Annotated in this window: 882 protein-coding genes, 9 tRNA genes, 18 pseudogenes and 3 riboswitches (2 of these 912 only partly in view); of the genes and pseudogenes, 359 read left to right on the forward strand and 550 right to left on the reverse strand. The window is 69.8% G+C overall.

The window, feature by feature from the left end:
- The 4 genes from M3Q35_RS27605 to M3Q35_RS27620 all read right to left on the reverse strand — a co-directional run.
- Positions 1–762: the 5' portion of a hypothetical protein gene (locus M3Q35_RS27605; protein ID WP_273935443.1), read on the reverse strand. It extends 198 nt beyond the left edge of the window; only the first 762 of its 960 coding nucleotides appear in the window; its start codon is at positions 760–762; its stop codon lies beyond the left edge, outside the window.
- Between the two features lie 278 nt (positions 763–1040).
- Positions 1041–1316 carry a hypothetical protein gene (locus M3Q35_RS27610; RefSeq protein WP_273935444.1) on the reverse strand — a complete coding sequence of 92 codons (276 nt, stop codon included), beginning with the start codon at positions 1314–1316 and terminating at the stop codon, positions 1041–1043.
- Between the two features lie 16 nt (positions 1317–1332).
- Positions 1333–3030, reverse strand: a complete 1698-nt coding sequence (locus M3Q35_RS27615) for a sodium:solute symporter family protein (RefSeq protein WP_273935445.1) — start codon at positions 3028–3030, stop codon at positions 1333–1335.
- A gap of 179 nt (positions 3031–3209) precedes the next feature.
- Positions 3210–3626 carry an HIT family protein gene (locus M3Q35_RS27620; RefSeq protein WP_379794178.1) on the reverse strand — a complete coding sequence of 139 codons (417 nt, stop codon included), beginning with the start codon at positions 3624–3626 and terminating at the stop codon, positions 3210–3212.
- Between the two features lie 36 nt (positions 3627–3662).
- Between M3Q35_RS27620 and M3Q35_RS27625 the strand changes: the two genes are divergently transcribed.
- The gene (locus M3Q35_RS27625; RefSeq protein ID WP_273935447.1) at positions 3663–4577 is read left to right on the forward strand and encodes a cytochrome c oxidase assembly protein; all 915 of its coding nucleotides are present in this window, start codon (positions 3663–3665) and stop codon (positions 4575–4577) included.
- Positions 4578–4675: 98 nt separating this feature from the next.
- On the opposite strand, the gene M3Q35_RS27630 is transcribed toward M3Q35_RS27625, so the two are convergent.
- The 3 genes from M3Q35_RS27630 to nucS form a co-directional block, all read right to left on the reverse strand.
- The gene (locus M3Q35_RS27630; RefSeq protein ID WP_273935448.1) at positions 4676–5155 is read right to left on the reverse strand and encodes a transglycosylase SLT domain-containing protein; all 480 of its coding nucleotides are present in this window, start codon (positions 5153–5155) and stop codon (positions 4676–4678) included.
- Positions 5156–5390: 235 nt separating this feature from the next.
- Positions 5391–6260 (reverse strand): SDR family NAD(P)-dependent oxidoreductase, encoded by an 870-nt coding sequence (locus M3Q35_RS27635; protein WP_273935449.1) that lies wholly within the window; start codon positions 6258–6260, stop codon positions 5391–5393.
- Between the two features lie 138 nt (positions 6261–6398).
- Complete coding sequence (gene nucS, locus M3Q35_RS27640) at positions 6399–7058, reverse strand: endonuclease NucS (protein ID WP_273935450.1); 660 nt, start codon at positions 7056–7058, stop codon at positions 6399–6401.
- Positions 7059–7183: 125 nt separating this feature from the next.
- Here nucS and M3Q35_RS27645 point away from each other — a divergent pair, with 125 nt between their 5' ends.
- Both M3Q35_RS27645 and M3Q35_RS27650 read left to right on the forward strand, forming a co-directional pair.
- Positions 7184–7678 carry an NUDIX domain-containing protein gene (locus tag M3Q35_RS27645; RefSeq protein ID WP_446685273.1) on the forward strand — a complete coding sequence of 165 codons (495 nt, stop codon included), beginning with the start codon at positions 7184–7186 and terminating at the stop codon, positions 7676–7678.
- A 40-nt stretch (positions 7679–7718) separates the two neighbouring features.
- A complete protein-coding gene (locus tag M3Q35_RS27650; RefSeq protein WP_273935452.1) occupies positions 7719–8597 on the forward strand; it encodes a LysR family transcriptional regulator in 879 nt (292 codons plus the stop codon).
- 41 nt (positions 8598–8638) lie between these two features.
- On the opposite strand, the gene M3Q35_RS27655 is transcribed toward M3Q35_RS27650, so the two are convergent.
- Together M3Q35_RS27655 and M3Q35_RS27660 are read right to left on the reverse strand one after the other, a co-directional pair.
- Positions 8639–10942: a discoidin domain-containing protein gene (locus tag M3Q35_RS27655; RefSeq protein ID WP_273935453.1), complete on the reverse strand. Its 2304-nt coding sequence runs from the start codon at positions 10940–10942 to the stop codon at positions 8639–8641.
- A gap of 305 nt (positions 10943–11247) precedes the next feature.
- On the reverse strand, positions 11248–12021 hold the full coding sequence (locus M3Q35_RS27660; RefSeq protein WP_273935454.1) for an enoyl-CoA hydratase-related protein: 774 nt from the start codon (positions 12019–12021) through the stop codon (positions 11248–11250).
- A gap of 403 nt (positions 12022–12424) precedes the next feature.
- Between M3Q35_RS27660 and M3Q35_RS27665 the strand changes: the two genes are divergently transcribed.
- The 6 genes from M3Q35_RS27665 to M3Q35_RS27690 all read left to right on the forward strand — a co-directional run bounded on the left by M3Q35_RS27665 (position 12425) and on the right by M3Q35_RS27690 (position 19566).
- Positions 12425–13423 (forward strand): ABC transporter permease, encoded by a 999-nt coding sequence (locus M3Q35_RS27665; RefSeq protein ID WP_273935455.1) that lies wholly within the window; start codon positions 12425–12427, stop codon positions 13421–13423.
- Positions 13424–13485: 62 nt separating this feature from the next.
- On the forward strand, positions 13486–15243 hold the full coding sequence (locus M3Q35_RS27670) for an ABC transporter substrate-binding protein (protein WP_273935456.1): 1758 nt from the start codon (positions 13486–13488) through the stop codon (positions 15241–15243).
- An 84-nt stretch (positions 15244–15327) separates the two neighbouring features.
- Positions 15328–16338 carry an ABC transporter permease gene (locus tag M3Q35_RS27675; RefSeq protein WP_273935457.1) on the forward strand — a complete coding sequence of 337 codons (1011 nt, stop codon included), beginning with the start codon at positions 15328–15330 and terminating at the stop codon, positions 16336–16338.
- Complete coding sequence (locus tag M3Q35_RS27680) at positions 16338–17384, forward strand: ABC transporter ATP-binding protein (protein WP_273935458.1); 1047 nt, start codon at positions 16338–16340, stop codon at positions 17382–17384. The genes M3Q35_RS27675 and M3Q35_RS27680 overlap by 1 nt, the downstream gene beginning before the upstream one ends.
- A gap of 4 nt (positions 17385–17388) precedes the next feature.
- Entirely contained in the window at positions 17389–18414 is a 1026-nt protein-coding gene (locus tag M3Q35_RS27685) for an ABC transporter ATP-binding protein (protein ID WP_273935459.1), read from the forward strand.
- 324 nt (positions 18415–18738) lie between these two features.
- A complete protein-coding gene (locus M3Q35_RS27690; protein WP_273935460.1) occupies positions 18739–19566 on the forward strand; it encodes an alpha/beta fold hydrolase in 828 nt (275 codons plus the stop codon).
- 85 nt (positions 19567–19651) lie between these two features.
- Here the strand turns inward: M3Q35_RS27690 and M3Q35_RS27695 are convergent, their stop codons facing one another.
- On the reverse strand, positions 19652–21643 hold the full coding sequence (locus M3Q35_RS27695) for a protein meaA (protein WP_273935461.1): 1992 nt from the start codon (positions 21641–21643) through the stop codon (positions 19652–19654).
- A 200-nt stretch (positions 21644–21843) separates the two neighbouring features.
- Between M3Q35_RS27695 and M3Q35_RS27700 the strand changes: the two genes are divergently transcribed.
- The gene (locus M3Q35_RS27700; protein WP_273935462.1) at positions 21844–22455 is read left to right on the forward strand and encodes a hypothetical protein; all 612 of its coding nucleotides are present in this window, start codon (positions 21844–21846) and stop codon (positions 22453–22455) included.
- Between the two features lie 24 nt (positions 22456–22479).
- Here the strand turns inward: M3Q35_RS27700 and murA are convergent, their stop codons facing one another.
- The gene (gene murA / locus M3Q35_RS27705; RefSeq protein ID WP_273935463.1) at positions 22480–23748 is read right to left on the reverse strand and encodes a UDP-N-acetylglucosamine 1-carboxyvinyltransferase; all 1269 of its coding nucleotides are present in this window, start codon (positions 23746–23748) and stop codon (positions 22480–22482) included.
- Positions 23749–23826: 78 nt separating this feature from the next.
- Between murA and M3Q35_RS27710 the strand changes: the two genes are divergently transcribed.
- Positions 23827–24399, forward strand: a complete 573-nt coding sequence (locus M3Q35_RS27710) for a cob(I)yrinic acid a,c-diamide adenosyltransferase (protein ID WP_273935464.1) — start codon at positions 23827–23829, stop codon at positions 24397–24399.
- A gap of 92 nt (positions 24400–24491) precedes the next feature.
- Here M3Q35_RS27710 and M3Q35_RS27715 read toward each other — a convergent pair whose 3' ends face one another.
- From M3Q35_RS27715 to M3Q35_RS27785, 15 genes are all read right to left on the reverse strand, one after another.
- Entirely contained in the window at positions 24492–24917 is a 426-nt protein-coding gene (locus M3Q35_RS27715; RefSeq protein WP_273935465.1) for a DUF2550 domain-containing protein, read from the reverse strand.
- Positions 24918–24944: 27 nt separating this feature from the next.
- Positions 24945–25301 (reverse strand): F0F1 ATP synthase subunit epsilon, encoded by a 357-nt coding sequence (locus M3Q35_RS27720; RefSeq protein ID WP_273944491.1) that lies wholly within the window; start codon positions 25299–25301, stop codon positions 24945–24947.
- A 140-nt stretch (positions 25302–25441) separates the two neighbouring features.
- A complete protein-coding gene (atpD, locus tag M3Q35_RS27725; RefSeq protein WP_273935466.1) occupies positions 25442–26866 on the reverse strand; it encodes a F0F1 ATP synthase subunit beta in 1425 nt (474 codons plus the stop codon).
- Between the two features lies 1 nt (position 26867).
- Positions 26868–27758, reverse strand: a complete 891-nt coding sequence (locus M3Q35_RS27730) for a F0F1 ATP synthase subunit gamma (RefSeq protein ID WP_273935467.1) — start codon at positions 27756–27758, stop codon at positions 26868–26870.
- A gap of 6 nt (positions 27759–27764) precedes the next feature.
- The gene (gene atpA, locus M3Q35_RS27735) at positions 27765–29405 is read right to left on the reverse strand and encodes a F0F1 ATP synthase subunit alpha (RefSeq protein ID WP_273935468.1); all 1641 of its coding nucleotides are present in this window, start codon (positions 29403–29405) and stop codon (positions 27765–27767) included.
- 51 nt (positions 29406–29456) lie between these two features.
- A complete protein-coding gene (locus M3Q35_RS27740) occupies positions 29457–30275 on the reverse strand; it encodes a F0F1 ATP synthase subunit delta (RefSeq protein WP_273935469.1) in 819 nt (272 codons plus the stop codon).
- Positions 30275–30811, reverse strand: a complete 537-nt coding sequence (atpF, locus tag M3Q35_RS27745; protein ID WP_273935470.1) for a F0F1 ATP synthase subunit B — start codon at positions 30809–30811, stop codon at positions 30275–30277. The genes M3Q35_RS27740 and atpF overlap by 1 nt, the downstream gene beginning before the upstream one ends.
- Complete coding sequence (locus M3Q35_RS27750; protein WP_273935471.1) at positions 30811–31332, reverse strand: F0F1 ATP synthase subunit B; 522 nt, start codon at positions 31330–31332, stop codon at positions 30811–30813. The genes atpF and M3Q35_RS27750 overlap by 1 nt, the downstream gene beginning before the upstream one ends.
- A gap of 5 nt (positions 31333–31337) precedes the next feature.
- Complete coding sequence (locus tag M3Q35_RS27755; protein WP_043722349.1) at positions 31338–31595, reverse strand: F0F1 ATP synthase subunit C; 258 nt, start codon at positions 31593–31595, stop codon at positions 31338–31340.
- 76 nt (positions 31596–31671) lie between these two features.
- A complete protein-coding gene (gene atpB / locus M3Q35_RS27760) occupies positions 31672–32418 on the reverse strand; it encodes a F0F1 ATP synthase subunit A (protein WP_273935472.1) in 747 nt (248 codons plus the stop codon).
- Positions 32415–32828: an ATP synthase subunit I gene (locus M3Q35_RS27765; RefSeq protein ID WP_273935473.1), complete on the reverse strand. Its 414-nt coding sequence runs from the start codon at positions 32826–32828 to the stop codon at positions 32415–32417. The genes atpB and M3Q35_RS27765 overlap by 4 nt, the downstream gene beginning before the upstream one ends.
- 17 nt (positions 32829–32845) lie before the next feature.
- The gene (locus tag M3Q35_RS27770) at positions 32846–33082 is read right to left on the reverse strand and encodes an AtpZ/AtpI family protein (protein ID WP_273935474.1); all 237 of its coding nucleotides are present in this window, start codon (positions 33080–33082) and stop codon (positions 32846–32848) included.
- Between the two features lie 319 nt (positions 33083–33401).
- Positions 33402–34580, reverse strand: coding sequence for a glycosyltransferase family 4 protein (locus M3Q35_RS27775; protein WP_273935475.1), 1179 nt, complete (start codon positions 34578–34580; stop codon positions 33402–33404).
- A gap of 156 nt (positions 34581–34736) precedes the next feature.
- Positions 34737–35384, reverse strand: coding sequence for an L-threonylcarbamoyladenylate synthase (locus tag M3Q35_RS27780; RefSeq protein ID WP_273935476.1), 648 nt, complete (start codon positions 35382–35384; stop codon positions 34737–34739).
- Positions 35385–35518: 134 nt separating this feature from the next.
- Positions 35519–36322 (reverse strand): tetratricopeptide repeat protein, encoded by an 804-nt coding sequence (locus M3Q35_RS27785; RefSeq protein WP_273935477.1) that lies wholly within the window; start codon positions 36320–36322, stop codon positions 35519–35521.
- Between the two features lie 58 nt (positions 36323–36380).
- Between M3Q35_RS27785 and M3Q35_RS27790 the strand changes: the two genes are divergently transcribed.
- Entirely contained in the window at positions 36381–36977 is a 597-nt protein-coding gene (locus M3Q35_RS27790) for a hypothetical protein (protein WP_273935478.1), read from the forward strand.
- On the opposite strand, the gene prmC is transcribed toward M3Q35_RS27790, so the two are convergent.
- The 5 genes from prmC to rpmE form a co-directional block, all read right to left on the reverse strand.
- Entirely contained in the window at positions 36958–37833 is an 876-nt protein-coding gene (gene prmC / locus M3Q35_RS27795; RefSeq protein WP_273935479.1) for a peptide chain release factor N(5)-glutamine methyltransferase, read from the reverse strand. The two genes, M3Q35_RS27790 and prmC, sit on opposite strands and share 20 nt — an antisense overlap.
- Positions 37826–38914, reverse strand: a complete 1089-nt coding sequence (gene prfA, locus M3Q35_RS27800) for a peptide chain release factor 1 (protein ID WP_273935480.1) — start codon at positions 38912–38914, stop codon at positions 37826–37828. The genes prmC and prfA overlap by 8 nt, the downstream gene beginning before the upstream one ends.
- A gap of 14 nt (positions 38915–38928) precedes the next feature.
- A complete protein-coding gene (locus M3Q35_RS27805) occupies positions 38929–39573 on the reverse strand; it encodes a LuxR family transcriptional regulator (RefSeq protein WP_273935481.1) in 645 nt (214 codons plus the stop codon).
- Positions 39573–40901, reverse strand: a complete 1329-nt coding sequence (locus tag M3Q35_RS27810; RefSeq protein WP_273935482.1) for a sensor histidine kinase — start codon at positions 40899–40901, stop codon at positions 39573–39575. Before M3Q35_RS27810 ends, M3Q35_RS27805 begins: the two co-directional genes overlap by 1 nt.
- A 478-nt stretch (positions 40902–41379) precedes the next feature.
- The gene (rpmE, locus tag M3Q35_RS27815) at positions 41380–41592 is read right to left on the reverse strand and encodes a 50S ribosomal protein L31 (protein ID WP_273935483.1); all 213 of its coding nucleotides are present in this window, start codon (positions 41590–41592) and stop codon (positions 41380–41382) included.
- 234 nt (positions 41593–41826) lie between these two features.
- On the opposite strand from rpmE, the gene M3Q35_RS27820 reads away from it, so the two are divergent.
- The gene (locus tag M3Q35_RS27820; RefSeq protein WP_273935484.1) at positions 41827–42234 is read left to right on the forward strand and encodes a hypothetical protein; all 408 of its coding nucleotides are present in this window, start codon (positions 41827–41829) and stop codon (positions 42232–42234) included.
- Positions 42235–42342: 108 nt separating this feature from the next.
- Entirely contained in the window at positions 42343–42834 is a 492-nt protein-coding gene (locus tag M3Q35_RS27825; protein WP_273935485.1) for a CHAP domain-containing protein, read from the forward strand.
- A gap of 101 nt (positions 42835–42935) precedes the next feature.
- Here M3Q35_RS27825 and rho read toward each other — a convergent pair whose 3' ends face one another.
- The 6 genes from rho to argS form a co-directional block, all read right to left on the reverse strand.
- Positions 42936–45011 (reverse strand): transcription termination factor Rho, encoded by a 2076-nt coding sequence (gene rho / locus M3Q35_RS27830; protein WP_273935486.1) that lies wholly within the window; start codon positions 45009–45011, stop codon positions 42936–42938.
- 332 nt (positions 45012–45343) lie between these two features.
- A complete protein-coding gene (gene thrB, locus M3Q35_RS27835; RefSeq protein ID WP_273935487.1) occupies positions 45344–46210 on the reverse strand; it encodes a homoserine kinase in 867 nt (288 codons plus the stop codon).
- Positions 46207–47277 carry a threonine synthase gene (thrC, locus tag M3Q35_RS27840; protein ID WP_273935488.1) on the reverse strand — a complete coding sequence of 357 codons (1071 nt, stop codon included), beginning with the start codon at positions 47275–47277 and terminating at the stop codon, positions 46207–46209. The genes thrB and thrC overlap by 4 nt, the downstream gene beginning before the upstream one ends.
- On the reverse strand, positions 47274–48566 hold the full coding sequence (locus M3Q35_RS27845; RefSeq protein WP_273935489.1) for a homoserine dehydrogenase: 1293 nt from the start codon (positions 48564–48566) through the stop codon (positions 47274–47276). The genes thrC and M3Q35_RS27845 overlap by 4 nt, the downstream gene beginning before the upstream one ends.
- A 2-nt stretch (positions 48567–48568) precedes the next feature.
- Positions 48569–49993 carry a diaminopimelate decarboxylase gene (gene lysA / locus M3Q35_RS27850; protein ID WP_273935490.1) on the reverse strand — a complete coding sequence of 475 codons (1425 nt, stop codon included), beginning with the start codon at positions 49991–49993 and terminating at the stop codon, positions 48569–48571.
- A gap of 7 nt (positions 49994–50000) precedes the next feature.
- Positions 50001–51668 carry an arginine--tRNA ligase gene (gene argS / locus M3Q35_RS27855; protein ID WP_273935491.1) on the reverse strand — a complete coding sequence of 556 codons (1668 nt, stop codon included), beginning with the start codon at positions 51666–51668 and terminating at the stop codon, positions 50001–50003.
- 185 nt (positions 51669–51853) lie between these two features.
- Between argS and M3Q35_RS27860 the strand changes: the two genes are divergently transcribed.
- Together M3Q35_RS27860 and M3Q35_RS27865 are read left to right on the forward strand one after the other, a co-directional pair.
- Complete coding sequence (locus M3Q35_RS27860; RefSeq protein WP_273935492.1) at positions 51854–52696, forward strand: DUF3105 domain-containing protein; 843 nt, start codon at positions 51854–51856, stop codon at positions 52694–52696.
- Complete coding sequence (locus M3Q35_RS27865; protein ID WP_273935493.1) at positions 52696–53427, forward strand: DUF305 domain-containing protein; 732 nt, start codon at positions 52696–52698, stop codon at positions 53425–53427. Before M3Q35_RS27860 ends, M3Q35_RS27865 begins: the two co-directional genes overlap by 1 nt.
- Before the next feature lie 316 nt (positions 53428–53743).
- On the opposite strand, the gene M3Q35_RS27870 is transcribed toward M3Q35_RS27865, so the two are convergent.
- Positions 53744–54928 (reverse strand): ROK family transcriptional regulator, encoded by a 1185-nt coding sequence (locus tag M3Q35_RS27870; protein ID WP_273944492.1) that lies wholly within the window; start codon positions 54926–54928, stop codon positions 53744–53746.
- 97 nt (positions 54929–55025) lie between these two features.
- Entirely contained in the window at positions 55026–55322 is a 297-nt protein-coding gene (locus tag M3Q35_RS27875; protein WP_273935494.1) for a hypothetical protein, read from the reverse strand.
- A gap of 117 nt (positions 55323–55439) precedes the next feature.
- Here M3Q35_RS27875 and M3Q35_RS27880 point away from each other — a divergent pair, with 117 nt between their 5' ends.
- Positions 55440–56858, forward strand: a complete 1419-nt coding sequence (locus tag M3Q35_RS27880) for an APC family permease (RefSeq protein ID WP_273935495.1) — start codon at positions 55440–55442, stop codon at positions 56856–56858.
- On the opposite strand, the gene M3Q35_RS27885 is transcribed toward M3Q35_RS27880, so the two are convergent.
- From M3Q35_RS27885 to M3Q35_RS27895, 3 genes are all read right to left on the reverse strand, one after another.
- Positions 56833–57255 (reverse strand): SsgA family sporulation/cell division regulator, encoded by a 423-nt coding sequence (locus M3Q35_RS27885; protein ID WP_273935496.1) that lies wholly within the window; start codon positions 57253–57255, stop codon positions 56833–56835. The two genes, M3Q35_RS27880 and M3Q35_RS27885, sit on opposite strands and share 26 nt — an antisense overlap.
- 106 nt (positions 57256–57361) lie before the next feature.
- Positions 57362–58264, reverse strand: a complete 903-nt coding sequence (locus tag M3Q35_RS27890; RefSeq protein ID WP_273935497.1) for a cation diffusion facilitator family transporter — start codon at positions 58262–58264, stop codon at positions 57362–57364.
- A 71-nt stretch (positions 58265–58335) separates the two neighbouring features.
- Positions 58336–59064 carry an alpha/beta fold hydrolase gene (locus tag M3Q35_RS27895; protein WP_273935498.1) on the reverse strand — a complete coding sequence of 243 codons (729 nt, stop codon included), beginning with the start codon at positions 59062–59064 and terminating at the stop codon, positions 58336–58338.
- Between the two features lie 69 nt (positions 59065–59133).
- Between M3Q35_RS27895 and M3Q35_RS27900 the strand changes: the two genes are divergently transcribed.
- The 3 genes from M3Q35_RS27900 (at position 59134) to M3Q35_RS27910 (ending at position 62265) form a co-directional block, all read left to right on the forward strand.
- A tRNA-Arg gene (locus tag M3Q35_RS27900) sits at positions 59134–59205 on the forward strand.
- Positions 59206–60206: 1001 nt separating this feature from the next.
- Entirely contained in the window at positions 60207–61256 is a 1050-nt protein-coding gene (locus M3Q35_RS27905; protein WP_273935499.1) for a DUF262 domain-containing protein, read from the forward strand.
- Positions 61240–62265, forward strand: a complete 1026-nt coding sequence (locus M3Q35_RS27910; RefSeq protein WP_273935500.1) for a nucleotidyltransferase family protein — start codon at positions 61240–61242, stop codon at positions 62263–62265. The genes M3Q35_RS27905 and M3Q35_RS27910 overlap by 17 nt, the downstream gene beginning before the upstream one ends.
- A 120-nt stretch (positions 62266–62385) precedes the next feature.
- Here the strand turns inward: M3Q35_RS27910 and M3Q35_RS27915 are convergent, their stop codons facing one another.
- Complete coding sequence (locus M3Q35_RS27915; RefSeq protein ID WP_273935501.1) at positions 62386–63138, reverse strand: PaeR7I family type II restriction endonuclease; 753 nt, start codon at positions 63136–63138, stop codon at positions 62386–62388.
- A gap of 12 nt (positions 63139–63150) precedes the next feature.
- The gene (locus tag M3Q35_RS27920) at positions 63151–64833 is read right to left on the reverse strand and encodes an Eco57I restriction-modification methylase domain-containing protein (protein WP_273935502.1); all 1683 of its coding nucleotides are present in this window, start codon (positions 64831–64833) and stop codon (positions 63151–63153) included.
- A 232-nt stretch (positions 64834–65065) separates the two neighbouring features.
- Here M3Q35_RS27920 and M3Q35_RS27925 point away from each other — a divergent pair, with 232 nt between their 5' ends.
- The 6 genes from M3Q35_RS27925 to M3Q35_RS27945 all read left to right on the forward strand — a co-directional run bounded on the left by M3Q35_RS27925 (position 65066) and on the right by M3Q35_RS27945 (position 75794).
- On the forward strand, positions 65066–66283 hold the full coding sequence (locus M3Q35_RS27925) for a TIGR02679 family protein (protein ID WP_273935503.1): 1218 nt from the start codon (positions 65066–65068) through the stop codon (positions 66281–66283).
- 60 nt (positions 66284–66343) lie between these two features.
- The gene (locus M3Q35_RS27930; RefSeq protein ID WP_273935504.1) at positions 66344–67876 is read left to right on the forward strand and encodes a TIGR02677 family protein; all 1533 of its coding nucleotides are present in this window, start codon (positions 66344–66346) and stop codon (positions 67874–67876) included.
- On the forward strand, positions 67873–69108 hold the full coding sequence (locus M3Q35_RS27935; RefSeq protein WP_273935505.1) for a TIGR02678 family protein: 1236 nt from the start codon (positions 67873–67875) through the stop codon (positions 69106–69108). Before M3Q35_RS27930 ends, M3Q35_RS27935 begins: the two co-directional genes overlap by 4 nt.
- Positions 69105–72239, forward strand: a complete 3135-nt coding sequence (locus M3Q35_RS27940; protein WP_337960479.1) for a TIGR02680 family protein — start codon at positions 69105–69107, stop codon at positions 72237–72239. Before M3Q35_RS27935 ends, M3Q35_RS27940 begins: the two co-directional genes overlap by 4 nt.
- Positions 72161–73129, forward strand: coding sequence for an SbcC/MukB-like Walker B domain-containing protein (locus tag M3Q35_RS48560; protein ID WP_337960480.1), 969 nt, complete (start codon positions 72161–72163; stop codon positions 73127–73129). Before M3Q35_RS27940 ends, M3Q35_RS48560 begins: the two co-directional genes overlap by 79 nt.
- A 184-nt stretch (positions 73130–73313) precedes the next feature.
- Complete coding sequence (locus tag M3Q35_RS27945) at positions 73314–75794, forward strand: M14 family zinc carboxypeptidase (RefSeq protein ID WP_273935506.1); 2481 nt, start codon at positions 73314–73316, stop codon at positions 75792–75794.
- 56 nt (positions 75795–75850) lie between these two features.
- Here the strand turns inward: M3Q35_RS27945 and M3Q35_RS27950 are convergent, their stop codons facing one another.
- The 6 genes from M3Q35_RS27950 to M3Q35_RS27975 all read right to left on the reverse strand — a co-directional run bounded on the left by M3Q35_RS27950 (position 75851) and on the right by M3Q35_RS27975 (position 82986).
- A complete protein-coding gene (locus M3Q35_RS27950; RefSeq protein ID WP_273935507.1) occupies positions 75851–76231 on the reverse strand; it encodes an RICIN domain-containing protein in 381 nt (126 codons plus the stop codon).
- Positions 76228–77364, reverse strand: a complete 1137-nt coding sequence (locus tag M3Q35_RS27955; RefSeq protein WP_273935508.1) for a trypsin-like serine protease — start codon at positions 77362–77364, stop codon at positions 76228–76230. Before M3Q35_RS27955 ends, M3Q35_RS27950 begins: the two co-directional genes overlap by 4 nt.
- A 42-nt stretch (positions 77365–77406) precedes the next feature.
- Entirely contained in the window at positions 77407–80892 is a 3486-nt protein-coding gene (locus M3Q35_RS27960) for a polymorphic toxin type 44 domain-containing protein (RefSeq protein WP_273935510.1), read from the reverse strand.
- Between the two features lie 194 nt (positions 80893–81086).
- A complete protein-coding gene (locus M3Q35_RS27965) occupies positions 81087–81479 on the reverse strand; it encodes a hypothetical protein (RefSeq protein ID WP_273935511.1) in 393 nt (130 codons plus the stop codon).
- 87 nt (positions 81480–81566) lie between these two features.
- Positions 81567–82154: a TetR/AcrR family transcriptional regulator gene (locus M3Q35_RS27970; RefSeq protein ID WP_273935512.1), complete on the reverse strand. Its 588-nt coding sequence runs from the start codon at positions 82152–82154 to the stop codon at positions 81567–81569.
- Positions 82138–82986: an alpha/beta fold hydrolase gene (locus M3Q35_RS27975; RefSeq protein ID WP_273935513.1), complete on the reverse strand. Its 849-nt coding sequence runs from the start codon at positions 82984–82986 to the stop codon at positions 82138–82140. Before M3Q35_RS27975 ends, M3Q35_RS27970 begins: the two co-directional genes overlap by 17 nt.
- Positions 82987–83128: 142 nt before the next feature.
- On the opposite strand from M3Q35_RS27975, the gene M3Q35_RS27980 reads away from it, so the two are divergent.
- On the forward strand, positions 83129–84274 hold the full coding sequence (locus M3Q35_RS27980) for a hypothetical protein (RefSeq protein ID WP_273935514.1): 1146 nt from the start codon (positions 83129–83131) through the stop codon (positions 84272–84274).
- Here the strand turns inward: M3Q35_RS27980 and M3Q35_RS27985 are convergent.
- Together M3Q35_RS27985 and M3Q35_RS27990 are read right to left on the reverse strand one after the other, a co-directional pair.
- A complete protein-coding gene (locus tag M3Q35_RS27985; protein ID WP_273944493.1) occupies positions 84271–85212 on the reverse strand; it encodes a D-2-hydroxyacid dehydrogenase family protein in 942 nt (313 codons plus the stop codon). The two genes, M3Q35_RS27980 and M3Q35_RS27985, sit on opposite strands and share 4 nt — an antisense overlap.
- A gap of 2 nt (positions 85213–85214) precedes the next feature.
- Positions 85215–86039, reverse strand: coding sequence for an AraC family transcriptional regulator (locus M3Q35_RS27990; RefSeq protein WP_273935515.1), 825 nt, complete (start codon positions 86037–86039; stop codon positions 85215–85217).
- 76 nt (positions 86040–86115) lie between these two features.
- Between M3Q35_RS27990 and M3Q35_RS27995 the strand changes: the two genes are divergently transcribed.
- The gene (locus M3Q35_RS27995; protein WP_273935516.1) at positions 86116–86964 is read left to right on the forward strand and encodes an MBL fold metallo-hydrolase; all 849 of its coding nucleotides are present in this window, start codon (positions 86116–86118) and stop codon (positions 86962–86964) included.
- Positions 86965–87011: 47 nt separating this feature from the next.
- On the opposite strand, the gene M3Q35_RS28000 is transcribed toward M3Q35_RS27995, so the two are convergent.
- From M3Q35_RS28000 to M3Q35_RS48570, 3 genes and pseudogenes are all read right to left on the reverse strand, one after another.
- Complete coding sequence (locus M3Q35_RS28000; protein WP_273935517.1) at positions 87012–88583, reverse strand: phytoene desaturase family protein; 1572 nt, start codon at positions 88581–88583, stop codon at positions 87012–87014.
- 213 nt (positions 88584–88796) lie between these two features.
- On the reverse strand, positions 88797–90113 hold the full coding sequence (locus tag M3Q35_RS48565; RefSeq protein WP_337960639.1) for a putative Ig domain-containing protein: 1317 nt from the start codon (positions 90111–90113) through the stop codon (positions 88797–88799).
- A 345-nt stretch (positions 90114–90458) separates the two neighbouring features.
- Positions 90459–90943, reverse strand: a pseudogene (locus M3Q35_RS48570) (protease pro-enzyme activation domain-containing protein); the annotation flags it as partial.
- A 143-nt stretch (positions 90944–91086) separates the two neighbouring features.
- Between M3Q35_RS48570 and M3Q35_RS28020 the strand changes: the two are divergent.
- From M3Q35_RS28020 to M3Q35_RS28030, 3 genes are all read left to right on the forward strand, one after another.
- Positions 91087–91977, forward strand: a complete 891-nt coding sequence (locus tag M3Q35_RS28020; RefSeq protein ID WP_273935518.1) for a hypothetical protein — start codon at positions 91087–91089, stop codon at positions 91975–91977.
- A gap of 69 nt (positions 91978–92046) precedes the next feature.
- Complete coding sequence (locus M3Q35_RS28025; protein ID WP_273935519.1) at positions 92047–92934, forward strand: sigma-70 family RNA polymerase sigma factor; 888 nt, start codon at positions 92047–92049, stop codon at positions 92932–92934.
- Complete coding sequence (locus M3Q35_RS28030; protein ID WP_273935520.1) at positions 92927–93355, forward strand: PPOX class F420-dependent oxidoreductase; 429 nt, start codon at positions 92927–92929, stop codon at positions 93353–93355. Before M3Q35_RS28025 ends, M3Q35_RS28030 begins: the two co-directional genes overlap by 8 nt.
- 34 nt (positions 93356–93389) lie before the next feature.
- Here the strand turns inward: M3Q35_RS28030 and M3Q35_RS28035 are convergent, their stop codons facing one another.
- Together M3Q35_RS28035 and M3Q35_RS28040 are read right to left on the reverse strand one after the other, a co-directional pair.
- Positions 93390–94601 (reverse strand): RNA polymerase sigma factor, encoded by a 1212-nt coding sequence (locus M3Q35_RS28035; RefSeq protein ID WP_273935522.1) that lies wholly within the window; start codon positions 94599–94601, stop codon positions 93390–93392.
- 87 nt (positions 94602–94688) lie between these two features.
- On the reverse strand, positions 94689–95123 hold the full coding sequence (locus M3Q35_RS28040) for a YciI family protein (RefSeq protein WP_273935523.1): 435 nt from the start codon (positions 95121–95123) through the stop codon (positions 94689–94691).
- A gap of 128 nt (positions 95124–95251) precedes the next feature.
- Between M3Q35_RS28040 and M3Q35_RS28045 the strand changes: the two genes are divergently transcribed.
- Genes M3Q35_RS28045 through M3Q35_RS28055 form a run of 3 tightly spaced genes read left to right on the forward strand, consistent with a single transcriptional unit; the run spans position 95252 to position 97370 of the window.
- Complete coding sequence (locus tag M3Q35_RS28045) at positions 95252–95803, forward strand: dihydrofolate reductase family protein (protein WP_273935524.1); 552 nt, start codon at positions 95252–95254, stop codon at positions 95801–95803.
- 23 nt (positions 95804–95826) lie between these two features.
- The gene (locus tag M3Q35_RS28050; RefSeq protein ID WP_273935525.1) at positions 95827–96156 is read left to right on the forward strand and encodes a YciI family protein; all 330 of its coding nucleotides are present in this window, start codon (positions 95827–95829) and stop codon (positions 96154–96156) included.
- On the forward strand, positions 96153–97370 hold the full coding sequence (locus M3Q35_RS28055) for an RNA polymerase sigma factor (RefSeq protein WP_273935526.1): 1218 nt from the start codon (positions 96153–96155) through the stop codon (positions 97368–97370). The genes M3Q35_RS28050 and M3Q35_RS28055 overlap by 4 nt, the downstream gene beginning before the upstream one ends.
- Here M3Q35_RS28055 and pip read toward each other — a convergent pair.
- Complete coding sequence (pip, locus tag M3Q35_RS28060) at positions 97358–98311, reverse strand: prolyl aminopeptidase (protein WP_273935527.1); 954 nt, start codon at positions 98309–98311, stop codon at positions 97358–97360. The genes M3Q35_RS28055 and pip overlap by 13 nt on opposite strands.
- 58 nt (positions 98312–98369) lie before the next feature.
- Here pip and M3Q35_RS28065 point away from each other — a divergent pair, with 58 nt between their 5' ends.
- The gene (locus tag M3Q35_RS28065) at positions 98370–98825 is read left to right on the forward strand and encodes a MarR family winged helix-turn-helix transcriptional regulator (RefSeq protein ID WP_273935529.1); all 456 of its coding nucleotides are present in this window, start codon (positions 98370–98372) and stop codon (positions 98823–98825) included.
- Here the strand turns inward: M3Q35_RS28065 and M3Q35_RS28070 are convergent.
- On the reverse strand, positions 98816–99187 hold the full coding sequence (locus M3Q35_RS28070; protein WP_273935530.1) for a winged helix-turn-helix transcriptional regulator: 372 nt from the start codon (positions 99185–99187) through the stop codon (positions 98816–98818). The two genes, M3Q35_RS28065 and M3Q35_RS28070, sit on opposite strands and share 10 nt — an antisense overlap.
- Positions 99188–99293: 106 nt before the next feature.
- Between M3Q35_RS28070 and M3Q35_RS28075 the strand changes: the two genes are divergently transcribed.
- The 7 genes from M3Q35_RS28075 to M3Q35_RS28105 all read left to right on the forward strand — a co-directional run bounded on the left by M3Q35_RS28075 (position 99294) and on the right by M3Q35_RS28105 (position 106337).
- The gene (locus tag M3Q35_RS28075; RefSeq protein WP_273935531.1) at positions 99294–99662 is read left to right on the forward strand and encodes a DoxX family protein; all 369 of its coding nucleotides are present in this window, start codon (positions 99294–99296) and stop codon (positions 99660–99662) included.
- A gap of 388 nt (positions 99663–100050) precedes the next feature.
- Positions 100051–101841, forward strand: coding sequence for a hypothetical protein (locus M3Q35_RS28080; protein ID WP_273944496.1), 1791 nt, complete (start codon positions 100051–100053; stop codon positions 101839–101841).
- Between the two features lie 78 nt (positions 101842–101919).
- A complete protein-coding gene (locus tag M3Q35_RS28085) occupies positions 101920–103551 on the forward strand; it encodes a DUF6239 family natural product biosynthesis protein (RefSeq protein WP_273935532.1) in 1632 nt (543 codons plus the stop codon).
- Between the two features lie 28 nt (positions 103552–103579).
- Positions 103580–104812 (forward strand): YeeE/YedE family protein, encoded by a 1233-nt coding sequence (locus M3Q35_RS28090; RefSeq protein ID WP_273935533.1) that lies wholly within the window; start codon positions 103580–103582, stop codon positions 104810–104812.
- 12 nt (positions 104813–104824) lie between these two features.
- Positions 104825–105022, forward strand: a complete 198-nt coding sequence (locus M3Q35_RS28095; protein WP_273935534.1) for a hypothetical protein — start codon at positions 104825–104827, stop codon at positions 105020–105022.
- A 30-nt stretch (positions 105023–105052) separates the two neighbouring features.
- Positions 105053–105253: a hypothetical protein gene (locus M3Q35_RS28100; protein WP_273935535.1), complete on the forward strand. Its 201-nt coding sequence runs from the start codon at positions 105053–105055 to the stop codon at positions 105251–105253.
- A gap of 373 nt (positions 105254–105626) precedes the next feature.
- Complete coding sequence (locus M3Q35_RS28105; RefSeq protein WP_273935536.1) at positions 105627–106337, forward strand: lytic transglycosylase domain-containing protein; 711 nt, start codon at positions 105627–105629, stop codon at positions 106335–106337.
- A 52-nt stretch (positions 106338–106389) separates the two neighbouring features.
- Here the strand turns inward: M3Q35_RS28105 and M3Q35_RS28110 are convergent, their stop codons facing one another.
- The 3 genes from M3Q35_RS28110 to M3Q35_RS28120 all read right to left on the reverse strand — a co-directional run bounded on the left by M3Q35_RS28110 (position 106390) and on the right by M3Q35_RS28120 (position 108553).
- A complete protein-coding gene (locus tag M3Q35_RS28110; protein ID WP_273935537.1) occupies positions 106390–106974 on the reverse strand; it encodes a hypothetical protein in 585 nt (194 codons plus the stop codon).
- A gap of 10 nt (positions 106975–106984) precedes the next feature.
- Positions 106985–107992: a hypothetical protein gene (locus M3Q35_RS28115; RefSeq protein ID WP_273935538.1), complete on the reverse strand. Its 1008-nt coding sequence runs from the start codon at positions 107990–107992 to the stop codon at positions 106985–106987.
- Between the two features lie 72 nt (positions 107993–108064).
- Entirely contained in the window at positions 108065–108553 is a 489-nt protein-coding gene (locus M3Q35_RS28120) for a GNAT family N-acetyltransferase (protein WP_273935539.1), read from the reverse strand.
- A 43-nt stretch (positions 108554–108596) separates the two neighbouring features.
- On the opposite strand from M3Q35_RS28120, the gene M3Q35_RS28125 reads away from it, so the two are divergent.
- Entirely contained in the window at positions 108597–109784 is a 1188-nt protein-coding gene (locus M3Q35_RS28125; RefSeq protein ID WP_273935540.1) for a multidrug effflux MFS transporter, read from the forward strand.
- Here M3Q35_RS28125 and M3Q35_RS28130 read toward each other — a convergent pair.
- From M3Q35_RS28130 to M3Q35_RS28175, 10 genes are read right to left on the reverse strand one after another with little or no spacing between them, the layout of a single operon-like run.
- On the reverse strand, positions 109729–110202 hold the full coding sequence (locus M3Q35_RS28130; protein WP_273935542.1) for a hypothetical protein: 474 nt from the start codon (positions 110200–110202) through the stop codon (positions 109729–109731). The genes M3Q35_RS28125 and M3Q35_RS28130 overlap by 56 nt on opposite strands.
- Positions 110199–110708 (reverse strand): hypothetical protein, encoded by a 510-nt coding sequence (locus M3Q35_RS28135; RefSeq protein WP_273935543.1) that lies wholly within the window; start codon positions 110706–110708, stop codon positions 110199–110201. Before M3Q35_RS28135 ends, M3Q35_RS28130 begins: the two co-directional genes overlap by 4 nt.
- Positions 110684–111853: an MCE family protein gene (locus M3Q35_RS28140; RefSeq protein WP_273935544.1), complete on the reverse strand. Its 1170-nt coding sequence runs from the start codon at positions 111851–111853 to the stop codon at positions 110684–110686. The genes M3Q35_RS28135 and M3Q35_RS28140 overlap by 25 nt, the downstream gene beginning before the upstream one ends.
- On the reverse strand, positions 111853–112797 hold the full coding sequence (locus tag M3Q35_RS28145) for an MCE family protein (RefSeq protein WP_273935545.1): 945 nt from the start codon (positions 112795–112797) through the stop codon (positions 111853–111855). The genes M3Q35_RS28140 and M3Q35_RS28145 overlap by 1 nt, the downstream gene beginning before the upstream one ends.
- On the reverse strand, positions 112794–113882 hold the full coding sequence (locus M3Q35_RS28150) for an MCE family protein (RefSeq protein WP_273935546.1): 1089 nt from the start codon (positions 113880–113882) through the stop codon (positions 112794–112796). Before M3Q35_RS28150 ends, M3Q35_RS28145 begins: the two co-directional genes overlap by 4 nt.
- A complete protein-coding gene (locus M3Q35_RS28155) occupies positions 113879–114862 on the reverse strand; it encodes an MCE family protein (protein WP_273935547.1) in 984 nt (327 codons plus the stop codon). The genes M3Q35_RS28150 and M3Q35_RS28155 overlap by 4 nt, the downstream gene beginning before the upstream one ends.
- A gap of 7 nt (positions 114863–114869) precedes the next feature.
- Positions 114870–115844 carry an MCE family protein gene (locus M3Q35_RS28160; RefSeq protein WP_273935548.1) on the reverse strand — a complete coding sequence of 325 codons (975 nt, stop codon included), beginning with the start codon at positions 115842–115844 and terminating at the stop codon, positions 114870–114872.
- Positions 115841–116851, reverse strand: a complete 1011-nt coding sequence (locus M3Q35_RS28165; protein WP_273935549.1) for an MCE family protein — start codon at positions 116849–116851, stop codon at positions 115841–115843. The genes M3Q35_RS28160 and M3Q35_RS28165 overlap by 4 nt, the downstream gene beginning before the upstream one ends.
- Positions 116848–117636 carry an ABC transporter permease gene (locus tag M3Q35_RS28170; RefSeq protein WP_273935550.1) on the reverse strand — a complete coding sequence of 263 codons (789 nt, stop codon included), beginning with the start codon at positions 117634–117636 and terminating at the stop codon, positions 116848–116850. The genes M3Q35_RS28165 and M3Q35_RS28170 overlap by 4 nt, the downstream gene beginning before the upstream one ends.
- 2 nt (positions 117637–117638) lie before the next feature.
- Positions 117639–118385 (reverse strand): MlaE family ABC transporter permease, encoded by a 747-nt coding sequence (locus M3Q35_RS28175; RefSeq protein WP_273935551.1) that lies wholly within the window; start codon positions 118383–118385, stop codon positions 117639–117641.
- A gap of 204 nt (positions 118386–118589) precedes the next feature.
- Here M3Q35_RS28175 and pabB point away from each other — a divergent pair, with 204 nt between their 5' ends.
- Positions 118590–120521: an aminodeoxychorismate synthase component I gene (gene pabB, locus M3Q35_RS28180; RefSeq protein WP_273935552.1), complete on the forward strand. Its 1932-nt coding sequence runs from the start codon at positions 118590–118592 to the stop codon at positions 120519–120521.
- A 70-nt stretch (positions 120522–120591) separates the two neighbouring features.
- Entirely contained in the window at positions 120592–121053 is a 462-nt protein-coding gene (locus M3Q35_RS28185) for a hypothetical protein (RefSeq protein ID WP_273935553.1), read from the forward strand.
- Between the two features lie 70 nt (positions 121054–121123).
- Here the strand turns inward: M3Q35_RS28185 and M3Q35_RS28190 are convergent, their stop codons facing one another.
- Positions 121124–121870, reverse strand: coding sequence for a VOC family protein (locus M3Q35_RS28190; protein WP_273935554.1), 747 nt, complete (start codon positions 121868–121870; stop codon positions 121124–121126).
- Between the two features lie 168 nt (positions 121871–122038).
- Between M3Q35_RS28190 and M3Q35_RS28195 the strand changes: the two genes are divergently transcribed.
- Together M3Q35_RS28195 and M3Q35_RS28200 are read left to right on the forward strand one after the other, a co-directional pair.
- Positions 122039–123373, forward strand: a complete 1335-nt coding sequence (locus M3Q35_RS28195; RefSeq protein WP_273935555.1) for a carotenoid oxygenase family protein — start codon at positions 122039–122041, stop codon at positions 123371–123373.
- Positions 123370–124014, forward strand: a complete 645-nt coding sequence (locus M3Q35_RS28200; protein ID WP_273935556.1) for a VC0807 family protein — start codon at positions 123370–123372, stop codon at positions 124012–124014. Before M3Q35_RS28195 ends, M3Q35_RS28200 begins: the two co-directional genes overlap by 4 nt.
- Here the strand turns inward: M3Q35_RS28200 and M3Q35_RS28205 are convergent.
- The gene (locus M3Q35_RS28205) at positions 124011–124616 is read right to left on the reverse strand and encodes a TetR/AcrR family transcriptional regulator (RefSeq protein ID WP_273935558.1); all 606 of its coding nucleotides are present in this window, start codon (positions 124614–124616) and stop codon (positions 124011–124013) included. The genes M3Q35_RS28200 and M3Q35_RS28205 overlap by 4 nt on opposite strands.
- 85 nt (positions 124617–124701) lie before the next feature.
- Between M3Q35_RS28205 and M3Q35_RS28210 the strand changes: the two genes are divergently transcribed.
- The 3 genes from M3Q35_RS28210 to M3Q35_RS28220 all read left to right on the forward strand — a co-directional run bounded on the left by M3Q35_RS28210 (position 124702) and on the right by M3Q35_RS28220 (position 128526).
- Entirely contained in the window at positions 124702–125880 is a 1179-nt protein-coding gene (locus M3Q35_RS28210; protein ID WP_273935559.1) for a cytochrome P450, read from the forward strand.
- A gap of 130 nt (positions 125881–126010) precedes the next feature.
- Positions 126011–126862, forward strand: a complete 852-nt coding sequence (locus M3Q35_RS28215) for a DUF3800 domain-containing protein (RefSeq protein ID WP_273935560.1) — start codon at positions 126011–126013, stop codon at positions 126860–126862.
- A gap of 89 nt (positions 126863–126951) precedes the next feature.
- The gene (locus M3Q35_RS28220; protein ID WP_273935561.1) at positions 126952–128526 is read left to right on the forward strand and encodes a beta-N-acetylhexosaminidase; all 1575 of its coding nucleotides are present in this window, start codon (positions 126952–126954) and stop codon (positions 128524–128526) included.
- Here the strand turns inward: M3Q35_RS28220 and M3Q35_RS28225 are convergent.
- From M3Q35_RS28225 to M3Q35_RS28235, 3 genes are all read right to left on the reverse strand, one after another.
- Positions 128519–129268 (reverse strand): GNAT family N-acetyltransferase, encoded by a 750-nt coding sequence (locus M3Q35_RS28225; protein WP_273935562.1) that lies wholly within the window; start codon positions 129266–129268, stop codon positions 128519–128521. The two genes, M3Q35_RS28220 and M3Q35_RS28225, sit on opposite strands and share 8 nt — an antisense overlap.
- A 64-nt stretch (positions 129269–129332) precedes the next feature.
- Positions 129333–129590, reverse strand: coding sequence for a hypothetical protein (locus tag M3Q35_RS28230; protein WP_273935563.1), 258 nt, complete (start codon positions 129588–129590; stop codon positions 129333–129335).
- Positions 129591–129602: 12 nt separating this feature from the next.
- A complete protein-coding gene (locus M3Q35_RS28235) occupies positions 129603–129986 on the reverse strand; it encodes a DUF6247 family protein (protein WP_273935564.1) in 384 nt (127 codons plus the stop codon).
- Between the two features lie 186 nt (positions 129987–130172).
- On the opposite strand from M3Q35_RS28235, the gene M3Q35_RS28240 reads away from it, so the two are divergent.
- The 3 genes from M3Q35_RS28240 to M3Q35_RS28250 all read left to right on the forward strand — a co-directional run bounded on the left by M3Q35_RS28240 (position 130173) and on the right by M3Q35_RS28250 (position 135478).
- A complete protein-coding gene (locus M3Q35_RS28240) occupies positions 130173–131387 on the forward strand; it encodes an acetyl-CoA C-acetyltransferase (protein ID WP_273935565.1) in 1215 nt (404 codons plus the stop codon).
- Positions 131388–131398: 11 nt separating this feature from the next.
- Positions 131399–133573, forward strand: coding sequence for a 3-hydroxyacyl-CoA dehydrogenase NAD-binding domain-containing protein (locus M3Q35_RS28245; RefSeq protein ID WP_273935566.1), 2175 nt, complete (start codon positions 131399–131401; stop codon positions 133571–133573).
- Positions 133574–133771: 198 nt separating this feature from the next.
- A complete protein-coding gene (locus M3Q35_RS28250) occupies positions 133772–135478 on the forward strand; it encodes an alkaline phosphatase family protein (protein ID WP_273935567.1) in 1707 nt (568 codons plus the stop codon).
- Between the two features lie 91 nt (positions 135479–135569).
- Here M3Q35_RS28250 and mtnC read toward each other — a convergent pair whose 3' ends face one another.
- The 6 genes and pseudogenes from mtnC to rarD all read right to left on the reverse strand — a co-directional run bounded on the left by mtnC (position 135570) and on the right by rarD (position 140471).
- Positions 135570–136205 (reverse strand): acireductone synthase, encoded by a 636-nt coding sequence (gene mtnC / locus M3Q35_RS28255; protein ID WP_273935568.1) that lies wholly within the window; start codon positions 136203–136205, stop codon positions 135570–135572.
- Positions 136202–136765: a 1,2-dihydroxy-3-keto-5-methylthiopentene dioxygenase gene (locus M3Q35_RS28260; protein WP_273935569.1), complete on the reverse strand. Its 564-nt coding sequence runs from the start codon at positions 136763–136765 to the stop codon at positions 136202–136204. The genes mtnC and M3Q35_RS28260 overlap by 4 nt, the downstream gene beginning before the upstream one ends.
- A 10-nt stretch (positions 136766–136775) precedes the next feature.
- Positions 136776–137342 (reverse strand): methylthioribulose 1-phosphate dehydratase, encoded by a 567-nt coding sequence (gene mtnB / locus M3Q35_RS28265; protein ID WP_273944497.1) that lies wholly within the window; start codon positions 137340–137342, stop codon positions 136776–136778.
- Between the two features lie 3 nt (positions 137343–137345).
- Positions 137346–138332 (reverse strand): annotated as a pseudogene (gene mtnA, locus M3Q35_RS28270) (S-methyl-5-thioribose-1-phosphate isomerase); the annotation flags it as partial.
- A gap of 356 nt (positions 138333–138688) precedes the next feature.
- Complete coding sequence (locus tag M3Q35_RS28275; protein ID WP_273935571.1) at positions 138689–139522, reverse strand: TIGR03620 family F420-dependent LLM class oxidoreductase; 834 nt, start codon at positions 139520–139522, stop codon at positions 138689–138691.
- Positions 139458–140471, reverse strand: a complete 1014-nt coding sequence (gene rarD, locus M3Q35_RS28280; RefSeq protein ID WP_273935572.1) for an EamA family transporter RarD — start codon at positions 140469–140471, stop codon at positions 139458–139460. The genes M3Q35_RS28275 and rarD overlap by 65 nt, the downstream gene beginning before the upstream one ends.
- A gap of 151 nt (positions 140472–140622) precedes the next feature.
- Between rarD and M3Q35_RS28285 the strand changes: the two genes are divergently transcribed.
- Positions 140623–140958 carry a hypothetical protein gene (locus M3Q35_RS28285; RefSeq protein WP_273935573.1) on the forward strand — a complete coding sequence of 112 codons (336 nt, stop codon included), beginning with the start codon at positions 140623–140625 and terminating at the stop codon, positions 140956–140958.
- On the opposite strand, the gene M3Q35_RS28290 is transcribed toward M3Q35_RS28285, so the two are convergent.
- Positions 140943–141398 carry a helix-turn-helix transcriptional regulator gene (locus M3Q35_RS28290; RefSeq protein WP_273935574.1) on the reverse strand — a complete coding sequence of 152 codons (456 nt, stop codon included), beginning with the start codon at positions 141396–141398 and terminating at the stop codon, positions 140943–140945. The genes M3Q35_RS28285 and M3Q35_RS28290 overlap by 16 nt on opposite strands.
- Entirely contained in the window at positions 141392–141850 is a 459-nt protein-coding gene (locus tag M3Q35_RS28295) for a cupin domain-containing protein (protein ID WP_273935575.1), read from the reverse strand. Before M3Q35_RS28295 ends, M3Q35_RS28290 begins: the two co-directional genes overlap by 7 nt.
- 92 nt (positions 141851–141942) lie before the next feature.
- On the opposite strand from M3Q35_RS28295, the gene M3Q35_RS28300 reads away from it, so the two are divergent.
- Positions 141943–142167 carry a hypothetical protein gene (locus M3Q35_RS28300; RefSeq protein WP_273935576.1) on the forward strand — a complete coding sequence of 75 codons (225 nt, stop codon included), beginning with the start codon at positions 141943–141945 and terminating at the stop codon, positions 142165–142167.
- An 83-nt stretch (positions 142168–142250) separates the two neighbouring features.
- Here M3Q35_RS28300 and M3Q35_RS28305 read toward each other — a convergent pair whose 3' ends face one another.
- Positions 142251–143771, reverse strand: a complete 1521-nt coding sequence (locus tag M3Q35_RS28305) for an alpha/beta hydrolase (protein ID WP_273935577.1) — start codon at positions 143769–143771, stop codon at positions 142251–142253.
- A gap of 134 nt (positions 143772–143905) precedes the next feature.
- On the opposite strand from M3Q35_RS28305, the gene M3Q35_RS28310 reads away from it, so the two are divergent.
- Together M3Q35_RS28310 and M3Q35_RS28315 are read left to right on the forward strand one after the other, a co-directional pair.
- Positions 143906–144325, forward strand: coding sequence for a hypothetical protein (locus M3Q35_RS28310; protein ID WP_273935578.1), 420 nt, complete (start codon positions 143906–143908; stop codon positions 144323–144325).
- Between the two features lie 52 nt (positions 144326–144377).
- Entirely contained in the window at positions 144378–144668 is a 291-nt protein-coding gene (locus M3Q35_RS28315; protein ID WP_273935579.1) for a hypothetical protein, read from the forward strand.
- On the opposite strand, the gene M3Q35_RS28320 is transcribed toward M3Q35_RS28315, so the two are convergent.
- Positions 144665–146446 carry an LCP family protein gene (locus M3Q35_RS28320; RefSeq protein ID WP_273935580.1) on the reverse strand — a complete coding sequence of 594 codons (1782 nt, stop codon included), beginning with the start codon at positions 146444–146446 and terminating at the stop codon, positions 144665–144667. The genes M3Q35_RS28315 and M3Q35_RS28320 overlap by 4 nt on opposite strands.
- A 411-nt stretch (positions 146447–146857) precedes the next feature.
- Between M3Q35_RS28320 and M3Q35_RS28325 the strand changes: the two genes are divergently transcribed.
- The 5 genes from M3Q35_RS28325 to M3Q35_RS28345 all read left to right on the forward strand — a co-directional run bounded on the left by M3Q35_RS28325 (position 146858) and on the right by M3Q35_RS28345 (position 153863).
- Positions 146858–149308 (forward strand): LamG-like jellyroll fold domain-containing protein, encoded by a 2451-nt coding sequence (locus M3Q35_RS28325; protein WP_273935581.1) that lies wholly within the window; start codon positions 146858–146860, stop codon positions 149306–149308.
- 84 nt (positions 149309–149392) lie between these two features.
- Entirely contained in the window at positions 149393–150451 is a 1059-nt protein-coding gene (locus M3Q35_RS28330) for an ABC transporter substrate-binding protein (protein WP_273935582.1), read from the forward strand.
- A 70-nt stretch (positions 150452–150521) separates the two neighbouring features.
- Positions 150522–152009, forward strand: a complete 1488-nt coding sequence (locus M3Q35_RS28335; protein WP_273935583.1) for a sugar ABC transporter ATP-binding protein — start codon at positions 150522–150524, stop codon at positions 152007–152009.
- Positions 152010–152013: 4 nt separating this feature from the next.
- Positions 152014–152943 carry an ABC transporter permease gene (locus tag M3Q35_RS28340; RefSeq protein WP_273935584.1) on the forward strand — a complete coding sequence of 310 codons (930 nt, stop codon included), beginning with the start codon at positions 152014–152016 and terminating at the stop codon, positions 152941–152943.
- A complete protein-coding gene (locus M3Q35_RS28345) occupies positions 152940–153863 on the forward strand; it encodes an ABC transporter permease (protein ID WP_273935585.1) in 924 nt (307 codons plus the stop codon). Before M3Q35_RS28340 ends, M3Q35_RS28345 begins: the two co-directional genes overlap by 4 nt.
- A gap of 24 nt (positions 153864–153887) precedes the next feature.
- Here M3Q35_RS28345 and M3Q35_RS28350 read toward each other — a convergent pair whose 3' ends face one another.
- Positions 153888–154139: a hypothetical protein gene (locus M3Q35_RS28350; RefSeq protein ID WP_273935586.1), complete on the reverse strand. Its 252-nt coding sequence runs from the start codon at positions 154137–154139 to the stop codon at positions 153888–153890.
- Positions 154140–154415: 276 nt separating this feature from the next.
- Between M3Q35_RS28350 and M3Q35_RS28355 the strand changes: the two genes are divergently transcribed.
- The 5 genes from M3Q35_RS28355 to M3Q35_RS28375 are packed head-to-tail and all read left to right on the forward strand — an operon-like array spanning position 154416 to position 160073.
- The gene (locus M3Q35_RS28355) at positions 154416–155669 is read left to right on the forward strand and encodes an ABC transporter substrate-binding protein (protein ID WP_273935587.1); all 1254 of its coding nucleotides are present in this window, start codon (positions 154416–154418) and stop codon (positions 155667–155669) included.
- Positions 155666–156556, forward strand: coding sequence for a carbohydrate ABC transporter permease (locus M3Q35_RS28360; RefSeq protein ID WP_273935588.1), 891 nt, complete (start codon positions 155666–155668; stop codon positions 156554–156556). Before M3Q35_RS28355 ends, M3Q35_RS28360 begins: the two co-directional genes overlap by 4 nt.
- Positions 156556–157407, forward strand: a complete 852-nt coding sequence (locus tag M3Q35_RS28365; RefSeq protein ID WP_273935589.1) for a carbohydrate ABC transporter permease — start codon at positions 156556–156558, stop codon at positions 157405–157407. The genes M3Q35_RS28360 and M3Q35_RS28365 overlap by 1 nt, the downstream gene beginning before the upstream one ends.
- Before the next feature lie 51 nt (positions 157408–157458).
- Entirely contained in the window at positions 157459–159231 is a 1773-nt protein-coding gene (locus tag M3Q35_RS28370) for a fatty acyl-AMP ligase (protein WP_273935590.1), read from the forward strand.
- A 35-nt stretch (positions 159232–159266) separates the two neighbouring features.
- Positions 159267–160073 (forward strand): SAM-dependent methyltransferase, encoded by an 807-nt coding sequence (locus M3Q35_RS28375; protein WP_273935591.1) that lies wholly within the window; start codon positions 159267–159269, stop codon positions 160071–160073.
- Positions 160074–160197: 124 nt separating this feature from the next.
- Here the strand turns inward: M3Q35_RS28375 and M3Q35_RS28380 are convergent, their stop codons facing one another.
- Together M3Q35_RS28380 and M3Q35_RS28385 are read right to left on the reverse strand one after the other, a co-directional pair.
- A complete protein-coding gene (locus tag M3Q35_RS28380; protein ID WP_273935592.1) occupies positions 160198–160746 on the reverse strand; it encodes a SigE family RNA polymerase sigma factor in 549 nt (182 codons plus the stop codon).
- A gap of 136 nt (positions 160747–160882) precedes the next feature.
- The gene (locus tag M3Q35_RS28385; protein WP_273935593.1) at positions 160883–161455 is read right to left on the reverse strand and encodes a M15 family metallopeptidase; all 573 of its coding nucleotides are present in this window, start codon (positions 161453–161455) and stop codon (positions 160883–160885) included.
- Positions 161456–161560: 105 nt separating this feature from the next.
- Here M3Q35_RS28385 and M3Q35_RS28390 point away from each other — a divergent pair, with 105 nt between their 5' ends.
- Genes M3Q35_RS28390 through M3Q35_RS28410 form a run of 5 tightly spaced genes read left to right on the forward strand, consistent with a single transcriptional unit; the run spans position 161561 to position 165548 of the window.
- Entirely contained in the window at positions 161561–162235 is a 675-nt protein-coding gene (locus M3Q35_RS28390) for a response regulator transcription factor (protein ID WP_273935594.1), read from the forward strand.
- The gene (locus M3Q35_RS28395; protein ID WP_273935595.1) at positions 162232–163677 is read left to right on the forward strand and encodes a sensor histidine kinase; all 1446 of its coding nucleotides are present in this window, start codon (positions 162232–162234) and stop codon (positions 163675–163677) included. The genes M3Q35_RS28390 and M3Q35_RS28395 overlap by 4 nt, the downstream gene beginning before the upstream one ends.
- On the forward strand, positions 163674–164237 hold the full coding sequence (locus M3Q35_RS28400; protein WP_273935596.1) for a hypothetical protein: 564 nt from the start codon (positions 163674–163676) through the stop codon (positions 164235–164237). Before M3Q35_RS28395 ends, M3Q35_RS28400 begins: the two co-directional genes overlap by 4 nt.
- 10 nt (positions 164238–164247) lie before the next feature.
- A complete protein-coding gene (locus tag M3Q35_RS28405; RefSeq protein ID WP_273935597.1) occupies positions 164248–164865 on the forward strand; it encodes a TetR/AcrR family transcriptional regulator in 618 nt (205 codons plus the stop codon).
- Between the two features lie 32 nt (positions 164866–164897).
- Positions 164898–165548, forward strand: a complete 651-nt coding sequence (locus M3Q35_RS28410; protein WP_273935598.1) for a biliverdin-producing heme oxygenase — start codon at positions 164898–164900, stop codon at positions 165546–165548.
- Between the two features lie 76 nt (positions 165549–165624).
- Here M3Q35_RS28410 and M3Q35_RS28415 read toward each other — a convergent pair whose 3' ends face one another.
- A complete protein-coding gene (locus M3Q35_RS28415; protein ID WP_273935599.1) occupies positions 165625–166293 on the reverse strand; it encodes a lysophospholipid acyltransferase family protein in 669 nt (222 codons plus the stop codon).
- A gap of 211 nt (positions 166294–166504) precedes the next feature.
- Here M3Q35_RS28415 and M3Q35_RS28420 point away from each other — a divergent pair, with 211 nt between their 5' ends.
- Entirely contained in the window at positions 166505–167311 is an 807-nt protein-coding gene (locus tag M3Q35_RS28420) for a hypothetical protein (RefSeq protein ID WP_273935600.1), read from the forward strand.
- Positions 167312–167500: 189 nt separating this feature from the next.
- Here M3Q35_RS28420 and M3Q35_RS28425 read toward each other — a convergent pair whose 3' ends face one another.
- The 4 genes from M3Q35_RS28425 to M3Q35_RS28440 form a co-directional block, all read right to left on the reverse strand.
- A complete protein-coding gene (locus M3Q35_RS28425) occupies positions 167501–168649 on the reverse strand; it encodes an acyl-CoA dehydrogenase family protein (RefSeq protein ID WP_273935601.1) in 1149 nt (382 codons plus the stop codon).
- 4 nt (positions 168650–168653) lie between these two features.
- Positions 168654–170603 (reverse strand): acetyl-CoA carboxylase biotin carboxylase subunit, encoded by a 1950-nt coding sequence (locus M3Q35_RS28430; RefSeq protein WP_273935602.1) that lies wholly within the window; start codon positions 170601–170603, stop codon positions 168654–168656.
- Positions 170604–170605: 2 nt separating this feature from the next.
- On the reverse strand, positions 170606–172210 hold the full coding sequence (locus M3Q35_RS28435; protein ID WP_273935603.1) for a carboxyl transferase domain-containing protein: 1605 nt from the start codon (positions 172208–172210) through the stop codon (positions 170606–170608).
- Positions 172211–172285: 75 nt separating this feature from the next.
- Entirely contained in the window at positions 172286–173074 is a 789-nt protein-coding gene (locus M3Q35_RS28440) for an SGNH/GDSL hydrolase family protein (RefSeq protein WP_273935604.1), read from the reverse strand.
- 186 nt (positions 173075–173260) lie between these two features.
- Here M3Q35_RS28440 and M3Q35_RS28445 point away from each other — a divergent pair, with 186 nt between their 5' ends.
- Positions 173261–173839, forward strand: coding sequence for an SACE_7040 family transcriptional regulator (locus M3Q35_RS28445; protein WP_273935605.1), 579 nt, complete (start codon positions 173261–173263; stop codon positions 173837–173839).
- Here the strand turns inward: M3Q35_RS28445 and M3Q35_RS28450 are convergent, their stop codons facing one another.
- The 6 genes from M3Q35_RS28450 to M3Q35_RS28475 all read right to left on the reverse strand — a co-directional run bounded on the left by M3Q35_RS28450 (position 173840) and on the right by M3Q35_RS28475 (position 178753).
- A complete protein-coding gene (locus M3Q35_RS28450) occupies positions 173840–174544 on the reverse strand; it encodes a hypothetical protein (protein WP_273935606.1) in 705 nt (234 codons plus the stop codon).
- Positions 174541–175875 (reverse strand): nucleotidyl cyclase domain-containing protein, encoded by a 1335-nt coding sequence (locus M3Q35_RS28455; RefSeq protein WP_273935607.1) that lies wholly within the window; start codon positions 175873–175875, stop codon positions 174541–174543. Before M3Q35_RS28455 ends, M3Q35_RS28450 begins: the two co-directional genes overlap by 4 nt.
- A gap of 30 nt (positions 175876–175905) precedes the next feature.
- Positions 175906–176547, reverse strand: a complete 642-nt coding sequence (locus M3Q35_RS28460; RefSeq protein WP_273935608.1) for a hypothetical protein — start codon at positions 176545–176547, stop codon at positions 175906–175908.
- A complete protein-coding gene (locus M3Q35_RS28465) occupies positions 176510–177070 on the reverse strand; it encodes a hypothetical protein (RefSeq protein ID WP_273935609.1) in 561 nt (186 codons plus the stop codon). The genes M3Q35_RS28460 and M3Q35_RS28465 overlap by 38 nt, the downstream gene beginning before the upstream one ends.
- Entirely contained in the window at positions 177067–177864 is a 798-nt protein-coding gene (locus M3Q35_RS28470; RefSeq protein ID WP_273935610.1) for a nucleotidyltransferase domain-containing protein, read from the reverse strand. Before M3Q35_RS28470 ends, M3Q35_RS28465 begins: the two co-directional genes overlap by 4 nt.
- 133 nt (positions 177865–177997) lie before the next feature.
- On the reverse strand, positions 177998–178753 hold the full coding sequence (locus tag M3Q35_RS28475; RefSeq protein WP_273935611.1) for a MerR family transcriptional regulator: 756 nt from the start codon (positions 178751–178753) through the stop codon (positions 177998–178000).
- A 58-nt stretch (positions 178754–178811) separates the two neighbouring features.
- Here M3Q35_RS28475 and M3Q35_RS28480 point away from each other — a divergent pair, with 58 nt between their 5' ends.
- Both M3Q35_RS28480 and M3Q35_RS28485 read left to right on the forward strand, forming a co-directional pair.
- Positions 178812–179675 carry an RNA polymerase sigma-70 factor gene (locus tag M3Q35_RS28480; protein WP_273935612.1) on the forward strand — a complete coding sequence of 288 codons (864 nt, stop codon included), beginning with the start codon at positions 178812–178814 and terminating at the stop codon, positions 179673–179675.
- Positions 179676–179742: 67 nt separating this feature from the next.
- Entirely contained in the window at positions 179743–180822 is a 1080-nt protein-coding gene (locus tag M3Q35_RS28485; protein WP_273935614.1) for an NAD(P)/FAD-dependent oxidoreductase, read from the forward strand.
- On the opposite strand, the gene nicT is transcribed toward M3Q35_RS28485, so the two are convergent.
- Together nicT and M3Q35_RS28495 are read right to left on the reverse strand one after the other, a co-directional pair.
- Positions 180819–181901, reverse strand: a complete 1083-nt coding sequence (gene nicT, locus M3Q35_RS28490; RefSeq protein WP_273935615.1) for a Nickel transporter NicT — start codon at positions 181899–181901, stop codon at positions 180819–180821. The genes M3Q35_RS28485 and nicT overlap by 4 nt on opposite strands.
- Before the next feature lie 142 nt (positions 181902–182043).
- Complete coding sequence (locus M3Q35_RS28495; RefSeq protein WP_273935616.1) at positions 182044–182550, reverse strand: hypothetical protein; 507 nt, start codon at positions 182548–182550, stop codon at positions 182044–182046.
- A 196-nt stretch (positions 182551–182746) separates the two neighbouring features.
- On the opposite strand from M3Q35_RS28495, the gene M3Q35_RS28500 reads away from it, so the two are divergent.
- Together M3Q35_RS28500 and M3Q35_RS28505 are read left to right on the forward strand one after the other, a co-directional pair.
- Positions 182747–183589 carry a hypothetical protein gene (locus M3Q35_RS28500; protein WP_273935617.1) on the forward strand — a complete coding sequence of 281 codons (843 nt, stop codon included), beginning with the start codon at positions 182747–182749 and terminating at the stop codon, positions 183587–183589.
- 47 nt (positions 183590–183636) lie between these two features.
- Entirely contained in the window at positions 183637–184161 is a 525-nt protein-coding gene (locus tag M3Q35_RS28505; protein ID WP_273935618.1) for a hypothetical protein, read from the forward strand.
- 90 nt (positions 184162–184251) lie between these two features.
- On the opposite strand, the gene M3Q35_RS28510 is transcribed toward M3Q35_RS28505, so the two are convergent.
- Positions 184252–184605 carry a hypothetical protein gene (locus tag M3Q35_RS28510; RefSeq protein WP_273935619.1) on the reverse strand — a complete coding sequence of 118 codons (354 nt, stop codon included), beginning with the start codon at positions 184603–184605 and terminating at the stop codon, positions 184252–184254.
- Positions 184606–184730: 125 nt separating this feature from the next.
- On the reverse strand, positions 184731–185339 hold the full coding sequence (locus M3Q35_RS28515) for a hypothetical protein (protein WP_273935620.1): 609 nt from the start codon (positions 185337–185339) through the stop codon (positions 184731–184733).
- Positions 185340–185721: 382 nt separating this feature from the next.
- Between M3Q35_RS28515 and M3Q35_RS28520 the strand changes: the two genes are divergently transcribed.
- Positions 185722–187563: a TIR domain-containing protein gene (locus M3Q35_RS28520; RefSeq protein WP_273935621.1), complete on the forward strand. Its 1842-nt coding sequence runs from the start codon at positions 185722–185724 to the stop codon at positions 187561–187563.
- On the opposite strand, the gene metX is transcribed toward M3Q35_RS28520, so the two are convergent.
- Both metX and M3Q35_RS28530 read right to left on the reverse strand, forming a co-directional pair.
- Positions 187529–188590 (reverse strand): homoserine O-acetyltransferase MetX, encoded by a 1062-nt coding sequence (gene metX, locus M3Q35_RS28525; RefSeq protein ID WP_273935622.1) that lies wholly within the window; start codon positions 188588–188590, stop codon positions 187529–187531. The genes M3Q35_RS28520 and metX overlap by 35 nt on opposite strands.
- Positions 188591–188643: 53 nt before the next feature.
- On the reverse strand, positions 188644–189942 hold the full coding sequence (locus M3Q35_RS28530) for a bifunctional o-acetylhomoserine/o-acetylserine sulfhydrylase (protein ID WP_273935623.1): 1299 nt from the start codon (positions 189940–189942) through the stop codon (positions 188644–188646).
- 193 nt (positions 189943–190135) lie between these two features.
- On the opposite strand from M3Q35_RS28530, the gene M3Q35_RS28535 reads away from it, so the two are divergent.
- A complete protein-coding gene (locus tag M3Q35_RS28535) occupies positions 190136–190990 on the forward strand; it encodes a coiled-coil domain-containing protein (RefSeq protein WP_273935624.1) in 855 nt (284 codons plus the stop codon).
- A 75-nt stretch (positions 190991–191065) separates the two neighbouring features.
- Here M3Q35_RS28535 and M3Q35_RS28540 read toward each other — a convergent pair whose 3' ends face one another.
- Positions 191066–191332, reverse strand: coding sequence for an Imm32 family immunity protein (locus tag M3Q35_RS28540; protein ID WP_273935625.1), 267 nt, complete (start codon positions 191330–191332; stop codon positions 191066–191068).
- A 140-nt stretch (positions 191333–191472) separates the two neighbouring features.
- Between M3Q35_RS28540 and M3Q35_RS28545 the strand changes: the two genes are divergently transcribed.
- Complete coding sequence (locus M3Q35_RS28545) at positions 191473–192483, forward strand: FAD-dependent monooxygenase (protein ID WP_273935626.1); 1011 nt, start codon at positions 191473–191475, stop codon at positions 192481–192483.
- Here M3Q35_RS28545 and M3Q35_RS28550 read toward each other — a convergent pair.
- Together M3Q35_RS28550 and M3Q35_RS28555 are read right to left on the reverse strand one after the other, a co-directional pair.
- Entirely contained in the window at positions 192425–193423 is a 999-nt protein-coding gene (locus M3Q35_RS28550; RefSeq protein WP_273935627.1) for an MFS transporter, read from the reverse strand. The genes M3Q35_RS28545 and M3Q35_RS28550 overlap by 59 nt on opposite strands.
- Positions 193342–193719: pseudogene (locus M3Q35_RS28555) on the reverse strand (MFS transporter); the annotation flags it as partial. The gene M3Q35_RS28550 and the pseudogene M3Q35_RS28555, both read right to left, overlap by 82 nt.
- 117 nt (positions 193720–193836) lie before the next feature.
- Between M3Q35_RS28555 and M3Q35_RS28560 the strand changes: the two are divergent.
- On the forward strand, positions 193837–194226 hold the full coding sequence (locus M3Q35_RS28560; protein ID WP_273935629.1) for an SSI family serine proteinase inhibitor: 390 nt from the start codon (positions 193837–193839) through the stop codon (positions 194224–194226).
- 103 nt (positions 194227–194329) lie between these two features.
- Here the strand turns inward: M3Q35_RS28560 and M3Q35_RS28565 are convergent, their stop codons facing one another.
- Positions 194330–196597 (reverse strand): glycosyl hydrolase family 95 catalytic domain-containing protein, encoded by a 2268-nt coding sequence (locus M3Q35_RS28565; RefSeq protein WP_273935630.1) that lies wholly within the window; start codon positions 196595–196597, stop codon positions 194330–194332.
- Positions 196598–196741: 144 nt separating this feature from the next.
- Here M3Q35_RS28565 and M3Q35_RS28570 point away from each other — a divergent pair, with 144 nt between their 5' ends.
- The 4 genes from M3Q35_RS28570 (at position 196742) to M3Q35_RS28585 (ending at position 199473) form a co-directional block, all read left to right on the forward strand.
- On the forward strand, positions 196742–196954 hold the full coding sequence (locus tag M3Q35_RS28570; RefSeq protein WP_273935631.1) for a hypothetical protein: 213 nt from the start codon (positions 196742–196744) through the stop codon (positions 196952–196954).
- Positions 196955–197014: 60 nt separating this feature from the next.
- Positions 197015–197476, forward strand: a complete 462-nt coding sequence (locus tag M3Q35_RS28575; RefSeq protein ID WP_273935632.1) for a phage tail protein — start codon at positions 197015–197017, stop codon at positions 197474–197476.
- Positions 197476–198303, forward strand: a complete 828-nt coding sequence (locus M3Q35_RS28580; RefSeq protein ID WP_273935633.1) for a class I SAM-dependent methyltransferase — start codon at positions 197476–197478, stop codon at positions 198301–198303. The genes M3Q35_RS28575 and M3Q35_RS28580 overlap by 1 nt, the downstream gene beginning before the upstream one ends.
- An 84-nt stretch (positions 198304–198387) precedes the next feature.
- Positions 198388–199473, forward strand: a complete 1086-nt coding sequence (locus tag M3Q35_RS28585; RefSeq protein ID WP_273935634.1) for a glycoside hydrolase family 88 protein — start codon at positions 198388–198390, stop codon at positions 199471–199473.
- 40 nt (positions 199474–199513) lie between these two features.
- Here the strand turns inward: M3Q35_RS28585 and M3Q35_RS28590 are convergent, their stop codons facing one another.
- The 6 genes from M3Q35_RS28590 to M3Q35_RS28615 form a co-directional block, all read right to left on the reverse strand.
- Positions 199514–200200: an SIR2 family NAD-dependent protein deacylase gene (locus tag M3Q35_RS28590; RefSeq protein WP_273935635.1), complete on the reverse strand. Its 687-nt coding sequence runs from the start codon at positions 200198–200200 to the stop codon at positions 199514–199516.
- A 9-nt stretch (positions 200201–200209) separates the two neighbouring features.
- On the reverse strand, positions 200210–200689 hold the full coding sequence (locus M3Q35_RS28595) for a deaminase (RefSeq protein WP_273935636.1): 480 nt from the start codon (positions 200687–200689) through the stop codon (positions 200210–200212).
- The gene (locus M3Q35_RS28600) at positions 200686–201273 is read right to left on the reverse strand and encodes a hypothetical protein (protein ID WP_273935637.1); all 588 of its coding nucleotides are present in this window, start codon (positions 201271–201273) and stop codon (positions 200686–200688) included. The genes M3Q35_RS28595 and M3Q35_RS28600 overlap by 4 nt, the downstream gene beginning before the upstream one ends.
- A 53-nt stretch (positions 201274–201326) precedes the next feature.
- Positions 201327–201764, reverse strand: coding sequence for a DUF6228 family protein (locus M3Q35_RS28605; protein ID WP_273935638.1), 438 nt, complete (start codon positions 201762–201764; stop codon positions 201327–201329).
- Positions 201765–201810: 46 nt separating this feature from the next.
- Entirely contained in the window at positions 201811–201984 is a 174-nt protein-coding gene (locus M3Q35_RS28610) for a hypothetical protein (protein ID WP_273935639.1), read from the reverse strand.
- A gap of 124 nt (positions 201985–202108) precedes the next feature.
- On the reverse strand, positions 202109–203482 hold the full coding sequence (locus tag M3Q35_RS28615; protein WP_273935640.1) for an L-serine ammonia-lyase: 1374 nt from the start codon (positions 203480–203482) through the stop codon (positions 202109–202111).
- Positions 203483–203619: 137 nt separating this feature from the next.
- Positions 203620–203711, reverse strand: a riboswitch (glycine riboswitch).
- Between the two features lie 66 nt (positions 203712–203777).
- On the opposite strand from M3Q35_RS28615, the gene M3Q35_RS28620 reads away from it, so the two are divergent.
- Together M3Q35_RS28620 and M3Q35_RS28625 are read left to right on the forward strand one after the other, a co-directional pair.
- Entirely contained in the window at positions 203778–204950 is a 1173-nt protein-coding gene (locus tag M3Q35_RS28620) for a glycoside hydrolase 5 family protein (protein ID WP_273935641.1), read from the forward strand.
- 40 nt (positions 204951–204990) lie between these two features.
- A pseudogene (locus tag M3Q35_RS28625) lies at positions 204991–206483 on the forward strand (PucR family transcriptional regulator).
- Here the strand turns inward: M3Q35_RS28625 and M3Q35_RS28630 are convergent.
- The gene (locus tag M3Q35_RS28630; protein ID WP_273935642.1) at positions 206464–207390 is read right to left on the reverse strand and encodes a GlxA family transcriptional regulator; all 927 of its coding nucleotides are present in this window, start codon (positions 207388–207390) and stop codon (positions 206464–206466) included. The pseudogene M3Q35_RS28625 and the gene M3Q35_RS28630 overlap by 20 nt on opposite strands.
- Before the next feature lie 115 nt (positions 207391–207505).
- Between M3Q35_RS28630 and M3Q35_RS28635 the strand changes: the two genes are divergently transcribed.
- The 3 genes from M3Q35_RS28635 (at position 207506) to M3Q35_RS28645 (ending at position 210985) form a co-directional block, all read left to right on the forward strand.
- Positions 207506–207946, forward strand: coding sequence for a hypothetical protein (locus M3Q35_RS28635; RefSeq protein WP_273935643.1), 441 nt, complete (start codon positions 207506–207508; stop codon positions 207944–207946).
- A gap of 150 nt (positions 207947–208096) precedes the next feature.
- A complete protein-coding gene (gene ald, locus M3Q35_RS28640) occupies positions 208097–209215 on the forward strand; it encodes an alanine dehydrogenase (protein WP_273935644.1) in 1119 nt (372 codons plus the stop codon).
- 174 nt (positions 209216–209389) lie between these two features.
- Entirely contained in the window at positions 209390–210985 is a 1596-nt protein-coding gene (locus M3Q35_RS28645; protein ID WP_273935645.1) for a S53 family peptidase, read from the forward strand.
- Positions 210986–211049: 64 nt separating this feature from the next.
- Here M3Q35_RS28645 and M3Q35_RS28650 read toward each other — a convergent pair whose 3' ends face one another.
- The 4 genes from M3Q35_RS28650 to M3Q35_RS28665 are packed head-to-tail and all read right to left on the reverse strand — an operon-like array spanning position 211050 to position 216082.
- Positions 211050–212540, reverse strand: a complete 1491-nt coding sequence (locus tag M3Q35_RS28650; protein WP_273935646.1) for an MFS transporter — start codon at positions 212538–212540, stop codon at positions 211050–211052.
- A 60-nt stretch (positions 212541–212600) separates the two neighbouring features.
- Entirely contained in the window at positions 212601–213731 is a 1131-nt protein-coding gene (locus M3Q35_RS28655) for a nucleotide disphospho-sugar-binding domain-containing protein (RefSeq protein ID WP_273935647.1), read from the reverse strand.
- Positions 213732–213772: 41 nt separating this feature from the next.
- Complete coding sequence (locus M3Q35_RS28660; RefSeq protein ID WP_273935648.1) at positions 213773–214915, reverse strand: nucleotide disphospho-sugar-binding domain-containing protein; 1143 nt, start codon at positions 214913–214915, stop codon at positions 213773–213775.
- A 3-nt stretch (positions 214916–214918) separates the two neighbouring features.
- A complete protein-coding gene (locus M3Q35_RS28665) occupies positions 214919–216082 on the reverse strand; it encodes a nucleotide disphospho-sugar-binding domain-containing protein (protein WP_273935649.1) in 1164 nt (387 codons plus the stop codon).
- A 407-nt stretch (positions 216083–216489) separates the two neighbouring features.
- On the opposite strand from M3Q35_RS28665, the gene M3Q35_RS28670 reads away from it, so the two are divergent.
- The 9 genes from M3Q35_RS28670 to surE all read left to right on the forward strand — a co-directional run bounded on the left by M3Q35_RS28670 (position 216490) and on the right by surE (position 229723).
- On the forward strand, positions 216490–216684 hold the full coding sequence (locus M3Q35_RS28670) for a hypothetical protein (protein ID WP_273935650.1): 195 nt from the start codon (positions 216490–216492) through the stop codon (positions 216682–216684).
- Positions 216681–217508: a hypothetical protein gene (locus tag M3Q35_RS28675; RefSeq protein WP_273935651.1), complete on the forward strand. Its 828-nt coding sequence runs from the start codon at positions 216681–216683 to the stop codon at positions 217506–217508. Before M3Q35_RS28670 ends, M3Q35_RS28675 begins: the two co-directional genes overlap by 4 nt.
- A 21-nt stretch (positions 217509–217529) precedes the next feature.
- Positions 217530–218396 (forward strand): HAD hydrolase family protein, encoded by an 867-nt coding sequence (locus tag M3Q35_RS28680; RefSeq protein WP_273935652.1) that lies wholly within the window; start codon positions 217530–217532, stop codon positions 218394–218396.
- Between the two features lie 38 nt (positions 218397–218434).
- A complete protein-coding gene (locus M3Q35_RS48970) occupies positions 218435–219877 on the forward strand; it encodes an ABC transporter ATP-binding protein (protein ID WP_273935653.1) in 1443 nt (480 codons plus the stop codon).
- On the forward strand, positions 219877–220752 hold the full coding sequence (locus M3Q35_RS28690; RefSeq protein WP_273935654.1) for a hypothetical protein: 876 nt from the start codon (positions 219877–219879) through the stop codon (positions 220750–220752). Before M3Q35_RS48970 ends, M3Q35_RS28690 begins: the two co-directional genes overlap by 1 nt.
- A 103-nt stretch (positions 220753–220855) precedes the next feature.
- Entirely contained in the window at positions 220856–224458 is a 3603-nt protein-coding gene (locus M3Q35_RS28695; RefSeq protein WP_273935655.1) for an ABC transporter ATP-binding protein, read from the forward strand.
- A gap of 461 nt (positions 224459–224919) precedes the next feature.
- Positions 224920–228612, forward strand: a complete 3693-nt coding sequence (locus M3Q35_RS28700) for a multifunctional oxoglutarate decarboxylase/oxoglutarate dehydrogenase thiamine pyrophosphate-binding subunit/dihydrolipoyllysine-residue succinyltransferase subunit (RefSeq protein WP_273935656.1) — start codon at positions 224920–224922, stop codon at positions 228610–228612.
- Between the two features lie 65 nt (positions 228613–228677).
- Entirely contained in the window at positions 228678–228860 is a 183-nt protein-coding gene (locus M3Q35_RS28705; RefSeq protein WP_273935657.1) for a DUF6104 family protein, read from the forward strand.
- Positions 228861–228967: 107 nt separating this feature from the next.
- The gene (gene surE / locus M3Q35_RS28710) at positions 228968–229723 is read left to right on the forward strand and encodes a 5'/3'-nucleotidase SurE (protein WP_273935658.1); all 756 of its coding nucleotides are present in this window, start codon (positions 228968–228970) and stop codon (positions 229721–229723) included.
- On the opposite strand, the gene hutI is transcribed toward surE, so the two are convergent.
- From hutI to hutH, 5 genes and pseudogenes are all read right to left on the reverse strand, one after another.
- The gene (gene hutI, locus M3Q35_RS28715; protein ID WP_273935659.1) at positions 229683–230828 is read right to left on the reverse strand and encodes an imidazolonepropionase; all 1146 of its coding nucleotides are present in this window, start codon (positions 230826–230828) and stop codon (positions 229683–229685) included. The two genes, surE and hutI, sit on opposite strands and share 41 nt — an antisense overlap.
- Positions 230816–232123 (reverse strand): formimidoylglutamate deiminase, encoded by a 1308-nt coding sequence (locus M3Q35_RS28720; RefSeq protein WP_273935660.1) that lies wholly within the window; start codon positions 232121–232123, stop codon positions 230816–230818. The genes hutI and M3Q35_RS28720 overlap by 13 nt, the downstream gene beginning before the upstream one ends.
- Positions 232120–233303, reverse strand: a pseudogene (locus tag M3Q35_RS28725) (allantoate amidohydrolase). Before M3Q35_RS28725 ends, M3Q35_RS28720 begins: the two are co-directional and overlap by 4 nt.
- Positions 233303–234948 (reverse strand): annotated as a pseudogene (gene hutU, locus M3Q35_RS28730) (urocanate hydratase). The pseudogenes M3Q35_RS28725 and hutU overlap by 1 nt, the downstream one beginning before the upstream one ends.
- A complete protein-coding gene (gene hutH / locus M3Q35_RS28735; RefSeq protein ID WP_273935661.1) occupies positions 234948–236483 on the reverse strand; it encodes a histidine ammonia-lyase in 1536 nt (511 codons plus the stop codon). Before hutH ends, hutU begins: the two are co-directional and overlap by 1 nt.
- Positions 236484–236570: 87 nt before the next feature.
- Here hutH and M3Q35_RS28740 point away from each other — a divergent pair, with 87 nt between their 5' ends.
- Entirely contained in the window at positions 236571–237353 is a 783-nt protein-coding gene (locus tag M3Q35_RS28740) for an IclR family transcriptional regulator (RefSeq protein ID WP_273935662.1), read from the forward strand.
- A 99-nt stretch (positions 237354–237452) separates the two neighbouring features.
- Here the strand turns inward: M3Q35_RS28740 and M3Q35_RS28745 are convergent, their stop codons facing one another.
- Genes M3Q35_RS28745 through M3Q35_RS28760 form a run of 4 tightly spaced genes read right to left on the reverse strand, consistent with a single transcriptional unit; the run spans position 237453 to position 240816 of the window.
- Positions 237453–238376: an ABC transporter substrate-binding protein gene (locus tag M3Q35_RS28745; protein WP_273935663.1), complete on the reverse strand. Its 924-nt coding sequence runs from the start codon at positions 238374–238376 to the stop codon at positions 237453–237455.
- Positions 238373–239053 (reverse strand): ABC transporter permease, encoded by a 681-nt coding sequence (locus tag M3Q35_RS28750; protein ID WP_273935664.1) that lies wholly within the window; start codon positions 239051–239053, stop codon positions 238373–238375. The genes M3Q35_RS28745 and M3Q35_RS28750 overlap by 4 nt, the downstream gene beginning before the upstream one ends.
- 3 nt (positions 239054–239056) lie before the next feature.
- Positions 239057–239695, reverse strand: a complete 639-nt coding sequence (locus M3Q35_RS28755) for an ABC transporter permease (protein ID WP_273935666.1) — start codon at positions 239693–239695, stop codon at positions 239057–239059.
- Positions 239692–240816, reverse strand: a complete 1125-nt coding sequence (locus M3Q35_RS28760; RefSeq protein ID WP_273935667.1) for an ATP-binding cassette domain-containing protein — start codon at positions 240814–240816, stop codon at positions 239692–239694. Before M3Q35_RS28760 ends, M3Q35_RS28755 begins: the two co-directional genes overlap by 4 nt.
- Positions 240817–240998: 182 nt before the next feature.
- Here M3Q35_RS28760 and M3Q35_RS28765 point away from each other — a divergent pair, with 182 nt between their 5' ends.
- Positions 240999–242366: a bis-aminopropyl spermidine synthase family protein gene (locus M3Q35_RS28765; RefSeq protein WP_273944498.1), complete on the forward strand. Its 1368-nt coding sequence runs from the start codon at positions 240999–241001 to the stop codon at positions 242364–242366.
- 40 nt (positions 242367–242406) lie between these two features.
- On the opposite strand, the gene M3Q35_RS28770 is transcribed toward M3Q35_RS28765, so the two are convergent.
- Together M3Q35_RS28770 and M3Q35_RS28775 are read right to left on the reverse strand one after the other, a co-directional pair.
- Positions 242407–245598 carry a sensor domain-containing protein gene (locus M3Q35_RS28770; RefSeq protein ID WP_273935668.1) on the reverse strand — a complete coding sequence of 1064 codons (3192 nt, stop codon included), beginning with the start codon at positions 245596–245598 and terminating at the stop codon, positions 242407–242409.
- Between the two features lie 221 nt (positions 245599–245819).
- Entirely contained in the window at positions 245820–246968 is a 1149-nt protein-coding gene (locus M3Q35_RS28775; protein ID WP_379794231.1) for an NAD(P)-dependent malic enzyme, read from the reverse strand.
- 337 nt (positions 246969–247305) lie between these two features.
- Between M3Q35_RS28775 and M3Q35_RS28780 the strand changes: the two genes are divergently transcribed.
- The gene (locus M3Q35_RS28780; protein ID WP_273935671.1) at positions 247306–247902 is read left to right on the forward strand and encodes a dTDP-4-dehydrorhamnose 3,5-epimerase family protein; all 597 of its coding nucleotides are present in this window, start codon (positions 247306–247308) and stop codon (positions 247900–247902) included.
- Here M3Q35_RS28780 and M3Q35_RS28785 read toward each other — a convergent pair.
- On the reverse strand, positions 247895–248185 hold the full coding sequence (locus tag M3Q35_RS28785) for a S26 family signal peptidase (RefSeq protein ID WP_273935673.1): 291 nt from the start codon (positions 248183–248185) through the stop codon (positions 247895–247897). The genes M3Q35_RS28780 and M3Q35_RS28785 overlap by 8 nt on opposite strands.
- A 108-nt stretch (positions 248186–248293) precedes the next feature.
- Between M3Q35_RS28785 and sodN the strand changes: the two genes are divergently transcribed.
- Together sodN and M3Q35_RS28795 are read left to right on the forward strand one after the other, a co-directional pair.
- Entirely contained in the window at positions 248294–248701 is a 408-nt protein-coding gene (gene sodN, locus M3Q35_RS28790; protein ID WP_273935675.1) for a superoxide dismutase, Ni, read from the forward strand.
- 109 nt (positions 248702–248810) lie between these two features.
- Positions 248811–249278, forward strand: coding sequence for a hypothetical protein (locus M3Q35_RS28795; protein WP_273935676.1), 468 nt, complete (start codon positions 248811–248813; stop codon positions 249276–249278).
- Here M3Q35_RS28795 and M3Q35_RS28800 read toward each other — a convergent pair.
- The gene (locus M3Q35_RS28800) at positions 249266–250432 is read right to left on the reverse strand and encodes a DUF4241 domain-containing protein (protein WP_273935677.1); all 1167 of its coding nucleotides are present in this window, start codon (positions 250430–250432) and stop codon (positions 249266–249268) included. The two genes, M3Q35_RS28795 and M3Q35_RS28800, sit on opposite strands and share 13 nt — an antisense overlap.
- An 80-nt stretch (positions 250433–250512) precedes the next feature.
- Here M3Q35_RS28800 and M3Q35_RS28805 point away from each other — a divergent pair, with 80 nt between their 5' ends.
- The 3 genes and pseudogenes from M3Q35_RS28805 (at position 250513) to M3Q35_RS28815 (ending at position 253341) form a co-directional block, all read left to right on the forward strand.
- The gene (locus M3Q35_RS28805; RefSeq protein ID WP_273935678.1) at positions 250513–251520 is read left to right on the forward strand and encodes an ornithine cyclodeaminase family protein; all 1008 of its coding nucleotides are present in this window, start codon (positions 250513–250515) and stop codon (positions 251518–251520) included.
- A 20-nt stretch (positions 251521–251540) separates the two neighbouring features.
- Positions 251541–252755: pseudogene (locus tag M3Q35_RS28810) on the forward strand (aromatic amino acid lyase); the annotation flags it as partial.
- 232 nt (positions 252756–252987) lie between these two features.
- A complete protein-coding gene (locus M3Q35_RS28815) occupies positions 252988–253341 on the forward strand; it encodes a hypothetical protein (protein WP_273935679.1) in 354 nt (117 codons plus the stop codon).
- Here the strand turns inward: M3Q35_RS28815 and M3Q35_RS28820 are convergent, their stop codons facing one another.
- On the reverse strand, positions 253342–253965 hold the full coding sequence (locus tag M3Q35_RS28820; protein ID WP_273935680.1) for a hypothetical protein: 624 nt from the start codon (positions 253963–253965) through the stop codon (positions 253342–253344). It lies immediately after the preceding gene.
- Positions 253966–254091: 126 nt separating this feature from the next.
- Between M3Q35_RS28820 and M3Q35_RS28825 the strand changes: the two genes are divergently transcribed.
- Together M3Q35_RS28825 and M3Q35_RS28830 are read left to right on the forward strand one after the other, a co-directional pair.
- On the forward strand, positions 254092–254688 hold the full coding sequence (locus M3Q35_RS28825) for an acid phosphatase (protein WP_379794193.1): 597 nt from the start codon (positions 254092–254094) through the stop codon (positions 254686–254688).
- Entirely contained in the window at positions 254688–255161 is a 474-nt protein-coding gene (locus M3Q35_RS28830; RefSeq protein ID WP_273935681.1) for a GNAT family N-acetyltransferase, read from the forward strand. The genes M3Q35_RS28825 and M3Q35_RS28830 overlap by 1 nt, the downstream gene beginning before the upstream one ends.
- On the opposite strand, the gene M3Q35_RS28835 is transcribed toward M3Q35_RS28830, so the two are convergent.
- Both M3Q35_RS28835 and M3Q35_RS28840 read right to left on the reverse strand, forming a co-directional pair.
- A complete protein-coding gene (locus M3Q35_RS28835; RefSeq protein ID WP_273935682.1) occupies positions 255158–255976 on the reverse strand; it encodes a DUF6159 family protein in 819 nt (272 codons plus the stop codon). The genes M3Q35_RS28830 and M3Q35_RS28835 overlap by 4 nt on opposite strands.
- A 30-nt stretch (positions 255977–256006) precedes the next feature.
- A complete protein-coding gene (locus tag M3Q35_RS28840; RefSeq protein WP_273935683.1) occupies positions 256007–256414 on the reverse strand; it encodes a hypothetical protein in 408 nt (135 codons plus the stop codon).
- 278 nt (positions 256415–256692) lie between these two features.
- Here M3Q35_RS28840 and M3Q35_RS28845 point away from each other — a divergent pair, with 278 nt between their 5' ends.
- Both M3Q35_RS28845 and M3Q35_RS28850 read left to right on the forward strand, forming a co-directional pair.
- Entirely contained in the window at positions 256693–257622 is a 930-nt protein-coding gene (locus M3Q35_RS28845; protein ID WP_273935685.1) for a diacylglycerol/lipid kinase family protein, read from the forward strand.
- A gap of 252 nt (positions 257623–257874) precedes the next feature.
- Positions 257875–258129, forward strand: a complete 255-nt coding sequence (locus M3Q35_RS28850; RefSeq protein WP_273935687.1) for a WhiB family transcriptional regulator — start codon at positions 257875–257877, stop codon at positions 258127–258129.
- A gap of 132 nt (positions 258130–258261) precedes the next feature.
- Here M3Q35_RS28850 and M3Q35_RS28855 read toward each other — a convergent pair whose 3' ends face one another.
- Both M3Q35_RS28855 and M3Q35_RS28860 read right to left on the reverse strand, forming a co-directional pair.
- Positions 258262–259755: a sensor histidine kinase gene (locus M3Q35_RS28855; protein ID WP_273935688.1), complete on the reverse strand. Its 1494-nt coding sequence runs from the start codon at positions 259753–259755 to the stop codon at positions 258262–258264.
- Positions 259756–259779: 24 nt separating this feature from the next.
- Complete coding sequence (locus tag M3Q35_RS28860) at positions 259780–259995, reverse strand: biotin/lipoyl-binding carrier protein (protein WP_273935689.1); 216 nt, start codon at positions 259993–259995, stop codon at positions 259780–259782.
- Between the two features lie 89 nt (positions 259996–260084).
- Here M3Q35_RS28860 and M3Q35_RS48975 point away from each other — a divergent pair, with 89 nt between their 5' ends.
- A complete protein-coding gene (locus tag M3Q35_RS48975) occupies positions 260085–260159 on the forward strand; it encodes a 50S ribosomal protein bL37 (protein WP_096498094.1) in 75 nt (24 codons plus the stop codon).
- A 67-nt stretch (positions 260160–260226) separates the two neighbouring features.
- On the opposite strand, the gene rsrA is transcribed toward M3Q35_RS48975, so the two are convergent.
- Positions 260227–260520, reverse strand: a complete 294-nt coding sequence (rsrA, locus tag M3Q35_RS28865) for a mycothiol system anti-sigma-R factor (protein ID WP_273935690.1) — start codon at positions 260518–260520, stop codon at positions 260227–260229.
- Complete coding sequence (locus M3Q35_RS28870; protein ID WP_379794194.1) at positions 260517–261158, reverse strand: sigma-70 family RNA polymerase sigma factor; 642 nt, start codon at positions 261156–261158, stop codon at positions 260517–260519. Before M3Q35_RS28870 ends, rsrA begins: the two co-directional genes overlap by 4 nt.
- Positions 261159–261356: 198 nt before the next feature.
- Here M3Q35_RS28870 and ybaK point away from each other — a divergent pair, with 198 nt between their 5' ends.
- Entirely contained in the window at positions 261357–261833 is a 477-nt protein-coding gene (ybaK, locus tag M3Q35_RS28875) for a Cys-tRNA(Pro) deacylase (protein WP_273935691.1), read from the forward strand.
- Positions 261834–261852: 19 nt separating this feature from the next.
- Here the strand turns inward: ybaK and M3Q35_RS28880 are convergent, their stop codons facing one another.
- Together M3Q35_RS28880 and M3Q35_RS28885 are read right to left on the reverse strand one after the other, a co-directional pair.
- Complete coding sequence (locus M3Q35_RS28880; RefSeq protein WP_273935693.1) at positions 261853–262467, reverse strand: alpha/beta hydrolase family protein; 615 nt, start codon at positions 262465–262467, stop codon at positions 261853–261855.
- Positions 262464–263216, reverse strand: coding sequence for an SOS response-associated peptidase (locus M3Q35_RS28885; protein ID WP_273935694.1), 753 nt, complete (start codon positions 263214–263216; stop codon positions 262464–262466). Before M3Q35_RS28885 ends, M3Q35_RS28880 begins: the two co-directional genes overlap by 4 nt.
- Positions 263217–263298: 82 nt before the next feature.
- On the opposite strand from M3Q35_RS28885, the gene aroA reads away from it, so the two are divergent.
- Genes aroA through M3Q35_RS28905 form a run of 4 tightly spaced genes read left to right on the forward strand, consistent with a single transcriptional unit; the run spans position 263299 to position 267214 of the window.
- A complete protein-coding gene (gene aroA / locus M3Q35_RS28890) occupies positions 263299–264573 on the forward strand; it encodes a 3-phosphoshikimate 1-carboxyvinyltransferase (RefSeq protein ID WP_273935695.1) in 1275 nt (424 codons plus the stop codon).
- Positions 264570–265577, forward strand: coding sequence for a ribosome small subunit-dependent GTPase A (rsgA, locus tag M3Q35_RS28895; protein WP_273935697.1), 1008 nt, complete (start codon positions 264570–264572; stop codon positions 265575–265577). The genes aroA and rsgA overlap by 4 nt, the downstream gene beginning before the upstream one ends.
- 6 nt (positions 265578–265583) lie before the next feature.
- The gene (locus M3Q35_RS28900; RefSeq protein ID WP_273935698.1) at positions 265584–266387 is read left to right on the forward strand and encodes a class I SAM-dependent methyltransferase; all 804 of its coding nucleotides are present in this window, start codon (positions 265584–265586) and stop codon (positions 266385–266387) included.
- Positions 266384–267214, forward strand: a complete 831-nt coding sequence (locus M3Q35_RS28905; RefSeq protein WP_273935699.1) for an SCO4651 family lipoprotein — start codon at positions 266384–266386, stop codon at positions 267212–267214. Before M3Q35_RS28900 ends, M3Q35_RS28905 begins: the two co-directional genes overlap by 4 nt.
- Positions 267215–267280: 66 nt before the next feature.
- Here M3Q35_RS28905 and pruA read toward each other — a convergent pair whose 3' ends face one another.
- Genes pruA through M3Q35_RS28920 form a run of 3 tightly spaced genes read right to left on the reverse strand, consistent with a single transcriptional unit; the run spans position 267281 to position 270814 of the window.
- On the reverse strand, positions 267281–268909 hold the full coding sequence (pruA, locus tag M3Q35_RS28910; protein WP_273935700.1) for an L-glutamate gamma-semialdehyde dehydrogenase: 1629 nt from the start codon (positions 268907–268909) through the stop codon (positions 267281–267283).
- 7 nt (positions 268910–268916) lie between these two features.
- Entirely contained in the window at positions 268917–269420 is a 504-nt protein-coding gene (locus M3Q35_RS28915; protein WP_273935701.1) for a DUF6912 family protein, read from the reverse strand.
- Positions 269417–270814: a WS/DGAT/MGAT family O-acyltransferase gene (locus tag M3Q35_RS28920; RefSeq protein ID WP_273935703.1), complete on the reverse strand. Its 1398-nt coding sequence runs from the start codon at positions 270812–270814 to the stop codon at positions 269417–269419. Before M3Q35_RS28920 ends, M3Q35_RS28915 begins: the two co-directional genes overlap by 4 nt.
- A gap of 46 nt (positions 270815–270860) precedes the next feature.
- On the opposite strand from M3Q35_RS28920, the gene M3Q35_RS28925 reads away from it, so the two are divergent.
- Positions 270861–271634, forward strand: coding sequence for a TrmH family RNA methyltransferase (locus tag M3Q35_RS28925; protein ID WP_273935705.1), 774 nt, complete (start codon positions 270861–270863; stop codon positions 271632–271634).
- Positions 271631–271786 carry a hypothetical protein gene (locus M3Q35_RS28930; RefSeq protein ID WP_273935706.1) on the forward strand — a complete coding sequence of 52 codons (156 nt, stop codon included), beginning with the start codon at positions 271631–271633 and terminating at the stop codon, positions 271784–271786. The genes M3Q35_RS28925 and M3Q35_RS28930 overlap by 4 nt, the downstream gene beginning before the upstream one ends.
- A 218-nt stretch (positions 271787–272004) precedes the next feature.
- Here M3Q35_RS28930 and M3Q35_RS28935 read toward each other — a convergent pair whose 3' ends face one another.
- The gene (locus tag M3Q35_RS28935) at positions 272005–272598 is read right to left on the reverse strand and encodes a dihydrofolate reductase family protein (protein WP_273935708.1); all 594 of its coding nucleotides are present in this window, start codon (positions 272596–272598) and stop codon (positions 272005–272007) included.
- A gap of 48 nt (positions 272599–272646) precedes the next feature.
- Positions 272647–273054 (reverse strand): HAD-IA family hydrolase, encoded by a 408-nt coding sequence (locus M3Q35_RS28940; RefSeq protein WP_273935710.1) that lies wholly within the window; start codon positions 273052–273054, stop codon positions 272647–272649.
- A gap of 98 nt (positions 273055–273152) precedes the next feature.
- Here M3Q35_RS28940 and M3Q35_RS28945 point away from each other — a divergent pair, with 98 nt between their 5' ends.
- Positions 273153–273608: an Rv3235 family protein gene (locus tag M3Q35_RS28945; protein ID WP_273935712.1), complete on the forward strand. Its 456-nt coding sequence runs from the start codon at positions 273153–273155 to the stop codon at positions 273606–273608.
- Positions 273609–273657: 49 nt separating this feature from the next.
- On the opposite strand, the gene secA is transcribed toward M3Q35_RS28945, so the two are convergent.
- Entirely contained in the window at positions 273658–276465 is a 2808-nt protein-coding gene (secA, locus tag M3Q35_RS28950; RefSeq protein ID WP_273935714.1) for a preprotein translocase subunit SecA, read from the reverse strand.
- 145 nt (positions 276466–276610) lie between these two features.
- On the reverse strand, positions 276611–277279 hold the full coding sequence (gene hpf / locus M3Q35_RS28955; protein ID WP_273935715.1) for a ribosome hibernation-promoting factor, HPF/YfiA family: 669 nt from the start codon (positions 277277–277279) through the stop codon (positions 276611–276613).
- 748 nt (positions 277280–278027) lie between these two features.
- Here hpf and M3Q35_RS28960 point away from each other — a divergent pair.
- Positions 278028–278690: a ComF family protein gene (locus M3Q35_RS28960; RefSeq protein ID WP_273935716.1), complete on the forward strand. Its 663-nt coding sequence runs from the start codon at positions 278028–278030 to the stop codon at positions 278688–278690.
- 39 nt (positions 278691–278729) lie between these two features.
- On the opposite strand, the gene M3Q35_RS28965 is transcribed toward M3Q35_RS28960, so the two are convergent.
- From M3Q35_RS28965 to mtrA, 4 genes are read right to left on the reverse strand one after another with little or no spacing between them, the layout of a single operon-like run.
- Positions 278730–280484 (reverse strand): LpqB family beta-propeller domain-containing protein, encoded by a 1755-nt coding sequence (locus M3Q35_RS28965; protein ID WP_273935717.1) that lies wholly within the window; start codon positions 280482–280484, stop codon positions 278730–278732.
- Positions 280481–281176, reverse strand: a complete 696-nt coding sequence (locus M3Q35_RS28970; protein WP_273935718.1) for a hypothetical protein — start codon at positions 281174–281176, stop codon at positions 280481–280483. The genes M3Q35_RS28965 and M3Q35_RS28970 overlap by 4 nt, the downstream gene beginning before the upstream one ends.
- A complete protein-coding gene (mtrB, locus tag M3Q35_RS28975) occupies positions 281173–282957 on the reverse strand; it encodes an MtrAB system histidine kinase MtrB (protein ID WP_273935720.1) in 1785 nt (594 codons plus the stop codon). Before mtrB ends, M3Q35_RS28970 begins: the two co-directional genes overlap by 4 nt.
- Positions 282958–282971: 14 nt before the next feature.
- Positions 282972–283649 carry an MtrAB system response regulator MtrA gene (gene mtrA / locus M3Q35_RS28980; RefSeq protein WP_116172900.1) on the reverse strand — a complete coding sequence of 226 codons (678 nt, stop codon included), beginning with the start codon at positions 283647–283649 and terminating at the stop codon, positions 282972–282974.
- Between the two features lie 220 nt (positions 283650–283869).
- Here mtrA and M3Q35_RS28985 point away from each other — a divergent pair, with 220 nt between their 5' ends.
- Complete coding sequence (locus M3Q35_RS28985; RefSeq protein ID WP_273935723.1) at positions 283870–284358, forward strand: VOC family protein; 489 nt, start codon at positions 283870–283872, stop codon at positions 284356–284358.
- Between the two features lie 130 nt (positions 284359–284488).
- Here the strand turns inward: M3Q35_RS28985 and M3Q35_RS28990 are convergent, their stop codons facing one another.
- Positions 284489–285124 (reverse strand): dTMP kinase, encoded by a 636-nt coding sequence (locus M3Q35_RS28990; RefSeq protein WP_273935724.1) that lies wholly within the window; start codon positions 285122–285124, stop codon positions 284489–284491.
- A gap of 125 nt (positions 285125–285249) precedes the next feature.
- Here M3Q35_RS28990 and M3Q35_RS28995 point away from each other — a divergent pair, with 125 nt between their 5' ends.
- On the forward strand, positions 285250–286578 hold the full coding sequence (locus M3Q35_RS28995; RefSeq protein ID WP_273935726.1) for a J domain-containing protein: 1329 nt from the start codon (positions 285250–285252) through the stop codon (positions 286576–286578).
- 39 nt (positions 286579–286617) lie between these two features.
- On the opposite strand, the gene M3Q35_RS29000 is transcribed toward M3Q35_RS28995, so the two are convergent.
- Positions 286618–289695 carry a GH92 family glycosyl hydrolase gene (locus M3Q35_RS29000; protein WP_273935728.1) on the reverse strand — a complete coding sequence of 1026 codons (3078 nt, stop codon included), beginning with the start codon at positions 289693–289695 and terminating at the stop codon, positions 286618–286620.
- Positions 289696–290012: 317 nt separating this feature from the next.
- On the opposite strand from M3Q35_RS29000, the gene M3Q35_RS29005 reads away from it, so the two are divergent.
- Entirely contained in the window at positions 290013–290825 is an 813-nt protein-coding gene (locus M3Q35_RS29005) for a hypothetical protein (protein ID WP_273935729.1), read from the forward strand.
- 55 nt (positions 290826–290880) lie between these two features.
- Here the strand turns inward: M3Q35_RS29005 and ahcY are convergent, their stop codons facing one another.
- Positions 290881–292353 carry an adenosylhomocysteinase gene (ahcY, locus tag M3Q35_RS29010; protein ID WP_273935731.1) on the reverse strand — a complete coding sequence of 491 codons (1473 nt, stop codon included), beginning with the start codon at positions 292351–292353 and terminating at the stop codon, positions 290881–290883.
- A 164-nt stretch (positions 292354–292517) separates the two neighbouring features.
- Here ahcY and M3Q35_RS29015 point away from each other — a divergent pair, with 164 nt between their 5' ends.
- Positions 292518–294677 (forward strand): hypothetical protein, encoded by a 2160-nt coding sequence (locus M3Q35_RS29015; RefSeq protein ID WP_273935732.1) that lies wholly within the window; start codon positions 292518–292520, stop codon positions 294675–294677.
- Here M3Q35_RS29015 and M3Q35_RS29020 read toward each other — a convergent pair.
- Entirely contained in the window at positions 294667–295968 is a 1302-nt protein-coding gene (locus M3Q35_RS29020; protein ID WP_273935733.1) for a glutamate mutase L, read from the reverse strand. The two genes, M3Q35_RS29015 and M3Q35_RS29020, sit on opposite strands and share 11 nt — an antisense overlap.
- Before the next feature lie 99 nt (positions 295969–296067).
- On the opposite strand from M3Q35_RS29020, the gene M3Q35_RS29025 reads away from it, so the two are divergent.
- Positions 296068–296634, forward strand: coding sequence for a hypothetical protein (locus M3Q35_RS29025; protein ID WP_273935734.1), 567 nt, complete (start codon positions 296068–296070; stop codon positions 296632–296634).
- Here the strand turns inward: M3Q35_RS29025 and M3Q35_RS29030 are convergent.
- The 12 genes and pseudogenes from M3Q35_RS29030 to M3Q35_RS29085 form a co-directional block, all read right to left on the reverse strand.
- Positions 296631–297413: an ESX secretion-associated protein EspG gene (locus tag M3Q35_RS29030; RefSeq protein WP_273935735.1), complete on the reverse strand. Its 783-nt coding sequence runs from the start codon at positions 297411–297413 to the stop codon at positions 296631–296633. The two genes, M3Q35_RS29025 and M3Q35_RS29030, sit on opposite strands and share 4 nt — an antisense overlap.
- Positions 297414–297429: 16 nt before the next feature.
- The gene (locus M3Q35_RS29035) at positions 297430–298059 is read right to left on the reverse strand and encodes a hypothetical protein (protein ID WP_273935736.1); all 630 of its coding nucleotides are present in this window, start codon (positions 298057–298059) and stop codon (positions 297430–297432) included.
- Positions 298011–298895 carry a PPE domain-containing protein gene (locus tag M3Q35_RS29040; RefSeq protein ID WP_273935738.1) on the reverse strand — a complete coding sequence of 295 codons (885 nt, stop codon included), beginning with the start codon at positions 298893–298895 and terminating at the stop codon, positions 298011–298013. The genes M3Q35_RS29035 and M3Q35_RS29040 overlap by 49 nt, the downstream gene beginning before the upstream one ends.
- A 15-nt stretch (positions 298896–298910) precedes the next feature.
- Positions 298911–299447 carry a DUF3558 domain-containing protein gene (locus M3Q35_RS29045; protein WP_273935740.1) on the reverse strand — a complete coding sequence of 179 codons (537 nt, stop codon included), beginning with the start codon at positions 299445–299447 and terminating at the stop codon, positions 298911–298913.
- On the reverse strand, positions 299444–299875 hold the full coding sequence (locus M3Q35_RS29050; protein ID WP_273935741.1) for a hypothetical protein: 432 nt from the start codon (positions 299873–299875) through the stop codon (positions 299444–299446). The genes M3Q35_RS29045 and M3Q35_RS29050 overlap by 4 nt, the downstream gene beginning before the upstream one ends.
- A 140-nt stretch (positions 299876–300015) precedes the next feature.
- Positions 300016–301496, reverse strand: a pseudogene (locus M3Q35_RS29055) (amino acid permease).
- Positions 301497–301531: 35 nt separating this feature from the next.
- On the reverse strand, positions 301532–302446 hold the full coding sequence (locus M3Q35_RS29060) for a cation diffusion facilitator family transporter (RefSeq protein ID WP_273935743.1): 915 nt from the start codon (positions 302444–302446) through the stop codon (positions 301532–301534).
- A gap of 11 nt (positions 302447–302457) precedes the next feature.
- Positions 302458–303690, reverse strand: a complete 1233-nt coding sequence (gene manA, locus M3Q35_RS29065; protein WP_273935744.1) for a mannose-6-phosphate isomerase, class I — start codon at positions 303688–303690, stop codon at positions 302458–302460.
- 14 nt (positions 303691–303704) lie between these two features.
- Complete coding sequence (locus M3Q35_RS29070) at positions 303705–304781, reverse strand: SIS domain-containing protein (protein WP_273935745.1); 1077 nt, start codon at positions 304779–304781, stop codon at positions 303705–303707.
- 1 nt (position 304782) lies between these two features.
- The gene (locus M3Q35_RS29075) at positions 304783–304989 is read right to left on the reverse strand and encodes a Trm112 family protein (RefSeq protein WP_273935746.1); all 207 of its coding nucleotides are present in this window, start codon (positions 304987–304989) and stop codon (positions 304783–304785) included.
- A gap of 27 nt (positions 304990–305016) precedes the next feature.
- A complete protein-coding gene (locus tag M3Q35_RS29080; RefSeq protein WP_273935747.1) occupies positions 305017–306366 on the reverse strand; it encodes a phosphomannomutase/phosphoglucomutase in 1350 nt (449 codons plus the stop codon).
- A gap of 49 nt (positions 306367–306415) precedes the next feature.
- Positions 306416–306787, reverse strand: coding sequence for a DUF3499 domain-containing protein (locus M3Q35_RS29085; RefSeq protein ID WP_273935748.1), 372 nt, complete (start codon positions 306785–306787; stop codon positions 306416–306418).
- Positions 306788–306872: 85 nt separating this feature from the next.
- Here M3Q35_RS29085 and M3Q35_RS29090 point away from each other — a divergent pair, with 85 nt between their 5' ends.
- Complete coding sequence (locus M3Q35_RS29090) at positions 306873–307340, forward strand: metallopeptidase family protein (protein WP_184868889.1); 468 nt, start codon at positions 306873–306875, stop codon at positions 307338–307340.
- Here the strand turns inward: M3Q35_RS29090 and M3Q35_RS48580 are convergent.
- The 3 genes from M3Q35_RS48580 to M3Q35_RS29100 form a co-directional block, all read right to left on the reverse strand.
- Positions 307337–308425 (reverse strand): hypothetical protein, encoded by a 1089-nt coding sequence (locus M3Q35_RS48580; protein WP_337960482.1) that lies wholly within the window; start codon positions 308423–308425, stop codon positions 307337–307339. The two genes, M3Q35_RS29090 and M3Q35_RS48580, sit on opposite strands and share 4 nt — an antisense overlap.
- Entirely contained in the window at positions 308422–310635 is a 2214-nt protein-coding gene (locus tag M3Q35_RS29095; RefSeq protein WP_337960483.1) for a glycosyltransferase family 2 protein, read from the reverse strand. The genes M3Q35_RS48580 and M3Q35_RS29095 overlap by 4 nt, the downstream gene beginning before the upstream one ends.
- Before the next feature lie 78 nt (positions 310636–310713).
- Positions 310714–310965, reverse strand: a complete 252-nt coding sequence (locus M3Q35_RS29100) for a WhiB family transcriptional regulator (RefSeq protein ID WP_184868888.1) — start codon at positions 310963–310965, stop codon at positions 310714–310716.
- A 389-nt stretch (positions 310966–311354) separates the two neighbouring features.
- Between M3Q35_RS29100 and M3Q35_RS29105 the strand changes: the two genes are divergently transcribed.
- Both M3Q35_RS29105 and cofD read left to right on the forward strand, forming a co-directional pair.
- Entirely contained in the window at positions 311355–312059 is a 705-nt protein-coding gene (locus M3Q35_RS29105; protein ID WP_273935749.1) for a site-2 protease family protein, read from the forward strand.
- Between the two features lie 34 nt (positions 312060–312093).
- Positions 312094–313059: a 2-phospho-L-lactate transferase gene (gene cofD / locus M3Q35_RS29110; protein ID WP_273935750.1), complete on the forward strand. Its 966-nt coding sequence runs from the start codon at positions 312094–312096 to the stop codon at positions 313057–313059.
- Positions 313060–313097: 38 nt separating this feature from the next.
- On the opposite strand, the gene M3Q35_RS29115 is transcribed toward cofD, so the two are convergent.
- Both M3Q35_RS29115 and M3Q35_RS29120 read right to left on the reverse strand, forming a co-directional pair.
- Positions 313098–313955, reverse strand: coding sequence for a heme-binding protein (locus tag M3Q35_RS29115; RefSeq protein WP_273935751.1), 858 nt, complete (start codon positions 313953–313955; stop codon positions 313098–313100).
- Positions 313956–313957: 2 nt separating this feature from the next.
- Positions 313958–314440: a hypothetical protein gene (locus tag M3Q35_RS29120; RefSeq protein ID WP_273935753.1), complete on the reverse strand. Its 483-nt coding sequence runs from the start codon at positions 314438–314440 to the stop codon at positions 313958–313960.
- Positions 314441–314694: 254 nt separating this feature from the next.
- Between M3Q35_RS29120 and M3Q35_RS29125 the strand changes: the two genes are divergently transcribed.
- Positions 314695–316035, forward strand: coding sequence for a coenzyme F420-0:L-glutamate ligase (locus tag M3Q35_RS29125; protein WP_273935754.1), 1341 nt, complete (start codon positions 314695–314697; stop codon positions 316033–316035).
- Positions 316032–316571 (forward strand): NUDIX hydrolase, encoded by a 540-nt coding sequence (locus M3Q35_RS29130; protein ID WP_273935755.1) that lies wholly within the window; start codon positions 316032–316034, stop codon positions 316569–316571. Before M3Q35_RS29125 ends, M3Q35_RS29130 begins: the two co-directional genes overlap by 4 nt.
- Here the strand turns inward: M3Q35_RS29130 and M3Q35_RS29135 are convergent.
- Genes M3Q35_RS29135 through manB form a run of 4 tightly spaced genes read right to left on the reverse strand, consistent with a single transcriptional unit; the run spans position 316568 to position 320200 of the window.
- Positions 316568–317449 carry a DNA-3-methyladenine glycosylase family protein gene (locus tag M3Q35_RS29135; protein ID WP_273935756.1) on the reverse strand — a complete coding sequence of 294 codons (882 nt, stop codon included), beginning with the start codon at positions 317447–317449 and terminating at the stop codon, positions 316568–316570. The two genes, M3Q35_RS29130 and M3Q35_RS29135, sit on opposite strands and share 4 nt — an antisense overlap.
- Positions 317437–318033 (reverse strand): DUF4276 family protein, encoded by a 597-nt coding sequence (locus M3Q35_RS29140; RefSeq protein ID WP_273935757.1) that lies wholly within the window; start codon positions 318031–318033, stop codon positions 317437–317439. Before M3Q35_RS29140 ends, M3Q35_RS29135 begins: the two co-directional genes overlap by 13 nt.
- Positions 318030–319103: an AAA family ATPase gene (locus M3Q35_RS29145; RefSeq protein ID WP_273935758.1), complete on the reverse strand. Its 1074-nt coding sequence runs from the start codon at positions 319101–319103 to the stop codon at positions 318030–318032. The genes M3Q35_RS29140 and M3Q35_RS29145 overlap by 4 nt, the downstream gene beginning before the upstream one ends.
- A 2-nt stretch (positions 319104–319105) precedes the next feature.
- A complete protein-coding gene (gene manB, locus M3Q35_RS29150) occupies positions 319106–320200 on the reverse strand; it encodes a mannose-1-phosphate guanylyltransferase (protein ID WP_273935759.1) in 1095 nt (364 codons plus the stop codon).
- Positions 320201–320316: 116 nt separating this feature from the next.
- Between manB and M3Q35_RS29155 the strand changes: the two genes are divergently transcribed.
- Positions 320317–320901: a hypothetical protein gene (locus M3Q35_RS29155; RefSeq protein ID WP_273935760.1), complete on the forward strand. Its 585-nt coding sequence runs from the start codon at positions 320317–320319 to the stop codon at positions 320899–320901.
- On the opposite strand, the gene M3Q35_RS29160 is transcribed toward M3Q35_RS29155, so the two are convergent.
- The 3 genes from M3Q35_RS29160 to M3Q35_RS29170 form a co-directional block, all read right to left on the reverse strand.
- Positions 320867–321760: a glycosyltransferase family 2 protein gene (locus M3Q35_RS29160; RefSeq protein WP_273935761.1), complete on the reverse strand. Its 894-nt coding sequence runs from the start codon at positions 321758–321760 to the stop codon at positions 320867–320869. The genes M3Q35_RS29155 and M3Q35_RS29160 overlap by 35 nt on opposite strands.
- An 11-nt stretch (positions 321761–321771) precedes the next feature.
- Positions 321772–322905 (reverse strand): glycosyltransferase family 4 protein, encoded by a 1134-nt coding sequence (locus M3Q35_RS29165; RefSeq protein ID WP_273944501.1) that lies wholly within the window; start codon positions 322903–322905, stop codon positions 321772–321774.
- 66 nt (positions 322906–322971) lie between these two features.
- Positions 322972–324060, reverse strand: coding sequence for a glycosyltransferase family 4 protein (locus M3Q35_RS29170; protein ID WP_273935763.1), 1089 nt, complete (start codon positions 324058–324060; stop codon positions 322972–322974).
- Positions 324061–324090: 30 nt separating this feature from the next.
- Between M3Q35_RS29170 and M3Q35_RS29175 the strand changes: the two genes are divergently transcribed.
- A complete protein-coding gene (locus tag M3Q35_RS29175) occupies positions 324091–324996 on the forward strand; it encodes a glycosyltransferase (protein WP_273935764.1) in 906 nt (301 codons plus the stop codon).
- Between the two features lie 70 nt (positions 324997–325066).
- On the opposite strand, the gene M3Q35_RS29180 is transcribed toward M3Q35_RS29175, so the two are convergent.
- Positions 325067–325978 (reverse strand): alpha/beta fold hydrolase, encoded by a 912-nt coding sequence (locus M3Q35_RS29180; protein ID WP_273935765.1) that lies wholly within the window; start codon positions 325976–325978, stop codon positions 325067–325069.
- Positions 325975–326388, reverse strand: coding sequence for a hypothetical protein (locus tag M3Q35_RS29185; protein WP_273935766.1), 414 nt, complete (start codon positions 326386–326388; stop codon positions 325975–325977). The genes M3Q35_RS29180 and M3Q35_RS29185 overlap by 4 nt, the downstream gene beginning before the upstream one ends.
- Positions 326389–326550: 162 nt before the next feature.
- On the opposite strand from M3Q35_RS29185, the gene M3Q35_RS29190 reads away from it, so the two are divergent.
- Positions 326551–329040, forward strand: a complete 2490-nt coding sequence (locus M3Q35_RS29190) for a glycosyltransferase (protein WP_273935767.1) — start codon at positions 326551–326553, stop codon at positions 329038–329040.
- Positions 329033–330115 carry a glycosyltransferase family 4 protein gene (locus M3Q35_RS29195; RefSeq protein ID WP_273935768.1) on the forward strand — a complete coding sequence of 361 codons (1083 nt, stop codon included), beginning with the start codon at positions 329033–329035 and terminating at the stop codon, positions 330113–330115. The genes M3Q35_RS29190 and M3Q35_RS29195 overlap by 8 nt, the downstream gene beginning before the upstream one ends.
- A 62-nt stretch (positions 330116–330177) precedes the next feature.
- Here the strand turns inward: M3Q35_RS29195 and rfbD are convergent, their stop codons facing one another.
- A complete protein-coding gene (gene rfbD / locus M3Q35_RS29200) occupies positions 330178–331086 on the reverse strand; it encodes a dTDP-4-dehydrorhamnose reductase (RefSeq protein ID WP_273935769.1) in 909 nt (302 codons plus the stop codon).
- Between the two features lie 3 nt (positions 331087–331089).
- Positions 331090–332082: a dTDP-glucose 4,6-dehydratase gene (gene rfbB, locus M3Q35_RS29205; protein WP_273935770.1), complete on the reverse strand. Its 993-nt coding sequence runs from the start codon at positions 332080–332082 to the stop codon at positions 331090–331092.
- 159 nt (positions 332083–332241) lie between these two features.
- Here rfbB and M3Q35_RS29210 point away from each other — a divergent pair, with 159 nt between their 5' ends.
- Genes M3Q35_RS29210 through M3Q35_RS29220 form a run of 3 tightly spaced genes read left to right on the forward strand, consistent with a single transcriptional unit; the run spans position 332242 to position 335654 of the window.
- The gene (locus M3Q35_RS29210; protein WP_273935771.1) at positions 332242–333774 is read left to right on the forward strand and encodes an LCP family protein; all 1533 of its coding nucleotides are present in this window, start codon (positions 332242–332244) and stop codon (positions 333772–333774) included.
- Between the two features lie 40 nt (positions 333775–333814).
- A complete protein-coding gene (locus M3Q35_RS29215; RefSeq protein WP_273935772.1) occupies positions 333815–334933 on the forward strand; it encodes an LCP family protein in 1119 nt (372 codons plus the stop codon).
- A 10-nt stretch (positions 334934–334943) separates the two neighbouring features.
- The gene (locus tag M3Q35_RS29220; protein WP_273935773.1) at positions 334944–335654 is read left to right on the forward strand and encodes a TIGR03089 family protein; all 711 of its coding nucleotides are present in this window, start codon (positions 334944–334946) and stop codon (positions 335652–335654) included.
- Here the strand turns inward: M3Q35_RS29220 and M3Q35_RS29225 are convergent.
- Positions 335651–336145, reverse strand: a complete 495-nt coding sequence (locus M3Q35_RS29225) for a DoxX family protein (protein ID WP_273935774.1) — start codon at positions 336143–336145, stop codon at positions 335651–335653. The genes M3Q35_RS29220 and M3Q35_RS29225 overlap by 4 nt on opposite strands.
- A 134-nt stretch (positions 336146–336279) precedes the next feature.
- On the opposite strand from M3Q35_RS29225, the gene M3Q35_RS29230 reads away from it, so the two are divergent.
- Positions 336280–336495, forward strand: a complete 216-nt coding sequence (locus tag M3Q35_RS29230; protein ID WP_273935775.1) for a hypothetical protein — start codon at positions 336280–336282, stop codon at positions 336493–336495.
- Positions 336496–336549: 54 nt separating this feature from the next.
- On the opposite strand, the gene M3Q35_RS29235 is transcribed toward M3Q35_RS29230, so the two are convergent.
- The 8 genes from M3Q35_RS29235 to M3Q35_RS29270 all read right to left on the reverse strand — a co-directional run bounded on the left by M3Q35_RS29235 (position 336550) and on the right by M3Q35_RS29270 (position 343433).
- Positions 336550–337713: an acyl-CoA dehydrogenase gene (locus tag M3Q35_RS29235; protein WP_273935776.1), complete on the reverse strand. Its 1164-nt coding sequence runs from the start codon at positions 337711–337713 to the stop codon at positions 336550–336552.
- Between the two features lie 54 nt (positions 337714–337767).
- Complete coding sequence (gene purE / locus M3Q35_RS29240; RefSeq protein ID WP_273944502.1) at positions 337768–338253, reverse strand: 5-(carboxyamino)imidazole ribonucleotide mutase; 486 nt, start codon at positions 338251–338253, stop codon at positions 337768–337770.
- A gap of 23 nt (positions 338254–338276) precedes the next feature.
- Positions 338277–339470: a 5-(carboxyamino)imidazole ribonucleotide synthase gene (locus M3Q35_RS29245; RefSeq protein ID WP_273935777.1), complete on the reverse strand. Its 1194-nt coding sequence runs from the start codon at positions 339468–339470 to the stop codon at positions 338277–338279.
- A 7-nt stretch (positions 339471–339477) separates the two neighbouring features.
- A complete protein-coding gene (locus tag M3Q35_RS29250) occupies positions 339478–340386 on the reverse strand; it encodes an ABC-2 transporter permease (RefSeq protein ID WP_273935778.1) in 909 nt (302 codons plus the stop codon).
- Positions 340383–341240, reverse strand: a complete 858-nt coding sequence (locus M3Q35_RS29255; RefSeq protein ID WP_273935779.1) for an ABC-2 transporter permease — start codon at positions 341238–341240, stop codon at positions 340383–340385. Before M3Q35_RS29255 ends, M3Q35_RS29250 begins: the two co-directional genes overlap by 4 nt.
- Positions 341237–342073 (reverse strand): ABC transporter ATP-binding protein, encoded by an 837-nt coding sequence (locus tag M3Q35_RS29260; protein ID WP_273935780.1) that lies wholly within the window; start codon positions 342071–342073, stop codon positions 341237–341239. Before M3Q35_RS29260 ends, M3Q35_RS29255 begins: the two co-directional genes overlap by 4 nt.
- Positions 342070–342450, reverse strand: coding sequence for a GntR family transcriptional regulator (locus tag M3Q35_RS29265; protein WP_273935781.1), 381 nt, complete (start codon positions 342448–342450; stop codon positions 342070–342072). Before M3Q35_RS29265 ends, M3Q35_RS29260 begins: the two co-directional genes overlap by 4 nt.
- Positions 342451–342632: 182 nt before the next feature.
- Positions 342633–343433, reverse strand: a complete 801-nt coding sequence (locus M3Q35_RS29270) for a GGDEF domain-containing protein (protein ID WP_273935782.1) — start codon at positions 343431–343433, stop codon at positions 342633–342635.
- 170 nt (positions 343434–343603) lie between these two features.
- On the opposite strand from M3Q35_RS29270, the gene M3Q35_RS29275 reads away from it, so the two are divergent.
- The 3 genes from M3Q35_RS29275 to M3Q35_RS29285 all read left to right on the forward strand — a co-directional run bounded on the left by M3Q35_RS29275 (position 343604) and on the right by M3Q35_RS29285 (position 347012).
- Positions 343604–345796 (forward strand): sigma-70 family RNA polymerase sigma factor, encoded by a 2193-nt coding sequence (locus tag M3Q35_RS29275; RefSeq protein ID WP_273935783.1) that lies wholly within the window; start codon positions 343604–343606, stop codon positions 345794–345796.
- Positions 345797–345908: 112 nt separating this feature from the next.
- Positions 345909–346457, forward strand: coding sequence for a GtrA family protein (locus tag M3Q35_RS29280; protein ID WP_273944503.1), 549 nt, complete (start codon positions 345909–345911; stop codon positions 346455–346457).
- Positions 346458–346502: 45 nt separating this feature from the next.
- Entirely contained in the window at positions 346503–347012 is a 510-nt protein-coding gene (locus M3Q35_RS29285; protein ID WP_273935784.1) for a GtrA family protein, read from the forward strand.
- Here the strand turns inward: M3Q35_RS29285 and M3Q35_RS29290 are convergent.
- From M3Q35_RS29290 to M3Q35_RS29300, 3 genes are all read right to left on the reverse strand, one after another.
- Positions 347002–347145, reverse strand: a complete 144-nt coding sequence (locus M3Q35_RS29290; protein ID WP_273935785.1) for a hypothetical protein — start codon at positions 347143–347145, stop codon at positions 347002–347004. The genes M3Q35_RS29285 and M3Q35_RS29290 overlap by 11 nt on opposite strands.
- A 269-nt stretch (positions 347146–347414) precedes the next feature.
- On the reverse strand, positions 347415–348695 hold the full coding sequence (locus M3Q35_RS29295) for an ATP-binding protein (protein ID WP_273935786.1): 1281 nt from the start codon (positions 348693–348695) through the stop codon (positions 347415–347417).
- A 4-nt stretch (positions 348696–348699) separates the two neighbouring features.
- Positions 348700–349374 (reverse strand): response regulator transcription factor, encoded by a 675-nt coding sequence (locus M3Q35_RS29300; protein ID WP_273935787.1) that lies wholly within the window; start codon positions 349372–349374, stop codon positions 348700–348702.
- Between the two features lie 33 nt (positions 349375–349407).
- Here M3Q35_RS29300 and hisN point away from each other — a divergent pair, with 33 nt between their 5' ends.
- Complete coding sequence (hisN, locus tag M3Q35_RS29305) at positions 349408–350190, forward strand: histidinol-phosphatase (protein WP_273935788.1); 783 nt, start codon at positions 349408–349410, stop codon at positions 350188–350190.
- A gap of 176 nt (positions 350191–350366) precedes the next feature.
- On the opposite strand, the pseudogene M3Q35_RS29310 reads toward hisN, so the two are convergent.
- The 4 genes and pseudogenes from M3Q35_RS29310 to M3Q35_RS29325 all read right to left on the reverse strand — a co-directional run.
- Positions 350367–350636, reverse strand: a pseudogene (locus M3Q35_RS29310) (hypothetical protein); the annotation flags it as partial.
- Positions 350633–352777: a glycohydrolase toxin TNT-related protein gene (locus M3Q35_RS29315; protein ID WP_273935789.1), complete on the reverse strand. Its 2145-nt coding sequence runs from the start codon at positions 352775–352777 to the stop codon at positions 350633–350635. The pseudogene M3Q35_RS29310 and the gene M3Q35_RS29315, both read right to left, overlap by 4 nt.
- 8 nt (positions 352778–352785) lie before the next feature.
- The gene (locus M3Q35_RS29320; RefSeq protein ID WP_273935790.1) at positions 352786–353097 is read right to left on the reverse strand and encodes a WXG100 family type VII secretion target; all 312 of its coding nucleotides are present in this window, start codon (positions 353095–353097) and stop codon (positions 352786–352788) included.
- Positions 353094–353549: a YbaB/EbfC family nucleoid-associated protein gene (locus tag M3Q35_RS29325; protein ID WP_273935791.1), complete on the reverse strand. Its 456-nt coding sequence runs from the start codon at positions 353547–353549 to the stop codon at positions 353094–353096. The genes M3Q35_RS29320 and M3Q35_RS29325 overlap by 4 nt, the downstream gene beginning before the upstream one ends.
- A gap of 85 nt (positions 353550–353634) precedes the next feature.
- On the opposite strand from M3Q35_RS29325, the gene M3Q35_RS29330 reads away from it, so the two are divergent.
- Together M3Q35_RS29330 and M3Q35_RS29335 are read left to right on the forward strand one after the other, a co-directional pair.
- Complete coding sequence (locus tag M3Q35_RS29330; protein ID WP_273935792.1) at positions 353635–354072, forward strand: MaoC family dehydratase; 438 nt, start codon at positions 353635–353637, stop codon at positions 354070–354072.
- A gap of 93 nt (positions 354073–354165) precedes the next feature.
- Positions 354166–355350: a serine hydrolase domain-containing protein gene (locus M3Q35_RS29335; protein WP_273935793.1), complete on the forward strand. Its 1185-nt coding sequence runs from the start codon at positions 354166–354168 to the stop codon at positions 355348–355350.
- Here the strand turns inward: M3Q35_RS29335 and M3Q35_RS29340 are convergent.
- Genes M3Q35_RS29340 through M3Q35_RS29360 form a run of 5 tightly spaced genes read right to left on the reverse strand, consistent with a single transcriptional unit; the run spans position 355331 to position 358809 of the window.
- Positions 355331–355927 carry an adenosylcobinamide amidohydrolase gene (locus M3Q35_RS29340; protein ID WP_273935794.1) on the reverse strand — a complete coding sequence of 199 codons (597 nt, stop codon included), beginning with the start codon at positions 355925–355927 and terminating at the stop codon, positions 355331–355333. The two genes, M3Q35_RS29335 and M3Q35_RS29340, sit on opposite strands and share 20 nt — an antisense overlap.
- A complete protein-coding gene (locus M3Q35_RS29345; RefSeq protein WP_273935795.1) occupies positions 355924–356520 on the reverse strand; it encodes a GNAT family N-acetyltransferase in 597 nt (198 codons plus the stop codon). The genes M3Q35_RS29340 and M3Q35_RS29345 overlap by 4 nt, the downstream gene beginning before the upstream one ends.
- Positions 356517–357446 carry a hydroxymethylglutaryl-CoA lyase gene (locus tag M3Q35_RS29350; protein WP_273935796.1) on the reverse strand — a complete coding sequence of 310 codons (930 nt, stop codon included), beginning with the start codon at positions 357444–357446 and terminating at the stop codon, positions 356517–356519. The genes M3Q35_RS29345 and M3Q35_RS29350 overlap by 4 nt, the downstream gene beginning before the upstream one ends.
- Complete coding sequence (locus tag M3Q35_RS29355; protein ID WP_273935797.1) at positions 357443–357967, reverse strand: PH domain-containing protein; 525 nt, start codon at positions 357965–357967, stop codon at positions 357443–357445. The genes M3Q35_RS29350 and M3Q35_RS29355 overlap by 4 nt, the downstream gene beginning before the upstream one ends.
- A 44-nt stretch (positions 357968–358011) precedes the next feature.
- On the reverse strand, positions 358012–358809 hold the full coding sequence (locus tag M3Q35_RS29360; RefSeq protein ID WP_273935798.1) for a biotin--[acetyl-CoA-carboxylase] ligase: 798 nt from the start codon (positions 358807–358809) through the stop codon (positions 358012–358014).
- 120 nt (positions 358810–358929) lie between these two features.
- Here M3Q35_RS29360 and M3Q35_RS29365 point away from each other — a divergent pair, with 120 nt between their 5' ends.
- From M3Q35_RS29365 to M3Q35_RS29380, 4 genes are read left to right on the forward strand one after another with little or no spacing between them, the layout of a single operon-like run.
- Positions 358930–360567 (forward strand): acyl-CoA carboxylase subunit beta, encoded by a 1638-nt coding sequence (locus M3Q35_RS29365; RefSeq protein WP_273935799.1) that lies wholly within the window; start codon positions 358930–358932, stop codon positions 360565–360567.
- On the forward strand, positions 360564–360767 hold the full coding sequence (locus M3Q35_RS29370; protein WP_273935800.1) for an acyl-CoA carboxylase subunit epsilon: 204 nt from the start codon (positions 360564–360566) through the stop codon (positions 360765–360767). The genes M3Q35_RS29365 and M3Q35_RS29370 overlap by 4 nt, the downstream gene beginning before the upstream one ends.
- A gap of 59 nt (positions 360768–360826) precedes the next feature.
- Entirely contained in the window at positions 360827–362671 is a 1845-nt protein-coding gene (locus M3Q35_RS29375) for a Xaa-Pro dipeptidyl-peptidase (RefSeq protein ID WP_273935801.1), read from the forward strand.
- A 51-nt stretch (positions 362672–362722) separates the two neighbouring features.
- Positions 362723–363340: a Maf family protein gene (locus M3Q35_RS29380; RefSeq protein ID WP_273935802.1), complete on the forward strand. Its 618-nt coding sequence runs from the start codon at positions 362723–362725 to the stop codon at positions 363338–363340.
- Here the strand turns inward: M3Q35_RS29380 and M3Q35_RS29385 are convergent.
- Complete coding sequence (locus tag M3Q35_RS29385; protein ID WP_273935803.1) at positions 363335–364033, reverse strand: hypothetical protein; 699 nt, start codon at positions 364031–364033, stop codon at positions 363335–363337. The genes M3Q35_RS29380 and M3Q35_RS29385 overlap by 6 nt on opposite strands.
- A gap of 167 nt (positions 364034–364200) precedes the next feature.
- Between M3Q35_RS29385 and M3Q35_RS29390 the strand changes: the two genes are divergently transcribed.
- From M3Q35_RS29390 to M3Q35_RS29435, 10 genes are all read left to right on the forward strand, one after another.
- Positions 364201–365988, forward strand: coding sequence for an acetyl/propionyl/methylcrotonyl-CoA carboxylase subunit alpha (locus tag M3Q35_RS29390; RefSeq protein WP_273935804.1), 1788 nt, complete (start codon positions 364201–364203; stop codon positions 365986–365988).
- Between the two features lie 50 nt (positions 365989–366038).
- Entirely contained in the window at positions 366039–366569 is a 531-nt protein-coding gene (locus M3Q35_RS29395; protein WP_337960484.1) for a DUF1707 SHOCT-like domain-containing protein, read from the forward strand.
- A complete protein-coding gene (locus tag M3Q35_RS29400) occupies positions 366556–366825 on the forward strand; it encodes a hypothetical protein (RefSeq protein WP_273935805.1) in 270 nt (89 codons plus the stop codon). The genes M3Q35_RS29395 and M3Q35_RS29400 overlap by 14 nt, the downstream gene beginning before the upstream one ends.
- A 10-nt stretch (positions 366826–366835) precedes the next feature.
- Complete coding sequence (locus M3Q35_RS29405; protein ID WP_273935806.1) at positions 366836–367357, forward strand: GNAT family N-acetyltransferase; 522 nt, start codon at positions 366836–366838, stop codon at positions 367355–367357.
- A gap of 6 nt (positions 367358–367363) precedes the next feature.
- A complete protein-coding gene (locus M3Q35_RS29410) occupies positions 367364–367951 on the forward strand; it encodes a DUF3558 domain-containing protein (RefSeq protein ID WP_273935807.1) in 588 nt (195 codons plus the stop codon).
- 103 nt (positions 367952–368054) lie between these two features.
- Complete coding sequence (locus tag M3Q35_RS29415) at positions 368055–368414, forward strand: transcriptional regulator (protein WP_273935808.1); 360 nt, start codon at positions 368055–368057, stop codon at positions 368412–368414.
- Positions 368414–368977, forward strand: coding sequence for a PPE domain-containing protein (locus M3Q35_RS29420; protein WP_273935809.1), 564 nt, complete (start codon positions 368414–368416; stop codon positions 368975–368977). The genes M3Q35_RS29415 and M3Q35_RS29420 overlap by 1 nt, the downstream gene beginning before the upstream one ends.
- A 2-nt stretch (positions 368978–368979) precedes the next feature.
- The gene (locus M3Q35_RS29425) at positions 368980–369753 is read left to right on the forward strand and encodes an ESX secretion-associated protein EspG (RefSeq protein WP_273935810.1); all 774 of its coding nucleotides are present in this window, start codon (positions 368980–368982) and stop codon (positions 369751–369753) included.
- A gap of 103 nt (positions 369754–369856) precedes the next feature.
- Complete coding sequence (locus M3Q35_RS29430; RefSeq protein WP_273935811.1) at positions 369857–370099, forward strand: type II toxin-antitoxin system Phd/YefM family antitoxin; 243 nt, start codon at positions 369857–369859, stop codon at positions 370097–370099.
- A complete protein-coding gene (locus M3Q35_RS29435; RefSeq protein ID WP_273935812.1) occupies positions 370096–370359 on the forward strand; it encodes a Txe/YoeB family addiction module toxin in 264 nt (87 codons plus the stop codon). The genes M3Q35_RS29430 and M3Q35_RS29435 overlap by 4 nt, the downstream gene beginning before the upstream one ends.
- Before the next feature lie 73 nt (positions 370360–370432).
- Here M3Q35_RS29435 and M3Q35_RS29440 read toward each other — a convergent pair whose 3' ends face one another.
- Positions 370433–372121, reverse strand: a complete 1689-nt coding sequence (locus M3Q35_RS29440) for a glycerol-3-phosphate dehydrogenase/oxidase (protein WP_273944505.1) — start codon at positions 372119–372121, stop codon at positions 370433–370435.
- Positions 372122–372359: 238 nt separating this feature from the next.
- Between M3Q35_RS29440 and M3Q35_RS29445 the strand changes: the two genes are divergently transcribed.
- Together M3Q35_RS29445 and glpK are read left to right on the forward strand one after the other, a co-directional pair.
- Entirely contained in the window at positions 372360–373106 is a 747-nt protein-coding gene (locus M3Q35_RS29445; protein WP_273935813.1) for an MIP/aquaporin family protein, read from the forward strand.
- Between the two features lie 20 nt (positions 373107–373126).
- Positions 373127–374629, forward strand: a complete 1503-nt coding sequence (gene glpK / locus M3Q35_RS29450; protein WP_273935814.1) for a glycerol kinase GlpK — start codon at positions 373127–373129, stop codon at positions 374627–374629.
- A gap of 99 nt (positions 374630–374728) precedes the next feature.
- Here glpK and M3Q35_RS29455 read toward each other — a convergent pair whose 3' ends face one another.
- Entirely contained in the window at positions 374729–375331 is a 603-nt protein-coding gene (locus M3Q35_RS29455) for a class F sortase (RefSeq protein ID WP_273935815.1), read from the reverse strand.
- Between the two features lie 755 nt (positions 375332–376086).
- The gene (locus M3Q35_RS29460) at positions 376087–377490 is read right to left on the reverse strand and encodes an NAD(P)H-quinone dehydrogenase (RefSeq protein ID WP_273935816.1); all 1404 of its coding nucleotides are present in this window, start codon (positions 377488–377490) and stop codon (positions 376087–376089) included.
- Between the two features lie 108 nt (positions 377491–377598).
- On the opposite strand from M3Q35_RS29460, the gene M3Q35_RS29465 reads away from it, so the two are divergent.
- Positions 377599–378048 carry a gamma-glutamylcyclotransferase family protein gene (locus M3Q35_RS29465; RefSeq protein ID WP_273935817.1) on the forward strand — a complete coding sequence of 150 codons (450 nt, stop codon included), beginning with the start codon at positions 377599–377601 and terminating at the stop codon, positions 378046–378048.
- Between the two features lie 45 nt (positions 378049–378093).
- Here M3Q35_RS29465 and M3Q35_RS29470 read toward each other — a convergent pair whose 3' ends face one another.
- From M3Q35_RS29470 to M3Q35_RS29495, 6 genes are all read right to left on the reverse strand, one after another.
- Positions 378094–378993, reverse strand: coding sequence for a DUF559 domain-containing protein (locus M3Q35_RS29470; RefSeq protein WP_273935818.1), 900 nt, complete (start codon positions 378991–378993; stop codon positions 378094–378096).
- A 128-nt stretch (positions 378994–379121) separates the two neighbouring features.
- On the reverse strand, positions 379122–380414 hold the full coding sequence (locus M3Q35_RS29475) for a M20 family metallopeptidase (protein WP_273935819.1): 1293 nt from the start codon (positions 380412–380414) through the stop codon (positions 379122–379124).
- Positions 380411–381613, reverse strand: a complete 1203-nt coding sequence (locus M3Q35_RS29480; RefSeq protein WP_273935820.1) for a M20 family metallopeptidase — start codon at positions 381611–381613, stop codon at positions 380411–380413. Before M3Q35_RS29480 ends, M3Q35_RS29475 begins: the two co-directional genes overlap by 4 nt.
- Before the next feature lie 181 nt (positions 381614–381794).
- The gene (locus tag M3Q35_RS29485) at positions 381795–382028 is read right to left on the reverse strand and encodes a hypothetical protein (RefSeq protein ID WP_273935821.1); all 234 of its coding nucleotides are present in this window, start codon (positions 382026–382028) and stop codon (positions 381795–381797) included.
- A gap of 23 nt (positions 382029–382051) precedes the next feature.
- Positions 382052–383452, reverse strand: a complete 1401-nt coding sequence (gene xylB / locus M3Q35_RS29490; protein WP_273935822.1) for a xylulokinase — start codon at positions 383450–383452, stop codon at positions 382052–382054.
- 70 nt (positions 383453–383522) lie between these two features.
- A complete protein-coding gene (locus M3Q35_RS29495; RefSeq protein ID WP_273935823.1) occupies positions 383523–384167 on the reverse strand; it encodes a GOLPH3/VPS74 family protein in 645 nt (214 codons plus the stop codon).
- Between the two features lie 97 nt (positions 384168–384264).
- Between M3Q35_RS29495 and M3Q35_RS29500 the strand changes: the two genes are divergently transcribed.
- Both M3Q35_RS29500 and M3Q35_RS29505 read left to right on the forward strand, forming a co-directional pair.
- Positions 384265–385707 carry an APC family permease gene (locus tag M3Q35_RS29500; RefSeq protein WP_273935824.1) on the forward strand — a complete coding sequence of 481 codons (1443 nt, stop codon included), beginning with the start codon at positions 384265–384267 and terminating at the stop codon, positions 385705–385707.
- Complete coding sequence (locus M3Q35_RS29505; protein ID WP_273935825.1) at positions 385707–386291, forward strand: GNAT family N-acetyltransferase; 585 nt, start codon at positions 385707–385709, stop codon at positions 386289–386291. The genes M3Q35_RS29500 and M3Q35_RS29505 overlap by 1 nt, the downstream gene beginning before the upstream one ends.
- A gap of 9 nt (positions 386292–386300) precedes the next feature.
- Here the strand turns inward: M3Q35_RS29505 and M3Q35_RS29510 are convergent, their stop codons facing one another.
- On the reverse strand, positions 386301–387101 hold the full coding sequence (locus M3Q35_RS29510; protein WP_273935826.1) for an LLM class flavin-dependent oxidoreductase: 801 nt from the start codon (positions 387099–387101) through the stop codon (positions 386301–386303).
- A gap of 88 nt (positions 387102–387189) precedes the next feature.
- Here M3Q35_RS29510 and M3Q35_RS29515 point away from each other — a divergent pair, with 88 nt between their 5' ends.
- The 4 genes from M3Q35_RS29515 (at position 387190) to M3Q35_RS29530 (ending at position 392019) form a co-directional block, all read left to right on the forward strand.
- Positions 387190–387705: a TetR/AcrR family transcriptional regulator gene (locus M3Q35_RS29515; RefSeq protein ID WP_273935827.1), complete on the forward strand. Its 516-nt coding sequence runs from the start codon at positions 387190–387192 to the stop codon at positions 387703–387705.
- A 56-nt stretch (positions 387706–387761) separates the two neighbouring features.
- Positions 387762–389459 (forward strand): serine/threonine-protein kinase, encoded by a 1698-nt coding sequence (locus M3Q35_RS29520; protein ID WP_273935828.1) that lies wholly within the window; start codon positions 387762–387764, stop codon positions 389457–389459.
- A gap of 21 nt (positions 389460–389480) precedes the next feature.
- Positions 389481–390296 (forward strand): purine-nucleoside phosphorylase, encoded by an 816-nt coding sequence (locus M3Q35_RS29525; RefSeq protein ID WP_273935829.1) that lies wholly within the window; start codon positions 389481–389483, stop codon positions 390294–390296.
- Between the two features lie 73 nt (positions 390297–390369).
- Positions 390370–392019, forward strand: a complete 1650-nt coding sequence (locus M3Q35_RS29530; RefSeq protein ID WP_273935830.1) for a phospho-sugar mutase — start codon at positions 390370–390372, stop codon at positions 392017–392019.
- 6 nt (positions 392020–392025) lie between these two features.
- Here the strand turns inward: M3Q35_RS29530 and M3Q35_RS29535 are convergent, their stop codons facing one another.
- Positions 392026–392358 (reverse strand): hypothetical protein, encoded by a 333-nt coding sequence (locus M3Q35_RS29535; protein ID WP_273935831.1) that lies wholly within the window; start codon positions 392356–392358, stop codon positions 392026–392028.
- Positions 392359–392594: 236 nt separating this feature from the next.
- On the opposite strand from M3Q35_RS29535, the gene M3Q35_RS29540 reads away from it, so the two are divergent.
- Positions 392595–393047, forward strand: a complete 453-nt coding sequence (locus M3Q35_RS29540) for a flavodoxin family protein (protein ID WP_273944506.1) — start codon at positions 392595–392597, stop codon at positions 393045–393047.
- A gap of 41 nt (positions 393048–393088) precedes the next feature.
- Here M3Q35_RS29540 and M3Q35_RS29545 read toward each other — a convergent pair whose 3' ends face one another.
- From M3Q35_RS29545 to M3Q35_RS29555, 3 genes and pseudogenes are all read right to left on the reverse strand, one after another.
- Positions 393089–394075: an aldo/keto reductase gene (locus tag M3Q35_RS29545; protein ID WP_273935832.1), complete on the reverse strand. Its 987-nt coding sequence runs from the start codon at positions 394073–394075 to the stop codon at positions 393089–393091.
- A gap of 11 nt (positions 394076–394086) precedes the next feature.
- Positions 394087–395004, reverse strand: a complete 918-nt coding sequence (locus tag M3Q35_RS29550; protein WP_273944507.1) for an aldo/keto reductase — start codon at positions 395002–395004, stop codon at positions 394087–394089.
- Between the two features lie 50 nt (positions 395005–395054).
- Positions 395055–395452, reverse strand: a pseudogene (locus M3Q35_RS29555) (MerR family transcriptional regulator).
- A gap of 318 nt (positions 395453–395770) precedes the next feature.
- Here M3Q35_RS29555 and M3Q35_RS29560 point away from each other — a divergent pair.
- The 4 genes from M3Q35_RS29560 to M3Q35_RS29575 all read left to right on the forward strand — a co-directional run bounded on the left by M3Q35_RS29560 (position 395771) and on the right by M3Q35_RS29575 (position 398117).
- The gene (locus M3Q35_RS29560; protein ID WP_273935833.1) at positions 395771–396067 is read left to right on the forward strand and encodes a helix-turn-helix domain-containing protein; all 297 of its coding nucleotides are present in this window, start codon (positions 395771–395773) and stop codon (positions 396065–396067) included.
- Positions 396068–396143: 76 nt separating this feature from the next.
- On the forward strand, positions 396144–396731 hold the full coding sequence (locus tag M3Q35_RS29565) for a DinB family protein (protein ID WP_273935834.1): 588 nt from the start codon (positions 396144–396146) through the stop codon (positions 396729–396731).
- Between the two features lie 9 nt (positions 396732–396740).
- Positions 396741–397349: a TetR/AcrR family transcriptional regulator gene (locus M3Q35_RS29570; protein WP_273935835.1), complete on the forward strand. Its 609-nt coding sequence runs from the start codon at positions 396741–396743 to the stop codon at positions 397347–397349.
- A 66-nt stretch (positions 397350–397415) separates the two neighbouring features.
- Complete coding sequence (locus M3Q35_RS29575; protein ID WP_273935836.1) at positions 397416–398117, forward strand: peroxiredoxin-like family protein; 702 nt, start codon at positions 397416–397418, stop codon at positions 398115–398117.
- On the opposite strand, the gene M3Q35_RS29580 is transcribed toward M3Q35_RS29575, so the two are convergent.
- From M3Q35_RS29580 to M3Q35_RS29590, 3 genes are read right to left on the reverse strand one after another with little or no spacing between them, the layout of a single operon-like run.
- On the reverse strand, positions 398068–398448 hold the full coding sequence (locus tag M3Q35_RS29580) for a type II toxin-antitoxin system death-on-curing family toxin (protein WP_273935837.1): 381 nt from the start codon (positions 398446–398448) through the stop codon (positions 398068–398070). The genes M3Q35_RS29575 and M3Q35_RS29580 overlap by 50 nt on opposite strands.
- A 1-nt stretch (position 398449) precedes the next feature.
- Positions 398450–398650, reverse strand: coding sequence for a ribbon-helix-helix domain-containing protein (locus tag M3Q35_RS29585; RefSeq protein WP_273944508.1), 201 nt, complete (start codon positions 398648–398650; stop codon positions 398450–398452).
- A gap of 29 nt (positions 398651–398679) precedes the next feature.
- Positions 398680–399183 carry a DUF4188 domain-containing protein gene (locus M3Q35_RS29590; RefSeq protein ID WP_273935838.1) on the reverse strand — a complete coding sequence of 168 codons (504 nt, stop codon included), beginning with the start codon at positions 399181–399183 and terminating at the stop codon, positions 398680–398682.
- A 39-nt stretch (positions 399184–399222) separates the two neighbouring features.
- Here M3Q35_RS29590 and M3Q35_RS29595 point away from each other — a divergent pair, with 39 nt between their 5' ends.
- Complete coding sequence (locus M3Q35_RS29595) at positions 399223–399861, forward strand: TetR/AcrR family transcriptional regulator (RefSeq protein ID WP_273935839.1); 639 nt, start codon at positions 399223–399225, stop codon at positions 399859–399861.
- Between the two features lie 174 nt (positions 399862–400035).
- On the opposite strand, the gene upp is transcribed toward M3Q35_RS29595, so the two are convergent.
- Positions 400036–400659 carry a uracil phosphoribosyltransferase gene (upp, locus tag M3Q35_RS29600; RefSeq protein ID WP_273935840.1) on the reverse strand — a complete coding sequence of 208 codons (624 nt, stop codon included), beginning with the start codon at positions 400657–400659 and terminating at the stop codon, positions 400036–400038.
- 132 nt (positions 400660–400791) lie between these two features.
- On the opposite strand from upp, the gene efeU reads away from it, so the two are divergent.
- From efeU to M3Q35_RS29625, 5 genes are all read left to right on the forward strand, one after another.
- Positions 400792–401628 (forward strand): iron uptake transporter permease EfeU, encoded by an 837-nt coding sequence (gene efeU / locus M3Q35_RS29605; RefSeq protein WP_273935841.1) that lies wholly within the window; start codon positions 400792–400794, stop codon positions 401626–401628.
- Positions 401625–402779, forward strand: a complete 1155-nt coding sequence (gene efeO, locus M3Q35_RS29610) for an iron uptake system protein EfeO (protein ID WP_273935842.1) — start codon at positions 401625–401627, stop codon at positions 402777–402779. The genes efeU and efeO overlap by 4 nt, the downstream gene beginning before the upstream one ends.
- Positions 402776–403975, forward strand: a complete 1200-nt coding sequence (gene efeB / locus M3Q35_RS29615) for an iron uptake transporter deferrochelatase/peroxidase subunit (RefSeq protein WP_273935843.1) — start codon at positions 402776–402778, stop codon at positions 403973–403975. Before efeO ends, efeB begins: the two co-directional genes overlap by 4 nt.
- Before the next feature lie 194 nt (positions 403976–404169).
- Positions 404170–404868 (forward strand): DUF1707 SHOCT-like domain-containing protein, encoded by a 699-nt coding sequence (locus tag M3Q35_RS29620; RefSeq protein WP_273935844.1) that lies wholly within the window; start codon positions 404170–404172, stop codon positions 404866–404868.
- Between the two features lie 36 nt (positions 404869–404904).
- Complete coding sequence (locus M3Q35_RS29625) at positions 404905–405180, forward strand: CU044_2847 family protein (RefSeq protein WP_273935845.1); 276 nt, start codon at positions 404905–404907, stop codon at positions 405178–405180.
- A gap of 54 nt (positions 405181–405234) precedes the next feature.
- Here M3Q35_RS29625 and M3Q35_RS29630 read toward each other — a convergent pair whose 3' ends face one another.
- The gene (locus M3Q35_RS29630) at positions 405235–405957 is read right to left on the reverse strand and encodes a DivIVA domain-containing protein (protein ID WP_273935846.1); all 723 of its coding nucleotides are present in this window, start codon (positions 405955–405957) and stop codon (positions 405235–405237) included.
- A 59-nt stretch (positions 405958–406016) separates the two neighbouring features.
- Between M3Q35_RS29630 and deoC the strand changes: the two genes are divergently transcribed.
- Genes deoC through M3Q35_RS29650 form a run of 4 tightly spaced genes read left to right on the forward strand, consistent with a single transcriptional unit; the run spans position 406017 to position 409899 of the window.
- A complete protein-coding gene (deoC, locus tag M3Q35_RS29635; RefSeq protein ID WP_273935847.1) occupies positions 406017–406967 on the forward strand; it encodes a deoxyribose-phosphate aldolase in 951 nt (316 codons plus the stop codon).
- A gap of 1 nt (position 406968) precedes the next feature.
- Positions 406969–408402: an aldehyde dehydrogenase family protein gene (locus M3Q35_RS29640; RefSeq protein ID WP_273935848.1), complete on the forward strand. Its 1434-nt coding sequence runs from the start codon at positions 406969–406971 to the stop codon at positions 408400–408402.
- Positions 408395–409255 carry an aldehyde dehydrogenase family protein gene (locus M3Q35_RS29645; RefSeq protein ID WP_273935849.1) on the forward strand — a complete coding sequence of 287 codons (861 nt, stop codon included), beginning with the start codon at positions 408395–408397 and terminating at the stop codon, positions 409253–409255. Before M3Q35_RS29640 ends, M3Q35_RS29645 begins: the two co-directional genes overlap by 8 nt.
- Positions 409256–409305: 50 nt before the next feature.
- Positions 409306–409899, forward strand: a complete 594-nt coding sequence (locus M3Q35_RS29650) for a Uma2 family endonuclease (protein ID WP_273935850.1) — start codon at positions 409306–409308, stop codon at positions 409897–409899.
- A 1-nt stretch (position 409900) separates the two neighbouring features.
- Here M3Q35_RS29650 and M3Q35_RS29655 read toward each other — a convergent pair whose 3' ends face one another.
- Together M3Q35_RS29655 and M3Q35_RS29660 are read right to left on the reverse strand one after the other, a co-directional pair.
- Positions 409901–411079 carry a thiolase family protein gene (locus M3Q35_RS29655; protein WP_273935851.1) on the reverse strand — a complete coding sequence of 393 codons (1179 nt, stop codon included), beginning with the start codon at positions 411077–411079 and terminating at the stop codon, positions 409901–409903.
- A 258-nt stretch (positions 411080–411337) separates the two neighbouring features.
- A complete protein-coding gene (locus M3Q35_RS29660; RefSeq protein ID WP_379794233.1) occupies positions 411338–412573 on the reverse strand; it encodes a hypothetical protein in 1236 nt (411 codons plus the stop codon).
- 386 nt (positions 412574–412959) lie between these two features.
- Between M3Q35_RS29660 and M3Q35_RS29665 the strand changes: the two genes are divergently transcribed.
- On the forward strand, positions 412960–414039 hold the full coding sequence (locus M3Q35_RS29665) for an adenosine deaminase (protein ID WP_273935853.1): 1080 nt from the start codon (positions 412960–412962) through the stop codon (positions 414037–414039).
- 92 nt (positions 414040–414131) lie between these two features.
- Entirely contained in the window at positions 414132–415331 is a 1200-nt protein-coding gene (locus M3Q35_RS29670; RefSeq protein ID WP_273935854.1) for an MFS transporter, read from the forward strand.
- Positions 415332–415516: 185 nt separating this feature from the next.
- Here M3Q35_RS29670 and M3Q35_RS29675 read toward each other — a convergent pair whose 3' ends face one another.
- Both M3Q35_RS29675 and M3Q35_RS29680 read right to left on the reverse strand, forming a co-directional pair.
- Positions 415517–416746 carry a primosomal protein gene (locus tag M3Q35_RS29675; RefSeq protein ID WP_273935855.1) on the reverse strand — a complete coding sequence of 410 codons (1230 nt, stop codon included), beginning with the start codon at positions 416744–416746 and terminating at the stop codon, positions 415517–415519.
- 80 nt (positions 416747–416826) lie between these two features.
- Positions 416827–417492, reverse strand: a complete 666-nt coding sequence (locus tag M3Q35_RS29680; protein ID WP_273935856.1) for a hypothetical protein — start codon at positions 417490–417492, stop codon at positions 416827–416829.
- A 131-nt stretch (positions 417493–417623) separates the two neighbouring features.
- Here M3Q35_RS29680 and M3Q35_RS29685 point away from each other — a divergent pair, with 131 nt between their 5' ends.
- Positions 417624–418205, forward strand: a complete 582-nt coding sequence (locus tag M3Q35_RS29685) for an SMI1/KNR4 family protein (protein WP_273935857.1) — start codon at positions 417624–417626, stop codon at positions 418203–418205.
- Positions 418206–418265: 60 nt separating this feature from the next.
- On the opposite strand, the gene M3Q35_RS29690 is transcribed toward M3Q35_RS29685, so the two are convergent.
- From M3Q35_RS29690 to M3Q35_RS29715, 6 genes are all read right to left on the reverse strand, one after another.
- Positions 418266–419543 carry a thymidine phosphorylase gene (locus tag M3Q35_RS29690; protein ID WP_273935858.1) on the reverse strand — a complete coding sequence of 426 codons (1278 nt, stop codon included), beginning with the start codon at positions 419541–419543 and terminating at the stop codon, positions 418266–418268.
- Positions 419540–419929 carry a cytidine deaminase gene (locus tag M3Q35_RS29695; RefSeq protein ID WP_273935859.1) on the reverse strand — a complete coding sequence of 130 codons (390 nt, stop codon included), beginning with the start codon at positions 419927–419929 and terminating at the stop codon, positions 419540–419542. Before M3Q35_RS29695 ends, M3Q35_RS29690 begins: the two co-directional genes overlap by 4 nt.
- Positions 419930–421186, reverse strand: a complete 1257-nt coding sequence (locus tag M3Q35_RS29700; RefSeq protein ID WP_273944509.1) for an ABC transporter permease — start codon at positions 421184–421186, stop codon at positions 419930–419932. It abuts the gene before it with no gap.
- Between the two features lie 5 nt (positions 421187–421191).
- Positions 421192–422271, reverse strand: a complete 1080-nt coding sequence (locus M3Q35_RS29705) for an ABC transporter permease (protein WP_273935860.1) — start codon at positions 422269–422271, stop codon at positions 421192–421194.
- The gene (locus M3Q35_RS29710) at positions 422271–423824 is read right to left on the reverse strand and encodes an ABC transporter ATP-binding protein (RefSeq protein WP_273935861.1); all 1554 of its coding nucleotides are present in this window, start codon (positions 423822–423824) and stop codon (positions 422271–422273) included. The genes M3Q35_RS29705 and M3Q35_RS29710 overlap by 1 nt, the downstream gene beginning before the upstream one ends.
- Positions 423825–423900: 76 nt before the next feature.
- Positions 423901–425046, reverse strand: coding sequence for a BMP family lipoprotein (locus tag M3Q35_RS29715; protein ID WP_273935862.1), 1146 nt, complete (start codon positions 425044–425046; stop codon positions 423901–423903).
- A 253-nt stretch (positions 425047–425299) separates the two neighbouring features.
- Here M3Q35_RS29715 and M3Q35_RS29720 point away from each other — a divergent pair, with 253 nt between their 5' ends.
- From M3Q35_RS29720 to M3Q35_RS29780, 13 genes are all read left to right on the forward strand, one after another.
- Positions 425300–426697, forward strand: a complete 1398-nt coding sequence (locus M3Q35_RS29720; protein ID WP_273935863.1) for a YwqJ-related putative deaminase — start codon at positions 425300–425302, stop codon at positions 426695–426697.
- Positions 426694–427056 carry a toxin-antitoxin system YwqK family antitoxin gene (locus M3Q35_RS29725; RefSeq protein ID WP_273935864.1) on the forward strand — a complete coding sequence of 121 codons (363 nt, stop codon included), beginning with the start codon at positions 426694–426696 and terminating at the stop codon, positions 427054–427056. Before M3Q35_RS29720 ends, M3Q35_RS29725 begins: the two co-directional genes overlap by 4 nt.
- A complete protein-coding gene (locus M3Q35_RS29730) occupies positions 427053–427316 on the forward strand; it encodes a toxin-antitoxin system YwqK family antitoxin (RefSeq protein WP_273935865.1) in 264 nt (87 codons plus the stop codon). Before M3Q35_RS29725 ends, M3Q35_RS29730 begins: the two co-directional genes overlap by 4 nt.
- Entirely contained in the window at positions 427310–427687 is a 378-nt protein-coding gene (locus M3Q35_RS29735) for a toxin-antitoxin system YwqK family antitoxin (RefSeq protein ID WP_273935866.1), read from the forward strand. Before M3Q35_RS29730 ends, M3Q35_RS29735 begins: the two co-directional genes overlap by 7 nt.
- A complete protein-coding gene (locus tag M3Q35_RS29740) occupies positions 427671–428066 on the forward strand; it encodes a toxin-antitoxin system YwqK family antitoxin (RefSeq protein ID WP_273935867.1) in 396 nt (131 codons plus the stop codon). The genes M3Q35_RS29735 and M3Q35_RS29740 overlap by 17 nt, the downstream gene beginning before the upstream one ends.
- A 37-nt stretch (positions 428067–428103) precedes the next feature.
- Positions 428104–428478 carry a toxin-antitoxin system YwqK family antitoxin gene (locus M3Q35_RS29745; protein ID WP_273935868.1) on the forward strand — a complete coding sequence of 125 codons (375 nt, stop codon included), beginning with the start codon at positions 428104–428106 and terminating at the stop codon, positions 428476–428478.
- Positions 428475–429089 carry a toxin-antitoxin system YwqK family antitoxin gene (locus tag M3Q35_RS29750; RefSeq protein ID WP_273935869.1) on the forward strand — a complete coding sequence of 205 codons (615 nt, stop codon included), beginning with the start codon at positions 428475–428477 and terminating at the stop codon, positions 429087–429089. The genes M3Q35_RS29745 and M3Q35_RS29750 overlap by 4 nt, the downstream gene beginning before the upstream one ends.
- A gap of 28 nt (positions 429090–429117) precedes the next feature.
- Positions 429118–430488 carry a pentapeptide repeat-containing protein gene (locus M3Q35_RS29755; RefSeq protein WP_273935870.1) on the forward strand — a complete coding sequence of 457 codons (1371 nt, stop codon included), beginning with the start codon at positions 429118–429120 and terminating at the stop codon, positions 430486–430488.
- Positions 430485–431138, forward strand: a complete 654-nt coding sequence (locus M3Q35_RS29760) for an endonuclease V (protein WP_273935871.1) — start codon at positions 430485–430487, stop codon at positions 431136–431138. Before M3Q35_RS29755 ends, M3Q35_RS29760 begins: the two co-directional genes overlap by 4 nt.
- A gap of 161 nt (positions 431139–431299) precedes the next feature.
- Entirely contained in the window at positions 431300–431743 is a 444-nt protein-coding gene (gene sdhC / locus M3Q35_RS29765) for a succinate dehydrogenase, cytochrome b556 subunit (protein WP_273935872.1), read from the forward strand.
- A 1-nt stretch (position 431744) separates the two neighbouring features.
- A complete protein-coding gene (locus M3Q35_RS29770; protein WP_043721767.1) occupies positions 431745–432155 on the forward strand; it encodes a succinate dehydrogenase hydrophobic membrane anchor subunit in 411 nt (136 codons plus the stop codon).
- A 19-nt stretch (positions 432156–432174) separates the two neighbouring features.
- A complete protein-coding gene (sdhA, locus tag M3Q35_RS29775; protein ID WP_273935873.1) occupies positions 432175–433929 on the forward strand; it encodes a succinate dehydrogenase flavoprotein subunit in 1755 nt (584 codons plus the stop codon).
- A complete protein-coding gene (locus tag M3Q35_RS29780; protein WP_273935874.1) occupies positions 433929–434714 on the forward strand; it encodes a succinate dehydrogenase iron-sulfur subunit in 786 nt (261 codons plus the stop codon). Before sdhA ends, M3Q35_RS29780 begins: the two co-directional genes overlap by 1 nt.
- A 53-nt stretch (positions 434715–434767) precedes the next feature.
- Here the strand turns inward: M3Q35_RS29780 and M3Q35_RS29785 are convergent, their stop codons facing one another.
- Both M3Q35_RS29785 and M3Q35_RS29790 read right to left on the reverse strand, forming a co-directional pair.
- The gene (locus tag M3Q35_RS29785) at positions 434768–435184 is read right to left on the reverse strand and encodes a pyridoxamine 5'-phosphate oxidase family protein (protein WP_273935875.1); all 417 of its coding nucleotides are present in this window, start codon (positions 435182–435184) and stop codon (positions 434768–434770) included.
- Positions 435185–435209: 25 nt separating this feature from the next.
- Positions 435210–435689 (reverse strand): Lrp/AsnC family transcriptional regulator, encoded by a 480-nt coding sequence (locus M3Q35_RS29790; protein ID WP_273935876.1) that lies wholly within the window; start codon positions 435687–435689, stop codon positions 435210–435212.
- Positions 435690–435748: 59 nt separating this feature from the next.
- Here M3Q35_RS29790 and M3Q35_RS29795 point away from each other — a divergent pair, with 59 nt between their 5' ends.
- A complete protein-coding gene (locus M3Q35_RS29795; RefSeq protein WP_273935877.1) occupies positions 435749–436846 on the forward strand; it encodes a trans-sulfuration enzyme family protein in 1098 nt (365 codons plus the stop codon).
- Here M3Q35_RS29795 and M3Q35_RS29800 read toward each other — a convergent pair.
- Complete coding sequence (locus tag M3Q35_RS29800; RefSeq protein WP_273935878.1) at positions 436843–437535, reverse strand: hypothetical protein; 693 nt, start codon at positions 437533–437535, stop codon at positions 436843–436845. The two genes, M3Q35_RS29795 and M3Q35_RS29800, sit on opposite strands and share 4 nt — an antisense overlap.
- Positions 437536–438005: 470 nt before the next feature.
- On the opposite strand from M3Q35_RS29800, the gene M3Q35_RS29805 reads away from it, so the two are divergent.
- From M3Q35_RS29805 to M3Q35_RS29820, 4 genes are all read left to right on the forward strand, one after another.
- The gene (locus M3Q35_RS29805) at positions 438006–438326 is read left to right on the forward strand and encodes a Scr1 family TA system antitoxin-like transcriptional regulator (protein WP_273935879.1); all 321 of its coding nucleotides are present in this window, start codon (positions 438006–438008) and stop codon (positions 438324–438326) included.
- Between the two features lie 17 nt (positions 438327–438343).
- Complete coding sequence (locus tag M3Q35_RS29810; RefSeq protein ID WP_273935880.1) at positions 438344–438538, forward strand: DUF397 domain-containing protein; 195 nt, start codon at positions 438344–438346, stop codon at positions 438536–438538.
- Positions 438539–439071: 533 nt separating this feature from the next.
- Complete coding sequence (locus M3Q35_RS29815; protein ID WP_273935881.1) at positions 439072–439938, forward strand: helix-turn-helix domain-containing protein; 867 nt, start codon at positions 439072–439074, stop codon at positions 439936–439938.
- Between the two features lie 15 nt (positions 439939–439953).
- Positions 439954–440139: a DUF397 domain-containing protein gene (locus M3Q35_RS29820; protein WP_273935882.1), complete on the forward strand. Its 186-nt coding sequence runs from the start codon at positions 439954–439956 to the stop codon at positions 440137–440139.
- 50 nt (positions 440140–440189) lie between these two features.
- Here M3Q35_RS29820 and M3Q35_RS29825 read toward each other — a convergent pair whose 3' ends face one another.
- Together M3Q35_RS29825 and M3Q35_RS29830 are read right to left on the reverse strand one after the other, a co-directional pair.
- Positions 440190–441551 (reverse strand): S8 family peptidase, encoded by a 1362-nt coding sequence (locus tag M3Q35_RS29825; protein WP_273935883.1) that lies wholly within the window; start codon positions 441549–441551, stop codon positions 440190–440192.
- Between the two features lie 87 nt (positions 441552–441638).
- A complete protein-coding gene (locus M3Q35_RS29830) occupies positions 441639–441890 on the reverse strand; it encodes an SCO4848 family membrane protein (protein WP_273935884.1) in 252 nt (83 codons plus the stop codon).
- Between the two features lie 81 nt (positions 441891–441971).
- On the opposite strand from M3Q35_RS29830, the gene M3Q35_RS29835 reads away from it, so the two are divergent.
- The 3 genes from M3Q35_RS29835 to M3Q35_RS29845 are packed head-to-tail and all read left to right on the forward strand — an operon-like array spanning position 441972 to position 446288.
- On the forward strand, positions 441972–443282 hold the full coding sequence (locus M3Q35_RS29835; RefSeq protein WP_273935885.1) for a D-alanyl-D-alanine carboxypeptidase family protein: 1311 nt from the start codon (positions 441972–441974) through the stop codon (positions 443280–443282).
- A gap of 56 nt (positions 443283–443338) precedes the next feature.
- Complete coding sequence (locus M3Q35_RS29840) at positions 443339–445165, forward strand: hypothetical protein (protein WP_273935886.1); 1827 nt, start codon at positions 443339–443341, stop codon at positions 445163–445165.
- 13 nt (positions 445166–445178) lie between these two features.
- Positions 445179–446288: a S53 family peptidase gene (locus tag M3Q35_RS29845; RefSeq protein WP_273935887.1), complete on the forward strand. Its 1110-nt coding sequence runs from the start codon at positions 445179–445181 to the stop codon at positions 446286–446288.
- 5 nt (positions 446289–446293) lie between these two features.
- Here M3Q35_RS29845 and yhjD read toward each other — a convergent pair whose 3' ends face one another.
- The 3 genes from yhjD to M3Q35_RS29860 form a co-directional block, all read right to left on the reverse strand.
- Positions 446294–447313 carry an inner membrane protein YhjD gene (gene yhjD / locus M3Q35_RS29850; RefSeq protein ID WP_273935888.1) on the reverse strand — a complete coding sequence of 340 codons (1020 nt, stop codon included), beginning with the start codon at positions 447311–447313 and terminating at the stop codon, positions 446294–446296.
- 115 nt (positions 447314–447428) lie between these two features.
- The gene (locus M3Q35_RS29855; RefSeq protein WP_273935889.1) at positions 447429–447764 is read right to left on the reverse strand and encodes a hypothetical protein; all 336 of its coding nucleotides are present in this window, start codon (positions 447762–447764) and stop codon (positions 447429–447431) included.
- Between the two features lie 291 nt (positions 447765–448055).
- Positions 448056–448202 carry an LPXTG cell wall anchor domain-containing protein gene (locus M3Q35_RS29860; RefSeq protein WP_273935890.1) on the reverse strand — a complete coding sequence of 49 codons (147 nt, stop codon included), beginning with the start codon at positions 448200–448202 and terminating at the stop codon, positions 448056–448058.
- On the opposite strand from M3Q35_RS29860, the gene M3Q35_RS29865 reads away from it, so the two are divergent.
- Positions 448189–448740, forward strand: a complete 552-nt coding sequence (locus M3Q35_RS29865) for a hypothetical protein (RefSeq protein ID WP_273935891.1) — start codon at positions 448189–448191, stop codon at positions 448738–448740. The genes M3Q35_RS29860 and M3Q35_RS29865 overlap by 14 nt on opposite strands.
- Positions 448741–448799: 59 nt before the next feature.
- Here the strand turns inward: M3Q35_RS29865 and M3Q35_RS29870 are convergent, their stop codons facing one another.
- The gene (locus M3Q35_RS29870; protein ID WP_273935892.1) at positions 448800–451346 is read right to left on the reverse strand and encodes a bifunctional FO biosynthesis protein CofGH; all 2547 of its coding nucleotides are present in this window, start codon (positions 451344–451346) and stop codon (positions 448800–448802) included.
- A gap of 169 nt (positions 451347–451515) precedes the next feature.
- A complete protein-coding gene (locus M3Q35_RS29875; protein WP_273935893.1) occupies positions 451516–452310 on the reverse strand; it encodes an exodeoxyribonuclease III in 795 nt (264 codons plus the stop codon).
- Between the two features lie 130 nt (positions 452311–452440).
- Here M3Q35_RS29875 and M3Q35_RS29880 point away from each other — a divergent pair, with 130 nt between their 5' ends.
- Positions 452441–454342, forward strand: a complete 1902-nt coding sequence (locus tag M3Q35_RS29880; RefSeq protein WP_273935894.1) for an APC family permease — start codon at positions 452441–452443, stop codon at positions 454340–454342.
- Here M3Q35_RS29880 and M3Q35_RS29885 read toward each other — a convergent pair.
- The 3 genes from M3Q35_RS29885 to M3Q35_RS29895 form a co-directional block, all read right to left on the reverse strand.
- On the reverse strand, positions 454309–454611 hold the full coding sequence (locus M3Q35_RS29885) for an SH3 domain-containing protein (RefSeq protein ID WP_273935895.1): 303 nt from the start codon (positions 454609–454611) through the stop codon (positions 454309–454311). The genes M3Q35_RS29880 and M3Q35_RS29885 overlap by 34 nt on opposite strands.
- Positions 454612–454743: 132 nt before the next feature.
- Complete coding sequence (locus M3Q35_RS29890; RefSeq protein ID WP_273935896.1) at positions 454744–455514, reverse strand: SGNH/GDSL hydrolase family protein; 771 nt, start codon at positions 455512–455514, stop codon at positions 454744–454746.
- A gap of 78 nt (positions 455515–455592) precedes the next feature.
- On the reverse strand, positions 455593–456816 hold the full coding sequence (locus tag M3Q35_RS29895) for an NADP-dependent isocitrate dehydrogenase (protein WP_273935897.1): 1224 nt from the start codon (positions 456814–456816) through the stop codon (positions 455593–455595).
- A 190-nt stretch (positions 456817–457006) separates the two neighbouring features.
- Between M3Q35_RS29895 and M3Q35_RS29900 the strand changes: the two genes are divergently transcribed.
- Together M3Q35_RS29900 and M3Q35_RS29905 are read left to right on the forward strand one after the other, a co-directional pair.
- Positions 457007–457840: a metal-dependent hydrolase gene (locus M3Q35_RS29900; RefSeq protein WP_273935898.1), complete on the forward strand. Its 834-nt coding sequence runs from the start codon at positions 457007–457009 to the stop codon at positions 457838–457840.
- Between the two features lie 39 nt (positions 457841–457879).
- On the forward strand, positions 457880–458197 hold the full coding sequence (locus M3Q35_RS29905; protein WP_273935899.1) for an ArsR/SmtB family transcription factor: 318 nt from the start codon (positions 457880–457882) through the stop codon (positions 458195–458197).
- Positions 458198–458439: 242 nt separating this feature from the next.
- Here the strand turns inward: M3Q35_RS29905 and M3Q35_RS29910 are convergent, their stop codons facing one another.
- Positions 458440–459045 carry a DUF1707 SHOCT-like domain-containing protein gene (locus M3Q35_RS29910; RefSeq protein WP_273935900.1) on the reverse strand — a complete coding sequence of 202 codons (606 nt, stop codon included), beginning with the start codon at positions 459043–459045 and terminating at the stop codon, positions 458440–458442.
- 100 nt (positions 459046–459145) lie between these two features.
- On the opposite strand from M3Q35_RS29910, the gene M3Q35_RS29915 reads away from it, so the two are divergent.
- Genes M3Q35_RS29915 through M3Q35_RS29930 form a run of 4 tightly spaced genes read left to right on the forward strand, consistent with a single transcriptional unit; the run spans position 459146 to position 462064 of the window.
- On the forward strand, positions 459146–459946 hold the full coding sequence (locus M3Q35_RS29915) for an ABC transporter permease (RefSeq protein ID WP_273935901.1): 801 nt from the start codon (positions 459146–459148) through the stop codon (positions 459944–459946).
- Entirely contained in the window at positions 459939–460739 is an 801-nt protein-coding gene (locus M3Q35_RS29920; RefSeq protein WP_273935902.1) for an ABC transporter permease, read from the forward strand. Before M3Q35_RS29915 ends, M3Q35_RS29920 begins: the two co-directional genes overlap by 8 nt.
- Positions 460736–461689 (forward strand): ABC transporter ATP-binding protein, encoded by a 954-nt coding sequence (locus tag M3Q35_RS29925; protein ID WP_273935903.1) that lies wholly within the window; start codon positions 460736–460738, stop codon positions 461687–461689. Before M3Q35_RS29920 ends, M3Q35_RS29925 begins: the two co-directional genes overlap by 4 nt.
- Positions 461690–461698: 9 nt before the next feature.
- On the forward strand, positions 461699–462064 hold the full coding sequence (locus M3Q35_RS29930; protein WP_273935904.1) for a hypothetical protein: 366 nt from the start codon (positions 461699–461701) through the stop codon (positions 462062–462064).
- A 63-nt stretch (positions 462065–462127) separates the two neighbouring features.
- Here M3Q35_RS29930 and M3Q35_RS29935 read toward each other — a convergent pair whose 3' ends face one another.
- Positions 462128–462658, reverse strand: coding sequence for a DUF3455 domain-containing protein (locus M3Q35_RS29935; protein ID WP_273935905.1), 531 nt, complete (start codon positions 462656–462658; stop codon positions 462128–462130).
- Between the two features lie 135 nt (positions 462659–462793).
- Here M3Q35_RS29935 and M3Q35_RS29940 point away from each other — a divergent pair, with 135 nt between their 5' ends.
- Genes M3Q35_RS29940 through M3Q35_RS29950 form a run of 3 tightly spaced genes read left to right on the forward strand, consistent with a single transcriptional unit; the run spans position 462794 to position 466151 of the window.
- Positions 462794–463489, forward strand: a complete 696-nt coding sequence (locus M3Q35_RS29940) for a response regulator transcription factor (protein WP_273935906.1) — start codon at positions 462794–462796, stop codon at positions 463487–463489.
- A 1-nt stretch (position 463490) separates the two neighbouring features.
- A complete protein-coding gene (locus M3Q35_RS29945) occupies positions 463491–464900 on the forward strand; it encodes a sensor histidine kinase (RefSeq protein ID WP_273935907.1) in 1410 nt (469 codons plus the stop codon).
- A 60-nt stretch (positions 464901–464960) separates the two neighbouring features.
- Positions 464961–466151, forward strand: a complete 1191-nt coding sequence (locus M3Q35_RS29950; RefSeq protein WP_273935908.1) for a cytochrome P450 — start codon at positions 464961–464963, stop codon at positions 466149–466151.
- A 67-nt stretch (positions 466152–466218) separates the two neighbouring features.
- On the opposite strand, the gene M3Q35_RS29955 is transcribed toward M3Q35_RS29950, so the two are convergent.
- The 3 genes from M3Q35_RS29955 to M3Q35_RS29965 form a co-directional block, all read right to left on the reverse strand.
- Positions 466219–467205 carry a malate dehydrogenase gene (locus M3Q35_RS29955; protein WP_273935909.1) on the reverse strand — a complete coding sequence of 329 codons (987 nt, stop codon included), beginning with the start codon at positions 467203–467205 and terminating at the stop codon, positions 466219–466221.
- 273 nt (positions 467206–467478) lie between these two features.
- Complete coding sequence (locus M3Q35_RS29960; protein WP_337960485.1) at positions 467479–467784, reverse strand: DUF3017 domain-containing protein; 306 nt, start codon at positions 467782–467784, stop codon at positions 467479–467481.
- Positions 467781–468641 (reverse strand): bifunctional methylenetetrahydrofolate dehydrogenase/methenyltetrahydrofolate cyclohydrolase, encoded by an 861-nt coding sequence (locus tag M3Q35_RS29965; RefSeq protein ID WP_273935910.1) that lies wholly within the window; start codon positions 468639–468641, stop codon positions 467781–467783. The genes M3Q35_RS29960 and M3Q35_RS29965 overlap by 4 nt, the downstream gene beginning before the upstream one ends.
- 255 nt (positions 468642–468896) lie before the next feature.
- Between M3Q35_RS29965 and M3Q35_RS29970 the strand changes: the two genes are divergently transcribed.
- On the forward strand, positions 468897–471188 hold the full coding sequence (locus M3Q35_RS29970) for a TNT domain-containing protein (RefSeq protein ID WP_273935911.1): 2292 nt from the start codon (positions 468897–468899) through the stop codon (positions 471186–471188).
- Positions 471189–471266: 78 nt separating this feature from the next.
- Here M3Q35_RS29970 and M3Q35_RS29975 read toward each other — a convergent pair whose 3' ends face one another.
- Genes M3Q35_RS29975 through M3Q35_RS29990 form a run of 4 tightly spaced genes read right to left on the reverse strand, consistent with a single transcriptional unit; the run spans position 471267 to position 473321 of the window.
- On the reverse strand, positions 471267–471860 hold the full coding sequence (locus M3Q35_RS29975; protein ID WP_273935912.1) for a pentapeptide repeat-containing protein: 594 nt from the start codon (positions 471858–471860) through the stop codon (positions 471267–471269).
- Positions 471857–472315 carry a universal stress protein gene (locus tag M3Q35_RS29980; protein ID WP_273935913.1) on the reverse strand — a complete coding sequence of 153 codons (459 nt, stop codon included), beginning with the start codon at positions 472313–472315 and terminating at the stop codon, positions 471857–471859. Before M3Q35_RS29980 ends, M3Q35_RS29975 begins: the two co-directional genes overlap by 4 nt.
- A gap of 14 nt (positions 472316–472329) precedes the next feature.
- On the reverse strand, positions 472330–472689 hold the full coding sequence (locus tag M3Q35_RS29985; RefSeq protein WP_273935914.1) for a hypothetical protein: 360 nt from the start codon (positions 472687–472689) through the stop codon (positions 472330–472332).
- Complete coding sequence (locus M3Q35_RS29990; protein ID WP_273935915.1) at positions 472686–473321, reverse strand: TetR/AcrR family transcriptional regulator; 636 nt, start codon at positions 473319–473321, stop codon at positions 472686–472688. The genes M3Q35_RS29985 and M3Q35_RS29990 overlap by 4 nt, the downstream gene beginning before the upstream one ends.
- Positions 473322–473428: 107 nt before the next feature.
- Here M3Q35_RS29990 and M3Q35_RS29995 point away from each other — a divergent pair, with 107 nt between their 5' ends.
- The 3 genes from M3Q35_RS29995 to M3Q35_RS30005 all read left to right on the forward strand — a co-directional run bounded on the left by M3Q35_RS29995 (position 473429) and on the right by M3Q35_RS30005 (position 477878).
- Positions 473429–474262: an esterase/lipase family protein gene (locus tag M3Q35_RS29995; protein WP_273935916.1), complete on the forward strand. Its 834-nt coding sequence runs from the start codon at positions 473429–473431 to the stop codon at positions 474260–474262.
- 118 nt (positions 474263–474380) lie between these two features.
- Entirely contained in the window at positions 474381–476672 is a 2292-nt protein-coding gene (locus tag M3Q35_RS30000; RefSeq protein WP_273935917.1) for a chitobiase/beta-hexosaminidase C-terminal domain-containing protein, read from the forward strand.
- 96 nt (positions 476673–476768) lie between these two features.
- Positions 476769–477878, forward strand: a complete 1110-nt coding sequence (locus M3Q35_RS30005) for an outer membrane protein assembly factor BamB family protein (protein ID WP_273935918.1) — start codon at positions 476769–476771, stop codon at positions 477876–477878.
- Here M3Q35_RS30005 and M3Q35_RS30010 read toward each other — a convergent pair whose 3' ends face one another.
- Entirely contained in the window at positions 477879–478826 is a 948-nt protein-coding gene (locus M3Q35_RS30010) for a helix-turn-helix transcriptional regulator (RefSeq protein ID WP_273935919.1), read from the reverse strand.
- A gap of 81 nt (positions 478827–478907) precedes the next feature.
- Here M3Q35_RS30010 and M3Q35_RS30015 point away from each other — a divergent pair, with 81 nt between their 5' ends.
- A complete protein-coding gene (locus M3Q35_RS30015; RefSeq protein ID WP_273935920.1) occupies positions 478908–479315 on the forward strand; it encodes a VOC family protein in 408 nt (135 codons plus the stop codon).
- On the opposite strand, the gene M3Q35_RS30020 is transcribed toward M3Q35_RS30015, so the two are convergent.
- The 3 genes from M3Q35_RS30020 to M3Q35_RS30030 form a co-directional block, all read right to left on the reverse strand.
- Positions 479302–479976: a hypothetical protein gene (locus M3Q35_RS30020; RefSeq protein WP_273935921.1), complete on the reverse strand. Its 675-nt coding sequence runs from the start codon at positions 479974–479976 to the stop codon at positions 479302–479304. The two genes, M3Q35_RS30015 and M3Q35_RS30020, sit on opposite strands and share 14 nt — an antisense overlap.
- 348 nt (positions 479977–480324) lie before the next feature.
- A complete protein-coding gene (locus M3Q35_RS30025) occupies positions 480325–481059 on the reverse strand; it encodes a hypothetical protein (protein ID WP_273935922.1) in 735 nt (244 codons plus the stop codon).
- Positions 481060–481176: 117 nt separating this feature from the next.
- On the reverse strand, positions 481177–484485 hold the full coding sequence (locus M3Q35_RS30030) for an error-prone DNA polymerase (RefSeq protein ID WP_273935923.1): 3309 nt from the start codon (positions 484483–484485) through the stop codon (positions 481177–481179).
- Positions 484486–484707: 222 nt separating this feature from the next.
- Between M3Q35_RS30030 and M3Q35_RS30035 the strand changes: the two genes are divergently transcribed.
- Positions 484708–485049, forward strand: coding sequence for a hypothetical protein (locus M3Q35_RS30035; RefSeq protein ID WP_273935924.1), 342 nt, complete (start codon positions 484708–484710; stop codon positions 485047–485049).
- 38 nt (positions 485050–485087) lie between these two features.
- On the opposite strand, the gene M3Q35_RS30040 is transcribed toward M3Q35_RS30035, so the two are convergent.
- The gene (locus M3Q35_RS30040; protein ID WP_273935925.1) at positions 485088–485630 is read right to left on the reverse strand and encodes an EF-hand domain-containing protein; all 543 of its coding nucleotides are present in this window, start codon (positions 485628–485630) and stop codon (positions 485088–485090) included.
- Positions 485631–485705: 75 nt separating this feature from the next.
- Between M3Q35_RS30040 and M3Q35_RS30045 the strand changes: the two genes are divergently transcribed.
- Positions 485706–486251, forward strand: coding sequence for an HD domain-containing protein (locus M3Q35_RS30045; RefSeq protein WP_273935926.1), 546 nt, complete (start codon positions 485706–485708; stop codon positions 486249–486251).
- Here M3Q35_RS30045 and M3Q35_RS30050 read toward each other — a convergent pair.
- Genes M3Q35_RS30050 through M3Q35_RS30060 form a run of 3 tightly spaced genes read right to left on the reverse strand, consistent with a single transcriptional unit; the run spans position 486248 to position 488679 of the window.
- Entirely contained in the window at positions 486248–486412 is a 165-nt protein-coding gene (locus tag M3Q35_RS30050) for a hypothetical protein (RefSeq protein ID WP_273935927.1), read from the reverse strand. The two genes, M3Q35_RS30045 and M3Q35_RS30050, sit on opposite strands and share 4 nt — an antisense overlap.
- Entirely contained in the window at positions 486413–487987 is a 1575-nt protein-coding gene (locus M3Q35_RS30055; RefSeq protein WP_273935928.1) for a DNA polymerase Y family protein, read from the reverse strand.
- Positions 487984–488679 (reverse strand): hypothetical protein, encoded by a 696-nt coding sequence (locus tag M3Q35_RS30060; protein ID WP_273935929.1) that lies wholly within the window; start codon positions 488677–488679, stop codon positions 487984–487986. The genes M3Q35_RS30055 and M3Q35_RS30060 overlap by 4 nt, the downstream gene beginning before the upstream one ends.
- 264 nt (positions 488680–488943) lie before the next feature.
- Between M3Q35_RS30060 and M3Q35_RS30065 the strand changes: the two genes are divergently transcribed.
- The gene (locus M3Q35_RS30065; RefSeq protein ID WP_273935930.1) at positions 488944–489135 is read left to right on the forward strand and encodes a hypothetical protein; all 192 of its coding nucleotides are present in this window, start codon (positions 488944–488946) and stop codon (positions 489133–489135) included.
- A 54-nt stretch (positions 489136–489189) separates the two neighbouring features.
- Here M3Q35_RS30065 and purH read toward each other — a convergent pair whose 3' ends face one another.
- The 7 genes from purH to M3Q35_RS30100 form a co-directional block, all read right to left on the reverse strand.
- On the reverse strand, positions 489190–490764 hold the full coding sequence (gene purH / locus M3Q35_RS30070) for a bifunctional phosphoribosylaminoimidazolecarboxamide formyltransferase/IMP cyclohydrolase (RefSeq protein ID WP_273935931.1): 1575 nt from the start codon (positions 490762–490764) through the stop codon (positions 489190–489192).
- The gene (gene purN / locus M3Q35_RS30075; protein WP_273935932.1) at positions 490761–491348 is read right to left on the reverse strand and encodes a phosphoribosylglycinamide formyltransferase; all 588 of its coding nucleotides are present in this window, start codon (positions 491346–491348) and stop codon (positions 490761–490763) included. Before purN ends, purH begins: the two co-directional genes overlap by 4 nt.
- Positions 491349–491455: 107 nt before the next feature.
- The gene (locus M3Q35_RS30080) at positions 491456–493090 is read right to left on the reverse strand and encodes a cell division protein PerM (protein ID WP_273935933.1); all 1635 of its coding nucleotides are present in this window, start codon (positions 493088–493090) and stop codon (positions 491456–491458) included.
- Between the two features lie 228 nt (positions 493091–493318).
- A complete protein-coding gene (locus M3Q35_RS30085) occupies positions 493319–494080 on the reverse strand; it encodes a DUF5336 domain-containing protein (RefSeq protein ID WP_273935934.1) in 762 nt (253 codons plus the stop codon).
- A 269-nt stretch (positions 494081–494349) separates the two neighbouring features.
- The gene (gene sucD / locus M3Q35_RS30090) at positions 494350–495237 is read right to left on the reverse strand and encodes a succinate--CoA ligase subunit alpha (protein WP_273935935.1); all 888 of its coding nucleotides are present in this window, start codon (positions 495235–495237) and stop codon (positions 494350–494352) included.
- A gap of 3 nt (positions 495238–495240) precedes the next feature.
- Positions 495241–496410, reverse strand: coding sequence for an ADP-forming succinate--CoA ligase subunit beta (sucC, locus tag M3Q35_RS30095; protein ID WP_273935936.1), 1170 nt, complete (start codon positions 496408–496410; stop codon positions 495241–495243).
- Positions 496411–496748: 338 nt separating this feature from the next.
- Positions 496749–498470: a hypothetical protein gene (locus M3Q35_RS30100; protein WP_273935937.1), complete on the reverse strand. Its 1722-nt coding sequence runs from the start codon at positions 498468–498470 to the stop codon at positions 496749–496751.
- Positions 498471–498580: 110 nt separating this feature from the next.
- On the opposite strand from M3Q35_RS30100, the gene M3Q35_RS30105 reads away from it, so the two are divergent.
- Positions 498581–499480, forward strand: a complete 900-nt coding sequence (locus M3Q35_RS30105; RefSeq protein WP_273935938.1) for an esterase/lipase family protein — start codon at positions 498581–498583, stop codon at positions 499478–499480.
- A gap of 150 nt (positions 499481–499630) precedes the next feature.
- Positions 499631–500485, forward strand: a complete 855-nt coding sequence (locus M3Q35_RS30110; RefSeq protein WP_337960486.1) for a M23 family metallopeptidase — start codon at positions 499631–499633, stop codon at positions 500483–500485.
- Here the strand turns inward: M3Q35_RS30110 and M3Q35_RS30115 are convergent.
- Entirely contained in the window at positions 500475–501080 is a 606-nt protein-coding gene (locus M3Q35_RS30115) for a LysE family transporter (RefSeq protein WP_273935939.1), read from the reverse strand. The two genes, M3Q35_RS30110 and M3Q35_RS30115, sit on opposite strands and share 11 nt — an antisense overlap.
- Before the next feature lie 166 nt (positions 501081–501246).
- Here M3Q35_RS30115 and M3Q35_RS30120 point away from each other — a divergent pair, with 166 nt between their 5' ends.
- Positions 501247–502008 carry a MerR family transcriptional regulator gene (locus M3Q35_RS30120; RefSeq protein WP_273935940.1) on the forward strand — a complete coding sequence of 254 codons (762 nt, stop codon included), beginning with the start codon at positions 501247–501249 and terminating at the stop codon, positions 502006–502008.
- On the opposite strand, the gene M3Q35_RS30125 is transcribed toward M3Q35_RS30120, so the two are convergent.
- The 3 genes and pseudogenes from M3Q35_RS30125 to M3Q35_RS30135 form a co-directional block, all read right to left on the reverse strand.
- A complete protein-coding gene (locus M3Q35_RS30125) occupies positions 502005–503663 on the reverse strand; it encodes a tetratricopeptide repeat protein (protein WP_420704779.1) in 1659 nt (552 codons plus the stop codon). The genes M3Q35_RS30120 and M3Q35_RS30125 overlap by 4 nt on opposite strands.
- A gap of 366 nt (positions 503664–504029) precedes the next feature.
- Positions 504030–504736: pseudogene (locus M3Q35_RS30130) on the reverse strand (AfsR/SARP family transcriptional regulator); the annotation flags it as partial.
- Between the two features lie 101 nt (positions 504737–504837).
- Complete coding sequence (locus M3Q35_RS30135; protein ID WP_273935943.1) at positions 504838–505506, reverse strand: hypothetical protein; 669 nt, start codon at positions 505504–505506, stop codon at positions 504838–504840.
- A gap of 272 nt (positions 505507–505778) precedes the next feature.
- Here M3Q35_RS30135 and M3Q35_RS30140 point away from each other — a divergent pair, with 272 nt between their 5' ends.
- The 8 genes from M3Q35_RS30140 to M3Q35_RS30175 all read left to right on the forward strand — a co-directional run bounded on the left by M3Q35_RS30140 (position 505779) and on the right by M3Q35_RS30175 (position 516349).
- The gene (locus M3Q35_RS30140) at positions 505779–506402 is read left to right on the forward strand and encodes a helix-turn-helix transcriptional regulator (RefSeq protein WP_043721691.1); all 624 of its coding nucleotides are present in this window, start codon (positions 505779–505781) and stop codon (positions 506400–506402) included.
- Between the two features lie 77 nt (positions 506403–506479).
- A riboswitch (glycine riboswitch) is annotated at positions 506480–506574 on the forward strand.
- Between the two features lies 1 nt (position 506575).
- A riboswitch (glycine riboswitch) is annotated at positions 506576–506665 on the forward strand.
- 30 nt (positions 506666–506695) lie between these two features.
- The gene (gene gcvT / locus M3Q35_RS30145; protein WP_273935944.1) at positions 506696–507796 is read left to right on the forward strand and encodes a glycine cleavage system aminomethyltransferase GcvT; all 1101 of its coding nucleotides are present in this window, start codon (positions 506696–506698) and stop codon (positions 507794–507796) included.
- 10 nt (positions 507797–507806) lie between these two features.
- Positions 507807–508190, forward strand: a complete 384-nt coding sequence (gcvH, locus tag M3Q35_RS30150) for a glycine cleavage system protein GcvH (RefSeq protein ID WP_273935945.1) — start codon at positions 507807–507809, stop codon at positions 508188–508190.
- Positions 508187–509458 carry a serine hydroxymethyltransferase gene (glyA, locus tag M3Q35_RS30155; RefSeq protein ID WP_273935946.1) on the forward strand — a complete coding sequence of 424 codons (1272 nt, stop codon included), beginning with the start codon at positions 508187–508189 and terminating at the stop codon, positions 509456–509458. The genes gcvH and glyA overlap by 4 nt, the downstream gene beginning before the upstream one ends.
- A gap of 296 nt (positions 509459–509754) precedes the next feature.
- Complete coding sequence (locus M3Q35_RS30160) at positions 509755–512583, forward strand: AfsR/SARP family transcriptional regulator (RefSeq protein ID WP_273935948.1); 2829 nt, start codon at positions 509755–509757, stop codon at positions 512581–512583.
- 225 nt (positions 512584–512808) lie between these two features.
- Positions 512809–514683: a S8 family serine peptidase gene (locus tag M3Q35_RS30165; protein ID WP_273935949.1), complete on the forward strand. Its 1875-nt coding sequence runs from the start codon at positions 512809–512811 to the stop codon at positions 514681–514683.
- A gap of 10 nt (positions 514684–514693) precedes the next feature.
- Entirely contained in the window at positions 514694–515761 is a 1068-nt protein-coding gene (locus M3Q35_RS30170) for a hypothetical protein (protein WP_273935950.1), read from the forward strand.
- Between the two features lie 198 nt (positions 515762–515959).
- Positions 515960–516349 (forward strand): hypothetical protein, encoded by a 390-nt coding sequence (locus tag M3Q35_RS30175; protein WP_273935951.1) that lies wholly within the window; start codon positions 515960–515962, stop codon positions 516347–516349.
- On the opposite strand, the gene M3Q35_RS30180 is transcribed toward M3Q35_RS30175, so the two are convergent.
- Positions 516330–516881, reverse strand: a complete 552-nt coding sequence (locus M3Q35_RS30180) for a TetR family transcriptional regulator (protein WP_273935952.1) — start codon at positions 516879–516881, stop codon at positions 516330–516332. The genes M3Q35_RS30175 and M3Q35_RS30180 overlap by 20 nt on opposite strands.
- 76 nt (positions 516882–516957) lie before the next feature.
- Here M3Q35_RS30180 and M3Q35_RS30185 point away from each other — a divergent pair, with 76 nt between their 5' ends.
- Positions 516958–518076, forward strand: a complete 1119-nt coding sequence (locus M3Q35_RS30185) for an FAD-dependent oxidoreductase (RefSeq protein WP_273935953.1) — start codon at positions 516958–516960, stop codon at positions 518074–518076.
- Here M3Q35_RS30185 and M3Q35_RS30190 read toward each other — a convergent pair.
- From M3Q35_RS30190 to M3Q35_RS30200, 3 genes are all read right to left on the reverse strand, one after another.
- Positions 518059–520362: a hypothetical protein gene (locus M3Q35_RS30190; protein WP_273935954.1), complete on the reverse strand. Its 2304-nt coding sequence runs from the start codon at positions 520360–520362 to the stop codon at positions 518059–518061. The genes M3Q35_RS30185 and M3Q35_RS30190 overlap by 18 nt on opposite strands.
- Before the next feature lie 40 nt (positions 520363–520402).
- A complete protein-coding gene (locus M3Q35_RS30195) occupies positions 520403–523387 on the reverse strand; it encodes an AfsR/SARP family transcriptional regulator (protein ID WP_273935955.1) in 2985 nt (994 codons plus the stop codon).
- A gap of 78 nt (positions 523388–523465) precedes the next feature.
- Positions 523466–524035 carry a helix-turn-helix transcriptional regulator gene (locus tag M3Q35_RS30200; RefSeq protein WP_273935956.1) on the reverse strand — a complete coding sequence of 190 codons (570 nt, stop codon included), beginning with the start codon at positions 524033–524035 and terminating at the stop codon, positions 523466–523468.
- Between the two features lie 379 nt (positions 524036–524414).
- Between M3Q35_RS30200 and M3Q35_RS30205 the strand changes: the two genes are divergently transcribed.
- From M3Q35_RS30205 to M3Q35_RS30230, 6 genes are read left to right on the forward strand one after another with little or no spacing between them, the layout of a single operon-like run.
- Entirely contained in the window at positions 524415–525140 is a 726-nt protein-coding gene (locus M3Q35_RS30205) for a GntR family transcriptional regulator (protein WP_273935957.1), read from the forward strand.
- Between the two features lie 49 nt (positions 525141–525189).
- Positions 525190–525381, forward strand: coding sequence for a 4Fe-4S dicluster domain-containing protein (locus tag M3Q35_RS30210; RefSeq protein WP_476408940.1), 192 nt, complete (start codon positions 525190–525192; stop codon positions 525379–525381).
- Positions 525378–526691, forward strand: coding sequence for an ABC transporter substrate-binding protein (locus M3Q35_RS30215; RefSeq protein ID WP_273935959.1), 1314 nt, complete (start codon positions 525378–525380; stop codon positions 526689–526691). The genes M3Q35_RS30210 and M3Q35_RS30215 overlap by 4 nt, the downstream gene beginning before the upstream one ends.
- The gene (locus M3Q35_RS30220) at positions 526688–527461 is read left to right on the forward strand and encodes an ABC transporter permease (protein WP_273935960.1); all 774 of its coding nucleotides are present in this window, start codon (positions 526688–526690) and stop codon (positions 527459–527461) included. The genes M3Q35_RS30215 and M3Q35_RS30220 overlap by 4 nt, the downstream gene beginning before the upstream one ends.
- Positions 527458–528177, forward strand: a complete 720-nt coding sequence (locus M3Q35_RS30225; RefSeq protein ID WP_273935961.1) for an ABC transporter ATP-binding protein — start codon at positions 527458–527460, stop codon at positions 528175–528177. Before M3Q35_RS30220 ends, M3Q35_RS30225 begins: the two co-directional genes overlap by 4 nt.
- Entirely contained in the window at positions 528174–530792 is a 2619-nt protein-coding gene (locus M3Q35_RS30230; protein WP_273935962.1) for a fumarate reductase/succinate dehydrogenase flavoprotein subunit, read from the forward strand. Before M3Q35_RS30225 ends, M3Q35_RS30230 begins: the two co-directional genes overlap by 4 nt.
- A 90-nt stretch (positions 530793–530882) precedes the next feature.
- Here M3Q35_RS30230 and M3Q35_RS30235 read toward each other — a convergent pair whose 3' ends face one another.
- The 3 genes from M3Q35_RS30235 to pcrA all read right to left on the reverse strand — a co-directional run bounded on the left by M3Q35_RS30235 (position 530883) and on the right by pcrA (position 535193).
- Positions 530883–531494, reverse strand: coding sequence for an RloB family protein (locus M3Q35_RS30235; RefSeq protein ID WP_337960487.1), 612 nt, complete (start codon positions 531492–531494; stop codon positions 530883–530885).
- On the reverse strand, positions 531494–532744 hold the full coding sequence (locus M3Q35_RS30240) for an AAA family ATPase (protein ID WP_273935963.1): 1251 nt from the start codon (positions 532742–532744) through the stop codon (positions 531494–531496). The genes M3Q35_RS30235 and M3Q35_RS30240 overlap by 1 nt, the downstream gene beginning before the upstream one ends.
- A 127-nt stretch (positions 532745–532871) precedes the next feature.
- Positions 532872–535193: a DNA helicase PcrA gene (gene pcrA / locus M3Q35_RS30245; protein WP_273935964.1), complete on the reverse strand. Its 2322-nt coding sequence runs from the start codon at positions 535191–535193 to the stop codon at positions 532872–532874.
- A gap of 260 nt (positions 535194–535453) precedes the next feature.
- Between pcrA and M3Q35_RS30250 the strand changes: the two genes are divergently transcribed.
- From M3Q35_RS30250 to M3Q35_RS30275, 6 genes are all read left to right on the forward strand, one after another.
- Entirely contained in the window at positions 535454–535726 is a 273-nt protein-coding gene (locus M3Q35_RS30250) for a chorismate mutase (RefSeq protein ID WP_273935965.1), read from the forward strand.
- A gap of 72 nt (positions 535727–535798) precedes the next feature.
- The gene (locus tag M3Q35_RS30255; protein WP_273935966.1) at positions 535799–536107 is read left to right on the forward strand and encodes a hypothetical protein; all 309 of its coding nucleotides are present in this window, start codon (positions 535799–535801) and stop codon (positions 536105–536107) included.
- Between the two features lie 168 nt (positions 536108–536275).
- The gene (locus tag M3Q35_RS30260) at positions 536276–537172 is read left to right on the forward strand and encodes a hypothetical protein (protein ID WP_273935967.1); all 897 of its coding nucleotides are present in this window, start codon (positions 536276–536278) and stop codon (positions 537170–537172) included.
- Between the two features lie 166 nt (positions 537173–537338).
- Positions 537339–538127, forward strand: a complete 789-nt coding sequence (locus M3Q35_RS30265; protein WP_273935968.1) for a hypothetical protein — start codon at positions 537339–537341, stop codon at positions 538125–538127.
- Between the two features lie 397 nt (positions 538128–538524).
- A complete protein-coding gene (locus M3Q35_RS30270) occupies positions 538525–539469 on the forward strand; it encodes a hypothetical protein (RefSeq protein ID WP_273935969.1) in 945 nt (314 codons plus the stop codon).
- Between the two features lie 206 nt (positions 539470–539675).
- Entirely contained in the window at positions 539676–541355 is a 1680-nt protein-coding gene (locus M3Q35_RS30275; protein WP_273935970.1) for a serine/threonine-protein kinase, read from the forward strand.
- A gap of 62 nt (positions 541356–541417) precedes the next feature.
- Here the strand turns inward: M3Q35_RS30275 and M3Q35_RS30280 are convergent, their stop codons facing one another.
- On the reverse strand, positions 541418–542329 hold the full coding sequence (locus M3Q35_RS30280; RefSeq protein ID WP_273935971.1) for a LysR family transcriptional regulator: 912 nt from the start codon (positions 542327–542329) through the stop codon (positions 541418–541420).
- Positions 542330–542411: 82 nt separating this feature from the next.
- Between M3Q35_RS30280 and M3Q35_RS30285 the strand changes: the two genes are divergently transcribed.
- Together M3Q35_RS30285 and M3Q35_RS30290 are read left to right on the forward strand one after the other, a co-directional pair.
- On the forward strand, positions 542412–543329 hold the full coding sequence (locus M3Q35_RS30285) for a DMT family transporter (protein ID WP_273935972.1): 918 nt from the start codon (positions 542412–542414) through the stop codon (positions 543327–543329).
- A 57-nt stretch (positions 543330–543386) separates the two neighbouring features.
- Complete coding sequence (locus M3Q35_RS30290; protein WP_273935973.1) at positions 543387–543602, forward strand: hypothetical protein; 216 nt, start codon at positions 543387–543389, stop codon at positions 543600–543602.
- Here M3Q35_RS30290 and M3Q35_RS30295 read toward each other — a convergent pair.
- Complete coding sequence (locus tag M3Q35_RS30295; protein WP_273935974.1) at positions 543545–544219, reverse strand: response regulator; 675 nt, start codon at positions 544217–544219, stop codon at positions 543545–543547. The genes M3Q35_RS30290 and M3Q35_RS30295 overlap by 58 nt on opposite strands.
- Positions 544216–545555: pseudogene (locus M3Q35_RS30300) on the reverse strand (PspC domain-containing protein). Before M3Q35_RS30300 ends, M3Q35_RS30295 begins: the two are co-directional and overlap by 4 nt.
- Positions 545556–545631: 76 nt before the next feature.
- Here M3Q35_RS30300 and M3Q35_RS30305 point away from each other — a divergent pair.
- A complete protein-coding gene (locus M3Q35_RS30305; RefSeq protein ID WP_273935975.1) occupies positions 545632–546870 on the forward strand; it encodes a PspC domain-containing protein in 1239 nt (412 codons plus the stop codon).
- On the forward strand, positions 546863–547066 hold the full coding sequence (locus tag M3Q35_RS30310; RefSeq protein ID WP_273935976.1) for a hypothetical protein: 204 nt from the start codon (positions 546863–546865) through the stop codon (positions 547064–547066). Before M3Q35_RS30305 ends, M3Q35_RS30310 begins: the two co-directional genes overlap by 8 nt.
- Positions 547067–547168: 102 nt before the next feature.
- Here M3Q35_RS30310 and guaA read toward each other — a convergent pair whose 3' ends face one another.
- On the reverse strand, positions 547169–548716 hold the full coding sequence (gene guaA / locus M3Q35_RS30315) for a glutamine-hydrolyzing GMP synthase (protein ID WP_273944513.1): 1548 nt from the start codon (positions 548714–548716) through the stop codon (positions 547169–547171).
- Between the two features lie 47 nt (positions 548717–548763).
- Here guaA and M3Q35_RS30320 point away from each other — a divergent pair, with 47 nt between their 5' ends.
- Together M3Q35_RS30320 and M3Q35_RS30325 are read left to right on the forward strand one after the other, a co-directional pair.
- The gene (locus tag M3Q35_RS30320) at positions 548764–549486 is read left to right on the forward strand and encodes a phosphotransferase (protein ID WP_273935977.1); all 723 of its coding nucleotides are present in this window, start codon (positions 548764–548766) and stop codon (positions 549484–549486) included.
- 62 nt (positions 549487–549548) lie between these two features.
- Positions 549549–551006: an aldehyde dehydrogenase family protein gene (locus M3Q35_RS30325; RefSeq protein ID WP_273935978.1), complete on the forward strand. Its 1458-nt coding sequence runs from the start codon at positions 549549–549551 to the stop codon at positions 551004–551006.
- Positions 551007–551043: 37 nt separating this feature from the next.
- Here the strand turns inward: M3Q35_RS30325 and M3Q35_RS30330 are convergent, their stop codons facing one another.
- The 5 genes from M3Q35_RS30330 to guaB form a co-directional block, all read right to left on the reverse strand.
- On the reverse strand, positions 551044–552564 hold the full coding sequence (locus M3Q35_RS30330; protein ID WP_273935979.1) for an FAD-binding oxidoreductase: 1521 nt from the start codon (positions 552562–552564) through the stop codon (positions 551044–551046).
- A 164-nt stretch (positions 552565–552728) separates the two neighbouring features.
- Positions 552729–554420 (reverse strand): GMC family oxidoreductase, encoded by a 1692-nt coding sequence (locus M3Q35_RS30335; protein WP_273935980.1) that lies wholly within the window; start codon positions 554418–554420, stop codon positions 552729–552731.
- 25 nt (positions 554421–554445) lie between these two features.
- Positions 554446–554946 carry a GNAT family N-acetyltransferase gene (locus M3Q35_RS30340; RefSeq protein ID WP_273935981.1) on the reverse strand — a complete coding sequence of 167 codons (501 nt, stop codon included), beginning with the start codon at positions 554944–554946 and terminating at the stop codon, positions 554446–554448.
- Positions 554943–556073: a GuaB3 family IMP dehydrogenase-related protein gene (locus tag M3Q35_RS30345; RefSeq protein WP_273935982.1), complete on the reverse strand. Its 1131-nt coding sequence runs from the start codon at positions 556071–556073 to the stop codon at positions 554943–554945. The genes M3Q35_RS30340 and M3Q35_RS30345 overlap by 4 nt, the downstream gene beginning before the upstream one ends.
- A 210-nt stretch (positions 556074–556283) precedes the next feature.
- Entirely contained in the window at positions 556284–557792 is a 1509-nt protein-coding gene (guaB, locus tag M3Q35_RS30350) for an IMP dehydrogenase (protein WP_273935983.1), read from the reverse strand.
- A 116-nt stretch (positions 557793–557908) separates the two neighbouring features.
- Between guaB and M3Q35_RS30355 the strand changes: the two genes are divergently transcribed.
- Positions 557909–558301: a DUF5319 domain-containing protein gene (locus M3Q35_RS30355; protein WP_273935984.1), complete on the forward strand. Its 393-nt coding sequence runs from the start codon at positions 557909–557911 to the stop codon at positions 558299–558301.
- A 70-nt stretch (positions 558302–558371) separates the two neighbouring features.
- On the opposite strand, the gene M3Q35_RS30360 is transcribed toward M3Q35_RS30355, so the two are convergent.
- The 5 genes from M3Q35_RS30360 to M3Q35_RS30380 form a co-directional block, all read right to left on the reverse strand.
- Complete coding sequence (locus M3Q35_RS30360; protein ID WP_273935985.1) at positions 558372–559295, reverse strand: anti-sigma-D factor RsdA; 924 nt, start codon at positions 559293–559295, stop codon at positions 558372–558374.
- 54 nt (positions 559296–559349) lie between these two features.
- Positions 559350–559922 carry a sigma-70 family RNA polymerase sigma factor gene (locus M3Q35_RS30365; protein ID WP_184864544.1) on the reverse strand — a complete coding sequence of 191 codons (573 nt, stop codon included), beginning with the start codon at positions 559920–559922 and terminating at the stop codon, positions 559350–559352.
- Positions 559923–560237: 315 nt separating this feature from the next.
- Positions 560238–560834 carry a response regulator transcription factor gene (locus tag M3Q35_RS30370; RefSeq protein WP_015805222.1) on the reverse strand — a complete coding sequence of 199 codons (597 nt, stop codon included), beginning with the start codon at positions 560832–560834 and terminating at the stop codon, positions 560238–560240.
- A gap of 146 nt (positions 560835–560980) precedes the next feature.
- A complete protein-coding gene (locus M3Q35_RS30375) occupies positions 560981–561829 on the reverse strand; it encodes a hypothetical protein (RefSeq protein ID WP_273935986.1) in 849 nt (282 codons plus the stop codon).
- Positions 561822–562841 (reverse strand): MerR family transcriptional regulator, encoded by a 1020-nt coding sequence (locus M3Q35_RS30380; protein WP_273935987.1) that lies wholly within the window; start codon positions 562839–562841, stop codon positions 561822–561824. Before M3Q35_RS30380 ends, M3Q35_RS30375 begins: the two co-directional genes overlap by 8 nt.
- A 210-nt stretch (positions 562842–563051) precedes the next feature.
- On the opposite strand from M3Q35_RS30380, the gene M3Q35_RS30385 reads away from it, so the two are divergent.
- Positions 563052–563351 carry a WhiB family transcriptional regulator gene (locus M3Q35_RS30385; RefSeq protein ID WP_273935988.1) on the forward strand — a complete coding sequence of 100 codons (300 nt, stop codon included), beginning with the start codon at positions 563052–563054 and terminating at the stop codon, positions 563349–563351.
- Between the two features lie 102 nt (positions 563352–563453).
- Positions 563454–563726 (forward strand): PLD nuclease N-terminal domain-containing protein, encoded by a 273-nt coding sequence (locus tag M3Q35_RS30390; RefSeq protein WP_273935989.1) that lies wholly within the window; start codon positions 563454–563456, stop codon positions 563724–563726.
- A 63-nt stretch (positions 563727–563789) separates the two neighbouring features.
- Here M3Q35_RS30390 and groL read toward each other — a convergent pair whose 3' ends face one another.
- The 5 genes from groL to tsaB form a co-directional block, all read right to left on the reverse strand.
- Complete coding sequence (gene groL, locus M3Q35_RS30395; RefSeq protein WP_273935990.1) at positions 563790–565412, reverse strand: chaperonin GroEL; 1623 nt, start codon at positions 565410–565412, stop codon at positions 563790–563792.
- An 85-nt stretch (positions 565413–565497) separates the two neighbouring features.
- The gene (groES, locus tag M3Q35_RS30400; RefSeq protein ID WP_025361320.1) at positions 565498–565791 is read right to left on the reverse strand and encodes a co-chaperone GroES; all 294 of its coding nucleotides are present in this window, start codon (positions 565789–565791) and stop codon (positions 565498–565500) included.
- A gap of 153 nt (positions 565792–565944) precedes the next feature.
- The gene (gene tsaD, locus M3Q35_RS30405; protein WP_273935991.1) at positions 565945–567000 is read right to left on the reverse strand and encodes a tRNA (adenosine(37)-N6)-threonylcarbamoyltransferase complex transferase subunit TsaD; all 1056 of its coding nucleotides are present in this window, start codon (positions 566998–567000) and stop codon (positions 565945–565947) included.
- Positions 566997–567479, reverse strand: coding sequence for a ribosomal protein S18-alanine N-acetyltransferase (rimI, locus tag M3Q35_RS30410; RefSeq protein ID WP_273935992.1), 483 nt, complete (start codon positions 567477–567479; stop codon positions 566997–566999). The genes tsaD and rimI overlap by 4 nt, the downstream gene beginning before the upstream one ends.
- Positions 567476–568156, reverse strand: a complete 681-nt coding sequence (tsaB, locus tag M3Q35_RS30415; protein WP_273935993.1) for a tRNA (adenosine(37)-N6)-threonylcarbamoyltransferase complex dimerization subunit type 1 TsaB — start codon at positions 568154–568156, stop codon at positions 567476–567478. Before tsaB ends, rimI begins: the two co-directional genes overlap by 4 nt.
- Positions 568157–568212: 56 nt before the next feature.
- Here tsaB and M3Q35_RS30420 point away from each other — a divergent pair.
- A pseudogene (locus M3Q35_RS30420) lies at positions 568213–569630 on the forward strand (acyl-CoA synthetase).
- Between the two features lie 69 nt (positions 569631–569699).
- On the opposite strand, the gene tsaE reads toward M3Q35_RS30420, so the two are convergent.
- Genes tsaE through glmS (M3Q35_RS30445) form a run of 5 tightly spaced genes read right to left on the reverse strand, consistent with a single transcriptional unit; the run spans position 569700 to position 575737 of the window.
- A complete protein-coding gene (tsaE, locus tag M3Q35_RS30425) occupies positions 569700–570167 on the reverse strand; it encodes a tRNA (adenosine(37)-N6)-threonylcarbamoyltransferase complex ATPase subunit type 1 TsaE (RefSeq protein WP_273935994.1) in 468 nt (155 codons plus the stop codon).
- Positions 570149–571252 carry an alpha/beta fold hydrolase gene (locus tag M3Q35_RS30430; RefSeq protein WP_273935995.1) on the reverse strand — a complete coding sequence of 368 codons (1104 nt, stop codon included), beginning with the start codon at positions 571250–571252 and terminating at the stop codon, positions 570149–570151. Before M3Q35_RS30430 ends, tsaE begins: the two co-directional genes overlap by 19 nt.
- Entirely contained in the window at positions 571249–572391 is a 1143-nt protein-coding gene (alr, locus tag M3Q35_RS30435) for an alanine racemase (protein ID WP_273935996.1), read from the reverse strand. The genes M3Q35_RS30430 and alr overlap by 4 nt, the downstream gene beginning before the upstream one ends.
- A 60-nt stretch (positions 572392–572451) precedes the next feature.
- Entirely contained in the window at positions 572452–573876 is a 1425-nt protein-coding gene (locus M3Q35_RS30440; protein WP_273935997.1) for an NAD(P)H-hydrate dehydratase, read from the reverse strand.
- Between the two features lie 13 nt (positions 573877–573889).
- Positions 573890–575737, reverse strand: a complete 1848-nt coding sequence (gene glmS, locus M3Q35_RS30445; protein WP_273935998.1) for a glutamine--fructose-6-phosphate transaminase (isomerizing) — start codon at positions 575735–575737, stop codon at positions 573890–573892.
- A gap of 147 nt (positions 575738–575884) precedes the next feature.
- On the opposite strand from glmS (M3Q35_RS30445), the gene M3Q35_RS30450 reads away from it, so the two are divergent.
- Positions 575885–576724 (forward strand): alpha/beta hydrolase, encoded by an 840-nt coding sequence (locus M3Q35_RS30450; protein WP_273935999.1) that lies wholly within the window; start codon positions 575885–575887, stop codon positions 576722–576724.
- Here the strand turns inward: M3Q35_RS30450 and M3Q35_RS30455 are convergent, their stop codons facing one another.
- The 11 genes from M3Q35_RS30455 to eccCa form a co-directional block, all read right to left on the reverse strand.
- Positions 576725–577111 (reverse strand): hypothetical protein, encoded by a 387-nt coding sequence (locus M3Q35_RS30455; RefSeq protein ID WP_273936000.1) that lies wholly within the window; start codon positions 577109–577111, stop codon positions 576725–576727. It abuts the gene before it with no gap.
- Entirely contained in the window at positions 577108–579882 is a 2775-nt protein-coding gene (locus tag M3Q35_RS30460; protein WP_273936001.1) for a WXG100 family type VII secretion target, read from the reverse strand. The genes M3Q35_RS30455 and M3Q35_RS30460 overlap by 4 nt, the downstream gene beginning before the upstream one ends.
- Positions 579785–580198 carry a type VII secretion target gene (locus M3Q35_RS30465; RefSeq protein WP_273936002.1) on the reverse strand — a complete coding sequence of 138 codons (414 nt, stop codon included), beginning with the start codon at positions 580196–580198 and terminating at the stop codon, positions 579785–579787. Before M3Q35_RS30465 ends, M3Q35_RS30460 begins: the two co-directional genes overlap by 98 nt.
- A gap of 152 nt (positions 580199–580350) precedes the next feature.
- Positions 580351–581685: a phosphoglucosamine mutase gene (gene glmM, locus M3Q35_RS30470; protein ID WP_273936003.1), complete on the reverse strand. Its 1335-nt coding sequence runs from the start codon at positions 581683–581685 to the stop codon at positions 580351–580353.
- Between the two features lie 157 nt (positions 581686–581842).
- A complete protein-coding gene (gene rpsI, locus M3Q35_RS30475) occupies positions 581843–582403 on the reverse strand; it encodes a 30S ribosomal protein S9 (protein WP_273936005.1) in 561 nt (186 codons plus the stop codon).
- Positions 582404–582417: 14 nt separating this feature from the next.
- Positions 582418–582861, reverse strand: a complete 444-nt coding sequence (gene rplM / locus M3Q35_RS30480; RefSeq protein WP_211765042.1) for a 50S ribosomal protein L13 — start codon at positions 582859–582861, stop codon at positions 582418–582420.
- Positions 582862–583134: 273 nt separating this feature from the next.
- Entirely contained in the window at positions 583135–583428 is a 294-nt protein-coding gene (locus M3Q35_RS30485) for a WXG100 family type VII secretion target (protein ID WP_273936006.1), read from the reverse strand.
- An 84-nt stretch (positions 583429–583512) separates the two neighbouring features.
- The gene (locus tag M3Q35_RS30490) at positions 583513–583815 is read right to left on the reverse strand and encodes a WXG100 family type VII secretion target (RefSeq protein ID WP_273936007.1); all 303 of its coding nucleotides are present in this window, start codon (positions 583813–583815) and stop codon (positions 583513–583515) included.
- Positions 583816–583964: 149 nt separating this feature from the next.
- On the reverse strand, positions 583965–584348 hold the full coding sequence (locus tag M3Q35_RS30495) for a hypothetical protein (RefSeq protein ID WP_273936008.1): 384 nt from the start codon (positions 584346–584348) through the stop codon (positions 583965–583967).
- Between the two features lie 13 nt (positions 584349–584361).
- On the reverse strand, positions 584362–586140 hold the full coding sequence (locus M3Q35_RS30500; protein ID WP_273936009.1) for a type VII secretion-associated protein: 1779 nt from the start codon (positions 586138–586140) through the stop codon (positions 584362–584364).
- Positions 586141–586370: 230 nt separating this feature from the next.
- Positions 586371–590366 (reverse strand): type VII secretion protein EccCa, encoded by a 3996-nt coding sequence (gene eccCa, locus M3Q35_RS30505; RefSeq protein WP_273936010.1) that lies wholly within the window; start codon positions 590364–590366, stop codon positions 586371–586373.
- 200 nt (positions 590367–590566) lie between these two features.
- Here eccCa and eccD point away from each other — a divergent pair, with 200 nt between their 5' ends.
- Together eccD and mycP are read left to right on the forward strand one after the other, a co-directional pair.
- The gene (gene eccD, locus M3Q35_RS30510; protein ID WP_273936011.1) at positions 590567–591967 is read left to right on the forward strand and encodes a type VII secretion integral membrane protein EccD; all 1401 of its coding nucleotides are present in this window, start codon (positions 590567–590569) and stop codon (positions 591965–591967) included.
- Positions 591968–591974: 7 nt separating this feature from the next.
- Positions 591975–593453 (forward strand): type VII secretion-associated serine protease mycosin, encoded by a 1479-nt coding sequence (mycP, locus tag M3Q35_RS30515; protein ID WP_273936012.1) that lies wholly within the window; start codon positions 591975–591977, stop codon positions 593451–593453.
- 66 nt (positions 593454–593519) lie between these two features.
- Here the strand turns inward: mycP and M3Q35_RS30520 are convergent, their stop codons facing one another.
- The 3 genes from M3Q35_RS30520 to eccB are packed head-to-tail and all read right to left on the reverse strand — an operon-like array spanning position 593520 to position 597107.
- Entirely contained in the window at positions 593520–594731 is a 1212-nt protein-coding gene (locus M3Q35_RS30520) for a WXG100 family type VII secretion target (protein WP_273936013.1), read from the reverse strand.
- Positions 594728–595042, reverse strand: a complete 315-nt coding sequence (locus M3Q35_RS30525) for a hypothetical protein (protein WP_273936014.1) — start codon at positions 595040–595042, stop codon at positions 594728–594730. The genes M3Q35_RS30520 and M3Q35_RS30525 overlap by 4 nt, the downstream gene beginning before the upstream one ends.
- Before the next feature lie 46 nt (positions 595043–595088).
- Positions 595089–597107 (reverse strand): type VII secretion protein EccB, encoded by a 2019-nt coding sequence (gene eccB / locus M3Q35_RS30530; protein ID WP_337960488.1) that lies wholly within the window; start codon positions 597105–597107, stop codon positions 595089–595091.
- Here eccB and eccE point away from each other — a divergent pair.
- The 3 genes from eccE to M3Q35_RS30545 are packed head-to-tail and all read left to right on the forward strand — an operon-like array spanning position 596998 to position 600033.
- Positions 596998–598173, forward strand: a complete 1176-nt coding sequence (gene eccE, locus M3Q35_RS30535; RefSeq protein ID WP_337960489.1) for a type VII secretion protein EccE — start codon at positions 596998–597000, stop codon at positions 598171–598173. The genes eccB and eccE overlap by 110 nt on opposite strands.
- The gene (locus M3Q35_RS30540) at positions 598170–598904 is read left to right on the forward strand and encodes a hypothetical protein (protein WP_273936018.1); all 735 of its coding nucleotides are present in this window, start codon (positions 598170–598172) and stop codon (positions 598902–598904) included. Before eccE ends, M3Q35_RS30540 begins: the two co-directional genes overlap by 4 nt.
- Positions 598905–598944: 40 nt before the next feature.
- Positions 598945–600033, forward strand: a complete 1089-nt coding sequence (locus M3Q35_RS30545) for a WD40/YVTN/BNR-like repeat-containing protein (protein ID WP_273936019.1) — start codon at positions 598945–598947, stop codon at positions 600031–600033.
- Here M3Q35_RS30545 and truA read toward each other — a convergent pair.
- The 9 genes and pseudogenes from truA to M3Q35_RS30590 form a co-directional block, all read right to left on the reverse strand.
- Entirely contained in the window at positions 600026–600874 is an 849-nt protein-coding gene (gene truA, locus M3Q35_RS30550; RefSeq protein ID WP_273936020.1) for a tRNA pseudouridine(38-40) synthase TruA, read from the reverse strand. The two genes, M3Q35_RS30545 and truA, sit on opposite strands and share 8 nt — an antisense overlap.
- Positions 600871–601413: a 50S ribosomal protein L17 gene (gene rplQ / locus M3Q35_RS30555; protein WP_273936021.1), complete on the reverse strand. Its 543-nt coding sequence runs from the start codon at positions 601411–601413 to the stop codon at positions 600871–600873. The genes truA and rplQ overlap by 4 nt, the downstream gene beginning before the upstream one ends.
- A gap of 32 nt (positions 601414–601445) precedes the next feature.
- A complete protein-coding gene (locus M3Q35_RS30560; RefSeq protein WP_273936022.1) occupies positions 601446–602501 on the reverse strand; it encodes a DNA-directed RNA polymerase subunit alpha in 1056 nt (351 codons plus the stop codon).
- Between the two features lie 86 nt (positions 602502–602587).
- Positions 602588–603193, reverse strand: a complete 606-nt coding sequence (gene rpsD / locus M3Q35_RS30565; RefSeq protein ID WP_273936023.1) for a 30S ribosomal protein S4 — start codon at positions 603191–603193, stop codon at positions 602588–602590.
- A 21-nt stretch (positions 603194–603214) separates the two neighbouring features.
- Entirely contained in the window at positions 603215–603622 is a 408-nt protein-coding gene (rpsK, locus tag M3Q35_RS30570; protein ID WP_116172425.1) for a 30S ribosomal protein S11, read from the reverse strand.
- A 28-nt stretch (positions 603623–603650) separates the two neighbouring features.
- A pseudogene (rpsM, locus tag M3Q35_RS30575) lies at positions 603651–604030 on the reverse strand (30S ribosomal protein S13).
- A gap of 224 nt (positions 604031–604254) precedes the next feature.
- Positions 604255–604368, reverse strand: coding sequence for a 50S ribosomal protein L36 (gene rpmJ, locus M3Q35_RS30580; RefSeq protein ID WP_022925314.1), 114 nt, complete (start codon positions 604366–604368; stop codon positions 604255–604257).
- A gap of 97 nt (positions 604369–604465) precedes the next feature.
- Positions 604466–604687 (reverse strand): translation initiation factor IF-1, encoded by a 222-nt coding sequence (infA, locus tag M3Q35_RS30585; protein ID WP_005166804.1) that lies wholly within the window; start codon positions 604685–604687, stop codon positions 604466–604468.
- Between the two features lie 188 nt (positions 604688–604875).
- A complete protein-coding gene (locus M3Q35_RS30590; protein WP_273936024.1) occupies positions 604876–605352 on the reverse strand; it encodes a DUF1707 domain-containing protein in 477 nt (158 codons plus the stop codon).
- A 78-nt stretch (positions 605353–605430) separates the two neighbouring features.
- On the opposite strand from M3Q35_RS30590, the gene M3Q35_RS30595 reads away from it, so the two are divergent.
- Positions 605431–606171 (forward strand): AfsR/SARP family transcriptional regulator, encoded by a 741-nt coding sequence (locus M3Q35_RS30595; RefSeq protein ID WP_273936025.1) that lies wholly within the window; start codon positions 605431–605433, stop codon positions 606169–606171.
- A 37-nt stretch (positions 606172–606208) separates the two neighbouring features.
- Entirely contained in the window at positions 606209–608521 is a 2313-nt protein-coding gene (locus M3Q35_RS30600; protein WP_337960641.1) for an ATP-binding protein, read from the forward strand.
- Here M3Q35_RS30600 and map read toward each other — a convergent pair.
- The 46 genes from map to rplJ all read right to left on the reverse strand — a co-directional run bounded on the left by map (position 608502) and on the right by rplJ (position 650110).
- Complete coding sequence (gene map, locus M3Q35_RS30605) at positions 608502–609293, reverse strand: type I methionyl aminopeptidase (protein ID WP_273936027.1); 792 nt, start codon at positions 609291–609293, stop codon at positions 608502–608504. The two genes, M3Q35_RS30600 and map, sit on opposite strands and share 20 nt — an antisense overlap.
- Position 609294: 1 nt before the next feature.
- Positions 609295–609846 carry an adenylate kinase gene (locus M3Q35_RS30610; protein WP_273936028.1) on the reverse strand — a complete coding sequence of 184 codons (552 nt, stop codon included), beginning with the start codon at positions 609844–609846 and terminating at the stop codon, positions 609295–609297.
- Complete coding sequence (gene secY, locus M3Q35_RS30615; RefSeq protein ID WP_273936029.1) at positions 609846–611156, reverse strand: preprotein translocase subunit SecY; 1311 nt, start codon at positions 611154–611156, stop codon at positions 609846–609848. Before secY ends, M3Q35_RS30610 begins: the two co-directional genes overlap by 1 nt.
- Positions 611157–611426: 270 nt before the next feature.
- Positions 611427–612881: a hypothetical protein gene (locus M3Q35_RS30620; protein ID WP_273936030.1), complete on the reverse strand. Its 1455-nt coding sequence runs from the start codon at positions 612879–612881 to the stop codon at positions 611427–611429.
- Positions 612882–613006: 125 nt separating this feature from the next.
- Positions 613007–613450: a 50S ribosomal protein L15 gene (rplO, locus tag M3Q35_RS30625; protein WP_273936031.1), complete on the reverse strand. Its 444-nt coding sequence runs from the start codon at positions 613448–613450 to the stop codon at positions 613007–613009.
- Positions 613447–613632 (reverse strand): 50S ribosomal protein L30, encoded by a 186-nt coding sequence (gene rpmD / locus M3Q35_RS30630; protein WP_273936032.1) that lies wholly within the window; start codon positions 613630–613632, stop codon positions 613447–613449. The genes rplO and rpmD overlap by 4 nt, the downstream gene beginning before the upstream one ends.
- Before the next feature lies 1 nt (position 613633).
- On the reverse strand, positions 613634–614239 hold the full coding sequence (gene rpsE, locus M3Q35_RS30635) for a 30S ribosomal protein S5 (RefSeq protein WP_116172416.1): 606 nt from the start codon (positions 614237–614239) through the stop codon (positions 613634–613636).
- 34 nt (positions 614240–614273) lie between these two features.
- On the reverse strand, positions 614274–614675 hold the full coding sequence (rplR, locus tag M3Q35_RS30640) for a 50S ribosomal protein L18 (protein WP_379794212.1): 402 nt from the start codon (positions 614673–614675) through the stop codon (positions 614274–614276).
- Positions 614676–614677: 2 nt separating this feature from the next.
- Positions 614678–615217, reverse strand: a complete 540-nt coding sequence (rplF, locus tag M3Q35_RS30645) for a 50S ribosomal protein L6 (protein ID WP_273936034.1) — start codon at positions 615215–615217, stop codon at positions 614678–614680.
- Between the two features lie 16 nt (positions 615218–615233).
- On the reverse strand, positions 615234–615632 hold the full coding sequence (gene rpsH / locus M3Q35_RS30650) for a 30S ribosomal protein S8 (protein WP_043721538.1): 399 nt from the start codon (positions 615630–615632) through the stop codon (positions 615234–615236).
- Positions 615633–615706: 74 nt separating this feature from the next.
- Positions 615707–615892 (reverse strand): type Z 30S ribosomal protein S14, encoded by a 186-nt coding sequence (locus M3Q35_RS30655; RefSeq protein ID WP_043721535.1) that lies wholly within the window; start codon positions 615890–615892, stop codon positions 615707–615709.
- Between the two features lie 4 nt (positions 615893–615896).
- The gene (gene rplE, locus M3Q35_RS30660; protein WP_273936035.1) at positions 615897–616460 is read right to left on the reverse strand and encodes a 50S ribosomal protein L5; all 564 of its coding nucleotides are present in this window, start codon (positions 616458–616460) and stop codon (positions 615897–615899) included.
- Positions 616461–616462: 2 nt separating this feature from the next.
- Positions 616463–616777 (reverse strand): 50S ribosomal protein L24, encoded by a 315-nt coding sequence (rplX, locus tag M3Q35_RS30665; RefSeq protein ID WP_273936036.1) that lies wholly within the window; start codon positions 616775–616777, stop codon positions 616463–616465.
- Positions 616777–617145 (reverse strand): 50S ribosomal protein L14, encoded by a 369-nt coding sequence (gene rplN, locus M3Q35_RS30670; RefSeq protein WP_116172410.1) that lies wholly within the window; start codon positions 617143–617145, stop codon positions 616777–616779. Before rplN ends, rplX begins: the two co-directional genes overlap by 1 nt.
- A gap of 61 nt (positions 617146–617206) precedes the next feature.
- A complete protein-coding gene (rpsQ, locus tag M3Q35_RS30675) occupies positions 617207–617482 on the reverse strand; it encodes a 30S ribosomal protein S17 (protein ID WP_116172409.1) in 276 nt (91 codons plus the stop codon).
- A complete protein-coding gene (rpmC, locus tag M3Q35_RS30680) occupies positions 617479–617727 on the reverse strand; it encodes a 50S ribosomal protein L29 (protein ID WP_116172408.1) in 249 nt (82 codons plus the stop codon). Before rpmC ends, rpsQ begins: the two co-directional genes overlap by 4 nt.
- A complete protein-coding gene (gene rplP / locus M3Q35_RS30685; protein ID WP_043721520.1) occupies positions 617727–618146 on the reverse strand; it encodes a 50S ribosomal protein L16 in 420 nt (139 codons plus the stop codon). Before rplP ends, rpmC begins: the two co-directional genes overlap by 1 nt.
- Positions 618147–618149: 3 nt before the next feature.
- The gene (rpsC, locus tag M3Q35_RS30690; protein ID WP_273936037.1) at positions 618150–618983 is read right to left on the reverse strand and encodes a 30S ribosomal protein S3; all 834 of its coding nucleotides are present in this window, start codon (positions 618981–618983) and stop codon (positions 618150–618152) included.
- Positions 618983–619396, reverse strand: coding sequence for a 50S ribosomal protein L22 (gene rplV / locus M3Q35_RS30695; protein ID WP_052395573.1), 414 nt, complete (start codon positions 619394–619396; stop codon positions 618983–618985). Before rplV ends, rpsC begins: the two co-directional genes overlap by 1 nt.
- A gap of 32 nt (positions 619397–619428) precedes the next feature.
- The gene (rpsS, locus tag M3Q35_RS30700; protein ID WP_033436717.1) at positions 619429–619710 is read right to left on the reverse strand and encodes a 30S ribosomal protein S19; all 282 of its coding nucleotides are present in this window, start codon (positions 619708–619710) and stop codon (positions 619429–619431) included.
- Between the two features lie 19 nt (positions 619711–619729).
- Positions 619730–620563, reverse strand: coding sequence for a 50S ribosomal protein L2 (gene rplB, locus M3Q35_RS30705; protein ID WP_043721517.1), 834 nt, complete (start codon positions 620561–620563; stop codon positions 619730–619732).
- Positions 620564–620586: 23 nt separating this feature from the next.
- Entirely contained in the window at positions 620587–620886 is a 300-nt protein-coding gene (gene rplW / locus M3Q35_RS30710) for a 50S ribosomal protein L23 (protein ID WP_273936038.1), read from the reverse strand.
- Between the two features lie 2 nt (positions 620887–620888).
- Positions 620889–621572 (reverse strand): 50S ribosomal protein L4, encoded by a 684-nt coding sequence (rplD, locus tag M3Q35_RS30715; RefSeq protein ID WP_273944514.1) that lies wholly within the window; start codon positions 621570–621572, stop codon positions 620889–620891.
- Positions 621569–622219, reverse strand: a complete 651-nt coding sequence (rplC, locus tag M3Q35_RS30720) for a 50S ribosomal protein L3 (RefSeq protein WP_273936039.1) — start codon at positions 622217–622219, stop codon at positions 621569–621571. The genes rplD and rplC overlap by 4 nt, the downstream gene beginning before the upstream one ends.
- 28 nt (positions 622220–622247) lie before the next feature.
- Positions 622248–622553: a 30S ribosomal protein S10 gene (gene rpsJ / locus M3Q35_RS30725; RefSeq protein WP_003938093.1), complete on the reverse strand. Its 306-nt coding sequence runs from the start codon at positions 622551–622553 to the stop codon at positions 622248–622250.
- A 415-nt stretch (positions 622554–622968) separates the two neighbouring features.
- Positions 622969–624162 carry an elongation factor Tu gene (gene tuf, locus M3Q35_RS30730; RefSeq protein WP_273936043.1) on the reverse strand — a complete coding sequence of 398 codons (1194 nt, stop codon included), beginning with the start codon at positions 624160–624162 and terminating at the stop codon, positions 622969–622971.
- A gap of 134 nt (positions 624163–624296) precedes the next feature.
- The gene (fusA, locus tag M3Q35_RS30735) at positions 624297–626396 is read right to left on the reverse strand and encodes an elongation factor G (protein ID WP_273936044.1); all 2100 of its coding nucleotides are present in this window, start codon (positions 626394–626396) and stop codon (positions 624297–624299) included.
- Between the two features lie 87 nt (positions 626397–626483).
- Positions 626484–626954, reverse strand: a complete 471-nt coding sequence (gene rpsG, locus M3Q35_RS30740) for a 30S ribosomal protein S7 (RefSeq protein ID WP_273936045.1) — start codon at positions 626952–626954, stop codon at positions 626484–626486.
- The gene (gene rpsL / locus M3Q35_RS30745) at positions 626954–627328 is read right to left on the reverse strand and encodes a 30S ribosomal protein S12 (protein ID WP_025361387.1); all 375 of its coding nucleotides are present in this window, start codon (positions 627326–627328) and stop codon (positions 626954–626956) included. Before rpsL ends, rpsG begins: the two co-directional genes overlap by 1 nt.
- Before the next feature lie 551 nt (positions 627329–627879).
- Positions 627880–631779 (reverse strand): DNA-directed RNA polymerase subunit beta', encoded by a 3900-nt coding sequence (locus M3Q35_RS30750; protein ID WP_273936046.1) that lies wholly within the window; start codon positions 631777–631779, stop codon positions 627880–627882.
- A gap of 96 nt (positions 631780–631875) precedes the next feature.
- On the reverse strand, positions 631876–635355 hold the full coding sequence (rpoB, locus tag M3Q35_RS30755) for a DNA-directed RNA polymerase subunit beta (protein ID WP_273936047.1): 3480 nt from the start codon (positions 635353–635355) through the stop codon (positions 631876–631878).
- Positions 635356–635787: 432 nt separating this feature from the next.
- Positions 635788–636303: a hypothetical protein gene (locus M3Q35_RS30760; protein WP_273936048.1), complete on the reverse strand. Its 516-nt coding sequence runs from the start codon at positions 636301–636303 to the stop codon at positions 635788–635790.
- A 639-nt stretch (positions 636304–636942) separates the two neighbouring features.
- Complete coding sequence (locus tag M3Q35_RS30765) at positions 636943–637494, reverse strand: DUF2017 family protein (RefSeq protein WP_273936049.1); 552 nt, start codon at positions 637492–637494, stop codon at positions 636943–636945.
- 134 nt (positions 637495–637628) lie between these two features.
- The gene (locus tag M3Q35_RS30770; RefSeq protein ID WP_273936050.1) at positions 637629–638477 is read right to left on the reverse strand and encodes a hypothetical protein; all 849 of its coding nucleotides are present in this window, start codon (positions 638475–638477) and stop codon (positions 637629–637631) included.
- An 18-nt stretch (positions 638478–638495) separates the two neighbouring features.
- Positions 638496–639032 (reverse strand): hypothetical protein, encoded by a 537-nt coding sequence (locus M3Q35_RS30775; protein WP_273936051.1) that lies wholly within the window; start codon positions 639030–639032, stop codon positions 638496–638498.
- Positions 639033–639084: 52 nt separating this feature from the next.
- The gene (locus tag M3Q35_RS30780; protein ID WP_273936052.1) at positions 639085–640350 is read right to left on the reverse strand and encodes an MCE family protein; all 1266 of its coding nucleotides are present in this window, start codon (positions 640348–640350) and stop codon (positions 639085–639087) included.
- Complete coding sequence (locus M3Q35_RS30785; RefSeq protein ID WP_273936053.1) at positions 640350–641522, reverse strand: MCE family protein; 1173 nt, start codon at positions 641520–641522, stop codon at positions 640350–640352. The genes M3Q35_RS30780 and M3Q35_RS30785 overlap by 1 nt, the downstream gene beginning before the upstream one ends.
- The gene (locus M3Q35_RS30790; protein WP_273936054.1) at positions 641519–642706 is read right to left on the reverse strand and encodes an MCE family protein; all 1188 of its coding nucleotides are present in this window, start codon (positions 642704–642706) and stop codon (positions 641519–641521) included. Before M3Q35_RS30790 ends, M3Q35_RS30785 begins: the two co-directional genes overlap by 4 nt.
- On the reverse strand, positions 642703–643686 hold the full coding sequence (locus M3Q35_RS30795) for an MlaD family protein (protein WP_273936055.1): 984 nt from the start codon (positions 643684–643686) through the stop codon (positions 642703–642705). The genes M3Q35_RS30790 and M3Q35_RS30795 overlap by 4 nt, the downstream gene beginning before the upstream one ends.
- The gene (locus M3Q35_RS30800) at positions 643683–644708 is read right to left on the reverse strand and encodes an MCE family protein (protein WP_273936056.1); all 1026 of its coding nucleotides are present in this window, start codon (positions 644706–644708) and stop codon (positions 643683–643685) included. The genes M3Q35_RS30795 and M3Q35_RS30800 overlap by 4 nt, the downstream gene beginning before the upstream one ends.
- Positions 644705–646027, reverse strand: coding sequence for an MCE family protein (locus tag M3Q35_RS30805; RefSeq protein WP_273936057.1), 1323 nt, complete (start codon positions 646025–646027; stop codon positions 644705–644707). The genes M3Q35_RS30800 and M3Q35_RS30805 overlap by 4 nt, the downstream gene beginning before the upstream one ends.
- Positions 646024–646842: an MlaE family ABC transporter permease gene (locus M3Q35_RS30810; RefSeq protein ID WP_273944515.1), complete on the reverse strand. Its 819-nt coding sequence runs from the start codon at positions 646840–646842 to the stop codon at positions 646024–646026. Before M3Q35_RS30810 ends, M3Q35_RS30805 begins: the two co-directional genes overlap by 4 nt.
- A 10-nt stretch (positions 646843–646852) precedes the next feature.
- The gene (locus M3Q35_RS30815; RefSeq protein ID WP_273936058.1) at positions 646853–647641 is read right to left on the reverse strand and encodes an MlaE family ABC transporter permease; all 789 of its coding nucleotides are present in this window, start codon (positions 647639–647641) and stop codon (positions 646853–646855) included.
- Positions 647638–648876, reverse strand: a complete 1239-nt coding sequence (locus M3Q35_RS30820) for an ABC transporter ATP-binding protein (protein ID WP_273936059.1) — start codon at positions 648874–648876, stop codon at positions 647638–647640. The genes M3Q35_RS30815 and M3Q35_RS30820 overlap by 4 nt, the downstream gene beginning before the upstream one ends.
- Positions 648877–649105: 229 nt before the next feature.
- Positions 649106–649492 (reverse strand): 50S ribosomal protein L7/L12, encoded by a 387-nt coding sequence (gene rplL / locus M3Q35_RS30825; RefSeq protein WP_116172381.1) that lies wholly within the window; start codon positions 649490–649492, stop codon positions 649106–649108.
- A gap of 60 nt (positions 649493–649552) precedes the next feature.
- Complete coding sequence (gene rplJ / locus M3Q35_RS30830) at positions 649553–650110, reverse strand: 50S ribosomal protein L10 (protein WP_273936060.1); 558 nt, start codon at positions 650108–650110, stop codon at positions 649553–649555.
- A 271-nt stretch (positions 650111–650381) separates the two neighbouring features.
- Here rplJ and M3Q35_RS30835 point away from each other — a divergent pair, with 271 nt between their 5' ends.
- Positions 650382–650930, forward strand: coding sequence for a hypothetical protein (locus M3Q35_RS30835; RefSeq protein WP_273936061.1), 549 nt, complete (start codon positions 650382–650384; stop codon positions 650928–650930).
- 52 nt (positions 650931–650982) lie between these two features.
- On the opposite strand, the gene rplA is transcribed toward M3Q35_RS30835, so the two are convergent.
- The 5 genes from rplA to M3Q35_RS30860 form a co-directional block, all read right to left on the reverse strand.
- Positions 650983–651702 (reverse strand): 50S ribosomal protein L1, encoded by a 720-nt coding sequence (rplA, locus tag M3Q35_RS30840; protein ID WP_273944516.1) that lies wholly within the window; start codon positions 651700–651702, stop codon positions 650983–650985.
- A gap of 72 nt (positions 651703–651774) precedes the next feature.
- The gene (gene rplK, locus M3Q35_RS30845) at positions 651775–652209 is read right to left on the reverse strand and encodes a 50S ribosomal protein L11 (RefSeq protein ID WP_273936062.1); all 435 of its coding nucleotides are present in this window, start codon (positions 652207–652209) and stop codon (positions 651775–651777) included.
- Positions 652210–652294: 85 nt separating this feature from the next.
- The gene (nusG, locus tag M3Q35_RS30850; RefSeq protein ID WP_273936063.1) at positions 652295–653113 is read right to left on the reverse strand and encodes a transcription termination/antitermination protein NusG; all 819 of its coding nucleotides are present in this window, start codon (positions 653111–653113) and stop codon (positions 652295–652297) included.
- Positions 653114–653189: 76 nt separating this feature from the next.
- The gene (secE, locus tag M3Q35_RS30855) at positions 653190–653627 is read right to left on the reverse strand and encodes a preprotein translocase subunit SecE (RefSeq protein ID WP_273936064.1); all 438 of its coding nucleotides are present in this window, start codon (positions 653625–653627) and stop codon (positions 653190–653192) included.
- A 30-nt stretch (positions 653628–653657) separates the two neighbouring features.
- A tRNA-Trp gene (locus tag M3Q35_RS30860) sits at positions 653658–653730 on the reverse strand.
- A 171-nt stretch (positions 653731–653901) separates the two neighbouring features.
- On the opposite strand from M3Q35_RS30860, the gene M3Q35_RS30865 reads away from it, so the two are divergent.
- A complete protein-coding gene (locus M3Q35_RS30865) occupies positions 653902–655143 on the forward strand; it encodes a pyridoxal phosphate-dependent aminotransferase (protein ID WP_273936065.1) in 1242 nt (413 codons plus the stop codon).
- A gap of 54 nt (positions 655144–655197) precedes the next feature.
- Here M3Q35_RS30865 and M3Q35_RS30870 read toward each other — a convergent pair whose 3' ends face one another.
- From M3Q35_RS30870 to M3Q35_RS30895, 6 genes are all read right to left on the reverse strand, one after another.
- Positions 655198–655623, reverse strand: coding sequence for a MaoC family dehydratase (locus M3Q35_RS30870; protein WP_273936066.1), 426 nt, complete (start codon positions 655621–655623; stop codon positions 655198–655200).
- Positions 655623–656072: a MaoC family dehydratase N-terminal domain-containing protein gene (locus tag M3Q35_RS30875; protein WP_273936067.1), complete on the reverse strand. Its 450-nt coding sequence runs from the start codon at positions 656070–656072 to the stop codon at positions 655623–655625. The genes M3Q35_RS30870 and M3Q35_RS30875 overlap by 1 nt, the downstream gene beginning before the upstream one ends.
- Before the next feature lie 90 nt (positions 656073–656162).
- Positions 656163–656327, reverse strand: coding sequence for a 50S ribosomal protein L33 (gene rpmG / locus M3Q35_RS30880; RefSeq protein ID WP_015105301.1), 165 nt, complete (start codon positions 656325–656327; stop codon positions 656163–656165).
- A 63-nt stretch (positions 656328–656390) separates the two neighbouring features.
- Positions 656391–656463, reverse strand: a tRNA-Met gene (locus M3Q35_RS30885).
- A 57-nt stretch (positions 656464–656520) separates the two neighbouring features.
- Positions 656521–656593: transfer RNA gene (locus M3Q35_RS30890), tRNA-Thr, on the reverse strand.
- A gap of 77 nt (positions 656594–656670) precedes the next feature.
- Positions 656671–659280: a putative bifunctional diguanylate cyclase/phosphodiesterase gene (locus M3Q35_RS30895; protein WP_273936068.1), complete on the reverse strand. Its 2610-nt coding sequence runs from the start codon at positions 659278–659280 to the stop codon at positions 656671–656673.
- 350 nt (positions 659281–659630) lie between these two features.
- Here M3Q35_RS30895 and M3Q35_RS30900 point away from each other — a divergent pair, with 350 nt between their 5' ends.
- Positions 659631–660530, forward strand: a complete 900-nt coding sequence (locus tag M3Q35_RS30900; RefSeq protein WP_273936069.1) for a GNAT family N-acetyltransferase — start codon at positions 659631–659633, stop codon at positions 660528–660530.
- Positions 660531–660610: 80 nt separating this feature from the next.
- Here the strand turns inward: M3Q35_RS30900 and M3Q35_RS30905 are convergent, their stop codons facing one another.
- Positions 660611–661543 (reverse strand): TIGR03621 family F420-dependent LLM class oxidoreductase, encoded by a 933-nt coding sequence (locus M3Q35_RS30905; protein ID WP_273936070.1) that lies wholly within the window; start codon positions 661541–661543, stop codon positions 660611–660613.
- Between the two features lie 172 nt (positions 661544–661715).
- On the opposite strand from M3Q35_RS30905, the gene M3Q35_RS30910 reads away from it, so the two are divergent.
- Positions 661716–662171 (forward strand): hypothetical protein, encoded by a 456-nt coding sequence (locus M3Q35_RS30910; protein ID WP_273936071.1) that lies wholly within the window; start codon positions 661716–661718, stop codon positions 662169–662171.
- Positions 662172–662771: 600 nt separating this feature from the next.
- Here M3Q35_RS30910 and M3Q35_RS30915 read toward each other — a convergent pair.
- Positions 662772–662852 (reverse strand) — tRNA-Tyr (locus M3Q35_RS30915).
- A 130-nt stretch (positions 662853–662982) separates the two neighbouring features.
- On the opposite strand from M3Q35_RS30915, the gene M3Q35_RS30920 reads away from it, so the two are divergent.
- Together M3Q35_RS30920 and rfbA are read left to right on the forward strand one after the other, a co-directional pair.
- Complete coding sequence (locus M3Q35_RS30920; RefSeq protein WP_273936072.1) at positions 662983–663474, forward strand: YajQ family cyclic di-GMP-binding protein; 492 nt, start codon at positions 662983–662985, stop codon at positions 663472–663474.
- 16 nt (positions 663475–663490) lie between these two features.
- A complete protein-coding gene (gene rfbA / locus M3Q35_RS30925; RefSeq protein WP_273936073.1) occupies positions 663491–664375 on the forward strand; it encodes a glucose-1-phosphate thymidylyltransferase RfbA in 885 nt (294 codons plus the stop codon).
- A gap of 72 nt (positions 664376–664447) precedes the next feature.
- Here rfbA and htpX read toward each other — a convergent pair whose 3' ends face one another.
- From htpX to M3Q35_RS30945, 4 genes are read right to left on the reverse strand one after another with little or no spacing between them, the layout of a single operon-like run.
- A complete protein-coding gene (gene htpX, locus M3Q35_RS30930; protein ID WP_273936074.1) occupies positions 664448–665314 on the reverse strand; it encodes a zinc metalloprotease HtpX in 867 nt (288 codons plus the stop codon).
- Positions 665315–665319: 5 nt separating this feature from the next.
- Positions 665320–665880 carry a 4Fe-4S binding protein gene (locus M3Q35_RS30935; protein ID WP_273936075.1) on the reverse strand — a complete coding sequence of 187 codons (561 nt, stop codon included), beginning with the start codon at positions 665878–665880 and terminating at the stop codon, positions 665320–665322.
- A complete protein-coding gene (locus M3Q35_RS30940; RefSeq protein WP_273936076.1) occupies positions 665877–666458 on the reverse strand; it encodes an NADH-quinone oxidoreductase subunit C in 582 nt (193 codons plus the stop codon). The genes M3Q35_RS30935 and M3Q35_RS30940 overlap by 4 nt, the downstream gene beginning before the upstream one ends.
- Positions 666455–666880: an NADH-quinone oxidoreductase subunit B gene (locus M3Q35_RS30945; protein ID WP_273936077.1), complete on the reverse strand. Its 426-nt coding sequence runs from the start codon at positions 666878–666880 to the stop codon at positions 666455–666457. The genes M3Q35_RS30940 and M3Q35_RS30945 overlap by 4 nt, the downstream gene beginning before the upstream one ends.
- A gap of 100 nt (positions 666881–666980) precedes the next feature.
- Between M3Q35_RS30945 and M3Q35_RS30950 the strand changes: the two genes are divergently transcribed.
- Entirely contained in the window at positions 666981–667322 is a 342-nt protein-coding gene (locus tag M3Q35_RS30950) for a hypothetical protein (RefSeq protein WP_273936078.1), read from the forward strand.
- A gap of 108 nt (positions 667323–667430) precedes the next feature.
- Positions 667431–668879 (forward strand): ATP-grasp domain-containing protein, encoded by a 1449-nt coding sequence (locus M3Q35_RS30955; protein ID WP_273936079.1) that lies wholly within the window; start codon positions 667431–667433, stop codon positions 668877–668879.
- A gap of 67 nt (positions 668880–668946) precedes the next feature.
- On the opposite strand, the gene M3Q35_RS30960 is transcribed toward M3Q35_RS30955, so the two are convergent.
- On the reverse strand, positions 668947–669711 hold the full coding sequence (locus M3Q35_RS30960; RefSeq protein WP_273936080.1) for a polysaccharide deacetylase family protein: 765 nt from the start codon (positions 669709–669711) through the stop codon (positions 668947–668949).
- On the opposite strand from M3Q35_RS30960, the gene M3Q35_RS30965 reads away from it, so the two are divergent.
- Positions 669710–670003, forward strand: a complete 294-nt coding sequence (locus M3Q35_RS30965) for a HEAT repeat domain-containing protein (RefSeq protein ID WP_273936081.1) — start codon at positions 669710–669712, stop codon at positions 670001–670003. The two genes, M3Q35_RS30960 and M3Q35_RS30965, sit on opposite strands and share 2 nt — an antisense overlap.
- 21 nt (positions 670004–670024) lie before the next feature.
- Here M3Q35_RS30965 and ddaH read toward each other — a convergent pair whose 3' ends face one another.
- Complete coding sequence (ddaH, locus tag M3Q35_RS30970) at positions 670025–670894, reverse strand: dimethylargininase (RefSeq protein WP_337960490.1); 870 nt, start codon at positions 670892–670894, stop codon at positions 670025–670027.
- A 75-nt stretch (positions 670895–670969) separates the two neighbouring features.
- Between ddaH and M3Q35_RS30975 the strand changes: the two genes are divergently transcribed.
- From M3Q35_RS30975 to M3Q35_RS30990, 4 genes are all read left to right on the forward strand, one after another.
- The gene (locus M3Q35_RS30975; RefSeq protein WP_273936082.1) at positions 670970–671416 is read left to right on the forward strand and encodes an Lrp/AsnC family transcriptional regulator; all 447 of its coding nucleotides are present in this window, start codon (positions 670970–670972) and stop codon (positions 671414–671416) included.
- Between the two features lie 10 nt (positions 671417–671426).
- Positions 671427–672179, forward strand: coding sequence for an enoyl-CoA hydratase (locus tag M3Q35_RS30980; RefSeq protein ID WP_273936083.1), 753 nt, complete (start codon positions 671427–671429; stop codon positions 672177–672179).
- Positions 672180–672425: 246 nt separating this feature from the next.
- Entirely contained in the window at positions 672426–674309 is a 1884-nt protein-coding gene (locus tag M3Q35_RS30985; protein ID WP_273936084.1) for a 2-oxoacid:acceptor oxidoreductase subunit alpha, read from the forward strand.
- Positions 674306–675379, forward strand: a complete 1074-nt coding sequence (locus tag M3Q35_RS30990) for a 2-oxoacid:ferredoxin oxidoreductase subunit beta (protein ID WP_273936085.1) — start codon at positions 674306–674308, stop codon at positions 675377–675379. Before M3Q35_RS30985 ends, M3Q35_RS30990 begins: the two co-directional genes overlap by 4 nt.
- Positions 675380–675432: 53 nt before the next feature.
- On the opposite strand, the gene M3Q35_RS30995 is transcribed toward M3Q35_RS30990, so the two are convergent.
- Positions 675433–677520: a sunset domain-containing protein gene (locus M3Q35_RS30995; protein ID WP_446685274.1), complete on the reverse strand. Its 2088-nt coding sequence runs from the start codon at positions 677518–677520 to the stop codon at positions 675433–675435.
- 112 nt (positions 677521–677632) lie between these two features.
- Entirely contained in the window at positions 677633–678655 is a 1023-nt protein-coding gene (locus M3Q35_RS31000) for a polyprenyl synthetase family protein (protein ID WP_379794216.1), read from the reverse strand.
- Positions 678656–678858: 203 nt separating this feature from the next.
- Between M3Q35_RS31000 and M3Q35_RS31005 the strand changes: the two genes are divergently transcribed.
- The 3 genes from M3Q35_RS31005 (at position 678859) to M3Q35_RS31015 (ending at position 680193) form a co-directional block, all read left to right on the forward strand.
- Entirely contained in the window at positions 678859–679629 is a 771-nt protein-coding gene (locus M3Q35_RS31005) for a PIN domain-containing protein (protein ID WP_273936087.1), read from the forward strand.
- Positions 679630–679694: 65 nt separating this feature from the next.
- Positions 679695–679916, forward strand: coding sequence for a type II toxin-antitoxin system RelE/ParE family toxin (locus M3Q35_RS31010; RefSeq protein WP_273936088.1), 222 nt, complete (start codon positions 679695–679697; stop codon positions 679914–679916).
- Positions 679909–680193 carry a helix-turn-helix domain-containing protein gene (locus tag M3Q35_RS31015; RefSeq protein WP_273936089.1) on the forward strand — a complete coding sequence of 95 codons (285 nt, stop codon included), beginning with the start codon at positions 679909–679911 and terminating at the stop codon, positions 680191–680193. The genes M3Q35_RS31010 and M3Q35_RS31015 overlap by 8 nt, the downstream gene beginning before the upstream one ends.
- A 60-nt stretch (positions 680194–680253) precedes the next feature.
- Here the strand turns inward: M3Q35_RS31015 and nuoN are convergent, their stop codons facing one another.
- From nuoN to M3Q35_RS31090, 15 genes are all read right to left on the reverse strand, one after another.
- The gene (gene nuoN, locus M3Q35_RS31020; RefSeq protein ID WP_273936090.1) at positions 680254–681774 is read right to left on the reverse strand and encodes an NADH-quinone oxidoreductase subunit NuoN; all 1521 of its coding nucleotides are present in this window, start codon (positions 681772–681774) and stop codon (positions 680254–680256) included.
- Between the two features lies 1 nt (position 681775).
- Positions 681776–683344: an NADH-quinone oxidoreductase subunit M gene (locus M3Q35_RS31025; protein WP_273936091.1), complete on the reverse strand. Its 1569-nt coding sequence runs from the start codon at positions 683342–683344 to the stop codon at positions 681776–681778.
- Positions 683344–685272: an NADH-quinone oxidoreductase subunit L gene (nuoL, locus tag M3Q35_RS31030; RefSeq protein WP_273936092.1), complete on the reverse strand. Its 1929-nt coding sequence runs from the start codon at positions 685270–685272 to the stop codon at positions 683344–683346. Before nuoL ends, M3Q35_RS31025 begins: the two co-directional genes overlap by 1 nt.
- Before the next feature lie 15 nt (positions 685273–685287).
- Positions 685288–685587 carry an NADH-quinone oxidoreductase subunit NuoK gene (gene nuoK / locus M3Q35_RS31035; RefSeq protein ID WP_273936093.1) on the reverse strand — a complete coding sequence of 100 codons (300 nt, stop codon included), beginning with the start codon at positions 685585–685587 and terminating at the stop codon, positions 685288–685290.
- A complete protein-coding gene (locus M3Q35_RS31040; RefSeq protein WP_273944519.1) occupies positions 685584–686411 on the reverse strand; it encodes an NADH-quinone oxidoreductase subunit J in 828 nt (275 codons plus the stop codon). The genes nuoK and M3Q35_RS31040 overlap by 4 nt, the downstream gene beginning before the upstream one ends.
- Before the next feature lie 20 nt (positions 686412–686431).
- Positions 686432–686956, reverse strand: coding sequence for an NADH-quinone oxidoreductase subunit NuoI (nuoI, locus tag M3Q35_RS31045; RefSeq protein ID WP_043721408.1), 525 nt, complete (start codon positions 686954–686956; stop codon positions 686432–686434).
- Positions 686943–688289 carry an NADH-quinone oxidoreductase subunit NuoH gene (nuoH, locus tag M3Q35_RS31050; protein ID WP_273936094.1) on the reverse strand — a complete coding sequence of 449 codons (1347 nt, stop codon included), beginning with the start codon at positions 688287–688289 and terminating at the stop codon, positions 686943–686945. The genes nuoI and nuoH overlap by 14 nt, the downstream gene beginning before the upstream one ends.
- A complete protein-coding gene (locus M3Q35_RS31055) occupies positions 688286–690751 on the reverse strand; it encodes an NADH-quinone oxidoreductase subunit G (RefSeq protein WP_273936095.1) in 2466 nt (821 codons plus the stop codon). Before M3Q35_RS31055 ends, nuoH begins: the two co-directional genes overlap by 4 nt.
- Before the next feature lie 3 nt (positions 690752–690754).
- Positions 690755–692056, reverse strand: coding sequence for an NADH-quinone oxidoreductase subunit NuoF (gene nuoF / locus M3Q35_RS31060; protein ID WP_273936096.1), 1302 nt, complete (start codon positions 692054–692056; stop codon positions 690755–690757).
- Positions 692057–692066: 10 nt separating this feature from the next.
- The gene (nuoE, locus tag M3Q35_RS31065) at positions 692067–692801 is read right to left on the reverse strand and encodes an NADH-quinone oxidoreductase subunit NuoE (protein WP_273936097.1); all 735 of its coding nucleotides are present in this window, start codon (positions 692799–692801) and stop codon (positions 692067–692069) included.
- Positions 692798–694120 (reverse strand): NADH-quinone oxidoreductase subunit D, encoded by a 1323-nt coding sequence (locus M3Q35_RS31070; protein WP_273936098.1) that lies wholly within the window; start codon positions 694118–694120, stop codon positions 692798–692800. The genes nuoE and M3Q35_RS31070 overlap by 4 nt, the downstream gene beginning before the upstream one ends.
- Complete coding sequence (locus tag M3Q35_RS31075; protein WP_273936099.1) at positions 694117–694878, reverse strand: NADH-quinone oxidoreductase subunit C; 762 nt, start codon at positions 694876–694878, stop codon at positions 694117–694119. Before M3Q35_RS31075 ends, M3Q35_RS31070 begins: the two co-directional genes overlap by 4 nt.
- Before the next feature lie 9 nt (positions 694879–694887).
- A complete protein-coding gene (locus tag M3Q35_RS31080) occupies positions 694888–695499 on the reverse strand; it encodes a NuoB/complex I 20 kDa subunit family protein (protein WP_273936100.1) in 612 nt (203 codons plus the stop codon).
- Positions 695500–695511: 12 nt separating this feature from the next.
- Entirely contained in the window at positions 695512–695913 is a 402-nt protein-coding gene (locus M3Q35_RS31085; RefSeq protein ID WP_043721392.1) for an NADH-quinone oxidoreductase subunit A, read from the reverse strand.
- A 428-nt stretch (positions 695914–696341) separates the two neighbouring features.
- Complete coding sequence (locus M3Q35_RS31090; RefSeq protein WP_273936101.1) at positions 696342–697622, reverse strand: geranylgeranyl reductase family protein; 1281 nt, start codon at positions 697620–697622, stop codon at positions 696342–696344.
- A gap of 138 nt (positions 697623–697760) precedes the next feature.
- On the opposite strand from M3Q35_RS31090, the gene M3Q35_RS31095 reads away from it, so the two are divergent.
- Positions 697761–698714 carry a hypothetical protein gene (locus M3Q35_RS31095; protein WP_273936102.1) on the forward strand — a complete coding sequence of 318 codons (954 nt, stop codon included), beginning with the start codon at positions 697761–697763 and terminating at the stop codon, positions 698712–698714.
- A 298-nt stretch (positions 698715–699012) separates the two neighbouring features.
- Here the strand turns inward: M3Q35_RS31095 and M3Q35_RS31100 are convergent.
- The 3 genes and pseudogenes from M3Q35_RS31100 to M3Q35_RS31110 form a co-directional block, all read right to left on the reverse strand.
- Positions 699013–699701 (reverse strand): annotated as a pseudogene (locus M3Q35_RS31100) (demethylmenaquinone methyltransferase).
- 14 nt (positions 699702–699715) lie between these two features.
- Positions 699716–700825 carry a glycosyltransferase gene (locus M3Q35_RS31105; protein ID WP_273936103.1) on the reverse strand — a complete coding sequence of 370 codons (1110 nt, stop codon included), beginning with the start codon at positions 700823–700825 and terminating at the stop codon, positions 699716–699718.
- Positions 700816–701940 carry a glycosyltransferase family 4 protein gene (locus tag M3Q35_RS31110; protein WP_273936104.1) on the reverse strand — a complete coding sequence of 375 codons (1125 nt, stop codon included), beginning with the start codon at positions 701938–701940 and terminating at the stop codon, positions 700816–700818. The genes M3Q35_RS31105 and M3Q35_RS31110 overlap by 10 nt, the downstream gene beginning before the upstream one ends.
- 177 nt (positions 701941–702117) lie before the next feature.
- Here M3Q35_RS31110 and M3Q35_RS31115 point away from each other — a divergent pair, with 177 nt between their 5' ends.
- Positions 702118–702987, forward strand: a complete 870-nt coding sequence (locus tag M3Q35_RS31115; protein WP_273936105.1) for an inositol monophosphatase family protein — start codon at positions 702118–702120, stop codon at positions 702985–702987.
- Here the strand turns inward: M3Q35_RS31115 and M3Q35_RS31120 are convergent.
- Complete coding sequence (locus M3Q35_RS31120) at positions 702920–703426, reverse strand: DUF3592 domain-containing protein (RefSeq protein ID WP_273936106.1); 507 nt, start codon at positions 703424–703426, stop codon at positions 702920–702922. The two genes, M3Q35_RS31115 and M3Q35_RS31120, sit on opposite strands and share 68 nt — an antisense overlap.
- 564 nt (positions 703427–703990) lie before the next feature.
- On the opposite strand from M3Q35_RS31120, the pseudogene M3Q35_RS31125 reads away from it, so the two are divergent.
- Positions 703991–704733: pseudogene (locus tag M3Q35_RS31125) on the forward strand (isochorismate synthase).
- Here M3Q35_RS31125 and M3Q35_RS31130 read toward each other — a convergent pair.
- The 3 genes from M3Q35_RS31130 to menD all read right to left on the reverse strand — a co-directional run bounded on the left by M3Q35_RS31130 (position 704730) and on the right by menD (position 709614).
- A complete protein-coding gene (locus tag M3Q35_RS31130; RefSeq protein ID WP_273944520.1) occupies positions 704730–706136 on the reverse strand; it encodes an alpha/beta hydrolase in 1407 nt (468 codons plus the stop codon). The pseudogene M3Q35_RS31125 and the gene M3Q35_RS31130 sit on opposite strands and share 4 nt — an antisense overlap.
- Positions 706137–706388: 252 nt before the next feature.
- Positions 706389–707888, reverse strand: coding sequence for a M1 family metallopeptidase (locus tag M3Q35_RS31135; protein WP_273936107.1), 1500 nt, complete (start codon positions 707886–707888; stop codon positions 706389–706391).
- 88 nt (positions 707889–707976) lie between these two features.
- On the reverse strand, positions 707977–709614 hold the full coding sequence (menD, locus tag M3Q35_RS31140; RefSeq protein WP_273936108.1) for a 2-succinyl-5-enolpyruvyl-6-hydroxy-3-cyclohexene-1-carboxylic-acid synthase: 1638 nt from the start codon (positions 709612–709614) through the stop codon (positions 707977–707979).
- An 18-nt stretch (positions 709615–709632) separates the two neighbouring features.
- Between menD and M3Q35_RS31145 the strand changes: the two genes are divergently transcribed.
- The 4 genes from M3Q35_RS31145 to M3Q35_RS31160 all read left to right on the forward strand — a co-directional run bounded on the left by M3Q35_RS31145 (position 709633) and on the right by M3Q35_RS31160 (position 713645).
- Positions 709633–710544 (forward strand): 1,4-dihydroxy-2-naphthoyl-CoA synthase, encoded by a 912-nt coding sequence (locus M3Q35_RS31145; protein ID WP_273936109.1) that lies wholly within the window; start codon positions 709633–709635, stop codon positions 710542–710544.
- Positions 710544–711680 carry an o-succinylbenzoate--CoA ligase gene (gene menE / locus M3Q35_RS31150; RefSeq protein WP_273936110.1) on the forward strand — a complete coding sequence of 379 codons (1137 nt, stop codon included), beginning with the start codon at positions 710544–710546 and terminating at the stop codon, positions 711678–711680. Before M3Q35_RS31145 ends, menE begins: the two co-directional genes overlap by 1 nt.
- Positions 711681–711768: 88 nt before the next feature.
- Positions 711769–712722 carry a hypothetical protein gene (locus M3Q35_RS31155; protein WP_273936111.1) on the forward strand — a complete coding sequence of 318 codons (954 nt, stop codon included), beginning with the start codon at positions 711769–711771 and terminating at the stop codon, positions 712720–712722.
- Between the two features lie 44 nt (positions 712723–712766).
- Positions 712767–713645 carry a 1,4-dihydroxy-2-naphthoate polyprenyltransferase gene (locus M3Q35_RS31160; RefSeq protein ID WP_273936112.1) on the forward strand — a complete coding sequence of 293 codons (879 nt, stop codon included), beginning with the start codon at positions 712767–712769 and terminating at the stop codon, positions 713643–713645.
- A 65-nt stretch (positions 713646–713710) separates the two neighbouring features.
- On the opposite strand, the gene M3Q35_RS31165 is transcribed toward M3Q35_RS31160, so the two are convergent.
- Genes M3Q35_RS31165 through M3Q35_RS31175 form a run of 3 tightly spaced genes read right to left on the reverse strand, consistent with a single transcriptional unit; the run spans position 713711 to position 716305 of the window.
- Complete coding sequence (locus M3Q35_RS31165; protein ID WP_273936113.1) at positions 713711–714667, reverse strand: Gfo/Idh/MocA family protein; 957 nt, start codon at positions 714665–714667, stop codon at positions 713711–713713.
- Between the two features lie 16 nt (positions 714668–714683).
- Positions 714684–715346, reverse strand: a complete 663-nt coding sequence (locus M3Q35_RS31170; RefSeq protein WP_273936114.1) for a DUF899 family protein — start codon at positions 715344–715346, stop codon at positions 714684–714686.
- A complete protein-coding gene (locus M3Q35_RS31175) occupies positions 715346–716305 on the reverse strand; it encodes a TIGR03086 family metal-binding protein (RefSeq protein ID WP_273936115.1) in 960 nt (319 codons plus the stop codon). The genes M3Q35_RS31170 and M3Q35_RS31175 overlap by 1 nt, the downstream gene beginning before the upstream one ends.
- A gap of 86 nt (positions 716306–716391) precedes the next feature.
- On the opposite strand from M3Q35_RS31175, the gene M3Q35_RS31180 reads away from it, so the two are divergent.
- A complete protein-coding gene (locus M3Q35_RS31180) occupies positions 716392–716718 on the forward strand; it encodes an ArsR/SmtB family transcription factor (RefSeq protein WP_273936116.1) in 327 nt (108 codons plus the stop codon).
- A complete protein-coding gene (locus tag M3Q35_RS31185) occupies positions 716715–717170 on the forward strand; it encodes an SRPBCC family protein (RefSeq protein WP_273936117.1) in 456 nt (151 codons plus the stop codon). The genes M3Q35_RS31180 and M3Q35_RS31185 overlap by 4 nt, the downstream gene beginning before the upstream one ends.
- 8 nt (positions 717171–717178) lie before the next feature.
- Here the strand turns inward: M3Q35_RS31185 and M3Q35_RS31190 are convergent, their stop codons facing one another.
- From M3Q35_RS31190 to M3Q35_RS31205, 4 genes are all read right to left on the reverse strand, one after another.
- Positions 717179–717310 carry a type II toxin-antitoxin system PemK/MazF family toxin gene (locus M3Q35_RS31190; protein WP_337960491.1) on the reverse strand — a complete coding sequence of 44 codons (132 nt, stop codon included), beginning with the start codon at positions 717308–717310 and terminating at the stop codon, positions 717179–717181.
- 316 nt (positions 717311–717626) lie between these two features.
- The gene (gene cds1, locus M3Q35_RS31195; RefSeq protein WP_273936119.1) at positions 717627–718703 is read right to left on the reverse strand and encodes an L-cysteine desulfhydrase Cds1; all 1077 of its coding nucleotides are present in this window, start codon (positions 718701–718703) and stop codon (positions 717627–717629) included.
- Positions 718700–718957: a DUF4229 domain-containing protein gene (locus tag M3Q35_RS31200; RefSeq protein WP_273936120.1), complete on the reverse strand. Its 258-nt coding sequence runs from the start codon at positions 718955–718957 to the stop codon at positions 718700–718702. The genes cds1 and M3Q35_RS31200 overlap by 4 nt, the downstream gene beginning before the upstream one ends.
- A gap of 11 nt (positions 718958–718968) precedes the next feature.
- Complete coding sequence (locus M3Q35_RS31205) at positions 718969–719436, reverse strand: Lrp/AsnC family transcriptional regulator (RefSeq protein WP_273936121.1); 468 nt, start codon at positions 719434–719436, stop codon at positions 718969–718971.
- A 239-nt stretch (positions 719437–719675) separates the two neighbouring features.
- Between M3Q35_RS31205 and M3Q35_RS31210 the strand changes: the two genes are divergently transcribed.
- The gene (locus M3Q35_RS31210; protein ID WP_043721356.1) at positions 719676–719909 is read left to right on the forward strand and encodes a BldC family transcriptional regulator; all 234 of its coding nucleotides are present in this window, start codon (positions 719676–719678) and stop codon (positions 719907–719909) included.
- Positions 719910–719971: 62 nt separating this feature from the next.
- On the forward strand, positions 719972–720163 hold the full coding sequence (locus M3Q35_RS31215) for a hypothetical protein (protein WP_043721353.1): 192 nt from the start codon (positions 719972–719974) through the stop codon (positions 720161–720163).
- Between the two features lie 90 nt (positions 720164–720253).
- Here the strand turns inward: M3Q35_RS31215 and M3Q35_RS31220 are convergent, their stop codons facing one another.
- From M3Q35_RS31220 to M3Q35_RS31235, 4 genes are all read right to left on the reverse strand, one after another.
- Positions 720254–721561, reverse strand: coding sequence for a MinD/ParA family ATP-binding protein (locus tag M3Q35_RS31220; protein ID WP_273936122.1), 1308 nt, complete (start codon positions 721559–721561; stop codon positions 720254–720256).
- An 87-nt stretch (positions 721562–721648) separates the two neighbouring features.
- On the reverse strand, positions 721649–722605 hold the full coding sequence (gene ccsB, locus M3Q35_RS31225; protein WP_273936123.1) for a c-type cytochrome biogenesis protein CcsB: 957 nt from the start codon (positions 722603–722605) through the stop codon (positions 721649–721651).
- On the reverse strand, positions 722605–724137 hold the full coding sequence (gene resB, locus M3Q35_RS31230) for a cytochrome c biogenesis protein ResB (RefSeq protein WP_273944521.1): 1533 nt from the start codon (positions 724135–724137) through the stop codon (positions 722605–722607). The genes ccsB and resB overlap by 1 nt, the downstream gene beginning before the upstream one ends.
- A 5-nt stretch (positions 724138–724142) precedes the next feature.
- Positions 724143–724922, reverse strand: coding sequence for a cytochrome c biogenesis CcdA family protein (locus M3Q35_RS31235; protein WP_273936124.1), 780 nt, complete (start codon positions 724920–724922; stop codon positions 724143–724145).
- 108 nt (positions 724923–725030) lie between these two features.
- Here M3Q35_RS31235 and M3Q35_RS31240 point away from each other — a divergent pair, with 108 nt between their 5' ends.
- Positions 725031–725543 carry a DUF1990 family protein gene (locus M3Q35_RS31240; protein WP_273936125.1) on the forward strand — a complete coding sequence of 171 codons (513 nt, stop codon included), beginning with the start codon at positions 725031–725033 and terminating at the stop codon, positions 725541–725543.
- 18 nt (positions 725544–725561) lie between these two features.
- On the opposite strand, the gene M3Q35_RS31245 is transcribed toward M3Q35_RS31240, so the two are convergent.
- The 13 genes from M3Q35_RS31245 to M3Q35_RS31305 all read right to left on the reverse strand — a co-directional run bounded on the left by M3Q35_RS31245 (position 725562) and on the right by M3Q35_RS31305 (position 740205).
- Positions 725562–727601, reverse strand: a complete 2040-nt coding sequence (locus tag M3Q35_RS31245) for a phosphocholine-specific phospholipase C (protein WP_273936126.1) — start codon at positions 727599–727601, stop codon at positions 725562–725564.
- A 103-nt stretch (positions 727602–727704) separates the two neighbouring features.
- Positions 727705–728280, reverse strand: a complete 576-nt coding sequence (locus M3Q35_RS31250; RefSeq protein WP_273944522.1) for a TlpA family protein disulfide reductase — start codon at positions 728278–728280, stop codon at positions 727705–727707.
- Entirely contained in the window at positions 728280–728885 is a 606-nt protein-coding gene (locus M3Q35_RS31255) for a histidine phosphatase family protein (RefSeq protein WP_273944524.1), read from the reverse strand. The genes M3Q35_RS31250 and M3Q35_RS31255 overlap by 1 nt, the downstream gene beginning before the upstream one ends.
- 20 nt (positions 728886–728905) lie before the next feature.
- Entirely contained in the window at positions 728906–730228 is a 1323-nt protein-coding gene (hemL, locus tag M3Q35_RS31260; RefSeq protein WP_273936128.1) for a glutamate-1-semialdehyde 2,1-aminomutase, read from the reverse strand.
- 45 nt (positions 730229–730273) lie between these two features.
- Entirely contained in the window at positions 730274–730759 is a 486-nt protein-coding gene (locus M3Q35_RS31265; RefSeq protein WP_273936129.1) for a DUF4232 domain-containing protein, read from the reverse strand.
- Positions 730760–730844: 85 nt separating this feature from the next.
- Entirely contained in the window at positions 730845–732347 is a 1503-nt protein-coding gene (locus M3Q35_RS31270) for a sensor histidine kinase (RefSeq protein WP_273936130.1), read from the reverse strand.
- Positions 732344–733048 (reverse strand): response regulator transcription factor, encoded by a 705-nt coding sequence (locus M3Q35_RS31275; protein ID WP_273936131.1) that lies wholly within the window; start codon positions 733046–733048, stop codon positions 732344–732346. Before M3Q35_RS31275 ends, M3Q35_RS31270 begins: the two co-directional genes overlap by 4 nt.
- Before the next feature lie 41 nt (positions 733049–733089).
- On the reverse strand, positions 733090–734763 hold the full coding sequence (locus M3Q35_RS31280; RefSeq protein WP_273936132.1) for an efflux RND transporter periplasmic adaptor subunit: 1674 nt from the start codon (positions 734761–734763) through the stop codon (positions 733090–733092).
- Complete coding sequence (locus tag M3Q35_RS31285; RefSeq protein WP_273936133.1) at positions 734750–735607, reverse strand: DUF5666 domain-containing protein; 858 nt, start codon at positions 735605–735607, stop codon at positions 734750–734752. Before M3Q35_RS31285 ends, M3Q35_RS31280 begins: the two co-directional genes overlap by 14 nt.
- Before the next feature lie 14 nt (positions 735608–735621).
- On the reverse strand, positions 735622–736779 hold the full coding sequence (locus M3Q35_RS31290; RefSeq protein WP_273936134.1) for an ABC transporter permease: 1158 nt from the start codon (positions 736777–736779) through the stop codon (positions 735622–735624).
- 71 nt (positions 736780–736850) lie between these two features.
- On the reverse strand, positions 736851–737582 hold the full coding sequence (locus tag M3Q35_RS31295) for an ABC transporter ATP-binding protein (protein ID WP_273936135.1): 732 nt from the start codon (positions 737580–737582) through the stop codon (positions 736851–736853).
- 15 nt (positions 737583–737597) lie between these two features.
- Entirely contained in the window at positions 737598–738902 is a 1305-nt protein-coding gene (locus tag M3Q35_RS31300; RefSeq protein ID WP_273936136.1) for an efflux RND transporter periplasmic adaptor subunit, read from the reverse strand.
- A gap of 142 nt (positions 738903–739044) precedes the next feature.
- Complete coding sequence (locus M3Q35_RS31305) at positions 739045–740205, reverse strand: substrate-binding domain-containing protein (RefSeq protein WP_273936137.1); 1161 nt, start codon at positions 740203–740205, stop codon at positions 739045–739047.
- Positions 740206–740299: 94 nt separating this feature from the next.
- Between M3Q35_RS31305 and M3Q35_RS31310 the strand changes: the two genes are divergently transcribed.
- Together M3Q35_RS31310 and M3Q35_RS31315 are read left to right on the forward strand one after the other, a co-directional pair.
- A complete protein-coding gene (locus M3Q35_RS31310; protein ID WP_273936138.1) occupies positions 740300–740947 on the forward strand; it encodes a TetR/AcrR family transcriptional regulator in 648 nt (215 codons plus the stop codon).
- Between the two features lie 38 nt (positions 740948–740985).
- On the forward strand, positions 740986–741552 hold the full coding sequence (locus M3Q35_RS31315; RefSeq protein ID WP_273936139.1) for a hypothetical protein: 567 nt from the start codon (positions 740986–740988) through the stop codon (positions 741550–741552).
- On the opposite strand, the gene M3Q35_RS31320 is transcribed toward M3Q35_RS31315, so the two are convergent.
- The 14 genes from M3Q35_RS31320 to M3Q35_RS31385 form a co-directional block, all read right to left on the reverse strand.
- Positions 741549–741869: a hypothetical protein gene (locus M3Q35_RS31320; protein WP_273936140.1), complete on the reverse strand. Its 321-nt coding sequence runs from the start codon at positions 741867–741869 to the stop codon at positions 741549–741551. The two genes, M3Q35_RS31315 and M3Q35_RS31320, sit on opposite strands and share 4 nt — an antisense overlap.
- Positions 741870–741882: 13 nt before the next feature.
- Positions 741883–742305, reverse strand: coding sequence for a DUF3093 family protein (locus tag M3Q35_RS31325; RefSeq protein ID WP_273936141.1), 423 nt, complete (start codon positions 742303–742305; stop codon positions 741883–741885).
- Positions 742302–742739 carry a hypothetical protein gene (locus M3Q35_RS31330; protein ID WP_273936142.1) on the reverse strand — a complete coding sequence of 146 codons (438 nt, stop codon included), beginning with the start codon at positions 742737–742739 and terminating at the stop codon, positions 742302–742304. The genes M3Q35_RS31325 and M3Q35_RS31330 overlap by 4 nt, the downstream gene beginning before the upstream one ends.
- 18 nt (positions 742740–742757) lie before the next feature.
- Positions 742758–743282, reverse strand: coding sequence for a hypothetical protein (locus tag M3Q35_RS31335; protein WP_273936143.1), 525 nt, complete (start codon positions 743280–743282; stop codon positions 742758–742760).
- Complete coding sequence (hemB, locus tag M3Q35_RS31340; RefSeq protein WP_273936144.1) at positions 743279–744247, reverse strand: porphobilinogen synthase; 969 nt, start codon at positions 744245–744247, stop codon at positions 743279–743281. Before hemB ends, M3Q35_RS31335 begins: the two co-directional genes overlap by 4 nt.
- A gap of 90 nt (positions 744248–744337) precedes the next feature.
- On the reverse strand, positions 744338–745870 hold the full coding sequence (locus M3Q35_RS31345) for a bifunctional uroporphyrinogen-III C-methyltransferase/uroporphyrinogen-III synthase (protein ID WP_273936145.1): 1533 nt from the start codon (positions 745868–745870) through the stop codon (positions 744338–744340).
- A 14-nt stretch (positions 745871–745884) separates the two neighbouring features.
- Entirely contained in the window at positions 745885–746823 is a 939-nt protein-coding gene (hemC, locus tag M3Q35_RS31350) for a hydroxymethylbilane synthase (RefSeq protein ID WP_273936146.1), read from the reverse strand.
- On the reverse strand, positions 746820–748148 hold the full coding sequence (locus tag M3Q35_RS31355) for a glutamyl-tRNA reductase (RefSeq protein ID WP_273936147.1): 1329 nt from the start codon (positions 748146–748148) through the stop codon (positions 746820–746822). Before M3Q35_RS31355 ends, hemC begins: the two co-directional genes overlap by 4 nt.
- A gap of 43 nt (positions 748149–748191) precedes the next feature.
- Positions 748192–748908: a redox-sensing transcriptional repressor Rex gene (locus M3Q35_RS31360; protein ID WP_273944525.1), complete on the reverse strand. Its 717-nt coding sequence runs from the start codon at positions 748906–748908 to the stop codon at positions 748192–748194.
- A 151-nt stretch (positions 748909–749059) separates the two neighbouring features.
- Positions 749060–750559, reverse strand: coding sequence for a molybdopterin-dependent oxidoreductase (locus M3Q35_RS31365; protein WP_273944527.1), 1500 nt, complete (start codon positions 750557–750559; stop codon positions 749060–749062).
- Between the two features lie 115 nt (positions 750560–750674).
- Entirely contained in the window at positions 750675–751886 is a 1212-nt protein-coding gene (locus M3Q35_RS31370; RefSeq protein ID WP_273936148.1) for a cytochrome P450 family protein, read from the reverse strand.
- A 67-nt stretch (positions 751887–751953) separates the two neighbouring features.
- Complete coding sequence (locus M3Q35_RS31375; protein WP_273936149.1) at positions 751954–752427, reverse strand: hypothetical protein; 474 nt, start codon at positions 752425–752427, stop codon at positions 751954–751956.
- Positions 752424–752663, reverse strand: coding sequence for a glutaredoxin family protein (locus M3Q35_RS31380; RefSeq protein WP_273936150.1), 240 nt, complete (start codon positions 752661–752663; stop codon positions 752424–752426). Before M3Q35_RS31380 ends, M3Q35_RS31375 begins: the two co-directional genes overlap by 4 nt.
- A 10-nt stretch (positions 752664–752673) precedes the next feature.
- Complete coding sequence (locus M3Q35_RS31385) at positions 752674–754158, reverse strand: AMP-binding protein (RefSeq protein ID WP_273936151.1); 1485 nt, start codon at positions 754156–754158, stop codon at positions 752674–752676.
- Positions 754159–754325: 167 nt separating this feature from the next.
- Between M3Q35_RS31385 and M3Q35_RS31390 the strand changes: the two genes are divergently transcribed.
- The 3 genes from M3Q35_RS31390 (at position 754326) to M3Q35_RS31400 (ending at position 756989) form a co-directional block, all read left to right on the forward strand.
- Complete coding sequence (locus M3Q35_RS31390; RefSeq protein ID WP_273936152.1) at positions 754326–754928, forward strand: sigma-70 family RNA polymerase sigma factor; 603 nt, start codon at positions 754326–754328, stop codon at positions 754926–754928.
- Between the two features lie 100 nt (positions 754929–755028).
- Complete coding sequence (locus M3Q35_RS31395; protein ID WP_273936153.1) at positions 755029–756042, forward strand: DUF5667 domain-containing protein; 1014 nt, start codon at positions 755029–755031, stop codon at positions 756040–756042.
- 92 nt (positions 756043–756134) lie between these two features.
- Positions 756135–756989 (forward strand): HAD family hydrolase, encoded by an 855-nt coding sequence (locus tag M3Q35_RS31400; protein ID WP_273944529.1) that lies wholly within the window; start codon positions 756135–756137, stop codon positions 756987–756989.
- Positions 756990–757061: 72 nt separating this feature from the next.
- On the opposite strand, the gene M3Q35_RS31405 is transcribed toward M3Q35_RS31400, so the two are convergent.
- Entirely contained in the window at positions 757062–757532 is a 471-nt protein-coding gene (locus M3Q35_RS31405) for a YbjQ family protein (protein WP_273936154.1), read from the reverse strand.
- A 73-nt stretch (positions 757533–757605) separates the two neighbouring features.
- Between M3Q35_RS31405 and M3Q35_RS31410 the strand changes: the two genes are divergently transcribed.
- Positions 757606–758571 carry an FAD-dependent oxidoreductase gene (locus M3Q35_RS31410; RefSeq protein ID WP_273936155.1) on the forward strand — a complete coding sequence of 322 codons (966 nt, stop codon included), beginning with the start codon at positions 757606–757608 and terminating at the stop codon, positions 758569–758571.
- Here M3Q35_RS31410 and M3Q35_RS31415 read toward each other — a convergent pair.
- Positions 758568–759584, reverse strand: a complete 1017-nt coding sequence (locus tag M3Q35_RS31415; RefSeq protein WP_273936156.1) for a LacI family DNA-binding transcriptional regulator — start codon at positions 759582–759584, stop codon at positions 758568–758570. The genes M3Q35_RS31410 and M3Q35_RS31415 overlap by 4 nt on opposite strands.
- Positions 759585–759784: 200 nt before the next feature.
- Here M3Q35_RS31415 and M3Q35_RS31420 point away from each other — a divergent pair, with 200 nt between their 5' ends.
- From M3Q35_RS31420 to M3Q35_RS31440, 5 genes are all read left to right on the forward strand, one after another.
- Positions 759785–759997 carry a helix-turn-helix domain-containing protein gene (locus tag M3Q35_RS31420; RefSeq protein ID WP_273936157.1) on the forward strand — a complete coding sequence of 71 codons (213 nt, stop codon included), beginning with the start codon at positions 759785–759787 and terminating at the stop codon, positions 759995–759997.
- 31 nt (positions 759998–760028) lie between these two features.
- Positions 760029–761420 carry a hypothetical protein gene (locus M3Q35_RS31425; protein WP_273936158.1) on the forward strand — a complete coding sequence of 464 codons (1392 nt, stop codon included), beginning with the start codon at positions 760029–760031 and terminating at the stop codon, positions 761418–761420.
- A gap of 14 nt (positions 761421–761434) precedes the next feature.
- Complete coding sequence (locus M3Q35_RS31430) at positions 761435–762490, forward strand: PLL family lectin (RefSeq protein WP_273936159.1); 1056 nt, start codon at positions 761435–761437, stop codon at positions 762488–762490.
- Between the two features lie 212 nt (positions 762491–762702).
- Positions 762703–764190 carry a PLL family lectin gene (locus tag M3Q35_RS31435; RefSeq protein WP_273936160.1) on the forward strand — a complete coding sequence of 496 codons (1488 nt, stop codon included), beginning with the start codon at positions 762703–762705 and terminating at the stop codon, positions 764188–764190.
- Between the two features lie 13 nt (positions 764191–764203).
- The gene (locus tag M3Q35_RS31440; protein WP_273936161.1) at positions 764204–765766 is read left to right on the forward strand and encodes a PLL family lectin; all 1563 of its coding nucleotides are present in this window, start codon (positions 764204–764206) and stop codon (positions 765764–765766) included.
- Between the two features lie 130 nt (positions 765767–765896).
- Here the strand turns inward: M3Q35_RS31440 and M3Q35_RS31445 are convergent, their stop codons facing one another.
- The 6 genes from M3Q35_RS31445 to proC form a co-directional block, all read right to left on the reverse strand.
- A complete protein-coding gene (locus M3Q35_RS31445) occupies positions 765897–766385 on the reverse strand; it encodes a hypothetical protein (RefSeq protein WP_273936162.1) in 489 nt (162 codons plus the stop codon).
- Between the two features lie 70 nt (positions 766386–766455).
- A complete protein-coding gene (locus M3Q35_RS31450; RefSeq protein ID WP_273936163.1) occupies positions 766456–767433 on the reverse strand; it encodes a lysophospholipid acyltransferase family protein in 978 nt (325 codons plus the stop codon).
- A gap of 17 nt (positions 767434–767450) precedes the next feature.
- Positions 767451–768494, reverse strand: a complete 1044-nt coding sequence (locus tag M3Q35_RS31455; RefSeq protein ID WP_273936164.1) for an NAD-dependent epimerase/dehydratase family protein — start codon at positions 768492–768494, stop codon at positions 767451–767453.
- Positions 768495–768695: 201 nt separating this feature from the next.
- Entirely contained in the window at positions 768696–768797 is a 102-nt protein-coding gene (locus M3Q35_RS31460) for a 30S ribosomal protein bS22 (protein WP_015105422.1), read from the reverse strand.
- Between the two features lie 177 nt (positions 768798–768974).
- On the reverse strand, positions 768975–769193 hold the full coding sequence (locus M3Q35_RS31465; RefSeq protein WP_273936165.1) for a helix-turn-helix domain-containing protein: 219 nt from the start codon (positions 769191–769193) through the stop codon (positions 768975–768977).
- Positions 769194–769495: 302 nt separating this feature from the next.
- Positions 769496–770305: a pyrroline-5-carboxylate reductase gene (gene proC, locus M3Q35_RS31470; RefSeq protein WP_273936166.1), complete on the reverse strand. Its 810-nt coding sequence runs from the start codon at positions 770303–770305 to the stop codon at positions 769496–769498.
- A 152-nt stretch (positions 770306–770457) separates the two neighbouring features.
- On the opposite strand from proC, the gene M3Q35_RS31475 reads away from it, so the two are divergent.
- Both M3Q35_RS31475 and M3Q35_RS31480 read left to right on the forward strand, forming a co-directional pair.
- Positions 770458–770862 carry a YciI family protein gene (locus tag M3Q35_RS31475; RefSeq protein ID WP_273936167.1) on the forward strand — a complete coding sequence of 135 codons (405 nt, stop codon included), beginning with the start codon at positions 770458–770460 and terminating at the stop codon, positions 770860–770862.
- Entirely contained in the window at positions 770859–772001 is a 1143-nt protein-coding gene (locus M3Q35_RS31480) for an RNA polymerase sigma factor (RefSeq protein ID WP_273936168.1), read from the forward strand. Before M3Q35_RS31475 ends, M3Q35_RS31480 begins: the two co-directional genes overlap by 4 nt.
- Before the next feature lie 268 nt (positions 772002–772269).
- On the opposite strand, the gene M3Q35_RS31485 is transcribed toward M3Q35_RS31480, so the two are convergent.
- The 4 genes from M3Q35_RS31485 to M3Q35_RS31500 are packed head-to-tail and all read right to left on the reverse strand — an operon-like array spanning position 772270 to position 775728.
- A complete protein-coding gene (locus M3Q35_RS31485) occupies positions 772270–773115 on the reverse strand; it encodes a thioesterase family protein (protein ID WP_273936169.1) in 846 nt (281 codons plus the stop codon).
- Positions 773112–774038 carry a proline dehydrogenase family protein gene (locus M3Q35_RS31490; protein WP_273936170.1) on the reverse strand — a complete coding sequence of 309 codons (927 nt, stop codon included), beginning with the start codon at positions 774036–774038 and terminating at the stop codon, positions 773112–773114. The genes M3Q35_RS31485 and M3Q35_RS31490 overlap by 4 nt, the downstream gene beginning before the upstream one ends.
- A 49-nt stretch (positions 774039–774087) precedes the next feature.
- Positions 774088–774879: a sugar phosphate isomerase/epimerase family protein gene (locus M3Q35_RS31495; protein WP_273936171.1), complete on the reverse strand. Its 792-nt coding sequence runs from the start codon at positions 774877–774879 to the stop codon at positions 774088–774090.
- A complete protein-coding gene (locus M3Q35_RS31500) occupies positions 774880–775728 on the reverse strand; it encodes a hypothetical protein (RefSeq protein ID WP_273936172.1) in 849 nt (282 codons plus the stop codon). It lies immediately after the preceding gene.
- 54 nt (positions 775729–775782) lie between these two features.
- Between M3Q35_RS31500 and M3Q35_RS31505 the strand changes: the two genes are divergently transcribed.
- Entirely contained in the window at positions 775783–776109 is a 327-nt protein-coding gene (locus M3Q35_RS31505; RefSeq protein WP_273936173.1) for a hypothetical protein, read from the forward strand.
- 25 nt (positions 776110–776134) lie between these two features.
- Here the strand turns inward: M3Q35_RS31505 and M3Q35_RS31510 are convergent, their stop codons facing one another.
- The 4 genes from M3Q35_RS31510 to M3Q35_RS31525 all read right to left on the reverse strand — a co-directional run bounded on the left by M3Q35_RS31510 (position 776135) and on the right by M3Q35_RS31525 (position 780233).
- Positions 776135–777121 carry a Ppx/GppA family phosphatase gene (locus tag M3Q35_RS31510; protein ID WP_273936174.1) on the reverse strand — a complete coding sequence of 329 codons (987 nt, stop codon included), beginning with the start codon at positions 777119–777121 and terminating at the stop codon, positions 776135–776137.
- Between the two features lie 85 nt (positions 777122–777206).
- On the reverse strand, positions 777207–777887 hold the full coding sequence (locus M3Q35_RS31515) for a response regulator transcription factor (RefSeq protein WP_043721293.1): 681 nt from the start codon (positions 777885–777887) through the stop codon (positions 777207–777209).
- Entirely contained in the window at positions 777884–779152 is a 1269-nt protein-coding gene (locus M3Q35_RS31520; protein ID WP_379794223.1) for a sensor histidine kinase, read from the reverse strand. The genes M3Q35_RS31515 and M3Q35_RS31520 overlap by 4 nt, the downstream gene beginning before the upstream one ends.
- 211 nt (positions 779153–779363) lie before the next feature.
- A complete protein-coding gene (locus M3Q35_RS31525; RefSeq protein WP_273936176.1) occupies positions 779364–780233 on the reverse strand; it encodes an oxidoreductase in 870 nt (289 codons plus the stop codon).
- A 58-nt stretch (positions 780234–780291) separates the two neighbouring features.
- Between M3Q35_RS31525 and M3Q35_RS31530 the strand changes: the two genes are divergently transcribed.
- Entirely contained in the window at positions 780292–780945 is a 654-nt protein-coding gene (locus M3Q35_RS31530; protein WP_273936177.1) for a helix-turn-helix transcriptional regulator, read from the forward strand.
- 42 nt (positions 780946–780987) lie between these two features.
- Here M3Q35_RS31530 and M3Q35_RS31535 read toward each other — a convergent pair whose 3' ends face one another.
- A complete protein-coding gene (locus tag M3Q35_RS31535; RefSeq protein WP_273936178.1) occupies positions 780988–781725 on the reverse strand; it encodes a phosphoglyceromutase in 738 nt (245 codons plus the stop codon).
- Between the two features lie 50 nt (positions 781726–781775).
- On the opposite strand from M3Q35_RS31535, the gene M3Q35_RS31540 reads away from it, so the two are divergent.
- Positions 781776–782927, forward strand: a complete 1152-nt coding sequence (locus M3Q35_RS31540; RefSeq protein ID WP_273936179.1) for a hypothetical protein — start codon at positions 781776–781778, stop codon at positions 782925–782927.
- On the opposite strand, the gene M3Q35_RS31545 is transcribed toward M3Q35_RS31540, so the two are convergent.
- The gene (locus M3Q35_RS31545) at positions 782924–783145 is read right to left on the reverse strand and encodes a hypothetical protein (protein ID WP_273936180.1); all 222 of its coding nucleotides are present in this window, start codon (positions 783143–783145) and stop codon (positions 782924–782926) included. The genes M3Q35_RS31540 and M3Q35_RS31545 overlap by 4 nt on opposite strands.
- A 195-nt stretch (positions 783146–783340) precedes the next feature.
- Between M3Q35_RS31545 and M3Q35_RS31550 the strand changes: the two genes are divergently transcribed.
- Together M3Q35_RS31550 and M3Q35_RS31555 are read left to right on the forward strand one after the other, a co-directional pair.
- Positions 783341–783766: a hypothetical protein gene (locus M3Q35_RS31550; protein WP_273936181.1), complete on the forward strand. Its 426-nt coding sequence runs from the start codon at positions 783341–783343 to the stop codon at positions 783764–783766.
- A 52-nt stretch (positions 783767–783818) separates the two neighbouring features.
- Complete coding sequence (locus M3Q35_RS31555; protein ID WP_273936182.1) at positions 783819–784337, forward strand: GNAT family N-acetyltransferase; 519 nt, start codon at positions 783819–783821, stop codon at positions 784335–784337.
- A 29-nt stretch (positions 784338–784366) separates the two neighbouring features.
- Here the strand turns inward: M3Q35_RS31555 and M3Q35_RS31560 are convergent, their stop codons facing one another.
- From M3Q35_RS31560 to M3Q35_RS31600, 9 genes are all read right to left on the reverse strand, one after another.
- Positions 784367–785029, reverse strand: coding sequence for a YdcF family protein (locus tag M3Q35_RS31560; RefSeq protein ID WP_273936183.1), 663 nt, complete (start codon positions 785027–785029; stop codon positions 784367–784369).
- Positions 785023–787338: an NB-ARC domain-containing protein gene (locus tag M3Q35_RS31565; RefSeq protein WP_273936184.1), complete on the reverse strand. Its 2316-nt coding sequence runs from the start codon at positions 787336–787338 to the stop codon at positions 785023–785025. Before M3Q35_RS31565 ends, M3Q35_RS31560 begins: the two co-directional genes overlap by 7 nt.
- 212 nt (positions 787339–787550) lie before the next feature.
- Positions 787551–790388 (reverse strand): glycosyl hydrolase family 28-related protein, encoded by a 2838-nt coding sequence (locus M3Q35_RS31570; protein ID WP_273936185.1) that lies wholly within the window; start codon positions 790386–790388, stop codon positions 787551–787553.
- Positions 790389–790518: 130 nt separating this feature from the next.
- A complete protein-coding gene (locus tag M3Q35_RS31575; RefSeq protein WP_273944531.1) occupies positions 790519–790995 on the reverse strand; it encodes an aldolase/citrate lyase family protein in 477 nt (158 codons plus the stop codon).
- Positions 790913–792094 carry a putative PEP-binding protein gene (locus tag M3Q35_RS31580; protein ID WP_273936186.1) on the reverse strand — a complete coding sequence of 394 codons (1182 nt, stop codon included), beginning with the start codon at positions 792092–792094 and terminating at the stop codon, positions 790913–790915. Before M3Q35_RS31580 ends, M3Q35_RS31575 begins: the two co-directional genes overlap by 83 nt.
- A complete protein-coding gene (gene dhaL / locus M3Q35_RS31585) occupies positions 792091–792714 on the reverse strand; it encodes a dihydroxyacetone kinase subunit DhaL (RefSeq protein WP_273936187.1) in 624 nt (207 codons plus the stop codon). The genes M3Q35_RS31580 and dhaL overlap by 4 nt, the downstream gene beginning before the upstream one ends.
- Positions 792715–792809: 95 nt before the next feature.
- Entirely contained in the window at positions 792810–793808 is a 999-nt protein-coding gene (gene dhaK, locus M3Q35_RS31590; protein ID WP_273936188.1) for a dihydroxyacetone kinase subunit DhaK, read from the reverse strand.
- Positions 793805–794566, reverse strand: coding sequence for an MIP/aquaporin family protein (locus M3Q35_RS31595; RefSeq protein WP_273936189.1), 762 nt, complete (start codon positions 794564–794566; stop codon positions 793805–793807). The genes dhaK and M3Q35_RS31595 overlap by 4 nt, the downstream gene beginning before the upstream one ends.
- Before the next feature lie 151 nt (positions 794567–794717).
- Positions 794718–795494 carry an IclR family transcriptional regulator gene (locus M3Q35_RS31600; protein WP_273936190.1) on the reverse strand — a complete coding sequence of 259 codons (777 nt, stop codon included), beginning with the start codon at positions 795492–795494 and terminating at the stop codon, positions 794718–794720.
- 56 nt (positions 795495–795550) lie between these two features.
- Here M3Q35_RS31600 and dhaM point away from each other — a divergent pair, with 56 nt between their 5' ends.
- Together dhaM and M3Q35_RS31610 are read left to right on the forward strand one after the other, a co-directional pair.
- On the forward strand, positions 795551–795943 hold the full coding sequence (gene dhaM / locus M3Q35_RS31605; RefSeq protein WP_273936191.1) for a dihydroxyacetone kinase phosphoryl donor subunit DhaM: 393 nt from the start codon (positions 795551–795553) through the stop codon (positions 795941–795943).
- The gene (locus M3Q35_RS31610; RefSeq protein WP_273936192.1) at positions 795927–796199 is read left to right on the forward strand and encodes an HPr family phosphocarrier protein; all 273 of its coding nucleotides are present in this window, start codon (positions 795927–795929) and stop codon (positions 796197–796199) included. Before dhaM ends, M3Q35_RS31610 begins: the two co-directional genes overlap by 17 nt.
- Before the next feature lie 14 nt (positions 796200–796213).
- On the opposite strand, the gene M3Q35_RS31615 is transcribed toward M3Q35_RS31610, so the two are convergent.
- Positions 796214–796453, reverse strand: coding sequence for a DUF3885 domain-containing protein (locus tag M3Q35_RS31615; RefSeq protein ID WP_273936193.1), 240 nt, complete (start codon positions 796451–796453; stop codon positions 796214–796216).
- 10 nt (positions 796454–796463) lie between these two features.
- Complete coding sequence (locus M3Q35_RS31620; RefSeq protein WP_420704704.1) at positions 796464–797288, reverse strand: SCO6745 family protein; 825 nt, start codon at positions 797286–797288, stop codon at positions 796464–796466.
- A gap of 218 nt (positions 797289–797506) precedes the next feature.
- Here M3Q35_RS31620 and M3Q35_RS31625 point away from each other — a divergent pair, with 218 nt between their 5' ends.
- From M3Q35_RS31625 to M3Q35_RS31635, 3 genes are all read left to right on the forward strand, one after another.
- Positions 797507–798085, forward strand: a complete 579-nt coding sequence (locus M3Q35_RS31625) for an RNA polymerase sigma factor (RefSeq protein WP_273936195.1) — start codon at positions 797507–797509, stop codon at positions 798083–798085.
- A gap of 1 nt (position 798086) precedes the next feature.
- Positions 798087–799043 carry a CU044_5270 family protein gene (locus tag M3Q35_RS31630; RefSeq protein ID WP_273936196.1) on the forward strand — a complete coding sequence of 319 codons (957 nt, stop codon included), beginning with the start codon at positions 798087–798089 and terminating at the stop codon, positions 799041–799043.
- Between the two features lie 184 nt (positions 799044–799227).
- On the forward strand, positions 799228–799809 hold the full coding sequence (locus M3Q35_RS31635; RefSeq protein WP_273936197.1) for a DUF4265 domain-containing protein: 582 nt from the start codon (positions 799228–799230) through the stop codon (positions 799807–799809).
- Between the two features lie 403 nt (positions 799810–800212).
- On the opposite strand, the gene M3Q35_RS31640 is transcribed toward M3Q35_RS31635, so the two are convergent.
- The 8 genes and pseudogenes from M3Q35_RS31640 to M3Q35_RS31675 form a co-directional block, all read right to left on the reverse strand.
- Positions 800213–800647, reverse strand: a complete 435-nt coding sequence (locus tag M3Q35_RS31640) for an AMP-binding enzyme (protein WP_420704780.1) — start codon at positions 800645–800647, stop codon at positions 800213–800215.
- A 45-nt stretch (positions 800648–800692) separates the two neighbouring features.
- Positions 800693–801909 (reverse strand): annotated as a pseudogene (locus tag M3Q35_RS31645) (AMP-binding protein); the annotation flags it as partial.
- Between the two features lie 263 nt (positions 801910–802172).
- On the reverse strand, positions 802173–803060 hold the full coding sequence (locus M3Q35_RS31650) for a DUF4349 domain-containing protein (RefSeq protein WP_273936200.1): 888 nt from the start codon (positions 803058–803060) through the stop codon (positions 802173–802175).
- 75 nt (positions 803061–803135) lie between these two features.
- The gene (locus tag M3Q35_RS31655; RefSeq protein WP_273936201.1) at positions 803136–803591 is read right to left on the reverse strand and encodes a nitroreductase family deazaflavin-dependent oxidoreductase; all 456 of its coding nucleotides are present in this window, start codon (positions 803589–803591) and stop codon (positions 803136–803138) included.
- A gap of 83 nt (positions 803592–803674) precedes the next feature.
- On the reverse strand, positions 803675–804202 hold the full coding sequence (locus tag M3Q35_RS31660) for a type III secretion system chaperone family protein (protein ID WP_273936202.1): 528 nt from the start codon (positions 804200–804202) through the stop codon (positions 803675–803677).
- Positions 804199–805485, reverse strand: coding sequence for a D-inositol-3-phosphate glycosyltransferase (gene mshA, locus M3Q35_RS31665; protein ID WP_273936203.1), 1287 nt, complete (start codon positions 805483–805485; stop codon positions 804199–804201). Before mshA ends, M3Q35_RS31660 begins: the two co-directional genes overlap by 4 nt.
- Positions 805482–806288, reverse strand: a complete 807-nt coding sequence (locus M3Q35_RS31670) for an alpha/beta fold hydrolase (RefSeq protein WP_273936204.1) — start codon at positions 806286–806288, stop codon at positions 805482–805484. The genes mshA and M3Q35_RS31670 overlap by 4 nt, the downstream gene beginning before the upstream one ends.
- A gap of 49 nt (positions 806289–806337) precedes the next feature.
- The gene (locus M3Q35_RS31675; RefSeq protein WP_273936205.1) at positions 806338–807501 is read right to left on the reverse strand and encodes a L,D-transpeptidase; all 1164 of its coding nucleotides are present in this window, start codon (positions 807499–807501) and stop codon (positions 806338–806340) included.
- A gap of 126 nt (positions 807502–807627) precedes the next feature.
- On the opposite strand from M3Q35_RS31675, the gene M3Q35_RS31680 reads away from it, so the two are divergent.
- On the forward strand, positions 807628–808365 hold the full coding sequence (locus M3Q35_RS31680; RefSeq protein WP_273936206.1) for an SDR family NAD(P)-dependent oxidoreductase: 738 nt from the start codon (positions 807628–807630) through the stop codon (positions 808363–808365).
- On the opposite strand, the gene M3Q35_RS31685 is transcribed toward M3Q35_RS31680, so the two are convergent.
- Both M3Q35_RS31685 and M3Q35_RS31690 read right to left on the reverse strand, forming a co-directional pair.
- A complete protein-coding gene (locus tag M3Q35_RS31685) occupies positions 808362–809417 on the reverse strand; it encodes a chymotrypsin family serine protease (protein WP_273936207.1) in 1056 nt (351 codons plus the stop codon). The genes M3Q35_RS31680 and M3Q35_RS31685 overlap by 4 nt on opposite strands.
- A 108-nt stretch (positions 809418–809525) precedes the next feature.
- Positions 809526–810590 carry a UDP-N-acetylmuramate dehydrogenase gene (locus M3Q35_RS31690; protein WP_273936208.1) on the reverse strand — a complete coding sequence of 355 codons (1065 nt, stop codon included), beginning with the start codon at positions 810588–810590 and terminating at the stop codon, positions 809526–809528.
- Positions 810591–810641: 51 nt separating this feature from the next.
- On the opposite strand from M3Q35_RS31690, the gene M3Q35_RS31695 reads away from it, so the two are divergent.
- From M3Q35_RS31695 to purU, 4 genes are all read left to right on the forward strand, one after another.
- Entirely contained in the window at positions 810642–811148 is a 507-nt protein-coding gene (locus M3Q35_RS31695; RefSeq protein ID WP_273936209.1) for a DUF2505 domain-containing protein, read from the forward strand.
- A complete protein-coding gene (locus M3Q35_RS31700) occupies positions 811148–811954 on the forward strand; it encodes a class I SAM-dependent methyltransferase (RefSeq protein WP_273936210.1) in 807 nt (268 codons plus the stop codon). Before M3Q35_RS31695 ends, M3Q35_RS31700 begins: the two co-directional genes overlap by 1 nt.
- 153 nt (positions 811955–812107) lie before the next feature.
- Positions 812108–813262, forward strand: coding sequence for an IS30 family transposase (locus M3Q35_RS31705; RefSeq protein ID WP_420704705.1), 1155 nt, complete (start codon positions 812108–812110; stop codon positions 813260–813262).
- A gap of 169 nt (positions 813263–813431) precedes the next feature.
- Positions 813432–814307, forward strand: a complete 876-nt coding sequence (gene purU, locus M3Q35_RS31710; RefSeq protein WP_273936211.1) for a formyltetrahydrofolate deformylase — start codon at positions 813432–813434, stop codon at positions 814305–814307.
- Here purU and M3Q35_RS31715 read toward each other — a convergent pair.
- From M3Q35_RS31715 to M3Q35_RS31735, 5 genes are all read right to left on the reverse strand, one after another.
- Entirely contained in the window at positions 814304–814852 is a 549-nt protein-coding gene (locus M3Q35_RS31715) for a YbaK/EbsC family protein (RefSeq protein ID WP_273936212.1), read from the reverse strand. The genes purU and M3Q35_RS31715 overlap by 4 nt on opposite strands.
- Before the next feature lie 10 nt (positions 814853–814862).
- Positions 814863–815621 carry an alpha/beta fold hydrolase gene (locus tag M3Q35_RS31720; protein ID WP_273936213.1) on the reverse strand — a complete coding sequence of 253 codons (759 nt, stop codon included), beginning with the start codon at positions 815619–815621 and terminating at the stop codon, positions 814863–814865.
- Positions 815618–815914 carry a DUF2516 family protein gene (locus M3Q35_RS31725; RefSeq protein ID WP_273944532.1) on the reverse strand — a complete coding sequence of 99 codons (297 nt, stop codon included), beginning with the start codon at positions 815912–815914 and terminating at the stop codon, positions 815618–815620. The genes M3Q35_RS31720 and M3Q35_RS31725 overlap by 4 nt, the downstream gene beginning before the upstream one ends.
- A 91-nt stretch (positions 815915–816005) precedes the next feature.
- A complete protein-coding gene (locus tag M3Q35_RS31730; RefSeq protein ID WP_273936214.1) occupies positions 816006–816593 on the reverse strand; it encodes a hypothetical protein in 588 nt (195 codons plus the stop codon).
- Positions 816594–816598: 5 nt separating this feature from the next.
- Entirely contained in the window at positions 816599–817012 is a 414-nt protein-coding gene (locus M3Q35_RS31735) for a helix-turn-helix domain-containing protein (RefSeq protein WP_273936215.1), read from the reverse strand.
- Positions 817013–817107: 95 nt separating this feature from the next.
- On the opposite strand from M3Q35_RS31735, the gene tgmC reads away from it, so the two are divergent.
- The 3 genes from tgmC (at position 817108) to M3Q35_RS31750 (ending at position 820804) form a co-directional block, all read left to right on the forward strand.
- The gene (gene tgmC, locus M3Q35_RS31740; RefSeq protein WP_273936216.1) at positions 817108–818259 is read left to right on the forward strand and encodes an ATP-grasp peptide maturase system methyltransferase; all 1152 of its coding nucleotides are present in this window, start codon (positions 817108–817110) and stop codon (positions 818257–818259) included.
- 46 nt (positions 818260–818305) lie between these two features.
- Entirely contained in the window at positions 818306–818743 is a 438-nt protein-coding gene (locus M3Q35_RS31745) for an RpiB/LacA/LacB family sugar-phosphate isomerase (RefSeq protein WP_273936217.1), read from the forward strand.
- 75 nt (positions 818744–818818) lie between these two features.
- A complete protein-coding gene (locus tag M3Q35_RS31750; RefSeq protein WP_273936218.1) occupies positions 818819–820804 on the forward strand; it encodes an NACHT domain-containing protein in 1986 nt (661 codons plus the stop codon).
- 30 nt (positions 820805–820834) lie between these two features.
- On the opposite strand, the gene M3Q35_RS31755 is transcribed toward M3Q35_RS31750, so the two are convergent.
- From M3Q35_RS31755 to M3Q35_RS31765, 3 genes are read right to left on the reverse strand one after another with little or no spacing between them, the layout of a single operon-like run.
- Positions 820835–823150 (reverse strand): FtsX-like permease family protein, encoded by a 2316-nt coding sequence (locus M3Q35_RS31755; RefSeq protein ID WP_273936219.1) that lies wholly within the window; start codon positions 823148–823150, stop codon positions 820835–820837.
- Positions 823147–823827 carry an ABC transporter ATP-binding protein gene (locus M3Q35_RS31760; RefSeq protein WP_273936220.1) on the reverse strand — a complete coding sequence of 227 codons (681 nt, stop codon included), beginning with the start codon at positions 823825–823827 and terminating at the stop codon, positions 823147–823149. Before M3Q35_RS31760 ends, M3Q35_RS31755 begins: the two co-directional genes overlap by 4 nt.
- Positions 823824–824348: a PadR family transcriptional regulator gene (locus tag M3Q35_RS31765; protein ID WP_273936221.1), complete on the reverse strand. Its 525-nt coding sequence runs from the start codon at positions 824346–824348 to the stop codon at positions 823824–823826. Before M3Q35_RS31765 ends, M3Q35_RS31760 begins: the two co-directional genes overlap by 4 nt.
- 105 nt (positions 824349–824453) lie before the next feature.
- Between M3Q35_RS31765 and M3Q35_RS31770 the strand changes: the two genes are divergently transcribed.
- Complete coding sequence (locus M3Q35_RS31770; protein ID WP_273936222.1) at positions 824454–824978, forward strand: CGNR zinc finger domain-containing protein; 525 nt, start codon at positions 824454–824456, stop codon at positions 824976–824978.
- A gap of 450 nt (positions 824979–825428) precedes the next feature.
- On the opposite strand, the gene M3Q35_RS31775 is transcribed toward M3Q35_RS31770, so the two are convergent.
- A complete protein-coding gene (locus M3Q35_RS31775) occupies positions 825429–826247 on the reverse strand; it encodes a hypothetical protein (protein ID WP_273936223.1) in 819 nt (272 codons plus the stop codon).
- Positions 826248–826522: 275 nt separating this feature from the next.
- On the opposite strand from M3Q35_RS31775, the gene M3Q35_RS31780 reads away from it, so the two are divergent.
- A complete protein-coding gene (locus M3Q35_RS31780) occupies positions 826523–827095 on the forward strand; it encodes an RNA polymerase sigma factor (RefSeq protein WP_273936224.1) in 573 nt (190 codons plus the stop codon).
- A 223-nt stretch (positions 827096–827318) separates the two neighbouring features.
- Here M3Q35_RS31780 and M3Q35_RS31785 read toward each other — a convergent pair whose 3' ends face one another.
- Positions 827319–828482 (reverse strand): pyridoxal phosphate-dependent aminotransferase, encoded by a 1164-nt coding sequence (locus M3Q35_RS31785; RefSeq protein WP_273936225.1) that lies wholly within the window; start codon positions 828480–828482, stop codon positions 827319–827321.
- 95 nt (positions 828483–828577) lie between these two features.
- On the opposite strand from M3Q35_RS31785, the gene M3Q35_RS31790 reads away from it, so the two are divergent.
- The gene (locus tag M3Q35_RS31790) at positions 828578–829837 is read left to right on the forward strand and encodes a DUF445 domain-containing protein (RefSeq protein ID WP_379794769.1); all 1260 of its coding nucleotides are present in this window, start codon (positions 828578–828580) and stop codon (positions 829835–829837) included.
- A 76-nt stretch (positions 829838–829913) separates the two neighbouring features.
- On the opposite strand, the gene M3Q35_RS31795 is transcribed toward M3Q35_RS31790, so the two are convergent.
- The 14 genes and pseudogenes from M3Q35_RS31795 to M3Q35_RS31855 all read right to left on the reverse strand — a co-directional run bounded on the left by M3Q35_RS31795 (position 829914) and on the right by M3Q35_RS31855 (position 843900).
- Complete coding sequence (locus M3Q35_RS31795) at positions 829914–831260, reverse strand: glutamate-1-semialdehyde 2,1-aminomutase (protein WP_379794785.1); 1347 nt, start codon at positions 831258–831260, stop codon at positions 829914–829916.
- Positions 831261–831356: 96 nt separating this feature from the next.
- Positions 831357–831899: pseudogene (locus tag M3Q35_RS48980) on the reverse strand (GNAT family N-acetyltransferase); the annotation flags it as partial.
- Between the two features lie 62 nt (positions 831900–831961).
- The gene (locus M3Q35_RS31800; RefSeq protein ID WP_273936227.1) at positions 831962–833071 is read right to left on the reverse strand and encodes a glycosyltransferase family 4 protein; all 1110 of its coding nucleotides are present in this window, start codon (positions 833069–833071) and stop codon (positions 831962–831964) included.
- An 8-nt stretch (positions 833072–833079) separates the two neighbouring features.
- Positions 833080–833829, reverse strand: coding sequence for a WecB/TagA/CpsF family glycosyltransferase (locus M3Q35_RS31805; RefSeq protein ID WP_273936228.1), 750 nt, complete (start codon positions 833827–833829; stop codon positions 833080–833082).
- Positions 833830–833913: 84 nt separating this feature from the next.
- Positions 833914–835368: a lipopolysaccharide biosynthesis protein gene (locus tag M3Q35_RS31810; RefSeq protein WP_273936229.1), complete on the reverse strand. Its 1455-nt coding sequence runs from the start codon at positions 835366–835368 to the stop codon at positions 833914–833916.
- Positions 835365–836183 carry a glycosyltransferase family 2 protein gene (locus M3Q35_RS31815; RefSeq protein ID WP_273936230.1) on the reverse strand — a complete coding sequence of 273 codons (819 nt, stop codon included), beginning with the start codon at positions 836181–836183 and terminating at the stop codon, positions 835365–835367. Before M3Q35_RS31815 ends, M3Q35_RS31810 begins: the two co-directional genes overlap by 4 nt.
- Positions 836180–837133, reverse strand: a complete 954-nt coding sequence (locus M3Q35_RS31820) for a glycosyltransferase family 2 protein (protein WP_273936231.1) — start codon at positions 837131–837133, stop codon at positions 836180–836182. Before M3Q35_RS31820 ends, M3Q35_RS31815 begins: the two co-directional genes overlap by 4 nt.
- Complete coding sequence (locus tag M3Q35_RS31825) at positions 837130–838455, reverse strand: O-antigen ligase family protein (RefSeq protein WP_273936232.1); 1326 nt, start codon at positions 838453–838455, stop codon at positions 837130–837132. Before M3Q35_RS31825 ends, M3Q35_RS31820 begins: the two co-directional genes overlap by 4 nt.
- Positions 838452–840227 (reverse strand): glycosyltransferase family 2 protein, encoded by a 1776-nt coding sequence (locus M3Q35_RS31830; protein ID WP_273936233.1) that lies wholly within the window; start codon positions 840225–840227, stop codon positions 838452–838454. Before M3Q35_RS31830 ends, M3Q35_RS31825 begins: the two co-directional genes overlap by 4 nt.
- 102 nt (positions 840228–840329) lie before the next feature.
- Positions 840330–841772: a sugar transferase gene (locus tag M3Q35_RS31835; RefSeq protein WP_379794787.1), complete on the reverse strand. Its 1443-nt coding sequence runs from the start codon at positions 841770–841772 to the stop codon at positions 840330–840332.
- A 1009-nt stretch (positions 841773–842781) separates the two neighbouring features.
- Positions 842782–842855: transfer RNA gene (locus M3Q35_RS31840), tRNA-Phe, on the reverse strand.
- A gap of 31 nt (positions 842856–842886) precedes the next feature.
- Positions 842887–842960 (reverse strand) — tRNA-Asp (locus M3Q35_RS31845).
- Between the two features lie 49 nt (positions 842961–843009).
- A tRNA-Glu gene (locus M3Q35_RS31850) sits at positions 843010–843082 on the reverse strand.
- Between the two features lie 575 nt (positions 843083–843657).
- Positions 843658–843900 carry a hypothetical protein gene (locus M3Q35_RS31855; protein ID WP_273936234.1) on the reverse strand — a complete coding sequence of 81 codons (243 nt, stop codon included), beginning with the start codon at positions 843898–843900 and terminating at the stop codon, positions 843658–843660.
- Between the two features lie 1297 nt (positions 843901–845197).
- Between M3Q35_RS31855 and M3Q35_RS31860 the strand changes: the two genes are divergently transcribed.
- The 5 genes from M3Q35_RS31860 (at position 845198) to M3Q35_RS31880 (ending at position 851351) form a co-directional block, all read left to right on the forward strand.
- Complete coding sequence (locus M3Q35_RS31860) at positions 845198–845515, forward strand: hypothetical protein (RefSeq protein ID WP_273936235.1); 318 nt, start codon at positions 845198–845200, stop codon at positions 845513–845515.
- A 276-nt stretch (positions 845516–845791) separates the two neighbouring features.
- A complete protein-coding gene (locus M3Q35_RS31865; protein WP_273936236.1) occupies positions 845792–847465 on the forward strand; it encodes an NAD-binding protein in 1674 nt (557 codons plus the stop codon).
- A gap of 254 nt (positions 847466–847719) precedes the next feature.
- Complete coding sequence (locus M3Q35_RS31870) at positions 847720–848874, forward strand: L,D-transpeptidase (RefSeq protein ID WP_273936237.1); 1155 nt, start codon at positions 847720–847722, stop codon at positions 848872–848874.
- Between the two features lie 292 nt (positions 848875–849166).
- Positions 849167–850075 carry a YbaB/EbfC family nucleoid-associated protein gene (locus M3Q35_RS31875; protein ID WP_273936238.1) on the forward strand — a complete coding sequence of 303 codons (909 nt, stop codon included), beginning with the start codon at positions 849167–849169 and terminating at the stop codon, positions 850073–850075.
- A gap of 1 nt (position 850076) precedes the next feature.
- Complete coding sequence (locus M3Q35_RS31880; protein ID WP_273936239.1) at positions 850077–851351, forward strand: ADP-ribosylglycohydrolase family protein; 1275 nt, start codon at positions 850077–850079, stop codon at positions 851349–851351.
- A 96-nt stretch (positions 851352–851447) separates the two neighbouring features.
- Here M3Q35_RS31880 and mihF read toward each other — a convergent pair whose 3' ends face one another.
- Entirely contained in the window at positions 851448–851759 is a 312-nt protein-coding gene (mihF, locus tag M3Q35_RS31885; RefSeq protein ID WP_184868828.1) for an integration host factor, actinobacterial type, read from the reverse strand.
- A gap of 940 nt (positions 851760–852699) precedes the next feature.
- On the opposite strand from mihF, the gene M3Q35_RS31890 reads away from it, so the two are divergent.
- The 11 genes from M3Q35_RS31890 (at position 852700) to M3Q35_RS31940 (ending at position 870869) form a co-directional block, all read left to right on the forward strand.
- Positions 852700–853752 (forward strand): L,D-transpeptidase, encoded by a 1053-nt coding sequence (locus M3Q35_RS31890; RefSeq protein WP_337960494.1) that lies wholly within the window; start codon positions 852700–852702, stop codon positions 853750–853752.
- A 134-nt stretch (positions 853753–853886) separates the two neighbouring features.
- Complete coding sequence (locus M3Q35_RS31895; protein WP_379794781.1) at positions 853887–854162, forward strand: hypothetical protein; 276 nt, start codon at positions 853887–853889, stop codon at positions 854160–854162.
- A 10-nt stretch (positions 854163–854172) separates the two neighbouring features.
- The gene (glmS, locus tag M3Q35_RS31900) at positions 854173–855990 is read left to right on the forward strand and encodes a glutamine--fructose-6-phosphate transaminase (isomerizing) (RefSeq protein WP_273936240.1); all 1818 of its coding nucleotides are present in this window, start codon (positions 854173–854175) and stop codon (positions 855988–855990) included.
- A gap of 33 nt (positions 855991–856023) precedes the next feature.
- Complete coding sequence (locus M3Q35_RS31905) at positions 856024–857313, forward strand: DUF2786 domain-containing protein (RefSeq protein ID WP_273936241.1); 1290 nt, start codon at positions 856024–856026, stop codon at positions 857311–857313.
- A 25-nt stretch (positions 857314–857338) separates the two neighbouring features.
- Positions 857339–857692: a nucleotide pyrophosphohydrolase gene (locus M3Q35_RS31910; RefSeq protein ID WP_273936242.1), complete on the forward strand. Its 354-nt coding sequence runs from the start codon at positions 857339–857341 to the stop codon at positions 857690–857692.
- A gap of 318 nt (positions 857693–858010) precedes the next feature.
- A complete protein-coding gene (locus tag M3Q35_RS31915) occupies positions 858011–864562 on the forward strand; it encodes a type I polyketide synthase (RefSeq protein WP_273936243.1) in 6552 nt (2183 codons plus the stop codon).
- 6 nt (positions 864563–864568) lie between these two features.
- Entirely contained in the window at positions 864569–867676 is a 3108-nt protein-coding gene (locus M3Q35_RS31920; protein ID WP_273936244.1) for a beta-ketoacyl synthase N-terminal-like domain-containing protein, read from the forward strand.
- Positions 867673–868599: a hotdog family protein gene (locus tag M3Q35_RS31925; protein WP_273936245.1), complete on the forward strand. Its 927-nt coding sequence runs from the start codon at positions 867673–867675 to the stop codon at positions 868597–868599. Before M3Q35_RS31920 ends, M3Q35_RS31925 begins: the two co-directional genes overlap by 4 nt.
- On the forward strand, positions 868596–868898 hold the full coding sequence (locus tag M3Q35_RS31930) for an acyl carrier protein (RefSeq protein ID WP_273936246.1): 303 nt from the start codon (positions 868596–868598) through the stop codon (positions 868896–868898). The genes M3Q35_RS31925 and M3Q35_RS31930 overlap by 4 nt, the downstream gene beginning before the upstream one ends.
- A gap of 1 nt (position 868899) precedes the next feature.
- On the forward strand, positions 868900–869739 hold the full coding sequence (locus M3Q35_RS31935) for an alpha/beta fold hydrolase (RefSeq protein ID WP_273936247.1): 840 nt from the start codon (positions 868900–868902) through the stop codon (positions 869737–869739).
- The gene (locus M3Q35_RS31940) at positions 869736–870869 is read left to right on the forward strand and encodes a glycosyltransferase (protein ID WP_273936248.1); all 1134 of its coding nucleotides are present in this window, start codon (positions 869736–869738) and stop codon (positions 870867–870869) included. The genes M3Q35_RS31935 and M3Q35_RS31940 overlap by 4 nt, the downstream gene beginning before the upstream one ends.
- Here M3Q35_RS31940 and M3Q35_RS31945 read toward each other — a convergent pair.
- Complete coding sequence (locus tag M3Q35_RS31945) at positions 870752–872590, reverse strand: AfsR/SARP family transcriptional regulator (RefSeq protein ID WP_273936249.1); 1839 nt, start codon at positions 872588–872590, stop codon at positions 870752–870754. The genes M3Q35_RS31940 and M3Q35_RS31945 overlap by 118 nt on opposite strands.
- Positions 872591–872742: 152 nt before the next feature.
- Here M3Q35_RS31945 and M3Q35_RS31950 point away from each other — a divergent pair, with 152 nt between their 5' ends.
- Together M3Q35_RS31950 and M3Q35_RS31960 are read left to right on the forward strand one after the other, a co-directional pair.
- On the forward strand, positions 872743–873186 hold the full coding sequence (locus tag M3Q35_RS31950; RefSeq protein WP_273936250.1) for an SRPBCC family protein: 444 nt from the start codon (positions 872743–872745) through the stop codon (positions 873184–873186).
- Between the two features lie 767 nt (positions 873187–873953).
- Positions 873954–875435: an EAL domain-containing protein gene (locus M3Q35_RS31960; protein ID WP_337960643.1), complete on the forward strand. Its 1482-nt coding sequence runs from the start codon at positions 873954–873956 to the stop codon at positions 875433–875435.
- Here M3Q35_RS31960 and M3Q35_RS31965 read toward each other — a convergent pair.
- The 8 genes from M3Q35_RS31965 to M3Q35_RS32000 all read right to left on the reverse strand — a co-directional run bounded on the left by M3Q35_RS31965 (position 875432) and on the right by M3Q35_RS32000 (position 886391).
- Positions 875432–876394, reverse strand: coding sequence for an alpha/beta hydrolase (locus M3Q35_RS31965; protein WP_273936252.1), 963 nt, complete (start codon positions 876392–876394; stop codon positions 875432–875434). The genes M3Q35_RS31960 and M3Q35_RS31965 overlap by 4 nt on opposite strands.
- Positions 876395–876444: 50 nt before the next feature.
- Entirely contained in the window at positions 876445–877665 is a 1221-nt protein-coding gene (locus tag M3Q35_RS31970) for an MFS transporter (RefSeq protein ID WP_273936253.1), read from the reverse strand.
- Positions 877666–877707: 42 nt separating this feature from the next.
- Positions 877708–879207 (reverse strand): LCP family protein, encoded by a 1500-nt coding sequence (locus M3Q35_RS31975; RefSeq protein ID WP_273936254.1) that lies wholly within the window; start codon positions 879205–879207, stop codon positions 877708–877710.
- Between the two features lie 153 nt (positions 879208–879360).
- A complete protein-coding gene (locus M3Q35_RS31980; RefSeq protein WP_273936255.1) occupies positions 879361–880275 on the reverse strand; it encodes an ornithine cyclodeaminase family protein in 915 nt (304 codons plus the stop codon).
- Between the two features lie 31 nt (positions 880276–880306).
- Positions 880307–881017, reverse strand: a complete 711-nt coding sequence (locus M3Q35_RS31985; protein ID WP_273936256.1) for a polysaccharide deacetylase family protein — start codon at positions 881015–881017, stop codon at positions 880307–880309.
- A complete protein-coding gene (locus M3Q35_RS31990; RefSeq protein WP_273936257.1) occupies positions 881014–882696 on the reverse strand; it encodes an MGDG synthase family glycosyltransferase in 1683 nt (560 codons plus the stop codon). Before M3Q35_RS31990 ends, M3Q35_RS31985 begins: the two co-directional genes overlap by 4 nt.
- 90 nt (positions 882697–882786) lie before the next feature.
- Positions 882787–883641 carry an alpha/beta fold hydrolase gene (locus tag M3Q35_RS31995; protein WP_273936258.1) on the reverse strand — a complete coding sequence of 285 codons (855 nt, stop codon included), beginning with the start codon at positions 883639–883641 and terminating at the stop codon, positions 882787–882789.
- Between the two features lie 59 nt (positions 883642–883700).
- Positions 883701–886391, reverse strand: a complete 2691-nt coding sequence (locus tag M3Q35_RS32000) for an ATP-binding protein (RefSeq protein WP_273936259.1) — start codon at positions 886389–886391, stop codon at positions 883701–883703.
- 287 nt (positions 886392–886678) lie between these two features.
- Here M3Q35_RS32000 and M3Q35_RS32005 point away from each other — a divergent pair.
- Both M3Q35_RS32005 and M3Q35_RS32010 read left to right on the forward strand, forming a co-directional pair.
- A tRNA-Lys gene (locus M3Q35_RS32005) sits at positions 886679–886751 on the forward strand.
- Between the two features lie 361 nt (positions 886752–887112).
- Entirely contained in the window at positions 887113–888105 is a 993-nt protein-coding gene (locus M3Q35_RS32010; RefSeq protein WP_273936260.1) for an IS481 family transposase, read from the forward strand.
- 171 nt (positions 888106–888276) lie between these two features.
- Here M3Q35_RS32010 and M3Q35_RS32015 read toward each other — a convergent pair whose 3' ends face one another.
- Together M3Q35_RS32015 and M3Q35_RS32020 are read right to left on the reverse strand one after the other, a co-directional pair.
- Positions 888277–888516, reverse strand: a complete 240-nt coding sequence (locus M3Q35_RS32015) for a hypothetical protein (RefSeq protein ID WP_273936261.1) — start codon at positions 888514–888516, stop codon at positions 888277–888279.
- Positions 888500–888736: a hypothetical protein gene (locus M3Q35_RS32020; RefSeq protein ID WP_273936262.1), complete on the reverse strand. Its 237-nt coding sequence runs from the start codon at positions 888734–888736 to the stop codon at positions 888500–888502. Before M3Q35_RS32020 ends, M3Q35_RS32015 begins: the two co-directional genes overlap by 17 nt.
- A 199-nt stretch (positions 888737–888935) precedes the next feature.
- On the opposite strand from M3Q35_RS32020, the gene M3Q35_RS32025 reads away from it, so the two are divergent.
- The gene (locus M3Q35_RS32025; protein ID WP_273936263.1) at positions 888936–889760 is read left to right on the forward strand and encodes a DUF5919 domain-containing protein; all 825 of its coding nucleotides are present in this window, start codon (positions 888936–888938) and stop codon (positions 889758–889760) included.
- On the forward strand, positions 889694–890164 hold the full coding sequence (locus M3Q35_RS32030) for an NUDIX hydrolase (protein WP_273936264.1): 471 nt from the start codon (positions 889694–889696) through the stop codon (positions 890162–890164). Before M3Q35_RS32025 ends, M3Q35_RS32030 begins: the two co-directional genes overlap by 67 nt.
- On the opposite strand, the gene M3Q35_RS32035 is transcribed toward M3Q35_RS32030, so the two are convergent.
- Entirely contained in the window at positions 890152–890700 is a 549-nt protein-coding gene (locus tag M3Q35_RS32035; protein WP_273936265.1) for an HD domain-containing protein, read from the reverse strand. The two genes, M3Q35_RS32030 and M3Q35_RS32035, sit on opposite strands and share 13 nt — an antisense overlap.
- 481 nt (positions 890701–891181) lie before the next feature.
- Between M3Q35_RS32035 and M3Q35_RS32040 the strand changes: the two genes are divergently transcribed.
- The 3 genes from M3Q35_RS32040 (at position 891182) to M3Q35_RS32050 (ending at position 893978) form a co-directional block, all read left to right on the forward strand.
- Positions 891182–892489, forward strand: coding sequence for a hypothetical protein (locus M3Q35_RS32040; RefSeq protein ID WP_273936266.1), 1308 nt, complete (start codon positions 891182–891184; stop codon positions 892487–892489).
- Between the two features lie 414 nt (positions 892490–892903).
- A complete protein-coding gene (locus M3Q35_RS32045; RefSeq protein WP_273936267.1) occupies positions 892904–893572 on the forward strand; it encodes a DUF433 domain-containing protein in 669 nt (222 codons plus the stop codon).
- A gap of 49 nt (positions 893573–893621) precedes the next feature.
- Positions 893622–893978 carry a PIN-like domain-containing protein gene (locus M3Q35_RS32050; protein WP_273944537.1) on the forward strand — a complete coding sequence of 119 codons (357 nt, stop codon included), beginning with the start codon at positions 893622–893624 and terminating at the stop codon, positions 893976–893978.
- Between the two features lie 371 nt (positions 893979–894349).
- Here M3Q35_RS32050 and M3Q35_RS32055 read toward each other — a convergent pair whose 3' ends face one another.
- From M3Q35_RS32055 to M3Q35_RS32110, 12 genes are all read right to left on the reverse strand, one after another.
- Positions 894350–894868: a GNAT family N-acetyltransferase gene (locus tag M3Q35_RS32055; protein WP_273936268.1), complete on the reverse strand. Its 519-nt coding sequence runs from the start codon at positions 894866–894868 to the stop codon at positions 894350–894352.
- 24 nt (positions 894869–894892) lie between these two features.
- A complete protein-coding gene (locus M3Q35_RS32060; protein WP_273936269.1) occupies positions 894893–895279 on the reverse strand; it encodes a hypothetical protein in 387 nt (128 codons plus the stop codon).
- Positions 895280–895351: 72 nt separating this feature from the next.
- Complete coding sequence (locus M3Q35_RS32065) at positions 895352–896425, reverse strand: hypothetical protein (RefSeq protein WP_273936270.1); 1074 nt, start codon at positions 896423–896425, stop codon at positions 895352–895354.
- Positions 896426–896444: 19 nt separating this feature from the next.
- Positions 896445–899111: a putative alpha/beta hydrolase gene (locus M3Q35_RS32070; RefSeq protein ID WP_273936271.1), complete on the reverse strand. Its 2667-nt coding sequence runs from the start codon at positions 899109–899111 to the stop codon at positions 896445–896447.
- A 5-nt stretch (positions 899112–899116) separates the two neighbouring features.
- Positions 899117–899452, reverse strand: a complete 336-nt coding sequence (locus M3Q35_RS32075; RefSeq protein WP_273936272.1) for a DUF2563 family protein — start codon at positions 899450–899452, stop codon at positions 899117–899119.
- A 32-nt stretch (positions 899453–899484) separates the two neighbouring features.
- Entirely contained in the window at positions 899485–899820 is a 336-nt protein-coding gene (locus M3Q35_RS32080; protein ID WP_273936273.1) for a hypothetical protein, read from the reverse strand.
- Complete coding sequence (locus M3Q35_RS32085; protein ID WP_273936274.1) at positions 899820–900068, reverse strand: hypothetical protein; 249 nt, start codon at positions 900066–900068, stop codon at positions 899820–899822. Before M3Q35_RS32085 ends, M3Q35_RS32080 begins: the two co-directional genes overlap by 1 nt.
- The gene (locus tag M3Q35_RS32090) at positions 900065–901240 is read right to left on the reverse strand and encodes a hypothetical protein (RefSeq protein WP_273936275.1); all 1176 of its coding nucleotides are present in this window, start codon (positions 901238–901240) and stop codon (positions 900065–900067) included. The genes M3Q35_RS32085 and M3Q35_RS32090 overlap by 4 nt, the downstream gene beginning before the upstream one ends.
- On the reverse strand, positions 901240–901590 hold the full coding sequence (locus tag M3Q35_RS32095) for a hypothetical protein (RefSeq protein WP_273936276.1): 351 nt from the start codon (positions 901588–901590) through the stop codon (positions 901240–901242). Before M3Q35_RS32095 ends, M3Q35_RS32090 begins: the two co-directional genes overlap by 1 nt.
- A 71-nt stretch (positions 901591–901661) precedes the next feature.
- On the reverse strand, positions 901662–901958 hold the full coding sequence (locus M3Q35_RS32100; protein WP_273936277.1) for a hypothetical protein: 297 nt from the start codon (positions 901956–901958) through the stop codon (positions 901662–901664).
- Between the two features lie 13 nt (positions 901959–901971).
- Positions 901972–902304, reverse strand: a complete 333-nt coding sequence (locus tag M3Q35_RS32105) for a hypothetical protein (RefSeq protein ID WP_273936278.1) — start codon at positions 902302–902304, stop codon at positions 901972–901974.
- A gap of 196 nt (positions 902305–902500) precedes the next feature.
- Positions 902501–903055 (reverse strand): hypothetical protein, encoded by a 555-nt coding sequence (locus M3Q35_RS32110; RefSeq protein ID WP_273936279.1) that lies wholly within the window; start codon positions 903053–903055, stop codon positions 902501–902503.
- 9 nt (positions 903056–903064) lie between these two features.
- Here M3Q35_RS32110 and M3Q35_RS32115 point away from each other — a divergent pair, with 9 nt between their 5' ends.
- The 3 genes from M3Q35_RS32115 to M3Q35_RS32125 all read left to right on the forward strand — a co-directional run bounded on the left by M3Q35_RS32115 (position 903065) and on the right by M3Q35_RS32125 (position 906359).
- Positions 903065–905491, forward strand: coding sequence for a putative alpha/beta hydrolase (locus tag M3Q35_RS32115; protein WP_273936280.1), 2427 nt, complete (start codon positions 903065–903067; stop codon positions 905489–905491).
- 89 nt (positions 905492–905580) lie between these two features.
- On the forward strand, positions 905581–905925 hold the full coding sequence (locus tag M3Q35_RS32120; RefSeq protein ID WP_273936281.1) for a hypothetical protein: 345 nt from the start codon (positions 905581–905583) through the stop codon (positions 905923–905925).
- Between the two features lie 86 nt (positions 905926–906011).
- A complete protein-coding gene (locus M3Q35_RS32125) occupies positions 906012–906359 on the forward strand; it encodes a hypothetical protein (protein WP_273936282.1) in 348 nt (115 codons plus the stop codon).
- On the opposite strand, the gene M3Q35_RS32130 is transcribed toward M3Q35_RS32125, so the two are convergent.
- Both M3Q35_RS32130 and M3Q35_RS32135 read right to left on the reverse strand, forming a co-directional pair.
- On the reverse strand, positions 906356–907285 hold the full coding sequence (locus M3Q35_RS32130; protein WP_273936283.1) for a hypothetical protein: 930 nt from the start codon (positions 907283–907285) through the stop codon (positions 906356–906358). The two genes, M3Q35_RS32125 and M3Q35_RS32130, sit on opposite strands and share 4 nt — an antisense overlap.
- A 44-nt stretch (positions 907286–907329) precedes the next feature.
- A protein-coding gene (locus M3Q35_RS32135; protein ID WP_273936285.1) for a putative alpha/beta hydrolase crosses the window boundary here: on the reverse strand, positions 907330–908799 show its 3' portion. It continues 264 nt past the right edge of the window; the window shows 1470 of its 1734 coding nt (coding positions 265–1734); its start codon lies beyond the right edge, outside the window — the gene reads right to left on this strand; the stop codon is at positions 907330–907332.

Genomic DNA, 908799 nt, shown 5'->3' on the forward strand with positions numbered 1-908799 from the left:
ACCGCCGCCAAGGTCGACCGGCGTGGGCGCGGCGTCGAAGCCGGCGACCGACGGGTCACTGCCGATCTTGCCGTAGACCTCGAGCGTGACGCCCTTCTGCCGCCAGGCGCAGTCGTAGAGCGACTCGGAGTCCCGTTTGGGATCGCCGCCGGGCACGATCGCAAAGATGGTGGCGCGGTCGACCAGCAAGCACGGGTCTTGGCCGGCCATGACGCTGCTGCCCATCGGGACCCGCGGCGGCGCGGTGCGGATGCGCGCGATGACGCCGGTGAGCACCTGTCGGGCGACCGCGCACGGCTCGCCGCCCTTGACCTCAGCGCGGACGACCACCGCCCGCGTCGGCGACGCCTGCGTGACCGCCTTGTCCGTGCAGCTGCCGGTCTGCCGTGCTTCCAGCACTCGCATGCCGGCCAGCGACAGCGCGTCGCGGTCCCACTCCGGCACGGCATCGCCGAGCGTGACGGTGACGGTGTTCTGGACGTCGTCCACCGTGACCTGGGCCTTGCAGCCCTGGAAGGGGTCGCCGTGCGGCTTGCCGTCGGGCGTGCCGACGGCGGCGAGCAGCTTGTCGTCGAGCAGTGCGCAGGGGTCGACCAGGCGCAGCTTGGTCTCGGTGAACGCCGGATCCATCGCCGCGGTGTTGCCTTCGGGCTGGCCGGTGACGGTGTTGCGCCCGGCCACCGACCGGGTCGTGTCGACGTTGGGCGAGCAGGCCGTGAGCAGGGCGACGGCCGCGAGCACGGCGCAGGCGAGGCGGAGCACGGGGTGCACGGTAGCGACCTGCGCCGATCCGTGTGACGTGAATCCCGTGATCGGTCTCACCGAGAGTTTCGGGAACGATTCAGAAGGCCAGAACGTCCTAGAGAGTGCAAGGAAGAAACAGACCCGGAAGGGGAAGCAGTGATCAAGGTTCTGCGCAAGCAGGCCCGCAAGGCCGCCCGTCGCTTCGACGCCTGGACGGTCGAGGCGTTCAACCCGGTGTACCCGCACCGCAGCGGCCGGCGCTGACTCACATCAGCACCGACCGCCGCTGGTACGGATCAGCTCTCGCCGGCGCCAGTGGCGTCGTCGGCGGGCTCGGTCACCGGCACCGTGATCGGCCGCAGCCGCGCCCAGAGCGCGAACACGATGCCCACCACGAGCATCACGATCCCGCCCCACAGATTGATGTTGATGCCGGCCGCCTTGTCCAGGCCGGCCTGGCTGGTGAACGCGATGCCCATCACGGTCAGCACCACGCCGTACACCACGAACAGCAGCGCCAGCACGTAGCGGAGGTCGAACAGCCCCGCGCGCTTCTTCACAGGCTCGCTCATCGCAGTCTGTCCTCCCTCACCAGAAGATGATGTTCAGCACGGCCGCCAGCACCAGCACGCCGGCGCCGAGCACGACCGGCTTGCGGTACCAGCCGGCGTTCTCGCCGGTGTCGGAGTGCTTGAGGCTGTCCCGCGGGGTCAGCGACCACACCAGCCCGACCAGCTCCGAGTCCGGCTTGGGCGCGGTCACCAGGGTGACCAGCACGCTGATCACGATGTCCATGATGAACGCGACGCTGGCCGCCACGAAGGCGCCGCCCTGGCCGGACAGCGTGAACACGCCCGACCGGTTGAGCACGTCCACCGTGACCGCCGACGCGGTGCCGACGATCAGGCCGATACCGCCGGCCATCGGCGTCATCCGCTTCCAGAACATGCCCAGCAGGAACGTCGCGAACAGCGGCGCGTTGAAGAAGCCGAACAGCGTCTGCAGGTAGTCCATGATGTTGCTGAACTGGCCGGCGATGAACGCGGTGCCGATCGCGATGAGGCAGCCGACGATCGTGATCAGCCGGCCGACCCGCAGGTAGTACTCGTCCGGCTTGTTCTTGACGACGTAGGTCTGCCACAGGTCGTAGGTGAACACCGTGTTGAACGAGCTCACGCTGGCCGCCATGCCGGCCATGAACGCCGCCACCAGACCGGTGATCGCCACGCCCAGCATGCCGTTGGGCAGCAGGTCGCGGATCAGCAGCTCGATGGTGTCGTTGTAGGTCACGCCGTTGGCCGCCTTGCCGCCGCTGGCCTTGAACGCGGCCAGCTCGGGCGAGATCACCGCGGCGATCATGCCCGGGATGAAGATCAGCAGCACGATCACGGTCTTGGGGTACGCGCCGATCAGCGGCGTGCGCCGGGCGGCCGACATGCTCTTGGCCGACAGCGCCCGCTGCACCTCGGCGAAGTTCGTCGTCCAGTAGCCGAAGGACAGCACGAAGCCGAGGCCGAAGACCAGGCCGATGACCGAGAGCACCGGGTTGTCGATGCCGGTCAGGTTGGAGCCGGGCCAGGAGTGCAGCTGCGCGGCGGCGGTGTCGGGACTGGCCGCGGTCAGCTTGGCCACCAGGCCGTTCCAGCCGCCCACCTTGTACAGGCCGACGATGGTCAGCGGCAGCAGCATCGCCACGATCACGAAGAACTGCATGACCTCGTTGTAGATCGCCGCGGACAGGCCGCCCAGCGTGGTGTAGGCCAACACGATCGCGGCCGAGGCAATGATCGACACCCACAGCGGCCAGCCGAGCAGCAGGTTGATCGTGAGCGCCAGGGCGTAGAGGTTGACGCCGGCGATCAGCACCTGGGCGATGGCGAAGCTGAGGCTGTTGACCAGGTGCGCGAAGCGGCCGAACCGGCGGAGCAGGAACTCCGGCACGCTGCGGACCTTCGAGCCGTAGTAGAAGGGCATCATGACCAGGCCGAGGAAGACCATGGCCGGGATGGCGCCGATCCAGTAGTAGTGCACCGTCGGCACGCCGTACTGCGCGCCGTTGGCGGTCATGCCGAAGATCTCGACGGCGCCCAGGTTGGCCGAGATGAAGGCCAGGCCCGTCACCCAGGCCGGCATCGACCGGCCGGACAGGAAGAAGTCCAGGCTGGAGGACACCGAGCGGCGGGCCAGCGCGCCGATGCCCAGCACCAGGACGAAGTAGAAGCCGAGTAGGACGTAGTCCACGGGCCCGGCGTCCAGCCGGAGGTTCGCGTCCGCCAGGACGTGCACCAGCCCCACCTCCACACATCGAACAGCACCGAACAGCATTCACCACGAGGTGGCGGAAGTGAACGTTACCGCACAGTCAAGACGCGGTGAACAGGTCGGAGCCCAGCCGTCGTTTTGTTGGAAGGTCACACTAATTGACCATGATGGGGCCCGCTCGGTGACGGGCGGTCACAAGACGATCACGGCTTGGTGATCAAGAGCCGCGCGACCTGGTCAAGATCGCTCCGCGTAGCCGCCCGGCCACCGCCGTGCACGCCGAAGCCGTCCTTGATCATGCGCGGGATCACATGCAGGTGGACGTGGAAGACGCTCTGCCCGGCCGCTGCGCCGTCCGCCAGCATCAGGTTGATGCCGTCGGCCGGGATCGGGCTGCGCCGGATGCGCGCGGCCAGCCGCTGCGCGAGCGGGAACATCAGGGCGCCGGTCGTCTCGGGCAGCTCGGCGAGGTTCGTCGCGTGCCGTTTGGGCGCGATGAGCAGGTGGCCGCGGTTGATCGGGTTCAGGTCGCAGAAGGCGATGAGGTGCTCGTCCTCGTGCACAACGCTGGCGTCGGCGGCACCGGACACAATGACACAGAATATGCATTTCGGGTCCAAAATCGACGCCCTTTCGGCAGTGTCAGACTGGAGGCCGTGCCGGAGCCTCTCACGCTGGTCACCGCCGTCACGGCGTGGACGGCCGATCCCGTGTCCCTGCTGGTCATCCTGGTTGTCGGCGGGTGGTACTGGCGGGCCGTCCGCCGGGTCGGCGGCTGGCCGCGGGCCCGGATGATCGCGTTCTACGGCGCCGGTCTCGGCACGTACGCCATCGCGACCCTGTCCAGCATCGGCGTCTACGCCGACACCCTGTTCTTCATGCGGGCGGCCCAGATCATCCTGCTGCTGATGGTCGTCCCGCTCGGGTTGGCGCTGGGCGCGCCGTTCACGCTGCTGCGCGACACCGGTCCGGCTGCGGTGGTCGTGCGGCTGCGTTCCTTGCTGCACAGTCCTTTCGGCAAGGTCATCGCGTTCCCGGCGACCGCGTCCGTGCTGCTCATCGCCACACCGTGGCTGCTCTACTTCACCGCCTGGTACCCCACCGTGCTGCGCTCGCCGGTCGTCGACGAGCTCACCCGGCTGCTGTTGGTCCTGATCGGTCTTGTTTACTTTTGGAGCCGTTTGCAGCTCGACCCGGTGCCGCGGCGCTTCCACCACCTGGTGTCGGTGTGGATCACCCTCGTCGAGGTCGTCGGCGACGCCACCCTCGGTCTCACCCTGTGGTTCTCCGGCCACCTCGTCGCCGCCGACTACTACCAGGCCCTCGGCCGCACCTGGGGTCCCGACCTCCACACGGACCAGATCTTCGGCGCCGGCGTGCTGTGGATCGTCGGCGATCTGGCCGGCCTGCCCTTCCTCGGCGCGCTGCTCAACCGTATGACCAAGGAAGACGCCAAGCAGGCCAAGGAGATCGACCGTGTGCTGGACGAGCAGGAGGCCGCCGGCGAGGACTCCGACCGCCCGTGGTGGGAGAACGACCCCAACCTGTCCGAGCGCTTCAAGCGAGGCTGACCCAAGCCCCCGCGAGTCCCGCCCACAGTCACACCGAATGCGTGAAACGGATTCGTCATTTCGGTGTGACGCTGAGCGGGACTCGCGGGGGTGGCTGGTCAGGCGGGGGTGTTCACCGCCTGCTCGGCCTCGGACAGATAGTCCTTGTAGGCGCCGTTCTCCCACGTCGACCACTGGTCCCAGGTCGCGCCCTGGGACGAGATGTCGAAGGCCGCCTTGGCGTTCTGGACCGGATCGAAGGCCTGCTGCTCGCTGATCTCGGGGTGCCAGTAGTCGTTGATCTGCCACAGGCCGCGGTCGCGGGTGCAGTTCTCGTTGACCAGCAGCGCGTGGGTGAAGCCGCTGCTCTCGGCCAGCGCGACCGCGACCGCGTTGATCAGGCCCTGGCCGGTGAAACCGGCGTCCTTGGCCAACTTGGCCAACTGGGCGGCCGAATACTGGTCGCCTTCCGACTTGCTCACCGACGCACACTTCTCGTGCTCGACCGGGGCGGAGGCCGGCACGTGGGCGGGCGGCACCGAGCCGGCCAGCAATGCCGACGCCGCGACCGCGACGAGCCGGGACAGCGCTTGAATCACCTCGGGGCTCCGAACTGCCGGGAACGTGAACACGTCCAGCTAATGCGGAAATTCGGGGCTGCGGCGAGGAACCTGTCCCGATCAGGACGAAAATCGCCTGTCGCGCAACCAAAAGCGGTGGACCACCTAGTGAAAACGTTGTGGTTGCGCCGTCGCACAATTGTTGCACAACCAGGACGTCGAAGTCACGCGTCAAGCAGAACCGTCATCCACCAACGAATAGCACGGGCCGACGTCATTCAGCGCGGCCCATCGGGTCGAGCGATGCGGCCGTCGCATCGTCATGGTCGGTGGAAACGCTGATATACCGCCACTTCTCATCCTCAGCCACCCTCGCCTGCGCGACCACCGCCGCGTACTGCACGGCATCGCTGCCCAGCAGCAACCGCACCGGCGGCTCGTCGAGATCGGCCACGGTCAGCACTGCTCGCGCCACCTTCGCCGGATCGCCCGCCGGCGCGACTTCCGTGCTGTCGAACATCGCCGCCAGCGCCCCGACCGTCGGCCGATACGGCTCGCTGATCGGCGGCACCGTCATCGACGATCCCGCCCAGTCCGTACGCATTCCGCCCGGCTCCAGCACCGTCACCTTGATCCCCAGCGGCGCCACTTCCTGCGCCAGCACTTCGGAAAACCCGCCCACCGCCCACTTCGCCGCCTGATACGCCGCCAGTCCCGGCGTCGCCACCCGGCCGCCCAGCGAGGACACCTGGATGATCCGCCCGCTGCCCTGTTTCCTCAGCACCGGCAGCGCCGCCTTGCTCACGTTCACCACGCCCAGCAGATTCGTCTCCAGCTGCGCCCGGAAGTCCGCCGGTTCACTGTCTTCGACCGACACCAGATTCGCGTACCCGGCGTTGTTCACCACCACGTCCAGCCGCTCGAAGGCGTCCACCGCCGCCTTCACCGCCTCTTCCGCCGCCTCTGCGTCAGTCACGTCCAGCCCCACCGCCCGTACCCGGTCGCCGTACTCCGCCACCAGATCCGCCAGCTGCTCCGGCTTCCTCGCCGTCGCCACCACCCGATCCCCCGCCTCGAGCGCCGCCACCACAATCTCCCGCCCCAGCCCGCGCGAGCTCCCCGTCACCAGCCACACCCGATCCATCCCGGCTCCTTATTGAGTGAACGTTCATTACTGACATCAGAAGGCTAGGCCGGGCCCCGAGCGGCTGTCAAGTGAACGTTCACTCAATAATGGCGACAAAAACAACGGCGGCGGGGTCGCCCGCCGCCGCTCACGTGCTCAGAACAGGCGGAACTCGTCGGAGTCGGTGCCCTTGAGGGCGTCGTAGTCCAGGGTCACGCAGCGGATCCCGCGGTCCTCGGCCAGGGTGCGGGCCTGGGGCTTGATCTGCTGGGCGGCGAAGACGCCCTTGACCGGGGCCAGCAGCGGATCCCGGTTGAGCAGCTCGAGGTAGCGGGTCAGCTGCTCGACGCCGTCGATCTCGCCACGGCGCTTGATCTCGACCGCGACAGAGACGCCGTCGTTGTCGCGGCACATGAGGTCGACGGGGCCGATGGCGGTGGGGAACTCCCGCCGCACCAGGGACCAGCCGTCGCCGAGGGTGGTGACGTGCTCGGCCAGCAGCACCTGGAGGTGGGCCTCGACCCCGTCCTTGACCAGGCCGGGCTCGATGCCGAGCTCGTGCTTGGAGTCGTGCATGACCTCCTCGACGGAGATCACCAGCTTCTCGCCGGCCTTGTTCTGCACGGTCCACACGCCCGGGTCCTCGATCAGCCAGCACGGCGGGCTCATCCAGTTCAACGGCTTGTAGGCCCGGTCGTCGGAGTGCACCGACACCGACCCGTCGGCCTTGATGAGCAGCAGCCGGTTGGCCATCGGCAGATGGGCGGTCAACCTGCCGACGTAGTCGACCTGGCACCGCGCGATCACAAGACGCACGGCGAACGAAGGTACCGGGACGATCGCCACCCTGCGCGCCCGGGGCTGCCGCGCCGAAAAACCAGCCTGAAAGGATCGGGCCCGTGGAGACGACCCAATCGCGCGAGGTGTATCGCAACGCCTGGATGACGGTCCGCGAGGACGACATCCGCCGCCCGGACGGCTCGCCCGGCATCTACGGCGTGGTGGACAAGCCGAACTACGCGCTGGTCATCCCGCTGGACGGGGACCGGCTGCGCCTGGTCGAGCAGTTCCGGTACCCGCTGGGCGAACGACGCTGGGAGTTCTGCCAGGGCACGGCGCCGGATCTGGCCAGCGTGGAGGCGAAGGAGCTGGCGGCACGGGAGCTGCGCGAGGAGACGGGGCTGCGGGCGGAGGAGCTGATCGAGCTGGGCGTCCTGGACGTGGCGCCGGGCATGTCGAGCCAGCGGGGCACGGTGTTCCTGGCGACGGGCCTGACCGAAGGCGAGCCGGAGCGTGAGCTGGAAGAGCAGGACATGCGCTCGGCCTGGATCCACCGGGCCGAGTTCGAGGCGATGATCGCCCGCGGCGAGATCACCGACGCCCAGAGCGTGGCGGCGTACATGCTGCTGCTCCTGCACGAGTCGCGGCAGCCGTAGATCGGCTACGTGTTCGGCGAAAAGCCTTAAGCTCGTCTACATGATGGATGTGCGACGGCTCGTGCTGCTGCGCGACCTGGCCGAGTACCAGACGGTGACGGCGGTGGCCGACGTGCACCACGTGACGGCCTCGGCCGTGTCCCAGCAGCTCAGGGCGCTGGAGGCCGAGGTCGGCAAGCCGCTGCTGCTGCGCGAAGGCCGGACGGTGCGGCTGACCAGCGCCGGCCGCGCGCTGGCCCGGCGCTGCGAAGACGTGCTGGCGGCGCTGGAACGGGCGTCGGCTGAGGTCAACGAGCTGGCCGGGACGATCGACGGCGAGCTGGCGGTGGGCTGCTTCACCAGCGGCTTCCCGTCGGTCGTGCTGCCCATGACCGAGACCCTGCAGGCCCGCCACCCGCAACTGCGGTTCCGGTTTCACGAGGCCGAGCCCGAGGAGACCATCGCGATGCTGCGGCAGCGGCGGCTCGATCTCGTGGTGGCCTACCGCTACCGGCACCTGGGCACCGAACTCCAGCCAGGGGTGGTGGCGCTGCCGGTGTGCGACGACCCGTTCCTCATCTGCGTACCGGAAAGGCTGCGCGAGGCCGTCGAAACCGAGGGCCTGTCGGCGCTGAGCGAGCAGGCGTGGGTGTCCTATCCGGAAGGCAGTTGCCGCGAGGCCAACGTGCACGCGGCTCGCACCGCCGGCTTCACGCCCAAGCTGATCCACAGCTGCGCGAGCATCCCGGTGGCGCTGGACATGGTCGCGGCCGGCCTGTGCGTGACGATGATGCCGGGCATGGCCGCCCGCAACGCCCCGGCCGGGCTGGCCCTGATCCCGGCCCCTGGGCTGCACCGGAAGATCGAGGTCGTGGTGCGGGCCGGCACCGAACGCCAGCCGGTGATCGCCGCGGCACTGGCCGCGCTGGCCCAGCCGTAGGCCGGATCCCCTGCCGCCACAGGGGATCCGGCCCCGCCGGTTCAGGATCCGTAGACCTGGAACTCGGATACCTGGCCCGCGGGCCAGCCGTCGTTGCCGGTGAAGTTGAGCCGCAGGAAACGCTGGCTCGTGGCCGGCACGGTGATGGTCACGGTGTTGCCGGTTGCCGGATCGAACCGGTAGCCGGCCGAGCCGACCACGGTGGCGAACGAACCGCCGTCGGCGGAACCCTGTACGGACAAGGTTTCCGTGCGAGCGCCCCACGCGCTGGACGGCGGCAGGGTGAGCACGATGCGCCGCACCGAGGTCGACGAACCGAGGTCGACCTGCAACCACTGCGGGAAGGCGTTGTTGGCGCTTTCCCAGTAGCTGCTGGGGTTGTTGTCGTTGGCGTTGCCGGGACCGTAGACCTGGGTGTAGCTGCTGGCCGACATCGCCTTGCCCAGAGCCAGGTTTCCGCTCGGCGGGGTGGTGGTCGTGGTCGTCGTCGTGGTGGTCGTGGTGGTGGTCGTCGTGGTGGGCGGCTCGCCGCCACCGGGGTAGGTGTAGACCGGCGCTGGCCACGGTCCGCAGTACGGAGTCGCGGTGTACCAACCGGAATTGCCGCTGCCCTGGGTGATGGTGAAACTGTTGCCGAGGCAGCTGTAGATCGGGTTGGACGCGCCGACATGCGCGGCGGTGACGTTGGTGAAGCTGGCCGAACCGCCGGCCTGCAGTTGCAGCACGAAGGTTCCGGTGCCGTCGATGGTGATGTTGCTGAAGTGCACGTTGCTCACCGTCGAGCCCTCGACGGTCTGGATCGCCTCGTACGAGCTGTCCAGCAGGTTCGAGTCGGTGACGTTGACCGTGCCGTCCAGCGCGCCCTGCTGGGCGTCGAACCAGATCGCGCCGACGCCGAACTGCCAGTTGGGATCGAGCACGCCGGCCCGCAGGGTTGTGTTGCGTGCCAACGTGGTCGTGCCGGCGACATGCACGGAGTTGAAGCGGTTGGCCACGTGGATGCCGCCGCCCTGGGTCTGGGTATCGGTCACCACGTTGTCGGTCACGCTGTTGTCGTGACCGCCGTAGATGGCGATGTTGTTGGCCAGCATGGGCAGTTCGACGGTGTTGAACGAGAACGTGTTGTCGTGGTCGGCGTTGATCTCCGACCACATGGCCAGGCCGTCATCACCGGTGTTGCGCAGGAAGTTGTTGGTCACGGTGACATGGCTGATGCCGTCGTGCAGGTTGAGGCCGTCGGCGGTGACGTCCAGGATCCGGTTGTTGGACACGGTCAGGCCGTCGAACGGCCCGTCCAGCCACAGCCCGACCTTGACGTGCTGGAGGAACAGACCCGAGACCACGGAACCGCCGCCGAGCGCGCCGCCGATGGCGTTGACCTGGTCGCAGTCGTTGCGCTCGGTGACCTCGCCGATGATCGCGAAGTCGTACAGCTTGACGTTACTGCTGACACCGGAGTTGCCGCCCTGGCCGCAGCTGTTGGGCTCGCCGAGGCCGAAGACGCCGACCCGGTTGCCGTGCAACACCGAGTACCACTGGCCGGCGCCCTGGATCGTCACGTTGTTGACGGTCAGGTGCTGGTTGACCGTGTACGTGCCCTGCGGCACGTACAGCACCTTGCCCTGGGACGACGCCGCCGCGATGGCGGTGACGAAGGCGCTGCCGGAGTCGGCCGCGCCGCTCGGGTCGGCGCCGTACGAGGTGACCGACAGCGAGCCCGCCGGCTGGCCGGTCGGCCCGGCCACGTTCTCGAAGTCGGCGGTGTCCAGCGTGACGGCGACCGAGGCCGCGTCGAGCTGGAACTTGACCTTGGTGCCGGCGGCCAGCGTGCTGCCGAACAGGGTCCGCACGTCGTCGTAGAGGTGGTGCTGGTTGCCGGCGCCCGGGTCGTTGGTGAACGGGTAGCCGCCGTAGTACCAGCTGTACTTGTTGGTCAGGGTCAGGTCGCGGTTCTTGGCCCCGTTGACGTAGACCGCGATCGGTGTCGTGTACGCCGCGCCGCCGCCGGCGTCGGGCACGGAGTAGTGCAGGGTCACGGCGTTGGCCGGTGCGGTGAGGGTGAACTCCACGTACCGGCCGTTGCCGGACAGCGTGACCGCCTTGCGGCCGGAGGCTTCGCCGGCCAGCGTGCCGGCGGCCCGGTTGGGGCCGATCACGGTGCCGTTGGTGCCGGCCGTCTCGGCCTCGTACTCGGTGAACGGCACGGTCGCGCCGCGGCCGCCGGTCGCCGCCGACGCCGATGGCGCCGCGTCGGGTGCCGCGAGGGCCAGGCCGACCAGCGTCGCCAGGGCCACGCCGGCGGAACCCAGTCGCAGGGATAAGGAACGCAGGGATCGCTTCGACATCGTCGTCTCCACTTCGGCGGGCAGGGTGCCTTGGTGTGACCGCCACGTTAAGAAGACAAGACGACTGACTGCAATATCTGGATCGAAAAGTCGCAAACTTTCTCGCGATCAACGCAAGTATGCGACGGCTGCGCAAGCGTGCAGCGGCGAGCGGCCGTCTGGTCGCCTACAGCAACGGTCCACCCCAGCAAGAACCAGCGCAACCCCCGCAAACCCGGCGAGTCCCGCCTAGCGTCACACCGAACGCGTGAAACGGATTCACACATTCGGCGTGACGCTGAGCGGGACTCGCGGGGGTTCAGGGGTCAGCTGGACCAGGTGGGGTGGCGCTTCTCTAGGAAGGCGGCCATGCCCTCGCGGGCGTCGTCCAACTGCGAAGCGGCGGCCATGACTTCCAAGGCCAGGGTGTACGCATCGGCTTCGGGGCGGTCGAGCTGGGCGTACAGGGTCCGCTTGCCCAAGGCCTTGGAGGCACGGCTCCCCCGCGTCGCCCGGGCCAGCAGCTCGTCGACGGCGGAATCCAGCTCCGAGTCGGGCACGACGCGGTTGACCAGACCCCACTCCAGCGCCGTGGCGGCGTCGATGGGGTCTCCGGTAAGGGCCATTTCCATTAGCCGCTTACGGCCGATGGCGCGGGCGACCGGCACGGACGGCGTGTGGCAGAACCAGCCGCCGTGCCCACCGGGCAGGGCGAAGCCGGCCGACGAAGCGGCCACGGCCAGGTCGCACGAGGCGACGAGCTGGCAACCGGCAGCGGTGGCCAAGCCCTGCACGCGAGCGATCACGACCTGCGGGGCGGCCTGGAGGGCCTGCATCAACGACGTGCACACCGCCAACAGGTCCCGCACGCCGAGCAGGTCACGGGCGGCCACGTCGCCGAAGTCGTGGCCGGCGGAGAACACGGGCCCGGCGGCGGCCAGCACGAGCCCGGTGGCGTCGGAGGCGGCCACCGAGCGGACGGCGTCCAACAGCTCACGGAGGTGGTCTTCGGACAGTGAATTGCGCCGCGATGGGCGGTTCATGGTGATCCGTGCCGTCGCGCCGGCACGGTCGAGCAGGATGTGCTGGTAGGAGGCCATGTCCATCACGCTCCCACACCCGGGAAGCATTCACAGCCAGTCACCCGACGCGTGCGCAGCGCATTCCGGCAAAATCGTTCGAGTACCATTGGTAAGCAATTTCTCGAGTTCGATCCGGCCAATGCGCGCCAGCCAGGGCGTCTCGGCGACGGTCGTCACCCTGTGTCGACAAGTTGGACCGAGCACCAACCTAGTTTCACCCGAATGGCCTAGCATAGCTTAGGCCGAACAGGGTACGTCGGCGGCCTCCTGTCCGCCATTTCAATCACAATCCCGCCACGGACGGGCGATGAATCTGGCGCTGTTCAGCCATAGGTAAGAGAGTCTGCTGAACTCATGGGAACTGGTGAGTTCCCAACGGGTGCAAATTGACGCACGGTCGCCGAAGGCAGGGGATGAGACGATGACGGCGCCCTTGGACGTTCCGGGCGACGCGGTCCAGGCAGAGCCTGAGGCCGTGCTGGCCGGGATGGGCAAGGCGATCGAGGGCCGCTCGCTGCGGCAGATCGCCTGGATGCGACTGCGGCGGGACCGCGTCGCGATGGCCGGCGGTGTGGTCGTCGCGATCCTGGTCGTCGCCGCCGCGGTGGCGTTCGTCCTGGACCGGGTGTTCGGCCTCATCCCGACAACGCAGTTCAACCAGTCGCTGGTCGACCCCGATCTCCAGATCCCCAAGGGCTTCTTCGGCGGCCTGAGCGCGGACCACCCGCTGGGCGTCGAGCCGGTCAACGGCCGCGACCTGCTGGCCCGCATCTTCGCCGGGTCCTGGGTCTCGCTGCTGATCGCCTTCCTGTCCACCGTGGTCTCGGTGGTCATCGGCACCGTGCTCGGTGTGGTCGCCGGCTTCTTCGGCGGCTGGGTCGACACGCTGATCAGCCGGCTGATGGACGTCTTCCTGGCGTTCCCGCTGCTGCTGTTCTCGCTGGCGCTGGCCGGTGTGGTGCCGGACAACGCGTTCGGCCTTTCGGGCGACGCGCTGCGCATCGTCCTGCTGATCTTCATCATCGGCTTCTTCAACTGGTCGTACATCGGCCGGATCATCCGCGGCCAGACGCTGTCCCTGCGCGAGCGCGAGTTCGTCGACGCCGCGCGCAGCCTCGGCGCCCGGGCCCCGCACATCCTGTTCCGGGAGCTGCTGCCCAACCTGGCCGCGCCGATCCTGGTGTACTCCACGCTGCTGATCCCGACCAACGTGCTGTTCGAGTCGGCCCTGTCCTACCTCGGCGTCGGCGTTCGCCCGCCCACGCCGACCTGGGGCGGCATGCTGTCCGACGCGACGCAGTACTACCAGATCGACCCGGAGTTCATGCTCGTGCCGGGCATCGCCATCTTCATCACCGTGTTGGCGTTCAACCTGTTCGGTGACGGTCTGCGCGACGCGCTCGACCCACGTGCCCGCTAGCGGGCCCCAATCTCTGCAACCAGTCTGGAAGCAGTTCGAGAAGATGAGGGGTTGACCAGATCATGAAGAGAAAGCGGGTCATGGCGGCGGTCGCCGTCGCCTCCGCGCTCGCCGTGGGCCTGACCGCGTGTGGCGGCGGCGGGGGTTCGAGTTCGAACAACACCGCGGGCGGGGCCTCCGGGTTCAACGCCGGGGCCGACAAGGTGGTCAACCCCTCGGACACCAAGGGTGGCGTCATCAGGATGGCGAACTCGGGTGACTGGGACTCCCTGGACCCGGGCGACACGTACTACGCCTACTCCTGGAACTTCGTCCGCCTCTACGGCCGCTCCCTGGTGACGTTCCAGTCGGCGCCGGGCGCCGAGGGCGCGAAGCTCGTGCCGGACCTGGCCGAGTCGCTCGGCAAGCCCAGCGACGACGGCAAGACCTGGACGTACAAGATCCGCAGCGGCGTCAAGTTCGAGGACGGCAAGACCGTCACGTCCAAGGACGTCAAGTACGCGGTCGAGCGCTCGCTCGACAAGACCGTCTTTCCCAACGGTCCCACGTACTTCAACGACTACCTGGACCTGGGCGACTACAAGACGCCCTACAGCGACCCGACGCCGGACAAGCTCGGCCTGAAGGCCATCGAGACGCCGGACGACTCGACCATCGTGTTCCACCTGAAGACGGCCTTCTCCGGCTTCGACTACTTCGCGATGCTGCCCTCGACCATCCCGGTCGAGCAGGCCAAGGACACCGGCTCCAAGTACAAGGAGCACGTGGTCTCCACCGGCCCGTACATGTTCAAGGAAAACAACCTCGGCAAGAACTTCACGCTGGTCCGCAACCCGCAGTGGGACCAGAAGACGGACCCGGTGCGCAAGGCGCTGCCGGACGAGTACGACGTCGCGCTGAACGTGAATGCCGATGACATCGACAACCGCCTGCTCGCGGGCAGCCTCGACATCGACATCGCGGGCTCCGGCGTGCAGGCGGCGGCCCAGGGCAAGATCCTGAGCGACCAGACCAAGAAGGCCAACGCGGACGACCCGACGGTGGCCCGGCTCTGGTACACCTCGATCAACGGTGACGTGGCCCCGCTGGACAACATCCACTGCCGCAAGGCGGTCGAGTACGCCGCGGACAAGACCGGCTACCTGGCCGCGTACGGCGGCCAGACCGGCGGCCAGATCGCGTCCAACATGATGCCGCCGATCATCCCGGGCGCCGAGTCGTTCGACACCTACGCGACGCCGGGCAACGCCGGTGACGTGGCCAAGGCCAAGTCGGAACTGCAGGCCTGTGGCAAGGCCGACGGCTTCGAGACCAACATCTCCTACCGGGCCGAGCGTCCGAAGGAGAAGGCGGCCGCCGAGGCGCTGCAGCAGTCGCTGGGCAAGGCCGGCATCAAGCTGACCATCAAGCCGTTCCCGACCGGCGACTACTACAAGCTGTACGCCGGCAAGCCGGACTACGCCAAGAACAACAACCTCGGCCTGATGATCACCGGGTGGGGCGCCGACTGGCCGGACGGCTTCGGCTTCCTCAGCCAGATCGTCGACAGCCGGGTCATCCGGGCCTCGGGCGGCAACACCAACCTGTCGGTCAAGGACCCCGCCGTTGACGCGCTCGTCGACAAGGCGCTGACCACGACCGACACCTCGGCCCGTGAGAAGGTCTGGGTCGACGTGGACAAGAAGGTCATGGACGACGCCTACACCCTGCCCGGCCTCTGGTCCAAGGGCCTGCTCTACCGGCCGCCGAACCTGACCAACGTGTTCGTCAGCAACGGCTACCAGATGTACGACTACCTCGCCCTCGGCGCCAAGAAGTAAGCGGGAAGGTAGGTGAAGGCGTAAGGCATCCGGCCGCCGCCGTCCGTCTCGACGGCGGCGGCCGGGCTGCTGTCAGCCGTCCCGGTGTTCGCATATCTGATTCGTCGCCTGCTCGGGGCGATCGTGATGCTGTTCATCGTCAGCATCGCGGTCTTCCTGATCTTCTTCCTGCTGCCCCGCATCGGTGGCGCGACCGCGGACGACCTGGCCTCGCGCTACGTCGGCAAGACCGCGGACGCGGCGCAGATCCACCTGATGGCGCAGAAACTCGGTTTCACCGACCCGCTGTACGTGCAGTACGGGCGGTTCCTGGCCGGCATCTTCGCCGGGGCCGACTACAGCACCGGTCCGACCACCGTGCACTGCCCGGCGCCGTGCCTCGGCTACTCGTTCATCACGCAGAACCCGGTGCTGCCGGACCTGCTCGACCGCTTCCCGGTGACGCTGTCGCTGGCCATCGGCGGCGCGATCGTGTGGCTGTCCTTCGGCGTCTCGGCCGGCGTGGTCTCCGCGCTGCGCAAGGGATCGCTGTTCGACCGGACGGCGATGGGCATCGCGCTGGCCGGCGTGTCGCTGCCGATCTTCTTCACCGGTCTGCTGGCGCTGAACATCTTCAGCTACAACCTCGGCTGGTTCCCGGCCGGCGGCAGCTACACCAACTTCACCGACAACCCGGCGTTGTGGGCGTACGACCTGGTGCTGCCGTGGGTGACGCTGGCCTTCCTCAACGCCGCCGCGTACGCCCGACTGACCAGGGCCGGCATGCTGGAGACGATGGGCGAGGACTTCATCCGCACCGCGCGGGCCAAGGGCCTGCCGGAGCGGACGGTGGTGGTCCGGCACGGCCTGCGGGCCGCGCTGACCCCGATCACCACCATCTTCGGCCTCGACATCGGCATCCTGCTGGGCAGCTCGATCCTGACCGAGCACACGTACTCGCTCAACGGCCTCGGCGCGTACGCGTTGCAGGCGATCACCAGCAACGACCTGCCGAAGGTGCTGGGCGTGACCATCCTGGCCGCCACCTTCGTCATCGTGGCCAACCTGGTGGTGGACATTCTGTACGTGGTCATCGACCCGAGGGTGCGTATCTAGTGACCGAACTGTACGAGCCGCCCGCGCAGCGCAGCTTCCTCGAGGTCGACGACCTGCGGGTGCACTTCAACACCGACGACGGCGTGGTCAAGTCGGTCGACGGCCTGTCGTTCAAGCTGGAGCGCGGCAAGACGCTGGGCATCGTCGGCGAGTCCGGCTCCGGCAAGAGCGTGAGCAGCATGGCCCTGATGGGCCTGCAGCGCTACGCCAGGGCCAAGATGACCGGCGAGATCTGGCTGGACGGCGAGGAGCTGCTGTCGGCCGACGACGAGCACGTGCGCTCGTTGCGGGGCAAGAAGATGGCGATGATCTTCCAGGACCCGCTGTCGGCCATGCACCCGTTCTACACGGTCGGCGCGCAGATCATCGAGGCCTACCGGATCCACCACAAGGTGACCAAGGCGGTGGCCCGCAAGCACGCCATCGAGATGCTGGACCGGGTCGGCATCCCGCAGCCGAACTCGCGGGTCGACGACTACCCCCACCAGTTCTCCGGCGGCATGCGGCAGCGCGCGATGATCGCCATGGCGCTGTGCTGCGACCCGGAGCTGCTGATCGCCGACGAGCCGACGACCGCGCTGGACGTCACCGTGCAGGCCCAGATCCTGGACCTGATCAAGGACCTCCAGCAGGAGTTCGGCTCGGCCGTCATCATCATCACGCACGACCTCGGCGTGGTGGCCGAGCTGGCCGACGACATCATGGTGATGTACGCCGGGCGCTCGGTCGAGCAGGGCAGCGCGCGCGAGGTGTTCCACTCGCCGCAGCACCCCTACACCTGGGGCCTGCTCGGCTCGATGCCGCGGCTGGACCGGGACCGCTCCGAACGGCTGCTGCCGATCAAGGGCACGCCGCCCAGCCTGATCAACGTGCCCAGCGGCTGCGCCTTCCACCCGCGCTGCGCGTACAAGGACATCCCCGGCGAGGTCACCACGTCACAGGTGCCCGAACTGGTCGACATCGGCAACGGCCACAAGGTGGCCTGCCACATGACCGTCGACCAGCGGCTGCGGATCTGGACCAACGAGATCCAGCCGAAACTCTAGGAATATGGAGACCACTGTGGACAGTCTGTTGGCGGTTTCGGGGCTGCGCAAGCACTTCCCGATCCGGCGTGGACTGCTGCGCCGGCAGGTCGGCGCGGTCAAGGCCGTCGACGGGCTCGACTTCTCGGTGCGCACCGGCGAGACGCTGTCCCTGGTCGGCGAGTCCGGCTGCGGAAAGACCACCACCGGCCGGCTGCTGACCCGGCTGCTGGAGCCGACCGACGGCAAGATCGTCTTCGAGGGACGGGACATCACCCACCTGTCCAACTCGGCGATGCGGCCGCTGCGCCGCGACGTGCAGATGATCTTCCAGGACCCGTACTCGTCGCTCAACCCGCGGCACAACGTCGGCACCATCATCGGCGCGCCGTTCCGGCTGCAGAAGGTGTCGACGCCGCAGGGCGTGAAGAAGGCCGTGCAGGAGCTGCTGGAGCTGGTCGGGCTCAATCCCGAGCACTACAACCGCTACCCGCACGAGTTCTCCGGCGGCCAGCGCCAGCGCATCGGCATCGCGCGGACGCTGGCCCTCAAGCCCAAGCTGATCGTGGCCGACGAGCCGGTGTCCGCGCTGGACGTGTCCATCCAGGCCCAGGTGATCAACCTGCTCGAGGACCTGCAGAGCGAGCTGGACCTGACCTACGTGATGATCGCGCACGACCTGTCGGTGGTGCGGCACGTGTCCGACCGGGTCGCCGTGATGTACCTGGGCAAGATCATGGAGATCGCCGACCGGAACGCGCTGTACGAGCGGCCGATGCACCCGTACACGGTGGCGCTGCTGTCGGCGGTGCCGGTGCCGGACCCGGAGAACAAGGGCAAGCGGGAGCGCATCCGCCTGGTCGGCGACGTGCCCAGCCCGATCAACCCGCCGCCGGCCTGCCGCTTCCACACCCGGTGCTGGAAGGCCCAGGACAAGTGCAAGACGGTGGAGCCGCCGCTGGTCGAGCTGGCCCCGGGCCAGCAGGTCGCCTGCCACTTCCCGGAGAACGTGCCGTCCTCCTCGGACAAGGCCACCGCCGCCGCGGAGTAAACCACACCCCCAACCCCCGCGAGTCCCGCTCAGCGGCACACCGAACGTGTGAATCCGTTTCACGCTTTCGCTGTGACGCTAGGCGGGACTCGCGGGGGTTTTGCTGTGGGTGGGCGGCGGCGGTTGCCCGTTCGAACAGGGGACGGGCATTGGCGGCACGTTCTGCCCCGCTCGCATATACCCCACCTGACCTGCGCTTATGGTGACGCCAACCGCGAGAACCGACCCCATTGTGACCGCAGTCACATCGTCCACAACTTGATTGTGCACGATGTAATCGCATACGGTTCTGCCATCGAGATCGACCACGAAGGAGTCACCGAGATGAGCATCAAGGCCACCATCACCCGCACCCTGGCCATCGGCGCCGCCCTGGCCGTCACCGCCGGTCTGGCCCTGGCGCCGTCCTCCTCGGCCACCTCGGACGTCGCCGACAACCACGGCGGCCCGAAGCCCACGGTGATCCTGGTGCACGGCGCCTTCGCCGACGCGTCCAGCTGGAACGGGGAGATCACCGAGCTGGAGCGCCGCGGCTACCCGGTCATCGCGGCGGCCAACCCGCTGCGCAGCGTCGCCACCGACGCCGCGGCCATCCGCGGTCTCATCGAGAGCGTCAAGGGCGACGTCATCCTGGTCGGCCACTCCTACGGCGGCCAGGTCATCACCAACGCCGCGCTGGGCGAGAAGAACGTCAAGGCCCTGGTCTACGTGGCCGCGTTCCTGCCGGAGAAGGGCGAGTCCGCGCTCGGCCTGACCAACAAGTTCCCCGGCAGCACGCTGGCCGCCACCATCCAGACGGTCGCGCTGCCCGACGGCAACACCGACTTCTACGTCAAGCAGGACCTGTTCCCCAAGCAGTTCGCCGCCGACGTGCCGCTGCCGCAGGCCAAGCTGATGGCCGCCACCCAGCGCCCGGTCACCCAGGCCGCGCTGACCGAGGCCTCGGGCGACGCCGCCTGGCACAGCATCCCGTCGTGGTCGATCATCCCGACCGGTGACAAGAACATCCCGGTGCAGGCCCAGGAGTGGATGGCGCAGCGGGCCCACGCCCACACCGTCGAGATCAAGGGCGCCTCGCACGCCGTCCTCGTCTCGCAGCCCCACGCCGTCACGGCCCAGATCATCGCCGCCGCCACCGCCACCACCCGCTGACTTCGTCCACGACCTGAAGTTTGGAACGGACCATTCCTCTACTCGGAGTAGAGGAATGGTCCGTTCCAAACGTTCGGGGTGGGGGTTACAGCTGGTTGGCGGTGCGGATGACGGTGACGATCTCGTCCATGATCTGGGTGAGCTCGTAGTCCTTGGGCGTGAAGACGCGGGCCACACCGCGTTCGGCGAGCACGGCGGCGTCGTCGGGCGGGATGATGCCGCCGACGATCACCGGCACCTCGCCGGCACCGGCGGCGCGCAGGCCATCCACGACCGCCGGCACGACCTCCAGGTGCGAGCCGGACAGCACGGACAGGCCGACGATGTGCACGTCCTCCTGCACCGCGGCGGCCACGATCTGCGCCGGGGTCAGCCGGATCCCCTGGTAGATCACCTCGAAGCCGACGTCACGGGCCCGCACGGCGATCTGCTCGGCCCCGTTGGAATGGCCGTCCAGCCCGGGCTTGCCGACCAGGATCCGCAGCCGCTCGCCGAGCTGCTTTCCGGTCTCCTGCACGCGTTCCCGCACAGCGGCGATGGCCGACCCGGCCTCGCCGACCGCCGCGGCGGCGGAAACCCCGGTCGGGGCACGGTATTCGCCGAACGCCTCGCGTAGCGCGGCCGCCCACTCGCCGGTCGTCACGCCGGCCCGGGCGCAGGCCAGGCTGGCCTCCATCAGGTTCTCGTCGGTCTTGGCGGCGTCCCGCAGGGCCGCCAGCGACGCCTCGACGGCCGCGTTGTCCCGCTCAGAACGCCAACGCTGCAACGCCTCCACGGCGTGCTTCTCCACCGCCGGATCGATGGTCTCGATGGCCTTCGCGCCCTCGGCCTGCAACGGCGACGGCTCGCTGGTGTCGAACTTGTTCACGCCGACGATCACGTCCTCGCCGGCCTCCAGCCGACGACGGCGCTCGGCCAGCGAGCTCACCAGCGAGGACTTCATGTAGCCACTCTCGACGGCGGCGACCGCGCCGCCCATGGCCTGCACGCGGTCGATCTCCTCGCGGGCCCCGGCCAGCAGCTCGTCCACCTTGGCCTGCACCACGTGCGAGCCGTCGAAGATGTCCTCGTACTCCAGCAGATCCGTCTCGTAGGCCAGCACCTGCTGCATGCGCAGCGCCCACTGCTGGTCCCACGGCCGCGGCAGCCCGAGCGCCTCGTTCCACGCCGGCAGCTGGATCGCACGGGCCCTTGCGTTGCGGGACAAGGAAACCGCCAGCATCTCCAGCACGATCCGCTGCACGTTGTTCTCCGGCTGGGCCTCGGTCAGCCCCAGCGAGTTGACCTGCACGCCGTAGCGGAAGCGGCGCTGCTTGGGGTCGGCGATGCCGTAGCGGTCGCGGGTGACCTCGTCCCACAGCTGCGCGAACGCCCGCATCTTGCACATCTCCTCGACGAACCGCACGCCGGCGTTGACGAAGAAGGAGATGCGGGCGACCACGTCGCCCATGCGCTCGGCCGGCACCTGCCCGGAGTCGCGGACCGCGTCCAGCACGGCGATGGCCGTGCACATCGCGTACGCGATCTCCTGAACCGGCGTCGCACCGGCCTCCTGGAGGTGGTACGAGCAGACGTTGATCGGGTTCCACTTCGGCACATTCGCCACGGTCCACGCGACCATGTCGGTGATCAGCCGCAGGCTCGGCCCGGGCGGGAACACGTACGTGCCGCGGGACAGGTACTCCTTGATGATGTCGTTCTGCGTGGTGCCGGCCAGCTTCGTCACGTCGGCGCCGTCTTCCTCGGCGACGCTGACGTAGAGCGCCAGCAGCCACATGGCCGTGGCGTTGATCGTCATCGACGTGTTGGCCTCGGCCATGGGGATCTGGTCGAACAGCTGGCGCATGTCGCCGATGTGCGCGACGGGCACGCCGACCTTGCCGACCTCGCCCTTGGCCAGCTCGTGGTCGGAGTCGTAGCCGGTCTGCGTCGGCAGGTCGAACGCCACCGACAGGCCGGTCTGGCCCTTGGCCAGGTTGCGGCGGTAGAGCGCGTTGGACGCGGCCGCCGACGAGTGTCCGGCGTAGGTGCGCATCACCCACGGTCGGTCGCGGTCGCGATCGGTCGGGTACGGCACGGCCCACCTCCGGTCACGGCGTCGTGTCGACCCAGCGTACTGGCGGGTAACAACGGTTGCCCGGTGGAGTTCCTCACACGATCGATCGAGAAGGTCCCGCTCGCGGTGAAACCGAAACCGGTCACACCCGGCCCGGCAACCGGTGGGAAACGGCCGGCGTCATCCCCCACGTAATGATCATCAATCCAAGGGGGACCACCATGGTTGTCCGCACCGCCGCCGCCATCGCCGCCGCGTTGACCCTGCTCACCGTGCCGGCCGCGGCCATCGCCACCGCCGCGCCGGCCCCGCACGGCCAGCCGACCTGGGACCAGCTCTACGCCCAGCAGACGGCCAACCGTGAGCACACCGCGGCGGTGTTCCCGAAGCTGGTGCCCGGCGCCCGTGACATCGACCTGTCCGACTTCGGCAACGACCGGGTCAGCCAGTTCAACGGGCAGAGCTACCTCGGCGGCCAGGTCTGGTTCACCGACGCCGACGGCGGCGAGAACCTGTACATCCAGGTCTCCGGCCCGACCACGCTCGACGCGCTCCAGCAGGGCTGCGCCAAGGTCACGCGGTGCACCACGCGGCGCGAGACCAACGGCTCGCACACCTACGTGCTGGAGAACGACGAGCAGACCCCGGCCGGCACCGCCACCACCCGGTTCGCCGAGAACCTGCGCAGCGACGGCACCCTGGTCCTGGTGCAGGAGCACAACTACCTGCCGGAGCGGGACGGCGGCGAGCCCAGCGGCGCGATCCACAAGACGTTCCCGCTGAGCACCGACCAGCTGCTCACCCTGGCCCGCGACCGCGCGTACCAGATCTGAGCCGGCCAAGCCGTGGCGTCAGGCCTACTGCTCCGGCGCCGCGGCGACCCGCTCGACGTTGCCGCCGAGCCGCTGCATGTTCTCCACGAACTGCGGGTAGCCGCGGTCGATGTGGAAGACGTCCCACACGTCGGTGACGCCGTCGGCGCACAGCGCGCCCAGCACCAGGCCGACGCCGGCCCGGATGTCCGAGGCCCACACCGGGGCCGCCGACAGCCGGTCGAGGCCGCGCACGACCGCGTGGTGGCCGTCGGTGCGGGCGTCCGCGCCCATCCGGACCATCTCCTCGATGAACCGGAACCGGGACTCGAACAGGTTCTCCGTGATCATCGACGTGCCGTCGGCCACCGCGGCCATGGCGATGGCGAACGGCTGGAGGTCGGTGGCGAAGCCCGGGTAGGGCAGCGTCACGAAGTCGACCGCCTTGGGCCGCTGGCTCATCACCACGCGGAAGCCGTCCTCGTTCGGCGTGACGTCCGCGCCGGCCATCCGCAGCTTCTCCAGCACGAGGTCGAGGTGGTGCGGGTCGACGCCGCGCACCGTGATGTCGCCCCGCGTGACGGCGGCGGCGAAGCCCCAGGTCGCGCCGACGATCCGGTCGCCGATCACCCGGTGGTTCGTCGGCTCCAGCTTCTCGACGCCGTGCACGGTCAGCGTGGACGTGCCGGCGCCCTCGATCTTGGCCCCCATCTGCACCAGCATCGTGCAGAGGTCGCTCATCTCCGGCTCGCGGGCGGCGTTGTCGATCACCGTCGTGCCGTTGGCCAGCACCGCGGCCATCAGGATGTTCTCGGTCGCCCCCACGCTGGGGAAGTCCAGCCAGATCTGCGCGCCGCGCAGATCCTCGGCCTGGGCCACCACGCAGCCGTGCTCGATCGTGCTGGTCGCACCGAGCTGGCGCAGGCCGCTCTGGTGCATGTCCAGCGGACGCTGGCCGATCGCGTCGCCTCCGGGCAGCGCCACCACGGCGCGCTTGCAGCGGCCCACCAGCGGCCCCAACACGCACACCGAGGCCCGCAGCTTGCCCACCGACGGGGACGTGGCCTCGTGGTTGAGCTGGGCCGGCGTGGTGATGGTGACGGTGCCGCCGTCCACGACGACGTCACAGCCCAGGTCGCGCAGCACGTCCGCCATCAGCGGCACGTCCAGGATCTCCGGGCAGTTGGTGAGCGTGGTCGTGCCCTCGGCCAGCAGGGCCGCGGCCATCAGCTTGAGCACGCTGTTCTTGGCGCCGACCACGTCGACCGTGCCGACCAGCCGTGCCCCGCCCTCGACCCTGAAATGCTCGCTCAACCTGTATCTCCTAGCGTTTTCGCCCGGCGGGAGCCGCCGACCATCGTACGGAAACGGGAAAAGGCCTAGGGTCCGGGTATGTCCGTGCACCTGACCCGCATCTACACCCGTGTCGGCGACGACGGCACCACCGCCCTCGGCGACTTCAGCCGCGTCCCCAAGACCTCGCCCCGGCTGGCCGCCTACGCCGACGTCGACGAGACCAACGCGGCCATCGGGGTGGCCATCGCACTCGGTCAGTTGCCCGAGGAGCTCTCCGGGTTGCTCCGCAAGATCCAGAACGACCTCTTCGACGTCGGAGCCGACCTCTGCACGCCGATCGTCCCCGATCCGAAGTATCCGCCGCTGCGGGTCACCCAGGCCTACGTCGACCGCCTGGAAGGCTGGTGCGACGAGCACAACGCCGACCTGCCGGCGCTCAAGTCGTTCATCCTCAACGGCGGCACGCCCGGGGCGGCGCTGCTGCACCAGGCCCGCACCATCACCCGCCGGGCCGAGCGGGCCACCTGGGCCCTGCTGGAGGCCGAGGCGGAGCAGACCAACGTGCTGGCCGCCAAGTACCTCAACCGGCTGTCCGACCTGCTGTTCATCCTGGCCCGCGTGGCCAACCCCGACGGCGACGTCCTCTGGCAGCCCGGCGGCAACGCCTAAGAACCCCCGCGAGTCCCGCCCACAGTCATACCGAATGCGTGAAACGGATTCATGCATTTCGGTGTGACGCTAAGCGGGACTCGCGGGGGTTGTCAGCTGGCCCAGGGGATGGCGCTGCCGGGAGGGCTGGATTCGAGCCAGGACAGGAAGCCGGTCATGGCGTCGACGCCCATGGCGATCTCGACGGTGCCGTCCGGGCCGTGGCAGCTGATCACCATGGAGCCCAGGGGCATCGAGTAGGTCTCCGGGCCGGTGGGCTCGCGCCGGGCGTCGATCTCCAGGCCGTCACGGCGGATCACCTTGTCCGGGCCCGAACGCACGGACAGCACCCGGTACCAGACGAACTCGTCACCGCGATAGCGGCCGACACCCAGCTGCCAGCCGCGGCCGCTGTCGTCCTTACGGCCCCGCAGGGCCACGTGCACGCCGCCGGCGCGCAACAGCCGTAGCCGGCGCCAGGCCAGCAGGCCCAGCCCCCCGGCCGTGACGACCAGGACCACTCCCACGATCCAAGTCATGTCCACGGCCCCGCCCGTCAGCCCGGCTCAGACCGTCTGGCCCGCGGCGCGCAGCTGGGCGGCTGCTCTGGTCCGCGCTGCCTCGTCGTCGCTGTCCAGACCGGCTCGGGCGGCGTTGACGTCGATCTCGTCGGCCAGCTCCGCGGACTCGGCCAGAATGCTCACGCCGCGGTCGCTGATCGAGATGAAGCCGCCGTGCACCGCGGCCCTGACTACGCCGCCGTCGGTGGTGCGGATCTCGACCGCGTGGCCGTCGACCAGCTGGCCGAGCAGCGGGATGTGGCGAGGCAGGATGCCGATCTCGCCCTCGATCGTCCGCGCGAGAACCATCGTGGCCTGGCCCGACCACAGACGACGCTCGACGGCGACCAACTCGACGGACATCTCGGCCACGTTCATCTCCTTCGTCGACCTCGAGGACCGATTCTATCGGTTACGGAATGCATTCGGGCGACAGCTTCGCTGTAGCCCGGAGTGCGCGGTGGGGGTGCCGGTCTCGCGACCGGCACCCCCACCGCGGAAACTCACTTACCGGTGAGCTCCTTGTACTTCTTCTCCAGGTCCTCGAGGCCGCCGCACATGAAGAACGCCTGCTCGGGGTAGTGGTCGAACTCGCCCTTGGCGATCTTGTCGAACGCCTCGACGCTCTCCTTGAGCGGCACGGTCGAGCCGGGCTGACCGGTGAACTGCTCGGCGGAGTACATGTTCTGCGACAGGAAGCGCTCGATGCGGCGGGCCCGCTGCACCGTCACCTTGTCCTCTTCCGACAGCTCGTCGATGCCGAGGATGGCGATGATGTCCTGCAGGTCCTTGTACTTCTGCAGCAGCCGGACGACCTCGCGGGCGACGCGGTAGTGCTCCTCGCCGACGATCGCCGGGTTGAGGATGGTGGACGTGGACACCAGCGGGTCCACGGCCGGGAAGATGCCCTTGGAGAACACCACACGGGAAAGCTCGGTGGTGGCGTCCAGGTGGGCGAAGGTGGTGGCCGGCGCCGGGTCGGTGTAGTCGTCGGCGGGCACGTAGATCGCCTGCATCGAGGTGATCGACCGGCCACGGGTCGAGGTGATGCGCTCCTGGAGCTCACCCATCTCGTCGGCCAGGGTCGGCTGGTAACCCACGGCGGACGGCATACGGCCGAGCAGCGTGGACACCTCGGAACCGGCCTGGGTGAACCGGAAGATGTTGTCGATGAACAGCAGCACGTCCTGGTTCTGCACATCGCGGAAGTACTCCGCCATGGTCAGCGCGGACAGGGCGACGCGAAGACGCGTGCCCGGCGGCTCGTCCATCTGGCCGAAGACCAGGGCGGTGTCGTTGATGACGCCGTCCTCGGTCATCTCCAGGATGAGGTCGTTGCCCTCACGGGTGCGCTCGCCGACGCCGGCGAACACCGAGGTGCCACCGAAGTTACGGGCAACACGGATGATCATCTCCTTGATGAGCACCGTCTTGCCGACACCGGCACCGCCGAACAGGCCGATCTTGCCACCCTGCACGTACGGGGTGAGCAGGTCGATCACCTTGAGGCCGGTCTCCAGCATCTCGGTGCGGCCCTCGAGGGCGTCGAACGCCGGCGCCTTGCGGTGGATGCCCCAGTGCTCGGCGTCCTTGGCGTAGCCCGGCTCGTCGAGGCACTCGCCGAGCGCGTTGAAGATGTGGCCCTTGACGATGTCGCCGACCGGCACCGAGATCGGCTTGCCGGTGTCGGTGACCGCGTGGCCACGGACCAGGCCGTCGGTGGGCTGCATCGAGATGGTGCGGACCAGGTTGTCGCCGAGGTGCTGGGCGACCTCCAGGGTCAGCAGCCGGTTGATGCCGGCCGTGTCGACCTGAACGTTGAGGGCGTTGAACAGCTCGGGCACCGCGCCACGCGGGAACTCGACGTCGACGACGGCGCCGAGGACGCGAGCGATGCGGCCGGTGGAGCTGGCGGTTGCGGTAGTCATCTCACTCATCACTTCCTGCGGCTGCGAGGGCGTTGGCGCCACCGACGATCTCGCTGATCTCCTGGGTGATCTGGGCCTGGCGCGCGGCGTTGGCCTGGCGGCTGTAGTCGCGGAGCAGGTCGTTCGCGTTGTCCGTCGCCGCCTTCATGGCGCGCTGGCGGGAAGCCAGCTCGGACGCCGCCGCCTCCAACAGCGCCGAGAACAGGCGCGTGTTGATGTACTTGGGCAGCAGCGCGCCGAGCAGCTGCTCGGCCTCCGGCTCGAACTCGTACGAGGTGCGCGACGTGGTCGGCTCCTCGGCGTACTCGACCTCGAGCGGCGCGACCTGCTTGGCCACCGGGCTCTGCGTCAGCATGGACTTGAACTCGGTGTACACCACGTGCACCTCGTCCACGCCCTCCTCGGACATGAACGACTCGACCAGGGCCGAGCCGGCCTCCGCCGCGGTGGCGTAGTTCGGCTGGTCCGACGTGCCGAACCAGGACCCGGCCAGCTCCCGGTTGCGGAAGCTGTAGTACGTCATGCCCTTGCGGCCGATGACGTACAGCACCGGGGTCTTGCCCTGCTCACGCAGCAGCGACTGGAGCTCCTCGGCCCGCTTGAGGACCGCGGAGTTGTAGGCGCCGCACATGCCCTTGTCGCTGGTCACCACCAGCACCGCGGCCCGCTTGGGCTCCGGCCGGGCCACCAGCAGCGGGTGGTCCAGCGTGGAGACCGTGGCGAGCTCGGTCAGCGCGCGGGTGATCTCGTCGGCGTACGGCCGGGACGCGGCCATCCGCTGCTGCGCCTTGGGCAGGCGCGAGGTGGCGATCAGCTCGTAGGCACGAGTGATCTTCTGGGTGGACTTGACCGCCCTGATCTTCTGGCGAAGAACTCGAAGCTCAGCTGCCATGTCGCGTCACTTCTTCGGCGCGGGCCGGTTGACCTGCACGGACTCGTGGCCGACCTCGTCCTCGTCCATGGCGTCCGCCGGATGCTCCACGACCGACGAGCCGTCGGAGGCGGTGAAGCCCTTCTTGAACGTCGCGATGGCCTTGACCAGGCGCTCCTCGGTCTCGTCCGAGAGGTCGCGGCTGTCGCGGATGTCGGCGAGGATGCCGGCCTCGTTGTGCCGCAGGTGCTCAAGGAAGTCGGCCTCGAAGCGGCGGATGTCCTCGATCGGCACCGAGTCCAGGTGGCCACGGGTGCCGAGGTAGATCGAGGCGACCTGCTCGTCGACCGGGAACGGGTTGTAGGCGGGCTGCTTGAGCAGCTCGTACAGCCGCGCACCGCGGGCCAGCTGGGCCTTGGACACGTCGTCGAGGTCGGAGGCGAAGGCGGCGAACGCCTCCAGCTCCCGGTACTGCGACAGGTCGAGACGCAGCGAGCCGGCCACCTTGCGCATGGCCTTGATCTGCGCCGAGCCACCGACCCGGGAGACCGACACACCGACGTTGACCGCCGGGCGCTGGCCCTGGTTGAACAGGTCGGACTCGAGGAAGCACTGGCCGTCGGTGATGGAGATGACGTTGGTCGGGATGTAGGCCGAGATGTCGTTGGCCTTCGTCTCGATGATCGGCAGACCGGTCATCGAGCCCGCGCCCAGGTCGTCGGACAGCTTCGCGCAGCGCTCCAGCAGACGGGAGTGCAAGTAGAAGACGTCGCCCGGGTAGGCCTCGCGGCCCGGCGGACGGCGCAGCAGCAGGGAGATGGCCCGGTAGGCCTCGGCCTGCTTGGTCAGGTCGTCGAACACGATCAGGACGTGCTTGCCCTGGTACATCCAGTGCTGGCCGATGGCCGAGCCGGTGTACGGGGCCAGCCACTTGAAGCCGGCCGGGTCGGACGCCGGGGCGGCGACGATGGTGGTGTACTCCAGCGCGCCCGCGTCCTCCAGCGCCGTCTTCACGGCGGCGATGGTGGAGCCCTTCTGACCGATGGCGACGTACACGCAGCGCACCTGCTGCTTGGGGTCGCCGGTCTCCCAGGCCTGCTTCTGGTTGATGATCGTGTCGATGCAGACCGTGGTCTTGCCGGTCTTGCGGTCGCCGATGATCAGCTGGCGCTGGCCGCGGCCGATCGGCGTCTGCGAGTCGATCGCCTTGATGCCGGTCTGCAGCGGCTCCTTCACCGGCTGGCGCTGCATCACGGTCGCGGCCTGAAGCTCGAGGACGCGCTCGTCGTCGTTCACGATGTCGCCGAGGCCGTCGATGGGCTGGCCCAGCGGGTTCACCACGCGGCCGAGGAAGCCGTCGCCGACCGGCACGGACAGCACCTTGCCGGTCCGCTTGACCTCCTGGCCCTCCTCGATCGACTCGTAGCCGCCGAGGATGACCGCGCCGATCTCACGCACGTCCAGGTTGAGCGCCACACCGAGGATGCCGCCCGGGAACTCCAGCAGCTCGTTGGTCACAGCGGAAGGCAGGCCCTCGACAAAGGCGATGCCATCACCCGTCGCGGTGACGGTGCCGACCTCTTCCCGGTTGACGTCCGGGGAGTAGCTGGAGACGTAGTTCTCGATCGCACTGCGGATCTCGTCCGACGAGATCGTCAGCTCCGCCATGTCGTTCCTGCTCTCACTTCGCTCTGGGCAAATCTACGTTCGGGAGCCGACTCAGCCGGCCAGATTGCGTCGCAGCTGGTCGAGCTGACCGGCGACGCTGCCGTCGATGACCTCGTCACCGACCTTGACCACCAGACCGCCGCGCACCGCCGGGTCGATCTCGACATGCGGCACGACCTGACGGCCGTAGATCCGCTGCAATGCCGAGGCCAGCCGGTCCACCTGCGCCGCGGTCAGCTCGACGGCCGACCGCACGTAGGCGACGGAGCGCTCGCGGCGCCGGGCGGCGACCGCGGTGAGCTCCTCGAGGCCGGCGACGATGTCGCGGCCCCGCGGCGTGGTCACCAGCTGGCGGACCAGGATCTCGGTCACCGGCTCGACCTTGCCGGCGACCAGCGAGTCGACCAGCGCGGCCTTGCCGGCGGCGTTGCCGCCGCTGCCGCCGAGGACCTGGGCCAGCTCGGCCTGGCCGGCGATGATGCGGCCGAGCCGGAACAGCTCGTCCTCGACCGCGTCGAGCCGGTTGCCGCGCTCGGCGCGGACCAGCAGCGCGGTGCGGGCCAGCGATTCCAGGCCGTCCAGCAGCTCGCGGGCGCTGGACCAGCGGGCCGTGACGGCCGCCGACAGCACCTTGAGCGTGCCCTCGCCGACCTTGCTGGCCAGCAGGTTGCGCACCAGGCCCTCACGGGCCTGCGGCTCGGACGCCGGGTCCGAGACGGCGCGGCGCAGCGCGTGCTCGTCGATCAGCAGCCGGACGACGGCGAACAGCTCCTCGCCCAGCGTCACCAGGCCCTGGTCGTCGGCGCCGTCGATGACGTCGAGCAGCCGGAGTTCGGCCGCGGCGAGCGCCTCACGACTTGCGGCGTGCATCAGCTCTCTCCCTTGCTCGCGACCAGCGACGGCTGGGCCGCCGCGTCACGGGCGGACATCGCGTCCAGCTCTTCCAGGAACCGGTCGACGGTGGCGCTGCGGGCGCCCGCGTCGGCCAGGTGCTCCTCGACCAGGCGATCGGCCACTTCGACCGAACGCTGACCGAGGTAGGCGTGCAGCTCGCGGAGCAGGTGCTGGCGGCGGTTGGCGAGCTCTTCCTCGCCCCGCAGCCGGATGCGCTCGACCTCGCGGTCGGCCTGCGCCCGCAGCTCCTCGACGATGCGCTGGGCGTCGGCCCGCGCGTTGTCGCGGATCTTCGCCGCCTCCTGGCGGGCCTCGACCTGCGCGTCGGCGAACTTCGCCTCGGCGACGGCCAGCCGCTTCTCGGTCTCCGCGGCCCGCTCGATCTGGATGCGGATCTTCTCCTGCTGAGCCTGCATCGCCTTGCGCACCGGCGGCACGACGTACCGCACGATGAAGAAGACGATGATCGCGAAGGCGACGAGCTCAGCGACGTACGCGAGAACCTCGTCCATCAGCCGTTCCCCTCCAGCTCGCCGAGAATCCGGTCGACGTTGGCGTTGCCGCGCGCCGCGGGGGCGAGCTCGCCGCCGACGACCCGACCGGCCAGCGACGTCGACAGCTCACCGACGTGGGTGCGCAACTCGGCGAGGACCTGAGCGCGCTGCGCGGCCAACTGCTCGTCGCCCCGCTGCACGATCTGGTCGGCCTCGGCCTGGGCCCGCTGCCGCAGGTCGTCCAGGACGCGCTGGCCCTCGGCCCGCGCCTCGTCCCGGATCGCCGCGGACTCGGCCCGGGCCTCGGCCAACGCCTCGTTGTACTTCACCTGGGCCTGCTCGAAGGTCTCCGCCGCCTTGCGCGACTGCTCGGCCTCCTTGCTGACCATGTCCTCGCGGTCCTTCAGCGCCTTCTGCACCGGCGGCAGCACGAAGCGCCAAATGACCACCAGGACGATGGCGAAGATGATCAGCTCGCCCCAGAAGGTGCCGTTGGGCAGCAGGAAGTTTTCCTGCGCCGCGAGAACCTGCTGATCCATGGAGATCAGGCCCCCGGCTGGGAGAAGACGATCAGGGCCATGAACGCCAGGTTGATGAAGTACGCGGCCTCGACCAGACCGACGGTGATGAAGAACGGGAGGAACAGGCGGCCCTGGGCCTCCGGCTGGCGGGCAACACCGGCGATGAACTGGCTACCAGCGATACCGTCACCGATACCGGCGCCGATCGCGCCACCACCGAGGATGAGACCGCCACCGATGTAGGCGCCAGCGGTGATGATGGCGCTGTTGAGGTCAGCCATGACTCTCCTAATCGAATATTTCTTTGATGCCTGTGGTGAATGTCGTACTAAGCCAAGCAGAGAGCTGTCGGGGGGATCAGTGGTGCTCCTCCTCGTGCAGCTCCATGGACTGACTGAAGTAGAGAATCGTCAGCAGAGCGAAGATGAATGCCTGGATCAGTCCGACGAACAGGTCGAAGAGCTTCCAGATCACGTTCGGCGCCCACAGGATGTACGCCGGGAACATGCCCATGATCAGCGACACCATGATGGTGCCACCGAAGACGTTGCCGAAAAGCCGCAGCGAGAGCGAGATCGGCTTGGCCAGCTCCTCGATGATGTTCAGCGGCGCCATCCCGGCGACGTGGCCCTTGGCCAGCTGCACCAGGTGCTTGCCCGCGCCGCGGCGGCGGGCGCCGGCGACCTGGTACCAGATGAACACCAGCAGGGCCAGGGCCCAGGTGAAGTTGGCGTCCGCCGCGGGCGGCGGGATGAAGTCGTGGCCGCCGATCTGCACCGGCAGCACGGCCAGCCAGTTCGCGACCAGGATGAACAGGAACAGCGTCATGGCCAGCGGCACCACGAAGGGCGCGATCCGCAGCCCGATCAGGTTCTCCACCTGGGACCGCACCGCGCCGGTGATGGTCTCGAAGAAGAGCTGGACGCCACCGGGCACGCCGGCAGTGATCTTCGCGCGCAGCGCGAACGCCAGCGCGATCAGCACCGCGGCGGCCACCGCGCTGGCCAGCAACGTGTCCCCGTTGAACGTCAAGCCGAACAGCTCGAAGCGGAACAGGTGCGTTCCGACCTCGATCTGCGACGCGGCCACATTCTGCGTCGTCATTGCTGGCGAAGCCCCTTCACTGCCGATGCCGAGGTACTGGCGATCATGATGAGCTGGAAGACCGCGAGGCCGAGGAAGATGCCGATGCCGTCCGGCCGCACCAGGAAGTAGACCCCGATGGCGATCGCGGTGATGATGGCGAGCCGCCCGAGCGCGGAGAAGGCGAGCGCCTTCTTGTTCGGGTTCTCGGTGACCGTCACCTTGCCGACCGAGCGCTGGACGAGGCGGGTGTTGAGCAGGCCGAGCCCGAGGCCGACGACGCCGAAGACGCCCATCAGGATGTGGCCCAGCAGGCCCGACGCGACGAGCGCGAGAACCCCCATCGCGGCCGCCATCAGCAGCGGACGCTTCAGATCGATGATCCGCTGGACGTGGATGGGAGTGGGCGACGCAGCTTCCCCGGCTGACATGCTTTTCCCCTCGAACCTCATTGTTTCAGGAACTTGCGCAGCTTGGCATAGGCGAATACCCAGGCACTGACCATCCCCAGTGCCAAGCCGATGAATACGAAGACCGGAACGGTGTGCAGGACGGAGTCCAACCACCATCCGAGTCCTACTCCGCCGACGACAAGACCCACGGCTCCGGAGCCCAATCCGATCAGGCTCCACATGCTCGGCCGACCTACTTCGGGGCGGCCGTCGTTGGGCTCGGTGGCGGACATGACAGGACGGCTGTCGCTATCCCGCAGCGCGCACGGAGAGATGACGATCAGTCAAGGGCAGCTCCTCGTCGTAGCGGCGCCGTCCGAGCTTTGTGTCGGCCGTGACCTCGGTTATCCGAACGGTCACTGGGTCGGCAGGTCCCCGTCGTTCGGAGACACGGCGAACGCTACCACAGCGTACGGACGCCACTGCCACGGGCCCTCAGAGACGGGCTCGTGGTGCGTCCAGCGAGTCTGCAACCCCAAGGACTATACGCGCGGACGCAAGCTCCGGTTCGTTAATTCCCTCTACAGCCTTGACAATTCGCCCGATATGGACCTAGTTGCCGCGTGCGGCGGCCCGCGCCGCCTTGAGCCGCGGCACCGCGGAAACCCCCAGCGCGAGCAGCAGACCAGCGGCGACACCGAAGATCACCACCTCCACCGGGGCGAAGGCCAGCGCCACCGCGCCGAACGCGAGCAGCCCGGCCCACAGGTAGATCAGCAGCACCGCCCGGCGCTGCGAGTGGCCGATCTCCAGGAACCGGTGGTGCAGGTGCATCTTGTCGGCGCTGCCGATGCTCAGGCCCTTACGCGTGCGCCGGATGATGGCCATGATCAGGTCCAGCAGCGGGATGAACAGCACCGCCGCCACCACGATCAGCGGGGTCAGCAGCGCGATCAGGTCACGCGGGTCGGCCACCGAGTAGTTCAGGTCGCCGGCCTGCGAGGTGCTGGCCGCGGCCAGCATCAGGCCGATCAGCATGGACCCCGAGTCGCCCATGAATATCTTGGCCGGATTGAAGTTGTGCGGCAGGAAGCCCAGACAGGCGCCGGCCAGCGCGGCCGAGATCAGGGCCGGCGGGTACAGGTGCGCGTCGCCACCGCGCTGGTCCAGCAGCCCGAGGGAGAACGCGCAGGTGGCCGCGGCGGCGATGAAGCCGATCCCGGCGGCGAGGCCGTCGAGGCCGTCCACGAAGTTCATCGCGTTGACCATGGTGACGGTCAGCAGCATGGTCAGCAGCGTGCCCTGGCTCGGGCCCAGCACCAGGACCGAGCCGTAGCTGCCGTTCAGTCCGTCCCACGGCACCCAGAAGGCCAGCCACTGCACGCCGAACACGACCAGGATGCCGGCCGCGGTGACCTGGCCGGCCAGCTTGGTCAGCGAGTCCAGCTCGAACCGGTCGTCGATCGCGCCGACCAGCGTGATCAGCAGGCCGGCCAGCACGACGCCCCACGGCGCCAGCGAGTACGTGTAGGCCACGCGCAACACCGGCAGCTGGTGGGCCAGCAGCATCGCCGCCAGCACGCCGGCGTACATGGCCAGCCCGCCCATCCGCGGGATCGGCGTGACGTGCACGTCGCGGGTGCGCGGGTTGGCCACCGCGCCCAGCCGGATCGCCAGCACCCGGACCAGCCCGGTGAGCAGGAACGTCACCGCGGCGGCGGTCAGTCCGACCAGGAGGTACTCCCGGACGGGCAACAGGCCGGCCGCCTGGGTTGGCAACTGGGTACCCACGGCGTGCTGACGCTCCTTGTGCTGGCGGCGGTGGGAATGATGCAGGGAAGGACGCCTTCACTGCATCCAATGCAGTGAAGGCGTCCTTCCCTGCATCGGCGAGGTGCCCACCACGCTACCGCCATCCGTGTGGTGACCGGCCCGGGGGCTAGTTGATCACTTGCTGACGACGTCCTCGCCCAGCACGTCGTTGAGCTCGGCGATCGTGATCGCGCCTTCCCGCAGCACCAACGGCTTCGCGCCGGTCAGGTCCAGGATCGTGGACGCGACGCCCTTGTCGGCCGGGCCGCCGTCCAGGTACACCGCCACCGAGTCGGCCAGCTGCGCCTGCGCGTCGGCCGCCGTCGTCGCCGGGGCGTTACCGCTGCGGTTGGCGCTGGACACCGCCATCGGGCCCACTTCGCGCAGCAGCTCGATCGCCACCGGGTGCAGCGGCATGCGCAGCATCACCGTGCCGCGGGTCTCGCCAAGGTCCCAGTTCAGCGACGGGGCGTGGTTCAGCACGAGCGACAGGCCGCCCGGCCAGAACGCCTCGATCAGCTGGCGGGCCTGCGTCGGCACGGAGAAGACCAGGCCGTCGATCGTCTGCCAGGAGCCGACCAGCACCGGGATCGGCATGTCTGGCCCGCGCCCCTTGGCCTCCAACAGCGACCGCACCGCCGCCGCGTCGAACGCATCGCAGCCGATGCCGTACAGCGTGTCCGTGGGCAGCACCACCAGACGGCCCGAGCGGACCGCGCCGGCCGCCGCGGCCAGCCCCGCCTCACGGCTGTCCTGCCGGGAACAGTCATAAACAGTGCTCACGGCCGACGATCCTGACAGAGCCCCCACCACCCCCACCGCCCACCCCCAGAAGTCACATGCGGCGCGTATTTGCCTCCCAGCGTCAAATACGCGCCGCACGTGACAGTCGTGGGGACGCCCCATCAATGCGGTGGTCAGCGGGAGAGGGCGCGGAGCTGCCAACGCTGGCGGCGGTAGGTGTAGACCGCGTAGAAGATGGCGGCGGCGCCGATCACCAGTCCGGCAAGGACAAGCGGCCAGCTGCCGAGCAGTCCACCGAGGATGATCGGCACCACGCCGAACAGGGCGGCGACGCCGCCGAGGAAGGCGGCGTTGCGCGGGGCGGTCCAGATCCACTCGCGACCGGACTGGGTCTCGGCGAGCAGCGACCGCGCGGCGGCGAGCAGCTCGGCGTCGTCGGTGCCGGACAGGGCCACTCGCCGGGACAGGTCCTCGCACTGCTCCAACTGCTTGACGTCGCCGATGAGCAGGCGACCGTCACCGGTCTCGGTCCTCACCTCGACGGTACGGGCCAGCAGGGCCACGGCCAGGTAGTAGCCGATGACCGGATCGCCCTTGCGGGTCCGGGCCAACACGTCCAATTCGGCCACGGCGGTGTCGGCGTGACCGGTGGCGGCCCGCACGAGGGACAGGCCGAGCACAGCCAAGATGGACAGCGGGGCCACGACGAGGGCCCGCCGGAACTGCGACTCGGCAGCGGCCCAGTCCCGATGGGCCACATGCACGTCGCCGAGGGCCACGTAGTCGTTGCCGTCGCCGCGGATCCGGCACGCCTCCTCGAACAGCCGCTGGGCCTGCTCGAGGTCGCCGTCCTCCATCCGCAGCCAGCCCTGCGCGAACGGGTCCTCCGGACGTGACGACCGCAGCCCCGTCGGCACCAGCCGCCACTTGGTGGAGATGTCCACCCACTCCCGGCTGGCCTGCCAGTCGTTGCCCATCCGCGGCCCTCGCTCAGTAGGCTTGGTTCGGCTCGCATTCTTCCGGATGGGGAGGGCCGTGCGCACTCCACTACAGCTGGCGCTGGTCGCGGCGGTGGGCTACCTGGTCGCGGGCAGCCTGGTCGGCGTGACACTGCTGGCCGCGCACGGCAGCACCGCGGTGGCCGGCTCCCCGGTGGCCGCCCAGCTCGCGCCGACGACTGCGGTTGCCGGTCCGGCGGCGGGGTTTCAGCAGGTCAACGGCCCGGCCGGGCTGGTGACGGCGGTGCCCGACGGCTGGCAGATCAGCCCCATCCGCAACGGCTTCCAGGCCGACGACCCGCAGCACGGCGGGGCCGGCGGCCGCTTCGTGCGTTACCAGGGCGTGGCCGGCGAAGCCGATCTCTACACCTGGCTGACCGCCTACGAGAAGCAGTCCTGGTCCACCCAACCGGGTTACCAGCGCGTCCAGATGAACCAACAGAAGTTCCACGACAATCCGGCCGTGCTGTGGGAGTTCACCTACAGCCTCAACGGCCAGCCGCGGCACGTGAAGATCCTCTACTGGAACGCCAAGGGCACCCAGTACGACGTCTACGCCTCGGCCCCGACCGCCGACTGGGCGCAGACGTCGCCACTGTTCGACTCGATGGTCGCTAGCTCCTCCGTGCAGTAGCGAATCGGGGGCTGCCGGGCAGATCCAGGTGGTCCTGTACGTCGGTCAGCACTCGTCGCGAAGCCAGCAGCGCCGGTACGGACTCGCCCTGCGTGTCGTCGTGCTCGATGGCCACGCCACCACCGGACACGAGCAGGCGCGCGGCCAGCCCGACGACGTGCCGGATGACGTCGAGGCCGTCGCCGCCGGAGAACACGGCCTGCACGGGATCGTGGTCGGCCACCTCCGGCGGCACCACGGTTCCCATTGGCACGTAAGGAGGATTGCACAGCACGAGGTCGACGGAACCGTCCAGTTCGGACAGTACGCCGGGCGTCGTGACGTCGGCGGCGTGCAGCCGGATCGGGGTGTCGCCGGCGGCGGCCTGCTTGTCGGCGTTGCGCCGGGCCCAGGCCAGCGCCGAGCGGTCCATCTCCACGGCGTGCACGATCGCGTCGGGCCGGGAATGCGCTACCGCCAAGGCCAACGCGGCCGATCCGGTGCAGAGATCAACCACAACCGGGTGCGATTTCCCTTGCAGGGCAGCCAAACCCCATTCCCACAGCAGCTCGGTCTCCGGCCGCGGGATGAAAACGCCGGGCCCGACGTCCACTGTGATCGGTCCCAGCGGGGCCCAACCCAGCAGGTGCTGCAAGGGAATCCGCTTGGCCCGCTGGTGCACGAGCTTGCCGATGCCGTCGATCACCTGCGGGTCGACCAGCGGCACCAGCGGCAGCTTCATCCGCTCCACGCCGACCACGTGCGCGGCGATCTCCTCGGCGTCGAACCGGGCGCTGTCGATGCCGGCGGCGGACAGGATCCGCTCGGCGTCGAGGATGGCCAGCCGCAACGGCTGCCGGTGCCGCACGTCAGCCATTGCTGCCCACCGAGGCCAGCCGTTCGGCCCGGTCGGCCTCGGCCAGCGCGTCCAGCAGCGGGTCGAGCTCGCCGGCCAGCACCAGGTCCAGGTTGTGCGCCTTGAAGTTGATCCGGTGGTCGGAGATCCGGTTCTCCGGGAAGTTGTACGTGCGGATGCGCTCGGAGCGGTCCACCGTGCGGACCTGGCTCCGCCGGTTCTGCGAGGCCTCGGCCTGCGCCTTCTCCTCGGCCAGAGCCTGCAGCCGGGACTTCAGCACGTCCATGGCGCGGGCCTTGTTCTGCAGCTGCGAGCGCTCGTTCTGGCAGGACACCACGATGCCGGTCGGGATGTGCGTGATCCGGACCGCCGAGTCGGTGGTGTTGACGCTCTGGCCGCCGTGCCCGGACGAGCGGAACACGTCCACCCGCAGGTCCTTCTCGTCGATCTCGACGTCCTCGACGTCATCGACCTCCGGGTAGACCAGCACGCCGGCGGCCGAGGTGTGGATGCGGCCCTGCGACTCGGTCACCGGCACCCGCTGCACGCGGTGCACGCCGCCCTCGAACTTCAGCCGCGCCCAGACGCCGTCGAGGTCGTTGCCCTTCGACTTGATCACGAGCGTGGCGTCCTTGTAGCCGCCGAGATCGGAGTCGGTGGCGTCGAGCATCTCGGCCTTCCAGCCGTGCTTCTCGGCGTAGCGCAGGTACATCCGCACCAGGTCGGAGGCGAACAGCGCGGACTCCTCGCCGCCCTCGCCCGACTTGACCTCCATCACGATGTCGGAGGCGTCGTGCGGGTCGCGCGGCAGCAGCAGCTCGGTCAGCCTGGTCTCCAGGCCCGGCACCCGCTCGCGCAGCTCCTCGGCCTCGGCGGCGAACGCCGGGTCCTCCCCCGCCAGCTCCTCGGCCGCGTCGATGTCGCTGCGCACCTGCTCCAGCTCGCGGATGGTGCGCACCACCGGCGTCAGCTCGGAGTAGCGGCGGCCGAGCTTGCGTGCCGTCGCCTGATCGGCGTGCACCGAGGGGTCGGCGAGCCGCTCCTCCAGCTCGACGTACTCGGTCAGCAGCGCCTCGAGGGCCTCAGGGACGGGTCTGGTCACACTGCCTAGTTTGCCTAACGGGTCGAGGTGCCACCCGATCGGGCCAGCGCCACGGCCTCCAGCTGCGAGCCGACCTCCAGCTTGGCCAGGATGGAGCGGATCTGGCTGCGTACGGTGGCCACCGACACGACGAACTCCTCAGCCACCTTCGCGGCCCGCTGACCTGCGGCAAGCCGCTCCAGGACCTCCCGCTCACGGGTGGTCAGCCGGTCCAGCAGGCGGGTCCGGTCCTGGTCGCCGCGGTTGAGTTCGTACAGCTCGCGGCGCTCCTGCTCGGACAGCATCGACTTGCCGTGCACCGCCGCGGCGGCGGCCTGCACGAGCTGCTCGAACGGCGCGGTCTTGGACACCCAGCCGATCGCGCCGGCGACGATCGCGGCAGCGATCCGGTTGCGGCTGGACGACCCGGTCACCACCAGCACCCGCCAGCCGGCGGCCTTGAGCGGCAGCACCAGGTCGGCCCCGTCGACGTCGAGGCCGAGGTCCATGTCCAGCAGCACCAGGCCTCGCTGGTCGCCCGACTCGGCCTCGGCGATGATCTCCGCCTCGGACGTCACCGGGCAGCGGCGGGCCGGAATGCCCTGCCCCCGCAGCGCCAGCACCAGTGAGGTGGCCACGATCGCGTGATCGTCGATCACCAGAACGGGTGGCTTTGCCATCACGGGCGGCCCGCAGGCACGGCCAGGGCCGCGACGGTGCCGTGGCCGTCGGCGGCCGGGCGCAGCGACAGCGAGCCGCCGGACGCGCCGACCAGCTGCTGGCTCAGGTGCAGCCCCAGGCCGCTGCCGCCGCGCGACTCGTCGTGCACGCCGCGCCGGAACAGCTTGCCGCGCACCTCGGGGGCCAGGCCGGGGCCGTCGTCACGCACCTCGACGTGCACGCTCCGCCCGTTGGCCCTGGCCTTGACCTGCACCTTCGCCCCGGGCGCGTGGCGCTCGCAGTTGGCCAGCAGATTGGTCACGACCTGGGCGAACGCGTCGGCCGGCATGGTCGTGCGCAGGCCCGGCTCCACGTCCAGCTCCACGTCGAGGCCGTTGGTCCGGCGCAGCGTGACGATCCGCGTGAGCACCGGGTCGACCGCGCACCCGGCCGGCTCGGCTCGCTGGTCCAGCAGGTTGCGCAGGCGGCCGATCTCCTCGCGGACGGCCTCGCTGAGCAGTTCCCGGTCGTCCTTGCCGGCGGCGCTGAGCACGTGGGTCATGCCGTCAAGGCCGGCCAGCACGTTGTGCAGCTCGTGGTCCAGCTCGGCGATGCGGTCCACCCGCAGCTGCGAGGTCATGAACCGCTCGCGCAGCCGCCGGGCCAGCGCCGCGCACATGATGATCGCCCCGCACAGCCGCAGGCAGGCGCCGCCGAGGCCGGTGTTGCCGGTGTCGCGCAGCACCAGCGCGATGGCCACGACCAGCATGCCGGCGCCGAGGCCGTAGGCCATCGGGATCCGGTTGCGGATGCCGTACACGATGTAGGTGACGGTGACGGCGATCCAGGCCGCCACCACGAAGCGGTCCAGCACGCCGGCCAGCGCCAGCGCGTTCAGCGCGGGCGTGGTGTAGATCAGCATGGCCAGCGCGACGCTGACCACGATGCCGAGCAGGCCGCCCGGGACGCCCATGGTCAAGCGCGGTTGGCTGGGCACCAGGGCGAAGGCCATCAGCACCAGGAAGATCAGGCAGCCGGCGAACCGCAGCAGCGCCATCAGGTGCTGGGTGTCCGGGCTGGTGAAGGCGATGACCGTGGCCGGCAGCACAACCAGCGCGTAGACCGTTACGGCGGCGGCCAGTCCGCCGATACCTCTGCTGTCGTCCAGCCTGGCCAGGAAGAAGGCGAGTACCACACCGCACGCGGTGATACCGGCGACCGCGATGACCAGCACGAGCTGGCCGGCCTGGTCCGGCATCAGCGTGCGGGCCGGGGAGAGGTTCACCGCGATGGTGGCCAGCACCGCGACCACCACCGGCACCCGGACGGCCGGTACTCGCGACAGCATCCAATCCCGCCCTGTCATGCGCAGCCCCCTGCCCACAACGTCGGCGCGGTCGTGGGAGAACGACCGCTTGGTGATGATTCAACCAACCGGCCTATCGACCGGACCCCCGGACGCGTTATCCGGATCGCGGGCACGAATATCGGTCACCGGGTGATCGGCGATCTGGTTGCTCGTTTTCCGTGGCCCAGGGGCGAATACCCAATTTTGACGATGAGCGGCCGGCGGCGCCAGGGCAGTCTTGGTGGTGTCGAACTTCGCCGGGGTCCGGGAGAGCCCCGACGGGGCGATGCAAGACCGTGGCGGCGTCGGTAGCCCCCAGCCGGCGCCGCCACGGCGCACGAAGTCATTCCCAGCCAGAACGCGCCCGCGTCCGCGGGCAGGGTCCGGCCGGCACCCCCAGACGGCCGGGCCAGGTAGGACGCGAGAGGGCCCCGCAGCCAGTGGCTACGGGGCCCTCTCGACGTCTTTAGTTACGCACTCACTTCTGGCGCTTGCCGTAGCGGGCCTCGAAGCGGGCGACGCGGCCACCGGTGTCCAGGATCTTCTGCTTGCCCGTGTAGAACGGGTGGCAGTTGGAGCAGACCTCGACGTGGATGGCGCCGTCGCGCTTGGTGCTGTGGGTCGTGAAGGTGTTGCCGCAACCACAGGTCACGGACGTCTCCACGTACTCCGGGTGAATGCCGGCCTTCATCGCTCGTTCCTCTCATCGGCGGCCGCCGGGTCCCCGTGGCTGGTGCTGGGGTGAACCGGAGCCTTTCTCGACCATCCATTCTGCCAGATGGCCCGACACCTGCTAGAACAGGCCTGGTCGGGCGTTTGTTCCCGGTCGACCACTCGCCGTGCGAGAAGGCCCGCTGACCGCCGGAAGCGGCCTTATACCGACCTCACCCGCCCGCCGAATGGGCCGTTCGCCACACTGTGGGCCGTGTCGTGCGCGCTCGAAGCCTGCTCGCCGGCGCGGCCGCTGCCGGTCGCGCTGTGGCTGACCGTGCCGGTGCTGTTCACGGCCACGGTGCTGGGCCTGCTCGCGGCCGCGTGCCTGGTGCTGGGCGTGGGTGACGGCTCGGTGCCGCTGTCGACGCCGGTGTTCGGCGCGGCCGCCGCGGTGACGGCGGCGCTGCACCCCGGGGTGTCGTGGGGCCGCCGGGAGCGGCTGCGCCGGGCCGCCCGCGGCTACCCCGCTGTGGTGCTGGCCGCGGGGATCGCGGTGTGCTGGCTGTCCGTGCCCGACCTGCTGGCCGTGACCATCGGCGCGCCGGCGGCGGTCGCGTCGGTGGCGTTGTGCGTGTGGGAGCGCAGCGACTACCAACTTTCGTCTGACCACCGGGCGTGACCGACCGCTCACGTTTCCACTCCCGGCAATCGCCGATGACGTGACCGCGGTCACGCTCCTAGCGTCGCCCTCAGCTCGTCAGGAACTCACCTGCTGAGGGGACATGACGTGAACCGTTTTCTGCACACCGTGGCCAAGGCCGCGTTAGCCGTCACCCTGTCCGTCACCGCACTCTCCGCCATCCCGCTGGCCACGGCCTCGGCCGCGCCCGCCGTGGTCGCCGCGCCCATGTCGGCCGGCGACGGCACCGCCGCCGGGGCCGTCGCCTGGTACCAGGCGCACAACGGCAGCACCGCCTACCAGGGCTACTGCGAGAAGGCGGCGGAGAACGCCTATGGCACCACCGGTGTCTGGGCCTCGGCCAACGCGCACTGGAACGGCGCATCGCCCAAGCACCCCGGCGACAAGAACCCGCCGCTGGGGGCGTTCGTCTACTGGAACATCAGCGCCTACGGCCACGTCGGCATCTCCGACGGCGCCGGCGGTTTCTGGGCCTCCAGCGTCAACGGCCGCATCGGCCACGTCACCCGGTCCATGGGCGGCGTCGACTACTTCAACGCCTACCGCGGCTGGACCCCGGCGGCCCGCCCCCACCAGTAAGCCACCTGTCCGGGGACCGCGAGCCCCCGCCGGGGTCCCCACCGATAGGAAGGGGCCCTTCCTGACGTTGAACGTCAGGAAGGGCCCCTTCACTGCATCGATCAGTCGTTGTCGCCGTTGCTGCCCGGTGTGGTCTTCGCCACCTGCATCAGGAACTCGATGTTGGTGCGGGACTTGCGCAGCCGGTCCAGCAGCAGGTCGATGGCCTGCTGGCTGTCCAGGGCGTGCAGCACGCGGCGCAGCTTGTGCATCACGGCCAGCTCGTCCGGCGGGAGCAGCAGCTCCTCCTTGCGGGTGCCGGACGGGTCGACGTCGACGGCCGGGAAGACCCGCTTGTCGGCGATGCGCCGGTCCAGCTTGAGCTCGGCGTTGCCGGTGCCCTTGAACTCCTCGAAGATGACCGTGTCCATGGTCGACCCGGTCTCCACCAGCGCGGTCGCGAAGATGGTCAGCGAGCCGCCACCCTCGATGTTGCGCGCGGCGCCGAGGAAGCGCTTCGGCGGGTACAGCGCGGTCGAGTCGACACCACCGGACAGGATGCGGCCCGAGGCCGGCGCGGCCAGGTTGTACGCGCGGCCGAGACGGGTGATCGAGTCGAGCAGCACGACCACGTCATGGCCCATCTCGACCAGGCGCTTGGCCCGCTCGATGGACAGCTCGGCCACCGAGGTGTGGTCGCCCGGCGGGCGGTCGAAGGTGGAGGCGATGACCTCGCCCTTCACCGACCGCTGCATGTCGGTGACCTCTTCCGGACGCTCGTCCACCAGCACCACCATCAGGTGGCACTCGGGGTTGTTCGTCGTGATCGCGTTGGCGATCGACTGGAGCACCGAGGTCTTGCCGGCCTTGGGCGGCGACACGATGAGCGCGCGCTGGCCCTTGCCGACCGGCATCACCAGGTCGATGACGCGGGTGGTGAGGATGTGCGGCTCGGTCTCCAGGCGCAGGCGCTCGTTGGGGTAGAGCGGCGTGAGCTTGGTGAACTCGGGCCGGTTGCGCACCTGGTCGGGCTCGAGGCCGTTGATGGTGTCCACGCGCACCAGCGGGTTGAACTTCTGCCGCTGCTGCTCGCCCTCACGGGGCTGGCGCACCGCGCCGGTGATGTTGTCGCCGCGGCGCAGGCCGTGCTTGCGCACCAGCGACAGCGAGACGTAGACGTCGTTCGGGCCGGCCAGGTAGCCGGAGGTGCGCACGAAGGCGTAGTTCTCCAGCACGTCGAGGATGCCGGCGACGGGCAGCAGCACGTCGTCGTCGCGGACCTCGGTGTCGCCACCGCCGCCGCCCTGGCCGCGCTCGACGCCGTCACGCCCGCGCCGGTTGCGGTCGCGGAACCGACGGCCGCGGCGACCGCCGCGCTCGTCGTCATCGTCCTGCTGCCGGTTGTCCGGGCGGTTGTTCTGCTGGCGGTCGCCACGGTCACCACGGTCGCCGCGCTGGTCGTTGCGGTCGCCACGGTCACGCTGGCGGTCGCCACGGTCACCCTGCTGACGGTCGCCCTGCTGGCGCTCGCCACGGTCGCCGCGGTCGCCCCGCTGCTCGTTGCGGTCGCCACGGTCACGCTGCGGACGGTCGCCGTCCTGCTGGCGCTCCTGGCGCTCGGCCCGCGGCTCACCGCCCTGCTGCGGCTGCTCCGTGCGCTGCTCGGCGCCGCCCTCGGGCGAACCCGCGGGACGGCTGGCGGCGCGGCGGCGGCGGTTGTTGCGACGGCCGCCCTCCTCGTCGCTCTGCCGCGGCGCGGGGGCCGTCTCGGTGGGAGCCTCGACTACGGGCGCGGGAGCGGCGGCAACCTCGACGGGCGCAGCCTCGGCCTTGGCGGCCTTCTCCTTCTTGCCGTCGGTGGCGCGGGCGGGCTTCTCGCTGGTGCGGCGGGCCGGCTTGGACGCGGTGACACCGGTCAGCGGCAGCTCGGCCGTCTCGGCGCGACCGCCGGCGGACCCCTGGCGCTCCTTGATCGCGGCGATCAGGTCACCCTTGCGCATGCCCGCGGTGCCGCTGATGTTGAGTTGACCGGCGAGCTCGCGCAGTTCCGCGAGCACCATGCCGGACAGTCCTGCGCGGCGCTTCGTGGTGGTCAGCGGGGTCTCCTTGGATTCGGTACGGGGGGCAGGAGCCGAGTCCTGCTGGGAACCCGGCGCGGCGGACACCGCGTCGCTGCCCAAGAGATCGGTGTTGCTCACACATGTCCTTCCTGACCGGTCCGAGCCTCCTACTTGGACCAGCTGCGCCGTCCCGAACGACTGAACGGCGCGGGCGCCCGTGAGCGGGCGGAAAGCCGCGAACACGGGACTTGTCGGTCACCACAGCGGCCGGGTATCCCGCCAGACGTCGAGGACCGACATTCCGATCGGGAGATGCGTACCGGGACGAGTGCCCGGGCACGACACCGGCGCCCGTGCGCTCGGTGACTGATCTACCCTGAGGGTAGACGGCAGGCCCGCATGGTGCAACAACCGGCCCCCGGCGTGGCGCTGATGGCGTCAACACCCCCCACCTGCGTTTTGTTCCAGAATCAACCGATCGGCCGAACCTGTACGCCGTCCCGGTCGATTTCCAGCCGATGCGCCGCGAACCCGGTCAGGTCCACCGTCGGCGGCACCTCTCGATCGCCGCTGACCAGCGTGAACACCGTCGGGCCGGCGCCGGAGACGGTAGCCGGGAAACCGGCCGCGCGCAGCGCTTCGACACCACGGATCGTGTCCGGCCAGGCCGGTTCGCGATACCCCTGGTGCAGTCGATCCTCCGTAGCGGGCATCAGCAGATCCGGCGCGGTTGTCACGGCGTGCACGGCCAAGGCTGCCCGTCCGGCCGCGAACGCGGCGTCGACGTGCGGCACCTGCGCCGGCAGCAGGCCGCGCGTGGTCTTGGTCGAGGACTCCGTGGCCGGGATGAACACCATGGCGTGCAGGTCGGCGTGCGGTTCGAGGCGAACGGCCCGGTAACTCTTGTCCTCGCTCCAGGCCAGCACGAGACCGCCATACAGGCTGGCCGCCGCGTTGTCGGCGTGCCCCTCGAACTCCGCGGCCAGCTGCAACGCCCGGTCATCCAACGTCCGGCCGGCCAGCGCGTAGCCGGCGGCGACGCCGGCCACCACCGCGGCGGCCGAAGAGCCGAGCCCGCGGGAATGCGGGATGACGTTGCGGCAGCGGACAATCAGCCCATCGGGCGTGCCCTCGACGGACCGGATCGCCCGTACCAGCAGATGGTCCTCGTCCAGCGGCACCTGTCCCGCACCTTCGCCCTGCACCTTTATGTCCAGACCGGCGTCCGCGGCTTCCACCGTGACCTCGTCGTACAGGCCGAGCGCGATGCCCAGGGCGTCGAAGCCGGAGCCCAGATTGGCCGTGGAGGCCGGCACCCGGACGTGAACCGCCCTCACACCAGCTCCAGGGCGTGCGCCACCGCCGAAGGCTCCACCGGCAGCACCTCGAACTCCGGCATGCCCTTCAGCGCCGTGTCCGGGTCCTTGAGGCCGTGACCGGTCACGGTGCAGACGACCGTGGAACCCTTGGGCAGCCGCCCATCCGCGGCCGTCAGCAGCAGACCGGCGATGCTGGCCGCGGAGGCGGGCTCCACGAACACGCCCTCGCGTGCGGCCAGCAACCGGTATGCGGCAAGGATCTGATCGTCGGTGACAGCGTCGATCAGGCCGTTCGACTCGTTACGCGCGTTGATCGCGCCGTCCCAGGAAGCGGGATCGCCGATGCGGATGGCCGTGGCGATCGTCTCCGGGTGCTTCACCGGCTCGCCGGTCACCAGCGGGGCCGCGCCGGCCGCCTGGAAGCCGAACATCCTTGGCGTGGCGGCAATCACGCCGTCCTTCGCGTACTCCGTGTAACCCTTCCAGTACGCCGTGATGTTGCCGGCGTTGCCCACCGGCAGCAGGTGGAAGTCCGGCGCGTGGCCGAGCACGTCGCAGACCTCGAAGGCGGCGGTCTTCTGGCCGTCGATACGGATCGGGTTCACCGAGTTCACCAGGTTGATCGGGAACTCGGCGGCGGTCTTGCGGGCCAGTTCGAGGCAGTCGTCGAAGTTGCCGTCCACCTGGAGGATGCGACAGCCGTGCATGACCGCCTGAGCCAGCTTGCCCAGCGCGATCTTGCCGCTGGGCACGAGCACCGCGCAGGTGAGCCCGGCCTTGGCCGCGTAGGCGGCCGCGGAGGCGGAAGTGTTGCCCGTGGAGGCACAGATGACGGCCTTCGCCCCTTGCGCCACGGCCAGGGTGACCGCGGCGGTCATGCCGCGGTCCTTGAACGAGCCGGTCGGGTTCGCGCCCTCCACCTTCAGGAAGACGCGGCTGCCGGTCAGCCCGGACAGGTGCTTGGCCTCGACCAGCGGCGTGCCGCCCTCGTGCAGCGTGACGATCTCGGCGTCGGCCGGCAGCGGGATGCGGTCCCGGTACGCGGCGATGATGCCCGGCCAGCCCGCCCTGATCGCGGTGGTCATGACTCTTCCCCTTCGACCCTCATCACGCTGACGACCTCCCGGACCACCGGCAGGCCGGCGATCTTCTCCACGGTTCCGCGCAGCGCTGCGTCGGAGGCGGCATGGGTGACCACGACCAGGCTGGCGTCCACCGGACGGCCCTCCTGGCGGACCACGGCGATGCTCACGTCGTGCTCGGCGAACACGGCGGCGACCTGGGACAGCACGCCCGGCCGGTCGGCCACGTCCAGACTGATGTGATAGCGGGTGCTGGCCTGGCCCATCGGCCGCACCGGCAGGTCGGCGTAGGCCGACTCGCGCGGCCCGCGCCCACCGGCGACGATGTTGCGCGCCACCGCGACCAGGTCGCCGAGCACCGCGCTGGCCGTCGGCGCGCCGCCCGCGCCCTGGCCGTAGAACATCAACTGGCCGGCCGCGTCCGCTTCCACGAACACGGCATTGAACGCGCCGCCGACCGAGGCCAGCGGATGGCTGTTCGGGATCATCGCCGGGTGCACGCGCACGGCCACCGACTCCACGCCGTCGGCGTCGGTGACCCGCTCGCAGATGGCCAGCAGCTTCACCGTGCGGCCGAGACCGCGGGCCGCCGCGATGTCGGCCGAGGTGACCGCGGAGATGCCCTCGCGGTGCACGTCGCCGGCGGTGACCCGGGTGTGGAAGGCCAGCGAGGCCAGGATGGCCGCCTTGGACGCGGCGTCGAAGCCGTCGACGTCCGCGGTCGGATCCGCCTCGGCGTAGCCGAGGCGGCTGGCCTCGTCGAGCGTCTCGCCGTAGCCGGCGCCGGTGGCCGACATCGCCGACAGGATGTAGTTCGTGGTCCCGTTGACGATGCCCATCACGCGGGTGATCCGGTCCCCGGCAAGGGATTCCCGCAGCGGACGCAGCAGCGGGATGGCCCCGGCCACGGCCGCCTCGAAGTAGATGTCCGCACCCGAGGCGTCGGCCGCGGCGTACAGCTCCGGGCCGTGTTCGGCCAGCAGCGCCTTGTTCGCCGTGACCACGGACTTGCCGGCCCGCAAGGCTTTCAGCAGCAGCGAGCGCACCGGCTCGATGCCGCCGATGACCTCCACGACAACGTCCACATCGGACTCGACCAGCGAGTCGGCGTCGGTGGTCAGCAGCTCGGCCGGCACCTCGCGGTGCTTGTTGGGCCGGCGCACCGCGATGCCGGTCAGCTCGACCGGCGTGCCGATCCGGGCCGCGAAGTCCTCCGCCTGGTCGGTGAGCAGCCGCGCCACCTCGGTGCCGACGGTGCCGCAGCCGAGCATCGCGACCTTGATGGGTTTCACGACTAAGCCTCCAGGCGGAACAGGTCGTCCTCGGTCTCCCTGCGCAGCAGCAACCGGCTCGTGCCGTCCTTGACGGCGACGACCGCCGGGCGGGGCAGCCGGTTGTAGCCGTTGGCCATCGCGTAGCAGTAGGCGCCGGTCGCGGCCAGGGCGAGCAGGTCGCCCGGGGCCGTGTCGGCCGGCAGCCAGCAGTCGCGCACCACGACGTCGCCGGACTCGCAGTGCTTGCCGACCACGCGAGACAGGGTCGCCGGCACGTCCTCGTCGACGCGGCGGGACACCAGCCGGCAGTCGTAGACGGCGTCGTACAGCGCGGTCCGGATGTTGTCGCTCATGCCGCCGTCGATGCTGACGTAGCGACGACCGGCGCCGCCGCCGAGCACCACGTCCTTGGTCGTGCCGACCTCGTACACCGTGACCGTGCCGGGGCCGGCGATGGCGCGGCCGGGCTCGACCGCCACCCGCGGCACCGGCAGGCCCTCGTTGGCGCACTCCTTGGCCACGATCTGCTGGAGCTGCTCGGCCAGCTGGGCCGGCGGCGGCGGGTCGTCGTCAGGCATGTAGGCGATGCCGAGGCCGCCACCGAGGTCCACAGTGGACAGATCGGCCAGTGCGTCGTCGCCGTGTTCCTTGTGCAGCGCGGAAAGCAAGCCGATCACCCGGTGCGCGGCGATCTCGAAGCCGTCGGCGTCGTAGATCTGGGAGCCGATGTGGCTGTGCAGCCCGACGAGCGTGAGCCCCTCGGCCTTGAGCACCCGGCGGGCCGCCTCCGCGGCGTCGCCGCCGGCCAGCGAGAAGCCGAACTTCTGGTCCTCGTGCGCGGTGGCGATGAACTCGTGGGTGTGCGCCTCGACGCCGACCGTCACGCGGATCATCACCGGCTGGCGGACGCCGCGGACGCGGGCGATCTCGTCCAGCCGGGCGATCTCCAGGAACGAGTCCAGCACCACGACGCCGACCCCGGAGTCGACCGCGAACTCCAGCTCGGCGAAGGACTTGTTGTTGCCGTGCAAGGCAATGCGCTCGGGCGGGAACTCGGCGCGCAGCGCGATGGCCAGCTCGCCGCCGCTGCACACGTCCAGCCCGAGGCCCTCCTGCGCGACCCAGCGGGCGATCTCCACGGACAGGAATGCCTTGGACGCGTAGTGCACCAGCGCCGGGTCGCCGAACGCCTCGGCCTGGGTGCGGCAGCGCGTGCGGAAGTCGTCCTCGTCGACCACGAACAGCGGCGTGCCGTACTGCTCGGCCAGCTCGCGGACGTCGACACCGGCCAGCGTGACGATGCCGTCCTCGCGGCGACGCGCGTTGAGCGGCCACACGTTGGCCGGCAGCGAATCCAGGTCGTCCGAAGTGGACGGTCGGGGTCCTGCGGTGTTCGCCGGCACCAACACGTCGGCGTGACGTGGGCCGGCGGGATGTGCGCGCATCGCTGATCTACATCCGTTCCGGGGCGGAGACACCCAGCAGGGCCAGCCCGTTGCGCAGCACCTGCTGCGTGGCGCGGTAGAGGTGCAGCCGCGGCACGGCCAGCGGCGATACCTCCTCGTCGCCCTTGGGCAGCACCTTGGCGCCGGGGGTGTCGTAGTACTTGTGGAAGGCGCCGGCCAACTCCTCCAGATACCGCGCCACCCGGTGGGGCTCGCGCAGTTCGGCGGCGGTGGCGACGACCTTGGGGAACTCGCCGAGGGTGCGGATCAGCGCGCCCTCACGGTCCATGGTCAGCAGGCTCAGGTCGGCGTCGGCCACGTCGCCGAGGTCGATCTTCAGGTCGGCCGCGTTGTCCAACAGCCGGGTGATCCGGGCGTGCGCGTACTGCACGTAGTGCACCGGGTTCTCGTTGTTGGTCTTGCGCAGCAGATCCAGGTCGATGTCCACGGCGGAGTCGACCGAGGACCGGATCAGCGAGTACCGGGCCGCGTCCACGCCGACCGCGTCGACCAGGTCCTCCAGCGTGATCACCGTGCCGGCCCGCTTGCTCATCCGCACCGGCTTGCCGTCCGAGACCAGGTTGACCATCTGGCCGATCAGCACCTCGACCGAGTCGGGGTCGTCGCCCAGTGCCGCGGCGGCCGCCTTGAGCCGGCCGATGTAGCCGTGGTGGTCCGCGCCCAGCATGTAGATGCACAGGTCGAAGCCGCGGGACCGCTTGTCCTCGAAGTAGGCGATGTCACCGGCGATGTAGGCCGGCGCGCCGTCGCTCTTGATGACGACCCGGTCCTTGTCGTCGCCGAAGTCCTTGGACCGGATCCACCAGGCGCCGTCCTGCTCGTACAGGTCGCCGGAGGCCTTGAGCCGCTCGACGGCCCGCTGCACCGCGCCCGACTCGTGCAGCGAGTTCTCGTGGAAGTACACGTCGAAGTCGGTGCCGAAGTCGTGCAGGGTCTGCTTGATCTCGTCGAACATCAGGTTCACGCCGACCTGGCGGAACGTCTCGTCCCGCTCGGCCTCGGGCAGCGAGAGCACGCTGGGCTCGCGCTTGATCACCTCGGCCGCGATGTCGTTGATGTAGCCGCCGGCGTAGCCGTCCTCGGGGGCCGGCTCGCCCTTCGCCGCGGCGACCAGGGACCGGACGAACCGGTCGATCTGCGCGCCGGCGTCGTTGAAGTAGTACTCCCGGGTGACCTCGGCTCCCTCGGCCTCGAGCACCCGGCCCAGGGCGTCGCCGACCGCGGCCCACCGGGTGCCGCCCAGGTGCACCGGGCCGGTCGGGTTGGCCGAGACGAACTCGAGGTTGATCTTCTTGCCGGTCAGCAGCGTGTTGTGGCCGTAGCCCGCGCCGGCGGTCAGCGCCTCGCGCACGATCGCGCCCTGCGCGTCGGCGTCCAGCCGCAGGTTGAGGAAGCCGGGGCCGGCCACGTCCACCGCGGCCACGCCTGCCTGCTTGGTCAGGGCCTCGGCCAGCCAGCCGGCGAACTCACGCGGGTTGGCGCCGACCTTCTTGGCCAGCTGCAGGGCCAGGTTGGTGGCGTAGTCGCCGTGCTCCGGGTTGCGGGGTCGCTCGATCGTCACCTCGGCCGGAATGACGCCGGTGTCCAGTCCTCGGGACGTGAGGACATCGACGGCGGTGGCACGGACGAGGTCGGCAAGAGCGGCTGGAGTCACCCGAGCAGTCTAGGAGAGCGTATCCGCACGTCGCGATGGGGTTACTCACGTCCCGACCGGTGGAACGGCGCTGGTCTGGGATGTTCCTCCTTCCGGGTCTGACGGAATTCTCATCCCCGGTCCCTAGACTGGCCGCCGAAGGTCTGGACCGGTGTGGTCCAGCTCACGATGCCAAGGGCGGGGAGATGGCCGGCGGTAAGAAGAAAGGCGGCGCGAAGAGCGCCGTCGCGGCGGCGCGGGGCGCGGTGCCGGGCAAGGGCAAGCCTTGGGGCATGATCATCGCGGTTCTCGTCGTGTTGGTGCTGGCCGTCAGCGTGTTCGGGTACGCGTTCATCCAGATCAGCGACAAGAACGCCGCGCAGGCCGCACTGGCCCAGTGGCAGCCGAGCGACACCAACAAGGATCCGTCGACCAAGATCCAGGGTGTCGTGGTCAAGGACTACAAGTCCGGCCAGCACGTGCAGCCGACGCAGCGGGTCGCCTACGACCAGTCGCCGCCGTTCGGCGGGCCGCACGACGGCTTCTGGGCCGACTGCGACGGCATCGTCTACCCCAACGCGGTGCGCAGCGAGAACATGGTGCACGCGCTGGAGCACGGCACCGTGTGGATCGCCTACAACCCGGACAAGGTCAAGGGCGCCGATCTCGACAAGCTCAAGCTCAAGGTGCAGGGCAAGCAGTTCATGATGCTGTCCCCGTACCCGGGCCTGGACAAGCCGATCTCCCTGCAGTCGTGGGGCCACCAGCTCAAGGTCGACAACGCCGGCGACGAGCGCATCGACGAGTTCATCTCGGCGCTGCGCACCAACCAGTACGAGTACCCCGAGGTCGGCGCCAGCTGTGACGCGCTCGGCCCGGGCCAGTTCGACCCGAACAACCCGCCGCCGTTCGACCCGTCCAAGCCGGGCCCCGACGCCGTGCCGATGGCCGGCACCGGCGCGCAGGACGCGACCAACGAGCAGCAGCCGGGCGGCACGCCGCCGTCGACCGGGACGTCGGCCACGACCAGTCCGTCGAACCCGAAGTGATGACCGACGAGCTCGACGAGGTCGCGGAGGAGGGCCTGCCAACGGGGCCCGTCTCCGCGACCACGCGGGTGCTGGTGCTGACCGCGGCCGCGGTGGCGATCCTGCTGCTCGGGGCCGCGGTCGGGCTGCTGATCAAGCTGCCCGGTAGCAGCGCGTCGGCCGGCAACCCCGGCCCCGGCTCCATCGAGGTCGGCTTCGCCCAGGACATGGGTGTGCACCACCAGCAGGCCGTGACCATGGCCAACTGGGCCCGTGACCACACCCAGAATCCCGAGATCCGGCAGCTGGCCTTCGACATCCAGTCGACCCAGCTGGACCAGCAGGGCCGAATGCGAGGCTGGCTCATGTTGTGGGGCCAGCCGGAGCAGTCGCCGACCGGGCGCTACATGGCGTGGATGGCCGGGCCCAGCGACGGCATGGCCGGCATGAACGGCATGAACGGGAACCAGATGCCGGCCAACGGCGTGGACCACATGCCGGGCTACGCCACCAACGCCGAGATCTCCAAGCTGCAGTCCATGACCGGGCCGGACATGGACACCTACTTCCTCCAGCTGATGCTCCGCCACCACCTCGGCGGCGCGCCGATGGCCCAGTTCGCCGCCGACCACTCGAACGTCCCGGCCGTGCGGGTGCTGGCCGAGAACATCCTGAAGTCACAGGGCGCCGAGGTCGACCTGATCAAGCAGATGCTGACCGCCCGCAACGCCCAGCCGCTACCCATGAACTGACCCCGATGTCAGGAAGGGCCCCTTACTGACGTTGAACGCCAGTAAGGGGCCCTTCCTCACGTTCAACGCCAGTATCGGTCCCTTGATCTTGGCGCACACAAAGGGGCTGTCCCTTGCGGGACAGCCCCTTTGCGTCGTTCGGGCGGCGGCGAAAGCGGCGCGGCGACCGCTGCCCGAACTGAGGTGACCCGACCCCCGTCTTGGCCTGCCTCGTTTTTCATCCCCTGTGCGACCCTTTGCCCCTCCGAGGAGGTGACGCTCACGCTATGCCACCAAAGCCGGAGTTGGGTTCCGCCAAACGAGTGATGCGCCTCAGTTAAACGTTCACACCACTGCGCTGAGTCACCAAATTCTCGCCGCGGCGCTCGAAGACAATGTCCTGGGCCGCCCGCAGCGCGGTGGCGATGGCCCCGGTCAGCACCGCGTCCTCGCCCAGCTCGCCGGGGGCGATCCGGGGCGAGAGCGGGCTGATCTCGTGCATCGCCTTCTCCAGCGGCTCGATCAGCAGGTCGGTGTTCGAGCCGATGCCGCCGACCAGCAGCACCAGCTCCGGGTCGATCACCGCCGACACCGAGGCGACCAGGAAGGCCAGCTTGGTCGCCTCCTGCTCGACCACGGCCAGCGCGCCGGCGTCGCCCTGCCGGGCCAGCTGGAACACCTCGCGGGCCGTGCCGGCGTTGCGCACGCCCCGCTCCTTGGCCAGCTGCACCACCGAGTTCGCCGCCGCCGCCTGCTCGAGAATGCCTGGCGTGGACGGGGTCCAGCCCTCGGAGTCGGTGTCCACCCAGCCGTACGGCAGGTAGCCCACCTCGCCCGCGGCCCCGTGCGCGCCGCGGAACAGCTGGCCGTCGACCACGATGCCCATGCCGATACCGGTGCCCACGTTCACGCAGACGAACACGTCGACACCTCGGGCCGCGCCCTGGTCCCGCTCGCCCACCGCGGCCAGGTTGGCGTCGTTCTCCACCAGCAGGCCCGGGCCCAGCACCGCCTCCAGCTCGTCCAGCAGGCCGCGACGGCCCCAGCCAGGCAGGTTCGGGGCCAGGTGCAGCATGCGGCCGCTGCGATCGGGCACGCCGGGGCTGCCGACCACGGTCAGGACCACATCGGACAGTCCCATCCCGGCCTGGCCGACCACGCCGGTCGCCATGTCGTGCACCGTGCGGACCAGCGCGCTGGCCGACCGGCAGCGGTTGGGTTCGTCCACTTTGGCCACGACGTTGCCGGACAGGTCGGCCACCGCCAGCCGCAGCCGGCCGCGGCCGATGTCGATGCCCAGCACGTGCCCGGCCGCCGGATCGGCCTCGTACAGCACGGCCGACCGGCCGGGGCCCGCACTCGTGCGACCCGCTTCGCGGACCAGACCGTCCTGTTCGAGGTCGAGCAGTGCCTGCCCGACCGTCGGTTTGGACAGCCCGGTGTCCCGGGCCAGGCTCGGCCGGGTCGCGGCACCACCTCGTCGCAGCCGGTCCAGCACGATCCGCTGGTTGAGCTCCCGCATGCTCGCGGGCGTGCCGACCTGTGGCGCCCTCACACCCACTGCCTCCGTGTCCAGGGGCCAAGGCCCCGCCGATCTCCCATAGTAGGAGGTCACGGGATCAATGGGCGTGAGCCGTCATGGCGCGGCGCAGACCGGCGAACGAGGGATACACCGCCACCCCCGGATCGACGTGGGCCGACTGGGCGAACGACACCATGGTCCAGACCAACTCGCGACCTTGTCCCGCGGTGTAGACCACGGTGTCGCAACCGGCGCAACGGGCCACCGCGGCGATCACCGTGACCGCGAGCGGATGGTCGTCGCCGAGCGTCCCGGCCAGCAGTTTCTCCAGCGCCGCGCGCTGGTCGGCCGACACGAGCAGCCACGACTCCGGGAAGAGTCCGGACGGCGTCACCGGACCAGTCTCCCGCAAGATCAGGTCACGACTTCGGCGGCAGTCACCGTCGGCGTGTTCCCCGCCACGCCGTCTTTATGTTAAGAACCTTTCCTAATTCGAGCCAGGGAGGTGGGCGTGGCTTCGGGCACGTACAACGGGCAGGCGGCGGGCCTCGAACGGCGGATCGGGCCGTGGCAGGCGACCGCCATCAACATGACGCAGATGTGTGGCATCGGGCCGTTCCTCACGATCCCGCTCATGGTGGCGGCGATGAACGGTCCGCAGGCCATGCTCGGCTGGGTCATCGGCGCGATCATCGTGCTGGCCGACGGCCTGATCTGGGCCGAGCTCGGCGCGGCCATGCCGGGCGCCGGCGGCACGTACATCTACCTGCGGGAGGCGTTCCAGTACCGGACCGGGCGGCTGATGCCGTTCCTGTTCGTGTGGACCGCGGTGCTGTTCATCCCGCTGATCATGTCCACCGGCGTGATCGGACTCGTGCAGTACCTCGGCGTGCTGTGGCCGGCGGTGGTGGACGACACCGGCGCCGTCAACACGCTCGGGCACGTGGTCGGCGTGGTCATCACCGGCCTGGTTGTCGTCCTGCTGTACCGCAAGATCGGCGACATCACCAAGGTCACCACGGCCTTCTTCGGGGTGATGCTGGTCAGCATCCTGGCCGTGATCATCGCCGCGTACAGCCACTTCAGCGCGGCGCTGGCCTTCGACTTCACGCCCGGCGCGTTCGCCGGCGGCGGCGCGTTCTGGACCGGCCTCGGCGCGGGCCTGATCATCGCCGTGTACGACTACCTGGGCTACAACACCAGCGCCTACCTCGGCGGCGAGGTCCGCGAGCCGGGCAAGACGCTGCCGCGGTCGATCATCCTGTCCATCGTCGGCATCATGTGCCTGTACCTGCTGTTGCAGATCGGCATCCTCGGCGCCGTGCCGTGGCAGGACGTGGCCAAGTCCTCGTCGGTGGCCACCCTGGCGGTCAACACGTCGTGGGGCCCGGTGGCCGGCGACATCGTGACCGTGCTCATCGTGGTGACGGCGTTCGCGTCGGTGTTCGCGGGACTGCTCGGCGGCTCCCGGGTGCCTTACGAGGCCGCCCGCGACAAGCTGTTCCTGCCGGTGTTCGCCAAGCTGCACCCGAAGGGGCACTTCCCCACCGCGGGCCTGCTGGTGATGGGCGTGATCACCGCCGTCGCCTCGCTGTTCCCGCTCGGCGTCGTGATCAACGCGCTCACCGCCGTCATCGTGCTGGTGCAGTCGGTGGCGCAGATCGCCGCGCTCGTCGTGCTGCGTCGTCGCCAGCCCGGGTTGGTCCGCCCGTACAAGATGTGGCTGTTCCCGGTGCCGCTGGTCGTCGCGCTGGCCGGTTGGGTCTTCCTGTACTACTCGGTCGACACGCTGTCCCAGATCCTGTCGGTCGCCTGGGTGATCGTCGGTGTCGCCGCGTTCCTGATCTGGGCCCGGGCCGAGCAGGTCTGGCCGTTCGGGCCGAAGGAGATCAAGGAGGAGTACCTCACGACATCGACGTCAGCCGCGTGAGCTCCGCGTCGATGTCCACCCACAGGTGCTCGTTGCCGGGCATGACGATCTCGTAGGTCTCGTCAAGGAATTCGGCGAGGTCCTCCGCCGGGGCCTCGAACACCGCCTGGCCCGACGGCGAGCGCAGCTCCACCACGACCATCTCCACGTCGCTGTCCGACGGCCTGATCCGGATGTCGCCCTCACCGGCGTCGCCGATCAGGCCGTCGGCCAGCAGGTCCCGGCTGAAGGCCCATTCCACGCAGTCCTCGCGGCCGGGGCGGAAGGCCGCCACCACCGCGTACGGATCCAGCGTGTCGTAGCGCAGCTCGACCTCAAGCGGCACCAGGAAGTCGTGCGCGGCCAGGAAGCCGAAGTCGACCCGCTCCGTGATCACCTTGCGGTCGTTGTTGCCCATCGTCCGTCCCCTTCGCTCTCTCACGTCATCACCCGTGACAGAGGTGGGACGCAGCACCGGTGGGATACCCACGCGGTTTTCCCAGAAGACACCCGAACGGGTGCCGTCACCAAGTCAGGTCACGGCACTTCGAGGTCGCGTCCCGGGGTTCCACCTGCACCGTGGCGTGCTCCAGCCGGTAGTCCTCGGCCAGCAGTTTCTGGGCCCTGACCAGCACATCCGCCGGTTCCGCCCCCGGGGCCACCGCGAGGTGCGCCGAGGCCACTTCCATGCCCGATGTGAGGGTCCACACATGCACGTCATGGGCCTCGGTCACGCCGTCAAGTGCCGTGAGATCAACACATAGCTGCTTGACGTCCACCCGTTCGGGCGCGTGCTGGAAGAGGATGCGCAGTGCCTTCTTGGCCAGGCCCCAGGTGCGGGGCAGGACGAACAGCCCGATGGCGACGGCGATGACCGGGTCCGCGTAGCGCCAGCCGGTGGTGAGCGTGATCAGACCGCTGATCAGGACGCCCATCGAGCCGATGAGGTCCGACAGCACTTCCAGGTAGGCGCCGCGGAGGTTCAGGCTCTCCTTCGCACCGTCCTTCAGCAGCATGAAGGCCGTCGCGTTGATCGCGATCCCGATCACCGCCGTGATCGTCACCGGCAGTCCCGGCACCGCCGGCGGCGCCGCGAAGCGTTCGATCGCCTCGTACAGCACGTAGCCCGCCACCGCGAACAGCAGCACCGCGTTCGCCAGGGCCGCCAGCACTTCCGCCCGGTACATGCCGAACGTGCGTTCCTGCTTCTGGTTCTTCCTCGCCGCCAGGATCACCGCCGCCAGCGCCAGGCCGATCCCCACCACGTCCGTGAGCATGTGCGCCGCATCCGAGATCAGCGCCAGCGAGCCCGTAGTGATCCCGATCGCCGTCTCGATGGTCAGGAACCCCGCCCCCAGGCCGAGCGCCGCCCACAGCCGGCCCACGTGTTGCCCCGAGGCGCTGCCGTGCCCGTGTCCGTGCCCCATCGCCCGTTCCTTCCGTGTCCCCAGTCCCCCTCAACATATAGCGACATGCGCATAAGCTCAATGAGTGCAGCCTAACTTTTTCTCGTCAGCTCCTTGATCCAGCTGGCCAGGATGTGTGGCTGCTCCTTGATCACCCAGTGCCCCGCCGGCAGCGTCTTGACCGTCAGATCGTCACACCACGGCTCCGCTGCCTTAGCCATCGCCGGCGTCACGAACCGATCTTTCGTCGGCACGACCAGCAGCGTCTTCGTGGTGATCCGTTGGGCTTGGTGGCTTCTGCCAATGTTCGCCCGGTACAGCTCAAGCCCCGCTCGCGGGAAGATCAGATCCGGCAGCTTCGGGATCTTGAACGCCGCCATGTACCAGGACCGGGCCAGCTGGTTCACCGTCTCCTTGCTGGGGAAGTTCTTCTCGTACCAGTAGCTCGCGTGCCCCAGATCCGGCCCCGAGATCGCCGTGAACGTGTCGAAGGGGTGGTCGACCACCGCCCTCCATCCCTGCACCGCGCCCCAGTCATGCCCCACCAGATGCTTCGCCCTCGTGGCCTCCGCCACACGTCTCAGATCATCCTTCAGCCGCTCGATCCCGTACCCCTCCGTGGTCGTCGGCCCCTCCGACCCACCCATCCCCCGGACGTCGTACCTCACCACCCTGAAGCTGTCTTTGAGCTCCTTGACCAGCGGCTCCCACACCTCCGCCGTATCCGGAAACCCGTGCACCAGCAGCACCCTCGGCCCTTTGGGGTCCCCGTCCTCGTACACCCTCAGCCGCAGCCCGTCCTCCGTGATCACGTCCGCCATGCCCCCAGACGGTAGGCCCTGCAAAACCCCTCCACCCCGTGTTGTAAGCTTCTCCTCGTTGAGCAACGGGCCCCCGTAGCTCAGGGGATAGAGCACCGCCCTCCGGAGGCGGGTGCGCAGGTTCGAATCCTGCCGGGGGCACGCGATCGTACGAGAGCCCTGTCTGGCTTCGCCAGACAGGGCTCTCGCGTTTGTGTTTTCTGGGGCTCTCGCCCCAGACCCCAAGCCAGGAGGGCTCCGCCCCTGGACCCCCGATTCGGGGGTAGCGTCCGGGTTTGTGTCGGCGGAGGTCGCTGGTCCTGGCAAAGTTTCTGTCACCGGATTGGTGGTTCTGGTTGACGGCGAGCGCTGGATGTACATCGATGGGGTCACAGCGTGGAGAGGCTGGGGGCTTGGGGTGAGCAAGATCCATGTTCGGCCAGAGCTTCTGCGGCAGACGGGCGGAAAGGTCAGCGGGTTTGGCGGGAAGCCAGCTGAAGGCGGGCAGAAGCTGGAGTCGGCGGGACAGAGCCTGGTCTCAAATACCGGGCGGCAACCGGTCCGGCATCGGCGCGATGGTGGCCAAGCTGTTCGGGCGCGGCGTACAGATCACGGGCAAGGCGTTCAGCAAGGGCGGGCTGGTCGGCGAAGGCTCCGGCAAGCAGCTGCACACGTCAGCCGATCTCTACGAGGATGCGGACGGCAAGAGTGCCGGACTGCTGAAGAAGCTGCACCCAGACATCAAGGGCAAGGCAGATCCACCGGGCGGTGGAGCGCAGACGGGCACACGGGTTGGGATAGGTGGCAGACGACAGCCCCGTACAGCACGGCGACATGTAGGTGGGAACGCCAGATCGCACACGGTTCCGCCCACGAGGCGCACGACGACCAAAGACCCGGTAGATCTGGCTACTGGGGAGGTGCTGCTGACCCAGACCAACCTCACGCTATCCGCGTTCGTCCTCTTGTGCCGGCGAGGACCCACGTGCCGTCGTATCGGGTGGGCCGGCCGTTCTGACGTTCATGGGCGTCCCTCCAGGCAGCGATCGTCAGCACTGTCCATCTGCTGCCGCGATAGCCACCTGCACCTCGCGAGTCTACTAACCGATTTGCCGCACGTGTACGCATGCGACACTAACTGGACCGTAAGGAGGTCTACATTGATGAACCAACGTCGCCATACTACACAGACCGTCGCCTGGTTCCTCGATCTCTATCGACGAGAACTTCTCATCCTCGATCCGCCCTACCAGCGCAGGAGTGTCTGGAACCAATCCTACGCAGATTACTTCATAGACACAATGCTGCTAAACTACCCCGCTCCGGCGATCTTCTTGTATGAAGACATAAGCGACAGCGGAAAAGCAACCTATTCCGTAGTGGACGGCAGACAACGCCTAACCACCGTTCTCAGGTTTGTAGAGGATGAATTCCCGGTCGGCGATTCGGCCTCCACGCACGGTTTTCGTGGGAAATTCTTCAAAGACCTCCCCTCTGACATCAGGAAAGATTTCTACAGATATCAATTCTCGATCGAATATCTTCCGTCAACCGACGAAGGAACACTCAGCAATATATTCGATCGAATAAACAGAAACGTGGCGAAACTAACGCCCCAGGAACTTCGACACGCTAGATTCTCCGGCGAGTTTGCCACTTCAGCCGAGCGCCTTAGCGAATTCATGACGAGGCAGCTTGACGAAAACTTTCCTAGAGTTAACCAAGCGGCTCGCCGACAGATGAAAGACGTGGAGCTTGCCGTCAACCTAATGCTACTGGTTGAGAGCGGAATAGCCTCATACTCCCAGGCGGAGCTCGACAAGGCTTACAGCGATCGCGAGGACAACTGGGAAGAAGCCTCGCGCGTAGATACGGAATTTCGGCAGACTATCGCAACCCTCCGCGACTGGCAGAATGAACTACTAGTTGGCGACGCTGCCCGATTCCGCAATCAGGCAGATTTCTATTCCCTTTTCGCAATCATCCTTGAGCTGCATCGTGAACAACAGGTCCCCCAGAAGGATGACTCGGTAAAACGTCTACGGGAATTTATGGCGATCGTACTAGACGACAAACGCAGGTCATCCGACGAAAACGCGGCAAAGTACTACGAAGCCACCAGGTCTGCATCAAGCGACCAAGCACCTCGCCGCGATCGGGTAAGGATCCTCCGCCAAGTGCTCCTCAGGGAATCCAATGTCAGCAAGTCCTGAGTCTGTCCGTAAGGCATTCGAGGATTCCCGCCCGCTGGTCGGCAGTGTAAGATCCTACGTCGGATCTACGCTACGATCATTTTGCGATGGCGAATTCCTTTTTGCCGACAGGGTAAAGACCCTTGGATCGGTCAGCGAGAAGCTAGAAAGCGGTCGATTTGGCCACTGGAGCGACTTGGACGATCTATACGCGTGCACCATCGTTGTACCAGTCGCCACATTTGAGTCAAAGGTACTCAACTTCCTTCGCTCAGCTTTTTCAGAGGTACGCTCCCGCGGCCGCACAGACACGCGCAAAGCGCCCGATACTTTTCGCTTCGACGGACTTCGATGGTACGGGAAAGTTACCCCTGAGGCCGCAGAAAAGATGCCAATCGGCGCTTCACTTCTAGTATTTGAGGTTCAAATTCTCACAGCGTTCGAATACGCCTGGTCGCGAGTCACCCATTCCCTTGTCTACAAGTCAGATGATGTAGACTGGAAACGGCAGCGACTTGCAGCACAGCTGAAAGCTGCCGTCGAACAGATTGAAATGATTATCGCCAGCTTCGACGCATCATCATCAGCTGTCCAAGAGTCCCCCTGGCCCGAAAACGAGTTAAAGCAGAAAATAATATCCAAATTCCAGCAGTGGGTCCTCGACAAAAAGATTCCAGATTCGATCGCGCCCGACAGCTGGAGCCGATTTGCAGATAATGTACATGGCCTGCTGCGCCAGGTCGAGCGAGAAGAAGGTCGCCGAGCAGACGCACTGAGTTCTCTGCTGGAGTGCATCGAAGGTGAGCTTCAGAATGAGTCTGAAATCCACGTCCCAGTTTCCGGAACTTTGTTTCAGTACGTCCTAGGCGTACTATCCAGGACCGGATCGCTCAAGAAGATAAAGAAAGGATACTTCGTCCCATCGGTAGAACTTCGCGATCTACATGGCATACTCGACCTTCCGCGCGAATTTCAGTTCGACACCATCTCAGCAAATGAAGAGGCCCTGAAGGAATCGATGCCGGAATAGGAGCGCAACACAATAGGAAGGTCAAGCAACGAGGACGCAGTGCCTGCAGCAGACCCACTGGCCGACCGCAAGAATGCCAGATGACAATCTTGAGCAGGTTGTCATCTGGCAGTATGTCGCTCAGAAGGGCAGCATTCCCGCACCTGCACCGGGAATTCCCAAGTCCTTAAGATAGGTCAGCCGCCCATTGATCGCTGCGGAAAAATGCCTCCAATCGAGGCTTTCAACCGGCTCGATGGGTCGAGGATCAGCCGGGGATGAAGTGATGTAGCAGACCGCATCATAGAGGCCTTCCGCAACCAGCCGTTCGCAGAATGTGCCGAATCGCTGCTGATAGGACTTACCCTCCCAAATTCTGTCAGCCGAAATAGCAGCCTTTTTCGCCGTCCCCACAGGGGACGTCGACCCCTTGGCGTCCTCCATAATAAAGAAGTAGCCCAACCACGGCCGTTCGCCCGGAAATAGGTCTTCCAGCGCAGCGCGACGAATATCAATGGCGCTACCCAGCGCCTCCTCAACCCGATTATTGTAGTTGTTACCGAACGAGGGACCTCCCAAGGCTTTGAGCTCAAACGCGGCAACAAGTGTCCCATCGTGGACGACCACCACGTCCCATTGTTTCTGCGGGCGATAGTAGCCGGGCAACTCCAGCCCTTGGATTCGAGCGACTCTGATCGAGCTGGACGGATAGCCCGCATCCAAAAAGAATTTAGCGATCAACGCAGTGATCTTATCGAAGTGCTTACCGGCACGAACAGAGCCGGCAGTGCCGGAACCGACCTTATTCTTGATCTCAGACAACTCACTTTGAGTCTTTTTGGCGCCCCAGTATGCAGCGACAGCTTCTTCGAAGTCTTGGCGGCTAACCGTCAAAGGTCCCCCATGTCAGTCCGGAAGTTCAACAAGCCCGTAAGCCTTCAGCGCGGCCGTCGTAGCCGCTTGCACATCACGCCGATCGAATGCCTCCGCCAACGCAATACGAACGTCGTCCCTGATCGCCGCCGGGTCGGGCACACGAATCTTGCGCAAGTACTGAGCTTGAAATCGGAGTGTGCCACCTCGCATCTTCACAGCATACGCTGATACAAAAGCCTCAGCGACCTTCGACAAGAGAAGGCCACCAAGCACCCGCATATCCCATTTATCCGAAGTGATGTAATATAGATTGTGGTGCGGATAAAACCCGCCGGGGTCGAGGACCGGATGGATGGCAAGCTTCATGTCTGGGAACAAAAGTTTCGGGCGTGCAGTGAGCCGATGATCGACTTTGTCGATAGTCTTGTACCAATTATCGGGTTGTTTAGTAGCCACGTAACGCTTACGCAGCGCCGCAGCATGGCGATTGAAGTACTGCGCCAGTCGCGGGTAGACATCAAGGTCAACCAATTTTCCTTGCGCGTCCCACGGGTTTACCAGGTGGGTCCCGTTCCAGTCGAGCTCGCCACTAGTAGTGTCGCGAACCATCGCTAGCGGCAGGAGCCGGTCTTCCTCTACATCCGCAGCATCACTGCGATGAGTAATGAAGACGCTGTCCGCGCCGGTTGCAACCCCGATGCCAACCCGCGTGCCGGTGGACACATCCTCTAGTAGTTGGCAACGGTCACTGAGGTCTTCAAGCACCGCCAACCGCGCTGGTGACGCCGCCGGCCACGAGTCGTCGCCGGGGAACCAATGCGGCAGCCGAGCCGCATGATATGCCGGTTTGTCGACGCGAGCTTGGCCCACCTTCGACGTCCAGGCGACGAACTCCTTGGCCTGTTGAGCATCGAACCGCCCTGTGGCGTCAGCAGCAATGGCCGAACCTTGTACAGCATTACTTATAACGGTAATGGCCGGGTATGCAGATACCTGCTCCTGGAACGCGTCGACGTCATGCATCGTCAACACAAGGTCCACACTAAAACGCCGAGTCACCATGCCACGAAGATTACGACCGTATTGGTTACGCATCCACCGATCGGCACAGATGAACCCGAGCCGGCCGCCAGGCTTAAGGCTACGCAGGGCTACTTCGTAGAAGCCGACGTAGATGTCGGCCCGTCCACCCATAGTCGAACAGGAAGATCGATAAGCATTCATGCGAATATCCGGCACGTCCTCCAGCCGGATATAGGGCGGGTTGCCAACTACGAAGTCTGCGAGATGAACGCTCGACTCTTGCAGCAGATAGTCGCCTTGTCCGATCCAGGAATTAACGACCTTTTCGACGTCGGTTGACTCGAACCCATCGGCGAGCAACTGTTGCCCGACCAGGTCTCGGCTTGCCTGGACATTGCGATCCAGCAAGTCGTAGGCCTCGATTGCTTGGACGGCATCCAACAAAGATCGTCCGTGCTTACGACACGACGCGCTCAAGCGTTCGACTACCGGACCCAGAAAAGCCCCGCCACCACATGCCGGCTCCACGATGACCGCGTCAGCAAGGTCCTGATCGGCCGTGTAGCCGACCAGGTCGAGGATCGTCTCCACAACCCAACGCCTGGTAAACACCTCGCCGTGCTGGACGGCCTGTTGCAACGACTCCGGCAAGACCAGTGCGTCCAGGCCGAACAGCTCACGAGTTGCCACGGTCAGACTCTAGCGCCACGTGCCCGTGTAACCGCCGACTCCCGGTACGACGCAACATCCTGTCGGGCCGTCATGTCTTCAGACTTGCAGGTCGCTTCCAGATTGCCAGCGACGACATCGTTGGTGCACACGACGGTGACGGTTGGTTGTCGACCAACCCGGCAGGCTACAAGTGTTGTAACCACCGGTGGCCAGCCCTGTTCCGCGGCACGTCACGAACTACTGTCGGAGCGTGGCTACCGGTCAGCGAGGTCGTGCGGAGAAGCTCTCCCCTGTGCTGCGGCCGGTGTGGCGGGCGGCGCACGAGAGGCTGTCCTCGGGGCAGCCGGTGAGCAGGATCCGGCTGGGGCCGCTGATGGAGGAGCAGCGGGCGGCGCTGGCGGATCTGCTGGGGCTGGATCGGCTGCCGCCGGAGACGGTGACGGTGAGCGTGGCCAGGCTGGACGAGGTGCTGATCGAGGCGGTTGGTCTGCCGCTGAGAGACGTCGTGGCCGAGCTGGTGGGACCGATCGGCAATCGGGCGCAGGAGCGGGAAGCCCAGGGGAAAGAGCGGGCTGACCTGTGGGTATGGCTCAAGCGCAGTGACGTGGTAGTGGGTCAGCCGGCGCTGAACGACTGGGTGGAAGCGGTGCGGCGGGGCGGTCTCGTGGAGGGGTCGACGGAGCGCACGAAGAAGCTGCTGGAAGGAACGCTGGACGTCCTGGCGGAGTTGCCGGCGGCGGGGGTGCCGCTGCCGGTGCTGGCGCAGAAGACGCTGCACGACCCGCACGGGCTGGATGAGGGGACGCGGCAAGGGGCGCTGGTACTGAAAGCGCTGGCGGCGATCTACGACGTGCCGGTGCCGACGGATGTGCAGCAGAAGAGGGGGCTGTGGGAGCGGGCGGGGGTGGCGGACGACGAGTTGTCGTCGGTGGTGCTCGTGGCGGGGATGAGGCCCGAAGGTGAGGGCGTTGCGAGCAAGGTGCTGAGGGCCTGTACGGGCCACGCGGCGGCGCTGACGCTGGGGCAGCTGAGGGCGACAAACTGGGGAAATGGCCTGCCGGAAACGGTGTGGGTGGTGGAGAACCCGAGCATCCTGGCGCTGGCGCTCGAGAGGTTCAAGGAGAGCTGCCCGCCGCTGGTGTGCACGTCGGGATGGCCGAACAGCGCGGGGATCCTGCTGCTGAGCGGGCTGGCGGAAGCAGGCTGTGAGCTGCGGTATCACGGGGACTTCGACGGCGAAGGGATCCGGATCGCGGCGAATGTGATGGCCAGGACGGGCGCGGTGCCGTGGCGGATGGGGGCGGCGGACTACCTGAAAGCGGTGGGCACGGTCGGGCCTAGTGTGGGCAGGGTGACGGAAGCGCCCTGGGATGGGCAGCTGGCCGAGGTGATGCGGGAGCACGGCATCACGGTGAGCGAGGAGCGGGTGGCGGACGAACTGCTGGCAGAGCTGCACTCGAACGAGTGAAGCTGGCTAGCGGCAGGACGTCGGCGGACGATGTACGGGCAAACGCAGTGGGGAGGCTGGGTGGAACCGATCCGCGTCCCGGCGGAGATGTTCCGGTTCACCAGCGGGGACCGCGCCGGGCTCTACATCTCGGTGCTGCACGCCTTCACGGAAGCCAATGAGCGCCTGGAAACGGCGCTGAGCCTGGACGATCTGCGGGCCAGACTGCGGGCGGTGGGCCGGCTGGAGGCGCTGGAGGACGAAGACCTCACCAGGGCGCTGGGACAGCTGCGCGAGTGGGATCTGGTGGACGTGAACCAGAACCACGCGGAGAACTACCTGACCGCCGCGGACTACGAGCGGAACAACCTCCAGTACTCGCTGACCAGGCGCGGAGAAGCGGCGTTCGCGGGCGTGCTGCACGCGTTGTCGGTGCTCGCCTCGACCGGGGCACTGCAGACGGCGGTGCTGGACGCGATCGCGGACCGGCTGGGTGACCTGCTCACGCTGCTGGCGGACGACGGCGCGGACCGGCGGATCTTCACGACGGTGATGGAGCTCGAGGGCCATCTCGAAGCCCTCAGCACGAACACGAAGCAGTTCAACGGCGAGCTGCAAAGGCTGCTCCGGGCTGACGGCGCGGACCTGTCGACCTTCCACGAGGTCAAAGCGGCGACTGTGGCGTACCTACAGGAATTCGTCACGAATCTGGACCAGCGGGCCCGGACGATCGAAGCCCGGATCGGGCAGCTCGAAGAGCACGGCGCGAGCCGGCTGCATCTCCGTGCGCTCCGCGGCGCCGACCTGCCGAAGATCTCCGGCACGGACCCCGGACCCGAGTGGCTGGCGCACCGCCAGGCACGCTGGGAGGGGCTGTGTGCCTGGTTCTTGCCGCCGGACGGCGCCCGCCCACGGGTGGAACAGCTGCGTCTGGTGGCGCGTCGCGCGATCATCACCCTGCTCCAGGTCCTGGACCGGATCACGGAGTCGCGACGTCGAGCAAGTAGCGCGGTGGCTGATTTCCGTGAGCTGGCAAGGTGGTTCACGGTGTTGCCGGCACAGGACGATCTCCACCGGCTGTGGGCGACGGCGTTCGGCCTCAGCTCGGCCCGGCATGCCCATCTCGGTCACCCGGATCCGGAGCTGGTGAGCTCGTCGGCCACCTGGGCCGAGGCCGACCCGGTCGCAGTGTCAGTCCTGCTGCGGTCGTCCGGACGGACGGAACGCTTCAGCCGGACCGGCCGGGTCCGCGAAGTCGCGGCGATCAAGGCAGCCCGCGCCGAGCAGGCTCTGGCGGAGCGAGCCCAACTGGAAGCCGCATGGGACATGCTCGACACCGACGGCCGAGTGCGGTTGTCCCACTTCGGAAAGCTCGACCACAGCGTGTTCGAGCGGCTGCTGGACCTGCTCGGCAAGGCGCTCGCGAGCAGTCCGTCAGCGGCCGGCACGCGGCGAAGCACGACCAGCGACGGCAAGATCGAGATCGTGCTGCGGGATCCGGCCGACGGGGCGGTGGCGCAGCTGATCACGCCGCGTGGGCGGTTCAGCGGACCGGACTACGAGATCGAGATCCGGGCGTTCGGCGGCCGCCAAGTCAAAGAAGCAGCGCGATGAGCAACCTGTCCAACCAGCTGGTGATCGCCGAACGCGACGAGGTGGCGCGGGGCATCCGACTTCTGCTCGCGACGCCGCTGATCCACGAACGTGGTGCGCCCGAGTCGTTCGATCTGGTGCGCCGTCGGCGCGACCCGATCAAGAAGTGGTTCGAGTACTACTGCGGCTGGTCCCTGGTCGTCGAACCGCGCCTTGGCTACGCCCGGCTGGCGAAAGTCAGGGCGATGGCGGACGCCAGCCGGCCGCCGCGCAGGCATCGATCCGGACGCGCGCCGTTCGACCGGCGGCGCTACGTTCTGCTCTGCGTGGCGGGGGCCGAGTTGCTGGCCGCACCGGTGACGACCATCGGCCTGCTGGCCGACCGGGTCACCAGGGCCACCGCCACCGACGAGGTGCTGACGACGTTCGACGCGTCGGCTCGCGGGGAGCGGATGGCTTTCGTCGACGTGCTCAGGATGTTCGAGTCGCTTGGCGTCGTCGAGGTGGTGGACGGCGCAACGGAGTCCTATGTGGACTCCGCTGAGGCGAAGGTGTTGTATCGGGTCGATGCGGCGCTGCTCATGCGGCTGCTGGCCACCACGACCGGCGTCTCGCAGCTGGCCGTGCCGATCGACGAGGTGCCGACGCGGCTGGACGAGCTGTTGGCGGCTGTGTCACGAGAACGGCGTTATGGCGTCGTCGGCACGACGCCGGTCTCTGACGTGCAGCGGAATCTGTGGCTGCGGCATTCCGTCTTCCGGCGGCTGGTCGACGACCCCGTTGTCTACCTTGATGATCTGACCGACGACGAACGCGCGTACCTCAACTCGCCGACCGGGCGGCAGTTGGTGCGGCGGGCAGCCGGCGAAAGCGGCTTCCTCCTCGAAGAACGGGCCGAGGGCATGCTGCTCGTCGATCCGGACGGGATCGCCACCGACAGCCGCTTTCCCGACGACAGCAGCAATGCCAAGGTGGCGGCGCTGCTGCTGTTGGACAGCATGGACATGGCCGTCACCATCGAACAACTCCGGCTGACGGCCAGCGCGTTGCTGACAAGATTTCCCTCCTGGGCCAAGGCGTATCGCGGCGACAACGGCCCCGCCGAACTCGTCACCGATGCGCTGGCTGTGCTGCGCGGATTCGGCCTGGTCCGAATTGGCGACGGCGTGGTGCATCCGCTGCCGGCGGCGGCGCGATACGCCGTGAGCGGGGCACGCAGTGCTGATCAGGACAACGCGGAGGCGCAGCGATGACGATCACCGAGCTGCCGTGGCGCGCGGCTGAGCCCCTTGAACGTGAGGCGCATCGCTGGGTCCCGACGCGAGCGGGCATTCTCAACGTCTGGCGTTATTACGACGAGGTTTTCGAGTTCCAGCGGGGCCGGCTGTTGTTGCGCGGGGAGAACGGCAGCGGCAAGTCGAAGGCGCTGGAGCTGTTGCTGCCGTACCTTTTCGACGCGAACCTGCGCGCCAACCGTTTGTCGACGTTCGGCACCAGCGAACGGACGATGCACTGGAACCTCATGGGTGACGGCGCATCGGGAACCACCCGGGTCGGCTACGTGTGGGTCGAGTTCCGCCAGGGCGACACGTGGTTCAGCTGCGGGGCACGACTCCAGGCAAGCAACCACACGACGGCCGTACATGCCGACTACTTCACCACGACCCTGCGCGTCGGCGACGGGCTGGAGTTGGTGACCGACTCGGGCACACCGCTGACCAGAAACGCGCTCGAACAGGCACTCGGTGACCACGGCTTGTTGCACGGCAACGCGACCGAATACCGGTCGGCGATCCGCACGACGCTGTTTCCCGGGTTGAGCGAGCAGCGTTACGACGCGCTGATCACCGCGCTGTTGCAGCTGCGGACGCCGAAGTTGTCCCAGCGGCTCGACCCGTCACTGCTGTCCACACTGCTGTCACGGGCCCTGCCTCCGTTGGACCAGCAGGAGATCGCCGATCTCGCCGAGGGTTTCGAGCGACTGGACCGGCAGCGGGAACGTCTCACAGCCCTGGACGCGGAGGTCACGGCGGCCCGCACGCTCGGCGGCCGGCAGCGGACCTACGCGCAACGGGTGCTGCGGGCCGCGGCCGCCACGCTCATCTCGGCCACCACCGAGCTGGACAATCTCACCAAGTCCGCCCGGCGGTCGGCCGAGCAGCACGACCAGGTGGCCGAGCAGAAAGCCGAGACCGAAGCGCGGATCGAAACGCTTGTTGTCGACGAGGAGGAAACCCAGGCGCGGATCGCCGGGCTCGTCGAGAGCGACGCGTACCAGCACGGCCACGAACTCGACCAGCTACGGCAGCACACATCCGCGGCAGAATCCCGTGCTGTTGCCGCACGGTCGGACGCGGAAGCGAAGCGCCGGCAAGCTGTCAAGGATGCCGAGACTGCGGCGAACGCCGAGCGCGATGCCGAGCTGCGCGCTGGCACCGAGGCGGTCCGGGCGGCCGACGCCCGCCAGGCCGCGGCTCGGGCGGGGTTGATCGGCGTGCATGCTGAAGTCACCGAAACCCTGACCACAGCAGCCAAGCAGTCGCGGGTGCTGCTCCGCGCAGCCGTGCAAGGCCGGGCAAGGCAGATCGCCCTTGTCCGCGACGCGTTGGCCGAGCACGCAACGGCCGTGGACCGTCGGCAACAAGCGGAGACCGACCTCGAAGACGCGCGCTCCGATCTTTCCGCGGCTGAGGAAAGTCGCGCCGAGGCGGCCGAGAGGTGCGAACAGGCGCTGACCCGCCTCGTCGACGATCTTCGAGCCTGGGCGCGCGACTGCCGGGAACTCGCGTTTCCCGATCTCGACATGTTCGACGAGTTGGTCGAGAACGAGGCGGCCCTGCTCGAGCATGTCGATGCCGTGGCCGGCTCGGCGACCGACGTGCTGGTGCGGGCCGAATCGTCGACCGAGGCCGAGCAGGATGCCAAAAAGTCCGAACGGGACGGTCTCGCCGACGAGCTCGATGCCCTTGGGAAAAAGCAGGATCTGCCGCCGGAGGCACCGCCGACGCGGACCGCGGACCGCTCGACCATGGCCGGGGCGCCGCTGTGGCGGTTGGTGCGTTTCGCCGACTCGGTGCCGGAGTCGACGCAGGCGTCGATCGAGGCCGCGTTGCAGTCGGCTGGCGTGCTCGATGCGTGGGTCGGCGCAGATGGCGCGGTGACCGGCCACGACGTCTTCGCGGTGGCCGAAGCCGTGCCACCGGCGGCCGGGCAGTCGTTGTCCGACGTGTTGATCCCAGAGAGGGATGCGGTCGTGCCGGCCAGCGTCGTGGCTCGGCTCCTCGCCGGCGTCGCATACGGTGACCGTGCGCCGGCCGGGCATCCGGCGGCGGTCGGGGCCGATGGCAGCTGGCGACTGGGCAATCTGGTCGGCAGCTGGCAAAAGCCGCATGCCGCGTACATCGGCGCGGTCGCGCGGGAACGGGCCAGGCAGCGGCGAATGGGCGAACTGCGGGCCCAGATCGATCAGCTCGACACCGAGCTCGGCGCACTGGCGTCACGGTTGCAGGCCATCCAGGCGCGGCGATCGGCTCTCGCCCGGGAGCGCGCGGCCCGCCCTCCGTACGGCGATGTGCGGGCGGCAAGGGATTCGCTGACCCGTAAGGAATCTGACGTCGAGTCGGCGAACCGCCACGTGCGCAAGCAGCTCGACACGCTGTCGAAACGCGAATCCGCGGTAAGCGCGTCACTACATGAGTTGACCGTCCTCGCGGCCGAGCACGGCATGCCGACCGATCGGGCCGCGCTAGACAACGTCGAACGTGCGGTGGAAGCGTTTCGGGATCAGGCGGAGATCTGGCTCGACAGCCACGACGAGCTCATGGCCGCCCGCCGTCAACGGGACACGGCGGCCGACTGGGCGGCCCGATCAGGCGCCGTCGCAGGCGAACGGGAGCACGACGCCGCCGAGGCCGAGGAGAACACCGCCGGCTCGCCGCGAAGCTGGAGACCGTCGAACGCACCGTCGGCGTCGAGTACCGGGAGGTTCTCGCCGAGCTGCGCGACCTGCGCATTCGGCGATCCGACCTGGCCAAGGGATTGGTGGCCGCGCGGGCAAAGGCATCCGACCTCGCCATCCGACTCGGCGAGCTGGGCGAGCGGCGCAAGTCCGACATCCAGGCCCGCGATGGGGCGCTGGTGGTGCGGGACAACGCTGCGCGTCGCTTCCGTCACCTCGCCGGCGGGACCCTGTCGGCCGACAGCGGTTTCCCGGATCTCAGTGGACTCGCCGCGACGCTCACAGCGTCCGACGGTGTCCGAGCGGCGCTCGACGCCGCCCGCTCGGTGGCGTCCACGTGGCCGAACGTGCCACACGAGCCGAACAATCTCGGCGACGCGCTGCACCGCCTCTCCGAGTCCGTGCACGAGTGCCGTACGGCGCTGAGCGCGCGGGCCGACCTCGACCTGGAGGCGGACGAGGACGTGCAGATGTTCACCGCGCTCGTGGACGGCGTCCGGGTCGGCGCCGCCGAGCTGCTCGCCATCCTGCGGGCCGACGCCGAGCAGAGCCGGCAGGAGATCACCGAGCGGGAACGACAGCTGTTCGACCAGACCTTGACCGGCGATACCCGCCGGCACCTGGCCGCGCGCATCCGGCAGGCCGGTGAGCTGGTGGATGCGATGAACGACCGGTTGGAACGCGTTCGGACGGCGTCCAAGGTCGCCGTGCGGCTCGTCTGGCAGGTCGCGCCGAACCTGCCAACCGGCACCAGGGCGGCACGGGACCTGCTGCTGAAGGACCCGGTCCGGCTGACGGAGTCGGACCGTGAATCTCTGCACCAGTTCTTCCGGGACCGCATCGAGCAGGCGAAGTCGAACGACACAGCCACGAGCTGGGAGCAGCAGCTGGCGGAGGTGTTCGACTACACCGCGTGGCACCAGTTCGTGGTGAAGGTGGACCGCGCGAACGGCGAGGGCTGGCAGCTGCTCACCCGGAAGCTGCACGGCGCGTTGTCCGGCGGCGAGAAGGCCATCGCGCTGCACCTGCCCCTGTTCGCAGCCGTCGCAGCCCACTATCAGGCCGTGCCCACCGCGCCGCGCGTCATCCTGCTCGACGAGGTCTTCGTCGGGGTGGACAGCAGCAACCGAGGGCAGGTCTTCGCCCTGCTGTCCGCGCTGGACCTCGACCTCATGCTGACCTCGGACCACGAGTGGTGCACCTACGCGGAACTCGACGGCATCGCGATCCACCAGCTGCTCACCGGTGACGGCGACAACGCGGTCACCACGGCTCGCTTCGTGTGGAACGGCCGGGACCTGGTCCCGGATTCCTGAGCGCCTCACCGCTGCTGAGGTGCTGAGCTCGGCGCGGGACTGAAAGGCGCAGGTGACGGGCTGCGCCGAGCGGCCGATAGCTGCAAGGGTCTCGGCGTTGTCCCGACTTCCGGCGGTTACGGGTGCCCGGTTGCTCCTCTTACGGTCGAAAGCTTCCGGTGCGCTCGGTCGAGGAGGGGTGGCTGTGGGGCAATTGCCGAGAAAGCGGCTGGTGGTGGGCACGGTCGGCGTGGTGCTGGCCGGGGTGTTCGTGGCGCTGCCGGGGACGGCGGAGGCGGCGCCGAATGTGCTGAAGGCGGATAGGGCGGTGACGAGGTCGTGCTTCGCGGCGGAGCTGCCGCAAGGGGCGCAAGGGACCGACCGCCGGGAATTCACGTCCACAGTGGACGGATTGGTGCAGGCGAGGCTGAAGCCGACCAAGGGGGTGGAAGGCGACTGGGATATCGCGGTGTTCGACAAGGCCACCGGCAGTGTGGTGGCGGCGTCGGCAGCGCTGCGTAGCCGCGAGGTGGCGGAAAGCTTTGTGAAGAAGGGGCAACAGCTCGTCGTGCAGGCCTGTCGGTATGCGGGCCAGGCCAAGACGGTGGAGCTGGGGGTGGACTTCCTGGCGCTGACGCCGCAAGGGACGTCGACGGCAACGCCGCCGGAGCTGGTGAGGGTGGAAACGCCTACCAGGGCGGACAAGAACCGGCTGAACACGCTGGGGCTGGACGTCACGGAGAAGGGCGACGCGACGGGCGTTGAAGTGGTGCTGGCGGATGCCAAGGACCGCAAGACGCTGCAGGACGCGGGGTTCAAGTCGACGGTCGTGGAGCCGAATCTGGCGCAGAAGTCCATAACCGACGCGGCGACGGATCGGGCGTACGCGGCGAAGACGGAGAGCTCGGCGCTGCCGTCGGGGCGGACGACGTACCGGCATCTGTACGACTACGAGTTCGAGATCAAGGAGCTGGCCCGCAAGTACCCGAACCTGGTGTCGGCCTTCACCATGCCGGAATCCACCTGGGAAGGCCGCGACGTGGTGGGCATGGAGATCGCCACGGACGTCAAGAACATCAGTGACGGCAAGCCGGTGGACTTCACGATGGGTGTGCATCACGCCCGGGAATGGCCGGCCGGCGAGCACGCGATGGAGTTCGCCTACGAGCTGATCAACGGCTACAACCACGACAACGCGATCCGGGCCCTGGTCGGGAAGACGCGCAACATCGTGGTGCCGATCATCAACCCGGACGGCTTCGACATTTCACGCGAGGCGGAGCCGAAGGGTGACTTCAGCACGTTCGACTACGAGATGAAGCGCAAGAACTGCAACGTCAACGACTCGCCGCCGAAGTACGCGACGGGCGTGTGCAAGGCGAACCCGGGCGGCCGGGTGCGCGGCACGGATCCGAACCGCAACTACGCCGGCTTCTGGGGCGGCCCGGGCGCCAGCGTGTCCTGGAGCAGCGACACCTTCCGCGGCTCGGCCCCGTTCTCCGAGCCGGAGACGCGCAACGTCCGCTGGCTGGTGTCGTCACGCCAGGTGACGAACCTGATGACGCTGCACACGGTGGCGGCGCTGGTGCTGCGCGCGCCGGGCATCGCCGACACGCGGCCGCCGCTGGACGAGCCGGCGTACAAGGCGCTGGGCGACAAAATGGCCTCCCGCAACGGATACACGAGTGAGCCGAGCTGGCAGCTGTACGACACGACCGGCACCACGGAGGACTGGTCGTACTGGACGACCGGCGGCTGGGGCTTCACGATCGAGGTGGGCGGCAACGGCTTCCACGGCCCGTACGCGGACAGCGTGGTCGCCGAGTACGAAGGCCTGGCCCCGGCGGCGGGCGCGGGCAAGGGCGGCAACCGTCAGGCGTTCCTGGACTTCCTGAGCAACGCGGCCGACCCGGCGCAGCACTCCACGCTGATCGGCTCGGCGCCGAAGGGCTACCAGCTCAAGCTGCACAAGACGTTCCAGACGCCGACCTCGCCGGTGATCCAGCCGGACGGCACGACCGCGCCGCCGATCTACTACACCGACGACCTGAACTCGACGTTCACCACGACCGGCGGCCGCTTCGCCTGGTCGGTCAACCCGTCGACCCGGCCCTACGTGGCCGGCCGCTACGGGCGTGACCCCCGCGGCCCGGTCCAGCCGGGCTTCGCCGTGACGAACCCGCCGGGCGTGCCGCCGATCAACCAGGACTACCCGAACAACGCGACGGCGGAGAGCTTCACCTTCCACGTCGACGGGCTGCCCAAGGCGGACAACGGAAAGCTCAGCGTCAACATCAACTGGGCGCACCCGACCACGGACTGGGACCTCTACGTCTACGACGCCGCCGGCAACCTGGTGACGTCGTCGGCCAACGGCGGCACGACCTCCGAGCACGCGGTCCTGTTCGACCCGCCAGCCGGCGACTACAAGGCGGTCGCGGTGAACTTCGACCAGACCGACCCGAACGCGGTCGACGACTGGACCGGCGACGTCTCGTTCGCCGCGCCGATCCCGGCCACCTACGGCCCGAAGGAGGCCTACCAACTGACCTGCACCTCGCCCAAGGGCAAGCTGGTCGGCGTGGCCGACGTCTTCGCCGACCGCGGCCAGACCGTGGACGTCGGCGAGGTCTGCACCCGCTCGGCGCACGCGCAGAAGCAGCGTCTGTCCGGCGGGGCCAGGTAACAGAAGTTCGCGGTGCCACGCCAACGGCGTGGCACCGCGAACGGGTCAACGCAAAACTAGAACCACTGCTGCTGCGGCCCGCCGTTGCAGGACCACACCTGCATCGAACCGGTCAACGTCTTGCCGTCCAGGGTCTGCGCGTCCAGGCACTTGGTGTTGTCCATGCCGTTGTGCAGGGTGTGGTTGGACGGGTCGAGGATCCACTGCTGCTGCGGGCCGCCGTTGCAGTCCCACACCTGGATCGAACCGGTCAGCGTCCGACCGTCGAGGGTCTGCGCGTCCAGGCACTTGGTGGTCACCATGCCGTTGTGCAGCTGGGTGTCGGCCGCGCCGCTCCAGGACTGCTGCGGGCCGCCGTTGCAGTCCCAGACCTGCACGGTGCCGGTGACGGTGCCGGCCTGGAAGGTCTGCGCGTCCAGGCACTTGGTGAGGTTCATGCCGTTCTGCAGCGGGCCGTTGTGCGCGCCGGTGGTCTGCTTGATCCACGACGCGAGGTCGTCGGTGCGGACCTCGGTGGAACCCGAAGTGCCTGCGGCGGAACCGAAGCAGCCGTGCTGGGCGGAAACGCTGCTGATGGCCACGATCTGGCCGTTACGCAGCGCCGGCCCCCGGCGTCGCCCTTGCAGGTGTCGACGGAAGCCGAGACGGCGACGGTGGTGGCGTCGACCGAGCCGACGCTGTAGGCGCCGGCGTGCGGCTGGAGCGGGGCCCACGTCGAGGCGGTACGGCCGTAGCCGACGACGGTCAGGTTGTCGCCGACGGCCGGGACGGCGGAGCCCAGCAGCGCGGGGGCGATGTCGGTCACGGGCTTGGACAGCTGAGCCAGCACGAAGTCACGTTCGGTCCGCGGCGTGAGCGAGGTGATCGTGGCGACCTCGCCGTTCGGGAAGGTCGCGGTGCTGGCCTGGCTCGGCGCACCGGCCTGGACGGTGCCGGGCGAGGCCGGGTCGTCGGCGAAGCAGCTGGTCGCGGTGGCCAGCCAGCGCGGGGCCACGAGGAAACCGGTGCAGCCACGGCCGTTGGCCGAGGTGGGCGCGCCGACGGCAACCTTGGCCAGGTACGGGTAGTCGGTGGCCGGCGGGGTCGACGAGCCGCCGGTTGCCTTGATCTCCAGCAGAGTGGCCGGGTCCGGACCGGCGCCGACGCCAACGCCGGTCCAGCCGTTCTTGTCCACCGCAACGGTGCTGGTCTTGTCGTTGACCGTCACCGTGGCCTGCACGTCGTGGTTGTCGCCCTTGACCTGATAGGCGTTGGGAATGTTCAGGGTCAGGTCGCCGACCGGCCCGTCGATCTTGAAGCAGTAGTGGTACAGGTCGGAGCCGTGGTCACCGGGCACGTTGGTGCTGCGGACCTCGATCAAGCCGGTCCCACTGCACGTGACGAAGGTGATGTGCCCATCGCCCTTGAGCAGGGTGATCCCCCGGTCGGCGAGAACCTGTGCGGCGCCGGGATATCCGTAGTCCTCGACGGCCGGCGACCGGCCGGTGTCGGCGGCCGCCGTCGGCACGGCCGCGGCGCCGCACAGCGCCATCGCGCCGAACACCGTGAGCAGACGGGGAATTCTTCGCATGACAGATCGCTTTCTCTGTGGAGCTCAATGGTTTACGGATGGTCATTGCTCGTGCGGCCGCAGGTAGACGGACTCGCCCGGGATCGAATGCCGGAACGTGTTCCGGTTGTCCTTGATGACCTGGAGGATGATGTTCGGGTCGTTCAGGTCGGCCGGATCGGGGTGCTGGGCGAACATCCGGGCGCCGGCCCGGATGGCGGCTTCCTTGTCCGGGCCCCAGTGGTTGCCGGGCGAGATGTCGTGGTACAGCTTGCCCGCGCCGACGAGGACCTCCTCGCTGAGCCCGCAGGACGCGCCCACGTAGCCGTAGTGCAGGTTGGACCAGAAGTCGAAGTTGATTTCCTCGTCGGTGCCGGGGATCGGGAAGTACGGCTCGTCGGTGTCGATGCCGTTGCCCTCAAGGATTTTCAGCAACCGTCCCTTGTGGTCCCACGGGCCGTCGGTCCTGACCTGCTGCGCGAACAACGCGAGCCCCCCGGCCAGGTCGGCCGGGTTGCACGTGCTCAACGACTGGCACTGGGAGATCCCGAGGCGGATGGCCTTGCCCATGGGGCTGTTGGGGTTGTTGACCATCTCACCCTGCATGAACTGCATGGCCATGTCCCACGCCTGGTTGTCCGGGATGCGCTTGTCCGGCGGCACACACGTGGGCGGGCAGTCGAGTCCGCCGTTGACGCCGGGTGCTGGCGGGGCGTCCTCGCGGCCGGTCACCTCCCGCCGGGCGGCCTTGGCCACGGCCTGGAACGCAGCCTGCGCCGCCTGCGCGGCTTCATCGGCCGATTTCTGTGCGGCGTCGGCATCCTGACGCGCCTGCGCGGCGGCGGCCGCTGCCTCGGCGGCGTAACCGGCGGCCTGCGCGGCCGAAACCTTGGCCGCGGCAGCGGATTTGTCGGCGTCGGCGGCTGCGGCCTGCGCGGTCTGAGCCGCCGTGGCGGCCTGCCGGGCCGATGCCGAGGCCTGGTCGGCCGAGTTCTGCGCGGCCGTGGCGGACTGGGCCGCCGCGGTCGCGGCGTCGTGCGCGGCGGATGCGGCGTTGGCGGCGTCCGTACGGGCCTGGTCGGCGGCCGCCGCGTCCCCACGGGCGTTGGCGGCGTAGACAGCCGCCTGGGCCGCCTGGCTCTTGGCGTTGGCCGCGGTCTCGGCGGCGTCGGCCAGGTAGCCGTCGATCTGCGCGTTGTGCACGGCCGCGTCGGCGTCCCGCTGGGCCGCCTTGTACTGGTCGACCTGGAGGAATTGCTTCACGTACGACCACGGGCCGGAAAGCGCGGCGTTGGCCGCGGCCTTGACCTCGGGGCCGCCGTTGGTGACCAACACCTGGGTGGCCACACGGTCGTCGTCCTCGGCGGCCCGGTACCGGCCGGTGGCCAGGAACGCCTGGATGTCATCCGCAGTACCGTTGAGCGCCTTGTTCGCGGCGGCCTTGGTCGCCGGTCCACCGGTGTTGAGGATCTTCTGCACTGCGATCCGGTCGTCGTCGACCTTGCCCGGATACGCCCGCGTGCGCAGGAATTCCTTGACCTGGTTGTAGGTTCCGGCCAGCGCGGCCAGTGCAGCGGTGCGCTGGGCGGGAATCGTGGTGGTGTCGGCAATCGTCGTGACGCTGGCCCGGTCGTCCTCCTCGACGGCGGCCGAGAGTCCAGTGTGGACGAACGCGGCGACGCCGGCATCGGTGTCGGACAACGCGGTCAACGCGGTTGACTTCACCCACGGGCCACCGGTGTGCCAGAGGCGGGCGGCCACCTTGCGGCCGTCGGCAATGACGGTCGCGACAGGGGTTCCGGTGGCCTGCGCCTCGGCCAGCAGCCGCTGCTCTTCGGCGTCGAGCTGGGCGGCCTGACCGGCCTGCCACACGATGGCGGCCTGCTTGTCCCGTTCGGCCTGCGCGGCGTCGGCGGCGTCCTGCATGCCCTTGTTCTGTTGCGCGGTAAGGCGTTCCGCGTCGGCCGCCCGGGCGGTCGCGGCGGTGGACTTGGCCTGGTCGGCTGCGGCCTGCGCCTCCTCGGCAGCGGTCTTGGCCGCATCGGCGTCGGCCTTGGCCTCGTCGGCCGCGTGATCGGCGTCGTAGGCGGCGTCGGCCGCGGCCTGGGCAGCTTGCGCGGCAGCGTCGGCGTGCGCCGCGGCCGCATTCGCAGCGTCCTTGGCCTGGTTCGCGGCGGCCTGGGCCTGAGCGGCGATGGACCGGGCGGCATTCGCGGCGCGAGTGGCCTCCCCGGCGTAGGAACGGGCCCGGTCGGCGGCCCGCTTGGCTTCCTGGGCACTGGCGTTGGAGCTGTCCGACCACCGGGCGGCGGAGTCGGAATACCCGCCGGCCAACGCCGCGTCGTTCGCCGTGGCGGCGGCCTCGGACGCGGCCTGGATCGCGAAGTCGAGCGCGTTCAGCGCATCGCCGAGGGCGGAAACCGCGCCACGGGCACCGTTCGCGGCGGCGGTGGCGTTCGCCGCCGCCTGTCGTGCGGCGTCCCGGATGCCCGCGGTGTTCCCGGCGTCGAGGTGGGCCGCCGCGGCGGCATTGCGGGCCTTGGCGGCGGCCTGGCCGGCCATCGACGCCGCCCATGCGGCCTGCTGCGCCGCGGCGGACGCGGTCCGTGCGGCGGAAACGGCTGCTGTGGCGGCACTGATCGCGGTCTGGGCGGCGGACGCCGCGGCGTTCGCCGCACTGGCCGCACGGCTGGCCGCATCGGCGGCCTGGCCGGCGGACGCCTTGGCGGCTTCGGCTTCCTCGGACGCGCGCTTGGCCGCATCCTTCGCCGCCTGTGCGGCGGCCGCGGCACGGTCGGCCGCATCCTTGGCGGCGGCGGTCTGCTCGGTCGCCCGCTGCCCGGCCGCGTGGGCCAAGTTGACCAGCTGCGAGATGCTGAGCGTCTCCTGGTCCCGCTGCGACGCGACCTGCCAGCCGGTCTCGAGGAAGTAGCGGACGTCGTCCGGCGTGCCGTTCAACGCGGCGTTGGCCGCCTTGCGAACCTCAGGGCCGCCGTTGTTGAGCAAGATCTGCGCGGCAATCCGGTCATCGGTGACCTGGGCCTGCTGCACGCCGACCCCGTTGAAGACCTCGATGTCCTGGATGGTGCCGCTGAGCGCCTTGTTGGCGGCGGCCTTCACCGCCGGCCCGGTGGCCGCGGCCAGCAGCTGGCTCGCCTTGACGCGCTGGTCGGTCTGCCACGGCTGGGTCCAGCCGGTGTCGAGGAACGTGCTCAGGTCCGCCGGCGTGCCGGACAGCGCCTGGTTGGCGGCGTTGCGGGTGGCCGGGCCGCCGCCGTTGAGCAGCCGCTGCACCGCGATCCGGTCGTCGGCGGTCCGGCATTGGGCCAGAATCGTCGTCAGGAACGCGTGGACGTCGTCGTCGGTGCCGGCCAGCGCGGTCTCCGCGGCGGCGGCCACCGCCGGGCCGCCGGACGTGAGCAGCGCGGCGACCTGCGCCCGTTCGCTCGGCGGCGGGGCCGTGTCGGCATTGGCCGGCGCGGTCATCGCGCCGGCGGTGATCGCGGCCACGCTCAACATGGCCGTGGTCTTTACCCACAGCAGTCTCAACGCACTGTCCCCCCTGGTCGGCCAGCACACGTCAACCGCACCATAGGGACGATCACGTTGCGCCGCACCATGTTTCGACCAGGTTCGAAGAATGCGGCGAGCTATTCGATCCAGGTTGGACCACCGGTTACCGAGTGACCGTCAAAAAAAAACGCCGCGCGGTATCGCGCGGCGTCCGGAGGGTCTACGGTCGGTCAGAACTCGTCGGACTGGGTGAGCTCCTGCTCAAGGGTGTCGGCGCGGGCAACGAGCAGCTCCAGCGGCCGGGCGAATTCGTCGAGCACGCTCAAATCCTCGAGCGGGGCGGCGTACTTGAGCAGGGCGACGCCGTCCACCACGGCCGCGCCGCCGACGGTCGCCTCCCCCGCCAGCTCCAGCAGCCGGCGCAGGTCGATCGCGTCGGCCCGGCCGACCGGGGAGGAGATCTCCAGCCACTCGGCCCCGTCCAGGTCGGCCACGTGGTGCACGGCCACCTGCTGCGTGCGGTCGCCCTCGCACTCCAGCCGGAACCGCAGCCACGAGCCCGTGTCCTCCAGCACCTCGTGCCGGGTCCGGACATAGTTGATCACGTCGGTCCAGGTGGTCACTCGTCTCGCCTCTCACTGCCGGTCCGAAAGCCGTCCACAGCATCCCATGCCGGCCGCCGGGGCCAGCACGGAATCGCCGCCGTCAACCTACTTCGTGACCGGCCCGAGCAGCAGGGTCATCAGGGCCTGCTGGACGGGCTCGCGGCCGGCGCCGTTGGCGATCATGAGGGCGGACTCGATGACGGCGCTGAGCACGAGCTGGGACAGGGCCGGCACGGAGGTGCCGGCCGGGATCATGCCCTCGTCAGCGGCGGCGGAGAGCATGGACGTGATGATGCCGAGGCCGTGGCGGCCCTCGATCTCCCGCCAGGCGGCCCAGCCGAGCACGGCCGGCGCGTCGGTCAGCCCGATACGCAGCACCTCGGGCCGCTGGCAGATGTCGAGGAAGCACTGGACGCCGACGGCCATGGCCGCGAGCTGGTCGGTCGAGCCGGCGACGGCGGCCGTGATCTCGGCGGTGATCTCGGCTTCCAGCTGCTCGAACACGTCGCGGAACAGGGCCTGCTTGTCGGCGTAGTGGTGGTACAGCGCCCCCCGGGTCACGCCGGCGGCCCGCACGATCTCGTCGGTGGACACGCCGGCATAACCCCGCTCGGTGAACAGCTCACGGGCGGCGGTGGTGAGGGCGGACCGGGTGGAACGGGTGCGTTCCTCCTGGCTACGGCGTGGTGGCACCGAGAAAGTTCACCACGAGGCGGCCGAGCGCCTGCGGCTGGTCCTCGGGCAGGAACGTGTAGCTGTCGTCGATCAACTCCAGCCGGGCGTCGGGCAGCACGGCGGCCAGCCGCTCGGCCAGCGAGACCGGGAACAGCCGGTCCTCACGGGCCCAGGCCAGCAGCACCGGCCGGTCGAAGGAGCCGAGTCGCTCGGCGGCGGCCAGCGTGTACCGGTTGTGCACCCCCGTCGCGAACCGCCGCAGATCGGCGCGGATCGCCGGGTCGCGGCGGGTCGGCAGCAGGTAGGAATCGACGATCTCGGCCGGCGGCTGGCGCTTGGCCACCCAACCCAGGGCGATCGGCAACCGATGCAGGGCCTTCAACCGCATGGACTGCACGAGCATCCATGCCGCGCCGGGAAAGCGCATCAGCGCCGGTAGTGGCGCGAACACCGACGGGAAGAACGCCTCGAAGCAGTCGCACGACGTCAGCACGACCCGCCCGACCCGCGCCGGATGATCGGCCATCACCAGCTGGGTCAGCGCCCCACCGGTGTCGTTGGCGATCAACGTGACGTCCTCGAGGTCAAGGGCCGCCATGAACTCGGCGATCAGCGCCGCCAGGCCGGGCGGCGTGAGGTCGGCCTCCGGCACCGGCACCGAATGCGCACCCAACGGCCAATCCGGGACCAGGCACCGATAGCCGGCGCCGGCGACGATCGGCACGACCTTGCGCCACAGGTCCCCGTTGACCAGCAGGCCGTGCACGAAAACGACGGGCGGCCCGGTGCCGACGTCCCGATAGCGGATCCGGCCACCACTGAGCTCGATCTCTCTGCTGTCACTCCCCATGCCCGTCAACATACAGACAGACGGTATGTAAGTCGAGAGCCGACCGGCCGGGTGTGAGCAGGACCCCTGACAACATCGGGCCTATCCCCACGCCGCATTGCGTAGGTTTGACTCAGCACGCCGATCATCCCGAGGGGGCACCGTGGAGACCGGGACCGAACATCCGCAGCCGAGGTTGGCCCGCCACCTCGCAATGGCCGAGGTATACGCCGATCAAACGCTGTCGCAGCGCTTCGCCAGCGACCTGAACCACCTGTTGGCCGAGGCCGGCGACACGCCCCGAAACCCCTCCGCCACCTGGGACGACTGGCACGCCGCGGTCACGCGAACGCTCGGCCCGTCGCTCACGGACATGGTCCTGCCGGACGCGCCGCCCACCGCGCCGGTCATCCCGCCCAACCAGCGGCACCTGTGGCGCAATCGCTTGCGGGCGATGCACGACACCGTCACGAGCGAGCCGCTGCCCTGGCCCGAACTGCGCATGACGGTCGCGCGCCTGTACCTGGACCTGCTCGCGGCCGGCGTCTGGGAATCCGGTGAGGAGTGGCGGCCGGAGCTGCGGGACGTCGTGTCGACGCTCCCCCTGCGCGACGGCGAGAGCGCCCCGGGCCAGCTGGAGTCGTTTCTCAGCTCGCTGATCGCGGTGTGCCTGGCGCTGCTGTGCCAGGAGGCGGACATCTTCGGCAGCGCGCCGAACGACGCGATCGCCAAGTCGGCGTGGGACAAGGCGGCGGAGATCGCCGCGTTCGCCGACGCCGAGCAGGCCGAGCGCTACCTGTACCACCCGGACCAGCCCTACGCCCGGGTCGTGACCCGCACGGACGTGGACTGGGTGATCGAACTGGCGGTGGACTCGGCCGACGATCCGCACGCCGAGCTGCGGGCGGCGTTCGAGAGCGCGGGTCTTGACGTCGAGCTGATCGACGGCGTCTGGGTCTCCAAGGGCACGTTCCGCAACCCGCGCCGGGCCGCCGCCCGGATCGCGACACTGGTCGGCGACCAGTGCGTGACCATGGCCTACAACGACAAGCGGGCCAGCGTGATCATCCGCAACGGCCGTGAGGTCGTGGTGGCCGACTCCACCGCCCCGCGCTGGCGCTACTACCGGCTGACCACGCTGGCCACCCCGGAATCGCTGCTCGGCGACGCCGAGGGCCTGCCGCCGACCAGGGAGAACGACCCGTTCCGGCCGGTGCCGGCCCGGGTCGCCGCCCTGTTCGAGGCCGCCGGCGTGAACTCGCAGCACATCCTGATGCTGTTCGACAGCTTCCGGCCACGCCTTCGCTAACCCAGAACCCTGACCGGTTCGCCGGCTGCGAACGCGTCGATGTCCTCGACGGCTTCCGTGAAGTAGCGGAAGTAATTGCCGCGGGTCACGTAGCCGAGGTGGGGCGTGGCCAGCACGGTCGGCAGTGTCCGAAGTGGATGGTCGAGCGGCAGTGGCTCGAGGTCGAAGACGTCGAGCCCGGCCCCGGCCAGCCGTCCGGCGGACAACGCGGCGATCATGGCTTCGGTGTCCACGATCGCCGCGCGCGAGGTGTTGACCAGCAGCGCGGACGGTTTCATGGCGGCCAGCGCGGCCGCGTCGACCAGGCCACGCGTGCGGTCGCTCAGGGCCAGGTGGATCGAGACGATGTCGCTGCCGGCCAACAGTTCTTCCTTGGACGAGGCCAGCACGGCCCCGACCGCCTCGGCCCGTTCGACGGTGAGGTTCTGGCTCCAGGCCAGCACTTCCATGCCGAACGCCTTGGCGATCGCGGCCACCCGAGTGCCGATCTTGCCCAGTCCGAGCAGGCCGAGCGTGGCCCCGGCCAGGTCGGTGCCGATGGTGCTCTGCCACGCCCCGGCGGTGCGGAACGCCGCGTTCTCCGGCACGACGTGACGGCACAGGCCGAGGATCAACGCCCAGGTCAGCTCGACCGGCGGCGTCGACGAACTGGCCGTGCCGCACACCGTGATCCCCTTGGCCGCAGCGGCTTTCAGATCAATGGACGCGTTGCGCATACCTGACGTGATCAGCAGTTTGAGCCGGGGCAGCCGGGCAATGAGCGAGGCCGGGAACGGCGTGCGCTCACGCATGATCACCACGACGTCGAACTCGGCCAACGCCTCGGCCACCTCGTCCTCGGTGTCCAGGTGCTCCCGGAAAACGGTGAGGTCGACCCGGCTCCAGTCGGCGAGCCCCGCCGCCGCGTCCTGGTAGTCGTCGAGCACAGCACAACGCAACATCAACAAACCTCCGCGAGCCGGTACTGGTTGGGCGACTGGCCGAACAGCCGCTTGAACGCGTGCGAGAAGGCGAACGGGGACTCGTAGCCGACCTGGTGGGCGATGGCCGACAGCGGCGCGTCGGATTCGCGCAGCAGCCGGGCCGCGCGAGTCATCCGCCACCAGGTCAGGTAGGCCATCGGCGGCTGGCCGACCAGCGCGGTGAACCGCCGGGCCAGCGTGGCCCGGGACTGCCCGACCAGGGCGGCGAGTTCGGGCACGGTCCACGGCCGCGCCGGATCGTCGTGGATCGCGTGCAGTGCGCCGGCCACCGCGGGATCTTTGAGCGCGGCGGACCATCCGGTGCCGGGATTGTCCTCGAGCCAGGCGCGAAGCATGTACACGAGCAGCAGGTCGAGCAGGCCCGACACCACGGCGTCACGGCCGGAACGGTCGGCCTCCACCTCGCCGCCGAGCAGGTCGATGGCCGCGCGCAACTCGGGATGACGGCCGACGGTCGCCGGCAGATGAATGATCTCCGGCAGGTCGCCCAGCAACGGGTGGGACCGTGACCGGTCGAGCCGGTATTTGCCGCACAGCAGCTCGGTTCCGTCGCCGGCCAGCCGATGGGCACTGCCGTGCGGCAGCAGCACGACATCGCCGACGCCGAGGCGTACCGGCTCGGCGAAATCGCCGAGCAGCGAACAGTTTCCGCGCAGCAGGATGTGGAACCCGGCACCGTCGTAGGCGTCGAACGGCATCTGCCAGCGCACGTCCACCGAGGTGCGGTTGGAGGACGGCCGCCCGGTGCGCAGCACCGTGATGACATCGCTCACCACGTCCATGGCGTGAGCGTATCAAGCATGGAATCGACTTGCATAAGCATTCAAACGCTCAGCCGTGAGCCGCAGACTACTAGTCATGAACACCATCACCTTGGGCGATGTCGAGATCACACGAGTGGTTGAGCGGCACCGGGAGTTCGGTCCGCTGCGCACGTTCGTGCCGGGCGTGCCGGACCCGGCACCGGCTTGGCTGACACCCGATCACCACGACCCGTCGACCGGCGGCATGATCGCCGCGGCCCAGACGTGGGTGCTGCGCAGCGGTGGACGGACCATCCTGGTCGACACCGGCGTCGGCAACGACCGTGTGCGCACCAACCCGGTTTTCGCCGGCTGGCAAACAGATTTCCTGGAGCGGTTGAGTTCGGTGGTTGATCCGTCCTCTGTGGACGTCGTCGTGAACACCCACGTGCACGCCGATCACGTCGGCTGGAACACCCACGATGTCGACGGCCGCTGGGCACCCACGTTCCCGAACGCCACCTATCTCATCCATCGCGCCGACCACGAGCACTTCAAGGGCACCGAGGTGCATGACGACAGCGTCGCCCCGGTTCTCGGCCAGACCACCTTGTGGGAGAACAGTTTCCGTATCGACGAGAACCTCGAACTGGAGTCCGCGCCCGGGCACACCCCGGGATCGGCCGTGCTGCGCCTACGCTCCGGTACCGACCGGGCGGTGTTCGTCGGCGACCTGATGCACAGCCCGTACCAGGTCACGGATCCGTTGTGCAACAGCACTTTCTGCCTCGACCCGGCGCAGGCGCAGGCCACCCGGCTCCGCGTCCTCGGCCGGGCCGCCGACACCCACGAGCTCGTCGTGCCGGCCCACTTCGGCGGTCACGGCGCCGTCGAGGTGGCCCACTCCGGCCCCAGTTTCGCCATTACCACCTGGGCCGCCTTCCCGCCACTCGCGACGCCATGAAAGCGCCGTTCCTAAACCCCGAGTTGTGGAATGGTCCGTTCCGAACTTCAATCCAGCAGTTCTTGGGCGACTATGTAGCCGGAGCCGCCGTTGATGCCGTGGCCGGGCCAGGTGGCGGCGCCGAGCATGTAGAGGTTCGGGACGACGGTGCGGTGGCTGGGCTGGCCGGGCAGTGGGCTGAAGACGTAGCTCTGGGCCAGGTCGTGGCTGCCGCCGAAGGGATCGCCGGGCCCGCAGTTGGGGTTGAACGCGGCCAGCTCACGTGGGCTGATCACGTGCCGGTCCAGGATGATGTCCTTGAGTCCCGGCACATGCCGGGCGGCCTCGTCGATCACCCGGTCGGCGAAGGCGTTCTTCACGTCCTCGGTCCAACCGTGCTCGCCGACCGGGATCGTGCCGGCGGCGTCGCCACGCACGACCGTCGGCACCTCCAGCATTTGCAGGCGAGCCACGGCCCGGCCGGGCGGGCAACGGGACGGGTCCAAAGTGGACGGAGTGTCCCACGAGATCGTCGGCTCGACCGGCAGCAGGCCGCGCAGGGCTTCGTTGGTGGCACGGGAGATCGCGTTCAGCCCGCCGGTCAGGTGCGGCTGGCCCACGTGCATCAGGCGCTCGTCGTGGAACCGCGCCGGCTCGGACAGCGCGAGGTGGACCTGCACCGCGCCGAGGCCGTAGCGATAATCCCTGGCCTGCTTGCGAAGCGTGGGCGGGGCGACGCCGTGCTCGTGGTCGAGCAGCCGGAGGTAGAGCTGGTCGGGATTGACCGAGGCGATCACCGCGCGCCGCGCGTGGATCACGTCGCCGTCGGCGGTGCGCACGCCGACGGCATGTCCGCCTTCGACCAGAACGTGTTTCACCCACTGTCCACAACGGACCTCGCCGCCATTGCGTTCGACGATGCGAACCAGTCCCTTGACCAGTTCCTCGCTGCCGCCCTTGGGAATGGGCATGCCGACCATGGTCAGCGCGGCCAGCACGAGAATGGTCCAGGTACCGCTGTTGGCGTCGTCAACGGCCCGGCCCAGGTGCGTCGCCCACGGCGCGAGCATGGCCCGCAGCACCGGCGAGCGGAACCGCTGCTCCAGCAGGTTCCGGGCGCTGAGCGTGAACATGTGGGCGAAGTCGGAGAAACCGCCGTCGGGCGTGTGCATCAGGCCCTGGATCGCCGCCGCCGAGGCCGGCGTGGTCAGATCGGCCGAGCACAGCGCGAACACGGTCTCGATGGCCGGCCCGAACTCCTTGAAGATCTCGGCCAGCGCGTCGCCGTCGCCCGGGGACAGCCGGTTGGCCTCGACCACGTTCTCGTCAAGGTCGGTCGAGACCACCGAGCTGGCGCCGTCCGGCAGCGACACCCCGGTGGGGTATCGGCTGTTGAGGTACTCGATGTCCAATTCGGACTTGAGGTCGGCGTAGGCCGGGCCGGCCACGAACAGCGGGTGCGCCGCCGAGAAGTTGTCGTGCACGAAGCCGGGCAGTGTCAGCGCATCGGTACGGACCAGCCCGCCCGGCCGGTCGTTGCCCTCCAGCACCAGCACGCCCCAGCCGGCCCGGGCCAGGTACGCCGCCGCCACCAGCGCGTTGTGGCCACTGCCGACGACCACCGCGTCGTATCCCGCCATGTCCGAATCATGACCGCGGCGAGGGCCGTGGACAACAGGTGATGTGGTGCTTTTTCCGTGACTCGGCGGTGACGGCGACCTTGCCTGGAACCGATCCAAAACGGAGGTCAGCGCGGATAAGGCGGTCGCATTGCCACTCCTACCGGGGCGAGGGAAGTGGAGGGCGGCCGCGCCGGACCATGCAGGGAAGGCCCGGCGCGGCCGGTCGGCGGGTCAGAATCCGTACACGGTGAACGTGAACGTTGTGCTGCCCGAAGTGCCATTGGCCTCGGTGGCCGTGGCCTTGACGGTGAAGGTGCCGGCCGCGGTCGGCGTGCCGGTCACGGCGCCGGACGCGCTGATCTTCAGGCCGGGCGGCAGGCCGGTGGCCGAGAACGTCACCGAGCCGCCGTCACTGGCGGTGGCCTTGAGCTGCAAGGTCTGGAACAGCGGATAGCCCTTGAACGCCCACTGGTTGCCGGGGTTGGTGACCGTGACGGTGCCGGTCGGCGGGTTGCCCACGGTCCACTTGAAGCTGGTGTTGCCGGAAGCCTGCGTGTCATCGGTGACGGTGACCGTCACGGACGACACGCCCTGGGTGGTGGCGGTGCCGGAGATGACGCCGGTGCCGGAGTCGATCGACAGGCCGGCCGGCAGGCCGCTGGCCGAGTAGGTCAGCTTGGCCGTGGACGACGAGTCGGTGGCCTTGACGGCCAGGTTCACCGAGCCGTTCACCGCCGTCGTCTGGTCGCCCGGGTTCGTGACGGTAACCGTGTTGCCGCTGGTGGAACCGTTGAGGGCGTTGAACAACTTGGTGCCGTCGTACGAACCCCAGCCGGTGGTCTCGTCGTAGCCCGGGCCGGCCTTGAAGTCACCGTTGTTGCCGGACGTGACGTCGTGGAAGGTGTTGCCCTTCAGCCCGTAGATGGCGGCGTTGCCGGCGCCGAGCTTGGCCTTGGCCTTCTGGTTGTACAAGGCGGCCCAGCCGGCCCACATCGGGGCGGCGCAGCTGGTGCCGCCGTAGACCTGCCACTGCCCGCCGGTGTACACGGAGTAGCCGGTGTTGGGATCGCCGTCCGAGGCCACATCGGGCACGGTCCGCTTGCCGTTCACGCCGGTCTGCCAGCTCGGGGCACTGAACACAGTGGACACACCGCCGCCGGTGGCGCCGATGGAGTTGTTCCACACGGTCTCGGAGCCGTAGGAGTTGTTGCTACCGACGGTGAGCGTGGTGCCGCCGACGCCGGTCACGTTGGGCGAGGAAGCCGGGAAGTCGACGGCCACCACCGACCCGCCGGAGTCGCTGTGCTTGCAGTCCTTGGAGCCGTTGTCGCCGGAGGCGGCGAAGAAGCTCTGCCCCTGGGCCGCGCCCTGCTTGAAAGCGCTGTCCACGCTGGACATCGTGGACGGCGTCGAGTCCTGCTCGCACAGGCCCCACGAGATCGACACGACCTGGGCCCGGTTGTCCTTGACGATCTGGTTGGCCATGTCGAGCTCGCCGGCGTCGGTGTTGGGCGCCTCGTAGACCAGGGTCGTGGCCTTGGGCGCCATCGCCTGCACGATCTCGATGTCCAGGCTCACCTCGGCCTGTCCCCCGCCGGGGCTGGAGTCGTAGTTCGCGCCGTCGACCGACACGGTGGTCGGGGCCGAGGAGGCGAGCCCGAACTGCTGGTCGTACGTGCTGATGTCGGACTTCTTGTAGCCGTCGAACTCCCACAGCGCCACGGTCTGCCCGCTGCCGTCGGCGCCGATGCCGTCGGTGTCGTAGATCGACCGCAACGCCGCCGGGCCGAGGCCGCTCGGGGCGGCAGGCTGTGCGTCATGCTGGCGGACGGCGAAGTTGTTCAGGCCGGAGACGCCCTGCACCAGACCGGCGATCCCGGCCGGCAGCACGGGGTTGCGGTCGTTGGCGTAGAAGCGCTTTCCACCCCGGTCGTACACGCCCATCGGCATGGCGAACGCGGCGGTGACCTGGGCCGTCGTGCCGGTGGCGTCCACGGCCTGGCCGTTGATGCCCGTGACCTTCAGGCCCTTGGCTCGCAGATAGGCGCTGACCTGGTCAAAGGACTGCCGCGTAGGCCCGAACCGGTCGGCGAACTGAGCAGGGTCAGGTAGTGACCGTACTCGGGCGAATGCCGGTCGGCGACGGCGGCCAGGAACCGGTCAAGGCCGGCGGTGTCCCGGAGCTTGAGCGGCACGGCGACGTGCAGCTCCTGGCCGGCGGGTAGGTCGCCGACGCGGTGGCTGACGCCGACGGCCGGGCTGATGTCGCCGGTCAGGGCGATCTGCGGCTCGGCGGCGGCCGCCGGGGCGGCCAGCGCCGGCAGGGACAGCGCCAGCGGCGCGGCGAGCAGGAGCGCCACGCGTGAATATGGTTTCACGTCATCTCCACAAGGCAGGGGAATTAAGTGTTAATGGACGTGGTGAATTTGCTGCGGACGCAGTACAGGTCAACGAACGCCGTGATGTCAAGAGCCCCAAGAAGGGTGGTATCGGTGCTATTGATCCGCGATAATGGGACGCGATGACGCAACGCCGCGACTTCGCATCCGCCCTGCACGGTGCGATCACCGCCAGCGGACTGACCCTGGACCGTATCGTCCATCGGCTCGCCGAGCGGGGTTTCGCGCTGAGCACCGCCACGCTCAGCTACTGGTCACGGGGGCGGAGCAGACCCGAGCGCCCGGAGTCGCTGGCCGCGCTGTCGGCGCTGGAGGAGATACTCCGGGTGCCGTCGGGATCGCTGCGCGAGCTGCTGCCGGACCGGGTCCGCCGCGGCCGGGCGGCGGCGAGATCGGTGCCGTTCGGCGAGCTCTGGGGGTCTTTCGGCGAGGCCGTCGACCACGTGATCGCGCAGGTCAAGTCCCCGGCCGATCAACGCCGCGTGCTCAGCTACCACGAGCGGTACCACCTCGACGAGACCGGCGCCGAGCGCTACTGCCGGGTCATCGCGGTGCTGGAGGCGGTCACCGAGAAGGCCAAGCACATGGTCACCGTGTATCGCGACGACACCAGCGGCACCCACCTGCCGACCGTGATCCCGGTGGCCGGGGTGCGGCTGGGCCGGGTCGGGATCGACCGGGAGTCGCACGTGATGGCGGCCGAACTGTGGTTCGACCAGACCCTGCGCAAGGGTGAGCGAACCGTTGTTGAATACGACCTCGAATTTGTCCGCGGCGGCAACCGTTCGTTGATGTGTGAACGAAGATTCGCCAGCCCGATCCGCCAGTACGTCCTGGAGGTCACCTTTCATCCGGAAGCGGTTCCGCGCTACTTCCAGGCCATTTCTGAACCGAACAAGGGCACCGGCGGGGCCACCGTCCAGCTCTCCGTGGACGACCGCCGCACGGTCCGCGCGGTCTGGCTGGACCAGCCGGCCGGGGCCTATCGCATCTCGTGGGAGTGGGACCGATGAGTTCTGCGCCTGGCCGTCGTTACAGTTCGCATGACAGCGCTACACGACCCGTGCCATGCTGCGGAACCAGTGGACCAGAACGACTTCACCGAGCTCAGCGCGCGGCACCGCCGCGAGCTCCACGTGCACTGCTACCGGCTGCTCGGCTCCTTCGAGGACGCCGACGATCTGGTGCAGGAGACCTTCCTGCGGGCCTGGCGGTCTCGTGGCGACGTGCGCGACGACGGCGTGCGGGCCTGGCTGTACAAGATCGCCACCAACGCCTGCCTCGACGCCATCCGCAGCCGCAAGCGCCGCGCCCCGTTCCTCCAGCCCTATCCGGACACGCTGCTGGATGAGCTGTCGCCGGACCAGATCGTGGTCGAGCGCGAGACGATCGAGCTGGCCTTCCTGGCCGCAATCCAGCTGCTGCCGCCGCGACAGCGAGCGGTGCTCATCCTGCGTGACGTGCTCGACTGGTCGGCCGCCGAGACCGCGAATCTGCTCGACCTGACCGTGCCGGCGGCCAACAGCGCCTTGCAACGGGCGCGGGCGACTCTGCGCAGCACCCAGTGGACGCCGTCCACGCCGAGCAGCGACGAGCAAGCCCTGCTCACGGGCATGATCGAGGCGCACGAGCACGCCGACGTCGACCATTTCGTGCGGCTCGTGCGGGACGACATCCGCATCTCCATGCCGCCCGAGCCGATGACGTACCTCGGCGTCGCGTCCATGCAGCCGCTGTTCGACATCGCCTTCGGCCCCGACGGCATGGGCGACTGGCGGTTGCTGCCGACCTCGGTCAACCGCTCGCCGGCCGCCGCCAGCTACCTGCGCCGTCCCGGCGAGGTCGGCTTCCGCCCGTTCAAGCTGGACGTCTTCCGCATGGTCGACGGCCTGGTGGCGCAGATCCACACGTTCGACGCCCGGATGTTCGACGACCTTGGCCTGCCGAAGGAGCTTGGTGACCATGCCTGAGCCGATGAGCGTTGCGCGGCAACGGGAATTCCTGAACGAAGGCACCAGGACCGCGGTGCTGGTGACCATGCGGGCCTCGGGCCGGCCGCACGCCGTGCCGGTCTGGTACGCCCTCGACGGCGACGACGTGGTGATGTTCACCGGCGCTCACTCGGTGAAGGGCAAGGCCATGCGGGCCAATCCCCAGGTGTCGGTCGTGGTCGACGACGACCAGCCGCCGTACGCCTTCGTGACGATCGAGGGCACCGCTTCGTTGTCCGACGACCAGGCCGAGCTGCGCCGCTGCGCGACGATCATCGCCGAGCGCTACCTGCCGGCCGAGCAGGCCGCCCAGTTCGTCGAGTACAGCGCCGCCACCGGCAACGTCCTCGTCCGCGTCAAGCCCACCCACGTCATCGCCCACGACCGCATCGCCGGCTGATTCAGCAATGCAGGGAAGGACGCCTTCCCTGCATTCAGCCGCAGGCGGCGGCGCGGGCCAGCAGCAACGTCCGCTCGCGTTCGTTGCGGGTGAGGGAGGCCGCCCGCTCGAATTCGGCGCGGGCCTCGGGCAGGCGGCCGAGCTTGGCCAGGAAATCGCCGCGCACGCTGGGCAGCAGGTGGTAGTTCTGCATCGCCGGAATCTCCATCAGCTGGTCCAGCAGCGCGAGCCCCATCTCCGGCCCGAAGGCCATGGACACCGCCACCGCCCGGTTCAGCTCCACCACGGGCGAGGGCATGGTCTCGGCCAGATGCTCGTACAGCCAGGCGATACGGGCCCAGTCGGTGTCGTCGAAGTGCCGGGCCCGGGCGTGGCAGGCGGCGATCGCCGCCTGGAGCACGTACGGACCGGGCTTGTCGTCGATCAGCGCCTCGGCCTGCTCCAACGCCGCCAGCCCGCGGCGGATCAGCAGCTGGTCCCAGCGGGAGCGGTTCTGGTCGGCCAGCAGGATCGGCTCGCCGTCCGGTCCGGTGCGGGCGGCCGCCCGGGAGGCCTGGATCTCCATCAGCGCAACCAGGCCGTGCACCTCGGGCTCACGTGCGGCCAGCCGGGCCAGGATCCGGCCCAGCCGCAAGGCGTCCGCGCACAGCTGGGGGCGCATCCAGTCGTCGCCGGCGGTGGCCGAATAACCCTCGTTGAAAATCAGATAGACGACTTCGAGCACCGAGGACAGCCGCGCCGCCAGCTCGTCGCCCTGCGGCACCTCGAACGGCACCTGGGCCTTGGCCAGGGTCTTCTTGGCCCGCACGATCCGTTGTGCCATGGTCGGTTCCGGCACCAGGAAGGCACGGGCGATCTCGTCGGTGGCCAGGCCGCCGAGCAGCCGCAGCGTCAGGGCCGCGCGGGCCTCCGTGGACAGCACCGGGTGGCAGGCCACGAACACCAGACGCAGCAGGTCGTCGCCGATGCCGTCGTCCTCGGCGACCACGTCGCCGATGTCCGGCGTGGCCTCCTCGAGGTCGCGGCCGACCTCCTCGACCTTGCGCCGGTACGTCTCGTTGCGCCGGATCTGGTCGATCGCCCGGCGCTTGGCCGTGGTCATCAGCCACGCGCCCGGATTCTTCGGCACGCCCTCGTTCGGCCACTGCTCCAGGGCCGCGACCAGCGCGTCCTGGGCCATCTCCTCGGCCGTGCCGACATCGCGGACCAGCCTGGTCAGGCCGGCGATGAGGCGCGGAGCCTCCATTCGCCAGACAGCGTCGATCGCGCGGTGGGTGTCCGTGGGCACTGCCCCCGTCTACCCCACCGCGCGTACCGACCGCAACCGATTCGCTCAGTTGTTGTGCTGCGCGGCGGCCCGCTCCCGCAGGGCCTCGACCGCCGCCTGCCGCTCCGGCGTGAAGTTCTCGCCGAAGTCCTCGGCCTGGAAGACCCGCCGGATCTCGATGTTGGTCTGCACGCCCGGCGCCGGGTTCGGGCAGCGCTTGAACCGCTCGACGCACTCCTCCAGCGAGGAGACCTCGACCAGCCAGTAGCCGGCGATCAGCTCCTTGGACTCGGTGAACGGCCCGTCCACCACGGTCTTCTTGTCGCCGTCGAAGTAGATCCGGGCACCCTTGGAGCTGGCCTGCAGGCCGTCGGCGGCCAGCAGCACACCGGCGTCCACCAGCTCCTCGTTGAACTTGCCCATGGCCTCGAACTCCTCCGGGGTGGGCAGCACGCCGGCTTCGCTCGCCTCGCTGGCCTTGACGATCACCATGAAACGCATCGCGGTCTCCTCAGGTCGTTGGTGCCTTCTTACCTACGCGTCGAGCGGCCGTCAGCCCGATCGACACCCGGCCCAAAACTTTTTCGGGGACGTTGTCGGATCGGGTCGGCGGCGTTCGTAGCACCACCATGAAGCTGACGACGATGACCCAGATCGCCCTCGACGGCGTGGTGCAGGACAACGGCCGCTGGGCGCGGGGCGCGGGTGACGACTCGACCCGGGCGTTCATCAACGAGACCTACCAGCGGGCCGACGCCTTCCTGTTCGGTCGGCGCACGTACGAGTTGTTCACCGAGGCGTGGGGAACGTCCACCCACCCCGTCGGCCTGGCGCTGCGGCAGGCTCCCAAGTACGTCGCCTCGACCACGCTCACCGATGCGTCCTGGTCGGGCAGCACCGTCCTGCCCGACGTGGCCGCGATCGCCGACCTGAAGGCCAAGCCCGGCGGCGAGCTCCAGGTGCACGGCAGTGGCACGCTGATCCGGTCGCTGCTGGCGCACGGCCTGGTCGACGAGATGACGCTGATCGTCGTTCCGGTGATCGTCGGCCACGGCACGCGGCTGTTCCCGGAGAACGGCCCCGATCTGGCGCTCGACCTGGTCGAATCGCGGGTGGACAGCAAAGGCGTGACCATCCAGGTCTTGCGGCCGGCCGGACGCCCGAAGTACTTCGGCGCCTGAAGCGCACAGGAGAGGATCTTCCGATGCAGTATCTGCTTTCCGTGATCCACGACGGGCCCAGCCTGGCCGACGCCGAGGAGGACGCCGCGATCGACGTGTTCAACGAGGCGCTCCGGACCGGCGGCTACTGGGTCTTCGCCGGCGGGCTGGGCATGCCCGACACCGCCACCGTCATCGACAACCGGCAGGACGCCGGGCTGGTCACCGACGGGCCGTTTCTGGAGTCCAAGGAGTACCTCGCCGGCTTCTGGATCATCGAGGCGGCCGACCTCGATGTGGCGCTCAAGCTGGCCACCGCCGGCTCGAAGGCGTGCAACCGCAAGGTCGAGGTGCGACCGTTCCTGGTCCCGTGAACCCGGCGGACGCCGTCGCCCGGGCCCACCGCGAGGAGTGGGCCCGGGTGGTCGCCACCCTGACCAAACGCTTCGGTGACCTCGACATCGCCGAGGAAGCCGCCGCCGAAGCGGTCGCGACCGCCGTCGAGCGGTGGCCGGCCGACGGCGTGCCGCCCAATCCCGGCGCCTGGCTGACCACCACCGCCACCCGCAAGGCCATCGACCGGATCCGGCGCGAGAACAAGCGTGACGACAAGTACAAGGAGGCTCTGGTGTTCGACAACGACCCGCCCGAGCCTCTCGGCGTCATCGACGACGACCGGCTCCGGCTGATCTTCACCTGCTGCCACCCGGCACTGGCGTTGGAATCCCGGCTGGCGTTGACGTTGCGCATGGTCGGCGGACTGACCATGCCCGAGATCGCCCGGGCCTTCCTGGTCGCCGAGAGCGCCATGGGGCAGCGGATCACCCGGGCCAAGGCCAAGATCAAGGCGGCCCGGATCCCGTATCGCGTGCCGGCCGCCGAGGACCTGCCGGCCCGGGTGGCCGGCGTGCTGACCGTGCTGTTCCTCGTGTTCAACGAGGGCTACCTGGCCACCGGCCCGGACAGCGATCCGCTCCGGCCCGACCTGACCGGCGAGGCGATCCGGCTCACCCGGCTGATCCGCGCGCTACTGCCGGACGACGGCGAGGTGACCGGGCTGCTGGCGTTGATGCTGCTCACCGAGGCCCGCCGGCCGGCCCGGGTTTCCGGCGGCGAGCTGGTTTCCCTGGCCGAGCAGGACCGCGGGGCCTGGGACACGGCGCTGATCACCGAGGGGCATCGGCTGGTACGCGAGCGTCTCGCCGCTGGGGTGGTTCCGGGGCGGTACCAGATCCTGGCGGCGATCAACGCCGTGCACACGTCGGTCCGCGATTCGCGCGACACCGACTGGTCGCAGGTCCTTGCCCTGTACGACCAGCTCGTCCGTGTCGACACGTCCCCGGTGATCGCGTTGAACCGGGCCATCGCGCTGGCCGAGCTGGACGGGCCGACGGTGGCGCTGTCCGTGGTCGACCGTCTCGAGGCGCGGTTGGCCGGCTATCACGCCTTTCACGCCACGCGGGCGGATCTGTTGCGCCGACTGGGCCGTGGCCGGGAATCCCGGGCGGCCTATGACAAAGCCATTGAGCTGGCCGGAAATACCGCCGAGATCGCCAACCTGACCCGACGGCGTGATCAGTTGGGGTAGGCGAACCTGTCGGTGGCCGTGATCAGGGCGTGGCGCATGCCTTCCGACCGCACGCTGTGGCCCTCGTCCGGCACCATCACCAGCTCGGCGTGCGGCAATGCCTTGGCCAGCAGCCACGGTGAGCCGACCAGGTTGCCCAGGTCGAGCACTCCCTGCACGAGGACGGTGGGGATGTCCTTGAGCTTGCCGGCGTTGGCCAGCACCTCGTCGGGGTCGATGAAGTGGTCCTGGCTCCAGTAGTGGGTGACCAGCCGCGTGAAGGCGTACGCGAACTTCTCGTCCTCCTCGTACATGGCGCGGGCCGGGGCGTACGGGAGCATCGCGTCCTCCCAGTCGCACCAGGCGCGCATGGCGCGGTCGCGGACCGTCGGATCGGGGTCGTTGAGCAGTTTCGAGTAGCCGGCGGCAGCGTTGTCGCGCTCGTTCTCCGGCAGCAGGGACACGAATTTCTCGTACGCCTGCGGGAAAATGCCGCCGAGGCCACGGGTCAGCAGCTCGACGTCCTCGCGGCGGCCGGTGGCCAGGCCCATCTGCACGAGCTCGGTCACGCGGTCGGGGTGCCGCTCGGCGTAGACGAGGCTGAGCACGCAACCCCAGGAGCCGCCGAACAGCATCCAGCGGTCGATGCCGAGGTGCTCGCGCAGCAGCTCCATGTCGGCGATCAGGTGGTCGGTGGTGTTGGCGCTCAGGTCGACGGCCGGGTCGGCCGCGTTGGGCAAGCTGCGGCCGCAGTTGCGCTGGTCGAACAGCACGATCCGGTAGCGCTCGGGGTCGAAGTAGCGGCGCGAGTTCGGGTTGCAGCCGCTGCCCGGGCCGCCGTGCACGGACAGCACCGGCTTGCCGTCCGGGTTTCCGCAGGTCTCCCAGTACATGAGGTTGCCGTCGCCGACATCGAGCAGGCCGTGGTCGTAGGGCTCGATGGCCGGGTAGCGGTCACGCATGGATCCCCCTTCATCGGATACAACAGCACTGTTACATTAGCACTGTTATATTGCTTCCGTGACGGGACCGGGACTGGGCACACGACTGCGCCACCTGATCGAGCTGTTGGACGGCGACGTGGCCGCGGTCGAGGAAGAGTTGGGGCTCACCGGTTTCCGGCCCCGCTACGCGCCGTTCCTGCGCACCCTGGCCGCGCTCGGGCCGAGCTCCATCCGCCGGCTGGCCGAGGTCGTCGAGGTCACCCACTCCGCCGCCAGCCAGACCGTCGCCGCCATGGAACGCCAAGGGCTGGTGTCGCTGTCGCCGGGAACCGATGCGCGCCAACGGATCGTCGACCTGACGCCGCACGCCCGCGCACTGTTGCCCAAGCTGGAGCAGGCATGGCAGGCCACCGAAGCCGCCGGCCGTGAACTGGACGCCGAGCTGCCGCACCCACTGTCCGAAGTGGTCATTGCTGCCCTGGAAGCGTTGCAGCGCAAGCCCCTCCGGGAGCGGATCCAGGACTACCTGTAGGACTTGCGGTTGGCGTTGATCTGCTCGCGGTTGGCCATCGCCCACTCGGCCAGCGCGATCACCAGCGGCACCAACGTTTTCCCCAACTCCGTCACCTCGTACTCGACGCGGGGCGGCACCTCGGCATAGGCGGTGCGGGAGACCACGCCGTCCTCGACCAGATGCTTCAACGTCAGCGTGAGCATGCGCTGCGAGATGCCGGCGATCTTCTTCTCCAGCTCGCCGAACCGCAGCGGGCCGTCGCGCAGCGCGCCGACGACCAGCAGGCTCCACTTGTCGCCGATGCGGTCCAGCACCTCGCGGACCGCACCACCGTCCTTGATCGGCGGCGGACAGTTGCCCTCGCCTGTGAGCTGCGTCATAGCCGACCCGCCTTTCCTGGACACTTACATCGCTGTGCCTTTTGTAGCGACGCCCGTACGGACAGACCATGAGGCTACGCACAAGAGGTAAGGATTGGGGAATCCCGTGAACATCGCCCTGTGGGTCGTGCAGGTTCTGCTGGCATTGGTCTACCTCGCGGCCGGCGGCATGAAGGTCGTGCGCCCGCGCGCCGACCTGGTGGCGTCCGGCCGGTTCGACTGGATGAAGGACACCTCCGACGCCGGCGTCAAGGCCGTCGGGGCGGTCGAGGTGCTCGGCGCGCTCGGCCTGATCCTGCCGCAGCTCACCGGAATCGCCCCGATCCTGACGCCGATCGCCGCGATTGGACTGGTCATCGTGCAGATCGGCGCGATCCGAGTCCACCTCACCCGGGGCGAGCGGCAACCGTTGCCGGCCAACGGAATTCTCCTGCTACTGGCCACTTTCGTGGCGGTCGGTCGTTTCCTCGGCTGACCAGACCAATTAACAAAAGGCCGCCGGCATGCCGGCGGCCTTTTTGTCGGTCACCGACACGTCAATATGTTTCACCCAATCGGTGGCATTTCCCGCCCTTGGGGAACTGATTGACAAGTTACTCCGAACGCAGCATCATCTTGCGCATGATGCGCGGGGTCTATCTGACCATTCGCCGGCATGTCGACCTGCAGAGGCAGGCCAGCGACCTCTGTCTCGGCCGCTGAGGCCATCTCACATTCATCGGTGACCGACATGTTCGGGAGCCGGTGAAAGCGCTTGCCCGAACATCGAAATCGGTGTCCGGTCGGTCAGTCGCGCGCATTTTCTACTTTGCGAATCGGGAGCACACATGTCTGTAAATCCGCCTGGCCGGCGCAGGGCCGGGATGGTGGGCGCGGCCGTGCTGGTCGCGGCCGGCGCCACCTTCTTCCCGGCCGCCGGCACGTCCGCGTACGCGGACGTGCAGGTCAGCACCGAGCACGTGACCGGCTCGGACGGCAAGGACTACTCCGTCACCAACCACCTGGTGCCGCAGTACGCCGCGAAGTCCACCAGCCGCAAGGAATGGCTGCTGGTCTGGGCCGGCGACGAGAACATCGCCGACACGATCGTGCCGGACATCAAGAACCTGCCGGGCACGCTCGGCGGCGGGCTGACCAAGGTGCGCAATGCCTTGCCAGGCCCGGACTTCCTCGCCGTCATCGACGCCACCAAGGGCTCGCCGGACTACGGCAAGGTGGTCAACACCGCCACCGTCGGCCCGCTGGTGGAGAACGAGCCGCACCACATGCAGTACGTGTGGCACAAGGGCGACACCATCTACGCCGGCGCGCTGTTCGCCGCGGCCACCTACGCGTTCGACGTGTCGTCGTTGCCGCAGCTCAAGCTCAAGGGCATCAGCCTGCCCAGCCAGACCCTCGGCGGCTCCGTGCCCGACGCGTACTGGACGCTCAAGGACGGCACCGCGTACGGCACCTACATGGGCGGCCCGGTCGTGCCCGGCCCGTACGTGTACGGCGACGGCTCTTCGGTGATCGGCAACGGTTTCGCCGGCAGCCCGGGCGAGGTCATCCACTTCGACCAGAACGCCAAGGTGCTGTCCCAGTCCCCGGCGGCGACCCCGCAGGGCGACGATTCGAAGCTGTGCGACAACCTGCCGCAGCTGGGCAGCGCCACCTGCGCCAACCCGCACGGCATCCAGGCCCGTGAGGACCTGAACACGCTGATCACCAGCGACTACGCCGAGCCGCGCAACATCATCCTGGACCCGGTCAAGCAGCCGTCGCCGTACCTGCGCCGGCCGACCATCCGGACCTGGGACATCTCCGACCGCAACAACCCGAGGCTGCGTGCGGTCAGCTATCTGCCGGACGGTCCGCGGGCCAACCCGGCCGACCCGCTGCACGCGGAAAGCCGTGCGGTCATGGAGAACACCGTGACCAACCAGCCCGGGCACAAGGGCGCGTTCGCCCAGACCATGCAGGGCGGGGCGATCTTCTACACGCCGGACATCACCGCGGCGGAGCCGCACTGGCGTGAGGTGTTCGACGACGGGACGGCCACGAAGGCGTTCAATCCCAACGCCACCGAGGCCAACGGCGGCGGCACCAACGGCGGCTGGGTGCAGGTCAGCCCGGACGACCACTACCTGTACCACGCGGTGATCGGCCGGCCCAAGGGCGTGCTGTCGGCCGACGACCCGGGCACCATCGGCGGCGTGTACACATTGGACATTCGCAAGCTGCTGTCCAGTGGCTCCTCGTACACCTGCAACATCGACACGATTGCCAAGGCACAGAACGGCGGCGGCGCGGACTGCCCGACGCTGGTCGGTGCGGCGGCGATCAACCCGAGCACGCCGGGGCAGGGTCCGCACTGGGGGACCTACGACAACTTCACCATCGGCTCGGACGGCTACTACCACGAGACCGACAACCCGGCCCGGGTCGCGGTGTCGGACTACTTCGTGGCGCGGTCCGGCATCGACGGCGACCACAAGGTCAACATGGTGAACATCGGCCCGGACGGCAAGCTGACCGTCGACACCGCGTTCCGTGACGAGTACACGGGGCAGGTCGGCATCAACTTCAACCGGAAGTCCTGGCCGCACGGCGACTTCGGCAACGCGAAGCCGCACTCGGAACTGTTCGTCGTCGCTGACGCGGACGTGAAGTAACGGCGAGCGGGTGGCGCCGCCCCGACCGCGGCGCCACCCGCTCCTAGGCGAAGCGGGATTGCCTTGAACATGACCGACATGGGCATGGACACCTCCGTCACCGGAGTGCCCCCTGCCGTGCTGCTGCTCAGGATCGTGCTGCTGTTGGCGACGGCCACGGTCGCCGGTATCGGCCTGCTGCGTCCGACCGTGGTCTCGGTGCGCCGCAACACCTTCGTCATCGCGTGGGTCGCCGCCGCCGTTACGGCCGCGGCCGACCTGATCTCCTTGCTGTGGCTCGAGAGCAATGTGGTTTTCGCTGTCGGGCAGCTGGTGCTGGCCGTCGCCGTGCCGGCCGCACTGCGCTGGCGCACGCCGTCGGCCTACCTCGGCTTCGGCCTGCTGGTGGTACTGATCTCGGAGATCTCCTTGAGCCACATGGGGATCGAGTTCCTGGCCGACACCGGCTTCACCGTCGGCGTGGTGGCCTGGCTGGGATTGACGCTGATCAGGCCGACCTCCAGCCGTCTTCGCCCGTTGGCCCTGACCTTGGCCGTCGTGCTGGCGCTGGCCGGCGTGTTGCAGATCGCCGTGTCCGGCGTCGGCTTCGACCGCCGCCTCTACGACACCGGCTTCGGTATCGCCCTGGTGGTCGTCGCCCTGCTCCCGATCGTTGTCACCGCATTGACGATCACCTTGCCGGTCAACCGTCTCTACCCCGTCGGTGCCCTGCTGGTCGTCGTCTCCTACCTGGCGTGGGCCGCCCTCGGCGCCATTCCCCGTCCCGCCGACCTGCCCACACCGGGCGTTCCGTTGCTCGGCTCAGCCGCCGGCACCCCGGTTCTCGTTGTCCCGCAACGCCCCGGCCGCAACCTCGTCCACCTGCCGGCCGAAGCCGTGGTCAACGGCGTGCATGCTGTTCCAAGACCCGGCACGAACGGGGCTTGGGCTTCCGTCGACCTACCACCCGGCCGCAGCACCTTGCAGATCACGATAGCCGGCAAGGAATCCACGGTTCCGGTCGACACCGGCTCCGGCCCCGCCGGTCGCACTGTCGACCCCGAGTGCGCCAACGCCGCCCTCGGCGGTCTCATCGGCGGCAGCCGCGTCCCGGTAACCTCCTGCCCCAGCGATGGGTTGTCCACAGGTGACGCCGAGGCTGTCCACAAGCTTGTGGATTTCCTGGCCAGCCGGAAGATCTCCGCCATCACCGTCGTCGGCGACGACTCGGCTCGCGCCAGGGCCGCCGCCGACGTCGTGCGCCGGGCCGGCCTTCCCGTGTTCGACACCGAGCAGCCCAACAGCGCCCTCGTCGTCGTCTCGGGCTGGTCCACCGCCGCCGACACGCTGTCTCGCGTCGCCGTCGAGCAGACCCGGAAACCCACCTACATCAACGGCATCTACCTCGCCCCGTGGCTGCTCACCGCTCCCCTGCTCAAATCCGTGGTCAGCTCGGCCGTCCCGCTCCGCTTCGATCCCCGGGACCCGAAGACCCTGGCCTACACCGTCGCGCTGGCCAACGCCTTCCCCGGTGAGACCGGAGCCATCGGCGGGCTCGACGAGTGGCTCGCCGCCCAGGGCCAGCAGTCGGATCCGTCGGTCCGGCTGTACGCCTCGGCGCAGGTCGACGCCATGCCCATGGACAACACCATGGACGGCATGGAAATGGCCTACCCCGGCCAATGGGTCCCCAACGGCACCATCGTCCCGATCTCGGGACCGCTGTCATGACGTTCGGCTTACGTCCCCAGGAGGGAAGATGACTGTCGCCAACGAAAGGCTGCCCGTGCTGGCGGTCGAAGCGCCGTCGGCCAGATCGGGTGTGATCGTCGTCGGCACGGCCGTGGCCGCGGTCCTCGGCTTCGCCGTCTACCACGCGGCGGGCTGGAAGCTGGCCCTGCTGTACGTGGTCGGCCTGGCGCTGGGTCTGGTGTTGTTCCACTCCCGCTTCGGGTTCACCTCGGCGTGGCGGCAGATCGTCTCCGTCGGCCAGGGCGCGGCGATCCGAGCCCACATGCTCATGCTCGCGGTCGCGGTCGCGCTGTTCGCGGTAATCCTGCAATCCGGCATCGGACTTTCCGGCGCGCCCAAGGGAATCATCCTTCCGGCGAGCATCGGGGTGGCGCTGGGCGCGTTCATCTTCGGCATCGGCATGCAGATCGGCGGATCCTGCGCGTCGGGCACACTGTTCGCGGTCGGCAGTGGGCAGACGGCGATCCTCTACACGCTGGGCGGCTTCATCCTCGGCTCGATCGGCAGCGCGTTCGCGGCCAACTGGATCGCCTACCTCCAGTCGCTGGGCCCGACGGTGTCGCTGGCCGACACCCCCTGGGGGTACGGGGGCGGTGTGCTGTTCTCGTTCCTGATCATCACGGCCATCGCGGGCGGATCGCTGCTGCTGCAACGACGTCGCAACCCGCCGCCCATCGAGCCGGCTCCCGTGGCCCGGGGCTGGACGCGGGTGCTGCGCGGCGCGTGGCCGCTGTGGGTTGGCGCGATCCTGCTGGCCGTGCTCAACGCGGTGACGCTGCTCATCTCCGGCAGCCCGTGGGGAATCACCGCGGCGTTCGCCTTGTGGGGAGCGAAGTTCCTTGGTTGGATAGGGATCGACATCTCCCACGCTCCCTATTGGACGGTGCCGAAGAACGCCGCCGCCCTGCACGCCTCCGTGCTGGCCGACCGCGTGTCGGTGATGGACTTCGGCATCATGCTCGGGGCCCTGATCGCCTCGGCCCTGGCCGGCGCCTTTGTGCTGCACCGCGCCGTGCCGTGGAAGATGGCCGTCGGCGCGGTGATCGGCGGCGTGCTGATGGGCTTCGGCGCCCGCATGGCCGGCGGCTGCAACATCGGCGCCTACTTCTCCGGCGTCGCCTCCTTCAGCCTGCACGGCTGGCTCTGGGGCGCCGCCGCCATCGTCGGCACCTACGTCGGCGTCCCGCTGCGCCCGCTGTTCGGGCTCGGCAATCCCAAACCCACCGATTCCGTCTGCTGAAAGGTAAGACCCATGACGCCCAAAGCTCTTACAGTCGGCCTGCTGACCGCCACGCTCCTCGCCCTCGGCGCCGGTTCGGCCAGCGCCGACACTCTGCCCATCTGGGCCCTGCCCGGCGTTGACGTCGGCTCGCTGCTCGGCCCGACCGTGCCGCTGCCGACCACCGCCCTGGCTCCCGTCGACGGCCTGCTGAAGCTCATCAGCGGCTGAACAACAAGGCTGTACAGGAAGGAAACCCTTATGCGCAAGGCACTTGTGACCACCACCCTGGTCGCCGCCGCCCTGGTCGGCGCGGCGTCGCCGGCCCTGGCCGACGGCGTCACCGTCGTGGACCAGCCCGACACCAGCTCGCTCAACAACATCTGGACGTTCACCGTGCTCGGCGTCCCGCCGCTCGGCACCCTGCAGTCGGTCTCGCAGGCCGTCGGCCGCTTGTTCTGAGCTGCTGACCCACCGTGCTCGGCATCCGGCCGCTCGGCGGCCTGCGATCCGTCTCGCAGGCCGTCGGCCGGATGTTCCGAGCCGTTGACCCACCGTGGCCCGGCCCGTCGTCCCGCCGGGCCACGGTCCTTTCCTTTCCCCTGATCGGAGTCGCCTTGTCCAGCCGCGCCTGCACCGGCTTGCTCGCACTCGCCGGCGTTCTGGCCGTCACCTGCGTGGCCAGCACCACCCCGCCCGCCGTGGTCTCCCCCGGCCCGTCGCCGCGCCCGATCACGTTGTCCCGCCGGCAGTCACTCCCGTTGCGCCGCACCAGCGGTCCGATGTCCAGGTCGTCCGCCCGGAGCACGTCGTCGCGTACCGGCCCGTCGCCACCGTGACCGACAACCGCATTCCCGCCGTGCTGCTCGCCGCCTACCAGCACGCCGCCGAGCGCTCGCCTTCGTGCCATCTGCGGTGGCCGGTGTTGGCCGGCATCGGCAAGGTCGAGTCCAATCACGCCCGTGGCGGCCAGGTCGATTCGCGGGGCACCGTCACCGAACCCATCGTCGGTCCCGAGGTCCTCGACGGCACGCATGCCGTCGGACCCATGCAGTTCTTGCCGTCCACCTGGGCCCGTTGGGGCGTCGATGACAACCATGACGGCGTCGCCGATCCCCAGAACGTCTGGGACGCAACGGCTTCTGCCGCCGACTACCTCTGCGCCGACGGCCGCGACCTGTCGCTCAACGGCGACCTCGTCAACGCCGTGCTCAGCTACAACCACTCCGGCGCCTACCTGGCCGAGGTGTTCCAGTGGATCACCACCTACTCCGGCGGCGTCAGCGCGATCCCGGCCGTGCCTGCCCCGCCCGCGCCCGCCACCCCACTGCCCACTACCGGGACTTCCACGCCGCCCACCTGCACCGGGCCGGCGACCGGTGCCGCCGCGAATTCCACCCCGGTGACGGCCGCGAAGCCGCCCGCCACCTGCACCTCCCCCACCACACCGCCGCCCACGACAACCACGACCACGCCGCCGAATGTGCTGGACGCCGTGGTGGGCGGGTTGTTGGGCGGGGTTGGCGGGTTGTTGGGGAAGAAGTAGCGGCCCGACCACGCCGGTGGCGACATCGCGAGGGCTGCTGGGCAAGAAGTGATCAGGGTCGCGACAGGATGCCCTCGGCCAGGGCGATGGCGTGGGCCTGGCCGGGGCATTCGTGGGTGCCGGCGCCGAAAGGCCGGTCGTCGAGGCTGACCAGGACTACCTGGCCGTCACGAACGCGACGGGTCTCGCGTAGGGGCGGGTCGTCGCGGAGGGTGTCCGCGATGCTGGCGTGGTTGCGGGCATTGGCGACGAGGGCGGTGGTGGCGTCGCAGCTCTGGATAAGCAGGCTGATCCGTGCGGCGGTGAGCTCGTCGGGGACGCCGCCGAAGAGCTGCACGAGGTGGGTGACGGCCTGGTCGGCCTCGGGGGTGGTGGCGGTGTGAGGGTGGTACGACCGGGCGGCGACGGAGACGGCGTCGCCGACCTCGATGCCCAAGGCCTGGCCCAAGACCTCGGCCGGGCTGCACGTGGTTGAAGCGGCCAATTGCCGCAATGCGGCGGGATCGATCCTGGCCAGCTCGGCCACGGCCAGAGCCCGTCGGCGCTGGTGGTCGGGGCCGGAGCTGAACCGGGCGACCATTGCCCGAAGCCAAGCGACGGACGGGGTGGGCGACGGGACGGGCAGGTCCAAGTCCATACCGAAAACGCTAGTGCGGCAAAGGTTCGGTGGCGGCCGAACCGTAGGCCGAGGCCAGGGCGGCGAAGACGGCCTTGGGGACGAAGCCCTGGTCGGTCAGCTTGACCACGCTGTAGCCGGCCATGTCGAGGTCGGTACGGGGATCGGCGGTGTGCGGGGTGTCGTAAGAGGCGAACGTGAACCAGAAGGCGGCATCAACGCCGACCTCCTCGAAGATCGGCAGCAGCTCCTCGAGATAGCGGACCTGCTCCTGCTCGTCCCGCACGTGGTCGCCGGCGATCACCGGCGGGTCGGACTTGTCGTCGACGATCATCCACCCCATGCCGCCGCGCTCGCCGGCGCCGGTGTAGGTGCTGGAGCCGAACTCGGTGATGGCGACGGGCTTGCCGTGCTTGGTGCGAGCGACCAGCTGGTCGACGAAGGTCGGGGCGTTCTCCTTGTCCCGGTAGGCATCCACGGACACGAAGTCGAACGGGGACCAGTCGATGTCCTCCCACAGCCCGGATGCGTAGGTGATCGGCCCGCCGAACCGCTCACGAGCGGCGGCAACGGCGGTCCGGAGGAACCCGGCGACGGCGGCGGGCGCGGTGGCGAAGGCGGCGTAGGTCTCGGGCGAGGCAGTCATGATGCCCTCGATACGGGAGTAGACGTTGTCGCCGGGCAGGAAACCCTGGGCGAACAGGCTCATCTCACAGCCCAGCACGAGCACGACGGACGCCCCGCCAACGCGCAATGCCTCGGCCCGCGAAGCGCAGTCGACGAACAGCGGCAGCATCTCGTCGGCGGTCAGGTCACACGGGAACGGCGCGAACCACACCTCCAGCCCCAGCTCGGCGGCGATGCCGGCGGCCACACCGATCCGCTCGGGATCGAAGCCGGTGATCCGCACGGCCGTGCAGTGCAGGTCCTCGACGATCATCCGCATTTCACGGCGGACCTCGTCGGGCTCGAACCCGATCCGGCTGAGCTTGCCACCGGGCGTGAAACCGGTGTCGTAGTTGATTCCCCTGGCTCGCATGATCTCGAGTCTTGCACCGCAATCGGTGATCCACCCACGACAGATGTCATGCCGCCGGCACGACAATCCACATCAGACGGTCGAGCTACGCCGCTCCAGCAGCACGACGTCACGCCACCGGCCGTCGTGGAACTGCCCGACCCGCTCGGTGACGCCGATCACCCGGAAGCCCAGCTTCTCGTGCAGGGCAAGGCTGGCGGTGTTCTCGGGGAAGATCCCGGCCCGCAGCGTCCATACGCCGGCGGCCTCGGAGCTGGCGATCACGGCGTTGAGCAGCGCCCGCCCGACCCCACGCCCATGGGCGTCCGGGTGCACGTACACGCTCTCCTCGACGACCCCGGCATACACCGCCCGCTTGGACGTCGGCGAACACGCGACCCACCCCAGCACCTGGTCCCCGTCCAGCGCGACGAACCGGTGGTCGGACAGATGCCCCGAGTCGAACTCGGCCCAGGACGGGGCCGACGTGGCGAAGGTGGCCTGACCGGTGTCGATGCCCAGCTGGTAGATCGCCAGCACGGCGGCCGAGTGGACGGGCAGCATCGACGTGACGGCCATCATGGATCGGACCTTACGCCATTCGGGGGACGTATCCTGGCCAATTGTGACGAAGGCGAGAACGGCCTGGTTGGCGGTCGTGCTGGGCAGCCTGTCGGCGTTCGCGCCGCTGTCCATCGACATGTACCTGCCGGCTTTCCCGGCGATGGCGCGCGAGCTGACAGCGACGCCGTCGGACATCCAGCTGACGCTGACGGCGTGCACCATCGGCCTCGCGATCGGCCAGCTGATCGCCGGCCCGCTGTCCGACCGGCTCGGCCGGCGCGGTCCGCTGCTGGTCGGGCTGGTGATCTACCTGCTCGCCTCGGCGGCCTGCATCTTCGCCCCGTCGGCCATCACGCTGACCGTCCTGCGGCTGGTCCAGGGCACGGGCGGCGCGGCCGGCATCGTGATCTCCCGCGCGGTCGCGCGGGACCTGTTCGACGGCCGTGAGCTGGCCAAGTTCTTCTCACTGCTGATGCTGGTCAACAGCCTCGGCCCGGTGGTAGCGCCGGCGCTGGGCGCGGTGGTGCTGCACTGGACCACCTGGCGCGGCGTTTTCGTGGTCCTGTCGGTGATCGGGCTGCTCCTGTTGGTCATGTGCACGCTCACGATGAAGGAGACGCTGCCCCGCGAACGCCGACACCGGGGCAGCCTGTCCATCGGTTCCCTGCTGGTGGACCGGGTTTTCCTTGGTTACGCCCTGTCCTGCGCGCTGGCCTTCGCCGCGCTGTTCGCGTACATCTCCGGCTCCTCGTTCGTGCTCCAGGACACCTACGGCCTGTCGGCGCCGCTGTTCAGCCTGGTGTTCGGCGTGAATTCGCTGGCCATCATGGGCGCGAGCCAGCTCAACCGGTGGCTGCTCGGCCGGTTCACGCCGCGCCTGCTGCTGGCCGCCGGCCTGGTCGGCACGGTGGTGAGTGCGGTGGCCCTGCTGCTGTCCGTGCTCACCGGCCTCGGCCTGGCCGGCGTGCTGCCGGCGCTGTTCGTGCTGGCGGCGAGCATCGGCGTGGTGTTTCCGAACGGCGTCGCGCTGGCCATGAACGATCACCCGGACAAGGCCGGCAATGCCTCGGCGGTGCTCGGCACGGCCCAGTTCCTGATGGGCGGCGCGGCCGCGCCGCTGGCCAGCTCGGCGGTGTCGATGGGCGTGGTGATGACCGCGGTGGCGGTCGCCGCCTTGCTGGCCTTCCTGCTGCTCACACGGGCGTCAGCGCGGAAACCAGCCACTGGCCGTCCTGTCGTTGCAGGGTAGCCCGCACCCGAGCGCCGTCGATCCGGGACGACGGGTCGGCCTTGGTCTGCGTGACCTGGTCCAGGAACACCAGCAGCACAACGCGATCCACCTCGGCGCTGACCACTGACGTGCCGGCGACGGTGGTCTTGGTGACGATCTCCTGCTGCTGCGCGGCCGGCGCAACGACCTTCGTGGTCAGCTCGACGAACTGGTCACGGAAGGCTCCGGTGGTGCCGGCACGGGCGCCGGCCAGGTCGCGGTCCAGCGTGTGAAAGTCGTACGACAGCAGCTGCGGCAACCGCGTCCGCGCCGCCTCGACCGCCGACTGTCGAGCGGAGTCCACTTCGGACGAATGCTCGACCCGTTGGTACAGCAGGAATACGGCCGCACCCAGGCCCACGACCGCCGCGGCGGCAACCAATCGCACGAATCTCACGGCACGAACTCCAGATCCGAGACCAGCCAGCGGTCTCCCTCGTGGTGCAGCTGCATCTTCATCCGGTACTGACGCTGTTCCCCGTTCGGCGCGTCGGCGTTCTGCACGGTCGCGGACACCGCGGCCAGCACGGTGACCGTGTCGCCGTCGACGCTGCTCACGCCGGCCTCGGCCACCGTGCCCTTGGACGTCACGGAAGCCTGCTGCACGACCTTGCGGAACACGTCGGCCTGCTGCGCGAACTGGTCCTTGAACGAGCCGGTGGCCACGCCCATCAGCCGGGTCACGTCCTGCTGCGCGGTGTCCTTGCTGACCGTGGTCAGGTCGACGGCGACCTGCCGGGCCACCTGCAACGCCGACTGCCGGCTGTCCTCGTCGGCGTTGGCGTCGTTCAGCTTGAGCAGCAACAGGGTTGCGACGGCGACCAGCGCGGCCGCCAGCACCATCGCCGCGGCGGTGAGCATCCGCCGCCGCCACGGCACTACTTCACCAGCAACTTCTGCCATGTGGGCTCCTGTTCTCGGCATTGCTCGGGGCTCGGACCGCGCTGGCCGGGCACGTTCAGGCACGGCGTGTTCCGCGCGCCCCGCACCACCCGCGGATCGGCCGGCGCGACCTTGCAGTACAGGTCGCTCGGCGCGGCGATGTCCTTGGTGTCGCTGGGATCCCGCCGCTGCGGGTTGGGCAGGAAGCCGGTCGTGCACGGCGGCGGGTCGTTGATGTTCAGGCGCAGCGTGGCGGCGATGTCGCCGTGGTGGGCCAGCAGCATGTTCTGGATGAGCGCCACGGTGGCCGGGTAGTCGGACAGGAACTGCTCGACGCCCGGCAGGTACGTGCGGACGACCTGCCCGGTGGCGATCATGTTGCCCAGCAGCATGGGCAGCGTCGGCCGCAGCCGGTCCTGAAGGCCGAGCACCTGGTCGTCGAAGGTCGGCACGGTGGTGATCAGCCCGAGCAGGTCGCTGTCGCTGTACCGGAGCTGGTCGGTGAACGAGGCCAGATCCCTGGTGTACGACCGGATCTGGCCGTCCAGGTCGTGCTGGGTGTCGAGGAACGGCCCGAGCCCGTTGATCAGATTCGTGGTCGGACCGACGTTCACGGTCGCGTCGTGCACCAGCAGCGAAGCCTGGTCGAGCAGCTGGCGGAGATCGTCGTGCGAGCCCTGGAAGGCCGTCGTCACCTCGGTCAGCACGGTCCGCAGCCGGTCGGTCGGTACGGCTTTGGCCAGCTCGTCCACGCTCGTCAGCAGCGTGTCGGTCGGGGTCATCGGCTTGGTGTGGTCGACGGTAATACGTGTACCGTCGTGAGCTCTTACGTCGGTGTCACCTAGCGGCGACAGGTCGACGTACTGCTCGCCGATGGCCGAGGTGCTGTGGATCTCGGCCCGCAGCGCGGCCGGCACCGGCTGGTCCAGTTCCAGCGCGACGGTGACGCCGTCGGTGCCGAGATCCATCGAGGCGACCTTGCCGACGGCCACGCCGAGGTAGGTCACCTCCGCGCCCGGATACAGGCCGGAGGCATCGGTGAAGTCCGCGGTGACGGTGTACCTGCCGCCGCTCACCCCGAGGTAGTCGACGGCAATCACCGACAGGGCGAAGATCGTCAGCGCCGAGAACGCGGCGAGCTGGATGCGGACCAGCCGGCTGAACATCAGCGGCCGCCCAGCGGGGCCAGCAGCGGATTGACCGCCTGCAAGGACAAGTCGACGCTCGCGTACACGTTGACGAAGTCGCCGCGGAAGCTGTTCCGGAACGTGGACAACGGGAACAGCAGCGTGCCGGCGACGTCGAACGACCGGGGCAGCGCGTCGCCGGAGGCGACGAGATCGGCCAGGATCGGCTTCAAACTGTCGAGATCGGCGTGCAGATCGTCCTGGGTGTGGTCGATGACCTTGGTCGCGACGGTGGCGAAGGACGTCAACGCCGTCAGGGCAGCGGTGAGGTTGGTGCGCTGCTGGTTGAGCAGGGTCACGCCCGGTGTGACGTGATCGAGGGCGTCGGACAGCTGATCCCGTTGCGCGGCGAGAGGTTTGCCCAGGTTGTCCAGGGCGTCGATGGTCCTGAGGATGGCGTCCTTCTGGCCGTCGATGCTGGTGGTGAAGGTGCGGAGCTGGTCAAGCAGGACGCGGGTGGTCCGCTCGCGACCGCCGAGCGCCTTGTCCACCTCGTTGTAGATGCCGCGCAGGTTCTGAAGGCCGCCGCCGTTGAGCCACAACGACAATCCGGCCAGCAGCTCCTCCGTCTCCGGGTAGCGGTCGGTCCGGGTCAACGGGATCAGGTCGCCTTGGCGGAGCTGCCCGTGTGCGTCGGACGGGCGGTTCAGCTCGACGTATTCGGCCCCCAGCAGGCTCTTCTGGCCGATCTTGGCCGTCGCGTCGGCCGGCAGCCGGACGCCGTCGTCCAGCTCCAGCGTGAGCCGGGCGTGCCAGCCGTCGAGGCGGACCTCGCTGACCCGGCCGACCGTGACGTCATCGACCTTCACCTCGGCATCCGGCACCAGGTTGGCCACGTTGGCGAACTCGGCTTCGACAGTGAAGGAATCGCGGGCGCACGCCGTCAGGCCGAGCACAAGGGCGACCGCCAGGAAGATCCTCATCGGCCACCGCCCAGCAGCAGGGTCGGCAGGCTCGGCGGGTTGAGGGCGACCGGGACCGTGTTCATGTCCAGCATGTGCAGCAACGGATCGAGGGTCTTGCGGCACTCGTCGGGCGTGCCGCCGAGGGAGAACAGCGTGATGCAGGTGAAGCCGGCGAGGTCCTGGGTGTTGTTGATGGCCAGCCGCGCCTGCAAGGTGTTGGTGCTCGGGTCGAACAGGGCCAGCGTGTCGGCCAGCGTGGTCGGCGCCTGGTGCAGGATCTCGGCCAGCTTGGCCCGGTCGTCGGCGAGGATCTTGGTCACGTCGGCCAGCTGGCCGACCGTGACGCCGAGCCGATCCGCATGGTGGGCAGCGAAGTCCGCGACCTCGGCCGTCGCCCTGTCCAGGGCCTTGAGCGCGGCGGAAAGCTCGTTCTTGTTGTCGTCCACCAGCTTCGCGACGGCGGTCAGCTGCGCGCTGAACGTCCGGACCTGCTGGTCGGCCCCGTTCAGCGCGGTGATCAACACTTGCAGGTTGTTGATCGTGCCGAAGAGGTCCTTGCTGCCGGCGGTCAGCGTGCTCGCGGCCTTGGCCAGGTCGGTGATCGTCTGCCGGATCGAGCCACCGTTGCCCTGGAGGTTGGCCGCGGCGGTGTCGATGGCCTTGGGTAGGGATCCGTTCTGCGCCAACGCCTTGGACAGCCTGGTGAGCTGGTCCTTCAGGTCGTCCCACTCCACCGGCACGGCCGTGCGGTCCTTGGCGATCACCGCGCCGTCGGCCAGCTGCGGGCCGTGCGTGTAGGCCGGCGTGAGCTGCACGAACCGGCCGCTGATCACGCTGGGCGTGACGATGACCGCCTTGGCGTCGGCCGGCACCGGCCGGTCGTAGCCGATGCCGACGGTGACGTGGTCGCCGGCCGGCCGCACCGACGTGACCTCGCCGATCCGCACGCCCAGCACCCGCACGTCGTCGCCTTCGTGCAGGTTGACCGCGCGCGTGAACTCCAGGGTCGCGGTCCGCCGGCCGCCCGGGTTCAGCACGACGTACGTGGTCGAGGCCAGCAGGCCGGCGATCACGGCGGCGACGGTCAGCCGGTGCAGGTTCACTTTCCGCCCCTGGAAAGGAGTTCCGGCAGCAGCGGAATCAGGTTGGTCGGCACCAGGTTGCCGACCTGGGTGTCGACGAACGGCCCCGAGCCGATGGCCTCGCCGACCTCCCGCACCAGCGGCCCGGTCCGGTCCAGCAGCTGCTCGATCTGGCCCCGGTTCTGCCGCAAGACGGTCAGCAGGTCGTCCAGCTGCTCGAGCGTCGGGTCGAGCTGGTTCTTGTTGTCCGCCACCAGGCCGCTGAGCTGGTCGGACACCGCGACCGAGTTGGCCAGCAGGGAACGGATGTCCGCGCCACGCTGGTTCAGCGACGCCAGCAGCGTTGAGCCCTGCGTGAGGATCTGGACCAACTGGTCGTCGCGCTTGGCCAGCACGCCGCTGACGTTGTTGGCGTGCAGCAACAGGTCCCGCAACGCCGCGTCACGGGAGCTGACCGTCTGAGAGATCCGGCTCAGGCCGTCCAGTACGGCTTTGACCTGCGGCGGCGTGTCCTTGAACGTGTCCGACAGCGTGTCCAGCGCGTTCGACACCTTTCCGGTGTCCACTTGGGACACCTCGGAGGTGACGTCCGACAGCGCATCCGTGACGTCGTACGGCACCGTCGTCCGGTTGAGCGGGATCCGGTGCAGCTCGCCCGATCCGGCCGGGGCCAGCGCGAGTTCCTTGCGCCCCAGTGCCGTCTCGGCCTTGATCGCCGCGCTGGTGTCCTGGCCGAGACGGACGTTGTCGTCCGTCAAGGAAAACGTGACATCGACCCGGTCGCCGTCCAGGTCCACGCCGTCGACCTGGCCGACCTTCAGCCCGGAAACCACCACCGGGTCCCCGCTGCCCAGGCCGCCTACCTCGGCGAACTCGGCCACGAACGGCCGTCCGCCGATCGCTGTCGGCACCACGAAAGCGCCGACCACCACCGCCACCAGCACGACCGTGCCGATCACGCCCAGCTTGACCGGATCTCGTTCGGCGAAGGTCCTTGTCATGCGCGCCTCACTTCGTCGGCCGGCAGCGGGCGATGCCGCTGCGTAGTGCGATCGGGTCCGCGAGCTTGATGCCGAGACCACACAGGTAGATGTTGAAGTAGCCGCCCCAGGCGGCACCGCGGGTCAGCCGCTGATAGGCGTCCGGCAACGTGGCCAGCGCCGCGGTGAGGCTGTCCCTGTTGGCGTTCAAGGTGTTCGACAGCCGCCCGAGGTTGCCGATGTCGTCCCGCAGCGACGGCCGGACGACGCCGAGCAGCTGGGCCGTGCGGCCGGTCAGGGCATCGATGTGGGTGACGGCGTCGCCGATCTGGTCCCGGTCGTCGTTGAGGCCGCTGACGAGCTGCTGCAACTCGATGATCAACTGTCCGAGCTCGGCCGTGTTGACGCGGGCCAGCGCGGCGTCGAGATTGGTGATCACGTCGCCGATCACCTGGTCACGATCGGCCAATGTGGACGTCACCGAGGCCAGGGCGGCCAACAGCTCGTCGATCGTGCCGCCCTCGCCCTGCAACACCGTGACCAGCTCGCCGGACACGGCGTTGACCTGGTCCGGCGACAACGCGGCCAGCAAAGGCTTGAAGCCGTTGAACAACGCGTCCAGATCCAGCGCCGGCGCGGTCTGCCCCACCGGGATCGTGCCGTCCGGCGCGAGTTCCGGGCCGTCGCCGGCGGTCAGCTCCAGGTAACGGTCGCCGACCAGGTTCTTGTACTTCACCGCCGCGTGGGTGCCGGTGGTCAGGTCCACGGTTCGCTGCGCCGAGAAGGTCACGCGAACCTGATTGGAGTCCGCTATGGACAGATCACCAACAGTGCCGACCCGGATGCCGGCGACCCGAACCTCGTCACCGGCAACGAGATTGGAGGCGTCGGCGAAGATCGCGTGGAAGTCGTCGGCCGGGCCGTCGGGGGCGCGGCCGGACAGCGTCACGGCGACCAGTGTCGCGGCGACGACGCTGACGAGTAAGAAGACGAGGAACTTCATCGGCCCGCCGCCATTCCGTGGCAGCTGGGCCCGGTGCCGGGCCGAATCTGGGGCAGATCCTGGGGATACTGGTACGGCTGCGCGCCGGGGCCGACCGTGACATCGACGTGCAGGCCACTGTCCTTGTTGCGGCTCAACAGTTCCCGGTTCAGGTCGAGACCCTGGAACAGACAGGGAAACATGCTGGCGTAGTCGGCCAGCAGCCCGACGGTCGGCCGGCTGATCTTGAGCGCGTCGGTCAGCGGCTGGTCGATACCGGTGAGGAACTCGCTGCCCTGGTGGCCGAACTTGGTCAGGGACAACAGGAACGTGGTCAGCGGCGAGGACAGCAGCGTGTCACTGGTCGCGCCGAGGTTGTCGCCGACACGGATCGCGTCCGGTACGACCGCCGCGTACGTGTCTAGCACGGCCGGGGCCTTGGCCAGGTCGTCGTGCAGCGCCGGCAGGCTGGGGTTGAGCCGGCGGAGATAGCCGTCCAGGTTCGTGGCCAGCTCGCCGAGCTTGTCCCCGTTGCCCTGCAACGCATCCGCTACCGCGGTGAGCGCCAGGTCGAACCGGCTGGGCTCGATGGCGTTGAGCTGGTCCAGCACGTGCTCGAAGGTCTCGTTGATCTCCACGGCCACCCGGCTGCCGCCGATCACCGTGCCGGCCTTGATCGGCGGCGACGGGTCGTGCGGCCTGATCAGCTCGATGTACTTGGCCCCGAAGATGGTCAGCGGCACCACATTCGCCGTGACCTCCGCCGGCACCTTGTCGATCAGCGCCGGGTAGAGGCCGACGCCGAGCTCCGCCCCGTCGGACGTGGGCGTGACGCTGCGGACCGTGCCGACGGTGACGCCGAGGATCTTCACCTCGGCCCCGCGATCCATCAACAACCCGGCCCGGCCGGCCAGCACGGTCACCGGCACGACCCGATCCAACGCGCCCTGGAACTGCGCGGCGACCAGCGCCGACGCCGCCAGCACAGCGACGACGAACGCGGCCCCGAGCACAGTGTGCCGGTTCATCCGGCGATGTGCACGGTCGAGGCGTTGCCGAACACGCAGAAGTCCACGGCCATGTCCACCAGCAGCACCGTGACCAGCGACGTCCGCACCGCCCGGCCGACCGCGATGCCGACGCCGGCCGGGCCGCCGCGGGCGGTGAAGCCGTGATAGCAGTGCACGGACATGACCACGATCGACATCAGCAGCGCTTTGGCGAAGGCCCAGAACAGGTCGGCCGGGTTGAGGAAGATGTCGAAATAGTGCTGGTAGGTGCCGGACGGCTGGCCGAAACCGACCGTGACGACGAACTTGGTCGCGGCGAACGAGGTCAGCACGGCCAGCGCGAACAGCGGCACGATGGCCAGCAGGCCGGCGATGATCCGGGTACTGACCAGGAACGGCAACGACGGGATGGCCATCACCTCGAGCGCGTCGATCTCCTCGCTGACCCGCATCGCGCCGAGCTGCGCGGTGAAACCGGCGCCGACCGTGGCCGTCAGGGCGATGCCGGCGATCAGCGGCGCGGCCTCACGCGTGTTGGCGTACGAGGAGAGGAACCCGGCCAGCGCGCCCGCGCCGATGTCGTTCAACGCCGCGTAGCCCTGGAGGCCGACCTCGACGCCGACCGCGGCCGTCATGAACGCCACCACCGCCGCGGTTCCGCCGATGACCGCCAGTCCGCCGGTGCCCATGCTCGTCTCCGCCAGCAGGCGGAACACTTCCCGCCGGTACTTGCGCAGCGCGGTCGGCAGTTTCGTGTAGACGCGGCCGTGGAATTCCAGTTGGCGGCCGATCGATCCCAGCATCGTCAGCTCCTCAGGAACAGCGCGGTGATCAGGCTGTTGGCCAGGAACAGCAGCAGAAAACTGCACACCACCGTCTGGTTGACCGCGTCGCCGACGCCTTTCGGGCCGCCTTTGGCCGTCAATCCGAGATGGCATGCCACCAGGCCGGCGAGCAGGCCGAAGACCGCGCTCTTGAATTCGCTGATGGCAAAGTCGCGCGGACCGGCCAGCAGGGTCAGATTGGCCATGAACAGGCCCGGACTGGCGTGTTGCACGTACACCGAGAACACGTAGCCGGCCAGCAGGCCGACCAATGTCACCATGCCGTTGAGGCACAGCGCGACGACCGTCGCCGCCAGCACCCTGGGCACGACCAGGCGGTGCACCGGGTGCAGGCCGAGCGCCCGCACCGCGTCGATCTCCTCGCGGATCCGGCGCGCGCCCAGGTCGGCGCAGATCGCCGTGGCCCCCGAGCCGGCCACGACCAGGGCGCTGACCAGCGGCGCGATCTCCCGCACCACGCCGAGACCGGCCCCCGCGCCCGACAGGTCGGCCCCGCCCAGCTCGATCAGCAGCTGGTTGAGCTGGAAAACCGTGATGACGCAGAACGGGATCGACATCAGCAGCGTCGGGGCCAGGCAGACGCCGGCGATGAACCAGGCCTGGCGGAGGAATTCGCGGGTCTGGAACGGGCGGCGGAACGCGAACCGGAACGAGTCGAGGGAAGTGGCGTAGAACCCGCCGACGGCGGCGGCCGGTTTGCGCAGCACGACGCCCCCTTCCCGAGACCGTCGACTTGTATACTCCAGCCACGAAATGGTGAGGCGAGCTCAGTCCTTGGTGCGGCAATTGCTGACAGCGCGTTTCCGATCTGTCGCTCGAAGTGGTGAACGGTTGTTCGCCGATCGAGTTGCCGCCGTTCGGTGGCGCACAATGAGTACCCGGGGCGGGGTCGGGCGGGTTACCGTCGCCGCGTGCGGACGCTGCTGGTCGACAACTACGACTCGTTCACCCACAACCTGGCCCACTACCTGGCCGAGGTCACCGGGTGCGCGCCGACCGTGCTGCGCAACGACGACCCGGCGCTGACCCCGGGACTGCTGGCCGAGTTCGACAACGTGGTGGTGTCGCCGGGGCCGGGCACGCCGGAGCACCAGGCCGACCTGGGGCTGGGCCGCGAACTGCTCGCCCGGTGCGAGCTGCCGCTGCTGGGCGTGTGCCTCGGGCACCAGGCGATCGCCCATCTGTACGGGGCCAAGGTCGCCCGGGCCGACGAGCCCCGGCACGGACGGACCTCGCCGGTCGAGCACACGGGCCAGGGCCTGTTCGCCGGGCTGCCGTCGCCGCTGCGGGCGGTGCGCTACCACTCGCTGGCCGTGACGGACCTGCCGGAGTCGTTGGAGGCCACGGCCTGGACGCCGGACGGCGTGCTGATGGGCCTGCACCATCGGACGAAACCGTTGTGGGGCGTGCAGTTCCATCCCGAGTCGATCCGCACCGAGCACGGCCACCGGCTGCTGCGCAACTTCGCCGACCTGACGCCGGTGCGGCCGCGACCGGTGATCACGACCAGCTTTGGCCGGCCCGCCGGCGAGCCGGTAAGCGTGCACGTGCGCCGAATGCCGACGACCGTCGAGCCCGAAGCCGTGTTCGCTCAGCTGTTCCGTCACGCCGAGCACGCGTTCTGGCTGGACAGCAACGGAATCGGCCGGTTCTCGATCATGGGGGCCGGCACGCGCTGCGTCACCTCGGCCGACGTCGAGGGCTCGTTCTTCGAGTGGCTGGACGGCGAACTCGGTGCGGTCAAGGCGATCGCGGACGTGCCGTTCGACTTTGCGCTGGGATGGATCGGCTATCTCGGCTACGAGCTGAAGTCCGAGTGCGGCGGCGAGGCCGCACACCGGTCGCCGCACCCCGACGCCGCCATGATGTTCGCCGACCACGCCGTGGTGTTCGACCACGCCGAGCACACAACCTACGTGCTGGCCTTGGATCCCTCGAAGCTGTCACTGCTGGATGACGTGTCCGATGTGGACCTCGAACCGGCGGAAGCACTCGAACCGGCGGCGATCTCCTTGCGGCACAACCGGGAGCAGTACCTCGATGCCATCACGGCGTGCCAGCAGGCGATCGCCGAGGGCGAGACGTACGAGGTCAACCTGACCAACCGGATCACCGTCGAGGCCGACGTGGATCCCTGGGCGGCGTACCGGTTCCTGCGGCGCACCAGCCCGGCCCCGTTCGGCGCGTTGCTGAAGTTCGGCGACCTGCACGTGCTCAGCACATCGCCGGAACGCTTCCTGCGCATCGACGCCGACGGAGTCGTGGAATCCAAGCCCATCAAGGGAACCCGGCCGCGCGGCAGCACCCCCGAACACGATGCCGCGTTGCGGGAAGAGCTCCGGACCAGCGAGAAGGACCGGTCCGAGAGCCTCATGATCGTCGATCTCGTGCGCAACGACCTGGCCCGGGTGGCCGAGGTGGGCAGCGTTCGCGTGCCGACGCTGTTCGACGTGGAGAGCTACGCGACCGTGCACCAGCTGGTCTCGACGATCACCGCCCGCCTGCGGCCGGACGCCTCGCCCGTCGACTGCGTACGGGCGGCTTTCCCGCCCGGCTCCATGACCGGCGCGCCCAAGATCCGCACGATGAAGATCATCGACCGCCTTGAGGGCGACGCCCGCGGCGTGTACTCGGGGGCCGTCGGCTACTTCTCGCTCAACGGCGCCGTCGACCTGAGCGTGGTCATCCGCACCGCCGTGGTCACGCCCGGCCGGGTCGGCTACGGCGTCGGCGGGGCGGTGGTCGCACTGTCCAATCCGGACGGTGAGTACGAGGAAACGGCCGTCAAGGCAACGCCTTTGCTGGCCCTGTTCCAGGCCGAGTTCCCCGATCGGGTGATCTAGACGGGCGGAAAGTGCTTCACGGGTCAACTATGAGCGCGTCCAGTTCCGACACCCCACCCAGAGGTCAACGATGCCCAAGACCGTTGTCGGGATCATCGCCGCCACGCTGGTAGCCGCCGTGCTCGGCGTTTCCGGCGTCGCGCAGGCCAGCACCCCGACGCTGGCCCAGCAGGTTCAGCAGGGCCGCGACCGCGTCGCCGCCGCCTGGCAGGCCAAGGACGTCGCCGCCGTGCGCGTCGCCGTCGCCGACCTCGCCCCGGCGTTGGCCCAGGTCCGCACGGACGTCGACCGCCAGGCCATGAGCCCGGCCATCGCCATGTACCTCGGCCGCGCCGAACAGCAGCGCACCCAGCTGGCCACCGCGCTCGGCCCGCAGCCCCGCGACGGCATCCTCGACTCGGTCACCGGCTTGGTCAGCGGCCTGCTCGACTCGCTGTCCGGCCTGCTCAGCGGCCTACTCGGCGGCGGCGGTGGCCACGACGCCGGCAGCGCCCCGGCCGCGCCGGCCGACCACGCCCCGGCTGCGGCCTGAGCGCTTGGAAGGGGCCTTCCTGCACTCCGAGTGCAGGAAGGCCCCCTTCCAAGCTTTATCCGAGATTTGCTCAGTTCTGCGATACCGACATCAGGGCGAAGACGGCGCCCTGGGGATCCTGGATCACCGCCATGCGGCCGAACGGCGTGTCCTTGGGCTGGGTGAGCACGGTCGCCCCGTTGCTGTCGGCGATGGCCGTGGTGGCATCCGTGTCGGCCACGGCGAAGTACACCCGCCACTCCGGCTGCGCGTCCGGCACGGTGAAGATCCCGCCGACGTCCCGGCCGTCGGCCTTGATCGTCGTGTAGTCGAAGTCCGGCATGGGATCGCCGATCTCCAGGCCGAACACGGACCCGTAGAACTCCCGCGCCCGCGCGGCATTGGGTGTCGACAGCTCGTTCCACACCACCGCGCCGGGCTCGTTGACCACCCGCGAGCCGATGTGCCGGCCGGGCTCCCACACGCCGAACACGCCGCCGGTCGGGTCGGCCGCGATGATCATCCGGCCCTCGCCCATCACGTCGATGACCTCGGTCATCGGCTGCCCGCCGTGCTCGACGATGGCCTTGTGGGTCAGGTCGGCATCGTCGGCCTTGAGGTACGTCGTCCAGGCCACCGGCTGGTCGGGCTGCGACATCAGCCCGGCGACCGACTTCCCGTCCAGCAGCGCCTGGGTGTAGTAACCGGACTCGGCCGGACCGGTGAAGTACTCCCAGCCGAACAGCGCCGCGTAGAACTCCTTGCCGGCATTGATGTCCGTGCAGGAAATGTCGATCCAGCACGGCACTCCGCGCGCATAGGCGCTCGCCTCGGGCATGACTGCCTCCCTTTCCGACCGGACCACTCTGCCAGCGGCCCGGCCGGCCGGTGTCAGCGAACCTGACGACGTGACCGCCCGCGTCCACCTGATCAACGCGGCGTGCCCACATGCCACCTCTGTCATGTCACTGTTGACATGTCATAGGGCACGTGTCACCGTTGGGACATGACTCCGAACTACCTGACCGGCGAGCTGGCCCCGGTCGACGACGAGATCGAGGCGTACGACCTCCAGGTCGAAGGCACCCTGCCGACCGAGCTGACCGGCCGCTACTTCCGCAACGGGTCCAACCCGGTGCCCGGCGAGGACCCCGGCCACTGGTTCACCGGCCAGGGCATGCTGCACGGCATCCGCCTCAACCAGGGCCGCGCCGAGTGGTACCGCAACCGCTGGGTGCACACCAAGCGCATGGACGGCGGCGCCCTGTACGGCCCCGACGGCAGCCGCGACCTCGCCGCCGGCGCGGCCAACACGTCCGTCATCGAGCACGGCGGCAAGATCTTCGCGCTGATGGAGACCAGCTACCCGTGGGAGATCAGCCCCGAGCTGGAGACGGTCGCGCCGTGCGACTTCGGCGGCCGCCTCACCACCGGCATGACCGCGCACCCCAAGGAAGACCCCGAGACCGGCGAGCTGCACTTCTTCGACTACGGCATGCGACCGCCGTTCCTGACCTACCACCGGCTCTCCGCCGACGGCGAGCTCGTCACGAGCTTCCCGGTGCAGGTGGCCGGGCCGACGATGATGCACGACTTCGCCGTCACCCGGAACCACGTGGTGTGGCTGGACCTGCCGGTCGTGTTCGACTTCCAGCTGATCGGCCGCGGCATGCCGTACCAGTGGAGCGACAAGTACACCTCGCGCATCGGCGTGATGGGCAAGGACGACCCGACCGTCACCTGGTTCGAAGTCGACCCGTGCTACGTCTTCCACGTCGGCAACGCCCGTGAGGACGGGCAGGGCCGCGTCATCCTGGACGCCGTCCGCTACGACCGCGACGCCTGGTTCGAGAGCTGGACCAAGATCGGCGGCGCGCCGCGGGCCGAGCAGGCCGCCTCGCTGGCCGTCAGCAAGCTGCACCGCTGGATCCTCGACCCGAGCACCGGCAAGGTCACCGAGCAGGAGCTGGACGACGGCAGCATCGAGTTCCCGACCGTCGACGACCGCCGCGTCGGCCTGGCCAACCGCTACCTGTACGGGGTCGACGAACACGCCATCGTCAAGTTCGACACCGACCGCGGCGTGATCGGCCGGCACGAGCTCGGGGCAGAGTGGCGCGCCGGAGAGGCAGTCTTTGTGCCGGCGGCGGACTCCAGCGGGGAAGATGAGGGCTGGCTGCTGTCGATCGCCACCAACACCGATCCGGCCGTTGCCTCCCAACTGCTCGTGCACGATGCCACCGACGTGGCCGCCAAGCCGGTCGCGTCGGTGGTGCTACCCCGTCGGGTGCCGGCCGGCTTCCACGGGTCCTGGATTCCGGACGGAGAACTGTCGCGATGACCGAGCCCACGAAGTCGCCCGGTGTGGCCACGATCCTGAAGTCGCTGGTTTTCGACGTCGGCGTGCCGACGGCGGCCTACTTCGTGGCCCACTGGCTGGGGGCGAGCGACTTCGTCGCGCTGCTGGCCGGCTCGCTGATCGCGCTGCTGCGCACGCTGGTCGTCGCGGCCCGGGACCGCAAGTTCCAGCTGTTCTCGGCCGTGATGGTCGGCGTGTTCACCGTCGGCATCGTGCTCTCGTTCCTGACCGGCGACGTGAAGTTCTTGCTGGTCAAGGAATCCGCCGGCACCTTCGTGGCCGGCGTCGCCTTCCTGGTCAGCTGCCTGATCGGCAAGCCGCTGATCTACTTCGCGGCGCTGCGCATGCAGCCGGCCCGGGAAGCCGAGTTCGCCCAGCTGTGGACGACCCGGCCGGAGTTCCGCCACACCTTCGTGGTGCTGTCGGCGGTATGGGGCTTCGGGTTGCTGTTCGAGGCGCTGCTGCGGATCCCGCTGGTGTTCGTGCTGCCGACCGAGGTCATGGTCACCGTGTCGACCGTGATGATCATCGTCGCGTTCGTGCTGCTGGCCGTGTGGACCAAGTGGTATGCCGGCCGCCGGCAGGCCAAGTTCGCCCAACTCCAGCCGGCCACCGAGGCCTAGTCCGCGGCGAAGATCGCGCGGTGCCAGATCGCGGTCAGCGTGTCCACCAGCTCGGCCTGGCCCAGCGCGCCCACGTTGTGCGAGATGGTGTGCTCGGTCATGCCCACCAGCATGGTGGCCATCGAGTGCGCGGAGGGCGGTCCCGCCGGGGCCGCCCCCGTCGCGCGATTGCGCTCGATCATCTCCTCGGACGCCGCGACCAGCCGGCCGTTCAGGTCGGCCATGAACTCCTGGGCCTCCGCCGGGGCGTCCGGGTTCTGCGCGGCCAGCAGCACCGCGCCGTGCTCGTCCCACATCCGGACGGCCAGCTCGATGCTCTGCCGGACCGTGTGCCGCATGTCGGCCTGGGGTTGCAGCCAGCACTCGACGACCTGCGTGACGAGCTCGTCCGACACCCGTGACAGCAGGGCCAGCAGCATGGCCTGCCGGGACTCGAAGTAGAAGTAGAAGCTGGAGCGGGAGATGCCGGCACCCCTGGCCAGCTCCTCGATGCCGATCTCGGCCAGCGGCCTGGTCGCCAGCAGCCGCTCCGCCGTCTCCAGCAACGCCTCCTGTTTGAGGTCGCCCTTGCTGGGGCCTCTGCGGCGGACGGGTGCGGACACCCACGGATCATACCCTTTTCAACCCGCTGGCGACTTTTTTCGACACCGTGTTGACTCTGCGTCGGGCCGGGGCCACAGTGGAGCCATGACGCTGACCGTGGACGACACGCCGTTCGGCTTCGATCCGATGAAGCCCGGCTTCCGCGACGACCCGTACTCCGTCTACCGACGGCAGCGCGAGAGCGATCCGGTGCACCACAGCGCGATGGGCATCTGGACGTTGACCAGGCACGCCGACATCGAGGCGGCGCTGAGGGACCAGAAGCTCGGGCACGGGGTCGGCATCAACCGTGCGGCGGATCACCTGTCGTTCCTGACGTTGAACCCGCCGGACCACACGCGGCTGCGAGGACTGGTCAGCCGGGCCTTCACGCCCAAGGTGATCCGCGAGCTGCGACCTCGTATCCAGCAGCGGGTGGACGATTTGCTGGCTCCGTTGCGTGGCGCCGGCGAATTCGACCTGATGAGCGCCTTCGCCTATCCGCTGCCGGTGATCGTGATCAGCGAACTCATCGGCGTGCCGGTCGAGGACCAGGCACGGTTCAGCGGCTGGTCGGAGGAGATGGCCCGTGGCATCGACCCCGACTTCATGCAGACGCCCGAGCAGCTGGTCCGCCGGGACGAGGCCAAGCTGGAGTTCGACAACTACTTCCGTGAACTCATCGCCGCCCGCCGCGGGCATCCGGCCGACGACCTGCTCACCGGGCTGATCGCCGCCGAGCAGGACGGCGACAAGCTGGACGAGCAGGAGCTGCTCGACATCCTCGCGCTGCTGCTGGTCGCCGGACACGAGACCACCGTCAACCTCATCGGCAACGGCACCCTGGCCCTGCTGCGCAATCCCGCGCAGCTGGCCTTCCTGCGGGACAACCCCGACCAGGCGCCGGCCGCCACCGAGGAGCTGCTCCGCTACGACTCGCCGGTGCAGTTCGTGTCCCGGGTCGCGTTGGCCGACACCGAGGTCGCCGGCGCTTCCGTGCTGGCCGGCGAGATCGTGTCCATGATCCTCGGCGCCGCCAACCGCGACCCCGACGCCTTCCCCGACCCCGACCGTCTTGACCTGACCCGGCAGCCCGGCCGCCTCGTCTCGTTCGGACAGGGCATCCACTTCTGCCTCGGCGCCCCCTTGGCCCGCTTGGAGGGTCAGCTGGCACTGGCCGGCCTCGCCACCGCGCTGCCCGAGCTGACGCTCGTCGACGACCGTCCGGTCTACCGTGACCACTTCATCCTGCGGGGAGTGTCGGCGCTGACGGTCAGCGCCTGAGCTTCGCGGTTTGCGTCCGGATGGCGTAGTGGGGTATGCTTCGAGCTAGAAACGGCTGTATCGGTGCATAGGTCAGAACGACCGAACACCACATCCTAAGGCCGCCCCCCGGGGCGGCCTTAGTGCTTTTATGCGCTATGTTGCCCGGGTGCATTTCTGCTATATCGACGAGTCCGGCGGCTCAGAATCACCCGATCGGGGAATTAACTCGACTCCGGTGATGGTGATTCTGGGGCTTATCGTCGAGGCCGGCGCCGTTCCCGGCCTCACCCGTGATTTCCTGGCCCTCAAGCGGCGGTACTTCCCGCGCCGCTTCAACACCGGCCTCGCCCTGGACGAGGTGCTGCACGAGCTCAAGGGCAACGAGGTGCTGCAGATGGTCCGCAGCGACTCCCGCAACCGGCGCCGCCAGGCCTCGCTGATCCAACAGGCCCTGATCGAACTGGTCAACCGGCACGGCGGCAAGGTCGTCGGGCGAATCTGGGTCAAGCGCCCCGGCAAGGGGCTCAAGCCGGACGCCACCTACTGCTACGCCGCGCAGGACATCGCGAAGCATTTCTCCCAGTATCTGATCGAGCGGAGCTCGACCGGGCTGCTCATCGCCGACGGCCGGGACCCGGAGGCCAACTCGCGGGTCGCGCACTCGATATTCACGCAGAAGTACCGGGTCGCCGGCGACCCGTATCCGCCCGTGTTGGAAGTGCCGCTGTTCTCCGACAGCCGAAACCATGTCGGTATCCAGATCGCCGACCTGCTGGCCTCCACTCTCGTGTTCCCGATGGCCGCCGTCGCGTACGGCACGAAATGCGTTTCCGTTCACTCCTCCGGGCGATACCACCGGGTGCGGGACGACCATGGCGAGGCGCTGCGGGAATTGCAGTTCCGCTACCTCGACGAGACCGGCCGCTGGCGCGGCGGACTGGTCGTGAGTGACATCGGGTGCAAGCGAACCGGGTCGCTGCTGTTCAGCGCGGCCCCCTGAGTGGTCCAGACCTTGACAGCCGCACGGGGGCTGTATCCAATGGGTTTCCGCCGCCACGCCCAGGTTCCCGCGCGGGAGGACATCCAGACATGTCAACGATCCCCCGGCAGCTGGTCCTCGCGGCCGCCGCCATCACGTTGCTCGGGACGGCGGGTGCCGCGCAGGCGGCACCGGTGAAACCGAAGGCGGTGCCGTACGCCAGCGTGGTGCCGGCCCCGGCCACCGTGGCCCAGGCCAGCTCGGTCTTCACGCTGGGCAGCGGGGCCAGGATCGCCGCCAGTGGCCAGGCCGCACCGGTCGGCGACTACCTGGCCGGCGCGCTGCGCCCGGCGACCGGCTTCGCCTTACCGGTGGACAAGGCGTTCGTCGCGCACGCGTTCGACCCGATCCAGCTGCTCGTCGCGCCCGACCCGTCCCTCGGCGACGAGGGCTACCAGCTGACGGTCAACACGAACTCGGTGGTGCTGACCGCGAACAAGCCGGCCGGCCTGTTCGAGGGCGTGCAGACGCTGCGCCAGCTGCTGCCGGCCAGCATCGACGCCAGCACCAAGCAGGCCGGCCCGTGGACGATCCAGGGCGGCCGGATCACCGACCACCCGCGCTTCGGCTACCGCGGCGCGATGCTGGACGTGTCCCGCCACTTCTTCGGCGTGGACACGGTCAAGAGCTACATCGACGAGATCGCCCGGTACAAGGTCAACACGCTGCACCTGCACCTGAGCGACGACCAGGGCTGGCGCATCCAGATCAACAGCTGGCCGCGGCTGGCCACCTATGGCGGCAGCACCCAGGTCGGCGGCGGCGCCGGCGGCTACTACACGCAGGCCCAGTACAAGGACATCGTGGCCTACGCGGCCAGCCGGTTCATCACGATCATCCCCGAGATCGACATGCCCGGGCACACCAACGCCGCACTGGCCTCCTACGCCGAGCTGAACTGCAACGGCGTGGCCCCGCCGCTCTACACCGGCACCGACGTCGGCTTCAGCACGCTGTGCGTGAACAAAGACATCACCTACAAGTTCCTCGACGACGTGATCGGCGAGCTGGCGGCGATCACCCCCGGCCCGTACATCCACATCGGCGGCGACGAGTCGCAGTCCACCACCGACGCCGACTACAAGGCGTTCATCCCCAAGGTCCAGGCGATCGTGGCCAAGCACGGCAAGATCGCCATCGGCTGGCACGACATCAGCAAGGCCGATCTGCTGCCGTCGACCATCGGGCAGTACTGGGACACCACGCCGACCAACGCCGCCGTGCAGGCCGCGGCCAAGAAGGGCACGCATTTCGTGCTGTCCCCGGCCAACCTGGCCTACCTGGACATGAAGTACACCGCCAGCACGCCGCTGGGCCAGGACTGGGCCGGCCTGATCGAGGCCAAGGACGCCTACAGCTGGGACCCGGGCAAGTACCTGACCGGGGTCAGCGCGGCCAACGTCAACGGCGTCGAGGGTCCACTGTGGACGGAGACCATCACCAAGCTGGCCGACATCCAGTACATGGCCTTCCCACGGCTGGCCGAGCTGGCCGAGCTGGGCTGGTCGCAGGCGGCGACGCACAACTGGACCACGTTCAAGACGCGGCTGGCCGCGCAGGGGCCGCGGTGGAAGGCGCAGGGCGTGAACTTCTACGCCTCGCCGCAGGTGCCGTGGGCTAAGTAGTCCTGACGTACTCGTGGAAGCGGCCGACTGGGGTGAACCCCAGTCGGCCGTACCAGTGTTGGGGCCAGTCGACGCCGTCGGCGAACAGGAACACCGTCTCGCAGTCCCGGGCCCGGCGCAGCGCCTCGTGCATGATCGCCGTCGAGTAGCCGCGGCCTTGGTACCCGGGCGGCGTCAGCACGTACTCGATCTGCGCGATCCCTTGGTGCAGATACAGATCCGCCCAGGCGACCGGTTGACCGTCGGCCAGCACCCCGAGGAAGTGCACCTCGTCCGCACCCCGCTGCCGCGCCGCGATGCGGGTGGCCAGCTGCTCCACCTCGTCCTCCGGCAGCTCCGGCTCCTCGGCCCGCCAGTTCCGCCGCAGCGCCTCGATCATCACCGGCAGTTTCAGCGACTCCACCCGTACCGCCGGCTCCGGCGGCACCTTGGCCCCGAACCTCATCGGCACCAGCTCGTGCGCCTGATACCCCGCCGCCTCCGCCGCCGGCCCGAACTCCCGCCCCGGTTCGTCGTCGAGGAACACGATCACGCGGTAGTCCAGGTCCGCCATCACCTCGTCCACCGCCGCCAGCAGCTCCCCCGCCTCGACCGGCTCCCGCACCAGCACCCGGTTGTTGTTGTACGAGGCCGGAAAGTCCCGATGTCGGACCGCCACCCCGCCCGGCACCTCGATCACGTCCGTGGCCTGTCGGCAGGAAAACCCGACCAGGAAGTCGACGATGTCGTCGGGGGTGCTCATCCGGCCACGGTAGCGCCGCCCGCCCCGAAGCCCGCTGCCATTTCGCCGACCCCGCGCGTTCGGGCTACAGCCGGACCCAGTTGACAATGAGCACGTCGACCCGACGCTGGTCGGCCAGCAACAGGTAGGTGATCAGGCCGGGACCGCCGCCGAACACCAGCTGATAGAGACCGCCGTCGGGATTACCGGCGTGCAGCGGCTCACCACGCTCCGGCACGAGCGCGAGCACGTCGAACGCCTCGGACAGCGCGCCGTGTGCGGCCGACGGCAGAGCGCGGATCTGCGCACGCGCGAGCGGATCGATGTCGAGCTGGTAGGACACGAAGAGCGACCGTCAGATGCCCAGCTCGGCCTTGAGCTCCTGCCAGGAAACACTGCCGTCGCGAGGCGTACCCGTGCGACGCACCTCGGCGGTGGCGTCCGCCATCTCGCGCAGGGCATTGGCGTCGGTCTCGGTCTGCCATGCCACCCGCCGCCAGACCCGCAACACCTGGTGCAACTGGTCCAGGCTGAGCGTCTGCCGGGCGGCGGTGAGCGCCGCGTCGTAGGCGGCGTCGAACTCGGCCACCTGCTCGGACAGCAACGCCGCCCGGATCGAGGCCGGCGAGCCGAACCTGGCCGCGGCTTCCTCGTCGCCGGCCCACTCCGTGTGCCCCTGGGCCATCGACTCGGCGGACTGATGCGGATCCGAGTTCGAGTAGTGCGCCGGCGAGGCCATACAGCCACGATAACGCTGACGTGCAGCAACCGGTAGCGACCCGCAAGGACCGGTAGTGATCGGTACCGGTCCGAGGGAGACCCAACTCACATTCCAGGCGGTATGTGATACATGCAGGCTGGATTGATTGTTACTTGGGGCACCGCTACCGTCGAGGTGATGCCCGAGCCAGGAGGCGCCACAGCCATGAGCACCGAAGCTTTTGTGTTCGACGCGGTCCGGACCCCGCGGGGGAAGGGCAAGCAGACCGGGTCGCTGCACGAGGTCAAGCCCGTATCCCTGCTCGTCGGCCTGATCGACGAGCTGCGCACCCGCAACCCGAACCTCGATCCGGCCCGCATCGACGACGTGGTGCTGGGCTGCGTGACCCCGGTCGGCGACCAGGGCGCCGACATCGCCAAGACGGCCGCACTGGCCGCGGGCCTGCCGAACACGGTGGCCGGCGTGCAGCTGAACCGGTTCTGCGCCTCGGGCCTGGAGGCGGTGAACATCGCGGCGCAGAAGGTGCGCTCGGGCTGGGACGACCTGATCCTGGCCGGCGGCGTCGAGTCGATGTCCCGGGTCCCGATGGGCTCGGACGGCGGCGCCTGGGCGATGGACCCGGAGACGGCCTACGACACGAGCTTCGTGCCGCAGGGCATCGGCGCGGACCTGATCGCCTCGATCGAAGGCTTCTCCCGCGAGGACGTGGACGCCTACGCGGTGGAGTCGCAGGCCCGCGCGGCCAAGGCGCAGAGCAACGGCTTCTTCGACCGCTCGGTGGTCCCGGTCCGCGACCGCAACGGCCTCGCGGTGCTGGAGCGTGACGAGTTCATCCGCCCGCAGACCACGCTGGAGGGCCTCGGCGAGCTGAAGCCGTCCTTCGCGATGATCGGCGAGATGGGCGGCTTCGACTCGGTGGCGCTGCAGAAGTACCACTGGGTCGAGCGCATCAACCACGTGCACACGGCCGGCAACTCGTCGGGCATCGTGGACGGCGCCGCGCTGGTGGCGATCGGCAGCGAGCAGATCGGCAAGGAGTTCGGCCTGACGCCGCGGGCCCGCATCGTGGCGACGGCGGTCAGCGGCGCGGACCCGACGATCATGCTGACCGGCCCGGCCCCGGCCTGCCGCAAGGCGCTGGCCAAGGCCGGCCTGACGGTGGACGACATCGACCTGGTCGAGATGAACGAGGCGTTCGCCGCGGTCGTGCTGCGCTTCATGCGCGACATGGACATCCCGTGGGACAAGGTCAACGTCAACGGCGGCGCGATCGCGCTGGGCCACCCGCTGGGCGCCACCGGCGCGATGATCCTCGGCACCATCGTGGACGAGCTGGAGCGTCGCGAGCTGCGGTACGGAATGGTCACCCTGTGCATCGGCGGCGGCATGGGCCTCGCCACCATCGTCGAGCGCGTCTGAGGGACGAGGTCATGAGCGAGTACTTCCAGTGGGACTCCGACTCCGACGGCATCGTCACGCTGACGATGGACGCGCCGGGCCAGTCCGCCAACACGATGAACCCGGTGTTCACCGCGGCGGTGACCGAGGTCGTGGAGCGGCTGCGCCGCGAGCGTGACGACATCACGGGCGTGGTGCTGACCTCGGCCAAGAAGACCTTCTTCGCCGGTGGCGACCTCAACGACCTGCGCCGCGTGACGCCGGCCGACGGCGAGACCTTCATGGCCACGCTGACCAGCACGAAGGCGGCGCTGCGCGGCCTGGAGACGCTGGGCCGACCGGTCGTGGCGGCGCTGAACGGCTCGGCGCTGGGCGGCGGCCTGGAGATCGCGCTGTCCTGTCACCACCGGGTCGCGCTGGACAACCCCAAGTCCCGCTTCGGTTTTCCCGAGGTGACGCTGGGCCTGCTGCCCGGCGCCGGCGGCGTGGTCCGCACGGTGCGCATGCTCGGCATCGCCGACGCCCTGCTGAAGCTGCTGTTGCAGGGCCAGCAGCTGGCCCCGGCCGCGGCCAGGGACACCGGCATCGTCGACGAGGTCGTGGCGACGCCGGAGGAGATGATCGGCCGGGCCAAGCAGTGGATCAAGGACAACCCGGCGGCCGTGCAGCCCTGGGACGTCAAGGGCTACAAGATCCCCGGCGGCACGCCGTCGGTGCCCAAGTTCGCGGCCAACCTGCCGGCCTTCCCGGCCAACCTGCGCAAGCAGCTCAAGGGCGCGCCGATGCCGGCGCCCAAGGCGATCCTGTCGGCCGCGGTCGAGGGCAGCCAGGTCGACTTCGAGTCGGCGCTGCGCATCGAGTCCCGCTACATGCTCCAGCTGTCGGCCGGCCAGGTCTCGAAGAACATGATCAAGGCGTTCTTCTTCGACCTGCAGACGATCAACAAGGGCGGCAGCCGTCCGCAGGGCGTTCCGCAGTACACGACCAAGAAGGTCGCCGTGCTCGGCGCCGGCATGATGGGCGCGGGCATCGCCTACTCGGCCGCCCGCGCCGGCATGCAGGTCGTGCTCAAGGACGTCTCGATCGAGGCAGCCGAGAAGGGCAAGAACTACTCGGTCGGCCTGCTGGACAAGGCGCTCAGCCGCGGCAAGACGACGCCGGAGAAGCGGGACGAGATCCTGGCCCGCATCACCCCCACCGCCGACCCGGCCGACCTGGCCGGCTGCGACCTGGTGATCGAGGCCGTCTTCGAGAACACCGAGCTCAAGCACCAGGTGTTCGCCGAGATCGAGAACGTGGTCGAGCCGGACGCGCTGCTGTGCTCCAACACCTCGACGCTGCCGATCACCGGCCTGGCCGAGGGCGTCAAGCGCCAGGCCGACTTCGTCGGCCTGCACTTCTTCTCGCCGGTGGACAAGATGCCGCTGGTGGAGATCATCCGCGGCGCCAACACCGGCGACGAGGCGCTGGCCAAGGCGTTCGACGTGGTGCTCCAGCTGAAGAAGACGCCGATCGTGGTCAACGACAGCCGCGGCTTCTTCACCAGCCGGGTCATCGGCACGTTCATCAACGAGGGCGTGGCCATGCTGGGCGAGGGCCTGCCGGCCCCGTCCATCGAGCAGGCCAGCACCCAGGCCGGCTACCCGGCCCCGGTGCTGTCGCTGATGGACGAGCTCACGCTGACCCTGCCGCGCAAGATCCGCGACGAGTCCCGCAAGGCGATCGAGGCGGCCGGCGGCACCTGGGTCTCACACCCGGCCGAGCAGGTCATCGACCGCATGGTGGTCGACTTCGACCGCGGCGGCCGCGCCTACGGCAAGGGCTTCTACGACTACGCCGACGGCAAGCGCGCCGGCCTCTGGCCGGGCCTGGTCGAGCACTTCGGCAAGCCGGGCATCATCCGCGAGGGCGACGAGATTCCCTTCAAGGACATGCAGGAGCGCATGCTGTTCGCCGAAGCCATCGAGACGGTGAAGTGCGTGGAGGAAGGCGTGATCACCGCCGTCGCCGACGCCAACATCGGCTCCATCTTCGGCATCGGCTTCCCGGCCTGGACCGGCGGCGTGCTCCAGTACATCAACGGCTACGAGGGTGGCCTCAACGGCTTCATCGCCCGGGCCGAGGAGCTGGCCCAGCGCTACGGCGACCGCTTCGCCCCGCCGGAGCTGCTGCGCAAGAAGGCCGCCGCCGGCGAGACCTTCGAATAACTGTCCACGTTGCACACTTGTGCGGTTCAGACTTGGCCCCGCTGGCCAAGTCTGAACCGCCGGTGAAGGGTTGGCGACAAGCTGGTCTGCCGGTAGCCTGCTCGTCGCCGGGGGTTCAACGGCACTCCCGACACTGCACTGCACCACGACGCGGTGAAGGGCAGGACCAGAATGCGACTGGGGATTCTCGTAGGCTGCTTGGCGATCACGCTGGCCGGTGCGCCGGCGTTCGCGGCCACCAGCAGCGGCAACCTGATCGTCGGCGGCGACGCCGAGGCGGGCTACTGCACGAACGACTGGCACGCGGCCACGACCGTGCCCGGCTGGACGGTCACGGCCGGCAGCCCGGACGTGATCTGCTACTCGGCCGGCAGCTTCGGCCATCCGGCCAATCCCTTGCCGGGAAAGGCTTTTCTCGCCCCCGGCGATCAGGGTGACGGCACGATCTCGCAGACCGTCGACGTTTCCTCGGCGGCAGCGGCGATCGACGGCGGCGGTGTCACGTACGACCTGTCCGGCTGGCTCGGCGGCTGGACCACTTATGCCGGCTATGCCGGCGTTTCCGCGCAGTTCCTCGACGGCTCGGCGCACCAGCTCGGGACGACCGCGCAGCTGCCGACCGTCAGCGAGTCCGATCGCGGTGGCACAACGGAGTTCCTGGCCCGCGACGTCACCGGCGCGGTGCCCGCCGGCACGCGTTCGGTGCTCGTCCAGGTGCGATTCGTCAACAGCAGCGGGGAATCCGGCTACGCGGACAACCTGTCGCTGACGCTGTCCACGCCGGTGCGCCAGCCGGTGCTGACCCCGCCGCCGTCGCAGGTCCCCGGCTACGACCACGTCTTCACAGTGATGATGGAGAACACCAACTACTCCGCCATCATGAACGACACCACTGACACGCCGTACCTGCACAGCCTGATGGCGCAGGGCACGTTGATGGCCAACTACCACGCCGTCTACCACCCCAGCGACGAGAACTATCTCGCTATCGCCGGCGGCGACACCTACGCCACCGGGGCGACGTACTTCCCGAACATCAACGACCCCAACGCGCATCTCGGTGACAAGCTCGAGGCCGCCGGCAAGTCGTGGAAGGCGTACGAGCAGGGCATGGGCACGCCCTGCAACACCACCACGCAGTACGACAAGTACTACGAGCCGGACGACGCCCCGTTCATCAACTACACCAACGTGAGCGGGAATTCCGCGCGGTGCCAGGCCCATCTGTTCGACACCAACCAGCTCACGACCGACCTCGCCAGCGCGTCGACCACGCCGGCGTTCTCGTGGTTGGCCGCCGACGACTACTACGACGGTGAGGCGTCCGGCAACGGCAGCGCCGCCAGCCTGAAGGTCCAGGACGGCTGGCTGAAGCAGACCCTCGACCCGATCGTGCACTCGCCGGCGTGGACCACGCAGCGCTCGCTGCTGATCGTCACCTGGGACGAGAACGCCTCCGGCGTCGGCAACCAGGTCGCCACGATCGTCGTCGGCTCGCAGGGCACGGTCCCGGCCGGGCGGGTCAGCACCAGTCGCTACGACCACTACGGCACCGGCCGGACGATCGAGGCCGCGCTCGGGCTGCCGGCGATCACCGCCAACGACCGCTACGCCACGCCGCTCGACGACGCCTTCACCACGACCACCGCCGGCAGCACGCTGACCGGCGGCCCGAGCACGTTTCAGTACTCAACGCCGGCCGCGACCGTTAGCGACAAGAACTGGATCGGCATCTACCCGGTCGGCGTGCAGCCCGGTTCGCAGCCGTCCACGACCTGGCAGTACGCGCCCGGGGCCGGCGGCAGTCTCACGTTCTCGCTGTCGGCGGGCACCTATGCCGCCTGGTACCTCTACAACGACGGCTACACCGCACTGGCCGGCCCGGTCACCTTCACCGTCAGCTGACGCCAAGCGGGACTCGCCCTGACGCCAAGCGGGACTCGCGGGGGTTGATGAACCCCCGCGAGTCCCGCTCAGCGTCATATCGAAATCCGGTTTACAGCTGGGCGAAGCTGGTGATCCGCCGGTGGTTGCCGGTGTCCGGGGAGCCGTCCTCGGGACGACTCACGCCGATCGTCTGCCAGCCGGCCTCGGCGGCCGCGTCGAGCTCGGCGGCGACGTCGGACAGGAACGTCAGCTCCGACGGCTCGGCCCCGATCGACTTCGCGATCGCCTGGTACGAGCCGACGTCACGCTTCGGCCCGGCCGACACGGTGTCGAAGTGCCCGGCAAAATGGTGCAACAGGTCGCCGTGCTGGGTGTGCTTGAACCACAACCGTTGCGCCAGTTCGGATCCCGACGAGTAGACGTACACCGGCACACCGTCGGCCGACCACCGCCGGAGCACCGGTGGCACGTCGTCGTAGACGTGCGCGGTGAGCTCGCCGGAGGCGTAGCCCTCGGCCCAGATCAAGCCCTGCAACGTCTTCAGCGGCGTGGCCTTGACGTCGGCGTCGATCCAGCCGACCAGGATCGACGCCGCCTCATCGGGATCGTCGGCCACCTCGCGCACCACGGAGGCCGCCTCGGGCCGGCGCACCCAGTCACCGATGCGCGCCCGCGAGTACGGGAAGAGCACCTGGTGCACATGGGAAATCGCGCTGGTGGTGCCCTCGATATCGGTGACGATCACACCAGTTCGTCCAGCGTCGGCATCCGGGACGAGATGCCGTCACCGGTGAAGCCGGCAACCCAGCCGTCCTCCTCCTGGAAGAACCGGATCGCGCAGAACTCCGGCTCCGAGCCCATGTCGAACCAGTGCGTGGTGCCGGCCGGCACCGACATCAGGTCGCCGCGCTCGCACACGACGGCGTACACCTTGCCGTCAAGGTGCAGGTAGAAGCAGCCCTTGCCCTCGACGAAGAAGCGGACCTCGTCCTCGTCGTGGGTGTGCTCGTTGAGGAACCTCTCCCGGGCCCCCTTGGCCAGGGCCGGCCACTCGGGGTCGTCGGACGGCTTCATCCGCACCACGTCGACCAGCCGGAAGTCGCCCTCCTTGGACACCTTCTCGACGTCGGCCCGGTACGCCTCGAGGATCTCCTCCTGCCCGGCGGTGTCGGACAGCTCGACGGTGTCCCACTGCTCGAGGGTGATGTTGAACGGCGCCAGCTCGGCGGCGATCGTCGCGAGGTCGGTGGTGCGCAGCAACACCTCGTCACGGTCGCCGTCGGCCATGACCTGCAACAGCGTCATCGGTGGTCTCCTAATTCGTGAGCAGATGCAGCCGGCAGAGGGCCTCGATGCACTCCACCCGGTTGCGAGCGATCTCCAGGGTAGGTCCCCACGCCGTCACGCCGTGGTGGCCGATCAGCAGCACGGGCACTGAGCCGTCGACGCGTTCGCCCACCTCGGCGGCGATACGCGGCACGTCCGACCAGTTGGTGAACACCAGCACGTCCACCGCGTGCGGGTCGGCGACGCCGAGCCCCTTGATGATTTCGAAGTCGGTGAAGCGCACGGACTCCTGGCCGGCGGCCATGGCCCGCGCCGCGACGGCGGTCGCGTAGGGCGGATGGGCGTGCACGACTGCGCCGCAGTCCGGGAACGCCTTGTAGATGGCGGCGTGGATGCACGTCTCGGCCGACGGCTTGGGCCCCGAGATGTGGGCCCCGGTCTCGGCCTCGACCAGCACCACGTCGGCGTCGGTCAGCTCGCCCTTGCTACGTCCACTGGCGGTGATCAGGGCCTGGTCGCCGATCCGCACGGACAGGTTGCCGGCGGTGCCGTCCAGCCAGCCGCGCTGGTAGAGGCCGCGCGCGACCTCGGCCAGCTGCCCGGCCGGCCGCTGCGGCCAGACCCGCTCCTCGGTCACGATCGCCGTCACGAGGTCGTTCGGCGTGACGTCGAAGGCCGGGTTGAACACCGGCGTCTCCGGCAGCGCGACACGATGCCCATGGAAGGCGATGACTTCGTCGGCGTGCCGCTGCTCGATGACGATCTGCGAGCCGTCCGCGATGGACTCGTCGACGGTCGACTCGGGGGCGACGACCACGAACGGAATCCCGCTGCGCTTGGCCGCGACGGCCAGCGAGTAGGTGCCGACCTTGTTGGCGACGTCGCCGTTCGCGGTGATGCGGTCGGCACCAACCATGACCACGTCGACAAGCCCAGCCGCGATGGCTGCCGGGCCGGCGGAGTCGACGCACAACCGGAACGGAATCCCGGCCTGCGTCAGCTCCCATGCCGTCAGACGCGCGCCCTGGAGCAGCGGCCGAGTCTCGCCGGCCAACACCTCTTCGACCAGGCCCCGCTCGGCCAGCTCCTTGATGCCGCCCAGCGCCGTGCCCACAGCAACGGTGGCCAGCGCACCGGTGTTGCAGTGGGTCAGGATCCGCAGCGGACGGCGGCTGGTCAGTCCGAGCACCGCGTCGGCGGCGCGAGCCGCCATGGCGCGATTGGTCCGCTCGTCCTCTTCCAGCATGGCCAGCGCCTCGTCCAGCACTGCCCGCGCGCCGCCCGGCAGTTTCGTCAGGACCCGGCGCACCGCCCAGCTGAGGTTGACCGCGGTCGGCCTCGCGTTGGCGATGCGTTCGGCGTCCTCACGCACCGCCTGGTCGTCGCCGTCACTGAGCTGCGCCGACAACGCCACCCCCAGCGCACCCGCCACCCCGATCGCCGGCGCGCCCCGGATGGCCAGCCGCTTGATCGCGTCGATGACCTCATCCGGTGTCGTCAGGCGCAGCACGGTCCGCTCGTGCGGCAGCGCGCACTGGTCGACAGCCACGACGGCGGCCCCGTCCCAGGCCAGTGTCCGCTCCAATGGTCCTCCAGCCGACGGTGTGCAAACGCCCCTCAGTGTGCACGTTTGCAGTTACGCGCGTTAGCCGTCTTCCAGTGGACGAGAACACTTGACTGTGACATGGCGCCGCCTCCGGCGTCGCGGCTCGGCCCCTCGTGACCCCTGCCTCGCCCTTGCCAGATTTTTCGAGGCCCGCATCGGGCCAGGTGGGGGCGCGTCGGGTGGCGGACCTCGAAAAATCCGGCAACCGGACGAAGCAGGGGCGGGGCCTCGCGCACTCGGAGTGCAGGTCAACCGCGTGCAGCGCATCCCCAAACCGGGTTCGGAAGGCGTCCCGGTGACCGGCCTACCGGCCGCTGACGGGGGTCGGTACCGGGTCAGGAACGGTGCTGGGTCAACCCGGACAGGGCACGCCACTGGTCCCGCGGGAGCGGACTGTTGAGGACCTGGATGGCGACGTGGTCAGCGCCGGCGTCGAGGTGGCGCTGCACCCACTCGTCGACGACGGACTCGTCGCCGACGGCGACGGTGCCGGTCACGAGCTTGTCGCTGCCGCCGTCGGCGAAGTCGGCGTCGTCGAAGCCGAGGGTGCGGAGGCTGTTCAGGTAGTTCGGCAGGGTGAGGTAGATCTGAAGGTGCTCGCGGCCGATGTCGAGGCCCTCGGCGCGGTCGTTGGTCAGGACGACCTTCAACTCCGGCACGAGCAGCCGGTCGGGCCCGAGGATGTCGCGAGCGCGGGCGGTGTGCTCGGCAGTGGTGAGGTACGGGACCGCGCCGCCGGCCTCGCGCGCGGACAGCTCCAGCATCTTGGGCCCGAGGGCGGCCAGCAGGCGCTGCTCCCGAGGGTGGCCGGCGGCGTCGAGGCCGGCCAGGAACGCCTTCATGGTGGCCAGCGGCTTCGAATAGTTGGCCACCATCGGCCCATGGCTGGCGCCGAGACCCAGTACGAAGCGGTTGTCGAACTTCGCGTTGGCCGCGGCGGCCTGCGTGGCGACGTCAGCCGGCTCGTGCTGCCAGATGTTGAGGATGGAGGTGGCGACGATGATGCGGGAGGTCGCCGCGAGCACGTTCTCGGCCATCGACACCGGCGGGCTGCCGCCGATCCACACCGCCCCGAAGCCGAGCTCCTCCAGCTCGGCGGCGGCCTCAGCGGACTCCGGCCGCCCCTCGGCGACCGTCCGGTTCCAGATCCCTACCCGCCCCAACGCCACGACGTGCCCCTCCCGATCGGTTTGTACGACCAGAATCGTACAACCGTCGGCCGGCGTCCGCCACCAGCACGGCCAGGGCCACCCAGACCAGGCCGAAGCCGAGCCAGCGGGTGGCGTTCATCTGCTCGTGGTCGATCAGGATGCCGACCAGGAACTGGAACACCGGCGCCAGGTACTGCACCAGCCCCAGCGTCGACAGCGGCAGCCGGATCGCCGACGCGCCGAAGCACACCAGCGGCACCACGGTGATCAGACCGGCGCCGACCAGCATCAACGGATGCCCGACGCCATGACCGAGAAACGTGCCGAACCCGACGACCTCGGCCACGACCAGGAACACCACGGCCGGCACGAACAGCACCGCGGTCTCGGCCGACAGGGCCTCGACGGCCGGCAGGTTGACCCGCTTCTTGATGAAGCCGTAGACCGCGAAGGCGACGGCCAGGATCAGGGCGATCCACGGTGGCCGGCCGTAGCCGACGGTGAGCACCACGACGGCCAGCACGCCGATGCCGACCGCGACCCACTGCGCCGCACCGAGCCGCTCCCGCAGCACGACCACGCCCAACGCGATCGTCAGCAGCGGGTTGATGAAGTAGCCGAGTGAGGTCTCCACCACGTCGCCGGCGTTCACGCCGTAGATGTACGTGCCCCAGTTGATCCCGATCATCACCGCGGCCAGCGCCAGCAGGCCCAGCCGCTTGGGCTGGCGTAACAGCTGGCCGACCCAGGCCCAGCGGCGACGGATCAGCAGCACCGCGCCCAGCACGACCAGTGACCAGACGATGCGATGGGCCAGGATCTCCACCGCGCCGGCCGGTTCGAGCAGCGGGAAGTACAGCGGGAACAAGCCCCACATGCCGTACGCGGCGATCGCGAGCCACAGGCCCTCGCGGGCTCGACCCGATGGGGCAGGGATTTCGGTCAGGGTTGACGGGGAGGCGACCACCGACTCAGCTAACCTCGGTCGACACCGAACTTCTATTAATAATTTCTGCATGGGTCGTGAAGTTCTTCTTCACGGTCTCACGCCGCGTGACCGGCGTGCTCACTCCGACGGGCTAGTGACGATGCCGGCCCGCCGCCAGGATCCTGAGGCGATGGCCGACACCATTGAGCTTTCCGCCGAGTTCACCGACCGGCTCGGTCCGACCGAGTCGGTGCGTGCCGTGCTGTCCGGCCCCGGCATCACGCTGGTGGCCACCGAGTTCCGGGTGCTGACCGAGGACTCGCACATCCCGCTGAACGAGGTCGTGTCGGTCGCCACCGCCGGCAACTCGCTGTCCGGCGGCGCGCTGTCCATCCGCGCCGAGCACCTGGAGCTGCGCTGCACCGGCGTGCCGTTCGAGCAGGCCCAGCGCTTCGCCGCCGCCGTGCGCAGCGGACTGGCCCGGGTGCAGGCCGCCGCCTGGATGCCGATTCAGCGCAGCAACTGACGCCGGTAGCCCACCGGAGACGTGCCGTAGGCCGCGCGGAACAGCCGGCTGACGTGCGTCGGGTCCAACACGCCCCAGCGGGCCGCGATGACCGCCACCGGTACCGTGGCCTGGCCGGGATCGGCCAGGTCGTCGCGGATCCGTTGCAGACGGCGGGTTCTGATCAGGGCGGCAATGGTCGTACCGGTGCCGGCGAACACCTTGTGCAGGTACCGCACGGAAATCCCGTGCGCCTGGGCGAGCGACTCCACGGACAGGTCGGGGTCGCGCAGATTGGCCTCGCAGTAGGCCAGGATCCGTTCCCGCATCGACGTTCGCGGGTCGGTCAGCGCGGTGTCGCCGGTGAAAACCTTTCCCAGCAGCGCAAGCAGGGCGTCGGCCAGCTGGGTGCCGCCCTCGGTGACCGTGCCGTCCAGGTCCTCGGCCAGGCCGTTCAGCATGCCGGCGACCACCCGGCGCAGACCGCCGTCGGTACGGGTCGGCTTGGCGATCGCCTGCTGTAGCGCCGATGCCTGGCCGGCCAGGCGTTCCTCGGCACGCCGACCACCACCGTGCGGTAGGTCGTGCCGTACACCAGGCCGTACGGGCGGGTGGTGTCGTAGACGACAAGGTCGCCCGGACGCACGGTGGCGTGCCGGCCGTCCTGGCCCAGCGCGCAGGTTCCGCTCAGGTGCAGGGAAAACTTGTACAGCTCGTTGTCCGTCGAGGTGATCAGCCGCTGCGGCCGCCACACGCCGCCCGGGTTGCCGGTGATGTCGGCCACCAGCAAGCCGCCCGCGTTGGCGTACCGGATGCCGCCGTCGAAGTCATAGTCCTCTGTGGTCAGTCGCAGGGGTGCGAAGGCCGCCGATGCGGCTTCCTGCATGGCTTCGAGGCGCTCGTTGCGCTCCACCTCGGTGACGCTAGCGACCCGTGCGTGCGATGGCGAGGTGACGTGCGCCCGATGGCGAACCCGGTCCGCGGCGTGCTTCTAGCGTTTCCGCCATGACCGGCCCGTTCATCTGGTGGCACAGCCAGTACGACGACCAGGTGCATGCCTTTCCCCTGGCACAGATCACCCAGGTCGGACGGGGCATGCTGGCCGCCCGCTGCACCCACTCCGCCCACCGCGACCTGATCGTCGACACCGCCGACGGCATGCGCTGTTTCCGCTGCGTGCTGCTGGTCAACTGCCCCGAATCCCCCGCGCGGGCTACCCCCATCTGGTGAACCCGGCTTTCTTCACATGCGCTTCCCATGTGGCGCTGAGTGCCACATAGGAAGCGCATGTGACAAAAGAGGCGGAAGGGCGGCTACGGGTGGGGTAGCGTCCGTGACGCGGGCGCGGCGGTGGGATCGGGCAGCGGATGGGCGGCGCAGTTGACGTCGGCCGGCGGCACCGCCCCGGTCAGCAGGTACGCCGTCGCACGGTCGTCGATGCACTTGTTGCCCACCCACGGCGAGTTGTACAGCCCGTGCGACCCGCCGCCCTGCTCGATGATCATCCGCGAGCTGGGCAGCAACTGGTGGGTGCGCAGCGCGCCTTCGTACGGAGTGGCGGCGTCGTTGGTGCCCTGGAGCATCAGGATCGGCGGCAGGCCGGCCCCGGTGATACGCAGCGGCTCCGCCTGGGGCACTCGCCAGAAGGCGCACGGGAGGTTCAGCCAGGCGTTGGACCATGTCAGCAATGGAGCCTTGCGCGCAACGGCGGTGTTGTCGTTGTTCCACACCGTCCAGCTCCGCGGCCACCGGGCGTCGTTGCACTCGACGGCGTTGTACACCGCCTGGCTGTTCTCGGCATCCGCGGTGGCCGGGTTGTTCTGCTGCATGTACTTCGTCAGCCCGGTGGCGTCGCCCTTGACCACGTAGTCGCTGATGGCCTTGGCGTTGCTGACCCAGTTGATGTCGTAGTACGCCGAGTTGACGACGATCGTGTCCAGCTCGGCCGGGCCGACCATCGGGGCCGGCTTGGCCGCGAGTTGGGACCGGGCCTTGAAGTAGCTGTTGTACACGGCTTCCGTGCCGCTGCCGAGATGGAAGACGTTGTCGTAGCGGCCGATCCAGTCGAACCAGATGTCGGCACGCTTCTGGAAGGCCACGTCCTGGTCCAGGTTGGCCTGGTACCACACGGCCGAGGTGTCGGCGTTGATGTTGCTGTCCAACAGCATCCGCCGCACCTTGTCCGGGAACAGCTGCCCGTACACCGGGCCGAGGTAGGTGCCGTAGGAGACGCCGTAGTACGAGATCTGGGGCTCACCGAGGGCCTTGCGGATCTCGTCCATGTCCCGGGCGGTGTTGACCGAGTTGATGTACGGCAGTTCCGCGCCGGATTTGGCCGCGCAACCGTCCGCAATGGACCGTGCCCGCTTCACGAACGGCACCTTGGCCGCGTCGTCGGCCGGGTTGGGGTCGGCCGCCGGCGTCGCGTAGAAGGACGGGTCGACGCAGCTGATGGGGCTGCTGCGGCCGACGCCGCGCGGATCGAAGCCGATGAAGTCGTACGCGGCGCGCACGCTCTTGGGCACCGCGCCGGCGGCGAACAGGCCGCTGCCGCCGGGACCACCGGGGTTGAACAGGATCACGCCCTGGCGCGCACTGCCAGTGGCCTTGTACCTGGACACCGCGATGGTCAGCTTGGGGCCGTCGGGCCGCGCGTAGTCCAGCGGCACCGAGACGGTGCCGCACTCGTAGAACGTGTAGGGCTGGCAGGGCTGCGTGAACACCTTGTCCGCGACCGGCGGCCGCGGCTCGGTCGTCGGTGTGCCGGCCGATGCCGGCGCCGCGCCGACCGTCGAGGCCAGCAGAACGGCGGCCAGTGCCAAGGTCCATTTCACGGTGAGGTCCCCTCGCTTTCCCGCAGACCGACGCCGCAGTTGACCGCGAACCCGGTCCGCCGTCCCAGCGCGACGGGCCGCGCGTTATGAAAGCGTTATCCCCGATCGGGTCGTTTTCGTGCTGGGGTGCAGTCATGCCCGATCCGCTGGTGATCCACTGCTCGCCGACCAATCCGCGTGTGCTGTCCGTGATCGTCCTGATGGGACTGTTGTCCCTGACGACCCTGATCGCCGGTTTCACCACGATCGGCACGCTCGGGCCGTTGCAGATCGTGCTCTGGCTGCTGATCGTCGCGGTGTTCGCGCTGATCCCGGTGGCCTACCTGCGGCGGACCCGGCTGGTGCTGGACGACCGGCAGTTGCGGGTGCACGTGCTGATCGGGCCGGCCAGCAAGGTCGACCGGGAGCGGATCGGCGCGATCACCATGGCCCGCCGCGGCACGCACTTCGTGCTCGACACCGACGGCCGCCGCATCACGGCGTTTCGCGACCTGTGGTCGTACCGGCAGCTCGAGGCGCTACGCGAGGAACTTCGCGCCGACCTGATCGAATAACGGGGATAATCGACGGTGTGACCGACGACGGGCTCTGCTGGTACGGGGTGCGGTGCGTGTTCCGCTGGAGCTGGACCGACCGCGGCAGCCGGCCGTACGAGGAGCGGATCACCTTGTGGCGCGCGGCTTCCCCGCGCAGGCGATCGAGCTCGCCAGCCGCGAGGCCCGTGACTACGCCCGTGACAACCGCTTCGAGCACCTCGATTTCGCCCAGGCGTTCGCACTGGCCGAGGACCGGATCACCCAGGGCACCGAGGTCTTCTCGCTGTTACGGGACAGCGAGCTCAAACCGGAGGCCTACCTCGACGCCTTCTTCGACACAGGTGGGGAACACCAGAGCTAGTTGACGCAGGTCACGCCGTCAGCGGTGATCGTGTCGGTGGAGCTCGGCGTCGCGGCGGAGGTCGTCGGGGCCAACGCGTAGGCCCGAGTGCCGGCGAAGCCCTGGGTGGCGCCGGGGCCGTCGTACTGCGTGGACACGAACAGCCGAACGTGGCCGGCCGGGATGCCGTCGGCGTCGTCCTGCTCGGTGTCGTAGCCGCCGCCCAAGGCCTCGGAGACCTTCTCGGCGGCGGCGGCGCCACCGGCCGGGTAGCGGATGACCGACTTGGACCGCTTGGTCGAGTTGCCGGTGCCGCCGTCGGCGAAACCCTTGGCCACCAGGGCGGACATCACGGCGTCGGCCAGGCCGGGGGTGCCGTTGGCGTTGCGCACCTCGACGGTGATGCTGTTGCCGGTGGACGAAGAGCCGCTGGTCGGGGCGCTGGAGCCGGTGGGCTTGGTGCCGGTCAGCTGCTGCACGAACGACTTGACCTGGTCCGGATCCACCTCGACGGCCTGGCCGTCGTTGGGCGTCGGCAGGTCGGGACGGCCGGTCGGAATGGTCTGGAAGTGCAGCCCGCCGCCGGTCATGCCCTTGAGCTGGGTGGCGAAGCTGAGCAGGTCCCAGCCCTGGTCGAGCACGACGGCGTTCTTGATGGCATCGATCAGTCCGGCCAGCTTGCCGGGGTTGGTCAGCGTGCCGCCGGACAGCACGGTGCTGGCCAGGCCGGCCATGAACACCTGCTGGCGCTTGATCCGGTCCAGGTCGCCGTTGGGCAGCTCGTGCCGCTGCCGCACGAACTTGAGCGCGTTCACCCCGGAGATGGTCTGCACGCCGGCCGGGAAGTCGGCGCCGGAGAAGCTGTCCTTGGTCGCCGCCTTGAGGCACACCTTGACGCCGCCGATGGCCTGGGTGATCTCGCTGAAGCCGAACAGGTTGATCTCGGCGTAGTGGTCGATGCTGGCCCCGGTGAGCTGCTCGATGGTGGCGATCAGCTCCTTGCGCCCGGCCGACTGGGACTGCTGGGCGATCTGCTTGTTGTCGGTCACGCCCTTGTTGCGCAGGTCGGAGGCCTCGTCGTTCATGGCCCGGGCGTAAGCCGAGTTGATCTTGTGGGTGCCGTAGCCGCCGGGGATGTCGACGTAGGAGTCGCGCGGGATGGACAGCAGCGCGGCCGGCTTGCTGGTGTCGTTGGGGATGTGCACCAGGATCAGCGTGTCGGTGTTCAGCTCTCCGTCGTCGCCACCGGCGTTGAGCTGGGCCAACAGCTTCGGGTCGAGCGGGTTGCCGTGCGCGTCGGTCCGGCTGTCCAGGCCGACCAGCAGCACGTCGATCGCGCCGTCGGCCGGCTTCTCGGCCTTGATCACGTTGTCGGTGGCCAGGCCGGAGGTGAGGCTGTCCAGGGTCGCGTAGCCGTAGCCGGTGACGACTAACACCACGGTCGACACCACGGCCAGCGCGACGAGGCCGGCTCGCTTGGCCACGGTGGCGCCGCCGAGCGCCGGCCGCGCCGGGGCCGGCTTGCGGGCCGGCGGCTCCGACTTCGACGCGGACGTCTTGGCCTGCGGCTTCGGCTTGACCGACGCCTGAGGCGCGGCGGGTTTGGCGGCGCCCGGCGTGGCCGAGGGCTGGGCGGCATTCGGTGGCTTGGACGCGGCCGGCTTCGCCGCGGGCTGAGCGGCACTCGGCTGCGCGGGCTTGGGCGCGGCCGGCTTGGCCGGGGGCTGAGCGCCATTGCCCGGCGCAGGGTTGCGCGGCGGGGGCTGCTGGCCGGCGGGACGCGGCCCGTTCGGCGGCACGGCGCCGCGCTGCGGCGGTTGCGGCCGACCGGGTCCGGGCTGGCGCGGCGGCTGTGCCGCTGATGGGGCCGATGACTGGCCCGGTGACGGGGGCCGTCCACCGCCCGCCGGGGGTCCGGGGCGTCGGGGCGGCTGATTGCCGAAGTTGCTGTCCACAGGCGTCCACCTCCCGGCGATCGTCAGTGCCTGACCACGTGCCCCCGGCAACTCGTTGCCGAGGATGTGTCGGTGCCGGAACTCCCCCACCCAGCGATGTCCGGGCCGTACGGTAGCCGAGTTCGCCGCACCGGCCGGACACCAGGGGGCACGAACGGCGGTTGATGACCTAGCGTATCGGTCCTAGCATCCTGCGTGACGACGGCTGGTCCCGCCAGGGAACGCGCACCCAGCACCCGCGTCTAAGGAGTGCCGATGCGCAGATTCGCAAGTGTGTTCGTCGTCGGGCTGGCCGCTTTGTCGGTCTTCGCCCAGCCAGCGGCCGCCGCGCCGGACAGCGGCTGGCACCGCCAGCAACCGCCGCTGTCGACACCGTGGACCGACCAGGTCGGTCCGGACAACGCGCTGCCGGAGTACCCGCGGCCGCAGCTCGTGCGCCAGGACTGGCGCAGCCTCAACGGGGTCTGGCAGTTCGGCACCACACCGCCGGCCGGACATTCCCTGCCGGAACGGATTCTGGTGCCCTACCCGGTGGAATCCGCCCTGTCCGGGATCATGCGGCACGAAAGCACCATGTGGTACCGCCGCACCTTCACCGTGCCGGAGTCCTGGCACGGACAGCGTGTGGTGCTCAACTTCGGCGCCGTCGACTACCAGGCCACGGTGTCGGTCAACGGACATGAGCTGGCCACGCACAAGGGCGGCTACGACGCGTTCAGCGTTGACGTGACCGACGCCCTGACCCGGCACGGCGACCAGGAGCTGGTGGTCGGCGTGGTCGACCCGACCGAGGACGGCGGCCAGCCGATCGGCAAGCAGCGCGCGCACCCGGTCAACAGCATCCTGTACACGCCGAGCTCGGGCATCTGGCAGTCGGTGTGGCTGGAACCCGTGCCGAAAACGCACGTCACGGCCCTGGATGCGGTGCCGGACCTGGCCACCAACTCGCTCCAGCTGACCGTGCACACCGCCGGCATGATGGGTTCACGGGTCGAGGTGACCGCCGGTGATCACGGCCGTGTCGTGGCCCGCACCACCGGCCGGGCCGACACGCAGCTCAGCATCCCGATCAAGCAGCCGCACCTGTGGAGCCCGGACGACCCGTTCCTCTACGACCTGACGGTCCGGGTCGGCGACGACCGCGTGACCAGCTACTTCGGCATGCGGTCCATCTCGATCGGCAAGGGCGCGGACGGCAAGCTGCGCACGCTGCTCAACGGCCGGTTCGTGTTCAGCCTGGGCACCCTGGACCAGGGCTTCTGGCCGGACGGGATCTACACCGCGCCAACGGATTCGGCGCTGCGCTTCGACCTGGCCGAGCAGAAGTCGTTGGGCTTCAACACGGTCCGCAAGCACATCAAGGTGGAGCCGGACCGCTGGTACTACTGGGCCGACAAACTGGGCCTGATGGTGTGGCAGGACATGCCGGCGATGAACGTGGACTTCGGCCCGTCCGTGCCCAGCACGCCGCGGCCGACGCCGGCGGCCGAGCAGCAGTTCATGGTCGAGCTGCACAGCATGGTCGACCAGCACGTCAGCCACCCGTCGATCGTGGAGTGGGTGCCGTTCAACGAGGGCTGGGGCGAGTTCTCGCCGGCCGCGGTGACCGACCAGGTCAAGGCCTGGGACCCGAGCCGGCTCGTGAACAACAACAGCGGCCTGAACTGCTGTTACTCCTTCGACGGCGGCAACGGCGACGTCTACGACAACCACGCCTACGTCGGCCCCGGCAACCCGATCCCGAGCGACACGCGGGCCGCGGTCGACGGCGAGTTCGGCGGCCTCGGACTGATCGCGCCGGGCCACGAGTGGCAGCCCGGCCATGGCGGCAGCTACGAGATGGAGCCGGACAAGGCCACGCTGACCAGCCGATACGTCGAGCTGCTGAACAAGGTCAAGGACTGCGAGGTCAAGTGCGGGCTGTCGGCGGCCATCTACACCCAGGCCACCGACGTGGAGAACGAGGTCAACGGCCTGTTCACCTACGACCGCAAGGTGCTCAAGCCGGATCAGGCCCAGGTCCGGGCGGTGAACAAGGCGGTCATCGCCGCGTCCGGGCAGGCCACGCAGCCGACACCGCCGCCGCCTGGCACGCCCGGCCTGACCGGCGTCGGCTCCTGGCCGCTGGACGGTGTCGGCGACGACTCCTCGGGTCACGGCCACGCGCTGGCGTTGCAGAACGGTCCGGTGTGGACGGACGGCCACAGCGGGCAGGCGCTGGAACTCAACGGTGCCAACCAGTGGGCCGACACCAATTCGTCCATTCTGGACACGACGACCGACTATTCGGTGGCGGCCTGGGTGCGGCTGGACAAGACCGGGCGGTTCGCCACGGCGGTCAGCCAGGACCGCGGTGACGGCATCAGCGAGTTCTTCCTCCAGTACTCGGCCCAGGACAACCGGTTGGCCTTCAGCACGCCGACCATCCGGGCGCTGGGACCGACTCCGCAGGTCGGGGTCTGGTACCACCTGGTCGGTGAGTACGACTCGGTGCACTCGCAGCTCCGCCTGTACGTGAACGGCCAGCTCGCCGGCACCGCGCCGTACTGCCCGGGCGAGGCCGCCGTCGGCCACACGGTGCTCGGGCGGGCGCTCTACAACAAGGCCCAGGTCGACTTCTGGCCCGGCGCGCTGGACGGCGTGCACGTCTACGACCGGGCGCTGTCGGCGGCCGAGATCGATCAGCTGTACCGGTCGGACACCTGATCGGACAAACATTGCGTGACCGCTTGACAGCAAAACGCAGTTCTCCGTTAGTTTGATGCGAAGCGGGTAGAAGGGATGTTGACGATGAAGTCTTCCCTTGGGGCGGTAGCCGCGGTCGCCGCACTACTGGTGCTCTCCGGATGCGCCAACCCGGAGAACAACGGCGGCGGCGGCTCCGGCGCGACCGGCGGCGGGCAGCAGACCGCGTCCAACTCGTCCGGACCCACCTGCACGCTGGACGCCTACGGCGCCACGAAGGTGGACTTCAGCAAGGCCGTCATCGGCTTCTCGCAGTCCGAGGCCGAGGCCAACCCGTTCCGGATCACCGAGACCCAGTCGATCACCGACGAGGCCCAGAAGCAGGGCGTGCAGCTGCTCAAGCGCAACGCCAACTCCAACCTGAGCCAGCAGATCTCCGACATCCAGGGTCTGCTGGCCCAGGGCGCGAACCTGCTGGTGGTGGCCCCGCTGAACTCGGAGGGCCTCGAGCCGGCGCTGAAGGCGGCCCGGGACAAGAAGGTCCCGGTGGTCACCATCGACCGCAAGCTGTCCTCGGCCACCCCGTGCAAGGACTACCTCACGTTCATCGGCTCGGACTTCGTGGCCCAGGGCAAGCGGGCGGCGACCCAGCTGGTGAAGGCGACCAACGGCACGGCCAAGGTGGCGATCCTGCTCGGCGCCACCGGCAACAACGTGACCACCGACCGCACCAGCGGCTTCACCGACTACCTGAAGGCCAACGCCGCAGGCGTGCAGGTCGTCGCCCAGCAGACCGGCGACTTCACCCGGGAGAAGGGCCAGTCGGTGACCGAGCAGCTGCTCCAGGCCCACCCGGACATCACCGCGATCTACGCCGAGAACGACGAGATGGCGCTGGGCGCGGTGACCGCGATCAACGGCGCCGGCAAGAAACCCGGCACCGACATCAAGGTGTTCTCGGTGGACGGCACCCGCAACGTGGTGCAGGGCATCGTCAACGGGCAGATCAACGGGGACGTCGAGTCCAACCCCCGGTTCGGCCCACTGGCCCTGTCCACGCTGAAGGACTTCCTCGACGGCAAGGCGATCCCGCAGACGATCACCATCCAGGACAAGGAGTACGACAGCGCCAACGCCGCCGCCCAGGTAGGCAGCGCCTACTGAGCGGTCCCGACTGTCCGGCCGGCAGTGCGCGCCGGCCGGACAGTCGTATTTCTCGCACGAGGAGGCTCGATTGCTCAGAGCGGTCGGGGTGAGCAAGCACTTCGCCGGTGTGCAGGCGCTGCGGGAGGTGGATTTCGAGCTGCGCCCCGGCCAGGTGCACACCCTGGTCGGCGAGAACGGGGCCGGCAAGTCCACCCTGATCAAGGTGCTGACCGGCGTGTACCAACCGGATGCCGGACGGCTGGAGCTGGACGGCGAGCCGGTGTCGTTCTCGCGGCCGCTGGACGCGCAGGCCGCCGGGATCAGCACGGTGTACCAGGAGGTCAACCTGGTGCCGTCGATGTCGGTGGCGCAGAACCTGTTCCTGGGCCACGAGCCTCGCAATCGCTTGCGGCTCATCGACTTCCCGGGCATGCAGGCACAGGCCCGGGAGCTGTTGTCGGAGCTGGGCATCAGCGTGGATCCGCGGCGGCAGCTGCGCACTCTGGGGCTTGGCGTGCAGCAGATGATCGCGGTGGCGCGGGCGGTGCGGGCCCGGGCCAAAGTCGTGATCATGGACGAGCCGAGCTCGTCGCTGGAACCCCGTGAGGTGGAAACGCTGTTCGCGGTGATCCGGCGGCTGCACGAGCGGGACGTGGCCGTGCTCTACGTCAGCCATCGGCTCGAGGAGCTGTACCAGATCTGCGACACCGTCACGGTTCTGCGCGACGGCCGTGTCGTCCACAGTGGACCGCTGGCCGATATCGGGCGGCTGGAGCTGGTGGCGACCATGCTCGGCCGGGAGCTGTCCGGCGACCGTACGGTGTTCGCCGGCGAGCACCACAGCACCGACGCAACCGTGTTGCGCGGCAAGGGCTTGCGCCGCCGGACCGTGCTCGACGGGGTGGACCTGACCGTGCATCCCGGCGAGATCGTCGGGCTCGGTGGGCTGCTGGGCTCCGGCCGTACCGAGACGATGAAGGCCCTGGTCGGCTTGCAGCCCTTGGACTCCGGCGAGATCGAGGTCGCCGGCCAGCGCGTCCGCGCCGGCTCCACGCCCGCCGCCATCCGGGCCGGTCTCGTGCTCGTGCCGGAGGACCGCAAGGCCGAGGGCATCATCCCCAATCTCTCCGTACGGGAGAACATCGTGCTGGCCGCGCTGCCCCGATTGTCGGTCGCCGGCATTGTCTCCAAACGGAAACAGCGCGAGATCGTGGACACCTTCATGCGCCGCCTGCGCATCAAGGCGGCCAGCCCGGAGCAGAAGGTCGGCGAGCTGTCCGGCGGCAACCAGCAGAAGGTGATGCTGGCCCGGTGGTTGGCCATGAGCCCCAAGGTGCTGCTGCTCGACGAGCCAACCCGCGGCATCGACGTCGGGGCCAAGGCCGAGGTGCAGGCCCTGGTCGACGAGCTCGCCGGGCAGGGCCTCGGCATCGTGCTGGTGTCCAGCGACCTGGAGGAGTTGGTGGAGGGCGCGGACCGGGTGGTCGTGTTGCGGGAAGGGGCGTCGGTGGCCGAGCTGACCGGCGACCAGGTCACGGTCGACGGCGTGATGGCGGTGATCGCCGATGACCATTAGTCCGTTGCTGAAACGCACGGCCATTCGGGACTACGGCGTCTATCTGGCGCTGGTGGTGCTGGTCGTCATCAACGTGGTCATCACGCCGAGCTTCCTGACCGGCGACAACCTCCGCACGCAGCTGGTGCAGGTGGTGCCGGTGCTCGTGGTGGCGCTGGGCATGGCGCTGGTGATCGGCACCGAGGGCATCGATCTCTCGGTGGGCTCGGTGATGGCCATCGCGGCGGCGTTGTTGCCGCTCTACCTCGGTTATGGCGTGGTGGCGTCGATCCTGGTCTGCCTCATCGCCGGTGCGGCAGCCGGGTTGTTGAACGGCTCCCTGGTGACCTTCGCCGGCGTGCAACCCATCGTGGCGACGTTGGCGTTGCTGGTGGGCGGGCGAGGGCTGGCGCTGGTGATCGCCAACGGCCAGCTCAAGCAGCTGTACAACCCGGACCTGTTGGCCTTGGGCACGTCCTCGGTCATCGGCATCCCGTTGACGGTGTTGGTCGCGCTGGTGCTGGTGATCATCGTGGCGCTGCTGGTGGAGCGCACGACGTTCGGCCGGCAGTTGGTGGCCGTCGGCGGCAACCGCCGGGCGGCGGAGTTCGCCGGCCTGCCGGTGAAAAGGACGCTGCTCACGGTCTACATGCTGTCCGGCGTGTTCGCGGCGATCGCCGGCGTGCTGGCCAGCGCCCGACTGACCGCCAGCGACCCGTCCAGCCTCGGCCTGCTGATCGAGCTGTCGGCGATCACCGCGGTCGTGGTCGGCGGCACACCGCTGACCGGCGGCCGGGTCCGGGTGATCGGCACGGTGGCCGGCGCGCTGCTGATGCAGCTGATCTCGGCCACGTTGATCAAGCATGACGTGCCGGCCTCGGTCACGCAGATGCTGGAGGCGGCCCTGATCGCCGCAGCCGTGCTGGTGCAGCGGGAAAGGCGGAACGGTAAATGATCGTCCGTCTGCAACGCCAGGGCGCGCTGGTGGTGCTGGTCATCCTGCTCGCGCTGGGCGGACTGCTGTTCCGCACCTTCCTCACCACCTACACGCTGGGCAATCTGGCCGTGCAGGCCAGTTTCCTGGCGATGATCGCGCTGGGCATGACACTGGTGATCATCAGCGGTGGCATCGACCTGTCGGTCGGCTCGGTGTACGCACTGTCGGGCGTGCTCGCGGCGTACGGCTCGACGCGCTGGGGCCTTGCCGGCGCGCTGATCCTTCCGCTGCTGGTCAGCGGGGTGATCGGGCTGATCCAAGGCACGTTGATCGCGCGCCTGCGGATGGCGCCGTTCATCGTGACGCTGTGCGGGCTGCTGTTTGCCCGCGGCCTGCTCCAGCTGATCACCAGCGAGGGCTCGACCACCTACCTGGTGCCGCCCGGTTCCGCGTTCCGGTGGCTGGGTGACGGGACCGTGCTGGTGGTGATCGCGGTCATCGCCTATCTGGTCGGAGGCGTTGTGCTGCAACGCACACCGTTCGGCATGCGGCTGTTCGCGGTGGGCGGCAACGAGGACGCGGCCTCGCTGATGGGATTGCCGGTGGCCCGCACCAAGATCAGCGTGTACGTGGTCTCCGGGCTGCTGGCCGGCTGCGCCGGGGTGATGTCGGCCGCGCAGCTGGGTTCCGGCGTGACGGTGATCGGGGTGGGCCTCGAGCTGAACGCCATCGCCGCGGTGGTGATCGGCGGCACCATGCTCACCGGCGGCAGTGGCGCGGTCAGCGGCACGCTGGCCGGAGTGGCCCTGCTGTTCGTGATCCAGGAGCTGATCAACCAGCTCGGGCGGTTCAACTCGAACATGCAGAACGTGGTCAGCGGCGCGGTGCTGGTGGTGGTCGTGGTGCTGCAGACCCTGCTGTCGCGAGCCCGGCGGTAGGACTTGTTTCGACTTCGGCCGGAATCAGCCGCGCAGCAGCATCAGCTCGATCGGGTCGACCCGGTCGAAGTTGGCGCTGGCCGAGCGGCCGAGCTCGTCGGCCATGGCCTGGTCGCCACGGCCGGCCGCGCGCAGCGCCTCGGCCGCCAGGGCCAGGCCGTTCAGCAGCTCGATGCGGCTCTCCGCGGTGCCTTCGTCCTCCGGTACAACCGCGTTGAGCAGCACGTCGACCACGAGGTCGGCGGCATCGGCAGCCTCATGGAACGTGGTCGCCATCACAGGACTCCCTCAGAAATGACCGGAGCCCCGCACGGGGGTGAGCGGGGCTCCGGCACTGGACCCGCCGCTCAGGGGGAGGGAGCGGCGGGGGTCTCGGTGTGCCTTCAACGATACGACCGTCCGGCCGTCATGGGCCAAAACATGGAGTAAATCACTGTGACCGTGACCGAATCCGTGTCCACATCGAGGGAACGGGTGCGGACTCGCGGTCCGCGTGATGGGCTTGTCACGCAGAGTGGGCCCAAGGGAATTCCAACTGAAGGGGTGGACGTGATGCGCGGGTACAGCCGGCGTGGGTTCCTCGGGATGGCGGGCGGCGTCACAGCGGCCGGGCTGCTGGCGGCGTGCGGCTCGAACACCGGCCGCGGCAACGGCAACAGCGGCGAAACGATCGAGCAGTGGTACCACGCCTACGGCGAGGCCGGCGTGCAGCAGGCGGTCGAGCGCTACGCCAAGGCGTACGACAAGGCCACGGTCCACGTGCAGTGGAATCCCGGCGACTACGACTCGAAGATCGCCAGCGCGTTGGCGGCCAGCAACGGGCCGGATGTGTTCGAGTCCACGCTGCGGGTGGACATGGTCCGCAGCAAGCAGATCGTGTCCCTGGACGACCTGCTGGGCGACGCCCGCAGCGACTTCACGGAGTCGGTGTTGGCCAGCCACACCGTTGACGGGCAGGTCTACGGCATCCCGCAGTCGGTCGACATGCAGATGCTGTTCTACCGCAAGAGCCTGCTGCAGAAGGCCGGCGTGCAGCCGCCGCGCAGCGTCGACGAGCTGATCGACGCGGCCCACAAGCTGACCACCACCAAGGTGAAGGGCCTGTTCCTGGGCAATGACGGCGGCGTCGGCGTGCTGGGCGGCCCGCTGCTGTGGTCGGCCGGCCTGGACTACCTGACGCCGGACAACAAGGTCGGTTTCGACGACCCGCTGGCCGCCGAGTCCGTCGGCAAGCTGCGGACCCTGTTCACCAGCAACAGCTTGCTGCTCGGCGCGCCGGCCGACTGGTCCGACCCGTCGGCCTTCGTGCAGGGCCTGACGGCCATGCAGTGGACCGGGTTGTGGACCGTGCCGGCCGTGCAGAAGGCCCTGGGCGACGACTTCGGTGTGCTGCCGTGGCCGGCGCTGAACGCCGCCGGCAAGGCTTCGGTGCCCTTCGGCGCGTACGGGTCGATGGTCAGCGCCAAGAGCAAGAAGATCGACGCGGCCAAGAAGTACGTGCAGTGGCTGTGGGTGGAGCGCGGCGACTTCCAGCAGGACTTCGACCTCAGCTACGGCTTCCACATCCCGGCCCGCAAGAGCCTGGCCGCCAAGGCCGACAAGCTGAAGTCGGGGGTGGCGGCCGATGCCGTGCGCTTCGTGCAGGACCTGGGCAAGCCGTCCAACCCGCCGGCCTGGACGGCCAAGATGCAGCTGGCCCTGAGCGACTCGCTGAACAAGATCGTCCGCAGCGGGGCCAACGCCACGACCGAGCTGAAGAACACGGTCGCCGCCGTGCAGGACGAGCTGAGGCGAATCAACGGATGACCAGGCGCGCTGGCGCATTCTGGCTGTTCGTGGGCCCTTTCCTCATCGGGTTGCTGATCTTCAACTACATCCCGATCGGCTGGAGCGCCTACCTCAGCTTCTTCGACGCGCAGGGCACCGTCACCCCGGACACCTTCGTCGGCCTGCGCAACTACGCCGACATGCTGACCGGGCCGTTCGCCCAGAGCCTGCTGACGTTCAGCGTGTTCGCGCTGTTCATCGTGCCGCTGACGTTCGCGCTGGCGCTGGGCCTGGCCGTTGCGGTCAACCGGATCCGGTTCGCGCGGGCCTTCTTCCGCTCGGTGTTCTTCCTGCCGACCGCCTGCTCGTACGTGGTGGCGGCGATGGTGTGGAAGCTGTCGCTGTTCAGCGGCGTGCGGTTCGGGCTGGCCAACACCGTGCTGGACTGGTTCGGCCAGGACCCGGTGGCGTGGCTGTCCAACCCCGATCCGCCCTGGTACTGGGTGGTACTGGTGACCGCCCGCCTGTGGCTCCAGGTCGGCTTCTACATGATCCTGTTCATCGCCGGCCTCCAGCGCATCCCCGACTCGCTGTACGAGGCGGCGTACGTGGACGGGGCCAAACCGGGCTGGCAGGTGTTCCGGCACATCACCTTCCCGCAGCTGCGGCCGACCTCGATCGCCGTGCTGCTGCTCAGCCTGATCGCCGCGTACCAGGCGTTCGACGAGTTCTACAACCTGCTCGGCACCGCCCGCGGCTATCCCGACTTCGGCCGGCCGCCGCTGGTCTACCTGTACTACCTGGCCCTCGGGCAGACCCAGGACTACGGGCACGGCAGCGCCGGCGCGCTGCTGCTGGCCCTGCTGATCGCCCTGGTCACGCTGTTGCAGGGCCGGCTGCTCGGCCTCGGCCGGCGGGAGGCGTGATGGACAACCGACCGGTCGGCCTTCGTCCCGGCATCGCCGGCACCGCGCTGCGCTACGCGGCGCTGGCCGTCGCGGCGCTGCTGTTCCTGCTGCCGTTCTACCTGATCGTCCGCAATGGACTGTCCACAGAGGCCGACATCACCTCGCCGGAATGGTCGCTGTTCCCGAGTTCCCTGCACTGGGAGAACATCGGCGAGCTGTTCACCGACCCGAGCGTGCCGATGGCCCACGCCCTGTGGAACTCGCTGGTGATCGCCGTGCTCCAGACCGGAGGTCAGCTGCTGCTGGGCTCGCTGTGCGGGTACGGGCTGGCCCGTATCCCGTACCAGCATGCGAACAAGATCTTCTACCTGGTCGTGGCCACGCTGATGGTGCCGGCGGCGGTGACCTTCGTGCCCAGCTTCGTGCTGGTGTCATCCCTCGGCTGGGTGAGCTCGCTGCGAGGTCTGGTGATCCCAGGTCTGTTCGTCGGCTTCACCGCGTTCATGTTCCGGCAGTACTTCCTGTCCTTCCCACGCGAGTTGGAGGAGGCGGCCCGCATCGACGGCCTCGGTTACTGGGGCACGTACTGGCGGATCGTGGTGCCGAACTCCGGCGGCTTCTTCGCCGCGGTCGCGGTGATCCAGTTCATCGGCAGCTGGAACTCCTTCCTCTGGCCGCTGGTGATAGGCCAGGACGAGGATTCCTGGACCGTCCAGGTGGCCATGTCCACGTTCCTCACCGCACAGAACGTGAACATCCATGAGCTTTTCGTGGCCGCCGCGGTCGGCATCCTGCCGCTGGTGCTGGTTTTCGTGATCTTGCAGCGGTTCCTCGTTCGTGGCGTAGCCGAGACCGGCATCAAGGGCTGAGCATGGCACAGTAGAACCCGGCGGCGGCACCACGAAGGCCGGTGGGACAGCATGACGATTCGGGTCGACTCTCCCGAGACGGTGGCGGCCGCCTTCGACCGGATCCGCCGCGAGCGCCCGGAGCAGCCGATCCTGACCTACGTCAAGGACGACGGCAGCGACGACGTGACGCTGACCGCGGGCCTGCTCGGCGACCAGGCCGACCGGGTGGTGGCCGAGCTGCGCACCCGCGGCGTCGAGCCCGGCGACCGGGCGCTGCTGGTGCACCTGCCGTCGCCGGACTTCGCGATCACCCTGCTGGGCTGCCTGGCCGCCGGCGTGGTGCCGGTGCCGGCGGCGCCGCCCAACCCGTTCACCATGCGGCACGACCTGGAGGCGTTCGCCGCCATCGCGGCCAGCTCCGGGGCGCGTGCCGTGCTCACGCACGGCGCGTACGACCGGATCCGCACCACGGTCGGTGCGGGTCAGCTGTGGCCGGCGCTGCCGTGGTACCGAACGGACCGGGACAGACCCGAGGCCGATCGGGCCGACGACTGGCACCAGCCGTCCACACTGGACGAACCGGCGCTGCTGACCTACACCTCCGGCTCGACCGGCTCTCCGCGCGGAGTCGTTGTCTCGCACCGGAATCTGCACTGCGAACTGGCCCAGAACCTGGTCGACACCGACCTGCGCGGCCCGGAAACCCGGGCGGTGTCCTGGCTGCCGCACTTCCACGACCAGGGCCTGATCTCCATGACGCTGGGCGCGCTGGCCGGCAGCGGGCACGTGTACCTGATGTCCCCCTTGGCTTTCCTGCACCGGCCGACGGTGTGGATGGACGTGGTGTCCCGGGTCGGGGCCACGCACACCGCCGCGCCGAACTTCGCCTACGACCTGATCGTGCGCAAGACCACCGAGCACCAGCGCGCGTCCTGGGATCTGTCCGCGCTGCGGGTGGCGATGTGCGCCGCCGAGCCGATCCGGGCCTCCACTGTGGACTCATTCGTCAAGGCGTTCGCGGTGTCCGGCCTTGCGCCCCATGCCTTCTACCCCGCGTACGGGCTGGCCGAGCACGCCGGCAGCATCACCATGGGCGGCGGCAGCGTGCTCCGCGTCGACCGGGACGCCCTTGACGGCAACTGGGTCGTGCCGGTGGCCGAGGGCTCGGTTGCCCGCAGCGCCCGCTACGTCGGCTGCGGTCCGGTGACCAAACCGGACACCACCATGCTGATCGTCAACCCGGAGACCCGGCTGCCGTGCGCGCCCAACCGGGTCGGCGAGGTGTGGGTGGACGGGCCGAGCAAGGCGCTGGGCTACCACGAGCTGCCGGACGAGACCGCCGAGAAGTTCCGCGCCCGGCTGGCCGACGATCTCGGGGCCGGCGAGTTCCTGCGCACCGGCGACCTCGGCTTCGTGCACGACGGCGAGCTGTTCGTGACCGGGCGGCTCAAGGACCTGATCATCGTGCACGGTCTGAACCACTACCCGCAGGACATCGAGGACAGCGTGCGCGGCTGCCACGCCTCGGTACGGGCCGGCGGTGTCGCCGCGTTCGCCGTGACGACCGGCGAGGACGAGCCCACCGGCGAGCGGCTGGTGCTGTTCGTCGAGCTGCGGCAGCGGCGGCCGAGCGAGGCCGTGATCGACGAGGTGGTGCGGGCCGTGCGGCGGGCCGTGTACGGCGATCACCGGCTGGCCTGCCACACCGTGGTGCTCGGGCGGGGCGGGCTGGTCCGCAAGACCACCAGCGGCAAGGTTCGGCGGCAGGCCTGCCGGGAAGCCTTCGAATCGGGGCTCGTGCACGGCGAGCCGACCACCGTGACCGTCTCCACCCTGCACTAGGGTCGCTCGGTCGGGTGATTTTGGGAGGCGGGCAGATGGAGCGGCCTACGTGGGCCCCTGGTGAGGTCGACCTGGAGCGGCCGAGCGCGGCCCGGGTGTACGACTACTACCTCGGCGGATACCACAATCTCGCCGTCGACCGGGAGTTCGCCGAGCAGGCCATGCTCGCCATGCCTGAGCTGCCGCTGATCATGCGCACCAACCGGGCCTTCCTGCGGCGCTCGGTGCGCCACCTGGTGTCCCAGGGCATCCGGCAGTTCCTCGACCTCGGCTCCGGCATTCCGACCGTCGGCAACGTGCACGAGATCGCGCAGGGGGCCGCCCCCGAGTCACGGGTCGTCTACGTGGACAAGGACCCGGTCGCCGTGGCGCACAGCCAGGTCATGCTGGAGGGCAACGCCAACGCCGGCGTGCTGCTGGCCGACATGCGTGACGTCGAGTCGGTGCTCGCCTCCGACGCCGTCACCCAGCTGATCAATCCCGCTGAGCCCGTCGGCGTGCTGATGTTCGCGGTGCTGCACTTCGTCGACAGTGACCGGCTGGCCCGGGAGACCGTGCAGGCGTATCTGGCCGCGGTGCCGTCCGGCAGCTACCTGGTCGTCTCCCACGGCACGCACGAGAAGGTCGGCGAGCGGGGCAAGGAGGTGGAGCGGCTCTACACCAAGACCGACAACCCGTTCTTCCCGCGCAACCAGGCGCAGGTCCGCTCCCTGGCCGAGGGCCTTGAGCTGGTCGAACCGGGCGTCGTCTACCTGCCGTCGTGGCATCCGGACTCGCCGGAAGAGGTGGAGGACCACCCCGAGAAGTCGAGCACGTACGCAATGGTCGCGCTCAAGCCGTAACCCACCCCAGTTTTGTCACATGCGGTCCGGATGTGCCTCTGGGAGGCAAGTATGACGCGCATGTGACATTCGGGATGTGCCTGGGAGCGTGTTTCGGTGTGTCGGAGAGCGGGACTCGCGGGGGTCAGGCGGTGCGGCGCAGGTGCATCGGGCGGTGCTCGGCCATCAGGCGCTCCATCTTGTCCAGGGCGCGGCTCGCGGTGGACTTCACGGCGCCCTGCGAGATGCTGGTGGCGCGGGCGATCTCGGCCTCGGTCATGCCGCCGTAGTAGCGGAGCACCAGCACCTCACGCTGCCGCGGCGCGAGCTGGGCCAACGCGTCCATCACGGCCTGCTGGTCGGTGGTCAGCATGGCCAGCGACTCGGCCGAACGGGCCGGCACCTCGTGCGGCGGCACGTAGTCACGGGCGCGCTTGCGGCGGCGGAGCATCGACCGGCTGCCGTTCACGACCGCGGCCGACAGGTAGGCGGCGGCCGACGACTCGTCGCGCAGGCCGCCCCAGTTGCGGTGCAGTGCCGCGAAGGCGTCCTGGACCACGTCCTCGGCGCTGGCCATGTCGTCGACCAGCTTGCGGGCCAGGCCGAGCAGGCGGACGCGGTGCTGGCGGTACAGGTCTTCCAGCGTCAGCGGCTGTCGGATGGTGGGCACGGACCTGAGCTGCGTTTGCTGCATGGCCGAAACGATCGCCGAGCAATTTCCGCATCCCATGGTGACTGTGTCACAGACGTGTCACAGAGGCTGCGGACAAGATCACATGGCCACGATGGAACCTCGACCGAAGATGCTTGTCTGCGCTGGTGAGCGGCCCTCAGCCGCCCGGAGTCGGCCGCATCGGCGGCTGCCTGCCCGTGCCACGGAACTCCGGCCAGTACTCGAAATGCCACCACTCGTTGGCATATGTGCGGTACAGCCCGTACCGGTCGCCGTTGCGCTCCAGCCAGCGGGCTCCCTCGGTCGGCCGCACGTCCAGCGCCCGGCCCCGCACATGCGAGGACTCCTCGGGTGGCAGCACCCACTGCCGTGCCGCACGCTCGGACCCGTAGCTGCGCACCGCTTCCTCGAACAGTTCGCGCTGCTCGGCGTACATACGGTGACCGGAGGTGAGGCCGATGAGCTCGGCGTCGTGCCACAGCGCGTCACAGCGTGCGGCGATGAACGCCGCCCTGGTACCGGGCGTAAGTCCGGTCAGGTCCTCCGATGGATACCGCACTCGAAAGGCCCATTCGCATGCCCGTTCGCGCACTCTTCCGCCGACCGTGACCAGCACCGCCAGCGGTAACAGCACCGTCGCCACCACCACCGTAAGGTGGCGGTAGGCGTGGTCCCGGCGGCGCACGGGCATCTGCCCGACCAGCTGCTCACCCCCACGTCGGCGGCGCACGAACGTCACTCCCCGGTTCTCGGCACGTCATGGTTTCGCTACAAGAGCCCGCGCTCGGGGCTTACGACCAGCGTCGCCGCGACCATAACCGAATAATCTTCGACCGTGTCCAGGGTTCTGTTGATAGAGGACGACCGTGCAGTGCGCGAGGGCTTGCAGCTGGCCCTGCGGCGGCAGGGCCATACGATCCATGCCGCCGAGTCCGGTGAGGAAGGTCTCACCCGGCTGCGCGCGGAGGCGCCGGACATCGTCGTGCTCGATCTGATGCTGCCGGGCATCGACGGGTTCGAGGTGTGCCGCCGGATCCGCTCCATCGGCGACATCCCGATCATCATGCTGACGGCGCGCAGCGACGACTTCGACATCGTCGGCGGCCTCGAGGCCGGCGCGGACGACTACGTGGTCAAGCCGGTGCAGCCGCGGGTGCTGGACGCCCGTATCCGCGCGGTGCTGCGCCGCACCGGTTTCGAGCGCTCCGAGCAGGAGGCGCACGGAAAACTGGTCATCGACCGGGCGGCGCTCGTGGTCAGCAAGGACGGCGTGCAGATCAGCCTCACGCCGACCGAGCTGCGGCTGCTGCTGGAGCTGTCCGGCACGCCGGGCCGCGTGCTCAGCCGCCAGCAGCTGCTGGAGGCGGTCTGGGAGCACGACTACCTCGGCGACTCCCGCCTGGTCGACGCGTGCGTGCAGCGGCTGCGGTCCAAGATCGAGGACAACGCCGCCGAGCCGCTCTACGTGCAGACCGTGCGCGGCTTCGGCTACCGGTTCGGCCCGGTATGAGCCGGCTGCGGCGGTTCCTCGGGGTGGCGTGGGGCCTGCGCCCGCGCCTGGTCGTCGCGTTCGTGCTGATCGCCGCGATCAGTGCGGCGGCGGCATCGGGCGCGATCTACGTGGCAGCGCGGCGCACCATCGAGACCGACGCCACCAACTCCGTGGTGCTGCCGCTGATCGACCGGGTGAAGAGCTACGCGCACCAGAAGCTGCCGCCGAACCAGGACACCCTCAACAACATCGCCTCCTACGCCGGTGCCACGTCCATCGCCCTCTACCAGGACATGAAGTCCAAGGGCAGCCTGTTCGACCTGGCCACGATCACGCCCGAGATGCACGAAGCCATGCGCACCAGCGGCAACGTCGTCTGGCAGCGCATCAACTACAAGGGCACGCCGGCGATGGTCATCGGCATCCCGATCCTGGCGTACCAGACCGACGAGACCTGGAAGCCCTCCGGGCTCGAGGTCTACACCATCACCTACATGGGGGAACAGGAGACGGCGGTACAGGAGCTGGCCCAGAACGCCTGGCAGTTCGGCTCGCTGGCCGCGCTGTTCGCGGTGATCGTCGCGTTGGTCGCGGCCCGCGGCGTGCTCAGGCCGGTGCGCCAGCTCGGGCTGACCGCCCGTCAGCTCGGCGAGGGCGACCTGTCGGCCCGGCTGACCGTGCGCGGCAACGACGAGATGGCCGAACTGGCTCGCACGTTCAACAACACCGCCGCCGCGCTGGAGCAGCACGTCGGCCAGCTGCGGCGGATGGAGGCCGACGCGCGGCGGTTCGTCGCCGACGTGTCGCACGAGCTGCGCACCCCGCTGGCCGCGATGACCGCCGTCACCGACGTGCTCGACGAGGAGGCCCCGCAGCTCGGTGACGACGCCGGGCAGGCGGCCCGGCTGGTCAGCCAGGAGACCCGCAAGCTGACCCGGCTGGTCGAGGACCTGATGGAGGTCTCCCGGTTCGACGCCGGCGCGGCCAAGCTGGCGTTGGACGACGTCGACGTGGCCAACGCGATCGGCGCCACGCTGCGGGTGCGGGGCTGGCTGGGCCGCGTCGAGGCCGAGCTGCCCGGCGGCATCATCGCCCGGCTCGACCCACGGCGACTGGACGTGATCGTGGCCAACCTGGTCGGCAACGCGCTCAAGCACGGCGCGCCGCCGGTGCGGCTGCGGCTGTGGGCCGACCACAACTGGGTCGAGCTGTGGGTCATGGACAACGGCCCTGGTCTGGCCCCCGAGGTGCTGCCGCACGTGTTCGACCGGTTCTACAAGGCCGACTTCGCCCGGGCCCGGTCCGAGGGCAGCGGCCTCGGCCTGGCCATCGCCTGGGAGAACGCGCGACTGCACAGCACCGGCCACCTCCATGGCAGCCTGGAGGCAGCCAATCGTCCGGAAGGAGGCGCGGTGTTCACCCTCCGTCTGCCCCGAGTGATGGATGAGGGACCGGCGTGACCCGCAGGAACGGCCTGCTCAGCACGGTCTCACTGATACTGACGGGTGCGATCGTCGGTCTGGTCGTGGTCGGCTGCGGCATCCGGCCGACCGCGGTGATCTACGGCCAGAGCGCGCCGAGGGGCGCGGTGACGAGCATGATCCTGTACCTGCTCGACCACGGAAAACTGCACGCCGTGGCCCGGCCGCTGCCGGCACCGGTGACGATCGACGGACCCTCCGGGAAGATCATGCCCTTCGTCCCCGCCGAATCCCAGGCGCTCGACGCGCTGCTGAAGGGGCCGAGCGCCACCGAGGTCGCGGGTGGCCTGACCAGCGACATTCCGTCCGGCGCGTTCGGCAGCGTGGAACGCGGCTTCGACGGGCTCACCATCCCGGTGTTCATCAAGACGGACCGGGGCGTGTCGTTGAGCCAGCACGCCGTCGACCAGATCGCCTGCACGGTCATCACCGCGCAGCTCACCGACGGCGCCCTCGAGACGACCAACCTGAAGGTCATGGTGTACGACAGCGGCGACCAGCAGCGGACGCCCCAGAACTGCCCGGTGAGCACCCCGTAGCCTGGGGGCCGTGCCGAAAATCACCGGCAGGTCGTTGGGCGAGCACCGGGAGCGGACCCGGGAACGGATCTTCGCGGCCCTGTCGACACTGATGTACCAGCGCGGCTTCGACGCGATCTCGCTCGCCGACATCGCGGCCGCGGCCGGTGTCGGGCGCACGGCGATGTACAACTACTTCGCCGACAAGGAATCGCTGCTGCTGGCGTACGCCGAACACGTCACCGAGCAGTACATGGCCGAGCTGATCGCGGCGCTGGCCGAGGTCCGCGATCCCGTCGACGGCCTGGCCACCTATGTGCGCAGCCAGCTGCGGCACGTGGCCCGCAACCACCTGCCGCCCGGCACCGCGCTGCGGTCGCTGATGTCCGAGCAGACCTACCGGCACATGGTCGAGCACGTCAGCGCGTTGGAACTGGTCCTGCGCGGCATCCTGGCCGCCGGCATCCGCGAGGGGCTGCTGCCCGCGGACGACGTCGACACCCTGGTCGGGCTGGTCACCGCGTGCATCAGCGGCCGGACCGTCGCCGAGCTGTCCGGGGCCGAGCTGGACCACGCCGTCGAGTCCACCGTGCGCTTCGTGCTACGCGGAGTGGGCGCTTTTTATGACGACCTGTCGTCACAATCTTGACGACGCCGCGTCGGTAACACCACACTCGGAGCGTGACCTTCTCCGCGACGCTCCGGACCGAGACCATGGCCGACCACCAGGTGGCCAACGGCGCCGAATTCGTGCGCGTGTTGTTCGACCAGCGGCTCAGCCTCGCCGGCTTCGCCGCGCTCGTGGCCCAGCACTACTTCATCTACCGGGTGTTGGAAGAGGCCTCCGACGCCATGGCCGACGACCCCGTCGCGGGTCCGTTCGCCAGTCCCGAGCTGCGTCGGGTCCCCGCACTCGAGCAGGACCTGGCCCACCTCTACGGGCCCGAGTGGGCGTCGATCATCGAGCCCGGCCCCGCCACCACCGCCTACACCGACCGACTGCGCGAGGTCGCTTTCACCTGGCCCGGCGGCTTCGTCGCCCACCACTACACCCGCTACCTCGGCGACATCTCCGGCGGCCAGGCCGTCGGCGCCATCACCGAGCGCCAGCACGGTCTTGAGGACCACGCCGGCACCCGGTTCTACGTCTTCGACCGCATCCCCGACCGCAAGGCCTTCAAGGCCCGCTACCACGAGCTGCTCAACACCGCGCCGTGGGACGAGGCCGAGCGGGCCCGGATCATCGAGGAGTCCCGCATCGCCTACCGCCACAACTCGGCCGTCTTCACCGACCTGGAGCGGCACCTGCCGCAGTACCTGATCGCGTCCTGACGCTTGGAAGGGGCCTTCCTGCACTCGGAGTGCAGGAAGGCCCCTTCCTAACGTTCAGGTAATGGGCCGTGTTACCTCAGGCGGCTTTTGGGTGGGGGCGGTAGCTGTCCACGTATTCCTGGCCGGTCAGCTCCAGGATGGCGTACATGATCTCGTCGGTGACGGCGCGGTGGATCATGGTGGACTCGGCCATGCCCTCGTAGCGGGAGAAGTCGAGCGGCTTGCCGAAGCGGACGGTCATCGGGCGGATGCGCGGCATGCCCTTGCCATTCTTCTGCACCTTGTCGGTGCCGATGAGGCCGACGGGGACCACGGGGGCGCCGGTGGCCAGGGCGATGCGGGCGACGCCGGCGTGACCACGGTAGAGGCGGCCGTCGAGGGAGCGGGTGCCCTCGGGGTAGATGGCGAAGGCGCCGCCGTTGTTGAGCACCTCCTCGGCGGTGTCGAGGGCGGCCCGAGCGGCGCGGCCGCTGCCGCGCTGCACGGGGATGTGGCCGAGGCCGCCGAAGAAGCCGCGCATCAGCGCGCCCTTCACGCCCTTGCCCTCGAAGTACTCGGCCTTGGCGAGGAAGTTCACCCGACGGGGTACCACCATCGGGATGACGATGCTGTCCACGAAGGCCAGGTGGTTGCTCGCAAGCATCACCGGACCGGTGGTCGGGATGTTCTCCAGACCCTCGACCGTCGGCCGGTACACGGCCTGACCCAGCCGACCCGCAACCCGTTTCATGAACCAGTACAGCAAAACACGACCTCCGCGCCGCCCACGATGCCGCATGGATTTTGTCATGTTCAACGCTTGTGCAGGCACGACAGTGCCAGTGCTGTCCGTCACGGGGTACCCCAGTACCGGTTTCGGAACCCTCCGCGGGCCCAGACTTCGCGAACCGGCAACCGATCAGGCCTGTCCGGCGTAACCTTCGGCAACTACCACTTGGCGAAGGGTGGTCGGCACCATGGGCCACTGGGGCAGCTGGGATCCGGGGCACGAGCGGCTGCTGTGGTTCTTCCTCGGCCTGGTCACCGCGTTCGTGCTGATCAGGATCAGCGTGCGGATGATCAGGGCGAAGGTGCGCTGGTGGCCGGGGAACCTGACATCCGGTGGCACGCACATCCACCACGTGGTGTTCGGCGTGGTGGCGATGGTGATCGGCGGCGTGATCGGCCTGGCCGCCCCGGACGACGCCGTCGACTGGCGGCTGTGCTCGGCGGGCCTTTTCGGCGTGGGCACGGCCCTCGTGCTCGACGAGTTCGCGCTCATCCTGCACCTGCGTGACGTGTACTGGACGCAGGCCGGCCGGCTGTCGGTGGACGCCGTGTTCCTGGCCGTCGGGCTGACCGGGTTGTTACTGCTCGGGGCCAAGCCGCTGGACTACGGCCTGCTGCCCGACTTCAACCTGCCGCCGCACCTGGCCAGCGGACTGATCGCGCTGATCGATCTCGGGTTCGCGGTGGTCGCCCTGCTCAAGGGCAAGATCTGGACCGGCCTGCTCGGCCTGCTGCTGCCGCCGCTGGCCGAGATCGGCGCGCTGCGGCTGGCCCGCCCGAACTCGCCGTGGGCCCGGTGGCGCTACCGGGCCGGGTCGCGCAAGCTCAGCGTGGCCATCCGGCGGGAGGCCCGCTACCGGCAGCCGCTGATCCTGCTCAAGATCCGCTTCCAGGAGTTCATCTCGGGCCGGCACGACCTGCCCGAGGAGCCGCTGGAGAACGTCGCCGAGCAGCGGGAAGAGGCTGAAAAGGCCGGCGCCCCCGCACGGGGGTGAGCGGGTGGCCCAAAAGATCGAGAAAGGCCGGCGCCCCCGCACGGGGGTGAGCGGGGGCGCCGGGGTAACCCGCCATGTCGAGGGGGAGGAACACGGCGGGAGCTTGCTGGCCTCACTGTAGTACCCGGGTTCGGCCGGCCGTAACCCTTGAACTGTTGCCAATTGTAGTCGACCGACTACCGGTGTGATCTACAGGCCCAGGTCACGGGCGATCAGCATGCGCTGGACCTCGCTGGTGCCCTCGCCGATCTCCAGGATCTTGGCGTCCCGGTAGAAGCGGCCGACCGCGTACTCGTTCATGAAGCCGTAGCCGCCGAAGATCTGGGTGGCGTCGCGCGAGTTGTCCATGGCCGCGTTGGAGGAGACCAGCTTGGCGATGGACGCCTCCCGCTTGAACGGCTCGCCGCGCAGCATCTTGTCGGCGGCGTGGTGGTAGGCCAGCCGGGCGGTGTGGGCCCGTGCCTCCATGTCGGCGATCTTGAACTGGATGGCCTGGTACGTGCCGATCTTGTGGCCGAACGCCTCGCGCTCCTTGACGTAGCGCAGGCACTCGTCGACGCAGCCCTGGGCCAGTCCGACGCCGATGGCGGCGATGGCGATCCGGCCCTCGTCGAGGATGCGCAGGAACTGGGCGTAGCCGCGGCCACGCTCGCCGAGCAGGTTGGCCGCCGGCACGCGCACGTCGCTGAACGACAGCTCGCGGGTGTCGGAGGCGTTCCAGCCGACCTTGGAGTACTTCTTCGACACGGTGAAGCCGGGTGTGCCGGACGGCACGATGATCGTGGAGATCTCCTTGCCGCCGTCGGCCTTCTGCCCGGTGACGGCGGTCACCGTGACCGCGCGGGTGATGTCGGTGCCGGAGTTGGTGATGAAGCACTTCGACCCGTTGATCACCCAGGTGTCGCCGTCGAGCTTGGCGGTGGTGCGGGTGGCGCCGGCGTCGGAACCGCCGCCGGCCTCGGTCAGGCCGAAGCCGGCCAGCGCCTCGCCCGAGGTGAGCAGGGGCAGCCACTGCGCCTTCTGCTCGTCGGTGCCGAAGCGGTGGATCGGCATGGCGCCGAGGGACACGCCGGCCTCCAGCGTGACCGCGACCGACGAGTCGACCCGGGCCAGCTCCTCGAGGGCGAGGCAGAGCGCGAAGTAGTCGCCGCCCATGCCGCCGTGCTCCTCGGGGAACGGCAGGCCGAACAGGCCCATGCGGCCCATCTTGGCCACGATCTCGTACGGGAACTCCTCGCGCTCGTAGAAGCCGCCGATGACCGGCGCGACCTCCTCGCGGGCGAACTCCTCGACGGTCTTGCGCAGCGCCTCGTGCTCGGGGCTGATTCTGGTGTCCATCTCGTCACTCCTGTAGGGGTGCAACCACCGCGAGCTGCTGACCGAGCCGAACCTGTTGGCCCGCGTGCACCGCCAGCTCCGCGACCGCGCCATCGATGGGCGCGACGACCGTGTGTTCCATCTTCATGGCCTCGACCACCAGCAGCGGCTGGCCGGCGCTGACCTGCTCGCCGGCGGCCACCCGCAACAGCAGCACCGTGCCGGGCATCGGACTGGTGACCGTGCCGCCGGCCGCGCCGGCCCCGCCCTTGCGGGACAGCTGCTCCGGCTCCTGGAGCGGCCAGTTGCCGATCCAGGTGAGCTCGCCGTCGGTGGCGTGCCGGTAGGACCGGGTCACGCCCTGACTGCGGACGTACAGGCGGTCGCCGTCGCGCCAGGCGCCGGCCTTGACCGGCTCGCCTTCCCCGACAACGACTTCCGCGTCGGCCGCCCGGCCGCGCAGCCGGACCTTGGCCGGCTCGTCGCCCGGCGCGCCGATCAGCCACGTGGTCCAGGCCGGCTGGCCGATCCGCCAGCCGCCGGGAATGTCCCACGGGTCGACGATGTCCGCCCGCGGCTCCAGCTCCAGCGCCCGTTCCAGGGCCGCCGCGAAGAGCACGTCCTCGGGCATGGGGTTGGCCACCAGGGCGTCGAGCTTGCGTTCCACCAGCCCGGTGTCGAGCCGGCCGGCGATCACGTCCTCGTCGCCCAGCAGGGCCCGCAGGAACGGGATGTTCGTTGTCACGCCTTGGATCGTGACGTCGCCCAGCGCCGACCGGAGCTTGCGCAGGGCTTCGTCGCGTGTGGACGCATAGGCAATGTGCTTGGCCAGCATGGGGTCGTAGTCGCTGCCGACGACCGAGCCTTCGGAAACCCCGGAATCGACACGGATCCGGTCGGCGGGCTCGTCCAGGGTCAGCAGCGTGCCGCCGGTGGGCAGGAAGCCGTGGGCCGGGTCCTCGGCGTAGATGCGGGCCTCGACGGCGTGGCCGGTGAGCCGGATGTCGTCCTGGGTAAGGGAAAGCTTCTCCCCCGCGGCCACCCGCAGCTGCTGCTCGACCAGGTCGACGCCGGTCACGAGCTCGGTCACCGGGTGCTCGACCTGGAGCCGGGTGTTCATCTCCATGAAGAAGAACTCGTCGGGCCGGTCGGCCGAGACGATGAACTCCACGGTGCCGGCGCCGGTGTAGCCGACCGAGGCAGCGGCGTCGGCGGCCGACTTTCCCATGCGGGCACGGGTTTCTTCGTCGAGCAGCGGCGACGGGGCCTCTTCGATGATCTTCTGGTGCCGGCGCTGGAGACTGCACTCGCGCTCGCCCAGGTGCAGCACCGTGCCGTGGGCGTCGGCCAGCACCTGGATCTCGATGTGCCTGGGGTTCAGCACAAAGCGCTCGGCGAGCAGCGTGTCGTCGCCGAAGGAGTTGCGGGCCTCGCGCTTGGCCGACTCGATCGCCGCCGGCAGCTCGTCGACCGAGTGCACCAGCCGCATGCCCTTGCCGCCACCGCCGGCCGACGGCTTGAGCAGCACCGGAAAGCCGATCTCGGCGACCGCGTGCTCGATGTCGTCGCCGAAGGCGCCCGGCACCACCGGCACACCGGCCGCGGTCACGGTCTGCTTGGCCCGGATCTTGTCGCCCATGGCGTCGATCGCGGCCGGCGGCGGGCCGACGAACACCAGCCCGGCTTCGGCGCAGGCCCGGGCAAAGGCCGCATTCTCGGCCAGGAAGCCATATCCCGGGTGCACGGCCTGCGCCCCGGTCTTCAGCGCGGCGTCGATGATGCGCTCGATCGACAGGTAGCTCTCCCGCGCGGCGGCCGGCCCGATGCGCACGGCCACGTCGGCCTCGCGCACGTGCCTCGCCCCGGCGTCCGCGTCGCTGTGCACGGCCACGCTGCGAATCCCCATGCGCCGCAACGTCTGTATGACGCGGACGGCGATCTCGCCGCGGTTGGCGATCAACACGGTGTCGAACATGATCACATCCTGAAGACGCCGTAGGAGACGGGAGGCAGCGGCTCGTTGGCCGCGGCGGACAGCGCCAGTCCCAGCACGGTCCTGGTGTCCCTGGGGTCGATCACGCCGTCGTCCCACAGCCGGGCGGTCGAGTAGTACGGGTTGCCCTGGTTCTCGTACTGGTCCCGGATCGGCTGCTTGAACGCCTCTTCGTCCTCCTTGGACCAGGCGTCGCCCAGCTGGTCGCGGCGGACCGTGGCCAGCACCGACGCGGCCTGCTCGCCGCCCATCACCGAGATCCGGGCGTTGGGCCACATCCACAGGAAGCGCGGCGAGTAGGCCCGGCCGCACATTGAGTAGTTGCCGGCGCCGAACGAGCCGCCGATGACGACCGTGAACTTGGGCACCCGGACGCAGGCCACCGCGGTGACCATCTTCGCGCCGTGCTTGGCGATGCCGCCGGCCTCGTACTCGCGGCCGACCATGAAGCCGGAGATGTTCTGCAGGAACACCAGCGGGATGCCGCGCTGGTCGCACAGCTCGATGAAGTGCGCGCCCTTGACCGCCGACTCGCCGAACAGGATGCCGTTGTTGGCGATGATGCCGACCGGGTGGCCGTGGATCCGGGCGAAGCCGGTGACCAGCGTGGTGCCGTACTCGGACTTGAACTCGGCGAACCGGCTGCCGTCGACGATGCGGGCGATGACCTCGCGCACGTCGTACGGGGTGCGGGTGTCGATGGGGACCACGCCGTAGAGCTGCTCGGGGTCGACGGCCGGTGCCTCGGTCGGCGTGACATCCCAGGGCTGCTGCGTCTTGGGCCCGAAGGTGGCGACGATCTGGCGCATGATGCGCAGCGCGTGGGCGTCGTCCTCGGCCAGGTGGTCGGTCACGCCGGAGGTGCGGGAATGCAGCTCGCCGCCGCCCAGCTCCTCGGCCGTGACGATCTCGCCGGTGGCCGCCTTCACCAGCGGCGGGCCGCCGAGGAAGATCGTGCCCTGGCCACGGACGATGATCGCCTCGTCGCTCATCGCCGGCACGTAGGCGCCGCCGGCCGTGCAGGACCCCAGCACGGCGGCGATCTGCGGGATGCCTCGCGCCGACATGGTGGCCTGGTTGAAGAAGATCCGGCCGAAGTGCTCGCGGTCCGGGAAGACGTCGTCCTGCTTGGGCAGGAACGCGCCGCCCGAGTCGACCAGGTACAGGCACGGCAGGTTGTTGTGCAGCGCCACTTCCTGGGCGCGCAGGTGCTTCTTGACCGTGATCGGGTAGTACGTGCCGCCCTTGACCGTGGCGTCGTTGGCCACGATGACGCACTCGCGGCCCTCGACCCGGCCGACACCGGTGATGATGCCGGCGGCCGGGGCCTGGTCGTCGTACATGCCGTTGGCGGCCAGCGGCGACAGCTCAAGGAACGGCGAGCCGGGGTCGAGCAGCGTGTCCACCCGGTCCCGCGGCAGCAGCTTGCCCCGTTCCACATGGCGGATGCGCGACTTCTCGGGCCCACCCAGCGCGGTGTCGGCCAGCCGACCGCGCAGCTGGGCGACCAGCTCGGCGTGTTCCTTGGTGTTGCGCTGGTAGCCCGGATCCGTCGGATCCGCGGCGCTGGCCAGTGCCGGCGCGACCATGACGCTCCTCAGCTGTTAGCGACCGTTAACCCCAGGCTCCAGGTTAACGGTCGCTAACAGCTTCGTCCAGTCAGGTCACCCGGTCACGGCGGTCAGCGCCGGCAGGTAGCCGGAGGAGTAGCCGGACGAGTTCGGGTGGTAGCTGTTCACCACCGGCCAGGTCACGCTGTTCAACCAGGCCGACGACGAGCAGATGCCGTGGTTGCCGAACGCCGTGCGCACGTCGACGAAGCGGAAACCGTGCCGACTCGCCGCGGCCGAGATCGCCGAGTCCAGCGTGTCCGCGCCACCGTTGATGTAGCCGCGGGAGGTGTCGCTCAGGCCGACGCTGCACGAGCCGCCGATCTGATAGAAGCGCGGGTAGCCGACCACGTAGACCGTCGCGTTGGGGGCGTGGCCGCGGATCGCGTTGTAGGTGTTGTCCAGCAGGCCGGGCAGGGTGGTGTTGACGAAGTTCGTGGCCTTGTCGACGGCCGACTTGCAGCCCGAGTCGCCGCCGACGATGCAGGACTCCATCGTGCTGGAGAAGCCGGCGTCGTTGCCGCCGACGGTGACCGTGACGACGGTGTTGGCCGAGCTCAGCGAGCCCACCTGGCCGTTGATCACGTCACTGGTCTTCGCGCCCGAACAGGCGACGTTGGTGAAAGCGGACGCCGAGTGCGCGGCCGCCCAGAGGCTCGGATAGCCCTTGCTGCTGCGGTCGCAGCTGTTGTCGTAGGAGCTTTGCGTGCCGACGCCGGCCGCATAGGAGTCGCCGACCGCCGCGTAGTTCACGGCAGCCGGGGCCGCGTCGGCGATGGCCGTTGTGGACAGTGCCGCGGCGGCCGCGGCCGCAAGGCATAGGAGGGCACGAGAAAGGCGCATGGCAGGGAAACCTCTCCGCTGAGGGTGCCTAGACCGGATAACTGTTGCAGTGACCGGGTTTGCGCCGGAAGACATGCGTCAAGAGTTGATGACTTATTCGCCATTTGGGTGCGAAACACCCTCGGTCACTCGCCCGATCGATACCGCGGTTAGCGATCGTTAACCAACTCGACTACCATCGGTGTCGTGCCGTTCGCCGAGCAGACCGCGCCGCCGAGCCGGCGGGAGCAGATCCTGGCCGCCGCCGCCGAGTTGTTCGCCCGACACGGCTTCCACGGCGTCGGCATCAACGACATCGGCGCCGCCGTCGGCATCTCCGGGCCCGCCCTCTACCGGCATTTCCGCAGCAAGGACGCCGTGCTGGGCGAGATGCTCACCTCCATCAGCGAGCTACTCCTCGACGGTGCCCAGTCCCGGGTCCGCGAGGCCACCGACCCCGAGAACTCGATCAGCTCCCTGATCCGCTGGCAGGTCGACTTCGCCCTGGACAACCCCGCTTTGATCACCGTGCAGGAGCGGGACCTGGGCAATCTGGCGGACACCGACCGCCAGCGCGTACGGGCCTTGCAGCGCCGTTACGTCGAGGTCTGGGTCACCACCATCCGCCGCGCCCGCCCCGAGGTAGGCGAGCCCGCCGCCCGCGCCGCCGCCCACGCCCTCTTCGGCCTGATCAACTCCACTCCGCACTCGGCGCACCTCGACCGGGCCCAGATGTCCGACCTGCTGGCCGCCATGGCCTACGCCGCCGTGCACTCCCTGACCTGATCAGACCGCAGCCGCCAGCCGTCGCAGGCACCCCGCCAGCTCCGTCGACGCCGGGCGGCGCAGGCTCCTGGTCGCGGTCGACGCCGGCCGCCAGGACTCCACGAAGACCCGGGTCCACGTGCGCTCCACCGGGAACTGGAGGAACAGCGTGGCCGAGAGGGTGTCGACGACGGGCTCGACGCGGTGGATCTGGCTGACGGTCATCATCGACCGCGCGCCGACGCCGGCCAACGCGACGAACTGGCGGGCGAGGGTGACGGGACCGCGCGGCCGGAGGCGGTAGCCGGTGTCGCGGCCGGGACTGCGGTACTCGTACTCGAGGCACGGAATGGGCTCGTCGACGCCGTCGTACTCGTGGAAGTGCTCCCACTTGAGCGCGCCGCACAGCAGCACGCTGGCGAAGCGCCAACGGTGGTTGTGGATCTCCTCGACGCTGTGCGGGGCGACGGCCGGGTCCCAGACGTGGAGCACGAGGCGGAAACCTTGCAGGGAAAGGGAATCCCACTCGTCGGTGTCGACGACCACCAGCTTCACGAACCCGTTGTGGTGCACGGCCGCCCGCATGGCCAGGCGGCTGCGCACGGTCCGGTCGGCGGTCGCGGCGGCGAGATCCGACACCAAGGCGCAGGCAATGGCGTGCACCTCGTCGGAATTGTCGCGCAGCGCCCGGCCGATGTCCGCGGCCTCGATCACCGTGCCGATCATGACGGCCTCACCTCCCACACCTCGGCCCGGTCCCGGAACTCCTTGGCCTCCAGGTCCAGGACGCCAACCCGGTCGGCCGGCCCGGCCGACCAGCCGTCGCCCAGCTCGTGGCGCAGGGCCCGGCTGACGATCACGTAGTGCCGCTTGGCCTGTAGCTCGACGCCGGGCTCGATACGCTGCCCGGCCCGCATGGCGCTGGCCAACCCCTGCTCGAGCCGGGCGACCTCGACGATGGACGCGCCGTCGAACGCCGGCAGGTAGCTGGCGATACCGCCGATGCGGCCGTACTCGTAGTCGCCGAAATGCAGTGCCATCCGAGAGCCGACCCGCAGCCCCTCCTCACGGATCTCCTTGTTCAACACGGCGATCTCGCCGACCAGCCGACGCCACTGGGTCAGCAGGTCGGCCACCAGCTGCGCGGGATCGCCGAACACCCGGGCCGGGAACGCGGCGACGAAGCCGTCGCCGGCGGTCTGCACCTGCATCGCGCCGAGCTGCCCCAGCATGCGGTCGAAGTAGGTGCCGATGGACTTGCGGAACGCGGCCTGGATGGAGTTGGTGTCCGACCCGAAGCTGTGCATGCGCTCACGGGCGTACTTCAGCGCGGTGCCGTAACCGGCCAGGTCGACGGCCACCAGCAGACCACTCTCACCACGGGCGAACAGGTCGCGGGACAGCGCGATGCTGGACGAGGCCAGCGTGGCCCGCAGACCGGGCGTGGCCATCACGTGCTGGATGTTGCTCATCAACGGCTTGCCCAGGAACCACTGCTCCTGACGCAGATGGGCGGCGCTGAACCGCTCGTGCAGATAGTCGCCGTGATCGAGCGGCAGGAACACGTAGCCCCGGCGCAGGTCGGGATCGGCGATGTTGCGCAGGCACGCCTCGTCCACACTGGACAGTCCATAGCGGATCATGTGGAACGCCTTGACCAGCTCCGGGGTGCGCGGCGACACCTTGATCTCCAGGAACTCGCCGAGCCGGGTCAGCGTGGTGTCGCGTAAGCCGAGCAGGTAGGCCAGCTGGCTGATGTCGGCCTCGGTGTCCTCGGCGGCCATGGTCGCGGCGATCAGCCGGCGCAGCGAGGCCACGGTGGTCGGCGGGCCGTACCCGGTGTTCACCGGGTAGGCCACGAACGGCGTCGACCAATAGCCCTCGTCGTGCGCGGTGCCCGGGCCGAGCGGATAGCTGGGAAAGGTCAGCAGCAGGTGCGGGCGGCCCTGCTCCTGGTGCACGGTGATCTCCAGGGTGGCGATCACCCACACCTGGGCCGGCGGCACCAGCAGCCGCCGGTCGGGCGTCCCGCCGTCGATGATCTCGTACGTCACCACGGGCTCACATCAGCTAGTCACGGACATCGGTCATCGGGGAAAGGCGCCGGTCATCCGGTCCAGCACCTCCGGCACGTTCGACGAGACCTTGCGGCCCTGGAAGCGGAAGCCGCCGTCGACCCGACGGCCGGCGAACTCGTCGATCCGCACCCACACGTGTGGCACCGGCAGGTACTGCCCGGCCGGCCACACGGTCCGGTGGTAGTCGAAGACGTAGGCGGTGTAGCTGTTCGACGTGTTCGAGAACTTCAGCGAGAAGTTGCGGTACACCGGCTCGCCGCCCCACGAATCCCGCAAATGCGGGAGAACGTTGTTGTAGCCCGTGGCCAACGCGTCCCGGTACTCGGGCCACAGCCGTTCACGGAGGCGGACCACCGAATCGGCCACAGTGGCCAGTGTGTCCCCCACCGCCAACCGCAGGAATTCCACCTCGTCCCCGCACCACTGACGGATGTCCGCCCCGGAAAGCACCATCGAGGCATAGGGGAACATCCAGGTCTCCCATGTGCCCGGCGGGTGCGGATCCACCAACAGGATTTGCGCCGAGTCGTCCGGATGCGTCACCAGGAGCGGTGCGGTCAACGCGGCGCGTCCCGGTATCTCGTCGCGGTGCAGCCGGGTCGAATGTGCCCAGTCATCGTGCTCGTCCCACGTGTAGTCGGTCAGTGCCATCTCTTTCCTCCTTGATGAGTGTGGCCAGCACGTCGTGCTCGGCCCGGGCGAGAATGTCCGGCATCGGCCGGAACAACTGCTCGTCCAACGCGCGGAACAATTCCTTTCTGGGCCCGTCCTCGGCCCAGATACCCACGTCGGTCAGTGGAATGGTGTCGGCGGCCGGTGGTTTCGGCGTGCACGGCGACACGACCGTGACGACGATCGCCTCGCAGCCGTGCCGCAGCGCGGCCACGGCGCGGTTCGTGCCGTCGAGCACCACGGCGGTCTCGCCGTACGACTCCACGACCACGCCCAGGGCCACGCCGCGAGCCGAGTACCGAACTGGCTCATAGAGCCGCAAACCTGAGCCAGTTTGTGAGGCCAGCACCGCGTGCGCGTTCCGCAGCCGGTCCCGGCGCACGGTTCGGATCGTCGACCGGAGGTCGGCCAGCGCAACGACCTCGCGGCGCACCGCCACGGCACCCCAGTACTCGACGAACGCCCTGGCCAGGGCGTCGTTCACCAGCGGCGCCGGGATCACGTGAGGTCCCGTGCGGTATTGGCCAGCGTCTCCGCGGCGTGCCGCTGCACGGCCTCCGAACACAGCGGATCGGCGGTGATGAGGTCACGGCCCAGGCGTCCGAGCACGAGCAGGGCCCAGCGCGCGGACGCGGGATCGGCGGTCGGCACCGTGTCCAGGAACGTGGTCCACAGACCGACCGCGGCAAGTGTCTCCTGGGTCGGCACGCCGTGCGTCGGCCACCACTGGTCCCCGGACACCAGCGCGTTGAAGACGAGGTTGCGGGCCCGGTCGAGGCGGGTCAGGCACGCCCCGTAATGGCCACGGCGGAGGCTTTTCACCGCGGACGTGTACCCGATCAGGAAATCCACCGCGGCGGCATTGCGATGCCGACGGACGACGGCCGGATCGCGGGCCGCCCGCAATGACGAAGCGAGTAGCGCCGCGAACCGGCCGCACGGATCCCACAACAGTCGATTCTTCGCGCGCAGCGGTGTCGGCACCACGGTCGCCTCGGTCAGGAAGAAGAATTCGACCAAACCAAAACACGCGCTGAGCACGGCAATACGCACGCCGAATTCGGGCAGATAGCGGACCTGATCAGTGCCTATCATCTCCGGGACAAGGTCGATTTCGCCCCGTAGGGCCTCGGCCAGCCGATCCGCGTCCACCAGCACGAACAGATCCAGGTCGGAATGCTCGTCGGCCTCTCCCGTGCCATGCGAGCCGCCGATGGCGAGCCCCTGAAATCCGGGACGGCGGGCCAGTTCCGCGGGCAGCTCACGGCACAGCCAATGATCGAGTCCAACGTTCATCGCGGCACCCCCGGCCGGAATTGGTCCGACTTCGGAGGGTAGCCGCAGTGCGGCGTGATTCGATAGCGGCAGGCGTCGCTCGTTCGAGTAATTCGGCCAGGCTATCGCCGCCTGAATAACCCGATCGGGGGCTTCAGCTCAGCCGGGCGGCGGCATACGCGAGCATGGCGTCGCGCATGTACTCGGCGAGGTGCGGATGCCGGGCGTCGAGGTGAGCCCGGAGCTCGGGCGTGGCCGCGAACGCCTGCGCGAGCGCGCAGTACTCCTCCTTGTTCAGCACCAGCAGCGTCTGCTCCGCGGCATGGGATTCGGCCATCAGGTCGAGCACTCGCGGGTCGTCCACCGGCGCGTCGTCCAGCATCAGCGCCAGCAGTCGGCGCTCGCCGTCGGCCGTCTGCTCGTTGGCGGCAGCGAAGTCCTGCTCGGTCCAGTTCGCGGTGTTGGCTCGCATCTCGTCGAAGTAGTGCTTGGACGAGGCCGGGGACTTGGCCTCGAGCTCGTCCAGGGTGGCCGGGCTGAGGTCGAAACCGTCGAACAGCTCGTTGTCGGGCATGGTTGTGCTCCCTTCCAGGTCGGCGATGGTGCTGGTGATCGTCCGCACCAGTCGGTCCATGCGGTCGCGCTCGGCCAGCAGGCGCTCGCGGTGGTCGCGCAGCGCGGCGAGCCGGTCGTGTTCCCCGTCCAGGATCCGGCCGATGGTCGGCAGGTCCAGGTCCAGCTGCCGCAGCAGCAGGATCTCCTGGAGGCGCAGCAGCTGCTCGCGCTCGTACCAGCGGTAGCCGTTGTCGCCGACGCGAGCCGGCCGCAGCAGTCCGATCTCGTCGTAGTGCCGCAGCGCCCGCGCGGTGACCCCGGACATCCGGGCCAGTTGGGTGATCGACCAGCTCATGGGGCCACGCTAGGAGTTCTCGCTACGAGAGGGTCAAGCCTTGCCTAGACTCGGTCCCGTGGCGGACTTCGAGCAGCATCGGCAGCGCCTGTTCGCGGTGGCCTACCGGCTGCTCGGCTCGGCCGCCGAGGCCGAGGACGCGGTGCAGGACACCTACCTGCGCTGGCACGCCGCCGATCAGGCGGAGATTCGCGAGCCGGCGGCCTGGCTGACCAAGGTGCTGACCAACCTGTGCCTGACCCGGCTGACCTCGGCCCGGGCCCGCCGCGAGAGCTACATCGGGCCGTGGCTGCCGGAGCCGCTGCTGACCTCGTACACGCCGCTGGACCCGCTCGAGCTGCGCGAGTCCGTGTCGATGGCGTTCCTGCTGCTGATGGAACGGCTCTCGCCGGCCGAGCGGGCGGTTTTCGTGCTGCGCGAGGCGTTCGAGTACAGCCACCGCGAGATCGCCGACGTTCTCGACCTGACCGAGGCCAACTGCCAGCAGCTCTACCACCGGGCCAAGCAGCGGGTGGCCCAGGACCGGCACCGGTACGAGGCCGACGGCACGGAGAAACTCCGTATCACCAAGAACTTCCTGGTCGCCGCGCGCAGCGGCAACATGTCGGCGCTCGAGGGCATGCTGGCCGAGGACGTCGTCGCCTGGGCCGACGGCGGCGGCAGGACGCAGGCCGCGCGCAAGCCGATCCGCGGTCGCCAACGCGCCGCCGTGTACCTCAACTGGCTGGCGGGCAACGTGGACGGCCTGGAGATCCGCATCGACGAGGTCAACGGCGAGCCGGCCATCCTGGCCTTCATCCACGGCGAGCTGTCGGTCGTGATCAACCTCCAGATCGTGGACGGCCTGATCACCGACTTCCGGGCGATCGTCAACCCGGACAAGCTGACCCACCTGACCCGGCAGGTGACGCAGCCCACATAGCCGCCCTGTCAGGAATCGCGCGGCTGTCCGGTTCAAGTCCCGTCACCACAAGTGAAGGGACCTGGACATGACGAACATCGTCGTCATCGGCGCCGGCTACTCGGGCCTCATCGCCGCGCACCGCCTGGCCAAGCGGACCACCGCGCACGTCACGCTGGTCAACGCCGCGGCCGACTTCGTCGAGCGCATCCGGCTGCACCAGCACGCGGCCGGCGAGAACCTGCGTGTGCGGCCACTGGCCGATTCGGTGCGGGGCACGGGGATCGAGCTGGTCATCGGCCGGGTGCGGGCGATCGACGCGGCCGGCAAGAAGATCGACGTCGACGGCCGCACGATCGGCTACGACACGCTGGTGTACGCCCTCGGCAGCGCCGCCGACGACCGCGGGATCCCAGGCGTCGCCGAGAACGCGCACACGGTGGCCGGGCACGCCGACGCCACCGCACTGCGGGAAGTGTTGCCGGCCAGCGGAATCGTCACTGTGGTCGGTGGCGGTCTCACCGCGATCGAGGCGGCGACCGAGCTGGCCGAGCAACACCCGAACCTGCACGTCCGGATGGTTGCCGGCCACGCGCCGGGCAACCGCCTCTCCGCCAAGGCGCGCCAACACCTCGGCCGGGTGTTCGGCCGGCTGGGCATCGAGGTCCGCGCCGGCGCACGGGTGGCCAAGGTGCTGCCGGACGCCCTGGTGCTGACCGACGGCGAAGAGCTGCCGACCGACATCACCGTGTGGACGACGGGTTTCCGCGTGCCAGAACTGGCACGGCAGGCCGGCGTCCAGACCGACCACAATGGACGGATCGTGGTCGACGGGACGCAACGGTCGTTCTCGCACCCCGACATCTACGCGATCGGCGACAGCGCGGTCGTGCGAGTCGACGGCCAGGAACTGCGGATGGCCTGTGCCACCGCCGAACCGATGGCGGAGTACACCGCCAAGGCGATCGCCGCCCGGCTGGCCGGCACGGAGCCCGAGCCGTTCGGCTACCGCTACTTCATCCAGTGCATCAGCCTCGGCCGCAAGGACGGCCTGGTGCAACGGGTCGACGCCTTCGACCGTCCCAAGGAGAAGGTCATCACCGGACGATTCGGCGCACTGATCAAGGAGGGCATCGTGCGCGGCGCCGGCTGGGCCGCGCTCCGCTAGGAGGTCTTGACTTCCCAGCGCTCCTCGATGCGCCCGAAGCGCCACACCGCCAGGGCGACCAGCCAGGTCACCACGAACAGGCCGACGATCACGTAGCCGACCACGTTCAGGTCGAGCTCGCTGATCCAGCCGAGCACACCGGTGGTGACGTCGAGCTTTTCGGCCAGCAGCTGGAAAAGCTCGATGAGACCGATGACCAGCGCGACCACCACGGACAGGCCGGTGACGGTGATGTTGTAGAAGACCTTGCGCACCGGCTTGGCGAAGGCCCAGCCGTAGGCGAAGTTCATGAAGCAGCCGTCGATCGAGTCGAACAGGCTCATGCCGGCGGCGAAGAGCACGGGCAGCGTCAGAATCGCGTACCAGGGCAGGGAGAACGCCGCCGCGCCGCCGGCAAGGACGAGCAGTGAGACCTCGGTGGCGGTGTCGAAGCCGAGGCCGAACAGCAGGCCGGTGGGGTACATCTGCCACGGTCGGCTGATGGCCTTGGTCAGGCCGCGCAGGATGCGGTTCATGAAGCCGCGCTCGTCAAGGCGGCGCTCCAGCTCGGCCTCGTCGAACTCGCCGGAGCGCATCTTCCGGAACACCTTGATGATGTGCACCATCACGACCAGGTTGATGATGCCGATGATCACCAGGAAGGTGCCGGAGACCAGGGTGCCGACCAGGCCGGTCCAGCTGTGCAGCGGCGAGCCGTCGTCGGCGACCTCGCCGGCCAGGGCCCGCACGCCCAACGCGAGCAGCACGCACAGGCCGAAGACGACGGAGGAATGGCCGAGGGAGAACCAGAAGCCGACCGACAGCGGGCGCTTGCCCTCGGACATCAGCTTCCGGGTGGTGTTGTCGATGGCGGCGATGTGGTCGGCGTCGAAGGCGTGCCGCAGGCCCAGTGTGTACGCGGTCAGACCGAGGCCGATGCCGAACACCTGGCCGTTGCCGACCTGGTAGTTGGCCGGCGAGACCAGGAAGATCAACGAACCCCAGCCGATCACGTGCAGTGCCAGCACGAAGCCGGCCATGCCGCCGATGCTGGCCCACTCCGACCGGGCCAGCGGTCGGGTGCGCAGGGTGTCCGCCATGGGTCGCCGCCTCTTCCGAGCTCGGGGATGCAACAGGCAGATTGTGGTACCTGCAACCCTTTGGCGACAGTGTTCACCGGCGGAGAATTGTCACATCGGGCGGTCCGGCGCGGCGTTACCGGACCGCTGCGTCACCGTGCGATCACGGCGAGTAGCACTTGTGGGTGCTGGTGTTGAAGATCGGCGTCGTGTCCACGGTCAGGTTGGACGCCGGGTTGACGATCACCGAGCCACTGCGGGTCAGCTTGTCCTCACAGGCCAGGATGCCCGAGTTGGTGGAGTTGCCGGCCCACATGTCGATGTGGCGCTTCTTGCCGCTGTTCCAGTCGGAGATACAGGCGGCGCAGCTGTCCTCCATGATGAAGTACTTCTTCAGGTACGCGTAGTACACCCGCGTGCCCGGGGCCAGTTCGGAGCTGCTGGTCGCGAACGTGACCGGGTTGCTGTACGTGCCGGTGCCGCCGGCCTTGGAGTGGATCTGCGGGTAGGCGATGTCGGCACTGCCGGGCGGGTCGTTGTCCAGTGCCCCGTACAGCGTCACGTACATGGTGTACGTGGTGCTGTGCGGTGCAGCGGCGGCTTGGGCAGGGACGGCTCCCGCGATGAGCAAGCCGATGCCGAGCAGGGCAGCGAGCAGCTTGCTGGTCATGAACACCTCCACTATTCCTCTATATGATTAGGAAAGTTCCCTAACTCAGCCGAGGGTAGGAGCGGGCCCGCCGCCGCGAGAAGCCCCGATCGTTCACAGTTATCCGTCCCGTCACGGACAGGATTGCGAAAATTCTTCAGATTCGGCCCCTGGACTGCTATCCCTTGGCGCAGACGCGACGAAGGGGTTGGGGCTCATGGGCAGGAAGACGCTGGCCGCCGCGCTCGCGGTGGCGATCGCCGTGATCGTGCCGGGCATCGCGCACGCCGACACCGGGGCCTGGGTGATCCAGGGCTCCGACCACGCCCGCGCGCTGGACGAGAGCCAGGGCCTGGCCACGGTGGTGCGCCCCAACTCCAGCTTCATCCAGTACACCGGCATCGGCACGGTGCCGATCGCCGACTCGGTCAAGGGCTGGAACCACGTTGGCGACCCGGGTTCGCGTCTCGGCTACTACATCGAGCCGTACCAGAGCGACAACAACGGGGCCAAGATGTTCCGGGTGCAGGCGCCGGACGGCAGCTGGTCGGAGTACACGCACAAGCTCGAGTCCTGGGAGGCGCTGAACAACTCGTTCGCCGCCGTCTCACCCGACGGGCAGTGGCTGGTGTCCGGCGAGTGGGGCACCATGGACCGCCTTCTGGTCTACCCGATGCCCGGCGTCCGGTTCACCACGCCGGGCCAGAACCTGCCGTACGCCTTCGCGATTCGCCCCGATCACCCCGTCCGTGACGTGCAGGGCTGTGACTTCACCTCGCCGACGCGGCTGCTGTGCGCGTCGGACGATCCGGACGGATCGCTCTACGGCATGACGAAGCCGTTGCTGCAACTGGATCTGAGCGGTCCGCTGGGCGGCGCGGACGTGTCGGCCCATGTGAGCGCTCTCGGTCAGCTGCCGCTGCAGAGCTCGTGCAGCGGCACGTTCGAGGTCGAGGGCATGGACTACGACCTGCGGGACGGCACGCTGCGCGTGATCGTGATGTCGCCCGGCTTCTGCGTGCTCACCGACTCGAAGACCTGGCGTTTCAAGCACTCCTGAACCCGGACGGCCGATTGGATCACCGCCGGTCCCGGTTGTGTTGCAAGATGGGCCCCGTGGACCCACAGGATCCGGACCGACGGCAGCGCATGGTCAGCACCGCGGGCGAGGCGCTCGCCGCCGCCCAGGCGGGCGACGACGGCGCCGCGATCAGCCTGCTGACCACCTTCGTCGACACCTCGCCGGCCGGCGACGTCGACGGCAAGGAACTCGTGCTGATGCTGTTCCGCGAGTGCAGCGAGATGGTCGCCGCGCTCGGTTCCGGCGGGGCCACCCCGGTCAAGATGCAGGTCTACGACGCCGACGGGCAGGAAGTCTCCATCGACGACGCCGACCCGCCGGTGCGCACCGCGGTCCGAACCCTGCTCGCCGAGGTCCACGGCGACCAGGACGCGGCCCGCGAGCAGATCGACATCGCGCTGAGCACCGCCGCGCCGAGCGAGGTGGCGGCGGTGGTCATGCAGGCCCTGCGCTGGACCATCCGGCTGGCCACCGAGTGCACCAACCGCGACCTCCCGGTGGCCGGCTGGATCGCCGAAGCCCTGGAAGTCGAGGAACCCGACAGCGACTGAACCGCTTGGAAGGGGGCCTTCCTACACTCGGAGTGGAGGAAGGGCGCGTTGATCATGGGCGGGGGATGCGTCAAGCCATGTCGCGTGTCATCATGCCGTGCCGATCAGCGGCTCGATGCGCATGGCGTCGTGCAGGACGGCGGCCAGCTCCAGCAGAACCCGCCGGGTGTCGGCGACCTCGGCCCGCAGGGCGTCGATCTGGTCCCAGCCGCGCTCGTGCACGACCACGCTGTCGCCGGGCAGGCGGATGGCCTCCCACTCGGCCAGCGCGGGATGCCACTTGGTCAGCAGCGGCCGCAGCACGGTGTTGACCATCTCCACGGCGATGCCGGCGAAGGTGACCCCGCCGGCCCGGCCCCGTGGCGCCAGTTCGGGACCGTACTTGCGCAGGATGTCGCGGGTGCAGGCGAACAGGGAGTAAATGCTGTTGAGTTCCTCTCTCACGATTCCGGCGCCCGGTTTTTGTTCCACGGTCGTAATCCTCGTGGCGAGCTCGACATACAGCTCCCACGCGGCCTCTCGTTCTATCGGTGACGGCGTCCACACGCCGCTCACCCGGCTTCGCTGACTCACGGAGAAGCTCCTCCACGCAATGGCCCCGCGGCGGCCGATCGATAACCGTCGTCCCGTTGCTCGGGAATGGGCGTGACCGGGCCGACACGGGGCGGAGAGGATGGACTGGGCAGATTGTTGATCTCGTCGTTGCGGGCGCGCTCCCGGATCCGCTCGATCTCCGCGAGGTAGCGGCGACGGCGCTCGGCGTCGGTGCCGCCGAGCTGGTCGGGGTCGTCGACGAGCTTGCGGACCAGGGAGTACACGCTGGACTCGTGCAGGCGGTACTTGCCGTAGTTCTCCTCGGCCTTGAACGTCCTGTGCAGGCCGAACACCACCGCGCCGAACACGGACAGCGCCTGCACCAGCAGCCGGGAGCCGTTGCCGTCGGTCACGTACGGGATCAGGAACGGCAGCGACAGCGAGATCAGCACGGTCCAGCCGACGGCGTAGTAGTGGGCCGCCCCGTACAGCCAGGCCCGGTGCTGCCAGACCCGCAGCACCGGAACCGTGCGCCGGTAGTGCGACGCGGCCCAGTCGCGCAGTTCCGGGCCGATCAGGTCGGCATCCGCGAACGGTCCGTCCGCCTGGCCGCCGGCGTTGGCGACCGAAAATTTCGGTCTCATGTAGGCCGCAATCGCGACCGCACTGGATATCGCCAGAACGGTCACGACACAAAGCCCGACAACCCACGGGTCTATCACCACACACCCATCCCTGACGGTGTCAAGTGCGGGAGCGTAGCCCCTGTGCAAGTGCATGGACCATAGTCACGGAACGCAGCTGAATCCCGTATATGCGGGAAAGTAGACATACAGTGATCCGGCTTCGGCGAACGGTGGAGGACTGCCGTCCGCAGGTCGACGACCCACCGTGACGGCTCGCCATGATCCGTGACGCCGAGTAGCGCTACCTCGTGAATTATGGCAAGTAGGTGGCTTGCGATTCACCCGTCCGTCAGGCTCGACACTGTCCCCCAACGGAGTTAACCGGAGGAGGTAGGGGCCGATGGCCTGGGACGTGTTCCTCAGCTACTGCCGGTCGGACACCACACCGGCCGAGGCGCTGGCGGCCGAGCTGCGGGCGCGGGGGCTGCGGGTCTTCCAGGACGAGGTCGGTGTGCACCGGTTCGACTCGGTGTCCCGGACGATCATGGCCGAGCTGGGCCGGTCCCGACTGCTGCTCGCCTACTACTCGCACGCCTACCCGACGCGCCGCGCCTGCCAGCAGGAGCTCATCACGGCTTTCCTTGCCGGGCAACGGGAAGGCGACCCGCTGCGACGGGTGCTCGTGGTCAATCCGGAGCGCGGCACCGCTCACATCGAGCCGATCGAGCTGCGTGACGCGCGGTTCTGGAGCCCGTCGGCCGAGCTGCGCCACCTCACCGAGGCCGTCACGCGCAAGGTCGACGAGCTGCCGACGACCATCAACGCCGTGGTCCACGGCCGCGCCCCGCTCTGGCTGCCGGCCCCGGGTCACCGGCCGCCGCCGCGTTTCGTCGGGCGTACAGCAGAACTGTGGCGGCTGCACTCGGCGCTGCACCCGCAGTCGGCCACGTTGACCGAGGGCGGCGGCGAGCCGGTCGCGGTGGTGCACGGCGTCGGCGGCATCGGCACGACCTCGCTGGTCGCCGAGTACGCGCGGCAGTTCGGGGCGACCTTCCCCGGCGGCGTTTTCTGGCTGTCCGCCGCCGATCCGTGGACGGAGCAGCTGACCGCGATCGCGGAAGCTTTAGGGGCCAAGGGCAATGGTCACGCCGCCGATCGGGTGGCGTTGGCTCTGGATGCCGAGCGCGCCCCGAGCCTGTGGGTGGTCGACGGCGTGCCGGCCGGGCTCGACCTGGACCACGTACGACGGCTGCTCTCCCCGCACCCCACCGCGGCCAGCGTGCTCACCAGCACCGACGCCAGCTACGCCGAACTCGGCACCGGTGTTGAAGTCCCCGAACTCCCTGCGGCGCAAGCGATCCGACTCGTGCTCAACCAGGTCGAGGCGCCGGGCGACCGCGAGTCCGCGCACAAGCTGGTGGACGCCGTCGGCGGACACACGGGCGCCCTGCTGGACCTGGCCGGCTCGGCCCGGTCGGCCGGTCTGGACTCGGTGCGGCGGCGGCTGTTCTCGCGGGACTGGCCGGTGCTGGAGGCGACCGCGAAGCGGCTGCTGGCCGAGGTCGACGCCGCCGGCGACGCCGGTCTGGATGTGTTGCGCGCGGTGACGGCGTTCGCGCCGGAACCGATGCCGTTACCCGTTCTGGATGGTCTTGGCCCGGTCGGGCTGGCCGTCGACCGGTTGTCGAGGCAGTCTGTGGTGCGGCTGGTCGACGGAGGAGCGTTGGAGGTGCCGGCGGTGGTCGCACACGTGATCCGGCACAGCGATCCCGATCCGGCGCGGCACGAGCGGATCAGCACCGCCGCGCTGGCCGCCCGCCGCGAGCGGGACGACTTCGCGGCGGACGAACGTGAGCGGGCGGCGGCGTTCCGCGTACAGGTCGAGCTGGCGCACCGGGTTCCCGTACGCCCCTTGGGCGGTGGCGGTTTGCGGGAGGCAATTTCCTCCCTGCACAGCATCTTCGCGTTCACCCGGGAACAGCTTCGGGAATGCGGCCCGGATTCCTCGCAGCGTTTCGGCGAAGTGGCGGAGCGGCTGATGGAGGAGGTGCTGCGGCCGTTCCTGTCGGAGTGGCACCCGGCGCTGCGCCGCTACGAGGACCGTACGCAGTTCGACGACACGGCATGGGATCCGACCGCCGAACTGCGCCACGCCCTCGACGCACTGCGGGAACCGCTGCTGGCCGTGATCCGGGACCTGAGCCGAATCAGCGGCAACCCGCACGGGACTCGCTACCTGTGAACAACTCCTTCACCAGAGCGGCGATCTGCTCGGTCTCGATGAGGAACGCGTCGTGCCCGTACGGCGAGTCGATCACGCGCAGACCATCCGCTGTAGGTATCCCGTCGGCGATTTCTCGCTGCTGCGCCAACGGATAGAGCCGGTCCGTGGTCACGCCGCCGACAACCGTCCTGGCCGTCACGCGTCTCAAAGCGGCCCGCACGCCACCACGCCCACGGCCGACATCGTGCGAGTTCATCGCCTCGGCCAACACGCCGTAGCTGCCGGCGTCGAAGCGCCGCACCAGTTTCTCGGCATGATGGTCCAAATAGGACTCTACGGCGTAACGCCCGTCGCCCTGCGGATCACGCCCGAACCGGGCCGACAACTCACCCGAGCTCCGATACGTGACGTGGGCAATCCGCCGCGCCACGGCCAATCCCCGCCACGGCCCGTCCTCGGCGTCGTAGTAGTCGCCGCCCCGCCACCACGGATCGGACCGGATGGCCTGGAGCTGCGGATACGTCCAGGCGATCTGATCGGCCGACGACTGCGCGGGGGAAGCCAACAGCAGCAACGACTTCACGCGATCCGGCACACTCACCGCCCACTCCAACGCCCGCATCCCGCCCATCGAACCGCCGACCACGGCGGCCCACCGGTCGATGCCCAACGCGTCGGCCAGCGCGACCTCGGCGGCGACCTGATCCCGTACGGTCAAGGCCGGAAACCGGCTGCCCCAAGGCTTCCCGTCCGCGGCAAGAGACGACGGCCCGGTGCTCCCCTGACACCCGCCCAACACGTTGGGCGCCACCACGAACCACCGGCCCGGGTCGATGACTCCGGGCTGCACCAGGGCATCCCACCAGCCGGCGGTGGGATGCCCCGGCCCGGCGGGACCGGCGACATGGCTGTCGCCGGTCAGCGCGTGCAGGACGAGGACGGCGTTGGACCGGTCCGGGGCAGGGGTCCCCCACGTCTCGTAAGCGAGCTGGACGGCGGTCAGCTCGCCGCCGCGCTCCAGCGGCAGTGGGCGATCAAGGCGCACCCACTGCCGCCGGCCGGGCGGGTCGGATTCCCGCCACGCACCCGTGACGGAGCTCAGAGCGCGGCCTTCGCGGCCCGGAAACCGGCCTCGAGGTCGGCCTTCAGGTCCTCGACGCCCTCCAGCCCGACCGACAGCCGCACCAGACCCGGTGTCACGCCGGTGACGGCCTGCTCCTCCGGCGTCAGCTGCGAATGCGTGGTGCTGGCCGGGTGCACGATCAGGCTGCGCACGTCGCCGATGTTGGCCAGCTGGCTGAACAGCTCCGTGCCGTCCACGAACGCCCGCCCGGCCTCGGCGCCGCCGCGCAGCTCCAGGGACACGATGGCCCCCGCGCCGCCCGGCAGGTACTTCTGCGCCGCCTGGTGCCACGGACTCGACGGCAGGCCGGCGTAGTGCACGGTCTCGACCTCGTCCCGCTGCTCCAGCCACTCGGCCAGCGCCTTGGCGTTGGCCACGTGCCGCTCGATCCGCAGCGACAGTGTCTCGATGCCCTGCAACACGAGAAAGCTGGTCTGCGGGGCGATCGCCGCACCGGTGTCACGCAGCAGTTGCACGCGCAGTTTGGCCGCGAATGCCCCATGACCGAGCGCCGGCCAGTACTGCAGGCCGTGATAACTCGGATCGGGCTCGTTGTAATCCGGGAAACGATCCGCGTGCGCACCGAAATCGAATGTGCCGCCGTCCACGACCACGCCGGCAATGGCCGTGCCGTGGCCGCCGAGAAACTTGGTCGCCGAATGCACGACGATGTCCGCGCCGTGCTCCAGCGGCCGCAGCAGGTACGGCGTCGGCACCGTGTTGTCGACGACCAGCGGCACCCCGACCTCGTGCGCAACGCCGGCGACGGCCTCGATGTCGAGCACGTTGCTGCGCGGGTTGCCCAGCGTCTCTGCGAAGAAGAGCTTGGTGTTGGGCCGGACCGCGGCGCGCCACTCGTCCAGGTTGTCGGGGTCGTTCACGAAGCTGACCTCGATACCCAGCTTGGGCAGCGTGTAGTGGAACAGGTTGTACGTGCCGCCGTAGAGCGAAGCGCTGGACACGAAGTGGTCGCCCGCGCCGGCCAGGTTGAGGATCGTGGCCGTCTCGGCCGCCTGCCCGGACGCGAAGGCCACCGCCGCGACGCCGCCTTCGAGCGCGGCGATCCGCTGCTCCAGCACGTCCTGGGTGGGGTTGTTGATCCGCGTGTAGATATTGCCGGCCTCGGCCAGGCTGAACAGGGCGGCCGCGTGGGCCGTATCCCTGAAGACGTAGGAAGTGGTCTGGTAGATCGGCGTCGCACGAGCCCCGGTGGCGGGGTCGGGTGCGGCGCCGGCGTGGATCTGACGGGTCTCGAACGACCAGGAAGAAGGCATGGCTGTGCTCCGAGCCGAGGAAGGTGAGGGTGAGGTGAGGTCAGCCGTGAGCGCGACACGCCATGCTGGTCACGCGCACGTAGTCCACGTGCCGGCGGGACACCAGGAGGGCCATGGGCCCGACGGTAGCCGCGGCACATTCACCCGAGAAGGCCCGTTCACCCAGTGGGAAGAAAGGGAGTAGGTTTGCGTCATGGCGCCGGCCGAGAACCGAGACATCACCCAGTCGATTCCCAGCTTCACGGTCGCCATGCGTGGCTATGACCGTATGGAGGTCGAGACCCACCTCAAGCGCATCACCTCGGAGGTGCGGCTGTTCGCCGCCGACCGGGATGCCGCGCTGCGTCAGGCCGACGAGCTGGCCAAGCAGCTCGACCAGGCCCGGGCGCGGATCGAGGAGCTCAAGGGGCAGGTCGAGCAGGCCCGGCAGACGCCGCCGCCGGCGCCGGCCCCCGAGCCCGTCGTGCAGGAGACGCCCGACCAGGCCAAGCGCGCGCTCCAGCTGGCCGAGGCCACCGCCGCCGAGACCGCCCAGCGGGCCGAGGCCGCCGCCGAGACCACCTGGTCGCACGCCGAGGCCGCCGCGACCAAGCTGCGCGAGCGGTACCAGACCCTGCTGTCCGATCTGGACAAGCAGCAGTCGGAGATCATCGCCGAGCACCAGTCGCTGATGGAGAAGGCCCGTACCGAGGCGGCCGAGCTGACCACCGTTGCCGGTCAGCGCCGCAAGGTGCTCGACGAGCAGGCCGAGCAGCGGCGCCGGCAGATCGAGGCCGAGTTCCAGCAGGAGATCGCCGACAAGCGCAAGGCCGCGCTGGCCGCCATCGCCGAGCTCGAGGCGTCCCAGATGACCGAGCTGGACCAGCGGGTCACCGCCGCCACCGCGGACGCCGACGCCCGGATCAACCGCAGCAACCAGGAAGCGTCCCGGCTGCGCGACTACCGCGAGCGCATCGCCGACCAGCTCCGCTCGGCCACCAGCCTGCTCAACGACGCCGGCTCCCTGTTGGAGCCGCTGCCGGACGAGTTCCCCCAGCAGGAAAGCTGAGCTGCCCGCCGCCGAAGTTGTGAACGGACCATTCCCAAACTCCGAGTTGTGGAATGGTCCGTTCCGAACTGTCGTTCAGGAGCGTTCGAGGCGTAGCGGCGCGGATCCTTCGTCCAGCACAAGAAGAAAGTCGTCGAGGTCCTCGCACGCGCCCGTGGGCACGCCCGGCTGGGCCAGGGCCAGCAGCTGCACGGCCAGCCCGGTCAGCCCGGCGGGATCGCCGACCACGCTCACTTTGCCGTCGCCGCCGACCGTCACCATCAACCGGTAGTTCTCCGGCCAGGCCTTGACCAGGCCGATGCCGCGGTCGTAGGACGGAATATCCAGCTGCACCTTTGCCACATCGACCTCCGGTCGGTGAACCTCGCACACCAGCCGCCGACTGTCCAGGCAGAACGCTGGCCCTAGATCGTCTCGTAATCCCCTTGTCACCCACATCTCTCGTCAACTAAGATACTTTTGGGTTGAGATTTAGGGGGCGGATGGACAGCACGCGAACACAGGTCCTGGTCGCGGGGGCCGGACTTGCCGGCACGGCAACGTCGATGTTCCTGGCCGACCGGGGGATCGAGCCGCTCGTGGTGGAGCGGAATCCGGAAACTTCCTTACGCCCCAAGGCTCTGGAACCGATCGGGCTCGACCGAGCACGGGAACTGGGCGCACACGTCCGGTTCGACACCGAGCTCGTCTCGTTCGAACAGGACACGCTCGGCGTCACCGCGCGGCTGGTGCACCGGCCGACCGGCACGCTCAGCCAGGTCCGCGCCGACTACATGATCGCCGCCGACGGCCACCGCAGCCCGATCCGCGAACGCCTGGGCGTAGACACCTTCCGCAGCGGCCGGGTTTTCCTGGCCGGCGACGCGGCCAGGGTGACGCCGCCGACCGGTGAGCTGGGCGACAGCACCGCCATCGCCGACGGTTTCGATCTGGCCTGGAAGCTCGCGGCCGTGCTGCGCAATCAGGCCGGCCCCGGGCTCCTCGACAGCTACGACGCCGAGCGGCGGCCGGTGGCACCGGAATTACGCAACCTCCGGCTGCGCTCGGCGGCCGTGCTGATCGACGACGAGGACCCGGCGCTGACCGAGGACCCGCACCGGCCGAGCGGCCGCCCCGGGTTCCGCGCCCCGCACGTGCCACTGCGCCAGGGCGGCAAGCCGGTGTCCACTGTGGACTTCTTCGGCCGCGACTGGGTGCTGCTGACCGGAACCGAGGGCGGCGTCTGGCACGAGGCGGCCAAGCACGTCGCCGACCGGCTGGGCATCGTCGTGCGCACGGTCGGTCTCGGCCCCGGGCTCACCGACCCCGACGACCGCCTGGTCTCCGCGTACGGCATCGGCCACGGCGGGGCCAGCCTGGTGCGGCCGGACGGCGTCGTGGCCTGGCGTACCGACTTCGAGGTCGCCGACGCCGCCGGCACGCTTCAGACGGTGCTCACTCGGCTACTGGCCCGGGTGCCGAGCGTCGCAGTCCCAGCAGGCACAGCGCGCTGATCACGCCGCCCAGCACCAGATACAGCGAGATCGGCCACGGCTTGGCGTGATCGACACCGAGCAGGGCGACGGCGATCAGCGGGGACAGGCCGCCGCCCAGCGTCGCGCCGAGCTGGTAGCTGAAGGCCGCGCCGGAGTAGCGCAGCCGCGGCTCGAACAGCACCGCGTAGTACGCGGCCATCGGACCGAACAGCACGCCGGAGCCGGCGTAGGCCAGGGCCAGCGCCAGGATCAGCAGGCCGGCCGAGCCGGTGTCGATCAGCCAGAACAGCGGGAACGCGAACACGATGATGAACGCCGCGCCGAACAGCATCACCGGCGTGCGGCCGACCCGGTCGGCGATCCGGCAGGCGATCAGGATCGACACCACCTGCGCCGCCCCGCCGACCAGGCTCGCGGTCAGCACCTGCTGCTGCGGCAGGTGGTGCACGGCCGTCCAGTAGTTCAGCACGAAGGCCACGAGCACGAAGATGAAGGCGTTGAAGCCCAGGTTCACGCCGACCCCGAGCAGGACCTTGGACCACGAGGTGCGCAGCACCTCGACCAGCGGCACCTTGGTCACCTGGTGGGCGTTGCGCAGCTCCTTGAATTCCGGGCTCTCCTCGATGCCGACCCGCATGTAGATGCCGACCGCGACCAGCACCAGGCTGGCCAGGAACGGGATCCGCCAGCCCCAGTCCAGGAACGCGCCGCCGGACGCGGCCGTGGACAGCGAGAACATGGCCGTGCCGAGGAAGAGCCCGAGCGGCGAGCCGAGGAAGGTCCAGCCGCCGTACCAGGTGCGGTGCCGTTCAGGGAGTGCTCGACGACCATCAGCGCCGCCCCGCTCTGCTCGCCGCCGAGGAAGAAGCCTTGCAGCAGACGGAGAATGAGCAACAGCACCGGCGCGATCAGGCCGGCCGACGCGTAGCTGGGCAGGACGCCGATCAGCGCCGTGCACAGGCCGGTCATGGTCAGCGTGAGCACCAGCATCGGGCGGCGGCCGACACGATCACCGAAATGGCCGATGACCGCCGCACCGAGGGGTCTGACCAGAAAGCCGACTCCGAATGTGGCGAATGCCAGCAGGGTGCTCACGGTCTGGTTGCCGGCCGGGAAGAACAGTTTCGGCAGCACCACCGCCGAAGCGGTGCCGTAGATCAGGAAGTCGTACAGCTCAATGGTGGTGCCGGCCGCGCTGGCCAGTGCGACCTTGCGGACCGACGAGCTTCGCACCTGTTCAATCGATCGAGTCACGGCAGCCTCCCTCAGTCACGACATGGGACCACAAAAGGGTGAAGGCGGCCACACGTTCTGGTGGAGCACTCGGTTTTACATCGATTGGCTGCACGATTGGCGCGAAAGTTGGCAACCATGGTCCCCACCCGAGTCCTTGCCGGCGCGGCCGCGCTGTTGGCCGCCGCCTGCGTCACCGCCGCCCCCGCCGCGGCCGCTCCCCTGCCGTCGTCGCTGACCCTGACCGCCACCACCGACGGCCACGCCCCGCACGTCGTCGAGCTGACCTGCGACCCGGTCGCCGGCAACCACCCCGACGCCGAGCTGGCCTGCTACCAGCTGGCCCAGGTGGACGGCGACATCGCCACCATGCCCGGCACCGAGGCGCACATCTTCTGCCCGATGATCTTCCAGCCGATCACCGTGACGGCCGACGGCCTGTGGCGCGGCCGGCCCGTCACGTTCCAGGACAAGTACACCAACAGCTGCGAGCGGGACAACAAGACCGGGAACCTGTTCCGGTTCTGACGTTGGTCGGGGCTCCCGATTTCCATCGGGAGCCCCGCGACACAGATCACACCAGGCGTTCCTGAGGATCGGTTACGGCTTTCCTTACAGGATGCTGTGAAACTCAGGCGGGCAGGCCCCATGGCGCGGAAGGCCCGTTCGGCGTGACCGGCGCTACGGTGAAGTCCGGCCGATCGCCGGACCGGTAGAGCACGGCCTCTCCGCCCCGTGGCAGATCGATCTGGATCGTGGTGGCGTCGAGTTCCTTGGTGCGCAGTGGCCGGCCGTGCCCGTCAAGGACCTTGATCTGTCCCGGAATGCCGTGCCGGACGACGCAGGGCGCGCCGGCCTCGCTGCGGACCCGAACCCATCGCGTCACATTGTGCTGACGCGACGCGCTGATCAGGAACGCGCCCTCGGTGCGGAAGTTGTCGATCGTGACGTCGGCCCAGGCGTCCGGGATCGCCGGGAACACCCGGATGACGCCGTGCCAACTCTGGCAGATCATGTCGTGCATCGACTGCGCCGCCGACAGCGGCGTCTCGATCACCGGGCCGGACTCCTTGTACAGCGTGTTGGGCTGGACGTACAGGCGCAGCAGGTCGCTGAGGTATTGGGCGGAGTCGTTGCCGCGCAGCATCTGTGCCGCCATCGAGGCCGCGCCGGTGTAGCTGTAGCCCTGTAGCGCGCCCTTGAAGCTGATCCAGTGGTTGAGCGAGGTCTGGATCAGGTTCCGGTTCTCCGACTGTTCCCAGTTGACCAGGTAGAGCGGGTACACCGACAGCATGTGCGAGTAGTGCCGGTGGGACATGGCGAACGGCTGGCCCGCGCCGATCATGAAACCGTTGGCGTCGGTGGGATACGGCGTGAGATTCGCCAGGACGTCCTGCCACTTCGGCAGGAGCGGGTCGCTGATCTTGAGGGTGGCGCCGGCTTCGATCAGCGTCTGGCAGCCCCAGCGGATCAGCGCCAGGTCGAAGTTGGTGTCCGGCGTGTCGACGCCGTACTCCGGGGAGAACGTCTTCGGCAGGTGCAGCCGGCCGTCGTCGCCCTTGGCCAGGAAGTGCAGGTAGTAGTTGATCGCCTTGCGCAGCAGGGGAAAGACGACGGTACGGAGCGTATCGGTGTCCATGGTGTGGCGGTAGGTCAGCCACACGTTGTGCAGGGCCCAGGTGAGGTTGCCGGTCTCCGGCGTCGGCGGGTCCTGGCCGGGGACGCCGGCCGTGCCGCCGTTGAGCAGCGTGATGTCCGTGGTGCGGGGAATGGCCGCCGAGTCCTGGTTGTACGGGGCGACCACCTGGCTGCTCAGGCGGTCCCGATACTGGCTGATCGCGCGGGTCAGGGAGTCCAGCTCCAGGTGGTTGGAGCCGTTGATCAGCCAGTACTCCAGCTGCACGTTGAGGTTCCACCATGTCGCGGGCCAGGGCGTCGGCTCCAGCCAGGGGCCGGTGGTGGCCATGACCGGGGCGGTTTTCCTGGTCGCCGAGGCCACTTTGTAGAGCTGGATCCAGTAGAAGCTCTGCAGGCGGCCGTCCGGGACCGACAGGAAGCTCTTGCGGTAGAAGGCGTTCCACCAGACACGATGGTCTTTGGCCAGGGTGTCGAGCGGTTTGACAGCCTGGTGCAGGGTATTGAGCGCCTTGGCGCCGGCGGTCTTGTCGGGGTTCGACCAGGCCACCGTGGCGTACAGGGTTCTGGTGGTGCCCCTTTGGGTTTCCTGGTAGGCCGTGACGTGCTCGCCGCCGGACAGCAGCGGCTGGGTGATCACCGTGGCGTCGCCGCTGGTGTCGGTGGTTGGCTTCGGATTGGGCAGGTAGCCGGCCGGGGCCGGCTTGTTGAACTTCGGGTCCGTCCGGGGGCTGACCGCGGGCGCCGGGTGGAACACCCAGCCGAACTTCGCTTCCCCGGCAGTGGGTTTGGCCTGGACCGCGAGCGTCGACAGTCCGTTGTGGACGATCGCCCGGATGGCGATGCTGCCGGCGGTGGTGGTGATCGTGCCGGCCAGCTCGGCGTCGTACAGGCTCAGCCGCCAGTCGACCTTGGTGATCGTGCCCTGCGGCTCCAGCGTGAACCAGCCGATCGGCAGCCGGGCCAGGCCGTACAGCGAGCCGAACTCCGGGCGGTGGTCCTGGACCTCGCTGTGCTGCACGTTGAACCGGATGGCGTTGGCGCCCGGCTCGGCGTAGATGCCGGAGCCCAGGAAACCGTTGCCCAGAAAGGGGCCGTCGTACCAGTTCTTCGGCAGCTGCTGCCAGACCAGGTCGCTGCCGCCGATGAAGTTCCGCCAGTTCAGGCCGTTGGTGTCGAGATCGAAATCGGGGATCCCCAGCGCCGGCGTGGCCAGCAACGCTCCGCCCGCGGCCAGCACACTCCGTCGCGACAGCTCAACCATGTCGGCCCCTCACATCGCCGTGAAAACCTATACATCGGAGCTCTGCCGCCCGACCGTAGGGAGCTTCTTGGGCTGGGTCAAGACTCTTGTCCGGGACCGCGCCTGCTGTCATCGGATGAATCGATCGTGACAACAATGATCATCATGCGTCTGCTCGTCCTGGTCACCGCCTTCCTCGTCGTGTCGGCGACGCCCGCCCTCGCTTCCGACGTCCGGCCCGGCTTCGGCGGCTCCTTCAACGGCGCCAGCGGTGTGCTCACCGGCAACAGCACGCTGGCCCCGGCCAACGTGCCGGTCCAGCTGCCGGGCCCCGGCATCGCCGTGCTCGGCACCGGCGTTGGCGGATCCGCCGACTGAGGTCGCCCCGGCCGTCACCAGCGCATACGCTGCCTTCGGCCGACCGGGAGGATTTTCGCCATGACCTATGCCGTCGATTTCACCACCGTCTCGACCGTCGGCCTGGAGTCGTCGCCGGTCGCGGAGGCGCTGGCCGGCCTGCGGGCGAACGAGGCCCGCTACTTCAAGAACAAGTACGACCACGTCTTCACCACCCTGCCCGCCGCGGAGGCCGGGGCGGTCATCGACTACGTGCACGGGATCCTGGCCGACGAACGCGACATCGTCATCGCCTCGCCCGCGCTGGAGGCCACCGAGTTCCAGGTCGAGAACATCCGGATGTCGTACGTGTTCTACGAGAGCGGCCTGTCGATCAACGTGATGTACACGCTCGATGACGGCGGGAAGCGGGCCGTCGGCTTCAAGCTCTCCGACGGCATGGAGATCCCGGCGGAGCTGTCCGCGTTCAAGTTCGCCCGGCAGAAGTCCAAGCTGGCCGGCACCATCCGCGGTTCGTACTTCGTGCTCAAGAAGGAGCACTGATGGACGTCCTGGACGGTCAGCGCGCCGCGTGGGCCGGGCTCGCCGCCAGCTGGGAGAAGTGGGACGCGCTGATCATGGATCAGCTGGCCCCGGTCGGCGCCGCCATCATCGACGGCCTCGACATCGCCGCTGACCAGCACCATCTCGACATCGCTGCCGGCACCGGCGAGCCCGGCTTGAGCATCGCCAAGCTGGCTCCTGAGGGCCGCGTCGTGCTCACCGACCTCTCGCCCGAGATGCTCTCCGTCGCCTCTCGCCGTGCCCAGGCTGCCGGCGTCAGCGTCGAGACCGTCGTGTGCAGCGCCGACGACCTCCCTTTCCCCGACGCGTCCTTCGACAGCGTCTCCGTGCGCTTCGGCTACATGTTCTTCCCCGACTTGGCCAAGGCCACCGCCGAGTTCGTCCGCGTGCTCCGCCCCGGCGGCCGCCTCTGCGCTTCGGTCTGGGTCGACCCGTCGGCCAACCCGTGGACCTCCGTCGCCATGGAGGCCATCGCCACCTCGGTCGCCTTGCCCACTCCGGCCCCCGACGCCCCCAGCATGTACCGCTGCGCCGCCCCCGGTTCCGTCAGCCGCCTCTACGACGCCGCCGGCCTCCGCGCCATCTCCGAGTGGGACGTCCCCGTCGCCCTCGTGACCACGTCAGCCGACCAGTACTGGACCATGATCAGCGAGCACGTCTCGCTGGCCGCCGCCGCCCTCCAACAGGCCTCCCCGTCGGCGCGGGACCACATCCGTTCCCACGTGCTCGCCGCCATCAGCGCCTTCGAACACGAGGGCACCATTCGCGTCCCCGGCCTGGCCCGCTGCATCCTCGGCACGAAGTAAGTGCCCGCGCCCCCGGATTGACGCCACCCCTACTATGTAAACGTTTCCAGCCCTGCCGCCGCGCCGACACTCCTGGAGGTTGTGGTGGCATCACGTGCCCGGTGGTCGCTGGCGATCGCCTGTTCCCTGGCGGCCGGAGCCTTGCTCCCGTCCGCGGCCGCGGCCGCGCCGACCGCCTGTTCCGAGGAGGCGCCCATCCGGGCGGCCGCCGACCACTGGATCGCCGGCAACGCCAAGCCCGCCGACGCCACGTGGTTCAACTCCCTGTTCATCAAGGGCGACATCGAGGCGTACAAGCTGACCGGCGACGCCAAGTACCTCAACTACGCCACCGCGTGGGCCGCGCACAACAAGTGGAAGCTGCCCACCGGCACCCCCAATCTCGACGGCCCCGAGGCCTCGCAGGAGTACATCGACCTCTACCAGCTCGACGCCAAGCACCCGGCTTCGGACATCGCCGACGCCAAGGCCTATGTCGACCGGGAGACCAAGAAGGTCGAGGGCGGCAGCTCCTCCGACATGAGCTACGTCGACGCGGTCCGCCTCGGCGCCCTCTCGGCGTTCGCCTACTTCGGCGGCACCGCCAACATCGACGCCATGGCCAAGCTGTTCGCCTATCCCGAAAGCCACATCTACGACAAGAAGAACGCCCTGTGGTGGCGGGATTCCCGGTGGGTCGGCACCACGCAGCACTGGTCCCGCGGCAACGGCTGGATCGTCCTGTCCCTCACCGACACCATCGCCAACCTGCCCGCCGGCGACACGCACCGGGCCCACTACATCAGCCTGCTGCAGGACATGTTCGCCAAGCTGAAGGCAACGCAGCAGTCCGGCGGCTACTGGACCGCCGACGTCGACCATCCGTCCGCCTACCCGGCACCGGAATCCAGCGGCACGTCGCTGTACACCTACGGCCTGGCCAAGGGCATCCAGGCCGGCTACCTCGACTCGGCCACCTATCTGCCGGTCGTGCAGAAGGCTTGGGGTTGGCTGAAGTCCACCGCCCTGCGTTCCAACGGCGTCGTCGGTTACGTGCAGGGGCCGTCTTCGCACCCGTCGCAGTACCAGCCGATCAGCCCCACCGCCACGAGCAACTACGGCACCGGCATGTTCATCATGGCCGGCGTCGAGGCCGCCAAGCTCACTCCCGGCTGCACGGCCAAGTTCTGAGTCGACGGTCCGGCCAGGGCACCCCTGGCCGGACCGTTCGCTAGGCCAATTCCGCGCAGAGCCGGGGCACCGCGGTGCCGATCGGCTCCGTGATCTTCTCCGCCGCCTGGTCGTCGTACGGCGTCGGGTCGCGGTTCACGATCACCAGCCGGGCCCCCGCCCGCACCGCCACCGCGCATAACGCCGCCGCCGGCTCGACCTGGAGCGAGCTGCCGATCGCCAGGAACACCTCGCTCACCGCCGCGATGTTCCTGGCCTGCGCCAGCACATCCGCGTCCAGGTGCTCACCGAACAGCGTCACGCCCAGCTTCAGGACACCTCGACACTGCTGGCACGTCTTGTCCCCGCCGAGGATTTCCTTTGTGGCGTACGTGGTTCCGCACCCCATGCACACCGTCTTGTGCATGCTTCCGTGCAGCTCCAGCACCTTCCGCTCCGGCGTGCCGGCCTTCTGGTGCAGTCCGTCCACGTTCTGCGTCAGCACCCGGACGTTCGGCAGCTTCGCCAGCGCCCGGTGCGCCCCGTTCGGCTCCGCCGTCCAGGCCGGATGCCGCTCGTACCGCCGCCAGAACTTCTCGCGCGTCTCCTCGTCGCGTGCGAAGGTCTCGTACGTGAACAGCTCCTGCGCCTTCGGGTCTTTCGTCCATTCCCCTTGCGGGCCACGGTAATCCGGAATCCCCGAGTCCGTCGAGATCCCCGCTCCCGTCAACACCGCGATCCTGGTCATGCCTCGAGTCTATGGTTGGGCCACAAGCGTTTTTGCCCACGTGCGCAGCGGGGTGTCGGGCGCCAGCCCGCAGTACCTCCCGAACTGCGCTCGGACTTCGTCCGCCCGGATGCCCCCGTGCATCTCCGGCGCCCGATACCACCCCATGCCCGGCCCCGGCTGCCACACCCTCGCAATGCCCGCCGCCCCGTCCCCCGGCGAGTTCAGGCCGTAGTAGATCTCCTTGACCCCCAACGACATCGCCGCCCCCAGGCACATCAGGCACGGCTCCAGGTTCACCGCCAGCCTCAGCCGTTGGTACCCCTTGCCGTCCACTTCCAGCATCGCCAGCAGATCCGCGTGCTTCAGCCGGCCCCCACTGTCCTTCGTGTACGCCTTGGCCACGATCTCGTCGCCCGACGCCACCACCGCCCCGATCGGCAGTCCCCCTTGCGTCATCCCCTCTTCCGCGGCTTCCATCGCCGCTGCGACCAGTTCGTCCGGCGTCATGCCGTTGCCAGCTCCGTTTCTCGCACCATCTTCCAGGCCAGGAACGCGAAGGGCACCAGCAGCAGCAGATCTACCCCGCTCGCCAGCCACTCCACCCTCGTGATCAGCGCCGCTGGGAAGGCCAGTCCTCCCAGGCACACCAGCGTTCCCACCCACTTCGGCACCCCTCTTGCCAGCAGCAGGCCCACCCCCGTCAGCACCAGCGCCGCCGGAAACATCGGTCCCGCTCCCCAGAACGCCACGTCCGCCGCGAACGGATGCTCCCCCAGCACCTCGATCGCCTTCCCGTGCGACATTCCCAGCGCTTCTTCGTATATCGCCTGCACCCCGAACGCCGTGCCGCCCACCACTCCCAGCACCGTCACCAGCGTCGCCACCGCCCCGTACACCGGCAGCTTCCTCGATATCCCCGCCAGCACCTTCACCAGGCCGTACGCCCACACCCCCGTCGCCAGCACCACCAGCGCCCCGCCCGTCGCCCCTTGACCGCTCCCCTCCCAGAACGCCGTCGACGCCCCCATCAGCGCCGGTCCCGCCACCAGGCATGCCCCCGCCATCACCCGGCCGATCCCGTTCCCCTCCATGGCTTTCAGCCTTCACTCAGCGGCCGCGCCCCACATCAGGGTTCCCCCTGACCTCACCCCAGGAGCGCCCCCATGTCCTCCGCCAGCCTCCGCATCTCTTCCCCTGCTTGGATCCCCCGCACCGTCACCTCAGCCCGCCAGTCGATGAACATCGACCGCGGCGACAGCGCCCAGGTCATGTCCACGTACCCCCAGGTCTTGAACACCGCCTTGATCGTCAGGTCCCGGCTGAGGCTCTGCCACGTCTTCTCCCCACTCCACCCTTCGTAGCTCTCCGCCACCTCAGCCACGAACTTGTCCGGGCCCTCGTTGTGCAGCACCACCTTGTGCAGCCTCGCCGTCATCTCCCCCGCCCCCATCTCGATGCAGAAGGCCGACAACGGATACAGCGACTCATCCACCACCCGGTTCCACACCCTCACCCACCCCTCCGGCCCTCCCACCCGCACCGCCGCCTCGTCGTCCTCCACCGCCACACACTCGTGTTCCACGCGCGCAGGGTAGGCAGCACGAGGTCGCCGCCGCGTCTGATTTCCCCTACCCGTCGTCCGACCACCAGATGCCCCAGACCGACTGACCATCCTTGCCCGGCTGATGCTCCGTGACCCCTGACGACCGCCCCGTCTCACGGCGCAGCGCCTCGCCCGTCTCCCGGAGCCACTGAACCCGTTCGTCGTCGCTAAGACCATCGGGCATGTTCAGATCGACCACGGAGCCGACGGTAGCGACTACCCCTGACAAATTCGGTCCGCCGCGGGCCGGGGCGACCATCAGGTCGACTGCGGTCTGTCACATGCTCCGCTCGCCCGCGGCCCTGCCCCGGCATCCCCGTTGCTCAGCACTCGATGACGTTGACCGCGAGGCCGCCGCGGGCCGTCTCCTTGTACTTGTCCTTCATGTCACGGCCGGTGTCGCGCATGGTCTTGATGACCTTGTCGAGGGAGACGAAGTGGGCGCCGTCGCCGCGCAAGGCCATGCGGGCGGCGGTGATGGCCTTGATGGAGGCGAGGGCGTTGCGCTCGATGCACGGGATCTGCACGAGGCCGCCGATGGGGTCGCAGGTGAGCCCGAGGTTGTGCTCCATGGCGATCTCGGCGGCGTTCTCGACCTGCTCGGGAGTGCCGCCGAGCACCTCGGCGAGACCGGCGGCGGCCATGGAGCAGGCGGAGCCGACCTCGCCCTGGCAACCGACCTCGGCGCCGGAGATGGAGGCGTTCTCCTTGAACAAGACGCCGATGGCGCCGGCGGTGAGGAGGAAACGCACGACGCCGTCGTCGGAAGCGCCGGGGACGAAGCGGGAGTAGTAGTGCAGCACGGCGGGGACGATGCCGGCGGCGCCGTTGGTGGGGGCGGTGACGACGCGACCGCCGGCGGCGTTCTCCTCGTTGACGGCGAGGGCGAAGAGGGTGACCCAATCCATGACCCGAAGGGGATCGGTGGCGAAGTGCTCGGCGGCGAGGGTCCGGCGAAGGTCAGCGGCCCGGCGACGGACCTTGAGACCGCCGGGCAGGGTGCCCTCGACGGTGCAGCCCCGCTCGACGCACTCCTGCATGACGTGCCAGATGTGCAGCAGACCCGAGCGAACCTCGGCCTCGGAACGCCAGGACTGCTCGTTCGACAGCATGACATCGCTGATGGAGAGCCCGGATTCCCTTGTACGGGCGAGGAGTTCGTCGCCCGAAAGGAAAGGATGGGGCAACGGGGTGGAGTCCTGCTTGATCCGGTCGGTCCCGGTGGCGGTCTCGTCGACGATGAAGCCGCCGCCCACCGAGTAGTAGACGGCGGAGTCGAGCGAAGCACCGTCGGCATCAACAGCGGCGAAGCTCATGCCGTTGGGGTGCAAGGGAAGCTGCTTGCGACGGTGCATGACGAGGTCGGTGTCCTCGACGAACTCGATCTCCCGGGAACCACCCAACACCAGCCGGGACGACGCGCGGATGCCGGCCACGCGGTCGTCGGCGTCGGTGGGGTCGCAGAGCTCGGGCTGGGAACCCTCAAGACCGAGCATGACGGCCTTGGGGCTGCCGTGACCATGACCCGTCGCGCCGAGGGAGCCGAAGAGCTCGACGTGCACCCGGGCGACCGAGTCGAACACCCCACCGGCCCGGAGGCGGGAGACGAACATCGAGGCGGCGCGCATCGGCCCGACGGTGTGCGAGCTCGAGGGACCGATCCCCACCGAGAAGAGATCGAAAACGCTGATGGCCATCACGGACTCCAGGGCATGGGAGAAGCAGGCGGAAGGCTCCCCCTCTGTCATGGGACCTGAGAGCTTCGCCGTCACGACCGCGACGGCTTGCACCGTGGGTGGCATGCACGACCGCGCACGCTGCTTTCCAGAGTTGCCTCGCCCGGCCGGTCTGGTTGCCTGAGAGTGTGCGGGGAGGCTTGCTCCTTCGGCGCCCCGAGAAATCCGAGGGCTCTCCCGACCGGGCTGTGTGCCGAAGGCACGCGGCCTGTGTGGAATTGTTGGCTCTCACTGTAAACGAACCGGGGAGCGGCTGATGAGGTTCGGGGCGAACTACACGCCGAGCAAGCACTGGTGGCACACCTGGCTGGACTTCGAGCCGGACTCGATCCGCCGCGACCTGGACCAGCTGGCCGGCCTCGGCCTCGACCACGTGCGGATCTTCCCGATCTGGTCGGTCTTCCAGCCCAACCGCGGCGTGGTCCGGGAGAAGGCGGTGGAGCAGCTGCTGGACATGGTCCGGCTCGCCGCCGACGCGGGCCTGGACGTCACGGTGGACGGCATCCAGGGCCACCTGTCGAGCTTCGACTTCTACCCCTCCTGGACCCAGACCTGGCACCACCGCAACGTCTTCACCGATCCCGACGTACTCGAGGGCCAGGCGCTGCTGCTGCGCACGCTGGCGACGGCGCTGCGCCCGGAGCCGAACTTCCTGGGCATGACGCTGGGCAACGAGATGAACAATCTCGTGGCCCACAACCCGTGCACGCCGGCCGAGGTGGATTTCTGGCTGGACCAGCTGCTGGCCACGGTCGACGAGGCCGACCCGGACCATCCGCACTGCCATTCGGCCTTCGACGACGCCTGGTACGTCGATGATCACCCGTTCACCCCGCTGGCCAGCGCGACCAAGGGCGCCATGACCACGGTCCACCCCTGGGTGTTCACGCTGAACGCGGCCCGTCGTTACGGTCCGCAGTCGACGGAGATCCATCACCTGGCCGAGTACGGCACCGAGCTGGCCCGTGCCTACGGCACGCCCGACCGGGTGATCTGGGTGCAGGAGGTGGGCGCGCCGGCCCCGCACATCCCGGTGGAGCACGCCGTGGAGTACGCGGAGCAAACGATTGGCAACGTCGCTACCTGCAAGAACGTCTGGGGCCTCACCTGGTGGTGCTCGCACGACGTGAACCGCAGGTTCATCGACTACCCGGAGCTGGAGTACGGCCTGGGCCTGTTCGACGCGGACGGCAACGCGAAGCCGCTGGCCAAGGCCGTGGCCAACGCCGTGCACGCAGAGTTGCCGAAGCCGGTGGAGCGCACGACGGCGCTGTTCTTCGACGGCAAGCGGAGCTCCTCGGGCCCGGGCGGGGCGTTCTTCGAGGCCTGGATGCGGCACGCCAAGGAGGGCCGACGGCTGGCGGTGGTGATGGAGACGACACCGGAGTATCTGAGCGCCCGGGGCATCACCGAGGTCCTGACGGTCTGAGCGCGGTTGCCGATGGCGGCCCCGGTGAGACGATGGCGCGATGGTGACCGTGCAGGGTGTCGTCGACCGGGTGGGGCCGACGATGCTGCGCGCCGTGCACGCGGCGGCGGCGCCGCAGAGCGTGACGGACGTGGTGATCGCGGAGCCGGGGCGGCGGAACGTGATCGCGGCGGGGGATCTCGTGCTGGGGGTGGCGGTCGGCGGCCGCAAAGACGCGGTGGACCTGATCAAGCACTCGAAGGGCGCGGCGGGGGTGCTGCTGAAGCAGCCGCAAGCCGGTGACAAAGAGGTGCTCGACGCGGCCGGCCAAGCAGAGATAGCGATCGTCGAAGTACGGCAGGAAGCGGCCTGGGCGCAGCTGGTCTGGCTGCTCAGGGCGGTGCTGGACGCGGCGGCGGACGACGAGTCGGACGGCGAGGTCGAACAGTTCGGCGACCTGTTCCGGCTGGCCGACGCGGTGGCGGCGGTGATCGACGCGCCGGTGACGATCGAGGACGCGAACTCCCGCGTGCTGGCCTACTCGACCCGGCAGGACCGCACGGACCCGGCCCGGGTCTCGACGATCATGGGCCGCCGGGTGCCGGACGACGTGCTGGCCCGGTTCCGCAGCCGGGGGTGTTCCGGCAGCTCAGCAAGGGCCGCTCGGTGATCTTCGTGCCGGCCCAGCGGGACGGCACGCTGCCCCGGCTGATCGTGCCGATCCGAATGGGCGGCGAACTGCTGGGCTCGATGTGGGCGGTGGTCGACGGCGAGGTCAGCGACGAGCGCTCGGCGGCGTTCGCCGACACGGGACCGGTCGTGGCGCTGCACCTGCTGCGCCGCCGGGCCCGGGTCGACGCGGAGCGGATGCGGTCGGCGGAGCTGGTACGGGCGGTGCTGTCCGGCACGACCGGCAGCCGGGCCGCGGCGGCCGAGCTGGGCCTGGAGGAGCAGCCGCACCGGGTGGTGGCGATCGACGCGGCCAGTGAGGACGCGGCCGACGCCGAAGGCGTACGGCTGGCGCTGTGGGAGCGGATGACCCGGGGCGTGGGTCGCCGGCCGGCGGTCGCGGATCTGCACGGAGTGCTCTACGCCGTGGTGCCGGACAAGGGCTGGACCCAGTTGCGAGCGGTCCTCGCGACCGGCGGGCCGCTGGTCGCCGCGGGTAGCGCGGTGGACCTCAACGACCTGTCGCTGTCCCGGTCCCAGGCTGACGAAACGTTGGCACTGCTGCGAACCGGACTCACCGACCAACGGCTGGCCGGCTATGAGGAGGTGTGGTCCTCGCTCGTGCTGCACCGCGTCGCCGCGGCGTCGAAGGCCTCCGGCGTGGCCGAACTGGGCCCGCTCAACGACCTCAAGGACATGGACCTGGACACGCTGTACCAGTGGCTGCGCCATCCCGGCGACCCACGCGAGGCCAGCCGCGCGCTGCGGATCCACCCGAACACCTTCCGGTACCGGATGAAGAAGATCGGCGAAGTGGTCGACCTGGACGACCCCGATGTCCGGCTGGCCCTGCTGACGCAGCTGGTCACGTTGAAGTGGGCGTGAAAGCCGCTCGGTAGGACTGTGGGCTGGTGCCGACGATGCGCTTGAAGTGCTCACGAAACGCTGTCGGAGAACCGAATCCGCACCGAACGGCGATGCGTTCCACCGGTTCGTCGGTGGCCTCCAACAGGTGCTGCGCCCGCCGGACGCGAGCGCGGTGCAGCCAGCGCAGCGGCGAAGTCCCGGTCTGCTCCCGAAAACGCCGGTTCAACGTGCGAGTGCTCATGCCGGCCTGGGCGGCGATCTCGTCCAGCGTCAGCTCCCGGACGGAGTTCTCCTCCAGCCACACCAACAACTTCTCCAGTTCGGCGCCCCGCGGCACCGGCGGCAGGTCGTGCACGATGAACTGCGCCTGCCCACCCTCGCGTTCCAGTGGCATCACGGCGATCCGCGCGGCGTCGGCGGCCACCGCGGAGCCGTGGTCGCGGCGGATGATGTGCAGGCAGAGATCGAGACCGGCGGCCGCGCCGGCCGAGGTCAGGAACTGGCCGTTGTCGACGTACAGCACATCCGGATCGACGTCGATCAACGGATAGCGCGCGGCCAGCTCGGCGGCCGCGGCCCAATGAGTGGTGGCGCGCAACCCGTCCAGCAAGCCGGTGGCGGCCAGGATGAAGGCACCGGTGCAGATCGACGCCAGCCGAGCGCCGCGAGAAGCCGCTGCCACCAAGGCATCGACAACCGAACTCGGCACGTCGAACTCCGTGCAGCCCGGCAGCACGATGGTGTCGGCAGTCGCCAGCGCTTCCAGGCCGTGCGGGGCGGTCAGCGTGAACAGGCCGGCGGAGATCTCCGGCGACGGCGCGCAGACCAGAACCCGGTAGCCGGGCGTGCGCCGGAACGCCTCGATCGGCGTGGCCAGGTCGAACGGTATGACGTCCGGCAGGGCCAGCACGGCGACGGTGTGCATGCCGCCCACGGTAGCTGGCCGGAATCCGTTGGTACCTGGCGATCCAGCCACTGTCTCAGCAGGCGAATGATGGGGCTGAATGAGTGAAGTAGCTCAGAGGGAGGACCCACCCGCCGTGACGAAGATCCTGCTGACCATCCACATCCTCGCCGTGATCATCGCCATCGGGCCGGTCGCGGTGGCCGCCAGCATGTTCCCTCCCACCGCCCGCAAGGCCCTGGCCAGCGGAAACGACGCGGACATGGCCACGCTGCGGCTGCTCAACCGGATCTGCAAGGTCTACGCCCTTGTCGCCATCGCGGTGCCGGTGTTCGGCTTCGCCGTCGCCGGCATCCTGCACGTCACCGGCGATCTGTGGATCATCGTCTCGATCGTGCTGACCGGCCTCGCCGCCCTGGTGCTGGGCCTGCTGGTGCTGCCGTACCAACAGCGCGTGCTGGACGGCAAGCCGACGCCGACCGCCCAGCTGGCCATGTACACCGGCCTGTTCAACCTGCTGTGGGCCGTGGTCACGGTCGTGATGATCTTCCGCCCGGGGTCCTCGCTGGCCGGCTGACAAAGGTCTAGACCTTGACGCCTATTGTGCTCCCAGCACAACGAGAAGACCGTTTGATACTTCCGGGCGCACGATGACACCCCGGTTGGCGTAGCCCACCGTGGTAAGCGACACACCAACAAGCCGTGCGCCCGGAAAGGACCGAACATCGTGCGGATCGCCGTCCCCCGCGAGATCAAGAACCACGAGTACCGCGTCGCGCTGACCCCGGCCGGGGCGCACGAGCTGGTCACCCGTGGCCACGACGTGTTCGTGCAGGCCGGCGCGGGCGCCGGCTCGTCCATCCCGGACGAGGACTACCTGGCCGCCGGGGCCAAGGTGCTGGCGACGGCCGACGACGTGTGGGCCGAGGGCGAGCTGGTGCTCAAGGTCAAGGAGCCGATCGCCGCGGAGTACCCCAAGCTGCGCGCCGGCCAGACCCTGTTCACCTACCTGCACCTGGCGGCCGACCGCCCGCTGACCGACGCGCTGATCGCGTCCGGCAACACCGCGATCGCGTACGAGACCGTGCAGACCGCGAACGGCGCGCTGCCGCTGCTGGCCCCGATGTCCGAGGTCGCCGGCCGGCTGTCCGCGCAGGTCGGCGCCTACTCCCTGATGCGTCCCTCCGGCGGCCGCGGCGTGCTGCCCGGCGGCGTGCCCGGCGTCCGGCCGGCCCGCGTCGTCGTGCTCGGCGGCGGTGTCGCCGGCGTGAACGCGGCGACGATCGCCGCCGGCATGGGCTCCGACGTGGAGATCCTGGACACCAATGTGGACCGGCTGCGCCAGATCGACCACGAGTTCCACGGCCGGATCCGCACCGTCACCTCCAACCGCTACGCGCTGGAGCAGGCCGTGCTCGAGGCCGACCTGGTGATCGGCGCGGTGCTGGTGGCCGGCGCGAAGGCGCCCAAGCTGGTCAGCAACGAGCTGGTGTCGCGGATGAAGCCGGGCTCGGTGCTGGTCGACATCTCCATCGACCAGGGTGGCTGCTTCGAGGACTCGCGGCCGACCACGCACGACGACCCGACCTACACCGTGCACAACTCGGTGTTCTACTGCGTGGCCAACATGCCGGGCGCGGTGCCGAACACCTCCACCTACGCGCTGACCAACGTGACCCTGCCGTACGCGGTCGCGCTGGCCGACAAGGGCTGGGAGCAGGCGCTGCGCGACGACAAGGCGCTGGCGCTCGGCCTGAACGTGCACGACGGCAAGCTGGTCAACGAGCCCGTCGCGGTGGCGCACGGGCTCTCGCACACCCCGCTGAGCGACGTGGTCACCATCTGAGCCAAGCTCGGCATTCCGGGAACAGGCCGGTCGCGCGAACAGCGCGGCCGGCCTGTCGTCTGTTGATGGACTGTTGAAAGACCCCTCACATCGTCTGTTCCCATCTGAGCGTTACACGTCTAGCGTCGGTGACCACTTGGGCGCGAACCCTGCCTCGAACCAAGGAGTCACCACATGTCACGACGCTTGCGCGCACTCGCACTGGCCGCGGCGCCCCTGCCGCTACTGGCCGCGGCGGCCATGGCCGGCACCGCCGCCGCGCAGACCGCGCCGCTCGTCTCCGTTCCCGGCAACGTTTCCCCGGCGCTGGCCCACAGCCAGCGGGACGGCGCGGTCGACGCCGCCAGCAAGATGTCGGTTTCGGTCGCCCTGAAACTGCGCAACAGCAGCGAACTGGACAAATTCATCGCTGACGTGAGCAATCCTCGCTCGCCGCAGCACGGCAAGTTCCTCACGCCGCAACAGTTCAACGACCGGTTCGCGCCGACGCAGTCCACCGTGGACAGCGTGGCCGACTTCCTGCGCGGGCAGGGACTGACCGTGAGCAAGGTCAGCGCCAACCGCCAGATCGTGACCGCCGACGGCACCGCCGCCCAGCTCCAGCAGGCGTTCGGCACCTCGCTGAGCCGCTACACCGACACCACGCAGCACCGCGACTTCTTCGCCAACGACTCCGCGCCCAAGCTGCCGGCCGCCGTCGCCGCCGCCGTGCAGGGCGTCGTCGGCTTGGACAACCACGCCGTCAAGCACACCAACAACACCAATGGCCGCAAGCCGCACGCGCCGTCCGGCTACAACCCGACGCAGCTGCGCGGGGCGTACGACACCGGCTCGCTCGGCACCGGCTCCGGCCAGTCGGTCGCGCTGTGGGAGTTCGACGGCTACCAGGCGTCGAACATCGCCCAGTACAGCAAGCAGTTCAGCCTGAACTCGTCGGCGCCGAAGACGGTGTCGGTGGACGGCGCCAGCTACGACTCGCAGCCGGGCGAGGGCCAGGGCGAGGTCGAGCTGGACATCGAGATCGTCAACGCGATGGCCCCGGCCGCGTCGACCTACGTGTACGAGGCGCCCAACAGCGACCAGGGCGAGGTCGACATGGCCAGCCAGATCGCCAGCGACAACAAGGTCTCGGTGGTGTCGATCTCGTGGGGCTCGTGCGAGCCGGACACCACCGACGCGGCCATCACCGGCACCAGCAACGGCATCAAGCAGGCCACCGCCGAGGGCATCAGCTTCTTCGCCGCCTCCGGTGACGACGGCTCCAAGGACTGCACCCGCAGCCAGACCGGCAGCGGCGTTGACGCCGTCGACTACCCGGCCTCCGACCCGAACGTGACCGGCGTCGGCGGCACGCACCTGACCGTCAGCGGCAGCAGCTACGGCTCCGAGTCGGCGTGGAACGGTTCCGGCGGCGGCACCTCGACCAAGTTCGACGCCCCGAGCTGGCAGACCGGCGTCAACGGCAAGCGCACCGTGCCGGACGTGTCGTCGGACGCCGACCCGAACAGCGGCTACGCCATCTACTCCGGCGGCAGCTGGCAGGTCTACGGGGGCACCAGCTGCGCCGCCCCGATGTGGGCCGGCTTCGCCGCGCTGTACGGCACCAAGCTCGGCGCGGCCAACCAGGCGCTGTACGGCCTGAAGGGCACCGGCTTCCACGACGTGACGTCCGGCAGCAACGGCACCTTCAAGGCCGGCCAGGGCTACGACCAGGTCACCGGCTGGGGCTCCTACGACGGCGCCAAGCTCGCCGCCGCCCTCAAGGGCTGACCGCTTTAACGCTTGGAAGGGGGCCTTCCTCCACTCGGAGTGGAGGAAGGCCCCCTTCCAAGCTTCACCGGCTTGACGGGGCTTCGGCCCTGGTGGTGGCGGCCCGCCAGAGGAGGAAGCCGGAGACGGCGCCGCCGCCGAGCACGGCGACGGCGCCGAACAGCTGACTCACTGACAACGCCGAAGCGAAGGCGTTCTCCACCGCGCCGGCCAACTCCGGATGTGTCTGCACGGCGGCCAACGCTGACGGCAGCGAACGGGCGGCGTCGGGACCGAGCCCGGTGGGCAGCCCGGCCGCGAACCAGCCGGCCAGCGCCGAACCCAGAACGGCGATGCCCATGCCGTCACCGATCTCGGTCAGCATGCCGGAGACGCCCGACGCCGTACCGGCCCGCTCCACGGGAATGGCCCCGAGCAACGCGCCCGCGGCGGCCGGACCGGCCAGCCCGAAACCGGCCCCGAGCAGCACGATGCCCACCAACAACGGCAGGTAGCCGACGCCGGAGGCCAGCGCCACGACCGCCAACCCGACGGAGCCCACGCCCATGCCAAGGGCCAAGGCGCGAGGCGTGCCAAGGCGTTTGATCAGCGGGGCGTTGAACCACGTGCTGACGATCAGCATCGACGCCGGCAGCGGCGCAACGCGCAGCCCGGCCTCCATCGGCCCGTAGTGCATGACGAACTGCAAGTGCTGGGTGAGCAGGAACATCGAGCCGGCGATGCCGAACTGCCCGAGGATCATGCCGCCGACCGCGCCGCTGAACATGCGGTTGCGGAACAGGGCCATGTCCAACATCGGCGACGACGTCCGCAGCTCCCACCACACGAACGCGCCCAGCGCCGCGACGCCGAAGCCGACGGCCCCGAGCACGACGCCGGAAACCCAGCCGTACGCAGGAATGGAGATCACGCCGTAGACGACCGCGACCACGCCGACGGTCGACAGCACCGCGCCCAGCACGTCGACCCGACCGGCGTTGGGATCACGGGATTCCGGCACCGACAGCAGCACGGCCACGAAGGCCAGCACCGCGACCGGCACGTTGACCAGGAACACCGAGCCCCACCAGAAGTGCTGGAGCAGGAAGCCGCCGATGACCGGCCCGATGGCCACGCCGACGGACAGCACCGCGGTCCAGATACCGATGGCCCGCGGGCGCTCGTCCTCGTCGAACACCTGCATCACCACGGCCAGCGTGCCGGGCATCATGCACGCCGCGCCGACGCCCATGAACGCCCGCGCGCCGATCAACATGCCCGACGACGTGGAGTAGGCCGCGGCCAGCGAGCCCAGCCCGAACACCGCGATGCCGAACAGCACGGACCGCTTGCGCCCGAACCGGTCGGCCAGACTGCCGGCGGCCACCAGCAGGCCGGCCAGCGTCAGCACGTAGGCGTTGATCATCCACTGGATGTCGGACGTGCTGGCCGACAGCTTGGTCGCCAGCGTCGGCACGGCCACGTTGAGGATCGTGTTGTCCAGCACCACGACCAGCAGCGCGAGGCACAGCACACCCATGATCAGCCACCGCTGCGGATGGCGTCCGTCAGCCACAGTCATCCCCCCGGAAAGTCGGTCGGCCCCCACGGTACGGGGGCCGACCACCCCTTTTCCTCAGCCGACGAAGCCGGCCAGCCGGTCGACCACGTCGACCGGCGACGGCATGGCGTGCATCTCGGCCCGCATGCGCCGCGCGTTGGCCTGCCAGTCCGCGTCGCCGAGCAGCCGCTCGATCAGCGCGACGTCGACCTCGTCGGCCGATGCCCGTTGGCCAAGGCCGTTGGCCTGCACGGTGTCGGCGTTGAGGAACTGGTCCGCGCCCTGCGGCACCACGATCTGCGGGATGCCGGCGTCCACAGTGGTCATGGTGGTGCCGGCGCCGCCGTGGTGGATCGCGGCGTCGCAAGTGGACAGCAGCGCGCCGAGCGGCAGGTAGCCGACGGCACGGACGTTGCCCGGAAGCTCGCCCAATGAGGTCAGGTCCACGTCCCCGAGCGCCAGCACGAACTGCGCGTCCACCTTGCTGACGGCTTCGACGATCGGCTCGAGTGCGCCGAGACCGAAGTTCGGCAACACGGTGCCGAGCGTGATGAGGACGCGGTGCTGGCTCGGGCGATCCAACAGCCACTCCGGCAGCACCGAGCCGCCGTTGTACGGCACGTACCGCATCGGCCACGCGTCCTCGGCCGGCCCGACGCTCGGCGGCGTGACACTGAGCCGAACCGCCGACTTCGGCGCCTCGGCCACACCGTGCTGCTCGAAGTGTTCGCGCAGCTCGCGGTAGGTGACCTCCCGCATGTCGTCGAAGCCGCGGTCGCGGCCCATGCCGAGGTCCAGCGTCACCAGCGGGACGCCGAGCTTGCCGGCGGCGAGCTGCCCCGCGGCCTGCAACGGCGTGCGCAGCACGACGTCCGGCTGCCACTTGTCGGCCACCCGCACCACGGTCTCCAGCGTCGGCTCGGAGACCTTGGCGAACATCTGGAGCGCGAGCTCCATGGTCCGCCGCAGGTCGCCCTGCGCCTGCTGCATCTTCGCGAAGTGCTCGGCGCCGAAGCTCTGGAACACCTGGGCGTAGTCGGTGCCCGGCGACGCGTCGACGACCTGGAGCCCGGCGTCGGACACCGCGGACACGTAGCCGCCCATGGCGTAGAGCACGTCGTGGCCGGCGGCGCGGGCCGCGTGGGCGAACGAGATGGTGGGCAGGACGTGGCCGAGGCCCGGGGACGTGGTGATCAGAATGCGCATGACGATGTTCTCCTCCCTGTGCCGCCCATTTAACTCTCCTACTAAGAGATCTGTCCACCGAAATTCTTAGTGAGCCGCTCGGCCACCGAGGCCGGCGACGGCATGGCGTGCATCTCGGCCCGCACCCGCGCGGCCTCGACCCGCAGCGACTCCTCGGACAGCAGCCGCTCGATCACCGTCCCGTCCAGCTCCTCGGTCGCCACGTTGAATCCGCAGCCGGCGGCGGCCACCGCAGCCGCGTTGATCGGGCCGTCCGCACCCTGCGGCACCACGATCTGCGGCACGCCCGCGTCCAGCGCGGTCAGCGTGGTGCCGGCCCCGCCGTGGTGGATCACTGCGGTGCTGGTGGCCAGCAGCGGACCGAGCGGCACGTAGCCCACCGACCGCACGTTGTCCGGCAGGTCCAGCCCGGACGCGTCGGCGTTGCCCAGGGCCAGCACGAACTCGGCGTCGATCTTCTCCGCCGCCGCGGCGATCCGCTCCACCGGCCCGAGCCCGGTCATCATCGGGGCCACCGTGCCCAGCGTGACGGCGATCCGCGGCCGCTCCGGGCGGGCGGTCAGCCAGCCCGGCAGCTGGCCGCCGCCGTTGTACGGCACGTACCGCATCGACCAGCCCTCCGGCTGCTTGAAGCTCGGCGGCGCGACGTCGATGTGCGCGTCCGGCTTCGGGATGGCGTCAAGGCCGTAGCGCTGGAAGATGTCGACCTGCATGCTGCCGAACAGGTCCAGCATGCGCTGGTTCTGCGCGACGCCGATCGCGTGCGACACCGCCTTGGCCCCGGCCGCTTCGGCCGCGAGCAGGGCGATGACGTGCATCGACTCGTAGACGACGAGGTCCGGCTGCCATTCCTTGGCCAGCCCGACCAGGCCGTCGACCATGGCCTCGGCCAGGCCGTTGAACATCCGGAACGCCGGGTGCTCCCGCACCGCCTCGGGGGTCGTGGGGAACGCCTGGCCGGTCGTCGAGCTGCGGAAGGCGTTGGGACCGTTGGCGCCGACCACCGAGCGCATGTCGAGGCCGGGGGCCACGTCGTAGGAGTGCAGGCCGGTGGTGGCGACCGCGCCCATGTCGCCGCCGGTGGCGAACAGCACCTCGTGGCCGGCGGCGCGCAGCGCCCACGCGGTCGTGACGAGCGGGAAGAGGTGGCCGGCTCCGGCCAGGGCAGTGACGAGCACGCGCATGGTTCAGCCCACCAGTTCTTCGAGTCGGGAGACGAGTTCGGCCGGCGCCGGCAGGGCGGCGATCTCGGCGCGGACCTCGGCGGCCGCGGTGGCCAGCGAGGCGTCGGTCAGCAGTCGGGTCAGGTCGTCCGCGTCGACCTGGCGCACATCGGTGTCGACCTCGAAGCCGACGCCACGCTTGGCCACCTCGTGCGCGTTGTGGAACTGGTCCGCGCCCTGCGGCACGACCAACTGGGGCACGCCCAGCGCCAGCGAGGTCATGGTGGAGCCGGAGCCGCCGTGGTGGATCACCGCGGTGCTGGTGGCCAGCAGTGCGTTGAGCGGCGTGTACGACACCGGCCGCACGTTGGCCGGCAGCGCGCCCAGCTGCTCCGCGTCGGCGTCGCCGAGCGTGACCACGAACTCGGCGTCGATGCCACCAGCCACGTCGGCCAGCCACTGGAGCGGCCCGAGACCGGCGAAGCCGGGCAGCACGGTGCCGAGCGTCACGACCACCCGCGGCCGGTCGGGCCGGCGCAGCAGCCAGTCCGGCAGCTGACCGCCGCCGTTGTACGGCACGTACCGCATCGACCAGCCGGTCTCGGGCGTGCCCATGCTCGGCGGGGCGACATTGAGCAGGCCGCGACGCGGCGGCGGGCCGTCCACGCCGTGCTGCTGATAGGTGTCGGCCAGCACCTCGGCGATCCGCGTGCTGCGGTCGGCCGGGCTGAACAGGCCGAACGCCTGTTCCACCGCGGGCACGCCGAGCTTGGCCGCGGCCAGCGCGCCGGCGCCCTCCAGCGGCGAGTGCAGCACGAGATCGGGCCGCCAGCTGTCGGCCAGCTCGACCACGGCGTCCGCGACGGCCACGGACAGCGGCGCGAACAGCTGCATCGCGACCCCGGTGAGCCGGTCGAAGTCGCCGCTGCGCGAGGCCTCCTTGATCCGCTGCTGGATGGCCTTGACGTCGACCTGGTCGCGCGTGGCCTGCATCAGCCGTTCGAACCGCGCGTGGTCGGCGGTCTCGACGACGTGCAGACCGGATGCGGCCAGCATCGGCACGTGCTCGGGGCTGCGGCCGGACATGGCCAGCAGCACCTCGTGGCCGGCGGCGCGCAGCGCCCAGGAGATCGGCACCATCGGCAGCATGTGGCCGAGGCCGGGTGACGCGGTGACCAGAACTCTCATCAGGAACCCCCGTGACGAAAGAGATGGGATACACCCACAATTTAGCGGCCAAGCGAAGGTCACGTCGAGGAGGGTGCGCCAGAGGATGTGACGGGGGCGCCGGTCATGCGCCTTAGACAACACTGGAGAAAAGAAGAGCGGCCCGCTCAACCAGCCTGGGGGTCACTGGGAGCGGGCCGCCGAGAACAGCTTAGGGTCTCGACCGCCGATTTGCCTCATGTTTGCGCGAGATCCGTCGAAAAAATCTTCGCCGCCGCCACTCGAACGGGTGAACGAGCGTGCAAACGGGTGAAACCCTGCCTCGCAGACTGTGTGAACTGCCCCGATCGGCCGATGTGAGACGGGTGTGTGCCGCCAGCCTGACAGTCACTCGCGTGGCACCCCGTGGAGCCTGACGGAGATGCCTGATGAGTGAACCCCGTTGGTGGGTGGACTGCCTGGACCCGTTCGGCCGGGACCGGTCGATGACGGTGCTGGTGGAGCACGACAGCGTGGTGCTGGTGGCCCCGCCCGGCGCGACAGCGGTGCTGTCGCCGCAGCAGACGCGGCGGCTGCACAGCGCACTCGACCGGGCGGCTGGGGATCTGGGGTTGAGCGAATGAGCACTGTGGACGACGGGATGCGGCGCGCCGTACTGCGCCGCCTGGCCGCGCTGGACCAGGCCGCGGAGCAGACCAACGCCGGTGGCGCGCTGGCCCCGCTGGCCCGCGCCGAGCTACAGCGGCTGGCCGACGGCTGGCGGCTGCTGCTCGAGGTGCACACCGCCGACGAGGAGGGCCGCTGTCGGGCCTGCCCCGGCCGGCTGCGCAAGCGGCGTTGGCCGTGCAAGGTGTGGCTGCTCGCACACCAGCACCTGATCGGCGCCGGCACGCCGCCGCCCCCGCCGCAGCGCGGCGGGTTGTTCGGCCTGTTCCGCCGCGGCGGCCGACACGGCAAGCACTCCAACGCAGCGCCCGTGCAGGGCGTGCGCACGCCACCGCTGCCGGCGACCGCGCGGCGCAGCATGGAGCTGCCGCCCGATATCCCGCCGGAGGTGCCGGCGGAGATGACCGTGCGGCTGCCGGTGATCCGCGCGGCGCTGCCGCCCGCGCCCAGCTACACGCCGGTCATGCCGGCCAGCACGCCGCCGGCCATCGCCAGCTCCGGGCCGTTCGCCATCGTCGACGACCCGACGTGGCCCGCGCCCAGCGAGTACCTGGACCGGCCGGACGCCCCGGCGCTGGCCACCCTGGACCCGATCGGCGCGTTCGGTGGTGTGCTGCCCGCGCCGGCCGAGCCGGCCATGCCGCCGATCGAGCCGCTGGAGGACACCATGGTGGTGGCCGAGGCGCCGCGGTTCGAGCTGCTGGGCGAGCCCGACGCGGAGACCGAGGAGATGCGCCGGGTGCTCGAGGACTACTGGCAGGGCTCACCCGCCGCCAAGTAACCCGCGGGCAGGATGGGACCGGTGAACTGGCTGATGTCACCGGGGCAGCTGCTCGTCTGCGACCTGGACGGGACGCTGCTGCGTTCCGACACGTCGCTGTCCGACGTCGCCCGCGACGGGCTCAACCGGCTCGTCGCGGCCGGCGTCGCGCTGACCATCGCCAGCGCGCGCAGCACTGCCGCCATGCGCCCGATGCTGCCCGGCGTGGACGTGGCGCTGCCGGTGATCGAGCACAACGGGGCGTACATCTCCGATCTGCGCAGCGGGCAGCACCTGGTCACCAACGCGCTGGACGCGGCCACCGCCGGCACGGTCGTGGAGCTGCTCGGTGCCCCCATCGTGACCAGCTGGGACGGGGCCCGCGATCGGGTGCACTTCGGCGCCGACCTCAACGGCGGCGCGGGCTGGTTCATCGCCGAGAAGCGCCGGTACCACGACCCGCGGCTGACCGAGACCGCCGACCTGCGGGCCGTCGCCGCCGCCGAACAGGTCGTGATGCTGTGCTCGTACGTGCCGGACGAGGACGCGCCGGCGGTGGCGGCCCGCGTGCAGGAGGCGGTGGGCGAGGCCGCCCGGGTGTGGGCCGCGCTGAACTCGTACAGCCCGGGCTGGTCCGAGGTCGTCGTGCAGAGCCCGCTGGCCAGCAAGGGCGCAGCCATCCTGGAGCTGCGGCAGCGCCTCGACCTGCACGGCGAGATCACCGTGTGCGGCGACCACGTCAACGACCTGCCCATGTTCGCCGTCGCCGACCGCCGCATCGCGCCGGCCAACGCCCAGCCCGCGGTGCGCGCCGCCGCCACGGTCGTCACGGGAACCAACGACGATGACGGCGTCGTCACATATCTGACGGATCAGCTCGCGATCTCACGGCGCGCAGCCGCTGAATAGGGTATGACCAGGGCACGCACCGGCACCGGGAGGAACACGTGCACGACGGCAGTGGCCGCATCGTGGTGCAGGGCCTGAGCAAGCAGTTCGGCCCGATCACCGCGGTCAACAACCTCAGCTTCACCGTCGAGCCCGGGTCGGTCACCGGCTTCCTCGGGCCGAACGGCGCCGGCAAGACCACCACGCTGCGCATGCTGCTCGGCCTGGTGCGGCCGAACGCGGGCACCTCGACCATCAACGGCCTCCCGTTCGACCAGCTCGGCAACCCTGCTCGCGTGGTCGGGGCCGTGCTGGAGGCCCAGGGGTTCCACCCGGGCCGCACGGCCCGCAACCACCTGCGGGTGTACGCGGCCGCCATGGGCGTGCCGGACCAGCGGGTCGACCAGGTGCTGGAGCTCGTCGGGCTGACCGAGGCCGGGCGACGGGCCGCCGGCGGCTTCTCGCTGGGCATGAAGCAGCGGCTGGCGCTGGCCACCGCGCTGCTCGGCGACCCGCAGGTGCTGGTGCTCGACGAGCCGGCCAACGGGCTCGACCCCGAGGGCATCGCCTGGCTGCGGGCCTTCCTCCAGTCGTTCGCGCGCACCGGCCGGACCGTGCTGATCTCCAGCCACCTGCTGGCCGAGATCGAGCAGACGGTGGACCAGGTCGTGATCATCAGCCGCGGGCAGACCGTGTACTACGGCTCGCTGGACTACCTGCGGCAGTCGCAGCAGAGCCGGGTGCTCGTGCAGGCCGCCGACCCGCAGGCGCTGGTGGCCAAGCTGAACGAGGCCGGCGTGAACATGGTCGAGCAGACGCCGGACGGCCGGCTGGCCATCACCGGCGTCGACCGCAAGACCGTGGCGGATTTGGCCATGGCGGCCAGCATCGCGCTGTACGACATCCAGCAGGAGATCGTCGACCTCGAGCAGCTGTTCTTCCGGCTGACCCAGGGGCAGTACACCGGCCAGCAGGCCGCCTACGGGGCGCCGCCCGGATACGGACCGCCGCCGGGCGGCGGCTACGGGCCGCCGTCGCAGGGCTACGCCGCCCCGCCGCCCGGGTACGACCCCAGCCAGCCCTACTCGGGTCCGGCGCAGCAGCCGTCCGGCGGCTACGCCGCACCGCCCCAGGCCACGCCGCCCCAGGGCTACACCGCACCGGGATACGACCCCAACCAGCCTTACGCGGGTCCGCCGCAGCAGCCGTCCGGCGGTTATGCCGCACCGCCGCCCGGCTACGACCCGAACCAGCCGCCGAGCTACGCCCCGACGCAGCAGCCCGGCACGCCGCCGCAGGGGTACGCGCAGCAGCAGTACCCGGGTTTCGCGCCGCCGCCGGGCACACCGCCCCAGGGCTACGCGCCGCCCGTCGATCCCCAGCAGCAGAACCAGCAGCAGTACCAGCAACAACAGCCCGGCCAGCAGTACGGCGGCCAGCCCTCCGCGCCGCCGCAGGACCAGCAGCAGCCGCCCGCCGGCGGTTGGGGAGGTAACGCCTGATGGGCCGGCTCATCTCCGCCGAGTTCCGCAAGATCCTCACCACCAAGATGTGGTGGGCGCTGCTCATTCCCACGGTGGCCCTGGCCGCGCTGTGGAGCATCGCCGGCAACTACCTGATCGGCGCCGTCGTCGACCAGATCGACAACTCGGTCGTGGCCGCCCAGCTGCGGCTGAACTTCAACAACCTGCCGTGGTCGACGCTGATGTTCGCCCGCACGGTGAACATCAGCGCCATCTTCCCCATCGTGTTCGGGGCGCTGGCGATGTCCAGCGAGATCAACCGCCGGACCATCACCACCAGCTACCTGACCGCGCCCAACCGCGGCAGCCTGCTGTCGGCCAAGGCCGTCACGTACGCCGCGTGGGGCCTGCTGTTCGGCGTGGTCATCACCGGCGTGGCCAGCATCGGCATGGCCATCGCCTCGCGGCCGGAGCAGCTGCCGGACGCGGTGAGCTGGCTGGAGATCGCCGCCTCCGGCATCGTCTCGTGCATGCTGTGGACGCTGCTCGGCATGGGCGTCGGCGCCCTGTTCGGCAACCCGATCGCGTCGATCATCTCGCTGCTGCTCTACACCCTGCTGGTGGAGAACCTGATCGGCCTCGCGCTGCCCGACCACTGGCCGGGCATCCTGATCAACGGCTCGGCCAACGGCCTCACCGGCTCGGTCGCCTCCCAGCTCGTGGTGGACAAGGTGCCCAACATCGGCGCGCTGATGACCGGCGAGGCCCAGGAGCTGTTCAGCAACGCCATCCGCACCGCGGCCGGCGCCGGCGGCGCCTACGACTGGTGGATCAGCGGCCTGATCTTCGCCGCCTGGACCGCCGCCTTCGCAGTCGCCGGCTGGCTCATGAGCAAGACCCGCGACATCACCTGACCCTCAAATGTCACATGCGCGTCGGACTTGCCTCCATTCGGCACCTCCGGTCCGCATGTGACATCGGGGGCATGATCAAGGGCGGACACCGTAAGTTACTTCTGTGTCCGAACAAACGGGATGGGTGCGGCGGCTGGCCGCGGCGTGCTGGCGGCATCCGGTCGTGGTGGTGCTGTCGCTGGGCGCGGCGGTGCTCGGCGTCGGCCAGCAGGCGGTCGCGCCGCTGGTGGTGCGGCTCGCGGTGGACGACGCGGTGGCCGGCACGACCACCCGGCTGGGCTGGCTGATCGGCGCGCTGGCCGGCATCGAGGTGTTGACCTTCGTCACCGCGTTCCTGCGGCGCTACCTGGGCGGACGGCTGGCCCTGGACGTGCAGCACGACCTGCGTGGGCAGGTGTTCGCGGCGGTGCAGCGGCTGGATGGCGGCAAGCAGGACGAGCTGCGCACCGGCCAGGTCGTGTCCCGCTCGATCAGCGACCTGAACCAGGTCCAGGGCCTGGTCATGATGGTGCCGTACGCGCTGGGCAACATCGCCTTCGTACTCGTGGCGGTCGGCGCGATGCTGTGGTTGTCGCCGTTGCTGACGGTAATCGCGCTGATCGTGGTGCCGGCCGTGGTGTACGTGGCGCTGCGCAGCCGCAAGACGTTGTTCTCCGCGACCTGGCACGCGCAGCAGCAGGCGGCCGACGTCGCGCAGCACGTCGAGGAGACGGTCACCGGCGTTCGCGTGGTGAAGGGCTTCGGCCAGGAGGGCCGTGAGATCCGCGGCTTGGAGGCCCGGGCCCGTCGACTGTTCTCGTTACGGATGCGCGCGGCGCGGCTGACCGCGCCGCCGACGGCGACGCTGGGCGCGATGCCGCTGTTCGGACAGATCGCGGTGCTCGGTCTCGGCGGCTGGCTGGCGTTGCACGGCCAGGTCACGCTCGGCACGTTCCTCGCCTTCGCCAGCTACGTGACCGGGCTGCTGGGCCCGGCCCGGTTCCTGGCTTCGGCGATGGTCACGGCGCAGGTCACCAAGGCCAGCGTGAACCGCGTCAACGAGCTCATCGATTCGCAGCCCGATGTGCGCGACGGCGATGCGGACGTGCCGACCGGCCCACTGTCCGTGCAGCTGGACGGCATCACGTTCGGGTACTCGCGCCGGGAACCGGTTTTGGCTCACGTGAGCCTGAACGTTGAGCCAGGCGAGACGCTCGCACTGGTGGGCACCGCCGGTTCCGGCAAATCAACCGTGTCGCTGTTGCTGCCCCGCTTCTATGACGTGCACGCCGGCGCGATCCGCGTCGGCGGTGTCGACGTGCGGGATCTGAAGCTGCACTCGCTGCGGAACGCGGTCGGGGTGGTGTTCGAGGAGGCGTTCCTGTTCTCCGACACCATCCGCGGCAACATCGCGTACGGACGGCCTGAGGCCACCGAAGCGGAAGTCGAGGAGGCTGCACGGGCGGCCGAGGCGCACGAGTTCATTCACGCGCTGCCCGAGGGCTACGACACGAAGGTCGGCGAGCGCGGCCTGACGCTGTCCGGAGGACAGCGTCAACGCATCGCGTTGGCCCGCGCGCTGCTGTCGGCGCCGCGCGTGCTCGTGCTGGACGACGCGACGTCCGCGGTCGACGCCGTGACCGAGGCGGCGATCCACGACACGCTCAAGGCCGTCACCGCGCAGCGCACCACGCTGCTGATCGCCCACCGACGTTCGACGCTCGCACTAGCCGACCGCATCGCAGTGCTGGACCAGGGCCGCGTGGTCGACGTCGGCACCGAGCAGGAGCTCAACGAGCGCTGCGCGCTGTTCCGTGAACTGCTGGCCGGTCCCGGCGAGGCGATCGAGGACGCGACCACGAGCGCGGACGTGGAATCGACCGAGCTGTGGCCAGAGGTCGCGCCCGAGGAACCCGACGTGCCGGACCTGGTGCCGCTGCCCGAGGCCACGGAGCAGCCGTTGCTCAGCCCCGAGACCGGTGCCACGGACCGCAAGTTCGGACTGCTGTCGTTGCTGCGCCCAGTGCGCTGGGCGCTGGTGCTCGTCGGTGCGCTCGTCGCGGTCGACGCCCTCAGCTCCATGGCGCTGCCGGCGCTCGTGCGCTACGGCGTGGACGACGGCGTCACGCGCGGCGCACTGAGCGCGCTGTGGATCGCCACGGGTCTCGGCGCGGGGATCGTCGTCGTCAACTGGCTGAACGCGCGCGTGGAGACGCTGCTGACCGCGCGCGTCGGCGAGCGCCTGCTGTACGTGCTGCGCGTGCGGAGCTTCACGCACCTGCAACGGCTTGGCCTCGACTACTACGAGCGCGAGCTCGCCGGTCGGATCATGACCCGGATGACCACGGACGTCGACGCGCTGTCGACGTTCCTCCAGACCGGCCTCGTGACGGCGGCGGTGAGCGGTCTGACCATCGTCGGCATCGCGGTGGCGCTGCTGGTCACCGACGTCGGCCTGGCCCTGGTGTCGATGGCGGCGATCCCGATCTTGGCCGTCGCCACCTACTTCTTCCGCAAGGCGTCGTCCGAGGCGTACGCCCAGGCGCGTGAGCGGGTCAGCGTGGTCAACGCCGACCTCCAGGAGAATGTGTCCGGGCTGCGCGTCACGCAGGCGTTCACACGGGAGCAGTACTCGGCGCGCGAGTTCGGAGAGCGCAGTCTGGCCTACCGGACCTCGCGGCTGCGGGCGCAGCGCTACATCGCCGTGTACTTCCCGTTCGTGGCGCTGCTGTCCGGCTTCGCGCAGGCGGCGGTGCTGGCCGTCGGCGCGTACCGCGTGGCCAACGGGGACCTGTCGGCCGGCGCGCTGCTGGCGTTCCAGCTGTACCTGGGGCTGTTCTTCGCGCCGGTGCAGCAGCTGTCCGGCGTGTTCGACGGCTACCAGCAGGCGATGGTCGGGTTGAAGCGCATCGGCGAGCTGCTGAGCACGCGGTCGTCGATCGTGCTGCCGGCCGAGCCCGTGGCCGTGCCGGCGACGCTGCGCGGCGACATCGAGCTCCGTGACGTGACCTTCCGCTACGAGGGCGCCGCGTCGCCGGCACTCGATCGCGTGAACCTGCATGTCCGCGCCGGCGAGACCGTGGCGCTGGTCGGCCGTACCGGCGCCGGCAAATCGACGCTGGTCAAGCTGGTCGCGCGGTTCTACGACGTGACCGGCGGGGCCGTGCTGGTGGACGGCGTCGATGTGCGTGACTACGACCTGGACGGCTATCGCGGCCGGCTCGGCGTCGTGCCGCAGGAGGCGCACCTGTTCGTCGGCGACGTGGCCGACAACGTGCGGTATGGGCGGCCGTCGGCTTCACGCGATGAGGTGACGTCGGCTGTGCGGGCCGTCGGGGCGCTGCGGCAGGTCGCCGGTTTGCCACAGGCGATGCACCAGCAGGTCGGCGAACGGGGTCAGGCCCTGTCAGCCGGGCAGCGGCAGCTGATCGCGTTGGCCCGGGCCGAACTCGTCGATCCGGCGGTGTTGTTGCTGGACGAGGCCACCGCGGCACTGGACCCGGCCACCGAGGCGGTCGTGTTGGCGGCCAGCGAGCACCTCGCCAGGCGCCGCACCACGTTCGTCGTCGCGCACCGGCTCGCCACCGCGGCCCGCGCGGACCGCATCGTGGTCCTGGACCAGGGACGCATCGTCGAGCAGGGCACCCACGCGGAACTCCTGGAGGCCGGCGGCCGCTACGCCACCATGTGGCGCACCAGCGCCCACCTGGCCGACGACGCCGCCTGAGGACCATGTGGAGGTTGCCGCCAGACCGGGAGAGCGCGAGGCCCCGCCGATGCTTCGCCCGGTTGGCGGATTTTGCCCGCCGCCACCCGACGCGCCCACTCCCTTCGCCGACGCGGCGGGCAAAATCCGGCAAGGGCGAGGCATCGGCTACCCGGGGGCCGAGCCCCGCGCGGGACGCGCGGCATGAAACTGCACGTGCTCGCAGGTGCGGCAAGACCAAACGTGGTTCCGGCCACAATTGTTCCCGGTGCAAGTGCATGACTTGAACGATCAAGTACCCTAAGCCATCCTCAACACCCCCGGTCAGACGGCCACACCGGTGGGATGATCTGGATTGATCATGTGATCCACCTGACGTTGTGCCCGCTCGGCTGTGTGTGAAGCGACCTGCGTGGAGTACTAGCCTTGCTGGCGGAGTGAGTCAGTACAAATAGCGAGATAGATAGAGGCGAGCGCCAGCCGTGTCCAGCTCCAGCTCTGCGTCGCAGTTCGGCCCGAACGAGTGGCTGGTCGAGGAGATGTACGACCAGTTCCTCGCCGACCCGTCATCCGTCGACCCGGCGTGGCATGACTTCTTCGCCGACTACAAGGCGACGCAGCGCACGGCCGCCGGCACCACCGCGGTCAACGGCACCACCGCCGCCACCGCGACGGCGACGGCCACCGCGCCCCCGGCCAACGGCCGCGTCACCGCCCCGCCGGCCGCGCCGGCAGCCCCGGCCCCGACGTCGACGCCGGCCCAGACCACGCTGCCGAGCACCAAGCCGACGCCGGCCGCCTCGGCCACCGCCGCCCCCGTGAAGCCGGCCGCCGGCTCCGAGGTGAAGGTGCTGCGCGGCGCGGCCGCGGCGATCGCCCGCAACATGGACGCCTCGCTCACCGTGCCGACCGCGACCTCCGTGCGCGCGGTCCCGGCGAAGCTGCTGGCCGACAACCGCATCGTCATCAACAACCACCTGAAGCGGACCCGCGGCGGCAAGGTCTCCTTCACCCACATCATCGGGTACGCGCTGGTCAAGGCGCTCGACTCGTACCCGAACATGAACAACTCCTACGGCGTGGTCGACGGCAAGCCCTCGATCATCACCCCGGAGCACGTGAACCTGGGCCTGGCCATCGACCTGCCCGGCAAGAACGGCCAGCGCACGCTGGTCGTGGCGGCCATCAAGAACTGCGAGACGATGACGTTCACGCAGTTCTGGCAGGCCTACGAGGACCTGATCCGCAAGGCCCGCAGCGGCGGCCTGGCCGCGGACGACTTCGCCGGCAGCACGATCCAGCTGACCAACCCGGGCACCATCGGCACCAACCACTCGGTGCCGCGGCTGACCACCGGCCAGGGCGCGATCCTCGGCGTCGGCGCGATGGAGTACCCGGCGCACTTCCAGGGCACCAGCGAGCGGGCGCTGGTCGAGATGGGCGTCAGCAAGATCATGACGCTGACCTCGACCTACGACCACCGCATCATCCAGGGCGCCGAGTCGGGCGAGTTCCTGCGCCGCATCCACCAGCTGCTGCTGGGCGAGAACGGCTTCTACGACGACATCTTCACCTCGCTGCGGCTGCCCTACGAGCCGATCCGCTGGGTCGAGGACCTGCCGGAGGGCTCGGTCGACAAGACCGCCCGGGTGATCGAGCTGATCGACGCGTTCCGCTCGCGCGGCCACCTGATGGCCGACACCGACCCGCTGAACTACCGGCAGCGCCGGCACGAGGACCTCGACGTCCTCTCGCACGGCCTGACCCTGTGGGACCTGGACCGCGAGTTCGCCGTCGGTGGCTTCGCCGGCCAGGAGAAGATGAAGCTGCGCGACATCCTCGGGGTGCTGCGCAACTCCTACTGCCGCACCGTCGGCGTCGAGTACACGCACATCCTGGAGCCGGCCGAGCGCCGCTGGCTCCAGGAGCGGGTCGAGGTCGTGCACGACAAGCCGCCGGCCACCGTGCAGAAGTACATCCTGTCCAAGCTGAACGCGGCCGAGGCCTTCGAGACCTTCCTACAGACCAAGTACGTCGGTCAGCGGCGGTTCTCGCTCGAGGGCGGCGAGACGCTGATCCCGCTGCTGGACGCGGTGCTGGACAAGGCGGCCGAGCACGAGCTGGACGAGGTCGTCATCGGCATGCCGCACCGCGGCCGGCTCAACGTGCTGGCCAACATCGTGGGCAAGCCGATCTCGCAGATCTTCCGCGAGTTCGAGGGCAACCTCGACCCGGGCCAGGCCCACGGCTCCGGCGACGTCAAGTACCACCTCGGCGCCGAGGGCAAGTACTTCCGGATGTTCGGCGACGGCGAGACCAAGGTGTCGCTGGCCTCCAACCCGTCCCACCTCGAGGCCGTCGACCCGGTGCTGGAGGGCGTCGTCCGGGCCAAGCAGGACCTGCTGGACAAGGGCGGCGAGGGCTACACCGTGCTGCCGGTGGCGATGCACGGCGACGCCGCGTTCGCCGGCCAGGGCGTGGTGGCCGAGACGCTGAACCTGGCGCTGCTGCGCGGCTACCGCACCGGCGGCACCGTGCACGTGGTGGTGAACAACCAGGTCGGCTTCACCACCAACCCGGAGCACTCGCGCTCGTCCAAGTACTGCACCGACGTGGCCAAGATGATCGGCGCGCCGGTCTTCCACGTGAACGGCGACGACCCCGAGGCCTGCTACTGGGTGGCCAAGCTGGCCGTCGACTACCGCGAGACGTTCCACAAGGACGTCGTCATCGACATGATCTGCTACCGCCGCCGCGGCCACAACGAGGGCGACGACCCCTCGATGACCCAGCCGGCGATGTACGACATCATCGACACCAAGCGCTCGGTGCGGAAGACCTACACCGAGTCGCTGATCGGCCGCGGCGACATCTCCGTCGACGAGGCCGAGAAGGCGCTGCGGGACTACGCCAGCCAGCTCGAGCACGTCTTCAACGAGGTGCGCGAGCTGGAGAAGCACCCGGTCAAGCCGACCAACTCGGTCGAGTCCGAGCAGCAGGTGCCGGCCAAGGTGCCGACCGCGGTCAGCGCCGAGACGGTGGCCCACATCGGCCAGGCCCAGATCTCGCTGCCGGAGGGCTTCAACGCCCACCCGCGGGTCAAGCCGGTGCTGGAGCGCCGGGCCCAGATGGCCCGCGAGGGCGGCATCGACTGGGGCTTCGGCGAGCTGCTGGCCTTCGGCTCGCTGGTGATGGAGGGCAAGACGGTCCGGCTGTCCGGCCAGGACTCCCAGCGCGGCACCTTCGGCCAGCGGCACTCGGTGGTCATCGACCGCAAGACCAGCGCCGAGTACACGCCGCTGCAGAACCTGGCCGAGGGCCAGGGCAAGTTCATGGTCTACGACTCGGCGCTGTCCGAGTTCGCCGCCGTGGGCTTCGAGTACGGCTACTCGGTGGCCAACCCGGACGCGCTGGTGCTGTGGGAGGCGCAGTTCGGCGACTTCGTCAACGGCGCGCAGTCGATCATCGACGAGTTCATCTCCTCGGGCGAGGCCAAGTGGGGCCAGCGCGGCAACGTCGTGCTGCTGCTGCCGCACGGCCTCGAGGGCCAGGGCCCCGACCACAGCTCCGGCCGTATCGAGCGGTTCCTCCAGCTGTGCGCCGAGGGCTCAATGACCGTCGCCGTGCCGTCGACGCCGGCCAACTACTTCCACCTGCTGCGCCGGCACGCGCTGGACGGGGTGAAGCGGCCGATGGTCGTGTTCACGCCGAAGTCCATGCTGCGGCTCAAGGCCGCCGCCAGCTCGGTGGAGGACTTCACCACCGGCCGGTTCCAGTCGGTCATCGACGACCCGACGCAGCCCGCGCCGGAGCAGGTCGACCGGCTGCTGCTGTGCACCGGCAAGATCTACTACGAGCTGGCCGCCGAGAAGGAGAAGCTGGGCGCGACCAACGTGGCCGTCGCCCGTATCGAGCAGCTCTACCCGCTGCCCGAGCGCAAGCTGAACGAGCTGCTCGACCGGTACCCCAACGTCAAGGACATCCGCTGGGTGCAGGAAGAGCCGGCCAACCAGGGTGCGTGGCCGCACCTGGGCCTGGTGATCCCGGAGTCGCTGCCGCGCGTGCAGGGCAAGCTCACCCGGGTGTCCCGTCGTCCGATGGCCGCCCCGGCCTCGGGCTTCAGCAAGGTGCACGAGGTCGAGCAGCGGGCCGTCGTGACCAAGGCGTTCGAGTAAGCCTGTAACTTGCGATGGCCGGGCCCCGTGGGGTCCGGCCATCGTTCGTTTTCGAGGAGTTGGCTGTGTACTTCACCGACCGTGGCATCGAAGAGCTGGAGCAGCGCCGGGGCGAGGAGGAGGTCACCCTGGCCTGGGTGGCCGACCGGCTGCGGGCCTTCGTCGACCTCAACCCCGAGTTCGAGAACGCCGTCGAGCGGCTGGCCACCTTCCTGGCCCGGGACGACTCCGACGACATCGACGACTGACTCCACCCCCGCTTGAATGTCACATGCGCGTCGTACTTGCCTCCCAGAGGCACATCCGGACCGCATGTGACGTTCAAGCGGGGGTGGTTGTCGGGTAGGACTGGAGCGTGAACTCTCTCCGCGTCCTGGTCACCAATGACGACGGCATCGACTCCCCCGGCTTGATCGCGCTGGCCCGCTGCGCGGTGGAGCTGGGCCACGACACCATCATCGCGGCGCCCAGCGTCGAAGCGAGCGGCACCGGCGCCGGGCTGACGGCGTCGGGCGGGCACCGCAGCGTGACGATGTCGCGGCGGGTCATCGACGACCTGCCGGACACGCCGGCCTACGCGATCGACGCGCATCCCGGGCTCATCGCGCTGCTGGCGTGCCGTGGGGCCTTCGGCGGCCAGCCGCCGGACCTGCTGCTGTCGGGCATCAACTTCGGCGCGAACATCGGCCGCGCGCTGATCCATTCGGGCACGGTCGGCGCGGCGCTGACCGCCCACGTCAACGGCGTCACGGCGCTGGCCGTGTCGCTGGACGTGCCCTGGGATCCGCCGGGCACGCCGCTGTGGGACGTCGTCGACCCGTACGTGAAGGATGTGCTGGGTCTGATCGAGCCGGGCAGCGTGCTCAACCTGAACGTGCCCAACCGCCCCGACCCGGGTCCGCTGCGCTGGGCCGCGCTCACCCGCTACGGCCGGGTGCAGAGCCGGATCGTGGACCAGTACGAGGACCGGATCGAGCTGGCCACCGTGATCCTGGAGGACGAGGTGGAGCCAGGCTCGGACGCGGCGCTGCTGGAGGCGGGCTACGCGACGGTGACCGAGCTGCGCTCGGTCAGCGCTGTCGAACGCCCGCGCGCCACACCGCCCACGTGAGCGGCACACCAGGCCGGTAAGCCAGGTGCGTGGTGGACGGCGCGTTCAGCACGTGAATGTCGGCCCTCGACCCGGGCCGCAGCACGCCGATGTCGTCCCGGCGCAGGGCCTGCGCGCCGCCGAGCGTGGCGGCGCGCACGGCCTCCTCGACGGTCATGCGCATCTGGAGCACGGCCGTGGCCACGCAGAAGGCCATGGAAGACGTGTACGAGGAGCCGGGATTGCAGTTGGACGCCAGCGCGACCGTGACGCCGGCGTCGAGCAGCGCCCGCACCTCGGGCAGCGGCTGCCTGGTGGACAGGTCGCACGCCGGCAGCAGCGTGGCGACGGTGTCGGAGTCGGCCAGCGCGGCGACATCGGCCGGCGTGAGGTACGTGCAGTGGTCGACGCTGGCGGCGTCCATCTCCACGGCCAGCCGCACGCCGGGGCCGGGGCCGAGCTGGTTGCCGTGCACGCGCAGCCCGAGGCCCTTCTTGCCGGCGGCGGTGAGCACGGCCCGCGACTGGTCCTCATCGAAGGCGCCGGTCTCGCAGAACACATCGGCCCAGGTCACGTGGGGCGCGACGGCCTCGAGCATGGGACCGCACACCAGGTCCACGTAATCGTCGGCCTTGGTGCCCGGCGGCACGAGATGTGCGCCGAGGAAGGTCACCTCGTCGGCGTAGCCCCCGGCGAGGATGGCCGAGCGGAGCTCGTCGGCCACCGTGAGTCCGTAGCCGGTCTTGGTCTCGATGTACGTGGTGCCTTGGGAAACGGCCTCTTCGACGTGCTTGCGCAGGCCGGCGGTGAGCTGCTCGTCGGTGGCCGCGCGGGTGGCGTCCACAGTGACGGCGATGCCGCCGGCGGCGTAGGGCTGGCCGGACATGCGGGCCCCGAACTCGGCGGTCCGGTCGCCGGCGAAGACCAGGTGGGTGTGGCTGTCGACCCAGCCCGGCAACACCGCGCGGCCGTCCACGTCGACGCGCTCGTCGGCATCGGGCGCGTCGGCCGAGGGTCCGACCCAGGCCACCCGGTCGCCGTCCACCACCATCGCCGCGTCGCGCAGCTTGCCCAGCTCGGCATCGTTGGTGGTCAGTTCGGCGATGCCGGTGACTAGGACTGCCACAGTTCCCCCATCACGTCCGCGAGAAGAGGTCCTACCTCCCCTAGCGTCGCATGACGGCCCCCCGTCGCCACAACCCGCCCATCGACTATTACCGCGTCCACATCGGACGAATTCGCGGTCAGCAGAACCTGCTCCGGTCGGCTACCCGCCGTTCGTATCGAATCCAGGCCGACCGCGACCAGGTCGGCCGGCGCGCCGACGGCGATCCGCCCGGCGCCGGGCCAACCGAGGCAGGCATGGCCGGCCGCGGTCGCGGCGGCCAGCAGCTCGTCGGGGCTGAACCGGCCGCGCTGCCCGGTGCGCAGCCGCTCGCCGTGCTCCAGCGCCCGCGTCTCCACCAGCGGGTCGATCACGACATGTTGGTCGCTGCCAAGGGAAAGCGGGCTGCCGGCGTCGACGAGCTCGCGGGCCGGCCCGATGCCGTCGGCCAGGTCGGCCTCCGTGGTCGGGCAGAAGCACGCGGTAGTGGTGGACCCACCGAGCAGCGCGCGGTCGTGCTCGGTGAGATGGGTGGCGTGCACGGCCGTGGTCCGCGGCGACAGCACGCCGGCCTCGGCCAGCAGGGCGGTCGGCGTCATGCCGTACGCGGCAAGGCAAGCCTCGTTCTCGGCCGGCTGCTCGGACAGGTGGACGTGCAGCGGCCCGCCGACCGCGGCCACGTCGGCCAGCTGCTCGCGGGGAACGCCGCGCACGGAGTGGATCGCCGCGCCGACGCGCATCACGGCGTCCGACTTCAGCTCGGAAACCCTTGCCGCCCAGCGGGTCGCGTCGCCGTCGCTGAAGCGGAGCTGGGTCCCTTCGAGCTCGGTGCCGATACCCCCGGCCACGTAACAGGTGTCGAGCAGCGTGATGCGGATTCCTGCCGTAGCGGCAGCTTCCCGCAGCACGTGACCCATCTCGTTCGGGTCGGCGTACGGAGTGCCGCCGGGACCGTGGTGCAGGTAGTGGAACTCGCCGACGCAGGAGATACCGGCGACGGCCATCTCCGCGAAAACGGCGGTGGCCAGCTTGAGGTAGCTGTCCGGTGTGAGCCGCGCGGCCAGCTGGTACATCGCCTGCCGCCACGTCCAGAAGGTGCCGCCGTCGGCGTGGGTACGACCGCGCAGCGCACGGTGGAAGGCGTGCGAGTGCGCGTTGGCGAAGCCCGGCAACACAATGCCGTTCAACCGGTACGCACCGAGCGGCGGCTGGTCCGAAGTGGACACTTCGGCGATCCGGCCGTCGTCGCCGACGCGCACCAGCACGCCGGCGACCACACCCTCGGGCAGCCAAGCCTTTTCACACCAGTACGTCACGAGGCCAGGTGCTCCAGTGTCGCGGCCAGCGCGGCCACCCCGGCCTCGCAGTCGTCCGGCTCGGCGTACTCCTGCGGCGCATGGCTGACGCCGGTCGGGTTGCGTACGAACAACATCGCCGTCGGCACGCGGCTGGCCAGGATGCCGGCGTCGTGCCCGGCCCCGGTCGGCAGGGCCGGCACGCCACCGAGCACAGTGGACAGATCATCGCGCAGCACCGGGTCGAACACCACGGTGTCGCCGTAGGACTCCTGCGTGACGCGAATCCCGCAGCCCTCCTCGGCCGCCGCCTGCCGGGCCATGGCCTGGATCTCCGCGACCACCGACTTCGTGGTGGCGTCGTCACCGGCGCGCGCGTCCAGCCACACGTTGACCTCGGACGCGATCACGTTGGTACCACCGGGAACCGGCACGATCCGGCCCACGGTCGCCCGCGCGTCGCCGACGGCCGCCTTGCGTGCGGCCAACACCAGCGACGCCGCCGGCACCATCGGGTCCCGCCGGTCCGACATCCGCGTTGCCCCAGCATGGTTTCCTCGCCGGTGAAGGTGAACCGCCAGCGGCCGTGGGCCAGGATCGATGACGCCACACCGACCGGAACGGTGAGCCCACGGCCCTGTTCCACGTGCAGCTCGACGAAACAACCGATGCGCGCCAACGCTTCCTCGTCCGGCCCCAGGGTTGACGGGTCGGCACCGGCGGCCGTGATGGCGTCGGCCAAGGAGATGCCGTCCGGGTCACGCAGCGACCGGGCCTGGTCGGGGTCGATCGCACCGGTGATCAGCCGCGAGCCGAGGCAGGGCACGCCGAACCGGCCGCCTTCCTCCTCGACGAACACCACCACGGCCAACGGCTTGCGGGGCGTGAACCCCTTGGCCCGCAACACATCGACCGCCGCCAGCGAGGACACCACACCCAGCGGCCCGTCGAACGCGCCGCCACCGGGCACGGAGTCCAGGTGGCTGCCGGTGATCACGGCGTCCGGGCCGGGATTTCCCCACCACGCCCAGATGTTGCCGTTGCGGTCGGTCTCCACCGACAGCCCGCGCTTGGCCGCCTCGGCGACGAACCACTCGCGCAGCTCCAGCTCGACCCGGTCGAACCCGTGGCGGGAATACCCGCCACGGACCCGGTCCGCGCCGACGTCGGCGATCGCGGCCAGCAGGCCGGTAGCCGTCATCAGTTGGCCTTCATCGGGATCTTGACGCCCTTGTCCCGCGCTACCTGGTCGGCCAGCTCGTAGCCGGCGTCGACGTGCCGCAGCACGCCCATGCCCGGGTCGTTGGTCAGCACCCGCTCGATCTTCTGCCCGGCCAGCGCGGTGCCGTCGGCCACGGTGACCTGGCCGGCGTGGATGGAGCGGCCGATGCCGACGCCGCCGCCGTGGTGGATGGACACCCACGTGGCGCCGGAGGCGGTGTTGACCAGGGCGTTGAGCAGCGGCCAGTCAGCGATCGCGTCCGAGCCGTCGGCCATGCCCTCGGTCTCCCGGTACGGGGAGGCGACCGAGCCGCAGTCGAGGTGGTCGCGGCCGATGACCACCGGCGCGGACAGCTCGCCGCTGGCCACCATCTCGTTGAAGCGCAGGCCGGCCAGGTGCCGCTCGCCGTAGCCCAGCCAGCAGATGCGGGCCGGAAGTCCTTGAAGGCAACGCGTTCGCCGGCCATCTTGATCCAGCGCTTGAGCGGCTCGTTGTCCGGGAACAGCTCGAGGATGGCCTTGTCGGTGGCCGCGATGTCGGCCGGGTCGCCGGACAGCGCCGCCCAGCGGAACGGGCCCTTGCCCTCGCAGAACAGCGGCCGGATGTAGGCCGGCACGAAACCGGGGAAGGAGAAGGCCCGGTCGTAGCCGCCGAGCTGCGCTTCGCCGCGCAGCGAGTTGCCGTAGTCGAAGACCTCGGCGCCGCCGTCCTGGAAGCCGACCATGGCCTCCACATGCGCGGCCATCGAGGCCCGCGCGCGGTCGGTGAACTCCTCGGGCTTGCGGGCCGCGTAGTCGTGCCAGTCGCTCAGGTCCACGCCGACCGGCAGGTACGACAGCGGGTCGTGGGCCGAGGTCTGGTCGGTGACGATGTCGACCTCGACGCCGCGGCGAAGCAGCTCCGGCAGCACCACGGCGGCGTTGCCGACCAGGCCGACCGACAGCGCCTTGCGCTCGCGCTTGGCGGTCTCGCAACGGCGGATGGCGTCGTCCAGGTCGGTGGCGATCTCGTCCAGGTAGCGGTGCTCGACGCGGCGCTGCGCGCGCACCGGGTCGACGTCGATGCACAGCGCCACACCGTCGTTCATGGTGACGGCCAGCGGCTGCGCGCCGCCCATGCCGCCGAGGCCGGCGGTGACGGTCAGGGTGCCGGCGAGCGTGCCGCCGAAGCGCTTCTCGGCCACCGCGGCGAAGGTCTCGTAGGTGCCCTGGAGGATGCCCTGGGTGCCGATGTAGATCCACGAGCCGGCGGTCATCTGGCCGTACATGGTCAGGCCGGCGGCCTCGAGTCGGCGGAACTCGGGCCAGTTGGCCCAGTCCGGCACCAGGTTCGAGTTGGCGATCAGCACCCGCGGCGCCCACTCGTGGGTACGCAGCACACCGACCGGGCGGCCGGACTGCACCAGCAGCGTCTCGTCGTCGGACAGCGTGGTCAGCTCACGGGAGATGGCGTGGAAGCTCGGCCAGTCGCGGGCGGCCTTGCCGGTGCCGCCGTAGACCACCAGGTCCTCGGGGCGCTCGGCGACCTCCGGGTCCAGGTTGTTGTGCAGCATGCGCAGCGGGGCCTCGGTCTGCCAGCTGCGCGCGGTGAGCTGGGTGCCACGGGCGGCCCGGATCTCGGTCATCAGAGGTTCTCCTCGACGGTGCGCGCGATCAGTCCACTGCGGACGAGCGCTTCGGTGGCCGCGATCTCCGGGGCCAGGTGGCGGTCGGGTCCGGGGCCGGCGACGTGCTCCCGGAGCAGCGCGACGACGGCCGCGGTGGCCGGCGCCGGCTTGAGCGGGGCGCGCAGGTCGAGCGCGCGGGCCGCGGTGAGCAGTTCGATGGACAGCACGGTGGTCAGGCCGTCGACGGCCTTGCGCAGCTTGCGCGCCGCCGACCAGCCCATCGAGACGTGGTCCTCCTGCATGGCGCTGGACGGGATCGAGTCGACGCTGGCCGGCACGGCCAGGCGCTTGAGCTCGGACACCACCGCGGCCTGCGTGTAGTGCGCGATCATGTGGCCGGAGTCGACGCCCGGGTCGTCAGCCAGGAACGGCGGCAGACCGTGCGATCGGGCCACGTCCAGCATCCGGTCGGTGCGGCGCTCAGCCATGCTGGCCACGTCGGCCACCGGGATGGCGAGGAAGTCCAGCACGTAGGCCACGGGCGCGCCGTGGAAGTTGCCGTTGGACTCCACGCGGCCGTCGGCCAGCACGGCCGGGTTGTCGATCGCCGAGTCCAGCTCACGGTCGGCGACGAGCTCGGCGTGGGCCAGGGTGTCGCGGGCCGCGCCGTGCACCTGCGGGGAGCAGCGCAGCGAGTACGCGTCCTGGACGCGGGTGCAGTCCGGACCGCGGTGGCTTTCCATGATTTCCGAGCCGGCCAGAATTTGGCTCATGCGAGCCGCCGACCGGGCCTGTCCCGGGTGCGGACGCAGTGCCTGGAGATCGGCGGCGAACACCCGGTCGGTGCCCAGCAGGGCCTCCACGCTCATCGCCGCGGTGAGGTCGGCGATGTCCAGCAGCTTGGCCAGGTCGGTGATCGCCAGCACCAGCATGCCGAGCATGCCGTCGGTGCCGTTGATCATGGCCAGGCCCTCCTTCTCGGCCAGCGCCACCGGCTCGATGCCGGCCTCGGCCAGCGCATCGGCGGCGTCGCGCAGCGTGCCGTCGGCGTCGCGGACCTGGCCCTCGCCGATCAGCGCCAGGGCAACCGAGGACAGCGGGGCCAGGTCGCCGGAGCAGCCCAGGGAGCCGTACTCGTGCACGATCGGCGTGATGCCGGCGTTGAGCATCCGCGCCATCGCGTCCACAGTGGACGGGCGGACGCCGGTGTGGCCGGTGGCCAGCGTGCGCAGCCGCAGCAGGGCCAGCGCACGGATCACCTCGCGCTCGACCTCCGGGCCCGCACCGGCGGCGTGCGAGCGGATCAGCGAGCGTTGCAGCTGCGCGCGCCGGTCCGGCGGGATGTGCCGGACGGCGAGCGCCCCGAAGCCGGTCGAGACGCCGTAGGTGGGCGTCGTCGCGTTGGCCAGCTCCTCGATGTGCGCCCGGGCCGTGGTGACGGCCTCGACCGCGGCCGGTTCCAGCTCGACCGCCACGCCGTCGCGGGCGACCGCGACGACCTCGTCACGCCGCAGCGGCTTCGCGCCGAGCTGCACTGCCTCCGGGTGTGCCATGTGCACCATCACAGCTGGTGGCGACCGCTTGCACGAGTGGGGAGCGGGTGACAGTGTCTGGAATGCCAGACAACGGGAGGTCTACCCATGGGTAGCAGCAGTGACGTGCCGGCGCTGCGCCGTGGACTGGCCGTGCTGCGCCTGCTGTCCACCCGGCCGGGCCCGATGTCCGCCGCCACCATCGCCCGTGAGCTCGAACTGCCTCGGTCGACGGCGTACCACCTGCTGGCCGAGCTGGCCGATGCCGGCTTCGTGACGCACCTGCCGGAGGAGCGCCGGTACGGGCTCGGCGTCGCGGCTTTCGAACTTGGCTCGGCGTACCTGCGCCACGATCCACTCGAGCGACTGGCTCGCCCGCTCCTGCGCCGGCTCGTCGACCGGGCCGGCGCCACGGCCCACCTCGGCGTCCTGCACGGGGCCGAGGCGCTCTACCTGCTCCGGGAGCAGCCCCGGCAGCCCAACACCCTGGTCTCCGACGTCGGCGTGCGGCTGCCGGCCCACCTGCCGGCGTCCGGCCGGGCCATGCTGGCGTTCCTGCTGCCGGCCCAGGTCAGGGCCCTGTTTCCGGGAGTCGGCAGCTTCGTCGACCGCACCGGCCGTGGGCCGCGCGACCTGCCGTCCCTACGCCGGCTGCTGTCGTTCGAACGGCAACGCGGCTGGTTCGTCGAGGACGGCTTCGTCACCGCCGACTTCGCTTCCGTCGCCGCCCCGGTCTTCGACCACGGCGGCCGCCCCATCGCCGCCATCAGCACCACGTTCCGGCACGTCTGCGAGGACGTGAACGCGTGCGGCGCCGACTGGCCGGAGATCGCCGCCGAAGTGCGCAGAACCGCCGAGGAACTGACGCTGCGCATCGGCGGCCACAAATAAACCCCCGCGAGTCCCGCTTAGCGTCACACCGAAATGCTGAATCCGTTTCAGCATCTCGGTGTGACTGTGGGCGGGACTCGCGGGGGTTCTAGGGGCGGGTCAGAGGCCGACGCTGGCCAGCCAGTCGCTGGCCACCTTGGAGGCGTCCGGCTTGTCCGGCGCGGCGAGCTTGGTGTTGATGTCGGTCAGCGTCTTGGTGTCGAGCTTGGCCGAGACGGCGTTGAGCGCCTTCTTGACCGCGTCGCTGGCCTTCTTGGTGTTGATCAGCGGCAGCACGTTCTGCGCGGCGAAGTTGAACTTCGGGTCCTCCAGCACGACCCAGCCGTTCTTCTCGATGGTGCTGTCGGTGGTGAACATGTCCGCGGCCTGGATGGAGCCCTGGGACAGCGCGGCCACGGTCAGCGGGCCGTCGGCGTCGAGCGAGGTGAAGCTCTTGAACGTGCAGTTGTAGTTCTTCTGCAGGCCGGGCAGGCCGTCAGGGCGCTTCTGGAACTCCGGCGCCGAGCCGACGACCAGCTCGCCGCAGTGCGGGGCCAGGTCGGCCAGCGACTTCGCGTTGTACTTCTGCGCCGTCTCCTTGGTGACGACGATGGCGTCCTTGTCCTCGGCCGCCGACTTGTCCAGCACCGACAGGCCGTCCGGCACGGCCTTCTGCAGCGCCGCGTACACGTCGTCGGCGCTGGTCGCGGTGGCGTCCTTCTTGAAGTACTGGAGCAGCACGCCGCTGTACTCCGGGATCAGGTCGATGGAGCCGTCCTTGAGCGCCGGCAGGTAGGTCTCCCGGCTGCCGATGTTCAGCTTCTTGGTGACCTTCACCCCCGCCTTGGTCAGCGCGGCCGCGTAGATCTCGGCCAGCAGCTGGCTCTCGGCGAAGTTGGCCGACCCGACGGTGATGGTGTCGGACGGGGACTGGCTGCCGGTGTTGTTGTTGGCCAGCGGGTCGCCACCGCCGCCGCCACCACAGGCGGTCAGGCCCAGCGCCGCCACCAGGACGGTGACCAGGCCGGCTACGGTTCGCTTCATCTCTGGATTCCTCCACTCGTCCTCACCGGGCGCAACCCGGGTGAGACAACCAGCCGTTGCACGCCGGTGAGCACCAGCTCGACCAGCACCGCGAGCACGGCGACCAGGATCGCGCCGCCCGCCATCTGGGGATAGTCGTGCAGCGCCAGCCCGTCGAACACGTACCGGCCGAGGCCGCCGAGCCCGACGTAGGCGGCGATGGTCGCGGTGGCCACCACCTGCAGCGCGGCGCTGCGCACGCCGCCGAAGATCAGCGGCATCGCGTTGGGGATCTCCACCTGGAACAGGACCTCGCGTTCCCGCATGCCCACGCCCCGAGCCGCGTCCACCACCACCGGCTCGACCGCGCCGATGCCGGCGTACGCGCCGGCCATGATCGGCGGGATGGCCAGCAGGGTGAGCGCGGCGATCGGCGGCACCAGGCCGATGCCGGCCAGCAGCACGACCAGCGTCAACACGCCGACGGTGGGCAGCGCCCGCAGCACGTTGGCCGCGCCGACCAGCACGAAGCCGCCGCGCTTGGTGTGCCCGACCAGCGCGCCGAGCGGGAAGCCGATCACGATGGCGATGGCCAGGGCCAGCGCGGTGTACCAGAGGTGTTCGAGCAGCCTGGCCGGCACGCCGGTCGGGCCGCTCCAGTTGGTGGGGTCGAACAACCAGCTCGTCAACAGGTTCACGGCCTACCTCCCCACCCTGGTCCACGGCGTCACGAGCCGCCCGATCAGCTGCAGCACCAGGTCCGCGACCAGGGCCAGCAGCAGCGTGGCCACGATGCCGGTGACGATCTCGGTGACGAACTGGAGCTGGAAGCCGTTGGTGAACAGCTGGCCGTAGCCGGCGATGCCGATCAGCGCGCCCACGCTGACCAGGCTGATGTTGGACACCATGGCGACCCGCAGCCCGGCCACCACGACCGGGATGGCCAGCGGGAACTCGACACCGAGGAAGCGCTTGAACGGGCGGTAGCCGATGGCCGTGGCCGCCGCGACGATGGTCGGCGGCACCGACGACAGCGCGTCGGCGATGGACCGGACCAGCAGGGCGATGGTGTAGACGGTCAGCGTGATGATCACGTTGAGCGGGTCGAGCGTCTTGGTGCTGATCAGCGCGGGCAGGATGACGATCAGGGCCAGCGACGGGATCGTGTAGAGCAGACCGCTGACCGTCAGCAGGACGGCCCGCGCCGGCCGCCAGCGGCTGGCCGCCCAGCCCAGCGGGATGGCGATGATCAGCCCGAGCACGACCGGCAGCACCGACAGGTAGACGTGCGTCACCGTGAGGTCGCCGAGCAACCCCAGGTGGTCGAACACCCACGTCATTGCGGGACCTCGCCGGCGGTGCGCGCGGCGGCCAGCGCCGCCAGCACGTCCTCGGCGGTCAGCGACCCGACCAGCTCGTTGTCGCCGTTGATGGCCAGGCCCAGTGCGGCCGGGGAGCTCAGCGCCGCGTCAAGCGCGCTGCGCAGCGAGCCGTGCTCGGTGTCGTACAGCGAGCCGCCGGCGATCACCAGGTCCGTGTCGATCACCGTCTGGTCGTCCACACCGGACAGACGGTCGGCCGACAGCCAGCCGGCCGGGTGCTTGCGCTCGTCAAGCACGACGACCCAGCCGTTGACCAGCTTGCGCCGCGCATCGCCCGCGGTGTCGCCGAGCCGCACGCTGGCGATGTCTCCGATGGCCAGGCCGGACGCGGTGAGGAAGCCCAGCGCCCGGTAACCGCGGTCGCGACCGACGAAGTTGGCCACGAAGTAGTCGGCCGGGCGGGCCAGCAGCTCCGAGGGCTTGTCGTACTGGGCCAAGATGCCCCCGGTGCGGAACACCGCCACCTTGTCGCCCAGCTTGATCGCCTCGTCGATGTCGTGCGTGACGAACACGATGGTCTTGTCCAGCTCGCCCTGCAACCGCAGCAACTCGTTCTGCAGATCCTCGCGGACCACCGGGTCGACCGCGCTGAACGGCTCGTCCATCAGCAGCACCGGCGGGTCCGCCGCCAGCGCCCTGGCCACGCCGACGCGCTGCTGCTGGCCGCCGGACAGCTGGGCCGGGTAGCGGCCGGCCATGGCGGCCGGCAGACCCACGGTCTCCAGCAGCTCCTCGGCCCGCTTGCGGGCCTTGGCCCGGCTCCAGCCGGCCAGCACCGGCACGGTCGCGATGTTGTCCAGCACGGTCCGGTGCGGGAACAGTCCGGCCTGCTGGATCACGTAGCCGATACCTCGCCGCAGCAGCGGCGGGTCCGACTGGCGCACGTCTTTGCCGTCGACCAGGATGGCGCCCGAGGTGGCGTCGATCATCCGGTTGATCATGCGCAGGGAGGTCGTCTTCCCGCAGCCCGATGGTCCGACGAACACCGTGATCCGGCCGGGATCCACGGTCAGGTTCAGTTCGTCGACGGCGACGGTGCCATCATCGAACCGCTTGGTCACGGCCTGGAACTCGATCACCCCGAGGTCCCTCCGGTCGTTGCGGTAATGCGGGAGACAGTAGCCGCAACACCTGACGGCGGCATTCCGTTCCAGCATGTGCGAAGCAGTAGGCTTACCCGATTGTGACCCCCCTGGACCAGGCCCGAGCCGTTATTTCCGGCCACGGAGCGCGCACCGAGCCGGCACGGCGCGTGATCGGCATGCTGTGCGCGGGGCCGCATTCGCTGGCCGAGCTGGTGCGGGAGTCGGCCATGCCACGGCGTGGGGTCGAGGAGTTGCTGTCCGCGCTGGACGGTGACCTGGTGCGCAACCGTGACACGTACGAGATCCAGCCGTCGGCCAGAACCTCGTACACCGAGGCTTTCACGGTTCCGCCGCGCCGCGAGCCGGATCTCGCCGTGATCCGATCCGATGTGGACTCAGTGCCGGCGCCACTGGCCGCCCTCGACCACGTGCAGGCCACGCCGGACACCGTGGCGCGGCGGGCGAAATGGCTGAACGAGCAGTATGAACTGTCCGGACGTACCCTGCTCTGCCTCGGCGACCACGACCTCACCTCGCTCGCGGTGGCCGCGGTCAACCCGGACGTGGCGGTGCTCGTGGTCGATCTGGACGACCGCGTGCTGGCCCACATCGACACCCGCGCACGCGAGCGCGGGCTCAACATCCGGTGCCTGCACACGGATCTGCGCTTCGGGCTGCCGCCGGCCGTCATCGAATCGTCAGATCTGGTCTTCAGCGACCCGCCTTACACGCCCGAGGGCATGGCGCTGTTCGCCGGCCGCGGTATCGAGGCGCTGCGCGACACCGCGTCCGGACGGCTGTTGCTGGCCTACGGTTTCAGCGACCGGACGCCCGCGCTGGGCCAGAAGGTGCAGCAGGAGCTGCTTGGCATCGGGTTGGCGTTCGAGGCGATCCTGCCGGGCTTCCACCGCTTCGACGGCGCACAGGCCATCGGCAGCGCCGCCGACCTGTACGTGTGCCAGGCGACTTCACGCGGCCGCAAAGCCGCGCAGCGCACCGGCATCTACACCCACGGGCCACAGTCCATCGAAGCCGCGTCCACTGTGGACAAGTCGGCACTGCTGGCATTCACCGGGGATTCCGTTGTGCAGCAACCCGATTGGACTCAACCGATCACCGGACGTTCGCTCACTGTCGACGCCTCGGCCGATCCCGGCCCGTGGCTGCTGCGGATTCTGTTGGCGTGCAACGCGGAGAAGCTCTCGGTGTTGGTGCCCAACAACCATCCCGACCTCCGTGACGAGCGCGGACAGAAGTCACTGTCCACTGTGGTCTCATCGAAGTACCGGCTTCGCTTCCACCGCAGCACTCCCGACGGCAAGCACGCCGTCGTGGTGGCCACGCGCAGCGGGACCGGGCTGCTGGACCGTGTGCACGGCAAGCTCGGCAACATGCTGCGGGAAGCCATGATCGCCGAGTCCGGCGGCACGTTGACCAAGCGTGAGGCCAAGGAGCTCGTGGCGGCGAAGATCCCCGGCGAGACCGACCTGCGGCTGATCGACCTGCCGCGACACCGAATCGAGGCGCTCGTCAGTTCTGCCTGAGCGCGTATTTCGGTGTGCCGCTGAGCGGGACTCGCGGGGGTCAGCCGGCGCGGGGAACGTGTAGCGGGCCGAGCGCCAGCACGGCCCGGAACTCGCGTGGCGGCACCGGGCGGGAGAACAGCCAGCCCTGGTAGGCGTCGACACCGACTCCGTGCAGCACATGGAACTGCGTCGCGGTCTCCACGCCCTCGGCGACGCAGCTGCGGCCCATCGCCCGGGCCATGTCCACCACGGCGCGGGCCACCGCGAAGTCGGACGGGTCGTTGCCGACACCGGACACGAACCGCCGGTCCACCTTGATGATCTGCGCCGGCAGGTCCTTGAGCCGGGCCAGCGAGGAGTAGCCGGTGCCGAAGTCGTCGACCGCGAACCGGACGCCCTTCTCCACCAGGATGTCCATCTGCTGCATGGTCTTGCAGGGCAGGTCGACCAGCGCCGTCTCGACCAGCTCCAGCACCACCCGGTCCCACGCGATGCCCGACTCGGCCACGGCGTTGGACACCGCGTCGACGAAGTCCGGGTCGCCTGGAACAAGTCCGGAAAGGTTTACAGCGACGGCGACGGGCTTGCCGTTCGGCACCGGCCAGGTCGACGCTTCGCGCAGCGCCGTCCGGAGCACCCAGCGGTCCAGCTCACGCATCATGTCGCCCTGCTCGGCCACCGGCAGGAAGGCGTCGGGCGCAAGCAAACCACGGTCCGGGTGCGGCCAGCGGACCAGCGCCTCGGCCGTCTGCACGGTGCCGTCCACGCCGACCACCGGCTGGAAGTGCAGCGTCAGGCCGTCCTTGGCCAGCGCCTCGCGCAGCTGACCCTCCAGGTGCACCTGCCGGTCGGCCGACGCGATCAACGCCGCCGAGGCCAGCGAGACCCGCCCGGCACCCCGCCGCTTGGCCTCGAACATCGCCGCGTCGGCGAACCGCAGCAGGTCGGCGCCGTTGGAGCGGGAGCCGTTGGGGATGGCCGCGCCGATCGACGCCGACACCCGGACCAGCTGCCCGTGCACCGGAACCGCCGCCCGCAGCAGGCTGGCCACCCGCGTGCCCAGCGCCTCAACACCGCCGGCCGCATCGATGTCCTCGCAGATGATCACGTACTCGTCGCCGGACATCCGGGCCGCCGTGCAGCCGTTGGGCAGCCCGCCCTCCAGCCGCCGGGCCAGCGCCACCAGCAGCTCGTCGCCGGCGTCGTGGCCGAGGGAGTCGTTGACCCGCTTGAAGTTGTCGATGTCGCAGAACAGCACCGCGATCTTCTCGGCGAGCTCGCCGGCCAGCAGCCGGGTCAGCGTCTCCTTCACCGCGGCGCGGTTGGGCAGTCCGGTCAGCTCGTCGTGATTGGCCTGGTGCCGCAAGGCTTCCGCGACGCGGCGGCGCTCGGTGATGTCCTGGAACACCACCAGCCAGAACCGGCGGCCGTCGTCCTGCACGGAGATCGCGATGTGCAGCTCGCAGTAGACCAGCTCGCCGTCCGGGCGGAGCAGGATGCGTTGCGGCACCTTGAATCCGCCCTCACGCTCGGCCGTCAACCGAGCCGCGGCGGACAGCCAGCCCACCGGCTCGTCCGGGTGCGTGAGACTGCTCGCGGTCATGCCGCGCAGCTGCTCCAGGTCGATGCCGAGCAGGTCGCACAGCGCGTCGTTGGCGTCGACCAGCCGCTCGGCCTCATCGAACAGGCCGATGCCGACCGGCGTCACGGCGACCAGATCGGTGAACCGCTGGCTGGACAGCTTCATCCGCGCCTCGGCCGTGCGCTGCGCGGTGACGTCCTGCGCGGTGCCGACCAGCACCGGGCCGGTGCCCTGCACCGAAGCGCCGTGGCAGCGCAGCACCCGGACCAGCCCGTCCGGCCGGACGATGCGGTGCTCGCACTCCACCGGCTCGCGGTTGATCGCCAGCTGCTGCCACAGCTCGTCGACCCAGCCGCGGTCGTCCGGGTGCACCAGGCTCATATAACGCTGGTAGGTGGCGCGTTCCTGCTCGTCCACGCCGAGCAGCTCGCGCATCATGCCCGACCAGTTGCAGTCGTCGGTGCCGGTGTTCCACTCCCAGGTGCCGAGGCTGGCCACGCGCTGCGCGTCGGACAGCCGGCGGCGCTCGTCGCGCAGGTCCCGCTCAAGGGCCCGCTGCTCGGTGACGTCCTGGATGGTGCCGAGCAGCTGCTCGACCTTGCCGGTCGAGGACAGCTGGGCCCGAGCCCGGCAGATGTACACCCGCTCGTTGACGTCGCGGATCTCGACCTCGAGCGGCTCGTCGGTCTGCGCGGTCAGCAGCTTGTCCCGCATCTCGGTGATCAGCTGCTGGTCGTCGGGGTGCACGCCGGGCATGAAGGTCTCGTCCGACGACGAGCCGCCGACCAGCTCGTACATCTCCCGCAGCACCTCGCTGCGATAGGTGGAGCCGGTGTTCACGTCCAGCGTCCAGCTGCCGATGCGGGCCATCCGCTGGGCCTCGACCAGCCGGGCCCGCTCGTGGGCCAGTTCGTCGTTGGTGCGGTTCCGTTCGGTGATGTCCCTGATGTAGCCGGTGACCAGGCCGATCCGGCCGTCCGCGCCGACCGTGGACTTGGCCTCGCCGCGCAGCCAGCGCACGTCGCCGTCCGGCCGCACGATCCGGTACTCGATGTCGATCGGCTCGCCGGAGAACTGGTGGTTGCTCCAGTACTCGCGGACCATCTCGACGTCGTCGGGATGCACGATGTCCAGCACGGCCTGCGCGCCCGGCTCCACCGAGCCGCGCTCGATGCCGAGGATCTCGTAGTGGCTGTCCGACCACACCGTCTTGTTGGTGGCCGGGTCGAACTCCCAGGACGCGATGCCGGCGACGTGCTGCACGTCGGTCAGGCGGCGGCGCTCCTCGCGCAGCTCGGCCGCGGCCGAGGCGAGGTCGGAGACGTCGACCAGAACGATGGAATGCAACCCCGTGTTGGGGATGGGCGTCTGCACCACACGGACGGGCAGCTCGCTGCCGTCCAGGCGACGCAGCCGAAGATCGGGCTCCTGGCCGGCGAACAGGTCGCGCAGGGCGGTGCCGCCGAGCCGGTCCGGATCGGTCGCGCCGATCATCGCCGCCGCGGCCGCGTTGGCGTGCATGACCACGCCCTTCGGGTCCACCCGCAGGGTCGGCGGCTCGGACAGCGTCACGCCGCCCAGCTCGACCGGGCCGCGCCGGACGTTCGGCAGCCGGGCACCACCGAGCGTGACAGGTGCGCTCCCCGCCTGCCCGCTGCGCTCAGCCACGGCTCCGCCCTTCCGCGTCGGCCACCGGGGCGGCATGGGTGGGCCAAGCCGGCGACTGCATCACAGTGCGCCGGGGGTGCGTCGGTCGCGACGCACCCCCGGGGAGCACCTGACGCCAGCGACGGTATCGCGTCCACCGCCGAACTCACAGCCGTCCCCGCCAATATCCTGGCGACGTATGAAAAAGCGGATCGGCCGGCCGAGCGGGTCCGCGTCGGCGCCTACGCTACTCCATCCGCCGCAGCGGCCGCCGCGACGGCCCGTGCGACCTCGACGGACACCCGCGGGTCGAGCGCGCTGGGCACGATGTGGTTGACCGACAGCTCGTCCGTGGCGACCTGGAAGATCGCCTCGGCCGCGGCCAGCTTCATGTTCTCGGTGATCCGCCGGGCCCCCGCGTCCAGCGCGCCGCGGAACACGCCCGGGAACGCCAGCACGTTGTTGATCTGGTTGGGGAAGTCGCTGCGGCCGGTGGCCACCACCGCGGCGTGGCGCGCGGCGACCGCCGGGTGGATCTCCGGGTCCGGGTTGGACAGCGCGAACACGATGGCCTCCGGGGCCATGGTCGCGATCAGCTCCTCCGGCACCGTCGAACCGGACAGTCCGAGGAACACGTCCGCGCCCTTGAGCGCCTCGGCGACGCCGCCGCGCAGGCCCGAGCCGTTGGTACGGCCGGCCAGCTCGCGCTTGACCGGGTTCAGGTCGGCCCGGTCGACGTGCACGATGCCTCGCGAGTCCAGCACCGTCACCTCGCCGACGCCGCCGGCCAGCAGGATGTTCGCGCAGGCCACACCGGACGCGCCGGCGCCGGCCACGACCACGCGCAGGTCCGACGGCTTGCGGCCGAGCGCCGTGGTGGCGCCGCGCAGCGCGGCCAGCACCACGATCGCGGTGCCGTGCTGGTCGTCATGCATGACCGGGCAGTCCAGCGCCTCGATCAGCTTGGCCTCCAGCTCGAAGCAGCGCGGGGCAGAGATGTCCTCCAGGTTCACCGCGCCGAACGAGGGGCGCAGGCGGACCAGGGTCTCGACGATCTCGTCGACGTTGGTGGTGCTCAGCACCAGCGGGATGGAGTCGAGCCCGCCGAACTTCTTGAACAGCGCGGACTTGCCCTCCATCACGGGCAGCGACGCGCTCGGACCGATGTCACCGAGGCCCAGTACCGCGGTCCCGTCGCTGACCACCGCGACCAGGCGGTGCGCCCAGGTGTACTTCGCGGCCAGCGCGTGGTCCTCGGCGATGGCGCGGCTCACACGGGCCACGCCGGGGGTGTAGGCGATCGAGAGCGCCTTGGGGTCGGCCAGCGGGGCCGTCACGGCGGTCCCCAGCTTGCCTCCCTCATGGGCGGCGAATATCTCGGTGTCGGTCAGTTCGGTGGCGGATTCGTTCACAGCGGTCACGGCGTCCCTCATCAGACACGGCGGCGTGGCGGGCGCGCGTGGGGGCGATCGACGCTGTCGCGTCGGTCACTGCGCGTCGTGCGGGTCGGTCCGAACATCGCGTTCCGGGTGTCGAAACTGTGGTCGGACGACGCTGGGGTTGGCACAGTGTGACAGCCGATCACCGGTCTGTCTGCGGCGGGGATCACATTCTTTGCCCAGCTCAGAGGCGGTGTAGCAAGACGACCGTACGAATTGCTTGCACCGACCGGTCAGTTTCCGCAGGCAGTTCGGTTCACGATCGGTCAAGCGGCTAGCCTGGCCCGCCGTGCAGGTTCGCGAGCTCGACATCGAAGGTTCCTGGGAATTCACTCCACCGGCCTTTCCCGACAACCGGGGTCGGTTCGCCGCACCCTTTCAGGGTGAGGCGTTCGTCACCGCGGTCGGCCATTCGCTGCGGCTGGCCCAGACCAACCACAGCGTGTCCCGCCGCGGCGTCATCCGCGGCGTGCACTTCGCCGACGTGCCGCCCAGCCAGGCCAAGTACGTCTACTGCCCGGCCGGCGCGCTGCTGGACGTGATCATCGACGTGCGGGTCGGCTCGCCCACCTTCGGGCAGTGGACCTCGGTGCGGCTGGACGCCGAGAAGCTCAACTCGGTGTACATCTCCGAGGGCCTGGGCCACGCGTTCGTCGCGCTGGAGGACGACACCGCCATCGCCTACATCTGTAGCGAGGGCTACAACCCCGGCGCCGAGCGCGGCATCTCGCCGGTGGACCCGGCGCTGGGGCTGCCGTGGCCGTCGGACATCGAGCCGATCCTGTCCGACAAGGACCGCGACGCCCCCACCCTGGCCGAGGCGCAGGCCGCCGGGCTGCTGCCGGTGTACGCCGACTGCCTGGCTTATCGGGCAAAGCTCAGCTGAGCCTTTTCGGGCGTGGCCACAGTCGCCACGTGGCCACGCCCAGCACGTCCGCCGGTCCGAGGTCCCTCGAATCCGTCGAACCGAACTGGTTGTCGCCCACCACGAACCACTGATCGTCCCTCGGTTCCACCGCGCGCTTCACCGACAGCTGTTCCGGCCGCTCACGCCACTTCACCAGCACGATCGCGCCGGGCTCGGGTTGCCGGCGCAAGCTCACCAGCAGCACGTCCCCGTCCTTGAGCGTCGGCGCCATCGACGGTCCGCGCACCCGCAGCCGCCGCACTGGCCAACGATCTATTCCTTCCGGTGCCAACGATCACCTCCGCCTGCCCGCTCCGGCCGTCCGGAGTAGGGTTCCGCACGTCGGAGCATTCACTGTCAGGGAGGACCCATGCGACTGCTGTCGCGCATCCTCGGCCCGCGCCTCGAGGCGACGGCGCACTGCGACCTTCCGTGCGGCGTCTACGACCCGGCCCAGGCCCGCATCGAGGCCGAGTCGGTCAAGGCGATCCAGGAGAAGTACCAGGGCAACGAGGACCCCGAGTTCCGCGCCCGCGCCATCCAGATCAAGGAGCAGCGCGCCGAGCTGGTCAAGCACCACCTGTGGGTGCTGTGGACCGACTACTTCAAGGCCCCGCACTTCGAGAAGTACCCCGAGCTGCACACCCTGTTCAACAAGGCCACCAAGGCGGCCGGCGCTTCCGGCGCCAAGGGCTCCATGGACCCGGCCAAGGGCCAGGAGCTGCTCGACCTGATCGCCGAGATCGACAAGATCTTCTGGGAGACCAAGGCGGCCTGAGCTCCATCGCCTTCTGACGGCGCCGACCAGCGGAGACGCGTTCCGCCGGTCGGCGCCGTTTTGTCGGTTCCGGTGAAATGCCGGCCGGTTCTTCGCCATCCTGGTGTGCGTGGCGGACGACATCCTGGCCGAGTTCCCGAAGAAGCGCACCGACCGGCAGATACTCCGCGGAATCCGGATCTTCCTGGCCGCGTGCGGCGCGCTCGCCGCGTTGGTCATGATCGGCGGCGGGCTGGTCGAGTGGGACCACGCCAGCCAGCCGCGGGAATTCGGCGTCGTGACCTCGCTGCTGCCCGGCTACAAGGGATGCAACGGCCGCTCCGTCGTCACCTTCGACACGCCCTCCCGGAAGGCGATTCAGGCCACTCTGTGCACGCGTTCCGAACTGGTGCTCGGCTCGGCCTTCGAGGTTCGCTATCCCACCGACCATCCCGACCAGGCCGTGGCGGCCGACGAGGACCAGGCGGCCCTGCTCGTCATCGCCCCGATGCCGTTCATCGGCTTCGGCCTGGCCCTTCTGCTCCTCACCTGGCGACGCCCCGACTTCTTCCTCAGCCGTCGGCGCTACCGGGGCTGAGCCTTCGCCAGCACCATGAGGTCAGCCACGAAGCAGCCGATCTCGCCGTCCTCGGTGCGGCCGATCCAGGACGGATACGCCCCGTCGCCGTAGCCGCTGGAGAAGGCGATCAGCGTCGCGGTGGATTCCTTGTTCGTCAGCACGAGGGCCTCGTCCCGCTCGACCTCGAGCTCGCCCACCTCCTGGAACGACTCCAGGGCCGCGTGGTCGACGAAGCAAGCCATGCCCGCGTCCACGCCGAAGGCGTAGAACTGGCGATCGCCGAGCAGCGCCGCGTTCTTGCCGACCGGCACCGCCATCTCCCAACTCGTCACCGGCTGGTCGCGGAGCAGGATTCGCGCCCCCACCGTCATGCCGCCGCCCTCGTCCGGCACGCGCAGCACCGACAGCTGCACCGGGTAGGTGCCGGGGCTCAGCTCGAACGTCACGGCGTGGTCGGTGAACTCCAGCCAGGCCGGGTCATGCACGACCAGCGCACCCGTGGGCAGGACCAGGTCTCCCGCCTCCTCCACCGTGATCACCACGTCGTCGAAGTCGGGGTGCGTCAGCGTCGCCCCGTCCTCGAACATGACATCCACGTTCCGCGGCTGGAGCGGCCTCGGCGGCTGCCACGGCGCGTCTCGTTCCTCGTCCTCGGTTTCCTGTACCTCCAGCACGCCTTCGAGCTGCGCCAACCCCGCCCAGTCGCCGAATTCCGGCTTGCTCCGGAACAGCTGCGCAACGTCGGTCTTGATCCCGCGCCGGCTCAGCCCACCGGCCCGCTCGCCCAGCCGCCAGAACGAATCCGACCCGCTGCCGTCCGGGTCGTGCCGCAGCTCCCGATACGCCGCCCGCTCGTCGAACTCCGACGGCGCCTCCTCGTCGTACGTCCACTCCGCGCTGGTCAGCAGGAACAGCTCGTCGTCCGCCAGCTGCCGCCACTCGACCTTCTTGTGCCGGCGGCCGTCGTCGTCGAAGCGCCATGCCGCCGCGTAGAGCGCCTCCCAGCACACCTCGATCAGCACCTCCGGCCAGTCCTGATCCGGCGTGCACAATGCCACCGCGTACTGCTGCCCCGCCGCGTCCCTGCGCCGCGCGGTCGCTTCCGACAGCCGCCCGACCAACGCCCCCGAATCCCAGCCCTCGCAGTAGACAACCCGCCAAACCGGACTCATCGGTGCCCCTCCCCTGGTGTACCGGCCCACCGTAACCAGCGGCCCCGACAGTTTCAGCCGGGTCGATCTAGGCTGGTGCTGTGACGACCGTCTGGATGCGCTACCTGTCCGGCGCCGACATCGAGGCGCTGGGCATCACGGATGCCGAGATCGTGGCGGCGGTTGAGGACGTGCTGGCCGATCACGGCAACGATCGGGTGGTGTTCGAGCCGCGCACGCACCTGGTGCCGGACAACGGCGGCCGGGGTCATTTCAACGTGCTCCGCGGCAGCCTGACCGACAAGGGCGTCAGCGGGGTGAAGGTGGTGGGCGACTTCGTCGCCAACTACGAGCGGGGCCTGCCCAGCGAGATGGCGCTGATCAGCCTGTTCGACCCGGAGACGGGCATGCCGAGGGCGATCGTGGACGGCACGATGATCACGGAGGCGCGCACCGGGGCGATGACGGCGGTCGGGGCCAAGTACCTGGCCCGCCGGGACGCCAAGGTGCTCGGCCACGTGGGAGCCCGCGGCACGGCCTGGTGGAACGTGGTGCTGCTGGACTCGGTGTTCGACTTCGACGAGATCAGGGTGACCAGCCGCCGCCCGGAGTCCAGGGAGCCGTTCGCGCAGCGCCTGAGCGAGCATCTCGGCAAGCCGGTGCACGTCGCGACGAGCTGGGAGCAGACCCTCGACGGGGCGGACGTGCTGGTCGAGGCTTCCCGGTTGACGGAGCCGGAACCGTTGCTGCGCAAGGAGTTCCTCCGGCCGGGAAGTTTCCTCGTGCCGTACGGGACGATCAGCGCACTGGCCCTCGACCTGCTCGACGACGTGGACAAGATCGTCGTGGACAACTGGCGCGAGTCGCAGTCGGGCAACCCGAGGTTCGGGGCGCTGCGGCCGCACCTGAACGCGGGGCTGCTCACGGAGAACCGGATCCACGCCGAGATCGGCCAGATCGTCGCCGGCCACCGGCCCGGCCGCGAGAACGACAAGGAGCGCACCCTGTTCTGGCATCGTGGACTGTCCACAACGGACCTCGCGGTGGCCGACATGATCCTGCACCGGGCCGAGGCGAACGATGTCGGCACGATGCTGCCGTACCGGTGAGGGACCTGGACATCCTGGCCGTGGCCAGGGGACAGCGGGTCGAACTCGGCCCGCTGGACGACATCGCGGCCAACCGGCGGGCGATGCTGGCTGCTCTGGAGGCAGCCGACAAGCCGGTGTACGGCGTCAACACGGGCATGGGCCGACTGGCCGGCGTCGCCCTCGATGCCGAGCAACAGGCCGCGCACCAACGGAACCTGCTCATCGGCCGGGCCGTCGGCGGGCCGCCGTGGCTGCCGGCTCAGGACGTACGGGCCCTGCTCGCGGTGAAGCTGCACGGCCTGCTCGCGCCGACCACCGCCGCCAGCCCCGAGCTCGTGAAGTTCCTCATCGACCGGATCAACGACGGCTTCGTGCCGGCCGTGCCACGGTCGGCGTTGGGCAGCGCCGGCGAGATCATCCCGTTGTCACACGCTTTTCAGACCTTCGTCGGCGTCGGCACCATCGTGGAGGACGGCGTCGAGAAGCCGGCCAGCGATGGCCTCAAGCGGCGCAAGGCCAAGCCGTTTCCCTTGGGCCCCAAGGAAGGTGCCAGCCTGATCCAGGGTTCGCCGTTGGCCTTGGCGCACGCCTTCATGCGCGGGGCCGAAGCCGCGCAGGCCATCGAGCTCCAGACCCTCGCCGCCGCGGCGGCGGTTGACGTCCTCGGCGCACCCCGCTCGATCTACCACCCCTCGCTGGCCGGCCCCGACACCGTGCTGGCCGCCGTGCTCGACGACATCCGTTCCCGCACAACGGATTCCGCCACGCGCTCCGACCTTGTGCAGGCCCCGGTGTCGTTCCGTGTCGCCCCTCAGGCCATCGCCCACGCGCAGCGCACCCTCGACGACCTCGCCGCCGCGCGGGACCTTCTCCTGGCCGCCCCAACGGATTCCCCGTCTTTCTTGGACGGCCGTTTCACCTCCACCGCCGGCTACCACGCTGTCACCGTCGGCCTGCGCATGGACGCCGTCACCGCCGCCCTGACCCACCTCGCCGAGATCTCCGTGCAGCGGCTGCACCGCTTCATGGACAGCCAGTTCACCGGCCTCAATGCCCAGCTCGCCGTCGATCCCGGTCCACAGGCCGGGCTTTCCCCCATCCACAAGCGCGCCGCCGGCGAGCTCCACGAGATCCGCCGCTCGGCTTCCCCCGCCACCCTCGGCTCCCTCGACACCTCCGCCGGCCAGGAGGACGTGCAGGCGCACGCCTGGGCTGCCGGTGAGCAGCTCCGGCAGGTGACCGACCACTTGTTGTCGATCACCGCCTGCGAGCTCATCGGCATCGCCCAGGCGCACCACCTCCGCGGCCTCCCCGGCGCCCCCGCCTCCGCGGGGCCTACGCCTGGATCGCCGAGACCGTTCCCCCCGTCCTCGTCGACCGTCCCCTCGGCCCCGACATCTCCCGCCTTCGCGCCAAATTCGCCGACGGGTGAACCCCGCCTCCCCGCGCGCGTCCTTCGAGCAGGTTCACTCGGACGGAGGAACAATGGGGCGTTGGCTGCCCGCCGTGCTCATGCTCGCGCTGCTCACCGCCTGCGGCGCCGGCCCCACCCACGCCCAGCCTCCCGACCCCAGCTACGTCCCTCCCGTCGACTGCGGCTCCGTCACCGGTCCTGCCGGCAAGCGGATCCTCATCTCCCCCGCCCTCCCCTCCGGCACCGCCCCGTGCCCCGAGGCTCTCGACGTCCTCCGCGCCTACTACCGCGACGCCCCGCACAAGGCCCAGGGCACCGCCCGCCGCCTCGTCGTCAACGGCTGGACCTGCGAGTCCGACACCGACTCCCGCAACGCCCCCCAGGTCGGCTGCGACAAGAACGGCATCGGCTTCATGACCCACTGATCAGGCGATGGCCCGCCAGATGGCCGACCAGTGGGCGACGACGCCGGCCACGTCGGCGTCGAGGCGCCGGTCGCTGCGTCGGCGGGACGGCAGCAGGAGTTTTCCGCGCCGTACATCGAGAATCGCCGGGACGCCGTCCGGGAGGACCTGGTCCATCACGGACCGCATCATGTGCAGCGGGACGGCGGCGGCCTCGGGCCGCAGCTCGGGTTCCTTCATGTAGAGCTGAACGGCCAGCTTGGGGCCCCTCGCCGGCCGAAGGCCGAGCTGTGGGGCGACGTCGAACACGGCGTCGGAGCCGACCCACGTGCCGGTGCCGACGGGCACCAGGGTGCCCCGAAAACCCTCCTGCCAGCGCTGGAATCCCTTCTGCAGCTCGACGAAGTGCCCGTGCTTGGCGGAGTCCTCGACCTTGGCCACGGCCAGCTCCAACGCGAGCTGAGGCGACGGATCGGCCAGCGCGCGACGGATGGCGGCGACCATCGGCCCGTAGTAGGCCCACGGCTGCCGCCCCTCGTCGAGGTACATGCGCCGCTGGTCGGACACGATCCTGGTCTGCGCGCCGGGCACGCAGTTGGCGAAGTCCACCACAACCCCGAGTTTTGGATGACGCACCGACGACACCGTCCTCTCCCCTGGACTACCTCCAAATTTTACCTCATCCAGTGTCATTGTTCGATCGCCTGTTCGATGCAGTGCGATGGGTCACAGGACCGGCCGGGGCGTCATCGCCGGGCTACGATCCGCTGGGTGGCAGACGTGTACGTCATCAGGCACGGGGAAACCGAGTGGTCGCTGTCCGGCAAGCACACCGGCAGCACGGACGTCCCGCTCACAGCGCACGGCGAGCAGCAGGCCCGCAAGGCCGGCGCGGTTCTCGCCGAGCTGCGCGGCACGACCGTCCCACCAAGACTCGTGCTCGCCAGTCCCCGCGCCCGCGCCGGGCGCACGGCGGAGCTGGCCGGACTGACCGTGGACGATGTGACCGAGGACCTCGCCGAGTGGGACTACGGCGACTACGAGGGCCTTACCACGGAACAGATCCGCGAGTCGGCGCCGGACTGGACGGTGTGGACGCACGAGATCCCCGGCGGCGAGACGGCCAAGGAGGTCGGCGACCGCGCCGACGCCGTGCTGGCCCGGGCCCGCAAGGAGCTGGAGCGCGGCGACGTGGTGCTGATCGGCCACGGCCACTTCAGCCGCGTGCTGGTGGTGCGCTGGCTCGGCCTCGACCCGGCCGCCGGCGTGCGAATCGGGTTGGACCCGGCCGGCATCTCGGTGTTGGGTGACGAGCGAGGTCAGGCGCAGATCCGTCGCCTGAACGTGCCACCCCTTGGAGAGATCTGATGATCCGCGGCGTCCGTGAGTCCGATGTCGACGCGGTCGTGCAACTGGTGCACGACCTGGCCGAGTACGAGCGGGCGCCGCAGGAATGCCACCTGACCGCCGCGCAGCTGGGCGCGGCGCTGTTCGGCCCGTCACCGGCCCTGTTCGGCCACGTGGCCGAACAGGACGGCGAGGTGGTGGGAATGTCCTTGTGGTTCCTCAGCTTCTCCACCTGGACCGGCACGCACGGCATCTACCTCGAGGACCTGTACGTGCGCCCGGAGCACCGTGGCGGCGGGCACGGCCGGGCGCTGTTCCTGGCCCTGGCCAAGGAAGCCGCCGACCGCGGCCTCGGCCGCTTCGAGTGGTCGGTGCTGGACTGGAACCAGTCCGCGATCGACTTCTACGAGGCGATGGGCGCGGCCCGGGTCAACGACTGGTACCGCTACCGACTGGCCGACGAGGCCCTGTTGAAGGCCGCCGCCCGGGTCTAGAACGCCGAGGAGAGGTCCAGCTGGGAGAAGGCCGCCGGCACCGGTCGGCCCGTGGCGAAGCGGTGCAGCACAACGCGGTAGATCACGCTGACCGTCGACGCCACGGTGCCGACCAGGACGAGCCAGACCACGATCGCCACGAGCGCGACGATCAGGGCCGTCACGCCGAACGCGGCGGTGGTGATCAGACCGGTCAGCAGCAAGGCGATTCCGAGCACGACTGCGCCCCACAATGCGACCGAGATCCCGAGCCCGCCGCCCACCTCGGCACCCCAGGTCTTGCGCAGCAGCTCCCGCGAGCGCGTGACCGAGTCGCGGACGGACCGCCCGTCGACGATCATCACCGGCACCACGAAGTACGTGACCAGCGCCCAGGCGATGCCGGCCAGGCTCTCCACGATCTTGCCGACGATGCCGAACTGGCGGCCGATCACCCGCAGCACCAGCGACACCGTGCAGCTGAGCAGTGACCACAGCAGGATCGGCACGATCCGTGCCCACGCCCCGCGCAGGCCCACCCCGACGGTCGCCGGCCGGCCCTCGAGCGCCTCGTTGACGGCGTGCACGAGCGCGGAGTTGCAGAAGATCGTCACGAACGACAGCACGAAGTACACCGGCACCGCGATCGGCCAACCGGCCCGCACGAGCTCATCGGTGTCGATGTGCTCCAGCGTCAGCGGCACATGCGCGCCGGCCAGCACGGCGACCAGCAGCGCCAAGGTGGCCAGTCCCGACATGATCGGGAACAGCACCAGCGACTTGTGGGCGCGCAGCACCCGCAGCGATGCCCTGGCAATGTCGAAAGCCCAACGCACGACGTCCCTCCCCGGCCGTCACAGTGCGCCTCAGCCGTGCTGGTCTTCCGTGATGCCCATCGCCCACGCCCGTGAGGACGCGAGGAAGAGCAGCAGCACCAGGATGGCGAGGCAGTAGACGGTCAGGAGGATATCCACAACGAGCGCGTCGACGGGGTTGAATCCCCACCAGATGCCGCCGATCACCAGCAGCTGGAGGAACACCGCGCCGTTGCGGGCGCCGCGGGTGCCGCGGTACAGCAGGATGCCGGGCACCAGGAACGCGGCGGCGATCACGACGTAGATGCCGGCCTCACCGAACGCGACGAGTGCGGGGGCGCCGCCGGACAGGCCGAGCACCACGGTGACGACGGCCACCACCAATGCGGCAATTCCCTGCACGGTCACCAGGGTGCCGGCGACGCGAACGGGTCCGGGAGCGGCGATTTCGCGTGACAACGGGCACCTTCCTCGACCTGCTACCTGCGCACATCACGATCCGTGCGCACGGCCGATCGTAGGCCACCCGGACGGCCGGTCGATCGGCGCCGACGGACGCGGGAGGATTCCCTTGTTGTCGAGGAGCAGACGGTCGTCTGGGTGCACTCACCGACAACGCGAACGGACCGGAGCGTCGTCGGCACGGAAGGAGACCTCTCTCACTTTCGATGAGCCACCACCACCCGTACGGGGACGGCCGGCCGGTCGCCGGTCACGGTCTGTCCTACGCTCCTGGTGTGCGTGCCCTTCTCGTGGTCAACCCGCAGGCGACGGCTACCTCCGCCGCCGGACGCGACGTGCTGGCCCACGCGCTGGCCAGCGACGTGCAGCTGGAGACCGTGGAGACCAGCTACCGGGGGCACGCGGCCGACGCCGCCGCGCGCGCCGTGGCGGAGGGGTTCGACCTGGTGGTCGCCCATGGGGGTGACGGCACCGTCAACGAGGTGGTCAACGGCCTGCTGACGGCCTGCCAGGACCCGCTGGACGCGCCCGCCCTCGGCGTCGTGCCCGGAGGCTCGGCCAACGTCTTCGCGCGGGCTCTTGGCCTGCCGAGGGACCCGGTCGAGGCGACGCACCGGCTGCTGATGGCCATCGAGTCGGGCAGCCGCCGCCAGGTCGGGCTGGGCCTGGCCGAGCCGGCCGGCGCCGACAGCCGCTGGTTCACGTTCAACGCCGGCCTCGGCTGGGACGCCGACGTGGTGGCCGAGGTGGAGCGCCGCCGGGACAAGACCGCCAGCCCGCTGCTGTACGCGTCGATCGCGCTGGCCAACTACGTGAAGCAGATGCTCACCGCCACGGATCTGCTGGTCGAGCTGCCGGACGGCACCAAGGAGCAGACCCGGCTGGCCTTCGTCTCCAACACCGACCCGTGGACCTATCTGGGCGCCAAGCCGATCCACATGAACCCGGACTGCTCGTTCGACGGCGGCCTCGGCCTGTTCGCGCTGCGCAGCCTGGCCCCGCCGACCATCGCGCGCACGCTGTCGCAGATCCTGCTGCCGCTGGGCCCGCCCTCCGGCGGAAACCTGCTCCGGCTCGACGATGTCGCCGAGGTCAGGGTGACCGCGCAGCGTCCGGTGCGGCTTCAGGTGGACGGCGACGACCTGGGCGAACACCGTCAGGTAAAGTTCACGTCAGTGCCGAAGGCGCTGCGGGTGGCCGTCTGAAGAACCCGAGGCGTCGTGCTGCGTTCGTGACCGGAGCGTAATACACTGGTCACGAGGGTGGCTGCGCCGGCATCATGGCTGGTCACGGACCGAAGCCAGTGGTCAAACGCGCCGATCTTTCGGGTGAGTTCTCTCACCGAGTCGGAGCCGACCTCTTGACATCCCCGAAGTTCGTGAAAGCATTCACAAGCACCCCGACGACCGCTGACGACAACAGTGCGCTCGTAGCGCGCTTAGCGAGGAGCTAGAGAAATGGACTGGCGCCACCGCGCGGCCTGCCGTGACGAGGACCCCGAGCTGTTCTTCCCCGTTGGGAACAGCGGTCCGGCGTTGCTGCAGATCGCCGAGGCGAAGACCGTCTGCCGCCGCTGCCCGGTGATGTCCGGTTGCCTGTCGTGGGCACTGGAGTCCGGGCAGGACGCCGGCGTGTGGGGCGGGATGAGCGAGGACGAGAGGCGTGCGCTGAAGCGTCGCAACGCTCGTACCCGCGCTCGCAGCAACGCCTGACGAACGCATTTCTTTAATTCGATTTCTCATCGCGCAAGGGCCCTGGAACCTTCCCCCGAGGTTCCAGGGCCCTTGTACGTTTTTGACGAATTAACTCATCAACGTGATCAGCGCCTCCGTCGCGGTGCCGGATCAGCGGCTCCGCCGCAGGGGAACCCGCAGCACGGCCTCGGTGCCCTTCGGGTCACGCCGCCGCAGCGACAGCGAGCCGCGCAGCTCCGACTCGACCAGGGTGCGCACGATCTGCAGGCCGAGGCGCTCGGTGCGCTCCAGCGAGAAGCCCGGCGGCAGGCCCTGGCCCTCGTCGGCCACCACCACGTCCAGGTACTTGGCCGACCGTTCCGAGCGCACCACGACCTCGCCCGACGCCCCGGCCGGATAGGCATGTTCCAGCGCGTTCTGCACGAGCTCGGTGAGCACCATGACCAGCGGCGTGGCCAATTCGGCCGACACAACGCCGAGCTTGCCCTCCTTGCGCACGTTGATTCCGGTCTCGGCCGTTGCGACGTCGGAGAGCATCGGAAACACCTGGTCCAGCACGTCGTCCAGATTGGCCCGCTCGTCGACCGACATGGACAGCGTCTCGTGCACCAGCGCGATCGAGGTCACCCGGCGCACCGACTCCTGGAGCACGTCGCGGGCCTCGGCATTGTTGGTGCGTCGGGCCTGTAGCCGCAGCAGCGCCGCTACGGTCTGCAGGTTGTTCTTCACCCGATGGTGGATTTCACGGATCGTGGCGTCCTTGGACAGCAGCGCCCGGTCCCGGCGCTTCACCTCGGTCACGTCGCGAACCAGGACCAGGGCGCCCGCCGCCTTGCCCAGCGGCCGCAGCGGCAGCGCCCGGAACAGCACCGCCGCGCCGCGCCGCGACTCCGCCTCGATGCGCATGCTCGGGTTGCCGTCCAGCGCGGTCCTGATGCGCTGCGCCACCTCGGTCGCGTCGAACGGGTCGGCCACCAGCGACCGGGTCAGCGGGGCCAGGTGCACGCCGATCAGGTCGGCCGCGTGCCCCATGCGGTGATAGGCCGACAGCGCGTTGGGACTGGCGAACACCACCGCGCCCGAGCTGTCGATGCGGATCAGGCCGTCGCCGACGCGGGGGCTGGTGTGCACGTCGGCCGAGGGCTCCATGGCCGGGAAGGTGCCGTCCGAGATCATCTGGCACAGGTCGGCGGCGCTGCCGAGGTAGGCGATCTCCAGCGGGCTCGGCACCCGCGGCACGGCCAGGTTGGTGTCGCGGGACAGCACCGCGATCGTGTCGCCGTTGAAGCGGACCGGGATGGTCTCACGGCGCACCGGCACGCCCAGGTGCCAGCGCGGGTCCTCCTCGCGGCAGATCCGGCCCTCGACCAGGGCGCGGCGCACCTGCGGGTGGTCGTCCGCGGTGACCGTGCTGCCCACCATGTCGTCGGGATGGGCCGTCGGGCCGGTCGTCGGCCTGGCCTGCGCGACGCACAGGAAGGTGCCGGTCGGGTGCTCGGCGTCCGGCAGCGGCACCCAGAGCACGAAGTCGGCGAAGGCCAGGTCCGACAGCAGCTGCCACTCGGCCGCCACCATCTGCAGGTGGTCGACGGCGGCGCCGGGCAGGCCCGTGTGCTCGGCGAGCAGGTCGGTGAGTGTTGACACGGCCCCGACGCTAGTCGGTCGGAGTTACTCGACGACGGCGATGAGGTCGCCTTCCTGCACGACATCACCCACCGCCACCGCGACCTTGGTCACGCGGCCGGCGTGGTGGGCCACCGCCGGGATCTCCATCTTCATCGACTCCAGGATGACGACCTCCGACCCGTCGGTCACGGAGTCGCCCTCGTGGGCCACGACCTTGCTCACGTTGGCCACCATCTCGGCCCGGATCTCCTCGGTCATGACCGTCATGGAACCACGGATTCGGGCGTCCGCCAGTGGCGTGAGACAATCGGGGGACAGCAATACCGCTTTCCGATAGGGAGACACTCATGTCGAAGCGTGCTCGCAAGCGCCGCGACCGCAAGAAGGGCGGCGCCAACCACGGGAAGCGGCCCAACGCCTGAGACCCGTGCGTTCGACGCACGAAGGCCCCGGTGACCTGGTCACCGGGGCCTTCAAACGTCTCCGTGCCTACTGCTGCTGCTCGGCCTTGGCCTGCGTGCGCTCCAGCACCTTCTCCTTGATGCACGCCCGCAGCCGGTCCTTGAACTCGGCCGAGGCATGGTCGCCGCCGCACTTGCGGGCCAGCAGGATCTTCAGGTGCTCCTCGATGCCGTACTGCTCGAGGCACGGGCTGCACTCGTCCAGGTGCTGGCGCAGGATGTCGCGCTGGTTCTGGTCGCACTCGTTGTCCAGGAAGGCCCACACCTCGGCCAGCACCTCACGGCAGCCGGCCTTTGCCTCGCCGATCTCGTCCGCGCTCACGACCCGGTCACCTCCGGCTCGCGGGAGGAGCGCAGGAAGCCCCGGTCCCGGGCGACGTCGGTGAGCAGGTCCTTGAGCTGGCGGCGGCCGCGATGCAGACGGGACATCACGGTCCCGATCGGGGTGCCCATGATCTCGGCGATCTCCTTGTACGCGAAGCCCTCGACGTCGGCGAGGTAGACCGCGATGCGGAACTCCTCGGGCAGCTGCTGCAACGCCTGCTTGACGTCGTCGTCGGGGAGCCGGTCCATCGCCTCCACCTCGGCCGAGCGCAGGCCCGAGGAGGTGTGGCTCTCGGCGGCGGCGATCTGCCAGTCGGTGATCTCGTCCGCCGAGGTCTGGATCGGCTGCCGCTGCTTGCGCCGGTAGCCGTTGATGTAGGTGTTCGTCAGGATGCGGTACAGCCAGGCCTTGAGGTTCGTCCCGCTGGTGAAGGACTCGAAGGCGCTGTAGGCCTTCAAGTAGGTCTCCTGGACCAGGTCCTCGGCGTCCGCGGGGTTGCGCGTCATGCGCAGCGCGGCCGAGTACAGCTGGTCGAGCAGCGGCATGGCGTCGCGTTCGAAGCGCGCCGCTCGCTGCTCAGCAGTCTCCTGCTCGACGATGTTGTTCTCGTTGACCTGGGCGGAACTACCCGGCACCTGGCTCCCTCCCCGCCGGCGCGCGAGCCGGGCGGACGCTGTCGACGCTCCCCGTGCGGGAAGCGTGTCGTTCGCCCCTGAGGATACGCGTCGGGCCGTGGAGCGGCCGAGCACAGCGCTTGATGTAGCCACGTGGGGTTCAACACGACTGCCCCCGTGGGCATTCCGTGGTGAGAGCTCCGTCATAGGCTCTCCACCATGGCGGGACAGGGCACCCCGGCGACCGCGCTGCTGGCCAAGCGCAAGGTCCCGTACACGCTGCACAGCTACGACCACGACCCGCGAGCCGAGTCCTTCGGCCTCGAGGCCGCGGAGCTGCTCGGCCTCGATCCCGCCCGGGTCTTCAAGACCCTCGTCGCCGAGGTCGACGGCCGTCTCGCCGTTGGGGTCGTCCCCGTCACCGGCCAGCTCGACCTCAAGGCCCTCGCCGCCGCCCTCCGGGGCAAGAAGGCCCGCATGGCCGAGGTCTCCGCCGCCGAGCGCGCCACCGGCTACGTCGCCGGCGGCATCTCCCCCTTGGGCCAGAAGAAGCGCCTCCCCGTCGTCATCGACGCCTCAGCCGCCACCTTCGACACCGTCTTCGTCTCCGCCGGCCGCCGCGGTCTCGACGTCGAGCTCACCCCCACCGACCTGGCCGACCTCACCGCCGCCGTCGTCGCCCCCATCGCCGGCTGACCCGTACCGACGCCACAAGTCAGGCGTCGAGGGTGTGCAGGACCCGGTTGAGCCATTCGCCGACGGACTTGGTGACGCCGTTGACGTCGGCCTTGAGCGAATGGTCGCCGGACAGCACGACGACCTCGCGGTGGTGCGCCGACGAGGGCATGCCGAATGGGTCGCGGGAGCCCTGGACGACCAGAGTCGGCACCTCGACGCCGTCGAGCTCGGGCAGGCGGGTCTTGTCGGGCTTGCCGGGCGGATGGACGGGGAAGGCGAGGCACAAGACGGCCACGGCGGACCCGTCGAGGCTGGTGCGGCAGGCGACGCGAGCGCCGGAGGAGCGGCCGCCGAACAGCAGGGGCAACCCCTCGAACCACCGAACGCCGAGGTCCTCGACGACGGCGAGCCAACAGGCGTCGAGCTGCTTGGCGGGGGCCGGGGCGCGACGGCCGGCGACGCGGTAGGGCTGCTCGACCAATGCCACGTGCACGCCGGCGGCGGTGGCAGCGCGGGTGGCGGCGACGAGGTCAGGAGCCTCGATACCGCCGCCGGCGCCATGCCCGAGCAGCAGGGCCGCACGACTCTCGGCGGCGCAGTGGAGCTCGGCCCGCGCAGGGCCGAAAGGCGTGTCGACAACGGTTCGCGTCATGAGAACAGGTCCAGCTCGACGGGCTCGGGCACCGGCGGCTCAAGCAACGCGGGCCCGTTGTTGCGAATGCTGTTCACGGCGGTGGACACCGGCCGCAGCTCCAACTGGGACACGATCTCGGCGGACGGCTTCAGCAGTTCGGCGACGTCGTCGCTGCCCTGATCGGGGGCCAGCCACTGCGAGAAGGACTCCCGAGGCAGCACGAGCGGCATGCGCTCATGGACCGAAGCCAACGGCCCGAAGGCGTCGGTGGTCAGCACGGCGCACGTGACCAGCCAGGGCGACTGCGGCTCGTTCGGATCCCGCCAAGCGGTCCACAGCCCGGCCATGGCCAAACTCGACGAATCGGGACCAGTCACGTAGAAGGGCTCCTTGGCCCCGGTCTCCCGCCGCCACTCGAACCAGCCGTCAGCCGGCAGGATGCAGCGCCGCCGGGCCATGGAGTCCCGGTACGCCGGCTTGACGGCGGCGGTCTCGGACCGGGCGTTGATCATCTTCACGCCCACGTTCTTGTCCTGCGACCAGGTCGGGATCAGCCCCCAACGCATCACCCGGATGGTGCGCTCCACCCGCGCCACGTCGGGCTGGCCCTCGGCGTCACGGGGATGCCGGGCCACGATGGCCAACACGGGCTTGGTCGGCGCCACGTTGTAGTCGGCCCCGGGCGCGTCGGAGCCGCTCGCGTCCAGCGCGTCGAACTCGACGGCCAGCTGCGCCGGGTCCTTCGTGGAGGCATACCTGCCGCACACCCCTGACCACCTCCGAATTCATCGTCGCACGTCACGGCCCCGAGCAGTAACCGAAGCGGCCGAGTAGGGAATCATCACCCCCATGACGCAGCCGTGGCCCACCCCGTCCGTCACCAAGCCCGTGCGCGCGACCGTGCCCGTGCCCGGTTCCAAGTCGATCACCAATCGTGCCCTGTTGCTGGCGGCCCTCGCCGACGGCCCCTCCACCGTGCACCTGCCGCTGCGCAGCCGCGACACCCAGCTGATGGCGGCGGCGCTGCGCTCGCTGGGCGTGCGCATCGCCGACGGGCGCCAGGGGTCGTGGGAGGTCACGCCGGGTGCGCTGCGCGGCGACGCCGACCTGGACTGCGGCCTGGCCGGCACGGTGATGCGCTTCGTGCCGCCGGCCGCGGCGCTGGCCGACGGCGACGTCCGCTTCGACGGCGACGAGCAGGCGCGGGTACGCCCCATGAACACGGTCCTCGACGCACTGCGCTCGCTGGGCGTGGCGGTCGACGGCGACTCGCTGCCGTTCACGCTGCACGGCCACGGCGCGGTGCGCGGCGGCGAGGTCACGATCGACGCCTCCGGCTCCTCGCAGTTCGTCTCGGCGCTGCTGCTGTCCGGCGCGCGCTACGAGCAGGGCGTCACGGTGCTGCACGACGGCAAGCCGGTGCCGTCGCTGCCGCACATCGAGATGACCATCGAGATGCTGCGGGCGGTCGGCGTCGCGGTGGACGACAGCGAGCCCAACCGCTGGCGCGTCGAGCCGGGCCCCATCCACGCTCGCGACTGGCACATCGAGCCGGACCTGTCCAACGCGGCGGCCTTCCTGGCCGCGGCCGCGGTCACCGGCGGCACGCTCACCGTGCCGGACTGGCCGCTGGTCACCACCCAGCCCGGCGACGAGATGCGGGACGTGTTGGAGCGCATGGGCTGCCAGGTGTCGCTGTCGGACAACGGCCTGACCGTCGTCGGCCCGGAGCGCCTCAACGGCATCGACATCGACCTGCACGAAGCGTCCGAGCTGACACCGACCGTGGTGGCGATGGCGGTACTGGCCGACAGCCCGACCCAGATCCGCGGCGTCGCGCACATCCGCGGCCACGAGACGGATCGGCTGGCCGCGCTGACCGCGGAGATCCGCGGCATCGGCGGCGACGCCGACGAGACCGAGGACGGCCTGGTCATCCGGCCGGCCGAGCTGACCGGCGGCCTCTGGCACGCCTACCACGACCACCGGATGGCCACCGCCGGCGCGATCATCGGCCTCCAGGTGCCCGGCATCTCCGTCGACGACATCAAGACCACCACCAAGACCATCCCGGACTTCCCCGGCATGTGGGCGGCCATGCTGCAGCTGGCGGAGCGGGTGTGACGCGCGGCGACTGGCGTCGGCTCGACGAGTCCGACGTCAAGGTCCGGCCGGGCAAGGGCTCCCGGCCCCGCAGCAAGAAGCGGCCGGACCACGCCGACGCCGAGACCGGCATGGTGGTCGGCGTCGACCGCGGCCGCTGGACGATCGCGCTGGACGGCGACCCGGACAGCAAGGTGATCGCCATGCGGGCCCGCGAGATGGGCCGCACCTCGGTGGTCATCGGCGACGAGGTCGACCTGGTCGGCGACACCTCGGGCGCCCAGGACACGCTGGCCCGGATCGTGCGCCGGCAGGCCCGCAGCAGCGTGCTGCGGCGCACCGCCGACGACACCGACCCGTACGAGCGCGTGGTGGTGGCCAACGCCGAGCAGCTGGTCATCGTCTCGGCGCTGGCCGACCCGCCGCCGCGCACCGGCTTCATCGACCGCTGCCTGGTCGCGGCCTACGCCGGCGGTCTGACCCCGGTGCTGTGCCTGACCAAGTCCGACCTGGCCGCGCCGGACGAGATCCTGTCCGTCTACGCCGAGCTCGACCTGCCGGTCGTGGTAACCCGGTCGGATCGGGAACCCAACACCCTGGCCGAACGTCTTGACGGCCGGGTGTCCGCGTTGATCGGCCACTCCGGCGTCGGCAAGTCCACGCTGGTGAACAAGCTCGTGCCGGCGGCCGAGCGGGCCACCGGCGAGGTCAGCGGGGTCGGGAAGGGCCGGCACACCTCGACGTCGGCGGTGGCGTTCCCGCTGCCGGCCGGCGGCTGGGTGGTGGACACCCCCGGCATCCGCTCGTTCGGCCTGGCCCACATCACGCCGGACGACATCGTGGCGGCGTTCCCCGGCATGGCCGAGGCCGCCGAGGAGTGCCCGTCGGGCTGCGGGCACCTGGGACCGCCCGAGGATCCGGACTGCATGTTGGACACGGTCGTCGCCGAGGGGCTGGCTACCGAGGGCAGGCTGCGCTCACTGCGTAGGCTGCTGGCCTCGCGGGCGGGGCTGGCCGAGGAGTAGGTAGTGGTGGAAGACGAGAAGCTGGCCAAGGTGCTGGTCGCGGTGCGGGACAGCTCGCGCTACGCCAGCGTCGCCGACGACACCGTGCGCCGTATCGCGACGGCCTCGCTGACCGCGGCGCGCGGCGACGTCAACGACGCGGTGAAGCGCACCAAGCGCGGGCTGCACGAGATATTCGGCGCGTACCTGCCGAGCACGCCGCGGTACGAGAAGATGCTCGGCCTGCTGCGCGAGGCCAAGGACCGCGACGAGCGCCGCGATGTGCTGTCGCGCACCATGTCGTCGCACGCGTCCACCAAGGAGCGCCTGCCGATACTGGCCGAGTTCTACGCGGCGATCTTCGAGCGGCTGCCCGAGCCGCCGAAGGTGGTGGCCGACCTGGCCTGTGGCATGAACCCGCTGACCGTGGAGTGGATGCCGGTCGGCGAGGACGTGCTGTACCGGGCCTCGGACATCGACAGCCGGCTGATGGCGTTCCTGGACGAGGCGCTGACCGTGCTCGAGGTGCCGCACGAGGTCGCCGTGCACGACCTGCTGACCGGTCCGGACCCGGCGCCGGCCGACGTGACACTGCTGCTCAAGGCCGTGCCGTGCATCGAGACGCAGCAGAAGCAGCTGGGCTGGGGTCTGATCGACGCCATCAACTCGCCGGTCGTGGTGGTGAGCTTCCCGACGAAGTCGCTCGGGCAGCGTTCCAAGGGCATGTACCGGACGTACTCCAGCGGCTTCGCCGCGCACGCCGAGGGACGGCCGTGGCAGGTCGAGGAACTCGAGTTCGGCAACGAGCTGGTCTACGTGGTTCAGAAGTGAGGCGTGTCGCCGGGCTCGCCGTGGCCGCGGTCGCGGTGACGGCACTGACGGCCTGCACAACGAGCGTTTCCGGAATTGGCTCAAGTGAGCCAGCAGTTGCACCGCCCGCGCAGACCGAGCTCCCGAACCTGTCCTCGGGCCTGAACGCGAAGCTGGCCGGGAAGACGTCCGCGAAGTTCACCGTGGACACGACCACCGAGCTGCTCGCCGCGCACAGCGTCACGTCGGTCACCGGGGCGTTCCGCCGTGACGACCAGGGGCTGTGGATGACGGCGACGATGACCGTGAAGTCGCCGGACACGACCACGCTGTCGTTCGTGCTCACGCCCACCGCCGTGTACGTGCGGCCGCCGGCCGACCAGAAGCTGCCGGCGGACAAGCCGTGGGTACGGGCCACCGCGGACGGCACGGACGACTTCTCGAAGGAGTTCGCGCCACTGTTCGCGTCGCTGAAGCAGACCACGCTCTCGCCGCTGGCCGTGCCCCTCGACCCGGCCACGACGACCATCACCGGTTCCGACCTCCAACCCGTCGGTCTCGTGCCGGCCCGGCACTACGCGTTGAAGACCGACCTCACGGCCGTGTCCAAGACCCTGCCCGACGGCCCGCTGAAGGACACGGTTCAGCTGGAGGCCAAGCTCGGCGGCATGCTGGAGGAGCTGTGGGTCGGCAACGGCAACGTGCCGCTGCGCTCGGAGTCGAAACTCGACATCCCGGCCACGAAGGGCACGCTGACCGTCAGCCGGACCTACTCGGGCTGGGGGCAGCCGGTCGACGTGCCGGTGCCCCCGGACAGCCAGCTGTCCCCGCCACCGAGCGGCGGCTGACCCGCCACTTGACGCTGGGAAGGGGGCTTTCCCGCACTCGGAGTGCGGGAAAGCCCCTTCCCAGCGTCAGCCCATGTGCGGGTAGGTGTGGGTGGTCGGCGGGACGAGGGTCTCCTTGACCGAGCGCGGACTCGTCCAGCGTGTCAGGTTGAGGATCGAGCCGGCTTTGTCGTTGGTGCCGGAGGACCGGCTCCCGCCGAACGGCTGCTGCCCGACCACGGCGCCGGTCGGCTTGTCGTTGACGTAGAAGTTGCCGGCGGAGAACCGCAGCGCCCGGTGCGCCTGCTCGATCGCGGCGCGGTCGGTGGCGAACACGGCGCCGGTCAGCGCATACGGCGTCGAGGTGTCGACAATGTCCAGGATCGCGGCGAAGTCGTTGTCCTCGTACACGTGCACGGACAGGATCGGGCCGAAGAACTCGGTCGTGAACACGTCGTGCCGCGGGTCCTCGCCGACCAGCACCGTGGGCTGCACGAAATAGCCGACCCGGTCGTCGGCCACGCCACCGACCAGAACGTCGACCAGCCGCTCGTTACGCACGCGCTCGAACAGGTCGCTGTGCTTGGCGAACGCCCGAGCGTCGATCACGGCCCCGCCGAAGTGCGCGAAGTCGGTGACGTCGCCGAAGCTCAGGCTCCGCGTCACGTCGGCCAGCCGGTCACGCACTCCCCCGTCCCACAGCGAACGGGCGATGTAGGCGCGGGACGCCGCCGAGCACTTCTGACCCTGGTACTCGAACGCGCCCCGGACCAGGCCCGTGACCAGTGCGTCGGGGTCGGCCGAGGGGTGGGCGACCACGAAGTCCTTGCCGCCGGTCTCGCCGACGATCCGCGGGTACGACCAGTAGTGGTCGAGGTTGTCGGCCATGCTCCGCCACAGCCGCTTGAACGTGGCCGTGGAGCCGGTGAAATGCAGCCCGGCGAACTCCCGGTCGGCCAGCGCGACCTCGCTGACCGCGACGCCGTCGCCGGTGACCATGTTGACCACGCCCGGTGGCAGGCCGGCCGCCTCCAGCAGCTGCATGGTGAAATGCGCGGCCAACTGCTGCGTCGGCGACGGCTTCCACACCACCGTGTTGCCCATCAGCGCCGGCGACAGCGGCAGGTTGCCGGCGATGGCGGTGAAGTTGAACGGCGTGATCGCGACGACGAAGCCGTCCAGCGGCCGGTGGTCGAACCGATTCCACACACCGGGGCTGGACTGCGGCTGCTCGGCGATGAGCTCCCGTGCGAAGGAAACGTTGAATCGCAGGAAGTCGATCAACTCGCAGGCCGCGTCGATCTCCGCCTGCTGCACCGACTTGGACTGGCCCAGAATCGTCGCGGCGTTGAGCGTGTCCCGCCACGGCCCGGCCAGGAGGTCGGCGGCGCGCAACAACACCGCCGCGCGTTCGTCGAAGGGCAGCTCGCGCCAGGCCGGCGCGGCATCTTTGGCCGCCTGCACGGCATCGGCGACGTCGTCCTTGGTGGCCTGCGCCGACACACCCAGCACGTGGGCGTGATCGTGCGGCTGGACCACGTCGATCGGTTCGCCGCCGGCCATGCGCCGGCGGCCGCCGATCGTCATGGTCAGGTCGTGCTTGGCGCCTTCCAGTTCGGCGATGCGCCGTCGCAGCGACTCACGTTCGGCGCTGCCGGGGGCGTAGGAGCGAACCGGCTCGTTGTACGGCTGGGGTACCGAGGTGACCGCGTCCATGCGCCCATCACATCAGCTCCAGCAGGAATGGCAACTCCTGTGGGGCGTACCAGGCCAGGGCATGATCCTCGGCGCTGCCGACGGTGAACTCCGCGTCCGGGTCGCCGAGGTCGGCCGCGTCGACCACCGCCGACGCCGCCCGCACCGCCGGCTCGGCCTCGGCCGTGTCCACGTGCACGGAAGCGATCATCTTCATGGTCACCGGGCCCGGCACCTTGACCACCGAGTAGTCGAGATCCGGCCGGAGCTTCACGTCGTCGACGTCCGCGGCGATCACCGCGCGCCTCGGCAGCGCCTCCGTGTTCTCCGACAGCTCAGCGGCCAGCAGCCGCAGCGAGGCGCGGGCCGCGTCCAGCATCGCGATGTACTCCATGTCCTCGGCGTCACCCGAGGCGTAGGACTCGCGCAGCGCCGGCGTGAGCGCGAACGCCGTGCCGCCGACCGGACGGAACTCCTCGTCGGCCACCAGCTGGTGCAGCATGCCGAGCGTGGCGGGCAGGAACACCCTCATGACGCAGCCACCGTTCCCACGAGTTCTTCCAACGACTCCTCGACCATCCCGGCCACGACGTCCACATCGGACATCGCGTCCCGGTCCGCGTTCAGTCCGAAGTAGACACCCCCGTCGTAGGAGGTGACCCCGATGGACAGCGCCTGGTTCTTGGCCAGCGGGACGATCGGGAACATCTCGATCATCTTCGCACCGGCCGCGTACAGCGGGACCTGCGGGCCCGGCACGTTCGTCACCACCACGTTGAAGATGCGGCGGGAGAACGAGCTCGCCGCCCGCGCGCCTAACGCGTGCAGCGTCGGCGGCGTGATGCCGCCCACCCGGACCAGCGTGTCCGCCGCCACCGACTGGCCGGACTCCTTGTGCGCGCGCATGGCGTGACTGATGTGATGCAGGCGGACCACCGGGTTCGGCTCACCCACCGGCAGGTCGACCAGGTACGCCTGCACCTTGCTGCCGACGCCGTTCTCCGACTCGGTGTCGCGCACCGACAGCGGCACCAGCGCGCGGATCGTGTGGTACGAGTTGACCGCTTCACCGCGGGACAGCAGCCAGTTCCGCAGCGCACCCGAGACCGTCGCCAGCACCACGTCGTTGACCGTGCCGCCGTGCACCTTGCGGACCGCGCGGAAGTCGTCCAGCTTCGTGCGCGTCGTCGCGAAGCGGCGCTGGTGCGTGATCCGGACGTTCAGCGGGCTGCCCGGCGCCGGTCGCGCCGCCGCCTTCACCGCCGACACCACGCCGGTGACCGCCTCCGCCACCTTCTGCACCGTCGCCGCCGCGTCCATCGCCGCCGAGCGCGCGTTCTCCACCAGCTCGCCCGGGCGCTGCACCATCTCCGCCACCGCGTCGAACACCAGCTGCGTCACGCCCGGTTCCGGCTGCGGCATCCACAGGTTCTCGGCCGGCGGCCGCGGCGTGGCCGACACGTCCAGGATCACCTGGCCCAGCTCGACCGCCCCGATGCCGTCGACCATGGCGTGGTGCGTCTTGGTGATCACCGCGATGCGATTGCGCTCCAGCCCCTCGACCAGGTACGTCTCCCACAGCGGCCGGGTGTGGTCCAGCGGCCGGGACATCAGCCGGGCGGCCAGGTCGTTGAGCTGCTCGTCGCTGCCCGGCTTGGGCAGGGCCGACCGGCGCACGTGGTACGTGATGTCGAAGTCGGGGTCGTCGGCCCAGACCGGGCGGGCCAGCCGGCCCGGCACCTGGACCACCTTCTGCCGGTAGCGGGGCACCAGCGACAGGCGCTGCTCGATCAGCGCGACCAGGCCGTCGTAGTCGAAGCCGGTCCGAGGCTTGCGGAAGACCGCGATCCCGCCGACGTGCATCGGGGTCGTCTGGTCTTCCAGGTACAGGAACGACGCGTCCAGCGCCGAGAGGCGGTCCGGCATGGTGCCGATCCTGGCACATCCGTACCGCTGTGCCATCCTGCTTGGCGTGCGTGAGGCTCCTGATGTGTCCCCCAAGGATCGTTTCGTCACCGTGTACGGGCGCAAACCGGTGCTGGAGGCCCTCGCCGACGACGGGCTGAGCGTCGACAAGGTCGTGCTGGCCGACACCGCCCGCGGTCCGGCCGCCCGGGAGATCCTCGACGCCGCACGGTCCCGTGGTGTGCAGGTCCAGCGCGCGTCCGCGCAGCGGGTCAAGGTGCTCGCCGGCAACGGCAAACAGGATCAGGGCGTGTTGGCCGACGTCGTCGCCCCGCGCATGCGGACCCTGACCGCGGCCCTCGACGACCGCCGTCCGCCGTCTTCCGTGCTCCTTCTCGACGGCATCACCACCCCGGCCAACGTCGGCATGATCTTGCGCACGGCCACCGCCGCCGGGCTCGGGGGCATCGTCGTGCCGCGCAAGGGCGTCGCCACCATCGACCCCCTCGTCGTCAAGGCGTCGGCCGGTGTCGCCTTCACCGCCCCCGTGCTGCGCTGCTTCACCGCTGCCGAGGCCGCCGAGCAGCTCCGCGGCGCCGGCTACACCCTCATCGCCATGGACGCCGGCGCCCGCAACACCGTGTTCACCGCCGAGTTTCCCGAGCGGGTCGCGTTCGTCATGGGCAGCGAGACCTCCGGCATCACCGACGGCGTCCGGCCGTTGATCAACCGCTGGGTCTCCATCCCCATGTCCGGCGGCGTCGAGTCGCTCAACGTCGCCAGCGCCGCCGCCGTCCTCTGCTTCGAACTCGTCAGGCGGTCTGCACCACGTAGTCGATGATCCGGCTCTCCCGGCACGTCGCCGTCGACCCGTGCGGCCCGGCCAGCGGCCCGCGCACCGCCCAGCCGCCCTCCGGTCTCTCCAGGTCGCCGCATCTAGCGATCACCCGGTACACCGGCATCGGGCACACCGCCGTCACCGAGTCGCTGTGAGCAGTCGTCACAAACGTGAAAGCGCAGGCCAGCGCCACTACATCCATGCCTTCGGACGCTAGCCGCGCCCTTCTCGCCTGTCCCCGGCTCCGGCCCCGTTCCCCCGACCTAGCGACCCGAGTTATCCACAGCTCCCCTCGTTCCAAGATCGACAACGGCCGTGCGGCGGTAGGATGGCTTCGGGGCGGCCACCCCGGGAGTGGTGGGGGATGTTTTCTTCACCTCCTGGCCTGGCGCGTGTAGTGAGCGATGATCACGCCCTTGGTCGTGGTGACGCTGTCGGTGAGCTCGAACTCGGTGAGCGGGGCCGAACCCTCGAACAGGCGCATGCCGGAGCCCAAGGTCAATGGGTGGATGAGCAGCGTGAGGCGGTCGACGAGGCCGGCGGCGTGCAGGCTCTGCACGAGCGACGGGCTGCCGTTGACGGAGAGGTCGCTGCCGGGCTGGGCCTTGAGGGCGGCGACGGTCTCGACGGCCTCGCCCCGCAGCAGGATGGAGTTGGACCACGCGGAAGCGTCGGCGAGGGTGCGGGAGACGACGTACTTGGTGGCGGCGTTCATGTGGGCGGTGAAGGGATTGCCGTCGGTGGCGCCGCTCCAGACTCCGGTGAAGTCCTCCCACGTCCGGCGGCCGAAGAGCATGTCGCCGGCGCGGGCCATGCGCTGGCCGAGTTCACGGCCCATGACCTCGTCGTTGTACTGCGGCCCCCACCCGCCATGGGTGAAGCCGCGGCGGGTGTCCTCCTCGGCCCGGCCGAGGCCCTGCACAACGCCGTCGAGGCTGACGAACAAGGTGGCGGTGATCGAACGCATCGGGGTGTCCTTCCACGACTGTGCTGGTCACCCCCTACACGAACGACGTCAGGCGAAATCGACACCGAGCAGGACGGTGAGCTCGGCCAGGGTGGTCACCACCGAGGTGTGGTGCACGCCGACGAGGCCGGCGGCGACCGCCCCACGGATGTTCACGGCGAGGTCGTCGACGAAGACGCACTCGGTGGGCGACAGGGCGAGACGGGAGACGGCCAGCCGGTAGATGGCCGGGTCGGGCTTGGCCATGCCGACGTCGCCGGAGAACACGAGGACGTCGAAAAGGGCTTCCAGCCAGGGAATCGGCTCGCCGGGACTGTCGGCATTGGACAGCAGGGCGGTACGGATGCCGGCCTGCCGGGCCTTGAGCACGGCGCCGATGAGCGGCGGCTCGCCGACGCCGTCGGGGCCGCGGTCGGTCAGCACGCCGCCGAAGTCGACGATGAGTCCCTTTGTCACCCGATCAGGCTAACTATGTCCGAAACCGGCGGGCTCGCTGCTCTGTACCGCGTGGGGGAATCGAGCAGACAGGGGCAACAGTGGGTCAGCCATGGCGCATGACCACCATCGACGAGCCGATCGTCGTGCGGGCACTACCCGGCTACGAGCCGACACCGAGCCAGCGGCGAAAACCCGGCCTGGCCCGGCGACGGCTGCGGCTGGTCGACGAGCCGAAGCCGCAGCCGGCGATGCCGGCGGAGGAGCTGCCGGCGGAGCTGCGCGACCGGATCTGGCAGCTGCTCGGCCAAGTGCTGGAGGCGATCGACGGCCGCCGGCCGGTGGGCCAGCTGCGGCCGCACTTCACGCGGCAGGCCTTCGCGGCGGTCGAGACAAGGGCACGCGGTCGGGCGGCGCCGAATCGCAGCCGGCCGCTGCGCCTGCACTTCCGTCAGCCGGCTGACGGTGTGGTCGAGGCCTGCGGCCTGGTGGAGATCGACGCCCGGCCACGGGCCGTCGCGGCCCGCTTCGAGCTACGGGAAAGGATGCGCTGCACGGTGTTCCGCGTGCTGTGAACGCGAAAACGGGGCGCGCCCGAAGGCGCGCCCCGTTTCATCGAGCTCGTCAGCGCCGCGGGCCCTTGCGGCCCTGCTTGCTCTGGTTACGGGCGGCGGCCCGGCGCTCGCGCCGGGTGCCGCTGTCGCCATTGGCGGCGGCCGCGTCGTCACGGGAGTCGACGCCGCCCTCCTCGTCCGGCCCGCTGTAGGACAGCCGCTGCTGCTCGTGCTGGCCGAGGCCCTTGCCGCGCAGCGCCGGCGGCACCTGGGTGCCGGGCGCGGGCTGCGGCGGGGCCGGCGGGGCGGCGACGGCACTCTGCTGCTGGTTCACGGCGATCGGCGGCACGGCAACCGCGGGGGTCTGCACCGGCTCCGGCTCGGCCGCCTCGACCTGCAGGTTGAACAGGAAGCCGACGGTCTCCTCCTTGAGGCCCTCCAGCATCCCGTTGAACATGTCGAAGCCCTCGCGCTGGTACTCGACCAGCGGGTCGCGCTGCGCCATGGCCCGCAGGCCGATGCCCTCCTTGAGGTAGTCCATCTCGTAGAGGTGCTCGCGCCACTTGCGGTCCAGCACGGACATCACGACCCGGCGCTCCAGCTCGCGCATGGCGCCCTCGCCGACCTTGCCGTCGATGTCGGCCTCACGCGCGGCGTAGGCGTCGTGGGCGTCCTTGAGCACGGCCTCGAGCAGGGAGTCGGCGGTGAGGTCCTCGGACTCGTCCGCGGTCAGCTCGTCCCAGCTCAGCGACACCGGGTAGAGCGTCTTGAGCGCGGTCCACAGCTTCTCGTGGTCCCAGTCCTCGGCGTAGCCGCCCTCGGTGGCGCCGTTGACGTAGGCGGTGACCACGTCGGTGATCATGCCCTGCACGTTCTCGCTGAGGTCCGCGCCCTCGAGCACGAGCCGGCGCTCGGCGTAGATCACCTTGCGCTGCTCGTTCATCACCTCGTCGTACTTGAGGACGTTCTTGCGGATCTCGAAGTTCTGCTGCTCGACCTGGGTCTGTGCGCTGCGGATGGCCCGGGTGACCATCTTGTGCTCGATCGGCACGTCGTCCGGCACGCGCAGCCGGGTCATGACCGCCTCGACCATGGTGGCGTTGAACCGCCGCATCAGCTCGTCGCCCAGCGACAGGTAGAAGCGGGACTCACCCGGGTCGCCCTGACGGCCGGAGCGGCCGCGCAGCTGGTTGTCGATACGCCGCGACTCGTGCCGCTCGGTGCCGAGCACGTACAGGCCGCCGAGCTCGCGCACCTCGTCGGCCTCAGCCTTGACCTGCGCCTTGGCCTCCTCCAACGCGATCGCGTAGGCGGCACGCCACTCGTCCGGGGTCTCGTCCGGGTCGAGGCCCCGCTCGCGCAGCTCCTCCTCGGCGATCGACTCGGGGTTGCCGCCGAGCATGATGTCGGTGCCTCGGCCGGCCATGTTGGTGGCCACCGTGACCGCGCCCTTGTGCCCGGCCTGCGCGACGAACAGCGCCTCCTTGGCGTGGTTCTTCGCGTTCAGCACGTTGTGCGGGATGCCCCGCTTGACCAGCAGCTTCGACAGGTACTCGGACCGCTCGACGCTGGTCGTGCCGATCAGGACCGGCTGGCCCTTCTCGTTGCGCTCGGCGATGTCGTCGGCGACCGCCTCGAACTTGGCCTCCTCGGTCTTGTAGACCAGGTCGGGCATGTCGCGGCGGATCATCGGCTTGTTGGTGGGGATCGGCGTCACGCCGATCTTGTAGGTCTGGTGGAACTCGGCCGCCTCGGTCTCCGCGGTGCCGGTCATGCCGCCGAGCTTGTCGTAGAGGCGGAAGAAGTTCTGCAGCGTGATCGTGGCCAGGGTCTGGTTCTCGGCCTTGATCTCGACGCCTTCCTTGGCCTCGATCGCCTGGTGCATGCCCTCGTTGTAGCGCCGGCCGGACAGCACGCGGCCGGTGAACTCGTCGACGATCAGCACCTCGCCGTCGCGGACCAGGTAGTCCTTGTCCCGCTTGTACAGCTCCTTAGCTTTGAGCGCGTTGTTCAGGTAGCCGACCAGCGGGCTGTTCGCCGCCTCGTACAGGTTGTCGATGCCCAGCTGGTCCTCGATGAACGTCACGCCGGCCTCGGTCACGCCGACGGTGCGCTTGCGCTCGTCCACCTCGTAGTGGGTCTCGTTGCGCATGAGCGGCGCCATCCGGGCGAACTCCTGGTACCAGCGCGAGGACTGGTCGGCCGGGCCCGAGATGATCAGCGGCGTGCGGGCCTCGTCGATCAGGATCGAGTCGACCTCGTCGACGATGGCGTAGTTGTGGCCGCGCTGGACGCACTCGTCGATGCTCCACGCCATGTTGTCGCGCAGGTAGTCGAAGCCGAACTCGTTGTTCGTCCCGTAGGTGATGTCCGAGCCGTAGGAGGCCCGGCGCTGCTCGGGCGTCATGTCGGAGACGATCACACCGACGGTCAGGCCGAGGAAGCGGTGGATCCGGCCCATCCAGTCGGCGTCGCGCTTGGCCAGGTAGTCGTTGGTGGTGATGACGTGCACGCCGTCGCCGGAGATGGCGTTGAGGTAGGCCGGCAGCACACAGGTCAGGGTCTTGCCCTCACCGGTGCGCATCTCGGCGATCTGCCCGAAGTGCAGCGCGGCCCCGCCCATCAGCTGGACCTGGTAGTGCCGCTGGCCGAGCACCCGCTTGGCGCCCTCGCGGACCACCGCGAACGCCTCCACCAGCAGCTCGTCGAGGGTCTCGCCGTCGGCGTAGCGCTTGCGGAACTCCTCGGTCTTGGCCCGGAGCTCGTCGTCGGTCAGGTCGACGACGTCGTCCTCGATCGCGTTGATGGCGTTCGCGATCCGGTGCAGGCGATTGACCATCTTGCGTTCGCCGGCGCGGAGCAATCGGGACAGGACCATCCGGGTGACCTCGCTCGTCGGGTTTCGCGTCGCGCGCCCTGGGTGCGGACGCCCTTTTCCGTCATCGTAGGCGGCTCGACCGACAAGAGGTAACGGCCGGCCCCCACTACAACGTGGAAGCCGGCCGTCGAGGTTCCCGTGCGCGTCAGCCCAGCCTGATCACGCCGTAGTCGAAGCCCTTCCTGCGGTAGACGACGCTCGCGCACTGCTTGTCGGCGTCGTGGAAGAGGTAGAAGTCGTGTCCGACCAGTTCCATCTCGTAGAGGGCCTGGTCGACGGTCATCGGTTTGGCGGGGTGCTCCTTCTCGCGGACGACCTGTCCGGGGAGCGATTCGTCGACGGCGTCGGTGTCCCAGCGCTGGGCCGGCACCTCGGCCAGACCCGGGTCGTAGGCGGGGGCCATCTCCAGCACGGCCGTGGTGGCCATCTGGGCGCCGTCATCCATGGGGGAAGCCAGGGCGCCGACAGCGCCAGTGGCCTCGGCGACCGACGCGGGACTGCGACGGCCGTAGTGCACGCGGCGACGATCATGCATCTTGCGCAGCCGGTTCTCCAGCTTGGTCACCGCGCAGTCGAGCGCTCCGTAGAAGTCGCCGGCGCATGCCTCGGCACGCACCACGGGGCCCCGCCCCTTGGCTGTGATCTCGACCCGCTGGCAGTTCTTGGACTGTCGGCGGTTGGGCTCGTGGAACAGTTCCACGTCGAATCGGATGACCTTCTTGTCGTAGCGCTCAAGACGGGCCAGCTTGTCGGCCACGTGCACCCGGTAGTGATCGGGCACCTCGACGTTGCGGCCCTTCACGACGATGTCCATACACGACCTCCCTCGCTGCTGCGAGAACATCAATGCTGGGGTTTGGCGTTCGGCGCCGGGTGGTGACCGAGGCGGTTCAGATGCCGCTGCTCGCCGGCGCCAGGGTCATGGGCGGTTCGCCTCCTCCCCGCGGGCCGGGATTGCTGATAGCGGAGCACGTTAGCCCCGGATTCGCCGTTGCGACAGACCCCGTTGCAGGGGAATTCCCGCAACCACGTTCCGTGACCGAACATGTCCTGGGCGTGCGCCGATAGCGCGCCCGCTCCACGGGGCGCACCGAACGGGTGGAGCCCGCTTCACTCCGACGGCGCAGGACCCCGGTCGGCCGCGCTCGCCGTGGCACTGCGGCGAACGGGCTGAGCAAGGGCCTCATATCGGGGCAACGTGCCAGTCCAGCCGAGGGTTCCCGGTCACGTGAGCGATCGGCCGCCACCGCATCGGGTCGCCCCGATGGTGGTAGTCGCCGTGGGCGACGGCCGGACCAGGCCGATCTTGGCCCCACCGGCCGAAACCGGGACCAGTGATCGAGACCCTGGGGCCAAGTTCACCCGACTGGGTGGTATCTCCCGGTCGTCCGGACCGAAGGTCTTGGCCAAAAACCCGACATTCGCTTCACGTCCACCCCCAGGTGCCGGTGTGAGGTTCTCTCACTCATGCGAAACCTGTTCAGGTTTCCCTCCTTACCCGAACTCACGGGTAATAAACGCGGCGGCCCGGCACTGCCAGGTTCGAGGTGCATGCTCGGCCCATGACGACGAAACTGCTCGATCTTGTGCTGCCGGTCCGCTGTGTCGGTTGCCGAACGAATGGTCGGTTGTGGTGCGAGACCTGCGCGACCGAATTCGGAGCGCCGATTCCGGTGCACCGGCCCGCGCTCGACGGCGGTCCGCAGGCCTGCGCACTGGCGCCTTATCGCGGGCCGGCCCGGGATGCGGTCCTGGCCTACAAGGAGCGAGGTCGCCGAGAACTGGCCGAGCCGCTGGGGGCTGCGATGGCCAGAGCCCTGCCGTGGGCGCCCGGCGCACGGCCGGACCGGGACGGCGTGTGGTGGCTGGTGCCGGCCCCGTCCCGTCGTCGGACATCCCGGCAGCGCGGTGGCGAGCACATGACCGTGCTGGCCCGCAGCTGCGCCGCCGAGCTGGCCCGGGCCGGTCCCGGTGTCGTGGTCGCGCCGGTGCTGGAGCTGGTTCGCTCGGCCGCCGACTCGGTCGGGCTCGATGCGGCGGCCCGTGCCGCCAACCTGGCCGGCCGAGTGCGGCTCCGACCACGGGCATCGCCGCCGCGCGGCAGTCCGGTCGTGCTGCTCGACGACGTCATCACCACCGGGGCCACGGCCGCCGCCTGCCACTCCGTGCTGACCGAGGCCGGGTTGGAGGTGACCGCCGTCGTAGCGCTGACCAGCGCCGGTTAGCCAGTCCTGCGAGGCCGCAGGCGGCGCCAACAAGCACCGCTAACCGGGGTAGAACGGCACCGCCGTGGAGCCGCGGGGAACGTTGACGCCCTGAACCCGCCACACCGAACCCGAGTCAGAGGAGGTCCACATACCGCCTGCGTCCACCACGATCACCGGACGGCTGGGCGCTGCCGTGACGGCTGCGACCGGCGCGGTCAGGTTGGCCGCGTTGTAGCGCGTGAACACCGGGTTGCCGTCGGCCGCGACCTGCACGATCGGCGACTCCGATGACGAGGTTGCGACCACCAGCTGGTCCTGGAGCAGCCAGTCGACGCCGACGACGCCGGACAGCACGTCCTGCAGCAGCACCCGGGGCGAGCGCAGAGCCACGGTGTCCGAGTTGGGCGTGCGGACCACCGCGCAGACGATGAGCACCGAGTTCGCGATCACCGCTGCCCGCGTGCCGTCCCGGGACAGCCGCAGGTCGGTGATGGTGCCGAACTGGGCAAGGTCGTTGCTGTTGACCGGACGCGCCACCCACGTGCCATCGGCCGACTTGACCACGCGGGCGACCCTGGTGCCGTCGGCGACCGTCCACACCTCGTTGCTCGGGTCGGAGGTCGAGTCGGCCGAGACCCAGGTGGGCCTGGTCAGCGTGTTCGCGGTCAGGTCGACCACGGACCCGCCCTGGGTGAGGCCGCCGACGCGCAACTCGGCGCTGGTGCCGGGTTTGCTGACAATGGCCAGTTCGGTGCCGTCGATCGACTGGGCCGCGGTCTGCACCACGTAGCTGCCGTTGCCGGCCGGCCCGTTGATCGGCTTGCCGTCGACCAGCTGCTTGATCCGGCCGTCCTGCACGAGCAGGCCGGTCTGGTCGGGGCCGGGGCTGGTGCCGATGTCGTAGGCCGGCAGGTCGTTGACCCGCCAGTCCGAGCGCTCCGGCAACAGCGACGCGCCCTCGACCTCGACGCGGATCCGGTTGTTGGTGACGCTGGCCAGCGACTGCACGATCTGGGCGATCATCAGCTTCACATTGCCCGGCGAGTTCGTGTCGCCCGGGTGGCTGAGGTTGACCAGCACCGCGCCATCACCGGTCTCGTTGCCGCCGGTCTCCAGCACCGCGTCCGGGCTGAGCGCACTGGTCACCGCGCCCTGCATGGCGTCCGACGGCCCGGACAGCAGCCGGTCGATCACGCGGCCGGGCAGCGTGCTGGCCGGTTGGGCGACGATGTAGCGCAGGTCGGGCACGAGCACGCGCTTCTGCGGGTCCAGGAAGTACACCCGGGTCTGCCGGTACACCTCGTTGAACCGGTCGAGCGTCATGAACACGCCCGGCGGCGGTGAGCTGATGCGCCATTGGCCGTCCTGCTTCTCCAGGTCGACCGTCAGCGCGTTCGGGGCCGAGCCCGGCACGAATGCGAAGTCGGCGCCGAGGCGGCCGATGATCTGCGTGGTCAGCAGCACCTTGGCCTGGTCCGGCTTGGTCTGGTCGGGCAGCGTGTTGAAGGTGTTCTGGATGATCGTGATCGAGGACGCCGGCTGCCACTTGCCCTGTGCCGCCTTGGTCAGATAGGGCCGGCCCGCGGCGTAGTTGCTGGTCGGGTCCGCATTGGCATCCAGGAACGCCCGCACCAGCACATCCGGTGCCAGGCCCGGCGCCGGTTCAGGCACCGGCGCGTTCTTGCCGACCCCGTCCGCCGCCGCGATGCCCTGCGCCGGCGTCTCATCCGGAATCGCCGCACAGCCCGCGAGCGTGGCCATAACCGTGAGCAGCGCCATCACCAGCACCACCGGCCGCGACCGCCGGATCACCGGGCCTCCCCCACGGACTTCGAAGCCAACTCGCCCGCGCCGCTCTTGGTCGGCGCCCCGTTCTGGGTCGGCGCACCGCTTGGCCTGGCTCGGTCGACCGGCTCCGCCACCTGATCCGGCACGCCATCCAGCTCCGGATCGTGACCAATCAACGCCGGATCAACCTCGGCCGGCACCACATCCGAGGCGGCAGCTCGACCAGGCACCCCGTCCAAGTCCGGATCATGGCCGATCAACGCCGCATCGACCTCGGCCAGCGCCGCATCGGAGGCGGCAGCTCGACCAGGCACCCCGTCCAAGTCCGGATCATGGCCGATCAAGGCCGCATCGACCTCGGCCAGCGCCGCATCGGAGGCGGCAGCTCGACCAGGCACCCCATCGAATTCCGGATCATGGCCGATCAAGCCCGGATCGACCTCGCCCGGCACCTGGCCCGGGGCAGGGACGGCTGACCGGCCAGGCACCCCATCCAACTCCGGGTCATGGCCAATCAAGCCCGGATCGACCTCGTCCGGCACCTGGCCCGCGGCGGGGACGGCTGACCGACCGGGCACACCGTCCAGCTCCGGGTCATGGCCAATCAACGCCGGATCGACGTCGGCTGGGGCATCGTCGGAGCCGACTGCCTGCGGGGAAGCGGCGGGGGGCTGGTGGCCGGGCACATCGTCGAGCTCGGGGTCGGGGCCGATCACACCGTGGTCGGGCGCGGGGCCGATGCCGGCTGCCAGGCGATGGCGGGCTCGGGGGTGGCCTCGTCGAGCTCCACGGACTCGGCGGGCTGCCAGGCGATTTCCTCAACCTCGGCCTCCCCGTCGACCTCGGCGACGACGAGGGGGCTGACCTCGGTCTCCTCGATGTCGCGGACGGGGCGCTCCTCGTCGGGGGGTAGGCCGAGCGGACTGTCGGTGAGCTCATCGCCCTGGCGGCGGGGCAAGGTGAGGCGGAAGCAGGCGCCCTCGCCGAGTTCGCCCCAGGCCTCGAGCCAACCGCCGTGCAACCGGGCGTCCTCGACGCTGATCGCGAGGCCCAGGCCGGTGCCGCCGGTGCGGCGGTTACGGGAGGGATCGGCCCGCCAGAAGCGGTTGAACACGAGCTCGGCCTCGCCCTCGCGCAGGCCGACGCCGAAATCGCGGACGACGATGGCGACGGCGTTCTCGTCGGCGGCGACGCGGACCCGCACGGGCAGGCCCTCACCGTGGTCGACGGCGTTGTTGAGCAGGTTGCGCAGCACGCGCTCGACCCGGCGGGCGTCGATCTCGGCCGGCACCTCGACGTCGGGCAGGTAGGTCTCGACGGTGATGCCGGAGCTGTCGGCGACGGGCCCAACGGCGGCGACAGCCCGTTCGACGACGCCGCGAACATCGACGAGGTCGGCGGTGAGCTCGTCGACGCCGGCGTCCAGACGGCTGATCTCCAGCAGGTCGCCGAGCAGCGCCTCGAACCGGTCGAGCTCGTCGACCAGCAGTTCGGTGGAGCGGGCCAGTCCGGCGGGGAACTGCTCACGCGAGGCGTGCAGCACGTCAGCGGCCATCCGCACGGTGGTGAGCGGGGTGCGCAGCTCATGTGACACGTCGGAGGTGAACCGACGCTGCAACAGCCCGAACTCCTCCAGCTGCCGGATCTGGGCCTGGATGCTCTCGGCCATCTCGTTGTACGACTCGGCCAGCCGGGCCACGTCGTCCTCGCCGACCACGGGCATCCGGTCGTCGAGCTTGCCGTCGGCGAACCGCTCGGCCACCTCGGCGGCCTGCCGCACCGGGCGGACGACCTGCCGGGTGACCAGGTTGGTGATGCCGGCCAGCAACAGCAGCAGCGCGATGCCGCCGACGATCAGCGTGTTCTGCACGACCTCGGTGGTGTGCTGCTCGGGGGTGAGCGGGAACAGCAGGTACAGCTGCACGGGATGGCTGGCGCTGGGCACCTGGGCACCGACCATGAGCATCGTGGTCGGCACACCGTCACGGGTGACGGTGTGGATCCGGCTGGCGATCTCGTCGTTGAGCACGAACCGCTTGAGATCGTCGGGGATGTCCCCGTAGTGCGTGGTCGAGGTGACGTTGGTGGTGTCGGTGGTGCGGGCGTCGGCCAGGATCGGCTCGAAGGCGCCGGCCGACGAGCCGTCGACGTTGCCGGAGCCGCCGCTGGTCAGCGAGTTGAGCGCGGCGTTGAACCGGGTGCTCAGGCTGTCGGGGCCGGCGCTGACACCGACCAGCTGGTGCTGCACGGCCTTGACGCTGGCCTTGATCTGCGCGGTCGCGGCCTGGGTCTTGCTGCTCAGCATCTGGTCGGTGATCTGCGACTGGAGCACCATGCCCAGCACGAAGACGACGGCCGAGGACAGCGCGAGCGTGCTGACCACGACTCGCAGCTGCAACGACCGCCGCCACAGCTCACTGGCTCGCTGCCAGCGCTCCCGCACCAGGGCCGGCGCCTCCTGCACCCACCGGGCGACCGGCCTGGTGTCGACCCGCATCCGTCAAGCCCCGATCACGGAGGACCGGCCTTGTACCCGACGCCACGGACGGTGAGCACGACCTCGGGGTGCTCGGGATCCTTCTCGACCTTGGAGCGCAGCCGCTGCACGTGCACGTTGACCAGCCGGGTGTCGGCGGCGTGCCGGTAGCCCCACACCTGCTCGAGCAGGACCTCGCGGGTGAACACCTGGCGCGGCTTGCGGGCCAGGGCCACCAGCAGGTCGAACTCCAGCGGCGTGAGCTGGATGGCCTGCCCGTCCCGGGTGACCTCGTGACCCGGCACGTCGATGGCCAGGTCGCCGATGGCCAGCACCTCGGCCGGCTCGGACTCGGTGCGCCGCAACCGGGTGCGGATGCGCGCGACCAGCTCCTTGGGCTTGAACGGCTTGACCACGTAGTCGTCGGCGCCCGACTCGAGGCCGAGCACGATGTCCACGGTGTCGCTCTTGGCCGTGAGCATCACGATCGGCACGCCGGACTCGGCGCGGATCGCCTTGCACACGTCGATGCCGTTCATCCCGGGCAGCATCAGGTCGAGCAGCACCAGGTCGGGTTTGAGCTCACGGAGCGCGGGCAGTGCCCGCGCGCCGTCGGCCACGACGGCGGTGTCGAAGCCCTCACCGCGCAGCACGATGGTGAGCATCTCCGCCAGGGCCGGGTCGTCATCGACCACCAGGACGCGTGCCTTCATGCCTACCATCGTCGCACTGCTGGCCGGGCGGCCGCGCGCACCCCAGCGATCACCACCGGCAGCGATCGGTCCGTTGCGCTCCGCCGTTGAGCTCCAGCGGTCGGTCATGAGCCATCACCCACCCTCGTCCCCGTCGGGTTCACGAGCTACAGCGTGTAACGCTCACGGTTCGTTACCGACGTTATAGTTGAAGCTTAAACAAGGTCCTCGGGAGGTAACGATGGCGATCCGCCGGCTCAACCACGCGGTGCTGTACGTGCGCGACACCGAGCGCAGCGTCGCCTTCTACACCGAGGTGCTCGGCTTCCGCGTGGTGCACCAGTTCCCGGGCGCGGCGTTCCTCCAGGCCCCGGACTCGGACAACGACCACGACCTCGGTCTGTTCCAGGTCGGCCCGGACGCCAAGCCGTCGGGCGCCGGCAAGGACACCGTCGGCCTGTATCACCTGGCCTGGTCGGTGACGACGCTGTCGGACCTCGCCGAGCACGCCGTCCGACTGCGCGAGGCGGGCGCCCTGGTCGGCGCGTCCGACCACGTGACCACGAAGGCCCTCTACGCGAAGGACCCGGACGGCATCGAGTTCGAGGTGTCCTGGCTGGTGCCGCTGGACCGCGTCACCGACGCGATGCGGACGGCGTCGGGCACCGGCCCGCTGGACATCGACGCCGAGATCGAGCGCTGGGGCGCGGACCTGGTCGGGGCGCTCTGACCGGTCACCAGACCGGGTAATCGGAACGGTCGCCGAGCCGGGTCGCGGGCCTGGTCGCGGGGGCGGTCACGGTGCTGGCTCAGTTTGTGGCTCACGTGAGCCACAAACTCGAACCGGCTCCTGAGGCCGGTCAGTTGAGCAGTTCGTCGGCCAAGGCCGCGAAGTCGGCACCGGCGACGCCGTCCACCACGGTCCACGGGGCGAGCCAGCCGGCCTCGACGAACTGGTCGTAGACGACGGCGCAGCGGGCCTGGAGACCGTCATCGGTCTCGTAGCTGTCCCGTTCGCGCTCGGTCTGCTCACGCCCGGCGGCGCGCGCAGCGGCGACCTCGACCGGCACTCGGAGGAGCAGCTGACGGTCGGGCAGCGGGAGCCCGAAGCGATCGACCTCGAGGTCGTGAACCCAGCGCACGAAATCGCCGTTTACATCCTCATGCAGCCGCGCCGCCCCGTACGCCGCGTTCGACGCGATGTACCGGTCCAGCAGCACGACGTCGTGCGCGGCGAGCGCGTCGGCGATCACCGGCGCGGCGGCCTGGCGGTCCAGCGCGAACAGCACGGCCATGCCGTGCACGGACTTCACCAGATCGCCGAGCCGCAGGTACATGGCGTCGCGCACCAGGTCGGCGTGCACGTCCTCGCCGTAGCGGGGGAAGGCGATCCTGGTCGCCGTCGCACCCCGCTTGTCCAGCTCCGCGGTCAGCGCATCGGACAGCGTTCGCTTGCCCGCGCCGTCCAGTCCCTCGATCACGACCAGCCTCGCCACGGGCGTCCACCCTACGGACTTAACCGATCGGGTGATGAAACGGCCCTGGTTGGACGGGACTCTGACGGCTGGGCAACCTATCGTGTTCGTACCCGCGCCAGACGTAGCCGCAGATGGGAAGGGCCGTGGGCGGAGTCGACTACTACGAGTTGCTGGAGATCAAGCCTGGCGCTTCCCAGGCGGAGATCAAGTCTGCCCACCGGTCCCTGGTGAAGGTGCTGCATCCGGACGCCGGTGGCAGCCAGATCATGTTCCGGCTGGTCCAGGAGGCGTACGAGACGCTCTCCGATCCGACCCGGCGCGCTGCCTACGACCAGCGCCGGGCCCGCGGCGTGCCCGAGCAGCGGCGGCCGCGGCCGCCGACGCCGGAGTGGGAGACGTGGGAGGAGTACCAGGAGGAGACCGCCCACGCCGAGCGCGAGGAGCGGCCGCCGGAACCGCCGCCGCGACCGGCCGGCTTCCCGTCCGGGCTGCGGACCATCCCGACCGACACGATCCCGTGGTGGCAGCGGGTCAACCCGGACGCCAAGGTGCACTGGCGGCCCGGCTTCGGCTGGGCCCAGCGCTGGTTCTTCACCGTCGCCGCGGTGTGGACCGCGCTGCTGGTCGCCACCGTGGTGCCCATGCTGACCAGCGGGTTCTCCTATGTCGCGGTGATCGTGATCGTGCCCATCGCCTACGTGGCCGTGACGATCGCGGGCAAGGCGACGCCCAAGTTCCTGTCGGTGATCACCTACATCTGGGCTGCCGGCATGGCCGCGCTGGGCTTCTACGCCGTCACCACGGGGGCGCTGTCGGGCATCGCCGTGGTGCTGCTGGCCGCCGGCGTGTTCGCGCTGCCGCCGCTGGGCCGCTGGTACCTGTCCTCGCGGGTGACCGAGCGGATCTTCACGCACGACTTCCGCACGTTCAACCTGTTCGGCGCACCCGGCACGCGACTGCTGCCGTCCGAGGACGAGCCGGTCAAGGACTGCACCCGCAGCGAGTGGATGACGCTGGACCTGCTGTCCGGCTACCTCGGCCAGATACCGGCCGCGCGCATCTTCCACGGCCTGGCCTGGCCCGGCTCCTCGCGGGCCGAGGTCGACCACGCCGTGCTGTGCGGACGGAAGCTGCTGCTGATCGAGTCCCGGGCCTGGCCGGCCGGGCACTACACCAGCGACGGCAACGGCGGCCTGCTGCGCGACGGCGAGAGCTTCGACGGCGCGTCGCTGCGGCTGGGCCGGACCGTCGCCGCGTACCAGATGCTGCTGCCCAAGGTCCAGGTCGAGGGCATCGTGCTGGTGCACACCGACGAGCCTGGTCTGGTGACCTGCCGGATGCCGGACAGCGTGCCGCTGGAGGTGCTCAGCCCCGAGACGTTCGTCCGACACGTCGGCGCCCGGCTCGCCGACGAGCCCGCCGTGGTGGAGCGCGACGTGTTCCTGACCCTGTTGGACCAGGTCAAGGCCTAGTCCGTTCGGGTGAGCCGGAAACCGTGTTTCGGTGTGCCGCTAGGCGGGACTCGCGGGGCATTGGCGGACGGCCAGCACGTCCGGTCCGGCGACCGTCACGCTGGCCGAGGCGATGGTTTCGGCGTTGGCGTCGCCGGAGCCGTCGGAGGAGATGCGGAAGTCGGAGCCGCCGTTCTCGCGGTGCCCGAACTTGGCGTCCTTGACCGTGATGGTGACGTCCTTCCAGGTGTTGGTGCCGGTCTTCTGGATCCGCTTGGCATCGACGTAGGCGGCGTTCACGGCGTCGTACTGGACGACGAAGGTGTCGGTGCCGCTGTCCAGGTACCGCACGGTGATGGTCGCGTCGTAGGGACCGGTACCGGGGATGGCGCGCTGGTCGGCCTGGAAGTACAGGTAGCGGTAGTCGCCCCAGTCGTGGGCGTGCACCATCTTGCGTCCGGAGACGCCATCGACCTCGACCGGCGCGGTGGCGCCGTCGTTGGCGTATTCGACCTGGGTGAGCCCGCAGTCGGTGTTGGTCGCGCCGAGCGTGCTGCACCCGGTGGTCGTGTGATCGGTCCCGGCGACGGCGAAGTAGGCCGTGGCCCGCTGCTTGTCACCGAAGTCGACGGTCACCGGATAGATGCCGTTCGCGGTGGCGGTCACCGTGACCGGCATGGTTGCTGTCCCGTTGGCCGGGACCACGAGTTGTCCTCGCGTCAAGGACGCCGTCGCGCCCGCGGGCACGGTCAGCGTCCATGGCACCGAAACTGGCTCGCCTGTCTGGTTCCGTGCGCCAATGTGGAACGTGCCCGCGGTCGAGGTTCCGAGCGGCGTCACAAAACCGATCGCCGGCGCCTCACCGTCGCGATAGGACTTGGGCGGCGCCGCGGTCCAGTTCGTGCCGTCACCCAGCCGGTACGTCACGCGACCGCCCCACGAGAGCAGGTCCGACGGCAGCCAGGTGCGGTTCCAGTTGACGCCGTTCACCGCCATGCCCTGGATGTGCGGTCCCGTGCCCTGAGCGTCGATCACAATTCGGCGGCCGGTGCCGGTCCTGATCTCCGCGTGCGGGAACACCGGCGTGTTCACGGCCAGGTCGGTGGTGCCGGGCGTGACCGGGTACAGCCCGAGCGCCGACCAGACGTACCAGGCCGACTGCGCGCCGAGGTCGTCGTTGCCGGGCTCGCCGTCGGGCGTCGCCGCGAACAGTTCCGTCTGCACGCGGTGCACGACGTCCTGCGTCTTCCACGGCTGCCCGAGATAGTTGTACGTCCACGGCACGCTGAACATCGGCTCGTTGCCGGCCCAGTAATACGGCTCGACCGGACCCACGTTGAGTTTGGTGAACAGGTCGTCCAGGCGTTTGATCGCGGCATCCCGGCCGCCGATCGCGCCGATCAGGCCGGCCAGGTTCTGCGGAACCATCCATGTGTACTGGGCGGCGTTGCCTTCGGAGTAGCCCGTCGGCGCAAACTGGCCGGGCGGCGGCGGGACGAGCACCGGGCCGGGTGAGTAGGCGCCGTCGGTGGCGTGCTGGCGGACGTAGCCGGTGGTCGGGTCCAAGGCGTGCTGCCAGTTCTGGCCCCGTTTGGCAAAGACCGCCGCGGTGTCGTCGTCGCCGAGCGCGTCGGCGAACCGGCCGATCGCGAAGTCGTCGATGGCGTACTCCTCGGTCATCGACACGTTCTCGTCGTTGCCCATGGGTACGTAGCCGAGCTGCTGGTAGGCCACGACATTGGGGCGTTCCTCGTAGCCCCAGCCGACCTTGCCGTCCTTGGTCGCACCCTTGATCAGCTGCGCCAACGCCTTGTCCGTGTCGAAGTCGCGGGCCCCGTACGCGTAGGCCCCGGCGATGATCGGCGCGATCGAGTCGCCGTTCATCACGCCGGACTCGTCGTTGTAGACCGGCCACTTGGGCAGCCAGCCGTACTGGTCGGCGTCCTCGACCAGGGACTGCATCATGTCCGAGGTCTCGTCCGGGGCCAGCGTGGCCAGCAGCGGGATCTGGCAGCGGTAGATGTCCCAGCCGGAGAAGTTGGCGTACTGGACCCGGCGACCGGCGTTGTGGAGCTGCCCGTCGAAGCCGGGATAGCCGCCGTCGACGTCGCTGAACGTCACCGGGTACTGGAGCGAGTGGTACAGCGCCGCGTAGAACGTCTTCTGCTGCGCCGGCTCGCCGCCGGCGATGCCGATGCGGCTCAGGTACGACGCCCAGCGCTGCTTCGTCGCCGCCCGCATGCCGTCGAAGTCCCAGCCGGACGCATCGGCGGCCACGTTCTTTGCCGCGCCGTCAACCGAGACGAAGGAGATCGCCACCTTCGCCCGAACTGTCGTGTCCTTGCTGGTGTCGAAGTCGAGGGTCGCTCCGACCTGTGGGCCGGCGATCTGCGGACCGGCCAGGCCGCGGGCCTTCTGCCCGGGTGTGACGACGTTCGGGGCCACCCGCGCGCTGCCCGACCACGAGGCCTTCGCGGTGAACGGGCGGTCGAAGGTGATCAGGTAGTGCACGGTGTACTTGTTGCCCTGGCCGCAGAATCCGCCGGACGTGGCCGAGCCGGTGACGGTGTGGTCGTCGGGGAACGCCACGCTGGCGGCGGTGTCGCCGTTGAGGCTGCCGCCGGCCTTGACCAGCACGTGCGCCGGGGCGTTGGACGGGAAGGTGAAGCGCCCCTGGCCGGCTCGCAGAGCGGTGGTCAGCTCGGTTTTCACGCCGCCCGCGGTCACCGTGTAGTAGCCGGGCGAGGCTTGCTCACCTGCGTGGGTGAACGGCTCCTGCAACGACCAGGGGGTGGCGCCGACGTCGCCGCTGACCGGCAGGATCGGGACGTCGCCGAACTGGCGGCAGCCGACCGAGGCGTGCGTGAGGCTGAAGCCCTTGATGGTCTTGTCCTCGTAGGAGTAGCCCGCGTAGTGGTCGGCGGTGTCCGGACTCCACTGGAGCATGCCGAACGGCGTGCTCGGTCCGGGGAAGTTGTTGATCTCGCCGACGGCCGCGCCTGCGGAACCGGTTCCAAGCATGGGATCGGTCAGCGCGACCGGATCGACCAGCGCCGGTTGGCCGGCGATGGCCCGTGACGCGAGAGGAACTGGCGTCAGCAGCGCCAGCGCGAGCACGGAGACGATCAGCGGGCGCATCGGACCCCCAGACGGTGACAACGTTGACAGCGTCCTCAGCAGTGTCGAGCCGTTGTCGCCGGCCCGACAAGTGATCGTCAAAAACTCGCACGGATGGTCGCAAGAGGCGCACCGCGAAGGTCACTCGGAGGGGTCGCTATCAATCACCAAAACGAGTGACTACTCTAACGTCCACTTCAGACACGGCAGGCCGGGAGATGGGTGGTGCCGCGTTGGCCGGCGAGAGCCTGGACGCACCGAGTGAAAAAGTGCACCCGACTGGCGGACTGCCGCCCCTGCTAGCCACTGCGCTGCGTGATGGGCCGTTCCATCAGGCCTTGCACCAGGCCATCACCCACCGCGGACTGCCGCTGGCCCGGCTGCGCGCGGCGTTGGACGAGGCCGGCACACATATCGGGCAGTCCACGCTCAGCTACTGGCAGCGCGGGCTGCGACGCCCCGAGATGCCGCGCGCCACCGAGGCCGTGCTGGCCCTGGAACAGGTGCTGGACCTGCCGTCCAACTCGCTGCTCGGGCTGATCGAGCCGATGGGCGAGCACTCCGGCCGGTCGACCAGCCTGGCCGCCGAGGAGTTCGAGGCCGACCTGCGCAACGCGTGCCTGGAGGTGCTCGCGCTGCATGAGGTCGTCACGGTCAACGCCGCGCGAACCCGGCGGTCGGTGCTGAGCCGGCTCGTCGTGCGCGGCCGCGCCGACGGCGCCGACCGATATCTCGCGCTGCATCCGGCCGACGAGCAGGGGCATGTCGAGCACTCGGCCGTGCACACCGGGGAGGGCTGCCGGGCCGGGCGGATGCGCAAGCGCGGGCCCGACGGCTCGGTGGCGTTCGAGCTGCTCTTCGACCGGCGGCTGTCCCCCGGCGAGATCCACGTGTTCAGCTACACCGTGATCGACACCGCCACCGGGCAGACCGGTGGGCACCTGCGCCGCTTCCCGTCCAAGGCCGGCAACTACCTGTTGCAGCTGCGCTTCCACCGCGGCGTGCTGCCGGCACGCTGTTTCCGTGAGCAGCACGGCGACGACATCCGGCACGACGAGCTCAGCTACGGCCTGGACGGCGTGGTAAGCGCATACTTCGAGCCCGTCGACTGCGACCGCGCCGGCATCACGGTGCACTGGGGCCCGGCATGATCAAGGGGCCCTTCCTGACGTTGAACGTCAGGAAGGGCCCCTTGCAAGCACTAACTCAGTAGCGGTACGCGTTGGGCTTGAACGGGCCCTCGACGTCGACGCCGATGTACTCGGCCTGCTCCTTGGTGAGCTTGGTCAGCTCGCCGCCCAGCGCCGCCAGGTGGATCTTGGCGACCTTCTCGTCCAGGTGCTTGGGCAGCACGTAGACCTCGTTGTCGTACTCCTTGTACTTGGTGAACAGCTCGACCTGGGCGATCGTCTGGTTGGAGAAGGAGTTCGACATCACGAAGCTCGGGTGGCCGGTGGCGTTGCCCAGGTTGAGCAGGCGCCCCTCGGACAGCACGATGATCGACTTGCCGCTGGGGAAGACCCACTCGTCGACCTGCGGCTTGATGGTGATCCGGCGGACGCCGGGCACCTTGGCCAGGCCGGCCATGTCCAGCTCGTTGTCGAAGTGGCCGATGTTGCCCAGGATCGCCAGGTGCTTCATCTCGGCCATGTGGTGGGCCATCACCACGTCCTTGTTGCCGGTGGTGGTGATCACGATGTCCGCGATCGGCAGCACCGACTCCAGGGTGGCCACCTGGTAGCCGTCCATCGCCGCCTGGAGGCCGCAGATCGGGTCGATCTCGGTGACGATGACCCGCGCGCCCTGGCCGGCCAGCGACTCGGCCGCGCCCTTGCCGACGTCGCCGTAGCCGCAGACCACCGCGACCTTGCCGCCGATCAGCACGTCGGTGCCGCGGTTGATGCCGTCGATCAGCGAGTGGCGGATGCCGTACTTGTTGTCGAACTTCGACTTGGTCACCGAGTCGTTGACGTTGATCGCCGGGAACAGCAGCTCACCGGCGGCGGCCATCTGGGTCAGCCGCAGCACGCCGGTGGTGGTCTCCTCGGTCACGCCGCGGATGCTCTTGCCGATCTTCGTCCACTTCTCGGCGTCGGCGTCGAGGCTGTTGCGCAGGACCTCGAGGATGACCTTCCACTCCTCGGCGTCGTCCTCCTCGGGCTGCGGCACCACGCCGGCCGCCTCGTACTGGGTGCCCTTGTGCACCAGCAGCGTGGCGTCGCCGCCGTCGTCGAGCAGCATGTTCGGGCCCTGGCCGTCCGGCCAGGTCAGCATCTGCTCGGTGCACCACCAGTACTCGGGCAGGGTCTCGCCCTTCCAGGCGAACACCGGCACGCCCTTGGGCTCCTCCTCGGTCCCGTGCGGGCCGACCACGATGGCCGAGGCCGCGTGGTCCTGCGTGGAGAAGATGTTGCACGAGGCCCAGCGGACCTCGGCGCCCAGCGAGACCAGGGTCTCGATCAGGACCGCGGTCTGCACGGTCATGTGCAGCGAGCCGGAGATCCGCGCGCCCTTGAGCGGGTAGACCTCGGCGTACTCCCGGCGCAGCGCCATCAGGCCGGGCATCTCGTGCTCGGCCAGGCGGATCTCCTTGCGGCCGAACTCGGCCAGCGACAGGTCCGCGACGGCGAAGTCGACACCATTGCGGTTTTGCAGCTTCGGCGGGGCGATCGCCGTCATCGTGGAGTCCTCCATAGCCAGTTGGTCGTCGGCAATGCACACTAGCCGGTCCGCCACGCCGGGGGCTCGGACGCGGGTCCAAGACCGCTGGATGCCTCAGGATGGCCCCCGTGCTGATAGCAGGACCCGACACCCGTGTCATCGAACTTCGGGTGCACGGTGTTATGGGGACCACACCCGAGTCACTGGTCGACGCGGTCGTCGCGGTGGACGTAGCTGGTGACGGCGTCGGCCGGCTCGTGCGCCCGGCCGACCGGCTGCGCAGACCGGCCCCCGGGCCCGTGCTCCAGGCGGGTGGCCGGCCGGTGCCGCGCACCGTCGAGGGCTACCTGTGGAGCGCCATGACCTCCGGCGGCGTGGCCAAGGCCGCGTGGGCGCTGCTGCTGCCGTTCTCACTGGCCAACATGACGCACTGGATGCTGCCGCCGACCGGGCGCTTGCTCGGTGGCACGCTGCGGTCGCTGGTGCGGCTGGCGGCGCTGGCGTTGACGATGCTGCTGGTGACGCAGTTGACGGTGGTCAGCCTCGACCTGGTCGCCGGGCAGTGGCTGGACCAGTTCTCGCAGCTCCGGCCATGGCGGGCGCCGATCGGGCTGGCGCCGGTGCTGATCGTGGTGGTGCTGCTGCACCAGCTGTCGGCGATCGACTGGAAGGTGCACAAGCCGTCACCGGCGCCGCAGCGGGACCTGCTGCCCGGGGCGAGGATCGCCGCCGATCCGGACGCCCCGGCGCTGCATGTGCTGCACGCCACGGCCGGATTGGCGTCGGCTGCGCTGCTGGCCACCGGTGGTCCGTTCGCGCCGTCGTCGGACCGGGTGTTCGCGGCGTGGGTGGGCGCGTGGGTGCTGATCGGGTTGAGCGTGCTGATCACATTGGCGTTGGACGCGCCAACCGAGGGCCGGTGGTTCAGGCCATGGGCCCGTCGAACACTGGTTGTGGTGACGGTGCTCGAATTCTGCGCGGCGGCGCTGACGCCGATGCCCAGTCATGGGCAGCACCTGCCCGGCACTGATCCGACCGTGGAGTCGATCGCGGCGGTGCTCGGCGTGGTGTGCATTGCTTTCGGGCTGGTGTTGATTCCGGCTGCCCTGTTGGCTCGGGGAGGGTGGTCGGAGCTGCCGGCGTCGCTGCGGCCGTGGGCCGGGGGATGGATGGCGGCACCGGTGTTGGTGATCGCTGCGCTGCTCGGCGGCGGGTTCGGGGCCGGTGTCGCGATCACCGTGCAGAAGGCGCTGGGTGACGACGCGTTGCAGCTGCCGCCGGGATATCGTTACGTGACAACGCTGTGGGGCGTCGCGGCGGTGCTGGCCGTGATCGTCGGGCTGGTCGGGGCGGCGATTTTTGTGCTGCCGCGTGGGCGCAAGCCCGTCGAGATCGACCTGCTGCACGGAGGAAAGCCGGAGGACGCCGCACATGCGGCGAAGGCGTGGCGAGCAGCGCGGTTGAAGCGAAACCATGCCCACCACGCGCTTCTGGGCACGGCCGGCGTGTTGTCCGCCGGCACCCTGGTGTCGTTTCTGATGCAGGTACGTGGGGTTGACCTGCCATGGTGGGCGCAACCCATGCCGGGCATCGGGATCACCGCCCTGGGCGCGTTCGCGATCGGCGCGCTGCGTCAGGTCTACGTGGCGACGAAGTCGCCGGGGGCGGCGCGACAGTTGGGGCTGCTCAACGACATTGCCGGTTTCTGGCCGCGCGAGGCGCATCCGCTCGTGCCGCCGTGTTATGCGTTGAAGGCCGTGCCGGAACTCGTTGCCCGGGCGCGAGAACACCTGGCCGATCCGGGAACTCGGGTGGTGCTGGCCGGATACAGCCAGGGCAGCCTGCTCGCAACCGTTGCCGCGGCACGGTTGTTGGACACCTTGCCGGCACACGAGCGTGAACGCGTCGGGTTGGTGACCGCTGGGTCGCCGTTGCAATGGGCTTATCCGCGGGCGTTTCCGGCGGTCGTGTCACACGATTCGTTGGCCGAGTTGGCCAAGGCCATGAACGGCCGGTGGCGGGCGGTGTGCCGCGGCACGGATGCCATCGGTGGCGGTGTGACGACGTGGGAGCGGCAGGCGTTCGACGGGCAGCTGCTCGGGGTCGGCTTCGAGGGCGCCCTGGCCGCCGCCGAGCGCAGCCCCAGCGGGGCGCTGGTGCTCGGCGGCGACCATTGGCTGCCCGATCCGCAGCACGGCCCGGTCGCCGGACGTCGTTGGAGCCCAGGCGTGCTACGGCACCGCGACTACACGTCCGATCCGGAGTGGGACCACGCGATCGCCGCGGCGGCCGGGCTCGACGTGGCCGAGCCGCCGCTGACGCTGTGGAACTTCAAGCACTGAAGTGGTTGGCCAGCAACGCATCGGCGGTGTCCACGCGACCGGCGTCGGCCAGCAGGCCGGCCGGCGCCAGCACATAACGCTGGTCGACGATGACGGCCGCGTTGCGCAACACCGGGCGTAGCACCGGATCCGCGCGAAGGCGGTCCTCGATGTGTTGCAGGCGCTCAGGTGTTGCGTGTCGGAAGACGCCGCCGGACAGCACCAACAGGCCGGCGCCCTTGGGGCCGAGCTGGCCGTCGACGAGCCGCAGGTGCCGGCGCACCGCCAGCACCGCGGCGAGTCCGGCCAGTGTCGCGTCCACGTCCCGGCCGTGATCGTCGTCCGGAATCCAGTCCACAGTGGTCGATCGTTTTTCCGCTTCGCTCTCCAGGTCGTATGGCGTGTCAAGGCGTTCCGCCTTCGCCTCGGACACGATGCCCGGGGCGGACCAGCGCATGCCGAGATCACCTTCGACCGTGCGACGGTCGGACGGCAACGCCACTGTGCGCTGCATGGCGTTCTCATCCACAGTGGACACCGCCGAGTAGACGTCCGTCGTCGCACCACCGACGTCGACCACCAGTACCGCGCCGGCCTCGCGGGCGGCCAGGATCGCCGCCAGGCGCGACACGCCGCCGAGCACCGCGTCCGGCGTCACCGCCTTGACCAGGTTGCGAAAAGTGTTGCCTTTGGACAGTCCCTTGCCACCGATCACGTGACGCAGGAACAGTTCCCGGATCGCCGCGCGCGCCGGGCCTGGCGCCAGCTCGCCCACGTCCGGCAGCACGTTGTCGGTCGCCACCACCGTGCGGCCCGTGTCACGCAGCAGCGCCTCCGCCTCCGCCCGGGCCTCCGCGTTGCCCGCCAACACGATCGGCGGCTTCAGCCGGTTGGCCGCGATCCGCTTCGCGTTGTGCAGCAGCACGCTGCGGTCGCCGCCGTCGGTGCCGCCGGCCAGCAGCACCAGATCCGGCCGGGTGGCACGAAGTTCACGGATCGCCGCGCCATTCAGTTGCCCCGCAACAATATGAACGATCTTGGCGCCGGCCGACAGCGCCACCCGGTAGCCGGCTTCCGCGCTCACCAACCGTTCCTGGCCGACAACGGCCAACCGCAGACCGCCGCCGGCACTCGAGCAGGCCAGCACCGGCCGACCTTGAGCGCCCAAACGAGTGGTGACGGATGCAATCCCATCAAGCACTTCCGGCGGAGTGGTGGGATGTTGTGCCGTCCCCACAAGAGACCCGTCCTCGGCGACCAGGGCGCCCTTCGTCCACGTCGACCCGATGTCCAGGCACAGCAGCGTGCTCATAACAGACAAGCTACGTTGTGCCCGCGCACTGGCGTGAACGCGGGCGCTGCCTCATTCTGTGTGTGGAAGATCACCTTCCCCGCCCGAGGGAGGTCAGCCATGCTCGCCGAACGCCAACCCACCTGGACGTTGCAGATCGGGGTCCGACCGGACGTCCGCACCGCCCTCTTCCTCCGGGACGTGCTCGCGTTGAGCGTGCCCCATGACCCCTACCCGCCGACCGACCCGTGGGTGCCCGTGCTGCCCGCGCCCGGGGTGGACCGTGCCGCCGTCTCCGAGGAGTGGCTGCACTGGTTCGACGGCATCCTCGACGGCATGTCGCTAGGCGACGACCGCTGGATGGCCCGGTGGCCGGCCGTGTGCCGGGCGCTCGGGGCGCTCATCGAGCCCATCCGGCAGTGGGACGCCCAGCTCACGCGGCACGAGCTGCGGCACGGCCGGCACCGGGACAGCTCCCGGATGTGGATCACCGACCTGGTCGGCGACGTCGGCTCCGAGCTGGCCCGGGCCGTGCGTCCGTTCCACCTGATGATCACTGAGCTGCCGGTGCGCGGGCAGTTCTGGATGCGGCGCGGGTTCAACCAGGTGCTGGCCTCCCCCGCGCTCATCGACAACACCGCCGCGTTCAGCTGGGCGCTGCGGCCCGTACTGCTCGAGATCGCCTAACGCAGGTTGTGCAGCCGCTGGCCGATCGCGTTCGCGTCGGCCGGCTGCACGATCACGCGCTGGCCGCCGTAGTCCTGCTCGTGCAGCATCAGGTAGCGCCCGTCGTCCACGTTGTCGAACCAGCGCAGCACGCCCGAGCGGACCTTGCGGCCCTGCAGGTCGCGGAACGTCGCGCCCAGCTCGCCCGCGCGCAGGTGCCGGGCCTGGGTCAGCTGCTCCACCGCCTGCCGCTCACGGCTGGCTCGGTCGTAACCCTGTTGCGAGGCCACCATCACCCCGCCGTCGTAGTCGTCCTGGCGAGGTTGGTTGCGCTGCGCCACCGGCACCGACAACGCCGGATGGTGGCCCGGCGGCGCCGGCGGGAGCTCCGCCACCACCGCCGGCACCATCGCCTCCGACGGGATGTCGGCCAGCAGCACGTCACCGCCCGTGTGCTCGGTCTCGCCCGGCAGCTGCACCGCCAGCGTCGCCCGATGGCCCGTGCGGGCCGCGATCGTGCGCACCGGCGACATGCCCTCCGGTTCCAGCGGCAGCCACACCGAGTCCAGCACGTAGTCGTTGCGCACCAGGGCCGTCAGCGCGTCCTTGAGCTCAGGGTCCAGGTCGTCGCCCCTGGTCATGCCCATCTGGCGCAGCTCGAACGCCGCCTGGCGGCGCAGGTGTGAGCGCTCCACGTCGTCCTCGCCGTGCGAGCGGACCTGGAACGGGAAGGGCAGTTCGCCCGCCGCCAGGCCCTCCCACACGAAGTCGAACTGCAGCGGCGTCAGCCGCCAACGCACCGTCTGCATCGTGCCGTCAGCCGCCGATCACCGGCGGGACCGTCGGCGGCAGATCGCCCACGATGTCGTTCGCGTTGTCGTCGTTGACCAGGTAGGCGGCGGACTTGTGTTCCTTGTCCTCTTCCTTCTTGCCGCCCCGGCCGCCGGCGCCCATGCCGCCCTGTCCCGCTGCACCCGCCGCGCCCGGCCTCCCGGCCATGCCGCCGCCGCGCATACCGCCTTCTTCTTCCGCGCCAAAGCCCGCCGCCGCGCCGGCACCCGCCCGCGCGCCCGAGGTCGCCCCCGAGCCGAAGCCCTTCGCCCCGCCCGCGCCGAAGCCGCCCGCGCCACCGCCCGATCCGTAGCCGCCGCCTCCGCCGCCACCGAAGCCACCGGCGCCCGTCGGCGGCATGAAGCCTCCGCCGCCGCCACCCTGACCGCCGCCCCGGCCGCCGCTGCCCGGATATCCCGGCGGGTTCGGCACGTACTGCCCGTTCCCGTCCTGGCCGATGCCCGGGTAGTTCGTGCTCTGCGTCGTCGTGCCCGTCGGCGGCACCGGCGGCAGCGAGCCGTTCTGATCCGTCAGGATCGGCTGCTGCTGGTAGCCCGGCGGTTGGTTCAGATGCTGGCCCTGCTGGTTGCTACCCGGGTTGTTCGTGCCGCCCACCTGGTTCGGGTTGTACTTCGTGTGCCCAACCGGCGGGTGTCCCCCGGCGGCGGCTGCGGCGGCCACTCCGAGATGGGCGGCGGCGGGGGAGGCGGCGGAGGCTGCGTCGGATCCGTCGGCCCGGTGAACGCCGGCATCGTGTTCGCCGCGTTCATGTAGTTCGGCGAGTACACGCTGCTCATGACCCGAACAGCCTGCTCCTTCGCCTCCTGCTGCTCCTGGTGCTGCGCATAGGCGCTCGCCCCCGCCCCGAACGGCCCGAACGCGATCCCGCTCACCGCCGCTTTCCCCCAGCTGAAGTCCTTCGGCGGCGGCACGGTGGACTTGACCTGCTCGGCGGTCGCCGACACCGACTGCGCTTGCGCGCCAGCCGACTGCATCTGGGCGCTGAGATCCTGCCCCCAGCTCACGATTCCCTGCGGGGCCTGCAATGCCGCGTCACCGGCGGCACCGGTCCAATTGCCGTTCAGCGCGCTGTTGATAGCGCTGTTGAACTTGGTCGTACTCTGCGTCAGAGCCGTGCCGAGGTCGGCCCACTCCTTGCCGTGGTCGCCGATCGGTCCCGGTTGGAGGCCGTCCGAAATCTGCTTGATCTGGCCGTGGTCCATCGACGCCCAGTTGGTCTGCTTGGTGATGCCGGCCGGGTCGTATCCGCCGCCGCCCTGCTGCTCGTACTGCTTGGCCTGGTTATTGTACTGGCCGCGCTGCTGGTTCCCCCGCTGGTTCGCCTGGTTGTACTGCTGCTGGTTGGCGTTGCTCTGCGACGGACCGTCGATTCCCAGCACTGAAGCGCCAGCATCGACTACCGTGTCAAAGGCATCCCCGAGCCAACTCATGTCCCCTCCCCCTACCTACTTCGACAGCCGCGGCTCGACAACCTTCGCGATCTGCAGCGCGTCCCCGCACGGATCCCCCGACTTGTCACTGGTGACTGCGACACTTACGGTGCCGGAGCCGACCGCGATGATCTGCGAGCATTCCGTGTTCGACTTGGAAATCTGCACCTGGGCGGCGTCGCGACCGTTCACGGTGTTCGTCGCGAACTTGACATAGCCGTCCTTGCGACTCACATAGTCCGCGACGGAGTCCTTCGACTTGGTCAGATTGATTCCCCGCGACAGGCTGTCCGGCGAGCCGAGGAAGCCGCAGCCTTGCTCGTCCGAGGAGTTCAGCGGCTCACCCTTGGTCCGCACCTGGTACTGCTGAAGCTCCTGCGTGGTGAGCAAGGTGCACGGGTCGAGTTTGTTCAGCGACGCGTCGGCACCGGCATTCGCAGAAGTGCTCGACCCGGTCGGGCTGGGGTCTCCGGACACACCATTATTGCAGGCGACGAGAAAAAAGCCGGCGACCACAATCAAACCGACCGCGACACGACAAGACTTGGTCACATCTTCCCCTTGAACGCCTGCGCATTAGCCTGATCGGTCTCATGATACATCTTGCCGGCGGCCTCATACGTTTTGGCCATATTCTCCATGATCTCCGCCGCTTGCCCGAAGAGGTCGTACGCCGAATTCTGGCCACCCTGCGCCTTTTGCTGAAAAGTGCTACGCAATGACCCTCCTTCGGCGCAATCGCCCATCTTCAGGGTCTGCGCGTGCCGCGCCACCTGCTGGGCCCTCTGCTGCAGCAGAACGAAGTCGTCCTTCTGGTCGCGGCAAGCCTTGGCGGCGTTGGTGGCGGCGTCCGGGGTGATCGTGACTTGGCCGGAGTCGACGGCGCCCTTGAGGTTGACGTAGTTCTGCTGCATCGCGGTGATCCCGAGGGCCGCTCCCGCGAAGCCCTCGGCCCCTCCGCCACCGTCCGGCGCCAGCATGGCCTGCCCTCCCGCTCGTGTTACTCAACCCAGCACGGTACCTGAGACGGTAGGGCCGAGCGACCGGTTCCGATCAGTCCGTCGGGCCTGTCGGGGATCACCCGAACGGCCCGACGGAACGGTGCGCGGGAAAGGCGGAATCAGACCTTTGTCGACGTGGCCAAGGTGGATTTCCTGATGCCGTAGGCGAAGTAGACGACAACGCCGATGGCCATCCAGATGACGAAACGCACCCAGGTGAAGACGGCCAGGTTGAGCATGAGCCAGAGGCAGGCCAACACGGCGAGGACGGGCACGAGGGGGACGAGGGGCGTGCGGAAGCCTCGGGGAGGTCGGGGCGGGTGCGGCGGAGGACGATGACACCGAGGGACACCAAGACGAAGGCGAAGAGGGTCCCTACGTTGACCATCTCCTCCAAGTCGCCGGAGGGGAAGAAGCCGCCGGCGATGACCACGGCGACGACGACGAGGATGGTGGAACGCACGGGGGTGCCATGGCGGCCGGTCTTGGCCAGGCCGCGAGGGATGAGGCCGTCACGGGACATGGCGAACAGGACCCGGGTCTGACCGAGCAGTAGGACCATGACGACGGTGGTGAGACCAGCTAGGGCGCCGATGGCGATGACAGTGGCGGCCCAGTGCACGCCGTTGTCGGCGAAAGCGGTGGCGAGGGTCTTCTTGGTGCCATCGGCCCCGGTGGCGAGCTTGGTGTACGGCTCCATGCCGGTGACGACCAGGGAAACGGCCACGTACAACACCGTGACGATGCCCAACGAGCCGAGGATGCCTCGGGGGACGTTGCGCTGGGGGTTGCGGGTCTCCTCCGCTGTGGTGGCGACGATGTCGAAGCCGATGAAGGCGAAGAACAGCACGGACGCGGCGGCCAGCAGGCCGAAGATGCCGAAGGAGCTGGACTGCCCGCCGGCGATCAACGAGAACAGCGACTGGTTCAGGGAGCCGGAGGACGAAGGCTGCGCGGGCGGCACGAAAGGCGTGTAGTTGGCGGCCTTGACGTAGCCGATGCCGACGACGATCACCAGCAGCACGACGGCGACCTTGATGGCGGTGATGACCTGGCTGAACCGGGACGACAGCTTGGTGCCGACGGCCAACAGGGTGCCCAGCACGAGCACGATGAGCACGGTGCCCCAGTCGAAGTCGACGGGGCCGAGGGCCACGATGGTCGGCACGTCAAGACCGAACAGCCCGAGCACCTGGGACAGGTAGGCGGACCAGCCCTTGGCCACGACGGCGGCGGCCAGGGCGAACTCGAGCACGAGGTCCCAGCCGATGATCCACGCCACGAACTCGCCGAAGGTGGCGTACGAGAACGTGTACGCGGACCCGGCCACCGGCACGGTCGAGGCGAACTCGGCGTAGCACAGGGCGGCCAGCCCGCACGCGATGGCGGCGATGATGAACGAGATCACCACGGACGGCCCGGCGACGTTGCCGGCGGTGCTGGCGGTCACGGTGAAGATGCCGGCACCGATCACCACGGCCACACCGAACACGGTCAGGTCCCACGCGGTGAGATCCTTGCGGAGCTTGGTGTCCGGCTCGTCGGTGTCGGCGATCGACTGCTCGATCGACTTGGTGCGAAACAGCCCGCTGCCAGCCATGCACTCTCCCCAGACGCCGATGTCGGGAACCGACCTTACCGAGCAGTCCTATCGAGATCGGGCTCCAGGTAGATCAGACGGGCCGCCGGGACCGCGGATCGCACCCGAACCTCCGCATCGTCGATGGACCGGGCGACCTCGGCGACGGTCGCGGTGCCGGAGAAGGCGATCTTGGCGGCGACCAGGATCTCCTCCGGACCGAGGTACTGGGTGCGGATGTGGATCACCCGCTCCACGTTGCCGCCCTCCAGCTCCCGCACGATCGTGCGCAGCAGCTCCGGCGAGGCCCCCTCGCCGATCAGCAGGCTCTTCATCTCGATGATCAACACGACGGCGATGAGCCCGAGCAGCGCGCCGATGGCGACGGTGGCGATGCCGTCCCACACCGGGTTGCCGGTCACCAGCGACAGCACCACGCCGGACAGGGCGAACACCAGGCCGAACAGGGCGCCGGTGTCCTCGAGCAGCACGATGGGCAGCTCGGGCACCTTGGCCTGCCGGATGAACTGCCACCAGCTGGCACTGCCGCGCAGCTCCCGCGACTCGGCCATGGCGGTGCGGAAGCTGTAGCCCTCCAGCAGCACCGCGAGCCCCAGAATGATCACCGCCACGAACGGCGCTTCGAGCGGCTCGGGCGCCTCGACCTTGTGGACGCCTTCGTAGATGGCGAACAGGGCGCCGAGCGTGAACAGCAGCAGCGCCACGACGAACGAGTAGAAGTACCGGTCACGGCCGTAGCCGAACGGGTGCTCGGCGTCGGCCTTGCGCTGGGAAGTGCGCTTGCCGAGCAGCAGCAGCCCCTGGTTGGCGGTGTCGGCGACCGAGTGCACGCCCTCGGCGAGCATCGACGACGACCCCGTCACGGCGAATCCGACGAACTTCGCGACCGCGATGCCGGCGTTGGCGCTCAGCGCGGCGACAATGGCTTTGGTACCGCCCCCTGCTGACATGGGACAAAACCCTAGTTGTTGGGCAAATCAACCCCGGCAGTGGCCCGGAACACCGCGGCCGGCGCGCTCGTCGGCACGACCTCGACGGCCGGGTCGGCGGCGGCCAGCCAGGCCGACTCGCCGCGCGTCAGCGGCAGCTCGACGCCGTCGTCACGGCGCAGCGTGACCGCCCCGTCGATGCAGATCAGCACCTGCGGCCCGGCGTGGTCGATCCGGACCGGGCGGCCGGCCGAGTCCCACGCCAACCGGGACAGCTCGAACTCGGCCGCCGGCGTCGGGTAGACGAAGTTGTGCGGGGCGACCTCGTCGCCACGCTGCACCGGCATCTGTCCGTACGAGAAGTCCAGCACCCGCAGCAGTTCCGGCACGTCCACGTGCTTGGGGGTGAGCCCACAGCGCAGCACGTTGTCGGAGTTGGCCAGGATCTCGATGCCGGTCCCGCGCAGGTAGGCGTGCGGGTTGCCGGCCGGCAGGAAGATCGCCTCGCCGGGCTTGAGCACGATCCGGTTGAGCAGCACGGCGGCCAGCACACCGGCGTCGCCCGGGTAGGCCTCGCCCAGCTCGAGCACGGTCCGGCACTCCAGGTCGAACTCGCCGCGGTCCTTGACCTGCCGCACGCACGAGTCCAGCAGCTGCGGCAGCAGCTGGCTCAGGGCCTGCTGGGGCAGCGTGATCCACGTGGTGAACAGCGCGCGCAGGCCGTCGGCGTCGGGCTGGCCGGCCAACAGTTCGGTGTAGTGGGCCAGCCCCGGTGCGTCCAGGCCGCGCAGCAGCCGGACGGTGCGTTCCGGCGAGGCGAAGCCGGCCAGCGCGTGGAACTCGGTCAGCGCGCAGATCAGCTCGGGCTTGGCCGTCGGGTCCGGGTAGTTGCGGTTCTTGGCGTCCCGCGGGATGCCGGCCGCCTCTTCACGGGCGTAGCCAGCGGCGGCCTGCTCGGCCGACGGGTGGGCCTGCAGGCTCAGCGGCTCGTCGGCGGCCAGCACCTTGAGCAGGAACGGCAGCCGACCGCCCCAGCGCGCGGCCAGCGCCGGCCCGAGCTGGCCGTCCGGGTCGGCGGCGAGCACGTCGAGCAGGGAGCGCTCGTCACCGTCGGGCTCGACCAGGTGTGACGGGCCGCCGGGATGCGCCCCCATCCACAGCTCGGCCTCGGGGTGCGGCGCCGGCACGGGCTTGCCGAGCAGCTCGGCGATCGCGGTGCGCGAGCCCCATGCGTAGGGACGCACCGCGTTGTGCAGCAACTCCACTCGTCGTCACTCCCTCACACGGCGGCCGGGGCGAAGTAGCCGGGACCGCCGATGGTGCCGGCCGCGAGCCCCAGGTAGAGGGCGGCCAGCTCGAAACGCAGGGCAAGCACAGCGGCGCAGGTGGCGTCGCCACCGGTGACCTCGTCGAGCCGGATCACGTCGGCGCCGGCGAGGGTCGCCTCGGCCGCGCGGCGGGTCGCCTCGGCGGCGTCGCCACGCGACACGGACAGCAGCAGCACCCGGGGCTGGGTGAGCTGCTCGTCATCGGGGTCGGCGAACAGGTCGCCGCCGGAACTGGACTGCACGGCGGCGCGGTGCAGCGCCGCGCGGCCGATGGCCTGCTGGTAGCCGGCCACGTCGCTGACCACGCCGGCGTGGCTGGCCAGCACGAACGCGGCGTGCCACGCGACGGCGGTGGCGGCCTGGTCCAGGCCCCACAGCAGCGGCGTGCGGTCGGCCACGCGCAGCGCGAGGCTCTTGGCCGGGTTGACGAACGACTCGTGCATCGGGTGGTCGCGCTCGGCCTCGCGGTCGAGCTCGTCGGCCAGCTCGGCGATGTCGGTACGCAGCAGCCCCAGCGCCCCCACGACGACCAGACCCGCGGTCAGCGCCCGCGCGAAGCCGAAGCCGGTCGGCACCGGGATCCGTGGCGGCAGCAGCAGACCGCGACCGGCGGCCGCGGCGGCCACCGGGCCGTCCGGCGGCGCCGTCACGATCACGCGCGCGCCGCGCCGGGTGGCCCGGTCCAGGGACTCGGCCAGCACGACGTCACCCGGGTCGTCGGTGTGCGCGATGACCAGGTCGAGGGCGCCGATCCAGCTCGGCACCGCCTCGGCCAGCACCACCGGCACCGGGCACGCCGTGGTCAGCAGCGCGGCCAGCAGCTGCGACGCGGCCACGCCGATGCCGGGCCGGGTGACCAGCACCAGGGCTCGCGGCCGGTCCTCGGCGAGCCGCTCGACGCCCGCCTCCTCGGCGGACTCGGCCACCGCGCGCACCTGCGCACCGGCCATCGCCGCCGCGCGCAGCAGCCCGGCGGTGTCGGTGTCGGCCAGCCGGGACGGGTCGTCGAGCAGGGTGTCGTCGAGCACGTCAGCCCACCTGGCCGCCCGCCGGCGGCACCGCCTCGTCCAGCAACAGCACCGGGATGCCGTCCTGGACGGGGTAGCCGCGGCCGCACTCGGTGCAGGTCAGCATGTCCGCGTCGGCGTCGTCCGGGGTGCCGGGGCGCAGCGGCGCGTGGTCGGGCGACGGGCAGCGCAGGATCTCCAGCAGCTGCGGGTCGAGCTGGACGGCCATCGGGGTTCCTCCCTAGCGAAGCAAGTCTCAGCGCCGGACGATGGCCAGCACCTCGTCGCGCAGCGCGGCGACCGCGCCCGCGTCGGGTGCCTCCACGTTCAACCGCAGCAGCGGCTCCGTGTTGGAGGCGCGCAGGTTGAACCAGCGGCCGTCGCCGAGGTCGACGGTCATTCCGTCGAGCTCGTCGAAGGTCACGCCGTCCCGGCCGGCGTAGGCGGCGCGCACGGCCTCGGTGGACGCGGCCTGGTCGGCGACGGTGGAGTTGACCTCGCCGGACGCCTCGTAGCGGTTGTACTCGGCGGTCAGCTCGGCCAGCGGATTGTCCTGCTCGCCCAGCGCGGCCAGCACGTGCATGGCGGCCAGCATGCCGGTGTCGGCCCGCCAGAAGTCGCGGAAGTAGTAGTGGGCGGAGTGCTCGCCGCCGAAGATGGCGCCGGTCTCGGCCATGCGCTGCTTGATGAACGAGTGCCCGACGCGGGTGCGCACCGGCTTGCCGCCGTGCTCCTCGACGATCTCCGGCACGCAGCGCGAGGTGATCAGGTTGTGGATGATCGTGCCGCCCGGGTCCTTGGCCAGCTCGCGCACGGCGACCAGGGCGGTCACGGCGCTGGGCGAGACCGGGTTGCCGTCGGCGTCCACCACGAAGCAGCGGTCGGCGTCGCCGTCGAAGGCCAGTCCGGCGTCCGCGCCGACCTCGACGACCTTGCGCTGCAGGTCGACCAGGTTGGCCGGGTCCAGCGGGTTGGCCTCGTGGTTGGGGAAGTTGCCGTCCAGCTCGAAGTACATCGGGACGACCTCGATCGGCAGCCCGGCGAACACCTCGGGGACCGTGTACCCGCCCATGCCGTTGCCGGCGTCGACGGCGATCTTCAGCGGCCGGATGCCGCTCAGGTCGACCAGTTGGCGCAGGTAGGCCGCGTACTCGGCGAGCATGTTGCGCTCGCTCACGCTGCCGTGACGGCCTTCGACCGCCGGCACGCCCTGCTCGGCCCACTCGCGGATCTCGGCCAGGCCGCTGTCCTGCCCGACCGGCGCCGCACCGGCCCGGCACAGCTTGATGCCGTTGTACTTGGCCGGGTTGTGGCTGGCGGTGAACATGGCGCCGGGCAGCTGGAGCTTGCCGGAGGCGAAGTAGAGCATGTCGGTGCTGGCCAGGCCGATGGTCACGACGTCGACGCCCTGGCTGGTCACCCCCTCGGCGAACGCGGCCGACAGCTCCGGCGAGGAGTCGCGCATGTCGTACCCGATGACCACGGACGGTCCGCCGACGAGCTTGGCGAAGGCCGCGCCGAGCTCCCGGGTCACGGCGGCGTCCAGCTGCTCGCCGACCACCCCACGGATGTCGTAGGCCTTGACGATCGCAGACAGGTCGGGCACGCCTTCTCCCCGGTAGCTCGGATGGGTCTGTGCCAGCCTACCGGCGCGTTCAGTCCTCGATCGGGTCGGGCAACACCCGCAGGTGGCCCCGTCGCTGGGCCCCCATCGGGTCGATCCGGGTCGGGTCGACCCGGTCCACCGGTCGGTCGGCCCGGCCGGCCTCCCGCACCGCCTCCGCCAGGGCCGTCAGGTCGTCGACCGACGGCTCGGGAGCGGCGAACTCACCCTCATGCCTGACGACCTCCCAGCCGCGGGGCACCGTGAGCCGCATGGCGTGCTCCTCGCACAGGTCGTAACTGTGCGGTTCGGAGTAGGTGGCCAGGGGTCCGACGACCGCGGTGGAGTCCGCATAGGCGTAGGTGAGCGTGGCGACTGCCGGGTTCGTACACCCGGTTCGCGAGCACCGCCTCACGCTCCGCACGATCGCTGACGATAGCGCTTCCCACTCTTGGCGGCGTGCAGGCACGCGGGTGACACGCCTCCGCGTACGCTGACTGGCCGTGGTGATGGCTCGAGGATCCAGGCGTCGGGGACGCCGCAGTCGCGACCGGCACGGCCGTGGCCTGCGCGGACCGCTCTATCCGGCGACGCTGCCGGCGGCCCGCAGCCGGGCCGAGCGGTTCGACGCGCTCGTGATCGAGGCGTTGGAGCCGATCGAGGCGCGCTGGCGGACCGAGCTGACCCAGCTGGACGTCGCGGTCGACGACGTGCCGGAGGTGCATGTCGGCCCGGACGACGAGCTGAGCTGGGAGGACGGTGTCGTCGACGACGGCAACGTGCCGCTGGCCAGACTGGTGCCGGCCGGGGTGGACCGACGCGGCGTGCCGACCCGGGCACGCATCGTGCTGTACCGCCGGCCGCTGGAGGCACGGGCCAAGGACGGGGCGGATCTCGCCGATCTTGTGCACGATGTGCTGGTCGAGCAGATCGCCAGCTACCTCGGCCTCGATCCGGACGTCATCGACGGCGATTAAGAAGTTCGTGAAACCACGGGTTTGCGACTGGGAATGGCCGTCAGGACCGTGAACAACAGGAACGCGGCCTGCACGAGGAGCAGGAAGCTCCGCAGGGTGCCGGACTGGTCCACGGTCACGTCGGCGGCGGTCGTCGGCACGGGGACGGCGATGAGGTGCCCCCAGGCCCGCACGGTCGCCACCGGACGGCCGTCGACGGTCGCGCGCCAGCCGGGCTCGTCCTCGGCGGCCAGCACCAGCAGCCGGCCGCTCGGGCCGTCCGACACGCGCACGGCGACGTCGGGCGGTAGGGCGTCCACGGGCGCGATGCCGGGCGCCCCGAGCTCGGTGGGCGGCGTGCCGCCGGTGACGGCCTTCTGCGCCTGCTGCGGGGCCAACAGCACCACGTGGCTGTTGGCCAGCTGCACGCGCACCACGGGCCGGCCGTCGGACATCGGCGGCGACGCCGAGGCGAGGTCGCCGACGGCGTCGTGCAGCCGCCCGGCGGCGTCGGCGTCCGGCAGCACGACGTAGCTGACCCCGTCGACCGCGAGCTGCGCGACGGCGGTCTTGGCGGCGTCACGGTCCGTGCCGATCAGGTCCGTGCCGAGCTTGGCCAGCCGCTCGGCCGCCCCCGGCACCGGCACGAGGTCGTCGTCGCCGAAGCCGGCCAGGCCGCCGGCCGACAGCCGGGTGGGACGGCCGTGGTTGGCCAGCTCCAGCACCGTCTCCCCGGTCTTGGCGAGCTCGTTGGCGATGGCCGGCACGAAGCGAGGATCGCCGCCGTCCCGCAGCGGCCCCTGCCGGCCGGCGATCAGGGCGCTGGCGGCCAGGAACCCGACCACCACCACGGCGGCGCTGATCGCCGCGAACCGCAGGTGCGGGATTTCCCACACGACCGGAGCCGGCACGCACGCGCCGAGCACGATCAGCAGCAGACCGGCGCCGAGCACCAGCATCGGCGCGCCGGTCCAGATCTGGTTCTGCCACAGGAACCCCACTACGACCGCGCCGCCGATCGCGACGGTCAGCCCGGGCAGCACGTTCCGGTTGGCCCGCAGCACCGCCGCGCTCACCCCGGCCACCACGACGAAGGCGCCGATCACCGGCAGGGCCCTGGCCCACCCGGATCAAGGGTGACGATCCGGGTCCACGGCTCGGCCGGGTCGGACAGTCGCGCGCCGATGCCGTGCAGCAGAACATCGGGATGCTGCAACACAACCGCCGGCCATGGCAACAGCAAAGCCAAGGGCAGCAACACGATTCCGAACAGCGCCAGCACGCGGCGGTGCCCCGGCACGGCCACGAAGCCGATCAGAATGCCCACCAGCACCAGCAGATGCGTCAGCGGCGAGAAGGCCCCGATCACGGCAAGGCCGATGGACGTGCTGGCCACAGTGGCCACCCAGGTGCCAGGAGCGTTGCCCCGCAACAAGGTTGCCGCGCCGGCGAGCACGAGCGGCAGCAGCAGGTGCACCATCACGACGTCCAGACGGCCTTGCGACACCGCGGTCCCGGCGGCCGGCAGCAGGGCGTACGTGGCGGCGATGAGCGCGCGAATCGGCCTGGCCACACGCATTCGCCGCGTGGCCACGTACGCCGAGACGCCGGCCAGCGGCAGGTCGCCGAACAGCAACACGGCCACGGCGGCCTTGGGACCGCCGAGCACCGCGCCGAGACTTCCCAGTACTGCCAACGCCGCCGGGGCCGGCGCGGCTGTGCCGCCGGACACCGGATGCCACGTCGCGAGGTACGAGGACCAGGTCGCGGCGAGGTCTTGCACGGGCAGCAGCCGGCCGCCGACCAGATCCGTGCCCAGCCGGCCGGCGTTGACGAGTACGCCGAGCACCGACAACGCGACGAACGTCCACAGTGCCGGCGACAGCAGCAGCTGCCGGATCACCGCGCCCCGATCGACCTCGACGATCATGAGATCGGCCAGCGGATTGGGTGCTTCCTCGTCCCGTCGTCGCGGCGACGGCCGTGGCCGCGGACTCGGGCGCAGTCCCGGCGGGGCCTGGGCCGCGACCGGCACGACCACGGCGGCGGGCTGCCGCAGACCGGCGGGGCCACGCCGCGCACCACGCAGCGCGCCGGCCGGCAGGGCCTGTGGTCCGACCGGAAGCTTGGAACTTCCTGTGTCGTCAGGGTTCAGCCACGGCGACGGGGCCGCGTCCGACGCCGGCAGCCGACCCAACTCGGCGTCGGCCTGCACCCGACGCCGAACCAGCACGGCCAGTCCACTACGGAACGTGTTACGCAACCGGGTCAGGCGGCTGGTGAACAACCCGCGCACACTTTTTTGCCCGGCGACCGAAATCCGCCGCCGGTCTGCCCGAGCGGACAGCAGCCGGCCCCGCCCGGACAGCAGGTAGCGGATCGCGCCGATCTCCGCGCGCGCGTCCGAGCCCCGGCGCAGCAGCAGGAAGCCCAGCGCCCGCAACAAGCACAGCAGGACCAGCCGGGGCAGGCCGATCAGGAAGGAGAAAACCCCGCAGTTGACCAGGAAAGTACGCACGCCGTGGGCCCGTGCCACCCCGCGCAGGAATGGCCCGGGCGGCGCGGCCAGCGCGTCCAGGCGGCGTTCGCCGACCGTGGCCGCGCGCGCATGCCGCAGCCGGGCCGTCGGCACGGACAACACGAGGCTACCCGCTTTGTTTGCCCGCCAACCGAAGTCGAGGTCGTCGCCGAGCATGGGCAGCGCCGGGTCGTAGCCGCCGAGCCGGTCCCACAGCTCGCGGCCGATCAGCGAGCCGGCCGAGCTGACGGCCAGGGATTCGGTGCTCTGCTCGAAATACCGGGCCTGCGCGCTCTCCAGCGCGGAGATGCCGGTCTGCCGATGACCGGATGAATCCGTGGACAATCCGGCCGACACCACGATGTTCGGGTCGTTCCAGTCGAGACCCAACGGCCCGAGCACGCCGGCGGCCGGCGACATCTCGGTCGCGGCCAGCAGCGCGGCCAGGCAGTCCGGCTCCGGCGCGCTGTCGTCGTGCAGCAGCCACAGCCAGCGTCCGGGATCGCCCCAGCGCTGCACGGCATGGTCGACGGCGGCCCGCACGGCGTCCCCGAAACCGGTTCCACGCGGCAGGGTGAGCACGCCGTCCAGCACCGGCTTGTCGCCGGATGCCGCTTCCGCCAACAACTTCGGCGTCCGGTCACGGGATCCGGTGTCCACCGCGATCACGTGCCGAGGGCGCGGCATCGAGCGCCGCAGCGCGGACAGCGCCAGCCGCAACCACGGCTCGCCGTCGTGGCACACGAGCACCGCGAGCACCGGTGCCGTGCGCAGGACCGGCTGGGCCTTACCGGGCAACTGGCCACTCCCATCGTCGGTGCGTCGAGCACACCGTACGACTGATCATCGGGCCAGCTGCCCGGTGGGTTGAGCCTGCTAGGCGGGCCTCTTCTTCAACTTCCGGCGTTCCCGTTCGGACAGCCCGCCCCAGATGCCGAAGCGCTCGTCATGGGCCAGTGCGTACTCGAGGCACTCCGAGCGCACCTCGCAGCCCTGACAGATCCGCTTGGCCTCCCGGGTGGAACCGCCCTTCTCCGGGAAGAACGCCTCGGGGTCGGTCTGCGCGCACAGGGCGCGCTCCTGCCACTCCTGCTCTTCGTCGTCACCGTCGAACACCCCGTCCAGCACCGTGAAATCCCTCTCACCGGATTCCAGCAGGCCGAACTCGCGCGCGGGCGCGCCGATGCCGACGATCTCGGCCGCTTCCACGACGCGGCCTCCTTCTATTTCCATGTCCGTCCGCCTCCTCGCCTTCCGCACTCCCCGGTTGGCGGACACCACCCACCGCCCCCTCGACGGTGAATGACACCAATGTGATTACACCCGTGTCGTTGCAAGGGGTCAAGCGAAGTACTTACGTCGGGGGACACCGTCACGCAGGGCGAACAGGCGCTGCCACCTGGTCATACCGGACGTGGTCACCCACCGCCACCGGGCACACTGGTGGATGTGAACCGATCATCGGTGCGACCGAGCCCCTCTTCCTCGGCCTGCTGGGCGTCACAGTCATCGGTGCGGTGCTGTGCGCGCTGCCGGCGGCCGACCCCTACGTCGGCAACCGCTGGCTGCTCACCGCGGGCGTCGTGCTCTTCGTCGTCGGCGGCTGGGTCGTTTCCCTGTGCCTGCACGAGTTCGGCCACGCCCTGGTGGCCTTCCGCGGCGGCGACCACGAGGTCGCGGTGCGTGGCTACCTGACCCTGGACCCGCGCCGCTACACCGACCCGGTGTTGAGCATCGTGCTGCCCTTGGTGTTCCTGCTCATCGGAGGTATTCCCCTTCCGGGCGGCGCCGTGCTCATCAATCACTGGGCGTTGCGATCGAAACCTGTCGAATCTCTGGTCTCGCTGGCCGGCCCGCTGTTCAACCTGGCGATCGGGCTGGTGCTCAACGTCGTCGTGCTGTTCGCCCCGCTGCCCGAGGGCCTGCAGATGGCCTTCGCCTACCTGGCGTTCCTGCAGGTGCTCACCTTCCTGCTGAACATCCTGCCGGTGCCGGGATTCGACGGCTTCGGCGTGATCGCGCCGTGGCTGTCGCGCGAGGCGCAGGCGGTCGCGGTGCGGGTGCGGCCGTGGGCCCCGCTGGTGCTGTTCGTGTTGCTGTTCGCCGTGCCGGCGGTCAGCAGTGTGTTCTTCACCATCGGCCGCGGGCTGTTCGACGTGCTCGGCGGCGACATCGGCCACGCCGGTGACGGCAGCTACCTGTTCCGGTTCTGGACCCGCTGAGAATTCACCCGCAAGCGTGAAAGGATTGCGCCCTGTGAAGGTCGTGGTATTGGTCGGCGGCGTCGGCGGAGCGCGGTTCCTGACCGGCGTGAAGGCGGCGCTGCCCGAAGGGGCAGAAATCACCGCGTTGGTGAACACCGGCGACGACGTGTGGCTGCACGGCCTGCGTATCTGCCCGGACCTGGACACCTGCATGTACACCCTGGGCGGCGGTATCGACACCGAGCGCGGGTGGGGGCTGTCCGGCGAGACCTGGCGGGTCAAGGAGGAACTGGCCGCCTACGGCGCCGAGGCGCCGTGGTTCGGGCTGGGCGACCGCGACATCGCCACCCACCTGGTACGGACCCGCATGCTGCGCGCGGGATATCCGCTGTCCGCGGTCACGGAGGCGCTGTGCGCCCGCTGGCAGCCCGGCGTGCGGCTGCTGCCGATGACCGACGACCAGGTGGAGACGCACGTCGTGGTGGACGTGCCGGGCTCGGAGGACGAGCGGCGCGCGATCCACTTCCAGGAGTGGTGGATCCGGTACCACGCCGAGCTGCCGGCGCACTCGATCGTGCCGATCGGCGCCGACGAGGCCAAGCCCGCGCCCGGCGTGCTGGACGCGATCGCCGGCGCGGACGCGGTGTTGTTCGCGCCGTCCAATCCGGTCGTCAGTGTGGGCACCGTGCTGTCCATCCCGGGCGTGCGTGAGGCCGTGCGTGCGACCTCAGCGGGCGTGGTCGGCATCTCCCCGATCATCGGCAACGCGCCGGTGCGGGGCATGGCGGATGCCTGCCTGACCGCGATCGGCGTCGAGACCAGCGCCGAGGCCGTCGGCCGGCACTACGGCTCGCGCAAGGCCGACGGCGTGCTGGACGGCTGGCTGATCGCGCCCGAGGACAAGGCGGTCGTGGACGGCGTCGCGGTGCGCAACGTGCCGCTGCTGATGTCCGATGTGGACGCCACCGCGGCCATGGTCCGCGCGGCGCTGGACCTGGCCGGGGTGTCGCTCGCTTGATGGGGTGTGCGCGGCGGCCTTGGGCCGCCGCGCACTGTCTACTGCTTCACCAGCGTGGCCACCTGGATGTGCGGCCAGTTGATGCCCAGGAAGTCCAGCGTGACCTGCTGGGTGTACTGGAGCTGCATGAAGGTGCTGCCGTCGTCGTTCTGCACCTTCTCGATCCAGAAGATCGCGCTCAACGCCGTCGCGTTGGCGTTCTTGACGACGAACGGGATGTTCTGGATGCCGCCGGTGGTGCCGCCGACGTCCGTGGTGGTGCTGATGATCAGCACCGTGGTCTCGACGATCTTCTGCTGGCTGATCGCCTCGGTCAGCACCACGTTGGGGTCGGCGATCGCGCCGGCCGGGATGCCGGGCGGCAGCGGCGTGGTGGTGAACGGGTCCAGGTAGGCCCCGGTCAGCTTCTGCCCCACGTTGGGGCCGGTGGAGAAGGTCGGCGTGGAGTCGGCCGGCGCGATCACCGGCGGCCCGTCGACGACCAGCGAGGAGCCCTGGGCCAGCAGCGCGTCGCCGTGCGGAATGGTCGCCATCCGGACCACGCTGGCCGGCGCGACCGGATCCGTGGTCGCCGGCACGTTCAGCCACATGCCCGGTTCCAGGTGCAGCGCCCCGCTGGTGACGCCATCGCTGATCTGCTGGAGATAGTGCACGCCGAGGAAGAAGATGTCGTCCTGACCGCTGCCCCGGTTCGGAATCGGCGCCCCGATCGGCGTGAACGACAGCGTTTCCCGGGTGGTGTTGAGCTCCAGGAAGAACGGCTTGTTGTTGTGCTGGTCCGGCCGTGAGATCAGATTGAATCCGTTGCCGACCCAGGTGCCCGGCAGTTCCAGCAGCGGGCCGAGATCCGGCCCGGCATCGGCAACCGGCGCGCTGGCCCGAAATACTGTTTCCATTGTCACAACCCCCGTGCGTTGTTGCGTACCCGCGCCATGACAACCAGGCAGGCGGCGAGCAGAATGATGTCCTTCAGCACGTACTGGCCGGCCAGCGTCGGCGCGTGGTCCGGCCCGCTGAACAATTCCGCCGGGAACAGGACCAGCGGAGACAGGATCGCGACCGCCCACAGCGTGAGCGGATACACGACGTAGCGCAGTCCCCTGCCGGTGATCAGCGACAGTCCGAGCAGGCTCTCGACCGTCGCGAACACCGGCAGCGCCACCTGGTCCGGCACCAGTCCCAGCGACAGGATCCGGTTGACGTGCAGCACCAGGTCCTGGGCCGGGCTCACGCCGGAGAAGTACTTGAGAAAACCGAATCCGAAAATCACCAGACCCAGCGTGACGCGAAGCAGCGGAAAGCTGTATCGCGCCAGCAAGGCGTCCACCCTCTCACGACGATCCGGCGGCGCCGGTTTCGTCGCGCTGTGCAATGCCCCCATTGCATCCCCCTTGTCCCCCGACACCTACAAGACGGCCGAGGATGCCTCGGAGATGCCTGTCGGGACGCTTTTCACACTTTCGGATTAGTTGACGGCAAGGCCTGTATCTGACGCGTACAATGCTTTCGAAGCGTTCCGAATATTCCCGCCGCCCTTGTGGGCTGTGCCGCAGGGGTGCGGGGCCGGGGGCGTGGCAGGATACGGCTCGTGAGCATCGCTGGCGCTTTAGACGATCACCGAGCCGGGAGCCGACGTTGACCGACCACGCCAAGGGTTCCGTCGAGCTGCTGCCGGTGCCCGGGCTGCCCGAGTTCCGCCCCGGCGACGACCTGACCGCCGCGATCGCCGCCGCCGCGCCGTGGCTGCGCGACGGCGACGTGCTCGTCGTGACGAGCAAGATCGTGTCCAAAGTGGAGGGTCAGCTGGTTGCCGCGCCGGACGACCCGGACGAGCGCGAGGCCCGGCGGCGCGAGCTGGTGGTGTCCGAGTCGGTGCGGGTGCTGGCCCGCGTGAAGAACACGTTGATCACTCAGAATCGGCTGGGCATCGTGCAGGCCGCGTCGGGCGTGGACAACTCCAACGTGTCGCAGGCCGAGATCGCCCTGCTGCCGCTGGACCCCGACGCCTCGGCCCGCAAGCTGCGGTCGGAGCTGCGCGCGCGACTGGGCGTCGACGTGGCCGTGGTGATCACCGACACCATGGGCCGGGCCTGGCGGGTGGGGCAGACCGACGCCGCCATCGGCGCGGCCGGGCTGCCGGTGATCCGCAGCTACGCCGGCGAGGTCGACAACCAGGGCAACGAACTCGTGGTGACCGAGGTCGCGCTGGCCGACGAGATCGCCGCCGCGGGAGACCTGGTCAAGGGCAAGCTCGGCGCGACGCCGGTCGCCGTCGTGCGCGGCTTGTCGTTGGTGGACAACGGATCCAGCGCGCGTGACCTGAACCGTCCGGTCGAGGAGGACCTGTTTCGCCTTGGCACCAACGAGGCCATTGCCCAGGGGCGTCAGGAAGCCGTGCTGCGGCGGCGATCCGTGCGTAGCTTCTCCGGCGAGCCCGTGGACGAGGACGTGCTGCGGCGGGCCATCGGCGTCGGCCTGACCGCGCCGGCGCCGCATCACACGCATCCCGTGCGGTTCGTGTGGGTGCGGGACCGGGCCCGGCGGACCAAGCTGCTGGAGGCCATGCGGGACCAGTGGCGCGCCGATCTCCGTGACGACGGCTGGGACGAGGCCCGGATCGAGCGCCGTGTCGCTCGTGGCGATCTGCTGTGGGGCGCGACCGAGCTGGTGCTGCCGTTCATGGTCATGGACGGCGCTCACGACTACCCCGACGTCAAGCGCCAGGGTGCCGAGCGCACCATGTTCACCGTGGCCGGTGGTGCTGCCGTGCAAGGTCTTCTGGTCGCGTTGGCGGCCGAGGACCTGGCTTCGTGCTGGGTTTCGTCGACCATCTTCTGCCCCGATATCGTGCGGGCCGTGCTGGACCTGCCGGCCGACTGGTCGCCGCTGGGTGCGGTGGCCGTCGGACACCCGGCCGACGGCGTCGCCGGGCCTCGGCCGCCGGCGCCGACCGAATTGGGATTGGTGGAGCTGTGAGTTTGCATGCCGACGCCGTGTCGACGTTGACCGGCTGGAAGCCCGAGTCCGAGCCGCAGGAGGCGCTGCGGCAGGCGTTCCTGGGCTTCCTGGCCGCTCGGGAGGACGCCTGCCAGCGGTCGTGCGAGCCCGGGCACGTCACCGCCTCCGCGCTGGTGCTCGATGCCACCGCCGAGAACGTGCTGCTGACCCTGCACCCCCGGGTCGGGCGGTGGCTTCAGCTCGGCGGCCACTGCGAGCCTTCGGATCTCTCGTTGGTCGACGCCGCCCTTCGCGAGGCCACCGAGGAGTCCGGGATTCGGGGGCTGCGGATCGAGCCCACGCCGCTGCACGTCGACGTGCACGGCATCACCTGCTCGCTGGGCTTGCCCACGCGGCACTTCGACGTCCGGTTCCTCGTGCGGGCCCCGGTCGGCGCCAAGCCCGTGCGCAGCGCCGAGTCCGTCGACCTCCAGTGGTGGCCCGTCGACGCGCTGCCGTCCAACGTCGACACCGTGCCCGAACTCGTGGAGCTGGCACTGTCCCGCTACCGCTAGATGGCCCGGTAGTCCCTCGCCGCGAACCTCGGGGCGAATCGCGGTTTCCGGAACCCTGACGCCTCGATGTAGCGGACCGCGCGCTGGCGGTGCGGCCGGTAGGGCTCGAGCACCTCGAGCATGCCGTCATCGTCCAGCGCGTGGCCGACCAGGGCCCAGCCCACCACGCTCGGGATGTGGAAGTCGCCCACGCTGACCTCGTCCGGGTCGCCCCAGGCCCGTTGGGCCACCTCCGCCGTCGTCCAGACCCCGATGCCCGGGATCAGCCGCAGCTTCTCCTTGCTCGTCAGGGCATGCGCGGCCGCCGCCGCGTTCAGCAGCGTACGGCGGCGTTGGCCGTCCACGCCCGCCTTGTGCCACTCCCAGTCCTTGACACCCAGGATCGCCCTCGGCGTCGGCGGCACCCTCATCCCCAGCGGCGCCGGGCCCGGGGCCTTCTCCCCGTGCCGCCGGCACAGATCCCGCCAGGACCGCCGGGCTTCGTGGCCCGTCACCTTCTGCTCCAGGATCGCCGGCACCAGGCTGTCCCACACCCGGTTCGTCTTCCCCAGCCGCAGCCCCGGATTCCGGCGTTGCGTCTCCTTGATCAGCTCGTGGTGCGCCTCGAAACCCTGCGGCTCGTCCTCGGCCCCCAGCAGCTGCGGCACCCCGTCCAGCAGCTCCTCAGCGCCGTCGCCCCAGGCCTGCGCCACCACCTCGCCGTCCTGCCTCGCCAACCGCAGCGACCCCGGCCCCGACGCCGTGTTCCCGGTCAGCCACAGCGCCCCGTCCGGCCCCGCCTGGAACGCCGGATCCCCCGCCCCACGCCGCAACGGCCCGACCACCGCGCTGATGTCCAGCGGGTAGTCGGGCTTCCAGCTCCGGGTCACAGCGTCCACGGCAGCGCTTCCACCTCCAGCAACCGTTGCAGCGCACTCAGCAGCCGCCGGAACGACCGACTTTTCCGCCAAGTCGTCTCCAGGTCGATCAGGCTGGCGAACGCAGGCTGATGCCTGACCTCCCGATACGGCGTCACCATCAGTTGGCTCAATTGCTCCTTCGCCCCGCGCCGCTGCTCCGGGTCGGTGGCGTATATCGCATCGGACTTCACCGCAGCGTGCAGCCGCAATGATGCGACAGATGCGAGGAACCAAGCCTCGAACTCCCGGTTCGCAGCCACGATCTCCACTCCGCATCGGGCGTTGCCAGCAGCGTCCTGGAGTTTGGCGTTCAGCTCGACCGGGCAGTCGTCGTCAGCGTCGAACAGGACAAGAACCCCGCCGGCACCAGGAACGTTGCGTGACGCCACGGCAACCGCAGCGCTCAACTTCACCGGATCGGCAAGATCCGTCCGTGGCACTCGGAAGGGTTGAGCCACGCTGTGAGGCCAGCCCAGCTCCCAGCCGATCCGGTCCAGCAGCACTCGAACCGCGGTGGTTTCACCATGGCCTTCGACGACCGGTACCACGATCGGCAGGCTCATTCGTCGCTCTCCGGCTGGAGATAGTTGGTTCGCAACAACGCGCCCGGGCTGTAGAGGGACTCCTTGAGCGCATAGCTACCGGCCTCGTTGAGCCGGCCGATGACCGTCCGGCCGCGAACGGAACGCACAGCAAGGACTTCGGACGCGTCCAGCCCGGGAACGTCAAGCAGGTCCGGGCTGTGCGTGGTCACGAGCACTTGGCGGCGATGGGCGCCGTCCCGCAGCGCGTCCATCAACACAGCCGCTGCGGCCGGATGCAGTCCACTCTCGGGCTCTTCGATGCCGACCGTCTCGGTGCCCTCGAACAGCGCGATGAGCACACCGAGGGCGTGCAACGTGCCATCGGACATCGACAGCGCATCGAATTCCCGAGCCTGACCGTCCTCGGTCTCCTGCTTGAAAAACAGCGCTCGCCACGAACTGATCTGACGAGATTCGACACCAACCATCCCGTCGACGACCAACGTCAGGTACTCCTCGATCAACTGCTTCGTAGCCGGATCATCGGCCGTCAGCCTGGCGATCACGTTCGGCGCGTTGGACGCGTCCCGAAGGAGCCTGTCACCCAGGTCCGGTCGGCTGATGTCCCGCATCTGCTCCGGAATCGGGCTGACGGACCGGAAACCCGAGAGGGCCTCCAGCAGAAGATCAGACGCATCGCGGTCAGCATTCGGCAGCCAGAGCCGACTGTGCAGGTCACTGTCCAGCCGCACGCCTTCCCCGTCGGGAAAGTGCCATGTCTCACTCGCGACCCGATACCCGCCATCGCGCAGAGGCGAAAGGCCGAGGCCGTAGTCCCAGCTGGCGTCACCGGAGCCGACTGTGATCTCGATTTCGAACTCGCGGTCCCCGAAACGACTCACCGACCCGAAGCCACCGCGTTCGCGGAAGGCGTTCTCCAGGTTGGTGGTCAGGGCGTCGGCCACGAATTGCAGGGCGTCGAGGAAGTTGCTCTTGCCGGAGCCGTTGGGGCCGACGAGCAGGGTGAGCGGCCCGAGTTCGACATCACACGACTCGATGCTCTTGTAGTTGCGCAGGCGAACCCGCGTGATGTCGAACCTGGGGGCCATGACTACGCGTCCGTGGAGAAGCGGACGGCGGTGTCGGGGATGTGGATGCCGGGCCAGACGCGGGCGCCGTGCAGGAGCTCGTTGTGCGAGCCGATGACGGCGTCGTCACCGACGACGACGTCACGGAGCACGGTCCGGGAGCCGACCTCAGCGCGGGCGCCGACGAGGGACTGGGTGACGGAGGCGCCGGCGCGGATGACGGAGCCGTCGAAGAGCACGGAGCCGTCGACGACAGCACCGGCCTCGACGACGCAACCGGCGCCGATGGTGGAGCCGCCGGTGATGACGGCGGACGGGTCGACCGTGGCGCCGGGCAACACGATGGCCTCGCCGGGCGAACCGGGAAGGGCGGCTGAGGGGGCGATGCCGCGGACGAGGTCGGCGGAGCCCTGGACGAAGGCGCCGGGCGTGCCGAGGTCGAGCCAGTACGACGTGTCGACGTGGCCCTGGAGGCGGTGCCCGGAGGCCAGCAGACCGGGGAAGGTCTCCCGCTCGACGGAGACCCGGCGACCGGTCGGGATGGTCATCAGAGCCTCGCGCCGGAACACGTAGCAACCGGCGTTGATCTGGTCGGTCGGCGGGTTGTCGGTCTTCTCGAGGAAGGCCGTGACCCGCCCCTCGGCGTCGGTCGGCACGCAACCGAAGGCCCGCGGGTCGGGCACCTTGACCAGGTGCAGGGTGACGTCGGCCTTGTTGTCACGGTGCGTCCCGACCACACCGGCCAGGTCGACCCCGGACAGGATGTCGCCGTTGAAGACCATCACGTCGTCTTCACGCAGCCGGTCGCCGACGTTGCGGATGCCGCCGCCGGTGTCGAGCGGCTCCTCCTCGACGACGTACTCCAGCTCCAGCCCGAGCCGGGAGCCGTCGCCGAAGTACTCGGCGAACACCTCGGCCTTGTAGGAGGTGCCGAGCACGACGTGGGTGATGCCGACGGCCCGGATCCGGGACAGCAGGTGCGTGAGGAACGGCACCCCCGCGGTGGGCAGCATGGGCTTGGGCGCGGAGAGCGTGAGCGGGCGGAGTCTGGTGCCCTTCCCGCCGACGAGCACAACGGCGTCGACCCCACTGAGCTGCTGTCCGACGCTGGACGACATGCCGGGTTTCCTCCTCCACTGACGCGGGTGCGATCGAGGGAATACTCTTGCACGTGGCGGATCGACCGGGCACTGGACCCGGTGGCCGGCACGCCGGATGAGGAAGAGGTCGGGAGATGGACCCCCGCGACCGGGCCGACGCAGCACTGGCCCGAGCCAGCGCCCGAAACCGGTGGGCGGTGACGCCGAACAACGCGACCTCGCCGATGGACGCCAAGCCCACGGTGCAGATCCCCCGAGTGGTGGTGAACGCGAACGACCCGCGCGAGCAGGACCCGGACACCACGGTCGTGCTCCCCGGCTCGGTGGCGGCCGGCCAGGTCCCGGTGCCGCCGCAGCAGGGTCACCAGATCCCCACCACCCAGCAGCTCCCGATGACCCAGCAGTCGCAGCCGCTCCCGCACGTTCAGCAGTCCCAGCCGCTGCCGCATGTCCAGCCCCAGCAGATCCCGGCCAACCAGCAGTCCCAGCCGCTGCCCCACGTCCAGCCCCAGCAGCCGCGCGCCCAGCAGTCGCAGCCGCTGCCGCACGTGCCGCCCAACCAGCAGCAGCACCCGCAGCAGCAGGGTCAGCGGCCGGACTCGGAGCAGCCGACCAAGCAGCTGCCGGGCATCATCCCGACGACCCAGCAGACCCCGGGCCGCCGCATCTCGCTGACCGACCGCCTCAGTGGGGCGCTGCCGGAGACCGACCAGCCCTGAGCTCCAGCTTGAGCCGCAACGCCAACCCGACCCGGATGGCCAGCCGCAGCGGCGCGTGCCACGGCCCGCGGTTGCGCTCGGACAGGTACTTGTACGCGCTGGTGTGGTGCGCGGCCAGCATGCGCTCGGAGGCCCGCGCGGTGGCGTGCCCACCGAGGTGCACGACCTCGGCCGACGGCACGTACACGTTGAGCCAGCCGGCGCGGCCGAGCCGGTCGCCGAGGTCGACGTCCTCGAAGTACATGAAGTAGCTGGAGTCGAAACCGTCGACGGAGTCGAACGCGGCGCGGCGCAGCAGCAGGCACGAGCCGGACAGCCAACCGGCCGGGCGCTCGACGACCGAGGTGTCCTGCTGCCGGTACTCCCGCGTCCACGGATTGCCGGGCCACAGCTTGCCGAACACGGCGTGTCCGAGGCCCTTGCCCAGCGACGGCAGCAGCCGCGCGGACGGGTAGACGGCGCCGTCGGGCTCGCGGATCAGCGGCCCGAACGAGCCCCCGCGCGGCCACCGCTCGGCGGCGTCGATGAGGGTGTCGATGGAGCCGGCGCCCCACTCGATGTCCGGGTTGACGACGGCGACCCAGCCGACGTCGTCGGGCAGCTCGGCCACGCCCCGGTTGGCGGCGCCGCCGTAGCCGAGGTTGCCGCCGGTGCGCACCAGGCGGACCTCGTCCCGCTCGGCGGCGGCCTTCTCGGGCGCGCCGTCGGTGGAGCCGTTGTCCGCGAGGATCACGGTGACCGTGCGCGCGGTGGCTTTGCCCAGCGTGTCGAGGAACCGGTCGAGCACCTCACCGGGCGAATAGGTGATGGTCACGACGGCGAGTTCGTCGCCGTAGGTCTTCGGCTCGGGCTGCGTCACGCCGGATGAGACTAGTGCCGGGCGCGGCGGGCCAGGACAGCCGCCCGCCCATAGGCCTCACGGTGCAGCGCGGCCGACGCCGCCCAGGAGAACTCCTTGGCCCGCAACTGCGCGGCGGCGGCCAGCGCGGACCGCCGCGCGGGGTCGTCGAGCAGCTCGGTCAGTCCCGCGGCGATGTCGCCCGCGCCGACGCCGCAGTACGCCACGGTGTCGCCGCCGACTTCCGGCAGACTGAGCCGCCGTGTCGTGAGCACGCACGCGCCGCTGGCCATGGCCTCCAGCACGGGCAGCCCAAAACCTTCACCAAGGCTGGGATAGGCCACGAGCGTGGCGCCGCCGAGGAATCCCGACAACTGCTCGAACGGCAGGTAGCCGGCACGGATCACGCGGATCCGGTGCGGCACGGCGTCCAGGGCGCTCTCCACCTGCGTGTCCCAGCCGGGCTGCCCGGCCAGCACGAGCGCGGGCGGATCGGTGCGGCCCTGGCAGGCCCGGGCGAAGCCGCGGATGAGCGCGGGCAGGTTCTTGCGCGGTTCGAGCGCGCCGAGGAACGCCACGTACGGCATGTCCTGGAGGTTGAGCGCCTTGCGCACGGCCGCGATCTCGTCCGGCGACGGCGGGTGGAAGCGTTCGCCTTCCACGCCGTGGTGCGCGACCTGCAACAGGCGGCGGTCAGCGTTGGCCACGCGCGTGAGCTCGTTGGCCGTGGCGCGGCTGGGCACGACGCACACGGTCGCGCGGGCCAGCGACGCACGCGTCCACGCGCGGAAGAAGCGCGCCTTCACCGAGGAGTGCAGCGACGGGTCGGTGAAGAAGGTGGCGTCGTGCAGCGTGACGACGGAGCCGACCGGGTTGGCCATCGGCATCGTGTAGTGCGGCGAGTGGATGACGTCGGTACCGAGCGCCCGCGCCAACCGCGGCAGGCCGCTCTGCTCCCACACCAGGCGCGCGGTGCGCGCGGCGACGGACTCCGGCGCGGGCACGATCCGCGCGCCCGGCGCGAGCTGCCCGTACAGCGCGGCGTCACGCGGCTGGCAGACCACGCTGAGCCGGGTCCCGTCGGCGTCCAGCGCGGCCGCCAGCGAGTCGACGTACCGTCCGACGCCGCCACGGTCGGCGGGCACGGCAGTCGCGTCGATCAACACGCTGGGGTCGAGATGGTGCACCGGAGCAGGGTACGGCGGCCTCGATGATCATTGCCGACGAATGGACTAACCCAGCGTGCCCAGTCCCAGATGCACGTTCCAGACCGTCTCGGCGGCCCTGCGCCAGCTGAAATCCGCGGCCCGGGTCAGGCCGCGGGTGATCGCCGCCCGGGCCGCCGCCGGGTCGTCGACTACCGTGCGCAACGCCGCGACCAGCGACTTCGGGTCGCCACGGCGTGCGACGAAGCCGGCACCGTCGGCCACCTCGACCAGCGCCGGGGCGTCCGAGTGGACCACCGGCACCCCCACCGCCATGGCCTCCAGCAGGGGCATGCCGAACCCCTCGGCCAGGCTCGGCACGGCCAGCACGCTGGCCCGACGCAGCACCACGCCCAGCTCCGCATCGGGCAACGGACCCAGCGATCTCACCCGTTCGGAGGAAACGTCGACGTCGCCCCAGCCGGTCGCGCCGACCAGCAGCACCGGCAAGTCGGGAGCTTCGGGCAACGTCATGGCGTCGATAAGGACATCGATGCCCTTGCGCGGCTCAAGGGTGCCGACCGCGAGCACATACCGCGGCGGCAATGCGAGCCGTCGCGCGACGGCATCGGCGTCCGCCGACTCGACCGCGAGCGCGTCAGGGACGCCGTGCCCGATCACATGCACGTTCGCCGAACCGGCGGCGTGCACGGCGAGCTCCTTGGCCACGGCCTCGGTGGGCACGACGATCGCACCGGCCTTGCGCGTGAGCCGCGACACCATCGTGCGGTGCCACTGCGCGCCGTGCGGCGTGAGCGTCTCGGGGTGCGTCCACGGCACGGCGTCGTGGACCGTGGCGACGAGTGTGCGCCCGCGCTTGACGACTGTCGGCGACAGCAGCGTCGGCGCGTGCACGGCGTCGCCGCCGGGCCACAGCGGCACACCGCGCTGCCACAAGCGGGCCAGTACCGGGCGTGGCACCGGCAACATGCGCGGCCCGTCGACTCCCTCAACGCGTGCCGCTGACGGATCCGCGCAGCGCGCCACGACACCGGTGACGGTCCAGCCATCGGGGGCCGTCACGGCCAGCGCGGCGGCGAGTTCCCTGGTGTAGCGGCCGGTGCCACCGGGCACGGGCGCGAGCAGCTGATCGGTCAGCACCACGAGTTCGGGCACGCCCAAGGGTGACATGTACCGTCAGCGCCCGTGCCTGAAGCCCGTTCGACCGTCGTGGTGGTGACCTGGCGCGGCCGAGCGCATATCCGCGAGTGCCTGGACGCCCTGGCTGCGCAGGATCGTGCGGCAAACGTGCTGGTCGTGGACAACGCCTCCGACGACGGCACGGCTGAGCTGCTCTCGGGTCAGAACGTTTTGCGGTTGCCGCGCAATCGTGGTTATGCCGGTGCGTTGGCGGCGGCGTTGCCGCGCATCGAGACGGAGTTCGTGGCCTGGCTCAACGACGACGCCGTGCCGGTGCCGTCGTGGATCGCCACGCTGGAAGACGCGTTGGACCGCCACGGCGATGCCGCGGCGGTCACGTCGTCGTTGGAGCTGCCGGACGGTTCCGTGCAGTCGGTCGGTGTGCGACTCACGGCCGATGGCCATGGCGCCGACACCGCGTTGGCCGGGCGCGAAGTGTTCGGGTTCTGCGGCGGCGCCGCGCTGATGCGCACGGCCGCGCTGCGGTCCGTCGGCGGCGTGCCGGCCGGATTCTTCTGCTACTACGAGGACACCGACACGTCCTGGCGGTTGCGGCTGCGGGGCTGGCGAGTGATCTCCGTGCCGGCCCGGGTCGTGCACCGGCACGGGGCCAGCAGCCGCCTCGGGTCGTCGAAGTTCCACCACTGGAACGAGCGCAATCGCCTGCTGATGCTCGTGCGCTGCGCCCCGCTCCTGGTGGCGCTCGAGCAGCTCGCCCGTTTCGTCGCCGTCACAGCCGTGCTGCCGTTCCGCCCGCCGGACAACGCGAAGAACTTCCGGGTTTCGCTGCGTCTGGGCGTGCTGGCGGACGTGGTCTGGCGACTGCCCTCAGCACTCGTGTTCAGAGCCCGGACAGCGGCGACGGCTCGGGTGAGCCGTCGCGAGTTGTGGCGCATCTGGGCCGGTCGCTGAGCCTGTTTCAAGTTTTGGCTCACATGAGCCGGAACTGAAGAGCCAGTTCCTGAGCTCGTCCCCGAGCTCGTCACCGGAGCCCGTCCAGGAGCCCGGCCAGTTCCGCTGCTCTGGTCATGACCCCGAAGTGCGACGCGTGCACGTCGTGCACGTCGAACCGGCCGGCATCGCTGATCATCCGGTTCTGCAGTGCCAACGGCATCGCCCGGTCCTGGGTGAACCGCACGTACGTGCGCGGGACCCGGCCACCGGTCGTCGGCTGGAGCGAGCAGTCGGACAGGCTCACCCCGTACGGCTCGTCCGGCTGCAATCCGCCGATCGCCGCTCGCAGCTGCGCGTCCGTGCCGTCGGCCATGTACGCCTCGCGCAGCAGCGACAACACCTCGGGGTCGTTGGTCCGCCAGTTGAACCGGTTGGCCAGCACGACGGCACCGTCCGCGGTGGGCGGGAACTTCAGCATGAGACTGTCGGCGTTCTCCTTGCTCTGGAACGCCTCCACGACCGTCTTCAACACCGTGCAGCAGTAGGCCGACACGTACACCGCCCGCTGCACCAGCTGCGGGGCCGCGTTGCACACCGCGCTGACCGTCGCGCCGCCGAGGCTGTGCCCGACCAGGATCGCCGGCCCGATCCGCCGCAACACCGACACAACTCGATCGACGTTGTCCTGGAGCGAGACCCCGGCGATCGGCGACACCTCCGTGGTCATGGCATGCAGGTCCTGCGGGGCCTGGAACCAGACCGGGTAGTAGCCCTCCGCGCCGTGCCCGGGTAAGTCCACCGCCAGCGCGACCCGGCCACGTTGTACGAGCTCGTTCACCAGAGGGAGGTAGGCGCCGCCGCTGCCGTGCGAACCGTGCACGATCAGCAGCGGCGGCTTCCGGTGACTCGTCGCGGCCGAGGCCGGGGGCCCGGTCACGACGCCGGCGCCGGCCGCGGCGGTCACGCCCGCGGCCAGGCCGAGCAACTGCCGGCGGTTCACGCCGCCACCTTCTTGGCGAACTGCGAGCGCACCGACGGCTGCATCGCGGCGACGAACAGGCCGACCAGCACCAGGGCCTGCGCGCCCATCAGCACCTCCATCCAGACCGGGAACTGGCCGAGGCTGATGCCCCAGGCCAGGCCCAGGGAGCCGAGCACCGAGATGACCACCACGCGGATGTACATGGCGCGGCTGCCGGAGCGCAGCTTGCGGGCGATGCCGATGTAGATCAGCGAGACCAGGGACACCGCCACCGGTCGGATCCAGGTTGTGTTCTCGAACACGCCGTACGCCTCTGCGTTGCCGTGGGCCTGGAAGGCGACCAGCCGTCCGTAGCACACGAAGGTCAGCACCGCCTGCAGCAGCGCGAGTCCGAGATTGACGTAGAGCAGGTTGATCACCCTGGTCATGACCCCTCCTTGTGGATTCCCTTGCTTGTCCGAGCCGCTTCTTGCTCGACTGAGCAAAACATAGCTCGGGCGAGCATGAGGGGCAATCGGGGTTTACCCTGATCTGGGCGCGCACAGGTCCGTAGGGCAGGCTTGTGTCCTTCACGTACGGAGGGAGACAGCGTGTCGGAGGGGGTAACCCAGCCGTCGGTGTCGGTTGTCGTCGTCAACTACCGCGGCGTCGAGGACACCCTGACCTGCCTGCGCGCGCTGCGCACGGAGCTGGACTACCCGGCCGAACGGCTGCAACTGGTCTGCGTGGACAACAACTCCGGCGACGGGAGCGCCGAGCGGCTGTCCGCCGAGCCCGGCGTGACCTTCGTGCAGGCCCCCGACAACCTCGGCTTCGCCGGCGGCTGCAACCTCGGCGTGCAGCACGCGACCGGCGAGGTGCTGGCCTTCCTCAACAACGACGCCCGACCGCACGCCGACTGGGTCGCCGCCGCGGTCGAGACGCTGCGCGCGCAGCCGACCGTGGGCGCGGTCGCCAGCAAGGTGCTGGACTGGGACGGCAAGCTGATCGACTTCGTGGACGGCGGCCTGACCTGGTTCGGCATGGGCTACAAGCGGTTTGCCGGCCAGCCCGACGACGGCAGCCACGACGTCGCCCGTGACGTGCTGTTCGGCACCGGCTCGGCGCTGTTCGTGCGGGCAAAGCTGTTCCGCGAGCTGGACGGCTTCGACGAGCGCTTCTTCATGTTCTACGAGGACGTCGACCTGGGCTGGCGGCTCAACCTGCGCGGCTGGCGGGTGCGCTACGAGCCCAAGTCGGTGGCCTACCACCGGCACCACGCCTCGATGTCCGATGTGGACTCCTCGCGTGAGTACTTCCTGTTGGAGCGCAACGCCCTCGCCGCGATGTACAAGAACCTCTCGGACGAGACGCTGGCCAAGGCGATGCCGGCGGCGATGGCACTGGCCGTGCGCCGGGCCACCGCGCGGGGCAACGTCGACGCCACCCAGCTGGAGATCACCAAGCGGCCGGCCGATCGCGCCCAGGATGCGGAACCCGTTGCCGTGCCACGGGAAACGCTGGCCGGGCTGCTGGCCATCGACCAGTTCGTGGAGCTGCTGCCGTCGCTGGCCGAGTCCCGCAAGGCCGAGCAGGCGGCCCGCGTACGCACCGACGCCGACCTGATCCCGTTGATGCGCAAGGCAATGGAGCCGGCCTACCCGCTGGAGCGCTACCTGGCCGCGCACGAGGCGCTGGTCGACGCGTTCGGCCTGGACGAGCCGTTCGGCCGGCCGCGGCGGGTGCTGGTGATCACCGGCGACGCGTTGTCCGAGCAGATGGCCGGCCCGGCCATCCGGGCCTGGCACATGGCCGAGACGCTGGCCGGCGAGCACGACGTGCGGCTGGTCTCCACCAACAAGCGCTGCGACCCGCCGGCCGCCACCTTCCCGGTCACCCAGTCCACGGTCCGCGGCCTGCTCGATCACGTGGACTGGGCCGACGTGATCGTGTTGCAGGGCCACGTGCTGGAGATGGTGCAGAGCCTCAAGCACCCGCGCTCCCCCAAGATCGTGGTCTGCGACGTCTACGACCCGATGCACCTGGAGCTGCTGGAGCAGGCCAAGGGCGGCAACGACGAGAAACGGGCCAAGGACGTCGTCGGCGTCACCAACGTGCTGAACAACCAGCTCAAGCGGGGCGACTTCTTCCTCTGCGCCTCCGACCGGCAGCGGCACTTCTGGCTCGGCCACCTGGCCGCCATCGGGCGGCTCACCCCGCAGGTCTACGACGCCGACCCGACCACACGCTCGCTGATCGCCGAGGTCCCGTTCGGGCTGCCGGCCAAGCCGGCCCAGCGCACCGCGCCGGCGATCAAGGGCGTGGTCGGCGGGATCTCCCCGCAGGACAAGGTGATCGTCTGGGGCGGTGGGGTCTACAACTGGTTCGACCCGCTGACCCTGGTGCACGCCGTCGACCGGCTCCGGGCCCGGCACGACGACGTGCGGCTGTTCTTCATGGGCATGCGCCACCCCAACCCGGAGGTGCCCGACATGGGCATCGCCGGCCGCACCCGCAGCCTGGCCGCCCGGCTCGGGCTGGCCGGCACGCACGTGTTCTTCAACGAGCAGTGGGTGCCCTATGCCGACCGGCAGAACTGGCTGCTGGACGGCGACTGCGGCGTGACCACGCACTTCGAGCACGTGGAGACCACTTTCGCGTTCCGCACGCGGGTCCTGGACTACCTGTGGGCCGGGCTGCCGATCGTGACCACGGACGGTGACTCGTTCGCCGATCTCATCCGTCGGGAAGAACTTGGCGTGGTGGTGCCGCCGGAGGATCCGCATGAACTGTCCGCCGCGTTGGAGCGTGTGCTCTACGACGAGGAGTTCGCGGACGGGTGTCGGGAGCGGATAGCGGTGGTGCGGGAGCGGTTCACGTGGGATGTGGTGCTGGCGCCGCTGGTCGAGTTCTGCCGGTCGCCGCGCCCGGCCGCCGATCGGCTGGTGGCGGCCGGTCCGCTGGTGCGGGAGGAGCCGCTGGGCGCGGTGGGCACGCTGCGTAGGGACATCGGGCTGGTGCGGGAGTACCTGACCGCGGGCGGGCCGGCCGAGCTGGCGCGTCGCGCGGCCGGGCGAGTGATCCGGTTGACCCGTGGCTGATCGACTCAAGGTGCTGCTGGACGGCACGCCGCTGCTCGGGCAGCGCACGGGAATCGGCCGCTACACCGCCGCGCTGGCCGAGGAGCTCGCCTCCATGCCGGACGAGGTTGACGTACGGGCCGTGGCCTACACCTTCCGCGGCTGGCGTGGGCTGCGATCCGTGCTGCCGCACGGGGTTCGTGCCCGGGGCATGCCGGTGCCGGCGCGGCTGCTGCGCAAGTGCTGGGTCAACTCCTCGTTCCCGCCGGTGGAGATCTACGCCGGGTTGGCCGATGTGGTGCACGGCACCAACTTCGTGCTGCCGCCCGCGTTGTTCGCCGGTGGCGTGATGACCGTGCACGACCTGGATTTCCTCGACGCCGTCGACGAGCTGCCGCCCAGCGACCGTGAACTTCCCGAGCTGGTACGGAAATGCGCGCGACGGGCCGACGTGGTGTGCACGCCCACCCAGGCCGTGGCCAACGTCGTGACCGAGCGGCTGGGCGTGCCGGCGGACCGGATCGTCGTGACGCCGCTGGGCGTCGACCCCGCCTGGTTCGCCGCCCGACCGGCCAGCGATTCCCTGCGGGCGCGGCTGAATCTGCCGTCCGAGTACCTGCTCTTCGTCGGTTCCGACGGCCCGCGCAAGGGTTTGCCGACGCTGCTGGCGGCCCACGCCGCAACGCCGTCGCTGCCCCCGCTGCTACTCGTCGGTCCCGGGCACCACGCCGATGGTGACCGGGTGCGGACCGCCGGCTATCTGTCCGATGTGGACCTTCGCAGCGTCGTCGCCGGCGCGGCCGCCCTGGTTCTGCCGTCCCGGGACGAAGGCTTCGGACTGCCGGTGCTGGAAGCGTTGGCCTGCAACGTGCCCGTGGTGTGCTCGGACGTGCCGGCGCTGCGCGAGGTCGCCGGCGACCAGGCCCACCTCGTGCCGGTCGGTAACGCGGAAGCGCTCTCCGCTGCCATGGTCTCCGCCCTGGAGGACCCGCCGACCGCCGACGTGCTGGCGGCACGGCGCACCCACGCCTCGGTGTTCACCTGGCGCAACTGCGCCGAGCGAACCCTCGACGCCTACCGCCAGGCCAAGCACTAGGAACGCTTGGAAGGGGGCCTTCCTCCACTCTGAGTGCAGGAAGGCCCCTTCCAAGCATCAAATCAGGGACGGAGGTGGTTGCCGACGGTGGCGAAGGCGGCGGCCAGGGCCTCGCGCCAGGGGCGTAGCGGCGTGAGGCCGGCGGCGGCCCAAGCCGCGCCCGACAACACCGAGTACGCCGGCCGCGGCGCGGGGCGCGGGAAGTCGGCCGTGGTGCACGGCGTCACCCGGTCCGGGTCCGCACCCAGCTCCTCGAAGATCGCCCGGGTGAAGCCGTACCAGGTGGTCTCGCCGGAATTGGTGCCGTGCAACACCCGCTGCGCCGGCACCTGGTCGCCGACCACACGGCCGGCCAGCTCCAGCAGACCGGCCGCGAGGTCGGCCGACCAGGTCGGCGAGCCGCGCTGATCGTCCACAACGGACAGCGTCTCACGCTGCCCCTCCAGCTTGGCCATGGTCTTGACGAAATTGCCGCCGGTCGCGCCGTACACCCAGGCCGTGCGGATCACCCAGGTGCGCTCCCCGGCCCCGAGCACTTCCTCCTCGCCGGCCAGCTTGCTCTTGCCGTACACCGATTTCGGACCGGTCGGGTCACCCGGCTCGTACGGCCGCGTGCCGTCGCCCGGGAACACGTAGTCGGTGGACACGTGCAGCATCGGCACGCCGTTGACCACCGCGGCCTTGGCCAACCGCCCGGCCCCGGCGGCGTTGATCGCGTACGCCCGCTCCGGCTCGCTCTCGGCGGCGTCCACGGCCGTGTGCGCGGAAGCGTTGACCAGCACGGGTTTCAGGCCGGCATCCCGCGCCGCGCGGGCGAAGGAAGACACGGCGTCGTCCACCGCGCCGACATCGGTGACGTCCAGCTCGGCCGAGCCGGGGGCGTGCAGCAGCCCGACCTGGCCGGCCAGCGCGGCGAGATCACTGCCCAGCTGGCCACGGCCGCCGGGCACCAGCAGTGCGAGACGGGTCACCGGTCAGCCCGTCGGCAGCGCGGCGCGGACCTTGAGCGGCTCCCACCACGCGCGGTTCTCGCGGTACCAGGCCACCACATCGGCCAGCCCCTGCTCGAACGGCACCTGCGGGCGGTAGCCCAGCTCGGTGGAGATCTTGGTGATGTCCACCGAGTAGCGCCGGTCGTGGCCCAAGCGGTCGGCCACGTGCTCCACGTAGCTCCAGTCGCGGCCGGTCGCCTCGATCAGCTTCTCGGTGAGCTCCCGGTTGGTCAGCTCGGTGCCGCCGCCGATGTTGTAGACCTCGCCGGGCCGGCCGCTCTCGGCCACCAGCTGGATGCCGCGGCAGTGGTCGTCCACGTGCAGCCAGTCCCGCACGTTGAGGCCGTCGCCGTAGAGCGGCACCTTCTTGCCGTCGATCAGGTTGGTCACGAACAGCGGGATGACCTTCTCCGGGAAGTGATACGGCCCGTAGTTGTTGGAGCACCGCGTGATGCACACCGGCAGGCCGTGCGTGCGGTGGTAGGAGCGGGCGATCAGGTCGGAACCGGCCTTGGCCGCCGAGTACGGCGAGTTCGGCTCCAGCGGGTGCGTCTCCGGCCAGGAGCCCTCGTCGATGGTGCCGTACACCTCGTCGGTCGAGATGTGCACGAACTTGCCGACGCCGGCCTCCAGCGCGCCCTGCAACAGGGTCTGCGTGCCGAGCACGTTGGTCAGCACGAAGTCGGCCGAGCCGAGGATGGAGCGGTCGACGTGCGACTCGGCGGCGAAGTGGACCACGGTGTCGGTGCCGGCCATCAGCTTGCCGACCAGCTCGGCGTCGCAGATGTCGCCGCGGACGAACCGCAGTCGCGGGCTGTCGGCGACCGGGGCGAGGTTCGCCTCGTTGCCGGCGTAGGTCAGCTTGTCCAGCACGACGACCTCGGCGTCGGCGTAGGCCGGGTAGTGGCCGCCGAGCACCTTGCGCACGTAGTTGGACCCGATGAAGCCGGCCCCGCCTGTGACCAGGATTCGCATGTGGCTCACAGTACAGAGGACGGTCGGCGGCCTTCTGGCGTTACGTCTTAGTCACTGAGATTCTTTGCGAATGAAACGCATCCACTCGGAAGTGGGCGGTTCACGGCGAGCCGACGCAGGTCCGGCTAATGTCGATCACCGGCATTGGGGAGGATCACGATGCGGGAGCAGGCGGACAGATCGCGGGCGGCAGTGGCCGGCAAGGTCACCGGCCGGACGCTGGTCGCCCTGCTGTCCACGGTGGTGCTCGCGGCCAGCGGCTACGGCTGGGTCGAGGTCAACAAGGTCCGCAACGGCATCACCACCACCGACGTGATCGAGTCGCACCAGCCGCTGCCCGGCGCCACCGCCACCACGACGCCGGTGCCCGGGCTGACCGGCCCGCAGGACATCCTCGTCGTCGGCCTGGACAGCCGCACCGACGCCCAGGGCAACCCGTTGCCGCAGGCCGTGCTGGACGAGCTGCACGCCGGCGGCAACGACGGCGAGCTCAACACCGACACCATGATCCTGCTGCACATCCCGGCCGACGGGCGCAGCGCGGTGGCCATCTCCTTCCCACGCGACTCGTACGTGCAGATCGCCGGCGACTACGGCAAGCACAAGCTCAATTCGGCCTACGCCTACGCGCACAACGACGCGTATTCCACGCTGTCGGCGCAAGGGGTCAAGGGCGCGGACCTCGAGCAGCAGGCCGCGGTGGCCGGCCGGAAGAATCTGATCAAGACCATCGAGAACCTGACCGGCAACGCGGTGTCCATCAACCGCTACGCCGAGGTCAACCTGGCCAGCTTCTACGAGATCAGCCAGGCCATCGGCGGCGTCACGGTGTGTCTGAACCAGCCGGCCAAGGAGTTCCACTCCGGCATCGACCTGCCGGCCGGGCAGCAGGTGATCAGCGGCGCCCAGGCGCTGGCCTTCGTCCGCCAGCGCTACGACCTGCCGCGCGGCGACCTCGACCGGATCGTGCGGCAGCAGGCGTTCCTGTCCGGCATGGTGCAGAAGGTGCTGTCGGCCGACACGCTGGTCAACCCGAGCAAGCTGAACGCGCTGATCGACGCGATCAAGAAGTCGGTGGTGATCAGCTCCGGCTGGGACCTGCTGACGTTCATGCAGCAGCTGCAGGGCATCGTCGGCGGCAGCGTGCGGTTCCAGACCATCCCCACCGGCCAGAACGTCATGTCGTCCGAGGGCCAGTCGGTCACCCTGGTCGACCCGGACTCGGTGCACGACTTCGTGACCGAGCTGATCGGGAGCAGCACCGGCGCGACCACCGGGACCAGCACCACCACCGGCGCCACCACCCCGGGCAACAGCCGGATCATCGTGGACATGCGCGACGGCGCCGGCGCGCCCAACCTCGGCGCTTCCGTCATGGACGAGCTGGTGCGCGACGGCTTCATCCGCGGCGAGAGCCTGACCATCGCCACCCGGCCGACCTCGGCCGTGCACTACGGCGCGGGCGCGTCGGCCGACGCCGACCGGGTCGCCACGGCACTGGGCGGAAAGGTCGTCACCGAGCCGGATTCCGCGGTGCCGGCCGGACACGTCCGGGTGTATCTGGGCAAGGACTACGCCGGGCCCGGGGCGCAGGGTTTCGCGATGGCGCCCAGGTACGTGATCCCGACCACGCCCGTTACCACCCCGACGAGTCCGTCCATAACCGCCGGTGGCGTGCCCTGCGTCAACTAGTCTGGGGCGCATGGGCAGCCGTGGACGCAGAATCGCACTCGTGTGCGGTCGCACGTCTGTCGCGCTCGTCTCGGCCCTGGTGATCGCCGCGACGGCGTTCGCCCGCAACGCGCATGACCAGGTGCAGCAAGGGATGACGACCACGCCCGTGCTGTCCCAGGTCGCCACCGGCACGAACGCGCCGCCCAAGGACGACGGGGCCACCGACATCCTGCTCGTCGGCGACGACCGGCGCACCGATCTCCAGGGAAACCCGCTGCCGGCCTACATCCTGCGGCAGCTGCGCACCGAGGCCAACGACGGCTTCAGCACCGACACCCTGATCCTGCTGCGGATTCCCAAGGACGGCAGCAAGAGCTACGCGGTGTCCATCCCGCGGGACACCGAGGTGCCGATCGACGGCTACCGCACCGACAAGATCAATGCCGCCTACGGCGCGGTGAAATACCTTACCGCGCAACGGATGCGAGCCGCCGGCGAGCACGACAACGCCAAGATCGAGCGTGATTCCGACGCCGCCGGCCGGCAGGCGCTGGTGTCCAGCGTGCAGCAGCTGACCGGGCTCACCGTCGACCACTACGCCGAGGTCAGCCTGTACGGCTTCTACCTGCTCAGCCAGGCCATCGGCGGCGTGCCCGTGTGCCTGCTGCACGCGACCAGCGATCCCAATTCCGGGGCCAACTTCGGGGCCGGGCCGCAGAGCGTGTCCGGCGGCAACGCGCTGTCCTTCGTGCGGCAGCGGGAGAACCTCCCGAACGGCGACCTGGACCGGATCGTGCGGCAGCAGGTTTTCCTGGCGTCGGCGGCCAAGAAGGTGCTGTCGGCCGGCACGCTGCTCGACCCCGATCGGCTCGGCGCGCTGACCGCCGCCGTGCAGAAGTCGGTGGTCATCGACCAGGGCTGGGACGTGCTGGGTTTCGTGCAGCAGGCGCAGAGCCTGACCGGCGGCAACGTCGCGTTCGTGACGATTCCGGTGGTCAACTCCAATGGCCGCAACGAGCGTGGGCAGAGCATCGTGGTCGTGGACCGGGACGCCGTGAAGAAGTTCGTCGCCGGGCTGGCCTCTGGCGCGCCGTCCGGTTTCACCGCGCGCGGGCCGCTGCGGTTGAACGCCGCGGTCGATCCGATCACCGTCAACGGGACCCGCTGCGTGAACTAGGCTGGCCGGCATGAGCGTCACGGATCGGCTGTTCGCCCCGCTGCTGTCGGCTCCGGCCAAGCCCTTGGTCACCCATTACGACGATGCCGTCGGCAGCCGGATCGAGCTGTCCCGGGCCACCGTGGCCAACTGGGCCGCCAAGACCGCCAACTGGTTGCGTGACGAGTTGGACGTGACCGTCGGCAGTCCCGTTTCCGTTGCCCTGCCCGCACACTGGCAGACCGTCGGGGTGCTCCTCGGCGCTTGGTGGTGCGGCGCGCACGTCGTCGACTCGTCCGAGGGCGCCACCGTCGCCTTCATCGGCCCCGACGGCTCCGCCCCCGGCGCCGAATCCGTCGCCGTCGTCGCCCTGGATCCCTTGGGCCGTGGCCTTTCCGGCGATGCACCGGCTGGCCAGTTGGACTACCTCGTCGAGTCCCGCATCTTCGGCGACGACTTCATCGCCTACGACAAGGTTCCCGGCGACGCCCCGGCCTTCCATGGCTCCACTGTGGACTCGCTCGTCGCAGCCGCCGCTGATCGCGCTGCCGCCCTTGGCATCGGCCCCGCCGATCGCGTTCTGTCCACTCTGGACTGGTCCACCCCGGACGGTCTGCTCGACGGCTTGCTTGCCGTACTCGCCGCCGGCGCTTCGCTCGTGCAGTGCAGCAACACCGATGTCGCCGCCCTGCCCAAGCGTCGCGAGTCCGAGCGCACCACCATCGACCTCTTGCAGCCCTAGGCCGCCGCCGTCTCCAGCGAGGCGGCGCCCTTTTCCTTACCGCGGAACAGGAACCGGTCGATGCTGTAGGCCCCGCCCGCGAACCCCGCCAGCAGACCACCCACCAGCAGCGTCACCTCCAGCTGCCCACCCGACGGCGCGATCAGCGGCTCGCCCATCTTGGCGAACACGAACGCACCGGCCATGTCGACCGCGATCAGCAGGCCCACCACCGGCAGCCCGATGCCCAGAATCAGCGCCGCGCCACCAAACAACTCCACCGTCGCCGCGAACACCGCCGACACACCCGGCAGCGGCACGCCCATCTGCGAGAAGCTCGCCGTAGTGCCGCCGATGCCGTACTCGAAGAACTTCTGCCAGCCGTGCATCATCAGGACAACCCCGACCGCAATGCGCGCCAACAGTCCGGCGATGTTGCGCCCGTGTTCCACAGTGGACTCCTCACGAATCGGTGACATCCCCCGCAGCCATGCCACCAGCGCCGCCACCACCCTTGCAACGTTCAGCCGATGACTCTGATGAACCTTCAAGGACGCGCTGAGTCAACACCGAGCCGCCCGAATCCTCCGAAACGCCCGGCCGGGCGCGCATCTTCTGACCGAGGGTTTGGCGCTACGGTGGGGAAATGGCCCGAGGAACGACGGCCCGGCAGACGCTGTGGAGCTATCGCCGACAGGTGTCGGTGCCGTGGCGGTTGCTGGCGCTGGGGGTGTTCATCGGGACCGCGACTCACACGCTCTCCAGGCCGCTGGGCGTCACGTCAGTGGTGCTGACAGCGGTAGGCCTGGCAGTGACGGCCGGGCTGCTGGTCGGGTGCGCGATGGACCGACAGCGGCAGTGAAAGCGGCGCCCGCCTGGTCGTCCGGGACCGGGCGGGCGCCACGTCTGGGGCGGGTCAGCCGCGCAGGAGAGCGCGGGACATGACGACGCGCTGGATCTGGTTGGTGCCCTCGTAGATCTGGGTGATCTTGGCGTCGCGCATCATGCGCTCGACGGGGAAGTCGCGGGTGTAGCCGGCGCCGCCGAAGAGCTGGACGGCGTCGGTGGTGACCTCCATGGCGACATCGGAGGCGTAGCACTTGGCGGCGGCGGTGATGAAGCCGATGTTGGGCTCACCCCGCTCGGCCTTGGCGGCGGCGACGTAGACCATGTGCCGTGCGGCCTCGATCTTCATGGCCATGTCGGCCAGCATGAACTGCACGCCCTGGAAGTCGGCGATGGCCTTGCCGAACTGCTTGCGCTCCTTGACGTAACCGATCGCGGCCTCGAGAGCGCCCTGCGCGATACCGACGGCCTGGGCACCGATGGTGGGACGCGTGTGGTCGAGAGTCCGCAGGGCGGTCTTCAGACCCGTGCCGGGCTCACCGATGATCCGGTCGGCCGGAATGGCGCAGTCCTCGAAGTAGATCTCCCGGGTGGGCGAGCCCTTGATGCCGAGCTTGCGCTCCTTGGTGCCGACCGAGAAGCCGGGGTCGTCCTTGTGCACGACGAAGGCCGAGATGCCGTTGGACGGCTTGGCGGCATCGGGGTCGGTCACGGCCATGACGGTGTACCAGGTGGACTCGCCGGCATTGGTGATCCAGCACTTGGTGCCGTTGAGCACCCACTGCTCGCCGTCGAGTCGCGCCCGGGTCTTCATGGACGCGGTGTCGCTGCCCGCCTCCCGCTCGCTGAGCGCGTACGAGGCCATGGCCTCGCCGCTGGCGATCGAGGGCAGCACCTGCCGCTTCAGCTCGTCGGACGCGGCCAGGATGATCGGCATGGTGCCGAGCTTGTTCACGGCCGGGATCAGCGAGGACGAAGCGCAGACCCGCGCGACCTCCTCGATGACGATGCAGGTGGCCACGGAGTCCGCGCCCTGCCCGTCGTACTCCTCGGGCACGTGGACGGCCGCGAAGCCCGACTTGACCAGCGCGTCCAGCGCCTCGCGCGGGAACCGCTCCTGGTCGTCGACCTCGGCCGCGAACGGAGCGATCTCCTTGTCGGCCAGAGCCCGAATCGCCTGCCGCAGCTCCTCGTGCTCCTCGGCCAACTGGTAGGTGCCGAAGTCCGGGTTCACCGCACGCCTCCTGTTACCAACGAGTAGCAACGTTGCTGACAGGCATGTTAGCGGTCATTCACCTAGCTGCGCCTGTGCCTTGCGTCGCAGCGCGTCGTCCTTCTCCAGCACGAGCTGCTCCAGGTCGGCCTGGAAGCGGGCCATCCGGGCCTGGAGCGCGGGGTCGGTCGCGGCCAGGATCCGCACCGCGAGCAGCCCGGCGTTGCGCGCGCCGGCCACCGAGACGGTGGCCACCGGCACGCCGGCCGGCATCTGCACGATGGACAGCAGCGAATCCATCCCATCGAGGTACTTCAGCGGCACCGGCACACCGATCACCGGCAGCACGGTCGCGGAGGCGACCATACCGGGCAGGTGGGCGGCCCCGCCGGCACCGGCGATGATCACCCGCAGGCCCCGGCCCGCGGCGTCGCGGGCGTAGTCGAGCATGCGCTGTGGCGTCCGGTGCGCGGACACGACGCTGACCTCGTAGGGCACGTCGAACTCGGCCAGCGCCTGCCCGGCCGCCTCCATGACGGGCCAGTCCGAGTCGCTGCCCATGATCACGCCAACCAGCGCCACCGCTACTTACCTCCGTGGATGTCGTACCCGTCGGCCCACTCGGCGTCGGCGAGCCAGCCCGCGGCCAGCGTCGCCCGCCGCCGGGCCTCGGTCATGTCGTCGCCGAGCACGGTCACGTGCCCGACCTTGCGGCCCGGCCGCTCGGCCTTGCCGTACAGGTGGACGTGCACGTCCCGGAACCGCGCGAACAAGTGGTGCAGCCGCTCGTCCACGCCCATCTTCGGCACGTCCGCGGCGCCGAGCACGTTGGCCATCACCACGGCCGGCGCGACGTTGTCGGTCGCGCCGAGCGGGTAGTCCAGCACGGCCCGCAGGTGCTGCTCGAACTGCGAGGTCCGAGCGCCCTCGATGGTCCAGTGCCCGGAGTTGTGCGGGCGCATCGCCAGCTCGTTGACCACCACACCGTTGCGGGTGTCGAACAGCTCGACGGCCATCACGCCGACCACGCCGAGCGCGTCGGCCACGCGCAGCGCCAGCTCCTGGGCGGCCTCGGACTCCTCGACCGGCACGTCCGGCGCAGGCGCCAACACCTCGACGCAGATGCCGTCCGACTGCACGGTCTGCACCAGCGGCCAGCTCGCGCCCTGTCCGAACGGGGAGCGGGCGACCAGCGCCGCGAACTCCCGGCGCATCGGCACGCACTGCTCGACCAGCAGCGGCGTGCCGGCCTCGAGCAGCTCGGGCACCACGTTGTGGGCGCTCTGCGGCTGGTTGAGCATCCACACGCCCCGGCCGTCGTAACCGCCGCGCGCCGCCTTGAGCACGCAGGGCCAGCCGTGTGCCGCCCCGAAGGCCAGCACCTCACTGACCGACTTGACCTCGGCGAACGGCGGGATCGGCAGCTCCAGCTCGGCCAGCTTGCGGCGCATCACCAGCTTGTCCTGGGCGTGCACCAGCGCGTCGGGCCCCGGGAACACCTTCACGCCCTCGGCGACCAGGGTGCGCAGGTGCTCGGTAGGCACGTGCTCGTGGTCGAAGGTGAGCACATCACAGCCCTTGGCGAACTCGCGGAGCGCCTGGAGGTCGGTGTGATGGCCGAGCATGACGTCCGGGGTGACCAGCGGCGCCGGCTCGTCCGCGGTGACCGAGAGCACACGCAGGGCCTGGCCGAGCGGGATCGCGGCTTGGTGCGTCATCCTGGCGAGCTGGCCGCCGCCCACCATGCCGACGACGGGAAGACCGGTGCGAGAGTCCACGGGGAGGTCAGCCTACCCGTGTGGTGCGGCGCACTCGTGCCCAGGCCAGCCAGGCCAGTCCGAGGGCCATCAACCCATAGGCGATCACCTCCATCCACGTGAGCAGCTCGAGCCGGTCCAGCGGCTGGACATCGAGATAGCCGTGCCGGATTCCGCGCTCGGCGAAGCACTGCTGGTCACAGCCCACCGCAGGGACGACCGGGTTGCCGGCGTCGTCAAGGAGCCCGGTCCTCACCATGGCCGCGTCCGCCGGCAGTGGTGACGGCTGGCCGATCGGATAGACCTGACGCTGCGGCGGCAGCCACCACAGCACCGTGCTGGAGATGGTCAGCCGGACCACGGCGTACACCGCCAGCGTGGCGCCCATGGCGACCAACGTCCGGCGCAGCAGCGCGCCGATGGCCACGCCCAGCGCCAGCCCGAACAGCGCCTGCACCACCGGAATCGCCGGCCACAGGTCGAGCGTCTGGTACGGACCGGTACTGCCACGCGCGCCGCTGATCCGTACCGCTTCGACCAGCAGCCAGCTGATGATCGCGAGCGGCACGGAGAGCAGCAGCACTGCCCCGGTGAGCAGCGCGGCCCGGCCGCCGAGCCAGCGTGCGGGCGACACGTCCTGGCCCCAGGCGACAAGGTAGGTGCGCTGTTCGTATTCACGGGACAACAGCGGTGCGCCCCAGAACACCGCGACCAGTCCGGCCAACACCGGCGAGAAGAAGAGGAGCACGATGTCGATCTGCCACACCTGGTCGCCGAGTACGGCGACCGTTCCACCCCAGCACTCGTGCTGGCCACACGCGGTGTTGACCTCTTGCACGGAGCCCAGGTACGACGCCAGCCACGACGCCAACCCGACCGCGAAGGCCGCGACGCCGATCAGCGCGACCCGGTGTTGTCGCCAGGTGAGCCAGATCATCGCCGGATCTCCCGTCGGCGCAGCACCAGCCAGGCCACCGCGAACAGGACGACGGCCAGTGCGGCGTAGCCGCCGAACTCGACCAGTCGCAGGTCCGGGAGCCGGTCGACCGGCTGGATGTCGAGGAACGAGTGCGTGATGCCGTGTGCGACCAGGCACGGGTCCTGCGCGGCGATCGCCGGATGCTGGCCGATGCACATCAGTTGCCCGGCCGACGCCGTCAGCTCGTTGCCGTCACGGTCAAGGTAGCCACCGGCAACGAACATCGAGCCGACCGGCTGGACCTTGTCCAGCAATCGCACCGGCGGCAACAGATACGGCCGGGCCACCAAGCCGACGAGGAACCGCAGCGCGGTGTAGGCGATGAGCGTGATTCCCATCGACAGCACCACGTTTCGGGCCAGCACGCCGACGAGCACCCCGAGCGCGAACCCGGCGACCACGGTGGCCAGCTCCAGCGGCAGCCACAGGTCGTAGGCGGGGCCACGGGTGGCGCTGCCCAGCATCCGGTCGAGAGTCAGGTTCGCCACGATGTTCACGACGAATGTGAGCACCACCAGCGGCAGCAGCAGATGCGCCACCCGCAGCGCCAGCCACCGCGTCACCGGACGATCCCCCGACCACAGGAACAGATATGTGCGCTGCTCGTATTCACGCGCGACCAGCGGCGCGCCCCAGAACATCGCGACCACCGCCGCGAAGGCCGGCGGGCCGAGGGTGAGGGCGATGCGGCCACCCATCACGAGGACCGGACCGTCCATCTTCAACGACAGCAGAACGGCCGCGGCGATCAGCACCAACGCCGCAGCGGCAAGCACCTTGGCGCGCTCGATGCGCCAGGACAACCAGGTCATGCGGCCACCGCCCGATCGCCGGACAGCTTGGCCAGCACCAGTTCCTCCAGCGTCGCCGGCCGGCTCGTCCACGGCTCGTCGACCGGATCGTCGCCGTGCAGCAGGAAGGTGGACTGGCCGCCGGCGTGGCTGGTCAGCACGACCTCGCCCGGCACCGGCGGCCCGTCCGACCTCGGTCCGGTGTAGACCCGGTGCCCGGCCAACAGATCGTCGACGTCGCCGGACATCACCAGCCTGCCGTCCGCGAGCAGCAGCAGGTGATCGGCGACGCCGCTGAGCTCGGCCACCACGTGCGTGGACATCAACATCGTCATGCCGGTGTCGGCGACCTCGGTCAGCAGCTCGCTGATCACGGCGCGGCGGGCCAACGGGTCCAGATCGGACAGTGGCTCGTCCAGCACCAGCAACGAGGGCCGTGAGCCGATCGCCACCGCGAACGCCACCTGCGCCTGTTGTCCGCCGGACAGCCGTCCGCACGGCTGACGCGGCGGCACGTCGAACCGGCTCAGCCAGTCCAGCGCGCGCTGCTGGTCCCACTGGCGATTCAGCTCGGCCCCGAGGCGAAGCATCTCCAGCGGCGTGAACGCCCGGTAGAGCGGCTTGTCCTGCGCCACGAAGGCCACCCGGCCACCGTCGGCCAGCCGAAGCTCGCCCTCGGTCGGCTGGAGCAGGCCGGCGATCATGGTGAGCAGCGTGGTCTTGCCGGCCCCGTTGGTGCCGACCAGCGCCGCCACCCGGCCTGTCGGCAGCTCGAACGAGCAGTCCCGCAGCGCCCAGGTGGCGCGGTAGCGCTTGCCCAGCCCGTGGGCGGCCAGCGCGAGGCCGTCGGTCATTCCTTCTCCCCGTCCAGGGCCGTGTTCAGCAACGCGAACACGTCCTCGTCCTCCAGCCCGGCCTGTCTTGCCCGGGCCAGCCACTCGACCAACTCCTGGTAGAGCCGGCCCAGCGCGGCACGGTCGCCGGTGCCGAGGACGGCCTTGACGAACGTGCCCGCGCCCTGCCGGGCCTCCACCAGCCCGGCGAACTCCAGCTCGCGATACGCCTTGAGGACCGTGTTCGGGTTGACCCCGCTGGTGGCCACCACCTCGCGGACCGTCGGCAGCCGGTCCCCCGGCGCCAGCCAGCCCAGCCGCAGTGCCTCACGCACCTGCTGCGCGATCTGGAGGTACGCCGGCAGGCCACTGCCCCGGTCCACCCGGAACTCGACCACGTCGGCTCCCCTCGTGCCCGAAATTGTGTCACTCGACTAGAACACTAGCACACCGCCGACCCGGCCCGGAGCAGACGAAAGCCCGGCCCGTGGAACGGGCCGGGCTTTCGTGCGAACAGGGACCACGCGACCGGACGTGACAGGGACCTGACGCCCGGTCGCGCGGGGGTCTTCCAGCCGGGTCAGCCGCCGAGGTGGGCGAGCAGCTCACACGCCTCGAGATGGCACTCCGGCAGCATCTCGGGCCACACGCTGGGCGTGCCGACCTCGTGCAGGTGTGGATCCACGGACAGCCGGCGGGCGAGTAACCAGCGGACTCTGGCCAGGCGGGAGGCGACACGGCCGTCACGGCGGGCCAGCACCCCGGCGACCGACGGGCCGATGAGGGACACGGTCTCGCCGCCCGGGAAGACCTCCCGGAGAACCTGGGCGACCAGGACCATCGCCACGGACCGGGTCCAGCCCTCGACGGTGGAGAGGTCGAGGCCGACGAGCAGCAGCACGTGATCATCGGCGGCGTCGTCGCGGTAGACCTCGCCGAGGCGGGTGCGCAGGTAGCAGGTGGTGGTCATGCCGGTCATGGCATCGACGGCCTCGCGCGTGCCGAGCTGGTCGGCAGCGGCGTCGGCCCAGCCGACGGCGGTGGCTCGGAGCAGCTTGGACGGCGTGGCGTCGGGGTCGGCGGAGACGAGCGCCTCGCCGGACGTGATCACGGCGTGCAACGCGGCCAGGTCCAGCAGCGTCTCGTCGAGACCGGCCCCGGCTCTGGCCCGGGCGCGACCGAGCGCGGGCACCACCTCGATCAGGTCGGCCCCGGTCACCACCGCCGCGCACACCTCGTCGACCTCGGCCAACGCCCAGTCGCTGGGGAACGGCCACCCGGACGCCAGGCTCGCGGAGCGCCACCGGGCCCGCAGTGTGCACAGCGCGTCACGGTGATCGTCTCGGCCGATCAGTGACGAGGCAGCATTGCGCGCAACCACTCGCCGCGCTCCTCTCTACTCCGGACGGGTCGAGCGTCGACCCGATGTTGTGACGGTCCGCGAACCGGGGCATGACGCGGTTCCCCTCACCCGAATTGGTTCCCGGCGTGACGTCGGGCACGGGATTCCGTCACACTGTGTCCCCTCAGCAGGGATGGAGAGGGGGACCGGTGGCGACAGCTCCTCTGGATGTGCCTGGTCCCAGCGACGCGGAGCTGATCGACTCGGTCCGTGGCGGGGACACCGCGGCCTACGGCTCGCTGTACGAGCGGCACGTCGGCGCGGCCTACAACCTGGCCCGCCAGCTGACCAGGTCCACCGCGGAGGCGGACGACCTGGTGGCCGAGGCGTTCGCCAAGGTCCTGGACACGCTGCGGGACGGCCGCGGCCCCGACTCGGCGTTCCGCGCCTACCTGCTGACCGCGCTGCGTCACACGGCGTACGACAAGACGCGCCGCGACCGCAAGCTGGAGCTGGCCGAGGACGTCACCGAGGTGGCCAAGCCCGAGGCCATCAGCGTGCAGTTCAGCGACACCGCCGTGTCCGGGCTGGAGCGCTCGCTCGCCGCGAAGGCGTTCGCCCGACTGCCCGAACGCTGGCAGGCGGTGCTGTGGCACACCGAGATCGAGGGCCTGTCGCCCGCGGACGTCGCGCCGATACTGGGGCTGACCGCGAACGGCGTGTCGGCGCTGGCGTACCGGGCGCGTGAGGGCCTGCGACAGGCCTACCTCCAGGTGCACCTCGCGGAGAGCACCGCCGATCGGTGCCGCGCGACGGTCGACCGCCTCGGCGCGTGGACGCGTGGTGGCCTGTCGAAGCGTGAGACGGCTCAGGTGGAGACGCACCTGGACGAGTGCGAGCGGTGCCGTGCGCTGGCGGCCGAGCTGGCCGACGTGAACGGTGCGCTGCGCGCAGTCGTCGCGCCGCTGGTGCTGGGCATCGGCGCCGCCGGCTACCTCGCGACCATCGGCGCTTCCACGGCGAAGGCCGCCACTGTGGTCGCCGCGGGCGCTGCTGCCGGTACGGCCGGCGGCGCTGCCGGCGCCGCGAGCTCCGTGCCGCGCCAGATGATCGGCGTCGGAGCGTCCGCCGCCGCGCTGGCCGCGGTCGTCGCCCTGGCGCTGACGTCCGGGCAGAGCCAGCCGATCGTTGCCAACGCCGCGCCGCCGCCCCCGGCGACCGTGGCCCCGTCGACGCCGACGCAGCCGCCACCCACGACGCAGCAGCCGCCCGCGGCGACGCCTGCATCGCCGCCGCCTACGAGCAGCAACAGCCCCGCGCCGCCGCCTCCGGCTGTGCCGCCGCCACCCCCGACCACGACGACTCCCCCACCGAAGGCGGACCTGGTCCCCTCCGTGCCCGGGCAGCCGATCAGCCTCGTGCCCGGCGGACCGGCCCAGGAGTTGCCGGTGACGGTCACCAACAACGGCAACGGGCCGTCCGATCCCGTGACCGCGACGCTGAACCTGCCGCCCGGCGTCACCGCCGCGCCCGGCGGCACGCAGTCGTTCGCCGCGAGAGACCTGCTTGCCGCCGACGGCAAGCAGTCCATCAGCTGCACCGGCGGCACCGGCACGATCACCTGCACCACCGGCGCCGGGCTGGCTCCGGGCGAGACCGTGACCTTCCGATTCGAGCTGAGCGCCGGGTTCGACGCCGCCGGCGGGCAGATCACCGGCTCGATCATGGCCGGCGGTGGCATGGCCATCCAGCTGGACAACATCGACGTGCAGGTCCGCCAGATCGACGACCTGGACCTGACCGCGCAGGTGTGGCGGCACGACTTCTGGTCGCCACGGGTCGACGTGTCCGTGACGAACCGCAGCACGCACGCCGGCACCGCGACCGTGACCGTGAACGCGCCGCGCGACGGCTGGATCTTCACGCTCGCGCCGTGCAAGCAGGACGGCGAGCAGATCAACTGCAAGTTCGACCTGGCGCGCGGGCAGACCACCCGGTTCGGTATCTGGGTGTTCCGCTGGCACCACCGCGACGACGCGCTGGAGATCGCCGGCTCGCTGGGCAGCGCGCACAAGGTGATCACCGTGCCGCTGGACTGCGACCCCGGCGGCGACCTGCCGCCGGTGACGCTGCCGGGCGAACCGGTGACGCCGCCGTCGGCCACCACGGTGCCGGCCATCCCGTCGACAACGACGTCAAAGACGCCCACGACGACGTCCGAGCCGCCGAAGCAGACGACCAAGCCGTCCGCGCCTCAGACCACCACGAAGCCGCCCGTGACGACGACCACCACGCCGTCCCCCACGACGACGAGCCCGTCACCCAGCAGCACGCCGCCGCCCCCGCGCAGCGAACCCGGACTGTGCCTGCCGCTGCTCGACCCGCGCTGGCCCTTGTGCTGACAGCGTGTCGACAGCCAGCCCAAACGGCCTCAATCGGGCACTGAGGGTGACCGGATGAACCCGCTCAGGCGGCTGTTCGTACACTGCCGTCGTGTCGTCTGCCGTGCGTGTCATGTTCAAGCTGTTCCCGGCGCCGTTGCGCGCGTTGATCATCAAGCACCGCGAGATGGTGCGATTCGCAATTGTCGGCGGCACCACCTTCGTCATCACGAACGTGGTCTGGTACGGCCTCAAGCTGACCGTGCTGGACACCAAGCCGATCACCGCCCAGGCCATCGGCATCGTGGTCGCGACCATCGTCTCCTACGTGCTCAGCCGCGAGTGGTCGTTCCAGACCCGCGGCGGCCGTGAGGGCGCGCACGAGGCAGCCCTGTTCTTCCTGGTCAGCGCCATCTGCGTGGGTATCAACCTGCTGCCGACCCTGGTGTCCCGGTACGTGTTCGGGCTTCAGGTGCCGTCGGTCAGCATGCCCGTGCAGGAGCTGTCCGACTTCTTCTTCGGCTCCATCATCGGCACCCTGCTGGCCATGGTGTTCCGCTGGTGGGCGCTGAAGAAGTTCGTGTTCCCCAACGCCGACGTGCGCCCCGAGCGGGCCGGCAGCCTGGCTCACCTGCGGGTCGTCAGCGACGACGAGGACGGCAAGTCGGAGCAGGTCGCCTAACCCCGCCCGGGCGGACCTGCACCGTTCGTCCCTACACTCGGCTGCGTGTCCCTAGGCGAAACCATCCTCAGGCGCGTGCCGGAGCCGTTCCGGTCGTTCGCGTTCAAGCACCGCGAGCTGGTGAAGTTCGCCGTGGTCGGCGGTACGTGCTTTGTCATAGACACGGCGATCTTCCTGGGACTCAAGTCCACCATCCTGGCGACCCACCCGGTCACCGCGAAGATCATCGCGACGCTGATCGCGACCATCGTGTCGTACATCCTCAACCGCGAGTGGTCCTTCCGCACCCGCGGCGGTCGCGAGCGTCCGCACGAGGCCGCGCTGTTCTTCCTGGTCAGCGGCGTCGGCGTGGCCCTGAACTCGGTGCCGCTGTGGGTCTCCCGCTACGTGCTGCTGCTGGACCACAACCACCTCAGCCCGTTCGGCGTCCAGGTCGCCGACTTCGTCAGCGCCCAGATCGTCGGCACCCTGCTGGCCATGGCCTTCCGCTGGTGGGCGTTCAAGAAGTTCGTCTTCCCCGACGCCAACGCCCGGCCCCGCCTGGTCAAGGACTGAGTCGTCCGCAGCCGGTGTCGATGGTGATCTCGTACAGGCAGTCGTCGAGCAGCTCCCGCGGCGCGGATCGGCCTAACCGGTGCGCCCTGACCGCGCCGGCCACCATGTCCGCGGCCCACAGCAGCGGGTCCACCGCGCCGAAGCGATGGCCAGCTCGGTCACGCCAAGGCTGTGCAGCTCGCCGCCGACGAGCCGGGTCAGACAGACCGCGCGAGCGCGTTCCTGGCGGCGTTGCGGCACCGGCGCGCCGATCGCGACCACATGAAAGCCCTCGATAACGGCGACCTGCTTGGCCGCGGCCTCCTGCTGGCAGGGATCAAGGTGGTTCCAGTGCTACGCATGTCCGGGGGCGTTCTGCTCGAAACTGGATTTCGGTGTGTCCGAGAGCGTGACTCGCGGGGGTCAGCGGGGACCCGGCTCGGCCCGCCAGCCGACGCCGGCGAGGACGTCGTCCGGTTTGGGCACGGGTAGGAAGATCACGAACGTGGCCGGGCGGGCGGTGGCCAGCTGCATGCGGCCGCCGTCGGCGTCGACGAGGGCGCGAGCCAGGGCCAGGCCGACGCCGGTGGAGCCATGGCCGGAGACACCGCGCTCGAAGATGTGGCTGGCGAGTTCGTCGGGCACGCCGGAGCCGTTGTCGGTGACCTCGATGACGGCAGTGCCTTCGCCGGTGCGAGCGGTGAGCGTGACCGTACCGCCGCCGTGTTGGAGGGCGTTGTCGAGCAGGACGCCGATGGCCTCGCGAAGACGAGCGGGCGTGGCCCGGACGATCAGGGAGTCGGGCACCTTCATACGAAGCACCCGACCGTCGGCCCGAAGGCGCTGACGCCACTCCTCCACGACGGTCGGCAGCTCGGTGGCGAGGTCCAGGGGCTCGGCGGACAGTGCCCGGGCGGCCCGCGCCGCGGCGAGGAGCTCGTCGAGGACCTCGGCCAGCCGGTCGGCCTGCTCGAGGGCGGCGCCGGCCTCGGCGGCGGTCTCCTGTTCGGGATGCATGGCCAACGCCTCGAGCCGGAGCTGGAGGGCGGTGAGCCGGCTGCGCAGCTGGTGGGAGACGTCGCCGACGAGTTCACGCTCCCGTGTGACGAGCTGGGCCAGCGCGGCGGCGGAGGTGTCGAGGGCCTCGGCCAGAGCATCGAGTTCCTGCACGCCATGACGCCGCGCGTCGGGCCGGAAGTCGCCGGAGCCGAGACGGGTGGCGCGCTCGGCGACGTGCTGGAGGGGTTCGGCCAGCCGCCGGGCGGTGAGGGTGGCGACGACGGTGCCGATGCTGACCGACAGCACGAGCAGCAGCAGCACCAGCCCGCCTTCGCTGAGCTGGGTGCTGCGCATGCTGCTGTCGGAGATGTCCAGCTCGACGGTGCCCTGCGGCACGATGCTGGAGGTCGCCGTGATTTTGCCGCCCTCGATCTGGTTGCGCAGGGTGCTGATCTTGCCGTCGGGGCCGGTCAGCTTGACGTAGGCGTCCTTGGCCACGGCGGGCGCGATGGCGTTGAGGTCGAACGACTGCGTCTTGGCGTACTGCTCGTCGAGCAGGTCGCCGACCCGGGCGGCGTTCTCCTGGAGCTGGGCGCGCGCGTTGCCCTCGACGAGCAGCACGGTCGTGTAGACCAGCGGCCCACCGAGTGCGAGCCCGGTGACGGCGACCGCGAGCAGGATCGCCTGCAGGATCTTCTTGCGCATCCGGTCACTCGGAGTTGAAGCGGAACCCGACCCCGCGCACGGTGGCGATGCGGCGCTCGGCGGCCTTGGGCGAGCCGTCGCCGAGCTTGCGGCGCAGCCACGACATGTGCATGTCGAGGGTCTTGCTGCTCTTCAGCTCGGGTCCGCTCCACACGTCGGACAGGATGTCCTCCCTGGTCACGACCTGGCCGGCGTGCTGCATGAGCACCCGCAGCAGCTCGAACTCCTTGTTGGCCAGCTGTAGCTCGCGCCCGTCGACGGTGACGCGGCGGGCGGCGAGGTCCATCCGCACGCCGTTCACCTCGACGGTGCCGGGGGCACGGCGGCGCAGCAGGGCCCGGATCCGGGCCAGCAGCTCGGCCAGCCGGAACGGCTTGGCCACGTAGTCGTCGGCGCCGGCGTCCAGCCCGACGACGAAGTCGACCTCGTCGGCCCGGGCGGTCAGCATCAGCACGGGCACGCTGCGCCCGCCCTGACGCAGCCGCCGGCACACTTCCAGCCCGTCCATGCCCGGCAGTCCCAGGTCCAGCACGAGCAGGTCGACGCCGCCGGCGGTGGCCGCGTCCAGCGCGGCCGGACCGTCCCCGACGACGTGCACGGCGTAGCCCTCGCGGTGCAGGGCACGCGACAGCGGATCGGCGATCGCCGGGTCGTCCTCGGCCAGCAGTACCACGCTCACGTCAGTCAGGGTAGGCGTGACAACATCCAACCCGTGTCAACCTTTGGTGCTGACTTGGCGCTGGCGTTGCGGCTGGCGGACGCGGCCGATGCGATAACACTGTCCCGGTTCCGGGCCCGAGACCTGCGGGTGGAGCGCAAACCGGACCGAACGCCGGTGACCGACGCCGATGTCGCGGTCGAGGACGCGGTGCGCGACCTGCTCGCCGCGCAGCGCCCGGACGACGCGATTCTCGGCGAGGAACGCGGCGGGAGCGCTGGACCTGGGCGGACGTGGGTGCTGGACCCGATCGACGGCACCAAGAACTTCCTGCGCGGGGTGCCGGTCTGGGGCACGCTCGTCGCGCTGGTCGTCGACGGCCAGCCGCAGGTCGGTCTGTGCAGCGCGCCGGCGCTGGGCCGCCGCTGGTGGGCGGCGGCGGGCGAGGGAGCGTGGACCTCCGACCCGCTCGCCGAGCCGCGAAAGATTTCCGTCTCGGGCGTGTCGGATCTGGCCGACGCCTATCTGACGACCACCGACCTCGGCGCGTGGACGGAATACCACTCTCGGGAGGCGTACCTGCGACTGGCCGACGCCTGCTGGGAGAGCCGCGCGTTCGGCGACTTCTGGTCGCACTGCCTGGTCGCCGAGGGCGTGATGGACGTCGCCGCCGAGGCCATCGTCAACCCGTGGGACGTGGCGTTCGCGCAGATCCTGGTCACCGAGGCCGGCGGCCGCTTCACCGACCTGACCGGGACGCCGGACTACGCCGCGGGCTCGGCCCTGAGCACGAACGGCGTGCTGCACGAGGAGGCGCTGCGGTTGCTGGCTCGCTGAGCCACGAACGTGAGCCAAAACCGGTAGCCGGCACCCCCGCGCCAGCTCACGAGCGCGGCGCGGGGGCCGGTCGCGGTGTCGGTTTACGACTGCGGTGCGGGGGCCGGTTGCGGTGCCGGTTCGGGAACGGACGGCGCGGCGGTGGGAGTAGGCGCGGCCGGTGACTCGGCCGGGACGGGTAGCACGCCGACGGCGCCGCGGACGACCTGTGCCCAGGTCAGGCGGCCGAACAGGTAGTGGCAGGCCACCTGCTCGTTGCTGAACCGGGCCCAGTCGTAGCGGTTGCCCTGCTCGCGCCAGAAGACCTCCCAGGTCACGACGCCGTCCTCGCCGACGGGTTCCTCACGCAGCAGGCACCAGGCGTTGTCCGCCTCGGTGCCGACGGAGACGACCTCGGTCGGCACACCGACGGTCTCCAGCCAGGTCGTGATGGACTCGGCGTTCATGAAACTTCCTCCAGAAAGCCCAGCGCGACGAGGTCGGCGGCGGGATAGACGGACCGGTAGCGCACACCGCCACCGGTCTGGCCGAACCAGGCGGCGCTGATGGTCTGCCACATGGGCAGTGGCGCGAGCACGCGGTACCGGCGGTAACCGGAGTCGAGGTGCTCGGGCGGCAGCGAGCGCTGGGTGAACGGGATGCCGTCGGCGCCGAACACCCGGCCCTCGGGTGTGCCGAAACGGTCGATTACCACGTCGGGTTCAAGTACAACGGCCTCGCCGGCGTCGCAACCACCCTCTGGGAAGAGCTCGCCGGGCGGCCAGGCGTACTCGGCGCGGCGGTTCTCGTCACCAGGGCGAACCAGGAATCGACGGTCCCAGTCGCGCTCGTTCTCGCCACCGAGCGGGTCATAGCCCTCGGCGAGCTCCATGCCGTCACGAGGTTCGGGCACCTCAGCCGACTTCGTGCCGAGGTTCTGGATGAGCCCGGACTCCGGGTGGTCGTGCGGCGGGAACCGTAGGCCGGCGGCGTAGTCGACCTCGGCGGCCGGCGGCGGCAGCTGGCGCGCGGGCCGTGAGCTGGGCTTCGGCATGTGGCCGATGGGGAACATGTAGACCAGGAACAGCCCCGGCGTGGTGGTCGGCTTCTTTACCACGGGCTTGACCATGGGCGCGACGGCGCGATGGTCGTCCATATAGACGCCGGCGACGTCGCCGGGCCGGCGCGTCGTGTTCACGACGGCGGCCGCGCCGGCGGCGCTCCCGGGCTGCTGCGTGAACTGCTGCCCCGCAGCGGGCTGTCCGGTGCCGGGCTGAGCAGCGGCAACACCGCCGGCGACGCCCCCGGGAGCACCGGCCACCGGACCAGCCGCACCAGGCCCGCCGGCAGCAGGACCACCCGGCACAGCACCAGCGGGAGTTCCAACTCCAGGCTGGATCACCGCCGGCTGTCCCGGAGCCCCGGGCACTCCAGGCTGGCCGAAGACCGGCGGCATCGATCCGCGCGTCACGGGAGGCAGCCCGGACGGCGCGCCCGGTGCCGGCCCCGATCCGATGCTCGGCGAGTTGTCCACGGCCGGAGGCGTCCAGTAGCCGCCACCCCCAGTAGCAGGCGGCTGGTAGACGGGTGCCTCCGGCACTGGCGGCGGCGTGTAGACGGGCGCGGCCGACTGCACGGTTGTCGACTGCGGCACATGCGGTGTGACGTGAACGGGCCCGGTCGGCGTCGGATCCGAGTAGATCGGCGGCGGCGAATAGCCGCCGCCATGGTTCGACGGCGACGAGTAGTTCGGCGGCGCGGCGGAGTCGATGACCTGCCGCGGCACCGGCCCGGTCGGCGCGGCGGAGTTGTCCATGGGCGGAGTCCCGGCGGGCCCGGTCGTTACTGGGAACTTCCCGGTCGGGCCGTCGTCGGAGGTCCCGGGCAGCGTCGGCAGCCCGGTCTTCGGGTCGATCACCGCATCCGTGGTTTTGTCGACATATTGACCTGTCGCCGGGTCGAACCGCAGCTGCGACGGGTCGGTCGGCCCGGCCGGCGGCAACGAGTCGACGTCGGGCAACCCGGCGGACAGGCCCAGCAGCCCGCCGTCCTTGCCCACCATCTTGTCGGTGCGGCCGAAGCCCGACGGCGCGTCGGCCGTCACCGTTGGCGTGGCCAGCGCGGCTGGGTTCACGTCCGAGGTCAGCGTGCCGAGAAGGCCGTTGATATCGGCGCCGGCGCCGGACAGCAGCGTGTTCAGGCCGGCCTTGGACACGTCGCCGGGCGCGGCGTTGGCCGCCCCGGCGTGCTGCGACACCGCCGTCAGCTTGCGGACGATCTCCACCTTGGCCGCGCCGATCTTCTGCGCGGCCTGCTCCAGCCGGTCGGCCGCGGCCAGGCAGCCCTGCACGGCCTGCGTGAACTTGGCGTTCTCGCCGTGCACGAACTTGCCCCAATAGTCGCCGGCGGCGTCCGCGGCTTGGCCACTCATCGCCCCCAGCGCGTCGACCGCCGAGCGGTCGGCGTCCTTGGCCAGCGTCGTCAGCTTGGTCGCCGCGGTCCGCCAGGCCTGGGCGGCGTTGTGCATCGCCGTCTCATCGGCCTGCGGCCACTGCACGCCGACCTGGCCGGCGATCTGGGCCAACTCGGCCGGCAGGGTGATCCCCATGCGTCCCCTCAGTCCGAACGTCCGGTGGCGATGACCTGGTCCACCGAGCGGTGGATGCGCGCGTGCTCGGCCAGCCGGCCGCCCACGTCGGTCAGCTGTCCAGGCAGGGCCTTGACCAGCTCGAACGTAGCCTCGGCGGCGTCGGTGTAGCCGCTGGCGAAGCTCTGCCCGATCGAGTCCGATCCCCAGCACGGTCCGGCGTCGGCCAACGCGTCGGACAGCTCGGTGAAGATCGACTGTGCGGTGCCGGACAGGCCGTCGAGCTGCCCGGCCCGGTCCAGTACCCGGTCGACGTCGGTGCTGAAACCGCCCGTGTTCACGCGTGCCTCCCGTCGGCCAGCCAGTCGCGGTGCTCGAAGCTGTCGTCCTCGGTGGACTTTCGCACGGGATGCACGGCCGTCTGCTCCGGGTCGAGCTCCGACTCGCTCACATCGGCCCGTCCCGACAACACGGTTTCCGGATCGGTCCCGGCCGGCAGCACCGGCGCCAACTGCTCGTGCATGCGCTTGGTCGCCCCCGCGACCGCGACGTCCGTGGTGCGCACGATGAGCTCGGCCAGCTCCGACGGCCGCAGCCGCCGGTAGGCCAACTCGTCGATGACCAGGTCGACAAGCGTTCCTCTGGGCCCGACCGTGACCGTGACCATCTCGTCGTGACTGGTCGCGGTCTGCCGGATCGCGGCCATGCCGCGCTGCACCGCGACCAATTGCTCCCGACTACGCCGGTAGTCGGCCATCAGCTGGTCGACCTCGGCCTGGTGGTCAACTGGCACGCCGATACCTCCACGCTGGTGGGCCCGTCAGAGCTTCGGACGCCCGGTCGGCCCGTTCGGTTCCCCCATCGGGTAGGAATGAGCGGTGATCGCCTTCGAAGACCTTCCCACCGGCCGTGTCATCGAGCTCGGCAGCACTGTCGTCGACAAGGACGAGATGCTCGCGTTCGCCGCCCGGTTCGACCCGCAGCCGTTCCACCTCGACGAGGAAGCCGGCAGGAACTCGGTGCTGGGCGGCCTGTGCGCGTCCGGCTGGTTCACCATGGGCCTGTGGATGCGCGCGTACGTGGACAACGTGCTGGCCGACTCCACCTCGCAGGGTTCGCCCGGCGGCAAGGACCTGCTGTGGCCGGCCCCGGTTTTCCCCGGCGACAAGCTGGACTTCTCGCTGGAGGTGTTGTCGGCGCGGCTGTCGAAGAGCCGGCCGAACCTGGGCCTGGTGGAGATCCGCGCGCAGGGCGACCGCGACGGGCAGCCGGTGCTGCGTTCGACGTTCACCGGCATGTTCGGCACGCGGCCGTGATGTGCCGCGGTGCCCGATAGTGCTTGAACCCGGCAGTGGTCACGTGGTTGCTTCGACAGGGTTGCTGGCCGAACAACTGCTCTGGGGGGACTCATGCGTTGGCTGCACCTGGTCACGGCGGCGGCCGTCACGGCCGGCACTGTCCTGTGCCCGCCGGCCGAGTCGGATCTCCAGCGGCTGACCCGGGACTTGTTGACGGCCGGGGCGCCGGGCGTCATTGTGCGCGTTGACGACGGTCACGGCCGCCCGGTGGAGATTGCGCAGCAGGCGGACTGGACGAAGCGCGACCACCGGCTCGACCCTGACGACGAATACCGCGTCGGTTCCAACACCAAGACCATGATGGCCACCCTGGTGCTGCAACTCGTGGCGGCCGACAAGCTGGCCCTGACCGACCCGGTGGAGAAGTGGCTGCCGGGCCAGGTGCCCAACGGCAACGCGATCACGCTGAAGATGCTGCTCCAGCACACCAGCGGCCTGTTCGACTACACGAACGACGACCGGCTGCTGCCGTCGGTGCTGGGCAAGGACCCGCACCCGTGGACGTCGCAGGAACTGCTCGCCATCGGTGTGTCGAATCCGCCGAAGTTCCCGCCGGGCACGAAGTGGGAGTACAGCAACACGAACTACGTGGCGATCGGCGCGGTGCTGGAACACGTCACCGGGCACACGATCGCCGACCTGGTCCGGGACCGGATAGCACGGCCGCTCGGCCTTCGGCACACCTACTTCGCCACCGACGGCACGTGGTTCGGCCCGCATGTCCGCGGCTACGAGCCGGACGCCGCGCACATGCCGGCGGAGGTGCCGGCCGAGGTGCGGGATTTGGCCGGCCCGCAGCATGACGGCCACGTCGACGTGTCGAACAACAGCCCGCGTTGGGGCGGCGCGGCCGGTGCGGTCGTGTCGAATGCCGAAGACTGGTCACGTTTCTACGAAGCGCTGATGGGTGGGAAGTTGCTGCCGGCCGCGCAGCTGGCGCAGCTGCGGGACACCGTCCCGGTCGCCGGGCACGGAAACGGAGCGGGCTACGGCCTCGGCATCGACACCGTGCAACTACAGTGCGGCACGGTCTGGGGTCACGACGGCGGAATTCCCGGCTACCTCAGCGAGCACTTCACCGACGGCACGGGCCGGCGAACGGGATCGGTACTGATCTCGACGGAGTTCTTCAGCGAGTTCGGCGCCGAGCCGAAGCTCGGGGCGGCGTTCAACACCCTGGTCAACGCGGCGGTCTGCGCGATGTTCGACAAACCGGTCAGCGCAGACCCGAGCTGACGGCCTCGTGCACGGCGCGAGCTAACGCGGAACCGATTCGCGATCGGGGACCGCCGTACGGTTCGGCGGGCCCGAAGTTGGGACACAGCAGCACGATCGCGTCGGTGGCCGTGCCACTACCGTCGACACCGGCCTCGAACAGGGCCTGGGCCTTGGCTTCCGCAACGGTGGCCACGGCGTTGACCAGCGCCGCCGGGCTCAACCGAACCGGCAGTCGACACACGGCGTTGATGGTGCCGATGCGTTCTCCGGCTGCGTCCGGCGCCGCAGCCCAGGTCGGCACGCCGACCCCGGTGGTGACCTCGGCGGTCACGCCGCGTTCGGTCACGGAGACGACCTTGCGCACGTCGACCGCGGTCAGCAACCCGGTCCCGGGCCCGGTCAGCCGCAGTTCGTCGGCGAGCTCGGCGACGTGCCGGTCCGGGTCGAGGCGGTCGTAGCCGTGCGGCACGGTCGCGTTGAGCACCCAGCCGCGTTCCCCGATGCCGCCGCCGTACGGCGCGGAGGAGATGGTCTGCCGGGGAGGGTCGAACCGCCACACGAGCACCGGTAACGAGTCGACGTAGGTGAGGTTCACCGGAGGTCTCGACGCACCAGGGCCCGTTTGATGCCGCGCCGGCCGATGAGCTCGAAGCCGGCGTCGAGGAACATCGACAGTGTCCCGTGGTACAGCGTGCTGACCTGCTTGCGTTCGCCTTCGGTATCCGTGGGATAGCCCTCGATGCAGCGGGCTCCGTGCTCGGCCGCGTACGTCACCGCGGCGTCGAGCAGCGAACGCGTGATGCCCGTGCCGCGGGCCGCGCGGTCGACGAAGAAGCACGTCACCGACCACACATCCGAAAGATCCTCACGTGGATCGGGCGGTGCCGCGACCGCGGACCGGTCAAGGCGGATGTGCGCGAGGCGGGGCGCGACGGCGGCCCAGCCGACGGCTTTGCCACCGGCATCGAGAGCCAACAGCCCAACTGGCTCACCCGAGCCGACAAGTGAGCCAAGTGCTTCGCGATTGGGCTCGCCCTTGTTGCGTTTGAAGTCGTTGGCCGTCCGCCGGAACCACATGCACCAGCAGCCGCTGGCCCCACCCTGCGGACCGAGCAGCTCCTGAAGGGCGGGCCAGTTCTGCTCGGTCAGGGCGACGACCGTGACGCCCACCCCCGTGCCGGCACTCATCCGGCCAGTGCCCGCACGACCCGGGACGGGCTCGGCCGCCCCAACCGCTCGGCCATCCACGCGCTGGTGGCGACCAGCTTGTCCAGGTCGGCCCCGTGCTCGATGCCCAGGCCGTCCAGCATCCACACCAGGTCCTCGGTGGCGAGGTTGCCGGTCGCCGACTCGGCGTACGGGCAGCCGCCGAGACCGCCGGCCGAGGAGTCCACTGTGGTCACGCCGCAGCGCAGCGCCGCCAGCGTGTTGGACAGCGCCTGGCCGTAGGTGTCGTGGAAGTGCACGGCCAGGTTGTCGACCGTCGGGAACCCGCCGATGACCGCCTCGACCTGCCCCGGCGTCGCGACGCCGATGGTGTCGCCGAGGGACAGCTGCGAGCAGCCCATGTCCAGCAGCCGGGTCCCGACCGACACCACCTGGGCCGGCTCGACGTGCCCCTCCCAGGGGTCGCCGAAGCACATCGACACGTACGCCCGCACGTCGAGGCCCTCGTTGCGGGCCCGGGTCACCACCGGGTCGAACATGGCGAACTGCTCGTCCAGCGTGCGGTTGAGGTTCTTGCCGGCGAAGGTCTCGGTGGCGCTGCCGAAGATCGCGATGTGCCGGACACCGGCGGCCAGGGCGCGGTCCAGACCGCGCTCGTTGGGCACCAGCACCGGATACGAAACACCCTCACGTTGCTTCAGTCCGGCCAGCAGCTGCTCGGCGTCGGCCAGCTGCGGCACCCACTTGGGGTGCACGAAGCTGGTCGCCTCCAGCACGGAAAGGCCGGCGTCGGCCAGCCGGTCCAGGAACTCCAGCTTCACCGCCACGTCCACGACCGACGACTCGTTCTGCAGGCCGTCGCGCGCGCCGACCTCCCAGATCGTCACGCGCTCCGGCAGGCCGTCGGCGCGGACCGTGCTGGGCAGGCCGACCGACCGGGCGGTCATCGCTCGCCCCGGCTATGACCCGGGTGGAAGTCGTCGCTGGGATCGTCGTTGATCTCCCGGTAGAGCAGCGAGTGCACGTACTCCACGTTCGGGATGTCGTCGAACTCCAGCGGCTCGTCCGAGGCCGACTCGATGATCAGCGTGCCCGCGCCGACCAGCCGGTCCAGCAGGCCGTGCCGGAACTGCACGCTGTTGATCCGGGACATCGGGATGTCGATGCCGGAGCGGGTGAGCACGCCCTCGCGCACCATCACCCGGTGGGTGGTGAGCACGAAGTGCGTGGTCCGCCAGCGGATCAGCGGGCCGAGCACGATCCAGCAGATCACGATGACGGCGATGGCGCCGATCGCGATCCAGGCGTAGAGATGCCAGCTCTGGTTGCTGACCAGCGCCGCGAGATAGGCGCCGGCGGCCACCGTGATCAGGAAGACCACGATCGGCCAGAACAGCATCTTCCAGTGCGGGTGCTTGTGGATCACGACGTGCTCGTCCTCGCCGAGCAGGTCGTCTGGATAGGCCACGGCGATTCCTCCCGAAGCTGGTGACGTCGCCACGGTACCGGTGGTCAGCCGGCGGCCGAGCGCAGGTGCACCACGTCACCTGCGTGGACGCTGTGTCGGGACCCGTCGTCGGCCCGGACCACGAGCTGGCCGTCGGTGTCGATCTCCACCGCCGTGCCGACCAGCTCGCGGTCGGCCGGCAGTTCGACGCGGACCCGCTGGCCCAGGGTCGAGCAGTGCCGCCGGTACTCGGCGTGCAGGCCGGCGGCGATCGGGTCGCCGTGCTCCCGCCGCCAGGCGTCGTCCAGCTCGGCCAGGTTCTTCAGCAGGTCGATGGCTATTTTCGTACGGTCGGTCGTGGTCGCGCCCTGCTGCTCCAGCGATGTCGCCGGCAGGCCGCCCGCACCCGGCGGGACGTCGCCCGGCAGGGCCGCCACGTTCAGGCCCATGCCCAGCACCACGCCGCCGTCGGCTTCGGCCAGCACGCCGGCGCACTTCGAGCCGTTGGCCAGCAGGTCGTTCGGCCACTTCAGTACCGCGTCGACGCCGATGCCGCGGGCCGTGCGGACCAGGGCGACGCCGGCCAGCAGGGTGATCCACGGGATCCGCTGCGCCGGGACGTCCGGGCGGAGCAGGACGCTCACGTACAGACCGGTGTGCGGCGGCGACACCCAGTGCCGGGCGCGGCGGCCAAGGCCGGCGGTCTGCTCCTCGGCGAACAACACCGTCCGGTCCGCGCCGCCGGCCTGGCCGACCGCGCGCAGGTCGGCATTGGTGGAGCCGGTGCTCTCGACGACGTCGACCTGGGCGTAAGTGCCGGTCAGCGCGGCTTTGAGACGGGCGGCGTCGAGCGGAGCGGTCATGGTTGCTGAGCGTAGTGTGCGCGAAACCGTATTTCGGTGTGCCGGAGAGCGGGACTCGCTGGGGTGATGTGGGCTACGTGTCAGTAACAAGCTGGTGGGCCCTGGTTAGAGTGCGGACGCATGAGCAGTGCGACCGAGCCAGTGGGTGTCGCTCCAACGGCGGAGCCGGACATCCACACCACCGCCGGCAAGCTGGCCGACCTCTACCGCCGCAACGACGAGGCGGTGCACGCGGGTTCCGCGCGGGCGATCGAGAAGCAGCACGCCAAGGGCAAGCTCACCGCCCGGGAGCGGATCGACCTGCTGCTCGACCCCGGCTCCTTCATCGAGCTGGACGAGCACGCCCGCCACCGGTCGACCAACTTCGGCCAGGAGCGCAACCGGCCGTACGGCGACGGCGTGGTCACCGGCTACGGCACCGTCGACGGCCGCCGGGTGTGCGTGTTCAGCCAGGACGTGACCATCTTCGGCGGCTCGCTCGGCGAGGTCTACGGCGAGAAGATCGTCAAGATCATGGACCTGGCCATGAAGACCGGCAGCCCGGTCGTGGGCATCAACGAGGGTGGCGGCGCGCGCATCCAGGAGGGCGTGGTCTCGCTCGGCCTGTACGGCGAGATCTTCCGCCGCAACACCCACGCCTCCGGCGTGATCCCGCAGATTTCGCTGATCATGGGCTCGGCCGCCGGCGGCCACGTGTACTCGCCGGCGCTGACCGACTTCACCGTGATGGTCGACAAGACCTCGCACATGTTCATCACCGGCCCTGACGTGATCAAGACCGTCACCGGCGAGGACGTCGGCTTCGAGGAGCTGGGCGGCGGCCGCACGCACAACACCAAGTCCGGCAACGCGCACTACCTCGGCAGCGACGAGGAGGACGCCATCGCCTACGTGAAGGAGCTCCTCTCCTACCTGCCGTCCAACAACCTCGCCGAGCCGCCGGTGTTCCCCGGCCTTGAGGAGGACGGCTCGGTCGCCGACGGGCTGACCGACACCGACCGCGAGCTGGACACGCTGATCCCGGACTCGGCCAACCAGCCCTACGACATCCACGAGGTGATCTCCCGCGTCGTCGACGACGGCGAGTTCCTCGAGGTGCACCAGCTGTTCGCGCCGAACATCGTGGTCGGCTTCGGCCGGGTCGAGGGCCACGCGGTCGGCGTGGTGGCCAACCAGCCGACCCAGTTCGCCGGCTGCCTGGACATCGACGCCAGCGAGAAGGCCGCGCGTTTCGTGCGCACCTGCGACGCCTTCAACATCCCGGTGCTGACCTTCGTGGACGTGCCGGGCTTCCTGCCGGGCACCGACCAGGAGTGGAACGGCATCATCCGCCGCGGCGCCAAGCTGATCTACGCCTACGCCGAGGCAACCGTCCCGCTGGTCACGGTGATCACGCGCAAGGCCTACGGCGGCGCGTACGACGTGATGGGCTCCAAGCACCTGGGCGCCGACCTGAACCTGGCCTGGCCGACCGCGCAGATCGCGGTGATGGGCGCGCAGGGCGCGGCCAACATCGTGCACCGGCGCACGCTGGCCGAGGCCAAGGAGCGCGGCGAGGACGTGGAAGCGTTGCGGGCCAAGCTGATCCAGGAGTACGAGGACACGCTCTGCAACCCGTACGTGGCCGCCGAGCGCGGCTACGTCGACTCGGTGATCCCGCCCTCCTACACCCGCGGCTACGTCGCCCGCGCGCTGCGCACGCTGCGCGAGAAGCGGGAAGCCCTGCCGCCCAAGAAGCATGGGAACATCCCGCTGTGAGTGACGAGCAGCCTTTGTTGCGGGTCGTCCGGGGCAACCCGGACGACACCGAGCTGGCCGTGCTGACCGCGGTGGTCTCGGCCATCGCGGCGGCGCCGGTCCGTTCGGACGAGCCTGCTGCGCCGTCCCGCTGGGGCGCGCCGCAGGTCCGGTCGGCGCTGCGCCCCGGTCCCGGCGCGTGGCAGTACTCCTTCCGCTGACGTAGGACCCGTCTTCCGGCTCTACTGCACGGGAACGGCCGGTTCGTAACGTCGGTCCGGTGAAGGTGACACGGTTATCCACCCTGCTGACCGTTCTCGTCGCCGGACTGGCAATGGTGCTCGTCCCGGCCTCGGCAGGCGCCGCTCCCCATGGCAACAACAGCCTGGACAGCGGCAGCCAGCCGACGTACTCCTACGCCAACGCGATCCGCGAGACCGCGTGGGTCGACACCGGGTTGAAGGACCCGGCCGGCAAGGCGGTCCGGGTCGCCGCGGACATCATCCGGCCGTCGGAGCTGACCGCGAACGTGCCGGTGATCATGGATGCGAGCCCGTACTACGCCTGCTGCGGGCGTGGCAACGAGAGCCAGCTCAAAACCTATGACTCGGCCGGCAAGCCGGTGCAGTTCCCGCTGTACTACGACAACTACTTCGTGCCGCGCGGCTACGCCATCGTGCTGGTCGACCTGGCCGGCACGAACCGGTCCAACGGGTGCGTGGACATCGGCGGGCCGTCGGACATCGGCTCGGCCAAGGCGGTCATCGACTGGCTCAACGGCCGCAGGACCGGGTACACCTCGGCGACCGGCTCCACCACCGTGAAGGCCACCTGGACCAGCGGCAACGTCGGCATGATCGGCAAGTCCTGGGACGGCACCATCGCCAACGGCGTGGCCGCGACCGGCGTGGCCGGACTGAAGACGATCGTGCCGATCTCGGCCATCTCCTCCTGGTACGACTACTACCGGGCCAACGGGGCCGACCTGACCGCCGGCCAGCCGTCCGGGCTGTCCACGCTGGTCGAGACCTCGGCCGCGCAGAGCGGGTGCGGCAGCGTGCAGTCGGCGATCAACGCCGGCTCGCCGACCAACGGCAACTACACGTCCTGGTGGGACCAGCGCAATTACTACGCGCAGGCGGCCAACGTGCACGCCAGTGTGTTCGTCGCGCACGGCGTGCAGGACGACAACGTCAAGCCGATCAACTTCGGGCAGTGGTGGGACGCGCTGGCCGCGCACGGCGTGGAACGCAAGATCTGGCTGTCGCAGACGAGCCATGTCGACCCGTTCGACTACCGGCGCGGCGCCTGGGTCGACACCCTGCACCAGTGGTTCGACCACTACCTGATGGGCATCGACAACGGCATCCAGAACGGCCCGCAGCTGTCGGTGGAACGCACCCCGGACAACTGGGTCGACGCCGCTTCGTTCCCTGAGGCGTCCACCGCGACGGGCCTGAAGTTGAGCGCCACCAACACGAACGGCCTCGGCAAGCTCGGCAGCACCGCGCCGACGGCCGGTTCCGTCGAGTCGTTCACCGACAACCCGAGCCTGAGCGAGACCAACTGGGCCAGCAGCCCGGACTCGGCCAACAGCGCGCGGGTCGTGTTCAGCAGCGGCACATTGGCCAACCCGGTCACGGTGTCCGGCACGAGCACGATCACCGTGACGGCGTCGTCGTCGGCCAGCAGCGGGCAGGTGTCGGCGGTGCTCGTCGACCTCGGCCCGGAGACCATCCGCAACTGGTCGGGCAGCGGCGAGGGCATCACCACGCTGACCACCAAGTCCTGCTTCGGCTCCGGCACGACCGGCGACACCGGCTGCTTCCTCGACACCAAGGCCGACACCGTCAGCACCAACGCCTCGGTGATCTCCCGCGGCTGGGCCGATCTCGGCCACTACGCGTCGCTGAACAGCAAGGCGACGCTGACGCCGGGCAAGGCGTACACGATGACGTTCAAGCTGGCCCCGACCGACCACCAGGTGGCGGCCGGGCACCGGCTGGCGCTGATCGTGGGCGGCACCGACAACGGCTGGATCACCGCGGGCGCGGCCAAGCCGAAGATCACGCTGGACCTGACCAGGACGTCCCTCCAGGTTCCGCTGGTCGGCTCGCTGCCGTAAAAGCCTGGGCCACGGGCGGTGTCGGCCGCCCGTGGCCTAGGGTTCGCAGCCGTGCGACTCGTGCTCGGCTCCCAGTCCTCCGCCCGTCTCAACGTGCTGCGCGCCGCCGGCATCGAACCCGTGGTCCGGGTCTCCGGCGTCGACGAGGACGCGGTGGCGGCCGCGCTGACCGATCCCCGACCGGCCGAGCTCGTCACGGCGCTGGCCGAGGCCAAGGCCCACGCGGTCGTGGCGGCGCTGGCCGGCGAGCTGCCGGACGCCCTGGTCATCGGCTGCGACTCGATGCTGTCGATCAACGGCGCGATGGTCGGCAAGCCCGGCACACCCGAGGTGGCGCGGGCCCGCTGGCAGGAGATGGCCGGCAAGACCGGCGAACTGCTGACCGGGCACGTGATCCTGCGACTGTCCGACGGCGTCGTCGACCGCACGGCGTCCGGCGCGGAGACGACCACCGTCCGCTTCGGCACGCCCAGCGACGCCGAGCTCGACGCCTACATCGCGACCGGCGAGCCGCTGCACGTGGCCGGCGGGTTCACCCTGGACGGCATGGGCGGCTGGTTCATCGACGGTATCGACGGCGACCACTCCAGCGTGATCGGCATCAGCCTGCCGCTGACCCGGCGGCTGCTGGCCGAGGTCGGCGTCAGCGTCACCGACCTGTGGTCATGACTGGCACTCGACCAACCGCGACGGGTCGGGCCTGACAGTCGGCCAGCCGGGCAGCTGCTGCGGACTGTTGTACGTCGCCGAGCAGCCGATTTCCTCGCCGGTGGCCTGGAAAACCGCGACGGCGACCTTCGTGCAGGACGCGACGGCGTTGTCGCCGCAGCGGCCCTGTGTCGTGACCACATCGGGCACGCCGTCGCCGTTCACGTCACGCAGCGCCAGGTAGCCGGCATCGGAGCTGAACGGCGGCTGCGTCTGCCGCCAGGTGCCGTTGTCGTCGGTGAACACCTCGCCGATCAGGCCCGCGCTGTCCTTGCCCTGGAGCAGGCAGACCGACGGCTTGCCCTCTTCACACGTGATCGACTTCGCGTCGACAATGGCAATCTGCGAGCTGAACAGGACCGCGCCGCGGTCGGACGTGATGCGCAGCCGGGCGTCGTGGCCCTTGCCGTCAGCCAGCAGGTCGACGGTCTCCCCGAACTGCGGCAGCGAGATGCTCGTCAGCTTCACGCACGGGGCCTGGCCGCACAGCTGCACCGGGCCGGTCGACGCGGTCGGCGCGGGCTGAGGGGTCGTCGACGGGGCCGCCGCGGCCTCCCGCAGCTGCCGCATCACCACCGTCGTGCCGATGGCGGCGATGAGCACCAGCACCGCGACCACGACCGCGACGTACACCGGTCTCGACGCTCGGCTCACGCGCTGACTCCTCCTCCCGGCTCAACCGCTCCAGCACGAGTTTGCACGTCAACCCCGGTTCGGCGCTCGTCGTGTCGTGAGCATGGTCTCCCCCGCGCGGGGTTACTCGTCCGTAGACTGCTGCGAAACGCGCGCGTTCCGCTGGAAGTCGTACGAGGAGGTATGGCGTGCCAGAGTCGGCCGCAGACCTGGACCCCATCACGCTGCACAAGGTCCTGGTCGCCAACCGTGGTGAGATCGCGGTGCGGGTGATCCGTGCCTGTCGTGACGCCGGCCTGGCCAGCGTCGCCGTGTACGCGGACCCCGACCGGGACGCGCCGTTCGCGCGGATGGCCGACGAGGCCTTCGCCCTCGGCGGCTCCACCCCGGGCGAGAGCTACCTCGTCATCGACAAGCTGCTGGACGTGGCCAAGCGGTCCGGCGCCGACGCCGTGCACCCGGGCTACGGCTTCCTGTCGGAGAACGCCGACTTCGCGCAGGCCGTGCTGGACGCCGGCCTGACCTGGATCGGCCCGTCCCCGCAGTCCATCCGGGACCTGGGCGACAAGGTCACCGCGCGGCACATCGCCATGCGTGCCGGCGCGCCGCTGGTGCCCGGCACCAAGGACCCGGTCGCCGGCCCCGACGAGATCGTCGCGTTCGCCCAGGAGCACGGGCTGCCGGTGGCGATCAAGGCGGCGTTCGGCGGCGGCGGGCGTGGCCTGAAGGTCGCCCGCACGCTGGAGGAGATCCCCGAGCTGTTCGACTCGGCGGTTCGCGAGGCCGTGTCGGCCTTCGGCCGCGGCGAGTGCTTCGTCGAGCGCTACCTGGACAAGCCCCGGCACGTCGAGGCCCAGGTCGTCGCGGACAAGCACGGCAACGTGATCGTCGTCGGCACGCGCGACTGCTCGTTGCAGCGACGGCACCAGAAGCTGGTCGAGGAGGCCCCGGCCCCGTTCCTCACCCAGGAGCAGCGGGCGCGGATCCACTCGTCGGCCAAGGCGATCTGCGCCGAGGCCGGCTACTACGGCGCCGGCACCGTCGAGTACCTGGTCGGCCTGGACGGGTCGATCTCCTTCCTGGAGGTCAACACCCGGCTCCAGGTTGAACACCCGGTCAGCGAGGAGACCTCCGGCATCGACCTGGTGCTGGAGCAGTTCCGCATCGCCGCCAACGAGAAGCTGCGCTTCACCGAGGACCCGACGCCGCGCGGCCACTCCATCGAGTTCCGCATCAACGGCGAGGACGCCGGCCGCAACTTCCTGCCCGCGCCGGGCGTGGTCGCCACGTTCATCGAGCCGTCGGGGCCCGGTGTCCGGGTCGACGCCGGTGTGCGGTCGGGCGACGTGATCGGTGGGCAGTTCGACTCGCTGCTGGCCAAGCTGATCGTCACCGGCGAGACCCGTGAGCAGGCGCTGGCGCGGGCCCGGCGGGCACTGGACGAGATGGTCGTCGAGGGCATGGCCACCGTGCTGCCGTTCCACCGCGCGGTCGTGAGGGACCCGGCGTTCACCGCCGAGAGCGGGTTCACCGTGCACACGCGGTGGATCGAGACCGAGTTCGACAACACCATCCCGCCCTTCTCCAACCCGGCCGAGGCCGAGGAGGAGGACTCGCGCCAGACCGTGGTGGTCGAGGTCGGCGGGCGTCGGCTGGAGGTGTCGCTGCCGTCCACGCTGTCCGTCGGCACCGCCGCGCCGACGGCCGCTGCGAAGGCCAAGCCGCGCAAGCGGGCCGGCAAGTCCTCGGCCGCCGTTTCCGGTGACGCCGTGGCCGCGCCGATGCAGGGCACCATCGTCAAGGTCGCGGTGACCGACGGGCAGACCGTCGAGGCCGGCGAGCTGCTGCTCGTGCTGGAGGCCATGAAGATGGAGAACCCGGTGACCGCGCACAAGGCCGGCACCGTGACCGGGCTCGCCGCCACTCCGGGCGAAACGGTCACGCAGGGCACCGTGCTGCTCGAACTCAAGGACTAACTGACGGATGTCATGCCGGGGGACCGTTCGCTCGCCGTACGATTGGCGACGTGAACGAGTCCCCCGAGATGCGGATCGGTGACGCCGAACGCGAGCAGGCGCTCGCCGCGCTCGGCGAGCACATGAGCGCCGGGCGGCTGACCATCGACGAGTACGGCGAGCGGTCGGCCAAGGTGACCGCCGCCCGCACCCGTGGCGAGCTGGTGGAGCTGTTCACCGACCTGCCCGACCCGAAGCCCGGGGCCGCGCCGACGCCCCAGCCGGCGGCCGCCCCGCAGCCGCCGGCCACCGTGCCCGAGGCCAAGGTGGAGAAGCGCAGCAACGCGCCGCGCATCTCCATGGCCGCCATCGCCGCGGCCAGCTGGCCGGCGGCCATCGCCATCGGCCTGGTCACCGAGAAGTGGCAGGTCATGATCATCCCGGTGCTGCTGAGCTGGTTCATCGGCTCGCTGTTCGGCGGTCGCCACCACGGCGACGACCGGGACCGCGGCCGTCGCGAGCGTGACCGTTTCCGCGACGAGCGCCACGCCCTGCGGGACGAGATGCACCGCCGCCGCAGGGAACTGCGTGGCCGCGACTGAGTCCACAGTGGACGGAATGCTGATCGTGCTGCCCGACCGCGAGGACGCCGAGCAGCTGGCCGCTTCGCTGGCCGATCAGGGCTGGCTGCCCTGTGCCGTGCACAAGGAGCTGCTGGCCGGCGAGGACGACGCCGAGGACGCGGACTGGCTGGTCGAGCTGGCCACTGCCCCGGACGGCACACCCGCCGCCGCCCACGAGGAGTATCTGGCGGGACTGGCCGAGACCGCCGACGGGTTCGTGACCAGCATCAACTAGCTTGACCTCCATGGAGCCGGTGGAGATCAACGCGGGCAGGTTCTACCTGCGGCAGCTGCGCGCCGACGACCGGATCGACGACCGCCCGTCGATCCTGGACGCGTTCACCGATCCCGTCAGCCGGCGCTGGATCAGCCACCGGATCACCGATCTGGCCGCGGCCGGCGACTACGTGGCGCTGCGCACCCGGCAATGGGTTGATGACGAGCGCTGCTCATGGGCCGTGGCCGACCAGAACAGCGGGGAACTGCTGGGCGAGGTCGGGCTGAAGGACCTGGACCTCGACGCCGGCACGGCCGCCGCCGCGTGCTGGGCCGCGCCCCGGCACCGCAACCGCGGCGTGGTCAGCGAAGGATTGGCCGCCGCGCTGCGTTTCGGCGCGGGCGCACTGGGGCTGAGCCTGGTCGAGTACCTGTTCCAGGACGGCAACGAGCCGTCCCGGCGAGTCGCCGAGAAATGCGGCTTCGCCTACCACCGGACCGTCGACCAGTGCGGGGCCAAGGTCCACGTCTGGACCCGGTCGCTAGTCTGACCGGCCATGCGACTCGCGCTGCTCCTGCTGTGTGCGGCGGCGGCCCTCGGGGGCTGCTCCGTGTACCCGCTCTCCGAGGCCAGCCAGACGCAGTCCTCCTCGACGCCGGCCCCGACGACCACCACGACGACGAGCCTCACGCTGCCGCCGCGGCCGCGTGAGATCCCGTTGGACAAGGTCAACCCGTGCACGATCCTGACCAAGGACCAGCGGGCGCAGCTGAGCCTGGACACCACGCCGTCCCCGTACACCGACACGACGCTGAAGGCCCGGGCCTGCACCATGCGGGGCACCTACAGCGGTCAGGTCGCGCGGCTCGCGCTCGTCACGAATGAGGGCGCCGAGCTGTGGATCTCCGACGAGGCGCAGAACACCGCCAAGGTGATCGCGGTGATCGGCTTCCCCGCGCTGGAGGTGCGCACCCCCGGCTTGGACACGCTCTGTAACGTCGAGGTCGATCTCGCCCAGGGCCAGTTCCTCGACGTCCTCTTCCGTGACGGCGGCACGGCCAAGCCGCTCGCCCAAGATGATCTTTGTCTTGGCGCGCAACGGGTCGCCGAGGCCGCGGTGACCAGCCTGTCAGCCGGCCACTGATGGTGGATTGACAAACCCCGCGGGGTGGATGTCACCCTGGCCACTGCCGACCGTCACCCTGTGTCGCTAGAGTGTGTTGGCACCCGACACCCGGAGGTCACTCGTGCCGCAGCGGACCACGACCCCCGACCCGGCCGCGGTCGCCGCCGGCGGGTTCAAGGTCGACCCGGCGGCCATCCCCAGCCTGCGGCGGGTGTTCACGGCCGCGCTGGTCAAGCTGGACAAACAGATCGAGATGGCCGTCTCCGACGTGCGGATCCGGCCGTGGGCCGGCGACCCGGTCAGCGAGCAGGCCGCGACCGACATCAACGACCACACCCTCGGCGTGGACTCCGCGCTGGACGCCTTGCAGCGCTACCAACGCCAGCTCAAGGGCGCGCTGGACGCGTTGACCGAGGTCGAGCAGGGGTACCACACCGTCGAGCAGGACAACACGACCCTGATCCAGCAAGGCGGCTGCTGATGGCCGGCGACGTCCGCTGGCGCGGATACACCCACCAGGAGCTGTTCGACGCCATCAACTCCGGCCCCGGCGCCGCCGCGTCGGCCGACCCGGCCGCGCGCTGGGGCTCGATCGCCGGCGCGCTGCACGAGATCAGCGGCGACCTGAGCGGCGCCATCACCGCCACCGCCGAACACTGGAACGGGGCCGCCTCCGACTCCGCGCTGCACAGCATCGCGCAGCTGGCCCGCTGGGCCGACAACGCGCAGGCCAGCGCCGAGACCGTGCGCAACAGCACCGAGACCCAGGCCGACTACGTCACGCAGGCCCGGGCCGACATGCCCGTGCCGGTCAAGGCCCCCGAGCCCGGGCCGTCCGGGTGGCTCGGCGACCTGGTGTCGCTGTTCACCGGGCAGATCGACGCCGAGATCATCGAGTCGGCCCAGGACGCCGCCGCGACCAGGGCGTTCGAGGTGATGAGCACCTACGAGCACAACACCGCGGCCAACACCGCCTCGCTGCGGGCCTTCGACCCGGTGCCAGTCGTGACCGGCCCGGTCGTCCCCAGCCAGCGCGGGTACTGACTTTGCTCACCCTGTCCGAGCTGGAGTTCGACGTGCTCTGGGAGCACCTCCGGCTGGCCGAGATGCCGTTGGCGATCAAGGTCGCATCTCCTGGGAAGACCCACGTCGAGCGCGACGACGTCACCAAGACCGTGTGGGACTCGCTGGCCGAGCGGGGGTTGGTCGGAGGCGCTCGTGGCATCGACCAGAGCCTCGTCGACCTGCTCGGCCTGCTCGACGGCGCCGACTATGAGCTGGACGCCCGGCTCTGGCTCGACGGCGGCGTGCGGGCGTTGATCGCCGCCAAGGGTTCCGACGCCGTGCTGGCCCGCCTGGCCGACGGGCAGCTGACTTTGAGCCTGGTCGACATCGCCGCCCTACCCCGCGCTGCCCTGTCTCTGCTGCCCGAGCTGCCCGCCGGTCCCGGCTACTCGATCACCGTGCCCAGCGCCGAGCTCGACGCCGCCGCGGCTGAGGCGGAGACCGCCGACGAGCTCGGCTGGATCCTCCGTGACCACGGCGTGTCCCCTTCCGAGGCCGACGAGCTCGCCGCCATGGTCGGCAACGTCCGCCGTCGCGGTCAGTTCGGCGCCGCGGCTCGTGACCGCTTCGGTCGCCGGCACCGCGCCGACCGTGTCGTCGGCTTCTTCGACACCCCGCGCGGCCGCTACGTGCAGATCCGCCGGGCCAAGGGCAGCGGCGTCGCGTGGAGCACCGTCGCCCCGGCCGACGAACGCCGACTCGGCCAGCACATCACCGACCTGCTCAACGACGCCGTCCGACTCACCTTCGCCTGACCCACTTCCTTGTCACATGCGGTCCGCATGTGACGCCCAGCGTCAACAACGACGCTTATGTGACAAACAGCCGTCAGCTGCGGGGAGGTGCCGTATGAGGACGATGAGCTATTCCGAGTCTCGCGCAAACTACGCCGAGACTCTCGACGCGGTGGTGAACGACCGCGAGGAGGTCGTGATCACCCGGGCGGGGCACGAGCCGGTCGTGATCGTCTCGTTGGATGACTACCAGTCACTCAAGGAGACGGCTTATCTGCTGCGCAGCCCAGAGAACGCGCGACGACTGATCACCGCGATCGAGCGTCTCGAATCCGGCGGCGGCGAACACCACGAGTTGGCCGAATGAAGCTGGTTTGGGACGAGCTGGCGTGGGCGGACTACGCCTGGTGGCAGTCCGAGGACCGCAAGGTCCTCAAGCGGATCGATGCTTTGATCAAGGACACCGAGCGGAACGGCAACGAGGGCGTCGGCAAGCCCGAGGCACTCAAGCACGGCTTCCAGGGCTACTGGTCGCGCCGTATCACTGACGAGCACCGCCTCGTCTACAAACGCGCGGGTCATGAGATCCGCATCGCTGCCTGCCACTACCACTACGAACGCTCGTAACCGCCCACCCGAACACCACATGCGCTTCCCATGCGGCATTCGGCGCCAAGTAGGAAGCGCATGTGGCACGAAGTCAGCTGACCGGGTCGCGGAGGTCGCGCGCCTCGGGGGCGCTGATCCGCTTGGCGTCGGCGGCCTGGTCGTTGGGCTCGGACTGGGAGTCCCGCTCGGCCTGCACCCGGGAGGTGTAGACCTCGACCTCCCGGGCGACACGCGCTTCGTCCCAACCCAGCACGCGGCCCATCAACCGGGCGACCTGCTCGGCGCAGTCCACGCCACGGTGCGGGTACTCGATGGAGATCCGGGTCCGCCGGGTGAGCGCGTCTTCGAGGTGCAGCGCACCCTCGTGCGATGCGGCGTAGACGATCTCCACCTGGAGGTAGTCGGGCGCGGCCGGCAGCGGGCGAAGCAGGTCGGGGTCGCCGTCGGCGACAGCCAGCACCTCGTGCACCAGTGAGCCGTACCGGTCGAGCAGATGCCGCACGCGGTACGGGTGCAGCCCATGCCGAGTGGCCAGCTGGTCGGCCTGGTTGACGAGGGCGTAGTAGCCATCGGCGCCGAGCAGCGGCACCTTGTCGGTGATCGACGGCTGAAGCCGGCCGGTCAGATCGGCACCGGCGGCGTCCACGGCGTCGGCCGCCATCACCCGGTACGTCGTGTACTTGCCGCCCGCGATCGCCACCAGGCCCGGGGAGACGCGCGCGACGGCGTGCTCGCGGGACAGCTTGGACGTGGACTCGCTTTCCCCGGCCAACAACGGCCGCAGCCCGGCATACACGCCCTCGATGTCGTCGTGCGTGAGCGGCGTGGCCAGCACGGTGTTGACGTGGTCGAGGATGTAGTCGATGTCGCCCGTGGTAGCAGCGGGATGCGCGAGGTCGAGGTTCCAGTCGGTGTCGGTGGTGCCGACGATCCAGTGGTTGCGCCACGGGATCACGAACAGCACGGACTTCTCGGTGCGCAGGATCAGCCCGGACTCGGCGACGATCCGGTCCCGCGGCACGACGATGTGCACGCCCTTGCTGGCCCGCACCCGGAACCGGCCACGGCTGCCGGACAGGCGCTGGAGCTCGTCGGTCCACACACCGGTGCAGTTGATCACGGCGTTGGCCTTGACGTCGGTCTCGCGACCGTCCTCGGCGTCGCGCACCCGCACGCCGGAGATCCGGTCGGCCTCCCGCATGAATCCGATGACCTGGGTGGACGTCCGCACCACGGCGCCGTAGTGGGCGGCGGTGCGGCCAACGGTCATGGTGTGGCGAGCGTCGTCGGCCTGCGCGTCGTAGTAGCGGATGCCGCCAATCAGTGCGGACCGCTTGAGCGCCGGGAACATGCGCAGCGCACCGGCCCGCGTGAGGTGCTTCTGCCCGGGCACCGAGCTGGCGCCGCCCATCGTGTCGTACATCAGCAGGCCGGCCGCGGTGTACGGGCGCTCCCACAGCCGGTGGCTGAGCGGGTAGAGGAAGCTCACCGGCTTGACCAGGTGCGGGGCGATCCGCGTGAGCATCAGCTCCCGCTCACGCAGCGCCTCACGCACCAGCCCGAACTCCAACTGCTCCAGGTAGCGCAGGCCGCCGTGGAAGAGCTTGCTCGACCGGCTGGACGTGCCCGAGGCCAGGTCCCGGGCCTCGACCAGCGCCACCCGCAGGCCACGGGTGGCGGCGTCCAGCGCCGTGCCGACACCGACCACGCCGCCGCCGATCACCACCACGTCGAAGGTCTCCGAGCCGAGGCGCTGCCAGTCACGCTCCCGTTCCGGCACGCCGAGGCGGCCGGTCTCGGCCGAGCCGCGAGTCGGGGTCTCCGGTGCTGCTGCTGGTTTCCGGGTGGCCACGCCACTCGCCTCCCGCCTGTTGGCTGCCTGGCTTCCGACGGATCATCACGCTACCGGCTGCGGGGCCGCGACGGGCAGTGGAGCACTTCGGCCATGGACAGGTCCGGTACCGCTCAGTAACGTCCGATCTCCCGTTCCAACGGCGTAGACGGGCGTGGAGGTGTGTATGGGCTATGGCGCGATCTTCGTCTGGGAGACGATCGGCACCGCGCTGCTGATCCTGTTGGGCACCGGTGTGGTGGCCAACGCGGTGCTGAAGAACACCAACGGCAACAACGGCGGCACACTGTTCATCAACGTCGGCTGGGGCTTCGCGGTCTTCACCGGAGCCAGTGTCGCCAATCCGAGTGGAGCTCACCTCAATCCGGCGGTCACCCTCGGTCTGGCCATCGCCAAGAAGGTCAGCTGGGACAAGGTTCCCTTCTACTTCGCCGGCGAGATGGCCGGCGCGATCATCGGCGCCATGCTGTGCTGGGCCACCTACAAACTCCAGTTCGACAAGCACGACGAACCGCAGAACACGCTGGGCATCTTCTCCACCGCGCCGCGCATCCCCGGGACGGCGTGGAACCTGGTCACCGAGATCATCGGCACCTTCGTGCTGCTGATCTGGATCCTGGAGAGCCCGACCGTCAAGACCGGCACCGACGGCATCCCGCAGTTCGGCAACTCGGCGCTGGGCTACGCCGGCGTCGCGTTCGTGGTGCTGGTCATCGGCACCTCGCTCGGCGGCCCCACCGGGTACGCCATCAACCCCGCCCGCGACCTCGGCCCGCGCCTCGCGTACGCCTTCCTGATGCCGATCAAGGGCAAGGGCGACGGCAACTGGGGCTACTCCTGGGTGCCGGTCGTCGGCCCGCTGGTCGGCGGCGCGCTCGCGGCGCTGCTCTCGCTGGCCCTGCCCGCTTCCTGACGTCTGCGAAAGGCGAATTCATGTCCTCCTATGTGGCCGCCATCGACCAGGGCACGACGTCCACCCGCTGCATGATCTTCGACCACTCCGGCCGGGTGGTCGCGGTCGACCAGAAGGAGCACCGGCAGATCTTCCCCAAGGCCGGTTGGGTCGAGCACGACCCCGAGGAGGTGTGGTCCAACACCAGAGAGGTCGCCGCCGGGGCGGTGGCCAAGGCCGACCTGCACGTCAGCGACATCGCCGCGGTCGGCATCACCAACCAGCGCGAAACCGCCGTGGTGTGGGACCGCACCACCGGCAAGCCGGTGTACAACGCCATCGTCTGGCAGGACACCCGCACCCAGGCCATCGTCGACGAGCTGTCCGGCGACATCGGCGCCGACCGCTACAAGACCCGCACCGGACTGCCGCTGGCCACCTACTTCTCCGGGCCCAAGATCCGTTGGATCCTCGACAACGTCGAGGGCGCACGGGCCAAGGCCGAGTCAGGTGACCTGATCTTCGGCAACATGGACACCTGGGTGCTGTGGAACATGACCGGCGGTGTCGACGGCGGCGTGCACGTCACCGACCCCACCAACGCCTCCCGGACCCTGCTGATGGATCTGGAGACGCTGGCCTGGGACGCCGAGATCGCCGCCGACATGGGCATTCCGCTGTCCATGCTGCCCGAGATCCGGTCGTCCTCCGAGGAGTACGGCCACGTCCGGGAGCGCGGCGCGCTGGCCGGCGTGCCCATCGCCGGCATCCTCGGCGACCAGCAGGCGGCGACGTTCGGCCAGGCCTGCCTGTCGCCCGGCGAGGCCAAGAACACCTACGGCACCGGCAACTTCGTGCTGCTCAACACCGGCACCGAGAAGGTGCTCAGCGAGAACGGCCTGCTCACCACCGTCTGCTACAAGATCGGCTCCGCCGACACCGTGTACGCGCTGGAGGGCTCCATCGCCGTCACGGGTTCGCTGGTGCAGTGGATCCGCGACAACCTCGGCATGATCAGCTCCGCCGCCGAGATCGAGGAGCACGCACGTTCGGTCGAGGACAACGGCGGCTGCTACTTCGTGCCCGCCTTCTCCGGCCTGTTCGCCCCGTACTGGCGGTCCGACGCCCGCGGCGCCATCGTCGGCCTCACCCGCTTCGTCAACCGCGGCCACCTCGCCCGGGCCGTGCTGGAGGCGACCGCCTTCCAGACCCGCGAGGTCATCGACGCCATGAACGCCGACTCCGGCGTGCCCCTGACGTCGCTGAAGGTCGACGGCGGCATGGTCGTCAACGAGCTGCTCATGCAGTTCCAGTCCGACATCCTCGGCGTGCCGGTCATCCGGCCCGTGGTCGCCGAGACCACCGCGCTCGGCGCCGCCTACGCGGCCGGCCTGGCCGTCGGCTTCTGGAAGAGCGAGGACGACATCCGCCAGAACTGGGCCAAGGACAAGGAATGGACCCCGGCCATGGACGACGACCGGCGGGCGTCCGAGTACGCCAACTGGAAGAAGGCCGTCACCAAGACCTTCGACTGGGTGGAGTGATCGATTGACGTCGGGAGGGGCTGGTTCGCAAGGCCGGCCCCTCTCCTTGTCCTCGGCTCCGCGCCCGCTGTCCGCGCCATCGCCACCACTGCTCGGACTTCAGGCGCGGTCCAGCGTCGCGAACACGATGATGTTGTCCACGTAGCTGTGCGCCTTGGTGTCGAACGCCCCGCCACAGGTGATCACGCGGAGGTCCGCGGTCGAGGTGTCGCCGTAGACGGCGTCGGTCGGGAAGGCGTCCTTGGCGTCGCGCTCCACCTTCTGCACGGTGAACGTGGCCGTGCTGCCGTCCTGCCGGCCGACCGAGATCTTGTCGCCGGCGGCCAGCTCGTGCAGGCGGTAGAAGATGCCGGCCTGCTTGTTGCCGTCGACGTGGCCGAGGATGACGGCCGGCCCGATCTCGCCGGGCGTCGGCCCGAGTTTGTACCAGCCGGCCTGCATCGGCGTGCTCACCGGCGGCACCTCGATCGTCTGGTCGGCGTTGAGCCCCAACGGCACCAGCGACGAGTGCGCACTGATCTTGGGGATGTCCACCGACACCGGCGTCGAGGCGGCCAGGGACGGCGCCGCGGGACTGGTGGTGGTCGTCGTGGCCGCGGCTGTGCTGGTGGTTACCGCCGGCGCGGACTGCGGCGACGTCGTGCCGCACGCACCGACCAGCAGGCCGGCCGCCAGCAGCACGCCGATCAGGATCTTCTTCATCGCAAACTCCATGTTTGGTCGCGCCGCCGTGGATTTCGTGCACCCCTGCAAAACGAAAGCCGCGACGGCGCGACCGGTGATGGGCTAGCCATCACCGACCAGACGTAAACCGCCGCCCGGCAGGTTGCCCGGTCCGCGAAAATTTGTGCGGCGCTGGCAGCGGCATCGTCGTGAACTACCGTTCTGGCATCGTCAGCGTGCTGGCCACGGACTAGTTTCCGCAGGCCAGCATCAACTTCTTGGCGAGGCACCACCCGCGCCGCCGACGACGACCGTTCTGACCACCATGCTGAACCCCCACGTCGTCGTCCGGCTGGTCATCAGAAGACGTCGCCCGTGCGTCGCTCGTTGCCCTGACCGGACCTATCACGCGAAGACGGTCGCGGTGCCGCCGCCACCAGTCTGCGGCGCGCCCACCGGCGTCTTCGTGACCTGCTTGGCCGGCACCGTGAAATCGGCGCCGATGGAGGAATTGCCACAGGTCATGGTCACCCGGTAGGTGCCGGGCCCGACGCCGGGCTTCAGCGTGACGGTTCGTGGTCGCGCCGCTGTTGAGCTGGACCGTCTCGTGGTAGCCAGCGAACGCGGCCGGCGCGAGGCCGACCAGTCCGACGACGACCGCCGCACCGGCCCGGACAGACTTGAGAAACATTGCAGGACCCCCCGTTTGTTTGATCCGACGCCACCAGGACGTCAGCGGATCAACGGGAGTTCCCCCTGGTCAGAGGCAACCTTTCGGGGGTTTCGCGCGTTTGTCAGTCCAGGTCGTCGTGTCGCATCAGCTGGCGGCCGGCGTCGGTGATCGAGCCGGACAGCGACGGGTACACCGAGAACGTGTGGGCCAGGTGCTCGACCGTGAGCTGGTTCTGCACGGCCAGCGCGATCGGCAGAATCAGCTCGCTGGCCGACGGAGCCACCACCACGCCGCCGATGACCACGCCGGTGGCCGGGCGACAGAACAGCTTCACGAAACCGCGGCGCAGGCCCTCCATCTTGGCCCGCGGGTTGGTGGCCAGCGGCAACATGATCGTGCGGGCCGGCACCTCGCCGGAGTCGATGGCCTGCTGGCTGATGCCGACCGTGGCGATCTCCGGGTTGGTGAACACGTTCGCGGCCACGGTCTTGAGGCGGATGGGCTGCACGCCCTCGCCCAGCGCGTGCCACATGGCGATGCGGCCCTGCATGGCGGCCACGGAGGCCAGCATCAGCACGCCGGTGCAGTCGCCGGCCGCGTACACGCCGCTGACCGAGGTACGGGACACCCGGTCCACCGGGATGAACCCGCCGCCGCCCGGCTCGATGCCGATCTTGTCCAGGCCGATGTCGGCGGTGTTGGGCACCGAGCCGACGGTCATCAGGGCGTGGCTTCCCTCGACCGTGCGACCGTCCTCCAGGTAGACCTTGACGCCCTTCTCGGTGCGCTCGACCCGGGAGGCACGGCCGTGCTTGGCCATCTCGCTGCCCCGCTCGGTGAACACGTCCTCCAGCACGGCGGCCGCGTCGGCGTCCTCGTGCGGCAGCACGCGGTCCCGGCTGGACACCAGCGTGACCTTGACGCCGATCTCGGTGTAGGCCGAGGCGAACTCGGCGCCGGTGACGCCGGAGCCGATGACGATCAGGTGCTCGGGCAGCTCGGTCAGGTCGTAGATCTGCCGCCAGTCCAGGATGCGCTCACCGTCCGGCACGGCGCCGGGCAGCACGCGCGGCGTCGCGCCCGTGGCGATCAACACAACATCGGCCGGCAGCACCTCGGTGCCGCCGTCGGTGGTGTGGGCGACGACACGGTGCTGGGCCAGGCCCGGCGCGTCGTCGCAGAAGCGGGCAGTGCCGGTGAGGATGCGCACGCCCTCGCGCTGGAGCTTGGCCCGCACGTCCGCGGACTGGGCCAGGGCCAGGCCCTTCACCCGTCCGTGCACGACCGGCACATCCACCGCCGCCACCGAGTTCTCGGTGCTGATGCCCAGCTCACCGGCGTTGCGGAAGGCCGAACGGGCCCCGGCCGACGCGATGTAGGTCTTGGACGGCACGCAGTCGTAGAGCACGCAGGCGCCACCCAGGCCGTCCCGCTCGACCACGGTCACGTCGGCCCCGTGCGGCGCGGCGACCAGCGCCGCCTCGTAGCCGGCCGGGCCACCGCCCATGATCACGATCCGGGTCACCGGGTTCCTCCAAGCACAGCTTTACTCGGGCGTCTAGAACTTACATCCTCACGCGCCGAGCGCTCGGCGTCCCGACCCCTGATCAGATCGGTCGCTAGGCTGTCGGGCGTGCCGCTCTACGCCGCGTACGGCTCCAACATGGACCCGAACCAGATGATGGAGCGAGCCCCGCACTCCCCGATGGCGGGGACCGGGTGGCTCGCCGGTTGGCGCCTGTCGTTCGGCGGCGAGGACCTCGGCTGGGAGGGCTCGCTGGCGACCATCGTCGAGGAGCCCGACTCGCAGGTCTTCGTCGTCCTCTACGACGTCAGCCCCCGGGACGAGGCCCGCCTGGACCGCTGGGAGGGCTCGCTCGGCCTCTACAAGAAGATCAGGCTCCGGGCCCAGACCCTGGAGGGCACCGTCGTCGCCTGGCTCTACGTCCTCGACGCCTACGAGGGCGGCCTCCCCTCGGCCCGCTACCTCGGTGTCGTCGCCGACGCCGCCGAGGCCGCCGGCGCCCCCGACGACTACGTCAACGACCTCCGCACCCGCCCCTGCCGAGGTATCACCGGCTGACCCAACCCCCGCGAGTCCCGCTCAGCGTCACACCGAAGTCCGGTTTCAGGCAGATAGCCGACGGTCTGCCAGCGCTTGCCGAACCTCACTGACCAGACGAAACGGTGCCATGAGGTCATCGATCGTGGCGTGAATGACGATCCAGCCTCGGCCGGCAAGATCCTCGTCGCGCCGGCGGTCCCGGTCGTGCCGCTCGGCGTGCGCCGCATAACCGTCGTACTCGACGGCAATCCGGAACTCAGGCCAGGCGAAGTCGAGGCGGTAGATCTCGCGCCCGTCGATTGTGGTTATCGAGTGCTGCGGAATCGGCATCGGCAACTCACGGTCATAAAACGTCAGCAGCAGCTGGCTCTCGAACGGCGATTCAGGCAACCCTGTGGCGAGATCGAGCAACACTCGCGCCTGCCTGGTGCCCCGAACGTCCGCGCGGGCACTGATCGCCCGGAGCACTGAGCCCCGAAAGCCCGGGCGTTGAGCCTCAGGAAGACCCCTGAACATCTGATCAGCGCAGGCCAGCGACGTCGGGCGGCGAGCACGGCAGAGCAGGTCAGCCAGCACGATCTCGGGTGCCAGCAGCGGCAGACCGTCGATTTCCGTGACATCGTCCTCACTGAACACTCCATGGTGAACGACGATTCCAGGCAGTCGGTCGATTCGGCGTTCATAGGGCACGAGAATGTCAATCGGCGCGAAGTCGGCGGCGGTGCAGCCGTACATTCGGGCGGCGGTGTGCCTGGTCAATACCGCGCGTTCACCGGCAAGTAGCAATGCGGCGGCCGCGCGGGTTCGCAGTTGGGTCACCAGTTCCCGGCTCACCAGCACGCGCTTGTGGAAACTGACCAGTTCGCCCCGTGCGAGGGCGGTGAGCAGGCCGTAGCGGCCGATGGCAGCTACGACGTCGCGCCGCCGGAAGGCACCGTGGAATCCATTGGGAAGTTCGAGCATGGCTCCACGGTGCCCCGACGGCACATCGACCGAAAGCCCTTCTCCACAGACTGTGGATAACTCCCAGGGGCTGTGGACAGCTGCGTAAAGCCGGAGTTCGGGGTGACGCTAAGCGGGACTCGCGGGGGTTAGGCCAGTGCGCTTAGGGCGGCGTGTACCATCACGCGAACTCCGACCAGGAGGGCACGTTCGTCCAGGACGAAAGTCGGCTGGTGGAGGTCGTATTGACGGCCATCTCCGGACCACACGCCGAGGCGCCCGAAGGACCCGGACACGTGCTCCAGGTACCAGCCGAAGTCCTCGCCGCCGGATGATTGCTCGGTGCCGGCCAGGGCGTCCTCACCCAGCGCCGCCTCGATGCCGGCCCGCAGCACCGCGGTGCTCTCGGCGTCGTTGACCACCGGCGGCACGCCACGGCGGTGCTCCAGCTCGAAACCGACGCCGGTGGGCCACAGCAGGGACTGCACGAGGTCCTTGACCAGCGGCTCGAGCTCGTTCCACACATGGTGGTCGCCGGTGCGGAGGGTGCCGCGCAGCAAACCGTCCTGCGGCACCGCGTTGGCGGCCTGGCCGGCGTGCACCGCGCCCCAGGTCAGCACGGTCCCGGACCGCGGGTCGACCCGCCGGTTGAGCAGCGCGGGCAGCCCGGTGATCACGGTCCCCAGCGCGTGCACGAGGTCGGCGGTCAGGTGCGGCCGGGAGGTGTGCCCGCCGGGCGAGGTGAGCTTGAGCTCCAGCAGGTCGGCGGCCGACGTGATGGCGCCGACGCGGGTGCCGACACGGCCGACCTCCAGCCGCGGGTCACAGTGCAGACCGAAGATCCGGTCCACGCCGTCGAGACTACCGGCGGCGATGACGTCCAACGCCCCACCGGGCATGGACTCCTCGGCCGGCTGGAAGATCAACCGAACGCGACCGGGCAGCTCAGGCGCCGAGGCCAGCGCCATGGCCGCACCCAGGAGCACCGCGGTGTGGGCGTCATGCCCGCACGCGTGGCAGGCGCCGTCGTTGGTGGATGCGAACGGCAGCCCGGTGTTCTCCTGCAACGGCAACGCATCGATGTCGGCCCGAAGCGCCACGCAGCGCTCACCGGTGCCGATGTCGCAGATCAGGCCGGTGCCACCAGGCAGCACCTTGGGGTGCAGGCCGATGGACCGGAGCACCTCGGACACCAGCTCCGTGGTGTCGTGCTCCTGCCGGGAAAGCTCCGGGTGGGCGTGGATGTGCCGCCGCCACGCCACGACGTCGGCCGCACCCGATGTCAGCCATTCGTCGAGCCAGGCCGGGCCGCGCCCGGCGCCCAAGTCCGCCACGTCGGACATGCTGACCCCGGAATCGGTGATCAGCACGTCGGACTGTCCGTCGTGCCGGCGGCCGTCGCCCTCCCTGGGCAGTTCCGGCCGCGAGTCCAGCACGGTCACGCCGCACCTCCAGCGCGGGCCACGCGGTGTCCGACACCGGCCAGCAACCGTTCCCGCTGTGTGGGATCGGTCGCCGCGGCCACCGCCGTCCACGCCAGAGCGAGCGCGCCGTCCAACACGGCACGGTCCCCGCTCGGGGTGGCGCAGGCGGCGGCGAACTCCGGCTGGTGGTTCACCGCGTCTCCGCAGTCGATCGCAATTGATGGGTGGATACCGGGCAGCGCTCGGGTGACGTTGCCCATGTCGGTGCTGCCGGTCAGGCGGAGCAGCTCGTCTTCGTGACTTATCGGCACGCGGCCGAGTTCCGTCACGGCCTCGCGGTACGCGGAGGCCAGCCAGGGGTCCGGCGCCAGCTCGGTGTACTCCGCCGAGATCTGCCTGACCTCGTGCGTGCACCCGGTGCCGACGGCGCCGGCGGTGAAGCAGCCCTCGATCCGGTCGACCAGGCGCTGCAGCGACTCGTGGTCGACCGCACGCAGGTAGAACTGGCCGGCGGCCGTCGCCGGAACGATGTTCGGGGCGGCGCCGCCGTGGGTCACGATGCCGTGCACCATCTGCTTCGGCTCCAAATGCTGCCTGGCCAGGCCGATCGCGACCTGCGCGATGGTCAGCGCGTCGGCCGCGTTCACGCCCAGCTGCGGGGCGGCGGCCGCGTGCGAGGCCCGGCCGGTGTACTCGACCTCCAGGTCGACGATGGCCAGCGAGGGCGAGGCGACCGCCTCGTACGGCGCGGGGTGCACCATCATGGCCAGCCCGACGCCGTCGAACACGCCGTGTTCCAGCAGCTGGACCTTCCCGCCGCCGGACTCCTCAGCCGGGGTGCCCACCAGTTTGACCGTCACACCTAGATCGTCGGCCACATCACGCAGCGCGAGGGCCGCACCGGCCGACGCGGCCGCGATGATGTTATGTCCACAGGCGTGGCCGACCTCGGGCAGCGCGTCGTACTCGGCGCACAGGCCGACGACCAGATCGCCGGAGCCGAAGGTGGCGGTGAAGGCGGTGTCGAGACCGGCTACTCCCCGTTCGACCTGGAAGCCCTCGCGCTCGGCCAGATCGGCGACCTTGGCCGCGCTGCGGTGCTCGCGATAGGCCAGTTCGGGCTCGGCGTGGATGCTCCGGGAGAGGCTCACCAGGGCGTCCGCGTACCGCTCAACGGATGAACGGCAGGTCGCCTTGGGATGGCTCACCTTGTTCATCCTGCACCAAGCGTGCTGGTGGCTCGCTCGAGTTTCGCCCCTTCAGGGCCAGCCGGCAGGCTTATTGCGACGAACGGCGCAACCCGTGACGGAAAATTATGCCTGGGTGTAGCCGGTCCCCGGCTGATGATCATGAATCCGTCTGTGGGCGGTTCGTGCTCTCACATCGTGAGAAAGACGATCAGCCGGCCTTCTGCCGCTTCTTCCGGATCCGGCGGCCCCACCAGACGATGCCGAGCAGCACGACCACGATCACGAAGAGGATCACGCGCTGCCGGGCGTCGTCGCCGAGGCTCTGGTTCTGCGGCGGGTTCAGCGACGGCCCGGGCTGCGGTGTGCCGGTCTGCGCCCAGGCCGGGCCGGCGAACAGCACGCTGAACACCAGCATGGTGACGAACGCAGTCACCCGGGCCATGGACCGCCTCCTCCTGTTGATCACTAGCCTACGTGGCCGTGGATCTGGGCGACAGCCGCCGTGTAGGCGGCGCGCACCGCCTTGCCGCCTTCCGTCCGCCCGATCCCCTCCGCACGCACCGGCCAGTCCGGCGCTTCCGGCGCGCCGGACAACGCCCAGGCGGCCTGACGCGCCGCTCCCAGGGCCACGTATTCGGCCGGCTCCGGCACTTCGACCGGTGCGTCGAACAGCCCGGACGCAACTGCCTGCACCGCGGCCGACCGCGCCGCGCCGCCGATCAACAACACCCGCCGAGCCTGCACTCCGACCCGACGCAGCTCGGCAAACCCGTCGGCCAGCCCGCACAGCATGCCCTCGACCGCTGACCGGGCCACGTTCTCCGGCGTGAGATTGCCACGCCGGATCCCGGTCAAGGTGCCCGACGCGTCCGGCAGGTTGGGCGTCCGCTCACCGTCCAGATAGGGCACGAAGACCAGGCCGCCCGAACCCGGTTCGGCCCGGAGCGCCAGCTCGTCGAGGCCGGCGAGGTCGGTGCCCAGCAGCGCGGCTGTCGTGGTCAGGACCCGAGCGGCGTTGAGCGTGCAGACCAGCGGCAGGTAGTGACCGGTCGCGTCGCAGAACCCGGCCACGAAGCCGGTCGGGTCGGCGGTGCCCTCGGCCGTGACGGCGAAGACCGTGCCAGAAGTACCGAGCGAGACGACGACGTCACCAGGCCCCGCTTTCAGGGCCAGGGCCGCCCCCATGTTGTCGCCCGTGCCGGCGGCAACCAGGGTGCCCTTCGCAGTGCGGCCGCCGACCTCAGCCGGGCCGAGCAGTCTCGGCAGCCGCGGTGCCCGGCCGCCGAACGCGTCGGCCAGCAGGTCCGGCAGCCATTCGCCGGTCCGCGGCGAGAAATAGCCCGTGCCGGACGCGTCCCCACGGTCGGTCGCCGGTTCGGTGCCTGGCTCGGACAGCGTCCAGCTCACCCAGTCGTGCGGCAGCATCACGCGGTCGACCCGGTCCGCGGCCGCCGGCTCGTGCTCGGCCAGCCAGGCCAGCTTGGTCACGGTGAAGCTCGGAACCGGCACCGAGCCGGTCAGCTCGGCCAGCCGTTCGGGGCCGTGTTTGGCGACGAATTGCTCGGTTTCGGCCGCCGACCTGGTGTCGTTCCACAGCAACGCCGGCCGCACCGGCTCGCCTTCAGCATCCACGGCGACCAAGCCGTGCTGCTGCCCGGCTACCGCGATCGCGGCAATCGGCCCCGGCGCGTTCTCCCGGGCCTGCGCCACGGCACGAGTACAGGACACCTGCCAGGCTCGCGGGTTGACCTCCGTGCCCTCGGGATGCGGCGATCGCCCCTCGCCCAGCACCCGGCCGGTCTCGGCCTCGACCACGAGCGCTTTTGTCGACTGCGTCGAGGAGTCGACACCGATCACCAAGGTCACGGTGTCGATCCAACCGGAGCCACGGCCGACGCGAAAGACTCCACGGCGGAGCGGACCAGTGCAAGAAACGTCAGCGCCGCTCGCCGCCGTACACCGAGGCCGCGATCGCCGACTCGACCGCCGCGAGCACCTCGGTCGCCGCCGGCGGCATCGGCTTGGCCGCTCGGTCCAGCCACGCTCGCAGCATGCGGCGGTCGAGCTGCGGTTCGCACAGGTCGTCCAGGCCGAGGTGCCAGGCCAGCAGGGCCAGGCTGACGTTGTAGACGTCCGGTCGGCCCGGCCCGAGGACCGCGGCCCTGATCTCGGCCCGGCCGCCGGCCGCGACCAGCAGGTCCACCGGCGGGTAGCGGAGGGTGCGGCGGAGCAGGCCACGGTCGGCAACCTTGGTGATCAGGCCGCCGTCGGCGAGCTGGCCCACCACCCTGTCCACCGCTGTCGGCCGCAGGTGGTCGATCCACTCCCGGACCGGATATCCGGTCGGCTCGGCGGCGATCTCGGCCAGCACCTCGGCGGACGCACGGTCACCGCGCCCGTGTTTTCCGGTGGCCGCAGGGCATCCGTCGTTGACCGATATACGTCCGGTGAACAATAGGTCGCACATAATTGCGCCGCACAAACATATCTCCAGCGGCGCCCGCGCCACCTGCGGTTTTCCCGTGAACTCGTCGTGCGCGAGGAAGAACAGCGCCTCCACCAGGGGCAGCCGGGAGTTCATGTGGACCACGTGCCGGAAACGTAGCCGGTGCGGGAACCGGTGTCGAATGACTAGGGTTGCCCAGAAATGGTGGGATGACTCCTGGGGGAGCAAAAAGGTGGCCACTCGTACGCCGCTGCGTGAACGCGGCCTCGCCCGACCTCGTCTCGGTGTCGCACAAATTCTCTTCTTCGTCGTGGCCGCGTCCGGCCCGCTGTACGCGATCGCCGGCGGCGTCACCGCGACCTATGCGGTCACCGGTGTCGTCGGCGTGCCACTGTCCTTCGTGCTGCTGGCGCCGGTGCTCGCACTGTTCGCCGTCGGGTATGCCGCAATGAGCCGGTACATCACCGGCGCCGGAGCGTTCTATCCGTACGTGGTGAACGGGCTCGGCCGGCCGGCGGGCGTGGCGATCTCGTTCGTGGCTCTCGTCGCCTACAACGGGATCCAGATCAGTGTGTACGGCCTGTTCGGCTGGTCGCTGTCGAGCTGGATCAACCCGCTGCTCGGGCTGGACACGCCGTGGTGGCTGTGGGGGCTCGCGATCGCCGTGGTCATCGGCACGCTGGGCGTGCTGCGGGTGGACATCAACGCCAAGGTGCTCGGCGTCGTGCTGCTCCTGGAGTGCGCGGTCATCGTCGTGACCGACCTCGCGCTGCTGGGTTCGCCCGACGGCGGCGGCGCCCCGTCACTGGTGCCGCTCGCGCCGAGCAGTCTGTTCACCACGGGCGTCGGCGCCGTGTTCGCTTTCTCCGTCGCCGTCTTCACCGGCTTCGAGGGCGCGGCGTCGTACAGCGAGGAGGTGCGGGATCCGCGGCGGACCGTCGCCCGCGCGACGTACCTAGCGGTGGCGCTGACCGCCGTCCTGTACACGCTTTCGGCGCTGGCCATGGCCGACGCCGCCGGGCCGGCCAACGTCGTCGGCGCTGCGCAGGCCCAGGGGCCCGGTCTGTTGTTCGGGCTGAATGCGCAGCGGCTCGGCAGCGCGTTCTCCGACGTCTCCTATGTCCTTTTCCTCACCAGTCAATTCGCTTCACTGCTGAGCTTCCACAACGCGATCGCCCGCTACTTCTTCGCGTTGGGACGGGAAGGCGTGCTGCCGGAGGCGTTGGCCCGTACCAATCGCCGCACCGGCGCGCCCGCCGCCGGTTCTCTGCTGCAAACCGCCCTCGGCCTGATCGTGGTGGCCGTGTTCGCGATCCTCGGCCGGGACCCGTTCACCGAATTGTTCAGCTGGCTCGGCACCATGGCCTCGACCGGCGTGGTCTTTGTGCTGGCGGCGGTTTCCGTGTCGGTCATCGGCTTCTTCCGCAAGCGTGAGCACGACGAGCCCGCGTGGCGGCACACCATCGCGCCGGCACTGGCCGCCGTGGCGCTGCTCGTGATTCTCGTGCTCATTCTGTGGAACTACGACGTGCTGCTCGGCACCGCCGGCGATTCGCCGCTGCGCTGGATCCTGCCCGGGATCCTGTTGCTGGCCGCGGTGATCGGCCTCGTGCGCGGTTCCGTGCTGCGCAGCCGCAAGCCCGAGGTGTACGCCGGTATCGGAAAGGCCCAGTGATGTACGACGTCGTCCGCCCCGCTTCGCGGTCCGAAGTGGACACCGTGGCCCGCATCCTCGGCGAGGCGTTCCAGAACGATCCCGTGAACACGTGGGTGTTTCCCGGCGATGAGCACCGGCGATCCGTGCACCCGGTGTTCTTCCGCGCCTTCACCGAAGCCGCCTTTGCCGACGGCGAGGTGTACCTCGCCCACGACCACTCCGCTGCTTCGCTGTGGTTCCGCACCGATGGTGGCGAGAGTCCCGAGGAGTTCCTGAAGCGGTTCGCGGTCCTGGACGAAGAGGACTTCGAACGCCTCGCGCTGATCACCGAGCTGCTGGGCACGCACATGAACCCCGCGCCGCACCTGCACTGGCAGTTCTGCGGCATTCTGCCGGCGGCCCAACGGAAAGGTCTTGGCAGCGCGATCGCCCAGCAGCACTTCCGCCGTCTCGACGCCGAGGGCATCCCCTGCGCCGGCGAAGCCAGCACCGCCGACAGCGCGCGGCTGTGGCGGCGGCACGGCTTCGTCGACGCCGGGGAGCCGTTCGGGCCGCCCGGTGGGCCGCAGTTCTACCCGATCTGGCGGGAACCCCAGGGTTAACGCCCGGGATCAGCTCAGCGTGGCGAGGGTTCGTTCGCGGTCACCGACCACACTGGCCACCAGTTCGGTCACACCGACGTCCGCGAACCGTCGAAGTTCTTGCGCCACCGCCTTTTCGTCGCCGAGGATCGCCGTCTCCGCCACGCTGGACAGGCCCTGGCGAGCCAGGTGCCGCTGGTAGTTCGGCAGGTTGCCGGCCTGGAACTGGGCCGCGAGCTGGGCCCGCACGGCGTCCGGGTCGTCGGTGACGCCGACCAGCGCCGTGAGGGCGATTTCCTTGTCGTGCAAGCGCGGCGCGACCAGCTCGGCGACGCCCTCGGCCGATGTCCAGACCAGGAGCGTGCCGTCGGCCAGGTCGTCGGCGATGCCCAGCATGACCGGTCCCAGCGCCGACAGGAGCAGTTTCGGCCTGGTCACGCCGGGGAGCCCGGTCGTGTCGTCCAGCATCGGCCGCAGCTGGGTCAGGTAATCGCGGACGTGAGCCGCCGGCTTGTCGTAGCTGATGCCGAACCGGGGTTCGATCCCCACCTTGTGTCCCGGCCCGACCCCGAGGACGAAGCGGTTGTCCGTGGCCGCCTGCACGCTCAGCGCCGCCGAGGCCAGCGCCTGCGGGTGGCGCGGGTAGGTGAGTGTCACCGCCGTGCCGACCTGGACGTTCGGCACCCTCGCCCCGATCAGGCCGGCCAGCAGAACCGGGTCCCAGCCCACTGTCTCGTTCACGTAGACCGCGTCGACCTTCGCTGCCGCCGCCTCGGCCACCAGCTCGTCCAACGTCCGGCCCGCGCTGTTCACGTGCAGTCCGATGCGCATGTCGCCCCCTCACGAAAGGTGAATCAGAGATTCCGGTTACGACCCTAGCGTAAGGTGAATCCAGGATTCCACTTCTTGGGAGGACCTTGTGCGGGCCGACGCGCGGCGCAACCGCGAGCTGATCGTGCGCGCCGCCACGCAGGCGTTCATGGACGCCGGGCAGTGCGTGGCCATGGAGGACATCGCCCGGGCCGCCGGGCTCGGCGTCGGAACGCTCTACCGGCACTTCCCCGACCGCGCCGCGCTGCTCGCGCTGATCAGTTGCGACGTGGTCAGCCGACTCGCCGCCCGCACCGCCGAGGCCGCTGCCACCGACCTCTCCCGGTGGGACGTCCTGCTCGGTTACGTACGCGACGCCGTCCTGGAACCCTTCGCCGTACTCAAGTCCGTGCCCACCGACGACCCTGCCGTCGCCGAACCGATCGGCCGGCTGCACGCCGTGGTCCTCGACGTCATCGCCGGCGCGCAGGCCGAGGGCACCGTGCGCGACGACATCGAGCCGCTGGAAGTGCTGGAGCTGCTGTCGCTCGTCGTCTGCCGCCCGGGCGCGCGAGCCGACGATGCGCTGGCGCTGGTGGTGTTGTCAGGACTCCGGCGCACCTGACGCGGGCGCCGGGGTCTGCGAAAACCGATCCGACGCGACTCGTGGAGAATGGCCCCATGTCCACGCCGGAAACTCCGCCGCCTGCCCGGTCCCGCGTGATCGCGGGCCGCTACCGGCTCGAACACGTGCTGGGCAACGGGTCGATGGGCACGGTGTGGGCGGCCTACGACGAGTTCCTGCAACGCAAGGTCGCGGTCAAAGAGGTGCTGCTCCCACCGGGCATCCCGCCGGGAGAGGCGGACGCGCTGCGTGAGCGGACATTGCGGGAGGCCCGGGCGATTGCCGTGCTGTCCCACCCGAACGTGGTGACGCTGCACGACATCGCCCGGCAGGACGGCGAGCCGTTCGTGGTGATGGAACTGGTGCCCTCCCGAAGCCTGGCGGAGGTGGTCCGCCAGCAGGGTCCGCTGAGCACGCAGCAGACGGCGGCGGTCGCGGACGCCGTGGCGGCGGGCCTGGAGGCGGCGCACCGCGCCGGTATCACGCACCGCGACGTGAAGCCGGGCAACGTGCTGGTCGGGGACAGCGGCCAGATCAAGCTGACGGACTTCGGCATCGCCCGCAACGTCGCCGAGAACACGATGACCAGTACGGGCATCATGCTGGGCTCGCCGGCCTACATCGCGCCGGAAGTGGCCTCGGGCCAGGAGGTGACGCCGGCGGCGGACCTGTGGAGCCTGGGCGCGACGCTGTACGCGGTGGTGGAGGGCGTGCCGCCGTACGACGCGGACGACGACCCGCTGGCCACCGTGACCGAGGTGGTGCACGGTGACGTGCCGAGGCCGACGACGGCGGGCCCGCTGGAGCCGGTGATCACGGGCCTGATGGTGAAGGACCCGGACGCCCGGATGAGCCTGGCGGAGGTGCGCAGACGGCTGCGACCGCTGCTGCCGGAGCCGGGCACGGTGTTGTTCCCACTGCCCAGCCCGGACGCCCCGCCGGTGGCGCCCCCGCAGCAGAAGCAGCGCCGGTCGCTGTCCCAGCAGTTCGCGCCGCCGAAGACGCCGGCGCCGCCCACGGACACGCCGCTGGCCAACGACCCCGGACCGCTGCCGTTCATGGTGACGAGCTCGCAGCCGGTCCGGGCGGCCACGCCGCGTCGGCGGCGGGGCAAGGTCGGAACGGCGGTGTTGGCGCTGACCGCGGCGGTGATCGTGGTGGTGTCGATGGCCGGCGGCTTCGTCCTGACCCGCTACCTCGGCGGACAGGCCCTGCTGCCGTCGGCGGTCGCGTTCGCCAGCACGCCGAGCACGCAGCCGACGTCGACCACGGTCACCAAGCTGCCGACGACCCGCGTGCACGCCAAGGCCATAGTGACCAACAACGGCTCCGTCGCCGACTTCGCCCTGGACGTGCCGACCGGCTGGCCGCAGTTCAACCAGAACCGCACGGCGACCGACTCGCTGCCGGCTCGGGCCCAGTTCTTCTTCCTGCGTCCGGACGGCTCGGAAGAGCTGTCGGTGCAGCGGTTCCAGAACTTCCCCAAGGTCGCCGCCTACATCGACGCGGTGAAGGCGGTGCCGGGCGTGGTCATGCAGTCGCCGACGTCGGCCCAGGTGCCTGGCTTCACCGAGGGGCAGCAGATCGAATACGCGCAGAACAGCGCCAAGCCGCAGTCCACCATCGCGATGGTGCTGGTCAAGGGGAACGACCTGTGGGTGGTCGGTGCCAAGGCGCCGGTCGCGAGCCCCGCGTCCAGCGAGGCCCGGGCCCTGCTCCTGCAGATCGTGCCGCAATTCCAGGTCACCGGCTGAGGGTGATTTAGGCTCGCCGGTGTGACCGGTATCAGCGAAGACTCCATTTCCCCCGAGGCACTGGCCACGGCGGCCGCGGCCGCCCTGGTCGAACGCACCGGCGTCGAGCAGCACGACGTGGCCGTGGTCCTCGGCTCCGGCTGGCGGCCGGCGGCCGACGTGATCGGCGAGGCCGAGCACGAGGTGCCGATGCCGGAGCTGCCCGGATTCCGCGCGCCGACCGCGGTCGGCCACGGCGGCACGATCCGCTCGCTGAAGCTGGGCGACAACCGCGTCCTGGTGATGCTCGGCCGGACGCACCTGTACGAGGGCTTCGGCATCGACCCGGTGGTGCACAACGTGCGCACCGCGACGGCGGCCGGCGCCCGCACGGTGATCCTGACGAACGCGGCCGGCGGCCTGCGCCAGGGCATGACCGTCGGCCAGCCGGTGCTGATCAGCGACCACCTCAACCTGACGGCTCGGTCGCCGCTGGTCGGGGCCCGGTTCGTGGACCTGACCGACCTGTACTCGTCGCGGCTGCGTGAAGTGGCTCGCACGATCCGCCCCGACCTCGAGGACGGCGTGTACGCGGCGCTGCCGGGCCCGCACTTCGAGACGCCGGCCGAGATCCGGATGCTGCGCACCATGGGCGCGGACCTGGTCGGCATGTCGACCGCGCTGGAGGCGATCGCCGCGCGCGCGGCCGGTGCGGAGGTGTTCGGACTGTCGCTGGTGACGAACCTGGCCGCCGGCATCACGGGCGAGCCGCTGAACCACGAGGAGGTCCTGGAGGCCGGCCGGCTGGCCGCGACCGACATGGGCACCCTGCTGCGTGACCTGGTGGCGAAAGCGTGAGCGAGCTCGCGAGCGAACCATTCAACGCAGACATCCGTGAACGCGGACACCGAGCGCTGGCGAGGTGCCCGCAGTGAGTCTCGCGCCGTCGGCCCGCGACGCCGCGTACCGGTGGATCGCCGACGACCCCGACCTGGACGCCCGGGTCGAGTTGCAGGGCGTCCTGGCCAAGGCGATGGCCGGTGATCCGGGTGCGATCGACGACTTGGCCGACCGCATGTCCGGGCCGCTGACGTTCGGCACGGCCGGGCTGCGTGGGCCGGTGCGCGCCGGTGCGAACGGCATGAACGAGGCCGTGGTCGTGCGGACGACCGCGGGTCTGGCCGACTGGTTGCAGCGCAATGGCCACGGTGGCGGCGTTGTGGTCGTGGGCCGGGACGCACGGCACGGCTCGGAGCAGTTCCACCGTGCCGTCGCCGGGGTGCTCGCGGCCGCCGGGTTCGACGTGCGGGTGCTGGACCGGCCGCTGCCAACGCCGGTGACGGCGTTCCTGGTGCGGCAGCTGAACGCGGTCGCCGGTGTGCAGATCACGGCCTCGCACAACCCGCCGGCCGACAACGGCTACAAGCTGTACATCGAGCACGGCGCGCAGATCGTGCCGCCGACCGACCGACAGATCGAGGCCGCGATCGCGCAGGTGCCGCCGGCGGTGTCGGTGCCGCGGACCGAGACCTGGACCAGCGTGACGGAGGCCGAGGTCGGCCAGTACGTGACACGCGCGGCGAGCCTGCCGACCGGCGGGGTGCGGACGTTGCGTGTCGCCGTGACGCCGATGCACGGCGTCGGTGCCGCGACGCTGGCCGAGGTGCTGACCGCCGCCGGGTTCACCGACGTGCACTTCGTCACGCAGCAGCAGGATCCGGACGCCGACTTCCCGACGGTGTCGTTCCCGAACCCGGAGGAACCGGGCGCGACCGACCTGCTGCTGGCGCTGGCCGCCAAGGTCGACGCCGACCTGGCGATCGCGCTGGATCCGGACGCTGACCGGTGCGCGCTGGGTGTCCGCGATCGGGACGGCTCGTGGCGCATGCTGCGGGGCGATGAGACGGGCGTGCTGCTCGGCGAGCACGTCCTGTCCACGATGGACGCCACTGGCGCGCTGGTCGCGACCACGATCGTGTCCTCGTCGCTGCTGTCCAAGGTGGCGGCGGCGCACGGTGCCCGCTACGACGAAACGCTGACCGGTTTCAAGTGGCTCGTGCGAGCCGGCGACGGTGCCGGAACCGGTCTCGTCTACGCGTACGAGGAAGCGCTCGGGCATTGTGTCGACCCGGACTACGTCCGGGACAAGGACGGCATCTCGGCCGCGGTGCTGGCCTGCGACCTGGCCGCGGGGCTGAAGGCCGAGGGTCGTTCGGTGCTGGATGTGCTCGACGACCTGGCCGTCACACACGGCCTGCATCTGACCGACCAGGTCTCGCTGCGGGTGACCGACCTGAGCCGGATCGGCCGGCTGATGGCCGAGTTGCGCACCGATCCGCCGACGGCGCTGGCGGGCGTTTCGGTGACGGCCGAGGACCTCAGGCCGCGGGCCGACGTGCTGGCCCTGCGCGGCGAGGGTGTCCGGGTGTTGATCCGGCCCTCGGGCACAGAGCCGAAGCTCAAGGCGTACCTGGAGATCGTGGAACCGGTGTCGGATCGGGACGGACTGGCCGCCGCGCGGCAGCGGGCCGTGGCCCGGCTGGCCGCGCTGCGCGGCGAGGTGGCGGCGTTGTTCGACTGAGCGGTTTCAGGCCGCCGCGACGATCAGTGAGATCACCGCGACCGCCAGGAAACCGCCGGCGAGCAGGTACGGGATGTTGCCCGGTCCCGACACCGGTCGGGGCCGGTCTTCCGTCATGCCCGCGACGGCCGCGCGGCCGAACGCGTAGGCGATGGAGCTCAGGCACAGTCCGAAGGCGAGCAGGACGGTGTTGGCCGAGTAGGGGGTGTGGTCGATGCCGGGCCACAGCGACAGGACCACCAGCGGTGCACCGATCAGGCCGATGCCTACGGCCAGCCAGCCCGCGTAGATCACACGCTTGCGCCGGCTGCCGGACAGGAGAGTAGTTGTGACGTCCACAGTTCTTCCATCTATACCAGCGTTTCCTCTCAGTCAGACGGCCGGGGTGGCGCAGCGGTTGCCTACTTCTCGTGGCGTTTTTCCTTGACGCGTCGGCACATCCGCGCGCCACACTCCGTCACCCGCCCAAATCGGACGCGCCGGAATCGTGCTGGCAGCACGGTTTTCGCCCGATCTGGCGACTACGCACCGTTGATCGGTTGCGGTCACGGCGACCGGTCGGCATCGTCGTGCGGGTGCCCCGACTGCTGATCGTCCACCACACTCCGTCGCCGAACCTGCAGGCGATGTTCGAGTCGACTGTGGCCGGAGCCACAACACCGGAGATCGAGGGCGTGGAGGTCGTCCGCAAACCGGCGTTGGCCGCCACCGCCGTCGACGTGCTCGAGGCGGACGGGCTGATCCTGGGCACGCCCGCCGCTTTGGGTTATATGTCCGGCGCGTTGAAGGTCTTCTTCGACCTCGTCTACTACCCGTGCCTCGACGCAACCCAGGGTCGTCCGTTCGGGCTGTATGTGCACGGCAACAGCGACATGTCCGGCGCCGTGCGCGCCATCGACGGCATCACCAAGGGCCTGGGCTGGGCCCGGGTCACCGAGCACGTGCTGGTCACCGCGACGCCGTCGAAGGACGACCTCCAGGCGTGCTGGGAACTCGGCGCCACCGTCGCCGCCGGCCTCATGGCATGACAAAGCCGCCGGCCCCCGACGGCCGGCGGCTTCGCGGTGAACTAGCGGCCGAGCGAATTCATGCTGGCCGCCGAGTAACGCGTGCCGGCGACCGCGTCAGCCGGGACGGCGGCCGCGATGGCGGCGAGGTCGTCATCGGACAGCTCCAGGCCGGCCGCGGCGACGTTCTCCTCCAGGTACTTGATCCGCTTGGTGCCCGGGATCGGCACCACGTCCTGCCCCTGGTGCTGCACCCAGGCCAGCGCCAGCTGACCGGGCGTGACGCCGCGCTCGGCGGCGACGGCCTTCAGCGCCTCGACGATGGCCAGGTTCTTGGCCAGGTTTTCCTCGCTGAACCGAGGCTGGCCGGCAGCGCGGAAGTCACCTTCGCCGAACGCGTCGGTCGACGTGAAGCGGCCGGTGAGGAAGCCTCGGCCGAGCGGCGAGTAGGCCACAATGCCGACGCCCAGCTCACGGCAGACCGGGACGATCTCGTCCTCGATGTCCCGCGACCACAGCGACCATTCCGTCTGCAACGCCGAGATCGGGTGCACGGCAACCGCGCGGCGGATCGTCTCCGGGCCGGCCTCGGACAGGCCGATATGGCGGATCTTGCCCGCCTGCACCAGCTCCGCCATCGCGCCGACGGTCTCCTCGATCGGCACGGTCGGGTCGACGCGGTGCTGGTAGTAGAGGTCGATGTGGTCCACACCGAGCCGGGCCAGTGACTTGTCCACGGCCTCGTGCACGTATGCGGCGTCGCCGCGCACGCCCCGCGCGGTGGGGTTGTCCGGGTCGCGCACGAACCCGAACTTGGTGGCCAGCACGACCTGGTCGCGGCGGTCCTTCAGGGCCCGCCCGACCAGCTCTTCGTTCGCGCCGCTGCCGTACATGTCAGCCGTGTCGAACAGGGTCACGCCGAGATCGATCGCGCGGTGGATGGTGGCGATCGACTCCGTGTCGTCGCCCGGTCCGTAGAACTCGCTCATCCCCATGCATCCGAGGCCCTGCGCGGACACCTCGAGGTCGCCGAGCTTGCGCGATTCCATGATTCTCCTTGTCAGCGTCCTACGAGTTTCTGCATTTCGGGGCGGTACCGGTCGCCGGCGACCGCGTCGACCGTGCCGGCGATCGCCGCCAGGTCCTCGGCCGTGAGGGCCAGCTCGGCCGCCGCGACGTTCTCCTCCAGGTACTTGCGGCGTTTCGTGCCCGGGATCGGCACCACGTCGTCACCCTGGTGCTGCACCCAGGCCAGCGCCAGCTGGCCGGCCGTGACGCCGCGCTCCGCGGCGAGCGTGGTCAGCCGCTGCACGATCGCGAGGTTGCGGTCGAAGTTCTCCCCCTCGAAACGGGGCAGGTTGCGCCGCATGTCGTCCGCCGCGAGCTTGTCGACCGAGGTCACGTTGCCGGTCAGGAAGCCACGGCCCAGCGGCGAGAACGGCACGATGCCGATACCCAGCTCCCGGCAGGTGGGCCGCACCTCGGCTTCGATGTCCCTCGTCCACAGCGACCACTCGCTCTGCAGCGCCGCGATCGGGTGCACCGCGTGGGCCCGGCGGAGCGTCTCCGCGCCGGCCTCCGACATCCCCAGATAGCGGACCTTGCCCGCCTGCACCAGCTCCGCCATCGCGCCGATCGTCTCCTCGATCGGCACGGTGTCGTCCACCCGGTGCTGGTAGTAGAGGTCGATGTGGTCGACGCCGAGCCGGGCCAGCGAGCGGTTCGCCGCCTCGTGCACGTACGCCTTGTCGCCGCGGATCCCGAGCCCACCGCCGTCACCGGGCACGAACCCGAACTTCGTCGCGATCGCCACCTGGTCACGGCGTCCCTTGAGGGCCCGGCCGACCAGCTCCTCGTTCGCACCGAGGCCGTATTGGTCGGCCGTGTCGAACAGGGTCACGCCCAGGTCGATGGCCCGGTGGATGGTCGCCACCGACTCCGTCTCGTCGCCCTGGCCGTAGGACTGGCTCATACCCATGCAGCCAAGGCCCTGTGCGCCGACCTCCAGGCCGCCCAGCCGCCTCGTCTTCACGCCGACACCTCCTGGATCAGCGACTGGTCGGCCATCTTGGCCTCGATCTCGGCGTAGTTGGTGATCTTGTAGTCGAGAATGGCCAGGCACGCCTGAAGCTCGGCGATGCGCTGCCGGACGTCCGTCCGGTGGTCGTGCAGCAGCTGTTTGCGGCGACCGGCCGTGGCCAGTCCCTTGTGCCGGAGCTGGGCGTACTCCCGCATCATCCGGATCGGCATGCCGGTGGTGCGCAGTTTGGTGAGGAACTCCAGCCATGCGAGGTCGTCGTCCGAGTACGAGCGACGGCCCCCGAGTCCCGGGCCGGCGGATCGACCAGCCCGATTCGTTCGTAGTAGCGGAGGGTGTCGATGGACAACCCGCTGCGTTCCGCTGCCTGGGCGATCGAGTAAGTCACGACACCGACCGTAGAAGCTGGAGTGCACTCCAGGTCAAGCGCAAAGGCCCGACCGAGTGCCGCAAACGTTTGTCCACAACCCCCGAGTTATCCACAGGAAGATCGCCAACCAGGGGTTACGCCCCCGGGGCCGATTAGGATGGCTTCGGGGCGGCCACCCCGGGAGGGTGGTTTCTAGGGGTCGTTGCAACACCTGAGTGATCAGGAGTCGCAACGATGGCCAGACGAGACAGCGACCGCAACCCCACAGCACGACCGCGGGACCCGTCCCGGCGTGGCAAACCCCTCACCGCCGAGAAGGCTGCCTACTTTGCGCTGATGACCCAGGGTGTAGGCAGCCGGGAAGCCGCGCGGCAGGTCGGGATCAACTACCGCACCGCCAAGCGGTGGCAGGCCGCGGCGAAAGCCGCCGCCGCTGCGGTGCCGGCGCAGCCGGTGACGATCTCCAGCCGCTACCTCAGTCTGGACGAGCGGATCCTGATCGCTGATCGGGTCCGCCAGCCCGGCCTGTCCCTGCGCGCCATCGCCGCCGAGCTCAACGACCGGCCCCGCATGACGTTGGGGTGGGACAGTCCGGCCGAGCGCATGACAGGCTTGCTCACGACCACCGGCTAGCAGCAGTGTTGCAACGACCGCTAGAACCGACCGAGTGGAGGGGGCTGCTCGGGTTGATGTGCCAGGCTGCCGAGCCATGATCGATGAGTTCGCGAAGGCGTATCTGCACGACGAGCTGCGCGAAGTGCGCGAGGTGCTGGTCGGCAAGCTGGACGGGCTGGGCGAGTATGACATCCGAAGGCCGCTGACGGGGACGGGGACGAACCTGCTCGGCCTGGTGAAGCACCTCACGCTGTCGGAGTCGAGGTACTTCGGGGAGGTGTTCGGGCGGCCGTTCGCGGAGCCGATGCAGCGGTGGGACGACCTCGACCGGCGTGGCGAAGACATGTGGGCGACGGAGCACGAGACGCGTGAAGAGATCGTGGCGCGCTACCGGCGGGTGTGGGCGCACGCGGACGAGACGATCGAGGCGCTGAAGGTGGACGCGCCGGGGCATGTGCCGTGGTGGCCGAGGCCGGACGTGATGCTGTTCAACATCCTGGTTCACATGCTCACGGAGACGAGCCGCCACGCGGGACACGCGGACATCCTGCGTGAACAGCTGGACGGGGCGACGGCGACGGCCGGACAGCGGGATGCGGGGTTCTGGGCGAAGCGGCGTGCCGAGGTGGAGCGGGCGGCCGAGGCGGCGCGAGGAATGGAACGTCAGGGCCAGAGCTCGTAGGCTGGGGGCATGCCGATCAAACCTGGGACGCTGACCGCGAAGGGCCGCGAGACGAAAGGGCGGATCGTCGCGGCGGCGGCCCGGCTGATGTTCGAGAACGGGGTGGCGGACACGACGGTGGAGGACGTGCGGGCGGCGGCCGGCGTGAGTAATTCTCAGATCTACCACTACTTCAAGGACAAGACGGCGCTGGTGCGGGCGGTGATCGAGTACCAGTCGGACGCGGTGATCGAGCCGCACGAAGAGTGGTTCGCCGAACTGGACACGATGGCCGGCCTGCGGCAGTGGCGGGACCTCGTGGTGCGGAAGCAGCGCGAGCTGAACTGCCGAGGCGGCTGCCCGATCGCGGTGCTGGCGGGCCAACTGGCGGAGTACGACGAAGCGGCGCGGCTACAACTGGCCCACAGCTTCGCGCGCTGGTCCCAAGGACTGCGAACGGGCCTGCTGGCGATGCACGCCAACGGCACGCTGCGCGCGGAAGCGGATCCAGAAGCACTCGCATTGGCCCTGCTGGCCTCCTTGCAGGGAGGCCTGCTGATCACGCAACTCAACCGCGACACGAAGCCGCTGGAAACGGCGCTGGACGCGGCGCTCGCGCACATCGAGGCGCACACCTGAGAACTGGCATTGCGATGCCAATCCTCGATGGGAAATCTGGTCGGTACACCGACCAGAGAGGTGCCCATGACCACCAACCCGATCGCCGACGGGGCCGCCGCGTTGGCCAAGAACCTGGCCGAGCAGCTGCCGGCCGAGATCCTGACGCCGTTCGCGGCGGAGCGGCAACAGCTGGCCGAAGCGGGAATTCCGGCCGGAGTGAGCAGTGCCGGCGAACAGCTGTCGGATGCGCAGCTGCTGGACGCTCATGGCAAGTCGACGACGCTGTACGAGGCGCTGGGCGAACGCCCAGCGGTAGTGGTGTTCTACCGCGGCGCATGGTGCCCGTACTGCAACCTCGCACTGCGCACGTACCAAGCGGAGCTGGTGGAACCGCTGACGCAACGAGGTGCCACGTTGGTGGCGATCAGCCCGCAGAAGCCGGACGGCTCGCTGACGATGCAGGAGACGAACGACCTGACGTTCACGGTGTTGTCCGATCCCGGCAACACGATCGCCGGCCGGCTGGGCATCCTGACCGAGCCGACCGACGACGCGAAGGCGTCGCAAGCCGCGTTGGGCTTCGAGGTGGCGGCGACCAACGCCGACGGCACGGCAGTGATCCCGATGCCCACCACGGTGATCGTGGACGCCGACCGGACGATCCGTTGGATCGACGTCCACCCGGACTTCGGCACGCGCAGCGAACCGGCCGAGATCCTCACAGCGTTCGACGAGCTCAGTTCTTCGGCACCGACCAGTTCTCGAAGCGGGACGCCAGGTCGGTGACCTCAAGACGGCCGTGAGCGACGGCGCGGACGACGCCGAGGGCTTCGTCCTCGTCGGCGTCGATCCACCAGCCGTTGATGTCGCACAGCGCGACGGCGGCGACCCAGCCGAGTCGCCAGTTGCCCTCGGCCAGCGGCCGGGTGCGGACGACGGAGTGGAGGACGGCGGCGGCCTTGAGCCAGAGGGTGCCGTAGGCCTCCACTCCCAGCACGGTGGCGCGCGGCCGGTAGGCGGCGGAGTCGAGCAGCCCGAGGTCACGCACCACGAGATCGCCGCCGGTGACGGCGGTGGCCAGCACGAGGAGATCGCCGGCGTCCAGGTACTCGGTCAACTCAGGCGGTGCCCAGCCGGTCGAGCAGGCCCTGGTATCGCGGCAGCACCCGGCCGAGCACCTCGCCGAGCTGCTCCTCCTTCTGCAGCCGGGCCCAGCGGTCGGCCAGCGCGAGCCGCACGATCTCCTGCTTGGAGCGCCCCTCGGCGGCCGCCAGCGCGTCGAGCTGGCGGTTCTCCTCTTCGCTCAGACGCAGAGTCATCGCCACGCGGCCACGGTACCAATCTGGTATCAGGCCGGTCCAGACGTGACCAGCCGCTTGCGGGAGCTGTTGCTGTCCTTGGTGATCTTCTCGTGTGTGAAGGCGGCACCGAGGCCGAACGAGGGCATGTTCGCGTACACGACCTCGGCCTGCCCGGGCTTCACGAGATAGGTCTCGTGCCAGACGCCGACGGTGCCGTCCGCGCCGACGGCCCGGTTGTAGGCCTTCCACGCCTCCAGGTGCGGCGCCTCCTTGGCCGAGGCGAAGTTGATCAGATCGTCGGCGCTGCGCCAGTACGACATCAGGATCGTGGTGCGGCCGAACCACGAGTGCCCGCCGAGAAAGCCCAGCTCGGGGTGCTTGCCGAGGTGCGCGAGCATGCGCGGCATGGCGCTGGCCACGGGCAGCCACTTGTCCACCCGCCACAGCCTGTTGAAGCGCATGCCGATCAGGAACACCGCGCCGCCCTCGGCCGGCAGCCGGCCGGTCCATCGTCCGTCGAAGACCATCTCGAACCCTCCCCTACGTTTCATGACGCCGTTATAAAACACTGTTTCGGATACACTCGTCAAGTGCCACGACCGAAGACCCATGACGATGCGCTGCGCGCACGGCTGTTGACCTGCGCGGCGGAACTGATCTCGCTGGACGGGGTGGACGCGCTCAGCCTGCGCAAGCTGGCCGCGGACGTGAACACGTCGACGACGGCGGTGTACTCGCTGTTCGGCGGCAAGCCCGGACTGATCAGCACCGTCTACCTGGAGGCGTTCGAAGGCTTCGCGCGGGAGCTGCGCGAGACACCGCTCACCGACGACCCGGCCGAGGACCTCGTACAGCTCGGCCTGGCCTATCGCCGGTATGCGCTGGCGCAGCCGCACCTCTACGCGCTGCTGTTCACCGACGCCGCGCGGGCCCACATCAACCAGGACGAACTGCTGGCCGAGGTGTCCGGCACCGCGTTCCACGTGCTGTACGACACGGTTCAGCGCGGCGTCGAGCAGGGCGTTTTCCGCGACGAGCGGCCCGATCTCATCGCGGTCGCGGCCTGGGGCCTCGTGCACGGGCTGTCGTCGTTGGAGCTACAGGGAAATCTGCCGCCACGGGAGCAGATGGACCCGGCCTTCGAACGCGCCGTGCGCGCCCATGTCGACGGCTGGCGCCGGATCGGGCCGGAGAACGACACGAGACCCGGGGAAGTGGCCGCCACGTGACCTCCCCGGGCCTCGCAGGGAAATAATGTGGTCCAGACCACCTTTCGTCAAGGTCTAGACCAGTGCGGACACTCGAAAGACGCAGCCGGAAAACTGGCAACCGTTAGTTGTAAAGCTTTTCGCGACGGTGGGGCGAGCGGCCCGGCCGGAAACCGGCCGGGCCGCCGACATTCCTTACACCGAGCCGTACTGGCGGTCGCCGGCGTCGCCGAGGCCGGGCACGATGAAGCCGGACTCGTTGAGCCGCTCGTCGATGCTGGCGGTCACCACGCGCACCGGCAGCTGGGACTCCTCCAACCGCCGGATGCCCTCGGGCGCGGCCAGGGCACAGACGGCCGTGACGTCCGTCGCACCACGCTCGGTGAGCAGGTTGATGGTGTGCACCATCGATCCACCAGTGGCGAGCATGGGGTCGAGCACCAGCACGGGCCGTCCGGCCAGGCTTTCGGGCAGGGACTCCATGTACGGAGTGGGCTGAAGGGTGTGCTCGTCGCGGGCCAGGCCGACGAAGCCCATCTGCGCGTCGGGAATGAGCTTGTGGGCCTGGTCGGCCATGCCGAGCCCGGCCCGCAGCACCGGCACGAGCAGCGGCGGGTTGCTCAGGCGGTAGCCGTCGGTGCGCGCCACCGGGGTGTGGATCCGCTCGGTGGCCACGGGGGCCTCACGCGTCGCCTCGTAGACGAGCATCACAGTGAGCTCGTGCAGGGCGGCCCGGAACGCGGCGCTGTCGGTGCGCGCGTCCCGCATGGTGGTCAGGCGGGCCCTGGCCAGCGGGTGATCGACGACGAGGACGTCCATGGGGCGTCACGTTAGCCGCCGGATGACCGGCTTCCACGTGACAGGTCCCCCATCTGGTTGACAGTGCGCGATCGGGTGTTTTAGATAGCCTCGCCTTACCTACAGGTTAGGCACGCCTGATTGGGAGACCTGATGCTGCCCACGTTCGTGATCGGCCTGCGCGAGGGCCTCGAGGCCGCGCTGATCGTCGGGATCATCGCCGCGTTCCTGGCCCAGCAGGGCCGCAGGGACGCGCTGCGCCAGGTCTGGATCGGCGTGAGCATCGCGGTCGCCCTGTGCATCGTCATTGGCGTGGCGCTCCGGTTGATCTCCCAGGAGCTGCCGCAGCAGGGCCAGGAGGGCCTGGAGACGGTGGTGGGCGCCCTCGCCGTGGTGATGGTCACGTACATGGTGCTGTGGATGGCCAAGCACTCGCGCGGCCTGAAGAAGGAGCTCGAGGGCGCCGCCGCCGGCGCGCTGGCCCAGGGCTCGACGATGGCGCTGGTCGGCATGGCGTTCCTGGCGGTCCTGCGCGAGGGCTTCGAGACGGCCGTCTTCCTGCTGGCGCTGACCCAGGCCAGCGGCAACGCCACGCTGTCGTTCCTCGGCGCGGTGCTGGGCATCGTGGTCGCGGCGGCCATCGGCTACGGCATCTACAAGGGTGGCGTGCGGCTCAACCTGAGCCGGTTCTTCCGCATCACCGGCATCGTGCTGGTGATCGTCGCCGCCGGTCTGGTCATGTCCACGCTGCACACGGCGCACGAGGCGCACTGGATCGCCTTCGGTCAGCAGCCCGCGCTGGACCTGTCCTGGCTGGTGGTGCAGGGCACGCCGCTGTACTCGCTGTTCAGCGGGGTGCTGGGCGTGCAGCCCCACCCGACGGTGATCGAGGTGACGGGCTGGCTCGTCTACGCGGTCCCGATGCTCGCCTACGTGCTGTGGCCGCGTACCGCCACGAAGAAGAAGCTGATTGGAGCGACCAACCCGTGAGAACCACCATCGGCCTGACCGCGATCGCGGCGGCGGCGACCCTGGCCCTGACCGCGTGTGGGGGCAGCAGCACCAGCGGGAGCGCGCCGCAGAACGCGCCCGCCGGCGAAGGTGGCGACGTCACGGTGACGCTGACGGCCGACGGCTGCCAGCCGCAGCCGTCGTCGATCTCCAGCGGCGCGGTCAACTTCAAGGTGTCGAACAAGGACGCGGGCGCGGTCACCGAGGCCGAGCTGATGTCCGGCGGCCAGATGCTGGGCGAGCAGGAGAACCTCACGCCCGGCCTGGACGGCGGCTTCTCGCTGGAGCTGGCCAAGGGCGACTACCAGATCTACTGCCCCGGGGCCAAGAAGGATCACTGGGACTTCCACGTGACCGGCGACGCCACCAAGTCGTGGAAGGACAACCCGGCGCTGGTCACCGCGACCACCGACTACGGCAAGTGGGTCGTCGACCAGGTCAACCAGCTGGTCACCGGCACGAAGGCGTTCGCGGACGCGGTGAAGGCCGGCGACACGGCCAAGGCGAGCGTGGCCTACGGCCAGGCCCGCGTGTTCTACGAGAAGGTCGAGCCGGTCGCGGAGATCTGGGGCGACCTCGACAAGAACATCGACGGCCGGGCCGACGACTTCGACAACCCCGCCGACTTCAAGGGCTTCCACAAGATCGAGCAGTCGCTGTTCGAGGCCAGGAAGCTGGACGGCATGGGCCCGGTGGCCGACGAGCTGGTCACCAACGTGACCAAGCTGCAGCAGCTGGTGGCCAAGGCGACCTACCAGCCGGCCGAGATCGCCAACGGCGCCACCGAGCTGATCGACGAGATCCAGAAGTCGAAGGTCACCGGCGAGGAAGAGCGGTACTCCCACATCGACCTGCTGGACTTCAAGGGCAACCTGGACGGCTCCATGGAGGCGTTCACCGTGCTGCTGCCGGCGCTGCAGAAGAACGCGCCGGACGTGGCCAAGGCCGTGCAGGACCGCGCCGCCGCCGTGACCGCCGCGCTCAAGCAGTACGAGCAGAGCCCGGGTTACCTCAACACCGGTTACGTGGACTACTCGACGGTGTCCAAGGACCAGCAGAAGACGTTGTCCCAGGCCGTGAACGCGCTGGGCGAGGCGATGTCCAAGGTGGCCGCGAAGGTGTCGCAATGACGCCGGCACTGTCCCGCCGCCGGATGCTGTCCGGACTGGGCGCGCTCGGTGTCGGCGGCCTTGTCGCCGCCGACACCACGCTGACGGCGGCCAACGCCGCCAGCACCAGCCAGGTCGTGCCGTTCTGGGCCGACCACCAGGCCGGCATCACCACGCCGCAGCAGGATCGGCTCACGTTCGCGGCGTTCGACGTGATCACCAAGGACCGCAACGAACTGGTCGGCCTGCTCAAGACGTGGACGGCCGCGGCGGACGCGATGACCAAGGGGCACCAGGTGCCCGGCGGCGCGTCCGACCTGCAGGCGCCGCCCTCCGACACCGGCGAGGCCGACGGGCTCACGCCCGGCAACCTGACCGTGACGATCGGCTTCGGGACGTCGCTGTTCGACGACCGGTTCGGGTTGGCGGCCAAGAAGCCGAAGGCGTTGACGCCGCTGCCCAAGCTCGCGCCGGAGAACCTGGATCCCGCCTACACCAACGGGGATCTGTGCATCCAGGCCTGCGCCGACGACCCGCAGGTGACCTTCCACGCGGTGCGCAACCTGGCCCGGCTCGGGGCGGGAATCGTTGTGCTGCGGTGGATGCAGCTCGGTTTCGGCCGCACGGCGTCGACCTCGAGCGCCCAGGCGACGCCGCGGAACCTGATGGGGTTCAAGGACGGCACCCGCAACCTGCGGGCCGAGCAGACCGACCTGATCGACCAGAACGTGTGGGTGGGCGAGGAAACCGACCAGGCGTGGCTGCGCGGCGGCAGCTATCTGGTGGCGCGGCGGATCCGGATGTACATCGAGACCTGGGACCGCGACTACCTGGCCGACCAGCAGAACGTGTTCGGGCGCTACAAGAACAGCGGCGCGCCGCTGGGCGGGTCGGACGAGTTCGACACGCCGAACCTGGGCAGCTCCGACATCCCCGACGACGCCCACATCCGGTTGGCCTCTCCCGAGCACAACGGCGGGATCCACCTGCTGCGCCGGGGCTACTCGTTCACCGACGGCACCGACTCCACCGGAAACCTGTTGGGGGGCTTGTTCTTCATCGCGTTCATGAAGGACCCCAAGCAGTTCGTGACGGTGCAGAAGGCGTTGGCCGCGGACGCGCTCAACGAGTACATCCAGCACATCGGCAGCGGGCTGTTCGCCTGCCCGCCGGGTGTCGCGCCCGGGCAGTTCTGGGGACAGGGTCTGTTCACGTAGCGTTCACGGGGCGGTCGGCGATGTTCTCCGTGACGAGAACGGTCACGGAGGCGGTGTGCCATGGCGGATTCGGGATGCGTCGCGGTGGCGTGCCGGTGTTGGGCCTGCGTGTTGCGCCGGCTGCGGCGCACCGGGCCGCGCCGACCGCCCAATGGGCCTGCGCGCCGGTAGGCCGGGGTTCTAGGCTTTCCGTCGTGAGCGAGCAGCCTGACCCCATGTCCATGCGGGCCTCGGACGCCGACCGTGAGCGGGTCGCCCAGGTGCTGCACAAGGCGATGGCCGAGGGCCGGCTGACCGTGAGCGAGCTGGACGAGCGGCTGGCCGGGCTCTATCAGGCGAAGACGTTCGGCGAGCTGGTGCCGTTCACGCAGGACCTGCCGGACGTCCCCACGCCGATGCCGATGCTGCCGGCGGTGGCCCCGGGCAATCAGGTGATGCCGCTGGCCGGCGGCGCCTCGACGGTCTCCGTGGCGATCATGAGCCAGACCACGCGCCGCGGCGACTGGGTGGTGCCGGTCCAGTACACCGCGACCGCGGTGATGGGCGAGGTCAAGCTGGACCTGCGCGAGGCCGACTTCGAGGCCGGCGAGTGCACCATCACGGCGACCGCGATCATGGGTGCGGTCAAGATCATCGTGCCGCCGGAGCTGACCGTGCGCATCGACGGCTTCGGCTTCATGGGCGAGTTCCAGCGCGGCGCCGAAGGCCCGGGCGCGCCGGGCTCGCCGGTGCTGCGCATCAACGGTCTGGCGCTGATGGGCGCGGTCGAGGTCCGCCGCAAGGCCCGCCGCCAACTCCCCGCTGACCCGGCGAATCACGGTTTCGACACAGCTGTACCTCGTTGGCGGGACACCACCAGGTTTCACCCGCCTGGCTCGCCGACGTGGCTCTAACCTGTGGCGAACACTGGGTCAACTCCAGGAGTCGTCATGGTGAACGTGGTGGCTTTGACGCTGGACGACGGCGACAACGTGCTGGTCGAGGTGGACGGGGCGCTCGGCCGCTCCGGAAACCTCGTCACCGAGGCCGGCGGGGCGCTGCGCGAGGCGGTGGAGAAGGTCCGGCCGACACTGCAGGCGGCATTGGCCAACCTGCGCAACAGCGCCGAGCCACCCAGTGACGTGACCATCCAGTTCGGATTCACGGTCTCCGGCGGCACGGCCTCGGAGGCCCGCTGCACCATAACGGCCAACTGGCTCACGTGAGCCAGTTCCTGTGCCGCGCGTTCGCGCGGCACAGGGTCGCGTACGGTTCGCCGGTCAGACGGCCGACCGGTAGGTGGCGGCTTCGAGCTGGGCCTCGATGAGATCCAGGAAGGCGTCGACCTCGTCCTGGTCGTAGCCCTCGCCCTCGATCAGGGCCTCGCCGAAGTGCACCTCGCGGACCTGGGCCGCGGTCAGCCGGCCGCGGCCGCGCAGCGTCGCCTCCACCCGGTCCAGGAAGTGGTCGACCTCGTCCTCGTTGTAGCCGCGGGTGCCCTTCTCGGCGGTGTGGAAGCCGACGGCCACGACGTCGTCGGCGGTCAGCGCGCGCGGCCGGCCGCCCAGCCGCTCCAGCACCTTGGCGATGATGAGCAGGAAGGCGTCGACGCCGTCCTCGTTGTAGCCGTCGGCATCGGCGCCGGCTCGTCTGAACCGCACCGCGCGCACCTCGTCGACGGTGAGCCGGTCGGTGCCGTGCAGCGCGTTGACCACGCGGTCCAGGAAGGCGTCCACGTCGACCATGTCGTAGCCGGAGCCCAGCGACTCGGCGGCCAGCGCCAGGAACTGGTCGACCTCGTAGTCGAAGTAGCCCTCCTCCCCGGCCGGCGGCTTGTGGAACTTGACCCGGTTCACGTCCTGGCCGGTCAGGTTGTCCTCGCCACGCAGCGTCGCCTCGATGCGGTCGACGAAGTCGTCCACCTCGCCGGGGTGATAGGCCCTGCGCCCCGGCGGGGGCGGGTTGAAAACGACTGCGTGCACCTCATCCGGGGTCAACGTCACGGCGCCCTCCTCAGCTCTAGAGGGACATACGCACGCAAGTGCCACTTAGACTCGATCCCATGTCAGCCCCTTCTACGACAGAGTTGTCGGAGGTCACGCGCGATGACGCGTCCTTGCGACGCTTCCTGCACGGACTGCCCGGGGTCGACCAGGTCGGCGTCGAACAGCGCGCGGCCGGTCTCGGCACGCGGAGCATCAAGAAGGCCTCGAAACTGTGGGCCATCGACACCGCGATCTCCATGGTCGACCTGACCACGCTGGAGGGCGCCGACACGCCCGGCAAGGTCCGCACCCTGGCCGCCAAGGCCCGCAGGCCCGACCCCGAGTACGCCGAGGTGCCGCACGTCGGCGCGGTCTGCGTCTACCCGGACATGGTGGCCACCGCGGTGGCCGGCGTCGGCGACAGCGGGGTCGGCGTGGCCAGCGTGGCCACGGCCTTCCCGTCCGGGCGGTCCAACCGCGCGGTCAAGCTGGCCGACACGCAGCTGGCCGTCGACGCCGGCGCCGCCGAGATCGACATGGTGATCGACCGGGGCGCCTTCCTGTCCGGCCGGTACGGCCAGGTGTACGACGAGATCGTGGCGATCAAGGCCGCCTGCGGCAGCGCCCACCTCAAGGTGATCCTGGAGACCGGCGAGCTCGCCACGTACGACAACGTGCGGCGGGCGTCCTGGCTGGCCCTGCTGGCCGGCGGCGACTTCATCAAGACCTCCACCGGCAAGGTCTCCCCCGCGGCCACGCTGCCCGTGACCCACGTGATGCTCCAGGCGGTGCGCGACTGGCGGGACCGCACCGGCCAGCTGCGTGGCGTGAAGCCGGCCGGCGGCATCCGCAACACCAAGGACGCGATCCGCTACCTGGTCGCGGTGCACGAGGTGGCGGGCGAGGAGTGGCTGACGCCGACGCTGTTCCGTTTCGGCGCGTCCAGCCTGCTCAACGACCTGTTGATGCAGCGGCGCACCCAGCTGGAGGGCCACTACAGCGGCCCCGACTACGTGACGGTGGACTGAGATGAGCAACTGGGAGTACGCGCCCGCGCCCGAGTCGCGGGACATCGCGAATCTGAAGCCGGCCTACCGCATGTTCGTCGACGGCAAGTTCGTCGAGGGCTCGGGCGAGCCGCTCAAGACCGTCAACCCGGCGACCGAGGAGGTGCTGGCCGAGGTCAGCACCGCGTCCAAGGCCGACGTGGACACCGCGGTCAAGGCCGCGCGCCGGGCCTACGACCGGGTCTGGGGCCGGATGCCCGGGGCCGAGCGGGCCAAGTACATCTTCCGCATCGCCCGGCTGGTCCAGGAGCGATCGCGCGAGCTGGCCGTGCTGGAGAGCCTGGACAACGGCAAGCCGATCAAGGAGTCGCGCGACGTCGACGTGCCGACGGCCGCGGCGCACTTCTTCTACCACGCGGGCTGGGCCGACAAGCTCGGCTACGCCGGCTTCGGGCCCGACCCGCGGCCGCTCGGCGTTGCCGGCCAGGTCATCCCGTGGAACTTCCCGCTGCTGATGGCGTCGTGGAAGATCGCGCCCGCGCTGGCCTGCGGCAACACCGTCGTGCTCAAGCCGGCCGAGACCACGCCGCTGACCGCGCTGGTGCTGGCCGAGATCTGCCAGCAGGCCGAGCTGCCGCCGGGTGTGGTCAACATCCTGCCCGGGGCCGGCGACGTCGGCTCGGAGCTGGTCAACCACGCCGGCGTGGACAAGGTCGCGTTCACCGGCTCGACCGAGGTCGGCAAGCTGATCCAGCGTTCGCTGGCCGGCTCCGGCAAGAAGATGACCATGGAGCTTGGCGGCAAGGCGGCCAACATCGTCTTCGACGACGCGCCGCTGGACCAGGCGGTCGAGGGCATCGTCAACGGCATCTTCTTCAACCAGGGGCACGTCTGCTGCGCCGGCTCCCGGCTGCTCGTGCAGGAGTCGATCGCCGACGAGCTGCTGGAGAAGCTGCGCACCCGGGTCGCGACGCTGCGCGTCGGCGACTCGCTGGACAAGAACACCGACGTCGGCGCGATCAACTCGCGGGCCCAGCTGGAGAAGATCCAGGAGCTGGCCGCGGCCGGCGAAGCCGAGGGCGCGCAGCGCTGGACCAGCCCCGTTCCGGTGCCCGACAAGGGCTTCTTCTTCGCCCCGACGGTGTTCTCCGACGTGCAGCAGTCCATGCGGATCGCCCGTGAGGAGATCTTCGGGCCGGTGCTGTCGGTGCTCACCTTCCGCACTCCCGACGAGGCCGTGGCCAAGGCCAACAACACCCCGTACGGGCTGTCCGCCGGCATCTGGACCGAGAAGGGTTCCCGGATCCTGTGGGCCGCGCAGCGGATGCGGGCCGGCGTGGTGTGGGCCAACACGTTCAACCGTTTCGACCCGACCGCGCCGTTCGGCGGCTACCAGGAGTCGGGTTTCGGCCGCGAGGGCGGCCGCGCCGGGCTGGAGGCGTACCTCGATGTCTGACCGAATTTCCGTCGCCAAGACGTACAAGCTGTACATCGGCGGCGCCTTCCCCCGCTCCGAGTCCGGCCGGTCGTATCCGGTGACCGACTCACGCGGTGGCTTCCTGGCCAACGCCGCCCAGGGTTCCCGCAAGGACGCCCGGGACGCCGTCGGCGCTGCACGCAAGGCGTTCCCCGGCTGGTCCGGCGCCACTGCCTACAACCGGGGCCAGGTGTTGTACCGGGTCGCCGAGCTGCTGGAGGGGCGGCGCGAGCAGTTCGTCGCCGAGGTCGCGGCCAGCGAGGGCACCAAGCGGGGCGAGGCCCTCGTCGACGCCGCCATCGACCGCTGGGTCTGGTACGCCGGCTGGACCGACAAGATCGCCAGCGTGTTCGGCGCGTCCAACCCAGTAGCCGGGCCGTACTTCTCGTTCAGCGTGCCCGAGCCCACCGGCGTCGTCGCCGTGCTCGCGCCGCAGACGTCGTCGCTGCTCGGGTTGGTCAGCGTGGTCGCCCCGGTGATCGCCGCCGGCAACACCTGCGTCGTGGTCGCGAGCCAGGACCGGCCGCTGCCCGCCATCACCCTGTCCGAGGTGCTGGCCACCTCCGACGTTCCCGGTGGTGTCGTCAACGTGCTCACCGGCCGTACCGCCGAGATCGCCCCGTGGCTGGCCGCGCACGCCGACGTCAACGCCCTCGACCTGACCGGCGCGCCCGACGCCATCAAGGCCGACCTCGAACGCGCCGCCGCCGGCACCGTCAAGCGGCTCGTTCGTGGCGGCCGCGGCGAGCCCGACTGGTCACGCGAGCCCGACGTCAGCCGCATGCGCGCGGTGCTGGAAACGAAGACCGTCTGGCACCCGATGGGCGTCTGAATGATCGGCTGTGCGAGTCCCATCCCCCTCGCACAGCCGATACTGCCCTTGTGACGGTCGAACTCCAGTGGCCATACGTGCCGCCAGATGGCTGGACAGCCGCTGATCTTGATCAGCTCAACCTGGACGGCCCGTACGGCGAGCTCGATGCGCTCAAGCACATCGAGCTGGTCGACGGAGAACTCATCGTCAAGAGCCCCCAGACCGAGTTCCATCGGCGAGTGATCCTGCGTCTGGGGCTGGAGCTGGAACGCCAGATTCCCGATGAGTTCGCCGCGACCACGGAGATGGACATCGTCCTCGGGGAGCGGCAGCGCCCATGCCCGGACGTCTCGGTGGTGACTGCGATCGCCGCGAGCGACCTCGACCGCACCTACTACGCCCCCGAGGACGTGCTGTTGGTCGTCGAGGTGGTCTCCAAGTCCTCGGAGATCCGGGACCGGGAGACCAAGCCTCGGCGATACGCGGAGGCCGGGCTTCGCCACTTCTGGCGCGTCGAGAACGACGGTGGCCGGCCGGTCGTCTACGTCTACGAGCTCGACCCCGCCACTCGCAGCTACTCGTTGACCGGGATCTTCCACGATCGCCTGAAGACGACGGTGCCGTTCCCGATCGACATCTCGCTGACCGACCTGTCTCGTTGACTCAGAGCCGTTCGATGACCGTCGCGTTGGCCAGGCCGCCAGCCTCGCACATGGTCTGCAAGCCGTAGCGGCCGCCGGTCTGCTCCAGGACGCCGAGCAGTGTCGTCATCAGGCGGGCGCCGCTGGCGCCGAGCGGGTGGCCGATCGCGGTGGCGCCGCCGTTGACGTTGACCCGGGTCAGGTCGGCGCCGGTCTCCGCCTGCCAGGCCAGCACGACGCTGGCGAACGCCTCGTTGACCTCGAACGCATCGATGTCGGCCAGTGAGAGGCCCGCGCGGTCGAGAACCTTGCGGGTCGCCGGGATGATGCCGGTGAGCATGTACAGCGGGTCGTCGCCGACGACGGCAAACGAGTGTAGTCGGGCGCGCGGCCGCAGGCCCAGTTTGGCGGCGGTGTCGCTGCTCGTGATCAGGACGGCGGCCGAGCCGTCGTTGATCGGGCTGGAGTTGCCGGCGGTGACCCGCCAGTCCAGGTCGGGGAAGCGCTGTTGCCAGAAGTCCGACTTGAACGCGGGCTTCAACCCGGCGAGCACCTCCGGGGTGGTGTTCGGACGGATGGTCTCGTCACCGGTCACCTCGACCGCATCCAGCTTGAGCGGCGACACCTCGGCGGCGAATCGGCCGTCGGACCATGCGCTGGCCGCCCGCCGGTGGCTCTCGGCGGCGAACGCGTCCAGCTGCTCGCGTGACAGATTCCAGCGCTGGGCGATGAGCTCCGCACTGATGCCCTGCGGCACGAGGCCCTCCGGATAGCGGCCGGCGACACCCGGGCCGAGGAAGTCCTTGCCCGCCGCCTGGCTGCCGATCGGGATCCGGCTCATCGACTCGATGCCCGAGGCGATCACCACGTCGTACGCGCCGGCGATCACCCCTTGGGCCGCGAAATGGATGGCCTGTTGGCTGCTGCCGCACTGCCGGTCCACGGTCACCGCCGGCACCGACTCCGGCAGCCCCGCCGCCAGCGCCGCCCAGCGTGCCGTGTTGCCGCTCTGCTCCCCGATCTGCCCCACCGCGCCACTGATCACGTCGTCCACCAGCGCCGGGTCGATCCCCGTCCGCTCGATCAGCGACCGAATCGCGTGCGCGTGCAGGTCCACCGGATGCACCCCCGACAGCGCCCCACCCGGCTTGCCCTTGCCGATCGGTGTCCGTACCGCGTCGACGATGACAGCGTCCCTCATGACTCCTCCTCAGCAACGACACTCACCTGCTGAGTTGGATTTTACGACTCACGAACGATGCAGAAGGGCACCGAGGTGAGCGGTGTCACCCCACTCCCCCGTCTACCCCGAACACCCCCCACCGCGCCACTTTTTCGCCACATGCGCTTCCCATGTGGCGCCAGATGCCACATGGGAAGCGCATGTGGCGATCAGGCCAGGTTCAGGATGCGCAACGGCCGCCCCGGGAATCCCGGGGCGGCCGTCAGGAATGCTGGGTCAGGCGCCTTCGGCGGCCAGGTCGATGCCGTCGATGTCGACCTTCTCGCCCTTGGCGGCGATGGCGTTCTTCGGGGCACGGGCCCGGCGCTGCGGACGGGGCAGCGCGGTGGGCGGCGGGGGCGGGGTGGGCGCGCCGCCGCCGAGGATGAGCTCGGCGAAGGTGGCCATGGCCTCGTCCAACTGGCTGGCGTTGCGGCGCTCGGACTCCTCGTTGGCCCCGCGGACCAAAGACACCAGGCGGTCGGCGTCGGGGCGGGCGGAGAGGGTGCCGTGAACGTCCTGCAGACCGGAAGACACGGTGCCGGCCAGGTCGCCGATGCGCTCACCGGTCGCAGTGCCGACGGCGTCGACGCGGGTGTCGATCTCGTCCAAGCGGCTGGAGACCTGCTCCAGGCGACGGGCGAGGGCGTCGAGGCGGTCGGTGGGGTCGACGGCCGGCCGGGACATGAGGTCGTCCAGCTTGGCGTGGACCGAGTCGTGGGTGGCGCTGATCCGGTCGTTGACGGTGCCGTGCACCTCGGCCAGCTTGCTCTCCAGCACGGCGCGCGAGTCGGCGAGGCTGCCCTCGAGCGAAACCCGGGCGTCGCCGAGGCTGCTCTGCAGCGCGGCGCGAGAGTCGCCGATGCTGGTGGCGGTGGCGGCGCCGGACTCGGTGACGGCGCGGGCCAGAGCCTCCTTGGTGCCGTCGAGGTGCTCGTGCACGCCCTCGTCGACCTCGTCGATCCGGCTGCGCAGCGCGGTCTCCAACGCCTCGAGGCGCTCACGGATCGGCGCGTGCAGCACGCCGGGCAACGCGTCGGCCTTGCTGTCCTGCTTGTCCAGGTGGCCGTCGACGTCGTCGAGGCGCTTGTGGATGTGGGTCAGCTTGTCCTCGAGGCCGTCCATCCGGCCGGCGACGCCCTCGAAGCGGCCGCCGACGCCGTCGAGGCGGCCGTCGAGCTGGGCGAAGGGCTTGGCGAGCTTGTCGACGACACCCTCGAGGGCCCGACCCAGCTCGGAGATGGCGCCGTCCTGCGCCTCCAACTTGGCCAGCGCCTCGTCGAGGCGCTCGGCCAGCACGCTGACCTCGGTGCGGTCCGGCAGCTCCGACAGGCGCTTGCGAACGGAACCCAGCGACTCGAGCGGGGACATCCGCGCGTGGATCTCGTCGAGCGCGTCGAAGATCTGCTGCTGTTCGCTCTCACGAATCTCCGCGGCGCGCGTGAGCATGTTGCGCATCCGATCGAAGGACATCGTGGAGTTGTTGTTCTCGTTCACGGCTGGCGCCTTCGTCCATGGGGATGGGGAGACTCAGCGACTCTAGCCAGCTACTCACGGCGACACGAACCGGCCCCACGGATCTTGACGCAGCCGTGCCCAATTTTGCGTCGTTCGGAGCACGCCGAGAGCCGCGTGGGACCTAGTCGATCTTCATTCGGTTGCTGACTGAAACCAAAGATCCCCTATATGAGTGATCCATACCCCGACGTGATGGCACACCGTGGCCGAGATACCACTCGTATGCGGTGGCCGCCATACGAGAGGGTGGATTTCACCGGCACGGATAACACCGTCCATGATCATACCGCCCCAAGATCGCCACGGCGAGGAACGCGGCCACACGGAGGTACCGTGTCGCAATGCCTACGCCGATGACCCCCGAGGCGATCCGCCGCGCCCCCAAGGTGCTCCTGCACGACCACCTGGACGGCGGGTTGCGGCCGAACACCGTGATCGAACTGGCCGACACGATCGGCTACACCGATCTGCCCACCACCGACCCCGCCGCGCTCGGCACCTGGTTCCGCGACGCGGCCGACTCCGGCTCGCTCGTCCGCTACCTGGAGACCTTCGCCCACACCTGTGGCGTGATGCAGTCCGAGCAGGCACTGGTCCGGGTGGCCGCCGAGGCGGCCGAGGACCTGGCCGCCGACGGCGTCGTCTACGCCGAGGTCCGCTACGCCCCCGAGCTCTTCGAGCCCAGCGGCCTGTCCCTCGAGCAGGTCGTCGAGGCCGTGCAGGAGGGCTTCCGGCTGGGCGAGCGCAACACCGGCAACAAGATCCGGATCGGCACGCTGCTGTGCGCGATGCGGCAGAACGAGGGCTGGCTGCGCATCGCCGAGCTGGCCGTGCGCTACCGCGACGCCGGCGTGGTCGGCTTCGACATCGCCGGACCCGAGGCCGGCTTCCCGCCCACCCGCGGCCTCGACGCGTTCGAGTACCTGCGCCAGCAGAACGCCCACTTCACCATTCACGCCGGCGAGGCGTTCGGGCTGCCGTCCATCTGGGAGGCCATCCAGCACTGCGGCACCGACCGGCTCGGCCACGGCGTGCGCATCGTGGACGACGTGACCAGGGACGCCGACGGCTCCGTCCACATCGGACGGCTGGCCGGCTTCGTCCGGGACAAGCGCATCCCGCTGGAGATGTGCCCGTCGTCCAACGTGCAGACCGGCGCGGCCAAGTCGATCGCCGAGCACCCCATCGGGCTGCTGACCGACCTGCGTTTCCGAGTGACTGTCAACACCGACAACCGTCTGATGAGCGGCTGCACCATGTCCAGCGAGTTCGGCGCGCTGGTCGACGCGTTCGGCTACGGCTGGAGCGACCTGCAGTGGTTCACGGTGAACGCGATGAAGTCGGCGTTCATCGGCTTCGACGAGCGGCTGGCCCTGATCAACGAGGTGATCAAGCCCGGCTACGCCGAGCTGATGGCCTGATTCCAGGATCCGGGAATTTGTTGCCCTACCGGAAGTATCGGCACTAGCGTCCAACATGTAGGCAGTGGTGTCCACATGTTGGGAGACGCTCGGTGGTCGAGAACCCGCGCCGGTGGCTGATCCTCGGCCTGGGGCTGTCCGCCCAGGCCGCCGCGTGCACGTTCCTGTACGGCCTGCCGTTCCTCGTGCCGGACATCCGGGCGGCCGAGGGACTGTCGCTGGCCGAGGTCGGCCTGCTGGTGTCGGCGCCGACCGTGGGTCTGCTGCTGACGCTCATCGCCTGGGGCGCGGCGGCCGACCGCTACGGCGAGCGGGTCGTGATGGCGCTCGGGCTGGGCGCTGCCGGTGTCCTGGTGGCCGCTGGCAGCCTCGGCACGCACGGCGTCACGCTGCTGGCGGTCCTGCTACTGCTCGCCGGCGCGGCCAGCGCGTCAGTCAACGCCGCCAGCGGACGCGTCGTGATGGGCTGGTTCGGGCCGCGTGAACGGGGCCTGGCCATGGGCATCCGTCAGACCGCGCAGCCGGTCGGGGTCGGCATCGCCGCGCTGACACTGCCGTTCCTGGGGCAGGCCTTCGGTTATCGGGCGGCGCTGCTGTTCCCGGCCGGGTTGTGCGTGCTGCTGGCGGTGCTGGTCGCCGTGCTCGTGCAGGATCCGCCGCGGCCGCCGCGCAAGGAGACGGAGCGGACGCGGTCGCCGTACCTCGGGTCGTCCGCGCTATGGCGGCTGCACGGGGCGAGCGCGTTGCTGGTGGTGCCGCAGTTCGTGATCTCGGCGTTCAGCCTGGAGTACCTGGTCAGCGCGCAGCACTGGACTCCCGGCGGGGCCGGCGTGTTCCTCGGCGTCGTGCAGGCCGCCGGCGCGGCCGGGCGGATCGTCACCGGGCGGTGGGCCGACCTGGTCGGCAGTCGGCTGCGGCCGATGCGGCAGTTGGCCGTGGCCAGCACGCTGGTGATGCTGCTGTTGGGCCTCGGCGACCGGGTGGCGCCGTGGCTGGCCGTGGCGGTGATCGCGGTCGGGGCGGTGATCACAGTGGCGGACAACGGTTTGGGCTTCACCGCGACCGCCGAGCTGGCCGGCACCGCCTGGTCGGGTCGGGCCCTGGGGGCGCAGAACACCGCCCAGAACATCGCCGCCGCGCTGACCCCGCCGCTGCTCGGCGCCCTGGTCGGCGGCTTCGGCTACGCCACGGCGTTCGCTGTCGGCGCGATCTTCCCACTGCTGGCGATCGTCGCCACGCCCGTGAAAGCAGAGGATGCCCGCCGCGAAGCGACGGGCATCCTGGGACGGTAGATGGGAGGGCCGCTGGCACGAGAGTCGGCTCGGCCCCGCCGATGCTTCGCCCGGTTGGCGGATTTCGCCCGCCGCGACCGACGCGCGTCACCACCCGAGCCGGATGCGGCGGGCTAAATCCGGCAAGGGCGAGGCATCGGCCCCAAAGGGGCCGAGCCCGCGACGCCGGAGGCGGCGCCAAAAACTCAGTGGCTGCGGAAGCGGTCCTCGAGGCCCTGGACCAAGGTCTTCCACGCCTCGACCTCGGCGTCGAACGGGGCGCTCGGCGCCAGGCGGGTCGGGTCCGGCCGCACGACGAAGGAGACCAGCCAGCCCAGGCTCTCGGACTGGGCCAGGGCCTCGCTCACGGAGTCGTCGCCGGCCCACGCGGCGGCGTCCTCGATCAGTTCGACGGCCAGGTCCAGCTGGACCGGGTCCATCGAGTCGGGGCCCTCGGCGATGTCCTCGGCGATGCCGTTGAGCACGTAGACGTTGTCGTCGTGCACCTCGACCTCGAGCTCGCCGGCGGTGGCCTTGGTCGCGACCTCGTCCCAGGTGGCGACCTCGGTGATGTCGTTGCCGGCCAGCTCGTTGCCGGTGTTGACCAGGAACCGGCCGAGCGCCTTGGCCGAGGTGAAGATGTCGATCTCGCCGGAGTGGCCGAGGAAGACCGGCTCGTCCTCGACGTAGCAGCGCAGCGTGTAGTACTCGTTGTCGCCCAGGATGATCTTGATCGGGTCGATGCCGACCTCGCCCCAGAAGCCGAGGTCCTCGGGCTCGTCGTCGGGCTGGCGCTCGGCATCCGCGTCGGCGTCGGCCTCCTCGGCCAGCTGGGCCTCGGCGTCGGCCAGCTCCTGCTCGGCCACGGCCAGCGCCTTCTCGTCGACCTCGGGCACGGTCACGATCGCGTCGATCGCGTCCAGCACCTCGTCCCAGCGCTCGACCACGACCTTGGCCAGCTCGGTCCAGCGGCGCTCGCCGTCCCGGCCGGTGAACGGGAAGGTGCCCTGCGGCAGCAGCGCGAAGCCGTCCACCGAGTCCAGCACCTCGTTGACCTTGTCCAGCTCGCAGACGTCGGCCAGCGAACGCAGGATCGACACCACGTCGGCCAGCTCGCCGATGGTCCAGGTGTCCGGGTCCTCCGAGACCAGCTCGGGCACGCCGACCAGGTCGAACTGGTGGTTCTCGTCGGGCACGAGCTCGACCGCCGACAGCGCCGGCAGCACGTGCCAGGCCGGGTGGTCGGTCAGGTCGTGCTCGGTGGCGGTGCGCACGAAGGCGGCAAGGCGGGCGGCGTCCGGGAAGGCGTAGAGGTCCTCCTCGTGCCCGAGGAACGCCTCCCACTCCTCACCCTCCTCGCGCCAGCGCGGCGCCCACAGGGTGATCAGGTCGCCCTGCGGCAGCCCGAGCTCGATCGGGACGATGTCCTGAGCCATCTGGAGACCTCCCGGTCACGGCCAGCGCTGTCTGCGGGAACGGGGCAGAGCCTACGTGGTCGCTCGATCATCACAGTTGACTAGGGGGTCTTCTCCCACACGGTGAGGTCGAAGGTGAGCTGCCCGCCGACCGCCGGATGGAACGCGACCAGCGCGAACCGGCCCTGGGCGCTGGTCGTGCAGTAGGCCCCGCCGGCCAGAATCTGATTCACGTTCAGCTCCGGCGTGTAGGCGGTGGCGGCCACGCAGTCGGCATAGCCGGCGTTGGCCGGGGCCGGCGCGAAGCCCCGGCCGGAGCTCAGCACGGTGTCCTCGGTGTCGAACCGGAAGTCGGTGAAGTAGACCGGGTCGCTGCTCTGCACCACGTCCCAGTTGGGCTGGGTGCTGTCCAGATTCACGCCGTAGCCGACGTTGAGCACGATCGGCGAGCCGGCCGGGGTGGAGTTGCGGATGGTGCCGCTGCCGATGGCCGTCGTGGTCGTGGTGGTGACGGTCGTCGTCGTGTCGGTGGTCGTGGTCGCCGTGGTGGTGGTCGTCGGCGCGGCGGAGGTCGTGGTCGGGGCCGGGCTCGACGGCGTGACCGATGACTGCGCGGTGTGCACGCCCAGCAGGTAGCCGCCCATCAACGCCGCGGCCAGCAGGGCGATGACCAGTACGACGAGGAAGGCGATCAGCGGCTTGCGATCCGGCCGCGGCGGCGGACGGTCGTCGTCGGACGGAGCCCACATCGTCTCGGTGTCCGACACGACCGCCTCCCTCGCACGCGTCCGGGCAGGTTAACCCGTTGCGCCCGATGCCGTCAGGCGGAGACCGGATTCACCCGATCGTCCACCGATGAGCGGTACCGGCGCGTCAGTTCTTACTCGATCATGAACGGATGGCAGTGGCCGACGCGTGGGGTCGGATCGTGCGCTGGCTGTCCTTCTACGCACCGTCGACCGGGTCGGTGCTGCGCACGATGGCGGACCGGGAAGATGTCGTGATCCTCGAGCAGGAGATCGGTGTCGAGCTGCCCGACGACCTGCACGACTGGTGGTCGGTGTGCGGTGGCACCGGGAATTCGGCGTTCGCCGAGATCATCCCACCCTTCTACACGCCGCACGGCCCGCAGGGCGCGCTGGACGCGTTCCGGGTGCAGCGGAAATTGTGGGCGGACGCCTGGGACACCCCGGAATGCGGCCCCGACGCGGGTTCGGCCGGCAACAGCTACCACCCGCTCTGGGTGCCGTTCGCCTTCGACGGCCTCGGCGACGCGCTCGTCGTCGACCTGCGGCCGGGCCCGCTGCGCGGCTGCGTGCTGGAGTGGGACCACGAGCGGGCCGAGGCGAACGGGCCGGAATGGCGCAGCATCACCGAGATGCTGGAGCAGATCGCCACCGCACTGGAGGAGCGGACGAAGGTACGGCACTGCCGTCCCGAGACCACCACCGACGGCCGCATCGACTGGCGGACGAGCTAGCCCATGATCAAGGGGGCTTCCTCCACTCCGAGTGCAGGAAGGCCCCCTTCCAAGCGGAAATCAGCCGCGAATTGTGTCGATGACCAGGGCGGTCGGCTTGGCGGTGTCGCCGATGGCGATGCCGTTGGTGAGCGCGTCACGGCCGGCGTCGAACAGTTCCGGTGTGTCGGTGCGCAGTTCGAGCAGCGGCTGTCCCTTTTGGACGGTGTCGCCGGGCTTGGCCAGGCAGAGCACGCCGGCGCCGTGCTGCACCGGGTCCTCCTTGCGGGCCCGGCCGGCGCCGAGACGCCAAGCGGCGACGCCGATGGCGTAGGCGTCCAGGCCCGTCAGCACGCCGTCCTCGGCGGCCTCGACGACCTCGACGTGCTTGGCGGAAGGCAGCGGGGCCTCGGGGTCGCCGCCCTGCGCGGCGATCATCCGGCACCACGTCTCGTACGCGTCGCCGGACGCCAGCACGGCGGCCGGGTCCACATCGGACAGTCCGGCCAGCGACAGCATCTCCCGAGCCAGCGCGACGGTCAGCTCGACGACGTCGGCCGGGCCGCCGCCCTTGAGCACCTCGACCGACTCGGCCACCTCGACGGCGTTGCCGACGGCCCGGCCCAGCGGCACCGACATGTCGGTCAGGACAGCGCTGATACGAAGCCCGTGGTCGACGCCGATGGACACCAGCGCCCGGGCCAACTCGGTGGCGTCGGCCAGGTTCTTCATGAACGCGCCCGAGCCGACCTTGACGTCCAGCACCAGCGCGCCGGCGCCCTCGGCGATCTTCTTGCTCATGATCGAGCTGGCGATCAGCGGCACCGACTCGACGGTCCCGGTGACGTCACGCAGCGCGTACAGCTTGCGGTCGGCCGGGGCCAGGCCTTCGGTGGCGGCGCAGACGACCGCGCCGACCGAGCGCAGCTGAGCCCGAATGTCCTCAGTGGACAGCTGAGCCCGCCAACCCGGGATGGACTCCAGCTTGTCCAGCGTGCCGCCGGTGTGGCCGAGTCCACGGCCGGAAAGCTGCGGCACGGCCGCGCCGCAGGCCGCGACCAGGGGCGCCAGCGGCAGCGTGATCTTGTCGCCGACGCCGCCGGTGGAGTGCTTGTCCACGGTCGGCCGGTCCACGTGCAGGGTCAGCCGCTCGCCCGACTCGACCATGGCCCGGGTCCACCGGGCGGTCTCGTCGGACGTCATGCCGTTCAACAGGATCGCCATGGCCAGCGCCGACATCTGCTCGTCGGCCACCACGCCGTGGGTGTAAGCGTCGACCACCCAGTCGATCTGCTCGCCGGACAGGACGTGTCGGTCCCGCTTGGCCCGGATGATGTCGACGGCATTGAAGTGACTCACGGCAGGTCCTCTGGTCCGAACGCGTCTGGCAGAACTTCCCGCATCGTAAGCACACCGCGCGGCGTGTCCACCAGACAGTCCGGGCCGCCGAGCTCGTAGACGATCTGACGGCAGCGGCCGCACGGCATGAGCAACTCGCCCTCGCCGCTGCGACAGGCCACCGCCACGAACCGGCCGCCGCCGGTCAGCCGCAGCTGCCCGGCCATCGTGCACTCGGCGCACAACGCCACACCGTAGGCGGCGTTCTCGATGTTGCAGCCGGTCACGACACGGCCGTCGTCACACAGGGCGGCGGCCCCGACCTGCAACCCCGAGTAGGGGCAGTAGGCCGACGCCGCCGCGACCACGGCCAGTCGCCGCAGTTCATCCCAGTCCACAGTGGACAACTAACTTCCCTGTCCTCGTCGATATATCAGCCCGTCGGCCGCCGGCATTCGCAGTCGTTGCGACGACATCGCCAGCACCACGATCGTCACGATGTGCGGCAGGTACGTGGTCAGTTCCTGCGGCAGCGAGTCGATCGACAGGTACAGCAGGTAGAGCGCGCCACCGACCACAATGGACACCAGGCCGACGATCCACTTGCGACGGATCAGCTGCACCAGGGCGATCACCCAGACCAGCAGCGAGACGCCGTAGAACAGGCCGAGCACCGTCTTGCCGTCGGTCAGCGTCTGCAAACCGTCGGCGTAGCCGAACAGCGCCGCGCCGCCGAGCAGGCCGCCGGGCCGCCAGTTGCCGAAGATCATGGCGGCCAGACCGATGTAGCCGCGGCCGTTGGTCTGGTTCTCCAGGTAGCCGTTCTGGCCGGGGGCCAGCACCAGCGCCGCGCCGCCGAGCCCGGCGAAGCCGCCGGAGATCACCACGGCGATGTACTTCTGCAGGTACACGTTGACGCCGAGCGACTCGGCCGCCACCGGGTTCTCGCCGCATGACCGCAGCCGCAGGCCGAACCGGGTGTGCCAGAGCACGACGAAGCTGATCGGCACCAGCAGGATGGTGATCATCGTCAGCGGGGACACGCCACTCAGCAGGCCGTGGAAGATGCCGGCGATGTCGGAGACCACGTACCGCTGCTGCTTCTCCAGATCCGCCAACCAGTCCGCGACCGGCTGCGCCGAGTACGTGTCGAAGGACGGCACCTTCGGCGACTGCCGCGGGTTGTGCGACACCGGCGCGAACAACAACGTGGACAGGTACTTGGCGACGCCCGCGCCCAGCAGGTTGATCGCCACACCGGACACGATGTGGTTGACACCGAAGGTGACCGTGGCCAGCGCGTGCAGCAGACCGCCCAGCGCACCGAACACGATGCCGCCCAGCACGGCCGCCCACGGGCCCCACTGGTAGCCGGCCCAGGCCGCGCCCCAGGTGCCGAGGATCATCATGCCCTCGAGGCCGATGTTGACCACGCCGGCCCGTTCCGCCCACAGGCCGCCGAGGCCGGCCAGCAGCAGCGGCACGGCCAGCTGCAACCCGGCCTGGATGGTCGAGGTGGCGGTGATGTTGGGCAGGCCGGTCAGGTCGGCGGTCGCCGTGAGCAGCACGATGGCGGCCAGCGTCCAGAGAACTCCGTTGGCCCAGCCGGGAATCCGGCGCTTGACCGGGGCGGCGGCGCGGGTGACCGACGCCGGAGGGTTCATGTCGATCACGACGCGCTCCCGGTGGTCGCGGCGGCCAGCTGGCTGCCGACCCTGCGTTGCTCGGCGGCCAGTTCGAGCCGGCGGATCACCTCGTAGGACACGACGACCGACAGCACGATCGCGCCCTGCATGATGGTGACGATCTCCCGTGGCACCTGGATCACGTCGAGCGAGACCGCGGCCTGGTCGAGGAACGCCCACAGCAGCGCGCCGAAGGCGATACCGCCGGGGTTGTTCCGGCCGAGCAGCGCCACCGCGATACCGGTGAAACCGTAGCCCTGCGGGGAGATCAGCGTGTACGTGTGGTCGCGGCCGAGCAGCTCCGGCAGCGCGGTGAGGCCGGCGATCGCGCCGGACAGCAGCATCGCGATGGCGATCATGCGCTTGGCGTCCACACCGCCCGCGGTGGCCGCGGTCGGCGACTCGCCGGAAGCCTGGAGCTCGAAGCCGAACCGGGTGCGGTTGAGCATCACCCAGTAGCCGACGCCGACCAGGATCGCGATCACCACGAAGCCGAACACCGTGCCGGCCGAGCCGAACGAGATGCCGGGAATCCAGTTGGACGACGGGATCGGCCGGGTGCCGATGTTGTTGTTGCTCAGCACGCCGAACGCGCCCTGCTTGATCAGCAGCGCGATGATGCCGCCGGCGATGGCGTTCAGCATGATCGTGGTGATCACCTCGCTGACGCCCCGGGTGACCTTGAGGATCGCCGGCAGCGCGGCGAACAGCGCGCCGCCGACCATGGCCACCAGGATGATCACGATCTGGCCGATGACCGGCGGCAGGTTCAGCTCGCCGCCGACGATCGCGGCCAGCACGGCGCCGATCCGGTACTGGCCTTCGACGCCGATGTTGAACAGGTTCATCTTGAACCCGATCGCCACCGCGATGCCGACCAGGTAGTACACGCTGGCGCTGTTGACGATGTCCACGGCCGTCGTGTTGTGGCCGACCTGGACCACCATGGCGGCCAACGCCTGCGCCGGGTTGCGGCCCGAGATGATCAGCGCCACCGAGCACAGCAGCGCCGAGAACACGATGGCCACCACCGGCGGCAGCAACTTGCCACGCAGTGAGCGCATCAGGCTTCTTCCTCTCCACCGGTCGTCGCGCCGGTCATGGCGCTGCCCAGTTCCTCGGGCGTGACCGTCGCCGGATCGGCGTCCGCCACCAGCCGTCCGCGCAGCATCACCTTGATCGTGTCGGACAGGCCGATCAGCTCGTCCAGGTCGGCCGACACCAGCAGCACGGCCAGGCCGGCCGCACGGGCCTGCTTGATCTGCTCCCAGATCAGCGCCTGGGCGCCGACGTCGACGCCGCGGGTCGGGTGCGAGGCGATCAGCAGCACCGGGTCGCCCGACAGCTCGCGGCCGACGATCAGCTTCTGCTGGTTGCCGCCCGACAGCGCCGCCGCCGGCACCTCGATGCCGGGCGTGCGGACGTCGAACTGCTCGACGATGCGCCGGGTGTCGGCGCGCGCCCCCTCCACGTCCAGCCAGCGGCCGTTGACCGCCGGCTTGCGGGTCTGGAAGCCCAGGATTCGGTTGAACCACAACGACTGTGTGAGCAGCAGGCCGTGGCGGTGCCGGTCCTCGGGGATGTAGCCGATGCCGGCCTCGCGGCGGTGCAGGGTGCTCAGCTTGGTCAGGTCGGTGATCGTGCCGTCCGAGTCGACCAGCAGCACCGAGCCGCCGTCGGCCTTGCGCATGCCCATGACCGCCTCGACCAGCTCGGTCTGGCCGTTGCCCTCGACACCGGCGATGCCGACGATCTCGCCCGCGTGCACGGCCAGGTCGATCTCGTCCAGGATGGACCGCCCGCCGGCGTCGCGCAGCTGAAGGCCGGCGACCGTGAGCACCGCCCGGTCGGTCACCGTGGACTCGCGGGTCTCCGGACTGGGCAGCTCGGAGCCGACCATCATCTCGGCCAGCTGGCGCGAGGTGACCGACTTCGGGTCGACCGTGCCGACCGTGGTGCCGCGGCGGATCACCGTGATGCTGTCGGCGATCGCGCGCACCTCGTCCAGCTTGTGCGAGATGAACAGGAAGGTGAAGCCCTGCTCGCGCATGCCGCGCAGGGTGTCGAACAGCTCGTCGACCTCCTGCGGCACCAGCACGGCCGTCGGCTCGTCCAGGATGATGATCCGGGCGCCGCGGTAGAGGACCTTGAGGATCTCCACCCGCTGCCGGTCGGCCACGCCCAGCTGCTCGACCAGCTCGCCCGGGTCGACGCGCAGCCCGGTCTGGCCGGCCAGCTCCTGGATGCGGGCCCGTGCCTTGCCGCCGATGCCGTGCAGCGCTTCCGCGCCCAGCACCACGTTCTCCTGCACGGTGAGGTTGTCGGCCAGCATGAAGTGCTGGTGCACCATGCCGATGCCGGCCTTGATCGCGTCGGCCGGGGTGCGGAAGCGGACCTCGTCGCCGGCCACCTCGATGGTTCCCTCGTCCGGCTGCTGCATGCCGTAGAGGATCTTCATCAGGGTGGACTTGCCGGCGCCGTTCTCGCCGCACAGCGCGTGCACCTCGCCGGCGCGGACGGTCAGCCTGATGTCGTCGTTGGCCACGACGCCGGGAAAGCGCTTGGTGATCCCGGTGAGCACGACCGCGGGTTCGCCGAGGTCGGTGGCGGTGGTCATGGGGCAACTCCTTACAGCACTACCGCGGGCCCGGCCAATCCTGGCGGGCCCGCGGTAGGGGTGCTTGCCGCTGGTGTCAGCTGCCGGACAGCGTCGAGGGGACCTTGATCGCGCCGGAGATGATCTGCGCCTTGTAGGCGTCGACGGTGCTCTTGATGTCGTCGATCTTGCCGCCGGAGGTGGCGTAGTCGACGCCGCCGACCGAGAGGTCGAAGACCTTCGGGATGGCGGTCAGGTCGTTGGACGCCACGCCGCGCAGGAAGTCGTACACCGCGGTGTCGACCCGCTTCATCATCGAGGAGATGATGATGTCCTTGTCGTCGGCCACGCCGGCCTGCTTGTACTGGTCGGAGTCGACGCCGATGGCGTAGCTGCCGCCCTTGGCCTTGACCGCGTCGAAGATGCCCTTGCCGGAGTTGCCGGCGGCCTGGTAGATCACGTCGGCGCCGGCGGCCAGCTCACCCTGGGCGACGAGGCGGCCCTTGTCCGGGGCCTGGAAGCCGGTGAAGTCGCCGGCCGGGGTGATGTACTTGTCCTCGATCTTGATGTCCGGCGCGGCCGCCTTGGCGCCCGCGTCGAAGCCGGCCTGGAACTTCTGGATCAGCGGCACGTTCACGCCGCCGACGAAGCCGACGTGGCAGGACTTGGACTTGTAGGCCGCGATCACGCCGACCAGGAAGGAGCCCTGCTCCTCGGTGAAGGTCAGCGGGGTGACGTTGGGCGAGTTCTCCACCGTGGAGTCGACGATGGCGAACTTGGTGTTCGGGAAGTCCTTGGCCACGTTCTGCAGGGCCGGGCCGTAGGCGAAGCCGACCGTGACGATCGGGTTGTAGCCCTCCTGGGCCAGCTGGCGCAGCCGGGTCTCCTTGGCCGCGTCCGACTCGTTCGGCGCGGCGGTGGTCTCCTTGATGTTGTCGGCCTTGATGCCCAGCTGCGACTTGGCCAGGTCAAGGCCGGCCGCCGCCGCGTCGTTGAACGACGCGTCGCCGCGGCCGCCGATGTCGTAGGCCAGGCCGACCTTGAGCGCGCTGCCGTCGACCTTGGTCGAGGCGGAGGTGGTGGTCGTGCCGGCCGCCGCTGCGGTGGGCGGCGTGGCCAGCTTGCAGCCGCTGCTGCCCGACGAGCTGCTGCCGCCGCTCGGGCTGGACGCACTGTCCTTGGCACACGCGGCCAGCGACACGACGCTGGTCAGCGCGATCGCCGCTACCGCTACTCCACGCATTCGACGCACGGTTTGTCGTCCTCTCCCTGCTTCAGCGAGCTGCGATGCCCCGACCCCGTTGTCGGTGTCGGTCCCGCCGAGGGCGAAACGGTACCTCCCGGTCGCGGGGGCACGACACCGGTCACGGTCCGTGTAACCGAATCGTTGACCCTCTCGGACGAATTGTCGGCACATGGTGACTGTCCGTGACCGGGAACCGGGGTCCGTCCGCTAGCGTCGTAGCCGGCAGACCAGGACAGGGGGAGGCCATGCCGTGAGCGGATTCGAGACCGACCCGGACCATCTGCGCCGGTCCGGCGGCATGCTGTCGAAGTTCGGCCAGACCGTCGGCAAGGCCGGCGAGAAGCTCGAGGACACCGGCCAGCACCTCGTCGAGCACGCGTCCGGCGACCGCTCCGGCGTCGGCTCCGTGGTCGCCAAGTTCTCCGGCCGGGCCATGTCCATCCTCGGCAAGGTCTTCCAGCAGGGCGGCCGAGTCGCCGACAAGGCCGGCCAGAACCTGCACAAGACCGGCGACCTGCACGAGGGCGCCGACCGCGAGGCCAAGGATTTGATCTCCCGGCAACACCCGGACAACAAGTCCAAGCATCTGCCCGGCGGGAGCACCCGGACCGCCTCCGCGGTGACCAGCGGCGGCAAGGAGTCGGCTCCCAAGAAGCTGCCGGGTGGCGAGGAGCACAAGCCGGAGCACGTCGGCGAGGGCAGCGGCGGCAAGCGGGACAAGGACCCGCACTTCTCCGGTGACCTCAACGAGCCGGCCGGCGCCACCCGGATCAGCTCGGCCGACATGCCGCCGCCCTCGCGAGACACGACGCCGCGCAAGCTCGCCAATCTGAAGGGCGCACCCGGTGTCGTCACGGACGACACCGGCCTGATCACCCATGTCGGCGACAAAACCGCCGACGGGCATCTCACCGACATCGCACGGCACCGCGCCAATCAGTACCGAGAAGCACAGCAGCAGGCGAAGAACGACAAGCTCGAATACGAGAGCAAGCTCAAAGAGCACGAAAAGAAGATGGAGACGTACCGTCAGGACAAGGCGGACTGGGTCAACCACCGTCGGCAAGAGGCCGCCGCAGCCAAAGAAGAGGGTCGCGAGCCGAACTTCCGCCCTGAGCCCAAGATGCCTGAGAAGCCAAACCTCCCCGCCAGCGCGGCTAACCGGATCAATGACGACAACGTCGGCCTCACGTCCGCCGCGATGGACCGGCGCACAGGTCTGGTCTACGAAGGCATCAACGGAAAGACCGGCGACGTCATCAAACCCGCCGACCTTCACCCGACACTGCGCAAGCAGTACGAGGACATGATCAACAAACCGGGCGGCTACCCGGTGGAGGACACCGACAGCGGGGCCACCCGAAGCCACCCACATCCCGACGTGCCACTCAGCCACGCCGAGGTGAAGGCGGTGAACGCCCTGCTGTGGGAACGCGAGCGAATGGGCGGCGCCGCCGCCGGATACCCCACCGGGCCCAGCGCCCTTGAAGAAATCAGCGTGGACAACTACAAGCCGTTCCGTAACGACGGCATCGAGCAGACCGGGTGCTGCGCCAACTGCCACTTCACGCTGCACGGCGTGCACAGCAACGCCGGCAGTTACGATCGGTTCCCGCCAGGCAGGTTGATCCCGGGGAAGAGGTCATGAAGCGAATCGACGTCTACAGCGACAGTGTGGAACGTGACGACACACTGGGCCTTGTGCACGACGGCGAACCTTTCACGGGCGAGCTGGTCGATGCCTGGGGCGACACGCTGCTCTCGTTGGTGACCTACCACAACGGGCGGCGGCACGGTCCTGTCAAGGAATGGTACGAGGACGGGACCCTCAAGTCGGAAGGCACGAACCAGAACGGTATCGCCGTCGGTACGTTGCGCGAATGGCACAACAACGGAGCGTTGGCCGTGGAAAAGCTGTTCAACGACCGCGGCGAGCTGGTGAGCGAGAAGCACTGGGACGAGGACGGTGCTCCGGAGCCGTACCGACCGACCGGCATGCCCGAATGATCACTCGCATCGACGTCCAGGACGGCGAGGAGGACGGCCCGGAGATCGAGTACTTCCCGGACGGAACCAAGGAATCCGAGGGAACCTATTCGAAGGGCACGGTCGTGGGCGAGTGGCGAACGTGGTACCCGAATGGCCAGCTCAAGCAGTTCAGCCACTTCGATCGCTGGGGTGCTCTGCGCAAGCGGCAGCGGTGGGACGAGCAGGGCAACCTCATCGACGAGCTGGAGAGCCCGGGCTTCCACGGGGACCAATGGTGAGACGGGTCACCCGAGAGCTCACGACTTCGGACACCGACGACGGGTGGATGGTCCGGGTCGACGGCGTGCCGTTCACGGGCGAGGTCGTGGACACCAAGGACGGCCAGCTGGAAGGGATCACGACGTACCGGGACGGGGAACTGGACGGGCCGGAGTGCTGGTACTACCCGGACGGCACGAAGGAATCCGAGGGGCAGCACTCGATGGGCACCGTCGTCGGCGAGTGGCGGATGTGGTACCCGGACGGGAAACTCAAGGAGTTCAACGTCTTCGACCGGTGGGGCAGCATTCGCAAGATCCAGCGCTGGGACGAGCGCGGCAATCTCGTCCAGGACACGGAGCATCAGGGCGCTCATGGCGGCGAGTGGTGACGATATGCGTCGTATCGACATCGACGGACCCGAGGGTGCGCGGGATGGCTTCGACCGGCTCGTCCACAACGGTGAGCTCTTCACCGGCGAGGCCGTCACGGTCGAAGGCGGCAAGGTCCTCGCGCTGACCACCTACCAGGACGGCCGGGAACACGGTCCATGGTGGGAGATATACCCCGACGGGACCAAACGCCATGAAGGAACGTTCGACCACGGGAACACGGCGGGCGAATGGCGCACCTGGTTTCCGGATGGCAGGCTTCAGTCCTACCAGGTGTTCGACCGCTGGGGTGACCTGCGCAAGACGCAGCAGTGGGACGAACACGGCGGTGTCATCGAGGACAAGATATACGACGGGACCCACTGCGGTGAATGGTGAACACACGTCACCCGAGGGAGATTCACGCCTGAGCCCGGTGAGACGAATCGCCCGGGAGCTCACGACTTCCGACACCGACGACGGGTGGATGGTCCGGGTCGACGATATGCCGTTCACGGGTGAAGTCGTCGATACGGAGAACGGCCAGATGGTTGGGGTGACCGGCTACCGGGACGGCCTCGAGCACGGCTCGTCGGTGGAATACTTCCCGGACGGCAGCAAGCACGTCGAGGGGCAGTCCGCCGAGGGTTACCCGGTCGGTGAGTGGCGGGAGTGGTACCCGGGCGGCAAGCTCAAGTCGTACAAGGTGCTTGATCGCTGGGGTGACCTGCGCAAGTCGCAGGTCCGGGACGCGGACGGCGTGTTGATCGAGGACAGCGAATCCCAAGGTCTGCACGGGGGCCAGTGGTGAAGCGGATCGACCTTCAGGCAACACAGGTTGATTGGGATGACGACCAGCGGCTGGTCGTCGATGGCGAGCTGTTCACGGGCGAGGCAGTCACGTACAACTGGCTGGACGAAGTCACGTCGCTGGCGACCTACGTCGAAGGTTTCCGTGAGGGCGTGCAGCGGGACTGGTACGACGGCGGACAGCTGAAGTCGGAGATGACCGTCCGCAATGGACGGATGACGGGCGGGTCCCGGTGGTGGGATCGGAACGGAAACCTCGTCCGGGAAGAGCGACACGACCGGACGGCACTGGTGAAGCTGGCCCCGGAGTGGGGAACCGGGCCGCTGTGGGTGGACGGCGAATACCGGGATCTGGACGACTTCGGCCTGTCGGATGAGCTGGTGGCACTGATCGAGCAGTGGAACGAGGAGTTCCAGGCGGTCTACGACGCGGACGATCCGCCGGCGTCGAGCTTTCCGGACGAGGAGACCGAGCGACGGTGGCTGGACCGCGGGCGGGAGCTGGCCGGGCGAATCGGGCCGGAGGTGGTGTTCTCGGTCTGGGGCGGGCGGGAGACGACCCAAGGACGAAACGTTTCGACTCCCACGCTCCCGGCGAACGGGGATGCCTGAGAACCATCGGGAACAGTACGGTCAAAGGGTGAGTGACTGGCTGCCGGTCCGCTGGCCGGACGATGACGAAGCGGCGGTCGCGCTGGAGGACTGGCTCGACGACGGGGTCGGCGACTTCACGGGACTGGACCTGCGAGGGGCGGACCTGACGGGGGCGCCGCTGAGCGGGGCGGTGCTGCTGGGGGCGGACCTGCGGAACGTGGTGCTCAAGAAGGCGGAGCTGGACGGGGCGCAGCTGACCAGCGCGGATCTGCGGGGAGCGGATCTGGCGGAGGCGCAGTTGCAGGACGCGAACCTGGATGACGCGAACCTGGCCGACGCGACGCTGGAAGCAGCGAACCTGACCCGGGTGTCGGCGATCGGCGCGGTGTTCAAGGACGCGAACCTGCGCGGGGCGAACCTGACGGCGGCGATGCTGGACGACGTGGACCTGTCGGCGGCGAACCTGGCGGAAGCGGTGCTGGACGGGGCTTTCCTCCCCCGCCGGACCAAGCGGATCGAGCTGTACGCGGACGCCCCGACCAGGGACGACGAAGGCCGCCTGTGTCATCAGAACGAGCTGTTCACGGGCGAACTGGTCCGCGAGAACGGGGATCGTCTGCTGTCGCTGGAGACGTACCGGGACGGCATCAGGCAAACGGCCAAAACCTGGTACGACAGCGGGATCCTGCGCAGTGACGGGGAGAAACGCTGGCACCCCAACGGAATGCCGGCGCAGGACGGCAGCACGCACTGGGACGAGCGGGGCGAGCCGACGACCAGGGTCGAACGAGCCCAAACGATCGGCACAAGCCACCTGGTACACAACGGAAACACCCCGTTCACCGGCCAGCTCCGAGACGGCGACAAGATCACGTCGTACCGGGATGGCCAACCGGACGGCCCGTGGTGGTCACCGAACGCGGAAGGCCGGTACGAACAGGGCGTCCGCGTGGGCGAATGGCGGCGCTGGCACGCCAACGGCCGCCTCCGCGAGCTCACCGTCCACGACCTCAAAGGCGTCGTCACCAAGATCCAACGCTGGGACGCCAACGGTTTCCTCGAAGACGAGCGCGAGGTCCCGGCGGACGAGCCGCCGCTGCCCCGCATCGACCTCCAGGTCAGCACGGTCGAGTGGGACGACGGGGCACGGCTCAGACACGACGGCCACGCCTTCACCGGCGAGGCGGTGACCCACGGCTACAGCGGCGAGGTGACCTCGCTGGTCACCTACCGGTACGGCGTGGAGGACGGCCCGCAGCGCGAGTGGTTCGAGGACGGCACGCCCAAGTCGGAGCGGACGGTCCGCCGGGGCCTCCTGACCGGCGTCGCCAGGGACTGGCACCCGGACGGCCGCCTGGCCCGTGAGCGAGTCTTCGACGAACATGGCGACCTGGCCGCGGAGAGGCACTTCACATGAACTGGCCGTCGACCCCGGACGAGGCGGTAGCCCTCCAACTCGAGATGGCCCCGCTGGTCGACCCGAACCCGCCGGCCGGCTGGCAGCCACGGACCGCGGCCGGCCTCGACGTGGCCTACGACGGCGACAAGCTGTGCGCGGCGGTGGTCGTGGTCGACCTCACGTCACTCGAAACGGTGGATCAGGCCGTGGTGCCGGGCGTCACCGATTTCCCTTACGTGCCAGGCCTGTTTGCGTTCCGTGAGCTACCGGCGCTGATGAGCGCTCTCGAACGGCTGACGACGTCGCCCGATGTGCTGATCTGCGACGGCCAGGGCGTGGCCCATCCGCGCCGGTTCGGGCTGGCCAGCCACCTGGGCGTGGTCACCGGGCTGCCGTCGATCGGCGTGGCCAAGACCCCGATGGGCCGCTACGACCCGCCCGGACCGGACCGCGGCGACTGGACCGAGCTCAGGGACGGCGACGACGTGGTCGGCCGGGCGCTGCGCACACAGAAGGACGTGAAGCCCCTGTTCGTCTCGATCGGCCACCGGATCGATCTGGACACCGCGTGCGCGCGGGTGCTCGATCTCGCCCCGAAGTACCGCCAGCCGGAGACCACCCGCCGGGCCGACCAACTGTGCCGGCAGGCACTGGTACTTGATCGTTAAAGCGGCCTGGACCACACCGTTGTGTGTCTCATCGATCACAGACGGCCGGTCGCCGTTGGGCCAGCCGCAGGGCCCCGGTCTAGCATCCGGAGGGTCAAGGCCCCGTACGCACCAGCCACCTGGGGCCGCGCCCACCACTGACGCTGGAGGCCACGCGCACCATGGCCAGTACCACCGCCCCGCCAACGGGCGCAGCACCGGAAACAGGGGGCAGCAGCCGACGCGGTAGCACCGTCTACCGCGGCGATCTGGGCATGTGGTCCTGGGTGGCCCACCGGATCACCGGGGTGCTGACCTTCTTCTTCCTGTTCGCGCACGTGCTGGACACCGCGGTCGTTCGGGTCTCGCCGAACGCCTACGACAAGGTGATCGAGCTCTACAAGAACCCGCTGGTCAACCTGTTGGAGCTGGGCCTGGTCGCGGCGGTGCTCTACCACGCGCTCAACGGCGTCCGGATCATGCTGGTCGACTTCTGGGCCAAGGGCCCGCGGTTCCAGCGCCCGATGCTGTGGGCGATCATCGTGATCTGGGTGCTGGTGATGATCCCCGGCGCCTACTTCATGCTGCAGCGGACCGTCACTCAGCTTCTTGGTGGTGGCAACTGACATGAGCACCCTGAACATCTCGGCGCCGCGTAGCCCGCGCCGCCCGGCCGCCCGCCGCAGCAACTTCGAGCTCTACAGCTGGCTGTTCATGCGGCTGTCGGGCCTGCTGCTGATCGTGCTGGTGCTCGGGCACCTGTTCATCATGAACATCCTCGACGGCGGCGTGCACCGGATCAACTTCGCCTTCGTCGCCGGCCGCTGGTCCTCGCCGTTCTGGCAGTTCTGGGACCTGTCCATGCTGTGGCTGGCCGAGCTGCACGGCGGCAACGGCCTGCGCACCGTGATCAACGACTACGCGCGCAAGGACGCCACCCGGTTCTGGCTGAAGATCCTGCTGTACGTGTCCATGGCGCTGATCCTCGCGCTGGGCAGCTTCGTGATCTTCACCTTCGACCCGAACATCAGCGGCTGACCGCGGGAGAACGCCGGACATGCAGGTACACAAGTACGACGTGGTCATCGTCGGCGCCGGCGGCGCCGGGATGCGCGCGGCCATCGAGGCCGGCCAGCGCGTCCGCACCGCGGTGCTGACCAAGCTCTACCCCACCCGGTCCCACACCGGCGCGGCGCAGGGCGGCATGTGCGCCGCCCTCGCGAACGTCGAGGAGGACAACTGGGAGTGGCACACCTTCGACACGATCAAGGGCGGTGACTACCTCACCGACCAGGACGCCGCCGAGATCATGTGCAAGGAAGCCATCGACGCGGTCCTCGACCTGGAGAAGATGGGCCTGCCGTTCAACCGGACCCCCGAGGGCCGGATCGACCAGCGGCGCTTCGGCGGGCACACCCGCGACCACGGCAAGGCGGCCGTGCGGCGCGCGTGCTACGCGGCCGACCGCACCGGGCACATGATCCTGCAGACGCTGTACCAGAACTGCGTCAAGCACGGCATCGAGTTCTTCAACGAGTTCTACGTGCTCGACGTGTGCATGACCGAGACGGCCAACGGCCCGGTCTGCACCGGCGCGGTCGCACTGGAGCTGGCCACCGGCGAGATCCACGTGTTCCAGGCCAAGGCGGTCGTGTTCGCCACCGGCGGTTTCGGCAAGGTCTTCAAGACCACGTCCAACGCGCACACCCTGACCGGCGACGGCATGGGCATCATCTTCCGCAAGGGCCTGCCGCTGGAGGACATGGAGTTCTACCAGTTCCACCCGACGGGCCTGGCCGGCCTGGGCATCCTGCTCACCGAGGGGGCCCGCGGCGAGGGCGCGATCCTGCGCAACGCCGACGGCGAGCGGTTCATGGAGCGCTACGCCCCCACCATCAAGGACCTGGCGCCGCGCGACATCGTCGCCCGGTCCATGGTGCTGGAGGTGCTGGAGGGTCGCGGCGCCGGTCCGCACAAGGACTACGTGCTGCTGGACTGCACGCACCTCGGGGCCGAGGTGCTGGAGACCAAGCTGCCCGACATCACCGAGTTCGCCCGTACGTACCTGGGTGTGGACCCGGTGACCGAGCCGGTGCCGGTGTACCCGACCGCGCACTACGCGATGGGCGGCATCCCCACCAACATCCACGCCGAGGTGCTGCGGGACAACGACACCGTCGTCCCCGGCCTGTACGCCGCCGGCGAGTGCGCCTGCGTGTCCGTGCACGGCGCGAACCGGCTGGGCACCAACTCGCTGCTGGACATCAACGTGTTCGGCCGGCGGGCCGGTCTCGCCGCCGCCGAGTACGTCGCCACTGTGCACGACCACGTGGACCTGCCGGAGAACCCGGCCGCGCTGGTCGAGACGATGGTCGAGGGGCTGCGCACCTCCACCGGCGCCGAGCGCGTCGCCGACCTGCGGATCGCGTTGCAGAACACCATGGACGCCAACGCCGCCGTGTACCGCACCGAGGACACGCTCAAGCAGGCGCTGCACGACGTGCAGCAGCTCAAGGAGCGCTACGCCGACGTTGCCGTGCAGGACAAGGGCAAGCGGTTCAACACCGACCTGCTGGAGGCCGTCGAGCTCGGCTTCCTGTTGGAGCTGGCCGAGATCCTGGTGGTCGGCGCGCTGGCCCGCAAGGAGTCCCGTGGCGGGCACGCGCGGGAGGACTACCCGACGCGCGACGACACGAACTTCATGCGGCACACCATGGCGTACAAGCAGGGCGATGCCCTCTCCGCCGACATCCGTCTCGACTACAAGCCGGTGACCTTCACCCGGTACAAGCCGATGGAGCGCAAGTACTGATGACCGCGACCACCGAAACCGCGCCCTCGGGTTCCCGCGGCTCGCAGCCGCCGGTGCCGCCCGGCGCGGTCACCCTCACCGTGAAGATCCGGCGGTTCAACCCCGAGTTCGACGACGAGCCGCGTTGGCAGTCGTTCGAGGTGCCGGCGCTGCCCACCGACCGGGTGCTCAACGTCCTGCACTACATCAAGTGGTACGTCGACGGCTCGCTCACCTTCCGGCGCTCCTGCGCCCACGGTGTCTGCGGCTCCGATGCCATGCGCATCAACGGCGTCAACCGCCTGGCGTGCAAGGTGCTGGTGAAGGATCTGTTGGCCGGCAACGGAAAGCCGACCACCATCACCATGGAGCCGATCAAGGGTCTGCCGGTGCAGAAGGACCTGATCGTCGACATGGAGCCGTTCTTCGAGGCGTTCCGCGCGGTCAAGCCGTACCTGATGACCACCGGGCACGAGCCCACCCGTGAGCGCATCCAGTCGGCGGCCGACCGGGCCCGGTTCGACGACACCACCAAGTGCATCCTGTGCGCCTGCTGCACCACGTCGTGCCCGGTGTACTGGACCGAGGGCTCCTACTTCGGGCCCGCCGCCATCGTCAACGCACACCGGTTCATCTTCGACAGCCGGGACGAGGGCGCCGAGGAGCGGCTCGACATCCTCAACGACGTCGACGGGGTGTGGCGCTGCCGCACCACCTTCAACTGCACCGACGCCTGCCCCCGTGGCATCCAGGTGACCAAGGCCATCCAGGAGGTCAAGCGCGCCTTGCTGTTCAAGCGCGTCTGACCGGCAGACACGTCGGGGCCCCACTGCCACAAGCGGTGGGGCCCCGACGCGTTTCAGACCTGGTAGCTCAGATCCTCGGCCCGCAACGAATCCGGGACCACGCGGATCCACACCGTGCCGACGTCGTCGTGCAGGTACCGGCGGAATCTGTTGTCCCAGCGCGATTCCTCCGGCCCGAGGTACCGGCTCAGCTTCCGTCGCCCCCGGTCGACGTCGAACGGCACCACCTCGGCCCGGCCTCGGGCGATGACCTGGCGGACCAGGCCGGTCGGCGGATCGCACACATCCACCGTCAGAGCCAGCCGCGGGTTCGTCCGCACCCGGTCCAGCAGCCGCGCCCATGGCCCGGACAGGATCCAGAACACCCCGTCTTCCCAGAGGTACCAGGTCGGACGCACCGTCGGCCCGTCAGTGGCCACCCGTGCCGTCAGCGGCTGCGCCAGGAACTCGTCGACGTCGAAGTCGGTCATGCTGGCCAGTCTGCCCGGGGCTGCCTCAGCTGGAAGTGGTCGGTGGCAGCAGCGGCCCGCCCTCCCATTGCTGGAAGATCAAGGTGGTGTGCACGAGGGCGACCTCGGGCCGGGCGGTGAACTGGTCGAGCACGAGGCGCTGAAGGTCGGAAGCGCCGGCGGCGGCGACGTGGACCATGAAGTCGTCGGCCCCGGTGAGGTGGAAGACGGCGCGGGTCTCGGGCTGCTCGAGGGCGTGCTTGACGAAGGGCTCCAACACACCGCGATGGGGCTGCACGCGGATGAAGAGCAAGGCCTGGAGAGGCCGACCGAGGGCGGAGGCGTCGACGCGAAGGGCGGTGCCGAGGATGACGCCGGTGGAGCGCAGCCGAGCGACCCGATCGAGGCAGGTGGACGGGGCGATGCCGACCGCGGCGGCGAGCTCCTTGTTGGTGGTCCGGGCGTCGTTCTGCAACTCCCGCAGAATGGCGAGATCAACCGGATCCAGACGCACGTCAGAAGCCATGAGCCGAATTTAGTACGGAATTGGAAGCAAAGCACCGTGACCTGCCCAGGATGAACGGCATGGAGCTGAACACCAGGGCAGTGCACGCCGGCCGCGAGGACCTGACGGAGCTGGGGCTGCACGCGGTCCCGATCGACCTCTCCACGACCTACCCCTCCCGCGACAGCCACGAGGAGGCCTCACGCCTCGAACGGGCGGCGAGCGGCGAGGACCTGGGCGGCAGCCCGATCTACGGCCGCGTCGGCAACCCGACGGTGGCCCGCTTCGAACGGGCGCTGGCCGACCTGGAAGGCGCGGAGTCGGCGGTGGCCTTCGCGACCGGCATGGCGGCCCTGAGCGCGTGCCTGCTGGCCGTTGCGGCGCAAGGGAAACGGCACATCGTCGCGGTCCGCCCGCTCTACGGCACCAGCGACCATCTGCTCGGCTCGGGCCTGCTCGGCACCGACGTCACCTGGTCGACGGCCGAGGACGTCAAACTCCACCTCAGGGACGAAACCGGCCTGGTGATCGTCGAGTCGCCGGCCAACCCGACACTGTCCGAAGTGGACATCCGGGCCATCGACGTCGACGTGCCGGTGCTGGTGGACAACACCTTCGCCACGCCGGTGCTGCAACGGCCAATCGAGCTGGGCGCGAACATCGTGCTGCACAGCGCGACCAAGTACCTCGGCGGCCACGGCGACGTGCTGGGCGGAGTCGTGGCCTGCGACGAGGAGTTCGCCCGCCGCCTGCGCACGATCCGCATGGCCACCGGCGGCATCCTGCACCCGCTGGCCGGATACCTGTTGCTACGCGGCCTGTCCACGCTCCCGATCCGCATCACCCGCGCCGCCGAGACCGCCGCCGAACTGGCCCGACGGCTGGAGAGCCACCCCGGCGTCAGCAAGGTCTACCGGCCGGAGATCGGCGGCCCGATGGTGTCGTTCGACGTCGTCGGCGACCCGCACGCGGTGATCGCCGCGGTCCGGCTGGTCACGCCGGCGGTCAGCCTGGGCAGTGTCGACACGCTGATCCAGCACCCCGGCTCGCTGAGCCACCACATCGTCGCCGAGGACGACCGGCGCGGCGCCGGCATCAGCGACCGGCTGCTGCGCATGTCGGTCGGCCTTGAAGACGTCGAGGACCTCTGGGCCGACCTGGACCAGGCACTGAGCTAGTTGCGCACGGCCACCGCGGGGTCGAGGCGCTGTTCCGGCACGAACGGGAACAGCGCCCTCGTGCCGTGGGCCTCCTCGCGGCAGGCCGACGCCTCGTGCGTGACGACCTCCAGCCGGCTGATGGCCAGCACCAGGAAGGTCAGGTCGGGCAGCGCCCGCACCACCGGCAGCCGGTCGGCCTGCGGGTCGCGGGCCAGCGACCGGGCCAGCAGGATGTCCTGCTGCGGACCGAGATAGCAGCGCTCGATGAGGTGTTGCAACCGCTCGCTGTCGCGCTCGAGGCGGGCGGCCAGCCGGCCGAGTTCGGCGATCTTGCGGTCGACCGAGCGCAGCAGACGACGGCGTTCGGCGTCAGCGGCCAATACGACCCGGCCGAGCTCGGCGGTGCCGACGGACGGGGAGCGGTCGAGCTGTCGACGAGCCTGGGCCGCGGTCAGCAGCTGTGAGCCGATCTTGCGCGGCCGGGACTCGGTCTCGACGGCCCGCCGGCACAGCCGCTCGATGGCGTAGCCAAGGCGCATGCCGTGATCCACGGTCCGGGCGACGCGGCGATGCCAGCGCCCGACGACCCGGGTGGCCTTGCGCAGCCCGCGGAACTCCAGCGCCAGCTCACTCTCGATGGTGATCTTCGCGGCCCGCACGGGGTGGATCAGGCGGAAGATCAGAGGTGACCGCTCGACAGTGCTCATCTCAGCTCATCCTCTCGGGAGTAGGCCGGGACTCAGGGGTAGAGTGCGGCAGGAAAGCGCACAGCGCAATGCCACCGTGCAATTGCATGCCTGGATTGCTTGCCACGGTCACCCCGATGGCCTAGCGTGGCGCCACGCGCCTCCAGCGGCTACGCGGGCAAGGTGGTTCAGGAGGCGGAGTGACCATTTCCGGCAGATTTCGAGACGACAAGCCGCCGCCTCGACCACGAACCGCCTCAGGCTGGACGTCGAGCGGTGACTCACCGGCACGACACGACGGCCGGAGTGCTCCCCGTCCAAGGTCGCCCGGCTGGAGAACGGCCAAGGCTCGGCCACGCTGCTCACCCTGTGCAAGGCGCGAGCCTTGCAGCCATCGACAGTCGTATTTCACCGTAAGCCGACAACAACCGCACCCGGCGCGGCCAGTTGGCCCATATGCCGATCGGCATTGCGATGATCGCAGTACTCGCATGTCACCGCCCCGGAAACACAATGCGGAAGCAACCGGAGACCCGACCGACTTCGCCGAACACGATGGGGTAGATCTAAGGATCTTCCCATACTCGACCGGCTACAGTCTTGACATCCAGTGCAACTACGCGATCTTCACCTTGGACAACGACATCGACCAGGACACCGTCTACCAGGACCTGAGCGGTGGAGACCGGTTCTCAGCACAGGAGGCCGAGGTGAAGAAGTACCAGAGCATCTTCACGAATCTGTTGTCGCGGTGCCCGGACCACAAGTCCTCACCCGACCTGATCGGGAAGGTGATGAGAACCAACTATTAGTGAAAGCCATAAAACATATGGAAATCGCGTTCGTCAAGAGCAGCTTCTGCCATGACGGCGGGTGCGTCGAAGCGGCTGCTCTACCGTTGGGCTACGTCGTGTTGCGGGACAGCAAGGACCCCGAGGGGCCGGCGCTGGTTTTCAGCCATGAGGAGTGGGCGGCCTTCGTGGCCGGCGTCCGCAACGGTGAGTTCAACTTTTCACCGCGATGAGTTCGACGCCTGAAAGGTGAATACCGAGGCACGGGAAGCGGGGACTTCCCGTGCCTCGTTTTACCTGGCGCGGACCCACGTTCAGAGTCGAGCGGCGATGAGCCGCGAGCAGGGGCGGTCAGCCCCGAGCAATCCATCGACATTCACCGGGCAGCGATTGTTCCGCACCGGCCGTCGCGCGCGTAACCGGTCGACGGACCGGCCCCCGTCACCGCCACCCGACGCGGTGGGCCACCCCCGATCCACGTACGGCGACCGGACGGCTGGACGGGCGGCGGGCCGGCCTCACTCTCGATGGTGATTTTGCCGGCCCACCGGCCGATGGGCCGAACGGAAGATCGGCGGAGTTCGCCGTGGGGCCACCGGCCCACCGACACCGGGGTCGGGGGTACAGTTCGTCACGAACGCGCACAGTGCAAAGCCACCGTGCAATTGCACGGGTGGATTGCTTGCCACGGTCACCCCGATGGCCTAGCGTGGCGCCACGCGCCTCCAGTGGCTACGCGGGCATGGTGGTTTCAGGAGGTGTATGGATGCCCCCTTCTCAGGGACCGTTGATCCCGCGCCGCCGCCTCGGCCACGAGTTGCGCAAGCTCCGCGAGGCCGCCGGGCTGCAACTCGTCGACGCCGCGCGTCGCCTGGAGTGCTCCCCCTCGAAGGTCAGCCGGCTGGAGAACGGCCAGGGCCTGCCCAAGCTGCGTGACGTCCGCGACCTGCTCGACCTGTACGAGGTCCGCGACCACCGGCTGCGCACCCGGCTGCAGGGCCTGGCCACGGCCAGCCAGGACGAGGGTTGGTGGTCGGACCACCCCGAGGCCTGGCCGCCCAATCTGGGCAGCTACATCTCGCTCGAATCGGCCGCCAGCGAGATGCTCTCGTTCAGCGGCTTCGGAATCTACGGTCTCGCCCAGATACCGAAATACTGCTGGGAAGTGTTCAGAAACAACTTCCCGGACGCCCCGGACAGCGAGATCGACCAACTGGTCGAAATCCGCGGCCGACGGCAGCGCTACGTCCTCAACCGGCTGGGCGAGCTGAAGATCACTGCGGTGATCGACGAATGCGCTCTGCATCGGGTGGTTGACTCTGCGGACACGATGCGCAAGCAACTGGACAATCTGATCGACTTCGCCGAACACGATGGGGTGGATCTGAGAATCTTCCCATACTCGACCGGCTACAGTCTTGGCATCCAGTGCAACTATGTGATCTTCACCTTTGACAACGACACCGACCAGGACACCGTCTACCAGGAACTGAGCGGTGGAGACCGGTTCTCAGCACAGGAGACCGAGGTGAAGAAATACCGAAACATCTTCACGAATCTGTTGTCGCGGTGCCCGGACCACAAGTCCTCACTCGACCTGATTGAGAAGGTGAAAAGAACCAACTATGAGTGAGAGATAACACGATCCATGGACATCATCTTCAAGAAGAGCAGCTTCTGCCAGGACGGCTCGTGCGTCGAGGTTGCTGCTCTGCCGTCGGGCGACATCGCACTGCGTGACGCCAAGGACCCGAGCCTGCCGGCTCACGTTTTCAACAAGGCCGAATGGGCGGCTTTTGTCGCCGGCGTCCGCAACGGTGAGTTCGACTTCTGAGACTTTGCCGCGGGCACGGGAAGCGGGGACTTCCCGTGCCCATCTGCCACTCAGTGCTGCACGGCGGCCAGGGCATTGACCAGCCCGTGCCCGTAATACGTGTTGTTCCCGGCCGGCCCGGTGCAGGTCGGCGTGGCGGCCGGGCAGGCGACGGGCGTCGCCTCGGCCCGGAGCAGGCCCCGCAGCTGCGCGGGCGAGGCCCACGGATGCGTGCTGGCCAGCAGCGCCGTCACCCCGACCGCGTGCGGTGACGCCATCGACGTGCCGCACATGCTGCCGTAGCCACCGCCGGGCAGCGTGGACAGCGGGCACGCGGGCCCGGCGCCGGCCGGCGGAACCTGCTTCCCGTCACCGCCCGGAGCGGTCACATCGACCTTGCCCCAGTCGCTGTAGCTCGACTTGGTGCCGTTGTAGCCAACGGCCGTCACGGAAACGACGTCCGGCAGCCCGGCCGGCAGCACGGCGCAGTTGCGGTCCACCGGGTTCTGCTTGCGCACGGTGTCGTGATCCGGATTGGCGATGTCCATCGCCTCGTTGCCGGCGGCGGCCACGTTGAGCACGCCACGGCCGGTGGAGTACGCCACCGCGCGCCGGATCGCCTCGTAGGCCGCGGCGTCGCCGGGCTTGTTGCGGCAGAAGTAGAAGCCCGGGTCAACGAAGTAGCTGTTGTTGGTCACGGTGAAGTGGTGCCGGCCGGCCCACATGAAGCCGCACACCGCCGACTCCGGGAAGATGAAGCCGTCGTCGCTGACCACCTTCACCGAGGCCAGCCGCACGCCGGGCGCGATGCCGGTGACGCCGTTGCCGTCGTCGGCCGCGGCGATCGTGCCGGCCACGTGCGTGCCGTGCGGGATGGTCGTCGGCGACCAGGCCGCCACCGACGGGTCGGCCTTGCCGGTCACGCAGCCGGCGGAGTCAGCCGGGTCGATGGACTTGGCGAACTCCGGGTGGGTCGGGTCGACGCCGGAGTCGAGCACGCCGACCAGCACCCGCCGGCTGCCCTCGTTGACCTTGTTGGCCTGCTTGGCCTTGATCAGGTCCATGTCCCACTGCTCACCGCTGCGGTCGACGGCCGGCAGCGCCGCCTCCAGCGAACGGGAACTCAGGGTGGCCGCCGGCACGTCCTTGCGGCCGCTGTAGGCCCGGAACTGGCCGAGCTTGTCGGCGAAGTCGGGGGCGGCCGAGGTGGCCACCGCGACGCCGATCTCCGGGTAGTACTCGACGAGGGCGCCGCAGTCGAGCCGCAGCTCGGCCTCGGCGGCGAACCGGGGCACGCCCGGCGTGTAGAGCACCACGTAGGTGTAGGTGGTGCCGGTGGCGGTGCAGTGATGGTCCGGGGCGGCGGACGCGATCGGCGCCAGCCCGACCAGGGCTGCTCCGGCGGCGATCAGCAGCGTCAGCAGACGTCTCATTCGCCGGAACGTAGCAATACGGACACGAGTCGGCCCGACAGTGCGAACGTTCACAATTGCCAGCGCGCGGGCAACCCTTGAGCCGCCTCACCCAGGGTGAGCGACCTCGGCCGGCCGCCGGGACGCGACAAGGCCGCGCACGCCGAACAGGCCGATGATCGTCCCGAACGCGAGGGAGATGATCGCCAGTGTGAGGTGGACGTAGAAGAAAGCCGTGGCCGAACCGGCCACGAAGGCTCGAGGGTCCTGCGCCACGTTGATCACCAGCGTCACCCAGATGAACCAGCTCCACACCCCGAACAGGAGCAGGAACACCGACTTGCCACGGGTCAGCTTCACGTCCGCAGTATCCGCCCTGGCCGGGATCGGGTAACCCACGGGTCCAACCGGTCACACCGCGTAAGGCACTAGCCTGCGAGGGTGCCTCTCCCAGCTCGACGGCCCGCAGCCGCCCTGGTCATGGCCCTGGCCTCCGTGGTCACCGCCATGTTCGTAGCGACGGGCGCTGCTGCGGCCACCACCACCAGCACGACGGCGTCGTCCACCACCAGCGCCGTGCCGAGCGAGTGCACGAACAAGCAGTCGCCACCGGCCGCCGAGGACGACGCGGAACAGCCCGCACCCGGCTCGGCCGCGCCGACGCCGCTGCCGGTGCCGGCCGACCCGGTTGGCGGTGACCAGCTCGGCAAGTGCGGCTTCGTGCTGCCGCCGGACGCCGCCACCGCGCCCCCGTCCGAGGTCAACGCCGCCTCCTGGGTGCTGGCCGACCTGGACACCGGCGCCGTGCTCGCGGCCAAGGACCCGCACGCCCGGCAGCGCCCGGCTGCCCTGATCAAGGTGCTGCTGGCCATGGTGGCGTTGCAGGACCTCAAGCCCAGCACGCCGGTGCTGATCACGCAGGAGGACGTGGACGCGGCCAACGGCTACTCGGCCATCGGCGTGCAGGCCGGGGCCAAGTTCACCGCGGCCCAGCTGGTCGAGGCCATGCTGCTCAAGCCGGGCAACGACGTGCCGCACGCGCTGGCCCGTGCCCTCGGCGGCATCCCGAAGACGCTGGACCTGATGAACGCCGCAGCCAAGCAGATGGGCGCGCTCGACACCCGGGTGGCCACGCCCGGCGGCCTTGACGGCCCCGGCATGAGCACCTCCGCGTACGACATGGCGGTGATCTACCGGCACGCCATGCAGCAGCAGTCGTTCGCCGACGCCGCCGGCGTCAAGTCGGTGAACCTGAGCGGCCTGGTCGTGAAGAACGCCGACCAGCTGCTGACCACGTACACCGGCGCGATCACCGGCATCACCAGCAACACCACCGACGCGCACTTCACGAACCTGTCCTCGGCGGCCAAGAACGGGCACCGGCTGGTGGCCGTGCTGCTGCGCGGCGAGCAGCAGCAGTACGCCATGTACCGGCAGAGCTCGAAGCTGCTGGACTGGGGCTTCGGGCTGACCGCGGCCAACGCGCACGCCGTCGGCCAGCTGGTCGACCAGGCCCCGCCGGTGAAGCCGTCGGCCTCGGCCACGTCGTCGACGACCGACACCACGGACTCCACCGGGGTGCAGACCGCGGCCGACAAGAGCCCGATGTACCAGGCGTTCGGCAATGTCGGCATGCCGCTGACCATCGTGGCCGGCGTGGTCGTGCTGGGCTTCGCCGTGATGGTGCTGCGCAAGCGCCGGGCCAAGGCGGCCCGGGCCCGCCGGCTCGCGGCCCAGGCCAACAACGGTTAGGTAACGAGCTTCGCTCGGGTTGCAACGCGGCAGGGTGGCTCCGACCAACCAGCTGTGTGAAAACCCCGTATCTGCTCGGCGCGGTGACCACCGCCGCGGCCGTGGCCCTCGGGTCACCGGCCGTGGCGCACGCCGCCGGCCCACAGCACGCCATTCCACAGGACGTCCTACTGCCGACCGGCGACCACGTGCTGGTCACCGGGGACACCGTCGTGGTGGTTCCCCGGCCGGGGATCGGCTACCTCCGCGAGAAGATCAACGGCGACACGTACGTGGTGCCGACCGATGCCCTCGGCCACGGCGATCCGGCCCGGTTCGACGTGACGGCGCTGGCTCACGGCGTCGCCCCGACGACGGCCGCTCACCCGAACTTCCCGATGCACACGGTCACGCTGGATGTGCTCGGCGCCGACGGCCGGCCTGCCGCTGCCGCGCTGAACGTGGTCAACCTCGACAACATGCGGCTCTATCAGGGCTTTCCGTTCGCCGAGGACGGTCAGGCGCGGATCAGCGTGCCCAGCGGGCACTACGGCTTGACCACCTACGTGCCCAGCCGGGACGGCGACAAGGTGACCGAGCTGCGGGTGCTCAGTGGGGTCATCACCGTCGACGGTGACCAGACGGTCACGCTGGACGCCCGCGCCGCCACCGCGCCGGTCTCGGTGCAGACCCCACGGCCGGCTCAGCTGACCGACCTGGCTGTGCACAGCGCCTGGCGCGACGCCACCAAGCTGGGCTGGCTGGAGAGCGAGTTCGACACGCCGAACGTGCCGGTGCTGCTGACTCCCGATGCCGCGCCGCCGGTCGGCGAGCGGCTGATCCACATCACCGCGCACCTGGAAGCCACCGACTACACGTACGACCTGGCGTTCCGGGAATCCGGGGCCATACCGGCGGACCAGCGGCACCGTGTGACCGCCGACCAGCTACAGACCTTGCACGCCAACTACTTCGGCCACCTCAATGCCGGTATCGCCCGTGCGATCTGGGCGGTGGGCATGGATCTGCCCAACCAGACACTGCATCCGGTCGCCGCTCCCTTGCACCGCACCGAATACGTCGGCGGGGCGTCGGATCTCATCGCCGTCGATGTGGTGGTGGCCGACGCCGTCAAGCTCACCGGGATCGACTTCGACGGGCCGCGCGCGGTCCAGCCCGGCCACACGCGTACCGCCGACTGGCTGCGGGAACCGCTGACTCCGGGCCTGCTCCAGCCGACCCCGGTGATCACCAACCCGACCACGCCGGCGGCGTCCATCTGGGGCTGGGGCTGCGCCGACTGCCGCACCGGGGACACGCTCGGCATCAGCGTGCAGACGGCCAACGACAGCGATCCCGGGCACGCAATTGCCTTGGAGGACAAGGACATCACGTCCTCGCACCTCGTGCTCAGCTCAAACGGCAAGGTGTACGCCGACACACAGTCGTCCACCACCGGCCCGGTGACGGTGCCGGCCGCCGAGGCCGTGTACCACCTGGTCTACGACACCACGGTGAACCCGGAGTGGTTGGGGCACAGCACAACCAGCCACACCGAGTGGACGTTCAAGTCGGGGCATTCCGGCACTCGAACCGTGCCGGCCAACTGGAGCTGCGACAACATCGGCAGCGTGGACCAGTGCTCGGCACTGCCGCTGCTCGACGTCCGCTACAACCTGGACGACAAGACGGTCATCTTCGCCCACGCCCCGGCCGCCGCCGCGAGCCCGATCACCAAGGCCACCGCCGCGATCTCGTACGACGGCAAGGCCTGGCATTCCGTCCCGCTGATCTCGTTGGGCGACGGCAAGTTCCGGGCGCTGCGGCTGGGACAGCCCAAGGCGCTCAAGGTGAGCGCGACCGACGCCGCCGGAAATTCCTTGCAGCAGACCGTTTCGTACTGACAGGAGCCGTCCCATGCTTCGAGCACTGGCCATGGCCGCGGTCCTGTTGACCGCGGTCGCGACCCCGGCGATCGCCAAGCCCGCCCTGCCGTCCTGCGCGTCGAATCCCGGGCCGAACACCGCCCGCTGCCTCAGCGTCGCCCAAACCGCCGCCGACACCGGACACGGCGCCGACGACCTACGCGCCGCGTACAACCTGCCGGCGACCGGCGGCGGCGGGCAGACCATCGCCATCGTTGACGCGTATGACAATCCCAACGCTGAAAGCGATCTGGCCGTCTACCGCAGCCGTTACGGCTTACCGCCGTGCACGACGGCCAACGGCTGCTTCCGCAAGGTCAACCAGCGCGGCCAGACCACTCCCCTGCCGGCCGGAAATCCGGGCTGGGGCCTGGAAATCGCGCTGGACCTGGACATGGCGTCGACGGCCTGCCCGGCGTGCCACATCCTGCTGGTGGAGGGCGACGATCCGCTGGACGCCAATCTCGCCGCCTCGGTCAACACGGCCGTCGCGCAGGGGGCGACCGTGGTGTCCAACAGCTATGGCCTGGACGAACACGGCAGCATGAGCAAAGTGGCCGCCGCGTACGACCAGCCGGGCGTGCCGATCGTGGCCAGCAGCGGCGACTCCGGTTTCAGGACGGCCGAGTTCCCGGCCGTGCTGTCGTCGGTGATCGCCGTCGGCGGGACCACGCTGACCCGCGCCGACAACGCCCGCGGCTGGACCGAGACGGCGTGGAGTTCGGCCGGCAGCGGCTGCTCGGCGTGGGTGGCCAAGCCGGCGTGGCAGCACGACACCAACTGCGGCATGCGGACCATCGCGGACGTCTCGGCGGTGGCCGACAAACTGGCCGTCCACGACACCTACCAGGTGCCGGGCTGGGTGACGATCGGCGGCACCAGCGCCTCGGCCCCGTTCATCGCCGGCATCATCGCGCTGGCCGGCAACGCGTCGCAGGTGCATGACGCGTCGTACCTCTACGCGCACGCCGATGCGCTGTACGACGTGGTCGACGGACACACCGAGGGCATGGACTGCGGCGGTGACTACCTGTGCAACGGCCGGCCGGGCTACGACGCCCCGACCGGCCTCGGCACGCCGAACGGCATCGGCGCCTTCTGACGGACTCAGCGCCGGCGCAGCAGCCTGGTCAGCGTCACGCCGATCAGCGCGCCGGCGCTGATCAGGCCGGCCGTCAGGACACCGTCCGGGCGGCCGGCCACGTGCACCGTCGGCCGGATCAGCACCGGCTGCGGCGGCAGCACCGGGTCGGCCGAGCGAGCCATGTTCTCCCGGGCGGTGGCCGTCCACGCGGTGATGAAGACCAGGAACCGCGACACCAGGTTGATGAACACCAGCAGACCGAGCAGCGTGCCGAAGACCGAGCCGGACGGCGAGTCCTTGATCGTCTGAAGGTAGATGTTGCCAACCTGCTTGAGCACCTCGAAGCCGATCGCGCCGGTGATCGCGCCGCGGATCGCGCTGCGCCAGCCGACGTGGAAACGCGGCAGGCTGGTCAGCACCCACAGGAACACCAGCCAGTTGGCCACCAGGCCCAGCACGATGGCGGCCAGCGACAGCAGGAGCTCGGCCCAGCCGGTCTGTCGCAGGCCCAGCCACTCCAGCACGAGACCGCCCAGCGCCGAGCCGGCCGCGGTGATGCCGAACGAGATGACCAGGGCCAGGCCGAGGCCGATCAGCGTGAGCAGGTCCTTGACCGCGGTGATCAGGAACGGCAGTTCCGGGCGCTCACGGGTCCACTGGGCGGTGAGGGCGTCACGGAGGCTGGTCATCCAGCCCAGGCCCGAGTAGAGGGCGGCCAGCAGACCGAAGATGCCGACCGTGCTGCGTGAGTCGATCAGCTTGCCGACGATGGTGTTGACCTGCTCGCCGAGCGCGCCCGGCACCGCCGCGGCGATGCCGCCGCGGATCTGGTTCAGCAGGTCCATGTTGCCGGCCAGGACAAATCCGGCCACCGAGAACCCCAGCATGAGCAGGGGGATCAGGGACAGGACGCTGTAGTAGGTGATCGCCGCGGCGTAGTGGTCGCCGTACCGCTCGGTGTACCGCGACCCGGCCCGCACCAGGTGGTCGAGCCACGCATGCCGCTTGCGCAGCCGGGTCAGCAGGGATTCCTTCTCCGCCACCCGCTTACGGTAACGGTGCGTGCAGGCGGTCGCAGAGCGTCGAACTACTCAAGTTCGAGGCTGTGAACGCGCCGTTCCAAAACTCCGAGTAGAGGAATGGTCCGTTCCGAACGGATCAGAGCTGGCTCGGGGTGGGCAGCGGGGCCGGCGGCACGCTCTTGGCGGCAGCGGCGGCGCTCTCCTCGACGACCGCCTTGGCCGCCGCGGCGGCGGCCTTGGCCTCACGGGCCAGGCGGTGGCGGTGGCGCAGCAGGCCGGCGATCAGGCCGCCGAAGCCCAGCAGGATGGCGATCAGGGCGACGCCGTCCAGGGTGACCGGCACCCGGCTCTCGACCGGGGCGTCGGTCTCGGTGGCGGCCGCGGCCAGCCCGGCGGTCAGCAGCATGGTGGCCGGCAGCAGGCAGGCGGCAGTCAGGGTGGAACGCGTGAGGTGCCGAACCTGGTTACGCAAGGCAGCGTCTCCCGACAGTGAGGTCGCCCCGAAAGAGTGAACACGAGGGTATCCGTCGTTCGGAAAACTACCGAACGTGTCAACCCCACCCGTTCCGGGGACTGTGCGGTCCATCACGAGGAGCGAGAATAACCGCGCAGGTCGGCCCGCCCGGCGGCGGGTCCCACAAGATCAGGACCTGCGCTTACGGGCTCACCGGCCCCCGTCGGGGCCGTCGATCATGCGCCTTCGGGCAAGTGTGACGTGCCGTACGTCGCAGGGCGCCCCGGGCGGGCGAGGCGCCCCTACGACTCAGCTACGGGCCTTCGGAGTCCGACGGACCAACAGCATCAGGCCGCCACCGACGATGAGCAGCATGCCGATGCCGATCAACATGCCGGTGTCCGCGTTCGTGCCCGTGTAGGCCAGCTGCGGGGTGCCCGGCGTGGTGGTCGTCACCGGCGGCGTGGTCGACGACGACCGCGAGGGGCTGGTCGTGGTCGTCGTCCCCGTCGTGGACGTGGTCGTCGACGGCGTCGTCGTGGTGGTCGTCGTCGATGTCGTGGTCGACGGCGTCGTGGTGGTGGTCGTCGTGGTGGTGGACGACGTGGTGGTCGTCGTGTACGTCGTCGTCGTGGTGGACGGCGTCGTCGTTGTCGTGCACGGCGTGGTCGTCGTCGACCGGGTGGTCGTCGGCGGCGTGGTCGACGTGCACGGCGGCAGGCCGCGGCCGTTGTCCTTCGGCACACACGTGGCCGGCGGCGTGGTGGTCTGGCAGGACGGCGGGTTGCCCCGGCCGGTCCGCTCACACGGCGGGTTGCCGCGATCGGCGTCGCCACCCTGGGGGTGGCCGCGCTGGTGGTCGACGGCCGCGTGGATGGCCGGGCCGATATCGCTCGGTGTCGCGGCCAACGCGGCCCCGGCACCAGCGATGATCGTCCCGGCCACCATCACGGCCAGCGGGAACGCGAGCGCTCTTCTGTTGCGCACGGGATAGTCCTTCCGAGGCCGACGTTGCTGGGAGGCAACCTCAGAAGCTACCCATTCGACGTAACGTCAGTGCTCCGAAAGGCTCACCCGAACGGGTCCATTTAGCGCAACATGGCCATAGACCGTGGTTCGCTGACGCGCGTGCCGGCCGGCCAGTGCCGCCATCGCGTCCAGTTCGGCGATGGTGCGGGCCGAGCCGTGCTCGGAACCGGCCATCCGGCTGATCGTCTCCTCCATCAGCGTGCCGCCCAGGTCGTTGGCGCCGCCGCGGAGCACCTCGGCCGTGCCGCGGTCGCCCAGCTTCACCCAGGAGCACTGGATGTTGTCGATCCGGCCGTGCAGGGCCAAGCGGGCCATGGCATGCACGGCGCGATTGTCCCTTCGGGACGGTCCCGGGCGGGCCACGCCGGCCAGGTAGATCGGCGCGTTGTTGTGCACGAACGGCAGGCCGACGAACTCGGTGAAACCGCCGGTCTCGTCCTGTAGGCGGGCCAGCGTGCGCAGGTGCCCGAGCCAGTGGCCGGGGTGGTCGACGTGGCCGTACATCATGGTCGACGAGGAGCGGATGCCCAGCTTGTGCGCGGTGCCGACGACCTCGAGCCAGGTCTTGGTCGGCAGCTTGCCCTTGGTCAGCACCCAGCGCACGTCGTCGTCGAGGATCTCCGCCGCGGTGCCGGGGATCGTGTCCAGGCCGGCGTCACGCAGCTCGGTCAGCCACTCCTCGACGCTCACGCCGGCCTTGGTCGCGCCGCTGACAATCTCCATGGGGCTGAAGGCATGCACGTGCATGCCCGGCACCCGGGTCTTGATCGCCCGCACCATGTCGGCGTAGAAGCTGGTCGGCAGCTTGGGGTCGATGCCACCCTGGATGCAGACCTCGGTCGCGCCCACGTCCCACGCCTCCTGGGCGCGGTCGGCGACGTCGTCCACGGTCAGCCGGTACGCGTCGGCGTCGCGTTCCCGTTGTGCGAAGGCGCAGAACCGGCAGCCGACGTAGCAGACGTTGGAGAAGTTGATGTTCCGGTTGACCACGTAGGTCACGTCGTCGCCGTTGACCTCGGCCCGCAGCTGGTCGGCCAGCCGGGTCATCGTCTCCAGCGCTTCGCCGTCCGCGGTCAGCAGGGCCAGCGCCGCGTCGGCGTTGGCCTCGTCCAGCAGCGCGGCCGGGTTCTCGGCGGCGATCGTCAGTCCATTGAGGACGTCACCGGGCAGCTTGCTGAACGTCGGGCTGGTGTGCAGCTGGTGGCGCAGCGACTCCCAGTCGCCGTAGACGCTGTCGAAGTCGCCACGCCGGTCGTCCGTGCGGCCGGTGGTGTCGATCGTCTCGTGCAGATCGGTGCGACCCTGCGACTCCAGGGCGTAGTCCGGCTCCTGCCACGTCCGTCCACTCAGGACGGCCGACTCGTCGGCCAGGCCGGTTTCCTTGTCGGCCAGGGCATCCACGTGCGCGCTGATGCGGGTGTCGATCCACGGCTGGCCGGCCTTGACGAAGCGCGGGTAGGCGGTCAGCCGCTCGCGCAGCTGGAAACCCGACTCCGCGGTGACCGCGGTCAGCTCGTCGATCGCCGGCCACGGCCGCTCCGGGTTGACGTGGTCCGGGGTCACCGGTGAGACGCCGCCCCAGTCGTCGATGCCGGCCCGCAGCATCAGCTCGAACTCGTTGCCCACCAGGTTCGGCGGGGCCTGCACGCTCACGTTGGACGGCATCAGCAGCCGGCCGACCGCGATGGTCGCCGCCAGCTCGTGCAGGTCGGCGTCCGGCATGCCGCGCATGGCCGTGTCCGGCTTGGCCCGGAAGTTCTGGACGATGATCTCCTGGATGTTGCCGTACTGGCGGGCCACGCCCCGCAGCGCCAGCAGCGACTCCGCCCGCTCGTCGAGGTTCTCGCCGATGCCGATCAGGATGCCGGAGGTGAACGGCACGCCGACCCGGCCGGCGTCGGTCAGCACGCGCAGGCGCACCGCCGGGTCCTTGTCCGGGCTGCCGTAGTGCGGGCCGCCCGGCTCGCTCCACAGGCGGGTCGCCGTGGTCTCCAGCATCATGCCCATGCTGGCCGCCACCGGCTTGAGCCGCTGGAACTCCTCCCAGCTCAGCACGCCCGGGTTGAGGTGGGGCAGCATGCCCGTCTCCTCGAGGACGGCAATGGCCACCGACCGCAGGTAGTCCAGGGTCGAGCCGTAGCCGCGGGCCTCCAGCCACTCCTTCGCCGCCGGCCAGCGGTCCTCCGGCCGGTCACCCAGCGTGAACAGGGCCTCCTTGCAGCCCTGGGCCGCCGCCTGGCGGGCGATGTCCAGCACCTCGTCGCGCTCCAGGTACGCCGCCGGCACGCGGTGCGGCACCGTCGCGAAGGTGCAGTAGTGGCAGCGGTCCCGGCACAGCCGGGTCAGCGGGATGAAGGCGTTCTTGCTGTACGTGATGACGCCTTCGCGGCCCTCGGCCCGCAGGTGCGCGTCCCGGACCCGGCCGGCGATGGCCAGCAGCTCATCCAGGTGATCGCCGCGGGCGTGCAGCAGCACCGCCGCCTCGGTGGCATCCAGCGTGGAACCGTCGGCGGCGCGGCGAAGTGCCCTGCGGAGGGCCGAATCGCTCGGGCGCGGGGTGTCTGTGACCACCGAGCGAGCGTAAGTCGGCTTTCGCGAAGCACCGTCGCTCAGCGTAGGGAGACCACTCTCACAGGAAGGGCGGGAATAAAACCACCCCCGCGAGTCCCGCCCAGCGTCACACCGAAAGTACGAAACCGTTTCACGCATTCGGTGTGACGCTCAACGGGACTCGCGGGGTTCAGAGGTCGTAGGCCACGGTCACGGGGGCGTGGTCGGACCAGCGCTCGGCGTAGGTCGCGGCCCGTTCGGTGACCGCGGAGACGGCCTTGGTCGCCAGCCCCTCGGTGGCCACGTGCAGGTCGATGCGCCAGCCGGAGTCGTTGTCGAACGCCTTGCCGCGGTAGGACCACCAGCTGTACGGGCCGGCGACGTCCGGGTTCAGCGAGCGCACGACGTCGACGTAGCCGGCGGCGTAGAGGCGGTCCAGCCAGGCCCGCTCCTCGGGCAGGAAGCCGGCCGACTTCTGGTTGGTCTTCCAGGACTTCAGGTCCTCGGGCCGGTGCGCGATGTTCCAGTCGCCGCAGACCAGCACCTCACGGCCGTCGGCCTCGGCCTTGGCCTTCAGCTCGACGAGATGGGCGAAGAAGGCGTCGAGGAAGCGGTACTTCTCGTCCTGTTTGGGCGTGCCGGCGTCGCCGGACGGCAGGTAGAGGCTGGCCACCACCACGTCGGCCAGCTCGAACTCGACGTAGCGGCCGCTGCGGTCGAACTCGGCCGAGCCGAAGCCGACCCGGACGGCCTCCGGCGCGGTCCGGGACAGCAGGGCCACGCCGGCCCGGCCCTTGAGCTCGGACTCGGCCAGCACGGTGTGCCAGCCGGCCGGCTCACGCAGCTCGTCGGACAGCTGGTCCAGCTCGGCCCGCGTCTCCTGGAGGCACACCACGTCCGCCTCGGTGGCCGCGAGCCACTCGACGAAGCCCTTCTTGGCGGCGGCGCGCAGGCCATTGACGTTGATCGTGGAGACGGTCAGCACGCCCCGAGCCTAGCGGCATCAAGAACGCGTAAACGCGGGCCGTCTCGGCGTCAAGACGGCATCAGGGGCGGCGGGCCGGCCATTTACGCCGCACACGCTGGCACTGAGTGGTCCGTTGGAGAGGAAAACCGTGTTCGACGTCGTGAAGCGGCTGCTCGTCGGCCGTCCCCTGCGCAGTGAGCGATTAGGCGACACGCTGCTGCCCAAGTGGCTGGCGCTGCCGGTCTTCTGCAGCGACCCCATCTCGTCGGTCGCCTACGCGACCGAGCAGATCCTGCTCACGCTGGCCGTCGGCGGCGCGGGCGCGCTGTCGCTGTCGACGCCGGTCGCGGCGGCGGTGGCGATCGTGCTGATCGTGGTCGTCGCCTCCTACCGCCAGACCTGCTACGCCTACCCCAGCGGCGGCGGCGCTTTTGTGGTGTCCAAGGAGAACCTGGGCGAGTCGGCGGCGCTGACCGCGGCGGCGGCGCTGCTGGTCGACTACGTGATGACCGTGGCGGTGTCGGTGGTCTCCGGCGTGGTGGCGATCATCTCGGCCTTGCCGGAGCTGGCGCCGCACGCCGTGCTCATCTCGGTCGGCTTCGTGGTGCTCATCGCGTTGGCCAACCTCCGTGGCGTCAAAGAATCAGGCAAGACCTTCGCCATTCCGACCTACGCCTTCATCGTGCTGACGTTCCTCATGTTCGGCGTGGCCGCGGTCCGTGGCATCGTCGGCGACCTGCCCGACGCATCGACTGCGAACATTCCCCTGCACCAGACCGAGAACGCCACCGGCTGGGGCGCGATCTTCCTGTCGCTACGGGCTTTCGCCTCCGGCTGCACGGCGCTGACCGGCGTGGAGGCGATCAGCAACGGCGTTCCCGCCTTCCGGAAACCCAAGCCGCACAACGCCGCCCTCACGCTGGTGATGATGGGCGTGATCGCGGTGACGATGTTCGGCGGCATCACCACGCTGGCCGTGCACCTGAACGCGCGCGCCATGGCCGACGGCAACCCGTCGGTGATCTCGCAGGTCGCGGCGAGCGTGTTCGGCGGCCACTCGCCGCTGTTCTACCTGTTCCAGGCAGCCACCGCCGGCATCCTGATCCTGGCCGCCAACACGGCGTTCAACGGCTTCCCCGGTCTGGCCTCGATCCTGGCCCGCGAGCGCTACCTGCCACGGCAGCTGCACAACCGCGGCGACCGGCTGGTGTTCAGCAACGGCATCCTGCTGCTGGCGGCGTTCGCGGTACTGCTGATCATCGGCTTCGACGCCAACATCGACAGCCTCATCCAGCTCTACATCATCGGCGTGTTCACCAGCTTCACGCTCAGCCAGGCCGGCATGATCGTGCACTGGAAACGTCTGCTGGCCGAGGAAACCGATCCGGCGCGGCGCCGGCAGATGCGTGGCTCGCAGGCGATCAACGCCTTCGGCGCCGGGCTGACCGCGGTGGTGCTGGTGGTCGTGTTCGCCACCAAGGTGGTGCACGGTGCATGGCTGGCGGTGCTGGCCATGGTGGTGCTGTTCATCGTGATGCGGGCGATCAGCCGCTACTACCGGCGGTTCGAGAACCAGGTCGCAACGGTCAAGGAGACCACGACGCTGCCGCCGACGGTGCACGCGCTGGTGCTGGTCTCCCGGCTGCACCAGCCGGCGCTGCAAGCACTGGCCTTCGCCAAGGCGACCCGGCCGGACCGGCTGGAGGCCGTCACCGTCGCCACCGACGACGAGGAAACCCGCCGCCTGCAACGGGAATGGGAGCGCCGAGGGATCACGGTGCCGCTGATCGTGCTGTCCTCGCCATACCGGGACGTGGGCCGACCGATCGTGGACCACGTGAGCCGGCTGCACGCCCGGGACCGGCGTGGCGTGGTCAGCGTGTTCATCCCGGAGTACGTGGTGCAGCGCTGGTGGCAGCACCTGCTGCACAACCAGAGTGCCTTGCGGCTCAAGGCAAGGCTGCTGTTCACGCCCGGTGTCGTTGTGGTCAACGTGCCGTACCACATCGGTCTGGCTCAGCAGGTGTTGCCGGCCGCCGCGACCAAGTAGTCGGCCGAGGCCCAGCGTGCCCCGTCGAGCTGGCGGAAACCGTTCTGCACCACCGGTTGCGCGGTGGTCGACTGGCTCTGCACCAGCCGGCCGACGACCCGCTCTGTGGTGGCCGGGCCAGCCCGCACGTTGAGCACGTCGGCGTTGACCGTGAAGGCGCACTGGGCATTGCTCTGCGACGCGTCGGCGTTGCGGTGCGCGATCATGGCGAACGCCACCACACCGACCCCGCCGATCACGGCCAGCTTCAGCACCGGAATGCCGAGCACCCCGCCCTCCCGTCACCGAAACGCCTGAACAACCGGACATCCCAGCAATACCGGAGGACGGGGTGCGGCAGAACCACCCGGCCCGGTTTCCACCCGGCCGGGGCCCCTACCGGGCTAGGCCGTTACGAAACGTCACAGCAGGGGCTGAAGAAGATTCGCGAAGCCCACGTGGCCGTCGCGGTTGGGGTGGTAGGACTCGGACACCGGGTTGGACAGGCCGTTGAGCCACTCCACCTTGTCGCACACGGCGTGACCGGTGAAGGCCGACCGCGGGTCGAGGAAGGTGAAGCCGTGCGCGCTGGCCCGGCCGCCGATGGCGGTGTCGAGCTTGTCGGCGGCCGCGTTGATCTGCCCCTCCTCGGTCGGGCTGATCCGGGCCAGCGCGTTGCAGGCGACGCCGTTGAACAGCCGCGGATACCCGACCACCACGACCTTGGCGTTCGGCGCCCGGTTGTGGATCTGCGTGTAGACGTTGTCCAGGGCGCCGGTCAGCGTGCTGGAGATCAGCCCGACGGCCTTGTTGATGTCGCCGGTGCAGTCGTAGAACGGCAGCGCGCACTTCTCGATCACGCTCGAGAAGCCGATGTCGTTGCCGCCGACCGAAACCGTGACGAAGTTGGTCGACGCGGACAGCGCGCCGACCTGCTTGCTCAGCACGTCACTGGTCTTGGCCCCGCTGCACGCCTGGAAGTTCAGCGCCAGCCCGAGCCGGCCGGCCAGCAGTTCGGCGTAGGCGTAGGAGGAACGCTTGCAGGCGTCGTCGATGTAGGCCCGAGTGCCGACGCCGGAGGCGTAGGAGTCGCCGAGGGCGACGTAGCCGGGTTGAGCCGCCGCGGAGGCGGTGCCGGCGAGAGTGAGACCGAGCATCGCGGTCAGAGCCGCGAGCAGGAGCTTCTTCCCCATGTGCCGGAAGGTAAACCGTGACCGGCGGACAAAAGGGCCCCGTCACCCGACGGGGCCCTTTTGGTCACGCTACGCGGTTCAGGCGGACGCCATCCGCTTCTGCAGGTTCTCGTCGAGGGTGTTGAGGAAGTCCTCGGTGGTCTGCCAGGCCTGGTCCTTGCTGATCAGCAGGGCCAGGTCCTTGGTCATCGCGCCGGCCTCGACCGACGAGATCACGACCTCCTCCAGCGTCTGGGCGAACTGGGTGACGGCCGGGGTGCCGTCCAGCTTGCCGCGGTGCTGAAGGCCACGGGTCCACGCGAAGATCGAGGCGATCGGGTTGGTCGAGGTGGGCTTGCCCTGCTGGTGCTGGCGGTAGTGCCGGGTCACGGTGCCGTGCGCGGCCTCGGCCTCGACGGTGCGGCCGTCCGGCGTCATCAGCACGGAGGTCATCAGGCCCAGCGAGCCGAAGCCCTGCGCCACGGTGTCCGACTGGACGTCGCCGTCGTAGTTCTTGCAGGCCCAGACGTAGCCGCCCTCCCACTTCATGGCCGCGGCGACCATGTCGTCGATCAGGCGGTGCTCGTAGGTCAGGCCCTTGGCGTCGAAGTCGGCCTTGAACTCGGCCTCGAAGATCTCCTGGAACACGTCCTTGAACATGCCGTCGTAGGCCTTGAGGATGGTGTTCTTGGTCGACATGTAGACCGGGTACTCGCGCTGCAGGCCGTAGGACAGCGAGGCGCGCGCGAAGTCCTCGATGGACTTGCGGAAGTTGTACATGCCCATGGCCACGCCGCCGTCGGGGCCGTAGTTGGCCACCACGTGCTGGATCGGCTCGGAGCCGTCGGCCGGGGTGAAGGTCATGGTCAGCTCGCCGGCGCCGGCCACCTTGAAGTTGGTGGCCTTGTACTGGTCGCCGTGGGCGTGACGGCCGATGATGATCGGCTTGGTCCAGCCCGGCACCAGCCGCGGCACGTTGGAGATGACGATCGGCTCGCGGAAGATCACGCCGCCGAGGATGTTGCGGATCGTGCCGTTGGGCGAGAGCCACATCTTCTTCAGGCCGAACTCCTCGACCCGCGCCTCGTCCGGCGTGATGGTGGCGCACTTCACACCGACGCCGTGCTTCTTGATGGCGTTGGCCGAGTCGATGGTGACCTGGTCGTCGGTCGCGTCCCGGTGCTCGATGCCCAGGTCGTAGTAGTCCAGGTTGACGTCCAGGTACGGGTGGATCAGCTTGTCCTTGATGAACTGCCAGATGATGCGGGTCATCTCGTCGCCGTCGAGCTCGACGACGGTGCCTTCGACCTTGATCTTGCCCATGCGCCGGGCTCTCCTCTCGCGACAATGCAAGCAGTACGAGTGTACTGCTAACCGTGGGTGACCGTCCTCGGGGCGTGGTGCAGCCCACCGTCAGCTGTGCCCTTCCGCCCCGCCGTGTCCTGGCGTCCGCGAGGCCGATCGCCGGTTACCCTGCCTGGCCGGCACAACTGATCATGAAGCAGGGGGCGCTGTGTCGACCGGACCCACGCACGCGATGAGCGGCCTGATGGCCTGGGGCGGCGTGTCCATCGTGGCCATCGCCAACCACATGCCGATGACCCCGCAGACCTGGGTCGTCGGGGCGGCACTGTGCAGCGGCGCCGCGCTGCTGCCCGACCTCGACCACCCCGAGGCGACCGTCGCCAACACGTTCGGCAAGGTCACGTGGGTGCTGTCCAAGGGCGTGCACTGGGTCAGCCACGTGGTCTACCGCACCACCCGCTTACGCAGTGACGCAAATCGGCACGGCGGCCACCGCGGCGTCACCCACACGCTGGTGTTCGCGGCGCTGGCCGGGCTCGGCACGTACGGCGTGGTGCAGTGGGCGCACAAGGTGGCGCTGCTGCCGCTGCTGTTCCTGTTCTGTGCCCTGGCCGTGCGCGGCCTGCTGCACGAGTGGACGCCCAAGGGCCATGTACTCGGCGTGACCGTGCTGTCCCTCGGGCTCACCGTGCTGTGCTGGCACTGGATCGACGTCGGTCCGCCCGAGCAGGCCATGTGGTGCGCCGTCGCGGTCGCCGCCGGCTGCCTCGCGCACTGCGTCGGGGATGCCATCACCGAGCAGGGCTGCCCGATCTTCTGGCCCATCCCGTTCTCCGGCAAGACCTGGTACCCGGTGGCGCTGCCCAAGCCGATGCGGATGCGCACCGGCGGCAAGGTCGAGCTGGGCATGCTGCTGCCGGTGCTGACCGTGCTCGGGGTGTGGCTGTCGCTGGCCTCGCTGCAACGCACCGGCGTCGCCACCTGGGTCCCGTTCGATCTGCTGACCCTGCACCACGTCCCAGCCGTGGTGGCCGGGCGCTGACGGCCCCCTGATTGTCGGCACGCTTCGTACACTGGAGGTATGAGCAGCACCGCGACCGCGCTCGAGCACCCCGTCCGGGAGGACATCCGGATCGAGGGGGTGCTCCAGGCGCTGGCCGACCCGGTGCGGCTGCGCATCGTGCGGGCCATCGCCGACCATGGCGAGATCCCGTGCGGCGTGCTCGACCTGCCGGTCAGCAAGTCCACGCTGACCCATCACTACCGGGTGCTGCGCGAGTCCGGCGTCATCCACCAGCGCCCGGTCGGCACGTCCAAGGTCAACACCCTGCGCCGCGAGGACCTCGACGCCCTGTTCCCCGGCCTGCTCGACGGCGTGCTGGCCGCCCGCCGCGACTGAGCGTTTCACCGGCCGTAACCGGAGCGTCAAAACGGGCCGAGACGATAGCCGCGTGCCCGCCGCTACCTGGTGGCCCTCGGTCGTTCAGGGCCATGTGATGCATCTGCCGGAGACGGTCGCCGGGCGACCGCGCACCGTACAACACGCGGGCGGCGAGGCGATCGTCGCCGTCTGCCGGTCCTGGGTACGCCCGCCGGGGAGCGAATCGCCCGGCGAGCACTGCCCCGACTGCGTGGAGATCGCTAGCGCCTAGGCCCCTTGATGTTCAGCGCGGCCATGTGCAGGTCGCCGCTGATCAGGAAGTGCGGCGTGCCCATCCGGCCCTGGTAGCCGACCTTGTCGTTGATCGAGGCGCCCATCCGCTGGTTCAGGTCGCCGATGCTGACGCTCGCCGCCGCCGGCAGCCGCAGCGTGACGGCCCCGCCGGTGACCTCGAGCCGCATGTCGAGCTGGTCGTGCTCGAAGACGGCCTCGGTGAAGTCCAGGTTCACGCCCGACCCCCACTTGGACCGGATCACCATGGACCGCGGCACCGGCCAGTAACCGTTGCGGGTGATGCTGGACCCGCAGCCGCTGGACAGCACCATCGGATCGCCGGGCAGCGGTGCGTAGCCGGGCCGGCCCGGCCGGTTCCACTGCCCGCCCCGGACCCGCATCTCCGGATGCATCATGCCGGGCAGGTCGGCCAGCACCACGTTCAGCTCGGCCCGGGTCCGCGAGGCCAGGGCCACGTCGGTGCGCTCGGTGAACTCCTCGAGCGTCAGCAGGCCCAATCCGATCGCCTTCTGCAGCAACTCGACCACGTGCTCCCGCTCCGCGTCCGAGACGCGGAGCTCCCTGCTGCTCACCCCGTTCACCATGGCCCCAAGGCTAGGCGCGGCCGACCCCGGTCCGGATCCGGGAAATCCCCGGATAAATGAGTTGCGCCCGTCCCTAGCGTGGACAGACGTGTGCGCAGTGATCGGCTGTTATCTCCGCATCACGCTCGCCGGATTCCACAGGTACTCCACCTACCGCCAAGCCGTGCTCGCCGGGACCGCGACCAACATCGTCTTCGGACTGATCAAGGTCGGCATCCTGTCGGGGGTCTTTCTGGCGCGTGATGGGGCCTCGATCGGCGGCTACGACCTGAAAACCACCATTACCTACGTCTGGCTCGGCCAGGGCCTGCTCGGTGTCGTCGACTTCTGGAGCGAGGACTACCTGGCCGAGCGGATCAGGACCGGCGACGTCGTCGTCGACCTGTCCCGCCCCTGGAACCTCCAGGCCGCGCTGCTGGCCACCGACCTCGGCCGGGCCGGCTACAGCGCGATCGCCCGCTTCGTCCCCCAACTACTGCTGGGGGCGCTGTTCTTCCCGTTCCGCTGGCCGGACGACCCGATGGTCGCGCCGGCCTTCGTGCTCAGCACCGTGCTGGCCGTGCTGGTCAGTTTCCACATCCGGTTCCTGCTCGGCCTGACCGCGTTCTGGCTGCTCGACTCCCGAGGAGTGCGCGGTTTCTACGGGGTGACCTCCGGGCTGCTGGCCGGGCTGGAGATCCCGCTGACCTTCTACCCGCAGTGGGCCCAGACCGCGCTCTCCTTCACCCCGTTCCCGTCCCTGCTGCAAGTCCCGATCAACGTGTTCGTGCAGGTCGGGGACCCGGTGCTGCTGCTGACCCAGCAGCTGGCCTGGGTCGCCGTGATGGTGGCGGCTGGCCGGCTGGTGCTCCAGCGGGCCATGCACAAGGTGGTGGTGCAGGGTGGCTGAGGCATCCGTCTACGTCCGGTTGACCCGAGCCCAGATCCGCGGCCAGCTGGCCTACCGGGGCTCGTTCGTCATGAACTGCCTCGCCCAGGCCATCGCCCAGGCCGCCGACCTGGTGGTGATCGCGGTCGTGTTCAGCCGGGTGGCCGCGCTCGGCGGCTTCGACATCCACTCGGTGCTGCTGTTCTACGCCTTCTCCGGGCTTTCGTTCGGGTTGGCCGACATGTTCGTGGGCAGCATCGAGCGGCTGCCGACCTACATCCGCACCGGGACGTTCGACGTGGTGCTGGTCCGTCCACTCGGGACACTGATGCAGCTGTTCGCCAGCGACTTCCAGCTGCGCCGCATCGGTCGGGCCCTGACGGCGTTCGGCACGCTGGTCTACGTGCTGTCCACTGCGGACGTTCACTGGTCGCCGGCCAAGATCCTGCTGCTGGTGCTGACCCCGCTGGCCGGTGCGGCGATCTTCGGCTCGATCTTCGTCGCGGCCAACTCGGTGTCGTTCTGGTTCATCGACGCCCGGGAGCTGGCCAACAGCGTGACCTACGGCGGCAGCTATCTCACGTCGTACCCGATCACCGTGTTCAACGAGTGGCTGCGGGCCCTGCTGGCCTATGTCGTGCCGGGCGCGTTCGTGGCCTACTACCCGGCGCTCACCCTGCTCGACCACGCCGACCCACTGGGCGCGCCGCTCTGGCTGGGCTGGCTCGACACCCCGGTGGCCCTGCTCGCCGCCACCGCCGCGGCACTCATCTGGCGCACCGCCGTCCGCCACTACCGAGGAACGGGATCATGATCGAGGTCAGCGAGCTGGGCCGCACCTTCACCGTGACGCGCAAGGCCGGCCGGTTCCGCCGCACCCGGGAACAGGTGGTGGCGGTCGGCGGCGTGTCGTTCTCCGTCGAGGCCGGCGAGACCGTCGGCTACATCGGGCCGAACGGGGCCGGCAAGTCCACCACGATCAAGATGCTCACCGGCATCCTCGTGCCGACCACCGGCCGGGTCCGGGTCTGCGGGCTCGATCCGTCCCGACAACGGGCCGAGCTGGCCCGACGGATCGGCGTGGTCTTCGGGCAGCGCAGCCAGCTGTGGTGGGACCTGCCGCTGCGGGAGAGCTTCGAGCTGCTGCGGCACATCTTCCGGGTGCCGGCCGGCGACCACGCCAAACGTCTCCAGGAATGCACGGAACTGCTTGGCCTTGACGGATTTCTGGACACGCCGGTGCGGCAGTTGTCGCTGGGCCAACGGATGCGGGGCGAGGTCACGGCCGCCCTGTTGCACGGCCCGGAGTTGCTGGTGCTCGACGAGCCGACGATCGGGCTGGACCTGGACTCCAAGGAGCGGCTGCGCGAGTTCCTGGCCGAGCTGAACACCAGCCGCGGCACCACGTTGCTGCTGACCACGCACGATCTGGACGACATCGAGCGGCTGTGCCGGCGGATGATGGTCATCGACCACGGCCGGGTGCTGGCCGACGGGCCGCTGGCCGAGCTGCGGGACGAGGTCACGCCGGAACGGGTGCTGGTGGTCGACTTCGAGCGGCCGTGCGACGAGCTGACCGGGCTGCCCGGCGTGCAGACGGTGAAGGTGGAGGCCAACGGCCTGCGCCAGCAGCTGTCGTTCCGCCGGGACACGGTGACCGCGGCGACCCTGATCAACCTGATCGCGCAGCGGTCGCCGGTGCACGACGTCGCGGTGATCGAACCCGACATCGACGACGTGGTACGCCAGTTGTATCACCGGTAATGTCGTGTGATGCGGGCAAAACTGGTCGTGACGGTCGCACTGTCGTCGCTGTTCACGCTGACGGCGTGCGACGCCTCGGCATCGGGCACGCCGCCGACGAAGTCGGAGATCTGCGCCCAGGCGCTCGGCTCGGCGGTGCTCGGCGAGATCGGCGACGCCGCACAGCGGGACGCCAACCACGCCAAGGAACTGGCCGACCTGTTCCAGAAGCTGTCCACCGAGACCCAGGACCAGGCGCTGGCCAAGGCCCTGAGCGACGCCGCCTCGACCGCCGGTGAAGCCGCGTTGAAGCACCTCACCGACGGTGAGCTGACGAAGTGGGCCCAGCAGGAGGCCGACCGCATCAACGCCCTCCGCAAGGTCTGCACGAACTGATTTCACGCTTGGAAGGGGGCCTTCCTGCACTCGGAGTGGAGGAAGGCCCCTTCCAAGTCGTCGTCAGCCCTTGATCCAGAAGGTGTAGGTGGCCGAGTAGGGGACGGAGACCTCGCCGCCGTCGGTGCACTTTCCGGCGGGGGCGAGACCGCCCTTGGTGGCCAGCCGCTGCACGTACGTGACGTCGGCGAACTGTCCCTTGCCGCGGTTGGCCGTCGCCTTGAGCAGCAGCTCGGGGATGGCGTCGCCGTGCTTGACCGACGCGCCGGGCACGGCGGTGGCGTCGACCTCGCTGCCGTCCTTGGTCGACACCCAGATCGGGCCCTTGTAGTGCAGTGCGACGGGTTTGCCGTGGTCGGTGATGCTGGCCGCGGGTTCCAGCAGTGTCCAGGCGGCGTTCGAGCACTGGTAGATCTGGACGCCGTCGCCCTGGTAGCTGGCCGACAACGTGTTGCCGGCCGGCACCTTGACCGCGTCCGGCGCGGAAACCTCTTGCTGGGCAAGGGGTTTGATCGCGGTCTGCGACGGCGCGGAGCAGGCGGCCAGGCCGGCAGTGGCCGTCACGAGGGCGAGCGCCAGCGTCACACGGTTCATGGTCTTGGTCTCCCGGGGCGAAAGTGGCCGGTGAAGGAAAGCGACACCGCGAACACGAGTGATCCACAGACCCGGTTCGATCGGGTGACCCAGTTCACAGCGGAACGCGAATCCTGTTCGGTTCGTTCAAGCGGCGTGGAACGGCCGCCCCTGGTGTACGGACAGGGCCAGCAGCTGCTGGTCGTCGACGACGAGCCGGGCATCACCGAGATGCTGGCCACCACCCTCGACCTGGCCGGCTACCAGGTCCGCACCGCGGCGACCGGCCGCGAGGCACTGCGGCTGGTCACGGCCGAGCGGCCCGACCTGGTCATCCTCGACGTGATGCTGCCGGACATCGACGGCTTCGAGGTGTGCCGGCGGGTGGCCGAGCAACCCGACGCGCCGCCGGTGCTGCTGCTGACCGCCCGGGACTCGGTGCTGGACAAGGTCACCGGCCTGACCACCGGCGCCGACGACTACCTGACCAAGCCGTTCAGCATTCCCGAGGTGCTGGCCCGGGTGCAGGTGCTGCTGCGCCGGGCCCGCCGCCGGCCCGACCCGGTGCTCAGCGTCGGCGGGGTGGTGATGGACGAGGCAACCCGACAGGTGACCAGGGACGGCCGGCTGGTCGAGCTATCCCCCACCGAGTACCGGCTGCTGCGCTACCTGATGGTCAACGCCGGCCGGGTGGTGTCGAAAAGTCAGGTCCTCGAGCACGTGTGGCGGCACGACTTCGGCGACGGCGTGGTGGAGAAGGTGGTGTCGCGGCTGCGGCAGAAGCTGGACGCGGCCGGCGCGCCGCTCATCCACACCGTTCGCGGCTTCGGCTACAGCCTGCGGGAAGGCTGAGGTGCGCCGGGCCAACTCGCTGCGCGGGCGGCTGGTCTGCGCGGTGATCGTGCTGGCCGCGCTGGGCATGGTCATCGTCGACACGGCCTCGATCGTCGCGTTGCAGGTCTACTTCCGGGACCGTGCCGACGTGTGGCTGGCCAACACCACGAAACGCGTGACGACGCAGATCGACACCACTCCACTCGTGCTGACCAAGGACTACATGGCCGCGCTGCTACAGCCGGGCTACGTCGTGGCGCTGGTCGGCGCCGACGGTCGAATCCTCGACCAGACGCCGGCCCAGAACTCGATGGGCCAGGACGCGCCGCCGCCGATCCTGCCGACCGTGCTCGGTCACGACTTCGCGGCCACGCCCACGACCCTGCAATCGGCCGGCGGCCCGGAGTACCGCGCGCAGCTGATCGGCGTCGGGACGCACGTCCGCTACCTCGGCCCGGACGGCCGGTCGACGCCGGTGACCGGAGCCCTGATCGCCGAGAGTCTCGATCCCACGGCCGACGCGCTGAACCGGCTGATCCTGTTCGAGGTGATCGCCACGGTCGTCGCGCTGGCCGGCATCGGGCTGCTGAGCTTCGGCGTGCTGCGGGTGGGCCTGCTGCCGCTGCGGGACATGGCCCGGGCCGCGCGCCGGATCGCGGCCGGCGAACTGCACCAACGTGTGGACGTGCCGAACGAGGCCTCGGAGGTCGGCCAGGTCGCGACCGCGCTGAACGAGGCGTTCGACGCGCGCCAGCAGTCCGAGGAAAGACTGCGTCGTTTCGTCGCCGACGCGTCGCACGAGCTGCGCACGCCGCTGACCACCATTCGCGGCTGGGCCGAGATGCACCAGCACGGACTGGCCGACGAGAACATGACCGCGTTGTCGATGTCGCGCATCCAGCAGGAAGCGGCCCGGATGCAGGCTCTCGTGGGCGACCTGCTGTTACTGGCTCAACTGGACCAGCAACTCGAGCCAAAAACCGAACCGGTCGACGTGGCCGTGCTCGCGACCGACGCCGTGGCCGACGCCCGGGCCACGGCGCCGGACCGGCACATCGAACTCGTCACCGAAGGCGACACCGAGGTGGCCGGAGACGCGAATCGTCTTCGCGAGGTGTTGCAGAACCTCATCGGCAATGCCCTCGTGCACACCCCTTCGGGCACGGAAATCGACGTCCGCGTGACCGGTTCGTCTGGCAGGGTGGAATTGGTTGTGGCCGACAACGGACCGGGGCTGGACGAGGCGGCCGCGGGCCGGGTGTTCGAGCGGTTCTTCCGCGCCGACCAGGCACGGAGCCCGGGCACCGGCGGCACCGGACTGGGGTTGAGCATCGTGCGCTCGATCGTGGCCGCGCACGGCGGCTCGGTCGACCTGGTCACCGGTCCGGGTCAAGGCTGCGCCTTCACTGTCAGCCTTTCGTCAGCTTGATGGGAGTCGGCGGTCAGGCGCAGCCGGTTGGCTGGGGATGACTTCTGAGGGGAGAGCACAGTGACCATCGAGGCGACACCGTTGCCCACCACGCGGCCGACGCCGTTCGACCCACCGGAGGACTACCGCAAGCTGCGGGAGGACCAGCCGGTGAGCCGGCTGGCCATGCCGGACGGGTCACTCGGCTGGCTGGTGACCAGCTACGAGCTGGTCCGCGCGGTGATGTCCGGACCGCAGTTCAGCTCGACGCCGGAGAGCCTGACCAACCCGCTGCGGGTGGTGGCCCCGGAGGAGAAGTTCAGCGCCCAGCCGGGCATGTTCATCTCCATGGACCCACCGGACCACGGCCGCTACCGCAAGCTGCTGACCGGCCAGTTCACCGTGCGTCGGATGCGCTCGCTGGAACCGCGCATCCACCAAATGGTGGTGGAGCACCTGGACGCCATGCAGGCGGCCGGCGACTCGGCCGACCTCGTGGACAAGTTCGCGTTGCCGATCCCGTCACTGGTCATCTGCGAGCTGCTCGGCGTGCCCTACGACGAGCGCGACGAGTTCCAGCACCGCTCGAGCAAGATGCTGGACACCTCGCTGCCGATCGCGGAGACCTCGGCGGCCGCCCAGGGCATCCGCGAGTACGTCGGCGGCCTGGTCGCGCGCAAGCGGGCCGAGCCGGGCGACGACATGATCAGCGGCCTGTTCGAGTCGGACCCGACGCTGACCGACGACGAGGTCGCCGAGATGGGCCTGCTGCTGCTCATCGCCGGCCACGAGACCACCGCCAACATGCTCGGGCTGGGCACGTTCCTGCTGCTCCAGCGCCCGGACCAGCTGGCGAAGCTGCGTGCCGACCCGAGCCTGGTCAACAACGCCGTCGAGGAGCTGCTGCGCTACCTGTCGGTGGTGCAGTTCGGCACCATGCGCGGCGTGATCGAGGACGTCGAGATCGGCGGCCAGCAGTTCCGCAAGGGCGAGACCGTGATCTGCTCGCTGGCCGCGGCCAACCGCGACCCGGCGCGCTTCGACAACCCGGAGATCCTGGACATCACCCGCTCGCACAGCACGCACATCGCGTTCGGGCACGGCATCCACCAGTGCCTCGGCCAGCAGCTGTCCCGGATCGAGATGCAGATCGCGTTCCGCGAGCTGTTCGACCGGTTCCCGAACCTGCGGCTGGCGGTGGCGCCGGAAGAGGTGAAGCTGCGCACGACGTCCGTGGTGTACGGGGCGGCGTCACTGCCCGTCGCCTGGTGACGGACGCATGAGGAAGGCCCCCGCCGCGGCGGGGGCCTTCCTTTTCCGAAGTTTTTTCAGATGGCGATCAGATCAGGCCGAGGCTGCGCACGGCCTCGCGCTCTTCCGCCAGCTCGGCCACCGAGGCGGCGATCTTGCCCCGGGAGAACTCGGAGATGGTCAGGCCCTGGACGATCTCGTACTTGCCGTCCTTGCAGGTGACCGGGAACGAGGAGATCAGGCCCTCCGGCACGCCGTAGGAGCCGTCCGACGGCACGGCCATGGAGGCCCACTGGCCCTCGGCGGTGCCGTTCACCCAGTCGTGGATGTGGTCGATGGCGGCGTTGGCGGCCGACGCGGCCGAGGAGGCGCCACGGGCCTCGATGATCGCCGCGCCGCGCTTGGCCACGGTCGGGATGAAGGTGTTCTCCACCCAGTCCTGGTCGTCGACCAGCTCGAGGGCGTTGCGGTCGCCGACGACGGTGTGGCTCAGATCCGGGTACTGGGTGGCCGAGTGGTTGCCCCAGATCACGAGCCGCTTGATCTCGGTGACCGGCACACGGAGCTTGCTGGCCAGCTGCGAGTACGCGCGGTTCTCGTCGAGGCGGGTCATCGCGGTGAAGCGCTCGGCCGGCACGTCCGGCGCGTGCTGCTGGGCGATCAGGGCGTTGGTGTTGGCCGGGTTGCCGACCACCAGCACGCGCACGTCGTCGGCCGCGCCGGCGTTGATGGCCTCACCCTGCGGCTTGAAGATGCCGCCGTTGGCCTCGAGCAGGTCGCCGCGCTCCATGCCCTTGGTGCGGGGCCGGGCGCCGACCAGCAGGGCCACGTTCACGCCGTCGAACGCCGTCTTGGCGTCGTCGGTGATGTCGATGCCCTCGAGCAGCGGGAACGCGCAGTCGTCCAGCTCCATGGCGGTGCCCTCGGCCGCCTTGACCGCCTGGGGGATCTCCAGCAGGCGCAGCCGGACCTTGGTGTCCTGGCCGAGCAGCTGGCCCGAGGCGATCCGGAACAGCAGTGCGTAGCCGATCTGGCCAGCCGCACCGGTGACGGTCACGTTGACGGAGCGTGCCACAGGGAAGATCCTCCCGAATCGCAGTCTGCATCACGTCCACGGGTGCGACCACCATGGCAGGAGTCCTGTCCGGCGGTCTCAGCACCGGGACCGCGCACCGGGCGCGTCGCCCGGTGGCCGCAGATTACCAACGAGCGCCGGACCCCCGCCGTCCGCCGTGAGCAGCGTCTCCACGTGGCCACCACCACCCCCGCGAGTCCCGCTCAGCGTCACACCGAAATGCATGAATCTGTTTCACGCATTCGGTGTGACTGTGGGCGGGACTCGCGGGGTTTACTGGTCGAAGGGGCCGCCGGTGATGGTGGCGGCGACGAGGATGATCAGGAGGCCGAGGCCGCCGTAGAGGACGATGTCGGTGAGCTTGCGGCGCAGGGCGATCAGGCCCAGCTGCTGCTCCGGCAGCAGCACCCGCAGCCCGGCGGCGACCAGCAGCGAGCCGCCGATCAGGCCGGAGCCGATCCGCCAGTGGTACAGGAAGATCAGCACGACGCCGGCCGCGGCGACCGCCATGACCAGCGCGAACGGCGCGTAGCGGCCGATCTCCCCGGTCCACCGGCGCCGGCCGGTCACGGTGATCACGACTGCGCCGCGAGCGAGCGCTCGGCGGCCTCCACCACGTTGGCGAGCAGCATGGCCCGGGTCATCGGCCCGACGCCGCCCGGCATCGGCGCCAGGTAGCCGGCGACCTCGCGCACATCGGGGTGCACGTCGCCGCGCAACCCTTCGTCCGTCCGAGTGATACCGACGTCCAGCACGGCCGCGCCCGGCTTGACCATGTCGGCGGTGATCAGGCCGGCCACGCCGGCCGCGGCCACCACGATGTCGGCCCGGCCCACCTCGGCGGCCAGGTCCTTGGTGCCGGTGTGGCACAGCGTCACGGTGGCGTTCTCGCTGCGGCGGGTCAGCAGAAGGCCCAGCGGCCGGCCGACCGTCACACCACGGCCGACCACGCACACCTGCGCGCCGGCGATCGGCACCTCGTAGCGGCGCAGCAGCGCCACGATGCCGCTCGGCGTGCACGGCAGCGGGCCGGGCTCGCCCAGCACCAGTTTGCCCAGGCTGACCGGGTGCAAGCCGTCCGCGTCCTTGGTCGGCGCGATCCGCTCCAGCAGCGCGCCCGTGTCCAGGTGCTTGGGCACCGGCAGCTGCACGATGTAGCCGGTGCAGGCCGGGTCGGCGTTCAGCTCGTCCAGCACGGCCTCGAGGTCGGCCTGGGAGATGTCGGCCGGCAGGTCGCGGCGGATCGAGGTGATGCCGACCTTCGCGCAGTCCGCGTGCTTGCCCCGCACGTAGGCGTGCGAGCCGGGGTCGTCGCCGACCAGCACGGTGGCCAGGCCCGGCGTCACCCCCTCGGCGGTGAGCGCGGCGACCCTGACCCGCAGGTCGTCGAAGATCGCGTCGCGGGTGGCCTTGCCGTCGAGGATCGTGGCGGTCACGGTGACCATCATGCCCTGTTCACGGTGACTGCTCCGCATGGGGCGAGATCGGCCCGAAACCACCCCTTCGGCCAGGTAACACCCGTTACACCCACCGACCCCATAACTCACTGTCGCCCGATTGCGCCATTCGCCCCCGTTGGCCTTCGTCAGGGACAATCATCGATGCTGGTCGTGACGAGGAGCAGGGAGGTCTGGGCCACACCCGGTGTGAGGCGGGTGTCAGATCGCAACGGAACGCGAGAGGATGGGCGTGTGTCACAGCCGACCCCGCTGAACCCAGTCGAACAGGACGCGTTGGTCAAGCAGATCGGGCTGGCCCTGATGAAGGCCGCTCCGCAGGACTGGGAGCAGGTCAGGGCCTACTACCGGGCTGCCGGGCGCTACTTCGAGCTGTCCGCCGAGGTCACCGACCAGGACGGACAGAGCCGGGCCTGGACCGCGCCCGCGGACATCGCGTCGCTGTTCGCGCGCCTACGGGCCGGCATGTACCGCGAGGGCCGCGGCACCTGGTTCAACGCCCGCTACCAGCTCGACAAGCCGTCCAGCTACAACCTGGACTTCGACCGCGACGAGCCGCAGTGGCAGAACCCGCCGCCCCTGATGGCCTACACCGACGAGATGCGGTTCTTCCCCCGCACCGACGACAACGTGCCGGAATGGCTGGCCGGGCGGCTGCAGGCGCCGGCGCCGCCCCGGCCGCCGATGCCGCCCCAGAACGGCATGGCCGCGCCGAACGGCCCGGGCCCGCAGCCCGGACGGCTGCGCACCGCGCGGATCTTCGACGGTCCCGGCCCGGACGGCCGGCCGACGGTCAACCGGCCGCCGCTGGACCCGGCCGAGGTCGGCAAGGTGCTGGACTACCTGGAGGCGGCCCCGGTCGTCATGACCGCCCAGGGCATGGACAGCGACCGGCTGGCCCACGAGAACCCGGAGTCCATCCCGTTCGCCTTCCACACCGACGGCACCTGGATCTGGCCGGCCGCGGTGATCTTCTACCTGGCCCGCTACGGCGTGCCGCCCGAGCCCGACCTGGTGCAGCACATCCGCGGCGTCAACTTCCTGGCGCCCGAGGTGGACGAGCCGACCCGCGGCCAGGCCGTGGCCCTGCTCAGCACCATGGTGCCCAACGGCCGGCCGGTGCCGGCCCAGCAGCCGCCGGCCACCCAGATGATGTCCGTGCCCGAGCCGCCGGCCCCCGAGCCGGAGCCCGAGCCGCTGGTCGTCGAGCAGCACGTGGAGCCGGAGCCGGAACCGCTGGTCGTCGAGCAGCACATCGAGCCGGAGCCGGAGCCCGAGCAGCTCGGCGGGGCCAGCATCGACCTGCTGCGCAACCTGCTGGACGAGCTGAACGTGCCCTCGTCGGTGTACCGGATCGGCGAGCCGTCGCCGAACACCTGGTACCTGGAGCGGGTCGAGGACGGCTGGCAGGTCGGCTGGTACGAGCACGGCTTCAGCACGCCGATGCTGTTCGACGACGACAACGACGCGGCCGCGTTCCTGCTGGGCAAGCTGCTGCTCAACCGGCCGGTGCCGGTCGACGAGCCGCAGCACGCCGAGCCGGAGCCGGAGCCCGAGCCGGTGGACGTCGCGCCGATCCACGTGCAGCAGCTGTCGGACCTCGACCTGCCGCCGCTGGACCTGCCGTCCCGGCCGGACCCGCTGGACCTGCCGCCGCGCAGCCAGCCCGAGCCGGAGCTGGATCTGCCGGTGCGGGCCCAGCACGAGCAGCCGCTGGACCTGCCGGTGCGGCCGGAGCCCGTCGACCTGCCGTCCCGCAACCAGCACGAGCCGCTCGACCTGCCGGTTCGGGCCCAGCACGAGCAGGCCATGGAACCGCCGGCCGGGCCGCCGATGGATCTCCCGTCACGGCCGGAGCCGATGGACGTGCCGGCCCGTGCGTTGCAGGAGCCGCAGGCGGACGCCCCGCCGCTCGACCTTCCGCCACGGGACCTGCCGCCGCGCGGCGACCAGGCCACGCGGATGGAGCCGGGTCTGCCGCCGATGACGCCGCCCCGGCCGATGCCCGCGCAGCCGCCCCTCGGGCAGCCGGTGCCGCCGGGGCAGCCGCCGCTCGGTGGCGACCGGCCGCCGCTGCCGCCGATGGCCGGCCAGAACCAACCGCCGATGACACCGCCGAACGGCCAGCCCCAGAACGCGCAGAACGGGCAGGCGCAGCGGGGCGACGACTGGCCGATCCAGCCGCTGCGGGGCGAGCCGCCGCTGACGTTGTTTCGGGGCAAGCGGGTGATCGAGCTGCCGCAAGGCGTCGAGGTCGACCGTTTCGGGCAGCCGGACGGCAACCTCACCTACGCCGGTGGCACGCCGTTCCCGCTGCGCTCGCTGGTGCCGGAGTGGGTGGGCCGGCCGTACCACGTGTACCGGCTCCAGCAGCCGGTACAGGCCCTGGCCGGCGTGGCCGTGCCGTGGTTCGGGCAGCCCGGTGGCGGCACCGCGTACCTGCTGCCGAAGTCGATCGACGAGCTGCTGGCCGACGGCACCCTCGTCGAGGTCCGCCAGGGCACCCCGCCCCCGACCGGGCAGTAGCCGCTTTTTTCCGCTACGTGAGTGGCTCATTTGGCCCCAGCGGCCAAATGAGCCACTCAGGTAGAGCCAAAAACCCCGTCAGCTCTCGACGAGCAGGCCGTGCGCGGCGGCGAAGCGGACGGCCTGGTCCAGGTCGATCTTCGCGCCGGTCAGCTGGGCCTGGCGTAAGCCGTCCGGATCCAGCCGGGCGCCGCGCAGGTCGGTGTCCTCCAGCCGGGTCCGCAGCAGCCGGGCGCCGGACAGGTCCGCGTCGCGCAGATCGGATTCCCGCAGGTCGGCCTCGACCAGGTTGGCCTCGCGCAGCCGCAGCCCGGACAGGTCCATCTTGCGCAGGTCGACCCGGCCCAGGCCGGCCAGCGACAGGTCGGTGTCGCGGATGACGCAGCCCCGCAGCCGGCAGTCGGTGAACGTGGAACCGAGCAGGGTGCAGTGCTCGAACCGGCCCGAGGCGAACACCGTGCGGTTGAACGTGCAGCCCCGGAACGCCGTCCCGCTGTGTTTGCTGTCACCGAGGTCGGCCCGGGTGAAGTCGCAGTCGGTGAAGGTGCACGCCTTCGTGACCAGGTCACGCAGGTCGGCGTCGGTGAAGTCGCAGCGCTCGAACGAGCGGCGCTCCCAGCTCTGGCCGGTGAGCACGGCGTCGGCGTAGTCCTCCCCGTTCTCGGTGCTCACGGGACGACCACCACCGGCCGCTGGGCCCGGGTGACCAGGGTCTTCGGCACGGAGCCGAGCAGGTGGCCGCCGCGCTGGGAGCGGCCGACGACGATGCAGTCGGCCCGCAGCTCCTCGGCGATCTGCTCCAGGGCGGTGGCCGGGTCGCCGCGGTGGTGCAGCAGGTCCCACTCGATCCCGTACTGGGTGAGGTACTGGCCGGCCTCGGTGCGCAGCTCGGCCACGAAGTCGTTGGCCGCCTCGGCCGCGTTGATCATGCCGATGGACGTCCAGTAGGCGGCGCTGGCCAGCGGCTCGACGTAGACCAGCACCAGGCGGGCCCGCTCGCGGCGGGCCAGTCCGGCGGCCCATGCGGCCGCGTGCACGGCCGGCGGCGAGCCGTCGACGCCGACGACGATGCTGCCGACCCCGTCCTTGCCGATCTCGAACCCCGGTACGGCAGCGTCTTCTGGCACGTCAGCGATCGTAGTCAGTCCCGCGGCTCGCGCCGGAAGAACGCCTCGATCACGGCCTTGTCCACCTCGGCCGACGAGCCGGTGATGGTCAGCTTGTCCCCGCCGACCTCGATCTCGATCCTGCGCTCGGTGCCGCGCTTGACCCAGTCCCGCAGCGCCCGTCCGAGCTGGATCAGCACCGGCGAGCTGCTCAGCGCCACGATGATCTCGCTGACGGTGGCCGGGTCGAGTCCCTTGCTGGCCGCGGGCGGCGGGCCGCCGGGCGCGAACTCGGCGCTGTCCACGTCCAGCTCCAGCAGCTCGGCCCGGAGCTGGCGGGCCTGCTGGTCGACGTCGTCGGGATCCCCGTGCAGCAGCAGCGAAACGGTGGTCACCGGTCGGAGATTACACCGTCCACAATGGACTCAAGGCCGGCCCGGACGATCCGGTGGTAGGCCACCAGCTGCCCGATCAGCTCGTCCACGTCCTCACGGCCGTCGAACAGCCAGTCCGTGATCAGCTCGAACAGTGCGCCGACCGTGGCCAGCGCGATCGGCCGAATGTCGCCGGAACCGTGCACCACACCGTGCTGACGCCACACCGCTTCGACGAAACCGGCGGCCCAGCGCCGGTTCTCGCGCCGGCGTCGCTCGACGGTCGGCGACACACCGGCCGACTGCCCGAACACCACCCGTGGCACCTGCGGATCGGCGACCAGGGTGCGGGCGAACGTCTCGATCAGGTCGTCGATGCTGCCGCCGGCCTCGGCCAGCGCCGCCTGCATCCGGGTCGCCAGGTCGTCGGCGAGCTGCTCGAACAACGCCAGGTAGCAGGCTTCCTTGCTGTCGAACAGCTCGTAGAAGCTCTTGGTGCCGACGTAGGCCGTCTGGCAGATCTCCTCGATCGGCACCGCGGCGAAACCCTTGCGCCCGAACAGGGTCAGCGCTGCCGCCAACAGGTCGGCGCGGCGCTGCGCCCGGCGCTGCTCGGCGTCGAGTCCCCGGACCGTGCGGCCGCTGCGCGTCATGCGGCGATGCTACGGAACCGGTTCTGAAAAATCTGCCTTGTTCGAAACAAGTTGGCGTGTTGTACTCGACGTGAGCCAGGTCACTGACGCCCTGCCCCGGAGGTTCCATGCGCAAGCTCCTGATCCCCCTGCTGGCCGCGTTCGGGCTACTAGCCGGCACGGCAACCGCCACCGCGGCGCCGACATCCGGCGTGAACGACTACTCGTGCGCGCCCAGCGCGCAGCACCCGGAGCCGGTCGTGCTGGTGCACGGACTCGGCGCCAACGGGCCGCTCAACTTCGCCACCCTCGCGCCGACGCTGGCTTCCCACGGCTACTGCGTCTTCTACCTGACCTACGGCACCGGGATCCTCGGCCCGACGGTCGGCGGCCTGCGCCCGATGGAGGACAGCGCGGCACAACTCAGTGCCTTCGTCGACGAGGTGCTGGCCGCGACCGGCGCAGCCAAGGCCGACGTCGTCGGCCACTCCGAGGGCAGCACCGTGCCCGCGTACTACCTGAAGTTCCTGGGCGGCGCGGCCAAGGTCGCGCACTTCGTCGGCTTCGGCGCCAACTACGCCGGCACATCGCTGGACGGCCTGGCCACGCTGGCCAACCTGCTGCACCTCGGCCCGGTGCTGACCGGTGTCGGCTGCGCCGCCTGCACGGAGTACCTGCCCGGTTCCGCCTTCCTGACCAAGCTCAACGCCGGCGGCGTTGCCGTTCCCGGGCCGACGTACACCAACATCGTCTCGAAGTACGACACCGTGGTCACGCCGTACACCAGCGGCGTGTTCACCGCGCCCAATGCCACCAACATCGTGCTCCAGGACCACTGCTCGGCCGACTTCACCGGGCACCTCGGCCAGGCGATCGATCCCAACGTTGCGTCGTTCGTGCTCAACGCCCTTGATCCGAGCAGCGCTGTGCAGTGCCAGCCGTTTTTTGACGCAGGGGCCTGAATTTCGCGCTTGACCCTTCCGCACCCCGGGCGGGGCAGTCTATGGTCACCACGCTTGAGAGCGCTCTCACAACGTCGTGTCCGGCAGCCCCTGCCCCTGCTCGGAGGTGCTCAACTCCATGAAGAGACTGTTAGTAGCCTTAATCGGTGCAGTTGCCCTGACCACGGCGTCTACCCTGCCCGCCGCCGCGGCTGACGACTACACCCAGTCCGTCACGCAGACCAGCACCAGCCAGGCCCGCATCGACTTCACGCCGACAACGGCCTCGCTGTACGTGGACGTGCACTACACCGGCGTTCCCGGCCTCGGCCAGCAGAACGTCCGCATGACCAACAACGCCGGCACCTGGCAGTGGACCGTCAACGGCCTGGCCACCGGCAACGTGCTCGACTACTGGTTCACCTACGAGAAGAGCGGGCCGCAGTACGACACCCCGCACTTCAGCTACACCCAGGGCGGCAGCACCACGCCGACCGCCGCCGCGCCGACCTTCAGTCCGCCCGGCGGCAACTACACCACCGCCCAGACGGTGACCATCTCCACCACCACCGCCGGCGCAACCATTCGGTACACAGTGGACGGTTCGACGCCGACCACCGGCTCGCCGCAGTACACCGGACCGATCTCGGTGCCGTCCAGCCGGACCGTGAACGCCATCGCCGTCGCGTCCGGCATGGCCAACTCCCCGGTGGCCAGCGCCGTCTACACCATCGGCACCACGTCGACGAGCTGCCCGACCCAGTCGGACACGCCCAACTTCGGGCCGAACGTGCACGTGTTCGACCCGAGCATGTCGGCGGCCACCATCCAGGCCCAGCTCGACGCCGACTTCAACGCGCAGAAGGACACCCTGACCGCGCAGTTCGCCGAGCGGCGGGTGGCCGAGCTGTTCAAGCCCGGCACGTACGGCGTGAACGACAACGTCGGCTTCTACACCTCGGTCGCCGGCCTCGGCCAGAACCCCGATGACGTCACCATCAACGGGCACGTCACGGTCGACGCCTTCAACGCGTCCGACGCCGGCAACGCCACCCAGAACTTCTGGCGCTCGGCCGAGAACATGGCCGTCAACGCCACCGGCGGCGACCGCTGGGCCGTGGCGCAGGCCGCGCCGTTCCGCCGGATGGACATCCGCGGCGACCTCCAGCTGTACCCGGCCAGCTACGGCTGGGCCAGCGGCGGCTACGTGGCCGACACCAAGGTGTCCGGTCAGACCGCGTCCATCTCCCAGCAGCAGTGGTACACCCGGGACTCGAACTTCGGCAGCTGGTCCGGCGGCGTGTGGAACATGGTGTTCTCCGGCGTGAACGGCGCGCCCGCCACCACCTTCCCGACCCCGCCGGAGACGACCCTGGCCACCACCCCGGTGTCGCGGGACGTGCCGTACCTGTACGTCGACGGCACCGGCAAGTACCGGGTGTTCCTGCCTTCCTTGCGTACCAACGCCTCCGGCCCGAGTTGGGCCAGCGGCAGCACGCCGGGCAGCTCGGTGCCGATGAGCCAGTTCTACGTGGTCAAGGCGGGCGACACCGCGTCGACCATCAACGCGGCGCTGAGCTCCGGCTGCAACCTGTTCTTCACGCCGGGCGTCTACCACCTCAACCAGACCCTCAACGTCACCAAGGCCAACACCACGATCCTGGGCATCGGCTACCCGACCCTGGTGCCGGACAACGGGGTCAACGCCATGCAGGTGTCCGATGTGGATGGTGTGCGGCTCAAGGGCCTGCTGTTCGACGCGGGCACGACCAACTCGGCCGCGCTGCTGACGGTCGGCCAGTCCGGGTCGTCGGCCAGCCACGCCGGCAACCCCACCTCCATCCAGGACGTGTTCTTCCGGATCGGCGGCGAGATCGCCGGCAAGGCCACCGCGTCGCTGATCGTCAACAGCAGCAACACGATCATCGACCACATCTGGGCCTGGCGGGCCGACCACGGCAACGGCGGCACCGTCGGCTGGGGCACCAACACCGCCGACAACGGCGTGATCGTCAACGGCAACAACGTGTTGGCCACCGGGCTTTTCGTCGAGCACTACCAGAAGTACGAGGTGACCTGGAACGGCCAGGGCGGCCGGACCATCTTCTTCCAGAACGAGATGCCCTACGACGTCCCCAACCAGGCGGCGTGGATCGCGCCCAACGGCGTCAACGGCTATGCCGCGTACAAGGTCGGCGCCAACGTCACCTCGCACGAGGCGTGGGGCCTCGGCAGCTACAACTACTTCAACGTCAACCCGTCGGTGAACGCCTACCACGCCTTCGAAGTCCCCAACAATTCCAACGTCCGGTTCCACAGCCTGCTGACGGTTTCCCTGAACTACCAGGGCACCATCACGCACGTCATCAACGACACCGGCGCGGTCACGCCTTCTGGCACCACGCCGAGCAACGTCGTCAGTTACCCGTGAGGTAGCGCGGCCGGCCCGTTTCGGCGGGCCGGCCGCGTGATCACGGTTGTGCATCTCCAACCCCGTGACCGGTGGACGGCGTGTTGTGATCCGGCCATGCGCGGGATGGTGCACGGGGCGACGGCCGGGGCGGCCGTCGCCTTCGTCGCGTCGTGGTTCCTGCCGTGGATGGCCGGCGCGGCAGCGTTTCCCTTGCTCGGCCACGCTTTCCACATGTGGTACTGGTTCACCTTCGACGGCCCTGGTTTGGGTGCCGGGCTGGAGATCGTCCTTCTCGGGCTGCTCGGCTTGGTGGCGATCGCGAGCGCGTTCCTGGCCGCGCCCCGCACCGCGGCCGTGACCGCGGTGTTGGGCGCTGCGGTGGGCGTGCATCTGATGTTGCGGGAGCATCCGGGTCTCGAATCCGGGCCCGGGCCGCTGGTCACGGCCGTCGCGCTGGCGGTGGTCGCGGTGGCACAGGCCTTGCGTGGCGAAGTCGGCCGGTGGTCGGCGATCGCCACCGCTGTGGTAACCGCTTTGCTCGCTGTGGCAACGGGTTTCGGCGCTTCGGCCTACGCGGCGGCCCGTGATGTCGACGCCACCACCTCCAGCGAAACCGGCGCGGTGACTGTCGAGGCGCAGGACGGCGCGCTCAGCGGCGTGACGGCACGGGACAGCGCGACCAGGGCGGAACGCTGGCATTACCGGGCCCGCGGCTGGACGTTTCCGTCGGTCAAGCTCAGCGGCGACGGCAGCACCGTGTTCGTGGTCGCCCTGCGGGTGACCGAACGGGAGGCGGTGGCCTTCGACGCTCGCAGCGGAAAGCTGCGCTGGCAGCGGGCACTGTCCGAGGGCAGCTGGCCGGGGCCGCCGGAGGGCCCGGCATACGAGTTCTTCCCGGCCGGACCGGGGCTGGTGTTGGAAGCCGGCACCGACCACGTCCGATACTTCGACGCGGATGGCCGTGAGAGCACGATTCGGCTGGACGGGGGCTGCGGCTTCAGCGCCGCTGGCGGCGTGCGCACGCAGTACATCGTTGAGCAGTGCCAGGGCCGGCTCCAGCTGTTTGCCGCGGGCCAGGATGGCAGGCATCTGTGGACCACGCCGGCGTTCGAGGCGCCGACCGGCGGGATCCCCGTGGTGGAGGACAAGGGCGACACGGTTGTCGTCAGCACCGGCGGCGGCACCGACACCTTCGACGCCGCCACCGGGAAACCCCGCCGCTGATCAGTCTTCGGCGTTGGCGGCGAGCCGGTTCGCCAGTGCTCGCACCAATTCTTTCAACGCGTCCGGCTGTTCGATGACGAACGGTCGGTCGAGTGCGGCCAGCCGCGGGGGTATCCAGTCGAGCTCCTGGGCCCGGATTCGGGCCCGTACCCAGGAATCCGCGTCCTCCAGCGTGGCGATCGAGGGCGGAAAGACGGCCCGGATCTGTTCCGGCGTCGCCTGAATCCGTACCGACACTTCGTGTCGGTACGGAGCCTCGGCAATCGCCGTCAGAACCTGTTGCGTGGGATCGAATCCCGTTGGCACATCAAAGGTTCCGGCGCTCATGCCGACGGTCGTGATCCGGTCGACGCGGAACGTGCGCACCTCGCCGCTGGCCGAGTCGAAGCCGGTCAGGTACCAGCGGCCGGAATGCGCCACGATCCCGTACGGATGGACGACGCGCCGGCTGTCGCCGCCGTGTCCGGCGGTGTAGCCGAGATCAACCGGTCGGCGGTCCCGTGCCGCCTCGGCGACGGTCAGCAGGGTCGCGGCCTCGGTCGTGAGCGCCGACCGGGCCGGTGTCGTGAAGTCGGCGATCTCCAGCAGCGCATCGAGCCGACGGCCGAGGGCGTCGGGCAGCACCCGACGGACTTTGGCGATCGCGCTCTCGGCGGCGGTGCTGATCACCCCGGCGCGGCGACCGGCGACCAGACCGAGCAGGACGGCCAAGGCCTCCTCGTCGGTGAGCATCAGCGGCGGCATCCGGTAGCCGGGGGCCAGGCGGTAGCCGCCGTAGCGGCCTCGGATCGCACGGACCGGGATGTCCAGGTCGTGCAGGTGGTCGACGTAGCGACGGACCGTGCGCTCGTCCACCTCGAGCCGGGCGGCCAGCTCGGCGACGGTCCTGGTGCCGCCGCTCTGCAGGATCTCCAGCAGGGCCAGTACGCGGGCGATGGGCCGGGCCACCGAAAAATCCTCTCAATACCGGGCGGATTCTGTCCAGTATTGCTCCTAGCGTGTCGGACGACCCCTTGGGAAGGAACTGTCATGCAGCTTGTGTCCGTTCGCGTCATCACCAACGACGTGGCCCGCCTGGCCGAGTTCTACGAGCAGGTGACCGGCCGTCAAGCCCGCCGGCCGGCGCCGCAGTTCGCCGAGCTCGTGGGCCCGTCCTGCACGCTGGCCATCGGCAGCGCCGAGACGATGGCGCTGTTCAGCGCCGGCGCGGCCGTGCCCGAGTCGAACCGCACCGCGATCATCGAGTTCCTGGTCGATGACGTCGACCAGGAGTACGAGCGGTTGGCCGACATCGCTGCCGAGATCGTGCAGAAGCCGACCACGATGCCGTGGGGCAACCGGTCGCTGCTGTTCCGCGACCCCGACGGCAACCTGGTCAACCTCTTCACCCCGGTCACCGACGAGGCCCGCCGCCGGGTCACGCCTACGGCTTCTTGAGCCGATCAAGCACGGCCCGCACCTGCGACTGGGCGATCGCGGCAAGATCGTCCAGCTTGGCCGGGTCCTCGCCGTGCGCGCGGAGGACCGCGACCTGGACCTCCACCGACACGTTGCTGTCCTGCACCCTGACGATGTAGCTCCCGCCCGGGGACTGGGCCGTGCCGGCGATCCCGAGCCAGTAGTTTTGGGCGCCGAGCCCCGGGATCGTGCCTTTGGTCCACCCCGGCTGCACGGTGGCGTTCCACCGGTCGTATCCGGGCGACTCGCCGGCGGAGGTGAACTCGGCGCTGACACCGATGCCGGCCTGGTCGGTGGTGACGCCGTCGGTGGGCGATGTGCTGGTGTAGTTCAGCCGGCACGTCAGCGCGCCACCGTAATCGCCATCGGGCGGGAGTTCCTGGTGTACCGGCGCTGTTGGCTTGGTGGACCACTTGGTCAGCGGTGTGGGGTCGAGCAGATCGCAGGCGTTGGTGATCGCCGCCATCGAGTACTTGCCCGGCGGCGCGGAAGACTGCGGGGCGCCGGTCGTGGTCGGAACTTGGCTCGGTGCAGCCGGAATCGACGTGGGCACGGCCTGAGTGGATGAGCCGCCGCTCACGAGGAAGCCCACCGCCACTCCGACGACCAGCACCGTGACCAGCCCGATCGCGCCGACCACTATCGGCCCAGCCTTCGCGCCGCGGGGCGGAGCTGCGGGCGGCGGAAAGCCGGACCGGGGACCGTAGCCTGGCGCGTACCCAGATGTGGGCGCGCCGAAGGTGGGCGTGGTCGGGGCGGGACCGGCGGCTAGCGGAGCCGGGGCAGGCGAAACCTGACCGGCCGCAGCCGAACCGGGCTGCTCGACCGGGGTCGGGCCGACCGCCGGCGGAACTGGGGCAGGCCGAACCTCGCCGGCTGCGGCCTCGACCGAGCCGGGCCGATCGACCGGGGTCGGGCTCGCCGGCCCGGCGGCGGGGTCGGGCTGGTCGGCTTCACCCGGGAAATCAGTCATCGGTGCCCCATCCCCCTACTTCTGCTTCAGCCCGTTCAACGCCCGGCGGGCCTCGGCCTTGGCGACCGACTCCAGTTCTTCGCGCTGCACCGGGGAGTCGTCCTTGTCCCGGCTGACGTTGAGCCGCACGCGCACCGAGACGTTGCCGTCCAGCACGGCCAGCAGGTACCGCGTGTCGGTGACCAGGTCGCCGAAAACCTCGGTGTGCCAGTAGGCCTTGGCCCCGATTCCGGTGACCGGACCGGATGCCTTGCCGACGCCGGTCTTGGCCGCGTCACCGCGTTGCCAGTTGTCATAGGCAGCCGGGGCGCTGCCGTTGGTGAACTCGGCATCGACGATGATCTCGGCCGTGTTCACGGCGTCGCCGTTGAAGTAGATCCGGCAACTGAGGCTGCCGGCGCCGGTGGCGTCCGGGCGGACCTCGCGGTGCTCGGGCGGGCCCGCGAGGGTGGACGACCACTTCGTCAGCGGGGCGGGATCAACGAGATCACAGGCGTTGGACACCGCGTTCATCGAGTAGACCGGGGCCGCCGCCGGTTTCGACGGCTGGCCGGCGGACTGTCTGAGGACGACACCGATGCCCACCCCGACCCCCGACACGACCACCAGCGCGACGACGCCGGCCACGATCCAGGCCGTCCGGCGCGGCTTGGGCGGTGGCGGCGGAGCGTTCCCCGCGGTCGCGAAGAAATCCGGGGCGGGCCCGTTCACAGCCCACTGATCCGCACGCCCGTGGTCGGATTCGGTCATCCCCCGCAGCCCTCCTCCCGGCCGCACGGCGATCCTCGGATGGCCGATCGCGGCGAGTCGAGCCTAGTAGATCCGAAACGCCTTACGGCACACCGCGCTTGACCACCGGACTTTCGGTCAACGGAAGTCACGTGAGGTGGAGGGCACGCGGATGTCCAGGTGCCGCAACTGGTCCGCCTGGAGGCTGATCACCCCCTCGGCCTTCTCCAGGACGCCGCGCACCAGCACCGCCGAGCTGGTACGGGCGATCCGGCGGTAGCGCCGCCACAATCCCTCGCTGCACACCACGTTCAGCATGCCGGTCTCGTCCTCCACGTTGAGGAACGTGACGCCGCCCGCGGTCGCCGGCCGCTGCCGGTGGGTGATCGCGCCGCCGACCAGCACCCGCGTCCTGTCCTCGACCTTTCCCAGCTCTGCCACCGGAATCGCGCCCATCTGGGTCAGCTTTCCCCGCACGAACTGGATCGGGTAGCTGTCCGGCGAGACGCCGGTCGCCCACACGTCGGCCGCGGCCACCTCGACCACGTCCATGCCGGGCAGCATCGGCGCGTCCGTGCCGGTCACGGTGCCGGGCAGCCGGCCCGCGCGCTCCTTGGCCGCGGCGCCGGCGGCCCACAACGCCTCCCGGCGCTCCAGTCCCAGGCTGGTGAACGCGCCCGCGGTGGCCAGCGCCTCCAGTTGCGGCGTGGTCAGCCCGATCCGGCCGGCCAGCTCGACCATGCTGCGATACGGGCCGTTCTCCTCGCGGTCGTCGACGATGCGTTCGGCCAGCTTGTCGCCGATGGTGCGGATCGCGCCGATACCCAGCCGCACCGACGGTCCCGGCAGTTCCAGGGTCGGGTGCGACAGGCTGACGTTGATGTCCGGACCGTGCACGGTGACGCCGTGCCGGCGGGCGTCGGCCACCAGCGACTGCGGCGAGTAGAAGCCCATCGGCTGGGCCCGCAGCAGCGCCGCGCAGAACGCCGCCGGGTGATACAGCTTCAGATAGGCCGAGGCGAACACCAGGTGCGCGAAGCTGAGCGCGTGGCTCTCCGGGAAGCCGAAGTTGGCGAACGCCAACAACTTCCGGAAGATGTCGTCGGCCAGCTCACCGGTGATGCCGTTGGCCGCGGCGCCGGCGTAGAAGCGCTCCCGCAGCCGCTCCATCCGGTACGTCGACCGCTTGGCCCCCATCGCCCGACGCAGCTCGTCGGCCTCGGCCGGGCTGAAGTCGGCCACGTCCACCGCCATCTGCATCAGCTGCTCCTGGAACAGCGGCACGCCAAGGGTCCGCTCCAGCGACCGCTCCAGCAGCGGATGGTCGATCTTCACCTCCTCGGCTCCGCTGCGCCGCCGGATGTACGGGTGCACCGAGCCGCCCTGGATCGGGCCGGGCCGAATCAGCGCCACCTCCACCACCAGGTCGTAGAACACACGCGGCTTGAGCCGGGGCAGCGTGGCCATCTGGGCCCGGCTCTCCACCTGGAACACGCCGACGGTGTCGGCCTGGCACAGCATGTCGTAGACCTTCGGGTCGTCCAGGTCCAGTGTGGACAGATCGACCGTGACGTCCTCGAAGTCCTGCACCAGGTCCACCGCGTAGTGCAGGGCCGACAGCATGCCCAGGCCGAGCAGGTCGAACTTGACCAGGCCGGCCAGCGCGCAGTCGTCCTTGTCCCACTGGAGCACCGACCGGTTCTCCATACGGGCCCACTCCACCGGGCAGACCTCGCTCACCGGCCGGTCGCAGATGACCATGCCGCCGGAGTGGATGCCCAGGTGCCGCGGGAAACCCGCCAGCTGGTTGGCCAGCTCCACCACCAGCTCCGGGATGTCGTGGTCGCGTTCGCCCTCGGTGGTCGGCAGCGGGCCCCAGCGGTCGATCTGCTTGGTCCACGCGTCCTGCTGCCCCGATGAGTAGCCCAGCGCGCGGGCCATGTCACGGACGGCGATCTTGGCCCGGTAGGAGATCACGTTGGCCACCTGCGCGGCGCAGGTGCGGCCGTAGGTGTTGTAGACGAACTGGATGGCCTCCTCGCGGCGGTCGGATTCGATGTCCAGGTCGATGTCCGGAGGTCCGTCACGGGCCGGCGCGAGGAAGCGCTCGAACAGCAGGTTGTGCTTGACCGCGTCCACGTTGGTGATGCCCAGCGCGTAGCAGACCGCCGAGTTGGCCGCCGATCCCCGGCCCTGGCACAGGATCTCGGCCTTGCGGCAGAACTCCACGATCTGCCAGACGATCAGGAAGTAGCCGGGGAAGCCCAGGTCCTTGATCACCTTGAGCTCGTGCTCGATCTGTTGGTACGCCTTGGGATTCGTGCTCGGCGAGCCGTACTTCTTGCGCGCCCCGCGCATCGTCAGCAGGCGCAGGTAGCTGTCCTCGCTGTGGCCCGGCTGCACCGGGAACGGCGGCAACTTCGGGGCCAGCAGGTCGAGATCGAACGCGCACTGCACGGCCAGGATCGCCGCGTTGTGCACCGCCTCCGGGTAGCGGTGGAAGCGGTGCATCATCTCCTCACCCGTGCGCAGATGCGCCGCGCTCGACGCCGGCAGCCAGCCGGCCATCTCGTCCAGGCTGCGCCGGGCCCGCACCGCCGCCAGCGCACCGGCCAGGCGATTCCGGTCCTGCGTGGCGAAGTGCACGTTGTTCGTGGCCAGGTACTGGACTCCGTGCTCCTTGGCCAGCTCCACCAGCAGGTCGTTGCGGACCGTGTCCTCGGCCAGGCCGTGGTCGGTCAGCTCCACGAACACGTTCCTCTTGCCGAACAACGAGATCAGCCGCTTCAGCTCACGCTCCGCACCCGCCCGCCCCTCGTGTGCGAGCGCCGTGCGCACGGTTCCCTTGCGGCAGCCCGTAAGCACCGCCCAGTTGTCGTTCGCCTCGGCCGCCACTTCGTTCAGGTCGTAGACCGGACGGCCTTTCTCCTTGCCGTCCAGCTGCGCCTTGGTGATCGCCCGACACAGCGCCGCGTAGCCCTCCGGGTTTCGGGCCAGCACCAGCAGGTGGTTGCCTTCCGGGTCGGCGATCCCGTTCTGCGGCATGGACAAGCCGAGGCTCAGCTCCGAGCCGAACACCGTCCGGATGCCCACCTCCTTGGCCGCCTCGGCAAACCTGATCACCCCGTACATGCCGTCGTGGTCGGTCAGCGCGATCGCGTCCAGCCGCATCCGCCCCGCCGCCTCGATCAGCTCTTCCGGGTGGCTCGCCCCGTCCAGGAAGCTGAAGTTGGAATGGCAGTGCAGTTCCGCGTACGGGATGCGCTTCTCGTCCCCGTACACCGTCGTCTCCGGCGACAGCTGCGCCGGCATGTCCCCCGGCTTCTCGTACCCGTCCCGCTTCCGGCTGTAGCCCGGGGCGTCCCCGCCGTCCGGGATCACCCCGGGACGGCCCGAGAGGGTACGTTCGAGGTCGCGCCAGCGAATCGGTGGATTGTTCCAGCCCATGCCGTGCGCCTCCTTTAGAACTTGTGTTCGACTATGCTTCCCCGGACTGGCCATGTCAAGCCGGCCTACGCAGCGAAACCCCAGGTAGCGCCGCCGCGTGCCGCATAATCGGGCGCGAGGCCGTGTTCAGCGGCAGCGCAACCGCCTGATGATCACCGCAGGTCAGCGGCGTTTTTGCGCGGAAGGGGCGATTTTCCCGTCCAGTACTGGGAAAATGGGTCGGTGGAACGAGCGAACGACCCCCTGCCGATCACCGTGGCCACGGAGGACGGCGCCGCGCTGTCCGGTCTCACCGAGCCCGAGCTGCGCGCCCTGATGGCGCGGCTCGGCGGCGCCGGCGACCGGTTCGCGGTGGCGGAGCGGGAACCCGGCGTGTACCTGCAGACCTGGCGCGAGGCGGACAGCCCGTTCCTGATCGAGCGGCGGGACGGCGAGGACCTGTGGACCGAGCTGGACGAACCCGCTGACGTGACGGAACTCTTCGTGGCCTGGGCCACCGGCGCGGCCTGGCCGCGGGACTACGGCTGGCAGTCGGCCGCGGTGCCCGAAGGGGCGGAGTCGTAGGCCGTCAAGCAAAACCCGCTATCCACTGTGGACCCTGATCAGTGCGCGGCGACCCACCCGAACACCAGGCTGCCGGCCGCGCCCTGGTCGTCACCGGCCCAGAACTCGGTCCACAGCACCACGAACTCCTCACGGGACAGGTGACCGTCACCGTTGCCGTCGAGGATCGGGAAGATGTGGTCGGTGTCGGTGGTCCGCCCGGTCCAGGCCTCGATCGCCTGCCGGTACTCGGCCGCCGAGATCTCCCCGTCGCCGTTCTCGTCGACCGCGTCGAACATCGCGTCGGCCGTGGCGCCGACGGTCTCCGGCCGCCCGGGCAGCTCGTCCACCACGAGCAGCACCTCGTCCAGCGAGACCTTGCCGTCCCGGTTGCGGTCCGACGCGGCCAGCAGCGCCTGCCACCAGCCCATCATGACCCCGGTCAGCTTCTCGTGCCCCTCGGTGCCCGGCGCCCAGCCACGGATCGCGGTCCAGCGGTCGGTCAGGGCCCGGAAGTCCCCTTCGGTCAGGAATCCGTCTCCGTCGACGTCCATGGCGTTGAAGACGCCGGCGACCTTGCGGCGTTGGAAGTCGCTCGACATGGGATCCAGGCTGGCATTCGCGGTCGCCCCGAACAATCGCCCGATTGTGGCGAGTGGACGGTTATCTTCGAGGGTGTGCTGTCGCGTGCCCTGACCGAGTCCAGCCTCCGCCCACTGCCGGCCGGCGCCGCGGAACTACTGCGCGAACTCGACGCCCCGCCCCGACTGGCGGCCCATCTCCGCGCCGTGCACGATGTCGCGGCCCAACTCGTCGACTGGTTCGACGGCCGGCTGGAGCTCGACGCCGACGCCGTGCTCTTCGGCGCCGCCACCCACGACATCGGCAAGGTCATCCACCGCGACGAGCTGTCCGGCCCCGGCCACCGCCACGAGCCGGCCGGCCGTGATCTCCTGCTCTCCCACGGCATTCCGGCTCAGCTGGCCCGCTTCGCGGCCAATCACGCCTCGTGGGCCGCGCCCGACATCACCGCCGAGGACCTGGTGGTCAGCCTGGCCGACAAGATCTGGAAGGCCAAACGCGTCCCCGACCTGGAGGAGCTCGTCGTCGCCCGGCTGCCCGGCGAACCGTGGCAGGCGTTCCTCGAGCTGGACGACGAACTCACCCGCATCGCCGCGACGGCCGACCACCGGCTGGCCTTCCAGTCGGCGTTCCCGGTCTAGAGATCCCACTCGGTCGAACGGCGCGGGGCGGGGATCAGCTGCGCGAACTCCTGGGCCGACCACGGCGGCAGGGCGGGTTGGCGGGTGGGCCACGCGGGCTCGGTGAACCACGGGTCGCGCTGCGCGTCCCAGGAGGTGGTCTCCCACTGGTCGTCGCTCATCTAGTCGTACACCCCTTCCACCGCCCACGCCCGGCCCTCGCGGACCAGCAGCAGCGCGGTCTGTTCGACTCCGTCCAGCAGCACCTGGAGCCGGGCCCGGCGACGGACACCGCCCCGCTCCCACCAGCCCTCCTCAACGGCCCACGGCCCGGCCCACGCCACCACGGGCCGCGCCGGCCCGCCGGCAACGGACACGGCGGCCGGCCGGCCGGTGAGGCGGTGCCGCCCGCTGACGCCGACCGGGGCCGCCGAGGCGTCGAGCACCTCGGCGGCCACCGGGTCGGCCGGCACGGTCGCCGGGGACGGCGACGGCAGCCGGCCCGGCCACGGTGCATCCGGATCGGCGCCGGGCAGGCGTTCCTCGCCCCACGGCACGTACCGGACCCGGTCCGATGGCCCGCGTCCGCCACCGAGCACACCGGTGACAACGCCATCGGGACCGAGCAGCCCCTGCACCCTGACCAAGGCCCGGCTGGCCCGCTCGGCCCCGGTTCCCGGATCCTCCCTGCCCCCGTGCCACAGCCCCAGCTGCAGCGCGGTGGCGTCGACCACCTCGACGGGGTCGAGCCACAACTTGGTGATGCCGGCGCTGGGCCGGCTGCCGGGCGCCGCGCGCAGCCAGCCGTCGAGCTGCCAGCGCACCCGGTCGGCGATGCCGGTGGGGGTGAGCGGCTCGGCGCAACGCCACACCCGCCCCAGCTCCTCACCGTTGTCCGTGCTCGCGTGGACGCCGAGCCGAGTGCAGGCCAGCCCCCGAGCCGCGAGTTTCTCGTGCAGCTGCTCCGCCAGCGCGCGCCCGGCGAACGCAGCAGCGTCCACGCGGTCTAGCGGCGGGTCGGGTGAATGCGTTACCGAAAGCTCCGGTGGCGTTCGTCTCCTGGCCGGCGGCCGTTCCTCCAGGCCACGGGCCAGCCGGTGGGTGGCAACCGCGTCCGCGCCGAAGCGGGAGGCCACGTCGCGCTCGCTCAACGCCGCGTACGCCCCGAGGGTGCGCAGGCCCAGCCGGCGCAGCAGGTCGACGAAGTCGGCACGGTCGGGGCCGCCGGGCGGGCTGAGCTCCATGGCGCTCAACGGGGCCAGGAACTCCGCACTGCCGCCGGCCGGCACGATCTGCCCGCGCCGGGCCGCCAGCGTCGCCGCGAACAGGCCGTCGGCCACGCCGACCTGACACTCCAGGTCGCACTCGGCCGCCACCTGGTCGATCAGCCGCTCGGCCACCGTCTCCTCGGAGCCGTAGTAGCGGGCCGGGCCGCGCACCGGCAGCGCCACGATGCCCGGGCGCACCACCTCGATGCCCGTGGCCAGCTTCTCCACCGCCGCCGCCACCGGCTCGAACATCCGGGCGTCACGGGCCGGGTCTTCCTCGAACACCGCCAACTCCGGGCACCGCCCCTGCGCACTGCGCTTGCGATCGCCGCGCCGGATGCCCTCCCCGCGGGCCACCGCCGAGCAGGCGATGACCCGGTTGTTGGCCAGTACCGCCGCCGGCCGGTGCGAGGGCAGGCCGGCCGACTTGGCCGCCGCCAACACCGGCCAGTCCGGGCACCAGAGCACCAGCGTGCGCACGGCCGTCACGAGACCACCTGCCGTAGCCGCGGTTTGCCGACGGCCGGCGCGTCAGGCACCGGCCGAAGCGTGGGCGTGGGCAGGGAGATCGCGCCGCCGGGAAAGGTGAGCCGCACCTGATTGCCACGGGCGGCGGCGCCGCGACCGTGGGAGCGGACGATGAGTTCACGGTTGCGCAGGAAGCCGTGGCCGTCGGCAAGGCCGGACCAGCGGTCTACGCCGTTGAGTTCGAGGTCAGCCCCGGGCCAGGCGCCGACGGGGATGAGCACGGAGCCACGGTGGCGGGCCCGGGCGGAGAGCCTGCGGGCTTCGGCCGGGCGGGGCTGCTTGGCCACGGCGACAAGATCGACGCCGTCGAGCAGGGCGGCGGTCACCGAGACGAGTTCGGCGCCGGGGGCGGGCACGAGGGCCAGGCGGTGCACGACCACGCCCAGCTCGTCGGCGGCCACCAGGCCGAGATCGGGCATGCCGACCACGGCGGCCCAGGAGCCTTCGGCCGTGGCGGCGGCCAGCAGCGCGAACAACAGCGTGGTGGACCCGCGCACCACCACGGTGCTCCCGCGCCGCAGGCCGCCCCACGGCAACAGGCCGGCCAGTCCGTCCAGGACCGGCAGCGCCTTCTCCACCGGCGCCTGGGTCAGCTCGTTGGCTGCGCTCACCCCGTTGAGCGTGGTCAACGACGCCGTTGCCGACCCGGACACCAGCCACCTCCTCGCCCACTGTCACGGCCGCGTGCGCACCCCTGCACCTGCGGCCCGCCGTGGGGAAGACGGCGGTTTCGGAGCTGGCCGGACCCCGATCCGGACCACCTCCTGATTCGAACTCACGTTCGAACCGATGAGCTAAGTCAACACCACCGCGGCCGGGCCGTCAAGCGGCGGGGACACGCCTATGGGGTGATCATCCACTCACCCTTGAGTGACCTGGAGCACACTGATTGCAGGACATCCGAGTGGGAGGTCGTGATGGCAATGGAGCCCACACCGACGACGACGAGGAACACCTGGAACGACACGCTGGCGGGCTACCGCCGGCACGCCGCCGAGGTGCTCACCACGCACCAGTGCACGGACGCCAGCTGCGCGGTCTGCGGCCAGCAATGGCCCTGCACGGCCGCCTGCGCGGCGGAGTTCGTGCTGGAGCTCCGAGACATGTGAAGGGACCCTTCCTGACGTTGGACGTCAGGAAGGGTCCCTTCCAAGCACCATGCCTCAGTGCGCGAAGTGGCGCGTGCCCGTGAGGTAGAGGGAGATGCCGGCGGCTTCGGCGGCGGCGATGACCTCGGCGTCACGGACGGAGCCGCCGGGCTGGACGACGGCCTTCACACCGGCGTCGAGCAGCACCTGGAGGCCGTCCGGGAACGGGAAGAAGGCATCGGACGCGGCCACGGAGCCCTTGGCGCGGTCACCGGCCCGGGCGACGGCCAGGCGGGCGGCGTCGACGCGGTTGACCTGGCCCATGCCGGCACCGACGGTGGCACCGGCGTGGGCGAGCAGGATGGCGTTGGACTTCACGGCCCGGCACGCCCGCCACGCGAAGTGCAGGTCGGCCAGCACGTCCTCGGCCACGGCGGGACCGGTGGCCAGGGTCCACTTGGCCGGGTCGTCGCCGTCCGCCTCGATGGTGTCGACGGTCTGCATGAGCAGCCCGCCGGACACGGCCCGGAACTCGGCGCCGCCGCGCACCGGCGGCTGAGCGACCAGAATCCGGACATTCTTCTTGCGGGCCAACACGTCCACCGCACCGTCCGCATAGGACGGCGCGACGATGACCTCGGTGAAGATCTCCGCGACCTGCTCGGCCATCTCCACGGTGACCTCGCGGTTGGCCGCGATCACGCCGCCGAAGGCGCTGACCGGGTCGCAGGCGTGGGCCTTGCGGTGGGCGTCGGCGATGTCCTCGGCCACGGCGATGCCACACGGGTTGGCGTGCTTGATGATCGCCACGCACGCGGCGGTGTGGTCATGGGCGGCGCGCCACGCGGCGTCGGCGTCCACGTAGTTGTTGTACGACATCTCCTTGCCGTGCAACTGCTCCGCCGTGGCCAGCCCGCCCCGCCCGTGGCTGGAGACGTACAGCGCGGCCTTCTGGTGCGGGTTCTCGCCGTACCGCAGCACGTTGGACCGGTCCCAGGTGGCGCCGACCCAGCCCGGGAAGCCCGAGCCTTCATCGTCGGGGGCGAGCACGCTGCCCATCCAGGACGCCACGGCGACGTCGTAGGAGGCGGTGTGCCGGTACGCGGCGGCGGCCAGCCGCTGCCGGTCGGCCAGCGTGAAGCCGCCGGCCTTGACGTTGTCCAGCACCCACTCGTAGCGGGCAGGGTCGACCACGACGGCGACGCTGGGGTGGTTCTTGGCCGCGGCCCGCACCATGGCCGGCCCGCCGATGTCGATCTGCTCGACGCACTCGTCCGGGCTCGCGCCGGAGGCCACGGTCTGGGTGAACGGGTACAGGTTCACCACGAGCAGGTCGAACGCGGCGATGCCGAGCTCGTCGAGCTGCCGCAGGTGGTCCGGCTTGCGGGTGTCGGCCAGCAGGCCGGCGTGCACGCTCGGGTGCAGCGTCTTGACCCGGCCCTCCAGCGACTCGGGGAAACCGGTCACCTGCTCGACCGGCACCACCGGCACGCCCGCGTCGGCGATCGCCTTGGCGGTGCCGCCGGTGGACACGATCTCCACCCCGGCCTCGTGCAACCCGGTGGCCAGCTCCAGCAGTCCGGCCTTGTCCGAAACGCCGATCAGCGCGCGGCGCACGGGACGGCGCTGCGCGGTTCCTGCCTCGGTCACGGGATGCTCACCTTTCGTCCGTCAAGGGTCCAGCCCTCACGGGCCAGTCGGGCGACCACGTCGACCAGCAGTCGCCGCTCCACCTTCTTGATGCGTTCGTGCAACGTGGCCTCGTCGTCGCCGGGTTCGACCGGCACGGCCTCCTGGGCCACCACCGGCCCGGTGTCCACGCCGTTGTCCACCAGGAACACCGTGCAGCCGGTGACCCGCACGCCGTAGGCCAGCGCGTCGCGCACGGCGTGCGCGCCGGGGAAGGCCGGGGACAGGGCCGGGTGCGAGTTGATGATGCGGTCGCCGAAGCGGCCCATGAACTCCTCGCCGAACAGCTTCATGAAGCCGGCGGTCACCAGCAGGTCCGGCTTCAGCGTGCCGACCAGGTCGGCCACCGCCCGGTCCCAGGTCGGCCGGTCCGGGAAGTCGCGCAGTTTCAGGACATGCGTGGGCACGCCGGCACGCTCGGCGCGGGCCAGCCCCTCGATGCCGACCCGGTCGGCGACGACGGCCACGATGTCCGCCGGGTAGTCGTCGGTCGCGGCGGCGTCCAGCAGGGCCTGCAACAGGGTGCCGGAACCGGAGACGAACACGACGACGCGGGCGCGATGCAGAGTGCTCAGGGTCTTCTCCTGGCGAGCCGGGTCACGGTCGAGGCCAGCGTAAGTGGTCGGGTTCGCGGGCTCACGCCCAGGTCCGGCTACTTGTGGTCGGGCTGCGCCGTCGAGTGATCCTCATCGCCGTCGGCCTCGTCGCTCTTGTTCCCGGCCGCGTCCTCGGCGGCCAGCTCGGCGTCGGCCTCGGCCTCCAGCTCGGCCACGATGTCGTCCTCGAACTCGGTCTCCTCGAGGTCCTCGTCGAGCTCCTCGTAGTCCTCGTCATCGGCCAGGTCCTCGTCGTCGACCTCGCCGGGGTCGTACTCGTAGCTCTCGGCCTCGTCGTCGAGGTCGTCGTCGTAGTCGTCTTCGACGTCGTCGAGTTCGTCGGCTTCGAGTTCCTCGTCGGCGACCGCGTCTTCCGAATCGGTTTCGGGTTCGGTGTCGGCGCCGGTCTCGGTGCTGGCCTCGGGATCGGTCTCAGGTTCGGTCTCAGGTTCCGGCACGAGTTCTGGCTCGGGTTGCTGGCTCGGTGAGCCGGTCACGGGTACCGGACGCACATTCCGCGCCGGTTTCGGGCCCGCGAGCATGGCCACCAGCCCGGCCGGGATCAGCACCCAGCCCAACGCCACCGCGCCGACCAGGCCGGCCGGCACCGTGACCGGGCTGAACGCACCGCCGCCGAGCCGTCCGCCGGTCAGCGCCGCCAGCAGGAACGCCGTCGCACCGACCACAGCCGCCGCGACGGCGACACCGCGCAGCCGGCCCAGTGGGCGTGGCGCGATCCGGCGGCAGGCCCAGCCCAGGAACACTCCCACCACCAGCGGCGCGATCATCAGGCCGAGCAGCATGCGGCTCTGGTGCTCGGGGACCGCGGCGAACAGCGGCACCGCCGGCGTCTTGGTGATGGTCAGGTGCAGCGGCGTCACCGAGAACGTGCCCATGGTGAAGCCCGGGCCCATGGCAAAGGCCAGTGCGCCCACGATCGCGTTGGGCAGGTACGCCACCGTCAGCAGGAACATGCCGAACTCGCTGCCCAGCTCGGAGCCGGTCTGCTCGAACACGGCCGTCGCCGTCGTCCAGTGCGTGACCAGGCCGAAGGCCAGCACCAGCGCACCGGCCGCGGACATCGCCGCCACGCCGATCGCCCCGGCCCGCAGGCCGCGCACCACCACCGGGTCCACACGCGACAGTGCCGCGTCCAGCAGGCAGCAGCGCCGCACCACGCCGATCGTCGCCGCCAGCGCCGACACCGCGCCGCAGCCGAAGAACGCCGCCGGCGGGCTCACCGTCAGCGGTCCGCCGCGCAGCACCAGCGCGATCGTCATGCCCACGATGGCGTGCGCACCGGCGATCGGGAACACCACCAGCCGCGCCTGCGACGGCTCGTGCAGGTGCAGCCGCCCCGCCGCGCGTGACGCCGAGCGGGCGACAAGCAGCATCAGCAGCGCCGTCGGCAGCAGCGGCAGCACCGCGAACGAGTGCGTGCCCAGTCCCAGCGGCACGTGGTGCGCCGCCAGCCAGCCCGGGATCGCCGCGAGCAGCACGCCGGACACCGTGAGCTGGATGTTGGACGCCGTGGCCACCACCACCGCGAGCACCGTCGCGACCACCGCGTAGCCGCCGACGATCGGGGCGAACGCCGCGTAGGCCAGCACGCGCACCCGCGCCTGACGGGACCGCGCCGGACGCCGTGCGGGCGTCACGGGCCGGCGTTGCGTGGACTGAAGAACCGGCACGGTCACACTGTGGCAGACCTGCTGAGCAGCCCCCGCGACCGCCACGCAGTATCTTTGGCGCCGCCTCCGGCGTCGCGGCTCGGCGCTGTGCTTATGCCGGCGGGGCCGAGCGGGGGGCCTGGATGCAGTGAAGGGGCCCTTCCTGACGTTCAACGTCAGGAAGGGCCCCTTCCAAGCGTGGGGGTCAGCCCTGCGGCGGAGCCGCGAACAGCGGGTGGGCGGTGGGAGTTAACTCTGCGGCGGGGCGGTGAAGCCGCTGGGCGGCGTGCCCGGCTGCTGCTGACCTGGCTGGCCGGGCTGCTGGGGCGGGGCCGGCTGGCTGAACTGGCCGGGGTGGGACATGAACTGGGTCGGCTGCGGGGCCGGGGCCTGCTGCTGCGGCGCGCCGAACTGGCCGCCGGGCTGCTGAGGCTGCTGCTGGCCCGGCTGCTGCTGGGGCTGCGGCACGACCTGGGTGGCCTGGCCGAAGCCGGGCTGGGCGAACGGACCGCCGGGCTGACCGGGCTGGGGCTGCGGGAAGCCGCCGGTCTGCGGGCTCCACTGCCCGGGCTGCGGCTGCTGGAACGGCTTGGGCGCGGGGGCGGTGATGATGCCGGCCTCGACCAGGTAGCCGCCGACGGCCGCGGCGGCGGTCAGCACGCCGAGGATGAGCAACAGGTACGCGCCGAACGCCGTGAGGCTGGCGGTGAACACGGTGAACAGCAGCGGCAGCGTGACCGCCACGGCGACGAGGCCGGGCAGGATGCCGGGCTTGGCCGGCTTGCCGGGCAGCAGCACCTGGGCCGACAGGCCACCGGCGAGCAGGTAGAGCGCGGGGATCCAGCCGTAGCCGATCGCGTAGGCGGACGCCGCCGGGGCGAACGAGAAGAAGCCGGCCACCAGGACAAGCACGGACAGTCCCGCGGCGGCCATGTGCAGGAGCTTGTCCAGCTCCTGGGTCGCCGCCGGCCTGGCCGGGGTCGGTGCCGGACCACCGGATGGGAAGGTCATGGTTGTGCTCTCCTCGGGTCTGGACAGCGCGTCGGTGAAAACGCTATCGGATTCACTCGGTAGGACGTACGCCACCCACCGTGGGTTCTCCAGGACGGCTGAGAACACACTGTGGAAAAAGGCCCCGGGAACAGCGGGGGGCTGAGCCGGGCGCACCGGGAAACCCGCGAACGGACGGGAGTGCCCCGAACACGGTCGGCTCAAACCAGGAAACGCGCAAAAAAACGGGGCGGCCCGCACGAAGCGGACCGCCCCACGAAACCAAGGCCTCAGAGCGCGGCGATGATGTCCCGCATCAGCTGGGCGGTCTCGGACGGCGTCTTGCCGACCTTGACGCCGGCGGCCTCGAGGGCCTCCTTCTTGGCCGCCGCGGTGCCGGCCGAGCCGGACACGATCGCGCCGGCGTGGCCCATGGTCTTGCCCTCGGGCGCGGTGAAGCCGGCCACGTAGCCGACGACCGGCTTGGTGACGTTGGCCTTGATGTAGGCCGCGGCTCGCTCCTCGGCGTCGCCGCCGATCTCGCCGATCATCACGATCGCCGCGGTCTCGGGGTCGTTCTGGAACGCCTCGAGCGCGTCGATGTGGGTGGTGCCGATGACCGGGTCGCCGCCGATGCCGATGGCGCTGGAGAAGCCGAACTCCCGCAGCTCGTACATCATCTGGTAGGTCAGGGTGCCGGACTTGGACACCAGACCGATCTTGCCGGGGCCGGCGATGTCGGCCGGGATGATGCCGGCGTTGGACTTGCCGGGGCTGATGATGCCGGGGCAGTTCGGGCCGATGATCCGGGTCTTGTTGCCGGTGGCCACGGCGTGCGCCCAGAACACGGCGGTGTCGTGCACCGGGATGCCCTCGGTGATCACGACGGCCAGGCCGATCTGCGCGTCGATGGCCTCGATCACGGCGGCCTTGGTGAAGGCCGGCGGCACGAAGACCACGGTGACGTCGGCGCCGGTGGCCTCGATGGCCTCGGCGACCGTGCCGAAGACCGGCACGACCTGGCCGTCGAAGTCAACCTTCTCGCCGGCCTTGCGCGGGTTCACGCCGCCGACGATGTTGGTGCCCGAGGCCAGCATGCGCCTGGTGTGCTTCATGCCCTCGGAGCCGGTCATGCCCTGGACGATGACCTTGCTGTCCGCGGTGAGGAAGATAGCCATCGGTCACACCCCCGCAGCCGCGAGCTCGGCGGCCTTGTCAGCCGCGTTGTCCATCGTGTCCACCACGGTCACCAGCGGGTGGTTCGCCTCGGCGAGGATGCGGCGACCCTCGTCGACGTTGTTGCCGTCCAGCCGGACGACCAGCGGCTTGCTGGCCTCGTCGCCGAGGATCTCCAGCGCCTTGACGATGCCGTTGGCCACCGCGTCGCACGCGGTGATGCCGCCGAACACGTTCACGAAGACCGACCGCACGTCCGGGTCGCCCAGGATGATCTCCAGGCCGTTGGCCATCACCTCGGCCGAGGCGCCGCCGCCGATGTCCAGGAAGTTGGCCGGCTTGACGCCCTTGTGCTTCTCGCCCGCGTAGGCGACGACGTCCAGCGTGGACATGACCAGGCCGGCGCCGTTGCCGATGATGCCGACCTGCCCGTCCAGCTTCACGTAGTTGAGGTGCTTGGCCTTGGCCTTGGCCTCCAGCGGGTCCTCGGCCTCGTGGTCGACCAGCTCGGCGTGGGTGCCGTGGCGGAAGCCCGCGTTCTCGTCCAGCGTGACCTTGCCGTCGAGCGCGACGATCTTGCCCTCGGGGTCGCGGACCAGCGGGTTGACCTCGACGAGGGTGGCGTCCTCGCTGACGAAGGTCTCCCACAGCTTCACCAGCACGTCGGCCACCTGGTCGGCGACCTCGGCCGGGAACTTGCCGGCGGCGACGATCTCGTCGGCCTTGGCCTTGTCCACGCCCTTGATGGCGTCGACCGGGATCTTGGCCAGGGCCTCGGGGCGCTCGACGGCCAGCTGCTCGATCTCCATGCCGCCCTCGGCCGAGGCCATCGCCAGGAAGGTGCGGTTGGCCCGGTCGAGCAGGAAGGAGACGTAGTACTCCTCGGCGATGTCCGAGGCGGGCGTCACCAGCACCTTGCGGGTGATGTGGCCCTTGATGTCGAGGCCGAGAATGGCCTCGGCCTTGGCCTGCGCGTCGTCGGCGTTGTCGGCCAGCTTGACGCCGCCGGCCTTGCCGCGGCCGCCGGTCTTGACCTGCGCCTTGACGACGACGGTCTGGCCGAGCTGCTCCGCGATGGCGCGGGCTTCAGCGGGGGTGGCGGCCACGGAGCCCGGCAGCACCGGTACTCCGTGGGCGGCGAAGAGGTCCTTCGCCTGGTACTCGTACAGGTCCACTCGGGTCTCCTGCGACGTCGGTGTCGGACGTGGCCGCGCGCTAGGTCAATGGGGCTGGTAACACCCGAGAAAACCACTGGACAACGGCCTCGCCCGACCCTATCGGCCTGCGGAACCAGCCGCGCACGCGGGAGCGGTGAGGTCGCTTACAGCCACCGTGAGGTCAGTCACTGTGCTTGTTGCCGCGCGTTCCGCGCGGGGCTCGGCCGCTCTGATCCGGTGCCTTCGCTTGCCGGATTTAGCCCGCCGCATCGGCTCGGGCGGCGGGCGCGTCAGGTGGCGGCGGGCGAAATCCGCCAACCACTCCAGGCACCGGCGCGGCCTCGCGACTCCCGTGTTCAGCCTGTCGAATCGCCCTTTTTGGACAGCGCCAGGACGCCGCCGGCCACCAGAACCACGGCGCAGGCCACGGCCAGCCAGGTGCCGAGCGACGGGACCGAACCGACGACGCGGCCGCCGGTGAAGACGAACTCCAGGGCCCGCACGACAGCCACGAGGGCCGCACCGAACAGCAGGGCAGCGCCGCGAACCGGCCGGGAGCGGGCCGCCAGCGCGGCGGCGACGATCACGGCGAGCAGGGCGACGACCGAGCCGACCGAGGCGATACGGAACGTCCACAGGCCGGCGGACTCGTAGTCGGGACCGGTGACGGCCGGGAAGCCGAAGGCCCCGACGGCCAACAGCGCCGCCAGGCCGGCGACCCAGCCGAGCACGGGCCGGGCCGCCAGCTCGGACAGGTCGACGTCCTCACGCTCCAGGGCGCCGGCCAGCGTCGCGATGACCACGGCGACCAGGGCCAGCAACACGGCCAGCGCGCCGAACCACACGCCGGCACCGGGAGTGGCCTTGCTGGTGATCACGCCGGTCGCCGACAACACGGCGTCGAAGCCGCTGGCCACGGCCAGCGGGATGCCGGCGCAGGCGACCGTGAACGCCGGCCGCACCAGGGCGGCCCAAGCCGGGACCAGCAGACCGATGGCCAGCAGACCGACCAGGATGCTGGCCGGCGTAAGCAGCCTGATCGCGTAGTTCTCGGGAACCGCGGCCCCGTCGGGCAGGGACAGCAGCGGCAGCGCCACGGCGATCAGCCCGGCCACGGCCGCGACCAGGCCCACGATGCCGGCCCCGAGGTGCAGGTTGCCCCGACCGGGCAGGTCGATGTCCCGGTCGAGGGACTGCTCGCGCCGCCCGACCGAGACGAAGGCGAACGGCACCAGCAGCGCGATGCCGGCCAGGGCCAGCCATGGCCCGATGGTCGGATGCAGCTCGTCGACGACGTAACCGGCCACGGCCGGCGGCAGTGCGACGGCCAGCGCCGCCAGCCCGATGCCGGCGATGCCACCGCGGACGGTGTCGGCGTCGCCGGAGGTCGTCGCGACGGCGGCGGCCACGGGCATCACCAAAGCCACCAGCAGACCGCCGACCAGGGCCAGCACCGGCGAGTCGAACACGCCGTCGGCCGGCAGCAACGGGTTGCTGGACGAGAAGGGGGCCATCACCAGGCCGACGGCGATCAGCAGGCCGAGGCCGGCGGCGCCGACGACGAGACCGCGGCGCGGCTCCTCGTCCTCCGACCGACCGCGGTCACGAGCGAGCACGCCGGCCACGACCATGGCGGCAAAACCGAGGATGAGCAGCCACAACCCGATGCCCGGACCGGGCGGGACCGTGCCGTCCACGGCGACCAGGTCCGGCCGCGATACTCGGCTGGCGTCCACGGCCAGCTGCACGTCGGCGATCGCCCGCCCTGCGGACACCGCGGCGAACACCACCAGCAGCGCACTCGCACCGGCCGGCCGACGGCTGCCGACGAAGATCAACGCGCCGATCGGCGGCAGCAGGGCCAGCAGCGCGGCCAGCGGCCACGACACATAGCCCGCCGGGGCGTCGACCACGCCGATGACCAGGCCCGCGACCTGGAGGACGGCCCCGACGGAGGCGACTCCGACGGCCGGTGCCAGGCCTCGATCCAGCGGTTCGAACTCGGGTTCGGGCTCACCCGCCCGAGCGGCCCGCCGATCGGCGAGACGTGGGTGTGGGGACCTCGGCCGCTCACTCACGGGGGCGACCCTACAACGGAGGGGCGCAAGGGCACGGTGTAGCGATGAGATGACTAATCGTGAACTGATACGTATCGCAAAAGTTGCACAGTTAATTTACCGTCACACGTATGGGTAACGGCGTGCTCGGTCGACTGGCCAGCACCCTGCGGGGTGTTGCCGTCGAATCGGCATGGCTGGCCGCGCACGCCGCACTCTACCCCTGGGGTGCGATGGCGGAACGCCTCCACCCGGACGGACCCTACGTCCACTACCGGACCGACGCACTGTCGCCGGCGGCCCGCGGTCTGCTGGTTTCGGCCATGGACGCGGCGGGCACCCCGATCCTGCTGCTGCACGGCATCGGCGACAACCGGTCCGTGTTCGCGGTGCTGGGAGCCGCGCTGCGCCGACGGGGTTTCGGGGTGGTGCACGCGGTGAACTACAGCGTGCTGACCGCCGTGACCGGGGACGTGCGGACGGCCGCGTCGATGTTCGGGGAGCAGGTCGAACAGATCTGCGAGCTGACCGGGTCGGACCGGGTGCACGTGGTGGGGCACTCGCTCGGCGGGCTGATCGCGCGCTACTACGTGCAGCGCCGCGGCGGCGACGAGCGCGTCGACACGCTGGTCATGCTCGGCACGCCGCATCGGGGCACGGTGGCGGCGTACCTGCTGCCGACCGGGCTGGCCAAGCAGCTGCGGCCGGGGTCGCAGCTGATCGAGGAGTTGGACGAGCCGGCGCCCGGCTGCCGGACCAAGTTCGTGTCGGTGTGGACGCCGGCCGACCAGATCGTGCTGCCGCAATCAAATGCCCGGCTGACCCACCCGGACCTCGACATCGAGGAACACTGCTTGCGTGATGTCGGTCACTGGGCACTGCCGGTGGACTCCCGCGCATCGCGCCTTGTCGCCGACTGCCTCGTTCGCGGGCACGACCTGCCGTCCGAACGGGCTACCAGCCAGTACGACCCGCTGCGCACATCTCCGATCACGCACGGTCATAGCGCCTCGTCCGAGCTGTCCAGCTGAAACCCGTTCGAGGGAGGCCCCCTACCAGGGCTTGCCCCTAGGGGATCGACTTCGTTACCTTCTCGCGGTCCGTTGTCACGGTCTGATCACGTACGCGACACGCGGCCGCCACCCCGAAGCGGCCGCCCGGGAACCCCGTCCCGGCTCGCCGTGATCGGGCTCCCCGAGGCGGAAGGCCAGGCTTTGACGCAGTACCGCTCCCCCGGCGGCTCGAAACGCTCCACCACGCCTACCCCGAGGCGTGACGAGCAAGGCGAGATCACCCGCGTGCCGACCCCGCGCGCCCGAGGCTCCCACCGGCTGCCGCCGCCGCCCTCCGCGCTGCGCGGCCGCGTCGCAGTGGCCGCCGTCGCGCTCGGCGCCTTCACGGCCGCCGCTTACGGCGGCACGCTGACGCCCTCCCAGCAGCACTCCACCGACGGCATCAAGCCGCTGGCCGACGCCCGTGAGGCCAGTGCCGCCTTCGGCATCGGCGGCGACGCCGTCGGCGCCCCCGAGGTGCTGCCCATCCAGCGCGGCACCGACGCCGCCGCCGAGGCGCAGAAGCTCACCAACTCGGAGAAGGTCACCGCCGACCTGGCCGCGCAGGCCGCGGCCAAGTGGAAGGCCGACCACCGGCCGCTGTTCGTCAAGCCGGCCGAGGGTGTGCTCAGCTCCGGCTTCGGCGGCCGCTGGGGCGCCTTCCACTACGGCATCGACATCGCCAACGTGATGGACACGCCGATCGTCGCCGCGGCCGACGGCGTGGTCATCGACGCCGGCCCCGCCTCCGGTTTCGGCCTCTGGGTCCGGATCCGGCTGGCCGACGGCAGCATCAACGTCTACGGCCACATGGACACCTTCTCCGTGCACGTCGGCCAGCATGTCCAGGCCGGCGAGCAGATCGCCCGGATGGGCGACCGCGGCGAGTCCACCGGCGTGCACCTGCACTTCGAGGTCTGGGACCCGTCCGGCAAGAAGATCAACCCGCTGCCCTGGCTGAACGCCCGCGGCATCACGGTGTAACCAGCCCCACCGCCAATCCGACGATCACCGCGCTGGAGACCAGTGCGGTGGCCAGTCGGCCGCGGGGGCCGGCCAGCAGCCGGCCCAGCAGCGCGCCGCCGCCGGCCAGCAGGAGTTGCCAGCTGGCCGAGGCGGCGAAGGCGGCCAGCACGAACACCAGGCCGTCGGTCGTGGTCGGACCGCCGAGCACGAGCGCGCTGAAGTAGATCAGGGTCATCGGGTTCACCAGGGTGATGCCCAGCAGGACGACGTAGGCCCGCACCGGATCCGTCAGCTCGCGGCCCGACACCTCCTGCGGCCGTCGATAGCCGGTGACGGCCTTGGCCGCGCCCCGCAGCGCCAGCAGCACCAGCACGGCGGCGGAGACCCAGCGCAACGGCTCGGCAATGGGGTGGATCAAGGGCACCAGCACGGAGCCGCCGGCCACCGAGAGCAAGGCGTAGAGCCCGTCCGCAGTGGCCACGCCCAGCGCGGCGGCGGCGCCGAGACGCAACGACGTCCGAGCGGTGAGGGCCATGAGGTAGGTCCCGACCGCGCCGACCGGTATGGCGATGCCATAACCGGCGACGAGCCCGGCGACCAGCGCGGCGCTCACGGGCGCGGCGGCGTCGACCCTCCCCGGCCACGACGCTGCTGCTGGCCCCGCCCCGCGGCAGCGGAGAAGGTCAGCATGGGCATCGTCGAGGTCGTCATGCGCCCATCATCACCGGCCGCGCAACCGGATTTGACCCTCACGCGACGTGAGGCCGCACAGTAGGGCCATGACCGACGACTACACAGTGGGCACGGCGGCGGAGCTGGCCGGGGTATCGGTACGCACGCTGCACCACTACGACCAGATCGGGCTGGTGAAGCCGAGCCGGCGCAGCGACGCCGGCTACCGGCTCTACTCCGACGCCGACGTGCAGGCACTGAACCGGGCGGTGTTCTACCGCGAGCTGGGGCTTGAACTCGGCGAGATCGCGGAGTTGTTGGCCGACAACGCCATCACCGACGAGGATCATCTACAACGGCAGCGAGAACTGCTGACCGAGCAGATCTCGCGTTTCACGGCGATGGTGACGGTGATCGACAAGGAGTTGGCGGCACGGGCCGCCGGCATCGGACTGACGCCGAGGCAGCGACGAGAGGTGTTCGGCCAGGACTTCGTGGCCCATGCCGACGAGGCAGCCCGGAAATGGGGCAACAGCAAGGAATTCGTGCAACGCAAGCAGCGAACGGCCCGCTACATCCAGCAGGACTGGACCAGGCTGCGCACGGAGTTGGCCGCCATCAACAAGGGACTGGCCGAGGCGATGATCAACGGACTGCCGCCGACCGACCCGAAGGCGATGGATCTGGCCGAGCGGCACCGGAAGCACACCGACCGCTGGTTCCACGACTGCGACCACGCCACGCATCGGGAACTGGCCGAGCACTACAGGAACAACGAGCGCAGCGGCCAGAACTACGACGAGATGGTGCCGGGCCTGTCCCGGTACGTGCACGACGCCATCGTGGCCAACGCCGAACGGTCCGCTTAGGACGCTTCGGCCTTGGCGGCGGCAAGTCCTTGCAGGCCTTGGTCGACGGCGTGCCGGTGCCCGATGCGGCGGGCGATGGCGACGGCGTCGGCGAAGGCGGCCACGGACTCGTCCCGGCGGCCCAGGGCCAGCAGGGTGCCGCCGAGATCCTGGAGCACGGTGTTCTGCGCGTAGAGATCACCGAGCTGACGGAAGATGGTCAACGCCGAGCGGCAGCAGTCGAGCGCGTGCTGGAGCTCGCCGAGCTCCAGGTAGGTCTCGGCCAGCCCGCGGAGCAGATCGCCCTCGTGCCAACGACTTCCGGCGATGCGGGCCAGCCCGAGGGCCCGCCGGTAGTGGGCCAGCGCGTCGCCGATCATGCCGCTGCCGCGGTACGCCTCGGCCAGGTTGGACAGGGTGCTCATCTCACGATGCGTGTCCTGCGGTCCATAGTGGACGGACGGCATCTGCCGCAGCGCGACCACGGCGTCGGCCTGCCGGCCGAGGTGCGCGCTGGCGGCGGCGATGCAGCTCAGCGACAGGGCCTCGCCGATGGGGTCGTCCATGGCCCGCGCGGCGACGGCCGACACCCGGGAAAACGCGATGAGCTGCTCGAAATCGCGGCGCAGCCGGTGGTACTCCCACACCACGACGCCGAGCCGCCAGGCGATGAGGTGCCGCCGGGTCTGGCCGGCCATCCGGTCAAGCGCGCCCAGGTTCTCGCTCTCGGTGTCGAACCACTGCAACGCCTGGAGATACCCGGCGAACGGCAGCGGCGAGCATTCCCGCGGCGGGCTGCCGATGGTCATGTCGTTGGCCTGCCCGCGCAACCCGTTGTCGGCATTGCTGGCGGTGTAGAGGTACCAGTCGGTCATCCGCTGCAACGCCAGCGACCGGTCCTTCTCGTCCTCGCCCTGCTCGACCTCCTCGGCGGCGTACACGCGCAGCAGGTCGTGCAGCCGGTACCGGTCGCGGTCGACCTCGCCGAGCAGGTGCCGGTCGGTCAGGTCGGTGAGCAGCCGCCGGGTCATCGGCACCGGCATGCCGGTCAGCGCGGCGGCGGCCGGCGTGCTGAACTCGGGCCCGGGATGCAGCCCGAGCAGCCGGAAAACCCGGGCGGCATCGGGCTTCAGCGCGTGGTACGACCAGGAGAACACGGCCCGCACGGCGGTCGACTCGTCGTCGTCCGGGGCGAGCACGTCGAGCCGGTCCCGCTCGTTGGACAGGTCGCCGGCCAGGTCGGACATCATCAGGTGCGGATGGGTCGCCGCCCGGTCGCCGGCGATACGCAGCGCCAGCGGCAGGTTGCCGCACAGCCGGACCAGGTCCCGCACGGCCCGCGGCTCGGCGTCCACCCGGTCGGCCCCGAGCATGCCGACCATCAGCCGCACGGCGTCGTTGGTGCTGAGCACGTCCAGCGTGATCCGGCGGGCGCCGTCACGGGCGACCAGCCCGGACAGCCGGTTGCGGCTGGTCACGATGACCGAGCAGGACGGCGATCCGGGCAGCAGCGGCCGGACCTGGTCGGTGCTGGCGGCGTTGTCGAGCACGACCAGAATGCGCTTTCCGGCCACCAGGCTGCGATACATGCCGGCCTGGTCGTCCAGGTCGGCCGGCACCTGCTGGGCCGGCACGCCGAGGCCGCGCAGCAGGTAGCCCAGCGCGTCCACGGGCATCAGCGGCGGCAGTTTCGGGTCGAAGCCGCGCAGGTTGACGTAGAGCTGCCCGTCGGGGAAGCGGGCGGTGATGCGGTGCGCGTAGTGCACGGCCAGCGCGGTCTTGCCGATGCCGCCGGCCCCGTCGATGGCCGAGATCAGCACCGAGTTGCCGGTCTCGTCCAGGAACCGGTCCAGCTCGGCGATCTCGGCCGCGCGGCCGGTGAAGCCGGGCACGTCGTGCGGCAGCTGCGCCGGCACCGGTCCGGCGGCGGGTTCGGCCACCGGCACGGCCGGCTGCGGCGCGGCCAGCTCCGGGTCGTTGCGCAGGATCTTGCCGTGCAGCCGGCGCAGTTCCGGGGACGGCTCGATGGCCAGCTCCTCGGCCAGCACCCGGCGGGCGTCCTGGTAGGCCTCCAGCGCGTCGGCCTGCCGGCCGCAGCGGTAGAGGGTGATCATGAGCCTCCCCGCAGCCGCTCCCACAGCGGGTGCTCGCGGACCAGGGCCGGCAGCTCGGCGGCGAGGTCGTGGTGCCGGCCGAGGTCCAGCATGAGGCTGGCCCGCTCCTCGATGACCAGCAGCCGCAGCTCGTTGAGCCTCGGTCTCTCCTGTTCCACGTACGGACAGGACAGGCCGTCGAACGGGGTGCCGCGGAACAGCGCCAGCGCCGCGTCCAGCTCGACAACCGCCTGCTCGGGGCGGCCGTCGGCGCGCAGCGCCCGGGCCCGGTCACGGTGTCCGTTGAGCGCGGTGACGTCGAGGTTGTCGGGGTCCATCCGGAGCAGGTAGCCGGGACCGGCGTTGACCAGTATGGTGGACGGTGCCCGATGTGTCCGGTTCGGCTCCAGGGCGCGGCGCAGGCCGGCGACATAGGTGTGCACGCTGCCCTCGGCGCTGGCCGGTGCGGCCTCGCCCCACAGCGCCGTGATCAGCTCCGACCGTCCGACCATGCGGTTCGGACTGAGCGCGAGCAGACCGAACAGCGCGCGCTGCATCGGCGCGCCCAGCTCCAACTCACGGTCCCCGACCCAACCCCGCACCGGGCCCAGCAGGGCAACCCGGAGGACGGAACCAGGGACATCGTTGTCGGACATCCAGCTTCCTCCCCAGCCCGGCCGACGTGTGGTCCGGCCGGGGTCGTACCCCCACCGCCATTCTTCCTGCTCCACGCACAAGAAGGAACAGACGCAGCGCGTCAAGGTGTGATTTGGTCCACATTTGGCGACTGACAGGTCCACAACAGGGTGCCGTTGCGCCGCACCGTGAGCTGGTAGGCGGCCAGCCGGGAGCCGACGGCGTACGCCTCGACCTGAGGCGCGGGCTCGCCGGCGGCGGCCAGCGCCTGCTGGGTCCGCGCGGTCAGCGCGACCACGTCCACCTGCTCGCCGGCCTGGATCAGGTAGATCCGCTTGGGCGCGGGCCACGGCGAGCCGTCGAGCGGCATCCGCCAGGCCCGCCACAGGCCGTGCCCGCCGGGATAGCCGCCGACCGCGTCGACCGCGGCCTCGTCCACCCGGTCGTCGCCGGACCAGCCGCCGTCAACGAACGTGAACGGCAGCGCGGCCGGCCACCGCGCCGGCGTCACGCCACGGACTGCGACAGGATCATGACCGCCCGTCACCAATGCGTCGACCAACATACGGTGATGGACGGCCGTCACCGGAACGTGTAGATGGACAACCGCGAAGGCGACCGCACGGGCCACGTCGGCACAGCGGCCCTCGGCCAGCCAGTGGCGGGCGGCGGTCATGAGCTCGTCGGACAGGTGGCCGGCGCAGGCGGCGAGCACCTCGGCAAGTTCGGGCAATCGTGCCCGTTCGGCGCTGGTCCGGGAGAGCGTGGCGGCGGCATCCTCGACGACCAACAGGCTCCTCCTGCTCGCGCGGGGGACTGCGGCCAGCCTACTGGAGACGATCCAGGGTCAACCAAGAACTTGCCAGGCCGAGGGGCCAGGAGTGTGCCCGAACGCGACGTTCCGGTGCCCGTTCTTACCTTGTCGCGATCGCCCGATCGGGTGGACTTCGAGAAAACCGCAGGTCAGGACTTTCTCTACGACATGGAGGCGTCGTGAAGATCCTCTGAAGAAGGTCGTTGCACAGTGTGTTCCTGGGGGTACACAGCGGAGGAGGACACACCATGGACAGAGTGTGGGTAGCCGTACATGCGGGCGATCCGATCACCCTGGCCGGGGCGATCAGCTGCCTGCGGGCGCGGGCCGAGCTCCAGGTGGTTCCGGAGCGCAGACTGTCCGAGGCTCAGGTGTTCGTGGTGTGCGCCGACGCGGTCAACGCCGATGTGATGGGGTTGCTGCGGCGGACCGCCGAGTCGACGCCCGTGAAGATCGTGCTCGTCACCGACCGGTTCCACGACGCCGACCTGTTGGCGGCCGTGGAATGTGGCGTCGTCGCGGTGCTGCCGAAGGCGGCGGCCAGCGGTGAGCGTCTGGTGCACGCCGTGCTGGCGGCCAAGCGGGGCATGGGGGACATGCCGCCCACGCTGCTCGGCTCGCTGCTCGCGCAGGTGGAGCGGCTGCACAAGGAGGTGCTGCGGCCCAACGGCCTCACCGCCTCCGGGCTCGCCCCGCGCGAGATCGACGTGCTGCGGCTGATGGCCGAGGGCTGGGACACCGCCCAGATCGCCACCAAGCTCTCCTACTCGGAGCGCACCGTGAAGAACGTGGTCTACGCGGTGATGAACCGCCTCGGCCTGCGCAACCGCCCGCACGCGGTGGCGTACGCCATGCGGTCGGGTGTGATCTGAAGGGGTAAGACGCTTGAATCTTGACCGTGCCGGCCACCTCCAAATACGGTGGCCGGCACAAGTACATTCTCGCTGTTCAACACCGTGCGGGAGAGTCCTGTCGATCTCGGGCAGGCGCCGAAGGAGCAAATCCTCCCCGGAATCTCTCAGGCACCCCTACCGCTCGGGACAGGCGACTCTGAAAAGCAGGCGTGCCCATCGCGCCTCGCCCAAGGGGAAAGCCGGCTCGCCGGTGAAACTCTCAGGCTTATGACAGAGGGGGAGGCTCACTCCACCACACGAGGGGTCTCCTGATGGGCACCGACATCCGCCGCACGCCACTGCACGACGTGCACGAGCGCCTCGGCGCCAAGTTCACCGACTTCGCCGGCTGGCAGATGCCGCTGCGCTACACCGGTGACGTGGCCGAGCACACCGCCGTGCGCACCGGCGCCGGCCTGTTCGATCTCACGCACATGGGCGAGATCCTGCTGTCCGGTCCGCAGGCCGGGCAGGCCCTCGACTACGCCCTTGTCGGCAACGCCTCGGCGATCGGCGTCGGCCGCGCCCGCTACACCATGATCTGCGACGACAGCGGCGGCATCCTGGACGACCTGATCGTCTACCGGACCGGCGAGCAGGACTACCTGGTGGTGGCCAACGCCAGCAACGCCGCCCTGGTGGCCGGCGAGCTGATCGACCGGGCCGAGGACTTCGACACCGAGGTCCGCGACGCCTCCACCGAGTACGCGCTGATCGCCCTACAGGGCCCGCGCTCGGTGGGGCTGTTGGCCCCGCTCACGCCGACCGACCTGTCGACCGTGAAGTACTACGCCTCCTACCCCACGACCGTGGCCGGCCGCCCGGCGCTGCTGGCCCGTACGGGCTACACCGGCGAGGACGGCTTCGAGCTGTTCGTGGCCCCGGACGACGCCGAGGCGGTGTGGGCCGCGGTGGCCGGCGCCGGCGACGTCCTCCCGTGTGGACTGTCGTGCCGTGACTCGCTGCGCCTCGAGGCCGGCATGCCGCTCTACGGCAACGAGCTGAGCACCGACCTCACTCCGTACGCCGCGGGCCTCGGCCGTGTGGTCAAGCTGGACAAGCCCTCCGACTTCGTCGGCCGCGCCGCGCTGCAGAAGGCGTCGGCCGAGACGCCGGCCCGCAAGCTGGTCGGCCTGGTCTCCGAAGGCCGTCGCGCGCCTAGGCACGGGTACCCGGTGGTGGATCCGGCCGACGGTGCGAGGATCGGCGAGATCACCAGCGGCGCGCCGTCGCCGACGCTGGGCCACGCGATCGCCATGGCCTACGTCGACGCCGACCGCGCCGTGCCCGGTTCCGCGCTCGCCGTCGACATCCGGGGCACGATCACCCCGGTCGACGTCGTCGAGCTGCCCTTCTACCGTCGTTCTTCCTGAGAGGCCCGAGATGAGCACCATCCCCGACCACCTTCGGTACAGCGCGGAGCACGAGTGGGTGGCGGTCTCCGACGGGATCGCCCGCATCGGCATCACCGAGTACGCCGCCGAGCAGCTCGGTGACATCGTCTACGCCGAGCTGCCCAGCGAGGGCGACTCCGTCACGGCCGGCGAGCCCTGCGGCGAGCTGGAGTCCACCAAGTCGGTCAGCGACCTGTTCTCGCCGGTCAGCGGCGAGGTCGTGGCGGTGAACGACGCGGTCAAGGACAGCCCCGAGACGGTCAACTCGGACCCGTACGGCGAGGGCTGGCTGTTCACCGTTCGCGTGGACGGCGACCCCGACGACCTGCTGGACTCCGACGCCTACGCCGCCCTGATCAAGGAGGGCGAGTGACGCCGGTCGAGCTCACGGCGTCACTGCACGAGCTGGACCCGGAGGTCGCCGCGGCGGTCGACGCCGAGCTGGGCCGGCAGCGGCACACGCTCGAGATGATCGCCTCGGAGAACTTCGCGCCGCTGGCCGTGCTTGAGGCGCAGGGCTCCGTGCTGACCAACAAGTACGCCGAGGGCTATCCGGGCCGTCGCTACTACGGCGGCTGCGAGCACGTGGACGTGATCGAGCAGCTGGCCATCGACCGGGTCAAGGCGCTGTTCGGCGCGGAGCACGCCAACGTGCAGCCGCACTCGGGCGCGCAGGCCAACGCGGCGGCCATGATGGCGCTGCTCAGCCCGGGCGACACCATCCTCGGCCTCGACCTGGCCCACGGCGGGCACCTGACGCACGGCATGCGGCTGAACTTCTCCGGCAAGCTGTACAACGTCGTGGCCTACCACGTCAGCGAGTCCGACTACCACGTCGACATGGCCGAGGTGGAGCGGCTGGCGCAGGAGCACCGACCCAAGCTGATCATCGCCGGCTGGTCGGCCTACCCGCGGCAGCTGGACTTCGCCGAGTTCCGGCGGATCGCCGACTCGGTGGGTGCCTATCTGATGGTGGACATGGCCCACTTCGCCGGGCTGGTGGCGGCCGGGCTGCACCCGAGCCCGGTGCCGCATGCGCATGTCGTCACCACGACCACGCACAAGACGCTGGGCGGTCCCCGCGGCGGCGTGATCTTCTGCGAGCAGGCGCTGGCCAAGAAGATCAACTCGGCGGTGTTCCCCGGACAGCAGGGCGGCCCGCTGGAGCACGTGATCGCCGCGAAGGCGGTCGCGTTCAAGGTGGCGGCCTCGGAGTCGTTCCGGGAGCGGCAGCTGCGCACGCTGACCGGCGCGCGCATCCTGGCCGAGCGGCTGCTGGGCGACGACGTGGTCGCGGCCGGCGCCACCGTGCTCACCGGCGGCACGCAGGTGCACCTGGTGCTGGTCGACCTGCGCAAGTCCGAACTGGACGGGCAGCAGGCCGAGGACCGCTTGCACGACATCGGGATCACGGTCAACCGCAACGCGGTGCCGTTCGACCCGCGGCCGCCGATGGTGACGTCGGGACTGCGGATCGGCACGCCGGCGTTGGCCGCGCGCGGTTTCGACGACGAGGCCTTCCGCGAGGTGGCCGACATCGTGGCGCGGGCGCTGACGCCGGAGTTCGACGCGACCGCGCTGCGGGCCCGGGTGGTGGCGTTGACCGAGCGGTTCCCGTTGTACCCCACCATCCCCGCCTGATTGGCTCAGAGTTTCCTTGGAAGGGGGCTTTTCTCCACGCTGTGGAGAAAAGCCCCTTCTCGGTTTTCGCTGGTGCGAATGTCTTTCACCTTTTCCTGATCTGCCAACGGTTCTGGTTGTGACAATCCTGTTGTGGCTACGATCGAACCGTTCCCCCTCGTCAGTCCGTGTGATACGACGAGCGGGACCACCAGCTCGCCGAGGGGGGAATGATCGCCCCGTTCGTCGCGTTGACCGCCACGGAACTGGCAGCGGGGTCGGCCGACCCCACACTGGAACCGCGAACAGGAGGCGAGATGCCCGTCCCCGAGACCGATCCGGTCCCGACCATCAGGGTCGAGGTGCTGGGTCCGGTGCGCGCGTGGCGCGGGGACGTGGAGATCGAGCTCGGCGCGCCCCGGCAGAGAGCAGTGCTCGCGGTGCTGGCCAGCAACGCCGGCCGGGCCGTGTCCCGCACGGAGCTGATCGACTCGATCTGGGGCGAGCACCCGCCGGCCAGTGCCGAGGGCAGCGTGCACACCTACATCGCCGGCCTGCGCCGCGCGCTCGAGCCGGACCGCACCAACCGCGCGCCGTCCCAGGTGCTGGCCAGCGCCGGCTCGGGCTACCTGCTGCGGCTGTCCGAGGCGCAGGTCGACCTGACCGCCTTCGAATCGCACCTGGCCGCCATGCGGCAGGCCGGTGCGGACACGCAAACCTCGCTGTGCCACGTGGAAAGCGCTATCGCGCTGTGGCGCGGCGCGCCGCTGTCCGGCATTCCCGGCCCGTTCTCGGAAATCGAGCGGACCCGGCTGGCCGAGCTGTATCTGACCGCCGTGGAACATCGAGCAGAACTCATGTTGCGCACCGGGCGGGCCACCGACGTGGTGGCCGAGCTGTCCCGCGTGGTGCACGAGCATCCGTTGCGGGAGAAGCTGCGCGGGCTGCTGATGAGCGGCCTCTACCGCTGCGGGCGGCAGGCCGAGGCGCTGGAGGTGTACGCCGAGACGCGGCGCACGCTGGCCAACGAGCTCGGCGTGCAGCCCGGGCCGGCGCTGCGCCAGCTGCACGAGCAGATCCTGGCCAACGACCCCGACCTGTCCGACCGCACGCCGCGGCCGGCGCCGGCCGCCGTGCCGGTGCCGTCCGGACGGATCGTGCCGGCCCAGTTGCCGCACGACATCAACACCTTCACCGGCCGGGAGACCGAACTGGCGCTGCTGCGCCGGCATCTGGACACCACCGAGCGCGGCGTGCTGATCGCGGCCATCGACGGCATCGCCGGCATCGGCAAGACCGCGCTGGCCGTGCACTTCGCGCACACCATCGCCGACCGTTTTCCCGACGGCCAGCTGTACGTGAACCTGCGCGGCTTCGACCCGAGCCAGCCGCCGCTGTCCGCGGTGGACGCGCTGGGCCAGCTGCTGCGCGGCCTCGGCGTCGAGCCGCACCAGGTGCCGTCCGCGGCCGAGGAACAGGCCAGCATGTACCGCAGTCTGGTGGCGGGAAAGCGCATTCTGGTCGTGCTGGACAACGCGGCCAGCACCGATCAGCTGCGCTCGCTGCTGCCCGGCTCGCACACCTGCATGGTGTTGGTGACCAGCCGCAACCGGCTCGGTGGCCTGGTCGCGCGGGACGGGGCGTACCGGATCACGCTGGATGTGCTGTCCGCCGGCGAGTCCCGTGAACTGCTGGTGCGCAGCGTCGGCGAGGAGCGGCTGACCGGCTGCCCGGACGCGCTGGCCACGCTGACCGGCCACTGCGGACACCTGCCGCTGGCGCTGCGGATCATCGCGGCGAACCTGGCCGCCCGGCCGCACATGACCGTGAACGACCTGGCCGAGGCGCTGAGCCACGAGCAGGACCGACTGGACGTGCTGGCCTCCCCCGACGATGAGACCACGGCCGTGCGAGCGGTGTTCTCGTGGTCGTACCACGCCTTGAAGCCCGAGGCGGCGCGCACGTTCCGGCTGCTGGGCCTGCATCCCGGGCCGGAGATCGGCACCGCGGCGGCGGCCGCGCTGGCCGGTGCGCCGCTGGTCGCCACCCGGCGGATGCTGGACGGGCTGAGCAGCTGCCACCTCGTGGAGGCCATCGGCCGCGACCGCTACCGGCTGCACGACCTGTTGCGCGTGTACGCCACCGAGCGGGCGGTGGCCGAGGAGCCGGTCGAGGAGCGGGCGGCCGCCACCGGCCGGCTGATGTCCTGGTACCTGCACACCTCGGCGGCGGCCGACCGGATGCTGATGCCGCAGAACCGGCCGATCCCGCTGGAGCCGGTGCTGGAGCACTGCGAGCCGCTGGAGTTCGCGGCGTACCACCACGCCCTGGCCTGGCTGGAGCAGGAACGGGTCAACCTGGTCGCGGCCTGCCTGGCCGCCGGACGCCTCGGCGATCACGAGACCGGCTGGAAGCTGCCGACCGCGCTGGTCTACTTCCTGGAGCTGCGTTCGTACTGGGAGGACTGGATCGCCACCCAGCAGGTCGCGGTGGACGCCGCGCGGGCGCTGGGCGTGGCCGAGATCGAGGCGCTGGCCCTGCGCAGCCTGGGCAACGCCTACTGGCGGCGCAACCGCTACGACGACGCGCTCGGCTGTTTCCAGGAGGGTCTGGGCATCACCCAGCGGCTCGGTGACCAGCAGGGCACCGCCACGCTGCTCTACGACATCGGCGCCGCTTCCCGGCTCGGCGACGAGTCGCTGCGGCACCTGCGCGAGGCGTTCCGCATCTTCAGCGAGCTCGGCGACCGGCGCTACGAGGGCATGACCCTGGTCAAGCTGGCCCGCACGCACCGCAACCGGGGCGAGGTCGAGCAGGCGCTGGAGCACCTGCGGAAGTCGCTGGACATCGTGCACGAGCTGGGCGACCGGCGCTGCGAGGCGTTCGGCCGGCTGGAGCTGGCCCGGATCCACTTCGACCTGGGCAACTTCACCGAGACGCTGCGCAACGCCCGCTGGGCGTGCAGCGTGTTCCGCGAGCTCGGCGACCGGCACGGCGAGGCCTGCGCGCTCCAGGTCTGCGGCACCGCGCTCCAGGGGCTCGGTGAACTCGCCCCGGCCCGTGAGACCTATCTGGCCGCCGCCGCCATCTTCGCTCAGCTGGGTGACCCGCGGGCCGACGAGATCGCGGCTTTGCTGGCCGCCTGAGGCAACCTCGGGCGCTGCCGGACGTCGTTAGAAAAAGACGCGTCTACCAGGGGTCTGTCCGGATTTCCTGGCGGCTGACGAACGGGCACACATCGGCCGCCGAACGCGACGGATCCACACTTTTCGCGCTCACCGCGTGCAACGATCGCCCCGATCGGGGGATCAACCCAATGGGCGACATTCGTCCCCCGATGTCACACGGGTTCGATCCACTGTGGAGAGACGATGTCAGTTCATGCCAGGGCGGCCTTGGTCGCGACCGTGGTGCTGGTGGCGGCGCCATTGGTCGGCGTGCCGGCCGCCGACGCGGCCGAACAGCGCACCGACGCCGGGATCGCGGCGGTGATGGAGCTCAAGCAGCACCTCACGCCGGTCGAGCAGAAGCAGTCGATGTCGTTCGTCATCGAGAAGCATCTGCGCGCCGATGCCGGGTTACGCACCACGTTGCCGCGCTTCAAGACCAGCGCGAAGCCGGACGCGATCGCGGTGGACGTCCAGGTCACCGCGGTGACGCCGGCGGTACAGGCGGCGATCCGCGATGCCGGCGGCACCGTGAAGTACGTGTCCACGCGGTTGCGGACGATCGAGGCCACTTTGCCGTTGGCCGGCATCGATACCGTTGCCGGCCGGGCCGACGTGCGCATGGTCAAGGCGTCGGCCAAGGCCGTGACGGACAAGGCTGATCCGCCGCCGGCCACGCTGTTCGAGGGCGACAAGGCCCACGGCGCCGATGCCGCCCGCACGCTGTACGGCGTCAACGGGGCCAACACCAAGATCTGCGTGCTGTCCAACGGCATCGACTCGCTGGCCGCCGCGCAGGCCGCCGGCCAGCTGCCCAAGGACATCGACGTGCTGCCCGGCCAGGAGGGCGTGCAGGACGAGGGCACCGCGATGCTGGAAATCGTGCACAGCGTCGCCCCGGCGGCCAAGCTCGGCTTCGCCACCGCGTTCAACGGCGAGGCCTCCTACGCCGACAACATCCGCGCGCTGCGGCACACCGCGCACTGCACGGTCATCGTCGACGACGCCGCCTACCTCGACGAGTCGCCGTTCCAGGACGGGCCGGTCGCCCAGTCGGTCATCGACGTCACCAACGACGGCGCGCTGTACTTCACCTCGGCCGGCAACAACGGCAACACGGCCGACGGCACCGCCGGGCACTGGGAGGGCGACTTCACCGACTCCGGCAAGACGATCGCCGGCACGTTCGGCACCGCGCACGACTTCGCGCCGGGCTCGGCCGTGCAGACGCTGGAGCCGGTGTCCAAGGGCTCGCTCGGCGACGTCGCCATCCTGTCCTGGTCGGATCCCTCGGGTGGGGCCAAGAACGACTTCGACCTGTACGTGCTCGACCCGGCCGGCAACGTGGTCGCGGTCGGCGCGGACAAGCAGGACGGCGGCCAGGATCCGATCGAGGGCGTGACGCTGCCCGGCACCGACGACGCCCAGTACGCGCACAACGCGCCGTACTTCCTGGCCGTGGTTCGCTACGCCGGCAAGGACAAGCGCTACCTGTCGCTGAGCGTGAACCGGGGCCGGTTCGTCGACTCCGACAACGTGAAGGCCTACACCACGCCCGGCGCGATCTACGGGCACGCCGGCGTGCCGGCCGCCATCAGCGTCGCCGCCGCGCCGGCGGCCACGGCCTTGGGCCCGCTGGAGCCGGGCGACCCCACCGGGCCGACCGGGCCGTACCCCGGCACCTTCGGGCCCGGAAGTCGTTGGGAGCGCTTCACTTCCGACGGTCCGCGGCACGTGTTCTACAACCCTGACGGCACGCCGATCACCCGTGGCAACGTGACGTCCACCGGCGGCACCACGCGCCCCAAGCCCGACATCACCGCCGCCGACGGCGTGAACACCACGGTGCCCAACTTCCAGCCGTTCTTCGGCACCTCGGCCGCGGCCCCGTACGCCGCCGCGATCGCCGGACTTCTGTTGTCGGCCAAGCCGAACGCCACGCCGGCGCAGGTCCGTCAGGCCATCGTAAGCAGCGCCGTCGACATCGGCCCGGCCGGCTTCGACACCGTCACCGGGTACGGCATCGTCATGGCCGGTCCGGCATTGCAGGCCATCGGCGCCACGCCCGTCGCCCCCTAGGAGACTTCTGATGCGTCGCTTCATCACCGTCGCCGTGGCGGCCGTCGCGCTCGCCGGCGGCACCGTCGCCGTCGCGCATGCCTCGGCACCGCCCGGATTCGTACCCAAGAACGCCGCGTGGCTCAGCGCCAGCGAGGGTTTTGTGTTGGGACAGGCCGGTTGCGGCCAGCCCGACCTGTGCGAGACGTTGCTGCACACCACTGACGGCGCCAAGACCTGGACCGAGATCCCGGTGCCGCAGCTGGAACGCCCGGACAACCAGTATTTCGGCTTCCCCACGGTCATCGCGGCGTCGGCCAAGCGCTTTGCCGTGTACGACAACAACAGGATCATGGAGACCACCGACGCCGGCAAGCACTGGTCGGCGTTGGCGGTGCACGCGAACAGCCCGTCGCTGATGATCGGGGACGTGAAGTACTTCCGCGGCAAGGTTTTTGCCATCGCCGGCGGTCCCGAGCAGACCGATCTCTACGCGGCTGGGCCGTCCGGGCTCGATCCCGTGCCCGGCGTGACGATCCACCGGCCGGTCAACGACGTGCAGGGGACGATCGCCGGCGGGGACGCGTTGGAGGTCAGTCTGACCAACGCCGGCCAGTCGTGGCCGACCAGCACCTGGCGCAGCAAGGACGGCAAGTCCTTCACCCAGCAGCCGTATCCGTGCCTGGCCGGTGAGGCCGCGATCTACGCCGAGCACAAGCCCGGGCTGCCCATCGCCGCCATCTGCGAGGCCGTCGGGCCCAGCCGGCCCGGCAACTGGGACAAGGCCATGGTGACCGCGCCGGCCACCGGCGGCAAGGTCACCCGCGCTCCCCGGGCCCCGGAGATCGGTGTCGTCGCCGGATTCGCGCTGGTCAGCGACAAGGTGGCGGTCATGCCGGTGACCGGCGGGGGCGTGACGCTCTTCCTTCGCACCGAGGATGCCGGCCAGACCTGGACGAACACGTTCACGATTGACGGCCAGGTGTGGTCGCCGGACCTGGCCTTCGTCAACGCCACCACGGCGTACCAGACCAACGGGACCGGTCTGTACCGCAGCACCGACACCGGAAAAACCTGGACCCAGATCAGTTTCGCCTGATCAAGGCCCGCGAGGCCCCGCTGTCATTTGACAGCGGGGCCTCGCTGGTTTTTCCGGTGAACCGGCGGGTTCCGTAGTGCGTCGTGGTGGTCGGGCGGTGGTAATCCACCGCCGGTACGACGGCCGGGTGGTGCGACTCCTCCACGCCCCCACCGTGCTGCCCGGCCCTCGTACCGCCTCGGCGGAAGGACGCACCCCATGACTTTGCTCGACTGGTCGGCGACGGTGCTGACCGTGGGAGATCCCGTCGAGGCGATCGGGATGCGGGCCGGGTTGGGCGCCGAGGTCAACTCGATGCTGTCGATGGCGATGCTGTCCGGGCCGGTCGTCGCCTACGCGGGCACCCCGGAGCGCTGGATCTTCCTGACCGCGCCGGCCACGTCCACCTCGAACTCGGTGCTGGCCGACCTGGTCAGACTGGGTGTCGGCCTGTTCCCGATGGGTTCGCTGATCGCCTTGCCGTGCGCGGAGAACCTGGCCACGGCCCGCTGGATCAACCACCCGGTGCCGAACAAGCCGCTGCCGCCGTGGCAGGCGGTGGTGGCGGCGGTGCGCCGTACCTCGTCGGTCAGTTCCGGCTGGCAGTGACACCGGCGATGATCAGGTCCAGCCCGGCCTGAAAACCCTTGTCCCGCAGGGCCCGCCGCTCCGGATCGGCCGGATGTCCGTCGCGGGCCTGCTCTTCGATGGTGAAGCCGTTCACGTAGGCGAAAACGGTGTCCACGGCGACGATCGCGTCGGACTCGGGGATGCCGGCCGCGGTCAGGGTGCCGATGAGCCGGTGCCAGAACAGCTGCGCGGTCTCGTCGGCCGGCACCAGGTACGTGGCCATCAGCCGGGCCCCGTCGCGCCGGGTCAGCATGGTCGCCCGAGCGCCGACGGCGGCGTACCGGAGGATGCCGGCCCAGTCGGCCGGCGGCTCCCCGATCATCTCGTCCGAGGCGGTCAGCCGCGCCACCATGGCGTTGAGCAGCGAGCGCTTGCTGTCGAAGTGCCGGTACAGCGCGCCGGGTTGCACGCCGAGCTTCTCGGCCAGTTTGCGCGTGGTCAGCGCATCCAGCCCCACCTCGTCCAGCAGCTCGAGCGCCGCCGCCAGCACCTCGTCCCGTCGCGATGTCACGCCGCACAGCTTGCCATCCCGATCGATGTGAACTAAGTTCACGTGAACTTAGTTCACACGCTAGGGGAAGCACATCATGAAGGTTGTGATCATCGGCGCCGGACTCGGCGGCCTGGCGCTGGCCCAACGCCTGCTCGACAACGGCATTGACGTGCAGGTCTACGAGCGGGACAGCGCCATCGAGGCCCGCTTCCAGGGCTACCGGATCGGCTTCGGCACCGAGGGGCTCGACGCGCTGTACGGCGCGGTGCGGCCCCGGCTGCACCCGCTGCTGGAGGCGGTGAGCGGCCGGGTCGAGCGCACCGGCCGCGCGGTCGACCCGCAGCTGAACGTCCTCGGCGAGCAGGAACGGGACAACGACGAGGGCCGCATGTACGACCGCAACGTGCTGCGGCACCTGCTGATCGCCGGCCTCGGCGAGCACCTGCGCTTCGACCTGAAGCTCGACCGCTACGAGGAACTGGCCGACGGCCGCGTCCGGGCGCACTTCGCCGACGGCACAGCGGTCGACGCCGACGTGCTGGTCGGCGCGGACGGCGCGGGCTCCACGGTTCGCCGGCAACTGTTGCCGCACATCGGCATCCACGACCTCCCGGTGTACGGCGCGATCGGCCGCACCCCGATCGCCGGCTTCGAGCACCTGATCCCGGGCTGGAGCACGGTGGTCAGCGCCAAGGACGTCCAGTTGATGCTGGGCCGCATGGTGTTCCAGCGCCCGCCGGTCGAGGCCGCCGCCGAACTGGCCCCGGACGTCACGCTGCCGGACACCCCGAGCTACATCCGCTGGGTGCTGTTGCTTCCCGGCGCACCGAAAACCCTTGACCTGCAACCGGTCCTGGACCTGATCGAGGACTGGCACCCGGACCTCAATGCGCTGATCGCGCAGGCCGACACGGCCAACAGCGGCGTCTCGCCGATCAAGGAGGGCGACCCGATCGAGCCCTGGCCGACCCGGGCCGTCACGCTGCTCGGCGACGCCGGCCACCCGGCGCCGCCCGGCGGCCTCGGCGCCAACCTGGCGATGATCGACGCGGAACTGTTGGCGGACAAGCTGATCGCCATACGTGACGGTCAGCAGCAGAAGCTGGCCGCGTTGGCCGACTACGAGCGGACGATGTGCGAGAACGCCGCGGCCGGCCGAGCGGCCGCCGCGCAGGCGTTCCAGAACTTCGCCAAGCTACGCGCCGAAGCCTAACGGCCACTCCAGCGACTCGACGCCGGGATAGTCCACTGTGGACATGCTCTCCCGGTCGGCCACCGCCCGCTCCAGCCGGCCGAGCGACTGCTCGGCCACGTCGTCCTCGACCAGCAGCAGCCGGGTCTTGCTGGCGTAGACCACGCGGAACCTCGTGTCCGGCAGGAAGACCACCCGGTCGACGGCATTGCCGATGCCGTCCACCTTGCGGCCGTTGACCGACCACACCACGTACTCCACCGGCCCGGGCAGCTCGGCGTCCAGTTTGGACGCCGTGTTGAGGAAAGCCTTCTCCGTGAAGACATCCCCGATGTCCAGGGTCTCCTTGCCGTAGCACAGCACCGCACCCTCGAACGGCGGCATCCGCCGCAATCCCGAGACCACACAGCGGATCAGCGGCATCAGCGGCCCCGGCTCGCCGGAGCGCAGCGCCGAGTTGATCATCTCTTCGCTGGTGTGCAGGTACATGTACGCCGCGACGAGGTCGGTGACCACCGCCTCCAGCGTGGCGTCCTCGGGGGTGCGCAGCCCCGGCTGCGTCGCGATCAGGCGCAGCACCGCGGCTGCGTGCCCCTCGTACTTCTCGCCCAGCGTGTGCCGAACCCAGTCCCGTTCGGCCTGGGTGCTGCGCAGGTGCCAGATCGGCTCAGGCTCCGGCTCGGGTTCACGCTCGGCCACCGGCTCCGGCGCGCCCAGGTTGACGTCCGGGTCGACCTCGTCGAACGGTTCATCGTCGTCGAAGTGCTCTTCGATGACTTCTGTGGTCTCGGCCGGTTCCTCACGCGGCACCGCCGACTGCACCAGGTGCTGGGGCACGATCGCGGTCGGACCGTCGTCGGAGTGCTTGCCGTGCTCGAAGTCGTCGTCCTCATCGAATTCGGGCTCGTCGTCGACCACCGGCGGCATTTCGACGTCGGTGTCCTCGATGGCCGGCGGCACGGTCTTGGCCGACGCCACCACGGCCAGCGGCCGCGGCGCGGGCGCCGGCACGGCCGGCTTGTCCTCCACCAGCTGCGAGGCGTCGCTGAACACGAACCGCACCGCCCGCTGGGTGTCGGGGTCCAGCCGCGAGTACAGGTCCGTCGCGGCGGCGAACAGCTCCGGCGACGTGGGCATGCCCGGCACGCCAACGGTGATCCGCGCCCACAGCGGGTCCATCGGCAGCGTCCGGACGGGGCTGTTGGCCGGCGGCTCGGCCGGGTCGCGGATCCACAGGCCGCTGTCGACCAGCTCCACCACCGCGCCCTCGGCCAGCTCGTACACGCCGGGGCGCAGCGCGACCAGGCCGCCGACCGGCGGCCTGTGGTCGATCACGCTGGGCGGCATGGCGTTGGGCGTGGTCCGCGGCCAGTAGCCCAGCTCCGTGGTGAACGGCCGCCAGGACGGCTGGCCCGCCGCGTCGTAGGCGACGACGTCGATGCCGTCCGCGCCGAGCACCGGCAGTCCGGAGTAGACGGCGATCCGCTCGCCGACCAGGTCGGCGATGATCTGCCCGATCGGCTCGGCGGCGTAGGCGGTGCCCAGCGGCGCGACGCCGTACGGGGCGATGCGCACCTTGGTCCTGGCCGGCATCGGCAGTGCCGTCAGCAGCGCCCTGATCTCCTCCGGCGGCACGGGACGCTCTTCCGGCCCGCCGAGCACGATCGTCAGCACCTCGGGCCGGCACGGCAGCGCGAACACCGGGCGCGCGTGCTCCCGGCTCGGGCCCTCGGTCACCGACGGCATGGCGTGCATCCACAGCCCGGCCGGGATCGGCTCGGCCACGCCCGCCCGGCCGGAGGCCCACGGCTTGCCCGGGGTCATCGGCTCCCACTCCGGGGTCGGGAACCGGCTGCCCATCGGGTCCGGCGGGTGGCCCGGCCGGAAGCGGTACCAGCAGCCGGCGCCGTGCGAGTCGATGACGAAGGCGGAGCCGCCGGGCACCGGCAGCAGCACCCCGTCCGGCGCGACGACCTCGACCTTCAGCTGGTCGGACAGCCACTGCGCGGGCGAGCCCAGGTCCCCGCTGCCGGCCCTCGACACGGCCAGCCGGATCGGGCCGCGCTTGCGCAGCGCGGCGACCAGGGCGGTCCACACCTCGGGACCGGAGTCGGGCGGGAAGTCGGCCACCACGACCGTGCGGTCGGGGTCTCCGGGCAGGGCGTTGGCCAGCACCCGGGCCGCCTTGCTGGCGCCGTTGGGGGAGCACACGACAAGCGCGGATCCCACCTGACGGCAGTCGAACTCGATGACCTCGCCCCCCGCATCGGGCCCGTCGCTGATCGGCACACCGTCACACTGCCGCATCCGAGGGAATCTGGCACCCCATTGGGTGGCTTGCGGTACGTCACTTCTTGTTCAGGAGGGCAGAAATCGCCGCGGCCTGTGGCGAGTTCAACTCCGTGAGGAGGGTCTGGGCGCTGTGCAGGTGCTCGTCGCCGAGCTCGTGCTTGCCCAGCCCGTGCAGCGCCTTGCCCAGCTCGGCCACGGCCATCGCGTGCATGTGGGCGTCGCCGATGGCCTGGCCCAGCTCTTTCGCCCTGGCCGCGGCGGCCGCGGCCTGCTCGGCCCGGCCGTCAGCCAGATAGCCCCTGGACAGCATGACCAGGTTGTGGCCCTCGCCGAAGGTCTGCTCGATGCCCAGGCACACCGCCAGCGACTCCTCCAACGGGTCGATCGACTCGACCAACCGGCGGAAGCGTTGGTAGACCAGGCCCATCATGAACAGCGTGCGGGCCAGGCCGGTCTCGTTGCCGAGTTGTTCATGCAGGTCACGGCTGCGTTCGCAGGCGGCCATGGCCTGCTCGAAATCGCCCAGATCGGACTGGGTACGGCCGATCGTGCCCAGCACGTACGCCTCACGGACCACGTCCCCTCCGTCGTGGGCGACGGCAAGGGCCTGCTCCAGATGGGCCAAGGACTGCTCGGCGTTGCCCATCCGGAACTCCACGCTGCCCAACAGGTCCATGGCGGTGGCCAGGGCCACCGCGTCGCCGGCCTTCTCGGCGGCGGCGATGGACCGGCTCAGCTGCTCCTGGGCCGCCGGCAGCTCGAACCGCCGCAGGTGCGCCTCGCCGACCTTGCGACGGCCCCAGGCCTCGACCCGCAGGTCGCCGGTGCGCTCGGCGTCCCGCACGGCCAGCTCGCCGATCTGCCCGATCTCGCCGAAATGGGTGCCGTTGGCCAGGTACAGCTCGAGGAACGTGATCAGGTCGACGACGTAGTCCGACGGCAGGTCCGGGTCGGCGAGGAACTGCCGGGCGGAGGCCAGCAGCGCCGGCTGCTGGTCCTCGAACCACGTGAAGGCCGACTTCAGGTCGGGCAGCTCCACGCCGTCCACGAAGGACCGCTGGCAGAAGCGCTGCTTGGACCACGACGGCGCCTGGATCAGCCAGCCGGCCGTGGCCGCGGTGCCCAGGTAGTGGTCGCCCAGCCGGACCATGGCGTCGATGCGGTCCTGCTTGCTGTCGGTCTGCGCCGCCCGCTGACGGGCGAACAGCCGCAACAGGTCGTGGTACGCGTAGTGCTCGGGCGCGGGGCTGGCCACCATGTTCAGGTCGACCAGGCGCTCCACCACCGGCTCCGCGCTCGGCTCCGGCTCGCCGACCAGCGCGGCCGCCGCCGGCAGCGACAGACCGGGCCCGTCGGCCAGCGACATCAGCCGGAAGGTGCGGGCGGACGGGGCGTCGAGCTGCCCGTAGCCCAGGTGAAAGGTGGCCTCGACCTCGAGGCTCCCCACCCGTAACTCCGACAGCCTGCCCCTTTCTCGTGCGAGCTTGTCGGCCATCGAGCGGACCGTCCACTGCGGCCGGTCGACCAGCTTGGCGGCGGTGATACGCAACGCCAGCGGCAGCCGTCCGCAGGCGTCCACCACCTCGGCCACGGCTTCCGGCTCCTGGCCGGACCGCTCCGCGCCGATGGTGCGGCTGAACAGGGTCAGGGCCTCTTCACGGGACATGCCCTCCAGCTCGGCCTGCTCGTCCCACTGCATCTCGGGCAGCCGGCGGCGGCTGGTGACCAGCACGCCGCACGTCGCCGAGCCGGGCAACAGGTGCTGGATCTGGGCCGCGTCGGCGGCGTCGTCCAGCACCACCAGGACCCGCCGCTGCGCGAGGACCGAGCGGTACATCGCGGCCCGCTCGTCCAGGTCGGCCGGCGTGGAGTTCGGGGAGACGCCGAAGGCCCGCAGGAAGGCGCTGAGCACGTTGAGCGGGTCGGCGGCGTCCGGGCCGGCGCCCCGCAGGTCCACGTACAGCTGGCCGTCGGGGTAGTGCTGGCGCACCTGGTGCGCGGCGTGCACGGCCAGCGCTGTCTTGCCCACGCCGCCGATGCCGGCGACCAGCGCCCGGGGCGGCGCGGTTCGGTGCGTACGAGGCGTCAGCATCGCGACGAGGCGCTTCACGAGCGCGGTGCGGCCCGTGAAGTCGGCGACGTCGGCCGGGAGCTGGGCGGGCGAGACCGGGGCCGGCAGCGGTTCGTCCATGAAGGGCACGATCGGCCGGCGGCTCGGTTGAGCCGGCGCCGGTGCCATCGGCGGTTGCGCCGGCCGTGGTTCGTCCACGGCCAGCAGCCGGTGATGCAGTTCCCGCAGCTCGGAGCCGGGTTCGATGCCCAGCTCGTCGACCATCACCCGACGGGTGTCGGTGTAGACCTGGAGCGCGTCGGCCCGGCGGCCGCTGCGTGACAGAGCCTTCATGTGCAGCGCCCGCAAACGTTCGCGGACGGGGTGGGCGCTGGTCAGCGCGGCCAGCTCGGTGACGGCGGCGGTGTGCCGGCCGAGCGCGACCATCAGCTCGAGGCGCTCCTCCTGGACGCCGAGCACGATCTCGCTCAGCCGGGCCCGTTCGATCACCGCGCCCGGGCCCGGGATGGACGACAGCGGCTCGCCCCGCCACAGGCCCAGCGCCTTGGCGTACCACTCGACGGCGTCGCGGGCGTTGCCCTCTTCACGCTGCCGGCGGGCCAGCTCCAACGTCTGCTCGAACTCGCTCAGGTCGTAGCTCGCGCCGCCGACGGCCAGTGAGTAGCCGTTGCCGACCGAACGCAGCACATTGGCCTGGCCCCGCCGGGGCCGATCCGGCTCCAGCACATTCCTGAGCATCGACACGTGCGTCTGCACGACTCCATGCACGCTCGCCGGCGCCGACTCACCCCAGACGGCGTCGACGAGCTCGGAGGCGGTGACCACCTGGTCCGCCCGCAGCAGCAGGGTCGCGAGGACGGCCTTGCGCTGCGGCGGACCCAGCGTCAGTTCACGGTCGCCACGCCACACCCGGACCGGGCCGAGCAGCGTGAACCGCAGGGGCTCGCTCGTGGTCGAGGTACTCGGCACGCAAGCGATTGTGGCCGCCTGACACCCCCATGGCCAAACATCGTGATCAGGTGACCACCGATCGGCCCAAAACGGGGCCTAGATAACTCCTGCTCGCAAGGCGTAGGCGACCGCGTGCGGACGGTTGCGCAGCCCCAGCCGGCTCATCACCGCATACACGACATTCTTCACGGTGCGCTCCGAATAGGACAGCTTCTCCGCGATCTCCGCGGTGTCCCAGCCCTCGGCCATCAGCCGCAGCACGTCGACCTCGCGCGGGGCCAGCCCCGACGTGGTCAGGCCGCGCGGGCCGAGCACGTCCCGCTGCAACCGCTCCACCTGGGACAGCAGCTCGCCCAGCAGGTCGGGCGGCAGGTCGCCGCGGCCCCTCGCCGCGGCGACCACCGCACCGGCCAAGCGGTCGCCGGTCGCGTCCGCCCTGGGCAGCACACTCACCACCCGGCACTCCACAGCGGCGAGCAGGTCGGCCTGGCGCAGCTCGTTGGTCACCAGCACGCAGCGGGCCGACGAGTTCTCGGTGAACCGGCGCAGCGCCGACATGACCTCCGAGGTCACCACGTCGGCACACACCACGAGCACGGCCGCCTCGCCGAACTGGCGCTCCCCCACCAGCTGGAATTCCGGACGTGCGCGCAGGTGGCTGGCCACTCCCGCCAGGGTGATCGGGTCTCCCGCGTGAACCCCTACCCGAACTCGCTCCACCGTTGCTCCTCCTATGGGATGACCCCCGTGATCCCTCCTGTAGCTGAGTGTGTCGGGCCCCACTTCTCGAACTCTTCACGGTGACTCCATGCCGTGAAGTGCTGCCCGATGCCCCCTTGTCAGGGGGCCAATCAGCGTGTACCGGCGGGACGGAGACATACATCGAAGTCCGACAGAAACATCCCAAGATATGAACCGGGGTTACAGCGGCCGCGGTGGCGAAAACCGGGCGAGCCGCCGGTCAGGGGCCCTGACCAGGTGGCGTAACACCGGGGAAACCTGGGCGAAATCGGGCCGAAATGGCTGCTCCGGACCGTTCGGCGTCATGGACCCGCAACCGCGACGGCCCCGGGCGGACCGGGCGAGGCAGATCGCCGACGCGCTGCGCCGGCAGGTGCTCGACGGCGACTTCACGGATGGCGTGCTGCCGGACGAGCGACTTCTCGGCCGTGAGTTCGGCGCCACCCGCAACGCCGTGCGGGAGGCGCTGGAGCTGCTGCGGGCCGACGGGCTCATCGAGCGGTCGCCGGGCATCGGCACGGTGGTCGTGGCCCGGAAGTACCCGCACGGGCTGAACCGGCTGATGGGGCTGGCCGAGACGCTGCACGAGCACGGCGTGGTCAGCAACGAGGTGCGGACGTCCGGCATGGTCGCGGCGACCGGGGTGCTGGCCGAGCGCCTTCTCGTCCGGCCCGGCGACCCGATCGTCTGCATCGAGCGGCTGCGCCGGCTGAACGGCCTGCCGCTGTCGCTGGACCTGACCTACCTGCCGGCCGACGTCGGCGAGCCGCTGCTGGCCGACGACCTCGTCAACAACGACGTCTTCAAGCTGCTGGAGCGGATCTGCGGGCAGCCGCTCGGGCGGGCCGAGGTCGGCATGGAGGCGGTCAACGCCGACCCGCACGTGGCCGCGGTGCTCGACCTGCCGCGCGGCGGGGCGCTGCTGCTCGTGGAGCGCCTGACCCACCTGGCCGACGGCCGGCCGGTCGACCTGGAGTTCATCCGGTTCCGCGGGGACCGGCTCACCATGCGCGCCGTTCTGGACCGATAGAGGGGCTGTTCCGATGGCTTTGGTGCCCAACCGGGCTGATGTCCCGGTCGTGATCGATGAGTCACTGTGCGTCAAGGGTTGCCGACTCTGCGTGGACGTCTGCCCGCTGGACTCCCTCGCGATCAACCCGGAGACCGACGTGGCCTACATGCACGTGGACGAGTGCTGGTACTGCGGGCCCTGCGCCGCGCGCTGCCCGACCGGCGCGGTCACCGTCAACATGCCCTTCCTGATCCGATGAGACGGGCCTGGCCGGCGCTGCTGCTGGCTCTTCTGACCGGCTGCTCGGTGGCGTCGGGGGCGACGTCCACCGTCGTGACGCTGGTCGTCGGCTACCAGTCCAAGACGATCAACACCGTCACCGCCGGGACGCTGTTGCGGGCCCAGGGATATCTGGAACAGCGGCTGTCGGCCTTGGGCCGGCGGACCGGCAAGACGTATCGGGTGGAGTGGCAGGACTACTCCACCGGCGCGCCGATCACCGCGCAGATGGTCGCCGGGAAGATCGACATCGGCTCGATGGGCGACTTCCCGATGCTGATCAACGCCTCCCGCACCCAGGAGTTCGGCGACGGCCGGACCGCGTTGATCTCCGCGACCGGCTACAACCTGCACGGGGCGCTGAACATGGTCGTGGTGCCGGTCGGGTCGTCGGCGCATTCGCTGGGCGATCTGCGGGGCAAGCGGATCTCGTCCAGCATCGGGTCGGCCGGCAACGGGACGACGGTTCGGGCGCTGACCGGTGTGGGCGTCGATCCCGACAGCGACGTGCAGATGATCAACCAGGATCCGGCCGTCGGGGCGTCGGCGCTGCGGGCCGGGGCGGTGGATGCCTTGGGGCAGTTCGTGGCCTGGCCCGGGCAACTGGTCTTCGCCGGCCAGGCTCGGTTGCTGTACGACGGTGCGGCGCTGAATCTCCCTACCTGGCACGGGGTTGTGGTCCGGCAGAAGTACGCGTCGGCGCAACCCGATGTGGTGCAGGCGTTTCTCCAGGCGCAGCTGGATGCCACGGCGTATCTCAACGCTCATCCCATGGAGGCGGCGTTGAAGGTCGCTGCCGCCACCGGGTTGGCGCCGGAGGTGGTGTACCTCTACAACGGGCCCAACGGTCTCGTGACCTTCGACCCGACGCTGCGCCCGGACCTGATCTCGGCCCTGCAAAAGGACATCCCGTTCCTGCGCTCGATCGGCGGCATCAAGGGGCTGGATCTTTCCTCCTTCGTGGACCGCTCCGCCTTGGCCAAGCTTTCCGTTCCCGCTCCGCATCGACCGTCCAACGCGGGCGAGGTGTGGTTCGTCGGTGGCTCCGCCACCGTCACGGCTTCGTCGCCGGATTCCTTGCTGCGCTTGATCCGTGACAGCGGGCGCAAGGTCCGTGCCGCGTACGTGGACGACGCCCTTACCGGCACCCGTTGGTTCGCCGACAAGTCCTTCTGGGTGTACGACAACGGATTGCACCCGTTCGACGTCGAGACCGAGGCGCGATCGTACGTCTCGGCCCATCCAGGTTCCCGAATCGTCGACTATCCCACCGCAGTGAGGCTGGCATGAGAAAACACCTGCTGCGCGGCGGTTCCCTGGTCGCCGCCCTGCTGTTATGGCAACTGCTGACGAGTCTGCACGTGGACTTCTGGCTGCACTTCGACCGGCTGCCGACGGTCGTGGACGTGGCTCGCGATCTCGGCTACCAGCTGCAAACCCCGTTGTACTACCGGGATCTGGGCGACAGCCTGGCCCGCATCCTGATGGGCTTCGCGCTGGCGGCGCTGGCCGGCGTGGCCATCGGCGTCGCCGTCGGGCGGTCGGCGCTGACCGGCGACATCGTGTCGCCGCCGCTGGAGGTGCTGCGGCCGATCCCGGCCATCGCGATGGTGCCGATCGCCATCCTGCTGTTCCCCAGCAACGAGCAGGGCATCGTGTTCATCACCTTCCTGGCCGCGTTCTTCCCAATCATGGTGTCCACCCGGCACGCCGTCGCCGCGCTGCCGGTGGTGTGGGAGGAAGCCGTGCTGACCATGGGCGGCAACCGGCGGCGGGTGCTGTGGAGCGTGGTGCTGCCGGGCGCGCTGCCCGGTGTCTTCTCCGGCTTGTCGGTCGGCATGGGCGTGGCCTGGATCTGCGTGATCTCGGCCGAGATGATCTCCGGCCAGTACGGCGTCGGCTACCGGACCTGGCAGGCGTACACGGTGGTCGACTACCCCGGCGTGATCGTCGGCATGCTCAGCATCGGGCTGCTCGGCTTCGGCAGCGCCGCCGCGGTGGAACTGGTCGGCCGGCGGGTCACCCGCTGGCTGCCTCGCGAAGTGGAGATCGCGCGATGATGCTGATCGAGGACCTGGCCGTCGGCTACCGGGAAACCGCGGTGCTGCAAGGCATCGACCTCAAGATCGAGGCCGGTGAGATCCTGGTGCTGGTCGGCGGCTCCGGCTGCGGCAAGTCGACCGTGCTGCGGACGCTGGCCGGCCTGCACCGGCCGTCCGGCGGCACGATCACCCTGGACGGCCGGCCCATCGTGCGGACCTCGGCCGAGCGGGCCCTGGTGTTCCAGGAGGACGGGCTGCTGCCGTGGCGCAGCGTGCGGCGCAACGTCGAGCTGCCGCTGGCCATTCGGGGCGTGGCAAGGAATTCCCGGCGTTCCCAGGCATTGTCCTGGATCGAGCGCGTCGGTCTTGACGGCTACGCCGACCATCTGCCCCGGGAGCTGTCCGGCGGTATGCGGCAACGGGTGCAGCTGGCCCGGACGCTGGCCTCCGGCCCACGGGTCATCCTGGCCGACGAGCCGTTCGGGGCCTTGGACGCCCAGACCCGGCGGGCCATGCAGCTGCTGCTGGTCGACGTCTGGTCCCAGCAGCCGACCACCATCGTCTTCGTCACCCACGACGTCGATGAGGCCGTGTTCCTCGGCGACCGGGTCGCCGTGCTCGGCGGCCGCCCGACCTCGATCAAGTCCATTGTGGACGTTCCATTCCCGCGCGGCGACGGCGACAACTCCGCCGCTCGCGCCGAGATCCTGGCCGCACTGGGGAGCACTTCGTGACCGAACGCCGTGAGCTGAGCTGTGACGTGCTGGTGATCGGCGGCGGCACCGCCGGCACCATGGCCGCGATCTCCGCCGCCGAGCGCGGGGCGTCCGTGCTGCTGCTGGAGAAGGCCCATGTGCGGCATTCCGGGGCGCTGGCCATGGGCATGGACGGCGTCAACAACGCCGTGATCCCGGGCAAGGCCACGCCCGAGGACTACGTTGCCGAGATCACCCGGGCCAACGACGGGATCGTCAACCAGCGCACCATCATGCAGACCGCCACCCGCGGCTACGACATGGTTCGGCGGCTGGAGGGCTACGGCGTCAAGTTCGAGAAGGACTCCTACGGCGAGTACGCCGTGCGCCGCGTGCACCGGTCCGGCAGCTACGTGTTGCCGATGCCGGAAGGAAAAGACGTCAAGAAGGTGCTGTACCGGGTGCTGCGCGAGAAGCGCATGCGGTCCCTGGTCACCATCACCAACCGGGTCATGCCCGTCCGCGTGCTGACCGACGACGGCCGGGCCGTCGGGGCCGTCGGCTTCGACACCCGTTCCGGTGACTTCGTCACCGTGTCGGCTCGCGCGGTCGTGCTGGCCACCGGCCCTTGTGGACGGCTGGGTCTGCCGGCCAGTGGCTATCTCTATGGCACGTATGAGAATCCGACCAACGCCGGCGACGGCTACTCGATGGCTTATCACGCCGGTGCCGAGCTCTCCGGCATCGAGTGCTTCCAGATCAACCCGTTGATCAAGGACTACAACGGACCCGCCTGCGCGTACGTGGCCAATCCCTTCGGTGGCTACCAGTCCAACGCTGCCGGTGACCGGTTCGTCGACTGCGACTACTGGTCCGGCCAGATGATGGCCGAGGTGGCGAGGGAGATCCATTCTCCTCGCGGGCCCATTTATCTGAAGCTGTCCCACCTGCCCGAGGAATCCGTGCGGGCCCTCGAGGGCATTCTGCACACCACCGAGCGGCCCACCCGCGGCACCTTCCACGCCGGTCGTGGGCACGACTACCGGACCCATGACGTCGAGATGCACATCTCCGAGATCGGCTTGTGCGGCGGGCATTCCGCTTCCGGCGTGTGGGTCGACGAGAACGCCCAGACCACCGTTCCCGGTCTCTACGCGGCTGGCGACCTGGCGTGCGTGCCGCACAACTACATGATCGGCGCCTTCGTCTTCGGCGACCTCGCCGGCACCCACGCCGCTTCCCTGGACGTTCCCCTGGTCTCGCTGCCCGAGGACCAGATCTCCGACGCCCACGAGCTCATCTACCGTCCACTGTCCAATCCGGACGGTCCGCCACAGCCTCAGGTCGAGTACAAGCTGCGTCGCCTGGTCAACGATTACGTCGCCCCACCAAAGAGCTCCAACCGCCTCGAGATCGCCCTTGAGCACTTCTCCCGCATGCGCACCGAGATCGCCACCATGGGCGCTCGCACTCCGCACGAGCTCATGCGCTGCGCCGAGGTCTCGTTCATCCGTGACTGCGCCGAGATGGCCGCCCGCAGTTCTTTGGTCCGCACCGAGTCCCGTTGGGGCCTCTACCACGATCGCATGGATCACCCGGCCCGCAACGACTCCGAGTGGTTCGCCCACCTCAACCTGCGCAAGGCCCCCGACGGCGCCATGGAGTTCATCCGCCGCCCTGTAGCGCCGTACGTGGTCCCCGTCCCCGAATTCCCCGTGCCAACCGGCGGCCCTTCCGCCGTCATCTCCCGCCACCTCCCCAGTTCGGTGGCCCCGGTGTCTTTGGCCCCCAAGGCTTCCCCCACCTCCACCGGCTCCCCCGACTTGGTGGCGTTGTTGGCCCTCGCCGAGGCTTCGCCCTCCTTGGACGACCTCCGCCCGTACCTCGCCAGTCCCGTAGAGGCCGTCCGCCTCACCGCCGTCCAGACGTTGACCGAGACCACCCCGGCCGGCTTCGCCTTGGCCCTGGCGGACGCCTTCAACGACCCCGCCCCCGCCGTCCGTCAGGCCGCAGCCGCTGGCTTGCGGGAATTGGTGGAAGTCGCCACAGCTTCCGATCCCTTCACCACCAAGCTGCTTCGGGCCGGGAGCAACGCCGAGCCCGCCGTCCGCTCCGCCGCCCTCTATCTCTTGCGGTCCCTCCGCGTCGGCTCTTTGACCGCCTTCACCGACGGCCTCGCCGACGCCGAGCCCGAGGTCCGTATCGAGGCCGTGCACGGTCTCGTCTCCCTCAACGCCGCCGCTCCCCTCGCCTCCGCCGCCGCCGACCCTTCCCGTGAAGTCCGCACCGCCGTCGCCCAGGGCCTCGGCTCCATCGCCGACACCGCAGCCCACGCCGCCTTGATCCCCCTAGCCACCGACCCCGACCCTTTGGTCCGCGCCGCCGCCCTCTCCTCCGGCGCCGACACCTTGTTGCCCTACGCCGCCGATGCCCTCGCCGACCCGTCTTGGCAGGTCCGCGAAGCCGCCACCGCCGTCTCCGACACCGGCCAGCTCCTCACCGCCGTCGCCGACCCCCACCCCAACGTCCGCCGCGCCGCCGTCCGCGCCTTGGGCCAACTACCGGCCTCCGCCGAGGCAGTCACCGTTCTCACCGAGGCCCTCGCCGACCCCGACGCCGACGTCCGCGCCTACGCCCGGCATGCCCTGCGTTAGTCCGCCGGTGTTCAACGAAGCCCTCGGACCGAACAGGGTGGGCGGGTGGGGCACAAAACCCACCCGCGGCACTCCGGCAACGGTGTTCGGCTAGCGGGTGGTCTCACCCATCGCTGTCACGACGAGGTGCACCGCAGTAGATGGATTTGGACCGATCGCGTTACTCGAAGGCGCAGCGCCCTCGGCCCGCCGCACGGCGTCCGGGTACCGGTCGTAAGGAAAACTGTCCGGCAACTTCTTGTCGTAGCCAGGGATGTGCTTGTCGAGTTTTCGCTCGATGTCCTTGACATTGGACGATTTGCGGTGGTCGGCATAGTGCAACAGAACCCAGTAGTCGAAGCAAGGCGTGGACACCACCAGATGAATGCCCGCCTTGCTCGCGCGCGCGATCGCCGCATCCAGGGTGGCGTGATCATCGTGATCCACCACGCACCACACCTGGTCGTAGGTTTCACCGCCGGTCCGCCGCTTGTCCTCTACCCACTTCTGCTCGGCTCGTCGCACCACCGTCAGCGGATCACAGCCGATACCCTTGACATCGCATCGCACGACATCCACCAAGGCAGTCCGCATATGCCTGACCAGGCCAACGAAGTATGCGGGCTCCGTACGCGTACCTTCACAGTAAATCAGGATCCGCGGCTTGCGTTCCCGCCGCGGACCACGCCGACCAAGCGACTCAGCGCCGCGGCGAGCCATCATCAGCCGGCAGCCTGATCACTGAACAACCCACGCAGTTCGTCGATATCGACGTAGGGCACAGCCCCGTACCGCCCCTGCAGGTAGGCACGCTCAAAGTTCTCACCCCTCCGGGGCTGGAAGTCCGTCAGCGGGAACAGCGACGTCGCACCCGCCCGATCCTTCTCCGTGAACCACACCTCGTCGCGATCGAGGATCTCATCGTCGATCAGATTGCCAAGCAGCGAGACATCGTGCGAGGTGAAGAGAAGTTGCGCCCCATTCTTGTTGATCAGCGGATCCTTGAACATTTGGATCAGCGCGGCACTGAGCTTCGGGTGCAGAGAGCTGTCGACCTCGTCGACCATAACCACCAGACCGAGCGCAATACGAGGGATCACATAGCCGGCGAGAGCCAGCCACATTCGCGTTCCAGCACTCTCGCCCTCGAATGAAAAATCGACCGGACCATACCCTGGGGTCACATGAGTGAACTTGATCTTACCATTTTTGAAGTGATCAACGATGGCCTCGGGAGAGTCAGCTTCAGAAATCTTGCCGTCGGCTTCGAAATAGACCCTATCGACACCAAGATCGGCTACCTTGATCCAGGCATCAAACTGCGCATTGCTTCCAACCATGTTGGCCGATATCGCAGCAACCACCCGATCAAACGTCTCACTACCAAATTCGCTTGTCGGCTTGAACCGCTCCACCCAACGAAATAGCTCAATCAACAGGGGATGCGAGTTTGCGGCAGCCACCGACAGGAAGAGCGAATTAGGGCGAACGAGACCCGCGATCACACTGTTCGAACCGGTCAAGGTTCGACCGAAACGAAACGTGTCACCGTCACGCTCGAACAGGGTGCGCTTCCTTGAACCGGTCGGGTATGAATACAACCACTCCGCGCGGACCCTCTGGTCGTCAACCTCAAATCCATACGTGTGACGTACGCCCTGGAACACGAAGTCGATCTCATAGAGCGACGACGCCAACCGGGATGCCGGGTCGAGCAGAAAGGGTACACGCGGCACACCGCCGGTCGGTGACCATCCAGAGTATGAGTTCGCTACAGCCTTCGCGAGAAAGCCCATCGCGTCCAGGATGTTCGACTTGCCGGAGGCATTGGCACCGTAGATGCCTGCTACGCGGACGGTCTCCGGCAGCGCGCTCGTCGGCTTCGACTCGCCCTTGCGGGGCTGGCTCACCAGCGACAGCTCCACCTCGTCACGCAGTGACCGGTGGTTTGCGGTCCGGAACCTGAGCAGCACGGTTACACCTCCTCGTCGCACCCGAACGACAGCCGAGGCCCAGTTTGCCACACTTTTCGTCGCAACTCGCCGCGAAACAGCAGCCGGGTGCCCGACGGGCACCCGGCTGGAGCTACTCAGAACAGCGCTAGAGCTTCACCAGGGGGACGCCGCCGATGAGCATGAGGCGGACGGCGCCGGCGGAGCCGAAGTCGATGGTGGCGGTGGCCCGGGGGCCGGAGCCGTCGGTGGCGACGACGGTGCCGAGGCCGTACTTGTCGTGGTTGACGCGGTCGCCGACCTCGAGCTCGAGGGTGGGGGTGTTCTGCCAGCCCTTGGCGAAGGCGGGAGTCCCACGGGAGGGCGTCTCGCCGAAGGAGGACCGCCGGCCCCAGGTGGTGGTGACGGTCGGCGCGGCCCGCTCGGGCTCGACGCGACGCCACTCGACGAGATCGGAGGGGATCTCGCCGAGGAAGCGGGACTCGGGGTTGGCGGCGGGCTGACCCCACGCCGAGCGGATGAGGGCACGCGACAGGTAGAGGCGCTCCCGGGCACGGGTGATGCCGACGTAGGCCAGCCGGCGTTCCTCGGCCAGCTCGGCCGGATCGCCGAGAGCCCGGGAATGCGGGAAGACGCCATCCTCCCAACCGGTGGAGAAGACCACCGGGAACTCGAGGCCCTTGGCGGTGTGCAAGGTCATCAGCGTCACCACACCGTCGTCGGACTCGGGCACGGAATCCGAGTCGGCGACGAGGGATACCCGCTCGAGGAACGCGTCGAGGCTGTTCACCGGCACCGGGTCGTCTTCGTCCGGCTCGGGCAGGTTGAACTGGGTGAACTCCCGCGCCACGGTGATGAGCTCGGTCAGGTTGTCCAGCCGGGAGGCGTCCTGCGGGTCGTCGCTGGCCTCGAGCTCGCCCCGGTAGCCGGTGACGTCGAGCACCTGGTCCAGGATGTCGCCGACCTCGTCGCCCCGCTCGACGGCCTGGTGCAGCTCGTCGAGCATGGCCACGAAACCGGAGATGGCGTTGCGCGACCGGGGATTGAGCAGCGCGACCTTGCCGGCGGCGGCCTCGCGCAGCGCGGTGGCGAAGCCGATGCGCTGCTGCTCGGCATGGGCCGACACGCACGCCTCGGCCCGGTCGCCGATGCCGCGCTTGGGCACGTTGAGAATGCGACGCAAGCTCACGGCGTCGTCGGGATTGGCCAGCACCCGCAGGTAGGCCAAGGCATCCCGGACCTCGCGCCGCTCGTAGAACCGCACGCCGCCGACGACCTTGTACGGCAGCCCGAGCCGGATGAAGATCTCTTCAAACACCCGGGACTGGTTGTTGGTCCGGTAGAAGACCGCGATGTCGCCGTTGGTGTACGTGCCGGCGTCGACCAGCCGGTCGATCTCGCCGGCCACGAAGCCGGCCTCGTCGTGCTCGTTGTCGCCGACGTAGCCGATGATCTTCTCGCCCTCGCCGGAGTCGGTCCACAGTCGCTTGTCCCGGCGGTTGGGGTTGCGCGCGATGACGGCGTTGGCGGCGCTGAGAATGGTCTGCGTCGACCGGTAGTTCTGCTCCAACAGAATGGTGCGGGCCTGCGGGTAGTCCCGCTCGAACTCGGTGATGTTGCGGATGGTCGCGCCGCGGAAGGCATAGATCGACTGGTCGGCGTCGCCGACGACGCACAGCTCGCCCGGCGCGACGCCGCCCTGCCCGGTGCCGACCAGCTCGCGCACCAGCGTGTACTGGGCGTGGTTGGTGTCCTGGTACTCGTCGACCAGCACGTGCCGGAACCGCCGCCGGTAGTGCTCGGCCACGTCCGGGAACACCTGCAACAGCTCGACCGAGCGCATGATCAGGTCGTCGAAGTCCATGGCGTTGGCCAGCTTCAACCGCTGCTGGTACGACTCGTAGACCTCGGCGACCCGGCGCTCCAGGTCGTTGGCCGCGCGGTCCTTGGCCGTGTCCGCGTCCACCAACTCGTTCTTCAGGTTGGAGATGTGCACGGCCAGCGTGCGCGCCGGATAGCGCTTCGGGTCGAGGTCGAGATCGCGCGCGACCAGGGTGACCAGCCGGCGGGAGTCGTCGCTGTCGTAGATGGTGAAGTTGGACGACATGCCCAGCGTCTTGGCCTCACGGCGGAGCAGCCGCACGCACATGGAGTGGAAGGTCGACACCCACATCGCGTTGGACCGGCGGCCGACCAGGCCGGAGACCCGCTCCTTCATCTCGGCCGCGGCCTTGTTGGTGAAGGTGATGGCCATGATCTCGCCGGGGTGCACGCCGCGCGCCGCCAACAGATAGGCGATGCGGCTGGTCAGCACCTTGGTCTTGCCGGAGCCGGCGCCCGCGACCACGAGCAGCGGGGAGCCGGCGTGCACGACCGCGTCACGCTGCTGCGGGTTGAGGCCGTCCAGCAACGCGTCGGGACCGGCCGCCCGCGCCGGGGGATTCGTGGGCAGATCGAACAGAGCGCTCATCGCCCCCAACGCTACCCGGCCGCACTGACAGTTCCGTCACGACGGGTCGACGGAGCCCTGGGCTCGACGAGGCTCCGCCGGCTGTGCGAGACTCCCGGCATGTGCGCACGCCACTACGAGTTTTTACGGGAACCGGACTCCGGCTCCCGTGGTCGCGTAGCGCCGACAACGACCACACTGAAGCCCCGGAGTCCTCGGACCCGGGGCTTCTGTGCTGCCGGGGCCAGTGAATCTCCGACCCGAGCACGGAGGACAGAGCAGTGAGCACGCCAGTCAGCGACCAGAACACCCCGGACATCCCCGCGCTGCGCGAGGAGATCGACCACCTCGACGCCGAGATCATCCGGCTGGTCCGGCGGCGGGCCGAGGTGTCCGGCATCGTCGGCAAGACCAGGATGGCCAACGGCGGCACCAAGCTCGTGCACAACCGGGAGCTGGACATCCTGGCCCGCTACCGCGAGGGCCTCGGCCCCGAGGGCAAGGACCTGGCGCTGATCCTGCTGCGGATGGGCCGCGGGCCGCTCGGCCGGTGATGAGGAAAGACCCCTGGGTGTCTCGGGGATGTCACCGATGCCGTGGCGGCGTTCTCCGAGCACACTGGGGTCATGGAGTTCATCGCCGTCATCATCGCGCTGGCCAGCCTCGTGGCCGCGGTGGGTTACGACGGATACCTGTTCGTGCTCGGGTCGGCCGCCAGTCGCAGGGCGGGCGGCGAGTCGATCGCCCAGTGGGTGCGGTCGCGCTGGCCACAGGCCGGCATCGTCACGGTGGCGTCGCTGCTGGCGCTGCTGCTGGCCAGCGGCAGCCTGTTCTTCGAGGTCATCGCGATCATCGTCGCGGTGGGCGCGGGCGGCACGGCGCTGCGCGGGCTGCAGGACGCGCGCAAGCAGCTGAACAGCGGCAGCAACTCGTAGTCGCTCTCATCTCACTCGACCGGGTGTAACCCGGCACGGCAGTGGGATCGGCGGTCCCGGCCGCGGTTTCACGCCCTACCCTGAGGTCTTCTGACGGGTGATGCCCCACTGGAGCGGTCCAGCTCGGAATTCCGCGTCAGCGAGGACACCCGGGAGGGTCTTGGAAGTATGAGCAGTGAGGCGGCACCGGCGGACCACGGCAGGCATCGACGGGCATCGTCCGGTCCCGGTGCGCTGCCGCCGGCCCGGCGGGGTCTGCGGGCGGCGCACGCCCGGCCGATCGTGGTCCGGCCGTCCGACGAGCCGACCGTGCCGCTGCCGGCCGTGCCGCCGGTCGACATCGACCCGCTGCTCGACACCGATCCGGTGGGGCTGCGCAAGTTCGACATCGGCACGGTGCCGGCCTCGGTGACGCCGCCGCGCACCTGGCGCCGGGCGGCGTGGTTCTCCGTCGGCTCCTCGGTGGCGGCGCTGGCGGCGCTGCTCATCGTCGGCGCGCTGTTCGTCGGCCCGTCACGGATGCGCACGCAGATCGAGTCCTTTCCGGGCTACCCGCAGCAGGTGCCGCTGCCGACGACCACGGAGGCGGCCAGGCAGCTGCCGCCGGGGGCGCCGAGCGCCGTGGCCAAGACCGACGCGGTCCGGGCGCGGTCGACCGGCGACGGCTCGTCATCGGCCGGCACGAGCGGCGGCGGCACGCCGACGCACACCGCGAAGCCGACCATCACGACGGTCACCGGCGCCGGCAACCCGGTGGTCGACCCGGGCAAGGTGGCGCAGCAGACCCAGCACTTCTTCGCCGCCGTGGCGTCCAACGTCGGCGAGGCGTACCAGCTGACCTCCGGGGCGCTCAAGGCCAACGGCGAGGCGGCGCTCCAGCAGCGCTACCAGGACGTGGCCTCGGTGCAGGTGCAGGGCATCACCATCGACCCGGGCAAGGGCATCACCATCAACACGGTGCTGGTGACCCGCAAGGACGGCACCACCACGACCGAGCAGCACGTGCTGGCCTTCACGCCGGGCTCGCTGCCGCTGATCAGTCAGGACACCCCGGTGTCGGGGTGACGCACTGAAAACCTCTGCACCGGGATTCATTCGTTCGGGTGAATGTGTCTAGCCAGGGTCCTCTCGAAGCGGTGAACTCTGCGCCAGAACTGGCCTCGACCTGGTCGACCCCGGTACGAGTGCTCCGGTACCCATCGGTTGAACGACACTGGCGAGGAGAACGCCCGTGGAGCGTCCTGCTGGCGGCAGGCGGCACAGTCGTGGTGGCTCGGTCAGCGTGGCCGACCTGATCCGGCGGCAGCCGGGCTCCGTGCGCATCCCGACGCCGGAGGAGGCGGCCACCGACGGCCTGCTCGGCGATCTGCTGGGCGGCAAGGGCCTGCCGGACGACAGCGACCCACGCACCAGCCCGGCGCTGAAGGTGCTCGGCCTGCTGGTCGGGGCGATCACCCTGGCCGGCACCGTGGCCGCGGCGTCCATGATCACCAGCGACCCGCGGCCGGCCAAGGCCGCGGTGGTGGCCTCGCCGCAGCCGGAGGCCTTGACCGGGGTCGACGCCCTGCGCCCCGACGTGCTGGCCACCGAGCTGGCCGGCAAGACGACCGACGCCGAGCCGCTCAGCGCCGCCACGACGACCACCAGCCCGTCCACCACGACCAGCACGCCGACCGCCGCAGGCACCCCGCGGGCGCTGACGGCCAACGCCCCGGCCGACCCGGTGGACGTGGTGCGCGACTTCTACAACACAGTGGCGCAGAACCCGCGGGACGCGCTGGCCATGATCGGCGGCTCGCTGGCCGAGCTGGACCCGACCGGATTCATCCGGTCCTGGTCGACGGTGCGGGCCGTCCGGCCGGAGCGGGTCGAGGCGATGACCGACAACACGGTGCTCGGCGTGATCGGCATCCAGCAGTCCGACGGCAGCTGGCTGCACGTGGAACAGCTGCTCAAGGTGGACGGCGGCAACCAGCCCAAGATCGTCAACGCCCAGGTGCTGTCGGCCGTACGGGGCTGACCGAGCGGCTGACCGGACCGCTCCGGTTGCGGCGAACGGCGGCAGGCGATCCGGCCGACCGATCCACTGCGACGCACCGGCGTACGCACGGGTATTCCCGACGTTTCACGCCGGAGGTCACAGCTGGGCATCGAAACGGCAACCGCCGGCATACCGTTAGGCCGTTCGGCCGATCAAGGCTGCACTAAGTAGCTCAAATCTGCATGCCTTCTAACCCAAACTGGTGACGCCTCTCCTCTGATCCGGTATCAAAACCACGGTCAGTGATCCGACGGAGAGGTGACGCGACGGTGTACGAGGACTCATCACGGGTGGGCACGACCACGGCCACCCGGCAGATCCCCGTTTCCGAGCTCCTCGCTCGCCATCGCGGCGAGCAGTTCCCGGCAATGCAGGCGTGGGAGGAGCCCTCCCCTGCGAGACCACGGACGTCATCCCGGCGGTGCAGGACGACTACTACCCCGACGAGGCGTACCCGGCCACCGGTTATTCCGAGGCCTACGACTACGTCGAGGACCGGGCCGAGGACGTGCGGCCGTTCGTCGGGGTGAACGCGGACACCGACCAGTTCCCGATGCCGGTGCTGGACAACCCGCACGCGCCGGAGGAGCAGACGCTGCTCGCGCCGATCGACGTGGCCAAGATGGACGCCGAGCGCGCCGCCGCCGAGCGGGCCGCGGCCGAGGCGCCCACCGTGCAGACGCCGAGCTGTGACGACACCCCCAGCCGCGAGATCTACATCCGCGAGCTGCTGCGCCGCGAGGGCAAGCTGCCCCGCGAGCAGCGCCGCAAGCAGGCCCCGAAGATCGCCGCCGCGGCGGCCGGCGTGGCCGCCCTGTGCGGCGCCGTGGCCGCGAGCATCGTCCACGTGCAGCAGGCGGACAACAACCAGAACACGGCCAACGGCAGCGGCGTCCCGCTGACCGTGGTCGACGGCGGCGGCCGGCCGCACGGCCAGGCCCTCGACGCCCCGCTGGCGCCCCGCGGCACCGAGCAGGTCACCCCGGACAACGGCACCGCCGGCACGTCGACCGACAAGCAGGCGCCCAAGCCGCGCGTCGCCCCGTACGTGACGGCCAGCCAGCAGGCCCAGCAGAACTCGTCCTCGTCGACGCCGCCGACCACGACGACCAACCCGCCGTCGAGCAGCACGTCGACCGACCCGACGAGCCCGAACACCACCTCGCCGTCGCAGACGCCGAACAACCCGCCGCCCACCTCGTCGAGCAACAGCGCGGCCACCGGCGGCAGCCACGGCAACAGCACGCCGCCGGCCAGCACCACCGAGGACAAGGGCCTCCTCAACGGCCTGCTCGACCCGATCACGGGCCTGCTCGGCTGACCGGACAGAGGCAGTTGCTCCACACGGGTGGCCGTCGCGGAAGCCGTGGAATACTGGCTGACGAGTTGAGTGGCGTGTCACAGCGCACGGTCGGATTGACCGGGGACTGACAGGGTCACCCCCTAACCTGGGTACCTGTCCTGCCGGATGGACGGCGGGCCGCGCACGCCAGCCGCCGACCAGCGCACCGAGGAGAGACTGCACCCGTGACTGACGACGGTCGTCTGGTCGCTGGCCGGTACCGGTTGACCAACCGGATCGGCAGCGGCGCGATGGGCGTGGTGTGGACCGCACGTGACGAGCGGCTGCACCGCACGGTCGCGGTCAAGCAGCTGCTGCTCAACAGCAGCATGAGCGCGGCCGAGTCGCACGAGGCCAAGCAGCGGGCGATGCGCGAGGGCCGGATCGCCGCGCGGCTGCAGCACCCGCACGCCATCGCGGTGTACGACGTGGCCGAGGAAGACGGCAATCCCTGGCTGATCATGGAGTACCTGCCGTCGAGGAGCCTGTCGGCCATCCTGGCCGAGCGGGGCACCATGCCGCCCCAGGAGACGGCCCGCGTGCTGGCCCAGGCGGCGATGGCGCTGGACGCCGCGCACGCCGCCGGCATCGTGCACCGGGACATCAAGCCGGGCAACATCCTGATCGGCAACGACGGCACGGTGAAGATCACCGACTTCGGCATCTCCCGGGCCACCGGCGACGTGACCGTGACGGCCACCGGCATGCTCGCCGGCACTCCCGCCTACCTCGCGCCCGAGGTGGCCAAGGGCTACGACCCCGGGCCGCCGTCGGACGTGTTCTCGCTCGGCTCCACGGTGTACGCCGCGGTCGAGGGCGAGCCGCCGTTCGGTCTGAACGAGAACACGCTGGCCCTGCTGCACCTGGTCGCCGCCGGCGTGGTCAACCCGCCGCGGCAGGCCGGCCCGCTGCACGCGCTGCTGATGCGCCTGCTGGCCGCCGATCCCAAGGAACGCCCGACCATGCGCCAGGCCCACGAGGGCCTGTCCGCGGTCGCCAACGGTCGTCCCGTGCCCAACGCGCTGCTGGCCTCGCCGGGCGCGCCGACGTGGCGGGTCAACCCGCCGCCGGCCCCGGGCACCACCCGGCAGATCGCGCCGCCGGTCGGCGCCGCGCCGATGGGTGCGGCCCCGATGGGTCCCGGCCCGACCCGCCTCGACGCCCGTCCGTTCGACCGGCCGCAGCCCACCCGGGTCGCCGGCGGCCCGATGGGCACCATGACCGGCTCCGGCCCGAACACCCGGCCGCCCGGTCTCAGACCGGGCGAGCAGTCCATGCCGCCAACGCCCCGCAAGTCCAGCAAGCGCCCGATCGTGCTGGCCGCGCTGGCCGTGGTCGCCGCGGCGGTGGTCGGCATCCTGGTGGCCAATGCCCTCGCCGGCGGCGGCAACAGCCGGGCCGACACGGGCCAGAACCCGCCTCAGGTGCCGGCGCAGACCACGGACACCCAGCCGTCGCAGCTGACCACGGCGCCGACCTCGACGCAGAAGTCGACCACCACCACGACCACCACGACGACGACCACCACGACCATGTCAAGCGGTCCGTCGGCAACGGATCTGGTGCACTTCGTGCAGGGCTACTACCAGCTGCTGCCGGACAACTCGGCCGAGGCGTTCCAGCACCTCACGCCGAACATGCAGCAGGCGTCCGGCGGCGCCGACGGCTACAAGCAGTACTGGGACACCGTCGACGAGGTGAAGGCGACCAAGGTGACCGCGGTCGGCAAGAACCAGGTCAGCGCGGTCGTCACGTACAAGAACAAGGACGGCTCCACCAGCAAGGAGGCCGACGTCTTCACGCTGGTGCAGCAGGACGGCTCCCTGCTCATCGACAGCCAGTCCAAGCAGCCCCTACCGAACTAATCCCCAATGCAGGGAAGGACGCCTTACCTGCATTGGACGCAGGTAAGGCGTCCTTCCCTGCATCAGGTCCGCTGGGCCGCGGCGGTCTTGAGGCAGCGGAGCAGGGTGGCGGTGGCGGGCTGGTCGGCGGTGAACTCGGGCACGGCGGCGTAGATGCGCCGGACCGGCTGGGGTTTGCGGACCGGCCGGACCACCGAGCCCGGCACCACGGTGCCCAGCCCCAGCCGCGGCACCATGCTGACCCCGAGTCCGGCCGCGACGAAGCCCTGCGCGGTCTGATAGTCGTTGCACTGCAAGGCGAAACTCGGGCTGAAGCCGGCGCAGGCGCAGGCGTCCAACAGGATCTGCCGGCAGGTCCAGCTCTCCGAGTAGTACTCGTTGTCGACCCACGGCTCGCCGGCCAGGTCGGCCAGGTCGAGAACGTCCTTGTCGGCCAAGGGATGCCGCTCGGGCAGCACGGCCGAGTACGGGTCGTCGAGCAGGTGCACGAGCTGAATTCCGGTCAGCTGCGGCAGCTTCTCCTCGGTGACGACCACAATGGACACATCGGCCCGGCCGGCCGCGGCCTCGTGGATCGGGTCCTGCGGCTCCACGTTGGCCAGGTCCAGCTGCACGTCCGGATGCAGCTTGCGGAACTCGGCGACCGCTTGCGGCACAAGGGCCGCGCCAGCCGTGTAGAAGTAGCGCACCCGTAGCCGCCCAGTGCGGCCGGCGCGCAGGTCGGCCAGCGCGCGCTCGGCCTCGGCCAGGTTCTCGGCGATGGTGCCGGCGTGGTCGGTGAGCAGTTTGCCGGCCGCGGTCGGCCGCACGCCGCGGCCGACCTTCTCCAGCAGCGGCAGGCCGGCCTCGCGTTCCAGCACGGAGATCTGCTGGCTGATCGCGGACGGCGTGTAGCCGAGGTTGGTCGCGGCCGCGGTGATGGACCCGCTGGTCACCACGGCCCGCAGCACCTGCATCCTGCGCACGTCGAGCATGGGCCAACCATACAGCTCGCCTTAAACGTTCTGAAGTTTATTTCACTTGTCCTGATGCTTCGCCTCCCGCAAGCTTGTGCTCGTGACGACTCCGGCAAGCCTCTTCCGCCTGTTATCGCTGGCCCTGATCTGGGGCTCGAGCTTCCTGTGGATCAAGCTCGGCCTGGACGCCCTCTCCCCCGGCCAGATGGTGTTCGCCCGCGTCGCCCTCGGCGCGCTCGTGCTCGGCGCGATCGCGCTGTTCCGCCGCACCGCGCTGCCCAGCAGCGGCCGCATGTGGGGCCACCTCGTGGTCTACGTGTTCTTCGCCAACGTGCTGCCGTTCACGCTGTTCGCCATCGGCGAGCAGACCGTCGACTCAGGGCTGACCGGCGTCATCAACTCGACCACGCCGCTGTGGGCGGTGCCGTGCACGCTGCTGTTCGGCGGCGTGCGGCGGATCAGCCTCAACACGGTCGCCGGCCTGGTGGTGGGCTTCGCCGGCGTGCTGCTGATCTTCTCGCCGTGGCAGGCCACCGGCATCAACCTCGGCGGCGCGGCGATCTGCCTGGTCGCTGCGGCCAGCTACGGCGTCGGTGTGGTCTACGCCGGCCGGTTCCTGGCCAACAAGGGCGTCGCCCCGGGCGGGCTGGCCGCCGCCCAGATGCTGACCGCCACCGTGATGGCCGCCTTCGTGCTGCCCTTCGACGGGCTCCAGCCGATCCGCTGGGACGTGCCGGCGTTGCTCGCAGTGGTCGTGCTCGGCGTGTTCGGCACCGGCTTCGCGTTCCTGATCCAGCACGCGCAGATCGCCAAGGAGGGCCCGACCGCCGCCTCCATGGTCGCCTACCTGCTGCCGGTGGTCTCCGTGCTGCTCGGCGTGGTCTTCCTGCACGAGGCGCTGACCGTGCGCGAGGGGCTGGGCATGGTGATCGTGCTGGTCGGCGTGGGCCTGACCAAGCGCAAGGCCAAAGTTGTCACGTCGGCGCCGATCAAGGAACTCGAGCCCGAGACCGTTTGAACCAGGCGCTCCCCGGATCCGTTGGCTGGGATGGGACGGATTCGGGGAGCGTGGGGCATGTTGTGGGCAGTGGTCATCGGGTCATCGGCCGTGGCGGGTCTAGCCGTGTTCTGGCATCCGCGTAAGGGCGTGCACAGCGGCGGCGGTCCGGAGGGCACGCACACCGTGGCGCACGTGATCGACACGCTCGAGCTGGAGCTGGAGAACTACGGCCGTCACACCAAGCGGCGGTCGGTGGCCCAGCGGGACAGCTCGTACCTGTTGGACAGCTGAGTCTTGCGCAGCACGCTGGAGACGTGGGTCTCCACCGTCTTCACGGAGATGAACAGCTCCGAGGCGATCTCCTTGTACGCGTAGCCACGGGCCAGCAGCCGCAGCACCTCGCGCTCGCGCGGGGTGAGCAGGTCCAGCTCGGGGTCGGCGATGGGCGCGGCCCCCGGCCGCTCGGAGAAGGCGTCCAGCACGAAACCGGCCAGCCGCGGCGAGAACACCGCGTCGCCCTCGGACACCCGGCGCACCGACCGGGCCAGCTCCTGGCTGGAGATGGTCTTGGTGACGTAGCCACGGGCCCCGCCGCGGATGACGGCGATGACGTCCTCGGCCGCGTCGGACACCGAGAGGGCCAGGAACACCACGGCCGGGTTGGCCGGCCGGACCTGGCGCAGCACCTCGGCCCCGCCGCCGTCGGGCATGTGCACGTCCAGCAGCACGACGTCCGGGTGGTGGTGCTCGATGCCGGCCACGGCCTCGCCCACCGACCCGGCCTCGCCGACCACCTCGACGTCGTCGCCGTGCGCTGCCAGCTCGGCCCGTACCCCGGCCCGGAACAGCGCGTGGTCGTCGACGAGGAACACGCGTACCGGCTTGCGGTCCTGCTCCGGCGTGGTCATGCCTTGGCCTCCTTCTTGCGGGGCATCTCCAGCTGCACCTCGGTGCCTTCCCCGGTGACGTGCGCAGCCGGAGCTTGCCGCCGTGCCGGTCCATTCTGCCCCGGATCGAGTCGGCCAGACCGTGCCGGTCCTCGGGCACCTTGTCGGGATCGAAGCCCTTGCCGCGGTCGCGCACGAACACCGTGACGGTGTCCGGCTCGATCTCGGCGTACACGCTGACCTCGCCGACGCCGGAGTGCTTGGCCGAGTTGACGATCGCCTCCCGGGCCGCCTGCACCAGCGCGGTCAGCCGGACGTCCATCGGGCAGTCGCCGACGACGACCTGCTCCACGGTCACGTCGAAGGTGTCCTCGACCTCGCCGCAGGCCACCGCGATGGCCTCGTGCAGGGTGCCGTAGCTGGGCGGCACGTCCGCCGCCTCGTTGGCCTCGGCCGCCTGCGCCCGGCCCCGCCCGTAGCCGGTCGGCCCGTACAGCCAGGTCCGCAGCTGCCGCTCCTGGCCGCGGGCCAGCTTGATCACCTCGCGCGGGTTCTCGGCCTGCTTCTGGATCAGCGCAAGCGTTTGCAGCACGGAGTCGTGCAGGTGCGCGGCGATCTCCTCGCGCTCCTGGTCACGGATGCGGGCGCTGCGCTCGTCGTCGAGGTCGCGGATCAGGCGCAGCCACCACGGCACCGTGATGACGCCGACGCCGACCAGCGTGGCCAGGATGGCGATCACCACCGCCGGCACCAGCGTCGGCGAGACCTGCTGGAACAGGAACAGCCCGATGCCGCCGCACACCAGCAGCACGCCGACCAGCAGCCGTACCCGGGCCTGGGTGCTGCTGCCGCCGAGGAAGCCGGAGACGCCGGTCTTCGCGCCATCCCGCCACTTGCGCCGCTGCGCCTCGTCGGCCTCCCGCCAGACCAGCGCCGCGCCGCCGATGCCCACCGTGATCGGCACGATGAACCAGCTGGTCAGTGAGCCGCTGAGCAGCGAGATCACGATGAAAAGGCCGACGCCGAGGGCCAGCAGCGCGATGCCCTGCTGGCGTTCCTTGGCGTCCGCCTCGGGTTCCTTCTCCTCCGGCGGCGCCTGGCCGGCGAACATCCAGAGCAGCACATAGGCCAGCGGGCCGATGTAGCCGATCGCGGTCAGCACCGTGAACGCGGCGCGCACCCACAGCACCGGCACGTTCAGATGCTCGGCCAGACCGCCGGCGACCCCGCCGGCGATCTTGTGCGACCCGCTGCGGTGCAGCCGGCGACCGGCGAACACCTCCGGTGTCGCCTTCTCTTCCTCGACCAGCTGCGAACTCACCCCAAGATGGTCACACGCACGGGTACCGCCAGCCATCAGGGACGAGCCCCGGGGTTTGATTCAGGGGGCTCCCGGATGTCGCGGCCACCGGTCAGGCCGCATGCTCGTCACCGTGAACACGACCAAGCACTCCGGGATCAACATCGAGGCCATGGTCGCCGACTTCTGGGCCACCCGGCCGAGGCGTCCGCGACAGGGCCGGATGGTGGCCGGTGTCGCGGCCGGCATCGGGCGGCGTTACGGCATCGACCCGGTGATCGTGCGGGTGGCACTGGTCGTCACCACCGTGTACGGCGGGGCGGGCGTGCTGTTCTACCTGCTGGGCTGGCTGGCCTTCGCCGAGGACAACGACGAGGTGTCGGCGATCGAGTCGCTGATCGGCCGCGGCCGCAGCTCCGTCTCGCACGCCTTCACCGTGCTGCTGGGCGTGCTGTGCTTCCCGGCCGTCGCCTGGCTGTGGAACGGGCAGTTCGGCTTCTTCAGCGGCGTGCTCGCCGCCGCCGCGCTGCTGGGCGGGCTGTTCCTGTTGCACCGCAACCGGGCCGACTTGGGTGTGCCCGGTGCGCCGACCATGACGTCAGGGGGACCGATGACCGCACCGAGCTACCCGCCTGGTGCCACTGCCACGGCCGAGTGGGACCCGCTGGGCGCGTCCCCGCTGCTGTGGGACCTGCACGACCCGAACGCGCCGGTGACCACCCAGGTCGCCACCACCGATGACGACGACACGACCGTCATGCGGCGACCGCGTGCACCGCGCTCGGCCGTCGGCGGCGTGACCATGGGACTGGCCGTGCTGACCGCCGCGGCGCTGCTGATCTTCAAGGCCGCGCTGGGCGCGAGCTGGCTGAGCCTGCCGCACATCCTGGGCATCGTGACCGGCGTGCTGGCCGGCGGGCTGGTGGTCGGCGCGTTCGTGCGCGGCGGCCGCGGCCTGGTCGTGCCGACCGTGCTGGTCGGTGTGGCCGCGGTGGTGCTGACCAACGCGCCCAACGGCGGCACCGCCGGCTTCGGCGACCTGCGGGCCAACCCCACCGACACGCTGGCCGCCAGCTACAACCGCTCGTTCGGCGACGTGCGGCTGGACCTCACGAACTTCAAGTTCGACAAGGAGAAGCCCGCGCGGACCTCGGTCAGCGTGGACGCCGGCGAGGCACGGGTGATCGTGCCGGCCAACGTGAACGTGGACGTCACCTGCACCGCCGACGTCGGCGACGTGCGCTGCCTGAACGTGAGCCAGAACTGGCGCGACATCACCCTGCACCAGGTGGACAACGTGCCCAACGCGGCCGGCACCCTCCAGCTCGAGGTGCACGCCGGCGCCGGAGATGTGGAGGTCGTCCGTGGCTGACCTGGAGCGCCGGGGCGGTCCCCGGCTGGTGACCCTGCTGTTCGGCATCGGCGGCCTGTTCGCCATGGCCTACGCGCTGTCCGACGGCTCCATGTCCGACCTGCCGTTCGGCGTGACCGGACTGGTCGCAGGCGGGGCCATCCTGGTCGGACTGCTGATTCTCATGTGGACAGTCAGACCATCCGCCCGCAAGTAAGGAGAAAGGCCCCCGCCGTTGCCGAGGCGGGGGCCTTCTTCATGCAGGGAAGGACGCCTTACCTGCGTCGGATGCAGGTAAGGCGTCCTTCCCTGCATCAGGTCATTCCCACTCGATGGTGCCCGGCGGCTTGCTCGTCACGTCGAGCACGACCCGGTTCACCTCGGCCACCTCGTTGGTGATCCGGGTGGAGATGCGCTCCAGCACGTCGTAGGGAAGGCGGGTCCAGTCCGCCGTCATGGCGTCCTCGCTGGACACCGGCCGCAGCACCACCGGGTGGCCGTAGGTGCGCCCGTCGCCCTGCACGCCAACGCTGCGCACGTCGGCCAGCAGCACCACCGGGCACTGCCAGATGTCGCGGTCCAGACCGGCCGAGGTGAGCTCCTCGCGGGCGATCGCGTCGGCCTGGCGCAGGATCTCCAGCCGCTCGGCCGTCACCTCGCCGATGATGCGGATGCCAAGGCCGGGGCCGGGGAACGGCTGCCGGTGCACGATCGTCTCCGGCAGGCCCAGCTCCAGGCCGACCCGGCGCACCTCGTCCTTGAACAGCGCCCGCAGCGGCTCGACCAGCTTGAACTGGAGGTCCTCGGGCAGGCCGCCCACGTTGTGGTGGCTCTTGATGTTGGCCGTGCCGGCGCCGCCGCCCGACTCCACCACGTCCGGGTAGAGCGTGCCCTGCACCAGGAAGTCGTACTGCTCCTTGTCCTGGAGGTCCTGCGCGGCCTGCTCGAAGACGCGGATGAACTCGCGGCCGATGATCTTGCGCTTCTGCTCCGGGTCGCTGACGCCGGCCAGCGCGCTCAGGAACCGCTCGCGCGCGTCCACGGTGACCAGGTTGACCCCGGTTGCCGCGACGAAGTCCCGCTCCACCTGCGTGCGCTCGCCCGCCCGCAGCAGGCCGTGGTCGACGAACACACAGGTCAGCCGGTCGCCGATGGCCCGCTGCACCAGCGCCGCCGCCACCGCCGAGTCCACGCCGCCGGACAGGCCGCAGATGGCCCGGCCGTCACCGACCTGCTCACGGATCCGGGTGACCTGCTCGTCCACGATGGACGCGGTTGTCCACTGCGGACGGATACCCGCTATGTCGTGCAGGAACCGGCGCAGCACCTCCTGGCCGTGCGGGGAGTGCCCGACCTCCGGGTGGTACTGCACGCCGGCGAAGCGCTTGGCCACGCTCTCGAAGCCGGCCACCGGCGCGCCTTCGCTGCTGGCCGTCACCGTGAAGCCCTCCGGGGCCTTGGTGACGCTGTCGCCGTGGCTCATCCACACCGGGTGGCGGGCCGGCAGGTCCTCGTGCAGCACGCCGCCGTCGGCCGCCAGCTCGGTGCGGCCGTACTCACGGGCCCCCGTGTGCGCGACCACGCCGCCGAGGGCCTGGGCCATCGCCTGGAAGCCGTAGCAGATGCCGAAGACCGGGATGCCCTGCTCGAACAGGGCCGGGTCCACCTGCGGCGCGTTGTCGGCGTACACGCTGGACGGGCCGCCGGACAGCACGATGGCCACCGGGTCCTTGGCCACGAGTTCGGCGACGGTCGCGGTGTGCGGAACGACCTCGGAGTACACCTGCGCCTCGCGCACCCGGCGCGCGATCAGCTGGGCGTACTGCGCGCCGAAGTCGACGACGAGCACGGGTCGGCTCACGGTCAGCGGACCTCCTGGTAGCGGGGATATTCGCTATCTTCCCAGTTCCGGCCGTGGCTAGCGTGCACCGGGTGGAGCTGCGCGGCGGTCTGAACACGGTGTGGTTGATCGACGGTCGCGTGCACCGGCCGTCCGGTCCGTGGTCGACCCGCGTGCATGCCTTGCTGCGCCACGTTTCCGAGGCCGGTTTCACTGCCGCCCCGATCCCTTTCGGGTTCGACCTGAAAGGCCGCGAGGTGCTGTCTTTCCTCCCAGGTGAAGTTGGTCACCACTTCCCCATGACCGACGAGGCGGTGATCAGCTCAGCCCGTCTCCTGCGGCGCTATCACGACGCGACGGCCGGTTTCGTGGCCGGCAGCGGCTGGCAGTGCCCGGCCATCGAGCCGGCCGAAGTGCTCTGTCACGGCGACTTCGCCCAGTACAACCTGGTCTTCGAGGGCGACGCCGCGATCGGGATGATCGACTTCGACTGGGCCCGGCCGGCCCCGCGCTGGTACGACGTGGCCTACGGCGTGTACCGCTTCGCCCTGATGGACCTGGACCGGCCGGTCGCCGTGCAGCTGCGCGCCGCGGCCCTGTTCTGCGACGCCTACGACGCTTCGCCGGCCACTCGCCGGGGCGTGGCCGACAACCTGCCGGGGTATCTGATCCGGATGGCCGAGCAGGTGGAGCAGGATCCCCGGTTCGTCACGCAGCGTGCAGAAGCGCACAACACGATGTATCGGGAACACGCTGCTCGGGTGCCCGACCTGCATAGGACAATCTGTACCGGTTGACCTGGGTCGTTGTACCTGATGGCCACCGGCGTGACGGGCCGTGGTGGTCATATCGTGTGGTCATGGAAGACGCGATCGAGGCCAAGCCCCGCCCCAGCTGGATCGCCGGCCACGCCGAGCAGGGCGCGTCCGAGCTGCTGGTTCGCCACCCGTACGACGGCACCGAGGTCGCCTCCGTCGCCGTGCCCGGCCCCGACCAGGTGGAACGAGCCGTGCAGGCCGCCGCCGACGTGGCCGTGAAGTTCCGCTCGTCGCCGGCCCACCTGCGGGCCGGGGCCCTGATGCACGTGTCGGAGCAGCTGGCGGCCCGGCGCGAGGAGATCGCGGAGGTGATCACAGCCGAGAACGGCAAGCCGCTGAAGTGGGCCGACGGCGAGGTCAACCGGGCCATCTCCACGTTCCGCTTCGCCGCCGAGGAGGCCCGCCGGTTCACCGGCGAGATGCAGCGGCTGGACACCGACCCGGCGGCCGAGGGCCGGCTGGCCCTGGTCCGGCGGGTGTCGCGGGGCCCGGTGCTGGGCATCGCCCCGTTCAACTTCCCGCTCAACCTGGTGGCACACAAGGTCGCGCCGGCGCTGGCGGTCGGCTCGCCGATCATCGTCAAGCCCGCGCCGCGCACCCCGCTGTCGGCGCTGATCCTGGGCGAGATCCTGGCCGAGACCGACCTGCCCGAGGGCGCGTTCTCCGTGCTGCCGGTGGGCAACGAGGAGACCATCGCGCTGGTCAAGGACCCGCGGCTGCCGGTGGTGTCGTTCACCGGCTCGGGCCCGGTCGGCTGGTCGATCATGGACTCGGTGCCGCGCAAGCACGTCGTGCTCGAGCTCGGCGGCAATGCCGCGGCCGTGGTCGCCGGGGACTGGAACTCCGAGGCGGACCTGGACTTCGCGGCCCAGCGCATCGCGCTGTTCGCCAACTACCAGGCCGGCCAGTCCTGCATCGCCGTGCAGCGGGTGATCGTGGATGCCGCGGTGGCCGAGGAGTTCGTGCCGCGGCTGGTGGCCAGCGTCCGCGACCTGATAACCGGCGACCCGCACGACCCGGACGTCGAGGTCGGCCCGCTGGTCGACACCGCTGCCGCCGAGCGCGTGGCCGCCTGGGTCGACGAGGCCGTGTCGGGCGGCGCCGAGTTGCTGGCCGGCGGGCACCGGGCCGGGGCGACGATCGAGCCCACTGTGCTGGCCAATGTGCCGCACGACAGCAAGGTCTGGGCCGAGGAGGTCTTCGGGCCGGTGCTGGCCGTGTCCGTTGTGGACGGTGCCGACGCCGCGCTGGCCGCCGTCAACGACTCCGCCTACGGCCTCCAGGCCGGCCTGTTCACCCACGACCTCCAGCTGGCCTTCCGCGCCGCTTCTGAGCTCGAGGTCGGCGGGTTGATCGTCGGCGACGTGCCCTCGTACCGGGCCGACCAGATGCCGTACGGCGGCGTGAAGGGCTCCGGCTTCGGCCGCGAGGGCCTGAAGTCGGCCATGGCCGACTTCACCGAGGAGCGCGTGCTGGTGCTGACCAACGTCAAGTTCTGAGTCTGCTGAAGGGGGCGTCCCGTTGGGACGCCCCTTTTCACGCCTTGGTCACCGATTGCGCGAAGGACAGCACGCCGTCCGGGTCGTACTGCTGGCCGACCTTGCGCAGCCGGGCCACGTTCGGGCCGTAGTAGGCCGTTCCCCAGTCGGGCAGGCTCTGGTCGATGTAGTTGACGTACGCGCCGTCGCCGATCACCGAGCCCAGGTTGTCGCGGACCTCGCTGACCGCGGTACGGGCCGAGGCCGCGGTCGAGCCCTGGTAGATCTGGGCCGTGGCCAGCGCGCCGCGGTGCGGGAAGGCCGTATCGGTCGCGCCGACCCTGGCCGCCGCGCCGCCGATGCTGTCCAGCAGCACGTCCATGCCATTGCGGCCGGTCATCAGCTCGGCGAACTTTCCGGTGTCGGACAACGGCTTCGACAGCACGCGCGAGGTCGCGGTGAACGATTCCCTTTTCAGCACGCCGTTTCCGTTCCAACTCGGCGTGCACTGGGCATTGCTGTACGAGGCGCAGCCGCCGAACCACTTCATCGCGTCCAAATAGGACTTGGACAGCGAGTACCGGTTGGTCGGCTGGGTGCCGGTGGCCGAGATCAGGTTGTTCAGCAACGGGGTCAGGCCGCCCTGCGTGCCGACGAAGCAGCCGGTGATGTGGCAGGTCGGCGGATTGCCGCCGGAGATCGCCATGGTTGTCCACAGCTCGTCCGGGGCGCTGCCGATGAACTGCTGCCAGCCGCCCAGGACGTCGGCCACCGAGCCGCCCGGGAACTGGAGCTGGAACACCGTCAGCTGTGGTGCTTCCTCGGTCTGGAAGGTGAAGGACGTGACGATGCCGAAGTTGCCGCCGCCCCCGCCGCGCAGCGCCCAGAACAGGTCCGGCTCCTGCTGCTTCGACACCGTACGCAGCTTGCCGTCGCCGGTGACGATCTGCGCCGACACCAGCTTGTCGCAGGTCAGGCCGTACTTCGTGGTCAGCACGCCGACCCCGCCGCCCAGCGTCAGGCCGCCGATGCCCACCGTCGGGCACGATCCCGCCGGCAGGCACCTCCCCGCGTCCGCCAGCGCCGCGTACACGTCCATCAGCCTCGCGCCGGCCCCGATCGTCGCCGTGCCGTCCGGCGCGACCTGGACGTCCTTCATCGCGCCGAGGTCTACTACCAGGCCACTGTCCGGAGTGGAGTATCCGGTGTAGCTGTGGCCGCCGCTGCGGGCCGCGATCGGGATCCTCGACGCGTACGCCTGGGCCACGCAGGCCTGCACGTCGCTCGGATTCGCCACCTGCGCCACCGCCGCCGGGTTCCGGCTGTCGAACAGCGGGTTGTAGGCCAGCTTCGCCGTCGCGTACCCGTCGTCCTGCGGCAGCACCAGCTTGCCCGCCAGCTGGCCCCGCAGCTTGTTCCAGTCCGCCGGCACCGCCGGCGGCCGCGTCGTGGTCGTCGGCGTCGCGCTCGTCGTCGACGACACCGGCCCCGGCGACCCGCCCGGCGCACACGCCGCCACCGCGGCCGCCGTCACCCCCAGCCCCGCCGCCTGCAAGAACGCCCGCCGACCGATCGCCATCCTGGACACCTCCTGACCCGAGGACGTGTCGGAACCGCCCACGTTGCCACCGAGTCTGACAACGATCGCCGCACCCCGCCGTCCGAGCCCGCTCACGTGCCACATGCGCTTCCCACTTGGCACCAGGCGTCAAATGGGAAGCGCATGTGGCAACAGACGGGGGCTCAGCCCAGCCTCAGCGCTCCCGGGGCGTCGGCGGGGACGACGGGGTGCTTGGGGGCGACGGGGGTCAGGCGGCGGTAGTCGGCGCCGGCGGTGGGGCGCTGGTCGGGCTCGCCCTTGTTGGGCCAGAGGGAGAAGGCCCGCTCGGCCTGGGCGGTGATGGTCAAGGAGGGGTTGACGCCGAGGTTGGCGGAGATGGCGGCGCCGTCCACGACGGACAGACCGGGATGGCCGAAGACCCGGTGGTACGGGTCGATGACGCCGTCGTCAGCGGACGAGCCGATGGCGCAGCCGCCGATGAAGTGGGCGGTGAGGGGGATGTTGGCCAGCTCCCCCCAGGTGCCGCCGGGCACGCCGCCGATGTGCTTGGCGGCGAGCTGGTTGGCCAGGTGGCCGGCGGGGATGAAGGTGGGGTTGGGCTCGCCATGCCCCTGCTTGGAGGTGAGCTTGCCCCGCCGCGTGTACGTGGTGATGGAGTTGTCCAGGCTCTGCATCACGAGCAAGATCACGGTCCGCTCGCTCCAACGATGCACGGACAGCAAACGAGCGGTGAGCACGGGATGCCGCACGGCGTAGCGGAGGAACTGGAGCCACCGGGCGGTGGGCAGGGAGCCATCGGTGGCGATGGTCTGCAACAGCCCCATGGCGTTGCTGCCCTTGCCGTAACGAACGGGCTCGATGTGGGTGGTGGCGTCGGGATGGATGGACGACGTGATGGCCACCCCGCGGCTGAAGTCCTGGGCGGGGTCGTAGCTGAGCCGTCCGGCGCCGATGATGGCCTCGGAATTGGTACGGGTGAGCTCGCCCAACTTGGACGACAGCCGCGGCAAGGCGCCGGAGTCCTTCATCTGGTGCAAGAGGTTCTGCGTGCCCCAGGTGCCGGCGGCCAGCACGACCTGGCCGGCGGTGATCGACGACCGGCCGCCGAAACGAGCGCCGGTCCGGCGGGTGTCGACGCGCCACGTCCCGTCGGCGAGCTCCCGAAGGCCGGTCACGGTGGTCATGGGCAGCACCTGGGCCCCGGCCCGCTCGGCCAGGTACAGGTAGTTCTTGACCAGGGTGTTCTTGGCCCCGACCCGGCAACCGGTCATGCAGGAGCCGCACTCGGTGCAGCCCGTGCGCGCCGGGCCGACGCCGCCGAAGAAGGGGTCGGGCACGGTCTTGCCGGGCTCGCCGAAGTGCACGCCGACCGGGGTCGGGTGGTACGTGTCGGAGATGCCCATGTCCGCGGCGACCTGCTGCATGACCCGGTCGGACGGCGTGGTCGTGGGATTGGTGACCACGCCGAGCATCCGGCTGGCCTGGTCGTAGAACGGGGAGAGCTCGGCCTCCCAGTCGGTGATGTGGGCCCACTGGGGATCGTCGAAGAACGGCCGCAGCGGCCGGTACAGGGTGTTGGCGTAGACCAGCGACCCGCCGCCGACACCGGCCCCGGCCAGCACCATGACGTTGCGCAGGGTGTGGATGCGCTGGATCCCGTAGCAGCCCAACGCCGGCGCCCACAGGAAGCGCCGCAGGTCCCACGAGGTCTTGGCGAACTCCTCGTCGGTGAACCGCCGCCCCGCCTCCAGCACGGCGACCTTGTAGCCCTTCTCGGTCAGCCGCAGCGCGGCGACGCTGCCGCCGAAGCCGGAACCGACCACCACGACGTCGTAATCGACGGAAGCACCGTTGCTACTCGTCAGTAGGCCCATGCTGCCGAGGGTAGGCCGAACGGGCTTACGACACCAGATCGGTCCGCAAGACGCTGTACATGACCATGTCCCGCCGCACGCCGTCACGGACATGCGCGCCGCGGATCAGGCCCTCGCGAACCATGCCGGCCTTGGCCAACGCCTTCTGCTCGGCGATGTTCTCGGCATCGGTGCCGGCCTCGATCCGCCCGTACGGCGTGGTGGCGAACAGATGTTCCACCAGCAGCCGCTGCGAGAGCGTGCCGACGCCCCGTCCACGCGCGGACGGCAGCAGCCCGATGCCGATGTTCCAGGCCAAGCAGCCGACCGTCGGCCCGTACATCACGGCATGCCAGCTGACCAGGCCGAGCCGGTCGCCGGTGGCGACGTCGACCACGAGCAGCCGGTGGATCGCCACCGTGATCAGGTCGTGCCGCGGCTCGTCCTCGTCCGGCTCGAAGTCGCCGTTGTACCGCTCGCGGATGTAGTCGACGTCCTCCTGGGTCGGCTCGACCAGCGCCACGCCGTCCCGCGCGGCGACGGTCATCCGCGCACCGTCAGGCCGACCTTCTGGAACTCCTTCAGGTCGGAGTAGCCGGTCTTGGCCATCGCCCGCTTGAGCGCGCCGAACAGGTTGACCGCGCCGTCCGGGTCGGCCGACGGCCCGAACAGCAGGGTCCGCAGGTCCACCTCGGCCTCGGCGCCGACGGTCACCCGCGACCGCGGCACGGACGGGTGCGCGGCGGCCGAGGTCCAGTACAGGCCCTGGCCGGGCGCCTCGGTGGCGGCCGACAGCGGCTCGCCCAGCATCACCGCGTCGGCGCCGCAGGCGATGGACTTGGCGATGTCGCCGCTGGAGTGCACGCCGCCGTCGGCGATCACGTGCACGTACCGGCCGCCGGTCTCGTCGAGGTAGTCCCGGCGGGCCGCCGCCGCGTCGGCGATGGCGGTGGCCATCGGCACGCCGATACCCAACACCGTGTCGGTGGTGGTGACGCCGCTGGAGTGGCCGTAGCCGACGATCACGCCGGCCGCGCCGGTGCGCATCAGGTGCATGGCCGTGCGGTAGTCGCCGACGCCGCCGGCGATCACCGGCACGTCCAGGTCGGCGATGAACTGCTTGAGGTTGATCGGCTCGCCGTCGCGGGCCACGTGCTCGGCCGACACGATCGTGCCCTGCAGCACGAGGATCTCCACGCCGGCGGCCAGCAGGTCAGGCGTCAGCTCGGCGGCGCGCTGCGGGCTGACCCGCACCGCGACCGTCACACCGGAGTCGCGCACCGACTTGATCGCCTCGGCGATCAGGTCGGCCTGGATCGGCGCCGCGTGCAGCTCCTGGAGCAGCCGGGTGACGGCCAGCGGGTCGTCCTCCTCGGCCGCCCTGGTCAGCCGGAACATGGCGTCCTCGACGTCGGAGTGCCGGGCCCACAGGCCCTCGGCGTTGATCACGCCAAGCCCGCCCAGCTCGCCGACCGCCACCGCCGTACGCGGCGAGACCACCGCGTCCGACGGGTGCGTGATCAGCGGGATGTCGAAGCGGTAGGCGTCGATCTGCCACGCCGTCGACACGTCCTTGGACGACCGCGTCCGCCGCGACGGGATGATCTCGACGTCATCCAGCTCGTAAGCCCGCCGCGCGGAGCGACCCATCCCGATTTCGACCAGATCCCGCACGGCCATCCCTCCTCAAGGCAACCGGCACAGGATATGTGACCCGGTCACACGCCGTTCCGCGAGGCCGCGCCGGTGCTTCGCACGGTTGCTGGGTTTTCGATCGCCGCCACCGGACGCGACCCACCGCCGAGCCGATGCGGCGTTCGAAAATTCAGCAAGGGCGAGGCAGCGGTCACGAGCGGCCTCGCCCCGCGCGGGACGCGCGGCATGTCACCGAGTCGTGTAGTTCGGTGCCTCCACGGTCATGGTGATGTCGTGCGGGTGCGACTCCTTCAGACCGGCCGCCGTGATCCGCACCAGCTGCTTGGTCTGGAGCTCGGCGACGGTGTTGGAGCCGGTGTAGCCCATGCCGGCCCGCAGCCCGCCGATCAGCTGGTGGGTGACCTGGGACAGCGGCCCGCGGAACGGCACCCGGCCCTCGATGCCCTCGGGGACCAGCTTGTCCTCGTTGAGCACGTCGTCCTGGAAGTAGCGGTCCTTGGAGTACGACTTGGCCTGGCCCCGCGACTGCATCGCGCCCAGCGAGCCCATGCCCCGGTAGATCTTGAACTGCTTGCCGTTCACGAGGATCAGGTCACCGGGGGCCTCGGCGGTGCCGCCGAGCAGGCCGCCGATCATCACCGCGCTGGCGCCGGCGGCGATGGCCTTGGCGATGTCGCCGGAGTACTGGATGCCGCCGTCGCCGATCACCGGCACGCCGGCCGGCCGGCAGGCCTGGTCGGCCTCGTAGATGGCGCTGATCTGGGGCACGCCGACGCCGGCGACCACGCGGGTGGTGCAGATCGAGCCGGGGCCGACGCCGACCTTCACGCCGTCCGCGCCCGCGTCCACCATGGCCTGCGCGCCGACCCGGGTGGCCACGTTGCCGCCGACGATGTCGACGGTGTCGCCCAGGTCCTTCTTCAGCCGCGCGACCATCTCCAGCACGCTGCGGGAATGCCCGTGCGCGGTGTCCACCATCAGCACGTCGACGCCGGCCTCGGCCAGGCTCATGGCCCTGGCGTACGAGTCCTCGCCGACGCCGACCGCGGCGCCGCAGATGAGCCGGCCGTCCGGGTCCTTGGTGGCGTTCGGGTACTGCTCCGTCTTGACGAAGTCCTTCACGGTGATCAGGCCGCGCAGCACGCCGTTGCCGTCCACGATCGGCAGCTTCTCGATCTTGTGCCGGCGCAGCAGGCCCAGCGCGGCCTCGGCCGAGACGCCGACCTGGGCGGTGACCAGCGGGCCCTTGGTCATCACCTCGCGCACCGGGCGGTGGTGGTCGACCTCGAACCGCATGTCCCGGTTGGTGATGATGCCGATCAGCTTGCCGTCCGGCTCGGTCACCGGCACGCCCGAGATGCGGAACTTCGCGCACAGCGCGTCCACCTCGGCCAGCGTGGCCTCGGGCGAGCAGGTGATCGGGTCGGTGACCATGCCGGCCTCGGACCGCTTGACCATCTCGGCCTGCGCGGTCTGGTCGTCGATCGACAGGTTGCGGTGCAGCACGCCGATGCCGCCCTGGCGGGCCATGGCGATGGCCATCCGCGCCTCGGTCACGGTGTCCATGGCCGCGGACACCAGTGGAATGCGCAGCGTCACGTTGCGGGAAAGCTTGGTCGAGGTGTCGACCTGGCTCGGGATGACGTCGGACTCGGCGGGCAGCAGCAGCACGTCGTCGAAGGTCAACCCGAGCAGGGCGAACTTCGACGGCGTTTCCTGAGCGGTGAGCTCGGTCATGATTCGGGCCTCTGGCCTTCCTGCACTGACTACAAAGGGTGGATTTTCGCAGGCGGAGCGCCTCTGTCCATGGTATCTGGAGCCATCGGCGGCTCGGCGCGGTACCGTGCGGGGTCGTGCCGCACGACGCGTTGCCTCCAGACCCCTTCGCGGGCGACCCCGACGACCCCGCTCGGGCGCTGCGCGATGCCGACGACCACGACCATGAGCACGATCCGATCGGCGAGGAGGAACGCGCCGAGCTGATCAACGACCTCAGTGACCTGGCCGTCTACCAGGCGCTGCTGGCCCCGCGCGGGGTCCGCGGCGTGGTGGTGGACTGCGGCGACTGCGACGAGCCGCACTACCACGACTGGGCGCTTCTCCAGGCCAGCCTCGAGCAGCTGCTGCACGACGGCCACATGCGCCCGCACGAGCCGGCCTTCGACCCGGACCCGGCCTGCTACGTCAGCTGGGAGTACTGCCGGGGCTACGCCGACGGCGTCAACGAGCGAGAGAGCGCCCGCTGAGCTGCGACCAAGCTCACATGTGACATGCAAAGGGCGGCTCCCGCGGAGCCGCCCTTTGCACACATTCCGGTCAACTTGTCGGCGTGCCGTCGGTTGACGTGTTCTTGCCGCTGGGCGGGTCGTCACTCGGCACCGGCGGGCCACCCTTGGGGCTGCCGCCGCTGCCGCTCACCGACGAGTTGGTCGTGGTGGTCGTCGTGGTGGTGGTCGTTGTCGTCGTGGTGGTGCTCGGCGTCGTCGTGGTGGTGGTCGCGCTCGGCGTTGTCGTCGTGGTCGAGGTGGACGTCAACGTCGGCGAGACCGGCGTCTGCGAGGTGGCCGGCGGCGACACCTTGCTGGTGTTCAGCTCGTTGACCAGGCTCTCGTGCGTCTTCGACAGCTGCGAGCGGCCGTCCTCGTTGGACACCAGCGGCAGCGAGCTCTGGGCGTTGGCCAGCGCCGTGCGGGCGTCGCCGATACGGCCCTGGTTGAGCGCCGAGCGGGCGGCGTTCAGGTCGGACTCGACGGCGACCGCGGCCTCCACGGAGTGGGCGTGGTCGGTGTAGAGCATCTGGGTCAGCGCCCAGAGGGCGTCACCGGGCCTGGCGTCGCGCGCGGCCAGGCTGACGCCGGTGAAGGCGATGGCCAGGACCGCGGCCGCGGTGGCCAGCGGGACCAGAAGTCGGGGGCGGCGGCGAGCGGCCCGCCGGGCGGCGAGCACCGTCTCGGCCGCCGTGTCGGTGTCCACCAGGTCGCCGAAGGGCTCGTTGTCCACGTCACGGCGCCAGGACAGCAGCAGCGCGCTCAGCTCGTGGCCGGCGAGCGCGGAGTTCAGTTCCGGATTGCCCCCGCCGAGGGCATCCAGCAAGGCGTCGTCGGCCCGGACCGCCCCCAGGTCCACCGGCATCTCGGCGCCGCCGAGGTCGAAGCCGTTGATCGGTTCCGGATCGAGCGGGTCGTCACCGGTGAGAACCGGTCTGCCACCGCCGAGACTGCCCGAGAAATGGCCTCTCATCGGCCATTCTCTCTTGGCGGCATCCTCATCGCCGGGCCCGTGCTGCTCGGCCACTCAGACCACCTCCTCCGCTGCCAGCGTCTTGCGTAGTCGTGCCAACGCGCGGTGCTGCGCCACGCGCACCGCGCCCGGGGTCGAGCCAACCGCGTCCGCCGTCTCCTCGGCCGAGAGCCCCACCACGACCCGGAGCAGCAGGATCTCCCGCTGCTTCGCGGGCAGGATGCGCAGCAGCTGCGCCATCCGCTCGGACAGCTCGCCGTGCATGGCGCGCTGCTCGGGCCCGGCATCGGTCTCCGGGGCGTCCGGGACCTCGGGCACGGGCTCTGCGCGGTTGCGGGCGGCGGCCCGATGGGCGTCGGCGACCTTGTGCGCGGCTATGCCGTACACGAAGGCGAGAAAGGGCCGGCCTTGGTCGCGGTAGCCGGGCAGAGCCGTGAGCACCGCGAGACACACCTCCTGGGCGACGTCGTCCGCCGAGGCGAAAGACCTCTCCTGCCTGCCGACACGGGCGCGGCAGTACCGCACCACCAAAGGGCGAATGGACGCCAGGACACGCTCGATGGCCTGGCGGTCGCCATCAACGGCAGCGCCCACTGCGGCGTCCAGTCCGTCCCCCGTAGTGCTCATCGCAGACAACAGCCCTGGTGTTACTTCTGGGCACACCGACGCGGTCGGCGTGCGAGACGTTGGTCGCTCAACCCGGTCGGGACTCACCGTACCGGGCGACACCGACGGATGTAACGCTGCGACGGGTCACCCTTGGTCACGGAGTGTGGCATCTGACCGTAGACACGGACCAGTCCAGCCCAACGGATCGCTGAGCTGGACCAATGGGGTGTGGCATCGGTGACTACGTGAGTAGCGGGGAGACGAAACTCCCCGCCCTCCGCCCGGGGACGCCGGTCTGAGTGTGGCGTCCCCGACACTGGCGGGTGGGACTGCTTACGACACCAGGCCGCGACGGAAGCCGTGCGCGACGGCCTGGGCGCGGTCACGGACGCCGAGCTTGCGGAACAGCCGGCGGGCGTGGGTCTTGACGGTGTCTTCCGACAGGTACAGCTCGCGGCCGATCTGGCCGTTGCTCTTGCCCTGGCTCATGCCCCGCAGGACCTGGAGCTCACGCTCGGTGAGCTGCACGCCCGGGTCAGAGGGCTGGCGGGGCGCCGGCACCGAGGTGCTGGCCAGCGTGTGCGCGAGGGCGGCGACCAACTCCGGCCGGGACGCGTCCCAGCGCAGGTAGCCACGAGCCCCACCGGCGATGGCGGCAGCGATGCTGCCGGCGTCGTCCGGTGCGCCGAAGACGATGACGTTGGCCTGGGGGTTGGCCGAGACCAGCCGACGGGTCGCCTCGACACCGGTCGGCACGGCGCGCTGGGTTCCCACCAGTACGACATCCACCGGCTGCCGCGAGAAACGCGCCAACAACTCGTCACCGTGTGCCACGCAGTCGATGCGACTGACCCCAGGGACTGCCGACATGACACGCGTCAGCCCCTCCCGCACGCTGCGGCGGTCATCGCAGATCAAGACCGTCGTCACGGGGACTCCTTTCCGACAGCCGAGTGACGTTCCTCTTCCCCTATCGGACGCCGGGCGGGAAACCTTGACACGATCCGGTGCTTAATCCGTCAAGTAGTTCGCCCGGATGTCCGCCAAGGCGGGTTCCCCGGAACGGAGCAGCGGGCTCACGGCACCCAGACGGAGGCCGCCGCGAGCGTTCGAGCCGCCGGATCGGCGCGAAGCAACACGCAGCTCAGCACCCCTTTAGCCCGTTCGAGCCAGGCCGCCGCCCCATCGGGTCGCAGGTGGCACAGCAGCAGTGCGCAGGGCCACACCAGGGGGTGTAGTCCCAGTGCTTCATTGTGACGCACATCACACTCCAACAGGGCTTCAGCTCGCTCTTTCGAGACCCCGTCGTGCAGGTTTGCGAGCGCCGCGGCAAGCACCATCCGGGACTTGACGCGGTGCCGAACCGCCCCCGCTGCGGTCGCAACGGCCACCGCCCGCTCCGCCGGCTCCAGGGCCTGTTCCGGCCGGCCGGCGGCCAAGTCGATCTCCGCGCGGACCCAGTCGAGACGGACCGCCGACCGCCAGCGGTTACCGCCGAGTCGCTCGACCGTGTCGGCCGCCACCACGTGCAGGCGACGGGCGGGCCCGCCGACACCGATCGCATCCGCCGCCAGCCCGATGAGCGCGTCCGCGAGCGCTCCCGCGCCGTCGACGCAGTCCGGGTCGTCGGCGAGGGGTTCTACGCCGGACAGCCGGGCCAAGGCTTCCCCGTCCAGCCGACGCGCGGCGGCATGGCCACCCACCTGGCGGCGTTGGGAGGCCAAGGTGCTCGCGGCCAGTGACGCCAGCACCGGATCGGCCGTGTGCCGCAGCTCGGTCAGCAGAGCGGTGGCGGCGGCGTAGTGCCCCTGCCCGCCCAGCACGACGGCGGCCAGCCAGCGCTGCCGCGGCGTGCCCAGCGTGGCCTTGCCGACGTCAGCGCCGGGATTGCCGCCGAACGCGGCGTCCCGCAGGAAGTCATCCATCGGTGCCCAGCAATACATAGGAGATGCGGTCCAGCGCGGCCGACAGCGACTCCAGCGGCTCGGCGTGCGGCGGCAGCTTGCTCTGCTGCCAGCCGGGGCCGCCGACGAACAGCCGGATGCGCTGCCGGGTGCGCGGCAACTCCGTCAACAGGTTGCAGTGGGCGTACCTAGGTAGTTGGGCCCAGAGGAACACCGCCGCGGGCGCGATCCGCCGGATGGCCGCTCCGAGTGCGTCGGCCGGCAGCGCCGCCCCCAGCATCATCGTGCCAACACCCTTCTGCACGAGCGCGGTCGACAGCGCCTGCAACGGCAGGCTGTGTTGTTCCTCCGGCACGCAGGCCAGCAGCACCGGCCGTGGGTTCGCCGGCACCGGCGCCCCGACCTGCGCCGCCGACAGCGCCGCCGTGACGCACTGCGTGAACAGGTGCTCGACCTCGACGCCCTCGCCCGAGTGCCGCCAGCGCTGGGCGATGCCCGTCAGCACCGGCCGGATCATGGTGTTCCACGTGACCAGCACGCCGAGCTCGGCCAGCGCGGCGTGCAGCAGCTGCTGCACGGACACCGCGTCCATCGCCATCGCCGCCCGGCCGAGGCCCCGGGCCTGCCGGCTCACGCCCGGCAGGCGCAGCACGCGGCCACCGGTGCTGACCTGCTCGCCGTCGTCCGCGTCACCGCCGACGATCAGCTCCGGCAGATCGGGCTGCGGGGGCTGCACGGTCAGCCTTTGCTCGGGCAACGTACTGCTCAAGGCGTAGCGCGCGGCCTCGGCCGGTGACGCTCCGCGCAGCAGGGCCCGCTGCATGAGTTCCAACCGGGCGACGTCGTGATCCCCGTAGCGGCGGTGCCGACCGGTCGTGTGATCGGTCGGTCCGAGGCCGTAGCGGCGGTCCCAGGTGCGCAGCGTCGCAGGTGCCACGCCGAGCCGCCTGGCAACTGCCGCAACGGAGAGCATCGGTTCGCCGGCGGCGCGCTCCCGTGGAACGGGCTCCGGCTGAGTCGTCACGGTGGACATGGTCCGGGCACCTTCTCACAGCGGCAACTCACGTCACGCGGTGTGACCTGGGCCACCAGGAGTGGACGGCCTTGATCACTCGTCGGCAGGAATGAACAACTTCCCGCCCGAACACTCTTGAACAAGTTTTGGCGCGGTTCTACGGTGATCGCAGTTAAGCCATACGGAGCAACCACGATGGGCACCGACCCGGCGAGGAGGCGGTTCTCGATGGCAGACACCCGGAGGCTCCCCGGTCCGAACGCGGACGTGTGGGACTGGCAGTTGGAAGGCAACTGCCGGGGCATGGACAGCGCCTTCTTCTTTCATCCGGACGGCGAGCGCGGGCCGGCCCGGTCCCGGCGCGAGGCCCGGGCGAAGGCCGTCTGCCAGAGCTGCCCGGTGCTGGAGATGTGCCGCCGGCACGCGCTGGCCGTACAGGAGCCGTACGGCATCTGGGGCGGCATGAGCGAGTCGGAGCGGGACACCATCCTGAAGTCGAGGCGTCGTCAGCTCGTACTCACGTCGTAGGCCTGAGGTATGACCCGAGCACCATCTCCGCGGTGGACGCCAGATGACGACCGTCGGCAATAACTTCGTTCCCATCGACGGGGACGTAAGGGGATGGTCGGGATGCCCAGCGCGGCGGTGGTGCAGTTCGGACACATGTTCGCCGGGATCGCACTGGTGGGGTTGGCCGCGTTGGCCATCGCCCACGTGCTGATCGCCGTGCTGGCCGTGGTCGGCGTGATCGGGTCACGCCAGAGTGCGGGCATGAAGGTCGTGTGGTTCCTGCTGATCTGGGCCATGCCGCTGATCGGCAGCGTGATGTGGTTCCTGGTCGGCCGCCGCGAGCAGCGGGCCCAGTGGGACCCGAGCTCGCAGCACCACCCGGTGATGCAGTAATCCCCTTACAAGGCAACAAAAAGGGCCCCCTCCGTTCTCGGGAGGGGGCCCTTTTCCGCTCACTCAGTGACCGTGGCCGTGCCCGTGGCCGTGGCCCGCGTCAGCCGGCTCGTCTTCCTTCTTCTCCACGACGGCGCTCTCCGTGGTGAGCACCATGCGGGCGATGGAAGCGGCGTTGGCGACCGCGGAGCGGGTCACCTTCACCGGGTCGATGACGCCGGCGCCGACCAGGTCGCCGTACTCCAGGGTGGCGGCGTTGAAGCCCGAGCCCCACTCCAGGTCCGCGACCTTGGACGTGACGACCGCGCCCTCGAGGCCGGCGTTGCTGGCGATCCAGTACAGCGGCGCGGACAGGGCGTCACGCACGATGCGCACGCCGGTGGCCTCGTCGCCGGTCAGGCCCAGGTTGTCGGCCAGCTCCTTGGCCGCGTGCACCAGGGCGGAACCGCCGCCGGGCACGATGCCCTCCTCGACCGCGGCCTTGGTGGCGGCGACCGCGTCCTCGATGCGGTGCTTGCGCTCCTTCATCTCGGTCTCGGTGGCCGCGCCGACCTTGATCACCGCGACGCCGCCGGACAGCTTGGCCAGCCGCTCCTGCAGCTTCTCGCGGTCCCAGTCGGAGTCGGTGGCCTCGATCTCCTTGCGGAGCTGCTCCACCCGGCCGGCGACGTCCTCGGACTTGCCGGCGCCGTCGACGATGGTGGTGTTGTCCTTGGTGACGTGCACGCGGCGAACGCTGCCCAGCACCTCGAGACCGACCTCGGACAGCTTCAGGCCGACCTCGGCCGCCACGACCTGCGCACCGGTGACGGTGGCCAGGTCGTCCAGGAACGCCTTGCGGCGGTCGCCGAAGTACGGGGCCTTCACCGCGACGACCTTGATGGTCTTGCGGATCGAGTTGACCACCAGCGTGGACAGGGCCTCGCCCTCGAGGTCCTCGGCCACGATCAGCAGCGGCTTGCCCGACTGCGCGACCTTCTCCAGCACCGGCAGCAGGTCGGCCAGCGCCGAGATCTTCTCGCGGTGCAGCAGGACGAAGGCGTCGTCGTAGACGGCCTCCTGCGTCTCCGGGTCGGTGGCGAAGTAGGCCGAGATGTAGCCCTTGTCGAACTGGACACCCTCGGTGATCTCCAGCTCGGTGGCCAGCGTCGAGGACTCCTCGATGGTGATGACGCCGTCCTCGCCGACCTTCTCGATGGCCTCGCCGAGCAGCGCGCCGATCGAGGAGTCGCGGGAGGAGACCGTGCCGACCTGGGCGACGTTGTCGCGGCCCTTGATCGGGGTGGCCTTGTTCTTCAGGAACTCCACCACGTGGTCGACGGCGGCCTGGATGCCGCGGCCAAGCGAGGTGGGGTTGGCGCCGGCGGCCACGTTGCGCAGGCCGACCCGGACCAGGGCCTGGGCCAGCACCGTCGCGGTGGTGGTGCCGTCGCCGGCGATGTCGTTGGTCTTGGTGGCGACGCTCTTGGCCAGCTGGGCGCCGAGGTTCTCGTAGGAGTCCTCGAGCTCGATCTCGCGGGCCACGGTGACGCCGTCCAGCGTGACCGTCGGGCCGCCGAACTTCTTGTCCAGCACCACGTGGCGGCCACGCGGGCCGAGGGTCACCTTGACGGCGTCGGCCAGCTTGTTGACGCCGCGCTCCAGAGCCCGACGAGCGTCCTCGTCGAAGCTGATCTGCTTGGGCATTACGAGCCTTTCTCAGGTTTTAAGCACACAGGCGCCCCAGCGGCCCGGTGTGGGCCGCCGGGGCGCCTGAGCGGAGAAAGCAGCGTCAGTTGATGACGGCCAGCACGTCGCGCGCGGAGAGGATGAGGTACTCCTCGCCGTTGTGCTTGAGCTCCGTGCCGCCGTACTTGGAGTAGACGACGACGTCGCCGACCGCGACGTCCAGCGGGACACGGTTGCCCTTGTCGTCGATGCGACCCGGGCCCACGGCCAGGACCTTGCCCTCCTGGGGCTTCTCCTTGGCGGTGTCCGGGATGACAAGACCGGAAGCGGTCGTCGTCTCGGCCTCGTTGGCCTGGACGAGGATCTTGTCCTCGAGCGGCTTGATGTTCACGCTCACCGGGTTGACCTCCACGGTCGTCGAAAGCGTTGGCAGGTACCGACGGCGCCTGCCACCCCGCCGTCGCGGGGGTCGGGGCGGTAGTTGGTGCCGTGTGACTAGCACTCTACCTATGCGAGTGCCAGCCGTTCAACCAACCCCGCAAAGACAGCGCTAAAGGATCTGGACCTGGGACACCGGCAGGCCCGGATCGGTGGCCAGGTCCAGCCCGGACGGCTCGGCGTCGGCCGCCACCAGGTGCGCGCCGACGGCGGCGATCATGGCGCCGTTGTCGGTGCAGAGCCGGGGCCGGGGCACCCGCAGCGTGATGCCGGCGGCGGCACAGCGCTCGGCGGCCAGGCCGGACAGCCGGGAGTTGGCGGCCACGCCGCCGGAGATGACCAGGGTGTCCAGGCCGAGGTCCTTGATGGCCCGGATGGCCTTGCCGGTGAGCACGTCGGCCACGGCCTCCTGGAACGAGGCGGCCACGTCGGCCAGCGGGATCTCCAGGCCGTCCCGCTCACGGTTCTCGACCCAGCGGGCCACGGCGGTCTTCAGACCCGAGAACGAGAAGTCGTACTTGGCGTCGCGGGGACCGGTCAGGCCGCGCGGGAAGGCGATGGCGCAGCCGTTGCCGGTCTTGGCCAGCTTGTCGATGGGCGGCCCACCGGGGTACGGCAGGTCGAGCACCCGGGCGACCTTGTCGTAGGCCTCGCCGGCGGCGTCGTCGATGGTCGAGCCGATCTCGGTGATCTTGCCGGCCAGGTCCTCGACCAGCAGCAGCTGCGAGTGCCCGCCGGAGACCAGCAGCGCCACGCAGGGCGACGGCAGCGGCCCGTGCTCCAGCGTGTCGGCGGCGACGTGCCCGGCCAGGTGGTTCACGCCGTAGAGCGGCTTGTCCAGGGCGGCGGCGTAGGCCTTGGCCGCGGACACGCCGACCAGCAGCGCGCCGGCCAGGCCGGGCCCGGCGGTGACGGCGATGGAGTGCACGTCGTCCAGGGTCAGCTCGGACTTCTCCAGCGCCCGGCTCATGGTCGGGACCATGGCCTCCAGGTGCGCGCGGCTGGCCACCTCGGGCACCACACCGCCGAACCGGGCGTGCTGCTCGACGCTCGACGCCACCTCGTCGGCCAGCAGCTCCATGCTGCCGTCCGCGCCGAGCCGGACGATGCCCACCCCGGTCTCGTCGCACGAGGACTCGATGCCCAGCACGATCCGGTCGCCGGTCACGACTTCTCCTCCTGTCGGACCGCCGCGGGACGGCCCATGGTGTACGCGTCCGCCCCGGACGGTTGGTAGTACCTGCGGCGCAGGCCCAGCTGCTCAAAGCCGCGCGCCCGGTACATCGCGATGGCGCGGTCGTTGTCCGTGCGGACCTCGAGGAAGACCGGGGCCGCGACCGCGTCGGCCCGGGCCAGCAGCGCCTCGAACAGCGCCTTGCCCACGCCACGGCCCTGCCAGTCGGAGTCCACCGCGATGGTCTGCACGCTGCCCTCGAAGTCGGGCGCCCGGCCGTTGAGCGCGAGCCCGGCGTAGCCGACGAGCTGCCCGGCCGGGTCGTATGCCCCGAGGTAGAAGTGCCCGTTGTCCAGCTCGGCCCGGAAGGCGCGTTCGCGCCACGGGTCGTCGCCGGGGAACAGCTTGCGTTCCAGCTCCGCGCAGCGCGCCGCGTCCTCGTGACGCAGCGCGGCCAGCGTGAAGCCGGTCATGGCTGGGTCACCCGCTTGCGCCCGGTGGGCACGACGGCGTCCGGGCGGCGCAGGTAGAGCGGGGTCATCGGGCCGGGCTCGGCCCCGTCCAGCAGGTCACGGGCCGCCACCGCGACCAGGCCGTGCGGCGACGGGAACGGGGCCAGCACGATCGGCAGGTCCAGCACGTCGGCGTACATCTCGGCGCCCTGCCCGGCGGCGCTGGCCAGGCCCAGCGACGGCAGCTTCTCGGCCAGCTCGGCCGGCTTCTCGACGTGCGGACCCTCGACGCGGCGGCCCTCGGCGTCGTAGGCGGCCCAGTAGACCTCGCGCCGCCGTGCGTCGGTGGCGACGAGCAGGCCGTGGCCCGTACGCGCCTCGACGGCGATGGCGTCGACCGTGGGCACCGGGTAGACCGGCTTGCCAAGGGCCTGCCCGAGGGCGGCCGCTGTGACCATGCCGACACGGAGGCCGGTGAACGGGCCGGGGCCGCTGCCGCACACGAGGGCGTCGACGTCGGCCATGGTCTTCCCGGCCTCGGCGAGCGCCTCGCGCAGATGTGGGATCAGCAGCTCACCGTGGGCCTTGGCGTCGACCGTGACGCGCTGGGCCAGCGTTCGCGGCACCGCGTCGGCGTCGAGCTGGACCACTCCGGCGGTGACGGCGGGGGTCGCGGTGTCGATCGCAAGCACTAGCACGGTCGTCAAGGGTACGACCATCATCGGAAGGGACTTCGACGCGAGGGGTTGATGGGATGTTGCTGCCGGCGCTGGCCGACCCGACGGAGGCCGACGCACTGGTCTTCGGCGACCGGAAACTGACCTACCGCGAGCTCGCCGGCGTGGCCGCGGCGATCGCGAACCGGCTGGTCGGGGCCAGGGTTGCGGTGTGGGCGACGCCGACCTTGGAGACCTGCGCGGCAGTGGTCGGGGCGTTGGCCGGCGGGGCCGCGGTGGTGCCGATCAACCCGAAGGTCGGCGAACGCGAGCTTGAGCACATCCTCGCCGACAGCGCGCCGGCCCAGGTGCTGGCCGCGCCCGGCGTCGAGCTGCCCGGCGGTCTGGCGGCGTTGCCGCGGCTGGATGTCGATCTCTCGGTTCGGGGGAAGGTCTGCCGCCGGAGCCGGACGAGGAGGCGCCAGCGTTCATCGTCTACACCTCGGGCACGACCGGTCCGCCCAAGGGCGTCGTGCTGCCGCGTCGGGCCGTCGCGTCCAACCTGGACTCGTTGGCCGCGGCCTGGGAGTGGACGGCCGCCGATGTCGTCACGCACGCGCTGCCGATCTTCCACGTGCACGGGCTGGTGGTCGGCGTGCTCGGGCCGCTGCGGCGCGGCGGGGCGTCGCACCACATGGGCAAGTTCAGCGCGGCGGCCGCCGGGGCCAAGCTGGCCGGGCCGGCAACGATGATGTTCGGCGTGCCGACCATGTACAGCCGGCTGGCCGCGGACGTTGAGGCCGATCCGGAGCTGGCCAAGCAGATCGCCCAGGCCCGGCTGCTGGTGTCGGGCTCGGCCCCGCTGCCGGCCAGCCTGCACGAGCGCATCTCCACGGCCACCGGGCAGCGGATCGTCGAGCGCTACGGCATGACCGAGACGTTGATGAACTGCAGCGTCCGGGCCTGGGGCGAGCGGCGGCCGGGCACCGTCGGGCTGCCGGTCGACGGCGTCTCCGTGCGGTTGGTGGACGACGCCGGTGACGTCGTCGAGGTGAGCGACGACGCCACCATCGGCGAGATCGAGGTGCGCGGGCCCAACCTGTTCCTGGAGTACCTGAACCGGCCCGACGCCACCGCGGAGGCCATGCACGACGGCTGGTTCCGTACCGGCGACATGGCCACCCGCGCCGCCGACGGCTACATCCGCATCGTCGGCCGGCGGGCCACCGACATCATCAAGAGCGGCGGCTTCAAGATCGGGGCCGGCGAGATCGAGAACGCGCTGCTCGAGCACCCGGGCGTGGCCGAGGTGGCGGTGGCCGGCCGCCCCGACGACGACCTCGGTGAGCGGATCGTGGCTTGGGTGGTGCCGTCTGACGTTGCCCCGACGGCCGAGGAACTGGTCGAGCACGTGGCTCGGCTGCTCACCCCGCACAAGCGGCCGCGAGCGGTGAATTTTGTCGATTCCTTGCCCCGCAACGAACTCGGCAAGGTTACCAAGCGAGCCTTGCCCTAGCGCCCTCTTTTGTCACATGCGCTTCCTATGTGGCGCCTGATGCCACATAGGAAGCGCATGTGACAAGAATTAGGGGAGCTGGCGGGTGGTCCAGGTACCCTGCGGGTGGAGCTCCGCCACTCGCACGTCGTCGTCGAGGCGGGTGAGGCGGACCAGCAGGTGGTCCTCGGACAGCCGCTCCGCGACGCCCTCGCCCCACTCCACGACCACGGCCGCGTCCATCAGCTCGGTGTCCAGGTCGAGGTCGTCGAGCTCGTCCAGGTGACCGCCCAGGCGGTACGCGTCCACGTGCACGAGGGCCACGCCCCGCGGCCCGGCCCGGTGCTCACGGGCGATCACGAAGGTCGGCGAGCTGACGCGGCCGGCAACGCCGAGCCCCTCGGCAATACCCCTGGTCATGGCCGTCTTGCCCGCGCCGAGCGGGCCGGAGAGCAGCACCAGGTCGCCCGCCCGCAGCAACGCGCCCAGCCGCCGGCCGAACTCGACCGTGTCCGCCTCCTCCGGCAGCCGGAGTTCCTTCACGCCCGTTTCCACCATCGCCGTCCAGTCGTCTCGCCGTCCGCACAGCTGCGCACCAGCTCCACCAGGCGCTCGGTGACCAGGTCGGCCTGCTCGAGCATCACCATGTGGCCCGCGCCCTCGGCCCGGACCAGCTCGGCGTCCGGCAGCTCGGCGGCGATCGCCTCGGCGTGCCGGAACGGCGTGAGCTTGTCGGCGTCCCCGGACAGCACCAGCACCTTGCAGTGCCGCAGGCCGGCCAGCGCCGCGTAGCGGTTGTGCGAGCCAAGGGTACGGACGAAGTCGGTGATGGCCGCGAGCGAGGTCCCGTCGATCATCGTGTCCATCAGGTCGACCAGCTTCGGGCTGACCGCGCGGTCGCCGAAGGCCAGCCGGCGGATGGCGCTCCAGGTGATGTGGCCGCCGGCCTTGCGGGCCCACTCGACCAGGCTGGGCTGCCAGTTGGCCAGCAGGCCGAGGCCCCGGGTGGCCGGGTTGTGCCGGGACAGCAACGGGCGGGGCAGGCCGGAGGCGCCGACGTCGCCGGCCGAGGTGCCGATCAGGGCGACGCCGCGGACCCGTTCGATGAAGAGCTCCGGCTGCTGCTCGGCCAGCGCCATGATCGTCATGCCACCCATGGAGTGGCCGGCCAGCACCAGCGGGCCCTTCGGGACCAGGGCGCGTAGCACCGAATCCAGGTCGTGGCCCAGCTGCTCGATGGTGCTCGACTCGGCGGTGGCCCGGCCGGAACGGCCGTGGCTGCGCTGGTCGTACAGCACCAGGCGGACCCGGGGATCGATCATCTTGGCCAGGTCGCGGCGCTGGAAATGCCAGCAGCGGCGGTCGAGCACGAAGCCGTGCACCAGCACCACGGTCAGCACCGGCCGGCCGCCGTCCTCGGGATCGACCTCTTCGCACGCGATCGGCACGCCGTCGTCGGCCGCCACCGTGCACTCGCGGCTGGGGCGTAACTGGCCTAACGGCTCGTCCTCGTGCGGGTCGTCGGTGTCGCGGCGCTGCCGGGCGATGCGGGCGTTCTGCGCCGCCGCGCCCAGCACCAGGCCCGTCGCCGCCGCGCCGACCACGCCGCCGGTCACCCCGGCGGCTTTCACCCACGGCCTCATCCGCTGCCGCCGACGTAACTGCGCCGCACCCTCGGTCGGTACATGCCGGTCACGATCTCGTAGTCGATCGTGCCCACCTTGTCCGCCCACTCCCGGACCGTCGGCTCGCCGTGCTCGCCCGGGCCGAACAGCAACACCTCGTCGCCATCGGCGATCGGATCGTCGCCGCAGTCCACCACTACCTGGTCCATGCAGACCCGGCCCACTACCGGCCGGCGGGCACCGCCCAGCCAGACGTCCATGTTGCCGGACAGGGAGCGGGGCACGCCGTCCGCGTAGCCGACCGGGACCAGCGCCAGGGTCGTGTCGTTCTCCGCCGTCCAGGTGTGGCCGTAGGAGACCGACTCGCCGGCCGGCACCCGGCGGGCCAGCGACACCGAGGAGCGGAACGACATCGCCGGCCGCAGATCGAACGGCGTCGGCAGCGGGTTCAGGCCGTACACCGCGATGCCCGGGCGGACCAGGTCGAAGTGCAGGTCCGGGCGGCTCAGCGTGGCCGCCGAGTTGGCCAGGTGGCGGATCGGGCGCAGTCCCGCGTCCAGCGCGATCTTGTAGGCGTCGTCGAGGCGACCGGCTTGCATGTCCATCGATACGTGGCCCACGTCGTCCGCGTTCGCCAGGTGCGACCAGACCGCCGCGATCTCCACCGTGCCTTCTTCGTGGGCGGCGGCCGCCGCCTCCACCAGCGCCGGCCAGTCCGCCGGCTGGCAGCCGCCGCGGGTCAGGCCCGTATCGATCTTCAGGTGCACCCGGGCCTCTTGCCCCACCGCCCGGGCTGCCGAGTTGACCGCCCACAGCTGCCGCAGCGAGGACACCGACAGGTGGATGCCCGCCGCCACCGCCGGGCCGAAGTTGTCGTCCACCGTGTGCAGCCAGCAGAAGATGCGGGCTTGGATACCCGCCGCACGCAGCGCCAGCGCTTCGTCCACCGCCGCCACGCCCAGCCAGGAGGCCCCCGCCGCCAGCGCCGCGTTGCCCACCGCCACCGCGCCGTGCCCGTACCCGTCCGCTTTCACCACAGCCATCGTCTGCGCGCCCGAGTGCCCGGCCAGCCGGGTCAGCAGCTCGACGTTGTGCTTCACCGCGTCCAGGTCGATGCGGACCTCGGCACGCGGGAGGGGATTGTGCTGATCAGCCATAACGCATTCATGGTGACACACGCCCCCGACACCCGGCCGGACCAACCGCCGCCGAACGGGTTACAGCCCCCTGATGTGGCGGATGGCGTCGGGAATGGCGGACTGGAGGTGGGAGGCCGGGGCGGGGGCGCCGTCGGCGGCGAGGTCGGCGGCCAGTTCGTGGAGGTAGGCGGCGCAACCGGCGGCGAGCCAGGGGTCCTCGCCGGCGGCCAACAGGGCGCCGATCACACCCGAGAGGACGTCGCCGGAGCCGGCGGTGGCGGGCCAAGAAGAGCGGGACTGGTTGACGAGGACACGGCCGTCGGGGGCAGCCACAACGGTGGAATGGCCCTTGAGCAGGACGACGGCATGGAAGCGGGCGGCGGCACGGCGGGCGGCGGCGATGCGGTCGGGGCCGACCTCGCCGGCGAGACGGGCGAACTCGCGGTCGTGAGGGGTGAGAACCATGGGGGTCTCGGGGTCGCGGGCGTCCCACAGGGTGGGGTCGCCGGCGAGGAGGGTGATGGCGTCGGCGTCGGCGCAGACGGGAACGTCGGCGGCGAGGACGTCCAGCAAGACCTGGCGGCCGGCCTGGCCGGTGCCGAGGCCGGGACCGACGACCCAAGCCTGCACACGGCCGGAGTCGCCGACATGGCCGGTGGCGACGACCTCGGGCCACCGTGACCGAACGACCTCGGCGGCGGTGCCGGCGTAGCGGACCATGCCGGAGGTGGCGAGCACGGCGGCGCCGGTGGAGAGGACGGCGGCCCCGGGATAGGTGGCGGAACCGGCGGCGATGCCGGTGACGCCCTGGGAGTACTTGTCGTCGGACGGCCCGGGAATGGGCCACGCGTCGGCGACGTCCTCGGGATCGAGCACGACGGCGTGTGGCTCGTCGAGGTCGTCGGCGATGCCGATGTCGACGACCCGAACGCGACCGCTGGCGATCGCGCCGGGACCGACGACGTGGCAAGGCTTGCGACCGCCGAACGTGACGGTGACGGTGGCCTGGACGTGCGGACCGTCGACGGCGCCGGTGTCGGGGTCGACACCGCTGGGCAGGTCGACGGAGACGATGGGGGCACGCACCGAATCCACCAGTGCGGCGGCGTCGGGGCGCAGGGATCCCTTGGCGGACAAGCCAACGATGCCGTCAACCACCACATCGGCACCGGCGACGGAGCCCCCGATGCGTCCGCCGGCCCGGCGGAAAGCGGCCAAGCCGGCGGCGTGGGCGCGCTCCGGCGCGAGCAGCACAGCGGTGACGGAAACCCCGCGCCGGCAAAGGAAAGCGCCGGCCCACAGGGCGTCGCCACCGTTGTTGCCGGCCCCGACGAGCAGCCCGACCCGCCGCCCGGACGTGCCGCCGGTCCGCTCGCCGAGCAACGCCAGCACCTCGTTGGCCACGGCGTACGCGGCGATCCGCATCAGCCGGCTCTCCGGCACCCTGGTGAACACTCGCTGCTCGGCCGCCCGCACCTGGTCGGCAGTCCACACGCCCCGCATCAAACAGCCCCGTTTACTCGACGGTCACCGACTTCGCGAGGTTACGCGGCTTGTCGACGTCGTACCCGCGACTGCGCGCGATCTCGGCCGCCAGCACCTGCAACGGCACGCTGGACACCAAGGGCTGCAACAAGGTCGGCACGGCCGGTACCTCGATCAGGTGGTCCGCGAACGGCTTGACCGTGTCGTCGCCCTCCTCGGCGATGACGATGGTCCGCGCGCCACGGGCCTGGATCTCGCTGATGTTGGACAGCAGCTTGCTGTGCAGGACCGCGCGGCCCTTGGGCGACGGCATCACGACGACCACCGGCAGCTGGTCCTCGATCAGGGCGATCGGCCCGTGCTTGAGCTCGCCGGCGGCGAAGCCCTCGGCGTGCATGTAGGCCAGCTCCTTCAGCTTCAACGCGCCTTCGAGGGCGACGGGGAAGCCGACGTGCCGGCCGAGGAACAGGATGGCCTTGGAGTCGGACAGCTCACGGCCGAGCTCACGGACCTGGCCGACGGTGCCCAGCGCCTGCTGCACGGCGGCCGGCATCGCCTCCAGCTCGTGGAACTCGCGGGCCACCTCGTCCGGGTACTTGGTGCCACGGGCCTGGGCGAGCGCGAGGCCGACGAGGTAGTTGGCGGCGATCTGGGCCAAGAACGTCTTGGTGGCGGCGACGCCGATCTCCGGGCCGGCGTGGGTGTAGAGCACGGCGTCGGACTCGCGCGGGATCTGGGCCCCGTTGGTGTTGCAGATGGCTAGCACGCGGGCCTTCTGCTCACGGGCGTGCCGGACGGCCTCCAGCGTGTCGGCGGTCTCGCCGGACTGCGAGATGGCGACGACGAGCGTGTCCCGGTCCAGCACCGGGTCGCGGTAGCGGAACTCGCTGGCCAGCTCGCACTCCACGGGCAGCCGGGTCCAGTGCTCGATGGCGTACTTGGCGACCAGCCCGGAGTGATAGGCGGTGCCGCAGGCCACCACGAAGACCTTGTCCACGTCACGCAGGTCCTGGTCGGCCAGCCGCTGCTCGTCGAGCACGATGCGACCGTCGGTGAAGTGCCCGCGCAGCGTGTTGGCCAGCGCCTCCGGCTGCTCCTCGATCTCCTTGAGCATGAAGTAGTCGTGGCCGCCCTTCTCGGCGGCCGACAGGTCCCAGTTGACCTCGAACGGTTTGGCCACCACCGGTTCCCCGTGGAAGTCGGTGACCTCGTAGCCGTCCTTGGTGATCACGACGACCTGATCCTGCCCCAGCTCGACGGCGTTGCGCGTGTGCTCGATGAACGCGGCGACGTCGGAGGCCAGGAAGGTCTCGCCCTCGCCGACGCCGACGACCAGCGGCGAGGAACGTCGGGCGGCGACGACCTTGTCCGGCTCGTCGGCGTGGGTCACGACCAGCGTGAACGCGCCCTCCAGGCGGCGGCACACGGTCCGCACGGCCGCGGCGAGGTCACCGTCGTAGATCCGGGCGACCAGGTGGGCCGCGGTCTCGCTGTCGGTGTCGCTGGCCAGCTCGACCCCGTCGGCCTCCAGCTCGGCCCGCAGCTGGGCGAAGTTCTCGATGATCCCGTTGTGCACCACGGCAATGCGGCCGGTGGTGTCCCGGTGCGGGTGCGAGTTGCGGTCGACCGGCGCGCCATGGGTGGCCCACCGGGTATGGCCCATGCCGGTGCCGCCGGCAAGGGTGTCCCGGCCGACCTCGTCCAGCCGTGCCTCCAGGTTGGCCAGCCGGCCGGCCTTGCGCTCGACCGCCAGCCCGCCGTCGCCGTCGAGGACGGCGACGCCCGCCGAGTCGTATCCCCGGTACTCCAACCGGCGCAATCCGTCCAGGACGACGTCCAGTGCCGGGCGATGGCCGGTGTAACCCACGATTCCACACACGACGGTACAGACTAGCTAGACCACCTCGCGGTTGGCAGCGGCCGGGTTGATTCCCGTCACAGCTGGTCAGGGGCATGATCGGAATCGATTTGGTGTAGACCATTACTGATCATTCGGGCCAGCACCCCATCCGGTACGGTCCGGGGTATGGCGCGACGCAAGCCGTTGACCGCGAAGCAGGCGCTCACCGAGCTCAGCCGGCCCGGTCCGCACGGCGTGCGGCGCGGCGACCTGGCCCTGGTCGGGCTGCCCGGCACCCTGTTCACTCCGCGCGGCGGCCACGGTCTGCCGGCGGTGGCGTTCGGGCACGGCTGGCTTCAGCCCCCGCACCGGTACCTCGGGCTGTTTCGGCACCTCGCGTCGTGGGGCGTGGTGGTCGCGGCGCCGGCGACGCATCGAGGCCCGCTGGCCTCGGCCCGGCTGTTCGCGGGGGACCTGCGCACGGCGCTGGACGTGGTCTCGGGTGTGCGGCTCGGCGACGGCGACATCGGTGTGGACGCCGAAAAACTGGCCCTCGGCGGGCATGGTGCCGGCGGCGGCGCGGCCGTGCTGGCGGCGGCCGAAGACGAGCGGGTACGCGGCGTTTTCACTGTCGCCGCTTCGGAAACGATGCCGTCGGCGGTCGACGCGGCTCGGCTGTGTCTGATGCCGGCGGTGCACCTGGCGGCCGAGGAAGACCTGATCTCGCCGCCGGTCGGCCACGCCGAGGCCATCGCCCAGAACTGGGGCGGGCCGGTGCAGACGCGGACCATTCCCGGCGCCAACCACCTCGGTTTCACCGAAGGGCGGCACTGGAGCGAACTGCTGCTGAGCGGCCGCGGCGAGGCCAAGACGCAGACCGTGGCCAAGGCGGTCATCACGGCGTTTCTGTTGCGGCAGTTGAACGGCGACCGCACCTACGACGAGCTGCTGTACGGCGACGTGAAGCGAGCACCCGTCACGTACCAGCGTGCGGGCCGTACGACGACGGCCCGCACGCGGGGCTAGCTATTCCATCCAGCTCTGGTTCGAGTAGTCGTCATCGTCGTCGTAGACGGGACGCGCGGTGCGCCGCGGCGTCGGCCGCGGCGGCGGGGTGACCTCGGGCATCTGGAAGGACGGCGCGGGCGGCGGGTTGTACTCGTCCTCGCTGTCGAAGAACGTGTACTTCTCCTCGCGGAGTTCTTGCACCGGACGGGAAACCGGCCGACCGGCGGCCTCGGCCTCACGCTTGGCCTTGGCCTCGGCCATGACCTTCTGGCTGGTTTCCTTGTTCTCCTTCTTGGCGTCGGCGAACTTCTTCTCGCTCGCCGCACGCTGCTGCTTGACGTCGTCCCGGAGCCGCCGCATCTCCGCGACCGCGGTGCTCGCGGCGAACGCTGCCTCGTAGCTCACCGCTGACTCCCCTCGTCGTCACCGAGCACGCCGTTCATCCGGCTCACGCCGGCCTGGCCGGTGTCGTCGAACACGGCGCTGGGCGTCCGCCAGGCCGCGTTCGTGCTGCGTTCCTGGTCCTCGCCGCCGCCACCGTGACCGCCGCCGCCCATGGCCCCCATCATCGGCATGCCGCCGCCCATCGGGGAACCGGCCTGGCCCGCGGCCTGGTGCGCGCCGCCGAGCTGGGCCAGTCCGGCGTCGCCGGGAGCGCTGGCCTGCTCGGTCGACGCCTGGCCGCCCATGCTCGGGGCCGCGCTGTGCGCGGTGTCCCAGGCGCCGGCGTGGTGCGCGCCGCCCTGGTCGCCGACCATGCCGTGGCCGCTCTCGCCACCCAACGTCCAGGCCGACGTGCCGCCGGTGTCGGCGGCGGCCGGCGTGAACGACGCCGCCGCGACCGTGGTGGACGCCGGGGTGTCGAACAGGCTGCCGGAGAAGTTGCCCTGGTCGTGCTGGTCGGTCGGGGCGTAGGTGAAGCCCGGGTCGGCCGCGGCCGGCGCGGTCCACGCCGGCTCCGGCATCGCCACCGGCACGTCGTCCGGCAGCGCGTGCGCCGGGCCGGTGGGCGCCGGGGTGTCGCCCGGCATCGTCCAGCCGGAGGCGTCCGCGCCGCCCGTGTCGGCGGCCGCCGGGTCGGTGCCCAGCGCGCTCGCGTCGTGATGCAGCGGCTGGTGGGCCGGCTCATCGATCGCGTGCGCGCCGCCGGAGGAAGCGGTCGGCTGCGTGCCGACGCCGTCAGCACCGGCGGCGTGGGTGCCGGCCGGCGAGGCCGTCGGGCCGGCGGCGTCGTTGTAGTCGATGGTGTACGTGTGCGGCGGCTTGCCGGTGCCGTCGTCGATGGAGACCTGGACCTCGCCCGGCACCTTGCCCTGCTGCGCGGTGATGGTCAGGTCGCCGTCGTGGATCACGGCCTTGCCGTCCGGGCCGGCCGGCGTCGGGATGGAGCCGTCCGGGTTGGCCCCCGGCTGACCGGGGACGCCCGGCTGACCGGGAACGCCGCCGGGCTGACCGGGCATGCCGCTGCCCGGCATCTGGCCCTGGACACCGGTCTGGCCGACGGCACCCGGATGGTTGATGCCGCCGTGCCCCGGCGCACCGGGCTGACCCGGCTGGCCGGCGAGGCCGGCCACGGCCGGGTTGTTGGCCACCTTGCTGAAGTCGACGTCGTAGGTCTTGGCCGGCTTGCCGTCGCCGTCGTCCACCTTGATCTTGACGTGGCCCTGCCCGTCGGGGCTGTCCACCTCGATGGTGTTGGCGCCGTCCTGGATCTTCACCGTCTCGGCCGACTGCGGCGCGGTCGGGTGCGGGATCTGGGTCGGGGGCGTCACCGGCGGCGTCGGAGGCGTCACCGGCGGGGTCGGGCCACCACCGGGAGGGCCACCGCCGCCAGGAGGCCCACCGCCACCGGGAGGGCCGCCACCGCCGGGAGGGCCACCGCCACCGGGCGGTCCACCACCGTTGTGCGGCGGCGGCCCGCCACCGGTCTTCGGCGGCTCCGGCTTGCCCTCAGGCACCTGCGACAGCCCGGAGAACGGGCTCTTGTTGATCGACTCGGCGGTGCTGATCAGGTTCTGGAACGCCTGCTTGATGCCGGTGTCCGCGGTCTTCGAACCCTGTTGCAGCAGCTGGAGGTTCTGCTCGAACGGCTCCTTGAAGCCGGCGTCGAGCACCTTCTGGGTCAGGCCGGCGATGAACTGGAGGAACCAGTCCGTCTCGACGCCCATGATCCACAGGATGCACTCGCCCAGCGTGCTGCACACCGCCCAGGCGGCGTCCAGCGCCCAGCCGCCGGGGAAGTCGAAGCCGATCAGGTCGGCGACGCCGTCCTTGAGCTTGTTGACCAGATCGTCAAGGCCCTTCTCGGCCTTGTAGATGAGGATCAGCTCGAGGGTCGTCATCTGGTCGAACTGGATCTTGCTGAAGTCGATCTGGTCCAGCGTCTGGCCGTAGGCGTCGACGATCTGCTTGGCCGCGGACGTGCTCGACGTGATGGCCTGGCTCAGCTTGTCCAGGTCGCTGTCGATGGTCTGGGACTTGGTGCTGAACTGCTGGATGTAGGAGCCGAAGGCGTTGGCCGCGTCGCCCTGCCACGAACTGCCGACAACCCCGGTGACCTTGCCGTTCATCTCGTCACAGCTGGCCGAGAAGTCCGACGCCACCTGGGACAGGTCGTCGGCCGCCTGGGCCAGCTGCCCGTAGTCGATGCCGCGGGGCTGGTCGAACGGCTTGACGATGTCGTTGTCGAAGCTGAGGTTCTTGCCGGTGTAGAGGTTGTAGAGGTCGAGCCAGTCCTTGAAGCCGTCGCGCTTGTCGGTGTGCGCGTCGCAGACGTCGTCGGAGCGACCGCTCAGATCGCCGCCGCCGTCCTCACCGGCCCCGTCGCCGTAGTCGCCGCCGTCTCCCCCGTCGCCGCCGTCTCCCCCGTCGCCGCCGTCCCCGCCATCACCACCGTCGCCCCCATCACCGCCGTCGCCGCCGTTTCCGCCATTACCCCCGTTACCGCCGTTGCCACCATTGCCGCCGCGGCCGTTCTGGCCGTCTTCGCCGTCCTGGCCGTCCTGCCCGTTGCGGCGGCGGCGCTCGTCCTTGCCCTCATCGTCCTTCTTCGGATGCGTGCCGCCGCCCGGCTCCTCGTCATCCTTCTTGGGATGAACCGGCTTGGTCGTGTCCGGCTTGTGGTGCGTGGTCGACGACGAGCCGCCGCTGTGGTGGCTCCCGTGTGTTTTGGACATCAGGCGTTACCCCCGAGGCCGAGATCGACGACGCATTCGAGGAATCGGTGTCGGCGTAGTTCTTCGCGGTCGCGTTCAATCCGGCGCAGATGTCCTCCGCGTGCGAACCGAAGTCCTTCATGTTGGCGCTCAAGGTCTGCACGGCCTTCGCCGCCGCATCGCCGGCCTGCGGGCACGACTTCCCCGTGATGTCCCCCGTGACGTGCACCGAGTCCAGCGTGTTGCGATATCCGACCGCGGTCGTCTCATCGAGATCTCGGAAGTACGAACCGAGAGTCGTGATCGCCCCGCCGTCGGCCTTGACGCTGCCCGACATGATCTTTGTCCTCCCCTGCCCCCTGCTGTGGATGACTACTCGGACTCCACGGGGCGCGTTTCGGTTCCACCCCGCGGTTCACGCCGATGCGTCGCACACTATTACAGAAACCGGACAGGGCAGGGCGCTATCACCGAAGTGGTGACCGCCGGTCAACGCACCGCGGAAACGACCTCGGCCAGCCGGGTCGCGGCGCCGTGGGCCTCGTCGTGGCTGGGGGCCTCGACCATGACCCGGACCAACTGCTCGGTGCCGGACGGGCGCAGCAGCACGCGGCCGGTCTCGCCCAGCTCGGCCGTCACCTCGGCGACGGCCTTGTTCACGGTCTCGGCCGCGGCGACGGCCGCCTTGTCGGCCACCCGCACGTTGATCAGCACCTGCGGCAGCCGTCGCATGACGCCGGCCAACTCGCCGAGCGACTTGCCGGTGGCGGCCACGCGGGCCATCAGCCGCAGCGCGGTGAGCAGGCCGTCGCCGGTGGTGGCGTGCGAGGGCAAGATCACGTGACCGGACTGCTCGCCGCCCAGCGAGTAGCCGCCGGAGCGCAGCTCTTCCACCACGTAGCGGTCGCCGACCGCGGTGGTGAGCAGCCGCACTCCGTACTCCTTCATGGCCAGGTGCAGGCCGAGGTTGCTCATCACGGTGGCGACGAGCGTGTCGTCCTTGAGCTCGCCGGCGTCCTTGAGGGCCAACGCCAGCACGGCCATGATCTGGTCGCCGTCCACCTCGGCGCCGGTGCCGTCCACCGCCAGGCAGCGGTCGGCGTCGCCGTCGTGAGCGATGCCCAGGTCGGCCCCGTGCTCCAGCACCGCCGCCTGGAGCACGTCCAGGTGGGTGGAGCCGACGCCGTCGTTGATGTTCAGGCCGGTCGGGTCGGCGTGGATGGCGATCACCTCGGCACCGGCCCGGCGGTAGGCCTGCGGCGCGGTGGTGGAGGCGGCGCCGTTGGCGCAGTCCACCACGATGCGCAGGCCGTGCAGGTCGTGCGGGGTGGAGAGGAGCAGGTGGTCGATGTAGCGGTTGACCGCGTCCGGCACGTCGCTGACCCGGCCGACACCCGCGCCGGTCGGGCGGCCCTCGGTCTCGCCGAGCCGGGACTCGATCTCGTTCTCCAGCTCGTCGGACAGCTTCAGGCCGCCCTTGGCGAAGAACTTGATGCCGTTGTCGGGCATCGGATTGTGCGAGGCGGAGATCATCACGCCCAGGTCGGCGCCGAGTTCGGCGACCAGGAAGGCCACCGCCGGGGTGGGCAGCACGCCCAGCCGCAGCACGTCCGCACCGGCCGCCGTGAGGCCGGCGGTGACCGCCGCCTCCAGCATCTCGCCGCTGGCCCTCGGGTCCCGGCCCACCACCGCGATCGGACGGTGCGTGGTGTCGTGCTCGGCCAGCACCCGGGCCGCGGCCGCGGCCAGCGAGAGCGCCAGCTCCGGGGTCAGGTCGGCGTTGGCCATACCGCGGACGCCGTCGGTGCCGAACAGACGGGACATGGACGCTGCTACCTCCGGGGGCGGGGAAACGTCGGGGCGGCCAGACTACGGCTACGGCGCGCAAGGGCCGGAAGGGGTTGCTGGGTGCAGTGACCCAAACATGCCGAAAGGCGGCTTGACCTGCGAAAATCGCAGACAAGCCGCCTTTCGGAAAAACTCAACGCTTGGAGTACTGAGGCGCCTTGCGGGCCTTCTTCAGACCGTACTTCTTGCGCTCCTTGGCCCGCGGGTCACGGGTCAGGAAGCCGGCCTTCTTCAGGGCCGGACGGTCCTCGGACTCGAACTCGATGAGCGCGCGGGCGATCGCCAGCCGCAGCGCACCGGCCTGGCCGGAGATGCCGCCGCCGACGAGGTTGCCGATGATGTCGAACATCTCGACGCGCTCGACGGTCACCAGCGGCTCCTTGATGAGCTGCTGGTGCACCTTGTTCGGGAAGTACTGCTCCAGGCTCTTGCCGTTCAGCGTGAACTTGCCGGAACCCGGCACCAGTCGCACGCGAACGATGGCCTCCTTGCGGCGGCCGACGGTCTGGATCAGACGGTTGGGCAGCGCGACCGGGGCGGGGGCCGGCGCGGCCTCGGCCTCGGCGTCCTCGGCGACGGCGTCGAACTCGGCGACGGCGTCGGCCTCGGTGGTCTCGGTCTCGACAGCCTCGGTGGCCTCGGCAGCGACGGCCTCGTCGGCGAGCTGCTCGGGCTCGTGGTCAGGAGTGGTCACTGAAACTTCCTCGGTCACTGGGCGATCTTGGTGATCTCGAACGGCTGCGGCTGCTGGGCCGCGTGCGGGTGCGCCGGGCCGGCGTACACCTTGAGCTTGCTGGCCATGGCACGGCCCAGACGGGTGTGCGGCAGCATGCCCTTGATCGCCCGCTCCACGAGACGCTCGGGCTGCTTCTCCAGCATCTCGCCGAAGGAGCGCTTGCTCAGGCCGCCCGGGTGGCCGCTGTGGCGGTACACGAACGCCTGGTCCCGCTTGTTGCCGGTGAGCGCCACCTTCTCGGCGTTCACGATGACGACGAAGTCACCGGTGTCGACATGCGGGGCGTAGATGGGCTTGTGCTTGCCACGCAGCAGCGTCGCGGCCTGGGTGGCGAGCCGGCCGAGCACCACGTCCTGGGCGTCGATGACGTGCCAGGCGCGGTTCACCTCGCCGGCCTTCGGGCTGTACGTGCGCACGGATCTACCTCGTCGTCACTCACTCTGTAGCGCGACCCTAAGCAGGTCCACGCTCATGTCATGGGGTGTCGTTGCGGCGGGACGCGCCAGCGTGTTCGTGAACTGCTGGAGCACGCGCGGCAGCAAGCCTCGCGCCGCATAACCGCACAACAACAAAAGAAGATACCCGCCTCTACCCGTGAGGGTCAAAACGGGTGGTCGGAACACATACGTGGACCCCGGGACGGGTCGTCCCAGGGTCCACGGGCCTCGCGATCGGGCGTGACGAAGGTCTCAGCCCCAGAGCTTCTTGGCCGAACCCTCGGCGCTCTCGTAGCCGTCGGCGGCCTGGCGGACGGCGATGCCGATCGCCTCGAGGGTCTCCTTGAAGTCCTTGGCCGCCGCGTCCCAGTTGCGCTGGGCGTTCTGGTAGGCCTCCGCCGCGTCACCGGTCCAGTCGGCGACGATCGGCGCGATCTTGCTCTTCAGCGTGTCCAGGTGCCCGCCGACCGTGTTGGCCGCGTTGGTCACGTCCTGGGACGCCTGCTGGATCTCGGCGAAAGTGACCTTGACGATGCCGTCACTCACGATGTTCTCCCCTGATTGAAGTCTGACAAAGCCGCGAATGCTAAAGATGCGTTTCCGGCCGTGGCCGAAACGACAAAGCCAAGGTCAGCCGTTCAGCCGGCTGCTGATGTTGCTGATGCCGTGCGAGGCTTCCTCTTCCTGCTGCGAGTAGGTGCCGGACGCGGTCCGCATCGCGGTGGAGATGTCGTTCAGGGCCTGGTTCAGCTTCTTGGCGTCCTCCATCAGACGCTCCTGGAGCTGCTGGAACGCCGCGGAGGCCTGGCCCTTCCAGCTGGACTGGAGCGGGGTGAGGTCGCCGTTGAGCTTGTTGACCGTCGCGTTGATCTCCTGCTCGACGTTCTCGATGTCCTTGGCGCAGCTCGCCATCTCGGCGATGTTGGTCCCCATAGCACCGGCCACGGAAGTGCCCCCTTCAATCGAGTGAGTACTACTGCTTGGTTCGTACGGTTACTGCGACGACGACAGTGCCACGGTCGGTTCCACCGCGTCGCGACTTCTTCGCAAACCGTTGCTCATGTAAACGGGCCCGGGTGGAACTAGCCGCGGAACATGATTCCCTCCTGCGAAAAGTCCTCGTCGTCGTCACTCGGAAGGGGGCGTCGTACCGCCGCCACGGGTGGCTTCGGGGCACTCGGAGTAGTCGGCCCGGCTGGGGCCAACAGCTCGGTGCCCTCGGGCAACCGGTCCACCGGCAGCCCCTCGTCGCTACGGAACGAGGCCGCTGCCCGGCGCAGCCCCGGCGCGGTCAGGTCGGCCGGCTCCGGCCGGGCCTCCCGGGCCCGGACCTTGCCGACCAGCTCCCGGGTCTGGCCCTTGGTGGCGGCGCTGCGCGCCCTGGCCTCGGACGCGGCCCGGCTGCCCCGCGCCACGGCGGAGTCGACCTCGGACCGGAACTGGCTCATCGCCTCGCCGATGGACACGGCGTCTCCCTCCTCAGGCTTGCACCGCCAGCGTGCTCACGACCTGCTGGCAGGCGGCGGTCACGGAGTCCTTGTCGCCGGGCGCGTACTGGCAGCCGACGCTGACCTGCGCCTTGCCCTTGAGGACCACGTACCAGTCGACCGATGCCCCGTCGACGCGCTCGCGGTAGTAGAGGACATCCTTGCCGCCGAAGCTGGCGGCGTCCGAGAAATCGGAGAAGTCGGGGCCGGCCTGCTCGACCGCCGACCGGACCTGGCCGATCGCCTGGTCCCGCTGGGCGCTGGCGTCGTAGTTCAGCGCCCGCTCCTGGACGGAGATCACCTGCTTGCCGGTCGACCCGTCCGGCTTGAGCTGCACCTCGCGGAACGAGGCGTTGCCGCCGGTCTGGCTCCAGCCCGACGGGGCGGTGAAGCGGTAGTCGTACTGCGCCACGTCCTTGCCGTCCGGGCCGCCGGTGACCAGGCGAAACACCGTCACGCCGGCGACGACCACCAGCACCACGGAGCCGACCACAACCCACGGCAGCCACTTGCCGCGCTTCTTCTCCGGTACGGGCACCTGGGGAAAGTTGGCCGGCACGGGCCGGGTGACGTCGACAACAGCCCCGGCCGGCATCGGTCCCGCGCCGCCCACCGGCACCGCCGGGTAGCCCGCGCGAGGCGTCTCCAGCGGCTGCTGCATCGGGCTGGGCGGCCGCACCCCGGGAAACGCGCCCGTCCGATGTGGATCAAGGGTGACCACCCGCAGCGCGCCACGGGCCACGATCGTCTCCGGCTGGTCGAGCGTCGTCGGCATCACGCCGGCACGCTCGTGCACCAGCCGCGCCACCAACGGGATCCGGCTGGAGCCGCCGACCAGGAACACCGTGCTGAGCTCACCGGCGGTCAGCCGCGCCGCCTTCACGGTGTCGGCCATCAGGTCGGCCGCCCGGCCCAGCTGCGGGCCGATCAGCCGCTCCAGGTCGGCCCGCGTCACGTGGGCGTCCGGAAACGGTTGCGGCATCGGCACATCGGTGTAGGCATGCCGGGACAGCGTCTCCTTGGCCCCGCGCACGTCCTGCCGCAGCACGCGACGACGCCGCCGGTCGGCCATCTCACGGCCTTCCATCAACGCCTGCCACGCCTGCGGATCCGACGACGACACGAGCGTGCCGACGTGCTCCAGCAACGCCTGGTCGATGTCCGCACCGCCGAAGTTCGGCTCGCCACGGGTAGCCAGCACCTCGAACGACGCCCCACGTCGCCGCACCACGCTGGCGTCCACGGTGCCGCCGCCGAAGTCCAGTACGGCCAAGGCGGTTCCGTCCGGCATCGCCGTCGACGCCGAGTGGAACACCGCCGCCGCAACGGGTTCCGGCACCAGCGCCACCTCGGCGCCGAGCCCTTGCCCGGCCTGGCGCAGGATTCGCGTGCGAACCGCGCCCCAGTCGGCGGGATGGGTCAGCACCAGCAGGTCGATCCGCGCGCCGCCGACCAACCGCCGGGCTTCGTTCGTGGCCCGTACGAGCACCGCTCGCACCACGTCCAGCACGTTCAGCACGGTGTCGCCGAGCAGCAGCTGCCCCTCGTCGATGCGGCGCTTGGGATTCGGCTCGTAACGCGACGGGTCCACCGCCGCCTGCCGCTCCGCCTCCTGCCCGACGAACAGCGTGCCGCCGCGGTCGGCGAAGACCGCCGACGGCATCACCGGCGTGCCGCCCTCCAGGACGACCAGCTGCGGCTCCTTGCCGTCGACGGCCACCGCCACGCACGTGCTCGACGTGCCGAAGTCGACCGCCACGTGAAAGGACATCGCGCTCATCCTCCCCGGAAGGGTCGCGAGGCCCCACCACCCCGCCTTTCGATCCACCCCGAAGAGCGCGAGGCCCCGCCGGTGCTTCGCACGGTTGGCGGATTTTCGAGCGCCGCCACCCAACGCACCCCACCCTCAAGCCATGCGGCGTTCGAAAATCCGGCAAGGGCGAGGCACCGGCTACCCGGGGCCGAGCCCGCCGCGGCACGCGGCGCAAGGACACTGTCAACTCACTCGCCCGGCAGCCACGCGGTCTGCATGAGCTGCTGGCCCAGCTTGCGGGTGACGATCACACCGCGGCCCGGCGGCAGGATCGTCGGCTTGTACGTGCCGACCAGCACACCCTCGTCCTTGCTACAGCTCATGACCATGCCCGGGGCGGCGATCTCGCGCAGCTTGCCGATCACCGGGTCGAACAGCGCCCGGCTGGCCCCGCCGGAGCGGCGGGCCAGGATCATGTGCAGGCCGACGTCCTTGGCCTGCGGCAGGAACTCGGACAGCGGCTGCAGCGGGTTGCCGCTCTGGGTGGCCACCAGGTCGTAGTCGTCGACGACGACGAACACGTCCGGCCCCTTCCACCAGGACCGGGCCTTGAGCTGCTCCTGCGTGACGTCGGGGCCGGGCAGCCGGCCCTTGAGCGAGTTCTTGATGTCGTTGATGGTGTCGCCGAGCTGGTTGGCCGACACCACGTAGCTGAGCAGGTGGTCGGTGTCGACGAAGCCCAGCATCGTGCGCCGGTAGTCGACCAGCAGGATGACGGCCTCGCTGGTGGTGTACCGGGTCATGATGCCGCGCACGATGGTCCGCAGCAGGTTGGTCTTGCCGGACTCGCCCTCGGCGAAGGCGTAGAAGTGCGAGTCGTTGTCGAAGTCGAGGTACACCGGCGCCAGGCCGTCCTCGTTGACGCCGATCGGGATCAGGTGCGGGTTGCGCTGCTGTTGCTGGGCCGGCAGCTGCTCGTACGGCAGCAGCTCGGGCAGCAGCCGGACCTGCGGCGCGACCGGACCGCGCCAGGCGGCCGTGATCTTGCCGATGGCGTCCTGCACGCCCGCGCCGACGTCGCCGACGTTGGACGAGGCGTCGATACGCGGCAGCGCGGTCAGGAAGTGCAGCCGGTCCGGCGTCATGCCGCGGCCGGGCCGGCCGACCGGCACGTTCACCGCGACCTTGCGGTCGAACTCGGACTCGCTCGGGTCGCCGAGCCGAAGCTCGAACCGGGTGCCCATGAGGTCCTTGACCGCCGGCCGGATCTCGGCCCAGCGGTTGGCCGAGATGACCACGTGGATGCCGAAGGACAGGCCCTGCGCGGCCAGGTTGAGGATGGACTGCTCCAGCGCCTCGAACTCCTGCCGGAAGTTCAGCCAGCCGTCGATGATCACGAAGACGTCGCCGTACGGGTCGTCCTTGATCTCGCCGCGGCGCTTGCGGTTGCGGAACTCGACCATGCCGTCGATGCCGGCGGCCCGGAAGCGCTGTTCCCGGTCGGCGATCAGGCCGGTCAGCTCGGCCACCATGCGCCGGGCCTTGTCCGGCTCGAGCCGGCTGGCAACGCCGCCGACGTGCGGCAGCCCCTCCAGCGGCGCGAGCGTGCCGCCACCGAGGTCGAGGCAGTAGAACTGGACCTCTTCCGGCGTGTGCGTCACGGCCATCGACATGATCAACGTCCGCAGCAGCATGGACTTGCCGGACTGCGGGCCGCCGACGACCGCGCCGTGGCCGGCCGCGCCGGAGAAGTCGGCCCAGAACGGGTCACGCCGCTGGTCGAACGGCTTGTCCACCAGGCCGAGCGGGATCTGGAGGTAGCCCTGGTAGCCCTGCGGGTAGATGCCCCGGTCCGGCGTCGCGGCCAGCGGCGGCAGCAGCATGTCCAGCGACTGCGGCTCGTTCAGCGGTGGCAGCCACACCTGGTGGGCCGGCGCGCCCTGGCCGTTGAGCCGCCCGACGATGACCTCGAGCACGCTCGGCTCGATCTTGTCGTCTTCCTTGGGCTTCTCCTTGACCGCCTCGCGCGGCTTCTCCGGCTCCTTGGGGATCTCCACGAAGTCCGGCACGAACCACTTGGGCCTGCGGTCGCCGCTGATGCCGGCCGGCGTGGCCGGGCCGGCGATCATGCCGGCCGGCCGGTACGGGCCGGAGACGTAGGCCGCCTTGAACCGGGTCATCGGCTCACCCTGCACGGCCAGGTAACCCGAACCCGGGATCGGCGGCAGCTCGTAGGCGTCCGGCACGCCCAGCACGGCACGGGACTCCGAGGCGGAGAAGGTCTTCAGACCGATCCGGTACGACAGATACGTGTCGAGACCGCGCAGCTTGCCTTCCTCCAGCCGCTGCGAGGCCAGCAGCATGTGGATCTGCAGCGACCGGCCGACCCGGCCGATCTGGAGGAAGATGTCGATGAAGTCGGGCTTGGCCGTCAGCATCTCGGAGAACTCGTCGATGCAGATGAACAGGGCCGGCAGCGGGTCGAGGTCGGCGCCCTTCTCGCGGGCGCTCTCGTAGTCCCACACGTTCTTGTAGTTGCCCTTGGCCAGCACTTCCTGGCGGCGGGACACCTCGCCGGCGATGGCGTCCTTCATGCGGTCGACCATGGTGAGGTCGCCGGACAGGTTGGTGATGACCGCGGCCACGTGCGGCGCGTCGTCGAGACCGAGGAACGTGGCGCCACCCTTGAAGTCCACCAGGATCATGTTGAGCGCGGTGGACGAGTGCGTGGCCAGCAGGCCGAGCACGAGCGTGCGCAGGAACTCCGACTTGCCGGAACCGGTGGCGCCGATGCACAGGCCGTGCGGGCCCATGCCGCCCTCGGCCGCCTCCTTGATGTCCAGCTCGACGGACTGGCCGAACTCGCCGACGCCGAACGGGATCTTGTACCGGTCCGACTTCGGCCGCGGCCGCCAGGCCTGCGCGATCTCGAACGTCATCGGGTCGCCCGGAATCCCGAGCAGCTCGAGGATCGGCGGGTTGGCGTTGAGCAGCGGCTGGTCCTCGGAGCCGGTGGCCTCCTGGCCGCCGATCCGGTACGGCGACAGCCGCCGGGCCAGCGTCTCGGCCTCCTGGACCGACAGCGTGTCGGGCTGGCCGAACCACTCGACGCCGGCGCCGCTGCGGGCGCCGATCCGGTCCGGCTCCACGACGAGGCGCAGGCCGCGGCGGGCGGCCAGGTTGCCGAGCGAGTCGGACAGGTCGAGCAGGGTCACACCGACGAGGCCCTCGTCGAGGATGATCTGCTCCTCGCGGGTGATCTCACCGTCGTCGACGACGATCAGGATGTGCGGCTGGTCGGTCAGCGGCGGGGCGTTGCGCTGGAAGCGCTGGCGGTCCTTGGTCTGCTCGTGCAGCCAGTCCTCGACCTGCTGCAGCGAGCCGCTCATCAGGCGCAGCTGGCCGATGCCGTCGACGTCGGTCGGGTGCTGGGCGTGCGGCAGCCACTTGCACCATTCCCACTCGTCCTTGGCCCGCCCGGCGCTGACCACGGCGATCAGCAGGTCCTCGGGCGAGTGGAAGGTGACCAGCTGGGCGATCATGGCCCGGGCCAGGCCGCGGGTCAGGTCCCGCTCGCCCAGCAGCGAGATGGCGGCGAAGCCGCGCATGGTGATCATGGTCGGCAGGTCGGGCACGATCGAGTGGGCGCGCACGAAACGGCGCAGCGCCAGGGTGGCGATCGGCTCCAGCTCGTCGACCGGTCCGGTCTGCGGCGGCACCAGCCGAGTGGCCAGCCGCTGCGAGCCGCGGGCGATGCGCACGTGGCCGAAGTCGGGGTCGTTCTGCCGGCGCTCCCACATCCGCCTGCTGGTGGCCATCGACCACAGGGCCTGGGGGTCCGGGTGGTTCCACTCCAGCGCGGCCCGCTGGTCGTCGGCCGCACCGCGGGCCCGCTCCCGCATCTGGCCGAGGTAGCGCAGGTAGTCCTTGCGGTCCTCGTTCATCTCGGCCTTGCGCTGGCCGCCGCCGCGCCCGCCGCCGGCGCCGCCGGCCATCATGCCGACGGTGGAGATCAGGAAGAAGCCGCCCATCATGATGGTCTGCGGGTTCTTGGCGCCGGGCGCCGTGAACATGTAGCCCATCATGCCGACCGACGCGACGATCATGACGATCGGCAGCACCTTCATCACGATGTTGCCGGGAATGACCCTGGGCAGCTCGGGCGGCGGCTCCAGGTGCACCTCACCGCCGGGCGGCCGCGGGGCGGCAAGGCGCGCCTGACGCCTGAACTGGAGCGTGCTCACCGGGACACACCTCTTCGGGTCGGGGGTGGATCAAAACCCATTCCAACGTCTTCACCGGAACCGCCGTTCCCGGGCGTCCCGGTGCGGCCATACTAGGGGCGGCCACCGGCGGCGCGCGGGCGGTTCGCGGAGTTCGGATGCGAAACGGCTGCACGCGGCGGTGGTGAGTCCACACGAGACCGAAAGATGAGGGGGCCCTGGTGGCAACCGGTACGACGGTGTTCAGCCGGGTGACGGTGGTCGCGCCGCAGACACGGATCGACGTCGCGTTGCCGTCCGACGTCGCGGTTGCCGACCTGATGCCCATGCTGTTGCAGATGGCCAAGGAGAACCGGCCGGACGGCGGCGCCCGCCACGGCGGCTGGTGCCTGGCCAAGCTGGGCGAGGCCACGCCACTGGAGGCCAGCCGCACGCTGGCCTCGCTCGGCGTGGTCGACGGCGATCTGCTCCAGCTGCGACGCCGTTCGGAGAATCCGCCGCCGCCGCTGTACGACGACGTCGTCGACGCCATCGCGGAGTCCAATCCGGACAGTTTCCGGCCGTGGACCCCCGAGACGGCAAGGCGAATCGGTCACGTCGCCGGCACCGTCGCGCTGATCGGCGCGGCGATCGCGGTGCTGCTGGCCGGTCCACTGATGCCCGGCGGTTACGGCCTCGTGGCCGCGATCGCCGCCGGCGTCGGCATGATCGCCAGCGTCGTCGCCGGCGCGGTGCTGACCCGGGTCTACCAGGTGCCGGTCACGGGCGTGATCGTCGCCGCGGCCGGCGGGCTGCCGATGGCCTTCGTGGCCGGGCTGTACGTGATCCCGGGCGAGCTCACCCGGTGGAGCCTGCTGCTGGCCTGCCTGCTGGTGATGATCGTCTCCTGGGCCTGCATCCTGGTCGTCGGATCGGGTGTGACCGTGTTCATCGCGGCGGCCACCGCGTCCACCCTCGGCTGGCTGGCCTTCCTGGTCGGCGCGCTGCTGGACACCCAGCCCATCGCCGGCGTGGCCGCCGGTGCGGCGGCGGTGTCGCTGGTCGCGCTGTCCTGGCTGCCGCGCTTCACCATCCGGCTGGCCAAGTTGCCGCTGCCGACCGTGCCGGGCAACGCCGAGGACCTCAAGGACGACGGCGGCTTCCCCGAGTACACCATGATCGAGAAGCGAGCCGGCCTCGCCCACGAGTACATGACCGGCATGATCATCGGCGCCGGCGTGACCTCCGCCGTGGCCGCCGTGCTGGCCGCCACCTCCGGCACCGTGTGGGGTCCGGTCTTCGCCGTCGTGGTCACGCTGGTGATGCTGCTGCGCTCGCGCACGTACGCCAACGGCAGCCAGGCGGTGGCCCTGCTGGCCAGCGGCATCGTCGCCGGCGCAGGCGTGCTGGCCGGCTGGATCTGGCTGTCCGACCCGTTCGGCCGGCTGCTGTGGGTGTTCGGCACGCTGATCGTCGTCGGCGCGGCCGCGCTGGTGCTCGGTGTCGCCTTCCCCAAGCAAAAGTTCTCGCCCGTGCTGCGCCGGTCCGTCGACGTGTTCGAGGCCATCTGCATCGCCGCCGTGGTGCCGCTGGCGCTGGCCGTGATGGACCTCTACAGCACGCTGCGCCACCTGAACCTCTGAGGGGATCATGCGGATCACACGGACAACGGCGCTCGCCGCGACCGTTCTGGTCGGCCTGCTCGGCCCCGGCCTCGCCCCCGCGCTGGCCCAGGACACCGTCCCGGCCGCCGGTGCGGACGCGTGGGCCCCGCCCACCCTGAGCGGCGGCGGCTCGCCCGGCAATCCCACGCCGGACAAGTCGGTCGGGGCCCCGCAAGGCGCGACCTTCTCGGAAGAGCAGCAGTGCATCACCTCCAGCGGCGGAGGCGCGCAGCTGAAGGACCCGCCCAACGGCCAGACCTGGCTGCGGCTCGATGAGGCCCACCAGTACGCCCAGGGCCGCAACCAGATCGTCGCCGTGATCGACACCGGTGTGAACCAGCACGACGAGTTCACCGGACGGCTGCTGCCGAAGGTCGACTACCTCGGCAACATCAGCGGTGTCAGCAAGGACGACTGCGACGGGCACGGCACCGAGGTCGCCGGCATCATCGGCGCCGACACCACCGGTACGGGCGTCGGTTTCCAGGGCGTTGCGCCGAAGGCGCAGATCCTGCCCATCCGCCAGTCCAGCCCGTCGATCAAGGTCAAGACGGCGAACTCGCAGGCCTCGCCGTCGGCCGGCACGCCGACCTCGCTGGCCTATGCCATCGTGAACGCGGTCGAGAAGCACGCGAGCGTGATCAACATTTCGTTGTCGGCCTGCCTGACCCTGAAGATGGGCCAGGGCGACAAGACCGCGCAGGACCTGTTGCAGCGGGCCATCCACTACGCCGTGCACGACAAGAAGGTGGTCATCGTGGCCGCCGCCGGCAACCTCGAGCAGCAGGGCGGCTGCAACACCCAGAACGACACCCCGGACCCAAACCGTCCCAAGTGGATCGAGTCACCGGCCTGGTTCTCCGACGACGTCATGTCGGTCGCCGCGATCACCACCGACAGCGCCAACAAGCAGACCCCGGGCGCGCCGGCCCCGTTCACCATGTGGGGACCGTGGGTGAGCGTGGCCGGGCCGGGCACCGGCATCATCACTCTCGACCCGGGCCGCAGCACCGGCCTGGCCAACCAGGAGACCACCAGCAACGGTCCGCAGCCGTTGCAGGGCACCAGTTTCGCCGCCCCGTACGTGGCCGGTCTGGCCGCCCTGGTCCGCGAGAGGTTCCCGAACCTCGACGCCTACCAGGTGATGCACCGCATCGAGATGACCGCGCAGCACCCCGGCACCCCGTCCGGCCGCAACAACCAGGTCGGCTACGGCATGATCGACCCGGTGGCCGCGTTGACCGCCGTCATCCCGGGCGAGCCCGGTTCACCGGCCAAGGCCCAGGCCGAGCAGATCAAGTCCGATGTGGGCGTGGCCGAGGTGAAGAGCCTGTCCCCGATGATGTGGGCCATGTACGGCACGATCATCGGCGTCGTACTGCTGCTGATCACCCTGTTCGCCGTGCACGCCGCCAGCCGCGCCCGCCGCAACCACCGGCCCGCGCCGCAGCGGCTCCGCATGTGAGCATCACTCGAAAGCTAAGGGGCCTCGCGCTTGCGAGGCCCCTTTTTCATTGCCGGATACAGTCTGCTAGTTCTCCCCGATGACCGTCGGCGCGGTCTTCTCCGGGGCGCCGAGCAGGTCACGGAGATCGCCGCTGAGGCGGATCTTGGACTTGTGCTCCTGGTCCTCGCCGCCCTGGCCCTTCTGCCCGCCGGCCATGCCGCCCATCATGCCCATGCCACCGCCGGCCTGACCGCCGCCCGGTGAGGCGGCAGCAGCGGCCGGGGCGGCGGGAGCGGGCGTGTAGTGCTCGGTGGAGGTCGTTTCGGCAGCGCCGGAGACGGTGCCGGCACTTGGGGCCTGCACGGCGTCGTGAGCGATCCCAGCGCCAGCGCCCATCGCGCCGCCGCCACCACCGGCGTGCATGCCGCCACCGCCGGCCGCGTGGGCGGCGGCAGCAGCGGCCGGGGCGGCGGGAGCGGGCGTGTAGTGCTCGGTGGAGGTCGTTTCGGCAGCGCCGGAGACGGTGCCGGCACTTGGGGCCTGCACGGCGTCGTGAGCGATCCCAGCGCCAGCGCCCATCGCGCCGCCGCCACCACCGGCGTGCATGCCGCCACCGCCGGCCGCGTGGGCGGCGGCAGCAGCGGCCGGGGCGGTCGCAGTGGGTGGCGAAGGCGGGGAGGGAGGTGCGGAAGCGGGCGGGGCGTAGTCGTAGGACCAGTTCCCGGACGGCATCGGGTGCTTGATGGTGATCTTGGAGAAGGCGTCGCCGCCGTGCACACCGCTGCACAGCTTGGTGAAGGCCTCCAACACGTCCCGCACGGACTCGAAGAGCTGCTTGGTCGGCTCGTGCTGGTCGTCGAGATGCTCGGTGGCCCGCTTCTCGCCGTGCACGGGCACGGACAGCGCCTCGGACACGGTGTCGGCGCTCTCGGCAAGGGTGTCGCCGAGCTGGTCGACCAGGTGCTCGACGCCGTCGGCGGTCTGCTGCAAGGCGTCGGCCATGGCGTTCATGGCGTCGGCCAGGTCGTGCCCGGACAAGCCGTAGCCCTGCATGTACGCCATGAACGAGTCGGCGTCCTTGCCCTGCCACGACGCGTCCAAGCCGCCCAGCGACTTGGTCAACGTGTCGGTGACCTCGGTGGCGGCCTTGGCCGCCTTGCGCCAGCGGTCGGCCTCGTCCCGGAGCGCCGACCACTTGCCGACCAGCGGCGCGTAGTACTCCTCGACCGGATCGGTCACGCCGAGCTGGCGGCTGATCTGCGACAGGTAGTCCAGGTGGGCCGGTGACGCGCTCACTTGCCACCAGCCTTCTTCAGCAGCGCCGCGACGTCCTGGTCGTGCGAGCCGTAGTGGTCGGCGGTCTTGGCCAACCCTTCGGCGGCCGCGGTCAGCGCGTCCACCGCCCGTGAGAGCTGATCGGACAAGGTCTGCGCGGCCTGGGCGTACGCGCTGTCGGCGCCGGTGTTGTGGCCCAACTGCCCGAACGCGTCAGCCGGCAGCGGCGCGCCCTTGAGCGCGTCCCGCGCCGAGCCCAGCTCCTCCGACGACCGGGAGACCGTCTTGGCATAGCTCGCGATCCAGTCCGGATCGATGTGCACGCCGCTCACGTCATCCCCTCTCGTCGACAGGTCCTTTGACGCGGCCGGGCCGCGTTCAGTTCCCGCCGCCGGCCGGCGGCGCCTGCTGTTGCTGGCTCGGCGCCGCGGTCGGGTAGCTGCCGGCGTCGGCCGGCGGCTGCATGGTGTCGTACGTGCGCAGCGCCGCCCCCGGATCGAGCGCGGTGCCCTGCGGCAGCAGCCGCACGATCGCATCCGGCGCCGGCGGGTAGCTGGCCGGGTCGCCGAGACCGACACCGGCGGCCACCTGGTCCGGGTTCATTGACGGGATCGACGACGCGAAGCCGTAGCGCACGCCCAGGTCGGAGATCACGTACACCGGACCGGTTCGTTCGTCCGAAGTGGACGTGCTGTCCCGCACCACGGCCGCCTGGCCGGTCGGCAGGTAGAAGTCGGTGATCTTGGTGCCGTCGACGCTCGGCAGCCCCAGCTTGATCGGCGTGGCGTTGTTGGGCAGCAGCGGCTTGTTCGACTCGGCGATGCGCACGGTCAGCTTCGGCGAGTTGTTCGGGAAGCTCCAGGCCGCGCACAGCACCGGGTAGTCGTTGCCGTCGATCGGCTGCACCCGCTGCACGGGGAACTCATCCAGCTCCCATGGCACGGAGACGCGCGGGATGTCCGTCAGATCGCCCGGCTGCACGTCGTGCTGCCTCTTGCCGCTGGCCTCGACGACGGCCTCGGCCGCGATCGGGGAGACCTCGTGCCGTCCCTCGGCCACCAGCACGTAGTAGTGCTCGGAGTTGTCGACCTCGACGGTCTTGAGCACGTCACCGATCAGCGCGTTGTCCGGCGTCGGGTAGCCGGGCTTGTCGCCACGGCCGGGAATGTCCGGCAGGCTCAGCGCGACCGTGCTCGGAATGGCGTTCAACACCGCCGAGCTGATCGGCCGCGCGTACGCCTTCTGCAACGAGTAGGCGTTGGCGATGGCCTTGTCCTTGTCCGGGTCCACTTCGGACTTGACCACGGCGACGCCGGTGTTCTTCAGTCCGGGGCTCGAGCTGAACGGGGACTTGCGGTAGACCAGGTAGTACGACTTGCCGTTGTCCGGCGTGACCAGCAGCTGCTGCCCGGCGTTGAGCTCGGAACCGACACCGTCGACGCCGCCGATCACCGACGTGGTCGGGGTGGCGCTCGCGTCGGCGCTGTGCGGCAGCGTGTCGCACACGTCCCAGAAGTTGCCGATCCGTTGCGGCCCAACGGGAAGCATCTGCGGGCCGTCCACAATGCCCTGCTTCTTGTCACGCGGAAGGCCCTTGAGCACCTCGTCGTCGACCACCGCGGGCGTGGCCGCGGCCGGCGAGGTGGCGCCCTGCGCCCCGCCGCCGCTGCCGTTGGCCAACAGGATCAGCCGAGCCGACGTCACGTTGAACGTGGGCACCAACCGCTTGTTGTTGCTGGCGTCGGTGATCAACGCGTACACCGCGCCGGACTGCTTGCCGATCACGACGCCGTTGGACTCCGGCACCGAGCCGGCCGGGCTGAGCACGGCGAACAGGACAAAGCCGATGGCCGCGACCATGGCCAGCAGCACACCGACCACCGCCGAGCGCATGTGCGAGCCCATCGGGTCGTGCAGCATCACCGAGTCCTTGCGCACCAAGGCGGACTCCATCCGCCTCAGCATGAATCGGTACGCCTGGACCTGGGACTTGCTCGTAGGTGTCGAAGGCATTCGCAGCTCGCAGCTCTCCCGTTCGCGGTACGGTTTCGCAGGATAGCGGGAGGCAGTGCCGGCCGGGTGCGCTTCGGGTGGACCCGATCGGCCGGCGCCCGATATCGCAGCGAACACCGAGGGGAAGATCGAGCGGATGTCCGTGACCACGCAACGCCCGGGGCCGCCCAGCAACGGCGCGCCCCCGCCGCAGGCGCAGTCAGCCACGCCCCCGCCGCGACGCGTGCCGCCGGCACGCCGGCGCAAGGCGGGCGCGAGCATCGGCGGCCTGCCGGTGGCCAACCTCGTCGTGCTCGAGGTCGGCGTGGCCATCGGCCTCGTGCTGCTGGCGATCAACCGCTCCTGGCTGTACGTGGCGGCCGGGGTGGTCGGTGTCGCGCTCATCCTGACGTTCATCCGCTGGAGCGGCCGCTGGTTCACGCAGTGGGTCGGGCTGACGGTCCGCTACCTGTTCCGCTCGCACAGCCGGGTCAGCTCGCCGGCCGAGGCGCCCGCGGTGGACGCCGACGATGAGACGAAGGTCATCGGCGCCGAAGACGCCCGTGTCGCGCTGCTCCGGCTCGCGGTGCCCGACCTCGTCGTCGCGCACGCCATCGACCACGAGCGCTCGCCGGTCGGCATGGCGTGGCAGGACGGCGTCTGGACCGCCGTGCTGCGGGTCGACGTGGAACCGCCGCTGGTCGCCCCGATCGGCAAGGCGCCGAACCTGCCGCTCGGTGTGCTCGCGCCGTGCCTTGAGGACCGCGGCGTGGTGCTGGACTCGATCCGGGTGCTGTGGCACTGCTACCCCGGCAGCGCCGTGCTCCCGCCCAGCTCGCCCGCACTGTCCTCATACATGGAGGTGATCGGCGCACTGCCGACCTCCGCCCGTCGGACCACGCTCGTCGCCGTGCGGCTGGACCCGCGGCGCTGCGGCGCGGCCATCCGTGAGCGTGGCGGCGGCGTCGTCGGCGCGCACCGGGCGCTGATCGGCGCGCTGTCCCGCGTGCGCAGCGCCCTGGAGAGCCGCGGCGTGACGACCCGTCCGCTGGACTCCGACGAGCTGCTGTCCACCGGCATCGCCATCAGTGAGCTGTCCGGCGCCGTCAACGCCGAGGGCCGCGTGGGGCTGACCGAGAAGTGGGGCGGCGTGACCGCCGCCGGCGTCGGCCACTCCAGCTACTCCATCACCGGCTGGCCCAGCGGCGGCGTCGCCGCCGGCCTGAACACGTTCACCAGCATCCGGGCGCTGTCCTCCACGGTCACGCTGGCCATCTCGCCCGGCGGCCAGGACGGCCAGGTCGGGCTGCGCGGGCTGGTCCGGCTCAGCGCCCGCACCCCGTCCGAGCTGAACCGCGCCGAGGACCGGCTGGAAAAGATGTCCGGCCAGCTCGGTTTCGACGTGACCCCGCTGCGCGGCCTGCAGAGCGCCGCGCTGGCCGCGACGCTGCCGTTCGGAGGATGGGCATGAGCACGAGTCAGACCCGGTCCCGGGACACCATGGGCAAGGTCGGCGGGCTCGCCCCCGAGTACCTGGTTTCGCCCGAGCTGCTGGACGCGGTCAGCCCGTCGGCCGAGCGCGGCGGCACGCTGATCGGCACCGACTCGCGCAACGAGCCGGCCAGCGTGTCCCTGCTGCGTCCGATGCCGACCAGGGTGGTCGCCCTCGGCGGCCTGTACCTGGCCCGCCAGCTCGCGCTGCGGGCGCTGGCCGCGGGTGCGTGGGTGATCATCGCGACCGGCCGGCCGCAGGCCTGGCAGGCGCTGGCCCAGGCCACCACCACCGGCCCGAACGAGCGGCCGCTGCCCGTCGTCTCGATCCGGCGGCTGTCGCCGATCGAGCTGCCCGACAGCTCCGAGGACAACCCGCTGCTGGTCGTGCACGACGGCGGCGCCACCCCGGTCGAGCTGCTGCCGCCGCGCACGCCGTGGCAGACCACCATGTACGTGCTGCCCTATCTGCACCCGCAGGCCGGTGCGCTGGCCATGAACGCCGACCTGGTGCTCATCCAGCGGCTACAGGCCGCGCAGGCCCAGCTGGCCGGCCGGATGTGGCGGCTCAACCCGGCCCAGGTCACCGAGCTGTCGCAGCTGCGCGACGACCACGTGCTGGCGCTCGGGCGGGACCTGTGGGTGCCGATCCGCCTGGTCACCAACGAGGGCGAGAAGCAGATCCTCGGCCCCGTGCGCCGCGGGGACTGATCCGAGGCAACCCGGTGGCGTCACCGACCGTCACCGGAGCATGACGTTCACACGATGTGCGGCCCTGGCGCTCGCCGCGGCGACCGCCCTGCTCGCCGTGCCGGCGACCGCCGAGGCCGCAACGGTGCCCAAGGGCTTCGCCCCGGCATCGAGCAGCTGGCTGACGCCCAAGCACGGCTACGTGCTCGGCTACGCCGGCGCCACCGGCTACCTGCTGGAGACCACCGACGGCGGCGCTCGGTGGTCCCGGCTGGCCGCCCCGCCGATCGCGCTGCCCGACAACCACAACCACGTCGCGCTGACCGTGCCCGACGCCAAGCACGCCTTCGTCTCCGACGGCGAGCGCATCCAGGCCAGCACCGACGGCGGCAAGCACTGGTTCGCCGTGACGCTGGCTGGGCTGCCCAGCCCCAGCTACCTCAACAAGATCGACATCGCCGACGGCCACGTGCTGGCCCTGGCCAGCACGCTGAGCCAGCCCGACCACAACACCACCCAGCTCTACACCGGCAAGGTCGGCGCCAAGACGCTGACCGCCGTGCCGGGCCTGTCGGTCGACGGCGGCATCACCTACGGGGACCTCGCGGTCGGCGGCGGCGTGCAGATCTCGGTCGGTGCGGACCACTCCACCAGCAAGTACTGGACCTCCACCGACGGCGTGCACTTCACGACCGCGCCGCTGCCCTGCGATGCGTCCATGCAGACCGCACTGGACGGCGTGCGGCAGGGCAAGGTGCTCAACCTGTGCCTCGGCGACCCGTCCGACCCGTCGCCCGGGCACATGCACAAGCAGCTGGTCCACGCCGCGGCGCTGGGCGTGCGCTACCTGCCCTCCGACGCCGAGGCCCCGCTGGCCGGCATCTACCAGGGCTTCGCATCGGGCTCGGACCAGAACGCCGCCATCGCGGCCACCGGCGGGGGCATCGAGCTGCTGTACAGCACCACCGACGGCGGCAACACCTGGCAGACCACCGAGCTCGACGAGGACCGCTTCGGGCTGTACGACCTGCGGTTCGTCGACCACGCCTTCGGCACCGTGATCACCGGCGCGCCCGATGCCTGGAACGGCTCGGTGCTCTACCGCACCACCGACTCCGGCCACAGCTGGCAGCCGGTGACCTTCAGCTAGCGACCCGGACGTTGCGGGTGACCGCGGCGCGGGCGGCCAGGTCCTGGTCCGCGGGGTAGTCGACCCGGACCAGGGTCAGGCCGTGCGGCGGCGCGACCGTGACGGAGCTGGAGCGCTCGGTGGAGCGCAGCAGGGAGGCCGGCCAGTCGACCGGCTTGCGGCCCTCGCCGACGGCCAGCAGCGCGCCGACCAGGCTGCGGACCATGGAGTGGCAGAACGCATCGGCCGACACGGCGGCGGTCAACACGCCGTCCTCGCCCCGGGTCCAGGTCAGCCGCTGGAGCTCACGGATGGTCGTGGCACCCTCGCGTCGTTTGCAGAAGGCGCAGAAGTCATGCTCGCCGAGCAGCAGCTCGGACGCCTCGGACAGGGCCGTCAGCGACAGCGGCCGAGGCCACGAGATGGTGTCCAGGCGGCGCAGCGGATCGGCCCCGAAGGGGGCGTCGGCCACGCGGTATTCGTAGTGCCGGCGCAGCGCGGTGAAGCGGGCGTCGAACTCGTCGGGCACCCTGGTCGCCCGGAACACCCGCACGTCGGCCGGCAGAATGCGGGACAGCCGCTTGGGCAGGCCGTCCACATCGGACTCGGCCGGCAGGTCGACGTGGGCCACCTGCCCACTGGCATGCACGCCGGCGTCGGTGCGACCGGCCACCGTCAGCGTCAGCGGCTGCCGGAACACCTGGGACAGCGACTCCTCCAGCACGCCGCACACCGTGCGCCGCTCCGGCTGGCGGGCCCAGCCCGAGAACTCGGTGCCGTCGTAGCCGAGATCCAGCCGAACGCGGACGAGCCCGCCATCCCCGGAGGGAGTGGCGGGCTCGTCGTGGACGGCAGAAGTCACTCGGACTTCTTGTCCTCAGCCTCGGCGGTCTCCTCGACCTCGGCGACAGCCTCGGTCTCGGCGGCCTCGTCAGCGGCGGCCTCCTCGGCGGCCGGGGTCTCGACGACCTCGGCGGCCGGGGTCGCGGCCTCGTCCTTGGCGAACTTGGTGCCGCGGGCCTTCTCGGCCTCGGTGGAGACCAGCTGCTCCGCGATCAGCTCGATCACGGCCATGGGGGCGTTGTCGCCCTTGCGGGGCATGGTCTTCACGATGCGGGTGTAGCCACCGTTGCGGTCGGCGAAGTGCGGGCCGATCTCGGCGAACAGCTTGTGCAGCACATCCTTGTCGCGGATGGTCTTGAGGACCTCACGACGGTTGTGCAGGTCGCCGCGCTTGGCCTTGCTGATCAGCCGCTCGGCGAGCGGACGCAGCTTGCGCGCCTTGGCCTCGGTGGTCTTGATCCGCCCGTGCGTGAACAGCGCCGTGGCCAGGTTGGCCAGCAGCAGCCGCTCGTGGGCCGGAGACCCGCCAAGCCGGGCGCCCTTGGTGGGGGTCGGCATTTCCGTTGCTCCTGTGGTCTAGAACAGCTGGTTCAGAGCTGCTCAGTCTCTGCGTAGTCCTGGCCGTCGTCGTGGTGTCCGTCCACACCCGCGTCGGACCAGCCCGCGTCGGCCGGGAAGTCGGTCGCGGCGACCGACGGGTCGAACCCGGGCGGGCTGTCCTTCAGCGCGAGGCCGAGGCCGACGAGCTTGAGCTTGACCTCGTCGATCGACTTGGCGCCGAAGTTGCGGATGTCGAGCAGGTCGGCCTCGCTGCGCGAGACCAGTTCGCCGACGGTGTGGATGCCCTCACGCTTGAGGCAGTTGTAGGACCGGACCGTGAGGTCGAGGTCCTCGATCGGCATCGCGAACGCGGCGATGGTGTCCGCCTCGGCCGGCGACGGGCCGATCTCGATGCCCTCGGCGTCGGTGTTGAGCTCACGGGCCAGGCCGAAGAGCTCGGTCAGCGTCTTACCCGCGGACGCGACGGAGTCGCGCGGCGTGATCGACGGCTTGGTCTCCACGTCCAGGATCAGCTTGTCGAAGTCGGTGCGCTGCTCGACACGAGTGGCCTCGACCTTGTACGTCACCTTCAGCACCGGCGAGTAGATCGAGTCGACCGGGATCCGGCCGATCTCGGCGCCGGCCTGCTTGTTCTGCACCGCCGGGACGTAGCCGCGACCGCGCTCGACGACGAGCTCGATCTCCAGCTTGCCCTTGGCGTTGAGGGTGGCGATGTGCAGGTCGGGGTTGTGCACGGTGACACCGGCCGGAGGCACGATGTCGCCCGCGGTCACCGCGCCGGGACCCTGCTTGCGCAGGTACATGGTCACCGGCTCGTCCTCCTCGGAGGACACGACCAGCTCCTTGAGGTTCAGGATGATGTCGGTGACATCCTCCTTCACCCCGGGAACCGTGGTGAACTCGTGCAGCACGCCGTCGATCCGGATGCTGGTCACGGCCGCGCCCGGGATGGACGACAGCAGCGTGCGCCGGATCGAGTTGCCCAACGTGTAGCCGAACCCGGGCTCCAGCGGCTCGATGACGAACCGGGACCGGGTGTCGTTGATGGGCTCTTCGGCGAGCGTGGGTCGCTGAGAGATGAGCACTGCTTACCTTCTTTCGTACGACGCCCGCTATTTGACGTCGACCGAGTCCCGGCCCGGCCGCCGTGCGGCGACCGGGCCGGGAAGGATCACTTCGAGTACAGCTCGACGATCAGCTGCTCCGACACCGGCGTGTCGATCTGGGCCCGCTCGGGGAGCTGGTGCACCAGAACACGCAGGGAGGACGGAACCACCTGGAGCCAAGCCGGGATCGGACGGTCACCGAAGGTGGCCTTGGCGACCTCGAAAGGCAGCGTCGGCAGCGACTTCGGCTTCACGTCGATGATGTCCCACTTGGACACCCGGTAGCTGGGGATGTTCACCTTGTGGCCGTTCACGATGAAGTGACCGTGGCTGACCAGCTGGCGGGCCTGGCGGCGGGTGCGAGCCAGACCGGCGCGGTAGATGACGTTGTCCAGCCGCGACTCGAGGATCTGCAGCAGGTTCTCACCGGTCTTGCCGGTCTTGCGAACCGCTTCCTCGTAGTAGCGGCGGAACTGACGCTCCAGCACGCCGTAGGTGTAGCGAGCCTTCTGCTTCTCCTGCATCTGCAGGAGGTACTCGGACTCCTTGATGCGACCGCGGCCGTGCTGGCCGGGCGGGTACGGACGGCGCTCAAAAGCCTGGTCGCCGCCGACGAGGTCGACCTTGAGGCGACGCGAGATGCGCGTCGCGGGGCCGGTGTAACGAGCCATCTTTTTACTCCTCCCCGTGCCTCAGACCCGGCGCCGCTTGGGCGGGCGGCAGCCGTTGTGGGGCTGCGGGGTCACGTCCTGGATGGTTCCGACCTCGAGGCCCGCCGCCTGCAGCGAACGGATCGCGGTCTCCCGGCCGGAGCCGGGGCCCTTCACGAACACGTCGACCTTGCGCATGCCGTGCTCGGCCGCCTTGCGGGCGGCGTTCTCGGCGGCCATCTGCGCGGCGAACGGCGTGGACTTACGCGAGCCCTTGAAGCCGACGTGGCCGGCCGAGGCCCACGCGATGACGGCGCCGGTCGGGTCCGTGATGGAGACGATCGTGTTGTTGAACGTGCTCTTGATGTGGGCGTGCCCGTGAGAGACGTTCTTCTTCTCCTTGCGCCGGATCTTCTTGACCCCGGCGCCGGAGCGAGTCTTGGGTGGCATTCTTCGGAGATCTCCTAGCTAGCGGGGGTTACTTCTTACCGGCCTTCTTCTTGCCGGCCACCGTCTTCTTCGGGCCCTTGCGGGTGCGGGCGTTGGTCTTCGTCCGCTGACCGCGCACGGGAAGCCCACGACGGTGCCGAAGCCCTCGTAGCAGCCGATCTCCATCTTGCGACGGATGTCGGCCTGGACCTCGCGGCGGAGGTCACCCTCGACCTTGTAGTTGGCCTCGATGTGCTCACGCAGCTTGGCGAGGTCGTCGTCGCCCAGGTCCTTGGCCCGCAGGTCCGGGCTGATGCCCGTCGCGGCCAGGAGCTCCTTGGAACGAGTCCGGCCAATGCCGAAGATGTAGGTCAGCGCGATCTCCATCCGCTTTTCGCGGGGGAGGTCGACGCCAGCGAGTCGTGCCATGCGGCGTACTGCTCCTCACTTTGTTCATCGCTCCAGGTCTGCTCCTCGTCCGTTCTGGGACCGACTCGCTGTGCCGGTACACCCGCTCGCACGGGTGCTGTCCCAGCCCCGGCCTGGAGTCCGGGGGTGAGTCGGGTGCTCGCGCGCCCGACAGGGTCGAGGAGGTGTGTGTACTTGTGGTCGCGTCCACTGAGTGGATCAGCGACGAGTACAGGGTTCGGTGCTCAGCCCTGGCGCTGCTTGTGGCGCAGGTTGTCGCAGATCACCATGACCCGGCCGTGACGGCGGATCACCTTGCACTTGTCGCAGATCTTCTTGACGCTCGGCTGGACCTTCACGGTCGTGCACTCCTGTGCGAGTAGTTAGGGGATCCGGAGGCAAGCCCCCGGCGTGGGTCGCCCAACACGCAGCGGCCCCACGTCCCCAACGTGGAGGTCACTTGTAGCGGTAGACGATTCGGCCGCGGGACAGGTCGTAGGGCGACAGCTCCACGACAACCCGGTCCTCCGGCAGGATACGGATGTAGTGCTGCCGCATCTTGCCGCTGATGTGTGCGAGAACCTTGTGGCCGTTCTCCAACTCGACTCGGAACATCGCGTTGGGGAGTGGCTCGACCACGCGGCCCTCGACCTCGATGGCCCCGTCCTTCTTGCCCATGTCCTCCGCGTTTCGTGACGGTGGTATGACTGGTGTGCGGCCCGCGCGACACCCCGACTCCGATCGCCCACCGAGATCACGAACGCGGTGACTTCAAGATCACCGCAGGCACGACGGAATCGACGCGACGAGTGCGCCGTCAATCCAGTGTACGGTGCAGGCCCTCATACCCCAAATCGAGGCGCAGGTCACGCCCGGTTGTCGCGGCCAAGGCCCAGGATGTAGCCCGCCACCAGCAGGGCTCCCCACGGGCCGGCCACCCAGATCCACCAGGGGTAGACCATGCCCTCCGTGATCACCACGATCGCCCAGATCACGAAGTTCACCAGGCTGGCCGCGAACCAGGCCCCCGTCGCCACCCGCATCACCGAGGCCCCGCGGCTCTCCGGCCGCCGCGCCACCTCCGCCGTCGGCTGCCCCGCCGGCGCCGGATCCTTGACCAGCTCCGACCTGGACCACGGCACCGGCTGCCGCACGTCCGGCAGATCCGCCGTCACCGCCGCCAGCTCCCCGAACGTTCGCGCCTCCCACACCCGGCGCGTCCGGTCGTCGAACTCGTTCAGATCGAGGCGGCCCTCCGCGTGGGCCTTCTCCAGCTGGCCGGCCACCATCCCGCGGTCGGCATCCGACACTCGCTTGGCGTCCGACGGCACTGGCTGCTCCACCCCTACATCCTGCCAGCCGCCGGCCTTCAATAACACCGTTACCGCCGCCCTGTCGGGCCTGCCCGGCACAATCCAGATGTGGAGTTCCAGCTACTCGGTCCCCTGCAGGTCGTCCACGACGGCACCGTCATCCCCATCCGCGCCGCCCAGCAGCGCACCCTGCTCGCCGTGCTCGCCCTGCACCACGGTCGGCTCGTCCTCGCCGACCAGCTCATCGACCGCCTCTGGCCCACCACCCCTCCCGCCGGCGCCCGCGCCACCCTTCGCACCTATGTCATGCGCCTGCGCAAGGTCCTCGGCGATCCGACCGTCATCGAGACCATGGCCACCGGCTACCGCCTGGTCGGCGGCACCACCGACCTCCAGCACTTCGACTCCCTGGTCGCTCAACCTCCCACTTTGGCCTTGCTCGACCAGGCCCTCTCCCTTTGGCGCGGCACCCCCGTCGACGGCCTCCTCCCCGCCGAGACGCAAACGCTTGCCGACCGCTATCTCGACGTCCTCACCCAGCGCTGCCAGCTTGCCGTCGACCTCGGCCTTCACGACGACGTCATCCCCGCACTCCAGGACCTCGTCACCCTGCACCCTCTCCGTGAACATCTCTCCGCCCTACTCATCCGCGCCCTCCACGCCGCCGGCCGCCCCGCCGAGGCTCTCGCCGCGTACGACCAGGCCCGTACCGCCCTCTCCGATCAGCTCGGCATCGACCCCGGCACCGAGCTCACCGCCGCACACGCCTTGCTCACCGACCCCACCCCTCGCCGCGTCGTCTCCCAGCTGCCCCCGGACCGTCGCCAACTTCGTCGGCCGCCACCATGAGCTAGACGCCCTGCGCCAGCACCTCACCTCGCACCGCATCGCCGTCGTCAGCGGGCCTCCCGGCATGGGCAAGACCACCCTCGCCATCCGCTCCGCCCATGCCCTCAAGACCGACTTCCCCGACGGTCAGCTCTTCGTCAACCTCCGTGGCTACGACCTACGGCAACCGCTTGCCACCACCCAGGTCCTCGCCATGTTCTTGCGCGCCCTCGGCGTCCCCGCCGACCAGATCCCGCCCGACGAGCCCGGCCTCGTCTCCCGCTACCGCGCCGAATGCGCCGGCCGTCGCCTGTTGGTCGTCCTCGACAACGCTTCCTCCGCCGCTCAGGTCCACCCTCTGCTTCTCGACTCCCCCTCCGCTGCCCACCTCATCACCAGCCGCGACCTCCTCCGCGAGCTCACCGATCCCCTCCAGCTCGACGTCCTCCCCGCCGCCGACTCCCTCGCCCTCCTCGGCCCCGACATCACCTCCGCCGCCCCCGAGGCCGCCGCCGAGGTCACCGAACTCTGCGGTCACCTCCCCTTGGCCCTCCGCATCGTCGTCGGCAACCTGCCCGACCACTCCCCAGCCTCGATCGCCGCGTATGCCACCGAACTCCGCGGGCAGCGCCGCATCGACGCCTTGGAAATCCTCGACGAGGAAAAGACCGGCGTCCGCACCGCCTTCGACCTCTCCTACGCCGCTCTGGACGCGCCAGCCCGCCGGCTGTTCACCTTGCTCAGCGTCGTCCCCGGCCAGGACTTCACTCCAGCCCTCGCCGCCGCCATCGGCGACATTCCTGTTTCCGAAGCCACCGCCCAGCTCACCCGCCTGGCGACTGCCAACCTCCTCCACGAGCACGTCCCCGACCGCTTCCAGTTCCACGACCTGATCCGCGCCTACGCAGCCAACAAGAGCGAGTCCGACGAAAGCCCACAGGCGGTAGATTCCGCCTCGGAGCGCATGCTGGACCACTACCTGCACAGCGTCGACAACGGCACGTCACATTTGGGCCGCAGCATGCCTCGACTGCCATGCCCTCCGCCTCCACCGAGCGCTCGGCCGCTCGAATTCGAGAATGTGCAGCTCGCACTCCAGTGGTTCACCGAGGAAATATCCAACCTGGTGTCGGTGGCACAATTTGCTGCTACTTTTCACACCGGCTGGCACGGCTGGCAGCTGACCAACGCTCTGCTCTTTTACTTCCACACCAGGGTCGGCCCCCAGCACGACTGGACTGCGGTCGCGCGAGCGGGTATCGCGGCAGCCGAATGTGACGGGCACACCACAGGCCTCGCGGAGGCGCACCGCGTCCTCGCCATCTCGCTGCGCCCATGGCTTAACGCCGGCTGGGATATCGATGATCTCGGCGCACAGGCACTGAGCCACCTCACCAAATCCATCGCGCTCTACCGCGAGGCACAGGACGCACACGGGATCCCGAACACAATCAGTAACTACGCGATCGTACTGCACGACCTCGGCCGCATGATGGAATGCATTGGCTACTTCAGGGAAGCCGTCCAGGAAGCCGTGACACTCGGCTCCAAGCGGGCCGAGATCACAGCCCGGGCCAACCTGGCCAGTGCCCTGGGCGAGGTCGGCCGCCTGAGTGAATCCACGGACATGCATCTGAGCACTCTTGACGCCGCACGACGGATCGGTCACCACGCGACGGAGACACGCATCCTGATGTCTTTGGGTGACATGGCATTCTGGAGCGGCGCTGTCGACAAGGCGATCGCCTACTTCACCAACGCGCTGAAAATGGCGACATCCTTGTCGCTCGACAACATGAGATACAATATTCAAGCACAGCTGATCTGGTCACGGACGATAAAAACGCTTGCCTTGACCGACGATGACCGAACGATTCTCGACCATATCGCAGCTGACGTGGACAGCATCGACGCGCTCGCCGCCGTCGCGGGCGCATATCTAGACAGCGGGGATCTCGACGCTGCGGGGTCACTACTCGAACGGCTCGCGGCGAACATCCAGAAGAAGAGGCCTCAGTATTACGACAGCGTGGTGCTGTGCGACCTTGCCCGTGCGCGGCTGCTGACCGGAGATCTGGCGGCGGCGGAATCCACCGCCAGCACGGCGCTGACCATTAGCCGGGCTATTCCGTCGCTGGTTTCGGTTGGACGAAGCCTGACCACGCTGGCCACCATCGCGATGCGGAAGGGCGATCGACAGCAGGCTGAAGCAGCTGCGATTGAGGCGTTGACTGTGCATCGGGAGACCGGGCATCGGCCGGGGGAGGCGGAGACGCTGGCGTTGCTCGGCGACCTGTGCGATGACGATGAGTACCGCAGGCAGGCCGCCGAGCTCTACGCCGAGATGGGGATCAGTCCTCGGGGGCGGTGAGGATCCAGGGGCCGTCGTCGGTGATGGCGACGGAGTGCTCCCAGTGGGCGGCGCGGGTGCCGTCGGCGGTGATGACGGTCCAACCGTCGTCGAGCTCACGGGTCTGGTCGGTGCCAAGAGTGAGCATGGGCTCGATGGCGATGGCCATGCCGGCCTTCAAGCGGGGGCCCTTGCCGGGCTTGCCGAAGTTGGGCAGGAAAGGCTCCATGTGCATCTGGGTGCCGATGCCGTGGCCGCCATAGTCGGTGACGATGCCGTACTCGACGCCATCGGCCTCGTCGGAGCGGATGACGGAGCTCTCGATGGCGAAAGAGACGTCGGTGAGGCGGGCGCCGACGACGGCGGCCTTGATGCCGGCCTGCATGGAGGCACGGGTGGCCTCGGAGAGCTTGCGGTCGGCCTCGGTGGCGGCGCCGATGAGGACGGTGATGGCGGCGTCGCCGTGCCAACCGTCGAGGATGGCGCCGCAGTCGATGGACACCAGATCGCCATCGGCCAACACCTGAGTGGGACTCGGGATGCCGTGCACGACCTGGTCGTTGACGGACGAGCAGATCGACGCGGGGAAGCCGTGGTAGCCCTTGAAAGAGGGCACGGCCCCGGCGTCACGGATGGTCTGCTCGGCCAACTCGTCCAGCTCGGCGGTGCTGACGCCGGCAGCGGCGCGGGCGGCCATCAGGGCCAGGGAGCGGGCGACCACGATTCCGGCCGCCCGCATCGCCTCCAGCTCACCGCGCGTCTTGATCTCGATACCGCGACCTCGCTTGAGCAACTCAGGCTCCAGCGCGCAGCGCCTTGAGCGCCCGCTCGGTGATCTCGCTGATCTCGCCGACGGCGTCGACGGTCACCAGGATGTTGTTGTAGTAGTCCAACAGCGGCCGGGTGGCCGACCGGTAGACCTCCTGCCGGTGCCGCACGACCTCCTCGGTGTCGTCGGCCCGACCCCGCGCCAACAGTCGCCCGACGACAACGTCCTCGGGCACGTCCAGCTCGAGCACGGCGTCGAGCGACTCGCCGGACTCGGCGAGGATCTCGGCCAGCACATCGGCCTGGGCGGTGTTGCGCGGGAAGCCGTCGAGCAGGAACCCGGCGTGGGCGTCCGGCTGCGCGAGCCGGTCCTTGACCATCGCGTTGGTCACCGAGTCCGGCACGAGGGCGCCGGTGTCCAGGTACTTCTTGGCCTCCAGCCCGAGCGGGGTCTCCTCGGCGATGTTGGCCCGGAACAGGTCCCCGGTGGAGATGTGGGGAACGCCGAGCTTCTCGCTGAGCACGGTGGCCTGAGTACCCTTGCCCGCGCCTGGCGGGCCGACGAGGACGAGTCTCACTAGCGGAGGAACCCTTCGTAGTTGCGCTGCATGAGCTGGCTCTCGATCTGCTTGATCGTGTCGAGACCGACGCCAACCATGATCAGCACAGCGGTGCCGCCGAACGGGAAGTTGTTGTTCGCGCTCTGGTTCCCGGTGACGCCCAGGAAGAAGGTCGGCAGGACAGCCACGATGCCCAGGTACAGCGAGCCGGGCAGCGTGATCCGGTTCAGCACGTACGAGAGGTACTCCGAGGTCGGGCGGCCCGGGCGGATGCCGGGAATGAAGCCGCCGAACTTGCGCATCTCGTCCGCCCGCTCGTCGGGGTTGAACGTGATGGCGACGTAGAAGTACGTGAAGAAGATGATCAGGGCGAAGTACAGCGCGATGTGGCCCGGCGCGTTCGCCTGCACGATGTAGGTCTGCACCCACTGCTGCCAGCCGCCGCTGCCGCCCTGGTTAGTGGTCAGCGAGATGATCAGCTGCGGCAGGTAGAGCAGCGACGAGGCGAAGATGACCGGGATGACGCCGGCCTGGTTCACCTTGAGCGGCAGGTAGGTCGACGTGCCGCCGTACATCCGGCGGCCGATCATGCGCTTGGCGTACTGCACCGGGATCCGACGCTGCGCCTGCTCGAGGAAGATGACGAAGCCGATGATCAGCAGGCCGAACACGCAGATCGCGGTGAAGACCAGGCCGCCACCCTGCTGCAGGATGTTCTGGCCCTCGGTCGGAATACGGGCCGCGATCGAGGTGAACATCAGGATCGACATGCCGTTGCCGACGCCGCGCTCGGTGATGAGCTCGCCGAACCACATGATGATCGCGGTGCCCGCGGTCATGGTGACCACGACGACGCTCAGCGAGAACAGGCTCTGGTCGGGGATGACCTGGGCCGGGCAGCTGCCGAACAGCTGGCCGCGGGTGGCCAGCGCGATGATGCCGGTGGACTGCAGGATGGCCAGCGCGACCGTCAGGTACCGGGTGTACTGGGTCAGCTTGTTCTGGCCGGCCTGGCCTTCCTTCTTCAGCTGCTCGAAGCGGGGAATCACCACCGTCAGCAGCTGGATGATGATGCTCGCCGTGATGTACGGGAGGATGCCCAGCGAGAAGACCGACAGCTGCAGCAGCGCACCGCCGCTGAACAGGCTGATGAGGCCGAAGACCCCGCTCTGGTCAAGGCCCGAGATGCACTGTTGGACGTTTGCGAAGTTCACGCCCGGGGAAGGCAGCTGCGAGCCCAGCCGATACAGCGCAAGGATCCCCAGGGTGAACAGGATCTTGCGGCGCAAGTCCGGCGTCGCGAGAGCCGAGCGGAAGGCGCCAAGCACGCGTGACCTCCTCGGCGTCACCGGTCTCCGACCGGTGAACGGCTTGTCCGACTCTAGGCCGGCTGACGACCTGGCGAGCAAGCCAGGAACGCTTCGTGCCATTGGGGCCCGAAGCGTGCTCACGACTCTAACAGGCCCGACCGGGGCTACGGACCCCACCAGGAGCAGAAAGCCGCGGTGATCATCGGGGACCTCCGGTCGACGGGTCCCGAATCGGACATTCCCGACCGGTAGCCGCAGGTCGACCGGCCATTCGGCGGCCTGGCGACGCTACTTCCGGTCGCCCAGGTTCTTCATGATCCGCTGACCGGCCGGCACCAGCACGGCCTTGGCCTCGGCCAGGGAGAGGCCACGGTCGCCGTGGTCAGGGTCCTCGGCCCGCAGCTCGATCACGAACCGGCCCCTGCGGATCAGCAGCACGCCGGCGGTGGCCACCGAGCCCGGCTGGTTCATGATCACGGACTCGTCGCCGAGCGGGACGTCGGTGGCCACGCCGGCGTGCTGAGTCCGCTCGAAGTTGACGTTCAGCTGGGCCGGCCGGTCCGAGAGGTAGCTGGTGACGCGCAGGTCCAGCGCGGTGCGGGACAGCGAGTCGGCCTCACCGGTGCCACGCTCGCACTCCATCTCGATGAAGTTGTACAGGTTGTGGTCGTTCTGGTCGCCGAAGGTCACCTGCCCGACGGCGGTGCCGGGCTGCTCGACCACCAGCGGCGACAACGGCTTGTGGTACGCGCTGTCGAAGACGTCGCCAGCCAGCAGCGGGCACGCCTGGATGTGGTCCTTCGGGAAGGCGGCCTTGTCGTACGTGACGGTGGACGGCCCGGCCGGGTTGGCCATCTGCGTGCCCAGGTTGCGGCCCACGGTCGCGGTGATGTCGGCGAGCCTGCCGGCGTAGCCCGCCTGGCTCAGGCTGAAGTCCATGTCCACGGTGATGCCCTTGCCGGCGAACACCGTGTCGCCGGCGGCGTCGCCGCGCAGCTGCGTGTACACGGTGATGTCGCCGATGTCGGCCTGGCGCTCATACCGGTCGACGTTGCCGTTGATCGGGTTGTACGGCTTCTGCGACACGGCCAGGACGACCTTGTCGCTGTTGGACTTGTCGTTGGCCTCCAACGTGTACTCGCACCGGTTGAGCGAGAAGCCGCTGCCGCTGGCGAAGCCGAGCGAATCGGTGTGCAGCGGGCCGTTCCCGTCGCCGGCGAGGTAGACACGTTGGTAGTTGGCGACGTTCGGCTCGGGATTGGGGTCGTAGCGCAGCCCCAGCTTGGCCAGGTCCGCCAGCGAGAGAACGTTGCAGGCCTGCACCACGGCCGTGCCCTGGTAGCTGATCGGCTGCGCGCCGGGCTGCTCGGCCAGCGGCGCCGGATCCGCGTACGTGCCCGAGTCGGCCTCAGGTCCGGGCCGCTTCACGGTCATGCCGTCGTCCCGAGCCGCGGTCTGCTGCTGGCTGCTGCCGGCGGGGAACAACACGGGGCGCAGCAAGGTGAAACCGACGATGCCGACGACCAGCAGCGCGCAGCACAGCACGATCACCAGCCGGACGGCGTTGCCCCGCTTCGGGGGCGGCGGCGGACCGGGCTGCCACTGCTGCTGCCCCGGATAGCCGTAGGGCTGCCCGGGATACGGCGGCTGCGGCGGATAAGGCTGTTGCCATTGAGGTTGCTGCGGCCCCGGATACGGCGGCTGGGGCTGGTGCCACTGGGGCGGTTGCGGTGGCGTCGACACGTCGACGGACGCTAGCCGACTGGGCCATCCGGAGCATTGAGGAACCATTGAACGGTCCCGGACACAGCGAAGCGGCCCGGCAGGAGAGGAGTTCCTGCCGGGCCGCTTCGCGGTACTACGTCAGTTCACAGCGTGGTGATGGTGCCACCAGCGGCGGTGATCTTCTCCACCGCACTGCCCGAGAACTTGTGCGCGGTGATGTCCAGCTTGACGCCGGCGATGTCGCCGTCGCCAAGGACCTTCACCAGCTCGTTCTTGCGAACGGCGCCCGCGGCCACCAGGGCGGCCACGTCGACGGTGCCGCCCTGCGGGAACAGGCGGGCCAGGTCGGCGACGTTCACGACCTGGTACTCGGTGCGGAACGGGTTGCGGAAGCCCTTGAGCTTCGGCAGCCGCATGTGCAGCGGCAGGTTGCCACCCTCGAAGCGAGCCGGCACGTTCTTGCGTGCGCCGGTGCCCTTGGTGCCGCGACCCGCGGTCTTGCCCTTGGAACCCTCACCGCGGCCGACCCGGGTCTTCGCCGTCTTGGCGCCGGGGGCCGGGCGGAGGTGGTGGATCTTGATGGTCATGAGTTGACCTCCTCCACGACCACCAGGTGGCGCACGGTGTGGATCAGACCCCGGTTGACGGGGTTGTCCTCACGCACGACCGACTGGCGGATCTTGCGCAGACCCAGCGTCCGCAACGTGTTGCGGTGGTTCTGCTTGGTACCGATGCTGCTCTTGACCTGCGTCACCTTGAGCTGGGCCATGTCACACCTGCCCCGCGCGAGCGCGCAGCATGCCGGCCGGAGCAACGTCCTCCAGCGGCAGACCACGACGGGCGGCGACCTCTTCGGGGCGCTGCAGGCCCTTCAGGGCGGCCACGGTGGCGTGCACGATGTTGATGGCGTTGTCGCTACCCAGCGACTTGCTCAGCACGTCGTGCACACCCGCGCACTCCAGGACGGCACGCACCGGGCCACCGGCGATGACGCCGGTACCGGCGCTGGCCGGGCGCAGCAGAACCACGCCGGCGGCCTTCTCGCCCTGGATCGGGTGCGGGATGGTGCCGCCGATGCGAGGCACGCGGAAGAAGTTCTTCTTCGCCTCCTCGACACCCTTGGCGATGGCGGCCGGAACTTCCTTGGCCTTGCCGTAGCCGACACCGACCATGCCGTCGCCGTCGCCGACGATCACCAGCGCGGTGAAGCTGAAGCGACGACCACCCTTGACGACCTTCGCCACCCGGTTGATGGCGACGACGCGCTCGAGGTGCGGGGTCTTCTCCTGGGCCGCCCCGCCGCGGCCACCGTCACGACGGTCGCGGCGCTCTCCGCGCTCGCCACCGCCGCCTTCGCGACGCGTGCGTCCCGGCATCAGACGGCCCTCTCAATTCCAGTGTTGTTCATGATCAGAACTCCAGCCCCGCCTCGCGGGCGGCGTCCGCCAGCGCGGCGATCCGGCCGTGGTAGTCGTAACCGCCGCGGTCGAAGACGACCTTGTCGATGCCGGCTTCCTTGGCGCGGGCCGCGACCAGCTGGCCCACCTTGACGGCGCGGGCCTTCTTGTCGCCGTCCAGCGCGCGGACGTCCGCCTCCAGGCTGGAGGCCGACGCCAGCGTGTTGCCGGCGAGGTCGTCGATGACCTGCACGGTGATGTGCCGCGAGGACCGGTTGACGACCATGCGCGGACGCTCGGGCGTGCCGCTGATCTTCTTGCGAAGCCGGAAGTGACGACGGGCCCGCGAGACACGACGCCGGGTCGACACGTCCTTGCCGACCGGCTTCCTCTTGGTAGCAGTGGACTCAGCCATGATCACTTACCCGTCTTCCCGACCTTGCGGCGGATCTTCTCGCCCGCGTACCGCACACCCTTGCCCTTGTACGGGTCGGGCTTGCGCAGCTTGCGGATGTTGGCGGCGACCTCGCCGACCAACTGCTTGTCGATGCCCTGGACGGAGAACTTGGTCGGGGTCTCCACCACGAAGGTGATGCCCTCGGGCGCCTTCACCGGGACCGCGTGGCTGTAGCCCAGCGCGAACTCGAGGTCGGAACCCTTGAGCTGCACGCGGTAGCCGACGCCGGTGATCTCCATCTTCTTCTCGTAGCCCTGCGTCACACCGATGATCAGGTTGTTGATCAGCGTGCGGGACAGGCCGTGCAGCGAGCGCGACAGACGCTCGTCGTTGGGCCGGGTCACCTGGAGCGTGCCGTCCTCGGCCCGCTCGACGGCGATCGGCTCGACCACGGTGTGCGCGAGGGTGCCCTTGGGGCCCTTCACGTTCACGACCTGGCCATCGATGTTCACGTCGACCCCGGAGGGGACGGTGATGGGCAGCCTTCCAATGCGCGACATCGTCAGTCCCCCTTCCTCACCACACGTAGGCGAGGACTTCCCCGCCCACACCCTGCTTGCCCGCCTGCCGGTCGGTCACCAGACCGCCGGAGGTGGAGATGATGGCAACGCCCAGCCCACCGAGCACCTTGGGCAGGTTGGTCGACTTCGCGTAGACCCGCAGACCCGGCTTGGAGACACGCCGGACACCGGCGATGCTCCGCTCACGGTTCGGGCCGTACTTCAGCTCGACGACGAGGTTCTTGCCCTTCTCGCCGGCCGCGTCGCGGTAGCCGGCGATGTAGCCCTCGCGCTTGAGGATCTCGGCGATGTTCGCCTTGAGCTTCGAGTGCGGCATCACGACCTCGTCGTGGTATGCCGAGTTTGCGTTACGCAGACGCGTCAACATGTCTGCGATCGGGTCGGTCATCGTCATGGTGACCTGTCAACCTTTCTCGCCCTGGTTCCCATGGGCCTGGGGCGAAGTGGGGTGGTGCGGGGTCTAACGAATTACCAGCTGGACTTGTGCACGCCCGGCAGCTCGCCGCGGTGCGCCATCTGGCGCAGGCAGATCCGGCACAGGCCGAACTTGCGGAACACGGCGTGCGGACGGCCGCACTTCTGGCAGCGGGTGTAGGCCCGGACGGCGAACTTCTGCTTGCCGGCCGCCTTGTTGATCAGCGCCTTCTTCGCCATCGGCTCAGTTCTCCTTGAACGGGAAGCCCAGGTGCTTGAGCAGCGCCCGACCCTCGTCGTCGTTGGTGGCCGTGGTCACGACGGTAATGTCCATGCCACGGGGACGGTCGATCGAGTCGGGGTCGATCTCGTGGAACATCGACTGCTCGTTGAGCCCGAACGTGTAGTTGCCGTTGCCGTCGAACTGCTTGCCCGACAGGCCGCGGAAGTCGCGGATACGGGGCAGCGCGATGGTCAGCAGGCGGTCGAGGAACTCCCACATGCGGTCGCCGCGCAGGGTCACCCGCGCGCCGATCGGCATGCCCTCGCGCAGCTTGAACTGCGCGATGGACTTGCGGGCCTTGCGGACCTCGGGACGCTGGCCGGTGATCGTGGCCAGGTCGCGGACCGCGCCCTCGATCAGCTTGCCGTCACGGGCGGCGTCGCCGACGCCCATGTTCACGACGACCTTCACGACACCCGGGATCTGCATCACGTTGTCGTAGGTGAACTGCTCCTGCAGCGCGGGCACGATCTCGCTGCGGTACCGGGTCTTGAGCCGCGGCAGGACCTTCTCAGTAGTGGTCATGATCAGATGTCCTTACCGTTGCGGCGGGAGACGCGCACGCGCCGACCGTCGTCGTTCGTGCGGTAGCCGACGCGGGCCGGCTTGCCGTCCGAGTCCACGACCATCACGTTGCTCACGTGGATGGGGGCCTCCTGGGTGACGATGCCACCGGACTGCGCGCCCCGCTGGGTCTGGGTGATCCGGGTGTGCTTCTTGATCCGGTTCACGCCCTCGACCAGGACCCGGTCGTTCTCCGGGTAGGCCTGGATGACCTTGCCCTTGGCGCCCTTGTCCTTGCCAGCGATGACCACGACCGTGTCGCCCTTGCGCACCTTCATCACAACACCTCCGGCGCGAGCGAGATGATCTTCATGAACTTCTTGTCACGCAGCTCGCGGCCGACCGGGCCGAAGATGCGGGTGCCCCGCGGCTCGTTGTCGGGCTTGATGAGCACGGCGGCGTTCTCGTCGAACCGGATGTACGAGCCGTCCGGCCGGCGGCGCTCCTTGACGGTGCGCACGACGACGGCCTTGACGACGTCACCCTTCTTCACACCGGCACCGGGAATGGCGTCCTTCACCGTGGCGACGATGATGTCGCCGATGCCCGCGTAGCGACGCGAGGATCCGCCGAGCACGCGGATGCAAAGGATCTCCTTCGCACCGGTGTTGTCGGCGACCCGCAGTCGCGACTCCTGCTGAATCACTTACAGCTCCTGACCATCGATGGCCGGCCAGATTTCCGACCTGACCGGCTCGGTCTGCTTGTTACTTGGCCTTCTCGAGGACCTCGACCAGACGCCAGCGCTTGGTGGCCGACAGCGGGCGGGTCTCCATCAGCAGAACGCGGTCGCCGACGCCGGCCACGTTCTCCTCGTCGTGCGCCTTCACCTTGGTCGTGGTCCGCAGCACCTTGCCGTACAGCGGGTGCTTCTTGCGGTCCTCGAGGGAGACGACGATCGTCTTCTCCATCTTGTTGGACACGACCAGGCCTTCACGCACCTTGCGGTCGTTGCGGCTCACGGCCTCGTTGGTCTCACTCATGCGGCACCCTCACCAGTCGTAACGTCGTCGGGCGACACGGAAAGACCGAGCTCCCGCTCCCGCATCACGGTGTAGACGCGGGCGATGTCGTGACGGACCGTGCGCAGGCGGCGGTTGTTGTCCAGCTGGCCGGTGGCCATCTGGAACCGGAGGTTGAACAGCTCCTCCTTGCTCTCCCGAAGGCGCAGCACGAGCTCCTCGTCCGTGAGCTCACGCAGCTCTGCGGCGTTGGTACCCGCTGCCATCAGAAGTCACCACCTTCACGCGTGACGATCCGGCACTTCAGCGGCAGCTTGTGGATGGCGCGGCGAAGCGCCTCCCGAGCAACCGTCTCGTTCGGGTAGCTCATCTCGAAGAGCACCCGGCCGGGCTTGACGTTGGCCACCCAGTATTCGGGCGAGCCCTTACCGGAACCCATGCGGGTTTCCGCCGGCTTCTTGGTCAGGGGGCGGTCCGGGAAGATGTTGATCCAGACCTTGCCGCCACGACGGATGTGCCGGTTGATGGCGATACGAGCGGACTCGATCTGCCGGTTGGTGACGTAGGCCGGCTCCAGCGCCTGGATGCCGAACTCGCCGAAGGTGACACGCGTGCCACCCTTGGCCGCACCACTCCGCTTCGGGTGGTGCTGCTTGCGGTGCTTGACCCTACGCGGGATGAGCACTACTCAGCCCTCCCCATTGCCAGTGCTGGCGGCCTCGACGGCCGGAGCCTCGGACGCGGCGGCGTTGGCCTCGGCGGCCGCGCGGCCGGCCTCGGTGCTCGTCGCGGTCGTGCCGGCCGAGCCCGAGCGGCGGGCGCGGTTCGGACGCTCGCGACGCTGCTGCGGACGGTCGTTGCCGGCCGGGGCCGCGGTGTCGCGCGAGCGGAAGCCGCCGACCACGTCACCCTTGTAGATCCACACCTTCACGCCGATGCGGCCGAAGGTGGTGCGGGCCTCGAAGAAGCCGTAGTCGATGTCCGCGCGCAGCGTGTGCAGCGGGACGCGACCCTCGCGGTAGAACTCCGAGCGGGACATCTCGGCGCCGCCGAGACGGCCACCGCACTGCACCCGGATGCCCTTGACCTGCGGCGAGCGCATGGCCGACTGCATGGCCTTGCGCATCGCGCGCCGGAACGACACACGGTTGGACAGCTGCTCGGCGGTCACCTGGGCGACCAGCTGAGCGTCCGACTCGGGGTTCTTGACCTCGAGGATGTTGAGCTGGACCTGCTTGGCGGTGAGCTTCTCCAGCTCGCCACGGATGCGGTCGGCCTCGGCGCCGCGGCGGCCGATGACGATGCCCGGGCGGGCGGTGTGGATGTCGACGCGGACCCGGTCCCGGGTGCGCTCGATCTCCACCTTGGAGATGCCGGCCCGCTCCATGCCCTTGCTCAGCATCTTGCGGATCTTGACGTCTTCCGCCACGTACTCGGCGTACTGCTTGTCCGCGTACCAGCGGGACTTCCAGTCGGTGGTGATACCAAGGCGGAAGCCGTGCGGGTTGATCTTCTGACCCACTACTGGGCCCCCTTCTTGGCTCGAGACTTGCCGGCCTTCTTGTCGGCCGGGCGGGACTCGACCTCGATCGTGATGTGGCTCGTCCGCTTGCGGATCCGGTAGGCCCGGCCCTGAGCGCGCGGACGGAACCGCTTCAACGTCGGACCCTCGTCCACGTACGCGCTGGACACCCACAGGGTGTCGCGGTCGAGGCTCAGGTTGTTCTCGGCGTTGGCCATGGCGCTGGCGAGCACCTTGGCCACCGGCTCGCTGGCCGCCTGCGGCGCGAACTGAAGGACGGCCAGGGCCTCCGTGGCGTTGCGGCCACGGATGAGGTCGACCACTCGGCGTGCCTTCATAGCGGTCAGGCGCACGTAGCGGGCCCGCGCCACGGCGCGCGGCAGCTCCTCCGCGCCGGTCGCGTTGTCAGCCATTGCTTGTTACCCCTTGCTCCTGTCCAGCCCGCTCAGCGGCGGCGCGACTTCCGGTCGTCCTTGATGTGACCCTTGAAGGTCCGAGTGGGCGCGAACTCGCCCAGCTTGTGACCGACCATGGCCTCGCTGACGAACACCGGAACGTGCTTGCGGCCGTCGTGCACCGCGATGGTGTGCCCCAGCATGTCGGGGATGATCGTCGACCGGCGGGACCAGGTCTTGATCACGGTCTTCTTGCCCGACTCGTTGAGAACGTCCACCTTCTTGAGCAGGTGGTCGTCAACGAAGGGGCCCTTCTTCAGGCTGCGTGGCATTCCTTCACTCCCTTCCTGCTCAGCGCTTCTTACCGGTGCGACGACGCCGGACGATGAGCTGGTCGCTTGCCTTGCGGCGGCGGGTACGGCCTTCGGGCTTACCGGCCGGGTTCACCGGGTGGCGACCACCGGAGGTCTTGCCCTCACCACCGCCGTGCGGGTGGTCGACCGGGTTCATGGCGACACCACGCACCGTGGGCTTGCGGCCCTTCCAGCGCATGCGGCCGGCCTTGCCCCAGTTGATGTTGGCGTGCTCGGAGTTGCCGACCTCGCCGACCGTGGCGCGGCAGCGCACGTCCACGTTGCGAATCTCGCCCGAGGGCATCCGCAGCTGGGCGTACGGGCCGTCCTTGGCCACCAGCTGCACCTTCGCGCCGGCGGAGCGGGCGATCTTGGCGCCGCCACCGGGGCGGAGCTCGATCGCGTGCACCACGGTGCCGACGGGGATGTTGCGCAGCGGCAGGTTGTTGCCCGGCTTGATGTCGGCGCGAGGGCCGTTCTCGATCGTGTCGCCCTGCGAGAGGCGGTTCGGCGCGATGATGTAGCGCTTCTCGCCGTCCGCGTAGTGCAGCAGCGCGATCCGAGCCGTGCGGTTCGGGTCGTACTCGATGTGCGCGACCTTGGCCGGCACGCCGTCCTTGTCGGCCCGACGGAAGTCGATCAGGCGGTAAGCCCGCTTGTGACCGCCGCCCTTGTGCCGAGTGGTGATCTTGCCGTGCGCGTTGCGGCCGCCACGACCGTGCAGCGGACGCACGAGCGACTTCTCCGGCGTCGACCGAGTGATCTCGGCGAAGTCGGACACGCTCGCACCGCGACGGCCTGGCGTCGTCGGCTTGTACTTGCGAATGCCCATGTCAGATCAGCAGTCCTCAGTCATCAGGCGGTCGGGCCGCCGAAGATCTCGATCGCCTTGCTCTCCGCGGAGAGGGTGACGATCGCGCGCTTCGTGTCCTTGCGCTTGCCGAAGCCGGACCGGGTCCGCTTCCGCTTGCCCTGGCGGTTGATCGTGTTGACGCTCAGGACCTTGACGCCGAAGACCTTCTCGACCGCGATCTTGATCTGCGTCTTGTTGGCGTCCGGAGCCACCAGGAAGGTGTACTTGTTCTCCTCGAGAAGGCTGTAGCTCTTCTCGGAGATCACCGGCGAGAGCAGGATGTCCCTGTGGTCGGGGATCATGGTCAGACCTCCTCGGTCAGCTCGGACGAGCGGGCCGTGGCCTTGACCGAACGACCCTTGCTCGGGCCGGCGATGAACAGCTCGTACGCGTCCTTCGTGAACACGACGTCGTCGTTGACCAGCACGTCGTAGGTGTTCAGCTGGTCCGGCGCGATCGGGTGCACGTTGGCCAGGTTGCGCACGCTCAGCCAGTCCTGCTCCTCGAAGCGGCCCAGCACGACCAGCGTGCGGCGCGACTCCGTGATGGCGGCGAGCGCGATGCGCGCGTCCTTGGTGGACGGCTTGTCGCCGCCGACCAGGGAGCTGACCACGTGCAGCCGGCCGGCGCGAGCCCGGTCGGACAGGGCGCCACGCAGCGCGGCGGCCTTCATCTTCTTGGGCGTCCGCTGCGCGTAGTCACGCGGCTGCGGGCCGTGCGAGACGCCACCGCCGGCGAACTGCGGCGACCGGGTCGAGCCCTGACGGGCGCGGCCGGTGCCCTTCTGGCGGTACGGCTTCTTGCCACCGCCGCGGACGTCGCCGCGGGTCTTGGTGGCGTGCGTGCCCTGGCGGGCCGCGGCCAGCTGGGCCACGACGACCTGGTGCATCAGCGGGATGTTCGCCTGCACGTCGAAGATCTCGGCGGGCAGCTCGACGCTGCCGGCAGCCTCACCAGAGGCGTTGCGAATGTCCAGAGTGGTCATCAGGCACCGCCCTTCGCGGCCGTCTTCACGAACACCAGGCCGCCCTTGGGGCCGGGGATGGCGCCCTTGATGAGCAGCAGGCCGGACTCGGCCTCCACCTGGTGCACGGTCAGGTTCTGGGTGGTGACGCGGGCGTGGCCCATGCGGCCGGCCATGCGAACACCCTTGAACACGCGGCCCGGGGTGGCACAGCCGCCGATGGAGCCGGGCGAGCGGTGCTTGCGCTGCACGCCGTGGCCGGCGCCCAACCCCTTGAAGCCGTGGCGCTTCATGACACCGGCGTAGCCCTTGCCCTTGCTGGTGCCGACCACGTCGACGACGGAGCCCGCCGGGAACACCTCGGCGGTGATCTCCTGGCCGACCTCGTAGGCGTCGGCGTCGGTGGTGCGCAGCTCGGCGACGTGGCGTCGCGGCGTCACACCGGCCTTGGCGAAGTGACCGGCGCGGGGCTTGTTCACCTTGCGCGGGTCGATGGCGCCGAAGGCCAGCTGGACGGCGGTGTAGCCGTCCTTCTCCTCGGTACGGATCTGGGTGACGACATTGGGCCCGGCCTTGACGACCGTGACCGGCACAACCCGGTTCTTGTCGTCGAAGACCTGGGTCATGCCGAGCTTGGTGCCCAGGATCCCCTTGATCTGCTTGTCAGACATGAGTTCGTTACTCTCCGCCGCCGCGCGCTTACTGGATGTTGACGTCGACGCTGGCCGGCAGGTCGATGCGCATGAGCGCGTCGACCGTCTTCGGCGTCGGGTCGAGGATGTCGATCAGCCGCTTGTGCGTGCGCATCTCGAAGTGCTCGCGCGAGTCCTTGTACTTGTGCGGCGAGCGAATGACGCAGTAGACGTTCTTCTCGGTCGGCAGCGGCACCGGCCCGACGACCCGAGCGCCGGTGCGCGTCACGGTCTCGACGATCTTGCGCGCGGACGCGTCGATCGCCTCGTGGTCGTAGGCCTTGAGCCGAATGCGGATCTTTTGTCCCGCCATGATGGCTTGCCGTTCCTCTTCTCGTACCGCTGCGGGCTGACTCGTGACGGGCCGGGGCCCAGCTGTGCCGCTCCCCTATTCACGAGTCAAATGTCATCAGGTGCCGGGGCCCTCCGGTCCACGCGGTCGGGCGTGTCGCCTTTTCAGGGACACAGCGCCTACGCGCACACCAGCCCTACTGGTCCTTGCTCAGTCCTCAGTAGGCGGGGTCCGGTCAGACCCAGTACACCCAGGCCATCTCAGGCCCGTGTGGGTGCCGGCTTCTCGCAGCAGGGCGGCTGGAACGCGAACGAGCCAGCCGCCTCTGCAACGAGCAACCCGTTAAGGATGCCACACCCAGGTGCGGCGACCAAATCGGGGCCGGCGAAGTGAGGGCCAGGTAACAAATGAATGTCACCCGGCCCTCACCAGCGAATTACTTGATGATCTTCTCGACGGTGCCGGCGCCGACGGTGCGGCCACCCTCGCGGATGGCGAACCGCAGGCCCTCGTCCATGGCGATCGGCTGGATCAGCTTGACGCTCATGTGCGTGGTGTCGCCCGGCATGACCATCTCGGTGCCCTCGTCGAGGGTCACGACGCCGGTCACGTCGGTGGTGCGGAAGTAGAACTGCGGCCGGTAGTTGTTGAAGAACGGCGTGTGGCGGCCGCCCTCGTCCTTGGACAGGATGTAGACGTTGCCCTCGAACTCCGTGTGCACCGTGGTGGTGCCCGGCTTGATCACAACCATGCCGCGCTCGACGTCTTCGCGCTTGACACCGCGGAGCAGCAGCGCGGCGTTGTCACCGGCGCGGCCCTCGTCGAGGAACTTCTTGAACATCTCGATGCTGGTGCAGGTGGTCTTGAACCCCTTCTCGCGGATTCCGACGACCTCCACCTCCTCGTTCACCTTGACCACACCGCGCTCGATGCGGCCGGTGACGACGGTGCCACGACCGGTGATGGTGAAGACGTCCTCGACGGGCATGAGGAACGCCTTGTCGGTCTCACGGACCGGCTCCGGGACGTTCTCGTCCACGGCGTCCATGAGCTCCAGCACCGACTGGGCCCACTTCTCGTCACCCTCGAGGGCCTTGAGGCCGGACACGCGCACGACCGGCGCGTCGTCGCCCGGGAACTCCTGGTCCGAGAGCAGCTCGCGGACCTCGAGCTCGACGAGCTCCAGGATCTCCTCGTCGTCCACCATGTCGGCCTTGTTCAGGGCGACAACGATGTACGGCACGCCGACCTGGCGGGCCAGCAGCACGTGCTCGCGGGTCTGCGGCATCGGGCCGTCGGTCGCGGCGACCACCAGGATCGCGCCGTCCATCTGGGCGGCACCGGTGATCATGTTCTTGATGTAGTCGGCGTGACCGGGGGCGTCGACGTGCGCGTAGTGGCGCTTCTCGGTCTGGTACTCGACGTGCGAGATGTTGATCGTGATGCCGCGGGCCTTCTCCTCCGGCGCCTTGTCGATCTGGTCGAACGCGAAGGCCGCGTTCAGCGTCGGGTACTTGTCAGCCAGAACCTTGGTGATTGCCGCCGTCAGCGTGGTCTTGCCATGGTCGACGTGACCAATGGTGCCGATATTGACGTGCGGCTTGGTCCGCTCGAACTTCGCCTTCGCCACTGGATGGTCCTCCTGGACTTGTGTTGCTTGCGCCCGGCCGATTGTGGTTGGTCGGCCCAGCGGTTACGTCAGGGTCGGTTGGTCGGTTGCCCGGGACTGACTCCCGGGCAACCGGTGAAGACCGGCGGGGCTGACTACTCCCCGGTCGCCTTCGCGATGATTTCCTTCGCCACGTTGGTCGGAACCTCGGCGTAGGAGTCGAACAGCATCGTGTAGTTCGCCCGACCCTGGGTCTTGGACCGCAGGTCGCCGACATACCCGAACATCTCCGACAGCGGAACCAGTGCCTTCACGACACGGGCGCCACTGCGCTCCTCCATCGCCTGGATCTGACCACGGCGGGAGTTCAAGTCGCCGATGACGTCACCCATGTAGTCCTCGGGGGTCGTCACCTCGACAGCCATTACCGGCTCCAGCAACACCGGGTCGGCCTTCCGGGCGGCTTCCTTGAGCGCCATCGAGCCGGCGATCTTGAAGGCCATTTCGGAGGAGTCGACCTCGTGGTAGGCGCCGTCCAGCAGCGTCACCTTGATGCCGACCAGCGGGTAACCCGCCAGCACGCCGTACTGCATCGCGTCCTGGGCGCCGGCGTCGACCGAGGGGATGTACTCCCGCGGGATGCGGCCACCCGTGACCTTGTTGTCGAACTCGTAGAGCGCACCGTCGGTGCTCTCCAGCGGCTCGACCTCGATGAGCACCTTGGCGAACTGGCCGGAGCCACCGGTCTGCTTCTTGTGCGTGTACGAGTACTTCTCCACCTTGCGGCGGATGGTCTCCCGGTAGGCCACCTGGGGCTTACCGATGTTCGCCTCGACCTTGTAGTCCGACTTCATCCGGTTGACGAGCACCTCGAGGTGCAGCTCGCCCATGCCGGCGATGATCGTCTGGCCGGTCTCCTCGTCCAGCTTGACCTGGAAGGTGGGGTCCTCCTCGGCCAGCTTCTGGATCGCGGTGCCCAGCTTCTCCTGGTCGGCCTTCGTCTTCGGCTCGATCGCCACCGAGATGACCGGGTCCGGGAAGGTCATGGACTCCAGCACGATCGGCTGCTGCGCGTCGCACAGGGTGTCGCCGGTCGTGGTGTCCTTCAGGCCGATGGCCGCGTAGATGTGGCCGGCGCTGGCCACCTCGACCGGGTTCTCCTTGTTGGAGTGCATCTGGAAGAGCTTCCCGATGCGCTCCTTGCGGTCCTTGGTCGAGTTGATGACCTGGGTGCCGGCGTTGACCTTGCCCGAGTAGACCCGGATGTAGGTCAGCTTGCCGAAGAACGGGTGCGCGGCGATCTTGAACGCGAGCGCGGCGAACGGCTCGTCGGCCGACGGCTTGCGGCTGGCCGGCGTCTCGCCGTCCTGCAGCGTGCCCTCGACCGGCGGCACGTCCAGCGGCGACGGCAGGTAGTCGATGACGGCGTCGAGCATGGGCTGCACGCCCTTGTTCTTGAACGCCGAGCCGCACAGCACCGGGTAGGCGATGCGGTCGGTCACGATCTTGCGGATGCCCCGCTTGATCTGCTCGACCGTCAGCTCCTCGCCACCGAGGTAGAGCTCCATCAGGGTGTCGTCGGTCTCGGCGACGGCCTCGATGAGCTTCTCGCGGTACTCGGCGGCGATCTCGACCAGGTCGGCCGGGATCTCCTCGACGGTGTAGTCGTCGCCCTTCTGGACCTCGCCGTGCCAGGTCAGCGCGCGCATCTCGACCAGGTCGACGACGCCGATGAAGTCGTTCTCGGCGCCGATCGGCAGCTGGATCGGCAGCGGCTTCGCGCCGAGACGCTCCTGGATGGTGCGGACGGTGAAGTAGAAGTCCGCGCCCAGCTTGTCCATCTTGTTGACGAAGCAGATACGCGGGACGTCGTACTTGGTCGCCTGGCGCCAGACCTGCTCGGACTGGGGCTCGACGCCCTCCTTGCCGTCGAACACGGCCACCGCGCCGTCAAGGACCCGCAGCGAGCGCTCGACCTCGACGGTGAAGTCGACGTGCCCCGGCGTGTCGATGATGTTGATCTGGTGGTCGTTCCAGAAGCAGGTGGTCGCGGCGGACGTGATGGTGATGCCGCGCTTCTGCTCCTCCTCCATCCAGTCCATCGTCGCCGCGCCGTCGTGGACCTCACCGATCTTGTAGTTGATCCCGGTGTAGAACAGGATCCGCTCGGTGGTGGTGGTCTTTCCCGCGTCGATATGGGCCATGATCCCGATGTTGCGGACCTTGGCCAGGTCAGTGAGCACTTCCTGTGCCACGGGTGTCTTCCTTGCTTTCGTGCGGCTGTGGTCGGTGCGGGTGGCGCCGATCCGTTGCGGCCGGCTGGACAGCCGGCCGCGCCCGAATCACCAGCGGTAGTGCGCGAAGGCCTTGTTGGACTCGGCCATCTTGTGGGTGTCCTCGCGGCGCTTGACGCTCGCGCCGAGACCGTTGCTGGCGTCCAGCAGCTCGTTCATCAGGCGCTCGACCATCGTCTTCTCACGGCGCTGCCGGGAGAAGGTGATCAGCCAGCGCAGCGCCAGCGTGGTGGAGCGGCCGGGCTTGACCTCGATCGGCACCTGGTAGGTGGCGCCACCGACACGGCGGCTCTTCACCTCGATGGCCGGCTTCACGTTGTCCAGCGCGCGCTTGAGCGTGACGACCGGGTCGGTGCCGGTCTTCTCGCGGGCACCCTCGAGCGCCTTGTAGACGATCGCCTCGGCGACCGAGCGCTTGCCGTCCACGAGCACCTTGTTGATGAGCTGCGTCACCAACGGGGAGCTGTAGACCGGGTCAGAGATCAGCGGCCGCTTCGGGGCCGGGCCCTTGCGGGGCATCAGCTCTTCTCCTTCTTCGCGCCGTAGCGGCTGCGGGCCTGCTTGCGGTTCTTCACGCCCTGCGTGTCCAGCGAGCCACGGATGATCTTGTAACGGACACCCGGAAGGTCCTTCACACGGCCACCGCGAACGAGCACCATCGAGTGCTCCTGCAGGTTGTGGCCCTCACCCGGGATGTAGGCCGTGACCTCGATCCCGCTGGTCAGCTTCACGCGGGCGACCTTGCGCAGCGCCGAGTTCGGCTTCTTGGGCGTAGTGGTGTAGACGCGGGTGCACACGCCGCGCCGCTGCGGGCTCCCCTTGAGAGCCGCGGTCTTGGTCTTCGCGACCTTGTCCTGGCGGCCCTTGCGGACCAGCTGCTGGATCGTGGGCATAGACCGGCTGCTTCTTCCGTTCGCGTCTTGGTGTCCTTGCGGGCACCGTGGACTCTGTGTACTTGGCCCCTCCGTCCCCCGAGGTCGGGCGTGTCGCCCGCTCACGGGACCCGCGAGAGACCAACTAGCTGTCCCAACGGTTTCCGGAGGACTTCCGTCGCCCTGAGGTCGACGCAGCCAGAGACTGCCATCCACAGGCACGCGGAGCGGCCCGACATGGGTCGGGCACGGATACCAAAGATACCTTCCCCGTGGCCCGAGGGTCAAAACGGGGGTCGGGTACGGGCCGGACGAGCGTGTCGCCTGTGGCGTGTCGCACCATCTTCAAGATCGCAAAGGAAGATGTGACCCAGCATAGTCGACCGCGTGTTCGATCCCGTTCCGTAGCTCGAGCACGGCCGTTTCGCCTGGTCAGGACGGCCGTGGCGGCCCTGACGGGTCAAGGACGGCCGCCCTATTTCCGGCGACCCGGATCGGTTTCGCCGAGAACGGCGAGTTCAACGAGAAAAGGGCCGGGATGCTCCGCATCCCGGCCCTCTCTCACTCAACTATCAACGATAGTCGCGACCGAAGTCGTAGTCGTCCAGCGGAACCGCCGCACCCGTGCCGGTGCCGAAGACGTCCGGCGTGTAGTAGCCGTCGTCGTAGGACGGGATCGCGTAGGCCGCGGCCCGCGCCTCCTCCGTCGGCTGCACCTGGATGTTGCGGTAGCGGTTGATACCGGTGCCGGCCGGGATCAACTTACCGATGATGACGTTTTCCTTCAGGCCGATGAGCTTGTCGCTCTTGCCGTTGATGGCGGCGTCGGTGAGCACCCGGGTGGTCTCCTGGAAGGAGGCCGCCGAGAGCCACGACTCCGTCGCCAGCGAGGCCTTGGTGATACCCATCAGCACCGGACGGCCCGAGGCCGGCTCGTTGCCCTCGGCGACGACGCGACGGTTGGACGTCTCGAAGTCGCTGCGCTCGATCGGGGCTCCCGGCAGGAACTCCGTCGCGCCCGAGTCGATGATGATCACGCGGCGGAGCATCTGCCGCACGATCACCTCGATGTGCTTGTCGTGGATGGACACACCCTGCGACCGGTACACCTTCTGGACCTCGTTGACCAGGTGCAGCTGGGCCTCGCGGGGACCCATCACGCGCAGCACCTCGTGCGGGTCCGGCGTGCCCTCCAGCAGCTGCTGGCCGACCGCGACGTGGTCGCCGTCCGCCAGCGGGCCGTCCGGGGTGATGGCCAGGCGCTGGCGCTTCGACAGCTTGTCGAAGACGATCTCCTCGCTGCCGTCGTCCGGCACCAGGGTGATCTTCCAGAACCGGTCGCCGTCCTCGATCCGCACGCGGCCGTCGACGTCGGCGATCGGCGCCTTGCCCTTGGGCACGCGGGCCTCGAAGAGCTCCTGGACACGCGGCAGACCCTGGGTGATGTCGTCCGCGCCGGTGGCGCCACCCTGGTGGAAGGTACGCATGGTCAGCTGGGTGCCGGGCTCACCGATCGACTGGGCGGCCACGATGCCCACCGCCTCGCCGACGTCCACCAGCTTGCCGGTGGCCATCGAGCGGCCGTAGCAGCTGGCGCACACACCGACGGCCGATTCGCAGGTCAGCACCGAGCGGACCTTGACCCGGATGGTGCCCACCCGGATCAGCGTGTCCAGGGCGGGGTCGCCCAGGTCGGCGCCGCGGTTGAGCACCACGTTGCCGTCCGCGTCGGTGATGTCCTCGGCCAGCGAGCGCGCGTACACGCTGGTGCGCGCGTACTCGTGCATCACGACCTTGTCGCCGACCTTCTCGCCGACGGTCATCGTGACGCCGCGGTTGGTGCCGCAGTCGATCTCACGGATGATCACGTCCTGCGAGACGTCGACCAGACGACGGGTCAGGTAACCCGAGTCGGCGGTCTTCAGCGCGGTGTCGGCCAGACCCTTGCGGGCGCCGTGGGTCGCGATGAAGTACTCCAGCACCGAAAGGCCCTCGCGGAACGAGTTCTTGATCGGCCGCGGGATGTACTCGCCCTTCGGGTTGGTCACCAGACCACGCATACCGGCCAGCGACCGGACCTGCGTCATGTTGCCGGCCGCGCCGGACTTGACGATGACCCGGATGGAGTTGTCCTCGGGGAACGCGGTCTCCATCAGCTTGGCGACCTCGTCGGTCGCCGACTGCCACACCTTGACCAGCTCGTTGTTGCGCTCGGCGTGCGAGAGCTGACCGCGCTGGTAGCGCTTCTCGACGGCCTCGGCCTTGCCCTCGTACTCGTTGAGGATGGCCTTCTTCTCCTCGGGCACGAGCACGTCGGAGATGGCGACCGTGACACCCGAGCGGGTGGCCCAGTAGAAGCCGGCGTCCTTGAGCTTGTCCAGCGTCCGCGCCACGGTGACCATCGGGTACCGCTCGGCGAGGTCGTTGACGATCTCACCCTGCCGCTTCTTCGGCATCTCCTCGTTCATGAACGGGTAGTCCGGCGGCAGCAGCTCGTTGAACAGCACCCGGCCGAGAGTGGTCTCGGCCAGCCACGGCTGACCGGGCTCCCAGTCCTCGGGCTCCTGGCCACGCGGCGGCACCTGGTCGTTGAGCCGCACCTTGATCGGCGCCTGCAGGCCGATCACCTTGCGGTCGAACGCCATGATCGCCTCGGCCACCGAGGAGAAGGCACGGCCGGCGCCCTCGGCCTCCGGCTTGAACCGGGTCAGGTGGAACAGACCGGTGACCATGTCCAGACGCGGCATCGCCAGCGGCCGCCCGGAGGCGGGCGACAGGATGTTGTTGCTGGACAGCATCAGGATCCGGGCCTCGGCCTGCGCCTCGGCCGACAGCGGCAGGTGCACCGCCATCTGGTCGCCGTCGAAGTCGGCGTTGAACGCCTCACAGACCAGCGGGTGCAGCTGGATGGCCTTGCCCTCGACCAGCTGCGGCTCGAAGGCCTGGATGCCGAGGCGGTGCAGCGTAGGAGCACGGTTGAGCATCACCGGGTGCTCGGTGATGACCTCTTCCAGCACGTCCCACACGGCCGGGCGGGCCCGCTCGACCATGCGCTTGGCCGACTTGATGTTCTGCGCGTGGTTGAGGTCGACCAGCCGCTTCATCACGAACGGCTTGAACAGCTCGAGCGCCATCGCCTTGGGCAGGCCGCACTGGTGCAGCTTGAGCTGCGGGCCGACCACGATGACCGAACGGCCGGAGTAGTCGACGCGCTTGCCGAGCAGGTTCTGGCGGAACCGGCCCTGCTTGCCCTTGAGCAGGTCGGACAGCGACTTGAGCGGGCGGTTGCCCGGGCCGGTGACCGGCCGGCCGCGGCGGCCGTTGTCGAACAGCGCGTCGACGGCCTCCTGCAGCATCCGCTTCTCGTTGTTGACGATGATCTCGGGCGCGCCGAGGTCGATCAGTCGCTTCAACCGGTTGTTGCGGTTGATCACCCGGCGGTACAGGTCGTTCAGGTCGGAGGTGGCGAACCGGCCACCGTCGAGCTGAACCATCGGCCGCAGGTCCGGCGGGATCACCGGGATGCAGTCGAGCACCATGCCCATGGGCGAGTTGCGGGTCTGCTGGAACGCCGCGACGACCTTCAGCCGCTTGAGCGCGCGCAGCTTCTTCTGGCCCTTGCCGCTGCGGATGGTCTCCCGCAGGATGTCGGCCTCGGCGTCGACGTCGAAGTCCTTCGCCAGCTGCTGGATGGACTCGGCGCCCATCGAGCCGGTGAAGTAGTCGCCGTAGCGGTCGATCAGCTCGCGGTAGAGCAGCTCGTCGGCGATCAGCTGCTTGGTGTCGAGCTTGGTGAAGGTGCTCCAGATCTCGTCGAGCCGGTCCAGCTCACGCTGGGCCCGGTCGCGGAGCTGGCGCATCTCCCGCTCGCCGCCCTCCTTGACCTTGCGGCGCACGTCGCTCTTGGCGCCCTCGGCCTCGAGCTCGGCCAGGTCGGCCTCGAGCTTCTGGGCGCGGGCCTCCACGTCGGCGTCGCGACGGTTCTCGACGCGCTTGCGCTCGACCTGCATCTCGCTCTCGAGCGTGGGCAGGTCGTTGTGGCGCAGCTCGCCGTTCACCGAGGTGATGACGTAGGCGGCGAAGTAGATGATCTTCTCGAGGTCCTTGGGGGCCAGGTCGAGCAGGTAGCCCAACCGGCTGGGGACGCCCTTGAAGTACCAGATGTGGGTGACCGGCGCGGCCAGTTCGATGTGGCCCATCCGCTCACGGCGCACCTCGGCGCGGGTCACCTCGACGCCGCAGCGCTCACAGATGATGCCCTTGAAGCGGACGCGCTTGTACTTGCCGCAGTAGCACTCCCAGTCCCTGGTCGGACCGAAGATCTTCTCGCAGAAGAGTCCGTCCTTCTCGGGCTTGAGGGTGCGGTAGTTGATGGTCTCGGGCTTCTTGACCTCGCCGTAGGACCACTGCCGGATGTCGTCGGCGGTGGCAAGGCCGATGCGGAGCTCATCGAAGAAGTTGACGTCGAGCACGTCGGCTCTTCTCCCCTTCGGGTTGATTGCTGCCTGGGGTACGTGCGCTGACTGCGGGCTTTTCGGGGAGCTCCGCAGTCAGCGCGGCGAGGTCACTTAGTTGACGACGTCGTCGACGGACGGCGACTCGTTCCGGGAGAGGTTGATGCCGAGGTTGGCGGCCGCCCTCTCCAGGTCCTCGTCGTCGCCGTCGCGCATCTCGATCGCGGCGCCGTCGCTGGAGAGCACCTCCACGTTGAGGCAGAGGGACTGCAGCTCCTTGAGCAGCACCTTGAACGACTCCGGCACCCCGGGCTCGGGGACGTTCTGGCCCTTGACGATGGCCTCGTACACCTTCACGCGGCCCAACTTGTCGTCGGACTTGATGGTGAGCAGTTCCTGGAGGGTGTATGCGGCGCCGTACGCCTGCATCGCCCAGCACTCCATCTCACCGAAGCGCTGGCCACCGAACTGCGCCTTACCACCCAGCGGCTGCTGCGTGATCATCGAGTACGGGCCGGTCGACCGGGCGTGGATCTTGTCGTCGACCAGGTGGAGCAGCTTGAGGATGTACATGTAGCCGACCGCGACCGGGAACGGGTACGGCTCGCCGCTGCGGCCGTCGAGCAGCGTGGCCTTGCCGTTCTGGCCGACCATGCGCTCGCCGTCGCGGTTCGGCGTCGTCGACCCGAGCAGGCCGATGATCTCCTCCTCGCGGGCGCCGTCGAACACCGGCGTCGCGGTGTTCGTGTTCGGCGGCACCTCGAACAGCTCCTCGGGCATCTTGGACGCCCACTCCGGGTCGCCGTCGATGCTCCAGCCCTGCTTGGCGATCCACCCGAGGTGGGTCTCCAACACCTGGCCGATGTTCATACGACGGGGCACACCGTGCGTGTTCAGCACGATGTCCACCGGCGTGCCGTCCGGCATGAACGGCATGTCCTCGACCGGCAGGATCTTGCCGATGACGCCCTTGTTGCCGTGCCGGCCGGCGAGCTTGTCACCGTCCTGGATACGACGCTTCTGGGCGACGTAGACGCGGACCAGCTCGTTCACGCCCGGGGGCAGCTCGTCGTCGTCCTCCCGGCTGAACACCCGGATGCCGATGACCTTGCCGGTCTCGCCGTGCGGCACCTTCAGCGAGGTGTCGCGCACCTCGCGGGCCTTCTCACCGAAGATCGCGCGCAGCAGCCGCTCCTCCGGGGTCAGCTCGGTCTCGCCCTTGGGCGTGACCTTGCCGACCAGGATGTCGCCGTCGCGGACCTCGGCGCCGATCCGGATGATGCCGCGCTCGTCGAGGTCGGCCAGCACCTCCTCGGAGACGTTCGGGATGTCCCGGGTGATCTCCTCGGCGCCGAGCTTGGTGTCACGGGCGTCGATCTCGTGCTCCTCGATGTGGATCGAGGTGAGCACGTCGTCCTGGACGAGGCGCTGGCTGAGGATGATCGCGTCCTCGTAGTTGTGCCCCTCCCACGGCATGATCGCGACGAGCAGGTTCTTGCCCAGCGCCATCTCGCCGTTCTGGGTGCACGGGCCGTCCGCGATGACCTGGCCGTGCTCGACCCGGTCGCCCTCGTTCACGATGGGCTTCTGGTTGATGCAGGTGCCCTGGTTGGAGCGGCGGAACTTGTGCATCGCGTAGGTCTGGCGGCTGCCGTCGTCGGCCATCACGGTGATGAAGTCGGCGGACAGCTCCTCGACCACACCGGACTTCTTGGCGATGACCACGTCGCCGGCGTCGACCGCGGCGCGCAGCTCCATGCCGGTGCCGACCAGCGGGGACTCGCTGCGCAGCAGCGGCACCGCCTGACGCTGCATGTTGGCGCCCATGAGCGCGCGGTTGGCGTCGTCGTGCTCGAGGAACGGCACCATCGCGGTCGCCACCGACACCATCTGGCGCGGCGAGACGTCCATGTAGTCCACGTCGGCGGTGTCGGCGAGGTCGGTCTCGCCGCCCTTGCGTCGGACCATGACCCGGTCCTCGAGGAAGTTGCCCTCGTCGTCGACCAGGGTGTTGGCCTGGGCCTTGACGAAGCGGTCCTCCTCGTCCGCGGTCAGGTAGTCGATCTGGTCGGTGACCCGGCCGTCGACGACCTTGCGGTACGGGGACTCGATGAAGCCGAACGGGTTGACCCGCGCGAACGAGGACAGCGAGCCGATCAGGCCGATGTTCGGGCCTTCCGGCGTCTCGATCGGGCACATCCGGCCGTAGTGGGACGGGTGCACATCGCGCACGTCCATGCTGGCGCGCTCACGGGAGATACCGCCGGGGCCGAGCGCGGACAGCCGGCGCTTGTGGGTCAGACCGGCCAGCGGGTTGGTCTGGTCCATGAACTGCGACAGCTGCGAGGTGCCGAAGAACTCCTTGATCGCGGCCACGACGGGCCGAATGTTGATCAGGGTCTGCGGCGTGATCGCCTCGACGTCCTGGGTGGTCATGCGCTCACGCACGACCCGCTCCATGCGGGAGAGGCCGACCCGGATCTGGTTCTGGATCAGCTCGCCGACGGTGCGCAGGCGGCGGTTGCCGAAGTGGTCGATGTCGTCGACCTCGACCGGCACCGTGGTGTTCTCCACCGTCATCTCGGTCTCGCCCGCGTGCAGGCGGACCAGGTACTCGATGGTGGTGACGATGTCGTCCTCGGTCAGCACGCCGGTGGACACCGGGAAGCCGAGGCCCAGCTTCTTGTTGACCTTGTACCGGCCGACCTTGGCCAGGTCGTAGCGCTTCTCCTTGAAGAACAGGTTCTCCAGCAGCGCCTGCGCGCTCTCCTTGGTCGGCGGCTCGCCCGGGCGCAGCTTGCGGTAGATGTCCAGCAGCGCCTCGTCCGGCCCGGCCGTGTGGTCCTTCTCCAGCGTGGCCAGCAGCGTCTCGCTGAAGTGGAACCGCTCGCGGATCTGCTCAGTGGTCCAGCCGAGGGCCTTGAGCAGCACGGTGACCGGCTGGCGGCGCTTGCGGTCGATGCGCACGCCGACGGTGTCGCGCTTGTCGACGTCGAACTCCAGCCAGGCGCCCCGGCTCGGGATGATCTTGACGTTGAAGACGTCCTTGTCGGTCGTCTTGTCGATCGCGGTGTCGTAGTAGACGCCGGGCGAGCGCACGAGCTGGGAGACCACCACCCGCTCGGTGCCGTTGATGATGAACGTGCCCTTGTCCGTCATCATCGGGAAGTCACCCATGAACACCGTCTGGCTCTTGATCTCGCCGGTGGTGTGGTTGGTGAACTCCGCGGTGACGAACAGCGGGGCCGCGTACGTCATGTCCTTGTCCTTGCAGTCCTCGACGGAGGCCTTGACCTCGTCGAAGCGCGGGTCGGAGAAGGACAACGACATGGAGCCCGAGAAGTCCTCGATCGGGGAGATCTCGTTGAGGACCTCTTCAAGACCACCGGTCGGGGCCTCGTCACCGGCGTCAACCCGGCGCTGGAACCACGCCTCGTTGCCGGTGAGCCACTCGAACGAGTGAGTCTGCAGTTCGAGGAGGTTGGGCGCGGCCAGCGGCTCGCGGATCTTCGCGAACGAGACGCGGGTGGGCGCTCCAGGAATTCCGGTGGAGTTGGTCGCAGCAGTGGCCTTGGTCGCGCGGGAGACTGCCAAGATGCGTCCTTCCAGGGACTGATGTACTGGCGGCAGCCGCGTCAGCAGGGACTAACGCGTCTGTCAAGGGTGCGTGGCTCCCCGAATCCCGTGCTCTCGGCGAAGGGCAAACGGACAGAGGGCAGCGCAAAGGGGCAGTCTAGCCCGGAGAACGGCGACTGTCGAGGGGTCCCTGGAAGGCCCACGGCGGTGCTCACCGACAGAGTGACCCTGCCCAGGCTCGCAGTCAAGGTGTCACCGGCCGATCACTCCAGTGGCGGACAGCAAATCCACCCGCTTGGACCGCGCTGACCAGCGGCGACGGTCGGACGGGCAGATGATCACACTCGAAAGAGGTTGGCACACCCTGGCGGGTCGCCAGCGCCAGAATAGCCGAAACAGTGTGGCGAACGTCACTTTTAGAAGTGCTGGTGAAGATCGCGCAAGGGGGTGTCACGAGCCGTTCGACGACCTCGGCGATGGCCCGGTCGAGCAAGGCCTCCCCGGCCCGACCGGGGCGGCCGGCCGCACGTGCAGCACCGCGGCGTAGCCGGCCGCCGCGCCCGCCGCCGGGCCCTCCAGCCAGCCGCGGATCGACGCGTCGTAGTCCTCGCCGCGCAGCCGCAGGCCGGCCCGGTAGCGCGCGACCGCGCGCAGCGCGGCCCCGCCGACCAGCAGCACGCCCGCCGGCGCCCGCGTGCGGGCCTGGCGCTCGCGGTCGCACGCGGCCAGCACGGTGTCGAACGCGGTCACCCAGTCCGCCCGGCGGAGCTGGGCCACGGTCGGGCTCCGGCCGGCGGTGGCGGCGGCGCCGGGACCCGGGTCGGCGAGCACCGGATCGTCCGGCACCGGGACCGGCCGCAGGCCCGCGGCCGCGAGCCGGGCCGCCAGGATGTTCAGTGCCGCGGTGCGGTCGGTGGGCCGCACGCCGAGCACCGCGATGGTCTTCGTGGGCGAGATGTCGGTCATGGGACAAGCGTCGCGCTGGAAGCCGCTGCTCGACCCCGTATGGATCCCCAATCTTTTCTTGGCTCGTTTCGACCACCGTGAGCTGCGGATTCATCCCGGAAGCAGGTCAGAAGTTCGGTTCGGACGCCCGGTTTTCTTGGCAAGGAGGGCGAATTGTCGGGGTGCGGGGCTAGGTTCGGATCCGGAAAGGGGGTGTGTGCGCGGCGGTCACCCACAAGGGGAGACGTGGATGGTGAGCAAGGCGGAGCGGGACGAGGTGCGGGCGTGGATGCTCGAACTCGGCTGCCCGATCGAGCGGATCGCCACCGAGATGGCCCAGCGCTTCGGCGCCCGGCCCCGGCTGGCCTGGCGCTACGCGCTCGGCTGGACGCAGGTGCAGCTCGCGCACCGCTACAACCGGGCCAATCCCGGCCGGGCGGTCAGCGCCGAGCGGGTCAGCGAGTGCGAGAACTGGCCCGCCTCCCGCGGCCGGCCCAGCCTGCAGTACCTGCTCGGGCTCGCGCGGGCGTACGGCAACGGGTGCAGCGCGCTCAAGCTCGCCGACCTCGACGACCTGCGCGCCATGCCGGAGCACGAGCGCGAGCTGCTGCTCACCGGGCCCGCGGGCGGGCCGCCGCCGCGCACGCCACTGCCGCTCGGTCAGCCCCTCGACGCGCCGAGCCCGGTGAACTCGCCGAGCGTGTCCACCACCGCACGCAGCCAGCAGGCCCGGTCGTACCGGCGGCGCTGGTCGGCGGGGGCGTCGTCGGGCAGCGGCGCGGACAGCGCCTCCGGCACCCAGGTGGCGAGGTAGGCGATGCGCAGGCTGAGCAGCACCCGGGTCCAGGCCCGCAGCCGCTGCGGGTCGTCGGCCAGCCGCACCACGCCGCCCTCGGTCGGCAGGTTGCGCCAGGCGTCGGCCACCGCGGCGCGCAGCCCGCCGATCAGCTCCGGCTCCCACCACAGCCGGACCTCGGCCGGCTCGCTGTCCGGCACGTGCATGCGCAGCACGGCCTGCAGCGGCGGGTGGTCGGTCGGCTCGGTCGGCAGCGCGATGCCGAGCACCTCGCCGAGCGGGTAGTCGGTCGTGTACTGGCTCAGCCGCCAGTCGAGCAGCGCGTGGAACTCGGCCAGCCTGCTGCGCAGCCACGCCACGCGCTCGGGCTCCAGGGTGCCGACAACGACGCCGTCATCCCGATGCCACTTGATCACGGACCCGACCTCCCCAGCCACCCGAACGGTTGATCAATATTTACCAGCTCACAGAGTGTGCGGGTGTGAAAGGGAGGAGTAATGGCGGCTCGCCGGCCGTACTCGTGGCATTTGCGAACACGCCGGCCGCTCGATCAGCGCGGTGTGAGGTCGCTGATCAGCCATTTTCCCCCCGACCGGTGCGCGGTGACGGTGTAGACCAGGCCGACCGAGCTGGACTTGTTCGTGTCGGCCCGTGTTGTCGTTTGCGTGAGGAAGGCCAGCAGGATCGCGTCGTCGCCCTGCAGGACCCGGACGCCGATCTTGGCGACCTGACCGGTCACCACCGCCTTCTGCGCCGGCGCCTGCGACTTCACCTGTTCGAAGAGCTTGTTGTAGTCGTCGAGGAACTTGCCGGTGCTCACCGCCTGGCCGGCCTTCTGCGCACCGGCCAGATCGGTGTACTTGTACGAGGACACGGCCTCCATGTCCCGGGTGACCTGGGTGATCACGTCGGTGGTCGCCCCGGTGTCGGCCAGCGCCTTGTTGGCCGCCGCGCCGCCGTCGAGCACCAGGCCGGCCTCGCCGCGCAGCCAGAAGCCGGCCGCCGTCAGCACCGCGGCCACCAGCACCATCACGATCGGGCCGAGCACGGTCCGCGGCCGCAGCCGACTCAGCGTCCGGCCGACCGGGGCCAGCCGCTCGCCGACCGGCTTGCGTTCCCGGGCCGGCGCCTCGGCCGCCGGCTCGACGTCCGGGAAGACCCGCGCGAACTCGCGCACGGCGGCTCGCTCGTCCTCGACGGTCTCGGCGCCGATCACCTCGGGCGCGACGACCTCGACCGACGCGGGTGGGTCGGCCGGGGTCTCGTCGACGGGCAGCCGGCCGGACACGCGCTCATCGGCCGGCTGCGTGTCCTCCGGCCGGGCCGGCCGGCGCAGGCCGGCGACCCGGGGCCGGCGGACCGGCTGCTGGGCGTTGGCGTTACGACGGGGAGGTGGCACCTGCTGGTCCTTCCGCGGCTACTGCGAGCCCAGGACGATGGAACCGGCCTGGCTGAGCTTCCAGCCCTGGTCCGTCCTGGTCAGCTGGATCTGCATGGGCAGCCGGTTGGCCGGCTTGCCGTTGTCGGGCGTGGCGTCGACCTCGACGATGGCCACCACGGTCGCGGTGCCGGCGCGGTCGTCGAGCTCGGTCACCGCGGCGTCCAGCACCTTCGCGGTGAGGCTGGTCTTCTGGTCGGCGAGCTGCTTCTTCCAGTTGGCCTCGCCCTGCTTGATGGCGGTGGCCAGGTCGCCGGTGGAGGCCTGCACGAGCCGGTCGAACGAGGCGTCCGGGTTCTTGTAGTCCAGCGTGTAGAAGTTGATCAGCTCCTGCTTGCCGACCCGCAGCACGTCGTCGCGGGTGACGGCGAACTGCACCGACTGGTCGCCGGACGCGCCGAGCCAGCCGACCAGCGACGCGCCGCAGAAGATCAGCGCCGCCAGCAGCAGCACCGCCGCCACCGCGGACAGCGCCGACAGCCATCGGTTCGCTGGTGTTGCCTGCTGGGTGACCATGCCTCTCCAGGGTCGACTTCTCGGTCAGGGTAGGCCCGTCGGGCCCGATTCATCAGCCCGGCAGGCCGAGCAGCCGGGCCAGACTCGACGGGCCCAGGTTCGCACTGCCGAGACCGGGCAGCAGCCCGACCAGCGGGCCGAGGCCCGGGCCCGCAGTCTGCGACTGCTGGGACTGGGCACCGCCGGCGCCGGCCACCGGCACCGCCGGCTTGCCGCCGTACGGGGCGTTCTGGGCGCCGCGCACGTCGATCGGGCTGCCGGTCGGCTCGGCGCAGTAGGCCTTGGTGTTCGGCGCGATCGGGGCGGTGACGTCGCCGGCGCGCCGATCGGTGCCCTCATAGCCCTTGGTGCACGGCGGCGGGTCGAACAGGTTCACCGCCAGGCCGAAGTGGGCCGTGCCGTCGCCGGGCGCGACCGTGTACGAGCCGCCGACCACCGCCGGGTAGGTGACGAAGATCTGCTCGAGACCGTCCTTGCGGGGCAACAGGATCTGCGAGGTGGTGAGCAGATTGGCGGTGAGGTTGCCCAGTGAGACGCCGCTGTCGCGGAGCACGCCGTCGATCTGGTCGGCGGCCGGCGGCGCGTTGGCGATCAACGTGCGCAGGTCGCCGTCCGAGCTCTTCAGCTGCGCGGCCAGCTGGGCCAGGCTGTGGCTGAAGGACAGGATGTCCGAGGACTTGTCCAGCTGGGTCTGCAGCACGGTCCGGCCGTCGGCCAGCAGCATGGTGGTCTGCGGCAGGTGCTGGGACGCGGCCTGGGTGAAGCTGCTGGTGGTGTCGAGCAGCGTCTGCAGGTTGGGACCGGTGCCCTGGAAGGCCGTGTCCAGCTCGTCGACGACGGTGCGCAGCGACTGCGTCGGCACCGAGCCGGCCAGGTTGTCCAGGTTGGTCAGCAGCCCCTGCACCGGCGGCGGGGTCTGGGTGCGGGCCTGCGGGATGGTCGCTCCGGCGGCCAGGTACGGGGCGCTGTCGGTGCTCGGCCGCAGGTCGACGTACTGCTCGCCGACCGCGGACCGGTCGGCCACCACGGCCTGCGAGTTGGCCGGGATCTGGGTGTCGTTGGAGTCGATGTCCAACTCGACGGTGATGCCGTCCTTGGTCAGCGTGAGCGGCCCGACCCGGCCGACCGTGACGCCACGGTAGGTCACCTCGGCGCCGGTGAAGATGCCGCCGGAGTCGGCCAGCGCCACGTTGAGCGCGTAGCCGCGGGGGCCGAACAGCCGGTCGACGCCGGCGTAGCGGAAGCCGGCGTAGCTCACGCCGACCAGCGCGATCACCACGAACGCGATGATCTGCAGCCGGACCTTGCGGGTCAGCATCAGTGCCCACCCCCGCCCAGGAGTCCGCCCAGCAGGCCACCGAGGCCGCCGGAGTTGTTGTTCGAGCCGTTGGACGAGCCGCCCGGCAGCGTCGGCACCGGCAGCGGCACGCCGTTGCCGGGCCCGCTCAGCAGCGGAATGCTGGGCAGGATGCTCTGCCGGGACCGGCCGAGGTTGGTCACCACGTTGCCGAGGTTGAGGTCGAGGTCGGCGTACAGGTTGGTGTAGTCGCCCTTCACGCCGTTCACGGTGGAGTCCGGGAACGGGAAGGTCAGCAGCACCTGGAGCGACTTGGGCAGGTTCTGCCCGGTCGCGGCCAGCTGGGTCAGCGTCGGCTGGAGGTCCTTGAGATCGGCGATCAGGTCGGCCTGGCTCTTGTTGACGGTGTCGACGGCGACGCCGGACAGCGAGCTCAGCGAGTTGAGCATGGTCACCAGCTGGTCCCGCTGCTGGGTCAGCACGGCAAGGCCGGGCCCGAGGTTGTCGATCGCCCCGGCCAGCTCGTCGCGCTGGTTGTTCAGCGTGCCGGACAGCCGGTTGAGACCGTCGAGCGCCTGGGTGATGTCGTTGCGGTGAGCGTCCAAATTGGACACTGTGGTGTTCAGGTTGGTCAGCAGCTGGCGGATCTGCGGCTCGTTGCCGGACAGCGCGCTGTTGAGCTCACGGGAGATGTCCTGGATCTGGCCGATGCCGCCGCCGTTGAGCAGCAGGGACAGCGCCCCGAACACCTCCTCCACCTCGGGATTGCGGTTGGTCCGCTCCAGCGGGATGGTCGCGCCGCCGGCCAACGTGCCCGAGGGGTTGTTCGGGGCGACCAGCTCCACGTACTTCTCGCCGAGCAGGCTGGACTGGCGCAGCTGGGCCGAGGCGTTGGCCGGCAGCTTCACGTCGCCGTTGACCTCGACGGTCACGTCGGCGGTCCAGCCGTCCGGGGCCAGGTCGACCTTGGCCACCTTGCCGACGGCCACGTCGTTGACCTTCACGCCGGCCTGCGGCACCAGGTCGAGCACGTCCTTGAACTCGACGTGCACCTGGTACGGGTGGTCGCCGAGGTCGGCGCCACCGGGCAGCGGCAGGTCGTAGACGCCGCCGAACTCGCTGCCGCCGCAGCCGCCGAGCACGGTCGCGGCGGTCACGGCCAGCACCGCGAGCACGGGGATCCTGCGCCTCACTTCTCACCCCCGACGATCGACTTGCCGAGCAGCGGCACCGGCAGCGGCGGCAGCGCGCCCTGCTGCAGCGACTCGATGACCTGGGCCGCGGACGGCAGCGGCAGCACCTTGTTGAGCACGCCGGCCAGCTGGCCGCACGCGTCGGACAGGGCCGCCGGCACGTTCTTGGGGGTGAGCTGCTTGATCAGGTTGCAGACCATGGTGATCGGCGGCTGGGTCAGCTCGTTGATGTCGGCCCGGGTGTCGAGCGTGCCGGACGCGGCGTTGTAGCTGTTCTGCAGGTTGCCCAGCGCCAGCGGCGCGACGTCGAGCGACTCGGCCAGCGCGGCCCGCTGGTCGACCAGCACCTTGGTCACGTCGGCGAGTTTGTCCACATTGGACTTGATCTCGCTCCGGTTGTCCTTGATGAAGCCCTGCACCTGGCCGAGCGCGGTGGACAGCTGGTTGAGCGCGTCGCCGAGATCGGTGCGCTCGCCGGCCAGGTAGCCCGACACCTGCGCGAGCTGGTCGTTGAACGTCCGCACCTGCTGGTCGCTCTGGGCCAACGTGGTGGTGAACTTCTGCAGGTTGTCCACGGTGCCGAACAGGTCGTCCTTGGACCCCGACAGCGTCTGCGTGGCCTGCCCCAGCTGCTTGATGGTGTCGTTGAGGTTCTGCCCGTTGCCGGCCAGGTTGGCCGCGGCGGTGTTGAGCAGGTCCGACAGCGCGCCGTTCTTGTTGGCGCCGTTGGGCCCGAGCGTCGTGGTCAGCTTGTCCAGGCTCTGGTACAGCTGATCCAGCTCGACCGGCGTGGCCGTGCGCTCACGCGGAATGGTGGCGTTGTCGGCCATCACGGCGCCGCCGGTGTAGACCGGCGTCAGCTGCACGTACCGGTCGCTGACCACGCTCGGCGACACCACGACCGCCTGGGCGTTGGCCGGCACGTGCACCGACTTGTCCACCGACAGCTCCACCTTCACGGTGGTGCCCTGCGGCGTCACGCTGTCGATGCTGCCGACCCGCACGCCCAGCACCCGCACGTCGGAGCCTGGGTAGAGGCCGACCGCGGCCGAGAAGTACGCGGTGATCTTGTTCTGGTTGGTGGCCGACAGCAGCCACCACACGGCCGTCGCGACGACCAGCGCCAGCACGCAGACGATGGCGATCGCCTGGGCGAGGCCGAGCCGGGTCTTGGTGGCCGTCATGGCGAGCACCCCTCGGGATTGATGGGGCCGATGGCCGGTGGCAGCAGGCCGCAGATGTAGGTGTCGAACCAGCGGCCGCTGCCAAGGGTGTTGGCGAACACCCGGTAGAACGGGGCCAGGTCGGCGATGCTCTTGGACAGGTTGGCCTGGTTGCGTTCCAGCACCGTGGTGACCTTGTCCAGCTGCTGAAGCGCCGGCTGGAGCTGGGCCTGGTTGTCGTTGACCAGTCCGGACAGCTGGGCCGACAGGTTCTTGGTGCCGGTCAGCAGCTGGCCGATGGCGCTCTCCCGGTCGCGCAGCTCCTGCAACAGCAGGTTGCCGTCGGAGAGCAGCTTCTGGAACTCCTGGTCCCGGTCCGAGATGGTCTTGGTGACCTGGTTGGTGTTGCTCAGCAGCTGGGCCAGCTGCTGGTCCCGCGAGGAGATCGTCTTGGACAGCGCGGACAGCCCGTCCAGCGCGGTCTTCACGTCCTGCGGCGTGTTGGCGAAGGTCTGCGACAGCACGGTGAAGCTCTGCGCCAGCTGGTTGGTGTCCACCTGGTCGACGGTGGTGGCCAGGCCGTTGAAGGCCTCGTTCACGTCGTAGGGGGCCAGCGTGTGGTTGCGCGGGATGGCCGTGCCGGGGTCGAGCGCCTTGCCGCCCTGCGGGTCCAGCGACAGGTACTTCTGGCCCAGCAACGTCTTGATCTTGATGGCGGCGGTGGTCTGGTCGCCGACCCAGGCGTCGTCCACCCGGAAGTCGATCTTCACGTGATCGCCGTCCAGCGCCACCGACCGGACCTTGCCGACCTTCACGCCGGCGATGCGCACCTCGTTGCCCGGCACCAGCCCGGCGGCCTCGCTGAAGTCGGCCGAGTACGTGGTGCCGCCGCCGATGATCGGCAGGTCGTCGGAGAAGAAGGCGGCCAGCATGAGCAGCGCGATGACGGTGAGGCCGATCGCGCCGATGGCGATGGGATTGCGCTCGCGGAAGGGCTTCACGCCTTGCACCTCGCCTGGGTCACCGGCGCCACCGGCAGCGTCACCGGGGAGATGATCGGCGGCACCGCGATCGTGCCGCTGGCGCTGCACAGGAAGAAGTTGAACCAGGAGCCGTAGGTGGCCGTCCTGGTGATCGTCTCCACCTTGCCCGGCAGCGTCTGCAGGAACTGGTTGAGCAGGTCGTTGTCGCCCAGGTTCTTGGACAGCGAGCCGAGCTGGGCGATGTCGTCCTTGAGCGGCTGGCGACCCTGCTGGAGCAGCCCGGCGGTGCTGTCGGCCAGGTCGCCCAGCGCCACGATCGAGTCGCCGATCGGCTTGCGCTCCTGGGCGAAGCCGGTCACCAGCTGCTGGAGCTGGCTGATCAGCGCGGACAGCTGGTCACCGTGCGCGTTGACGGTGGTCAGCACCGAGTTCAGGTTGTCGATGACCTGCCCGATCACCTGGTCCTTGCCGGCGATCGTCGAGGTCAGCGACGCGGTGTGGGCCAGAAGGCCGTCGATGGTGCCGCCCTCGCCCTGCAACACCTGGATGATCTCGTACGACAGCTTGTTCACGTCGTCCGGCGACAGCGCCTGGAACAGCGGCTTGAAGCCGTTGAACAGCACGGTCAGGTCCAGCGCGGGTTTGGTGTGGTCCAACGGGATCGTGCCACCGACCGGCAGCACCGCGTTCGGGTCGCCGGCGCCCGGCTCCAGCGCGATGTAGCGCTGGCCGACCAGGTTCCGGTACTTGATCGTCGCGGTCACCGAGGCCGGCAGCTTGTGCCCGCCGTCGATGGAGAACGACACCTGGGCCTGCCGGCGGTCCACCACCTGGATGGTGTCCACCGAGCCGACCCGCACACCGGCGATGCGCACGTCGTCGCCGACGTTCAGCGAGGTCACGTCGCTGAACCGGGCCGAGTAGTCGCTGGCCGAGCGCAGGTCGATGTTGGCGATGGTGAGCGCGAGCAGGCTGGTGGCCAGCACGGTGATCACCATGAAGATGACCAGCTTGGTCAGCGGTCCGGCGATGCCCCTCACTTGAGCGTCACCTCCGAACCCCGGTAGAGCGGGCCGACCAGCAGGCCGCTGGCGCCGGGCACGTCGTTGGGCGGCAGGCCCAGCGACGGTCCGAGCAGCAGGGAGAGCATGTCCAGCTCCTGGGTCGAGTTGGGCAGGCCGAGCGTCGCCGACTGGGTGATGGTCGAGGTGGCCGTGCCCGCCGGCAGGATGCCGTCGTTGATGCTGCGCGCCGGCGTCGGCGGCTTGGAGCCGTCCTTGAGCGGGCCGTCCGGCGGGTACTGCGGGAACGGGTCCGGCGCCGGCGTCAGGTCGTAGCAGCGCGGGCCGCGGGTGTCGGCATAGCGCGGCTCGTCCTGGTCGGGCACGTACTTGCCGCGGTTGGCGGTGATCTCCAGCGTGATGTGCAGACCCGGCTCGTTGGTGCCCTTGCCGAAGGCCTGGTCGATGCGCGGCACGAACCCGGCCATCTGCTTGAACAGGCACTGGTACTCGGGCGCGTACTTGGCCAGCACGTCCAGCGTGGGCTTGGCCGTGGCGACCAGGTTGATCAGGTTGTTCCGGTTGGCGTACAGGAAGTTCGTGAGATCACCGCTGGCCGTCGTCACCGACGCGTAGAGGTTGACCAGGTTCTGCTTCTGATCGACCAGGGTCTTGCTCGTGGTGGTCAGGTCGGACAGCGCGTTGATCAGGTCCGGCGCGGCCTTGCTGTAGGTGTCCGAAAGGGACGCCAGCTTCTGGATGTCGGCGTCAAGGTTGGGCAACGACGGGTTGAGCTGGCCGAGGTAGGAATCCAGCTGCACCAACGTCTTGCCCAGCTGCTCGCCCCGGCCGGACAGCGCCTGGTCGATCGCGGTCAGCGTGGTGGCCAGCTTCTCCGGCTGCACGGCCTGCAACACCGGCATCAGGTCGTCGAGCACCCGCTCCAGCTCGATGGCCGAGCTGCTGCGGTCCTGCCCGATCACGTCGCCGGCGGCGATCGACCGCGTGGAGGGATCGCTGGGCAGCACCAGATCCACGTAGCGCTCGCCGAACAGCGTCTTGGGCAGCAGCTGCGCCGTCACGTTGGACGGGATCAGGCCGACCTTGTCCGGCTGTAGGGCCAGGGCCAGCTGGGCACCGTCCCCTGTGGACGTGATCGCCGAGACCTCGCCGACGATCAGCCCGCGCACCTTGACATCCGACTGCGTCTGCAACTGGTTGCCGACGTGGTCGGTGCGCAGCAGCACCGTGACCGATTTCGTGAACGTGCCGGCGTACGTGGCGATGCAGAACCACACGATCAACGCGATCACCGCGACGAACGCGACGCCCATGAGCCTGCGCCTGGCGACCCTCATCCGGCGATCCTCACCGTCGTGGTGGTGCCCCAGATCGCCAGGCTCAGGAAGAAGTCCAGCAGACTGGTCGTGACGATCGCGGTCCGCACCGCGCGGCCGACCGCCACGCCGACGCCGGCCGGGCCGCCGCTGGCCCGATAGCCGTAGAAGCAGTGCACCAGGATGATCACCACGCTGAAGACGAGCACCTTGCCGAACGACCAGAGCACGTCGACGGGTGGCAGGAACAGGTTGAAGTAGTGGTCATAGGTGCCGGCGGACTGCCCGTACACCTCCACGGTGATCGTGCGCGCCGCCACGTACGAGGTGAGCAGGCCGATCACGTACAGCGGAATGACCGCGATGAAGCCGGCGATGATGCGCGTGGTCACCAGGAACGGCAGGCTGGGCACGCCCATCACCTCGAGCGCGTCGATCTCCTCGGAGATGCGCATCGCGCCCAGCTGCGCGGTGAAACCCGAACCGACGGTCGCCGACAGCGCCAGGCCGGCGACCAGCGGCGCGATCTCCCGCGTGTTGAAGTACGCGGAGACGAAGCCGGCGAAGGCCGAGGTGCCGATCTGGTTGAGCGCGGCGTAACCCTGAAGTCCGACAACGGTTCCGGTGAAAACCGACAGACCGACCATGACGCCGATGGTGCCGCCGATGACGGCCAGCGCCCCGCTGCCGAAGCTCACTTCGGCCAGCAGCCGCAGCAACTCCTTGAAGTAGCGGGTGACCGTGCGCGGCGTCCAGGCCAATGCCTTGATGTAGAAGGCAAGCTGGTCGCCGAAGTTGTCGAGTATCTCCAGTGGACGGTTCGCCGCCCGGCGCATCGAGGCCACGTCACATCCCCTTCGCCGGGACCAGCTGGAGATAGATCGTGGTGAGCACGAAGTTCACGAAGAACAGCAGCAGGAACGTGATGACCACGGACTGGTTCACCGCGTCGCCGACGCCCTTGGGGCCGCTGCCCGGGTTCAGCCCGCGGTAGGCGGCCACGATGCCGGCCAGGAAGCCGAAGATGACCGCCTTGATCTCGCTGATCCACAGGTCCGGCAGCTGGGCCAGCGCGGAGAAGCTGGCCAGGTAGGCGCCGGGCGTGCCGCCCTGCAGGATCACGTTGAAGAAGTAGCCGCCGAGCACGCCGACCACGCTGACCATTCCGTTGAGCAGCAACGAGATCAGCATGGACGCGAGCACGCGGGGCACCACGAGGCGCTGGATCGGCGAGACGCCGAGCACCTCCATGGCGTCGATCTCGTCACGGATCTTGCGGGAACCGAGGTCGGCACAGATCGCCGAGCCGCCGGCCCCGGCGATCAGCAGCGCCGTCACGATCGGGCTGGCCTGCTGGATGATCGCCAGCACCGAGGCCGCGCCGGTGAACGACTGGGCGCCGATCTGCCGGGTCAGCGAGCCGAGCTGGAGCGCGATCACCGCGCCGAACGGGATCGAGACCAGCGCCGTCGGCAGGATGGTGACGCTGGCGATGAACCAGCACTGCTGGATGAACTCGCGGACCTGGAACGGACGGCGGAACACCATCCTGGTGGTGTCCAGGCCGAGCGCGAACAGCCTGCCGGTCTCCCGCAGCGCCCCGGCGCCGGGGAAATTGGCGGTCGGTGCGGTCACTTCTCACCGCCCCGGCGCAGCCAGCCCCGCTTGCGCCCCGGTGCGGGGGCGGCGGCCGGAGCGTCGTCGGAGCTCAGCGCACCGGACTGCGGCTGCCACTCGCTCTGCGGCAGGTCGGCGGTGCGCGGGAACGGGGTGGGCCGCGGCGTCGGATTCGGGGCCTGGTTCGCGGTCGCGGTCTGCACCGGCGGCTGGACCTGAGTCGCGCCCGCGCCGGCGAACACGCCGTAGTGCTGCTGCTCCTCGCGGGTCAGGCTGTTGATGATCGCGTCCTGGGCCGACGGCGGCAGCGTGTGCAGGATCTGCATCACGCGGTCCCGGCGCCGCTCGACGGCCCGGCGGATCGGCAGGCCCGCGGTCGGCTCCAGCTGCGGCACGATGCCGGTGCCGCCACCGCCCTTCGGACCGCCCAGCGTGCCGCTCGTGCCACCGGCGCGCAGCGCGGCCAGCTCGGCCGCGGCCTGGCCGGCGTCCTTCTCCTCGCTCATGCCGATCGGGCCCTCGCGGCGGCCCATCAGGAACTGCTCGACCACGGGCTCGGTCGAGGTCAGCAGCACCTCGCGCGGGCCGAACATGACCAGTTCCCGGCGGAACAGCATGCCGATGTTGTCCGGCACGGTGCGGGCGGTGCCGATGTCGTGCGTGACGATCAGGAAGGTGGCGTCGATCTGCGCGTTCAGGTCGACGATCAACTGGTTCAGGTAGGCGACGCGAACCGGGTCGAGACCCGAGTCGGGCTCGTCGAACAAAATGATCTCGGGATCGAGCACCAGCGCCCTGGCCAGGCCGGCGCGCTTGCGCATACCGCCGGAGATCTCGCCGGGCAGCTTCTTCTCGGCCCCGATGAGGCCGACCATCTCCATCTTCTCCAGCACGATGCGCCGGATTTCCGCTTCACCCTTTTTGGTGTGCTCGCGCAGCGGGAAGGCGATGTTGTCGAACAGGTTCATCGAGCCGAACAGCGCGCCGTCCTGGAACAGCACGCCGAACAGTTTGCGCACGTCGTAGAGCTTGTGCTCGGAGCAGCGCACGATGTCGGTTCCGGTGATGACGATCCGGCCGTGCTCGGGTTTGAGCAGTCCGACAAGGGACTTGAGAAAGACCGACTTGCCGGTGCCCGACGGACCGAGCAGGACGCTGATCTCGCCCGGAGGCAGGGTCAGCGAAACGTCCCGCCAGATGGTCTGCTTGCCGAAGGACTTCGACAGCCCTTCGACGACCACCTCGACGCCCATCCGCACCTCCTCGTGACCCGAATTACTCCGAGTGCGAATTGTGCACCCCGCAGCGCTGCGACGCCGTGGGACGTCGTACCCCTGGTGCAACGACCACGGACCGCGAAGGTTACTGACGAGTTTCCTCCGATCGGGAACCCGTTGCCGACCCGTTATGGTCCAGATGCAGCAGAGGCGGCCACCCTAACGGGTGACCGCCTCTGCGGGGAACAGCTGTGGAGCTACGAGATCACTTGAGGGTGATCTTGGCGCCAGCGGCCTCGAGCTTCTCCTTGGCGGCCTCGGCGGCCTCCTTGGCGACCTTCTCCAGGACCGGCTTCGGAGCGGACTCGACCAGCTCCTTGGCCTCCTTCAGGCCCAGGCCCGAGACGACCTCGCGGACGACCTTGATGACCTGGATCTTCTTGTCGCCGGCCGACTCCAGCACGACGTCGAACTCGTCCTGCTCCTCAGCGGCCTCGACCGGAGCAGCGGCGCCACCCACGGCGGCGACGGCGACCGGCGCGGCGGCGGTGACCTCGAAGGTCTCCTCGAACTGCTTCACGAACGCGGACAGCTCCAGGAGGGTCATCTCCTTGAAGGCGTCGAGCAGCTCGTCGGTGGTGAGCTTAGCCATGATGGCGTTCCTTCCTCATGAATAACGTGGCCGCCATGCAGGCGGGAATGTGGCTTGTGATCAGGCTTCGGCGGGGGCGTCGGCCGGAGCCTCGGCGCCACCCTCGGCCTGCTTCTTCTCCTGCAACGCGGCGGCCAGCCGGGCGACCTGCGAGGCAGGCGCCTGGAACAGACCGGCGGCCTTGGACAGGTTGCCCTTCATGGCGCCGGCGAGCTTCGCCAGCAGCACCTCACGGGAGTCGAGGTCAGCGATGCGCGTGACCTCGTCGACCGAGAGGGCCTTACCGTCCATGTAGCCGCCCTTGACGACAAGGGCCTTGTTGTCCTTCGCGAAGTCGCGGATCGCCTTGGCCGCGTCGACCGGCTCGCCCTCGATGAAGGCGATGGCCGTCGGGCCGACGAGCAGGCTCTCCAGACCCTCGACGCCAGCGTCCTCAGCAGCACGCTTGACCAGGGTGTTCTTCGCGACGGTGTACGTGGTGCCCTTGCCGAGAGCGCGCCGCAGCACGGTGAGCTGCGCCATGGACAGCCCGCGGTACTCGGTGACAACCGCGGCCGAGCTGGCCCGGAACTTCTCCGAGATCTCAGCAACGGCGGTGACCTTGCCTGGCTTCGCCATGGTCGCCTCCTCTCTGCTTGGTAGCGGGGAACCCGCGACCGCCGGAGGAGGTCCAGACAAGAACAAACGCCCCGGCGCAGAGCGGCACGGGGCGTACAGAGATCATGGGCACGGCCCAGGGGCCGTACGTGATGCAGCCTCGTCCTCCTGCGCGGGCCGCCCGCTCTCGCGGGACCTTCGTCCGGGCAAGCCGGACACCAGCGGTCTTCGGTGGAACTAGCTGAAGGGTAGCAACCCGATGCCGCTATCTCCAAAACGCTAGCCTTGACCGGTGGCGAAGGAGCGGCGGCGGCGCGCGTACCTCCCGGCCGGCATCGTGATCCTGGCGGTGCTCGGCGGCGGTCAGTACTACCTGTCCAACATCTTCGCCCCCGCCGACACCGGCTCAGGGCCTGGCGGAAGCAACTCTGGTGGTGCGGCGGGCGCGGGCACGCCGACCACGACGTACCAGCTTCCGGACCTGGCGGTGAACGACGTCTACAAGCTCATCGCGCCACCGGCGACGGCCGACCGCGTTTGCGACTCCGTATTCACCCCGCAAGGGGGTAACCAGTTCGCAGCCGATCTGGGCGCTCCTACCTGTCAGCAGGCCGTGGCGCTGGCCGCTGCGACGGTCACCAACCCGTCCGCCTACAAGAAAACCACGGTGCCCGCCTCCGCAATCCAGATGCACGGCGAGGACTCAGCCACCATCAGCTCCTGCGCGCTCGACGTGCAGGGCGGTGAACGACTCGGCACATTCCTGCTCACCAGGGCACAGAACGGCTGGTACATCTCCGGGCACCAAAAGGACCCAAGCCCCTGCGCCACGGCAAACTGACAGGGGCCGCATCCCTTGCGGGATGCGGCCCCTGTGTTCAGCTACGACGCACTCAGGCGCTGGCCTCGTCGGTCAGCATGTTGCGGGTGCGGTTCGGGTCGACCGGGATGCCGGGGCCCATGGTGGTGGAGAAGGTGACCTTCTTCAGGTACCGGCCCTTGGCGGCGGACGGCTTGGCCCGCAGCACCTCGTCCAGCGCGGCCGCGTAGTTCTCCACCAGCTTGTCGGTGTCGAACGAGGCCTTGCCGATCACCAGGTGCAGGTTGGCCTGCTTGTCCACCCGGAAGTTGATCTTGCCGCCCTTGATCTCGGTGATCGCCTTGGCGACCGCCGGGGTCACGGTGCCAGTCTTGGGGTTCGGCATCAGGCCACGGGGGCCGAGGATGCGGGCGATGCGACCGACCTTGGCCATCTGGTCGGGCGTGGCGATCGCGGCGTCGAAATCGAGCCAGCCACCCTGGATGCGCTCGATCAGGTCGTCGCTGCCGACGGCGTCCGCGCCGGCGGCCTCGGCCTCGGCGGCCTTGTCGCCGGTCGCGAACACGATCACCCGCGCGGTCTTGCCGGTGCCGTGGGGCAGGTTGACGGTGCCACGAACCATCTGGTCGGCCTTGCGGGGGTCGACACCGAGACGGATCGCGACCTCGACGGTGGCGTCCAGCTTGACCTTGGAGGTCTCCTTCGCCAGGTTGGCGGCCTCGAGCGGCGAGTACAGCCGCTCCCGGTCCACCAGCTCGGCGGCCTGGCGGTATGCCTTGCTGCGCTGCATGATTCCTGTCCTTCGTGGATCAGTAGTGGTGACGAGCTGCGCCCAGCTCTCCCACGCTGTCTAAAAGTTGGAGGGTCAGCCTTCGACCGTGATGCCCATGGAGCGGGCGGTGCCGGCGATGATCTTCGCCGCCTGGTCGATGTCGTCGGCGTTGAGGTCGGTCATCTTGGTCTGGGCGATCTCGCGCACCTGAGCCATGCTGACCTTGGCGACCTTGGTCTTGTGCGGCTCGCCGCTGCCCTTCTCCACACCGGCGGCCTTGAGCAGCAGCTTCGCGGCCGGCGGGGTCTTGAGCTTGAAGTCGAACGAGCGGTCTTCATACACGGAGATCTCGACCGGCACGACGGTGCCACGCTGCGACTCGGTCGCGGCGTTGTAGGCCTTGCAGAACTCCATGATGTTGACGCCGTGCTGGCCGAGAGCCGGGCCGACGGGCGGCGCCGGGTTGGCGAGACCGGCCTTGATCTGCAGCTTGATGATCGCTGCGAGCTTCTTCTTCTTGGGTGGCATTTCTTGTGTCCTGTTATTCGTGTGGTTCCGCGCGGGGGCCCTGCCCGCCACCCGCGTGGCTGCTCGGCTCCCTGTCGGGAACCGGTCAGATCTTGGAGACCTGGGTGAACGACAGCTCGACCGGCGTCTCGCGACCGAAGATCGACACGAGCACCTTCAGCTTCTGGCCGTCCGCGTTGACCTCACTGATGGTAGCGGGCAGCGTGGCGAAGGGGCCGTCCATGACGGTGACGGACTCGCCGACCTCGAAGTCGACCTCGACGGTGGGCTTGGCCGCGGCGGTGGCGGACTTCTTGCCACCCTCCTGCTTGGCCGTGTCCTGCTCGACCTGCGGGAGCAGGAACTTGAGCACGTCGTCCAGGGTGAGCGGGGACGGCTTGGAGGTGGCGCCGACGAACCCGGTCACACCGGGGGTGTTGCGCACGGCACTCCAGGACGCGTCGTTCAGTTCCATCCGGACCAGGATGTAGCCGGGCAGCACCTTGCGCTGCACCTGCTTGCGCTGGCCGTTCTTGATCTCGGTGACTTCCTCGGTCGGCACCTCGACCTGGAAGATGAAGTCCTCCATGTCCAGGGTCTGGATACGCGTCTCGAGGTTGGTCTTGACCTTGTTCTCGTAACCGGCGTACGAGTGCACGACGTACCAGTCGCCGGGGGCGTGCCGCAGCGCGGCCCGCATCTCCTCGGCGGGGTCCAGGTTCTCGTCGACGGGGGCGTCCTCGTCCACCGCGACGTCGGACTGCTCGTCGTCGTCTTCGGCGGACTCGACCTGCTCGACCTCAGTGTCCTCGGCCACGTCCAGGTCGGACTCGACGGCGGCGTCCTCGACCTGCACGGCGTGGAGGTCCTGCTCGTCGATGTCGGACAGCTCCTGGCCGGCGGCGGCGCCGTTCTCGGAGGTCACAGCTGGGTCTCGCTTCCTCTCGTGCGTCAGTGTCCGGTCGCTCATGCCGGCGACCGGTGGCCCCGCACCCGCTCGGCTACTTGCCGAACAGGAAGGCCACGCCCTGGAAGAAGGCGTAGTCCAGACCGAAGACCAACGCCACCATCACGGCCACGAACACCAGCACGACGATCGTGTACGTCAGCAGGTTCTTGCGCGTCGGCCAGATGACCTTGCGCAATTCGGCGACGACCTCGCGGAGGAAGCGGGCCAGGCGCTTGAAGACGTTGGGGCGCTTGGCCTTGCGGTCACGCGCCGCCGTCTCCACGCCCTGCTCGCGCTTGGACTGCGTTGTCCTGCCGTTGCTGCTGACAACCTTGGCCGAGTCGGCCTTGGCCGACTCAGTCTGGTCGCTACCGCTCTCCGGCGCGACCTGGCGGGCGGAGGCGCGGCGCTCGCGTCGCGCTGCGGCGGTGACCGGACGGGCGACGCTCTCGCGCTTCTCCGTCGGCTCCTGCTCGCGGTCCTCGCTCACGCCATCCTCCGCTCACCAAAAGCATCGATGCAGGGGCGACAGGACTTGAACCTGCAACCTGCGGTTTTGGAGACCGCTGCTCTGCCAGTTGAGCTACACCCCTTTGAGGCCGTCTTCAGCCGTCCCAGGTACTCCCTGGGAACAGGCCTCATCACGTCCCGGCTCGCCAGAGTCTACGGCACGAATGGGTGGTCACTGCAACCGCACTGGTCAACAGCGGTGTTCGGGCCCCCGGACGCAAATTCGGTGGGTGGCGTCTGCCACCATGAAGGCCATGGCAGCCCCCGAAGCTCCCCCTGTTGACAGCCCCGCGGCACGCCGCCGCGTCTCCGCCCGCATCGGCGGCATCGCCGAGTCCGCCACCCTCGCGGTGGACGCCAAGGCCAAGGCGCTCAAGGCGGCGGGCCGCCCGGTGATCGGATTCGGCGCCGGTGAGCCCGATTTCCCGACGCCGGAGGCCATCGTCGAGGCCGCGGTCGCCGCGGCGAGCGACCCCCGCAACCACCGCTACACGCCCGCGGCCGGCCTGCCCGAGCTGCGCGAGGCGGTGGCGGCCAAGACCGCCCGTGACTCCGGCTACCAGGTGCAGCCGAGCCAGGTGCTGATCACCAACGGCGGCAAGCAGGCCGTGTACCAGGCGTTCGCGACGCTGCTCGACCCCGGCGACGAGGTCATCATGCCGGCGCCGTACTGGACCACCTACCCCGAGGCGATCACGCTCGCCGGCGGCGTCCCGGTGCAGGTCACCGCGGACGAGTCGACCGGCTACCTGGTCTCCGTGGAGCAGCTGGAGGCGGCCCGCACGCCCCGCACCAAGGTGCTGCTGTTCGTGTCGCCGTCCAACCCGACCGGCGCCGTCTACGACCGCGAGCAGACCGAGGCGATCGGCCGCTGGGCGCTCGAGCACGGCATCTGGGTGGTCACCGACGAGATCTACGAGCACCTGGTCTACGACGGCGCGCAGGCGCACTCGCTGCCGGTGCTGGTGCCCGAGCTGGCCGACACCACCGTCGTGCTCAACGGCGTGGCCAAGACGTACGCGATGACCGGCTGGCGGGTGGGCTGGATGATCTCGCCGGCCGATGTGACCAAGGCCGCCGCCAACCTGCAGTCGCACCTGAGCTCGAACGTGGCCAACGTGTCGCAGCGGGCCGCGCTGGCCGCCGTCTCCGGCCCGCTGGACGCCGTGTACGCCATGCGCACCGCGTTCGACCGGCGCCGCAAGACCATGGTCGAGCTGCTGTCGGCCATCCCTGGCGTGCAGTGCCCGACGCCGCAGGGCGCGTTCTACGCGTACCCGTCGGTGAAGGGCCTGCTGGGCAAGGAGATCCGCGGCCAGCGCCCGCAGACCAGCGTCGAACTGGCCGCCCTGGTGCTCGAGCAGGCCGAGGTGGCCGTGGTGCCGGGTGAGGCCTTCGGCACCCCCGGCTACTTCCGGCTGTCCTACGCGCTGGGCGACGAGGACCTGGTCACCGGCGTGAACCGGATGGGCGACCTGCTCCGCGAGGCCAAGTAGCGGCACGGGGGCCGGCCCATCGGGCCGGCCCCCGTCCAAGATCACTCCATCGGGCTAGCCGAGCCGGACGACGGCGGTCGGCCGGCCGAGCACGGTCTGGCCGTCGAAGGTGACGATGATCGCCACCTTGGCGGTGCCGTCCTCGCTGACCTCGGTGACCTTGCCGGTGATCTCCAGCAGCGCGCCTTCGCCGTCGTTGGGCACGGGCACGGGCCGGGTGAACTTGGTGGTGGTCTCGACGATCGCGCCGGGGTCACCGACCCAGTCGCTGACCAGCTCGTTGGCCAGCGCCATGGTCAGCATGCCGTGGGCGATGACGCCCGGCAGACCGACCTCGGTCGCGAACTTCTCGTTCCAGTGGATCGGGTTGAAGTCCAGCGAGGCGCCGGCGTAGCGGACGAGGCGGTCGCGGGTCACCCGGACCTGCTTGGCCGGCAGCTCGTCGCCCTTGGTCACCTTCGATGCGGGCAGCCTGCTCATCACGCGTCCTCCCCGCGGGCCACCAGCAGCCCGGTCGACGTGCACACGGCCTCGCCGTCCTCGGTGGCGATCTCGGCCCGGATGGTGAGGAAGTCGTTGCCCATACGGGTCTGCACGTCGTCCACGTGCACGACGCTGACCAGCCGGTCGCCGGCGACCATGGGCCGGTGGTGGACGAAGGTCTGCGAGCCGTGCACCACGCGGCTGTAGTCAAGGCCGAGCTCGGGGTCGTCGACGACGATCCCGGTGGCCTTCATGGAGATGACCGTGGCGAAGGTGGGCGGCGCGATCACGTCGGGGTAGCCGGCGGCCCGCGCGGCCGCGGGGTCGCGGTGCAGTGGGCTGGTTGCCCCCACGGCGTCGGCGAACTCGCGGATCTTCTCGCGGCCTACCTCGTACACGTCACCCGGCGGGTAGCTGCGTCCTGTGAACGACTGGTCCAGTGGCACCGGCCCAGGTTAGCCGGCATCTTTGCCAGAACTGGCGAGAGCCCGCCACCGGCATGCGGGGCGGGCTCTCGAGTGCTTGCGGGGAAACCGTCAGCGGGTTTCCTTGTGCGCACGGTGCGTCTTGCAGTTCGGGCAGAACTTCTTGATCTCCAGGCGGTCGGGGTCGTTCCGACGGTTCTTCCTGGTGATGTAGTTGCGGTGCTTGCACTCCTCGCACGCGAGGGTGATCTTCGGTCGCACGTCGGTTGCAGCCACGGGGTCACCTTCTCCTTCACTGGTACCCCGCAAGGGGGTCCGAGGGTCAGCCCCTCGGTCGAGTAGCGATGGCCGGACTTGAACCGGCGACACAGCGATTATGAGTCGCTTGCTCTACCAACTGAGCTACACCGCCTCAAACACGGCGAACGGCCGTGCTCGCGCTTTGCGAGCACGGCTCGGCTGCCGTGAGAGCCCCAATACGGAATCGAACCGTAGACCTTCTCCTTACCATGGAGACGCTCTGCCGACTGAGCTATTGGGGCCTGCTCTTGCGGAGCGATTAGAACTCTAGCGCACGGACCCCGCGATCACGAAATCGGGGGGCCACCTCCCACCTGCGTCAACTGACCAACGTGAGGACCGTCTCATTACGCAGGCCACGGGCCCGGATCGTGCGGGCCCGCAACCAGGCCTCGAAGCGCTCCTCGGACAGCGGCCTCGAGATCAGGTAGCCCTGCGCCACGTCACAACCCATGCTGACGAGCTGCTCGCGGGCCGAGTCCTCCTCGACGCCCTCGGCCACCACGGTCAGGCCGAGCGAGTGGCCCAGCTCGACGATGGCCCGCACCACGGCCATGTCCGACAGGTCGGTGCCCATGCCGAGCACGAACGACTTGTCGATCTTCACCTCGTCCACCGGCAGCTGCCGCAGGTAGGCCAGCGACGAGTAGCCGGTGCCGAAGTCGTCAACGGCCAGCGTGACGCCCATGGCGTGCAGCCGCCGCAGCACCGGCAGCGCCCGCTCCGGGTCGGACATCACGCCGGACTCGGTCAGCTCGAAGGTCAGCAGCTGCGGCGGCACGTCGTAGCGGCGCAGCGCCTCGGCCACCAGGTCGGGGAAGTTGGCGTCGGCCAGGTTGCGCACGGAAAGGTTGACCGCGGCGGACATCCGCAGCCCCCGGTCCAGCCACGACCGCACGCGCTGGAGTCCCTGCTCCATCACGAACGACGTGAGCGCGTCGACCAGGCCGGTGGCCTCCACGGCCGGCACGAACTCGTCCGGGTCGAGCTGTCCGAACTCGGGGTGCCGCCACCGCACCAGCGCCTCGACGCCGACGACCTGCCGGCTGGGCAGCGCGATCTTGGGCTGGTAGTGCACGCTGACCTGGCCGGTCTCCAGCGCCGACCGGAACTGGGTGACCAGCTGGAAGCGCCGCAGGAAGATCTGGCCCATGCTCGGCGCGTAGCCGCGCACCGGGTCACTGCCGCTGTGCGCGGCCTGCACGGCCACATCGGCGCGCTGCAGCAGCGTGTCGACGTCGAGCGTGTCGTCGCCGTCCTCGGCGGTGTTGGCGACGTAGCCGATCAGCGCGCTGGCCTCGATGGTCAGCTTGTCCACCGGGTACGGCATGGACAGCCCGGCACGCAGCTTCTCGCCGATCTCCTGCGCCTGCTCATGGGTCCGGTCGACGAGCAGCGCCGCGAACGACCCGCCCTCCAGTCGAGCCAACGGAACCTCGCCGCCGAGGGCGTCGCGCAGGCGGCGGCTCGCCGCGAGCACCATGCGGTCGCCCCACGCGTAGCCGAGGGCGTCCGCCACACCCGACATCACGTCCAGGTCGATGCGCATCACGACGCACGGCTCGTCGGCGCGCACGGGGTCGCCGGCGACCTCGCGGAAGCCGGTGCGATTGAGCAGCCCCGTGAGCGGGTCGTGGTACGCGTGGTGCCGCAGCCGCCCGACCAGGCGGCGGTTGTCCATGGCGGTGGCGAGGTGGCTGGACAGCGTGCGCAGCAGCCGCACGTCGGCGCTGCCGAAGCCACGCCAGCGGCTGAGCCGGTCGTGTACCTCCATGGCACCGAGCGGTTGGCTCGCGCCGCGCAGCGGCACCACCAGCACCTCGTAGACGCCACGGCGGCGCAGCGCCTCCTGCACGTCGTCGGCGGCGTCGGAAAGCTTGAAGTAGCGCACGTGGTTCCCGGCCAGCTGGAGGATCGGGTCCTCACGGTCCAGCTCGGCGCCGTCCGGCAGCGGCACACCGGCCACCAGGCGGCGCACCTCGTCGGCCGAGTCCACCTTGAGGTGCAGCACCACGCGCTTGGCGTTGAGCTGGTCGCGGATGCGCTCCACGATGGCCTGCCAGTCGGCCGGATCCTCCGGCGGCAGCACGTTGGTCAGCACCGACGCCTTGTTCATCACGTCCTGGCCGGAGCGCGCCACGTTGAGGCTGACGTCGGACAGCGTCTCCAGGTCGCGCTGCTCGCGCAGCAGTCCGGAGTACGCCCGATACAGCGCCACCATCGAGGCCGCGAGCAGACCGGCCAGCAGCCAGCCCCACGGCGCGTTGTTCACCAGCACGTACGCGACCAGGCCGACGGTCACGTTCATCAGGCAGACGACCAGCGAGCGCAGGCCCAGCCGCGCCGCCGACGGCATGCGCAGCTCGCCGCCGAGCACATGCATGGCGCCCAGGCCGAGGGCCGTGCTGACCAGCGGCGACGTGAGCACACCCAGCGCCGCGGCGGCCCACACCGGCATGCCGGCGAAGCTACTGGTGAGCAGGTAGAAGACGGCGTACGGGATCGCCACTTCCAGGCACATGATGCCGGCGTGGTAGCTGAGGTGACGCAGCTTGTGCCGACTGATCTGCACGCCGAGGCCGGCCACCAGGTAGGCGGCCAGCACCACCTCGAACGGCACGGTCACCAGGCCGAGCACCAGCGGGATCTCGGCGAAGGAGATGGTCCAGCTGATCTGGCGCACGTCGAAGTCGATGGAAAGCTGCTCGGAGAGCAGGAAGCCGACGGCGAGCAGCGGGCCGGCGATCAGCAGCTGCTCGGGTTGCGGGTGGTCGACGTGACCGAGCAGCACGGCCGCCGCGACGCCGACGCCGATCAGCAGCACCGCCGCGGAGAACAGGCGGTACCGCCGGGTACGCTGCGGATCAAGCTGCGCGCGAACCGGCGGACGTGGCACCTCGGGATGGACGGCACGGCGGTGGTCGGTCATCCACCCTCCTCGTCGGGCCACGCGGACAGGGCGCCTTCCCCCTGTCGAACGACACTCCTGCCGGTGGTGTCCTTGGCACGACCGAGGGGTCCCGAGCGCTACCGGAACCCCTCCACGTGCAGTTTACCCCGGTTGAGCGAGTGTGGCCCGTCTAGTTGACGAAGGCAACACTCCCAGTGAACAGTTTGGCGTCGGAAAGAGCAATTTGCACGTCCAACCGGCCTCTTGAAACGATAAAGCGGACAAAACGGCGACAAATCGGACACTCGAACGCGCCGATCACACCCCGTATTGGTCACCGTCAGTAATCCCCGCGACTTCACCCCGTCGCCGGTGTTGGATGACTCCACGTGGACATCGACGTCGAGCGGCAGCACGCCGCGCGCCTGGCCCTGCTCGATCCGCTGCTGCCGGCCGATCCGCCGCTGTCCGGCGACCTGATCGACACCATCGGCGCGCTGGGCGCACCGGTCTCGACCGAGCTCGACCCCGATTCGCTCGACGCCACCTGGGGCGCGTTGCGCCGCCACACGCTGACCGTTCGACTGGCCGGCGACGAGCTCGGGCCCCTGCTCGACCGCTGGGAGGAGCACCTGGCCCGGGTCGCCACTCCCGGCGACGAGGACTCCGTCGCCGCGATCGTCTGGCCCAGCCGCGACACCGCCGCCGTACGGGCCCTGGTCCATCACGGCTTCGCCCCGCTCCTCGTCACCGCCGTCCGCCGCGCCGGCATCGGCAGCCCTTCGCCCGCGCTGCCGCCCGGCGTCACCATCCGCCACGCCACGAATGTGGACTTGGTGGCCTGTGTCGCACTCAATGTGGAGGTCGTTCGCTACGACACCCAGTTCGGTGCCCTCACCGAGCGCCCCTCCACCGAGGTCGGACTCCGCCAGCACACCGCCGACCTGCTCGCCCGCGAGCACCCTTGCATCTGGCTCGCCGAGCTGGGCAGCCGTCCAGTCGGCATAGTCACCGTCGACCTACCGCCCCACTCCGACTGGATCGCCGACCGCACTTCCGCGTCCCCCGTCGCCTACCTCGGCCTGGGTGGCGTCCGCGCCGACCTCCGCAGCACCGGCATCGGCACCGCCCTGGTCGCCCACGTCCACCGCGAGCTGGACCAGCTCGGCATCGCCGCCACCCTCCTGCACTACGCCCTGCCCAACCCCCGCTCGGTCCCTTTCTGGTCCACCCAGGGCTACCGTCCACTGTGGACAAGTTGGCACCGCCGCCCGGCACTACGCCCCTGACCGCCAGGGCACCCCGCCACCTATGACCACCGCACTGGCCGCCGCCGGCTCGTGTCGTCCAACCCCGCGGGCATTCCCCACTACCTCCCCGACAGCGCCTGCACCACCGGGGCCGCCGCCTCGAACTCACGGTCCGACACGACCAAATAGGACAGTCCGAGCCGCTCCCGCCGCCGGTGAGCCAGCTCCACCACGTGATCGAGCGGCCCCAGGAACTTCGCCGGCATGTCCGCCACCAGCTCGGCCCCGCCGGCACCCCACCCCCGCTCGATCGCGTACCGCTCCGCCGCCGCCCGTGGGTCGTCCGCCAGCTCCACCGACACCACCGAGCTGATCTCCACATCCCGCCCCTCGGACTGCACCAACTCCACTTTCGTAGCGTATGACGCAGTGAGACGTTCATTCATGTCACCGGAAATCGTCCCGTCGGGCAGTGCCTTGGCCAGGATCCCCACCGTGTCGGCCTCCCGCCCGGCCAGCCGCAGCATCCGCGGACTACCCGCCCCGATCAGCACCCGCGGCGCCCGCTCCACCGGCGGATGGTTCGTCACCCCATCCACCCGGTAGTGCTCCCCCGCAAACCGAACTTCCTTGCCAGCAAACAACTCCTTCAACAGCGCCACGGCTTCCTCAAGCCGCCTGACCCGCACCCCACCCCGGTCGAAGGCCATCCCGGCCGCCTCGTACTCGTCCCGCAGCCACCCGGCCCCCAGCCCCAACTCGAACCGCCCACCGGACAGCTGCTGGAGCGTCGCCGCCTCCTTGGCCAGCACCACCGGATGCCGATAGTCGTTGGCCAGCACCAAAGTCCCCACCTTCAGCCGGCTCGTCGCCACCGCCGCCGCGGCCAGCCCGATCAGCGGCGCCACCTGCTCTCCGTACGGCTCCGCCACGAAGTGGTCGCGCAGCAACACCGTGTCGTAGCCCAGTTCCTCAGCCCGACGCGCCGTTGCCACCACCTCCTCGACACTGCCCGCCGCTTCCGCCAACACCCCGAACCGAAATGCACCCATGCACCGATCCTCGCCGCCCCCACACCCCCACGCTGGCGGCTTTCGGCCGTCGCGTTCCACCCCCACTTGACACGCCCCGAACTGCGGAAACACACCCTCTTCATGATCACCAACATGCGCCGCCAGCAGACCGCCTCCCCTTCCGCCTAGCGTGGCGCGCAGGAGGTCCCACATGCGCACAAGCGTCCAAATCAGGGGCGAGGAAGTCATCGGTGACCGCAGTTACGCGGTCCATGTCCGGATGGACACCGACACGTCCGTCGCCGTCGAAGTAGAGGCCCAGCTTCCTTCCGGCGACGTCGTTGCCGAGGGCAGCATCATCCTGCCCGTCACCGATCTCATCCCCGCGATCCAACTCATCGAGGCCACCCTGCAGGGTCTGGCCACCACCCGCGGCGGCGCCCGCTCATCGTCGAGATCACGTCCCGCCCCCGCCAACGCCGGCGCCCCGTGGCCCGCCGAGCAGGACGACGAGCTCCGTCGCCTGTGGACGGACACCGCCACGTCCATCCCCGAGCTGGCCACCCATTTCGCCCGCAGCCGCGCCGCCATCAAGGCCCGCCTGCTCCACCTCAACCTCAGCCCCGACGCCCCCGACCGCACCCCTCAAAAGATCACAAACTCATGACACCTCTCGAACTGATGTTCGAACTCGTGCTACTCTTCCTCCCGTGGCCGGCGTCATTGGGAGGGGAAGCCCCAGGCGCCGGCCATCTACTTTCCCCAGTCAGGCACAAGCCATGGAGCACGACAGCAAGCCCGTGGGCCACCAGACGCGACGGCACCCCACCCGAGACCGACCATGGGCCGTGCCCAGGCACGGCACAGCAGCGCCCTCGCGGCAGAGATCAAGGAGATGCCGCAAGTCCACTGTGGAGTGAAGAGCACAGGGATCCAGCACTACTCGCCGCCACGGGAAAATACGGCGCAGGCTGAAGATGGGCGTGATCCACCTCACCCACCACCTGCGACCAGACAGCCCCCAACCAGGCGAGGCCCAACCACGCGACTGGCTAAGAATCCCCACCCAACTCAACCCAGGCAAGCCAGGGCGAAGCCCGAAGCTACAACCCCCGCCTTAGCCGAGCGCAGAAAGAAGGCACCCCACCGTGGGGGGTGCAGGGGGCGAAGCCCGCCCTGCCTCGGGGTCTGGGGCGGGAGCCCCAGAAAACACGACGAGCGGGATGCGTCTGCGCTTTCCGCAGACACACCCCGCCCATCCCGCGCGTGCCAGGTGAAGGATTTGAACCTCCGAAGCTTTCGCGGCTGATTTACAGTCAGCTCCCTTTGGCCACTCGGGCAACCTGGCTCGGCTTCGCGGACCGGTGGTGGCGTCCGTGGGCAGAACTATACATAACCCGTGGGGGCGGTCTCCAACCGGTATCCGTACGGGTAGCCTCCGTGGGTCTAGCTGACCGGTGTGCGGAGGTGCAGGGCTCGTGGCGGACCCGTCGTTCGACGTGGTGAGCAAGGTCGACCGGCAGGAGGTCGACAACGCGGTGAACCAGGCCGGCAAGGAGTTGTCGACGCGGTTCGACTTCCGGGGCACGGGGGCGTCGGTGGCCTGGGCGGGTGAGGAGGCGATCACCATCCAGGCGGAGACCGAGGAGCGCTGTTCGGCGGCGGTCGAGGTCTTCAAGGAGAAGTTGATCAAGCGGAACATCTCGCTGAAGTCGTTCGACGTCGGCGAGCCCGCGGTGTCGGGCAAGATCTACAAGGTCACCGGCAAGATCGTGCAGGGCATCGAGTCGGACAAGGCCAAGAAGATCTCGAAGGCCATCCGCGACGAGGGCCCGAAGGGTGTGCAGGCGCAGATCCAGGGCGACCAGCTGCGGGTGTCGGCGAAGAAGAAGGACGACCTGCAGACGGTGATCGCGCTGCTGAAGTCCAAGGACTTCGAGATCGCCCTCCAGTTCACGAACTACCGCTAGCCGGGATCGGGGGGTCATGAAGGGCATCGTCCTGGCCGGGGGCAGTGGCACCCGGCTGCATCCGATCACGCAGGCCGTGTCGAAGCAGCTGTTGCCGGTCTACGACAAGCCGATGATCTTCTACCCGATTTCGGTGCTGATGCTGGCCGGCATCCGGGAGGTGCTGGTCATCTCCACGCCGGACGACCTGCCGAACTTCCGCCGTCTGCTGGGCGACGGCAGCCAGTTCGGGCTGTCGTTCAGCTACGCGGAGCAGGCGCAGCCCAACGGCCTGGCCGAGGCGTTCATCATCGGCGAGGAGTTCGTCGGCGACGACAGCGTGGCGCTGGTGCTGGGCGACAACATCTTCTACGGCCAGGGCTTCGCGTCGACGCTGCAGAAGCATGCCGCCGGCACCGACGGCTGCGTGCTGTTCGGCTATCCGGTGCGGGATCCGGAGCGCTACGGCGTCGGCGAGGTCGACGGGACCGGCAAGCTGGTGTCGATCGAGGAGAAGCCGACCCGGCCGCGCTCCAACAAGGCGATCACCGGCTTGTACTTCTACGACAACGACGTGGTGGAGATCGCCAAGAACCTGGCGCCGTCGGCGCGGGGCGAGCTGGAGATCACCGACGTCAACCGGATCTACCTGGAGCGCGACAAGGCCCGGCTGGTCGACCTTGGCCGCGGTTTCGCCTGGCTGGACACCGGCACGCACGATTCGCTGCTCGAGGCCGGCCAGTTCGTGCAGGTGCTGGAGCACCGGCAGGGTGTGCGGATCGCCTGTCTCGAGGAGATCGCGCTGCGCATGGGCTACATCGACGCCGACGCCTGCTACGCGCTGGGGCAGAAGCTGTCGAAGTCCGGCTACGGCCAGTACGTGATGGAGGTCGCGGTCTCGGCCGGGGCAACGCCCGCCTGACCACGCTTTCGACCCACGCAGCGGCCGCCGCCCATCGGGTTGGCGGCCGCGATGCTTTCGAAGAGGGTTCGGCTAGCGGAAGCCGTTACGGGCCATGTCCTCGAGGCGGCGGATGCGCTCGGCGATCGGCGGGTGCGTGGCGAACAGCCGCGCGCCGGCCTCGCCGGCCCGGAAGGGGCTGGCGATCATCAGGTGCGACTGGGAGACCAGCGAGGGGTCGGGGGGCAGCGGGGCGGCCTGGGTGCCGTACTCGAGCTTGCGCAGGGCGGAGGCGAGGCCGAGGGGGTCGCCGGTGAGCTGGGCGCCGGACTGGTCGGCCTGGAACTCGCGGGAGCGGCTGACCGACATCTGGACGATGCCGGCGGCGAACGGGGCGACCAGGGCGATCAGCAGCAGGGCGACGGGGTTGGGGCGGTCGTCGTCGTTGCCGCCGAAGATGCCGGCGAACATGGCCAGGTTGGCCAGCACGGAGACGACGCTGGCCAGGGCGCCGGCGACGCAGGAGATGAGGATGTCGCGGTTGTAGACGTGCGACAGCTCGTGGCCGAGCACGGCCCGCAGCTCGCGCTCGTCGAGCAGCTCGATGATGCCGACCGTGCAGCAGACGGCGGCGTTGGCCGGGTTGCGGCCGGTGGCGAAGGCGTTGGGGGCCTGGGTGGGGCTGATGTAGAGCCGGGGCATGGGCTGGCGGGCCGAGGTGGCCAGCTCGCGCACGATCCGGTACATCGCGGGCTGCTCGACCTGCGACACCGGCCGCGCGTGCATGGCGCGCAGCGCCAGCTTGTCGGAGTTGAAGTAGGCGTAGGCGTTCATGCCCAGCGCCACCACGAGGCCGATCAACAGCCCGGTCCGGCCGAAGAACTGGCCGATCAGCAGGATCAGGCCGCTGAGCGCGCCGAGCAGCACCGCCGTCTTCAACCCGTTGACGTGCTTGTGCACCTGACTCAGCCTCCGGGTCGTCGCGTCCTTCCTGACAACGCTCCCGGCCTGGTCGCAGTTCCGGGGGCACCGCGTCCTGGCCGTCCCGCCGCGGCTTCGGGCGCGGCCTCGGCGGCGGCGTCCAGTGGTGGGGGCGGCGGCACCTGCTCGATCCATTTTCCCAGGTCGGCCCGCTCGTGCACGAGTTCGGCGACGGCGTGCTCGCCGGTGCCGGGATAGTCGTGCTCGGGTGCCCAGTGCAGCGCGTCGAAGGGACAGACCTCGACGCAGATGCCGCAGTAGAGGCACTGGCCGTAGTCGATGGCGAACCGGTCCAGGACGTTCTGCTGCCGAGGACGGGCCGCGCCCTCCTGCTGCACGGTCTCGGTGTGCGAGTCGATGTGGATGCACCAGTCGGGGCACTCGCGCGCGCAGATCATGCAGACGGTGCAGTTGGCCTCGAGCAGCGCGATCACGCCGCGAGTGCGGGGCGGCAGCGCCTCGGCACCACCGCCGGGGGCACCACCGTCGGCGGCGCTGCGATCGGGCGCGGCGGCGAAGTCACCGCCGGGGTTCTGGTCGGTCATGACGGGTCCTCCTCTCGGCGTGGGCCCCAGGACGGGTCGGGGACGCCGGGCGGGGCGAGTCGGCGGCGGCTGGGGGCGGCGGTGGACTCGCCGGGTTCGAGGGCGCCGGGCCACGGCCGCACAACGCGGGAGGCGAGCACGAAGTCCTTGCGCAGCGGGTGCCCCGAGAACGTCTCGGACAGCAGGAGGTGGGCCGGCGGAGCGCCGGCCAGGGCCAGGCCGAACATCTCGGCCGCCTCGCGTTCGTGCCAGGAGGCGCCGGCCCACACCGACGCGACGCTGGGGAGCTCCTCGCCGACGCCGACCTCGGTACGCAGCAGGAGGGCGTCTCGGGTTGAGGGATCCACGACATGCAGCAGCACGCTGTGCCGCTCGCCGACGGAACCGGGGCGGCCGGCGTCTTCGGCGCCGAGCCAGTCGAACAGCGTGCAGCCGAGTTCGTCGCGGGCCAGCCGGGCGGCGGTCACCCAGTCGGCGAGCGGGACGGTGACAACGGACTGCGCGAATGCGGACCTGGTGGCGCTGGAGGCCAACAAATCCACCATTCGCGCCGCGAGTTCGCCGGATGCGGCGGTCATGAGGTCACCTGGCGGTGCAGGGCCCGCAGTCCGTCGAGCAGGGCCTCGGGACGCGGCGGGCAGCCGGGCACGGCCACGTCGACGGGCAGCATCTGGTCGATTCCCTTGGTGACGCAGTAGGAATCCCAGTACGGGCCGCCGGTGTTGCTGCACGCCCCGACCGACAGCACGTACTTGGGCGACGGCATGGCCTCGTAGCTGGCGACGACGGCCGGCAGCATCACGTCGGTGACGGTTCCGGACACCACGAGCACGTGGGCGACCTCGGGGGCGTCGGTCGACACCGGTTCCGGGGCCACCGCACCGGGTCCGTGCAGCGCGGCCATCACCTCGACGCCGCAGCAGGCCAGGCCCAGATCGAGCACCGTCACCTCGTACCGGGTGCCCCAGTTCAGCCGAACGGTCGACGTCGTCGTGGTCACGAAGACCAAGCCTAGACGTGCCAATGGCGGGGCTTGTGCCGGCGGCGAAGATGAGCCGGTGAGCTTCTGGGAGGAACTCGGGCCCGAAGAGTACTGGGTCATGATCAACACAATCGAGGAGGCCTACCTCAACGGGGTGATCTCCGACTTCCTCGGGCACTCCGAGCGGTGCGGCACGGTCTGGATCCCGGGCACCGACGAGGAGGCGATCAGGCAGCTGATCCCCCGGTTCCGCCGTGTGGTGCGGGATCTGATCGACCGCGACCTGGTCGAGATCAGGGAGCCGTGCAACGCGATCTTCGACGACGCCCCCGAGCTGGACGACGGCGAGGTCGACGAGGTGCTGGCCGACCCCGGCAGCTGGCTGCGGGCGCACGGCAGCGTGAACCGGATGGTGATGTTGATGCCGACCCCGCGGGCGGACCGGCTGATTTCCCGCTGAGGCCCCGATACCGTTGCCAGACCGTGCTTTTGGCGGCGGTCCGGCGGGCTCTATGCTTCGGAGCATCCGGCACTCGCCGGCCTCAAGGCACTTCAGCTAAGTGAGTCCATGACTATGGATCATCAGTTTCGCGCGCTCTCCGAGCGCCTCCGTGGTCTGTTCGGCGGTCGCCAGGTCGTGCTCGCCGGGGGCACCCGGCTGTCAAGGCGCGTGCAGGAACTGCACCACCTCGGCGCCGACCGCACGCTCGTGATCAGTACCGACGATTCCGCCCCGCTGTACGACCCGCAGGTCGCCACCTGGCTAACGTTGGGCATCAGCGGTCTGATCGCCACGGAACAGATGGGCCTTGAGGAAGCGCTGAGTAGTCCCGCCCCGGAGCTGGCCGGGGCGCTGCACGAGTTCGACCCGGCCGGCGAGGCGCTGGTGATCGGCTCCCACTACATGGCCCTGCCCGAGGTCGGCGGCCGTGCGGTGCTCAACTGCCGCAAGCCCGAATGGGTGGCGCTGGAGAACAAGACGACGATCGACTCGCTGTGGCGGGACCTGTCCGTGCCGCACGCGCCGGCCGCCGTCTTCGACGCCGCGGGCGAGTCGTTCAACTCGCTGTGGGAGGCGTCCAAGCTGCTGGACAGCGGCTGGGGCGTGGTGTGGTCGGGCGACGGCCCGGCGATCAACGGCGGCGCGAACTTCGTGCGCCGGGTGCGGACCCGGTCCGAGGCCAGGCGGGTGTTCCGGCACCTCGCGCCCAAGTGCGACTTCATCCGGGTGATGCCGTTCCTCGAGGGCATTCCGGTGTCCGTGCACGGCATCGTGTTCCCGGACGGCACCGCGGTGCTGCGTCCGATCGAGATGGTCGTGCCGCGCCGGACCGAGTCGGCCCGGTTCCTCTACGCCGGCTGCGCGAGCTTCTACGACCCGCCCGCGCAGATCCGCGACGAGATGCGCAACCTGGCCCGCCGCGTCGGCGAGCAGCTGCGGGCCACCGTCGGCTACCGCGGCACGTTCACCCTCGACGGCGTGGCCACCGCGGACGGCTTCCGGCCGACCGAGATCAACACCCGGTACGGCGGGGCCATGACGTGCTTCGAGGACGCGCTGCCGCAGGTGCCGATCGCCCTGGTGCAGGTGGCCCTGGTCGCCGGCTACGACATCGGCATCGGCTCCATGGAGTTCGAGGACATGCTGCTGGCCGCGGCCGACGCCAACCGGATCAGCACCATCGGCGCCAACGTGAAGGCCGTGTCGCCGACGCACGAGATCGAGCGGCCGATCGTGTGGACCGAGTGGGCGTGCCGGTGGGCGCACGAGGACGAGATTCCACATGGGACGCTCCGGCTCAAGCCGGGCCGCATCGGCGGCCGGCTGGAGCTGGACCTGATCCAGGACATGGTGCGCCCCGGCCGGCCCGCCGCGCCCCTGGTGGTGTCCGCCTTCGCCCTGGCCGACCAGGACTGGGGCACCGGCCTCGGCCGCCTCGAGCCGGCGCTGGCCGTTGCCGAGCCGGACGTCGAGGAGCTGCTGGCCGCCGTGGAGCACTCCGCCGTCACGGCCTGACGTCACCGTCCAGAGTGGACTCGCGACCGTCGGTCACTCCCGCAGTGGCCGACGGTCGTGCGGGTCCTTACGACACCAGCAGCTCGTTCACCGTGACGAAGCGATAACCCCTGGCGCGCAGGCCGTCCACGATCTGGGGCAGGGCGGCCAGATCGGCGTCGTGGTCGGCGTTCCACGGGTGCAGCAGGATGATCGAGCCGGGGCGGACCTGGTCCAGGGTGGTGCGGGCGATGGCCGCGGGGTTGTCGTGCGCGGGGTCGCCGGAGTCGGAGTCCGGCTCGACGTCCCAGGTGACGGTCTTGCGGTCGTGGTCGGCCAGGTAGCGGGGCAGCTGGTAGAGCTTCTTGCTGTACGGCGGCCGGAACACGATGTCGCCGAGGTAGCCGGCCTTGCGGATCACGGCGTCGGTGCGCTCGACCTCCGCCTTCACGAATTCGGCGCCGACGAAGACCATTCGGGTGTGCGTGTAGGAGTGGTTGGCCAGCTGATGGCCCTGCGCCACCAGCTGTTCGGCCACCCCCGGATGCTTCTCGATCTCCGAGCCGATCAGGAAGAACGTCGCCGGCACGTGCCGCTCGGCCAACGCCTGCTCGATCGAGGCGGACTTGTCCGACGGCCCGTCGTCGAAGGTCAGGGCGACCACCTTCTGCTCGGTGTCCACCCGGTAGGTCAGCCCGCCGAACAGCTGCCAGGTACGAGCGTTCATCACCAGATACAGCCCCACCCCGCCGCCGACCAGGACCAGCAGCACGACCGCGGAGATGATCAGCACCTTGCGCATGACCGGCCGACGCGCCGCTCCCCCACCGGGTTGCCTGGAAACTGGGCCCATGGCGAACAGGTTCCGGGACGCGATGCGCTTGATGCGCAAGCACGACCCGCAGTTGCGGGAGGACGGCTTCCACCGGCTGCGGCCGCACGCGGCCGAGCACGTCGAGGAGCTGATGACCGAGTACCTGGCCGAACAGGACGACCACGGCCTGCGGTGCTGGCTGGTCGAACTGATCGGCGAGGCCCGGTCGGAAACGGCACGGCCGCTGCTGACCGAGCTGCTCGACGACGAGAGCGAGTCGATTCGGGACCAGGCCCGGCGGGGCCTGGACCTGTTGGGCGCCAAGAAGTAGACGGCGCCGGTCAGCCGGAGATCAGTCGCGGAGTTCCATGGTGCAGCACTTGGGGCCGCCGCCGGACTTGCGGAGCTCGGAGATGTCGACGTACACGGGCTGGTAGCCGCGGTCGGCCAGCCGGGAGCCGAGGGCGGTGGCCTCGACCGGCAGCACGACGTTGTGCCCGTCGGAGACGCCGTTGAGGCCGAGGCACTCGGCGTCGGCGGCGGTGGCGAGCACGGCGTCGGGGAACAGGCGGCGAAGGACACGCTGGGAACCGGCCGAGAAGGCGTCGGGGTAGTAGCAGATCTCGGGCCGGGCGGAGCGGTCGTCGAGCACGAAGAGCGCGGTGTCGAGGTGGTAGTAGCGCGGGTCGACCAGGCGCAGCGACACGAACGGCACGCCGAGGACCTCCTGGGCCTCGGCATGGGCGCCGGGGTCGGTGCGGAAGCCGGTGCCGGCGAGCAGCACGGTGCCGGTCCACGCGAAGTCGCCCTCGGCCTCGTTGATAGACGTGGGCATGGTGACGTCGCGGTAGCCGTTGCGCAGGAACCAGCGCCGGAAGTGGTCGGCCTCGGCGGCGCGCTGCTCGGCGCGGAACCGGGAGCCGAGCACGACGCCGTCGATGACGGTGCCGGAGTTGGCGGCGAAGACCATGTCGGGCAGACCGGGCTCGGGGTCGATCAGCTCGACCTTGTGCCCGAGGGCCTCGTAGGTCTCCTTCAGCGCGGTCCACTGCTCGACGGCGACCCTGGTGTCGACCGCACACGAGGGGTCCATCCACGGGTTGATCGAGTACTCGACGGTGAAGTACTCCGGGCGGCACATCAGGTACCGACGGGTGGTCGGCACCCGGACCTGGGCGATCTGCTCCGCGGAGGGGAGCGGCGCGTCGAGCGTGGCGGACATGGATCGAAATGTAAGTGGTCCGAGGACCATCGATCAACGCCGCTGCATTGCGTCCTTTGGTGCAGAATGTTGCGTATGGACGCCATCGACCAGCGAATCGTTTCGTGCCTGGTGACCGACGCCCGGTCCAGCTACGCGGAGATCGGCAGCGCGGTCGGCCTGAGCGCCCCCGCGGTGAAGCGCCGGGTGGACAAACTGCTCGATCTGGGCGTCCTGCGCGGCTTCACGGCGGTGGTCGACCCGGAGGCGCTGGGCTGGGGCACGGAGGCCTTCGTCGAGGTGCACTGCCGGGGCAACATCCCGCCGTCGGAGATCCGCGGCCGGCTGGAGCCGCTGCCCGAGGTGGTCGCGGCGTACACCGTCTCGGGCGCGGCCGACGCGATCGTGCACCTGCGGGCGGCCAACATCCACCACCTGGAGACGGTGCTGGAGCGGCTGCGCGGCCTGGACATCGTGGACCGGACGATTTCCACGGTGGTGCTTTCAACACTTCTGGATCGGCCTCCGGCCCCGGAGCACTAGCCTGCCGGCCATGAGCCAGATCCTCGTCGACCGCCGCGACCGGGTCGCGGTGCTGACCGTGCACGACCCCGACCGCCGCAACGCGCTGAACCTGAGCCTGGCCACGGAGCTGGCCGAAGCGGTGCGCGCGTGCGAGGCGGACGAGCAGGTCGGCGCGGTTGTCGTCACGGGCACGCCGCCGGCGTTCTGCGCGGGCGCGGACCTGACGGCGCTGGGCGAGGCCCGCGAGCAGGGCCTGCGCGACATCTACGCGGGCTTCCTGGCCGTGGCCGACTGCTCGCTGCCGACGGTCGCCGCGGTCAACGGGGCCGCGGTCGGCGCCGGCCTGAACCTGGCCCTGGCCTGCGATGTCCGGCTGGCCGGCGACCGCGCCAAGTTCGACGCCCGGTTCCTCCAGCTGGGCATCCACCCGGGCGGCGGTATGACGTGGATGCTGCAACGAATCGTCGGTCCGCAGCAGGCCGCCGCGATGACACTGTTCAGCCAGGTGTACGACGCCAATGCGGCGCTCAAGGCTGGTCTCGTGCTGGATGTCGTCGACGACGTGGTCGAGCAGGCAGTGCAGCTGGCCGCCCGGGCGGCGGACGCGCCACGGGATTTGGTGATCGCGACCAAGCGCACGATGCGGGCCACGGCTGCCACCACTGCGCACGCCGACGCCGTGGAGTTGGAGATCCGTCCACAGCTGGCGTCGATCGACTCGCCGGCCTTCGCCGAGCGGCTGGCCGCGCTGCGCCGGCGCATCAGCGGGAATGGAGGGTGATTCCCACATGTCGGACAGCGATGCACATTACTGTGACGTGCACCGCACAACGAAGTCTCATCTTACTGCCGGTAAGTACCGTTAATCGCAGGTGGGAGCGCCGCGCCGAACCGACGGTGAACAGTGATCACCAAAGACTGCGAGAACACCGGTTGTCCGACGACTACGCTCGTGAGATAGCGCCGGGCCGGCGCCGCCAGTCGGCCAGGGCGTGATGTGGCCGAGGAGAAAGGCACTGTCGAGCCCATGAGTATTGACGTGGGTAGGGGGACGCGCACGACCGACGTCCGCAAGGTTGATCGGGTTGTGATCCGCTTCGCCGGTGACTCCGGCGACGGTATGCAGCTCACCGGTGACCGGTTCACGTCAGAGGCGGCCGCCTTCGGCAACGACCTCGCGACGCTGCCGAACTTCCCGGCCGAGATCCGGGCGCCACAGGGCACGCTGCCCGGCGTCTCCAGCTTCCAGCTGCACTTCGCGGACTACGACATCCTCACCCCCGGCGACCGGCCGGACGTGCTCGTCGCGATGAACCCGGCCGCGCTCAAGGCCAACATCGCCGACCTGCCGGCCGGCGGCACCCTCATCGTCAACACCGACGAGTTCACCAAGCGCAACCTGACCAAGGTCGGCTACGCCTCCAACCCCCTGGAGGACGAGTCCCTGGCGCAGTACAACGTGCACCAGGTCGCCATGGCCACCATCACCCGCGCCGCGCTCGAGCCGACCGGGCTGTCGAAGAAGGACGCCGAGCGCGCGAAGAACATGTTCGCGCTCGGCCTGCTGTCGTGGATGTACCACCGGGCGACCGAGGGCACCGAGCGGTTCCTGCGCGAGAAGTTCGCCAAGAACCCGGCCATCGCCGAGGCCAACATCCTGGCCTTCCACACCGGCTGGAACTACGGCGAGACCACCGAGTCCTTCGCGGTCACCTACGAGGTCGCCCCGGCCAAGCTGGCCACCGGCACCTACCGCCAGATCACCGGCAACACCGCGCTGGCCTACGGCATCGTCGCGGCCGGGCAGTGCGCCAAGCTGCCGGTGTTCCTCGGCACGTACCCGATCACCCCGGCCTCCGACGTGCTGCACGAGCTGGCCAAGCACAAGAACTTCGGTGTCACCACCTTCCAGGCCGAGGACGAGATCGCCGGCATCGGCGCCGCACTCGGGGCCGCCTTCGGCGGCGCGCTGGGCGTGACCTCGACCTCGGGTCCGGGCATCGCGCTGAAGTCGGAGACCATCGGCCTGGCCGTGATGACCGAGATGCCGCTGGTCGTGCTGGACATCCAGCGCGGCGGCCCGTCCACCGGCCTGCCGACCAAGACCGAGCAGGCCGACCTGTTGCAGGCCATGTTCGGGCGCAACGGCGAGGCCCCGGTGCCGATCATCGCGCCGCGCTCGCCGGCCGACTGCTTCGACGCCGCCCTCGAGGCGACCCGGATCGCGCTGACCTACCGCACGCCGGTGCTGCTGCTGTCCGACGGCTACATCGCCAACGGCTCCGAGCCGTGGCTGATCCCGAACGTCGAGGACCTGCCCGACCTGAGCGTCGAGTTCGCCACCGAGCCCAACGCCACCGACGGCTCCGGCGAGTTCTGGCCGTACCTGCGCGACCCGGAGACGCTGGCCCGGCCGTGGGCCGTGCCGGGCACGCCGGGTCTTGAGCACCGGATCGGCGGTCTGGAGAAGGCCGACAAGACCGGCAACATCTCCTACGACCCGGACAACCACGACAAGATGGTCCGGGTGCGCCAGGCCAAGATCGACGGCGTCCAGGTGCCCGACGCGGAGATCGACGACCCGTCCGGCTCGGCCCGCGTGCTGGTGCTGGGCTGGGGTTCCTCGTACGGCCCGATCGGCGCGGCGTGCCGCCGGGTGCGGCGGCTGGGCATGGACATCGCCCACGTGCACCTGCGCAACCTCAACCCGTTCCCGAAGAACCTGGGCGAGGTGCTGGCCCGCTACGACAAGGTCGTCATCCCGGAGATGAACCTGGGTCAGCTGGCCATGCTGATCCGGGCCAAGTTCCTGGTCGACGCGGTGTCGTACACCAAGGTCGCGGGCCTGCCGTTCAAGGCCGAGGAACTCCAGGACGTGCTGATCGACTTCGTGAAGGGACTGGACGCATGACCGCCATCGACCTCGGGCTCCCACAGCTGGGCGGCTTGGCCGGCGTGCCGACCTTCGACGGCAAGCAGACGGCCAAGGAGTACAAGACCGACCAGGAAGTGCGCTGGTGCCCCGGCTGCGGCGACTACGCCGTGCTGGCCGCCGTGCAGTCCTTCCTGCCGGACCTGGGCCTCAAGCGCGAGAACATCGTGTTCGTGTCGGGCATCGGCTGCTCCAGCCGCTTCCCGTACTACATGAACACCTACGGCATGCACTCCATCCACGGACGCGCCCCGGCCATCGCCACCGGCCTGGCCACCTCGCGGGAGGACCTGTCGGTCTGGGTGGTCACCGGTGACGGCGACGCGCTGTCCATCGGCGGCAACCACCTGATCCACGCGCTGCGCCGCAACGTCAACCTCAAGATCCTGCTGTTCAACAACCGGATCTACGGTCTGACCAAGGGCCAGTACTCGCCGACCTCGGAAGAGGGCAAGGTCACCAAGTCCACGCCGATGGGCTCGCTGGACCACCCCTTCAACCCGGTGTCGCTGGCGCTGGGCGCCGAGGCCTCGTTCGTGGGCCGGGCGCTGGACTCGGACCGCAAGGGGCTCACCGAGGTGCTGCGCGCGGCGGCCGAGCACCGCGGCTCGGCGCTGGTGGAGATCTACCAGAACTGCCCGATCTTCAACGACGGCGCGTTCGACGTGCTCAAGGAGGCGGGCGAGCGCGAGGAGCGGCTGGTGCCGCTGCGGCACGGCGAGCCGATCCGGTTCGGGACCGACGGCCAGCACGGCGTGGCCCGCGACCCCAGGACCGGCTCGCTGAAGATCGTCGAGGTGGCCGAGGTCGGCGAGGACAACCTCGTCGTGCACGACGCCACCCTCGAGGACCCGTCCTACGCGTTCGCGCTGTCCCGGCTCGGGAACCACAACCTGGACCACACCGTCACCGGCGTGTTCCGGAACGTGCGGCGGGACACCTACGACGACCTGGCCCGGCACCAGGTCGAGCAGGCCAAGGCAGCCAAGCCGGCAGATCTGGGCGGTCTGCTGCGCGGCAAGGACACCTGGACCGTGCTGGCCGACTGACGTCAGCCGTTGGCAAAGGCCCCCGCCTCGGCGGGGGCCTTTGCCGTTGCTGGCTACGAGCCGGGGGTGAAGCCGGCGCGCTCTGCCTCATCGGTGCTGTGGAACCACACCTCGGCCTTCACGGCGTCGAAGTCGCCGCTGCCGGCCGCGTGATACGTCCGCGAGCCCAGCACCGCCTTCACGCTGAAGTCGTCCGACGGGGCCGAGCCGTCCGGCTTGGGCAGCGCCGAGCCGGGGCCGAACGGGGTCCGCGGGCCGCCGCTGGACGGACGGCGGATCGGGGCCGCGTCGGTGTTGCGCGGCATCGCGCCCAGCGCGCGGGGCCGGAACGGGGCCGGGTCGAACGGCTGCGGGCCGGCGCCGACACCGTTGCCGCCGCGCGGCCACGAGCTGCTCACCGTGCGCTTGGGCAGGCCGGCCGGGGTGGACGTGATCACCGGCGGCTTCGGCTGCTCGTTGGCCAGCAGCTCCGGGGCCAGGATCGGGGTGAACGGCACCGAGTCGGTTGAGGAGAACGACCGGGTCGTCGGCTCCTGGATCGGGGCGAAGCCGTCCAGGTCGTCGTACGGGTCCTCGCCGTCCGGGTCGAGCACCGGCTCGAACAGCGAGCGCGGCCGGGACACCGCCGCGATCGGGGCCGGCTCCGGCCGGGCCGGGCGGGTCGGCAGCGGCGACTCCGACTCGGCCGGCTCCGGCGGCGTCACGCTGCCGGGCGGGGTGAGGGCGCCCGGCGGGATCGGCTTGCCGAACTGGTTCGGGTCCAGCCGGATCGGCTCGGCCAGCGCCTCCAGCTGCACCTCGCCGTCCTCGGCCGCCTCAGGCTCCTGCTGGGCGTAGGCGTGGACCGGGTGGAACGCGTCGGCCAGCTTGGCGTCCGGCTGCGGCTCGTAGGCGTGGACCGGCTGGAAGGCGTCGACGTGCTCCGCCTCGTACGCCTCGACCGGGTGGAAGGGCTCCGCCTCGTAGGCGTGCTCCGGCTCGAAGGCGTGGGCCGGCTCGGACGGGGCCAGGCTGTGCCGCGGGGTCTGGTCCCGGTCGTCCTCGCGGTCCTCGTCCTGATCCTGGTCCTCGGCCAGTTCGCCGGCCAGCCGCCGCTCCTGCACGGCCTTCTCCGCCGCGGCGATCACCGACACCTTGACCGGGCCGGTCGTCTCGGCCGCGGCCTCCCGCTCCGACTCGGTCAGCTCCTCGTCGACGACGTCGTCGACCAGGGGCTCGTCCTCGAGATCGTCGGCCGGGACGTGGGCCAGCTGGCCGGTGGCCGGGGTGGCCGGGCCGACGTCGGCCAGCTCCATGTCCTCGTGGTCGTCACGGGCCGGCGGCAGGATGCTGGTCGTCTCGGCCGCGTTGGCCTCCCCGACGAGTCGGTTGATCGCGGCCGTCATCTCGGCCGGGCTCGGGTTGGGGATCGGCGGCGCGGCCGGGATCGGGGCGTGGATCTGAGTCGGCTGCTCGTCGGCCGGCGGCTGCGGCTGTTCGAGGGCGACGACGGGCTCGCGCTCCGGTTCCGGCTCGTGCTGGGCGACGGCCGGCTCGGGCTCGGGAGTCGGCTCCGGCTCGGCCGGGTGGTCGGCCGGCTGCTCGAATGCCGGGGCGGCGTCGTAGGACGGCGCGGGGCGGTCGAACGCCCCCACCGGCTCGAAGGTGGTCGGCGGCTCGGCGGACGGTCCAGGGCGGTCGAACGCCCCGAGCGGCTCGAAGCTGGTCGCCGGCTCGGCGGACGGTCCAGGACGGTCGAAGGTCGTCGGCGGCTCGGGCTCGTAGGCCTGGGCGTAGCCGAGATCCTGTTCGGGCTGGCCATAGCCCCGGTCCGGCTCAGGCTGGCCGTAGCCGCGGTCCGGCTCGGGCGTCGGTGCGACCAGCGTGCGCGGCGACTCCTGCTCCCGTTCCCAGGAGGGTCGCCGATCCGGGTCCCAGCCCAGGTCCGACGACGGGTGGTCGGCGACGATGCCGGTCCGCTCGACGTCGGTCTCCGCCGGCGTGGGCGGGGGCATGGCGTCGGCCCGCTTCGCCTTGGCCAGCTGGATCTCCAGCTGCCGGACCTGCTTGCGTAGCGGTCGTGTGAACAGGAAGTGGTCCAATCCTGCGCCGATCACGAACGCCAGCAGGCAGAGCAACCACACCTGCCCGAACACCCACATCACCGGACTACACCCTCCTAGTGCCTGCTGGCCCTTGCGGCAGGCTAACGGCCGCCGGCCCGTTCGGGGGCCTTGCTCGTTCAGGGCAGCATGACACTAACGGGTGACCAATTCAGTAGGTGCGGGCCACCATGTAGTCGGTCAGCGCGTCGAGGGCGTCCCGAGCCGGGCCCGCGGGCAGCACGAGCAGCGCCGTCCTGGCCTGATCGGCGTAACCGGCCAGCGTCTGCCGGGCCTGTTCGAGGCCGGCCGACTCGCGCAGCAGTTTCAGGGCCTCGTCCACCAGGTTGTCGTCGGCGATCGGGCCGGCCAGCAGCTCGCGCAGCCGGTCGCCCTGCGGGTCCGGGTCGGTCAGCGCGTACAGCATCGGCAGCGTGCGGACACCCTCGCGCAGATCCGTTCCGGGCGTCTTGCCCGATTCCGCGGCCGGGGAGGCGATGTCGATGATGTCGTCGGAAATCTGAAAGGCCTTGCCAATCGCATCGCCGTAAACGCTCAGCGCCCGCACCTGTTCGGGGGCCACGCCCGCGAACATGCCGCCGAACCGGCCGGCCGTGGCGATCAGCGAGCCCGTCTTCTCGTCGATCACCTTCAGGTAGTGCGCCACCGGGTCCTGGCCCTGCGCCGGGCCGATCGTCTCGCGCATCTGGCCGGTGACCAGCTGGCTGAACGTGCTGGCCATGATGTGGCCCGCCTCGGTGCCGAGGTCGGCCACCAGCTTTGAGGCGTGGGCGAACAGGAAGTCGCCGGTCAGGATGGCGATCGTGTTGTCCCAGCGGGCGTTGGCGCTGACCGCGCCGCGGCGCATCGTCGCTTCGTCCATCACGTCGTCGTGGTACAGCGTGGCCAGGTGGATCAGCTCCACCACCGCCGCCGCCTTCGTCACGTCTTCGCGGTCCGCGTCCCCGAACTGCGCCGCCAGCAGCGTGAACAGCGGACGGAAACGCTTGCCCCCCGCGTCCACCAGGTGCAGCGCCGTCTCCGTGACGAACTCCAGGTCGCTCTGCACCACCGACCGCAGCAGGTTCTCGACTCTGGTCAGGCCGATCCGCACCGCGTCGGCCAGCGCCGGATCGGCGAAGTCGAATCGAATGCCCCGCTCCGAGGCGGTATGCGTGTGCTGGTTGCCCGTCACGTGGATGTGTCCCCTACAGCGGCCCGGCTGCTGGCTGTTTCCCCAGCAGTAGTGTCACGTCCCCAGCAGCGTAATCGCCGCGAGATCGGTCGTGCCTGGGTAGTGGTGCGGAGAACTCCAGGATAGCTCCCACACGTCACCCCGCAGTCGCCCGATCACGGACCGTCGTCCCGCGATGCACCGTCGCAAACTACGATGCGTGCATGAATTCCGCCAATCGGTCACCCAACGTCACGAGAGTTGGGGTGTATGTGGACGCGTTCAACGTCTACTACCGGGCCAGGAAGGTCTGCGGCCGCGGCACCGCCGGCTGGCGATGGGTCGACCTTGCCGGCCTGGCGATGGATTTGATCAACCCCAGGATCTGGCCGAACCCGCAGTTGGCCCGCTTCGCCTACTGCACCGCTCCGCGCGACCGGGCCGGCGATCCGAGTTCGCTCGCCGACCAGCAGACGTACATCGGCGCCCTGCGGACACACACGCCGATCGCGGTGATCACCGATGGCAAGTACGTGCCGCGCCCCAAGACCGGCGTGCTGCTCGACCGGGACGGCAAGTCGCCGAGACGGGTCGTGTCACCCGGCGTCGCGGCCCTACCGACCTGGTTGTCGGCCGAGGAGGTGGCCGGCCCTGACGGACAGACCGAGCTACTCGTATCCGTGTCGACGTTCGAGGAGAAGGGCTCCGACGTGAACGTCGCCAGCCACCTGCTCATCGACGTGCTCACCGACCAGGTGGACGCCGCCATCGTGCTGTCCAACGACAGCGATCTTCGCTTTCCGCTCGAACAGGCGCGGCTGCACGTGCCCGTCGCCACCGTCAATCCTGGTGCCGGTGCGACTGCGAGCGACCTTCGCAGCGACTGTGACGACGGTGTCGGGCGGCACTGGTGGCGTCGGCTTCGGGCCGCTGATTACCAGAGCCATCAGCTACCTGATCGTGTTGGTGTGTTCGCCAAGCCTGCTGGGTGGTAGTAGTCTCTAGGTACCCAACCCGGTTCTCTCGCTTGCGAGGGGCCGGGTCTTTTTGCACCGTCGAGTTGGAACCGGAAGTACTCGACTGGCTGGAGAACCTGCCCGACGAGCAGTTCGGCGTCGCTGAGTTCTACATCGAGCTGTTGGCCGGCCAGGGTCCGTTACTCGGCGAGCCGTACCCCCGACAGCTCGACGGCGAGGTGCAGCGCGCCCGTCGTGCCATGAGATGGTGCATCGCGCAGCAGCACACGCCTGACGAGGACGACGGGAGCGGCACCGATGGCTGAGCGGAGCAACTGGCAGGAACTGCGCGAACGGCGCGTGGGCAAGCCAGGGGCCAAGGAAGGCTTCGCGGCCGCGCGGCTGGCCTACGAGCTCGGCAAGGACGTGCGCGAAAGGCGTGAGCAGCTGGGCTGGACCCAAGGCCAGCTGGCCACGGCAGCCGGCATGACACAGTCGGCGGTGGCTCGGTTCGAGGCCGGTGGGACGGTGCCGACGATTCCGGTGCTGGACCGACTGGCGCAAGCGCTCGGCGCCAAGCTCGTGGTCAAGCTCGCAGCCTGAAACAGAGGAAAAGGGGCGGCCCCGGTATCCGGCGCCGCCCCTTTCGGGTGGAACGCGGGCTCAGCTGAGGAAGCCGCCCTGGGCCCAGTCCAGGACGAAGCCGGGGACGAGGCCGAGCAGGAGGGTGATGAAGACGCCGAGGCCGATGGCGACGCTGGTGAAGGGGCCGGGCACGGTGACGGTGGGGCCGTCCTCGGCGGGCTCGCTGAAGTACATCAGGACGACGACGCGCAGGTAGAAGAACGCGGCGACGGCGCTGAAGACGAGGGCGATGACGACGAGGGGGGCCATGCCGTCGCGGAGCGCGGCGGAGAAGACCACGAACTTGCCGATGAAGCCGCTGGTGAGGGGGATGCCGGCCAGGGCGAGCAGCAAGAACGTGAAGACGGCGGCCAGCAAGGGCGAACGTTTGGCGAGACCGGCCCATTCGGACAGGTCGGAGGCCTCGACGCTGCCCCGCCGCACCAGGGAGATCACGCCGAAGGACGCGATCGTGGTGAAGCCGTAGGCCACCAGGTAGAACAAGGTGGACTGCAAGCCGTCGGTGTTCAGAGCGATGGCCCCGACCAGCAGGAAGCCGGCGTGGGCGACCGAGGAGTAGGCGATCATGCGCTTCACGTCGGTCTGGGTCAGACCGAAGATGGCGCCGATGGCCATGGACACGATGCAGATGGCCCACAGCACCCCACGCCACTCCCACTGCGTGGACTGGAACGCCACGGTGAGCACGCGCAGGATCCCGCCGAACGCGGCGACCTTGGTGCACGCCGCCATGTAGGCGGTGACCGGCGTCGGAGCGCCCTGGTAGACGTCGGGGGTCCAGGTGTGGAACGGACCGACGGCGGCCTTGAAGAGCAGGCCGACCACCAGCAGGCCGAGACCGCCGAACAGGAGCGTGTCGGAACGGTCGGTGCCGACGGCGGCGTTGGCGATGTCGGACAGCCGCACGGAACCGGCGTAGCCGTACAGCAACGCGGTGCCGTACAGGAAGAACGCCGACGCGAACGCCCCGAGCAGGAAGTACTTGACGGCGGCTTCCTGGGAGATGAGCCGACGCTTACGGGCCAGACCGCACATGAGGTACAGCGGGAGGCTGAGCACTTCCAGCGCGATGAACATGGTCAGCAGGTTGTTGGACGCGCTGAACACGAGCATGCCGCCGAGGGCGAACAGGAACAGCGGGAACGCCTCGGTCTGCAGCGCCCCCTCCGGGTCGACGGTCCGGTCGGCCAACAGCAGCAGGGCCAACAGCCCCAGCGCGAGCAGCGTGCCCCACAGGAACAGGGCGGGCTGGTCGATGGAGATGACGTTGGCCAGCGTCAGCACGCCGGTGTGCCCGGCGACCCCGCCCTTGGCGGCGTCGCTGTTCATGAACAGGATCAGCGCCACGCCGGCGGCCAGGATGGCCACCACGCACAACCCGACCTGGGCCGCCCACCGCGCCTCCTTGGCCAGGAAGGCCTCGAAGAGCACGCCGATGCAGGCCGCGCCGAGAATGATCAGGATGGGCGCGATCGCCGCGTACGAGACGTCCGGCGGGTTGATCTGGCCCTGGGCCTGCGACAGGAATGTGGAGAGCACGTCACTTGCCTTCCTGCGCGGGCACCGGATCGGTCACGCCCACCGCGCTCATGGTCGCCGACACCGACGGCCCGACAATGTCCAGCACCGGCTTCGGATAGACGCCGAGCACCACGATCAGCAGCACCAGCGGGGCCAGCACGGCCAGCTCGCGCTTGTTCAGGTCGGTCACCGCGGCCTTCTCGGGATCGGTGGCCGCACCCGGCCCGCCGGACACGCCGACCAGCGCGTTGCCCCGCACCGGACCCTGCATGACCCGCTGGTACAGCCACAGCACGTACAGCGCGGCCAGGATCATGCCGATGGTGGCCAGCACCGAGTACACCGGCTGCGTCGGGTACGAGCCGAGCAGCACCAGGAACTCCGAGATGAAGGAGTTGGTGCCGGGCAGCGACAGCGTGGACAGACCGGCCACCAGGAACAGGCCGGCCAGCACCGGGGTCAGCTTCGACATGCCGCCGTAGTCGGCGATCTTGGTCGAGCCGCCCCGCGCGATCACCATGCCGATCACCAGGATCAGCATGCCGGTGGCGATGGAGTGGTTGACCATGTACGACACCGCGCCGACCTCGGACTGCGAGGTGAAGGCGAAGATGCCGATCGCGATGAAGCCGAAGTGCGCGATCGACACGTACGCGATGAGCCGCTTGAGGTCGGTCTGCCCGACCGCGAGCAGCGAGCCGTACAGCACGCCGATCACGCCCAGCACCAGCACCAGCGGCGCGAGCACCTTGCTGGCCTCGGGGAACATCGGCAGCAGGTAGCGCAGGAAACCGAAGGTGCCGACCTTGTCCAGCACGCCGACCAGGATCACGGCCACGCCGATCGGCGCCTGCTCGGCGGCGTCGGGCAGCCAGGTGTGCAGCGGCACCAGCGGCGCCTTGATGGCGAACGCCAGGAAGAAGCCGAAGAACAGCCACACCTGGGTGCCCAGCGGCGCGTCCCGCACCACGGTCACCAGCGTCGCCCAGTCGAACGTGCCGTGCCCCAGCTTGTCGGCGGCCAGCGAGTAGCAGCCGATCGCCGAGGCCAGCATGATCAGGCCGCCGAGGAACGAGTACAGGAAGAACTTCACCGCCGCGTACTGCCTGCGGGCGCCGCCGTAGCCGCCGATGAGGAAGTACATCGGGATCAGCATGATCTCGAACAGCACGTAGAACAGGAACACGTCGGTGGCGGCGAACACGCCGACCATCAACGACTCCTGCACCAGGATCAGCGACAGGAAGCCGCCGGCGGAACGACCCGTCGGCAGCTTCTCGGCCCAGCCGGCGCCGATCACGATCGGCACCAGCAGGGCGATCACGCCGATCATCACCAGCGCGATGCCGTCGACGCCGAACGACAGGTGCACGCCCAGCTGCGCCATCCAGTTCACCGACGAGGAGAACTGGATGCGGTCGCCGCCGGGCACGTAGCTGATCCACAGCGCCACCGCGAGCACGAACTCGACCAGGGTCACGCCGAGCGCGGTGATCTTGGCGATCCGGTCGTCGTTCTTCAGGAACGCCACCACCAGCGCGCCGACCAGCGGCAGCACCAGCAGGGCGAGCAGCAACCCCGTTCCCATCAGGAGAACCTCACCATCAGCAGAGCCGCGACCACCAGGACGGAGCCGCCCAGCATGGTCAGCGCGTAGGACCTGACGAACCCGGTCTGGGTGCGCCGCAGCAGCGAGGACAGGAAGCCGAGCGTGCCGGCCAGCCCCGTGACGGCGCCGTCGACGCCCTTGTCGTCCAGCACGACCAGGCCCCGGGTGAGCGCCTCGCCGGGCTTGGCGAACAGCGCCTCGTTCAGGGCATTGCCGTACAGGTCGGCCCGGGCCGCGCGGACCGGCCAGGACACCTTGGCCGGCTTCTCCAGCGGAACGTCCTTGCGGCCGACGAACAACCAGGCCGCACCGGCGCCGATCACCATGAGCGCCAACGAGATCACCGTCAGGCCGAGCTCCGGGATCGGACCCTCGCCGTGCGCGCGCAGCGCGCCCAGCGACGGCTCCAGCCAGTTGGCCAGCCGGTCTCCGCTGGTGAGGAACCAGCCGGCGCCGATGGAGCCGATGGCCAGGATGATCATCGGCACGGTCATCACGGCCGGCGACTCGTGCGGGTGGAAGTCCTTGCCGTCCTCGGACTTGATGTCCTTCCAGCGCTCCTTGCCGAAGAAGGTCATCAGCATCAGCCGGGTCATGTAGAACGCGGTCAGCGCGACGCCGAGCATGGCCGCCCCGCCGAAGACCCAGGCGTGCCAGCCCTCACCGGAGAACGCCGCCTCGATGATGGCGTCCTTGGAGAAGTAGCCGGACAGGAACGGGAAGCCGATCAGGGCCAGGTAGCCGAGGCCGAAGGTGACGAACGTGATCGGCATCCGCTTGTACAGGCCGCCGAACTTGCGCATGTCGACCTCGTCGTTCATGCCGTGCATGACCGAACCGGCGCCGAGGAACAGGCCCGCCTTGAAGAAGCCGTGCGTGAGCAGGTGCACGATGCCCAGCGCGTAGCCGATCGGGCCGAGGCTGACCGCGAGGATCATGTACCCGATCTGGCTGACGGTGGAGTACGCCAGCACCTTCTTGATGTCGTCGTAGGCACAGCCGACGATGCACCCGATCAGCAGCGTGATGGTGCCGATGATGGTGACGACCAGCCGCCCGTCCTCGGTGAGGTTGTAGATCGGGTTGGACCGGGCGATCAGGTACACACCGGCGGTGACCATGGTTGCCGCGTGGATGAGGGCCGAGACCGGGGTCGGGCCCTCCATCGCGTCGGGCAACCAGGCCTGGAGCGGGAACTGGCCCGACTTGCCGCAGGCGCCGAGCAGGAGCAGCAGGCTGATGGCCAGGATGGTGCCCGGCGACAGCGTGCCGATCTTCGCGAAGACCTCGGTGTACTGCGTGGTGCCGAGGTTGGCCCACAGCAGGAAGATGGCGATGGCCAGGCCGACGTCGCCGACCCGGTTCATCAGGAAGGCCTTCTTGGCCGCGGTCGCCGCGGACGGCCGGTTCTGGTACCAGCCGATCAACAGGTACGACGCCAGACCGACGCCCTCCCAGCCGAAGTACAGCGTCACGAAGCCGTTGCCCAGCACCAGCAGCAGCATGGCCGCGACGAACAGGTTGAGGTAGGCGAAGAACCGCCGCCGCCCGTCGTCGTGCGACATGTAGCCGATGGAGTAGATGTGGATCAGGGAGCCGACGCCGGTGATCAGCAGCACGAAGGTCACCGACAGCGGGTCCAGCCGCAGGCCGAAGTCGACCTGCAGGGTCTGCACCGGGATCCAGGAGAAGATGTGCAGTTCCGACACCCGCTGCGCGGCCGCGTGGCTGGTGGTGTCGAAGAACAGGATCACGCCGTACACGAAGGCGGCCAGCACCGTCGCGCAGCCGAGCAGATGGCCCCACTTGTTGGCGGCCTTGCCGGCCAGCAACAGGATCACCGCGCCGACCAGGGGCAACACGAGCAGCAGCCAGGCGAACTGCCCGACCGCGGAGATATCCGTCATTTTCCCGGTCGCCCCTTAGTACTTGAGCAGGTTCGAGTCGTCGACCGAGGCCGACCGACGGGTCCGGAAGATGGCCATGATGATGGCCAGGCCGACCACGACCTCGGCGGCGGCCACCACCATCACGAAGAAGCCCATCACCTGGCCGTCGAGCTGGCCGTTGATCCGCGCGAAGGTGACCAGCGTCAGGTTCACCGCGTTGAGCATCAGCTCGACGCACATGAACACGACGATGGCGTTGCGCCGGACCAGCACGCCGATCGCGCCGATGCTGAACAGCAGCGCGGACAGCAGCAGGTAGTAGGTCGGCGTCATCGCTTCGCCTCCTCGTGGTCGCCGGTCAGCGCGTGCGCGTCGGCGTGGTGCTCGGTGCCGGCGACCTCGGCCCGGTCGTGGTCGAACGTCTCCGAGGCGGTGGCCTCGATCAGCTCGGACAGCGACTCGGGGGCGACGGAGCCGTCCGGCAGCAGCGCCGGGGTGGCCACCGAGTTGGCGGTGGCGAACACGCCGGGGCCGGGCAGCGGCGACGGCCGGTTGCCGCGGAAGCGCTCGATCACCAGCTCGCGCTGGGACTTCAGCGCCTGCCGGCTCTTGCCGACGAAGGCCAGCACCATCGCGCCGACGGCGGCGGTGATCAGCAGCGCCGAGGTCAGCTCGAACGGGAACAGGTAGTCGGTGAAGACCAGCTTGCCGATGTTGTTCAGGTTGCCGCCCTGGTTGGCCTGGGCCAACCCGACCGACGGCACGTTCGACACCGCGCGCAGCAGGGCCGAGATGGCCACGCCGGCGAAGCCGATGCCGAAGATCGCGGCGATCACCCGCTGGCCGCGCAGCACTTCCACCACCGAGTCGGAGCTGTCCCGGCCGACCAGCATCAGCACAAACAGGAACAGCATCATGACCGCGCCGGTGTAGACGATGATCTGCACGAAGCCGAGGAACGGCGCCTGCTGGAGCATGTACAGCACGCCGAGGCTGAGCATCGTCAGCACCAGGAACAGCGCCGAGTGCACGGCGTTGCGGGCGAACAGCATGCCGAGGCCGCCGAGCAGGGCCAGCGGGCCGAGGATCCAGAAGCCCACGGCCTCGCCGGTGCTCACCACGTCGGCCGGCGGCGGCGCGGTCTGCTGCTGTTGCATCACGAACTGCACGAGCGCGCTCACTTGGCCGCCTCCCCTCGCGCCAGCTCGGGCCCGTTGACGTAGTAGTCCTGCTCGTTCTCGCCCAGCCGCATCGGGTGCGGCGGCTGCTCCATGCCGGCCAGCAGCGGCGCCATCAGGTCTTCCTTGGTGAAGATCAGGCGCTGCCGGTCGTCGTCGGCCAACTCGTAGAAGTTGGTCATGGTCAGCGAGCGGGTCGGGCAGGCCTCGATGCACAGGCCGCAGCCGATGCACCGGAGGTAGTTGATCTGGTAGTCCTTGCCGTACCGCTCACCGGGCGAGTAGCGCGCGTCCTCGGTGTTGTCGCCGCCCTCGACGAAGATCGCGTCGGCCGGGCAGGCCCAGGCGCACAGCTCGCAGCCGACGCACTTCTCCAGCCCGTCCGGGTGCCGGTTGAGCTGGTGCCGGCCGTGGTATCGGGCGGCGGTCGGCCGGTAGTCCTCCGGGTACTGCTCGGTCACGACCTTCTTGAACATCGTCGAGAAGGTGACGCCGAAGCCCTTGAGGGGATCAAGAATCCCCATCGCTGGCCTCCTTCGGGGTGGACGACGCCGCCACGGCAGCGGGTTCAGGCGATTCGGCCGGCTTGGCCACGGCCTGGCGGCGCTTGGGCGCCTTCGGGACCTTGAGGTCGAGCGGGGGCAGCGGGTAGCCGCCGCCGGTGACCATGACCCGGTCCGGGTCGGACGGCGCCTTGCGCTCGGGGATGAGCGCGACGACGACCAGGATGGCGATGATCATGATCGCGATGCCGACCCCGTAGCCGGCGCCGCCCCAGCTGTCCTTCTGCGCGCCGGTCAGCGCGCGAACGCAGACCACCAGCACGATCCAGACCAGGCTGACCGGCACCAGGACCTTCCAGCCGATGCGCATGAACTGGTCGTAGCGCATACGGGGCAGGGTGCCGCGCAGCCAGACGAAGGTGAACAGCAGCACCATCATCTTGCCCACGAACCAGAGCAGGCCCCACCAGCCGGTGTCGAAGTAGCCGTCGGCGATCAGGTTGAACGGCAGCGGCGCGTGCCAGCCGCCGAGGAACAGCGTCGTCGCGAAGGCCGAGACGGTGACCATGTTGATGTACTCGGCCAGGAAGAACAGCGCGAACTTCAGCGAGCTGTACTCGGTGTGGAAGCCGCCGACCAGCTCCGACTCGGCCTCGGCCAGGTCGAACGGGGCCCGGTTGGTCTCGCCGACCATGGACACCAGGTAGATCACGAAGCTCGGGAACAGCGTGAGCACGTACCACAGGCCCTGCTGCGAGTTCACGATCTCGGCCGTGGACAGCGAGTGCGACAGCAGGATCACGCCGACGATGGACAGCCCCATCGCGATCTCGTACGAGATCACCTGCGCGGCCGAGCGCAGCGCGCCCAGCAGCGGGTAGGGCGAGCCGGAGGACCAGCCGGACAGCACGATGCCGTACACGCCGATGGACGAGCAGGCCAGCACCACCAGCACGCCGACCGGCAGGTCGGCCAGCTGGAGCGCGGTGTCCTGGCCGAAGATGGTGACCTCGCCGCCGAGCGGCATCACCGAGAAGGCCAGGAAGGCCGGCACCGCGGAGATCACCGGGGCCAGGAAGAACACCCATTTGTCGGCCAGTACCGGCCGGATGTCCTCCTTGAACGCCAGCTTCAGGCCGTCGGCCAGCGACTGGAGCAGACCGGCCGGGCCGACCCGGTTGGGGCCGGGCCGGTGCTGCATCCGAGCCACGACCCGGCGCTCGAACCAGATCATGAACAGCGTCATCACGACCAGCAGGACGAAGATCGCCAGGGTCTTGATGATCACCAGCCACAGCGGGTCGCCGGCCAGCAGCTGCCCCGTGTTCGGGCTGGGGGCTGATAGGTACTTCATGCGTCCCCTCCGCCAGCGTGCAAGGTCACCGAGGCGCCGTGCCCGACGCCGAGGTTCCGGCGCAGCCGCGAGCCGCCGGAGTTGCCCGGCAGCCAGACCACGTCCTCCGGCAGGTCGGCCAGCTCGACCGGCAGCGTCACGCTGCCGCGGTCGGTGACCACGGTCGCGGCGTGGCCCTCGACCACGCCGAGCCGGTCGGCGGTCGACGGCGACACCCGGATGACCGCGGTGCGGGCCGTGCCGGCCAGGTTGGGCTCGTCGTCCTGGAGCGAGCCGTTGTCGATCAGCTGCCGCCAGCTGGCCAGCAGCACCTGGCCGTCGCCCGCGGTCGGGGCCGGCGGGGCCGGCACCGTGGGCGGCTCGGCCCGGCGGCTGGTGCGCGGGGCGCCCAGCCGGGCCAGGTTGGCCGCCGCGGCCGCGGGCGTCTGCGTGAACAGATCCGCGTCCATCTCGACGGCCAGCGTGTCCAGCACCCGGCAGTCGGGCAGCGCGCCGGTGCCGTCCAGCGTGGTGCTGAAGGCGCGGTCGCGGTTCTCCCAGTTGCGGTAGCTGCCCGACTTCTCGGCGGACGGCGCGATCGGCAGCACGACGTCGGCCCGCTCGGTCACGGCGCTGGGCCGCAGCTCGAGGCTGACCACGAAGGCCTGGTCCAGCGCCCGCAGCGCGAGCTCCGGGTCGGCCAGGTCGTACGGGTCGACGCCGCCGACCACCAGGCCGGCCAGCTCGCCGGACGCCGCCGCGGCGAGGATGCCGTCGGTGTCGCGACCGGGCTCGGCCGGCAGCGCGCCGGCCTCAAGACCCCACGCCTGCTCGACCTCGGCCCGCAGCGTCGGGTCGGTGACCAGACGCCCACCCGGCAACAGGTTCGGCAGCGCACCGGCCTCCAGCGCACCACGTTCGCCGGCCCGGCGCGGGATCCACGCCGCACGGGCGCCGGTCCGCTCGGCCAGCCGCAGCACCGACGAGAACAGACCGGGGATCTCCGCGGCCCGCTCGCCGACCAGGATCACCGCCCCGCTGCCGGACAGCGCCTCGAACGCGCCGGCCGTGCTGGAGTTGAAGAACAGGCCCTCGATCGCCGCCGGCTCGCCGCCGGGAACACAGCGCAGCAGCGTGCCGTTGGTCTTCTCGATGGCGCTGCTGGTGCTCTGGCTGAGGTGGAACACCTTGGTCTTGCCGGTGCGGGATGCCTTGCGCAGCCGCAGGAAGACGATCGGCGACTCCTCCTCGGCCTCGAAGGCGACGCACAGCACGGCCGGCGCCTTCTCCAGGTCGGCGTAGGTGACGCCGCCGTTGTCCGGGGAGGTGCCGACCACGTGCGAGGACAGGAAGTCCAGCTCCTCGGCCGAATGCGGCCGGGCCCGGAAGTCCACGTCGTTGCTGCCCAGGGCGACCCGGGCGAACTTGGCGTAGGCGTAGGCGTCCTCGACGGTCACCCGGCCGCCGGCCAGCACGCCGGCGCCGCCGTTGGCCTTGGCCGCGGCCAGGCCCTCGGCCGCCACCCGCAGCGCTTCCGTCCACGAGGTCTCGACCAGCTCGCCGTTCTCGTCACGGACCATCGGCCGCAGCAGGCGGTCGGCGGACGTGGCGTAGCGGAAGGCGAACCGGCCCTTGTCGCAGTTCCACTCCTCGTTCACGGCCGGGTCGTCGCCGGCCAGCCGGCGCATCACCTTGCCGCGCCGCCAGTCCGAACGCTGGGAGCAGCCCGACGAGCAGTGCTCGCACACGCTCGGCGTGGACATGAGGTCGAACGGACGGGCCCGGAACCGGTAGGCGGCACTGGTCAGCGCGCCGACCGGGCAGATCTGGATGGTGTTGCCGGAGAAGTAGCTCTGGAACGGCTGCTCCTCGGCGATGCCGATCTGCTGCTGCGAACCGCGCTCGAGCAGGTCGATGAACGGGTCGCCGGCGATCTGCTTGGAGAACCGGGTGCAGCGCTGGCACAGCACGCACCGCTCCCGGTCCAGCAGCACCTGGCTGGAGATCGGGATCGGCTTGGGGAAGGTCCGCTTGGTCTCCACGAACCGGGAGTCGCTGCGGCCGTGGGCCAGCGCCTGGTTCTGCAGCGGGCACTCGCCGCCCTTGTCGCAGATCGGGCAGTCCAGCGGGTGGTTGATCAGCAGCAGCTCCATCACGCCCTGCTGGGCCTTGTCGGCCACCGGCGAGGTGTGCTGGGTCTTGACCACCATGCCGTCGGCCACGGTCATGGTGCAGCTGGCCTGCGGCTTCGGCATCGGCCGGCCGCCCATCTCCACCTCGACCAGGCACTGCCGGCAGGCGCCGGCCGGGTCCAGCAGCGGGTGGTCGCAGAACCGCGGGACCACGATGCCCAGCCGCTCGGCCGTGCGGATCAGCAGCTCTCCCTTGGGAGCAACCACTTCCAGCCCGTCGATGGTGAGCTTCACGTGGCCCTCGGGGACGACCAGCTCCGACGACGTCGGCTTCTCAGGTGCGACAGTCATGTCTCAGTGCGCTCCTGCCAGTGCGTGCTTCCCGGTGCTGGCCGCGTTGGTGTCGCACAGCGCCAGGAACTCGTCCTTGAAGTACTGGATGCCGCTGGTGATCGGGCTGACCGCGCCGTCACCGAGCGCGCAGAACGAGCGCCCCAGCACGTTGTCGCAGATGTCCAGCAGCGTGTCGATGTCGCTGGCCGTGCCCTCGCCGCGCACCATCCGCTGGAGGATCTGCACCAGCCAGTAGGTGCCCTCCCGGCACGGGGTGCACTTGCCGCAGGACTCGTGCTTGTAGAACTCGGTCCACTTCATCACGGCCCACGGCACCGACACGGTCTCGTTGAACAGCTGGAGCGCGGTGGTGCCCAGCATCGAGCCGGCCTCGGCCGCGCCCTCGAAGTCCAGCGGCACGTCCAGGTGGTCGGCCGTGAACAGCGGGGTCGAGCTGCCGCCTGGCGTCCAGAACTTCAGCGGGATGCCGTCCTTCATGCCGCCGGCCAGCTCGAGCAGCTGGCGCAGCGTGGTGCCCATCGGCGCCTCGTACTGGCCGGGGTTGGTGACGTGCCCGGACAGCGAGTAGATCTTCGGTCCCGGCGAGCGGTCCCGGCCCATGGCGCGGAACCAGTCCGAGCCGCCGTTGACGATGAACGGCACGCTGGCGATGGTCTCCACGTTGTTGACCACGGTCGGCGACTCGTACAGGCCGGAGGTGGCCGGGAACGGCGGCTTGAGCCGGGGCTGGCCGCGCAGGCCCTCCAGCGAGTCCAGCAGCGCCGTCTCCTCGCCGCAGATGTACGCGCCGGCACCGGAGTGGATCACCACGTCCAGGTCGAAGCCCGAGCCGAGGATGTCCTTGCCCAGGTAGCCGGCCGCGTAGGCCTCCTGCACCGCGGCCTGCATCCGGCGGATGCAGTGCAGCGCCTCGCCGCGCACGTAGACCGCGGCGAAGTTGGCCCTGATCGCGTACGAGGTGATGATGATGCCTTCGACCAGCGAGTGCGGGTCGGCCATCATCAGCGGGATGTCCTTGCAGGTGCCCGGCTCGCCCTCGTCGGCGTTGATCACGAGGTAGTGCGGCTTGCCGTCGCCCTGCGGGATGAAGCCCCACTTCATGCCGGTCGGGAAGCCGGCGCCGCCACGACCGCGCAGCCCGGAGTCCTTGCACAGCTGGATGAGCTGGTCCGGATGGGCCTTGAGCGCCTTGCGCAGGGCGGTGTAGCCCTCCAGCTGCTCATAGGTCCTGATCGTCCACGACCTCGGCGACAGCCACCGCTTGGTCAGCACCGGGGTCAGTGGTTTGACGTCGTTGTTCACTGCCGCCCCCTCACTTCTTCTCCGGCAGAGCGGGGAAGGAGACCGAGTCCGGCATCGCCGGCGCGGTCCACCCCTTCTCGTGCGCGATCTTGGCTCCGCGCAGCGTCTCCGGCGCGGCCGACGGACCGTCCACATCGGACTCCCGGCCGTCCAGGAAACCGGCCAGCTGGAGCTCGACCTGACGGAAGTCGGTCAGCGGCGCGCCCCGGCTGGGGTCCGGCTTCTTGCCGGCCTGTAGCTGCTTGACCAGGTCCAGCGCCGACTCCGGCGTCTGGTTGTCGTAGAACTCGTAGTTGACCTGAAGCACCGGGGCCAGGTCGCAGGCGGCAAGGCACTCGGCGTGCTCCAGCGTGATCGAGCCGGGCTCGCCCGGCTCGCCGGAGGTCTGCTCGTGGCCGAGCGCCTTGCCGTCACGGCCGAGGTGCTTGCGCAGCCCGTCGTAGATGGCGTCGCCGCCGAGCGCCGCGCACAGCGTGTTCGTGCACACGCTGACCAGGTGCTCGCCGCACGGCTTGCGCTTGTACATCGTGTAGAACGTGGCCACCGCGCTCACCTCGGCGGTGGTCAGGTCCAGCTGGTCGGCGCAGAACGCGATGCCGTCCACGCTGACGTAGCCCTCGACCGACTGCACCAGGTGCAGCATCGGCAGCAGCGCCGAGCGGGACCGCGGGTAGCGGGCGATGATCGCCTTGGCCTTGTCCGCGATGTCCGTGCCGAAGAGGTCGTCGGAGAGATCAGAGGTCACCGGTCACACCCACCCATCACCGGGTCGATCGAGGCCACCGCGGCGATCACGTCGGCGACCATGCCGCCTTCGCTCATCGCCGGCATCGACTGCAGGTTCACGAAACTTGGGTCCCGCACGTGGACCCGGAACGGCCTGGTGCCGCCGTCGGAGACGACGTGGTAGCCCAGCTCGCCGCGGGGCGACTCCACCGGCACGTACACCTGGCCGGCCGGCACCGCGAAGCCCTCGGTGACCAGCTTGAAGTGGTGGATCAGGGACTCCATCGACTGCCCCATGATCTTGCGCACGTGCTCGAGCGAGTTGCCCATGCCGTCGGAGCCGATGGTCAGCTGGGCCGGCCAGGCGATCTTGGCGTCCTCCACCATGACCGGGCCCGGGGCCAGCCGCTTGACCGCCTGCTCGATGATCCGCAGCGACTGGTGGATCTCCTCCAGCCGCAGCAGGTAGCGGGCATAGCAGTCGGCGTCGGTCGAGGTGGGCACCTCGAAGTCGTAGGTCTCGTAGCCCAGGTACGGCTCGACCTTGCGCATGTCCCAGGCCAGGCCGGCCGACCGCAGGATCGGGCCGGTGATGCCAAGGGCCAGGCAGGCGTCCACCGGCAGCACGCCGATGCCGGCCAGCCGGTTCTTCCAGATCGGCTGGCCGGTCAGCAGCTTGTCGTAGTCGGGCAGCCGCTTCTTCATCAGCTTGACGAAGTCGGTGATCTTCTCGACCGCGTCCACCGGGAAGTCCTGGGCCAGGCCGCCGGGCCGGATGTAGGCGTGGTTCATCCGCAGGCCGGTGAGGAACTCCAGCAGGTGCAGGACTTCCTCACGCTCACGGAAGCCGGCGGTCATGCCGGTCAGCGCGCCCAGCTCCATGCCGCCGGTGGCCAGCGCGACCAGGTGCGAGCCGATGCGGTTGATCTCCATCAGCAGCACGCGGCCGACCTGCGCCCGCTCCGGCACCTCGACGCCGAGCAGCTTCTCCACGGCCATGCAGTAGGCGGCCTCGTTGAACAGCGGCGCCAGGTAGTCCATGCGCGTCACGAAGGTGACGCCCTGGGTCCAGTTCCGGTACTCGACGTTCTTCTCGATGCCGGTGTGCAGGTAGCCGATGACGGTGCGGCCCTGGGTGACGGTCTCGCCCTCCAGCTCCAGCACCAGGCGCAGCACGCCGTGCGTCGACGGGTGCTGGGGGCCGAGGTTCATCACGATGCGCTCGTTGCCGAGCGCGTCCTCGACGACCTCGTCCCAGTCACCGCCGAAGACGTTGAAGACCGTGCCCTCGGTGGTTTCCCGAGAACTTGCGTACAGGTCCTCTTCGGTGCTGCTCATGAGTACGACCTCCGCTGGTCGGGCGGCGGGATCTCGGCGCCCTTGTACTCGACCGGGATGCCGCCCAGCGGGTAGTCCTTGCGCTGCGGGTGGCCGTCCCAGTCGTCCGGCATCAGGATTCGGGTCAGCGCGGGGTGGCCGTCGTAGACGATCCCGAACATGTCCCAGGCCTCGCGCTCCTGCCAGTCCGCGGTCGGGTAGACCTCGACGACGGAGGGCATGTGCGGGTCGTCGACGTCGACGCAGACCTCCAGCCGGATCCGGCGGCGGTAGGTCATCGACGTGAGGTGGTAGACGGAGTGCAGCCGCTGCGGCACGTCGGCGCCGTAGTCGACGCCGGACACCGAGCTGCACAGCTCGAAGCGCAGCGCCGGGTCGTCGCGGACGATGCGCGCGACCTTCAGCAGCTGCTCGCGCTGGATGTAGAAGGTGATCTCGCCGCGGTCCACGGTGATCTGCTGCACGGTGTCGGCCGGCAACTCGGCCTCGTTGATCGCGGCCAGCAGCTCGTCGGCGACCTCGTCGAACCAGCCGCCGAACGGGCGCTCGCTTGGCGCGGCCACGTGGGCCGGCAGGCGCAGGCCGCCGAAGCCGGAGGTGTCGCCGGAGCCGGAGATGTGGAACATGCCCTTGCGGGCGCGGCCGGTGACCAGCGGGCCGCCGGCCGGCTCGGCGCCGCGTGGCTCCAGGCCTCCTGCCGGGCGGTCGGCGCTGGAGTGCACGCCGCCGGGCTCTGGGGTGGTGGGATTGTCAGTCACGGGAACGCGTCACTCCCCGGCGGTGAGCTGGTGGCGGTGGCTGGGATCGACCGGGCCGCGGAACTGCTTGCTGCCGGGCTTGCCGTAGTGGACCGAGGACGGCACCAGCTCGGTGCGGTAGCCGGATTCGGCCAGCAGCGCGGCGCGCTTGGCGCCGAGCGGCTCGTCCATGATCTTCTGGTGGATCTTGAGGATCGCGTCGATGAGCATCTCGGGGCGGGGCGGGCAGCCCGGCAGGTACATGTCGACCGGGACCACGTGGTCGACGCCCTGCACCACGGCGTAGTTGTTGAACATGCCGCCGGAGGAGGCGCACACGCCCATCGCCAGCACCCAGCGCGGCTCCGGCATCTGGTCGTAGATCTGGCGCAGCACCGGGGCCATCTTGTTGGTCACCCGGCCGGCCACGATCATCAGGTCGGCCTGGCGGGGCGAGGCCCGGAAGACCTCCATGCCGAAGCGGGCCAGGTCGTAGCGGGGCGCGCCGGTGGTCATCATCTCGATCGCGCAGCAGGCCAGGCCGAAGGTGGCCGGCCACAGCGACGACTTGCGGGTCCAGTTGACCAGTTTTTCGACGCTGGCCAACATGATCCCGTTGGGGAGCTTCTCCTCAAGACCCATCTCGCCGCTCCCTCAGTTCCAGTCAAGGCCGCCGCGGCGCCACACGTACGCGTAGGCGAACCCGACGGTTGCGATGAACAGGACGATCTCCACGACCCCGAACAGCCCCAGGGCGTCGGAGTTCACCGCGAACGGGTAGAGGAAGACCATCTCGATGTCGAACAGGATGAACAGCATCGCGGTGAGGTAGTACGCCACCGGCATCCGGCCGCCGCCGACGATCGGCTGCGGCGAGGGTTCGATCCCGCACTCGTAGGCGTCCAGCTTGGCCTTGTTGTAGCGGCGGGGCCCGGTGAACGGCGCGGCCGTCACCGAGAACAACGCGAATGCGGCCGCCAGCACGAACAGGCACACCAGCGGGACATAGGCCCCCAGAGCCGAGGGGGCCGCTGCGGCTTCAGCGACGTTCAGCACCTTTTCGTCTCCTCCGTGTGGGGCCGATCACCGGCCACGTGACGGAACCCTAGGGGTGACGTTCGCCGCACCTCGGGTAAGGCAGACCTAACCTCGGCCGTCCCGACCTGCACGTTCACCGACACCTCCGGCCGCCACCGTCCGATCCGCTTGTGAAATACTTCACAAGCTTGTGAACCAGTTCACAAGCGAGCCGAGTGTATGCCCCCTCTCCGGGGTCGCCCAGGGGGTTGACAACAGAGGCAGTTCAAGATCATGTCGAGTGAGTTCGGACTACGCCGATCGGGTGTTTCCGTCATTAATCGGAGAATGGTCCGGAAATGCGAAATCCCCTCTTGCGAGGGGATTTCGCCCGGCCTTGAGCAGCACAAACGTCATGTCACGGAGCGTGATCGACTTCGGCCGCCGGAACCCGTGTGATCATCATCTCAGACCGCCGGCGCGAGCCTCGTGGCCAGCGTGATCACGCGGTCCATGGCGTCGCCGTCCTTCTCGTCGTACAGGCCGGCCAGCAGCTTGAGCACGAGCCGCATCAGCTTCTCCTGCGGCATGCCGTAGCGGGTCGCGGTGCGCATGATCGTCGGGTTGCCGATCAGCTTGGAGAAGATGTTGCCCAGCCGGTAGTAGCTGCCCAGGGCGTCGCGCAGGCGCGTCGGGTAGGCGTGCAGGGCGTGTTCACGAGACATGCCGGCCGGGCGGGCCATCGCCTGCACCACGCACTCCGCCGCCAGCTTGGCCGACTCCATGGCGTAGCCGATGCCCTCGCCGTTGAACGGGTTCACCGTGCCGCCCGCGTCGCCGACCAGCAGCACGCCGTCGCGGTAGTGCGGGGTGCGGTTGAAGCCCATCGGCAGCGCCGCGCCGCCGATCTTGCCGATCGCGTTCTCCTCGCGGTAGCCCCACTCCTCCGGCGTGCCGTCCAGCCACGTCTTCATCAGCGCGCGGTAGTCGGTGCGGCCGTAGGCCTTCGACGTGGACAGGATGCCGAGGCCGGCGTTGACCGTGCCGTCGCCCATGCCGAACAGCCAGCCGTAGCCCGGCATCAGCACCGGCTTGGCCGGATCCGTGCGGTCCCACAGCTCCAGGTGCGACTCGAGGTAGTCGTCGTGCGTGCGGGGGCTCTTGTAGTAGCGGCGGACCGCGACGCCCATCGGCCGGTCGTCCCGCTTCTCGATGCCCATCGACAGCGCCAGCCGGGCCGAGACACCGTCGCAGGCCAGCACGATCTGCGCGCGGAACTCCTTGCCGCCCTTGGTCTTCACGCCGACGATGCGGCCGGTGCGCTCGTTGCGGACCGCCTCGGTCACGGTCGTCGCCTCGAGCAGCCGGGCCCCCGACTTCTGCGCGGTGCGGGCCAGCATCTCGTCGAAGTCCTGGCGGGGGCGGACCACGCCGTAGGGCGGGAAGCTCGCCAGCTCCGGCCAGGCCAGCTCCAGCCGGGTCTGGCCGGCGATCACCCGCAGGCCCTTGTTGTGCAGCCAGCCCGCCTCTTCGCGGGTGTCGATGCCCAGGTCGATCAGCTGCTTCACGCCGCGGGGCGTCAGGCCGTCGCCGCACACCTTCTCCCGGGGGAAGGTGCTCTTCTCCAGCAGCAGCACGTCAAGCCCGGCCCGCGCCAGGTACGTCGCGGCGGTCGAGCCCGCGGGCCCGGCTCCCACCACGATCACGTCGGCGTCGTCGCCGGCCTGGCCTCGGCTGGGCGTGCTCATGCCGGACTCCCTCGTGAATTCGTTCACTTGCAGGTCAATTGAGTCTAACTGTGGACAACTTCGGGCCTCGCCGGCCAGTTGTCCACAGCCTTCGGCGGGCTGGTTGCAACGCCCTGATCCGTGCCCATCATTGGATGAGTGACTCGATGCAACACGAGAGATCTGGCCGTGCTGACCAGCATGTTCCCTGACGCCGTGGCCACCTGGACGGACCTGGTCCGGCTCGGTGTCAACCCCGAATTGCCGTCCCACAAGTGCCAGCCGGGCGGGGGCTGGACCCGGCTACTCACCGGCGTCTATCTGCTGACCGGAGGCTCTCCGACCAGACGCCAGATGATCCGAGCCGCGTTGTTGCGCGCCGGACCCGGCGCCGCTCTCACCGGTGTCGAGGCAGCTCGCCGGCACGGCGTGCGGCGGCTTCCGGCCGACGACTCCGTGCACGTGCTGGTGCCCAACGGCCGCGCCTTGGCCAGCCAGTCCTTCATGGTGGTGGAGCGAACTCGTCGACCGTGGCGCACCGAGACGGTCGACGGACTGCCACTGGTGAATGTCGAGCGAGCGCTCGTTGACGCGGCTCGACGGGACCAGCGTCTCGATGTCGTCCGGGCCATGCTCGCCGACGGCGTCCAATGCGGTCTGTGCACGGTCGCATCGCTGACCCGCGAGGTCGTCGTGCGTCGGCTGCGTGGCACCGCAGTCGTGCGGACGGTGTTGACGGAGGTAGGTGACGGAGTGCGGTCGGCCGCCGAGGCTTGGGCCCGTGCCCTGGTCCACCGCAGTGGTCTTCCGACGCCGGCTTGGAACGTCGCTCTACGCACGGCGGACGGCCGTGGCCTCGGCGTTGTCGACGCGTGGTGGGACGACGTCGGGCTCGCGTGGGAGATCGACTCCCTGGAGTTCCACCTGGCTCCGGAGGCGTACGCGCGAACCATGCGCAAACACTCCGCCCTCGCCGCCGCCGGTGTACTCGTGGTCCACACCGTGCCTTCTCAGCTACAACGAGACACCGCCGCGGTGCTCCGTGACCTCACAGCCGCGCACGCCAGCGCGGCCACCCACCCACGTCCTCGCGTCACAGCCACCCGCAGCTAACGCCCTTCAACGCCACGTGAGTGGCGCACTTGATCTCCGACACCAACCACCCCTTGCTGCACGTGAGTGGCTCATTTGGCTCCTGGGGCCAAGTAAGCCACTCAGGTGCCCCAAATACCGCGGGGGGTGCTGCACGTGAGTGGCTCAGTTGGCTGCTGAAGCCAAATGAGCCACTCAGGTAGAGGAAAACGCTGAGGCGGGGGGCGGGGGGCGGGGGGCGGGGGGCGGGGGGCGGGGGGCGGGGGGCGAGGGGCGAGGGCGAGGGCGAGGGCGAGGGCGAGGGCGAGGGCGAGGAAGGCTACTCGGGCTTGGTGGCGCGGTGGATGGCGGCCATGCCGCCGGTGAGGTTCATCCAGGCGACGTCCTCCCAGCCGGCCTCGGCGATGAGCTCGGCGAGGGCGCGCTGGTCGTGCCAGTCGCGGATGGACTCGGCGAGGTAGGCGTAGGCGTCGGAGTTGGAGGCGACGGGTCGGGCGATGACCGGCAGGGCCTTGAGGGCGACGTTGTTGTAGAGCGCCCGCAGGGCTTCCAGCTGGGCTTGGAGAGCTCGCAGATGACCAGGCGTCCGCCCGGGCGGACGACACGGGCCATCTCCCGGAGCGCGGCGACAGTTCCCTGGAAGTTGCGCAGGCCGAAGGAGACGGTGGCGGCGTCGAAGACGCCGTCGGCGAACGGCAGGTGCAGGGCGTCGGCGGCGATCTTGGGCACGGGGCGCCGGGCGCCGGAGCGGAGCATGCCGAGGGAGAAGTCGGCGGCCACGCACCAGGCGCCGGAGCTGGCGAACTCGACGGTGGAGACGGCGGTGCCGGCGGCGAGGTCGAGGATCTTCTCGCCGGCGCGGGCGTCGAGGGCCCGACGGGTCCACTCCCGCCACCGCCGGTCGAACCCGAGCGTCATGACGGAGTTCGTCAGGTCGTAGCCCTTGGCCACGCCGTCGAACATCTCGGCGACCTCGCGCGGGTTCTTGTCCAAGCCGGCTCGCGACATGACCGGAGCCTATGTCACCTCGCGCGCAGCGCGGCCAGCATCCCGTCTACGGCGGCCGGCCAGGGGAACTCCTCGGCCCGCGCGCGGGCGGCGGCCCGACGGTCGGGCTCGGGGTCGGCCAGCAACGAGGCGACGGCGGAGGCGAAGGCCGGGGCGTGGTCGGAGACGGCGGCGCCGCAGCCGGGGGCGACGATTTCCCGCAGGGCAGAGGAGGCAGAGACGACAACCGGGGTGCCGGAGGCGAGGGCCTCCAGCGCGGCCAGGCCGAAGGTCTCGTGCGGACCGGGGGCCAGTGAGACGTCGGCAGAAGCGAGGAGGGTGGCGACGCGGGGACGTGACGACACGAAGCCGAGGAAGGTGATCGGCAGGCCGGTGGCCCGGCGTTCGAGGGCCTCGCGGCGAGGGCCGTCGCCGGCGATGACCAGGCGTACGTCGTGCCCGGATTCGTGCAGCTCAGCGACGGTGTCGACGCTGCGCTCGACGTGCTTCTCGGGTGAGAGGCGGCCGCAGTGGACCATGAGGGTGCCGGCGCCGCGGGCGAGGTCGTCACGCAAAGCGGCATCGCGCCGGCAGGGCGTGAACTCGCGCAGGTCGACGCCGAGCGGGACGCGGCGGACGTTGGTGGCGCCGATGCGGTCGAACTCCTCGCGGGCGAAGTCGGTGGTGCAGACCACGGTGTCGTAGCTGGCGGCCATCCGCCGGTTCGCCCAGTCGGCGCCGGCCACGGCCGGTCGCCGCGGCACGAGGAACTGCTCCAGCAGCCGGTCCAGGCGCTCGTGCGAGATGACGACGCTGGGCACGCCGTGCTGACGGGCCCAATGCCCCATGCCGCGCAGCGTGAGCCGGTCGGAGACCTCCAACCGGTCCGGCCGGAGCCGGTCGAGCAGGGTGCGCACCCGCCACGGGTCGACGGCCCGATAGCCGCCGGTGCCGGGGATGACCGGTGCGCGAAGGGTGATCCGCCGGACGCCGCTGGGCAGCCGCTCGCACGACGGCGTGCTGCCGGGGACGACGAGGAAGACCTCGTGGCCGTGCCGGGCGTAGCCGGCGCCGAGGTGGTGCAACGCGGTGCGCAGCCCGCCCGAACGTGGTCCGTAGAAGTTGGCCAGCTGGACTACGCGCACCGAGACTCCGGCTGGTCGAGCAGCTGGGCGTAGTGCCCGAGCAGCTCGTCGCAGACCGCGGGCCAGGTCCTGGCCTGTACGGACCGGCGCGCGGCCGCGCCGAAGGCGGCCCGGGTGGTGTCGTCACGCAGTAGCTCGATGCTGCGGCGCAGACCGGCGGCGAACTCGTCGTCGGCCCACGGCGGCAGCAGGAAGCCGGTGCGACCGTGGTCAATCAGGTCGGACGGGCCGCCGGCGTCGGGGGCGAGTGCGGGCAGACCGGAGGCGAGCGCCTCCTGCACGGTCTGGCAGAACGTCTCGTGCGGGCCGGTGTGTACGAAGACGTCCAGGCTGGCGTACACCTTGGCCAGCTCCTCGCCGGTGCGCAGGCCGAGGAACGCGGCACCGGGCATCTTGTCCCGGAGCAGCTGTTCGTCGGGGCCGGCGCCGACCACGACCACGCGGACGCCGGGCACGTCGTTGAGCGCGGCCAGTCGGTCCACGCGCTTCTCCGGGGCGAGGCGACCGACGAAGCCGACGAGCAGCTCGCCGTGGGGCGCCAGCTCGCGGTGCAGGCGGTCGTCGCGCTTGCGCGGGTCGTAGCGCTCGACGTCCACGCCGCGGCCCCAGCGGTGCACCCGCGGCACGCCGCGCTCGCGCAGCTCCCGGACGGCCCAGGTCGACGGGGCGAGGGTGCGGGAGGCCAGGGTGTGCAGCCGCTTGGTCCACCGCCACGCGGTGCGGGCGCCGAGGCCGAACCCGTACGAACCGGCGAAGCCGGCGATGTCGGTCTGGTAGACGGCGATCGTCGGCAGGCCGAGCTTGCGGGCAGCGGACAGCCCCCGTGCGCCGACCACGAACGGCGAGGCCAGGTGCACCAGGTCCGGCTTGAAGTCGGCCAACGCCGTGAGCACCCGTCGGGTCGGCACGCCGACCGGCAGCGAGGTGACGAACGGGAAGTCGACGGCCGGCAGCCGCACGACCGGCGTGTCCTCGTGCCGGTCGGGGCCGGGCCCTGGACAGACGACCAGGCTCTGGATCCGGTGCCGGCGCAGGTGCGCCAGTACCTGGACCACGGAGTTGGTCACCCCGTTGACCTGCGGCAGGAAGCTCTCGGTGACGATCGCGACGCGCACCCGCCCAGCGTCCGCGCCCCGCCCGTACACCGGGTGGCCGGTTGGCGAACGCTGCCCGAAATCCTCAGGTCAGGGATTCCGCCCGACTCGGCCGGCCCGCAGACTTGATCTGGTGATCCCCGGGACGACACCTGCGCTTCTCGTCAGCGACACCGAGCGCGTTCACGCTCGGGTGGCGTGACCCTCTTGTCCTCCCGATCGATTCAGCCGGTTGACCCCGGGCTGCTGTCCCGGGCACTGGAGGTCGCCGGCCGCCTGGCCAACGACGCCTCCGACGTGATCACGGCGACGGCCGGCCGGGGCGCGCGGCCGGAGTCCAAGGACTCCCCGTTCGACTGGGTCACCGACACCGACCGCACGCTGGAGCGCCACACCCGCCGCGTGCTGGCCAGCGAGTTCCCCGGCATCCCGGTGCACGGCGACGCGTACGGCGCGGACGAGGAGATCGACGCCGCGCCCTACCGCTGGGTGGTCGACCCGGTCGACGGCACCACCAACTACGTGGCCGGCATCCCGTGGTGCGCCTACAGCCTGGCGCTGCTCGACGAGCACGGACCGGTGGTCGGCGTGGTCGCCGACCCGTACCGGGCCCAGATCTACGCCGCCGCGCGGGGCCGTGGCACCCGGGCCAACGGCACGCCGGTCAAGCTGGCCGACAAGTCCGAGGTCGCCGGGGCCGTGATGTGCACGGAGTGGACCAAAACCGGTCCGTGGCCGGGCATGGACAACTTCATCGCCCGCGCGGCGAAGGCCCGTGCCGGCGTGCGGGTATTGGGTTCGGCGGCGCTGTCCGTGGCGCAGGTCGCGCTGGGGCATGCCGCCGCGGCCGTACTGCACGGCTATCACGAGTGGGACGTCGCCGGCGCGGTGGCGCTGGCCGTGGAATCCGGCGCGGTCGTGCTGGACCGGCGCGGCTCCGGTGATCCGCTGCCGCTGGACGGCCTGCTGGTCGCGGCCCCCGGCGTGGCCGACGAGGTGCTCACGTGGTGGCAGGAGTCCTTGGACGTCGCAGCCACCAGATCAGACCCGCAGCGACTGCCCACGTGATGCCGACCAGCATCCCGAACGGCAGGAACGTCAGCCGGTAGTCCCGGCCGGCCACCCGGACCAGGTCGTTCGGGTGCGCGGTGTCGTACTCGACCTGCACGCGCTGGCCCGCCTGGAGGTCCTGCGGGTAGAGCACGCCGTTGAACGGGCTGTGGGCCGCGCCGTCGGGCGTGGTGAACCTCACTACGGTCCGGTCGAAGGCCGCCGAGAGCACGTCGGCGTCGGCGTGGCCCATGCGGGATTCGATGGCGTGGTCGTCCCGCCAGGCCCCGACGATCAACAGCAGGCTCATCACCGTGAGCAGCACTGCCGTGCTCACCACTGCGATCAGCCAGGCACGACGGCCGGGCGTGAGCTTGTCCAGGCCGAAGAACACCCAGCGTGACCGCCGAGGCGCGGCCGTGTCCGCCGGTCGGGTCGCGACTGCGTTCTCCACCACAGCGCCCGAGTGTAGGCCCGCTCGGAGTCACGGTCCGGCGGAGTGCGCTCTACGCTCGAAGGCGTGATGACCGCTCCGAACGCCAGTGCCACCGGTCTCCGTGCCCGCAGCCGGGTGGTGGCGACCGACGAGGACCTGCTCCGGCTGCTGCCGTCGGCCGACGGCACGCTGGCCTGGGTGCTGCGGGGCGAGGGTCTGGTCGGCTGGGGCGAGGCGGCGCGGTTCGAGCCGTCCGGCGCGGACCGGTTCGAGCAGGCCGACCGCTGGTGGCGGGACTACGCGGCCGGCATCGACTGCGTCGACGAGGTGGGATTGCCCGGCTCGGGGCCGGTCGCCTTCGTGAGCATGGCGTTCGCCGACGACCCCGGCTCATCGGTGCTGGTGGTGCCGCGGGTGCTGGTCGGCCGTCGGGACGGCATCACGTGGGTGACGGAGATCGGCGAGCCGGCGGAGAGCCCGTTCCACACGGTCGAACCGGTGCGGAAGCCGGCCACCATCCGCTACTCCGAGGGCGAGCTGTCGGTCACCGACTACCGCGATGCCGTCGCGCAGGCGGTGGGCCGGATGCGGGCCGGCGAGCTGGACAAGGTGGTGTTGGCGCACGACCTGGTGGCCAACGCCGACGAGGCCGTCGATCCGCGGTTTCTGCTGCACGGCCTGTCGGCCAAGTACCCGAGCTGCTGGGTCTTCTCGGTGGACGGCCTGGTCGGGGCCACGCCGGAGATGCTGATGCGGCGCAAGGACTCGCGGGTCTACTCGCGGGTGCTGGCCGGCACCATGTGGCCGCACGCCGGCGTGGATGCCGACGAGCTGGCCCAGGAGCTGTTGGCCTCGGCCAAGAACCAGGGCGAGCACACGTACGCCGTGGAGTCGCTGGCCGAGGCGCTGCGGCCGTTCTGCTCGTCGATGTCGGTGTCGCCGCGGCCGCACGTGCTGCGGCTGCCCAACGTGATGCACCTGGCCAGCGACGTCGCCGGCGAGCTGGCCGGCGAGTCCTCGCTGCTGCGGCTGGCCGGCGCGGTGCACCCCACCGCCGCCGTCGGCGGGACCCCCGGGCCAAGGCCGTGGCCACGATCACCGAGCTCGAAGGCATGGATCGCGGCCGCTACGCGGGCCCGGTCGGGTGGGTCGACGCCAACGGCGACGGCGAGGTCGGCATCGCGCTGCGGTGCGCCCAGATCGAGGGAACGTCGGTGCGGCTGTTCGCCGGCGGCGGGGTCGTGCCGGATTCCGATCCCGACACCGAGGTGGCCGAGGCCGCCGCGAAGATGATCCCGATCAGGGACGCCCTGGAGCGCGCCGACTAGCAGCGCACGTCGCCGGCCGGTTTCGTGCCGTCGACCAGGAACTTGGTCGTCAAGTTGTCGAGGCAGGCGTTGCCCGTCAACAGATACGCCCCGTGGCCGCCTTCGTCAGCCGTGATCATCCGGGCCCGGTTGCCCAGCGCCTTGCGCATGGCCATGGCTCCCTCGATCGGCGTCGCCGGATCGCGTTCGTTCTGCACCAACAGGATGTTGGATGGCCCGTGGTCGGTGATCCGGGTCGTCGGCTCGGCCTGCTGGTACGGCCAGAAGGCGCAGGGCGGAATACTCGCCGGCATGCCGGCCGTGAGCGGGTACTGCTGGCGGTCCTTCAGCACATCTCGTTGGTACATGGCGACATTCCTCGACCACTTCGAGTCGTTGCACCAGATCGCGAAGGCCCCCGGCAGGATCGTCGCGATGGCCGGGTTGATCTGCACCGCGTCCGCGTTGCCTGCCTGCACCGCCTGCCACAGCTGCGCGAGGTAGGGGAAGGTGATGGTGTTGTACAGGTATTCCCGGGTCTGCTCGCGGAAGGTGTTGCCGGACACCGGACCCGTCTTGGTCTGCATCGGCTTCTGGTCCAGCTGCGCCGCCAGCGCGAAGTAGGTCGCCCGTACCGCGTCGGGCGTCGCGCCCAGGTGGAGCGTCGCGTCCTGCGCCGCCGCCCAGCTCTCGAAGTCCGGGAACCGCTCGGCCGTGCCGACCGCGAAGTTCCGGAACGTGTTGCGCCAGTTGCCACTCGGCTCGTTCACGCTGTCCAGCACCACCCGGTCGGTTCGCTGCGGGTACATCGAGGCGTAGACCGCGCCGAGGTAGGTGCCGTATGACGTGCCGTAGTAGGAGATCTTCTGCTCGCCGAGCATCGCTCGGATCCGGTCGATGTCCCGGGCCGTGTTGTTGGTCGTGACGTACTTCAGGTTCGGGCCCGAGGCGTCCGAGCACTGCTTGGCCAGCATCTTCGCCTCGTCCGCGGCCGCCCCGATCGACCCGTCCGGCGCCGGGTACAGACCCAGCTTGCCCAGGTCCAGCTGGTCCGGCGTGAACGCACAGGTCACCGGCGCACTCTGACCTGTTCCGCGCGGGTCGAAGCCGATCAGGTCGTACTCGTCCGTCACGCTCGTCGGCAGGGCCGGCGCCAGCTGCGCCGGCATCTGAATGCCCGGCGAGCCCGGTCCGCCCGGGTTCATCACCAGCACCCCGCGCCGCTGCCCCTTGGCCTTGAGCCGCGACACCTCGATGCCGATCTTCGCCCCGTCCGGGTGCTGGTAGTCCAGCGGCACCTGCACCGACGTGCAGTCCAGCGGCACGCCGCCGATCGGACACGGTTGCCACTGCGGTGGTTCCGACATTCCCCCTGTGGTCAGGCCGGCCGCCATCGCCAGCGTGACCACCATCTTTGTGAACATCACTGCATCGACTGTCCCAGAACTTCGTCGAGGATGACCGTCGATACGCACGAACGGGCTGGCCTGGTACGGCCTGCGGCTGCGCGACGGTGGCCGACGCCTGTGGATCAGGCTGTGGACAACTCCGTGGATAACTCGAAAACCTGTGGATAACTTGCCGGTAGCTGTTGACAACGGGGGCAGAGGCTGTGGGCAGAACGACGGCGCTCGCCCGGCCACTACAGGCCGGACGAGCGCCGATGGGCCGGAGGGTCAGTGGTTGGCGGAGGACAACAGGTCGCGGGTGCGGTCGATCTGGGCCGCGGACTTGGGCTTGACCGAAGTCGTGTGGGCGGCGAAGGAAGACGCCAGGGCGGGCTTGGCCGGCGTGAACAGCCACTGCTGGAACAGGTCGTGCAGGGGCTTGCCGGAGACCTTCTCGGCGATGCCGATGAACTGGTTGATGGTGCCGTCGCTGTACTCCCGCGAAGCGACCCACGCCTTGAGGATGGCGAAGAAGTTGTCGTCGCCGACGGTGGTGCGCAGGGCGTGCAGCGCGAGCGCGCCACGGGTGTAGACGCCGAAGCCGGAGAACTGGTGGTCGGCGCCGGGGTCACCGGTGAGGATCTGCCAGCGGGCGTCGGAAGCCGGGTAGAGGTTGTAGTAGTAGTCGAAGAGCTGCTGGGCGGTGCCCTCGCCCTCCTTCTCCGACCACAGCCACTCGGCGTAGCTCGCGAAGCCCTCGTTGAGCCAGATGTTGCTCCACCGGTTCACCGACACGGCGTCGCCGAACCACTGGTGGGCGTTCTCGTGCACGATCACGGAGACGTCGGAGCCGCCGTTGAAGAACGCGGGTGTGTAGACGGGACGGGTCTGGGTCTCCAGGGCGAAGCCGAAGTCGACGCCGGGCACGACGCCGCCCTGCGCCTCGAACGGGAAGGGTCCGAACAGCGAGGATTCCCAGGCCAGGACCTCGGGGGTGCGCTCAACGGAGGCGATGGCGGCGTCACGGTTGGCGCCGATGGCGGTGGAGTAGGCGCTGATGACGGGCTTGCCGTCGGGCCCCGTGGTCCGCCGGATCTCGTACTTACCGATGGCGATGAAGGTCAGGTACGTGGCCTGGGGCTTGGTGCTGCGCCAGTTCCACCGGGTCTGCCCGAGCCTGCTGGGCGAGCTGACGAGCGTCCCGTTGGAGATCACCTGGGTGCCGTCGGGCACGGCCACGGACACGTCGTAAGTGGCCTTGTCGGTGGGGTGGTCGTTGGCGGGATACCAGAACGCGGCCATGTGCGGCTCCTGCACGGCCTGCGCGCCGTCGGGGGTCCGCAGCCAGTCCTGCTCGCCGTTGATGGTGACCTGCGACGGAATCCCGTCATACCGAACGACGACGGTGATGGGGCTGCCCTTGGCCAGGTACGTGGCCGGCGTGATGACGAGCTTCGCTCCGGTACTGCTGTACGTGGCCGGCACGTTGTTGACGAGCACGGAATCGGTGTGCAGACCGAAGTCGAACGAGAACTGCGACAGGTCCTGGGTGGCAGTGGCCAGGATGGTCGCCGTGCCGCTGAGCTGATCGGTGGACGGCTGGTACTGCAGGCGTAAGTCGTAGTGGCCGACGTCGTAACCGGTGTTGCCGTCGGTCGGATAGTAGGGGTCGCCGACGGTCTGGCCGCCGGGCGCGGGCGCGGCGACCGCGGTGCCGGCGAGCAGCAGCCCGGCGACGGTGGTCGCGAGCGTGACGAACACGGTGGATCTCAAGGCGAACCTCCCCATTCGGGCCAATAAGCCCGAACCTAGAGAGACCGCTTCGAAGGCACTACCCAACGTTAGTAGGGTCCTACGCAGCGAGATCGCTTGACAGCTACCAGGTCTCGTTGATCACGGAGCGCAGTCGCGAGTGCAGTTCTCGCAACCGAGAGCGATCGGCGCGGACCTCGATGACCCGGATGCCGTCGGCCGGGGCGAGGGCCTCGCGGAGTTCGCCGGCCGTGCTGACGAGCGCGTGCGGCACGTGGTAGCCGGCACACAGGGCGGCCAGGTCGGCGCCGTGCGGCGTGCCGAAAACCCGCTCGAACGAGTCGGCGTGCTCGGCCGAACCCTGCTCCAGCAAGGAGAAGATGCCGCCGCCGTCATCGTTGAGCACGACAACGGCCAGGTTGGGCCGAAGTTCGTCGGGTCCGATGAGCAAACCGTTGACGTCGTGGAGGAAAGTCAGGTCGCCGACCAGCGCGTAGCCGTACTCGGCGCTGAGGCTGGCCCCGACGGCACAGGACAGGGTGCCGTCGATGCCGGCCAACCCGCGGTTGGAGAACACGCGCAGGTCGGCGCGGTGCGGGGCGACCAGGTCGACATCGCGGACCGGATTGGACGACCCGAGGAAAAGCGTTGCGCCGTATGGCAAAGCCTCCACCAGCGTCTGAGCGACGTGCAGACCGGTCGGCCACGGCTCGTCGGCCAGGAACTTGTCCACGGCGGACTTGGCGCTGGCGTCGGCATCCTGCCACCGGGACAGCCACGCATCGCCGAAACTGGGCGGCGACACCGCCAGCGGACCAGTGACGAAGTCGGCTTGGTGCTGCGGATCAGTCCACTGTGGATACTCGGAGATGACGTGCACGACCGGGGTTTCACGAATGACCCGCTGCACCCCACGGCTGAGCGACGGATGCCCGACGACCAGCAGCGAATCCGGACGCAGCTCCGAAGGCAGGCCGGCAGCCAACATCAGGGATCCGATGGCGATGGTGCCCTCGGCGGCGAAGGCCAGCGGCTCGACGATCACCGGCCAGCCCGCGGCGGCGGCGAAAACGCTGGTGGCACGGGCTACTTCCGGCGAAACGTCGCCGATGACGACCAGGGTGCGCTCGCCGAGGTGCCCGATTTCCGTTGCCCCGGCAAGGCCTTCCGCCAACACAGCAACCGTGGTCCAAGGTCCGTCACGACCGTCGAGCGACTCGGGCCAGTCGTCGGAGCCGTCGGGCACCAACGGTTCCCGGAACGGGACGTTGAGGTGCACCGGACCGTCCGAACGCAACGACCGGCAGATCATGCCGCGCCACACCGCGTTCTGCCCGGCCCGACGCTCGGCCATCGGAAAGTCCACAGTCGACACCAGAGCGCCGAAAACCCCGTGCTGCACGGTCGTTTGACTGGCCCCGGAGCCGACGAGCTCGATCGGACGGTCGGCGGTCAGGGCGATCAGCGGCACATGGCTGTGCGCGGCCTCCAGCATCGCGGGATGCAGGTTGGCCACGGCCGTCCCGGACGTGCAGACCACGGCCACCGGACGTCCGGTGCCACGGGCCAGGCCGAGCGCGAAGAAGCCGGCCGACCGCTCGTCGATGCGGACGTGCAGCGTCACCTGACCGGCCACGGCCGCGGCGTGCAGGGCGATGGCCAGCGCCGCATTGCGTGATCCAGGACACAGCACGACCTCGCGCACGTCGTTGCGGGCGAGTTCGTCGACCAGGACACGAGCCTGCGCGGTGGACGGGTTCACGCGCCTATTCTCCCAGGTGTGCCTGATGAACACGTGTCCGACTTGTTCGACCCGAGCGCGTGGCGCGCCGTCGACGGCTTCGACTTCACCGACATCACCTATCACCGCGCGGTTGACCAGGGAACGGTCCGCATCGCGTTCAACCGGCCGGAGGTGCGCAACGCCTTCCGTCCGCACACGGTCGACGAGCTGTACGTCGCGCTCGACCACGCCCGGATGTCCTCCGACGTCGGCTGCGTGCTGATCACCGGCAACGGACCGTCCCCGAAGGACGGCGGCTGGGCCTTCTGCTCCGGCGGCGACCAGCGCATCCGTGGCCGTGACGGCTACCAGTACGCCAGCGGCGACACCGCGGACACCGTCGACCGGGCCCGGGCCGGCCGCCTGCACATCCTGGAGTGCCAGCGGCTGATCCGGTTCATGCCCAAGGTCGTCATCGCCGTGGTCCCGGGCTGGGCCGCCGGCGGCGGGCACAGCCTGCACGTGGTGTGCGATCTCACGCTGGCCAGCGCCGAGCATGCCCGGTTCAAGCAGACCGACGCCGACGTCGGCAGCTTCGACGGCGGCTACGGCTCGGCCTACCTGGCCCGCCAGACCGGCCAGAAGTTCGCCCGCGAGATCTTCTTCCTGGGCCGGCCCTACACCGCTGAGCAGGCCCACCAGATGGGCATGGTCAACGCGGTGGTGCCGCACGCCGAGCTGGAGCGCACGGCGCTGGAGTGGGCCCGCGAGGTCAACGGCAAGTCGCCGACCGCGCAGCGCATGCTCAAGTACGCCTTCAACATGATCGACGACGGCCTGGTCGGCCAGCAGATCTTCGCCGGCGAGACGACCCGGCTGGCCTACATGACCGACGAGGCGGTGGAGGGCCGCAACGCCTTCCTGGAGAAGCGGGACCCGGACTGGTCCGACTACCCGTACTACTTCTGATGTCCCGCGAGCTGCGGGCGCTGCCCGTCCCGACGCGGCCGGCCGACGTGCTGGCGCTGCTGCCGACCCTGGCGGCGGCGCTGACCGGCGACGGCCCGGCCCTGCTGCCGGTCACCCCCGATGAGCCGGGGCTTCCGGCCGCATTGGGCGTGGACGATCCGGTCGACGACCGGATCGCGCTGGTGATCGGCACGTCCGGGTCGACCGGCGCACCGAAAGGCGCTTTGCTGGCGTCTGACGCCATCAAAGCCTCAGCCATGGCCACGCATGCCCGGCTCGGCGGGCCGGGGACGTGGCTGCTGGCGATGTCGGTGCGCTACATCGGCGGCCTCCAGGTGCTGGTCCGCTCGCTGCTCGCGGGCACGGAGCCGGTGGTGGCCGACCTCACCGACGGTTTCCGTGCGGAGAACTTCACCAAGGCGGCCTTCACGGCACTGAACACGCCCGGCCGGCACTACACCGCCCTGGTGCCGACCCAGCTGACCCGGCTGATGGCCGACCGCGACGCCCTCGAAGCGCTGCGAGGCTTCGACGCAATCGTCATGGGCGGCGCGGCCCTGTCGGACGCCGCCAGGCAGCGCTGCCGTGACGAGGGCGTCAACGCCATCCCCTCGTACGGCATGAGCGAGACGGCCAGCGGCTGCGTGTACGACGGCGTGCCGCTGGACGGCGTGGAGATCCGGCTGAGCGACGGCCGGATCGACATCAGGGGCCCGATGCTGGCCGACGGCTACCGCAACTTCGACGGCCCGTCCCCGTTCGTCGACGGTTGGTTTCACACCAGCGACCATGGCCGCTGGGCCGAGGACGGCCGGCTGGAGGTGCTCGGGCGGCTCGACGACGTGATCAACACCGGCGGCGTGAAAGTCGCTCCCGCGCTGGTCGAGCGGGCTCTCATGACGGTCAAGGGCGTCGAGGACGCCTGCGTGGTCGGCCTGCCGGACCCCGAGTGGGGCCAGATCGTTGCCGCCGCCGTGGTCGCCGATCCCCTGCCGAGCGAGCAGCAGCTGCGCGACGCCGTGCGGGAACAGGCCGGCCGCGCGGCGGTGCCGAAGGTTGTTCGTTTCCTGCCGGCGCTCCCTCTGCTCGGCCCGGGCAAGGTGGACCGAGCGTCCCTCAGGAAGGCACTCGGCTGACCGGCAGACGTGACCGGCGACAATGTGAGCAATTCACGGGCACATCGCCCTATCGCGTTGAGTAGTCACGAAGTCACCGATTCCCTCGGTGCATGCGGAAGACACCCTGCTCCTGGCGGCGGCAGCCGCCCTCACTCTGGCGGCGGCCGCACCGGCCACCGCCGCGACGAGCACCACCTGGACGGCCGATCTGGCGTCCCACAACGAGGACAACAGCAACGTCAGCAATGCCGACGGCACGGTCCGGCTGGCCGGCGGCGAGGCCCACGCCGCGACCGACACACCGGACCTGCGGACCGGGATCATCATGTTCGACCCACGGCAGCTGCCGGCGAAGTCGAACACGGTGTCGGCCACTGTGGACGCGAGCGTGCCGGGCGACTCGGAACTGGCGGTCGACGTGCGCGGCCTGCGCGACGACGGCCAGTGGACCGAGTGGACGGAGGCGACCCCGGACGCGCCGGCGGTGCTGCCCGAGGCCAGCGCGACCGTGCAGGTCCGGATGATGCTGACCGCGCCGGCCGGCTCCACCGGACCGCTCGCCCGCAAGCTGACGCTGACCGCCGGCACCGCGATGACCGCGCAGGCGGCCCCGCTGGCCTCGCGGTCGTACAAGGTGTTCGCCACCCGAGAGGGCCTGGTCGGCGGCACCACGGCCAACGGCCACAAGATCAAGTCACGGGATCACTTCGTCGCCCTGCCGTCGGGGAAGTCCTTGTCCCCCAACGGCAAGACGACGTACAAGGTGAAGGTGTGCGCGGCCAACGGGCGTTGCGAGACGGCCCCGGTGTGGGACGTCGGCCCGTGGAACACCAAGGACGACTACTGGAACCCGGCAGCCAGCCGGCAGTCCTGGAAGAACCTGCCGCAGGGCAAGCCCGAGGCGCAGGCGGCCTACCAGAGCGGCTACAACGGCGGCAAGGACCAGTTCGGCCGCAAGGTGGCCAATCCGGCCGGCATCGACCTGGCCGACGGCACCTTCCTGGACGGTCTCAAGCTGACCGACAACGCCTGGGTGACCGTGACCTATCTCTGGACATAGGCCCTGGTTGACGGGCGGCCGTGGCCGTGTCGGAAGATGACGGCATGGCCACGGTCGCACAGTGGATCGAGGGTGCCCGACCGCGCACCCTGCCCAACGCCATCGCCCCGGTGCTGGTGGGCAACGGCGCCGCCGTCGCGCTGGGCGCGTTCGACGTGACGCGGGGGGTGCTCACCCTGGTGGTGGCGCTCGCGCTGATCATCGGCGTGAACTTCGCCAACGACTACTCCGACGGCGTGCGCGGCACGGACGACGTCCGCGTCGGCCCGCTGCGGCTGGTCGGCTCCAAGGTCGCGAAGCCGCAGACCGTGCGCCTGGCGGCATTCGTCTGCTTCGGCGTCGCGGCCGTCGCCGGCCTGGCCGTCACGGTGCTGAGCGGCTCGTACTGGCTGATCGCCGTCGGTGCGCTGTGCATCGCGGCGGCCTGGTTCTACACCGGCGGCAAGCGCCCGTACGGCTATGCCGGTCTCGGCGAGCTGGCCGTGTTCATCTGCTTCGGCCTGATCGCCGTGCTGGGCACGCTGTACGTGCAGGCCGGGGCGTTCAGCGGCTACGGCATCGGCGGTGCGGTGGCCATCGGCTGCTTCTCCAGCGCGGTGCTGGTGGCCAACAACCTGCGTGACATCCCCACCGACACCGAGGCCGGCAAGCGCACGCTGGCCGTGCTGATCGGCGACCGGGACACCCGCAACCTGTACCTGGCCCTGATCCTGGTGCCGTTCCTGGTCAGCATCGTGGGCAGCCTGCGCGACGGCTACCTGCTGCTGGGCTTCCTGGCCCTGCCGCTGCTGGTCACCAGCGCCCGCAAGATGATCATGGGCGCCAAGGGCAAGGCCCTCATCCCGGTGCTCCGGGACACGGGCCTGGCCATGCTGGTCTGGGCCATCGCCACCGCCGCCGGCCTGGCCCTGGGCGCGCACTAGCTTTTTCACATGCGCTTCCTATGTGGCATCTGATGCCACATAGGAAGCGCATGTGGCGTTCCTGGTTAGTGCTGGGCGAGGATCGCGTCCATCGTCTCCATGATGGAGACGGTCTCGTCCAGGGGCATTAGCGGACTCTCGAGGTCGCCGGCGGCCAGCCGCAGGGCCACCTCGTCGGCCTGGTGCCGCAGGCCGCGGCCCTCGTGCACGGACGGGATCACGGTGGGCTCGCCGTCCCGCGGCGTCAGCGTGACGGCGGCCGGGGCGTAGAAGGCGCCGTCGATCTCGATCCGGCCGTCGGTGCCGACGATCGTCGCCCTTGTCGGGCTCTTGGCCCGCAACGTGCAGGTCAGCACGGCCTGCGCGCCGGAATCGTAGCCGAAGATCATCGAGGTCTGACCGTCCACGCCGGTGAAGGCCGGGTCGATCATGGACACGACGCGGTCCGGCTTGCCGAGCACCATGGACGCGAAGGACACCACGTAGACGCCCAGGTCGAGCAGGGCGCCGCCGCCCAGCGCCGGCGCGAACAGCCGGTGCTCGGCGTCCTCGGCGAACCACTGCCCGTGGTCGGCGGTCACCGTGACGATGTCGCCGATGGTGCCGACCAGCTCGCGGACGCGGCGGATCCCCGGCAGGAAGCGGGTCCACATCGCTTCCATCAGGAAGACGTTGTTGTCCCGCGCCACCTTCACCAGCTCACGCGCCTCGTCGGCGTTCATCGTGAACGGCTTCTCGACCAGCACCGGCTTGCCGGCGTGCAGCGCCAGCAGGGCATTGGCGTGGTGCATCGGATGCGGCGTGGCGGCGTAGACGGCGTCGACATCAGGATCGGTGGCCAGGTCTTCGTAACTGGCGTGCCGGCGCTCGATGCCCAGTCGGTCGGCGAAGGCGTCGGCCGACGCCTGGCTGCGCGAGCCGACGGCCACGACCGTGCCGGAGTCGGTCAGCGCGAGGTCGGCCGCGAAGGCCCCCGCGATCCCGCCCGTGCCCATGATTCCCCACCGCACCGGATTGCCCACCGCGCGTGCCCTCGTCTCAGGTTCGGTTCCCGCTGACGAGTCGACCGTAGTCGAGGCCGGCGTACCAGTCGCCCCTCCCGGCCGGCGTGAGGTCGAGCAGGTGCCACACCGGGGCCATCAGGTCGATGCCGCGTTCCTGGATGTCCTCGGACATGCGGGGCCGGGCCGTGTAGTGGTGCCGGATCGCGCCTTCGCCGTCACGGGCGAACACCGAGATCGTGGAGTCCTGGTTGCCGTCCTCGTCCTCGCTGCGCAGATCACGCTTGAACGTGTTGTCCCCGCAGGAAAGCAGCCGCAGCTGGTCCCAGCCGCGCTCGCGGCCGTAGCGCTGGAGGTCGTCCGGCTCGGCCGCGGCGGCCACCGCGAAGTCGGCGTTGCGCGCGATGTGCTGGGCGACGCCGTTGAAGCCGTCGATCCACATCGTGCACATCGGACACGGCGTGGTCTGGGCCTTGCCGTACATCAGGTGGTAGACGATCAGCGGCCGGTCGGTGACGAGCTCTTCGAGCGTCACCGTGCCGTTGTTGAAGGCGTAGTTGGGCATCACCGGCCCGGGCGGCAGGTCGCGGCGCTGCTGGGCGACGCGTTCACGTTGCCGCATCAGCTCGATCTCGGCCAGCCGCAGTTCCTCGCGGGCCTTGCGGTAGTCGTCGGATTCGGCCAGGTTCGTGTACTCCATCAGGCAGCCCTTCCGGTGAAGGCGACGAGACGCTCCAGCGTGCTCGCGTCGGGGCCGGTCGGCACCTCGGCGGCGAACATCTCGCCGTCCCGCATCGGCGGCTCGATGATCGCGCGCACCAGCTCGAGGACATGCTTCGCGACCTTGTCGTCCACGGCCGGTTCTACGCCGACCGGCCGGGCGAAATCCCAGGCGTGCACGAGGAGTTCGAGCGCAACGATGGCCGCGCCGCGCTCAGCCGGCAGCTCGCCGAAGGGCGCGGTCACCGTGCCGGCCAGGCCTCGCTGCCGCCAGGCTTCGATCGCGCGGAGGCCGGCGTCGGCGACCCGCTCCTCCGGCGGGCCGGCGGCCTCCGGCTCGAACGGGTGGCCGGCCAGGCCGGCGAGGCCGGTCATCGAGCCGATCAGGTGCTCGACCAGGTCATCGACCGTGAACTTGGGACAGGGCGTCGGATCGGCGCCGTGCTCGGTGCCGATGCTCCGCAGCGTCCGCAGGCAGACGGCCAGCGATGCCTCGGCGGCATCGATGGCATTCGCGTCCTCGCCGAGGAAGTCAGGACCGGCGTCGCCGGTCGTCGTCACGGCGTGCAGGCGCTGGAGGTAGTGCTCCCAGCCCTCGGCGTGTCCCTTGGCCTGCACGTCGGACAGACCCTCGTGGACCAGCCGAACCGTTGTGCCACTGGGCAGCGGCGCCAGCACGATGTCCACAGTGGACGACAGCGGTGGCACCTCGTCGTTGCCCTCCCAGCCCCAGAGGTAGCTCAGCCGCCGCGGCTCGACCGCCGCGACGACGCCGACGGCGGTGTGTCCCGGCGCGACCAGCCAGCGGAAGTCGCCGCCCGCTCGCAGGTCCGTACGGCCGGCGATCAGCTGCCACCGCCGCAGCCGGGCCGGCTCGGTCAGCCAGGCGTAGGTCTCCTCGACGTTCGTCGGCACCTGCACGCTCACGTCCACGGTCATCTCCGGCTCCCATCTATTTTAGTCGCCGCTAAAGTTAGCCCCGGGGCGACTCGCCCGCAAGCTTTAGTCGGGGCTAAACTGCGCCCGTGGACGCGCTGCACGCTGTCGCCGAACCACGCCGGCGGGAGATCCTGCGCCTGGTGTGGGACGCCGAGCGCTCGGCCGGCGACGTCGCCGCGCACTTCGACGTGACGTTCGGGGCCGTGTCCCAGCACCTCGCGGTGTTGCGCAAGGCCGGGCTGGTCAGCGTGCGCAAGGACGGCAACCGGCGCCTCTACCGCGCCGACCGCGCCGCGCTCGGGCCGCTCGCCGCCTGGCTCGAGTCCATGTGGTCCGCCGAACTGGACACCCTCGCCGCGCTGGCCGAGCAGGTCGAGCGGGGCAACGCCGAACAGGAGGGACGGTCGGCATGACCGAGCCGTCGACGCAGGCCCCCGAGCTCGTGGTGGAACGGCGGATCAACGCCACGCCGCCCACCGTGTTCTCGTTCTTCACCGACCGCGACCGCTGGCTGTCGTGGCAGGGTGAGGAGGCCGAGATCGACCCCCGCCCCGGCGGCGTGTTCCGGATGAACGTGCGCGAGGGCAACGTCGCCGCCGGCCACTTCGTCACCGTCGACCCGTATCACCGGATCATCTTCACCTGGGGCTGGGAGGCTCCCGACAGCCCCGTGCAGCCTGGTCAGTCCACAGTGGACATCACCTTGCGCCCGGACGGCTCCGGCACCCTGCTCACCCTGACCCATCGCGGGCTGCCGCTGGAGCTGTTCCAGTCGCACGGCATCGGGTGGAACCACTACGTGGACCGGTTGCTGGTGCGCGCCGAGGGCGGCGACCCCGGACCCGACATGGGCGCGGAGGAGTAGGGCGGGAGCTACAGCGCGAGATGCAGCCGTAGGGCGTCGTCGAGCTGCTTCATCGTCTCACCGGGCAACTCCCCGATGCGGCCGTGCAGACGGTCGGTCGACACCGCTCGCACCTGTTCGCGCATCGACGAAGCCGACATCTTCCTCCGGCAGGCTCACACTGATCTTCATACCGGGAATGCTGCCAGCGGTAGGAACCACAATGGGAACATGCCTCGCACCGGATGAGCGCCTACCCGAAGCACACGCGCCGCAACGGCCCGCCGTCCGAGGACGGCGGGGTCGGCGCACCGGAGAGGGCGGGCGGGTGGGGCACAAAACGCACACACACAGGCGAAGCCTTGGAGCGTCGGCACCGACGCACCTGCCATCAGTCGGCGAGGCCGTCGGCGACGGTGACCTCCCAGGCGTCGTCCGACCACTCGGCCCACGCCAGCAGCTAGGCCTCGTCGAGGCTCAGGTCGTCCATTCGCCGGTGGCGAAGAACTTCTCCAGGGTCTGGGTGTGCGGGCGCAGGTCGAGGCCCTGGGCGGCGACCCAATCGTCGTCGTAGTAGGTGTTCTCGTAGCGCTCGCCGCCGTCGCAGAGCAGGGACACGACGCTGCCGGGACGGTCGTGGCGGCGCATGCCGGCGATGATCTGGAAGGCGCCCCACAGGTTGGTGCCGGTTGAGCCGCCGACGCGGCGGCCGAGCAGGTCGCGGACGTAGCGGATGGTGGCGATGGACGCGGCGTCGGGGACCTTGATCATGTGGTCGATGACGTCGCCGACGAACGACGGCTCGACGCGCGGCCGGCCGATGCCCTCGATGCGGGAGCCCTTGCAGCCGGTCAGGGTGGGTGAGACGGACTGCCACGCGTCGTAGAAGACCGAGTGCTCGGGGTCGACGACGGCGAGACGGGTGCAGAGCCGCCGGTAGCGCACATAGCGGCCGATGGTGGCGCTGGTGCCACCGGTGCCGGCCCCGACGACGACCCACGCGGGCTCGGGATGCTGCTCGGAAGCCATCTGGTCGAAGATCGACTCGGCGATGTTGTTGTTGCCCCGCCAGTCGGTGGCCCGCTCGGCGTGGGTGAACTGGTCCATGAAGTGCCCACCGAGCTCACCGGCCAGCCGCCGCGACTCGTCGTAGATGGCGCTGGGCTCGTCGACGAAGTGACACGTGCCGCCCTGGCGCTCGATCAGGGCGATCTTCTCGCGGCTGGTGGACCGGGGCATGACGGCGATGAACGGCAGGCCGAGCAGCCGGGCGAAGTAGGCCTCGGACACGGCGGTCGAACCGGACGACGCCTCGATCACCGGTGTGCCCTTGGTCACCCAGCCGTTGCAGATCGAGTACAGGAACAGCGACCGGGCCAGGCGGTGCTTGAGAGAACCGGTCGGATGAGTTGACTCGTCCTTGAGATAGAGCTGGATGCCCCATTCCGGCGGCAGCGGGAAGGTCAGCAGGTGGGTGTCGGCGCTGCGGTTGGCGTCGGCCTCGATGATGCGGACGGCCTCACGGACCCAGCTCCGAGGCGCGTCGGCGCTCATTCGGAGGACTCCCCACGCAGCTCGGCCCGCATCTTGAGGCGCTCGGCGCGGCGCTCGGTGAGCGCGGCGGCGATCCGCGCGTTCAGGCCGCGCAGCAGCACCATGGACAGCGGCCAGGCCAGCACGAGCCCGACCGCGATGGCGATGAGCAGCGGCACATGGGCGAGCGTGAGCAGGAACGCGATGACCACGAGCAGCCCGATCCGGGCCGCCGTGTACAGCGCGATGTCACGGCCGAAAGTGCTGGTCTCCACGGGTGTCCAGGTTACTCGGCCCGGACGCCGAGCTCCTCGGGGCTGTTGGGCCGGCCCTCGAACCGGGTGGACAGCACGACGGTGGTGTTGGTGCGGGCGACGCCGTCGATCTTGCGCAGCCGCCGCAGGGCCCGCTCCAGGTCGTCGACGGTGGCGACCCGCACCTTGACCACGAACGCCTCGTCGCCGGCCACCGCGTAGCAGGACTCCACCTCGGGCAGCCGGGCCAGCGCGGCCGCCACCTCGTCGTCGTCGCCGGTGTCGGACACGTGGATGCCGACCAGCGAGGTGACGTCCAGGCCGACCAGCCGGGGATCGACGACCGCGTGGTAGCCGGTGATCACGCCGGACGACTCCAGCTTGCCGACCCGCTCGTGCACCGCCGACGCGGACAGGCCGACCTGCCGGCCGAGGTCGGCGTAGGTGGCCCGCCCGTTGGTTCGCAGGGCGGCGATGATCTGACGATCCAGGGCGTCCATTGGAGAATCCTAGGACTTCACGGGGTGCAGACCGGCCGCGGCGTAGAACGTTCGCACAGAGGTGCACGGCCGACAGGCGCCCCTGCGGGCCGACCTGTGCAAACGTATGCACCGTTGCCCGTTTTCGTACCGTTTGGGCCTTACTACCTCTTTACCATCACCCAAGCGTTCGAGTACCCGCAGGGTGAGATGCCACGATGCGACCGGAACGCCCGAACCAAGCGACTGGGAGGTCGAGAGTGACCGCGACCGTGCCGCACCCCCGCCAGCACGCCGGAGAGCGCCTGCTCACCCCCGGCGAGGTGGCCACCCTGTTCCGTGTCGACCCCAAGACCGTCACCCGCTGGGCGACGGCGGGCCGGATCGGCTCCATCCGCACCCCCGGCGGCCACCGGCGGTTCCGCGAGTCCGAGGTGAAGACCCTGCTGGCCGAGCTGACCACCGAGGCCACGGAGCCGGTGCGTAACGCCTGAGCGGCACACCCCGAACCCACTGTTCACGAGATAGTCTCGGAGCAGTTGACCGGAGGTGCCGAATGGTCTACCTGCTCGCGGTGATCGGCGCGATAGCCGTTGCCTATCTGCTCTGGCGTGCATTCGGCTCGGACCGGGTGCACGTCGGCAGCAAGGCCAAGCGCGGCGTCGGCCCCGATGACGACCCCGAGTTCCTGCGCAAGCTGGCCGAGCAGGCCAAGCGTCACCCTGAGGACGGCAATCCGCCGGGCTGACGGACGGATGGCACGGCGAGCTGGGCGACGGCCGGATTCGGCCGCCCCCACCCCGTGCCGGCCGCGGCGAGCACCGCGGCCGGTGGACGGTCAGCGGGTGGGGAAGTCGTCGGCCACGGTGGCCGCCAGCTCCAGCAGGGCCAGCCGGGTGTCCGGGCTGAGCCGCTCCAGCTCGATCTCCGCGCCCTCTTCCAGGTGCGGGTCGAACGGGATACGCACGACGGCGCGGCAGCGGCTGGCGAAGTGCTGGGACAGCTTGTCCAGGTCCACCTTGCCGGCCCGCGGCCGAACCGAGTTGATCACGGCCACCGAACGCCGGATCAGGTCCCGGTAGCCGTGCGCCTCCAGCCAGTCGATGGTGGCCGACGCGCTGTTGGCGCCGTCGACCGAGCCGGAGGACACGATCACCAGCGAGTCGGCCAGGTCCAGCACGCCGGCCATGGCCGAGTGCATCAGGCCGGTGCCGCAGTCGGTGAGCACGATGTTGTAGAAGTGCTCCAGCAGGTCGACCACGCGCCGGTAGTCGTCCTCGCTGAACGCCTCGGAGACGGCCGGATCCTGTTCGCTGGCAAGGACTTCCAGCCGGCTCGGGCCCTGCGAGGTGTAGGCCCGCACGTCGCTGTAGCGGGTGATCCGCTTGGCGTCGCGCAGCAGGTGCCGCACGGTGGCGGTGGTCTCCAGCGGGATCTTCTGGGACAGCGTGCCCCGGTCCGGGTTGGCGTCGACCGCGATCACGCGGTCGCCGCGCAGCGAGGAGAAGGTGGAGCCGAGCGTGGTGGTGGCGGTGGTCTTGCCGACGCCGCCCTTCAGGCTCAGCATCGCGATCTTGTAGCAGCCGCGCAGCGGCTGGTTGATCCGCGCGATCAGCTCGCGGCGGCGCACGTCGGCCGGGCTCTCGCCCAGGTTGACCAGCCCGCCGGACATCTGGTGCAGGCTGCGCCGCCAGCCGGACTGCGGCGGCCGCTTGTTCTGCTTGATCAGCTCCTGCGGAGACAGTGCATTGTGACCGGGCCCAGCCTGCTGCTGCCCGTACTGGGGCGCCTGCTGGCCGTACTGCGGCTGCTGATATCCACCCGGCTGGGCGTAGGGCTGCTGCGGATAGCCCGGCTGCTGCGGCTGCTGTTGGGGCTGCTGTTGAGGCTGCGGCTGGGGCTGCTGGGACGGGTCAACCGGGTACGGCCCGGACTGACCGCCACCGACCGGGTAGGGACCGGACTGGCCGCCACCAACGGGATACGGGCCCGACTGGCCGCCACCGACCGGATACGGACCGGACTGACCGCCGCTGACCTGGTACGACCCGGAGGACGACGGGTCGACGGGGTGCGGACCGGACTGGACGGCCTGATCCTGGCCGGGCGACTTCCAGCCCTCGGACTCATCAAAACGACCGGTCACCGCTGGGGTCCTCCCTGCGCTAGCGGATCGAGACCTCCCCGTCCGTTGACGACGGTAGTAGGCGCGTTGCGCCGGGTCGACACGGGGTCACGCCACTCCGGCGTAGGAGTGCAGGCCAGAGGTCACCAGGTTGATGAAGAACAGGTTGAACACCATGGACGCGAAGCCGATCACGTTGATCACCGCCGCGCGGTTGCCGCGCCAGCCGGCGGTGGCCCGGGCGTGCAGGTAGACGGCGTAGATCACCCAGGCGATGAACGCGCAGGTCTCCTTGGGGTCCCAGCCCCAGAACCGGCCCCACGCCGACTCGGCCCAGATGGCGCCGCAGATGATGGCGAAGGTGAACAGCGGGAAGCCGACCACGGTGACCCGGTAGGCCAGCCGGTCCAGCACCTCGGCCTTGGGCAGCCGGGCGGCGAAACCGGCGAACCGGCCGTCCTTCTCGTACGCGGCGCGGAACAGGTAGAGCAGGCTGGCCACGCCGGGCAGCAGCAGCAGGCCGCTGGAGATGGACACCGCGGTGACGTGGATGGCCAGCCAGTACGACTGCAGCGCCGGCTGCACCGGGGCGGCCGGGGTGTACAGCGCGGTGCCGCCGAGGAACAGCAGCACGACGATGGGCAGCAGCACCCACACGCTCAGGCGGCGGATGTCGAAGCGCTTGGCCAGCACCAGCCAGCCGATCACGGCGAACAGGCAGACCGCCGAGCCGTACTCGTACATGTTGCCCCACGGCACGCGGTCCGTGGCCAGGCCGCGCAGGATCACCGCGGCGGCGTGCAGCAGCACACCGAGCACGTTGAGCGCGAAACCCATGCGCCCGAGGCGATCGGCCCGCGGCGAGCTGGTGACGACCACAGTGGACTCGGGGGCGGCGGTCTCGGACGCGCCGCCGCCGACCGCGGCCAGCTCGCGGGCGGCCTGTCGCCTCGTCTTGGTCATGGCCTGCTCGACCAGGTAGAACACCATGGCCAGCACGTAGATCACGACCGCGGAGGCGTAGCTCCAGTCGCTGTAGCGCGCCAGCGTCTCGTTGACCGGCATCAGGTGTCCTTCTTCCCCGTCAGCAGTTCAGCGGAAAGCCTGGTGAATTCCTCGCCGTAGCCCGCTTGGTCCGTGCGGGCCAGGCCGCCGACCTCGACCACCGTACCTTCACCCGAAGGTGTCACCCGCAGCCACAGCCGGCGGCGCTTGACGGCCAGCGAGCCCATCAGGCCGACCAGCATCAACACCGCGAACACGAGCACGAAGTCCTGGCTGGGGTCGTGCGAGACCTGAAGCCCGACGAACTCCTGCACCTTGTCGAACTTGACCTTGGTGCCGTCCGGCAGGGCGATCTCCTGGCCCAGCTTGAGGTTCTTCATCGCCTTCTGCACCAGCCGGCCCTGGTCCACCATGGACTGGTCGATGGTGAACAGGTTGTGCGCGTAGCCCGAGTTGTTGCCGAGGTCGCCCTCGTAGACCTGGACGGCGACGGCCGGGTCGTTGGCCGCCGGGTACACCGAGGACATCAGCGTGCCGTCGAACAGCGCGGTCGGCGCGAACAGGCCGGTGATGGCGATCTGGTGCTTGCGCAGCTCGGTCTCGTCGGTGGTGTTCGGCGGGTCGAACGTGGTGGTGCCGCTGGACAGCATGGTGCTGAGGTCGCTGGGGTTCCACTGGATGGCCTTGGTGCGGGTCTGGCCGTCCGGGAAGGTCACCGTGAACTGCGGGGCGTAGCCGTGGCCGAGCAGGTAGACCCGGTCGCCCGAGGTGCGCAGCGGATGGTTGGACCGCAGGTCGTAGGACTGCCACTGGTCCGAGTTCAGCTCGGCGCCGGTCTGGTACTGGAGATCGGTGTCGAAGCTGTTGGCCTGTCCGTCCGGCAGGTAGGTCGCCTTGAAGCTGTTCACCTTGATGCAGAACGGATCCAGCTCGGTGCCGTCGACCTTGAGGCCGGGCGAGAAACTGTCGTAGGCGAACAGGCCGGAGTTGCAGAACTGGCTGCCGTTGGCGATCACCGCGACCTGGCCGGAGTAGCCGAACAGCTTGCCGAAGGCGAAGGCGACGATCAGGCCGAGCAGGGCGAAGTGGAACAGCAGGTTGCCGGTCTCGCGCAGGTAGCCGCGCTCGGCGCTGATGGTGCGGACGCCGTTCTCCTCCTCGCGCACCACCGTCCGCCAGCCCCGCAAGCGCTTGCGGGAGGCCTCGACCACGTCGTCCACCGAGACGTCCACAGTGGACTCGCCGTGGTGCGGCAGCCGGGACAGGTTGCGCGGGGTGATCACCGGCTGCTGCCGGGCCTGCTTGGCGTACTCGAACATGCGCGGCGTCAGGCAGCCGACCAGCGACACGAACAGCAGCACGTAGATGGCCGAGAACCAGACGCTGGCGTAGACGTCGTAGAACTGGAGCGTGTCCAGCAGCCGACCCCACCAGCCGTGCTCGGTGATGTAGTCGCTGACCTTGCCCGCGTTGAGCTGCCGCTGCGGCAGCAGCGCGCCGGGCAGCGCGCCGAGAGCCAGCAGTGCCAGCAGGATCAGCGCGGTGCGCATGGCGGTCAGGCCACGCCAGGTGTTGCGCAGGTACGCGAACATGTTCCTCACAGTGGCACCGTGGCGTTCGTGGCGAAGTTGTTCTGGATGATCGCGAGCAGGTCGCCCCACAGGCCGGTGACCAGCAGCACGCCGACCACGATGAGCAGGCCGCCGCCGGCCAGCTGCACGCCGCGCACGTGCCGGCGCAGCCAGCCGGTGACCCGCACCGCCCAGCGTGCGCCCATCGCGATCAGCACGAACGGCACGCCGAGACCGAGGCAGAAGACCAGCATGAGGAAGATGCCGCGCAGCGCGATGGAGCCGACGGGCGTGCCGGCGGTCAGCGACAGCACGCCGCCCAGGGTCGGGCCGACGCACGGCGTCCAGCCCAGCCCGAACACCGCGCCCAGCACCGGCGCGCCGAGCAGGCCGACCCGGGGCTTGCGGTGCAGGCGCAGGTCGCGTTGCAGCGCCGGGACCAGGCCGACGAACACCAGACCCATCAGGATCGTGACGACGCCGCCGACGCGCTGGAGCCATACCTGGTTGAGCGCCAGCAGATCGGTCAACCCGAAGAGCGTGACGGAACCGATGGTGAACACGACCGTGAAGCCGAGCACGAACAGACCCGAGGCGCCGACCACCCGCCAGCGGCCGGTCTTGACCGGCTCGTCGGTGGCGACGGCGGGGGCGTCCGCGCCGACCAGGCCGGCGAGGTAGGCGAGGTAGCCGGGGACCAGCGGCAGGCAGCACGGCGAGGCGAAGGAGACCGCGCCGGCGAGCAGGGCAACCGCCGCGGCCAGCAGCAGCGGCCCCGACGTCGCCAGGTCCACCAGCGAGTTCACTCGTCCGAGAGTAGGTAGTGGTCCAGGTCACCGAGCAACCGGGTCGGCCTGCGGCCCCGTTGGCGACCTTTGCCCTTGATGAGATCGGAGTGTGATCGGATGGGAGCCGTGAACGTCCAACTGCTGCCTGCTGCCCGAGTTGCCGCGCTGAAGTCGGCGCCGTTCACGTACGCCGAGGTCGGCGCGACGAAGGGGGCGCTGCCGGCCGGTTACCGCACGATCAGCCGCCGGGTCCGGCTGTCCACCGGCTTCGACGATGCCGCCGACCGGCTGCTGGGCTGGCAGGTGCAGGCGGCGAGCGGGTTCCGCGTGCTGGCCTCCTCGGCCCGGGTCGAGCCGGAGTCGGTGGTGGAGCTGCGGCTGGGCCCGATCAAGGTGCCGTGCCGGGTGGTCTACGTCCTCGACGAGCCGACCCGGCAGGGCTTCGGCTACGGCACGCTGCCCGGGCATCCCGAGTGCGGCGAGGAGGCGTTCGTGCTCGACCGCCACGACGACGGCTCGGTGTCGTTCACGGTCACGGCCTTCTCCCGGCACGCCACCCTGCTGACCAAGCTCGGCGGCCCGGTCGGCCGGTTGGCCCAGAACCTCATCACCGAGCGATACCTGGGGGCGCTGAAGTAGCCGCCCCCAGGGTTCACGTCAGCCGGTGACGCTCGGGTGGCCGTTCTCCACGTGGCCGCTGTAGCGGCGCAGGAAGACCGGGTCGGCGTCGATCGTCACGCTCAGGTCGTACCAGCCCTCGACCGGCGAGAACGTCGTGTTGACGGTCTTGCCGGCGGCGACGGTGCAGGTCTGCTTGCCGTTGCCGTAGTGGTTGGTGGTGACGGTGAACTTCACCGTGGCGGCACTGGGGTTGGTCAGCGCCAGGTTGAGCTTGAAGTCGGACGTGTAGCCGGCCACGGCGTCGATGGCGCCGGCCTTGTTGACGTCGGCGGCGAACTGCCAGCGGAAGCGGTTCGGGCCGTGCACGGCGACGTTGTACTTGTAGCCGTAGCTCCAGATCTTCCACGTGTCGCTGACCTGCTTGCCGGCCGGCACGTCGTACTGCCACGGGCCGTCGGTCTTGCCGTCGGCGCGGTACGCCCACAGCTGGAGCTGACCGGTGCCGTAGTTGGCGAACGTGGTGGTCAGCGTGCCCTTGTCGGCCGAGAGCGAGGTCGTGACGGCCGGCTGGTACGGCAGCGGGCGGGCCCGGCGCGTGCCCTGGTCCTGGAGCGGCGTGACCTGCTTGCCGGTGGCCGGCGGGGCCGGCTTGGGCAGCTTGGTCTGGGTGGCATCGGCGATCTTGCGCAGCGCCGCCGTGTCCGGCAGCAGCGGGATCGTCACGTTCTTCGCCGCGAAGTCAAAGGCGCTGGTCAGGTCGCCGCAGGTGGCCCGGCGCCAGTCGGTGATGTTGGGCTCGTGCACGCCGGTCCACTGCTCGATGAAGCGGATCACCGAGGTGTGGTCGGAGACCTCGGAGTTGATCCAGCCGCCGCGGCTCCACGGCGAGATCACCGTCATCGGCACCCGGGCGCCGAGGCCGATCGACTTGCCGGAGATGAACTCGCCGGCCGTGCCGGCCGGGGCCATCGGCGGCGGCACGTGGTCGAAGAAGCCGTCGTTCTCGTCGTAGTCGATCAGCACGACGGTGTTGTCCCAGAGGTTCTTGTTGGCCCACAAGGCGTTCAGCACGGCCTGGGTGTAGGCGGCGCCGTCGACCGGGCGCGCCTCGGGGTGCTCGCAGTAGCCGTAGGGCGCGACGATCCAGGACACCTTGGGCAGCGTGCCGGCGGCGCAGTCGGCGATGAACTCCGACAGCACGTGGTTGACGTCCTTGCCCTTGCCCGAGTCCGGCTCCCAGGTCTTGAACACGCTGGCCCGCCGGGACAACTCGCTGGTGTAGTCGGCGTGGTACTGCTGGAACAGCCAGAGCGGGTTGTCGCCGTAGTCGCCGACGAACGGGTGCGCGCCGTCGTCGCCGACCTCCTTGTTGGCATAGACCTTCCACGACACGCCCGCGTCCTGTAGCCGCTCGGGGTAGGTGGTCCAGCGCAGCACACCCTTGTAGTCGGCCGGGTTGTAGTTGACCGGGCCGCCGTACTTGCCGTCGGCGTCGATGGTGCCGGTGAACAGGTAGAGCCGGTTCGGCGTGGTCGGGCCCTGCACCGAGCAGTGGTAGGCGTCGCACAGGGTGAACGCGTCGGCCAACGCGCGGTGGAACGGGATGTCCTGCTCGGTGAAGTAGCCCATGGTCATCTCGCCCTTGGCGGTGACCCACGAGTTGTTGGCACCGCCGTTGACGGCCAGGTGCTGGTCGTCCCAGCCGTGACCGAGGTCGCCGAGGTCCTGGCCGTCCACCTTCGCGGTGTCCACATGGAACGGCAGCAGGGCGTTGCCGTCACTGCGGAGCAGGTCGTACTGGTGGTAGATGTCCTTGCCGTTGGGCTGGATCACCGCGCTGCGGTCGGCGAAGCCGCGGGTGCCGCGCATGGTGCCGTAGTAGTGGTCGAAGGAGCGGTTCTCCTGCATCAGCACGACCACGTGCTCGACGTCGCTGATCCGGCCGCGGCGGCGCGGCTCGGCCAGCGCCTCGGCCATGCCGGGCGGCAGCGTGCCGAGCGCGCCGGCCGCCGCGACCGTGCCGGCGGCCGCACCGAGGAACCGGCGGCGCGTGAGGGGGTTGTTCGAGTCGGCCATGCGCGTGCTCCATCCGTGGTGGGCGGGACCGCAGGCGAGGTTAATTGAGCGAAAGCGCGCGGAACACCCGTCATACGAACGGAAATACGCGGTGAACGGGACTCTACTTCTCGGCGAGGAGCTGCTTGACCTTGGCCGACAGTTCGGCCTTCTCCACCGGCAGAAGCGACACCCAGGCCACCCGGTGCTGCCGGTCGAGCACCAGCGTGGACGGGGTCGTGGTGCGGGGATAGCCCTGTAGCACCAGCAGCGACCGGCCCGGCGGGTCGAAAATCGACGGATAGTCCAGTTTGGCGTTGTGGTAGAAGTCCAGCGCCGCCGACCTGTCGTCGCGCACGTCCACACCCATCACCTGGACGCCCTGGTCCTTGTTCTCGGCGTAGACCTGCTGGAGCTGCGGGGCCTCGTTGCGGCACGGACCGCACCAGGCGCCCCAGATGTTGATCACGACGATCTTGCCGGCGTAGTCGCTCAGCTTCACCTGCTGCCCGTCCTGGAGCAGGCTGTCGCCGGACAGCTCCTTGAGCGGCTGGCGCTGCTGGCCGGTGTAGTCGATGTGGGTCTGGCCGCCGGGCGCGGTGAACTGGAACGTGCCCTGGCCCTGGATGACGGCGTCCTTGCCGGTGGTGCAGCCGGCCAGCAGGGCCACTGCCGCCACCGCGACGGCGATCCGCTTGATCATGCGCCGGTCACCCTCGGGTCGGTGCTGCCGGCCGGCTCCGAGTAGCTGATCCGGATCAGCTGCTCGTCCTCGAACGTCAACGTGGTCAGCGAGGCCAGCGAGCACTGCCGCTTCCGCGGGTCGTGCCACATGTGCTTGCCCTCCAGGAACAGCCGCACAGTCCAGACCGGCAGCTGGTGCGAGACGCACACCGCCTCGTGCCCGGCGGCGGCCGCGCGGGCGCGGTGCACGGCGCCGAGCATCCGGTGCGCGATCTTCAGGTACGGCTCGCCCCACGACGGCTCGAACGGGTTGCGCAGCTTGGGCCAGTGCTTGGGCGAACGCAGCGCGCCGTCGCCGACCGACACCTTCAGACCCTCGAACTGGTTGTCCGCCTCGATCAGCCGGTCGTCGGTGGCCAGCTCCAGCCGGTGCGAGTCGGCGATCGGGCCCGCGGTCTGCTGGGCCCGCTCCAGCGGCGACGCGACCACGTGCACGATGTCGCGCTCGGCCAGGTGCTCGGCCACCCGCAGCGCCTGCTTCTCGCCCTGCTCGGACAGCCGGAACCCGGGCAGCCGGCCGTAGAGGATGCCGGTGGGGTTGTGCACCTCGCCGTGGCGCATGAGGTGCACGATCGTCCGAGTCACTGGCCATCCTCCTTGGCCGCCGCGGCCGCCGCCGCGGCGTGCGGCAGGGCCTGCTCGATGACCTCGAACGCGGCGTCGTCCATGGCGGCGTTGACGAACCACGCCTCGAAGGCGCTCGGCGGGGCGTAGACGCCGCGGTCGAGCAGGGCGTGGAAGAACGGCGGGAAGCGCCAGGTCTGAGCGGCCTGGGCGCCGGCGTAGTCGCGCACCGGCTGGTCGGTGAAGAAGACGCTGACCAGGTTGCCGGCGTACTGCACCTGGTGGGCGACGCCCTCGGCGGTCAGCGCGTCGTCGAACAGCTCGCCCAGCAGCCGGGCGTTGCGGTCGAGCTTGCGGTAGACCTCGTCGTCGGCCAGCCGCAGCTGGGTCAGGCCGGCGGCCACCGCCACCGGGTTCCCGGACAGCGTGCCGGCCTGGTAGACCGGGCCGCTCGGGGCCAGCCGGGCCATCACGTCGGCCCGGCCACCGAACGCCGCCGCCGGCAGACCGCCGGACATGACCTTGCCGAACGTGTACAGGTCGCCGGGCACGTGCTCGAGGCCGTACCAACCGGACTTGGAGACACGGAAGCCGGTCATCACCTCGTCGATGATCAGCAGCGCGCCTCCTGTGTGGCAGGCCTCGCGCAGCGCGGCGTTGAAGCCCGGGTCCGGGGCCACCGCGCCCATGTTGCCGGCCGCGGCCTCGGTGATGATCGCCGCGATCTCGCCCTCGTTGGCCGCGAACGCCGTCTTCACGGCCTCGATGTCGTTGTACGGCAACACGATCGTGTCGGCCGCCTGTGCGCCCGTCACGCCCGGCGTGGTCGGCAGGCCCAGCGTCGCCACGCCCGAGCCGGCCTGGGCCAGAAGTGCGTCCACATGGCCGTGGTAGCAGCCGGCGAACTTGACGATCTTGCGACGGCCGGTGAAGCCCCGAGCCAGCCGGATCGCGCTCATGGTGGCCTCGGTGCCGGAGTTGACCAGGCGCACCTGCTCGACCGGCTCGACGCGGGCGATCAGCTCCTCGGCCAGCAGAATCTCGCCCTCGGTCGGCGTGCCGAAGGACAGGCCGCTGGTCGCCGCCCGCTGCACCGCGGCAACGACCTCGGGGTGGGCGTGGCCCAGGATCATCGGGCCCCACGAGCTGACCAGGTCGACGTAGCGGTTCCCGTCGGCGTCCCACAGATGCGGGCCCTCGCCGCGGACCATGAAGCGGGGCGTGCCGCCGACCGAGTGGAAGGCCCGCACCGGCGAGTTGACCCCGCCCGGCGTGGCCTTAGCCGCCCGCTCGAACAACGCACGCGAGGTGTCAACGCTGGCTGCCTGCTCGATCGTCACGACCCCCAGTCTTACAGGTGCCCCGGCGTGGCCGCCGTCACGTGGTCAGAAGGCCTGCCAGGGCGACACGGTCACCGCGTCCCCGCATTCGGTGAAATTGGACCCGTCGGCCATCTTCATCGCGACGAGGTCGTCCGGCACCCCGACCAGCAGCACCGGCGGCCGGGTGGGGGCGGCCCCGGCGGCGCACGTGAAGTTGGGGCCCATGGGGGCCGCGACGGTGGCGACGGCCTGATCCCCCGGGGCCAGGACCAGCGGATCGCCCGGGCCGCTGGGCGTCACGACGAGGGTCCGCGGCCGCGGCGAGAGGCCACCGATCGCGACGTGTGGCGCCCCGCTGATCGTGCAGGGGTAGTCGCCCAGGTTGGCCACGCCGACCCGCACCGCGACGGTGCCGAGCGGCGGCGGGGTCGGGATCGCCGGCAGCGCCTGCATGTCACCCGCCGTGCACGCCGGCGCCCCCTGCGGGTGCTTGGTGACAGTGACCAGGCCGCACGCCGTCAGCAGTAAGCCGGCGATCGGCAGAACCACGAGCGATCCGCTGCGCATACCCACCAGGACGAACCGTCGCGGCGGTGGTTGAGCCGCCGCCCCTAGGCCCGCCCTTCGGTGCGAACTACGGGGATTCCTGAGGCAGCAGCACCCGGAACGTGGCACCGTCGCCCGGCACGGTGTCCAACTCCACCCGACCCCCGTGCGCCGCCACCAAGGCCGCGACGATGGCCAGACCCAGCCCGGTCCCGCCGTTCTCCCGGCTGCGTACGGCATCGGCCCGGTAGAACCGCTCGAAGATCCGCTCGCTCTGCTCGCTGGTGAGCCCAGGCCCCTGGTCGGCCACCTCGATCACGGCCAGCGGCCGGCCGGCCTCATCGCGCCGGGACAGCCGCACGTCGACCGGTGTGCCGGCGGGCGTGTGGGTGATGGCGTTGTTGACCAGGTTGCTGAGCACCTGGCGCAGGCGTGCCTCGTCGCCGAGCACGGTCAGCGGATCGCCGTCCTCGTCCTCGTCGTCGGCGTTCATCGCCAGGTCCAGGTGCAGCCCGATCTTGCGGTCGGGATCGAGCACCCGGGCGTCGTGCACGGCGTCCACGGCGATCACGGTCAGGTCGACCACCCGCTGCTCCAGCGGGCGCTGCTGGTCGAGCCGGGCCAGCAGTAAGAGGTCCTCGACCAGCAGCCCCATCCGGGCCGCCTGGTCCTCGATCCGGCCCAGCACCTCGGCGACCTCGGCGGTGGAGGTGACCGCGCCCTGCCGGTACAGCTCGGCGTAGCCGCGGATGGAGGTCAGCGGGGTGCGCAGCTCGTGCGAGGCGTCGGCGACGAACTGGCGCATCTGGTTCTCCGAGCGCCGCGCCCCCTCCTCGGACTTCTGCCGCGCGGTGAAGGCCTCCTCGATCCGGCCCAGCATCACGTTGAGCGAGTTGGCCAGCCGCCCGACCTCGCTGCCCGGCCGCCGCACCGGCACCCGTCGGGACAGCTCGCCGGTGGCGATCACGTCGGCGGTCTGCTCGACCTCCTCCAGCGGCCGCATGCTGCTGCGCACCAGGGCGTAGCCGAGCCCGGCGACCAGCACCAGCGCGCCGAGGCAGATCAGCAGGGACCGGACCCGCAGGTCGGTCACGGCGGTGTCCAGGTCACGCTGGTCGGTCGCGACCACGATCTCGCCGTCGCCCTGTCGCGCCACCTGCACCCGCCAGCGCGGTCCGCCGCTGTCCTGCGACACCAACGTGATCGCCGAGTCCTCGGGCAGCTGGCCGACCGGCGGCAGCGCCGGCCGGAAGTCGCCGTCGTCGGTCGGCTTGCTGAGCTCGCGGTAGTCGGTGGCCGTGCGCAGCACGACCAGGCTGCGGCCGGGCAGCCGGAACCCGCCGGGCCGGCCGGTGAACGGCGGCCGCGGCCGGTCGACGGTGCCGTCCTGGGTCTGGCGCTGGGTGGAGACCAGCATGGTGTGCAGCCGGGCGTCCATCTGGCTGTAGAGGTAGTTCTCCAGCACCTTGGACGTGATGAACCAGGCCCCGAACAGCGCCACGGCGACCAGCAGCACCAGGCCGGACACCAGGTGCACGCGTAGCGGCATCCGGCCGAACGAGTCGCGGATCCAGCGCACCACGCGGGTCATGTCGAGGACTGCCGCAGCACGTAGCCGACGCCGCGGACGGTGTGGATCAGCCGGGGCTCCACGTCGTCCACCTTGCGCCGCAGGTAGGAGATGTACGACTCGACCACGCCGGCCTCGCCGTTGAAGTCGTAGTGCCAGACCTGGTCCAGTATCTGCGCCTTGGACAGCACCCGGCCGGCGTTGCGCAGCAGGAAGTGCAGCAGCTTGAACTCGGTCGGCGACAGCTGCACGAGGCGCCCGGCCCGGCGCACCTCGTGGCTGTCCACCTCCAGCTCGAGATCGGCGTAGCGCAAGCGGTTGTCCGGCGGCTCCGGCTGCGCCTTGGTCCGTCTCAGCACCGCGTTGACCCGGGCGATGACCTCTTCCAGGCTGAACGGCTTGGTGACGTAGTCGTCGCCGCCGATGGTCAGCCCGGTGATCTTGTCCTCGGCCCCGTCGCGCGCGGTCAGGAACAGCACCGGCACGCCGAGGCCGCCCGAGCGCAGCCGGCGCACCACCTCGAAGCCGTCCCGGTCCGGCAGCATCACGTCGAGCAGGATCAGGTCCGGCCGCTCACGCTCAACGCTGCGCAGCGCGTCGGTGCCGGTCGACGCGGTGTCCACGTCGAAACCGGCGAACCGAAGGCTGGCGGCGAGCAGCTCTCGGATGCTCGGCTCGTCCTCCACGACGAGCAGCCGGCTGCGCTTGCTTGGCTCGGACATAGGCACATCTTGCTCCACGCCGAGCGCGAGCGGGTCGACCGTCACCTCCCGCCACGGCCTCCCGTCGCCGCGCCGGTGGTTCCACCACCGGTCCCACCTGGGCGGAAGCCTCCGCCGCCGCCGGTCAAGCCACGTGCGCCGGCGCCGGTCGTCGCGGACGGCAGAGCCTGGCTCAGGTCGGCCAGCACGACCACGTCGCCGGCGTTGAGGCCCTCGGTCACCTGGGTGACGGTCGAGCCGATCACGCCGAGGGTGACCCGCTTGCTGGCCGTCTTGCCGTCGACCAGCGTGGTCACGAAGCTCGCCGCCCCGATGCTGTGCACCGCCGAGGTCGGCACGGTGACCGCGGCCTGCGCGGTGCCCAGGGTGATCGCCACGCCGGCGGTGGAGCCGGCGAACAGCGCCGGACCGCCACCGTCAACGGAGATCGTCACCGGGAAGCTGGCCGAGCCGCCGGTGGTGGTGCTGGACAGCGCGCCGATGGACACGACCTTGCCGGTCAGCGGCTTGGCCGCGCCGTCGGGCGTGATGGTCGCGGACTGGCCCGGCTTGACCTGGCCGACCTGGTTGTCGTTGACCGCGGTGGTGACCTGGTTGCCGCCGGGACCGATGATGACGATCTTCGCGGTGCTGGAGTTGGCCGCCGCGTTCTGGCCGCTGACCACGTCGACCTGCGCCACCGTGCCGTCGATGGGGCTGACCAGGTTGGCCGCGGCCAGGTTCTGCTGGTTGGCCGCCAGCTGCGCGTTGGCGGCGTCGACCGAGGCCTGGTCGGCGGCGATCTGGTCGGCCGACGGCGGCGTGGAGGAGCCGCCACGAGATCCGCTTTGGTTGCCCCCAACGCCACCAGATGGGGTTTTCGTGGCGGACGAGGACGACGTGGAGGACTGCTGCACCGCCGTGGCGGCCTGGCCCAACGTGGTCGACAGCGCCGCCTCGGCCTGGCTCAGCGCCGTCTCGTCGGCCCCGGTCTTGGCCTGGGCGTCCTGGACCTGCTGCAACAGCTCGGTGCAGTCGGTGACGCTGACCGGCGGCGCGGTCGGGGGCGGCGTGGTGGTGGTCGTGGTCGGCGTCGTCGTGTCAGTGGAACTGGTGCTGGCCGGCGGGGTGGACCCCGTCGCGCCGAGCTGCTTGATGACGTCCGGGCACGTCGTCTGGGCGTGCTTCAGCGCCGCCCCGGCGAGTTGCAGGTCGGCGTCGACCTTCTGCTGCGCGCCGCGCACCGCGTTCTGCCCGGTGGAGATGGACTTCAGCAGCTGGGTGAGCTTGGACGAAGCACCGCCGCCGCCCGAAGAACCACCTGTGGACGGCGTCTGCACGGACGTGGTCTGGCTGGTCTGGTCGGCCGCCAGCTTGGCCTGCGCGTTGGCCAACGTGGACTGGGCCGAGCTGACCTGGCCGGACAGCGTTGTCGTGTTGAGCTGGGCCAGCACCTGGCCGGAGGTCACGGTGTCGCCCTGCTTCACGCTCACCGCGGCGACCTGCCCGGACACGGGGAAGCTGACCGTGGCCTGGGACACCGGCTGCACGGTGCCGGTGCCGGTGAGCACCGACGTCACCTTGGCCGGGCCGGCGGTGGTCGTCCGGTACGAGGGATCGTCGGTTCTCGTCGCGGCGTAGGCCACTGCCCCGCCGCCGAGCAGGACCAGCACCACGATGCCGATCACCACCCGGGAGCGGCGGAACCCTCGTCTTTTCCGCTCAGCCGTTGCCATTGCCACCACCGTTGCCGCCGCCCCCGTTACCGCCGTTGCCCCGGCCGCCGCCGAAGCCGCCACGACCGCCGCGGAAGCCGCCGGTGCAGCCGTTCGGACCGGCCTTGCTGACGGCGATGGAGGTCGCCGCCACCGCGCCCGTGTCGTCGGCCTTGCCTTGCGCCGCAACACATGCGCCCACGACCAGCGCGGTCGGGTCGGCGCTCACGGTCTTGGTGTACGTCGTCGCCGACGTGACGTTCACCGTCACGTCGGTGGCGTTGGAGCCGAAGGTCGAGTGCACGGTGAAGCCGTTGGCCGACACCGCCGTCACCGCCCCGAAGGCGCGCGGACCGCCGGCCGGGTTGTTGCCGGTGCTGGGCCGGGGACCGTTGCTGCCGCTGGGCCGGGGCCGGTTCGAGTCCGACGGCCGCGGCGTGTTGGAGCCAGACGGCCGCTGGCCGCCGCCGAAGCTGCATCCGTTGGCCCCGGCCTGCGTGATCGTCACGGCCGTGGCGCCGACCGGCTGGCCGGTGCCGGTGGACGTGCCGACCACGCTCACACAGGAACCGGAGGTCACGTCGGCCAGCGTGCCGGCCACCGAGTTGGTGATCTTCGTCGACCCGTCGTAGGTGACGGCCGTCTGGCCGCTCTGCGGGTTCTGCACCTGAAGCGTCTGGCCGGACACCGCGGCGATGCTGCCGAACACCCCGGGCGGCGCGCCGCCGCCGTTGCGGTTGGTGCCGGGGGCCTTGGTGTTGCTGCCGGCCGGCGCGGCGGGTGACGAGCCGCCGCACGCGGCCAGCGTGAACGCCAATGCGCCGGCCATGACGCCGAGGGCGGCCTTGCGGATCTGCACGGACATCGTTGGGCTCCAGCTCATTCGCTACGGAGAGCGTCGATCGGGGCCAGTCGGGCGGCCCGGCTGGCCGGGTACACACCGAAGGCCATGCCGATGGCGATCGAGGTCAGGATGGCCAACACGGTGGCCGTCGGGGACACGGTGATGGTCGACGAGATCAGCCCCGGCAGCACCAGCGCGCCCACGATCCCCAGCAGCGCCCCCAGTATGCCGCCGGCAAGGCCGAGCACGCTCGCCTCCACCAGGAACTGCCGGCGGATCAGGGTCGGGCTGGCGCCGAGCGCCTTGCGCAGGCCGATCTCGCGGATCCGCTCGGTCACCGACACCAGCATGATGTTCATGACGCCGATGCCGCCGACCAGCAGGGACAGCGCGGCCACGCCGCCGAGCAGGATGGTCAGCGTCTTGCTGACCGAGGTCGCGGTGGTCAGCAGCGACTCCTGGCTGGCGATGGTGAAGTCGGCGGCCGTCGGGTCGGTCACGTGGTGCAGGGTCAGCAGCTCCTGGGTGGCCTCCTGGTAGGCGGCCGACAGGGTGTCCGCGGACGTGGCCTCCACGTAGATCGACTGCACCGAGGTGCGGGTCGCGCCGCCGAAGAGCCGGTCGGAGGCGGTGCTGATCGGCACCACCGCCTGGTCGTCCTGGTTCTGCGCGGACGAGGTTCCCTCGGAAGCCAGCACACCGACCACCGTGAACGGGATGGTCCCGATGGTCACCGTGCGCCCGACCGGGTCGGCGAAGCCGAACAACTCCTGGGCGGTCGACGGTCCGAGCACGACGTTGGCCGCTTCGCCGCTGATGTCCTGATTGCTGAGGAACCGTCCTTCCGAGACGGTCCGGGCCCGCACGCTCAGCCAGTCCGTGGTCGTGCCGACGACGGAGGTCGTCCAGTTGGTGGAGCCGGCGGTCAGCGACTCGGAGCGGCTGTTGCTCGGGGCCACGGCCATGATGTCCGGCGCGACCGTCTTGTCCCCCAACGCCGTCGCGTCGCTCGCGGTGAGCGAGGACGCGGTGCCGGAGCCGCCCCGCACGCCGGCGGTCGTCGTGCTGCCCGGCGTGACGACGAGCAGGTTGGTGCCCAAGGCGTTGATGGCACTGCTGACCTGCTGCTGCGCGCCTTCACCGAGACCGACCGTCAGAATCACGGCGGCGATGCCGATCAGGATGCCGAGCATGGTCAGACCGGACCGCAGCCGATGTGATCTGATTGCGTCCCAACTGGTCCGCAAGGTTTCCAGCCATCCCATCAGGCACCCCCGACGAGATTCATGGCGTCGGACTCGATGAGCCCGTCCCGCAGCCGCACGACCCGCTGCGCCCGGGCGGCGACGTCCTCCTCGTGCGTGATGAGCACGATGGTGTGGCCGGCGCGGTGCAGGTCGGAGAAGACGTTGAGCACGTCGGCGGTGGCCTTGGAGTCCAGCGCGCCGGTCGGCTCGTCGGCCAGGATCAGCGCCGGGGCGTTGACCAGGGCCCGGGCCAGCGCCACGCGGGACTGCTGGCCGCCGGACAGCTCGGTCGGCTTGTGCTCGACGCGGTCGCCGAGGCCCACTCGCTCCAGCTCGGCGACGGCTCGGCGCTTGCGCTCGGCCTTGGGCACGCCGGCGTAGCTCAGCGGCAGCTCCACGTTGCGCCAGGCCGTCAGCGAGGTCAGCAGGTTGAACTGCTGGAAGACGAAGCCGATGCGCTTGTTGCGGATCACCGCGAGCTCGTTCTCGGTCAGCCCGCTGACGTCCTCGCCGGCCAGGAAATAGCTGCCGTCGGTGGCCACGTCCAGGCAGCCGATGATGTGCATCAGCGTGGACTTGCCGGAGCCGGACGGGCCCATGATCGCCACGTACTCGCCCTCGTCGATCCGCAGCGAGACACCGCCGAGCGCGGCCACTTCCACCGAGCCGGTGCGGTAGATCTTGGTGACGTCCTGGATGCCGATGACCGTCTTGGGGCCGCCGATCACGGGTGGGATCGGCGTGGTCATGTCGAGGCTCATGGCTCAGCCGCCGTTCCCCTGGCGAGCCCCGCCGCCGAAGCCACCGGTGCCACCGCCGAACCCGCCCGTGCCGCCGCCGAAACCGCCGCCCCCGAAGCCACCGGTGCCGCCGGTGCCACGGCCGCCGGTCCCGCCGGTTCCCCCGGTGCCACGGCCGGTGCCGGTCGTCCCGGTTCCGGTGGTACGGCTGGGAATCACGACCTGGTCGCCGTCACTGAGGCCCTCGGTGATCTGGGTCTGGCCGCCGGAGGTCATGCCGGTGGTGACCTGCTTGGAGACCTGCTTGCCCGCGTCCATCTGGTAGACGACCGCGTTGCCGTTCTCGTAGTGGATCGCGGCGGTCGGCACCACCACGGCGTCGGTGACCTGCTTGACCGTGATCGCCACGGTCGCACTGGCCCCCGGGTGCAGGCCGGCCGGCGTGCCGGTGACGGCGATCGACACCGGGTAGCTCGGCACCGTCGAGGAGGAGCTGGCCAGCATGGCCACCGAGGTGACCGTGCCGTACACCGGCTCCTGGCTGCCGTTGGCCGTGATGGTCGCCTGCTCGCCGTTCTTGACCAGGCCGACCTCGGTGTCGTCCACGCTGGCGTTGACCACGTAGGTGTTGGTGGAGATCACCACGACCTGCGCGGAACTGCTGCTGGCACTGGAAGAACCGGACGATCCGGTCGAGGCGCCGCCGCCCTGGCCCCCGCCGCCGGTGCCGCCGCCCTGGCCGCCACCGCCGCCCGAGCCGCTGCCGCTGGACGAGGACGTGCTGCCGCCGGAGACCTGCTGCCCGACCGTCAGGTTCACGGAGGCGACCGTGCCGTCGATGGGCGAGGTCAGCGTGGCTTCACCGAGCGCGTTCTGGGCGTTGGTCAGGGAGTTCTGCGCGGCGGTGACCGCGGCCTGGTCGGCCGCGATCTGCGCGCTGGACGCCCCGGCGGTCTGGTCGGAGCTCAGCCGGGCCTGATCGGTGGAGACGGTCGCCTGCGCCTCGGCGACGTTCGCGGCCAGCGCGGCCGAGTTCACCGTGGCCAGCGCCTGCCCGGCGCTCACCTGCTGGCCCACCGTCGCGGTCACCCCGGTGACCTGGCCGGACACCGCGAAGTTCAGGTTCTGTTGCTGCGCCGGCGCAATGGTGCCGGAGGACGAGACGGTCTGCTTCAGCGTCGCGGTGGTCGCGGTGGCGAACGACGTCGTGGTGGCGTCGGCGGTGGGCCTGGTCGCGGCCCACGCGACGCCGCCGCCGGTGGCCACCACCACGGCGGCCACGATGATGATCACCCGCCGTCTGGTCAGGCGCAGTCGAATTCTCGACAACACGGGTTCCTCACTCTGCTCGCGTCCCTGGCCTGGGGAGAGCGCGGCAGCGTCGAGGACCCCAGGGAGGTGGTCACCTCCGATCCTCTGTGTTCAGGCTGTCATCAGACTGGACGCTGCCTGTGAGTTAGCTGAAACCGACTCAGCCGGTCTTTCCCCAGGCCGCCCGATATGCGCTGCGGAAGTCGATTGTCGGCTTGTAGGCATTGTTCGACGGCGGATTCACCTCGTCGTCGATGAGTTGCCAGCCCAGTCCGGAATCGGCCGGCTGCTGGCCGAGGAAAAGGCTGTTCACGGTGTCGACCGCGGCCCAGCCGTACCAGTCGGACGGGATGATGGTGACGGCCGAGACGCCCTGGTGCTTGCGGATCAGGTCCAGCTCCGGCTCGAAACCCTCGCCGCCCATGACGTACAGCGAGCCGGCGCGGTTGGTCTTCATCACCGCCGGGCTGACCGCGGCCAGCGTCGCCGCGGTGTACGGGCTCTTCACCGCATTGGCGTCGGGATGGTCCCGCAGCACCTTCTCCACCGCCGCCTCGGCATTGGGCCCGGCCAGGTCGGCCGCCTTGATGTCCACCTCGCCGACGACCGAGCAGGTCGCGCATTTGTCGATGGTCTGGCGGAAGCCCTGCACGACGTGGCGGATCGAGGTGAACTCGTTGTCGGTCACCAGGATCACCTTGGCCGCGCCGTTGGTCTGGGCGATCGTGGTGTTGGCCTGGTCGGCGCCGTACAGGTCGGAGAAGTCGTCGATGTTGCGGTTGACCGGCGGGCCGAAGTCGACGTACGAGCTGAACAGGGCCGGGCCGGTGCCGCCGAACAGCGGGTCGTTGCAGTCGAAGGCGAAGATGCCGACCACCTTGATGCCCTTGGCCTTGGCCTCGGCCAGTGGTTTGGCCACCACCGGGCAGTCCACCGCGACCAGCACGATGCCGTCGACGCCGCTGGCCACCGCCTGTTCGACCAGCGCCGGCCAGGACTGCGGGTTGAGCTTGCCGTCGTAGATCGTGGCCTGCCAGCCGATGGCGCGTGCCGCCTCCATCACCGCGGTGGCCGGCACCACCGAGCTGATCGCGTTCTGGCCGGAGGAGATCACCGCCAGCTTCTTGCCCGGCGCGCCGGGCCGGGGCTGGGCCGCCGGCTCGTGATAGGTGCCGCTGATGGCGGCCTGCGTGGCCTGCATGGCCTGGGCGCTGTAGTCCACGGAGGACTTGGTCGGCGTTGGCGCGGCTGTCATTCCCGAGCACGCGGTCAGTGCGATGGTCAGCACGGCGGTCAGGGCGGCGAGTCGGGAGGAGGACAACGCTGGCCTTTCACGTTGGTAAATGACCGTTCATATACCTCGGAAGGTCCTACCGCGTGGTCACGCTCTCGGTCAAGTGGGCGAGTATTGACCGATGACGAGTGTGGAGACCGTCCGGTCCCGGGACAGACTGCTGGCCGCGGCCACCACGCTGTTCTACGAGCGGGGCTTCCTGGCCACGTCCGTGAAGGAGATCACCCAGGCCTGCGGCTTCACCCAGGGCGCGCTGTACAACCACTTCCCGTCCAAGGACGAGCTGCTCTACCAGCTCGTGCTGGACATCCACGCCGAGCTGGAGCGGCACACCGTGCAGGCCCGGTCGGCCGCCGGCGACGACCCCGTGGACCAGTACGCCGCCCTCGTCGCCGTGCACGTCGCCGCCCACTCCCTGTTCCGTGAGCGCTCGCGGGTCGGCAACCACGAGTACCGCTGGCTGAGCGGCACCCACCTCCGGGACGTCCTGGCCAGTCGCCGCCGGCTACGCGACGAGCTCGCCGACGTGCTCACGGCCGGCCAGCAGGCCGGCGTCTTCGACCTGGTCGGCCGCTCGGCCGCCACCACCGCACGGGCCGTGCTCGACATGTGCGGGTTGATCAGCGAGTGGTTCCGGGACGACGGCGAGGTCACGCCGACCGAGATGCACCGCCGCTACATCGAGCTGGCCCTGCGCATGGCCGGCGGCCCGTCGACCCCGACCACCTGGCCCGTGCTGCCCGATCCCCCCGTGCTGCCGAAGCTCTAGCCCGAGATCCGTTGTGACCACGGGTAACGAGTGGGGTGGTGTGGGCGATCGCAGGGGTGCCCGGCATCGCGAGTGCAGAGGTGACCGACATGGAGCGTGATGGCAGGCTGATCAACAGCGCGACCCGTCAGGGGCTGTACGGCGGCCTGCTGCTCGGCGCGGCGGAGATGGCGGTGCTGTTCGTCAGCAACCTGGTACTGCCGGCGGCCGCGTACCAATGGCCCGGACGCGACCCCGTCGGCTTCGGGCTGCTGGCGCTGTACGCTGCCGCGTTCGTGATGATCGGGGCACGCGGGGAACTGCGGGCCGGAACCGGGTGGGCGGGAGCACGCGCCGGAGCCGTGGCCGGGTTCGTCGTCGCGACGTTGTTCGTGGCCACGTTCGCCATCCTGTTCACCGCGTTCTACCCGACGATGATCCAGGAGCCGGGTCATCTGGATGACACGCACGCGTCACTGAACGGCATGCTGCTGCAGCTGGTGTTCGTCGTCCCGGTGCTGGTCACGCCGATTGCCGCCCTACTAGGTGAGTTCGGCGGCCTGCTCGTCATGGCACGGCGTGGATGGCAAGCGCGCGGCGCGGGCACCCGACCCGGCCACCGCTAAGCCGCCGGGGGCTCGGCGGTCTGGATCGGGGGTAGCGGGTGGCTGTCGCGGGTGCGCAAGGCCAGCAGCAGCTGCCGGACGGCGCTGACCACCAGGATCGCGGCCAGCGTGCCGAGGCCGATGGCGCCGGCCATCCAGCTGCCGACGAACCGGGTGGACACCATCTCCGGCGTGTTGTCGCCGGCCGGGATGTCGTACCGGACGATGCCGTGCTGCCAGCTCCACACCGCGGCCAGCACCGCGAGCACGGCGACGACCACCAGGCCGCACGCCACCGCGGCGCGCCACGGCTGGTTCAACCGGGGGCTGCTCACCATGTGCACCAGAGTCTCACGCCGCCAGCAAGGCCCGAAGCGCCGCCCTCAGCTCGTCCGGGCGACGGGCCCAGGCCAGCACGATCTTGCCGTCGTGCAGACGAAGCGGAACGGCGCCGGTGCCCTTCGGGGTCGTCCAGCCGCCACCCAGCACCTTGGCCACCTCGGGCTCGTCATCCTCGACGGCGGCGATGTCGGCAACCGGGAGCTCTTCCTCGCCCAGCCGCAGAACGTCGTCCGTGAGCGACACCGACCGCAGCCGCCGACGCGCCGCCACCCACAGCGCCCACACGCCAGCCAGCACCATCGCCGCCAGCAGCCAGCCGAGGACGTGCACCGAGCCGCTCAGCGCCTCGACGGCGAGGCCGAGCAGCGCGAAGCCCGGCGCCCACAGCACCGGCCAGAACGACGAGCCCGGCTCGGCGTAGCGAGTGGTCACCCCTGCTTGATCCAGGTGAAGTACCGGTTGGACGCCGGCAGGAACAGCAGGATCAGCCCGGCCACGCCGAACAGCGCGCCGGGGCCGTCCAGGTTGAACAGCAGCAGGCAGAACAGCTGGAGGAACACCAGGACGATGAGCAGCACCCGGGCCCGGCGATTGGCCTTCATCAGCAGGTATACGCCGGCCGCGGCCAGCACGCCGATGATCAGGGCGGCGAACTCGGCGATGGTGAGCACCGTGCTGACCTGGTCCCGCGTGACGGTCTTGGGCAGGCCCACCATCTGCTGGTCGACCTGGGCGCTGTGATTGCTCATCACGATGGTGGACACACCGAGATAGGTGATGGCCGACAGCACCCACAGCACGACGGAGATGGTGACGAGAGTGGGCCGGGCAACGGTGTCCCGCTCGCCCGATTCGTTCGTGGTCACGGGCGCACGCTACACGTCCTACCAGCGCTGAGGCTGCTGCGGCGGCATCACGAAACGGACCGACATGGTGCGGAAGTAGTCGTTGGACGGCTTCAGCCACATGGCCACCAGCGCGGCCACGTCCAGCACGAGACCGAGGGCGGACAGGGCCACCTCGAGCGGGTCGACGGTCAGCCCCTGGGCGGCGGCCATGCCGTCGGCGACGCCGAACATGCCCAGCACGCCGAGCACCACGAAGATCACGCCGAAGAAGGTGAGCAGCACTCGGGCCCACGATCGGCCGCCACGCATCTTGTTGGCCACCAACACGTACAGCGCGACGGTGGCCGCGCTGAACAACACGCCGAGCACGATCTCGCCGTTGACGGCGGCCTCGACCTGCTGCCCGAACAACGTCGGATCGAGCTGACGGACCTGGTCGCGCAGGCCCTGCCGATCGGCCAGCACGACCAGCGCCCGCACCGCCGACAACAGCGCGCCGGCCACCCACAGCCAACGCGCGATGTCGACGGTGCGAGGCACCGTCACTTCGGGTTGCGTCATAGCCACTTCGCGGCTTCGGCAGCCCAGTAGGTGAGGATCATGTCAGCGCCGGCCCGGCGGAGCGAGGTCAGCGACTCCATGATCGAACGCTGACGGTCCAGCCAACCGTTGGCCGCCGCCGCCTCGACCATCGCGTACTCGCCGGACACCTGGTAGACCGCGACCGGGACCTCCGAGTTGTCGGCGACGGTCCGCAGCACGTCCAGGTAGGGCAGGCCGGGCTTGACCATCACGATGTCCGCGCCCTCGGCGATGTCCAACGACAGCTCGCGCAGCGCCTCCCGCGCGTTGGCCGGATCCTGTTGGTACGTCTTGCGATCGCCCTTGAGCTGGGACCCGACGGCCTCGCGGAACGGGCCGTAGAACGCCGAGGCGTACTTGACCGCGTAGGCCAGGATCCCGGTGTCCAGGTAGCCGGCCTCGTCCAGCGCCTCGCGGATCACGCCGACCTGGCCGTCCATCATGCCGCTGGTGCCGACCATGTGCGCGCCCGAACGGGCCTGCTCGATGGCCATGTCGGCATAGATGCGCAGGGTGGCGTCGTTGTCCACGGCGCCGTCGGAGTCCAGCACGCCGCAGTGGCCGTGGTCGGTGAACTCGTCGAGGCACAGGTCGGACATCAGCACGGTGTCGTCGCCGAGCTCGCTGCGCAGGTCGCGCAGGGCCACGTTGAGAATGCCGTTGGGGTCGGTCGCGCCGGAGCCGACGGCGTCGTGCTTGAGCGGCACGCCGTACACCATCAGACCACCGACACCGGCCTGCACGGCCTCGACGGCGGCCTTGCGCAGCGTGTCGCGGGTGTGCTGGACGACGCCGGGCATGGAGGCAATCGGGATCGGCTCCGTCGCCCCCTCCTTGACGAACATCGGCAGGATCAGCTGGCGCGGCCGGACGTCGATCTCGCTGACCAGACGGCGCATGGCCGGGGTGCGGCGCAGCCGCCGAGGACGATGAGTGGGGAACACGACGAGTACTCCCTTTTGTGGGCCAAACGCTTGGAAGGGGGCCTTCCTGCACTCGGAGTGCAGGAAGGCCCCCTTCCAAGCGTTACTGAATCACGACCGGCGCAGGCGCTTGGTCTTGCGCGGCGGCGGCAGCGCGCCCTCGGCGCGGAGCCGGGCGGCGTGCTGGGCCAGCGCGTCCACCAGTGCGGGCACGGTGGCGAACTCGGGCTGCACGTCGACGCGCAGGCCGAACTCGCGGGCGGTCTCGGCGGTCTGCGGGCCGATGCACGCGACCAGCGTCCGGGTGTGCGGCTTGCCGGCGATGCCGACCAGGTTGCGCACGGTGGACGAGGACGTGAAGCAGACCGCGTCGAAACCGCCGGACTTGATCATCTCGCGGGTGTCGGCGGGCGGCGGCGCGGCCCGCACGGTGCGGTACGCCGTCACGTCGTCGATCTCCCAGCCGCGCTCGCGCAGCCCGGCCGCCAACGTCTCGGTGGCGATGTCGGCCCGCGGCAGCAGCACCCGGTCCACCGGGTCGAGAATGTCGTCGTAGGGCGGGAAGTCGGCCAGCAGGCCCTCGCTGGACTGCTCACCCGACGGGATCAGCTCCGGGATGATGCCGAACGAGCGAACCTTGGCGGCGGTGCTCTCACCGACGCAGGCGATCTTCACGCCGGAGAACGCGCGGGCGTCGAGGCCGAACTCGCGGAACTTCTCCCACACCGCACGCACCGCGTTGGTCGAGGTGAAGATGACCCACTGGTAGCGGCCGTCGACCAGGCCCTTGACCGAGCGCTCCATCTGCGCCGGGCTGCGCGGCGGCTCGACGGAGATCGTCGGCACCTCGACCGGGATCGCGCCGTGCTCACGCAGCCGCTCGCTCATCGCGCCGGCCTGCTCCTTGGTGCGCGGCACCAGGACCCGCCAGCCGTACAGCGCCCGCGACTCCCACCAGGACAGCTTGGACCGGCCGGCGACGGTGCTGCCGACGGTCACCACCAGCTGCCCGGCCAGATCGCCGGCATCGGCGGCCAGCGCGGCCAGCGAGGTGTCCACGGTGCGCTGCCCGAAGGCGGTGCCGCCCGCGGTCACCGCGACCGGGGTCTGCGGGGCCAAACCGTTCTCCACCAACGAGGACGCGGCCTCGGCCAGGTGCGAACCGGTGGCGTGCAGCACAAGCGTGCCGGGCGCGGCGGCAAGGCCGGCCCAGTCCACAGTGGACCGTACGTCGGCCTCGGTGTGCACGGCGCCGAGCGCGACACCGGCGTAGGCCGGAACCGCTGTGCCGCCGGGAACTCCGGGCACCACGTCGAAGTCCACAGTGGACTTCGCGACGCACTGGGCCTCGGTCACCACCGAGTCGAGGGTCAGCGGGTCGCCGGACACCAGCCGGACGACGCTGCGGCCGTTGCGGGCCTCGTTGACCAGGTCCTTGGCGACGTCGCCCGGCTCGCCGACGGCCGGGCGCACCTCGGCGCCCTCGGCCAGGCCGACCACCTCGGTCGGCACGTCCGGGTCGGTCACCACCAGCTCTGCCCTGGCCAGCAACTCCGTGGCCCGAACCGTCAGCAGCCCGGCATCGCCGGGGCCGGAACCCACGAACGCGACGCGTCCGGGGGTCTTACGTGCGCGGGTCGTCATCAGGGCACTCCCCATCACTTGCTCCCCGGGCCACTGAGCACGGTGGCGCCGAGATCAAGCAGTTCGGCCGCGAGCGCCCGGCCCAACTGCTCTGCTGTGGTCAAGTCACCGGTGGCCGACGCCCGCAGCAGCTCGTTCTGCGGCGTCGCGGCGACCCCGCGCAACGACAGGCGGAGAACCGTCCGGCCGTCGTCGTCGAGGTCTTCCACCACATCGGCCAGTGCGCCGACGGGCGCGCTGCACCCGGCCTCCAGCGCGGCAAGCATCGCGCGCTCGGCGGTGACAGCGGCCCTACTGGCCTGATCATCCAGGCAAGAGCGAAGCAGGTGTTCGGTGTCGAAGTCGTCGACCCGGCACTCCACCGCCAGCGCACCCTGGGCGGGGGCGGGCAGCATCTGGATCGGGTCGAGGAACTCGGTCACCACGTCGAGCCGGCCGAGCCGGGACAGGCCCGCGGCGGCGACCACGACAGCGTCGAGCTCGCCGTCGAACACCTTGCGGATCCGGCTGTCCACGTTGCCGCGGATCGGCACCATCTCCAGCCCGAGGCCGAGGGCCTCGAGCTGGGTGACCCGGCGGGCCGCGCCGGTGCCGACCCGGCTGCCGGCCGGCAGCTCGCCCAGCACCATGCCGTCCCGCGCGACCAGGGCGTCCCTGGGGTCCTCGCGGGTGGGCACGGCGGCCAGCACGAGCCGCGGGTCCGGCGCCGTCGGCAGGTCCTTGTACGAGTGGACGGCCACGTCCACCTCGTCGTTGGCCAGCGCGTCACGCAGGGCCGAGGTGAACACGCCGACACCGATCTCGGCGATCGGCGCGTGCGAACGGTCGCCCGGGGTGGTCACGGTGACGATCTCCACCGTGGCGCCCGCGCGCTCCAGCCGCTCGGCCATCATGCCGGTCTGGGCCAACGCGAGGGCACTGCCCCTGGTGCCGATCCTCAACGTCCGGTTCACCGATCTCCACCGCCGTGCTCGGTCTCTACTGTCCGTGGCGTGCTGACCACCCTCGGCGCCTGCGGGTCGAGCTCGAAGAGCTCCCGCAGCGCGTCCGCGTAGCCGGCCCCGCCGGGCGACGAAGCCAGTTCCTTGACGCGGACGGTCGGGGTGTGCAGCAGCTTGTCCACCACCCGGCGGACCGTCCTGGCCAGCTCCGCACGAGTGGAATCATCCAGGTCCGGGAGCCGCGAGTCCAATCGCAACAGTTCGGCGTCCACCACCTCGGCCGCGCGGCGGCGCAGCGCGGTCACCGTCGGGGTGACCGCGGCCGACCGCTGACCGGCCAGGTAGTCGCGCACGCCGTCGGCCACGATGCGCCGGGCCCGCTCGGTGTCCAGCGCCGACGGCGCGGTGGCCAGACGGTGCTGCAACGTCTCCAGATCGACCAGCGTGACGCCGTCGAGGTCGCCGACCGCCGGGTCGACGTCGCGGGGCAGGCCGAGGTCGCAGACGACCAGCGGGCCGCGGTGGGAGCCCGGGACGAACCGGTCAACTCCGACCACCACGTCCATCGCGCCGGTGCAGGCGAGCAGCACGTCCGTGGCGGAGATCTCATCGTCGAGGCGGTCGAGGCCGACCGAACGGGCCGGCACGCCCTCGGTGGTCAGTGCCGCGGCCAGGCGGTCCCCGTTGGCCGGGGTGCGGTTGGCGATGACGATCTCGCCGATGCCGGCGCGGCGCAGGTGCGCGGCGGCCAGGCCACCCATCGAGCCGGCCCCGACCAGCAGCGCCTTGCGCCCGGCCAGGCCGCCCAGCACGCGGTCGGCGTCGGCCAGCGCCTCGGACACCACCGACGCGCCGGCGTGGTCGATGGCGGTCTCGGCGTGCACCCGCTTGCCGGCCCGCAGCGCCTGCTGCGTGACCTCGTGCAGGGTCTTGCCGACGGTGCCGGCGTCATCCGCGTCGGCGTACGCGCCGCGCAGCTGGCCGAGGATCTGGGCCTCGCCGACGACCATCGAGTCCAGGCCCGCGGCCACCGAGAACAGGTGCTCGACCGCGGCCGCGGCGTAGTGCACGTAGAAGTGCTCGCACAGCTCGTTGACCTCGATGCCGGAGTGCCGCGAGAGCACGGAGGTGACGTCGGCCAGACCGCCGTGGAAGGCGTCGACGACCGCGTACACCTCGATCCGGTTGCACGTCGACAGCAGCAGCGCCTCGGTGACGTTGTCCTGGTTCAGCAGCTCGTCGAGCAGCTTGGGCATACCGTCCGAGGACACCGCCAGCTTCTCCAGCAGGCGCACCTCGGCCGTGCGGTGGGACACACCGACCGCGAGCAGGCTCATTCCGACCACCCCCCAGCTAGAACGGTCGAGCCGGCCTTCGAGTTCACCCGGGCACCACCATTCCGCTCTCGTCCGCGTTCGCAGCCTCGTCCGCACGCCGAGCCACGTGGAACGACAGGATCTGCATCTCCACCGCCAAGTCAACCTTGCGCACCTCGACGTGGTCTGGAACCTGGATCACGACGGGTGCGAAGTTCAGGATGCATTGCACGCCCGCGGATACCAAACGGTCGCAGACCCCCTGGGCGGCGGGTGGCGGGGTGGCGATGACCCCGATCGAGATCTCCCGCTCGGCGCACACCCTGGGGATGTCGTCGACGTGGCTGACCAGTATTCCTCCGACCGGCACGCCGATCAGGTCCTCGTCGACGTCGAACAGCGCGGAGACCGGAAAACCGCGTCCCGGGAAGCCCGCGTAGTTGGCCAGCGCGTGACCAAGGTTACCGATGCCGACCACGCAGACGGAGTGCTTGCGGGTCAGTCCGAGGATGCGCTCGATCTGGTCGACCAGCACCTCGACCTCGTAGCCGACGCCACGGGTGCCGTACGAGCCGATGTAGGACAGGTCCTTGCGCAGTTTGGCCGAGTTGACGCCGGCGGCGGCCGACAGCTCCTCGCTGGAGATGGTGGTCACGTCCTGCTCGGCCAGACCCGACAGCACCCGCAGGTAGACCGCGAGGCGGGCGACGGCGGCCTCGGGGATGGCCCGGGCCCGCTCGCGCGTGGCCGGTTCGTCCGGAAGCCGGCCAGGGGCAGTCACGACCTCGACGTCCTCACCCCGCCGTGCACCCACGCTGGTTGCTCCCTCGATTGGTGTGATGGGACAACCGTAGCGCTTGTGAACGTGTGCACAAAGTTGGCGGCTCGGGGCACGAAACCGGCCTCGCCCGTTCGGGCGACACCGGTGGGATTCACGCCGTGGTGAACGCCACCGAGTGCAGTCCGGTGGCCCCGTCCGGCACGGCGTCGGCCACATCCACGGTCTGCGTGTAGCCCGAGCTGTCGGTGGCCCGCACCACCACGGTGTGGCTGCCCGGCCGCAGGTCGAAGGTCCGCCGCCACATCCGCCAGGCCTCCTTGGTGGGCTGCACGGCCAGGTCGGCCTCCTGCCAGGGGCCGCCGTCCATCTGCACCTCGACCTTGGCGATGCCCTTGGTCTGGGCCCAGGCGATACCGGCCACCACGACCTTGCCGGCCGGTACCGAGCCCAGGCCGCGCGGGCTGTCGATGCGCGACTCGGTCTTGATCGGGGCCTTCTCCGAATAGCCCCGAGGCACCCAGTACTGGGTCTTGGCGGCGAACGTCGTGAGTTCGATGTCGGTGACCCACTTGGTGGCCGACACGTAGCCGTAGAGGCCGGGCACGACCAGCCGGGCCGGGAAGCCGTGCTCGGGCGGCAGTGCCTCGCCGTTCATGCCCACGGCCAGCATGGCGTTGCGCCCGGGATCCATGATCACGTCGAGCGGGCTGCCGGCGGTGTAGCCGTCGGAACTGGTGGAGAAGACCTGGTCGGCCCCGGCCTTCACGCCGACCTTGGCCAGCAGGTCGCGCATCAGCACGCCGGTGAACTGCGCGGTCGAGATGTACGGGCCGCCGACCGGATCGGACACGCAGGTCAGCGTCACGGTCCTGGTGATCAGGTCCATGTCCATCACGTCGTCGAAGGTCAGCGTGAGCTCCCGGTCGACCATGCCGTGGATGCGGAGCGACCAGTCCTCCGCGGTCAGCCGCGGCACCGACAGTGCGGTGTCGATCCGGTAGAAGTTCTCGTTCCTGGTCAGGTACGTCGGCGTGCCGTCCTGGGCGAAGTCCGAGCCGGCGACCGTGGTCTGGTCGCGGTACCTGGCCAGCCGACGGGGCACCGTCGCCCGGGAGCCCTCCACGTCCACCCGGGTGCCGATGAACTGCCCGGCGAGGCCGGCGATCCCGGCCCCGACGGCCACCCCGACGGTCCCCTGGAGGAACTTGCGCCGCTCGATGCCCTCCGGGCTGCCTGGTTCCTGCACTCGCAGCGCGGCGGCGTGCAGGCGACGGAAGACCGTCACCCCGGCGCCCAGGCTGGCCGCCGGCGCGAGGATGGCCAGCTGGCCGAGGTCGCTACGGCTGAACACCGCCGCGACCGCAGCGCCGCCCAACAGCACCGCCAGCACCGTGCCCGGCACCGGGCTGCGCCGTGACAGCAGCCCGGCCGCAGCCGCCACGACCAGCAGGAACACCGCCATGCCGGACAGCAGCACCAGCTTGTCGGCGGTGCCGAAGGACGTGACGGCGAACTCCTTGAGCGGCGCCGGCGTCAGGTCGATCGCCGCGTTGCCGACGGCCAGGAACGGCGAGGCGTTCGGGTCGATGAAGGCCGCGACGAGGTGGCCGGCGGCCAGCGCCGCCGCCACCCCGAGCAGGCCGATCAGCATCGCCGGGCCGACCGGGATCCGGGTCTCGGTCGGCTGCGGCGGCGCTACGGCGGTCGTTGGTGCACCCACACTTCAAGTTCGTGCCAGGACCGCCGAAGGTTCAAGCGGACGGGCCTTACGAATTCGTGACGACCGCCCGTGCCCCCAGGACAACCGGCATTTCCGAATAACCGTTCATGATCGTCGCGTGCCGGAACGGCAGCTCGTCGGCCGGCACCGCCACCTTGGCGTCCGGGAACTGGCGCACGAACGCCGTCAGCGCGACCTCGGCCTCCAGCCGAGCCAGCGGGGCCCCGAGGCAGTGGTGCAGGCCGTGACCGAAGGCGACGTGCCCACGCGCGCCGCGGTCAAGGTCGATCTGCTCGGGATGCGAGAAGCGGTCCGCGTCGCGGTTGGCCGAGCCCAGCGCGAGCGCCACCATCTCGTTGGCCGGAATGGTCACGCCGCCGACCTCGACCGGCTCGGTGGTGTACCGGGCGGTCCCCAGCATCACCGGCGAGTCCACGCGCAGCAGCTCGTCGATCACCGGCATGGGGTCGGCCAGCAGCCGCTCGGCCAGCGCCGGCTCGGCCGTCAGCCGCAGGATGGCCGAGCTGATCAGGTTGGTCGTGGTCTCGTGGCCGGCGATCAGGATCAGCAGCGCCATCGCCAGCACCTCGTGCGGCGAGAGCCGGTCGCCCTCCTCGGCCCTGGTCATCGCCGACAGCAGGTCCTCACCCGGGTCGGCCTGCTTGGCCTCGATCAGCTTGCCCAGGTAGGCCACCACGGCGTCGTTGGCCGGCATGTACACGGCCGGGTCGCCGGCCAGCAGGTCGCCGGTCCAGGCGTTGAACTCGTGCCGGTCCTCGGCCGGCACGCCCAGCATCTCGCTGATCACCATCGCCGGCAGCGCCATCGCGAAGCCGTCGACCACGTCGACCGGCCCCGGCTCGGTGGCCAGCGCGGCCAGCAGGTTGTCGGTGAGCTGCTCGACGAACGGCCGCAGCTTGGCGATCCGCCGCGCGGTGAAGTCCTTGGCCAGCAGCAGCCGCAGCCGGCTGTGGTCGGGCGGGTCGGCCATCAGCATGCTCTTGCCGAAGCCGGCGTGCAGCTCCGGCTCGCGGCCGGCGGCGATCATCTTGGTGTGCAGCAGGGCGATGATGCGCTCGGAGTCCTTGCTCAGCCGGTCGTCGGTGAGCAGCGCCTTGACGTCGTCGTAGCGCGTGACGACCCAGGTCGGAACGCCGTTGAGCGCGGTGGTCTGGAACACCGGCTCCTCGGCACGCGCGGTGGCCATGAACTCGTGCACGTGCGCGAAGTAGTGGTCGGTGTACATCTCGCGGGTCATGCCTCTACGAAAGCACTGAACGCCCTTGCCGTGCTTGGACTTTTGTACGGAAGGGCAGCGCTGCCCCTCACACCCACCCGTGATGGTGTGAAAGGGAATCCCCCAACCGGTCCACGGTCGGGTCCTGACGGCCGCTGTGGACGGTGTCCAGCACGCTGGCCCACTCCAGGATGATGGTGGCGATCAGCTCGGCCTCGCGCTCGTGGGCCGAGTCGTAGCAGGTGCGCCGGGCCACGAACGCGGTCGACTCGTCGTCGCTGGGATGCTCGGCGATCATGTGCCCGAGCTCGTGCAGGATGATGTGGTTCTGGTGCGGCCTGGTCGTTTCCTGCTGGTAGACGATGAAGTCCGCGCTGTCGGTCGCGAACCACAGCCCGAACGGGCCGGGAATCTCGATCGGATAGGGCACCAGCCGGATCGGCTTGCCGCGGCGGGCGGCCAGCCGGTCGCACAGGTCGCGCACGTCCAGCGGCGGCCGCACGTCCAGCTCCCGCAGCAGCCGCCGGCAGCGCCGCCGCAGCGCGCCCTCCCCGCGCGTCAACGGGCCAGCGCCGCCCGCAGGCGGGGCTCCTCGACCGTCCAGTACCCGTGCTCACGGCCGTCGACCAGGATCACCGGCACCCGGTCGCCGTACTCCTCGCGCAGCTCGGTGTCGGCGTCCACGTCCCGCGCCGACCAGGCCACGCCCAGCTCGTCGCAGATGCGCTTGACGTCGGCCTCGGCCTGCACGCAGTGGTCGCAGCCGACCCTGGTCATCACGGTGACGGTGTGGCTCACGTGGATCAACCTACGCCTGGGGCAGGCGCAGCCGGCTGCGCACCAGCTTGCCGGTCGGCGAGTGCGGCAGCACGTCGGCGAACTCCACCGTCACCGGCACCTTGAACTTGGCCAGCCGCTCGGCACAGTGTTCGGTCACGGCGTCCGCCGTGAGCTCCTCGTCCTGGCCCAGCACGATCACGGCCTTCACCGCCTCGCCCGTGGTCTCGCTGGGCACGCCGACCACCGCCGCCTCGGCGACCTGCGGCAGCTCGACGATGACCTGCTCGACCTCGTGCGGGTACACGTTGAAGCCGTTCACGATGATCAGGTCGCCGGCCCGGTCGACCAGGTGCAGGTCGCCGTCGTCGTCCAGGTAGCCGACGTCGCCGGTGCGGAACCAGCCCTCGGCGTCGGGGCCGTGCGCCCCGTCCGGCCAGTAGCCGCTGAACAGGTTCTCGCCGCGCACCGACACCAGGCCGGCGTCGTCGTCCGGCAGCACGAACTCCTCGTCCTCGGCGAACGGCTGGCCGTCGGTGTCGACGAGGCGCAGCTCGATGCCGGGCAGCGGACGGCCGACCGAGCCCGGCTTGACCTGGCCGCCGACCAGCGTGGAGGTCAGCACCGGGGCCGTCTCGGTGAGGCCGTAGCCCTCGAAGACCGGCAGGCTGGTCGCCTTCTGCACGGCCTCCAGCAGCGACGGGCTCAGCGGCGCCGCGCCCGAGGTGAGCAGACGGACGGTGATCAGGGCGTCACGCAGGCGTGCGGCGTCGACGTGCAGCAGCGCCTGGTACATCGGGGGCACGCCGACCAACGTCGTCACCCGGTGCTGCTCGATGGCGTCAACTGCTGCCTCCGCGTCGAAACGTTGCAGCAGAACAGCGGTCGCGCCGGCGGCCGCGACCTGGAACAGTCCTGGTCCAAGCCCGTAGGAGTGGAACAGCGGCAAGGCGAGCAGGACGCGGTCGGCGGCGGTCACCGGCGCCGGACGCAGCGCCGCGCACTGCGCCACGTTCGCCAGCAACGCGCGGTGCGACAGCATCGCGCCGCGCGGCACACCGGAGGTACCCGACGTGTACGCGAGCACCGCCACGTCCTCGCCGCCGCGCACCGACTCGCCGGTGAGGCCGCCGTCGACGCGCAGCCTCGGCGCGGGCAGCACCCTGGTCGAGGCGTCGCCGCCGTCGCCGATCAGCAGCGAGGCGCCGCTGTCGTCGAGCACGCGGGTCAGCTCACGGCCGGGGCCGCCGGTGCCGACCGGCACCACCACGCCGCCGGCCCGCAGCGTGCCGAACACGGCCACCGCGAACTCCATGGAGGTGGGCAGGCGGACCGCCACCCGGTCGCCGGGCTGGAGACCGGCCTCACGCAGGCGGTGGGCCTCGACATCGGTCGCGGCGTCCACCTCGGCCCAGGTCAGGGTGTCCCCGGTGGCCGCGTCGATGAACGCGGGGTGATCGGGACCACGGACCGCGGCGGTCCGGACCAGATCCGCCACGTTGCTGACACCGGTCATGCGAGACCTCCCCATCGAGCCGATCGCAGGATTTTGTCACGCTGCCCCGGCGTCATGCAGGAGCTGGGCCCGACGTCTCACCAGGGTCCGCCCGTGAGCGCTACCTACTTGCAAGTAACAACACGTATGCTGCCGCTACGCCGACCAAGGGAGGTGCTGCTGGACCTATGAGCAGCCCTGCCCGCTCCAAACAGCCCAGTGGCCCGCCCCCGACCGCCGACGAGCACGCCGAGGCGTGGCAGCTGGTGGACAAGGCTCAGCGTGGCGACGTCGAGGCGTTCGGCCTGCTCTACGACCGCTACGTGGACCAGGTGTTCCGGTACGTGCTGTTCCGGGTCGGCGACCGCACGCTGGCCGAGGACGTCACCTCGGAGACGTTCCTGCGGGCCCTGCGCCGCATCACCACGGTCAGTTACCAGGGCCGTGACGTCGGCGCCTGGTTCGTCACCATCGCCCGCAACCTCGTGCTCGACCACGTCAAGTCGAGCCGGTACCGGCTGGAGGTCACCACCGCCGAGCTGGACGACAATCGCCAGGTCACGGCCGGTCCCGAGCAGGCAGTGCTGGACGAGGCGACGACAAGCGAGCTGTTGCGCTGCGTGAGCGAGCTCAACGACGACCAGCGGGAGTGCATCGTGTTGCGCTTCCTGCAGGGCCTGTCCGTGGCCGAGACGGCCGAGCAGATGGGCCGGAACGAGGGCGCGATCAAGGCTTTGCAGCATCGCGCGGTACGCCGGCTGGCCCAACTGCTGCCGGCCGAACTGCGCTAGCTGTGCTCACGCGCTGACGTAATGCTCTTACGCGTAACCGATGCAGTGCCGCCGTCGTTTCCTGGATTGGAAGCGAACAGGTGGTGAGGTGGAGACCCGGATGGAGCACGAACGCGTCGCGGATCTGCTGCGGCGCTCGGCCGACGCGGTGGGGCCGACCCCACGCGAGCGGGAACGCATGCGGCTGCGGGTGCTCGCCGAGTTCAAGGCCATGGACTTCGAGTCCCCGCCGGCCCCGGTCCGCGACTTACCCGTGCGGTCGACCGCGCCCGGACGGCTGATGGTGGCCATGGCCGCCGCGCTGTGCCTGATCCTGGCGCTGGGCGCGATGAGCCTGCTGCTCAGCCGGGACGCGCTGCCCGGCGACCCGCTGTACGCGATCAAGCGCACCGCCGAGTCCGCCTCGTTCGGGTTGGCCTTCGACGACGCGGCCAAGGCCCGCAAGCACCTCGAGTTCGCCACCGCGCGGATCGACGAGATGGAGGGCATGGCCGCCCGCGGCAACACGCCCATCGGCTCGTACCTGACCGCGCTCACCGACTTCGACACCGACGCCGCTGCCGGATCGCGGCTGCTCACCGTGCTGAGCACCAACGGCGACGGCTCCGGCCTGACCTACCTGCGCGACTGGGCCAAGCAGCAGTCGCAGCGGCTCAAGACCCTGCGGCCCTCGCTGCCCGAGCGCGCCGACACCAGCGCCGACCTGCTCAACGCCATCACCGAGCGCGCCGACGCCCTGATCGCGCGGCTGAACTGCTACACGATCACCACCGGCGCCACCGACGATGTCGGCGCGCTGCCGGCCACCGGTGCGTGCGCCACGCGGCCGCCGGTCCAGCAGAGCTACGGCACCACGCCGACCACGACCTCGCATCCGGGCGGTGGCGCGCCGGGCAACGGGGTCGGCGGCGGGTCGACGACGACGGCCACCACCACGCCGACCGTCACCTTCACCACACCGACGGTCGCCTCGCCCGTGACGACCGGGTCCAAGGGACCGGGACCGACCACTACCAGCAGCAAGCCGACCGACATCTCCGTGCCGCTGCCGTTGCCCGGGATCACCCTGCCGCCGCTGCTGCCCGGACTACCGGGCATTGTGCTCGGACACTGATCGCTACCCTTGCACGATGAGGAACCGGCAGGAGCGGGGGAGGCGCGGCGGTGCCACGCTGGCGTGACGGGGCGGACGCGGAGCTCGAGCGGATGGCCGAGCTGGCCGGCGAGGCATCGGCCGAGGCGGCGGTGGCGGCCGCGGCCGATCTCGAGGCCGCGCTCGCGGTGCCGCCGGACCTGACCGCCGCCGCGTTCTTCGACGTCGACAACACGATGATGATGGGCGCCTCGATCTTCCACTTCGCCCGCGGCCTGGCCAGCCGGAAGTACTTCACCACCGCCGACCTGGCCAGTTTCGCCTGGCGGCAGCTGCGGTTCCGGCTGGGCGGCAAGGAGAACCCGGACAGCGTGCGGGCCAGCCGCGAGCAGGCGCTGGGCTTCGTGGCCGGGCGCAGCGTGCAGGAGCTCGTCGACCTCGGCGAGGAGATCTACGACGAGCTGATGGCGGCCAAGATCTGGTCCGGCACCCGGGCGCTGGCCCAGATGCACCAGGACGCCGGGCAGCGGGTGTGGCTGGTCACCGCGACTCCGGTCGAGCTGGCCTCGATCATCGCGCGGCGGCTCGGCCTGACCGGGGCGTTGGGCACCGTCGCCGAGTCCCGTGACGGCGTCTACACCGGCCGGCTCGTCGGCGACCTGCTGCACGGCAAGGCCAAGGCCCACGCCGTCCGGGCGCTCGCCGCCCGTGAGGGCCTCGACCTGCGGCGCTGCACCGCGTACTCGGACTCCATCAACGACGTGCCCATGCTGTCCACCGCCGGCACCGCCGTGGCCGTCAACCCCGACCCCGGTCTGCGGGAGCTGGCCCGCCGCCGCGGCTGGGAGATCCGCGACTTCCGCACCGGCCGCAAGGCCGCCCGCATCGGCGTGCCCACCGTCCTGGGCGCCGGCGCCCTGGCCGGCGCCGTCGCCGCCGGCATCGCCTACCGCCGCCGCTCCTCCTAGTCAAGCCTTGAAGTTCGGAACGGACCATTCCTCTACTCGGAGTTTGGGAATGGTCCGTTCACAACTTCGGCATCAGCGCTGGGGCTGCTGCTGGGGCTGCTGCATCTGCTGCGGCGGGGCCTGCTGGTACTGCTGCTGTTGCTGGGCCTGCGGCTGGTGCTGCTGCGCGGCGTGCTGCTGGGCCGGCTGGTCGTTGGGCACGATGTAGACGGCAGTGCCGTAGGCAGCGACCTCGCTCATCGTCTGGGCGATCTCGTTGCAGTCGAACCGCATGGCCAGCACGGCGTTCGCGCCGTAGCCCATGGCCTGCTGGCAGAGCCGGCCCAGCGCCTCGTTGCGGGAGTCGCTGAGCATCTGGGTGTACTGGGTCACCTCGCCGCCGCCGAGGGACTTGAGACCGGCCACGAAGTTCACGCCGATGGCGCGGCTGCGCACGGTGAGGCCGAACACCTCGCCGAACACGTGGGTGACCCGGCAGCCGGGCACGTCGTTCATGGTCGAGATCAGGATGGGGAACTGCGGGGGCGCGCTTGGCTGGGACATGTTCCCGGATCGTAGACGGGCACTGTCCCTTTCGGACTCGGTATTCGGTGCCCGATGCCCTACCGTGACGAGCGTGAGTGACGACGTGCTCGTCATCGGGGCCGGTGTGATCGGCCTGACCACCGCGGTGTGCCTGGCCGAGGCGGGCGTGCGGACCAGGGTGATGAGCACCGACCTGCCGCGGCAGACCACGTCGGCGATGGCCGGCGCGATGTGGGGCCCGGCCTTCGCCGAACCAGCCGATCGGGCCCTGGACTGGAGCCGGGTCGGCCTCGACGAGTTCACCCGGCTGGCCCGCGATCCGGCCACCGGCGTCCGCCTCACCCGCGGCCGGATGGCCAGCCGCGGTGCGCTGCCGCTGGACGACCCGCCGCCGCAGGTCACGATGGTCCCGGACCGGGTTGACCTGCGTCGCGCCGAGCTGCCGGCCGGCTTCACCAGCGGGCAGTGGGCCCGCGTTCCGCTGATCGACATGCCGCGCTATCTGGGCTACCTCACCGGCCGGCTGACCGCGGCCGGCGGCCGGCTGGACATCCGCACGGTCGGTCGGCTCAGCGAGGTCGTCGACGAGGCGCCGGTGCTGGTCAACTGCAGCGGCGTCGGGGCCCGGCGACTGGTGCCGGACCTGACCGTGCGAGCGTGTCGCGGGCAGCTCGTGGTGGTGGCCAATCCGGGCATCGAGGAGTTCTTCCTGGAGATCTCCACCGAGCCGGAGTTCACCCACTATTTCCCGCACGGGGACCAGGTTGTGCTCGGCGGCGTGTCCACCGTCGGCGACTGGCGGCTGGAGCCCGACGCGGCCATCGCCTCGGCCATCCTCGAGCGCTGCGCCGCCGTGGAGCCGCTGCTGGCCGGCGCCCCGATCCTGGAGCACCGCGTCGGCCTACGCCCCGAGCGCGCGGCCATCCGGCTCGAAGCCCGCGCGCTCGCCGGCCGGCCCATCGTGCACTGCTACGGCCACGGCAGCCTGGGCGTCACCCTGTCCTGGGGCTCCGCCCGCGAGGCCGCCGACCTGGCCAAGGCACTGATCCAGGGCTAGACCGGCCGGCCCGTCGAGTTGCGGGCGACCAGCGTCGGCTGGAACAGGATCTGCTGGTGGGCGTGCTGTTCCGGCTGCTCGCACTCGGAGATCATCAGCTCCGCGGCCATCCGGCCCATCTGGTACGTGGGCTGCCGGATCGTGGTCAGTGGCACGGCCGCCGACTCGGCCGCGTAGATGTCGTCGTAGCCGACCACCATGACGTCCTCGGGCACCCGCACCCCGGCCCGCAGCAGCACGTGCATGACACCGACGGCCAGCAGGTCGTTGGCGCAGAACACGGCCCGCGGCTTTCGCTTGCCCTGCAACAACTTCTCCCCGGCGGCCCGGCCGGACGCCACGTTCATCGCCGGCACGACCACCTCCTGCAGGCCACCGCCCAGCGCGATGCCGGCGTTGCGCAGCGCGGCCTTGACGCCGGCCCGGCGGTCGGCGCACTGCCGGATGGCCGACGGCCCGGTGACGAAGGTGATCTCCTTGTGGCCCAAGCTCAACAGGTGCTCGGCGGCCAGCCGTCCGCCGGCCACGTTGTCCACCGACACGGAACACTGGTCGGTGCCCAGCGCCGCCCGGTCGACCAGGACCACCGAGGTGCCGACGTCGCGCAGCTGCCGCAGCCGCGTCGAGTCGTCGTGCACGGGCGTGATGAGCACGCCGGCGACCTGCTGCTCCTGGAGCACGCGCAGGTAGTTGCGCTCCTTGTCGTCGGACTCGTCGGAGTTGCCGAGGATGACCACGTACCCGTTGCCGTTGGCCACGTCCTCGGCCCCACGGGCGATGTCGGTGAAGAACGGGTTGGTCACGTCCATCACCACCAGCCCGAGCACCTGACTGCGGCCGGCCCGCAGGGTGCCGGCCGCGCCGTTGCGCACGAAGCCGAGCTCGCCGATGGCCTGCTCGACCCGCAGCCGGGTGGCGTCGGCGACGACCTCGGGCCGGTTGAGCACGTGCGAGACCGTGCCGACGGACACGCCGGCCAGCGCGGCGACGTCCTTGATGCCCACGCGTCGCATGGCGGTCCTCCTCCGATTGAAACGTGTAACAACTCAAGTAGGGCCAGCTTAGGGTACTCCGCGCACGAAATTCCCAGCTACAGGGGTTGTCAACGGCATCTCGGTTTCAAACTGCGCCGTTCGGCCCAACCTTCTTGACGGCCCTGCCGGCCCGCTGTTTGAATCATTTCAATGAACACGGCAGACAGCGGGGGGCTGTGATGCTGACATTGACCACCGACGGCGCCATGAACCGGAACGACGTGACCCTGCTCGGCCTGCTGGCCACCGGGTTGCCCGCGGATTCCGTGGCCAAGCGGCTGAATCTGAGCCCGCGCACGCTGCGCCGACGGCTGCGCGAGGTGTGCGACAAGGTCGGGGCCGGCACCCCGATCGAGGCCGTCGCCTGGGCGGCCCGCCGCAATCTCATCTGAGCTGACCATCACTCATCTTCAGGAGCATTCCGTGACCGATGACGCACGCCTCGGTACGACCATGAGCCGCCGCTGGCTGTTCCGTGCCGCCGGTGTCGGCGCCGCCGCGCTGGCCGCCCCGGCCGTGGCCTCGGCGACGCCGCGGCCGGCCGTCACGCCCGCCGCCACCCCGTTGCAGCTGGGCAATGTGTGCAGCTCGACGCCGCTGTTCACCGACACACGCTTCCCGATCGGCGCGTTCTGGCCACCGCCGCCGTCCGCGTCGACCGCCGCCAACTACGCCGACATGGCGGGCGCCGGCTTCACCTTCTTCGTCACCGGCAACTACCAGCTCGACCCGCAGAGCATCGACTACGCGCTCGGTTTCGCCGACCAGAACAACCTCAAGGCGCTGGTGGCCACGGATCCGTCGGTCAAGGCGGTCGGCGAGATGTTCACCATCGACGACAGCCACTCCGGCCCGCTGACCATCAGCACCGCCGACGCCCGTGCGCTGGTCCAGCAGGCGACCGCGCGCTACGCCCGGCACACCTCCTTCGCCGGCTTCAGCCTCTACGACGAGCCGGACCTGTTGGGTTCCCGCAACGCCTCGCTGGGCAAGGCCACCCAGATCGTGCACGAGATGGCGCCGAGCGCGATGGCGTACACCAACCTCTCGTACGCGCTGGAAGTCGACTACGCCAAGACGCTGAGCAACTTCGTCAGCCAGGTCGCGCCGCCGCTGATCTCCTTCGACTACTACCCGCTGCGCCGCGACGGCGAGGCGACGAACTTCTTCCAGTGCTGGGCCCAGGTCCGGCAGGCCGGTCTGGCCAGCGGGCTGCCGACCTGGACCTACATCCAGACGCTGTCCAGCGGCCTGCTCAAGGAGCCGACCGCGGCCGACCTGGCCTGGCAGGTCAACGTCAGCCTGGCCTACGGCTGCAAGGGCATCCAGTACTTCACCTACTGGACGCCGGATCCGGGCCGCGGCGAGGGCTTCGGCCCGGCGCTGATCGACCTGAACGGCACCAAGACCGTCCGCTACGGCTACGCCCAGACGCTGAACAACACGTGGCTGGCCCCGGTGGGCAAGGAGCTGCTGCCGCTGGTGTCGGAGTCGGTGGTGCACGCCAACGAGAGCACCCAGACGCCCGGCACCACGCCGTTCAGCCCGGACGGTTATCTCACGTCGGTGTCGGGAACCGTTGTGGTGGGCCGATTCCGCAGCCCGAACAGCGCGGTCAAGGACCGTTGGGTGTTCGTGGCCAACCGGTCCAACACCGCCGCGGCCAACGTCACCTTGAACACCAACACCTCGACCGTGCACGGCATCGGCAAGTTCGACCCGAGCAAGGGCTCGTACACCGCGCAGTCCGGTTCGCAGATCACCGTGTCGCTGCCGGCCGGCGGCGCCGCCCTGTACCAGCTGAGCGCGTCATGACCGGGGGGAACACCATGAATCGTCGCAAAACCCTTGCGCCACTGGCGGTTCTGGTCGCGGTCATGGCCGTGGTCGTCGGCGCCGCCTTCTCCTTCGGCGCACGCCAGGACACCAGCCGACCGGTCGCCGTGACCGCGGCCGCCGGCAGCGCGTCCGACGCGCAGCTGGTGTTGCGCACCACGGGCAACGACCTGCTGCACACCATCCGGTCCACCGCCAACCGGACCTGGACGGCCGCCGGCAGCCTGCTCGACCAGACCAGCCGGCCGTCGAGCACGATCACCCACATCGCCAGCACCTACGTCAACGGCGACCTGGACATCGTGCTCAGCGACGCGACCGGCGTCTACCTGGCGGTACGGCACTCCGACGGCCGCTGGGAAGGCATACAGCGGATTGCCACCTGCGCCAACGTCACCTCGTTGGCCGCGGCCGCGGTCGGCACGGATCTCCAGGTCGTGATCGCGACCGACAGCGGCGCCAACCTCTTCCACGCCGTTCGCCACAGCGACGGCACATGGACCTCGCTCGGCGACGTGAAGAGCGTGGCCGGCGGGTTGACCGGGGCGATCACCCAGGTCGCTGCGGCCGGCGTGAACGGGCAGCTCCAGGTGGTGGCGCTGGCCGGGGGCAAGGTCATGCACGCCGTGCGGGACGCCGGCGGGACCTGGTCGAGCTTCGGCGACGTGCTCGCCGCGTACGACACCGGCCACGTGGTCGGTACGCCATCGGGGATCGCGGTGGGTGCGGTCGGCACCGGGCTGCAACTCCTGGTGCAGGGCGGTAACGGAACATCGTTGTGGCACATGGTCCGCGGCTCGGACGGCAACTTCAGTGCGCCCGGTGACGCGCTGAACGCCATGCACCATCCGGGGACCTTCGTTTCCGTCGCGGCCGCGGGCGTCAACGGCGATCTCCAGATTGCCTTGGTGGACAACGCCGGCGCCGTGTGGCACACGATCCGGCACAGCGGCGACGGATCATGGGACGCGGCCGCACAGCTGACGTCATCCGTCGTGCCGGGTATGCCGCCGTCGGGCGTGGTGGAGGCGGCGATCGCCGGCAGCTGATCCGTACGTAGTCCACTGAGGACGCTCGTCGGGCTGAAAAGGCCTGGCGGGCGTCCTTTTTCGTGAGCGGTGCGTGGCCGGATCCGGCCACACCAAAGCCTTTCCCGGTGTGCTCTTCGCTTGTAGCGTTGTTCTTGGTTGAAGCGATTCAAACGCTTCCCGCCCCTGACGTTCATCGCTCCCTGACACATCAAGGTGAAGGTGGCATTCCCATGTTCTCGTCCGCTGTTCGGACCGGCTCGACCACGTCCGGCCTGCGCCGGCTGATGACGGCCGGCCTGCTCACCGCCGTGGCCGCGAACGGCCTGACCACGTTCGCGGCCCCGCAGGCCGGCGCCGCGTCCTCGGTCGACGGCCCGATCACCCGCAGCGAGGTGCTGGCCAGAGCGCAGTACTGGGTCGACAAGCATGTGCCCTACAGCCAGTCGGTGTACGCCCCCGATCCGCAGGGCCGCGGCTACCGCTCCGACTGCTCGGGCTACGTCTCGATGGCCTGGCACCTTGGCACCAGCCTGGTCACCCAGACCCTGCCGCAGGTCTCCACCCAGATCTCCTACGACGACCTGCTGCCGGGCGACGCGCTGGACAAGGAGTCGGAGCACGTCGTGCTGTTCGACCACTGGGTGGACGGCGCGCACACGCTGGCCCAGGTCTACACCGAGCCGGACTTCGGCCAGTTCGCCAAGCACGAGAACTGGACCAGGTCGACGCTGCTGTCCGAGGGCTACCACGCCTACCGCTACAAGAAGATCGTCAACGACGTGGCCCAACCGCAGCCGCTGCAGATCGGCGCGATCACCGGCAATGGCGGCCTTTTCCACACCATCCGCAACACCGACGGCACCTGGGCCGGCGGCTTCGGCGACGTTGACACGCAGGCCGGCCCCCTCGACATCGTCGCCGCCGACGGCGCGCTGACCGGCGGCGACATGCAGATCGTGGCGATCTCCCGTGACGGCAAGCTGCACCACACGGCCCGCCTGGCCAACGGGAACTGGCTGCCCTGGGGCGATGTGAACGCCCAGACCGGCGCGAGCTTCACCGCCGCCGATGTGGCCGTGGCCTCGGTGGACAACGAGCTCAACATCGTCGTCACGGACACCGACGGCACTGTGTGGCACGCCATCCGCCACCTCGACGAGAGCTGGACCGCGTTCGGCAACGTCAACGTCGAGGCCGGCAGCGCCGACGGCAAGGCCGTCAAGGTCTCCGCCACCGCCGTGCACTCGCCGTCCGGCTCCGACACCGACCTGCACGTGGCCGTCACCAACGCCGACGGCAAGATCTGGCACACCGGCCGCAAGCACGAGGACGGCACCTGGCTGCCCTTCGGCGACGTCGAGGTGCAGGCCGGCCCGCTGGCCAAGGTGGCCGACATCGCCATCGCCGGCACCGGCGTCGATCTGCAGATGCTGGCCGTGACGGCCGACGGCAAGATCTTCCACACCGGCCGCAAGTCCGACGGCACCTGGCTGCCCTTCGGCGACGTGATCGCCGCGACCGGCACCCCGTTGGCCAGCAACGCCGTCACGATCGACGCCGCCGGCGAGCCCAACGGCGATCTGCACGTGGTCATCGGCACCGCCGACGGCAAGGTCGTGCACACCGCCCGCAAGACCGACGCCACCTGGCTGCCCTTCGGCGACGTCGAGTCGCAGACCAGCAACCCCGGCACCGTCGTCAACGTCACCGCGGCCTGAGAGGCGAACTTCCATGCCTAGCAACGTTTTACGCGCCGCCGTCGCGGGCGCCGGCGTAGTCGCCGCACTGGCCACCGGCCCGCTCGCCTCGGCCGACACCGCGTCCACCGGCAGCCCGACCCTGTCCAACGCCGCGCTGGCCACGGCGTCGACCGCACCGTGCGAGGCCGGCGGCGTCACCGCCGCCGACAACGCACTGGCCCACCAGCTCTCGCCGACCCTGAACGGCCCGCGGCTCGGCCCGAGCGTCAACGGCTACCAGGTCTCCTGCGCCCGGGTGATCATCGAGACGGTCCAGGGCCGTGGCTTCACCAACTCGCGGGCCGCCGTGATCGCGGTGACCACCGCCATCACCGAGAGCAACCTCCAGAACCTCACCCAGGCCCTTGACCACGACAGCCTCGGCCTGTTCCAGCAGCGGGCGTCGTGGGGCACGGTGGAGCAGCGAGAGAACCCGACCTTCGCCACCAACAGCTTCCTCAACCACATGGTCAACCTGCCGCCGCAGTACCCGCGCTGGGACGTCGACCCGGACATCGGCGACGTGTGCCAGCACGTGCAGATCTCGGCCGACCAGGCCGCGTACGACCCCGAGGTGCACGACGCGACGGCCCTGGTCAACGCGCTGTGGAACAACACGTCCACGTCGCCGCAGCCGCTCCAGGTGCTGGCCGCGACCAGCAACGGCGGTCTGTTCCACACCATCCGCAACACCGATGGCACGTGGGCCGGTGCCTTCGGCGATGTCGAGGCGCAGATCAGCAAGCTCGACGTCGTCGCCGTCGATGCCGCCCGCACCGGCGGCGACACCCAGATCGTCGCGGTGACCCGGGACGGCCGCCTGTTCCACACCGCGCGGCTGGCCAACGGCAGCTGGCTGCCGTGGGGCGACGTGCTGGCCGTCACCGGCGCCGGCTTCAAGGTCGCCGATGTCGGTGTGACGTCGGTGAACAACGAGCTCAACGTGGTCGTCAGCGACACCGACGGCAACGTGTGGCACGCCATCCGCCACACCACGGAGGACTGGACCGCCTTCGGCAACATCAAGGTCGAGGCCGGCGACTACATCGGCAAGGCGGTCAAGGTCTCGGCCGCGGCGGTCAAGTCGCCCAACGGCGCCATCTCCGACCTGCACGTGGCCGTGGTCAACGACGCCGGCAAGATCTGGCACACGGCCCGCAAGTCCGAGGACGGCACGTGGCTGCCCTTCGGCGACGTCGAGACGCAGGCCGGCCCGCTGGCCCCGGTGGCCGACATCGCCATCGCCGGCACCGGCGTCGACCTGCAACTGGTCGCCGTCACGACCGACGGCAAGATCTGGCACACCGGCCGCAAGTCCGACGGCACCTGGCTGCCTTTCGGCGACGTCATCGCCGCCACCGGCACTCCCCTTTCCGGCGCCGCCACCATCGACGCCGCCGGCGAGCCCAACGGTGATCTGCACGTGGTCATCGGCACCGCCGACGGCAAGATCTGGCACACCGCCCGCAAGACCGACGGCACCTGGCTGGGCATCGGCGATGTCGAGTCCCAGACCAGCAACCCCGGGGCGATCGTCAACCTGACGGCCGCCTGAGCCCCCTCCCCGGGGAAAGGCCGCTCGGCCGTCACCAGTGGACGGCCGAGCGGCCGCTCGAGCCACCTTCCCTCCCCGAAAATGCCGCCCGGGACGTCCACTGTGGACATCCCGGGCGGCTGCCTCGCGGTCAGGTGGTGACGGTCAGCGCGAAGTTGATCCGGTCCGGCGTCGGATAGGTGATCGTTCCTTCGCCTTTGGCGTTGGCGTACTGGCCGGTGCCGCCGACCACGGCCAGCGGGTTCTGCACCGGCGACGGCAAAACCATGGGGTGCATGGAGCTCAGGTGCAGCTCGCCCTTGCCGCCGGCGGTCAGCCGCAGCACGATCTTCATCTGCACGATCAACTTCGCCGGGTTGTCGGCGGTCACGTTGACCACGGTGCCGATCATCGAGCCGTCGCCGGCCGTGGCCCCGGACGAGTCGAAGACGGCCAGCAGCATGGCGAAAGTCGTGCCGACCACGGCCTTGTCCAGCGGGGAACTGGCAGTCCTGCTGGCGACGAAGGTCGACTGGTCGTTCGTCGTCGCCGACGCGGTGCGGGCGCCGGCGACGACCAGCCCACCGGCGGCCATCGCCGGCGCCGCGAGCAAAGCGGATCTCCGCGACCACAGCGCCATCGGATCACGGTACGCACCGGCAGCCCGTTTGCGCTGGTCAGTGCCCCGATCGAGTGACCATGTCGGTGACTCAGCCGAGCCAGACGTTGCGACGCTGGGTGAGCAGCCGGTAGAGGGTCTGCTGGATGGTCTCCCGGACCTGGTCGGTCAGGTTGAACACCAGCATCGGGTCCTCGGCCGCGCCCGGCTCGTACTGGTCGGTCCTGATCGGCTCGCCGAACTCGATGTACCACTTGGACGGCAGCGGCACCGCGCCCAGCGGCCCCAGCAGCGGGAAGGTCGGCGTGACCGGGAAGTACGGCAGCCCGAACAGCCGGGCGATCAGCTTGATCTCGCCGATCTTCGGGTAGATCTCCTCGGCGCCGACGATGGACACCGGGATGATCGGCGTACGGGTCCGCAGCGCCGCCGACACGAAGCCGCCGCGGCCGAAGCGCTGGAGCTTGTACCGGTCCTTGTAGGGCTTGCCGACGCCCTTGAAGCCCTCCGGCCACACGCCGACCAGCTCGCCGCCGCGCAGCAGCCGCTCCGCGTCCGGGTTGCAGGCCAGGGTCTGGCCGGTCTTGCGGGCGATGGAGCTGATCATCGGCAGCCGGAACACCAGGTCGGCGCCGAGCATGCGCAGGTGCCGGTTGGCCGGGTGGTGCTCGTGCACCGCGACCGCGGTCATCACCGAGTCCATCGGCAGCGTGCCCGAGTGGTTGGCCACCAGCAGCGCGCCGCTGTCGGCCGGCACGTTGTGCAGGCCGATGGTCTCCACCCGGAACCACTTCTCGTACAGCGGCCGCAGCAGCGGCATCATCACGTTGTCGGTCAGCTCGCGGTCGAAGCCGAACTCGTCGACCTGGTAGTCGCCGGTGATCCGGCGGCGCAGGAAGGCCAGCGTGTCGGCCAGCCGGCGCTCCCACTCGGGACCGGTCTCGGCCGCCTTGGCGGCGGTGTCCGCGGGCGGCGGCACCTGCTCCATCCGGGGCCGGGCGGGCGGCGCCGTGCGGGGCGCGGGCCGGTCGGTCGTGTTGTGCAACGGGATCACACGTGCGTCGGGCATGGGTTCCACCTCCTCACTCACCTGATCGGGATGCGGGCGGCGAGGTCGAGAATGCCCCGCTCCGCCGCCGTCAGGGTGTCCACGTCGATCGCCGGGCGCAGCGCCCGGCCGCTCACGTAGTCGTCGAACGCCTGTGTTGTCGTCCAGCGCGGCGTGAAGCCGAAGTCACGCTGGAGCAGGGTCGTGTCCACGACGCGGCCGAAGTTCAGGAACCGCATCTGGTCGGGCGAGAAGTCGACCAGCCGCGCGCTGCGCACCAGCCGGCCGACGGTGGGCACCGCCATGCTCGGCACCGGCAGCGCGACCCGGCCGGCGCGGCGGATCGCCTGGGAGAGCATCAGCACGCCGTCGCCGCCGACGTTGAACACGCCGGGCAGGTCGTGCTGGGTGGCCCGCTCCATCACGGCCAGCGCGTCCTCGGAGTGCAGCAGCTGCATCCGGGCGTCGTAGCCGAACACCGTCGGCACGACCGGCAGGGCGAAATACCTGGTCAGCACGGTGTCGATGCGTGGGCCGATGAAGTTGGTGAAGCGCAGCGTGGTCACCGCGACGTCCGGACGGCGCCGGGAGAAGCCGCGGACGTAGCCCTCGACCTCGACCGCGTCCTTGGCGTAGCCGCTGGACGGCAGCGCCTTGGGGGCCATGTCCTCGGTGAACATCGCCGGGTCGCGGGAGCTGGCGCCGTAGACCGCGCTGGTCGACTTGACCACCAGGCGGCGCACCACCGGCGAGCGCTGGCAGGCGGCCAGCAGCTGCATGGTGCCGATGACGTTCATCTCCTTCATCGCCGTGCGGCCGGTTGGTCCGGCCGGGTTGGCGGTGACGGAGGCGTGCACCACGGTGTCGACCCGGGCGCTGGCGATGACCTTGGTGATGAGCGGGTTGCGGATGTCGGCGCGGACGAACTCCGCCCGGCCCATCCGGCGGAGCAGGTCGCGGGGCGGTGGCACGGTGTCCACGCCGAGGACCCGTTCGATGGACGGGTCGGCGGCCAGGCGCGCGGCGAGGTGGCCGCCGAGGAAGCGGCTCACTCCGGTGACGAGTACGACATTGGGCGCCATGCGACTCCCTGCAAAGGCGGCGACGCGAGCGATGCTACTCGTCGTGACGGGCCGAAACAGGGGCCAGGTACACAGCATTGACGCAGGTCACGCCGGTTTTACCCCGGTCTCACCCGATCGGCGGGATCTGGTCGCGCACCCGTAACGAAGCACGGCACCCGCGCGATCGCGCGGGTGCCGACAGGCTTCAGGCCGAGCGCGTCACTTGCCGCGCTTGCGCCGCTGCACGCGAGTCTTGCGGAGCAGCTTGCGGTGCTTCTTCTTCGACATGCGCTTGCGACGCTTCTTGATGACCGAGCCCATACGGGATCCTTAGGTGTAGACGGTGTGGTCTTGGTGGTGCCCTCGTGCTGCACAGGGCTGCCGAGCCCCTGCCGCCGCGGGTAGCGGCCATGGCACCGAGCACGAACGACCTATCACTTTACCCGCATGACCGAGCCCGGCTGGCACAGGTACCAGCCGGGCGGTCACTCGGTCGATTCAGCCCGCGTCGTAGTACGCGTTCTCCAGGTAGTCCTGCACCGCGCTTTCCGTCACGCGGAACGACTTGCCCACCCTCACGGCAGGCAGTTCGCCCGAGTGCACCAGGCGGTACACGGTCATCTTCGAGACCCGCATCACCTTCGCCACCTCGGCGATGGTCAGGAACTGCACCTGTGCGAGCCCGGGATGTGCTGTCTCCTTCTGCTGCGCCGGCATGTGTCACCGCGTCCTTAAACACGTGTCGCGCCGTCGGCTTCCCCACCGGCGGTACCGACACGCACGTGCTCATCCGAGCGTAGCGGGACGCATGGGGCTGCTGCGACGTTCGCGCCGCGCTGTGCGCCCAGTGGTGTCGGGATCCACCCGTACGCACCACCCTGGCCGCTCGGTTCGACCATTCGGCAGCCCCACCACGTCGCTCGCCGATCCCCGCTCACTTTCGAATGTCACATGCGGCGCATACTTGCCTCCCTGAGGCACCTGCGGACCGCATGTGACATCGCTTCGGGGCCGCGGGGTTAAACGTCGTGGGCGCGGCCGAGCTCGGCGGAGCGGTCGCGGGCCGCTTCGATCGCCGCCAGCAGCGCCGCCCGGACCCCGTGCTTCTCCAGCTCGCGGATCGCCATGATCGTGGTGCCCGCCGGGGACGTGACGGCCTCACGCAGCGTGACCGGATGCTCCCCGGAGTCGGCCAGCATCGCCGCCGCCCCCACCGCCGACTGGATGATCAGCTGCGCCGCCGTCGCCCTGGGCAGCCCCAGCAGGATCCCCGCGTCGATCATCGCTTCGACCAGGAAGAAGAAGTAGGCCGGCCCCGATCCCGACAAGGCGGTCACCGCGTCCTGCTGGGCTTCCGGGACCCGCAGCACCTTGCCCACGCTGCCCAGCAGCTTGTCCACCAGGTCCAGGTGTTCCGGCGTCGCGTGCGCCCCGGCCGAGATCGCGCTCATCGCCTGCCCCACCAACATGGGCGTATTCGGCATGACCCTTACCACCGGCGTCCCCTCCGGCAGCTCCCGCTCGTACAGCGCCGTCGGCAGGCCCGCGCACAGCGACACCACCAGCGTGCCCGGCTTCAGCAGCGCGTTCAGCTCCGTGAGCAGCGGGTCGATGTCTTGCGGCTTCACCGCCACCACCAGCACCTCGGCCGCCGCCGCCGCCCCCGCCACCGTGACCGCCCGCACCCCGTACCGCTCCGTCAGCTCCCGGCAGCGCTCCTCGTAACGCTCCGTGAACATCAGGTCGCCCGGCCCCCACCCGGCGTCCAGCAGCCCGGACAGCAGCGCCTCACCGATCTTGCCTGCCCCCAGCACCGCGATCGTCGTCATACCGAACAGCCTGCCAGCCACCGCCAGCCGGTTTCACGACCGGGGTCACGCCCCTCGGCGAAGTCTCCGAGATTTTTCCGGCGGGTTGTCGAGAATGGGGCGGCGGCTCCGTCCCAGGGGCATCAGAGGGGTCCGAACGAAGGAGAACGGCCATGAAGTACCTGCTGCTCAAGCACTACCGCGGCGCGCCGGAGCCGGTGAACTGCGAGCCGATGGACAAGTGGACGCCGGCCGAGGTGGACGCGCATATCCAATACATGCGGGACTTCGCGGCCAAGCTGGAGCAGACCGGCGAGTTCGTGGACGCGCAGGCGCTGGCGCCGGAAGGGGCCTGGGTGCAGTACGGCGGCGAGGGCAAGCCGGCGGTGACGGACGGGCCGTTCGCGGAGACGAAGGACCTGATCGCGGGCTGGATGATCATCGACGTCGAGTCCTGGGAGCGCGCGGTTGAGCTGGCCGGGGAGCTGTCGGCGGCGCCGGGCAAGGACGGGCTGCCGATCCACGAGTGGCTGGAGGTCCGCCCCTTCATGAACGAGCCGCCTACTGTGACGGAGTGAACGAATCCCTGCTGCGGGAACTGGTCCCCGCAGTGATCGGCGTCCTCGTCCGGCGCGGTGCGGACTTCGCCTCGGCCGAGGACGCGGTGCAGGAAGCCCTGATCAAGGCCCTGGAAACGTGGCCGGACGACCCGCCGCGGGATCCGAAGGCGTGGCTGGTGGCGGCGTCGTGGCGCAAGTTCCTCGACGCCGTCCGGTCGGAGTCGTCACGGCGCGGTCGTGAGCTGGCCACCGAGGTGGAGCCCGCGGCCGGCCCGGTGCCGGACACCGACGACACGCTGCGGCTGTTCTTCCTGTGCGCCAACCCCGACCTGCCCCCGGCCGCCGCCGTCGCCCTCACGCTCCGTGCCGTCGGCGGCCTCACCACCCGGCAGATCGCCGACGCCTACCTGGTGCCCGAGGCGACCATGGCCCAGCGGATCAGCCGGGCCAAGAAGAAGATCGAGGGGCAGCGCCTTGACCGTCCCGGTGATCTCGGGACCGTGCTTCGGGTGCTCTACCTGGTGTTCAACGAGGGCTACAGCGGCGACATCGACCTCGCCGCCGAGGCCATCCGCCTCACCCGTCAGCTCGCCGACCTCACCAACGAGGAGCCCGAGGTCGCCGGCCTGCTCGCCCTCATGCTCCTGCACCACGCCCGGCGCCCCTCCCGCACCGGTCCCGGCGGCCGCCTGATCCCGTTGGCCCAGCAGGACCGTTCCCGTTGGGACACCAATTTGATCGCCGAGGGTGTCGTCATCCTCCAGGTGGCGCTGCTTCGCGACCGCCTCGGCGAGTACCAGGCCCAGGCCGCCATCGCCGCCCTGCACGCCGACGCCCCCAGCGCCGAGGAGACCGACTGGGTGCAGATCGTCGAGTGGTACGACGAGCTCTTGCTCATCACCGACAGTCCCGTCGTCCGCCTCAACCGCGCCGTCGCCGTCGGCCAGGCCGACGGTCCAGCAGCCGGCCTCAAGGCCCTCGCCGACCTCGACCCCGGCCTGCCCCGCTACGCCGCCGTCACCGCCTACCTGCACGAGCGCGCCGGCGACCTCGCCCAGGCCGCCGACCTCTACGCCCAGGCCGCCCAGTCCGCCTCCAGCCTCGCCGAACGCGACCACCTCACCCGGGAGGCAGCCCGCGTGCGGCAGTTGCTCTGAGCTCACGCTTTGCCGCCATGCTGACCTGGATCGCGGACTTCCTGATCGGGGCGTACGTCTGTGCCGAGCTGCACCACGATCCTGCCGCGTGGGAGACCCTGACAGGCACACGCCATCGACGTGCTGAGGTGCTCTGGATAGCGCGAAGCCCGGGGTCCCACGACAACGCGGGCACGATCCCGGGCTCACTTCCGAGCGCGTCCGCGAACCGCTCAGCCTGTGCTGAAGGTAGCAGGTTGTGGCAGCCATGTGGCGGCTGCATTGCGGCTCAGCTGCTGTTGGTCTCCTGGGGGCTCAGGGCCAGCTGGCGGGACTGGCAGACGAGGCGGCCGGAGGAGTCGAGGATGGTGGCGTCCTGGTCGAACCACTGGCCGTGGACGGCGCGGCATTCGACCTGGGCGCGGAGCCAACCGGGCTCGGGACGGGCGCGGACGAGGCCGGTGAGCTGGACGGTGGGGGACCAGCCGAAGCGGCCGAGGTTGAAGGTCAAGGGCATGGCGATGTCACCGGCGACCAGGGCGAAGAAGGGGTCGGGCTGCTCGCCGCCGCGGGGGCGGACCCACATGCGCAGACGGAGGGGATCGCCGGTGCGGCGTTCGAGGAAGCCGGCGCCGATGGGGTCCACCAGGACCTCGCACGCCCGGGCGAGCTTGAAGACGCCGACGGCGTTGGGGAGGGAGCCGAGGTCGATGGCGTTGGCCGGGGGCAGGACGGGGAGCTCGGGAAGGTCCCGCCACGCCGGACGTTCCTCAGGCAGCCGGCCGACGGTGACCATGGCCTCGACGCACGCGGAGCCCCGCTGCTCGAGGGACACCCGGACGACCACCACCGTCCGGCCGGTCTTGCGGACCTCGGTCTTGAGCATCACCGGCCCGACCGAAGGCGCACGCAGGAACTGGGCGCTGACGGCGAGGGGATCGACGAGCTCGCTGCCGGAGCCCTCGACGACCTGCACGCCGGCCCGCGCCAACAACGCGAGCAAGAAGCCGCCATGGGGCTTGGTGCCGACGGTCCAGTCCGGCGGCAGGTCCGCGATGGCGGTGCCGTCACCGAGTGGGCGCACGGCGGACGCGGCCGAGAACGGCCGGATCGCCGGCGCCTGACCGGCGCTCATGACCGCCCGACCAGGGACCGGAGGAAGAACGCCGTGTTCGCGGGGCGTTCGGCCAGCCGCCGCATCAGGTAGCCGTACCACTGTTCGCCGTAGGGCACGTAGACACGCACCGCCTCACCTGAGTTGACGAGCCGGAGCTGCTCGTCGGGTCGGATTCCGTACAGCATCTGATATTCGTAGCTACCTGGTTTACGGCCGTACCACAGCGCGCGTTCGGCGATCACCGAGACAAGTCTCGGATCGTGGGTGGCGAACATGGGGTAGCCACGCCCGGCCAGCAGCGCGTTTGCGCAGCGTACGTAGCTCAGATCGACCTCGTGCGGGTGCGAAAAAGCCACCGAGGGCGGCTCCGCATATGCCCCTTTGCACAGCCGAACGCGCGATCCGGTGCCGGCCAGGGCCACGCAGTCGTCGAGGGTGCGGCGCAGGTACGCCTGCACCACGGCCCCGACCCACGGCCAGGTCCGCCGGAGCTCGGCCAACACCCGCAGGGTGGAGTCGGTGGTCGTGTGGTCTTCCATGTCCAACGTGATCGTGGTGCCGCACTGCTCGGCCGCGGCGGCGATGCGCGAGGCGTTGTCCAGGGCAAGCCGCTCGTCCAGCGCCTGCCCGACGGCCGAGAGCTTCACGCTGACCTCGGCGTGCCGGGCCAGCCCGTCGGCGTGCAGCCGGTCGAGCAGCCGCAGGTAGGCCTGCACGGTCTGTTCGGCCTGCACCTCGTCGGTGGTGTCCTCGCCGAGGTAGTCCAGTGACACCGACAGCCCGTCGGCCACCAGCCGCGAGGTGACGGCGACGACGTCGTCGGTGCTCTCACCCGCGACGAACCGGCGCACGACGTCCCGGCTCACCGGCGCGGTCGCCACGAGCCTGCGGACGGCGTCGTTGGCGCCGGCCGCGAGGATCAGGGTTCGCAGCGGATGCACGGCGCGACTCTACGTCCCAACCGACGATCACGGTTAGCGAAGTTACCGATCAGTTCTGCCCAAGGTTGAGCCGTGCGAACAGCAAGGCCTCGGCCAGTTCCGCGGCCCGCTCGCCCGGACCACGGGCCTTGCGGGTGTTGACCTCCAGCACGACCTGCCCGGCGAAGTCGGAGGCGGCCAGCTGCTCGCAGAACGTCGCGCAGGGCGCCGTGCCCCGCCCGGGCACGAGGTGCTCGTCGCGCGGCGCGCCACTGCCGTCGGCCAGGTGGACGTGCACCAGGCCGGCCCCCATGCGCTGGGCCATGGCCAACGGATCCATCTGCGCGGCGGCGGTGTGCGAAAGATCCAGCGTGTAGTGCTTGTGCCCAACGTCGGTCGGGTCGACGGACGGCTTGAACGCCGACAGCTCGGTGCCCCGCAGCCGCACCGGGAACATGTTCTCCACGGCGATCGCGACGCCGCTGGACTCGCTGAGCTCCTCGACCAGCTCCGGGAAGCGCTCGGCGTAGCGGCGCTGCCAGCGGAACGGCGGGTGCACGACCACGGTCGGGGCGTCCAGCACCTGCGCGGCGGTCACCGCGCGGCGCAAGCGGATCACCGGATCCGACGACCACACCCGCTGGCTGATCAGCAGGCACGGCGCGTGCACGGCCAGCACCGGCACGCCGTGCCGGTCGGACAGCTCCAGCAGGGCGTCCATGTCCTGGCTGACCGGGTCGGCCCAGACCATCACCTCGACGCCGTCGTAGCCGAGCTCGCCGGCCAGCTCGAAGGCGGCGCCGGCCGACTCCGGGTACACCGACGCGGTCGACAGCCCGATCGGGATGGGTCGCGGGGCCAACTAGTGGCCGATCAGCCGCAGCGCGGCCGGCGACACCGTGACGATCAGCCCGACCAGCACGGCGAGCACCATGGTCTGTAGGTCGTCGGCCTTGCGGATGCGCCGCACGACGATCACCAGCGCGACGATCACCGCGACCGCGGCGGCCAGGGCGGCCGCCGGCAGCGCGTTCCACAGCCACTGGAAGCCCAGCCACAGCGCGGCGCCGCCGACGACGCCGATGGCCAGCTGGGCGATCATCATCAGCCACTGCTTGGCCGGGGAGCCCTCGGCCTGCCCGTCGTCCTCGGCCTCGTCCGTGTCCAGCGCGCCGTCCACGCCCGCCGGCGCGGCATCGTGGTCAACGGCGTACTGCTGGTAGTCGTACTCGTAGTCGTCGTCATCGTCGTCCACGAGCGGGCCGGGGTGGGCCTGGGTGCCGGGACCGGTGAACGGGCCGCTGTCGTCGAGCAGCGGCCCGGGGTGCGCCTGGGTGCTCTCGCCGATCGCCGGGATGCGCGGCATCACGTCGGTGACGCCTTCCTGCGGCGGCGCGCCGTTCAGCCGGTTGGCCAACGGGTTCGGCGGCGGCATGTCGCCGGTGATCGGCGGCAGGTACGTGGTCTCCGCGGCCGGGTCCACCGGCGGGGCGCCGGGCGGCGTCGGCCGGAAATAGCCGGTCGGCTGCGCCTGCTGGGACGGCTGCTGCGGCGACTGGCCCGGCTGCGGAGGCTGGCCGGCGGCCGGCGGCTGCCGCATGAGGTCGTTGCGCGACAGGTTGGTCCGCGACGACTCGATACGCGGCGGAGGCGGCGGGGCCGTGCGGCCGGCCGGCGGCGTACCGGGGCCGGGGCGTACCGGCGGGCGCATGCCGGTGGCAGTGGCCTGCGAGGCGGCGGCGGGCGGCGGGGGCCGGCCGGCGGCATGGGGGGCGGAGTCTGCTGCTGCGGGCCGGGCGTCGGCGGCTGCTGGATCGGACGCTTCGGCAACTGCGGCGACGAGGTCGCGGCGGGCGGCGTCGGCGGCTGCTGTTGCGGCTGCTGCGGACGCACCGGCGGCTGGGTGCCGACCGTCGTCTCCGCGACGTCGTCGCGGATGGCCATCATCTCGCCGCTGTCCGACAGGACCCGGTCGATGATCGTCTGGGGGGACGTGTCGGACGGCTCGTCGGCCCGGCGGCGACGACGTCTTGGCGCACTGTCCTCGGAGTTGGCCCCGTACTGGGCAAGCAACTCCGCGACCGTGCGCTGACTGCGCTCGGAACCGCTTTCTCGACTCATTGATTCCACCGTGCCCCGAAGTGCGCCGTCCGTCCAGTGTCACCGGGCGGCGCAGCGCCGTCCGTGTGGTCCAGTCGCCGAAGAATGACACCTTCGCGCAGCGCCCATGGGCAGATCTCGAGTTCTGTGAGTGACAACGCTCGCATGGTGGCCTCCGCCACGAGTGCGCCGGCGACCAGCTGGGCCGAACGGCCGGCGCTGACGCCCTCCAGTTCGCCCAGGTCCGCGGCGGACATCCGGGAGATGAACGCGATCAGCTGGCGCAGGCCGGCGTGGGTGAGCACGCGGCGCACCCGCGGCCCCTGGCCGGACGGGGCGGCGCCGGTCAGCCGGGCCAGCGTGCGGAACGTCTTCGAGGTGGCGGCGACCAGGTCCGGCTCGCCCAGCCGCAGCACCCGCTTGGCCACCGGGGCGATCTGCTCGTCCAGCCAGTCGACGGTGTCGCGCAGCTCGTGTCGGCTCGGCGGATCGTGCTTGAAGCGGGTCCTGGTGACCCGGCCGGCGCCGAGCGGGATCGAGCAGGCCAGGTCCGGGCTCTCGTCCCGGCCGACGGCGATCTCCAGCGAGCCGCCGCCGATGTCCAGGTTGAGCAGCCGGCCGGCCGACCAGCCGTGCCAGCGGCGCACCGCGAGAAAGGTCAGGCGGGCTTCGTCCTCGCCGGAGAGCACCTGGAGGTCGATGCCGGTCTCCTTGCGGACCCGGTCGAGCACGGCCGCCGAGTTGCCGGCCTCGCGCACCGCGGAGGTGGCGAAGGCCATCAGGTCCTCGCAGCCGAACTGGGTCGCCGACGCCTTGCCGTCGGCCACCGCCTTGACCAGCGAGTCGGCCCCGTGCTTGGACAGCGTGCCGCCGCCGGTGAGCTGCTCGGCCAGCCGCAGCACCGACTTCTCCGACGACATCGGCGTCGGGTGGGCACCACGATGCGCGTCCACCACCAACAGGTGGACAGTGTTCGACCCGACGTCAAGCACCCCTAGGCGCACGCGAAGCACCGTACCTGGCGGGCGTGACAATCCCGTAATCCCCCATCCGGTGAAGCGCTTCCACCGGCTGGGGGACGTCGCGGGATCAGGACTCGAACTTGTAGCCGAGCCCGCGCACGGTGACCAGGTGCTGCGGGGCCGACGGATCCGGTTCGATCTTGGACCGCAGCCGCTTGACGTGCACGTCCAGCGTCTTGGTGTCGCCGACGTAGTCCGCGCCCCACACCCGGTCGATGAGCTGGCCCCTGGTCAGTACCCGGCCGACGTTGCGCAGCAGGTACTCCAGCAGGTCGAACTCCTTGAGCGGCAGCGAGACCTCGGCGCCGTCGACGGTCACCACGTGCCGCTCGACGTCCATCCGCACCGGCCCGGCCTCCAGGACCTGCGGCAGCAGCTCCTCGGACTCGCCGCCGCGGCGCAGCACGGCCCGGATGCGGGCGATCAGCTCACGGGCCGAGTACGGCTTGGTGACGTAGTCGTCGGCGCCGAGCTCGAGGCCGACGACCTTGTCGATCTCGCTGTCCCGGGCCGTGACCATGATCACCGGCACGGCCGAGCGCTGGCGCAGCGCCTTGCACACGTCGGTGCCGCTCATGCCGGGCAGCATCAGGTCGAGCAGCACGATGTCGGCGCCGTTGCGGTCGAACTCCTCGAGCGCCTCCTGGCCGGTGCCGGCCAGTGCGGCGGTGAAGCCCTCCTTGCGCAGCAGGAAGGCCAGCGGGTCGGCGAAGGATTCCTCGTCCTCGACGATCAACACCCTGGTCATGCTTTTCCTCCATGATCGCCGTCAACGGCATCGGCACCGTCGGCCCCGGTCGGGACGAGCCTGGTGTCTCCGGTCGGGACGTGCCCGTTGTTCCTGTCCACGGCCGGTTCGGGCCGCGTTGCATCCGGTTCATCGCCGTCCCGCGGCGCGGGCGCGCCGTGGGCCGGGATCCGCAGCGTGAAGGTCGACCCGGTGCCGGGCAGACTCCACAGCTTCACCTCGCCGCCGTGGTTCACGGCGATGTGCTTGACGATGGCCAGCCCGAGACCCGTGCCGCCGGTCATGCGTGATCGGGCCGGGTCGGCCCGGTAGAACCGCTCGAACACGCGGTGCTGCTGGTCGGGGGCGATGCCCATGCCGCGGTCGGTGACCGCGATCTCCACGAAGCCGTCCTCGGTGCGGCGGCTGACCGACACCGGGCTGCCCGGCTGCGAGTAGGCGATGGCGTTGTCCAGCAGGTTGCTCAGGGCCGTGACCAGCAGCGTCCGGTCGCCGTCGACGACGAGGTCGCTGGTGTCGTCCACGGTGATCTCGATGCCGGCCGACTCGGCGGCCAGCCGACTGCGGCCCAGCGCCTCGCGGACGACCTCGTCCACGCCGATCGGCGTCAGCTCCGGCAGCTGCTCGGCCCCCTGGAGCCGGGACAGCGCGATCAGCTCCGTGACCAGCCGGCCCAGCCGGGTCGCCTCGTGCAGGATCTTGCTGCTGAACCGGCGCACCTCGACCTGGTCGTCGGCCGCATCCAGGACGGCTTCGGCCAGCAGCGCCAGCGCGCCGACCGGGGTCTTGAGCTCGTGGCTGACGTTGGCCACGAAGTCGCGGCGGATCGCCTCCAGCCGGACGGCCTCGGATTCGTCGCTGGCGTCGACCACGGTGAAGCCGTCGCCCAGCGGCCGGACCTCGCCGCGCACCGCCTCGGGCTGCCGGCCGCCGCGCGACTGCAACGGCGACAGGTCGACCTCCATCACCTCGCCTGACGCGGCGACCAGCTCGGCCGCCTTGCGGGCCCGGTCGTCGACCTGGCTGCCCCGGACCACGCCAAGGGCCGCGGCGCGCGGGTTGTGCAGCACGACGTCGCCGAAGTGGTTGAGGACGACCACGCCGTTGTGCGCGGAGTGCACGACGCGTTGGACGAGGTCGGAAACGGTCAGCACGACCGGCTGCGACGCGGCCCGTCTGGCCGACGCGCGGCCGATGAGGGAACCAACCAGCAAGCCGATCACCAGTAGGCCGATCGACAGGGCGAGATAGCCCGATGCGGTCACGAGACGCATCGTAAGCAGGTCAGGGGCCTGCCGGCCTACCCCTCGACCAGCAACCGTGACACCGGTGACACCTCCGAACGGCACTGTTCCACGGGCCGTCAGCTCCCGTTCACCCACTCGTGTCCTAGCGATGACACATGCGCTTCCTACGTGGCATTGGACGCCACATAGGAAGCGCATGTGACAACTGGGCCACTCGGGTGGATGAACGTCAGGCGATGGCGTCGAGGGTGGCGACGTCGTCGGCCGACAGGCGCAGCGACGCGCCGGCGACGTTCTCCTCCAGGTGGGCCAGCGACGACGTGCCCGGGATGGCCAGCAGGTTCGGCGAACGCTGGAGCAGCCAGGCCAGCGCGACCTGCGGCACCGTGGCGTTGTACTGCTCGGCGATGGCCTTCAGGCGGGGGTCGTCGACCAGCTCGAAGCCGCCGAGCGGGAAGAACGGCACGTAGGCGATGCCCTGCTCGGCGCAGATGCGGACGAGCGCCTCGTCGCCCCGGTTGGCGATGTTGTAGAGGTTCTGCACGCAGACAACCGGCGCGATCTTCTGGGCCTCAGCCAGCATGTCGGCAGTGACGTTGCTCACACCGAGCTCGCCGATCAGGCCCTGCTCCCGCAGCTGGGCCAGCACCGTGAACGGCTCCTCGACGGAACGGTCCTCGGGCTGGGCGAAGCCCGGCATGCGGAGGTTGACCACGCCGATCTGGTCGACGCCGAGCCGCTTGAGGTTGTCGTGCACGGCCTCGCGCAGCTCGTCCGGCGTCAGCGCCTCCGGCCAGCCGCCGTCCGGCGTGCGGCGGGCGCCGACCTTCGTGACCAGCACGATGTCGTCGTTGTACGGGTGCAGGGCCTCGCGGAGCAGCTCGTTGGCCACGTACGGGCCGTAGTAGTCGCTGGTGTCGATGTGGTTGACGCCCAGCTCGACGGCCCGCCGCAGCACGGCGATCGCCTCGTCGTGATCACGGGGCGGGCCCATGATGTTCGGGCCGGTCAGCCGCATCGTGCCGTAGCCGAGCCGCGCAATCGACCGTCCGCCGAGCTCCCAGTGCCCTGCCTTGGTGGCGGAGATGTTCGAAGTCATGACCCAAGCCTGGCCTTCGCGGCGGGCGAACGCCCATGGTTGGCCAGAAGTGTCCACGATGGCGGAGACTGACATCGTGGAGCACGTCGTCGTCCTGCACGGGGAGCAGGAGCTGCTGGCCCGGGCTCAGCACCTGTTCATGGCCAAGAGCGAGTTCACCTGCGCCGCACAGGACATGTCCACCTGGGGCGTGTTGGAGTCGCGGGCCGGGCTCATCGACCGGATGCGCCGGCGCCTGGCGACCGGCGTGCGGGTGCGCAAGGTCTACAACGCCGAAGTGCTGGTGGAGGCCGAGGAATTGACCCGGCTGGCCGAGATCGGCGTGGGGATCCGGATCTCCCGCACCCCGATGTCCCACGAGACGATCATCATCGACCGGCGCATCGCGATCACCGCCGGTCCGCCGGTCGACGGCGTGCGCAACTACGCCATCGTGCAGGCGCCGGACGTGGTCGCCGGGCTGGCCATGCTTTTCGAGGCAACCTGGGACTCCGGCGTCGACCTGGCCGAGTTCGACGGGCCGGCCCTGGACGAGCGCAACCGCGAGGTTGCCCAGATGCTCGGCAGCGGGCTGACCGACGAGGCGTCGGCGCGCAAGCTCGGGCTGTCGCTGCGGACGTACCGGCGGCGGGTGGCCGAGCTGATGGAGCTGCTCGAGGCCGACTCCCGGTTCCAGGCCGGGCTGCGGGCCCGTGACCTGGGCGTGCGTTAGGGCCGACGCCGTTGGCGGCCCCGCGTTTGATCAGCTCTGGGCTCAGCGTCCCTGGTTGGCGACGGCCTTGATGGCGTCGGCGGCCGCGTCCGGGTCGAGGTAGGTGCCGCCCGGCGTGACCGGCCGCAGGTTCTCGTCCAGGTCGTAGCGCAGCGGGATGCCGGTCGGGATGTTCAGCTTGGCGATCGCGTCGTCGGAGACGCCGTCCAGGTGCTTGACCAGGGCCCGCAGCGAGTTGCCGTGCGCCGCGACCAGCACCGTCTTGCCGGCCTTGAGGTCCGGCACGATCGCCGACTCCCAGTACGGCAGCAGGCGGGTGACGACGTCCTTCAGGCACTCCGTGCGCGGGGCCGTGGGGCCGAGGTCGGCGTAGCGCGGGTCGGCGTCCTGGCTGAACTCGCTGCCCAGCTCGATCTCCGGCGGCGGGGTGTCGTACGAGCGGCGCCAGAGCATGAACTGCTCCTCGCCGTACTCGTCCAGGGTCTGCTTCTTGTTCTTGCCCTGGAGGGCGCCGTAGTGCCGCTCGTTGAGGCGCCAGTCGCGGCGGACCGGGATCCAGTGCCGGTCGGCGGCGTCCAGCGCGATGTTGGCCGTCGAGATGGCACGGCGCAGCAGCGAGGTGTGCAGCACGTCGGGCAGCAGGCCGGCGGACTTCAGCAGCTCACCGCCGCGCTTGGCCTCCGCGAGCCCCTTCTCGGACAGGGGCACGTCCACCCAACCGGTGAACAGGTTCTCGGCGTTCCAGACGCTCTCACCGTGACGAAGCAGGACAAGGCTCATGGCCGCAAGCCTGCCAGACGGGCGGTGGTGATCCACTACGGTCATCACCTGTGAAGCTCCTGTCGGCGGTCGCCGCCCTGCTGCTGGTCACCTCCGGTGTCGCCCAGGCCGCTCCCGTGTGCGATGAGCACGTGCTCGGCACCGCCGAGCACTACGAGGTCGGCGGCACCACGCTCCGTGTCTACGGCAGCGACGGCAGCGTGGCCGTCGAGGACAACCGCGTGCCGCGGAATTTGCGCTTCGGAACGGCCGTCAGCACCTCGACCTTCGTCAGCGGGGCCTCGCGGGCCGGGTCGCGGTTCCTGTTCGACGGGCTCGACCTGGACGTCGACAATGCCGACGGCACAAGGACTCTCACCCTCGGCATCGGTTCCGCGCAGGCCAAGTGGGTCGCGCCGCTGCGGATCACCGTGCACGCCGCCGAGGTGCCCATCGATCTTTCGCCGGCCGGCACCGAGATCATCACCATGGAGCCGGTCGACGGCGGCTACGTGCTTCGTGGTTACCCAGCGTTGCCGTTCACGCGACCGCACGTGTTGGCCACCTACCCCGCCGCGCTCGGCGGGCTCGGTTTCATGTCCGCGCAGTACGAGGGCGCCCTGCGCTTCGGCGTTTCCGACATCCGCTTCCCGCTGGCCTACGGGGACGACCGGATCTACTCCGTCACCGAGTCCGGCACCGTCGTCTCCGCTGCTCGGGGCGGCCAGTTCGCGCCGTTGCAGGCCCCCGACGGCAGCATCGCCGACGGTTTCCAGCTCAGCGCCGACGGCGTCGCCCTCGTGCACACCTTCGCCGGCTACTGGCTGCTCAAGCACGGCCAGTTCAAAGCGTTGCCCGACGCCTGGTTCACCGGTGTCGACTTCGCCTCCGGCGTGCTGTCCCCCGGCGGCCGGTCCTTCGCCTTCGGCATCTCCGCGCCGTCGCCGACCGTGCCGACGCAGGTGGTCACCGTCGACCTGTCTTCCGGCGCTCGGCGGACGTACTCCCTGCTCGACGTGTCGTTGCCGTCCGTCGCCGGGCTCGCCTACTCCGTGCGGCAGCCCGGGCGGCTCTACCTGTTGCGGCACAGCCACCCCATCAGCATCCACCAGCCCGTCACGACCCAGTTGGAGTCGTTGGACCTTAGTTCCGGTGTGGCCACCGCAATCGGTTCCGCGATCCCCGAGTTCGCGCCCCGGCTGTTCCCGGCCGACGTCGCCTAGAGCGGCGGGCACAGTCCCGGCAGCGCCGAGTCCCCTTCGCACAGGAAGCAGACGCGGCCCGCGTTCACCGTCCTCGGCACTCCGCCGAGCACGCCCAGCACCGGGTGCGCGATCTCGCCGACGCCGCCGCACAGGTGACACACCGTGCGGGGTTCGCGGTAGTCCGGGAGCAGCTCTTCGTCTTCCTCGTCGCCGCCCATGTCAGGTCCTCGACCCATGCACGGCACGGTACAACGCGTTGATCAGCAGCGATACCGGCAATTGAGCGCCGATCCGGTGAAACTCGCCCGGTGGTCGTACCCTGGTAGCCGCGCGCCCCGTCCCTCCCCCCATGACGGAGGCGAGCACGACTGCCCCGGCACCTACCCCCTGGTCCGGGGCAGTCCCATATCCGTACGGCTACCGTCGGTCCCGTGCAACTGCCTCGCGGCGCCACCGGCTTCTGGTCCGCCTCCGCCACGCCGCCCGTCAACGTTCGCACCTTCAAGTCGCTCGGGTATTCGGTCGGTCCTGTCGTGTCTTTCCAATCGGCAGGCGTCACCCCCAACTTCCACCTGCTCACCCTCCGGCTCCCCGCCGGTGATCTCGGCGTCATCTGCCATGAGCTGCTGCCGTTGATCGCCTTCGTCACCGTTCCCCTCATCGACTGCTCATTGACCTTCGTCTCCCGCCCCGAACTGGTCCCGTCCTTCCCCGGCTTCGAGGCCCTCACCGCCGAGGACTTGCACACCCCCGTCAGCCGCGCCGACCTCTCCCTGCTGGACGCGGCCGAACACCGCCAGATCCGCCACTGGCGTCCCGCCACCGTCGGCGAGATCCTGTTCAACCACTGGGACTGATGCCGTTGTCCCACCGGGAAAACGGCTTGGCGCCCGGTGAGACGATCCGGTGATGAGCAGGTTGACCTTGCGCCCGGTGACGCCGAACGACTGGCCCGCAGTGCACTCTTGGGGCAGCCTGCCGCAGTTCTGCCGTTTCCAGCCGTGGGGGCCGAACACCGAGGAGGAATCGCGGGCGCACGTGCGGGCCGCGATCGACGCCTGGTCCCGTACTCCGCGGGAGCGCTGGGTGTTCCTCTCGTGCGTGGACGGGCAGCCGATCGGCTCCGGCGAGGTGAAGATCCACAGCGTTGGCCACCGACAGGGCGAGATCGCGTATGGCGTGCATCCTGACCTCTGGGGTCGCGGTCTCGGCACCAGCATCGGCAATGCGTTGCTGGCCGTCGGCTTCGGGCAACTGAACCTGCACCGAATCCACGCCACCTGCGATCCCCGCAACCTCGGCTCCGCCCGCCTTCTCCGCCGCCTCGGCATGACCTACGAAGGCCGGCTGCGGCACACCCTCCTGCTCCGCGACGGCTGGCGCGACTCTGACGTGTTCAGCATCCTCGACAACGAATGGCCCACCTGAAATCGTCCATTGTGGACGTTACCACCCCGCTAACCGAGACCTGCCCGGCGGACAAGGCCGAAGTGCGTTCCGCCGGACTGGAATTCGTCCAGCCGGAAGATCCGCTGCGGCGACCGGTCGTGCATTTCGTGCAGACCTCGAAGCTCGCCCAACAGCTCGGCCCGTATGTCCGCCGCGGCCGGATCGATCGCGCCGCTGGCGAAACCAGCGTCCACCACACCGGGGCATCGGAGGGCCGCGGCTTGATAGCGGAGTTCCTCGAACAAACGGCGACTGCGCTGCGTCGGTGCGAGCCCTGCGACTCGATCGCCGTCGCCCACCAAATGTTTCTCGGCGGCCAGGGTTAGGGATCGGACGGCGTTCTCCCGGCCATTGCAGGCGGATTCCTCCAGCGTCACGGCCGTCGGCGGCAGGCCGTCAGCGATGGCCACGGAGGCGAGGAACGCGGCCTCGGAGATCCCCAACCCGGCGAGACCGCCAGAGTCTTTGCCGATACCGCCGGAGAATACGATGTGCCGGACCAAGCCCTCGGCGTACAGTTGCGCCGCGGCCCGGCCGACCTCGGCATCGGCACAGGAGAAGACGACGAGCAGCCGCGCCGGGTCACCGGGCGAGACCGGGCGGCCGTGCGGGCCGGCCATCAGGCCGGCGAGTACACGGAAGTCACTATCGGACAGGCTCGCGGTCACCACGTGTCGGATCCGTTCGAGGCCGGGGGGATCGGACCGGAACCCCGCACGACGTCCAGGCGCTGCCGGACGACCGCGGCTTCCGGTGAACTCTTGTCGCGAAGAATCTCATAGCTGCGTTCCAACGCGTCCGCAGCACCCCGCTGATCGCCGGTCGACACACACAGGTCAGCAGCGAGCGCCAACGCCCTGGCCTCAGGGATGGCCATGCCATGGTCACGAAAGACTTCGATCGCACTGCCGATGGCGTCCAGCGCAGCCTTGACGTCGCGCTGGGCGATGTACAACTCAGTCTGTCGTACGAGGGCATAACCGCACGTGCCAGCGTGCCTGACCGTTCTCGTCCCGTTTTCGCCGATCGGCCAGGCGTAGGACAGCGCGGTGTCCAGCCGTTTCTGCGCTTCGTCGAAGCGCCCTTGGCAGCGGTGCACTTCGCTGAGCGGCACGCTGAGCGAAGCGATCGGGTTCTCGTTGTCCGGCAGGGCGCAAAGCTTTTTCTCGACCGCACGGTAGGCCTTCTCCGCGCGGCGTAACGAGGTTGTCGACTGGTCGAGTCTGGCCAACAACAGTTTCGTGTCCGCGATCTCACGGGCGAGAGTGAGCGCAAGTTCCGGCCCCAGATGGGCCGCCATCCGACGACTACGCTTGAACGCCCGCGTGACGCCGATGCAATCACTACGGGCCCGAGCTCGCACGGCCTCGTCGCTCACCTCCGTTCGAATGCTGTCGGCCAGGTTTCGCAGGCGAACCATGCCGATCCGAGCCTGATTACGCAGCAGCAGAGCATAGGTACGGCGGTCACCGGTCGCCTTCGCGACTTGCAGTCCGCGAGCCGTGATCTCCGACCAGGAAGTCCAATAACCACCTCGTTCGAGGAGATAGAAGAGAGAGAACGCCAGGCGCGCAGCACCCGCGTGCGGCGGCGAGGCGGCACAGCCCGCACGGACCAGCGCCACCAGGTTGAGGTACTGACTTTCCAGCCATTGACTGACTTCGGCATCGTTACGACCAATGTGCCAGGATGTCTCATCTCTGGCCGGCCAAGCGTCCAAGGCCCGCGTGTCGGCCATGGGGTTCCTCTTGTTGACCACATCAAATGCGTGGTTCACGGCCAGGTAGTACCCGTCCAGCAACCGATTGACGGTCGCTCGGTGGACACCAGCGTCGTCGGCCTTGGCCAGCGCCCGCCCGTAATCACGGGCAAGATCCAGCATCGCGAAGCTCGGCGCGTCCGTCTCAAGGAGACCGACGTTGACAAGCTTCAACAGCAGCCGAGCCGCCTCCAGCAAGTCTGTGCCCGCGACCAGTGCGGCGCTGTACACGGTCACCGGGCGTCCGACATGCTCGGCCAGCAGCCGGAAGAGCCTCCTGGCATCGTCGTCCAACTTCTCGTAGGACGTCTCGAAGATCCTCTCCAGCCTGCCCTCGCTCGACACCCAGGCGTCGAAGACCTTCAACGCCGTCTGTCGACCGCTGAGTTCGCGCTCCAGCGAGGCCAGCGTCATTCCGAGTTCATCGTTCGACACCAGAGAGGCCACGATGCACAACGCGATCGGCAGCCCACACGCGTAGTCGAGCACAGCGCGCGCGGATTCCTCGTCGAAGTCACGGGGATCACCGATGGCCGCCTTCAGCAGGTTCATGGCATCCGGTGGCTGCATCCTGGTGAGCCTCAGCGTATGCACCTGCCGAACACCAGGCGTGGTGAACTGGCCCGGTGGGCCACCCCGCCGGGTGATGATGATCAGCGCGCCACCACGAGCCGGCAGCAGTTCCCGGATGAGGTCGGCGTCGGCAACATCGTCGAGGACGATGATCACTTTGCGGTCGGCGAGGATGCTCTTGAACTCCAACGCCGCTTCTGGCCCATCGCCTCGTTCGGGCCCATCAGATCCCAGCTGCGCTCGGAGCTGCTTGAGTGCACCCAGCTCGCGGATCGGCTGTTCTCCCGAGTACCCGCGCATCTCGAGCACGATCACACCGTCCGGGTAACGCTCAGTTCGTGCCGGATCGCAGGCCCACCGCAAGGCCAGCGCCGTCTTTCCCACGCCCGGTGGTCCGCACACGAAGACCACATCCGGCGGAGTGTTGTCATCCTGGGCCACACCGATAGTGTCGAGCAACGCCAGTTCTTTCGTGCGGGCGACGAACAAGTCCGGCGCGTGGAAAGCCCGGCCATCGACAGGCCAGTGTTCACCCGCGGGGCGCTGCGAATTGATGGTCACCGGCCCCTGGATGGTGCCGGCCTGCACGACGGGGCCGTTGACCTCACCGTTCTGGTTGTTGTTCGTGTCGCCGTCGCGCGCAACCATGGCCCCTCCTCGGCCGCCAAGCTCCCGGCGAGATACATCGGCCGCGGCGTCGAGATGTGACGGGCGCTTGCCGGGGTTCGGCCTATCGAGTGAGCGTCACGCTCTGCCGGCGGATACCGATCGATCCGTGCTGCCGACGGCTCGGTGCAAGGTCCAACCGACGCGCAGTGCGTCGACCTGCGGAATGGCGCTTCCGCAGGTCGACGCGGCGGTCAGACGGCGATCCGGTGCCGGTGCAGCAGGTAGCGGTTGACCAGCTCGACCTGCGCGTCGGTCAGCGCGACGTCGAAGAACACGGCGGTGGACAGCTCGCCGGTGAACTCCAGGCCGCCGCCGCTGCCCAGGGAGAACGCGGTCCAGTTGACGTCCTGCATGCCGTCGAAGCGCTTGGTGTCGTACGGCTGGCCGTTGGCCCAGGTCTGCAAGACCCGGGCGGTCGGGTTGGCACGGACGGTGTACCGCAAGGCATGCACGATCCACGCGGTGTCGGATCCGGCGGCGTTGACGGCGGTGCCGTAGCCGCCGACGTTCGCCACGCCCCAGTAGTGGCCGGACATCCAGAGGTTGCCGGTTTGGAGGAAAGGCTGGCCACGGCTGACCAAGAACACGGTGGCCTCGCCGGACGTGGTCGTGGGCATCGGGAGGGTGTAGTTGCCGGCGGTGAAGGACAACGCGGGCAAGCCGTTGATCACATTGGCCCGGTAGACGGCGGGGGTGGTTCCCGTGGCCAGCTTGGCCACCCGCTGGGGCGAAGCGTGGTCGGCGAGCTCGACGAAGGTCATGCCGTCCTGAGCCGCCAAGGGATGCGGCGGGTCGGCGGGGTTCGGGTTCTGTGCCCCGTCCGCCCGGAAGTAGGCGACGAGCCCGGGCAAGGTGAGCAACGGATCGCCGGCGACCGGGGCGGGCACGGTCAAGGCGGGCGGGACGATCCCGCCGACCCCGATCCGCGCCGACGCGCCGACCCGGGCGGTGGTGGTGACGAGCTCCGGCCGGTCGGGCGGCAGGCCGGTGAAGGTGCCCTGCCACAACGGGCCGTCGACCGCGACCAAGGCCTGGACGTCCGGCACGACGTACTCCGTGAACGACCGCTCGATGCTGCACCACCCGCCGGGCCGACCGGACGTGGCGATGCCGGCGTTGCGGTCCTGGGAGATCAACCGCACGTAGGCCGCGCCGGGTTCGATGAGGCCACCCTGGCAGTCCCGGATGGTCAACTGCGGCAGCCCGACGTCCGAAGCCAGCGTGATCCGGAAGTAGCTGTCACGGACCGACGTGGTCTCCAGATCGAAGGCGAAGTTGTCGAACTGTACGACGTTCGGCTCGTAGAGCCGCACCGGCGCCTCGCAGTCCGGCGAATTGCTCGGGCTGACGAAGACGTCGCGGACCGTCAGCCCGCTGCGGACGGCGGTGATCGCCGACCGGCCGTAACTGCTGAACCCGAGGTTGTCGCCGCGGAACATCCAGCCGTAGCCGTAGATGCCGGTGTCGCTCTGGCCGTTGAACTCGCAGTCCCGCACGTTGATCGTGTAGGCGACGCCGAGGTGGTAGGCGCTCAGACCCTGCGCGTAATCCTCGACGACCACGTCCTTCATGCTGAAGTAGTAGACCAACCCGAGCGCGACGGCCTGGCCGTACGGCTTGAAGGTGACGTTGACCGGAACCCGCTTCCCGGTGCTGTCCTTGCCGATGTTGACCCGATCGGCCTGGATGGTCAGGTGTTCGATGGCGTTGTACGAGATGTTGTCCCCGTATGCGCCTTCGACATCGTTGAGGTTCGACACCAGCAGGCCGTAGCCACGGTCGATGAGGTCGGAGCACCAGGGGATGGTGAAGTCCGGCCGCAGCGCGGTTTTGTCCGCCCCGCCGCTGGTCGGGTTCATCCGCACGGCCTCGTCCATGGGCAGGGTGGCGAATCCGCCGTCCTGCGGGACGAGCAGGTCGAGGTCGGTCTGCTGCCGGCCCGACAGCGTCTTCTGCGGCGGATTCGCGCCCGGTGTCAGGGTTTCCACGACGTACCGCGGCGCCGCGGTGAGCCGGAGCGCGGCAAAGGTGAGGTCCTGCCCGGGATTCGGTGAATTGATCGCACCGGCCGGCCGCCAACTGCCCTGCGCCGGGCTCAGGACACCGAGTTGGAACGGCGAGGCGTCGTTGGCCACGAAGCTCAGCGGCGTGCCCGGCATGAAGTCGTTGAGCTGACTGGTGTCGACAGGAACCTGCACCAGCGCCGCCGAACGAGCCGTGTGACCGACCCACGCCGCGGCGCCGGCCGGATCGGCCAGGTCCAGCTGAAGGGAACAACGCAGCAGCGGCTCGCTGCCGTCGAACGGAATGCCCAGTTCCCGGTACAGGCCATCGGTCGTCCGGAAGCAGAACCGCACGTACGTCTGTGTGCCGGCCACCCGCACCTGGGCGTACCAGGGCGCCGGTCGCCCGTCGAAATCGACCATGCCGAACAACGGCTGGAAATCCACCCAGGGGCCGGGACTGTTGTTCTGCACCACGAAGTCCAGCGTCAGCTGCGACACCGACGCCCAGTTGTCCACGGCGATCCGCGAACCGCCGATCGTCGGCCCGAGCGCGAACGGCGACGCCGGCAGCGAAACCGTGACCCGTTCACCGTCCGCGGCCAGGCGATATCCCCACCGCTGCCCCACCGAGTCGTCCAGGATCCCCGAGAGATCGGCCCAGTGGCCCGTGCTCATCGGCGTCGTCCGGGTGCCCCGGTAGAGGCCGAAGATGAACGCCGGGGTCATCGCGCTGGTCGAGATCACCGACCGCCTCGCGTCGTCGCCGACGATCCGGACCCGGCTCTTGTCGACGATCACCGAGCGGTCGAGCCGGTATCGGCCCTGCCCGACGACCTTCCCGTCCTTGTCGATCACGTTCGGCGCCGCCGGCACATAGACGATGCCGCCGCCGTAGTTGACGTCGTTGTCGATCGCGTCCACCGCCGCCTGGAACGCCGCGGTGCAGTCCGTCACCCCGTCCGGGACAGCGCCGTGGTCGAGCACGTTGACCCGGACCGGAGCCGGGCCTGTCGAAGTAGTCATGGTCCCCGACGGTGAACCCCGTCGCCGCCGGCGGCTGCGCTTCACCGCGACCTAGCACTGAAGGGCAGCCGGTCGGGAATGCGTTGGTCCGCTTTGCCGGCGTTGCCGTTTCCTTTGTGTCACGGGCACTTCACTCGAGTTGGCGAACGCGGGCGCGGACCTCGTCCACAACGCTGGGGGCCACCGAGAGGATGTCGCAGCCGACGGCGACCAGCAGCGGGATCACGTCGGCGTGGGCGGCGGCGTCCCCGCAGACCGAGACCAACAACCCGTGCTGGTGGGCGGCGGCAACGACCGCCGCGATGGCCTGCTGCACGTCGGGATGGGCGGCCATAGCCGGTGTGGCGGCGGGATCGCGCCGGTCCAGTCCGAGGATCTGGCACGTGAGATCGTTGCTGCCGATGGACAGGAAGTCCGCCGCCGCGGCGATGGCCTCGATGTCGGCGACCGCCTCCGGTAGCTCGATCATGGCGCCGAGCGGTGGCGGCGTGACACCGACGTCGGCGGCGGCCTTGGTCAGCAGGTCACGGCAGACCGCCAGTTCGACGGCGGAGGCGATCATCGGGATCATGATCTTCAGATCGGTGGCGGCGCCGGCGGTCAGGATCGCGCGGAACTGGTCGGCGAAGGCGTCCGGCTCGGCGAGCATGAGGAAGACCTCGGCCGAGTCGTTGGTCCGAACGGCCATTGGTCAGGAACGGCGGCAGCTTGTCGTCGGCGTAGTCGAGGGTGCGCACGGTGACCGACTGGCCCGCCAGACACCGGAAGATCGGCACGAGGGCAGCGGTGTGCTGGGCGTAGCTGGGCCAACTGCGCGCGTCGAGGAACGGGAGTTCGGTCCGCAACAGGCCGACGCCATCGGCACCGGCGGTCAGCGCGGCCTGCGCGTCACTCGGCGTCGCGATGTTGGCCCGCAACACGATTCGACGTCCACTTCGGGTCACGCTGGGCAAGCCGCGCTCGGCGACGAGCGTCGCCTTGCGGGCACGGGCGCCGTCCATCGCTGTCACCGCGGCCTGGCGCTCGGCCGGCTCGGGCGTGAAGACGAGGGCCGCCGCATCGACCAGCACTTCGACGCCATCAGGGCAACGCAGAGCCGCCTCGTCGATCCCCAGCAGCAGGGGAATTCCCAGCGAGCGGGCGACGATCGCGGCGTGCGAGTTGGGACCGCCGACCACGGACGCGGCCGCGACCACCGGGGCGTGCGGTTCGAGTAGGTCAGCGGCACCGATCTCGTGCGCGAGAAGCACAAGTGGCCCATCGATGTCGTCGTCGCTGTCCCCGTGCAGCCAGGCCAGCGCACGGCGACCGATCTGGCGCACGTCGGTGGCGCGTTCGGCGAGCACCGGGTCGTCCAGTGTCGCCAGCGTGGTGGCGTAGCTGTCCACGGCGCGTTTGATGGCGACCGTGGTGGGGCTGCCCCGCTCGGCGTGGTCGATCGCGAGCGTGCGCAGGTCGTTGTCGGCGGCGATGTAGCCGGCGACCTCCATGATGTCGGCCTGCTCGGCTTGTCCTTGTGCGCGAAGGGATTCCGCGAGGTCGTGCATGCGCCGGGCGACGGCCTCGAAGGCTTCGGTGATCTGACCGACCGGATCGTCGGTCCGCCGGTGCGGCAGCGTCTCGGTCTGGGCGCGGTCAGCCCGGAAAGCGATCCCCAAGGCCGTGCCGGGCGAAGCCGAGATTCCGCTGTAGACGGTTCGGTTCATCGAGCCGTCACCTCGGCGAGGGCACGGAAGACCAACGCCGTCGAGGTGGCGCCCGGATCCTGGTGGCCGACGCTGCGTGACCCCAGATAGGAGGCCCGGCCCTTGCGAGCCTGCAATGCGCTCGTCGCACGCATGCCCTCCTCGGCGGCGTCCGCGGCACGGGCCGCGGCTGCGCGGAGGTCGCCGCCGTCCCACAGTTCCTGCTCGAAGGCCGCGACTGCCGGGGTGTAAGCGTCCACAATGGTCTTGTCGCCGGGCACCGCGGCGCCGAGCCGCTGCACGGCCGCCAGTCCATCGGTCAGCCCGGACAGAACCTGTCCGGCATCGGCGACCGGCCCGGTCAGCACCTTGCCGATCGCGCGGAATGCGCTGCCGTACAAGGGACCGGAGGCGCCGCCGACGCTCGACACGAGGGTGCTGCCGGTTCGGACCAGGACATCGCCCGGTGTCTCGGCCGGGAACTCGGCGAGGGCGGCCCGCACGGCGGTGAACCCACGGCGCATGTTCGCGCCGTGATCGGCGTCGCCGACGGCCGAGTCCAGCTGGGTCAGCTGGTCGGTGTGCTGATCGATGGCCTCGGCGATGGCCTCGACCCAGGCTCGGGCGAGTGCGACGTCCACCAGGTACTCCTTCGAACCGGTGCTGGCAGGTGGTGTGGGTGGGCGTGCCCGCGCGCGCCTGTGGCCGACGCGCGGGCACGCCCGGTCGAGTGGTGTCAGCAGCCCCAACGCAGGGCCGCGGTGCGCACCGGGGCGTCCCAGAGCGCGAGCATCTGCTCGTCGGCGCGGCAGACCGTGATGGACACGCCGGCCATGTCCAGGCTGGTGACGTAGTTGCCGACCAGCGTGCGGGCGACGGTGATTCCCTTGTCCGACAACGCTGTGGCCACCTCGCCGAACACGAGGTACAGCTCCAGCAGTGGGGTGCCGCCCAATCCGTTGACCAGGACAATGGTCTGGTCGGTCGGCGCAAGCGGATGGTCGGACAGGATGGCGTCCAGTGCGGTGGCCACGATTTCCTTGGCACTGGCCAGTTTCTCGCGCCGGCGGCCGGGTTCGCCGTGGATGCCGACGCCGATCTCCATCTCGTCGTCGGGCAGGTCGAAGCCGGGGCGACCGGCCGCCGGCGTGGTGCAGGCGGTGAGCGCGACGGCGAACGACCGCGAGGCCGCGTTGACGCGACGGGCGATCTCGGCGACGCCATCGAGGTCACTGCCGGCCTCGGCGTGAGCACCGGCAATCTTCTCCACGAACACCGTGGCCCCGGTGCCGCGGCGTCCCGCGGTCCAGGTGGAGTCCTCCACGGCCACGTCGTCGTCGACCAGCACCGTGCGCACGGCGATGCCCTCGTCGGCGGCGAGTTCGGCCGCCATTTGGAAGTTCATCACGTCGCCGGTGTAGTTCTTGACCACGTGCACGACACCGGCGCCGCGGTTCGCCGCCTTGGTGGCGGCCAGGATCTGGTCGGGCACCGGCGAGGTGAACACCTCGCCCGGGCAGGCGGCGTCGAGCATGCCGGCGCCGACGAACCCACCGTGCAGGGGCTCGTGGCCCGACCCGCCGCCGGACACCAGTCCGACCTTGGCGCGGTGCGGGGCAGTGGCCCGGGTGATGATCTTCTGGTCGACGTCCACGCGCAGTTCGGGGTGGGCGGCGGCCAGTCCGGCCAACGCGTCGGAGAGCACGGATTCCGCGCTGTTGATGAACTTCTTCATGACACCGGCACCTCGTTTCCGACCGGGACCTCGGCCATCGGCACGGTGGCCCGGCGGCGCAGGTTGAGGGCTGTGTAGGCGAGACCGGCGGCGATCGCCCCGGCGACCTCGGCGAGCACGTACACCGGCAACTGCTCCCAGTGGACGGTGCCGCCGAACAGCTGGCCGATGAGCATCGGACCGAGGGTGCGGGCCGGGTTGATCGACGCGCCGGTGGCCGGCGCGACCGGGATGATGATGGCGAACACCGCCAGCCCGATGGCCAGGCCGGCGAAGCCGCCCGGCGCGCGGCGGTCGATCGCGCCGAACACCACGAACGCCAGCAGGAACGTGCCGATCGCCTCGGCCAGGAATGCCTGCCCCACACCGACCGTTGGCCCGTAGTTGGCGATGCCGAGGCCGACGTCGACGGCTTTGCCGCCGAGCACGCCGACGATGGCCAGTGCGCCCACGGCGGCACCAATCGCTTGTGCCGCAATGTATCCGGGAACCTGACGCCACGGCATGCGGCCGGTGACGGCGAACGCGATGGTGATCGCCGGGTTGATCTGGCAGCCGGAGATGTGTCCGACCGCGTACACCATCGCGACGACGGCCATCGCGAAGGCGAAGGAGATGATGCCCAGCTGGGCCATGGTGAACGGCGCGGAGCCGCCCAGGATCAGCGTCGCCGGCACCGATCCGACGCCGATGAACACCAGCGTCGCGGTGCCGACCACTTCGGCCAGCAGTTTCTGTAAGTAGGAGTTCTCGTCCAAAGCTCGCGCCTGCCGGCTTCGTCGCCGACAGGCGTCTCACCTCCTCCGCACGAGGGGCGGGATGTGACGATCAACGGCGTACCGTGTTCGTCATCGCTGAACAGGATTCCGAAAAGCTAAGCTCGTGACCGGACCCTGTCAAGCAGGAGTTTCAGGCGCCGCGGCGAGACGGCGTGCGGGCCGCCCCCAGGTCGCGGGACAGCATCCGGGCGGTCTCGCGGACCATCACCGCGATCTCCTGGCGGGTCGGCTCGACCAGCACCCGTTCCACCGGGCCGACGACGCCGATCGCGCCGACGACGTGGCCGGACCGGTCGTACACCGGGGCCGCGACACCGGCGTCGCCGATCGTGGACTCCTGGTCCTCCACCGCGTAGCCGGTGGCCGCGACCTGGTCCAACTGGGTGGCCAGCTCGACCGGATCGGTGATGCTGGTGCCGGTCAGCACCGGCAGTTCGCCGGCGAGCAGCCGCTCACGGTCGGCGGTCGGCCCGAACGCCACGATCGCCTTGCCCAGGGCACACGTGCTCCACGGGATGCTGGCCCCGACCTCCAGGATCTGCACCGCGCCCTCCGGCCGGAACGCGTGGTGCACGACCAGCACGTGATCACCGTTGAGCACCGCGACCCACACCGCCTCGGCGCTGCGCTTGGCCAGCGAATCGGCCCAGGTCAGGGCCCGGGCCCGCAGTTCGTGGGTGTCCAGGTAGGCGTTGCCCAGCATGAGCAGGCCGGCGCCGAGCCGGTACTTGCCGGTCTCGCTGTCCTGCTCGACCAGGCCCTCGGCTTCCAGCGTCCGCAGCAGCGCGTGCACCGTCGGCTTGGCCGCCCCGACCTGCTCGGCCAGCTCCGTCACACCCAACCGGGGGCCGCCGTGCGCCAGCGTCCGGAGAATGGCCGACGCCCGGCGTACCGACTGAACCAACATCCTGCACCCCGATTCGGTATTGCTGAACAGCGTTCCGATATCTAGCATCCGTGTTCATGAACGGACCAGTGGGGATCGTACTCGTTTCACACAGCGCCGGGCTCGCCGCCGGGCTGCGTGAGCTGCTGGCGCAGATCGGCTCGGCCGCCGTCCCGGTGGTGGCTGCAGGCGGTAGCGCCGACGGCGGGATCGGAACCAGCTACGACCTCGTCGCCGAGGCCATCGACAAGGCCGACCAGGGTGCCGGTGTGGCGGTGTTGCCCGACTTGGGCAGCTCCGTGCTCACCACGCGGACCGTGCTCGAGGACCATCCTCGCGCCGACGTCGCCATCATCGACGCCCCCTTCGTCGAGGGCGCTGTCGCCGCCGCCGTCACCGCCGCCGCCGGCGGTGACCTTCATGCCGTCATTTCCGCCGCCGAGGAGGCCCGCGATGTCCGCAAGTTCTGACACCCACGCCCAGACCACCGTCACCTTGCCCGCCAACCTGCACGCCCGCCCCGCCGGCAGGATCGCCCAGGCCGCCGCCCGTTTCACCAGCACCATCCGCATCGAGCACGCCGGCCGCGCCATCAACCCCACCGGCGTCCTGTCGGTGATGAGCCTCGGCGCCACCGCCGGCTCCACCGTCACGATCTCCGCCGAGGGCCCCGACGCCGACACCGCCGTCTCCTCCTTGGCCGACATCCTCGCCACCGCCGAATAGGTTCCCGCCCAGGATCAGAGGCCTTGCGGATGGCTAGAGAGCCAGTCGGAATGCCGGCGCTCCAAGGCATCGCGCTCATCCGAGGTCGGCAACAGCACATCGGCGCCGCCGTCGTACGGGTGGTGGATCCGGTCGAAGGACGGACTGGTGATCATCACCGTGTTGACGGCGTAGTCGGCGTCGGGTGGTGCGGCCGGCGGCGGGCAGTGGGGCCACTGCTGCCGCCACAGCATTGACAGCTGACCGTCAGGCACGCGATCCCGCTCAGTCGTCCGCGGCTTGGACCGCGGCGGCGATCGGCTCGAGTCCCGCAATCAGCTCGTCGAGCTCGTCCGCGTTGAGCACGTCGTACGCCGGGGCCGCGAGGTCGTCGGTGAGAGCCTCGATCCGTTCCTTGATGTCCCGGCCGGCGTCGGTGAACCCGCCGGCGTCGTTCACGAGACCGCGGGCGCGCAAGCCGTCAACTACGGCGGCTAGCTGCGCCTTCGGCAGGTGGTGGATGCGGCCGAACTTCTCCGGCTTCATGCCGAGGGAGCAGGCGAGCAGGACGTGGGCCTCGGTGCCGCCGATGCCGTGGGCGAGGAGTGCGGCATTGTGGCCGTCTCCGCGGTGCTCCCGCAGCAGCGTCGCCGCGTGCCACAGCTTGGCCACCGGTTCCTCAGGCACGTCGAGCGCGCGCAGTCCGGCGTACAAGGCTCGGCCCTCGGTCGGCGCGCTGACCGCTGCCAGGGTGGCGAGGTCACCGGCACGTCCCAGACCATCGGAGTCCGCGAGCTCCCCGATCCTGCCCCGCAGCGCCGTGACGCTTCCCCGCTCCCGCACGGCGATCGCCTCCTGCGGCGTGATCTTCCCCCACACCCAGGGGATGTGCCGCGCCACCTCGCCGTCCGCGAAGTTGTAGAACACCGCGTGCACCACCTCTGCCGGCACCAGCCCCAGCGGCGCCGCCCGGCCGGCGAAGTACCCGTCCCAGAAGTTCCGCATGCCAAGCGCCATGAACGGCTCGTTCGTCGCCTCGGAGTACGTGACGGCCGCGATCGGCTCGAGGAGCTCGAACATGCGGTGCACCTTGGCCCGTGAGTGCGACATCGGTCGGCCTCCTGTGGTCGTGACGGGCACTGTCTCACTCAAACGACGAACGAGCCGACCCGGATTCGACAACCTCCGGCAGATTCTTTCGGACGGGCCCGCGTGTGGCGTTCGTGCGCCAGTATCTGGCCTGGAAATTCCCGGGAACTCGATCTCGGGCATCGGGCAAAGACAGACAGAGCCCATCACCGAGAGGGAGAACCGATGCGAGGTTCCGGATGACAGCACTGCCGGCACGACCGGCCACCGAGGCCGACGAGGCGACCGACGCCGCTGTCTTCGAACGGTCCTGGGCGGACGCGGACGCCTTCGCGGTCATCTTCGACCGACACGCCGTGGCCGTGTACCGCTTCCTGGCCCGCCGGGTCGGCGGCCAGCTCGCCGACGATCTCACCGGCCAGACCATGCTGGTGGCGTTCGACCAGCGGCGGCGCTTCGATCTCAGCCAGCCCAGCGCGTTGCCGTGGCTGTACGGCATCGCCACGAATTTGCTGCACAGACACACCAGAACCGAGGTGCGACAGCACCGGGCGCTGGCCAAGTCCACGGCCGAGACCGCGCTGCAGAGCCACGACGAGCTGGTCACCGACCGGGTGGCCGCAGCGGCCCAGCCCCTGGGCAGCGCGCTCGCGAAGCTGCCCGCGGCCGAGCGCGACATCGTGCTGCTCGTCGCGTGGGAGGGCCTTTCCTACGAAGAGATCGCGCTGGCGCTGGACATTCCGATCGGCACAGTCCGCTCTCGCCTGCATCGCGCCCGCACGAAGCTGCGTCGCGCGCTTCCCAAGGAGGACCGCTGACATGGATGAACTCGACCTGCTTTCCCGGCTGCGCCCGTCGGACGAGAACCCCGATCCGGTGGCGCTGGCCAAGCACCGGATCGCGCTGCTGAACCACGCCGCCAATCCCGCAGCGCGTATCGCGACGCGGCGTTGGGCGATGCCACGCCTGGCGATCGGCGCCGCCGTGCTGGCGGTGATCACCGCGGTCGGTTTGGTGATCGCCCTGCCCGGTGGCCACCAGGCGCCAAGCGGGGCGTTTCCGTCCGGTCCCGGCACTGCGGCACATCCGGATGGGCCACCGGCGATCGTGCTGCTCGCCAACGCGGCGAACGCCGCGGCCAACACTCCCGCCGGCAAGGGCGACTGGGCCTACACCAGCACTGTGAGCGTCTTCCACGACGTCCGCACCCACACCCTCCGCATGCAGACCTGGGAGAAGGTCGACGGCACGGAGGGCCTGGTCCGCGAAGATCGCGACGGCAAGATCACCGAGTTCAAGCCCGGCATCATCGATGCCAAGTCTCCGCCCTCGCTGAGTCATCCGACCTATCGTTACCTGACCACCCTGCCGACGGATCCCACCGCGCTGCGCAAGGAGATCTACGCGCAGGCGCAGAAAGCGATTGACCAGTTCGGGCCGAACGGTCGGCAGCTCTACACCGTCGACCAGTGGGCGTTCCAGATGATCGGGGGCCTTGTGGAGAGCGCCGCGCCACCCGCGTTGAAGGCCGCGCTCTACCGGGTCGCCGCGACCGTTCCCGGCGTGGAGTACGTCAACGACACGACAGACGCCGCCGGCCGGCACGGGATCGGTGTCGCGCATTCGGTCAACAACTCCGGTGACCGCACCATTCTGATCTTCGACCGGACCACCTACCAGGTCATGGGCCGGGCCACTGATGTCCACGACGGCCGTACGGACTCCGAGGCCGTGCTCGCTACCGGGCTCGTGGAGAAGGCCGGCCAGACGCCGTGACCCACCGGCGGGACGGACGCCGCTCAGGCGGCCCGTCCCGCCGTCGACGACGAGATCGTGTTGGCAGACAGCCGCCCTCGGTGCTGGACCGAGGGCGGCTGCGGACGAGAGACGTACTACCGGCTTGCCTCCCGGGCGCGGAGGTCCTTGCGGAGTAACTTCGATTCGCAATGCAGTAGCCCGGGTGACCAGGTTCGATGCCTGGATCTTCGCGCTGCGTAGGCTCCGGCGTTCCGCCGCGCTCATCATGTCGTCCATGACGACACCCGAGCCTCCGGCAGAAGCAACTGACGCGCCAGAGCAGCCACGGATCAAGGTCTGGTACCGGTTCGCCCCGCGCGAAGGTTGGCTGCCATACGACCAGGAGGGCGTGTGGGCAACGCAGGTAGGACCGGACCGCGTGCGGGTGGACAACATCCCGTTCCTGGTCACCGGAGCTGCTGAGGGTGACCTTGTACGGTTCACCGTTGACGATGACGGCCTCCGCTGGGTTGTCGAGCGAGTCGAGTGGTCCGGCAACTGCACGATCCGGATTCTGCCGGTCCCGACCGGACCATTGGGCCCCAGCGTCAAGGCTGTACGTCAACGGTTCGCACCCTTCGGCCTCCACGCCGAGGGATTCAGCGCCGAGCTGCCTCTGGTCGCTTTGAATGTGCCGGGAGACGCCGACCTGGCAGCTATCAAGGGCCTCCTCCGCCAGGGCAAAGCCGACGGTTGGTGGGAGTACGAGGAAGCATGTGTAGGCGACGCCTGGCTGGAGGCATAGGCGTCAACCAATCCGCTCGCCACCCTGGCAGACGCACGACCGTTGAGGGGCAAGCCTGTTGGTTGGTCGACGCCGTCAAGGCGTTGAGCTGTCCATGGGCGCGGCAGGCGATCGCCGGAAGCAGCTGCGGAGTCCGCGCCCCGGCGATCGTGCCGGCTTGGCGCTACCGGTAGAGAAGGTGCGCGCCGCCGCGCGGCGTACCCACGCCCCCGTGGCCGCTAGTCGCGGGGGGCTAGTCGCGGGGGGCTAGTCGCGGGGGCGGGGGGCGGGGGCGGGGGGCGGGGGGCGGGGGGCGGGGGGCGGGGGAAAACTATCAATCCCATTGGGCTGCACAAGATCTGTGCAGCTCACACGCACGAAACAGCCCCCGGCGGGGAGGCCGGGGGCTGTGCGACGGAGGTGACTACCGCGCAGCCTCCCGGGCGCGGAGGTCCTTGCGGAGGATCTTGCCGGAGGCGGACTTGGGGATGGCGTCGAGGAACTCGACGACGCGGATCTTCTTGTGGGGGGCGACGCGCTCGGCGACGAAGGTCATGACCTCGTCGGCGGTGAGGGTGGCGGCGGCCTGGGGAACGACGAAGGCCTTGGGGACCTCCTCGCCCTCGGCGTCGTGCACGCCGATGACGGCGGCGTCGGCGATGGCGGGGTGGGTGAGCAGCAAGGCCTCGAGCTCGGCGGGAGGAACCTGGTAGCCCTTGTACTTGATGAGTTCCTTGACCCGGTCGACGATGCTGACGATGCCGTTCTCGTCGATGACGGCAACATCACCGGTGTGCAGGAAGCCGTCGGAGTCGAGGGTGGCGGCGGTGGCCTCGGGATTGTTGAGGTAGCCGGTCATGAGGTTGGGCCCCTTGCACCACAGCTCACCACGCTCGCCGACGCCGAGTTCCTCGCCGGTGGCGAGGTCGACGACCTTGTTGACCATGTTGGGGACGATGAGACCGACCGTCCCGATGGCGATGTCGTCACGGCTGTCGGGGATGGTGTGGCTGACCGGCGCCATCTCGGTCATGCCGTAGCCCTGCTTGATCTTGCAGCCGAGACGCTTGTGCACGGCCTCGGCGAGCTCCTCGTCAAGGGGGCGGCGCCGGAGAAGAGGACCTTCAACGCCGACAGGTCGTAGGAGTCGACGATGGGGTGCTTGGCCAACGCCACGGCGACGGGAGGGGCGATGTAGACCCGGTCGGTCCGATACTCGGCGATCACCCGGAGGAACTCGGGCAGGTCGAACTTGGGCATGGTGACGACGGTGGCCCCGATGGCCAACGCGTGGTTGAGGGTGACCTGCATGCCGTAGATGTGGAAGAACGGCAGCACGGCAAGGACCCGCTCGATGTTGGTGGTGTCCATCATCGCGTCGGTCTGCACGATGTTGGCGACGAGCGCCCGGTGCGTGAGCATGACGCCCTTGGCCCGGCCGGTGGTGCCCGAGGAGTACGGCAGCACGGCGAGGTCCTCGGCGGTGTCGAAGGAGATCGACGGCGCGGGGGCGGTGCAGGCCAACAGGTCGGACAGGCTGGTGTGCCCATCGGCCTTGTCGAGCACGAAGACGTCGGTGATGCCGGCGAGCTTGGCGGCGGCGTCGGCCCGGTCGAGGAACGCGGAGACGGTGAACAGCGCCTTGGCCCCGGCGTCGGTGAGCTGCCCGGCGACCTCCTCGGCGGTGTAGAGCGCGTTGGCGGTGGTGGCCACGGCGCCGGCCCGCAGGATGCCGTGCAAGGTGATGGCGTACGCGGGCGTGTTGGGCGCGAAGACGCCGATGACGTCGCCCTTGACGAACCCCCGCTCGGCCAACGCGGCGGCCAGGCGGTCGACGGCGGCGGCGAACTCGCCGTAGGTGACGGTGAGGCCGCTGATGCCGTCGATCAACGCGGGTCGGTCGGCCTTCTCGGACAGCCCCCGGAAGATCAGCTCGTGCACCGGCTGAGTGGGGATGTCGACATCGGGGTAGGAACTGCGAAAGACCATGGCGACCCTGCCTTGCTCGCTTCGACACCTGCGACCCTGTGGACCCTGCCACGACGTAGGGGTGGTGAGCGAGCCCACACGCGAGTCGACCCTGATGTTGTTCCGGCAAGCACCGTCGTTACGACACACCATCGTGATTCACACTGATGGAGTAGCGAATCTACTTGTGGTGGGCATTATCGGTCTGCGAAGTTGTCCTGGCCCACCGGATCGGCTCTCACACACTCCCCGATCCGGCGAGTGCGGCGCGGTTCGTCCCCCCGTCGAACCGCCGACCCGCTACGGCCCCCTGCGGCACCCCCTCGCCCAGGACCGCCGCCGCGGCGGGTGAATTGACGTGGGACGGCCCGGGGCCTCGACTCCCCTTCGACCCGGGACCGTCCCACGGTTCATGTTCAGCTCACGGTGCGAGCCTTGCGCCGCCGCAGGTAGTAGTACACGCCGCCGGCGGGAATGCCGATGACCAGCAGGAACGGCAACAGGGCGCCGAGACCGACGCCGATGCCGTTGAGGGTGGCGAGCAACGCCTGCCAACCACCGCCCAATGCGCTGAGGAAGCTGGCCTGGTCGGCGGGTGGCGGCGGGGGCGCGTCGGTGCGGTTCACCTCGACGCTCACGGTGGACATGGCGACCTGGGCGGTCAGCGCGTCGTGGCGCTGCTCGAGGGACTCCAGATCGGCCTCGCGCTTGGTCAGCTCGCTCTCGAGCTGGGTGATGTCGCTCAGTGACGTCGCCTTGTCCATCAACGCCCGAACGCGGTCGACGCTGGCACGCTGCGTAGCCAACCGGCTGGTCACGTCGACCATCTGATCGGTGACGTCCTCGGCGTGCTCGCTGCGCGCGGTGGTGGTGCCGAACGAGCCGATCTTGTCGAGCACGGACTCCAGCTTGTCGGCCGGCACCTTCAGCGTAAGGGTGCCGTGGTCGCCACCGGAGTTCTCGTCGCTGGAGTAGCCGCCGACGTCGGTGGCGGCCCGCCGGATGCTGGTGACGGCGTCCCCGACCTTCTCGGCCTTGATGCTGATCGACGCGGTGCGCACGATCTGCCGGCCGTTGGCGGCGGGCAGCGCGGTGGAGTTGGCCCCGCTGGAGTTGGCCCCGGTGGCCTGCGGGGCCTTGGCGGAGTCGCCGGCGAGGGCCTTGCCGCTGCCCGAGCCGCCGGGCGGGGCGACGGCGGCGACATCGGCGGAATTGCTGCCGCTGCTCGCGCCGGACGAGCAACCGGCGAGCAGAGCGGCGCTCGCGACGGCAACCAGAGCCAGTGTTCTTCGGGTGCGGGACATCCTGCGCCTCCCCTTCTCGGATTCGACCGGAGGACGAAGCCGAGCGGGCGGGAGGTTGCGGTCAGAACGTCACGATCAGGACTCGCCGTCGACCGGGCTGAGCAGGACGATCGGGATCTCCCGTTCGGTCTTCCGCGCGTACTCGTCGTAGAGCGGGAAGATGCCGGCCATCTGGGGCCACAGCGCGGCCCGCTCGGCCGGAGACGCGACGCGGGCACGGCCGGTGAACCGGCGGGTGCCGACCTGCACCCCGACGCTGGGATCGGCCACGAGGTTCACGAACCAGGACGGGTCCTCGTCGGCGCCGCCCTTCGAGGCGACGACGACGTACTCGTCCCCCGAGGTGCCGTAGATCAAGCAGGTGCGGCGGGGCGTGCCGGTCCGGCGGCCCGTGGTGGCGAGCACGAGGGTGTGCAGGCCGTCCCGCTCGTGGCCTTCGGTGCCGCCGGAGGCGATGTACGTACGGGCGTGCTCGGCGACCCAGTCCCACTGCGAGTCGGTGGCGCGGTCGAGGTCCTCGGCGATGGCCATGGCGGCTGTCCTTTCGGTTCGTGGTGCGTCTGCCCCTGGGACGAAGCCGCTACGCCGTTCTCGACAACACCACGGAGGAAAATTCAGGATTCGTCGGCGACGGCCGGTTCCGTGCCGGCGGAGCCGACGAGGTGCTGGAAGGCGCTGAGGTTGGCCAGGGACTCGCCGCGGGAGACCCGCCAGTCCCACTCCCGCCGGATGGCGCCGGCGAAGCCGATCTCCAGCAACGGGTTGAAGTCGCCGTCGGCGGCTTCGAGGACCTGGCCGAGGAGACGGTCGAGCTCGTCGGGGGTGACGGCGTGCAGGCCGATGCGGCCGACGAGGTAGATGTCGCCACGGTCGTCGAGCGTGTAGTGCACGCCGTAGAGACGGGCGTTGCGGCGCAACAGGAACCGGTAGACGTCCTCGAAGGCCTCGTCGGGTTTGCGGCAGACGAAGGCCTCGACGAGCAGGGCGTGGTCGGTGACGATCAGCCAGCAGTTGGTCTGGAGCTTCTTGGTGCCGGGCAACGACAAGAAGTAGCGCCCAGGGCCTCGCCGGTCGTAGGAGATGCCGCTGTCCCGCAGCGCACCGGCGATCACACCGTCCAGCTCGTCCAGTGTGGCGGTCACACCGTCACCTCCCGTCCTCGCACCTCCGAAAGGAAATCACGCCGAGCATGGGCGTACCCGGCCAGGAGGGCGTCAGTCGTCCGATCCCACGAGAATCGACGGGCGTGGCCGACGGCGGAAGAAGCGAAGTCCTCACGTAAGGAGGGGTGCAGGGCGACGTCGCCGAGGACGCGGGCCCAGTCCAACGGATCATGGGAGCCGACGAGACGGCCGGTGACGCCGTCCACGACGGCGATCGGCAGACCGCCGACGGCGGCGGCGACAACAGGGGTGCCGCAGGCCTGAGCCTCAAGGGCCACCAGGCCGAAGGACTCGTTGTGACTGGGCACGGCGACGACATCGGAAGCCCGGTAGACCTGGGCCAACGACTCGCCCTGCTGCGGCGGCATGAACCGGACGACGTCGAGGATGCCGAGCTCGACGGCCAGCTCCTGCAAGGCCTTGGGCTGTTCGAGGCCGGAACCGGAAGGGCCGCCGACCACCAGAACCACCAAACGCGAACGCAACGAAGGATCGTTGACGAGCATCGCGGCGGCGGCCCGAAGCAGCACGTCAGGGGCCTTCAGGGGCTGAATGCGACCGACGAAGGTCAGCACGACGGCGTCCAGCGGCAGGTCGAGGGCCACCCGCGCGGCGGCCTGGCTGCCGGGGATGAACCGCCCCAGGTCGACGCCCGGCGGCACGGTGAGCACCTTGGACGGCTCGGCCTCGTACAAGGACTCGAGCTCGCCGGCCTCGACGTCGGTGTTGGCGACCAGGCGGTCGGCCTCGGCAACGACCTGCTCCTCCCCGATGACCCGCATCCGCGGCTCGGGGGTGTCGCCGACGGCCAGCGCGGCGTTCTTGACCTTGGCCAGGGTGTGCGCGGTGTGCACCAGAGGCACGCCCCAGCGCTCCCGCGCGAGCCAGCCGACCTGCCCGGACAGCCAGTAGTGGGAGTGCACGACGTCGTAGTAGCCGGGCTCGTGCCGGGCCTCGGCCCGCAGCACGCCGGCGGTGAAGGCGCACAGCTGCCCGGGCAGCTCGTCCTTGGCCAGCCCCTCGAACGGGCCGGCGACGATGTGCCGGACGGTGACGCCGGGGGCCAGCGAGGCCACCGGCGGCAGGTCGGAGGAGGTGGCGCGGGTGAAGACCTCGACCTCGATGCCCCGCTCGGCCATCCGCCGCGCGGTCTGGGCGATGTAGACGTTCATGCCGCCGGCGTCGCCGGTGCCGGGCTGTTCCAGCGGCGAGGTGTGCACGGAGAGCACGGCCACCCGGCGCAGGGGTCGCTGGGAAGTCACGTCAGGGATCCTGCCTTCGTCGAGGCCACGAACGCGGCCAGGTCGGCCCGGAACTGCTCGGCACGTTCCGCGAACGGCATGTGCCCGACACCGGGGTAGATCCGGGTCGTGGAGTCCGAGATGAGGGCGGCGGCGTACTCGGTTGCACGCGGATCCACGACGGCGTCGTCGGCACCGTGGACGAGCAGAACGGGGACGTCCAGCGAACGCAGCAGGTCCTCGCTGGAGACGTCACGCTGGAACAGGGCGGCCCGCACGAACGGGGGCACGCTCAGAGGTACGGCCAAAGCGGCCTGCAGGGCCGCGCCGGCCAGCGGAACAGCGGTCATGCGGCGGGTGAGCTCCAGCAGGGCGGGCACGGCGATGTCGGCGTCGTCGGACAGCGCGGCCGGTAGGGCGGCGCGCATGGCCGGTCCGACGTGGCCGCCGGGGCGCCCGCGCCCGATCTCGGTGATGCCACCGACCAGCACGATGCCGGCGACCCGGGACGTGCCGAAGGTGCGCAGGTAGTCGGTGATGACCAGGCCGCCGTAGGACCAGCCGACCAGCACGGCCGGCCGATCGACAGCGTCCAGCACGGCGGCGATATCACCGGCCCACACGGCCGAGTCCTGGTAGCCCGAGGAAGGCCGGTCCGACTCCCCGTGCCCACGGAGATCAACAGCAAACGTTCGCAACGACCCGGAGCCGACATCGCCCCAGCTGCTCGCCGCCGCCGACCAGCCGTGGACCAGCACCACTGCTGGTGCGTCCACCGGACCGGACACGTGGCAGGCGAGCTCCGTCCCGTCCGCAGCCGTCACCCTCACAACGTCTGCAACGTCCGGAGTACGCCCGGTTCTTCCCGAACGGTCAACGCTGGGCCGACAGGCCCTGCCACGCCTCCCAGCTCATGGCCCAGTCGTAGAGGTCGCCGTCGGCGGCCGACAGGGCCACGTCGGACCCCGTGACCTCGACGGGATCGCCGAAGATGGCGGTGCCGAAGTAGGCCTGGGCGTCCTCGGTGGACAGGTTGATGCAGCCGTGGGTGACATTGCTGTTGCCTTGCTCACCCACGGTGTTGGGGTTGGCGTGGATGAACTCGCCGTTGTTGGAGATCCGCACCGCCCAGCGCTCGTGCGCGTGCTCGTAGTACGGCGGGTTGGACATGTCCTTGTCCTGCCACTTCTCGGTCACGATGTGCGTGCCGGAGCGGGTCACCCGGTCCTGGCTGGCGCCGGAGCCCATGCTGGCCTGGTAGGTCGCCACGGTGGCGCCGTCCCGGATCACGGTCATCTGGTGCGAGTTCACGTCGGCCCGCACGATCTGCGACCGGCCGACGGTGAAGTCCAGCGTCACATCGGACTTGCCGTAGTTGTTGTTGCCGAGAGGCACGCCGTACAGGTTGGCGGCCACGTTGATCTTGCTGCCGGCCTTCCAGTACTCCTTGGTCCGGTAGTGCACGCGGGAGCCGCCGGGACCGTCCGGCAGCCAGCCCCACGCGCCGGTGTTGGGCTGGTCGGAGTGCACGGTCAGGGCCTTCTCCACGGCGGCCCTGGCCTTCTCGTCGACGTGCCCGGCGAAGTTCACGATGATCGGCGCGGCGACGCCGACGGTGGCGCCGTCGTTGAGGTCGAACGAGCCGCGCACCAGGTTTCCCGGCGCGACGGTGGTGAAGCTGCCGTGCAGCGGCGTGGCCTTGCCGTCGGCGTTCACGGCATTGCCGTCGTAGGTGTAGGTCTGCCCGAAGTCGAGCTTCCCGGTGTTGGTCCAGGTCTTGCCGTCGGCCGCCGGCTTGCCTTCGACGGCCTTGCCGGTGGCGTCGACCAGCTTGACGTCCTTGATCGTGCCGCCGTCGGCGGTGAGCGTGACCGGCGTGTTGACGGTGACGTCCTTGGCCCCGTTGGCCGGGGCGGCGGCCAGCTTGGCCGCCGGGGCCGGCGGCGTGGCGGAGATCGACAAGCCGCCACCGCCGGAACAGCCGGCCACCACCAACGCCGCCGCGACCACCAACCCCGCTCGGACCGCTCCCACCATCGCCTCCTACGTTGCTCCCCACCTGGACGACGTCCGACCCCGTGAATCGGTACCGGAAACCGCCTGTGAGGTTGCTCACCAGCCATCGGTGGCGGGCACGCGGGAGCAGGCGAGAGGATCGGGGACGTGAGCACTCAAGCCCCCATCGCAGTCGTCACCGGAGCCAGCTCGGGCATCGGCGAGGCCACCGCCCGCCGACTGGCCGCCGAGGGCTTCCACGTCGTGCTCGGCGCGCGCCGCTTCGACCGGATCAAGGCGATCGCCGCCGAGGTCGACGGCACGCCGCTGGCGCTGGACGTCACCGACACCGAGTCGGTGAAGGCGTTCACCGACCAGATCGCGTCGGCCAACGTCCTGGTGAACAACGCGGGCGGGGCGTTCGGCCTGGAACGCGTGGACGCGGCCGACGAGGACAACTGGCGCCGGATGTGGGAGACCAACGTCATCGGCACGCTGCGGCTGACCAAGGCGCTGCTGCCGAAGCTGATCGCCTCGGGCAACGGCCACGTCGTCACGGTCACGTCCATCGCCGCGCAGGAGATCTACGACGGCGGCGCCGGCTACACCGCGGCCAAGCACGCGCAGTCGGCGCTGCACCGCACGCTGCGCGGCGAGGAACTGGGCCAGCCGGTCCGGTTCACCGAAATCCTGCCGGGCATGGTGGAGACGGAGTTCTCGGTCGTGCGCTTCGACGGCGACGCGGACCGCGCGGCCGGCGTTTACCAGGGCCTGACGCCACTGGTGGCCGACGACGTTGCCGACGTCATCGCCTTCGCGGTGACCAGGCCGCCGCACGTGAACCTGGACCAGATCGTCCTGAAGCCGCGGGCGCAGGCGTCGGCGACGCGGGCCCACCGGGACTAGTCGGTGATCAGGTCGACGTCCAGCTCGTCGAGGACTTTCCCGATGGGGCTGGCGAAAGCGACCGTGCCCGAGCTGTTGCCGGCCACGTAGAGGCCGACGACCCGGTTGTCCGGGTCGACCACGGCGGAGCCGGAATCCCCGTAGTCGCCGATGATGCCGCCGACGGCCTCGATACGGATCTGGTCGCGCAGGACCCGAACGCCGAGGCCGTCGCGGTAGTCCATCAGCACGGTGGCGTCGACCGAGGCGATACGACCGGTCGTCAACCCGGTGGTACGACCACGTTTGCGGACCACGGTTCCCCTTGCCGCGGCGGCGGTTCCGATCACCGGCCCTATGTCCACAATGGATGGACGGTACGAACGGCCCGGCGCGAGCAACACCGCCGCACCGTCGACGGAGCCGGAAAGCGCCGCGCGGCAGAGGGTCCCGACAACATCGCCGGCGCGAGTGCCACCGTCCACACGGGACGGATGCACCATCTCGTCGCCGACCGCCCAGTTGTCGTCCACGCACGCGGCATGAAACGTCGTCAGCCCCATAATTTGTGTCACATGCGGTCCGGAGGTGCCGGATAGAGGCAAGTATGACGCGCATGTGACATTGGGGCGGCGTGTGCGGGCGGTGGCAAGCACGCCCAAGGTGCCGACAATCGCGTATTCGCCGGGGCGCGGCGCATCCGGCGGCGAGAGCAGGACCGTCCGCCAGGGACCGAGGCTGATGCCGCCGAGCACTTGACGATGTCGCTCCGCACCACGAGCCGGCGGGAACTCCGCATCCAGCAAAGCCCGGTGCAGCACGACATCGTCGGCGACGACGTCCGTCGCGATGCCCTCGATCTCGGACGGCACCAGGTCCGAAGCCAGCAGTCGGGCGGCCGGTAGTTTGCGCCGCACGTAGACCACGATGCCGACCTGCCCGGTCCGGCGGCCGGCGGTCACCTTCTCACCGATGTCGACGCCGACCACGCCCCGCCGGGACAGCAGGCCGACCTCGACACGTCGCTTGACCGGCCGGATCCCGGCCCGCACCAACTCGTCGGCGGTGGTCATGGCGACCTCCTCCCCAGCATGTTCCCCTCAAGACATGAAAACACGCGGGGTGAGTGTCATATGACTCACTGTCACCCTTTCAGCGGCGGCCGAACGGGTTGTTCCTGGTCAGAGCCGGCAGCCGACCATCACGGGCTCGGCCTGCAACCGCACCCCGAAGGCCGTCAGCACGCCGTCCCGCACCTCGCGGGCCAGCTCCAACAGGTCCGCCGTCGACGCGTCGCCACGGTTGGTCAGGGCCAGCGTGTGCTTGCCGGACAACGACACCCGGCCGTCGGCAGCGGCATGTCCCTTGCCGAAACCAGCCCGCTCGATCAGCCACGCCGCCGAAAGCTTGGTCCGCTCCGGACCGCCCGGGTACTGCGGCACCGTCGCATCGGGACCGACCCGCTCGATGATCTTGGCCAGCACGGCCGGCAGCTCGGCGTTCTCGACGATCGGGTTGGTGAAGAACGACCCCGCGCTCCACGTGTCGTGGTCGTCCACCTCCAGCACCATGCCCTTGCCCCGGCGCAGCTCCAGCACCGCCGCGCGGGCGTCGGCCACCGGCACCCGCGCGCCCAGCTCGACGCCCAGGACGCGGGCCAGCTCGGCGTACCGGATCGGGGCCGACTGGCCACCGTCCTGCAACGCGAACCGGGCCCGCAGCACCACGGCGGAGTCGGTGCCCTTGAGCACGCTGGACCGGTAGGTCAGTCCCAGGTCCTCGGCCTGCACCTGGTGCACCCGGCCGTTGCGACGGTCCAGCAGGTCCACCGAGGTCAGCATGTCGGCGATCTCCACGCCGTACGCGCCGACGTTCTGCACCGGCGTCGCGCCGACCTGGCCGGGGATGCCGGACAGGCACTCCAGCCCGCCGAGGCCCTGCTCCACGGAGAACGCGACCGTGCGGTCCCAGTCCTCGCCGGCCTCGATGGTCAGCTCGACCCGCCCGTCGGCCAGCCGGTCGAAGGACCGCCCCTTGGTCGCGATGTGCACGACCAGTCCGGCGAAGCCGTCGTCCGCGATCACCAGGTTGGACCCGCCGCCCAGCACCAGCAGCGGCTCGCCGGCCTGGTCGGCGGCCCGCACCGCGTCGACGACGTCGGCGGCGCTGGTGGCCGGCAGGAAACGGGCGGCCGGACCGCCCAGCCGCAGCGTCGTGTGCCGGTTCAGCGGTACGGACGTGCGCACTTCGGTGCTGGACAGGGGGTGGTCACAGACGTCAACGGTAGCCTCCGCGACATGGCACGCCGCATTGAGCACCGGGCGACTACCCGCTGGACCGCCGACGAGGTCCATGCCGCCCTGGTCGACCCGACCTACCTGCGCGACCGCTTGAGCACGCTCGGCGGCACCGACGCCACCCTGCTGGAGCACCAGGTCGACGGGGAGAAAGTGAGCCTGCGGCTGCGCCACGGCGTGCCGTCGAGCGAGCTGCCGTCGGCGGTCCGGGCGTTCCTCAAGGGCGACCTGGTGATCGAGCGCACAGAGGAGTGGGACCGCAACGGCGACGGCGGCTGGCTGGGGAAGGTGCAGGCCGGCATCCCGGGTGTCCCCGGTCACATCCGGGGCGCGATGCGGCTGTCCGACAACGGCGCCGGCTCGACCATGGAGATGCGCGGCGAGGTGGCGGTGAACATCCCGTTCGTCGGCGGCAAGGTCGAGGAGGTCGTGTCCGGCCAGATCGTCAAGCTGCTGACCAAGGAGTTCGAGCACACCGAGCAGTGGCTGGACGCGCACCAGAGCTGATGGCCAAGCAACCACGGCTGGCCGCCGGCCGCGCCCGCGCGCTGGGGCTGCCGACCCGCGGCACCACCAACCCGAACCGGCTGCGGCGCGTCGACCGCTGGATGGTCGGCAGCACCGCCGTAAGAGATGCCCTCGGGCCTGGCGCGCTCGTCGTCGACCTCGGTTACGGGGCAACGCCCGTGACGACCGTCGAGATGGCCTCACGGCTCCGGATTGTGCGCCCTGACCTGCGGATGGTCGGGCTGGAGCTCGATCAGGAGCGGGTCGATGCCGCTGCCGACGCCGCCGATCCGCCGCTGCTGACGTTCCGGCGCGGCGGCTTCGAGCTCGCCGGTCTGCGGCCTTCGTTGGTGCGGGCGTTCAACGTGCTGCGGCAGTACTCCGAGGACGACGCCTTGCAGGCATGGGACGGCCTCCGCGGCCGGCTCGCGCCCGGTGGGCTGCTGGTCGAGGGCACGTGCGACGAGATCGGTCGGCGCTGCTGCTGGGTGCTGCTCGACGCCACCGGCCCGTTGACGTTCACCATCGCGTGCAGGCCGTCGGACATCGAGACTCCCTCGGATGTCGCCGAACGCCTGCCCAAGGCCCTGATTCACCGCAACGTGCCCGGCGAGCGGGTACATGAGCTGCTGGCGGCTTTGGACGACTGCTGGGCCACCGCCGCCCCGTACGCGCCGTTCGGACCTCGGGCCCGGTGGGTCGAGACGTGCCGGCTGGTGTCGAAGCGCTGGCCCGTGCTGGACGACCGCCGGCGCTGGCGACTCGGCGAAATCACGATTCCGTGGTCCACGGTGGCACCGGCCTGATTGTCAGGAAGGGCCCCTTACTGACGTCTTGGGTTCTAGTGGTGGTTGCAACACCTGACCCGTTCAGGGGTTGCCGTGTTCGAGATCCGCAAAGACCGCTCACCACAGGGCCGTAAGAAACTCCACGCTGAACGCCAGCACTATCTTGATCTTGTGAAGCAGGGCGTGGGCACGACCGAAGCATGTCGGATCGTGGGGATCAACCGCCGCACCGGCCACCGGTGGCGGCACGGACGAGCACCCAGCCCGGGGCGGACGACCAGCCAGTCGTCCGCCCCGCCCGCGTGTCTGCCGGCCGCGCGGCCGGCGATCTCGTCCCGGTTCCTGTCCGTCGAGGAACGGATCGCGATCGCCGACCTGCACCGGGCCGGGACCGGCGTACGGGCCATCGCGACCGCACTGGGACGCACCCCGTCCACGATCAGCCGGGAACTGGCCCGCAACCGCCACCCCGCCAGCGGCGACTACCGGCCCCACGCCGCCCAGGCCCGGGCCGAGGCCCGCCGACCACGCCCGAAAACCGGCAAGATCGCCGCCCGCCCCGAACTGCGCGATCTGGTGCAGGGCATGCTCGACGATCGGCACAGCCCCGAGCAGATCGCCTGTCGGCTACGCCGTGACCACCCCGACCGGCCGGAGCTGCACGTGACCCACGAGACCATCTACCAGGCCCTCTACGTCCAAACACGCGGCGCGCTGCGCCGCGAGCTGACCGGCGCCCTGCGCACCGGACGCACCGCCCGCACACCCCGACGCCGGCCCGACCAACGCCGCCCCCGGTTCACCGAACCGATGGTCATGATCAGCGACCGCCCGGCCGAGGTGGAAGACCGCGCCTACCCCGGGAACTGGGAAGGCGACCTGATCATGGGCCTGGGCAACGCCTCCGCGATCGGCACCCTGGTCGAACGCAGCACCCGCTACGTGATGCTGGTCCACCTACCCGGCCGCCACGACGCCGAGACCGTCCGCGACGGCCTGATCACCACCATCACCGCCCTACCCGCCCACCTCACACGGTCGCTGACCTGGGACCAGGGCGTGGAGATGGCCCGCCACCACGAGTTCAGCGCGGCCACCGGCATCCAGGTCTACTTCTGCGACCCGCACTCTCCCTGGCAACGCGGCTCCAACGAGAACACCAACGGCCTGCTACGCCAGTACTTCCCCAAAGGCACCGACCTGTCCGTCCACACCCCCGCCGACCTGGCCGCGGTCGCCGCCCAACTCAACGGCCGACCACGCAAAACGCTCGGCTGGGACACCCCAGCCGAGCGTCTGACTATGCTCCTGGCCAACACCAGTTGATCACCAGTGTTGCAACGACCCCTGGAATCCGCCCGTTGAACGTCAGTAAGGGGCCCTTCCTGACGTTCAACGCGAGGATCGGTCCCTTGATCTTGGGGGCGGCGGCCGGTCGTCCCGGTGGTTTTCGGTCAGCGTCGCCGGCGGGTGATCTCTGTCAGAATCTTCGGCTGTGTCCTCCACCGAACGCCGCTACGTGATCAGCCTCGGCTGCCCCGACCGCACCGGCATCGTCGCCAAGATCGCCGGCTTCGTGGCCGAGTTCGGCGGCTGGATCGTGGAGGCCGCCTACCACACGGATCCGACCACGAACTGGTTCTTCACACGGCAGGAGGTGCTGGCCTCGTCGCTGCCGTTCGACGTGCGGGAGCTGTCGGCCCGGTTCGCCGGCGTGGCCAGGGAGCTGGGCCCGCTGGCCGACTGGCGCGTCACCGACACGGGTGAACGCAAGCGGGCGGTGATCCTGGTGTCCCGGGAGGGCCACTGCCTGTACGACCTGCTGGGCCGGGTGTCCTCGGGCGAGCTGGACGTGGAGATCACGTCGGTCATCGGCAACCACCGTGACCTGGCCGGCATCACCGAGGCGCACGGCATCCCGTTCCACCACGTGCCGTTCCCGGTGGGCGACCCGGAGGCCAAGTCGGCCTCCTTCGCCCAGCTGCGGCAGCTGGTGGACAGCCACCAGCCGCACGCGATCGTGCTGGCCCGGTTCATGCAGGTGCTGCCGAACGAGCTGTGCATGGCCTGGTCGGGCCGGGCGGTGAACATCCACCACAGCTTCCTGCCGTCCTTCATCGGCGCGCGGCCGTACCACCAGGCCCACACCCGCGGCGTGAAGCTGGTCGGCGCGACCTGCCACTACGTGACGGCCGAGCTGGACGCGGGCCCGATCATCGAGCAGGACGTGATCCGGGTCAGCCACAGCGACTCGGACCGGGACATGGTCCGCAAGGGCCGGGACATCGAGAAGATCGTGCTGTCCAGGGGCCTGCGCTGGCACCTGGAGGACCGGGTCCTGGTGCACGGCAACCGCACGGTGGTGTTCTAGCCGGCCAGCCCCTCGATGACCTCGGCGCCGGCCAGCTTGGCCAGCAGGTCGCCGGGCACGAGCAGCTTGCCGCCGCGGGTGCCGCTGCCGATCACCAGCTCGGGCGCGGCGGCGACGCGGGCGTCCAGCAGCAGCGGCCAGTCGGCGGGCAGGCCGACGGGCGTGATGCCGCCGTACTCCATGCCGGTGATGCCGACGGCGTCGTCCATCGGCGCGAACGAGGCCTTGCGCACGTCCAGGCGGCGCTTGACCACGCCGTTCACGTCGGCCCGGGTCGTCGCCAAGATCATGCAGGCGGCATAGCGCAGCTCACCGGCCCGCTTGCCGGCGACGACCACGCAGTTGGCCGATGCCTCCAGCGGCGAGCCGTAGTGCTCGCAGAACGCGGCCGTGTCGGCCAGCGTCGGGTCGATCTCGGTGACGCCGATGCGCTCGATGTCGGCGGCGTCCATCGCCCGCACCGCGGCGAGCACCGGCTCGGCCAATAGCTCGGGACGGGTCAGGACGGGTTCCACGTGCAAGGTGCCAGCAATGCTCCACGCCATGGCGGTCACATTAGCCAGCGAAGAAGTCGACGAGTATCGACCGGACCTCACGCCGGTGCGTGAGCAGCGGCGCGGCCGAGTCGATCAACTCCAGCCGGCCGTCGGGCAGCGCCGCCGCGACGTCACGGGCGACCTGCTCGGGATGCAGCGGATCGCCGACCGCGCCGATGACCAACACCTTGGCCGTCACGGCTTGCAGCGCCGAGGCATCATCGGTCGGCACCTGCTCGGGCAGCAGCCGCAAGGCATCACCGAGCCGCAGCAACGCATTCACACGGCTGGAAACGTGCTCTCCCACAGCGATTCCGGCCGGCATCTCGGCGGCGACGAGTTCCCGCAGCGCTTCGCGATCACCGGCCTCGACGGCGTCGGCAAGCTGCTCGAATGCCCACATGGCCGGAGTGGCCCGCGGCTTGTCCAGCGCCGCCGGCAGCAGCAGGGCGACGCGGTCGAAACGATCGGGCCGTCGGGTCAGCAGCTCGGTGAGCCCACCGGCCCCCATGGACACGCCAACCGCACGGGTGGCGTCGACCTCGTCGGCCACGCGTTCAAGATCCCCACCGATCGTGGGATAAGTCCAATAGCCGACGGAGGCGTCACCAGCGTCCCCGTGCGAAGGAAAAGTGACGACAACCCCGGTTCCGGACAAACCGGAGGCGGGTATCCGGGCTTCGCCCGGCGTCGCGCCCAGACCGGGGGCGACCAGCGTCACCGGGGCGCCGCTGCCGTGGCCCTGCCAGCGCAGGCCGCTCGGCAGCGAGCCGGTCACCACCGATTGCCGCCGCGCTGCACCTCGTTCAGCTTCGGCCGCACGTCGACGATGTACACCAGCACCGCGACCAGCGCCGCCATCCACAGGATGAAGGTGCTGCCGTACGGCGCGAACAGGTAGAGCGCGGCCAGGCTGCCGCCGGTGATCAGCGACCAGGCCAGCTTGGTCATCCGCTCCGCGACCGTGAACGCGTCCGCGCGCTGCACCAGCGCATGCAGGAAGGCGAAGGCGCCAACCGGCATGCCTGCGCACCAGATCGCGAACAGGGTCCAGTAGTCGAGCCCGTACATCACAGCCCCACCCTACGTCCCGGAGCCGCCGGTCGGAAACGGCGATGCCGGGGCCCGGCCGTCACGGCTGGGCCCCGGCACACGGTCCGGCTCAGGCCTCGGGGGTCTCGTCGGCCGGCGTCTCGGTCTTGGCGGCCGGCTTCTTCGGCGCGGACGCCTTGTTGGCGGCCTTGCGGGTGACGCTGCGGGTCTCGGCGGCGGCCTCGCCACCGACCTCGACGACCTTCTCGGCCAGGTCCTCGGCCGCGTCCTCGATGTCCTCGGCCACCTTCTCGCCGGTCGAGCGGGTACGGCGGGCGAGCTGGCCCAGCACGTCGTCGGCCCGGCTCTGCAGGTCGCCGACCTGCTCCAGCACGACCTTGACCTGCGGCTGCTCGCGCAGCTTCTCCAGCGTCTCCTCGCCGTGCTCGGCCAGGTAGCTGTACAGGTTGGCGGCGGCCGAGGTGTAGGTGTCGACCAGCTTGCGCAGCTCGGCCCCGTCCAGCTTGGGCAGCTCGCGGGCCTCGGTGACCTGGGTGCGGGCCTTGGTCAGCGCGTCGGTCAGGGCCTTGCCGGCCAAGTCGCCGGCGCCGAGCGCGGCCAGCAACGGGGTCTTGGCCTGCTCCAGGACCGCGACGACGGCGGCGGAAACCTGCTCGCCCGCCTTGCGGACGTCCTCGGTGGTGGGAAGGGTCGGCATCTGGATCACTCCTCGGTGTCCTCGGTTGCGTCGGCGGGGCGCTTGCTGGCGTTCTCCCGCCGGAAGGTCTCGTAGACGTCGAGCAGCACCTGCTTCTGCCGCTCGGTAAGCTCGGCGTCGGCCAGCACGGCGTCCACCACCGCGCCGCCGACCCGCTGCTCCAGGATTCCGGCCTGCACGTACAGCGCCTCGGCCGAGATCCGCAGCCCCTTGGCTATGTTCTGCAGGATCTCCGCGCTGGGCTTGCGCAGGCCCCGTTCGATCTGGCTCAGGTACGGGTTGGACACGCCGGCCAGCTTGGCCAGCTGCCGCAGCGAGATCTGCGCGTTGTTGCGCTGCTCGCGGATGTAGTCACCGATGTCTCGCCCCAGGTCGGCGACCGCTTCCACGGCCTGATCGGCGACGCTCTTCTTGTCCATCCCGCCTCCTTCCGCCATCCACACTACGTCCGAGTGCTAGCTCCTGCAAGCGCAGTGCTAACACCAGTGGCGTGCTTGCTGTCACACTGGAGACCATGCGCGCGGACCAGGAGAACCAGGCGCAACGGCGGCGCGGCCGCATGGTGGACGAGATGGTCGCCGACGGCCTGCTGCTGGATCCGGCCTGGCGGGCGGCCTTCGAGGCGGTGCCGCGGCACGCGTTCCTGCCGTGGCTGTTCGAGCAGCAACGAGACGGCTCCTGGCGGCTGGTCACCGAGGCCGACGAGTCCTGGCTGCCGGCCGTGTACCGCAACCGGGTCGCGATCACCCAGCTGAACGGGGACGAGTCGCTGCGCCGGCTGGCCGTGGACGGCCCGGTGCGCGGCACGCCGACCTGCTCCTCCAGCGAGCCGGCGATCATGGCGATCATGTTGGCGGCACTGGATGTTCGCGACGGCGACACCGTGCTGGAGATCGGCGCCGGCACCGGCTACAACGCCGCCCTGCTGTGCCACCGGCTCGGCGATTCCGCTGTCACGACTGTCGACGTCGACCCGGCCATCGCCGTGCGCGCGGCGGAACACCTTGCGGCAGTTGGCTTTCACCCCACCTGCGTGGCCACCGACGGCGCTCTCGGGTACCCGCTGAACGCCCCGTACGACCGGGTGCTCGGCACCTGCTCGGTGTCGACGATTCCCTTGGCGTGGCTGGCACAAACCGCTCCCGGCGGGCACATCGTGACGACACTGAACCGGCAGATCGGTGCCGGGCTGGTCAAGCTCACGCCGGACGGGAACGGCCGTGCCATCGGCCGGGTGTTGCCCGAGGACGGGCGTTTCATGCCGCTGCGGGCCCATCGCGGTCCGCGCGTGAGCGAGCTCGTCGACCAAGTGCGCGGCAGCCAGGCGGTCGATCGGCTCACCGACCTGACCGCGACACAGCTGCTGCGGCCGGCGGAACGGTTCGAGTTCTTCGCCGGGCTGTCGCTGCCGCACGTAGTGGCTTGGCGCGACACGCACGGCGACACGTGGCTGGCCCATCCAGACGGCTCGTGGGCCCGCTACTCCCGACACAGCGTGTCCCAGGGCGGCCCGCGCCGGCTGTGGAACATCGCCGAAGACGCGCACACCGAATGGCACACGCTCGGACGGCCGCCGCGGGAGCGGTTCGGGCTGACCGTCGGGCCGGACAGGCAGGAGTTCTGGCTGGACAGCCCGGATTCGCCGGACCGCTGGCCGCTCGACTAGGACATGTGCGTGTCCGCTGACGGATCGAATCGGTAGCGTGTGCGCGGTGAAGATTTCGGTTTCCGCGGACATGCTCGACGGGATCGGCGCCGACATCGCCGAGGAGCTGCGCAAGCGTGGCCACGACGTGCTCGTGCACGGCGCGCTGAGCGACGACGAGTCCAACGACTGGGCCCGGGCCAGCGAGGCCGCGGCCCGTGACGTCGCCGAAGGCCGCGCCGAGCAGGGTGTGGTGTGCTGCTGGACCGGCACCGGGGCGTCCATCGCGGCCAACAAGGTGGCCGGCGTGCGGGCGGCGCTGTGCACCGACGCGTACACCGCGCAGGGCGCGCGCCGCTGGAACGACGCCAACGTGCTGGCGCTGAGCCTGCGGACGACCTCGCTGCCGCTGCTGGACGAGATCCTGGACGCCTGGTTCGCCGCCGACGTCACCGACGACGAGGACGACCTGGCCAGCATCGACCACGTGGCCAAGATCCGTTAACGATTCGGCATGCGGAGTGACGACGCGCCACCGGTTCCGGACGCGCCGTGACAGCGGGTCGGCCATGATGCAGGCGTGTCCATCTACCGGCAGCGTGCCGTCGTCGTCGCCTGTGTGCTGATCGCCGTGCTGGCGACGGTCGGCCTGGTGTGGACCCAGGACGGCGTCAACCCCACCACCTGGCTGGGCGCGGTGGTGGTGCTGTTCATCGTGTTGATCGGACTGCTCGACCCGTGGCTGCGGCGTACCGGCGCGACCGCGCCGAGCACCGCCGTCCAGCTGACCGCGGCCACCCGCGCTTTGGCCGCCGCCACCACGACCCAGCTACGGGCCGAGGCTGAGGGACGGGAACTGCTGCGGCCGTGTCAGCTGAACGTGACATGGGCGTCGGTGGAGCCGGGGCTGGCCGATCCCAAGTGCCAGCCGGCGGAGCTGTCCGGCTCGGTCGAGGAGCTCGTGCCGTGGTACCGGCGGCTGCCCGGCCGGCGGCTGGTCGTGCTGGGCCCGGCCGGCTCGGGAAAGTCGTCCCTGGCAACGCTGTTGGCGTTGGGACTGCTGGAAGACGCCGCGTTGAACGACCCGCTGCCGCTGGTCCTTCCGTTGGGGGCCTGGAATCCGCGGGTCGATCTCCGTACGTGGATGACGCAGCGGCTGCGGGACGACTATCCGGCGCTGCGCAACATCGAGCTGTACGGCAGCTACGCCGCCGATCTGCTCATCGAGCAGCGCCGCGTGCTGCCCATCCTGGACGCGTTCGACGAGGTGCCGGCCAACCTGCGAATCTCGGCGCTGCAAGGCATCGACCGCGCGATGCCGCCGGCCACGCCGGTCGTGCTGACGTCTCGCCGCCGCGCCTACACGTCGACCGTGGCCAAGACCGGGCCGCTGCGCAACGCGCACGTCGTCGAGCTGGCCCCCGTGACCGAAGACGCGCTGGCCGAGGTGCTGCGCGGCAGTTCGAGTCGGGTCGGGGCGTCACGCTGGGAACCACTGCTGATGCAGCTCCGGCACGACCCGGCCGGGCCGCTGGCCGCCGCGTTGAGCAGCCCGCTGATGGTGTGGCTGACCCGCACCAAGTACGCCGACGTGGCCACCAACCCGACGGAGTTGTTGGACCCCAACCGTTTCCCCGATCGCACGACCATCGAGGAGTTCCTGCTCGCCGAGCTCGTGCCGACGCTGTTCGCCGACGAGGACAGCGATTACCTGCCGATGACCTCCGACCACTGGCCGCCGGACCAGGCCAAGCTGTGGCTGGAGTTCCTGGCCGCGCGCATGCAGCAGCGGGAGCTGGCGTGGTGGGAGCTGCGGCGGCTGGTGCACCGGTACTGGCTGACCGTGCTCGGGGCCATCTCGCTGGGTCTGCTCACGGCGTTGAGCGTGGGCATGATGGTGGCACTGGTGAACAAGCTGACCGTGCTGGACGTGGCCTCGTGGACCGGGGCCAGCGCCGGGTGTCTGGTCAGCGTCGGGACGCTGGTCAACGCGACGTCCAAGGGGCGCAACGCTTCCGCGTCGATGCGGTTCGGTGCGGCCCGCAGCATGCTGGTGGTGAGCCTGGTCGCCGGCACGGCCGTGGGGCTGGTGTTCGGGGCGATGTTCGGCGCCGACACGGGGCTGATCTCCGGGCTGAGCGTGGCCATCGCGACTGCGCTGCGATTCTCGCTCGGCAGCCCGGTCGAGCTGAGCCGACCGCCGAGCCCGGAGGCGACCATGGCCCGTGATCGGGCGTTGGTCGGCCTGGTCTGCCTGGTGTTCGGGGTCGGCGTCGGCTCCGCGGCGGCGCTGCTGTTCGGCGCCGGCCGTACCGGAATGGTGTGGCTGGGCTTCAGTTCCGGCGCGCTGCTCGGGTTCGTGCTGGCCGTGATGTCCCGCAACTGGTGGTGGTTCACGGTCGCGCGGACGTGGCTGGCGATGCGCGGGCGGGTGCCGTACCGGCTGCTGGAATTCCTTGAGGACGCCCACAAGCTGGGCATCCTGCGCCAGGTCGGCGCGCGCTACCAGTTCCGGCACGCCCGGGTGCAGGACCACCTGGCCAAGGACTCCGTGCACAAGGCCTGAAAGGGGGTCTCCCGACCCCCTTTCAGGCCCTCACTCGTCGCGCAGGCCCTCGGCGTTGGCCGCCCGCCACAGCGCCGGCAGCGTGCACACCGTGCTGGCCAGCACCGCGATCACCGCGGTGGCCACGAACAGCGCGATGGTGGCCCAGTCGAAGACGATCGGCTGGTTCGAGACCGTCAGCACCATGCCACCCAGGACCAGGCCCGCCACCAGGGCGACGGCCACGGCCATGGCGATCGGCACGGCCGTCTGCCACAGCAGCGACCGGGCCAGCACCGACCGCCGAACGCCGTTGGCCGCCAACACGGCCAGTGCCCGCCGCCGCTCGCGGATCTGCTCCAACGCCACCACCAACAGGCTCGCCGCCGCGAGCAGCAGGGTGATCACCGAGCCGATCAGCAGCACCCGGGCGATCAGCTCGAAGGTGCTGGAGATCGCGTTGATCGGCGTGAACGCGTTGGCACTCCAGCCGAACGGCTCCAGCGCGTTGCGCACGTACTCGACGTAGTTGGCGTCGTTGGCCTTCGGCTGGACGGACGCGTTCGCGTCGGCCACCGCCGCGGTGACGCCGGCGAGGGCGCCCGGCGTGGCGTACACGAGACCCATGTCCGTGGTGAGCGCCGTCGTCGCCTTGACCTCGGCCGGCATCGTCCAGTCCACGGACACCGGTTGCCTCGGATCGTCGGCGAAGAACGAGACCCGCTCGCCGGCGGCCGGGACGAACGCGCTGGTATAGGGCTTGGCCGAGACGAACACGTCGCCGTCGCGGCACTGGTCGATCGAGGTCAGCTGCCGCACGTCCGCGCAGGTGCCGACGTGCAGGGCGGTCACCTCACTACCGCCGACCTTCTTCATCAGCATGGTGATCGACGGGGTGACCGACTCCGTCCCGGGCACCTTGCGCAGCGCGCTGTCCAGCGCCAGCGCCTGGCTGAGGGCGACAGCGGGCATGTTCACCGACACCGGCGGCGGCTTCTCGCCGGGCGGCTCGTACCGCGTGTTGGCCTGGACCAGCAGTGTCTGCAGGGCAATCCCGCCGACCAGCACCACCGCGACGCCGCCGACCACGCGGGCCGGCGTGCCGCTGTCCAGCTGGAGCCGGCGTACCGCCAGCTGCCAGGCCGGGGACCCGCCGCCCAGCTTGGCCACCACCCGCTCCACCAGCCACGGCAGCACCAGCGGCACCGAGGACAGCAGCAGCACGATGCCGGCCATCACCGGCAGCTGCGAGCCCTGGTTGAGCCCGTCGCCGAGGGTGCCGCGCTGGCTGGCCAGCAACGCGATGCCGCCCGTCGGCGGCAGCAGCCGCCACCACAGGCGGCGGCGCTGGTTGCGGGCCCGCCGCACCACGCCGAGCGGCTCGATCATGACGCGCCGCAACGAGAACATTGCGATCAGCACGGCCAGCAACGGGACAACGACCACGATCAGCGCCGCGAGTGTCCAATCAGGACGGATGTCCGCGGCGAAGATACCACCGCGCAAGGAGTTCGTGTCGACCATCGGCACGATCGAGCGGCCGACGGCGAACAGTGCCACGCCGACCGCCAGTCCGACCAGGGCACCGACAAAGGCCTCGCCGGCGGCGATCCGCCGCACCTGCTTGCCGTCCGCGCCGACCAGCCGTAGCGCCGCCAGCCGCCGATCCCTTGCCGCGGCGGCAAGTCTGGTGCTGGTGGCGACGAAAACCACCACCGGCATGAGCAGTGCCGCCGAGCCGAGGGCGATCAGCAGCCACAGCAACCCGTCCAGCTTCCGTGGCTCGCTCGGCCGGCCGAATTCGTACACCTCGGCCGCGCCGGACTGGCCGGCCACCTTGGCCACGCCGACGTAGAAGAACAGCTCGTGCGGACCGGTCAGCCCGGTCTCGTTCACCGTGCCGATCACCCGTTCCGGGAACCGCGGTCGCAGCAGCGCGCCGTCCGGCGAGTTCAGGAGTTGTTGCAACGCCGGGGAAAGCAGGATCTCGCCGACGTTCGGCAGGCGGTCGACGCCCGGCGGCAGCGGCGCGTTCGGGCCCGTCTTCTGGACGATGACGCCGTCCATGTCGCTGCCGTTGAACTCGCTGCTGCGCATGGCCGCGTAGACCGGGTCCACGCCCGCCACCTTCGCCTGACCAGCGAGGGGAACCGCCCGCCCGTAGCCGTGGTCGTCACGGGCCTGGAGCATGTGGCTCACCGAGGTCGCCGTGAGCAGCACCGCCACGCCAAGGCCGACGCCGATCGCCGTCAGCGCCAGTCGTCCCCAGCCCGCGCGGCCGCCGCCCACCGCGAGGCGCACGCCCAGCGTCAGGTCGATCCACCACTGCCAGGTCCTTCGTCGCGGCCGCAGTCGCAACACAGTCACCGAACCAACTCCACCTGCGTGGATTTCCCGTCCCGGACCACGACTTCGCGATCCGAGTAGGCCGCGACGCGCACCTCGTGCGTCACCAGCACCACCGCCGCGCCCGCGTCCTTGGCCGCGGCGACCAGCAGCCGCATCACGCGTTCGCCGTTGAGGGAGTCGAGGGCGCCCGTCGGCTCGTCCGCGAAGACCACCTTCGGGCTCGTGACCAGCGCCCGAGCCACCGCCACCCGCTGCCCCTGACCGCCCGAGGTCTCCCCCGGCCGCTTGTCCGCCACGTCCGCGACTTCCAGGCGGGCCAACCATTCCATCGCGCGGCTCTCCGCCTCACGCCGGCGCATTCCGCCCAGCCGCAACGGCAGCGCCACGTTCTCCAGTGCCGTCAGCTCCGGCACCAACTGGCCGAACTGGAACACGAAGCCGAACTCCGTGCGCCGCAGTTCACTTCGGTCCACATCGGACAGTGTGCTCAGCGGTGTTCCTCGGTAGGACACGGTTCCGCTGTCCGGGCGGATGATGCCGGCCAGGCAGTGCAGCAGCGTCGACTTGCCCGAGCCCGACGGGCCCATCACCGCGACCACCTCGCCCGGCCAGATCCGCAGGCCCGCACCGTCCAGCGCCGGCGTCGGGCCGAAGGCCTTGTGCAGGTCGACCGCTTCCAGCAACGGCTCCGTCATCGCCGTACCTCCTCGGACAGCTGGTCGAGGCGGGCCGCCGTCAGTTCCAGCCAGCGCAGGTCCGCCTCGAGATGGAACAACGCGTGGTCGCAGATCAGCTGGTCGGCCAGGTCGCCGGTGAGCTTGCGGCGGGTCAGCGCCCGCATCGTCTCCAGGTGCGCGCCGCGTTGGACGTCCAGCACCTCTTGCGCGCTGCGGCCCGACATGAGCGCCAGCACCACCTTCGTGTACAGCGTGCTGTGCAGGTACGGTTCCGGGCGCTCCGGCGTCACCAGCCAGTCGCGGACGTCCGTGACGCCCGAGGCCGTGATCGCGTAGCGCTTGCGTTCCGGGCCTTCGCCCGCCTCCACCCCGTCCACCTCGACCAGGCCGTCCCTGAGCAGGCGGGACAGCGTCGAGTAGACCTGGCCGTAGTGCAGCGGCCGGTCCTGGCCGAAGTGCTCGTCGTAGGCCCGCTTCAGGTCGTAGCCGTGGCGCGGCCCCGTCTCCAGCAGGCCGAGCAGGGTGAGTCCGATCGACATGGCCGCCACTCTACATCGGGTGTATACCTTCCGGCTATACCTTCGGTGTACATCCCGTGACCTGCGCCGACCTTGCCCCTTGGATTCTCCGCCTACAGTGGAGAGGTGACTGGTACGGCCGCCGGCGCCCGCGCCGTGCAGGAAACCGGTTGGGACGCCGAGCGCGATGTCGAGTTGCTGCTCGCCTTCCTGAACACCGTGGACCCCGCCTCCGACGCCCTCTCGTCCGAGCACACCTGGCACCAGTGGGCCGCCTCGCTCGATCTCGGCACCCCCGGCTCCCTCGCCAGAGCCCGCTCCAGCCGCGACGCCCTCCGCGCCGTCGCCTCGGCCCACCATGGCTCGCCCCTACCCACCGCCCCCGCCATGCCCCACGGCTCTTTGCGCATCGAGCTCTCGTCCGGCGTCCCCGTCCTCACCGCCGGCGACGCCCTCGGCTCCGTCCTCGCCGCCGCCGCCCGCTTGGCCGTGCTCGGCTACTGGGACCGCATCAAGATCTGTTCCGCCCACGACTGCCGTCTGGCCTTCTACGACCGCTCCCGCAACCGTTCCCGCACTTGGTGCTCCATGCGCGTCTGCGGCAACCGCGAGAAGGCCCGCGCCTGGCGGGAAAGGGCTCGCACCAGCTGAGCGGTCCAGTCGGATGCCAACCGCGCGGTAGCCCGAATCCCGTCCGGCACGCAGAACTTCCTTCTGCCCCAACGCTTTCTTCCGCGCGCGCAAAAATGAGGGTGCTGGCCGATGTCGACCAGCACCCTCTGTTGGCCATCGCCCCGGCTCTGCCCCTCGTAGTGCCGGAGAAGGATGATCATCGATGGCCAAGTTGGTGGAGCCCCGGCGCCACGGGGGCAACGCGACGCCGGGGCCAGCCCCCGACCTGACCGGGCGCGGTCGGCAGGTCGGGAAGATCCGGAACGTCGGGGGAGGGTCGTCGACCGCGGCACTACAACCGGGAGGACGTGCTCGACACGATCGCCATGCGCGGCGGAGACCCACTGTCTTGGGGGCATCCCCGGGCCCGGATCAGCTCGGCGACGGTCGCGAAAAGGGCACACGGGTGCCCCGCGACCGTGGGCGTCGTCAGTCGGGCGAGGTGCTGGGCAGCCCGGGAACGCCATCGCTGACGCGCTTGGCGCCGGGCTCGTCGGAACTGGAGCCGGGGCTGGGCCGGAAGCCGGTGCCCGGCGTCACGATGCCGGCCAGGCCGTTGGCGCTGCCCAGGTCGTGACTCGCGCTGCCGCCGGTGGACGGAGCGGAGATCGGCTGCGCGGCCGGCTGCTGGAGCGGCAGGTCGACCGGCTGTTGTGGCACGTCAGGGACGGTGCCGGAGGGTGTGCCCATGGACGGCTCGTTGGTCCGCGCGACCGGCTCGACGGCATGCTTCACCGGCGCCGCGGTCGGCTGGACCGGGGCCGGCGGGGCCGGGGGTGCGGGCGGCTGCGGAGGCGTGGGCTTGGTCGGCACGGTGACGGTCGTCGTGCCGGTCCACGTGTCGCCGGAGTCGGAGCCGCCGCCCCAGCCGCTGCCGGACGAACCCTGAGCACCGGTGTCGCCGCCCGAGGACGGCCCGCCCGAGGTCACGGTCGTGGAACCGGTTCCGCCGCTGCCGTCGGCCGGCGGCGCGATGGCCGACACGGCGCCGAGGCCGGCATGGTGACGATGGCCGCCGAAGCTCTTGAGCAAGCCGTTGACCAGGTCGGACAGGTCCGAACGGAGCGAGTCGGCGGTGTCGCCGGGCTGGGCGGTGTTCGGCTGGGAGACGTCCGAGGAAGTGGTCGCGTTGGCCACGGCCGCGCCGAACACGCAGGCCAGCAGGGTCAGGCCGGCGGTGACGGCGATCCGGATGACGGCAGCGCGCAGGGCGGCGCCGGCGCACCGCACCACCTTCGCGCTGGCCACTGTCACCACCACCGTCCGCCTTGCCGGTCGTAAAACGTGACGTTGTTCGGATCCGGCGTCAAGACATGTTTAGCACCGCGATGTCGATTTGCACCATGCGCTCGTCGCCGACCGCCCGGATAGCGGCACGTTCGAGATCAGTCTCGCACAAGGTGGCAACTGTGCGTGGCGATCCGCGGGCCGCCACTCGTTAGAGGGTTTTCCGCTCGGCCGCGGATCCGACTCGGCCGGCGGGCCTTCTAACCGGACATCAACTCGCCTGCGGGGAGGAACGAGTGGAAGTCGAGACAAGACCGGGCGCGGCCGAACTGCTCAGGGCCGCGGAACTCGGCGATCGGGCGGCCTGGCGCGAACTCGTGGTGCGGCACACGCCAACCGTCTGGGCTGTTGCCCGATCCCATCGGCTGGATCGCCACGATGCCGCCGATGTCGTGCAGAGCACCTGGCTGTCATTGCTAGAAAATATGAATCGAATTCATGATCCGACCAGGCTGGCCGCCTGGCTGGCCGTCACCACGCGGCGGCATGCGCTGCGTCTGATCGCGGCCCGTCGCCGGGAGAGCCCGGTTGACGAGGCACGATTGGACGTCACGCCGACCGAGGCGGCCGATGCCGTCGTCCTGCGGTCGGCGCCGAACGCGGCGCTGTGGCGGGCGTTCACCCAGTTGTCCGAACAGTGCCAGCGGGTGTTGCGAGTACTCGTGCACGCGCCGGAACTGTCCTACCGGCAGGTCGCCGCGGCACTCGGCATCCCGATCGGCGCCATTGGTCCGACAAGGGGAAGATGCCTGGCCCAACTCCGGAGAAAGGCATCGTTGTCGGGCCTGTTCCGAGAGGATGCGCGATGACGCATGCGTCGGTCTTGGCCGGGCTCGACCGCGCCGATCGCGCTCTTCTCAACCAACTCAGGGTGCTGCTGTGGGGAATCGACCCCGTGCCACCCGCGGTCCTGATGGCCGCCGCTTCACTCGGTCAGCGTATTGCACCGCACCGGAGGGTAATGACGAACGCGGGGTTGATCGGCTAACGCCGACAATGGGGTCTCGAAATCGAGACCCCATTGTCACCCGGTCAGCCGAGCTTGCGCAGTCGCGCGATCGCCTCGTCGATTACCTCGTCCCGCTTGCAGAAGGCAAAACGCACCAGGTGCTGCCACTGCTCGGGGTGGTCGGTGAACACCTGCACCGGCACGCCGGCCACGCCGATCCGCTCCGGCAGCTGTCGGCACAGCTCCGCGCCGTCGGCGAAGCCCAGCGGCCGCACGTCCGCGCACACGAAGTACGTGCCGGCGGCCTGACGCACGGCGAAGCCGGCGTCGGCCAGGCCCGCGGACAGCCGGTCGCGCTTGCGCTGGAGACCGTCGCGCAGCTGGTCCACCCAGGCCAGCTCGTTGCGCAGGGCGTAGGCCACCGCCGGCTGGAACGGGGCGCCGCCGACGAACGTGATGAACTGCTTGGCCGCCCGCACCGCCGCGACCAGCTCGGCCGACCCGCACACCCAGCCGATCTTCCAGCCGGTGGCGTTGAACGTCTTGCCCGAGCTGGAGATGACCACCGTGCGCTCGTACATGCCGGGCAGCGCCGACAGCGTCACGTGCTCGCGGCCGTCGTAGATCAGGTGCTCGTACACCTCGTCGGTGATCGCGATCAGGTCGTGCTCCTGGCACAGCTTCGCGACCTCTTCGAGCTCCTGGCGGGTGTAGACCGTGCCCGTCGGGTTGTGCGGCGAGTTCAGCAGCAGCGCCTTCGTCCGCGGCGTCACCGCCGCCCGGAGCGCGTCCACGTCCAGCGCGAAGCGATCACCGTCCTCGACCAGCGACACCACCTTGCGGGTGGCACCGGCCATCGCCACCGAGGCCGCGTACGAGTCGTAGTACGGCTCGATCAGCAGCACCTCGTCACCCGGTTCGACCAGCGCCATCAGCGTCGCCGCGATCGCCTCGGTCGCGCCGACCGTGACCAGGACCTGGGTGTCCGGGTCGTACTCCGTGCCGTAGCGCGTCCGGTGCTCGGCGATCGCCTGCCGCAGCTCCGGCCGACCCGGGCCCGGCGGGTACTGGTTGACGCCCTCGGCGATGGCCCGTTGGGCCGTCGCGAGCATCTCGGCCGGCCCGTCGGTGTCCGGGAAGCCCTGGCCTAGGTTGACCGCGCCGGTCCGGGTGGCCAGCGCGGTCATCTCCGCGAAGATCGTCGAGGTGAACGGCCGCAGCCGCTGGACGAGAGCAGGTGTGCGCACCTGGAGGATCCTCGCTGATCCGTCCCTGAAATGTCACCCGGTGCAACCCTGGTCTGCGTCACTGGTCACGGCGGATCGCCGCCCGCGCGGGGAGAATGGCCGGTGTGGAGCGACTAACCGCGGCCGAGACCGGCAAGCGGCGCGCGCTGCGCCGGATGAAGGCCGTCGCCGCCGGGCTGCTCGTGCTGGCCGCCATCGTCTACGTGCTGTCCGGCGTCTTCGCCGGTCCGGTGTGGTTGGGCTACGTCCATGCGGCCGCCGAGGCCAGCATGGTCGGCGCGCTGGCCGACTGGTTCGCCGTCACCGCGCTGTTCCGGCGGCCGCTCGGGCTGCCCATCCCGCACACCGCGCTCATTCCCACCCGCAAGAACCTGCTCGGGGCCAGCCTCGGCGACTTCGTCGGCAGCAACTTCATGTCCGAGCAGGTCGTGCGGGACCGGTTGCACCGGGCCGAGATCAGCAAGCGGGTCGGCGTGTGGCTGTCCGACCGGGAGAACGCCCGGCGCATCACCTCCGAGTTCGCCAACGTCGCCCGTGGTCTGGTCACCGTGCTCCGCGACGAGGACGTCCAGGCCGTCGTCGAGCACGCCGTCGTGCAGCGGCTCATGGCCATCCCTTGGGGGCCTCCCTTGGGCAAGCTGCTCGGCCAGGTCCTTGAGGACGGTTCCCACCACAAGCTCGTCGACCTCATGGCCGATCGGGCCTACGAGTGGGTTCGCGACAATCACGAGGCCGTCAAACGCGTCGTGTCCGACCGTTCGCCGTCGTGGTCGCCCAAGTTCGTCGACTCCATCCTGGGCGAGCGGGTCTACAACGAGATCCTCGGCTTCGCGTGGGCCATGAAGACCGACCTCAACCACCCCATGCGGGCCGCTGTCGATCGTTTTCTCATCGACTTCGCCGGGGATCTGCAGACCGATCCCCTCACCATGGAGCGGGCCGAGCAGGTCAAGCACCAGGTACTCACCCATCCCGAGGTGCAGCACGTCATCGGCACCACGTGGGCCAACGCCAAGCGCATGCTGCTGGACGCCGCCGAGGACCCGTCCAGCGAGCTCCGCCGCCGGGTGCTCGACGGCCTCATCTCCCTCGGCGTCCGCCTCGAGACCGATGACGCCACCCGGGCCAAGGTCGAGGGCTGGATCGAGGGCGGCGCGGCCTACGTCGTCACCCACTACCGCGACGAGATCCTCACGCTCATCACCGACACCATCGAGCGTTGGGACGCCGAGGAGACCTCCCGCAAGATCGAGCTCCAGGTCGGGCGGGACCTCCAGTTCATCCGCATCAACGGCACCGTCGTCGGCGCCCTGGCCGGCTTGGTCATCTACGCCGCTTCGCAGCTCTTCTTCTGACTCCTACCGACAGTCACCGCCATGTACCCCACAAGCGTGATGCGCGGTGGAGTCGCGGCGTGGCGGTTGCGCGGGGTCAGAGCTGGCGTGGGGAGGCGAGTGAACGCAAGGCGGGGGCGACGGGGCGGCCGTCCAAGAAGCGGTCTACGCCACCGTCTTCCAACGCCCGGCGGTAGATCTTCAACGCCTCGCGGGTGGCGGCGACGGTGTGTTCGACATCGGCGACGGTGTGGGCGGCGGAGATGACGAAAGACTGGCCCAGCACGCCGCGGCGGAGGAGCTCCTGCATGAAGAGAGTGCGGAAGGGCTGGGAAGGGCGGCCGTCGGGGTCGCGGGTGGTGAAGACCATGCACGAAGGACGGCCGATGGCGGCGACGAACTCCTCGACGCCGAGCTCACGGGCGGCGGTGTTGACGCCGTCGGCCAGAAGGGTGCCGCGGCGTTCCATGATGCCGACGGGGTCGCCGTCGGCGTAAGCCCGGACGACGGCCCGAAAAGCGGCCAAGGAAACGGTTTCGGGACCGTGGGTGGTGGACAACAGGAACACCCGGGGCGACTCGGTGTTGAGGCCGCCGAGCTCCATGAGTTCACGGCGGCCGGCCAGGGCGGAGATGGGGAACCCGTTGCCCATGGCCTTGCCCCAGCACGACAGGTCGGGCCGAACGCCGTAGACGGTCTGGGCACCGCTGGCCGACCAACGGAAGCCGGTGATCATCTCGTCGAACACCAACAGCGACCCATGCGCATCGCAGAGGGCGCGAACCCCTTCCAGGAAGCCAGGTTCGGGCTCGGCGAGGGCGGTGGCGGCCTCCATCACGACGCAGGCGATCTGGCCGCCGCTCTCGGCGAAGCGAAGCCGAAGCGAGTCGAGGTCGTTGAACTGGAAGCGAACGGTCTGGTTGCGGGTGGCCTCGGGCACACCGGAATTCATCTCCACGGCCCCGATGAACCAGTCGTCGGCCGAGAAGAACGGCTGATCGCACACGGCGACCATGTCCCGTCCGGTGACGGCCCGGGCCAACCGGATGGCGGCGGTGGTGGCGTCAGAGCCGTTCTTGGCGAACTTGACCATGTCCGCACCGGGCACCAGGCTCAGGAAGTCCTCGGCGGCGGCCACTTCCAAGCCGGTGGGACGGGAGAAGTTCACGCCGTCGGCCAACGCCTTGTGCACGGCGTCGAGCACCGGCCGGTAGCCGTGCCCGAGGGTGACCGAACGCAGCCCCATGCCGTACTCGATGAAGCAGTTGCCGTCGGCGTCCCAAACCCGGCACCCGTCGCCACGCACCAGGATGGGCGCCATGCCCTCCGGGTACTGGTCGGAGCCACGGGCATAGGTGTGCGCGCCACCGGGCACCAGCTCGTGCAGCCGACGCTGCAACGCGCTGGATCGCTCGAAACCCCTACCACTGCCCGGAACGTCCACCGTCGACACTATAGGTAGATCAGAGGCGGCCTCGGCAGGCCAGTCGGCGGCCAGCAGCGACCACAGCTCGTAATCGGTGTCCGGCCGACACCCGCGCAGTATTCCTTCACGCCGGAAACCCGCACGCCCGAACAAGGTTGCGGCGGCGTGGTCGCCGGCCGGGATGGGCGCGACGAGCCGGTGCAGCTCGTACTCGCCGAAGGCATGGTGCACCAGGAGACGCAGTGCGGCGGCGGTGATCGAGGCACCCTCGCGTGCTCGCGAGATCCACACCTGCACGTCGGCCGAGCCACGCTCGCGATCGACGCGATCCAGCCGGAGCTCGCCGGCAATGAGACCGTCGACGATGATCAGGAACGCCAGACCCGAGCCGTCACGGGCCAGCCGGCGGAAGTCGGCGCAGCGGTCCCGCCACGCGGCCTCGCTGGTCCGCTCGGCCCAGTCGAGCTCGCTCACCGGCCACAGCGGCTCCAGCCGGTCACGCTCGGGCCGCACCAGCCGCGACCACTCGGCGGCATCGGCGGTAACGGGCGGCCGCAGCTCGACGACCTTGCCCCTGGTCACCACCGGACCGAGCGTGACGCCCGAAACCGGCAGCCCCACCCGAAAACGCAACGTCTGACGGATCAGTCCGGGCACCTGACCTCCTCAGCGTGGACACGACCGGCACAGCAGCTATATGTACCTTTTGGGCGATTTCGTTACAGGCCGACCGCAGCCCCCAGCACGGCAGCCGTACGCGCGACGTCCTGCTTGCGCGCCCACTCCATGGCCTCAGGAGACCGCTCGCCGCCGTGCCAACGCCGGATCGCCTCGGCCATCTCGTCGACGGTCTCGGCCACCAACCACGGCCCGTCCGGATCAATCGCCTCGGCCAGCGACCGCGGCAACACCGACGGGACGCCGAACTCGGCCGCCTCCAGCACCTTCACGCTCACGCCGGTGCTGGCCCCGAACCGGGGCACCACGGCCAAGCCGACCCTGGCGTAGAAGTCGGCGACATCGGCCACCGGCCCGGCGGCGACGACCCGCGGGTGCTCGGCGAACTGCTCGGTGCCCTTGCCGGCCAGCACGAAGTCCACGTCGACGCCCATGGCCGACAGCTGCTCGTGCACCGGCCCCAGCAGCACCTCCAGCGCCCGCGCGTTGGGCGGCCAACTCGCCTTGCCGATGAAGCCGACGGCACGGCCACCGGACGCGTCGATCGCCGACAGCGGCACCGGCAGCGCGATGGCCGACAGCTCGGCGGCGTCGGTGCGGGACAAGGCAAATACGTGCGAGGGAAGCCCGAGTAGCCGCCGTTCCATCCGCCGCAGGCGCGGGATCTCGCCCAACATCCGCAACGGCCGCGGCGAATGCTCCACGGCGATGGTCGACTCCACGTTGTGCGCCACGTGTGCCGCCACCGGCACACCAGCAGCGGCCGCGAGCACCAACCCGGGCCAGCCGCTGGTCACGACCTGTCGGCCGGCGGCGCGCGAACGCAACAGCGCGACGGCCTTGCGCCAACCGGGAAACACCGAGAACTTCCGGGCCAGGTAGGGCTCCGGGCTGACCAGCATGCCGGCGGCGATCCGAGCCAGCGCCAGCCGATCACCCCTCAGCTCCAGCGGCACATCGCCGGCCGCACGGGCGGTCACGTCGACATCGTCGAAACGCTCGGTCCACTCACCATCGGGACCGGTCACGCAGACCACTTCCACGTCGGCCGAACCGGCGAAAACGGGCAACAGCCGCCGATCCACCCAACCGCTGCCGCCAAGGTCCTGGCGGGACAACGGATACGTCGTCACGAAGCAGACAGCGGACATGCGGGTTCCTAACGTGTGTTGGCCAGGACGCGGTCGAACAGCACCCGCGCGACGAACAACGGATTTCCGACCACATAGCGGGTGAACAGGCGCAACGGCTCGCGGCCGAGCCGGTACAGCCACTCGATCCCCAGGCTGCGCATCCACTGGGGCGCACGGGGAACCCGGTCGGCGGCGAAGTCGAGGAACGCCCCGACGGCCACGCCGAGCTCGGCCCCGGTGGCCGGCAGGTGCTCGGCCAGCCACAGCTCCTGACGCGGGTTGCCCATGGCCACCAGCACGATGTCGGCCCCGGTCGCACGGATCTGGGCGGTGACGGCGTGATGGTCGGCGATGTAACCGTGGTGGTGGCCGACCACGCGAAGCCCCGGCATACGGGCGCGCAGCCGTTCCGCCGCCCGCGCGGCCACGCCGGGGCGGCCGCCGAGCAGGTAGACGCCGAGGCCGTCACGGGCGGCCAGCCGCAGCACCTCGGGCGTGAAGTCGGTGCCGTTGAGATTGGCCGGGAACCGCCGGCCGCGCATCCGGGCGGCCAGCGCCATGCCCGAGCCGTCGTTGAGCACGAGGTCGGCGTCCGCGAGGCACGCTCGGTAACGGTTGTGCAACCGGGCCAGGTTCACCGAGTGCGCGTTGACGTAGACCAGGGTCTGCGGCCCGGGCTCGGCCAGCAGGCCGGACACCTCGGCGATGGCCTGCGGCGCGGTCAGCGCGGCGACCGGCACCCCGAGAACGTTGATGGTGGGAACACCCGCACGCATGGCCCGAGACCTTATCCCTTGCTCCGAATCGACCTTGCACCGGCAGGAAAGTAGCCACGCTCCGTCCACTTGGGACCAGCGCGGCTACACCTGTCTAGGCGCGTCCAGCGCGGCCGACAGCCGATCGCGCAGCCCGAACCAGCCGACGGCCACCGCGGCGGCGGTGATCAGCAGACCGGTGACCAGATAGAGCAACGAGTGGTGCAGCACCAGGGCCGTCGCCAACAGTGCGGCGACGACCACCAGGGTGGCCAGCAGCGGCATGGCCAGGCCGCGCAGCAGGGCCGGCACGTGCACGCCGGCCCGCCACAAACCCCAGGCGTGCACGGGAAGTGCGACAAAACAGGACACCGCCGCGACCGCCCACCCCATGCCGGCCAGGCCCCACCGAGCCGTGGCGAAGATCGCCGTCGGCACCAGCGCCGCCAGCCAGATCACCTGCACCAGCACCGAGGACAGCGTGGCACCGGCCGTGATCATCAGGTTGAAGAGCAGATCGGCCAGCACCCGGGCGACGGTCGCGACGGCCAGACCGGCCAACACCGGCGCGGCCGGGGCCCACTTGTCCCCGTACACGAGCTCGACGATCTGCGGGGCCAGTAAAGCCAGCGCGGCCCCGCCGGGCAGCACGGCCATCGCGACCATGCCGATCACCGCCGAGGAGGCACGGTCGAGGTCCACGCCGGCGTCGCGGGCGCGGGAGAACGTGGCCAGGCCAACGCGTTCCACCGTCGTGGTGACCACCGAGGCCGGCCAGCTCGACACGTTCGAAGCCAGGTAGAAGAAACCCAGCGCGGTGGCGCCGAGCATGCGGCCGGTGATCGTCTGCGGTGCGTACTGGAGCAGAACCATCACGACCGATGACACCACAACCGCGCCGCCGTACTTGGCGACCTCGTTGACATGCCGGCGTTTGATGCCAAAACGCGGAATCTGCTTTGTCACGATCAGCAGCACCAGCGTCACCACGGCGGTGCCGCTGACGTGGCCGATCACCAGCGCCCACGCGCCGAAACCGGTCAGCGCCAAGGCAGCCGTCAGCCCGAGGTTGACCAACAGCCCGACGACATCGGCGATCAGCCGCCGGGCCTGGCGCAGATTTCGGGTCAGCAGCGCGCCCGGCACGGCGGCGAAACCGTCGAACAACACGTTGAGTGACAACACCCGCACCAGGTCGGCGGCCTGCGGCGAGCCGAGGCCGGACGCCAGATAGGGCGCGCCGAACAGGCACAGCAGGTAGACGACGGTCGCGCCGCCGACGGAGATCGTCCACACCGTCGGCAGCATCGGCCGCACGTCGCCCTTGTGCCGGACGAGCGCGGTCGCGGTGCCGAAGTCGTTGAACGTCAACAGCAACGTCTGCACGACCAGCGCCGTCGTGTACAGGCCGAACTGCTCGGGCAGCAGCAGCCGGGCCAGCAGCACGCCGACGGCGAAGGTCGCCAGCCGCGAGAACACCGTGTTGATCAAGCTGAACCGCAGGCCCAGCTTGAACTGCCCGGAGAGAGCGTCCGGCGAGTCCTCGACGACCTCGCTCACGTGCTGACTCCGATCGCCGTCGCGTCCCAGTCGGTGAAGTAGCTGCCACTGTGCACCGAATAGTCCACAGTGGCCACCGGAACGTGGCGAACCCGTAACTTGGCGGAGACGCGGTGCACGAATTCCCAGTCCTCACGGGGATGCACCCATCGCGGCCGGGCCCACGGGTCGAATCGAACGCCGGCGAAACGCCGCAGCACCACGGCATTGATGTCGACCCACTCGCCGTCCCGGTGCTGGGCCCGGGAGAACGGGCGGCTCAGCACGTCGAGCTCCGTGCCGTCCTCACGCAGCCGGCGCAACGCCGTGTAGACCATGCCGGCGCCGGATTCCAGCGCCGCCAGCGACCGCTCGAGGTGATCCGGCCGCCACGTGTTGTCGTCATCCAGAAAGGCCAAATAGGGCGAACGGCTCAGCCGGATCGCCACATTGCGGGCCAGTCCCGGGCTGCCGTAGTTGCGCGACAGCTTCAACACCACCAGCCGCGGATCCTCGGGCAGACCGTCGACCTGCCCACCACCGTCGTCCACCACCAACACAACGGTGTCCCGCACGGTCTGGTTCAAGGCACTTTTCACCGCGTTGGCAAGGCGTTCCGGCCGGCGGTAGGTCGGCATGACCACGGCGACCCTGGCCGACGCGGCCTGCCCCAGCTGGGCGGCCAGCGCGAGGGCCTCGGTGTGCTCGGCCCGGTCGGCCTCGAACCGCTCGGCCGCGAACCGCAGGCGCCACCAGTTCTCGCCGACCACGTTCTTGCCGACCGACTGCCGGAGCAGGTCCTTCACCGGTCTCGGCAGCAGGGCGTAGTCCTTCAAGCACGGCCTCCTATCGCCCCGGTCACCGGGATGCGGCGGCGGAACTCCGGCGGCGCGGCCGGATTGGTCGGCACGCCGGCAAGCAGTGCCCGCCGCCCGCGCAGAAGTTCGAGCAGCGCCCGGCGATGGGTGCCGCGGCGCAACGGTAGCCGGACGAGTTGCGCCAGCAACAAGGTGGTCCACACCAGCTCGGCGGCGGCGCGGCCTTCCCAGCGGGCCACGTGCACGACCTTGTTGGTGATCAGCTGCGCCCACAGCGGCGCGGAGCTGGTGACGTCGCCGCCACGGTGCGTGGCGCGGGCGGCCGGCACCTGGCGCACCCGCCAACCAGCGTCCACGACCCGCCGGCAGTAGTCGACTTCCTCGGAGTACAGGAACAAATCCTCCTGCCACCGGCCGATCCGCCGCCGGACCTCGGCCGGGATCAGCAGCACCGCGCCGTTGGCCCAGTCGACGTCGATCGGCCGCGGCGGGGCCGGCACGTCGACCCGTTCGCCCAGCGGACCGGAGCGCGCCCCGAGCACCGCTTCGGCCAGCACGCGCGACGCCGTGGGACGGCGCCGCAGGGTCGGCTCGACAACTCCATCCGATCGAGTGACAAGCGGGACAGCCACGCCGACCGAGCCGTTTGTGCAGGCGCGCAACAATTCCCGCACACAGCCGCGATCCAGCACGACGTCGGCGTTGAGCACCAGCAGCGCCTCGTCGGGTTCGGCCAGCTCCACGCAGGCGTTGATGCCGGCCGCGTAGCCCAGGTTCGCGCCGGTCTCGACCACTGTCGCGGCCGGGGCCAGCCGCCGGGCCACCGCGACGCTGTCGTCGCTGGAGTTGTTGTCCGCCAGGACAAGCCGCCAGTCCACACCGTCAAGACCGGCCGGCAGGCTGGCCAGCAGCGTCGGCAGGTCGGCGGCGGAGTTGTAGGTCACGACGGCGACCAGCACCCGGGTCATGCGGCCACCTCGGTTCGGCGGGCGATGCGGTACAGCGCGCCGGCGCAACCCACCAGCAGCAACGAGATGCCGGCCATCTGCGGGAAGGCCAGCCCGTCGTAGGTGCCGAAGCTGAGCGTGCACACCAGCAGCGCCACACCGACGGCCCAGGCCGCGTCGCGCACCTGCGGCGGCGACTCGATCGTCCTGGAGCGCCACAGCCGGAACGCCCACCACAGCGGCACAGCCAGCAGCGCGACAAAGCCGATCAGGCCCGGCAGACCCGACTCGACCGTGGTCAGCAGGTACTGGTTGTCCAGGTACGGCTGGACCGGCGCGACGTAGGTGCCGAGCCCCTGCCCGCCGAGCGGCTTGGCCAGGAAATGGCTCCACACGTAGTCGTACTTGGTCAGCCGGGACCAGATGCTGGAGTCCTTGCTGGACCCGGCGACCGTGTTGATCAGAACGTCCAGCAGCCGCGGCCAGATGACGCCGGCCGCGAACACGGCGCTGCTGAGCAGGCCGGCGACCAGCAGCCAGCGCACCAGCCCGTACCGCGGCAGCAGGAAGACGCCGATCACGACCAGGCCGAGCAGGCCGGTACGGGAGATCGACACCAGCGGACCGCCGATCAGCAGCACGGCGCAGGTCCACCACAGCGGCTTGAATCGCCCGTACCGCGCCAGATGCAGGGCCAGCGGCAGCATCGCCACCGTGGTGGCGGCCAGCTCGATGGGATGGCCGGCGAAGCCGATGGACCGCTCCAGACCACCGCGGCCCAGCGCGAGGTCGCCGAGCGGCTGCGCGGCCAGTCCCGGGAAGACGGTCAGTTTGCGCAGGTCGAGGCCGGTGCCGAACTGGGCGATCGCGGCAACGGCCGAGAAGGTGAAGCCGACGACGGCACCGGCGAACACCGCGCGCAGGGCCCGGGTGCTGCTCAGCCCGTCACAGACCAGCAGCGCGGCGCCGACGGCCAGCACGAACAGCATCGCGCCACGGTCGGCGTTGGAGATCCGTGAATCCTGCACGCCGCCGATGAAGGCGATCGCGTCGGCCGCGGCGAACAGGCCCAGCGCCAGCAGCAGCACCCGGCGGACCGGGTTCGACCCGACCGCGAGCTTGAAACCGCCGGCGAAGCGCGCGACCAGCCACCACAACAGGGCGCCGCCGGCCACCACACGGGCCGGGGTGATGCCGCCACCGCCGCCGACGAGCACGTTGTTCTGCGGCAACGCCAACAGCAGCGCGTAGCCGCCGAGGATGACGTGCGGGGAGACCCGGAACAGCGCTTGGGCCGCGACGGTGCTGGCCGGCGTGCGTCTGCCGGCCGCGGCCACCGTCATCGGCGGCTCCCTCCGCCTTGCTTCTCGTCGCTGCGCACCGGCGAGAACTTGATCGTGGGCGGCTCACTGGCCGGGAGCTTCGTCGGCGCACGGAACTCGGGCAGCACCCCTTGCCGGTGCTCGTCCTTGGCCTTGCCGTTGACCGGCTCCGCCGCCTTGGCCGGCACCGGCTTTTCCTCGGCCTCGGCCGTCTCCTGCTTGGCCCGGCGGGCGATCACCCGGTCGGCGATGACCACGCCGAGCACGCCCAGCACCAGGCCGAGGGCGGCGACCAGGCCGATGGCCCGGTACTGCGAGGCCCGGGTGGTGGTCGGGTTGGCCGCCGGCAGCACGTCGGTGAGGATCAGCCGCTGCGCGTCGGTGACCTTGGCCGCGTCCTGGCGGTTCTTGAGCTCGTCGAGGGCGCGCTGGCGGACCAGCTGCGCGCCCTGCACCGCGCCGTTGGCCGACTTGTCGGTGACGGTGATCGTGATGAACGGGCTGTCGGTGGTGGCGCTGTCGGAGGAGCCGTTGGCGTTGGTGACCTCGATGGTGCCGGTGGCGCCCTTGTCGGCGTACCCCTCGGTGACGGCCGGCGAGGTCAGCACGGTGACCAGCAGCGCCGCCATCTGGGACTGGGCCTGGCCGGCCACGCTGTACGGGTTCTGCACGTCCTGGCTGCTGGCCGGCGTGACCAGGCTGATCGCCGTCACCTTGTACTGCTGGGGCACCAGGAACACCACGGCGCCGACCAGGACGACGAGCACGGCGCCGGCCAGCGCGGTGAACTTCCACCGCCGTCGCAGCACCCGCAGGATGTCCAACGCGTCCACGTGTTCCCTTTCGCCTGACTCGGTCTCACTTGCGCGGCAGTGCCGCCGACGCCGCCATCCGGGCTCCGTCGACCGCCGCCCGCGCCACGTTGCGCGCCATCGGGACCGCGTTGTCCCGCATCCACGGCCGCAGCGCCAACAGTGCCAGCACCCGCTGCTGCCGGTTGAGGGAGCCCCCGCGATGGCCTTCAGGTACCAGCCCGCCTCCTCCACGTTGGGCAGGACGAAGCGCTTGCCGTCGCTGCGCTGGGTGCGGTACCACTCCCGCTGCGAGACCGACTGGGTCAGGCGGCGGTCGTGCTGGCGGTGCAGCAGCAGCGCCTCGCGGACCTCGGCGAACCGGCCGTACAGGGAGAGCTCGGCGATCAGTATCCGGTCGTTGTTCTTCACCGGCGGCAGCAGGTGGGTCCTGGTCAGGATGTCCCGCCGGTACAGGCCGTAGCAGTGGTAGTTCTCGTGCTCGCGGCCGATCAGGTCACGCAGCCGGACCACCGGGTCGTAGTGCTCGGTCCGGCACGGGTTGTCCCAGTGCCCGACGGTCGCGCCGGTGGCGTCGATCTCCCGGGCCGAGGTGAACGACATCGCCGCGTCGGGCCGGTCGGTGAGCGCGTCGAGCATCTTGCGCAGCCGGTCCGGCTCGTAGGCGTCGTCCGACGCCGCCCACGTGAAGTAGCGGGTCTTCGTCTCGTGAATGAGGCGGTTGTGGTTCTCGCTGGAGCCGACGTTGCGCTCGCGCCGGAAGTACCGGATGCGATCGTCCTGTTTGGCCGCTTCGCGGCAGAGCTCCTCGGTGCCGTCGGTCGAGCAGTTGTCGGCGATCCACAGCTCGAAGTCCACGTCCCGCTGCGCCCGCAGGCTGGCCAGCGAGGTGGCCAGGTAGGGCTCGCCGTTGTACACCGGCAGCCCGACCGCGATCGGCGCGCTCGCGACACCGATCAGCGGCGCGACCTTCTTGTTCACCTGGTCTCCTTGGGTGGCGGCGGAATCACCGGTACAGCCTCGGCCACCACTTACGTCGAGGCAAGGTCCGGTGTCCTCGGTCCGTTCACGTGTGGACAAGATTCAGTACGCCCCTTGACCTCGGACGACCGCGCGCACGGTCTTCCAGAGGATCAGCGCGTCGAGGGCGAGCGACCAGTCCTCGACGTAGCGCAGGTCCAGCCGCACGGCCTCGTCCCACGGCAGGTCGCTGCGCCCGCTGACCTGCCACAGACCGGTCAGGCCCGGCTTCACCAGCAGCCGCCGCAGCATGTCCGGCCCGTAGGCCTCGACCTCCTGCGGCAGCGGCGGCCGCGGCCCGACGAGCGACATGGTGCCGCGCAGCACGTTCACCAGCTGGGGCAGCTCGTCGATGGAGAACCGGCGCAGCACCGCGCCGATCGGCGTCACCCGCGGGTCGCGGCGCATCTTGAACAGTGGACCGGCTGCCTCGTTGCCGGCCAGCAGCGTGTCACGGCGGCGATCGGCGTCGACCACCATGGTCCGGAATTTCAGTATGGTGAACGGCTTTCCGTCCTTGCCGACGCGCTGCTGGCGGTACAGGGCAGGGCCGCGGTCGCCGAGCCGGATCGCGGCGGCGATGGTGATCAGGACCGGCGCGAGCACGGTCAGCAGCAGCAGCGCGCCGATCTTGTCGACGATCTCCTTGACCACGCGGCGGGCACCGGTGAAGGTCGGCGAGCTCACGCGGAGCAGCGGCAGGCCGAGCACGCCCGTGACGTGCACGCGGGGGCCGGCCACTTCCATCAGCACCGGGGCGACGACCATCTCGGCCGAGGTTCCCTCCAGTTGCCAGGCCAGGCGCTGCAACCGAAGCGGGGTCCAGTACGGGTCCGGTGTGATCGCGACGACGCGGTAGCCGCCGCGGCGCACGTGGTCGGCGAGCTCGTCGAGTTGGCCGACCACCGGCACGCCGTCGATGCTGCCGCAGGGGCCGCCGACGCACACCGCTTCGACGCGCCAGCCGTTGTGCGGCTCGCGGCGGGTGCGGGCGATCAGGTCCGTCGCCGTGTCGACGCTGCCGGCGACCAGCACCGGCAGCAGGCAGCGGCCGGCGCGACGGCGTCGGTGCAGCAGTTGGCGCAGGATGTAGCGGAGCGGGAAGGCCACCACCGCGATCGCCGGCACCACCAGGAAGATCCAGCCGCGCACGCCCGGCAGGCCCAGGCCGAGGCTCACCACCGCCAGCACAACCGCCGCCGCGACAATGGCTTTGCCCAGCCGCCGGAACTCTTCGGCTTCCTGGCCGAGCACCGCCGTGCTCCAGGCCCGGCAGGCGGTGAGCGAGGCCAGCACCGTGACGATGGTGGCAATGGCCAGCAGCACCGGCGGAAAGTCCCCCGCGGTGGCCGAGTTCGCGACGAACGCGCCGAGCAGAGCGACAACCGTGAGGATGGAGCCGAGGTCGCTGGCGATGACCACCCGGCGGTACTTGAGCTCCCAGGTGGCCACCGGTCGCGCCGGCCGACGGCCGATGGAACGGTCGCCGGCCAGCAGGTCATCGATCGACGCACCCTCGCTCGGCCGGTTCGCGGACCGTCGCCCTTCGATCGGCCGGTCTTCGACCAGTTGCCCCTTGAACGCCCGGTCCTCGATCGATCGGCTCTGCACCGGGAGGCCGCCGGCCGAGTGGCTCTTGAACGGCCGGTCCTCGACCGCCCGGTCTTCGATTGACCGGCTCTGCGGCGGGAGGCCGTCGGCCGCGCGCCCGTTGAACGGCCGGTCTTCGATCGATCGGTCTTCGGTGAGTCGGCTGTCGGTCGGGCGGTCCTTGGTCGACGGGTCCTCGGTCGGGCGGTTGTCGGTCAGCGGGGTGTCGGTCAGCGGGCGCAGCGGGACGCCGAGCGGCGCCGGGATGGACACCGCGTCCGCGCCCCGTCTGAGCTGTCTCACCCGAACCCGCATCCCGTCTCCCAAGATCAACTGATTCGGGGCGTGTTGAGCCACCGATGGGCCCACAGCCGGGCTTGAAGGGCGGCCGCGGGGACGGCGTGGACAATATCCGACTCGCGACCACGACGATTAGGCAGACAGGTTATTCCGTGTGCACCCGAACGGTTCCACCGCCATGACCGAATATCCCCCAGTTGAGTGACACGTAACTCGATAGGGGTGGCGATACGGGAAAGTTACGGCGTTTGTTGAACCGAACGTGACCCCGCCCCGTGGGCCCGCCCGCAGCCCCGCCACGACCAGGTGGCGGGTCACAACTACGCCAAGAAACCCCCGCCCCCGCAAAGCACAAAAGGCGCGGAACATCACCGATGTTCCGCGCCCGAAGGACAAGTTGCCAGCCGAGGCTGTCGGACGAAGCCCGACTCCAGGGTCCGAGAGGTCGCCCCCAGTCCAAAGACCGAGCGACGGGCCTACGTTTTTCCACTGGCACGCGTCACGCCCGTGCCCACCCCAGGTCGTCGGGCGAAGCCCGACGCCGGGGGTCTGGGGGTCGCCCCCCAGAACAAAAAACGAGCGACGCAGTCTGCGCTTTCCGCAGACACGCGTCGCTCATCGCTCGTGGCCAGGGGCGGGGTCGAACCGCCGACCTACCGCTTTTCAGGCGGTCGCTCGTACCAACTGAGCTACCTGGCCAGAGATGACCGGAAGCCCGATCGAACTCCTGCGACCCAGACGGGACTTGAACCCGCGACCTTCGCCGTGACAGGGCGACGCGCTAACCAACTGCGCCACTGGGCCTTGCTTGTTGCCACTGTACTGCAGTGTCACTGTACTACCTGTACTGCCGTGCCCCCAACGGGATTCGAACCCGTGCTACCGCCTTGAAAGGGCGGGGTCCTAGGCCGCTAGACGATGAGGACTCCGTCTTCCGTGGACCTCGCTACGAGGGACCTTGGCATCCGGGCCCTCCAACGGCTGTCCGCTGGAAGCACGAGTAGCATAGAACGGGTCGGGGACAAGTTCCAAATCCGGGGCCCTGAAACCCTCTCACCTGCGCTTTCACCGCGCGCGGCGGCCCGGCACAGTCGATCAAGCCCTGTTCAGGGCCTGGTCGGGGGCTCCAACCGGGTCGGACCAGTTGACGTGGCCTGCGCCACACTCTTGATCAGCCGGTGTGCCGGTCCGTTCGACGAATTCGCGAATTCTTCTCGGTGGCCGCCGTCACAAATTCACGGCCGGTCAGAGTGGATCGGACAGGTGCCGGACAATTCGCCGTCCACAAGGGGCCGAATGGACCAGCCGCGCATCCGGTTGTCGCCAGGGCGCATTTGGCCGGCGTCGCCCGATCCTGTTCTCGAAGATCGGCTTGCCGAGGACACCTCACGACTTCGGAGGTGACGAAGTCTCACCTATCGGGAAGTGGAGTAGGACCGACCGTCGGGCGGCGCCCCGAACGCCGTTGCCCCGACGACCGGTCCTGGTCGATCGGCCGGCCTCAGCGGCGGACCGGCGGCACGCCGTCGTCGCCCGGCGACAGGCCGAGCATGTCCAGCAGCTGGCGGCAGTCGTCGACGTCGAGCGCGCCACGGGCCACCGCGAGACGGGCGCGGTGCACCTGGTCGGCCGAGATCTTGGACGGTTCGTCGCTGCGCTGCGCCGGCACGCCGTTGGCCGTGCCGCGCGGCATCGAGTCGTCGTGCTGCCAGAGGAACTTTCGGACTTCAAGGGACCCGCTCATGTGGTGCCTCCCCGACTCAGCTCGTGGCGGCGAGGCTAAGCGAGCCGCGCCACGCCTTGCAGCCCCCGGAGAGTGATTCCCCTCAGACGCAGAGTAACCGTGAGTTATGCACCAGACCGGGTACTGATCAACTGCACCAACGCCTGTATCGGTCCAGTCCCCTGCTCGCCCCTGAGGTCCTGACCTCATACGACTACCCCGCAGGGGTATTTGATCTTGGCCTCGTCCGGCGGCCGCCGCCACGACCGTTGCCCGTTGGTGCGGGCGGAGAGCCGACGATCGGTCAGTTTTGCCCCTCGCCCGCCGCCCGTGCCCGCGCGGCGAGCCCCGGGTACTACGTGCAGTGAGGGAGCGGTCGCGCACCGCCGACGCCCTGTATATGGAGGGCCCCGCCGGGCACCACCCCTCCCGCGCCATACGGGCGGCGCGAAACAACGTTGAATTGGCGCAGTCGCGGGAGCCCGAACGCCCGATCGGGAACGTGGCCACGGCGGGGGTTTACCCCGGCCGTTCTCGCATTGCGGAAACAGGGAACACGCCAGGCTTCCGCCGGCCACGCGTATCCCTCCGCGGACTCGACGATCTTTCGAGCCGAGACCGAGCGGGCCACCAGGTGGCGTGGGCCGGTAGGCCGCTAGTCCTTCGTCAACTAATACCAATGGCGGCGACTTCGGCAACGCTCACCGAGGGCGACCGGCGCGCTGTTCGGTTCGTCAGATGACTGAACGCGGTTCAGCGGGCCGGCCGCGAAGTGGGCATCCCGCTGCCCGATCGCGCACGTCCACGCAGGCCAGGCGGGGTCGCCGACCGCCGGAACCGGTTCCAGGACCAATGCACATCGTTTGCCGCCGCGGCGCCGACCAATCCAGTTACCGATAGTCGCACTACCACGCGAAAGCGACGAAGAGTAACGAGTCACGGTTCCGGTCACACTCCGTGCACTCAAGACGGTTTCACAGTTTCACCGTTTCCCGGCGTACCGGTCGAACGCTGTCGAACGCAAGCGCTGTCCGGAGCAGCCGCGCTCAGCCGTGCCGAGCAATGATCATCCCGGGTCGATCGGGGCTACCTGGTTTTCAAGCGAGAAATTCGGGCACGAATCCCGACCGAAACCCTCGCGGGCGGCTACGAGCCATGTCACAATCGTCTTAGCTGACATACCCCCGGTCAGCGCCTGTGGAGATCCCCTCCGGCCCCCGCGTTCCTCCCCCTGGCGCGGGGGCCTCTCCATGCCCGGCCCCTGTGGCGGGGGACACACCTGTCACCCGCCCGCAACCGAACCGTTATCCTCTTCGGCGTGCCTCTTCCCTCGCTTGGACGGAAAAAAGACGGTAGACACCGCGAACCGGCCCGTGAGCAGCAGGAAGCCGCTCCGGACCACGAGCTGGAGAACTACCTGGCCGCGCTGTCGCCCGAGGGCGACGTCGAGACCACCGGGTCCGGCCGCCGCTTCGGCAACGCGCAGGTCTACCAGCTGCGGCTGTCGCTGACCGCGAACGAGCAGCTGCGCGAGCTGGCCGCCATGCACCAGACCTCCCCACTGGCCCTGGCCCAGGAGTGGATCACCCAGCGCCTGGCCTGGGAGTCCCAGAACAACCAGCAGAACCACTACTGAGTGGTCTCCGTCGGCCGGCGCTGCCGGCCGACGCCCCCGGACCCCGCTGATCAGCCTCCCGCGGCCACTCGGCCCAGCTGACCCGCCGGTCCCCCCACCACTGACCAGCCCGGTCCGGCCCACCGGCCGCGCCACGGCCGACCCGGCCCCCGCTGGTCGGTCGATGGACCTCACGCACACGACCTTCCCGTGGGCCGAACGGGTGTGCCCGGCCGGCGGCCTGTTCTTGCCCGCCAACCGGCCCCCGGCCCGTCGTCGCTCGCATACGATCAAGATGTGCCGACGCTCCAGCTCCGTAGGAACGACCGGCGTCGGCATCTGGTGGTGTGCGGGGACAACCCGCTGACCTTCCGCCTGGTCGACGAGCTGATCAATCGGTACGACGAGGACGTCACCGTCATCCTGCCGTCCAAGCAGGCCAACTACGGGCCGCGGATCGCGCAGCTCAGCCGGGTCAAGGTGATCGAGGCCGCGACCCCGGACAGCGCGGCGTTCCACGCGGCCAAGCTGTCGACGGCCCGGGCGCTGGCGCTGCTCGGCTCGGACGACGCCGGCAACATCCACGCCGCGCTGCTGGCCCAGGACATCAATCCGGACCTGCGGCTGGTGCTGCGCCAGTTCAACATGAGCCTGGGCCACCGGGTCCGCACGCTGTTCGCGGACTGCGCGGTGCTGTCGGACGCGGCGATGGCCGCCCCGTCGTTCGTGGCGGCGGCGCTGGGCCGGGAGGGCCCGACGCACATCCGGGTGTCCGGCCGCACCTTGTACGTGGTGCGCCGCGACGAGGTGGACGCGTCGCGGATCATCTGCGGCCTGGCCGACACGACCGATCAGACCAACGCCGACCTGCTACCGGTCGACGAGCACGACAGCGACCTGGTGCTGGCCTTCACCAACGGCTCGAGTGTCGAGAAGACGGTGAGCCGGCGGCGGGGGCGGCTGCTGGCCGCGGTCCGCCGCAACTTCGGCTCGGTGTTCAACCGCAAGGTCGGGGTGGCGGCGCTGTCGCTGTTCGTGCTGCTGGCCATCGGCACCACCATGTTCGCCATGTTCGGCGGCTACACCTGGTGGAACGCCGTCTACGAGACCGCGCTGGACGTGGCCGGCGCGGCCCAGCCGCTGGACAGCCTGCCGGTGATCAACAAGATCACCCAGGTGATGGTGACGATCGTCGGCATCTCGATCATCCCGATCATCACCGCGGTGGCGCTGGACGCCGTGGTCAGCGCCCGCCTGGCCGCCGCCGGCGGTCCGCAGGGGCCGTTCCGCGACCACGTCGTCGTCATCGGGCTGGGCCAGGTCGGCGTCCGGGTCATCGCCCAGCTGCACGACCTTGGTGTGCCGGTGGTGGGCATCGACCGCAACGAGAACGCTCGCGGCATTCCGCTGGCCAAGCGGCTGGGCCTGCCGGTGATCATCGGCGACGCCAGCCGGGACGACACGCTGCGGGCCGCCTACATCGGCACCAGCCGGGCCCTGGTCACGTTGAGCTCGCACGACGTGGTCAACCTGGAGGCGGCGCTGACCGCCAAGGCCATCCGGGACGACCTGCTGGTCGTGCTGCGGCTGTTCGACAACGACTTCGCGCGGCTGGTCGAGCGCCGCTTCGACATCAACGTCTCCCGCAGCGTGTCCTTCCTCGCCGCGCCGGCCTTCGCCGCCGCGATGGTGGAACGGCAGGTCATCGGCACCATCCCGGTCGGCCGCCGGGTGCTGCTGATCGCCGAGGTGCCGGTCGGCGACGGCACCGGGCTCAACCGGCTGACCGTGCACCAGGTCGAGCAGCGTTTCGAGGTCCGGGTGATCGGCCTGCAACGCCGCACCGAGCAGCGACTGGACTGGCAGCCCTCGCCCGATCACCAGCTGGTGCCACGGGACCGGTTGATGGTGGTGGCCACCCGCGGCGGCCTCGGCCAGATCCTGGCCGGCAGCATCTCGTCGGGTCAGTAGTCCCGGCCGGCGTTCCCCTTCGCGGCCAATACTTGATCGAATCGAGAGCGTTCTCGGACGGGCCCGGCGGTACCGTTCAAGGACCCCTTCGACAAGATCACCCGATTGTGTGATGCGTATCACGTTTGCGGCGGTCAACGTGGGTAGTACCTGCGGCGTCGATGGGGGTGCAGGGAAATACAGAGGGGCTTTCGGGGGAAGGGGTGGCCGTGCGTCGGACCGTTGGAGGAACTCGCTGGGCTTTGACGTTAGGCGTGTTCGCCACCGTCCTCGGCCTGACCGCGTGCGGCTCGACCACCGCGCCGGAGACCAGGACGACGCCGACCGAGCAGAAGGTGTCGCCGGCCGCGGTGTCCAAGCCGGCCAAGGTCACCCAGATTCCCGGTGACACCGCGCAGAACGTCTCGCCGGCCGACCCGGTGCAGGTGGTGGTGGCCGACGGCGGGATCACCGAGGTGCACCTGGTCAACGACCAGGGCCGCGAGGTGAACGGCCTGGTGTCGCCGGACAAGCACAGCTGGACGGCCACCGAATCGCTCGGCTACGACCGCAGCTACACCTGGTCCGGCTCGGCCCTCGGCGCCGACGGCAAGAAGGTGGCGCTGGCCGGCAGCTTCCACACGCTGCGCCCGGGCCGCACGATCAGCGCGTCGATCAACGTGGCCGACGGCGCCACCGTCGGCATCGGCGAGCCGATCGTGCTGAACTTCAGCTCGCCGGTGCAGGACAAGGCGGCCGTCGAGCGGGCGCTGACCGTGCAGACCTCGAACCAGACCACCGGCGGCTCGTGGGCCTGGCTGGACGACGAGACCGTGCACTACCGCCCCAAGGACTACTGGCCGGCCAACACCAAGGTCACGCTGCTGGCCAAGCTGTACGGCACCCCGTTCGGCAACGGCGCGTACGGCGCCGAGGACATGTCGGTGTCCTTCACCGTCGGCCGCAGCCTGATCATCCGCGGCAACACCCAGACCCACCGGCTTCAGGTGTTCCAGGACGGCAAGCAGATCGCCGACTACCCGGCCAGCTACGGCCTGGACTCCGACCCGGGCCGCGTCACCAACAGCGGCACGCACCTGGTGATGTCCAAGAGCGCCACCTTCGCCATGACCAACCCGAAGTACCACTACGAGAACGTGGTGGTGCCGTGGGCGGTGCGGATCTCCAACAACGGAGAGTTCATGCACGGCTACGCGCCCAGCATCTGGGCCCAGGGCAACACCAACGTCTCGCACGGCTGCGCCAACCTGGCCCCGGACAACGCCAAGGCCGTCTACGACGAGGTGCTGCCGGGCGACCCGGTGGAGATCACGGGTTCGACCCAGCAGCTCGGCCCGAAGGACGGCGACTACTACGACTGGGCCGTCAGCTGGGACCAGTGGCTGGCCAAGTCCGCCCTGCACGGCTGAGTTCCCACCGACCACGCTGCCCCGAAGCCACGGCTCCGGGGCAGCGCCTTTGTGGCACATGCGGTCCGGACGTGCCCCAGGGAGGCAAGTCCGCGCCGCATGTGACTTTTGATGGGGCGGGTGGGGCGGGTGGGGCGGGTGGGGCGCGGCGGGTGGGGGTTGCTGTCGGTGGGCTACATCACTCGGGCCGCTCAGTGCAGTTCAGCCGCGCCGCGCACCAACCGTTGCGTCAACTTCGCTGTCATCGTCGACCGCGCCGGTTACCGTCTGTCTGCCAATCAGAGGGGCGAGGATGACCGATTCGGAGCAGATGGCGGAGCTGCTGGCGCGCAACGCCGCGATGTTGGACTCGATGAGCCAGCTGCTGACCAGCGCGCGGGAGCAGCTGGCCGACGCCCAGCGGCTCAACCGCGATCTGCGGAACCGCACCGGACTGGCCCAGTCGCCGGACCGGATGGTGACGGTTGTCGTCGACGGCGTGGGCGGACTGCGCCAACTCTCGTTCGACCGCGACGCGTTCGAACACCACACGCCGGCCAGCCTGGCCGACGCCGTGACGGCGGCGGTGCGGGAGGCGATGGGGCAGGCGGCCGAGGAGGACGTCGTCGCGCCGGTCCTGGAGTCGGACCTGCTGCCCGAGCTCGACGAGCCGCCGGCGGCCGAGGTCGTGCCGGACGAGATCCCGATGGACCTGTCCGTCGGCTCACCCGAGCCACAACTCGAGTCACAACTCGAGCCGCCGCTGGAACCAGCCCTGGAACCGGACCCGGTGCCGATCCCCGTGGCGATCCAGGACCCGGTGCCGCCGGCCGCCGGCCAGACGTCCGACAACGGCAGCCAGATCGAGCACGTGGTGAGCGCGCTGAGCAAGCTGCCGTCCTACACCGGCGTGGTGACCCGGGTGCTGGGCGTGCGCGATCCCGAGCGGGCGGCCGCCATCGCGGCCGAGTACCAGCTCGGCGACACCATCGTGGAGCGGACCTTCCTGAGCACCTCGGCCAATCCGGCGTACACCGGCGACGGCCTTGTCCGCTACACCATCGACGCCCGCAGCGGCGGCAAGCTGATCGGGGCCATCTCCGAGGACGGCGAGCAGTTCGGCGAGGTCGTCTTCGGGCCGGGCGCGGCCTTCCGGGTCACCGGGAAGCGGTACTACCCGAGCATCAAGGGCTGGGACATCGCGCTGGAGGAACTGGGCTGACATGGCGATGAGCGAGTGGGAGTGGGCGACTGGCACCGGCCAGGAGCACATCGAGCGAATCACCCGGTTCCATCTGGACAGCCTGGCCGTGCCGGTCGAGCAGCGGCTGCGGCCGTCCGACCCGGGCCGGCACGACTTCCCGATCGGCCTCGACGAGAACGGCCGCAAGTTCCCGGTGCCGGCGGCCCCGCTGACCTGGGCCGACCGGGTGCTGGGCTGCGTGCTGGCCGGCGCGGTCGGGGACGCGCTGGGCGCGTCGATCGAGTTCCTGCCGATCGACATGATCCGCCGCCAGCACGGCGAGCGGGGCGTGACCGGCTTCGGGCCGGGCGGCCCGGACGGCACGATCACCGACGACACCCAGATGACCCTGTTCACGCTGGAGGGCCTGATCCGGGCACACGTGCGGGACCGCGTGTCGACCTCCGGCGACCCGGTGCCGATCGTGCAGCACGCGCTCCAGCGCTGGCTGCACACCCAGGGCTTCGACTGGACGCAGGCCGGCGGTCCGTTCGCCGAGGGCCGGTCGCAGCCCGACGGCTGGCTGGTCACCGAGCGGGCGCTGTTCGCGCGCCGGTCGCCGGGCAACACCTGCGTGACGGCGCTGCGGGTGTTCGCCGCCGGCAATCCGGCCGGCTCGATGGGCAATCCGCCCAACGACTCGAAGGGCTGTGGCGGCGTCATGCGGGCCGCACCGGTGGCGCTGTGGTCGAGCGATCCCGAGGTGGTCTTCGCGCTCGGGGCCGCCACCGCCGCGCTCACGCACGGCCATCCCAGCGGCTACCTGTCGGCGGCGGCGTTGGCGTTCCTGGTGCACGGCCTGCTCCGCGGCACGTCGCTGCCGGACTGCATCGCCGCGCTGACGCCCGTGCTGACGAGATGGCCGGGGCACGAAGAGCAGCTGGCCCGGCTGACCTCCGCCGTGCGGCTGGCCGACGAGGGCCTGGTCAGCGCCGAGCGGATGTCCGACGAGCTGGGTGGCGGCTGGGTCGGCGAGGAGGCGCTGGCCATCGCGGTCTACGCGATGCTGGTGACCGACGAGCTGCCGGAGGCGCTGCGGATCGCGGTCAACCACTCCGGCGACAGCGACTCCACCGGCTCGGTCTGCGGCAACCTGGTCGGGGCGTGGCACGGCGTGGCCGCGATCCCGGCCGACTGGCTGGAGCGGCTGGAGCTGCGCGCGGCGATCACCGCGCTGACCGGCGACGCGCTGGCCGAGTTCGGGCCGAACCCGCCGACCGACGACGCCTGGCTGCTGCGCTATCCGGGCTGGTGAGGAAAGAGTCCGACCCGGCGCGACTGTCGCACCGGGTCGGACTGACTCGATATCGGTCAACCGGACCTTTATCGGTCGTCGAGCACATGGCCGTGCTCAGCCGATCGCGTCGAGCAGCGCCTGGCGCTGCCGGTCGCCGAGGCCGGCGGCGCGGCGGTCGGCGTCGATGCCGGTCTCCTCGAGCAGCTTGGCGACCTTGACGGCGCCGAGCCCGGGCACGGCCTTCAGCAGCTGGGCGACCTTGGTCTTGCCGACGGTCTTGTCGTCCTTGGCCCGCTTGAGCACCTCACCGAAGGTCGTCTCACCGGACTTGATCGAAGCAAGCAGCGCGGTGCGGGCCTTGCGGGCTTCCGCAGCCTTCGCCAGCGCTTCCGCACGCTGCTCAGGGGTCAGTGTGGGCAGAGCCAACTTCATGGTCCTTTCTAGCGACGAGAGGGTGTTGCTCGACCGCCATCATGCACGCTGACCACGACTTTCGTCAGCGTTCGCGCCTGTTGGCGCGTCGTGGCAACCCCGTGGGTGACGCTACGCCAGCCTTAGGAGTGACACCGGGCGAGCGAGATAAGTTCATCCAGGTGAACCGGGGCTCACGCGGAGTTCACGTCGGACAGACCCGCAGGTCGGAGCCGGTTCGCGTGGCAAGCACCCCGTCTGTACTGCGAAAACGCCCCGACACGGGGCATTCGACCTGGTCAGCGGCATCGTCCGGAACCGATCCAGCCCAGCAGCCCGCGGTGACCGGGGCGGCCCCGGCGCCGCCGGCCGGGACCACCCCATCCGGCGACCACGGGAGTGTCGTACGCCACCTGATCGAGATGTCCCGGACGTTCTGGGCGTGTCGCCGGCCGCCACTGATCCACATCTCCGTCCGAAATGACCGGTTCCGCCGGCCGTGACAGCAATCTCTGAGCCAACTGTCAGCAAGTACGCCGTAGGCACGCTCGGTGATCACCCATACGGCCCAATACCGCCCGTTCCGGGGATAGCGGGCGGGGTGGAACGGGTCGGTCGGGTGCGCTGCGCGGATCAAACCTCACCGAATCGCGGGTCGCTCCAAGGAACGAGGCAACGCCGAGGCCCCCACCACGTCTTATCCGTTGTGAGGCCGCCGCCTACCCTTCTGGAGGCGAGGTCGGCCACGAATGGGTCTGGGCTGATCCGGGACACGGGCCGTGAGTGAAGAGGGTTGCATGCTGGTCGCAGGAAGCACGGGGCGCCGTCGGCGCCTGGGGTCCGCCGGGGTCATCGGACTCGCCGTGGCGGCGCTGGCGCTGAGCGCCTGCTCGTCAAGCACGGACGGCTCGGCGGTGGCGACGACCTCGGTCAAACCCCCGCGCCGGCGGCGCAGGTGTCGTTCTCGCCCGGCGACCAGGTCAGCCCGGTCACGCCGATCACGGTCAAGGTCGCCAACGGCAAGCTGACCACGGTCACGGTGACCAACGCGGCCAAGGGCAACACCGTCAAGGGTGACGTCTCGGCCGACGGCCTGACCTGGACCTCGAGCGAGCCGCTCGGTTACGGCGCCACCTACAACGTGGTGGCCGACGCGACCAACGCGGACGGCAAGAAGACCGAGCAGAAGAGCACGGTCACCACGATCACGCCGCAGGCCCAGGCCTACCCGGCGCTCACCCCGGCGCCGCCCGGCCAGGGCCAGACCTTCGGCGTCGGCCAGATCTTCGGCGTGTCCTTCGACGTGGCGATCACCGACAAGTCCGCGGCCGAGAAGGCGCTGACCGTGACCTCGACCCCGCCCCAGGCCGGCGCCTGGTACTGGCTGGACGCCAAGACCGTGCACTACCGGCCGGAGAAGTACTGGCAGGCCGGCACCACGGTGAAGCTGGACGCCAACCTGTACGGGGTCAACCTGGGCGGCGGCGTGTACGGCAAGACCGACCGGTCGGTCACGTACACCATCCACGACTCCTGGGTGGCCCAGGCCGACGGCAACACCAAGCAGATGGCCATCCTGCACAACGGCGCCGTGGTCAACACCATGCCGATCAGCCTCGGCAAGGACCAGACGCCGACCCACGACGGCCCGCACGTCATCTCGGACAAGCAGCAGCAGGTCGTGATGGACTCGTGCACCTACGGCGTGTGCCAGGGCCAGCCCGGCTACTACAAGTCGACCGAGTACTGGGACCTGCGCATCTCCAACGACGGCGAGTTCGTGCACGAGAACCCGAACACCGTCAACCAGCAGGGCAGCTCCAACGTCTCGCACGGCTGCGTCAACCTCAGCCCGGACAACGCCAAGTGGTTCTTCGACCACTTCAACCTGGGCGACGTGGTCGAGGTGACCAACGCCGGCGGCGGCAAGCTGCCGCTGTGGGACACCTTCGGCGACTGGGAGCTGAGCTGGGCCGAGTGGCAGAAGGGCAGCGCCATCAAGGGCTGAGCCACCACCGACATCGAGGGCCGCGCTCCGCTGGGGCGCGGCCCTCGCATTTCTCCGAGGCCAGTCACGCGATCCTGCCCGATTTCGGGCAGGATCGTTGTCTTTCCTCGTCAAGAGGGGCAGAGTCGCTGCTCGTGTCCGCCGCCAATCACCCGTTCGGGGAGCTCGTCTCGCACCTGATGCGCACCACCGCGCTCGGTCCGGGCGAGGCCACGAGGGTGGTCGCCGACGTGCTGGCCTACTTCGACGAGCCGGTGGAGGCCGTGGTGCGCCGCCGCCACGCCGAGCTCAAGTCGGCCGGGCTGACCAACGACCAGATCTTCGAGCGCATCGCGGCCGAGCTGCCGCAGCGCCGCGTCGCGGCGCCGGAGCTGTCGGTTCGACAGCTGCGCCGCATCGTCTACACGTGAGGGAACGACCATGTGCGGAATCGTCGGATACGTGGGGCCCCGGGACTGCGTCCCGATCCTGCTGGAGGGCCTGGCCCGGCTGGAGTACCGCGGCTACGACTCGGCCGGCGTGGCCGTCGTCGGCAAGGGCAAGCTGCGGGTGCGCAAGGTCAAGGGCCGCGTCGGGCAGCTGACCCAGGACGTGCCGGCCCGGCTGTCCGGCCCGGTCGGCATCGGCCACACCCGGTGGGCAACGCACGGCGTGCCGAGCGAGCAGAACGCCCACCCGCACGTCGACGGCTCGGGCCGGGTCGCGGTGGTGCACAACGGCGTGATCGAGAACGCCGAGGAGCTGCGGGCCAAGCTGATCGCCAACGGCGTCGAGTTCGTCTCCGAGACCGACACCGAGGTGCTGGCCCACCTGATCGCCGCGGTCGATGTCGACGACATCGAGGAGGCGGTCCGGCGGGTGCTGCCGGAGATCGTCGGCACCTACGGCATCGCCGTGGTCGACACCCGCCAGCCCGACCGGATCATCGCCGCCCGCAACGGCAGCCCGGTGATCCTCGGCGTCGGCGACAAGGAGCTGTTCGTCGCCTCCGACGTGATGGCCCTGGTCCGGCACACCTCGCAGGTCGTGCACCTGGAGGACGGCGAGGTCGCGGTGCTCACCGCCGACGGCTTCAGCACCAGGACACTGGACGCTACGGTCACCACCAGGCCGCCGACGACGGTGGACGTCGAGGACGACGACTACCAGGCCGAGGGCTACGGCCACTTCATGCGCAAGGAGATCCACGACCAGCCGACGGCGGTGGAGCGGACCCTGCGCGGCCGGCTGGACGACCGGTTCGGCACCGCGCACCTGGGCGGGCTCAACCTCACGCCGCGCGAATCCCGTGAGTTCAAGCGGGTCAAGATCCTCGGCTGCGGCTCGGCCCACTACGCCGGGCAGATCGGCGCCCAGCTGATCGAGGAGCTGGCCCGGGTGCCGGCGGACTCCGAGCCGGCGTCGGAGTTCCGCTACCGCAACCCGCTCATCGACCCCGACACGCTGTACGTGGCGGTGAGCCAGTCCGGCGAGACCTACGACACGCTGGCCACGGTGCAGGAGATCCAGCGCAAGGGCGGCCGGGTGCTCGGCGTCGTCAACGCCGTCGGCAGCTCCATCGCGCGGCAGTGCGACGGCGGCATCTACCTGCACGCCGGCCCGGAGATCTCGGTGACGTCGACCAAGGCGTTCACCGTGACCACGGTGGACTTCGCGCTGCTGGCCCTGCATCTGGCCCGGGTGCGCGACCTGTCGCCGGCCGACGGCCAGCGGCTGGTCCGCGGACTGCGTGCGCTGCCGTCCCAGATCGGGGAAATCCTCAAACTCGAGGACCAGATCGCCGGGCTGGCCCAGGAATACGGCACCTGCCCGAACGTGATGTTCATCGGCCGGGTGCGGGGCTGGCCGGTGGCGCGCGAGGGGGCGTTGAAGCTCAAGGAGGTCTCGTACGTGCACGCCGAGGCCTACCCGGCCTCGGAGCTCAAGCACGGGCCGCTGGCGCTGATCAGCCCGGAGACGCCGACGGTGGCGATCGTGCCGGACGACGAGCTGTACGACAAGAATTTGACCACGCTGGGCGAGATCAAGGCCCGCGGCGGGCGCATCCTGGCGCTGGCCCACCGCGAGCTGCCGAGCGCGCTGGCCGATCACACGATCGTCGTGCCGCGGGCCGAGCCGGAGCTGGACCCGATCCTGCTGGGCATTCCGCTGCAGATGCTGGCCTACCACGCGGCGGTCCTGCTGGGACACGACGTGGACCACCCCAGGAACCTGGCGAAGAGCGTGACCGTGGAGTGAAAGGACGCCGGGCTCGGTCGCTACCCTCATGCGGTGGGAAGTTCCGACCGGGCCCGGCGGGCCGCGAAGCAGCACGCGCGCGCCCGACACGCGCAGCGGATGGCTGCTGGGGTCGACGCACGGTCGCTCGACGCCAACGGCATCGCGGCGCGATTGTGGGCCACGGCCAACGATTACTCGTACGGACAGAAGCAGACAGCCGCGGCCGAGGCGACGTTTCTGGCCGACGCCGACGACCTACACCTCGGCATCGCGGTGGCCGGGGTGTTCGCCCGGGCGCTGAACTTCCTGTGGCCCAACGGCTGGCTGCCCTACGACCTAGTGCAGGTGACCAGCCGGGAGTGCGACGAGTTCGCCACCGGCCTGGTCGTGGACGTGATCGCGGTCGACATGGCGCAGTACGCCGAGGCGACGATGCACGAGCGCTGGCGTGACCAGCTGCGGCAGATCGAGGCGAAGCCGTGGTGGCGGCACGACCGGCAGCACTTCGAGCAGTGGCTGGCCCGGCACATTCTCACCAAGGAGGAGGGGCTGGAGGTCGTCATCGTCGCGCTGGCGACGTTGATGGCCCTGCCCAAGCTGCCGCGGATCCTGCCGCTGCCCGGCAATGCGACGAAGGCCGACGTGTTGCTCGGGCACGGCGTCGACCAGAAGGTGCTGGCCCGGGTGCGAGGATTGCTCGCAAAAGCCGAGTCGACCGACTTCCCTGACGAGGCCGAGGCATTGTCGGCCAAGGCCCAGGAGCTGATGAGCCGGCACGCCTTCGAGCGGGCGCTGCTCGACGCCGACGAGCACGTGCCGCAGACCGCCGGTTCGCGGCGGGTGTGGCTGGACACACCGTATGTCGGTGCGAAGGCGCAGCTGGTGGCCGCGGTCGCGGCGGCCAACCGGTCGAAAGGCGTGGTGTACGAGAAGCTCGGCTTCATCGCGCTGATCGGGGCCGACCTCGACCTGGAGATCACCGAGCTGCTGTCCACTTCGCTGCTGTTGCAGGCGACGCGGGCGATGGTCGCGGCCGGCGCGGGCCTCGACACCCGTAGCCGCACCTATCGGCAGTCGTTCCTGTTGGCCTATGCCACCAGGATCGGGCAGCGGCTGCGGGCCGCGACCGAGCAGAGCGACGACCACACCGCCGACGACCGGCTGCTGCCGGTGCTGGCCGATCGGGAGAAGGCCGTGTCGGAGCTGTTCGAGGAGCTCTATCCCAGCACTGTCAAGAAGTCCTACACAGTGGGCAGCGCGGCCGGGTGGGAAGCCGGCACCGCGGCCGCGGATCAGGCCGACATCGGGTTGAATCGGCCGAACTTGACGCCCACTCGGTAATACCGGCGACTACGACAGGCAACGCGTGACCGACATCGAGGACCTCACCGCCCGGATTCGCGAGTTCGCGGCGGCCCGGGCCTGGCAACGATTCCACACCCCCAAGAACCTGGCGATGGCGCTGGCCGGCGAGGCCGGCGAGCTGCTGGCCGAGCTCCAGTGGCTGTCCGACGAGGAGATCACCGCCGCGCTGTCCGAACAGGACGCTCGGGACCGGGTCAGCATGGAAGTGGCCGACGTGTTCATGTATCTGCTCCGTTTCGCCGATGTGACCGGCATCGATCTGGCGCAGGCGACGTTGGACAAGATGGCTCGCAACGAATTGAGGTACCCGGCGGACAAGTCACGGGGAAAATCGACGAAGCATGACCGGCTATAAGTATCTGACCAGCCAATTCATCTCTCGGCTACACATGAGTAACGTCGAAATCATCCGTCGACCCCGGTGCCGGCCACCTCGATCGGTCGCGACCCGATCGGAGCAGCTCGGCAGGTCAGCACGGTTGTCACCGGGGTTCAAGTCCCACGCGGGCGCTTGAGCCGCGCTGAACTTCCACGCAAACTTTCCTGAACTCACCAGTTCCTCAATTGACGAAAAGGCAGCTTCGGCCATAGCCTTTCCGCTCGGATCCACCCAATTAGGGTGTGGCTACACCGATGTGCGCACCCATAGGTCCCGTACTCATACGGAGGCTCGATGGCTGCCCACACCTCCGGCTCTGGATTCACACGGAATCTCGTGCTCGGAGTCAGTCCCTTCGCGGTGCCGGATGCCCGATTGGTTTCCGCGGTCGGTCGCGCCGGCGGCGTCGGCATCCTCGATCTCGGCGTCGGCGACCGACACAGCCGCGAGGCCCTCGACCTGCTGCTGAGCTGGGCCGGCGGGCCGTTCGGCGTGCGCGTGACCGGATCCTGCGCCCTCCAACCAGAGGATCTTCCTCGGGGTCACGTCGACACCGTCCTGCTCGGACACGACGCGAAGTGGTCTATTCCAGATCTGGCCGCGCAGTACCGGGTTCTGGTCGAGGTGTCGAGCAAGGCCGAGGCTGTGCAAGCCGCCGAGCAGGGCGCACACGGCATCGTCGCCCGTGGTCACGAGGCCGGCGGTCCGGTCGGCGAGTTGAGCACGTTTGTCCTGCTACAGCAGTTGATTGACGTCATCGAGCTGCCGATATGGGCCTGGGGCGGCATTGGTGTTCACACGGCTGCCGCAGCGGTGGTCGGTGGCGCGGCCGGTGTTGTCCTCGACACACAATTGGCCCTGCTCTCGGAGTCCGATGTGGACGACGAGATCGCCGCGGCAATCCGCCCAATGGATGGTTCCGAGACGACCGTTGTGGACGGACAGCGACTGCTGATCCGCCGCGGGGCCGGCCAGGCCCGGATTCCCGTTGGGCAGGACGGTTTTCTCGCCACTCGCTTCGCGGACCGCTACGGACGTGTCGACCGTGTGGTGCGGGCGGTCAAGGACAGCGTGGTCACGGCGTTGCGGCAGCAGCCGGTCGCGCCGAGCGTGATCGCCCAGGGGCCGATGACCCGGGTCAGCGACCGCGCCGGTTTTGCCGCCTCTGTCGCGGAAAACGGCGGCCTGCCGTTCGTCGCGTTGGCGTTGGCGACCAAGGAGCAGACCCGGGCTTTGCTGCGGGAGACAATGGACCGGCTGGGCGATCGTCCTTGGGGCGCGGGCATTCTCGGCTTCGCCGCCGAGGAGGTCCGCACCGGGCAGCTCGAGGTCATCGAGGAGCTGCGCCCGCGGTACGCGATCATCGCCGGCGGCCGGCCGGCCCAGGCCGCCGCGCTGGAGGCGCTGGGCATCACCACCTTCCTGCACGTGCCGTCGCCCGGGCTGCTCAAGCAGTTCCTGGACGCGGGCGCGCGGCGGTTCATCTTCGAGGGCTCGGAATGCGGCGGCCACGTCGGTCCCCGGTCCAGTTTCCCGTTGTGGGAGGCGCAGCTCGGCGTGCTGCTGGACTGGCTCACCGGCAACGCCGAGGCCGAAGTGGACGTGTTGTTCGCCGGCGGCATCCACGACGAGCGGTCAGCGGCGATGGTCGGCGCGATGGCGACTCCGCTGCGTGAGTACCGGTGCAACGTCGGCGTGCTGATGGGCACCGCGTACCTGTTCACGGAGGAGGCCGTCCGTGACGGGGCGGTGCAGCCGTTGTTCCAACGGCAGGTGATCGACGCCTCGGCGACGGCACTGCTGGAGACCGCCCCCGGGCATTCGACCCGCTGCGTGACGAGCCCGTTCGCGTCGGAGTTCCTGGCGTTGCGGGACTCGTTGCGCGAGCAGGGCGTGCCGGACCGCGAGGTGTGGGAGCAGCTGGAGCAGCTCAACATCGGGCGGCTGCGGATCGCCAGCAAGGGCGTGGAGCGCGAGGGCGCGGCGCTGCTGGACGTGAACGAGGATCGGCAGCTGGCCGAGGGCATGTTCATGGCCGGGCAGGTCGCGGTGCTGCGCGATGCCGTGACCACCGTGTCGGCTCTGCACGAGAGCGTGACCGCCGGGGCCGTCGAGTATCACGCTGCGCGGGCGGTGGAGCTCGGTGTCGCGGAGCCGGTGGCGGAACCGGAGCCTCAGCCGCTGGATGTGGCGATCATCGGTATGGCCTGCATGTTCCCGCAGGCCCCCGACCTGCCGACGTTCTGGGCCAACGTGCTGGCCGGCATCGACGCCGTGACCGAGGTGCCGCCGGAGCGCTGGGACGCGGACGTCTACTACAACGCGGATGGCGGCACCGACCTGACGCCGTCGAAGTGGGGCGGTTTCCTGCCGGAAATCCCGTTCGACCCGCTGCGCTACGGCATTCCGCCGGCCTCGCTGGCCAGCATCGAGCCGGTGCAGCTGCTGGCGTTGGAAGCCGCTTACCGCTCGCTCGTGCATGCGGGTTACGGCGACCGGGCGTTCGACCGGGCCAAGACCAGCGTGGTGTTCGGCGCGGAGTCGGGCAGCGACATGGCCAGCGCGACCACCCTGCGCACGGTGCTGCCGTCGTACCTGGGCACGTTGCCCGAGGAGCTGGACCGCCAGTTACCGCGGCTGACCGAGGACACGTTCCCGGGCGTGCTGGCCAACGTGATCGCCGGGCGGATCGCCAACCGCCTCGATCTGGGCGGCGCCAACTACACGGTCGACGCCGCGTGTGCCTCGTCGATGGCCGCGGTGGACGTGGCGTGCAAGGAACTCGTGCTCGGCACCAGCGACATGGTGCTGTGCGGCGCGGCCGACCTGCACAACGGGATCAACGACTACCTGATGTTCAGCTCGGTCGGCGCGCTGTCGCCGTCCGGCCGCTGCAAGACGTTCGACAGCAACGCCGACGGCACCACATTGGGCGAGGGCGTCGCCTGCGTCGTGTTGAAGCGGCTGGCCGACGCCGAGCGGGACGGCGACAAGATCTACGCGGTGATCAAGGGCATCGGCAGCGCCAGCGACGGCAAGTCGTTGGGGCTCACCGCACCGCGGCCGGAGGGCCAGCGCAGCGCGGTGGAACGGGCCTACCGCAACGCCGGCGTGTCGCCGGCGCAGGTCGGGCTGGTCGAGGCGCACGGCACCGGCACGGTCGTCGGCGACCGGACCGAGCTCGGCACGCTGGCCCAGGTGTTCGCCGAGCACGGGGCCGCGCCGGGCAGCTGCGCCATCGGGTCGGTGAAGTCGCAGATCGGGCACACCAAGTGCGCGGCCGGGCTGGCCGGGTTGATCAAGACGACCTTGGCTCTGCACAACGGAATCAAGCCTCCGACGCTGCACGTTTCGCGGCCGAACGCGGCCTGGGACGCTTCGGACAATCCCTTTGCGCTGCACGCCGAGGCCGCCCCGTGGGCGGCACCGGCCGCGGAGCGAATCGCCGCGGTCAGCGCTTTCGGCTTCGGCGGCACCAACTTCCACCTCGTGTTGTCGGCGTACGACAAGGCCCCGGTTCCTCGGCACAGCAACGACGAGTGGGCCGCCGAGCTGTTCACGTTCCGCGGTGCCGACCATGCGTCGGCGGCTCGGTCGGTGGAGTGGCTGCTCGGGCTGGCCGCCCAGGACGGCTGGCGGCTGCGGGACCTGGCCAAGACCGCGTCGCGGCGGGCTGAGCAGCGTCGCGAACCCGTGCAGATCGCTGTCGTGGCACGGAATTTGACCGAGCTTCCGGGGTTGTTACGGGCCGGCGTTGCCGGCGAGCACGATCCCAAGCGCGGTGTCTTCGTTGCACAGCCGGCTGATGGTAAGGTCGCGTTCCTGTTCCCGGGTCAGGGCAGCCAGCGGCCGGGCATGCTGGCCGAACTTTTCGTGGCGTTCCCGGAGATCCAGCACCTGCTGCATCTCGGGCGGGACTGGGCCGACACACTGTTCCCGCCGGCCGCGTTCGACGCCGATGGCGTGCAGCGGAGCAAGGACCGGATCACCGACACGCGGGCCGCGCAGCCGACACTCGGCATCGCGGGGCTGGCCGTCAACCAGCTGCTGACGCGATTGGGTGTGCGACCGGATCTGTTGGCCGGCCACAGCTACGGTGAGCTCGTCGCACTGAGTGCCGCCGGATCTTTCGGCCCCGCAACGCTTTTAGCCCTCAGCAGGGCCCGTGCCGAGAGCATTCTCGGCGCTGCCGGCGATGATCCCGGGACCATGGCAGCCTTCACCGCCGGGCTGCCGGAGGTCGCCTCCGTGCTGACCGACGAGCTGGTGGTGGCGAACCACAACGGCCCCAAGCAGGTTGTGCTCTCCGGGCCGACGCCGGCCGTGCGGGCGGCGGTCGAGACACTGCGGGCGGCCGGCGTCTCCGGCAAGCAGATCCCAGTGGCATGCGCGTTCCACAGCCCGGTGGTGGCCGCCGCGAGCACGGCGTTCGGCGAGGCGTTGTCCACACAGGACATTCGCGATCCGGAGCTTCCGGTGTGGTCCAACCGAACCGCCGCGCCGTACGACGGGAACGTACGGGCCGAGCTGGCCGCTCAGATCGGGTCGCCGGTGCGGTTCGTCGACCAGATCGAGTCCATGTACACCGCCGGCGCGCGGGTGTTCGTCGAGGTCGGTCCGGGCAAGGTGTTGTCCCGCTTGGTCGAGGCCATTCTCGGCGACCGGCCGCACGTTCGCGTGACCACCGACGGCGGCGTCTCCGGCTTCTTGGCCGCTGTCGCCCAACTCGCCGTTTCCGGCGTCAACGTCCGCACCAGCTGGCTCTTCCACGGCCGGGACGCCGTGGACGTCAGCACCGCCACCCCGCCGAAGCGTCCCGGGTGGACGATCGACGGTCAGCTCGTTCGCACCGCCGACGGGCAGTACCTGGCCGGCGGGCTGACGCCCGCCCGACGAGTGGAGTTGTCGATGACGTCCCAGCCGAGCGTCGGTCAGGACGCGCTGATCAGCGAGTACCTGCGCACCAGCCGCGAGATGGTCGCCGCTCAGCGGGATGTCCTGCTCGCCTACTTCGGCGGCTCCGCCAACGCCCGCGTCATCGAGCACGTCGCCGCCCCGATCCCCGAGCCCCTCAGGCCGGTCGAGGTAGTCGCCGTGGCACCGGAACCCGAGCCCGTCACCGACGTGCTGACGACCGTGCTGGACGTCATCAGCCAGCAGACCGGCTACCCGACCGACATGATCGACCCGACCTTGGACCTGGAGGCCGACCTCTCCATCGACTCCATCAAGCGCACCGAGATCGCCGGCACCCTGGTCACCAGGCTCGGGGCCGCCGCCACCTCGGACGTGGAGGAGCTGACCAAGGCCAGGACCGCCCAGCAGATCGCCGACCTGTTCGGAGCCACCCCGGTCGAGCCGATCGTGGTCGAGCCCGTAGCGGTCGAGCCGGTGGCCAGTGAAGCTGTGGCCGTGGCGGCCGGCCGGCCGCCACGGCGGTTCGAGATGGTGCCGACCGAGGTCGGTGCGGCCCGAGTTCTTGATTTCACCACCCTGTCCGGCAAGGGGTTCCGCATCATCGGGGGCCACCCCGAGCTGGTGACCGAGGTGACGGCGGCGCTGGCCTATCACCAGGCGTCGGTCAGCGACAATGCCGACAACCTGCTCTACCTGGGGGCGCTCTCCCCCGGTGACGACCCGGTGCTGCCCGGGGCCTTCACGGAGTTCAAGGTGGCGCTGGCGCGAAAGCCCCGGTGGGTGGTCGCGGTGTCGCCGATCGCCGAGCACGCGGACGACCGGGTGGTTGGCCTGCGCGGCTTCTTCCGGACGATCTCCCGTGAGTACCCGGAGACCGTGGCCAAGCTGATCGAGGTGGACGCGGCGGCGGTCACCGAAGGGCTGATGGCCGAGCTGCTGGCGGACGACCGGCACCCGGTGGTTGTGCGGCAGAGCGACAGCCGCAAGACGATCGACATGGTGCCGGTGGAGCTGGGGTCGCTGGGCACGACGGGGGCCGGACCGGCGGGTGATGGAACGGCGGAGGCGCAAGCGATCGGGCTGGACCGGGACTCGGTGGTGCTGCTGGTCGGCGGGGCGCGCGGGATCACCGCGCAGTTCGCGACGAAGCTGGCGGCGACGAGTGGCTGCCGCATCGAGCTGATCGGGCGCACGCAACTGCCGGCGGAGCCGGAAGACGCGGCGACGGCGTCGGCCAAGGACAAGACGGCGCTGCGGGCGGCGCTGATCGCGCAAGGGCAGCGCAACCCGGCGGAGATCGAGCGGATGTCGGCGAAGATCCTGGCGGCGCGGGAGGTCCGGGCGACGCTGGACGAGCTGCGGGCGCTGGGCAGCACGGTCGGCTACCACTCGGCGGACGTCCGCGACCAGGAAGCGTTGCACCGCATCGTCAAGGAGATCTACACGGATCACGGCCGCATCGACGGTGTCTGCTACGCGGCCGGCGTGATCGAGGACAAGCTGATCGCCGACAAGGACTCGGACTCGTTCCGGCGGGTCTTCGACACCAAGGTGGACGGGGCCAGGGCGTTGCTGTCAGCGGTCGAGGAACTGCCGAACCCGCCGCGTTTCGTGACGTTGTTCGGCAGCATCGCGGCGGCGCTGGGCAACCGGGGGCAGATCGACTACTCGGCGGCCAACGATGCCTTGCAGACGCTGGGATCGCTGTGGGCCAAGAAGACCGGCACGCGGGCGCTGACCGTCCACTGGGGACCGTGGGCGCCGGACGCCCGCCACGGCGGCATGGTGACGCCGGAACTCCAGCAGGAGTACGGCCGCCGTGGCATCGAGCTGATCGACCCGGAGGAGGGCACGATGGCCCTGCTGCGGGAGCTGGCCTTCGGCGACCACGGCGTGCGGGCCGTGGTCTACACCGCCTCCGGTTGGTGACGGCGGATGCCCGATGTCGCCATCGTCGGTATGTCGGTCCTGCTGCCCGGTGCCCCGGATCTCCAGTCGTACTGGCGAAATCTCGTCACGGGCGTGGACGCGATCACCGATGTGCCCGAGCACCGCTGGGATCCGGCGTATTACGACCCGGCCGGTGATGCGCGGGCCGATCGGCTGTACTGCCGGCGCGGCGGCTTCGTCGACGAGTTCGCCGACGTGGATCCGACCCGGTTCGGCATCATGCCGAACTCGGTGGCCGGGGCCGAGCCGGACCAGCTGATCGCGATGCGCGTCGCGGCGGCGGCGATTGCCGATGCGGGCGGCGATGATCGGCTGCCGGAGCGCGACCGGATCGGCGTGATTCTGGGCCGTGGCGGCTATCTCACGCCGGGCGTGGTGCGGCTTGATCAGCGCGTGCGGACGGCCGTGCAGTTGGTGCGGACGTTGGGCGAGCTGGTGCCGGGCCTCGGCGCGGCCGAGCTGGAGCGGGTACGGGCGGCGTTCACCGAGCAGCTCGGGCCGGAGCAGCCCGAGTCGGCGATCGGCCTGGTGCCCAACCTGGCCGCGTCCCGGGTGGCCAACCGGCTCGATCTTCGCGGCCCGGCGTACACGGTGGACGCGGCCTGCGCGTCGTCGCTGATCGCGGTCGACCATGCCGTGCACGAACTGAGCAGTGGGCGTTGCGACGTGGTGTTGGCCGGCGGCGTGCACCACTGCCACGACATCACGTTCTGGAGCGTGTTCACGCAGCTCAAGGCCTTGTCGACGAGCCAGCAGATCCGGCCGTTCCACCGTAATGCGGACGGGATCCTGATCGGCGAGGGCACTGGGGTCGTGGTGCTCAAGCGGCTCGCCGACGCCGAGCGCGACGGCGACCGGATCTACGCGGTGGTGCGCGGCACCGGCGTGGCCAGCGACGGCCGCAGCGCCAGCCTGTTCAACCCCGATCCCGGCGGCCAGGTGCTGGCCGTGCGAAAGGCCTGGGCCGCAGCGGGATTGGATCCCGCTGCGCAGGGATCTGTCGGCCTGCTCGAAGCGCACGGCACGGCGACACCGGCCGGCGACTCGGCCGAGCTGTCTACGCTGGCCACGGTGTTCGGCGGGCCCTCGGACAAGCCGGCGGTGATCGGGTCGGTGAAGTCGATGATCGGCCACACCATGCCGGCCGCCGGTATCGCCGGCCTGATCAAGGCGGCTCTGGCCGTGCACCACGGCGTGCTGCTGCCGACGCTGCACTGCGACGACCCGAACCCGGCGTTGAACGCGACCCGGTTCCGGCCGATCTCACAGGCCGAGGTGTGGACCGACGAGGTGCGGCGGGCCGGCGTCAATGCCTTCGGGTTCGGCGGCATCAACGCGCACGTGGTGTTGGAGCAGGCCCCTTCGGCCAAGCCGGCCCCGACAACAGTTGTTGTCAACGAGCCGGTGAAGGTCCTGCGCATCGCGGCCAACAGCGGCAACGAGCTGCTGGAACGTCTGCACAGGGGCGAGAACCACGAGACCGGCCGGCTGCGACTGGCCATTGTGGACCCCAACGCCAAGCGCATCGCCCTGGCGGAGAAGGTGATCGCCAAAGGCACGGCCTGGCGTGGTCGGAGCAACGTCTGGTTCAGCCCGGAGCCGCTGCTCCCCCAGGGCGGCATAGCCTTCGTCTTCCCCGGGCTGGAAGCGGATTTCGAACCGCGTGTTGACGACGTGGCCGATCATTTCGGCCTGCTGCGGCGATCCGTCGGCAACGGCGACCTCGGTCGGCACGGCATGAGCGTGCTCGGCGTCGGCCGGCTGCTGGACACCGCGTTGCGGCGCATCGGCATCGCACCGACCGCCCTGGCCGGGCACAGCATCGGCGAGTGGACGGCCATGTCGGTCAGCGGCATGTTCTCCGACCGGGCTGTGGAGGACTCGCTGGCCCGGTTCGATCCGACCGGCGTCGAGGTGCCGGGCGTCGAGTTCGCCACCCTGGGCTGTGGCGTCGAGCGGGTGGCCGATGCCATCGCCGATCGGCCGAACATCGTGCTGTCACACGACAATTCGCCGAACTCGACGATCGTCTGCGGGCCGCCGGGCGAGATCGCCGAGCTGGTCGCCGAGTTCCGCGGGAAGGCCGTGGTCAGCACGGTGCTGCCGTTCCGCTCCGGCTTCCACACGCCGATGCTCCGGCCGTACCTGCAACCGTTCGTGGACCTGGCCGACCGCCTGGAGATGGGCCGGGCCACGCTGCCGATCTGGTCGGCGACAACGGCTTCGCCCTACCCGACCGACCCGGACGGGGTGCGGGAGCTCTACATCCGGCACCTGATCGAGCCGGTGCGATTCCGTACGACCGTGCAGGCCATGTTCGACGCCGGCATCAAGGTGTTCGTCCAGGTCGGCGCCGGACAGCTCGGATCGTTGATCGACGACACGCTCAAGGGTGCCGAACACCTGACCGTGGCGGCGAATTCGACCCAACGCGGCGGCGTGGACCAGCTGCGCCTGGTCGCTGCGGCACTGTGGGTCGAGGGCGCGTCGCCGGACTTCTCGCTGCTGGAGCCGACCCGCCAACCCGTCGCTCTGCAACTGGGCTCGCCGTTGGTCAAGGTGAGCACGACGATCAGCACCGCCGGTCCGTCCCGTTTGGACGCTCTCACGGCCGACTTCCCCATCGCGGCGGAACTCGAAGCGCTGCTACGGGAAACCGCGGAGTCGGCGGCCCAGGTGATCGCCGCCCGGAGTGGGCCGAAGATCCGGCCGTTGACCAAGCGGCTGACCATCTCCACCGACGCGATGCCGTTCCTGCTGGACCATTGCTTTGCCCCGCAACGGGATGGCTGGCCCGATCTGGCCGACCGCCGCCCGGTGGTGCCGGGCACGACGCTCATCCAGCTGATGATGGACGCCGCCGAGGACGCGACCGACGGGCTCACCGCCGTGCGCGTGCACGATGTCCGGTTGCAGCGCTGGCTGATCGGCGCACCGGCCGTGGACGTGATCATCACGGCCGAGCCCATCGGGCCGGACCGGGTGAGGGTCACGGTCGGTGATCACTCGCAGGCCGTGGTCGAGCTGGCCCCGCAGTGGGCCCTCGGCCGCATCGCCCCTGGTCCGTGGCCCAACGCAACCAGCCGGACATGACCGCGCGGGAGTTCTATCAGCGCAGGGTGATGTTTCACGGCCCGGCGCTGCAAGGCATCACCGCGCTGACCAGCGTCGGGGCCGACCACGTCGAAGGCGTGATCACCACCCCGGACGTGCCCGGCGGCCTGCTCGACAACGTCGGCCAGCTGCTGGGCTACTGGATCTGGAAGACCCAGGTGACCAAGCGCATCGCCTTCCCGGTGCAGATGGGGCGGATCGAGTTCTTCGGCCCGCACCCCGCCCCCGGCACACCGGTCGACTGCGTGATCAGGGTGGTCGATGTGAGCGACCGGATCTACCAGGTCGACGCCCAGCTGACGGTGAACGGCGTGGTGTGGGCGGAGATCGGCGACTGGCGGGACCGCCGCTTCGACAGCCACATGGACCTGGACGAAGCGTGGCGGTTCCCGGAGCGGAATGCCTTGTCACAGCAGCAATCCGGCGGCTGGGTGGCCGTCGCCGAGCGCTGGCCGGACCTGGCATCACGGGAGCTGTACCTGAGCAAGTACCTCAGCGGCCGCGAACGCGCCTGCTACGACAGTCTGCCGCCGCGCAACCGGCGACACTGGCTGCTCGGTCGCATCGCGGTCAAGGATGCCGTACGAACCCTGTTGTGGGACAACGGCTCCGGACCGGTGTTCCCGGCGGAGATCCTCGTCGAGGACACCGCCGACGGGGTGAAGGTGTCGGGGCACAACGGTTTTCCGCTACCGGCGGTCTCCGTCTCCATGGCGCACTCCCACGAGCTCGGCGTCTCCATCGCACGGTTCGGCCACCACCCGGTGAGCATCGCCATCGGGGAGCCGGACAGCGCGCCGGACGGCCGCAATCGGGCCGTCATCAGCAATCCGGCCGATCTGCCGGCCCGGCAGTACGTCGTCGCGTGGACCGCCGGTCCCGCCGATCAGGAGGAAGAATGACCACCACCGAGGCGTCCCGCGACGTCGTGTTCACCGAGATCGACGGCATGCTGCGCCAGGTGCTGGCCGAGCTCGGCGTCGACGACGTGGAGATCACCGAGCAGACCTCGTTCAACGAGGACCTCGAGCTGGAGAGCATCGACCTGGTCACGCTGACCGCGTTGATCTCCGAGCGCTGGGGTGAGCCGGTGAACCTGGCCGAGTTCCTGGCCGACAAGGAACTGGACGAGGTCATCGCGCTCAAGGTCGGCGACCTGGTCGACTTCGTGTGCGGGGCGCTGGCCCGCGCGGGAGGCTGACATGGGCAAGATCCTGGCCAACGGCATCGACACGCACTTCCAGCGCATGCCGGCCAAGGGCGTCGACCCGGCGACGGCGCCGACGGTGGTGTTCATCCACGGTCTCGGCACCGACAGCCTGGCCAGCTTCTACCTGACGCTGGCCGCGCCGGTGGCCGCGGCCGGGATCAACGTGCTGGCCTACGACCTGCGCGGGCACGGCCGCAGCGGCTGTCCCGACACCGGCTACACGTTCCAGCATTTCGTCGACGATCTCGGTGCGCTGCTGGACGTGTTGGAGCATCAGGGTCCGGTTCACCTGGTGGGCAACAGCTTTGGCGGCACTGTCGCGTTCGGACACGCCTTCGCCCGGCCGGAGCAGGTGGCCAGCATCGTGTCGATCGAGTCCGAGCCGCCGACGCAGCCGTGGTCGGACCGCATGGTGCAGGCCATGGACTACATGGCCGTGCAGCTGTCCAGCGAGCAGACTTTCCTCGATCTGGAGGCGCAGAACGGGGCCCATCACGCCAAGCTGGCCCGCAAGGCCGCGGCCAAGCTGTTCGCCACGACCATGATCAAGGAGGTGTGGCACGGCCGGCTGATGTCGGCCGATGAGCTGCGGGCGCTGCCGACGCCCGTGCTGCACATCCTTGGCGGGGAAGGACTTCAGGGCGAGGACCCGCGAGCGTTGGAACGGGCGCTGTCGCACTGCCGCACGGTGGTGATTCCTGGGCAGGACCACTCCGTGTTGGTCGACGCGCACCGGAAGGTACGGGAGCTGCTCATCCCGTGGGTGCGCGGGATCCACACCAGCGTGCCGTGGATCAACGCGGCGGCGCAGGCCCGCGAGCTGATCGCGTGAGCCGATTCCTGTTCGTGGTTCCCCCGCTGGTCGGCCACATCAACCCGACCGTAGGGGTGGCCGCGCGGTTGACCGCGGACGGCCATGAGGTCGGTTGGGTCGGCCCCACCGCCGGCTTGGCAGCGCTGGTGGGCGAAGGCGCGCGGTTCTACCCGTCGGACCGGTCGCTGAGCGAAGTGGTGGTGGCGGGCCGGCCGCCGGAGCTGCGGGGGTTCGCCTCCCTCAAGTTCCTCTGGGAGGAATTCCTCATCCCCCTCGCGGACGGCATGACGCCCCTGGTCGACGCGGCCGTGGCGGAGTTCCGGCCGGACGCGATGCTGGTCGACCAGCAGGCACTGGCCGGCGCGCTGGTCGCCGAGCGGCGAGGCCTTGCCTGGGCCACCTCAGCCACGACGTCAGCGGAGTTGCTGGAGCCGTTGGCCGAGCTGCCGAAAGTCGTGGCCTGGCTGGACGATCTGCTCAACGGGCTTCGGCAGCGACACGGCTCGCCGCAGGCTTCCCACGATCTCCGGTTCTCTCCACACGGTGTGCTGGCGTTCAGCACGGAGGAGTTGGTGGGGCCGGTCAAAGCGAAGACCATCTATGTCGGTCCGTCGATCACCGCACGTCCCGACGACACGCCGCTGCCCGAGCTGGACGGCCGGCCGGTCGTCCTGGTCTCGCTCGGCACGGCCAATGCCGATGCCGGCGGCCGGTTCCTCGGCGCGGCCGTCGAGGCGCTGGCCGGAATGCCGGACTATCAGGGAATAGTGGTGGATCCGACTGGCGTCCATGGCCCGCGCCGGGTGCCGCAGCTGGCGTTGCTGCCGAAATGCGCGGTGGTGGTCTGCCACGCCGGCCACAACACGGTCTGCGAGACGTTGAGTCACGGCGTGCCGCTGGTCGTGGCCCCGATCCGCGACGACCAGCCCATCGTGGCCCAGCAGGTCGTCGATGCCGGCGCGGGCGTGCGGGTGCGCTTCGGCCGCGTAACGGCGGAGCAGCTGAAGCAGGCCATTACCGAGGCCCTCGGTCACGCCGAGGGCGCGCGGCGGATCCAGAGGTCGTTCGCCTCGGCCGGTGGTGCCGAGGCGGCGGCGAACTGGCTGAGCGAGCTCGCCGCGACCCGAACGAGCGAGCTGAAGCGGTAGTGGAAATGACCGCCGAAGGTCTCGACCGTGGCCAGCTGGTGCTCGACCAGCGACTCGAGAATGGCCTCGGCGGTCCGCTGGTCGCAGCCCAGCAACGCCGCCGCACCCCGGCTGGTCAACGGCTCGTCCGTGGCCGTGGCGAGCCGGAAGAAGGCGTCACGGTGGGCCGGGGACAGCGCCCGGCAGCTCAGCTCGATGCTGCCCTGTAGGTCGACGCGGGCGTTGACCAGCTCGTCCAGCCAGTCGCCACGATGCCGCAGCCGTTCCAGCAGCACCGCGATCGTCCAATGTGGACGAATCGCCAGCCGGTTGGCCGCGGCCACCAGGGCCATCGGGGACGCCTCGAACAGCCGGATCAGCTTGCGGGCCTGGGGCAACTCCGCCCGCAGCCGACGCCAGCCGATCACCGAGCCGAGCAGCTCCAACGCCTCATCCTCGGCCGGCGGCCCAAGGTCCACGGCCAGACTCGTGCCACGCAGCGGCAGCCGCGTCCGGCAGCCGACGATCACCGCGCAGCCGCCACCGCTGGGCAGCAACGGCGCCAGTTCGACCGTGCTCACGGCATTGTCGATCAAGATCAGCACCCGACGCTCCGCGGTCCAGCCTCGCAGCAGCTGGCTGCGCTCCTCGATGCTGTCCGGCAGCTGCGCGACCGTGCCGCGGATGGCCCGCAGGAAGCCGGTGAGCGCCTCGACCGGAGTCTGTTCGGCCAGGTCGGCGTGCAGCTGACCGTGTGGGAAGCGGGCACGGACCCGGTGCGCGAGATGCGTGGCGAAGGCGGTCTTGCCCGAGCCCGGCGGCCCTACCACCGACACCACGGCCGGCGCGGAGCGGGCCGGCTGTTGCAGCTGGCTCTCGGCGGCGGCCAGCTCGACCGTCCGACCGACGAAGACCGGCAGGTCGGCCGGCAGCTGCGCCGGCGGATCGACCCAGCCGCCGGTACGGACCGCGCCGCTGGGCGTCAGCGCGTCCAGCTGGGGATTGCCGACCAGCAGGCCCCGGTGGACCTGCTGGAGCTGCTGCCCCGGCTCCAGGCCTAGGTCGTCGACGAGCGTGGACCGGATGCGCTGGAAGACGTGCAGCGCCTCGGAGCGACGGCCCAGCAGGTGCAGCGCCATCATCAGCTTGACGTGCAGGCCTTCGTGCGCCGGATAGTCCCGGACCAGGGTGCTCAGGTCGTTGATGACCTCGTGGTGGTGGCCGAGCATCAGCTCGACCTCCATCCGCTGGTCGATCACGCCGACCTTGGTCTCCTCCAAGCTCCGGATGTGGTGCGCCAGCACCGGCCCGGCGTCCACGTCGCTCAGCGCCGAGCCACGCCACACCGCCAGCGCCGCGCGCAGCGTCTCCGCCGCCGACTCGATGTGGCCGCTGTCCAGCTCGGACCGGCCACGCGCGACCAGCACGCCGAACCGGCCGGCGTCCACGTCCTGGTCCGGCAGCGTGAGGGCATAGCCGACGTGCCTGGTGTGCAGCACCGACACCGTGGAGTCGTGGGAGGCCAGCAACCGGCGCAGATGTGACATATAGGTCTGGAGCGTGCCCATCGCCTTGGTCGGCGGCTCCGGGCCCCACACCTCCTCGATGAGGTGCTCGACGCGGACCACGGTGTTGGCGTTGAGGGCGAGCAGGGCGAACAGCTGCCGAAGTTTCGGCTGCGAGGGGGTGATGCGCTCGTCGCCGCGCGTCACCTCGAACTGGCCGAGCACCCGCACCTGCATCTGCACACCTCCCGCCAGAGGTTGTCGTCCGGTCCGCAGTTCCTATCGCGCCGTGGCGGTCCCGTCCAGCATGAGTAAACGGACGGTCACGCGCTGTGCCCCAATGGTGCCCCTCGGTCGGGTTCATTGTCGTCGCTGCGACAATCGGGGTCATGGCAGAGGTGAAGGCAACCGCCGAGCGGGTCATCGACAAGCCCTCGGACGCGGTCTACGCGGCGCTGGCGGACTACGCCGGCACCCGGGCGGGGATCCTGCCCGAGAACTACAGCGAGTACGAGGTGCTGGCCGGCGGGACCGGCGCCGGCACCAAGGTGCACTGGAAGCTCCAGGCCACCAAGAAGCGGGTGCGGGACTGCGTGCTGGAGGTCAGCGAGCCGACGCCGGGCACGCTGGTGGAGACCGACGCCAACTCGACCATGGTGACGACCTGGACGGTCACGCCGCAGGGCGAGGGGTCCAGCGCCGTGCACGTGCAGACGACCTGGCAGGGCGCCGGCGGCGTGGCCGGCTTCTTCGAGGGCACGTTCGCGCCGCTGGGACTGCGCCGGATCCACACGGCGACGCTGGACAAGCTGGCTGCAACCGTTCGCAGCTAGTTTCGGTATGAATTCCCGGGGCCACCCTCGGCCTTGTTCGCTCGTTCGAGTGAACAAGGCCGAGAGATCATGGACGGCCACACCCAGCCGGTACGCTTCCGCCACCGCGGGGCATGGCAACGGCGAGGTGAACCCGAGTGTCGGTAGTCCATCACGGTGACGGTGACATCGATGGGGACAGCGCGGGCGCGGGCCGATCGGCATGAGCGTCCCGCAGCCGCGTCAACCGAGCGGTTCGCGCGAACGGACCAGGCTCACCAAGAAGTGGGCCTACCTGGTCGCGCAGTCCAACTACCTGCCGCTGGCCACCGGTGAGGTCGAGGAGCGGTTCGCCACCATGCTGGACCAGCTGATCCGGGCCACCGAGGCCGAGCCGATGGACACCGCGGCGGCCGCACGGGTCGGCCGGCAGCTGGTGGCGCTGAACTGCGTCAGCGAGGACAGCCTGGCCAGCACCGTCGAGGTGCTCGGTGGCGGGCTGATGATGCAGCCCGAGCTCCAGGGCCGCCGCAAGATCGCCGAACGCGTGGTGACGATCCTGGGCGCGCTGGCCGCCGGCTACGCCGACGCGACCAAGCATTCGATCTTCGAGCAGCAGCAGAACCTGACCAAGTCGCTGTTCACCGCGGCCAACGAGACCCAGCAGAGCCTGACCGCAGCGCTGGCCCGCTTCGACGAGGTCTGCGCCGCATCGGCCAGCGGTATCGGCATCATCCCACGCCGGGCGGTTCCTGCGCAGCAACGAGGCGCTGAGGCGGATCCTGGACATCAGCGAGAACGATCTGGCCAAGCGCACGCTGTTCGAGCTCATGCCGCCGCCCGAGGCGACCCGGATCCGCACCGCGTGCACCGAGCTCACCGACGGCCGGGTGGACCGGATCCGGCACCGCCGCACCGTGCTGTACGCCGGCGAGGAGGCCGTGCGGCCGCTGCTGTCGGTCGCGCCGGTCCGTGATGGCAAGGAACTCGTGGTCGTGCTGGACGACGACTCCGAGCTGTCCCTGCTGCGCAACCAGCTCAAGCACCAGTCGCTGCACGACGTGCTGACCGGCCTGCCCAACCGGCAGTTCCTCAGCACCCGGCTGGAGGCACTGCTCAACCAGGCCGACCGCGGCACCGGAACCACGCTGTACCAACTCGACCTCGACGCCTTCTCGGTGATCACCGACGGGCTCGGCCGGCAGGCCGGCGAGCAGGTGCTGTGCACGGTCGCCGACCGGCTGCGCGCGGTGTTCCTCGGCGAGCGGGCGATGATCGCGCGTATCGGCCATGACGAGTTCGCGGTGCTGGTGGAGAACACGGCGGCCACGCCCGGCGTCGTGGCCACCATCGAGCGCATCAACGAGGAACTGTCCGAGCCGGTCTACCTGCCCGGTGGTCAGGGCGTCACGGCGTCGGCGACCATCGGCGTGGTGCACCGGCCGCCGTCCGGCCTGTCGATGGACGACGTGTTCCAGACCGCCGATCTCACGCTGCGGCGGGCCCGGCGCAAGGGCACCTCGTGGGAGCTGCACGACACCGTGCTGGACGCCGCCGACCAGGAGCTTGCCGCCATGGCTGCGGCGTTGCCCGGCGCGTGGGAGACCGGCGAGGTGCGGCTGGTCTTCGACCGTCAGGTGGAGCTGGCCACCGGCCGTCCGCACGGCGTGCAGGCGGTGCTGCGCTGGGATCGGCCGGGTCACGGCGTGGTCGATCACCGGCAGTGCGTGGAGTTGGCCGAGCAGACCGGGATGATGGTGCCGCTGGGCGGCTGGCTGTTGCGCAGTGCGTGCGAGCAGGGCGCGGGCTTGGACTCCGCGGTGGAGATCAGCCTGCCGACCTGTCTGGCCAACGACGAGGAGCTGGTCGCCCGGGTACTCGGCGAGCTGGGGCTGAGCGGGCTGCCGGCGTCACGGCTGCGGGTCGGCCTGCCGGCCGGCGCGCTCGGCGGCACCGCCGCGGACAACGTGGGCTTCCTGGCCGACAACGGCATCGACGTGATCGTCGACGAGTTCGGGCTCGGCGCACACGACCTCACGTACCTGGAGGACCTCAAGCTCCGCTCGGTGCGGATCGCCCGCTGGCTGGTGGCGCGGCAGGCCCGGCCCGAGGGACCCGGCCCGGTCGTGCAGCGGTCGCTGACGCAGCTGGTCGACCTGGCCCACGAGTCCGGGGTGACGGTCGCCGTGGACGGCATCGAGTCCGAGGAGCAGGCCGACTGGTGGCGTGAGCTGGGCTGCGACGTCGGCGCCGGACCGTACTTCGACTAGCAGCGCGGCGGGTTTCCCGTCGGCCCCAGCACACGGTTGGCCCAGGCCACGGCTTTGGCGAACCAGTCAGGGGCGTGCGGCGCGAGGTTGAGGTCGTGGCCGGCGTCAGGCAGCTCGTACGTGTCGACGCACTGGGCTTTCGGGTAGTGCGCGGCCTCGTGCTTGAGCGCGGCGGCGTAGGCCAGGTCCTGCTGACCCTCGGCAATCAGCACCGGCACGGCGATGTCGTTGGTGATCGGGGACGCCTGCGCGAGGAGCGTGTCGGCCAGTTCCGTCGTGGTGACGGTGTCCTTGACCTTCTCGTCGGCGGCGATGACCGCCGGATCGTCGTGCGGGCCGTGCCAGAAGACCTGGCGGGTACCGGGACGAGTGGTCAGGTAGGTCGGGTCCAACGACGCCGGTATCAGCGAGGTTGCGACGGGGACGGCCGCCGCCGGCTGGACCTCGTGGGCCATGCCGGTGATCAGCAGCGCGTCGACGTCGGCGTAGGTGGCGGCCTCGTACCAGGCGACGACGGAGCCGTAGGAATGGCCGGCCAGCAGGACTCTCGTGAAGGGGGCGCCGAGCTGGCCCAGCCTCGCGGCGTTGACGACCTGGTGCACGGCGCTGGCTTCGCTGGCGTTGGTCAGCAGCGGGCCGGCCGGGTGGGAGCTGGCCCCCGTACCAGGACGGTCGAGGGCCAGCGTGGTGTAGCCGGCGGCGGTTGCTCGCCGCACGTACGAGTAAGTGTCCGGCTGGTAAGGGAAATCCCAGTAGGCACGATTGTAGGTGGCCCCGGCCAACAGGATCTGCACGGTCGGGGCCGGCTTTGCCCCGGCCCAGCAGAGCTGTCCGGCCACGGTCTGCGTGCCGGCGAGCGGCATCGTCACCGGGACGGCGACGTCCCGGCAGGTGGGGGCATCGGCGACGGGCGTGAGCGTCGCCGCGGACATCAAGGCCACCAGTGCCGCTGTGAACACGGGCCGGAGTCTAGGGTCGTGGCTGCCTTTCCTCGGCTGGTTTCACCCCATCAGCTGACGGAAGGCGAGCGATCGTCGTAGCGGATGAAGCCCCGCAGCCCGGCCGAGCCCAGCACCGCGACCACACAGGCCAGGCCGCCGGTCCAGATCGCCGGCCGGACACCGACCAGGCTGGCCATACCGCCGGCGCGGATCTGCGACAGCTGCGGGCCGAGGGTGTAGCTGAGCAGCTCGATGCCGGCCAGCCGGCCGCGCAGGTGGTCGGGAATGGTCTGATTCCACATGGTGCTGCGGAAAAGCCCGCTCACCATGTCCGCGGCTCCTGCTACCGCAAGGAAAACCAGGACCAGCCAGACCGGTGTCGACCAGCCGGCGCCGGCCATGGCCAACCCCCACACGCCGGCGGCAATCGCGACCATCAGGCCATGCCGGTGCACCTTCGACGTCCAGCCGCTGGTGAGGGTCACGGCCAGGCCGCCGACGGATGTCGCCGCGTACATCAGGCCCAGGGCCCACGGCGCGCCGAGTTCGTCGGCCAGGAAGGGGAAAAGGGCGTTGGGCATGGCCAGGATCATCGCCGCCAGGTCCACCAGGTACGTGCCCAGCAGCTCCTGCCGACTTCCCGCGTAGCGCAAGCCTTCCAGGATGCCACGCAGCGACGGCTTGTCCGCATCGGACGGTGGCGGCACGGCTTTCAGTTGTGCCAGCAGGGAAAGCGCGATGGCGAACGAGACGATGTCGCACGTGTAGGCGGTGGAGACGCCGAAGGTGGCGGCGATCAGGCCGCCGATCGCCGGGCCGACGATCGCGCCGACGCTGAACCGCATGGAACTCAACGCGATCGCGGCCGTCAGCTGATCACGCGGCACGATCCGCGGCAGCAAGGCGTCCAGCGACGGCCGTTGCAGCCCGTCCAAAGCCGCGGCCACCGCGGCCACGGCGTAGATCAGCCACAGCATCGGGTGCGGCAGCAGGGAATTGGCCAGCAGCAGCGACGACATCAGCCCGAGACCGGCTTCCGCCAGCAGCACGATCTTGCCGCGGTCCACGGCATCGGCCAGCGCGCCGCCGTACAGGCCGAACACGATCATTGGCACCAGCTCGACCAGGCCCATGGCCCCGACCGCGAGGTACGAGCCGGTGAGTTCCTTGATCTGCAACGGCACCGTCACGTACGTGATGAAGCTGCCCAGCACCGAGACCGCGCCCGACGACCACAGCAGCCGGTAGTCGCGCGAGGTCCGCCACGGACGGAGGTCCAGAACAGTCACGAAGGGTCATGCTGACCGCAGTCAGCGGCCGAGCGCCACCGATTAAGGGATGCAGGTGACGCCGCTGGCGTCGATCTGGGGGCGGTCCGGGGTCACCGTGGTGGTGGCCGGCGGGGCCAGCTGGAGCTGCCCGGCGCCGGCCACGCCCTGGGCCTCACCGGAGCCGGGGCCGTGATAGGCGTTGCCCAGCAGTACCAGCACGTGCCCCGGGCTCAGCGAGGAGTTGACCGCCATCGGCAGGTCGCCGAGCGCGGTCGCCACCTGCTGGGCAGCGGCCTTGTCCGCGGCGGCGTACTGGACCAGCGAGGTGGGCCGCTTGGCCGGAGCCGTCAGGACATCGCCCTTGGTGTAGCCCTGGCCGACCATGTACGTCGACACGCGACCGGCCAGGCCGCTCATCGTGCTGGCGTTGCTCACGTCCACGGTGATCGCCGCGTTGGCGCCGGTCGCGGCGGAGGTCGTGGTCGGCGCGGCGCTGGTCGCCTGCTTGCCGACCTTGCTGAACAGCGCCTTCACCCACGCCTGCACGTCGCTCGGCGTCACGATCACCACGTCGGCCCCGCCGACCTTGCCGTCGACATTGGTCACCGGCATGGTGTTGAAGGTGATGCTGCCGCCGGACAGGCCCTGCATCTCGCCGGCGAACTCCAGCAGCTGCCAGCCGGAGTCCACCACAACGGCGTTCTGCACCGCCTTGACGATGGTGTCCAGCCGGCTCGGGTTGGTCAGCACGCCGGTGGACAGCATCTGGTGGGCCAGCGAGGCCAGGAAGGCCTGCTGCCGGTGCTCGCGGTCGAGCTCGTTGATCAGGCCGTGCCGCTGCCGCACGAACTGCAGCGCGGTCACGCCCTGCACGGTCTGCTGGCCGGCCTTGAACCGGGCGCCCGTCATGTCGTCGTAGGTGTCCTTGAGCAGGCACACCGGCACGCCGCCGACGGCGTCGCTGATCTGCGCGAAGCCGTACAGGTTGACCTCGGCGTAGTGGTCGATGGTCACGCCGGTGAGCTGCTCGACGGTCTGCACGGTCTTCTTGCGGCCGCCGTCCATGCCGGCCAGCGTCAGCTTCTTCTTGTCGCTCTCGCCGCGCCGCTGCGCGTCCTGCTTGGCCTCGTTGAAGCCGTAGCCGAAGGCCGCGTTGATCTTGTCCTTGCCGTTCTCGCCGACGATGCTGACCCACGAGTCACGGGGGATGGAGAAGGCCGAGGCGGCGGTGCCGTCGCCCGGCACGTGCACCACGATCAGGGTGTCCGACTCGATCTCGCCGTCGTCCGGACCGGCGTGCAGCGAGGCCAGCAGGTTCGGGTCGAGCGGGTCGCCGTGGGCGTCGGTCCGGCTGTCCATGCCGACCAGCAGGATGTTCATGTCCTGGCCCGGCGTCTTCGGCGTGGTCTTGCTGTCGATCACGTCCGCGTGCTGCACGCCCGCTTCCGCGTTGGTCACCGTCGACCAGCCGTAGTACGTGGTGCCCAGCACGAGCACCGACACCGCGGCCAGCACGCTCTTGCCGCCGATCAGGGCGATCCGCGCGCCTGTGCCCACCATGGAACAACCCACCCCTTCGCCGAACCCACGCCCGCACCACCGGAACTCTTCCGGTCCCCGAATGCTGTATCAGACGCCGTCCGGACCAGGCAGGTTGCAATGCGCCAGGCTACATGGCGGGCCGGACGCCCCCGGCCCGTTCGACGAACGGTTCTAGGCCGAGGGTACAGAGGTGTGCACGACGGCCGCGGTGGCGAGGTCGGCAATGGCCGTGCCGATCGACTTGAACACGGTGACCTCGCCCTGGTCCAGCCGCCCGGCGACGGTGCCGGCGCACAGGTCGAACAGGGTGCCGCGGACCTTCGGCGAGATGCCCGCCGCGGCCGGTTGGGCCAGGTCGCCGGACTCGCCCATGGCCGTGGACGTGTCGAGGAAAACCGACGCGTCGGCGATGAGAGCGTCGTCACCTTCCCTGGTGTACGGCGTGAAGCTCCCCGCGAGATGCACGAAAGTGCCGGGTTTCACCCACGCCCCGGGCAGCACCGGCTTCGAGGTGGCCACTGTGGCGCACACCACTGCGTCGGCGACGGCCAGCGCCGCCGGCAGATCTGTGACGGCCGCCACCATCACGCCGTCGCAGACGAAGCCCGGACCGTCCCCGAGCACCAGCAGCCGTTCGAGGTCGAACACTGCCTGATAGGCCTGTGCGGTTGCCCGGGCGTACCGGTCCTCGCCGATCACCAGCAGGGTCCTGATATCCGGACGGGCGAGGTAGCCGGCGGCGAGTGCGGAGACCCCGGCCGTGGCCCGGCGGGTCAGCTCGCCACCGTCCATGACGGCCAGCGGATGCCCGGTTCGTCCGTGCGACAGCAGGTACGTCGAGGAGAACGACTCCAGGTCGGCGAGCACGTTGCGAGGAAAGACCGTGCTCACCTTGACGCCGAGGTAGTTCCGGGTCCACGAGGCGCCGATCAGCATGGTGGCGTCGAGCTCGTTGTCCACCCGATGCCGGTGCCGCTGCGGCGCGACGGTGGCCCGCTGCCCGTGGGCGAACGCGGTGCGCAGGGTCGGCACGAGCACGTCGAACGACAGCAGCTCGCCGATCCTTGCCGCGTCAACGGTCAGCACCGCTCGGTGACCCCCGGTTTTCGGGTCTCCCTCAGTTCACCTGATGTGACCGCAGCGGCCCGATCTTCAGACCCCGATGGTCGCACTCGGCGAAGATGCGCGGCAATGCGCCCAAGGTCGCCGCCCACGAACCCGGCACGGAAGTGCAGTCCGAGTCGTGCAACAGGACGGTGCCGCCGCCGTGCAGGCTCTTGGCCACGTTCTCGTAGACGTAGTCAGGGGTGGCGCGTTTTTCCCAGTCCCGGCCCCAGGAAGTCCACAGCACGGTCTTCATGCCCAGGCGGCGGGCGGTGATCGCGGCGGCCGTGGACAGCACTCCGTACGGCGGCCGGTACCAGCGCGGGATCACGCCGGTCGTCTCGGCGATGTACTCGTAGGCGCGGGTGATGTCGTCGCGGGTGCTCAACGGCCCGCGCAGCACCAACATCCGATGTTCCCACCCGTGCACCGCGATCTCGTGTCCGGCGGCGACGATCTCCTTGCCCAGCTGGGGGTTTCGGACCAGTTCCTGGCCGAGCAGGAAGAACGTGGCATGCACGTTCTGCTTGGCCAGCACGTCGAGAAACCGTGGCGTGGCAACGGGATGCGGCCCGTCGTCGATGGTAAGCGCGACCCGCGTCTGCTCGCCGACGCCGCTGAGGCCGGGCGCGACACGACGCCGTAACGGGGCCGAGGCCAGCACCGACGGCAGCGCGTGGGCGACGACTGCGGCGCCTACGCCGGCCAGCAGGGGACGGATCATGCCGACAGCTCCTCGATCGACGCCTCCCGGACCGCGTGCCGGTGCGCCACCGCGGCCAGGGCATCCAGCGTGGCGTCGAGGTCGCAGTCCGGCGTCGACTCGACCAGGATCACGCCGCGCATCCCCCGCCGCATGGCCGCGCCGCAATGCACGGTCGCCGCCGGCACGATGATGTGTTCCCGGTGCAGCGCAACGATTCCCAGGTCGACCGGGTCCAGCTTGCCGCTGCTGACCATGAGCCGCGGCGACCGGCCGGTGACGGCGGCGACGCCGGCCGCGACCTGGCCGATGGCCGCCCGGCCGGTGAAAACGCCGGGCTCGTACAGGGTTCCGTCGGCCGCGTTGACGATTGTGATGTCCGCCTTGGCCAGTGCCCGCACGGTTTCCGGCTGGGCGTGCAGGACCGTCGTGCTCACCGCGGCGGCACCGTGCGCGGCGGCCAGTTTTTTGATGGTCCGCGGCGACATCGGCCGCGTGCTGTCCACGGCGACCAGGATGTAGACCGCGCCGCCGCGGCGGCTGGCCGGCCCGATCGAGCCGCCGGCCACCCCGAGGCTGATCGCCACCGTGGCCAGCCACAACACGACCACGGTGGCCGCGGCGGTCAGCGCCATCCGCCGGCGCGAGCGACGGGCCGGTTCCCGTTGGGGCAGCTCGGCATCCAGCGTGGCGGCCGGGCAGGTCGCTGACAGCTTCGCCTTGGTCGGCCGCGCGGTCAGTGCTTCGGCGAGGTCCCGTTCGTCACGGATCCACGGCACCAGGCCGGCTTCGTCGAGGGCGGCGGCGTTGGTGCGGCCGTGCCCGGCCAGGCAGCGGTAGGTGATCACCGGCAGCCCGGTGGCCAACGCCTCCAGCGAGCTCAGGCCGCCGGCGTTCTGCACGACGATGTCGCACGCGCGCATCAGCGTCGGCATGTCGTCGATCCAACCCAGCGCGATGCCGTGAGCAAGGTCCCGGCGCAGTGTCTCGTTCTGTCCGCACAGCACGACCGGCGTCGCCATCCCGGTCTCGGCGATTTCCCTTGCCGTGTCGGCAATGTCGCCGACGCCCCAGGAGCCGGCGGCGACCAGCGCGAGCCGGCCCTCGCTCGGCAGCCCGAACTTCTCCCGTGCCGCTTGACGTTCGGCGTCGTCGGCGGCCGGCCGGAACGCGGGACCGACGGCCGGGCCGGTCACGATGACGCGCTTCGCGCCCAGCCGGCGGGCCTGCTCGGCCGCGACTTCGTGCAATGCGATGTGCAGATCCACGTGCCGCGCGACCCAAAGCCGGTGCACGGACAGGTCGGTGAGGTACGTGACCACCGGAACGGTCACGCGACCCTTGCGCCGCATGCCACTCAACGTCTGACTGGGCAAGGGATGCGTGGAGACGACCAGATCGGCGCCGGCGACCACCCGGCGCAGCGGGCGACTGGTCACCGCGAACAGCAGGCAGATCAGCCGGGCGAACAGGCGTGACCGTTGCAGCAGGCCGAGCAGGACGTCCCAGCTGCGCGGCACGGACAGCAGTTGCCGCAGGTAGGCCGCGCCGAGCCGGCGTCCGAGCGAACCCGGCAGCATGTCCAGATAGTCGTGGATGTCCACGGTGTGACCGCGCTCGGTCAGCCGGCGCGCCAGCTCCCGGGCCGCGCCGTCATGACCGGCGCCGACGCCGGCGGACACGATGACGACCCGGTTCACCCATCTCCAGTCTCGCAAGGAATCCCGGTCACGACCGACCGTTGGCCAGGAGACTAGCGAATTCCGGATCTTGGCGTGAGTTGACCTCGGCTAGCCGGCGGCGGCGTGACTGTGGTCGACCGTGCGCCACCACATGTCCAGATGCCGCCGCAGCACCCCGTTGAACAGGCCCGTTCGGCGCTGCACCGCGTGACCGGCCGACTCCACCGGCACCAGCCAGCCGTCGGCCGCCTCGACCAGGACCTCAGCGGTACGCCACAACGCGCCGCCGAACACCGTGCGCTCGCCCGCGTCGTGCTCAGGGCCCTCCCGGCCGCCGATGACCACCGTCATCATCGTGGACAGCGCGGTGACCGCGGCCGCGTCCAGCGGGGCCAGGCAGGCCGGCGTCTCCTTGCGGGCCGCCTCCGCGCAGCGCTCCGGCACCTCCAGCCGTGGCGGCTCCAGATATCCCAAGGTGGTCTGGTACGCCCGGAGGAACTCGGGGCCGTCCAGCAGGCAGCTCTGGTCGTGCAGCTCGACGAACTTGCCGGCCAGGTCCTCGACCAGCGAGCTCCCTTCGACCAGTTGGAACAAGGGCGGCTCGACCAGCACGATCGAGGACACCAGGGCCGGCGCCAGCTGCGCGGCCAGCAGCGCGCCGGCGGCCGAGCAGCCGGCCGCGACCAGATGGGTGGGGCCGTTGCGGCCCAACACCTCCAGCAGCATCCGGGCGTCCGAGGTCCAGCCGGCGGTGGACGCCGGGTCGGTGATGGCGTAGCCGGGGCGGTCCACGATGCCGAGGCACATGTCGTCGGCCAGCTGCAACTGGCCCAGCCAGCTCGTCGACCCGGTCATCGCGATGTCGTGCAGCAGCAGCACGCGGGGTTGATCCGGTGAGCCCAGCCACAGCACGGCGCCCGGGTCGTCGGCCAACGAGCCGGGCTCGGGGTCGGCGTGGCGCACCGTCCACCTCCTGTTCGCTTTGTTGCTGGCGGTAGATACCGCTGCCGGCTGCGGACAGTTCAATCCTCGTTCTGGCTGGCCAGCACCCGGGCCACGCCGGCACGGTTGGTCACGCCGAGCTTGGCGAAGATGTGCGTCAGGTGCGTCTCCACCGTCCGCACGCTGAGCACGAGCTTCTCGGCGATCTGCTGGTTGGTGCTGCCGGCGCAGACCAGCTCGGCGACGTCCAGCTCGCGCGGGGACAGCGTGTTGGCCAGCGAGCCCGTGTGCGGCACGCGGACCCCGAGCCGGCGCTGCTCGCGCACCGCCGTGGCGTGCAGTTCCGCCGCCTCGCAGGCGTTGAACATGGCCGCCGCCGCTTGAAGTTCACGTAGCGCCTCGTCGCGACGGGCGACGCGGGCCAGGCAGGTGCCGGCCGTCAGCCGGGCCGTGGCCTCCCACAGCGGCATGCCGATCCGCTCCGCCGCCGCGGCCGCGCTCAGCGCCTTGTCGGCGTCGTTGTCCGCGTAGGCCGCGGCCAGGTCGCGGAAGACGACGTCGATGTCCAGCCGGCCGTCGGCCAGGTTGGCCGCCGCATCGGCCCAGTGGCGGGCCCGTTTCGGGTCGGCCTTGGCCAGCAGGCAGCAGCTGACCAGCCGGGTGTACGGGTCGATCTCGGCCAGCCGCGGCTGGATCTCCTCGACCGCCTTGGCGTGGTCGCCGGCGTGCACCTGGGCCAGCAGCAGCTGGTTGCGGGCCAGCGAGGCCAGCGCCGGGTGACCGTCGCCGATCGCCGCGACAGCCCGTCTGCCGGAGCGGATCGCCGTCGAGTGCTGGCCGCGCCAGCTCTGTAGCTGGCACCAGACGCCCAGCAGCGCGCCGCGGATGCTGGACTGCGGCTGCATCGACTCCAGCGCCTCCTCCACCGCGGCGAGGCCGTCGGTGATCCGGCCGGCGACCACGTAGGCGAAGGCCAGGCCGTGCAGCAGCTGCGGCAGGAAGTAGCGGTGGTCGTGATCCCGGGCCAGCTCAACGGCCTTGGTGAAGTGCCTCAGGGCCAGCGTCTGCTCGCCGATCAGCACCTCGGCCCAGCACAGCATGTGGATCGCCGGCAGCCAGGACAGGAACTCGTCGTCGTCGCTGGCGTCGACAAGCCGCGCGGCCGCCCTGACCGTCTCCGCCGCCTGGAAACGGTTGCCCTCCACCGTTTTCACGTACGCGTGCAGTGCGGCGAAGGGGACCGTCCAGCGGTTGCGGTCGTCCTCCGGGGCCGCGTCCAGGAATGGCTTCGCCGTGCGGGCCTCGCCCCGCATCGCCGCGTCCAGCACCAGTTGCAGGCGCAGCGCCGGGGCATCCGGCTGGCGGTTCAGTTCCGACGTCAGCAGCAGGCGGGCCCAGTCCTGCTCGCCGCGCAGTTGGGCCAGCAAGGCCGCGAAGGCCGCCACCGGCGCGCGTTTGGGGTGGTCCTCGGCCATCGTCTTCAGCACGGCCCCGAAGGTCTCCAGCGCCGGCATGATCCGGCCGCTGATGCCCTGGCAGAAGGCCAGTTCCGTGCGGATGTCGATGTCGTCCTCGGTGGCCAGGTGGCGCGCCGCCTCGTACCAGCTGGCCGCCGTCGTCGGCTGGTTGGTGGCGATGGACCGGGCCGCGGCGACGAGGGTTTTCACCGCCTCCTGATCACCGTACTTCGCCGAGCGGAGAACGTGTTCCGCCCTTCTGACCGCCGGCGCGCCGACCTTCGCCAAGTAGGCCGCGATGCGGGCGTGGGCACCATGGCGCCAGCCGGCGGCCGCCGAGTCGTAGGCCACTTGGCGCACCACGCAGTGCCGGAACCGGAACCGCCCCGAGCCCTCGACCTCCCTGAGCACGTCCCGCGCCACCAGGTCGTCAAATGCTTGCAGGACAACATGTTCAGGCACCTCGGCGACGTGCGCGATGACCGACGGCTCGAACGTGTCGCCGGCCACCGCGGCTGCTTTGGCCACCAGCGCTTCCATCGGGCCCAGGCCCGCCAGCTCCTCGGCCAGCGTCGCCTTCGCCGACTCCGGCAGCTCCGTTCGGTCCTTCGTCGGACGGGTTCGGGCCAGCGTGTCCAGGTAGAACGGGTTCCCGCCGCTCGCGTCGTACAGGCGTTGCCTCGTGTGCGGGCTCATCGCCGTGCCCAGCAGCTGGTCCGCGTCCGCCTTGGACAGCGGGCCCAGCTCGATCCTCGTCGCGTGGTCGGCCAGGGCCCTGGACAGGCGGAACGACACCTGGTTCGGCCGGTAGGCCAGGACCAGCAGCATCGGCGCCGGCAGCGGGTGGCGGACCAGGTAGTCCACCAGTTCGATCGTCGCGTCGTCCGCCCAGTGCACGTCGTCCAGCACCACCGTCGCCGGCGCCAGTTCCCTCAGCAGCGACCTCATCGCCCGGTACAGGCGGGGCTTCACCACCTCTTGCGCCGGCTTCTTCGACAGCACCGGGAAGGCCGTCGCCAGCAGTTGCGTCTCCGCTTCGCTCAGCTTGTCCGCCAGCGTCGCGTCCACCCGGTCCACCAGCGCGTCCACCAGCGGGGCGAACGGGACCTCCCGCTCCGACTCCACCGCTCGGCCTTTGAGCACCAGCCGCTTCCTGGTGAACTCCGCCAGCAGCCTCGTCTTGCCCGCCCCCGGCTCCCCCACCACTTCCACCAGCCGAAACGCCGTGCCGGCCTGCGCGGCGACGTCATCAAGCAGCACCAGCTCCGCCGCCCTACCCACCAGCGGGCGGCGTTGGTTGTCGAGGTGGTCCACGCCAACCTCCGTCCGCCGCCGATCCCTTCGCCAGTCAAGAGCCCGCCCCAGCCGGCTGGATACCCCCGGCCGCACCTGACCGTGCATATGCACGCCGCTGTCCAGGATGATCCGCCCAGGCCGTCAGGACAACGCCGCCCCGCCGGCCACTCCATGCAACCATTTGATCACCCTCGGTATCAACCGCCCCATCGCCGCTGATCACCCGATCGCGCACACGTTGTGGCGGGGGCGACACCCCGGTACTCCGGCAGACCCTCACGTCGAGGCGCTATCGTGTGGACCATGGGCCGTTAGCTCAATTGGTAGAGCTGCGGACTTTTAATCCGTAGGTTCTGGGTTCGAGCCCCAGGCGGCCCACTCGCGAGTGGGCGAGGCGTGCGGAGCGGCTTCGCCGCTCTCGCCGCCTCGCTCGTTGTGTTTTGTGGGGGCCCGGCCCCCACGCCCCACGACGGGGCTTCGCCCCGGACCCCAAGGCGGGGTGGCGGATGGGATCTTCGTCGCCCACCGTGCGCCCGACGCTTCAGCGGACCGCCGGTGGCTTCAGGACCACCACGTGCCCCAAAGCCCTTGGCCCGTCCCTTTGGGACAGTTTCGCCTAGGTGTACTGCCTTGGGAGGTTGCGAACGGGCAGACACGTGAACCGATGATCTTGAAATGAGGGAAGGCCTCCAGGTTCGGTGTGGATTGCGACGTCTACACCGAGCGCCCGGAGGCCCTCATGCCCCACCGTAACGCACCCTTGACCGAGCTGGGCAGGCTGCGGCTGGCCCGCTGCGTCGTGGACGACGGTTGGCCACTGCGACCAGCGGCCGACCGGTTCCAGGTCTCGGTCAGCACCGCTCAACGCTGGGCGCGGCGCTACCGCCAACTCGGTGCCGCTGGCATGGTCGACCGGTCCTCCCGTCCTCGCACCAGCCCTGGCCGTACCCCTACCCGCACCGAACGCCGCATCATCAAGGTCCGCGTACTACGCCGCTGGGGACCGGCCCGCATCGCCTACCTGCTCGGCCTGAACCCGGCTACGGTGCACCGGGTGCTGCGTCGCTACGGCCTGGCTCGCCTGACGCATCTGGACCGCGCCACCGCGCACCCCATCCGCCGCTACGAACGCGACGCTCCCGGCGACCTGATCCACGTCGACATCAAAAAGCTGGGCAACATCCCCGACGGCGGCGGTCACCGGGTGCACGGCCGTCAGATCGGCGGCCGCAACAGCCAACGCACCGCCACCGCGACCCGCAGCGCCTACCGCAACCCCTTGCTAGGCTACGGATTCCTGCACAACGCGATCGATGATCACTCCCGTCTGGCCTACACCGAGATCCTGCCCGACGAGACCAAGGAAACCGCCGCCGCGTTCTGGCAGAGGGCGCAGACCTTCTTCCACACCAACGGAATCACCGTCAAACGGGTACTCACTGACAACGGGTCCTGCTACCGCTCACGACTCCGGCGCGACACCCTGGCCGCCGCAGACATCACCCACAAACGCACCCGCCCCTACCGGCCCCAGACCAACGGCAAAGTGGAACGATTCAACCGCACCCTGCTCGACGAATGGGCCTACGCCCGCCCCTACCGGTCCGAGACCGAACGCCGCCAGGCCCTGCCGCAGTGGCTACACACCTACAATCACCACCGCGGCCACACCGCGCTCAAGGGCCTACCCCCAGCCAGCCGCGTTCCCAACCTCACGGGTCAGAACACCTAGGTCAGCCCCGCTCCGTCGGGAACGGCACCAGCCGTCCGCACACTGGAAGCAGCGGACAACCCGCACATGGGTCGGCAGGCTCGTGCCGGAAGCCGGCCCATCGCACCTGAAGCCACCGCGCGCCCGGCAAGCCGGCGACGAGTCCCAGCGCTGAACCGAGCAGGAAGCCGGTCACCGCTCCACTCTGTCGGCCCGCATCCAGGCCACGTGATCACCGAACTGCGTAACCAACCGCAGCGTCAGCAGCGCGGCGACCTCGGTGCTCAGCAGAAGGCGGAACTGCTCGTCCCCGTCCCGGAACAGCAGCGAGACGTGGTGCTCGCTCATCTCCTCGACAGTCAGCGACGCCTTCGGCGAGGCCACCTGAGCGACGAGCGGCGGGCCTCCGAAGTCGTCAATGAGAACCAGCATTGCCGCCCCCTTTGCTACGTCCCACCGCATCGAGCTCGGACCATCCCTGCTGGATCGCCCGCTCAAGGACGCCCAGCGCCGCGTAGTCGATGATCAGGGCGACCGGGAACGCGTTGCCAAGGCGGATCTCGATCCGATTCGCGTAGGACAGCGCCTGAGCGCGGATCGGCAGGTCGTCCGTGATGTGGACGTGCACCAGGTCCCGCTTGCCGCTGGTCACTGTGCCTCACGCACAGCCTCGGACATGTCGAACCCGCTTCGCTGTGTCTCTCGTGCCCATTGTGTCGCCTCCGGCTTTCAGGGTCGTTCTGACAACAACCACTTTCGACGGAAAGCGAGGACAGGAGCACCGCACAGCGGGACATCTACGGACGTCTCAGGTAGTTTGAAGTCGTCCCTACTCGTCCGAGAGGTCCGTTGTGGCGAAGGCGAACGACCGGCTACGAGACGCGCTGCTGCGCAACGGGCTGAATCTGGAGCACGTCTCGAACGCCATCGGCGTCGACCCGAAGACGGTGGAACGGTGGATCACCACCGGCCGCACGCCGTACCCGCGCCACCGTCACACCATCGCGTCGATGGTCCGCGAGACCGAGAACTACCTGTGGCCGGATGCCGTTGCGCCCGAACGGAAGTCCGAGATCGCCGAGTCCGAGGTCGTCCGGGTCTACCCGCATCGCAACTCGGTGCCGGCGGAGCTGTGGGACCGCCTGCTCAGCGACGCCAGCGAGCACATCGACATCCTTGTCCTCGCTGGACTGTTCCTCGTTGAGCGCCCGACCTTCGCCAAGGAGATCACGCGCAAGGCCAACGACGGAGCCAAGATCCGGTTCCTGTTCGGCGACCCAGCAGCGCGCGAAGTGGCCAAACGCAGCGAGGAGGAGCAGTTGGGCAAGGGCACTGTCGCCGCCCGTATCCGCAACGCGTTGGCCTTCGTCCGCCCGCTCTCCGCCGTCGCCGACGTCCAGATCAGGTTCCACAAGACCACGCTGTACAACTCCGTGTTCCGCTTCGACGACGAGATGGTCGTCAACACCCACGTGTACGGCTTCCCCGGAGCGCACGCGCCGGCCCTGCACCTACGGCGTCTGTCCTCGGGCGACTTGTTCGAGACCTATGCCGAGAGCTTCGAAACCGTCTGGGCCGCCGGCAAGCCCGCACCTTCTGAGGAGCCGAGTTGTCGCGCGTCGACCACTACAACGACCCGAACGCTCCCGAGGCCAACAGCATCCGCGTCGCCGTGAGCGCCTTCGTCCTGGACGACGCCGGTCGCCTCTTGATGATTCGCCGCACCGACAACGACCTGTACGCCATCCCCGGCGGCGGCCAGGAGGTAGGCGAGACGGTCGCTCAGGCCGTGGTCCGCGAGGTCGCCGAGGAGACCGGCATCGACGTCGAAGTGACCGACCTGATCGGCATCTACTCCAACCCCGCCCACGTGATCGCCTACGACGACGGCGAAGTCCGACAGGAGTTCTCCCTCTGCTTCCGCGCCACCCCCACCGGCGGGCAGCCGCGCACAAGCAGCGAGTCCAGCGAAGTCGAATGGGTCACCCGCGAGCGCCTGGACGAGCTCAACATCCACCCGTCGATCCGCTTGCGCATCGGCCACGGCTTCGAGGGGCGCCAGGCCCCCTACTTCACCTGATCAGCCAGTCGCTGTTCCGTCCGCTCGACCGCGCCCAGCAGCTCCGGCCACGCCCACCGCACGAAGCACGACACGATGTCTTCGGGTCCGTAGCGCTTCTGGATCTCCGCAACCCTGTCCGTGACCGTCGTCGGCTTCCCGTCCGGCGTCGTCGTCATGTCCGCCCACCACAGCGCATCCCGCAGCGCCGACTTCTCGTCCTCGAACTCCGCCAGCTCCGCCGACAGCCCCCGCAGCTCCGCCTCAAGCGGCGCACACGAGTGGTTCGCCACCAGCTTCACCAACCGCGCCGGCGCATCCGTGGTCCTCAGGTACCTCGCCCCGTCCAGCGGATGAAACCGTGTCGCCGCCAGCTCCGGGGCGTACCCGATGTCGTGCAGCACCGCCGCCGCCACCAGGAGGTCCCCCTCCTCGCCGAACAGCCCCCCGGCTTGCCGAGCCTTCTCCGCGACCCCCTGCACGTGAGCCCAGCGCCGAGGCAGTGACTCCGCCAGTCGATCACGCGCCACGTCCGTCGCCCACTCGCTCAGCAGCACGCGCCCAGCCTAGGGCCGCCCGTCTCCTCTCGTGCACCTGCGCCACAGCCCGCTGTGTTCACACTTTCTTCTCTTCATCAAGGCGGCCCCCTTGCGGGGGGCCGCTCGGCCGCTCGGTCGGGGCCCGGCTCCGCCACCCACCCGGCGTCCGCCGGCCCCCGCGAGCCGCATTGCAGAGAAAGACGTCCTCGCCGGACGGGCAGGCCAACAGGATGGCCGGGGAGCGTGAGCCAGCTGCGGTTCGGGAGGGGGCCTAGCTCCGCGCCATCCCGTCGACCTCCTCAAGGGCAATCACGCGCGTCAAGGGGGCCGTCCCAGCGCCCGCCGCCGGCTTGAACATAGGTGCCCCCTTGACACACGTGATCGGGCGAAGCCAGGTCGACGGGATGGCACGAGGCCCCTCACTTGCCTTTGAGGAGTAACGAGCCGCAGCACCGTCTCGATCTAACTTCGGAACATGTTTGTGGGCTGGGAGGAACGTATGTCGATCGATGATGGATACTGGCTGGAACGTTGGATGCGCGAGTTTGATATTAAATCCGTCGCCGACTACCGTCGAGCTACCCAGTCCCCGACAGTCGTGAAAGCTCTTTATCAAATCATTCCTTATCATGACGAGCAATGGAGTCAAGTTCCTAGCCTTGGCCCGTACGGCGTGATGGCAGGTCGCACTCTTGACCTGTCTGGCTCATTTCATCCACCCTGCCTCAATTGCTTTCGCAACGAATTGAAGCTACTCCTTAGTCGTACTGCTCATTATTTCCAGCACATTGCAGTCGGCGGCCCAATCGTCGACGCGGTGGCTCGAGGATTGGAAGCAAGGAGCCCCGACGTGCGCGCCCGCACGATTCGCGAGCTTCAGGACCACGTCGCCCTTTTGCTATATATCGACGAGATAGGCGCGCGCGATAAAATACGCTTCGTTACAAAACCAGCTACCTACTGCCAATCCTGTTATCGAAATTACGCACGCGAAGCCGGGATTACAATTTACGACGACGAACAGCAGTCGGCGGATGTAATAGCTAAGATTATAGAGACTTCGAAGTTTTCAACTGTACGCAACCGTGCCGGTAACTGGACGGCAAAGATTACCGGCCCAATGGTGACTGATCATGTTTTGGTTAGCGAGTACGGCCGCACTCGCCCAACCCGAGCTTACATGGCTCGCGAGGTCTTCGATTCAATCACCGTACCTGCCGTACAGGACTACATTACAGCTAAGCACTACACTCTACCTATCGTTGATATGTCCGAATTTGCATGGATGAAAACTATCCGAGGAGAGCGTTCTAGTAGCGCAGAGAGTGTGGCACTTGAAGTTGAACTTCCCGGGATTAACGGAATTGGTCTGCGGGAATTTTTGCAGATGCAACAAGAGGATGAAGCCAGCTACTTGAAGTTTCAGACGGCCGTTAGGACGGCCGTCCGCGAGGCGATAAAGCGTCACGAATCAAGATCGCCGAATGAGATTGCCCGAGCTGTTGTTGAGGAATATGTAAAACCAGAGATTGCCGATATCGAGCAAAAAATGCGGTCAGCTACCCGCAGCTTGTCCAAAAAGGTCGGCATTTCGGCAGTTGTAGGTACGACTGCCACTTCAATTGGCCTTATGGGGGCAATGCCTCTGGTGGTTACCGCCGGGGTAGGCGTCGTGGCCGCGTCGCTAACTCAAGTGTACAAGTATTTCGACGATAAGGCGACCGTCGAGTCGTCAGATATGTATTTTCTTTGGAAGGCAGGCAGGGTTAAGCATGACCCCACAGAGGTGTATCGTGATGAAATCTAACACGCCTCATCGTGAAAGGTCGATCTCACTTTACCCCTCATCTCAAAAATAGGGTAAACGATCACTTCGATCGCCTACTGTGGATATTTCGTTCGGAATCCTCGCAGGTTGCGGGATATGGCGACAGATACCAGGAGGCAGCAGATGCCACGAGGCAACGGCAAAGCAGACCTCGAACCTGTCAGGTCGTAGGTTGACCTTCAGTGGCACTCGCTCGGGCACCAGTTGGCCCCGCCGCCTGTGCAGAGCCGGCGCCCGATCGGCCGTCAGGGCTGTCCACAGGCCGTGGAGCTGGAGCCCTCGATGCATCCGAGGGCCCATGGAAAAGTCTGAGAGAGTGCTCGTTGCTTTGAGCTGGCGCTTGACGACCGACCTCGAGATACTGCATGTGCCACCGACTGGAGAAGGGACGCCGTGAACACCGACGTACGGTTCACCAGGCCGCTTCTGAGCATGGCCGACGCTGCGCGCCTTCTCGGCATCCCCCGGCAGACTTTCCATCGTTGGGCGCGAGGCTACGAGCGGGGTGGACCACTGCTCCACGTGGCAGATCCCGATAATCTGCGTCAAGCAAGCGTCCCGTTCATCGCACTCGCTGAGGCATGGGTACTAGAAGGGCTACGACAGGCCGGTGTACGACCACAGCGCATCCGGCCTGCGCTCGAGCGGCTACAGCGTGAGTTCGGCCGTGAGTACGTGCTCGTATCGCCCGCCCTAGGGACCGACGGGATCTCGGTTCTATGGGACTTCTCTAAGACAGAGGCTGGCGCAGGACTGATCGAGGGGGCGACCGGTCAGCAGGTGATACGCGAGATCGTCCAGGACTATCTGCGGTACGTCGGCTTCGGTGCCGACGGCTACCCGTCACATCTGGAACTGAAGGCGTTCGAGCCGACCAAGGTCGTGATCGACCCGCACCGTGCGTCAGGACAACCGGTGTTCACCGGTACAGGTGCGAAAGTCGCGAACGTGGCCGCGATGCTGAAGGCTGGTGAGGACCCTGCCATCGTTGCCGAGGAACACGGGGTCGGGATCGACGCCGTCCGGGCCGCCGCCCGCATCCTCCTTGGCCGCGCCGCCTGAGTTCTATCTTGACGAGAACGCCGTGACTCGGACGGTCCGACGCCTATTGGTGGAACTCGGATATCGAGTCCACACTCCAGGCGAGGTGTTCGGTACACGAGCTGAATCGCTTGGAGCCGACGACATCGAGTGGCTTGGCAAAATCGCACGAAGCGGTTGGGTGGTCCTCAACCGAGATTCAAAGATCATGGAGCGCCCGCACGAGCTCGCGGCGTATCGAGCAGCCAAGGTCCACATGTTCTACCTCCCAGGAGGGGCGACCCGTGATGCGCTCAAACACCTGGTCGAGGTGCATCTCCGCGATGTGATTGCGTATGCTTCGAACCGCACGCCTGAGGTCTGGCGTATCACCGAACGAGGCATCGCGCCGTTCGCACCAAGACAGCGGAGACCAAGACAGGCGTGAAAATCTTCCCGTGGCACATGACGCGGTGTACGCAGCCAGGGCAAGATTATCACCCGCTCTTACCCCGCGATTACAATGACAAAAGACCACTGACGACGGCCCATGACGGAGCCCGCACGCCAACGCTTTGTCAGCCGCCGCAAGGGAAATCGGCTCGATAGTAGACAACGGCAAGTGTGGATCATAAATCCGTAGGTTCTGGGTTCGAGCCCCAGGCGGCCCACTCGCGAGTGGGCGAGGCGTGCGGAGTGGCTTCGCCGCTCTCGCCGCCTCGCTCGTTGTGTTTTGTGGGGCCCGGCCCCCACGCCCCCACGCCGGGGCTTCGCCCCGAACTCCAAGTCGGGCCATCTGCACAGTGGAAGCAGTGGGGGTCACGGTCCGGTGCGGGTCAGGGTGTAGCCGAGCATCGGCCACACCTCACCCTTCGTCTCCTGTGACTTGTCGCGCTGCGGATCACGACGGTAGCCCGCGCGTAGTGCCACCTGCTGGGAGGCGACGTTGTCGCGGTGGGCACGCAGCCACACCTCGGTCAAGCCTACGTGCTGGAAGATCCAGGCGCTGAACAAGAACACGGCCCGCGTGGCCACGCCGTGGCCGCGTGCGTCGGCGGCCACCCAGTAGGAAATCTCCCCGGCGTGCCCGTCATGGTGCAGGGCAATGTTGCCAAGCCGGCGTGCGGTGGCCGAGTCGCAGATGAGGAAGCCCTCCTGGTCGCCGGCGGTGCGCAATCGAAGGATTGCGGCCAGGACCTGGGCGGCGTCCAGGGTCGGCGAGTCTGTGGTGAAACGCTGAATGAGCGGGTCACGCACACTCTCGGCGTACCAGCCCGCGTCCTCGTCGGCCCACTCACGAAGCCGAACCAGCCCGTCGTCGAGTCCGTGGTCACGCACCGAGAACCCCAATCGAGGGCGCGATCAGAAGCCGAAGGCGGAGGCGCTGACCGAGCGGGCGTAGTTGACCCGGGCGTTGTAGTCCGCCACCTGAGCGAGTGAGGAGACGGACAGCTGCGTGGTGTGCACGAACCCGGGCCCCTGCACGATCACCTGCACATATCCGGTCGTCTGAGTCTCCCTCGCCAGCAAGAAGAGAAGCCCTAGCAGGCAGAAGACCAAGAAGATGATCGTGCAGACGATGGCCCAAGGCGGGATCCGCTCGGTTGTCCGGGACATGTCGGTGAACATCCACTGCACGGTGCCTACCGGCCGGGCCCCGATCGGAGTCACCACCGTGGAGCCGGTGACTCCGATATCGCCGATCGTGACCAGCATCGGTTCCCCGGCAACGGGGTAGCCATAGCTCACAGTGGTGCCTCCAGATGACTCCGGTGTGTAGTCGAAGGGAACAGGGCGAGCGTTACAGGCTGTAGCACGGGGTCAGGAGACCTTCTTGGTCGCGGCGACCTGGTCGTGAAAGGTCACCTTGGCGTCGAACGGCGTCGGCGGTGGGCTGAGTACGGCCACCCCAGGGGAATCAGCCAACGGGGTGATGCCGGGCGGCAGGACGAGGCGATTGCCGTCGGCGGTGGGCCAGGTCAAGGCGATCACGCGGCCGGAAGGCAGGTCGAGGGAGAAGACGCCCAGGGTGTCGGAACTGGCCGCGGACGGGGTGGAGAACGTCGGGGCGGCGGCGCTGTCGGGCCGCCAGACCAGGCTGATCACGTTGTGCTGGTCGGCCGGGTCCCAGTTCAGCTCGATGAGCTTGCCTGGACCGGCGGCGGGGATGGTCAGGGGATGCGTTGCCTGGGTGGCGACACTGGTCACGCCGGCGGGCACGGCACCGGAGCAGGTGTTCAAGCCACGCAAGGCATCGAGCAGAGCGGCGTTGCTCGTGGGATCCATGCCGAAAGCCAACGACGAGCCGAGATCGACGTAGTCGCCGACCCGGGAGTCGGTGTGGGTCACCTCGAAGCCGCCGGCCGAGCACTTGGTGAAGGGCGCGCGGTCGGTGACGAAGTCCTTGACGGGCAAGGCGGATCCGCCGTTCAACGCGACGCTCTTGACCTCGGTCGACACCAGATACCGCCCGGCGCAACAAGGGGAGCGCACCGGGCGCACGTCCTCGGTGCTGGGCGGATAGTTGTAGCGGCTCGACGCGGTGACGGCGAGCTGATCGACCGCGGGACCGCTCAACTCGACCTGCCAAGACTGCGAAATGCTGACGGGCTGCACGGCGGCGACGGCCAGCACGGTGCCGTCCAGCCGGCCGGCCCACAGCAGCCAAGACTTGTCGATCTTGGATCCATCCGGCATCGACCAGGTCGCCAGCAGTGAGCTGACCTTCTCACGCAAGGCCTGGTCCTGAACAAGATCGCCTCGGCCGGGCCACTTCGCGGCTCTCGGGATCCCCACGGTGATCGCGGCCGGCTCGACCGGGGTCGAGGTGCAGCCGGAAGCCAACAGGACGACAACGCTGAGCAGAACCACCGCGCGGCGGAGCCGGGACAACATCGATCCTCCGGACTTTCGGTCAGTTGTGGCGCTTCCACGGCGGAACGTAGTAGTTGCCGGGGTCGGCCGGCACGCGCGACTCGAAGAGCCGGTCGACCTTGCCGTCCTTGGACACATTGTCGCCGTACAGCAGACTGCGCGCGCTGTTGTCGTCGTGCCATGGCGAGTCGTGCACCGGTTCGTAGTAGTAGGAGCCGTTGGCGATGCTGTCGCGGGCCTCGTTGTAGGCATCGAGCTGCACCGGAGCGTCGTGCCCCTTGGACCACTGCTGATAGCTCGCCACGGTGAGATTGTGTTGGGCCTCCAGCAGGTCGCTGCTCGGCGTGATGTCCTTGTACGGCTTGAGGATCTGATGGCCGCCACTGTCCAAAGTGAACAGATCTGTGGTGCCGCGGCCGGTGTTCGCGGGCAGCACGCCGGCCTCGCTCGCGGCGGACAGCAGGAAGTAGTCGCGCCGGGCGTCCTTGTCGATCTCGTGTTGGTTGAACAGGTCCTCGCGCTGCTTCGGCGTCTGGTCGGGATCCGGCGGCGGTGCGGTGAAGACCTTGTCGATCAACGGGTTGATGACCGCGCTGCCGACGGCGGTGAACGGCGACAGAGTGCCGCCGGAGGCGAGGTTCACGCCCTGGACCGCCCCGGTCACCACAACCTTGCTGGCCAGGTCCCACGCCCAGTCCCGACGTTTGGCGGCCTCGGCCGCCGCCACAGCCTGATCGTGTTTGGCGCCGGTCTGATCCAACGCGTACTGGTAGTCGGCGGTGGTCATGGCGCCGTCGATCCGGCCGGCGGCGTTGAGCGCGGAGTCCACGTCGACGCTGGTGCCGTGCTTCAGGGCGTCGACCACGAGGCCCTTGCCGTAGTCGATGGCCGCGGCATGGAAGCGGGTGGCGTCACGGTCGCCGGTGCCGGACACGAACTCCAAGTAGCGGGCGCGGTCCTCCGGAGAGAGCTGGACGCCAACCCCGGAGTCGTTGCCGAAGACGTCATGCATGTGCGCTTCGGCGTCGGACGGGGTGCCGGTCGTGACGTTGCGGCCGAAGGTGTCCATCCAGTTGATACCGGTGTCGACCACGGCATCCTTGACCCCCTGGGACATCCGGTGCAGGTAGTCGTCGCGGTCGGCGCCGACCTCCTTCATCACGGCAAGAGCGGCCTTGGCCTGGTCGATGGTGCCGCCACCGGTCTTGGGATCACGGTCGGTGCCACCGTGCACGACGTCGGCGGCGCCGTGGTCGTCCTGCCAGTTGAGGCCGAGCAGGGTCTGCCGGTCGTGGGTGTCGAGCAACAGCTGGGACGAAGCGGCGTCGTTGCGGCCGACGACGGAGAGCAGGTGGCTGGCGGCGGCGTCCGAGGTCTGGGCGCGTAGCGCGTCGTAGGCCTGCTGGCTGCTGGGGCCTCGGCTCAGCGCGTCGGAACCGTTGGCGGAGATGGCATTGAGGTCCTGCTTGACGCGGATGGCCTGCTCGCCGAGCTCCTTGGTGAACTCGGTGCCGCCGTGCACGGTCGACGCCTGCATGAGGTCGGAGAAGCCGTTGAACCGGCCGAGCCCGTCGACGGCCATGTGCTGAGGATCGCCGAAGTCGTTGAGATCCTTGTTGGGCCACAACAGACCCGTGTCGGGATCACGCCAGCCGACCGGGGTCTTGGCCAGGTCCTGGACCGCCTTGGGCATCTGACCGAGGCCGGTGTGTCCGCCCTTGTCCGGGTTGGACAGGTTCATGATGCCGTCGGCGATGGGGCTGACAACCTGCCGGCTCAGCCGCGCGGCGGCGTCGTCGTTGGTCTCCGTGGGCAGGCCGTCGGGGCCACGGCGGTGATCGGCCATGGACGGGGCGGCATCGCGTACGTACTGGGGAAGTTTGGCCAGGTTGTCGGCGCCGACCTCGTTGTACCAGGCGTCCAGGTACGCCCGTTCGGCGTCGGTCAGCCTGTAGCCGGCGGCCACCCGAGCGTTGAGCAACGCGACGGTGCGCTCGCCCTGCTCGATGGCCTCGATGCCGTCCTTGCCCGCCGGCCGGCCGAGCGCGCCGTTGACCAGGCCGGCGTCGGCCTTGGCCTGGTCCACGCTCAGCGCCGCGCCGCCGGGCCCCTCCTGCGCCCCGTCGGGCGGGATGTATCCCATGTCGGCCAACGACTTCAGGTGCCCGGCCAGCCCCTGCTCGTAATCGTCGACCATGCCCTTCACCGCGCCGCCGTGCGCCTTCACCTGGGCGACGGCCTTGGCGACGTACTCGTCCATCAGCGACTGCCGGTCGGACGGATCCATGGCCTGGTGGTACTGGCGCACGATGGACCGGTACTCCGATTCGATGCCGCCGATCTCGCCTTCCAACGCCGTGACCTCGGACTTCGCCGAGTTGGTCTTGGTCTCCAGATCGCCGGAGATGGCCCCGAGCAATTTGGCGATGTTGGACAGTTTCTCGCCGTTGTTGCCCAGCTCGGCCCGGGTCTGCGCGACGTTGGCGGTCATGTCGTAGGCCGGCGCGCCGTTGACCGTGTAGTGCTCGGCCTTCAGCCGGGACGCCTGGCCGGCCAGCTCACCGGCCTCGGCGGCGTCCCCTGACGCGCCGGCGAACGCCTGGGCCAGCTGGTTGATCTCGGCCGGGTCCCCCGCCGTCAACTTGTCTCGGAGGCCCCAGGGATCCACTCCGGCCCGCTGCGCGAGATCCTGGTAGCTGAAGGACATTCTCGTCAGCCCATCCCGTCGGCAACGCTGCGGACCACGGCCTCGTTGGCCACCGTGGTGGTCGTCGTGGTCAGTTCGTCGCCCAGCTGCGCGGTTTTGTCGGCTCGCTGCCCCTGGTCGTCACGGTCACGGGCGGCGGAGGTCGCGCCCTGGATGTGGTGCTCGTGGGCCGTGCCCAGCGCGGCCGCGAACGACCCGGCCGTGGCGACGTCGCCGAACGGGTGCGCGGTGACCGACTCGCCGCCGAGCTTGCGGGCCACGCCGTCGGCGGCGGCGCTGGACTTCCGGTCCCGGTCGGCCCCGTCCCGCAGGCCGTCGGAGTCGTACCTCAGGTCGGACATGGGAATCCTTGCTTCCTCGGCCGGGAAAGCGGTCAGGACATGCCGTCGGCGACACGGCGCACGGCGGCCTGGTCGGCAACTGTGGTGGTGGCGGAGGTCAGCTCGTCGCCGAGGGCGGCGGTCTTGTCGGCGCGGCCGCCCTCGATGTCGCGCTGAGTGGAAGCGTTGGTGGCCCCGGTGATGTGGTGCTGGTGGGCTTCACCGACAGCACCGGCGAAGGAACCGGCGTTGTTGACGTCGCCGAAGGGATGCGCGTCGACGGAGACGCCGCTCAGGGTGCGGGCCGCGCCGGCGGCGGCCTCCCCGGACTGGCGGTTCTTCGAAGCGCCGTCCCGGAGGCCGCCGGAGTCGTACTTCAGGTCGGACATCAGCGGTCCTCCCCCAGGACGCCGCGGGCGGCACGCTGGCCGCTGGACCACACGTCGTCCTCGACCAGCCAGTCGGGGTTCTCGCGGACCTTGGTCTTGTCCTTCTCGCCCTTGCCGGCCTGCATGCCGGGCACGTACCCGCGCTGGCCGGAGCCCTCGGATTCCGCGGCGCCGGCCGCGGCGGCACGGGCGCGAGCCCTGGCCGCGGCACCGGCACGACCGGTCCACGTGGACTCGGGTTCGGTCAACCCGCCACGACGAGCACGGGATCCGGAGCTGCCGACACCGCCGCCGACACCGGCCTGCATCGGTGGCACGTAAGGACGTCCCCCTGCTGCGCCTCCTGCATGGCCAGCGCGTTGGCGGCGTAGGCCTTGGCCGCCATGGAATTGCTCGCGGTCTGGGCCAGCTGTGAGTACGCCGGGTTGGCCGGGTTCAGACTCGGCGGCACCGCGCCGCCGAACAGCGGCTTGCCGCCCAGGGAGAACACCGGGTCCACGCCGACGCTGCCGCCGCCACCGCCCAAAGTCATCGAGCCGGGCGTGCCGCCGGACAGACCCTCAAGGCGGGACGAGTACTGCGTCACGTCGCCGAAAGGCTTGCCGGTGACCGGATCCACCCAACGCCCGCTGGTCGGGTCGTACTCCTGGCCGCTGCTCGGGTCGATCAGGTAGCCGGTCCGCGGATCCTTCACCCAGCCGGTGAAGTCCTTGCCGTCGGAGCCGACCACCGACGAGTGCGGGTAGTCCTGGTTGCCCGGCGGCACCGGCGGATTCTGCTGGTTCTCGTCGGTGAGGATCGGGCGCTGCTGCGTCTCGGTCGACGACGTCTGCTGCGTGGACGTCGTCGTGCCGGCGGTCCGACCGTTGGAGCCCGAACCGTCCGAAGTGGACGTCGTCGTGGGCGTGGTGGATCCGGTGCCGCCGTTGGTGACGGGCGCGGGCGCCACGGTGCCCGGGTTGAACGCGGTGTAGGCGGCGGACCACTTGTCGATCTGCGGATTGAGCACGGCCGCGCCCTCTGCCTCGGCCGCCTTCATGCCGTTGACCTTGCCCATGGACAACGCGTCGTCGGGGCCGACGATCTTGTCGATCTTCTGCGAGACCGTGGCGTACTGCTCGTGGGCCTCCATCTGGGCGCTGCTGCCCACGGCGCCGGCGTTGGCCAGCCCGGTGCCGACGGTGTTGGCCTGGTTGGAAACCTGGGTCATCCAGTTCGCGACCGGCGTGGCCCGGGCACCGAAGTTCTGGTACGGCGTGCCCTGCTGCGCGGTCACCATGTCGGAGGTGCCCTTGAGCTGGTCGGCGGCGCTCTGGCAGGCGGCGGCGAAGTTGCGCCACGTGTCGGCGACCTGCTTGAGGCTGTAGGGCTGGCCGCTCTGGATGATGTTGTAGGCGTCGTAGAAGTCGTAGTCGGCCATCAGCGCGGTCCGTTCGGGGCGCCGCTGTTGGCGGCGTGGGTGGTGTCGGCGTTGGCCTTGATCGCCATCTCCCGCGCGGCGAGGGTGCGCGCGGCCAGGTCTTCCATGTCCAGGCCGACCTTGGACAGCTCGGTCCGCAGCGACGCGAGGACGTGCGAGAGCCGCGTCTGTGCGCTCGCGCCGCCCTCGATCTGGCCGAAGGCACCGGGCGGTGCCAGCGCGTTCTGCAGCTGCTCGAACAGCTTGCTGCCCTCGTTCTGCTGCTTCAGGCGACTGGCCGCGTCGTTGAGCAGGTCAGGGTCGAGCACGACCTTCTTGTCGTCGGACCACCCGTACAGCTCGTTGCCCATGGATGCCTACCCCTCCCCGCGGGACGCCGACCAGACACCGGCGCCCCAGTGCCCGCGTCGGAACGTCCCGGTCAGCCTCGAATGACGTTGCTCATGTTCCGGTTGGTCTCGGTGGCGATGTCGCCGACCTTGCCCACCGCCAGCTGCTGCGAGTTGAGCTGCGCCGTGTACTGCTCGGTTTTGCGGTGGTACTCGTTGGTGCGGTCCTGCAGCGAGGAGCCGGTCAGCGCGTCGAGCGCCTCGGACACCGTGCTGGACAGCTTGCCGCGCACGCCCTCCCAGACACCGTCCCAGTCGGACTGGTGGCCCCGGGTCGCCGCGGCGACCTGGGCGATCTGCTCGGTGTTGAACTCGATGTAGTCGGTCATGTCCGAATCCCCCTCACATTCCCTGCGCGACGCTGGTGCTCAGGCCGCCGGGCGAGCCCTGCTTGGCCGCCTGGGTGGCCTGGTCCGATCCGGACAGCGCGGTCTCGCGCAGCCGGCCGAGATCGGTCTTGAGCTGGCCCAGCACCTCGGCCAGCGCACGGCCGCCGCCGCCGAGCTGGTCGAACGTGGACGCGGTGACCTGGCCCGCCGGCGCCTTCATCGCGGCCTGGCTCAGGCCGGCCTGGTCGAGAATCTTCTTCGTGATGCCCTCCATTTCGGACACCGCGTTGTTCACGACGTTCTCGGCCGCCTGCACGGTGGCCAGATCGATCTTCGGACCGCTCACGGAGACCCTCCCTGTACTGGTCTGACGTCGGTGAGACCGCCCCACTCCCCATTCATGACGGCAGTCGGTCAGACGAACCGAGCGCCGGGTGCGGTTCCCCTTGCCCGTGAAGTCACTGTAGAACGACTCGGCGAACGGCGGAGTCGTTTTCGTCAACTCAGGGGAGTGAACACTACTCTGAGTAGCCCTCAGAAGATCAATTATGGGTGATGGCGCCACACGAATCGATGAACAGACGATTGGCCGTGCGCAGCCGCTCGAAGGCCGGCACCAGCCCGGCAGCGTCCTTGGCCTTGGCCACCTCGCCCACCGCGGTCATCGCGGCCATCAACTCGTCGATGTCGTGGTAGACCGGGTGCGCGGTCGGCACGCCGGCCTGTTCGAGGGCGGCGCGCTGGCCCGACGAACTGGCGATGTTGTCGGGAATCGCGGCCTGCATGTCCTGCCAGCCCGCCTCGCTGACCGTGCGACCCTTTTTCACCTGGTCGTAGTATCCGGTCAGGCCGTTGACCAGGCCGTTGCTGTAGATGTTCGCGGTACAGATGCTGTTGGGGAACGGGCCGACGCCGGGCGGCAGGGCCAGGTTCCGGCTGGTCGTCGTGGTCGTGGCCGTGGTGGTGGTCGGCGCGGCCGAGGTCGTGGTCGACGTGCTGGTGGGGCCGGCCGTGCCGGGATCGCCGGTGCAGGCGGCGAGCAGGCCGCCGAGGACGAGTGCGGTGCCGACCACTGCCAGCTGCGCCGTCTTGACCATGAGGCCAGTGTGCCAGTGGGTGACGGTTGCGCCGATCGGCGGCCGGGTGACTCTTCCTCCCCTATCCTCGGACCAGCTTCGGGACGAGAGGCCGCGACCATGAGCCTGATTTCCAATGACGAACTCGCCCAGAAGGCCGGATTCGACCCGTGGAAAGAGCAGGCGCAGCTGGCCAAGGGCGATCCCGCTCAGGTAGAGGGGCTGGCGGCGGCGTTCTACAAGGCCGGCGGGGACATGACCACGTCGAACTCGTACCAGCAGAAGGCGCAGCACTACGTCGGCGAGGGATACCAGGTCAACGGGGCCTCGCCGGTGGATTTCGACGCACAGGCGGCCGGTACGAAGACCAGCCCGGAGCACCTTCAGCAGATCGGGAAGACGCTGGACAGCGTGGCCGGCGACCTGGACGGGGCCATCAGCAAGGCGACGTCCGAGGTCAACGGCCTGAACGGCGAGCTGGCGTCGATCGAGCAGCAGTGGGTCGGTTTCATGCAGCAGACCGGCCATCATCTGCCGCCGGAAGATCGCGAGGCGGCACGGAACGATTTCATCAATCAGGCCGTCGCCGCCGTGAAGGCGCATGGCGGCACCGTGCACGCCGTGCTCACCGGATACGAGGAAACGCTTTTCGGCGCGCAGAAGACGATGGCCGATCTTGGTTATGTGCCACCCAGCCAGCTCGAGGATCTCGGCGCCGACGCCGACGCTTACGTGAAGAATCTTCAGACGTTGGCCAAGAAGTACGCCGACGAGCTCAAGAACAACCACTCGCTCGACGAGAACTGGGCCAAGGACGCGCACAAGGTTGCCGGCGAGATCGCGCCGTACCTGGACGATCCCTATTTCTCGTCGGCTTTCTACGGTGAACTCGGGCCGCAACTGAGCCAGATCCTGCCAAACATGCTCTATGCCAGCGGCAGCCACACCGCCGCCGAAGATCTCAAAACCTTCAGCCACGCCTTCGGCACCGCAGTCTCCAATGCCAATGACGATCCCGGCATGAAAGCCGTCGCCGACCAGTTCCTCGTGCCGCCGCGCGAAGCCGCCACGTCCTGGAGCAGGGCCGCGATGGCCTCCAACGGCCACTTCCCGCCCGACTGGCTCGCCCAGGCCGCGCGGGCCAACGCCCTCGACGAGTTCGCCCACCATGGCGCCGAGGGCTTCGGGGGCATGGGCTTCCGCGGCGGTCCCGCCGGCTCTTTCCCTTACGACGTAGGCGTTCCCGACGACGTCGTGGCCGCGTGGACCCAGGACCTGGGCGGCAACCCCGTCGCCGCCCGCGAAGCCTTGGCCACCATGGGCCAGCCCGGCACCGACGTGCACATCCACGGCGATCCCACCGCCGCGTACCAGGACAACATCCACAAGCTCGTCCAGTACGGCAAGGACGACAGCACCGGCTCCATCGCCCACGGCTACGGCGCCGCCTTCGAGGCCGCGGCCGGCGCCGACAACGAGACCGACGGCAGCCACAGCCCCGAGGCCGTGACCTTCGCCAAGGCCCTGTTCAACGACATGGCCCACGACAGCAAGGACGTGCCGCCGATCGCCGCCCAGAACTTCGCCAAGATCGGCGGCTCCTACGTCCAGGAGATGGCCGCCGGCCGTCACTCCGAAGGCGATCAGGTCACCGATGTCGGTCAGTACGACCGCCTCGCCGGCGACAACGCGGCCTTCGACGTCCCGCCGGACGTCGCTCAGAGCTTCATGAAGACCTTCGCCGGCAACGAAGAAGCGACAAAAATCTTCGACTCGGCGGCTGGAGAGGCCGCGCACCACGCGATGCTGGCCGGCGCCCAGCTCGACGGAGACCTGCTCAAGCAGGGGAAATCGGCGATCGGGCTCAACCACGCGGCAGAGGCGTATGGATCGGTGTCCGGTTCGGAGAACAGCGCAGCGGTGGCAGTCGTCGGCAAGCAAGTCGAAGATGACGAGCACGCAAAGGAGATCATGAAGGGCATCCTGTCGGCCGGTGTCGACATGATCCCGGCCGGCAAGCTCGCCGAGGCGGCGGGCGGAGCGTTCCTCAAGGTCTCGGACTCGGTGTGGGACGCCATGAAGCACACCACGAACATGGGCCTGGAGCACGTCTACGGCGCTCCATCGGGTTCCGAGCAACAACTTCATGAGTTGAAGGACCAGGGTCACCAGGTCGCCATGGTCAGCGACTACGAGCGCACCGCCGTGCTGCAAGAGGCCGGCTATCCCGGCACCGACAAGATCCCGCCCGAACTGTTGGACGGCAAGGGGCACATGCTCAACGTCGCCCAGGTCATGAGCGACGAAAGCTTGAAGAAGGCGTACTACGACTACATGAACGGCGCGGCCCACCATGGACAGGGCACGCTCGGCGAAGGGGCATCGGTCTACGACATGACCGCGAACGCGGCCAACAGCTACGTCGGCGGCTACCAGAAGGCGGATAAGTCTGAATGACTTGGAGCACGAGGGCAATCGCGGCCACGCTGACCGTCGTATGCACCGCCTGCAACGCGCAGTCCACGCCGCGCGATGACACGACGACCGTGCGATCGGGCATCGAGGCGTTCGGCCGGGCGCTGGTGCAGATGGGCTATCTGGCGTTCTCGCCGGACGTCTATATCGGACAGTGCAAGGACACCCATTGGGCGGCGGTGAGGTGGTCGGCACCGGTGATCGCACAGCTGGCGAAGGAGAACCAGTCCAGCGCTGAAGAGAACGTGCTGTCCAGGGCCGATCAGACGATCAAGCTCGACGAGATCCGTTTCATCCAACGGGCGAACGACGAAGATCCGGCCCAGATGGCACAGACCAACGACCACGCGACGGTGCTGACCGTCACTGTGCCCAGGGCGGAGTACGTACGAGTGGGCGGATACGCCTCATGCTGATCCGACGAATTCTGGCACTGGCGGCGGTAGTTGCTGTGGCCGGGTGCTCCAGCCCGCCACCTCCGCCAAGGGATGACCGGGCGGCGGTGCGGGCGGCGATCGAAAGGTTCGGCAAAGAACTGTTGCTGCTGGGGGACATCAAGTCGGTCCCGGCGGTGCAGGTCAGCGACTACTGCCCGACGGCGCACTGGGTGTCGGTGCAGTGGTCGGCGGATCTGCCGAAGCAGCCGGGAGACCTGGCGCCGGTGGAGATCGAGAAGAACGTGATCGGACAGGCGCTGAGCTCGATCAGGCTGGACGGGGTGCGGGTGGTCAACGCCAAGGACTACCCGGAGGAAATGGCGGTCGCGCAGACCACGGACCATGCGACGATGCTGACTACGACAGTGCCACGGGCCGAATACGTGCGGGTGGACGGGTATGCCTCCTGCTAGTGGTAGGTGAAGGTGTAGGACAGCGAAGCGGCGAAGCTGCCGGGCTGGCCGAGGGTGGCGTCTACGGTGACGGAGACGTCGTAGAACTGGTTCTTCAAGCCGGGCAAGGTCTTCTTGACGTGACCGGTGCCGTCCCACACGGAACCGGGATCGACGCCGAGGGCGGGAGCGTCGGCGGCCAGAGCGGACTGGGCGTCGGCGATGCTGCTGGAGGCCAACGAGACGACGGTCTGGGTGGCGGTGGAGTCGACGCTGCGGACGGGGCGGGTGATGACGCCGGCGGGCAGGGTGAGGCGAACGGCCAGAGTGGTGTTCCACGCGGGCTGGACGCGGGCGGTGGGAAAGCCGTCGCGGAAGGCGAGTTCGGCGCGGGAAGGCCGATGGGTGAGGTCGATGGGGAAGACGCCGTCGTGCACAACGGCATCGATGGCGTCGTTGTGGAACTGGTCGATGGTGAAGGTGTAGTTGACGCCGACCGCCCCATCGTCGTAGCCGATGATCTCGACGTAAGCGGCGAGCCAACCGTGGACGAAGCCGTCGACGACGCCGGAGCCGATGGTGCCGGAAAGACGGGAAATCTGCTCCTCCATCTCGGCAGTGGGCAGACCGAGGGTGGGTGCGTCGCCGAGCAGGCTCTGGAGGGCCTGCTCGGAACGGTCGAACTTTCGTTGCACGACAATGTGTTGCGGCGGCAAAGGCGTGTTCCCGGTGAAGTCGCCGCCGTCGGCGGTGATGACAAAAGCGGGAATGTGCAGCGTCCCGGAAGGCAGCACGACGGTGGTGGCCAACGGATCCGCGCCCTGACGCTGGTAGGAGCGGTCGTTACGGCCGTCGGCGAAGGCGAAGTCGGCCCGGGTGGGCTTGCGGGTGAGATCGATGGTCGCCTTGTTGTCGTGCACCAGCGTCGGCGCGACGGGGGTTCCCACGGTGCAACCTCCAAGCAGGAGAAGGAGAAGAGCGGCCAGCCACCTCATGACCACGGCCAGTGGAAGCGAATGTCGGCATCGACGTCGACGTCCCAGTCCTCGAGCAGGTGCTCGGCCAACTGCGGCCATCGGTGCTCAAGACGCTGATCGGCCACCCGGTCGGGCACGGGCGACGCGACGATGGCCCGCGCCTGGTCGGGATGCTCGGCCAGCAGCTTCTGGTACGCCGGCAGGGTGTCATGGGTGACGTAGTCCCACCGATGGTCACGGTCGGCCACGTTGAACGAGGGCAGCGGCGTCTTCACGTGGGCGCCAACGGTTTCGTCGGCGAACAGCCCGGGAACGGTGACATCGCCGCCGATGGTCAGCGGCTTGTACTCCCCTGGGGTATGCGTTCCGGGAATGGACGCCTGCCCGGCGACGGTCATGCCGTAGGTCATGGCCCTGCCGACGACACCGTCATGGTTGTACATCTCGTCGTACTGCTTGGCGATGACCTGGTTCTGCTCGCGGTAGAGCAGATCGGTGTTGCCGTGCTGGATCCGCGCCGGGTCGCCGCTGCCGATGTCGCTCCACGCGTTGGCCGCGCGGTCGTCGATCAGCCCGGCCCGGCGCATCTCGTCGATCGCCCCGGTGCCGCCGTTGAGGTACGCCTCGTGCATCGAGCCCTGGTCGATGAAGATGTGCTTCTGCATGGCCAGGAACTTGTTCTCGAACCAGCCCAGCTCGTCGGCGCTGAGGTTGGCCCCGGCCGACGCCAGGTCCCGCAACTCCGGCGGCAGCGAGTTGATCTTGTCGGCCAGCCCGCGGGCGAAGTCCTTCATGCTGTCCAGGTCCATGAAGCCGCCGGCGAAGGACGGCCCGATCATGTTGGCCATGCCGGCCCACTGGAGCTCGGGATGGTCGAGGAACAGCTTTCCGTAGAACTTGTAGACGTTCATGATGTTGCCGAGATTGCCGTCGACGCCGGCCTTCGGATCCCACTTGCTCAGGTCGATCCCGGCGTCGTCGGCCGCCTTGACCAGCCAGTACTGCTGCAACAGGGCGGCGTAGCGCTTGGGGTCGACACCGTCGGCCCGCGCGGCGTCCAACAGCTTCTGCAACGTTGCGAGATCGGTGGGCAGGTTGGGGTTGATGCCGCCGTTCAGCTCGCCGTCGACGTTGTCCAGCTTCAGGTCGAGCACGTTCGGGCCCTCTTGCAGGGTGGCCGACGGCACGTAGCCCAGGTCGCCCATGCTCTTGAGGTAGCCCATCAACGCGATCTCGTAGTCGGTCACCAGCTTGGTCACCTGAGTACCACTCGACTTCACCGCGGCGACGGCCTTGTCCAGGAACTCCTGCCGCGCCGCCTGCCGGTCATCGGGCGGCAGGTGGTGACCGATGCCCTGCATGAACGACGTGTAATCGCCGCTGAGGCCGGACAGCGTGCGCTCCAGACTGCCGACTTCCTTGACGGCGCCGCCGGTCTGCCGGTCGAGGTCACCGGCGACGTTGGTCAGCACCTTGGCGATGGC

The sequence above is a fragment of the Kutzneria chonburiensis genome (genome assembly GCF_028622115.1).
GTDB classification, from domain to species: Bacteria; Actinomycetota; Actinomycetes; order Mycobacteriales; family Pseudonocardiaceae; genus Kutzneria; species Kutzneria chonburiensis.

Excerpts from the sequence above, each read along its gene's own strand:
- M3Q35_RS27610 (WP_273935444.1), bottom strand. The coding sequence starts at position 1,316 with ATGAGCGAGCCTGTGAAGAAGCGCGCGGGGCTGTTCGACCTCCGCTAC.
- M3Q35_RS27635 (WP_273935449.1), bottom strand. The coding sequence starts at position 6,260 with ATGGATCGGGTGTGGCTGGTGACGGGGAGCTCGCGCGGGCTGGGGCGG.
- M3Q35_RS27645 (WP_446685273.1), top strand. The coding sequence starts at position 7,184 with ATGACGGTCCGCGAGGACGACATCCGCCGCCCGGACGGCTCGCCCGGC.
- M3Q35_RS27650 (WP_273935452.1), top strand. The coding sequence starts at position 7,719 with ATGATGGATGTGCGACGGCTCGTGCTGCTGCGCGACCTGGCCGAGTAC.
- M3Q35_RS27655 (WP_273935453.1), bottom strand. The coding sequence starts at position 10,942 with ATGTCGAAGCGATCCCTGCGTTCCTTATCCCTGCGACTGGGTTCCGCC.
- M3Q35_RS27660 (WP_273935454.1), bottom strand. The coding sequence starts at position 12,021 with ATGGCCTCCTACCAGCACATCCTGCTCGACCGTGCCGGCGCGACGGCA.
- M3Q35_RS27665 (WP_273935455.1), top strand. The coding sequence starts at position 12,425 with ATGACGGCGCCCTTGGACGTTCCGGGCGACGCGGTCCAGGCAGAGCCT.
- M3Q35_RS27670 (WP_273935456.1), top strand. The coding sequence starts at position 13,486 with ATGAAGAGAAAGCGGGTCATGGCGGCGGTCGCCGTCGCCTCCGCGCTC.
- M3Q35_RS27685 (WP_273935459.1), top strand. The coding sequence starts at position 17,389 with ATGGAGACCACTGTGGACAGTCTGTTGGCGGTTTCGGGGCTGCGCAAG.
- M3Q35_RS27690 (WP_273935460.1), top strand. The coding sequence starts at position 18,739 with ATGAGCATCAAGGCCACCATCACCCGCACCCTGGCCATCGGCGCCGCC.
- M3Q35_RS27700 (WP_273935462.1), top strand. The coding sequence starts at position 21,844 with ATGGTTGTCCGCACCGCCGCCGCCATCGCCGCCGCGTTGACCCTGCTC.
- M3Q35_RS27710 (WP_273935464.1), top strand. The coding sequence starts at position 23,827 with ATGTCCGTGCACCTGACCCGCATCTACACCCGTGTCGGCGACGACGGC.
- M3Q35_RS27715 (WP_273935465.1), bottom strand. The coding sequence starts at position 24,917 with ATGACTTGGATCGTGGGAGTGGTCCTGGTCGTCACGGCCGGGGGGCTG.
- M3Q35_RS27720 (WP_273944491.1), bottom strand. The coding sequence starts at position 25,301 with ATGTCCGTCGAGTTGGTCGCCGTCGAGCGTCGTCTGTGGTCGGGCCAG.
- atpD (WP_273935466.1), bottom strand. The coding sequence starts at position 26,866 with ATGACTACCGCAACCGCCAGCTCCACCGGCCGCATCGCTCGCGTCCTC.
- M3Q35_RS27730 (WP_273935467.1), bottom strand. The coding sequence starts at position 27,758 with ATGGCAGCTGAGCTTCGAGTTCTTCGCCAGAAGATCAGGGCGGTCAAG.
- atpA (WP_273935468.1), bottom strand. The coding sequence starts at position 29,405 with ATGGCGGAGCTGACGATCTCGTCGGACGAGATCCGCAGTGCGATCGAG.
- M3Q35_RS27740 (WP_273935469.1), bottom strand. The coding sequence starts at position 30,275 with ATGCACGCCGCAAGTCGTGAGGCGCTCGCCGCGGCCGAACTCCGGCTG.
- atpF (WP_273935470.1), bottom strand. The coding sequence starts at position 30,811 with ATGGACGAGGTTCTCGCGTACGTCGCTGAGCTCGTCGCCTTCGCGATC.
- M3Q35_RS27750 (WP_273935471.1), bottom strand. The coding sequence starts at position 31,332 with ATGGATCAGCAGGTTCTCGCGGCGCAGGAAAACTTCCTGCTGCCCAAC.
- M3Q35_RS27755 (WP_043722349.1), bottom strand. The coding sequence starts at position 31,595 with ATGGCTGACCTCAACAGCGCCATCATCACCGCTGGCGCCTACATCGGT.
- atpB (WP_273935472.1), bottom strand. The coding sequence starts at position 32,418 with ATGACGACGCAGAATGTGGCCGCGTCGCAGATCGAGGTCGGAACGCAC.
- M3Q35_RS27765 (WP_273935473.1), bottom strand. The coding sequence starts at position 32,828 with ATGTCAGCCGGGGAAGCTGCGTCGCCCACTCCCATCCACGTCCAGCGG.
- M3Q35_RS27770 (WP_273935474.1), bottom strand. The coding sequence starts at position 33,082 with ATGTCCGCCACCGAGCCCAACGACGGCCGCCCCGAAGTAGGTCGGCCG.
- M3Q35_RS27785 (WP_273935477.1), bottom strand. The coding sequence starts at position 36,322 with ATGGGCAACGACTGGCAGGCCAGCCGGGAGTGGGTGGACATCTCCACC.
- prmC (WP_273935479.1), bottom strand. The coding sequence starts at position 37,833 with ATGGCTGACGTGCGGCACCGGCAGCCGTTGCGGCTGGCCATCCTCGAC.
- M3Q35_RS27805 (WP_273935481.1), bottom strand. The coding sequence starts at position 39,573 with ATGGCAAAGCCACCCGTTCTGGTGATCGACGATCACGCGATCGTGGCC.
- M3Q35_RS27810 (WP_273935482.1), bottom strand. The coding sequence starts at position 40,901 with ATGCTGTCGCGAGTACCGGCCGTCCGGGTGCCGGTGGTGGTCGCGGTG.
- rpmE (WP_273935483.1), bottom strand. The coding sequence starts at position 41,592 with ATGAAGGCCGGCATTCACCCGGAGTACGTGGAGACGTCCGTGACCTGT.
- thrC (WP_273935488.1), bottom strand. The coding sequence starts at position 47,277 with ATGACCACCGCGATCAGGGCGGGCTGGCCGGGCATCATCGCCGCGTAC.
- lysA (WP_273935490.1), bottom strand. The coding sequence starts at position 49,993 with ATGCGCGCACATCCCGCCGGCCCACGTCACGCCGACGTGTTGGTGCCG.
- M3Q35_RS27860 (WP_273935492.1), top strand. The coding sequence starts at position 51,854 with ATGGCCGGCGGTAAGAAGAAAGGCGGCGCGAAGAGCGCCGTCGCGGCG.
- M3Q35_RS27865 (WP_273935493.1), top strand. The coding sequence starts at position 52,696 with ATGACCGACGAGCTCGACGAGGTCGCGGAGGAGGGCCTGCCAACGGGG.
- M3Q35_RS27870 (WP_273944492.1), bottom strand. The coding sequence starts at position 54,928 with ATGCGGGAGCTCAACCAGCGGATCGTGCTGGACCGGCTGCGACGAGGT.
- M3Q35_RS27885 (WP_273935496.1), bottom strand. The coding sequence starts at position 57,255 with ATGGGCAACAACGACCGCAAGGTGATCACGGAGCGGGTCGACTTCGGC.
- M3Q35_RS27890 (WP_273935497.1), bottom strand. The coding sequence starts at position 58,264 with ATGGGGCACGGACACGGGCACGGCAGCGCCTCGGGGCAACACGTGGGC.
- M3Q35_RS27895 (WP_273935498.1), bottom strand. The coding sequence starts at position 59,064 with ATGGCGGACGTGATCACGGAGGACGGGCTGCGGCTGAGGGTGTACGAG.
- M3Q35_RS27905 (WP_273935499.1), top strand. The coding sequence starts at position 60,207 with ATGAACCAACGTCGCCATACTACACAGACCGTCGCCTGGTTCCTCGAT.
- M3Q35_RS27910 (WP_273935500.1), top strand. The coding sequence starts at position 61,240 with ATGTCAGCAAGTCCTGAGTCTGTCCGTAAGGCATTCGAGGATTCCCGC.
- M3Q35_RS27935 (WP_273935505.1), top strand. The coding sequence starts at position 67,873 with ATGAGCAACCTGTCCAACCAGCTGGTGATCGCCGAACGCGACGAGGTG.
- M3Q35_RS27940 (WP_337960479.1), top strand. The coding sequence starts at position 69,105 with ATGACGATCACCGAGCTGCCGTGGCGCGCGGCTGAGCCCCTTGAACGT.
- M3Q35_RS27950 (WP_273935507.1), bottom strand. The coding sequence starts at position 76,231 with ATGAACCTCACCAAGTGCCTGGACGCGCAGACCTTCCAGGCCGGCACC.
- M3Q35_RS27955 (WP_273935508.1), bottom strand. The coding sequence starts at position 77,364 with ATGCGAAGAATTCCCCGTCTGCTCACGGTGTTCGGCGCGATGGCGCTG.
- M3Q35_RS27975 (WP_273935513.1), bottom strand. The coding sequence starts at position 82,986 with ATGGGGAGTGACAGCAGAGAGATCGAGCTCAGTGGTGGCCGGATCCGC.
- M3Q35_RS27990 (WP_273935515.1), bottom strand. The coding sequence starts at position 86,039 with ATGGACGTGGTGAGCGATGTCATCACGGTGCTGCGCACCGGGCGGCCG.
- M3Q35_RS27995 (WP_273935516.1), top strand. The coding sequence starts at position 86,116 with ATGAACACCATCACCTTGGGCGATGTCGAGATCACACGAGTGGTTGAG.
- M3Q35_RS28000 (WP_273935517.1), bottom strand. The coding sequence starts at position 88,583 with ATGGCGGGATACGACGCGGTGGTCGTCGGCAGTGGCCACAACGCGCTG.
- M3Q35_RS48565 (WP_337960639.1), bottom strand. The coding sequence starts at position 90,113 with ATGGCGCCCAAGGCCACGACCCTGGTCTACGAGGCGCCCAACACCGAC.
- M3Q35_RS28020 (WP_273935518.1), top strand. The coding sequence starts at position 91,087 with ATGACGCAACGCCGCGACTTCGCATCCGCCCTGCACGGTGCGATCACC.
- M3Q35_RS28030 (WP_273935520.1), top strand. The coding sequence starts at position 92,927 with ATGCCTGAGCCGATGAGCGTTGCGCGGCAACGGGAATTCCTGAACGAA.
- M3Q35_RS28035 (WP_273935522.1), bottom strand. The coding sequence starts at position 94,601 with ATGGAGGCTCCGCGCCTCATCGCCGGCCTGACCAGGCTGGTCCGCGAT.
- M3Q35_RS28040 (WP_273935523.1), bottom strand. The coding sequence starts at position 95,123 with ATGCGTTTCATGGTGATCGTCAAGGCCAGCGAGGCGAGCGAAGCCGGC.
- M3Q35_RS28045 (WP_273935524.1), top strand. The coding sequence starts at position 95,252 with ATGAAGCTGACGACGATGACCCAGATCGCCCTCGACGGCGTGGTGCAG.
- M3Q35_RS28050 (WP_273935525.1), top strand. The coding sequence starts at position 95,827 with ATGCAGTATCTGCTTTCCGTGATCCACGACGGGCCCAGCCTGGCCGAC.
- pip (WP_273935527.1), bottom strand. The coding sequence starts at position 98,311 with ATGCGTGACCGCTACCCGGCCATCGAGCCCTACGACCACGGCCTGCTC.
- M3Q35_RS28070 (WP_273935530.1), bottom strand. The coding sequence starts at position 99,187 with ATGACGCAGCTCACAGGCGAGGGCAACTGTCCGCCGCCGATCAAGGAC.
- M3Q35_RS28080 (WP_273944496.1), top strand. The coding sequence starts at position 100,051 with ATGGTGGGCGCGGCCGTGCTGGTCGCGGCCGGCGCCACCTTCTTCCCG.
- M3Q35_RS28085 (WP_273935532.1), top strand. The coding sequence starts at position 101,920 with ATGGGCATGGACACCTCCGTCACCGGAGTGCCCCCTGCCGTGCTGCTG.
- M3Q35_RS28090 (WP_273935533.1), top strand. The coding sequence starts at position 103,580 with ATGACTGTCGCCAACGAAAGGCTGCCCGTGCTGGCGGTCGAAGCGCCG.
- M3Q35_RS28095 (WP_273935534.1), top strand. The coding sequence starts at position 104,825 with ATGACGCCCAAAGCTCTTACAGTCGGCCTGCTGACCGCCACGCTCCTC.
- M3Q35_RS28100 (WP_273935535.1), top strand. The coding sequence starts at position 105,053 with ATGCGCAAGGCACTTGTGACCACCACCCTGGTCGCCGCCGCCCTGGTC.
- M3Q35_RS28110 (WP_273935537.1), bottom strand. The coding sequence starts at position 106,974 with ATGGACTTGGACCTGCCCGTCCCGTCGCCCACCCCGTCCGTCGCTTGG.
- M3Q35_RS28115 (WP_273935538.1), bottom strand. The coding sequence starts at position 107,992 with ATGCGAGCCAGGGGAATCAACTACGACACCGGTTTCACGCCCGGTGGC.
- M3Q35_RS28120 (WP_273935539.1), bottom strand. The coding sequence starts at position 108,553 with ATGATGGCCGTCACGTCGATGCTGCCCGTCCACTCGGCCGCCGTGCTG.
- M3Q35_RS28135 (WP_273935543.1), bottom strand. The coding sequence starts at position 110,708 with ATGGCAGAAGTTGCTGGTGAAGTAGTGCCGTGGCGGCGGCGGATGCTC.
- M3Q35_RS28140 (WP_273935544.1), bottom strand. The coding sequence starts at position 111,853 with ATGTTCAGCCGGCTGGTCCGCATCCAGCTCGCCGCGTTCTCGGCGCTG.
- M3Q35_RS28145 (WP_273935545.1), bottom strand. The coding sequence starts at position 112,797 with ATGAGGATCTTCCTGGCGGTCGCCCTTGTGCTCGGCCTGACGGCGTGC.
- M3Q35_RS28155 (WP_273935547.1), bottom strand. The coding sequence starts at position 114,862 with ATGACAAGGACCTTCGCCGAACGAGATCCGGTCAAGCTGGGCGTGATC.
- M3Q35_RS28160 (WP_273935548.1), bottom strand. The coding sequence starts at position 115,844 with ATGAAGTTCCTCGTCTTCTTACTCGTCAGCGTCGTCGCCGCGACACTG.
- M3Q35_RS28165 (WP_273935549.1), bottom strand. The coding sequence starts at position 116,851 with ATGAACCGGCACACTGTGCTCGGGGCCGCGTTCGTCGTCGCTGTGCTG.
- M3Q35_RS28170 (WP_273935550.1), bottom strand. The coding sequence starts at position 117,636 with ATGCTGGGATCGATCGGCCGCCAACTGGAATTCCACGGCCGCGTCTAC.
- M3Q35_RS28185 (WP_273935553.1), top strand. The coding sequence starts at position 120,592 with ATGCCCAAGACCGTTGTCGGGATCATCGCCGCCACGCTGGTAGCCGCC.
- M3Q35_RS28190 (WP_273935554.1), bottom strand. The coding sequence starts at position 121,870 with ATGCCCGAGGCGAGCGCCTATGCGCGCGGAGTGCCGTGCTGGATCGAC.
- M3Q35_RS28195 (WP_273935555.1), top strand. The coding sequence starts at position 122,039 with ATGACTCCGAACTACCTGACCGGCGAGCTGGCCCCGGTCGACGACGAG.
- M3Q35_RS28200 (WP_273935556.1), top strand. The coding sequence starts at position 123,370 with ATGACCGAGCCCACGAAGTCGCCCGGTGTGGCCACGATCCTGAAGTCG.
- M3Q35_RS28210 (WP_273935559.1), top strand. The coding sequence starts at position 124,702 with ATGACGCTGACCGTGGACGACACGCCGTTCGGCTTCGATCCGATGAAG.
- M3Q35_RS28215 (WP_273935560.1), top strand. The coding sequence starts at position 126,011 with ATGCGCTATGTTGCCCGGGTGCATTTCTGCTATATCGACGAGTCCGGC.
- M3Q35_RS28220 (WP_273935561.1), top strand. The coding sequence starts at position 126,952 with ATGTCAACGATCCCCCGGCAGCTGGTCCTCGCGGCCGCCGCCATCACG.
- M3Q35_RS28225 (WP_273935562.1), bottom strand. The coding sequence starts at position 129,268 with ATGAGCACCCCCGACGACATCGTCGACTTCCTGGTCGGGTTTTCCTGC.
- M3Q35_RS28235 (WP_273935564.1), bottom strand. The coding sequence starts at position 129,986 with ATGGCCTCGCCGGCGCACTACTCGAACTCGGATCCGCATCAGTCCGCC.
- M3Q35_RS28240 (WP_273935565.1), top strand. The coding sequence starts at position 130,173 with ATGAGCACCGAAGCTTTTGTGTTCGACGCGGTCCGGACCCCGCGGGGG.
- M3Q35_RS28245 (WP_273935566.1), top strand. The coding sequence starts at position 131,399 with ATGAGCGAGTACTTCCAGTGGGACTCCGACTCCGACGGCATCGTCACG.
- M3Q35_RS28260 (WP_273935569.1), bottom strand. The coding sequence starts at position 136,765 with ATGACGCTGTTGCAGGTCATGGCCGACGGCGACCGTGACGAGGTGTTG.
- M3Q35_RS28285 (WP_273935573.1), top strand. The coding sequence starts at position 140,623 with ATGGCCGACACCATTGAGCTTTCCGCCGAGTTCACCGACCGGCTCGGT.
- M3Q35_RS28290 (WP_273935574.1), bottom strand. The coding sequence starts at position 141,398 with ATGCTGAACGGCCTGGCCGAGGACCTGGACGGCACGGTCACCGAGGGC.
- M3Q35_RS28300 (WP_273935576.1), top strand. The coding sequence starts at position 141,943 with ATGACCGGCCCGTTCATCTGGTGGCACAGCCAGTACGACGACCAGGTG.
- M3Q35_RS28310 (WP_273935578.1), top strand. The coding sequence starts at position 143,906 with ATGCCCGATCCGCTGGTGATCCACTGCTCGCCGACCAATCCGCGTGTG.
- M3Q35_RS28325 (WP_273935581.1), top strand. The coding sequence starts at position 146,858 with ATGCGCAGATTCGCAAGTGTGTTCGTCGTCGGGCTGGCCGCTTTGTCG.
- M3Q35_RS28330 (WP_273935582.1), top strand. The coding sequence starts at position 149,393 with ATGAAGTCTTCCCTTGGGGCGGTAGCCGCGGTCGCCGCACTACTGGTG.
- M3Q35_RS28345 (WP_273935585.1), top strand. The coding sequence starts at position 152,940 with ATGATCGTCCGTCTGCAACGCCAGGGCGCGCTGGTGGTGCTGGTCATC.
- M3Q35_RS28350 (WP_273935586.1), bottom strand. The coding sequence starts at position 154,139 with ATGGCGACCACGTTCCATGAGGCTGCCGATGCCGCCGACCTCGTGGTC.
- M3Q35_RS28355 (WP_273935587.1), top strand. The coding sequence starts at position 154,416 with ATGCGCGGGTACAGCCGGCGTGGGTTCCTCGGGATGGCGGGCGGCGTC.
- M3Q35_RS28360 (WP_273935588.1), top strand. The coding sequence starts at position 155,666 with ATGACCAGGCGCGCTGGCGCATTCTGGCTGTTCGTGGGCCCTTTCCTC.
- M3Q35_RS28365 (WP_273935589.1), top strand. The coding sequence starts at position 156,556 with ATGGACAACCGACCGGTCGGCCTTCGTCCCGGCATCGCCGGCACCGCG.
- M3Q35_RS28370 (WP_273935590.1), top strand. The coding sequence starts at position 157,459 with ATGACGATTCGGGTCGACTCTCCCGAGACGGTGGCGGCCGCCTTCGAC.
- M3Q35_RS28375 (WP_273935591.1), top strand. The coding sequence starts at position 159,267 with ATGGAGCGGCCTACGTGGGCCCCTGGTGAGGTCGACCTGGAGCGGCCG.
- M3Q35_RS28380 (WP_273935592.1), bottom strand. The coding sequence starts at position 160,746 with ATGCAGCAAACGCAGCTCAGGTCCGTGCCCACCATCCGACAGCCGCTG.
- M3Q35_RS28395 (WP_273935595.1), top strand. The coding sequence starts at position 162,232 with ATGAGCCGGCTGCGGCGGTTCCTCGGGGTGGCGTGGGGCCTGCGCCCG.
- M3Q35_RS28420 (WP_273935600.1), top strand. The coding sequence starts at position 166,505 with ATGGGCCACTGGGGCAGCTGGGATCCGGGGCACGAGCGGCTGCTGTGG.
- M3Q35_RS28425 (WP_273935601.1), bottom strand. The coding sequence starts at position 168,649 with ATGGACACCAGAATCAGCCCCGAGCACGAGGCGCTGCGCAAGACCGTC.
- M3Q35_RS28430 (WP_273935602.1), bottom strand. The coding sequence starts at position 170,603 with ATGTTCGACACCGTGTTGATCGCCAACCGCGGCGAGATCGCCGTCCGC.
- M3Q35_RS28435 (WP_273935603.1), bottom strand. The coding sequence starts at position 172,210 with ATGGTCGCGCCGGCACTGGCCAGCGCCGCGGATCCGACGGATCCGGGC.
- M3Q35_RS28440 (WP_273935604.1), bottom strand. The coding sequence starts at position 173,074 with ATGCGCCTTTCTCGTGCCCTCCTATGCCTTGCGGCCGCGGCCGCCGCG.
- M3Q35_RS28450 (WP_273935606.1), bottom strand. The coding sequence starts at position 174,544 with ATGATCGGCACGGTGATCGAGGCCGCGGACATCGGCCGGGCGCTGCGC.
- M3Q35_RS28460 (WP_273935608.1), bottom strand. The coding sequence starts at position 176,547 with ATGGCACTGACCGACTACACGTGGGACGAGCACGATGACTGGGCACAT.
- M3Q35_RS28470 (WP_273935610.1), bottom strand. The coding sequence starts at position 177,864 with ATGAACGTTGGACTCGATCATTGGCTGTGCCGTGAGCTGCCCGCGGAA.
- M3Q35_RS28475 (WP_273935611.1), bottom strand. The coding sequence starts at position 178,753 with ATGAGCTGGTCGATCACCCAACTGGCCCGGATGTCCGGGGTCACCGCG.
- M3Q35_RS28485 (WP_273935614.1), top strand. The coding sequence starts at position 179,743 with ATGACGAACATCGTCGTCATCGGCGCCGGCTACTCGGGCCTCATCGCC.
- nicT (WP_273935615.1), bottom strand. The coding sequence starts at position 181,901 with ATGGCGGACACCCTGCGCACCCGACCGCTGGCCCGGTCGGAGTGGGCC.
- M3Q35_RS28495 (WP_273935616.1), bottom strand. The coding sequence starts at position 182,550 with ATGACCAGCAAGCTGCTCGCTGCCCTGCTCGGCATCGGCTTGCTCATC.
- M3Q35_RS28500 (WP_273935617.1), top strand. The coding sequence starts at position 182,747 with ATGGGCAGGAAGACGCTGGCCGCCGCGCTCGCGGTGGCGATCGCCGTG.
- M3Q35_RS28505 (WP_273935618.1), top strand. The coding sequence starts at position 183,637 with ATGGGCCCCGTGGACCCACAGGATCCGGACCGACGGCAGCGCATGGTC.
- M3Q35_RS28515 (WP_273935620.1), bottom strand. The coding sequence starts at position 185,339 with ATGAGACCGAAATTTTCGGTCGCCAACGCCGGCGGCCAGGCGGACGGA.
- M3Q35_RS28520 (WP_273935621.1), top strand. The coding sequence starts at position 185,722 with ATGGCCTGGGACGTGTTCCTCAGCTACTGCCGGTCGGACACCACACCG.
- M3Q35_RS28530 (WP_273935623.1), bottom strand. The coding sequence starts at position 189,942 with ATGCCTTCTTCCTGGTCGTTCGAGACCCGTCAGATCCACGCCGGCGCC.
- M3Q35_RS28535 (WP_273935624.1), top strand. The coding sequence starts at position 190,136 with ATGGCGCCGGCCGAGAACCGAGACATCACCCAGTCGATTCCCAGCTTC.
- M3Q35_RS28545 (WP_273935626.1), top strand. The coding sequence starts at position 191,473 with ATGGACAGCACGCGAACACAGGTCCTGGTCGCGGGGGCCGGACTTGCC.
- M3Q35_RS28560 (WP_273935629.1), top strand. The coding sequence starts at position 193,837 with ATGGTCCCCACCCGAGTCCTTGCCGGCGCGGCCGCGCTGTTGGCCGCC.
- M3Q35_RS28565 (WP_273935630.1), bottom strand. The coding sequence starts at position 196,597 with ATGGTTGAGCTGTCGCGACGGAGTGTGCTGGCCGCGGGCGGAGCGTTG.
- M3Q35_RS28570 (WP_273935631.1), top strand. The coding sequence starts at position 196,742 with ATGCGTCTGCTCGTCCTGGTCACCGCCTTCCTCGTCGTGTCGGCGACG.
- M3Q35_RS28575 (WP_273935632.1), top strand. The coding sequence starts at position 197,015 with ATGACCTATGCCGTCGATTTCACCACCGTCTCGACCGTCGGCCTGGAG.
- M3Q35_RS28580 (WP_273935633.1), top strand. The coding sequence starts at position 197,476 with ATGGACGTCCTGGACGGTCAGCGCGCCGCGTGGGCCGGGCTCGCCGCC.
- M3Q35_RS28590 (WP_273935635.1), bottom strand. The coding sequence starts at position 200,200 with ATGACCAGGATCGCGGTGTTGACGGGAGCGGGGATCTCGACGGACTCG.
- M3Q35_RS28595 (WP_273935636.1), bottom strand. The coding sequence starts at position 200,689 with ATGACGCCGGACGAACTGGTCGCAGCGGCGATGGAAGCCGCGGAAGAG.
- M3Q35_RS28600 (WP_273935637.1), bottom strand. The coding sequence starts at position 201,273 with ATGGAGGGGAACGGGATCGGCCGGGTGATGGCGGGGGCATGCCTGGTG.
- M3Q35_RS28615 (WP_273935640.1), bottom strand. The coding sequence starts at position 203,482 with ATGGCCATCAGCGTTTTCGATCTCTTCTCGGTGGGGATCGGTCCCTCG.
- M3Q35_RS28620 (WP_273935641.1), top strand. The coding sequence starts at position 203,778 with ATGAGGTTCGGGGCGAACTACACGCCGAGCAAGCACTGGTGGCACACC.
- M3Q35_RS28630 (WP_273935642.1), bottom strand. The coding sequence starts at position 207,390 with ATGCACACCGTCGCCGTGCTGGCCCTGCCGGACGTCATACCGTTCGAC.
- M3Q35_RS28645 (WP_273935645.1), top strand. The coding sequence starts at position 209,390 with ATGTCACGACGCTTGCGCGCACTCGCACTGGCCGCGGCGCCCCTGCCG.
- M3Q35_RS28655 (WP_273935647.1), bottom strand. The coding sequence starts at position 213,731 with ATGCGCATTCTGATCACCACGTCCCCGGGCCTCGGCCACGTCCTGCCC.
- M3Q35_RS28660 (WP_273935648.1), bottom strand. The coding sequence starts at position 214,915 with ATGCGCGTGCTCGTCACTGCCCTGGCCGGAGCCGGCCACCTCTTCCCG.
- M3Q35_RS28665 (WP_273935649.1), bottom strand. The coding sequence starts at position 216,082 with ATGAGAGTTCTGGTCACCGCGTCACCCGGCCTCGGCCACATGCTGCCG.
- M3Q35_RS28670 (WP_273935650.1), top strand. The coding sequence starts at position 216,490 with ATGAGTGAACCCCGTTGGTGGGTGGACTGCCTGGACCCGTTCGGCCGG.
- M3Q35_RS28675 (WP_273935651.1), top strand. The coding sequence starts at position 216,681 with ATGAGCACTGTGGACGACGGGATGCGGCGCGCCGTACTGCGCCGCCTG.
- M3Q35_RS28690 (WP_273935654.1), top strand. The coding sequence starts at position 219,877 with ATGGGCCGGCTCATCTCCGCCGAGTTCCGCAAGATCCTCACCACCAAG.
- hutH (WP_273935661.1), bottom strand. The coding sequence starts at position 236,483 with ATGGCACACCCGGAGGCAGTGCAGCTCGGCGCGAAGCCGCTGCGGCGT.
- M3Q35_RS28740 (WP_273935662.1), top strand. The coding sequence starts at position 236,571 with ATGGGTAGCAGCAGTGACGTGCCGGCGCTGCGCCGTGGACTGGCCGTG.
- M3Q35_RS28745 (WP_273935663.1), bottom strand. The coding sequence starts at position 238,376 with ATGAAGCGAACCGTAGCCGGCCTGGTCACCGTCCTGGTGGCGGCGCTG.
- M3Q35_RS28755 (WP_273935666.1), bottom strand. The coding sequence starts at position 239,695 with ATGACGTGGGTGTTCGACCACCTGGGGTTGCTCGGCGACCTCACGGTG.
- M3Q35_RS28765 (WP_273944498.1), top strand. The coding sequence starts at position 240,999 with ATGCTGTGCGCGGGGCCGCATTCGCTGGCCGAGCTGGTGCGGGAGTCG.
- sodN (WP_273935675.1), top strand. The coding sequence starts at position 248,294 with ATGCGACTGCTGTCGCGCATCCTCGGCCCGCGCCTCGAGGCGACGGCG.
- M3Q35_RS28800 (WP_273935677.1), bottom strand. The coding sequence starts at position 250,432 with ATGAGTCCGGTTTGGCGGGTTGTCTACTGCGAGGGCTGGGATTCGGGG.
- M3Q35_RS28815 (WP_273935679.1), top strand. The coding sequence starts at position 252,988 with ATGGGGCGTTGGCTGCCCGCCGTGCTCATGCTCGCGCTGCTCACCGCC.
- M3Q35_RS28830 (WP_273935681.1), top strand. The coding sequence starts at position 254,688 with ATGATCCGCGGCGTCCGTGAGTCCGATGTCGACGCGGTCGTGCAACTG.
- M3Q35_RS28850 (WP_273935687.1), top strand. The coding sequence starts at position 257,875 with ATGGACTGGCGCCACCGCGCGGCCTGCCGTGACGAGGACCCCGAGCTG.
- M3Q35_RS28860 (WP_273935689.1), bottom strand. The coding sequence starts at position 259,995 with ATGACCGAGGAGATCCGGGCCGAGATGGTGGCCAACGTGAGCAAGGTC.
- ybaK (WP_273935691.1), top strand. The coding sequence starts at position 261,357 with ATGGCGGGACAGGGCACCCCGGCGACCGCGCTGCTGGCCAAGCGCAAG.
- M3Q35_RS28880 (WP_273935693.1), bottom strand. The coding sequence starts at position 262,467 with ATGACGCGAACCGTTGTCGACACGCCTTTCGGCCCTGCGCGGGCCGAG.
- aroA (WP_273935695.1), top strand. The coding sequence starts at position 263,299 with ATGACGCAGCCGTGGCCCACCCCGTCCGTCACCAAGCCCGTGCGCGCG.
- pruA (WP_273935700.1), bottom strand. The coding sequence starts at position 268,909 with ATGGACGCGGTCACCTCGGTACCCCAGCCGTACAACGAGCCGGTTCGC.
- M3Q35_RS28915 (WP_273935701.1), bottom strand. The coding sequence starts at position 269,420 with ATGAGGGTGTTCCTGCCCGCCACGCTCGGCATGCTGCACCAGCTGGTG.
- M3Q35_RS28920 (WP_273935703.1), bottom strand. The coding sequence starts at position 270,814 with ATGCCGGACCGCCTCTCGGCGCTGGACGCGTCGTTCCTGTACCTGGAA.
- M3Q35_RS28930 (WP_273935706.1), top strand. The coding sequence starts at position 271,631 with ATGATCCGGCTCTCCCGGCACGTCGCCGTCGACCCGTGCGGCCCGGCC.
- M3Q35_RS28935 (WP_273935708.1), bottom strand. The coding sequence starts at position 272,598 with ATGCGTTCGATCACCGCCACCTTGTTCGTCAGCCTCGACGGCGTTGTG.
- M3Q35_RS28945 (WP_273935712.1), top strand. The coding sequence starts at position 273,153 with ATGACCACCATCGACGAGCCGATCGTCGTGCGGGCACTACCCGGCTAC.
- secA (WP_273935714.1), bottom strand. The coding sequence starts at position 276,465 with ATGGTCCTGTCCCGATTGCTCCGCGCCGGCGAACGCAAGATGGTCAAT.
- hpf (WP_273935715.1), bottom strand. The coding sequence starts at position 277,279 with ATGGACATCGTCGTGAAGGGCCGCAACGTCGAGGTGCCCGATCACTAC.
- M3Q35_RS28960 (WP_273935716.1), top strand. The coding sequence starts at position 278,028 with ATGACGACGAAACTGCTCGATCTTGTGCTGCCGGTCCGCTGTGTCGGT.
- mtrB (WP_273935720.1), bottom strand. The coding sequence starts at position 282,957 with ATGCGGGTCGACACCAGGCCGGTCGCCCGGTGGGTGCAGGAGGCGCCG.
- mtrA (WP_116172900.1), bottom strand. The coding sequence starts at position 283,649 with ATGAAGGCACGCGTCCTGGTGGTCGATGACGACCCGGCCCTGGCGGAG.
- M3Q35_RS28985 (WP_273935723.1), top strand. The coding sequence starts at position 283,870 with ATGGCGATCCGCCGGCTCAACCACGCGGTGCTGTACGTGCGCGACACC.
- M3Q35_RS29000 (WP_273935728.1), bottom strand. The coding sequence starts at position 289,695 with ATGCGCCCGCTGATCGTCTCCGTGCTCGCGCTGGCGCTGCTGACGCCA.
- ahcY (WP_273935731.1), bottom strand. The coding sequence starts at position 292,353 with ATGACGGCGATCGCCCCGCCGAAGCTGCAAAACCGCAATGGTGTCGAC.
- M3Q35_RS29015 (WP_273935732.1), top strand. The coding sequence starts at position 292,518 with ATGGGGACCACACCCGAGTCACTGGTCGACGCGGTCGTCGCGGTGGAC.
- M3Q35_RS29020 (WP_273935733.1), bottom strand. The coding sequence starts at position 295,968 with ATGAGCACGCTGCTGTGCCTGGACATCGGGTCGACGTGGACGAAGGGC.
- M3Q35_RS29025 (WP_273935734.1), top strand. The coding sequence starts at position 296,068 with ATGCTCGCCGAACGCCAACCCACCTGGACGTTGCAGATCGGGGTCCGA.
- M3Q35_RS29040 (WP_273935738.1), bottom strand. The coding sequence starts at position 298,895 with ATGAGTTGGCTCGGGGATGCCTTTGACACGGTAGTCGATGCTGGCGCT.
- M3Q35_RS29050 (WP_273935741.1), bottom strand. The coding sequence starts at position 299,875 with ATGCTGGCGCCGGACGGTGGCGGAGGGGCCGAGGGCTTCGCGGGAGCG.
- M3Q35_RS29060 (WP_273935743.1), bottom strand. The coding sequence starts at position 302,446 with ATGTCAGCAGGGGGCGGTACCAAAGCCATTGTCGCCGCGCTGAGCGCC.
- M3Q35_RS29075 (WP_273935746.1), bottom strand. The coding sequence starts at position 304,989 with ATGGCCGTCCAGCTCGACCCGCAGCTGCTGGAGATCCTGCGCTGCCCG.
- M3Q35_RS29090 (WP_184868889.1), top strand. The coding sequence starts at position 306,873 with ATGGCTCGAGGATCCAGGCGTCGGGGACGCCGCAGTCGCGACCGGCAC.
- M3Q35_RS29115 (WP_273935751.1), bottom strand. The coding sequence starts at position 313,955 with ATGGAAACAGTATTTCGGGCCAGCGCGCCGGTTGCCGATGCCGGGCCG.
- M3Q35_RS29120 (WP_273935753.1), bottom strand. The coding sequence starts at position 314,440 with ATGGGGGCATTGCACAGCGCGACGAAACCGGCGCCGCCGGATCGTCGT.
- M3Q35_RS29140 (WP_273935757.1), bottom strand. The coding sequence starts at position 318,033 with ATGAGCCTGCCGATCGTGGTACCGGTCGTCGAAGGCCATGGTGAAACC.
- M3Q35_RS29145 (WP_273935758.1), bottom strand. The coding sequence starts at position 319,103 with ATGGCCCCCAGGTTCGACATCACGCGGGTTCGCCTGCGCAACTACAAG.
- manB (WP_273935759.1), bottom strand. The coding sequence starts at position 320,200 with ATGTCGTCCAGCGTCGGACAGCAGCTCAGTGGGGTCGACGCCGTTGTG.
- M3Q35_RS29155 (WP_273935760.1), top strand. The coding sequence starts at position 320,317 with ATGGACCCCCGCGACCGGGCCGACGCAGCACTGGCCCGAGCCAGCGCC.
- M3Q35_RS29185 (WP_273935766.1), bottom strand. The coding sequence starts at position 326,388 with ATGACCAGGGTGATCAACCTGCTCTACGTCAATCTCGGACTCGCGCTG.
- rfbB (WP_273935770.1), bottom strand. The coding sequence starts at position 332,082 with ATGCGAATCCTGGTCACAGGCGGGGCCGGCTTCATCGGGTCCAACTAC.
- M3Q35_RS29210 (WP_273935771.1), top strand. The coding sequence starts at position 332,242 with ATGCGGGAGCAGGCGGACAGATCGCGGGCGGCAGTGGCCGGCAAGGTC.
- M3Q35_RS29220 (WP_273935773.1), top strand. The coding sequence starts at position 334,944 with ATGAGCGTCACGGATCGGCTGTTCGCCCCGCTGCTGTCGGCTCCGGCC.
- M3Q35_RS29230 (WP_273935775.1), top strand. The coding sequence starts at position 336,280 with ATGGCCCGAGGAACGACGGCCCGGCAGACGCTGTGGAGCTATCGCCGA.
- purE (WP_273944502.1), bottom strand. The coding sequence starts at position 338,253 with ATGGGCAGCGACTCGGACTGGCCCGTCATGGAGGCGGCCGGGCAGGCG.
- M3Q35_RS29250 (WP_273935778.1), bottom strand. The coding sequence starts at position 340,386 with ATGATCTGGCTCACCTGGCGACAACACCGGGTCGCGCTGATCGGCGTC.
- M3Q35_RS29255 (WP_273935779.1), bottom strand. The coding sequence starts at position 341,240 with ATGACCTGGTTGTCCTGGCGCATCGAGCGCGCCAAGGTGCTTGCCGCT.
- M3Q35_RS29260 (WP_273935780.1), bottom strand. The coding sequence starts at position 342,073 with ATGACCGACGGCCTCGCGCTGGCCGCCCACGGGCTGGGCAAGCGCTAC.
- M3Q35_RS29280 (WP_273944503.1), top strand. The coding sequence starts at position 345,909 with ATGTTCAAGCTGTTCCCGGCGCCGTTGCGCGCGTTGATCATCAAGCAC.
- M3Q35_RS29295 (WP_273935786.1), bottom strand. The coding sequence starts at position 348,695 with ATGCGCAAGAAGATCCTGCAGGCGATCCTGCTCGCGGTCGCCGTCACC.
- M3Q35_RS29315 (WP_273935789.1), bottom strand. The coding sequence starts at position 352,777 with ATGGGGATCACCCTGCCGGCCGAGTTGGCCCAGATCGCCGGCCAGGTC.
- M3Q35_RS29335 (WP_273935793.1), top strand. The coding sequence starts at position 354,166 with ATGCGTTGGCTGCACCTGGTCACGGCGGCGGCCGTCACGGCCGGCACT.
- M3Q35_RS29345 (WP_273935795.1), bottom strand. The coding sequence starts at position 356,520 with ATGAGTGCCGGCACGGGGGTGGGCGTCACGGTCGTCGCCCTGACCGAG.
- M3Q35_RS29350 (WP_273935796.1), bottom strand. The coding sequence starts at position 357,446 with ATGACCGCCCGGTCGGTCGGCCTGCCCAGCACGGTCCGCGCCGACGGC.
- M3Q35_RS29360 (WP_273935798.1), bottom strand. The coding sequence starts at position 358,809 with ATGACCGCTCCGCTCGACGCCGCCCGTCTCAAAGCCGCGCTGACCGGC.
- M3Q35_RS29365 (WP_273935799.1), top strand. The coding sequence starts at position 358,930 with ATGAGCAGTGCGACCGAGCCAGTGGGTGTCGCTCCAACGGCGGAGCCG.
- M3Q35_RS29405 (WP_273935806.1), top strand. The coding sequence starts at position 366,836 with ATGGAGCCGGTGGAGATCAACGCGGGCAGGTTCTACCTGCGGCAGCTG.
- M3Q35_RS29410 (WP_273935807.1), top strand. The coding sequence starts at position 367,364 with ATGCGACTCGCGCTGCTCCTGCTGTGTGCGGCGGCGGCCCTCGGGGGC.
- M3Q35_RS29420 (WP_273935809.1), top strand. The coding sequence starts at position 368,414 with ATGGCCGGCGACGTCCGCTGGCGCGGATACACCCACCAGGAGCTGTTC.
- M3Q35_RS29430 (WP_273935811.1), top strand. The coding sequence starts at position 369,857 with ATGAGCTATTCCGAGTCTCGCGCAAACTACGCCGAGACTCTCGACGCG.
- M3Q35_RS29435 (WP_273935812.1), top strand. The coding sequence starts at position 370,096 with ATGAAGCTGGTTTGGGACGAGCTGGCGTGGGCGGACTACGCCTGGTGG.
- M3Q35_RS29445 (WP_273935813.1), top strand. The coding sequence starts at position 372,360 with ATGGGCTATGGCGCGATCTTCGTCTGGGAGACGATCGGCACCGCGCTG.
- glpK (WP_273935814.1), top strand. The coding sequence starts at position 373,127 with ATGTCCTCCTATGTGGCCGCCATCGACCAGGGCACGACGTCCACCCGC.
- M3Q35_RS29455 (WP_273935815.1), bottom strand. The coding sequence starts at position 375,331 with ATGAAGAAGATCCTGATCGGCGTGCTGCTGGCGGCCGGCCTGCTGGTC.
- M3Q35_RS29470 (WP_273935818.1), bottom strand. The coding sequence starts at position 378,993 with ATGCTCGAACTTCCCAATGGATTCCACGGTGCCTTCCGGCGGCGCGAC.
- M3Q35_RS29480 (WP_273935820.1), bottom strand. The coding sequence starts at position 381,613 with ATGAACAAGGTGAGCCATCCCAAGGCGACCTGCCGTTCATCCGTTGAG.
- M3Q35_RS29485 (WP_273935821.1), bottom strand. The coding sequence starts at position 382,028 with ATGGCCCGGGTGACTGCGTTCGTCACCATGCTGGTGTTCAGCGTGCTG.
- M3Q35_RS29495 (WP_273935823.1), bottom strand. The coding sequence starts at position 384,167 with ATGAACTCCCGGCTGCCCCTGGTGGAGGCGCTGTTCTTCCTCGCGCAC.
- M3Q35_RS29505 (WP_273935825.1), top strand. The coding sequence starts at position 385,707 with ATGTACGACGTCGTCCGCCCCGCTTCGCGGTCCGAAGTGGACACCGTG.
- M3Q35_RS29510 (WP_273935826.1), bottom strand. The coding sequence starts at position 387,101 with ATGCGCATCGGACTGCACGTGAACAGCGCGGGCCGGACGTTGGACGAG.
- M3Q35_RS29520 (WP_273935828.1), top strand. The coding sequence starts at position 387,762 with ATGTCCACGCCGGAAACTCCGCCGCCTGCCCGGTCCCGCGTGATCGCG.
- M3Q35_RS29545 (WP_273935832.1), bottom strand. The coding sequence starts at position 394,075 with ATGGAATCGCGCAAGCTCGGCGACCTCGAGGTGTCCGCGCAGGGCCTC.
- M3Q35_RS29550 (WP_273944507.1), bottom strand. The coding sequence starts at position 395,004 with ATGGGTATGAGCCAGTCCTACGGCCAGGGCGACGAGACGGAGTCGGTG.
- M3Q35_RS29560 (WP_273935833.1), top strand. The coding sequence starts at position 395,771 with ATGACCCAGGGTGTAGGCAGCCGGGAAGCCGCGCGGCAGGTCGGGATC.
- M3Q35_RS29565 (WP_273935834.1), top strand. The coding sequence starts at position 396,144 with ATGATCGATGAGTTCGCGAAGGCGTATCTGCACGACGAGCTGCGCGAA.
- M3Q35_RS29570 (WP_273935835.1), top strand. The coding sequence starts at position 396,741 with ATGCCGATCAAACCTGGGACGCTGACCGCGAAGGGCCGCGAGACGAAA.
- M3Q35_RS29575 (WP_273935836.1), top strand. The coding sequence starts at position 397,416 with ATGACCACCAACCCGATCGCCGACGGGGCCGCCGCGTTGGCCAAGAAC.
- M3Q35_RS29585 (WP_273944508.1), bottom strand. The coding sequence starts at position 398,650 with ATGACTCTGCGTCTGAGCGAAGAGGAGAACCGCCAGCTCGACGCGCTG.
- M3Q35_RS29590 (WP_273935838.1), bottom strand. The coding sequence starts at position 399,183 with ATGAAACGTAGGGGAGGGTTCGAGATGGTCTTCGACGGACGATGGACC.
- upp (WP_273935840.1), bottom strand. The coding sequence starts at position 400,659 with ATGGACGTCCTCGTCGTCGATCACCCGCTGGCCAGGGCCCGCCTGACC.
- efeU (WP_273935841.1), top strand. The coding sequence starts at position 400,792 with ATGCTGCCCACGTTCGTGATCGGCCTGCGCGAGGGCCTCGAGGCCGCG.
- efeB (WP_273935843.1), top strand. The coding sequence starts at position 402,776 with ATGACGCCGGCACTGTCCCGCCGCCGGATGCTGTCCGGACTGGGCGCG.
- M3Q35_RS29625 (WP_273935845.1), top strand. The coding sequence starts at position 404,905 with ATGGTGAACGTGGTGGCTTTGACGCTGGACGACGGCGACAACGTGCTG.
- deoC (WP_273935847.1), top strand. The coding sequence starts at position 406,017 with ATGTCAGCCCCTTCTACGACAGAGTTGTCGGAGGTCACGCGCGATGAC.
- M3Q35_RS29640 (WP_273935848.1), top strand. The coding sequence starts at position 406,969 with ATGAGCAACTGGGAGTACGCGCCCGCGCCCGAGTCGCGGGACATCGCG.
- M3Q35_RS29645 (WP_273935849.1), top strand. The coding sequence starts at position 408,395 with ATGTCTGACCGAATTTCCGTCGCCAAGACGTACAAGCTGTACATCGGC.
- M3Q35_RS29655 (WP_273935851.1), bottom strand. The coding sequence starts at position 411,079 with ATGAGGGACGCTGTCATCGTCGACGCGGTACGGACACCGATCGGCAAG.
- M3Q35_RS29660 (WP_379794233.1), bottom strand. The coding sequence starts at position 412,573 with ATGTCCTTCGATCGGATGCGCAACATGCTCACGCGCGCCGCGGAGATT.
- M3Q35_RS29665 (WP_273935853.1), top strand. The coding sequence starts at position 412,960 with ATGCCTACGCCGATGACCCCCGAGGCGATCCGCCGCGCCCCCAAGGTG.
- M3Q35_RS29675 (WP_273935855.1), bottom strand. The coding sequence starts at position 416,746 with ATGGCTCAGGACATCGTCCCGATCGAGCTCGGGCTGCCGCAGGGCGAC.
- M3Q35_RS29685 (WP_273935857.1), top strand. The coding sequence starts at position 417,624 with ATGGCAGTGGCCGACGCGTGGGGTCGGATCGTGCGCTGGCTGTCCTTC.
- M3Q35_RS29700 (WP_273944509.1), bottom strand. The coding sequence starts at position 421,186 with ATGAACCCTCCGGCGTCGGTCACCCGCGCCGCCGCCCCGGTCAAGCGC.
- M3Q35_RS29705 (WP_273935860.1), bottom strand. The coding sequence starts at position 422,271 with ATGCGCTCACTGCGTGGCAAGTTGCTGCCGCCGGTGGTGGCCATCGTG.
- M3Q35_RS29710 (WP_273935861.1), bottom strand. The coding sequence starts at position 423,824 with ATGACCACCGCCACCGACCTCGGCGAACCCGCGGTCGTGCTCACCGGG.
- M3Q35_RS29715 (WP_273935862.1), bottom strand. The coding sequence starts at position 425,046 with ATGCGTGGAGTAGCGGTAGCGGCGATCGCGCTGACCAGCGTCGTGTCG.
- M3Q35_RS29725 (WP_273935864.1), top strand. The coding sequence starts at position 426,694 with ATGAAGCGAATCGACGTCTACAGCGACAGTGTGGAACGTGACGACACA.
- M3Q35_RS29730 (WP_273935865.1), top strand. The coding sequence starts at position 427,053 with ATGATCACTCGCATCGACGTCCAGGACGGCGAGGAGGACGGCCCGGAG.
- M3Q35_RS29735 (WP_273935866.1), top strand. The coding sequence starts at position 427,310 with ATGGTGAGACGGGTCACCCGAGAGCTCACGACTTCGGACACCGACGAC.
- M3Q35_RS29740 (WP_273935867.1), top strand. The coding sequence starts at position 427,671 with ATGGCGGCGAGTGGTGACGATATGCGTCGTATCGACATCGACGGACCC.
- M3Q35_RS29760 (WP_273935871.1), top strand. The coding sequence starts at position 430,485 with ATGAACTGGCCGTCGACCCCGGACGAGGCGGTAGCCCTCCAACTCGAG.
- sdhC (WP_273935872.1), top strand. The coding sequence starts at position 431,300 with ATGGCCAGTACCACCGCCCCGCCAACGGGCGCAGCACCGGAAACAGGG.
- M3Q35_RS29770 (WP_043721767.1), top strand. The coding sequence starts at position 431,745 with ATGAGCACCCTGAACATCTCGGCGCCGCGTAGCCCGCGCCGCCCGGCC.
- sdhA (WP_273935873.1), top strand. The coding sequence starts at position 432,175 with ATGCAGGTACACAAGTACGACGTGGTCATCGTCGGCGCCGGCGGCGCC.
- M3Q35_RS29780 (WP_273935874.1), top strand. The coding sequence starts at position 433,929 with ATGACCGCGACCACCGAAACCGCGCCCTCGGGTTCCCGCGGCTCGCAG.
- M3Q35_RS29785 (WP_273935875.1), bottom strand. The coding sequence starts at position 435,184 with ATGACCGACTTCGACGTCGACGAGTTCCTGGCGCAGCCGCTGACGGCA.
- M3Q35_RS29790 (WP_273935876.1), bottom strand. The coding sequence starts at position 435,689 with ATGGCTTCTGACGTGCGTCTGGATCCGGTTGATCTCGCCATTCTGCGG.
- M3Q35_RS29795 (WP_273935877.1), top strand. The coding sequence starts at position 435,749 with ATGGAGCTGAACACCAGGGCAGTGCACGCCGGCCGCGAGGACCTGACG.
- M3Q35_RS29800 (WP_273935878.1), bottom strand. The coding sequence starts at position 437,535 with ATGAGCACTGTCGAGCGGTCACCTCTGATCTTCCGCCTGATCCACCCC.
- M3Q35_RS29805 (WP_273935879.1), top strand. The coding sequence starts at position 438,006 with ATGTCACCGCCCCGGAAACACAATGCGGAAGCAACCGGAGACCCGACC.
- M3Q35_RS29810 (WP_273935880.1), top strand. The coding sequence starts at position 438,344 with ATGGAAATCGCGTTCGTCAAGAGCAGCTTCTGCCATGACGGCGGGTGC.
- M3Q35_RS29815 (WP_273935881.1), top strand. The coding sequence starts at position 439,072 with ATGCCCCCTTCTCAGGGACCGTTGATCCCGCGCCGCCGCCTCGGCCAC.
- M3Q35_RS29820 (WP_273935882.1), top strand. The coding sequence starts at position 439,954 with ATGGACATCATCTTCAAGAAGAGCAGCTTCTGCCAGGACGGCTCGTGC.
- M3Q35_RS29825 (WP_273935883.1), bottom strand. The coding sequence starts at position 441,551 with ATGAGACGTCTGCTGACGCTGCTGATCGCCGCCGGAGCAGCCCTGGTC.
- M3Q35_RS29845 (WP_273935887.1), top strand. The coding sequence starts at position 445,179 with ATGCTTCGAGCACTGGCCATGGCCGCGGTCCTGTTGACCGCGGTCGCG.
- M3Q35_RS29890 (WP_273935896.1), bottom strand. The coding sequence starts at position 455,514 with ATGGGGAAGAAGCTCCTGCTCGCGGCTCTGACCGCGATGCTCGGTCTC.
- M3Q35_RS29895 (WP_273935897.1), bottom strand. The coding sequence starts at position 456,816 with ATGGGCAAGATCAAGGTCGAAGGCACCGTCGTCGAGCTCGACGGCGAC.
- M3Q35_RS29905 (WP_273935899.1), top strand. The coding sequence starts at position 457,880 with ATGAGCAGCACCGCGACCGCGCTCGAGCACCCCGTCCGGGAGGACATC.
- M3Q35_RS29925 (WP_273935903.1), top strand. The coding sequence starts at position 460,736 with ATGATCGAGGTCAGCGAGCTGGGCCGCACCTTCACCGTGACGCGCAAG.
- M3Q35_RS29930 (WP_273935904.1), top strand. The coding sequence starts at position 461,699 with ATGCGGGCAAAACTGGTCGTGACGGTCGCACTGTCGTCGCTGTTCACG.
- M3Q35_RS29935 (WP_273935905.1), bottom strand. The coding sequence starts at position 462,658 with ATGAACCGTGTGACGCTGGCGCTCGCCCTCGTGACGGCCACTGCCGGC.
- M3Q35_RS29990 (WP_273935915.1), bottom strand. The coding sequence starts at position 473,321 with ATGACGCGCAGCGGCCGCACGGTCCGGGGACTCGACGCCGAGCAGCGC.
- M3Q35_RS29995 (WP_273935916.1), top strand. The coding sequence starts at position 473,429 with ATGCGCAAGCTCCTGATCCCCCTGCTGGCCGCGTTCGGGCTACTAGCC.
- M3Q35_RS30000 (WP_273935917.1), top strand. The coding sequence starts at position 474,381 with ATGAAGAGACTGTTAGTAGCCTTAATCGGTGCAGTTGCCCTGACCACG.
- M3Q35_RS30005 (WP_273935918.1), top strand. The coding sequence starts at position 476,769 with ATGCGCGGGATGGTGCACGGGGCGACGGCCGGGGCGGCCGTCGCCTTC.
- M3Q35_RS30015 (WP_273935920.1), top strand. The coding sequence starts at position 478,908 with ATGCAGCTTGTGTCCGTTCGCGTCATCACCAACGACGTGGCCCGCCTG.
- M3Q35_RS30025 (WP_273935922.1), bottom strand. The coding sequence starts at position 481,059 with ATGACCGAATCCGACCACGGGCGTGCGGATCAGTGGGCTGTGAACGGG.
- M3Q35_RS30030 (WP_273935923.1), bottom strand. The coding sequence starts at position 484,485 with ATGGGCTGGAACAATCCACCGATTCGCTGGCGCGACCTCGAACGTACC.
- M3Q35_RS30040 (WP_273935925.1), bottom strand. The coding sequence starts at position 485,630 with ATGTCGAGCGACTTCCAACGCCGCAAGGTCGCCGGCGTCTTCAACGCC.
- M3Q35_RS30050 (WP_273935927.1), bottom strand. The coding sequence starts at position 486,412 with ATGAGCGACGACCAGTGGGAGACCACCTCCTGGGACGCGCAGCGCGAC.
- M3Q35_RS30065 (WP_273935930.1), top strand. The coding sequence starts at position 488,944 with ATGGCAATGGAGCCCACACCGACGACGACGAGGAACACCTGGAACGAC.
- M3Q35_RS30085 (WP_273935934.1), bottom strand. The coding sequence starts at position 494,080 with ATGACCTTCCCATCCGGTGGTCCGGCACCGACCCCGGCCAGGCCGGCG.
- sucD (WP_273935935.1), bottom strand. The coding sequence starts at position 495,237 with ATGGCTATCTTCCTCACCGCGGACAGCAAGGTCATCGTCCAGGGCATG.
- M3Q35_RS30105 (WP_273935938.1), top strand. The coding sequence starts at position 498,581 with ATGGGTAACGGCGTGCTCGGTCGACTGGCCAGCACCCTGCGGGGTGTT.
- M3Q35_RS30120 (WP_273935940.1), top strand. The coding sequence starts at position 501,247 with ATGACCGACGACTACACAGTGGGCACGGCGGCGGAGCTGGCCGGGGTA.
- M3Q35_RS30125 (WP_420704779.1), bottom strand. The coding sequence starts at position 503,663 with ATGCCCGTGGACGCGCTGGGCTACCTGCTGCGCGGCCTCGGCGTGCCG.
- M3Q35_RS30140 (WP_043721691.1), top strand. The coding sequence starts at position 505,779 with ATGGACAGAGTGTGGGTAGCCGTACATGCGGGCGATCCGATCACCCTG.
- gcvT (WP_273935944.1), top strand. The coding sequence starts at position 506,696 with ATGGGCACCGACATCCGCCGCACGCCACTGCACGACGTGCACGAGCGC.
- gcvH (WP_273935945.1), top strand. The coding sequence starts at position 507,807 with ATGAGCACCATCCCCGACCACCTTCGGTACAGCGCGGAGCACGAGTGG.
- M3Q35_RS30160 (WP_273935948.1), top strand. The coding sequence starts at position 509,755 with ATGCCCGTCCCCGAGACCGATCCGGTCCCGACCATCAGGGTCGAGGTG.
- M3Q35_RS30165 (WP_273935949.1), top strand. The coding sequence starts at position 512,809 with ATGTCAGTTCATGCCAGGGCGGCCTTGGTCGCGACCGTGGTGCTGGTG.
- M3Q35_RS30170 (WP_273935950.1), top strand. The coding sequence starts at position 514,694 with ATGCGTCGCTTCATCACCGTCGCCGTGGCGGCCGTCGCGCTCGCCGGC.
- M3Q35_RS30175 (WP_273935951.1), top strand. The coding sequence starts at position 515,960 with ATGACTTTGCTCGACTGGTCGGCGACGGTGCTGACCGTGGGAGATCCC.
- M3Q35_RS30185 (WP_273935953.1), top strand. The coding sequence starts at position 516,958 with ATGAAGGTTGTGATCATCGGCGCCGGACTCGGCGGCCTGGCGCTGGCC.
- M3Q35_RS30190 (WP_273935954.1), bottom strand. The coding sequence starts at position 520,362 with ATGCGGCAGTGTGACGGTGTGCCGATCAGCGACGGGCCCGATGCGGGG.
- M3Q35_RS30205 (WP_273935957.1), top strand. The coding sequence starts at position 524,415 with ATGGACCCGCAACCGCGACGGCCCCGGGCGGACCGGGCGAGGCAGATC.
- M3Q35_RS30215 (WP_273935959.1), top strand. The coding sequence starts at position 525,378 with ATGAGACGGGCCTGGCCGGCGCTGCTGCTGGCTCTTCTGACCGGCTGC.
- M3Q35_RS30220 (WP_273935960.1), top strand. The coding sequence starts at position 526,688 with ATGAGAAAACACCTGCTGCGCGGCGGTTCCCTGGTCGCCGCCCTGCTG.
- M3Q35_RS30225 (WP_273935961.1), top strand. The coding sequence starts at position 527,458 with ATGATGCTGATCGAGGACCTGGCCGTCGGCTACCGGGAAACCGCGGTG.
- M3Q35_RS30235 (WP_337960487.1), bottom strand. The coding sequence starts at position 531,494 with ATGATGGCTCGCCGCGGCGCTGAGTCGCTTGGTCGGCGTGGTCCGCGG.
- pcrA (WP_273935964.1), bottom strand. The coding sequence starts at position 535,193 with ATGAGCGCTCTGTTCGATCTGCCCACGAATCCCCCGGCGCGGGCGGCC.
- M3Q35_RS30255 (WP_273935966.1), top strand. The coding sequence starts at position 535,799 with ATGGAGTTCATCGCCGTCATCATCGCGCTGGCCAGCCTCGTGGCCGCG.
- M3Q35_RS30260 (WP_273935967.1), top strand. The coding sequence starts at position 536,276 with ATGAGCAGTGAGGCGGCACCGGCGGACCACGGCAGGCATCGACGGGCA.
- M3Q35_RS30280 (WP_273935971.1), bottom strand. The coding sequence starts at position 542,329 with ATGCTCGACGTGCGCAGGATGCAGGTGCTGCGGGCCGTGGTGACCAGC.
- M3Q35_RS30290 (WP_273935973.1), top strand. The coding sequence starts at position 543,387 with ATGTTGTGGGCAGTGGTCATCGGGTCATCGGCCGTGGCGGGTCTAGCC.
- M3Q35_RS30295 (WP_273935974.1), bottom strand. The coding sequence starts at position 544,219 with ATGACCACGCCGGAGCAGGACCGCAAGCCGGTACGCGTGTTCCTCGTC.
- M3Q35_RS30325 (WP_273935978.1), top strand. The coding sequence starts at position 549,549 with ATGGAAGACGCGATCGAGGCCAAGCCCCGCCCCAGCTGGATCGCCGGC.
- M3Q35_RS30330 (WP_273935979.1), bottom strand. The coding sequence starts at position 552,564 with ATGGCGATCGGTCGGCGGGCGTTCTTGCAGGCGGCGGGGCTGGGGGTG.
- M3Q35_RS30335 (WP_273935980.1), bottom strand. The coding sequence starts at position 554,420 with ATGGGCCTACTGACGAGTAGCAACGGTGCTTCCGTCGATTACGACGTC.
- M3Q35_RS30340 (WP_273935981.1), bottom strand. The coding sequence starts at position 554,946 with ATGACCGTCGCCGCGCGGGACGGCGTGGCGCTGGTCGAGCCGACCCAG.
- guaB (WP_273935983.1), bottom strand. The coding sequence starts at position 557,792 with ATGACCGAGCTCACCGCTCAGGAAACGCCGTCGAAGTTCGCCCTGCTC.
- M3Q35_RS30360 (WP_273935985.1), bottom strand. The coding sequence starts at position 559,295 with ATGAGAGGCCATTTCTCGGGCAGTCTCGGCGGTGGCAGACCGGTTCTC.
- M3Q35_RS30365 (WP_184864544.1), bottom strand. The coding sequence starts at position 559,922 with ATGAGCACTACGGGGGACGGACTGGACGCCGCAGTGGGCGCTGCCGTT.
- M3Q35_RS30375 (WP_273935986.1), bottom strand. The coding sequence starts at position 561,829 with ATGGATGACTTCCTGCGGGACGCCGCGTTCGGCGGCAATCCCGGCGCT.
- M3Q35_RS30380 (WP_273935987.1), bottom strand. The coding sequence starts at position 562,841 with ATGTCCACCGTGACGACTCAGCCGGAGCCCGTTCCACGGGAGCGCGCC.
- M3Q35_RS30385 (WP_273935988.1), top strand. The coding sequence starts at position 563,052 with ATGGCAGACACCCGGAGGCTCCCCGGTCCGAACGCGGACGTGTGGGAC.
- M3Q35_RS30390 (WP_273935989.1), top strand. The coding sequence starts at position 563,454 with ATGCCCAGCGCGGCGGTGGTGCAGTTCGGACACATGTTCGCCGGGATC.
- groL (WP_273935990.1), bottom strand. The coding sequence starts at position 565,412 with ATGCCCAAGCAGATCAGCTTCGACGAGGACGCTCGTCGGGCTCTGGAG.
- rimI (WP_273935992.1), bottom strand. The coding sequence starts at position 567,479 with ATGACCGGCTTCACGCTGGCCGCGCTGCGTCACGAGGACGCGGCGCGC.
- tsaE (WP_273935994.1), bottom strand. The coding sequence starts at position 570,167 with ATGGTGGAAACGGGCGTGAAGGAACTCCGGCTGCCGGAGGAGGCGGAC.
- M3Q35_RS30430 (WP_273935995.1), bottom strand. The coding sequence starts at position 571,252 with ATGAGGCCGTGGGTGAAAGCCGCCGGGGTGACCGGCGGCGTGGTCGGC.
- alr (WP_273935996.1), bottom strand. The coding sequence starts at position 572,391 with ATGGCTGATCAGCACAATCCCCTCCCGCGTGCCGAGGTCCGCATCGAC.
- M3Q35_RS30440 (WP_273935997.1), bottom strand. The coding sequence starts at position 573,876 with ATGCGGGGCGTGTGGACTGCCGACCAGGTGCGGGCGGCCGAGCAGCGA.
- M3Q35_RS30450 (WP_273935999.1), top strand. The coding sequence starts at position 575,885 with ATGGCGCGACGCAAGCCGTTGACCGCGAAGCAGGCGCTCACCGAGCTC.
- M3Q35_RS30460 (WP_273936001.1), bottom strand. The coding sequence starts at position 579,882 with ATGTCCAAAACACACGGGAGCCACCACAGCGGCGGCTCGTCGTCGACC.
- M3Q35_RS30465 (WP_273936002.1), bottom strand. The coding sequence starts at position 580,198 with ATGTCGGGCAGCGTCAAGGCCGACGGCGGGGCGATCACGACTCTCGGT.
- glmM (WP_273936003.1), bottom strand. The coding sequence starts at position 581,685 with ATGTCCCGTCTGTTCGGCACCGACGGCGTCCGCGGTATGGCCAACGCC.
- M3Q35_RS30490 (WP_273936007.1), bottom strand. The coding sequence starts at position 583,815 with ATGGGGACCAACATCGCCGAGATGGCGAGCTGCGCCAAGGACATCGAG.
- M3Q35_RS30500 (WP_273936009.1), bottom strand. The coding sequence starts at position 586,140 with ATGTCCTTTCACGTGGCGGTCGACTTCGGCACGTCGAGCACGTGCGTG.
- mycP (WP_273936012.1), top strand. The coding sequence starts at position 591,975 with ATGCGGATCACACGGACAACGGCGCTCGCCGCGACCGTTCTGGTCGGC.
- eccB (WP_337960488.1), bottom strand. The coding sequence starts at position 597,107 with ATGAGCGCGACACCGACCACCCCGGCCGCCACGTACAGCCAGGAGCGG.
- M3Q35_RS30540 (WP_273936018.1), top strand. The coding sequence starts at position 598,170 with ATGAGCACGAGTCAGACCCGGTCCCGGGACACCATGGGCAAGGTCGGC.
- M3Q35_RS30545 (WP_273936019.1), top strand. The coding sequence starts at position 598,945 with ATGACGTTCACACGATGTGCGGCCCTGGCGCTCGCCGCGGCGACCGCC.
- rplQ (WP_273936021.1), bottom strand. The coding sequence starts at position 601,413 with ATGCCGACCCCCACCAAGGGCGCCCGGCTTGGCGGGTCTCCGGCCCAC.
- rpsD (WP_273936023.1), bottom strand. The coding sequence starts at position 603,193 with ATGGCTCGTTACACCGGCCCCGCGACGCGCATCTCGCGTCGCCTCAAG.
- rpsK (WP_116172425.1), bottom strand. The coding sequence starts at position 603,622 with ATGCCACCCAAGACTCGCTCCGGCGCCGGGGTCAAGAAGATCCGGCGC.
- infA (WP_005166804.1), bottom strand. The coding sequence starts at position 604,687 with ATGGGCAAGAAGGACGGGGCCATCGAGGTCGAGGGCCGCGTGGTCGAG.
- rplO (WP_273936031.1), bottom strand. The coding sequence starts at position 613,450 with ATGACCATCAAGATCCACCACCTCCGCCCGGCCCCCGGCGCCAAGACG.
- rpmD (WP_273936032.1), bottom strand. The coding sequence starts at position 613,632 with ATGGCCCAGCTCAAGGTGACGCAGGTCAAGAGCAGCATCGGTACCAAG.
- rpsE (WP_116172416.1), bottom strand. The coding sequence starts at position 614,239 with ATGCCGGGACGCACGCGTCGCGAAGGCGGCGGTGGCGAGCGCGGAGAG.
- rplR (WP_379794212.1), bottom strand. The coding sequence starts at position 614,675 with ATGGCTGAGTCCACTGCTACCAAGAGGAAGCCGGTCGGCAAGGACGTG.
- rplF (WP_273936034.1), bottom strand. The coding sequence starts at position 615,217 with ATGTCGCGCATTGGAAGGCTGCCCATCACCGTCCCCTCCGGGGTCGAC.
- rpsH (WP_043721538.1), bottom strand. The coding sequence starts at position 615,632 with ATGACGATGACCGACCCGATCGCAGACATGTTGACGCGTCTGCGTAAC.
- M3Q35_RS30655 (WP_043721535.1), bottom strand. The coding sequence starts at position 615,892 with ATGGCGAAGAAGGCGCTGATCAACAAGGCGGCCGGCAAGCAGAAGTTC.
- rplE (WP_273936035.1), bottom strand. The coding sequence starts at position 616,460 with ATGACCACTACTGAGAAGGTCCTGCCGCGGCTCAAGACCCGGTACCGC.
- rplX (WP_273936036.1), bottom strand. The coding sequence starts at position 616,777 with ATGAAGGTGCGCAAGGGCGACACGGTCGTGGTCATCGCTGGCAAGGAC.
- rpsQ (WP_116172409.1), bottom strand. The coding sequence starts at position 617,482 with ATGAGTGAGACCAACGAGGCCGTGAGCCGCAACGACCGCAAGGTGCGT.
- rpmC (WP_116172408.1), bottom strand. The coding sequence starts at position 617,727 with ATGGCAGCGGGTACCAACGCCGCAGAGCTGCGTGAGCTCACGGACGAG.
- rplV (WP_052395573.1), bottom strand. The coding sequence starts at position 619,396 with ATGGCTGACAACGCGACCGGCGCGGAGGAGCTGCCGCGCGCCGTGGCG.
- rpsS (WP_033436717.1), bottom strand. The coding sequence starts at position 619,710 with ATGCCACGCAGCCTGAAGAAGGGCCCCTTCGTTGACGACCACCTGCTC.
- rplB (WP_043721517.1), bottom strand. The coding sequence starts at position 620,563 with ATGGGCATTCGCAAGTACAAGCCGACGACGCCAGGCCGTCGCGGTGCG.
- rplW (WP_273936038.1), bottom strand. The coding sequence starts at position 620,886 with ATGATCCCCGACCACAGGGACATCCTGCTCTCGCCGGTGATCTCCGAG.
- rplC (WP_273936039.1), bottom strand. The coding sequence starts at position 622,219 with ATGTCTGACAAGCAGATCAAGGGGATCCTGGGCACCAAGCTCGGCATG.
- rpsJ (WP_003938093.1), bottom strand. The coding sequence starts at position 622,553 with ATGGCGGGACAAAAGATCCGCATTCGGCTCAAGGCCTACGACCACGAG.
- rpsG (WP_273936045.1), bottom strand. The coding sequence starts at position 626,954 with ATGCCCCGCAAGGGCCCGGCCCCGAAGCGGCCGCTGATCTCTGACCCG.
- rpsL (WP_025361387.1), bottom strand. The coding sequence starts at position 627,328 with ATGCCCACGATCCAGCAGCTGGTCCGCAAGGGCCGCCAGGACAAGGTC.
- M3Q35_RS30760 (WP_273936048.1), bottom strand. The coding sequence starts at position 636,303 with ATGACCGACATCTCGCCCACGAAGACCATCGCGGTGCTCGGCGTGCGG.
- M3Q35_RS30775 (WP_273936051.1), bottom strand. The coding sequence starts at position 639,032 with ATGGTCACCCAGCAGGCAACACCAGCGAACCGATGGCTGTCGGCGCTG.
- M3Q35_RS30780 (WP_273936052.1), bottom strand. The coding sequence starts at position 640,350 with ATGCTGACCCGCAAGGTCCGGCTGCAGATCATCGCGTTCGTGGTGATC.
- M3Q35_RS30790 (WP_273936054.1), bottom strand. The coding sequence starts at position 642,706 with ATGACGGCCACCAAGACCCGGCTCGGCCTCGCCCAGGCGATCGCCATC.
- M3Q35_RS30805 (WP_273936057.1), bottom strand. The coding sequence starts at position 646,027 with ATGAGGGTCGCCAGGCGCAGGCTCATGGGCGTCGCGTTCGTCGCGGTG.
- M3Q35_RS30810 (WP_273944515.1), bottom strand. The coding sequence starts at position 646,842 with ATGCGCCGGGCGGCGAACCGTCCACTGGAGATACTCGACAACTTCGGC.
- M3Q35_RS30820 (WP_273936059.1), bottom strand. The coding sequence starts at position 648,876 with ATGGGCGTCGAGGTGGTCGTCGAAGGGCTGTCGAAGTCCTTCGGCAAG.
- rplL (WP_116172381.1), bottom strand. The coding sequence starts at position 649,492 with ATGGCTAAGCTCACCACCGACGAGCTGCTCGACGCCTTCAAGGAGATG.
- rplJ (WP_273936060.1), bottom strand. The coding sequence starts at position 650,110 with ATGGCGAAGCCAGGCAAGGTCACCGCCGTTGCTGAGATCTCGGAGAAG.
- rplK (WP_273936062.1), bottom strand. The coding sequence starts at position 652,209 with ATGCCACCCAAGAAGAAGAAGCTCGCAGCGATCATCAAGCTGCAGATC.
- M3Q35_RS30865 (WP_273936065.1), top strand. The coding sequence starts at position 653,902 with ATGGCAGCCCCCGAAGCTCCCCCTGTTGACAGCCCCGCGGCACGCCGC.
- M3Q35_RS30870 (WP_273936066.1), bottom strand. The coding sequence starts at position 655,623 with ATGAGCAGGCTGCCCGCATCGAAGGTGACCAAGGGCGACGAGCTGCCG.
- M3Q35_RS30895 (WP_273936068.1), bottom strand. The coding sequence starts at position 659,280 with ATGACCGACCACCGCCGTGCCGTCCATCCCGAGGTGCCACGTCCGCCG.
- M3Q35_RS30905 (WP_273936070.1), bottom strand. The coding sequence starts at position 661,543 with ATGGGTGCATTTCGGTTCGGGGTGTTGGCGGAAGCGGCGGGCAGTGTC.
- M3Q35_RS30910 (WP_273936071.1), top strand. The coding sequence starts at position 661,716 with ATGCGCACAAGCGTCCAAATCAGGGGCGAGGAAGTCATCGGTGACCGC.
- rfbA (WP_273936073.1), top strand. The coding sequence starts at position 663,491 with ATGAAGGGCATCGTCCTGGCCGGGGGCAGTGGCACCCGGCTGCATCCG.
- M3Q35_RS30935 (WP_273936075.1), bottom strand. The coding sequence starts at position 665,880 with ATGACCGACCAGAACCCCGGCGGTGACTTCGCCGCCGCGCCCGATCGC.
- M3Q35_RS30940 (WP_273936076.1), bottom strand. The coding sequence starts at position 666,458 with ATGACCGCCGCATCCGGCGAACTCGCGGCGCGAATGGTGGATTTGTTG.
- M3Q35_RS30950 (WP_273936078.1), top strand. The coding sequence starts at position 666,981 with ATGATCAACACAATCGAGGAGGCCTACCTCAACGGGGTGATCTCCGAC.
- M3Q35_RS30955 (WP_273936079.1), top strand. The coding sequence starts at position 667,431 with ATGACTATGGATCATCAGTTTCGCGCGCTCTCCGAGCGCCTCCGTGGT.
- M3Q35_RS30965 (WP_273936081.1), top strand. The coding sequence starts at position 669,710 with ATGGCGAACAGGTTCCGGGACGCGATGCGCTTGATGCGCAAGCACGAC.
- M3Q35_RS30960 (WP_273936080.1), bottom strand. The coding sequence starts at position 669,711 with ATGGGCCCAGTTTCCAGGCAACCCGGTGGGGGAGCGGCGCGTCGGCCG.
- ddaH (WP_337960490.1), bottom strand. The coding sequence starts at position 670,894 with ATGTCCGCCACGCTCGACGCGCCGCTCCCCTCCGCGGAGCAGATCGCC.
- M3Q35_RS30975 (WP_273936082.1), top strand. The coding sequence starts at position 670,970 with ATGGACGCCATCGACCAGCGAATCGTTTCGTGCCTGGTGACCGACGCC.
- M3Q35_RS30980 (WP_273936083.1), top strand. The coding sequence starts at position 671,427 with ATGAGCCAGATCCTCGTCGACCGCCGCGACCGGGTCGCGGTGCTGACC.
- M3Q35_RS30985 (WP_273936084.1), top strand. The coding sequence starts at position 672,426 with ATGAGTATTGACGTGGGTAGGGGGACGCGCACGACCGACGTCCGCAAG.
- M3Q35_RS30990 (WP_273936085.1), top strand. The coding sequence starts at position 674,306 with ATGACCGCCATCGACCTCGGGCTCCCACAGCTGGGCGGCTTGGCCGGC.
- M3Q35_RS30995 (WP_446685274.1), bottom strand. The coding sequence starts at position 677,520 with ATGTGGGTGTTCGGGCAGGTGTGGTTGCTCTGCCTGCTGGCGTTCGTG.
- M3Q35_RS31005 (WP_273936087.1), top strand. The coding sequence starts at position 678,859 with ATGAATTCCGCCAATCGGTCACCCAACGTCACGAGAGTTGGGGTGTAT.
- M3Q35_RS31015 (WP_273936089.1), top strand. The coding sequence starts at position 679,909 with ATGGCTGAGCGGAGCAACTGGCAGGAACTGCGCGAACGGCGCGTGGGC.
- M3Q35_RS31025 (WP_273936091.1), bottom strand. The coding sequence starts at position 683,344 with ATGGGAACGGGGTTGCTGCTCGCCCTGCTGGTGCTGCCGCTGGTCGGC.
- nuoL (WP_273936092.1), bottom strand. The coding sequence starts at position 685,272 with ATGACGGATATCTCCGCGGTCGGGCAGTTCGCCTGGCTGCTGCTCGTG.
- nuoK (WP_273936093.1), bottom strand. The coding sequence starts at position 685,587 with ATGACGCCGACCTACTACCTGCTGCTGTCCGCGCTGCTGTTCAGCATC.
- M3Q35_RS31040 (WP_273944519.1), bottom strand. The coding sequence starts at position 686,411 with ATGCAACAGCAGCAGACCGCGCCGCCGCCGGCCGACGTGGTGAGCACC.
- nuoI (WP_043721408.1), bottom strand. The coding sequence starts at position 686,956 with ATGGGGATTCTTGATCCCCTCAAGGGCTTCGGCGTCACCTTCTCGACG.
- nuoH (WP_273936094.1), bottom strand. The coding sequence starts at position 688,289 with ATGAAGTACCTATCAGCCCCCAGCCCGAACACGGGGCAGCTGCTGGCC.
- M3Q35_RS31055 (WP_273936095.1), bottom strand. The coding sequence starts at position 690,751 with ATGACTGTCGCACCTGAGAAGCCGACGTCGTCGGAGCTGGTCGTCCCC.
- M3Q35_RS31070 (WP_273936098.1), bottom strand. The coding sequence starts at position 694,120 with ATGAGCAGCACCGAAGAGGACCTGTACGCAAGTTCTCGGGAAACCACC.
- M3Q35_RS31080 (WP_273936100.1), bottom strand. The coding sequence starts at position 695,499 with ATGGGTCTTGAGGAGAAGCTCCCCAACGGGATCATGTTGGCCAGCGTC.
- M3Q35_RS31090 (WP_273936101.1), bottom strand. The coding sequence starts at position 697,622 with ATGAGCACGCCCAGCCGAGGCCAGGCCGGCGACGACGCCGACGTGATC.
- M3Q35_RS31130 (WP_273944520.1), bottom strand. The coding sequence starts at position 706,136 with ATGTTCACAAAGATGGTGGTCACGCTGGCGATGGCGGCCGGCCTGACC.
- M3Q35_RS31135 (WP_273936107.1), bottom strand. The coding sequence starts at position 707,888 with ATGGGGAGGTTCGCCTTGAGATCCACCGTGTTCGTCACGCTCGCGACC.
- menE (WP_273936110.1), top strand. The coding sequence starts at position 710,544 with ATGTCCCGCGAGCTGCGGGCGCTGCCCGTCCCGACGCGGCCGGCCGAC.
- M3Q35_RS31160 (WP_273936112.1), top strand. The coding sequence starts at position 712,767 with ATGGCCACGGTCGCACAGTGGATCGAGGGTGCCCGACCGCGCACCCTG.
- M3Q35_RS31170 (WP_273936114.1), bottom strand. The coding sequence starts at position 715,346 with ATGGAGTACACGAACCTGGCCGAATCCGACGACTACCGCAAGGCCCGC.
- M3Q35_RS31175 (WP_273936115.1), bottom strand. The coding sequence starts at position 716,305 with ATGACCGTGGACGTGAGCGTGCAGGTGCCGACGAACGTCGAGGAGACC.
- M3Q35_RS31185 (WP_273936117.1), top strand. The coding sequence starts at position 716,715 with ATGACCGAGCCGTCGACGCAGGCCCCCGAGCTCGTGGTGGAACGGCGG.
- M3Q35_RS31190 (WP_337960491.1), bottom strand. The coding sequence starts at position 717,310 with ATGTCGGCTTCGTCGATGCGCGAACAGGTGCGAGCGGTGTCGACCGAC.
- cds1 (WP_273936119.1), bottom strand. The coding sequence starts at position 718,703 with ATGAGCGCCGACGCGCCTCGGAGCTGGGTCCGTGAGGCCGTCCGCATC.
- M3Q35_RS31205 (WP_273936121.1), bottom strand. The coding sequence starts at position 719,436 with ATGGACGCCCTGGATCGTCAGATCATCGCCGCCCTGCGAACCAACGGG.
- M3Q35_RS31215 (WP_043721353.1), top strand. The coding sequence starts at position 719,972 with ATGGTCTACCTGCTCGCGGTGATCGGCGCGATAGCCGTTGCCTATCTG.
- ccsB (WP_273936123.1), bottom strand. The coding sequence starts at position 722,605 with ATGCCGGTCAACGAGACGCTGGCGCGCTACAGCGACTGGAGCTACGCC.
- resB (WP_273944521.1), bottom strand. The coding sequence starts at position 724,137 with ATGTTCGCGTACCTGCGCAACACCTGGCGTGGCCTGACCGCCATGCGC.
- M3Q35_RS31245 (WP_273936126.1), bottom strand. The coding sequence starts at position 727,601 with ATGGCCGACTCGAACAACCCCCTCACGCGCCGCCGGTTCCTCGGTGCG.
- M3Q35_RS31255 (WP_273944524.1), bottom strand. The coding sequence starts at position 728,885 with ATGCGCCACGGCGAGGTGCACAACCCCACCGGCATCCTCTACGGCCGG.
- M3Q35_RS31270 (WP_273936130.1), bottom strand. The coding sequence starts at position 732,347 with ATGACCCGCGTGGTGCGCTGGATCCGCGACTCGTTCGGCCGGATGCCG.
- M3Q35_RS31275 (WP_273936131.1), bottom strand. The coding sequence starts at position 733,048 with ATGTCCGAGCCAAGCAAGCGCAGCCGGCTGCTCGTCGTGGAGGACGAG.
- M3Q35_RS31280 (WP_273936132.1), bottom strand. The coding sequence starts at position 734,763 with ATGGCAACGGCTGAGCGGAAAAGACGAGGGTTCCGCCGCTCCCGGGTG.
- M3Q35_RS31285 (WP_273936133.1), bottom strand. The coding sequence starts at position 735,607 with ATGTCCGTGCAGATCCGCAAGGCCGCCCTCGGCGTCATGGCCGGCGCA.
- M3Q35_RS31290 (WP_273936134.1), bottom strand. The coding sequence starts at position 736,779 with ATGCTCGGCATCCTGATCGGCATCGCCGCCGTGATTCTGACGGTCGGT.
- M3Q35_RS31295 (WP_273936135.1), bottom strand. The coding sequence starts at position 737,582 with ATGACCACGCCGATCCCACCCGTGATCGGCGGCCCCAAGACGGTCATC.
- M3Q35_RS31310 (WP_273936138.1), top strand. The coding sequence starts at position 740,300 with ATGACGAGTGTGGAGACCGTCCGGTCCCGGGACAGACTGCTGGCCGCG.
- M3Q35_RS31320 (WP_273936140.1), bottom strand. The coding sequence starts at position 741,869 with ATGGTGAGCAGCCCCCGGTTGAACCAGCCGTGGCGCGCCGCGGTGGCG.
- M3Q35_RS31335 (WP_273936143.1), bottom strand. The coding sequence starts at position 743,282 with ATGACGCAACCCGAAGTGACGGTGCCTCGCACCGTCGACATCGCGCGT.
- M3Q35_RS31345 (WP_273936145.1), bottom strand. The coding sequence starts at position 745,870 with ATGACGACCCGCGCACGTAAGACCCCCGGACGCGTCGCGTTCGTGGGT.
- M3Q35_RS31355 (WP_273936147.1), bottom strand. The coding sequence starts at position 748,148 with ATGAGCCTGCTCGCGGTCGGTGTGTCCCACCGCACGGCCGAGGTGCGC.
- M3Q35_RS31365 (WP_273944527.1), bottom strand. The coding sequence starts at position 750,559 with ATGCTGATCGGCCTGCTCGGGGTGGCGGCGGCGCTGGCCGCCGGCCAC.
- M3Q35_RS31370 (WP_273936148.1), bottom strand. The coding sequence starts at position 751,886 with ATGACCCGCGAGATGTACACCGACCACTACTTCGCGCACGTGCACGAG.
- M3Q35_RS31385 (WP_273936151.1), bottom strand. The coding sequence starts at position 754,158 with ATGACCGGTGTCAGCAACGTGGCGGATCTGGTCCGGACCGCCGCGGTC.
- M3Q35_RS31390 (WP_273936152.1), top strand. The coding sequence starts at position 754,326 with ATGAGCAGCCCTGCCCGCTCCAAACAGCCCAGTGGCCCGCCCCCGACC.
- M3Q35_RS31395 (WP_273936153.1), top strand. The coding sequence starts at position 755,029 with ATGGAGCACGAACGCGTCGCGGATCTGCTGCGGCGCTCGGCCGACGCG.
- M3Q35_RS31400 (WP_273944529.1), top strand. The coding sequence starts at position 756,135 with ATGGCCGAGCTGGCCGGCGAGGCATCGGCCGAGGCGGCGGTGGCGGCC.
- M3Q35_RS31405 (WP_273936154.1), bottom strand. The coding sequence starts at position 757,532 with ATGTCCCAGCCAAGCGCGCCCCCGCAGTTCCCCATCCTGATCTCGACC.
- M3Q35_RS31415 (WP_273936156.1), bottom strand. The coding sequence starts at position 759,584 with ATGCGACGCGTGGGCATCAAGGACGTCGCCGCGCTGGCCGGCGTGTCC.
- M3Q35_RS31420 (WP_273936157.1), top strand. The coding sequence starts at position 759,785 with ATGCTGACATTGACCACCGACGGCGCCATGAACCGGAACGACGTGACC.
- M3Q35_RS31430 (WP_273936159.1), top strand. The coding sequence starts at position 761,435 with ATGAATCGTCGCAAAACCCTTGCGCCACTGGCGGTTCTGGTCGCGGTC.
- M3Q35_RS31435 (WP_273936160.1), top strand. The coding sequence starts at position 762,703 with ATGTTCTCGTCCGCTGTTCGGACCGGCTCGACCACGTCCGGCCTGCGC.
- M3Q35_RS31440 (WP_273936161.1), top strand. The coding sequence starts at position 764,204 with ATGCCTAGCAACGTTTTACGCGCCGCCGTCGCGGGCGCCGGCGTAGTC.
- M3Q35_RS31445 (WP_273936162.1), bottom strand. The coding sequence starts at position 766,385 with ATGGCGCTGTGGTCGCGGAGATCCGCTTTGCTCGCGGCGCCGGCGATG.
- M3Q35_RS31450 (WP_273936163.1), bottom strand. The coding sequence starts at position 767,433 with ATGCCCGACGCACGTGTGATCCCGTTGCACAACACGACCGACCGGCCC.
- M3Q35_RS31455 (WP_273936164.1), bottom strand. The coding sequence starts at position 768,494 with ATGGCGCCCAATGTCGTACTCGTCACCGGAGTGAGCCGCTTCCTCGGC.
- M3Q35_RS31460 (WP_015105422.1), bottom strand. The coding sequence starts at position 768,797 with ATGGGCTCGGTCATCAAGAAGCGTCGCAAGCGCATGTCGAAGAAGAAG.
- M3Q35_RS31465 (WP_273936165.1), bottom strand. The coding sequence starts at position 769,193 with ATGCCGGCGCAGCAGAAGGAGACAGCACATCCCGGGCTCGCACAGGTG.
- proC (WP_273936166.1), bottom strand. The coding sequence starts at position 770,305 with ATGACGACGATCGCGGTGCTGGGGGCAGGCAAGATCGGTGAGGCGCTG.
- M3Q35_RS31475 (WP_273936167.1), top strand. The coding sequence starts at position 770,458 with ATGAAGTACCTGCTGCTCAAGCACTACCGCGGCGCGCCGGAGCCGGTG.
- M3Q35_RS31485 (WP_273936169.1), bottom strand. The coding sequence starts at position 773,115 with ATGAGCGCCGGTCAGGCGCCGGCGATCCGGCCGTTCTCGGCCGCGTCC.
- M3Q35_RS31500 (WP_273936172.1), bottom strand. The coding sequence starts at position 775,728 with ATGCGCCCGCCGGTACGCCCCGGCCCCGGTACGCCGCCGGCCGGCCGC.
- M3Q35_RS31505 (WP_273936173.1), top strand. The coding sequence starts at position 775,783 with ATGGGGGGCGGAGTCTGCTGCTGCGGGCCGGGCGTCGGCGGCTGCTGG.
- M3Q35_RS31515 (WP_043721293.1), bottom strand. The coding sequence starts at position 777,887 with ATGACCAGGGTGTTGATCGTCGAGGACGAGGAATCCTTCGCCGACCCG.
- M3Q35_RS31525 (WP_273936176.1), bottom strand. The coding sequence starts at position 780,233 with ATGACTTCGAACATCTCCGCCACCAAGGCAGGGCACTGGGAGCTCGGC.
- M3Q35_RS31530 (WP_273936177.1), top strand. The coding sequence starts at position 780,292 with ATGGCGGAGACTGACATCGTGGAGCACGTCGTCGTCCTGCACGGGGAG.
- M3Q35_RS31535 (WP_273936178.1), bottom strand. The coding sequence starts at position 781,725 with ATGAGCCTTGTCCTGCTTCGTCACGGTGAGAGCGTCTGGAACGCCGAG.
- M3Q35_RS31545 (WP_273936180.1), bottom strand. The coding sequence starts at position 783,145 with ATGGGTCGAGGACCTGACATGGGCGGCGACGAGGAAGACGAAGAGCTG.
- M3Q35_RS31555 (WP_273936182.1), top strand. The coding sequence starts at position 783,819 with ATGAGCAGGTTGACCTTGCGCCCGGTGACGCCGAACGACTGGCCCGCA.
- M3Q35_RS31565 (WP_273936184.1), bottom strand. The coding sequence starts at position 787,338 with ATGGTTGCGCGCGACGGCGACACGAACAACAACCAGAACGGTGAGGTC.
- M3Q35_RS31570 (WP_273936185.1), bottom strand. The coding sequence starts at position 790,388 with ATGACTACTTCGACAGGCCCGGCTCCGGTCCGGGTCAACGTGCTCGAC.
- M3Q35_RS31580 (WP_273936186.1), bottom strand. The coding sequence starts at position 792,094 with ATGAACCGAACCGTCTACAGCGGAATCTCGGCTTCGCCCGGCACGGCC.
- dhaK (WP_273936188.1), bottom strand. The coding sequence starts at position 793,808 with ATGAAGAAGTTCATCAACAGCGCGGAATCCGTGCTCTCCGACGCGTTG.
- M3Q35_RS31600 (WP_273936190.1), bottom strand. The coding sequence starts at position 795,494 with ATGTTGGTTCAGTCGGTACGCCGGGCGTCGGCCATTCTCCGGACGCTG.
- dhaM (WP_273936191.1), top strand. The coding sequence starts at position 795,551 with ATGAACGGACCAGTGGGGATCGTACTCGTTTCACACAGCGCCGGGCTC.
- M3Q35_RS31610 (WP_273936192.1), top strand. The coding sequence starts at position 795,927 with ATGTCCGCAAGTTCTGACACCCACGCCCAGACCACCGTCACCTTGCCC.
- M3Q35_RS31620 (WP_420704704.1), bottom strand. The coding sequence starts at position 797,288 with ATGTCGCACTCACGGGCCAAGGTGCACCGCATGTTCGAGCTCCTCGAG.
- M3Q35_RS31625 (WP_273936195.1), top strand. The coding sequence starts at position 797,507 with ATGACAGCACTGCCGGCACGACCGGCCACCGAGGCCGACGAGGCGACC.
- M3Q35_RS31630 (WP_273936196.1), top strand. The coding sequence starts at position 798,087 with ATGGATGAACTCGACCTGCTTTCCCGGCTGCGCCCGTCGGACGAGAAC.
- M3Q35_RS31640 (WP_420704780.1), bottom strand. The coding sequence starts at position 800,647 with ATGACCGGCTACCTCAACAATCCCGAGGCCACCGCCGCCACCCTCGAC.
- M3Q35_RS31650 (WP_273936200.1), bottom strand. The coding sequence starts at position 803,060 with ATGTCCCGCACCCGAAGAACACTGGCTCTGGTTGCCGTCGCGAGCGCC.
- M3Q35_RS31655 (WP_273936201.1), bottom strand. The coding sequence starts at position 803,591 with ATGGCCATCGCCGAGGACCTCGACCGCGCCACCGACTCGCAGTGGGAC.
- M3Q35_RS31675 (WP_273936205.1), bottom strand. The coding sequence starts at position 807,501 with ATGGTGGGAGCGGTCCGAGCGGGGTTGGTGGTCGCGGCGGCGTTGGTG.
- M3Q35_RS31685 (WP_273936207.1), bottom strand. The coding sequence starts at position 809,417 with ATGACCACCGCCGACGAGTTGGTGCGGGCCGGGATCCGGCCGGTCAAG.
- M3Q35_RS31695 (WP_273936209.1), top strand. The coding sequence starts at position 810,642 with ATGGCACGCCGCATTGAGCACCGGGCGACTACCCGCTGGACCGCCGAC.
- M3Q35_RS31700 (WP_273936210.1), top strand. The coding sequence starts at position 811,148 with ATGGCCAAGCAACCACGGCTGGCCGCCGGCCGCGCCCGCGCGCTGGGG.
- M3Q35_RS31715 (WP_273936212.1), bottom strand. The coding sequence starts at position 814,852 with ATGGCGTGGAGCATTGCTGGCACCTTGCACGTGGAACCCGTCCTGACC.
- M3Q35_RS31725 (WP_273944532.1), bottom strand. The coding sequence starts at position 815,914 with ATGTACGGGCTCGACTACTGGACCCTGTTCGCGATCTGGTGCGCAGGC.
- M3Q35_RS31730 (WP_273936214.1), bottom strand. The coding sequence starts at position 816,593 with ATGCCGACCCTTCCCACCACCGAGGACGTCCGCAAGGCGGGCGAGCAG.
- M3Q35_RS31735 (WP_273936215.1), bottom strand. The coding sequence starts at position 817,012 with ATGGACAAGAAGAGCGTCGCCGATCAGGCCGTGGAAGCGGTCGCCGAC.
- tgmC (WP_273936216.1), top strand. The coding sequence starts at position 817,108 with ATGCGCGCGGACCAGGAGAACCAGGCGCAACGGCGGCGCGGCCGCATG.
- M3Q35_RS31760 (WP_273936220.1), bottom strand. The coding sequence starts at position 823,827 with ATGACGGAGCCGTTGCTGGAAGCGGTCGACCTGCACAAGGCCTTCGGC.
- M3Q35_RS31765 (WP_273936221.1), bottom strand. The coding sequence starts at position 824,348 with ATGTCGATCGGACTCACCCTGCTCGGCCTGCTGGAGACGGGGCCGCGC.
- M3Q35_RS31790 (WP_379794769.1), top strand. The coding sequence starts at position 828,578 with ATGGCCGGTGTGGAGCGACTAACCGCGGCCGAGACCGGCAAGCGGCGC.
- M3Q35_RS31800 (WP_273936227.1), bottom strand. The coding sequence starts at position 833,071 with ATGTCCGCTGTCTGCTTCGTGACGACGTATCCGTTGTCCCGCCAGGAC.
- M3Q35_RS31805 (WP_273936228.1), bottom strand. The coding sequence starts at position 833,829 with ATGCGTGCGGGTGTTCCCACCATCAACGTTCTCGGGGTGCCGGTCGCC.
- M3Q35_RS31820 (WP_273936231.1), bottom strand. The coding sequence starts at position 837,133 with ATGACCCGGGTGCTGGTCGCCGTCGTGACCTACAACTCCGCCGCCGAC.
- M3Q35_RS31825 (WP_273936232.1), bottom strand. The coding sequence starts at position 838,455 with ATGACGGTGGCCGCGGCCGGCAGACGCACGCCGGCCAGCACCGTCGCG.
- M3Q35_RS31855 (WP_273936234.1), bottom strand. The coding sequence starts at position 843,900 with ATGAGCGGGTCCCTTGAAGTCCGAAAGTTCCTCTGGCAGCACGACGAC.
- M3Q35_RS31875 (WP_273936238.1), top strand. The coding sequence starts at position 849,167 with ATGACCGATTCGGAGCAGATGGCGGAGCTGCTGGCGCGCAACGCCGCG.
- M3Q35_RS31880 (WP_273936239.1), top strand. The coding sequence starts at position 850,077 with ATGGCGATGAGCGAGTGGGAGTGGGCGACTGGCACCGGCCAGGAGCAC.
- glmS (WP_273936240.1), top strand. The coding sequence starts at position 854,173 with ATGTGCGGAATCGTCGGATACGTGGGGCCCCGGGACTGCGTCCCGATC.
- M3Q35_RS31915 (WP_273936243.1), top strand. The coding sequence starts at position 858,011 with ATGGCTGCCCACACCTCCGGCTCTGGATTCACACGGAATCTCGTGCTC.
- M3Q35_RS31920 (WP_273936244.1), top strand. The coding sequence starts at position 864,569 with ATGCCCGATGTCGCCATCGTCGGTATGTCGGTCCTGCTGCCCGGTGCC.
- M3Q35_RS31925 (WP_273936245.1), top strand. The coding sequence starts at position 867,673 with ATGACCGCGCGGGAGTTCTATCAGCGCAGGGTGATGTTTCACGGCCCG.
- M3Q35_RS31930 (WP_273936246.1), top strand. The coding sequence starts at position 868,596 with ATGACCACCACCGAGGCGTCCCGCGACGTCGTGTTCACCGAGATCGAC.
- M3Q35_RS31935 (WP_273936247.1), top strand. The coding sequence starts at position 868,900 with ATGGGCAAGATCCTGGCCAACGGCATCGACACGCACTTCCAGCGCATG.
- M3Q35_RS31945 (WP_273936249.1), bottom strand. The coding sequence starts at position 872,590 with ATGCAGGTGCGGGTGCTCGGCCAGTTCGAGGTGACGCGCGGCGACGAG.
- M3Q35_RS31950 (WP_273936250.1), top strand. The coding sequence starts at position 872,743 with ATGGCAGAGGTGAAGGCAACCGCCGAGCGGGTCATCGACAAGCCCTCG.
- M3Q35_RS31975 (WP_273936254.1), bottom strand. The coding sequence starts at position 879,207 with ATGGTGGGCACAGGCGCGCGGATCGCCCTGATCGGCGGCAAGAGCGTG.
- M3Q35_RS31985 (WP_273936256.1), bottom strand. The coding sequence starts at position 881,017 with ATGATCCGTCCCCTGCTGGCCGGCGTAGGCGCCGCAGTCGTCGCCCAC.
- M3Q35_RS32010 (WP_273936260.1), top strand. The coding sequence starts at position 887,113 with ATGCCCCACCGTAACGCACCCTTGACCGAGCTGGGCAGGCTGCGGCTG.
- M3Q35_RS32015 (WP_273936261.1), bottom strand. The coding sequence starts at position 888,516 with ATGCTGGTTCTCATTGACGACTTCGGAGGCCCGCCGCTCGTCGCTCAG.
- M3Q35_RS32040 (WP_273936266.1), top strand. The coding sequence starts at position 891,182 with ATGTCGATCGATGATGGATACTGGCTGGAACGTTGGATGCGCGAGTTT.
- M3Q35_RS32065 (WP_273936270.1), bottom strand. The coding sequence starts at position 896,425 with ATGTTGTCCCGGCTCCGCCGCGCGGTGGTTCTGCTCAGCGTTGTCGTC.
- M3Q35_RS32070 (WP_273936271.1), bottom strand. The coding sequence starts at position 899,111 with ATGTCCTTCAGCTACCAGGATCTCGCGCAGCGGGCCGGAGTGGATCCC.
- M3Q35_RS32075 (WP_273936272.1), bottom strand. The coding sequence starts at position 899,452 with ATGTCCGACCTGAGGTACGACTCCGACGGCCTGCGGGACGGGGCCGAC.
- M3Q35_RS32080 (WP_273936273.1), bottom strand. The coding sequence starts at position 899,820 with ATGTCCGACCTGAAGTACGACTCCGGCGGCCTCCGGGACGGCGCTTCG.
- M3Q35_RS32090 (WP_273936275.1), bottom strand. The coding sequence starts at position 901,240 with ATGGCCGACTACGACTTCTACGACGCCTACAACATCATCCAGAGCGGC.
- M3Q35_RS32095 (WP_273936276.1), bottom strand. The coding sequence starts at position 901,590 with ATGGGCAACGAGCTGTACGGGTGGTCCGACGACAAGAAGGTCGTGCTC.
- M3Q35_RS32100 (WP_273936277.1), bottom strand. The coding sequence starts at position 901,958 with ATGACCGACTACATCGAGTTCAACACCGAGCAGATCGCCCAGGTCGCC.
- M3Q35_RS32110 (WP_273936279.1), bottom strand. The coding sequence starts at position 903,055 with ATGGTCAAGACGGCGCAGCTGGCAGTGGTCGGCACCGCACTCGTCCTC.